Genomic DNA, 922,746 nt, shown 5'->3' with positions numbered 1-922,746 from the left:
ACTCAGTGAATCAGCATTCCGCCGTTCACATCCAGGGTGATACCGGTCAGGTATGAGGATAGGTCGCTGGCCAGGAAGAGCGCGGCGTTGGCGACGTCCTGTGCTTCACCCAGGCGGCCGAGCGGAATGCCGTCGATGATCGCGTGGCGGCGCTCGTCCTGCATCAGCCCACCAGTGATGTCGGTATGAATCAGGCCCGGGGCAATGGAGTTGACACGAACCTTGTCCGGCCCGAGTTCCCGCGCCATGGCCTTGGCCAGCCCCAGAACACCCGCCTTGGCAGCGCTGTAGTGCGGTCCGCCGAAAATGCCGCCACCGCGTTGTGCCGACACCGAAGACATGCACACGATGCTGCCGCCCCCCTGTTGGCGCATTGTGGGAATCACTGCTTGCGACATGAGCAGGGTGCCGCGCAGGCTGACGTCCAGCACCTTGTCGTAATCCGAAGGGCGAATGTCCAGCGTCTTGAGGGGCTGGGTGATCCCGGCGTTGTTGACCAGAATGTCGATGCGCCCGAAATGCTCGATGATTCTGGCGACGGCGTGCTGGACCTGGGTCTCGTCGGCCACGTTGGCCGCCAGGCCGAGATGGCCTTCGCCGAGCGATGCGGCAGCATCTCGCGCAGCCGATTCGTCCAGGTCGAGGATGACGACACGAGCGCCGTGTTGCGCGAAAGTGGTCGCGGTTGCGCGGCCAATCCCTCGTGCGGAGGCTGCACCGGTGATGATTGCGACTTTGCCTTGGACAAGCATGGGAGAGCACCTCTGAGTTGTTTTTATGAGGTCGGTTCATTTGGAGCCGATGACCCAGCTTGGTCTTGCGCGATGCCTGGAGCAATAAGGCAAATATCACTCGGTGCTGAAAAAAATTCAGCACTCGCCAGCCTGGCTTTGCAATGATTGAATGTACCCATCCCCGGTTTCCGCCGCCTGTAAAGAAGTGAGGATGATCATGCCAACCTCCGGCGATACGCCTGCGGTGTTGCCACCGCTGAAAGCCATTCAGGCCTTTGAGCAAACAGCGCGCTTCGGTAACGTTGCCAGAGCGGCAGAAGTGCTTGACCTGACGCCTTCTGCGGTCAGCCATCAACTGGCCAAACTGGAAGCCATGATTGGCCGCCAATTGTTCCTGCGCACCGCCCGGGGAGTCACGCTGACGCCAGTCGGCGAGCAATACCTCAAGGAAATCTCGGGAATCCTGCACAGCCTGGCGGTGGCGACCGAGCGCGCCACCAATGATGTCAGCCTGGATTGCCTGCGGTTGCATTCTTCACCCAGTTTTGGCCTGTTATGGCTGATGCCGCGGCTGGAGCAGTTTCGGCAGAGCAATCCGGACATCCAGCTGAATCTGTCCTGCTCCTACGAGTCGCTGCACTTCAGTCGCGACAAGATCGATGTCGATATTCGCCATGGCATGCCCAACTGGCCGAGCTACGAAGTGCGCACCATCGGCAACGAAACCATTTCTGTCATGGCCTCCCCAAAACTCCTTGAAAAACACCCCGTCGGCAGTGCCGCCGATTTGCTGGACAGCCAGTTGATCCTGTCGGAGGCGACGTTGATCAAATGGCCGCAACTGTTTGCCCAGCATGGGCTGTCACGTCCCGAGAAACCCTACACGCTGAGCTTCGACCGGTCTTACATGACGCTGGAGGCAGCCAGTCATGGGCTCGGTTTCGCGTTGGAAAGTACCTTGCTGGCCCGCGAATATCTGGCAAGGGGTGACCTGGTGGAGGTCGCGCCTTCGCTGAGTGCGCCCATCACTGCGCATCATCTGGTGTTTCCGCGCGCGCACTCCAGCTTCCCCCGCGTGCGCAGATTTCTCGACTGGATGCAGCAGGAGTTGGGGCACGACTTCGATTATTGAGCAGCGCGTCCCTGTCTCACGAGTCCGGCCGCTAGGCGGACCATTCGACCGTGTTGCGCAGCCGCTGTGCATCCTTGCCCGGCGGCAGTCCAAACATGCGCACATAGTCGCGGCTGAACTGCGAGGGGCTGTCGTAGCCCACGCGATAGCCGGCGCCGGCGGCATCGAACGCCTGCGCCACCATCAGGCGCCGGGCTTCCTGCAGGCGTAATTGACTGCGAAATTCCAGTGGGGTCATGGCGGTGACGGCCTTGAAGTGGGCGTGGAACGTCGAGCGGCTCATGCCTGCAACGTCGGCCATTTCTTCGATCCGGCAAGCTTCGTGGTAGTGGTTGCGTATCCACGCGATGGCACGGGCGATCTGGTTCAAGCGGCTATCTCCCCTGGCCATCTGCCGGACGATTCCGTTGGCGTTGCCGGTGAGCAGGCGATACAGCATCTCGCGAATGACCAAAGGCGCCAGCTCTTCGATGTCGGCTGGGGTATCCAGGAGCCTGGCGAGTCGGACGGCGGCGTCCAGCATCGGCGCGGTGGTCGTGTTGAGCTCGATGCCCGATGTCGGCAGGTCGGTCGTGTCATCCGGTGCGCGGTGGCGCAGGGCGAGCTCACTCAATACGCTCATGTCCAGATCCAGCACCAGGCACAGGTAAGGCGCCTGCTCGCTGGCCTCGATGACCGAGCCCATGACGGGAATGTCCACGGACGCCACCAGGTGCGTGGCAGCGTCGTAGACATACGACGCACTGCCCGCCACCACATGTTTGCGACCCTGGGCAATCAGGCACAGCGTCGGTTCGTAGACCACAGGCATCGGGATGGTGGGTTTGCTGGAGCGAACAAGACTGACCCCGGGGATCGGGGTGTCATGAATACCGTCAGTGGGCGCATGGCGACTGATGAGGTCGATCAGGCTTTGCAAAGACTCCATGGGAACTCCGTTAAACGCCGGCTCGGATAATCGTGCAAGAAGGAAGGACGATTCATCTACAAGCGTGCGGGCCTTGGCGGGCAGACTTGTTTCGTACTCGTCAGCATCCACTTCTGTAAGGAGGCCATAATGCCTGCAACCACAGCACTCGACCACTACCGCCTGCTCGGACGATCAGGTATGCGCGTTTCGCCGCTTGCCCTCGGCACCATGACGTTTGGCGCCGACTGGGGCTGGGGGGCGGATGAAGCTGAAGCCCGGCAGATTTTCGATGCCTACGTCGATCATGGCGGCAACCTCATCGACACGGCGGTCAACTACACCAACGGCGCCTCTGAGCGCATTCTTGGCCAGTTCCTCAAGGGCAAACGTGACCGCCTGGTGGTGTCGACCAAGTTCACCATGTCCCGCGACCCCAGTGATCCCAACTCGGGTGGCAACCATCGCATGAACCTGATGCGCTCGGTGGAGACCAGCCTCAAGCAACTCGATACCGACCGCATCGAATTGCTCTACCTGCACGCGTGGGACTTCACCACCGGCGCAGAGGAAGTCATGCGCGCCCTTGATGATCTGGTGCGTAGCGGCAAGGTGCTCTACCTCGGTATCTGCAACACCCCGGCGTGGAAAATCGCCGAACTGCAGACCCTCGCCACATTGCGCGGCTGGTCGCCCCTGGTGGCATTGCAGATCGAGTACAGCCTGGTGGAACGCAGCGTCGAACATGAGTTGATGCCAATGGCGCAATCGATGGGGCTGGGAGTCTTGCCCTGGTCACCCTTGGGCGGCGGAATCCTCACCGGAAAATACGTTCGTGAGGATCTGGGCCAGGCCAGCGAAGCTAACGTCTCGGCGACGCGCAAGGGTGTCATCAGCTCTTCGGGGCATATGAATGAACGCTCCCTGCAAATTGCCAGCGTGGTGGCAGCCGTTGCCGACGAGGTGGGCGCCACGCCATCTCAGGTCGCCCTGGCTTGGACGCTGCTCAATCCGGCCGTGGCGGCCCCCGTGATGGGCGCCAGGACGCTGGCCCAGGCACGGGATAATCTGGGTGCCCTCAGTTTGCAACTGGCTGACGAGCACATCGCCCAGTTGAATCAAGCCAGCGCTCCCGAGCCCATCTTTCCGGGGCGCTTCGTCTCCCGGCCTATGGCCCAGCAACTGATATTCGGTGGCGCTCAATTGGAGCGCCGGGTGTGATAGCCGAAGGAGGCATATTCATGAGTTCCATCACCTTGCAACGCGTGCGCTCGATGACACTGGCATTGCTGGTTGGCCTGGGAACAGGGTCGACCGGGGCCAGCGCCAACTCAATGATGGCTGTCGAAGCACGAAACAAACAGCACGTTACCGAAGCCTTTGACCGCTGGGCCGCCGGTGGCACCACATTCTTCAGCGACATCCTGACACCGGATGTCGTCTGGACCATCAAGGGCTCAGGCCCCAGTGCGGGTGAATATCGAGGGGTGGATGCATTCGTCGAACAAGCGGTACGCCCCTTCGTTTCGCGCCTGTCCAGCCCGGTCCGGCCCGTTCGCAAGCAGATATGGGCCGATGGCGATCACGTGATCATTCAATGGGACGGCGTTGGTACGGCGCGTGACGGGCAGGCGTATCGCAACAGCTACGCCTGGATCTTCCATATGCGCGACGGTAAGGCGTTCGAGGCCACGGCCTTTCTTGACCTGGCCCCTTATGACGATGTGTTGCGACGTATCCCTTAACAGGCGGCGAATTAGTCAGAAGGCCGATCAAACTGAATCTCTCCGTGCCTGGCGGTTCTACAACAGAACAGACAGGCACGGAGAAAGGAAAATGAGCACATCATTGAATGTCGGGGACGCGGTGCGCTGGAATTCCGAGGCTGGGATCATCCACGGCAAGGTCGTCAAAGTGCACGTCAAGGATGTCGAGTTCATGGGGCGCCATCGCCCGGCATCGAAGGATGCCCCGCAATACGAGGTCAGGAGTGACAAGACCGGTCACCTGGCGATGCACCATGGCGAGGCGCTGCATCGCACTGGATCATGAAGCGCAACGATTCACGCGACTGCGCACGGCGTCCAGCATACGCTGGCCGTAAAGACCGACACCCAGCCCCGCAACAATCAGCACCACCGCCACGATTTTGTTGATTGACAGCCTCTCATCGAAAATCATCACCGAACCCAGCAAACCGAACACCGGCACCAGCAAGGACAATGGAGCGACGGTGGAAACCGGGTATTGCTTCAGCAGTGAATTCCACACCCAGTAACCGAACAGCGTGTTGGGGTACACCTGGAACAGAATTGACAGCACGGCACGATAGTCCAGTTGGTGGACCAGGGCGCTGTAACCCGCCGAACCGTTCACGGCGTATTCCAGCGCAAACAGCGGGATCGGCGAAAACGCGCTGGACCACACGAGGAAGGCGAACACCTGGGTGGTTCGGGCCTTTTTGTTGATCACGTTGGCCGCACTCCAGGCCACTGCACCCAGCAATACCAGGATCAGCCCGGCGGCGGTAACGGTGCCGTCGACAATGGAAAGAATGCTCAACAAGCCGCATAACGCGATGGCCATACCCGCCAGTTGATAGCGTGAGACCGTTTCCTTGAACACCCACGCACCCAGCAGGATGGTGAAAAACGCGCTGAACTGCAGCACCAGCGAAGCGATGCCGGCAGACAGTCCGGCCTTGATCCCCAGATTGACCACGCCCCACAGTCCAATGCCGAATACCAGACCGTAGCCAATGATGTAGCGCCATTGCACCTCGGGTTTGGGGATGAAAAAGAGGGCGGGCACGGCGCAGAGGCTGAAGCGCAGGCCGGCGAGAATCAGCGGGTCGACGGTGCTCAGCCCCAGTTTGATCACCGAGAAGTTCAGCCCCCAGATGGCGGTGATGGAAATGGCGAGCAGCAAGTGCCGTGTCTTCATGCGCAGGGTCCTTGATCGATTGCGGGGAGATGTCGGGTGAAAAACCACAGAAACAGTGCCGTTGCGCTGATCAACCCGCCCAGCAGGCTCACCGCGGGCCAGCCCCATAGCGCGTACACCTGGGTCGCGGCGGCGGCGCCAAGCGCGCTGCCCACCGAATAAAAGCACATGTAAGCGCCGACCATGCGGCTTTGCGCGTCGGGGCGCGCGGTGAAAATCAGGCTCTGGTTGGTGACGTGAACGGCCTGCACGGCGTAGTCGAGCAGGATCACGCCAACAACCAGCGCGAGCAGCGAGGTTTGCGCAAACGCGATGGGCAGCCACGACACTGTCAGGAGCGCCAACGACAGGCCGGTCACCCGTTGGCCAAAACCTTGGTCGGCCCAGCGACCGGCTCGCCTGGCGGCCAGGGCGCCGGCAATACCCGCCAGGCCAAACAGGCCTATGGCGGTATGGGAAAGCGACAGCGGCGGGGCGCTCAAGGGCAGGACCATGGCTGTCCAGAGCACGGAGAAGGCGGCGAAGATCAGCAGGGCAAACAGGCCTCTGATGCGCAGGGTCGGTTCGGTCAGGAACAGCGCGAACAGTGAGCGGATGAGTGCTGGGTAGCTGTGCTTGACTCGCGGGGCTGCAGCGTCCGGTGCCATGTTGTAGAGCACCACCGCGAGGGCGAGCATGAGCCCGGATGAAACGAAATACACGGCGCGCCAACCGGCGAGATCGGCAATCAGCCCCGAGGTTAACCGGGCCATCAGGATGCCCAGGACGATACCGCTGGTGACGGTTCCCACCGCCTGCCCACGTTGTGCGGGTGTCGCCAGCACGGCGGCGTAGGCCACCAGCACCTGAACCACCACGGCGAGCAGCCCGACAGCGATCATCGACGCCAACAGCACCCACCACTGCTCGGCCGAGCCGACCGCCGCCAGGGCCACGGAAGTGGCGAGCACTTGCGCCAGAATCAGCCATTTGCGGTTCAGCAAGTCGCCCAGCGGGACGATGAACAACAAGCCCAGCGCATAACCCACCTGCGTCGCCGTCACCACCCTGCCAATCAGAGACGGCGCGACGTTCAGGTCTTGGGCCATGGTGTCGAGCAAGGGCTGTGCGAAGTAGATGTTGGCGACTGCAAGCGCACAGGTCATGGAAAACAGCAGGGTCAGTGATGGCGAAAGCCCCGCAGGCGAGTCGGCTTGGCGAACTGCGGTATCAGCTGTCATGTGCGGCTCCGTCGGTTAAACTGGTTTCAATTTAAAACCTGATGGGCAGGTTGCTGGATCAGGTTTCAAAATGCAACCAGATTTAAGTGCGATTTTGCGAGGAGCAAGCGATGGTGCAAGACACTTCACCGCAAGCCAACGAGTGCCCGGTCGCCAGGACACTGCAAGCCATTGGCGATCGCTGGTCGCTGATGATCATCCGCGACGCGTTTGACGACATTCGCCGTTTCAGTGATTTCCAGAAGAACCTGGGCGTGGCCAAGAACATATTGACTGCGCGGTTGAAAGCACTGGTGGAGGTGGGGGTGTTCGACGTGCGACCAGCCTCGGACGGCAGTGCCTACAAGGAATACGTCCTGACGGAACAGGGACGTGAAGTCTTTCCGATAGTCGTCAGCCTGCGTCAGTGGGGGGAGCGGTTCCTGTTCGAGCCTGGTGAGACACGCTCGATGTTGCTCGACGACGAGGGCGGCGAGCCGGTGATGCCCATAGAAGTGCGCTCGGCCAGTGGCCGCAAGCTGGGGCCGGCGGATTGTCGGCGGGTGAGGATTGTGGTCGAGTGAGGCAGTACCCACCGTTCCCCTGCAGGAGCGCCGGTCGACGCTCGATTGCTCGCGATGGTCGTGAACGATGACGCGGGCTGCCTGGACGCCCGCGGTGCCCGGGCCTCCATCGCGAGCGTGCTCGCTCCTACAGGGGCGCGGTGATCGGGGCGTCGTTGCGCTTGAACTTGATGCGCCGGCTCCAGGCGATGGCGGGGCGTTCGAACAGGCGGTAGGCAATGGCGGCCACGACGATGCAGCAGACGATGATCAGCACCGTCGCCAGGATGTCCGAGGCCAGGCCGTCGGGCATGAAACGCCGGTACACCCGCATTAATGTCCCGGTCACCGGGGAATGGAACAGGTACAGGCTGTAGGAAATCAGCGCCATCTTCTGCACCGGATAACTGGCCAGCAAACCCAGTGTGACGGACCGATTGAGCAGCAGGCAAAACGACAGGCCGGTCAATCCGGCCGCCGTGGCAAATGAGTCGTCACCGAGCACCCCGATCAACAAAACCACGGCGCTGTACCCCATGGCGACAACCCGGCTCTGCAGCGTGCCGGACAGGGTTTGGGCGCACAGCACGCCTGTCATGAAACTGTACCAGAACGCAATAAAGCCACCTTTCCAGCCGATCGAATGGATGAGTTCGGTGGGCCACAGCAGCGCCAGCAGCGCACTGGCCCAAATGAAGTGATTGCGCGATTTGAACGTTTCACTGCCGGCGGCCTGGTCAGCCAGCCACATCAGCAATGCAAAGGCGATGTAGAACTGCACCTCGATGCACAGGGTCCAGAACACTGTGATGATGTTCCTGATGCCCAGGAAATCCTGGAGAAACAGCATGTGCGCGAAAATATCCGTAGCCCCGGGAAGAGCCACATCGGGTTGACCGAACATCCGTTTGGCGGCAATCACCGCCACACCCAGGGCGATGGCCGCATAGTAGGGCGGGGCCAGGCGCACCAGGCGGCGCGCGACAAAGTGGGCCGCGTTGGCATTGTTCATCGTCACCCGCGCCGTGGTGGTCGCCATGACGATACCGCTCAATACGAAAAAGATCGGCACGCCCAGGTGACCGGCATCGAACACCGCATACTTGACCCAGTGCGGGATGGCGGCAAGAAGGGTGGGGATGTGAGTGCCTTCGGACAGGTGGAACAACACCACCCAGAAGGCTGCGAAGCAGCGCAGGGCGTCGACCAGGGCGAGGCGATGCTTATCGTCAGTGGTGATTACACTCATTCCCGCGTCTCCATTGTCCAGCTACGGATTCTTATCGTTCTGTAATGCAACCACTGAGTCGCAGCTTAGCACCTGGCGGGGCTTGTCAACGGGGCAGAACGCCAACGCATGCACGCCGTCGATGACTTCCCCGCGAGACAGACGTATCTTTCCCGTTCGCTGATTCAAACAAGACAAACAACAAGGAGTCATTGATGTTACCGATCCGTCTCGGCCTGGTGGGTTACGGCAAGATCGCCCAGGATCAACACGTGCCAGCGATCAAGGCCAATCCCGCTTTCCAACTGGTGTCCGTTGCCACCCAGGGGCAGCCCTGTGCCGGGGTTGAGAACTTCAAGTCCCTGGACGAAATGCTGGAAAAGGGCCCGCAGGTGGATGCGATTGCGTTCTGCACGCCACCACAAGGACGATTCGCGCTGGTGCAACAAGCACTGGCCGCGGGCAAACACGTGCTGGTAGAAAAGCCGCCGTGCGCCACCTTGGGCGAAGCGATGGCGCTGGCGGATCAGGCCGACAACCAGGGTGTCAGCGCATTGTTTGCCTGGCACTCACGCTACGCGCCGGGCATCGACCCCGCCCGCGACTGGCTGGCCAGCCGCACACTGCAAAGTGTGCAGATCGACTGGAAGGAAGATGTGCGCAAATGGCACCCCGGCCAGGCCTGGATTTGGCAACCGGGCGGCCTGGGCGTATTCGACCCGGGCATTAACGCCCTGTCGATCGCCACTCACCTGTTGCCGCTGCCGTTGTTTGTCGAATCGGCCGAGTTGCGGGTACCGAGCAACTGCCAGTCGCCGATTGCCGCTTCCATCAAAATGGCCGACGCGCGCCAGCTCGATGTGCGGGCCGAGTTCGACTTCGATCACGGCCATGACGAGCTCTGGAGCATCGAAATTCGTTGCAGCGAAGGTACCTTGCGCCTGGATAACGGTGGCGCACGGTTGAGCATCGATGGTGTGCGCCAATCGGTATCAGAGGAGGGTGAGTATGCCGCCGTGTATCGGCACTTCCAGCAACTGATCGGCGACAAGGCCAGCGATCTGGATTTGCAGCCGCTGCGGTTGGTGGCGGACAGCTTTTTCGTCGGCAGTCGTACGCTGGCTGAGCCGTTCTACGATTAATCGGGATCGGCACCGCGGCAGGTATCAGCCTGCCGTGGTCATTCCAGCCAGGTGTTCAGCACCCGACGATCCAGCTCTTCCCATTCGGCCATGCCCAGCACCCGCGTGGTATTCAAGCCGCGCAGATAGCCGCGTAACTGATTGGCGGTCGCCCGCACCCGCTCGGGATCGGGGGTGCTTTCGCGCACCAGGATGGTTTCGTACGGGACCAGGTACTCTGCCACTCGATCACGGTATTCGGGCAGTACGGCGTCGCGAATGAGGTCAAAAGTTCTCAAGCAGGGATCCTCGGCGAATCTTGGTTTTATTGGCTGTGCATCCGTTGGTACGGAGCGCACGTATTGCTAGAAATAATCCGTGGCATGACGAAACGCAAGTGCTGCTTTGGCGTGGGGCGGTGCGCGCTGCCCAGCCCATTGCTGTCGGCGCAACGCTGTATTGCCCGTTCGATGGATTCCGGGACATGCCCGGCGAGCCTACGCTGGCCTCCTTTATCAAAAGGAGTCCGCCTACATGACCACGTCCCTGTTCGATCCCATTCAACTGGGTAACCTGCAACTTCCCCATCGTATCGTGATGGCGCCCCTGACTCGCTCGCGGGCCAGCCGTCCCGGTAATGCCCCGACCGACCTGAACGTTGAATACTATCGCCAGCGCGCCAGTGCTGCGCTAATCATCACCGAAGCCTCGCAAATTTCCCAGCAGGCGCAGGGTTATGCCTGGACGCCAGGGATCTACACCGATGAACAGGTGGCGGGATGGGCACGTGTGGCCGATACCGTTCACGGCGAAGGCGGCAGGATTTTCCTGCAAATGTGGCATGTCGGCCGGGTGTCCCATCCTTCATTTCAACCAGGGGGTGGTTTGCCGGTTGGTCCGAGCGCGCAGCCTGTACCGGGCAAGACTTACGTCGAAGGTGCACAGGGCAACGGGGAATGGGTCGACGTACCGGTGCCCCGTGAACTGACAAAAGACGAGATCGCCTTCGTCATCGACGATTATCGTGTTGCCGCCAGACGTGCCATCGACGCAGGGATGGACGGTGTCGAAATTCACGCAGGTAACGGCTATCTGCTGGACCAGTTCATCAATTCCAACAGCAACCTGCGAACCGACGCCTACGGCGGCTCCATCGAAAACCGGGCCCGTTTCCTCATTGAGGTGGCCGATGCGGTCGTCGCGGAAGTCGGTGCGCACCGCGTTGGCGTTCGCCTTACACCTATGGGGCGCTTCATGGGCATGGGCGATGCCACACCTGAGGAGACTTTCGGATACGTGGTCAAAGCACTCGACGCACGCACGCTCGCCTATCTGCACCTGGTCGAGCCGCAAATCGTCGGCACGGTCAAGGACGAGGAGGTCGATCCCGCGTGGGACCGTATCATTCTGGCGCTGCGTGCGGCCTGGCGCGGCACACTGATCCTGGCGGGCGGATACGACAAGCAAAGCGCGGAAAAGGCCTTGGCCAACGGCCGGGCGGATTTGATTGCGTTCGGGCGTTCATTCATTGCCAACCCGGACCTGCCACTGCGTCTGCGACTAGGCGCGCCTTTGAATCTTGCTGACGGTTCGACATTCTTCGGGGGTACGCAGGCGGGTTATACCGACTATGCGAAACTGGGCTGACCAGGGTGCAGCGTCATAAGTGATGGCAAAAAGCTCAATCACTCCATGTATCATCTCGCACGCCGTGTGCAGGGCTTAACTGGCCTCGCACGATTACCCGAGCGATACATGGAGTCTCTAATGGCTGTACGCCGCTTTACTGCTGCATTCCTGGTCTTGATCCTGGCAGGGTGTGCGACCAACACCCCGGAGAAACCCATCTCCCCAATGCCCGAAGCCGAATACGCGCAACTGATGGTGGCGCAGGCCACCGCAGGCGTTGGCTCCATTTCCGGCAAGCTCTACTTCACCGACCGCCGGGGCCGAGTGGTCCAGGGCAACAACAGCAACATGTTGATGTGGCCGGCCACGCCCTATACGGAAAAGCGCCAGCAGGCCGAACGGGCCGGCATCCGCTTGCCTGACCGCATGGACCCGCGAATCGACAAGCTGACCCGTCGCACGTTCAGCACCAGCACCGGCGAGTTCAAGTTCGATGCCGTGCCCGCTGGCACCTACTTCGTCTGGAGCTATGTCGACATGAATTCCATCGTCAGGCGGGTGGTTGTGCAGGAAGGCCAGGAAACCACGATGTTCCTGACCAACGATTGATCAGGACCGAACGCAATTTCACCACAGGGAAACAACGGATGAACAAGTGGATGCTGGTGCTCGTCGCGCTGCTGTCGTTGGGTGGCTGCGTCAGCCCCTCCAACATGATCGAGCGGGCCCATGAGAACACCCCCATCGACCCCCGGAAAGCCATCATCGTCGGTTACGTGTCGGAGGGGTTCCTGACCCAGCCCCATGGCCTGCACGTGATGCTCAAATACCAGGACCCCAATCCGCAGGCCACGGCCACGCGCATCGAGTTGACCACGCTGGACCAGAACAACGAAGTCCAGGGTAGCCGCAACATCATGGGCAACACCTTCGTCTATGAAGTGCCGGCCGGCACCTATGAGATCACCCATTGGTTCTACCGCTTTTATGACGGCATGAGTGTCGACCTGAAAAAACCGCTTAGGTTTACCGTCAAGCCAGGAGACGCGGTCTACATCGGCAGCTTCCATGGCAATGCACTGACCCTGTGCCTGGCCAATCGCGACGACTTTGCCAAGGCGGTCGTCGATATCAAGAAAGCGCACCCGTTCCTGGCCAACGTGGCAATCACCGATCTGTCGCAGGACCTGCAATTTCCAGGCTGGCCCAGCAGCAAGGCCGAGGATGTTTTTGGAAAAGGGCTGTGCAAGTTTCAATAACGCGGGACAATGCGGGTTAGCCTGCTTGTTTCCAACGTTGAATGCCCGAGTAGAAAGACATGAATCGCCGCAAGAAAATCAATCAGATACTTAAAGCCAATGCCAAAAAGGCCAGTGCCAAACTGGCGCCGAAGAGCAAACCCCAGTACATCAGCAAGGCTGACCGTGCGAAGTTGGCGGCCGAAGCTGGCGATGACGCCGTCACCCCGTCCGAGAGTTGATCGTCCGCCGTCAACGCCAGCTCCACGACACCCCGACATACGCCGCCAAGCCCTCGCCCGGTGTGGAGCGGGCGGCGTCCAGGCCCTTGTCGTCGTAGCCCGGCGTCACCGTGGCGGCGTAGCGCTTGTCGGTCAGGTTGCGGATGTCCAGCCAGGTCTGCCAGTCATCCTTGGGGGCGTTGTAACCCAGGGTGGCGCCGAAGAGGGCGTAGGGATCGGCGTAGTAGCTGTTGGCGTAATCCACCGCGACCTTGGACACCCACTGCGTATTGATTGCGGCAAAGAAGCCTTGTGGCCAGTCGTAGCGCAGTTCGCCCTGGTAGTAATGCATCGGCAACCCCGGCAGGCGGTTGTCGCCGAAGCGATCGTCGTCGCGGTAGTGAAAATCGCTGAAGGTGTAGCTCTGGCGCAGGCTCAGCTCACTGCCATCGTCGCCTGACCACAGCGGGCTTTGCAGGCTGGCTTCCACGCCTTGATGCACCGTGGGGCTGGCGTTGAGCTCGTAAGGCGTGGTGGCGTTGGCGTCCGGCAGCACCGAGAGCAATTCGTGGCGGACTTGCGAGTAGTACCAGGACAGGCTCCATTGGCCGACGGCGCTGTCGCCACGACCGCCCAATTCCAGGGTCGTCGCCGTCTGGTTTTGCAGCTCGATCGGATCGCGTTGGGTTCCGGTCGCCGGGCCGTTGCCGGGGCCGAAGCGCTGGTTGGCGCTGTAGATCAGCGACCACGGGTGCGGCCCTTCGACGGAGCGACTGAGGTTACCGAACACCTGCAAGTCCGGCGTCACCTGATAGCGCAGGCCCAGGCGTGGCGCGTAGTCCCAATCGCCCATGCTGGTCTTGCCGCCACCCTCGGGGTAGGTCACGGCACTTTCACGACGGGTGTAGATGGCGGCCAGGCCGGTGGTCAACCACAAGTCGTCGGCAATCTCCAGGTCATTGCCTGCATGCAGGACAGTGTCCGAACCTTGATAGGTAAAGTTGCGCATGTGGGTGCCCGGTGCGTAGCCCGTGGTGTTGCCACCGGGGATGCGCACCAGCTCGCTGGCCCCGGCATTGGGCAAGTGCTTGGTCACGCGCAGGCCCACGGTGCTGCGGCTTTGCAGGTCCCACAACGTATCGCGCCGCTTGTAGTCGAACGTGCCGCTGACATCGGTGTAAGCCACCTTCAAGCGGTTGGGGCCTTCGCGCAGGTCCATCGGGTAGTCGTGCCAGACAAGGCCTGTCTCGATGCTCGAATCGTCATCGAGATAAAACGTGGTCTTGTTGCCGATGAAGGTGCTGCCTGGCTGTTTGCGTCGATCATCGCGCGACACGTAGGCGGGGTTGGCCGCCCGTGGGGTGTGCTCGATGGAGTGCTTGGTCACCCGGCCGGCGAGGTCGTTGTCAGTCTGGCGGTAGCGCAGGTAGAAGCGCGTTTCCAGGTTCGGGTTGAAGCGATAACCGAAGTTGGCGATCACCCCCTGGCTCTCGCTGGCGGTGTGGTCCTGATAGCCATCGGCATTGGCGTCGGTCAGGGACAGGTAGTAGTCGAAGTTACCCAGTACCTGACCAGAGCTGATTTGCCGCTGTTGATAACCATGGCTGCCCGTGGCATAGCGCACCTGCAAGCGCGGCGCCGTGTAGCCGGTGTGACTGACGTAATCGATGGCACCGCCCAGCGCCAGGGCACCGCGATTAAAACTGTTGGCGCCGCGCAACACTTCCACATGCTCGACCCACAACGGTTCGAGCAATTCGTAAGGTGTGCCACCGGGGCCGGTCAGCGGCAGGCCGTCGAGCATCGTGTACAGCCCTGACGCGTGGGCGCCCGGTGCACGGTTGATTCCCGAGCCACGGATCGAAATCTTCACCCCTTCATTGCCCGCCGATTGTGCGTAGACCCCGGGTTGATAGGCCAGCACATCCTGGTTGCTGGCCACGCGTCCCTGCAAGGTGCGACGCATGTCCACCACGTTGGTGCCGCCGGGCACCTCGGCCAGTCGGGCCTTGGCGTCTTCGATCGATTGCTCTTCGCTGCCTGGCTCCTCTGCGCCGATCAGCACTTCCCCCAGCTCCAGGCCCTGGGCTTCTGCCAGGGGCGGACACACGAGCGCCAGGCCCAGCAGCGCGGCGGGCAAGGATTTAGGCGAGGGCATTGAGAAAACTCCAGACGTGCGGGAAAAGGCAGTGAAAAACTGCGACGTAGGGAGGGACGAAGGAAACACATGGGAATTTTGTTTTTTTGCTGGCATTCGTGCGCAGCTAAAGCTCGCAGCAAGGCGGCACGTTGCTCATCGTTGCGGCTCGGCGACCAGCAGCAACGACTGTGGCATGGCGCTTTGCGGGTGCTGCGGTTCCTGCAAGCCAGTCAGCCTGAACCCCGCCATGTCCAGCGCATTGATCCAGCTGGAGAGGGTGCGCATGTACCACGGCATCGGTTGCCAGTTTCCCTTGAAACTGTCGAAGGTCTCTTCGCGCCAGCCATCCTGATAGTCCCCTGCGGCGGCTACCCAGGGGTGCAGGGTCTGGATCACCAGTGCGCCACCTGGGGCGAGCAGGGCGTTCATCGCCGCGAGTAGCGCGATGATGTCCTGGTGCAGCAAGGCGAAGTTGGCGCAGATCAGGTTGTAGTCGCGGCCGATGTCCACCGTGGCCTCCTCCAATTGCTGGTAGGTCGCCAGGTGCACCAGAGCAGAGCCCGCCGTCCGAGCCGCTTCGACCAATCTCGCGTCGCCATCCACGCCGACTGCCGTGATGCCGCGTTCGGCCAGCACCCGCAACAACCAGCCTTCACCGCAACCCAGGTCAAGCACCCGCTCGGGTTGCCGGCCCAGAATGGCCAGCAGAACGGCCCCGTCAGTGACCTGAACACGACTGTCGATAGCGCCACCCCGAACCGCTTCGATCCAGGCCTGGGCGTTGTGCTGCCAGCTTTGTAAAAGAATGGATTCGTTAGAACTCATGGCGAAATCCGCTGTGAAAGGACTCCCACCAGAATAAGCGTACACCCCTGTGGGAGCGAGCACGCTCGCGAAAAAAAAGCCCGCCATAAAAACAAGTGGCGGGCTTTTGGGAAGTGTTGAATTCAGCCGATGGGGGCGCTTTGCTCGAGTCGCAGTCGGTTGAGCGCCAGCAACCGCATCACGTAACCCAGCTTGATCGCGGTCGGGCCAAGGATCGTCAGGGCGTGGGCACCGATCAGCTGTGGCAGGCTCAGATAGGCATCAAAGTCATAAGCCAGGAAGATACCTGTAATCAGCATCACCAGCCCTCCAATCAGCAGCAAGTGAGACAGTTTCAACACCCGATGGGGACTTTCGAAAAATACATACATGCCGATCATCCCGACGCAGGTGTCTTGAGGCGTATTGCATGTCCGCAGCACGGTGTGATCCGCACTGCGGGCAGTCACAGGCAGGCGGCTCAGGCCACTGGAATCGACGGGTCGGCCGCGGCCAGGGCGGTGGCACGGTCGGCTGCCGGAGGGTAGATCCACACGGTGTTGATCTGGGTCTTGAGGTCCTTGGCTTCTTTGCCGACCAGCTTGACCTGACGGTCCCACCCTTCGGTGTACACGGCGCCCCAGGCACCCAGGTCCAGGCAAGTCACGTACTTGGGCTGGGTGTAAGGCGTTGGTTTGACACCTAGCAAATCCGCCGCGACGTTATTGCCGGCATAACGGCCCAGGGCGATTGCGTGCTGGCAGGACATGGCGGCATAGTTGCCGTCCGCATCGGTGGCGGCGTACGCCGTATCACCGGCCGCATAAACGTCATCGTGGCCGAGAACTTTCAGGTTGGCGTCAACGTGCAGGCGACCTTGGGGGTCTCGGGTGCCGGCCACCTGCTCGGTGAGCGGGCTGGCCCGGAAACCGACGGTCCAGATCACTGTATTGGACTCGATATGCTGACCGTCGGCCAAGGTCACGCCGCCAGCATCCACTGCAGCGACCGAGGCGTTAAGAATCCACTCGACACCCAATTCCCGCGATGCTTCGAGAAGCGATGGTCCGATACCGACGCCTAGCGACGCGCCCGGAGTTGGCGCCCGATCCACCACAATGACGCGGATCGGTGTGTCGTCACCCAGTGCGGCACGCAAACGGGCAGGCATTTCGGTAGCGGTTTCGATGCCGGTGAATCCACCGCCGCAAACGACCACGGTGTTACGCGCAGGTGTATAGGGCCGGTCTTTCAACGCCTTGATGTGTGTCTCAAGCTCGATGGCTGCTCCCATTTCGTCGACATCGAAAGCGTGTTCATTGACACCTTTCAACCCTGCAGGACGAATGAGCTTGCTGCCGGCAGCCACTACGAGGCGATCATAGCTGAGCGTCCCCTGAGTGCCGAACACGTCGCTGTAGCTGACCTGTTTCTTATCGGTATCGATAGTGTCCGCGGTGCCCTTGATGAATTTCACGCCTACGGCATCAAACAATTCGCCGAGTGGTGCGGCCAGGGTGTGTGCATCAGGCTCGTAAAAACGTGGGCGAATGCGCAATTCGGCCTGTGGCGCCAGGAGCGTGATCTGTATGTCGTTGCGGTCATGCTTGTCCAACAGACGGGCGGCGCTCAACGCGCTCCAGACCCCACCGAACCCTGCGCCAATAACAAGAATTTGCTGTTTCATCGGAAGACTCCAGGAGAAAAAATCGATCGTTTACCGGGTTGGCTGTTCGAGCGTGACCGTGTTCCTGATTGAATCGCGGAACGGTTCGATTCGCTGTTGGGAGATGCTATCGATCGGCCGAATGAAGAACACTTCTACATAGGGTCAATCACGCCACGCCTAGGTGTGATAGGGATATACGAAGGTATTAATTCGATCCTGCATTGCAGATCAGGTCAGTTCAGGTGATTGAACACGTCTTCCAGGCACGCAATGAGTTCGGCGCAGGAGAACGGCTTCGGAAAGTAGGCGATGGGTTCCGGGGAGTGGAGGTTGAGGGGGGGAGGGGTTCCTTGAAAGCCGGTGATGAATATCACCGGAATATTCATGCCTCTGGCCGACAACTCGTCGTGTAATTGCGTGCCCGACATGCCGGGCATTTGAATATCGGAGATAAGGCAACGCGTATCATGCGGCCCGCTGGACGCGAGGAAGGTTTCAGCGTCAGCATATGTCCGCACTGTGTAGCCGTTCGACCGCAGCAGACTGTCCAGTGCATTACGCACGGACTCGTCATCATCGACAACGGATACAACAGCGGCCTGGGGCATTGGTCTTCCTGGGGGGCGCAGAACCCAACAGGGGTGTCCGCCGTCCCCGCAAGATACGCCCTCCCGTCGCTTGTCATACTATACGTGCGTATAAAGGCTTCATCGGGCCTGGTCCACCCCGAGTGTCTGGGCCATACGAACCAGATCGGCGAAAGAGCGCGCGAACATTTTACGCATCGCCTGGCCGCGATGAATTTTTACCGTGATTTCGCTCAGGCCAATTTCGCTGGCAATCTGCTTATTCATCAGGCCGGATGCCGCCAGTGTCATCACGGTTTGCTCTCTGGGCGTAAGCGTTGCGTAACGACTGCGTAACTCATCGTTGCCACGTTCGGCCTCACGCCGTTGTTTGTCACGCACATGCGCTGCGGATACAGCGTCAATCAGATCCTGCTCCCGAAATGGTTTTGTCAGGAAGTCCACGGCGCCGGCCTTCATCGCTCTCACCGTCATCGCAATATCTCCATGTCCGGTCATGAAAACGATTGGCAGATTGATATTGGCCATCAGTAATTCATTCTGGAAGTCCAGGCCGCTCGTGCCTTGCAGCCGCACGTCCAGTACGAGGCAACTGGGGAGGTCAGGACGAGTGAAGTTCATGAACTCGGCGACCGAGTCAAATAACTCAACCTGCAAACCGACCGAGCGCAACAAACTGCCGAGCGCGTCACGCAGGGGGGCATCGTCATCGACGATGAAAACCATGGGCTCGAGATTGATGACTTTGTTCATGGGGTGCTGTTCGTTCATGGGGCATCCGTAGAGTGCTGAATCCTTGGATCGGCGACGCTGGGGCGGTCATTCAGCGCCCGGTGGTATTCGCCGATACGGGTATTGAAAACTTGAATGAGGTCCCCCGGCCGACCGTGCTGGTCGCCCATATTCGCCCGTCGTGAAAATTGATGATCGAGCGACAGATCGACAGACCCATGCCCAGTCCGGTCTCTTTGGTGGTGAAGAAGGGGGTGAACAGCGAAGGCATGACCTCTGCGTGTATGCCCATTCCCTGATCGGCCACTTCCACGACGGCCGCGCCGGCCACGACCCAGGTACGCACCCACAATACGCGATCGCAAACCTGCACTTGCTCCATTGCGTGGCAGGCATTAATGATCAGATTGATGATGACTTGCTGCAGCTGTACCCGATCGACGTTCACTTGACCTGAATGCGCCAGCAGCTCGACTTTCAGCGTTACGCCCTTGTGGGTCAGCTCTTGTTGAACCAGCGCGAGTGTCTCATTGACGATCTCGTCCACGAACTCGCTCTGGCGTAGAGGATCGCACTTTCGGGAGAGGGCCCGGATTCGACCGATGACGTCGCTGGCACGTCCCGCGCTGGCGACAATTCGGTCCAGTGATTGCAGCGCTTCAGGGAGGTCTGGCTCAGGCCGATCCAGCCAGCGTCGACAGGCTTCGCCACTGCTGGTGATTGCAGTGAGGGGCTGATTGACCTCGTGAGCAATGGAGGCGGCGAGTTCGCCGAGTGACGTCACGCGGGTAACGTGCGCCAGTTGTGCGTGCGCGCAAAAGAGGGCCGATTCGGCTTCCTTGCTGGCTGTAATGTCCATCAGCGCGCCAATGTATTCGCAGCGGTCATGTTGCTCGAACAACGGGCTGGCAATCATATGCACGTGCTTGATCCGGCCGTCGGGCAACAGCACCCTGTGTTTGACTTCAATCAGGGCGTCGTGGCGGGCAGCCTTGGCAAATACTTCGTGCACTAGGTGCAAATCATCGGGGTGAGTGCGTGCCAGAACCATTTGCGCACTTAGCGGGACGTTCGCCGAATACTCGAAGATCCTCGCTGATTCGTCCGACCATGACATAGCCTTGCCATCACCGCTGAAACCAACACTGCCCGTCTGGCTCAGTCGCTGCGCGCCGATCAGATACAGCTCGTTGTGGTGCAGCCGCTCCGCAGCGTATTTGCTGCGCAGCGCCAAAAAAGTAATCGCCGACAGGGCGGTCAAGCAGCGGAAAAATCCGGTAGTCGAATTCCAGTGTTGATAACCGCCGTTGTAAAGATAGGTTGCGGTCAGCAGCAATATGCACAGCAACGCGACGGAAATCACCACGTTGATCGAGAAGAGATTGGCCGCCATCAATAACAAGGTGATGTAAAGGATCGTTGGCGCGAAGTCGGTTTGCGTTTCAGAGTTGATTATCACGATCCCGCAGGCGACCACGAGTCCGATGAGCCATCCCAGGGCATTGAACCAGGGATTGGGGCTGATGTTTATCATGGTGTTGAGGGTATTCGGGCTGGAAGCGTGCGGTGTCTTGGCGAAGATGTTGGAGATAAAGGGTAACGCTTTGTGCGCACTGGCAGACCGATTCTTTTTCATTATTGCCCTGCACTTCGGATAGCGGGGAGAGGGTGCATGGGGCGATATCGTACAAAGCAATGGTTCTCATCCGATAGGACATAAACCCCTGAAATTCGGCCACTGACTTGCATCTTGCGATGGCGGATTTCCCGCCCTTATTGCCCGTCGCCATACTCAGGTATGAAACGCCACACCCATGGATGAGTGCCCTGTCCTGAGGTACGACATACGTTTGCCGGTCAGCGGCATAACCTGTTCACACATTGCGCATCGTTGCTCCGGACTGTTGATAGGGGGGGCGAGATGGCACGCCGATACTCCAACCTGAAAGGCTTCAATGCCGGGCGGTTTACATGATGAACAGAAATGACCTGCGTCGTGCTGACATCAATCTGCTGGTTGTCTTCGAGTCGATGATGCACGAGCGAAATGTCAGTCGAGTTGGCGAGAAGCTTTTCCTCGGCCAACCGACGATCAGCAGTGCTTTAGGCCGCTTGCGCTTGATGTTCGACGATCCATTGTTCATCCGGTCAGGGCGGGTGATGGAACCGACTTCAAGAGCCGAGGAGATTTTTTCCAATCTGGCCCCTGCGCTTGACGGCATTGCCGCAGCCCTGAGTCGCTGTCAGGTATTCGACCCTGCTACCAGCGAGGCAACGTTCCACGTAGGCCTCTCGGATGATGTCGAATACGCGCTGTTGCCTTCGCTATTGCGTCGTCTACGCATCGAGGCTCCCAACATGACGCTGGTGGTGCGTCGCGCGGACCACTGGCAAATGCCCCAGTTGTTGACCTCTGGGGAAATTTCAATCGGGATCAGTCATACCCTTGAACTGCCCGCCAACGCGCGGCGCAAGGGACTGCGTACAACCCGTCCGATGTTGTTGCGTGCCGATTCTCAGTCTGGTGAGTTGGGCCTCGACGAGTTTTGTCGCCGTCCACATGCGGTGGTGTCTTCGATGGGGAATGTCATCGAGGAGGCCGATCGCACACTCAGCCACATCGGCCGCCAACGCAAGGTGGTGTTGGCGGTGCCACAATTCAGCGCGTTGCCCGTACTGATGGCCGACAGCGACATGATCGCTATCGTGCCCGATTACATTGCCCGTTCCATGGCCATGATCGATGGCCTGCGTGCCGAGTTCGCTCCGCTGGATCTTCCACAGCAGGAGCTTTCGATGGTCTGGCGCGGGGCGACTCACAACGACCCGGCAGAACGCTGGTTACGCTCACGATGCAGCGCGTTTCTGAGCGAACAGGACGAGCCGCTGATGCAACCAGCCTGTACTGCAAATAATCTTATGTCCGTCGCTTGAGCGGATGTCAATGGCCGGGAATACACCATGCTGCTCTTTCTCCAGACTCATCCCCTGATCACCGGAGCGCTTCTGGTTTTGCTGGACTTGTCACTTTGGCGTGGGCTCGGCGTCGGCCAGCCGGTGTGGCGCATGTGTTCTCGCATCACGGTTTTCGTCGGGTTTTCCTGGGTAATGACGGCGGCGGGCATCAGCCCGTTACAGCCTCCGCTATGGCCGGAAGACGCGATTCTAAACCTGATGGCAACCATTATCGGCATCGTTTGGTGGTTGTTTGCAGCCAGGACACTTACGGTGGTGCTTGGCGCCGGCCTGACCTCGCGCGGCGGGCACACCGCACGCTTGCTCCACGACGTGCTTGGAGCGGCCATCTTCCTCATGGCGATTGTCGGCGCCGCTGCTTATGTCTTGCAGTTGCCGGTCAAGGGGTTGCTCGCGACCTCAGGGGTGATGGCAATTGTCATTGGTCTGGCGCTGCAAAGTACGCTGAGCGATGTGTTCTCGGGCATCGTGCTCAATACCACCAAACCCTACGAAGTGGATGACTGGATCGTTATCGACGGCGTTGAGGGCAGGGTGGTGGAGATCGATTGGCGTTCTACCCACCTGCTGACCAAGCTGGGCAGTACGGCCGTGGTCCCCAATTCACTCGCGGCAAAAGCCAAGATACTCAACCTCAGCCGACCCGGTAATGCTTACGGGGTCAGCATCGTGATGGCGATTCCCAGCAGCGTGCGTCCACGTCGAGCCATCGATGCCCTGGAAAAAGCCTTGCAAGGCACTCGCGCCTTGCTCCCCGGATTCAAGCCCAAGGTCTCGGTGAAAAGTTCGCACCTGGAATACAACGAATACGAACTGAAGGGGTTCATCGAGTCGTTATCCCACAAGACCGAGGTGCGCAACCTCATGTTCGATCTCGCTCATCGTCATCTCCAGGCGGCAGGCGTCACCTGGGAGGTCGCGCCGGGTAAGCAGGCGTGGAGTCGACCGCGCCATTTGTTGGAAGATGTGCGGATATTTCGCTCCCTCGGTATTGAGGATCGAGACCGGCTCGCCGACCATATGACCGCTGTTGACTACCAGGCTAACCAGGTGTTGTTGGCGTTCGACGCCGTGGCTGATTGTTTGATGATTATCAGCACGGGTGTGGTCTCGGTGTCGATCCACGACGGTGAGCGTCTCATCGAAGCCGGGCGCATGGGGCCGGGGGAAGTGCTGGGCGAGGAAGGTATCCTCAACGAAGGACGCTCGCGAGGTGAGTTTCGCAGCCTCACCAGCGGCCGGTTATTTCGCATCGAGCGCGACATGCTCGACCCCCAACTGGAGCAAAGCAGCGACCTGCATGTTGCCTTGGACAACCTGATACACCAGCGCGAGGAAATTCGAGAGTCGGTCGTGACGAAAAAAACGGTGCACGCCAAGCGCAGTGGTTTGCTCGGCTGGCTACAGAAGAAACGCCTGCCGTCAGCGTGAAAACCGGCTGCGATACTCGCGCGGCGAAATGGAAAGGTGGCGATGGAAGGTGTAGCGCATCCGCTCTTCATCGCCAAATCCGCACAACTGAGCGATTTGATCGATGTTGCGTTCGGAATCCTCCAGCATCCGCCGCGCGGCTTCCATGCGGAACATTTCCAAGGCCTTGGCCGGTGTGCGCCCGACCTTGCGCTTGTACACCCTGGAAAAGTTGCGCGGGCTCATCTGTGCCTGGCGAGCCAGGGACTCAACGGTCAAATTGGCGTCGCCCAGGTTCGCGCTGATCCATAAATGCAAGTCGTCGAAGCTGCCGCCGTCATCCATCTGCGATTGCAACAGGTGGCTGAATTGCGCCTGGCCGCCAGGACGCTTGAGATAGATTACCAACTCCCGAGCCACCTCGAGCGCCACTTCGCGACCGCAGTCGGCTTCGACCAATGCCAGTGACATGTCGATGCCGGTGCTCACCCCGGCCGAGGTCCAGACCGCGCCTTGCTGGATGAAAATGGCATCAATGTCCACATCGATCGTCGGGAAGCCGCTTTTAAGCATGTCGCACATCGCCCAGTGTGTCGCGGCGCGCAAGCCTTCCAGCAAACCCGCCTGGGCCATCAGGAACGTACCGCTGCACACAGAGGCCGTACGTCTGGCGTTCGCCGCTGCTTCGCGTAGCCAATTCACCAGCGCAACCTCGTCGTCCATGGCCTGGCGGATGTTCGGCGCGCCAGGCACGATCAGTGTGTCTACCGGCAGTCCAGTGAAATCCTTGAGTGACGTGGTGTGCACTGACAGGCCTTCGGCCGTTGGAATAAGGCCGCCTTCAAGGCTCGCCGTGTGCATGGCATAGCCCGGCAGCCCGCGTGCGGCCATGGCCTTGGACGCGGCCCAGAACACAGTCTGGGCTCCTGTCAGGTCGAGCAGTCCCATTTGTGGGTACGCCAGGAAAACAACCGTGCGTGGTTGCGAGAGGGCGGCAGTTGGGCTGGCAATTGAATTCATGTCGGCATTACCACTCGTTTTTCGCCAATCAGGGGCGAGTCAGGACCTGTGTTGAGTATCGGGTTCAGTATCATCTCAGCGAGCTGACAACCCTTGATTATCCGAAGCTCAGGCTTGGCACGAGGTCGTGCGTGCCAGGCGCCTGAAAGGTGCTTGAGGTTGCTTGTGCCGCCGTGATCAGGGGCAGGGCGAACATGAATGTCGCGCCTTGACCTTCGAAGCTCGTCGCCCAGATTCTGCCCTCATGGCACTCGATGATCGAGCGACAGATGGATAATCCCATGCCCAAGCCCTCCGCCTTCGTCGTGTAAAACGCGTTGAACAGCGAGGCGAGCTGACCGGTTTCTATGCCCTTGCCGCTGTCCTTCACCGCGATCATCACTTCGTGGCCTTCCACCCAGGTTCGAATGTTCAGGTAGCGTTTTCGTTCGCCCAGATGACTCATGGCCTGGCAGGCATTCATTACCAGGTTGATGATCACCTGTTGCAGTTGGACACGGTCGCCTTTGATGATCGCACCGCCTGCCTGCAAGAATATATTCTGTTGTATGTGTTTGTGACTCAGCTCGTACTGAATCAGGGTCAGCGTATCTGTCACGATGGTATCGAATGGGTGATCCTGAGGCTGCGACACACACTTCTTCGAGAGTGAGCGCACGCCCGTGATGATTTCATTGGCGCGTCGCGCGCTTTGAATGATTCGATGGACGGACGCCTTCACTTCACCGAGGTCCGGTCGATCACGATCCATCCAGCGCAGGCATGATTCGCCGCTGGAGACAATGGCCGCCAAGGGTTGGTTGACTTCATGGGCGATGGACGCCGCAAGCTCTCCCAGCGAAGTCACGCGGCTGACATGCGCCAACTGCGCCTGCGAATCGAACAGCGCCTGTTCCGCTTTACGCGCCGAGGTGATGTCCATCAGGGCAACCACGTATTCCCGATCATGAGCGTTGCCCAGGTTTATTGCATTGATCAGCACCTGGACGTAGCGCAGGCTACCGTCTGGCATGATCAGGCGACGCTCAAGCTCGACGTTGCTCCCCAACTCGCCCGTGGCCAGCTGGCTTAACAGCTCTTCAGCGCGGGGACGGTCGTCCGGGTGCAGCCGGTCATCCATCAAGCGCCAGGAAGGCTCGACGTCCAGGGGATATCCATAAATACGAAAAGCCTCCTCAGACCAATGAATTTCCTTGCATTGACCCCGAGCGAAGCGCATACCCATGCTGCCGGTCTGGCTGAGTCGTTGCGCGCCGTTGAGAAAGGCTTGATTGCGGCGCAGTTCATTGGTTGACCATTTGCTGCGTAAGGTCAGCAATGTGATGGTGACCAACGACACAACACATCTGACGTAGCCAGCGATACTGCCTTGCGACTCGTAGAAGTATTCGATAACGAAGCCGCCGGTAATCAGGACGAAGCAGAATAACGCGATAATCAGAACAATTCTGATGGAGAAAACATGGGCAGACATGAACAACAGTGTGATGTAAAGCACTGCATGCGCCAGGTCTGAATCAAGCATCAGGTTGATGGTGGATATAGTGATGGCTGCCGAAAAGGAGGCTATGAAAGCCAGTCGGTCTGACGCCAGGAATCGTTTGCACAACCGGGTCAGCATCATCTTTTCGCCTTCTATACACATTTGAGGGTATTAACAGGAAAGAACCGCAGCATGCCGGGTCCTGAAAAAGCGCTCTTATGCAAGAGCGCCATATAACCGGTTCGGTTGACACTAACGAATTAGATGATCGATTCTGCTACTAAGTGAATCGTGGTCAGTCCATCGAAAAGTGCGCATTGATGGACATGGCAGAATCGTATCCCTGTCCGGCATATGCCACGCGGCGTTCGATCAGGCGATCGGAGCCGCCTTCGGCCACGCGACGTTCAATCAGGCGATCGGAGCCGCCTTCGGCCACGCGGCGTTCGATCAGGCGATCGGAGCCGCCTTCGGCCACGCGACGTTCAATCAGGCGATCGGAGCCGCCTTCGGCCACGCGACGTTCGATCAGGCGATCGGAGCCGCCCTCGGCCACGCGACGTTCAATCAGGCGATCAGAGCCGCCTTCGGCCACGCGACGTTCGATCAGGCGATCGGAGCCGCCTTCGGCAATACGAGTGGGAGCCGATTTTGCACGATACTCTGGCTCGGGGGGAGAGGTGTCATCTTGAGCACTATTCTCGCGGCCGGCGACGACATTGGATTCAACGCAGGTCTCCCTGGCAACCGAATTTCCAGCGATCAAACCTGTTGCAGCAAGAAAAGCGATGGCGAGGCCAAAGTCGGAAGTCTTCATCATATTCACCCTACGTGGTCAGTTGGCTACGTCATGAACATTCCGGTCATTCGATGCGCTATTCATGCTGTAGAGCGTTTAACTGGGATAATGTGGTGTGCCGGAATGAGTTCAATAGTAAAGGACTGAGCGGTCGCGTCACTTATGCAAACGGTTTCTTCAGCGGTATCTAGGTATGAATTATTCACACTTAAGTATGAGTGGCTGGAAGTAAGGGTGGGTGAGCGATTTCTTGGGTGGATTGAATATAAAAAGATTATGTGCAGGAACCTATACATATGTATGTTGAAACAAGTTTTGGCGGGTGACAGTCTTCAATCAGGTGGGGGCTTGTCAAATAGCTCCCAATGCATTGAAGGTTGAGTTAATTGTTAATCACACCAATAATTTCGATCGTTGATGACGACGACACCGTCCGTATTTCTTTGGACAGCTTGGTCAGGTCAATGGGCTACAGCGCGCGGACGTATGCCTGTGCGGAAGATTACCTGGCGGACAGCGCGAATGATCTGACGGCTTGTCTTATCTCTGATATCCGCATGCCCGGCATGAGTGGGTTTCAATTGTTTCAAGCGTTGCAGGCCAGGGGGCACTGTTTCCCAGTGATCTTCATCACCGCCTGCCAGCGTGAGTCTTCCGAACAGAAGGCCCAGGAACTGGGAGCTGCAGGGTATTTCCGGAAACCGTTCAGCGGTCATCAATTGATGTCCCGGGTGCAGGCCGTTCTCAGCGCCAGGTCGGACGGTTAGCGCCGCGTCCGGAAGGCGGTTCGGCCGACTATTGTTAGAAGTAATAGTGATCATCACCAAACGCAAGTTCCACTTTGTGAGCATTGATCGGAAAATGGCCCTCATCGAGAGCAGATCATGAAGTTGCACAGATACATCGGCGAATACCGTTATGGCGCAGCTTTCGAACTGATCAACCAAACTTTTTTTCAGGATGAGACCGATGCGTCGTTTATTTTTTTCTGCCATCGCGGTGGCCTCGCTCGCCGGTTGCGCTTCGGCGCCGAATGACCCGACCCTGACCCTGCAAACCAGCAAGACCCCGGCCGAATACGCCGACTGCGTTGTACCCAGGTTGCAGGGCGATGCGATGAACCCGACGGTCTCGCAGACCCAGCGCAGCTACCGGATCGTGGTACCGAGCAAAATCTCGGCCGACAACGTGGTGGAGGCCTACAAGGCTGGCAGTGGCGGCAAGGTCTTCATCTACGAACGACACTTGCTGGCATCGAACTTCTTGCCCTCGAGTTTTGGCCGCGTTGCCCAGGATTGCATCTGACTCCCGCTGTAAACGATTTGCCCTGAGCTCCTTTGGTTGGCCGCAACCAACCAATTCCTTTGCCCCACGCCTGATCGGATGTGGGGTTTTTTTTGCCTGTTGGTAGGAGCCAGTTTGTCGAGGCGTCCAATCGCGAGCAAGCTCGTTCCCACAAGCGAAACGACAACGCCCCCGACCGCAAGGCCGGGGGCGTTGTTGTCAAATCTGCGGATCAGTAGTCCCAGAACGCTGCAATCCAGCGGAACGCGTTGCCATCCACGGCCACTCGGCCCACGGAAGGAAACGGCAGGTGGGTAGCCACGAACAGCTCACCGCTTGCAGCGGCTTCCTGCATCAGGCGCACCCGCACGCGCACCGACTCTTCGGGGTCATGTTCGAAGCCGTTGTGCCAATCCGGGTGCTCGAAGGCAACGGGGAACAGCGCGTCACCGGCAAAGGTCAGCTTCTCGCCGCCGGAGTTCACATAGACCACGCAGTGCCCCGGAGTATGACCGCCTGTGAGTTTGGCCACTACGCCCGGTGCCACCTCATGCTCGTCATCGAATGTGCGCACGTTGCTGCGGTAATCGTTAATGAACTGATTGGCGGTCGCGCGAAGCACATCGGGCACCGGAGACGGCATGTCGGTGTGCTCGAAATCGGGTGATTCCCAGAACGCCACCTCAGTCGCGGTCACGTGGATGCGTACATCCGGACGCAGGCTGTTCTTCACCTCGTCGACCAACAGTCCGCCAATATGGTCCATGTGCATGTGGGTGATGATGATGTCGGTCACGGAAGCGAGGTCGATACCGGCGTTTTCCAGACGTTTGGGGAATTGGCCGGCCCTTGGAAAGCCGGGAAATTGTCCGCCCAGTCCGGCGTCCACCAAAATGGTCTGTTCACCGGTGCGGATCACGAGCACGTTCAATGCCCAGTCGAATGCGTCGGGTCCCACGTAGATGCTCTTGAACCAGGCTGCACGAGTGGCGGGGTCGACATTGGTGGACATGGTCGAAGTCGGCAGCGGCAGCACGCCATCGCTGACTACCAGCACGTCGATCTCGCCGACACGCAGGGCGTAGCGAGACGGCACCAACTCTTCGAATCCGGCGGTGCCGGGGTTGAACGCGCTGGTAGGTTCGATGGCTTGTGGGTGGGTATCCAGATGCAAGGTCATGGTCAGTCTCCGATGGTAGTGGATAATTTCAGATGAAATTTTCCTCTGCCCCACGGCTGTTCAGTAGTGACCAGTAAAAGTTGATTAAACTTTCACAGTGCAACTATTGGACGCCGCAAGTTCAGTCTATTTATTCAAGGCAGCAGCGGTTTGCTGTGAATTCATAGTATTGGCGCAGGGGCCAGGGTGCAGTTCTACCTCGGTTCAGAAAAACCATACGTCAGTGGCATTGGCCTATACGAAGGTTTGGTTTGGTGTTGCGAGGGCGCTCAGCGTGGCTGATGGAGGGCGGTTTCTATGCAGCTCAGAAGTTTAGTGGTTTCACAGGGTTTGGGCAGGTAGGCAATCAGCGTCGGCGAATCGGAGATCGTCGAAGGCAGGGCTTCAGGGTAAGCCGTGATGAAGATCGTGGGGATGTGATAACCCATGGCGAGCAGTTTCTGGTGCAACTCAAGGCCGCTCATGCCGGGCATCTGTATGTCGGAAATCAGGCATTGGGTATGCGCCGGATCGTTTGTTTCGAGAAATGCCAGGGCGCTGCAGTAAGTCTTTATCTTGTAGCCGATGGAGCGCAGCAAGTTTTCAAGTCCAAGCCGAACCGAATCGTCATCATCAACGATTGCAACGATTTGCAGATCTTGGGTCATCAGGTGTGCTCATGAAGTGTTCTATCGTGCGTACAACATACGCGAAGTGCGAGGGGGTAAAAGTATACCTACGTATGATCGGCTAAAACCAAAGCGTCGTTGTTCTGCTGGAAACCACTGTGGAATCATTCTTTTTTTGTTGATGAGTTTTGCCCATTCAACAGCTACTCTGAATGACGGCATTTAAAACGCAGGCGGCAAAAAAATCAAAAGCATAAAAACGATGTGCTCCAGTCAATAACGTTTCTGTTGTTCCTGCCCCGATGGATGACCACATGCAGATACTCTGGAACGATGGTGAGCGTACGTTCTGTCGAGCGTCGGGCTCAGGGGGGCAAAACGGCCGTCCTTTACTGATCGCACGACCGACTGCCGAGCAACCGCCACCGGCGTGCCTTGGCCGTTTCGCTCACGAGTTCGCCCTCAAGGACGAGCTGGATAGCACCTGGGCCCTGCGTCCACTGGAAATGGTCCGGGAAAATGGGCAGGTGTACCTGCTGCTGGAGGATCCGGGCGGCACGCCGTTGCTCCAATTGCTGAATGCGCCCATGGACACCGCGACTTTTCTGCACCTGTCGATCAGCATCGCCCAGGCGCTGGGCAAGCTGCACCAGCGCGGCCTGGTGCACAAAGACATCAAACCCTCGCATATCCTGGTGAACTGCGCCGATGGCCGCGCTCGGCTGACGGGCTTTGGCCTGGCTTCGTGGCTGCCCCGTGAACGCCATGCCGTGGAGACTATCGCAGGCACATTGGCCTACATGGCGCCTGAGCAGACCGGGCGGATGAATCGTTCGATCGACCTGCGCAGCGACCTTTATTCCTTTGGTGTCACTCTCTATGAAATGCTCACGGGTGCGCTGCCATTCATGGCCTCGGATCCGATCGAGTGGGTTCACTGCCACATCGCAAAAAAACCACAGTCACCGGCCGAGCGGGTCAGGTCCATACCCGAAGTGTTGTCCGCGATCGTCATGAAACTCCTGGCCAAGACTGCCGAGGAACGCTACCAGACCGCCGCCAGTATCGAGCAGGACTTGCGGGAATGTTTGGCGCAATGGCAATCCCAAGGCCGAATCGATGCCTTTGCATTGGGTGAGCAGGGCTCGTCCGACCGGTTGATGATTCCCGAGAAACTCTACGGTCGCGAGCTGGAAGTGAGCGCCCTGATCGCCGCGTTTGACCGGACCATCGCCAGCGGTTCCCCGGAGCTGATGCTGGTTACCGGTTATTCCGGGATTGGCAAATCGTCGGTGGTCAATGAGCTGCACAAGGCGCTGGTGCCTCCGCGCGGATTGTTTGCGGCGGGCAAGTTTGATCAATATCGCCGGGATGTTCCTTACGCGACACTGGTTCAGGCATTCCAAAGCCTGGTGCGCACATTGCTGGGCAAGAACGACACCGAGCTGGCGCAATGGCGCGATGCATTGCAGGGCGCGCTGGATGCCGAAGCAGGGTTGATGACTGACCTGATCCCGGAACTGAAGCTCATCATCGGTGACCCGCCGCCCGTGCAGGCCCTGGAACCACAGCAGACGCAACGCCGTTTCCTGCTGGTGTTCCGGCGATTCATCGGCGTGTTCGCCAGGGCTGAGCATCCGCTCGCGCTGTTTCTGGATGATTTGCAGTGGATCGATGCGGCAACGCTCGATCTGCTGGAAGATTTGTTGACCAGTTCCGACGTGCAGCACCTGTTGCTGGTGGGCGCTTACCGCAGCAACGAGGTCAACGACAGCCATCCCCTGACGGGCAAGCTGCACGCCATTCGCAATGGCGGCGGGCGCATCGACGAAATCACCCTGGTACCGCTGGCCAAAAAGCACATTGAGCGATTGATTGCCGATGCGCTGCACGACGAACCGGCGCATATCGAACCCCTGGCACAACTGGTGCTGGAAAAAACCGCCGGTAACCCGTTTTTCGTCATCCAGTTTTTACACGCGCTCGCCGACGAAAAACTACTGACCTTCGACCATCAACAAAAACAGTGGTGCTGGAGCCCGGACCGCATCCATGCCATGGGGTACACCGACAACATCGTCGACCTGATGGTCGGCAAGCTCACACGCCTGCCACCGCAGACCCAGCACGCGCTGCAGCAACTGGCGTGCCTGGGCAACGTGGCCGGGACGGCGGCGCTGTCCACCGTGCTGGGCATGAGCAAGGCCCAGGTTCGCGCGGTGTTCTGGGACGCAATTCGCCAGGAACTGGTGCATCGCCTGGAAGGCGCCTATGGCTTTGCTCATGACCGCATTCACGAAGCGGCTTATTCGTTGATCGCCAAAGACGAGCGCGCCGAGGCGCATCTGCGCATCGGTCGGCTGCTGGCGGCGCAAACGTCCCCCCAGGAACTTGAGGAGGCGATCTTCGAGATCGCCGGCCAGCTCAACAGAGGGGCTGCCTTACTCACCGACCCAGCGGAACGCGAGCAACTGGCCGCTTTCAACCTGATGGCGGGCCAGCGTGCCAAGGCGTCCACGGCTTACGCCTCGGCGCACAACTATTTGACCATGGGCGCGCAACTGTTGGGGGAGGACTGCTGGAGTCGTCTGCATGATTTGAGCTTTGCACTGGAGTTGAACCGTGCCGAATGCGAAGTGCTGACCGGGCAGTTCACGGTTGCGCAAAAGCGTCTGGACGCGCTTTTACCGCGCGCGAGCACAACGGTTGAACGCGCCAGTGTCGTGTGCCTGCAAATGGATGATTACCTGCTCATGGACCGCAGCGATGGTGCAGTTGCGGCCTGTCTGGACTACCTGCGGTACGTGGGTATCGAATGGTCGGCGCATCCCGGCGATGATGAAGTCCGTCAGGAGTACGACCACATCTGGTCGTTGCTTGGGGAGCGCGAGATCGAGTCGCTGATCGACCTGCCACTGATGGAAGATGCGGCGTCGCTGATGACCGTCAATGCATTGGGCAAGTTGTTCCCGCCTGCGCTCCAGACGAATGCGAACCTGGCGTGCCTGTCTATTTGCAAAGCCATCAGCCTGTGCCTGGAAGGCGGCAACTGCGACGCCGCGAGCCTGCACTATGCCAACGCGTTCAGGGTTTTCGGCCGGCGCTTTGGCGATCATAAGGCCGGGTTCCGCTTCGGTCAGTTGGGTTGCGCACTGGTCGAGCAACGCGGCCTGAAGCGTTTTGAGGCCAGTACCTATCTCTGTTTCTCGATTTTCGCGGTGCGCTGGATGAAACCGGTCAGTGAATGCCGGGACTTGGTGCGGCGTGCGTTTGTGGCGGCCAACCGGATCGGTGACCTGCCGTATGGCGCTTACGCTGGCAATAGCCTCATTTCCGACTCGCTGTTTGCCGGCGATCCTTTACCCGAAGTCCGGATCGAAGCCAAACGTGGCCTGAGTTTCGCGCGTAAAGTTCGCTTCGGGCTCGTGATCAATTTCATGAGCACGCAACTGGCGCTGATTCGCATGCTGCAAGGGGCATCGCCTGTTTTTGGCTCCCTCGACAATAGCAAGTTCGACGAGGCGAGCATCGAGGCTCACTTCGCCAGCCACCCCGACCTGGCCCTGGCGGAGAGCAAATACTGGATACGCAAACTCCAGGCTCGCTACATGGCCGACGATTTGCCGATGGCCATGCAGGCCACCGTCAAGGCGAAGCCGTTGCTGTGGACTTCGTACCTGTTTTTCGAAGAGGCCGAGTTTTACTTCTTCGACGCATTGACCCGCGCCCGCTGGTGCGACGACTTGCAGATCGGCGAGCGTTCGCAGCACCTCGACGCCATGGCGACCGCGTTACAGAAGTTGCGGACCTGGGCGCAGCAATGCCCGGAAAACTTCGCCAGCCGCGCCGCGTTGGTCGAGGCCGAAATCGCGAGGGTGGAAGGGCGCATGATGGAAGCCGAATTGCTGTTCGAACAGGCCATCCACTCGGCACAAAGAAGCGGCTTCGTGCACATCGAAGCGCTCGCCAACGAGCTGGCGGCGCGTTTCTATGCGGCCCGAGGGCTGGGCAAAGTCGCCAACGTCTACATGCAGGATGCCCGCTATGGCTACCTGCGCTGGGGCGCTGACGGCAAGGTGCGCCAGTTGGAGGCGCGATACCCCTCGTTACGCACCGAAACCCAGGCCCTCGCGCCAACCGTGACCATGGCGGCGCCCGTCGAACATCTTGACCTGGCCACGGTGATCAAGGTGTCCCAGGCGGTATCGAGTGAAATCGTTCTGGAAAAACTCATCGACGTGATCATGCGCACAGCCATCGAGCAGGCCGGCGCCGAGCGTGGTGTGTTGGTTCTCTCGGACGCGGGCGAGCATCGCATTGCCGCGCAAGTGATCACTGGCGCGGATTCGATGCAGTTGGGCGACGAGCCGATGACCCCGAAGCTGTTGCCCGAATCGTTGCTTTACCATGTCCTGCGCACCGGCGAGAGCGTTTCGATGGACGATGCCATGACCGAGCCGTCGTTCGCCGATGACCCCTACATCCGCCAGCGTCATGCGCGCTCGATCCTCTGCTTGCCGTTGATGAACCAGGCGAAGCTGACCGGTGCGCTCTACCTGGAAAACAACCTGGCCGCTCGGGTGTTCAGCCCGGCGCGGATTGCCGTACTGAAACTGGTGGCCTCCCAGGCCGCCATTTCCCTGGAAAACGCACGCCTGTACCGGGAGGTGGCCGAGCGCGAAGGCAAGATCCGCCGTCTGGTGGATGCCAATATCATCGGCATCCTGGTGTGGAACGCCAACGGCGACATCGTCGAAGCCAACGATGCCTTCCTGCGCATGGTTCGCTTTGAACGCGCAGATCTCACTTCGGGGCTGCTGCGCTGGCGCGACCTGACGACACCGCCGTTTCGCGAGATGAGCGAGCGTCACCTGGCCGAGGCGATGCGCACCGGCTATGCACAGCCTTATGAGAAAGAGTACTTCACCAAGGACGGCGGTCGTCTGCCGGTGATTGTCGGCCTGGCGATGTTCGAGGCCAACAGCAAGGAAGGGGTGGCCTTCGTGCTGGACCTGACCGAGCGCAAGCAGGCGGAAGAAAAGATTCGTGAAAGCGAGCGGCGCTATCGCGAAGTGCAAACTGAACTGGCCCACGCCAACCGCGTGGCGACCATGGGGCATCTGGTGGCCTCGATTGCACACGAGGTCAACCAACCCATTGCCGCCGCCATTCTCAATGCCGATGCGGCTTTGCGCTGGATGAGCCTGCAACCGCCGCAAATCGATGAAGTGCGCAACGTACTGGGCAGCCTGATCCTCGATGCCAATCGTGCTGCCGATGTACTGGGGCGAATTCGCCAGCATATTCGTAAGACACCTCCCGAAAAGGGCCCAGTGGACATCACCGCGGCGATCGGTGAAATGATCGAACTGAGCCGAAGCCAGGTCACCAAGAATGGCGCGTCGCTGCTGACCGAGATCAACGAACAACTGCCCCGGATCGTGGGGGATCGTGTAGAACTGCAACAGGTGCTGCTCAACCTGATCATGAACGCCCTTGAAGCCATGAACGGCGTGGCAGAAGGGGAGCGCCAACTGCACATCAGTGCGCAGCTCGACGAGGCCGGTTGCGTGCAAGTCAGTGTCCGCGATTCGGGACCGGGGTTTTCCGCGGAAAATACCGAGCAGATCTTTGACTCGTTCTACACCACCAAACCCACCGGCATGGGCATGGGGCTTTCCATCTGCCGCTCTATCATCGAAGCCCACGGCGGCCGGTTGTGGGCCAGCGCCAACGCGCCCCATGGGGCTACGGTCCAATTCACGCTGCCAGTGGAACAGGGCCCAGGTAATACTTAGGTTTCAGCGGGGGTACATGAAGGGTCGTTTGAAGTAGCGGCAGGTTCAAATGAAGCCCCGCAACCCCGGCGGGGCGGTGTTGGATGACCCTCGTTACCCGTTTTCACTCATTTGTTCGTCGCAGTACTTCATTGCCTGTCCACCCGCGTATTTGCAGCGGGTTCTCCGAAACTTGTGTGCTGGCCAATGTGAGATAAAGTGGTGTATTAAACTTTTTTCTCCAGTTGGGAGCTGTGCATGAGCGCCAATCCACCCAGCAATCAAGGCAGTAAAAGCCCTACGGTGTTTGTGGTGGATGATGATGCGTCCATGCGCAATGCGCTGAGCAACCTATTGCGTTCTGCGGGCATTCAAGTCGAAACCTTTGCCTCCACGGCGGAGTTCCAGGAACGTCCCAAGGACGACAGTGCCAGTTGCCTGGTTCTCGATGTCCGCCTGCAAGGGGCCAGTGGCCTGGAGTTTCAACGCCAGTTGGCGAGCAGCCATTCCAATATTCCAATCGTATTCATCACCGGGCATGGCGACATCGAAATGTCGGTCAAGGCTATGAAAGCCGGTGCGGTGGATTTCCTCGCCAAGCCGTTCCGTGAGCAGGATCTGCTGGATGCGGTGTCGGCGGCGCTGCAAGCGGATATCAAACGCCGCGAGACACAAGAGCAGTTTTCCGAACTGCACAAACACTATCAGTCGCTGACCGTACGCGAGAAGGAAGTGATGGCCCTGGCCGCCAAGGGGCTGATGAACAAGCAGATCGCCGGACAGATGAACCTCAGCGAAATCACCGTGAAGATCCACCGTGGGCATGCCATGAAAAAAATGAACGCCAAGTCGTTTGCTGATCTGGTACGCATGTCCGAGGCGCTGGGTGAACGGCTGCAGCATTGATTCCGCAAACTGCATCCTTCAAGGACGTCAACGATAACGCTGGGTCTCTGACACCCGTGGCGCTCTCGGATTGATCGCGAGCCTGCTCGCTCCTACAGGGGGCAACGAACGTGCGCAGTTTGCGATATCCTGATTCTTTGATCGTCCACGTTAACGAGTGCTCTGAACCTTGATCGAACGTCGCCAATTCAGTGGAGGCATGAAGGGCAAGAACCTTCGCTACCTGAACGAAAACCCCGACCAGCCTGTGCAACTTTCACGGACAGGCTTCTTGCTACTTGAACATTTTTCGCTGCCGGCCTTCACACAGGCGCTCGATACTATCGTCACTGCCAACCTGCTGCGGCCCAAGCTGTTTTCCTCGCGCACCTTCGGCTTGAGTGACGGCGAGGTGGTCAGCGATCTGGGGCTGGTGATTCGCCCGGAAGCGCGGATTGACGCCGCAGCCATCCACGACCTTGATTTGCTGGTCATCTGCGGTGGTTACCGTACCGAACTGAAGGCCAGTGAGGAGTTGATCAACCTGTTGCGCCAGGCCGCCGATCAAGGCATCAGCCTGGCCGGCCTGTGGAATGGCGGCTGGTTCCTGGGGGTCGCGGGCTTGCTGGACGGTTATCGTTGCGCGATCCACCCGGAACATCGGCCCGCCCTGGCGGAAATCGCCAAGGCCACGCACGTGACCAGCGAACCCTACGTGATCGATCGCGACCGGCTGACGGCGTCCAGTCCGTCGGGTGCTTTCCACATGGCGCTGGACTGGATCAAAGGCTTGTACGACAAAGCATTGGTCGAAGGTATCGAAGATATCCTGGCGTTCGAAGAGTCCCGCTACCGGCGCATCAAACCGTCTGAGAACATCTGCGTCAGCGCGCCACTGCGCGAAGTGGTGAAGTTGATGGACGCCAACCTCGAGGAACCGCTGGAGCTGGAGCAACTGGCGGTCTATGCCGGACGCTCCCGGCGTCAACTGGAGCGACTGTTCAAGGAACAGTTGGGCACCACACCGCAGCGTTATTACATGGAGCTGCGGATCACCGAAGCGCGGCGATTGCTGCAGCACACGGAACTGTCCCAGGTGGATGTGCTGGTGGCGTGCGGTTTTGTATCGCCGAGCCATTTCAGCAAGTGCTACAGCTCGTACTTTGGTTACCGGCCGTCCAAGGAAAAACGTCTGGTCAAATGAAGTCCTTCCGAGTCGGCTCTCACAGCTGACTTACATTTTTACGCGATGTGCGTTGTCGTACGACAATATCCCGGGTTTTCTGATGGCCATGGCGAACCCGCCACAGGCCCGCTTGATCACGATCAATTAAAGCTTGCAGGCATGACGAACGGTTATTTTCCTGATTGACGCCGGGTGGGGGAATCGCTATAAAAGGCGCAGTTGTACGACGACATATGATGTTACAAACCCAATAACAAAAAATCCGGGCCTCATCATGAACTCAATCCGCTTCTGCATTTCCCCAGCTTTTGCTCCCTGTGGTCCGGTCCTGACTGCTCCACCCGTGCCACCGCCCTCTGCGCTGCACCCGGCCCCTGCGCCGATCTCCTGAGTGCCCCTGTTCTTGCCTGACGCGACGCGCCTGGAGGCGTGCTGCGCGTAAGCACTGATCTCGATTGACCCCGAGAGATCATCACCCAACTCCAAAAATAAAAGTGATGCCATGAATCTGAACGAGCCTATCAATGCGCAACGTGTCGGCCAGGCGGTCGGTAAATACCGCTGGACCATCTGTGCGCTGTTGTTTTTCGCCACCACCGTCAACTACCTGGACCGCCAGGTGCTCAGCCTGCTGGCGCCGGACTTGTCCTCGCAATTTGGCTGGAGCAACACCGACTACGCCAACATCGCCTCGGTGTTCCAGTTTGTCTACGCGATTTCCATGCTGTTCGCTGGCCGTTTCGTCGACAAAATCGGCACCAAAAAGGCCTACGTCCTGGCGATCAGCATCTGGTCGACCGGCGCGATGATGCACGCCTTCTCCGTGCCGATGGGCGAGGGGATTGCGGCGGTGTGCAGTGCCTTCGGCCTGGCTGTCATTCCGGTGTCCATCGCCGGCTTCATGCTGTCACGTGCGGTGCTGGCCATTGGCGAAGCGGGTAACTTTCCCATCGCAATCAAGGCCACGGCCGAATACTTCCCGAAAAAGGAACGTTCGTTCGCCACGGGCATTTTCAACTCGGGCGCCAACGTCGGCGCTGTGCTGGCGCCGATCTGCGTGCCGCTGATTGCCAGTCTGTGGGGCTGGGAAGCAGCATTCATTGTGATCGGCATGCTTGGGTTCATCTGGGTGACACTGTGGATCGCCTTGTACGAAAAACCGGAGAACCAGACTCGCCTGTCCGCTGAGGAACTGGCCTACATCCGCAGTGATGCACAGCCTATTACCGCCACGGAGTCGGGCGCGGCGCAGAAGAAGGTGTCGTGGTTCAAGCTGCTGACCTACCGCCAGACCTGGGCCTTTGCCTTCGGCAAGTTCATGACCGATGGCGTGTGGTGGTTCTTCCTGTTCTGGCTGCCCACTTACCTGTCGGCACAATACGGCATGAAGGGCGCTGCCATCGTCTGGCCGCTGGCGGTGCTCTACAGCATGACCATGGTTGGCAGTATCGGCGGTGGCTGGTTTCCGAGCTACTTCATGGCCCGTGGCGATGCGCCGTATGACGGTCGCATGAAAGCGATGCTGGTGATTGCGTTCTTCCCACTTCTGGTTCTGCTGGCGCAGCCCTTTGGCTACATCAGCTTCTGGGTGCCGGTGTTGCTGATCGGTGTGGGGGCCTCGGCGCACCAGGCGTGGTCGTGCAACATCTTTACTACCGTTTCCGACATGTTCCCGCAGAAGACTATCGCTTCGGTCGTTGGTATCGGTGGTCTGGCCGGTGGTTTGGGCGGTGTGGTAATGACCAAGATCGGTGGTTGGGTGTTCGATTATTACAAGTCGATCAACGACATTCACACCGGCTACATGATCATGTTCGCCATCTGTGCGCTGGCCTACCTGGTCGCGTGGAGCGGAATGAAACTGCTGGTTCCGCGCCACAAGGAAATCACGGATCTCTAATGCGTCAACTGTAGGAGCGAACTCATTCGCGATGGATGACGCGGGAGATCTGATGCCGCGCGGTGCCCGGGCGACCATCGCGACGGTTCGACGCCTCGACAAGCTCGCTCCTACAGGGACAGCGCCAGACCTGTAGGAGCGAATTTATTCGCGATGGAGGTCAACGATGACGCGGGAGATCTGATGCCCCGCGGTGCCCGGGCGACCATCGCGAGCATGCTCGCTCCTACAGGGACAGCGCCAGACCTGTAGGAGCGAATTTATTCGCGATGGAGGTCAACGATGACGCGGGAGATCTGGTGCCCCGCGGTGGCCGGGCTACCATCGCGAGCGTGCTCGCTCCTACAGGGACAGCGCTAGACCTGTAGGAGCGAATTTATTCGCGATGGAGGTCAACGATGACGCGGGGGATCTGATGCCCGCGGTGTCCGGGCGACCATCGCGACGGTTCGACGCCTCGACAAGCTCGCTCCTACAGGGACGGTTGGATCCCTGTGGGATTGCTGGTGTTTACCGACCGTGCGCCTGCGCCGCCAACTGCTCGGCGTCCACGCGCACGAATGTCGAATCGCCGACCGCCGTCAGCACATCCCCCGCATACACCTCGCAGATAACACGGGTCTTGCGGCCGACTTCGCCCTCGACTTTCGCCTTGAGAACCAACGGTACGCCCATGGGCGTTGGCTTGATGAACTTGATGCCCAGGTTGCCGGTCACGCAGTTGATGCGCGGCAGGCTGGCGACTTCGCGGTTCTCCTGGCGATAGTGATAAGCCATCGCCGTCCAGTTGGAATGACAGTCCACCAGCATCGCGATCAGACCGCCGTAGACCAGATCCGGCCAGCCGCAGTATTTCGCCTCGGGCAAGTGCTCGGCGATGACATGCACGCCGTCGTCATGCCAGCGACTCTTGATGTGCAAACCGTGCGGGTTGCTGCCACCGCAGCCATAACAAACGCCATCTGGCGCTGCGCTGTCTTGCAGGGAGGTGTCGACGCTGGACATACCGGAAATCCTTGAAGTAAACCGAACCTGGCGGATTCTAACGCTGAACGGATCACCGTGAGCAGCGCAAAATCCGCCTTCGCCGGATCACTTGTCGTTGGCTTCCGGCAGTTTGGCGATCACCTTGATCTCAAAGCGAAAACCCGCGAGCCAGGTGACACCGATGCAGGTCACCGTCGGGAACGGTGCACTGCCCCAGAACGGCGGCACGACGTTTTCCCAGATTTTTTCGAAGGTCGACTCCGGGTCAACGATGAACACGGTCACGTCGACCACGTCATCGAACGAGGCACCGGCAGCCGCCAGGATCGCGTTCAGGTTGGTGAACGCCAGACGAACCTGGTCATCCAGGTCTTCCAGAGGAGAACCGTCTTCGGTGCTGCCCACCTGGCCGGAGACGAACAGGAAACCATTGGATTGGACGGCCGGCGAATAGCGATAGCGCTCATAAAGTGCCTGGCGGCCCGCCGGGAAAACCACATTGCGTTGTGTCATTACTGCCTCCATCAAAGGGTCGGGGGTCGACTCGAATCAACCTTGAGAGAACTCTAGGGGCTTGCGCCGAGGCAATAAACGAGCAACCTTGGCGATCACTGTTTGGAAAATCCAAACAATTGAATCGATGAAAGAGGCCCACATGGACCGTTTTGATGCGATGCAGGCGTTCGTGCGAGTGGTGGAGGCGGGGAGCTTTACCAAGGCGGCCGACACCCTGCACATGAGCAAAACCACGGTGACCCAACTGATCCAGCAGCTTGAGGCGCGCCTGCGGGTCAAACTGCTCAATCGCACCACGCGCAAGGTCAACGTCACCGCCGACGGCGCGGTGTTTTACGAGCGGGCGACCAAGTTGCTGGCTGACATGGACGATGCCGAGACCAGCCTGTCGGCAGCCTCGGCCTTGCCGCGCGGGCGGTTGCGGGTGGATGTGCCGAGCCCGTTGGCCAGTACGATTCTGGTGCCGGCATTGCCTGAATTTTATGCGCGCTACCCGGACATCCAGATCGACCTGGGCGTGAGCGATCGCGTCGTTGACATGATCGATGAAAACGTCGATTGCGTGGTGCGCGGGGGTGAACTGAAGGATCTGTCGCTGATGGCCCGCAAAATTGCGGATCTGCCGCTGGGCATATTTGCCGCGCCGAGCTATCTGGCGCGGGTCGGCACACCTGCGCATCCCCTGGACATGGAAGACTCCGAGCATCGCGTCGTTGGTTTCCTGTGGGCGCGCACTGGCAAACCGGTGCCGTACGCCCTGCAGAAACAGGGGGAGCGGGTGCAGGTCAAAGGTCGCTACGCCTTGGCGGTGGACGATGGCAATGCGTTTGTCGCGGCAGGGTTGGCGGGTCTGGGCATTCTCTGGTTGCCCAGGTATATGTCCGCCAGGTTCGAAGCCAGCGGTGAACTGGTGCCGCTTTTCGAGGATTGGAGCCTGGACACCATGCCACTGTACATCGCGTATCCCGCGAACCGGCATATCAGCCTCAAGTTGCGCCTATTCATAGACTGGGTCGTTGAATTGATGGCACGGCATGCTCCGCTGACCGGCGGGCTGGGCACCTTCGATTGAGCCGCAACCGAGCTGTTTGCGCCTGCTCGGCTTGGGCTACACTGCGCCCAATACACCCAGGTTCTGGGGCGAGACACCGACCTCGTAGGGAACACGCGGAGCAATAATAGAAAATGCACGATCTTCGCCCCAATCCGCAGCTCAGCCTGGAATACTGCGCTGAACGTCCGATATTCGCGGACTTTCTCAAACAGGCGCAATTGACCCCGGATGCCACGGCGGTGGATTCCCCTGGCGCACGATGCAGCTATCGCCAGCTGGAGTCCATCAGCCGCCATCTGGCGGGGGCGCTGGCTGAAAAAGGCGCCTCGGAATCCGACCGGGCGGTGATCGTCTCCAGCCGTTGTGCGGGGCTGGTCTACGCCATGCTTGGCGCATTACGCGGCGGCTTGGCCTTCACGGTGGCCGACGCGGCCTATCCCGCCGCGCGAGTGGGTCAGATCATCCGCACCCTCGATCCTGCTTTCGTGCTGCTTTGCGGCGACGCCTCGATTGATCTCACGCATGAAGCCACGGTCATTCGCATCCCGGAACTCCCCGACAATGCGTTGCAGGCTTTCGTGAGCGATCGGCCAGACTTGCCGGAGGTCGATCCCGATCGACCCGCCTATATCACCTTCACGTCAGGCAGTACCGGCGAACCCAAAGGGGTCGTGACCCACCATGCACCGCTGGTGCATTTCATCCAATGGCACACCCGGCTGCACGGCTTTACCCAGGACGACTGTTTTTCGCTGCTGTCAGGGCTGGGCCATGACCCCGTATACCGAGACGTATTCACGCCGTTGTCCATAGGCGCGAAGGTGGTTTGCCCGGCCCAGTCGACGGTGATCGATCCGTTGGCGCTGGCCACCTGGATACAGGCCAACCGGATCAGCGTCATTCACCTCACGCCGCCGCTGGGCAGGCTGATTGAAACCGGCGCGAAACTGGCCGGGTTGACATTCGACGCCCTGCGCTATTTTTTCTGGGGCGGTGATGCCCTGAGCAAAGCGCTCTACCAGCAAATCCGCCTGATTGCGCCCGGTGCTGTCAGCGTTAATTTTTATGGCACCACGGAAACGCCGCAGGCCATGGCCTTTCATTGCATCGAACCAACGGCCAAGCACGACAAAATCCCCTTGGGGCGGGGCATCGACGGCGCGCAGTTGCTGTTGGTCAACCCATCCAACCAACTGGCCGCAGAAGGCGAGGTCGGGGAAATCCTGATCCGCAGCCCATATCTGTCACTGGGTTACTGGAATGATCCGGTGCTGACCCGCGAAAAATTCGTGGTTAACCCGTTTACCGGCAATACCCAGGACATCTGTTACAAAACCGGCGACCTCGGCAGCTATCAGGTCGATGGCAGTGTCACGTTCCTGGGCCGGGGTGACAGTCAGGTGAAGATTCGCGGCCATCGCATCGAATTGAACGAGATCGAAGGGGTGCTGGCGCGCCATCCGCGTATCAAGCAATCGGTGGTGCTGGCCCACGCCGAGCAATCGACCCCGCGGCTGGTGGCCTATTGCGTGGCCACGGCAGGCGTAACCCCGCTGGAGTTGCGCGAGCACCTGGGCGGGGAGCTGCCGGACTACATGGTGCCGGCGCAGTTCGTGTTCATTGACAGCATCCCGCTGACGCCCAACGGCAAAATCGACAAGCGTGCGTTGCCAGCGATGGCGCAAACGCAGGTGACATCGCCCGCCACCACCCAGGAGTTGTCACCGCTGACGCTGGAACTGTCGCGCGCCTGGTCGGAAATACTCGAGGTCGCGCAGCTTGACGCCAACCTGTCGTTCGTCGAGCTTGGCGGGGATTCACTGTCGTTTGTCCAGGCGTCGATGGTGCTTGAAAAGTTGATCGGCCATCTGCCGGACCGTTGGGAAATGATGCCGGTGCGAGAACTGGGTGCGCTGAAACCGCAAACCCGATCTTCATGGTTTTCCCTGCGGGCCATGGAGTTGCCGGTGCTGCTGCGGGTGATTTCGATCCTGTTCATTGTGATCGGCCATTTGCATGTGTTCGCTGCCTGGCCGATCGTGGGCGAGACCAAATTGTTGTTTGTCGTCTCGGGGGTGGCACTGGCACGTTTTCAACTGCAAGCCATCCTTGAGCGCGGCAGTGTGCGTTCGTTGGGCAAATCCATAGCGGCCATTGCCGCACCGACGATTCTGTACACCATGCTGGTGCAGGTGATGTTCGACAGGGTCCACTGGCAATCTGTGCTGCTGATTTCCAACTGGTTCCAAGAGCGTGAGATCGGGGTGTTCACCTATTGGTACATTGAAGTGCTGGTGCAGATGATCGTACTGATTGGCTTGGCCTTGTCGTTCGAGCGAGTCAGGCAGTGGATCATGGCCAATCCGTTCCAGAATCTGGTCGTTGCCGCCTGTGGCCTGGCGGTGGCAGATATGGTGATCAGTGCGTTCCTGTTTGATGCCTCTGCCCTCTACAACCGGGTGCCGCAGCATCTGCTGGCGGTCGTGGTGTTGGGCATGGCCATTCATTACGCCGATTCCAGCACCCGCAAGTGGGTGGTCAGCGCAGTGGCGTTGATCATCATGGGAGGGGAGGAGCTGCTGTACCTGTACAGGCACGGAACGCTGGTGAGGGAATACATCGACATCGCCGTGCCGGCGGTGCTCGCGCTGATCTGGATCAAGTCGATTGCCGTGCCGGGGTTGCTCTCGCGAGGGCTGGCGTTGATCGCTTCGTCAACGCTGTTCATCTACCTGACGCACTTTCAGTTCTGGTCCGTGGCCAAGCGCATTGCCGAGCAACCGATGCTGGGCGTGGTGTTGGCGGTCGTCGGAGGCGTCTGCGTGGCATATGCCTGGAACAAGGGTGTGCGGATATTGGTGTTGCTCTGGAATCGAGGGAAAAAGGGCCGCCCGGATTCAATCGAGCGAGTCGCCTGAAACACCAACCCTGTAGGAGCGAGCATGCTCGCGATGGACTCCATAACACCGCTGGCTGTCAGCCAGCCAGCGTCATCGTTGACGACCATCGCGACGGTTCGACGCCTCGACGTGCTCGCTCCTACAGGGGTTGGTGTTGGATGGATCAGCGGTTGAACCGCTCCACCAACGAGTATTGCGTCACCGCCGTCTGGGTCAGCTCCTTGCTCAAGTCCGCCGAATGCCGGGCCTGCTCGGACGTCTGGTCAGCCAAGGTGGCGATGGTGGTGATGTTGCGGCTGATTTCCTCGGCGACGGCGGTCTGCTCCTCGGTTGCGGCAGCAATCTGGGTGGTCATCTCAGTGATGTTGGCCACCGCGTCACTGATACCCACCAGGGCCTTGTCCGCTTCAAGCACCCAATTCACACCTTCTTCGGCCTGGCGATGACCGCTTTCCATGATTTTCACCGCGTTGCTGGACGAGACCTGCAACCTGGAAATCAGGTTGTGGATCTGCGCGGTTGACTCGGTGGTGCGCTGTGCCAGTTGCCGCACTTCATCGGCGACCACGGCGAAACCACGCCCCATCTCGCCGGCGCGCGCAGCCTCGATGGCGGCGTTCAGGGCCAACAGGTTGGTCTGGTCGGCGATGCCTTTGATGACGTCCACCACCATGCCGATTTCGTTGCTGTCCCTGGCCAGTTGCGCGACTGTCTCCCCGGTCTCGCCCACAACAGTCGAGAGGCGCTGGATGGCTTCGCGGGTATCGCGGGCCACCTCGCGTCCACGCCCGGTCAACACATTGGCTTGCTGGGTGGCATCCGCCGTGCGTTGGACATGGCTGGCGACTTCCTGGGTGGTCGCGGCCATCTGGTTGACCGCCGTCGACACCTGCTCGGTCTCGACCCGCTGGCGTTCCAGGCCTCGGGAGCTGTCGGTCGCCAGGCCGTCGGACCTGCCGGCCAGGCCGGTGAGTTGTTCGGCCGTGTCCTGCAAACGGGTCAGGCAGGTCTTCAGGCGCGAAGCCTGGCTGACGAAGGCGGTTTCGAGGCGTGCCTGGGGACCACGAGCGTCGCTGTACATTTTTGCGATCAACCCGTCAGACGTGGTGGCTTCGGACATTTGCAACACGTGCAGCGCGCCTTGATTGCGTCGACGCGATACCAGCACGGCGAGGGGTGCTGACACCGCGACCGCCAGGATGGCGGCCGGTACAGGGCCGAGCAGGGCGCCGCCCAGGGTACCTGTCGCGCCCATCGCCAGCAGCGGCAGCCAGTCGAGGAGGGCGGGTAGCCATTTATCGCTGCCCGGCAGCGCCGCCTTGCCTTCACTGATGCGTTTGTAGAGCACTTGCGCACGGCGTATCTGATCGGCGTCAGGTTTCACCCGTACCGATTCGTAACCGACGATTTTGCTGCCGTCGAACACCGGCGTGACATACGCATTGACCCAATAATGGTCGCCGTTGCACGAGCGATTCTTGACGATGCCCATCCAGGGCTTGCCTTGCTTGAGCGCGCTCCACATATGGGCAAAGACAGCGGGGGGCACATCGGGGTGGCGAACGATATTCTGGGGGGCACCGATCAGATCCGAGCGGTTGAAACCGCTGATCTCGACGAAGGCGTCGTTGCAATAAGTGATGTTGCCCTGGGCGTCGGTTGTCGAGATGAGTTTCTGCTGAGGTCCCAGGGCAACTTCATGCTGCGTGACTGGTTGGTTGTTTCTCAATCTGTGTTGCTCCTTTTGCTGTTGCAGATCCATCGGCTGTCCGAAGTGAAAGGTTAGCAAGGAGAAAGAAAAACACCTGCTGTACGTCGGAAAAACGTCAGTGATGTCGTTTTGCGATCATCTGGATGCAATCATTCGTTTAATCGATGACCACCATCAACAAACGCAAGTTCTGTTTTTTCGCCAAGGGAGGAGGATGGGCACATACCGAATTCGCCTTTGTAAGGAACCCGCGCGATGAAAATGCCTACATGGCTGGTCCTTCTTGCTGTACTGACTGGCGGCTTAACCGCCACGGCCCAGGCCGCTGAACCTTCCTGCCATTTCCTGCCGGTTACCGACAGCAGTGCCACGTTGCAGTCCGGGCAGTCGGTGGGTGTGCTCTACAGCGAGAATACCTTCGACACACTGGCCTACCTTGAGCAATACCATACGGTAGCGCTCAAGGGCGCGAGCAATCCGGCACTGGACTCGCGCATCAGCTCGGCTTTTGTCAGCAGTTCCGACCCGAAACGGGCCATCGACTGGTTACTCGGCTCGCTGCACAAGGAGTTTGCGTCGGTAACGGTCTACGACAACCTCGATGCACTGGTGGACGCCCACCCTGACGTGGTGGTGATGCTCGACACTTACAGTCGGTTGGTGTCCAAGGGTAACAACCAGGTAGAAGCGCGCTTCCTGGCCAAGTTCTACGATTCGAACCTGCAATATATCGGCAAGGCTGAAGGTTCACAGGCGCAGCAAATGCCATCGGTCTGGGTGCAGGGTAAGGCAGCGCCGGAGATCGCCGCGCAGATAGACCAGCAAACGGCATTGCAAGTGAACGCACTTCAGCAATTTGATGCTTCGCTCAAGGCATTGGTGACCGCCGGGAATGTCGCCCAGGTTGCGAGCAATTGATCACGTTGCAGCGTTTGCCATTGTGAAAGGGTTTGGCTAATCTCGCACAAACCCGCACGTTCAGGCATTACCATGCACGAGTCGCATTCCGTCACTGATCTGCCGCATCTTCGCCGGCAGAAAATCCTGTTGATTCTCGAGCGTGACGGCAAAGTCATGTCTGGCGAGTTGAGCCAGCATTTCGCCGTCTCCGAAGACACCATTCGCCGCGACTTGTCCGAACTGGCCACGGCAGGCCTGGTCCAGCGCGTCCATGGCGGGGCGCTGCCCAGGCCGAAAGACACGGGCAAGGACTACTTTACCCGGGTCAGTGAAACCGATGAGACCAAGACCCGGTTGGCGCAACTGGCTGCGGGCCGGGTTGAAGATGGTCAGATCGTCATGTTCGACTCCGGCAGCACCACCTTGCAGATCGCTCGTTCGTTGCGCCACGACATCACCATCACCGCCGTCACCCCATCGCCGATGACCGCGATCACCCTGGCCGAATACCCGGGCATCAAAGTGATCCTCGCCGGTGGTCAATTGAACCTGGCTACCCTGTCGGTCAGCGGTCACGAAACCGTGCGCCTGTTGCAGGGGATCAAGGCCGACCTGCTGTTCACCGGAGTCTGCGCGATCCATCCGGAGGTGGGCATCAGCTCGCTGCATTTTGACGAAACGCCAGTGAAGCAGGCGTTGATCGACAGCGCTTCACAGGTGGTCGCCGTCACCACGGCGGACAAGTTGGGGGCGGTAGAGCCCTTTGTAGTCGCCCCGTGCGATCGCATCCACACCTTGATCACCGAGCACCATGTGGCATCGGGTGATATCGACGACTATCGCAAGCTGGGCATCGAGGTGATTCAGCTCAGCACATAGTCAACCGGGACGAGCACGGGCGGCAGGTTCGTGTCGCCCAGGGCCGCCAACACGTCGCGCTCGATGTTGCGCACGATGGCCTGCGTCGGCAGGTCGTTTTCGTCGCGTCCGAATGGATCTTCCAGTTCATCGCCAATCGCGTCCAGGCCAAAGAAGGTGTAGCTGACGATGGCGGTGAACAGCGGGGTCAACCAGCCCAGCGATTCCGCCATCGCAAAGGGCAGGAGGATGCAGAACAGGTAGGTGGTGCGGTGGAGCAACAGGGTGTAGGCGAACGGTAAAGGCGTGTGCTTGATCCGCTCACACACGGCTTGGGCATGGGTCAGGCTGGTCAGGTGATTGGCCATGATCGTATAGCGCCACTCACTGATCGCCCCGGATTCGACCAGCGTCGAACATTGTTGGCCGACGTTATCCAGAATGCGGCCACTGATGTCCGGTGCGTTGCCGTCCGGCTGCGGCTCAAGCCAGCCGTTGGCGGCCTCCAGTTCGTTGCGAGCGTGCAGCCTGGCATTCAACGCATAGGTGAACCCGCAGAGGTTGCGCAGAATGGCCTGGCGTTGGGCCGGGTCCTTGATGACCTGGCTTTCGCGGATCATCGAACGGATCGCCACCGTCATATCGCCCCAGGCCTTGCGCGCTTCATACCAGCGGTCGTAACAGGCGTTGTTGCGAAAGCTCATGAAGATCGACAGCGATAGACCCAGTAGCGTGAAAGGCGTCGCGTTGACCTTGGCGAAGTAGTTCGGTTGCAGCGTTTCCACCAGCACGATGGCCGATGCCAGCAGCGTCACCATCAGGCAACGCAGGACAATCTTCTTGAAAATCGAACCCTTGAGCGACGTGAGAATGTTGATCAGGTTGGGTTTTGGGCGGACGATCATTGCGCCGCACCGAACATCGTTGTCCAGTAAATCCCCGAGTCACTTTTCGGGTCCGCCGCGTACGCTGCGCCCAGTTCCTGATACTGCGGGTTCATCAGGTTGGCGCAGTGACCGGGGCTGGCGACCCAGCCTGCGACTACGCGCGCCACGCTGTCCTGACCAGCGGCGATGTTTTCGCCCACCCATTGGCCGCTGTAGCCGGCCAGTTCTGCGCGGTCACCCGGTGTACGACCGTCGCGGTCCTTGTGATCGAAGTAATTGTTGTTGGCCATCGAGCGCGAGTGTTCTTCGGCAGCCGACGCCAGCACAGGGTTCCAGGTCAGCGGTGGTGCAGCACCAAAGGATTGAGTGCCACATTGGCGTGGCTGACTGCGGGCGGCGTTGAGTTCGGTGAGCAGCTTCTGGCCTTCGGCCTGCGAGGTGCCCAGGCGTGCGCTCAGCAGCGGACGGGCGACCACGATGCGCCAGTTGCGGTCATCGCGGCTCACGCCGATGTCGACAAATTGCGGGTCGAGCACGATCTGGCAAAAGCTTTCCTGGATCGCCTTGAACGCTGACGCCGCATCCCGTGGTCCGGCCAGCGTGATGGCCTGCACATTCTTCATCGGGTACCCCGCGCTCACCATGGCCTGCTGCAAATTGCCAATGCTGGTGGCGGACAGCGCCAGTCGTGGGTCGCCCGCCAGCGGCGGCAACTCAGACGACACCTGGCCGGCACAACGCTGTATCTGGCTGCGGTAGTCGTTGATCGAATCGATCAGTTGTTTCTCATCGGCCGCCAGCGCCTGGGCGGCGAACAGCAGGCTCAATGACAACGTGGCAAGACGCAAAACGGATGGCAGGACACCCATGGAAACCTCCCTTGATCGGACTTCGCACATGATGCGCGATGACACCCCGGTTTGCGCAATGCCTTTTACGCGAAATGCACTGCAGAGGGCGCCATGCTAAATGGCAATTGGCAACTACACTGAGGCCATGTCGCCCGAACGACGCTGTGTGCCGACATTGTGTTGATTGAATCCGCCTCATTTGAAAGGGTTGATCATGCGATTTTTCTCGATGGCAGCTTGCATCGCACTCACACTACTCAGCGGCCAGGTATCGGCCACTGAACAGGAACAGAAAGCTGCAGAAAACAAGGCAGAAGTACTCGAAGAGAAAGCGGCGCAGAAGGAGGGTGATCTGCCGGTGCCCAAGGCCGAAGCCATTACCACTTCCGAGGTGCAGGCGGTCGATCCGGCGGGCGTGGCACCACTGGATGACGCTATCACTTGCCTGGCTCGTTCCATTTATTGGGAGGCCAAGGGCAAATCCACATCCGACATGGAAGCGGTCGCCAGCGTGGTGATGAATCGCCTGGGGCACGAAGGATTTCCGGACACGGTGTGCGCGGTGGTCAAACAAGGCTCGGAAAGCAAGAACTGCCAGTTTTCATGGTGGTGCGACGGGCGTCCCGACACGGTCCAGGAAGCCACGCAGTACGCCATCGCCAAGGAAATCGCGCGCAAGGCGCTGAACAAGCAACTCAACGACCGCACCCATGGCGCGATGTATTTTCACGATCGCAACGTGAAGCCTGACTGGGCAAGGAAATACATCAGGACCGCAGAGACAAAGATGTTTCTCTTCTACAAGCCCAAAGGTGGGGATGCACGATAACCCGGCTAACACCTGGCCCCTGTAGGAGCGAGCTTGCTCGCGCCCACAGGGGGTCAGGGTTCAATCGCCGTTTGGCATTTCCATACCCAGGAAAATCAACGTATTGCCATGGGCTTCCGCCGCTGCACGCTGGTTGTAGCTGTCGCGATGCGAGCAGTTGAAACCGTGTTCCGCGTCCGGATACACGATGATTTCCACGTTGTCGTTGTCGTCCAGACGCTGGGCGATCAATTCCACATCGTCCAGGGAAATGTGGCTGTCCTTCTCGCCGAATTGCAGCAGCAACGGCACCTGGATGTCATCGGCGCGATCCAGTTGATTCTGGATCCCGCCGCCGTAGTAGGCGATGGCCACGTCCACCAGGCCGTTGGCGGCGGTGAGATACGACAGCAGTCCGCCGAAGCAGTAACCGATGGAAGCGACGCCGCCCTCATGGTTCGGCAGGGCCTTGAGGGCATCGATGGTCAGCTCGATGTCCTTTTGCGCCTTGACGATGTCGGTGGCGTTCATCAATTCGACGGCGCGAGTCCAGCCGGCCTGGTCGTAGCTCAGCTCGATACGCTTGCCTTCGCGCCAGAACAGGTCCGGTGCGAGCACCACGTAGCCGTCGGCGGCGTATTGCTCGGCGACAGAGCGAATGTGTTCGTTGACACCGAAAATTTCCTGGATCAGCACGATCCCCGGGCCTTTCAGGGTATGCGGGATCGCCAGGTAGGCGCCGAATTTACCTTCGGCGCTGTCGATCTCGATCCATTGGGTGGTCACGCTCATGGTGGCTCCTGTCTACGCAAGTGAGTGGAACGTACAGGCTGCCACATTAACATTTCACTGATGGTTGCGGCGCCAGAAATATCGGGCGAGCAAGGCGTCCAGGCTGAGTTTGCCGGGACCCGACAGCAAAAGCGGGAGCATGGCGGCGAGGTAGATCAGCGGCAGTTTGAAATTGCCGTGACCCTTGTTAGTGATGGCGTAACCCTGGGCAAGTTCACTCAGTGTCGACCAATCGGACGGCCAGTGGACTGCTGCGGTTGCCACCACCGTGACCACGATCAGGACGATCGCCGAGATGCGTGTCCCCAAACCAACCAGGATGGCGAGGGCGCAGATCAGTTCGGCCCACATTGACAGTTCCCAGTTCAGCGTGGCGGGCAGTTGGTCGAACGGAAACGGAAAGCGCTCCTGAATGTCGGCGAACCAGTTTTCGCCATTCCATTTTTCCAGGCCGGACTCGAAGAACTCCCAGGCGATAAACATCCTCAAGGCGAGGGGAGCGAGCCACACGCCGGCACGGTCAAGATTGAGGTGCAGGCCTTTGACGGCTGATGAGATTGCGGTGTTCATGGACTGGATCTCCATTCAGTCAGTGATGCGGGGCTCGACGGCCCCGCGCAGGGTTCATTCGCCGGCGCCGCACTTGCCTTCGCCGCATTTACCTTCAGCGGGTTTTTCGGTGCCGTCGGCCTGAACCTGGCTGTAGCCGTGGGCCAGCTGTTTCATGCTGAACGCCTCGGATTCGGAAGCCGATGCCACGTTGGCCAGGGCCAGGCCGCCAGCGACGATCAGGCCGAGGGTCAGGGAAGAGGTCGAGAGCTTGAACATGGTGATACTCCATGCATTGAGTGAGTTGAGTGTCTGGGTTGGCTGAGCCAGTCGACAGGCGTATTTCATCAATGGGGTGTATCTGCGATGTGTCGCTGGGGGCGGGTTTTGTTGAGGGGTGTGTCGAGAACGGGGGTTTATACACTGGGATACACTCCACTGCAGGAGCTGGCTTGTCGAACCGTCGCGAAGGCCGTTAAACGATCACGCTGGGTGCCCGATGCCTCGCGGTGTTCTTGATTCCATCGCGAGCGTGCTCGCTCCTACCGGGAGTTTGCTATACATTTCCTGGCCGCCCACTGCATGGTGAAACCGTTTCATGTCTCTCGCGCTCGAACGTCTAGTCGCTGGTACGCCTATCCCTTTCGCTGGTAACCGCGTCACCGTGGTCAGCCCCGAACTGGCCTTGCGCTTTCAGCCCGGGGACCACCTGTTGGTGGAGCAGGTCAGTGGCGAACTGTTGCTGATCCCCGTCGCGGACCAGAAGGCTGCGGCGGTGGCGATCGAGCGCGCGCAAGCGGCGTTCACGGCGATGTCGGCGGTGTCGGATGAGGCCATCAGCGAGTTCTTCGACCTGTTCGCCCAGCGCCTGGACGATCAGGATTGCTGGGACTTGATCGAGGCAGCCAACCTGGCCGATATCGAGTGGGCCAAGTCACGGGGGCGTTCGACCACGCGTCTGCTGGCCGATGAGCGCATGCGCCGGGACATGATCGCCGGCCTCAGGGCCTGGCGCGATGCACCTGCCACGCGCGGCAAGGTGATCAGTTGCGTCGAACACGAAGGCTGGAAAGTCGAGCAGGTGGTTTCACCGCTGGGCATTGTCGCGTTCGTCTTTGAAGGCAGGCCGAACGTTTTCGCCGACGCCGCGGGTGTGCTGCGCACTGGCAACACTGCGGTGCTGCGCATTGGCAGCGATGCCTTGGGCACGGCGCAAGCCATCGTCGCCCACGCCTTGAATCCTGCGTTGAGCGCCGCCGGTTTGCCGGTGGGGGCGGTGTCGCTGGTGGAAAGTGTCAACCACGCCGCCGGCTGGGCGATGTTCGCCGACCGGCGCCTGTCGCTGGCCGTGGCCCGGGGCTCGGGACGTGCAGTCAGCCAATTGGGCAGCATCGCCCAGCAGGCCGGCACCGCCGTGAGCCTCCACGGCACTGGCGGCGCCTGGTTGATCGCCGACCAGGACGCCGATGCCACGCGATTTGCCGCTGTGGTGCGCAACTCCCTGGATCGCAAGGTCTGCAACACCCTCAACGTCTGCCTGATTCACCGCGACCGCGCCGCCGAGCTGGTGCCGTTGTTCTTGCAGGCATTGAAAGCCGCCGGTGCGGCACGGGATGAAGGCTGCAAATTGCACATTGTCGAGGGCAGCGAGTCTTGCCTGCCTTTTGAATGGCGACACGCAACGGTCGAGGTTTGCCGTGCGGAGGGCTACCAGGCCGAGGCCATGGCCGAGCCGCTGTCTGAGGATCAGTTGGGTCGCGAATGGGAATGGGAAGAGACCCCGGAAGTCAGCCTGAAAATCGTTGACGACCTGGACAGCGCCATCGCCTTGTTCAATCACTACAGCCCCCAGTTCACCGTGTCGCTGATCAGTGAAACGCCTGAAGCGCACGAGCGTTTCTATAATGCGGTCAACGCACCGTTTGTGGGCAACGGCATCACCCGTTGGGTCGACGGCCAGTACGCGCTGAACAAACCGGAGCTGGGTCTTTCGAACTGGGAGAGCGGCCGCCTGTTTGCCCGTAGCGCCATTCTCTCGGGCGATGGCGTGTTCACTGTCCGCAGTCGCATGACCCAGACCGATCTGTCGGTCAAGCGCTAGGCGAGGATCAGTCGTCGACTGACTGGCACGTCCCATTGGGTGCCTTGCCGGTCGATGACACCTCCACCGAGTCGTCATCGGCGATCACGATCGACAGGGTAATGCCCGATCCCTTGGCTTCGAAGCTGCGGTCGGTGAGCGCGCGGGTTTCGGCTTCCTTGCTGTTGATCAGCACCGGCCCGTCCTGATCGGCCTGGACGAGGAATTTGCCGGGGCATTCCACGGCGAAGGAGGGCACGCCCTGAACATTGTTGGCCTGGGCCGCACCTGCCCCCACCAGCAACAGCGCAGCGATCAACTTGGTTCTCATTGCACATCTCCAATGGACGACATCGCGTGTGGTTAACGATAGCTGCGTTTGGCGGTTCCACATGCTCACACATAACCCTGTAGGAGCGAGCATGCTCGCGATGGAGGCCAACGATAACGCTGGCTACCTGACGCTCAGCGGTGTCTGGACCTCCATCGCGACGGTTCGACGCCTCGACAAGCTCGCTCCTACAGGTGCTACAAATAAAAAGGCCCCGCTCGAATAATCGAGCGGGGCCTTTTCAGTTAAGCGACTTAATTAATAAAACCGGTCAATCACCTGAACTTCGTTCTTGTTCTGCATCGAGTCCCAGGCCTGTTTGAGTGTTTGGAAAACACTGCCGATGAAATCTTTGTCGGCCGCGGCTTTCTTGCCGACGTAACCCTGGCCGCGACGGTACATCTTCAGGCGCGCCACCAGGTTCTCGTGGTTCTGTTCAAACTCGGCTTCGTGGGCGTGGGGCGCCAGGCAGTCGATCTGAACCTGGCCCGATTTGCTGATCCACAGGATATGGCTGTCATGGCTGTCTTTTTGCGCAGCGAACATACGAGCCAATTCATCGATGGTTGGTTGATTGTTCAGGTTCATCATTAAAGCCCCCTTGACCATTTGGTGATCTTTTTCAAAGTTGATTCGCTAATACAGTTAGCCCATCGGTTAGTTGATCCCTGGCACCGAAACCAGGACGTCAGCAGTCGTCCGCCGAAATTGGCGGGGCCTGCGTCTGTTGCATGTAGTCGTGTTGAATAACTGCTACGCAATAGCGTCACAACGAGGAGAAGCAGCGATAACCTTCAGGCCACTACCGACGTTTCACGGTCGGCCACAAGCTTCATGAGGATTGATCGCCAGCGCTTCTCGTCCTTGTACTGGACGTTCGGGCCAGGTCAGCTTCTTCAATCTGCCTTGTGGGCAGCGTGTATCCGGGAAAAACAGCTCGGCGGTCAGACGAGCTTGCTCAAACATGTTGCCTTACTCCCGATCGGGGAGATGGCTGCATCATGCAAGGGCAAATCGAAGTCGTCAACGGTTTTGTAGTGATTTTTTCAAGTCACTACATATTGTCTGACAAAGCTGTTTGGAATGAGAGGATGGAACTCGCGGCAGGTTTGGCAGGGGCCGCGCATCAAGCCTTGCCCGCTGGTTTTGCCGCCCGTTTGCGGCCTGTCACCGGCTTGCCCTTGGCAGACTTGCGCTTGTTTTTCCACGGTGTGGCGCCGCGTCCGGCCGGGCTTGCCGGCCCGCTGATGGTCAGGTTCAGCCCGGCGCAGCGGGCGACCTGCTTGCTCATCCACGCGGCTTGCTTGGTGACGAACTCTTCGAGGCTCATTTCTCCGCTTTGCACCATGTCCAGCGCCTGTTCCCAGATGGCCGTGGTGCCGGGGTCGGCGATGGCGCGAGGCACCGCATCGATCAGGCTGAACGCGGCCGGTGTCGCGGCCAGGGCCTTGCCATGCTTGATCAGGTAACCCCGGTCGAGGAGGCCCTGGATGATCGAGGCGCGAGTGGCTTCGGTGCCGATGCCGGTGGTGTCCTTGAGCTTCTGTTTGAGCACTGGGTCCTCCACCAGTTTGGCGACGTTCTTCATCGCCTTGATCAAGTCGCCTTCGGTAAAGGGTTTGGGTGGTTGGGTCCAGAGGTCCTTGAGCTTCACCTCGGCCACCGCACATTTGCCCCCCTCGCAGAGTAGGGGCAGGGTTTGTGGCACCGGCGCTTCGCGGCCCCTGGCCGGGGCGAGGGCTTCAGGCAGGGCGCGTTTCCAGCCCGGTTCGACGATCTGCTTGCCGACGGCGCGCAAGGCTTGGCCGGCGCAGTCGAAGTCGGCCTGGGTGCGGTCGAATTCATGATCGGGCAGGAACTGCGCGAGGTAGCGTGCGCGGATCAGGGTATAAACCGCGCGCTGCTTGCCGGCGAGCCGTTCAAGATTTTTTGCCGCTGCGGTGGGAATGATGCCGTGGTGGGCGCTGACTTTTGCGTCGTTCCACGCCCGTGAGCGACACGCAGGTTGCAGGTGCTCGTGCAACGCTTCGAGCGTCGAATCCGCCTGCCTCAACGCCGCCAGGATGCCCGGCGCTTCGCTGTGCTGGCTAAGCGGCAAGTAGCCGCAATCGCTGCGCGGGTAGGTGATGACCTTGTGGGTTTCGTACAGCGCCTGGGCGATGTCCAGGGTTTCCTGTGCGCCCAGGCCGAGCTTCTTCGAACACACTTCCTGCAACGTACCAAGATCGAATGGCAGCGGCGCCACTTCACGCAGGCGCTCGGTGCGCAGCCTGGTTACCCTGGCATTCGCAGCACTGGACAACGCCGTTGACGCCTGTTGCGCGATAGCCTGATTGAGGCAACGGTCCTGGTCGTCACAGGCGTGGGAGGGTGCACGCCACTGCGCGGTGAATGTGCTGCCCTCGTGCCGCAGCTGCACGTCGATGGCCCAGTAGGCAACGGGGACGAAATCAGCAATGCTGCGGTCGCGGTCCACCACCAGCCGCAGCGTCGGCGTTTGCACCCGGCCGACGGGCAACACCCCCTGATAACCGGACTGGCGTCCAAGCAGGGTGAACAAGCGGCTCATGTTCATGCCGATCAGCCAGTCGGCCCGCGAACGGCCCAGCGCCGAGTGATACAGGCTGAACGTCTCGGCGCCTGGCTTTAACGCAGCCATCGCCTTGCGGATCGAAGCATCATCCAGTGCCGACAGCCACAGGCGCTGGATCGGTCCACGATAACGGCAGTGCTCAACGAGTTCCCGGGCGATCATTTCGCCCTCACGGTCGGCGTCGGTGGCGATCACCAACTCATCAGCCTCGCCGAGCAGACGTTTGACGGCCTTGTACTGGCTGGCCGTGCGCGGCTTGACGGTCATTTTCCATTTGTCCGGGATGATCGGCAGGTCGGCCAGCACCCAGCGCTTGTAGCGTGTGTCGTAGGCATCCGGCGCAGCGGTTTCCAGCAGGTGTCCGATGCACCAGGTGACCGTGACTCCCGTTCCCAGCCAGCACCCGTCGCCACGGCGCTTGGCGCCGAGCACGGCGGCAATGTCTTTGGCCTGGGAAGGTTTTTCACAGAGGTACAGCCGCATGACCACCAACGCTCATCAATAATTGCCGGAAGGTGCACAGAATGGCGGCTGATGAGCGACGGAGCAATCTTTATCTGTATGGATGTACAGTTTGTGTGTCAGGCGAGGCCGTATTCTGCGTGCCATCGACGAGAGTGGACGCCAGCCTCCGTTCGGCTGCGAAGCCGTCGTCATGGCTGAATGTGGGTTATACCTGACAGGGTGTCGTCTCGATTTTCAGGTTCACTTCGTGCCGAGGAATGCATTACATGAAGAGCTCAGGTCCCAGTCCTGTCATTACCATCGCCGAGCAGCCGGGCTGCGTGATGGTGAAGTTTCACGGTGTCGAAGTGGCGGCGTCCACCCGGACACTGGTGTTGCTGGAAGCCAACTATCCGCCGGTGTATTACCTGCCACTGGATGACATTGAGGATGAGTATTACGTGCGTACCGACCACACCAGTTACTGCCCGTACAAGGGCGATGCGAGCTATTTCAGCCTGAAGGTCGAGGGGCACGAGGCGCAAAATGCGGTGTGGAGCTACGAAGAGCCCAAGGTGTCGGTGGCGCAGATCAAGAACTACGTGGCGTTCTATCCGGACAAGGTCACCTTCGAGCTGCTTCCGGACGTTGGTTGAGCGAGGCGCCCTGCGCTGGCAGGGCGCGAGTATCAATCCTTGAGTTCGCGCGCCGCTTGCACCAGCGTCGTGGAATCGATCTGGTCAATCGAGGTGACGCCCGTCAGCGTCATCGCCACGCGCATTTCCCTGGCGAAGATGTCGAGCATGTTTTCAACCCCACGCTGGCCATCGGCAGCCAGTGCATAGGCCATGGATCGACCCAGCAGGACGCCTTTGGCACCCAGGGCGAGCATGCGCACCACGTCGAGCCCCGAGCGGATGCCAGAATCGACCAGCACCGTCAGGTCGTCGCCAATTGCTTGCTTGATCGGTGGCAAGGCCTTGGTGGTGGACAGCACGCCATCGAGTTGTCGGCCACCGTGGTTCGACACGACAATCCCGTCCGCACCAAAACTCACGGCGTCCCGGGCATCCTGGGGGTCGAGGATGCCCTTGATGATCATTGGCCCCTGCCAGAAATCCCGAATCCATTCCAGGTCGCTCCAGCTGATTGACGGGTCGAAGTTGTTGGCGAGCCAACCCATGTAGTCTTCCAGGGTGACGGCTTTGCCCAGATACCTCGAAATATTGCCCAGGTCGTGGGGGCGGCCCATGACGCCGACGTTGAAGGCCCAGTCGGGGCGAGTGATGGCCTGAAGGATCCGACGCGAGGAGGCGAACGGCCCGGACATGCCTGAATGGGCATCCCGGTACCGTGCGCCGGGCGTTGGCATGTCCACGGTGAATACCAGGTTTTTTATCCCTGCGGCCTTGGCCCGCTCCAGGGCGTTGCGCATGAAACCGCGGTCCTTCAGCACATACAGCTGGAACCAGATGGTTTGCTCGGTCTGGCTCGTGACTTCTTCGATGGAGCACACCGAGACCGTCGACAGGCACAGCGGGATGCCTTTGTTTTGGGCGGCCTTGACTGCCTGAACTTCACCGCGACGGGCGAACATACCGGTCAACCCGACCGGTGCGAGGACGATGGGCATTGCCAACGGTTGGTCGAACAGAGTGGTTTCCAGGCTCAGGGATTCGACGTTTTTGAGGATGCGCTGGCGCAGGCTGATGCCTGAGAGGTCGGCGCTGTTAGCCCTCAGCGTATGCTCGGCGTAGGCGCCACCATCGATGTAGTCGAACAGGAAACGGGGAAGTTTGCGGCGTGCGGCCTCGCGATAGTCGGATGCGGAGGAAATGATCATGGGGCCTCGTTCGGGCAGGTGGCGGGGCGATGGTGCAAGAGTAGCGAAAGCGAAAGGTTTTGTGGGCACGATCAAGACTATTGTGGGAGCGGGCTTGCTCGCGATAGCGGTGTGCCAGTGACCGTTGATGTATCTGACACACCGCTATCGCGAGCAAGCCCGCTCCCATAGGGGGGAGGGGCTGCGGGCTAAATCAGTTGTTGTTCAAATCCACCTGCTTGGTCTCACGCAGACAGATCATCCCCACCACCAGGCTCACCGCCGTGATCAGCACCGGGTACCAGAGACCATAGAAAATATCGCCGGTGTACACCACCAGCGCAAACGACACCGTCGGCAGGAAACCACCGAACCAGCCATTGCCGATGTGATACGGCAGGGACATCGAGGTATAGCGGATGCGCGTGGGGAACAGCTCTACCATCAGGGCGGCCAGGGGACCGTAGCACATGGCCGAGATGATGATCAGCGCGACGATCAGCGCCACGATCATGGTCTTGTTGATCGACTGGGTGTCGGCCTGTGATGGATAGCCGGCCAGCGTCACGGCGCCACGCAGGGCCGCTTCGTCATAACCCTCGATCTTCACGTCGCCGATGCTGATCTGCACATTGCTGCCGGCGGGTGCGGCTTCGCTGCTGTAGGGCAGGCCCTGTTTGACCAGGAAAGTCTTGACCTTGTCGCAAGGGCTGTCGAATTTGGCCTTGCCCACCGGGTCGAACTGGAAGGTGCAGGTGGCCGGGTCGGCGTGCACCGTGATCGGCGCCTGGCGGCTGGCCAGGTCGATGGCCGGGTTGGCATAGTGGGCCAGGGTCTTGAAGATGGGGAAGTACAGCACCGTGGCCAGCAGCAGGCCGAGCATCAGCACCGGTTTGCGCCCGACCTTGTCCGACAGCCAGCCGAAGAAGATGAAGAACGGCGCGCCGATGGTCACGCTGATGATCAGCAGTGTGTTGGCCACCGCAGGGTCCATTTTCAGGAACTGGGTGAGAAAGAACAGCACATAGAATTGCGCGGCGTAGAAGGTCACGGCCTGCCCGGCGTTAATGCTGAACAAGGCGATCAGCACGACCTTGAGGTTTTCCCATTTGCCGAACGAGTCACGCAGCGGCGACTTGCACAGCTTGCCTTCTTCTTTCATTTTCACGAACGCGGGGGATTCGTGCAGGCTCAGGCGGATCCAGGTGGAGATGCCCAGCAGCACGATGGAAAACAGGAACGGAATGCGCCAGCCCCAGACTTCGAATTGATCACCGGTGAAATAGCGGCAGCCGAGCACCACCAGCAACGACAGCAGCAGCCCCAGCGTGGCCGTGGACTGAATCCAGCTGGTGTGGAAACCGCGCTTGTCGATGGGGGCATGTTCGGCGACGTAAGTCGCTGCGCCGCCGTATTCGCCACCCAGGGCCAAGCCCTGGAGCATGCGCAGCACCACAAGGATGATCGGTGCGGCAATGCCGATGCTGGCGTAGGTCGGCAGCAGGCCGACGCAAAACGTCGCCACGCCCATCAGGACAATGGTGGCGAGAAATGTGTATTTACGCCCGATCATGTCCCCCAACCGGCCGAACACCAATGCACCAAACGGCCGCACGATGAAACCGGCAGCGAAGGCCATCAGGGCGAAAATGAATGCGGTGGTGTCGTTCACCCCTGCGAAAAACTGCTTGCTGATCACTGCCGCGAGGGCGCCGTAGAGGAAGAAGTCATACCACTCGAACACCGTCCCGAGCGATGAGGCAAAGATGACTTTGCGGGTGTCGCGGCCAATGTCGGCGCTGCGCGTGATGTTGAGTGGCTGAACATGTTCTGACATATCGGTTCCCTCACAGTGATTGTTTTTGTTGTTCCACTGTCGGCACCTGCCTTGTGGGCGGGTGCCGCTTCCTGTCGCACACATCTCCTGTAGGAGCGAGCTTGTCGAGGCGTCGAACCGTCGCGATGGTCGTCAACGATGACACGGGGTGTCAGGATGCCAACGTTGTCTGGTCCTCCATCGCGACGGTGAGACGATTCGACTTGCTCGCTCCTACAGAGTTTGGATTATCAATTCGTGTCGCTGCCTCAAGGATCATCTGCGCCGCCTTCTCGGCAATCATCAGCGTCGGCGTGCAGGTATTGCCCGAGGTGATGCGCGGCATGATCGACGCGTCGGCCACCCGCAAACCGGGAATGCCGTGGACCTTGAGTTGCGCATCGACCACTGCGTCCGCACCGTTGCCCATCCGGCACGTGCCGACCGGATGGAAGATGGTCGTGCCGATGCGTCCGGCAGCCTCGTGCAACTGTTCTTCACTCTGCAAACTCTGGCCAGGCAGGTACTCCATTGGCTTGAACGCTTGCAACGCCGGCGCTGAGACGATGCGCCGGGTCAGGCGAATCGCGTCGGCCGCCACGCGCAGGTCCTGGGGGTGACTCAGGTAGTTCGGCTGAATCAACGGCGCCTGCTGTGGGTCGGTCGAGCGGATGTCGACGCGACCACGACTCTGTGGGCGCAAGTCGCAGACTGATGCGGTGAAGGCGGGGAAGGGGTGCAACGGCTCGCCAAAGCGCTCCAGCGACAGCGGTTGCACATGGTATTCAAGGTTGGCCGAGGTCTGTTCCGGCCCCGATCGGGCAAACGCACCGAGCTGGCTTGGGGCCATCGACAGCGGCCCGCTGCGGTCATACAGGTAGCGCAGGCCCATGCCCATCTTGCCCCACACGCTGGCGGCAATCTGGTTGAGGGTACGGGCGTTTTCCAGTTTGTAGATCAGTCGCAGTTGCAGGTGATCCTGCAGGTTGCCGCCGACCCCCGCAAGCTCATGGACGACACCGATGCCGAGTGTTTCCAGAAGGGGACGAGGGCCGATGCCGGAGCGTTGCAGGATACCGGGGGAGCCGACAGCACCCGCACACAGAATGATTTCCCGCCGTGCCTTGAAGCTTTTTGCCTGGCCTTGCCAACGGGCGGTGACGGCCGAGGCGCGTCCGTTTTCCAACAGCACGCGATCCACTTCGACTTCGGTCAGTACGATGAGGTTGGGGCGTTGGCGGATCGGCTTGAGAAACGCCTTGGCCGCGTTCCAGCGAACGCCGCCTTTCTGATTGACCTGGAAGTAACCGCAACCTTCATTGTCGCCCTGGTTGAAGTCATCGACGCTGGCGATGCCGCTTTGCTCGGCAGCGTTGCGAAAGGCATCGAGAATCGGCCATGACAGGCGCTGGCGCTCGACGCGCCACTCACCGCTGGCACCGTGGGCTATCGAATCGCCCGCAAAATGGTTTTCACTTTTCCTGAACAGCGGCAATACGTCGTTCCAGGCCCAGCCAGGGTTGCCATCGGCCGCCCAGCCATCGTAGTCGCCACTCTGGCCACGCATGTAGATCATGCCGTTGATTGACGAGCAGCCACCGAGCACCTTGCCTCGGGGGTAACTGAGTGCCCGTCCTTGCAGGCCCGATTGCGCCTCGGTCTTGAAGCACCAGTCGGTGCGCGGATTGCCGATGCAGAACAGGTAACCGACGGGAATGTGAATCCATGGGTAGTTGTCGCGGCCACCGGCCTCCAGCAACAGCACGCGATGTTGCGGGTTCGCCGACAGGCGATTGGCCAACAAACAACCGGCCGGCCCGGCCCCGACCACGATGTAGTCGAACTCATCAAGGGAAGTCTGCATCCTTGACCTCTATTTTTGTTCTTGTTGTCGGTCATCCTAGTTGTTAGCTTTCGACAAAAGAATGTTAGTTTTTGCGCAGCTGCTGTGCGTTTTTAAACAGTAAGTTCTCGGGGACGGTTCATGTTCGACTGGAATGACCTGCGGTTTTTTCTCGAATTGCAGCGCAGCGGGCGCTTGCTGACGGCGGCGCGTCGCCTGCACACCACCCATGCCACCGTGGCCCGGCACATCGAGGCCATCGAGAAGAGCCTGGGCGCGGCGCTGTTCGTCCAGCACGCCCAGGGTTACGAGCTGACACCGGCCGGCGAGGCGCTGCTGAAGCACGCCGAAGCCATGGAAAACGTCGCGTTATTGGCCCAGGAAGAGATCAGCCAATCCACGGCGCCATTGGGCAAGATACGCGTCGGTGTGACCGAAGGCCTGGGCATCATGTTCCTGACCAGTCGCATGAACGGGCTGTTCGAGCGTTACCCTGGCCTGGAAGTGGAGTTGGTTGCGGTGCCGCGTTTCGTCAGCATCCTCAATCGCGAAGCGGAAATCAGCATTCACCTGGAACGGCCATCGGCGGACATGCTGGTCACGCGCAAGCTCACCGATTACCGCCTGGCGTTATACGCGAGCCAGGCCTACCTCGACCGGGCGCCGCCGCTGCACAGCCATGAAGACCTCAGCCGGCATGCCTGGATCGGTTACGTCGATGATTTGCTGTTCAGCCAGGAACTGATGTTCCTCAACAGTTTCTGCCGCAACCCGCAGGTGGTCTTCCACAGCACCAGCGTCATTGCCCAGCAACAGGCGGCACGCGCGGGTCTGGGCATCGCGGTGCTGCCCTGCTACATGGCCAGCGACGATCCGCAGTTGGTGCCGTTGTTCCCGGAGGAAAGCATCCAGCGCAGCTATTGGATCAGCACTCGTCGCGAACTGCACAAATCCGTGCGGCTGCGGGTGATGTGGGATTACATCGTGCAGATGTGCGAGCGTGAGCAGGGTCTGCTGCTACCCCTGTAGGAGCGAGCACGCTCGCGATGGTCGTTAACGATAACGCTGGAAGCCTGAAACCCCGCGGTGGCCGCACCACCATCGCGAGCATGCTCGCTCCTACAGAGGTCACGGGTTCAGGGCAAAATATCGAAATGGGTGCTCGCCAACCGCTCCCCATTCACCAGCACATGCACCGCGTGCCGGCCAGCATAGTGCCGGCGGGTGGTCAGTTCCTTGATGGATTGACTGCGACTGACAAACTCGTTGGCGCCCACCGGCAGGGTCAGCGCCTTGAGCTTGAACACCTTGGCCGACGTGCTGCCGTTGGCTTTCACGTAGTCGATGGCGTAGTCGATCACCAGGCGCTGCCTGCTCTCTACCTTGGACCTGACCGTGAACGACAGGGTGATTTTCTCCCCGAGTGTTATCACCGCCGGTTCGACCTTGACCCCGATAATCTCGACCTCGGCCTTGCCCGTGGCACCGATGATCGCCAACGCTCGCGGGTTGCCTTGCTTGATCAGGCTGCGCAAGGCATGTTTGGCGATCCAGGCGGTGTGTTTGTTGTCCAGTGACCAGCCTTCGATGATGTCCAGCACCCAGTCGGGATGGTCCTTGGTGATGTCGTTGAGGTGGTTGGCCACGGATTTGCGCACGTACAGACGGTCGTCGGCCTTGAGGTTGTCGAGGATCGCGGCGGCCAGGCGCGGGTCGGCCTGAATCCGCTCCAGGCGAAACGACCAGGGCAGGCGCGGCCGGCTGCCTTCACTGGCCAGGCGGCGAACGTGTTCGTTGTCGTCCAGTGACCAGTCGTGCATCACGGCCAGGGTGCGCTCGAAATCGTTGCGCAGGAAATGGCGTATGGCGAACTCGGCGGAGCCGAAGGTCGTGAAATACTTCAGCGCCTCCATGGATTGCTCGAAGGCATGGCTACCGTAGGTGGCGACGTAATGCGGCAGCGAAACGCTGACGAAGCCGCTGTTGAGGCGTGGGGCGAGGGCGCGCAGTACGTCGAGCGAGTCTTCGTAACTCATTGGCAGCGTGGCGTACAGGCACTCGCTGACCCGGGCCATGCGCTGCATGATGGACAACTCGGCCAAGCCTTCGTTGGCCATTTTCAGGAAAGCCGCAGCGTTGAAATCGGGGTAAACCGCGCTCATCTCGGTGGCGATGTGCTGGAGGCGCTCGGCGTTGAAGATTTCCTTGAGGGCTGGGGCGGGTGGGTCGGTTGCCATTATTGGTTCCTTGTATTCAGGTGGACCGCGTTATCGTTCATCGTCGGAACGCCCCCCGGAGCAAGCCCGCTCCCACATTGGATATGCGAACACCGGGCCATTGTGGGAGCGGGCTTGCCCGCGATGGGGCCCTGAAGCTCACCTCAACTCTTGCCAGCCTGCTCCTCAAGCTGATCCGACTCAAACAACTTGGCCAGTTCAGCCCGGGCTTCCTGCGCCGTCTGCAACACCTTCGCTGCATCGTCATACACCGCGTGCTGCGCTTCCAGCACTTGCTCGTCATGATGCTTGAAGCGCTTGATGCGCGCATCCGCCTGAGCTTGCGTCAGTCCCAGCCCGACCAATGTGCGCCGGCTCATCTCCAGGCTTGAATAGTAGGTCTCGCGGATCGCCTCGGCACCCAGGTCCACCAGGCGGTGCACGTGCTGGCGGTTACGGGCGCGGGCGATGATCTTGATGTGCGGGTACAGGCGATGGACCACCTCGGCGGTCTTGATGTTGGTGTCCGGGTCGTCCGTCGCGATGATGAAGTACTCCGCCTGCTCGACCTTGGCGGCGCTGAGGATTTCCGGGCGCATCGGGTCGCCGTAGAACACCGGTACACCGCCAAAGCTGCGTGACAGCTCGATGGTTTCCACCGAGGTGTCGAGGGCGACGAACTTGATGTTCTGCGCGCGCAGGATACGAGCGATGATCTGACCCATGCGCCCCATGCCGGCGATAACCACGCGTGGCTCGTCGGTGTCGATTTCGCGGAATTTTTCCGGCACCACCACCGGTTGCACTTTCGGGCTGACCAGCCTTGCGCAGACCAGCAGCAACAGCGGGGTCAAGGCCATGGACAGAGTAATGGTCAGCACCAGCAGGTCGTACAGGCGCGGCTCGAACAGGCCTTGATCGCGACCGATCTTGAACACCACGAAGGCGAATTCACCGCCCGCCGCCAGCACGATACCCAGGCGAATCGCGCTGACCTTGCCCAAGCCCCCGGCCAATCGACCGACCACGAACAACAACGGCAGCTTGATCGCAATCAGCAGCAGGGTCAGGCCCAGCACGGTGATCGGCGCGCTGAGCAGCAAACTGAGGTTGGCGCCCATACCGACGCTGATGAAAAACAGACCCAGCAGCAAGCCCTTGAACGGTTCGATCTGCGCTTCCAGTTCGTGGCGATACTCCGAGTCGGCCAGCAACAGGCCGGCCAGGAAGGCGCCCAATGCCATCGACACACCGACCATGTCCATAAGCCATGCGGTGCCAATCACCACCAACAGAGCCGTGGCGGTGGACACCTCCCGCAAACCGGTACGAGCCACAACGCGAAACACCGGACGCAGCAGGTAGCGACCACCGATCACCACCACGGCGATGCTGCCCAGCACTTGCAGGGCGTGGTTCAGGCCCTGTGCGCCGCTGGTGGTGTGATCGGTGCCCGCCAGTAATGGCACCATGGCAATCAATGGGATCGCGGCGATGTCCTGGAACAGCAGGATCGCAAACGCCAGCCGGCCATGGGGGCTGGTCAGTTCCTTGCGCTCGGCCAGGCTTTGCAGGCCGAAAGCGGTGGACGACAGGGCCAGACCCAACCCGAGCACGATGGCACTGTTCAACGGCTGACCGAACAGGAACAGCGCGACCACACCGATGACTGAACCGGTCAGCAACACCTGCGCCAGGCCTACGCCAAATACGGATTTGCGCATCACCCACAAACGCCTTGGCGACAACTCCAGGCCAATGATGAACAGCAACAACACCACCCCGAGTTCGGAAATATGGCTGACGCTCTGCGGGTTGCCGATCAGGCCCAACACCGATGGGCCGATGATCACCCCGGCAAACAGATAGCCCAGCACCGCCCCCAGTTGCAGGCGCTTGGCGAGGGGAACGGTGAGCACCGCCGCGAACAGGAATACGACAGCGGCTTGTAGCAGGTTGCCTTCATGGGGCATTGAGGAAACTCCAGGAATCGGTGGGGCGGGGGCGCAAGGATAAAGGTTGAGGCTGCGTGCGTCAGTAAAAGCCATCGCGGGCAAGCCACAGTCGCCAAAAAAATCAGGCTGACAAGTCAATCAATGACCAACCGCCTGCCCACCCAGCCGGTACTGATTATTCCCGCTTCGCTTGGCCTCATACATCGCGAGGTCAGCAATGTGAATCAGGCGGTCCATGCTCGGCGCATGGTCGGGGAAAACGGCAACACCCAGACTGGTGCCGATATGGCGATGATCATTGCCGATGGCAATGGGCGGAGACAGCTCGATGAAAATCTTCTGGCAGATCACGCGCGCTTCATCTTGCAGGCAACCGCCTTGCGCCAAACCCTGGAGGATCACCACGAATTCGTCGCCTCCGATACGGGCCACCGTGTCCGTGGCGCGCAGGATTCTTTTCAGGCGAGTCGCCATGGTCACAAGCACGCGGTCGCCGGCGCCATGGCCGTAGCGGTCGTTGATCGCCTTGAAACCGTTGAGGTCGATGAACACCAGTGCCACGCGAGTACCGCTGATTCGCGCCTGTTCCAGCGCATCCGACAGTCGCTCTTCGAGCACCAGGCGGTTGGGCAGACCTGTCAGCGGGTCGAAATGGGCCAGGTGCTGCAAGTAACTGGCGGAAGCTTTCTCATCGGTGATGTCACGGACCACGCCCATCATCTTGATCGTTTCATCGTGGGCGTTCTTCACCACGTTACCGGTTTCACGCAACCAGCGAATGGTGCCGTCGGGCCAGACGACCCGGTATTCCTCGTCGTGGTTTTCACCGGTTTCCAGGCATCGCAGCTCGCCGGCTCGCACCCGCTCCCGGTCATCGGGATGTACGCAACTGCAGAACAGGGCGTAGGAGGGCACCACTTCGCCAATCTTGAACCCGAACATGCCGAAGATCGCGTCCGACCAGTACAACCGTTCAGTGTCGACATCCCAATCCCAGGTGCCGATCCGCGCAAAATACTGGCTGCGCTTGTAGCGTTCCGCATCGCCTTTTTCAACGGCGGATTGTCGGTCGGCCAAACTCGCGATCCGCCTCTGATACTCGGCCAATTGCCTGCGCAGCGTGCGCTCGCGCCAGATCATGCCGGCGATCAGGAACGCCACCGTCGCGCCAAGTCCTGCGCTGATCCAGACGAAGTTGGGTGCCATCATAGCTGGCCATCATTGCGTATTTGCGCCTATGGTAGACCACGCGCCTGCTCAATAGCAGCAAAGTCCTAATTCACTTCAGCCATTTTCGAGCACGATAGATCCCGTGCGCAGACGCAAAGCCAGGTTCCTGCGATTGCCTTTGACGGCGAATTCTGCGAAAAACTGCGTCCGCGCCCGTAGCCGGGCGACAGTGGACGAGTGAAACCATGAACGACGAATTGCAAATCATCGACATTGAGCCGGGCGACGGCAAAGCCGCCGTCAAAGGCGCGCTGATCACCACCCAGTACCGTGGCTGGTTGGAAGACGGCACGGAGTTCGATTCCTCCTACAGCCGAGGTAAACCTTTCCAATGCGTGATTGGCACCGGTCGGGTGATCAAGGGGTGGGATCAGGGCCTCATGGGCATGCAGGTCGGCGGGAAACGCAAGCTGCTGGTCCCGGCGCACCTGGCGTATGGCGAACGCACCATGGGCAAGATCACGCCGAATTCTAACCTGGTGTTCGAGATTGAATTGCTGGAAGTGCTGACGCGGGATGACTGAGTCAAGCCTCAAACGTCTCCCGATACGCATACAGCCCCGGCGTGCCTCCCGTCATGATGAACAGCACGTTGTCTCCCGAACGGAAGTGCCCTTGTTCGAAATCGGCCAGCAGGCCCGCGAAGGCTTTGCCGGAGTAAACCGGGTCGAGCAGCAGGCCTTCGCTGCGGGCCATCAGGCGGACGGCGTGCTGCATCGCGTCGGTTGGCAAGCCGTAGCCTTTACCCAGTTGGCTGCCGTCGATGACGATTGCTTCAGGGGGCAAGCTGTCGGGGTGCCCCAGCAGTGCCAGGGTGTCCTCGGTCAGGCTCAGGGTGCGAATGGCCGATAGATGCCGATCGGACAGCACAGAGTAGGACTTGACTAACGAGGTGCCGCGCCCCAGTACATGGAAGCCCGCGGCCAGCCCAGCGTGGGTGCCGGCGCTGCCATTGGGCACGACGACCTGGTTGAAGGCCACGCCGAGTTCAGTTTCCTGCCGAGCGATCTCTGCGGCACAGCGGGCATATCCGAGACTGCCCAGTGGTGTCGAACCCCCCATGGGAATGACCAGCACCTTGCGCCCCATCTCTCGAAGTTGGGTGGCGCGGTCTTCTGCCTTTGCGAGTGCATCTGTGCCTGCGGCCAACACCTGTAGCTGCGCGCCAAACAGTTGGTCGAGCAACACGTTGCCATTGAGCTCGTAGTCCGTGTCCGCCTTGGGAACCGAGCGGGTCAGGATCAGCTCACAGGCGAGGTCCAGGTTTGCGCAAGCGGCGGCGGTCAACCGCGCATGGTTCGACTGGACGCCGCCCACGGTAATGACCGTGTCGACAGCCGCAGCCTGAGCGGCGCCAAGATGGAACTCGAGCTTTCGCAGCTTGTTGCCACCACCGCCCAGCGACATGTGATCGTCACGCTTGAGAAACAGGCCGATCCCCCGAACATCCAGCCCCAGTAATCGTTCCAGCCGCCTGGCTCGCTGAATCGGCGTCGGGCCTTGCATCAGGTCTGTTCGCGTGAAGGCACTCAGGGATAGGTCCAGTGGGCTTTGCATCGTGGTGCCTCGTTGACGATCGATGGGGGGACTGTATGGACAAAGGCCCAGATGATAAACGGCAAGCCAGTCACAACAGCGTTAACGCGATGTAATGAATGGCGCATGAGATGGCCGCGAGCTGACCAAGGGTTGATGCGTGGGCTTGTGTGCTCGGCTCTGGCGATATACTGTATGGCTATACAGTAAAAGGCTGGCCCATGGAACTCATCGACAAGCTCAGCATTCTCGCCGACGCCGCGAAGTACGACGCCTCTTGCGCCAGCAGTGGCGCGCCCAAGCGCACCTCCGAAGGCAAGAGTGGGTTGGGCGCCACCGATGGCATGGGTATTTGCCACAGTTACACCCCGGACGGGCGCTGCGTGTCGCTGCTGAAGGTGTTGCTGACCAACTTCTGTCTTTACGACTGCCAGTATTGCGTCAACCGACGTTCCAGCGACGTGCCCCGGGCGCGCTTCACGCCGGAAGAAGTGGTCAAGCTGACCCTGGATTTCTACCGACGCAATTGTGTCAGCGGGCTGTTTCTCAGTTCCGGGATCATTCGCTCGGCGGACTACACCATGGAGCAATTGGTTCGTGTCGCGAAACTCTTGCGTGAAGAGCACGAGTTCCGTGGTTACATTCACCTCAAGACCATTCCCGAAGCCGATCCGGCGCTGATCGAGCAAGCGGGGCGCTACGCCGATCGCCTGAGCGTCAACATAGAATTGCCTACCAACGCCAGCCTGCAGACCCTGGCACCGGAAAAACAACTCGGCTCGATTCGCCAGGCGATGCGCACGATCTACACCGGCGAGCAAACCGTGCTCAACGAGCCCCGTGCGCCGAAGTTCGCGCCTGCCGGGCAGAGCACCCAGATGATCGTGGGCGCCGACGATACCGACGACAGCACCATTCTCCACAGCGCCCAGGCGTTGTATGGCAATTACAAGTTGCGCCGGGTGTATTACTCGGCATTCAGTCCGATCCCCAACAGCCCCAAGAGCGTGCCCCTGGCCGCGCCGCCGCTGATGCGCGAGCATCGTTTGTATCAGGCGGATTTCCTGTTGCGCAGTTATGGCTACAGCGCCGGCGAACTGTTCAAGGGGCCGGGGCATCTGGCGCTCGACATCGACCCGAAACTGGCCTGGGCATTGGCCAATCGCGAGGTGTTTCCGCTGGACCTCAACCGCGCCGAGGCCACCTTGATCGCGAGGATTCCCGGCATTGGCCTGCGTACCACCGAGCGTCTGGTGGAGTTGCGCCGCCAGCGCCGGATTCGTTACGAAGACCTTGCACGCATGCGTTGCGTTCTGACCAAGGCCAAACCGTTTTTCATCACGAGCGATTACCACCCACAACAGTCGGAGGTCACCAGCGATCTGCTGTACCAGCAAATGCGTGATCGACCGCAACCGCAGCAAATGGGATTGTGGGGGTGATCAATCTCGATTGCGACGACCTGTTCGACACCTGGCGCCAGCAAGCGCGCTGGCTGTTGAGTCATGGGGTGGACCCGAGCGAGGCCAGTTGGGCTACGGAAGGCGCGACAGATCTGTTCGCCACCGACGAGCCTCTGCCGCAAGCCTTGGGGCCGTTTCAGGCACGCATCCCGCGAACGCTGCTGGAAACACTGGAACAGGCCGCCCGATATCGCGGCGACCAGCGCTGGAGCCTGCTGTATGAAGTGCTATGGCGGGTCAGCCACGGTGACCGCACGGCGATGATGGCCGGGGACAAGCTTGGAAGTGAATTACAGAGAAGAATCAAGCAGATACGACGTGAAGCTCATCATCTACATGCATTTGTGCGGTTCGTTGCGTTGCCTGAAAATAGTGGGCCGCACTATGTGGCGTGGCACGAACCGGCGCACGACATCCTGCACAGCGCCAGCGAACATTTCATCGGCCGCATGGGCCGTCACCGTTGGTTGATCGCCACGCCTCGGGATGGGGTTTACTACGATGGCGAACAACTCATCTACCAGCGCGAATGCCCGGCGCCGTGGCAGCAAATGGCACAGAACGTTGACGATCCCCATGGCGACATGTGGTTGACCTATTACAGCCACATCTTCAACCCGGCGCGGCTGAACCCGAAAGTGATGCAGGGCCATCTGCCGGCCAGGTTCTGGAAAAACTTGCCCGAAGGCGCGCTGATTCCCGGACTGATCACCCAGGCCCGCACCGGCAAGCAGCAGGATGGCCAGGCGAGCGGCATCAAGGGCAGGTCGGGTAAGCGGATTGGGCATGAGGGGCGTGAGCGATGAGGCGGGCTGTCTGGTAGCCAGCGTTGCCTGGCCCACCATCGCAACGGTTCAACGCCTCGACAAGCCCGCTCCCACAGAGGTCGGCGGTGTTCACAAAACCTGTAGGAGCGAGCTTGCTCGCGATGGAGGCCAACGATAACGCTGGCTGCCTGGTGCCCCGCGGTGTCTGGTCTACCATCGCGAGCAAGCCCGCTCCTACAGGGGGAGGGGTGAATTCGCCGTTGAGACACAAAAAAGCCCCCCATCGCCAACGCGATGGGGGGCTTTTTCTTGCCGCGTCAGGTCAAACCTTGACGATCCAGCCCGCTGGCGCTTCGACGTCGCCGGTTTGTACGCCGGTCAGCTCTTTGTAGAGCTTCTGGGTAACCGGGCCGACTTCGGTTTCGCTGTGGAACACGTGCAGGTGGTCGTTGTAGCTGATGCCGCCGATCGGCGTGATCACCGCAGCGGTGCCGCAGGCGCCGGCTTCCTTGAAGTCCGACAGCTTGTCGATCAACACGTCGCCTTCCACCACTTCCAGCCCCAGACGAGTCTGGGCCAGTTCGATCAGCGACAGACGGGTGATACCCGGCAGCACCGATGGGGATTTCGGGGTCACGAACTTGTTGTCGTGGGTAATCCCGAAGAAGTTGGCAGAACCGACTTCCTCGATTTTCGAGTGGGTCATCGGGTCCAGGTAAATGGCATCGGCGAAGTTCGCCTTTTTGGCCTGCGAGCCCGGCATCAGGCTGGCAGCGTAGTTGCCACCGACCTTGGCGGCACCGGTGCCTTGTGGCGCGGCGCGGTCGAACGTGGAGATGAGGAAGTTGTGCGGGGTCAGGCCGCCCTTGAAATAAGCGCCGACCGGGATCGCGAACACCGAGAAGATGAATTCCGGCGCGGTACGCACGCCGATGTTGTCACCCACACCGATCACGAACGGGCGCAGGTACAGCGCGCCGCCAGTGCCATAAGGCGGGATGAAGCGCTCGTTGGCGCGAACCACTTCCTTGCACGCTTCGATGAACTGCTCGGTGGACACATGCGGCATCAGCAGGCGGGCGCAGCTACGCTGCATGCGTGCGGCGTTCTGGTCCGGGCGGAACAGGTTGATCGAGCCGTCCTTGCAACGGTAGGCCTTGAGGCCTTCGAAGCATTGCTGGCCGTAGTGAAGGGCAGTGGAGCCCTCGCTGATGTGCAGCACGTTATCTTCGGTCAGGGTGCCCTTGTCCCACTCGCCATTGCGAAAGTACGACAGATAGCGCTTGTCGGTCTTGATGTAGTCAAAACCCAATTTGTCCCAATTGATGCTTTCGTTACCCATGACACCCTCTATCACTGAACAACCGCCGAAACGGTTCAAGGCTTCTGACGTTTTTTGGATGGGCACAACAATACTTCATTCCGGGGTTGTTTCGCAGCCCGGACTATCGGATGACGGGCAGAAAATCTCGTCGTCCTGAAAAGATCGCGACGGTTCGACGCCTCGACAGGCTCGCTCCTACAGGGGAATGCGTTGCAATGTAGGAGCGGGCTTGCCCGCGATCGGTGCGCCGCGATCTAAAGGTGCAACGCATGCCCCAACGCACGCAACGCCGCTTCCTGTACCGCTTCGCCCAGGGTCGGGTGTGCATGGATGGTGCCGGCGATGTCTTCCAGTCGGGCACCCATCTCCAGGCTTTGGGCGAACGCGGTCGACAACTCCGACACGCCCACACCCACCGCCTGCCAACCGACAATCACATGATTGTCCCGCCGCGCGACCACCCGCACGAAACCGGTTTTAGACTCCAGAGTCATGGCCCGGCCATTGGCCGCGAAGGGGAAGTTCGACACGATGCAGTCCAGACCCGCGGCCTTGACATCGTCCGGGGTCTTGCCGACCACGACCAGTTCCGGGTCGGTAAAGCATACGGCGGCGATGGCGGTCGGGTTGAATTCGCGTGATTTGCCGCTGATCAACTCGGCGACCATCTCACCCTGGGCCATGGCCCGGTGCGCAAGCATCGGTTCGCCGCTCAGGTCACCGATGGCGTAGACGTTGCGCATGCTGGTCTGGCAACGTTCGTCGATCTTGATCGACGCGCCGTTCATGTCCAGGTTGAGTGCTTCGAGGTTCCAGCCTTGGGTGTTCGGCTTGCGACCGACCGCCACCAGTACCTGATCGGTTTCCAGGACCAAGGTATCGCCATTCGGGTCAGTGACCTGCAAAGTATTGCTATTAGAATCAAAACTTTGGACGCTATGTTTCAAGTAAAGCTTCAAACCGAGCTTTTTCAGTTCTTCGTGTACGGCCTGAGTCAGTTCGGCGTCATAGGCCGGCAGGATACGCTCCTGTGCCTCGACCACGCTGACATCCGCGCCGAGCTTGCGGTACGCAATGCCCAGTTCCAACCCGATGTAACCACCGCCCACCACGACCAGGCGTTTTGGCAACGACTTCGGTGTCAGGGCCTCCGTGGAGGAGATGATCGGCCCGCCGATCGGCAGCATTGGCAGGTTGACGCTCTTCGAACCGGTGGCCAGCACCAGGTGCTCACAGTGGATACGGGTGTCGCCGACCTCGACGGTTTTGCCGTCGATCACCTTCGCCCAGCCCTGGACCACTTGAACCTTGTTTTTCTTCAGCAGCGCGGCGACGCCTGTCGTCAGGCGATCAACGATGCCGTCCTTCCATTCCACGCTCTTGCCGATGTCCAGGCTTGGCGCGCCAACGCTGATACCCAGCGCCGAGTTCTGGCTGTGCTGTTGCGTCTGATGGAACTGTTCGGCCACATGGATCAGCGCCTTGGAAGGGATGCAGCCGATGTTCAGGCAGGTGCCGCCCAGTGATTGGCCTTCGACCAGGATGGTCGGTATGCCCAGTTGGCCGGCGCGAATCGCCGTCACATAACCGCCAGGACCGCCACCGATGATCAGCAGCGTGGTATTCAGAGTCTGCATGCCTTACTCCACGAACAGGGTAGCGGGTTGTTCGAGCAGGCCACGCACGGCCTGGATGAATTGCGCCGCGTCCATGCCATCGACCACGCGGTGATCGAACGAACTGGAAAGGTTCATCATCTTGCGAATCACGATCTGGCCTTTGACCACCATCGGGCGCTCGACGATCTTGTTGACGCCGACGATCGCCACTTCCGGCAGGTTCAGCACCGGTGTACTGACGATGCCGCCCAGCGCGCCGAGGCTGGTCAGGGTGATGCTGGAACCGGACAACTCATCGCGGCTGGCCTTGCCAGTGCGCGCAGCGTTGGCCAGGCGGGCTATTTCACTGGCGTTGTCCCACAGGCTGCGGGCTTCGGCATGACGCACCACCGGCACCATCAGGCCGATGTCGGCCTGGGTGGCAATGCCGACGTGCACGGCCCCGAGGCGGGTGATGACCTGGGCTTCGTCGTCGTAGCGGGCATTGATCTGCGGGAAATCGCGCAGGGCAACGACCAGTGCGCGGACCAGAAACGGCAGCAAGGTCAGCTTGCCACGCGTGGCTCCATGTTTTTCGTTCAGGTGGGCGCGCAGCTCTTCCACGGCAGTCACGTCGATTTCCTCTACATAACTGAAGTGGGCGGCGCGCTGGGTGGCGTCCTGCATGCGTTGGGCGATCTTGCGGCGCATGCCGATCACCGGGATCTGTTCTTCGTCGTGACGCTGGGCATACGCAGCCGGGGCGCTTGAAGCCTGGGACTGACCCTGCGCCAGGTACGCTTCCAGATCTTCATGCAGCACCCTGCCTGCAGGCCCGGTGCCGCGCACCAGACGCAGCTGGATGCCCAGATCCAGCGCATGTTTGCGCACGGCCGGGGAGGCCAATGGGCGCTCATTCGCATCACGTGCCACCATTGGACCCTGAGCCACGGCGGGTCTTGCCGTCGGCGCGGGTGCCGCGACAGGCTTGCTTTCCTGTTTGGTTTCAACCACGGGCGCCGGCGCTTCCTTGACCTCTTCAGGCTGGGCTGCCTGCTTGACGTTGCCCGCGCCTTCCACCTCGATGCTGATCAGCACGCTGCCGACCGCCATGACTTCGCCCGGCACGCCGCCCAGCGAAATCACCTTGCCATGCACCGGTGAAGGGATGTCGACCATCGCCTTGTCGGTCATCACATCGGCCAGTACTTGATCCTCGACGACCATGTCGCCGACCTTGACGTGCCACACCGACAACTCAACTTCTGCAATGCCTTCGCCAATGTCCGGCATCTTGATAACGTGCGTGCCCATTCAGACCTCCATAACCCGATGCAAAGCCGCGACCACACGGGACGGGCCAGGGAAATACGCCCACTCTTGCGCGTGCGGGTAGGGGGTGTCCCAACCCGTGACGCGTTCGATCGGCGCTTCCAGGTGGTGGAAGCAGTGCTCCTGCACCAGAGCAGCCAGTTCGGCACCAAACCCGCAGGTGCGGGTCGCTTCATGGACAATCACGCAGCGGCCGGTTTTCTTCACCGACCGGGTGATGGTTTCCAGGTCAAGCGGCCACAGGCTGCGCAGGTCGATGACTTCGGCGTCCACGCCGCTTTCTTCAGCGGCGACTTGCGACACATAGACGGTGGTGCCGTAAGTGAGGATGGTCACGTCCTTGCCCGGACGGGCGATGGCCGCAACGTCCAGCGGAACGGTGTAGTAACCGTCCGGAACCTGGGCGGCGGGGTGTTTCGACCACGGGGTGACGGGCCGCTCGTGGTGACCATCGAACGGACCGTTGTACAGGCGTTTTGGCTCCAGGAAGATCACCGGGTCATCGTTTTCGATGGAGGCGATCAACAGACCCTTGGCGTCGTAGGGATTGGACGGCATGACGGTGCGCAGGCCGCACACCTGGGTGAACAGGGCCTCGATGCTCTGGCTGTGGGTCTGACCACCGTAGATGCCGCCACCGCACGGCATGCGCAGGGTCAGGGGCGCAGTGAATTCGCCGGCCGAGCGATAGCGCAGGCGGGCGGCTTCGGAAATGATTTGGTCGTAGGCCGGGTACACGTAGTCGGCGAACTGGATTTCCACCACCGGGCGCAGGCCATAGGCACCCATTCCCACGGCGGTGCCCACGATCCCGCTTTCGGAGATCGGTGCGTCGAACACGCGGGAGGTGCCGTATTTGTTCTGCAGGCCTTCGGTGCAACGGAACACGCCGCCGAAGTAGCCGACGTCCTGGCCGAATACCACCACATTGTCGTCACGCTCAAGCATCACATCCATGGCCGAGCGCAGGGCCTGGATCATGGTCATGGTGGTCGTGGTCATGGCGGTATCCAGCGCAATATTGTTGTTGTGATCGTTCATGTCAGATCCCCAGCTGCTGACGCTGGCGCTTCAAGTGCTCCGGCATCTCTTTATAAACGTCTTCGAACATGCTCGCGGCGCTTGGAATCTGCCCGCCGGCCAGGGTGCCGAACTGTTCGGCAGCTTTCTGTGCGGCGATGACCTCAGCTTCCAGTTCGGCGCTGACAGAGGCGTGCTCCTCTTCGGACCAGTTGCCGGTCTTGATCAGGTGTTGCTTGAGGCGAGCAATCGGGTCGCCCAGCGGGAAGCAGCTCCAGTCATCGGCAGGGCGGTACTTGGACGGGTCATCGGAGGTGGAGTGCGGGCCGGCGCGGTAGGTAACCCATTCGATCATGGTCGGGCCGAGGTTGCGGCGGGCCCGTTCGGCGGCCCAGCGCGAGGCGGCGTACACCGCGACGAAGTCATTGCCATCGACCCGCAGGGAGGCGATGCCACAGCCTACGCCACGCCCGGCGAACGTGGTCGCTTCGCCACCGGCAATCGCCTGGAAGGTGGAGATCGCCCACTGGTTGTTGACCACGTTAAGGATCACTGGCGCGCGGTACACGTGGGCAAAGGTCAGGGCGGTGTGGAAGTCGGACTCGGCGGTGGCGCCGTCGCCGATCCAGGCCGAGGCGATTTTCGTGTCGCCCTTGATCGCCGAGGCCATGCCCCAGCCGACGGCCTGGACGAATTGAGTGGCGAGGTTACCGGAAATGGTGAAAAAACCGGCCTCTTTCACCGAATACATGATGGGTAGCTGGCGACCCTTGAGCGGGTCCTTCTCGTTGGACAGCAACTGGCAGATCAAACCTTCCAGAGGCACGTCACGGGCCATCAGGATGCTTTGCTGGCGGTAGGTGGGGAAGCACATGTCGTCGATGTTCAACGCCAGGGCCTGGGCGCTGCCGATGGCTTCTTCGCCAAGGCTCTGCATGTAGAACGACATTTTCTTCTGGCGCTGGGCGACCACCATGCGGTTGTCGTAGATGCGCGTCTTGAGCATGGCGCGCATGCCTTTGCGCAGAATCTCCACGGGAATGTCCTCGGCCCACGGGCCCAGGGCATTGCCTTGATCGTCGAGCACGCGAATCAGACCACGGGCCAGGTCGGCCGTGTCAGCGGGTTCAACGTCAATGGCGGGTTTGCGCACCGTACCGGCGTCGGTCAGGCGCAGGTAGGAGAAGTCGGTTTTACAGCCTGGACGGCCCGAAGGTTCAGGGACGTGCAAACGCAGCGGTTCATACGCTTGGGTCATGGCTTCTACGCTCGATCTTGTGAATTTCTTGTAGTGAGCTGACGGTCATTCCATGGGTGATGGAAATCTTGTCCTACAAACATCATAGGCCCGGCGCAGGAGAATATTTATCTCTGTTTTGTTGCGTTGGCGATCATTTGGGGATAAATAATCTGCATAACCATAAAAATCAGGTGTTTTTGTCTCATGCGCAAACTGGACCGTACCGACATCGGCATTCTCAACAGCCTTCAGGAGAATGCGCGCATCACCAACGCAGACCTGGCCCGCTCGGTCAACCTTTCGCCAACGCCGTGCTTCAACCGGGTCAAGGCCATGGAAGAACTGGGCGTGATTCGTGAGCAGGTGACCCTGCTTGACGCCGACCTCTTGGGGCTGCACGTGAACGTATTCATCCACGTCAGCCTGGAAAAGCAGGTGGAGAGGGCCTTGCAGCATTTCGAAGAAGCGATTTCCGATCGTCCGGAAGTGATGGAGTGCTACCTGATGGCGGGTGACCCGGACTATTTGATTCGGGTGCTGGTGCCGAGCATTCAGTCGCTGGAGCGCTTCATGATGGACTTCCTCACCAAGGTGCCTGGCGTGGCGAACATCCGCTCCAGCTTCGCCCTCAAACAGGTGCGCTACAAAACCGCGCTGCCGTTGCCGGCCAATGGCTTGACCCTGGGGCTTTAGCTCAGAGCTTGTTCAGGGGGATTTTCAGGTAGGTGACGCCATTGTCCTCGGCGGGCGGCAGATGCCCGGCGCGCACATTGACCTGGATGGCAGGCAACAGCAGGGTTGGCATGCCAAGGCCGGTGTCTCGCTGCGTGCGCATGGCGACAAAGGCTGCTTCATCGACGCCGTCGCGCACATGGATGTTGCGCTTGCGTTGCTCACCCACCGTGGTCTGGCATTGATGCTCGCGCCCATCGGGCGGGTAGTCATGGCATACATAAAGCCGCACGCCGGCGGGGAAGGCCAGCAATTTGCGGATCGAGGCGTACAGATGCCTGGCATCGCCCCCGGGAAAGTCGCAACGGGCCGTTCCGACATCCGGCATGAACAATGTGTCGCCCACCAGAATCATGTCGTTGCCGATCAGGTAGGCCATGTCTGCCGGGGTGTGGCCCGGTACATGCAATGCCATGGCGTGGAGGTTGCCGATCGCGAATGATTCGTTCGGCGCAAACAGATGATCGAACTGCGAGCCGTCCACGGCAAAATCGGCTTCCAGGTTGAACAGCCCCTTGAACACCCCCTGAACAGCGCTGATCGACTGACCAATCGCGATCCGCCCACCCAGCAACTTGCGCAGATAGGGCGCGGCGGACAAGTGATCGGCATGGGCGTGGGTCTCCAGCAACCATTGCACCTGCAAACGGTGCTCCTTCACGAACGCCACGATCTTGTCCGCCTGGGTAGTCCCGGTGCGTCCGGCGGCTGGGTCGTAGTCGAGCACCGGGTCGACGATGGCGCATTGACTGCCATCAGCTTCGTACACCACGTAACTGTAGGTCGATGAGGCGGGGTCGAGGAAGGCTTCGATCAAGGCAGGCATGGCGGCCATTTCTTCTGGGACAGGTCCAGAGGGTAGTTTCATTTTCCATGCGCTGACCAGCCCCCCGTTCATTCAATGGATGAAAAAAACTGCGCGAGCTCTATCCTGTCCTCATCGATACCGGGCGTTCCCGGCTCTTTTCGCTGATTTCGAGTGTTTTATGCTGCTGGCAAGTGTGTTTGGCGTGTTGATGGGCCTGGTTCTTGGATTGACCGGTGCTGGCGGCGGCATCCTGGCAGTGCCGGCTCTGGTGCTGGGGTTGGGCCTGAGCATGACCCAGGCCGCGCCGGTGGCCCTGCTCGCGGTGGGCAGCGCGGCGGCGGTCGGCGCCATCGATGGTTTGCGCCATGGCCTGGTGCGCTACCGCGCGGCGCTGTTGATCGCGTTGCTCGGTGCGGTGTTTTCCCCTGTCGGCATCTTCTTTGCCCACCAGTTGCCGGAAAGGGTGCTGATGGTCCTGTTCAGCGCTCTGATGGTCATGGTGGCCTGGCGCATGCTGCGTCGCGAGCGCCACGATGATGGCCCCAGCGATCATGGCCATGCCAATTGGGGCCAGAAGAACTGCATGCTCGACCAGCACACCGGACGCTTTTCCTGGACCGCCAAATGCACGGCAACCCTGGCGGCACTGGGCGCGGTCACCGGTGTTGTGTCTGGGTTGCTGGGTGTCGGGGGCGGGTTCCTGATCGTCCCGGCATTCAAGCAACTGACGGATGTGCAGATGCGCGGCATCGTCGCGACCTCGCTGATGGTCATCAGTTTGATCTCCGCCATCGGCGTGATCGGCGCATTGCATGCTGGCGTGCGCATCGACGGCCTGGGCTTCGCCTTCATCGCCGCCAGCGTGGTGGGTATGATCATCGGCCGCAAGCTCTGCGCCCGGGTGCCAGCGCGAACCCTGCAAGTCGGTTTCGCTACCGTGTGCGTGGTGGTCGCGACCTATATGTTGCTCCGTTCGCAGGGATAGACGGTCTTACACCCTAAGTGGCGGGCCCTGTCGCGGCCCGGTCCTACACCGAAGTGGCCGGGCTCGATTGACGAGCGCCAACCACCCATCCAAAGCTGCGCAAAACCGCACCGAAGGCAGCGTATGACGCCGCCGGTCAGCTTTCGATAATCGCCTCCGACATCCAGTCCCCCAGCTGCGGAGCGCGTCATGCATAACAATAAGAAATTCAAGCGTCGTTATTTGCCAGCCCTTATCGCCAGCCTTTCGGGCCTCGGCGTGAGCACCCTGGTCGAAGCCGAAATCATGCTGTACGACAAGGACCAGACCACCTTTTCCACCGATGGCTACATCAACGCCTTCTACGTGAACAGCGACGTCGATCGCGCGGGCGACCAGTACGACCGGCGGCAGGCGCGGGTCAAGATGGGTTTCCTGCCCAACTACATTGGTTTCAACATGGGTAAGCAGGTCGACGACCTCAAGCTCGGTGCCCGGGCGTCCTTCTGGGTGACCATCAACGACAGCGAAACCAACGGCACCGACACCGCCATCGATGTGCGCCAGTTCTACGGCACGGTGGCCAACCCGGAGTGGGGCGAAGTGCTGATCGGCAAGGACTTCGGCCTGTTCGCCCGCTCGAACATCCTGCTCGATGAACTGCTGGCAGGTTATGGCCAGGTGAGCGATACCCTGGGCCTTGTCGATGGCGGCGGCGTGTCGTTCGGCAACATCGGCAGCGGTTACCCGTACCCGTTCCCGACTTCGCAGATCACCTACCGCACACCCGTGATGGACGGTTTGCGCGTGGCGGTGGGCATCATGGACCCGGTGGACACCAATGACAGCAGCCCGACCGGCAAGGCCTACCAGGAAAATCCGCGTACCGAGAGCGAGATCACCTACCAGTTCGACGTCGGCGGGGCGAAGATTTACAGCTGGATCAACGGCAGCTACCAGACCTCCGACAACACCGATTCCACCGTGCAGTCGGTCACCTCCAAGGGCGTGGGTTACGGCGTGCAGGCGAAAATGGGCGGCCTGTCCCTGACCGGCTCGGGCTTCCAGGCCAAGGGCATCAACCCGTTCTTCACCAACAACGCCGGAGAGCCGACCTTGCGTAATGTCGACAGCGACGGTTACCTCTTGCAAGGCTCGTACAAACTGGGCAAGAACCGTTTGGCCTTGTCCTATGGCAAGACCAAGGATGACGGCAACGGCGCGGTGGGTACCGGTGCCGACTACGAGACCCGCGGCATTGCGCTGTTCCATGACGTCAACGACAACCTCAAGCTGGTGGCCGAGTACAACCAGTTCGAAATCAACGGCCATCAGACCAATGCGCAGAATGAAGACACCGATACTTTTGCGGTGGGTGCGGTCTTGAACTGGTAATTCTGTCCAGCACTCACACCGCTCCCACATATGTTCTGTGGTGAATAAAAAGTCTGCCATTACTCCCTGTAGGAGCGGGCTTGCCCGCGATGGCGGTGGATCAGTCGATGGAAAGGGTGACTGACCTGACGCTATCGCGGGCAAGCCCGCTCCTACAGGGGGAAAGTTGCAGTGGCTATCAGATCCTGGTCACCTCATCCCATCGAACCGCCAGACCGCTACCCAAGTAGCATACGGCGCAGCCACCTGCCTTCGTACACTCGTCCCACAGACAGGCGCCCGCGGGAGGCGACGATGCAAGGGCTCAACAACGAAGGCATTGTCAGTGCCATGTCCCAGGCGACCGATGCCCAGCAAGCGGCCCAGGAGCTGGCGCGGCTGTTGTTGCACCCGCACCTGGGGTTCGTGCTGTTCTTCTGTTCCGCCGAGTACGACTTGCAGGCGCTGGGCCGGGCCTTGCAGGAGACTTTCGGTGGTATCCGCCTGGTCGGCTGCACCAGCGCCGGGGAAATCACGCCGACGGGGTACGGCCGCAACTGCGTAACGGCGGTGGGTTTCGACCATCGGCACTTTTCCATCGATGCCGAGCTGATCGACGAAATGGAACGCTTCAGCCTGATCGACGCGCAACAGATGGTCGAGCGCCTGGTCACGGGCTGTCGCAGCAATACCCTGGCACCGATCAAGGGCAACAGCTTCGCGCTGACGTTGCTTGATGGCCTGTCGAGTCGGGAGGAAATGGTCCTCGCCGCGCTCAGCGCGGCCCTGGGTGATATCCCGCATTTCGGTGGCTCGGCCGGGGATGACAACTACCTGACCCACACCCACGTCTACTTCGGTGGCGAATTTCACAGCGGCGCGGCGGTGGTGATGCTGGTCAACACCTGGCTGGACTTCGAAGTGTTCACCACCCACCACATCCTGCCGCGTGCGGAAAAACTGGTGGTCACCGGCGCCGACAGCACCTCGCGCCGGGTGTATGAGCTGAATGCCGAGCCGGCCGCCGAGGAATACGCCCGCCATATCGGTGTGCCGGTGGCTGAACTCGATCACCGGGTGTTCGCGGCCCATCCACTGGCGGTGCGCATCAACGACCAGTACTACGTGCGGGCGATCCAGCAGGTCCATGCGGACCTGAGCCTGAGTTTCTACTGCGCCGTGGAAAACGGCATCGTCCTTACCGTCATGACCCCAGGCCCGATGTTGCCGAACCTGCAAAACCTGTTCGACGGGTTGCAGGCCCGTCTCGGCGATCCGTTGCTCACCATCGGCTGCGACTGCTTTCTGCGGCGCATGGAGCTGGAGGCCGACGGCAGCCTGGAACAGATCGGAGGCTTTCTGCGCGATCACAGGGTGCTGGGTTTCAACACCTACGGAGAACAGTTCAATGGCATGCACATCAACCAGACCTTCACCGGGGTTGCCATTGGCAAAAGCCGCTCCCCCGGACGCAGTTGAGGCGCAGCAAGCCCGGATTGCCAGTCTTGAGCACGAAAACCAGAAACTGCGGCGTATCAACGCGGCGCTGATCGAACGCATCGAATCCGGCGTCACCCGTGGCAACGACCCATACCGGGCATTTCAGCATTCGGTGGTGCTGGCCGAACAGGTGCGCGAACGCACCGACGCCCTGAACCAGGCCATGGCCGAGCTCAAGTCGGGTAATCGGCTGCTTAGCGAGGCGCGCCTGCGCGCTGAAACCGCGCACCAGCACCTGATCGATGCCATCGAGAGCATTTCAGATGCTTTCGTGCTCTTCGATGCCGAGCAACGCATCGTCCTGTTCAACAGCCGCTTCAAGGCCTTCTGGAGCAACAGCCGGGTGCGGATCAACGCCGGCATGCGCCTGGGCGAAGTGAAACGCCTGATGTTCTCCACCGGGCTGTTCACCGAAGAGCCACGCGGGCAGGCTGACGAAAACCTGCTGTATCGACTGCACAATGGCCGCTGGTTGCAAGTCAGCGAACGGCCAACCCAGGACGGTGGACGAGTCATCCTGTTCACCGACATCACGGACGTCAAACACAGCGAAACCATGCGCCGCGAACAGGCCGTGGCGCAAAAGTCACACCTGTTGCAGCGCGCCGTGGACAACCTTTCCCAGGGGGTGGCCATGGTCAATGCCGAGGGCGTGCTGGAGTTGTGGAACCGGCGCTTTCTGGAACTCAGCGGCCTGGCTCCGGTCGCGGCCCATCGACCTTTCGCCGAAGTGATCGCCGATAGTGAATTGAGCCTGCTGACCCCAGCCAGCCGCGATCGCAATGGGCGTGCGGTGCAGGAGCTGGAACAACGGCTGTACGATGGCCGGGTCCTGGAGATTCGCACCCATCCACTCCCTACGGGCGGTTTCGTCAACACCTTCACGGACATCACCGAACGCTACCAGCACGCCGAGGCCCTCAGCGAAAGCGAGCGCTGGATTCGCCTGATCACCGACCACGTGCCGGCGCTGATCGCCTACCTCAACGCCGATCTGGTCTATGAGTTCACCAACAAGGTCTATGAGGAATGGTACTGCTGGCCGCGCGGGGTGATGCTTGGGCAGAGCCTGCGCGAAGTGCACAGCGAACAGCACTACCAGCGCCTGGAAGCCTACGTTAACCGAGCGCTGGCCGGTGAAAGCGTGACGTTCGAATTTGCCGAAACCAACGTTAACAACCAGGAGCGCTACATGCTGCGCTCCTACGTGCCCAATCGGCTCGCCAGTGGTGAAGTGGTGGGGATTTTCGTGCTGATTCGCGACATCACCGAGCGCCGGCGCACCGCTGAAGCGCTGCACCAGGCTTATCAAAACCTGGAGCTTCGAGTGCGCGAGCGCACGGCGGAGCTGACCACCCTCAATGATCAGCTATTGAGGGAAATCGACGAGCGCCGCCGCGTCGAGTCACGCTTGCGCGAGGCCAAGCTCGAGGCCGAACGGGCCAACCTGTCGAAAACCAAATTCCTCGCGGCGGTCAGCCATGACTTGTTGCAACCACTCAACGCGGCACGGCTGTTCACCAGTGCCTTGCTCGAGCGCGGCGAGCCCCTGGCCAACGAAATCCTGGTGCGCAACGTCAGCAATTCCCTGGATGACGTGGAAAGCCTGCTGGGCACGCTGGTGGATATTTCCAAGCTCGATGCCGGGGTGATCAAGGCTGATATTGCGCCGTTCGCCTTGAGCGAACTGCTGGAGAACCTTGCCGCCGAATACACTCAGGTGGCGCGCAGCGAGGGGTTGCAACTGCACTTCATCCCCTGTTCGGCGCTGGTACGCAGCGACATACAATTGCTGGCGCGGATTCTGCGCAACTTGCTGAGCAATGCCATCCGCTACACCTATAGCGGCCGGGTGGTGCTCGGTTGCCGGCGTCATCAGCAGAAACTGTCGATCGAGGTCTGGGACAGTGGCATGGGCATTGCGGAAGATCGCCTGGAGGAGATTTTCCAGGAGTTCAAGCGCGGCGATGTGCAGCGCCCCGATCAAGACCGAGGTCTGGGGCTGGGGCTGGCCATCGTCGAAAAGATTGCCGGGATCCTTGGGCACCGCATCCACGTGCGCTCGTGGCCGGGCAAGGGGTCGATGTTCAGTGTCGAGGTGCCGCTGAGCGCGACCGCACCCAAGGCCATGCCATCGCTGCTGATCAACGAGCCGATGCTTGAGCGCCTGCGCGGTGCGCGGGTCTGGGTGCTCGATAACGACGCCGCCATCTGCGCGGGCATGCGCACTTTGCTTGAAGGCTGGGGCTGCCAAGTGGTGACGGCGTTGTCGGAACAGGATCTGGCGCGACAAGTGGATAATTACCATGCCGAGGCGGACCTGCTGATTGCCGACTATCACCTTGATGACGACCAGAATGGCGTGGACGCGGTCGCGCGGATCAATGCGCGGCGCGGCTCAGCGATCCCGGCGATGATGATCACCGCCAACTACAGCAATGAACTGAAACTGCAGATCCGCGAATTGGGCCATACCCTGATGCACAAGCCTGTACGGCCGATGAAGTTGAAGACGGCGATGAGTCATTTGCTCTGCAGAAAGCTCACCGCCGATTCCCTGTAGGAGCGAGCATGCTCGCGATGGTCGTTAACGATGACGCTGGCTGCCTGGCTGCCCGCGGTGTCTGGGCTACCATCGCGAGCATGCTCGCTCCTACAGGGATGGCCGCGGTCTCAACGCCGCAGGTAAGAGCCAAAATCAATATCACCCGCACTCAAGATCGCCTGCACCCGATTGTGCACATTGAGCTTGCGCAAGATCGCCGACACGTGCGCCTTGACTGTGGTCTCGGCGATTTCCAGGGTGTAGGCGATCTGCTTGTTGGATTCACCCTTGGTCATGCGTTCCAGCACCAGCAACTGTTTGCGTGTCAGGGCCTGCAGCAACTCGGGCGGGAAGCTCGGGGTGTCGTTCATCCGCCGGCTGGTGCCGTTCTTTTGCGTGCGGATGATGTCCGGAGGCAGGTACACGTTGCCATTGAGGATCTGCTGGATGGCATCGGTCATTTGCAGGCGTGGCGAGGATTTGGTGATGAAGCCCACCGCGCCATAGGTTATGGCTTGCAGCACGATCTGCTTGTCCTGCTCGGCGGAAACGATCACCACCGGAATGGTCGGTGCTTCGTTGCGCAGGTTGATCAGGCCGTTGAGGCCGTGCATGCCGGGCATGTTCAGGTCGAGCAGGATCAGGTCCAGGTCGTCATGTTCCTCGGTCAGCGCCAGGGCGCTGTCCAGGTCGGCGGTTTCCATGACCTCGCTGCCCGGAAAACCATCGCTGATGACGTTGTGAATGGCTTCGCGAAACAGCGGGTGATCATCGGCAATCAAAATTTTGTACATAGCCTTTCACCTCATTATTTTCGTTATGGTGTGGCAACAACACGCACGCGTAAAGCTCAAGGGAAGGGTTCCGGTTGGGCGGGGGACACGGGCAGGTTCGCCGCTTGCCACGCGTCCAGGCCATCGCGGTACCAATACAGGGTTTTATAGCCCATGGCGGCGGCCCGCTTGACCGCGTTCCAGCTCAACCAGCAATCGGAGCGGCAGTAGAACACCAGCGGTTGGCGCACATCGCCGGCGGTGAATTGTTCCAGGTGCCGGCTGAAATACGCCTGCCAGTCGGGCGTCAGGTCGCCGTCACCGGTGTTGGCCAGCCAGTGACTGCCGGGCAGGTTTTCATGGGGCTGGTCTTCGATGAAACGCCCCTGCAGGTATTGCCGACGGTAGACGTCGATCAGTACGGGACGCGGGTTTTGCCGGAGCAGGTTTTGCAGGGCCGGGGTATCGATGATGGTCGCGCCCTCGGCCTGGGCAGGCGTCGGGCTGCGGTACAGGGCGATGCGATAGCCCTCAGCGGAAAACAGCGCAGTCTCAGCCTGCGCGACGCCCAGCATCAGGCTCAGCGACAACACGGCCAGGAAAGGGCGCAGCAGACAGCGGCGGTCACGCGGCATGGGTTGGGTCCTTATAGTTATGAGCCCATTACATGCCAGTCGCGGTGCGTTGGGAATGCGACGATAGACAGGGCAAACCAGTACTAAAGTCGTAGTTTCCCGCCGATATCGCCGCCCCCCTGTAGGAGCGAGCTTGCTCGCGATGGCTGACTGTCAGCCGAAACATGTGCAAGCTGATGCACCGCCATCGCGAGCAAGCTCGCTCCTACAGGGGAGGAGTGTGTGGTTAACCGGCTTTGCGCAACGCCGCATGCTGCGGATTGAACGTCAGCACCGCCAGCAGGGCGAACACCACGGTGAGCCCGGCACACACCGCCAGCGCCACTGGATTGAACCGCTCATACAAGGCAAACCGCACCAGCTCCACCGCATGGCTGAACGGGTTCAGCGCACACAGCCAGTACAACCCTTCACTCGCCTCGCGCATTTTCCACAGTGGGTACAGCGCCGAAGACAGGAAAAACAGCGGGAAGATCACGAAATTCATGACTCCGGCGAAGTTTTCCAGCTGGCGAATCGCGTTGGACAGCAGCAAGCCCAGGGCGCTCAGCATCAACGCCACCAGGAGCAGCGCCGGCAGCGCGATCAACAGTCCAAGGGCCGGGGGCTGCACGCCATACACCCAGGCAATCGCCAGGAATGCGTACACCTGCAGCAATGAAATCAACGCGGTGGCCAACAGCTTGCTGCACAGCAGAAACGTGCGGGGCAGGGGGCTGGTGAGCAGCACCCGCATGCTGCCCATTTCCCGGTCGTAGACCATCGACAGCGAACCTTGCATGCCGTTGAACAGCAGGATCATGCAGGCCAGCCCGGGAATGATGTACACCTCATAGGGGATGTAAGTGTCGTATGGCTCGATGATCGCGATGCCCAGCGCCGCCCGGAACCCGGCGGCGAACACCAGCAGCCAGAGCAGTGGGCGGACCAAGGCACTGAGAAAGCGCGTGCGCTGCAACACAAAACGCAGCCACTCGCGCAGTACGATGCCGCGCAAACATTGCCAGTAGGCGTTCATTGGCGGGCTCCGGAAGTGGTCAAGCGGTTGAAGACCGAGCCCAAACTGCCGCCGTGCTCCAGGCTCAGGGCCTCGGCCTCACCGCTCGCCACCAACCGGCCCTGATGCAGGATCAGCAGGTCATCGCTGGACTGCACTTCATCGAGCAGGTGGGTGGTCCACAGCACACTGATGCGTTGCTCGTTACATAGGCTGCGCAGGTGTTGGTTGAGCGCCAGGCGGCTGGCCGGGTCGAGGCCGACGCTGGCTTCATCGAGCAGCAGCAGGCGCGGCTCGTGCAGCAGCGCCCGGGCGATTTCCACCCGACGGCGATGGCCGCCATTGAGCTCGCGCACCCGTTCGCGACGGCGCTCGGTCAGCGCCTGGCGCGCCAGTTCGGCATCGACGCGGATCGCGCCCTGGCGCCTCGACAGTCCGTGCAATGCCGCGTGATAACGCAGGTTCTGCTCGACGCTCAAATCCAGGTCGAGTGTGCTCTGCTGGAACACCACGCCCAGTTGCCTCAGCGCCGGGCGCGGCGCATCGCGCAATGAATGACCGCCGACGCGGATGTCGCCGCGTTGCAGGTCGTACAGCCGGGTCAACAGCGCGATCAGCGTCGACTTGCCCGCGCCGTTGGGGCCCAGCAGCGCGGCGAATCGCCCCGGCGCCAAGTCGAAACTCACCTGGTTCAACGCCTGTCGCGCACCGTAGGCAAAGCTCAACTCACTGACCTCAAGTGCGTTCATGGCGTGACCACCACGCCCCACGGATAGCGCCCGACCTTCACCGACTTGATCACTTTAAGGCTATCAACGTCGATCACCGACACATCGCCACTGACCCCATTGGTCGCCAGCAACTGCTTGTGATCCGGGGTGAATGCCATTTGCCATACACGCCGGCCCACCAGCAGGTAATCGAGAATTTCATAGGTCCTGGCATCGACCACCGCGACGTGGTTGGCCGGTCCCAGCGCGACGAACGCGTATTTGCCATCGGCGCTGAGCTTGACGCCCACGGGCTGCACCTTGTCCGGGTGCACGCCCTTGATCTGGAAGTTCAGCGTCTTGAGGACCTTGCGGCTATCGACATCGAGAATGGTCACCGTGCCACCGATTTCCGCCGACGCCCAGAGTTTGGAGCCGTCGGGCGAGAACTCGACGAAGCGCGGGCGTTGATCCACCAGGGTGCTGTCGGCCAGGGTCTGGGTGCTGGTGTCGATCCAGTGCAGCATGTTGGTGGTTTCACTGGTGTTCACCGCCCACTTGCCGTCGGGGCTGACCGCCATGCCTTCGGGCTCGACGCCCACGGTAATCTGGCTGAGGACTTTGGAGGTTTGTGTGTCGATCACCGTCACCAGCGCATCATCCTCGTTGGACACGTAGAGCCAGCGGTTATTGGGGTGCAGGGCGAATTGCTCGGGGTCCTTGCCCGAAGGCAGCTCCTTGATGATCTTTCGCGTGGCCACGTCCATGACCTGGACCCGGTCCGAGTCGCTGGCGCAGATGTACAACAGCTTGTTGTCGTGGGAGAGCAGCAGGCCACGCGGGCGCTGACCGACGGGCAGGGTGTCGATGACTTGCAGGGTCTGCATGTCGATCAGGCTCAGGTTGTTGTCCTTTTCGTTGGAGACCCAGGCGGTGCTGGCCACGGCGTGCCCGGCGGCGAGGAGGAGGGCGCAGGAAAGCAGGGTGCGGCGCATGGCGTGTTCCTTATTGTTGTGGGGAGTGAACGGTCAGGGAAATTGGCAACTGACCTCGGGTTTGTCGTAGCCCAGGCTGTCCATTTCGTTAAAGGGGTGCAGGAAGCCCTCTTGAGGTGAAGTGCTGACCAGTGCACGCGGCTGCGCGATGGGGATCGGCTGGCGCAGTTCGCCGTTCCACGGGCGATAGCTGAGCTTGCGACCCTTGAAGCCGTCGAGGGGCAGTTGGTCGCTGATTTCCAGGTCGCGGATAGCGATCGGATCGGCCTGGCGCAACTTGCTCACCGCACTGGCGACGCTGCGCACCGCCATCCACGCGGCGAAGTCGCGGTCGTTCATCCAGCGCCCGGCCAGGGCTTCGAAGCGTTTCTGCAATTGCGCGGCGCCGAAGGTTTCCACGGTCTTGTGCCAGCCCACCGGGGTCAGGCCCTGGGTGCCAGCCACCGGCCGTGGGTACCAGGTCTGGTAGGGCACGTACTCGCCAAAGTCGCCGCGTTCATCGGCCACCAGCACCACATCGTATTCGGCAGTCTGGGTGAACAAGGGCATGTCGGCCTGGGCGCTGCGGCGTTGGTCGTTATCGAAGCTCCAGGCTTTCTCTGCCACCAGTTTCAGACCGAAACGTTTTGCTGCGCGGCGCAGGGCGGCGGCGTAGGCCTGATCGTCGACCGTAGGACCGACGATCAGCAGCGCCTTCTGCCATTTGCGTACCACCAGAAACTGCGCCAGCGCATCGGCGAGCATCGCCCGGCTGGGCAGGGTGTGCAGCACGTTGGGCAGGCACTCGCGGGTGCGCAGGGCGTCGTCCGGGCTGCCGGCGTTGAACAACAAGCTGTCGGGCAGCGCAGCGCTGAGCTGTCGCAAGCTGTCTGCCGGAGCATTGACCACAAACAGGCGCAAGCCCTGGTCGTGCTGCGCCTTTGCTGCATCGAGCAAGGCTTCGGGGCTGTCGACGCTCGTCGCCACCAGGCTGTAGCTGTGATTGAGAAAACGCCCGGTGCTATTGCTGTCGGTGATCGCCAGTTCTGCGCCGCGCAGGCCAGCGTCCGCCGGTTCGGGAATGATGTTGGACAGCAACGGGCCCGGGTCGGGGCGATAGCCCAGGTAGCCGATCTGCACTTGCAGGGGGGCATCGGCGGCCTGGGCCTGTGTCGCCAGCCCGGCGGCGCAGGCAATCGCCAGCAGGTAGATCAGGGCGTAAGGGGCAAGCTGGCGCATAAGTCACTCCGTTACAGGTAGCGCCAGCATAGGAAGCACAACGGGGCGAGGAAATATGCAGAAAGTACCAGGCAGCCAGTACCAAGGTAGTAACACAACGCGAGCGGCGCGGTTTTAGCATGGTGTTAACGGCCATCACCCCCAAGGAGATTGAACATGCGCATTCTCAAGGCGTTATTGTTGCCGTTGCTGTTGATCCTGAGCCTGATCGGCGTCGACAAATTGCATGGCCCGCGTCCGGCGCCGTTGCAGGTCACGCCGGCGATTCCGGGGCGCTAGGCATGTCGGCGCTGTGGCGGATCAACCTCTGGGTTTGCGGGTTTTTCAGCCTGGTGACGGTGGCGTGCATGTCGCTGCTGATGCATCAGGCGCTGGCGGATGTCGACCGCGAACTGCAGTCGGCGGAGGCGGTGGTGCAATACCTGAGCGAAACCGCTGAGCGCGACCCTGCCAGCCTGCAACCACGCCTGACCCAAAGTCTGCGCCACGTGCGAGTGCGCTGGCTGGAACCGGGCGAAGCCACGATATTCCCGGTGCAGCAGGGACTCGACGCCTGGCTTGGCAGCTTGTTGTTTGACGAGGCTCAGCATGGCGCGCGTGTCCTCGACTTGCAGGATGGCCGACGCGTGCAGATCGCCGTCGACCCACGGGACGAGATCGACGAAGTCTGGGATTCCCTGCAACAACTGCTGGGCCTGTGCACCCTGGCGTTGCTCGTCAGTTTGCTGACGATTCGTTGGGCTGTGCGTCGTGGCATGGGCCTGCTCGATGATTTGCTGCATGCCTTGCAGCAAGTCTCCGGCGGCCAGCTCACGGTGCGCCTGCGTGCGCAAGGCCTGCCGGAAGCGCGGCAACTGGCGACGCATTTCAACCAGATGACCCTGGCCCTGGAGCAGGCAAGGGCCGACAACACGCAACTGACCCAGACCCTGTTGGCGTTGCAGGAACAGGAGCGCACGCATTTGGCGCAGACTCTGCACGATGACCTCGGCCAATACCTGGCGGGCATCCGCGCCCAGGCCTGCCTGTTACCGCTGGTAGCGGATCAACCTGTGGTGGTAGCGCAAACGGTGCGTGAACTGGAACACAACTGCGAACATTTGCAGCAGGGTTTCCGCGCACTGGTCCGCGATTTGTATCCGGTGGTGTTGCAACACCTGCCTCTGGCCGAAGCGCTGGGGTTGCTGGTGGAGCAATGGCAGGTGCGGCAGGGCATCGACTGCCGGTTGCGCGTCGGCGCGCAGTTGCCGGTGCTGTCGACGCCCCACAAGACGCATCTGTATCGCTTGTTGCAGGAAGCCCTGACCAACATCGCCCGGCATGCCGACGCCAATGCCGTCAGTGTGCGTCTGCACCAGCGGGGCCAGCACTGGCGCCTGTTGATCCGCGACAACGGTTGCGGCGCCCAACAACCGCAAAGGCCGGGTGTTGGCCTGTATTCCATGTACGAACGTGCCCGCAGCCTGGGCGGCGAGCTGCGCATCATCAGCCGTCCCGGTGCCGGCTGGGCGCTGGCCTTGAACGTGCCTGTCTTGAACATGCCTGGGGAGGTGTCATGAATATTCTGCTGGTGGATGACCATGCTGTGGTCCGACAGGGCTATGCCAGCCTGTTGCGCGCCTTGCTGCCGGCGATGGAGGTGCGCGAAGCCGCCACGGGTGAGGAGGCGCTGACCAGGGTGCAGGAAGCCGTGCCGAACCTGGTGATCATGGATTTCGGCCTGCCCGGTATCAGCGGCCTGGAAACCACTCGCCGCCTGCGCCAGCGCCTGCCGCAACTGCGCGTGCTGTTTTTCAGCATGCACGATGAACTGCCACTGGTACGCCAGGCACTGGACGCCGGCGCGTCAGGCTACCTGACCAAAACGTCCGCACCGCAGGTGTTGATCGAGGCGGTGCATCGCATCCTCGCCGGTCACGTGTATATCGAACAGCCGCTGGCCACCCAATTGGCCTGCAACCCACAACAGCAAGACCCGCGCTTGCAAAGCATGACCCAGCGCGAATTGGAGATATTCGTGATGCTCGCCAAAGGCACCCCGGCCCGCCAGATCGCCGAGCAACTGAGCATCAGCAGCAAGACCGTGTCCAATCACCTGACCCTGCTCAAGAGCAAGTTGCAGGTCAGCTCCCACGCCGAACTGGTGCATGTGGGGATTGATCTGGGGGTGGTGAGAAAGGCGGGATAGAGGTCTGCTCCGCTCTCCCTGTAGGAGCGAGCATGCTCGCGATGGTGGACCAGGCACCGCTGGCTCGCAGGCAGCCCGCGTCATCGTTGACGTCCATCGCGAGCATGCTCGCTCCTACAGAGGTTGGTGTTCATCTGTCCCAGGTGGTCGGGCACCCACTGCACCCCTCCATATTCGCATCCTGAAAATTCGCATAATGCTGGCGCGAGCCACTGAGGTTCGCCTGTTCGAGGTTGCTTTCCCCCAACTTGGCTTCCTGCAAATTGGCATCCCCCAGGTTGGCGCCCATGAGGTCGGCTTTGCTCAGCCAGGTCATTTCCAGGTCGGCCGCGCGCAGGTTGGCATTGTGCAGTTTGGCGCCCGAAAGCCTGGCGAATTGCAGGTAGGCGGCGCTGAGGTTGGCGTCCTGGAACTGCGCGCCCTGAGCGAACAGCCCCCAGCCCTGAATCGCCATCAGGTTGGCCCCGGTAAAATCCGCCAGCCGCGCATTGCTCTGTTGCAGGCTGGCGCGGGACAGGTTGGCACCTTGCAGTTGGGCCTTTTCAAGGTTGGCCAGGTCCAGGCGTGCATGGCGCAGGTCGGCATCGCGCAGGTCCGCGCCGCTGAGGTTCATGCTGCGCAGGTCCTGGTTGCTCAAATTGGCACCCCGCAGGTTGGCGCCGGGACACTGACTGTGTTCGGCGAGGGTGCATCCGTTGATCGTGGGTGGACTGTCGTCATCGGCGTGGGCGGCGGACAGGGTCAGGAGCAGGATTAGGGGAAGGTAGTTCATCAGGTGTTCTCCAGGCGCGCGTCCTCTGTAGGAGCGAGCTTGCTCGCGATGGGCTCCAGAACGCCGCTGGGTGTCAGGTGTCCAGCGTCATCGTTGACGACCATCGCGAGCATGCTCGCTCCTACAGGGAGGGGTGGTGAGTGAGTTATTTTTTCGCGACCTTGTTATCCCAACTCGGAATCTTGAACACCCAGAACGACCCGCCCTGGGCCACGGGTTTGGTCAGCTCGGCCATGTCGCCGCCCCACAACGGCACCGCGCCACCGTAGCCGACGGTTACGCCGATGTACTGCTCGCCGTCCTGTTCCCAGGTGATGGGCGGAGAGACGATGCCGCTGCCGGTCTGGAACTTCCACAGCTCCTTGCCGGTTTTCGCGTCGAAAGCCTTGAAGAACCCGTCGCCAGTGCCGGTGAACACCAGGTTGCCCTTGGTCGCCAACACGCCTGCCCACAACGGCAAATGCTCCTTGTGCTCCCACACCACCTTGCCGGTGGTCGGGTTCATCGCCCGCAGGGTGCCTACGTGATCGTCGTACATGCGCTTGATGCGAAAACCCATGCCCAGGTACGCCGAGCCCTTCTTGTAGTTGACCTCTTCGGTCCAGTATTCCTCTTTCCACTGGTTGCCCGGGATGTAGAACAGGCCGGTGTCCTGGCTGTACGCCATGGGGTTCCAGTTCTTGCCGCCCAGGAACGGTGGCGAGACTTCCACGGGCTTGCCCTTGGTTTCGCCGGGCAGCGGTTTGGCCGGGCGCTGGCCCTCGTTTTCCACCGGACGGCCGGTCTTGAGATCGATGTGGCTGGCCCAGGTGATGTTATCGACGAAGGGGAAGGCGTTCTGCAGCTTGCCGTTGTTGCGATCCACCACGTAGAAGAAGCCGTTACGGTCGGCGTGACCGGTGGCCTTGACGGTCTTGCCGTCCTTGTCCTTGTAGTCGAACAGCACCAGCTCGTTGTTGCCGGAAAAGTCCCAGGCATCGTTTGGCGTGTGCTGGTAGAACCATTTCACCTCGCCAGTGCTCGGGTCGACACCGACTTGCCCTGAGGTGTACAGGCTGTCGTAGTCGTGCGGGTTGCCGTCCTTGGACGTGCGTGCCCAGGTGTTCCATGGGCCGGGGTTGCCGGCGCCAACGATGATAGTGTTGGTCTCGGCGTCGAAACTGGCGCTCTGCCAGGGCGCGCCACCGCCGTGGCTCCAGGCTTCGACCTTGCCGGTTTCGGTGGTCGGGTCATCAGGCCAGGAGGGTGCCTTGACGTCGCCGGTCGGGGTGCTGTCCTTACCGTTGAGGCGCCCCATGTGGCCCTCGACGAAAGGCCGCATCCACACTTCATCGCCGGTGTCCGGGTCGCGGGCGAACAACTGGCCGACCACGCCGAACTCATCGCCGGAACTGCCGTGAATGAGCAGCACCTTGCCGCTGGCCTTGTCCTTGATCAGCACCGGCGCGCCGGTCATGGTGTAACCGGCGGCGTGGTCACCGAACTTCTTGTTCCACACCACTTTGCCGGTGTTCTTGTCCAGCGCGATCACCCGCGCGTCCAGGGTGCCGAAGTAGATCTTGTCACCGTAGATGGCTGCACCACGGTTGACCACATCGCAGCACGGACGAATGTTGTCCGGCAGGCGGTGGTTGTAGGTCCACAGGCGCTTGCCGGTCTTGGCGTCGAGGGCGAATACCCGCGAATAGGAGCCGGTGACGTACACCACGCCGTCGCTCACGATCGCCTGGGATTCCTGGCCGCGCTGCTTCTCGTCACCGAAAGAATAGGACCAGGCCGGGGTCAGCTTGAACACGTTCTTGTCATTGACCTGAGCCAACGGGCTCCAGCGTTGGGCGTTGGTGCCCATGCCGTATTGCAGCACGTCCCTGGTGGTCAGGTGATCGTTGGCAATGTCTTCCCAGGTCACGTTTCGGGACGGGGCCGCCTTGGCGTCGGCGCCATGGCTGGTGGTGCTCAGGGCGAGACTGCCCGCCAATACCAAGGCGAGGGTCAAGGGGGAAAGGGCGGGTAGCGATCTTATTGTCATGGTTTGCAGTTCCCAGTGGAGGTTTTGGCCTGCACAGGGTGGTCTGCGGGGTGGGGTGGCGACTACGGAAAAAGTCCCGCCGTTGCCGGGAACATTTCCCATGGGGCACCTGATTTGGGCGTGCACCACAAGCCCTACTACCAAGGTACTAAGCCCCGACCACCAAAGCAGCATGGGGATGGCTGCAGGTGCTTTCTAAGATGACTGCCATAGCCTCTGAGAAGAGGTTTTGCGTGCAATCCTGAGGGCATAACAATGACAACTAAACGCAACGCCTTGCTCGTTGCCGGCCTGCTGGCCGGCGTTATCAGTGCAGGTTCGGTTTTTGCTCACGGCAACGTGGTACCGCAGGCCGTGGAGACCAAGGGACTGACCCCGATCAAGGATGCCGGCGTACAGGTCGATGCCGATGGCTGGGCGACGGTCAATCCTTACCGCAAATCCCCCGAGCACGACAAAGCCGTGGAAATCGGCTCTTCGGCCTACAACCAGAACTGCGCGGCGTGCCATGGCCTGGAAGCCAAGTCCGGCGGTATCGCCCCTGACCTGCGCATGCTCGACGCCGACGACGCCGGTGATGAATGGTTCGTCGAGCGCGTGCGCCACGGTGCGGTCCGCGATGGTCGGGTGTACATGCCAAAAATGGCCGACTACCTGAGCCAGGAAGCCCTGTGGGCGGTGCGCACCTATCTCGACAGCGTTCGCGTCGAGAATTGACCCGTGCGCCTGCTCGCGTGGTTGATCAGCGCTGTGTTGTGCTGCCCGGCGGTGCAGGCGCAGGTTCGCACCTATGACGAAATGATCGCCGCCGGGGAGTTGAAAGTGGCGGTGTACAAGGACTTCGCTCCCTACAGTTTCGAAGACGCCGGCAAGGCGCGCGGCGTCGACGTCGAGCTGGCCAGCGCCCTGGCGCAAAAGCTCGGCGTGCGCCTGACGCTGATCTGGGCGCCACCCGGCGAGAAACTCGACGATGACCTGCGCGACTACATCTGGCGCGCCAGCCAGTTGCACAACCAGCAACTGGCGGACTTGATGATGCGCGTGCCCTATGATCAGGACTACGCGCGCAAGCGCAATGACGTGGGCGAACTGGAAAACGGCCATGTGGTGATGTTCGGCCCGTACCAGAACGAGCAATGGCAGGTCGCCTATGATCGCCGTCGCCTCGACTCGGTGGCGAGCGTGGCGGTGTTCCAGGAGCACCCCATTGGCGTGGAGGTCGACAGTGTGCCGTCGTTCTACCTGTCTTCGGTGTTCAACGGCATGCTCGCCGGCAAGACCCGTCACTATCCCGGTGTACCCCAGGCCTTTGCCGCGATGAAGGCCGGCGAGGTGGACGCGGTCATGGCCATGCGCGGCGAGATCGACTGGCAAGTGCACGAAGCGGCTGACCCGCAAATCGCGCTGGCGGAAAACGCCTACCCGAACATGGGCAAGCAGCGCTGGGAGATCGGCATGGCCGTGCATGAAAGCAATCGCCAATTGGCCTATGCCGTGGAAGAGGGGCTGGAAGCGCTGATCCTCGATGGTTCGGTGAAAGCCATTTACGCCCGCTACGGCCTGCGTTACGACGTACCCGAGATGTACCAGCCATGAGCTGGCGCGCCTGTTGGCTGCTGGCCTGCTGGTTGCCCCTGGCCGCGCAAGCTGCGATCGATCCAGGGCCGGACCCGGTGCCATCGGTGATGTGGGCCTTCTACCACAAGCAGATACTCGGCGATGCGCCGTTCGTGTTCGATGATCGAGTCAAGCTGCTGGCGCCGCCGTTTGCCGAAGATGCGCGGCAAGTTCCGCTGGAAATCGATGCGCGGGCGTTCAAGGGCGACGTGGTGAAAATCCTCGCCTGGGCCGAACTCAACCCGCTGCCGAAAATTGTCGACTTCCAACCCCAGGCCGGTGTGCTGCCCTGGCTGTCGATCCGCATCCGCATCGAACAGGCCACACCGTTGCGCGCCGCCGTGCAGACGCGCGATGGCCTGTGGCATGTGGGCTCGGTCCTGATCGATGCGGCCGGTGGCGGCTGCACGGCACCGAGTGTGGTGCGCACCGAGCCGGGCTGGGAAGAGCGCCTGGGCCAGGTGCTTGGCGGGCGTTACCCGCGTGGCGACTTCAATCGCTTGCGCGTGCAGGTCTCGCACCCGATGGACAACGGCCTGGTCAGCGGTATCCCGGAATTTTTCATCAACCACGCCGAACTGCGCGCCGAGGATGGCCGCTTGCTGGCCAATCTGGAACTGTTTCCCGCCGTCAGCGAAAACCCCAACCTGGCCTTCGACGTCGAGGGGCCAGGGCAGACGCGCCTGATGCTGCGCGACAACAGCGGCAATGAATTCGATGCGGCCATACCTTGAGGAGCGCGCGATGCGTTGGATGCTGCTGTTGCTTGCGAGCTTGAGCCTGCCGGCCCTGGCTGATCTCGACTACACCCTGACACCCCGGCAGATCGCCGAAGACACCTGGCTGCTGGAAGGCAGCACCGACAATTTCGCCAAGAGCAACGGCGGCAACATCGTCAACACGGCGTTCATCATCACCGAGCGGGGTGTGGTGGTAATCGACACCGGGCCATCGCGCCGCTACGGCGAGGCGATGCGCAAGGCCATTGCCGCGACCACCGACAAGCCGGTGATCGAAGTGCTGTTGACTCACCATCACCCGGACCATGTGCTGGGCAACCAGGCATTCCAGGACGTGCCGATCGCCGCATTGGCCGGCACCACTGAACTGCTCCGGCAGCAGGGCGATGCCATGGCCGAGAACATGTACCGGCTGGTGGGCGATTGGATGCGCGGCACTGAAGTGGTATTGCCCACCGAAACGCTTGTGCCGGGCGTGCGAACTTTTGGGAATCACGATTTGCGTCTGCTGAGCCTGGGTGGGCATACGGGCGCGGATCTGGCTATTCTCGACCAGAAGACCGGCGTGCTGTTCGCCGGCGATCTGGTGTTTTATCAGCGGGCGCTGACCACGCCCAACAGTCCGGGGCTTTCGGTGTGGCTGGCGGACATGGCCACCCTGCAAGGCTTGCCCTGGACCCGGGTCGTACCCGGCCACGGCCCCGTGGCCACCGACGCCAAACCCTTCGAGCAGATGCGCGATTACCTCGGCTGGCTTGACCAACTGATGCGCGACGGCGCCGCCAATGGCAGCGACATGGCCGAGATGATCCGTAGCCCCATCCCCGAACGCTTCGCCGCCATCAGTCTGACCCGTTACGAGCTGATCCGCAGTGTCAGCCATCTGTATCCGCGTTATGAGCGGGAGGCGATGAAGCGCGTGGACCAGTAACCTCCCCTGTAGGAGCGAGCATGCTCGCGATGGATTCAAGAACGCCGAGGGGGATCAGGCCTCCCGCGTTATCGTTGACGACCATCGCGAGCATGCTCGCTCCTACAGGAGGGCTGCGGTGTTGATCAAGACCCCCTACCAAGGAACTACAAATCTCAACACTGCGTGCAATTGTTGCAGGGCCCCCGGCGACCAAGAATCTGCACCAGACCGGGAAAATTTCCCGGGTATAACAAAAACCCGCAGAGGTAGCCGCCATGACCCAACCCGTACGTCGCCAACCCTTCGTCCTGAGCGTGCTGCTCAGTGCCATGCTGCTGTCCGGCACGGCCTTGGCCGCCGTCAGTGACCAGGACATTCTCCAGGACCCCAAGAACCCGGAGCAGATCGTCACTAATGGTCTGGGCGTCCAGGGTCAGCGCTACAGCCCCCTCGACATCCTCAACATTGACAACGTCAAGGACCTGCGCCCGGCCTGGGCGTTCTCCTTTGGTGGTGAAAAACAACGCGGTCAGCAAGCACAGCCGATGATCAAGGACGGCGTGATGTACATGACCGGTTCCTATTCGCGGGTGTTCGCTGTCGACGCACGCACCGGCAAGAAGCTCTGGCAGTACGACGCTCGCCTGCCCGATGACATCCGTCCGTGCTGCGACGTGATCAACCGTGGCGTGGCGTTGTACGGCGACCTGGTGTTCTTTGGCACCCTGGACGCCAAGCTCGTGGCCCTGAACAAAGACACTGGCAAGGTGGTGTGGAGCAAGAAAGTCGCCGACCACAAGGAAGGCTACTCGATCAGTGCCGCGCCGCTGGTGATCAACGGCAAGCTGATCACCGGTGTGGCCGGTGGCGAGTTCGGCGTGGTCGGCAAGATCGAAGCCTACGACCCGAAAAACGGTGACCTGTTATGGAGCCGTCCGACCGTGGAAGGCCACATGGGCTACGTCTACAAGGACGGCAAGGCCATCGAGAACGGTATCTCCGGCGGCGAAGCCGGCAAGACCTGGCCGGGGGACCTGTGGAAGACCGGCGGCGCGGCCCCTTGGCTGGGCGGCTACTACGATCCGGAAACCAACCTGCTGCTGTTCGGCACCGGCAACCCGGCACCGTGGAACTCGCACCTGCGTCCCGGCGACAACCTCTACTCGTCGTCGCGCCTGGCGCTGAATCCGGATGACGGCACCATCAAGTGGCACTTCCAGAGCACACCGCACGACGGCTGGGACTACGACGGCGTCAACGAGCTGGTGTCGTTCAACTACACCGAGGGTGGCAAGGAAGTGAAAGCGGCGGCCACCGCCGACCGTAACGGGTTCTTCTACGTGCTGGACCGCACCAACGGCAAGTTCATTCGCGGCTTCCCGTTCGTGGACAAGATCACCTGGGCCACCGGCCTGGATAAGAATGGTCGGCCGATCTACAACGAAGCCAGCCGTCCTGGTGCGCCTGGCAGCGAGGCCAAGGGCAGCTCGGTGTTCGTGGCACCGGCGTTCCTGGGGGCGAAGAACTGGATGCCGATGGCCTACAACAAGGATACCGGGCTGTTTTACGTACCGTCCAACGAGTGGGGCATGGACATCTGGAACGAAGGCATCGCCTACAAGAAAGGCGCAGCGTTCCTCGGTGCCGGTTTCACCATCAAGCCGCTGAACGAAGATTACATCGGCGTGTTGCGCGCCATCGACCCTAAAACCGGCAAGGAAGTGTGGCGGCATAAAAACTATGCGCCGCTGTGGGGCGGCGTCCTGACCACCAAGGGCAATCTGGTATTCACCGGCACGCCGGAAGGTTTCCTTCAGGCCTTCAATGCCAAGACCGGGGAGAAGGTCTGGGAATTCCAGACCGGCTCCGGCGTGCTGGGTTCGCCCGTCACCTGGGAAATGGACGGTGAACAGTATGTGTCCGTGCTCTCCGGCTGGGGCGGTGCCGTACCGCTGTGGGGCGGCGAAGTGGCCAAGCGCGTGAAGGACTTCAACCAGGGCGGCATGCTCTGGACCTTCAAGTTGCCGAAGGAGTTGGTGGCCAAGCATTGATCCCGGGCTAACAGGACCTCTGTAGGAGCGAGCTTGCTCGCGATGAGGGCGTGTCAGCCGGCAACGATGTGACTGACATTCCGAGATCGCGAGCAAGCTCGCTCCCACAGAGGCCGAAGCAGCGCGAATCTACTACCAAATAACGAGAGCCCCTCCTGCCAACGGCGCATTCGTCTGGCCGGCGGGGCTCTCTACTATCGGTTCATCGCCTGTCGAACCGACGGGCAGCGACCCAGACAGAGGCTCACCATGATCTACGCACAACCCGGAACACCTGGCGCCGTCGTGTCCTTCAAGGCGCGCTACGGCAACTTCATCGGCGGTGAGTTCGTGGCGCCGGTCGGTGGCGAATACTTCACCAACACCTCGCCGGTCAACGGTGAAGTGATCGCCGAGTTCCCGCGTTCCAGCGCCGCTGATATCGACAAGGCCCTGGATGCTGCGCACGCAGCCGCTGACGCCTGGGGCAAGACCTCGGCGCAGGACCGCTCGCTGGTGTTGCTGAAAATCGCCGATCGCATCGAGCAGAACCTGGAAATCCTCGCCGTTACCGAAACCTGGGACAACGGTAAGGCCGTGCGTGAAACCCTCAACGCCGACGTACCGCTGGCCGCCGACCACTTTCGTTACTTCGCCGGCTGCATCCGTGCCCAGGAGGGCGGCGCCGCCGAGATCAACGAGCTGACCACCGCCTACCACTTCCACGAGCCACTGGGCGTGGTCGGGCAGATCATTCCGTGGAACTTCCCGCTGCTGATGGCCGCCTGGAAACTTGCGCCGGCCTTGGCTGCCGGCAACTGCATCGTCCTCAAGCCCGCCGAACAGACACCGCTGTCGATCATGGTCTTTGCCGAACTGATTGCCGACCTGCTGCCGGCCGGCGTGCTCAACATCGTCCAGGGTTTCGGTCGCGAAGCTGGCGAAGCGCTGGCCACCAGCAAGCGCATTGCCAAGATCGCGTTCACCGGCTCCACCCCCATTGGCGCGCACATCATGCATTGCGCGGCCGAGAACATCATCCCGAGCACTGTCGAGCTGGGCGGCAAGTCGCCGAACATCTTCTTCGAAGACATCATGAAGGCTGAGCCTGCGTTCATCGAGAAAGCGGCCGAAGGCCTGGTGCTGGCGTTCTTCAATCAGGGCGAAGTCTGCACCTGCCCATCCCGCGCCCTGGTGCAGGAGTCGATCTACGAGCCGTTCATGGCCGAGGTAATGAAGAAGATCGTCAAAATCAAGCGCGGCAACCCGTTGGACACCGACACCATGGTCGGTGCCCAGGCGTCTGAGCAGCAATACGACAAGATCCTCTCGTACCTGACCATCGCCCAGGAGGAGGGCGCTGAGCTGCTCACCGGCGGTGCGGCCGAGCGTCTGGAGGGCGACCTGTCCAGCGGCTATTACATTCAGCCGACCCTGCTCAAGGGCACCAACAAGATGCGCGTATTCCAGGAAGAAATCTTCGGCCCGGTGGTGGGCGTCACCACCTTCAAGGACGAAGCCGAAGCCCTGGCCATCGCCAACGACACCGAGTTCGGCCTCGGTGCCGGCCTCTGGACCCGCGACATCAACCGCGCCTACCGCATGGGCCGGGCCATCAAGGCCGGGCGCGTGTGGACCAACTGCTATCACCTGTACCCGGCCCATGCCGCGTTCGGTGGCTACAAAAAGTCCGGGGTAGGGCGTGAAAACCACAAGATGATGCTCGACCACTACCAGCAAACCAAAAACCTGCTGGTGAGCTACGACATCAATCCGTTGGGGTTCTTCTAACCCTCTGAAGCAAACACGACCCACTGTAGGAGCGGGCTTGCCCGCGATGAGGGTGTATCAGTCGCCGATGATGTGGCTGACACACCGCCATCGCGGGCAAGCCCGCTCCTACAGTGGGTATTGTGTTTTTATCAGATTGATCACCTCCTACCAACGCACCCCACACCTTCGTTCGAAAGTAGCATTCGACCCCCGCACGCACCGTGCATTAATGACCTTACCGGAATTGCCCGGCATAAGAAGAGGATTGACCCATGTGGACTAAACCCGCGTTTACCGACCTGCGCATTGGCTTCGAAGTGACGATGTATTTCGCCAACCGCTGATCGATCACCCGGCCAGCCGTGGTGTTGGCCGGGCCTGCCTTCTGGAGCATTGCCCATGCACATCCGTGTTCTCGGCTCCGCCGCTGGCGGTGGTTTTCCGCAGTGGAACTGCAATTGCCGGCAATGCTCCGGCCTGCGCAATGGCAGCCTGCGCGCGCAGCCACGGACGCAGTCCTCGATTGCCCTGAGCGACAACGGTGTGAACTGGCTGCTGTGCAATGCCTCCCCGGATATCCGCACGCAACTGGAGAGTTTCGCGCCGCTGCAACCGGGTCGCCGTCTGCGTGACACGGCGATTGCCGGCGTATTGTTGATGGACAGCCAGATCGACCATTGCACCGGTCTGTTGAGCCTGCGCGAAGGTTGTCCGCATTCGGTGTGGTGCACCGCGCGGGTGCATGAAGACCTGAGCAGCGGTTTCCCGTTGTTCAACATGCTCAAGCACTGGAATGGCGGCTTGTTGTGGCGGCCAATCGAACTGGACCACGAGCCGTTCCACATCCCGGCCTGCGAGCATTTGCGCCTGCGCGCCATTCCGCTGGTCAGCAACGCACCGCCGTACTCGCCCAATCGTGGCAACCCGCAACCCGGCGACACCATCGGCCTGTTCATCGAAGACCTGCGCTCCGGCGCGGCCGTGTTCTATGCCCCGGGCCTGGGGCAGATCGATGACCACGTGGCGAACTGGATGGACCGCGCCGATTGTCTGCTGCTGGACGGTACGTTGTGGCGTGATGACGAGATGCGGGTATGTGGCGTCGGCCAGAGCCTGGGCAGCGAAATGGGCCACCTGCCGCAAAGCGGGCCGGGTGGGATGCTGGAGTTGCTCCAGGATTTCCCCCGCCAGCGCAAGGTGCTGATTCACATCAACAACACCAACCCGATCCTGGATGAGGACTCGGCGGAGCGGGCGTTGCTGGAGCGGCGGGGGATCGAGGTGGCTTATGACGGGATGAGTATTGTGTTGTAGCTGCCGGCTTTATCGCGGCGGTGCGACGAGGCCCGCCCAGACAACAACAAAAATAACCGGAGAAACAACATGCCCCAACCCCCCATGACCCGCACCCAATTCGAGCAAGCCCTGCGCGCCAAGGGCGCCTACTACCATATCCATCATCCCTTCCATCAGGCGATGTACGCAGGCCGTGCCACCCGCGAACAAATCCAGGGCTGGGTCGCCAACCGTTTTTACTACCAGGTCAATATCCCGCTCAAGGACGCCGCCATCCTCGCCAATTGCCCCGACCGCGACGTGCGCCGGGAATGGTTGCAACGGATTCTCGATCATGACGGTGCGCCTGGCAGCGAGGGCGGCATCGAAGCCTGGTTGCGCCTGGGCGAAGCGGTCGGCCTGGACCGCGAACAGATCCTGTCCCAGGAGCTGGTGTTGCCCGGCGTGCGCTTCGCCGTGGACGCCTATGTCAACTTCGCCCGCCGCGCCTGTTGGCAGGAAGCCGCAAGCAGCTCATTGACCGAGCTGTTCGCGCCGCAGATCCATCAGTCGCGGCTCGACGCCTGGCCGACGCATTACCCGTGGATCGACGCCACAGGCTACGACTATTTCCGCACCCGCTTGAGCCAGGCTCGTCGCGACGTGGAGCATGGCTTGCGAATCACCCTGGAACATTACGTGACCTTCGAGGGCCAGCAACGCATGCTGGAAATCCTCCAGTTCAAACTCGACATTTTGTGGAGCATGCTCGACGCCATGAGCATGGCTTACGAGCTGGAGCGTCCGCCGTATCACACCGTCACCCGGGACAGCGTCTGGCACCGGGGGATCGCCTTGTGAGCCCGATCGACCGCACGCAGTCGCCGGTGTTGCGCCGGGGTTTTCGCCTGCAATGGGAGCCACGCCAGGACTGCCACGTATTGCTGTACCCCGAGGGCATGATCAAGCTCAATGGTAGCGCCGGGCAGATTCTCGGTCTGGTGGATGGCCAGCGCAGCGTTGCGGCGATCATTGAGTTGCTGGCCGCAGAGCACCCCGGCGTGCCCGGGATCGACGAGGATGTGCTGGCGTTCCTGGAGGTGGCCCATGCGCAGTTCTGGATCGAATGACACGCTGCCCGGTCCACCGCTGTGGCTGCTCGCCGAGCTGACGTATCGCTGCCCCCTGCAATGCCCGTATTGCTCGAACCCCCTTGATTTCGCCCAGCAGGGCACGGAGTTGACCACCCAGGAGTGGATACGCGTATTCGCCGAGGCCAGGGAAATGGGCGCGGCACAATTGGGCTTCTCCGGTGGCGAACCGCTGGTGCGCCAGGACTTGGCCGAACTGATCAAGGCGGCCCGGGACATGGGCTATTACACCAACCTGATCACGTCGGGTATCGGCTTGACGGAAGACAAGATTGCCCAGTTCAAGGTGGCTGGGCTCGACCACATCCAGATCAGCTTCCAGGCCGCGGACGAGACGGTCAACAACATGCTCGCCGGCTCACGCAAGGCATTCGCGCAGAAACTGGCGATGGCCAGGGCGGTGAAGGCCCAGGGTTACCCGATGGTGCTGAACTTCGTCACCCATCGGCACAATATCGATCACATCGACCGCATCATCGAGCTGTGCCTGGAGCTGGAAGCGGATTTCGTCGAATTGGCCACCTGCCAGTTCTACGGTTGGGCCGAACTCAATCGGATCGGCCTGTTGCCGACCCGCGAGCAATTGCAGCGCGCCGAACAGGTCACCCACGACTACCGCCAGCGTCTGGAAGCCCAGGGTCATCCTTGCAAACTGATCTTCGTCACCCCGGATTACTACGAGGAGCGCCCCAAGACCTGCATGAATGGCTGGGCCAATCTGTTTCTCGACATTACCCCTGATGGCACCGCGCTGCCCTGTCACAGCGCCCGTCAGTTGCCGGTGCAGTTTCCCAACGTACGTGAACACAGTATCGAGCACATCTGGAACGACTCGTTCGGCTTCAACCGCTTTCGCGGCGATACCTGGATGAAAGAGCCTTGCCGCTCGTGCGATGAAAAACACAAGGATCTCGGCGGTTGCCGCTGCCAGGCGTTCATGCTCACCGGCGATGCCGAAAATGCCGACCCTGTTTGTGCGAAGTCGCCGCACCACGGGATCATCCTCAAGGCCCGGGAGGAGGCCGATGCGCCGGGGTTGGGGATGGCGCAGCTGACGTTGCGCAACGAAAAGGCGTCGCGGCTGATCTATCGCGGTTAGGCCCAACACTGGCACTGCCCCTGTGGGAGCGGGCTTGCCCGCGATAGCGGTGTATCAGTCACACCATCAGTGCCTGACACACCCTCATCGCGGGCAAGCCCGCTCCCACAGGTCAATTGGTCTGATTGCATTCGCAGCAATATCGGTTAACGTGACCCTATCTTCCAAAACAATAAGAAACAGGCTTTCAAATGAGCCAGAGTCTCAGCCAGCTGCGTAAATTCGTTTCACCTGAAATCATCTTCGGTGCCGGGTGCCGGCACAATGTGGGTAATTACGCCAAGACCTTCGGCGCGCGCAAGGTGATGGTCGTCAGCGACCCCGGGGTGATCGCCGCCGGGTGGGTGGCCGATGTCGAGGCCAGCCTGCAGGCGATCGGTATCGATTACTGCCTGTACTCCGACGTGTCGCCCAACCCACGGGTCGAGGAAGTCATGCTCGGTTCCGAGATCTACCGGGAAAACCATTGCGATGTCATCGTCGCGGTCGGCGGCGGCAGCCCGATGGATTGTGGCAAGGGCATCGGCATCGTCGTCGCCCATGGTCGCAGCATTCTCGAATTCGAAGGCGTGGACACCATCCGCGTGCCCAGCCCGCCCTTGATCCTGATCCCGACCACGGCCGGCACGTCGGCGGACGTGTCGCAGTTCGTGATCATTTCCAACCAGCAGGAGCGCATGAAGTTCTCCATCGTCAGCAAGGCGGTGGTGCCGGACGTATCGTTGATCGACCCGGAAACCACGCTGAGCATGGACCCGTTCCTGTCCGCCTGCACCGGCATCGACGCGCTGGTGCATGCCATCGAGGCGTTTGTGTCCACCGGAAACGGGCCGTTGACCGATCCCCATGCCCTGGAGGCGATGCGCCTGATCAATGGCAACCTCGTGCAGATGATCGCCAACCCGACGGACATCGCCCTGCGCGAGAAGATCATGCTCGGCAGCATGCAGGCCGGCCTGGCATTCTCCAACGCGATTCTCGGCGCAGTGCACGCCATGTCCCACAGCCTGGGCGGTTTCCTCGACTTGCCCCACGGGCTGTGCAATGCCGTGTTGGTCGAGCACGTGGTGGCGTTCAACTACAGCTCGGCGCCGGAGCGTTTCAAGGTCATTGCCGGGACGTTTGGCATCGATTGTCGGGGCCTCAATCACCGGCAGATCTGCGGACGCCTGGTGGAACACCTGATTGCCCTCAAGCACGCCATCGGCTTCCACGAAACCCTTGGCTTGCATGGCGTTCGCACGGCGGACATCCCCTTCCTGTCGCAACACGCCATGGACGACCCGTGCATCCTGACCAATCCGCGCGAGTCCAGCCAGCGTGATGTCGAGGTCGTCTATGGCGAAGCCCTCTGACGACCAGCAACGCGCACTTGCTGGGCTGCTTGGCCTGGGCAGCCACTCGGCGCGCAAGAGCCACTACCCGGAACTCGCCGCGCGCCTGGATGAACTGGAAGCCGAGCGCAACCGCTACAAATGGCTGTTCGAGAACGCCGTGCACGGGATTTTCCAGGCCAGCCTGGAGCAGGGCATGCGCGCCGCCAACCCGGCGATGGCGCGCATGCTCGGCTACCAGAACCCGCAGCAGGTGCTGTTTTCCCTGGCGGACCTGGCGAGCAACCTGTTTGTCGGCGGCGCGCAAGAGTTGGAAAACATCGGCGAAATCCTTCGTCACCAGGGCAGCCTGCACGGTTACGAAACCCAGTTGCGCCGTCAGGACGGCAGTCACCTCGATGTGTTGATGAACCTCTTGCTCAAGCCAGGCCAGGAAGGTCTGGTCGAAGGCTTCGTCGCCGACATCACCGAGCGCAAGCAGGCCCAGCAACGCCTCCAGCAACTCAACGACGAACTGGAGCAGCGAGTCACCGCGCGTACCGATGAACTGCTCGAGGCCAATCGCAACCTCCAACAGCAGATCACCCAGCGCAAGCAGATTGCCGAAGCGCTGCGCGATGCCCGCGACGCCGCCGAATCGGCCAACCGCAGCAAGGACAAATACCTCGCCGCCGCCAGTCACGATCTGTTGCAACCGCTCAATGCCGCGCGTTTGCTGATTTCCACCTTGCGTGAACGAAAGCTGCCGGAGGTCGAGCAGGTGCTGGTCGAGCGCACTCACCAGGCCCTGGAGGGTGCGGAGGACCTGCTCACCGATTTGCTCGATATTTCCCGTCTCGATCAAGCGGCGGTGAAGCCGGACGTGGCGCTGTATCGCCTCGACGAATTGCTTGGGCCTCTGGTGTCGGAGTTTCAGTCGGTGGCGGCTGCCGCCGGGCTGAATCTGCGTGCACACATTGGCGACTACGCCATTCGCACTGACTTGCGCCTGGTGACGCGCATCCTGCGCAACTTCCTCAGCAACGCCTGCCGCTATACGGAACAGGGCAGCATCCTGCTCGGTGCACGCAAGCGCGGCGAACACTTGCGCCTGGAAGTCTGGGATACCGGGCGTGGTATCCCCGCGGATCGTCTCGATTCGATCTTCCTGGAGTTCAACCAACTGGATGTCGGTCGCGCCGCTGACCGAAAGGGCGTGGGCCTGGGGCTCGCGATCGTCGAGCGCATCGCCAAGATCCTCGACTATCGCATTCAGGTGCAGTCGCGGCCGGGGCGCGGCTCGATGTTCAGCATCGAGGTGCCGATTTCCAAGGAGGTGCCATTGCCCATCAGCCTTGCTGCGCCACAGGCGAGCACCGGCAATCCGCTGCCGGGACGTCGGCTACTGGTGCTGGACAACGAAGTGGCCATTTTGCAAAGCATGAGCGCATTGCTCGGCGAGTGGGGTTGCGAAGTGGTCACCGCCACCGACGAAGAGGCAGCGCTGGCGGCGCTGCAGGGCCGAGCGCCCGAACTGATCCTGGCGGACTACCACCTCGATCATGGCGTGGTGGGCTGTGATGTGGTGCGCCATCTGCGCGAACATTTCCGTCGGGCGATCCCGGCGGTGATCATCACCGCCGATCGCACCGACCAATGCCGGCGTTCACTGCAAAAGCTCGAAGCGCCGTTGCTGAACAAACCGGTGAAGCCCGGCAAGTTGCGGGCGGTGTTGAGTCAGATGTTGGTCTAGTTGTGGGAGCCTTACCTGTAGGAGCGAGCTTGCTCGCGATGAGGGGTGTCAGTCACCGACGATGTGATTGATTGACCGCCATCGCGAGCAAGCTCGCTCCTACAGGTTTTGGGAACACCGTCAGCCCTTGTGAGAGCGGGCTTGCCCGCGATGGTCGTCAACGATGGCGCGGGGTGTCTGGATGCCAGCGGTGTCTGGTCCACCATCGCGAGCAAGCTCGCTCCTACAGGTTTTGGGAACACCGTCAGCCCTTGTGGGAGCGGGCTTGCCCGCGATGGTCGTTAACGATGACGCGGGGTGCCTGGATGCCAGCGGGGTCTAGTCCACCATCGCGAGCTTGCTCGCTCCTACAGGGGGTGGGTTAGAGGGGGTGTATTGCAGGCTGAATGCCATTTCCACGCTTTGATCCTGCTCCAGCAACACCAACCCCGGACGCCCCGGCAAGTGGTGCGCGTTGACTGGGTGGCTGACCGGTTCGATGCAGAAAAATCCCAGGTCTACCGGGCAATACAGCAGGAAATAGTCGCTGCCCTGAGCCTGGCATTCCAGCTGGTAACCCAGGTCAGGTTGCTGGATCAGGCAGTAGCCATCCCAGCCGCAGAAGCCGTTGTCGACGAGGGTGTCGGGCAAGGCTCCCAGCGCCTGAAAATTCCACTCGGCCGGCAACGCCACCTGGCGGGTCGGCAACTTCGCGGCGTCGCTCAACCACACCTGATCCGCCCTGGCCTGCAGCCGCGTGGCTTGGGTACGTGGCAGGTACGGGTGCAAGCCCAGGCCATGCCACGCCGCCCGTTCGGCCAGGTGGGTGACGTGCAGTTCAATGGTCAGCTTGCCGCCACTCAACTGAAAACGCTGCCGGGCGCGGTAGGCGAAAGGCTTCACGCTGTCCAGTTGCAGGACCACTTCAGAGGAGGACTGCGAAACCACCTGCCACGGCTGTTGCCACGCCGTGCCATGGATCGGAAACGGGTCGGTCAGACTGTTCGGTTCCAACGCCAGCCAGCCATCCGGGCGGTCGAAACCACCGTCGGAAATACGGTTGGACCACGGCGCCAGAGGAAAGCAGCCGAGCTTGCCCGGCAGGCCGGTCTCGAGCGCGTGACTGTCGGCGTGACGCAACAGCGGCTGGCCGCTTTCGCGCACGCGCCAGTTGACGATGCTACCGCCAATTTCAGGGGCGAGGGTGAGGAGGGTGAATGGGTCTTCGAGTTCAAGCAGGGTTGGCGTCATGTTGACTCGCAATAGGATCGAGAACAAACAGCAGGAGCTTTAGGGGCTCCTGCTGGTCAGTGCGTGATTACAACACCAGGTGTGGCAGCCACAGCGACAGCGCAGGGATGTAGGTCACGGCCATCAGTACCAGGAACAGCACGGCGTAGAACGGCAGCAGCGCCTTCACGGTTTTCTCGATCGACACTTTGCCCACGGCCGAGCCGACGAATAACACCGCGCCCACGGGCGGTGTTATCAGGCCAATCCCCAGGTTCACCAGCATGATCATGCCGAACTGCACCGGGTCGACGCCAATGCCGAGAATCACCGGCATCAGGATCGGCGTCAGGATCAGGATCAGCGGCGCCATGTCCATCACCGTGCCGAGCAACAGCAGCATGACGTTGATGCACATCAGGATCACGTAGCGGTTGTCCGACAGGGTCAGGAACATCGTGGTGATCTTCGCCGGGATCTGCATCAGCGTCATGATGTAGCCGAAGCTCGCGGCGAAGCCGATCAGGATCATCACGATCGAAATCGTGCGCACGGTGCGGTGCATCAGTTTCGGCAACTCGCTCCACTTGTAGTCGCGGTAGATGAACATGGTCACGAAGAACGACCAAAGCACGGCGATCGCCGCCGATTCGGTGGCCGTAAAAATGCCCGACAGAATCCCGCCGAGGATGATGACCATCGCCATCAGGCCCCACAGCGCTTCGCCGCAGATCTTCAGCGCCTGGCGCATCGGGATGACTTCACCCTTGGGGTAGTCGCGCTTTTTCGCGAAGATCAGGCACAGCACCATCAGGCACGCGCTCATCAACAGGCCCGGGACAACGCCGGCCATGAACAGCGAGGCAATCGACACCGTGCCGCCCGCGGCCAGCGAGTAGAGCACCGAGTTGTGGCTGGGCGGGGTCAACAGCGCCTGTACCGAACCGCTGACGGTCACTGCCGTGGCAAATTCCCGTGGGTAGCCACGGCGTTCCATTTCCGGAATGAGCACCGAGCCCACCGACGCGGTGTCGGCCACCGACGAGCCGGAGATCGCGCCGAAGAAAGTCGAGGCCATGATGTTGACCAGTGACAGGCCGCCACGCACAAAACCTACCAGTACCCCGGCAAACGCCACCAGTCGGCGAGACATGCCGCCCTCGGCCATGATCGCGCCCGCCAGGACGAAAAACGGAATCGCCAGCAGGGAGAATTTGTTCACGCCACCGGCGACCTGAATCATCAGCGCCTGGAACGGAATATCGATCCACCACGCCCCGATCAGGGCGGAAAGACCCAGCGCATAGGCGACCGGCATGCCGATCAGGATCAATGCGATAAAACTGCCGATCAGAATCAGAGCGTCCATTAAGCGGCACCTTCGCTTTCTTCAACGAGGTCGAAACGCACGACCTTACGGTTGCTCTGGTCACCGAGCAGGAGTTTTTCCAGGACAAAAATCAGCGTCAGCACGCCGCCCACCGGAATCGGCATGTAGGTGATGCCTACGCGCAAGGTGGGCAGGGCGCTCATGAACTGATTCCAGGTGGACATGCACAGCTTGGTGCCCCAGATGGCCATGAACAGGCAGATGGTCGCCATCAGCAACTGGGAAACGATGCTCATGGTCCGGCGCAATGGCGGGGCCATGCGGTCGGTGAGCATGGCCACCGCCATGTGTGCGCCAGCGCGATAGCTGGCGGCGGCGCCGATGAAGGTGAACACCATCATCAGCAGGATGGCGGTGGGCTCGGGCCAGCTGGAGCCGGTGCCGAGGACGTAACGGGCGAACACGCCCCAGGGGATGATCAGGGAAATGGCCAGGACAGACAGGCCCGCGACCCAGATACAGGTCATGTACAGCCTGTCGTTGATACGCAGCAGTAGATTCTTCATCGGGTTCCACCGTAACCGGGCGCACACGCACGTTCACCAACGTACGCGGCGCCGGGCCTTTCATGAGTGCAGAGGGTTACTGGACGGCTTCGATGCGCTTGATCAGGTCGGCATAAGGCGCGCCGTACTTCTCACGGATCGAGGCGGTGGCCTCATAGAAGGGTTTTTTGTCGACGGTGATGAACTCGACGCCGGCTGCCTTGAGTTTTTCTTCACTGCTGGCGGACTTCGCGTCCCACAGGGCGCGTTCCTGGGCCTGCGCGGCCTTGGCGGTTTTTTTCACCAGGGCTTGCTGCTCGGGGGTGAGTTTTTCCCAGGTGATCTTCGACATCACGATGGGTTCAGGCAGGATCAGATGCCCGGTCAGGCTGTAGTACTTGGCGTTCTGGTAGTGGTTGTGTTCGAGCAGGGTCGGTGGGTTGTTCTCCGCACCGTCGATCACGCCGGTTTGCAGGGCACTGAAGATCTCGCCGGTGTCCATCGCGATGCCGTTACCGCCCATGGCATTGATGGTTTCGATGAACATCGGGTTGCCTTGCACGCGGATTTTCATGCCCTTGAGGTCTTCGATCTTGCGTACCGGCTTTTTCGTATAAAGGTTACGGGTGCCGCCGTCCATCCAGGCCAGGGCTACCAGGTTGAATTCGGAGTTGGTGATCTTGTCGAGGATCGCGTCGCCGACCTCACCGTCGATGACTTTGCGCATATGAGCCTGGTCGCGGAATACGAACGGCATGTTGAACACATTCACATCCGGCACCACCGGCCCGACGATGCCAAGGCTGACGCGAGCCATCTGGATCGCACCGACCTGAGCCTGCTCGATCACTTCCTTCTCGGAACCGAGTACGCCGCCGGCGAACATCTTGAAGGTCAGCTTGCCATCGCTCTCGGCGACCAGGGTTTTGCCCAGTTGCTCTTCCGCCACGACGGTCGGGTAGCCGGCAGGGTGGATGTCGGCGAATTTGATTTCCAGCGCATGGGCGGCGCTGCTGAGGGTGAAGGCCAGAGGGAGTGCAGCGGCGAGAAGAGTGCGTTTGAAGTCCATTGGGGGTGTCTCCAGTGTTGTTATTTTTTTTGTATTCAAGGCACAGCGGTGCAGCAGCGTTGCTGTTGTTGCTAGGGGGTGAACTGGGGTTCGGCCAGGCCCTTGACGCCGGGGTCGAGGGCGAACACGCCACCGGCCAGCGATTGCGGGTCCTGGTCATCGCCTGGGCGGATCGAGGTCACGAACAGCGTGTCCAGTCGACTGCCACCAAAGGCGCACATGCTGGGTTTCTTCACCGGCACGGTGAGGGAGCGGTCAAGGCGACCGTCCGGGGTAAATCGATGAATCAAGCCGGCATCGTTGGCACAGATCCAGTAGCAGCCCTCGGCATCGACGGCGGCGCCATCGGGGCGTCCCGGGAGCGGTTTCATGTCAACGAACAGCCTCCGATTGGACGGCGTGCCGCTGTCGGTGTCGTAGTCGAAAGCCCAGATCTGCTGGACCTGCGGATGGGAGTCGGACAGGTACATCGTCTTGCCATCCGGGCTGAAACCCAGCCCGTTTGGCACGATGAAACCATCCAGTTGCGCACCGAGTGGCCCACGTTGTCCGGCGCTGTAGCGATACAGTTTGCCCTCGACGGCATTGGCGCCCATGTCCAGTACCATGCTGCCGGCCCAGAAGCGCCCCTGGCGATCGCATCGACCGTCGTTGAGGCGCATGTCGGTGCGGGCATGATCGACGTGGGCCAGCAACTGGCTGTCGATCGTGCCGTCGGCGTGGGGGTGCAAGGCAAAAAATCCGCTTTCCATGCCGGCCACCCAATGGCCATCACGATGACGAGCGATGCAGGCGAGCATTTCCGGCGTGGTCCAGCTTTCGACCTGGCCACTGTCGGCGCTCCAGCGCTGTAGCGCGCCGACCGGGATATTCACCCAGTACAGCGCGTTTTCCTCGGGCACCCAGACGGGGCATTCACCCACGGCGTTGCGGGCATCGACAATCAGTTCGGCTTGCATGGCGCGTCATTCCCTTGGTTGTTGTTATGGGTGAAACGCAATGAATCAGTCGCCGAACGGGCCGGCCGCCACGAAGGCGCCACCCTGATAAACCATTGCTGGATCATCGGCGGCGGGCATGGGTTGCGCTTCGATCTTGTCGCGGAACACTTCGGACGTGTCCTTGGGCGCATAGCCCAGCGCGCTGGCGTAGCGGTTGTCCCACCAGACGTTCTTGTTGTCCGAGGCGCCATAGACCACGGTGTGGCCGACGTTTGGCGCGTACAGGGCGCGTTCGATCAGGTGGGTCAGGTCGCCGAAGCTCAGCCAGGTGCTCATCATTCGGCGGTTCTGTGGTTCCGGGAACGAAGAGCCGATACGGATGCTCACGGTCTCGATGCCGTAGCGGTCGAAATAAAACGTCGCCACGTCTTCGCCGTAGGACTTGGACAAGCCGTAGTAGCTGTCCGGGCGGCGCGGGGAGCGCGCGTCGATGACTTCGTCCTGCTTGTAGAAACCGATGACGTGGTTGGAACTGGCAAAAATGATGCGTTTCACGCCATGGCGTCGTGCTGCTTCGTAAATGTGGAAGACGCCACAAATGTTGGCGCCGAGGATGTCTTCGAACGAATGCTCGGTCGACACCCCACCGAGGTGCACGATTGCGTCCACGCCTTCGACCAGGTGATGGACGGCTTGCTTGTCTGCCAGGTCGCAGGTGACGACTTCTTCGCGCTCGTCGATGGCCGGCGCAATGTTGGCGATGTCCGACAGGCGAATGACTTTGGCGTAAGGCCGCAGGCTTTCGCGCAGCACTTTGCCCAGGCCACCGGCGGCACCGGTCAGCAGAAGACGATTGAAAGGGGCATTGGGCGTGGAGGTCATGGCAGTTCCTGTACGCAAAATCATTGTTGAATTTGTTGTAGGTTGTCGTACGACAAGGCGGAAGTATCGTAAGGGTTTTCAGCTCTTGTCAACGCGACTTTGGTCAAAATTGGACGAAGGGTTTCACCTGGGCCATGGGGGGCTGTAACTGTGGGAGCGGGCTTGCCCGCGATGGACGTCAACGATGACTCGGACATCCTGATGCCCTGCCATCGCGAGCAGGTTCGCTCCCACAATAAAACCATGTGATCAGGTCACGATCCGGCGCTTACAACAACGAAATCGGATAGCTGATGAAAATCCGGTTCTCGTCGAACTCGTTGGTGCTGAAGCTCTTGCGAATGCTCGCGTTACGCCATTTGACGTTGAGATTCTTCAGCGGGCCGCTCTGCACGGTGTAGGCCAGCTCCGACTCGCGACCCCATTCCTTGCCGTCGGTAATCGTCCCGGTGTGCACGTTGTCGCCACTGATATAGCGGTTCATCAGGGTCAGGCCCGGCACGCCCAGCGCCACGAAGTTGTAGTCATGACGCAACTGCCAGGACTTCTCCTTGGCGTTGTCATAACTGGAGTTGTAGCTGTCGTTGGCCAGGGTGCCGCCACTGGTGCCGTTGACGCGCATCCACTGGTCATCGCCGCTGAGTTTTTGCAGGCCGACGTAGAAGGTGTTGCCGCCGTACTTGGCTGAGAGCAGGGCGAACGCGGTCTTGTTGTCCAGATCGCCCGCCAGTGCGCTGCCGTCTTCCTTGCCGATGAAATAGCCAAGGTTGGCGCCCAGGGTCCAGTCGCCCATGGGCTGGCTGTGGCTGAGGTTGAAATACTGCTGTTGGTAGATGTCTTTCAGCTCGGAGTACCAGACGCCGACCTGGGTGCGCTTGTCATTGAACGCATATTCGCCGCCGCCGAAGTTGAAGCGGTCAGAGTTGAACGACGCCGATTTGCCGTTCATGAACATGTCTTCCATGCTCGCATCGTTGCGCGGGCTGTTCTTCTGGAACTGGCCGCCGTACAGCGTCAGGCCGGCGATTTCGTTGGACGTGACCTGGCCGCCTTGAAAGGTCTGCGGCAGCGAACGACCGTCATCGGAACGCAGGATCGGCAGCACAGGCATCCACTCGCCAACCTTCAGTTCGGTCTTCGAAATCTTGCCTTTGAGGGCCACGCCCAGCCGGCCGAAGTTGTCCGCCGGACGACCATCGTCGTGGATTGGCAGCAACTGCGTACCACCGGTGCCCTTGCCACCGTCAAGCTTCTGCGAATACATGCCCAGGATGTCAACGCCAAAGCCGACAGTGCCCTGGGTGAAGCCCGACTTGGCATCGAGGATGAAGTTCTGCGTCCACTCCTCAGCCTTGCCTTGCGGGTAGGCCGGATTGACGTAGTTACGGTTGAAGTAGGCGTTACGCAGGTTCAGCGTAGCCTTGCCATCATCGACAAAACCTTCGGCGCTGGCAGTCATCGGCATGGCCAGCACGGCCAGGCTGCTGCAACCGATCAGGCTGAGGGTGTTGCGGCGGATGAAGGTAGGGCGAGGGGTGCAGATAGAGGAATTGCGGGCGAGTTGACTCACAGTGACGCTCCCTTGTTTTTTGTTGTTTTTATTTTTTGTTATACGTCGTCGTACAACATTGGGGCGAATATTTGCTAGGTTTTCGAGGCTTGTCAATCAAAAGTTATAGGATGACTTAGGGCGTATGGCACGCCCCTGTGGGAGCGGGCTTGCCCGCGAAGAGGCCGGCACATCCAACAACGATGGTGCCTGACCTTGCGCTTTCGCGGGCAAGCCCGCTCCCACAGTGGATGTGTGCAGTCTGAATGATCTGTGTTCAGCGTGCGCAGGTCGCGTATCAAGAGGCGTTATCGTTTTGTTGCACTATCGACAGCCGCTGCGGTCGACATTTTCACCCAATGCCGCCCAGTGGAGAGCCAATGAGCCAGGACGTCCCAACCGCCGACACCAACCGCCGTCAATTGCAGCAAATCATCGCCGGCCTGTCCGATGGGGTGATTCTGCTGGAGCTCGATCAGACCATCCACTGGGCCAATCAGGCCGCGTTGGCCATGCATGGGGTCGGAGAGATCGGCGATCTGGGTGCTAATGCGCAGCAGTACGCCGAGCGCTTTACCCTGCGCTATCGCAACAATCACCGGGTTTCGTTCGAAAACTATCCGATCGCCCGAGTGGCGCGTGGCGAGCTGTTCGATGATGTATTGGTTGAAGTGACCAAGGCCGATGACGAGGAGCGCACCTGGGTGCACAAGGTACGCAGCATGGTCCTGACGGACAGTCGCGGCGAACCGGAGTCGCTGGCGCTGATCATGGGCGACGTGAGCGAGTGGGCCAGCGCCGAGCAGCGTTTTGAAAGAACGTTCAATGCCAACCCGGCCCCGGCGGTAATCTGCCGGCTCAGTGATTTGCGTTACATCAAGGTGAATGCCGGTTTTCTGGAAATGACGGGCTATGCCCGCGATCACGTGATCGGCTCGTCGGCTTATGAGCTGGACGTGCTTGAAGGGGCCGAAAACCGCGACCTTGCGATCCAGCGCCTGCGCGAACATGTCACCATTCCCCAGATGCAGGCCGATCTGAAATTGCCGGGCGGCGGCAGTAAACAGGTGATCGTCGCCGGGCAACCCCTGGAACTCAACGAGGAAGACTGCATGCTGTTTTCCTTCGTCGACATGGAGCCGCGCCGCAAGGCCGAGGTGGCTCTGCGCCAGAGTGAAGAGCGATTTGCGAAGGCCTATCGCATGACCCCGGTGCCGATCCTGGTGTGTGGCGCTGAAGACCAGGTGGTGCTGGATGTCAACGAAGCCTTTCTTGAAACCTTGGCTTATCCCAGTGAAGAGGTGCTGGGCAAGACCCTGGCCGAGATCGATTTCATCCAGGACAAAGGCGCACGCACGCGCATGTTTGCCGCCCTGGAAAAAGCCGGCAGCCTGGATCGAATCGACGCCAGCGTGCGCAAGAAGGACAAGGAACTGATTGATTGTGCGATTTCCGCCGACACCGTGAACATCCAGGACCGTCCCTGCTACCTACTGGTATTGATGGACATCACTGAGCGCAAACGCACCGAGCTTGAACTGGTGGCGGCGATTGAAGAGGTCATGAAAGACGCGTCGTGGTTCAGTCGCACATTGATCGAAAAACTCGCGAACGCCAAGAACGTCAACAAACCCAAGCTGCCCACGGCGTCCTTCACCGACCTGACGGCCCGGGAGCGCGACGTGTTGGGGCTGATCTGTGAAGGCCTCGCCGACAAGGAAATCGCCGCACGCCTGAAGCTGGCACCCAACACCGTGCGCAATCATGTGGCCACGGTGTATTTCAAACTGGACGTGCACAGCCGCAGCGAAGCAATTGTCTGGGCGCGTGAACGTGGGCTGTTTTCAGGGGAGTGGGGTGGCAAGGGGCAGCGCTAGGGTGCAAATGCACTAATACCCCTGGTGCAAATGGAGGTGTCTGGCTGGCGTCGGGATTCTTAGGCTTATGGCATGCGAAGGGTGTCTGCGGATGCCCCGACCGTACCCTACGAAACAGCCAAAGGACCCATTACATGATTTCACTGGCGCAACTGCGTATGTTGATAGAACGCAGTTTTTCGCCCCTGGCGTGCGAATGCGCGATCACGGGCGACCATTCGCTGACCGTCAAGCTCTATCACCCCGGTTCCGGCCAGGTCGACCTTGTTGTCAGCGGCTTGAGCATCGCCAAATTGCAGTCCGCCGAATCGGTGGCTGCATTGATCGAAGAATTGCGCTACGAACTGCAAAGCAATGCGCTGCACTCACCCCGTTCGCAGGTGCAATAGGGCTCTTCAGACGCTGGAACCTGGCGATAGGCGAAACATCGACCATATTTATGACGTAAGCACGGATTTAGCACGCCCGTTCTGTTGTCACAAACAGTGTGTCGATCACTTATCGCGGGTCAACCTATGAAAATTCCTGGGAAACGCGTTTTCACACCTCTCTCGCTGGCCTTTTGCGCGGCGATTCTCGCCGGTTGCGCCAGTCCGCCACCACCGCCGCCTCTTGCTCCGCCACCGCCTCCTCAAACCACTTGCCAGGCCATGGATAAAACCGATGTGCTCGGCGAACCTCGGGCAGAGAGCGGAGAGGTGACCCGAGTGACAACCACCACGCGCTGTGTGACTCAATAGCGATTTACAACGCGGCGCCTTGGTGTGCCATTTGCAGAGGCAGGTCCCGGGAGGTACCGGCCTGCCTCGTTGCAGTTAGACGCGTTTATTTCGATTAGATCTAACCGAACTGTCACATCTGACAGTTACCTCAACCCGTTTTTTTCTCGATAGTCGGACTTCCAGGCTTGCCCTCCGAACCCGATTATCGAGGCCCAATCATGAACAGCAAAATTCGCCAGGTTACGGTCCTCGGTCCAGTGTACATCTGCCATGGGGCTGAGAATGAACTGTGTCATGTCTTGAGCCTTGCGGGCGGAGACGATAGTCCCTGGGTCAACCATCAGGTCACCTGTCTCGAAATCGCCGGCGATCCAGCCCATGCAATTAGTCTGGAACCCGAGCTGGGCGAGTTTCAAACCCTGGCCCCGACCGGCGCTTCCTTCAAGTTGCATTGTCCCGCCACGGGTGAAGATCGCGATCTGGAGATGCGAGTGGCCAGTGAGTTCACGGCTCCTGCACTTGTAATCCCGTTGAAGCTGGGGCATTACCGCTGCGAGTTTGCAGACCTGCGGCCGCCCATCGGGGCGCCTATCGTCGGGCAAACAGTTACCGCAACCGTCCGACTGGTGTCCTTCTATACGCAGCAGCCTGCTAAAAACGTGGAGGTGGTGTGGACGTTCGACGGCAAGGACACCACTGTTGCGACAGATGCTGCGGGCGATAGCGAGTTCACTCAAACCGTCATGAATGAGGGCGAGCAGACAATTACGGTCAGCGTGCACAATCTCTACGACGATCAGCCGATTTCCACTGAGTTTCGCTTCACCGGCTACCTGGAAAGCCCGTGGCAACAGGCCAAATTGATCGTCAACGGTGCGCAGGCAGCGTTTGGCGACCCGGTGGCGCTGATACGCGGGCAGGCTAACGTGGTCAAGGTTCAAGCCACGGCGGACATTGCCAGGCAACTAACCCTCGAACTGGCCGAAGCAGGCGGGTTGACGGTTCAGGCCGTGCCGGCGTTCCAAACGCCGGTCGATCCACAGGGCGGCGAATTTACCTGGCAGGTGACACCGCAAGCCGGTGCCAGTGGCGTGGTGACCCTGGCGTTCGGCAGTGAACAGGTCGAGCGCCCGTGGGAACGGCGGTGTTGGGTAATGTCCGTCAATCTGGCAGATGAGGTGGACAAGGTCCTGGTGAACGGCGTCGAGTCGCCGCCAACCCAGGTCCTGTTCTACCGGAACGAAGCGCAGACGGTCACGCTGACCTACAAGGCCGGTAGCCCCTTGAACACGTTCCCGCTGAAGATGACCGGAACACCCCTGACGGGCGTACAGCCATCGAATCTGAGCGTGACCCCTGCGGGTGAAGCCAATGTTAACAGCTGGACCGTCAAGTCCCATACCAACAGTGGCACGTTTCAGCTGGAGTTGCTGGCGGCTGAAAGTATTACCGGTATCAAGCTCCCGGTTTGCAGTGTGATGGCGCGCTACCTGCGTGAAGAGGTGCAGGAGTTTCGGGTGGATGGTGTGGCTTACCCCGTCGAGGCCGTGTTCTTCAGGGGGACCCCAAGGACCATTACGCTGGTTTACAAGGAGCACAGCCCGCTAAGAGGTCGTGCGCTGGTGCTCAATGCCATTGCTCTTTCAGGGCTGCAACCGGGAGACCTGAAAACCAAGTTGGTATCGGCCGATCCCCATTCGTGGAAGGTGGAGGCATCCAACAGAAGCGGGACGTTCAAGTTGCAGTTGGCGGGAGAAGGGTTCACCCAGAACCTGGAAACGGCAGCGAGCAAAGTCCTGTCCAGTCATCTGGCAGACGAGATGGAGCTTAAATTGAACAAGTTGCCCGTGCCCGCAGATCCTTTCGTGGAGGCACGCAAGCCGTTTGAATTATCGTTGACACCAAAAAACGCCATGGCAGACATTCCGGTCAGTTTGAAATACATCAGTGGCAGTGGAATTGATAAAAGTAAATTTACCGTGACTCCACCTTTTGATGGAAATACGACGAGTTACGCTTGGGCCATCACAGCAAATATTGATACGGCTGCCACGTTCAAACTGGCGTTGCAATCCGCTATTGTCGGGATGGCAGGTCCAATAGAATTTTCCAGCAAAGTCTATGCAAATCCTCCCCAGATTTCATTCGCGGGCAAACTTGTCGCCACGGGTGACAACGTTCAGGGGGCGATGGGGGGGCGTCATGCCCTACTCGTGGATTCAACCGGCAGCGGTTACGAGAGGACCCGAGTGAAAGTGGAGCTGGTGGGGGATGGAGCGCTCGGAGAGATTATTCCTGCGACGTGGTTGACCATGGATCCGACGGCGAAATTTACCTTTGACGCTGTGCACACGAAGACGGGCTCGGCTCAACTGAAGTTTACTTTCGAAGACAGGCCTGAATCCCCTGTCGTCCTCAATATGTCGATTGCCAAGGAACTACCCGTATTTAACCGGATTGTTCCGGATCGAGTGAAGTTCATTGCTTTTGAATTGGGGTATTTTCATGTGTATGTTGAAGCCAAAAATCATCCGTCGGTAATGCTGACTAATATTTCAGTTCAAGCAGTCATTGTAGGGATTCCCATTACTATTGATGTAACGGATAGCGATGGTTTTGCTGAAATTCCCGTACAGCTTGGAGCTGGTGACTACATACTGAAAACTTTCTTGAAATCTTATGATGATGTCGCGCAGGAAACGACCGAGATACCCTTTACCGTGCACCAACAATAAACATACTCGACCAACATGCCGATACTGATTGTTCAAATACACTCGCATTTGATCTGCCTTCGACACGGCCATCGAAGACAGATCGGTGCATCCTAATCATTCATGGCAGCAATCAGGACAAGAATCCCCCATCCACATTCAACGAAACCCCAGTCGTATAACTGGACGCATCACTGGCCAGGTACAAAACGGCCCCCGCCATCTCACTCGGATCCGCCACGCGCTTCAATGGAATCTGCGCCAGCGCGGTATTGAGGATCGCCTCGTTCTTCACCAGTGCCGAAGCGAACTTGGTATCCGTCAGCCCCGGTAGCAGGGCGTTGCAACGGATGCCGAACTGCGCGCACTCTTTGGCGAAGACCTTGGTCATGTTGATCACGGCGGCCTTGGTCACCGAGTAGATGCCCTGGAACACGCCTGGCGACACACCGTTGATCGATGCGACGTTGATGATGCTGCCGCCGCCGTTTTCGCGCATCAACTTGCCGGCTTCCACCGACATGAAGAAGTAGCCGCGGATGTTGACGTCGACGGTTTTCTGGAAGGCGCTGAGGTCGGTGTCCAGGACGTTGCAGAACTGCGGGTTGGTCGCGGCGTTGTTGACCAGGATGTCGAGGCGGCCGAATTGCTCGCGAATGCCGGCGAAGACCTGGTTGATCTGTTCCATTTCACCGATGTGGCAAGCAACGGCGGTGGCCTTGCCACCGGCGGCGATGATGGCGTCGGCGACGTGCTGGCAGCCGTCGAGTTTGCGGCTGGAGACGATGACGTGAGCGCCTTGCTGGGCCAGCAGTTTGGCAATGGCTTCACCGATGCCACGGCTGGCGCCGGAGACGAATGCGATCTTGCCGTCGAGGTCGAACAAAGGGGTCTTGGACATGGGTGTTCCTTATTGTTGGGCCTGAGTGTCGTGTTTGGCTCAGAGGCTGGATTTCTCGATGACTTGCAGGCTCATCTGCTCCAGCAGTTTGTTCACTTGAATGAATGACGCGAAGCGTTTGTCCTGGGTCTGTCCATGGAAAAAGCGGTAGTAGATCTGCTGCACGATGCCGGCGAGGCGGAACAGGCCGTAGGTGTAGTAGAAATCGAAGTTGTCGATCTGGATGCCCGAGCGCTGGGCGTAGTAGTCGACGAATTCGCGACGGGTGAGCATGCCCGGTGCGTGGCTCGGCTGACGGCGCATCATCTGGAACGGTGCCGGGTCGTCGGCCTGGATCCAGTAGGCGAGGGTGTTGCCCAGGTCCATCAGCGGGTCGCCGAGGGTGGTCAGTTCCCAGTCGAGCACACCGATGATCTGCATCGTGTTGTTCGGGTCGAGGATCACGTTGTCGAAGCGGTAGTCGTTGTGCACGATGCTCGATGTCGGGTGGTCGGCCGGCATCTTGTCATTGAGCCAGGCCTTGACCGCTTCCCAATGCGGCGCGTCAGGGGTCAGCGCTTTTTCATAACGATCACTCCAACCCTTGATCTGCCGTGCTACATAGCCTTCGGGTTTGCCGAGGTCGCCCAGGCCGTAGGCGTTGTAGTCAACCTGATGCAACTCGACGAAGCGGTCGATGAAACTCTTGCACAGGGCTTCGGTTTTTGCAGAATCCAGGCCCAGCTCCGGCGGCAGTTCCGCGCGCAGGATGATGCCCTTGACCCGTTCCATCACGTAGAACTCGGCGCCGATCACCGATTCGTCGGTGCAGTGCACGTAAGCCTTGGGGCAATAAGGGAAACCGTCACGCAGTTGATTGAGGATCCGAAATTCTCGACCCATGTCGTGCGCGGACTTGGCCTTGTGGCCAAAGGGAGGGCGGCGCAGGACAAATTCCTGCTCCGGGTATTCGAGCAAGTAGGTGAGGTTCGACGCGCCGCCCGGAAACTGGCTGATCTGTGGCAAGCCGCTGAGCCCCGGAATGTGCGTCTTGAGGTAAGGATCGATCAGGCTGGCATCGAGCTCTTCGCCGGTACGGATGCGAGTGGACTTGTCAGTGAGCGTCATGCGTATCCCTATTGTGCTTGTTCTAGAGGCCTGAGGGCTGTGATCAATCTAATGCCCACACCCGGTCCCCACAACCGCGACGAGCCCTTATAGACAGGCGTGTTGCCGGACAATCATTGCTTTTGATACAACCGTTTGAATTGTCCTACAAAAACGCCTTGGTCTCGGATGTCGGCAGTTGGATCGGGGTGATGACCGGCAGACCGGAGAAGAACGCCGTCAGGTTGCGCCCGACCAGTTCGACCGTGCCTTGCGTGGCCTCGGGGGACAAACCCGCCACGTGGGGGGTGAGCACCACGTTGCTCAATACCTTGAGTGAGTCAGGCACCTGCGGCTCGTGGTCGAACACATCCAGCGCCGCGCCGGCAATGCGCCGCTGCTCCAGCGCACTGACCAGATCCACCGTCGACACCACGCTGGCGCGGGCTATGTTGATCAGGAAACCGTTGGGACCCAGGGCCTCCAGCACCGATTTGTTGATCAGGCCGCGAGTGCCGAGGCCGCCAGGGGTGGCCACCACCAGGAAATCCGAGGCACGGGCCAGTTCGGTGGGCGTTGAGCAGAAGGAGTAGGGCACATCGCTGCGGTGCTGGCGGTTATGGTAGCTGATGCTCATGTCGAAGCCATTGGCCGCCCGTTTGGCGATGGCCATGCCGACGGCGCCAAGGCCCAGGATGCCCATGCGCTTGTGGGCCAGCGATGGGCGCATGATTTTTGGCCACTCACCCCGGCGCACGGCAGCGTCGGCTCGGGGGATGTCGCGCACCAGCGACAACAGCATCGCCATGGCGTGGTCAGCCACCGACGAGGCATTGACCCCCGCACCGTTGGTGACGGTGATGCCCCGGTCGGCGGCGGCTTGCAGGTCGACGTGTTCGTAGCCTGCACCGATCACGCAAATGATCTTCAGCGCCGTCAGTAAAGCGATTTCATCGGCGTAAAGCCCCAGTGGTCCGCGAGTCAGCACCGCATCGATCCGTGCGCCGTGGGTGGCAATGGCTTCGGCGCGTTCGGCGGGGGTGGGGGCCAGAATCAGGTGGAAGCCCTGATGTTCGAGAATGGGCAGGTAATCGTTGATGGTTTCAACCAGGACCAAAACGGTTGCGGGCATGCTGGGCTCCTGTTGCGCGAATATTCCCTGAGATTGCTGGCGTGCAAGCGCGGTGGCAACGCACGCATTGTGCGGCGCTGCCAGATGATCATAGCGGAACGGCAGAGGGTGGTTATGACGTTGTCAAAAAGCTTTGTGCGGCCTGCAGGATTTCATCCGACAGTTCATCGCCACGGGTGGCCCGGGCCAGGGTCAACGCACCGACCATCAGCGCATATTGCACCAGCGCCTGCTGCCGATCGCGCTTGGGGTCACCGCTGTCCATCAGCGGTGCAAAGGTGTCGAGCACCGAGTCGATGCCTTTGACGAAGGTCTGGCGTAGAGCGCTGTCGGTCGCTTCGTGGCACATATCGCCGACAAACGCTGCCACAGGGCAGCTTTCCCCCGGATTGTCGCGACTGGTCGCCGACAGGTAGGGCTCGATCACCGCCTGGCGAGCGGCATTTTTGTCCTGGTGGGCGTTCATCCGCTCCAGCCAGCGTTCGCCGGACTCCTTGAAGGCGCGGCCAAAGGCTTCCCGGGCCAACGCCTCTCTCGATTCGAATTGCCCATAAAAGCCGCCATGGGTCAGCCCCGCTGCACCCATGAGATCGACGACGCTGATGCCGTGCAGGCCTCGTTCGCGGAACAGCCGCGTGGCGGCCTCGACGACGATTTCGCGGTTGAGTTCGGCTTGCTTGCGGGAAACACGGGGCATTGGCGGCTCACAAAGATCAATGTGGGTTCAGAGGGCGTACTGGGCGATTCCGTTACCGAAGGACCAGTTTTCTTTTTTCACTTCCACCAGATTAATGAAAATGTCCTCAAGGCGCACGGCCAGCTCTGCGTGGAGGCTCTCGGCGATGGTTTTGTAGAGCCGTTTCTTCTGATCCACGGTACGACCTTCGCTCAGGGTGATTTGGATCACCACCAACTGATCGGTGCGATGGATCCCCAGATACTGCGGGTCGAAGATGAAATGCTGTTCGTCGTGTTCGTTGAGGATCTGGAAGTTATCATTCTCGGGCACACCAATGGACGTGTGCATGGCCGCATAGACCAATTGCCCGACACGCTTGGCGAAGGAGGGGTCCTGACGTTTTTTGATGTCGATGCGAACGAGTGGCATGAGCAGGCTCCAGAAGGGTGCAGGTACAGGCTAAAATACATGATGAAAGCACTTTATAGAATCGGTGAATGCTGACGTGCTCCCGCAAACGTTGGCGTACACGTGGCATTTCATCTGATCCGTAACGCCGTTGCTCAGCTAAGTCTTTGCTTCTGTTGATTAATCCCGGACAATCGCGCCCCTGTTTCGGCCAGGGCACTGCCTGTCGGGTTTTCCGACTCGTCCTGGCCGGGTAGCAACCGACCGGAATGCGGAGATCCCACCGGATGAATGATCAGGCCAATAGCGTCAGCGAACGCTATGCAGCGGCGAAACCTGTCAGCCTTGAAGGCTGGAATCGTCATGACACCACCTGGATGCTGGGCCTGTTTGGCACGGCCATCGGCGCCGGCACCCTGTTTTTGCCGATCAATGCGGGCCTCGGCGGCTTCTGGCCGCTGCTGGTCCTGGCGCTGCTGGCATTTCCCATGACGTTCTACGCCCATCGCGGACTCACCCGTTTTGTATTGTCCGGCCGCGAAGGCGCGGACATCACCGAAGTGGTGGAAGAACACTTTGGCATCAAGGCCGGTGCGCTGATCACGTTGCTGTACTTTTTTGCGATCTTCCCCATCCTGTTGATTTACAGCGTGGCGCTGACCAACACCGTGGGCAGTTTCCTTGAACACCAACTGCACATCACGCCACCCCCGCGCGCGGTGCTGTCGTTTGTGTTGATTCTCGGCCTGCTGGCGGTGGTGCGTTGCGGCGAACAGGCAATCGTCAAGGCCATGAGCCTGATGGTGTATCCGTTTATCGTGGCGCTGCTGTTTCTCGCGGTGTTCCTGGTTCCGCACTGGAACGGTGGCATCCTCACCACGGTCAGCACGGTGCCTGAGCCGTCGTCGCTGCTGCACACGTTGTGGCTGGCCATTCCGGTGATGGTGTTCTCGTTCAACCATTCGCCGATCATCTCGGCGTTCGCCGTGGACCAGAAACGTCGTTATGGCGAGCACGCCGAAGAGCGCAGTTCGCAGATACTGTCTCGCGCGCACCTGTTGATGGTGGTGATGGTGCTGTTCTTCGTCTTCAGCTGCGTGCTGACCCTGTCGCCCGCGCAGCTGGTCGAAGCCAAGGCGCAAAACCTGTCGATCCTGTCGTACCTGGCGAACCATTTCAGCAATCCGACCATCGCGTTTGCGGCGCCGTTGATTGCGTTCGTGGCGATTTCCAAGTCGTTCCTTGGCCACTACATCGGTGCCAGCGAAGGCCTCAAGGGCCTGATCGTCAAGAGCGGCAAACGCCCAGCGCCCAAAACCCTGGACCGCATGACCGCCGCTTTCATGCTGGTGGTGTGCTGGATCGTCGCGACGCTGAACCCGAGCATCCTGGGCATGATTGAAACCCTGGGTGGGCCGGTGATTGCAGCCATCCTGTTTCTGATGCCGATGTACGCGATCCGCAAGGTTCCGGCCATGGCCCCTTACCGCGGCCAGGCATCGAACGTGTTTGTGGTGGCTGTCGGGCTCGTGGCGATCACGGCATTGATCTACTCCCTCAGCGCCTGATTGCCTTCGATTGATCCTGAAGGGAGCGGCCTCGCTCCCATCAGGATCTGAAGCAGCGATTGAGTCGCGATGGCGGGACCATGACGCGGTCTATCGTCCGGGCACCCGCCACAGATACCACGCTGCCACCGTGCGATAGGGCTGCCACGCCAAGCCTATCGTCATGATCTGCTTGCGCGTTGGCTGCACCTCCCATCCTTTCAACCGCCGATACCCCTCACGCACGCCGAAGTCGTCGGCGGGCAGGATATCCATGCGTTCCAGGCTGTAGATCAGCAGCATCTCGACCGTCCAGCGCCCGACGCCGCGCAGACGGGTCAGCCTTTCGATCAGCGCTTCATCGTCCATGCCCAGGGCGGTCGCATAGTCCGGCACCACTGCGTCAAGCGTTGCCTGGGCGATGCCCTGAATGGTTGCGATCTTGTTGGCGGAAAAGCCACACGCGCGCAGGTCATCGAACTGGGTGGCCAGAATCTGCTCTGGCCGTGGGAAGCTTTGGGCCTCGAACAAACCTCGGAGCCGCCCGATAATCGCATCCCCGGCGCGGGCGTGCAGTTGTTGATAGGCAATCGCCCGCACCAATGATTCGTAGGGATCACGGGCGGGGTGCGGTTGGTGCAGGCAGGGGCCGATGGCCGCGATATGGCGCGCCCAGTCGGGGTCGAGGGTGGCGAGCCATTCGCTCGCCGGCTGATAGGGATCGGGCAGGGTGCTCAGACGTGGTTTCCTTGCATAGGCTTTAAAACGCCAGTTGTTGCGTGACTTGCACGGCTGCATTTTCCAGCCGCAGCAGAAACGCCTTGCGGGGCTGCCCACCACCATAACCGGTCAAGGAGCCATCCGCGCCAATCACCCGGTGGCAAGGCACAACGATGGAAATGCGGTTATGCCCGTTGGCCAGGCCCACGGCACGGCTGGCACCAGGTTTGCCCAGCAGGGCAGCGATGGTGCCGTAGGTACTGGTCTGGCCAAAAGGGATTTTCCCAAGTTCTGCCCAGACTTGCCGGGAAAACTCGCTGCCGGGCATATGCAATGGCACCTTGAATTCGCTCATTTTCCCGTCGAAGTAGCGGGCCAGTTCATCCTCTATTTGCTGCAAATGCGCGTTGTGTCCAGGCGCTACCGCATAGCCATAGCGGTTTTGCAGGGCTTGCACTTCGCCGGTCAATGCCGGCCGGTCCAGGAACTCCAGCAGCACCAGCCCGCGCCGTTCGGCCATGGCGATCATCGGTCCCAGCGGTGTCGTCAGGCGGGTGAACAGCAAGGGTTCACTGTTGGCCGTACGGCCGGGAGTGATGTGGAAGGACTTCTGAAAGGCGTCCCGAAAGCCGCTGAGGGATTCATAACCCGAATCAAAGGCCGCACCGTCGATGGAATCTCCCTGTTTGATCCCGCCCAACGCCACGCCCAGGCGCCGGGTGCGCAGCCATGCATGAAACGTCATGCCCATGTGTTGCTTGAACCAACGTCGCAGCTTCAACGGCTCGATGCCCTCGGCCAACAAGTGTGCATCGGTCCAGCGCAGGTCGGGGGCGACGTCCACGGCCTTGAGCAGTGTTTTCACCCAGTCTGGCGCGATGGCGGCGGCATCCAGCGGTTTGCAGCGCAAACAGGCGCGGTAACCCGCGGACAGGCACTCATCGGCATGGGCGAAGAACTCGACGTTCTCCGGCTTTGGTTTGCGCGCCGTGCAACTGGGGCGGCAGAAAATGCCGGTGGTCTTGACCGCCGTGAAGAACACCCCTTCGTAGGTGGTGTCGCGCTCGAGCATGGCGCGAACCATTTCGGCGTGGGGTGGGAGCATCGCATTTTGTAGGTTCATGGGCTGAGCATACGGCCCACCGGGGCAGGTCACCACCGGAAAATCGACACGGAATTTTCTGGGCTGGACGTCACACGCATCCGCGTATTCCGCAAGGGAATACGCCCATGAAAATCATGCATTTCATTTATGGCAATGGATCTCGTAGCTTAGCGGCTTCATGCATATGGAGATGACCGCGGTGAACCATTCCCCCCTGCGCTTGTACGTTGATGCTCAATTCACCAGCCCTTATGCGATGTCCGCTTTTGTGGTGCTTCGCGAGAAGGGCATCGATTTTGAGCTGAGTACGCTGGACCTTGATGCCTGCGAAAATCAGTCCGCAGACTACGCCAACCTGTCGTTGACCCAGCGCGTGCCTACGCTGGAGCAGGGCGATTTTGCCTTGTCGGAATCCTCCGCCATCACCGAGTACCTGGAAGACGTTTACCCTCAGTTGCCGGTGTACCCGCAGGACGCGAAGCAGCGCGCGAAAGCCCGGCAAGTCCAGGCCTGGCTGCGCAGCGACCTGTTGCCGATTCGTCAGGAACGATCCACCCTGGTGGTGTTTTACGGCGAGCAATATGGCCCGCTTTCACCAGCCGCCGAGTCGGCCGCGCGCAAGTTGATCGGTGCAGCACAGGCGCTGCTGGCCGACGGTCGCCCATTCCTGTTCGGTCAATGGTCGATCGCCGACGTCGACCTGGCGGTGATGCTCAACCGATTGATCCTCAACGGTGATCGCGTGCCGCCGGCACTGGTTGAATATGCGCAACGGCAGTGGCAGCGGCCTGCGGTGCAGGAATGGGTCAACCTGCAGCGTCCGGCGTTGTGATCGACGGCGCGTCATGGACAGCACACTAATGGCGTATCGGGGGCTGCCGGTGTAGCGACAGCCTCTACACCACCCCCTTCATCTTCGAATACACCCAGGCCGCCATCAGCGCAACGGCGATCAAAATCAGCATGCCTTTGCTCTGGATCAGGTGCCAGGGTAGTCGCCCCACCTTCAGCTTGATCGCTCGTATACCACGGGCCCACAGTGAAGGCTTGCCGCCGCTCAGCGCCGCGTTGGTGAAATAAAGCGTGCCCAGGAAAACCACGACCGGGCTGACCCACTGCAACCACGTCACATGCTCGGACCAGAGGAATGCGAGGCCGGCGGGTACGACGCAGGGGATTATGTGGCGCAGCAGCAGAAGACCGGCACCTTGCCGGTACATCCGAGACGGGAGTAACCATCGACTGAGCCGCACATCCACATGGCCTGCAAATACAGCCCCGGTGTGCCACACCTGATAGACCTTGTTGCCAATCCACAACAGCGCCGGGACGAACAACGGCATCAGCAGCAAGGCACCCAGACCGTTTCCTTTCCGGGGGCCGGCGAGCAGCGAAACGATGAGCAAAACCGACAGGCTGAACCAAAGGAAAAGCGAGGCCCCACTGTAACTGGTAGCGGGCAGCCAATCGCGCCAGTTGTCGAGTGGCTTGAGGCCAAGGCGCTCAGGCAACTCGGGGTATTGGTATTCGATGGTTTCCGCCAACTGGGAAAAGCGCTGCCAGTCGAGCGCGGTGAAGGCATCAGCCATGCCCCGGCGCTGCTCGTCGCTCATGGGCCCGAGCAGCAAGGCAGCAGCCTGTCCATGGACCTTGTCGGCCTCGTATTTGCCGAGGTCGGCGCGCACGGTTTGTTCCATGGCCTGGATTTCGCAGCGCCGGATCAGGCGATCCCAACGCCAGTACTCGCACGGCAGGTTACCTTGGTTTTCATCCCAACCCATCGCCTGGCACACGCCTTCGAAGAAACCAGGGGACCAATCGGGTGCGTCTTCCAGCCACTCCAGTACCCACTGTTCGAACTGCTGGCGGCGCTCAAAAGGGAGTAGCCATTCACTGGCCAGCCAGTGGCGCAACGCGTCGACCACCTGGCGCTCCTTGCCGTCGGTCAGCCATTGCTGCATGCGCTCCAGGGAAGGTTCTGGAGGATTGATGGTGATCGTCGACTCGACGTGCCCAAGGGTGGGGGCCGGCGTGGCGTGTTCCGGGATCGGCACGGCCAAAGGAGCAACCATGACGTCCTCGTCATGCTCCTCGTCAGCGTCCGCACGCCAGCGAGCCTCGGCCAACGACGTTTCATAGGCTTCACGCAGGCGCTGGAACGCTTCAGGGTCATCGTCCGGGCGGCAGGTTTTAAGCAGCCGGGCGTACGCACGCTTGATGCTGCGTTCGTCCGCGTCCGGGGTCAAATCGAGCAACTGCCAATGGCTCATGACGGCTCAGATCTCCCGCTCGAAGTGCGCCAGGCGCTGGGTGATGTCGCTGCGTGCTTCGCGGATCTGACGTTCGTCCTGGGTGTCGAGCGTCCGCTGGAAATAGTTCGCCAGCTGCGCAATGTGCTCGCGGCCATCGCCCAGGCTTTCCTGATACAGACGGTCGAGTCGAGCCAGCAACAGGGTATTGACCTGCTGGTCGCGGGGATGCACTTTCAGCGCTTCGAGGGCCGACAGGCGCTGGGCGATTTCATCGGGCGCCAGTACACCGGGGTTGTTCTCTATCACCAGCTTGCGGGTTTCGCCGTTGATGGGCAGGTGGACCTGGGCTTCGAGCAAGCCGTTGTTGTCGTAGGTGAACCGTACGTCCAGGGCGACCTCACCGGCCTTGCGCGGTGGTACCGGGATTTCCAGTTCACCGAGGAAAATGTTGTGGCTGACCATGCGGCTTTCGCCCTGATAGATCCCCAGTGTGACCACTTTCTGGTTGTCGCTGAGGGTGTACACCGTGCGGGAACGGCTCACCGGCACGACGGTGTTGCGCTCGATGATCGGCAGGTAATGGCCGTTCTGGAAACCCGCACCTTGGCGCACTGACGTCTCGATGCCCAGGGTGTACGGGCAGACATCGGTCAGTACGACTTCTTCCAGTGATGCGTGGCGCGCCTGAAGTGCAGCCTGAATGGCCGCACCTTGTGCGACGACTTCATCCGGGTTGAGCTGCATGGCCGGAATGCGCCCGAACAGGGAGGCAACCAGCTTGCGCACCAGTGGCATGCGCGTTGTGCCGCCCACCAGCAGGATTTCGTCGAGGTCCGCGACCTTGATCCGGGCATCACGCAGCGCTCGTTCGATCGGCGCACGCAAACGGTCCAGCAACGGGCGGACAATCTCCGCCAGTTCGCCTTGGGTCAGTTCAATGCTCCACTCGCGGGATTGCTCGCGAAGGGTAAAGGCTGTGACCTGTGCCTGCCCCAGCGCATGGCGGACCTGCTGCGCTTCGCGTCGCAGGCGCTGGGCAATCGCGGGCTGGGTGGTGTCGGGCAGGTCGGCCGCACCGATTTTGTTAATGAAATGCTCCACCAGCAGGTCATCGAAATCTTCACCGCCGAGGAAGTTATCGCCGGCGCTGGCGCGAACTTCCATCACCCCTTCGAACAGTTCCAGGATGGACACGTCAAAGGTGCCGCCACCGAGGTCGAATACCAGGAAGGTGGCTTCGTTGCGCTGTTCCAAACCATAGGCCAGGGCCGCAGCAGTGGGTTCGTTGATCAATTTTTCAATTTTCAGCCCGGCCAATTCGCCGGCGATGCGTGTGGCCTTGCGCTGGGCGTCGCTGAAGTACGCCGGCACACTGATCACCGCTTCGTGAACAGGTTCACCCAAGGCGCGCTCGGCGTCTTCCTTGAGGCTGCGCAGTAGCATCGCCGAGAGTTCTTCCGCCCGATAGGCGCGCCCGCCAAGCCGCGTTTCACGGGCGCTGCCCATGTAGCGCTTGAACAGGGCGGAGGTCAGTTGCGGGTGAGTGTGCAACCGCTCACGAGCGATCTCGCCGGCCACCAGTTGGCCGTGGTCGTCGAGGCCCACGACGCTGGGGGTCAGGAAGTTGCCCAAGGCGTTTGGGAGAATCCGGGCGCGTTCGCCATCCCAGGTCGCCACGAGGCTGTTAGTGGTGCCCAGGTCGATGCCGATGATCACAGTTACTTTTCCTTCCTTGATGCGATCGGGCTGTTGGCTGGTCGGATCGCAGGTCAATCATGTGTGCCGGTGGTGCACAGACCCATGGCCGGGGTTATCGGCCATGGGGGCGGTGGCTTTAATCAGCGCACGACATCCAGCGCGGTGTAGGTGTAAACGCTTTTCGATTTATCCGACGTCGACTCCAGCGTCAGGACAACACCGAGGTCCTCGATAAAGGCGCTGGCGTTCTTGCTGGTGGTTTGGTCGCAATCCAGCGCGATGGCATCGCCGCTCAAGGAGGCAAACACCTGCCGGGCCGGGAAGCGCTTGCCGACGGTGCAGGACGACGACAGCTTCATCGGTTTGTCGGTGGGTTTGGCCGGCACGTTCTCCATGACCGAGCGCGTGCTCAGGGTCTGGCCCGGGGTCCAACTCGTTGGAAGGTTCACTTCAAGCTCGCGGGTGAGCAATACGCGGCCATCGCCGATCCCGTTCATTTTTGATTTCAACTGAATCCACCCGGCCTGTGTCAGGCGCTCAACGTGGAACGTGTCGCTGTAAATCTCGTTTTTCTTCAGCAAATTGCCGTCTGCGGTGTATTCAACCGTGACCGGGCGATCCTTGATCGGGTCGCCGGTCCGGGTGGCGAAGGTGACTTTGAGCGTCTTGAATTTCGGTTGCAGCAACGGCGAGTCGAGATGCTTGAGCACCTCTTGCGGCACGGTGACACTGCCAATGCTGGTCTCTGGGGCCGTTGCCGGGTAATCGGCCGGCGCGATGTCCGGCCGCAACTGGGCGAGCATCGGGCCGTCGACCGCGCCTTGCAGCGAGCAATTGACCCGCGTCTGAGTACCGGTCTTGCCTTGTGCTTCGACGATCAGCACGCGTTCCACGAGTTTGCCCGGTGCCGTGCTCGGCTGCGGCTTGATGAGTCGCCATTGATCACCCACCTTCAGCTCACTGCGCACATAGCTCGAACCCAGATTGATCAATTGCCCGGGCGAGTCCATCAGCGGTGCCAGTTTTTTCGCTACGTCGTCAACGCCGCCTTCGACGATGAAACCCCAGAAGTAGTACTGGCCGAGTTGGCCGAGATCGCTGCTTTCGTCTACATAAGACAATAACTTCAAGCCGGCAACGGTCGGCGCGCCACGCAGCGCGACGGTATTGTCGGGGCTGGCACCACGATTTTTCACGGCCATCCACGCCACGTCTTTTTCCCGCTTGAGCGGGGCAAATGCCTGCCAATCCTGGCTATGGCGGTCGAGGCTGGTGAAAAAACTGGCATCGCAACGCGTGAAAGCCTTGAGCGAATCGCTCAGCGTGGCGTCGTTGGCTTGGGCGGTCGAGGGCAGCAACAGGGCGAAAGCGATGAGCAGGGAAGGGGACGGCAACTTCATCGAGCGGGATGTCCTTATCAGCGGGCAGTGGCAGGTGGAGGCATATAGCCATTATCCAGAAAATCGGAAGTCAGCTCCAGTTGTTCGTGGGCCTGGACTCAACCGATTGTCCGACCACGATGTTGCACTGAAATGTTCGTCTAGAGTTGCCTTATCTCCACCGAATCCGGTTGAGGTCCCCCACGCACGGACGATCGCCATGCTGATATCTCAGACATTGACAGCCGTTGCTTTAACCCTCGTTGCTTCCCTTGTTTTTGCGCAAACCCCTATTACCGCAGCTGAGGCCACTCCGGCGCCGGGCGATGTTCCGATGAACATGTTTCTCAGCGTGCCGGCGTATGTGCCGGTGGATTATCAAGGGGGTGTACCGCCCAATACGGTGTACTCGATCGCCTGGCTCGATCTGACCCGGGAACCGCTGGTGGTGACGGCGCCGAACACCGAGGCAAGTGTCTACCTGCTGCCGATGCTCGATATGTGGAGCGATGTTGTGGCTTCGCCTGGCTGGAGCACGGCGGGAACCGAAGCCGATCACTTTCTGGTGACGCCGCCGGGGTGGACCGGAACCGTACCTGTGGGCCTGGTTCATCTGCCGGCGCCCAGCGCTGTGGTCTGGATCATCGGTCACAGCAAAACCGATGGCCCCTCAGATGAAACCTCCGTGCAGAAGATCCAGGCTGGCTACTCCGTGACGCCTTTGTCGCGGTTGGGAAATGCCCCTGAGGCCGTCCCAGTGAGGGTTGAGCCAGCCCCGGCCATCAAGCCGCTGCCGAAGATATGAGTCATTGGAGGAGGTCGTCATGAATCTCAACAGAACACTGACCGGTGTGTTGATCACAGCCGGACTGCTTGGCTGCACTCACTCATCCAGTCAGTCGGTGAACCTGGCGCTGCAAGCCACCGGCAGGAATGCCGGGCAGGTCGGTCGCGTGACGTTGACCGACATGGGCGATAAAACCAACTTCAACTTCTACATCACTGGTGTACCCACCGGCACCATCTTGCCGCCGCGGCTCTACAGCTTCGTCAACCAGGGCAGTTGCCAGCAACCGGGGCCCGTCGCCTTCGCCATGAACGATCAGGTCAACACGCGAAGCGATGCCGGGACCAAGGGGTGGAGTTTTTATCGCAGTGCGCCGATATCGTTGACCCATCTGCTGGCGGGCGCGCATTCGATTGTGGTGCGCAGTGCGCCGTCGGATGGCGACGGCGATATTTTCTGCGGTGACGTAGCGCAGGCGAACCGATGATAACGGCGAGCTTGCGGTTCCAGATGTTCTCCTCATCAAACCCTGATTTTCCAGGAGCATTGCCCATGAAGCTATCCCGTAACCTGTTTGTCGGCGTGACATTGGCGGTTCTGTTGCTCGGCGGTTGTACCTCGAAAGTGACAGAGCGCGCTCAATACTCGGGCTTTCTTCCCAACTACAACAACCTCAGTGAAGTCACCACCACCAGCGGCGAGAAGGCCATGCGCTGGGTCAGCCCGTCGTGGAATCCGAATGCGTACGACACGGTGGTGTTCAACAGGCTGGAACTTTATCCGGCGCCCAAGCCCAACGAACGGGTGAACCGGCAGACCCTGGACGAATTGCAGAGTTACATGACCGGCAAGGCCAAAAGCACGCTGGGGCAGAAATACCGGGTGGTGAGCAGCACGGCACCTGCCGGCTCCAAGGCGCTGATCCTGCGTGCCGCGATCACCGGCGTGAGTGCGTCCAACGAAGGCATGAAATGGTACGAAGTCGTCCCTATCGCGGCCGTGGTCGGGGCGACTCAGGCGGCTACCGGTTACCGCGATCAAGACACCAACCTGTTCATCGAAGCCGAATTCATCGACGCCAAGACCAACCAGACCGTAGCCAAGGTCGTGCGCAAGGTGTTCGGCACCCAGTTGTCGAACGAGAGCGAGAAAATCAGCACCAAGGACTTCAAGGCTGCGATCGATAAATTGAATGCCGATCTGGCGGCGTTTATTCGCTGATCAACGCATGACATGCAGGAGTTTCACTCGCGATGGTCGTTGGCGTAGACGCTGGCGGCCTGATGCCCGGCGGTGGCTCTGACTCCATCGCGAGCGTGCTCGCTCCTGCATCAACGCTGCATCAGGTAGAGCGCAACCTCAGTATCTGCGCGCCATCGAACGGGTCGGTCAGGTAATGTGCCTGCACGCCAAAGGTGTCGAGCAACCGTTGCGGCGTCAGCACCTCAAGCGGTTTGCCGAGCGCCACTAACCGGCCGTGATCAAGCACCGCCAGGCGATCACACGTCAGCGCCTGATTGAGGTCATGCAGTGCAATCAATGTGGTGACAGGCAATGACTGCACCTCGCGAAGAATCGCCAGTTGATGCTGGATATCCAGATGATTGGTCGGCTCATCCAACAACAAGATCTGCGGCCGTTGGGCGAGGGCTCGGGCGATGTGTACGCGTTGGCGCTCGCCACCCGACAGGCTGCGCCAGGTGCGCTTGCTCAGGTGCGCGGCATCCACGTCATGCAACGCCTGGCGGACAATGGCGTCATCTTCGCTCGACCATGGGCTCAACGCTGACAGCCACGGTGTACGCCCCAACGCCACCGCATCAAATACCCGAATGGCCTCGTCGGTATCCGCCTGTTGCTCGACCACTGCCAACTGCTGCGCGATGCTGCGTCGCGACAGCTCGCCCAAGCGCTGGCCACCCAGGCGCACGTCTCCGGTCGCCGGTGCACGCAACCCGGCCAGCAACTTCAGCAGCGTCGATTTGCCCGATCCATTCGGGCCGACGATGCCCAGGGTTTCGCCCAACCGGACCTCAAGATCAATGTCATTGAGCAGTTCGGCGTCCCGCACGCGAAAGCCCAGGCCAGAGCAGCTCAAGACACTCATCGAGCATTCCTCCGACCAATCAGAATCAGCGCAAACACCGGTGCGCCAACCAGTGCGGTAATCACACCGACCGGAATCACCTGACCCTTGATCAAGGTTCGCGATAACACATCCGCTGCAATCAGGAACAACGCACCGCCCAAGGCGCTGGCCGGTAACAGCCGCGAATGCCCGGTGCCCAGCATCAGCCGAGCCGCATGGGGAATCACCAGCCCGACGAAGCCGATGGAGCCGACAATCGACACCATCACCGCCGTCACCAGCGCTGCGCAACCAATGAGCACCAACTGCACGCGCCGTACCGCAATGCCCAATGACGCCGCCGAGTCGACGCCAAAGGTAAACGCATCCAGCGCACGCCGATGCCATAAACACACGACCAGGCCAGCGACGGCCACCGGTACCGCCAGCCACACCGACGGCCAGCGCACACCACTGAGATTGCCCAGCAACCAGAACAGAATGCCGCGCGCCTGCTCGGAACTGGCGGACTTGGTGATCAGGAATGCGGTCATTGCATTGAATAGTTGCGACCCGGCAATGCCCGCCAGGATAATCTGCCCGGTCCCCCCCGACGTACCGCTGACTCGCGCCAGCAACACCACCAGCGCAAAGGCGGTCATGGCGCCGACAAAGGCCCCCGCCGACAACGTCAGCAAACCCGCGCCGACACCCAGCAACGCTACCAGGACGGCACCCGTCGAAGCACCCGCGCTGATGCCCAGCAGATAAGGTTCCGCCAACGGATTGCGCAACAAGGATTGCAAGATGACTCCGCACGTCGCCAGCCCGGCGCCGCAAGCGGCGGCCACCAGCGCTCGGGTCAGGCGGTAGTTCCAGACGATGCCTTCATCGATGGGGTTCAGCGCATAACCCGCGCCCCACAGTTTATTGGCCAGCACCTGGAGCACCACGAGCGGGTCGATGGGCGTTTCACCAATGGCAACACCTGCCAGCACCGCCAGCGACAGCATCACCAGCGCAAGCAATGTACGTATCAAGGCTGCAGTCATTTCGGCAGATCGTAACCGTCGATGGCCGTGGCCAGTTGCTCGAGGCCGTCGAACATCCGAGCGCTGGCCTGCAAGGCCATGGCGTCGACGATGATGATGCGGTTGTGCTTCACCGCGTCCATGTTGCGGGTGACCGGATCGCTGCGCAGGAAGGCCAGTTTTTTCTCATGGTCATCCGCCGGGAAGCGGCGACGGTCCATGCGTGCGATCACCAGGAAAGTCGGGTTGGCCTTGGCGATGGTTTCCCAGCCCACGGTTGGCCATTCTTCATCGGAGTCCACCACGTTACGCACGCCCAGGGTGCTGAGCATGAAGTCCGGAATGCCCTTGTGCCCGGCCACAAACGGATCGACGTTCATGTCGGTGCTGGAAAACCACACCAGGGCACTGGCCTGTTTGACACCTTTTTGCTGGACCTTGGCCACGGAGGCGGCCAGCTTGGCTTTAAGCTCGGTGACCCACTGCTCGCCACGGTCCTGCACGTCGAAAATCTGTGCCAGTTGCTCGATGCTCTTGTAAATGGTGTCAATGCGAAACGGCTCCAGGCGCGTGCCGTCGGCGCCTACCCGATTGTCCTTGCCCTCGCAGTCGGACGGGAGCAGGTAGGTCGCGATCTTCAGTTCATGAAACTGTTCACGGGTGCCGACCGCGCCTTGTGGCCCGACCATCCATTCGAACTCCACGGTCACCAGTTCCGGACGCTTGCCGATCACGGCTTCAAAACTCGGCTCGTTGTTCGCCAGGCGTTCGACCTTGTCGTTTTGCGTCTTGTAAGCCGGCAGCACATCGTTGAACCACAGCGAAGTGGCGGCCACCTTGTTGCCCAGGCCCAAGGCATACAGCATCTCGGTGCCGGCCTGGCCAATCGTCACGGCGCGGGTTGGCGCGTGAGCAAAGGTGAGGGGAGTGCCGCAGTTGTCGATGGTCAGCGGGTACTGCGTCGGGGCGGCTTGTGCGAAGGCGCACAGGCCAAGGCTGGTGAACAGCGCAGTAAGGCGGGGCAACAGCATGGGGCAATCTCCATTTGAACCGGACTTGAAACGGGCGCGGTACGGGTCTGGAAACACACCATCGAACGCTGCTGTAAAAGCTGGGCAAGGCCGCTCGGCACGGATGTCCTCCCCGGACACCCCGCCGGTTAGTGATTTGCTTGGCCGGCAGGTCTCCTGACTGATGCGTCGTCGCCACGCTCCAGCCTTCCCGGATCAGGTCCAGTGACTATCGAGGAGCAGGCTCAGCATCTACAGTTGCGGGGGCAGTTTCGATTGACGCCCGTTGCGGCGTTTCGAATTCCCTATTAGTCCCGTTCGGGAACCGGCGGCGTATGGTAGTCGATCAGGCCGCCGAGGGGGAACGTGGTTTTTTTCACCTTGTACGCCGTGAACTTTTAACGGGTCAGCACCCGTCCAAGTTCCAAATACACCGACACAGGGACCGATCATGACCATGACCTTCTTCATCTTCCTCCTGGCCTGCGCGGCGGCCGCCAGCACCGGTGTGCTGTTCAAGCCGGGCGAGTGGTACCAGTCGCTGGTCAAGCCAGGCTTCACGCCGCCCAACTGGTTGTTCCCGGTTGCCTGGACGATCATCTACCTGCTGCTCGCCTGGGCCGGCTACCGCTTGAGCCTGATCCCCGGCAGCCAGATCGTGTTGGCACTCTGGGCCGCGCAAATCGCGCTCAACACCTTGTGGACGCCGGTATTCTTCGGCGCGCATCACGTGTTGGCGGGGATGGTGATTCTGGTGGTGTTGTGGCTGGTGGTCGCGGCCATGGTCGTCATGGCCCTGCGCCTGGACCTGATTACCGGTTTGATCCTGTTTCCCTACCTCGCCTGGCTCTGTGTCGCCGCTGCGCTGAACTTCTCCATTCTGCGTAACAACCCTCGATAGTTTGTTACGCGGTGTAAGAACAGAAGTGCCCGGGACGTGATTTATCCGCGTCCCGGGCAAAAATTATCATCGCGTTCCAGTTCGCAGGCGGTGCGCCGCGACAGCTTTGAGGGAACGCACACATGAAAACCATTGGCTTACGCCACGCTCTCCACGCCTTGCTTCTCGCCGCGACGACCACCACCCTCTGCGCTCCCGCGAACGCCGAGGCGCTGGACAACAAGCAATTTTCGTCAATGCGCAGCGAAGATGTGCAATGGCAGGGTTTTCCCGCGTTCCCCGACGGCGCCAAACTGGCGGTGATCGTTGGCAACCCGAGTCAGTCGGGGCCTTATGTGGTCAGGGTCAAAGTACCGAACGGCTTGAAACTGATGCCGCATACCCACTCGGAAGATCGCATCTATACCGTCATTTCCGGCGTGTTCTATATCGGCCAGGGCAGCACCTTCGACGCCGACAAACTTGTGGCCTACGGGCCGGGCAGTGTGGTCGTGCTGCCGGCGAACACGCCGCACTTCCCACTGGGCGAAGTCCGGTGAGTATGTGTCGCAGGTGTATGGGATCGGGCCTCTGGGGCTCAAGTACATCAATGACGCGGATGACCCGCGTCACGACAAGTAGCCCATTGGTGTGTCAGCTGAGCAACGAAAACCGCAGACGCGGCAGTTTAAAGGCCGTCACGCTGGATGGGGTGGACTCGCGACGTTGATCGACGATCATCTGGCCGATTTCCAAACCCAGCTCTGCAGCATCCTCACGGGTCACGAACCTCAGCGCCGGCGTCTCGCGCGCCTCCCGGATTTCCTGGCCGTCGTACCAGACCGAAACGGTCGTGGTGTGATGGCTCTGCAGGCTTTGGGCCTCGCGGGGTTCCACTTTGATGGGGCCAAACGTTTCGACGAGGATTTCGTAGCCCAGGTAAGTCGCTTGTTTGATTACGGCTGAAGGTTGTGCGGTCATTGCTGCTTTCCATAGCTCTACATCGGACAATGGAAGGCAAAATACTCGAAAATTGGCGCAATGCCAAACTGATATCATGACAAAATGATTACAGTCAATAACCGAGGAAATTGCTGGGTTTCAGGGGAGGGTGGGCTGACCGGTATCCGCATGGAGTGAACCGGCCCGTGGTACGCGCGCCACCCTGAGGCTCGCGGAAGGCTTGGCGCTTTGGAAATATCGGGCGCCCGATGGTCAGTACCGGTAACCCACATTAATCATGGCCGCAGCGCCACCCAGGATTACCAGCTCGGCACCGACCGGCCCGTAAAACGTGCCAATCGCCGGAACAAGTACCGGTGCAACGCCGTAGCGATTGAGTGGAATCCGGTCCTTGTATTTGCCTTTGTAGCCATGAACCAGACCGCCACTGAGCTTGGCGTACACCGGATACTCGTCAGCCACCCAACGATGCCCGTAATAACCGTAGTACGAGCGCTGGTCGAAGGAGTTGAGAAACGTCGCGCCTCCCCAAAGCGAGCCGTCTTCACGATTGCGTTCTACGCCGATCAGCTTTTGGCGGTTGTTGTGATCAGGATCGGGTTTCCAGTGTTTGGTGTAGGCGCTTGTCTGGAAGTACCAGGACTCTCCATCCATGGCGAAGGCACATGGGCTGATCAGGAGTGCGCCCAGGGTGAGCAGTAGAGGTTTCATCGATCACCATTTTTCGGCAGCAGGCGGGAATGCCGAACAAGCGTGCCATCGAAAACGGTGACCATCCGGTCGTTTGGTTTGCCGGACGTTTCGTTCGAAATGATTGGTCATACGCTGTTTTATTTCGAGAACCTTTTCGCACCCGCGACACACACAATGACCGCCAACGTCACTGCAATCATGCCAACGCTCACGTATTCATGCAGTAGCCCGGCCGCCAGGGCCAGACCGAAAAAAGGTTGCAGTAATTGCAGCTGGCCCACGGCAGCGATGCCACCTTGGGCCAACCCGCGATACCAGAATACAAATCCGATCAACATGCTGAACAGTGACACATAACCCAGGCTGAACCACGCCGAAAGGCTGACACCGGTGAAGGAAGCGGGTGCACGCCACACGCTTAGTAACACCATGGCCGGCAACGCCAGCACCAGGGCCCAGGAAATCACCTGCCAACCACCCAGCGTGCGTGACAGTTTTGCGCCCTCGGCGTAGCCCAGGCCGCAGGCGAAGACGGCCAGCAGCATGAGGATGTCGCCGGTGGGGTTGGCGCTCAGGCCTTGGGAGAGGGCGTAGCCGGAAACGAGCATGCTGCCCAATATCGAGAACAGCCAGAACGCCGGGCGTGGCCGTTCGCCTGTGCGAATGACGCCGAAAAGAGCGGTGGCCAGCGGCAGCAGGCCAATGAAGACAATGGAGTGCGCCGAGGTAACGTATTGCAGGGCCAGGGCGGTCAGCAGCGGGAAGCCGACCACCACGCCGAGCGCGACAATCAGCAGCGGTAGAAGTTGATGGCGCGTTGGGCGTTGTTGCTTGAGCAAGGTCAGCAGGCCCAGGGCGAGCAAGCCGGCGATAGTGGCGCGCATGACCGTGAGAAAAACCGGGTCAAACTCCAGCACGGCGACCCGGGTAGCGGGCAGGGAGCCGCTGAAGATGAGCACGCCAATAAGGCCGTTCAGCCATCCACTGGCTGATTTCTCGCGGGGCTGGGTGCTGAGGTGAGTGGCTCTTTCCATGGCGTTCGCTCGGAGGTGGTTGGGTGGCAGGTGCCGTGGGTGCATCGTGGGCCGCGCCGGGCCGACAATCAAAAAATTGTCATGGATACACCGGCACGTCGTAGTGATCGTTCCTCGACGCGACCCACCCCTGCGCATACCGATACATCGCCGTGTGCGCCTGGCGGAGGGGCATCTTTGGGACTGCAGCTGAGGTAGAGGCTGGACAGCGCCTGGCCTGAGCGAGTATCAAGACAATCTGCCAATTGTCCTGGATGTCCGCCGATGCCTCGCTTGCGCTACAAGTCACTGGTCGACACCTACGCCGCCGACATCCGTTCGGGACGCCTGTCGCCGGGCACGCGTCTGCCGCCGCATCGCCAGTTGGCCGCCGAACACGGCCTGGCGCTGGTGACCGCCAGCAGGGTGTATGCCGAGCTGGAGGCCATGGGACTGGTCAGTGGCGAGACCGGTCGCGGCACCTTTGTGCGGGAGATGTCACTGCCCATGGGGCAGGGGGTGAGCCAACACGTAGTGGCCGTGGGGATGGCCGATCTCAACTTCAACTATCCGTCGCTGCCGGGACAGGCGGATCTATTGCGCGTGGCGTTGCGCCAGTTGGCATTGTCCGGGGACCTGGAAGCCCATCTGCGTTATCAACCCCATGGCGGTCGCTTGCATGAGCGCGCATCGATCGCCCGGCACCTGGTCTCACGAGGGGTAAGCGTAGAGGCCGAGCAAGTGTTGATCGTCAGCGGCGCCCAGCATGGCCTGGCGGTGACGATGATGGCGCTGCTCAAGCCAGGGGATGTGATTGCGGCGGATGCAGTGACCTACACCGGGTTCAAGGTGCTGGCGCAGTCACTGCATCTGGAGATTGTGCCGATACCGGTGTCGGACAATGGGCCGGATCTTCAGGCACTTGAGGTGTTGTGCCGCAGGCGCTCGGTGCGGGCGGTGTACACGATGCCGACCCTGCACAACCCTTGCGGTTGGGTGATGGATCTGGCGTGGCGCAATCGGTTGGTGGCGATTGCGCGGCAGAATGATCTCTTGATTATCGAAGACGCGGCCTATGCGTTTCTGGTGGAGAATGCGCCTTCACCGGTCTCACAACTGGCGCCGGAGCGGACGGTGTATGTATCGGGGTTTTCCAAGAATGTTGCCACCGGGTTGCGGGTGGGCTTTGTCGCGGCGCCGTTGGAACAGGTGCCGGCGTTAGAGCGAGCGATACGGGCGACGACCTGGAACACGCCCGGGGTGATGACAGCCATTGCCTGCGGATGGATTGACGATGGCACCGTCGCTCAACTGGAAGCGCAAAAACGTGCGGATGCGCAGGCTCGGCAGGCATTGGCCGCCGAACTATTGAGCGGTTTGCGCTGCATGACGCATCCATCCTCGTACTTTCTGTGGCTGCCGCTGGGCGAGGATGCTCGGGCGGATCAAATTGCGGTGGAGCTGATGCATCAGCAGGTCGCTGTGTCCACGGCCGAGCCGTTTGCCACCTCGGTACACGTGCCCCACGCGATTCGGCTGGCTCTGGGGTCGGTGGACCTGGATTCGTTGCGCGATGCGTTGATCAAGGTCAAGCGGTTAGTCGGCGCGTATTGCTGACACAAACAGCCCCTGTAGGAGCGGGCTTGCCCACGATGGCGGTGTATCAGCCAACACAGATGTCGTCTGGTTTATCGCATCGCGGGCAAGCCCGCTCCTACAGGGGGCAATTTTCTTCAATACGCCAACCCTACCGCTCTTTATCTTCAAGCCTCTGGTTCAACTGAAGAGAAGAAGACAACCATGAGTCTGATCATGTCGATGGCCGCATTTGCCCTGGTGGCCTCCATCACGCCCGGCCCGGTGAACATCGTGGCGCTTAGTTCCGGGGCGCAGTTTGGCTTTCGCGCCAGCCAGCGGCATGTGGCCGGGGCGACATTGGGGTTTGTGTTGTTGCTGGTGTTGATGGGTTTGGGTTTGCATGAAGTGCTGGAGCAATGGCCGCAGCTGACGCGGATCGTGCAACTGGCCGGCGTGGGGTTTCTGTTGTTCATGGCCTGGAAACTGGCCGCAGACAGCGGCCAACTCGATGCGAAGGATTCGACGCGGGCGCCGTCGATGGTGTATGGCGCGGTGATGCAATGGCTCAACCCCAAGGCCTGGCTGGCCTGCGTCGCGGGTATGGGCGCGTTTGTCGCCGATGGTGAAGCACGGCTGATCTGGCAATTCGCGGCGGTGTATTTGGTGATCTGCTACCTGTCCGTCGGCTGCTGGGCCTACGCCGGGACTTTCTTGCGTGGCTACCTGAATAATCCCAAAGGCATGCGTCTGTTCAATCGTGCCATGGCAGGGTTGCTGGCCTTGAGCGCGGTATACCTGCTGTTGCCCTAAGCGTCGCGATATTGGCCTGGTGTCGCCGCCAGATGCTGTTTGAACGCCCGCTGAAAATGCGCCTGATCGGCAAACCCGGCTTCCAGCGCCACATCGGCAATCAGCCGGCCGCTGCGCAGGCGCTCGCGGGCGAACTGAATGCGCCGATTGACCAAAAAGGCATGGGGTGTCATGCCGTAATGCTGCTTGAAGGCGCGTATCAGGTAGGACGGCGACAACTGCGCTGCGTCGCAAATGTCCTCGAGCTTGAGCATCCGCGTGCAGTTATCTCGGATGAAGTCCGCCGCACGCTCCAACTTGAAATTTGGCTCGCGCAACGATTGTTCGCCCGGGTTGAGGCGCTGCTGCACCTCGGTGAAAAACTCGACGATCGCGGACTGTTTGCCCAGTACTTCGCACTCGCTGTCGATGAGCGTGGCGTGCAGCGCCTCAAGGCCGTGAAACAGGCCAATGTCCTGCGTGTGGGTGGCCGCAAAGCGTCGAAATTCAAGGTCCTGACCAAACCCAAGCTGATGCTGCAAATCGGTCAGCCACGCCGTTTCGACGTAGAGCATCAAATAGGACCAGGGCTGGTCATCGATCGGGTTGCAGGCATGCACATCGCCTGGATTCATCAACACTACGGTACCGGCGCTGACCTCGAACGACGCTTGCTCATGGAGGTAAGTACTGCGGCCGGCCGTGATTGCGCCGATGGAAAAGTGTTCGTGGGAATGCCGGCTGTAGCAAACCTCGCGGCCGTCGGCGATGGAGCGGGCTTCGATGAAGGGCAGGGCGTCGTCGCGCCAGAAGCGTGGGGCCTTGTCGGTATTTTTGGCGGTGGACTTCATCGTTGCTTCCTCGGCATATCCGAAGAGCAGTGTATGCGCTGCGTCGTCAGAAAACACAGCGTGGTACTCCGACGGTCGTTTATGGATGTCATGCGGGTTGTTGTCATTAAGACTTGAATCCGCGTCATGTTGACCAGTTTCCTGTGCGGTCAATTTGACCATTTGCGGATTAAGCTATTGATTTTATTGACGATGAGATTTGGCACGAATGGTGAAATAACCCACGTACAACTGGTCTGGTTCAGGAGTACGAAAAATGTTCGCCTATTTCAACGATCCACATAAAGTCCTCCACCTGTCGAGTGAAGTCCTGATCGCGGGGCTTGCGATGCTGCTGGTTGGCATCTATGGCGCTTACCTCTATACCGGACACCTGTCGATCGTCGTTCAGGTCGCGATGCACGCCATGACCATCGTAGGCCCGACGCTGATCAAGATCGGCTACGTCATGCGCCTGCTGTCGCAACACCGTTTGGGCAAAGGGGTGATCCGCACAATCACCGCGTAATCCCGGACGCTGCCTACCCCGTAGGAACGAGCGTGCTGGTGGTAAATTTCTTGAGATCTGCCTACATGGATTGAGCTGCTGCCGACGCGATTGGAAGACGTGCCTGATAGAACACGCAGAAATGGTGAAGCCGTAGAGCTGTTACCTTGGTCGTTCATCCAGTCTCGGACACTAGCCATGTCAAATCCAATGACGTTACCTCAGCTTCAGAGTGTTATTTTTAGCACTTCTAAAAGCACTCTTGGGAACACCCTTATGCCACATATCGTGCTTTCGCATGTTGTAGCGAGCATTTCGGAGCTGAAGAAAAACCCGATGGGCACTGTCGCCGCCGGGCGGGGGCAGCCGGTCGCGATCCTCAACCGCAACGAACCTGCCTTTTACTGCGTCCCGGCCAAAGAATATGAAAACTTGATGAATCGGTTAGACGATCTTGAGTTGGTCGCCTTATGCAAGGAACGAGAGAACGATCCCACCCTCCGGATTTCGATTGATGACCTATGACTTGGCGTTCTCTGAGAAGGCCTGGAAAGAATAAGTGTATAAGGAGGCAAGCGATCGTTCAGTTCGAGACGAAAACTAAATGCCGCCTTTGCTGACAATCCACGCTTTCGCCAGTTCGATAAAGGCCCGCAGTTTCGGCTGAGTTTGCGTGCGGCTGGGAAAGTACAGGTACAGTGCAGAACTCAGCGGCACGAACGGTTGCAACACGCGCTCGAGTCGGCCGTCCGCCAATTCTGCCGTGATCTCCAGGTCGCAGGCATAGATCAGTCCGCAACCACTGCGTGCTGCCGATACCAATAGTTGTCGATCATTGACGATAATGCCCCCTTCGACACCCACCGTGAAGTCACGCCCCTCCCGGCGGAATTCCCAGCGGTGTGCATTGCCTGACGTCGAGAAGCGAAAACCGATGCATTCATGGTCAGTGAGGGCTTCGGGGCTTTCCGGCCGCCCGACCTTGGCGAAGTACTCCGGGGAACCGACCACCGACCATTGCAGATCAGGGGTCAGGCGCACGGCGATCATGTCTTTTTCGATGGATTCGCCCAGCCTGATCCCGGCATCAAAGCCGCCCGACATCAAGTCCACCGTGGCGTCATCCAAAGAGATGTCGAGGGTCACTTGCGGGCAAGCCTCTCGAAACAGCGGAATGAGCGGCTCGATCAGTAACGCCCCTGACAACCGTGGCGCAGTGATGCGAAGCGTGCCCATGGGCTGGTCGCGATAACCGCTGAGCATCGCCATTGCTTCGTCAATTTCACTGGCCGCTGGGCGTAGCCGGGCGAACAGGCTGACGCCGGCCTCGGTCAACGCCACCCGCCGGGTGGTGCGTTGGAACAACAGCACGCCGGTGCGCCGCTCCAGCAGCTTGATCGCGTGGCTGACCGCCGTCGGTGTTACCGCCAGGCGGGTGGCCGCGAGGGTGAAGCTCTTGTATTCAGCCACCGCGAGAAACTCGGTCAAGCCATCGAACGGATCATGGTTCATTGCGGGCGCCATTATGAAAGAACGTTTCATAGTGCTTGTAGCATAAGGGCGTTTTTCCGGGCAATCATCCTGCGTACCTTGTGCCTACCCCAACGCAAACAAGGAAACACGATCATGACCGCTTCCAATACGTTTAACCGCATCTGGCTTATCACAGGCGCTTCCCGTGGCATTGGCGCGAAGATCGCGGCCGCGGCCCTGGCCAATGGTGACGCAGTGGTCGCCACCGCCCGCGACGCGTCCAGCATCACTCAGCGTTTTGGCCAACAGCCCGGCTTGCTTGCTGCCAGCCTTGATGTGACCAATGAAGCTCAGGGCATCGCCGTGGCCCAGCAGGCCATTGAGCACTTCGGGCGCATCGATGTGCTGGTCAACAATGCCGGCTTCGGTGTGCTCGGAGCTGTGGAAGAGGCCTCCGCCGATGAAGTGCGTCGCGTGTTCGAGACCAACGTCTTCGGTCTGCTTAATATTACCCGCGCCGTCCTGCCGCACATGCGCGCCGCACGCAGCGGCCACGTCATTAACCTGTCGTCGGTGGGAGGCTACCAATCGGGAGCGGGTTTTGGTGTCTACTGCTCGACCAAGTTTGCGGTCGAAGGCCTGACCGAGGCCCTTTACGCTGAATTGGCACCGCTGGGCATCAAGGTGACCGTGGTCGAACCAGGCTATTTCCGTACTGAATTCCTGGAAGGCAACTCGCTGGTGGAATCGCCGTCGACGATTGCCGATTACGACAGCACCGCTGGCGAAGTGCGTCGGATGGCCAAGAGCGTGAGCCTGAACCAGCCAGGAGACCCGGACAAACTGGCCCAGATCATGATCACCCTGGTGCAGGCGCCGAACGCGCCGCTGCGGCTGCCTCTGGGCAGTGACTGCGTGGCGGCCATCGAAGAGAAAAACAGCTTTGTTGCGGGCGAGTTGCAGGCCTGGCGTGAGGTGTCGGTGTCCACTGATTTCTAAGGCCAGACCCAGCCCCCCTGTAGGAGCGAGCTTGCTCGCGATGCGATATGACAGACACGGACAAGGTGACTGACACACCGCATCGCGAGCAAGCTCGCTTCTACAGGTCATGAGCCCCTCCAAAAGACCTTCGGTCCGTTACCGGGGAGTCATACCGACTACGTGCCACTCTAAAGAACATACCCACTACTGGAGTATGTAATGCTGATTTCCGGCAAACCGCTTAAACACGGTGCCAGCGCATCACTGTCGTTGTCGCCGCAACAGATCCGCACCACCCTGCGGGACCTGGCCCGCACGGCCGAGCAGCAAGTGATGGGCGTAACCATGGCCAGCATGGACGAGCTGACCTTGCTCTCCAACCGTCACGGTTTCACCGCACTCGCGCAACTCGGTCTGGACGCCTGCCAACACCTCGAAATTCCAGCCACGCTGGTGCACTTCGATCTGGACAACTTCAAGCACATCAACTATTTGTACGGCCGCGCCGAGGGTGATGATGCGCTGAAGACCTTTGCCGACGTGTTGCGAATCGCCTTTCGTGAAAGTGACGTGATCGGGCGGTTGGGTGATGATGAGTTCGTGGCCCTGTTGACCGGTGCAAGCGCCGTAGACCTGGGCGCGATCAGGGGACGCCTCGAGGAGATCCTCGATGAGCGCAATGCGACGATGCGACGCGGTTATGCCATCAGGTTCAGCATGGGCCAGGTGGAATATGACCCCGGGCGACATGGCGTGGTGGAGGCGATGTTGCTTGAGGTCGAGAGTTGTTTAATGGCGTAGGGTGAGGCGCTTCCCCGGGTGTCATCTATTTGGCAAACAACTGCCCAATATCCTTGAATGCCTTGAATTCCAGGGCATTGCCGCAAGGGTCGAACAGGAACATGGTCGCCTGTTCTCCAACCAGCCCCTTGAAACGAATCCCCGGTTCGATCACAAACCGAGTTTCACGCGCCTTCAGTCGCTCGGCCAGCGCTTCCCACTCGGCCATTCCCAATACCACGCCAAAATGCGGCACCGGCACGTCGTGCCCATCGACGGCGTTGGTGTGTGCGGCTTCCTGTGAGGCGTTCTTCGGCGCCAGATGGATCACCAATTGATGGCCGAAAAAGTTGAAGTCGACCCAGTGATCACTGGAACGACCTTCTTCAAGGCCAAACACCTCGCCGTAGAAGCTCCGGGCGGCTTGCAGGTCGTAAACCGGGATGGCCAGGTGGAAAGGGGACAATTGCATGGTCGAGTCTCGCAGGCGATGGGGTCAGTGCCGTTGAGTTTAGCGCTGTGCTTTTTGATTGAAAGACGATAGTTTTTGCGTCGAGCTCAAATTATTTCGATCAATCGGGGGCATTATGCTGCGAGAGCTGAAGACGTTCATCGCGGTGGCGCGCTACGGTACGTTCGCGGCGGCAGGCATGCACATTGGACTGACGCAGTCGGCGGTCAGCGCCCAGATGCGTAACCTGGAGCAGGCGCTGGGCATTCGGCTATTCGACCGCACTGGACGGCAGGCCATTCTCAACGCGGCGGGGCAACGGGCATTGCCGATGGCCAGGGAAATGCTGGACACCTTCAGCCGCATGGCGGTCACCGAAGATGTCAGCGAGTACCGAGGCGAGCTGAAAATCGGCGCGGTCGCCACGGCCCAGACCGGTTTGCTGCCCCAGGCGTTGCTGCGCCTGCGCCAACAGGCACCGCTGCTGGAACCGAAACTCGTCCCTGGCGTTTCGCTCAATTTGCTGAGCCAGGTGGACACTGGCGAAGTGGACCTGGCGATCCTGATCAAGCCGCCATTCGACCTTCCCAAGGAATTGTCGGCCCAGGTCATCCGCCGCGAGCCGTTCGTGCTGATCGTCCCGCTCACACTGCAAGGTGATGATGCCGTGCAATTGCTGACTGAGCATCCGCATGTACGCTACGACCGCAATTCCTTCGGCGGGCGTTTGGTGACGCGGTTCCTGCGTGAGCAGCAAATTGACGTGCAGGTGGCGCTGGAGCTGGACGAACTGGAGGCCATCGTGAAAATGGTCGAATGCGGGCTGGGAATTTCACTGCTGCCCGAGGCCGGGTTGTGGCTGGAATATGGGGCGAGGGTCAGGGTCATCCGCTTGGGTGAATTGACCTTCTACCGCGACATCGTCCTGCTGCAGCGCTACAGCCAGAGGCAGCAGCCGATTCAGCAGTTGTTTGCCGACTGCTTGATGGCATTGCCCCTGTAGGAGCGAGCATGCTCGCGATGGATTCAAGAGCACCGAGGGGTATCAGACCACCCCCGTCATCGTTGACGACCATCGCGACGGTTCGACGCCTCGACATGCTCGCTCCTACAGGGGGGGCGCGTGGACATAAAAAACCCGCCATCAGGCGGGTTTTTTATCAGGCAAACCGATGGTTACTCTTCGATGCTGCCCATGGCGGTAGTGTTGAAGCCACCGTCCACGTACATGATTTCACCGCTGATGCCGGACGCCAGGTCCGAGCACAGGAAGGCGCCGGCGTTGCCGACCTCTTCGATGGTGACGTTACGACGCAGCGGGGTTTGCGCTTCGTTGGCCGCCAGCATCTTGCGGAAGTTCTTGATGCCGGAAGCGGCGAGGGTACGGATCGGGCCGGCCGATACGCAGTTGACGCGAGTGCCGTCCGGGCCCAGGGACCCGGCCAGGTAACGTACGCCAGCTTCCAGGGAAGCCTTGGCCATGCCCATGACGTTGTAGTTAGGCATGGTGCGCTCAGCGCCCAGGTACGACAGGGTCAGCAGGCTGCCATTGCGGCCTTTCATCATTTCGCGACCGGCCTTGGCCAGGGCGACGAAGCTGTAGGCGCTGATGTCGTGGGCAATGCGGAAACCTTCACGGGTGGTGGCTTCGGTGAAGTCGCCGTCCAGTTGGTCGCCCGGTGCGAAGCCCACGGAGTGCACGATGCAGTCCAGACCGTCCCACTTCTTGCTCAGTGCTTCGAAGACCTTGGCGATCTCTTCGTCGCTGGCCACGTCGCACGGGAAGCACAGCTCAGGGTTCGAGCCCCAGCCTTGAGCGAATTCTTCAACACGACCCTTGAGTTTGTCGTTCTGATAAGTGAAGGCAAGCTCAGCGCCCTCGCGATGCATGGCGGCGGCGATGCCGGATGCGATGGACAGCTTGCTGGCGACACCGACGATCAGTACGCGCTTACCGGCGAGAAAACCCATGTGTTGCTCCTCTTTCAGGTTATTGCGCAGTGGCTGGAGCCAGGAAAGCGGCTTCCAGCAACTGCTGTGTATACGGATGTTGGGGGGCGGCAAAGATACTTTGCGCGTCTCCCTGTTCGACCACTTGGCCATGCTTGACCACCATCAGTTGGTGGCTCAGCGCCTTGACGACAGCCAGGTCATGGCTGATAAACAGATACGTCAGGTTGTACTTGCTCTGCAGTGAACGCAAAAGCTCCACCACTTGACGCTGCACTGTCCGGTCGAGTGCCGAAGTCGGCTCGTCCAGCAGGATCAGCGCCGGTTTCAACACCAGTGCCCGGGCGATGGCGATACGCTGCCGTTGCCCTCCGGAAAATTCGTGGGGGTAGCGGTTCCGGGTGTCCGGGTCCAGGCCTACCTCCTTCAATGCCGCGATTATCGCTTGTTCCTGTTCCGCTTCGGTGCCGATCTTGTGGATCCGCAGGCCTTCGCCGACGATCTGGCTCACGCACATCCGTGGGCTCAGGCTGCCGAACGGGTCCTGAAACACCACCTGCATCTCGCGCCGCAGTGGCCGAACCTGTTGTTGCGTCAAACAGTCTAGCTGCTTGCCTTCAAAACGGATCGCACCCTGGCTGGCGATCAACCGCAAAATCGCCAGGCCCAGCGTGGATTTGCCGGAACCGCTCTCGCCGACAATGCCCAGCGTCTGCCCCTGGGGCAGGCTGAAATTGATTCCGTCCACTGCCTTGATGTGGTCGACGGTCTTTTTCAGCAGGCCTTTCTTGATCGGGAACCACACTTTCAGGTCCTCGACCTGCAGCAAGGGCGGGCCAATCACGTTGGTCGCAGGCTTGCCGCTGGGCTCCGCTGCCAGCAGCTCCCGAGTGTACGGATGCTGCGGCGAACGGAACAACTCTTCGCACGATGCCTGTTCGACGATGCAACCGCGCTGCATGACACATACGCGATGCGCAATTCTTCGCACAAGGTTCAAATCGTGACTGATCAGTAACAGTGCCATGCCCAGACGAGCCTGCAATTCCTTGAGCAATTCAAGGATTTTCAGTTGCACGGTGACGTCCAGCGCGGTGGTCGGCTCGTCCGCGATCAACAGCTCTGGTTCGTTGGCCAGGGCCATCGCGATCATTACCCGTTGACGCTGGCCGCCGGACAATTCATGGGGCAGGGCCTTGAGGCGCTTTTCAGGCTCTGGAATGCCGACCATCTCCAGCAGTTCAAGGGTACGTTTGGTGGCGACCTTGCCGACCAGTCCTTTATGGATGCCCAGCACTTCGTTGATCTGCTTTTCAATCGAGTGCAGCGGGTTGAGCGAGGTCATCGGCTCCTGGAAGATCATCGCGATCCGGTTGCCCCGAATGTGACGGATGGTCTTGTCTTTCTGGTCGAGCAGGTTCTTTCCGGCGTATTCGATGGTGCCGGACGGGTGCCGGGCCAGCGGGTAGGGCAACAGGCGCAGGATTGAATGGGCGGTGACTGATTTGCCGGAACCGCTTTCACCCACCAGCGCCAGGGTTTCGCCACGCTTGATATCGAAGCTGATGCCTTCCACGACGCGCTGACAGTGTTCGCCGACGACAAATTCGACGGCGAGGTCGCGCACTTCGATCAGATTGTCCTGATTCATTTCACTTCCTCGGGTCGAAGGCATCGCGAGCGGACTCGCCGATGAACACCAGCAGGCTCAACATAAGCGCCAGCACGGCAAACGCACTCATGCCCAGCCAGGGCGCCTGAAGGTTGGATTTGCCCTGTGCCACCAGTTCACCCAACGACGGTGCGCCAGGTGGCAGGCCGAAACCCAGGAAGTCCAGCGCCGTCAGGGTGCCGATTGCGCCGGTGAGGATGAAGGGCATGAAGGTCATGGTCGATACCATGGCATTGGGCAGGATATGGCGGAACATGATCGCACCATTCTGCATGCCCAACGCCCGAGCGGCTCGCACGTATTCCAGGTTACGCCCACGCAGGAACTCGGCGCGGACCACGTCCACCAGGCTCATCCACGAAAACAGCAGCATGATGCCCAGCAGCCACCAAAAGTTCGGCTGTACGAAACTGGCCAGGATGATCAGTAGATAAAGGACCGGCAAGCCTGACCATATTTCCAGGAAACGCTGCCCCGCCAGGTCGACCCAACCGCCATAGAAACCCTGCAACGCGCCGGCAATCACGCCGATGATCGAGCTGAGCACGGTGAGGGTCAGGGCGAACAATACGGAGATGCGGAAGCCGTAGATCACCCGTGCCAGCACGTCGCGGCCCTGGTCGTCGGTGCCCAGCAGGTTGTCCGCCGAGGGCGGTGCGGGCGCCGGGACTTTCAGGTCGTAATTGATGCTCTGGTAGCTGTAGGGAATCGGCGCCCACAGTACCCAGGCGTCCTTGGCCTTGAGCAGTTCGCGGATGTACGGGCTCTTGTAGTTGGCCTCCAGCGGGAATTCGCCACCGAAAGTGGTTTCCGGGTAGCGCTTGAGCGCCGGGAAATACCAGTTGTTGTCGTAGTGCACCGCCAGCGGTTTGTCGTTGGCGATCAGTTCGGCGCCGAGGCTCAGGCCAAACAGCACCAGGAACAGCCACAGCGACCACCAGCCACGCTTGTTGGCCTTGAACAGTTCGAAACGTCGGCGATTGAGAGGGGACAGGTTCATCTCAATGCTCCCGGCTTTCGAAATCGATACGCGGATCGACGAAGGAATAGGTCAGGTCGCCGATCAGTTTCACCAGCAAGCCCAGCAAGGTGAAGATGAACAGCGTACCGAACACCACCGGGTAATCGCGGTTGATCGCCGCTTCAAAACTCATCAGGCCCAGGCCATCGAGGGAGAAAATCACTTCCACCAGCAGGGAGCCGGTGAAGAAGATGCCGATGAAGGCCGACGGGAAGCCAGCGATCACCAGCAGCATGGCGTTGCGGAACACGTGGCCGTAGAGCACGCGGTTTTTTGTAAGGCCCTTGGCCTTGGCGGTGATCACGTACTGCTTGTTGATCTCGTCCAGGAAGCTGTTCTTGGTCAGCAGGGTCATGGTCGCGAAGTTACCGATCACCAGCGCGGTCACGGGCAGCGCCAGGTGCCAGAAGTAGTCGAGGATCTTGCCACCCATGCTCAGCTCGTCGAAGTTGTTCGAGGTCAGGCCGCGTAGTGGGAACCAGTCGAGGTAGCTGCCGCCGGCAAATACCACGATGAGCAGGATGGCGAACAGGAAGGAGGGGATCGCATAGCCGACGATGATCGCCGAGCTGGTCCAGACGTCGAAGTGGCTGCCGTGTCGCGTGGCCTTGGCGATCCCCAGCGGGATCGACACCAGGTACATGATCAGGGTGCTCCACAAGCCGAGGGAGATGGACACCGGCATCTTTTCCTTGATCAGGTCGATGACCTTGGCGTCGCGGAAGAAGCTGTCGCCGAAGTCCAGGCTGGCGTAGTTCTTGATCATGATCCACAGACGTTCCGGCGCCGACTTGTCGAAGCCGTACATGTGTTCGATTTCCTTGACCAGCGCCGGGTCCAGGCCCTGCGCGCCGCGGTACGAGGAACCCGCTACCGAGACTTCGGCACCGCCGCCGGCAATGCGGCTGGTGGCGCCTTCGAAGCCTTCGAGTTTGGCGATCATTTGCTCGACCGGCCCGCCGGGAGCCGCCTGGATGATCACGAAGTTGATCAGCAGGATGCCGAACAGCGTCGGGATGATCAGCAGAAGTCGCCGAAAAATATACGCCAGCATCTATTACTCCGTGCCCGCAGGGTCGGCTTGCAGTTTGGTTTCGACTTCGATGGCCGGTGCAACGTTTGGCTTGATCCACCACGTGGCGATGCCAATGTCGTACTTGGGCGAGGTTTTCGGGTGACCGATGTGGTTCCAGTAGGCCACGCGCCAGGTCTTGATGTGCCAGTTGGGGATCACGTAATAACCCCATTGCAGCACGCGGTCCAGTGCGCGGGCGTGGGCCACCAGGCTTTTACGCGAGTCGGCGTTGATCAACTGCTCCACCAGTTGATCAACCACCGGGTCCTTGAGCCCCATGGAGTTGCGGCTACCAGGCCGGTCGGCGGCCTCGGTCTTCCAGAACTCGCGTTGTTCGTTCCCCGGTGAATTGGATTGCGGGAAGCTGCCGACAATCATGTCGAAGTCTCGCGAGCGCACGCGATTGACGTATTGAGAGACGTCCACGCGGCGGATCACCAGGTCAATGCCCAAGTCGGCCAGGTTGCGCTTGAAGGGCAGCAGCACCCGTTCGAATTCGGTTTGCGCGAGGAGAAACTCGATGGTCACCGGCTTGCCGTTGGCGTCGACCATCTTGTCGTCGACGATGCGCCAGCCGGCTTCCTGCAACAGTTGGTACGCCTTGCGTTGCTGGGTGCGGATCATGCCGCTGCCGTCGGTGACCGGGTTCTCGAAGGCTTCGGTGAACACCTGTTCGGGGATCTTGTCGCGAAACGGTTCCAGGATCGCCAGTTGCTCGGCGTCCGGCAGGCCGGTGGCGGCCATCTCGGAATTTTCGAAGAAGCTGCGGGTGCGTGCGTAAGCTCCGTTGAACAGCTGCTTGTTGGTCCACTCGAAGTCCATCAGCAATGTCAGCGCGTGGCGCACTCGCACGTCCTGGAACACCGGGCGGCGCATGTTGAAGACAAAACCCTGCATGCCGGTCGGGTTGCCGTTCGGGATCTGTTCTTTGATCAGCCGGCCTTCGGTGACCGCCGGGACGTTGTAGCCGTTGGCCCAGTTTTTTGCCGTCATCTCCAGCCAGTAGTCGAACTGCCCGGCCTTGAGCGCTTCCAGGGCCACGGTGTTGTCGCGGTAGTAATCGGTGAGCATCACGTCGAAATTGTAGAAACCACGGTTGGCCGGCAAGTCCTTGCCCCAGTAATCCTTGACCCGCTCATAGCGCACCGAGCGCCCGGCCTTGACCTGGCTGACCTTGTACGGCCCGCTGCCCAGCGGCATTTCCAGGTTGCCCTTGGTGAAGTCCCGGGTTGCCCACCAGTGCTTGGGCAACACGGGCAACTGGCCAAGAATCAACGGCAGTTCGCGATTGTTGGTGTGCTTGAACTTGAACAGCACGGTCAGCGGGTCTTCGGCTACGGCCTCTTCGACATCGCTGTAGTAGCCGCGATAGAGCGGGGCGCCGTCCTTGATCAGGGTCTGGAAGCTGAACACCACGTCTTCGGCACGTACCGGATGCCCGTCGTGGAAGCGCGCTTCAGGACGCAGGTAGAAACGCACCCAGCTGTTGTCCGGTGCTTTTTCGATCTTGCCGGCGATCAGCCCATATTCGGTGAACGGCTCGTCCAGGCCCTGTTTGGCCAGCGTGTCGTAGACCAGGCCGATATCATCCGCTGGCACACCTTTGCTGATGAACGGGTTGAGACTGTCGAAGCCGCCAAACCCGGCCTGGCGGAAGATGCCGCCCTTGGGCGCGTCGGGATTCACGTAATCGAAATGCTTGAAGTCTGCCGGGTATTTCGGCGGTTCGTTGTACAGCGTGACGGCGTGTTGTGGAGCGGCGCAGGCCAGTCCGGACAACAGCACGCCGCCCGCCTGCAGGAGCAGGGCACGTAAGGGTTTCATCGATCTTTCTCCGAAGACTTCAACCACCACGCGCTCAGGCCCAGGGTGTAGGGCGGCGTAGTGACGAAAGCGAACCGGTTGCGGTACGCCAGGCGGTGATAATTGAGATACCAGTTGGGAATCATGTAGTGCTGCCACAACAGCACCCGATCCAGCGCTTTGCCGGCGGCAACCTGTTCGTCACGGGTCTTGGCCGCGAGCAACTGATCGAGCAGGTGATCGACCACAGGGTTGGCGATGCCTGCATAGTTTTTGCTGCCTTTGATCCCCACCTGGCTGGAATGGAAGTACTGCCATTGTTCAAGGCCTGGGCTTAACGTCTGGCCCAGGGTCATGAGGATCATGTCGAAATCGAACTGATCGAGGCGCTGTTTGTACTGCGCGCGATCGACCGTACGAAGGCGGGCCTCGATGCCGATGCTGGCGAGGTTCTCGACATAGGGCTGCAGAATGCGTTCCAGGTTCGGGTTGACCAGCAGGATCTCCAGGCGCAGCGGTTGGCCGGTTGCATTCTGTACGCGCTGGCCGTTGAGTTTCCAACCGGCTTCGCCCAGCAGTCCCAGCGCCTTGCGCATGGTCTCGCGAGGAATGCCGCGACCCTGGGTTTGCGCCAGCGTGAAAGGCTCGGTGAACAACCGGTCGGGCAATTGTTCACGATACGGCTTGAGCATCAGCCACTCGTGACCCACCGGCAAGCCGCTGGCGGTGAACTCGCTGTTGGGGTAGTAACTCATGGCGCGCTTGTAGGCGCCGCTGAACAATGTACGGTTGGTCCACTCGAAATCGAACATCAGCCCCAGTGCTTCGCGCACCCTGGCGTCCGAGAACGTGGCGCGACGGGTATTCATGAACAGGCCCTGGGTCTGGGTCGGGATCTGATGGGCAATCTGCGCCTTGATCACGTCGCCGCGATTGACCGCCGGGAAGCGGTAGCCGGTGTCCCAGTTTTTCGCCTGGTGCTCGATGTAGATGTCGAATTCGCCGGCCTTGAACGCTTCGAACGCCACGTCGCTGTCGCGGTAGAACTCGACTTCCATGCGGTCGACGTTGTATTTGCCGCGGTTGACCGGCAGGTCTTTGCCCCAGTAATCCTTGACCCGTTCGAAAACAATCTGCCGGCCGGGTGTGACTGAGGTAATGCGATAGGGCCCGCTGCCCAGCGGTGGTTCGAATGTGGTCGCCTTGAAGTCACGACCTTTCCAGTAATGCTGTGGCAGCACCGGCAGTTCGCCGAGGCGCAGAATCAGCAGGGGATTACCGGCTCGCTTGAAGACAAAGCGGATCCGGTGTGGGTTGAGCACGTCGACCCGCAACACTTCCTGCAGGTTGGTGCGGTATTGCGGATGGCCTTCCTTGAGCAGTAGTCGGTAGGAAAACGCCACGTCGTAGGCGGTAATTGGCACACCATCGTGAAAGCGTGCTTCGGGACGCAGGTTGAATACCACCCAGCTGCGGTCCTCACTGTACTCGACCGACTGCGCGATCAGGCCATAACTGGACGTGGGTTCGTCGCCGGAGGGCGCATACTGGCCAGTGCCGACCATCAGCGGCTCGTTCAGCTCGTTGATGCCGTATTGCAGGAAATTCGGCGTGGCGACAGGGCTCGTGCCCTTGAAAGTATAGGGATTAAGCGTATCGAAAGTGCCAAACGCCATCACCCGCAACGTACCGCCCTTGGGCGCTTGCGGGTTAACCCAGTCGAAGTGGGTAAATCTGGCCGGGTACTTGAGCGTGCCGAACTGCGCATAACCATGGCTTTCGCTGATTGTCGCGCTTGCGGATGAGCTCAAGGCCAGGCTGATCAGTAACAGGAGGAGGGGACGCGTCAAGGGATCCGATCCAGGCGGCTTGGGCTTTTATGGCCAGTACAGTAACAGCTTGTATGGACAGGAAAAAGACGGGGCGTTAATGCGGGGTTAATTGTGGGTTACTGGCCTATGCGCACCCTGTAGGAGCAGCCGGTCGACAGGGGACCGGGTGAGCAATCCCAGATACAAAAAAGCCCCTGATTCCAGGGGCTCTTGTTTAGCGCGGTGAGGCGACCGTGAGCATTTGGCCAGGCTTGAGGGCCTTGCCCACGCGCGGGTTCCAGCGCTTGAGGTGTTGCATCTCGACGTTGAAGCGCTTGGCGACGATGTAAAGCGAATCACCTTGCTGGACCTTGTACTGGGTCTGTTCTTTCTTGCCCTTGGTCCTGGCGTTGGCTGCGACCACGGTGTCGACGCGCCCGGTGCTGCGTTTGCTGGTGTCCTGCATCACCAGGGTCTGACCGACCTTGAGGTTCTTGCCGGTGAGTTTGTTCCAGCGCTGCAGGTCCTTGACGTCGACCTTGTTGGCTTTGGCGATGGTGCCCAGGTTATCCCCACGCTTGACGCGGTAGCTGCGCTTGGCGCTGGCAATGGCGGGGCTGTCGGCGCCGTCGAAAACCGGCTTGAGCGGACGCTTGCTGATCAACTCGTCCGGGCGCATGGTCGACAGGCTGGTGGTCAGCAGTTGCGCCTTGGACGTTGGCACCAGCAAGTGTTGGGGGCCGTCGATGGTGGTGCGCTGCTTGAAGGCCGGGTTGAGCTGGAACAGTTCGTCTTCGTCGATATTGGCCACCGCGGCAACCTTGGACAGGTCCATGCGCTGGTTGATCTCGACGACCTGGAAGTACGGTTCGTTGGCGATCGGGTTGAGGTTCACGCCGTAGGCTTCGGGAGCCAGTACTACCTGCGACAGGGCCAGCAACTTGGGCACATAGGCCTGGGTTTCGGACGGCAGCGGCAGGTTCCAGTAATCGGTTGGCAGGCCAAGCTTTTCGTTGCGCTCGATGGCGCGGCTGACCGTGCCTTCACCGGCATTGTAGGCCGCCAGGGCCAGCAACCAGTCGCCGTTGAACATGTCGTGCAAGCGGGTGAGATAATCCATTGCCGCCGTGGTCGAGGCGGTAATATCGCGACGGCCATCGTAGAAGCGGGTCTGGCGAAGGTTGAAGTAGCGCCCGGTGGACGGGATGAACTGCCACAAGCCCACGGCGTCGGCCCGGGAATAGGCCATCGGGTTATACGCGCTTTCAATCACTGGCAGCAGCGCCAGTTCCAGCGGCATGTTGCGTTCTTCGAGGCGCTCGACGATGTAATGAATGTAGAGGCTGCCGCGTTCGCCGGCGTTCTCCAGGAAGGACGGGTTACTGGCGAACCACAGGCGTTGTTGCTCGATGCGCGGGTTTACGCCAATGCCTTCCTGCAATTGGAAGCCTTGACGCATACGCTCCCAGACATCCTGGGGAATCTGCGGGCTCGGCTTTTCGCTGAGCCAGATCGGCTTCTGTTTGGCCCGCGCGGCAATGTTCGGCGTGTGAGTCGCTTCAGTCTGCGGCACATGGCTGGAGCAGCCCGCCAGAGTGGCGGACACAGCCACCGCTATGGCTTGAGCCAGGCGGGTCAGTGCGTCTGAATTGATGGACTTACGAATAGATGACGACATTGGCTGGAAGTAAGTTCCGGGCAAAAATGTCGGGCGATTCTAGAAAGCGCACTCTATTCGGTCAACCATTGCGATCTGCCGCAGTGACGCAGGGGCGCTTCAGAACGTGTCTTTCCATGCCCTGAGGGCCGCAAAAACCGCACTTGGAGCCCGGTCTTGAGGGCCGTTCCGTTCGTCCACTTTATCTTTAACGGATGTTTCGGCGGTCCGCAGAAAGGGGTTCGTACGCTTTTCCAGGGCCAGCGTCGAAGGCAAGGTGATGATCCCGGCCGCCCGTTGTGCCGTGACGTTGGCCAAGCGTTCGACGGTATCAGGGTTGCCAGGCTCGACGGCCACCGCAAAGCGCAGATTGCTTAAGGTGTATTCATGGGTACAGTAGACGCGTGTCTGCTCCGGCAGGGCGGCCAGGCGGTTCAGGGATGCATGCATCTGTTCGGGGGTGCCTTCGAACAGGCGGCCGCATCCGGCAGCGAACAGGGTGTCTCCGCAAAACAGCACGCCTTCATGGTAGAACGCAATGTGTCCCAGGGTGTGGCCGGGAACGGCGTACACCTGGAACTCCAGGCCGAGCACGCTGACGCGGTCGTTGTCCTTGAGGGCGACGTCCCGCCCCGGGATTTTTTCGCTGGCCGGGCCGTAGACTTTCGCGTCCGTCGCTTTTTTCAGTGACTCTACGCCGCCGACGTGGTCGTGGTGGTGATGAGTGATCAGAATGTCGGTGAGCACCCAGCCCGGTTTGTCCGCGAGCCAGGCCTGTACCGGCGCGGCGTCGCCCGGATCTACCGCGGCGCAGCGGCGGGTGTCGGGGTCTTGTAACAACCAGATGTAGTTGTCGGTGAAGGCGGGCAGGGCTGTGATCTGTATCATCAAGGGATTCGCCAAGCGGTAAACAATGGCGCATCTTAGAACTTCCTGGCGCGTTGGAGAATGCAATGACTGATAAAGCGTTCGCTCAGGCCGATCCTGACTGGCTGGCGTTGATCAGCGCGGCACGTGAATGGCTGTCCGGCCCGATCGGACAGTTTTTGCTGGACGAAGAGCGGCGCATGCTCGAGGACGAGTTGGGGCGCTTCTTCGGCGGCTACCTGGTGCATTACGGTCCCTCGGCCGAGACACCGCCGTCGGCCACGCAGGTGCAGCGCAATGTACGCCTTGGCGCGCCGTTGCCGGGCGTCGAAATCGTTTGTGAAGAGCAGGCCTGGCCACTGAGCGAGCACGCCGCCGATGTGGTGGTGTTGCAGCACGGCCTGGATTTCTGCCTGTCACCACACGGGCTGCTGCGCGAGGCGGCAAGCGCTGTGCGGCCTGGCGGGCATCTGCTGATCATCGGCATCAACCCCTGGAGCTCGTGGGGATTGCGCCATGTGTTCGCCCACGACGCCTTGCGCAAGGCCCGTTGTATTTCCCCGTCACGCGTTGGCGACTGGTTGAACCTGCTGGGCTTCGCGCTGGAGAAACGCCGCTTCGGGTGCTATCGTCCGCCGCTCGCATCTCCCGCCTGGCAAGCCAGGCTGGCCGGCTGGGAGCGCAGGGCCGGTAGCTGGCAACTTTCGGGGGGCGGTTTCTATCTATTGGTGGCGCGCAAAATCGTGGTCGGCCTGCGTCCGCTGCGTCAGGAGCGTCGCGAACCAATGGGCAAGCTGATTCCGTTGCCGATGGCCAAGGTCAACCGGCGCAATATCGAACCGTAATCCCTGTTTTCATTCCGGTCGGGCGTGCCCCGGCGTCGGCCATCGTCGAGCGCGGCTCGACGAGCCATTGCATTTTTTGGAAAGACTGGCATGAGCGATAGTGTTGAACTCTTCACCGACGGCGCCTGCAAAGGCAACCCCGGCCCTGGCGGCTGGGGAGCATTGTTGGTGTGCAAGGGCGTTGAAAAAGAACTCTGGGGCGGCGAAGCCAACACCACCAATAACCGCATGGAACTGATGGGCGCGATCCGCGGGCTCGAAGAGCTCAAGCGTTCCTGCGATGTACTGCTGGTGACCGACTCGCAGTATGTCATGAAGGGCATCAATGAATGGATGGCCAACTGGAAGAAGCGCGGTTGGAAAACGGCGGCGAAAGAACCGGTGAAGAATGCGGACCTGTGGCGACAGTTGGACGAACAGGTCAACCGCCACAACGTCACTTGGAAATGGGTGCGCGGCCACATCGGCCACCACGGCAACGAGCGGGCGGACCAGTTGGCCAACCGTGGGGTGGATGAGGTTCGGGGGTTCAAGCAGGGTTAGGTTTTTTCTGTTGTACCGAGTCGCACCCAATCGCGGGCAAGCCCGCTCCCACAGTGGATTTGTGAACAGCATGGATCCCATGTGGGAGCGGGCTTGCCCGCGATTGAGACGACACAGTCCCCCTGAAACACCCCAGCAAGCATGCTAATATCCGCGCCTTTCACAAGACTCACCGATTGAGAGCTGAACACTGATGGCCACCAGATCCGTTGTACTCGATACCGAAACCACCGGCATGCCGGTGACCGACGGCCACCGGATTATCGAAATCGGTTGTGTCGAGTTGATCGGTCGGCGCCTGACGGGGCGGCACTTCCACGTTTACCTGCAACCGGACCGCGAGAGCGACGAGGGCGCCATTGGCGTCCACGGCATCACCAACGAATTCCTCGTGGGCAAGCCGCGTTTCCCTGAAGTCGCCGATGAGTTCTTCGAGTTCATCCAGGGCGCACAGCTGATCATCCATAACGCGGCGTTCGACGTTGGCTTCATCAACAACGAATTCGCCCTGATGGGGCAGCACGAGCGCGCGGATATTTCGCAACACTGCTCGATCCTCGACACCTTGTTGATGGCGCGGGAGCGTCACCCTGGCCAACGCAACAGCCTCGATGCCTTGTGCAAACGTTATGGCGTCGACAACTCTGGCCGTGAACTGCACGGCGCTCTGCTCGACTCCGAGATTCTCGCCGACGTCTACCTGACCATGACGGGTGGGCAGACCAGCCTGTCCCTGGCCGGCAATGCTTCCGATGGAGAAGGCGGCGCCAGCCGTGCCACCGAAATCCGCCGCTTGCCGGCTGATCGTCAGCCGGCGCGAATCATCCGCGCCAGCGAAGAGGAGCTCGCCCAGCACATGGCGCGCCTGGAAGTGATCGCCAAATCTGCCGGTGCTCCATCCCTGTGGCAACAACTCACCGAGGCCAAGGCCCAGGCCTGAGTCGTGGCCAAATGACAGTGCGCCGATCGGCTCGAGACCGGATTTCGCCACTCGCCACATCGGCCTCAACCCTCTACCCTGAGGTGATTGGCAAGCCTTGTCTTGTCGCCTCAGGACTCTGAGCCCCATGTACAAAGATTTGAAATTCCCGGTCTTGATCGTCCATCGCGACATCAAGGCCGATACGGTTGCCGGAGATCGTGTGCGAGGCATCGCCCGGGAGCTGGAGCAGGAAGGTTTCAGTATCGTCTCTGCGGTGGATTACACCGAGGGAAGGCTGGTCGCTTCGACCCATCACGGCCTTTCGTGCATGTTGATTGCCGCCGAAGACCCCAGCACGAATTCCCATTTGCTGCACAACATGGATGAATTGATCGCCTTGGCACGGGTGCGTGCACCGGATTTGCCAATCTTCGCCCTCGGCGAACAGGTGACGCTGGAGAACGCCCCAGCCGACGCCATGGACGAACTCAACCAACTGCGCGGCATTCTTTACCTGTTCGAGGACACCGTGCCGTTTCTGGCTCGGCAGGTGGCGCGTGCCGCACGCAAGTACCTGGACGGGCTGCTGCCGCCGTTTTTCAAGGCGCTTGTGCAACACACCGCCGACTCCAACTATTCCTGGCACACGCCGGGGCATGGTGGTGGCGTGGCCTATCACAAGAGTCCGGTGGGGCAGGCCTTTCACCAGTTCTTCGGGGAAAACACCTTGCGCTCGGATTTGTCCGTATCGGTGCCCGAGCTCGGCTCGTTGCTCGATCATACCGGGCCGCTGGCGGAAGCCGAAGCCCGGGCGGCGCGCAACTTCGGCGCCGACTACACGTTTTTCGTGATCAATGGCACGTCAACCGCCAACAAGATCGTCTGGCATTCGATGGTCGCCCGTGATGACCTGGTGCTGGTGGATCGCAACTGCCACAAGTCGGTACTGCATTCGATCATCATGACCGGGGCGATTCCCTTGTACCTGTGCCCGGAGCGCAACGAACTGGGGATTATCGGCCCGATCCCGCTCAGTGAGTTCAGTCGAGAATCGATCCAGGCCAAGATCGACGCCAGCCCGCTGACCCGGGGGCGTGAGCCCAAAGTGAAGCTGGCGGTGGTGACCAATTCGACCTATGACGGCCTGTGCTACAACGCCGAACTGATCAAGCAGAAGCTGGGCAACAGCGTCGAAGTGCTGCATTTCGACGAGGCCTGGTATGCCTATGCGGCGTTTCACGAATTCTTCGCCGGTCGTTATGGCATGGGCACATCACGCACCGAAGACAGTCCACTGGTGTTCACCACCCATTCCACCCACAAACTGCTGGCTGCGTTCAGCCAGGCATCGATGATCCACGTGCAGGACGGCGGCGCGCGGCAACTGGATCAGGATCGCTTCAACGAAGCCTTCATGATGCACATCTCCACCTCGCCGCAGTACAGCATCATCGCTTCGCTGGATGTGGCGTCGGCGATGATGGAAGGTCCGGCGGGTCGTTCCCTGTTACAAGAAATGTTCGACGAAGCCTTGAGCTTTCGCCGGGCGCTGGCCAATCTTCGCCAGCACATTGCCGCCGATGACTGGTGGTTTTCCATCTGGCAGCCGGCGTCGGCGGAGGGCATCGACCATGTGGTGACGCAGGATTGGTTGCTGCAACCCGAGGCGGACTGGCATGGCTTCGGTGATGTCACCGACGACTATGTACTGCTCGACCCTATCAAGGTCACCCTGGTGATGCCGGGCCTCACGGCCGGTGGCGCGTTGAGTGAGCGAGGGATTCCGGCTGCGGTGGTCAGCAAGTTCCTGTGGGAACGCGGGCTGGTGGTCGAGAAAACTGGCTTGTATTCGTTCCTGGTGCTGTTCTCCATGGGCATCACCAAGGGTAAATGGAGCACGTTGCTGACCGAATTGCTGGAGTTCAAACGCAGCTACGACGCCAACGTCAGCCTGGCGACGTGCCTGCCTTGCGTGGCCCAGCAGGACACCACGCGCTACAGGGGCATGGGCTTGCGAGACCTGTGCGATCAGTTGCATGCCTGTTATCGCAGCAATGCCACGGCCAAGCACCTCAAGCGGATGTACACGGTGTTGCCGGAGGTCGTCATGAAACCGGCCGATGCCTATGACCATCTGGTGCGTGGCGAAGTGGAGGCGGTGTCGATTGACGAACTGCAAGGACGCATCGCGGCCGTGATGCTGGTGCCGTATCCGCCGGGCATTCCGTTGATCATGCCGGGTGAACGGTTCACCGAATCGACCCGCTCGATCAACGATTACCTGGCGTTTGCGCGTACGTTCGACAGCAGCTTCCCCGGGTTCGTCGCCGACGTGCACGGCTTGCAACACGAAGATGAAGGCAATGGGCGGCGTTATACCGTCGATTGCGTTAAGGAATGAGGGTGTTCTCCAGCATGCGACCAGTCATGAATCCCAAGTATCCAGGTTTGTCGGTGCGCGTTGCCGATGAGGGTTTCCCATCTTATGTCTGGGGCAGTGATTTCAGCTTCGAAGTCGCGGCTTATGGGGCGGCGGAAATCGGCAAGCCGGTAGAGCAGTGGCGGGTGACCCCCATCACCCCTTATCGCAAATGCTACGGCATCGATCCCGAAGAGTTCAGCGCTTTTCACGATGCCGCTGACAGTGCGATTTTCATGGCTTATCTGGATGATGAACCGGTGGGGCACCTGGTGATCAGTACCAACTGGAACGGTTTTGCCCATATCGACGAACTGGCGGTGCATGCGCCGGCTCGTCGACATGGTGTGGCCAAGGCGCTGTTGGATGTAGCGCAATTCTGGAGTCGCAAGAAAAAACTGCCAGGCATCATGCTGGAAACCCAGAACAATAACCTGGGGGCTTGCCGGTTGTACGAACGCTGCGGCTACACGATTGGTGGGTTCGACCACCTGCGTTATCGTGGCATTGACCCCAATACCGCCGAGGTGGCGTTGTTCTGGTATCGGTTTTTCGACAACCCCCTTGAAAACCCGATCAGTTCGCCAACATCGCCGCGGCTTGTTCCGTGACGATTTCCAGCAAAGCCTGAGCCGCAGGTGAGGGTTCGCCATTTTTCAGCGACAAAGCGTAGACGCTGATGGGGACCGCAGGCGCTAGCGGGCACGTGTCCAAGCCCGCCGATTTGGCGCCGAGCGCGGTGAGCGGGTCGACGATCGCCAGGCCTTCGCCGGCCTCGACCATGCTGCGCATCATCTGATGGGTCTGTACGCGGGTGTGGATCACCGGGGCAGGGCGCAGGGCGTGAAGTTTGTGGTCCAGCGCCGGGTTCAGCGGATCATGACCTTCAAGGCCAACCATCGCTTGCCCGGCCAGATCTTGAAGGGAAATGTACTTTTGCTTGGGTTGTAGCCAGCCATGAGGGGCCAGCAACTGCAATTTGCCCTGAGCGATGACCTGGCAGTCGATGTCAGCGTGTTCGGGGTCGTGAAGGCTCAGGCCCAGGTCGCTTTCGCGCAGTAACAGGTGACGGACGATGTCGCGGGTGGGCTGGCTCAACAGGCTGCAAGGCACATCCGGCAGGCGCCGGCGCAGGGCGGCAATGCTTTGCGGCAACAACGCCTGGGCCAGGGGCGGCGTGCAAATAATGCGAAGCGGTGGGGCGTGATACTGTTTCAGGCTGCTGGCCAGTCGCTGGACCGGTTCGAGCGCCTCGTAGATGTGGGCAATCTCGACCTGTAGTTCACGTGCTTCACGCGTCGCCTGCAAACGCCCCCGAACGCTGGAAAACAGCATGAAGCCCAACTGACTCTCGATGTCGCGCAGCGTGCTTTCGATCTCGGCCACCGGCAGTTGCAGCCATTCGGCGGCGGTGCCCAGGTGACCGGTCTGCAAAAGCGCCTGAATTACTTCGATATGGCGTAAACGCATGCGTGAAGTCCATGTTCAGCGGGTGAAGAGTCAGTGGTTGAATCCTAACTCAAGTCCGCACATGACTTCTGCTCATAACGCACGGTTATGAAGCAACGTTGGTTTCCGCCAGGCTCGTTACGAAGGTTTCGGGTTCGCGCACGAGGGTAATGTCCGACTGCACCAGCAGAAACTGATTGTCATCGAGCTTCTTGACGCGGTCGCCGATGGCCAGTTTGTAGATGGTGACAGGGGTGAGGCCGTCTGCCGAAGGGTTTGATTCCTGGTACTCATGCACTGAATAAACACGGCCTTCCGCGTCTCGTGCATGGAACTGACCGACAAGTACTTCTGCCATCTGCTTAGAACCTCTGGGGATAAATCACTCAATTTGCGGCTCAGTAGACCGTGGTTGGGCGAAGTAAGTTTTCCTACGAGAAAAAAATAGTCAGGGGCGGTTTTTTCAGTCGCTTTCTGTAGGATTCGTCATCTATAACTACTAACTCTTTCAATCGGACAGTCGAGAATCTTCCATGAGCAACGTGTACCAGATTGCTGTTGTGGTCGGCAGCTTGAGAAAGGAATCGATCAATCGCAAGGTCGCATTGGCCTTGGCTGAACTGGCGCCCGCACATCTCAAGCTGAACATCGTCGAAATTGGCGATCTGCCGCTGTACAACGAAGACATCGATGTGTCGCCGCCGGCAGCCTACAGCACTTTCCGCCAGCAAGTGGCGTCATCCGACGCGCTGCTGTTTGTCACCCCGGAATACAACCGTTCAGTTCCAGCGCCGTTGAAGAACGCAATCGACGTGGGTTCCCGCCCGTACGGCCAAAGTGCCTGGAGCGGCAAGCCGGGGGCGATTATCAGTGTTTCGCCGGGGGCGATTGGCGGTTTTGGCGCGAACCACCACCTGCGCCAATCGTTGGTGTTTCTTGACGTGCCGTGCATGCAGCAGCCTGAGGCCTATCTCGGCGGCGCCGGGTCGGCATTCGATGAGGCCGGCAAGCTCTCCGAGTCGGTGAAACCGTTCCTGCAGAACTTCATCAACGCCTATGCCAAGTGGGTCGAACAACACAAGAAGGCCTGACCCCAGCGTTGCTACAAAGGCGCGGGTTGTTACAGAATCTGCGCCTTTGTTCCTCTCAGGCAGTATTCCATGCTCACGGCGTCACTGATTTTCCTGCTGACCATTACCTTGGTGATCTGGCAGCCCAAAGGCCTGGGCGTCGGTTGGAGCGCGATGCTGGGCGCTGTGCTGGCCCTGATTTTCGGCGTGGTGCACCTCAGTGACATCCCATTGGTGTGGCAGATCATCTGGAATGCCACCGGGACGTTCGTTGCCCTGATCATCATCAGCCTGTTGCTGGATGAGGCCGGGTTCTTCGCCTGGGCGGCGCTGCACGTCGCGCGATGGGGGCATGGCAATGGCCGCAAGCTGTTTGCCTGGATGGTGCTGTTGGGGGCGCTGGTCTCGGCGCTGTTCGCCAATGACGGCGCGGCGCTGATTCTTACGCCGATCGTCATCTCCATGCTGTTGGCCTTGCGCTTTTCCCCGGCGGCCACCCTGGCCTTTGTGATGGGCGCAGGGTTCATCGCTGATACCGCGAGCCTGCCGCTGGTGGTGTCGAACCTGGTCAATATCGTGTCCGCCGACTACTTCAACATCGGTTTCAATCGTTATGCGGCGGTCATGATCCCGGTCAATCTGGTCAGTGTCGCCGCAACGCTGGTGGTGCTGATGTGGTTTTTCCGGCGTGACATCCCAAGCAGTTACGACCCCGAGCAACTGGAACATCCAGCCACCGCGATTCACGACAAGGCGACGTTTTTTGCCGGATGGGCCGTGTTGGTAATCTTGCTGGCGGGCTGTTTTGCCCTGGAACCCCTGGGCATTCCCATCAGCGCCATTTCGGCGGTCTGTGCGGCGTTGCTGCTGGCCATCGCGGCCAGGGGACACAAGATCTCCACGCGCAAGGTCATGAAAGAAGCACCGTGGCAGATCGTGATTTTTTCCCTGGGCATGTACCTGGTGGTCTACGGTCTGCGTAACGCGGGGCTCACCGGGTATCTGGCGGGTTGGCTGGACGAGTTTGCCATCTATGGCGTCTGGGGCGCGGCGTTGGGCACCGGCCTGCTGACGGCGTTGTTGTCGTCGATCATGAACAATCTTCCCACGGTGTTGATTGGCCTGCTGTCGATCGATGCCAGCCAGGCGACGGGGGTGGTCAAGGAAGCGATGATCTACGCCAACGTGATTGGTAGCGACCTGGGGCCAAAAATCACCCCGATTGGTAGTCTGGCGACCTTGCTGTGGCTGCATGTGTTGCAGCGCAAGAACATTCGCATCGGCTGGGGTTATTACTTCAAGGTCGGGATCGTGTTGACGCTGCCGGTGTTGCTGGTGACGTTGGTGGCGCTGGCTGTGCGTTTGAGCTTTTGAATCGGGTTGGCCCTATCGCGAGCAGGCTCGCTCCCACAGTAAATCCGGTGAAAACAACTCCTTGTGGGAGCGAGCCTGCTCCCGATGGTCGTCAACGATGACGCGGGACGCCTGAATGCCCGCGGTGGCTGGGCTACCATCGCGAGCAAGCTCGCTCCTACAGGGGGGCGCAGGCTAGCTGATTCCAGGCACATTCGGCCAAAGATCCGCCACCAGGAACAAACGCTCCGCTTCCTCCCAGTCACCGTCTCCATTTTCCACCAGCCGCACCAGCAACTGCGCCGGCGCCAACGGTTCCAGTTCGCTGAGCCACGCTTGAAGTTGTTCGGCATTCCACGTCTGCTCCGCCGGATAATGTGCCGGCGCCAGCCAGGCGTGGCGGGGCAGGGGCTGCCATCGACCGATCGGGCGCCGGGCGGAAAACTCGGGCCAGTCTTTCTGATGCAACCAGCGGCCACGCAAGTGTTGAGAATGGGCGCCAACCGGTGAGTGGGACTGCCCCGGCCACGGATACAGCAGGTAACCCCCGAGCCACAAATGGGAGCTGAACTCACCAATACCCAGCGCCGCCAGCACTTCTCGGCTCTCGGGGCGGTTTGCAATCGGCAGTTGATGCTGGCTCAGGTGCGTCAGCTTGCGGTCCAGTCGGTCATGGCAGCCGGGGCCGAGCCAGCGCGCCGGGTCGTGTCCGTTGCCATCCTGGGGGCCGAGGTAAAGCTTGATTGCCAGTTCCAGGTGATGCACACCGTCGCCGTCACGCAGCAGCATGTCCAGCTCGCCCAGTGTGTGACCTTCGCGGCGGATCGGCAGGTTGGCGGCAATCAGTTCGATGCCGGGCGCGTGGCGCACCGCGTACTGCCACAGGCGTTCGTAGTACAAACCCAGGCGTCGGGTGCGGGCCTGGGCGAGCCAATGCAGCAAGTCATAGCTGTCGCGATCCAGTTGCCGCAGCCAGGCCTCCAGGCGTTCCGGTGCCTGCACCCAGTCACTGCCGGCCAGCGGATGGCGTTGCGGCCATGGCGTGACTTCGAGCATCGGCGGCGTGAGGATGACCCAGGCCAGGTCACGCACCTCGGGGTGGCGCAACTGATGGGGCAACGACAACAGGTCGGGAAATAGGATCATCTTGCGAGCATAGCCTTAAACATGAGTACACCCTTGTCGCTGAAAGGATTTTGTCTATCCCGCGCTTTCGCCCATAATCGTGTTTTTAGTCGTCGCAGGCCCCCGCGTCCCTGCCCCCGTGTCGCTATAGGAGCCCCATGGAGCAATTTCGTAATATCGGCATCATCGGTCGCCTGGGCAGTTCCCAGGTGCTGGATACCGTCCGCCGACTGAAACGGTTTCTGCTCGATCGTCACCTGCATGTGATCCTCGAAGACACCATTGCCGAAGTGCTGCCGGGTCATGGCCTGCAAACCTCGTCACGCAAGATGCTCGGTGAAGTGTGTGACATGGTGATTGTGGTTGGCGGTGATGGCAGCTTGCTCGGAGCCGCGCGCGCACTGGCCAAGCACAATATCCCGGTGCTGGGCATCAACCGCGGCAGCCTCGGTTTTCTCACCGATATCCGCCCCGACGAGCTCGAAGTGAAAGTCGCCGAGGTGCTCGACGGCCATTATCTGGTGGAAAACCGCTTCCTGCTGCAAGCCGAAGTCCGGCGTCACGCCGAGGCCATCGGCCAGGGCGATGCCTTGAACGACGTGGTGCTGCACCCCGGCAAATCGACACGCATGATCGAGTTCGAGCTGTACATCGACGGCCAGTTCGTGTGCAGCCAGAAGGCCGACGGCCTGATCGTCTCGACGCCAACCGGTTCGACCGCTTACGCGCTGTCGGCAGGTGGACCGATCATGCATCCCAAGCTCGACGCTATTGTGATTGTGCCCATGTACCCCCATACCTTGTCGGGTAGGCCGATCGTGGTCGATGGCAACAGTGAGCTGAAAATCGTCGTGTCCAAGGATATGCAAATCTACCCGCAGGTTTCCTGCGATGGGCAGAACCACTTCACCTGCGCACCGGGTGACACCATCACCGTGAGCAAGAAAGCACAGAAGCTGCGGCTGATTCACCCGCTCGACCACAACTACTATGAAGTCTGCCGGACCAAGCTCGGCTGGGGCAGCAAGTTGGGTGGTGGAGGCGACTGATGCTCGATCCCGCGCGAAGTTATGACCTGATCGGTGATGTACATGGTTGCGCGTTGACCCTTGAACATCTGCTCGATCAGTTGGGTTATCACAAACAGGGTGGCGTCTGGCGGCACGCCTCGCGCATGGCGGTGTTCGTCGGCGACATCATCGACCGCGGTCCACGGATTCGCGAGGCGCTGCATATCGTCCACGACATGGTGGAGGCCGGCCAGGCGCTGTGCATCATGGGCAACCATGAGTTCAACGCTCTGGGCTGGAGCACGCCCGCGCCGCCGGGCAGCGGCAAGCAATTCGTACGCGAACATACGCCGCGCCACGCGCGCTTGCTGGGCGAGACCTTGACGCAGTTCGAAAACCACCCGGCGGACTGGCATGACTTCCAGCAATGGTTCTATGAGCTGCCACTGTTCGTCGACGCCGGGCGTTTTCGCGTGGTGCACGCTTGCTGGGACGCGGGCCTGATCGAACCGCTGCGCGCGCTGTTTCCCGATGGTCGTGTCGATGAACATTTTCTCCAGGCATCCGGCATGCCCGGCAGCTTCGCCTGCACCGTATTCGACCGCTTGTTGCGCGGCACCGATATGCGCCTGCCCGGCGGCCAGACCATGACCAGCGGTGACGGCCTGACCCGGTCGTTCTTCCGCACCAAATTCTGGGAAGAGGAAAACGACCCGCAAACCTATGGCGACATCGTCTTCCAGCCTGATGCCTTGCCGGAACCGGTGGCCCGTACGCCGCTGACCTCCAGCGAAAAGAACACGTTGCTGCGTTATGGTGCCGACGAGCCATTGTTGTTCGTGGGCCATTATTGGCGCAGCGGCAAGCCGGCACCGATCCGGCCCAACCTGGCGTGCCTGGACTACAGCGCGGTGCTCTACGGCAAACTGGTGGCCTATCGCTTGGATCAGGAAACCCGCCTGGACCCGCACAAGTTCGTCTGGGTCGATGTCGAAAGACCCGAGGCCTTGCGATGAGCGCCGTGGCCGTATTACGCCTGCCGCTGGCGGTGGACCTGAGCGGGTTCGTCAAATTGCTCGAGCGCATGCAGGTGCCACACCGGGTCAGCGAAGAGCAGGGCGAGCAGGTGCTGTGGGTGCCGGCCAGCCTCAGCGACGACGTGCGTGTGCTGTACGAGCGCTACCCGGGCGGTGATCCCGAACAGAAACTCGATATCCCAGAGGCCAAAACCCAACACCGACCAGGGTTTGTCGAGCAACTGCGCCATGCCAGGGCCACGGCGCTGGTGTTGTTGCTGACGCTGGTCGTCGGCGCGGTGACATTGCTGGGGGAAAACCTCGAGTCGATGCGCTGGCTGACGTTCCTTGATTTCCGCGTTGTCGGCGAGTACATCCATTTCACCCCGTTGGCCGATAGCCTGGAAGCGGGGCAGTGGTGGCGCCTGGTGACGCCGATGCTGATCCACTTTGGCTTCCTGCACCTGGCCATGAACGGCATGTGGTACTGGGAGTTGGGGCGGCGCATTGAGTCGCGCCAGGGCAGCATCAACCTGATCGGCCTGACGCTGCTGTTCGCCGTGGTGTCCAACTATGCCCAGTTCGTTTTCAGCGGCCCGACCCTGTTCGGTGGGTTGTCGGGTGTGCTCTATGGCCTGCTCGGGCATTGCTGGATTTTCCAGTTGCTGTCGCCGAACCGCGCCTACCGCCTGCCTCGCGGCGTATTGGTCATGATGCTGGTGTGGCTGTTGTTGTGCCTTTCGGGGCTGGTCTCGTTGATCGGCTTCGGTGAAATCGCCAATGCCGCCCACGTCGGTGGGCTGCTCGTCGGATGTTTGACCGGTTTGTTGGGCGGTTTGTACAACCGCCGTAAACTGGCTGCCTAGAACCTTTTATGTGAATCATGGAGTGCGCAGAACCAATGTCCTCTTTCAATGAAATGATCAACAACATCACCCCGGACATTTACCAGAGCCTGAAAACGGCAGTTGAAATCGGTAAGTGGTCCGACGGTGGCAAGCTCACCGCCGAACAGCGCGAACTGTCGCTGCAGGCGATGATCGCCTGGGAAATCCAGAACCTGCCCGAAGACCAGCACACGGGTTACATGGGCACCCAGGAATGTGGTTCCAAGTCGATTGAAGTGCCCAACATCCTGTTCAAGTCGGATGCTGTCCATTGATCGAGATTGGCCGCGGTGCAATCAGCAAGATGTCGGCACGCCTCGAAGGTGCCGACGTGCAATACGCGTTTCGCCTGGGTGAGATCGAGGTGCCGGTCAATCCGTTGATCGGCAGCACGGTTCGCCTGGAGTACCTGGGGGCGATCTTCTGCTCCCATTGCGGGCGCAAGACCAAAACCAGTTTCAGCCAGGGTTACTGCTATCCGTGCATGACCAAGCTGGCGCAGTGCGACCTGTGCATCATGAGCCCGGAGCGCTGCCATTACGACGCCGGTACTTGTCGTGAACCGGAGTGGGGCGAGAAGTTCTGCATGACCGATCACATTGTGTATCTGTCCAACTCGTCCGGGGTGAAAGTCGGGATCACCCGCGCCACCCAACTGCCGACCCGCTGGATCGACCAGGGCGCCCGACAGGCGTTGCCGATCATGCGCGTCGCGACCCGTCAGCAATCGGGTTTCGTCGAAGACCTGCTGCGCGGTCAGGTGGCGGACAAGACCAACTGGCGTGCTTTACTCAAGGGCGAGGCGGCGCCAGTAGACCTGGCCGCGATCCGCGACCAACTCTTTGAAAGCTGCGCCGACGGTTTGCAGGCCTTGCAGGAACGATTCGGTCTGCAGGCGATCCAGACCATTGCCGATGTGGAGCCGCTGGAGATCCGTTTTCCGGTCGAGCAGTATCCGGCGAAGATCGTCAGCTTCAACCTGGACAAGCACCCGATTGCCGAAGGCACGCTGCTGGGAATCAAGGGCCAATACCTGATTTTCGACACTGGCGTGATCAATATTCGTAAGTACACGGCTTATCAGCTCGCCGTGCATCAGTAAGGACTCCAGCATGCGCACCGAACAACCGAAGATGATCTACCTGAAGGACTATCAGGCACCCGAGTACCTGATCGACGAGACGCACCTGACCTTCGAGTTGTTCGAGGACCACAGCCTGGTCCACGCGCAACTGGTGATGCGCCGCAACCCCGAGCGTGGCCCGGGCCTGCCGCCGCTGGTGCTCGATGGCCAACAGCTTGAACTGCTGTCGGTGAGCCTGGCCGACAAGGCGTTGAGCGCAGCCGACTACCAGTTGACGGAAAACCACCTGACTCTGCAGCCGACCAGCGCGACGTTCACCGTCGACACCAGCGTCAAGATTCATCCGGAAACCAACACCGCACTGGAAGGCCTGTACAAGTCCGGGACGATGTTCTGCACCCAGTGCGAAGCCGAAGGTTTCCGCAAGATCACCTACTACCTCGACCGTCCGGATGTGATGAGCAAATTCACCACCACCGTGGTCGCCGAGCAGCACAGCTATCCGGTATTGCTGTCCAACGGCAACCCGATTGCCAGCGGTCCGGGGGAAGACGGTCGCCACTGGGCGACCTGGGAAGACCCGTTCATGAAGCCCGCGTACCTGTTTGCGCTGGTGGCCGGTGACTTGTGGTGTGTCGAAGACACTTTCACCACCATGACAGAGCGCACCGTGGCGCTGCGCATCTACGTCGAGCCGGAAAACATCGACAAGTGCCAGCACGCGATGAACAGCCTGAAGAAGTCCATGCGCTGGGACGAAGAGGTGTACGGTCGCGAGTACGATCTGGACATCTTCATGATCGTGGCGGTCAACGACTTCAACATGGGCGCGATGGAGAACAAGGGGCTCAACATCTTCAACTCCAGTGCGGTGCTGGCCCGCGCCGAAACGGCGACCGACGCTGCGCACCAGCGTGTTGAAGCGATCGTCGCCCACGAGTACTTCCACAACTGGTCGGGCAACCGCGTGACCTGCCGCGACTGGTTCCAGTTGTCGCTCAAGGAAGGCTTTACCGTATTCCGCGATTCCGGCTTCTCCGCCGACATGAACTCGGCCACGGTCAAACGAATCCAGGACGTGGCGTACCTGCGTACCCACCAGTTCGCCGAGGACGCCGGTCCCATGGCTCATGCGGTGCGCCCGGACAGCTTCATCGAAATCTCCAACTTCTACACCCTGACCGTGTACGAAAAGGGTTCGGAAGTGGTCGGCATGATCCGCACCCTGTTGGGCGCTGAAGGTTTCCGCAAGGGCAGCGACCTGTACTTCGAACGTCATGACGGCCAGGCCGTGACCTGCGACGACTTCATCAAGGCCATGGAAGATGCCAACGGTGTCGACCTGACCCAATTCAAGCGCTGGTACAGCCAGGCCGGTACGCCACGACTGGCGGTCAGCGAGTCCTATGACGCCGCGGCTAAAACCTACAGCCTGACGTTCCGCCAAAGCTGCCCGGCCACCCCGGACAAGGTTGAAAAACTGCCTTTCGTGATTCCGGTGGAGCTGGGCCTGCTGGATTCCAAAGGCTCGGCGATTGCCTTGCGCCTGGCCGGCGAGGCCAGCGCCCAGGGGACCTCCAGGGTGATTTCGGTGACCGAAGCCGAGCAGACTTTCACCTTTGTGGACATTGCCGAACAACCGCTGCCTTCGTTGCTGCGCGGTTTTTCCGCGCCGGTAAAACTGAGCTTCCCGTACAACCGCGATCAGTTGATGTTCCTGATGCAGCACGACAGCGACGGCTTCAATCGCTGGGATGCCGGCCAGCAACTGGCGGTCCAGGTGCTGCAGGAACTGATTGCGCAGCAGCAGAAGGGCGAGAAGCTGGTGCTCGACCAGCGTCTGGTGTCGGCGCTGCGCACGGTGCTATCGGATGAGACGCTGGACCAGGCGATGGTCGCCGAGATGCTTGCCTTGCCGGGCGAGGCCTACCTGACCGAAATCAGCGAAGTGGCCGATGTCGACGCTATCCATACCGCCCGCGAATTTGCCCGCAAGCAATTGGCCGACGGCCTGTTCGAAGCCTTGTGGCTGCGTTACCAGGCCAATCGTGACCTGTCCAAACAGACGCCGTACATCGCCGAGGCCGAGCACTTTGCCCGTCGTGCGTTGCAAAACATCGCGCTGTCGTACCTGATGCTCAGCGGCAAACCCGAAGTGCTGGCCGCCACGCTTGAGCAATTCGAAAGCAGCGACAACATGACCGAGCGCCTGACGGCCCTGGCCGTGCTGGTCAACTCGCCGTATGAAGAAGACAAGGCCAAGGCACTGGCGGCGTTCGCCGATCACTTCAAGGACAACCCGCTGGTCATGGACCAGTGGTTCAGTGTCCAGGCCGGCAGCACGTTGCCGGGCGGGCTGGCGCGGGTCAAGGCGTTGATGCAGCATCCGGCGTTCAACCTCAAGAACCCAAACAAGGTGCGGGCCCTGATCGGTGCGTTCGCCGGGCAGAACCTGATCAACTTCCATGCGGCCGATGGTTCGGGTTATCGCTTCCTGGCCGATCTGGTGATCGAACTGAACGGCTTCAACCCGCAGATCGCTTCGCGCCAACTGGCGCCGTTGACGCGCTGGCGCAAGTACGACGACGCGCGCCAGGCCTTGATGAAAGGCGAACTGGAACGCATCCGCGCGTCTGGGCAGTTGTCCAGCGATGTATATGAAGTGGTGAGCAAGAGCCTGGCGTAAGCCAGGCGCTCACTGCCCTGCGCCCCCCTGTAGGAGCGAGCTTGCTCGCGATGGTCGTTAACGATGACGCTGGGCAGTCTGGAGGCCTGCGGTGTCTGGGCTACCATCGCGACGGTTCGACGCCTCGACAAGCTCGCTCCTACAGGTTGATCGCCGTCTCCTGTGGGAGATTCTATGTTGCCCGACAAGCTTGAATTCTCAAGCTGACAGGTATTCGCTCTGATTTTTCATCAGGGCGAATGCCACTCGGCAGAGCTTTCGGGCCAAAGCTACCAAGGCCTGGGTTTTCGAGAAGCCTCTGACCAGATATGCCTCGTAAAACGGCTTCCATTTGGCCGAGCGACACGCCGCCATTGCCGCGTTGTAAGCCAAACGACGCACCTCCGGATCCCCTTTTTTGGTCAGGGATCGCAGCCCATTTTTCTTGCCGGAGTCATCGACCGCCAAGTCCATCCCTAGAAACGCGATGAATGCATCGCCGTTCGCAAAATCTCCCCGTATATAGGTCGCCGCCAACCCCGTTGCAGTTAGCTCTCCAACGCCTTCTATGGCTTTGCAGCGCTCGATATTTTCCTCAATTCCTGCCTCCTTACTGACCTTGCGCAGCAGTTTCTGGATAGCCTGATCTGCCTGCTTGAATGCCTTCTGTTGAGCGGTTTGTAGCTTTTTCAACAGAGGTTCACTGGTCCAACTCAACATCAGCCCAGTATGGTTCTTGATCAGCGTTGCCCGCCTGTGAAGAAGGCTCTTCAGTGTGCTGTAGGCTTTGGGCGGCGGGGTCCAGATCCGCAATTTGCTTTGTTCGCTCTCCAGGTAACGCGCCAGCAAGCGTGCATCGCAGGGATCATTCTTGGCTCTTTGACCGACTCCACGGCGGTAATGGCTCACACGATAAGCATCCACTACGTAGACCTGGTGGCCCATTTCGTGAGCCAGCTCGACCGTGTCCAAGTGGTAAATGTTGGTGGCTTCAAGTGCTATGGCACTTTGAGCTGGCAGCGTTTTAAGCCAACGTTTGAGGGCTGCTCGCTCGTTTTTAATGGATTCAAGGGTTTGCTGATCAGCGCGGTAGACAACGATCTCGGCCTTGGCGACATCGATACCGACAACCGTTTGCGAAGTAAGGATTGTCATAACAAATCCTCGGAGCTAGGGTTTAGGTGCTTGTTGGGGTCTACCGTTGCGCTGGCTTGTCTCTATCGTCGGTTAACCGATGAATTCCTTATCGGCGCTTTGGGTAGAAGGGGTGGGAGGAGAAGTCTCCCACGGTCTGTACTGGTCAGAGTCAGAATCGAGTCTGTAGTCCCACCCCACCCCTTCAAGTCTAAACATACAAGCGAGCCTGCTCGCGAAGGTCGTTAACGATGACGCTGGGCTGCCTGGAGGCCCGCGGTGTCTGGGCTACCATCGCGAGCGTGCTCGCTCCTACAGGTTGATCGCCGTCTTCTGTGGGAGCGGGCTTGCCCGCGATGGTCGTTAACGATGACGCGGGCTGTCTGGAGGCCCACGGTGCCTGTGCTGCCATCGCGAGCAAGCTCACTCCTACAGGTTGATCGCCGTCTCCTGTGGGAGCGGGCTTGCCCGCGATGGTCGTTAACGATGACGCTGGGCTGTCTGGAGGCCTGCGGTGTCTGGGCTACCATCGCGAGCAAGCTCGCTCCTACAGGGGGCGGTGTCTCAGCGTAACGGTCCAATCACCCCACCTGATACCCCATCATTCACCCTCCCTCCCAATACCGCCGGGTTAACAAAAGATAACGTGGCGTCGATTGTCAGACCTTTCCAAACCCCGATAGGATAAGCCAGCTTCCGAAGGGGCTCTGGATTGCGGGTTTCAGGACTATGCTCCTGTTTATCCGAGCGCTGTGAGTACCCTTGCGCGACCTAACAATAATAATGGGGGAAGGTCTATGAGTGAGCCTGTCATGGGTGTGGGTACCTGCCGCCCGCTGGCGCTGCGCAAAGTCGCGCAGTTGGCCACAGCGCTCTCGCTGCTGGGTTGTGCCGTGTGGTCGGCACCGTCGCTGGCTGCCGCGACGCCGGCGTCCGAAGCTGTCTATTCCGTTGAGTCGGCCAAGGCCAGCAAAAACCTGATGCTCGATGTCGTGCACGCCGGCAAACGTCTGGTTGCCGTCGGCGATCGCGGGCACATCCTGTATTCCGATGACCAGGGTGCGACCTGGACCCAGGCCAAGGTACCAACCCGCCAACTGCTCACTTCTGTCTATTTCGTCGACGATCAGCACGGCTGGGCCGTCGGCCATGACGCGCAGATCCTCGCCAGTGAGGACGGTGGCGTCACCTGGACCAAACAATTCGAAGACCTCACCCGTGAATCGCCATTGCTCGACGTCTGGTTCCAGGACGCCAACAGCGGCTTTGCCGTAGGCGCCTACGGTAATCTGATGGCCACCACCGACGGCGGCAAGCACTGGGAAGACGCCAGCGACCGCCTGGACAACGAAGACCAGTACCACCTCAACGCCATCGCCGCCGTCAAGGACGCCGGGCTGTTCATCGTTGGCGAGCAGGGCAGCATGTTCCGCTCCGCCGACTGGGGCCAGACCTGGGAAAAGCTTGAAGGCCCGTACGAAGGCTCGCTGTTCGGGGTGATCGGCACCGCCCAATCCAACACGCTGCTGGCCTACGGCCTGCGCGGCAACCTGTTCCGTTCCACCGATTTTGGCAGCACCTGGGAGCCGGTCGAGCTCAAGGCCGCACGCGGCGCACTGGAGTTTGGCCTGTCTGGCGCTACGCTGCTCGATGACGGTTCCATCGTGATCGTGGGCAACGGTGGCAGCGTGGTGCGCAGCAATGACGACGGCGAAACCTTCAGCGTATTCAACCGCCCTGACCGTATTTCGGTGTCGGCGGTGACCGCAGCAGGCAACGGCAATCTGATTCTGGCAGGACAGGGCGGCGTTCGCGCTACTTCGCCAACCGGCGCAGAGCTGGGCAAATAATAAGAAGGGCGGAGCTATGACATCCATGACAAGTCATCACCAGGACAAGGCGACGTTTCTTGAACGCCTGATTTTCAACAACCGCCCGGCAGTGATCACCATCTGCCTGCTGGTCAGTATTTTCCTGTTCTGGCAGGCGACGCTGATCCGACCTTCCACCAGTTTCGAAAAGATGATCCCGCTGGAGCATCCCTTCATCCAGAAGATGATGGAGCACCGCAACGACCTGGCGAACCTGGGCAACACCGTGCGCATTTCGGTGGAAGCCACCGACGGTGACATCTTCTCCAAGGAATACATGGAGACCCTGCGCCAGATCAATGACGAGGTGTTCTACATCTCCGGCGTCGATCGCTCCGGCCTCAAGTCGCTGTGGAGCCCGAGCGTACGCTGGACCGAGGTTACGGAGGAGGGCTTCGCCGGGGGTGAAGTGATCCCGCAGAGCTACAACGGCTCCCAGCAAAGCCTCGACCTGCTGCGCAACAACGTGCTCAAGTCCGGGCAGATCGGGCGTCTGGTGGCCAACGACTTCAAGTCGAGCATCGTCGACATTCCGTTGCTGGAGTCCTATCCGGACCCGCAGGACCAAGGCAAGTTGCTGGCGCTGGACTACCGCAAGTTCTCCCATGACCTTGAGGAAAAGATCCGCGACAAGTTCGAAAAGCAGAACCCCAACGTCAAGATCCACATCGTCGGTTTCGCCAAGAAGGTCGGCGACCTGATTGATGGCCTGGTGATGGTGGTGTTGTTCTTCGGTATCGCCTTTGTCATCACCCTGATCCTGTTGCTGTGGTTCACCAACTGCCTGCGCAGTACGGTGGCGGTACTCAGCACGACGCTGGTGGCGGTGATCTGGCAACTGGGCCTGATGCACTTCTTCGGGTTTGGTCTCGATCCGTATTCGATGCTGGTACCGTTCCTGATCTTTGCCATCGGTATTTCCCACGGCGTACAGAAGATCAACGGTATCGCCCTGCAATCCAGCGAGGCCGATAACGCGCTGACGGCGGCGCGCCGCACGTTCCGCCAGTTGTTCCTGCCGGGGATGATTGCGATCCTGGCGGACGCGGTGGGCTTCATCACGCTGCTGATCATCGATATTGGCGTGATCCGGGAACTGGCCATCGGCGCGTCGATTGGTGTGGCGGTGATCGTGTTCACCAACCTGATCCTGCTGCCGGTGGCGATTTCCTATGTCGGCATCAGCAAGCGTGCGGTCGAGCGCAGCAAGAAAGACGCGCACCGTGAACACCCGTTCTGGCGCCTGCTGTCGAGTTTTGCCAGCCCGAAAGTCGCACCGGTGTCGATCGTCCTGGCGTTGCTGGCCTTCGGTGGCGGCCTCTGGTACAGCCAGAACCTGAAAATCGGTGACCTCGACCAGGGGGCCCCGGAACTGCGTCCGGACTCACGCTACAACAAGGACAACAACTTCATCATCAGCAACTACTCCACCAGTTCCGACGTGCTGGTGGTGATGGTCAAGACCAAGTCCGAAGGCTGCTCGCGTTATGAAGCCATGGCGCCGATCGACGAATTGATGTGGAAGATGCAGAACACCGAGGGCGTGCAGTCGGCGATTTCCCTGGTGACCGTGTCCAAGCAGATGATCAAGGGCATGAACGAGGGCAACCTGAAATGGGAAACCCTGTCGCGCAACCCCGACGTGCTGAACAACTCCATCGCGCGTGCCGACGGCCTGTACAACAACAGTTGCTCCCTGGCGCCAGTGCTGGTATTCCTCAACGACCACAAGGCAGAGACCCTCGACCGTGCAGTCCATGCAGTGCAGGCGTTCGCCAAGGAAAACAATAAGGATGGCCTGGAGTTCATCCTCGCTGCCGGTAATGCCGGGATCGAGGCCGCCACCAACGAGGTGATCAAGAAGTCCGAGCTGACCATCCTGATACTGGTGTACATCTGCGTGGCGGTGATGTGCATGATCACGTTCCGCTCCTGGGCGGCGACCCTGTGCATTGTGCTGCCGCTGGTGCTGACCTCGGTACTGGGTAACGCGCTGATGGCGTTCATGGGGATTGGCGTGAAGGTGGCGACGTTGCCGGTGGTGGCGCTGGGGGTGGGGATTGGCGTGGACTACGGCATCTACATCTACAGTCGTCTGGAAAGTTTCCTGCGTGCAGGTCTGCCGCTGCAAGAGGCCTACTACCAAACGCTGAAGTCCACCGGTAAGGCGGTATTGTTCACCGGTCTGTGCCTGGCCATCGGCGTGTGCACCTGGATTTTCTCGGCCATCAAGTTCCAGGCCGACATGGGGCTGATGCTGACCTTCATGCTGCTGTGGAACATGTTCGGTGCGCTCTGGCTGCTGCCAGCATTGGCGCGGTTCCTGATCAAGCCGGAGAAGCTGGCGGGGCAGAAGGGCAATTCGTTGTTTGCTCACTGAGTCCTGGCCGCAATGAAAAAGCCGCAACCTGAGGTTGCGGTTTTTTTATGCCTGAAACTCGCACCGTTTCCCCTGTAGGAGCGGGCTTGCTCGCGATGGCGGCGTGTCAGCCAATGCATGTGCCGACTGACACACCGCATCGCGAGCAAGCTCGCTCCTACAGGGGAATTCAGGTTGGCTCTGCGCCCAACACAACACTCAACGCACTTCTCGCATCATCGAGCTGCACCAGCGTCGCGTGCCGTGCGCCCAGGGCATCTCGGTTCTCGATGGCCGTGAGGATTGCCTTGTGGCGTGGCAGCGCCAGTTCATGCAGGTTCGGTCGTTGGTTCGAGTGCTTCAAGGCTTCGGCAATTGCCACGGCCAGCATGTTGCACAAGTTGGCCAGCAGGTCGTTGTGGGTGGCGTCGGCGATGCGGCTGTGGAAGTCCAGGTCCGGTTGCAGCAGCGCTTCCGGGGTCGGTGCGGTTTCCATGCGTTGGTACGCTTCGCCAATGGCGGCGATGTCGGCATCCGTCGCGAATTGTGCGGCGAGGGCGGCGGCGGCCGGCTCGATGATGCTGCGCACGCTGGTCAGGAGGTCGAAGAATTCATTTTGCGGACTGCTTTGCATCAGCCAGTGCAGCACGTCCGGATCGAGCATGTGCCATTCCTTGCGCTGCTTGACCACGGTGCCCACCCGTGGGCGCGAATACACCAGGCCCTTGGCAACCAAGACGCGAGTGGCCTCGCGCAGCACCGGTCGGCTGACCGCGTACTCTTCGCACAAAAGCGCTTCGGCGGGCAGTTTGTCGTCCGGCAGGAAACGCCCGGAAACGATCTGCATGCCCAGTTCCTGGACGATGCGCGAATGCATGCTCTTGCGGTCGGAAGGTTTGCGGTAATCCATGGGGAACGGCGCGATCCTGAGTGCGTGGGGGTGTGGAGCATGATAACAGGCAAGACACGAACTTGAGGTAGATGCAGTACCAAATGTGGGAGCGGGCTTGCTCGCGAAAGCGGTGTGCCAGTTGATACATGAGCTGACTGACACTCCGCTTGCTCGAGCAAGTCGAATCGTCGCACCGCCGCTCCCACAGGGAAAAGCATCCCCTCGGGGAGAGGGGATGGTGGGCTTAGTGCGAGTGCCGCGGCACCTCGGCGCCCCGGCAGCCGACCAGGAAGTCGAAGTCGCAGCCCTGGTCCGCTTGCAGCACATGGTCGATGTACAGCTGGCGATAACCGCCCACCAGTAATTGCTGCGGCGGTTGCAGGTCGGCCATGCGTGAGGCCAGTTCGGCGTCCGGGATGTCCAGGTGCAGGCGGCCGGTAGCGCAATCGAGTTCGATCCAATCGCCTTCCTTCACCGCGGCCAGAGGCCCGCCAGCCGCAGCTTCCGGCGCCACGTGCAGGACAACGGTGCCGTAGGCGGTGCCGCTCATGCGGGCGTCGGAAATGCGCACCATGTCGGTCACGCCCTGGGCCAGCAGTTTGGCCGGCAGGCCCATGTTGCCGACTTCGGCCATGCCTGGGTAACCCTTGGGACCGCAGTTTTTCATGACCAGGATCGAGTTCGCATCGACGTCCAGCTCCGGATCGTTGATACGCGCCTTGTACATGTCGAAGTTCTCGAACACCACCGCACGCCCGCGATGCTGCATCAGTTCCGGGGTGGCAGCCGAAGGCTTGAGCACGGCGCCGAGGGGGGCCAGGTTACCGCGCAGCACGCAGATCCCGCCGTCGGCGCGGATCGGGTTGTCGAGGGTGCGGATCACTTCGTCCTCGCCATAGATCGGCGCGTCCTTGGTGTTTTCGCCCAGGGACTTGCCGTTGACGGTCAGGGCGTTCGGGTTAGGAATCAGGTTGGCTTCACCCAGGCGGCGCAACACCGCAGGCAGGCCGCCAGCGTAGTAGAACTCTTCCATCAGGAAGCGCCCGGACGGTTGCAGGTCGACAATGGTCGGCGTGCCGCGACCGATGCGGGTCCAGTCGTCCAGATCCAGCTCGACGCCGATGCGGCCGGCGATGGCCTTGAGGTGAATCACCGCGTTGGTCGAACCGCCAATGGCAGCATTGACACGAATGGCGTTCTCAAAGGCTTCCTTGGTCAGGATCTTCGACAGGCGCAGGTCTTCCTTGACCATCTCCACGGCACGCATGCCGGACATGTGCGCCAGTACATAGCGACGTGCATCCACCGCCGGAATCGCCGCGTTATGGGGCAGGGAAGTGCCAAGCGCTTCGGCCATGCAGGCCATGGTCGAGGCCGTGCCCATGGTATTGCAGGTGCCTGCCGAGCGGGACATGCCGCCCTCGGCCGCGAGGAAATCATCGATGGTGATGGTGCCGGCCTTGACCTGTTCGCTGAGCTGCCAGACCACGGTGCCCGAGCCGATATCCTTGCCCTTGTGCTTGCCGTTAAGCATCGGCCCGCCAGTGACCACGATGGCGGGTACGTCGCAACTGGCGGCGCCCATCAGCAGGGCCGGGGTGGTCTTGTCACAACCGGTGAGCAAGACCACGCCATCGATCGGGTTGCCGCGAATGGCTTCTTCCACGTCCATGCTCGCCAGGTTGCGGGTGAGCATGGCGGTCGGGCGCAGGTTCGATTCACCGTTGGAGAACACCGGAAATTCCACGGGGAAACCACCGGCCTCGATCACGCCGCGTTTGACGTGCTCGGCAATCTGACGGAAATGCGCGTTGCACGGGGTCAGCTCCGACCAGGTGTTGCAGATGCCGATGATTGGCTTGCCCTGGAACTGGTGGTCGGCAATGCCCTGATTCTTCATCCAGCTGCGGTACATGAAGCCGTTTTTGTCGGCCGTGCCGAACCATTGGGCGGAGCGCAGGGTGGGTTTCTTATCAGACATGATCGATTCTCTTATTGTATGACTATATTGTTCGAGCTGAAGCGTACATTAAGCGCAATTTCGTCTTATTGGAAGTGTTGCCCGATTAAATAGTATTACTATATAGTCGCCTCCACTGGAGGGATTGCCCTGGCGTTTTTAGTGCGAGAGGCGTCCCCCAAGGTTCCATAACAACAACAATCGGAGACCGATCTCATGAGCCAGGAATTGCGGCTTATTCGTCGCATCACACTCAAACTGATTCCCTTCCTGATCCTGCTGTACCTGATCGCCTATGTGGATCGCTCCGCCGTAGGCTTTGCCAAGCTGCACATGGGCGCTGACATCGGGATCGGCGATGCCGCCTACGGTCTGGGTGCCGGGCTGTTCTTTATTGGTTACTTCCTCCTGGAAATCCCCAGCAACCTGATGCTCGAACGCTTTGGTGCGCGGCGCTGGTTTGCGCGGATCATGATTACCTGGGGCGCCATCACCATCGGCATGGCCTTTGTACAAGGGCCGCACAGCTTCTATGTGATGCGCTTTTTGCTGGGTGCCGCTGAAGCCGGGTTCTTCCCGGGCGTCCTGTACTACATCACCCAGTGGTTCCCGGTGCGTCATCGCGGCAAGATCCTTGGACTGTTCATCCTCTCTCAACCGATTGCCATGTTGATTACCGGGCCCGTGTCCGGCGGCCTGCTGGGCATGGATGGCATCCTGGGCCTGCACGGCTGGCAGTGGCTGTTCATCGTAATCGGTGCCCCGGCGATCCTGCTGACCTGGCCGGTACTGCGCTGGTTGCCGGACGGTCCGCAACAGGTGAAGTGGATGGACCAGGCCGAGAAGGACTGGCTGGCCGGCGAGCTGAAAAAGGACTTGGCGGAGTACGGCCAGACCCGCCATGGCAACCCGTTGCATACGCTCAAGGACAAACGTGTGTTGCTGCTGGCGTTGTTCTACCTGCCAGTGACCTTGAGCATTTACGGCCTGGGCCTGTGGCTGCCAACACTGATCAAGCAGTTCGGCGGCAGCGACCTGGTGACCGGTTTCGTGTCGTCGGTGCCTTACATCTTCGGGATTATCGGCCTGCTTATCATTCCGCGCAGTTCCGACCGCTTGAACGATCGCTACGGTCACTTGGCGGTGCTCTATGTGCTGGGCGCGCTTGGCCTGTTCCTCAGTGCCTGGCTGACCTTGCCGGTGGCACAACTGGCGGCGTTGTGCCTGGTGGCGTTCGCGCTGTTTTCCTGCACGGCGGTGTTCTGGACGTTGCCCGGTCGATTCTTTGCCGGTGCCAGTGCGGCAGCGGGGATCGCGTTGATCAACTCGGTGGGCAACCTCGGCGGCTACATCGGCCCGTTCGTGATCGGCGCGCTGAAGGAATACACCGGAAACCTGGCGTCGGGCTTGTACTTCCTGTCCTGCGTGATGGTGTTCGGGTTGATCTTGACTGGCGTGGTCTATCGCCAGTTGGAGCGCAAGCATGTGTTGCCGGCTGACCAGTTCGCCGCAAGTGCGCGGGGGGCGAGTCGTATTTAAATGTGCTTCGGCCCCTGTGGGAGCGGGCTTGCCCGCGATGGCGGAGTGTCAGGCGCTGATGAGGCTGGATATGCCGGCCGCATCGCGGGCAAGCCCGCTCCCACAAGGTGTTTTGTGGTTCTGAAGAATTATTGAAGGAGATTTCCATGCGTCTGGTTCAATTCGAATTGTTAAACGGCGAGCGCCGGGTAGGTGTGGTGCAAGAAGGTCAGGTTCGCGAAGTGCAGGATGCGCGCACCGTGCGCGATCTGGCCCTGGCGGCGATCGAGGCGGGCGTCAACCTTGAACAGCAAGTCACGGCGCTGGGCCTGGGCATCAGCCATGATTACGCCGAACTGCTGGCCACGTTGCGCATCCTGCCACCGCTGGACCACCCGGACCCGGCACACATGCTGGTCAGCGGTACCGGCCTGACGCACCTGGGCAGTGCCTCGGCGCGGGACAAAATGCACCAGCAGTCCGCCGACGAAACGGCAATGACCGACACCATGCGCATCTTCAAATGGGGCGTGGAGGGCGGCAAGCCGCCAGCGGGTCAGGCGGGTGTGCAGCCGGAATGGTTCTATAAGGGTGACGGCAGTATCGTCGTGCGCCCGGGTCAGGCGTTCCCGTTGCCACCGTTCGCCGAAGACGCGGGTGAAGAGCCGGAGATCAGCGGCCTGTATGTCATGGGCCACGATGGCAAGCCGTATCGCCTGGGTTACGCCATCGGCAACGAGTTCTCCGATCACGTCATGGAGCGCAAGAATTACCTGTACCTGGCGCACTCCAAATTGCGCAGTTGCAGTTACGGTCCGGAACTTCGAGTGGGTCAATTGCCTCAACATCTGGCAGGCACCAGCCGTATCGTGCGCAACGGCGAAGTGTTGTGGCAGAACGAGTTCCTCAGTGGCGAAGCCAACATGTGCCACAGCCTGGAAAACCTCGAATACCACCATTTCAAGTACAGTCAGTTCCTGCGCCCGGGTGATGTGCACATTCACTTCTTCGGGACGGCGACGTTGTCGTTTGCCGACGGCATTCGTACGCAGCCGGGTGATGTCTTCGAAATCAGTCAGGCCGAGTTCGGCGCACCGCTGATCAACGGTATCGCACCGGTTACAGCGGTGTTCGAACCCGGCACCATCGGTACTCTTTAAGGAATCCCCAATGAGTCAGACACTGGGTCACAACTACATCGGCGGCCAGCGTAGCGCGGCCGGCACCGTCCAACTGCAAAGCGTCGACGCCACCACTGGCGAGGCATTGCCGGGCTATTTCGTCCAGGCCACGCCCGAAGAAGTGGATGCCGCCGCCAAGGCCGCCGCTGCCGCCTACCCGGCGTATCGCCGCCTCAGCGCCGAACGTCGTGCACAGTTTCTCGATGCGATTGCCGATGAGCTGGACGCCCTGGGCGACGATTTCGTGGCGGTGGTCTGCCGCGAAACCGCGTTGCCTGCCGGCCGTATCCAGGGTGAGCGCGGTCGCACCAGCGGACAGATGCGCTTGTTCGCCAAGGTCCTGCGCCGTGGCGATTTTTATGGCGCGCGAATCGACAAGGCACTGCCGGATCGCCAGCCCCTGCCACGCCCGGATTTGCGCCAGTACCGCATTGGTCTAGGTCCGGTGGCCGTGTTTGGCGCGAGCAACTTCCCCCTGGCTTTTTCCACGGCGGGCGGCGATACCGCATCGGCTCTCGCCGCCGGTTGCCCGGTGGTGTTCAAGGCCCACAGCGGTCATATGGCCACGGCCGAGCGGGTCGCTGATGCCATCATCCGCGCTGCGGAGAAAACCGGCATGCCGGCAGGCGTGTTCAACATGATCTACGGCGGTGGCGTAGGTGAGGCGCTGGTCAAGCACGCGGCGATTCAGGCTGTTGGCTTCACCGGTTCGCTGCGCGGCGGGCGCGCCTTGTGTGACATGGCGGCGGCACGTGCGCAGCCGATCCCGGTATTCGCCGAGATGTCGAGCATCAACCCGGTGATCGTCCTGCCCCAGGCGCTGGCGGTGCGCAGCGAAACGGTCGCCCGTGACCTCACCGCTTCCGTGGTCCAGGGTTGCGGTCAGTTCTGCACCAATCCAGGCCTGGTGATCGGTATCCGCTCGCCACAGTTCAGTGCCTTCGTGGAACAGGTGGCGGGGCTGATCAACGACCAGCCGGCGCAAACAATGCTCAATACCGGAACCTTGAGCAGCTATGGCAAGGGCCTGCAAAAATTGCTGGCGCATCCGGGCATCACTCATCTGGCCGGCAGCACACAGCAGGGCAATCAGGCGCAGCCGCAATTGTTCAAGGCCGATGTCGGTTTGCTGATCGATGGCGATGAAGTATTGCAGGAAGAAATCTTTGGTCCGACCACGGTGTTTGTCGAAGTGGCGGATCAGGCGCAACTGACGGCTGCGCTGCACGGTCTGCACGGACAGCTGACGGCCACGATCATTGGTGAACCGGCTGATTTTGAACAGTTCGGCGAGCTGACGCCGTTGCTGGAACAAAAGGTCGGCCGCATCCTGCTCAACGGTTACCCGACCGGTGTAGAAGTGTGCGACTCCATGGTCCACGGCGGGCCGTACCCGGCCACTTCCGACGCCCGTGGGACCTCGGTGGGCACCCTGGCCATCGACCGCTTCCTGCGTCCGGTGTGCTTCCAGAACTACCCCGACAGCTTGCTGCCGGATGCGCTGAAGAATGCCAACCCGTTGCGCATCCAGCGCCTGGTGGATGGACAGCCGTCGCGTGAGGCGATCTGAGGATCAACTGAAGGAACCCTTTTCCTGTGGGAGCGAGCTTGCTCGCGATGGCGGTGTGTCAGCCAAGATTGTATTGACTGGCACACCGCCATCGCGAGCAAGCTCGCTCCCACAGGGGGCGTGTGGTGTTTGTGAAAGGGGCTTGGCTCAATAAGCTATCATTGCGTCTTTGAACTCAAAGACTGACTGCCATGACTGCCGTAACCAACACCTTGCTCGCCGCCCTCGAAACCTGCGACATGCTGGAAATCGATGGGCTGCACGCTTTCGATTTTTCACTCGATGAACAAGACAACCTGCACATTGAATGCATGGACGGCCGCGCGCTCAAACGCTGGATATTCAGCATGGCGCAGATCGAAACCGCGACTTTCGATACCGCCCTGCAAAGCTGGATCATCACCGGCGAGTCTGGCGAACACCTGGTGGTCTGCCTGGACGCCACTGGCGGTGACAACGAGGATGACGAGCATGAGGATGCGTAAGTTCTGGCCGCTGTTGATGGCCGGCAGCGTCGGTGCCATGGGCGTGCAAGCGGCGTTCGCCGAGCAATATCAAGTGCTGGTGGGTACGTACACGGCGGGGCAGAGTGAGGGCATCTATCGCCTGAACTTCGACAGCAACCGTGGCCAGCTCGATGCGAAGCCGCTGCAAGTGATCAAGAGCGAAAACCCGTCGTGGCTGACCCTGTCCAGGGATCAGCGGCAATTGTTCGTGGTCAACGAAAACGGTCCGGGTCAGCAGGATCCAGTCGGTCGTGTCAGCAGCTTTGCCATCGACCCCAAGAGCCATGAGCTGAGCCTGATCAGTCAGGTGCAGAGCCTGGGCAATGAGCCCACCCACTCAAGCCTCAGCGCCGACGCGAGCCACCTGTTCGTCAGCAATTACTCGGTGGCCGAAGACCCGGGCGGCACCCTGGCGGTGTTGCCGGTGGGCGCCGATGGCAAGCTGGGGCCGGTGGTGCAGATGAGCAGTCATCCCTCTAGCCGGGTCAATCCCGAGCGGCAGATGTCGGCGCACGTGCATTCGACCGTGTCTTCCCCGGACGGCCGGTTCGTGTTCTCCAATGATCTGGGTGCAGACAAGATCGTTGTCTATCGCTTCGACCCCAAGGCCAACAAGGACTTGCCATTGGTACCGGCTGATCCTGCGTTCGTGCAGTTGCCAGCGGGCAGTGGCCCTCGGCACCTGCTGTTCAGCGCTGACGGCAAACATGCCTGGCTGACCATGGAAATGAGCGCCCAGGTTGCGGTGTTCGACTACAGCAACGGTACACTCAAACAAACACAAATGGTTGACCTCGCCGCTGGGCAACCGGTCTCGGACAAGGCCGCTGCTGCGCTGCATGCCTCGGCTGACGGCAGGTTTCTCTACGTCAGCAACCGAGGCACCGCCAACCAGATGCTGGTGTTTGCGATCGACCCGGCGACCGGGCATCTCAAGGAACTGCAACGCCGTTCCGTGGAGGGCGATCATCCGCGCGAGTTCACCCTGGACCCCAGTGGCAAATTCCTGCTGATCGCCAATCAAAAGAGCAACCAGATTGTCGTGGTCGAGCGGGATGCCAAGAGCGGGCTACTGGGTAAAACCGTGCAGAAACTGCCGATGGACGCGCCAAGCGACTTGAAATTCCTGGTGCGTCAATAGACCGCAGGCCCCGAATGATGGGGCCTGTAGCTTTCTATCAATCACGATGATATGCGTTAGTGCTACAAAAGATTTCAAACGAATGCACCTCGAAAGTTAAGTTTGCTCCACGGCCTTAACCGGCAAGTAAGCCCACTACTTCGAGGAACATCCCATGAACTTCAATCTCTTCTCCATCATCGCCGCTTCCGCTATCTCCGCTACCGTTGCATTGCCAGCCAGCGCCAACGCGGAAATCAGCGATAAAAAAGCCCACACCCAGAGCTACACCCAGAAATACCTGCAACAAAGTGCCAACTTCTACGCCGCACTGGACCACAAAACCCAGGCCTGAAAGCCCAGCCCCGACTTTATGCAGGAGCGAAGTCACTTGTGTTGATCGAGTCGAACGTCTCGAACCCCACGAGTGATGTCGCTCCTGCATAACGCGTTCACGACAATGTCATAGTGCTACTGGCGCAATGCTTGATATCACATGGCCATACGTTTAGATTTATCGCCGAAGTCTCCTTGTCCAATAAAAAGGATCGACAATATGGCGATGCGTTTGGCTGTAGTACTTCTGTGCCTCTATTCAACTCCCATCCTTTCCGCTCACACGCCCGTTTCCGGGGAGCCCGAGGCTGCGCGAGAACGCCTGATGAGTTTTATTGAAGGCTGAAATAGACTGGCTCAATGATCAATAAAGCTGATGGTCACTATGGATAACCCTGAGTGGTTATCACGGCTTTTTTGATCGATTCTGTGGACATCGAAACATGTCCACGGAGAACATCATGGCCAGCTCACTGCTTACCTCTGCCAAATACGGCGCCTACCTGGCCATCGGTCTGTACGTGGCGCTGGTGTTGGTCGTCAGCCTCTCGGCGCAATCACAACGCGACGTCGACGCACCGATCCAGGTCGCTCATCCCGGTATCCAGTTCGACCATCGCGTGCAGAACGCTGTGGTCGATCATGTTGATGCGGCGGGAGTGGCAGGCATATGAAAGGGGGCAAACTCTGGGTCATCGCCTCGTTGGCGGTCATGACCAACGGCTCGTCCCTGTTGGGCTTCAACCAGGGCTCGGCGGGGGGCGTTGCGCGGTCGATAGAGGCCAATCACAACCTCGCTCACAACATTGAAACGGCGAAAGCCATGGGCCTGTTGGCCGGCAATCCGCCGGTGAAACGCCAAGGCGACTTTTTCGGCCCGTTCCAGATCGATTGCTCGGTTGTGCAGATGTGCGAGGTGTTTGCGTGAACGACGTCTGTCGTACACAAATCCGATGAACACTGAAACCCCGTGGGAGCGGGCTTGCCCGCGAATGCGGTGGATCAGTTAAAGTGATGTCGACTGACCTGACGCTATCGCGGGCGAGCCCGCTCCCACAGTTTTTTCAGTGGTCCAGGGTCATTTCTTCATTATTGATGTGAACAAATCCGAATCGATAAACCCCTGCAACCAACGCTGCAACCTCGGGTAGGGCGCCTGCCCAAACCACTTGCGATCAACATGGGCGAACTGGCGCACGAAAGGCATCAGCGCCACGTCCGCCAGGCTCGGATGGTCCGCCAACAAATACTCCCGCTGTTCCAGCAACCGTTCGAGCTTGCCCAGGAACACCTCACCCTCGCTGCGATAGAACGCCATCGGTTGTTCGGGATAACGTTCCGCGTACTTGTAGCGGTTCAGGTGCACCTTGAACACCTGGTCATTTTCTTCGATCAGTGCCGCGATGGCCGCAGGCCCTGCGGGGGCTTCCAGCAACTGCCAATCCTGCGGATCATGCTGCGCCAAAGCCCAGTGCATGATCGCCAGGCTTTCATCGATCACTCGACCTTCCACGTTCAACACCGGCACCGTCCCTTTGCTCGACAGCGCCAGCATTTCGGCCGGCTTGGCCTTGAGGCTGACTTCGACGATCTCCAGCGCCACGCCGCTGTAGCGCAAGGCCATGCGGGCTCGCATGGCGTAGGGGCAGCGGCGGAAGGAGTACAGCGTGATCATTTCACCTCCAGGGTGCTGAGGCCGTTGCCCTGGCGTTGGACCTGAATCTGTACCGGAATCCGCTCGTGCATTTCCTGAACGTGGGAGATCACCGCGACCTTGCGCCCCTGGGCCTGCAAGCCGTCGAGTGCGTCCATGGCCAGTTGCAGCGATTCCGGGTCGAGGCTGCCGAAGCCTTCATCGATGAACAGCGATTCGATCTTCAGCGTGCTCGAAGCCATGGACGCCAGGCCCAGCGCCAGCGCCAACGACACCAGGAAGGTTTCGCCGCCGGACAGCGAGTGCACCGAACGCAGTTCGTCGCCCATCTCGGTGTCCATTACCAGCAAACCGAGCATGCTGCCGCCGCGCTTGAGGCGGTAGCGCCGCACCAGTTGGCGCAATTGCACGTTGGCGTGATGCACCAGCAGGTCGAGGTTGTAGGCCTGCGCGATCTTGCGGAAGGTGTCGCCGGTGGCGGAGCCGATCAATGCATTGAGGCGTGCCCAGCGCTGATATTCGGCGTACGCCTCGGCGATTTGCCGGGCAAGCGCCTGATTGGCGTTCTGCCGGCGCTGATCTTCGGCCTGTTCGGCGCGCAGTTCGGCACACAGTTGTTCGCTGACAGCACATTGCTGTTGCAGCTCGGCGAGGGCGCTCGCCAATTGCTCGGCATCAAGGTTGCCGTTGTGCTGGGCCTGGTGACTGGCCAGGCGTTTGTCACGCTCGTGCAGCAACACCCTGGCCTGTTCGATAGCCTTTTCGTTTTGCTGCAAGCGCTGGCGCAGTTCGCTGACCTGTTGCTCGTCCACACCGAGCAACTGCTCAAGGCCGCTATCATCCAGTTCCGGATGCAAGGCGCGCCAATCGCCGATCTTCGCCGTGAGCTCGCGATCCTCGGCTTCAAGCGCGGTGAGTCGCTCCTGCTGCGCGTGGAGTTCAGCGGCCAGTTGCACTTGTTGCGTGCGTATCGATTGCAGTTCCTGATTGGCTGAGGTCTCGGCGGCGCGGGCCTGTTCGACCGCCTCATCCAATTGTTGCTGCCACTGCTCGGCGCTTTCGTGGCTGCCAAGCCATTGCGCCAGTTGTTGTTGGCAAGCCTGTTGCTGCTCGGCCAAGGCGCTGAACTGCAGTTGCGCCGCTTCCAACTGCTGGGCGCGGATCTGCTGTCGATCCTGTTCCTTTTCCAGCGTTTGCTGGCGTTGCTGCTGCTCGCCGAGTTCGTCGCGCTGCTGATCGAGTTGTTCCAGGCGTTGCGCGATCTGCCGGTCGAGTTGCATGAAGGTCGCCGCCGGCTCCACGCGCAAGGCTTCCAGCGTGTCGGCGGGCAGCAGGCTGCTGAACGCATGCAGCTCTTCGTCCAGGCGCTGGCGATCGCCGGCCAGCTCACGTTGCTGGTTGAGCAGGTGCTGGGTGGCTTGCTGGCTGGCGGTTTCAGCGTTGCGCAGTTGCTGTTGCAAGCGCGCGGCGTCCTGTTGCAGGGTCAGCAGGGCAGTTTGCCGTTGTTCGTCCTGGCTGATGCTCTGGTTCAACTGGCTGTTTTGCTGGGTCAGCCAGGCATCGCGTTTGTCCGCATCATGATTGAGCAACTGCGCCGACAGCGGGTGTGCATCGAGGCTCGGCGCGAGGATTTGTTGCTGGGCCAGCAGGTGTTCCTGCTGCTGTAGCAGTTCCTTCTGCTGGGCGATCACGCCGCCGACTTCGGTGCGCAGGTCAGTCAGTTTTTCCTTGAGCGCATCCACAGCTTGCTGGGCATTGGCCTGTTCGCTTTCGTCATGACGGCCGAGGCTTTGCAGCAGTGCTTCTGGCTGATGGTAGGGGTGATCCGGGCTGCCACAAACCGGGCAGGGTTGATCGTCTTGCAGTTGCGCGCGCAGCTCTTCCACACTCGCGCTGCGAGCCACGCGCTGGCGCTCGAGCAATTGGCGGGTGACGGTCAGGGTTTGTTCGGCGACTGCCAGTTCGTTCCGGGTCTTCACCCCGGCCTCAGTCAAACGGTCGCGCTGGAGTTGAGCCTCGGCCTGGCGTTGTTGCAATTGGGCCAGACGCTGTTCCAAGTCCCGCTGGCTGCTCCACAGGCGTGCCAGTTCCTCGAAGGCGCGTAGCTGCTTGCGGTTATCTTGCAACAGGTTGCCCAGCAACTGGATCTGTTCGGCCACCGCTTCAGGTTCGGCACCGGCCTCTTTGTAGAGCACTTCCAGGTGCTGTTTTTGCGCGCTCCATTCTGCGCTGGCAACGCTGGCATTGTGTTCCAGCGTCGTCAGCTCGGCTTGCCCCTTGTTGAGGCGGTTACCGATCAACATCAATTGCTGCAAGCGATCGCGGTAGGCATTCCAGGCATCACTGAGCGGCGCCAGAGCAACGCTCTGCTCCAGCTCGGCGGCAATCTGTTGCAGGCGCCCGGCCACGCGTTGTTGCTGATCGAGCAAGCCCTGGATCGTCGTTTGCCCTTCAGTGCAGGCCTGTTCGGCTAGCTGCTTGCGGTCCGCGCTTTGGTCGGCATCCTTGATCAGGCGAGCCAGGGTTCCCTGGGCCTCAAAGGCCTGGCGCAGCAGCGGGGTGCTCGCAGCGTGTTCAGCCTGTGCGGCCGCCAGCGTGGTTTTCGCTATGGCCAAACGCTGTTCGAGTTGGGCCTGGCGTGTTTGCAAATCCTCTTGTTGGCGGGTGTGCTGCTGGATCTGCGCGGCCAGTGGCGTCAGCCGGGACCTGAGTTCGCTCTGGCGGGCAAACTGGTGCCGTTGTGGGGCCAGTTGCTCAAGGCGGGTCAGTGTCAGGCGTTCGCCGGCCAGCCGTTGCCCTTCCTGCTCGGCGCTGGTCAGCTGTTCGCTGGCGCTGAGCTGTTCGTCCTGCAACTGTCCCAGCTCCTTGAGCCAGGTATGTTGAAGCTCCAGTTGCTTGAGCTGCGCCTGCCGGGTCTTGAGTTGCTGCTGCGCCTGATCGAAGCGCTCGTCCAGTGCAGCGCGTGCTTCAGGGGCCAGCGGGGTGACACCCGTGGCCTGATCCTGCAACAACTTGTGCGCCTCACGCGCGTCCTTGGTCTTGTCGAAGGCACGCCGGCCCAAGCGCGTGTAGAGCGCGGTGTCGGTGAGTTTTTCCAGCAGTTCGCTGCGTTCGTTATCGTTGGCCTTGAGGAAGGCGCTGAATTCGCTTTGCGCCAACAGCACGGCGCGGGTGAACTGCTCGAAGTTCAGGCCCAGCACGGCTTCGAGCTGAGTCTTGAACTCGACTTTCTGGCTGGCCAGCAATTGATCCAGATCGATATCGCGAAGGCTCTGGCGGCTGGCTTGCAGCTTGCCGGCAGCCTTTTCCCGAGCGCGGTTGGCTTCCCAGCGTGCGCGGTAGCGCCGGCCATCGATGCCGACGAAATCCACCTCGGCATAACCTTCACCGGTGCCGCGACGCAGCAGGGTGCGCGGGTCCCCGGTACTGATCTCGCCGTCCGCATCCGGCGCCTTGGCCGACACCTGGGCATTGCTCAGTCGTGGCACGGCACCAAAGAGCGCCAGGCACAACGCGTCGAGCAAGGTGCTTTTACCGGCACCGGTCGGGCCGGTGATGGCGAACAGGCCAGCACTGGCCAGCGGCTCGGCGGTGAAGTCGATTTCAAACGGCCCGGCCAGCGAAGCCAGGTTTTTCAGGCGGATGGCGAGGATTTTCATGGCTGTTCGCCCTCCATCTGTACGTCTTGCAGCAACTCGGCAAAGTCTTTGAGGGTTTGCTCATCGACCTCGCTGCCGTAGTTGTCGTGCCAGGCGCGGCTGAACAGTTCCTGCGGCGTCAGTTGGTCGAGCTCGATCAGCGCTGCGCCGTCATCGACGCCTTCGCGGCCGCCGTTGCCGGCGTACTCGGCGGCGATACGCACCAGGCGCACGGCTTTGCCTTGCAGGGCGGTTTCCACCTGATTGCGCAGGTCGGGTTGTGGCTCGTCCAGGCGTACGCGCACTTCCAGCCACGGTTGACGCTGGATATCGGCCAGCAGATCGACGTTGGGCAGCTCGGCCAGTTGCAGCAGGATGTCCGCCAGTGGCGCTGGGCCGAGGCGTTGCAGGTTGACGGCGCGGGGAATCAGCTTGGGTTCGACGCTGACCAGGGTTTCGCCGTCGAGCTGAATGTCGAGGATCTGGTGCTGATAGGCGATTTCGGAAAAGGACAACGGGATCGGGGAGCCGCTGTAACGGATGCGCGTTTCGCCGTTGACCTTCTGCGGCTTGTGCAAATGGCCGAGGGCGACGTAGCTGATGCTGGGGCCGAACAGGCTGGCGGGCAGGGCTTCGGCGTTGCCGATGATCAGGCTGCGCTCGGAGTCTTCGGATACCGAACCGCCCGCCATGTGCGCGTGACTGATGGCGATCAGGGCCTGGCCACGCTTGCGCTTGGCGTTGGCCGCTTCGATCAGCCACTCGTGAACCTGGCCGATGCCACGCAGGTAGTCATCGCCCAAGTGGGCGCCAGTGACTTCGGCCGGGCGCAGGAACGGCAGCGCCAGGCACCAGGCCACCGTCTTGCCCTTGGCGTCCGGCAGCGGCAGCAGCAAGCGTTCGGCGTCGAGCTGGCCGTCGTCCAGCCACAACACGCGTCCTAGCGCATGGGTACGCAAACGGCGCATCAGTGGCGCTGGCAACTCGATGCGGGAGCCGGAATCGTGGTTGCCGGCGATCATCACGATGGTGAGTTTCGGCTGTTGTTCGTGGGCGCTGACGATGAAATCGTACAGGCGCTCCTGGGCTTTGACCGGCGGATTGACCGTGTCGAAGATGTCACCGGCGATCAGCAGAACATCCGGCTGGTCCAGCTTGAGCTGACGCAACAGCCATTCCAGAAAGCAGGCGTGCTCGAAATCGCGATCCTGGCCGTGCAGGTTTTGTCCCAGGTGCCAGTCGGAGGTGTGAAACAGACGCAAGGCGAGCTCCGTAGGAAATAAGGTCGTGGCCGCGGGGAAATCGATGGCGGCGAAAAGGGTGGGAGTTTACGGGGAAAGCGGTGGGCAGGGGTAATTGAGGTGATCTTGGGGCCCTATCGCGACGGTGGTTCAGGCGGCCACTATTTCGGATAAAGCGGCGGCAATCCGCTGTCACCCAACGGATCCTGTTTGCGCTCGGCCATCGGTATGGTCCTGATCGCCCGCCACAGTTCCTCACCTTGCCAATGCTGGCCACTTTCGCTGTACAGCGCGCCGTTCAGGCCGTCCAGGGCATCGGACAGCGGCACGAAGCGCGCGGCCATGTCGGCCAGGGTTTCCGGTTGCTGGCGGGCCCAGGCGTCCAGCGCCTGGCGGGTGGCATGGGTGTCGTTGGCCTGACAGGCGCGCTTGAGGTCGTCGAGCACGGTGCGCGGGCTGGGGCCGGCTTGCGCGGCCCGCAGGATCGCCGGTTGCCAGCGGGCGCGCCACCACAGGCCAAAACCGAGGAGGGTGGTGCACGCCAGCGTCAGGGTGCTGAGCTTCCACCACCAGAGTGCTTCGTTATCGGCGGCAGTGATAACCGGCGTCACGCCGGCGGGGGTATCGACCATCAAGCCGGGGTTGTTCGCCACGCTGAGGGTACGCGCGGGCAGGCTGGTGTGCTCGAGGTGATCTTCGAAGGTGTTCCACCAGACCACGTCCACCGCTGGCAACTCGATGTCGCCACTGCGCACCGGCACCAGGGCTTCGCGGTCCTCGCGGCTGCCGATCAGGCCACGTTCGCTGTTCTGATTGCCCAGCACCGGCTGGTCGGGATAGCGCCGCAAGCCGTTGACGTCAGTGGCCGGTAGCGGTGGCAATTGAGTGCTGGCCAGGCCTTCGGCTTTCAGCGTCAGACTGCGGGTGAGCGAGTCACCGACCTGTGTCTGCTCAGGCTCCGGGTTCCAGCTTTCGCTCAGGCTCAAGCTTCGGGCCGGCAACCAGGGCGCGTCTGCCGGGTAGGTCGCCGGCTTGGCCTTGACCGTCAACGTCAGTTTGCCTGAGCTTACGCGCATCAGCTTGCCGGATTTTGGCACCTGCGCTTCAACTTCCTGGGCGGGCGGAGGGTCCACCAGGGTCGCACTGAAGATCTGTGCCGGCAGGGTCACCTGGCCACTGTGCTGTGGGTAGATCGCATAGCGCAGTTCGATCACGCCGTGACGCACACCCTCGATATCCTTTTCGTAGGTGCGTGATTCCCCCAATTGCTCGATGCGCGCATCGGGGATCTGCAAGGGCGTCAGGCTGCTGTCGTCGTACAGCGAGACGGAATGATAGATGCGCACGGTGAGGATCGCCTGGGCCTGCACGTATACGCTGTCCTGGTCGAGGCTGGCCTCGATGAACACCGGTCCGCGTTTACCGACGCGGTCCTGGGTTTCGCTTTCGACCACTTGCAGGGTGATCGGCTGGCTCTGCGCGTCGCCCAGTTTCAACGGGGCAATGACCACGCTGCCATTCTGACGGGGCAGCAGGGTAATGATCCAGCGGGTGGTCGCACGGCTATCGCCGTCGATGGTGGTCAACTGGTTGACCTGGCGGGTGCCACGCACCTCGAACAGGGGTTCAAGTGCCGTCAGGTCCGGCTTGCCGAACTGCGTCACATCGTTGGATTCCAGGGTCAATTCGACCGTTTCACCGGAACTCAGGCGGGTACGGTCGACACTGGCGGCCAGCTCCGCGCCCTGGGCTTGTAAGGTCCAGAGCAGCATGGCAGCCAGCAGGGCGGTGAAGCGTGTCATCGGGTTTTTTCCTGATCCTGATGTTGTTGCTGTTCGTACCAGAATTTACGCCTGAGCAGTTCACCCGGGTCATCCGGGATCTTGCGCAGCCATTGCTCCAGGGCCTGGCGCTGTTCGCCATCGATGGCATCGCCGGCCGGGCGCAAGGGCGGGGTGGTGCTTTGTTCATCGCCCAGTTCGCTGCCTGGCACTTCGTTGCTGCCCGGTCGTGGCGGCGTGGGTTCGGCGTCTTGTGTGTCTGGTGTGGGTGTCTGTGCCTCGGCATTGGCTTGCCCGGTGTCAGCCGGTTGGGTCGCGGCGCCGGGCGGTTGCTCCTGCGGAGCACCGGGTTTTTCATCCTCGGGTTTTGGCGATTCGACCGGTTTCGGCGCGGTTTTCTGCATTAGCAGGTTCTCCACCAAAGCCTTGTTGGTCAGTGCCGGGCGCAGATCCGGTTGCAGCTCCAGTGCCTGCTCGTAGGCATCCAGCGCAGCTTCCAGCTCACCACTTTTGGCCAAGGCGTTACCACGATTGTAGTGGGCATGGGCGTCGTTGCCTTCGGCGAAACGCTGGGCGGCAGCGCTGTAATCGCCGGCCTCATAGAGTGCCACGCCCTGCCATTGGTGGTTATCGAAATGCTGCGCTGCCTCGGCTGGGCGCTTTTGCTTGAGCAAGTGCAGCCCCTGTTGGTCGGGACGCAGCCACAGGTCTTTGAAGTCGAACGCGTAGCTGGATTGCGGCAATAAAAACAGCAGTGGCAGGCAGAACAACCAGCCGCGCCGACCGGCACAGGCCGCCAGTAGCAGAAGAGGCAACAACAACCAGTAACCCTGATCGGCCCAGGTGTCGAGACGTAAGGTCTGGCCGTCGTTACGCAGGCTGCGTGGCCCGGCGAGCAGACCGAGACCGCGCAGGTCGGCATCCTCGAGGCGGGCATGGCGATAACGACCATCGAGGCTGTTGACGAAGGCTTTCAACCCCGGCTCGTCCAGGTGTGGCACCAGAATTGCGCCTTGTTCATCCTTGAGGAAGCTACCGTCTTCCTGGGTGATCGGCGAGCCCTCGGCGGTGCCGACTCCGAGCATCAGAAATTGCGTGGATTTGCCGTCCAGCGCCTGTTGAATGCCTTCGCGCTCCAGATCGCTTAGAGAGGAGCCGATCAGCAGGATGCGGCCATCGCCCAACGCTCCCTGTTTGAGTAATGTCAGGGCCTTGGTCACCGCTAGGTCCGCGCGATGACCAGGCTGAGGCATTAACGACGGTTTGAGCGAATCCAGCAAATTGCGGCTGGTGGCGAGGTCGTCCGACAACGGCACCAGCGTGTGTGCACTGCCGGCGTACACGATGATGGCGGTCTGCGCGTCGCTGCGATTTTGCAACAGGTCGAACAGTTTGCGTCGGGCCTGTTCGAGTCGGTTGGGTGGCACGTCGGTGGCGAGCATTTGCGGAGTCAGTTCCAGGATCACCACCAGTGGGTCCGCCGGCTTCTGGCTGTTTTGTTCGACACGCTCCCAGCTCGGCCCGAGCAACGCCACAATGGTCAGCAGCCACGCGATACCGAGTGCGACCCACGGCAATTTGCTTTCGCGACCGTTGCCGCCACTGAGCAACGCGGCGTGGAAGGCTGGCGGCAGGATCATTTGCCAGCGCCCGGCGCGTTTCTGCCTGTGCCAGAGTTGCCAGAGCAACCAGCCCAGCAACGGCACCAGCAACAACCAGCCGGGGCGGAACCAGTACGGCCACAGATCGCTCATCGGCGCCTCCGCAGACGCAGACGCCTGAGGCGATCGCGCCAGTCGGGCAGGGCACTCTGGGACAACAGATCCTTGGTAAACAGGCGATGCAACGGGTTATGCGGCCAGCGTTCGCGCACCACCAGCAGCATGCTCAGCAACAACGCCATTGCCAGCGGCCAGTGGTACAAGGCCAAAGCCGGGCGGGCCTGGGTCGGTTGTTGAGCCACCGGCTCCAGTTGATCGAGGGTCTCCTTGATCGCCTGCAACTGTTCGCCATCACGAGCGCGGAAATACTGGCCATGGGTGGCTGCGGCAATGGCTTGCAGCGATGGTTCATCGAGGTCCAGGCTTGGGTTGACGCCGAGAAATCCCGGCGTGCCGGACTGCTCAGGGTCGGCGCCGATGCCGATGGTGTAGATTTTCACGCCTTCCCGAGCCGCCAGCCGCGCGGCGGTCAGTGGGCCAATTTCACCACCGTTGTTGGCACCATCGGTCACCAGGATCAGCACGCGACTTTGTGCCGGACGCATGCGCAGGCGCTTGAGGGCCAGGCCAATGGCGTCGCCGATGGCGGTGTTCTTGCCGGCGATACCAACCCGCGCTTCGTCGAGCCAGGTCCGTACGGTGCGCCGGTCGAAGGTCAGCGGCGCCTGCAAATAGGCACGGCTGCCAAACAGAATCAGGCCGACCCGGTCGCCCTCACGGCTCTCGAGAAAATCTCCGAGCAAATGTTGCACCAGCGCCAGGCGACTGACTTCATCGTCCTGCCATTGCATGTCAGGGAAATCCATGGAACCGGACACGTCCACAGCCACGAGCAAGTCGCGGCCGCTGGCGGCAATCGGCAGCGGTTCGCCCAGCCACTGCGGTCGCGCTGCAGCAATCAGCAGAAACAGCCACAGCAACATGAAGGGCGCCTGTTGGCGCCAGGCTGGAAGATTGGCCCGTGCGCGGCGGCGAGCCAGGCCTTCCAGGTCGCCGAGAAAGCTGACCTTGAGCGCCGGCTCGCCGCTGTCAGCCACCGGCAATACGAGGCGCATCAGCCACGGTAGCGGCATCAGGGCGAAGATCCACGGCCAGGCGAACTCAAACATGTTTGCGAATCCAGGTTTCGACGGCCTGGGTGAGGCCGGCGATGGCCTTGTCGTCAAGTTTGCATTCGGGCTTGTAGGCGCCTTCGACCAGCACCATCCAGCGCGTGAGGCCGGCGGCGGGGCAGCGGTTGTCGAGGAACGCCAGCCATTTGCGACCGTTGAGGGTGTGGCTCTGGCTGTAGGGGTAATGATTGCGGCACAGGCGCTTGAGCAGGCCGTTGAGTTGCTGCAGCCACGCACCGGCGGGGGCGCCATCATAAGGTTTGGGCAGCAGGGCCAGTTCCGCCAGCGCGGCGAGGCGTACCGGGTCCAGGGGTTGTTCGGCACGTACGATCAGGCGCTTGGTGGGCAGCAAGCTGCGTGCTTTCCACAGGCCGAACGCGATCAGTACCAATGCCAGCAATAACAGCCACCAGCCCGGCGCGGGTGGCCAAACGCTGATGGGCGGCGGAGAAATCAGCGGCTGCAACTGTTCCAGACTGCTCATCGACCTTTCCCCGGACTCTGCGGGTTCAGGTACTCGCGCAGTTGTTCGACCATTTCGCTTTGGGTGCTCAACGGCATCAGCAAGACCCGAAGCTTCTGCGCCAGCAGTTCCCAGCGCGCGATCCGTGCTTCGGCCTGGGCGCGGTAGCTCTGGCGCAGGTCGAAATTGAGGGTGTCGATTTCCAGTTGCGCGCCGCGTTCGGCAAAACGCAGCAAGCCGGCAGCGGGCAGGGCGTGGTCCAGCGGGTCGGATACCGGCAACAGCAACAGGTCGCAATGGCGCGACAACAGGCTCAGTTGTTGTTCGGTGCCTTCGGTCAGCGCGCGCTCATCACAGATCACGATCACCAGGCTGCCGGGGCGCAGCACTTCCCGGGCGCGGCGCAGGGCGAGGTTGAGGCTGTCGCGGTTCTGTTCGGTTTCGGTGTGCAGCGATTGATTGACCCGCACCAGCCGGTTAAGCAGTTGCAGCAGGCTTTGTTTGCTCCGCCGGGGTTTGATTTCGTAATGCTCGTTGTCGCCGAACACCAGCCCGCCAACCCGATCGTTATGACCGAGCGCTGCCCAGCCAATCAGACTGGCGGCCTGGGCCGCGAGCACCGATTTGAACATCAGCCCGGAACCGAAGAACAGCCGACGGCTTTGCTCTACGATGATGAAAATCGGGCGCTCGCGTTCTTCGTGGAACAGCTTGGTGTGGGGCTCCTGCGTGCGGGCCGTGACGCGCCAGTCGATGGTGCGCACGTCGTCGCCCGCCTGATAGACCCGCACCTGGTCAAAATCCACGCCGCGACCGCGCAGTTTGGAATGGTGCAGTCCGATCAGCGGGCTGCGCTGGCTCGGCGTGGAGAACAGCTGCACTTCGCGCACGCGATGGCGCATCTCGATCAGTTCGGCGAGACTGATGCGGATGCCCGGCTCGGGCGGCAAAAGGGCGCTCATCGGGGTCAAGCGACGGCTACGACGTCGAGAATCCGCTGGACCACCCGGTCCTGGTCAATGCCGGCGGCTTCCGCTTCGAAGGACAGGATGATGCGGTGGCGCAACACGTCGAACAGCACCGCCTGGATGTCTTCCGGACTGACGAAGTCGCGACCGGCAAGCCAGGCGTGGGCGCGGGCGCAGCGGTCCAAAGCGATGGATCCCCGGGGGCTGGCGCCATAGGCAATCCATTCAGCCATTTCCGGGTCGAACTTGGCCGGGTTGCGGGTGGCCATGACCAACTGCACCAGGTATTCCTCCACGGCGTCCGCCATGTAAAGGCCCAGGATTTCCTTGCGCGCGGCAAAGATCGCCTGCTGGCTGACTCGGCGTTCCGGCTTGGTTTCGCCATTTAGCGCTTCGCCACGGGCCTGCTGCAGGATGCGGCGCTCGACGGCGGCGTCCGGAAAACCCATTTTCACGTGCATCAGGAAGCGGTCGAGCTGGGCTTCAGGCAGTGGGTAGGTGCCTTCCTGTTCAATGGGGTTCTGGGTGGCCATTACCAAAAACAGCGGCGATAGCTCATAAGTGCTGCGCCCGACACTGACCTGGCGCTCTGCCATGGCCTCGAGCAGGGCCGACTGAACCTTGGCCGGCGCACGGTTGATTTCGTCTGCCAGCACGAGGTTGTGGAAGATCGGGCCTTGCTGGAAGACGAAGCTGCCGGTTTCCGGTCGATAGATTTCTGTGCCGGTAATGTCGGCAGGCAGGAGGTCGGGGGTGAACTGGATTCGATGGAACTGGGCCTCGATGCCTTCGGCAAGCTCCTTGATGGCCTTGGTCTTCGCCAGGCCTGGCGCACCCTCGACCAGCATATGGCCATCGGCGAGCAAGGCGATGAGCAACCGCTCGATGAGTTTTTCCTGGCCGAGAATCTGCGTGGAAAGAAAGGTTCGCAGCGCGATGAGCGCCTCACGATGTTCCATCGATGACTGTTCCTGGAAAGGGTGACCTGAGCGTTCGACTATCGCCAAGGCTGGGGGCGTTACTTTAATCCATCGCGGGGGGCGGCGACTAACGGCATTTTGTGCAAAGTGTGGGAAATGGATGGTGGAGTGGGATCCCTGTAGGAGCGAGCATGCTCGCGATGGTCGTCAACGATGACGCGGGATGCCTGACACCCAGCGGTGTTATCGGGGCCATCGCGAGCATGCTCGCTCCTACAGGAGAGGCGCTCCTTAGATCTCGCTGATGTAGGTCCCGGTCCCATCCAGAATGTTCTTGAGGGTCAGCTCGACCTCCGCCAGATCGCTGGCATCGGTGTTGTGCGTGATCTCCAGCACATCATCGCCATTGAGCGCATCGGCATCCGCCGCCGCGATTTCGATCAGCAGGCGGGTCGGGCTGAGGGTGACCTTGACGCCCTCGAGGGTCGAAGGCTCGCCGTCCAGGGTGATTTCCAGCTCGTCCTCGTCCGGGTAACGGCTCATCAGGAACATGTCCCCCTTGTCGCTGTGGCAGGCGAGCATGGCCATGTTGTCTTCTTCGTCGTCGCACGGGTTGACGATCAACAGGGAGGTGGTCATTTGCATGGGAATTCCTGGCTCGAGGAGCAATGTGAAAGCGGTCAAAACGCAATTCTGCCAGCCTTCGACCATTTCTGCTCGTCTCACCGCCAGCGAACGTGTCGTGACTGCACGGTAGGTTACTGGTCATTTTCGATACGAGCCTGCCGCAAATCCGGGGATTAGACGCCCGTTTTTCCCGATGGCTGCTAGTGTTATTCGATGCCTGTCGCAACAGCAGCATTCCGATGACCGAATATGTCGCAGCACCGCAAGCACCGGCCTTGCCGCACTGGTTAAGCTGCGCAACGGATGGATACCTGTAAAGACCTGCCTGTAAAGACAATGTGCAATTGATCGCACAGTCGTTTTTGCACATGGCCGTTCACCGAAGATGAATGTGACCCAAGTGTCCCGTCCAGCTTCACCCACCTGTCACCCTGTTTCCTCTGCCCGAGAATCAGGAACAGGGTGACGGATCGCCCCGAAAGGGGTGTTGCACGCGACGCTTCAATCAATAACAAGCCCAAGCGGAGTACCACAGATGGCGTTCTTCACCGCAGCCAGCAAAGCCGACTTCCAGCACCAACTGCAAGCGGCACTGGCGCAGCACATCAGTGAACAGGCACTGCCACAAGTGGCGCTGTTCGCTGAACAATTCTTCGGCATCATTTCTCTGGACGAGCTGACCCAGCGTCGGCTGTCCGACCTCGCTGGCTGTACCCTTTCTGCGTGGCGCCTGCTTGAGCGCTTCGATCACGCGCAACCGCAAGTGCGCGTCTACAACCCCGATTACGAACGCCATGGCTGGCAGTCGACCCACACGGCGGTCGAAGTGCTGCACCACGACCTGCCATTTTTGGTGGACTCGGTGCGGACCGAGCTGAATCGTCGCGGCTACAGCATTCATACCCTGCAAACCACCGTGCTGAGCGTGCGTCGCGGCAGCAAGGGCGAATTGCTGGAAATCCTGCCGAAAGGCACCCAGGGCGACGACGTGCTGCAAGAGTCGTTGATGTACCTGGAAATTGACCGTTGCTCCAACACCGCCGAACTGAACGTCCTGGCCAAGGAACTCGAACAGGTCCTGGGTGAAGTGCGCGTCGCGGTCAGCGATTTCGAACCCATGAAGGCCAAGGTCCAGGAAATCCTCACCAACCTGGACAACAGCCGTTTTGCGGTAGACGCCGACGAGAAGAACGAAATCAAGAGCTTCCTGGAATGGCTGGTGGGCAACCACTTCACCTTCCTGGGCTACGAAGAGTTCGTGGTCACCGATCAGGCCGATGGCGGCCACATCGAATACGACCAGGGCTCCTTCCTGGGCCTGACCAAACTGCTGCGCACCGGCCTGACCTACGATGACCTGCGCATCGAAGACTACGCCGTGAACTACCTGCGCGAACCGACCCTGCTGTCCTTCGCCAAGGCCGCGCACCCAAGCCGTGTACACCGTCCGGCTTACCCTGACTACGTGTCGATCCGTGAAATCGACGCCGATGGCAAGGTCATCAAGGAATGCCGCTTCATGGGCCTGTACACCTCGTCGGTGTATGGCGAAAGTGTGCGCAACATTCCGTACATTCGCCGCAAGGTCGCGGAAATCGAACGCCGCTCCGGCTTCCAGGCCAAGGCTCACCTGGGCAAGGAACTGGCACAGGTCCTGGAAGTACTGCCACGGGACGATCTGTTCCAGACCCCGGTGGACGAGCTGTTCAGCACCGTGATGTCGATCGTGCAGATCCAGGAACGCAACAAGATCCGCGTATTCCTGCGCAAGGACCCGTACGGTCGTTTCTGCTACTGCCTGGCCTACGTGCCGCGTGACATCTACTCCACCGAAGTGCGCCAGAAGATCCAGCAAGTGCTGATGGATCGCCTCAAGGCTTCGGACTGCGAGTTCTGGACATTCTTCTCCGAGTCCGTGCTGGCCCGCGTGCAACTGATCCTGCGTGTGGACCCGAAAAACCGCATCGACATCGACCCGCAACAACTGGAAAACGAAGTGATCCAGGCCTGCCGCAGCTGGCAGGACGATTACTCGGCGCTGACCGTCGAAAGCTTCGGCGAAGCCCAGGGCACCAACGTGCTGGCGGACTTCCCCAAAGGCTTCCCGGCGGGTTACCGCGAGCGTTTCGCCGCGCACTCGGCCGTGGTCGACATGCAGCACCTGCTGAGCCTGAACGAGAAAAACCCGCTGGTGATGAGTTTCTACCAGCCGCTGGGTCAGGTGTCCGGTCAGCGCGAACTGCATTGCAAGCTGTATCACGCTGATACCCCGCTGGCACTGTCCGACGTGTTGCCGATCCTGGAAAACCTCGGGCTGCGTGTGCTGGGTGAGTTCCCTTACCGCTTGCGTCACACCAATGGTCGCGAGTTCTGGATCCACGATTTCGCGTTCACCGCCGCCGAAGGCCTGGACCTGGACATCCAGCAGCTCAACGACACCTTGCAGGATGCCTTCGTCCACATCGTCAGCGGCGATGCCGAGAACGATGCGTTCAACCGCCTGGTGCTGACCGCCGGCCTGCCATGGCGCGACGTGGCGCTGCTGCGTGCTTATGCCCGCTACATGAAACAGATCCGTCTGGGCTTTGACCTGGGCTACATCGCCAGCACCCTGAACAACCACACCGACATCGCCCGCGAGTTGACCCGGTTGTTCAAGACCCGCTTCTACCTGGCGCGAAAGCTCAGCGGCGACGACCTGGAAGACATGCAGCAACGCCTGGAGCACGCGATCCTCAGCGCCCTGGACGAGGTTCAGGTGCTCAACGAAGACCGCATCCTGCGTCGCTACCTGGACCTGATCAAGGCGACCCTGCGCACCAACTTCTACCAGGCAGACGCCAAGGGTCATAACAAGTCGTACTTCAGCTTCAAGTTCAATCCGCACCTGATTCCTGAACTGCCGAAACCGGTGCCGAAGTTCGAAATCTTCGTTTACTCGCCGCGTGTCGAAGGCGTGCACCTGCGCTTTGGCAACGTGGCTCGCGGTGGTCTGCGCTGGTCCGACCGTGAGGAAGACTACCGCACCGAAGTGCTGGGCCTGGTAAAAGCCCAGCAGGTGAAGAACTCCGTCATCGTGCCGGTGGGCGCCAAGGGTGGCTTCCTGCCACGTCGCCTGCCACTGGGCGGCGGTCGGGACGAGATCGCAGCAGAAGGTATCGCCTGCTATCGCATCTTCATTTCCGGCCTGCTGGACATCACCGACAACCTGAAGGATGGCGCGCTGGTGCCGCCGGCCAACGTCGTGCGGCATGACGACGATGACCCGTACCTGGTGGTGGCAGCGGACAAGGGCACTGCAACCTTCTCCGACATCGCCAACGGCATCGCCATCGACTACGGCTTCTGGCTCGGCGATGCGTTTGCCTCCGGTGGCTCGGCCGGTTACGACCACAAGAAGATGGGCATTACCGCTAAGGGCGCGTGGGTGGGCGTACAACGCCATTTCCGCGAGCGCGGCATCAATGTCCAGGAAGACAGCATCACCGTGGTGGGCGTCGGCGACATGGCCGGTGACGTGTTCGGTAACGGCTTGCTGATGTCCGACAAGCTGCAGCTGGTCGCGGCATTCAACCACCTGCACATCTTCATCGACCCGAACCCGAACCCGGCGACCAGCTTCGCCGAGCGTCAACGCCTGTTCGACCTGCCGCGTTCGGCCTGGTCGGATTACGACACCAGCATCATGTCCGAAGGCGGCGGGATTTTCTCTCGCAGTGCGAAGAGCATCGCGATTTCCGCGCAGATGAAAGAGCGCTTCGACATCCAGGCTGACAAACTGACCCCGACCGAACTGCTGAACGCCTTGCTGAAGGCGCCAGTGGACCTGTTGTGGAACGGTGGCATCGGCACCTACGTCAAGGCCAGCACCGAAAGCCACGCCGACGTGGGCGACAAGGCCAACGATGCACTGCGCGTGAACGGTAACGAGCTGCGCTGCAAGGTCGTGGGTGAGGGCGGTAACCTGGGCATGACCCAACTGGGTCGCGTCGAGTTCGGTCTCAATGGCGGCGGTTCCAACACCGACTTCATCGACAACGCCGGTGGCGTGGACTGCTCCGACCACGAAGTGAACATCAAGATCCTGCTGAACGAAGTGGTTCAGGCCGGCGACATGACCGACAAACAACGCAATGTGTTGCTGTCGAGCATGACCGACGAGGTCGGTGGGCTGGTGCTGGGCAACAACTACAAGCAGACTCAGGCCTTGTCCCTGGCGGCTCGTCGTGCATTGCCACGCATCGCTGAATACAAGCGTCTGATGAACGACCTCGAAGGCCGTGGCAAGCTGGATCGCGCCATCGAGTTCCTGCCGTCGGAAGAGCAGATCAACGAACGCGTCGCGGTGGGCCATGGCCTGACCCGTCCGGAGTTGTCCGTGCTCATCTCCTACAGCAAGATCGACCTCAAGGCCGCGTTGCTCGAATCCCTTGTGCCGGATGACGACTACCTGACCCGCGACATGGAAACCGCGTTCCCGCCGACCCTGGTGAGCAAGTTCTCCGAGGCGATGCGCCGTCACCGTCTGAAGCGCGAGATCGTCAGCACCCAGATCGCCAACGATCTGGTGAACCACATGGGCATCACCTTCGTTCAGCGACTCAAGGAGTCGACCGGCATGAGCCCGGCGAACGTGGCGGGGGCCTATGTGATCGTTCGGGATATCTTCCACCTCCCGCACTGGTTCCGTCAGATCGAAGCCCTGGACTACAAGGTGTCGGCTGATGTGCAACTGGAAATGATGGACGAGCTGATGCGCTTGGGCCGTCGTGCCACCCGCTGGTTCCTGCGTACCCGTCGCAACGAGCAGAATGCGGCTCGTGACGTCGCGCATTTCGGTCCACACCTGAAGGAACTGGGCCTGAAACTCGACGAACTCCTGGAAGGTCCGACCCGCGAAGGCTGGCAGAAGCGTTACCAGGCTTACGTCGAAGCGGGTGTGCCCGAGTTGCTGGCGCGCATGGTCGCAGGTACCTCGCACCTGTATACCTTGCTCCCGGTCATCGAGGCGTCCGACGTCACCGGCCAGGATCCGGCGGAAGTGGCCAAGGCTTACTTCGCGGTGGGTGAAAAGCTGGACATCACCTGGTACCTGCAACAGATCAGTGCCTTGCCGGTTGAAAACAACTGGCAGGCTCTGGCCCGTGAAGCGTTCCGCGACGACGTCGACTGGCAGCAACGGGCGATCACCATTTCTGTCCTGCAGCTGTGCGACAGTTCGGTGGAAGCACGCCTGGACGCCTGGTTGGCGCAACACGCCAGCATGATCGAACGCTGGCGTGCCATGTTGGTGGAAATCCGTGCCGCCAGCGGCACGGACTACGCCATGTACGCAGTGGCCAACCGCGAGCTGCTCGACCTGGCGTTGAGTGGGCAAGTCGTTGTGCCAGCCCAGGCAGCCCCGGCCAGCGCCGAGCCGCAACCGGCCTGATCCGGCGTTGAATGAAAAAGCCCCGCATCGAAAGATGCGGGGTTTTTTTTTGCGTGTTCTTGAGGGAGCTGGCTTGGCCGCGACGGCGGCCGTCCAGCCAACAATGACGTTGTCTTGCAGTCACATCGCAAGCCGGCTCGCTACTACAGGGCACTCAGCGCATCAATCGTCGTCCGATTGCGGGCGTGGTTCAATGAATAGCGGGTAAGGTTCGCCACTGGTTGGGTACGGTACGTTGCGTTCGAGAATCGTCAGGTTGAACGCCAACGAGTCACCGGACTGATCACCGTAGCTATACAGTTTTGGCTGTTGCATGAGTTGCCTTTTTATAACGCCAGCATTGCGTGCTTTCAGATACACCGTGGCCTGGTTGTTTGCCAGGTTGTCCAGTGTAATGATCTGCTTTTCGTTATTTAGCAAGTTGAAGGAAGTTGTCTTGCCCCCAGCAGCGGGAAATGCTCCCAGTAAACCATTGTTGTCCTTGCTGAGGTATTTTCCCAGATACGCTTCACTGCGGATCTGAATGTTGTAGTAGTCGTCATAACAGCGAAAATATACGATCATTTCCTCAGAGCGGGTACGAACCGTTTCGTCTCGCCCGCGGTGCACTTGTACCATGGCCTGCGTGGTCGCAGAGTACCGGTGAGCAGTTGTCAGCAAGTTGCCCTGGTCAGCGGGCACCTTCAGCATTTGATCGAAAAACTTCATCATGACGTTATTGCACCGGATGGATGCAATAAAGGATCTTTCTTGTTCAGTACTCATAAAGTCTCCATTAACTTGAGTTGTTCGCATCGTGCGAGCCGCCAGAATAATGGAGTTGAAGTTCAACAACAGATTTGAACAATTGCCTGATGTTACCCCGAACCTGTAGGGGCGAGCTTGTTCGCGATGCGTTGTTGCAGGCAACTTACAGGGTGAGCATATAACGCATTGCGAGCAAGCTCGCTCCATGTATGTTCAGGTTCAGCGGGAATTAATTCTCCAGCGGAATCAACACTTTCTCATCCGGAGATAACACCATGAACACCAGCAACTTGGCCGGTTTGGTCTTGCTCGCGTTTTTCGAAACCAGATGTTCCGATCCCGCAGGCTCATACCAGTATTCACCGGCCTTGTAGGTTTTCGCCGGTTCGCCCTTGACCTGGGAGGTGATCGCTCCCGACAACACGTAGGCCATCGCCGTGCCCTCGTGTTTGTGCGCGATTGAGGACTGGCCAGGCAGGTAGTCGACTTCGAGCATCAGAGCTTTTTTGTCGGGGACGTTCTTCAGGACTTCGTCCTGCAGGATCGTGACCTTTTCCGAAGGGTCATGGGCGAATGCTGGAACCGGCAGCGTCAGGGCCAGGGCAGCGAGTGGGGCGGCACACAAGCGCAACATTTTCATGGGTTATTACCTGCGGTGGTTGGTCGTCAGGGACCAGATTAGCCCCCGATGTCAGAGGGGCAAACGGCCAATTCTCACGAAGGCAAGGGGACCAATGTCACCGGTGCATAAAAAAGACCGCAGCCTGCGGCGGTGCTTACAGAGGCACTGAGTGCCCTGTAGGCACCGTCGTTGGCTGCGGCCTATTAACCGTTTCAGCGAATCGGAAAGCTGTTGAAATCCACGGCATTGGCCAACTGGTTGTCGATCAGGCCGATGAATCCCTGGACTTCAGGGCAGTTGAAATGTTGGTGCATGGCCGCTTCCGATTGCCAGCGGGCGCTGACGTTCCAGCGGTTGCTGTCCTCGGGGCAGCGGTCGACCATATAGGATTCACAGCCCGGTAATTCGCGCAGGGTTTCGACAATCTTCTGCAGTTGCTTGCCCAGCTCTTCCGAGCGACCGGAGACGGCCTGTACCTTTACGGTGTTGATCACTTCGTTGGACATTACTCACACTCCTGAATCAGGCTGTCCTGCTCATTGAGGGATAACGCCTATGCAGGATAGGCCTGCACCCCTGGACCGCCAATAGCCAATCGCGGGATAAAAACCCAGGCCAATGGCTCAGGCAATCTGCTGAAAAATGTCCCGCAGGCGATCCAGAGCGGGGTCGATGTCCAGCATTTCAATGGCGCCAAAGCCCATGAGCAGGCCGTCCTGGGGCGTTCGCTGGTAGTAGAAGGGAGCGATGGGATACAGCCCGACTTCGACCTTTCTTGCCAGTTCGACCAGCAATGGCATATCGATAGGCACTTTGCATCTAAGGGACATGTGGAAACCGGCGACGCTGGGGATCGCTTCCAGCCAGGGCGAAAGATCGCTCGCCACTCGCGTGAGAATGCGCTCGCGCCGAGCCGCGTAGATCGCGTGGCAGCGCCGGATATGCTTGAGCAGGCAGCCTTCGGCGATGAACTTGGCCAGCGCCCATTGGGGCAGGGTGGAGGTGTGCAGGTCGGTCAGTTGCTTGGCGCGGATCACCGCTTCGAGGATGGCCGGCGGCAGGATCATATAGCCCAGGCGCAACTCCGGCAGCAGCGTTTTCGAAAAGGTGCCCACGTAAGCGACGATTCCGTATTCATCCATGCTTTGCAGGGAATCGGTAGGCCGGCCTTCATAGCGGAACTCACTGTCGTAGTCGTCTTCGATAATGATTGCGCCCAGCTCCCGGGCCCGTTCCAGCAACGCCACCCGACGCGCCTGGCTCATGGCGATGCCGAGTGGAAACTGGTGTGACGGCGTCACGTAGATCAGTCGGGTCCCCTCGGGGATCCTGTCGACCTGAATGCCCTCTGCGTCAACCGGCACGCCGACCACCGTGGCCCCGTGGCTGCCGAACAGCAGGCGCGCTGGCGGGTAACCGGGGTCCTCCATGGCAACGAGGCTGCCGGGACGGGTCAACACCCGGGAAATCAGGTCCAGCGCCTGCTGAGCACCGTTGCACACCACCACATCTTCATCCTGGCAATTCACCCCACGCGAGAACGCGATGTGCCGAGCGATGGCGTTACGCAGCGCCGGCAGGCCTTCAGGAAAGCTGTAGAAGCCCTTGGAGCCCGCTATTTGGCGCAGGGCGTGAGACGTGCAGCGCCGCCAGTCGTCCTGGGGAAACTGGCCCTTGCTGGTGGCGCCACCGATGAAGTCATAGCGCAGCGAGCCTTCCAGGGTCGGGTGGCGCAGGAACACCGGCAAGTTACGCCAGGACTCGATGACCTCGGCACTGGCCAGTTGGGAATGGCCCTGCCTGGGCTGTGCCTTGGCCGGCCGGGTATTGACGTAGGTGCCTTTGCCGATCACGCCGGTCAGGTAGTTCTCGTAGGTCAGTTGCGCGTAGGTGTCGGAAATGGTTTTGCGCGAGATGCCCAGTTGTTCAGCGAGCAGCCGGCTGGGCGGCAGTTGCGTGCCGGCGGCCAGGCGTCCGGACTCGATGGCGCTGCGCAACTGGTTGTACAACTGGCCTGCCAGGTCCTTGCGGCCGTTGATGACAACATGAAGTTCCATACCGACGAGGCTCCTGGGCAATTGACCGACGCGCGTTCGCGTCGCGAAAGATTAACCTCAAGCATTGCCTTGCAGAAGTTGAGTGGTGCAAAAATCGTGGATTGGTCTACTCCGTAATGGTCCGCCGTTATTTCGTCGAATTGGCACTGTCACGCCGGAGCAACAACGCCTAACTTGAAACATCCCAACGATGTCCGAGGTTTTGTCATGACGTTGCGCCTGGATTACTACAGCGCGTCACCCAAAGCGATGAAAGCCATGATGGCCATGGAGGCGCTCACGAGCAACCTGAGCATTGAACCTGCGCTGTTGCACTTGATCAAGATCCGCGCGTCGCAACTCAACGGCTGCGCTTTTTGCACCGATATGCATTCGGTGGACGCGCGCCGTCTGGGCGAGACCGACCGCCGTCTGTACTCACTCGTGGTCTGGCGCGACAGCAACTTTTTCAACCCGCGTGAACGTGCGGCACTGGCCTGGACCGAATCGGTGACCCTGCTCGCGCAAAGCCATGTGCCGGATGACGTGTACGAGCAGGCGCGTGAGCATTTCAGCGAAAACGAGATGGTCGACCTGACCATCGCCGTCACCACGATCAACAGCTGGAACCGCCTGGCCGTTAGTTTCCGGCAAACGCCAAGCGCCTGAGTACCCTTTACACCTCCCAACTGTGGGAGCGAGCTTGCTCGCGATGGTCGTCAACGATGACGCTGGCTGTCTGATGCCCAGCGGTGCTGCTCACACCATCGCGAGCATGCTCGCTCCTAAAGGGGGCAGTGATTTCACATCTCCAGATTGATATACCCGGGCCTGGCTTCCTCCGGCGCCACCGCCTTCACGACTTTGCCGGTCGCAGCTTCAACCCGACGCGCCACCTCGGGGTCATCGGCGAACGGTATCAGGCTCGCGTCCTCCAGGCTTTGTGCCGTCTCCCGCTTCAGGCAGTGCTCGACCGCCAGCCACAGGCCCGCGACGAACAGTAGGTTGAGCAGTATCTCGAACATCAAAAGCTCCTTGCCTCAGGCAATCTGCGCTTCACGTTCGGCCATGCGCACATCCGCGACCCGTACGGTGCGCCAGACGTTGTAGGCCATCAGGATCATGCCTGTCAGGAAGAACACGCCCCCGGCGAAGCGCACCACAAAGCCTGGATGGCTGGCCTGCAAGGCTTCGACGAACGAGTAGGTCAGCGTGCCGTCGTCGTTGATCGCGCGCCACATCAGGCCCTGGGTGATTCCGTTGACCCACATCGAGGCGATGTACAACACCGTGCCGATGGTCGCCAGCCAGAAGTGCGCGTTGATCAGGCCGATGCTGTGCATCTGCTCGCGACCGAAGACTTTTGGCACCATGTGGTAGGTCGCGCCAAAGGTGATCATCGCCACCCAGCCCAAGGCGCCTGCATGTACGTGGCCGATGGTCCAGTCAGTGTAGTGGGAGAGGGCGTTGACCGTCTTGATCGCCATCATGGGACCTTCGAATGTCGACATGCCGTAGAACGCCAGTGACAACACCAGGAAACGCAGGATCGGGTCGGTGCGCAACTTATGCCAGGCGCCCGACAGCGTCATCATGCCGTTGATCATCCCGCCCCAGCTTGGCGCCAGCAGGATCAGCGACATCGCCATGCCCAGCGACTGCGCCCAGTCCGGCAGTGCGGTGTAGTGCAGGTGATGGGGCCCGGCCCAGATGTACAGGGTGATCAGCGCCCAGAAGTGCACGATCGACAAACGATACGAATACACCGGCCGGCCAACCTGTTTTGGCACGAAGTAATACATCATGCCGAGGAACCCGGTGGTGAGGAAAAAGCCCACGGCGTTGTGCCCGTACCACCACTGGACCATGGCATCAGTGGCCCCGGAGTACACGGGATAGGACTTGAACCAGTCCACAGGGATCGACAGGTGATTGACCACGTGCAGCATCGCGATCACCACGATGAAGGCGCCGAAGAACCAGTTGCCCACATAGATGTGCTTGGTCTTGCGTTGCACCACGGTGGTGAAAAACACGATGGCATAGGCGACCCAGACCACGGCCATCCACACCGCGCCGCTGAATTCGATCTCGGCATATTCCTTGGTGGTGGTATAGCCCAGCGGCAGGGTGATGAACATGATCACGATCACCGATTGCCAACCCCAAAAGGTGAAGGCAGCGAGTGTGTCTGAGTAAAGCCGTACCTGGCAGGTACGCTGCACCGCGTAATAACTCGCGGCGAATTGTGCGCTCCCGGCAAAACCGAAGATCACCAGGCTGGTGTGCAGCGGTCGCAGGCGCCCGAAGGTGGTCCACGGCAGGTCGAGATTCATCTCCGGCCACACCAGTTGCGAGGCGATCCACACCCCCATCGCCATCCCCACGACGCCCCAGAATACGGTCGCCACGACGAATTGGCGGACGACCTTGTAGTTATAGGCCTGTCCGATTGTTGCTGTGCTCATGGTCAATGCTTCCACGGTTGCAAAGTCTCGCCAGGCCACCCGGACTGGCATGCCCGTGCACTGTAGAAACCCCGCGGCAAACAAAACAGACTCAGTAAAATCTCATTTATACGGATCAGATAATGCGCCACGGCAGCGGTGATCCGGGGTGGCCTGATCTGGTTTATTAATGTTCAGCTGAAGCTGTAACTCACCGGCTCATCACGCGATCCTCATCCCACCCCAATCCCTGTAGGAGTGGGGACACGGGAACGAAGTCCGAACGCCCTGATGAGGTAGCCACATGTATCAATACGACGACTATGACCGGGCGCTGGTGTTCGAGCGCGTTGCGCAGTTTCGCGACCAGGTCGAACGCTTTCGGGCAGGCGAGTTGAGCGAAGAAGAGTTCCTGCCGCTACGCCTGCAGAACGGCCTGTACATGCAAAAACACGCTTATATGCTGCGCGTGGCCATCCCCTACGGCACCTTGAATGCCCGGCAGATGCGCACGCTGGCAAGCATTGCCAGGGATTACGATCGCGACTACGGCCATTTCACTACCCGACAGAACATGCAGTTCAACTGGATCGAGCTGGACCAGGTGCCCGAAATCCTCGAGCGCCTGGCCGAGGTCGACATGCATGCGATCCAGACCTCTGGCAACTGCGTGCGCAACATCACCACGGAAGCCTTCGCCGGGGTGGCCGCCGACGAACTGATCGACCCACGCCCATTGGCGGAAATCCTGCGTCAATGGTCGACCATCAATCCGGAATTCCTGTTTTTGCCACGCAAGTTCAAGATCGCCATTTGCTCCGCCGAGCAGGACCGTGCGGCCATCATGATGCATGACATCGGTCTCTATCTTTACCGTGGTGCCTATGGGCAGATGCTGCTGCGGGTGATCGTCGGGGGCGGGCTGGGGCGCACGCCGATTCTCGGTTTGCAGATCCGCGAGGGCTTGCCCTGGCATCACCTCCTGTCCTATGTCGAGGCGGTACTGCGGGTGTACAACCGACATGGCCGGCGAGACAACAAGTACAAGGCACGCATCAAGATCCTGGTCAAGGCACTGGGCATCGAAGCTTTCGCCCGGGAAGTGGAGGAGGAGTGGCAGTACCTCAAGGATGGACCCGCACAACTCACGGACCAAGAGTACGAGCGGGTCGCCAGTGCCTTCCTGCCCCCGGACTACCGCGACCTGTCCAGCACCGACCTGGCATTCGGCAGCCGCCTGGCGGAAAACGCCGACTTCGCCCGATGGGTCACGCGCAACGTGCAGCCGCACAAGGTGCCGGGCTACGCCAGTGTAGTGCTGTCGACCAAGCCGGGTGCGGCGGCACCGCCGGGCGATGTCACCAGCGAGCAGATGAATGCCGTGGCCGCGTGGTCCGAGCAGTTCGGCTTCGGTGAAATCCGAATCGCCCATGAACAGAACATTGTCCTGCCGGACGTGCCCAAGGCCGACCTGTTCAGCCTCTGGCAACTCGCGTGCGGGCAAGGCCTGGGCAGCGCCAACATTGGCCTGCTGACCGACATCATCGCCTGTCCTGGCGGTGACTTCTGCGCCTTGGCCAACGCCAAGTCGATCCCGATTGCCCAAGGCATCCAGGCACGCTTTGAGGACCTGGACTACCTGCATGACCTGGGCGATATCAGCCTGAATATTTCCGGTTGCATGAACGCCTGCGGGCATCACCACATTGGCAACATCGGCATCCTCGGCGTCGACAAGAATGGCAGCGAGTGGTACCAGGTGACCCTCGGCGGCGCCCAGGGTAAGGACAGCGCGCTGGGTAAGGTCATTGGCCCGTCGTTCAGCGCCAGCGAAATCCCCGACGTGATCGAGCGCATTATCGAGACCTTTGTGCTCTACCGTGAAAGCGAGGAGCTGTTCGTTGACACCCTGCAACGCATCGGCCTGGAGCCGTTCAAGGAAGTGGTGTATCCCAAAGTGCTGGAGGTGTCGGCATGAACAACCTGCTGCGACTGGAAGCGGGTCAAGCTCGCATTGACGGCGACGACCCCTGGACGCTGTTGCGCGATCCAGCGTCGGCTCAACCTGCCGGCCCGCTGATCCTTCCGCTGGCCATCTGGTTGCAGGACCCTGAGCGGCATGGCGTCTGGCTCGGGCCGGATGACGAGGTGGAGAGCCTGCGACCATGGCTGGGGCAGTTGCGCCTGATCGCCCTGGACTTTCCGAGCTTTCGCGACGGTCGCGCCTACAGCCAGGCATACCTGCTGCGCACGCGCATGGGCTGGGCCGGAGAATTGCGCGCAATCGGCGATGTGCTGCGCGATCAGCTCAGCCATATGCGCCAATGCGGGTTCGATAGTTTTGCGGTGCGCGAGGACAAGTCTGCCGAAGATGCACTCAAGGGACTGGCGGGGATGAGCGTGTTGTACGGACGTTCGGTGATCGAACCGCGACCCTTGTTTCGGCGGCGTTAAACAAGGAGCACTCGTCCTGGTGTGGCAGACGAAATTCTTCCCGACACAGCCCAACGCATTGGCTATACCTATTACCAGCGTGTCCAAACTGTCTCGTCCGCCTTACAGGAGTTACCGCATGAAGCTTGCCTTAATGATGAGCACACTGTGCATCGCCTCGATTGGCATGGTGGGGTGTTCCAGCAACAAGGTTGAACCGGATCAGTATTCCGGCTTTCTCAAGGATTACAGCCGGCTGCAGGAAGCGAAGTCGCCTTCGGGTGCCGTGGTGATGCGTTGGATCGATCCCAAGCTCGACACCGCCAAATATAAGAGTGTGTACATCGAACCCAGCCAGCTTTACCCCAAACCCCAGCCCACGGCGAAAATCCCTCAGACGACCCTGAACGGGATCACCAGCTATTACGACCAGGCCCTCAAGCGTGAAATCGGCAAGTCGCTACCCCTGGCTGCCGGTCCAGGCCCCGGAGTGATCGTGGTACGGCCGGCAATCACGGCGGTGAGCAGCAAGACCGAAGGCCTGAAACCCTATGAAGTGATTCCCATCGCCCTGGTAGCGGCTGCGGTCAGCACTGCCAGCGGCATCCGCGATCAGGAAACCGACCTGGCCACCGAAGCGGTATTCCTTGATGGCGGCGACAATCATGTACTCGCGCAGGTGGTCAGAAAAGGCACCGGCAAGCCACTGGAAAATGACTCGCAGGTGTTGAAGGCCGATGACGTGAAAGGCGTGATCGACGGCTGGGCGGCGGACTTGCATCAGTCTTATCTGAAACTCAAATCCAAATAACAACACTCTCCCCTGTAGGAGCGAGCCTGCTCGCGATGAAAGTCCAGACAACGCAGGCACTCAGGCCGCCAGCGCTATCGCTGCCGACCATCGCCTCGATGCGACGGTCCGACACGTTCGCTCCTGCAGAGATGGGGTAATCCCCAACCCTCGAAGATACCCCCGCCGACGCGCATCACATCGCACACCCTCTGGCCACGCTGTGGTTCGCCCTCCAGGGCGCGCAGGCTTGCGTCATTCAGTTACATCACGGGCTATTCGTGGGCGTTCTTGCCGATTGAGAACCGCAGAAGGACGGGTGCTCAGCTTGTAATGCTCTGAATTAACTGAAAAGCAGACGATATAAATATCTACCGCAGCTGAAGACCGCCCCATCCACATGCTGTGCCCTACAGACTAAGGAGAGACTGTATGGCACAACAAATATTCAACGATGGATCGTCCGGGGATGTGGTTATCAGGTCAGGCCCGCCAGCATCCGGTGGTGGCGGTGGATCATGGGGCGGTGGCTTTGGCGGGAACCGCGTTGGCGCCTCCGGGGCATTCGTTGGCGTAAGCAAAAAACGCAGCAGGGCCAGGGCGCTCGCCAGGCAAGCGGATAGACAAGCCAAGGAGCAACAACGGATACAGGCAGCCGCTGCTGCCGCGCACGCTCAGGAGCAGGCTCGCCTGCTCACCCGACAGCAGACGCTGGCGGCGATGCAGGCCAGTCATGTCATTGCCCGCGCCGCGATTGACCAAAACTACGCGGCGAGAGCTGAACACCTTGGCGCAGTGACTGATCAGGAAATCAGGGCAAAACGCGGGCCTGGCATTGGTGTGCCCAGCTCCGAGCGATGGCAGTTACATTCCATCGAGAGGCAAAGAAGCCTGATTGATGAGCTCGTGGCTCAAAAAGCGGCAGCGCTCGAAGCAAACAATCATGTCGCACAGGCTTTCGATGGGTTCGACCCGCTCACGCGCACCCCCGATGACTACCTCGCACGACTCGGGCAGTTCGGCGATGCATTGGCCCAAGGTCATCAGGTTTGGGAAAACAGTTACACCGCCGCGGCTGAAGCGCGCTTGCTGGCTGCGCAGATCAGCGCGCTGCACGATAAATCCAATGCGCTGCTCAAGGAACATGCCGCCTGGGTAGAACGACTCGCTGCTTGGGAAAAGCTGCGTCAGGTTGCTGAGCAGCGTGATGCGCGCATTCGATTCAAGCAGCAGACCGATGCGCAGGCTCGTCTGGAGCGCGTCCGGCAGGCTAATACCCTCAGCGTGCCTATTGCGCCATCGACGACCGCGTTGTCGATGCTGGTCAACCCCCGTGGATTGTGGGTGGCGGGTGCAGCCGACGGCTTGGCTGCGGGCATGTCAAGAGCTGTTGCCGCCCTTGCACCGCTCGCAGGCGCGCTGGGCACACTCACGGCCGGGCAGGTCGCGATCTTTGCCGGGGGAATGGTCATCCCGTCCGAACTGGGCAATGGCGAATTGACCCCGGAGCAACGCCAACGCTTGTACCACGCCGTGGTCGTCCCGGCGCAGGCGCTGGAGCTTCATGACGTGTCGGAGTTGCAAGCCATCGCCGATACCGGTGGTTCGGTGGAAATGGAGTACCGGGCTAAAACCCTGGAAACCCCGGAAGGCACCGCAGTCATCGTCACCAGGACCGGTGGTGAGGTCGATACCCAGGTTCCGGTATTGAACGCAACACTGGACCCGTTGACGGATCGATACACCGTCGAAGTCCCCGGTTCACCGGCCCGACATCTGGAGTTCATGCCGCAGACCACGGCTGATGCCAACGCGACCGCACCCTCCGGCGCCGCGCTCACTGAGCCTCAGTTGCTGGAGATCCCGCCAGGCGTCGACTGGCGAATCCAGGATTGCGTGGTGTGCGTGCCAGGGCTGGAACCGGTCTACGTATCCTTCAACGCCGCACCGCTGGGAAGCGGTGTGGTGACCGGTACTGGGCAACCAGCCACTTCCGACTGGCGGAAGTCCGCTACCCAGGCGAGCGGTGCAGCCATCCCGACCCAGATCGGCGATGTGTTTCGCGGGCGTGAGTTCACCTCGTTCGCGGGGTTCGATCAGGCGCTCTGGCAAACCCTCGGCGAGGATCGCGTACTCGCCTCTTCGTTCAACGAGCTGAACAGAAAACGCATCGAACAGGGCTTCGCGCCTTACGCACCAAAAAGTACCTGGATCGATGAAAACCGTGAGTTCGAACTGCGTTATGAGGAGCGCGCGCCGTTCTGGGACGATGCCCTCAACCTCGACAAAATCAGCATCAAGACGCCGGCCAGCGCAGGCGGGTGGTTGGGCATTGTCCCCGCCGTTACGCCCTGGCCGATTCCACCGACCAGCAGCTGGAAGCCATTGCAGCCACCAGGGGGCGGAACTGCTGGGTTCGACGGTGTCACCTGCGGCACCTGTAGACCCGTTGGTTTATCCCGGCAGTACGGCCATCCCGGTCCTACCGCAAATCGAGACGTTTCCGGCTGTTGAGCAAGGGCAGGGAGCTGCGAACATACCTGGGTTTCCGGCAGACATGGAGCTGCCGTCGTCGGACGTCCTGTTTCTGGACCGACGGGATGATCCGGGTGTAGCAACCGGCTTTGGCAAGGAGGTTACGGGGGTATGGTTGGGCGAAGAGGCACGAGTGAATGGGGCGCCTGTTCCGGCACGAATCGCAGAACAGTTGCGATCACAGGTATTCAGGAATTTCCATGGGTTCCGGCGTGCGTTTTGGAGGGCGGTTGCGGCGGATGTCGAGTTGAGTGGTCAATTCCTGCCCCTTGATCTGGATTTCATGCGAAAGGGGATGGCACCCATGGTAGCTCCGGTGGATAGGCGCGGAATGCGGATTAAATTTGAAATTCATCACCTCCATGAAGTTGCCCGGGGTGGGGCTGTATACGACATGGATAACCTTATGATCATGACACCAAAACTTCACATTTTTATACACTCTAAAGGAGGGGCGCAGTAATGGTATTCAAAGATAGACTTGAAGACTATTCCGAAGCAGAGTTTAGGGAGTTTCTTCGGTGTTTGTTCGAGGATGAACGTGACCTGTCTCCAGATGCATTTGATGCTTTCCTTGTAAGGGGTATTTTGCACTTTGAGAAAATTACTGAGCATCCGAGTGGACTAAACGCTCTTTTACGTCTTGGGGAGGGGGTGGAGGAATGCATAAATCGAGCGATGAAGGAGGTAGTTAAGTGGCGGCTGACCAATAATAAGCCTGGCTTCAAATCAGAGTGAGTTTGTAATGTACCAAGTGGCGCCCACTCTAGGATGAGCGGGCGCCGGTTGTTCACTAAATAACTTCAAGGAAGGACCAAGGATGGAACTTAAACCCAATCTCACGGATTACACGGCAGCACAATTCCAGGAACTGGTTAACCGGATCTGGGCGGTAGATGTGCCGCAAAAAGACCACAATCGCCTCATCGATCATTTCGACCAGATCGTAGGCCACCCCAACGGGGCGGACCTGTTGTTTAGCGAAGAAGAGTCGGGCATGTCGCAAGGGCCGGAAACGGTCGTCCATCACGTCCGGCAATGGCATCGCTCCCAGGGCCTGAGCGCGTTCAAGGATGAGGGCATCCATGAACCGCCACCGCCTGTCAGGGCTACGATGGTGCAGCGCAGTCTGGCGGATGCGCAAAAGATTGCCGCAGACCTGGCTGCGGCAGATTTATCGGTCGAGCAAGCCTTGGGGGGATTTGAGCGGGGTGTCCAGCACATGCGATCAGTGCAAGGCGTCACGCGCGATGTGTGGCAACAGGAAAACGATATTCGCACGTTGGAGCAGGCGCAGCATGACGCCTACATCTGCATCCAGAAATATGGGTTCCTGAAAATGCGCATCAAGTTTGCCAAAACCAGCGCACTCCAACGGCTGCGATATTCGGGGGCGGAGCAAAATCAGTGGCACGACGTCGCGCAACATCTCAATGCAACCCATGACCGTTACACGGCGCAGTTGGCCACGATCCAGCAGTCCCATCGCGCCCTGCACGACGAAGCCGAGGCGTTGTTGGTCGCGGCTCAGCAAGTATTGATCAGCGCCCGCGCTTTGGCGGGTTCGAGCCCGACTGCTTCCAATCACCAGCTTCACGCCTCGTTGCTCAACGCCGGAAAACGCCCCGAGCTATTAATGGAAGGCGAGGTATCGGCATTGGCGTATTCCCAGCAAGTCGATCTGCAAAAGTCCATTCGTTCTGCTGTCGCCGAATTTGCCTGGCGCAACACGGCGGTCGAATCGACAAGCCCGCGCACCCAGGCTGCGGTATTGCAGTTCGAGTTTGCCAGCCGGGCGGATGTGAAAGTCTACGGTCTGAGTGTTCCGCTGTCCGAGTTCATGCCCGTCGAGGGCCTGGATTGGCAGGCGGTGGCCGCCAACCGCTCAGAACTGGCCTTGCCATTCAGGATGGGGCCGGCATTGACAGCCTCCAAGCCTGGTTCGAAGTTCATGGGGTTGCGCGAAGTGGCATTGCTGGAACAGCTCCACGTTACGGCGGCGAAGGGCACGACTTCAGCGAGCAAAGTGCGCGTGCGCCGCGCCGAGCGAGCCGGGCAGCCAGGCACATACAGATTTACCAGTGACGGGGCCGCAGGGATTACTGTTTTGTGGTCTGTAGCGAACACGCTGGACAAACCTGCTCCATCAGCTCCCGGATTCAGGAGGCAGGTGGGGTTTGTTTACTCGTCACCGGTGCCGACGCTTGAGCCGGCTCCCGATGCCGAGGAAAACTCGCCAGATTACATTGTGGTCTTTCCCGGTGAAGCCGGGCTCGACCCTCTCTATGTTGTCCTGACCGTTCGAAATGAGTAAGCGTGGCGCGCCTTACCCGTCAGGCGGCGCACTCAGCTTTTCTTCCCGGCCGCGAACGCCCGTTCTTCCTGCTCACGCAGCTCGGGGGTGAACTCATCGCCGAAGTCGGCGGCCTCGAACACCTGGCGAATCTCGATCTCGGCGTCGGTCCCCGGCATCGGGTTGGGGCAGCGCTTGACCCATTCGATCGCTTCTTCCCTGGAGTTGACCTGCCACAACCAGAAGCCGGCGATCAGTTCCTTGGTTTCGGCGAACGGTCCGTCGATGACCGTGCGCTTGTCGCCGTTGAAGCGCACGCGCGCGCCCTTGCTGCTGGGGTGCAGGCCCTAGCCGGCGAGCAGGATCCCGGCATTGGCCAGTGCTTCGTTGTAATGACCCATGGCGGTCAGCAGTTCGGTGCTGGGCATGAGGCCGGCTTCGGAGTCGGCGCTGGCCTTGATGATGATCATGAAGCGCATGGTGGTGGTTCCTTCGGTTTGGGGTGGATTCACCTTATGGTCGATTGGCGATGGGGCAAATCGACATCCTTCTGTAGGAGCGAGCTTGCTCCGGGCGGCGTTCCGACGATGGGGGTGTCTGACGCCCAGGATGTCGGATGTGCGGGCCCCATCGCGGGCAAGCCCGCTCCTACAATTGTCGTCTACAGAGTTCACAATTTGTATCCGCCCATAGGTCGCTGACCCATTTCATGGTTAACTTCGGCCCTCTCACCACCAACGTTCAGAAGGACTCCGTTCATGGCTCAAGTCACCCTCAAAGGCAACCCGGTTCAAGTCAACGGCCAGTTGCCACAAGTCGGTTCCAAGGCGCCAGCCTTTTCCCTGGTTGCCGGTAACCTGTCCGATACCACCCTGGCGAGCTTTGCCGGCAAGCGTAAAGTGCTGAACATCTTCCCAAGCGTAGACACGCCGACCTGCGCCACTTCGGTCCGCAAATTCAATGCCCAGGCCAATGACGTCGCCAACACTGTCGTGCTGTGCATCTCTGCCGACCTGCCATTCGCCCAGGCCCGTTTCTGCGGCGCCGAAGGCCTGGAAAACGTGCAGAACCTGTCGACCCTGCGCGGCGCCGAGTTCATCGAGAACTACGGTGTGGCCATCGCCGACGGTCCCCTCAAGGGCCTGACCGCCCGTGCAGTCGTGGTACTGGACGAAAACGACAACGTGCTGCACAGCGAACTGGTCCCTGAAATCGGCCAGGAGCCGAACTACGAGGCCGCTCTCGCTGTCCTGAAATAATTCATCGTCAACAATAGTTGGCGGCACAGGGGCATTCTCGCCGGATTCCTTGCCAATCCACCGGGAATGTTCCCTTGTTCAAAGCGTTTTCATAGGCGCTTCAGTGCCTTAGACAAACCTTCCGATACGTAAGCCGAAGGTAAATTGCCGGTAAAGGCGCTTTGCTATTTGCCCGCCAGTGCTTATCGTTCAGCCTCCCGTAGAAAAAGCCCACGCGCCCAATGGTTGATCACTCCATGCAATCCTCCGCTTTCCGTAATCCTCGTCGCTGGCTGCTCGGCCTGCTTGTCCTGTTGGTCATCGCTGGCCTGTGCTGGAAGTTCTGGCCCACCGGCGCACCCAAAGAAGGGGCAGGGCAGAAAGCTGCGGCCGGTCATGTGGGGCGTTCCGGCGCCATGCGTCCGGGTTTCGGTGGCGCAGGCGGGGCAGTACCGGTGCGCGTGGCGCCAGCGGTCAAGGGCGACTTTGCGCTGTACTACAAGGCACTGGGCACCGTGACGGCGCTCAATACCATCAATGTGCGCAGCCGCGTCGGTGGTGAACTGATCAAAGTGGCCTTCCAGGAAGGGCAGATGGTAAAGGCGGGCGACTTGCTGGCCGAAATCGACCCGCGTCCTTACCAGAACGCCTTGCTGCAGGCCGAAGGCACGTTGTTGCAAAATCAGGCGCAGTTGAAAAACGCCCAGGTCGATGTCGAGCGTTATCGTGGCCTGTATCGCGAAGACAGCATTGCCAAACAGACCCTGGACACCGCCGAAGCCTTGGTGGGCCAGTATCAGGGCACGGTCAAGACCAACCAGGCAGCGGTCAACGACGCCAAACTCAATCTCGAATTCACCAAGATCCGTGCTCCGATCACCGGTCGGGTCGGTCTGCGTCAGCTCGACGTCGGCAATCTGGTTGCCGCCAATGACACCACGGCGCTGGCAATCATCACCCAGACCCAACCGATCAGCGTCGCCTTCACCCTACCGGAGAACAACCTCGATGTGGTGCTGGCCCGCTACCGCAGTGGCGCACAGTTGCCGGCGGAAGCCTGGGACCGTGGCGATGTCAAATTGCAGGCCACCGGTGTACTGAGCAGCTTCGACAACCAGATCGACGTCGCCACCGGCACCCTGAAGTTCAAGGCGCGCTACGACAACCGGGACCAGGCGCTGTTCCCCAACCAGTTCGTCAACGTTCACTTGCTGGCAGATACCCTCAAGGATGTCGTGCTTGCGCCATCGGCCGCCATTCAGTTCGGCACCAACGGTACGTTCGTCTATGCCCTGGACGGCGACAAGAAAGTCACCGTCCGCCCGTTGAAAGTTGGCGCCAGCGATGGCGAGCACACAGTGATCACCGAAGGCCTGGCGGCAGGCGACCGCGTGGTCCTGGAAGGTACCGACCGTCTCAAGGAAGGCAGCGAAGTGGAAGTGGTCAACGACTCCAAGGATGTGCCAACCGCGCCGACTGAACATCTGCAGGGCAAATCGGCGGCAAGTACGACTGAGCCGGGCACCACCGACAAGGCGAAAAAGGGCGGCGCATGAATCTCTCGCGGCTGTTCATCCTTCGCCCGGTTGCCACCACACTGAGCATGCTGGCCATTGTCCTGGCCGGCCTGATCGCCTATCGGCTGCTTCCCGTCTCTGCCTTGCCCCAGGTCGACTACCCGACTATCCGCGTGATGACGCTCTATCCCGGCGCCAGCCCGGACGTCATGACCAGCGCCGTAACGGCGCCGCTGGAGCGTCAGTTCGGACAAATGCCCGGGCTGACCCAGATGGCGTCGACCAGTTCCGGTGGCGCTTCCGTGCTGACGTTGCGCTTCAACCTCGACATCAATATGGATGTCGCCGAGCAGCAGGTGCAAGCGGCCATTAACGCCGCGACCAATCTGCTGCCCACCGATCTGCCAGCCCCCCCGGTCTACAACAAGGTCAACCCGGCAGACACCCCGGTTTTGACCTTGGCGATCACCTCGAAAACCATGTTGCTGCCCAAGCTGCATGATCTGGTGGACACGCGCATGGCGCAGAAAATCGCACAGATCAGCGGTGTCGGCATGGTCAGCATTGCTGGCGGACAACGCCAGGCCGTGCGCATCAAGGTCAATCCCGAGGCGCTGGCCGCCGCCGGCCTCAACCTGTCGAACGTACGCACGCTGATTGGTGCATCGAACGTAAACCAGCCCAAGGGCAACTTCGACGGTCCGACCCGGGTTTCGATGCTCGATGCCAATGACCAGCTCAAGTCCCCCGAGGACTATGCCAATCTGATCCTGGCCTACAGCAACGGCGCGCCTTTGCGCCTCAAGGATGTGGCGGAAATCGCCGACGGTGCTGAAAACGAACGCCTGGCGGCGTGGGCCAACGAGAACCAGGCGGTGCTGCTCAACATCCAGCGCCAACCCGGTGCCAACGTCATCGAGGTGGTGGACCGGATCAAGGCCTTGCTGCCCAGCATCACCGACAACCTGCCGGCCGGGCTTGAGGTCACGGTGCTCACCGACCGAACCCAGACCATTCGTGCATCGGTCACTGATGTGCAGCATGAACTGTTGATCGCCATCGCCCTGGTCGTGATGGTCACTTTCCTGTTCCTGCGCCGTGCCAGTGCGACCATCATCCCGTCGATCGCCGTTCCGTTGTCGCTGATCGGTACCTTCGGCGTGATGTACCTGGCCGGGTTCTCGGTCAATAACCTGACGCTGATGGCCCTGACCATCGCCACCGGCTTCGTGGTGGACGACGCGATCGTCATGCTGGAAAACATTTCCCGGTTCATCGAAGAGGGCGACAGCCCACTCAATGCTGCATTAAAAGGCGCGAAGCAGATCGGCTTTACGCTGATCTCCCTGACGTTGTCCCTGATCGCGGTATTGATTCCGCTGCTGTTCATGGCGGACGTGGTAGGGCGACTGTTCCGCGAGTTTGCGATCACCCTCGCGGTGGCGATCCTGATTTCCCTCGTGGTGTCCCTGACGCTGACGCCGATGATGTGCGCCCGGCTGCTCAAACGTGAACCCAGGGAGGAAGAGCAGGGTTGGTTCTACCGCTCCAGTGGCAATGTAATTGATTGGATGATCGCGGCTTACGGGCGCAAGTTAAAGTGGGTTCTCAAGCATCAACCACTGACGTTGCTGGTGGCGGTCGGTACCCTGGGACTGACCGTGGTCCTGTATCTGGTGGTCCCCAAGGGCTTCTTTCCGGTGCAGGACACCGGGGTGATCCAGGGCATTTCCGAAGCGCCGCAGTCGATTTCCTTCAGGGCAATGAGCGAACGGCAACAGGAACTGGCCAAGGTGATCCTCGCGGACCCAGCGGTCGAAAGCCTGTCTTCCTACATCGGGGTCGACGGTGATAACTCGACGCTCAACAGCGGTCGACTGCTGATCAATCTCAAATCCCATGGTGATCGTGACCTGACGGCCACCGAGGTCATCGCTCGCCTGCAACCTGAATTGGACAAGCTGGTTGGCATTCGCCTGTTCATGCAGCCGGTGCAGGACCTCACCATCGAAGACCGCGTCAGCCGTACGCAGTATCAATTCAGCATGTCGTCGCCGGATGCAGAGTTGCTGAGCCTGTGGAGTGGTCGTTTGGTGGAGGCGCTCGCGCAGCAGCCGGAACTGGCGGACGTCGCCAGCGATTTGCAGGACAAGGGCTTGCAGGTCTACCTGGTCATCGACCGTGATGCGGCCTCGCGGCTCGGTGTATCGGTCTCGGATATCACCAACGCGCTGTATGACGCTTTCGGCCAGCGGCAGATTTCCACCATTTACACTCAGGCCAGTCAGTACCGCGTGGTACTGCAATCGCAGTCCGGCGAGAAGATCGGCCCTGATGCGCTGAACCAGATCCACGTCAAGACCACCGATGGTGCACAGGTGCGGCTGTCGAGCCTGGCACACATCGAGGAGCGCCAGGCTCAATTGGCGATCACCCACATCGGCCAGTTCCCGGCGGTGATGATGTCCTTCAACCTGGCGCCCGGCGTGGCGCTGGGGCATGCGGTGGACATCATCGAACAGGTGCAGAAGGACATCGGCATGCCGATTGGCGTGCAGACCCAGTTCCAGGGCGCAGCGCAAGCGTTCCAGGCTTCGCTGTCGAGCACTTTGCTGCTGATCCTCGCGGCGGTGGTGACCATGTACATCGTGCTGGGCGTGCTCTACGAGAGCTACATTCACCCGATCACCATTCTCTCGACCTTGCCGTCGGCTGCGGTCGGTGCCTTGCTGGCCCTGCTGCTGAGCGGCAATGACCTGGGCATGATCGCGATCATCGGCATCATCCTGCTGATCGGTATCGTGAAAAAGAACGCGATCATGATGATCGACTTCGCGCTCGATGCTGAGCGCAATCAAGGCATGGACCCGGAAACGGCGATCTATCAGGCGGCATTGTTACGTTTCAGGCCGATTCTGATGACCACGCTGGCGGCATTGTTCGGTGCGGTGCCACTGATGCTGGCCAGCGGTTCCGGGGCCGAGTTGCGCCAGCCGCTGGGCCTGGTAATGGTGGGCGGCCTGCTGCTCAGCCAGATCCTGACGCTGTTTACCACGCCGGTGATCTACCTGTATTTTGACCGTCTGGGGCGGCGCTGGGGCCGTCCATCCGAGTCGGTGGACGCGGTCGAACAGCCATGAACCTGTCCGGTCCTTTCATCAAGCGCCCGGTCGCCACCATGCTGTTGAGCCTGGCGATCATGCTGCTCGGCGGCGTCAGTTTCGGCCTGCTGCCGGTGTCGCCGCTGCCGCAGATGGACTTCCCGGTGATCGTGGTCCAGGCCAGCCTGCCGGGGGCCAGCCCTGAGGTGATGGCCTCGACCGTGGCCACGCCGCTTGAACGCTCCTTTGGTGCCATTGCCGGCGTCAACACCATGAGCAGCCGCTCCAGCCAAGGTTCGACCCGGGTGATTCTGCAGTTTGACCTCGACCGCGATATCAACGGCGCGGCGCGGGAAGTTCAGGCGGCGATCAACGCCTCGCGCAACCTTCTGCCGAGCGGCATGCGCAGCATGCCAACCTACAAGAAGGTCAACCCGTCCCAGGCGCCGATCATGGTGCTGTCGCTGACCTCCGATGTTCTGGAAAAAGGCCAGCTCTACGATCTGGCCTCGACCATTTTGTCCCAGAGCCTCTCCCAGGTGCAGGGTGTGGGGGAAGTGCAGATCGGCGGCAGCTCACTGCCGGCGGTGCGCATCGAGCTCGAGCCCCAGGCGCTGAACCAGTACGGCGTGGCGCTGGACGACGTACGAACCACCATCGCCAATGCCAACGTACGCAGGCCCAAGGGCTCGGTGGAGGATGGCCAGCGCCTGTGGCAGGTGCAAGCGAACGATCAACTGGAAAAAGCCAAGGATTACGAGTCGCTGATCATTCACTACGCGGACGGTGCAGCCCTGCGCCTGAAGGATGTGGCCAAAGTCAGCGACGGGGTCGAGGACCGCTACAACAGCGGCTTCTTCAACGATGACGCGGCGGTGCTGCTGGTGATCAACCGCCAGGCAGGCGCCAACATCATCGAGACGGTCAACGAGATCAAGGCACAACTGCCGGCGTTGCAGGCCGTGCTGCCAGCCAGCGTCAAGCTGAACCTGGCCATGGACCGCTCGCCGGTGATCAAGGCCACGCTGCACGAAGCCGAAATGACCCTGTTGATCGCCGTGGCCCTGGTGATACTGGTGGTGTTTCTATTCCTGGGCAACTTTCGGGCTTCGTTGATTCCGACCCTCGCGGTACCGGTGTCGCTGGTGGGCACGTTCGCGGTGATGTACCTGTATGGGTTTTCCCTGAACAACCTGTCGCTGATGGCCCTGATCCTGGCCACCGGGCTGGTGGTGGACGATGCCATCGTGGTGCTGGAGAACATCTCCCGGCACATCGACGAGGGTGTCCCGCCCATGAAGGCGGCTTACCTGGGCGCCCAGGAAGTCGGTTTCACCTTGTTGTCCATGAACGTTTCGCTGGTGGCAGTGTTCCTCTCGATCCTGTTCATGGGCGGCATCATCGAAAGCCTGTTCCGCGAGTTTTCCATCACCCTGGCGGCGGCCATCGTGGTGTCGCTGGTGGTTTCCCTGACGCTGACGCCGATGTTGTGCGCGCGTTGGCTCAAGCCGCACACGCCAGGGCAAGAGAACCGTCTGCAACGCTGGAGCCGACGGACCAACGACTGGATGGTGGCCAAATACGCCACCAGCCTCGACTGGGTGCTTCGTCATCGGCGCTTGACGCTGCTCAGTCTCTTCGTGACAGTTGGCGTTAATATTGCGCTGTATATCGTTGTTCCAAAAACATTTATGCCGCAGCAAGACACGGGTCAACTGATTGGATTCGTGCGCGGGGACGACGGGCTGTCATTCAGCGTGATGCAGCCAAAAATGGAGATTTTCCGCCGCGCGGTGCTCAAGGACCCTGCGGTCGAAAGTGTTGCCGGATTCATCGGTGGCAGCAACGGCACCAACAACGCCTTCATGCTGGTGCGTCTCAAGCCCATCAAGGGGCGGGAGATTTCCGCACAGAAAGTCATCGAACGCATGCGCAAGGAAATGCCCAAGGTTCCAGGCGCCCAGTTGATGCTCATGGCGGACCAGGACCTTCAGTTTGGTGGCGGTCGCGAGCAGACGACCTCGCAGTACTCCTACATCATCCAGAGCGCCGACCTCGGCCAATTGCGCACCTGGTACCCGAAAGTCGTGGCGGTGCTCAGGGCATTGCCGCAACTGACCGCCATCGATGCGCGGGAGGGCGGCGGTGCGCAGCAGGTGACGCTGATCGTCGATCGCGATCAGGCCAAACGCCTGGGCGTCGACATGAACATGGTCACCGCCGTGCTCAATAACGCCTACAGCCAGCGGCAGATTTCGACGATCTACGACAGCCTCAACCAGTATCAGGTGGTGATGGAGGTCAATCCCAAGTACGCCCAGGACCCTATCACCCTCGAGCAGGTCCAGGTGATCACCGCCGACGGCGCACGGATTCCGCTGTCGACCATTGCCCATTACGAAAACAGCCTGGCCGAAGACCGCGTCAGCCACGAGGGCCAGTTCGCGTCCGAGAGCATTTCATTCGACATGGCCGAAGGCGTGACGGTTGAGCAGGGCACGGCTGCCATCGAGCGTTCGCTCGCACAACTCGGCATGCCGGAAGACGTGATCGTGAAAATGGCCGGCACCGCCGATGCTTTCGCCGCGACGCAGAAGAGCCAACCGTTCATGATCCTCGGTGCGTTGCTGGCGGTCTATCTGGTGCTGGGTGTGCTGTATGAAAGCTACATCCATCCATTGACCATTTTGTCGACCTTGCCATCAGCCGGGGTCGGCGCGTTGCTGTCGATCTATGTGCTGGGTTCGGAGTTCAGCCTGATTTCCTTGCTGGGGCTGTTCCTGCTGATCGGCGTGGTGAAGAAAAACGCCATTCTGATGATTGACCTGGCATTGCAACTTGAACGGCATCAAGGCATGGAGCCACTGGAATCGATTCGCAACGCCTGCCTGCAACGGCTGCGGCCCATCCTGATGACCACGCTCGCGGCGATTCTCGGGGCCTTGCCTTTGCTGCTGGGCCGAGCCGAAGGCGCGGAAATGCGCCAGCCGCTGGGCCTGACCATCATTGGCGGGCTGATCTTCAGCCAGATCCTTACGCTTTACACCACCCCGGTGGTTTACCTCTATCTCGACAAACTGCGCCATCGTTTCAACCGTTGGCGCGGCGTGCGTACCGATGCCGCTCTGGAAACTCCGCTATGACTGACCGTTCGCTTACCCACCTCACCGTGCCGCTGCTGATGGCCCGAGGCTCGCGTCTGCTCTCCCTGTCGCTGTGCGTGGCGCTGCTCAGTGCCTGCGCCATCGGCCCGGACTACCAGCGTCCGCAAACCGCCGCACCTGTGCAGTACAAGGAAGCGGCCGGCTGGCGTCAGGCCACGCCGAGCGACTCGCTGGCGCGCGGTGCATGGTGGGAGCTGTACGGCGACCAACAACTCAACGGCTTGATCGACAAACTCAACAGTGGCAACCAGACCGTCGCGCAATCCGAAGCCCAATACCGGCAGGCACAGGCGCTGGTCCGCAGTGCTCGCGGGGCGTTTTTCCCCACGGTGGACCTGACCGTCGGCAAAAACCGCTCCAGCCAGGGCACCGGCAGCAGCAGCTCGAGCCTGAGCAGTTCCTCCAGCGGCATCCGCAACACCTACACCGCCCAGGCCGGGGTCAGTTGGGAGGCCGATATCTGGGGCAAGCTGCGCCGCGGCCTGGAAGCTGACACGGCCAACGCCGAGGCGAGCTTCGCCGATCTGGCGGCGATGCGCCTGAGTCAACAGTCGGAGCTGGTGCAGAACTACCTGCAACTGCGGGTGATCGATGAGCAGAAACGCCTGCTGCAAGCGACAGTCGAGGCCTACCAGCGGTCGTTGAAAATGACCGAAAACCAATACCGCGCTGGCGTTTCCGGCAAAGACGCCGTGGCACAGGCGCAAACCCAGCTCAAGAGCACCGAGGCCGATCTGGTTGACCTGATCTGGCAGCGTGCGCAGTTCGAAAACGCCATCGCCGTGCTGATCGGCCTGCCGCCCGCCGAGTTCACCCTCGCCGAAAGCCCGGACATTCCGCAGTTGCCCGAGGTGCCACTGAGCCTGCCGTCACAACTGCTGGAACGGCGCCCCGACATTGCCTCCGCCGAACGCTCGGTGATCGCCGCCAACGCCAACATCGGCGTGGCGAAGGCTGCGTACTACCCGGACCTGACCCTGAGCATGAACGGTGGCTACAGCAGCAGTACCTCGAATGGCCTGTTCACCGTACCGAACCGCTTCTGGTCGGTTGGCCCGCAACTGGCCATGACCCTGTTCGACGGGGGCCAGCGCTCGGCGGAAGTCGACCGTAGCGAGGCGGCCTATGACGAAACCGTGGCCAAATACCGCCAGACCGTGCTCGATGGCTTCCGCGAAGTGGAAAACTACCTGGTACAACTCAAGGTCCTGGAAAACGAGTCTGAAGTCCGCCAGCAGGCGCTGGACGCTGCGCGCGAATCCCTGCGCCTGATCCAGAACCAATACAAGGCCGGGCTGATCGCCTATCTGGACGTAGTCGTGGTCCAGGCCACCACACTGAACAACGAGCGCAGCATGCTGGACCTGTTGCAGAGCCGGCTGATCGCCAGCGTGCAGCTGATCGCGGCACTGGGCGGCGGCTGGGATGGCCAGGTGGACCTGTAGGAGCGAGCTTGCTCGCGATGGCATTGGGTCAGGCGCATTGGTGTTGGATGTGCCGCCGTCATCGCGAGCAAGCTCGCTCCTACAGGGGCATCGAACGTTTTTTGAATTCAAGCACTACGTTAAAACAAGCGTTTCATCGCCTTGCTGGCATTTTGCTTATTTTCTCAGTGCGTTCCTCTGCGCGATCAGTACAATCGCCTGATTTATTCGCCGCGAATGGAAGCAGTACGGCGGGTATTTTTGAGAATTTTCATGCTCATCGGTAGCTATTCCCCCTCGCTGGTCATCATCTCGCTGTTCGTCGCCATTCTTGCCTCCTACACGGCGCTCGATCTGACCGGGCGCATCGCCACGGCGAAAGGGCGAGCGGTGCATTTCTGGACGGCGGGTGGCGCGTTTGCGATGGGCGTCGGAATCTGGTCGATGCACTTCATCGGCATGCTCGCGTTCGAGTTGCCGATTGAACTGGGCTACGACATTACGCTCACCGGTCTGTCATTGCTCACTGCCATTCTCTCCAGTGGTTTTGCCCTGTGGCTGGTGAGACAGCCACGCCTGCCCCTGTGGCAACTGGCGTTCGGCGCACTGGTGATGGGCAGCGGCATCAGCGCGATGCATTACACTGGCATGGCGGCGATGAGCATGCAGCCTGGCATCGTCTACGACACGGTGCTGTTCGCCGTCTCCTTGTTGATCGCCGTCGGTGCATCGGGCGCGGCGCTGTGGATCGCCTTTCGCCTGCGCAAGCACACTCCGTATGTCAGCCTGATCCGTGGCGGCGCCGCCGTGGTCATGGGCATTGCCATCGTGGGCATGCATTACACGGCCATGGCGGCGGCGCAGTTCCCAGACGGGAGTTTCTGTGGTGCCATCAGCAGCGGCCTGAACGGCAAGGGCCTGGACGGACTGGTACTGGTCACTACGCTGGCGGTGTTGAGCATTGCCTTGCTGACCTCGATTCTCGATACACGCCTGGAGGCTCGCACGGCGGACCTCGCGCAGTCGTTGACCGAAGCCAATCGCGAACTCACTCAACTGGCCTTGCACGACACCCTGACCGGGTTGCCCAATCGCGTGCTGCTGGCTGACCGCATTGATCAGGCGATGTCAGTGGTCAGGGAGCAGGGCGGCTGTTTTGCCTTGATGTTCATTGACCTTGATGGTTTCAAACCGGTGAACGATGCCTTTGGTCACCACATGGGCGACCTGTTGCTACGAGAGGTTGCCGCGCGGCTGCGCGTGGACTTGCGCAGCCATGACACCCTGGCCCGCATCGGCGGTGATGAATTTGTGCTGCTGGTGCAACTGGCGGCCGAAGAGGACGCGCTTAACCTTGCCGCACGACAGGTCGGGCTGATCGCCCGCCCGTTCCGCGTGACCGAGCATGACCTGCAGATTTCCGCGAGCGTTGGCATTGCCCTGTATCCGGGCAACGGCAGCACCGCCGAAGAACTGCTGATGAACGCCGATGCGGCGATGTATCACGCCAAGGGCGCCGGCAAAAACGGCTACAGATTTTTTGATGTGTCCATGAACAATAACGCGCGCAAACAACTGCAATTGTTGCAGGACCTGCGCTGCGCCGTGGAGCAGTGCCAGTTCCGCCTGCATTATCAACCCAAGTTCGCCGCTGGTAGCCGTCGTGCCATTGGCGCGGAGGCGCTGTTGCGCTGGGAGCACCCGACTCAGGGATTGTTGCTGCCGGACAAGTTCATCGACCTGGCAGAGAAGACCGGTCTGATCATCTCCATCGGCGAATGGGTGCTCAACGAAGCGTGCCGGCAGATGCGTGAGTGGTACGTGCTGGGTTATACCCATTGGCGCATTGCGGTGAACCTGTCGGCGTTGCAATTCTGCCACGGCGGCCTGGTGCAGAGCGTGGCCAGGGCGTTGGCCACGCACAAGCTGCCGGCCAACTGCCTGACCCTGGAAATTACCGAAACCACGGCAATGAGCGATGCGGATGCGAGCATGACGGTGCTCAACGAGTTGTCGCAGATGGGCGTGGACCTGTCCATCGACGACTTTGGCACCGGCTATTCCAGCCTGATGTACCTGAAAAGACTGCCGGCCAATGAACTGAAGATCGACCGTGGTTTCGTCCGTGATCTGGAGCGCGACAGCGACGACGCGGCCATTGTCTCGGCCATCGTGGCCCTGGGCCAGGCGCTGGACTTGCGAATCGTCGCCGAGGGGGTGGAAACCGCCGTGCAGCAGGACTTCCTCACCCAGCTCGGTTGCGATTCACTGCAAGGCTTCCTGCTCGGGCATCCGGTGCCGGCGGAGCATTTCATGGCGAGCATCCAGGGTGCGCAAGACCTGCCAGTGAGCTGAAACGGCTGGCCGCTGGCGGGGCCGACCCGTGGTAAACGTGCCACAGCTCATGCAAAACCCGTGAATGGCGGTTATTCTTGGCCCCGACTGCTTACGCTTGAACGGGGAAATGCACGCATGGACAAAGTCATTGTCATCACCGGCGGCAGCCGTGGCATCGGTGCCGCTACCGCTCAGTTGGCGGCCGTGCAGGGCTACCGGATCTGCATCAATTACCAGTCGGATGAAGAAGCGGCCCATCGCGTCCTGGAGCAGGTCCGCGCCCTGGGGGCCCAGGCAATTGCGGTGCGTGCCGACGTCAGCATCGAGGATGAAGTCATTGCCCTGTTCAATCGGGTCGATGCCGAGCTGGGGCGGGTCACCGCGCTGGTCAACAATGCCGGCACCGTGGGGCAGAAGTCGCGCATCGATGAGATGTCCGAATACCGCATCCTGCGCACCCTCAAGACCAATGTCCTGGCGCCCATCCTCTGCGCCAAGCACGCCATCCTGCGCATGTCGCCCAAGCATGGCGGGCAGGGCGGCAGCATCGTCAATGTCTCCTCAGTCGCCGCTCGCCTGGGTTCGCCCAACGAATACGTGGACTACGCCGCCTCCAAAGGTGCGCTCGACACGTTCACCCTGGGGCTGTCCAAGGAAGTGGCCGGTGAGGGCATTCGGGTCAACGCCGTGCGGCCCGGCTACATCTACACGGATTTCCACGCACTCAGTGGCGACCCGGATCGGGTCAGCAAGCTGGAGTCGGCCATCCCCATGGCTCGTGGCGGCCGGCCGGATGAAGTGGCAGAAGCGATTGTGTGGCTGTTGTCGGACAAGGCGTCCTATGCGACGGGGACGTTTGTGGATTTGGGTGGGGGGCGGTAGGTCGGCAGATTTGTGGTGATTGTGAGCGCCCTATCGCGAGCAAGCTCGCTCCTACAGTGGATCGGTAGCATTCACAAATCCACTGTAGGAGCGGGCTTGCCCGCGATGGCGTCGGATCAGCCAACACTCACTCAGAACGACCGCACAATCCGCCCCAACGTCTCCATTGCCCGCTCAGCCGTCTCACTCCACGGGCTGCCATAATTCAGGCGAATACAATTCCTGAACCGCTGGGTCGGTGAAAAGATCGGCCCCGGCGCAATGCTGATGCCCTGTGCCAACGCCATCTGGAACAATTTCAACGAATCCATCTGCGGCGGCAGTTCCAGCCAGAGGAAATAGCCCCCTGCCGGTTGGCTGACGCGGGTCTGCGCCGGGAAATAGCGCGCGATCGCCGCCAGCATGGCGCTCTGCTGTTCTTCCAGTGCGTAGCGCAACTTGCGCAGGTGCCGGTCGTAGCCGCCATGTTGCAGATAATCGGCAATGGCGGCCTGAGCCGGCATCGACGCGCACAGGGAGGTCATGAGCTTCAATCGCTCGATCTTCTGCGCATAACGGCCGGCGGCGACCCAACCCACGCGATAACCCGGCGCCAGGCTTTTCGCGAACGAGCCGCAATGCATCACCAGCCCCTCGGTGTCGAATGCCTTGGCCGGTTTGGGCGCCTGTTGGCCGTAATAGAGTTCGGCGTACACATCATCCTCGATCAGCGGCACCTGATGCCGGCGCAGCAGCGCCACCAACTCCTGCTTTTTCGCCTCGGGCATGGTCGCGCCCATCGGGTTCTGGAAGCTGGTCATGGTCCAGCAGGCCTTGATCGGGTGGCGCTCCAGGGTCTGCGCAAGCACATCCAGGTCCATGCCATCGCGCGGATGCACGGGAATTTCCACGGCCTTGAGTTTCAGGCGCTCCAGGATTTGCAGGCAGGCGTAGAACGCCGGTGCCTCGATGGCCACCAGGTCGCCGGGTTCGGTCACGGCTTGCAGGCACAGGTTCAGTGCTTCCAGTGCACCGTTGGTGATCAGCAGTTCTTCCATCGGCAGCATCAAGCCGCCCACCATGTAACGCAGGGCGATCTGGCGGCGAAGTTGCGGATTGCCTGGCGACATGTCGGTGACCACCATGCGCGGGTCCATGTCCCGAGTGGCGCTCGCCAGTGAGCGCGACAACCGCTGCAAGGGGAATAGCGTCGGGCTGGGGAACGCCGAGCCGAACGGTACTGTGGTCGGGTCCTTGATCGAGTCGAGTACCGAGAAAACCAACTCGCTGACGTCGACTTCGGTGGATTCGTTGACCTGGCTGCTGATCACGGGCTCCGAAAACGGGCTCGGTGCATGGGTGTTGACGAAATACCCGGAACGCGGACGGGCGCGGATCAGGCCACGTCGCTCCAGCAGGTAATAGGCCTGGAACACGGTGGACGGGCTGACCCCGTAGGTCTGGCTGGCGTAGCGCACTGAGGGTACGCGCTGGCCGGGGCCAAGGACACCGGAGCGGATCAGTTCAGCGATGTCATCGGCGAATTTTTCGTAGCGTTTCATTTAAAGCCCGCAAGGTGTCTTTTATTGAAATCCGGGTGACCTTATCGCGAGCAAGCCCGCTCCCACAGGTATTCGATTGCACACAAATCTGTGACCAACGCCGGACCTGTTGTAGGAGCGGGCTTGCCCGCGATAAGCCGCACCGCAGTCTAAAGGATCAACGATTCATCGGCGCAACAAACCGGCTCTTCGCCACGCTTGCTATTTCAGGCTCGTCGCTGTCCGCCACCCTGAAGCTCAGGGCCTGGGAACTGCTGGTCGCCCGCTCCGTGGTCATCACCACCGACACCGGCACATCGACAATCTCGCCAGCGGCCAGGCTCAGCTCGGTCTTGCCCTGCAACTCGAAACCCTCGCTGTCGACGAGGCTCAGTGTGTAGCGCTGGCGCTGCTGGGTCTTGTTGATCACTTTCAGGGTGTAGATGTTCTCGATCTGTCCCTGGCCGTTTTCGCGGAACAATCCACGATCCTTGGTCACGTCCAGCGATACCATCGGCCGTTCGGCCAAGGCGAATACCAATGCGCCGATCATCGCCACCAGCACCAGCGTGTACCCAATCAGGCGTGGCCGCAGCAGGTGCGTCTTGCCACCCTGCAATTCTCGTTCGGAGGTGTAGCGGATCAGTCCGCGCGGGTAGTTCATCTTGTCCATGATCGAATCACAGGCGTCGATGCAGGCCGCGCAGCCGATGCATTCCATTTGCAAGCCGTCGCGGATATCGATGCCGGTAGGGCAGACCTGCACACAGAGCTGGCAATCGATACAGTCGCCCAGGCCCACCTCGGCCGGCTTGACCTCGCGTTTGCGCGGGCCACGGTTTTCACCGCGGCTTACGTCGTAGGAGATGGCCAGGGTGTCCTTGTCGAACATGACGCTCTGGAACCGCGCATAGGGGCACATGTGGATGCACACCGCTTCACGCAGCCAGCCGGCGTTGAGATAAGTGGCGCCGGTAAAAAACAGCACCCAGAACAGACTGACACCCCCGGCCTGGAAGGTCAGCAGCTCTTCTGTCAGCGGGCGGATCGGAGTGAAGTAGCCCACGAACGTCAGGCCGGTCACCAAGCTGATTGCCAGCCAAGCCGTGTGTTTGGCCGAGCGTCGAATCAGTTTGTCCAGGCTCCAGGGCGCCGCCTGTAGTTTGATCCGCTGGTTGCGTTCGCCTTCGATGACCTTTTCGGTCCACATGAAGACCCAGGTCCAGGAACTCTGCGGACAGGTGTAACCGCACCAGACTCGACCGGCGAATACCGTAATGGCAAACAGGCCGAATGCGGCGATGATCAGCAGCCCTGACAGCAGGATGAAATCCTGCGGCCAGAACGTCGCTCCGAAGATGTGGAATTTGCTTTCGGAAAGATCCCAAAGCACAGCTTGGCGATCGCCCCAGTTCAACCAGGCGGTGCCAAAGAACAGCAGATACAAAAAACCGGCCCCCAGCAGGCGCAGATTTCGGAATCTGCCGGTGAAACTGCGGGTGTGGACCAGGGTGTCGGTGGACTTGGCCTTTATCTTCGAAGGTGAAGGCTCAAATGTTTCAATGGTTCGGACGGGGATTCTATCGCTCATGGTCTTTCGCTCATCAGCCTCCATCAGGCCGAGTGACTATGAGCGGGGAACTGTTTGCATAACAGACTCAGGTCTTGCAATAAAAAGCGGATCAGATGAATGCGCTGCGTTGGCCTGCGACAACATGAAGCATTGAGTGCAACGGCACGCGGGCGCCTATACCAGACATCCGCGCGGGACGTTGATGCAGGTCACTTAAATAACCGAATCACTGTCCGTGGCCTTCAAGTGTCGGCGACCGTCCTCCGCGCCTGCAACGGTCAATGCGTCGGCTTCTGCTTCGGTGATGTAAATACGCTGGCCGTTGACATCCACAGCCGACATCGCCTTGGCGCCGTCGGTGATGACCGTCACGTCGGAACACAGGCGAATTTCCTCGCCGTTGTCGGTGGTGAAAAAACAGGTCTGGTTTTCGATGCGAACAGTCATGGGGAGATCCTTTTTCGGCGGGTTCTACAGTGTTAGGGCTCGACGCGCCGTCATCGTTCTGTGCAACTGATTAATGGTCGGTGTGGTCCATCCCCTATCAAATCTTCACAAGGATTACGCCATGGATGCCTGGTGGCATGAAGTCTGGGTCACCCTGCAAGCGGAGTTCGCCGACATCGGCGATGCCGCGCAGCTGACACGCATTACCGTCAGATTGCTGATCGCTGCGCTGTTGGGCGCCATTCTTGGTTTCGAACGCGAACACAAAGGCAAAGCGGCCGGGGTTCGCACCCACATGCTGGTGGCGCTGGGCGCAGCGCTGTTTGTATTGGTTCCACAAACGGCCGGTGCCCAGGCCGACGCCATGAGTCGTGTGGTGCAGGGCGTCATCGCCGGTATCGGCTTTCTCGGCGCCGGTACCATCCTGAAAAACCAGGAAGGTGACGAAAGCCACGTCAAGGGCCTGACTACCGCTGCCGGTTTGTGGATGACCGCCGCCATCGGGGTTTCGGCGGGGTTGGGCAGAGAAGCGACGGCCGTGTTCAGCACGTTATTGGCACTGGCGGTGTTCAGCGTGATGCCGAGAATCGTGGCCAGGTTCGATAAAGACAAGGACGCTCCGTGACCCCATCGCGAGCAGGCTCGCTTGTATGTTTAGACTTGAAGGGGTGGGGTGGGACTACAGACTCGATTCTGACTCTGACCAGTACAGACCGTGGGAGACTTCTCCTCCCACCCCTTCTACCCAAAGCGCCGATAAGGAATTCATCGGTTAACCGACGATAGAGACAAGCCAGCGCAACGGTAGACCCCAACAAGCACCTAAACCCTAGCTCCGAGGATTTGTTATGACAATCCTTACTTCGCAAACGGTTGTCGGTATCGATGTCGCCAAGGCCGAGATCGTTGTCTACCGCGCTGATCAGCAAACCCTTGAATCCATTAAAAACGAGCGAGCAGCCCTCAAACGTTGGCTTAAAACGCTGCCAGCTCAAAGTGCCATAGCACTTGAAGCCACCAACATTTACCACTTGGACACGGTCGAGCTGGCTCACGAAATGGGCCACCAGGTCTACGTAGTGGATGCTTATCGTGTGAGCCATTACCGCCGTGGAGTCGGTCAAAGAGCCAAGAATGATCCCTGCGATGCACGCTTGCTGGCGCGTTACCTGGAGAGCGAACAAAGCAAATTGCGGATCTGGACCCCGCCGCCCAAAGCCTACAGCACACTGAAGAGCCTTCTTCACAGGCGGGCAACGCTGATCAAGAACCATACTGGGCTGATGTTGAGTTGGACCAGTGAACCTCTGTTGAAAAAGCTACAAACCGCTCAACAGAAGGCATTCAAGCAGGCAGATCAGGCTATCCAGAAACTGCTGCGCAAGGTCAGTAAGGAGGCAGGAATTGAGGAAAATATCGAGCGCTGCAAAGCCATAGAAGGCGTTGGAGAGCTAACTGCAACGGGGTTGGCGGCGACCTATATACGGGGAGATTTTGCGAACGGCGATGCATTCATCGCGTTTCTAGGGATGGACTTGGCGGTCGATGACTCCGGCAAGAAAAATGGGCTGCGATCCCTGACCAAAAAAGGGGATCCGGAGGTGCGTCGTTTGGCTTACAACGCGGCAATGGCGGCGTGTCGCTCGGCCAAATGGAAGCCGTTTTACGAGGCATATCTGGTCAGAGGCTTCTCGAAAACCCAGGCCTTGGTAGCTTTGGCCCGAAAGCTCTGCCGAGTGGCATTCGCCCTGATGAAAAATCAGAGCGAATACCTGTCAGCTTGAGAATTCAAGCTTGTCGGGCAACATAGAATCTCCCACACGGCTGACACCACCCCTGTAGGAGCGAGCTTGCTCGCGATGGTCGTGAACGATGACGCTGGCAGTCAGGTACCCCGGGCGCCTATGAGTCCATCGCGAGCAAGCTCGCTCCTACAGGGGGACTATGTGTCTTCGTGGAACGGCGATCATCATCCCGGCGCAACAATGACTGGCGGCATCGTCCTCGGTGGTTCTTCCACCGGTGGCGGCGTCGTGCCGGGTGGGTCTTTCTCGGGAATCGGCTGCGGATCGGTCGGGGGAATGGTCGGCTTATCGATGTTCGGATCGGGTGTTTCAGCCGGGATTGGAATACTCATGGTTCAAGCCTCCGGTGGCACATGGCGTGAGTCGTGCTTAAGTTGATTGACCGCCGGTGACGTGAATTGATTCCGCTGCAATTGGCCTGAACTTTTATCCGGGCGTGTCGCTCGGAACCTAAGTGAGTTCATTTCGGGGCTGACGCCTTCGCGTGAAGGCCGGTCCTGCACGAGAGCGTCCTTGGGGCGTACAGGAGATAGGCTCGATGACTGGTGAGAAACCGACAGAGCTGAGCTACAACGCTCATATGCCGCTGTCGCAGGCGTTGCTGATGCCGCGAATCGCGATTGAAGACACCATGCCGACGCTTGATGGCGGGCAGTTCGCCGTCAAGGCGGTGGTGGGCCGGGAGGTGGTGGTCACCAGCAAAGTGTTCGCCGACGGGCACGACAAGCTGGCGGTGCAAGTGCGCTGGCGGGCCGAGGGGGAGGAGATCTGGCAGCGCGAGTCGATGAAGGATATTGGCAACAACGGCTGGCGTGGCCAGTTCACGGTGCACACCCAGGGCCGTTATGTGTTCTGCATCGAAGCCTGGATCGATCAGTTCGCCAGCTTTTGTTACGAACTGCAAAAGAAGCACATGGCTGCCGTCCCTGTCAGTCTTGAATTGCAGGAAGGCCGCAATATGGTCCAGCACGCGGCCGAACGCGCCGATGGGCCGCTGAGCGAAGCGCTGGCGGCGTTGCACCATGAACTGGCAGGGTTGCTCGAAACCGAGCAGGTCGCCCTGTTCTTGCAGCCACGCAGCGCTGATCTCATGGCCCAGGCCGACCACCGTCCCTACCTGAGTTTCAGTCAAGAATTTCCGCTGGATGTCGAGCGTGAGCTCGCCGAGTTCGCCAGTTGGTACGAACTGTTTCCCCGCTCGATCACCGACGATCCTGCGCGTCACGGCACCTTCAATGATGTGCATTCCAGGCTTCCGATGATTCAGGACATGGGCTTCGATGTTCTGTATTTCCCGCCGATTCACCCCATCGGGCGCAGCTTCCGCAAGGGACCGAACAACTCCCTGACCGCTGGGCCGGACGATCCCGGCAGTCCTTATGCCATCGGCAGCCCGGAAGGTGGGCATGAGGCCATTCATCCGCAACTGGGCACCCGCGATGACTTTCGCCGATTGGTGGCCGCTGCTCGAGCGCATGGCCTGGAAATCGCCCTGGACTTCGCCATTCAGTGCTCCCAGGACCACCCTTGGCTGCAGCAACACCCGGGATGGTTCAACTGGCGGCCGGACGGCACCATCAAATACGCCGAGAACCCGCCCAAGAAATACCAGGACATCGTCAACGTCGACTTCTATGCCGCCGATGCAATCCCGAGCCTGTGGACCGAGTTGCGCGACATTGTGGTGGGCTGGGTCGAGGAGGGCGTCAAGATCTTCCGAGTCGACAACCCACACACCAAGCCCTTACCGTTTTGGCAGTGGCTGATTGCCGATGTCCGGGCGCTGCATCCTGAGGTGATTTTCCTCGCCGAGGCGTTCACCACGCCGGCAATGATGGCCCGTCTGGGCAAGGTCGGTTACTCGCAGAGCTACACCTATTTCACTTGGCGCAATACCAAACAGGAGCTGGTCACCTATTTTGCCGAGCTTAACCAGTCGCCGTGGCGCGAGTGCTACCGGCCGAATTTTTTCGTCAATACGCCGGACATCAACCCGGCGTTCCTGCACGAGTCCGGTCGGGCCGGTTTCCTCATCCGTGCCGCGCTGGCGACCATGGGGTCCGGCCTGTGGGGCATGTATTCGGGCTTTGAACTGTGCGAATCCGCGCCGGTGCCAGGGAAGGAGGAATACCTCGACTCCGAGAAGTACGAGATCCGCCCAAGGGACTTCAACGCGCCGGGCAACATCATCGCCGAGATTGCCCAACTCAACCGCATCCGTCGGCAGAACCCGGCCCTGCACACCCACCTCGGCCTGAGGATCTACAACGCCTGGAACGACAACATCCTGTATTTCGGTAAGCGCAGCGCCGACGGCAGCAACTTTATCCTGGTAGCGGTCAGCCTCGATCCGCATAACGTCCAGGAGGCCAATTTCGAATTGCCGCTCTGGGAAATGGGCCTGGCCGATGACGCCAGCACCCAGGGTGAGGATTTGATGAATGGCCACCGCTGGACCTGGCACGGCAAGTATCAGTTCATGCGCATTGACCCGGCGTATCAACCGTTTGGTATCTGGCGGATCACGGTCTAGATAAGGTCGCGGCGTTTCTCGGATTCAGCAGGAGTTTCACATGGCGAAGAAACCCAAGGCAGCCACGTTCATCAAGGACCCCCTTTGGTACAAGGACGCGGTGATCTATCAGGTTCACGTTAAATCCTTTTTTGACTCCAATAACGACGGCATCGGCGATTTTCCTGGCTTGATCGCCAAGCTTGATTACATCGCCGAGCTCGGCGTCAACACCATCTGGTTGCTGCCGTTCTACCCGTCGCCGCGCCGTGATGATGGCTATGACATCGCCGAATACCGCGGTGTGCATCCGGACTACGGCACGCTGGCCGATGCTCGGCGCTTCATCGCCGAAGCGCACAAACGCGGCCTGCGGGTGATCACCGAACTGGTCATCAACCACACGTCCGACCAGCATCCCTGGTTCCAGCGCGCTCGCAAGGCCAAGCCGGGTTCGGCCGCTCGGGATTTTTACGTGTGGTCCGATGACGATGGCAAATACGACGGTACGCGGATCATCTTTCTCGATACCGAGAAATCCAATTGGACCTGGGACCCGGTCGCCGGCCAATACTTCTGGCACCGTTTCTATTCCCATCAGCCGGACCTGAACTTTGATAACCCGCAGGTGATGAAAGCCGTGCTGTCGGTGATGCGCTACTGGCTCGACATGGGTATCGATGGTCTGCGGCTTGACGCCATTCCCTATCTGATCGAACGGGACGGCACCAACAACGAGAATCTGCCCGAGACCCACGACGTCCTCAAACAGATCCGCGCCGAGATCGATGCCAACTACCCTGACCGCATGCTGTTGGCCGAAGCCAATCAATGGCCGGAAGACACTCAACTCTACTTCGGCGACACCGACAAAAACGGCCTCAATGGCGACGAATGCCACATGGCGTTCCACTTTCCGCTGATGCCGCGCATGTACATGGCGCTGGCCCAGGAAGATCGCTTCCCGATCACCGATATCCTGCGCCAGACCCCGGAAATCCCCGCCAACTGCCAGTGGGCGATCTTCCTGCGCAATCACGATGAGCTGACCCTTGAGATGGTCACCGACAAGGAACGTGACTATCTGTGGAATTACTACGCGGCTGACCGGCGCGCGCGGATCAACCTGGGAATTCGCCGCCGCCTCGCGCCGTTGATGGAGCGAGACCGCCGACGTGTTGAACTGCTAAACAGCCTGCTGCTGTCGATGCCCGGCACGCCGACCCTGTATTACGGCGATGAAATCGGCATGGGTGACAACATCTACCTCGGTGACCGCGATGGCGTGCGTACTCCGATGCAGTGGTCAATTGACCGCAACGGCGGTTTCTCCAGAGCCGATCCGGCCAGCCTGGTGCTACCTCCGATCATGGACCCGCAATACGGTTACCTGTCGGTCAACGTCGAGACCCAGGCCGGCGATCCGCATTCGATGTTGAATTGGACGCGGCGCATGCTCGCGGTGCGCAAGCAGTCGAAAGCGTTCGGGCGCGGCACCCTGAAAATGCTCTCGCCGAGCAACCGGCGGATCCTGGCGTATACCCGTGAGTACACGGCAGACGATGGCAAGCAGGAAATCATCCTGTGCGTGGCCAACGTGTCGCGCAGCGCCCAGGCGGCAGAGTTGGACCTGTCGGCGTACGTGGGCATGGTGCCGGTGGAAATGCTCGGGGGTAATGCTTTTCCGCCCATCGGCCAACTCAATTTTCTCCTGACCCTGGCGCCTTATGGCTTCTATTGGTTCGGACTCGCATTGGAGAATCAAATGCCTTCCTGGCACGTCGAACCGGCGCAAAGCCTGCCGGACTTCACCACTCTGGTGCTGAAAAAACGCATGGAAGAACTGCTCGATACGCCGTCACGCGCGACGCTGGAGCAGGGCATCCTGCCGAGCTGGTTGCAGAACCGACGCTGGTTTGCCGGCAAAGATGCCGCCATCGACAAGGTGAACCTCGCCTATGGCGTGCGTTTCGGGGATGCGCAGCATCCGGTGCTGCTCAGCGAAATTGAAGTCACCAGCGGCGGGCAGACCAACCGCTATCAACTGCCATTCGGCTTCATCGCCGACGATCAGCTAGGCCCGGCGTTGCCTCAGCAGTTGGCGTTGTCGCGAGTGCGGCGAGGGCCGCAGGTGGGGTTGATCACCGACGCGTTCACCCTGGAAAACTTCATCCGCACCGTGCTCGCCAGCATGCAAGACAACAAGGTATTGCCTTGCAATGACGGTGAAATACGCTTCGAGCCGACCTCTGAACTTGCCAGACTGGGACTTACGAATGAGTCCGAGGTGCGTTATCTGTCGGCGGAGCAGTCCAACAGCTCAGTGGTGATTGGCAATAGCCTGGTGCTCAAGCTGATCCGCAAAGTCGCCTCGGGCGTGCACCCGGAACTGGAGATGAGCGCCTATCTGACAGAGGCGGGCTTTGCCAATATTTCGCCGCTGCTGGGCTCCGTGGTGCGTCGCGACGAGAAGGGCGAAGACAATCTGCTGATGATTGCGCAGGGCTACCTCAGTAATCAGGGCGATGCGTGGGAGTGGACCCAAAACAACCTGGAGCGGGCGCTGCGTGACGAGCTGGCCGGCGCCATGTCCGAGCAGGAGCAGCATTACAACGCGCTCGGTGAGCTGCGCGATTTCGCCGGCATGCTGGGTCAACGCCTGGGAGAGATGCATCAGGTGCTGGCGGCGCCCACTGACAATACGGATTTTGCCCCGCAGATCACCACGGCCAAGGACGCCCAGGCCTCTGCCAAGGACGTCGCCGCGCAAGTGGAGCGCGCGTTGGTATTGCTCAAGCAGCATCAAAATGAACTGAACCCTGAGGACCAGTCACTGGTCAGTCATCTGCTGGACAACAGGAAGGCCATCCTTGCGCATGTACAGGCACTGGGAAAACAGGCTGCGGGAGGCTTGCGCATCCGTGTACACGGCGACCTGCACCTGGGGCAAGTGCTGGTGATCAAGGGCGATGCTTATCTGATCGATTTCGAAGGCGAGCCGGCACGGCCATTGGTCGAGCGGCGCGGCAAGCACAGCCCGTACAAGGATGTGAGCGGCGTGCTGCGCTCCTTCGATTACGCGGCGGCGATGGCGATCAACGTGCACAACGTCGACAACACCGAACAGGCCCAGGCTGCACGGCAGCGAGTGGCCGAGCGTTACCTGAATGAAGCCAGGCAGGCATTTATCGACGCTTATCGGCTGGCAGCAGCTAGTCTGGGACATGCGTGGCAAGATCCGGGAGGCGAGGACGCCGCGCTGGCGTTGTTCGGTCTGGAAAAGGCGGCGTACGAGGTGGCCTACGAGGCAGAAAATCGACCTACCTGGTTGCCGGTGCCATTGCACGGTTTGTATGGATTATTGAATGGGCTTAAACCCTTTTCCGATCTTGGTGGAGAGTAGTCATGAGTTTCTCGAACAAGGAACAGGGGCACGCCACTAGGGCGTCATTGCCAGGATCGCGGGAGATCGACGCTTTGGTGCGCGCCGAACACCAGGATCCTTTTTCCATTCTCGGCCCCCACGGCGACGGTGCCGGCGGTCAATTCATCCGGGCTTATCTGCCCGACGCCTTGAGTGTTCAGGTGTTGAGCAAGGAGACCGGCGAAGAGCTGGGCGCACTCCAGGCCACTGACCGGCCCGGGCTTTTTGTCGGGCATTTCGAACGGGCACAACCGTACCTGTTGCGGATACGCTGGGCCGGTGGTGAACAGGTGACAGAAGATCCTTACAGCTTCGGCGAACTGCTGGGCGAGATGGACTTGTACCTGTTCGCCGAAGGCAATCACCGCGACCTCAGTGCCTGCCTTGGCGCGCAACTGAAGAATGTCGAAGGCGTTGATGGCGTGCGTTTCGCCGTATGGGCGCCCAATGCCAAGCGGGTTTCGGTGGTCGGCGACTTCAACAACTGGGACGGACGTCGCCACCCCATGCGTCTGCGTCATCCCACGGGTGTCTGGGAGTTGTTCATTCCACGCCTGGGGGCCGGTGAAGCCTACAAATACGAAATCCTTGGGGCTCATGGCATCCTGCCACTCAAGGCTGACCCGATGGCCCTTGCCACTACCTTGCCACCGGACACGGCGTCGAAAGTGGCGGCGCCCCTGAAGATCGACTGGCAGGATCAGCAATGGATGCAGGCACGGGTGGAGCGCTCGCGCCCCAGCGCCCCCCTGTCGATCTACGAGTTGCACGCCGGTTCCTGGCAATGCGAGCTGGATGAGGCGGGCGAGGTGTCTCGCCAATACAGTTGGCGTGAGCTGGGTGAACGGCTGATCCCGTACGTCAAGGAGCTGGGTTTTACCCATATCGAGCTGATGCCGATCATGGAACACCCATTTGGTGGTTCGTGGGGTTACCAGTTGCTCTCACAATTTGCCCCGAGCGCTCGCTACGGCACCGCGGATGAATTCGCCGAATTCGTCAATGCCTGCCACCTGGCTGACATTGGCGTGATCCTGGATTGGGTGCCGGCGCATTTTCCCACCGATACCCATGGCATGGCCCAGTTCGACGGCACCGCGCTGTACGAATACGGTAATCCGCAGGAAGGCTTCCACCAGGATTGGGACACGCTGATCTACAACCTGGGCCGCACCGAAGTGCACGGCTACATGCTGGCCTCGGCGCTGCACTGGCTCAAGCATTTCCATGTCGACGGCCTGCGCGTCGATGCAGTGGCGTCGATGCTTTACCGCGACTATTCACGCAAGGCGGGTGAGTGGGTGCCTAACCGTCACGGCGGTCGCGAGAACCTGGAGGCGATCGATTTCCTGCGTCACCTCAACGACGTGGTCAACATCGAAGCGCCTGGTGCGCTGGTCATTGCCGAAGAGTCGACAGCGTGGCCCGGCGTCAGTCAGACCACACAGCAGGGTGGCCTGGGCTTTGACTACAAATGGAACATGGGCTGGATGCATGACTCGCTGCATTACATCCAGCAGGACCCGGTCTACCGCGCCCATCATCACAATGAGCTGAGTTTCGGCCTGGTGTACGCTTGGTCAGAACGCTTCATCCTGCCGATTTCCCACGACGAGGTGGTTCACGGCAAGCACTCGCTGATCGACAAGATGCCCGGCGACCGCTGGCAAAAGTTCGCCAACCTGCGCGCCTACCTCAGCTTCATGTGGGCGCATCCGGGCAAGAAGCTGTTGTTCATGGGCTGCGAGTTCGGCCAGTGGCGCGAGTGGAACCATGACCAGCAACTGGATTGGTATCTGCTGCAATATTCGGAACACCAAGGCGTGCAGAAGCTGGTGGGTGACCTCAATCAGCTGTATCGCACGGAACCTGCGCTGCACGATCAGGACGACGTACCGCAGGGTTTCCAGTGGCTGATTGGTGACGACGCGATCAACAGCGTCTACGCCTTCCTGCGCTGGAGCAAGGACGGGCGGCCTGTACTGGTCGTTGCCAACTTCACCCCGGTGCCGCGTGCGGAATACCGCATTGGTGTGCCAATTGCCGGGCGTTGGAATGAGGTGATCAACAGCGATTCCTCGACCTATGCCGGTTCGAATTACGGCAACGGTGGCGGGGCATCGACCGAAGAAGAACCGAGCCATGGGCAAGCCTTGTCCCTGGTGCTGAACTTGCCGCCGCTGGCGGTGTTGATCCTGCGACCGGAGGGTTGAGTCGATCACGTCGCGAGCAAGCTCGCTGTAGGAGCGAGCATGCTCGCGATGGTGGCCCAGGCACCGCAGGGCGTCAGGTGCCCAGCGTCATCGTTGGCGACCATCGCGAGTAAACTCGCTCCTACAGGGGAATGCGGACAACTGTAGGAGCGAGCTTGCTCGCGATGGTGGTGCGGACACTGCGGGGTATCAGGACACCAGCGTTATCGTTGACGTCTATCGCGAGCGTGCTCGCTCCTACAGTTTGTCCGCATAGGCAATGGTCCCTCACCACCGCATCCGCACCCCCAAACTGCCAATCAACCCATTCAAGTCATTGTCATCGACATCACTGCTGTAGTCGGCGCTGACGTACAGGCTCACGACCGGCGTGACCCGCGCCACCAGGCCCAATCCCACTTCGACTGTGGACGATTTGCGGCTGCTGCTGATCTTGTCGACCTGATCCAGGCTGACGGTATTGCCGGTGTACACGGTGTGCCAGACGTTGGTGCGCACGTAGGGTTCGAATCCGAGGCCGTTGATGTCGTAGCTCCCTTTCAATCGGGCACCCACCCGGCCGCTCCAGGACGTCATATCGCTGGACGAGGCGTTACCCGACCCCGCGTAGGGTGTGTCCAGAGTGATGCGCTGGTTGATCAACTGCGCTTGCGGTTCGACTACCCAGTTTTCACTCAGGCCAATCGGAAAACCACCTTCAACCGAGAGAGTCACTGCACTGCCTTCTGTTGCCTGTCGCGCCCCTTGCTGGTTGCGGGTGAAGCCGTTGACGCGGCCACCACTCGCGGTCAAATCAACGTGCCAACCCTGGGGCCCGGTCAGGCTCCAGTAGGCGCCGAGGCTCTGGCCTTGCAGGTTCAGTGTGTCAGCGTTGGGATCGGACAGGGCGCGATTGGTCAGCGGGCCGTTGCCATTGCCCAGAATCTGGTTCAGGCCACCGATCAGGCCGACCTGCTGGACGTGGCCGCTGCCGCTTTGCAAGGTCACAATCGCCGGGCCCTTGTGAGCGTTGCTGCCGGACAGACTGCTCCCCTGGGACTCATAGTCCGTCTGGGCCTGGCGGGATGCCTGCCCGTAGAGTTGATCCCAGGCCGAGGGTGAGGCGTCTTGAGTGGTCAGGCCGGAACTTCGCGTATCGGACGCGGCGCTGAAATGGCCGGGATAGCTCATCGCGACCGAGGGCAAACTGAGTACACGGACCTGCTGGTCGTACCAGGGAGTTGTCTCTTCCTCGGCAGGTGAAGCCTGCACTTCCATGGAGGAACACAGCAGGAGTGAACTCGAAACTGTGCAGAAAGTGACTTTAATCTCTTGTTGGGTGAATGAAGTTTTCATGGAGGTCTACCTTGCAATCGCATGGGGTATCTCGCTGTGGCGTCTCTCCTACCCCGAACGAGGGGCGACCGAATGGAATGGGGCAAGCCGCTGGCCGCCCGTGTTCACGGGTGTCTGGTGGGGTGCCCCTGAGGTTACTTCGGGGGTAGTACGTGAAGCTAAAGAAGACCGCTGTGTGTGCGTCAAGAAAATGGCCGATAAGTGGTATGTGATTTTTAGCGATTGCAACTGGCTGATTTATATCCTTGACCTAAGTTCATGTTTGTCGGGAAAACCGTCGTGACTTCCGCAGGCTAGAGGGGTTCGCCCAGCAACCTGGGCGTTCACCAACTGACCCTCACACCCAGGTTCGCTTGAGTTGCACGCTGCTGATTACTGTCAATATTGCTGCTGTAGTCGGTGCTGGCGTAGACACTCACGGCCGAGGACAGGCTCACTACGACCCCAACGCCGAGATCCAGCGATGATGATCGCTGCTCGCTGGTGATTTCATCGGTGCCGGCGAAGGTCACCGAGTCCTCGCCTTCGAGGGTGTGCCACAGGTTGGCACGCAAGTAGGGCTCCACTGGCCGGCCACTGAGTTCGTAAGCGCCTTTCAAGCGCGCACCGACACGCCCCGTCCAGGCACTGTCGGAGTCAAATGAGACACGTGACACACCGTCGTCCTGGCTGTCGAGGCTGACCTTCTGGTAGATCGCTTGCACCTGGGGTTCGACCACCCATCTGTCGCTGACTGAAATCGGATAGCCAACTTCGGCTGACAGGGTGGTGACATGGCCTTTATTGTCGATCTTCAGACCGCGATCAGACTGGTTGTCACCGTCCAGGCGGGTGTACATGGCCACGGTGTCCAGGTACGCGCCAGCGTTGTCGATCAGTGTCCAATAAAGACCAACGCTGTCGGCCCTGATGTCCACTTCGCCTGCGTGCTTGCCTTCGAAGCCGCCATTGAAACCGTCGACATCGCCGCGCAGGCGGCTGTGGCCGACGAAAAACCCTGCGCGCTGAGTCTGGCCGCTGTCCAGTTGGGAGGCGAACACGTCTGTGCCGGCCTGGAAACCATAGACTGAGCCATCGAGGCGGGGCGTGACGGTCCCGGCCCAGGTCTGGTCGAAATTGTTGCCGTAGACTCGGCCCCAGCCGGCACTGAGGAGGCCGGTCTGGTTGAGCAGGCGCTGGTCACCCTGGCGATCATGGAAGGTACCCAGTGCGTCGATGGCCAACTTTGCGGACGCCGGCGGCATGACCGACCACACCGGGACTTCCGGTCTGTAGGTCGGGATGGGCGCGGCACCTGGCTGCACCGTAGGTAACACGGGAACGACGCCGGCCACTGCGGCGACGACCGGAATCGGTACCACCGGCTCGACGGTGGGTGGCAGCGTCGGGTCGGCATTGGGCACGACGACGACCGGCGGGGCAACCACGGCGGAGCGCAAGTACCAGCTGTTCTCGCTACCGCGAGTAATCCCCCCCTTGAACAGGTTGTAATCGTAGGCGCCAGCCGACACCGGGGCCTTGAGCGAAAACGCGCCGTTGGCGCTGATGGCCGTCCCTTGTGCCTCGACCACCTGGATACCGTTTTGAAGGGTCAGCCCGCCAGCGCCACCCACATTGTTGGCCGTGATCAGGGTGTTACCGGTCAGAGTGCCGTTGTTGACCACCAGTTTGTCGCTGGGGGAGACGTCGTCACCCAACGCACTTTGCAGCCATAACTGACCGCCTTTGCCAGCATAGTCGCCCTGGACCGTCAGGCTGTCACGGGTGCGGGTGTTGCCCAGCGTCAGATCGATTACGCCACTGTTGTTCAGCGTGGCCGCCAACCCCGGCGTGAACGGTGCAATACCGCCGGAAACCGAGGTGAGCACGCTGCTGCCGTCAACATTGAACACGCCGGTGCCGGTGCTACTGTCGCCCAGGGCCACGATGCCATCCAGGTCGAAGCGCGAATTGTTGGTCAGGTTGAGCGTCTCCCAATTGGCGTAACGGCTGGCGCCGGAGGAGGTGGTCTGGTCGAACGTCAGTTGGTCGTTACCGGCGCCTCCATCGACATTCGGGGTGGTGGCCAGAAGGCTCTCGGTCAAATTGCGCAAGGTTGCACGATCATTGCCCACATCCATCAGGATCGCCGAGCGGATGATCCCGCCACCGGCCCACATCAGGGTGTCATCGCCTGCGCTGGCACGGATTTCACCGACGATCTCCCCCCCGGTCACGGTGATGCTGTCGTTGCCGCCGCTGACGCTGACATTGCCCCCGATTTTCCCTCCGGAAACGACGATGGTGTCCCGGCCGAAACCGGTGACCAGGTTGCCCAGGATGGTGCCGCCCAGTAGCTCGAAAATGTTGTCATCGAGTTTCATGTCGACCCGGCCGATGGTGCCGCCAGTCATCCTGGCTTCGTCGCCATCTTCGAAGGCGCCGGTGATCGTGCCGGCGGTCATCAGGAAGCTGTCATGGCTGTCGCCTTGGGACAAAGCGCCGATCGTTCCGCCATTCATGATGAAACTGTCCACGCCACTGCCTTGGGTGACCGCGCCAGTGATGGTGCCGCCCGCGATGGTCACGGTGTTGGTGCCGTCACCGACATTCAGCACACCGTTGATAAGGCCGGAGTTCATGATCACCGTGTCGGCGCCTGCGCCGAAGGTCACGCCATTGATCGAGCCCGTGCCGTTGGCAGGAAACGTCAGGGTGTTGTTGCCCGAAGTATCGGTCAACGGGCCACTGGTGCCGCTGTCGCAGGTGTAGTTGTCGTTACCGGCCGTAGGCGCCAGCGTGCAAGCCGCTGACGTCATCCGGGACTCGCCGGCACACAGCAACACAGTGAGAACGCAGGCTGAATAGCGGCACGCAGGCCGTAGCGTCGATAGGGTCATCATCGTCTCCACGCATCGGTATGCGCCTGATCCCGCCACTCCTCCGGGGAGTCGCGTCGTTTCAGGCGCCCATGGCAGCGCGAATTGACGACAAATGCAGCACCCTGCTGAAAACCCTGGCAATACTTGCGCTACGATCCCGTCCGTTCGAGCCATCGATACGGACGACTGCACCGTAGCAACAGATTCGACCGCCGGCTACTGTCATAAATAACAGGTCGAGGCACTTTTTTTGGAGAGAGCCGCCCGGCGATAACGCGTTACAAATGCACTTCGACCGCCAGCGGCAGGTGGTCGGAGAGGTGTGTCCACGGCTTGTTGCCCAATATCCGCGGCTCGTGACTGCTGGCATTGCGCAGGTAGATTCGGTCCAGGCGCAGCAGGGGGAACCGCGCCGGGTAGGTTTTGGCGGGGCGCCCATGGTGGCGCTCGAAGGCTTCGTGCAGATAGTCCCGGCGGGCCAAGGCAGCATTGCCTTGCAACTGCCAATCATTGAAGTCACCGGCAACGATCACCGGAGCCTGCTCGGGCAGGGACTCCAGCAACTGGCACAGCAGCTCCAACTGCAACTGGCGGTGGCTTTCCAGCAGGCTCAGGTGCACACAGATGGCATGAACCTCGGTGTGGCCCGGTACATCGAGAACGCAATGCAGCAGCCCACGGCGTTCGGGGCCGGTGATCGACACATCGAGGTTGCGGTATTCGCGAATCGGGTACTTCGACAGCAATGCATTGCCGTGGTGGCCGTTGGGGTAGACCGCATTACGGCCGTAGGCGAAATCGCTCCACATACTGTCGGCGAGGAATTCGTACTGAGAGGTTTGCGGCCAATCGTTGAACCGCGAGGAATGGCGCTCGTGTTCGCCCACCACTTCCTGCAGAAACACCAGGTCGGCTGACGTGCTGCGTACCGCCTCACGCAATTCCGGGAGGATGAAACGCCGGTTGAATGCGGTGAACCCCTTGTGGGTGTTGACCGTCAGCACTCTGAGTCGATGAACCACCGGGGGCGTGTTCAAAGACGCCGGTTCGACTGACTGCGGCTTGGAATCACTGGTCACTTTCGCTCCTGAATCAGGGTTGCCTATGCATGCGACTGACGCGCGGGCAGGCAGTTCACTTCACATGCGCGCTCAAACGAAGACGATTTCATACGGCAGGCGCATACGCTCCAACAGCACCGGCGGCAGCATCGGCGGCAGGCCGACCGCGGGCTCGCCGTCGAGCTGGCTGGCGTAGGCGTGGGTCGCGTGGCTTTTGCGCGCCACCGTCCAGGTATCCAGCCGAAGTTTGCGCGCACGATGCCAGGGAAACAGGCCGCTTTCGCGTGTAGGCCAGTGCCAGGCCCAGACCGGCACTTCATTGAATGCAGCGCCCACCTGTGCGGTGGCGCGGGCGCTGGCGCGGCCCACCGCATCATGATCGACATTGCCATCTTCACGCCAGGTGCTGAACACCACGTCGCCCGGGCGCAGGTAACGGGCGATGAACTCGCTCAACTGCTGCTCGCGTTCAGCCAAGGCATTGTCGGTAAACCCGCCGCGAATCCATTTGAGGCTATGCATCGGCAAGCCAAGCCGGCGCAGGGCTTCGACACTTTCCTGCGGGCGGAACACGCTCAGGCGTCTTTCCGACCATTGCTGCGAGCCGGGATGACTGGCGCTGCCGTCGGTGATCGAGATCAGTTGCAGTGGATGACCCAAGGTGCTGAGCAATTGCAGGAGTCCACCACAGGTGACCACTTCATCGCCGGGGTGCGGGGCGATCACTACGGCGCGCGCGCCAGGTGGAACCAGGGTGTGAGTGTTGATGACCGGAACATTTTCCAGCTGGGGCGCGGTGTTCCAGATCTGGGCTGACAGGCTACCGTCGAGGAGGGAGAGAGGATTCATCAGGCTACGTCCTTGTTCTGGTGGATAGCAATTTGCCGCGCTCCATACCTTGGATTGCAGCGTGCAGAGTATTGCTCAAGTCAGACTATTCGTCGCGTGCTTGTTCGTTCCAGTTAATTTACTCAATTTGCGCCAACTGACGCAGGTAGTCGCCGAACCCGCCGCGAGCGCGACTGTCCAGGCGTGCACTGGTCAATACCTGGGGGCGCTGGCTCCAGGCGATGGTCGCACCGCAGCGCTCCAGTTGACGGACAAGTTGCACGTCTTCATCGCACGCCAGGTGTTCAAAGCCGCCGGCACGCCGGTAAGCCTCGGCGCTGATGCCCAGGTTGGCCCCGTGGATGTGCCGGTGACCGTCACGATACTGGTAGTGTTGGTGGTAGCGGATTTGCGCCGATTCATCGAAGCCTGAGTCCCACCGCTCCACGGTGACCGTACCGCACACCGCGTCGGCATCGAGCGCCAACTGCGCTACCAGCCAGTCATCCGCCACCCGGCTGTCGGCGTCGGTGCAGGAGAGCCAGCGCACGCCGCGGTCCAGCAGGAAGTGAGCCCCGATGGCGCGGGCCTGGCCAACGTTTCGTACCGAGATCTCCAGGGCATGCACCGGGTAGCCACGCACGATCGCCGCGGAGCGATCGGTGCAACTGTCGAGCACGACCAGCACCTCGACCGGCTCATCGCCCAGGCATTCGTGTTCAGCGGCGCGCAGGGCAGCGCGCAGGCAATCTTCGAGCAAGTCTTCCTCGTTGTGCGCCGGAATCAGGATGCCGATCATCGCAGGCCCTCGAGCGCGGCCACGGAACGCGGCTCGCGACTCCACAGTTCCAGGATGAAATCGGCTTCCTGATGCAGCACCAGGCGTGGCAGTCCCGAATGTTCGTGCAGCAGGTCATGCACCTGCCGAGCGTTCAATGGGCAACCTTCGATCGGCGGGCGCCAATGGCAGGCCAGCAGTTGCCCGTCGGCGGTCAGGGATTGCGCAGCGAGATCGATTACGCGCTTGAGGTCTTGCGCATCCAGGTAGTAACCGATTTCGCTCAATACGATCAGGTCGAAGTGCTCGTCCGGCCAGTCCCTGGGCAGGCGGCCTTGCTGCACCTGGGCGTGGTCGAACACACTCAGGCGCGTACGGGCCAGCGACACGGCGGCAGTCGCCGTGTCGCAACACAGCAGTCGGTCACAACGACCGGCCAGCTCGGCACTCAACTCGCCATTGGCACAGCCCGGTTCGAAAATGGCACGGTAGTGGGGTCGGGGCAGGGCGGCGAGGGTGATTGCGCGCTTGCGTCGTTCGTACCAACGCTGCCGAAACGCCCAAGGATCATCATTGCCAGCGAAGAGTCCATCGAAGTACCGATCCTCGACACTCATATGAATACCACCTCGAAGGGTTGCAGCAAACGGTCGATTACGTAGGGCGCCAGGACGGGTGGCAGGCCGATCTGTGGATCACCTTCCAATTGACTGGCGAAGGCATGGATCGCGTGACGCTTGCGGGCCACCCGTTCCGGCGTCAGAACAATTTTGCGCGCGCGGTGCCAGGGCACCAGGCGATCCTCGGGCTCGGCCCAGTGCCAGGTCCAGACCGGCAGTTCGTAGACAGTCGCACCCGCCCTCTGAACCGCCTCAGCCGTGGCACGGCCGACTGCCTCATGGTCACAATGACCATCCTCGCGCCAAGTGGTAAACACCACATCACCCGGTTGCAGGTAGCGTTCGATGAAGTCCGTCAATTGGGTTTCCCGGGACGCCACTTGACTGTCGGCAAAGCCGCCTCGCAGCCATTTCAAGTTGTGCAACGGCAACCCGAGTCGACGCAACGCTTCTGCCGACTCCTGCGGACGTATCACGCTCAGGCGCTCCACCGGCCAGCGTCGGGAGCCGGGGTGACTGGCACTGCCGTCGGTGACCGAAATCAGCTGCAACGGTCGACCGGCAGCAGCCAGTAGTTGCAGCAGGCCACCGCAACCGAGCACTTCATCGTCCGGGTGCGGCGCCACGACCACTGCGCGAGAACCGACGGGTACCAGGTCGAGGATATCGATTGTCTGCAATTGCGCCAGTTGGCTGGAGGTTTGCCACACACGCAGGGGCGTGCCCTGGCCGACGATGGGATTAGGTTTCATAACGTCCATGTGCTCCCGGTGACGAGTTGGCCCAAGGCTGCGAGATCACGTTCGGCGTGACTTTGGCGCAGGAACACCGGCAGGTCGGCACTCAGGCGGGCGAACCGACGATCCTTGCAATACGGGCCGGCACCCAGCGCGTGGCCGACATGCTGAATAACCTGCTCGGCGGCATCTTCCACCACGGCACGGGCCCGGCGGGCGAGGCGCTCCGCATTGTCCAGCGGTGCGGCATCAAGGCTCGATGCGCTGCTGCGCAACACCGTCGCGGCCGCCTGCAGCGCACAATCCACGGCGCCCAGGTGGGCGAGCGCATGGGGCTCTTGTCGCTCGGCGCAATGTTGTTGCAGGTGCTGCGCGAGGCTTTGGGCCGCGCCGTACCAGCAAGCGGCGATACCGATTCCGCCTTGCCAGAAACCCGGTCGACTCAGGTAGTCGCCGGGGTCACCGATGGCCTCGCCGACGGCGCCGTCAAACAGCACTTCCACGCTACCCGTGGTCGCCATCCCGACGGCCTGCCATCCCTGATCGGTGATGGTGACGCCAGGTTGGTCCAGCGCAACGGCCACCAGCTGCTGGCGGTCCTTTTCATCCCACGCTGTCACCAATCCATGGCTCACAACCGCCGCCCCGGAACACCAAGCCTTGCGACCGTGCAGCGTGACGCGTTGACCCTGGCGACTGACCCTGAGCCTTGCATTCGGCGGCTCGGCCGCCCACATGCCCCAAGTCCTGCCTGCCGGTACCGTGCCTCCCAGTTGCTCGATGATCGCCAGGGCGTCGGTGTGGCCTTCATACAGCTTGCACACGCCCAAGTCATGGGCGCCGACGGCCGCCAGGCTCTGGAAACGCTCCAGGGTACGTCCGCTGCCTGGCAACGGCAGCTGATCGAGCCCTACTTCCACCAGCGCGCGCAGGCATTGGCCTAATGCCGCTGTGTCCGGGTAGTCCGGCGGCTGGCGTTGCAGGAATGCCTCAAGCTCAGTCATCTTCCTCACGCTGCAATTCGAACATCAACAGAGAACGGCCGGTCACCGAGTATTCGTGTCCGAAATCGAAGCGCTCCTGGCCGCGGATGGACGGCTGATTGGTATCCACCAGACAGCTCCAGTAAATGCCTTCGGGCACCTCCGGCAAGGTGAAGTTGACGATGTCATGATGGGCGTTCACTACCAGCAGCAGCGTGGCATCGCCACCCTTGCGACGAATCCCGGTTTCCTGGGCGCGACCGTCGAGCAACATGCCCAGGCAGCGACCATGAGCGTCCTGCCATTGCTCAATGGACATCTCGTTGCCGTCAGGCGCCAGCCAGGTCACGTCCTTGACGCCGATGTCCTCGTTGTAACTGCCCACCAGGAAACGCCCGCGACGCAGGATCGGGTAGGCCAGGCGCAACTTGATCAGGCGCTTGACGAACTTGAGCAGGGCCTTGCCATCTTCGCTCAGGTCCCAATTGACCCAGCCGATCTCGCTGTCCTGGCAATAGGCATTGTTATTGCCGTCCTGGGTACGGGCGAATTCGTCACCGGCCACCAACATCGGTGTGCCCTGGGACAACAACAGGGTCGCGAAGAAGTTGCGCATCTGGCGATGACGCAGGGCGTTGATCTCGGGATCGTCGGTCGGGCCTTCGACGCCATGGTTCCAGGACAAGTTGTTGTTGCTGCCGTCCTGGTTGTTTTCGTCGTTGGCTTCGTTGTGCTTGTCGTTGTACGACACCAGGTCATTGAGGGTAAAACCGTCGTGGGCGGTGATGAAGTTCACCGAGGAATACGGGCGGCGGCCTCGCTGATTGAACATCTCGCCGGAGGCGGTCATGCGGCTGGCAAAGTCGGCCAGTTGGCCGTCATCGCCTTTCCAGAACGCGCGCACGGTGTCGCGGAACTTGTCGTTCCATTCCACCCAGCCGGGCGGAAACCCACCCACCTGATAACCGCCCGGCCCGCAGTCCCAAGGCTCTGCGATCATTTTCACCTGGCGCAGCACAGGGTCCTGGCGGCAGGCGACGAGGAAACTGTGGCGCTCGTCGAACCCGTCGTGATAACGCCCAAGAATGGTCGCCAGGTCGAAGCGGAAACCATCGACGTGCATTTCCGAGGCCCAGTAGCGCAACGAATCGGTGACCATCTGCAATACGCACGGGTGGCTCAGATCCAGGGTGTTGCCGGTTCCTGAATCGTTGATGTAGAAGCGCTTGTCATCGGGCATCAGCCGGTAGTAAGAGGCATTGTCGATGCCGCGCATCGACAGCGTCGGGCCCTGTTCGTTGCCCTCGGCGGTGTGGTTGTAAACGACGTCGAGGATCACTTCGAGATTGGCTTCGTGCAGGTGCGCGACCATCTCCTTGAACTCGGCGATCTTGCCGCTGGCCAGGTAACGCGGGTCGGGAGCGAAAAACGCAATGCTGTTATAGCCCCAGTAGTTGGTCATGCCCTTGTGCAACAGGTGCTGGTCATTGACGAAGGCGTGAATGGGCAATAACTCGACGGAGGACACGCCCAGCTTGCGGATGTGTTCCAGCACATCATCGACCATCAGGCCGGCGAAGGTGCCGCGCACGTTTTCCGGCACGGAGGGATGGCGCATGCTGATGCCGCGCACGTGGGTTTCGTAGATGATGGTCTTGTCCCACGGCACGCTGACGCGATGGTCGTGGCCCCACGTGTGGGCGGGGTCGATTACCTTGCACTTGGGCACGAACGGAGCGCTGTCGCGTTCATCGAAGCTCAGGTCGGCGTCAGGGTGACCGATGGTGTAGCCGAACAGCGCCTCGGACCATTTCAACTCACCGACCAGTTGTTTGGCGTAGGGGTCGATCAGCAATTTGTTGTGGTTGAATCGGTGACCGTTGGCCGGGTCGTACGGGCCATATACACGGTAGCCATAGATCAGCCCCGGATGGGCGTCCGGAAGGTAGCCGTGGTAGATCTCGTCGGTGTACTCCGGCAACTCGATGCGTTCCAGTTCCACCTCGCCGCTGTCATCGAAGATGCACAGTTCGACCTTGGTGGCGTTGGCCGAGAACAACGCAAAGTTGACCCCAAGGCCATCCCAGGTTGCGCCCAGAGGGAAGGGCAGGCCTTCGCGGATGCGCGAGGGCTCGGCGAGCGGTTCTGGCGCGGATTTTTTTGCACTGCTCATAGGGGGCTCCTGCAAGGGCGATGTTGCCATCCCTGTAGGAGCGAGCTTGCTCGCGATGGTCGCCAACGATGACGCTGGATACCTGACACCCTGCGGTGCCTGTGACTCCACCGCGAGCAAGCTCGCTCCTACAGGTATAGAGTTGTGTTGGTTTTTTCCGGGACGAAATCGTCCACCGTGGCGAGTGACCTCGCCACGCTTGCTTCACGGGTTAAACGTCAGACCGCGGGCGGTTTACGCGGCGCGCGAGGTTTTTTCTCGGTGGATTTTTCCCCGGGCGGAATCACCTTCGCCGCAGCGGCCGGCTTGGCCTTGGCTTGGTTTTTCGGCTCGCCCGCCTTGCCGTTGGCTACCTTGGTGGTGGCCGGCTTGGTGCCTGCTGCCTTGCTGCCGGCAGCCTTGGGCGATTTCTTGGGGGCCAGGGCTTCGGCCTCGGCAAGTTTTCGGGCCATCTCCCAATGCCTTGCTTCATGGCCCTCGGGTTTCCCTTCCGATTCCCAGATCTGATACGCAAATTCGCGAATGCGTTTATCGTCGGTACTCATCGCCATGCTCCTGAACTTAACTCAAACATTGGATTAAGAGATTGACCGGGGATTCCGCCAGCGCAGCACCAATCATCAGCTCCTTGTGGTGTGTGACTGCGACGCTTGCAAAAAGTCCCTTTAGATTTTCTTCGGGTGAGGTAAACGGCAACCTCACCCGAGTATCGCCCCACTGCGACGCGTCGATGTGCGGTTCTGCACTATTGTTCAGCAACGCGGCGCAACGGATCGGTACGATCACAATGGCCCGCTCGTTCCCCGCTGTGCGCACAAATGCCAGCACCCGATGGGCTTCGCTGCCAAGCACTTCCAGCGCCTCATAGGTGCCATGACGAAACAGCTCGGCATGTTCGGCACGCAACTGCAACGTGCGCGCAATCAGGGCTTGCTTGATGCGCCCATCGCGCCAGCTCGCCAACAGTTCGGGCAGCGGTACGGGGCTTGCCAGGCTTTGTTGGCGACGCACGTAGTCCACCGGTCGACGGTTGTCGGGGTCCACCAGCGAGAAGTCCCAGTACTCGTTGCCCTGGTAAAGATCGGGAATGCCCGGCACGGTCATGCGCAGCAAGGTTTGCGCCAGACTGTTGAGGGCGCCGGGGAGGGCGATGGCCATCGCGGCCTTGGCCAGTGCGGCACGCAACAGTTCCCCTTCGGGACTGAGCAACAGACGTTCGAGAAACTGCCGGGTGGCCTGTTCGTATGAATCGTTGGGCGCACTCCAGCTGCTTTGCAGCTTGGCTTCGCGCAAGGCCTTCTGTTGCCACTGCCACACCCTTTGCGAGTAGTCCTTGAGCCCGGCGCTGTCGTCACTGCGCAAGTCCAGCGGCCAACTGCCAAGCAACGCCTGATACAAAATCAGTTCATCGCCAGCGGAGGGCATCGAGTCATCGTCGCGCAACGGCCGCGCGAGCGTTTGCCACAGCGGCACCTGTTCGGCGAACCAGGCGCTGCGCTCGCTCAACACCGCCAACCGGGCACGGGTGTCTTCGCCGCGTTTGTGGTCGTGGGTGGCAGTGGCAAGCAGGTTATCGGGAAATACTTGCTGACGTTCGAGGCAGGCGGCATGGAAATCGGCAGGCGGGGCGCTGAACTGCTCCGTGCTGAAGCCTACGTCATTGCGCGACAACAGCACCGCCGAGCGATAGAACGCAGTGTCTTCCACCGCTTTTGCCGCTGCCGGCGAGGTCAGTTGCTGAAAGCGCACGCAAGCATGCTTGATGATTTTGCGTGAGCGCCCCCTCGGCCGTGTGCGCCAGGGTTCACCACCCAGCCACCTCGCCAGGCAATCGAGCACCGGCCAATCGGCTTCGCCCAGGGTTTGCCGTGCGCCGTCCATCGCTCGCTGGAAAAACACCTCGTCGTGCGTGGGTCGACCAACGGCATTGATGTAGGTCCGGTAGACGGGAAAGTGCACGATCAATGCCTGCAACGAACGGCGAATCGCCCCGAGGGTCAGGTCGCGAGTCATCAAGTCATCACGGGCCACCTGCAGCAGCGCCTGGGCGACACTCTCGAAATCGCCGGCCAGCGAACCATTGAGGATTTGCTGACGCGCCAGTTTCGCCTCCTGGAGGAAATCGGCGGGCCGTTCGCTGACGCGTTGCCACAGATCACCCAGAATTTGGGCTCCGGCGGGATCATGCTGCAACAACGACAATTGATTCATGAACTCATAACCGGTGGTGCCATCCACCGACCAGTCCCGGTGCAGGCTTTCGCCTTCGCCAAGGATCTTCTCGACGTAGATGGGCAAGTGCCGCTGCGGTGACAGGCTGTCGACCCGACGTCGCAATTTTCGGCAATAACCTCTCGGGTCAGCCAGGCCGTCGATGTGATCGATGCGCAGGCCATCGACAAGCCCTTGGGCGATCAATTCGAAGATTTTTGCGTGGGTGGCTTCGAATACCGCAGGCCGCTCGACACGCAGGCCACCGAGCTCATTGATGTCGAAAAAGCGCCGCCAGTTGATGTCATCTGCTGCCGTGCGCCAACTGGCGAGGCGATAGCTTTGCTGCTCGAGTAGTTGATGCAGACGCTGGAAGCCTGGTGCAGTCCGGGAATCGTAGGCCTCGAGGTTTTGCTCGATGATGTGCAGCACGGCAGGTTCCCGGGCGAGCTCGCGCAGCTCCTCCTGCAACGGCTTGGACAGGCCGTGGGCGTCGGACTGATAGCTCAAGGTGCTGAATCGTTCGGCCAGTGACTTGAGTTGTTCATGATCGGCACGCAGCAGTTCACCGTAATGCGTTGGGCAGATCGGAAAATGATGATCATAGTGCTCGACGAAAAATGCGCCCCGCTTGGCATCGAAGCGCAAGGGCAGGGTCCCTTCCTGCAACGCCACTCCGTAGTCACTGCCCAGGAACGGCAGCAGCAATTGGCCTTCCATCAAGGGGTCAGGCGAATGCCATTGGATGTCGAAAAATTCGCTGTAAGGGCTTAGGCGTCCCCACGCCAGCAGGTCCAGCCACCAGGGATTATCGCTGCCGCCGACGGCCATGTGATTGGACACGATATCGAGGACCAGGCCCATGTCGTGGGCGTGCAGGGCATCGACCAGGCGCCGCAGTGCAGCTTCCCCGCCCAGTTCCGGGTTGACGCTGGTCGGGTCCACCACGTCGTAGCCATGCATCGACCCGGCGCGAGCGCTCAGCAGAGGCGAAGCATAAATATGGCTGATGCCGAGGCTGGCGAAGTAGGGCACCAGTGGCACCGCTTGATCCAGGGTGAAACCTTTATGAAATTGCAGGCGTAACGTCGCGCGCAACGGTTGGATATCGGGCTGGCTCATCGGTCACGCTCGGCAGCCTGAAGACGTGCACAGGCGAGCAGTTCGAGGCGGCGGGCGGCGTCATCGCCGTCCAGCAGCGCCTCGCTGATGCCGGGCAGGCGCCGGGACCAGTTCGGATGGGTGTTGACGGTGCCGGGAAGGTTGGCTTGTTGTTCGATGCCCAAAGCATCCTCCAATGGCAAAAGAACCAGGGGGGCGCGGGTATGGCCAAGGAAGCGAATGGCCGCGTCCAGCACCTGGTCGGTTTCGTTGTGTTCTTCGCGAAAGTTCTGCGGGTCCTCGCTCAGCACCCGGCGCAAGCCTTCACGTTCGCGTTCGCGGTGCTGGCGCCATTCGATTTCGCCCTGGCCGTCGATCAGTCCGAGGCGCGAGCTCCAGTCAATGTCACGGCCGTGCCACCAGCCATTGAGCGTCGGCAAGTCATGGGTGCTGGTGGTGGCCAGCGCGCTGTCGGGCCAGTCGAGAATCGGCTTGAAATGGGCGTTATCCTGTTCGAACAGCATCACGCGCATGCCCAAAATGGATCGGTCGGTGAGTTTTTCCCGCAGCCCTTCCGGTACGGTGCCGAGGTCTTCGCCCGTGACGATGGCCTGGTGCCGATGGGATTCGAGCGCCAGCAAGCGCAGCATGTCGTCAAAGGGGTAATAGAGGTAGGCACCGTCGGCAGGCGATGCCCCGTTGGGGATCACCCAGAGCCGTTGCAATCCCATCACATGATCGATGCGCAGGCCCCCCGCATGGGCGAAGTTGGCCCGCAGCATTTCGATGAACGCACGGAAACCGTTGCGCACGAGGCCCTCGGGCGAAAAGGCGGAAATCCCCCAGCCCTGGCCCTGGCGATTGAGAATGTCGGGTGGCGCGCCAACGGTGAGGGACGCCAGCAATTCGTCCTGGCGGCTCCAGGCTTGGCTACCGCCACCGTCGGCACCCACTGCCAGGTCGGCGATCAAGCCAATCCTCATGCCGCTGCTGCGAGCCGCCGCTTGTGCACGCTCCAGGCAACGGGCGATCAACCACTGGCAGAATGCGAAGTAGCCGATGCGCCCGGCATTTTCTTCGGCGAACGCTGCCAGTGCTTCACTTCGTGGGTCACGCCATTGCTGCGGCCAGTCGCGCCAGTCCAGCGACTCGCCCCTGGCCGCGCGGATTTCCTGGATCGCTTCGAAGCGGCAATGGTTCTCCAGGGCCTCACCAGCCGCATGGCGAAAGCTGCTGAAATCGGCATGCAGCGGATGTTCACCGTGGACAAAACTTTCGTACAACGCCTGTAACAATCGCTGCTTGATTTCAGCGGCCACCGGCCAATCGATCAGCGGCAGTTCTTCAAGGTGCTTGAGGTCCGCCGCCAGGCCGGTGCTGTCGATGGCTGCGCGCAGCGCACGTTCGCCCAGGATTGCACCCGGCGCGGCATAGAGGCTGTTGAGGAACAGACGGCTGGAGGGTGAATACGGGCTGTAGCGCTGGGTGTCGCTGCTGAACATCGCGTGCAGCGGGCTGATCGCCACGGCGTCGGCACCTCGCTCGCCAGCCACACGCACGAGATCTTCCAAGGCCTGGGTATCGCCGAAGCCACCATCGCCGGGGCGACGCAGGGAGTACAACTGCACGCTAAGTCCCCAGGCACGGGGGATCGGGTTATCTACGGCATCGCCGACGCTGTAGCAACGGTTGGGGGCTACGGCGAGCGTAAACGACTGGCCATCGATTTCGACGTGCTGATAGCCCACCGGAATCAGGCCAGGCAATACCGCTTCGGCGTTCAGTTTCAGATTGAGTCGGGCGCCGTCCTCCAGGTGGATTTCGCAAGGCGTTTCAGGATCGAAGTAGTGCGACAGGTCGAGCCCGGCGCCACAGTCGACCGTCAGTAAAGGCGGCAACTGCCGCGTCTGTTGCACCTGCTGCAATTCGAGCAGGCTGGCGTCAATCTCCTGGGCGGTGCCGGCCGGGTGGCCCAGGCTCGTCAACACGTTGCGCAAAACCGCCGGGGCGACTTTTTGCGCGCGACCGTTGGCGTCGATCCAGTCCACCGCCAAGCCGGCGTGGGTGGCGAGTATTTCCAGTTGTGCATCGCTCATGGGCGCTCTCCATCCGGGGGTTGGGCTGCAGCCGAGAGGCTGACGAGCGCGCAATAAGGGGCCAGCGTGCCCCGATCCAGCAGGTCGGCGGATTGCGCCGGGTGTTCGAACAGCAGCGCAGCGTCGGCCTGTGGGGTGTGGACTACGGGCCGGTCGCTGAGGTTCAGGTCGATTCGCAGCAGGCTGCCATTACCGAGCCGCCAACGTGCCGAAACGGCTCCGGGAGCGAGCACGTCCGCGCCCAGGGCCTGGGTGCCGGGCAGGTGCTGCATCAGGTGCTCACGGCGCAGCCCAAGCAGGCGCCGATACAAAAGCTGGATGTCCGAGGGGGGGACGTCAGTCATTCGAGGGCGTGATGCCTCGAAGGTCTGTGGCGCATTCGGATCGGGAATCTGCTCACGCTTGTGAGGGTCGGCGAACGCGCTGAACGCCGCGAACTCGTTACGTCTCCCTTCGCGCACCAGCTTGGCCAATTCACCGTGGTGGCTGGTGAAAAACAAAAAGGGTTGCTCGGCGGCGAACTCGTCGCCCATGAACATCAAGGGGATCATCGGTGAAAGCAACAACAGTGCGGTGGCGGCTTTCAAGGCGTCGGGATGCGCCAACTGGTGCAAGCGCTCGCCAAACGCACGGTTGCCGATCTGGTCATGGTTTTGCAGGAACAGCACGAATGCGCTGGGTGGCAGGTGGCCACTTGATTCGCCGCGGGCTTCGCCATGGCGATTGATGTGTCCCTGGAACACAAAACCCTGACTCAGGCAGCGAGCCAGTTGTTCGGTGGGATGGTCGGCATAATCGGCGTAGTACGCATCTGTTTCCCCGGTCAGCAACACATGCAGGGCGTTATGGCCGTCGTCATTCCACTGCGCGTTGTAGCCTCGCTCCAGCAGGCTGGCCTGGTTGTGTTCGTTCTCGACCGTCAGCCACACATGCCGCGCAGGATCGACGTGTTCACGCACCTGTTGCGCCAGTTCCTGGAGAAAGTCCGGACTTTCGATGGCATGCACCGCATCAAAGCGCAGCCCGTCGAAGCGGTACTCGAGCAACCACATCAAGGCATTGTCGATGAAGAAATCGCGCACCTCGCGCCGGCGAAAATCGATCGCCGCGCCCCAGGGCGTGTGTTTGTCTTCATTGAAGAAGCCCTTGGCGTACCGATGCAGATAATTGCCGTCGGGGCCGAAGTGGTTGTAGACCACGTCGAGAATCACCGCCAGGCCATGGCCGTGCGCGGTGTCGATCAGATGCTTGAGTTTTTCAGGTGTCCCATAGGACGCCTGGGGCGCGTAGGGCAGGACCCCGTCGTAGCCCCAGTTGCGATCTCCCGGAAATTGCGCGATGGGCATCAGCTCGATGGCAGTGATGCCCAGGTCCACCAGTCGTGCCAGATGTTCTTCCACACCACTGAAGCCGCCCAGCGCACCGACGTGCAGTTCGTAAATCACCGCTTCGTTCCATGGGCGTCCCAGCCAGTGAGTGTTCTGCCACTCATGGGCCAAGGGGTCGACCACGATGCTGTGCCCGGTGATATCGCCATCCTGCGCCCGGGAGGCCGGGTCCGGGACACTGATCTCTCCATCAATATTGAAGCGGTAGCGGGTGCCAGCCTTGCAGCGGGTCTTGATCACGAACCAGCCATCAGCCTGAGGCAGCAGCGGTAAGGATTGTCCATTTTCCAATTCGACACTGACAAAAAACGCATCAGGCGCCCACAAGGCAAAACGCGTGTGTTCTGCGTCCAGCATGATTGCGCCGTGGGGCCAGGTTTCAAGGGTCCGTAACGGCATTACCAAAAACCTCTTATTGTTTGTGCGATTTCCCCAAGGCCTTCACGACCAGTTGCTCATAGAGATCCGCATAAGGTTCGACGGCTTTGCTCCAGTTGAACGGTGCCGCCATGGCGCGGCAGCGCATGGCATTGAGCAGGTCTGGAAATTCGAACACCTTGAACGCGCGGCTCAGGGCCTCCTGGTAGCTTTCAACCGTGGATTCGTCGAACAGGAAACCGGTCACACCGTTTTCGATGGTGTCGGCCAGGCCGCCGGTATTGCGTGCCACCGGCAACGAACCGAAGCGTTGGGCGTACATCTGGCTCAAGCCGCAAGGTTCGTAACGCGAAGGCATCAGCAGGAAGTCGCTGCCGGCGAACATGCGCCGAGCATCGGTTTCATTGAAACCGATGCGAACGCCAATCCGCCCTGGGAAGCGCAGGGCCAGTTCGCGCATGGCCTGTTCTTCTTCCGGCTCGCCGCGACCGATGATCGCGATCTGCCCTCCGGATTTGACGATGTACTCGGATACCGCTTCGGTCAGGTCCAGGCCTTTCTGGTAGACCAGGCGGGAGACCACCGCAAACAGTGGGCCTTGTGAATCATCCAGGCCGAACAGCTCACGGACATGGGCGGCGTTGACGGCCTTGCCTTCCCAGTCGCCGATGGCGAACGGGCGGAACAGGTGCGAATCGGTGGCAGCGTCCCAGCTTTCGTCGATGCCGTTGGGAATGCCACTGAGCAGGCCCTGCTGAGTCTTGGAGGCGAGGAAACCGTCCAGGCCGCAGCCGAACGCCGGGGTGGTGATTTCCTGGGCGTAGGTGGCGCTGACCGTGGTGATATGGCTTGAATAGGCCATGCCGGCCTTGAGGAACGACATCTTGCCGTAGAACTCCATGCCTTCCTGTTGCAGGGCATGGTCCGGAATACCCAGCTCAGGGCAGGAACCGAGGCTGATGACGCCCTGGTAGGCCAGGTTGTGAATGGTAAACAGGGTCGGTGTGCGTTGCCCGCGCCAGTGCATATAAGCGGGAGCCAGGCCGGCAGGCCAGTCATGTGCGTGGACGAGGTCCGGGCACCAGTGAATCTGCGCCAGATTTGCGGCGATATCGGCGGCGGCCAAACCCAGCCGGGCGAAACGGATATGGTTGTCCGGCCAGTCGCGACCATTGTTGGCGCCATAGGGCGAGCCTTCACGCTCATAGAGTTCAGGGCAGATCAACACGTAGATAACCAGTCCGTCGGGCATGTCCATGCGCCCGATCTTGCAGGGAGGCAATGCGGCGTGCCCGCCCAGTTCGCCGATGATGTGAATCGGGTTTTCGCTGTGCAGCACCTGAGGGTAACCGGGGATCAGCACCCGGACATCGTGCAAGTGGGCCATCGCCCGCGGCAGTGCTGCGGAAACGTCGCCCAGGCCGCCGGTTTTCACCAGATCGGCAATTTCCGAGGTCACAAACAGTACGCGCTTTCGGTTGGGATTCTGACGGGGCACCGGCGTCATTGTCCGGCTGCCAGTAACGCTGATGGGCTGGGCACCTTGGGTGCTTAATGCGCTCGATTCCCCGACCGGCTGATGAGCACGCTCTCCCTGAATATCCAATGCCGCACTTATCATCTGAATCTCCCGTGTCGTTGATCTGTTTCAAATCTGGCAAACGGTGTTTCGAGGCCAAATCCTGTGGCCAGGCGCAAACGCACACCGCATCAACCAAAGGTTCTGGCCGTGCGATCAAGCAGATTGGCTGGAGTGGACGCTGCAAGGAATGCACCAGTCGCAACGCGCCTACCTGTCAGATGACCGATCACGCTCAGCAAAAGTTTCGATTATTTTTGCGCTTTGTGACCGACCGGTTTTGCTACGAGAAAATGAGTCTAGGCCAGAACTTAGAGCGGTGAATCGCGGATAGCAAAATTGTTCGACAATCGGTCCAAAGCGGTACGGACGTCCCGAAAGGTGATCTGAAAGTTCCGACGAAGTGCACGTTTTTCCCGGAAAAGGCCCCAAAAAGTCACCGCGTCGTCACATCAATGTGCAATGTCCGCAACGTGATGTGCACTGAGGTGGTGCGCGCGCAGGTCCCGCTTTTGGCTGAACCGCTGCCTGACGGTCACCCGGACTGCCTTGTTATAGTTCGGACCTCATTTTTGCCCGGTTAAAAAGGATCACCGCCATGTCCCAATACAGCGCGTTCACAGTCGAGCTGGTCGATAACATTGCCCACGTGCAAATCAATCGCCCGGAAAAGATCAATTCGATGAACGCCGCTTTCTGGAGCGAAATCATCGATATTTTCCAGTGGGTCGATGACACCGACGAGGTGCGCGTTGTGGTGCTCAGCGGTGCCGGCAAACATTTTTCCTCCGGCATCGACCTGATGATGCTGGCGGGGGTCGCCAACGAGCTGGGCAAGGATGTGGGCCGCAATGCGCGCCTGCTGCGCCGCAAGATCCTGGCGTTGCAGGCGTCCTTCAATGCCGTGGACAACTGCCGCAAGCCGGTGCTCGCCGCTATCCAGGGTTACTGCCTGGGCGGGGCCATCGACCTGATCGCAGCCTGCGACATGCGCTACGCCGCCGAGGATGCGCAGTTCTCGATCAAGGAGATCGACATCGGCATGGCTGCCGACGTCGGTACGCTCCAACGCTTGCCGCGGATCATCGGTGACGGCATGCTGCGTGAACTGGCTTACACTGGTCGCTCATTCGGCGCCGAGGAAGCGCGCAGCATTGGCCTGGTCAACCGCGTCTACGCTGATGCCGCCAGCCTGCTGGACGGCGTCATGGACATTGCTCGAGAGATCGCCAGCAAGTCGCCGATTGCGATCGGCGGTACCAAGGAAATGATCAGCTACATGCGCGATCACCGCATCGACGACGGCCTCGAATACGTCGCCACGTGGAACGCCTCCATGCTGCAATCCAACGATTTGCGCGTGGCCATGGCCGCCCACATGAGCAAACAGAAACCCGAATTTCTGGATTGATTGACAATGATTTCACGCTGGACCACCGCAGTACTGGACACCGATCAACCGGGCGGCTTGGCGGTTGCGCGCAGCCCTGAAGGCTTTTTGTTCGATGACAATGGCGCACTGTTCCCGCGCGAATGGCTCAAGCGCCAGGACCTGTTGCTGATCGCCGAGCATGGCATCGGCCATCTGGACGGCGAACCCGTCTACCTGCTGGAGCTGCGTAGCAGCGCTGATGTGCCGGGTTGCAACTGGAAAGGCCTGCGGGCGTTCATGCTCGATGGCGACCACGTGATCTACAAGGTGCTCGGCTATGCGGCGCAGATCGGCACCTGGGCCCGTGAACACCGCTTTTGCGGCAATTGCGGACAGGCCACGCGGCAGGTCAGCCTGGAAAGGGCGATGTACTGCGAACCTTGCGATTTGCGGTATTACCCGCGTATTTCCCCGAGCATGATCGTGCTGATCACCCGCGGCGATGAAATCCTGCTGGCTCGCTCACCGCGCTTTGTCACCGGGGTCTACAGTACGCTGGCAGGGTTTGCCGAACCGGGGGAGTCGGCCGAGGACTGCCTGATTCGCGAGGTGCGCGAGGAAGTGCGCATCGAGGTGAAGAACATCCAGTACATGGGTAGCCAGTGCTGGCCGTTCCCGCATTCGATGATGCTGGGCTTCCACGCCGAGTACGCCGGGGGCGAGATTGTCTGTCAGGAAGATGAGATCGAGGACGCCCAGTGGTTCAATGTCCACGAGCTGCCGCCGTTGCCGGCGTCACGCTCGATTGCCCGTTACCTGATCGACGTCTATGTGGCGCGCCGTTTAGGCCACGCTGAACCAGTGCTGCCAGGCTAGGCGCACCGTCAGGCCCAGCACCACGGTGATGAACACCGGGCGAATGAACTTGGCGCCGCCGCTGATGGCGGATCGGGCGCCAAAGAATGCACCGACCATCACCGACAGGCCCATGCTCAGGCCAATGATCCAGTCCACCTGCCCGGAAAAGACAAACACCGACAGCGCCGCGATGTTGCTGACGAAGTTCATGCTGCGCGCCACGCCACTGGCCTTGACCAGATCGATGGGGTACATCAGCAGGCTGCTGACGGTCCAGAATGCTCCCGTGCCAGGACCGGCCACGCCGTCGTAGAACCCGAGACTGAAGCCTTGGGTCGACTGCCATTTCTTCTTGATCGGCGCGTTGGCATCCAGCGGCGCTTTTGGCGTGCCGCCGAACAACAGGTAGATGCCACAGGCAAAGACGATCACCGGCAGCATCTTGTTCAACCATTCGGCAGGCAGGTAATGAGCAACGACGGCGCCCGTCAGCGCACCGATCAGGGTGCCGACGATGGCGTGCGTCCATTGACGGGGATGAAACAGCTTGCGCCGATAGAAGGTGAAACTGGCGGTGGCCGAGCCGAAGGTCGAACTGAGTTTGTTGGTCCCCAGCACCAGATGCGGCGGTAGGCCAGCGGTCAGCAACGCTGGCGTGGTCAACAGCCCGCCACCGCCGGCAATGGCGTCGATGAAACCGGCAATGAAAGCGACGATGGCCAGAATGGCGAGTGTGGTGAGGTCAACGCTGAGTTCGAAAGGCATGGAATCGGCTTAATTCGGCAGGGTGCAGCAATGGGCTGCGGGGAAGGGCCGATATGTTACCTGTATCCAAAGATTGCGGCGACCTGTAGGAGCGAGCATGCTCGCGATGGAGGCCGGGACACCGCTGGGTGTCAGGCTGCCAGCGTTATCGTTGGCGACCATCGCGAGCGTGCTCGCTCCTACAGGGGTTGGTTATATCATTTTGTGGTGGGCCCATTCCCAATCTGCCACACATACGGCGGCTCGGTCCCGTTGATCGCCCAATCCCCGACAATCCGGGCCTTGTAGATCACCGGGTTATGCGAGGACACCGTGCGCGCATTGCGCCAGTGACGATCCAGGGATTTGCCTTCGCGGATGTCCGAAGCCCCCAGCGCATTGAACAGCTCACTGGTGGCCCGCTGAATCAACTCCGAGACCACCACCTGGGCTTTGGCCGATTCGAGTTCCGCATCGACATTGGCCGTGCGTTCCTGCGCTTCATTCCCCGAAAACCGCGCCAGGTAGGCTCGTTGCGCCGGCTGCGCGGCTTTCAAGGCGCTGGCCTCGGCGGCGTACACCAGCGCTGCCACTTCACCCACCACTTGCTGGACCTGCGGGTCATCACTGACACGCGGGGCATTGCCATGGCTGTAAATACGTTTGCGGGTACGGACCTGCTGCGCCACATCGCGCAGTGCCGCACGACCGATGCCGGCCAGGGTGGCGAGCAGCACCAATTGATAGAACGCCGTCTGGTATTTGAAGCGCGTGGCGAAGTCGATGATGTTGTCTGCGTCGACCTCGGCATCCACAAACCGCGAAGTGCCACTGCCGGTCGTGCGCTGGCCGAAACCGTCCCAGTCATCGCTCTGCACGATGCCTGGCTGGCGCGTGCGGACGGCCGCGATCACGTCCCCGCCGGTGTCGCTGCGCTGGGCATAGACGTCGATCCAGTCGGAAAACAGGCTGCCGGTACTGTAGAACTTCTCGCCATTGAGTCGCCAGCCGTCGCCTTGGGGCGAGACCTTGGTTATGACGTCGCCGATGGTCACGTTGCCGATTTCCGTCCAGGCGCAACCGACGATGTCACCTTCGACGAAACGTTTGAACCACAGGTCCCGGGTCGGCCCGGGCGTTGCGTTAAGGCGGTCCTCGGCAAAGGCGAAATGCCCGCGCAGGGCTTGGGGGACATTGGAATCGGCCTCGGCCAGTTCGATCAGCAATTCAAACAACTGCGGTAAGGAGGCACCGCCGCCCCCGTATTCAACCGGCACCCGCACGGCGCCGAACCCGGCTTCCTTGAGCCACTGGATCGGCTCGTGCGGTAGGCTGCGGGCCTGCTCGCGCTCGACCGCACCGGCGGCGATGCGCTGGAAGATCGGCCGGAACCGCGCGGCCAGGTTTTCGTAGTCGGTGCCAACGGACAGCGGGTTGATGATCTGGTGTTCGGTCATGGGGACAGCTCCTTGGATCGGCAGTGGATGCCAAGGGGGATTGCAGGGTCCATGCCGGGTGCAGAGGGCCGGGGTTTACAGGGGGTGGACGTAATAAATCGCCTGTAACTGTTGCTACACCAACAGCTGCAGCACAATTTGCCCTGACACACCACAGCCCCCTGTAGGAGCGAGCTTGCTCGCGATGGTGGACCAGGCACCGCTGGCTCGCAGGTAATCCGCATCATCGTTGACGTCCATCGCGAGCAAGCTCGCTCCTACAGGGGGCGGAATCCTCGGTGGCACACTTGCTGCTCTACCCCTTGGCACATCCCAACGTCTCGAGGACATGCCAATGAGTCAGCAAGCCGTCAAATTTGCCTACTGGGTGCCGAACGTCAGCGGTGGGCTGGTGGTCAGCAAGATCGAACAACGCACCCACTGGGGCATCGACTACAACCGCAAGCTGGCGCAACTGGCCGAGGCGGCGGGGTTTGAATATGCCCTGACGCAGATTCGCTTCACGGCCGGCTACGGTGCGGAGTATCAACATGAATCGGTGGCCTTCAGTCACGCGTTGCTGGGAGCGACGACCACGCTCAAAGTGATTGCCGCGATCCTGCCCGGGCCGTGGCAACCCGCCCTGGCGGCGAAACAACTGGCGACCATCGACCAACTGACCAACGGCCGTATTGCAGTGAACATTGTCAGCGGCTGGTTCAAGGGCGAATTCCAGGCCATTGGTGAACACTGGCTGGAGCACGATGAACGGTATCGCCGCTCCGAAGAGTTCATCCGCTCGCTCAAGGGGATCTGGAGCCAGGACAACTTCACCTTTCGCGGTGATTTCTATCGTTTCGACAACTACAGCCTCAAGCCCAAGCCTTTGGGCCAACCCGAAATCTTCCAGGGCGGCAGCTCCCGTGCTGCACGGGACATGGCCGCGCGGGTGTCGGACTGGTACTTCACCAACGGCAACACCCCGGAGGGCATCAAGGCGCAGGTCGACGACATCCGCCGCAAGGCAGCGGCCAACCATCACTCGGTGAAAATTGGCGTGAACGCTTTCGTCATCGCCCGCGACACCGAGGAAGAAGCCCGCGCGGTACTTGCGCAGATCATCGATCAGGCCGACCCGGAAGCGGTAAACGCTTTTGGCGATGCGGCAAAGCAAGCGGGCAGGGCGTCGCCGGAGGGCGAGGGGAACTGGGCAAAATCGACTTTCGAGGATCTGGTGCAATACAACGATGGCTTCAAAACCAACCTGATTGGCACGCCTGAGCAGATTGCCGAGAGGATCGTGGCATTAAAAGCGGTGGGAGTAGATCTGGTATTGGCGGGGTTCCTGCATTTTCAGGAGGAGGTGGAGTATTTCGGGCGGCGCGTGTTGCCGTTGGTGCGGGAATTGGAGGCGCAATTGAAACAACCTGAAGTGGCCTGATCCTGTGGGAGTGGGCTTGCCCGCGATGAGGGTGTGTCAGTCGATATTTGGTTACCTGACACACCGCCATCGCGGGCAAGCCCGCTCCTACAACGTATTTAAAGGCCCAACTCAGACAACCCGGCATGATCATCTGGGCGACGACCCAGCGGCCAGTGGAATTTGCGCTCGCTTTCCTTGATCGGCATGTCGTTGACGCAGGCGAAGCGGTGGGCCATCAGGCCGTTCTCGTCGAACTCCCAGTTTTCGTTGCCGTAGGAACGGAACCAGTTGCCCGAATCGTCATGCCATTCATAGGCGTAGCGCACGGCGATGCGGTTGTCGGTGAAGGCCCAGAGTTCCTTGATCAGGCGGTAGTCCAGTTCCTTGGCCCATTTGCGGGTCAGGAAAGCCTTGGCTTCTTCGCGGTTGTAGGCGAATTCGGCGCGGTTACGCCATTTGGTGTCGAGCGTGTAGGCCAGCGACACGCGCGCCGGGTCGCGGGAGTTCCAGCCGTCTTCGGCCAGGCGGACTTTCTCGATGGCCGATTCACGGGTGAACGGCGGCAACGGCGGACGAACTTCAGCATTGGACATTTCTGTGCTCCTAATTGAAAGTCAGTTAAAGCAAGTTGTCGGGCTTGGTTAAAGCGTTACAGGTCCAATAACTTTCGCGCCATGCATTGCGCATTATCGGCGGCACTGAGATCACCCATGACCAGCGCGAGGGTAATGGCGCCGTCGATCAAGAGCAGCAGCTGTTTGGCTTGCGTCTCCGGATCGGTTGCACCATGTTCGGTACACAGCTCGCACACGTAGTCGAGCAGTTTCTGTTTGTGTTCTTTTGCCACCAGGCGCACCGGGTCTTGCGGGTCGCCGGTTTCGCCACTGGTGTTAATGAATGCGCAACCCCGAAAGCCATCGGAGGCGAACCAGGTGCCGAGTACGGTAAACAGGTTGAGCAGGCGGTCGGCCGGCGTCGGGGCCTGGTCGACAGCCGTTCTGTACCAGTGCATCCAGCGTTCGTCGCGTCGTTGCAGGGCGGCGACGACCAGATCCTCCTTGTTGGCGAAGTAGCGGTAGATGCTCTTTCTGGAGACGCCGGCGGTTTTCACCAGGAGATCCATACCGGTGGCAGCGATGCCACTTTTGTAGATCAACTTTTCGGTGACATCCAGAATGATGTCGCGTGTGTCGTTGCCAGTGATTTCGTTCATGGGCATACAGTAGAACGATCGTTCTCCTTGGTCAAATATTATTTTGGTTTTATCTGCGCGGGCTTTATCGCGGACAAGCCCGCTCCTACAGGGAACGCATTCCACACCGTAGGAGCGGGCTTGCCCGCGATGAGGCCCGCGCAGACACCCACAAGACCCCAGCCCCTCCTTGGTGTAAGCTCTCCCATTCTGTGAATTCGACCCATTGCGAGTCTTATGCCGTCGCTTTTCAAACGCTCCCTGCTGCCAAAACTGCGCAGTTTCCCGCTGACCGCCGAGTCTGTGTCCTTCCTGTCTGGCGCTGCCGAGTTCCGCCGTTGCCTGCTGGAAAAAATCGCCGCCGCCACCCAGCGCATCTACATCGTCGCGCTGTACTTGCAGCAGGACGAGGCGGGTCAGGAAATTCTCGATGCCCTGCACGCCGCGAAACTGGCCCGTCCAGAACTGGATGTGGTTGTGGTGGTGGATTGGCTGCGCGCCCAGCGTGGCTTGATCGGCGCGGGCAAGCAGCCGGGGAACTCGGCGTGGTACCAGGAAATGACCCGCACCCACAAAAGCGTGGTGCCGGTATACGGCGTGCCGGTGCAGACCCGCGAGCTGTTTGGCGTGCTGCACTTGAAAGGGTTCGTGATCGACGATTGTGTGATCTACAGCGGCGCGAGCCTTAATAACGTGTACCTGCACAAGTTCGACAAGTACCGTTACGACCGCTATCACCTGCTCAATAACCGCGCGCTCGCCGACTCGATGCAGCACTTGATCGAGCATGGCCTGGTGGCATCCAAAGCCGTCCATCGCCTGGACTTGCCCAACCTGCCCACCACCCGCAGCCTGCGCAAGGACATTGGCGATCTGCGCAGTCGACTCAAGTACGCCGCGTACGACACCACGTCTGGCAATACGGACAAAACGGGTTTGACTGTCAGCCCGCTGCTGGGCGTCGGCAAGAACAACCCATTGAGCCGGGTGATCTGTGAACTGATCGCCAGCGCCCAACATCAACTGACCATCTGCACGCCGTACTTCAACCTGCCGCTGGCGGTGACCCGGGAAATCAACCGGGCGCTGGCACGAGGGGTGAAAATCGATATCGTGGTCGGCGACAAGACCGCCAACGACTTTTACATCCCGCCGAGCGAGCCATTCAGGGTGATCGCGGCGCTGCCTTACTTGTACGAGATCAGCCTGCGGCGCTTCGCCAAACGCCATCACCGCAGCATCGACAGCGGCCAGTTGAACCTGCATTTGTGGAAGGACGGCGATAACACCTATCACCTGAAGGGCATGTGGGTCGATCAGCGTTACACCTTGCTGACCGGCAACAACATCAACCCACGAGCGTTCCGCCTCGACCTGGAAAACGCCTTGCTGATCGACGACCCCAAAGGTGAATTGCTGGAGCCGCGACGCAAGGAATTGGGGGAGATTTTCCAGCACACCACCCGGATCGAGCGCTACCAGGCGCTGGAGACCCTGCCGGAGTACCCGGCAGGGGTGGCAAAGTTTCTCAAGCGGGTGAGTCGGGTGCGGATCGAGCGGTTGCTTTACCGCATTCTGTAAAGCCGGGAAACTGATGTTGGGACGGCTGGCCTCATCGCGGGCAAGCCCGCTCCCACGGGGTAGGTGTCGTACACGCATTGTGTGAACACCCTTTAACCTGTGGGAGCGGGCTTGCCCGCGAAGGCGATCTGAGGCTTAGTTCAGCCCCAACTTCCCGCGCAATGTCGACAAGTCTTCGGCCAGGGTATTGACCGGCCCGACCAGCGCCTTGCGATCGTTTTCCTTCACCTTGTCGTAGGTTTCAAAACCACCGTCCTTCGTCCGGTACTTGGCCAGGGTCTTGTTCACCGTGGCGAAGTTCTTGTCGACCTTGGCGATGAAGGCGGCATCCTGTTTCTCGATCTGCGGACGGAACAGGTCAACGATTTTCTTTGCACCGTCGATGTTGCCCTGGAAGTCATACAGGTCGGTGTGGCTGTAGCGGTCTTCCTCGCCGGAGATCTTGGTCGCCGCCACTTCCTCCATCAGCGCCGCTGCGCCACCCACCACTTTCTCGGGCGGGAAGGTCAGGCCGGCGACGCGAGTTTTCAGGTCCTTGACGTCTTTGTTCAAGCCATCGGCCAACTCGCCCAGGCCTTGGGTGCTCTTTTCGGAAAACAGTGAGTACTCGATGCGGTGGAAACCGGTGAAATCTTCGGCTTTCACGCCTTTTTCGTGGTCGTCGACACGGGAGTCGATGGACGCGTCCAGATCACTGAACAGTTCGGCAATCGGCTCGATCGATTCGTAGTAAACCCGGGTGGGTGCGTAGAGTTTCTGCGCGGTGGCCAGGTCACCTTTTTTCACCGCGTCGGTGAATTGCTGGGTGTGGCTGGCCAGTTCGTCCAGTTGCTCGCTGACGTAGATCTTGTAGTCCGAGATCGGCCCCACCAACTCCAGCGGCGCCGTCGCCGCGAAAGCCGAAAAAGGGGTATTGAGCAAACCAAGGGTCAGCAGTAGTGCGAGTGGCGACTTTCTCATGAGCGGGCTCCGTTGGGGCTGTGTGTTCAGGCGGTTTTTGTCGGTTGTGTGGCGTGCAGCAGCGAGCGGCCGATGAAGTCCTGGTCGCCCGTGACACCCGGCAGGGTGAAGAAATACCCGCCGCCGACCGGCTTGAGGTATTCCTCCAGCGGCTCGCCGTTGAGTCGGGTCTGTACGGTGATGAAGCCTTTTTCCAGGTCGGCCTGGTAACAGATGAACAACAGGCCCATGTCCAATTGGCCGTTCTTGTTCACGCCGTTGGAGTAGTTGAAGGGCCGGCGCAGGATCAGGTTGGCCTGGCTGGCTGGGGTACGCGGGTTGGCCAGGCGGATGTGGGCGTCGAGCTTGGTCAGTTTGCCTTCGGGGTCACTGGCGTAGTTCGGCACCTCGGTTTCAAGGGCGCCTCCCATGGGGGCGCCACTGCTTTTGACGCGTCCAAGTATGCTTTCCTGTTCCTGCAACGGCGTGCGATCCCAGCGCTCGACGAAATTGCGGATGATGCGCACCGCCTGATAGCTGCCATGGGCGGCCCAGGCCGGCTCATCGCTGCCCGGTTGCAGCCAGACGACGCGGTCCATGGTGGTGCTGTCGTTGGAGTCCGGGTTGGCCGAGCCATCGCGAAAACCCAGGAAGTTGCGCGCACTCTGGGCCGGCACGCCCGGTTTCGCCGGGGCTTGGGGCGGCACACTGCCTTCCTGCTTCCAACGCACCAGCAGCAGGTCCGGCAGGTTTTTCACGATGTCGCGCAGGGCATGGATGTTGGTATCGGCGGTATTGGCGCAGAACTGCAGGCTGAGGTCGCCGTGGCAGCAATCGGCCTCCAGCGCGTCGTTGGGAAAACCGACCATGCGGCTAAGGCGCCTGGGCTTGGCGGCGGCGAGGCCAAAGCGCTCGTCGAACAGCGAGTCACCAACAGATACGGTGATGGTCAAGTTGTCCGGCGTGACCACCGGGCCAAGAATCCCGGAATCCACTGGCGGCAGTTTCGGATCCACCTGGGGCACCGGACCGCCCTTCATCAGGAAGGCAATGCGTTCGTTGAGGGTACGGAACAGTCGCTCCAGGTCTTCGCGGTCGCTGGCCAGTACATCGAATGAGACGAGCATGCCGGAGGTCGGACGCGGGGTGACGATGCCGCTCTGGTGCAGGCCGTGAAAATCGTGGCGATCTTCGGTGCGGTCGCTGCTCGGCGCCTCGGTGACTTGTGCGGGGCTGGCGGCCATGGCCGGGCAGCTCAAGGCCGAACCGGCCAGCGCCACACCAGCGGCGCCCATGCCCATCAATACTCGGCGACGTTGAAGGTTCAATTCGTTCATCTGCTAACTCTTCTGCTACAGGCCGGAAAGGCCGAGGGCGGGATCAATGGCGTCGAGTGCATGGGCCAGTGCCTTGGCCTTGTCGGCGATCTGTTTGCGCTGGTCGGCGCTGATGCTGTCGTAGCGGGCGTAGCCGTCGTTGACCTTGAAACGGTCCAGTTCGGCATCAAGATCAGCCACCGCGCTATCGAGTGTCGGCAGCAGATCGGCGGCGGATTTGCCCAGCAACGGGCGCAACAGGTCGACAGCCTTGCGCACCGCGTCGAGGTTGCCGGCGAATCCGTCGAGGTCGGTGTGGCTGTAGCGCTCTTCTTCGCCGCTGCTGGCGCGTACGTCACCCAGGTTGTTGAGGTTGCGAACCAGAATGCTGACCAGTTGTTCGGGGGGCAGCGATTGGGCCAGCAGTTGTTGCTTGAGCGTGGTGACATCGGCCAGCAACTGCTGGGCAATCGGCTTCAGGCCGTCGAGGTTGCGTTGTTGGAACAGCGCGTACTCCACGCGGTGGAACCCGCTGAAGCCGAGGTCCTGCTCGCGTTTTTCAAAGTAGTCGGCGCGGGCGTTGATGCGGTTATCCAGCTCGGCCAGGCGTTGCGCGGCCGGGGCCAAACGTTGATAGGCTACGCGGGCCGGGACGTAAAGGGCTTGCGCCTGGGCCAGGTCGCCGGCCTGGATGGCCTGCTCGAGCGCGGTGACCGATTTGATCAACGCCGTGCCCTGGCTGCTCAGGTACACCCGGAACTCCGACAGCGGCCCAACGAACGCCACCATCGACGGCTTGGCCTTGGCGGCGGCGTCGGACGCGGCGGTCGGTGTCACGTGCAGGGTGCCGCGCGGGTTGCTGAGCAGGCCGCAGGTGATCGCGTAATCGCCGGGCAGCAGGTTGGCGTTGATCACCTGGCTCAAACCGGGGGCAATGTTCTCCCGTTCCTCGACCACCAGCACACCGTCGAGTATTTCCCATTCAACGGCCCGGTCCGAGCGGTTGACGATTCGGAAACTGGCGCGACCTGCCGGCACCGTCAGTGCATTCGGTTCACAGCTGTGCGGATGGATAGTCACCAGCACTTCGTCATGATTGGCCTGGCGTTTGGCCGCGGCCATCTTCGAGGCGTAGTAGAACAAGCCACCGGCGGCGATCATCACGATCACCGAACCGGCCACCGCCCAGCGCAGCGCGCGGGGAGGGGAGGCTTGGGGTGGGGATTGATTTGGCATGAGGGCCCTTATCGATTAAACAAATATGGGTGCGACAGACAGGCCCCTGTGGGAGCGGGCTTGCCCGCGATGGACTTTCAGACGCCGCCGTGAATCAGGTATCCCGCGTCATCGTTAACGACCATCGCGACGGTTCGACGCCTCGACGTGCTCGCTCCTACAGTTGGGATTGGCGGAGGCCGGGAGAAAAAACCCCACCAACGCCACCACCAGATAAATCAGATACGCACCCAACGTGCTCACCGTCGGCGCTTCCTGGTAACCGAACATGCCGGCCAGCACCGACCCCAGCGGGCTGTCCATCGGCAGGGCGGCGCTGAAGTCGAAAAGTACGGTTTGCAGGTGGTTCCAGACACCGGCTTCATGCAGGGCCTGTACCGAGTTGGCGAGAATGCCGGCGGCCACCACCAGGATGAACAGGCCGGTCCAGCGAAAGAATGCGCCGAGGTTCAGGCGCATGCTGCCGCTGTAGATCAAAAAGCCGACGACGATCGCCAGGATCAGGCCAAGCAGGGCACCGATCGGCGCGCCCGGGCCTTCGCTCTGTTGAAACACGGCGAGCAGGAAAAACACCGTTTCCAGCCCTTCACGGGCGACGGCGAAGAACACCATGGCGATCAAAGCGGTGACCTGGTGTCTGGAACCGGCGAGTGCGTGATCGAGCGACTCATGCAGCGAATGCTTGATCGAACGCGCCACCTTGCGCATCCAGAAGACCATGGAGCTGAGGATGCCGACCGCCACCAGGCCGACCACGCCTTCGAACAGCTCCTGTTGTTTTTGCGGGAACTCGGCGCTGACCAGTTCCAGGCCGCCACCCACCAACAAGGCCAGCGCGGCGGCGAGGAACACGCCGATCCACACGGCGGGCATCCACTGTCCGCGCCCGGTTTGCTGGAGGTAACTGGCAATGATGCCAACGATCAGCGCGGCTTCAATGCCCTCGCGCAACATGATCAGGAAGGGAACAAGCATTCAGCACCGTGTCAGCAATTGATAGGGTGCTAAGTTGTAACATAATGACACTCATTCCCAAATGGCAATCATTGACATTTACCTGAACCTAAGCTGAACGCATAAGAAAAAGGACGATGCCCTCTCTACTTATGTGGGAGGCAGGGTGAATCAGCTAATATGCCGGCCATCCAGGCTATCCAGGTAACGGTTGTTTAATGTCGGCAAAAGACACCATTTCCATGCAACTCGTGCGTGAAGCGCTTTCGCAAAGTTGCGAACCGGGGGCAGCTACACGGGAGGTGTTGACCAAGGTCGGCATCGATCCAACCTTGCTGGAGGCACCCGAAGCCCGCGTTCCGGCCACGGCTTACGCGCGCCTGTGGCGCCTGCTGGCGCGGCGGCGCGATGATGAGTTTTTCGGCATGGACCCGCGCAAGCTCAAGTCCGGGAGCCTGGCGTTTCTGTGTCGCAGTTCGATGATTCAGCCCAGCTTGGCGGCCGGCCTGACCTCGGCCCTGGAATTTTTGTCGTTGATGCTCGAACACTTGCCAGCGCAACTGGTACGCCAGCAAAGCCTGGCGGAAATCGTCCTGCTCGAAGATGAGCAGGACCCGCGCCGTGCTTTTACCTATTTCACCTACTGGATGATCGTGCACGGCGTGGCCTGCTGGCTGGCCGGGCGGCGGATTCCCATCCTGGCGATCGAGCTGCGTTGTTGCGAGCCGGACTTTTGCGACGATTACCGGGTGATGTTCTCGGAAAACCTGCGTTTCGAGCGCCCACGCACGCGGATGATTATCTCCGCCGACTGCCTGGACCTGCCGATCAAGCGCACGCCCGACGAACTCAAACGATTCCTGGCCGAGGCGCCGGCGAACATCCTGGTCAAGTACCGCGACCCGCAAAGCCTGGCCAGCCGGATCAAGCAGGACCTGCGGCATTTGCCCGCCCAGCAATGGCCGGAAACCGAGCCGCTGGCACAGCAATTGTGCATGTCGGCTTCGACCTTGCGTCGGCGACTGGCGGAGGAGGGCCAGACCTATCAAGGCCTCAAGGACAGCGTACGCAAGGAGTTGGCGATTGGCTGGCTGGCGGAACCGAGCATCAGTTTCGCCGAGATCGCCACCCGACTGGGGTTTGCCGATGCGAGTTCGTTTTACAAGGCGTTTCGCAAGTGGTCGGGGTCCAATCCGGGGCATTACCGGAGTTTGATCCTCAACGAGGTGGATTGAGTCGCCCTTTCGCAAGCCCGCTCCCACAGATGATCGTGGCCTCTGTAGGAGCTGGCTTGCCGGCGATGAGGCCCGAAAAACACCCCACCTCCAAACCCTTGGCCAAACCAGTCAAGCAACTTGATAGGTTTGACCATTGCCCGCCACCGCACACGGAGCGAGTATTTCCCTGGTTTTTACGGTTCCCCCAACCTAATAAAAATACAGAGGGATTCTGCCGATGCGCGATTACTTGTCTGCCACCTCACAGTTCAATTATCAGCACACCGTTGACGCCGCACTGGCGGGTGACCTGACGGCCCTCAATGCCTGCGTCGAGTGTTGCGACCGGCATGCGTTGCCCGGGCGTATCGCGTTGTTCTGGGAAGGGCGCGAGGGTGCCAGCGCGACGTACACCTTCAGCGAATTGCAGGAGCAAGCCGCGCGCTTCGCCAATTTCCTGTTGGCCCAGGGCGTAGGCAAGGGCGACAAGGTCGCCGGCCTGCTGCCGCGCAATATCGAGCTGTTGATCACCGTCTTCGCCACCTGGCGCATCGGCGCGGTGTATCAACCGCTGTTCACCGCATTCGGGCCCAAGGCCATCGAGCACCGTTTGGGCTGCTCCGGCGCCAAGGTGGTGGTCACGGATGCCGTCAACCGTCCGAAACTGGCGGAAGTCGCCGATTGCCCCACCATCGTCAGCGTCGGCGGTCCGAAGGGCGAGGGCATTGTGCGCGGTGATTTCAGTTTCTGGGCAGAGCTTGCCAATTATCCCGCCGAATGCGAGCCGGTCATGCTGACGGGCGAAGACCCGTTCCTGTTGATGTTCACCTCGGGCACCACTGGCCCGTCGAAAGCACTGTCGGTGCCGCTCAAGGCCATTGTCGCGTTCCAGAGCTACACCCGTGACGCCGTCGACCTGCGTCCGGAAGACGCTTTCTGGAACGTTGCCGACCCGGGCTGGGCCTATGGCATTTACTTCGGCGTGACCGGCCCTATGGGCTTGGGTCATCCGATCACCTTCTACGATGGGCCGTTCACGCTGGAAAGCACCTGCCGAGTGATCAACAAATATGGGATCACCAACCTCACCGGGTCGCCGACGGCTTACCGCCTGCTGATCGCCGGGGGCAATGAGTTCGCCAAATCGATCAAGGGCAAGCTGCGCGTCGTCAGCAGCGCCGGCGAGCCGCTGAACCCGGAGGTGATCCGCTGGTTCGCCGACAACCTTGGCGTGGTCATCCACGATCATTACGGCCAGACCGAACTGGGCATGGTCCTGTGCAACCACCACGGCCTCGAACACCCAATCCATCTGGGGGCCGCCGGCTTTGCCTCGCCGGGCCACCGTATCGTGGTGCTGGACGATAACTACCAGGAACTGGGCGTCGGCCAGCCCGGCATCCTTGCCATCGACCGCACCCAGTCGCCGATGTGCTGGTTCGCCGGCTATGAAGGCGTCCCAACCAAGGCCTTCGTCGGCAACTACTACTTGAGCGGCGATACCGTGGAGTGGAACCCGGACGGCAGCATCAGCTTTGTCGGGCGCAGCGACGACGTGATTACCACCTCCGGCTACCGGGTGGGTCCGTTCGACGTGGAAAGCGCGTTGATCGAGCACCCGGCGGTGGTGGAAGCGGCCGTGGTGGGCAAGCCCGACCCGGAGCGCACCGAACTGGTCAAGGCCTTTGTGGTGCTCAGCGCCCAGTATCGTGCCGCGCCCGAGCTGGCAGAAGAGCTGCGCCAACACGTGCGCAAGCGCCTGGCCGCGCACTCGTATCCCCGTGAAATCGAATTTGTCAGCGAGTTGCCGAAAACCCCAAGCGGCAAATTGCAGCGCTTTATCTTGCGCAACCAGGAAATCGCCAAGGCTCAAGAGGCCGCGGCGAAGAACGTTTCAGCTTGAACCCAAGGAAACCATGATGCGGATTCAAAACAAGGTTTTTCTCGTCACCGGCGGCGCTTCCGGCCTCGGTGCGGCCACGGCGCAGATGCTGGTCGCCGCCGGCGCCAAAGTGATGCTGGTGGACATGAACGCCGAAGCCGTCGCGGCCCAGGCCGAGCGCCTGGGCGCACAAAGCGTGGTGGCCGACATCAGTAACGAGGCGGCTGCCGAAGCGGCGGTGCAAGCCACGGTCCAGGCCTTCGGCGGGCTCAACGGCCTGATCAACTGCGCCGGCATCGTGCGTGGCGAGAAGATCCTCGGCAAGAACGGCCCGCATGCGCTGGGCAGTTTCAGCCAGGTGATCAACGTCAACCTGATCGGCAGTTTCAACATGCTGCGCCTGGCGTCCCAGGCGATTGCCGAAACCGAGCCGGATGCAGATGGCGAACGTGGCGTGATCATCAACACCGCTTCGGCGGCGGCTTACGACGGCCAGATCGGCCAGGCGGCCTACGCCGCGTCCAAAGGGGCGATCGTCAGCCTGACCCTGCCCGCCGCCCGTGAACTGGCGCGCTTTGGCATTCGCGTCATGACCATTGCGCCGGGCATTTTCGAAACTCCGATGATGGCTGGCATGACTCCCGAAGTGCGCGATTCACTGGCCGCGGGCGTACCCTTCCCGCCGCGCTTGGGCAAACCGGACGAGTATGCTGCGCTGGTCAGGCATATCATTGAAAACAGCATGCTCAATGGCGAGGTGATCCGTCTCGACGGTGCCTTGCGCATGGCTGCCAAGTAAGAGGATGAGTCATGAACAATGATCCGATTGTCATCGTCAGCGCCGTGCGCACCCCAATGGGTGGCTTCCAGGGCGAACTCAAGAGCCTCACCGCGCCACAACTGGGCGCCGCCGCGATTCGCGCGGCGGTTGAGCGAGCCGGTGTCGCACCCGATACCGTCGATGAAGTGTTGATGGGTTGCGTCCTGCCGGCGGGCCTCGGCCAGGCGCCGGCTCGTCAGGCTGCGCTGGGCGCCGGGCTGGATAAATCGACCCGTTGCACCACCCTGAACAAAATGTGCGGCTCCGGCATGGAGGCGGCGATCCTGGCCCACGACATGCTACTGGCCGGGAGCGCCGAAGTGGTCATTGCCGGTGGCATGGAAAGCATGTCCAATGCGCCATACCTGCTGGACCGCGCCCGTGCGGGTTACCGCATGGGCCATGGCCGTGTGCTCGACTCGATGTTCCTCGACGGCCTGGAAGATGCCTACGACAAGGGCCGCCTGATGGGCACCTTCGCTGAGGATTGCGCCGAAACCAACGGATTCACCCGCCAGGCCCAGGACGAGTTCGCCATTGCTTCCACTACGCGTGCGCAGCAGGCAATCAAAAATGGCAGTTTCAAGGACGAAATCGTTCCGCTGGTCGTGACCGTCGGCAAGGAACAGGTGCAGATCAGCAACGACGAACAGCCGCCCAAAGCCAGGCTGGACAAGATCGCCTCCCTGAAACCGGCGTTCCGCGAAGGCGGCACCGTGACAGCGGCCAACTCGAGTTCAATCTCCGACGGTGCGGCGGCGCTGGTACTCATGCGCCGTTCCGAAGCCGCCAAAAGAGGCCTCAAACCGCTGGCGGTGATACACGGCCATGCCGCCTTTGCCGACACCCCGGGCCTGTTCCCGGTGGCACCGATTGGCGCGATCAAGAAACTGATGAAGAAAACCGGCTGGTCGCTCAATGACGTGGACCTGATTGAAGTCAACGAAGCGTTCGCCGTGGTTGGCATGGCGGCGATGACCCATCTGGAAATCCCCCACGAAAAACTCAACGTCCACGGCGGCGCCTGCGCCCTGGGCCACCCGATTGGCGCCTCCGGCGCACGAATCCTCGTGACGCTGCTCTCGGCACTGCGCCAGAAGGGCCTGAAACGCGGCGTGGCGGCGATCTGCATCGGCGGCGGCGAAGCGACGGCGATGGCGGTGGAATGCCTCTCCTGAGGTAACCCCACCCTCCTGTAGGAGCGAGCATGCTCGCGATGGTCGTCAACGATGACGCGGGCAGTCTGAATGCCAGCGGTGCCTGAGCCACCATCGCGAGCATGCTCGCTCCTACAAGGAGGTTTGCCTTCAGCATAATTTTTTAAGGACCCGTCATGATCCCCAACGACGAACAACACCAAATCAGCGACGCCGCCCGGCAGTTTGCCCAGGAGCGTCTCAAGCCCTTCGCCGCCGAGTGGGACCGCGAGCATCGGTTCCCCAGGGAAGCTATCGGCGAGATGGCCGAACTGGGTTTTTTCGGCATGCTGGTGCCGGAACAGTGGGGCGGTTGCGACACCGGTTACCTGGCCTATGCCATGGCGCTGGAGGAAATCGCAGCCGGCGATGGCGCCTGCTCGACCATCATGAGCGTGCACAACTCGGTAGGTTGCGTGCCGATCCTCAACTACGGCAACGATGATCAGAAAGAACGCTTCCTCAAGCCCCTGGCCAGCGGCGCGATGCTCGGCGCCTTTGCCTTGACCGAACCACAAGCCGGCTCCGATGCCAGCGGCCTGAAAACCCGCGCGCGCCTGGAAGGCGATCACTATGTGCTCAACGGCAGCAAGCAATTCATCACCTCCGGGCAGAACGCCGGGGTGGTGATCGTGTTTGCGGTGACCGACCCAAGCGCGGGCAAACGCGGGATTACCGCGTTGATCGTGCCCACCGACTCACCGGGCTACAGCGTTGCAAGGGTCGAGGAGAAACTCGGCCAGCACGCCTCGGACACCTGCCAGATCCTCTTCGAGGACGTCAAGGTGCCGGTGGCCAACCGCTTGGGCGAGGAGGGTGAGGGCTACAAAATTGCCCTGGCCAACCTTGAAGGCGGCCGCGTCGGCATCGCCTCGCAGTCGGTGGGCATGGCGCGCGCAGCGTTCGAAGCAGCCCGTGATTACGCCCGAGAACGCGAGAGCTTCGGCAAGCCGATCATCGAGCATCAGGCCGTAGCCTTCCGCCTGGCGGACATGGCCACCCAGATCGCCGTCGCGCGGCAGATGGTGCATTACGCGGCGGCGCTGCGTGACAGCGGCAAGCCGGCGTTGGTGGAAGCCTCGATGGCCAAGCTGTTCGCGTCCGAAATGGCCGAGAAAGTCTGCTCCGCCGCGTTGCAAACCCTCGGTGGATACGGTTACCTGAACGACTTCCCGCTGGAGCGCATCTACCGCGACGTGCGGGTCTGTCAAATCTATGAAGGCACCAGCGACATTCAACGCATGGTCATTTCGCGCAATCTTTAAGAAGGAGTTCATTTGTGAGTTACGAAACGATTTTGCTGGAAACCCACGGCCGCGTCGGCCTGATCACGCTGAACCGTCCGCAGGCGCTCAACGCGCTGAATGCTCAGATCGTCAGCGAACTGAACCACGCCCTCGACGGCCTGGAGAAAGACGCGAACATCGGCTGTATCGTGCTGACCGGCTCGAAGAAAGCCTTCGCCGCCGGTGCCGACATCAAGGAAATGGCCGAGCTGACCTACCCGCAGATCTACCTTGACGACCTGTTCAGTGACAGTGATCGGGTGGCCAACCGTCGCAAGCCCATCATTGCTGCCGTCAACGGTTTTGCCCTGGGTGGCGGATGTGAACTGGCGCTGATGTGCGATTTCATCCTGGCCGGCGACAACGCCAAGTTCGGCCAGCCGGAAATCAACCTCGGCGTGCTGCCGGGCATGGGCGGCACCCAGCGCCTGACCCGTGCCGTGGGCAAGGCCAAGGCCATGGAAATGTGCCTGAGCGGCCGCTTGATTGATGCCGTGGAAGCGGAACGCTGCGGGATCGTTGCGCGTATCGTGCCTAGCGACGAACTGCTGGAGGAAGCACTGAAGGTCGCGTCGCTGATCGCCAGCAAGTCGCTGCCGATTGCGATGATGGTCAAGGAAAGCGTCAACCGTGCCTTTGAAGTGAGCCTGTCCGAAGGCGTGCGCTTCGAGCGTCGGGTGTTTCATGCGGCGTTTGCCACCCAGGATCAGAAGGAAGGGATGGCGGCGTTTATTGGCAAGCGCGAGGCGCAGTTCGTCGGGAAGTGATGTAGCGCTCTTTCGGACGCTTTCGCGGGCAAGCCCGCTCCCACAGGGATCTCATCAACATTGAGCACCCTTGTAGGAGCGGGCTTGCCCGCGATGCTTTTGGGGGCTCAGATCAGGTAATTTTTGAGCTCGCGGGCAATTACCATTCGCTGAATCTCGCTCGACCCCTCATAGATCTGGGTAATGCGCGCATCCCGGTAGTACTTCTCGACCGGGTAATCCTCAAGATACCCATACCCGCCATGAATCTGGATGGCCGACGAGCAGACCTTCTCGGCCATCTCGGAGGCGAACAGCTTGGCTTGCGATGCCTCTGACAGGCACGGTTTGCCGGCACTGCGCAGGCGGGCGGCGTGGAGGATCAGCAGGCGTGCAGCGTTGATCTGCACCTGCATGTCCGCGAGCATATTGGCGATGCTCTGGTGCTCGATGATCGGCTTGGCGAACTGCACGCGGTCACGGGAATAGGCCAGTGCCGCTTCGAACGCCGCACGGGCGATGCCCAGGGCTTGCGCGGCGATGCCGATGCGACCGCCCTCGAGGTTGGACAGGGCAATCGCCAGCCCCTTGCCGCGTTCGCCGAGCAGGTTGGCCTCGGCAATGGTGCAATCGTTCAGGGTTACGGCACAGGTGTCGGAAGCGCGAATGCCCATCTTGTGTTCGGTACGGTCAACGATGAAACCCGGGGTATCGGTTGGCACCAGGAACGCCGAGATACCGCGTTTGCCCAGGTCTGGATCGGTCACCGCGAACACGATAGCCAGCTTGGCGCGTTTGCCGTTGCTGACAAACTGCTTGGCACCGTTGATCACCCACTGGCCGTCACGTAGTTCGGCGCGGGTGCGCAGGTTATGCGCTTCGGAACCGGCCTGGGGCTCGGTCAGGCAAAAGCAGCCGATGGTCTGCCCGCTGGCCAGATCCGCCAGCCAGGTCCGTTTCTGTTCCTCGGTGCCGTAGTTGAGCACCGGGCCGCAGCCCACCGAATTGTGGATGCTCATGAATGCGCCGGTGGCGCCATCGCCAGCGGAAATCTCTTCCACCGCAAGGGCGTAGGCGACGTAGTCGACGTAGGTGCCGCCCCATTCTTCGGGCACCACCATACCCAGCAAGCCCAGCTCGCCCATTTTTGCCACCAGCGCGTCGTCGATCCAGCCTGCCTTTTCCCAGGCCTGGGCGTGGGGGGCGATCTCGCCACGGGCAAAGTCCCGGGCCATGTCGCGGATCATGACTTGCTCTTCACTCAATTCTATATCGTGCATGGCTCAATTCCCGATCTGGTCGAAGCCGCTGAAGAAACTGGCCACGTGCTCGGCGTCCAGCGCCTGCAGAGTGGGCGGGTTCCAGCGTGGGTTCTTGTCTTTGTCGATCAGCAAGGCGCGCACGCCTTCGATCAGGTCGCCACGCTCGAACCACTGGCGGTCCAGGTGCAACTCAAGAGCGAAGCAGTCTTCCAGGCTCAGTTGGCGACCTCGTCGCAGCATTTCCAGGGTCACACCCATGGCCAACGGTGAGCGGGTCTCCAGCAGGTCCGCTGTGGTCAATGCCCATTCATGGCTGTCGGCAACAGTGACTTCGCGCAATTGCTCCACAATACTCGGCACGTCGGGCAGGGCGAAGAAGTGGTCGATGGCCGGACGCAACTTGCTCAAGGGGGCGTCGGGCAATTGCTGTACCGCCAGTCGCGCCAGCAGACCTTGCAGGTCCTTGAGTGGCGAGTCCTGCCACTCAAGGTGATCGAGAAGCTCGTCGAGGGTGCCCAGTTTTTCGCTGTCCAGGTACCAATCAGCCAGCCCGCAATACAGCGCATCGGCCGCACGCACCTGAACGCCGCTGACGCCCAGGTAAATGCCCAGCTCACCTGGAATGCGCGGCAGGAAATAGCTGCCGCCGACGTCCGGAAAATAGCCAATCCCGACTTCGGGCATCGCCAGTCGGCTCTTTTCGGTCACGACACGCAAGTCGGCGCCTTGCACCAGGCCCATGCCGCCGCCCAGAACAAAACCGTCCATCAAGGCCAGGACCGGTTTGCGATAGTGGTGGATAGTCAGGTCGAGGGCGTACTCCTCGACGAAGAAGTCCTCGTGCAGGGTGTCGCCGCTTTTGAAACTGTCATGCAGCGATCGAATGTCGCCGCCGGCGCAGAAGGCTTTCTCGCCAGCCCCGCGCAGGGCCACGGCATGGATCTGAGGGTCTTTGGCCCAGGCATCGAGCTGGCGCTGCAGCAGGCGGACCATGTTCAGCGTGATGGCGTTAAGGCCGGCGGGACGGTTGAGGGTCAGGTGACCAATATGGTTGCGAACCTCGGCCAGCACTTCAATTGGCGTGGCATCCATGGACGAAGTCCTCGGAGAAGAAACCTGAGCAGTCATCACTAACTCCCTGCTTTTATTGTTTTTTATTCAGTAGCTCGCGTGCGAGCGATCATGGATCGTACCAGTGCAAATTTATGATGTACAACGGGGATAAATGCAGGTGGATCCTGCATTTTTGCATGAGCCAATGACACCAAGCCCTTGTAGGAGCGAGCTTGCTCGCGATGGTGGCAATGACACCGGGGGGCATCAGGGTGCCAGCGTTATCGTTGACGACCATCGCGAGCATGCTCGCTCCTACAGAGGCGGGGAACTGTTAAACCGTAGTACGGCTCAACACCTCACCAATACTGCGACGTTTGGCGTGTAACTCACTGGTCTGAATCAATTTTTCCAAGTCTTCCGGCGTCACGTCGATGAACGCTTCCATCTGCGCCAAGGCATGTTTCAGATCCTCTGCGGTGATCGACTGGCTGTCCACCGGCATGTCGGCGGGCACTCGTGCTGCGGGTTCACTGGCGTTCTTGGGGTAACGGATGCTAGTCAGGTTGTTGTACGCAACGGCGCTGACCAGCATCGTCCCTGCACACAGCATCAACGGCGCCATGGCTTTCCAATCCATGGCGATGGTCGCCGGGTCGGCCAGGACCATCAATAAGGCCACTGCGCCGGCGGGTGGGTGCAGACAGCGCAGCCAGCACATCAGGATCAGCGCCATGCCGGCGGCCAGGCATGCGCTGCTCAGCGTCCGTCCGAGCACATGAGCTGCCAACAGTGCCACGACACCGGCGGTCAGATAACCGCCGATGATCGACCAGGGTTGGGCCAACGCTCCGGAGGACACCGCAAACAACAACACCGCCGACGCCCCCAGTGGCCCGATCAGGTGTTGCGCGACCTCCATGCCAAAGAACTGGCCACATAGCCAGACGCTGAACAGCGTGCCAAGCGCCATGCCGATGGCAGCGCGGCTCCATTCCGAGGGGCGGGTGTTGATGGCAGCGGGGAACCAGCGAGCGAACATTGGGCAAACGATCCCTAGCAAAAATCGAGGCAAAAAAAAGGCTTAGCTGGGATATCCAGAAAGCCCTTGAAGAAGTTCCAACTATTGGGGGAGGAACGACACACAGTGTGCCGTTCATTGCGGATGCTGACTAATTCATATTAATGCTGCTTGAGTTCACAAATTTTGCTGTAAGGCGACACGTCGACCGCTCATGAAGCACAACGACCCACCCATCGCCGTCAATACGCTCAAGGCGTAGAACATGGTGGGCGCCGGCGTATGCATGAGCAGGAAACCGCAGATCACTGGGCTCAAGGCACCGCCCAGCGCCGCCAGGTTCTGGGCGCCGTAGTAGCTGCCCCGCAGTTCTTCAGGCGCCAGCGTGTCAACGAACAGAAATTCTGCCGGGTAAATGATCATTTCACCGAGGGTGAAAATGAACATCGCCAGGCACCAGGTCACCAGGCTATCGGCAAAACTGAAGCCAATCAGGCCGAGTATGAACAGGCTGGTGCCGCCGGCAATCCAATAACGCAGTTGTTCACGCTTGAGGAAACGGCCGATCTGGTATTGCAGCAGGATCACGGTGATTGCATTGCAGGCCAGCACGGCCGCCATGGTTTGCAGGGCGCGTTTGGAGTCCTCGACCACCAACAGGTATTGCGACAGGTACAGTGTGAACCGCCCGTGTACCACGGTGCTGAGCAGACAGCCACAGGTGAACATGATCAGCGTGCGGTCGTTCTTGAGGGTGATCAGGGTTTTCATGAAACTCTGGGGCTGACCGACTGCGGGAGCAGGGGCCGAGTCGCTGGGAATTCCGCTCATCAGGAAGATGCTGCCGAACGCGATGGCACCCGCAATCAGAAAGGGGGCTATCGGATACACCCCGGCGATCACCACCCCGAGCATCGGGCCCGTGGCGTAGCCAATGTTGGTCAAGGTGTAGCGTAGGGAAAACGCCTTGGCGCGTTGGCCCACAGGCAAGTTTTCGCTGAGAATTGCCTTGGAACCGATCAGGAACAGCGCAGACGCAGTCTCTGTGATCACCAACGTCAGGGTGGTCAGGTAAAGGTTTTCAGCGAAGGTCAGCAGCACAAAACCGATGGCGCTGGACAACATGGCCAGGATCAACAATCGGCGTTTTTCCAGGCGGTCAATGATGTAGCCGCCGTACAGCGCCAGCAGGGTGGCGATGAACACGGCGATGCCCAGCAGCAGACCAACGTCCTGTTGGTTGAGGCCCAGTTTGTTGCTCAGGAACAAGGTGAGCAACGGGCTGGTGATGGCGCGGCTGACGACAATCGTCAGTGAAACGATCATCAGGCGGCGGATGACGAGCGAGTAAGTGGCCACGGCGGGGCGGATGTCCTTATTCAGATGATTGTTGTTCGTCTCGTAACCGAGGTGCTTTTATCACGAGCAGGCTCGCTCCCACACTCAAGTGCCGATCACTGCCCCGGGTGACGTCTGGCTTGGGCCACCAGCGCCGGCGGCAAGTCGTCAAAACGTGTCTCGACGCAAAACTGCGCCAGCCGGTGCATGCGATGGGTCATGGAAGGTAATCCCGATAGTGGCGCTCGTATACCGAAGCTGGATGGTCTTCGGTGGGGGGCGGTGCGGAGTCCGCCCACCATTGCGCGACCTCTTCACCTGTGGCGATCCACACGTCCTCATGTTGCTGGATGCCTTGCAGCAACTCGCGCAAGACGCCGATTCGCCCCGGCGTGCCCATGATCTCGGGGTGCAGGCGCAACACATAACACAGGCCGAAACGGTGGAACCCGGCGAAGTCCATTTGGAGATTGCCCAGGGTGTGGCTATAGGAGGCGATCCGCGATTGTGCGGGCGGCACCGCCGGGCTCAGGTTGAAGGCAAAGTAGGGCTCATCCTCCAGTTCATAGTGCAGAGGCAGCTCGATGACCTCGTGTGCCGTCGGGTGGGCAAATGGCAGATCATCGCCGCGCCACGACGACGACCAGCGGATGCCGGATTCGCCCAGGGCCTGGATAAAACCGGGCGCGCCGTTGCCCGCCGGAATGCGAAACCCGCTGGGGACCCGACCGGTCAGCGCTTGCAGCGCTGCGCAACCGCGGGCGATTTCCTCTCGTTGCTGGGCAAGGTCGAGCGTGTCGTAGTTCTGATGGCGATAGCCGGCGCAGGCAATCTCGTGTCCGGCGGCCTGAATCGCCTGGATATGCTGCGGGTTTTCCTCGGCGACGATGCCGGGGATGAACCAACTGCTGCGCACCTTCAGTTCGTCGAACAGGCTCAGAAGCCGATCGACGCCTCGTTGGGTGCCGTAGCGCCACACCGACAAGGTCTTGTCGCGCCCGGCGACTTCCGGGGCCTGGGTCAAGATACCGTGGATATCGTTGTAATCGACCGTCAGTACGACGGCGCAGCGGTAGCCCTCGGGCCAGTAAACGGGATCAGCCATGGTGATGCTCCTTGAGCCACCACTGGGCGACATCGCGGCACGTGGCGAACCACACGTCGTCGCGCTGGCGCATGTGTTCGAAGAGTTTTTCCAGCAACAGGATGCGTCCCGGCTTGCCAGTGATCTTGGGATGGAACAGGGTGGTCAGGCACAAGCCTTCATCCATGGCGCCATCGTATTCGCGACACCAGTTATCCAACGTCAGCTCGTAACTGGCCGTGCGGTCCAGGCCCGAGGGGAAATCCGGCGCCCGCGTATAGGCCAACGAAGCGTAATCGTCCATTTCCCAGCGTCCGGGGATTTCAACCAACGGCGTGTCGAAACCGGGCACTGGCACCAGGTACGGGCGATCATCACCGCGCATGCTGCTGGAATAGGTCACGCCAGCTTCGACCAGCATTGCCGGCGTCTCGGCGCGCCAATCGCCAGAGGGTGTGCGGAAACCTTCGGCACGGATGTTCAGGTGGTTCCAGAACACCTCGCGGCTGCGCTGCATCACGTCCTTCTGCTGGTCCAGCGTCAGGGCGTAAAAGGATTCGTGTTTGTAGCCGTGATACGCCACCTCATGCCCGCGCTCGACAATCGCCTGACACTGCGTCGGCCAGTTTTCCACGACCCAGGCCGGGACGAAGAACGTGGTGGGGATGCGAAAGTCATCGAGCAAATCGAGCAAGCGCGGCAGGGCCCGATAAGGGCCGTAACCACCAAAACCGAAATACTCGGGCTTGCGCCAGATCGAGCCATTGAGCATCGCATCGCCGGTGGGGCCGTCGAGGTCGAACGCCAGGGCAAGACAGGCTTTGTATGGCGCAGGCCACAGGGGGGAGGAGGACATCGTGGTGCTCCAGCTGTCTGCAGGAGCGGACTTGCCCGCTCCTGCAGTGGTCGGTGGTGATTACTTGCCGGCGTTAATGGTTACCGTCTTGATCGCGCCCAGTTCCAGGTCCCATTTCTTCAGGATTGCCTGGTAGCTGCCGTCGTCAATCATGCTCTGCAACGCGACTTTCACCGCTTCGCTCAGCTCCGGTTTTTTCTTGCTCACGCCCAGACCCGTGAACTGCGACGAGATCGGCAGGCCGACGGTCTTGTACATGTCCTTCTCTTGGGTCTTGAGGTACGGCAGGGTTTCGCTGCCCTGCATGGCTGCATCAATGCGGCTCTGACGCAGTTGCGCGCGGGCATCGGCCGAGCCTTCGGTGCCGACCACGTTGATCGCAGGTTTGCCCGCCGCTTCGCAATTGGCCTTGCTCCACTCGGCGATTTCTGCCGGGAAGGTCGTACGGCGGCTGGTGCCGACTTTCTTGCCGCACAGGTCAACGATCTCGTTGGTGTCCTTGTTTTTCTGCAAGGTGTAGAACTGCGGGCCGCTGGTGAAGTAGTCGACGAAGGTCACGCTGGCCTGACGTTCTGCAGTGTCCGTCATGCCCGACAGGACCATGTCGACACGGTCGGTGGTGAGCGCGTTGATCATCTGCTCGAAGCCGGTTTCCTGCCATTTGATCTTGATGCCCAGGCGTTCGGCCAGTGCATTACCCAGGTCATAGTCCAAGCCGGTTAATTGGTTGGTGGCCGGGTCCTTGAAATCCATCGGCGGATAGTTCGGCATGATGGCGACGACAATTTCGCCCTTTTCCTTGATGCTGGCGGGCAACTCGGCGGCGAAGCTCAAGCTGGAAGCCATGACGCCTGCGATTACTGCTGGGATAACGAAATTCTTCATGGGTCGTTCTCTTATGTGTGTTGTGGACGCCAACCGGCGCTCAGGTTCGAACGGCAGAAATGAAGCTTTGGGTGCGCGGGTTTTGCGGACTTATTAGTATTTCTTCGGGGCTTCCTGCCTCCACGATCTGTCCGCCGTCCATGAACACCATGCGGTTTGAAACCTCACGGGCGAAGCCCAGTTCATGGGTAACGACGATCATGGTCATGCCGGTCTGCGCAAGGTCGCGCATCACCGACAGCACCTCTCCGACCAGTTCCGGGTCGAGTGCCGAAGTGGGTTCATCGAACAGCATCAGCTTGGGGCGCATGGCCAGTGCACGGGCGATGGCCACACGTTGTTGCTGACCCCCGAGAGTTCGATCGGATAGCTGTTGCGTTTGTCGGCCAGGCCGACACGGGCGAGCAATTCCACGGCTTCTTCATGCGCCTCTTTGGGCGAGCGCTTGAGTACCTGGCAAGGCCCCTCGATGATGTTTTGCAGCACAGTCATGTGCGGAAACAGGTTGAAGCGCTGGAACACCATGCCGGTGGACAGGCGTTGCCGGGCAATCTGGGTCTCGGTCAGTTCGTGCAGCTTGTTGCCGACGATGCGGTAGCCCACCAGTTCGCCGTCGACCCAGAGGCCGCCCTTGTCGATTTTTTCCAGCTGGTTGACGCAACGCAGCAAGGTGCTCTTGCCGGAGCCGGACGGGCCGATGATGCACAGCACTTCGCCTTGCTCGACTTCGATGTTGACGTCCTTGAGCGCGTGGAACTGGTCGTAATACTTGTTCAGGCTCACGGCCTTGACGATGTTTCTCATGTTCGACTCCTCAGGAACGCTTGCCGGCGCCGCGAGCGAAACGACGCTCCAGACGGCTTTGACCGAAGGACAGCACGGTGACGGTCGCCAGGTACCAGATGCCCGCGACGATCAGTAGCTCCATCACCCGGGCGTTGGCGTAGTAGATGTTCTGGGCGTTGTAGAGCAGTTCCGAATACTGGATGACGCTCGCCAGGGACGTCATTTTCACCATGCCGATGAACTCGTTGCCGACCGGCGGGATGATGATGCGCATGGCCTGCGGCAGGATGATGCGGCGCAACGCTTGCAAGCGCGGCATGCCGATCGACTTGGCGGCTTCGTATTGCCCGGTGTCTACCGACAGTAAACCCGCACGCACCACTTCGGCGGTGTAGGCGCCCTGGTTGATGCTCAGGCCGAGGAGGGCGGCGACGAAGGGCGTCATCAGGCTCACGGTGTCGATGGCGAACAGACCGGGGATGCCAATGGTAGGAAAGATCAACGCCAGGTTGAACCACAACAGCAGTTGCAGGATCAGCGGTGTACCGCGAAACAGCCAGGTGTAGGTCAACGCCACGTAACGCAGGATCGGGTTGGCCGACATGCGCATGATCGCGGTGATCACACCGAACACAATCCCCAACGCCATGGCGAGTACGGCCATGACGATGGTGTTGAGCAGGCCCCACATGATCGCCTGGGAAGTGAGGAACTGGCCGATGTATGACCATTCGATCTTGCCTTCGGCGAACGCGCGTACCAGGCCGATGATTGTGATGACGATCACCGTGGCAAAGAAGATCCGCCCGTAGTAACGCCGGGGCACGTGCTCGTACTGGGTGATATCGAACTGGTTTTCCGCCAGCTTGCGCTCCGCCTGGAGTCGCTCTGCCTGGGTCTGGCTCATGGTGTTTCTCCGTACATGTTTCGGTCTCCTGTGAGAGCGGGCTCGCCCGCGATGACGGCGGTTGATCCGACATCATCATGGATTGACCCACCGCTTTCGCGAGCAAGCCCGCTCCCACAGGTACGGCGTAGTGATTTAAATGCGAAAGCCCTGGTAGTTCTCGGTCCACGCCTGCTGAGCGGCGAGAGCGGTTTTCAGGCGACCGATCTGCTCGCGTACCTGTTGCGGTGCGGTCCCGCCCCAACCGCTACGGGCAGCAATGGCTGCTTCGAGGGTCAGGCTGTCGCGCACTTGCGGGGTGAGACGTTGATCGACTTCAGCCAGCAGGGCCGGAGAGGCTTCCCACAGTTCGATGTCGTGTTTCTCACAGGCTTTGACCAGCGCGCCGGTGATTTCGTGGGCTTCCTTGAACGGTACGCCGCGCACCGCCAGCCAGTCGGCGACCTCGGTGGCCAGGGTGAACCCCAGTGGCGCCTGACGCCGCAGCTCCTCGACGTTGACGGTCATGGTCGCGACCATTCCCGCCATGGCCGGCAGTACCAGCAGCAGGGTATCGACGCTGTCGAGTACGCCGTGTTTGTCTTCGCTCAGGTCGCGGTTGTACGACAGCGGCAGGGACTTGAGCGTGGAGAGCAGGCCGGTGAGGTTGCCGATCAGGCGGCCGGCTTTGCCCCGAGCCAGTTCGGCGATGTCCGGGTTTTTCTTCTGCGGCATGATCGAGCTGCCGGTGGCGTAGGCATCGTCCAGTACCACCCAGCGGAACTGCCGCGAAGACCACAGGCAAAACTCTTCGGCAAGGCGGGAAATATTGATGCCCAGCATGCTGGCGATGAACAGGAATTCAGCGACGTGATCGCGACTGGCCACGGCATCGATGGAGTTTTCGCAAACGCCGCTGTAACCCATTTCCTTGGCCGACTGTTGGGGCATGCGCGCAATGGCCGAACCTGCCATGGCCGCTGCGCCCAGTGGCGACAGCGAGGTGCGGTCGTCCCAGTCCACCAGCCGTTGCACGTCACGTAACATCGACTGAGCGTGGGCCAACAAGTGGTGGGCGAATACGATGGGCTGGGCCTGTTGCAGGTGAGTGAAACCCGGGCAGATGCTTTCGATGTGTTGTTCGGCCTGCTCGACCAGGGCCTGCTGCAAGGCCAGTACTTCAACGGTCAAGGTGCGCACGTGGTCACGCAGGAACAGGCGCAAGTCATTGGCCGTCTGGTCGTTGCGCGAACGGCCGGCGCGCAGCTTGCCGCCCAGCGGGCCGAGGCGTTCGGTCAATAGGCGCTCGATGAAGGTGTGGACGTCTTCGTCGTCCAGGGTCGGGGCGATGCTGCCTGCGCGGAAGTCGTCACCAATGCGCTCCAGCGCTTCGAGCATGGCTTGGGTTTCCGACTCACTCAGCAGTCCGGCGCGTTGCAGTTCACGGGCGTGGGCCTTGGAACCGGCGAGGTCGTAGGGGGTAAGACGGAAGTAACGTTCAGGGCAACGGGACAAGGCCGCCAGGGCTTCGGACGGGCCGCTTTTGAAGCGTGCACCCCAGAGACGTTCGGTGGTTTGGGACATTGTTGTTTTCCTCGTCGGTAAAGCGAGCTGAAATCGGTATGCCAGGCCTGGAACCGTTGCCGAAATCGATACAAATCGACTGGGCGTGGTCAGACCAAAACGGTGTTCAAGGGCAGGGGGGACGCGCAGTTACGAAAGGGGCGAGGGCTGATCGAAGCGTCAGCTTTTAATAGTTCGAACCCAGTGATCTGGCACTGATGTTCTGAAATTCTTGGCGGTTGCAAAGCCACATTTTCTGTGTTCATTATTATTAGGCCAGCTATGTTTTTGTTGTTGGACACAGGTTGTTGAATATGGCGTCTGAGGTAAATGAGCATTATGGAAACCCCACTTTCCAATTCCGGAAACCCGCCGCCGAAAACGCCTTACCGCGTGCCATTGGCCCTCAGCGGGCTGGATTTCAAACTGCTGAAAGTGTTCAAGGCCGTGGTTGAGGCTGGTGGTTTCAGTGCTGCGCAAAACGAGCTGAATGTGGGGTTGGCCGCCATCAGCAAGCAGATTTCCGACCTGGAAATTCGCATCGGCATGCGATTGTGTACGCGCGGGCGTGAAGGTTTTCATCTCACTGAAGAAGGTCGCCTGGTCTATCAGGCTTCCATAGATTTATTTGCCTCTTTCGACAACTTTAGAGACCGGCTTAGTTCGGCGCAAAACGAACTTATCGGTGACCTTGGCGTAGGCGTTATTGATAACACGATCACAGATGATAATTCGCCCTTAGTTTCCGCCCTGAGGCAACTTAATGAAACCTCGCCGAAGGTCAGGTTTCAGATACAGGCCTCGCAACTGGATGAGGTGGAACGCGGTGTGGTGGAAGGGCGTCTGGTGGCCGGCATCGTGCCGGTCTACCAGAAACGCGAAGAGTTCGATTATTACAAACTGTATGAAGAACGTTCCTACGTTTATTGCGCCGTCGGCCATCCGCTATTCGATTTACCGGACGCCGACATTGCCAGTCACATGCTTAAAGATTACGAATGTGTGAACCACCGTTATGCAATCCATCGCGACAAACTGAACTTCGCGCGTTATGACAGTTTTTCCGCGTCTGCCACTCAAGTAGAGGCGGTGGCATTACTGGTCAAGACTGGGCGTTTTATTGGTTTTCTGCCGCAACACTATGCGGCGGCGATGGTCGCGCAGGGGCAGCTTCGGGCGGTGCGCCCGGACCTGGTCCACATCGCGACACCGTTCGATCTGATCCTGCGCCACAACACCGTGCGCAGTCCTCTGGTGAAAGCGTTTGCTCAGGCCTTGGGTGTTGATTTGAAAGCTACGGCTTAGGCCACTCCCTGCGCCACCGGCCACTGCTGATACGGTATGGGCAAGTTGCGCGACTCGCCACGGCCCATCGGGAAGTAAGTAAATCCATTGCGAGCCAGGCGTTCGGCGTCGTACAGGTTACGGCCGTCGAAGATCACCGGGGCTTTGAGGCGCTGGCGGATCAAGTTGAAATCCGGGGCCTTGAACTGCTGCCATTCGGTGCAGATGATCAACGCATCGGCGCCTGACAACACCGATTCGGGCGTGCCCATCAGCATCAACTTGTTCTCGTCGGGATACAGTTGTTGGGTTTCCTGCATGGCTTCCGGGTCGAACGCTCGTACATTGGCACCGGCCGTCCACAGGGACTCCAGCAGCACCCGGCTCGGCGCGTCGCGCATGTCATCGGTGTTGGGTTTGAACGCCAGGCCCCACACGGCGAAGGTCTTGCCGCGAAGGTCGCCCTTGAAGAAGGCGTTGATGCGATCGAACAACTTGTGTTTCTGCCGCTGGTTGATGGCTTCCACCGCTTGCAGCAGGTCGCTGGAGCAGTGGGCCTCCTCGGCGCTATGGATCAGCGCGCGCATGTCCTTGGGGAAACACGAGCCGCCGTAACCGCAGCCCGGGTAGATGAAGTGGTAGCCAATACGCGAGTCGGCGCCGATGCCCAGGCGTACCGATTCGATGTCCGCACCCAGGTGTTCGGCCAGTTCGGCGATCTGGTTGATGAAGCTGATCTTGGTCGCCAGCATGCAATTGGCCGCGTACTTGGTGAGCTCGGCGCTGCGCAGGTCCATGAACATGATCCGGTCATGGTTGCGGTTGAACGGCGCATACAGGTCGCGCATCACATCACGTACCTCATCGCTTTCGCAGCCGATGACGATACGGTCCGGACGCCGGCAATCGGCGACCGCGGAACCCTCCTTCAAGAATTCCGGGTTGGAGACGATCTCGAACTGAAGCAAGCGTCCGACCTTGAGCAGGCATTTGTCGATATGCTCTCTCAGGGTGTCGCCGGTACCCACGGGTACGGTGGATTTCTCTACCAGAATCACGGGTTGTTCCCGATGTCGTGCCACGGCTTCACCCACCGACAGCACGTATTGCAGGTCCGCCGAACCATCGTCCCGAGAGGGCGTGCCCACCGCGATGAACAACACCTGGCCGTGCTGCACCGCGAGCTTCTCATCGGTGGTGAACTGCAGCCGCCTGGCCTCCAGGCTTTCGCGCACCAGGCTGGCCAGCCCGGGCTCGAAAATACTCACATGGCCCTGTTGCAACATGTCGACTTTTTTTTCGTCGATGTCCATGCACACCACGTCGTGGCCGACTTCTGCCAGCACGGCGGCTTGCACCAGGCCAACGTAACCGCTACCAAATACACTGATTTTCATGGATCACTCCTGAGTTTCTGGCGCGTGAGCGGGTCGAGAATTGATGGTGATGACGCCGAGGATGACCAGCATCACCCCGAGGCTTTTTGTAAGGCTGAACCCTTCGTTGAATACCGGCAGCGTGGCCGCCAGCAGGTACACCAGGGCGTAGCTGATGCTCAACAGCGAATAGGCGCGGCCCAACGGAAGGTCTCGCAAAGCGGCGAGCCAACAGAGCATCGACAGGGCGTAGGCAAAAATGGCGGCCAGCACTACGGCCACCGCATTCGGTGCAATGGCGGCGGTCATCCAGCCTTCGGGAGACGGCAGACGTGTCATGCTCCAGCGCATGCCCAGTTGCGCGACGCTCACCAGCAGTACGCTGGCGAGGGCGAAAAACAGACCATGGCGCGGCTTCATGCGTGCAATCCCAGAAGCGTCACACCGGCTATCACCAGCACCACGCCGAGCCAGTGCCGACGGTCGATGCGTTCATCGAAGACAAAACGGGCGATCAGAGTGATCAGGACAAAATTCAGGCTCAGCATCGGGTAGGCAATACTGACTTCAAGCCGCTGCAACACCAGCAACCACAGAATCAACCCCGCGCCCATTGCGCTGAGTGCCAGCCAGATCCACGGCGTACGCAGCTTGAAAGCCAGCCCCTTTGACGCTCCGCGCCAGCTTTCCACGGCGCATTTCTGGGCCACCTGGCCCAGACAGGTCAGCAGGCAGGCCACCAGCAGCAGACTCATGATGCCTCCCGAGGAAAGACCAGAATCACCAGGTTGCCTCGCTCATAACGTTTGCCATCCTTGGGCAGGCGTTCGATTTCACCCAGTTCATCCTCTCCCTTGACCCGCATCAACACGCCCACGGAACCACGCTGGCGGGCGTCGTGCAGCCACTGTTGCACGCGGTCGGGGTCGACGCGCTGGTGTGCGCCGTCAGGATAGGCGAGGCCATATTTCAGTTCGCCTATCGTGTTGTAGAGTGCGACGTCCGGGCGTTTCAGGCGCCAGGCCAGCGCTGATGCAGCGCCCAGGTCATTACTCAACAGGGAGGTGGACTGGCCAAGCTCATCGACGTGTTCGAGGACGAACTGGTCAGGCGTCTTGTTCGCCACCACCGACTCAGGCAGCGCAGCCGGCAGCAAACCGATCAACAGCAAACTGCCAATGGCCGGTGCCGCCCAGCATTGCAGAGGCCGAAAGGCTTGCAGCAAGTTGGCCATGATCCAGCCGATCAGCCCGATGAACACCAGCACCAGGCTGTGCAGTTCGTGGTCGTACACCGGTTTTTTCAGTTGCACGTAAACCAGGGCGAGCAGGGTGATGACGCCCAGCAGCAGGTTGAACAGCCCATTGATGCCCAGCGCCCGCCCTTGTTCCAGGCGCAAGCGGTCGGCCAGGGAGTGGCCCAGCAACAGTGCCAGCGGCAGCAGGCACGGGAAGATGTACGTTGGCAATTTGCCCTTGCTCAGGCTGAAAAACAGCAGCGGCATCAATAGCCACAGCAGCAGGAACGCGACAGGCGCCTGCTGGCGGGTTTGCCAGGCCTGGCGCAAGGCCGGCGGCAGCATGCCGATCCACGGCAGGCTGAACGCAATCAGCAACGGCAGGTAATACCACCACGGCGCATCATGCTGCGCATCGTCACCGGCGAAACGGCGAATGTGTTCATGCCAGAAGAAGAACCGCCAGTAATCGGGCTCCTGGGCGTGCACCGCCAAGGCCCACGGCAGGCTCACGATGATGGCCACGGCTATCGCCAATGGGCCGTAGATCAGCAGTTCGCGCCAGCGCTTTTGCCAGAGCATCCACGGCAGGATGATCAGCACCGGCAGCAGCCAGGCGAGGAACCCCTTGGTCATGAAGCCCATGCCACACGCCAGTCCCACAACGATCCAACCGATCAGGCGCTGGACACGACCCCTACTGTCCAACGCGAACCATAACGCGACCAGGCTCAGGTTGACCCAGAATGTGAACTGGGGATCGAGATTGGCATAGCCGGCTTGGCCCCCAACCACCGAGAAACTCATGTACAGCAACGCACAGGCGAAACTCTTGCGTGGTTCGCGCCATAGACGATGTGCGATCAGGTAGCACAGCAGCACGCTGAGGGTGCAAGTCAGGGCCGACACGAAACGCACGCCAAACAGGTTATGGCCGAAAATCGCCTGACTCAGGGCGATCATCCAGTAGCCGGCAATCGGCTTTTCGAAGTAGCGCAGGCCCATGAAATGAGGCGACACCCAATCACCGCTCAGCAACATGCCTTGGCTGATCTGGGCGTAACGGGTTTCGTCGGGAATCCAAAGGCCGTGGCTGGCCAGCGGCAGCAAGTAAGCCAGCAAGCAAACAACCAGCAACAACGGGAGTGTCCAGCGTGTGCTCATGCGCCTTGCACTCCCAGCCAGCCTTCTCGCCCTGCCAGTACACCGCGCGACACACGGCCAACCGGTAAGGTGCCCGGATTGGCGGGCAGCAAGTCGCCCAAGGGACAGAATTGGATGTGTCGTTGGCGCGCGGCGGCCAGCAGTTGCCGAAAATCGTCAGCCATCACAATGCCTTCTACTTCGGCGTGAATCGTGTAGACGTTGAGGTTGTCCGCCGTAAAGCGGTCGAGGATGAACGCATTGAAACCCTCGACGGCGACGGTTGACCCCACCACTTCATCGAAGGTTGGCAAGTCGACCGGAATCTGCGGCGTGCCAAGGCTGCCGTTGGGCAGTTTGGGTTGAAACAGCCGATGCCCCCGACAGTCGCTGTTGTAGCGAAAGCCAAAGGCTTGCTTCGCCTCGATCACACGCTCGTCCGCACGCCAACCGGCGGCGGCCGAACAGGTAATACGTTCCCCGAGAATGTCGCTCAGGCTGTCCACGCCCTGGCGAATCTGCTCGATCAGTTGCACGTTGCTCCAACGCCCGGCATTGGCCTGCCAACCGTGGTGATCCCAGGCATGCAGGCCCACTTCATGACCTGCGTCCCGCGCCCGACGCATCAGGTGCCCCAGGTCACGGCCAATCGGCTTGCCCGGCCACGCAGTGCCGGCCAGCAGGATGTCCCATCCATACAGCCCGGCGGCGTTGGAACGCAGCATTTTCCAGAGAAACTGCGGACGTATCAGGCGCCACAAGTGCCGCCCCATGTTGTCCGGACCCACACTGAAAAAGAACGTCGCCTTGACCTGTGCCTCATCGAGCATTTCCAACAGGCGCGGCACGCCCTCGCGGGTGCCACGGTAGGTGTCGACGTCGATGCGAAGACCCGCCTGCATCAACGCTTGTCCGCGATTTCGAGCATGGCTTCACGCAGGAAGAAATCCAGCGTATTGCCGATCGTTTCGCTCATCTGCACCGACGGTGCCCAGTCCAGCAGGCGCTTGGCGTTATCGATGCTGGGCTTGCGGTGGGAGACGTCCTGGTAGCCGTTGCCGTAGAAGGCCTTGCTTTCGACCTCGCGAAAGCCGGCAAACGGTGGGAAGTTATGGCGCAGGGGGTGAGCTTCGAATTGCCGCAGCAACTCCTCGCCCAACTGGCGGATGCTGGCTTCGTTGTCCGGATTGCCGATGTTGATGACCTGGCCATTGCAGATGTCGTTCTGGTTGTCGACGATCCGTGCCAGAGCTTCCACGCCGTCAGCGATGTCGGTGAAGCAGCGCTTCTGCTCGCCGCCGTCGAACAGGCGAATCGGCGTGCCTTCCACCAGGTTGAGGATCAATTGGGTGATTGCCCGCGAGCTGCCGATGCGCGCCGAGTCGAGGCGGTCCAGGCGCGGGCCCATCCAGTTGAACGGGCGGAACAGGGTGAAATTCAGGCCTTTCTGGCCGTAGGCCCAGATCACCCGGTCAAGCAATTGCTTGGACGTGGAGTAGATCCAACGTTGCTTGTTGATGGGCCCGACCACCAGGTTGGAGGTGTCTTCGTCGAATTTGTCGTCCTGGCACATGCCATAGACTTCCGACGTAGATGGGAAGATCACCCGCTTGTTGTACTTGACGCAGTAGCGCACCAGCTTGAGGTTTTCTTCGAAGTCCAGCTCGAATACCCGCAGCGGATTGCGCGTGTATTCGATAGGCGTGGCGATGGCCACCAGCGGCAGGACCACGTCGCACTTCTTGATGTGGTACTCGATCCATTCGGAGTGAATGCTGATGTCGCCTTCCACGAAATGGAAATTGGGGTGGCTGCGCAGCCGTTCGATGGCGTCGCAGCCGATGTCCAGGCCGTAGATCTCATAGCGGTCATCGCGCAACAAACGTTCGGACAAATGATTGCCGATAAAGCCGTTGACGCCGAGGATCAGCACCCGCGTGCGTCGCGGTGCACGGCCGCTTTCGGCACCGCGCAACACCGAGCCCTCCACCAGCCCGAGTTCGCCGGCCAGTTGCGGCCCACTCAGGTACAGGCCGTTGTCGTTGCGCTGGCCGGCATGGATCACCAGGGAGTCCTCGCCACAGGCGATGCGCAGCGGGTCGACGCTGATGACCCGGCCCGGCGCCTGGCCGGCGTTGCCTTTGATGACGTCCGCGCTCCAGACAATCAGCTTGTGTTCGCCCACGGCGCAGAACGCCCCCGGATACGGTTGCGTTACTGCTCGCACCAGGTTGAACAGTTCTTCGGCCGGTTTTTTCCAGAACAACTGGCCGTCAGCCGGGGAACGACGACCGTACACGGTGGCTTGTGTTTCATCCTGAGGGGTTTCGCTAACCCTTCCTGCCAACAACGCTGGCAGGGTGTCGCGCAGCAGGTCTGCCGCCGCCACCCGCAGCTTGGCGTGCAGGCTCAATGCGGTGTCGCTGCGCTCAATGGCCACGCGTTGCTGGGCAATGATCGCGCCGGCATCGGCTCGTTTGACCATGCGATGCAGGGTCACGCCGGTTTCACTTTCGCCGTTGACCAGCACCCAGTTGGCCGGGGCGCGACCGCGATAACGTGGCAGCAGCGAACCGTGCAGGTTGAAGGCGCCTTTGCCCGCCGTGGCCAGGAGGGGTTCGCCCAGCAGGTTGCGGTAGTAGAACGAGAAAAGGTAATCCGGGGCGAGTTGGTTGATGCGCTCGATCCACAGGGGATGGTTGACGTCTTCCGGCGCGTGCACCGAAATACCCTTGCGCGCGCACAGTTGTGCCACCGAGGCATAGAAGGTGTTTTCCCCGGGATCGTCGGCGTGGGTGAACACGGCAGCAATCTCGTAACCGGTATCGAGCAGGGCTTCGATGCCGGCACAGCCGATATCGTGATAGGCGAAGACAACAGCTTTTGCGCTCATGGATGAACCTGATCGGGAGAAAGGGAAGGGAGGCCGTCGACGGTGACCCCCGCCACAGGGGCGGCGGGTTGGCTGCGCAGAACTTTTTCGATGAAGAAACGCGGGCGGGCGCGCACATCGCTGTACATGCGTCCCAGGTATTCGCCCAAAAGGCCCATGCCGATGAACTGGCCACCGGTGAATACGAACAGCACGGCAAACAGCACGAACGTGCCGTCGCCCGCCCAACCGGCGCCGAACACCAGGCGCAGGACAATCAGCGCAGCGGCAAACGCCAGGCCGAGTCCCGCCATGGCGAAGCCCACAATGCTCAGCAGGCGCAGCGGCGTGGTGGTCATGCACGTGATCAGGTCGAACATCAGGTTGACCAGCCGCATCGGGCTGTACTTGGATTCGCCGTGCTCGCGTTCGGCATGGGTCACCAGTATTTCCGTGGTGTGACGGGCGAAGCTGTTGGCGAGGATCGGGATGAAGGTGCTGCGCTCGCGGCAAGCGAGCATGGCCTCGACGATCGAGCGACGGTAGGCCCGCAGCATGCAGCCGTAGTCGGTCATCGCCACGCCGGTAGAGCGTTGCACGGCGAGGTTGATCAGTTTCGACGGCCAGCGCCTCAGGGCCGAGTCCTGGCGGTTGCCGCGAACCGTGGCCACGACGTCATAACCGAGCTCGGCCTGGGCGACGAGGCGCGGGATTTCTTCCGGCGGGTTTTGCAGGTCGGCGTCGAGGGTAATGACGACATCGCCCTTGCATTGCTCGAAACCCGCCATGATTGCCGCGTGCTGGCCGTAGTTGCGGTTGAGGATCACCGCCACCACCGGGCTGCACTCGCGGCTGGCAGCTTCCTCGAGGATTTGGGCCGATTGGTCGCGACTGCCGTCGTCGACCATGACGATTTCATAGTCATGATGCAGTTGCCGGCACGCCGCTTCGGTACGTCTGAGCAGCTCAGGCAGGCTGTCCTGTTCGTTGTAGACCGGGATGACAATCGACACGCATCGGATCGGGTACGGTTTCACAGGTGGGCATCCAGTGTTTGTTCAATGGCACTGACCACGCGATCGATATCGCGGGTGGTCATGTCGGGGAACAACGGGATCGAGCACAGCCGCGCGGAGTTCCACTCGGTGTTGGGCAGGGAGACGTTGGGGAATCGCTGGCGGTAGTAGGTGTGCAGGTGGGTGGCGATAAAGTGGATGCCGGTGCCGATGTTCCGCGCCTGCAGGGCTTTCATGAAGGCTTCGCGGTCCAGCCCACAGCGTTCGGCGTCGATACGCAGGATGAACAGGTGCCAGGCATGCTGCTGCGCATACGCCGGCACGGTCAGCGGCTGCACCGGGGAACCTTCCAGTCGCTGCAGATAGGTTTTTGCCAGCGCTGCGCGCTTGAGGTTGATCTCTTCCAGGCGCTCCAGTTGCACCAGGGCGATGGCGGCGTTGATGTCGGCCAGGTTGTATTTGAACCCAGGCTCAATGACCTGGGCCTGTGGCTTGCGGCCGTGGGTCATGCGGTCGTAGGCGTCGACGCCCAGACCATGAAACTTGAGCATGCGCACGCGGTTGGCCAGGGCTTCGTCGTCGGTGACGAACATCGCGCCTTCGGCGCAGGTCATGTTCTTGATCGCGTGGAACGAGAAAATCGCGGTGCCCTGTGCGCCGACAGGCCGATTCTTGTAACGGGTGCCGGCGGCGTGGGCCGCGTCTTCGATAACGCGAATGCCGTGTTTGTCGGCCAAGGCGTAGAGCGGATCGAGATCGAACGCGGCGCCAGCGTAATGCACCGGAATGATTGCCCGGGTACGTGGCGTGATGGCCGCTTCGATGTGCTCGACGTTGCTCATCAGCGTGTCACGATCAACATCGACAAACACTGGTGTGGCGCCCAACAGGCAGATCATGTTGGCGGTGGAGACCCAGGTCTGGGACGGCGTGATGACTTCATCACCGGGGCCGATGCCCAGGGCCAGTAATGTGACGTGCATGGCACCGGTGGCCGAGGACAACGCTACGGCGTGCCGACACCCGACATAGTGGGCGAAGTGTTCTTCAAGTTGCTGGTTCTTCGGCCCGGTAGTAATCCAGCCGGAACGCAGGACTTGTTCTACGGCGGCTATTTCCTCATCACCGATACCGGGTCGGGAGAAGGGCAGAAAAACTTCATCCATGGAAAACCTCAGGGCGTAAGAATTCCTTCGACTAAAGTGCCGAAATAAATAAAGTGCTACGAACAATCCGCCCGGAGGGCAGGCCATGCGCCTGTCCAAGGGTTATCGGTAAGACTGAGGTTAGGCGTTTTTTTGTGAAAGAAACATCAAAAAGCGGTTGGAGAATCGTCTTTCTGAACGTTATTAAGCGAATGTTCAGACTCTGCTCGTTAAACCAGAAAAGTCTTACGGAAGTTACCCGCCTTATATGAAAAATATTTCAGTTGTTAGTTGGTTTATATCCAATCAAACGAAAAACATACCACTGACACCTGACACCTGACACCTGACACTCTGCGGCGCTCTCCGGCTCATCGCGGGCAAGCCCGCTCCTACAGGGGAGGTGTCATCTGTAGGAGCGAGCTTGCTCGCGATGGAGGCCAACGATAACGCGGGGCACCTGACACTCTGCGGCGCTCTCCGGCTCATCGCGGGCAAGCCCGCTCCTACAGGGGATGTGGTCATCTGTAGGAGCGAGCTTGCTCGCGATGGAGGCCAACGATGACGCGGGGCATCTGACACTCCGTGGCGCTCTCCGGCTCATCGCGGGCAAGCCCGCTCCTACAGGTGATGTGGTCATCTGTAGGAGCGAGCTTGCTCGCGATGGAGGTCAACGATAACGCGGGGCATCTGACACTCCGTGGCGCTCTCCGGCTCATCGCGGGCAAGCCCGCTCCCACAGGGGAGGTGGTCATCTGTAGGAGCGAGCATGCTCGCGATGGAGCTCAACGATGACGCGGGGCACCTGACACACCGCGGCGCTCTCCGGGGCATCGCGGGCAAGCCCGCTACTACAGGGGATGTGGTCATCTGTAGGAGCGAGCTTGCTCGCGATGGAGGTCAGCGATAACGCGGGGCATCTGACACTCCGCGGCGCTCACCGGCTCATCGCGGGCAAGCCCGCTCCCACAGGGGAGGAGTCATCTGTAGGAGCGAGCTTGCTCGCGATGGAGGTCAGCGATAACGCGGGGCATCTGACACTCCGTGGCGCTCTCCGCCTCATCGCGAACACGGGAGGTGGTCATCTGTAGGAGCGAGCTTGCTCGCGATGGAGGCCAACAATGACGCGGGGCACCTGGCACACCGTGGCGTTCTCCGGCTCATCGCGGGCAAGCCCGCTCCTACAAGGGATGTGGGCATGTGTAGGAGCGAGCTTGCTCGCGATGGAGGCCAACGATAACGCGGGCCACCTGACACTCCACGGCGCTCTCCGGCTCATCGCGGGCAAGCCCGCTCCCACAAGGGATGTGATCATCTGTAGGAGCGAGCATGCTCGCGATGGAGGTCAACGATAACGCTGGGCACCTGACACTCTGCGGCGCTCTCCGGCTCATCGCGGGCAAGCCCGCTCCTACAAGGGATGTGGGCATGTGTAGGAGCGAGCTTGCTCGCGATGGAGGTCAACGATGACACGAGGCACCTGACACTCCGTGGCGTTCTCCGGCTCATCGCGGGCAAGCCCGCTCCTACAGGGGATGTGGGCATGTGTAGGAGCGAGCTTGCTCGCGATGGAGGCCAATGATAACGCGGGGCACCTGACACTCCGTGGCGTTCTCCGGGCATCGCGGGCAAGCCCGCTCCTACAGTGGGATTGAGGGGGCTGTCAGCGCAATCGCTGGATCAGGCTGCGCTCCATCCGCGCAATACCTTCTTCGAGCAACGCACGCGGACAGCCGAAATTCAGGCGGACGAACTGCTGATGGTCGTCGCCGAAGTCCAGGCCCGGGCTCAAGCCGACTCTGGCCTGTTCGAGGAAGAATTGTTGTGGGTTCTCAAGACCCAGTGCCGAGCAATCCAGCCAGGCCAGGTACGTGCTCTGCGGCGCGTTCAGGGTAACGCCCGGCAGGCGAGTGCGAACGGCATTGACCAGGTAATCACGGTTGGCTTGCAGGTATTCGCGCAGTTCGGCGAGCCACGGGCCGCCTTCGCTGTAAGCCACGCGTGTGGCTTCCATACCCAGGGGGTTGACGCTGTCGACCATGCCACAACGGGCGTGGTTGACCCGTTCACGCAGGGTGCAGTCCTGGATGATCATGAACGAAGTTTTCAGGCCGGCAATGTTGTAGGCCTTGCTCGCCGACATCAGGGTTATTGTGCGCCGCGCCACTTCCGGGCTCAGCGAGGCGGTCGGAATGTGTTTGCGCCCGTCGAAGCACAGTTCGGCGTGGATTTCGTCAGAGATGATCCAGGCATCCTGCGCCACGCAGATGTCGGCGACCGCTTGCAGTTCTTCCCGTGGGAACGCCTTGCCCAGCGGATTGTGCGGATTGCTCAGCAACAGGGCGCCGCCCCCGGCAAGCGACTGGCGCAAGGTGGCGAGCGGCGTGCTGTAGGTGCCATCCGCCTGGGCATCGAAACTCAGTTCGACCTTGTTCAACCCCCAATGGGTCGGTGCGTGACGCAGCGGTGGGTAGTTGGGTACCTGTACGACGACGTTCTGTTGCGGTTGAACCAGGGCGTGCAAGGCCATGTTGAACCCGGACTCCACGCCCGGCAGGAAGATCAGTTCCTGCGGCGCGACCCGCCAGGCGTATTTGTTCCAGAGATCTTCGACGATGGCGTTGCGCAAGTCATCCTGGGCCACGCTGTAGCCGAGCAAAGGGTGCTCGAGGCGTTTTTGCAGCGCCTGGACGATCACCGGCGGCGCGGCGAAGTCCATGTCGGCGACCCACATCGGCAACACATCGGCTGGGTAACGACTCCACTTCGTGCTGCCGGTGTGGTGACGGTCGAACACCTGATCAAAATCGAAAGTCATGCTCATCTCATAAAGGGCCGGGGTTAATTCGGCAGACATGATAAGCGCCAATGTTTGCGTGGGCGAGGGCGGTGTAACAGGTGGGGGCCGAGCGGCGCAAACCGGTCCTGACGTCTATGCTGGGCAAACCATCCCGTAGCGTTGTATCGCCCCACCAGGAGAGAGCCATGGAGCCCACGATCTTCAATGAGAAAACGATGACACGCACGTTGCTGGATGTGTTGATCCGGGCCGGGCTGATTGTGGTGCTGGTGCTGTTTTGCTTCGATATCTTCAGCCCGTTCCGCGACCTGATGCTGTGGTCGCTGATCCTGGGAATCACCCTGTATCCGCTGCAAAAGCGTCTGCGTGGGCCTCTGGGGCACAATGATGGGCGAATTGCGACGCTGATCATCGTTGTCGCCATCGTGATCCTGATGGTGCCGATCTACCTGCTGGGCATATCGATTGCCGACTCGGTCACCCGGGCCATCGACGTGGTCAAGGCGGACACCTTTCGCATTCCGCCGCCCGCTGAGTCTGTAGCCAGTTGGCCTCTGATCGGCCGGCAGTTATCCGCCTTGTGGCTGGATGCCTCAACCAACCTGCCTGATCTCGCTGCCAAATACCTGCCGCAAATCAAGGTTGCCAGCCTGACCGTGCTGAGCAAACTCGCGGGTGTCGGCATGGGGTTCCTGGTCTTTATCTTCGCCCTGATCATTGCCGGCATCTTCATGGCCCATGGCGAATCGGGCAGCCGCAGCGCGGTTCAGATCGCTTCGCGAGTCAGTAGCCCGGAGCGCGGCCCGAAAATCGCAGCGCTGTGCACCGCAACCATTCGCGCCGTAGCACTCGGTGTCGTGGGCATCGCGTTTATCCAGATGCTGCTGGTGGGCCTCGGATTTGTTTTCCAGGGCGTCCCCGGAGCAGGTTTGCTGGCGCTGGCGGTGCTGTTGCTGGGCATCATGCAATTGCCGGTGACGCTGATAACCCTGCCGGTGATCGCCTATGTGTTCGCCACCGACGGCGCCAGCACCGGGACCATCGTCTTCGCCATCTATGTGTTCGTCGCCGGGCTGGTGGACAACGTACTCAAGCCCCTGTTACTGGGGCGCGGTGTCGATGTGCCGATGCCGGTGGTACTGATCGGGGCGCTCGGGGGCATGGTGACCAGTGGCATCATCGGGCTGTTCATCGGCCCGGTCGTGCTGGCAGTGGGGTATCAATTGTTCTGGCAGTGGGTGCAGGACGAGCCCAAGGTCGCTCCCCCCGTCATTTGAGGGCAGGGGTTCAGTCCTTCATCGGTAGCTGTATGGCGTTCGACCATTGGCCATCGCGTTCTGCAGGTCATCGGTGGCCAGTTTCATGGCATTGGCACTCGAAGCCTTGTGACCCAGGCGCCAAGTATTACGTGCGATCAAGTCGAACAGCGGTTGCACGCGATCAATCGCCCCCTGCGGCCCACCGACCAACACATTGAGCTGGCCGGCGGCCGCCACATCCGGGCAGCCCATGACTGGAGCCGCGATGTAGTCGATGCCTTGTGCGGTGTGCAGAGTAGCCAGTTCATCGGCAAAGGTTACAGCGATGCTGGACAGGTTGACGTGAATACGCGGTCCCCTGACCTGAGCCAGCAGCCCGGAATCGAGTAACACCGTGCGTAGGGCATGATCGTTTGCGAGCATGCTGAAGACCACGTCGGCGTCGAACGCTTGCGCGGCAGTGATGGCGTCCTTTGCGCCCATCGCGACCATATTCAGCACCGCTTGTGGAGAGCGGTTCCAGACCCATAGGTCATGACCGCCTTTAATCAGGTTAGCGGCAATCTCCTGACCCATGCGGCCCAAACCCAGAAAACCGATTTTCATCAGTTGTGTTCCTTTTCTCACGAATTGTCCGGACGGGCGCTGACACTGTGTGCTGTCCGATTGCGTTAAAACAAAGCCCGGAAACCCGGGCTTGAGGCAGTGCAAAGGGGCTCGCTGTTAGTAACGCTGGTATTTCGAACCGAACTCCGGGCGGTTTTCGGCAACGATCACGTTTTTTTGCACGGAGTTCTGTGCGACCCGCTCACGCAGTTCCTGGAGGCGATCGGCGCCACCCTCGGCCACACGACGTTCGATCAGGCGATCCGAGCCGCCCTCGGCCACACGCCGTTCGATCAAACGATCAGAGCCACCTTCGGCGACGCGTTCACGCAGTTCCTGCAAACGGTCTGCCCCCCTTCGACCAACAGCTGGGTCTGGGTGTACGACGCGACGTTCGCAGTGTTGGCCGAGGCCAGATTCGACAGACCCAGGCCACCCACGAGTGCCAGGCCGATTGCGAGAGAGGAAACTTTCGAGAAATTGATCATGATGATGCTCCGTGCGTTTGATTTGAGTGAGCCGGTAGCTGCTGCTATCCGGTGAACACAGTTAAACGCTCGGGTGTATCGTCGATGTGTGCTTGAACGCTGCGAAGTCGAGGTCTGCGTATCTGTCGGGGGTTCATATACAGACAGATACAAATAGATGAGAAACCGCCACCGTGGGGTGGCGGTTTCAGGGGGAGTGGTGCGTGCCAGGCACCGTCTTGCGGTTACTGTTCGTTGAACTGGTCGGAGTAACTACCTTCATTCATGAGCGCGGACGCCACACGGTCCGAGCCAATACCGTTGCGGGAATACGCGAGACGGGCTGCGCCGACGTGGTCAGCGCCATCGGCAGCGAGCCTGTTGGCACCGACTTTGTCAGCGCCGTCGGCAGCGAGTCTGTTGGCACCGACTTTGTCAGCGCCGTCGGCAGCGAGTCTGTTGGCACCGACTTTGTCAGCGCCGTCGGCAGCGAGTCTGTTGGCACCGACTTTGTCAGCGCCGTCGGCAGCGAGTCTGTTGGCACCGACTTTGTCAGCGCCGTCGGCGGCGAGTCTGTTGGCACCGACTTTGTCAGCGCCGTCGGCGGCGAGTCTGTTGGCACCGACTTTGTCAGCGCCGTCGGCCGCAAGCCTGTTCGCGCCCACTTTGTCAGCGCCATCGGCAGCAAGCCTGTTGGCACCGACTTTGTCAGCGCCGTCAGCGGCGAGTCTGTTGGCCCCGACTTTGTCAGCGCCGTCAGCAGCGAGTTTGTTGGCCCCGACCTTGTCAGCGCCGTCAGCGGCGAGTCTGTTGGCCCCGACTTTGTCAGCGCCGTCAGCAGCGAGTTTGTTGGCGCCGACTTTATCAGCGCCATCCGCCGCCACTGCTCCCGCGCCCACATGATCCGCGCCGTCCGAGGCCAGCGCTCGCGTCTCTGCAGCCCAGGCGCCCGGTATCGTCACCGTAGCCGAGACAACCAAAACCACGCCTGAAAGAAATGTATATTTCATGGTGTTCTCCACGATCCATCAGCCACAAAGCGCTTGAGCACGCCGGTCGTTAGCGACACGGGCTGCTGGCTGGTTACGTTGGCGATAGGCACGGGTACGCCTGACGGTGCACGGGTGCCGACGTGCTGCATGTAAACGAGAAAGAAAACCAGATGAGTATAGGCTGTCAGGCAAAAGGCGGGGGGATTGCGGGCAACTTCCAGATCAAGGGCGTTTCCGGTGTCGATTGAAGAGGCGGGCGCTGTTACTCGCTGCCCGCCTCTGGATGAATCAATGCATCTTGCTGTGATCCATTTTGCTGTGATCCATCATGTTCAGCGCACGTGCCGGGGCGTCAACGTTGATCACTTCCTTTTCACCGTTCGCGTGCTGGACGGTCAGCACCAGCGGCACCTTGTCGCCTTCTTTGACCTGGGCGACCAGGTCCATCAGCATGACATGGTAACTGTCAGTGTTGAACGCCACGGCTTTGCCAGCGGGCAGCTCGACGGACTCGACCTGTTGCATGCTCATCACGTCGTTTTTCATGCTCGATTGATGAATCTGCACGGTTTTCGCCACTGGCGATTGTGCGCTGATCAATTTGCCGTCACTGCTCGCGGTGATCGTCATGAAGGCACCAGTGGAAGGTTGTCCGGCCACCGTCGCGCGAACCCAGGCGTCATCGACCTGGGTCTGGGCGCTGGCGTAACCGGCCAGCCCGAGCATCGACAGGCCCAGCGCCAGGCGTCCCAGGCGTGCGCAAAAGCGCGGTTTAAAGGCGTTCGAGTTCATCAGCAGACCTCCATGACGGTCAGTAAGTCTTCCGTACACTCTTGTGCCGAAAGCGAATGAGACAAGCCGACGCGCAGGTTGCCCCGGGTGTCATAAACGAAGCTGGTCGCGGTATGGGAAATGGTGTACGTGGAACCGCTTGGCACCTTTTCGTAGAACACCTCGAATTCCTTGGCTGTCTTCGCCGTTTCCTCCAGCGTTCCGTGGAGCGCGACAAACGACGGGTCGAAGGTCTTGACGTAGGCGTCGAGCATTTCCGGGGTATCGCGCTCGGGGTCCAGGGTAATGAAGACCACCTGGAGCAAATCACCATCCTTGCCCATCAGCTTCTTGATTTGCGCCGCGCGGGCCAGCGTAGTCGGGCAGACGGCGGGGCATTGGGTGAAACCGAAGAAAATCATCGGCATCATGCCGCGAAAACTGGTCAGCGTCGTGGGATTGCCTTGGGAGTCTTTCAGCTTGAAGGTCCGCCCGAGAATCTTGTCGCTCAGATCCTTGCCGTATTTGTACGACAGGCGGACGCTGTTGTCGCAGCCTGTGAGCAGGCCCAGACCGAGTAAACCGATTCCTGCAACCACCTTGCGGCGGGTCAACAAAACACTCATTTCTACAGCCTTTCTGAATAGCCCAGTCCAGGGGCTCGTAGCGGATGATTGGCGCGGGCACGAGGCGCAACGCTGCGTGCGGGTCAAACCGGGTGAATTCTACCGTTTTTCAACGCGGGCAATCGCTTGCGACAAGCCGTCACAGACCGGTTGATCACCCTGAAAACGGGTGTTGCGCGGTGTTTGTGCGGCGTACTGTCGCAGGTCTTTTTCGCCTGTTGCACATCCGTCCCAAAAACCTGCCTGGATGGCCTCGTGGGCCCTTGCCTGAATCGAATCAGCTGATCTAGAGTCAGCACATAATTTCAGAGTGCCACCACCGATGAGTGGCGCCGTAAGAAAACAACAACATTGCTTCGATTCAATAAGGCTGCCGCCGACTAACAACTCTTTGAAGCACAAAGCAAATGATCGAACCAGAACGAATTGTCACGCTGTCGCGGGAAGTCGAGGCGCTGGCAAACCGTGGCATCAGCGATATCCAGATGATCACCCGACAGACCCGCTTGCTTGCCATCAATGCGTTGATCGAAGCCGCACACGCCGGCAAGGCCGGGCAGGGCTTCGCGGTGGTGGCAGAGGAGGTCAAGGTCATCTCCGAACGCATTTCGAAAATCGCCGGCACCATGACCGAAAACCTGCAAGCGTCCGTCAACGAGTTGACCGCGCTGGGCGAAGGCATGTGCTTTGACGTACGTGGGCAGCGGCTGGCGGACTTGTCGCTGAACATGATCGAGATCATGGATCGCAACCTCTATGAGCGAACCTGCGATGTTCGCTGGTGGGCCACTGATGCCTCACTGGTCGATGCCCTCAAGTCGGCTGACGAGCAAAACCGTGCCTACGCTTGTGAGCGACTGGGCATCATCCTCGACAGTTACACGGTTTATCTGGACATCTGGCTCGCGGACACTCGAGGGCGTGTCATCGCTACCGGACGTTCTTCGGTTTATGACAAGGCAATGGGGGCCAACGTCAGCGAAGCACCCTGGTTCAAAATGGCGCTGAAGCACAGTCGCAGTGATCAATATGATGCGGGCAATGTCTGTGTCGAGCCGCTGCTCAACGGCGCCCAGACGTGCGCCTTCAGCGCGGCCGTGCGCCATCAGGGCTCGGTGACCGGCGTGATCGGCATTTTTTTCGATTGGGAAAACCAGGCCAGGTCGATCATCAACGGCGTGCGCCTGACCGACGAAGAACGCTCGCGCAGTTGTGTGATGCTGGTCGATGCCGGCAACAATGTCCTGGCCAGTTCCAACCCGCAGGCTGCGCTGGGCCAACGCATTGCGCTGATGACCAGGGTAGGCCAAACCAGCGGGTACAGTGTCCAGCTCAACAACAGTTTGCAGGGTTATTCGCTCACACCCGGCTTCGAAACCTATCCGGGCATGGGCTGGTATGGCGTCATCGAGCAGCAATTGCCCGAATAGTCCTGTGGGCGCGAGGGTACACATATCCCTGTAGGAGCGGGCTTGCCCGCGATGGTCGTCAACGATGACGCGGGGTTGTCTGATACCCAGTGGTGTCTGGGCCACCATCGTCGGAACGCCGCACGGAGCAAGCTCACTCCTACAGGAAGATCAGCGCACGGTGTAGCCTTTGTCCACCACCCAGTCCTGGCCATACACGCTTCGGGCGCCGTTGCTCAGTTGGAACAGGATGACATCGGCCACGGACCCCGCTTCCAGGAATTCGCCACCCAGCAGGCGCTTGTTGACCTGGGTGGCTACGTTGGCCAGGTCGTGGTGAGCCAGGCCCAGTGTTGACCAGATCGGCGTCGCGGTAGGGCCAGGGGAAACCATATTGATGCGGATCCCCTGGGGCGCCAGCTCTACAGCCAGTGTCCGAGCATGAGCCTGCAGGGCTGCCTTGGAGGCGATGTAGGCGGCCAGTCCCGGGAATGTAATGCCGGTGAGAAACGTGGTGATGAAGACCACCGACGCCGGGCTGGCCAGGTGTCCGCGAAGGTGGCTCAGGGTGTTCAACGCCCCGGCGCCATTGACCGCCCATTGGCGATCGAAGGCTTGCAGGTCCAGGCAGTCCGCCAGTTCGGCGATACCGGCATTTGGTACCAGGTAATGGACCGGACCCTGGCGCGACGCGTGCTGCGCCAATTGCTCGAGGTCTTCTGCCTTGGTCACGTCGCCAGATACCCAGGTCAGTTGCCCGGCAAAGTGGCGAGCCAGTTCTTCCAACCCTCCCATTTTCCGTGACATGGCCAGCACTCGCGCACCTTGGGCCAGAAGACGAGCCGTCACGGCCAGGCCTATGCCGGAACTGGCACCGGTGACGACAGCCAGGCGTCCTTCGAAATCATTACTCATCGCTGTTTATCCTGAATGAACTTGAATGGGTTTGCGTCCATACCCGGTAATTCAAAATGTGGGCCAGTTGTCAGATACCCGTAATACGGGGGTTCCAGTGCGCATGAGGTCTTTATGACTGCAAGAATCGGCGGTGATAAAGACCCTGTGCAGTCATTAAGACGCGCCTTCGCGGGTGAGCATGACAGTTGAAATGCACAGCGATGCCCGACAAAATCGCGCCCCGGTCTGGCCGAGCGGGCCAGCCATTCAAAAGCAAAGAGAGATGCCGTTGAACCAACAGACCTTGTCCAGGCGCCTTGAACGGGTGGCGGCCCATGTGCCCGCCGATGCGCGCCTGGCCGATATCGGTTCGGATCACGCTTACTTGCCGGTGGCGCTGCTGCACCGTGGCGCCATTACGGCCGCGGTGGCTGGCGAGGTGGCCTTGACACCATTTCGCGCGGCCGAACGCACGGTCCGCGAAAACGATCTGGAACAGTCCATCAGCGTGCGCCTGGCCAATGGCCTGGCGGCGATCCAACCCGCTGACGCCATCACTGCCATCAGCCTGTGCGGCATGGGCGGTGAAACCATCCGCGACATCCTCGACAGCGGCAAGGCCTGCCTGAGCGGCCACGAGCGCCTCATCCTGCAACCCAACGGCGGCGAACAACCCTTGCGTCAGTGGCTGATGAGCAACGGTTACCGCATCCTGTTGGAGGAGGTGCTGCGCGAAAATCGCTTCGATTACGAAATCATCGTGGCCGAGCGCGGCGACCCGGTGCATTACAGCGCCGAGCAACTGTACTTCGGCCCGGTGCAGATGCAGGTCCGCAGCCCGGCGTTCCTTGCCAAGTGGCAACGTCTGCTGCTAGAGCGGCAGCGAACCCTGGCCAGTTTCTCCCGGGCGCGCAATGTGCCCGAGCAGAAGGTGCAGGACATCGCCCGACAAGTCCGTTGGATTAGCGAGCTGCTGGCCTGAGTGTCGCCGCCGCTCCACCGACTGCCTGGCACCATTTCATCTGGTGAAATAGTGGATTGCATTCTGTGCGCATTCCGCCGGCAATGCTTGAAGCGGAAGATGAGCGCTCACGACGAGCCCTGCTTTAATAGGTAGCTCAGAGCCCTGATCGAAGCCGCTGACGCCAGCGCGAGGAGACCCCCGATGGATGACGTCTCGAAAGCCCCATCTTCCCCCTGGCATGAGGGTGAGCTGACCTTGCAGCGCGCCGTCGGCGCCATCGACATGATGGTGGGCGTTGGCCAGCGGCAACTGGCGCGTACGTGGATGCCGGATCAACATCGTGATTTCTACGCGCAACTGCCTTTCGTAGTGCTGGGCGCCGTGGACCGACAGGGTGACGTCTGGGCGACCATGCGCACAGGCCAGCCGGGTTTCATGAATTCCCCGACACCTCCCATCCTGACCATCAACTTGCAACCGCAGCCCAACGACCCGGCGCAGGAAGGCATGCAGGTGGGCGATGCCATCGGCATGCTCGGCATCGAGTTGCACACTCGCCGGCGCAACCGCATGAACGGCAACATTTTGCGTGAGCTGGGCGAGGGCATCGAGATCGGCGTCACCCAGGCGTACGGTAATTGCCCGCGTTACATCAACCTGCGCCAGTATGCCTTTGTCGACGAGGTCAAGGACACGGTGGTCGAGGTGTCTGTAGCCGACCCGCAGGTACGCCGCATGATCACTGGCGCGGATTCCTTTTATGTCGCCACCTACGTAGAGCGTGATGGCCAGCATCAGGTCGATGCCTCCCATCGCGGCGGCAAGCCGGGCTTTGTACGAATGGAAGAGGATGGCACGCTGACCATTCCGGATTTCAACGGCAACCTCTTTTTCAACACGTTGGGCAACATTCTGCTCAATCCTCGTGCCGGGCTGCTGTTCGTCGACTTCCAGAGCGGCGACCTGCTTCAAATGAGCGGTACAGCGCAAGTGCTGCTGGATGATCCCGAGATTGCCGCGTTCCAGGGGGCTGAGCGCCTGTGGCGGTTCAAGCCGCAACGCATTGTCTACCGTCAGGCTGCGATCCCGTTGCGCTGGGTGGAGGAAGACGAGGGGGAGTCACCCAACTCCCTGATGACCGGCAGTTGGGAGCAGGTTGCCGAGCGTTTGCAGGCCGACGCGTTGCGCAACCACTGGCGGCCCCTGCGCGTTGCGCACATCGTCGACGAGAGCCCAAGCATTCGCTCGTTCTACCTGGAGCCCAACGATGGCCTGGGTTTGCCCGGGTTTGCGCCGGGGCAACACTTGCCCATCCGCATTGCACTGGAAGGGCAGCAGGCGCCCTCGATTCGCACCTACAGCGTGTCCAGCGCCTCCTCGGATGAATTCCTGCGCATCAGCGTCAAGCGCGACGGCCTGATCTCCTCGCATCTGCATGATCGCGTTCAGGTCGGCGACTGGATCGAGGCGCGTGCGCCCCAAGGGCATTTCACCGTCCAGGCTGCAGAACGCCGGCCATTGGTACTGCTGGCGGCGGGTGTCGGCATCACGCCACTGTTGTCGATGCTGCGCGAAGTGGTTTACCAGGGCAAACGGATGGGCCGCATGCGCCGGACCTGGCTGGTGCAGAGCAGCCGGACCGTGAGTGACCTGGCGTTTCGTGAAGAGATCGACGCACTGGTGGAGCAGGCCGCGGACGGGGTCGAGGTGGTGCGGGTCGTCAGCCAACCGCCCATCGACGGTGATGGCGAGGACTATGACGTGGCGGGCAGGATCGATGTCGAACTGCTCAAGGCCTTGTTGCCCCTCGATGACTATGACTTCTACCTGTGCGGCCCGGGCAGTTTTACCCAGGCGCTGTACGACGGCCTGCGCAAATTGCGTATTCAGGACGATCGCATCCACGCGGAAACCTTTGGACCGTCGACGCTCAAGCGCGATGTGCAAATCAGCGTGCCGGCGCCGCCGCAGGTGCCCATGGCCACCGAGTCGGTGAGAGTGCTGTTTTCCACCTCCGGCAAGGAAGCGCGTTGGGAGCCGGGCACCGGCACGCTGCTGGAACTGGCCGAAGCCCGTGGCCTCAACCCGGATTTCAGTTGCCGCGGAGGCTCGTGCGGCACCTGCAAAACCAAACTGAGCGGCGGCCAGGTGCATTACCTCAACACCCCGGACCTGGGCCTGGCGGCGGATGAAGTGCTGATCTGCTGCTCGGTCCCGGCAGAGGGCAGCGAAACCCTGATCCTGGATATCTAGCCCCCTGTAGGAGCGAGCTTGCTCGCGAGGCGTTGTGTCAGGCGACTGCAGGTGCGTCAGGATCATCGCATCGCGAGCAAGCTCGCTCCTACAGGGCCTGGATCATTCCAGAAAATGAAATGCTGGATTGCGAAAGCTGGGGATTCCGCTGTTTGTGCCAGCAGTAGAGGATGACGCCATCGCCACGATCACCGTGCCGAGCCCTCAGAATGCCAACAAGGAGTACGTCATGTCCCAGAAAGCGATCATGCTTTACCGTCATCCGTTGTCCGGTCACTCTCACCGCGTTGAATTGGCGCTGTCCCTGCTGGGTGTGCCCACCGAACTGGTATTTGTGGACCTGATGAAGGGCGAGCACAAGACTCCGGAGTTTCTCGCGCTCAACCGCTTTGGCCAGGTGCCGGTGATCGACGACAACGGCGTAGTGCTGGCGGACTCGAACGCCATTCTGGTCTACCTTGCCGAAAAATATGACAAGGGCCACTGGTTGCCAAACGACCCGCTGGCCAAAGCCAACATCCAGCGCTGGTTGTCCGTGGCCGCAGGCCAGGTCAATTCGGGCCCGGCCGCTGCGCGGTTGATTACCGTGTTCGGCGCAGGCTACAACGCCGAAGACGTGATCAATCGCTCCCACGGCCTGCTCAAGGTGATGGAAGAGGAACTGGGCGAACGTAAATTCCTGGCCGGTGAAACACCGACCATCGCCGACGTGGCCGTCTACACCTATGTGGCCCACGCGCCCGAGGGCAACGTCTCGCTGGACGATTACCCGAACGTCCGTGCCTGGCTGGCCCGCATTGAGGCGCTGCCGCGCTTTGTCGGCATGCAACGTACCGCTGTGGGCCTGCAACAGGCTTGATACAGATAGTGGGGCCTGCCGGGAGGGTGTCTCGGCAGGCTCCAACCCCGTTCGAGTGCAACCGATTCATCCCCTCATCGTGCGAAAGTCGCCGCAACCGACAATACTGGCGATTGCCCTGCCTGCGCGTGCGACAACGACCTCAACCACAATCGGGTAACCCATGGATCGCTTTCAGGAAATGCAGATTTTTATGGCCGTTGCAGAGGAAGAGGGATTCGCTGCCGCAGCCCGCACGCTGCGCATTTCTCCTCCGAGCGTGACCCGCGCCATTGCGGCAATGGAAGAACGGATCGGCACTCAGTTGCTGTCCCGTACCACGCGCAGCCTGCACCTGACCGAGGCCGGGCAACGTTATCTCGAGGACTGTCGACGTATCCTGGGCGAACTCGACGAAGCCGAGGAGGCTGCCGCCGGTAGCTATTCGGTGCCCTGCGGCCTGCTGACCGTGACGGCTTCGGTCCTGTTTGGCGAGTTGTACATCGCGCCGCTGATGGCGGACTACCTGGATCAGTTTCCCTCCGTCCACCTCAATGCGATGTTCGTCGACCGAGTGGTCAACATGGCAGACGAAGGCATCGACGTGGCGATCCGCATCGGCCACCTGCGCGAGAGCAACCTGCACGCGGTCAAGGTGGGGGAAGTGCGCCAGGTCATCTGCGCCGCTCCCGCCTATTTCAAGCGTTATGGTCGACCGCAGCACCCTGAAGACTTGAGCACTGCCAATATCGTGATGTCATCGGCCAGTCATCTGCTCAGCGACTGGGTGTTCAATCACGGCTCCACCCCCCTGAGCTTTCGTTTCAACCCGCGCCTGGTGGTCACGGCCAATCAGGCGGCGATCAATATCGCCTGTCAGGGCTGGGGGCTTACACGGGTGCTGTCCTATCAGGTCGCCAGCCGTGTCGGCGCCGGTGAGCTGGACATCGTCCTCCAGGACTTCGAGCCTCCCGCATTGCCCATTCACGTGGTGTACCAGAAAACCAACCGGATACCGGCGAAAGTGCGCACCTTTGTCGACTTCCTGGTTGAGCGTCTGAAGCGCGACGAAGCGCTATTGCCGACAGCCAAAGGCATGACGTGATGGACCGCTATCACGAGATGCTGATGTTCACGGCGCTCTCGGAGCGCCCCAGCCTTGCGTCGGCAGCACGCCGACTCAACGTGTCGGGGCCGACCGTCATGCGCGCGGTCGCCCGGTTGGAAGCTCGCCTGGGTGTCACATTGTTGAAGCGAAGTACCCGGGGCATCACGTTGACCGACGCCGGTGCGGCGTTCATGGTCGATGCATCGCGCATCCTCAAGGCGGTTGATGAGGCCGAGGCATCTGCCAAGGGCCTTCACGTTCAGGCGCAAGGCAACCTCAATGTGTTGCTGCCGCTGCTGTTCAGCCGTTATGTGATGACGCCGGTACTGACCGGCTACATGGACCAGTATCCCGAGGTCGGTATTTTCGCGCGGTATCAGGATCACGCTGCCAACTTGTACGAAGACGGCGTGGACGTGGCGGTGCTGGTGGGGCACCTGCCCAACTCATCACTGATCGCGCGCCCCGTTGGCCATGTCCGCTCGATCGTCTGCGCAAGCCCCGACTACCTGGCGCTCCATGGCGAGCCCGATGTTCCCCAGGACCTGCACAAACATCGGCTGATCGCCACCCAACCCCATCAGCACAGCGTCCAGTGGCCCTTTCAGGATCAGGGGGAGTCCATCGTCGTCAAGGCGCGCACGCGACTCAGTTGTGCCACGTTGCAGGCCGCCATCGATGCCGCCGCCAATGGCGCCGGTGTCACTCGATGCCTGAGTTACCCGTTGTACGATTATCTGCGCACGGGGCGATTGCGCAGGGTGCTGCACGCCTACGACCCGCCTTCGACGCCAGTGCATGTGGTCTATCGGGAAAGGCGCAACGCTTCGATGCGCGTGCGCAGTTTCGTCAGTTATGTGGTTGATCGACTGCGTGAGCATCCCGCGATGCGGGCGGACGCATGACTCCAGAACAATCCCGGAGGTTGCTGAGTCCCCTTGCTGCCATCAACATAAGCGCCTTGGGGTAACCCGACTTTCAACGAAACTCCTGATCCGCCTCGCCCGTGTAACACCCCTGCAACAGCTGATAGCGGTCACGGCGGATGTGCTCGACTCGTTCCTGGACCTGTTGTTCGGGGAAACCCAGCAGCACCAGGGCGTGGGAGGCGAGCATCAGGCTGGATTCCATCAATTCGGGCACCACTTCGCTGGCCCCGGCCGCCTTGAGCTCGGGTGCACGCTGGTCATCCTGGGTGCGCACCAGAATCGGCACGCTCGTGTTTAGACTGCGGGCTGCCTGCAGGATCTTAAGCGCGGTGTCGGTATTGTCGACTGCAATCACAAGGAGGCTGGCGCGTTCTACGCCGACCGCAGTCAGCAGTTCGCCTCGTTGCGAGTCACCGTAATGCACGGCGTTGCCTGTGGCCTCAGCGTCTCGCACCGCTTGGGGATCGGTATCGAGGGCGACACAGGATTGGCCGGCGTTGCGCAGGAACCGGCCGATGGCCTGACCCACTCGACCGTATCCGCAAATCACCACATGGCTGTTCTCCTGGGCGTTGCGTGCGCTGATTTCCTCGAGTTGCGCCTCGTGGTTGGGCTTGCGGTGCAGGCGGGCCGCAATGCGCGGGGCCAGGCGCAGCAGCGAAGGAGTGAGCAGCATCGAACAAAACGTCGCGGCGAGCAGCAACCCGCCCAGCTCGGCGGGCAGCAGGTCGTTCTGTTGCATCTGCGTCATCAGGGCAAAACAGAATTCACCGCCCTGGGCCAGTGCCAGGCCGCTACGCCAGGCAGTTTCAGTGTCCTGCCCGCGCACCTTGACCAACAGCGCGACCACGCAACCCTTGATCAGCAGCAGGCCCAGCGTGAGGGCCAGAATCAGCAAGCCATGGCTGGCAAACAGGCGCAGGTCGATCAGCATGCCGATGCTGACGAAAAATACCCCCAACAGGATGTCCTTGAAGGGGCGGATGTCGGCCTCGATCTGATGCCGATAGTGGCTTTCACCAAGCAACATGCCCGCGAGGAAGGCGCCCAGTGCCGGCGACAGCCCGATCAGGTGGGTCAGCCCCGCCGCGAGCAGCACGATCACCAGGGCCAGCAGCACAAACAGTTCGGAAGAGCGCGAGGCCGCCACTTCATGAAACAGATGCGGCAACACCCAGCGACTGGCCAGGGACAGCCCGGCGAACAGCAACAGGGTCTTGCCCAGCGTGATCGGCAGCGCCCAGTACCAGGCCTGGTCACTGGCACCGGACAGCACTGGCACCAGGGTCAACAGGATCACCGCCACGACGTCCTGGAACAGCAGCACGCCGATCGCATTTTGCCCATGGCTGCTGAACACTTCGCCGAGGCTGCCCAATTCCTTGACCACGATCGCCGTGGAGGACAGCGCCAGCCCGGCGCCGAGCATGAGTGCAGCCGCCGTCGGCAACCCGGCCAGCATCAGCAACCCGCCAGCAACGGCCCCGGTGAGCAAGATCTGCAAGCTGCCCAGGCCAAACACCACGCGACGCAACTCGATCATTTTCGACAGGGAAAACTCCAGGCCCAGGGAGAACAGCAGGAACACCACCCCCAACTCCGCGACCAGCGCCAGCACCGCACTGTCGTTGACCCAGTCGAAGGCCGTGGGGCCAACCATCAGGCCAACGCAGAGGTAGCCCAGCACCGGCGGCAGGTGCAGCCGGTGGAAAAGGGCAATGATCACCAGCGAGGCGGAAAAAAGAATCAAAAGGCTGACTAACATGGTCGCTCCGTGACGGCGCTGTGCACTGCTGGAAAATTGTAGCTGGCGGACGGCAATGCGCCGGGTTGTGATGCAAAGATGTCCCGCGTCATGGCGCCTGAACTGTTTGGATCTACACTGGATTTCGAGGATGAAACCGGGGCGTTTTCAACGCTCAGCCGCTACGTCAATTTCATGAGGCTCGGTCATGGCAAAAGCAAAGAAGAAGAGCGCCCCCAAAGCCGATTCAGCCGACAGCCCAAAGCTGAAAAACAAGGACTATCTGGATGAGCTGCGTCACCTGCATGTCGAGCTGGTCAAGTTGCAGGAATGGGTGAAGCAGGAAGGCATCAAGATTTGTGTGATCTTTGAGGGGCGCGACGGCGCAGGCAAAGGCGGGACTATCAAGGCCATCACCGAGCGCGTCAGCCCGCGGGTGTTTCGGGTGCTTGCATTGCCCGCGCCCACCGACCGGGAAAAGAGCCAGATGTATCTACAGCGCTATCTGCCGCATCTTCCAGCGGCCGGTGAAATCGTCATCTTCGACCGCAGTTGGTACAACCGAGCCGGGGTCGAGCGGGTCATGGGTTTTTGCACCGAAGAGCAGGTCGAAAAGTTTCTCAAGTCCGTGCCGCAGGTGGAGCGGGCCATCGTCGATTCCGGCGTGATCCTGCTCAAATACTGGCTGGATGTGAGTCCGCAGGAGCAGACGCGACGGCTTGAAGGGCGCATCGAGGACGGCCGCAAAATCTGGAAGCTGTCACCGATGGACCTCAAGTCCTACAGCCGCTGGTACGACTATTCCCGGGCGCGCGACGAAATGTTCAAGGCCACCGACACCGAGTACGCGCCCTGGCTCGTGGCCAATTCCAATGATAAACGGCGTACGCGCCTGAACATCATTGCCGACCTGCTCAGCCGTATTCCCTACAAGGAAGTGCCGCGCGAGAAGGTCAAGCTGCCGAAGCGGCAAAAGCCCGGTGGCTACAAAGACCCGGATTATCCGTACCGGCATATTCCGCAGAAGTTCTAGGCACATGAGTGATTCCAATACGCCGCCGCCCGTGGCCGAGCCCGGCCGCATAGCCCGTAACAACACGGCGGAACAAAGCGGTTGGCAGCGTTGGTTGCCGGGCTTGCAGACGTTACGTCGTTATCAACTGGCGTGGTTGCCCAACGACATTGTCGCCGGCCTGGTGCTCACCACCATGCTGGTGCCGGTGGGCATTGCCTACGCGGTGGCGTCCGGTGTGCCAGGCATTTACGGCCTGTATGCGACCATCGTGCCGCTGTTGGCGTATGCCTTGTTCGGTCCGAGCCGCATTCTGGTGCTCGGCCCGGACTCGTCATTGGCAGCGGTGATACTCGCGGTGATCCTGCCGTTGTCCGGCGGCGACCCGCAGCGTGCGATTGCGCTGGCGGCGGCAATGGCCATTGTTTCCGGGACGGTGTGCATCCTTGCGGGCCTCGCCAAACTCGGCTTCGTCACCGAGTTGCTGTCCAAACCCATTCGCTACGGTTACATGAACGGCATAGCCTTGACTGTGCTGATCAGCCAGTTGCCCAAGTTGTTTGGCTTCTCCATAGAGAGCGACGGGCCGTTGCGCAACCTGTGGGCCATTGGTTCCGGGGTGCTTGGCGGCAGAGCCAACTGGGCGACATTCCTGATCGGCGCCGCCACCCTGGTGGTGATCCTGATGCTGAAGAACCACAAGCGTGTGCCTGGCATCCTGATCGCCGTGGCGGCCGCGACGATTGTCGTCGGTGTGTGGGACCTGGCGTCCCACGGTGTCGCGGTTCTCGGTTCGCTGCCCCAGGGCTTGCCCGCGTTCGCCATTCCGTGGATTACCCGGGACGATATCGTCCCGGTGCTGATTGGTGGTTGCGCCGTGGCGCTGGTGTCGTTCGCCGACACCAGCGTGCTGTCGCGGGTGTACGCGGCGCGGACCCGGACGTCGGTCGATCCGAATCAGGAGATGGTCGGGCTGGGCGTGGCCAATCTGGCCGGAGGCTTGTTCCAGGGTTTCCCCATTAGCAGCAGCTCGTCCCGTACCCCGGTGGCCGAAGCGGCGGGGGCGAAGACCCAGTTGACCGGGGTGGTCGGCGCGCTGGCCGTGGCGGTGTTGTTGATGGTGGCGCCGAACCTGCTCAAGGACCTGCCCACCAGCGCCCTGGCCGCCGTGGTGATTGCCTCGGCCATCGGCCTGATCGAAGTCAGCGACCTGCGCCGCATTTATCGCATCCAACGCTGGGAATTCTGGCTGTCGATCGTTTGTACGGTCGGTGTGGCCGTGTTCGGGGCCATCGAGGGCATCGGCATCGCCATCGTGATTGCCGTGATCGAATTCCTCTGGGACGGCTGGCGTCCGTATTCGGCGGTCCTGGGACGTGCCGAAGGCGTGCAGGGCTATCACGACATCCAGCGCTACCCACAGGCGCAAAGGGTGCCCGGGCTGGTGTTGTTTCGCTGGGATGCGCCGTTGTTTTTCGCCAATGCCGAATTATTCCATGACCGCGTACTGGATGCCGTGGCGACTTCGCCGACACCGGTGCGCTGGTTGGTGGTGGTGGCTGAACCGGTCACCAGCGTCGACGTGACGTCCGCCGACATGCTCGCCGAACTGGACGAAACCTTGCACGCTGCCGGTATCGAATTGTGCGTGGCGGGGATGAAAGATCCGGTCAAGGACAAGCTCAAGCGCTTCGGTTTGTTTGCTCGAATTGGCGAGTCGGCATTCTTTGCCACCATCGGCGCGGCGGTCAGCAGCTATCTTGCGCGGTATCCAGAGCAGTGGGGCACCGAGGAGCACGATGATTTCGATTAGCCGTCGCTCCTCTCATGGCTGAGTCGTCCGCGTATCCGCCGCGGTCAATTGCTCTGCCTCGGTCACCCAACCGCCACCGGTGGCCTTGTACAGGTTGATCATCGAGGTGAACACTGAACCACGGGTCTGCGTGTAGTTGAGTTCGGCGTCGAACAGGCTGCGCTCGGCATCCAACACTTCGATGTAGCTGGTGTAGCCGTTGTCATAACGCAAGCGTGCGTAATGGGCGTAAGTACGCAACGCCTCGACCTGACTGGCCTGGAAAGCCATTTGTTCGCGGGATTTACTCGACGCCACCAAAGCGTTTTCCACATCGCCAAACGCCGATTGAATGGCTTTCTGGTAGGTCAGCAACGCTTCCTGTTGGAAGGCTTCGGCCTGTTGAACCTGGCCGGCGATGGCGCCCCCGGTGAAGATCGGCATGTTCGCCGCGACGCCGTAGGACCAGGTGGCGGCGGGGCCGGTAAACAGGTTCGACAATTGGTTGCTGACCGAACCGAGTAGGCCCGTCAGGGAAATGGTCGGGAAGTACTGGGCCTTGGCTGCGCCGATCTGGGCGTTGGCCGAGATCAGGTTCAGTTCCGCCTGACGCAGGTCGGGACGACGCTCCAGCAAGTCCGAGGGCAGACCGGCAGGCACCGACGGCAACGTCAGTTGTGACAGGTCGCGCCCGCGCAGGATGGGGCCCGGGTTGCGTCCGAGCAGTATCGCCAGCAGGTTCTCCTGCTGCGCCACCAGGGGTTCGAGTTGTGCCACCGACGCGAGGGTTCGCTGATATTCGGACTGATTTTGCGCCAGCTCCATTTCGGAGATGGTCCCGGCGCCAAAACGCAGCTTGAAGATCTCAAAGGAGTCACCGCGCACCTTGGCGGTGGTGCGGGCGATTGCAAGTTCCTGATCCAGATCGCGCAGGGTGATGTAACTGGTCGCGACCGACGACACCAGACTCAGGATTACGCTGCGACGGCCTTCCTCCGAGGCCAGCAGATCGGCACGCGCGGATTCGTTGAGGCGGCGCAGGCGGCCCCAGATGTCCAGCTCCCAGTCGACACTGAGCAGCGCCTGATAATTGCTGTAGATCGGGTCGAGCCCTGAAGTCAACGATGTCGGGCCGTTATCCCGCGGCGAGCGGTTGCGTGAGCCCTGTGCGCCCAGGCCGACCTGGGGAAAGTACAGCGAACGGGTTTGGCCGTAGCGGCCCTGGAATTGCTCGACGCGGGCGGCGGCGATCTTGATGTCCTTGTTCTCGAGCAAGGCGCTGCGGATCAGCTCATTGAGCACCGGGTCCTGGAACTGCTCCCACCACAAGGTGTTGGACAGGTTTTTCGCTTCCTTGTCCGCGTAGCGCCAGCCCGCCGGTGTTTCGATCTCGGGTGCCTTGTAGTCGGGACCGACCATGCAGCCGGCCAGGCCCAGGCACACCAGCAAGGCAAATGAGGGCTTATGCATGTCAGTCACCCTCGTGGCGGTGTTGGGGCGCGCCGTGGGGAACGGGGCCCGAATCAGTGGTCTTCTGCTCGGCATCCTTGCTGCCGAACATGCGTTCCACCAGGTAATAGAACAACGGGATGAAGAACACCGCAATCACCGTCGCCGCGAGCATGCCGCCGATTACCCCGGTGCCGATGGAGTGGCGGCTGTTTTCCGAAGCGCCGACCGCAATGGCCAGCGGCACGCACCCGAGGATGAATGCCAACGAGGTCATGACGATAGGGCGCAGGCGCTCCCTGGCAGCGGTCATGGCGGCATCGTAGGCGGACATGCCGTTCTCGCGGTTGAGCACGGCAAACTCGAAGATCAGGATGGCGTTTTTCGCCGCCAGCGCCACCAGCATGGTCAGGCCGATCTGGAAGTACACGTCGTTGCTCAGGCCTCGGATCAGCACCGCAAGCAATGCGCCGAAGATGGCAAAGGGCACGGCCAGCAGCACGCCGACCGGCAACGACCACTTCTCGTATTGGGCCGCCAGGATCAGGAAGACCATCACCAGGCCGAAGATGAACACCTGTGACGAGGCGCCTCCGCTCTTTTTCTCCTCGAAAGCTTCGCCACTGAGGGCCAGCGAGTAGTCGTTCGTCATGATTTCGGCGCTGATTTCCTCCAGTGCCGCCAGGGCCTGTCCGGTGCTGTAGCCCGGCGCTGCGTTGGCCGTGAGCTTGACGGCGGGGAAGTTGTTGAAGCGGGTCAACAGGTCGGGCCCGGTGACATAACGTGTCGAAAGCACCGCTTTGAGCGGCACCATGTCCAGGCTCTTGTTGCGCACGTAGATCTGCTGCAAGTCTTCGGCCTTGAGACGGTAGGAAGGCTCAGCCTGCAAAATCACCTGCCACAGACGGCTGAACTTATTGAACTGCGACACGTACAGCGAGCCGAACATGGTCTGCATGGCGCTGTACACGTCCTCGACCGGAACGCCCAGTGACTCGGCCTTTTCCCGGTCGACGTCAACCATCAATTGCCGGGAATGGACGTTGAAGGTCGAGGTGATGGCTCCCAGCTCCGGCCGGTCCTTGGCTTTGGCAATCAGGGTGCCGACTACTTCCGCCAACTGATCAACGCCGCCGTCGCCCTTGCTCTGCACCCAGACTTCCATGCCGCCGGTGGTCCCAAGGCCCGGAATGGACGGCGGGTTGACCGGCAGGATGATGCCTTCCTGCACGGTAGAAAAGGCACGCGCAGCTTTCTGGATCACCGCCGGGGCGCTTTGCTGTTCAATGGTGTCCGAGTCCTTGTAGCGCTCCTCGAAATCCTTGAACCCGACGAAAAACGCCGCGGCGTTGTTCTTGTTCTGGCCATCGAGCAGGCTGTAGCCGTTGACGATGGCCACGCCTTCGACCGACGGATCGTTCTGGAAGAAGTCACTGGCGACCTGGCCGACCGCGCCGGTGCGATCCAGGCTGGCGGCGTCGGGCATGATTACTGCGCCCAGGAGATATCCCTGGTCTTCCGGCGGCAGGAAGGCGCTGGGGATGCGCTGAGCCATCAGCACCATTAGCACGATCATCCCGGCGAACAGCAACAACGCCAGCACAAAACGCTTGATCAGGAATGCCACCGAACGCGAGTAGCCCTCGGTCATGCGCTCGAAACTGCGTTCGAACCAACGGAAGAAGGCGTTTTTCTCGCCGTGCTGCGGCTTGAGCAGCAAGGCGGCGAGGGCGGGCGACAGTGTGAGGGCGACCAGCCCCGAAATCACCACGGAAATGGCGATGGTAATGGCGAACTGTTTATACAGCTGACCGGTGATGCCGCCCATGAACGCCACCGGTATAAACACGGCGCACAACACCAGCACGATGGCGACCACGGGGCCGGCTACTTCATCCATGGCCCGCTTGGCCGCATCCTTGGGCGTCATCTTGTGCACGTGCATGTTGCGTTCGACGTTCTCGATCACCACGATCGCGTCGTCCACCACGATGCCGATGGCCAGCACCATGCCGAACAGTGTCAGCATGTTCACCGAGAACCCCAGCGCGAGCATGCCGACGAAGGTGCCGACAATCGATACCGGCACCGCAATCACCGGAATCAATGTGGCGCGCAGGCTTTGCAGGAACAGGAATACCACGATCACCACCAGCACCAGCGCTTCGAAAAAGGTGTGGATCACCTCGGAGATCGAGGCACGGGTGAAGGCGGTGGTGTCCATCACGATCTTGTATTCAATGCCTTCGGGAAAGGTCGCCTTCATGTCGGCGAGGGTCTTGGTCACTGCCGCAGAGACGTCAAGGGCGTTGGCGCCAGGCTGCTGGTAGACGGCAATCAGCGTTGCCGGTTTGCCCTGGTACGTGCTGCGTAGCGAGTAGTCCTTCTGCCCGAGTTCGGCGCGGCCGACGTCCTTGAGCCGCACGATGGCACCGCCCTGGTTGCTGGCGCGCAGGATGATGTTCTCGAATTCGGACGGTTCGGTCAGGCGGCCCTTGGTGGTGACGGCAAATGACTGCTCGACGGCGGTGCCGGTGGGCGACTGGCCGACCCGACCGACCGCAAACTGCTGGTTCTGGTTGGCGACGGCCTTTTGCACATCGGCGGCGGTAATGCCCAGTTGGGCCATGCGATCTGGCTTGAGCCAGATGCGCATCGCGTAGTCCGGTGTGCCGAAGATGCTGGCCTGGTTTGCGCCGGGGATGCGCTTGAGCGCATCGAGCACATAAAGGTTGGCGTAGTTGGCCACGTAAGTGCTGTCGTAACGGTCACCTGCGGAATAGACCGCCAGCACCATCATGAACGCCGAGGATTTCTTCTGGACCTGGATGCCCTGGCTCTGCACGGCGGAAGGCAGTTGCGGCAGGGCCAGGTTGACCCGGTTCTGTACGTCCACCTGGGCCAGCGCCGGGTCGGTGCCGATTTCGAAGAACACGTTGAGGGTCATGTTGCCCGTCGCCGAGCTCGACGAGTTCATGTAGATCATGTTGTCCGCGCCATTGACCTGCTGCTCGATGGGGGCGGCGACGTTATTGGCCACCACCTGCGCATCCGCGCCGGGGTAGGTCGCCGCGACAGTAATTTGCGGCGGCGTGATGTCCGGGTACTGGGCAACGGGCAGCGCCAACATGGCCACGGCACCGGCCAGGGTGATGACGATGGAGATGACCGAGGCGAAGATCGGTCGGTCGATGCAGTAGTGAGAAATGCTCATGGGCTTTTCCCGCCCGTAGCCGCGCCGGCTTTTATGGTTTGACCGGTTTCAGCGGGGGCGGGCGCAGGTGCATTGGCCTCGGTGATTTTCAGCGGCCCGCCGGGTGTCACCCGCAGCGCGCCATCGACGACGATGCGTTCGCCGCTGCGCAGGCCCTTGTTGATAAACCAGTTGTCACCTTGCCATTCGCCCACCTCGACTACCCGCTGTTCGGGTTTGCCTTCGGCATTGACCACCCAGACAAAATGACTCTTGGCGCCCTCAAGCACGGCTTTTTGAGGCACCAGGATGGCGTCCGGGCGCGACGCTCCACGGGCCAGCGCACGTACGAACTGGCCTGGGCGCAGCAGGCCGTTGGGGTTGGCGAGCACGGCGCGTACCAGGAAGGTCCCGGTTTCCTGGCTGTAGGATGGGGCGAGGAAGTTGACCTTGCCTTTCTCCGGCACCAGGGTGCCATCGGCCAGCATGATTTCGACGACGAAGTCGCTGCGTGGCGGAAATTTCAGGTGTCCGGCGGCGATTTCGTCGCGGTACTTGAGGTTTTCGTTTTCCGAAAGGCTGAAGTTAACGTACATCGGGTCCATTTGCGAAACCGAGGTCAGCAAGCCGGATTCGCCGGGGGTGACGTAGCTGCCTTCCTGTTTTTTCGCGTCGCTGGACAGGCCGTTGAGTGGCGAGGAAATGGTGGTGTAGCTGAGGTTCAACTGTGCAGTGCGCACCTCTCCCTCGGCGGCGAGCACGGCGGCCTTGGTTTCGCGCTCGGCGCCCACGGCATTGTCCAGGTCCATCTTGCTTACCGCGTTTTGCGCCGCCAACGGGCGCACGCGGGCCAGGGTTGCCTTGGCGACTTCCCAGCGCGCCTGTTGCTGGGCCAATTGCCCCTGGGCCGAGACCAGCGCGGCCTCGAAGGGCTTGCGGTCCATCTGGAACAGGACCTGGCCGGTTTTAACCAGGTCCCCCTCGGTGTACTGGCGTTTGTCGAGGAAGCCGGCAACCCGTGCGCGGATCTCGACTTCACGAGAGCTCTGGGTCTGGGCGACGAATTCGAAGGTGACCGGGGTATCGCGAGCCGTGACGGTCATCACGGTGACATCCGGCGGTTGGCGGGCTGGTGCGACCGGCTCTTTGCCGCAGCCTGCAAGCAGGCTCGAGAGCCCCATCAGAACGACAACTGGCGCGCACAAGCGCTGCCAGACAACGAATGAATTCACACCCATGCCCCCGCTCCCTAAAGGTCTCCCGATCAGAAGCGTAGTCACAAAGTATGCGCTGCGCTAACCGCGATGGAATCGGCACAAAACCCTGTAGGAGCGAGATTGCTCGCGATGGACTCCAGGACAACGCGGGGCGTCAGGTATCCAGCGTTATCGTTGACCGCCATCGCGGGCAAGCCCGCTCCTACAGGGGGCTGTCATCAAATGAAAAGCCATTGTCGCCCGATGACAAGCGACTTCCCGGTCACCGCCCTACAGTCCAATCAGCGCAATTCGACAATGCTGACTGGGGAATAACAAAAATGGCCAAAGCCGTACGCTTCTACGAAACCGGTGGTCCCGAAGTGCTTCGTTATGAAGAGGTCGAGGTGGGTGACCCGGGCCCGGGCCAGGTGCGCCTGCGCCACGTGGCCGTCGGCCTGAACTACGCCGACACCTATTTCCGCAACGGTACTTATCCGATTCCGATGCCCAACGGCATGGGCGTCGAAGCGTCCGGGGTTGTCCAGGCCATTGGCGAGGGCGTGAGCAACGTCCAGGTGGGTGATCGCGTCACCTATACGGGCTTTCTCAATACCTTGGGTGCCTACAGCACCGAGCGCCTGATCCCGGCGGCACCGCTGATCAAGCTGCCGGAAACCATCAGTTTCGAAACAGCGGCGGCCATGACCATGCGCGGCCTGACGTCGTCGTACCTGATGCGCCGTATCTACGATTTCAAGGCCGGTGACAGCATCCTGCTGCACGCCGCAGCCGGCGGGGTCGGCCTGATTGTTTCGCAATGGGCCAAACTGCTCGGCCTCAATGTGATCGGCACCGTGTCCACCGAGGCCAAAGGTGAAATTGCCAAGGCCCACGGCTGCAATCATGTCATCAACTACAGCCATGAAGACGTCGCCCAGCGCGTTCGCGAGCTGACCGATGGCGTGGGCGTCAATGTGGTGTTCGACAGCGTCGGCAAGAACACTTTCGCCGGCTCCCTGGACTCGCTCAAACGTCGGGGCCTGATGGTGTGCGTCGGCACTGCGTCCGGTCCGATCCCGGCGTTCGATCCGGTGATGCTGGCCATGAAGGGCTCGCTGTTTCTGACCCGTCCGGCCCTGGCTGACTACATCGCCGACCCTGCGGAAAAAGCTGCCCTGGCTGGCGAGTTGTTCGATCACGTCGGCAGCGGCCGGATCAAGATCGAGATCAACCAGCACTATGCGTTGCAGGACGCCGTCCAGGCCCACCGTGACCTGGAATCGCGCAAGACTACCGGCTCTTCGATTTTCGTCATCTAAGGGAGTGCCCTGCCATGAAAGTCGAACAATTGACCTGCAGCCTCGGCGCTGAACTGCAAGGCGTAAACCTCGCCGATGCAGTGCATGACGACGGGCTGTTCGCCGAAATCCGCGCGCAGTTACTCCAGCACCGGGTGTTGTTCCTGCGTGACCAGGACATCAGCCGCGCCGACCACGTGGCGTTTGCCCGGCGTTTCGGTGAGCTGGAAGACCATCCGGTGGCGGGCAGCGACCCTGACCATCCGGGGCTGGTGCGCATCTACAAGAACCCTGATCAGCCGATGGACCGCTACGAAAACGCCTGGCACACCGATGCCACCTGGCGCGAGGCGCCGCCGATGGGCTGCGTGCTGCGCTGCGTCGAGTGCCCGCCGGTAGGCGGTGACACCATGTGGGCGAACATGGTCCAGGCGTACGCCAATTTGCCGGAAGACGTGAAGGTCAAGATCGCCGACCTGCGCGCCCGCCACAGCATCGAAGCCAGTTTTGGCGCGGCGATGCCCCTGGAAAAACGCCTGGCGCTCAAGGCGACGTACCCGGACGCCGAGCACCCGGTGGTGCGCACCCACCCGGAAACCGGGGAAAAGGTGCTCTTCGTCAACGCCTTCACCACGCATTTGAGCAACTACCACACCCCGGACCGTGTGCGCTTCGGGCAAGACGCCAACCCCGGTGCCGGTGAGTTGCTGCGCTACCTGATCAGCCAGGCCTACATCCCGGAATATCAGGTGCGCTGGCGCTGGAAGCCCAACAGCATTGCCATCTGGGACAACCGCAGCACCCAGCATTACGCCGTCATGGACTACCCGCCGTGCCATCGCAAGATGGAGCGCGCCGGGATCATCGGTGACAAAACCTACTGATTTTTTGCATCCGCACTCGTAAAGCGCCCGCCCGGCAAGACTCCAGGCGGGCGGGACAATCATAAGAACTGGAGTAACCCATGCAATTCTTCGACGATTCCCTGCACCCCGAAACCATGGAAAAGGTGGTGATCACCGTGGCCCCGTACGGCCCGGAATGGATGCCGCAAGACTTTCCCGAAGACATCCCACTGACCATGGACGAGCAAGTGCAGAAGGCGGTGGACTGCTACGAAGCCGGCGCCACGGTGCTGCACCTGCATGTGCGTGAGCTGGATGGCAAGGGGTCCAAGCGTTTGTCCAAGTTCAACGAACTGATTGCCGGTGTGCGTGAAGCGGTGCCGGACATGATCATCCAGGTCGGTGGTTCGATTTCCTTTGCTCCGGAAAGCGAAGGCGAAGCGGCCAAATGGCTGTCCGACGACACCCGCCACATGCTGGCGGAGCTGACGCCGAAACCGGATCAGGTGACAGTCGCCATCAACACCACCCAGATGAACATCATGGAGTTGCTGTATCCGGAGTACCTGAAGGGCACGTCGCTGGACAATCCCATGGTGCATGCCGCCTATAGCGAAATGACCGTACCGGCAGGTCCGGCCTGGGTTGCCGAGCACCTCAAGCGTCTGATGGACAACGGCATCCAGCCGCATTTCCAACTGACCGGCATGCACGCCCTGGAAACCCTGGAGCGCCTGGTGCGTCGTGGCGTGTACATGGGCCCGCTGAACCTGACCTGGATCGGTATTGGCGGTGGTTTCGACGGTCCGAACCCGTTCAACTTCTTCAACTTCATCCACCGCGCGCCGGACGGCTGCACCTTGACCAGCGAGTCGCTGCTCAAAAACGTCATGCCCTTCAACACCATGTCGATGGCGATGGGGCTGCACCCGCGTGTGGGCAATGAGGACACTATCATTGATCACAAGGGTGATCGGTTTGGTTCGGTCGATCAGATCCGGCAGACCGTGCGCATCGCCCACGAATTGGGTCGCGAAATCGCCACCGGCAAAGAAGCCCGTGAGATTTATCGCATCGGTGTGAAGTACAACAGCATCGAACAGACCCTGCTGGCCAACGGCATGGCCCCCAACCGCAAGGCTGGGCAAAAGGGCGTGCCGCAACGCGGCTGACCGGTGGCGGGTGCGGCCCTGTGGTCACGCGCTCGCCGAATCGCTACACGCTTGATAACAACAATAAAACAAAGCTTCGAGGAGGCTGAATGGCCTTTCACCCAATCGCCGCAGACGACGATGTCGTCGCGGTCGCACGCCCATACGCCTGGATCGTCTTTGCGCTGACGTTCGGCCTGTTGATTTCCGACTACATGTCGCGCCAGGTGTTGAACGCCGTGTTCCCGCTGCTCAAGGGAGAATGGGCCCTGAGCGACGGTCAGCTCGGGTTGCTCAGCGGCATCGTTGCACTGATGGTCGGGCTGCTGACGTTCCCGCTGTCGCTGCTGGCCGACCGGTTTGGTCGGGTCAAGAGCCTGGCGCTGATGGCGCTGCTCTGGAGCCTGGCCACCCTGGGCTGCGCCCTGGCCCAGGACTATCAGCAGATGTTCGTCGCCCGGTTCATGGTCGGCGTCGGCGAAGCGGCCTACGGCAGCGTCGGCATTGCCGTGGTGATTTCGGTGTTCCCCAAACACATGCGCGCCACTCTGGCGAGTGCGTTCATGGCCGGTGGCATGTTCGGCTCGGTGCTGGGCATGGCCCTTGGTGGGGCCATCGCCACCAAACTTGGCTGGCGCTGGTCGTTCGCCGGCATGTCGCTGTTTGGCCTGGTGCTGGGTCTGCTGTACCCGATCATCGTCAAGGAGGCGCGCATCGCTCCGCAACGTGCTGCCCAGGCGGCCAAGGCGACAGCGCGGGTCAAACAGCCCTTGCGCACGCTGTGGTCGAGCCGTTCGGTGGTGGCGACATACGTCGCCAGCGGATTGCAGTTGTTCGTCGGCGGCACGGTGATGGTGTGGATCCCCAGCTACCTCAACCGCTATTACGACATGCCCACCGACAAGGCCGGTGGCATGGCGGCGGTCATCGTACTGTGCAGCGGCGCCGGGATGATCCTGTGCGGCATGCTCAGCGACCGGCTTTGCCGAAACGCCCCCGAGCGTAAGGTCAACCTGGCCATCGCGTTCTGCCTGGGCAGTTGCCTGCTGCTGTCGGCGGCGTTTGCCCTTCAGGCCGGGCCGTTGCAACTGCTGCTGATCTGCCTGGGCATGTTGATTGCCACGGGCACTACCGGCCCTTGCGGCGCCATGGTTGCCAACCTGACCCATTACTCGGTGCACGGCACCGCGTTCGCCACGCTGACCCTGGCCAACAACATGCTGGGCCTGGCGCCGGGGCCCTTCCTGACCGGGCGAGTGTCTGACCTGATTGGCCTGCATGCAGCGTTTCAACTGGTGCCGCTGGTCAGCCTCGGAGCTGCGGCGGTGTTTTTTTATGCCAGGTGTCATTACCACAAAGATATTGCCCGGCTGGCGGGTCAGAGCGTGCCTGAGCCTGTCAGTGAAGCCGGGCTAGAGGTGAAGTTGTGAGTCGTCGTTTACGTATTGATGTGTTTTTCGATTTCATCTGCCCCTGGTGCCTGATCGGCAAGCGTCAATTGGAGCATGCCCTGGTGCAGTTTCGCAGTCGGCACCCGGACGTACAGGTCACCGTCATCTGGCATGGGGTGCAGTTGTTGCAGCAATTACCGGTAGAAGGCGAGCCTTTCACCGATTTCTACCGCAAGCGCCTGGGTAACGCCGAGGCCATGACCCTGCGGCAGTCACAGGTACAGCAGGCAGCGGCGGCGGTTGGCCTGGCGATAGATTTGAGCCGCATTGCGACGATGCCCAACACTGGCGACGCCCATCGTCTGTTTGATCGCGTCAGCGTGACCGGCAATGAAACCCAGCGAGAAATGCTGCTCGAAAGGCTTTTCGCCGCCTACTTCTACAGGCGCGAAAACCTCGGGTGCCGTGAGACTTTGCTCGCCATCTGCCGGTCCTGCGGTATTGACCCGCAATCGGTGGCCGATTGTTTGAAGGGCGACGGTACCCCCTTTGGCGGAATGCCCGGCGCTCCCAGTGGGGTGCCGAGTTTCCAGATCGATCGCCGCATCACGGTGATTGGTGCGCAACCGGCCCAGGCGCTTCTGGGAGCAATGAGCGAAGCGTTGAAGGAAGGCATTCGCGAGCGCGAGTCGGCATGACCCGGCGCATTCCCGTGCCGGCCGGCAAATACCCGCAGGCCGGTGGCCGGGCACTGTTTGAATTCGAAGACAAAAGCCTGGCGTTGTTCAACGTCGACGGGCAACTGTTCGTCATCGACGACAGTTGTCCGCATCAAGGGGCGTCGTTATGCGGAGGGCGGCTTGATGGACAGGTCATCCAATGCTGCGCCCATGGGCTGCGTTTCGACCTGCGCAGCGGTTATCTGCTCAATTCCAATCTGGTCAAAGTCAACAATTATCCGGTCGAGATCATCGACGACCAGGCGTTCATCATTCTTTGCGAGGAGGCCGCGCCATGAGCGCCATTGCCCTGACCCGAATCCACAGCCGCACCCGCGAACTGGCCCCGGGTTTCATCGTCAGCCTGATCGTTGCTGCCGCGGCTTCGTTCCTGTCCGAACACTACGGCGCGCCGGTCATGCTGTTTGCGCTGCTGTTGGGCATGGCCCTGAATTTCCTGGCCGGGGAGGGCTCGTGCAAGGCCGGCATCGAGTTTACCGCGCGCAGTGTGTTGCGCATTGGCGTGGCACTGCTGGGCATGCGTATCACCCTGGAGCAGATGGTGGCGCTGGGCTGGAAACCGGTGGCGCTGGTGGTGATTCTGGTGGTGGTGACCATCGGTGTGTCGGTGGTCGCGGCCAAGGCGCTGGGTTTTCAGCGACTGTTCGGCATGCTGACCGGTGGCGCGACGGCGATCTGCGGTGCTTCGGCAGCGTTGGCACTGGCGGCGGCGCTGCCTAACCATCCGCAGAAAGAGAAGGCCACGCTGTTCACCGTGATCGGGGTGTCCGCGCTGTCGACGCTGGCAATGATTGTCTACCCGATGATTGCCAACTGGCTGGCGTTGTCGCCGCAGGTGGCCGGCGTGTTCCTGGGCGCGACCATCCATGACGTGGCCCAGGTGGTGGGCGCCGGTTACAGCATGTCCACGGAAACCGGCGATACGGCGACGGTGGTCAAGTTGATGCGCGTGGCCATGCTGCTGCCGGTGATCGTCACGGCAGCGATGATCACCCGCCTGCAAGGCGCCGACCCCACCGGCAAGCGCCCGCCGCTGTTGCCGTGGTTCGCGGTCGGCTTCCTGATCCTGGCCTGCATCAACAGCACCGGATGGGTGGCGCCAGCGGTGCAGGGGTCGGTCAATGAGCTGTCGCGCTGGTGCCTGGTGGTGTCTATCAGTGCGCTGGGCATGAAGACCCAGCTCAAGGAGCTGGCGTCGGTGGGCATCAAGCCCATCCTGCTGATGGTGGGTGAGACGGTATTCCTGGTTGCGCTGGTGCTGGTGTTGCTGCACTGGGGCGCGTGAATGGCAGGGCCTCATTGCGTCCCACCTCCTCGGCGCAATGAGGTTGTCGACTGGTGTTGCACACACCGGTTGTTTTGCGGCGACTGTACCAGCAGTCGCCGTTTTTTTGTTTTGTGCTTGACCCATTCCCTGTAGGAGCGGGCTTGCCCGCTAAATAATCCTGAGGCCGCCGCGGTGAATCAGGCTTCCCGCGTCATCGTTCACCACCATCGCGAGCAAGCTCGCTCCTACAGTGATTTGAGGTTGCCGCAAGAGCAAAACCTGTAGGAGCGGGCTTGCCCGCGAAATAATCCTGAGGCCGCCGCGGTGCATCAGGCTTCCCGCGTCATCGTTCACCACCATCGCGAGCAAGCTCGCTCCTACAGTGATTGGGGGTTGCCGCAAGAGCAAAACCTGTAGGAGCGGGCTTGCCCGCGAAATAATCCTGAGGCCGCCGCGGTGAATCAGGCTTCCCGCGTCATCGTTCACCACCATCGCGAGCAAGCTCGCTCCTACAGTGATTTGGGGTTGCCGCAAGAGCAAAACCTGTAGGAGCGGGCTTGCCCGCGAAATAATCCTGAGGCCGCCGCGGTAAATCAGGCTTCCCGCGTCATCGTTCACCACCATCGCGAGCAAGCTCGCTCCTACAGTGATTTGCGGTTGCCGCAAGAATGGGGGTGGGCTCAGGAGTCCGCCGGTGCCTTTGGTTGTTTCTGCGCCGCGCGCCACGCGGCCGGCGGCATGCCGAACTGGGTGATGAACCAGCGGGTGAAGGAGCTGGCCATCGAATAGCCGAGCATGTCGGCGATGCGGCCGAGCGAGTAGCCGGGGTTGTCCAGGTAGCGCAGCACCAGGTCGCGGCGCACCTCGTTGATGAGGTCGTTGAAGACGCAGCCATCGTCCTTGAGGCGCCGTTGCAGGGTGCGCACGTTCATGCCCTGGCTCTGGGCAACCTGTTCGATGGTGGCGCGGCCCATGGGCAACAGCAGATAGACGGCCTTGCGCACCTCGAACAGCAGTGACGCACCGTCGTTGTTCTGCAACGAGTCGAGATAGTTTTGCGCATAACGGGCCATGGCCGGGTCGGCGGCAGGGTTGGGCATGTCCAGGCTGGCGTCGGGGCAGACGATACCGTTGAACTCGCTGCCAAACTCCAGGGTACAGCCGAACAGCCGCCGATGCAGTTGCAGGTTGTCCGGCGCCTGGTGCATGAAATTCACGCTGTAGGGGTGCCAGTGTGAACCCAGTACTGCGGCGCACAGGCGGAACATCACACCAATCGCCAGTTCCGTGGCCTGGCGGCTCGGCATCGGCGCTTCGGTCACCACCTCTTCACGGATGATCACCATTTTGCCGGCCTCTTCGATGAAGATCGCCAGCGAGTTGTTCATCAGGTGCCTGTATTGCACCACCACTGCCAGGGCGTCACGCAGTGTGCGTTGATGGCTGAGCAGAAGGCTGACCACGCCGAAGTCCGAGAGCTGGCGTGATTCGGCCATGCTCAGGCCGAAGGTCTGGCAGCCGGTGGCGGCCGCCGAATCTTCCAGCAGGCGCACGGCGGCATCGATGGAAATACGGGTCTCCGGCGCCTGCAATTGCGCCTTGTTCAAGCCGACACCGGCCAGTACGTCGCGTGGGTTGAACGACAGATACTGGGTGACCTCCAGGTAGTTGGTCAGGACGGCGGCGCGAACAAGCTTGGTCATGCGAAGTCTTCCCTGGGCCGGTTGTGAGCGTGGCGACTATAGCCAGCGCATCGGCGGTTGAACAGTTGCGAACGCACCGCCAACCGTCGTCCCGCGCAGCCTGGAATCATCGTTGCCTGGCGCGCCAGATAGCGCGCATCCATTGATTACAGCGGCCTGCAGCGCATTCGTCGAGGTATTTGACCAGCGGTCGACGGTTGTCGAATGGCGCGGGTTTGTCATGAAAAGAAAAGTGCATGACGTCCAATGAAAAGCGCCGGGGGCGGGGGCTCTTTAATGTCAGTCCTACAAGAAAGTACTGACCACCGAGTCAGTCAAATCACCGTGATAGCAAAGGTGTTGACGTGGACAAACTGCATACATCCGCCACCGTTCTGATCGTTCCCGGCTTGCGCGAGCATGTGGCCGAGCACTGGCAGACATTGCTCCAGGATCGCCTGGCCAAGGTTCGAAGTGTGCCGCCGTTGACGACCGACAAGCTCGACTGCATGGCGCGCGTTCGGGCGATCCAGCATGAAATCGAGCAGATCGACGGGCCGGTGATTCTGGTCGCCCACAGCGCTGGTGTGTTGATGGTCGCGCATTGGGCCGCGCATTACCGCCGGCCCATCAAGGGCGCGTTGCTTGCCGCACCACCAGACCTCGATGCTGTCTGGCCCCAGGGCTATCCATCCGCCGAATCCCTCGGCAGCCATGGCTGGCATCCGCTTCCACAAGCGCCACTGCCGTTTCCCAGCATCGTGGCGGCCAGTACCAACGATCACCTCGCCAGTTTTCCTGCCGTGACGCGCATGGCGCAAAACTGGGGCGCCGAATTGCTCGATCTGGGCGATGTCGGCCATCTCAACCCGGCCGCAGGATTTGGCCACTGGCAGCACGCCGAGGCACTCATCCTGCAGCTGGATCGCTAATACAGGAGCCGGACTGGCAACGCACCAGACGGCATTTGCCCTCACTCCTGAAACGCCAACCCCTGGTGGTCGGCGAGAGGGCGGCTGCGCTTAAAACAAAATAAAAATGGCGGAGACAACGCAATGCACAACACCAAGACTCACGGCTTCACCGGTTTACGCTACAGCTTGCTGGCCTCGGCCGTACTCGCCGCGATCATGCCCGCGGCCCACGGCGTCGAGATCGATACGGGAAACCCGGATTGGAACGTGCGCCTGGATAACACCGTCAAGTACAACTACGGCGTGCGCACCGAAAGCGCCGACAAGCGCATGTTGGGAACACCGAACAACAACGACGGTGACTACAACTTCCGCAAGGCCGGCACCAACATCACCAACCGTGTCGACCTGTTGACCGAGATGGATGTGGTCTATCAGAACCACATGGGTTTTCGTGTCAGTGCCGCCAGTTGGTATGACAAGGCCTACGAGAACACCGGCTCCAATTCCAACCCGTTCGTCAACGGCAATGGCTCGACATCCGGCCTGGTCGCCAACGACCCGCGCCTGGCGGGCGTGACCCGTGACAACGTGGGTTTCGGCAGCCCGCACCTGAGCAACTACGCGCAGCGTTATTACACCGGCCCGTCCGGCGAAATCCTCGATGCCTTCGTGTTCTACAGCACCGAGGTCGGCGAGGAGTCGATGCTCAGCGTCAAGGCCGGCCAGCACAACGTGTTCTGGGGTGAAACCTTGCTCAACCCGGTGCACTCGATGAGCTACGGCCAATCGGGCCTGGACCTGGCCAAGCTTGCGGCGTCGCCGGGCACCGAAGCCAAGGAGCTGTTCGTCCCGCGTAACCAGCTGTCGATGTCGTTCACCGTCAACCCCGAGTTGACCGTCGCCGCCCAGTATTTTCTCGATTGGGACGCGGCTCGGCTACCGGAAGCCGGAACCTACTACGGCGGCTCCGACCTCGTGGGTTTCGGCGCGCAGTCGTTCCTGCTCGGCAACACTAACGCTGTTGTGCCTGGCAGCCCTCTGGGTTGTGGCCTGGCGCCGTGTAATGGCCTGACCAACGTTCGCCGCGGGCATGATCTGACGCCAGACAAGCGCGGCGACTGGGGCATCATGGCCAAGTGGTCGCCGGCCTGGCTGGATGGCACCCTGGGCGTGTACTACCGCGAAACCTCCGAAATCCTGCCGCAAGCGTGGCTCGATGCCCGAGGCCTGAGCTCGGCCAACGCCAATGGCACTCGCCCGGCGGGCCAGGTGCCGGCGGTAATCAACACCCTGAACTCGCTGAGCACCGCGACCTATCAACTGGCCTACGCCGATAACATCAAGATTGTCGGCCTGAGCCTGTCCAAGGACGTCGGCGGCATCAGCGTGGGCTCGGACCTCAACGTTCGGCACAACATGCCGCTGGCGAGTATCCCGGCAATCGTCAGCACCAACAGCCCGTTGGGCCTGGGTCAGGGGCTTGGCCTGCTGCCAGCCCGCACGGCGTCTACCGGCGTGGTCTACGACACCCCGGAAAAGGGCGACAGCATGAGCGCCACCGGTGACACCCTGCACTGGACGCTCAACGGCCTGATGACCCTGCCGAAAACGCCAGTGTTCGATTCCGCCACCGTGTTGGCCGAGCTGTATTACAGCAACCTGCTCAAGCTCGATAGCAAGAACGAGGCGCTCTACAAGGGCAAGGACAGCTATCACGGCATTGACGCGCCAACCCGTGACAACTGGGGCATCGCCGTCAACTTCACCCCGACCTGGTACCAGGTGTTCCCGGGCGTCGATCTCAACGCGCCAATGTCGGTCAACGTTGGCCTGGACGGCGTGTCGCCCGTTTCCGGCGGCGGTGCCAAGGACACCGGCAACTACGCCGTGGGCGTTGGAGCGGTTGTGTACAACAAATACTTCATTGACCTGAAGTACGTGGACTCTTTCGGCAAGACCGACAAGTGCGACGTCAGTGGCGTCAGCACCGGCCCGACCGGTGGTGACGGCTCCACGCCAAACGCTTTCAGCGGCAACCAGAACTATGCCTGCTACGCCGGCGGCTATTCGGCCTTTTCCGGTGGCGGTGCCACGACCGAAGACCGCGGTGCGGTGTACCTGACGATGAAAACCACTTTCTGATTCACCACTGGCTTGCGCACTGCAAGCAGGAGAACGTCAAGATGAAATTCGCCAAAACCCTGTTGGCCGCTTCACTGGCCATGGTCCTCGCCGCCCAGGCACAGGCCGCCGTATCCACTCAGGACGCTGCCAAGCTGGGCAGCAACCTGACCCTGGTCGGCGCCGAAAAGGCCGGCAACGCCGACGGTTCCATCCCTGCCTACAGCGGTGGTCTGACCACGCCGCCGGCCGGTTTCAAGTCCGGTGACAGCATGCGCCCGGATCCGTTTGCCAATGAAAAGCCGCTGCTGGTGATCGACGGCAAAAACGTTGACCAGTACAAGAACCTGCTCAGCGCCACTACCGTGGAACTGGCCAAGCGTTTCCCGACCTTTCGTGTTGACGTTTACCCGACCCACCGCACGGTGTCCTTGCCTCAGGCCGTGCTGGACAACGGCGTGAAGAACGCCACTGGCGCCAAGTCCCTGGAAGGCGGGTTGGCCATCGACAACGTGCTGCCCGGCGTACCGTTCCCGATCCCGCAGTCGGGCAACGAAGCGATGTGGAATTTCCTGTTGCGTTATCAGGGCGTCAACATCAGCTCCAAATACGACTCCTGGAACGTCGACGCAGCAGGCGTGCCGAGCCTGGCGATCACCGGACAGGCGTTCATTTCCTACCCGATCTACGAAAACCTGGCGCAGCCGATCAGCAGCGCCGATGTGTACTACCAGATGAAACTCGCCTACACAGGGCCGGCTCGCCGGGCAGGCGAGGCGGTAATGCTCAAGGACGCCGCCAACCCGCTGCAACAGCCGCGCCGCGCCTGGCAATACCTGCCGGGGCAACGCCGCGTGAAGTTGGCACCGAACCTGGCCTATGACACCCCCAACCCGGGTACTGCAGGTGCGGGCACCTACGATGACGTGTTCGTGTTCAACGGAGCGCTGGACCGCTACGACTGGAAGCTGGTCGGCAAGCAGGAAATGATCATTCCGTACAACACATACAAGCTGACCTACGCCCAGGACCCGAAAGCGCTGACCACCGCCAATCACCTGGCCAGCGACTACGTACGGTGGGAAAAACACCGCGTGTGGGTGGTCGAGGGCAACCTCAAGGCCGGTGCCCGCCACATTTACCAGAAACGTCGCTTCTACCTGGATGAAGACAGCTGGACCGCTGTGGCTTCCGACCAGTACGACGCCCGTGGCCAGTTGTACCGGGGCTCATTCGCCTTCCTCAGCCAGAGCTACGACAAGCAGGTCCCGGACTCCACGCCATTCATGATCTATGACCTGGTCGGCGGCTCCTACAACATCAACGGCGTGGTCGGGCCTTACGGTGGGATCAAGTACATCGATCCGCTTTCGAAGGCGCAATGGTCGGCGGAATCGTTGGCGGGCGCCGGGATCCGATAGCGGTCTCTGACGCCTGGATTCCTGTAGGAGCGGGCTTGCCCGCGATGGCGGTGTACCAGACACAGCAGGTTTGAATGTCCCGCCGCCATCGCGAGCAAGCTCGCTCCTACAAGGGAACCTGTATTTCTGTAGGAGCGAGCACGCTCGCGATGGTAGTCCAGGCACCGCGGGGTGTCAGGTAGCCAACGTTATCGTTGACCACCATCGCGAGCATGCTCGCTCCTACAGGGGGATGCGTATTTGTGTGGGAGCGGGCTTGCCCGCGATGGTGGTTCAGGCACCGCGGGGTGTCAGGCAGCCAACGTTATCGTTGACCACCATCGCGAGCATGCTCGCTCCTACAGGGGGATGCGTATTTGTGTGGGACGGTGCCTTGTGGGTGATTTTCCGGAGAGGAAGCGGTATGGGTTCGAACAACAATTACCGGCGTCTGGTACTCGGCAGTTTGCTGGCGCTGGCGCAGGGCGTCAGCCAGGCCGCCGCGTATGTCGATGTGCTGGACCTGCCAGCCAAGACCAGTGCCCTGGCGACCAGCAGCCCGCTGTACGGAACGACGCGGGCGGGCGAGCGCCTGGTTGCCGTGGGCCAGCGTGGCCACATCGTCTACAGCGATGACGGCGGCCGTCAGTGGCAGCAGGCTCAAGTACCGGTCAGTGCTGATCTGAATGCAGTGAGCTTTCCTGACGCCACCCAGGGCTGGGCAGTGGGCGGCGACGGCGTGGTGCTGCACAGCAACGACGGCGGCAAAACCTGGAAAAAACAACTGGACGGACGCCAGATCGGCGCTCTGTTGGTCAAGCATTACCAGCAACTGGCCGCCGCCGAGCCGGACAACCCGCAATGGCCGCTATGGGTGGCCGAAGGCGAACGGATGACGGAGCAGGGCGCCGACAAACCGCTGCTGGATGTGTGGTTTGCCAACGAGCGCATGGGTTACGCGATCGGCGTGTTCAACCTGATTTTGCGAACCGACGACGGTGGTCGAAGCTGGACGCCGTTCCAGGATCGCACTGACAACCCGCAGGGTTTCCACCTCAACGCGATCGCCTCAACCGGCGATGCGTTGTACATCGCCGGCGAGCAGGGTCTGTTGCTCAAATGGGATGACGCCGCGCAGCGCTTCGTCGCGCGACCGACGCCTTATCAAGGCAGCTTGTTCGGCGTGGTCGGCAAACCCGGCGAGGTGCTGGTCCACGGCCTGCGCGGCAACGTGCTGCGCAGTACCGACGGCGGCGCCAGTTGGGCAGCCCTCGACAGTGGCCTGCACGTGAGCATTACCGCCGGCGTTATCGACGCCCAGGGCAATTACCGTTTCTTCACCCAGGGTGCCAGGAGTCTGGTCAGCCAGGGCCGCGGGGCGCAGATGCGCCTCGTGCAGCAGGCCGAACCGGTGCCGGTGACCGGCGTCACTCGCGCCAGCGACGGCTCGCTGTTGCTGGTGGGCGGCCGTGGCGTGCGCACGCTGACAGTTGAATAAGCCTTCGAACCCTAACAACGAGAACCCGGACATGGGCAATATCAAACAAGAAAGCATGCCGGTGATCCGCGACCTGCGCGATTTCGACCGTCAATCCGGCAATGTGCTGGAACGCCTGGTGTTCAACTCGCGCCCGCTGTTCATGCTGCTCATGGCCCTGGCCACGGTGGTGTTGGGCTACATGGCCGTGACACGCCTGGAGCTGCGCCCCAGTTTCGAAAAGATGATTCCGCAGAGCCAGCCGTACATCCAGAATTTCCTGGAGAACCGCCAGTCCTTGCGCGGCCTGGGCAACTCGGTACGGGTGGTGGTGGAAAACACCCAGGGTGACATCTTCGACCCCGGTTATCTGGATGTGCTCAAACAGGTGAACGACAAACTGTTCCTCACCGAAGGCGTCGACCGTGCGTGGATGAAATCCCTGTGGAGCCCCGCGGTGCGCTGGACCGAGGTCACTGAAGAAGGCTTCCAGGGTGGGCCGGTGATGCCTGATACCTATCAGGGCCAACCGGAACAGATCGAACAGTTGCGCCAGAACATCTCCCGCGCCGGCATCGTCGGCAGCCTGGTAGCCAGTGACTTCAAGTCGAGCATGCTGATCGTGCCCTTGCTGGACAAGGCCACGGCCAGTGGTAAACGCCTGGACTACCGGGCGTTTTCCCAACTGATCGAGGAACAGCTGCGCGACCCGATCGAATTTGCCGGTGACAGTTCGGCGCGCAAGGCCGGGGAAGAGGGCAAAGGGCCGTACAAGGTGCGGGTCATCGGTTTCGCCAAGCTGATGGGCGACCTGATCGACGGGTTGATCCAGGTGATGATGTTCTTCGGCCTGGCGGTGGTGACGTCACTGGTGATCATCTACGCCTACACCCGTTGTGTGCGCAGCACCTTGCTGGTGGTCGGCTGCTCGCTGATCGCCGTGGTCTGGCAGCTCGGCATCGTCGCCTGGCTGGGCTATGCCATCGACCCGTATTCGGTACTGGTGCCGTTTTTGATCTTCGCCATCGGCGTCTCCCATGCGGCGCAGAAAATGAACGGGATCCTGCAGGACATCGCCCGTGGCACCCACCGCCTGATTGCCGCGCGCTACACCTTTCGCCGCCTGTTCATCGCCGGCGTCACGGCGCTGCTGGCCGACGCCGTTGGCTTCGCCGTGCTGATGCTGATCGACATCCCGGTGATTCGCGATCTGGCAATTACCGCCAGCATTGGCGTCGCGGTGCTGATTTTCACATCGCTGCTATTAATGCCCGTGGCGTTGTCGTACGTCGGCGTGGGTTCCAAGGCTGCCGAACGTGCGCTGAAAATCGACAGCCGTGCCGATCGCCACAAGGGCTTTGGCCGGCTGTGGGACCTGCTGGATCGCTTTACCACGGCCAAATGGGCGACCGGTGCCGTGCTGGTCGCGGTGCTGATGGGCATCGGTGGCTTCATGGTCAGCCTGCACCTGAAGATCGGCGACCTGGAAAGCGGGGCGCCGGAGCTGCGTGCCGACTCGCGCTACAACCGTGACAACGCCTACATTACCAGCCATTACGCGCTGTCCAGCGACCTGTTTGCGGTCATGATCAAGACTGCCCCGGAAGGTTGCCTGAACTACAAGACGCTGATTCTCGCCGATCGGCTGGCCTGGGAACTGCAGCAGTCGCCCGGTGTGCAAGCCACGGCTTCGCTGGTCAATGCCGTGCGCCAGATCACCGCCGGCACCTATGAAGGCAACCCCAAGCTCAACAGCATCCAGCGCAACCAGGACGTGCTCAACTACGCGGCGCAGCAGGCGTCGGTCAATTCACCGGAGCTGTTCAACACCGACTGCTCGTTGATGCCGGTGATCGCCTTCCTCAAGGACCACAAGGCCGAGACCCTGGATGAGGTGGTGGCGATTGCCGAACGCTTCGCCAGGGACAACAACAGCGACGATCGCCAGTTTTTGCTGGCAGCGGGTTCGGCGGGGATCGAGGCGGCGACTAACATCGTCGTGCGCGAGGCCAATCGCACCATGCTGTTTTACGTGTACGCCGCGGTCACGCTGTTCTGCCTGATCACTTTCCGTAGCTGGCGCGCCACTGTGGTCGCGCTGTTGCCCCTGGTGCTGACCTCGATCCTGTGTGAGGCGTTGATGGTGGCCATGGGCATCGGCGTAAAAGTCGCGACCCTGCCGGTGATCGCCCTGGGCGTGGGGATTGGCGTCGACTACGCCTTGTACCTGCTCAGCGTGCAACTGCACTTCCAGCGCCAGGGCCTGCCACTCACCCAGGCGTACCGCAACGCGGTGTCGTTCACCGGTCGTGTGGTCGGGCTGGTGGGCATCACCCTCGCAGCAGGCGTGGTGTGCTGGGTCTGGTCGCCGATCAAGTTCCAGGCCGACATGGGCATCCTGCTGACCTTCATGTTCCTGTGGAACATGCTCGGCGCGCTGATCCTGATCCCCGCGCTTTCCTACTTCCTGCTGCGTGAGCGCACGCCCATGACGGCGTCTGTCGGCAGCGCTGACCACATCGAAACCACCGAACGTCCCGGCATGGCCCAGGCCGTGAACACTTGCGAGTAAGTCACTAATGTCTGATTACAAAGCTCCCTTGCGCGACATGCATTTCGTCCTCAACGAAGTTTTCCAGGTGTCCAGACTTTGGGCCAAATTGCCCGGCCTGGCCGAGGTGATCGATGAAGAGACCGCCTCGGCGATACTCGAAGAAGCGGGCAAGATCAGCGGGGAGGTGATAGCGCCCTTGAACCGCGCCAGCGATGAACAGGGTTGCACCTGGAACAACGGCGTGGTCAGCGCTGCGGATGGATTCGCCGAGGCCTACCAGGCGTTTGCCGAGGGTGGCTGGGTCGGCGTGGGCGGCGATCCGCAATACGGCGGCATGGGCATGCCCAAGGCCATTTCGGCCCAGGTCGAGGAAATGGTCAATGCCGCCAGCCTGTCGTTCGGGTTGTACCCGATGTTGACAGCGGGCGCCTGCCTGTCGATCAAGGCCCACGCCAGCGAGGCATTGAAGGCCACCTACCTGCCGAACATGTACGCCGGCACCTGGACCGGCTCGATGTGCCTGACCGAAGCCCATGCCGGCACCGACCTGGGCTTGATTCGTACACGGGCCGAACCGCAGGCCGATGGCAGCTTCAGGGTCAGCGGCAGCAAGATTTTCATTACCGGTGGCGACCACGACCTGACGGAGAACATCATTCACCTGGTCCTGGCGCGCCTGCCGGATGCACCGGCAGGGCCCCGTGGCATCTCGTTGTTCCTGGTGCCCAAGGTGCTGGTCAATGCCGACGGTTCGCTGGGCGAAGCCAACGCCTTGTCCTGCGGCAGCATCGAACACAAGATGGGTATCAAGGCGTCCGCCACCTGCGTGATGAACTTCGACGGCGCTACCGGCTGGATCGTCGGTTCACCGGGCAAAGGCCTGGCAGCAATGTTTACCATGATGAACTATGAGCGACTGGGCGTCGGGATCCAGGGCCTGGCCCAGGGTGAACGGTCTTACCAGAACGCCGTGGCTTATGCCCGCGATCGCCTGCAAAGCCGGGCGCCGACCGGGGCGCAAGACAAGGGTAAGGCTGCCGACCCAATCATCGTCCACCCGGACGTTCGGCGCATGCTGCTGACCATGAAGGCCCTGAACGAAGGGGGCCGTGCGTTCTCCAGCTATGTCGCGCTGCAACTGGACACGGCCAAGTACAGCGAGGATGCCAACCAGCGCTGCCGCGCCCAGGACCTGGTGGCACTGGTGACACCGGTGGCGAAGGCCTTCCTCACCGATATGGGCCTGGAAACCACCTTGCACGGGCAAATGGTCTTCGGTGGCCACGGCTATATTCGCGAGTGGGGCCAGGAACAATTGGTGCGTGATGTGCGCATCACCCAGATCTACGAAGGCACCAACGGCATCCAGTCGCTGGACCTGCTGGGACGCAAGATCGTCGGCAGCGATGGCGCGCTGTACCGCCTGTTCGCGGCAGAAATCCGCCACTTCATCGCCCATGCCTGCGCTGACCTCTGTGAGTTCACCCGTCCACTCAATGCCGCGGTCGACACCCTGGACGAACTGACCGAGTGGCTGCTCGACAAGGCCCGCAGCAACCCCAATGAGATCGGCGCAGCCTCGGTCGAATACCTGCACGTATTTGGTTACACCGCCTACGCCTACCTGTGGGCCCGGATGGCCAAGGCCGCCATGAGCACGCATTCAACCGATGATTTCTACGCCAGCAAACTGGCCACCGCGCGTTTCTATTTCGCCCGCTTGCTGCCACGCATTCATTCGCTGAGCACGTCGGCCATGGCCGGCAGCGCCTGCCTCTTCGCCTTGCCAGCCGATCAGTTCTGAAGGGAAGCCCCACCATGATGGCGACAAAAATAATTCCGCCTGCCGACGGCGCCCACGCCTATCCATTGCTCATCAAGCAATTGTTGCTGTCCGGCGTGCGCTACGAGCCGGGGCGGGAGATCGTCTACGCCGACAAGCTGCGCTACAGCTATCAAACCCTGAACCAGCGTATCCGCCGCCTGGCCAATGCGTTGACAGCCGCCGGGGTCAAGGCCGGGGACACCGTGGCCATGCTCGATTGGGACAGTCACCGCTACCTGGAGTGTTTCTTCGCCGTGCCGATGATCGGGGCGGTGCTGCACACGGTGAACATTCGCCTGTCGCCCGAACAGGTGTTGTTCACGATGAACCACGCCGAGGATGACCTGGTGCTGGTACATGACGACTTCCTGCCGTTGGTGGAGCAGGTTCGCGACCGCCTCGAAACCGTAAAAGGTTTCATCCGCTTGAGCGACGACCAGGCTGTCGATACTGCGCTGCCTGTGTTGGGGGAGTACGAGCAGTTGCTGGCCGGCGCATCGGATCAGTATGACTTCGCCGACTTCGACGAGCATTCGGTGGCGACGCTGTTCTACACCACCGGCACCACGGGCGACCCCAAGGGCGTGTATTTCAGTCATCGCCAACTGGTCCTGCACACCCTGAACGCCGCTGGCACTCTTGGCGCCTACCAGGGGCAGCCGCTGTTGCGTTCCGACGACGTGTACATGCCCATCACTCCGATGTTTCATGTGCATGCCTGGGGCGTGCCCTATGTGGCGACGATGATGGGGCTCAAGCAGGTCTATCCCGGCCGTTACGAGCCCAACACCCTGGTCCGGCTGTTCCGTGAGGAGCAGGTCAGCTTCTCCCACTGCGTGCCGACCGTGCTACAGATGATCCTCAACTGCGAGGAGGGCCGGAAGACCCGCTTCGAAGGCTGGAAGATGCTCATCGGTGGCAGCGCGTTGCCGTTGGGGATCGCCAGCGAGGCCAGCGCCAGGGGCATGCGGGTGCATGCCGGCTATGGCATGTCGGAAACCTGTCCATTGCTGTGCCTGACGCACCTGCGCGATGACGACCTGGCGCAACCGATGACCGAGCAACTGTTGACCCGCATCAAGACCGGCACGCCGATACCGCTGGTGGATTTGAAGATCATCGACGCCAACGGCCACGAGGTGGCCCATGACGGCGAGTCCCTGGGTGAGGTCGTGGTGCGTGCACCCTGGCTGACCCAGGGTTACCTGAAGGAGCGAGAGAAGGGCGCCGAACTGTGGCAGGGCGGTTGGCTGCACACCGGTGATATGGCCTCGATCGACCCGCAAGGCTGCGTGGAAATCAAGGATCGGATCAAGGACGTCATCAAGACCGGGGGCGAGTGGATCAGCTCGCTGGAACTGGAAAGCCTGATCAGCGAACACCCGGCGGTGATGTCGGTGGCGGTGGTGGGCATTGCCGATGAGCAGTGGGGCGAGCGTCCGATGGCCATGGTGGTGTGCGAGGCAGGGCAGTACCTGGATCGCAAGCTGCTGGAAACCCATCTGCAAGCCTTTGTCGATGGCGGGCGCATCAATAAATGGGCGATCCCCAAGCAGTTCAAGTTCGTCGCCGACATCCCGAAGACCAGCGTCGGCAAGATCAACAAGAAACTCATCCGCGAAAGCGAACTGAGCGCTCGTTGATCGCCTGAGCCGTCGCCCCGGGAGCGTTCGCTATTGCGGGGCGACGGTGACCTCCTGCCAACTGTCATCGGGGTCGAACAGCTTCATCGCCTGCGCCAGTTTGGCGCCATCGGGGCCCAGGTCTTTCTCGAAGACCTGGCCGTCATGGCTGATCATGAAACTCATCACGCCGGTGTCGTCGTATTTGACGGGCCAGGCAATCATCGCGAAGCCGCGGCTCATCTTGTCGCCGATCAGGTAGCTGTAGGCACCACCCGGTGCCGACGGACCCTGGCCGTCTAGGATGCGGAAGTGATAACCGTGCCAGCCTTCGCCGGCCACACTTTTGCCGAACAACGGCCCCAGCGGGCTGATCTGCCCGCTGTCGTCTTCCGCCCAATAGAGCCCATCGTGCTTGCCGGGTGTGCTGAAGATCTTTTGCGCATATTCCAGCGCGCCGTCGCCATCACGATCCACGGTGGCATAGTCCATTTGCGCATCGTGATAGGTCAGCACCGCCTGCTGGGCGTCCAGTTCGTTGCGGCCGATGCGCCGGGTGCGCAGCTCGGCGTCGCCGGCCTTGATGTCGAAGCGCCAACCGCTTTCGCCTTTCAGCAAGGGAATGGGCAGGGGCCAGTTGTCCTTGCCCACTGTCAGTGTGGCCTGGCGTTCGCCGGTTTTTTCGATGTGATGTTGCTCGTGGTATTGCCTGAGGAAAGCCTCAACATCCTCGCGCTGTGAACCTTTGCGCGGGATGTAGGTTTGCCAGTCCTTGCCCAGCAGTTCGGTCAGCCGGGCCTGATCGGCGCGCTCGGTGCCGAGCGCCTTGACGAAGGCCTCCGCGGCTTTTTCAGGGGTTGGAAAGGATTGCTGCGCTGCTGCAAAACACGACCATGCCAGGCCGAACAACAGCACCGATGTTTTCAAATACCTGTTCATCGACGGCCCCCCCGCGAACGTGCCCCGGCGCCGGAAGGCCGGCTGATCTGGCGACCCTCAGCCCGTGCGCCGCCACCGCCACGCTGGGCGGACGCCTGGCTGGCCCGGCCACGCAGGGCCTGGGCATTGGATTGCGACGGCGAGCGCACACCGGCGAAGGCGTTGTTGCGGGCGGCGCCGCGGTGCTGGGCGCCCTGGCGGTTCTGCTGCAAGTCCTGGCGGCGCTGGTTGTTCTGCGCGGTTTCGCGGCGCGGTGTTTGGTTTTCGCGCGTGTTGCGTTGGGTGTTCTGGCTGCGGTCAGTGGCCCTCGGACGCTCCGTACCGGACTGCATGCGGTTACCGACCGAGCCTTCGGACCGCGCCTGGCGCATCTGGTCCTGCGCCTGGCGATTGCTGGTAGCCGGACGCTGGATCCCGGCCCTGTCCATGGAATTGCGGGCCCGGTCGCGAGCCTGGGCGCGCTGGGCGGTGTCCCCGCGAAAGGCTTCGCGCTGGCGGGCGCCGTCCAGTTGGCGGCCGTACTGTTCACGACTGCGAGCATCTCGATACGGCACACCGTCGCGATTGGCGGGGTTGTGCTGCCACTTGTTGCTGTTGATACGGTTGTTGATGTTGTTGCCATTGATGTTGTTGTAGCGGTTGACGTCGATGTCGACGTCGTTGTTGCCCCAGTCGCAATCGCCCCACAACGAGGCGACGATCGCCACCCCGGTGCCGAACGCCAGTCCAGCCACGAGGGCCTGCCCCGGGTAGTACGCCGGTGGCGGCGGGTAGTAGGCGGGCGGCGACGCCGGGTAAGGCCAGGTGCCGTAGGTGGTCGTCGGGTTATAGGTGGGGACGTACACCACCTGCGGGTCGGCGGGCTGGATGATGATGGTGGAATTGCTGCTGGCCGGTGCCGCTGGCAGGGTCTCGGCTTTTGGCCGGTCGGCGGGAGCGGGAGCGGCGACCTGTACCGTTACGTTCTGGTACTGGTTGCTCTCAAGGTTGCCGGCGGCCTGCGCCTGGCGCCGCAGATTCTGTACGCCACTCATCAGGTCGTCCGGTTGCGCGAGGAAGGCATCGCCCAGGCGCTGCACCCACACCGGGTCCTGGCCCAGGGTGGCGAGCACCTGCGGAAAAGCGACCAACGCCTGCACGCTGGGGTCCCAGGGCTGATTGGCCACCTGCTTGACCGCGTCGTCGCCCTTGGCATTCGGGTTGGCCTTGGACCAGGTCACGGCTTCGGCGACTTCCCCGGGATAAGTGCTGGCCATCAACACCTGTGCCAGCAGCGGGTCGGGATAGAGCGCGATGGGGGCGGCCATTTGCTCCAGTTGTTCCTGGGTGAACACCGGGTCTTTTGCAGGTGGCGCGACGGCCGCTGTCTCGACCGGTGGCGGGGGCGTGTCCGGCGTTTGGGCCAGGGTGGTACCCCCACTTAGAAACACAACGACTGACGCCGCGTAAACCCATGAAATACGCATTGCCTTACCCCTGTGCAACCACGTTGGTTGGAGATGAAGGGATCCATGTCGAGACCGTGTAAACAGGCGATTTTCAAGCCCAACGACAAGCGTAGCTGCTACGGCGGGCGCAGCGTGTGAAAGTTGCTGTCGATCAGGGTTTGTACGATTTCCACCGCACCGTTGATTGCAAACTGTGCGCCCATGCACACCAGCAAAAAGCCCATCAGCCTTGAAATGGCATCGATGCCTGATTTGCCGGTCAGGCGCATGATGAATCCCGAGCCGCGCAGGCATAACCAGAGAATCAGCGCGGTCAACAGGAAGATCAGTGGTGGTGCTACCCAGATTACCCAGGCGGGGAACGCCGTGCTGTGCTTGATCGTGGCGGACGAACTGATGATCATCGCAATCGTCCCGGGGCCTGCGGTACTGGGCATCGCCAGCGGGATGAAGGCGAAATCGATTTGCTCCGTGACGGCATCGGCGGGCTGGGGTGCCGGTACCGGCGGAAACAGCATCTTCAAGCCCATGATGATCAAGATCCCGCCACCGGCCATGCGCAGGCCCGGTATGGAGATGTTGAACACGTCCATGACGAGCTCACCTACGTAATAAGTGAGCGTCATGATCAGGAAGACATACAACGACGTGAGGAAGGCCTGGCGGTTCTTTTCCTGCTGGTTCAGGCCTTTGCTCAGCGCGATGAACAACGCCACCGTGGTCGGTGGGTTGGTCAAGGGCAACAGTGCCAGCAGCCCGAGCGCAATGGCGTTGAGCAGGTCGGTCATGTCGGCGCTTTCTCAGGCCGGGTTAGCGTGAGGTTTCGACCTGCAGGAATTCGGTCAGAACGGCGTCGACCGTCTGCCCGACCTTGAGGTTGCCCATGCGTGCCTGAAGATCAGGGTTTTCAACCTTGACCACACGCACCGGCCCTTCAGGCGGCAGCAGGGTCACTTCGTGATCCTTGAGGTTGATGGCGGTGATCTTCGACGTCACCCGAACCTCACGAATCGCCTCGCCACCGGGGTTGGGGTTATCCTTGGCCACGCGCGCGACCATGGATTCATTGCTGATTCCCGGTTGATCACCGATATTAGTATCGAGCACATAGGCCACCGAACGCGCCACCTTGATGTCGACCTTGTCGCCGACTTGCAGGTTGTGCAGGTTCTTGGCCTGGTCGGAGAGCTGGATCACCACCGGTTTGCCCTCGGGATCTTCGATGGTCACCTGGCGATTCGCCGCGTCGACGGCCAGTACCTTGGAGATGATCTGACCTTCAAGGGTCTTGCTCCCCAACGGGATTTCGGCGGCTTGGGCCAGGGACATGATTGAGGCAAAAGCACCAGCGCAGGCAAGAAAGCGTATCGATTTCATAGGACTGCATTTCCATGTGATGTTGGGTTGGGCTGCGCGATGCAAGGCTCAGACACGGCGCATTCGCCAAAGCATAGACATTGATTGGCGATGTGCTTGACGTAATTGATCCGCCACGGCACCTGTAGTGAGCAATCGAGGCGTCGAACCGTCGCGATGGTCGTCAACGATGACGCGGGAATCCTGACACCCCGAGGCGCCCGAACCACCATCGCGAGCCTTCGAGCGTCGACCGGCTGCTCCTACAGAAAAGCGGCGTTTTCATAGGCTTCCAAAATCTGGAAACTTCCTACAGACCCGGCGCCAGAACATTTGGACGCATCCTACGCGCCCATCAGAACCGTCCTATTTCCACAATTTTCAGCTTCTAGAACACTGACCCGCATCCAACGCGGGTGGATAAAAACCTCCCCGCCACTCCATCCAGGCCAGGGAGGCTTGACCATGAGTTCACTGCCGATTTTCTTCGACCACAGCCGCCACAAACTCTGGGTGCGCGACCTTGAACCCACCCTCGACGTGCTGGCCTTCCACGGCGAAGAGCGCCTCAGCCAACCCTTTTGCTACCACATCGAATTCACCAGCACCGAGCAGGACCTGGCCGCCCAGCAACTGCTCGGCCAGGACGCCGGCTTCAGCCTGCATGCCATACCGATCGCGGTGATGCCCTGGGAAACGCTGACCATCGAACCGTTGCGCACCCTGCAAGGGGTGATCACCGGTTTCCAGCGCCTGTCCGCCTCCAAAGACGAAGCGCGCTACGAAATCACCCTGCAACCGCGCCTGCAACTGCTCGGCCTCGGCCGGCAATACCGCATCTACCAACATAAGTCGGTGCCGGAAATCGTCGAGAGCATCCTGCGCAGCCGACACGACATGCGTGGCCATGAGTTCTTGTTTCGCCTCAAACGCGAATACCCCCGGCGCGAGCAGGTCATGCAATACGGCGAGAGCGACCTGGCATTCATCAACCGCCTGCTGGCGGAGGTCGGCATCTGGTACCGCTTTGTCAGCAACGAGCGTCTGCGCTTCGATGTGGTGGAGTTCTGCGATAACCAGTGCGGTTACCAGTTCGACGTGCAGTTGCCGCACCGCCCGCCAGCGGGGTTGGGCAGCGACGAGGTCGGCGTGTGGGCCCTGCAAAACCGCCACCGGGTGGTGGAACAACACGTCAACGTGCGCACCTATCAGCACCGCGACGCCAAGGCCCGGCTCGATGCCGAGGTCGATCATACCCGTGGCGCGCCGGGCACTTACGGCGAGGCCTACCACTACGCCGAACCCTATCGGGCGCTGGGCGATCCTTACGAGCGCCACGAAAAACAGCTCGGCGAAAGCGGCTACTTCTTCGCCCGCCTGCGCCACGAGCGATACCTCAACGACCAGACGCACCTGAGTGGCACCAGCAACAGCCCGACCCTGGCGCCAGGCCAGGTGCTGGCCATCAGCGACGGCGCCCCACAAGCCTTCAACCCGAGCTGCGCGGTCATCGCCGTCAGCATCCGCGCCAGCCGCGATGGCGCGTTCATCTGCCAGTTCCAGGCCATGCCCTACAGCGAAGAGCTGTGTTTCCGCCCGCCGTTGTTACCCAAACCGCAGATCGCCGGCACCGTGCCCGCCCGCGTCACCAGCGGCCTGGCCCACGACCGCTACGCCGAAATCGACAAGGAAGGCCGCTACAAGGTCAACTTCCTGTTCGACCGCGACACCTGGCCACTCGGCCGCGAAAGCGCCTGGCTACGGCTGGCCCGGCCCTACGCCGGCGACACCCACGGCCTGCACCTGCCGCTGATTTGCGGCACCGAAGTGGCGATCGCCTTCGAACAGGGCGACCCCGACCGCCCCTACATCGCCCACGCCCTGCACGACAGCGAACACCCCGACCACGTCACCCTCAACGCCCGCAATTACAAGCGCAACGTGCTGCGCACCCCGGCCAACAACAAGCTGCGCATGGACGACTCGCGGGGCCAGGAGCACGTCAAGCTCAGCACCGAGTATGGCGGCAAGAGCCAGCTGAATTTGGGGCATCTAGTGGATGCGCAGCAGAAGCGGCGGGGGGAAGGGTTTGAGCTGAGGACCGATGATTGGGGCAGTGTGCGGGCGGGTAAGGGGGTGTTTATCAGTGCGGATGCGCAGGCGAGGGCCCAAGGCCCGGTCCTTGACATGAGCGCCGCCGTCAATCGCCTGCAACAGGCTGGTAAACAACTGCAAAAGCTCTCCACCGACGCCCAGGCCGCCCACGCCGAACCGGCGGATGTGGCGGCGCAATTGCACCTGCTGCGCCAGGACCTGGAACAACTGAAATCCTCGGTGCTGCTGCTCAGCGCCCCACAAGGTATCGCCCTCACCAGCGGCCAGCACCTGCAACTGGCCGCGCAGGACAACCTGATGTTCAACGCCGGCGGCGAAGCGGACATCAGCGTGGTCAAGCGCCTGTTCATCGGCGTGGGCCAGGGCTTGAGTTTGTTCGTGCGCAAGTTGGGCATGAAGCTGATCGCCAACCAGGGCGCGGTGAGCATTCAGGCGCAGAACGACAAGTTGCAACTGCTGGCCCGGCATGGTTTGGACATCACCAGTACCGAAGATGAAGTGCGCATTACGGCCAAAAAGAAAATCATCCTGAATGCCGGTGGCAGTTACCTGACCCTGGAAAAGTGTGGGATCGAGTCCGGCACCGCGGGGGACTACAAGGTCAAGTCGGCCTATTACGGATACACCCAAACCAAGGCCACCCAGCCGATGCGCCAATCCTGGTTGCCGGCAAAGATCGACCCGCCGCTGGAGTTCGACGAGCAGTTCCGGATATTAACCCCCGGTGATCAGCCCTGGGCTAACACGCGGTACAAGATTACAGCCGCCTCCGGCCAGACCTGGAAAGGCACCACCGACAGCCAGGGGTTTACTGAGCGGGTGTACACGGAGACGCCGCAAGCGCTGTCGTTGAGCTATGACCTGGAGGAGGAAGAAGAGGAGGAAGAACTGGAGGGGATTACCCTGCGGATCGGGCTGTTTTTTGATGGGACCGGGAACAACCTGGGTAACTCAGCGCATACCGAAGATTGTCGTCGCGAGGACCTGACGCATTTTGTTCAGAGCGAACTGGATAGCATCATCAAGCAATGCACTGACAGTGGTTTTGGCGGGTTCGATGGCACGGCTTTCAGTAGTGCGCCGGATAACAGCTATGGGAATGCGCCGAGCAATGTGGTGCATCTGCATGATCTTTATCCAGATCACTCCAGTGACGCTTTGCTGGAGGGAAGTGAGATTGGCTATGTGCCGGTCTATTTGGATGGGATAGGCACCACTCGTGAGAAAGGTGACTCGGTCATCGTCGGCCAAGGCTTAGGGCTCGGTGAGACCGGGGTGGTGGCGCGGGTCAAACAGGCGTCAAGCTTGATCGAGAAACATTTGCGGGCCTTTGCCGACAAGAACAGTGAATGCTTAATCCGGCGTGTTGAGTTCGACATCTTTGGTTTCAGTCGTGGTGCCGCAGCCGCTCGGCATTGCGCCAATGAACTGCTAAAGCCAGGCGGTGGTTTGTTTAAGGAACTACTCAAGCCCGGACGCTTAGTCCTGATGGAAAACTTCGATCCAGCGGTGGACATCTGCATTAACTTCATCGGCCTATTCGACACTGTCGCCGCCATCTTCGACCTCCCCGAGCTTCTCGATGGTGATTTCGGTGTACACAACGACAACAACCCCGGTGTGAACCTGTACCTGCCGCCCAACTGTGCGCGCAAGGTTATCCAGCTTCAGGCCCGAGACGAGCATCGTCATAACTTCGCGCTCAACAGCGTGCTGGACGACCATCAGCAAGTCATCCTGCCCGGCGTGCACTCAGACATCGGCGGCGGCTATCTGCCCAAGGCCCGCGAACGGGTGTGGCTGACCAAACCACGGCGCTTCACCGTGCCCGCCAATTCCCCGGTAGACGCACAGCCTGCCTGGGCAGAAGCGCGCTTCAAGAAGGTCCAACTGGAGGGAACCGGTGTTGCTGCTGACGGCAAACTCAACATCAAAGCCTGGCCGATCGCTCAGGCACCTCGTGGACCACAGGCGCGCCATAGCGAAGACTATTTCCTGACCATCGAACTGGACCGGCCGGTGCGCGGCGAGTTGTCGTTGATCCCGCTGCGGGTGATGCGCGAGCTAGCGGCGCGGCATGGTGTGCCGTTTGACGTCATTGCTGATGAAGACGAGCGCTTCCAACTTCCCAAGGAATTGAAACCGATCGCCGAGCGCATTCTCGATCAGACACTCGGTGAACTTGAGGTCAGCCTTGATCGCGACCAGGAATATTTGCTGCGTCGTCAATACATCCACCAGTCCGCGCATTGGGTGCCTAGCGGCCCCTTTTTGGTCAGCAAACCGACGGATAGCGGCCAGCGCAACATCTACGCCAACCGGCCGCAGAAGGGGTACCCGCAATGATGCGTCTTGTCTTGCTCATGGGACTGTTGGTCAGTTTGAGTGCATGTGCCAGTGGGCCGAAGGCGCCCCCTCGGCCCAAATTGCCTTACGACAGTTGGTACATCGCTCTTGCGGCCCCGCGTTTTATGGAGGTCTGGGTCGAGGGCGTGGATGTGCTTGATCAACGTGGGTGGGCATTTTTCCGTGTTTTTGGCGGTGTGGCCAGCTATACCCGTCAACCAAAAGGATGGCACAAGGGCGGGGGCAAAATGATGCCCGTGAACAACGTTGACTTGCCAGAAAAGTTATTTCTGCGTTGGCAATCATTGGTGGAGCCGCAGACCTACAAGATCGGTATCCAGATCCCACAGTGGGTGCGCGATGAGATGGTCAGACCACATGAGGTGTTCTGCAAGTGGGATCAAAAGGTGGTGACCCTCTACCGGGACACCATCACCCTAGGCATGGCTCCCGGCGGCATCGTCAAGGTTTGGTTGGGTTCAGGTTGTCTGCAGCATAAGGAAATTGGTCGCTTTCAGGCCGAGATCGAACTGCTGGGGCCTCATCGTAAAGGGAACGGTAAATATTATCGGGCACCGAAACCCGAGGCCCAGGAATACATCGACAAGCACGGAATTCCTTATGGGACTTGGTAACGAGTGTTCGATGCTTGGCGAGCTGTCGTTGATCCCGTTGCGGGTGATGCGCGAGCTAGCGGTGCGGCATAGCGTGCCGTTTGATGGCATTGATGATAAAGACAAGCTGTTCCGCTTGCCTGGGGAGTTAAAACCGATAGCCGACCGCATTCTGGATCAGGCACTGGGTGAACTTGAGGTCAGCCTTGATCGCGACCAGGAAAGTCTGCTGCGTTGTCGCTACATCCACCAGTCTGCGCATTGGGTGCCCAGTGGGCCTCTTCTTGTCAGCAAACCGACGGAAAGCGGCCAGCGCAACATCTACGCCAACCGGCCACAGAAGGGGTATCCGCAATGACGCGTCTTGCCTTGATCATTGGCCTGGTGTTCAGCCTGAGCGCCTGTGCCAGTGGGCCGAAACCACCCCCTCGACCCAAGTTACCTTATAACCATTGGAACATCGCTCTGGTGGCTCCGCGTTTCATGGAAGTGTGGGTCGAAAGCGTGGACGTGCTCGATCAACGTCGCCTGGCGTTTTACCGCGTGACTGGTGGAGTTGCCAGCTACACCGCTAAAACCGAAGGCTGGCACAAAGGTACGGGGGGGGGAAGCCTATAAATAATGTCGACTTGCCAGAGCAACTTTTCTTGCGCTGGCAATCTCTGGTGGAACCACAAACCTACAAGTTTGGCATTCATATCCCACAGTGGGTGCGCGATGAGATGGTCAGGCCGGAGAGAGTGTTCTGCCGAGGCTCAAAAAATGGAAGTATGATTATCGACGGATAATTACATTGGGTATGGCCCCCGGTGGAATTGTCAAAGTTTGGTTGGGCGGGCCTTGCCTGAGTTTCAAGGAAGTCGGTCGCTTTCAGGCCGAGATCGAGGCGTTGGGACCTTACCGAGGCAAGAGCGAAGCTCAATACGTCACCATCGAACCCGAGAACAAAACTTACGTAGAAAAGCACGGAATTCCTTATGGGACTTGGTAACGCCCCCCGCAATTAACACCAGCAGGCACGGACTCGCAGTAATTCAAATGGATGAGGCATCACTATGCAACAGGTCAACCTCGCAGGCTGTACCAATAGTTCAGGTAGTACTGTAGTGAAAGCACAGTCTTCCGAAGTTTCTTTAAGCTGGGTGTCACCGGCCGAGAACGCAGTGTTCACGATCACGCAAGTGGCGGAACTACCCGAAATTGTTTTCGAGTTTCGAACCCAAGCTGCTGGCGAATACAAGTGGTCCTGGTCAATCAAGTGGGTGGCGAGAGTCAGTGGCTTGAGAGAGCGCGCGCGAAAGACTGCCGATCTACAAGTGTTCGAAGAGAACGGTTCATTCGTCAGTTGTAGCAATCGATGGGTTGCGAACTTCGATGAAAAGGTTTTGGGCGGAACATTGAGCGTGCAGGTCAGCTGCAATGGAAAAACGTTGAGTCGAACCGTCTTTATAAAAGGTCAGAACCCGAGTGCGCAGGACGTTGCGAACTATATCGACAGCCTGGAAGGTATGAGTGGCTTCGATAAGTTGCTGGAGCAGGAAACCCATACCAAGCACTTCATCGAATTGGACGGTGAGCCTATCGTTGCTTTCGATAAGGGCTATGGCATTACGCAGATGACCTGCTCGGCACCGTCCTTTGAACAGGTCTGGAGTTGGAAGGCCAATATTGTTGCCGGGTCTGCCACCTACAAGGACAAAGTTCGCATTGCCCGAAAATATCTAGGCCAGGAAGGCAGGACCTACACCAACGTACAACTGCAACATGAGGTATTCAGCCGCTGGAATGGGGGCTCCTACCATGAGTGGGACAGTGCTGGTTCGGCCTGGGTCAGGAAAAATAACCTCTTGTGTGATTCCAGTGCCGGCAATATCGGTTGGTCGCTGAACAGCGAGAACAATACGGATAAAACAGAAGCGCAATTACATGAACGTGACAAGGATAAGTATTCGAAAGGGACCAACGGACAATCGGATGAACATCCCTGGGTTTATTCGGGGGTTTGTTATGCAGATCACGTGCTGGGTCAGTAATTTTATTAAGGTGTCGACGGTTTTTCTGATGGTGTTCAGCAATGTTAGTTGCGTTTATGCGGCCACCGAAACAGTCTGGGTCGGAAAAAAGGGTGCAATCGTTCAGTTGCAAATGGCGGACGAAAGGACCCATGAGTTTAAGTTACCCGCAACTTCGGCGGGCGTCTTTTATGACGTGAGCAAACACAGGGTTGAGGCGCTCGAGTTTATGTCCGTCTTGCGTGTCTATCCCTCCAACTCAGAAAACCCCGAAGGCTTCTGTGGCTCTGGAAATGAAGTCTGGTTATCCGTCTATCGAGTGGATGGCCCAGCGCTGATCAAAGAACAAAAAGTGTTGGTGAGCAGTTGCCTGCGCTCGATTTCATTGGCCAGTCAAAACTCCGGAGCGAGTGCGCAAGATACCGATTTTTCTTCGGTGCAATGGGGCCCGTATGGGTTTTCCATTGAGTGGTTCAGCAATGTCGATGCTGTTGGGCGGCCGTTACAGTCTTCCAGTTTTGTCTGGCATGGCGACGCTTTTTTACAGCACGAAGTGTTGAACCAGGAAACACCCCAGTCGTGAGTCAAACCGATCAATAAAACAGGGAAGAAAGACATGAAAGGCATCATTCGTATCGGCGACAAGAACACCAGTGGCGGCACCGTGCTCTCGGGGTCCGAGGTCATGCGCTTCAACGATATTGGCGTCGCTCGCAAGGGCGATCCCGTGCGGTGTCCGGTTCCCGGCCATGGCGAGACGGTGATCGAGGAAGGACTCTCATCGTATTGTGACAACGGCGTTCCGGTTGCCTTCGAGGGGCATCGCTGCGCCTGCGGGTGCGTGTTGATTTCCTCCATGCCGAAAGCAGGAGCGAACTAGCCATGCCGGTCGGACTGGACCGTGTCCGTGCACCTGCACGCCGGCCTGAGCGCCCGCGCATGCTGCTCTGGCTGGGTGTGCTGGGGCTGTTTTTGGCTGTGGGAATGGGGGCGACGGTGCTGTTCGCCACGCAGGCCTTGCGCGAGCAGCCGCTGGTGTTCTGGAGAGTGGCTCTGGGTGTGCCGCTGCTCGGCTGGGCGATTCTGGGGTTTGGGCGAGTGGTGCTTTACGCCGGCCAGCACAGTGCTGCCGATGGCTGGGATGAGGCGCGGGAAATCGACCTGATCCGCAAGATTCGCCGGGGGCGACGTTCCTTGCAGGTGCTGGGCGTGAGCCTGTCCACCGCACTGCACGACCCACAGCAGCCAGCTCTGGGTAAGGCCCCTGGCCTGACGGCTCAAGCAGACACACCGGATGAATCGCCTGTGCGTCACACGCGGCTGCCTGCCGGGGCAGATGAAGCTCCTGAAGAGGTGCTGTTGCGGGCGTTGACCCAGGTGCTGACCGACCTTGGCCAACCTTTGGCGCAATTGCCGCAGGAGCAACCCCTGGCCCTGTTGCTGGAAGTCGACAGCGGTTTATCCGAAGGCCTGTTACGCCGGGTGTGGCAGCAGGCGTGGCGGGCTTGCGGCATACGCCAGTCAGTATTGGCCGTCGAGGGCTGTGGCCTGGCAGCAGTGGATCAATGGCTGGATTGGCGCATCGGTGATCAAGCCTTGCTGCTGGTGGTGGCGGTGCAGTTTGCCGTGCAGCCGCGCGAAGGCTCGGCCGAGGCGGTGGTGGGTGTGTTGCTGGGCAATCGCCTGACACAAACCACGTTGCCAGCCATTGCCTCTCTGCATCGACCGGAGCAGGAGCGCACGCTCGCCGACGCCGAGCTACTTCAGGCGGCGCGCCGGTCTCTGGACTGGGTGCCGCTGGACGGAGCGGAAATAGAGCAGGTCTGGCGAGTGGGGGTTGATGCCCAGCGCACTGCGGCCCTGACGGGCGTGATGCTTGAAGCGCCGATACCGGCAGGCTCGCCCCAGGGTGTTAGCGACCTGGATGCGCTGCTGGGGCATTCGGGCAAGGCCTCACCGTGGCTGGCTATCTCGACGGCGGCGCAAACCATAGAACGCGGCGCCGGTGCGCAATTCATTTTCAGTGGCAGCAACGACGCCGCCGGGCTCTGGTGTACGGTGCTGACGCCTGCGTCACCGCCTGCGAAACAGGAAATCTGACATGCAATTTCGACACTCTGTAGTGATAGGTGTGCTGATGGGCGTGCTGTTGCTCGCCACGCTGGCATTGGATGTATGGATCTGGCGTCAACCTGAGTCCCTGGGCATCACAGCCGGCAGTGCCGTGCAAATGCTCTGGCTTGCGCTGCTGTCGGCCAGCTTTCTGGTGGTGCTGTTTCTGGGTGGTTACAGGTTGCTGGGTCGGCAGATGGGGCAGGCCGATTATCGTCGGTTGCAGGCAGACGATGTTCGTGAACCATTGGACCCACAAGTGGCCAATGACGCGCGAGCGGCGCGTATTCGTGAGGAGATCAAGACTTACCTGCAGGAAAATCACGGCTTCTTCTGGCGCTATAAAGCTCGTCTGCTGTTGGTGGTGGGTGAAGATGCGCAGGTCGAAGCCATCGCCCCCGGCCTTAAGGACAAGTGCTGGCTCGCCGGTCACGACACCTTGCTGATTTGGGGTGGAAGCACGCAAAACCCATTCGATGAAAGCCGCTTTGCCCCATGGTCCGGCTTGAGCAGGTGGCGTGACCTGGATGGCGTGGTCTGGGCATTGAATAGTGCGCAAAGCACTGACGGCGAGGCCATGGATACAGGCGTTCGCCACCTGCAAGCCCTGGCCCGCCGCCTGCGCTGGCACCTGCCACTGCACCTCTGGCAGATCTGCACCAGCACCTGGCCGCAGGATAAGCGCGCCACGCAAACTGTCGGCTGCCTGCTGCCACGCTCGGTCACGCCGCAGGATGTGGAGCAACAACTCGAACAGCTCGTCCAGCCCCTGCGGGCCTACGGTCTTGGCCAGATGAATGAGTGCAATGGCCACGACTTCCTGCTGCGCCTGTCCGTCGATTTGCGCAGCGAGGGCATCGCCCGTTGGCGCAAGGCGCTGGCGCCGCTGTTGCGATTGTTCGCCCGGGGTGTGCCGCTGCGTGGCTTGTGGTTCAGCCTGCCGTTGCCGGTGCCGGAAAAATCCGACGGCCACTTCTGGCACGCCACCGCGCCCTGGGGCGGGGTGCTCGATGATCGCCACGCCGAACAACGTCGCCTCGGCTGGGGCGTCATGCGCACTGCGCGGACCCTGGCACTCGGCCTGATGTTGCTGGCAGGCGCGGGTGTGTTGCTGTCGTTCGCGGCCAACCGCGTGCACGTCGGCCAGGTCAACACGGCGCTGACGACGTTGCAGCAGGGCGGCTCGGTGGATGATCAAGTCTTCGCCCTGCACGAACTGACCCGCGAACTCGGCCAACTGCTCGCGCGCGCCGAACACGGCGCGCCCTGGTACCTGGGTTTTGGCCTGACCCAGAACGAGCGTCTGCTCGCCGCTGCCTGGCCGTCGTACGTAGAGGCCAACAACCGGCTGATGCGTGACCCGGTCGCGACTGAGCTGGCGCGTCAGCTGCAAGCGCTGATCAAACTGCCTGCGGACAGCCCTGAGCGCGTCAAGCGCGCCGCAGTCGCCCATGCCCAGCTCAAGGCCTACCTGATGCTGGCGCAGCCTGCGAAAACCGACAGCGCGTTTCTCGCCCGTACGCTGACCGAGGCGTTGCCCCAGCGGGCGGACATTTCGCCTGGCGTGTGGCAAGGCGTCGCGCCCAACCTCTGGCAGTTCTACGCCGAACAATTGGCGGCGCACCCGCAGTGGCGCGTCGAGAAGGATGTGCGGTTGGTGACGCAGGCGCGTCAGGTGCTGCTCGGGCAACTGGGCCAACGCAATGCCCAGGCCAGCCTGTACCAAAAAGTCCTCGACGACAGCGCCAATCAGTACCCGGCCCTGGGCCTGCAACAGATGGTCGCTGGCACGGATGCAAACGCGTTGTTTGCCACGCCCCACACGGTGCCCGGCGTGTTTACCCGCCAGGCCTGGGAGGGGCAGGTGCGCCAGGCCATCGACGCCATCGCCGAAGCGCGCCGCGAGGAAATCGACTGGGTGCTCAGCGACCAGCCCGGGCAAATCGCCGCCGAGCTGAGCCCGGAGCAACTGCGCCAGCAACTTACTGACCGCTACTTTGAAGACTACGCCGACGCCTGGCTGGACTTTCTCAACAGCCTGCACGGGCAACCGGTGGGCAGCCTGGGCGAGGTGATCGATCAACTGACGCTGATGAGTGATGTGCGCCAGTCGCCGTTGATTGCGCTGATGAGCACGCTGAGCTGGCAAGGGCAGGCCGGCCGACGAGGACAGGCGCTGGGCGATACTTTGGTGAAGTCCGCGCAGAAGCTGATGGGTCAGGACGCGGCCATTGATTTGCCTGAATCCACCGGCCCGCTGGAGAACAGTTTCGGACCCTTGCTCGCGCTGCTGGACAAGGACGGCGACAGCGAGCGCCTGAGCCTGCAAGCCTTGCTCAACCGGGTGACCCGGGTGCGCCTGAAGCTGCAACAGATCAGCAACGCCGCCAACCCGCAGGCGATGACCCAGGCGCTGGCGCAGACGGTGTTTCAGGGGCAGCAGATCGACCTCACCGACACTCAGGCCTACGCCAGCCTGGTGGCAGCGAGCCTGGGCGCGGAGTGGGACAACGTCGGCCAGACGCTGTTCGTGCAGCCGCTGGAACAGGCCTGGCAACGGGTCCTGCAACCGGCAGCCGCCGGTCTCAACAGCCAGTGGCAACGGGCGATCGTCAACGACTGGCAGCAGTCATTCGCCGGTCGTTATCCCTTTGCCAACACCGCCAACGACGCGTCGCTGCCGATGCTCGGGCAAATGGTGCGCGCCGATTCCGGGCGCATCGAGCAGTTTTTGCAGCAGCAACTCGGTGGCGTGCTGCGCAAGGAAGGCAGTCGCTGGGTGGACGACTCCCGGCACAGCCAGGGCTTGCGTTTCAACCCGCAGTTTCTCACGGCGATCAACCAGCTCAGCCACCTCGCGGACGTGCTCTATACCGACGGCGGCATGGGCATGAGTTTCGAGCTGCGCGGCAAACCGGTGCGCGATGTGGTGCAGACGATGTTCATCCTCAACGGCGAGAAACATCACTATTTCAACCAGAAGGAGAGCTGGCAGCGTTTCGGCTGGCCGGGCTTCACCAGCCACCCGGGCACGCGCCTGCTGTGGACCAGTGTGCGGGCGAGCGAGCGATTGTTCGCCGACAACGAGGGCACCTGGGGCCTGATCCGTCTGCTGGAAAAGGCCCGGGTCACACCCCTCAACGACAGCGCCAGCCACTACCGCCTGCAAGTGCGCGCACCTGACGGTCTGGACCTGACCTGGGACCTGCGCACGGAGTTGGGGGCAGGGCCGTTGGCGCTGCTCAAACTGCGTGACTTCAAGTTGCCCAGGCAGATTTTTCTGGTGGAAAACGAGACGACCATGGCGCAGAACAAGAGACGTTACTAGGCCTCGGCCATCGCGAGCAGGCTCGCTCGCACAAGAGCACCACCGGACCTGTGGGAGCGGGCTTGCCCGCGATCGACTTCACCGGTGACGCGGGTTTACTGACGCCCTGCGGTGTTCTTGCGACCATCGCGAGTAAACTCGCTCCTACAGGGGCGCGGGGTATTTAACAGGTGCGGCAGACTTTTAAACTGTGGGAGCGCGCCTGTTCGCGATAATCGTCAACGCCGGTATCCTGATACCCCGAGCCGGCTTCACACCTATTGCGAGCGGGCTCGCACACAAGGACAGCACAGGTGACCATTGATGACTGATCTGCAAATCATCCAGCAACTCGACCAATCCTACCGGCACTGGACCGGGCGCGGGCTTCCTGTTCCGGAGGCTGTCGACGGGTCGCGTGAAGCGTGGATTCACCATCACGCCCCCTACAGCCTGGTGGCCCACAATGACGACCCCGACCCGCACTTCATCTACACCAATGAATGCGCAATGACCTGCTTCAAGTACAGCCGGGAAGAGTTTTGCGCCATGCCTTCTCGATTCAGCGCCTCAAGCCTGGATCGCAATGCGCGCCAGGCGCTGCTCGAGGTGGTGACCGCCAAGGGGATCGCCAGCGGGTACAGCGGATACCGGGTCGACCGCCATGGCGAACCCTTCATGATCCACGACGGCATCGTCTGGGAAGTGCTGGACGCAGAAGGTACTCGCACGGGGCAGGCGGCACTGTTCTGGCCGCAACTGGCGCCGCTTGGCAGGTTCAATCACTACCGTTGCGACTCGCCCGTTCCGACGAGTGGTCGCCGATCTGCGCACCAATCGCTCAATCGTTGACCATCATCAATCCTTCACCCGTTCGCCGGGCGCAGCCTTTGGAAACGTGCAGGTAAAGGAGGGATCACCATGGCAACCATGAGAGCGGCTGTTTTCGTAGAAAAGAACCGGATCGTGCTTGAGGACAAACCGATTCCCGAAGTCGGTCCGCTGGACGCACTGATCCGCATTACCACCACGACCATCTGCGGCACCGACGTGCACATTCTGCGCGGTGAGTACCCGGTGGCCAAAGGCCTGACGGTAGGCCACGAGCCGGTCGGCGTGATCGAAAAACTGGGCTCGCAGGTGCGTGGCTTTTTCGAAGGCCAGCGAGTGATTGCCGGCGCCATCACACCCAGCGGGCAAAGCTATGCCTGCCTTTGCGGTTGCGGGTCGCAGGACGGTCCGGATACCCGCCATGGTTTTCGCGCCACTGGCGGCTGGAAGTTCGGCAACATCATCGACGGCTGCCAGGCTGAATACGTGCTGGTCCCGGATGCCCTGGCCAACCTGTGCCCGATCCCTGACGGACTCAGCGACGAGCAGGTCCTGATGTGCCCGGACATCATGTCCACCGGGTTTTCCGGTGCAGAACGGGGCGAAGTGAACATTGGCGACACCGTGGTCGTCTTCGCGCTCGGCCCTATCGGGCTTTGCGCCATTGCGGGCGCACGACTCAAGGGGGCGACGATGATCATCGGCGTGGACGCCGTGCCCGAACGCATGAGCGTGGCTCGCAAGCTGGGTGCGACTCACGTGGTCAACTTCAAGGAGGGCGATGTGGTCGAGCAGATCATGGCTCTGACCGATGGTCGTGGTGTCGATGTGGCCATCGAGGCGCTGGGTACGCAGGGCACGTTCGAATCGGCGCTGCGGGTGCTGCGGCCAGGCGGGCGGCTATCGAGCCTGGGCGTTTACTCCAGCGACCTGCGTATTCCGGTCGATGCCTTTGCCGCCGGGTTGGGCGACTTGAGCATCGTTTCGACGTTATGCCCTGGCGGCAAGGAGCGCATGCGCCGGTTGATGGCCGTGGTGCAGAGTGGCGGGGTAGACCTGTCGCCGCTGGTGACCCACCGCTACAAGCTCGACGACATCGAAGCCGCATACGAGCTGTTCGCGCACCAGCGCGATGGCGTGATGAAGGTGGCGATCACTCCGTGAGGCGAGCAGGCACCTGCACCATGGGTGTGGGTGCCTGAACCGCCAGGCCACCGAACGAGGCGGCAGAGTCCACATACCGCAGCGCGGATTTCACGTCCTTCCAGCCCACGTAACTCATCAAGCCCTTGATGTCCCAGCCGTTCGCCGACGCCCAGGTGGCAAAGCCCCGGCGCAGCGAGTGGCTGCTGTAGAGCTCGGGCGCGACACCCGCTTGCTCAAAGATGCGCCGTAACAGTGGAACCAGGCTGTTGGCGTTGATCCCGTCTTCAGCCAGATGGCCCCAGCGATCGATCTTCCTGAATACCGGGCCATGGGCGGTGCAGGCGGCGGTGATCCAGTTGATGTAGGCCTGAACGGGGCAGAGTTTCTTGAGGGCTGGCGTGTGATAAGTCGCCCCCAGGTGTTGGCGATCGCCCTTGGAATGCGGCAGGTAGAAGGTGATGCCGCTGCCTGCTTCGACCTGGGTGTGCTCAACCTGCAAGCGTGCCAGTTCATCCCCGCGAAACCCGCGCCAGAACCCGATCAGCACCAGCGCAATGTCGCGCCGATGACGCATGACGCCGGCCCAGTCGCCGTGCGCCTGAGCCAGGCTCGCTTGTTGCTCCAGCCAGCCCACGGTTTGCTCCAGGTGAACAAGTAGTAGCGGGGCGGCCTGTTTTGCCGGGGCAGGATGCAGCGTGCGGATGCCCTTGATCATCTGCTTGACCGTGGGCGTCTTGGTGGGATCGGGAAACCCCTGGGTGACGTGCCACTGTGCCAACGCCGCCAGCCGCTGTTTCAGCGTGCTGATCGCCAGCTTGTCCGCGTACTCGGCGAGGTAACGCACGATGCCATCGCCGGTGGCTGGCAGGAAACCACCCCACGTCACTTCAAAGTGCTCCACGGCAGCGCGGTAACTGCGCCGGGTGTTCTCCCGCGTACCGGCCTGCAGATAACGATCAACCTTGTTCATGACGGGGTTCCTGCGCAAAACGGGCTCTCAAGCAGATCACGATGGGCGAAAACTACCCATCACATTCGATAACGCTCAATTATGTTATCAAAGACAGCAGGTTGCTTTGTGTAATTTCTACACATAACGTAGTATGTAAATACGTATTATGTAATACGGTATGAAATAGTAGGAGCGAAAACATGGCGCGTGGCGGTGTAAACAAGGTAATCGTCCTGAAAGCGAGGCAATCGTTGCTGGCGCGTGGCGAGAATCCGAGCATCGACGCGGTCCGTATCGAGCTGGGCAATACCGGCTCGAAAACCACCATTCACCGTTATCTCAAAGAGATCGAGACGTTCGATCCGGCGCCGCCAACCTCGCCGGAGCGCCTGAGCGAGGAGCTGACCGCGCTGGTCGCCGGTTTGCTGGAGCGACTCCAGGAAGAGGGCAGGGAAGCGATTGACCTCGCCCAGGCACAATTCGATACCGAGCGTACCGCGCTACAGCAGCAGCTCGACGCCTCCCAGGTCCAAGTCGGTTCCCTGCAACGTGAGGTCGATATCCAGAAAAGCGCGCTGGCGGCACAGTCCGAAGAACTGCAGCTCTGCCAGGCCAGCCTTCAAACCGAGATCACCCGCAATGCGCGCCTGAGCCAGAGTTGCAGCGACCTGGAGCTACGGGTGCAGGAGAAGGACGAACAGATCCGCTCCCTCGAGGACAAGCACCAGCATGCTCGCGAGGCGCTCGAGCATTACCGTACTGCGGTCAAGGAACAGCGCGATCAGGAACAACGCCGCCACGAAGGCCAATTGCAGCAAGTCCAGCTCGAGCTTCGCCAGTTGCAGCAAACCCTGATGCTAAAGCAGGACGAGTTGACCCGCCTTAACCGTGACAACGAGCGTCTGCTGGCCGAAGCCCGACAACAGGCGAAGGCCATGTCCACGCAGGGGGATTCCTTGCAGCGCTTATCCGATGAAAATGCCCACATGAAAACCTCGCTCGCCAGGGCCGAAGGCGCCAGGGAGTTGCTGCAAGAGCAGATGGGTGTTTCCCGCGATGAAATCAAAAGGCTCGAAGGCGAGCTGGCGCGAGCCGCGTCCGAGGCCGCGCACCAGTTGCAGCAATCTCACGCGCAGGTCGCGGCGTTGCAGCAGACGATCAATCAATATCAAACAGGTGAAGAGCGATGACCCATGAAGAAGCAGGACACAACGCGGTGTCGGTGGAGCGATCGAGCCTCAAGTCTGCCCACGAACGCATCGTCGAGATGTTGATGGCTGGCGAACGGATCAACCTTCTTTTGCCATCGCGGCGAGCGCTACCGAGGTTGCAGCCGTCCGCGTCTCCACGCCGAGCTTGATGTAGATGTGCTCAAGGTGCTTGTTCACCGTCCTTGGGCTCAGTTGCAGGATGTCGGCGATGTCCTTGTTGGTCTTGCCACATGACACCCAGCGCAGTACCTCGACTTCGCGTTCGGTCAAGTGAAAGCGGTGGGACAGGCGGGTGAAGACCAGCGCGTCATCGAATCCCACCTGCTGGGACGAGTCGCGCGCCGATTGCAACGTGCGTGCGGTACGCAGGTGCGAGGCGACCCGTGCGACCATTTCTGCGCACTGTATGGGTTTGGTGACGTAGTCGATGGCGCCGGCCTCGAATCCCTTGACCACATGATCGGTGTCGGTGAGTGCCGTCATGAACAGCACCGGAATGTTCGAAGCCTCGGGCTGTTGTTTGATCTGTCGACAGGTTTCAAAGCCGTCCAGGCCGGGCATCATCGCGTCCAGCAGGATCAGATCCGGTCGCCGGCGCTGGATGCGCGTCAATGCGCTGGTGCCATCGAGCGCGACCAACACCATGTAGCCGGCTTCATCCAGCGCATCGGACAGCAACGCCAGGTTATCCGGCGTATCGTCGACAATCAGGATGACCCCTTTCTCAGTCGGCTGGGTGATGGCGTTCATTGAGCACCTCCTTTAACTGCAAACTCAGTTCGTCCAGGCGAAAGCCCTTGGCCAGCAGCCGCAAGTCGGCGATGAAACTGGCGCTGGCGACGCTTTGACGCTCGATGGCATCCAGCTTGTTCTGGATGCCGCGTACGTGCCCGAGCCCGCACAGTTCATACAAATCTTCCAGGTCCTGGCGGGGCGGTAGCACCCACGGCACCTTTATCTCTGCGGTATTGGGCGGCCGGTGTTGCCACTCCAGTTTCAGGTGATACTTGAGGCGGTCGAGCAAGTGGCGCAGGTGCACGGGCTTGGACAGGTAGTCGTGGCCCAGACTGTCCTCTGTGCTGGTGTTGGCATTGGCCGACAACACAATCACCGGCACATCGGAGCGGGCGTTGTGGCGGATCATGCGGATGGTGCTCCAGCCGTCCATGTCCGGCATCGACAGGTCCATGAGGATCAGGTCCGGGTGCAGCAGCGACACCTGGCGCACGGCCTCCAGGCCGTTCTGTGCCTGGACGATCTCGAAGCCCAGGGGTTCGAGCATCCCGGCGATGACCTTGCGATGCTCGATGTGGTCATCCACCACCAATACCCGACGGCGCCGGCCTTCGTAGCCGATCACATCATGGTTGGCGTCCTCGACCGCCTTGGGCACCCGCACTTCGGAGAGGAACAGGCGCACCTGAAAGTGTGTGCCTTCGCCCTGGGTACTGGAGACGGAGAGGGCGCCGCCCATCAGCGAGGTCAACATGCGGGTGATGGTCAAACCCAATCCCACGCCATTGTCCTGGCGAGTCTGGCCGCCACGCTCGAAGGGCTGGAAGATGCGCTCGATTTGCTCCGGGGCAATGCCGATGCCGCTGTCGATGATGTCAAAGATGGCGGTTTCCCTTCGGTAGCTGACACGTAACACCACTTCGCCACGGTCCGTGAAGTTCACCGCGTTGCCCAACAGATTGATCAGGATCTGCCTGACGCGTTTTTCGTCACCGCGCACCACCATGGGCATGCGCCCCTCAAGTTCCAGGCGAAAGTTGAGGTGCTTCTGGGTGGCGGTACTGGCGAAGATTTTCTCAAGGTCGTGCAGGAACTCCTGAAACAGGATTTCCGACGGCTCCAGCCGCAGTTTCCCCGCCTCGATCTTCGCCACGTCCAGCAGCCCGTCGATCAACGACAACAGGTGCGAACTGCTGCGCATGATGGTTGCCAGCGGGTCCTGATGTCGTGCGGGCGTTGCCGCATCTCTTTGCAGGATCTGGGTAAACCCCAGGATGCTGTTGAGCGGAGTGCGCAGTTCGTGGGAAAGCCCGGTGATGTAACGACTCTTGGCGGCATTCGCCGCTTCCGAGGCTTCCTTGGCTTCTTGCAGCGCCAGGTCGGTTTTCTCGTGGGCTTCGATCTCCTGGATCAGCAAGGACGTCTGGCGCTCGGATTCTTCCTGGGCGACGCGTCGGCTTTCCCGGGTCAGCACGATCCACCAGGCCAGCACACCGGCACCGACGCACACCATCAGGAAGGCCTTGAGGAACGCCAGCGTCAACATCTGTTGAGCCGACGGATCGACCAACCCATGGGCGACCTGTTTGTAGATCAGTGCGAGCCCTCCTGATGATCCAGCCAGCAGAATCGCCAGCAGGCCCAGGTATTGCGCTAGGCGTGTGTGCAGATAGCGGCGCGGCAGGCGCGGCAACATGCGGCTGATCAAGTCTTCCAGTTGCAGGGAGAGCCGCGCCCGGGTCTTGCACTGATCGGCGCAGCGCGCGTCGAGCGAGCAGCACAGTGAGCAAATGGGCGTGCGGTAGGCGGGGCAGTACGCCATGTCTGGTGTTTCAAAATGATTGTTGCACAAGCCGCACCGCAGGTTTTCCTGTGCACCTTCGGGGTAAAGCAGGTTGTTAGCACTGGTACGGGCAATGTAATAACGCCCCTGGGTCAACCACGCCAATAGTGGCGCGGTGATCAACGCAATAGTCAGCGAGATCAGGGGCGGCGCCGCCTGGGCCAGCGAACCAAACAAACCGAAGTGCGCGCAAAACGAAGCGAGCGAAGCAATCAGCATCGCGCCGACCCCCACCGGATTGATGTCGTAGAGGTGCGCGCGCTTGAATTCGATGTACCGGGGCGACCAGCCCATGGGTTTGTTGATCACCAGATCGGCAACCAGGGCGCCAATCCAGGCAATCGCCACGTTCGCGTAAAGCCCCAGCACCTGCTCGATTGCATCGAACACGCCCAGCTCCATCAGCACCAGTGCGATGGCGACGTTGAACACCAGCCAGATCACCCGACCGGGATGGCTATGGGTGACGCGGGCGAAGAAGTTTGACCAGGCCAGGGAGCCGGCATAGGCATTGGTCAGGTTGATCTTCACCTGGGAAATGATCACGAACAGGGTCATGGCCGCCAGTGCCCATTCAGGCGAACTGAACACATAGCGGTAGGCAACCAGGTACATTTGCGTCGGCTCGGCGGCTCGCTCGATGGGCACTTCGTACTGCAAGGCCAGGAACGCGAGGAAGGCTCCGGCCATGATTTTCAGGGCGCCGGGGATGATCCAGCCGGGGCCGGCCATGAGCAGCGCCGCCCACCAGCGCTTGCGATTGCGCCGAGTTTTCTCCGGCAGGAACCGCAAGTAGTCGACTTGCTCGCCAATTTGCGTGACCAGCGACAGCGCCACACTGAACGCGGCACCGAACAGCAACAGATCAAAGGTGCTGCCTTCGCCTTCGCGCCCCGAAAAGGTCATCCAGTCGCTCAAGGCCGTGGGGTTTTTCCAGATCACAAAGACATAGGGCACCAACAGCAGGATCAACCACAGCGGCTGCGACCACATCTGCAAGCGGTTGATCAGGGTGATGCCGTAGGCCACCAGCGGAATCACGATCACCGAGCAGATGACGTAGGCGAGCGCCAGGGGAATCTGGAAATACAGCTCCAGGGCCAGGCTCATGATCGCCGCTTCCAGGGCAAAAAATAGAAAGGTGAAACTCGCGTAGATCAGCGACGTGATGGTCGAGCCGATGTAGCCGAAGCCCGCACCACGGGTGAGCAGGTCCATGTCCACGCCATAACGCGCAGCGTAGTAGCTGATGGGTAGACCCGTGAAAAAGATGACCAATGCGGCGGCCAGGATGGCCCACGCGGTGTTGGTGAAGCCGTAGCTCATCACCAGGGCGCCGCCAATGGCCTCCAGCGCCAGGAACGACACCGCGCCCATGGCCGTGTTGGCGATACGAAACTCGGACCATTTGCGAAAGGCCTTTGGGGTGAACCTCAACGCGTAGTCTTCCATTGTCTCGTCGGCGACCAGGCTGTTGTAGTCGCGGCGGACTTTGATGATGCGCTGGGAGCCAGGTGGAGACACGATACGCTTCCGCAGGAGAGTTGAAGGGCGCTGACAGGGTCGGTCGAAGCAAATTCCGTGCCCCGGCCTGGGGCCCTGTCCTCGGCGAGCGCCCGCGATCATGCCAGCTCGGCGCGGTGCTGGCGGTACGTCAAATGACGTACTTCCCTACGTCAAGCTGCGTATACCGGGTTAATGCCCCGGGCTTCATGCTGCGTCCACCTCGTGACGAAACGCCATTTAGAGCGTTTGCCGCGAATCACCCGCACAGGAGCCGCATCAATGGAAAAATCATTACCGGGCGCCAAGCGCTTTCTCCCGCGACGGTTGACGCTGGGGGCCGCCGCGCTGTCGCTGATCGCCGCCAGCATTGTTGGCCAATCGGCGCTGGCGGATGACGCCAACACCACGGGCCTGGCGGTGACCGCCACCGAAGTCACCGTGGGCCAGCTTCATTCGGCCACCGGCACCATGGCGATCTCAGAAACCGGTTCGATCCAGGCCGAACGCCTGGCCATCGACCAGATCAACGCTTCAGGCGGGATTTTGGGTCGTCAGATCAAGGTCGTGCAGGAAGATGGTGCATCCGACTGGCCAACCTTCGCGGAAAAAGCGCGCAAGCTGCTGGTGGGCGACAAGGTGGCAGCGGTGTTCGGCTGCTGGACCTCGGCCTCGCGCAAGGCAGTGTTGCCGGTGTTCGAGAAAGAAAACGGCTTGCTGTACTACCCCACGTTCTACGAAGGGCTGGAACAGTCCAAGAACGTGATCTACACCGGCCAGGAAGCCACTCAACAAATCATTGCCAGCCTGGACTGGATCGCCAAGGAGAAGGGCGCCAAGACGTTCTACCTGATCGGCTCCGATTACATCTGGCCGCGCACCTCGATGAAAATTGCCCGCAAGCACATCGAGAACGTGCTGCACGGCACAGTGGTTGGCGAGGACTACTACCCGTTGGGCAACACCCAGTTCGGTTCGCTGATCAACAAGGTCAAGCTGAAAAAGCCTGACGTGGTGTTCGCCGCCGTCGTTGGCGGTTCCAACGTCGCTTTCTACAAGCAACTCAAGGCGGCAGGCGTGACCGCTTCCAAGCAGAATCTGCTGACCCTGTCGGTGACCGAGGATGAACTGCTGGGTATCGGCGGCGAAAACATGGCCGGTTTCTATGCGTCGATGAAGTACTTCCAGAGCCTGGACAACCCGAACAACAAAGCCTTCGTCGATGCCTTCAAGGCCAAGTACGGCAAGGACGCGGTGATGGGTGACGTGACTCAGGCGGCCTATCTCGGCCCTTGGCTGTGGAAGGCGGCGGTCGAGAAGGCCGGCAGCTTCGATATCGACAAGGTGGTGGCCGCATCCCCGGGCATCGAGCTGAAAACCGCACCCGAAGGCTACGTGAAGGTCCACGACAATCACCACCTGTGGAGCAAGACCCGCATCGGCGAAGCCCAGGCCGACGGGCAATTCAAGGTGATCTACGAGTCGGATCTGATCGAACCGAACCCGTTCCCCAAAGGGTACCAATAAGCCTCGTTCAAGGTGGGGGCGGGTGCCCTCACCTTGAAAACGCCACGCTCTATTCTTTCGGAGACCACCACCATGCAATGGCTGACTGATTTCGGTGCCATCGTGGTCATGCAGGGGTTCAACGGGCTTTCCGTATTCTGCGTGCTGCTGCTCATGGCCCTGGGGCTGGCGATCATTTTTGGCCAGATGGGCGTCATCAACATGGCCCATGGCGAATTCCTCACCGTGGGTGCCTACACCACCTACGTGTTGTCGACGCTGGTGCAAAACTACCTGCCGTCGATGCAGCCTTACTATTTTTTCTTCGCCATCGCCTTGTCATTCCTGGTTGCAGGCTCGCTTGGCTGGGTGGTCGAGCGGGTGATGATCAGCCGTTTGTACCACCGGCCCCTGGACACTCTGCTGGCCACCTGGGGTTTGTCGCTGGTGATGCAACAGGCGCTGCGCTCGATTTTCGGCGCGCGGGAAGTCAGCGCAAACCCGCCCGAGTGGCTGATGGGTGCGGTCAACCTGACCGACGCCATCGAGATCCCGCGCAACGGCTTGTTCGTCATGGCCCTGACCGTGCTGATGACCGGTGGCGTGTTCCTCATGCTCTATCGCACGCGATGGGGCTTGCAGGTACGAGCAACGGTACAGAACCGGGTGATGAGCCGGGCGGTTGGCATCAATACCCGTGAAGTGGACCGCATGACGTTCGCCCTGGGTTGCGGGGTCGCGGGTGTCGCCGGTGCCGCGTTTACCACCATCGGCTCGACCGGCCCGACTGCCGGCTCGCTGTATATCGTCGACACCTTCCTGGTGGTGGTGTTCGGCGGCGCGCAGAGTCTGCTGGGCACGATTGCCTCGGCGTTCACCATTGCCCAGACGCAGTCGGTCTCGGAATTCTTCATGAGTGGCTCGATGGCCAAGGTGCTGACCTTGTCGGCGGTGATCCTGATTCTGTTGCTGCGCCCGCAAGGGTTGTTCGCAAGCAAAGTTCGCAAGTAGAGGCCGCTGATGAACACGATAGACAAACTCATGGGTGGGCGGCAGGGCGTGATTGGCCTGCTGATTCTCGCCTCGCTGATCCTGGTAGTGTTTCCACTGACCCTCGACGCCTTCCGCTTGAACATGGTCGGCAAATACCTGACCTACGCCTTCGTCGCGGTTGGCCTGGTGTTGTGCTGGGGTTACGGCGGCATTCTCAGCCTGGGGCAGGGCGTGTTCTTCGGGCTTGGGGGCTATTGCATGGCGATGTTTCTCAAGCTTGAAGCCAGTGACCCGGAAAGCACCAGGATCCAGTCGACGCCGGGAATTCCCGATTTCATGGACTGGAACCAGATCACCGAGCTGCCGGCCCTGTGGATGCCGTTCCACAGTTTCAGCTTCACCGTGATCGCGGTGGTTGCCGTGCCCGTGATCCTCGCCCTGGTGATTGGGGCGGCGCTGTTCAAGCGGCGGGTGGGGGATGTGTACTTCTCCATCGTCACCCAGGCGATTGCGCTGATCCTCACCGTACTGATCATCGGCCAGCAGGGCCTCACCGGTGGCGTTAACGGGATCACCGATCTCAAGACCCTGCTGGGTTGGGATATTCGTGGGGATGGCGCCAAGCTGATCCTGTACTTCATCAACGCGGTCCTGCTGCTGGGCTGCATCCTGATTGGCAAGTTCATCCTCTCGTCCAAGCTGGGGCGCCTGCTGATGGCGATGCGCGACAAGGAAGAACGGGTGCGCTTCTCGGGGTATGACGTCGCCGGTTTCAAGATCTTCGTGTATTGCGTGGCGGCTGGGTTTTCCGCGATTGGCGGGGCGATGTTTGCCTTGCAGGTGGGCTTCATGTCGCCCTCGTTCGTGGGCATTGTGCCGTCGATCGAGATGGTGATCTTTGCCGCCGTGGGTGGACGCATGTCGTTGCTGGGGGCGGTCTATGGATCGCTGCTGGTCAACTACGGCAAGACCTATTTCTCCGAGTCGTTCCCGGAACTGTGGCTGTACCTCATGGGCGGGTTGTTCATCGCCGTGGTCATGTACTTCCCCAATGGCCTGGCCGGGGTTTGGGAGACACACGGGCGCAAATGGATCGCGCGGTTCGTGCCGGCCAGGAAGGTCGTGATAGTGGCGCCGATCATCAAGGCCGAGACTGCGATAGAACCCTCTGCAACCAGCCGCCCGATGGAGACCCAGTCATGAGCCAGGCGACCGCTTTTCAAATGCCCAAGCCCGTGCTGGCCATCGAAGGGCTGACGGTCTCGTTCGACGGTTTCAAGGCGGTGGACAACCTCAACCTGTACATCGACCGCAATGAAGTGCGCGTAGTGATCGGTCCCAATGGCGCTGGCAAGACCACGGTGCTCGACCTGATCTGCGGCAAGACCCGCGCCACAGCCGGCAGCATCGACTTCAAGGGCCGCGAACTGACGAAGATGAAGGAATACGACATTGTGCGGGCGGGTGTCGGTCGCAAGTTCCAGACTCCGTCGATCTACGACAACCTGTCGGTGTTCGAGAACCTGGAAATGTCGTTTCCCAAGGGCCGCACGGTGTTCGGCGCGCTGTTTTTCAAGCGCAGCGACGAGGTGGTGCAACGTGTCCACGAAGTGGCGGCGGACATCTTCCTCGGTGAGCTGTTGCAGCAGCAGGCGGGGCTGTTGTCCCACGGCCAGAAACAGTGGCTGGAAATCGGCATGTTGCTGATGCAGGACCCGGAGCTGCTGATGCTCGACGAGCCCGTTGCCGGCATGAGTGTCAGCGAGCGCGCGCAAACCGCCGAGCTGCTCAACCGCATCAGCCAGGGCCGCTCGGTGCTGGTGATCGAGCATGACATGGAGTTCGTGCAGAGCATCGCGCATAAGGTCACGGTGCTGCACCAGGGCAAGGTGCTCGCGGAGGGCAGCATGGAGGCGGTGCAGAAAAACCCGAAAGTCATCGAAGTCTATCTGGGCCACTGAGGAGCACGGCATGTTTGCAATCAATCAGCTGGCCTGCGGCTACGGCCAGAGTCAGATCCTCCACGACCTGGATCTGAACGTCGCGAAGCAGGAAATCGTCGCCGTCATGGGCCGCAACGGCATGGGCAAGACCACGCTGTTCAAGAGCCTGATGGGCATCCTGCCGCAATGGCGTGGCCAGGTGGCTGTCGAGGGCGTGAACATCTCGGCCATGGAAACCCATGCTCGGGTCGAGCACGGCCTGGCCTATGTACCGCAGGGGCGAATGATCTTCCCGTCCATGACCGTGCTGGAAAACATCCAGACCGGTTTGCCGGCTTCGGCCAGGGGCAAGGTGCCGGAAGACCTGTATGCGTTGTTCCCGGTGCTGTTCGATATGCGCAGCCGGCGCGGCGGCAACCTCTCGGGCGGGCAGCAGCAACAACTGGCCATCGCCCGTGCGCTGGCGACCAATCCCAAGGTATTGCTGCTGGACGAACCCACCGAGGGCATCCAGCCCTCCGTGATCAAGGACATCGCGCGCACCCTCAAGGAGATCCGCAATCTGCGTGACCTGACCATCGTCGTGTCCGAGCAGGTGCTGTCGTTCACCCTGGAAATCGCCGACCGGTTCCTGGTGATCGAGAAGGGCCGCTTCGTGATCGAGGAAACCCGGGCCAATGTCGATGAGGCAACGATCAGCCGCTATTTGTCGGTGTAACTCGTTGATACAGCTCGCAGGCTTGGCCCGTTGAAATAGCCACTACACTCAAACCCGATCGCTTGAACCGCAGTCACCGCAGGGCCCGCGCTTATTGAAGTCGCGCAGGCCCAAGGCGTTCGTTCGCCTGCGATCGGGGATATTTCCATCCAAGGAGAAACGCAATGACCGAAGTGTTGATCAAAGTCGACCTGAATCAGCCGGCCACTGAAAACGAGCAGATTCACAACCGCTGGCACCCGGATATCCCGATGGCGTGCTGGGTCAGACCCGGTGACGACTTCATCCTGGAAACCTACGACTGGACGGCGGGCGCGATCAAGAACAACGATGACGCCAGTGACGTGCGTGATGTCGACCTGTCCACCGTGCATTACCTGTCGGGACCGGTGGGTGTGCACGGCGCAGAGCCTGGCGACCTGCTGGTGGTCGACCTGCTCGACATCGGCGCCAGGGCCGATTCGCAGTGGGGCTTCAACGGTTTCTTTTCCCGGCAGAACGGTGGCGGTTTCCTCACCGACCATTTCCCTTCGGCGCAGAAAGCCATCTGGGACTTCAAGGGCATGATGACCAGTTCCCGGCACATTCCAGGCGTCGAGTTCGCCGGCCTGATCCATCCCGGCCTGATCGGCTGCCTGCCGGATCACAAGATGCTCGCCGAGTGGAACCGCCGTGAGCAGGAGTTGATCGACACCAACCCCGAGCGCGTACCGCCGCTGGCCAACCCGCCATTCGCCAAGACCGCCCACCTGGGCAAGATGAAGGGCCCCGAGCGTGACATGGCCGCCGCCACGGGCGCCCGTACCGTACCGCCGCGCGAGCACGGCGGCAACTGCGACATCAAGGACCTTTCCCGAGGTTCCAAGGTGTTCTTCCCGGTGTACGTCGATGGCGCCGGCCTGTCGGTGGGCGACCTGCACTTCAGTCAGGGCGATGGCGAAATCACCTTCTGCGGCGCCATCGAGATGGCCGGCTGGGTGCACATGCGTGTCGAGCTGATCAAGGGCGGCATGGAAAAATACGGAATCAGGAGCCCGATCTTCAAGCCCAGCCCAATCATCCCGACCTACAACAAATACCTGATCTTCGAAGGGATCTCGGTGGATGAAAGCGGCAAGCAGCATTACCTGGACGTCAACATCGCCTACAAGCAGGCCTGCCTGAACGCCATCAACTACATGACCAAGTTCGGTTATTCGCCTGCGCAGGGTTATGCATTGCTGGGGTCGGCGCCGGTGCAGGGGCATATCAGCGGGGTCGTCGACATCCCGAACGCCTGCGCGACGTTGTGGTTGCCCACCGAGATCTTCCAGTTCGATATCAACCCGAGTGCCAACGGTCCGACACGTTTTATCGATGGCAGTATCGATTTGCCGATTGCACCGGATAAATAAGCTCGCGTTCGGAAGTGTTTCCGGTGCAGGACGCGAGTCTTGCGCCGGAATCCATCAGGGATGAACAGTGATTTTTTGGAGTTCTTTCTATGGCTATGTACGAATACGATTGCCCCGAATGCGGATACTTCACGGCGATGCGCCCCATGGCAGACAGCGCATTGCCCTGTGATTGCCCGGCGTGCGGAACATCGAGCCTGCGGGTGATCCTCTCGGCGCCTGGGCTGGCCACCATGGCCGGCAACACACGCAAGGCCATCGCCGCCAACGAGCGCAGCTCACATGCACCCAAGACCGTCGATGAATATCGCGACAGCGCCCGACATCCCAAAGGCTGCGGTTGCTGTGGCCCGAGCCAGAAAGTCGAGCCGAGCAAGACCAACCCCCATGCCCTCAAGGGCAAGGCCTCGGGGCGGCCGTGGATGATCAGCCACTGAGCGAAACAAATAACCTGTAGGAGCGGGCTTGCCCGCGATGGCGGTGTATCAGGCGCCGACGATGCTGGATATCGCGAGCAAGCTCGCTCCTACAGAGATCGGTGTTGCCCCTGTGGGAGCGGGCTTGCCCGCGATGGCGGTGTGTTAGGCGCCGATGATGCTGGATATCGCGAGCAAGCTCGCTCCTACAGGGGGCGGCTTTTTTTACATGCCGTTGGCAAACTCGGGGGCGTCGGGGCGCAGGCGTTCGTTCAGGCCGCGCATGGCGTGAGCATATTCAATCAAAACCCCAAGCGACCAGTCAGCACGGCGCCGGATGCGCAAGTCTTCGGCACTGGCGCTGTCCGGGCCATTCATCACCGACTCCACCTGCCGCACGATCAACTGCTCAGGCAGGTAGCAGATCCGGCAATTCTTGTAGCTCGAGGCCCGCAACTCCGACAACGGATAAGCGCCACCCTGGCCCGAGGACACACCCACCAACAGCGCCGGCTTGTGCCCCAGCTCACGGTAGCCGGCATGGACGAACAGGTTCTTCAACGCCGGGCACGCCATGCCGTGCCATTCCGGGGTCAGCACCACCAGCGCATCGGCCTCACGCAACACGGCGCTGTGATCAGCCCACACGCCACCGACATCTTCGGCCGGCCACAAAGGCAGGGGCGCAGCACCAAGGTCGATCACCCGAGGCTGTTCACACAGTGCCAACGCCTGTAAACGCGCAGCGAGAAACCCCGCTACCTTCGACGATTGGCTCGCTTGCTGGCTGGAACCTGCGACAAGGACGATGTTCAAGCTCATTTGGCCAACTCCTGATTGGATGGACGTTGCGCCTGTACACGTTTGCTGCGCGCCAATGGCCAGAACAACTCCTGCTGCCAGCTCACCGGCTTCATGTCCTCGATACCGTAATGCTCGGGACGCCGGCGGGTGATTTTCGCCGAGCCGAACAACACGTCCCAGAAGAACAGCAGGTTGCCGAAGTTACCCTTGTAATGGGTCACGCCGTCATCGGCATTCAGCCCGTGGTGGGCCGAGTGGGTGGCGGGCGTGGAAATGGTCCGTTCCAGCAACCACATCAGCGGGCGCAACGCCGGTACGCGGTAGAGCTTTTCGTCCCAGGGCACGCTGCTGTGGGCGGAGAAGATCACCAGCATCTTGACGATCAGGTAGCCGTAATACACCGGCGCCAGGCCCATGTAGATCAGCATCCCCGAGAACCATAGGCCAGGCATCAGCAGGTAGTAAAAGCTGTTGTTGCGGTAGACGATGCGGATGCTCATGTAGGGCGCCGAATGGTGCGCCCGGTGCAGCGAATACAGGAACGGCACCTTGTGGCTCAGGCGATGCCACCAGTACTGGGTCATGTCGTCCAGCACCAGGAACAAGCCCAGGCCGAGCAGCCAGTGCACATTGGCCAGGCTGTCTTTCAATTGCGGTGCGAAATGATCCAGTAACAGGCTGCTGAGCAAGGTCACCAGCGGCAGGGTCACGCCCATCAGCAGGCTGGAACCGAGGATTTCGATGATCACGTCGCGCCGCTGGCCACGGGGCTGGGTGAAACAGGCGCAGGCGATTTCCAGGGCGATAAAGCCAATCAGAATGGCAAGGATGATTGGTACCGGACTGTTGGAGATTATTGTTGTATTCATGGCACTCTCTGGTTGGGGCCGATAATGGCGACGCCCGACAATAAGAAACCATGGGTCCAGCTCAAGCTATGCGCAAAACGGACAGAATCACCGCAAATCCGGCCAAGCCTTCGCCCGAACGATTTCATCGTGGTCCGTTGGGGCGGGTGCTGGAGCGCTACCTCGACAGTTGCACGCTCAAGGCCCGCAGCAACTACAGCATGGTTGCCCTGGAACAGCTGTGGCGCAAGGCCGCCAGTCATGATCCGGCCATCGGCCTTAAGCTGTTTTCGCATTTCACCCGCCAGGATTGGCATGTGCTGGCACATGCTTGCCTGTACAGCGCCAATCTGGAGGAGTCGATTCGCTTCTGGGCGCGTTACGCACGCCTGGCTCTGGACATGGACAACATCGTGCTGGTCGAGGAGGGCGACTGCCTGGGTGTCGAGCTGCGCATCGAAGCCCCGGCCAGCCTGGCGCGGTATGTGGTCGAGCACTACTCGGTGATGTCACTCACTGTCCTGCGCATCGGCACCGGCCTGACCCTGCTGCCGATGCGCGCGTCTTTCGCCCATCCGCGCCCCGCGTATCATGCGCAGTACGTCCAGTGGTTCGGCGACAACGTGCAGTTCGGGTGTGAGCACAATCGGTTGTACTTCACCCGTTCCAGCCTGCAGACGCCGCTGCAAACCCACAATGCCGGGATGATGGAAGTGCTGTGCCAGGAACTGGACCGGCGCCTGACGCAACAGCACCAACTCAGCGGCTGGGCCGGCCGGGTGGTGCAGGGGATTCGCCAGAGCCTGGTCGCGGGGCAGGTTTGCAGCCTGGAGACCCAGGCGCAGGTGTTGAACCAGAGCCCACGGACCCTGCGTCGGCGCCTGGACGAGGAAGGCCTGACCTTCCGCTACCTGCTCGACCGGGTGCGGGCGGAGCTTGAGCAGTACCTTGAACTGCAAGGCAACACCCGCACGCAGATCGCTGCGCAACTGGGCTACAGCGACCTGGCCGCCTACGTCCACGCCCGAAAACGCTGGCGCAGTCTTTAGGAGCGAGCATGTCGAAGCGTCGAACCGTGCGATGGCGGGGTGTCAGGCGCTGATGAGGTTGGATGTGCTGGCCCCATCGCGAGCAAGCTCGCTCCTACAGTGTCTGAGGTCGTACACAAAATCTGCGTTCACCGAGAAACCTGTAGGAGCGAGTTTACTCGCGATGGTGGTTAACGATGACGCTGGGTGTCTGGATGCCTGCGGTGTCTGGGACACCATCGCGAGCAAGCTCGCTCCTACAGTGTCTGCGCTCGTACACAAAATCTGCGTTCACCGAGAAACCTGTAGGAGCGAGTTTACTCGCGATGGTGGTTAACGATGACGCTGGGTGTCTGGATGCCTGCGGTGTCTGGGACACCATCGCGAGCAAGCTCGCTCCTACAGTGTCTGCGCTCGTACACAAAATCTGCGTTCACCGAGAAACCTGTAGGAGCGAGTTTACTCGCGATGGTGGTTAACGATGACGCGGGGTGTCTGGATGCCTGCGGTGTCTGGGATACCATCGCGAGCAAGCTCGCTCCTACAGGGGTCAATATGCATGATTAGAGGCTCAATTTACGGCTGAACTTGGTCTCCATCACGATATGCGAAGCGGTATGGGCCACGCCCTTGATCATGTTGATCCGGGTCAGTTCGGCGTTCAGTTCGCTCAAGGTTGGGGTCACCAGGTGGATGATGAAATCCGATTCGCCCGACACCGCATACACCGCCTGCACCGCGTCCATCTTGCGCAGCGAGGTCATGACGTCGGTGTAACTCTTGTTGGTGCACGAGGTCATGGTGAAGCAGTTGATGGTCTGCTGCAGCCGATCCTGATCGATGCGCACACTGTAGCCCGTGATGACGCCGGCCTTTTCCAGGCGGGTGATGCGTTCCTGCACCGCCGAGCGCGATACCCCGAGCTTGCGAGCCAATGATGCGGTGGGTTCGCGGGCATTGGTTTGCAGCAGGCCAAGCAGTTGCCTGTCCTTGTCGGTGAGGTTGAACAGCGGACCGGAACTCTGCACATCCATGGACACGTACTTGACCTCGCGGGGGTTCAGTTGCTCTGTGTCGCTCGGCGTTGCGAGCGGGCTTCCTGGAATATATCCATCATCTTGAGGCCGGCGTAAACCGTTTGTGCTGCCGCCGGTCCCAGCGGACCACCGTTCCATTGCAGGCCATAGGCGTCAAACAGTCGGTAGCGATCGGTTTCACCACAAATGGCTTCGGCAATCACGCGCCCACCAATCGGCGCGGTGTTCATACCATGGCCACCAAACGAAGTACACGCCCACAGGCCCTGGCCCAGCGGGCCTATGTGCGGCATCTTGTGCCGTGCGTAGCCCATCAGCCCGGACCATGCCTTGTCGATCCTGACGCCGCGCAATTGCGGGTAGACGTCGAGAATGTCGTCGGTCAGCAGTTGCCCCAAACGCTTTTCATCCTGCAGGTTGCGGGTGGTGATGCGGCCGCCCCAGAGCAGGCGGTCGCCATCGACGATGCGGTAGTAGTCCGAGGCGCGACGGTTGTCGCCCACGGCATCGGTGGTACGCATCACTTCTGGCAGACGCCCGCCGAGGCGTTCGGTAAGTACCGCGTAGGTGGCGATCGGCAGGAAGGCCCGGCGCAGCTTGCCGAACTCACGACCACCATAGCCGCCGCAGCAATACACCACGTGCGCGCAATCGACGCTGCCTTGATCGGTGATCACTCGATGACGACCGCGCTCGCTCTCGACACGCACCATGGGCGATTGCTCATGGATACGGCCGCCGCTGGCTTCGATCAGCCCGGCCAGGCCCAGGCAGTAATTCAACGGGTGGAAGTGAAAGCCGTGGGTATCGCGCAGCGCCTGGAAGTAGCGATCGGTCCTTAGACGTTCGCGCACGGCCTGGCGATCCAGGTACTCAAGGTGAAAATCAAAATCGGCAGCCATTTTATCGCGGGTGCGTTGCAGGTTATCGCCGTCGTCGTAGCGCACCACGCTGAGCTTGCCCGACGTGGGCGCGCAACCCGCAAACTGATGACGGGCGATCATCCCGCGCACGGTATCGACGCCTTCCAGCGACAGCTTGAACAGCGCAGCCGCGGTCGCCTTGCCGCATCGCCGCTCGATAGCCGACAAGCCTTCGGACCAGCCCTGAAGCACAAACCCGCCGTTACGCCCCGAAGCGCCCCACGCCACGCGGCCGGCGTCGAGCAGCACCACCGACTTGCCCCGCGAGAGCAGCTCCCAGGCCGTGCTGAGCCCGGCCAGCCCCGCGCCGACGATGCACACATCCGCCTGCGTGGCGCCCGCCAGTGGCGCACGTTCGGGCGCGTATTGCATGGTGGCGGTGTAGTAATTGTTGATGTACATGAGGGCTCTTGTCCTTTTCTTCACGGCACAGACGAGCCGGGCGCCGCGTTTAAAACGGGCGCTCGGCAAGGCTTGGGTAGTTTGCTGCGGTTTACTGGACCTGGGTCAGGTCCGCGCCGTACCACTTCTGCGACAGCTGCTTGAGAGTGCCGTCGGCTTTCATCTCCGTGACGATCTTGGTCAACGCGCTGTTGAAGGCGTCATCACCTTTGTCGGTAGCCAGGGCGAGTGGTTCGTAGTAGGCGGGTTTGCCTTCAACCTGCACGATCGGATAGCCATTTTTCACTGCCGCGACGATGGTCGGCAGCGCCGACAAGGTGGCGTTCAGGCGCACACCGTTACCCATGCGCAGGTCATCCAGCGGGCCCATGCTGTCACCGTAGGTCTGCACCTCGCCAGGCTCAACCTCATAGGTGAAGGGCGGCACGTCGGCGGCGTCGATCTTGAGGCGGCGGTTGATGTAGTCTTCGGACGTGGTGCCGGCTTCGACGCCGATGGTCTTGCCATTCAAGTCAGAAGGTTTGGCACCGGCGGCATCCTTGTGCACCGCGAAGACGTAAGGCGTGTAGTAGTAGATCGCCGGGAAATCCAGCACCCGACCGCGCGCGGTGGTGGGGGTCATGGAACCCACCGACAGATCCCAGCGATTGGCCCAGCGCCCGGCGGTGATGATCCCGTACTCGGGCGTGACGAAGGTGACCTTGCTGCCAAGGCGCTTGGCGATTTCGGTGGCCACATCGATGTCGAAGCCTTGCAACTGGTTATCCGGGCCGAGGAACGATTGCGGCGGCCAGTTGGCGGCGGTGGCGACCTTGATCACCTTGGTGTCGTGGATGCGGTCCAGGGTCGCGCCGGCCCAGGCGGCGCCTGCGGTGGCGGTCAACGCTGTAGCGACGGCGGTTGCGGTGAAGAAGCGGGTAAGTGAGCGCATGAGTCAGTCTCCAGTAGTCTTTGTGCTGGTTTTGTTGTTATCGACGGCTGATGTTTCTCAGTGGCTGAGAATCTGTGACAGGAACTCCCGGGCGCGGGCGTGCTGCGGGTTGTCAAAAAACTCGTTGGGTTTGGCTTGCTCGATGATGCAGCCCTGATCCATGAAAATGATGCGGTCGGCCACGCGCCGGGCGAAGCCCATCTCATGGGTGACGCAGACCATGGTGATGCCGTCCTGGGCCAGTTCACCCATGACATCCAGCACTTCCTTGACCATCTCCGGGTCGAGCGCCGAGGTGGGTTCATCGAACAGCATGATGCGCGGGCGCATGCACAGGGCGCGGGCGATGGCCACGCGCTGCTGCTGGCCGCCGGAAAGCTGGCCGGGGAACTTGTCGGCCTGGTTGCGGATACGCACACGGTCGAGGTATTCGTAAGCCAGTTCGCGGGCCTGCGCATCGCTGAGCTTGCTCACCAGACGCGGTCCAAGCATGAGGTTATCCAGCACGGTCATGTGCGGGAACAGGTTGAACTGCTGGAACACCATACCGACCTGGCGGCGGATGTCGGCGACGCGTGTGGCCTCGCGGGTCAATTCGGTGCCGTCGATATGGACGCTGCCTTTCTGGAAATCTTCCAGCAGGTTCAGGCAGCGGATCAGGGTGGACTTGCCGGAACCCGAGGGGCCGCAGACCACCACGATTTCGCCGCTGGCGATGTGCAGGTCGATGCCCTTGAGCACATGAAAGTCGCCGTACCACTTGTGCATGTCGCGAATCGAGACGGCGGGGGACAAGGCGGTTGCAAGCTGATTCATCACAAGGCTCCTGGCTTAGCGGTGGGCACGGTTGAAGTGCTTTTCCAGGCGCGCCTGGACGGTTTCCAGCAGGATCGACAGCAGCCAATAGAGCACGGCGGCGGTGATGAGCATTTCCAGGTGGCGGAACTCGGCCCGGCCCTGGGTGCGTGCCAGGAACATCAACTCCCAGACGCCGATGACCGAGACCAGCGAACTGTCCTTGAGCATCGAGATGAACTGGTTGCCGGTGGGCGGAATGATCAGGCGCATCGACTGCGGCAGGATCACCCGGGTCATGGCCTGCCAAGGGTTGAGGCCGATGGCCCTGGAGGCTTCCCACTGGCCACGAGGAATGCTGCTGATGCCGGCGCGGAAGATCTCGGTCATGTACGCGCCGTAGCACAGCGACAGCGCGAGGATGCCAGCCGGCACCGCGCCAATCACATAACCCAGCTGCGGGATGCCCAGGTAAATCAGGTAGATCTGGATCAGCAGCGGCACGCCCCGGAAGAACGAGGTGTAGAAACTGGCGATGGCAATCGCAAAGCCGTTGGACGACAGGCGCGCAGTGGCGCCCAGCAAGGCAAGCACGAAGGCGATGGCAATCGAGATCGCCGACACGTAAACGGTGGTGAACACACCCTGCGTGATCATGAAGCCGACTTTGGTGGCGATGAAGCTGTAGGACAGGTTGAAGGTGTCGAAAAACAGCAGGAACAACGCCAGCAATTCGCACCAGACCGTAATGATCTGCGTGCGCAGTGGCAGGCGGCCGAGGATGAACAGGTTGAGCACCAGCGTCAGGGTGAGGGTCCCGCCCACCGCGATATCACGCGCCAGTGGCGCCTGCAGGTCCAGGACGATAGGACCCATCAACTGGGACAGCCGACCCTGACCCAATCCAAACACCAGCGTAATGATGAAAATGATCACAGCCACCGCACCCATGAAGGCGGCGCTGTCGGTCTTGCGAGGTTTGACGACAAGGTCTTTGTACATGGCTAACACGCCTCAGGGGGAACCCCTTTATTGTTGTAAGTCCATTATGAGACGGCAAAATGCCGGGCGGCAGCCGGCGATTTGATGGGTTGTTGGGTTTGTTTTGGCATTTGTCAGGCATGAACCCATACAAATGCGGCATGGTGATGCGCAAACTGTGGGAGCGGTCGCGCACAAAATCTGTGTCCACCGAGGGAACCTGTAGGAGCGAGCTTGCTCGCGATAGCGGTGTGTCAGGCACAGGTGATGTTGGGTTTGCCGGCCCCATCGCGAGCAGGCTCGCCCCCACAGTGTTGGCGGTCGAGTACAAAGTCTTTGTTCACCGAAGAAACCTGTGGGAGCGGGCTTGACCGCGAAGGCGGTGTGTCAGGCGCTGATGATGTTGGATGTGTAGGCCCCATCGCGAGCAAGCTCGCTCCTACAGGGATTTACGATGCATTGATCCAGATGGTCTTCAGCTCCGTGTACTGGTCATGCGCCCAGATCGACTTGTCGCGCCCGCCGAAGCCCGATTCTTTGTAGCCGCCGAACGGGGTCGAGGCGTCGCCTTCGCCGAAACAGTTGACCGTCACCACGCCTGCGCGAATTTCTCGGGACAGGCGCAGGGCGTTGCGCAGGCTGCCGGTGTAGGCCGAGGCGGCCAGGCCATAGACGGTATCGTTGGCCAACTCGATGGCTTCGTCGACGGTCGAGAACGGCGTCACACTGAGCACCGGGCCGAAAATTTCCTCGATGAACAGGCGATCATCACGGCTGACACCATCGACGATGGTCGGCTGCACGAACACGCCCGCTTCGGTGGTGCCACCCTGGACCACCTTGAGCTTGCGCTCGGCGGCATGGTCCAGGTACGAGCTGACTTTCTCGAAATGCGCCTTGCTGACCATAGCGCCGAGGCGGTTTTCCGGATCCAGCGGATCACCCAGTTTCCAGTCCTTGAGGTGCTTGGCGATCAGCCCGAGCAGGTCGTCCTTCACATCCTTGTGCACGATCAGGCGCGAGGAGGCTGAGCAGTTTTCGCCCATGTTCCAGAACGCACCCGCGGTGACGAACTGCGCCACTTCATCGAGATTCTCGCAGTCGTTCATCACCACGGCAGGGTTCTTGCCGCCCAGTTCCAGCACCACGCGCTTGAGGTTGGACTCTGAGGAATACTTGAGGAACAACCGGCCGGTGTCGGTGGAGCCGGTGAAGCTGACCATGGAAATGTCCATGTGCCGGCCAATCGCTTCGCCGGCTTCGCGACCACCACCAGGCACAATGTTGAACACGCCCGCCGGGATCCCGGCCTGGTGCGCCAACTCGACCACGCGCAAGGCGCTGAGGGTGGTTTCGCGCGCTGGCTTGACCACGATGGAGCAACCGGCCGCCAGCGACGGGGCAATCTTCCAGGCCAGCATCAGCAGCGGGAAGTTCCAAGGCAGCACCAGGCCGACGACGCCGATGGCTTCGCGCACGACCATGGTCACGGCAGCGGACCCGGTCGGTGCGGTGTTGTCGTAGATCTTGTCGATCAGCTCGGCGTGCCAGCGGATGGTGTGGATGGTTTCCGGCACATCGACGTTCTGGCACTCGCTGACCGGTTTGCCGCTGTCCAGGCTTTCCAGCACGGCCAGTTCATGGGCGTTCTCTTCAAGCAGGCGGGCAAAATCCAGCAAAATGTGCTTGCGTTCGCCCGGCGACAGGTTGGTCCAGCGGCCATCTTCGAAGGCCTGTTTCGCGGCTGCCACGGCCAGGTCAACATCCTGCACGTCGCAGGCGGCCACGTCGGCCAGCTTCTGCCCGGTGGCCGGATTCGTGGTGACGAAGGTCTTGCCCGAGACCGCATCGCGGAATTCACCGTCGATGAACGCCTGGGTACGCGGTTTCAGTTGATAGGCCAGCGCCGCGTATTGTTCCTTGCTCAGCAATTCAGCCATTTCAGGCACCTCCTGTAATTTGGGCGATGTTGCGCTTGAGGGTGGTGATGACATCTTTGAGTCGTGCTTTCTCGCTGTCGTCCAGGCCTTGCAACGGCGCCCGCACGCCACCGGTACGCAGGCCCTGCAGCTCACTGCCGTACTTGATCGACTGGACGAACTTGCCACCTTCGAGGAAGTCCATCAGCGGCATCAGCTCGGCCATGATCCGCCGACCCTTGGCGAAGTCTTTTTCCAGCACGCAGGCCTCGTACAGAGAAACGTGTTCGCGAGGGACGAAGTTGGAACCGGCGCAGGTCCAGCTCGAAGCACCCCAGGCGAAGAATTCCAGTGCCTGGTCGTCCCAGCCACAGGACAGGGCGATGTTCGGGCGCTGGATCGCCAGGCGGTGCAGCTGCGCCATGTCGCCGGAGCTTTCCTTGATGGCGGCGATGTTCTTCACGTCGGCGACTGCGTCAAAGAACTCCTCGCCCATGCTCACGCTCATGCGGCCCGGGTAGTTGTAGAGCATGATCGGCAGGCCGGCGGCGCGGTCCACGGCTTTGACGTGCACGGCGATTTCCTGCTGGGTCGGCAGCGCGTAGGGCGGGGTGCCGACCAGCAGGGCGTCGGCCTTGATTTCCTTGGCGGCAGCGGCATAGGCCACCGAGTCTTCGGTGCGGATCGCGCCCGTGCCGACGATCAGCGGCAGGCGACCGTTGAGCACGTCAATGGCCTGGGCAGCCAGGTCGAAGCGCTCCTGGGCGGTGTGGGCGTAGTACTCGCCAGTGGAACCGCCAATGATCACGCCGTGGACCTTGGACTCGACCAGGTATTCCAGGACATTGGCGAACGCGCCCTTGTCGATGCTGCCATCGGCCGCCAGCGGCGTGATGGCCGGGGTGTAGATACCTTCGAATTTCATGATTGAGCCTCAGTGCAGTGATTGTTGTGGAGTGCGTTCAGGATCAGCCTTCCTTGCCGGCGCGCATCTGCCCCCACGCGAGGTTCAGATTGACGCCGATGGAGAGGAAAGGTTGGGGTGGATTGGCATTCGGGCCGGGTGAATTGAGCAGGAACTCGATCAGCTCGTTGCGCTCACCAGCCAGCCAGTCGGCCAGCAACTGGCCGGTGGCGGTGCCCCGGGTGACGCCAAGACCGTTGCAGCACAGCGCGCCATACACGTTCGGTCCAAGCTCGCCGAAGTAACCTTCGTGGTTGCGAGACAGCGCCAGCGCACCACCCCAGGTGTATTCGAAGGGCAGGTCGGGCAGCATCGGGAAGCGCCGGTCGAACGAGGCACAATGGCGCGCGGCGAACCGTTCCAGGTACTTGTGCTGGCTGCGCCCGTCCGGGTTGAAGCTGAAGCTGTTGCGGATCAGCAGGCGATTGTCCGGGGTGCGTCGTACCGTGGTGCCGAACGGATCGGCCGGGATCAGCCCCCAGTAAGGCTTGCCGCCCAGGCGCGCCTGTTCCTGCTCGGTCATCGGCCGGGTCAGGCTGGCGTAGGTGAACACCGGCAGCATGCGGCCCTTGAGGAAACCGAAGTGCTGGCCGAAGGCGTTGTTGGTCAGCAGCAACTTGTCGGCGGTGATCGTGCCTGCGGCATGGCGCAGGACGGTGCGGTTGCCGTATTCGACATCGGTGATCACGGTGTTCTCGTGCAGCGTCACGTTGGCCGGCAGGCTGTCAGCCAGGCCTTTGACCAGGGCCGCCGGCTGCAGCAGCGACGTGCCCGGTGTGAACAGCGCCTTGCGATAGAACGTGGTACCGATGTGGTCCGGCAGGTCTTCGCCCTCGATCATCTCGTAGGGCTGCTCGAGCTTGTCCAGACCGCTGCGATACGCTTCCAGGACCGCAATGCCGCGGGGTTCGACGGCTGCCTGGTATTTGCCGCAGTGCTTCATCTGGCAATCGATGTCAAAACGCTGGACAAGCTCCTTCAGGGTGTTTTTGCCGCTGAGGTTAAGCTTCATCACCTTGCGCGCAATGGTGATGTCGCCGATGTAGTCCTCGGCGCCGATGTCGTGGGGCAGGTCGATGGCGAAACCGGCGTTGCGCCCCGAAGTGCCGAAGCCAACAGGTTGCGCGTCGAGCAGGATAATCTGCTCGTCAGGAAAGTGGCCGGCCAACTGGCGGGCCGCCGCCAGCCCGGTAAAACCGGCGCCGACAATGACCCAGCGCGCAGCGGTATTGCCTTGATGGGCCGGGGTGGGCGTGCGTTTCCTGCTGGTGTGGAACCATCCACAGCTATCATCATCGGCAGGCAACGAAGTTATTTTTGTCATGGTCGAATCCTGAGGCAATGCAACGTTGCAAGCGGTTGTCGCGCAGGGCAGGTGCGCTGATTTGCAGGCGCAAAAATTCGTCAGAACCGGGAGGTCCACCTAATTCCGTGTGGAAAACCCCGACCCTGCGAAGGGCCGGGAATCAACAGTGGGTGGCGATCAGTTCTTGGCTTGCATCGCTGCGGCCCGCGAAGCCTTCAGCCATTCATCAAACTGGGCGCGATGCGCCTGTACCCATTCCTTGGCGTGGCGGGTGATGTCCTTGGGCTTTTTCTCGCCTTCCTGCATTTTGAGGTTCTGCGTGCTCTCGTCGTCAGTGGTGATTTGCACCAGCGAGAGGAACTTGAGGGCCGCCGGGTTTTCCTGGGCGAATTCCTTGTTCAGCACCGCTTCGACCTTGTCCACGGCAAAGCCCAGGTTTTTGCCCTTGTACATGGTGTTCACGTCGTTCTTGCCGCCCGGCAAATCGGTCTTCGGCACTTCCAGCCAGACCACGTCCTTGTCTTCGACCAACACGCTGGCGATCCATTGCGGTACCCAGGTGAAGTAGAAGACCGGCTTGCCTTCCTTGTAGCGGGTGATGGTGTCGGCCATCAGCGCGAAGTACGAGCCTTGGTTCACGGTGATGGATTTTTCCAGGTCATACGCCTTCATGTGGTGGGCGATCACCAGCTCGCAACCCCAACCCGGGTTACAGCCAGTCATGTCGGCCTTGCCGTCGCCGTCGGTATCAAAGAGCTTGGCGATCTCCGGCTTTTTCATGTCGGTGATGTACTTGATGTTGTATTTGTCCGCGGTCTTCTTGTCGATCAGGTAGCCCTGGAGCACGCCCGGGAGGATGTCGCCGGCCTTGACCATGGTCTTGTCGCCACCCGCCTTCTGGTAGAACTCGTCATGTAGCTGATCCCACAGGTGCACGGTGAAGTCGGCATCGCCGGCAGACAGCGCCATCATCATCACGCCGTACTCGGTTTCTTTCGGTTCCTGCACGTTGTAGCCCAGCTCGCGCAAGCCCTCCATCGCCACCTCGCCACGGAAGCGTTCCTCGGCAATCGAGGGGAAGATCGGCGTGACCTTGACCCCTTCGCCGGGTTTGTCAGGCGAGGCGACAGCGGTCAGCGCGGCCAGGGTGAAGGTGACAGCGCCAGCGCACTGGAGCAGGTTGCGGGTGAATGTGCGGTTCAACATCATCACGTACCTTTTAGTGGTTGTTATCGGTGTACGGCAGATTCAAAAGTGCGGCGTCAGGCGGTCTTGCCAGCGACATCGACTGGCTTGTTACCGGTCAGGCGCATCAGCACGCCAACAGGGCCTGTGTGGTACCAGCGTTTGCTCGGGTCAGCGTTGGTGCGTGCGCCCATGGCCTGGGTCAGGCGATCCAGGAAGATCGCCAGCAGGACCAGACCGATGCCGCCGACGGTGGCCAGGCCCATGTCGAGCCGGCCGATGCCACGCAAGACCATCTGGCCCAGGCCGCCCACGGAGATCATCGAAGCGATCACCACCATCGACAGCGACAGCATCAGGGTCTGGTTGAGGCCGGCCATGATGGTCGAGGTGGCCAGCGGCAATTGCACGCGGGTCAGCATCTGGCGTGGCGTGCAGCCGAAGGCGCGGGCGGCTTCGATCTTGTCTTCGGGCACCTGGCGGATGCCGAGGTTGGTCAGGCGCACCAGCGGCGGCAGCGCAAACACGATGGTCACCAGTACGCCGGGGACGTTGCCGATGCCGAACAGCATCACCACCGGCACCAGGTAGACGAAGGCGGGCAAAGTTTGCATGGCGTCGAGGATCGGCCGGATGACTTTTTCCAGTCGGTCACTGCGGGCGCAGACAATGCCCAGCGGGATGCCAATCAAGGCGCAAAAGAACACCGAAGTCAGCACCAGCGCCAGGGTGGTCATGGACTCGGACCACACGCCGATCAGGCCCAGCAGCGTCAAGGTGACGAAACACAACGCGGACATGCGCTTGCCCGCCAGCTGCCAACCGAGCAGCGACGACAGGATGATGCCGATGCTCGGCGGGATGCTTTGCAGCGTGTATTCGATGCCGTTGAGCACCTGGTCAATCGGCCAGCGGATGGCGCGGAAGACCTCACGGAAATTCTGCACCATGTAGTTGAGTACCGTTTCCACCCAGTCCCCCAAGGGAATGGTCAGGGTCTGGAACGGGTCGAGAAAGCTGAAATCGGACATTGTGGCTACCTCTTCAAAAGGATGCGGGTCAAAGACGCAGGCGCTTAGTGGCGGCTCAGGGTCTGCAACAACTGGTTCTTCGACACGGTGCCCTTGAAAAAGCCATCACGGTCGAGCACCGGGACCGGGTAGGGGAGGTTTGCGGCGATATCCAGCACGTCGTGCAACGGCGTGTCGACGTACACGGGTTGCTGTTCGTGCAGGCTGTAACGATCACCGGCCGACACGCCGCTTTCGTCGGTGTTGACCACACCGAGCAAATGGCCCCGGTCGTCGATCAGGTAGCCAAAGGCCGCGCACGCCTTGAACTGCGGTGCCTTGCCGTTGACCCGGCAGACTGTCTCGGGATCCAGCTGGGCGACGTCGCCGGCCTTGAGCACCCGAGAGCTGTCGAACCCCTTGAAGAAGTTGCGCACGTATTCGTTGGCCGGCTGGTTGATCAGTTCTTGCGGGGTGCCGATCTGCACCACACGACCGCCTTCCATGATCGCGATGCGATGGCCGATGCGGATCGCTTCCTCGATGTCATGGGAGATGAAAATGATGGTGCGTTGCTGCTCGGCTTGCAGGCGGATCAACTCACCCTGCATCTCGCTGCGGATGAGCGGGTCCAGCGCCGAGAACGCTTCGTCCATCAGCAGGATGGTCGGATCGTTGGCCAGCGCACGGGCCAAGCCAACGCGCTGTTGCATACCGCCAGACAGCTGATGCGGATAGCTGTGCTCATGGCCGGCCAGGCCGACCTGGGCGAGGGCTTCTTTCGCCCGGCAATGCCGCTCACTTTCACTGACGCCGGAAATCTCCAGGCCGAAGGCGGTATTTTCCAGCACGCTCATGTGCGGCATCAGCGCGAAGGACTGGAACACCATGCCCATTTCCTTGCGGCGCACGTCGAGCAACGCCTTGTCGCTCAGGCCAGTGATTTCCTTGCCATTGAGATGGATGCTGCCGGAGGTGGGCTCGATCAGGCGGTTGAACAAGCGCACCATGGTCGACTTGCCCGAGCCGGACAGGCCCATGATCACGAAGATCTCGCCACGCTTGACCGAGAAACTGGCGTCGAAGACGCCGACTACATGGCCGGTCTTCTGGAATATCTCGTTCTTGTCGGCACCGTTGTTCAGCATCTTCATGGCCAGGTCCGGGTTCGGACCGAAGACCTTGAAGATGTTCTTGACCGAAAGAATCTCTTCGGGATGGCTCATACGACCCTCTTTTTATGTTTATAACCACTGTTAACCCTTGCTGGCCGAGAGCTGGCGCTCGCAATCAGCATGAATACATTGGCAGTCCGTTCGAAATACGAACGTGAGTCAGTCCTTGATGCAGTTCAATCAGCTCCAGTGCATCAGTACGCTTGTGCATTTTTTACAGGCGCTCTGGAAGCAGAGGCTGTTGTTGCATTTGCTTTGGCTTGCAGACAGTCTAGAGCCGGGCCCGCCGGCCAGAAATCGACATTTTTTGCGGTCTATTGATTACCTGGTGTTATGGTTAAACATACTGAACCCGATCAGACGCTGATCAAGATGCCCTCGCTGCGAGCCGTCAAAGCCTTTGTGGCCGCAGCCCGCTATCAGAATTTCACCCGTGCCGCCGAAGCGCTGTGCGTGACCCAGGCCGCCATCAGCCGGCAGATCCGCGAGCTTGAGGATCACCTGGGTGCCGAGCTGTTCAACCGCGCCGGCCGGGCGGTTGAGCTGACTTCGGCGGGGTCGATCTTCTATGATGCGGTGCAGTTATCCTTCACCAACATCGCCCAGGCGGCGGAGCGCATCAGCAGCAATACCAATTCCAAGCATGTGGTAACCCTGTGCTGCTCGCAGGCGTTCGCCAACCTGCTGTTGTTGCCCCGGCTGCCGAGCTTTTTCGAAGCGCACCCCGAGATCGACCTGAACCTGGTGGTCACGCAGAACTTCCTGACCATGGAAAACGGCGTGCACCCGGATCTGATCATCTGCAAGTTGATCAAGAGCCACGACGGCTACCACAGCCAGCCGCTGATGCATGACCAGATCTACCCGGTGTGCTCGCCGCTGTACCTTGAGCAGCATCCCGAACTGCGCACGGTCCACGACCTGCGTGACGGCGCGTTGCTTAACCTGAGTCCGTTCGGCCGTTCACAGGTCGCCGAACACGTCGACTGGAGCGTATGGCTCGCGTACCACGACATCGACCTCAAGGCGCGGCCAGCAGACAGCCCGCCATTTTTCAATGCCAACGACTATAACTTGCTGATCCAGCTGGCCCTGAACCACCAGGGCGTGGTGCTGGGCTGGAATCATCTGGTGGGGCATCTGGTCAAGACGGGCGTGCTGGTGCGCCCCGTGGAGCAGATGATGGTGTTGCAGGATTCCAAGCACTACCTGAGCTTCAACGAAGACAAGCAGCACGACGCTGGTTGCCGGCGATTGCATGAGTGGTTGCTGGGGGAATTCGGGGATGATTTCGGGCAGGGGCTGGACTGATAACGCTGGATCATTACCGGTGTTCGTTAACGATGACGCGGGCTGTCTGGATGCCCGCGGTGTCTGGTCTTCTATCGCGACGGTTCGACGCCTCGACAGGCTCGCTCCCACAATGGGTCCCGTCAACGCTAGGCGCTACGGATCCTTCTGCTCGTCTGCTGCCGGGCGACGAACTCGCTGATGTTGTCCACCGCGCTGTCCATCAATTGCTGCATGGCGTCTTCGCTGCTCCAGGCGATGTGCGGGTTGAGCAGGAAGTCGTCACGCTCGATCAGGCTGAACAGCGGGTTGCTCGGGTGCAGCGGCTCGTGTTCCACCACATCCAGTGCCACGCCACCGAGTCGGCCATTCTCCAGCGCTGCGATCAATGCCGCTTCGTTGACCACGCCGCCACGCCCGGTGTTGACCACCACCGCGTCGGGCTTCATCAACGCCAGTTGCTCGGCATCGATCAGGTTGTAGGTTTCGGGCGTCAGCGGGCAGTTGATCGACAGCACGTCGCAGGTTCTCAGCAGCTCAGCCAATGGCCGGCAATCCGGTCCTGCGCGTTTGCCGCCGCGGTCCTCGAACAACACCTGCATGCCAAATGCTCGCGCCAGATGTGCTACGCGCAGGGCGATCGGACCGCTGCCGATAATCGCCAGATGCTTGTCGCGCACATCGCGGATGCGGTGGTTGAAGTAAATGTTCTGGTACTCGGCCTCGCCGGCATGCACCTGGCGCATCAGCCGGGTAAATGCCGCCGGACGGCGGAACAGTTCCAGGATCATCGCCAGGCAGTGTTCGGCCACGGTGTTGGCCGCATAGCCCGGCACGCTGGACACCTGGATGCCATGGGCATCGCAGTAGTCAACGTCGACGATGTCGCGCCCAGTCAGGGCCAGCGAAATCATCTTCAGCTTCGGCAATTGGCGCAGGTGTTCTTCGCGCAGCGGCACGCTGCAGGTCAGGGCAATCGTCGCATCCTTGAGATGCTCCACTACCTGCTCCGGCCGGGTGTAGGCGTATTGCTGCCAGCCATGCTTGAAGACTGGACGCTTGAGACGGGTCGAAGGCGCCAGGGCATCGTCGTCGAGAAAAACAATCTGTTCACTCACGATCAAATCCTTATTTCTTTTGCGCCGGCACATAGCCGGCCGGGGCCATGGCAACCAACTGACGGGTGACGAAACCCGCATCCTGATCGTGATCTTCCAAGGATTCCTTGCGCACCAGGGCGTCACGCACCATGTGGGCGCCAAAGAAGCGAAACGGCTCTGGCGGCAGCAACTTCATACGCTGATTGACCAGGCCGCAGTTGGCCCACTCATCATTGGCATGCTCGACCAGGGACTTGATGATGCGGCTGGCGAACACGGTAGTCGCCACGCCGTTGCCGGAGAAACCGATGCCGTAGGCGATGTTCTGGTGATGATCGAGGTAGCCGAAGTTCGGCAAGCCTTTCATAGCACGGTCGATCGGCCCGGTCCAACTGCTGACGATCGGCACGCTGGACAGCTGCGGGTAAAGGCGGCGCAACTCTGCCGCGACTTTGTCTGCCGCCGGCGAAGGTTTCTCGTACAGGTTGCCAATACGCCCGGCGAAGGCGAACTGACCCAGCGGCTTGCCAAACACCACGCGGCCGTCGGGGGTATTGCGCCAGTAGTTGAGCACGGTGCGCGAGTCGGTCATGCATTCGCCGCCGCTGAAACCGATGGCATCCAGGCGGGCTTTCACCGGTGCGGTAGCCACCATGTCACTGGACATGATCGCGATCATCCGCCGAAGCTCGGGGAAACGCGCCCCCCAGGCATTCATCGCCAGTACCACACGGTCGGCACGCACGGCGCCACGCTCGGTGTGTACCACCGGGTTCTTGCCTTGCTCCAGCCGGGTCAGCGGGCTCTTTTCATAGATCTTCACGCCCAGCTTCAGGGCGACCCTACGCAGGCCACGGGCGAGCATGGCCGGTTGCACGGTGGCGGCGTTGGGGTCATAGATGCCACCGACCACCAGCGGCGAGCCAACCCGGCCCTGGATCGTGTGGCGGTCCATTTCCTGGAACGGGTTGACACCCAGGCCCTGCAAGCCTTCGGTGAGCACCCGCCAGGAATTCATCTGCCGCGGGTTGGTGGCGGTCCACAGCCAGCCGTGCTTGCGGTACTGGGCGTCGATGCCGTGCTCTTCGCAGAAGCTGCCGATTTCGTCGATGGCGGATTCCGCTGCCTCACAGATGCGCCGCGCCTCCACGTCCCCGCAGATGGTACGCAGCGACAGGTATTTGCCCCACCAGTTGGTGGCCACGCCGCCGTTACGACCGCTGGCGCCCGCACCGCAGCGGTCGCGCTCGACGATGACGATGTTCTTTTCCGGACTGACCTGTTTCAAGCGAATGGCCGACCACAAGCCAAGATAGCCGCCGCCGACGATACACACGTCCGCTTGAATCGATTCCTGCAGGGCAGGGGCCAGGTCGTTATCCAGGTCAAGCGCCTGGGCATACCAGAATCCACGGTACATAAGGGGTGCCTTCAGCCGATGTTGTTTTGTGCGTACATGATGCGCAGCGGGGGAAGGGGCGCACTATGATGCGGGGGACAATTGATATGAGGATGGTGCGTCGGGGAGAGATAGTTCTGAAAACGATGTCGGGCTGACCGGAACCGAAACTGTAGGAGCGAGCATGCTCGCGATGGAGTATCAGACACCGCTGGGTATCAGGTTTCCCGCGTTATCGTTGACGACCATCGCGAGCATGCTCGCTCCTACAGTGGAACTATGTAGCTTAAATCTGTCCGAACGCCTGGATTTCGATGCGGTACTCGGGCGCCGCCAGCGCTGCGCCGACACACGTCCGCACCGGCGGTTGATCACCGACCCACGCGTCATACACGTCATTCATCGCGGCAAATTCGCCCATGTCCGCCAGCCAGATCTGCATGCGGGTGAGGTTGGCCTTGCCCGCGCCGATCTGTGCCAGCCACTGTTCCAGTTGCGCCAGTACACAGCGGGTCTGTGCGGCGATGTCGCCGGGTTCCAGCGCGACAATACCGGACGTCTCGATGCGCCCATCCACCACCACCATCTGACTGGCCCGTGGGCCTGGGTTGATGCGTTCGATCATCTCGGGCTCCTCAGAACAGCACGTAGGTTTTGCGCAGGCTTTCGCGGATGTCCCACACGCCTTCGCAGTTATCCGGGAACAGCACCGCGTCGCCAGCGCGAAGTTCCACCGGCTCGCCACCGTCCGGGGTGAAGGTGCACCAGCCGCTGACGATGTGGCTGAACTCGCGACTTTTCAGGTGGCGACGGAACATCCCGGGGCTGCTTTCCCAGACGCCGATGCTGGCGCTCACGGCATCGTCCGTCTGGGCCTGACCGGTGGCGGCCACGGCAATGGGTTCGCCAATCGGCAGGCGCGCCGGTGAGTGTTCGCCCAGTGCGGAAGCGGCGGCGTTGCGAACGACGGTAAGGACTTGGCTCATGGTGTTTCCTTGTTGTGGGAGGCGATCGGGCAAGCGGTCGGTACTTTTGCATTGCCCCCAACGGCCTGCATATAACGGGAAGGACCAGTCATTGAACGTCGTGTCGCAGCCGGCCGATTTCGGTGCCGAGATAATACAAATTGACCGGCTCATACAATCCAGCTGAGAGCCACCGGGATAGAGTTCATCACGTTCGATCAATAAAGATAAAAAGAGGGTCGCATGAACCAGACCGAAGAAATTCTCTCGGTAAGGAATATTTTCAAGGTGTTCGGGCCGCGCCCGGACCTGGCCATGAAGATGCTGAAAAACGGTGCCGACAAGAACGAGATCTTCAAGAAGACCGGGCATGTGGTCGGCGTGTTCGACGCCAGTTTCTCGGTCAAGCGCGGCGAGATCTTCGTGATCATGGGCCTGTCCGGTTCCGGCAAATCGACCATGGTGCGCCTGTTCAACCGCCTGATCGAACCCACCAGCGGCAGCATCCACCTCAACGGCAAGGAAATCACCGGTCTGAGTGACAAGGCGCTGCTGGACGTGCGCCGCAAGGAAATGGGCATGGTGTTCCAGTCCTTCGCCCTGATGCCACACATGAGTGTGCTGGAAAACACCGCATTCGGGCTGGAGATTTCCGGTGTCAGCGAAAGCGAGCGGCACTGCCGGGCCAGGGAAGCCCTGGCGCAAGTGGGTCTCGCCGGACAGGAATTCAGTTACCCGCACCAGTTATCCGGCGGCATGCAGCAACGAGTGGGCCTGGCCCGTGCACTGGCCAACGATCCGACCATCCTGCTGATGGACGAGGCGTTCTCGGCGCTGGACCCCTTGATCCGGAGCGAAATGCAGGGCGAGCTGATCCGCCTGCAGGCCGAGCAGCAACGCACCATCATCTTCATTTCCCACGACATCGAAGAAGCCGTACGCATCGGCCATCGCATCGCGATCATGGAAGGCGGCCGAGTGGTGCAGATCGGCACGCCGCTGGAGCTGATCGAGCAGCCGGCCAACGACTATGTGCGTGCGTTCTTCAAGGGCTTTGACGTGTCACGGGTACTCAAGACGGGCGATGCGGCGCCGCTGGACCCGGCGACGGTCTGCCGCGTCTGCCGCAAGGAACTTGAACTCGCCCACACCCACCACTGAGCGCCCCGACAAAAAGAGGTAAGCCACGATGTCCGATTTCAGCTTTCTCGACCCGTTCCAGACCCTGACCATTCCGTTGGGGGACTGGGTGGAAAGTGTCCTGAACTACATGGTGCAGCATTTCCGCGAGGTGTTTCGCGCGATTCGCTGGCCGATTGACCAGGTGCTTAACGGCATCGAATACACATTGCAAAGTATTCCGCCGAGCATCGGCATCATCCTGTCGTCGCTGCTCGGTTGGCAGCTGGCAGGCAAGCGCATGGCCGCGTTATGTCTTGTCACGCTGACGCTGCTGGGCCTGATCGGCGTGTGGTCGGAGTCCATGACCACCCTGGCCCTGGTGCTGACCTCCGTGTTCTTTTGCGCCTTGATTGGCATCCCGCTGGGTATTGTTTGCGCCCGCAGCGACCGGCTCGAACGGGTGATACGTCCAATCCTCGACGCCATGCAAACCTTGCCCGCGTTCGTCTACCTGGTGCCGGTGGTGATGCTGTTCGGTATCGGCAACGTACCGGGTGTACTGGTGACCATCGTCTTTGCGCTGCCACCGCTGGTGCGCCTCACCAACCTCGGCATCCGCCAGGTGCCGGAAGACAAGATCGAAGCCGCCCGCGCCTTTGGCTGCACGCCACGGCAGATGCTGTCCCGCGTGCAATTGCCGCTGGCCACCTCGACCATCATGGCCGGCCTCAACCAGACCCTGATGCTGTCGCTGTCGATGGTGGTGATCGCTTCAATGATCTCCGTGGGCGGCCTGGGCCAGATGGTCTTGCGTGGCATCGGCCGGCTGGACATGGGCCTGGCCACTGTTGGCGGCATTGGCCTGGTGCTGCTCGCCATTTTCCTCGACCGCCTGACTCAAGCCATGGGCGCGCGCACCAGTGCCGACCCGAGCAAACGCTGGTACCAGACCGGGCCCGTGGGCGTGCTGATGCGCCTGGTCGGTGCCGGGCAACCCGCAGGACGGCGCGAAACCGCCTGAGATTCACCGCTCTATCTGCCGCAACCCACACAACAATCACAAAAGGTAAGCGAAGATGTTCGAGTCCACATTCACCCGCCGTGTCCTGCAATGCGCCTCTGCCGTGGCGTTCAGCGTGGTCTGCCTGGGCGCCAGCGCCACGGTGGACAAACCGGGGGAGGGGGTGAAAATCACCCCGGCGTTCCCGACCGTCGATGAAGAGCGCTTCCGTGGCGAAGTGGCCCTGGCCGGTCTGCGCGAGCTGGGCTACAAGGTCCAGAAACCGAAGGAAACCGAATACGCCACCATGGTCCTGGCCGTCGGTTTCGGCGATGCTGATTTCACCGTCAACGCCTGGGACAAACTGCACGCAGCGTTCTACCAGAAGGCCGGTGGTGACGAGAACATGGTCAAGGTGGGCAACGTCTTGCCCGGCGTGCTGCAGGGTTATCTGATCGACAAGAAAACCGCCGACCAATACAACATCAAGTACATCACGGACATGAAAAAACCGGAGATCGCCAAGCTGTTCGACACCGACGGTGACGGCAAGGCCGACATGACCGGTTGCAACCCGGGTTGGGGCTGCGAGCTGGTCATTGCCCACCAGATGAAAGCCTACGACCTGGAAAAATCCATCCACGTGAACCAGGGTTCTTACTTCGCCCTGATGGCCGACACCATCACCCGCTTCAAGGAAGGCAAGCCGGTTTTTTATTACACCTGGATTCCCCAGTGGGTGGCCGGGGTGATGGTGGAAGGACGTGACGTGGTCTGGCTACAAGTGCCCAAGACCGACCTGCCCGGTGGTGATAACACGCTCGACACCACCTACGAGGGCAAGAACCTGGGCTTTGCGCTCGATAAGGTCCAGGCGCTGGTCAACCGCAAGTTCGCCGACAAGAATCCGGCGGCAGTGAAGTTCCTGTCACTGATGCAGATCCCGGCAGCGGACGAGAGTGCCGAGAACCTGAAGATGCAGCAGGGCGAGAAGTCCATGGCGGACATCCAGCGTCATGCCAAGGAGTGGATCGCCGCGCATCAGGAGCAGTTCGACGGTTGGGTGAAAGCGGCGCGGGAAACCGGCTCCCAGGCCACTCAAGCCAGTAATTGATGTGAAGGCCAGGCCCTGATTGTCGCGATTGGGGCCGCACCATAACGATAAGGATGACGCCTTAGCCATGATGAGTTCGCCTTTTTCGATTCCCTCGGAAAACCGCCGCATCGACCCCGCCCGCCAACGCGCCGACGGCTCGCCGGACGACAACGATCGTACCGAGATCGGCCCCACGCCCCTGGCCTTCGCCGAATGGGCGCAACAAGGCCTGCAAGCGCCCAATCTCGCGAGCCTGCGCGAGTTTCGCCTGCAACGGATCAAGGAACAATTGGTTGCCCGGGACCTGGCCGGCATTCTGCTGTTCGACCCGCTGAACATCCGCTACGCCACCGATACCACCAACATGCAGCTGTGGACCACTCACAACCCGGCCCGCGCCTGCTTCGTGGCCGCCAGCGGGCATATGACGCTATGGGACTTCCATGGCTGCGATCACCTGTCCGCGCACTTGCCGCTGATCACCGAGCTGCGCAGCGGTGCGTCGTTTTTCTACTTCGAAACTGGCGACCGCACCGAGCAGCACGCCAGGCGCTTCGCCGCACAGGTCGACGATTTGCTGCGTACCCACGGCGGCGCCAACCGTCGGCTGGCGGTGGATCGCATCGAAGTCGCCGGTTTGCGTGCCCTCGAAGCCCTCGGCGTAGAGGTCAGCAGTGGCCAGGAAGTGACGGAACACGCACGGGTGATCAAGGGCCCGGACGAAATCCGCGCCATGCGCTGCGCGGTGGCGGCCTGCGAAGCCTCGATCGCCGAGATGCGCCAGGCCATGCGCGCCGGGGCCACCGAAAACGACGTGTGGTCGGCGCTGCACGCCGGCAACATCCGCCGCGGCGGCGAGTGGATCGAGACCCGTATCCTCAGCTCCGGCCCTCGTACCAACCCCTGGTACCAGGAGTCCGGCCCACGGGTACTCAGCGACGGCGACCTGCTGTCCTTCGACACCGACCTGATCGGCGTTTACGGCATGTGCGTGGACATGTCGCGCAGCTGGATCTGTGGTGACCGCGAACCCACCCCGGAGCAAAAACGTCTCTACCGCATCGCCCATGAACACATCAGCTTCAACACCGAACTGGTCCGCCCGGGCGTCGGCTTCACTGAACTGACCCGCCTGGCTCACCGCCTGCCACAATCCTGCCGGGCACAGCGCTATGGCGTGATGTTCCATGGCGTCGGCCTGTGCGACGAATACCCATGCATCCGCTACCCCGAAGACGTCGACTCCTACGGCTACGAAGGCGTGCTGGAGCCAGGCATGGCGCTGTGCGTCGAGGCCTACATCGGCGAAGTCGGCGGCCGTGACGGCATCAAGCTGGAGAACCAGTTGCTGGTGACCGAGGACGGCTGCGAGGTGCTGACGCGGTATCCGTTTGAAAGCAGTTTCCTTATGTGATGAATACGCCGATAACGATTGTTTCTGCAGAACAGGACAACGCCGTCCCGCAACCGCTCAACGGCTAGTTGACTAACCGCCTTATCCCCTTGAGAGTGGCACCCACCCCATCCTGCGCGCATCTGCCCACCGACGGCGGGTGCTGGAGCATCTCACGATCATGAGCACCGTAGCAGAACCCTTGAGTGAAGTGGGGCGCGCGAAAAGCAACCGCCTGGGCATCGGCCTGTGCCTGATGTCGATGTTCGTGTTTGCCGCCCAGGACGGGATTACCAAGATCCTGGTCAAGGACTTGCCAGTGTCGCAGTTGATCATGGTGCGCTACTGGTTCTTCCTGTTGTTCGCCCTTTGTTTCGTGCACGTGAAGGGCGGGTTGCGCAGCGCCGTGAAAAGCGGTCATCCGTGGCTGCAACTGAGTCGGTCGTTGATTGCGGTATTCGACATCATGGTCTTTGGCCTGGCGCTGCGCTTTCTGGGGCTTGCCGAGACGCACGCGATCTATGCGATTTTCCCGCTGCTGACCATGGGCCTGGCGGCGTTGCTGCTGGGCGAACGGGTCAGCCCGCGCCAATGCGTAGCAGGGCTGATCGGCTTTGCCGGCACGCTGATCATTCTCCAGCCAGGCATGGGTGTGTTCAGCGTCACCTCGCTGATACCGCTGGTGGGTGCGGTGATGTTCGCCTTCTTCAGCGTACTGACGCGCAAGATCAGCGCGGTCGACAGTTTCAGCACCAACATGCTGTACATGGGATTGTGGGGAGCCGTGGCTTCGACCCTGTTCGCCGCGCCGCAATGGGTAACACCTTCTTCGACCGAGTGGGGACTGCTGCTGGTATTGTCGGTGAGCGGGGTGATCGCGCAGTTGTTGCTGTTGCAGTCATTGAAGTACGCGGCGGCGGTGACCTTGCAGCCGTTCAACTATTCGTTGCTGCTGTTTGCCTCGGTGTTTGGGGTGACATGGTTCGGTGAGACCTTGGCTACGTCGTTGGTGATTGGGGCGTTGCTGGTGGTGTTGGGCGGGATCTATGCGTTCAGATAACGGTAGGAGCGAGCATGCTCGCGATGAACTGGAAAACGCCGCTGGACGCCAGACAGCCCGCGTTATCGTTGACGACCATCGCTAGCATGCTAGCTCCTACAGGGTGGGTGTCGTACCTCAATCTCCCACTGTAGGAGCGAGCATGCTCGCGATGTATTGGAAAACGCCGCTGGGCGCCAGACAGCCCGCGTTATCGTTGACGACCATCGCTAGCAAGCTAGCTCCTACAGGGTGGGCGTCGTACCTCAATCTCCCACTGTAGGAGCGAGCTTGCTCGCGATGTATTGGAAAAACGCCGCTGGGTGTCAGACAACCCGCGTTATCGTTGACGACCATCGCTAGCAAGCTAGCTCCTACAGGGTGGGCGTCGTACCTCAATCTCCCACTGTAGGAGCGAGCTTGCTCGCGATGGATTGGAAAACGCCGCTGGGCACCAGACAGCCCGCGTTATCGTTGACGACCATCGCTAGCAAGCTAGCTCCTACAGGGGACGTGGTGTTCAGGCGATGTATTCAGAGATCGATCACCAAATCCGAAGTGGGCCGGCTGCAGCACAGCAGGCGCAGGCCCTTGTCGATTTCGCGCTGGCGGATGCCGCCGTTGTGGTTCATTTCGACGCTGCCTTCAAGCACCGCAGTCTTGCAGGTGCCGCATACGCCCTGGCTGCATGAGGAGGGCACCACGGCGCCGGCTTTCTTGGCCGCCGACAGCACGGTCTGTTCTGCGGTCATGGTGAACGCCTTGCCCGATCGGGCCAGGCGCACGGTGAAGGTGCCCTGTGCCTGGCCCGGTTCGGCTCTCGGGGCAGGCTCGACCGGTGCCTCGGCACTGATGTCGAAGCTTTCCTGGTGATAACGCGCCAGGTCGAAACCGGCGCCCCCGAGCAGGGCCTTGGCCGCGTCCATGTACCCTTTCGGACCGCAGGTGAACACCGAGCGCTCCATGAAATCGGGGATGCGCCGTTGCAGTTCGTCAATCGACAGGCGACCGATCGGCCCGGTCCAGTCCGGTTCGTCGCCCAGGTCTTCACAGAAAAACAGTGTGCGCAGGCGTGGCATGGAACGCTCCAGGCGTGCCAGTTCGTCACGAAAAATGATGTCCTTGGGCGTGCGGGCACTGTGGACGAAGACAATGTCCAGGTCCGCATGCAGGTCGGCAGCAGCACGGGTCATGGCCATCAGCGGAGTGATGCCGGAACCGGCGGACAAGTACAGCAGCTTGCGTGCAGGCCCCGCTATCGGCGTGAAAATGCCCGCCGGGCCCGAGGCCGTCATGGCATCGCCAGCCTTGAGGTTGTCGTGCAGCCAGTTGGACACCGCACCACCGGGCACACGCTTGACCGTGATGGAAAAGGTGAACGGTCGCGTCGGGGTCGACGACAGGGTGTAGCAGCGCGAAATGACCTGCTGGTCGATCACCGGCGAGAGGGTGAGGAACTGCCCCGGCTCGTAGGCCAGGGCCGGGTAGTCGGGACTGTGGAAGGTGAAGGTCTTGACGTCATGGGTCTCATTCACGACGCTCAGGCATTCGATGCGTTTGCTCTCGCCACTGGCCCACTGGGCGCCGTGGGCGGCCCAATGGTCAGTGTCGGCAAAGCGCTGGTCGGCACGCAGGCTGGCGATATTCTCGAAGACAGTCATCACGTTACACCCCATGGACGGCGAGGCGGTCGCTGTACCAGCGAAGGAACTGGTCTACGTACGGCTCGGTGAATTCGGAGTAGGGGCCCGGAATGTACGCCGGGTCCTGGGTGCCGCTGTGGGTGATGGCCACCAGGTCGGCATCCTGTTTGGTCGTGGCCACCCACACTTCGGTCAGACGCTGCACGTCGTAGTCGACACCTTCGACGGCGTCCTTGTGCACGAGCCATTTGGTCCGCACCAGGGTGCGGTCCGGCGACAGCGGTATGATCCAGCTGATCATCGCGTGGTCACTCATGACATGGGCCCAGGAGTTGTTGCCCCACAAGTGCGTATCACCAAGATCCTTGCGGGTGAGGTTGCCCAGCAATTTGGTGCAGGCGACCTTGGTGTCCAGTGTCTGCGATTCGCCACTGCCGGCGATGATCATGCGCTGGGTGCGGAACTGGGTGGCAGCATCGCCGTCCAGGTATTCGAACGCCTCGTAGAGGTGACCGTCGCGGGCCCAATCCGCTTCGATTCCGGCCTTTCGCACTTGATAAGCGTCATACGAAGCGCGGGCTTCTTCGCTCATTTCTTCAAGACTGACACCCAAGTCTTCGGACTGATAAGAAACAAGTAGTTCCGGATGCGTACCCGTACAGTGATAACACTCGCGATTATTCTCCATCACCAACTTCCAGTTGCCGTTCTCGATATAGTCAAGTTCATGGGCAATGCGGGTATTGGTCAGGTCAAAAGGGGCAAAACGCGCGCCCATGACTTCTTCCTGGACGGCAATATCGGCAGGTGCTTCGTCACTCAGGCAAACGAATACGTGCGTGCCGATAACCTTGCAGTGCACCGGGATCAGGCTGCGGCACTTGGGATCGAAACCCTTGCCCATGTGCGCGGCATGCTTGAGGCTGCCGTCCAGGTCGTAGGTCCACTGGTGATACGGACACACCAGCATGCCCACCGTGGATTTGCCCGGCTGTTTCAGGCGAGCGCCGCGGTGGCGGCAGACATTGCGATAGGCGCGGACCTGTTCGTCGTCATCGCGCAAGACCATGATCGACGACTTGCCGATGTCAGTGGTGAACACATCGCCGGGTTCGGCGACATCCGCCGTCACGGCGACCAATATCCAGTGCTTGGTGAAAAATACATCGAGGTCGGTTTCGAATATGTCCTGGCGACTGAATACTTCGCCGGGCATGCCAAAACCAGGTTGCCGAGAAGTAATAACTTCGCGGTGAGACTTGATAGGCGCAATGCTCATTATTATTCCTCACGCACTTTTCTTGTAATGGGTCGTAACTAATACAAGTGTTGTAAGGATTATCTAAGTGGGTCAAAACACCGTCAATGCGCCTATTTTTACCGTTCGCATTACATTAAGTTATGAGTTCGTTTTTGACCGTGCCGACAGTGCCTGAAGTGGGGCACGGTCCTGCAGCCAGCGGATAATGGCCCAGGCTTCAGGTGTTGCCGTGCGTCCATGGGGGATGATCGCGTAATAGGCATCGGTCGGCCGTACGGTAAACGGTTCGAGGCGGATCAACTCGCCGCTTTCCAGCAAATGCTCGACCACACGCCCCCAGCCCAGCCCGATGCCGTGGCCATGCAACGCGGCGTGCACCATGTCGGCGTGCAGGTTGCCGCGCAGGGTGAAGTGCAGTTTATGGTTGATCAAGCCCAGCCGCTTGAACCAGCCTTGCCAGTTCATCCAGCCCTCTGTGGTCGAATCTGAATCGAGCAGGCCGGCCGCCGCCAGTTCGATCAGGGTGGTGGGCACCGGATGGCGCGCCAGCCAAGCGGGGGAGCAGACCGGGAATATTTCTTCCTCGAACAGCAGGATTGCCTCGCCATCCTGCCACTGGCCGTTGCCGTAGCGAATGTACAGGTCGGCGTCCTGGGTGCGCAGGTCGCCAGTGAACATCTGGGTCGCCAACCCCAGCTGGATATCGGGCAGGACCTCGCGCAACGCGGCCAGTCGCGGCATGATCTGGAACTGCGAAAACGAGGCGGTGACGCCGAGGCTGACTTCCCGCCGGCCACCTTCCTGGTTGATCTGGTCGAAAACCGTGGCGATTTTTTGCAGGGACTCGGAAATGATCGCGAACAGTGCCTGGCCTTCGTTGGTCAGGTCGATGGAGCGGTGCAGGCGATGGAACAATTGGGCGCCGACGTTCTCCTCGAGCATCTTCACCTGTTTGCTCACCGCCGCCTGGGTCACGCCCAGCTCCTTCGCGGCCAGGGTGAAGCTTTTCAGACGCGCCACGGATTCGAATTGGAGCAGGGCGGTCATCGACGGGATGATGCGCCGGTAGCCTTTATGGCGGGTGTCGGGGTCCTGGGTTTTCAATGGTTGTTGTTCTCGAAGGTTTATTCGTCTGCACACGGCCGCCTGTAGGAGCGAGCATGCTCGCGATGGTCGTTAACGATGACGCTAGATTCCAGATGCCCAGCGGTGTCTGGACTACCATCGCGAGCATGCTCGCTCCTACAGGTGTGGGTGAGATTAGATCTAGACCGCCAAACTGCGCTCACGCAACTCGCTATTGAGAATCCGGTCATTCTCGCTGTAGTCCACCGGGCAATCGATCACATGCACGCCCGGCGTCTTGATGCAGTGTTCGAGCAACCCCAGGAAGCCTTCGGCGCTTTCCACTCGATGGCCGTGGGCGCCGTAGGCCTCGGCATATTTGACGAAGTCCGGGTTGCCATAATCCAGGCCGAAATCGGTGAAACCCATGTTCGCCTGTTTCCAGCGGATCATGCCGTAGCCGTCGTCGCGCAGGATCACCACGGTCAGGTGCATGCCCAGTCTTACCGCCGTTTCCAGCTCCTGGCTGTTCATCATGAAACCGCCATCGCCGCACACCGAAACCACCGGGCGATCAGGATGCACCAGATGCGCCGCCATCGCCGACGGCAGGCCGGCGCCCATGGTTGCCAGGGCGTTGTCGAGCAGCACGGTGTTGGGTTTGTGCGCCTTGTAGTTACGGGCGAACCAGATCTTGTAGATACCGTTGTCCAACGCCACGATGCCTTCGGACGGCAATGCACGGCGGATGTCGGCGACCAGCCGCTGCGGGTACACCGGGAAGCGGTCGTCGTCGGCGCCTTCGGCGATCTGCGTTTCGTTGGCCTCGCGGATCGTCATCAGGCGAGTGAAGTCCCAGTGCGACGTGTCGTTCAGTGCTTCACCTATCTGCCACACGGCGTTCGCGATGTCGCCGATCACTTCGATCTGCGGGAAGTACACCGCATCCACCTCGGCGGAACGGAAGTTGATATGGACCACCTCGGTTCCACCGCGCACCATAAAGAACGGAGGTTTCTCGATCACGTCATGGCCGATGTTGACGATCAGGTCCGCCGCTTCCACCGCGCGATGGACAAAATCGCCGGCTGACAGCGCCGCATTGCCGAGAAAACGCGGATGACGCTCATCGACCACGCCCTTGCCCATCTGGGTCGTGATGAATGGGATGCCGGTCTTGTCGATCAGTTGTTTGAGTACCTTGGCGGTCATCTTGCGGTTGGCGCCGGCGCCGATCACCAGGATCGGGCTGCGGGCGGTGCGCAGTTTGTCGACGGCGGCTTCCACCGCCTTGTTTTCCGCCAACGGCCGGCGATGCAGGCTTGGCGGGATCGGGAGGCTCTCGGTCTGCTCGGCGGCGATGTCTTCCGGCAGCTCGAGGTGCACGGCGCCGGGCTTTTCTTCTTCGGCGAGGCGGAAGGCCTCGCGCATGCGCGCCGGGATGTTATCGGCGGAAGCGAATTGGTGGGTGTACTTGGTGATCGGCGCCATCATCCCGCACACATCGATGATCTGGAACCGGCCTTGCTTGGACTTCTTGATCGGCTTCTGCCCGGTGATCATCATCATGGGCATGCCGCCCAGGTACGCATAGGCGCTGGCAGTCACCAGGTTGGTGGCGCCGGGCCCCAGCGTCGAGAGGCTGACACCGGTTTTGCCGGTGAGGCGCCCGTAGGTGGCGGCCATGAAGCCGGCGGACTGTTCATGGCGGGTCAGCACCAGCTTGATCTTCGACTTGCGCAGGGACTCCAGCAGGTCGAGGTTTTCCTCGCCGGGAATGCCGAATACATACTCGACACCTTCGTTTTCCAGGCATTGCACAACGACATCGGCAGCCTTGGCCATTTGCGTGTTACCTCTTGCAGTCTCAAGGGGGGATGGGGCTGCCACGCAGCTTAGCGCGACGCCGTTGCACCCGGGCACTGAAAAACGACACCCGGGTAGAGCGCAACGGCGTCACGATCAGGTCCTCACGCCAACTGGTAGGTGGTTTTTACCCGAGTGAAGAACTGCCGCGCATGGGTGCCTTGCTCCCGCGAGCCCAGGCTGGAGGCGCCATTGCCGCCGAAAGGCACGTGATAATCCACCCCGGCGGTGGGCAGGTTGACCATCACCATGCCCGCGGAACTGTTGCGCTTGAAATGTTCGGCATGGCGCAGCGAGGTCGTGACGATACCGGCGGACAGGCCGAACGCAGTGTCTTCGGACGCCGTGAAGGCTTCATCGTAATCACGGACCTTGAGCACGCTCAGCACCGGGCCGAAGATTTCTTCCCGATAGATGCGCATGTCCGGGGTCACGTCGGTGAACAGCGCGGGTGTGAAAAAGTGCGCACCTTCGGGGTTTTCGATACGCTCGCCACCGCACACCAGCGTCGCGCCTTGCTCGACACCGCTGGCCACGTACGACAGGTTCTGCTCCAGTTGGCGGGCATCGACCACCGGCCCGATATCGGTCGAGGCTTGCAACGCATCGCCAACCTTGAGCGCGCGGGTGCGCTCGGCCAGGCGTGCCACGAACGCGTCATGAATGCCCTGGGTGACTATGACCCGGGAACTGGCGGTGCAGCGTTGGCCGGTGCTGTAGAACGAGCCGTTGAGTGCCACGTCGACGGCTTGTTCCAGATCGGCATCGTCCAACACGATCAGCGGGTTCTTGCCGCCCATTTCCAGCTGTACTTTCTTCATGCCGTCGGCGGCGAGGCGGGCGATCTGTCGCCCCGTCTGCTCGGAGCCAGTGAAGCTGATGCCGTCGACCCACGGCGAGCGAATCAGTGTATCGCCGACGCTGCGACCCGGACCGATCAACAGGTTGAATACGCCAGCCGGCAGCCCGGCTCGGGAAATGATCTCTGCCAGCGCCCAGGCCGAGGACGGCACCAGCTCAGCCGGTTTGAACACCACGCAATTGCCAAAACATAGGGCCGGGGCGATTTTCCAGGCCGGAATGGCGATGGGGAAATTCCACGGCGCGACGATGCCGATCACGCCCAGAGGCTGGGTAAACACGTCAATACCGACGTCCTGGCGCACCGACTGGTATTTCTCTCCCTCGGCGCGCAAGGCTTCCTGGGCGTAGAACTTGAACGAGCGACCGGCGCGGTCGACTTCGCCCAGCGCTTCACGAACAATCTTGCCTTCTTCGCGGGCCAGCAGGATGGCCAGTTCTTCGCGGCGCGCCAGAATCTCGCTGCCGATGAAGTCCAGCGAATCGGCCCGTTGCTGCGGGTTGCTGCGCGCCCAGGCGGGCTGCGCTCGGCGGGCAGCGGCGATGGCCTGTTCGGTGAGTGCCTGGTCGGCGCGCACGAAGCGCTCGATCACTTCGTTTGGGTTGGACGGGCTGCGGTTGTCCAGCAGGTCGCCGCCGTCTGTGGGGACGAAGGCGCCATCGACGTAGCTGCTCTTGGTGACGGGGTTCATGCGCGGCAAATCCTTATTGTTGGGTTTGCCGGGCATGATGCGCAGTGGCTCCCGGTGCTCGCTATTACGGCCATGACAATTGATAGGACGCCGGGGCCTGTCAACAACGGGCTTGTCCTGGATATACGATATAGCTGTCTTTATATGATAGGCCGGACGCCCGGCCAGGCTTATGATGAAGCCGTGCCGGATGCCCCGGCCTGCCTGGAGAACGACCTTGAACGCACTGCCCGCAGAGGTAAAGCCGGACCTTCGAGTCGGATTTGTGCTGATGAACCAGTTCACCCTGGTACCGGTGGCGGGCCTGGTCGACTCCTTGCGGTTTGCCGCCGACAAGTCGTTCCGCAGTCAGCAGGTGTACTGCCAGTGGGACTGGATGACCTGCAACGACCAGTCGATCACCGCCAGTTGCGGCATGCCGATTTCACCCACGCGCCCCTTGAACCTGTGGGCGCAGTACGACTACATCGTGATCGCCGGCGGCCTGCTGGGCGAGACGCGCAACCCGCCGGAGTGGCTGATCGATGCGCTGCGCGATGTGCATGCGGCGAATATCCCGATCATCGCCCTGTGCTCGGCGTCCTTCGTGCTGGGCAAGGCCGGGTTGCTCGACGGCCGGCGTTGCGCGGTGCATTTCACCATCCGCGAAGAATTCGAAGAGCTGTTTCCCAACGCCACCGCCGTGATCGACAAAAGCTACGTCGACGACCGCGGCATCATCACCTGCCCGGGTGGCACGGCCATCGACCTGGCCGCCAGCCTGATCCGCCGACACTGCGGGGAAGTGCGCGCGCAGAAAGGCCTGGAATACCTGTTGGTGGAAGAACGGGCGGATGAAGAGGAGCAGGCGGGCAAGGTCTACCAGAACGATCGGGTGGAGCGGGCGATTGCCTTCATGCGCGATAACCTGGATGTGTCGCTGTCCCTCAAGGCAGTGGCCGACGCAGTGGGCACCCACCCACGGCAGTTGCATCGGGAATTCGTCGCCAATACCCAGGAACCGCCGGCCAACTATTGGCGCAAGTTGCGTCTGGACCACGCCCGGCGACTGCTGGTGAACACAAGCCAGAACATCACGACCATCGCCCTGGCCAGCGGCTTTTCCGATGCGTCGCACTTTATCCTGTGGTTCCGCAAGCAGTATGGCGAGACTCCGTACAGCTTCCGCAAGCGTCGTCATGAAGTGGAACGCTTCAACGGCGAGCGCCTGGTCGAGCGGGTCGGGATGGACCCGGAACTCTAACGGGAGGCGCGGCTAAGCAGGGCGTCGAACACCACTTCACAGGCGGCGGCCCACGTGGCACTGCCCGGCTGGTGATGCAGCACGTCCAGCCCGGCTGCCGTGAAAGTCCCCGGTGTGGCAATGGCTTCGCCCATGGCCTTGAGAGTCTGATCGGGGTTGGCGCGGGCGCTGGCGAGGCAATCCTGCAAATTGCCCAGCACCAGCGTGCGAGCCTGGTCCGCCGGCAAACCCTTGTCCACCAGCCAGTGTTGCAGGTCATGCAGCAGGAAGTAGAACCAGCCATTCATGCACGCGGCCACGGTGGCCAGCTCAAAAGCTGCTTCGTCATCCGTCACCACCAGTGAGCCCAGCGGGTCGAGCAGGACCTGGACCGTGGGGTCCGGTGGATAGACGACCACCGTGGCCTGGTTGAATTGTGCGGCGCAGGACAGCATGACTCGAATGCAATGCGTCTCGCCAAAGGTGGCCTGCAGCGTGGACAAGTGCAGGCCGGCGACCAGCGATAGGACGCGCTGACCAGGCTTGAGGCGGATTTCTGCTGCCAGTTGCGCCACCGCGTCGGGGCGCACGCCGAGCAGCAATATATCGGCGTTATCGACCACCGCCTGGTTGTTCGGCATCACTTCACAGGCAAGCTGCGCCGAAAGTACCTGGGCGCGTTCGGCATTGCGCGGTGACAGCCTGATCGGCCCTTCGAAACCACTGCGGCGCAGGCCGCGAACGATGGTTTCGGTCAACGCGCCAACGCCAAGTATGCCCAGACTGTGCATGTTGCCTCCTCAGGCTTCGCGGCCAGCACGGCGCTGGCCCAGGTTAAGGTTCAGGTTGACCCCGATGCTCAAAAGCGGTTCCGGCGGATTGCGGTTGGGGCCGGGCGAGGAGAGCAGGAAGTCGCTCAGTTCATCACGTTCCCCCGCCAGCCAGTTGGCCAGCAACGTGCCGGTTGCCGTGCCGCGAGTGATCCCCAGGCCGTTGCAGCACAGCGCCGCATGGACGCGTGGCGCGAGGCTGCCGAAGTACGAAAGGTGGTTGCGCGACAGGCACATCGAGCCGCCCCAGGTGTAGTCGAACGCCATGTCCGGGAGCATCGGGAAGCGGCGCTCGAACGAGATGCGGTGGTGGCGTGCGGCGCGATCGAGAAATTTCTGCTGGGCCTGGCCATTGGCGTTGAAGCTGAAACTGTTGCGCACCAGCAGGCGCTGATCCGGCGTGCGCCGCAAGGTGGTGCCGAATGGGTCGGCGGGGATGATGCCCCAGGTCGCTTTGCCACCCAGGCGTTGTTGCTCCGCTTCGGTCAATGGCCGGGTCATGCTGGCGTAGGTAAAGATCGGCAGCAGGCGCCCCGGCAGGAAACCGAAATGCGAGGCGAAGGCGTTGTTGCACAGCAGCAACTCGTCGGCAACGATCTGACCACCGGCATGATGCAGGGTGATTTTTTCGCCCTGTTCCAGACGGGTGATGACGGTGTGCTCATACAGGCTGACGTTGGCCGGCAGGCTGTCGGCCAGGCCACGCGCCAGGGCGGCTGGTTGCAGCAGCAGGGTGCCCGGGGTATAGAGCGCCTGGCGATAGAACGAAGTGCCGAGATGGTCGGGCACGTCACGAGCATCAATCATTTCATAGGGCTGGTCGAGCTTGTCCAGGCCGCTGCGGTAGGCCGCCAGCACCGCCAGGCCCTTGTCCTCGACGGCAGCCTGGTATTTGCCATCCGGGCGGATCTGGCAGTCGATGCTGTGCTCGGCCACCAGCGCGCGAATCTGCGCCTGGGCGAAGTGGTTGAGCTTGAGGTTCATTCGCGCCGTGGTCAGGTCGCCAATGTAATCCGGGGCGCCGATGTCATGGGGCAGGTCGATGGCAAAACCCGAATTGCGCCCCGACGCGCCGAAGCCGACTTGCTGGCCTTCGATCAGGACGATTTCGTCATGGGGAAACGTCAACGCCAACTGACGCGCAGCGGCCAGACCGGTGAACCCCGCGCCCAGCACCGCCCAGCGTGCCTGGGTACGGCCGCTGTGGGCCGGACGCGGTGTGCGCGGTGGGCTCAGGTGGAACCAGCCACAACCATTGTCGTCTGCCGGGGTGGAGGTGTTTCTGTACATGCTGCCGGTTCCTTGTTTTTTAGCACTATCGCACCGGCGAGGAGATGGGCTCTATAACGATCGGGACAACTCATGGGAGGTTTTGACACGCGGATTTTCCAGCGCAGCTTTGACCGCGCTCCGTGAATCCCTGTAGGAGCCAGTTTACTCGCGATGGTCGTTAACGATGATGCGGGACACCTGTTGCTCCGCGGTGTCTGGGCTTGCATCGCGAGCGAGCTCGCTCCTACAGGGGCGGCGGGGTTTTAGAAGGTGTAGGCGACGCCCATTTGTACTGTGCGCGGGGCGCCTGGGTAGGCATAGGTGTTGAACGCGCCTTCGTCATACCCTTTGTTGAAGACATTCTTCACATCCAGGTTCAACCGCACGTGCTCGTTGACCTTGTAGAAACTCAGCAAGTCCACCACGCTGTAGCGGTCCATGCTGTAGGTGGTCGCTTCGGTCTGGCCGTTGCGGTCATCCACGTATTTAACGCCGGCGCCCAAGCCCAATCCCTTGGCGAAGCCATCCTGGAACTCGTAGGTGTTGAGCAGGCTGAAGCTGTTGCGCGGAATGTTGGCCAGGCGCGTGCCGTTGGGCAGGCGATTGTCCTCGATCACTTCGGCATCGACGTACGCGTAGCCACCGATCACTCGCCACTCTGGGGTAATGTTGCCGGCAACGTTGATGTCCAGCCCACGGCTGCGCACTTTGCCCGCCGCCACGCTGTAGTTGGTGTTCACCGGGTCAAGGGTGAGCACGTTTTCCTTGACGATGTGGTACACCGCCGCATCGACGCTCAGTTGGCGATCCAGCGCTTCCCATTTCACACCCAGCTCATAGGACTTGCCTTTCTCCGGATCGAAGCCACCGCCGGCGAACGGAGTGCCGCTGTTCGGTTTGAACGAGCGCGCGGTGTTGGCGTAGACGGCGACGGTATCGGTCAGGTCATACAGCAAGCCAAAGCGCGGTGTGGCCGCATTCTGGCCCTTGGTGAAGTCCCGGGAGTTGACCAGCTTGTCATCGTAGTCATGCTCGAAGCGCTCCAGACGCACACCGGCCAGGGCCTTCAGGCGCTCGGTCAGCGCAACCTGGTCTTGGATGAAGAACGCCCAGGTCTTGAGGTTTTCCTTGTCCCAGGTGGTGGTGCGGGTGAGGGCAGGGCGGGGCTGTCCAAGGACCGGGTTGTAGATATCGATTGGATAGGTGCCGTTGGCCGCCGACGAGCGCCGGATGATCGAGTTGTAGTCGTAGTTCTCGTACTCGATGCCGGTCAGCAGCGTATGGGCGAAACCTGCCGTGTCGAAGTGGCCGGTGAGATTCAGTTGGAAGTCGCGGTCGGTCCACTCCAGCTTCCGGTAGTTGAAGTTGCGCTGCAACGTGCGGCCATCGGTCGGCGCGCCATTGGCTTCGACCGCATTGCCTTCAAGCGAGCCATCGAGAAACTGGAAGCCACCGCCTAGGGTCCAGTCGTCATTGAGCATGTGCTCGAAACGCACTTGGGCCATGTTGTTGTCATTGTGCAGCAGGTTGTCGCTGCCTTTTTCCCAGATGTAGGTATCGCGCGAGGCGCTGCCGGATTGCGTGGGGTAGCGTGTCAATCCACGGTCGAGCGGGTGGTTGTTGCGCATGAAGTCACCCTCGAAGATGATCTTCGTGGTGTCGTTGACCTGCCAGCTCACCACCGGCGCAACGTCATACCGCTCACTTTCGACATCATCACGGAAACTGTCACCCCCTTCGCCCAGCAGGTTCAGGCGATAGGCCAGGCTGCCGTCCTGATTGAGCGGCCCGGTGGCATCGAGCGTGGCACGGTGCATACCCTGGTCATCGAACTGGCTGCCCAACGTCACTTTCGATTCTGGCAACGGCTGCTTGCTGACTACGTTGAACGTGCCACCCGGATCGCCACGGCCATACAGGCTGGTGGCCGGACCACGCAGCACTTCAAGACGCTCGATGGTGTTGGCGTCCGGGGCATTCGGGTAGCCACGGTTGATGGGGAAACCGTTGCGGTAGAACTCACCGGTGGTGAAGCCGCGCACGGTGAACGTGGTCAAACCCTGGCCGCCGAAGTTATTGGCGCGTCCTACGCCACCGGCGTAATCCAGCGCGTCCTGCAGGCGCGTGGCGCTGGTGTCCTCGATGACATCGCGAGGCACCACGCTGACCGATTGCGGCGTTTCATGCAGGGCGGTATCGGTGCGGGTGGCGCTGGCCGAGCGGGTGGCCTTGTAACCTTCGACCGGGCCGTCGGCACGTTCGACATTCAGCGCATCGGCATTGATGCTGAGGGCTTCGAGTTCAATACTGACGGGTTCTTGAGCGGGTTGCTCAGCCCAGGACAACGAGGGGACAGCTTGTAGCAGACAAAGGGAAACGAGGGTGCGGCGCATTGGTAGGGAAATCCTTGCGGGGGCAGGGTAAAGAAAGCGCGCGGATATTATCTGCGAATAGTTCCTATTAGCAATGTAATTTTGGGATGATGGTATGCCGAACCAAAACCGTGATTTTCCCTCCTGTTAATTCAAGGCTGGCCGATAAGTAACAACGTCTACGGCTGATTTACTTGTGGTGTGAAGTTGAAAAAATCCATCCTGATCTGCTGCATCGCTTGGCTGGCGGGCTGCGTCGGTCACTACCAGCAACCGGCGTCGAGCGCTCCCCATGCCACCCTCGAGGCCAAATGGGGCACGAACAATTTGATGAATGGTGGTAGCCAGGCGTACTGGGCGTATCACGATAGGCGCTGCCAGGACACGACCGAGACCGGCGTGCTGGGCGCACTCTCGCCGACGGAGCCTGCGAAGAATCGATTTCTGATCAAGGCGGATCAGCGCATTTACCTGACGGCGGCCAGCATGGGCGTCATCGAGCGCAAGAGCAGCGGCGACGCACTGATTCACCGCAGTTGCATGAACGCCAGCAGCTTTGTGCCCGAGGTGGGGGTGACGTACCAGGCCACACATTCGGCGACGGAGTCGGCATGTTCGTTGGCGGTCGTCGACGCGCGTACCGGTCAAGCACCGACCTCGCTGGTGGTCGAGACCATCTCGAAAGAGTGTGGTTTTTGACGGGAGCCTTCGCCGTCACCTCGCAATAAAGGTGGCCACGACGGCCACCTTTGCGCTGACTAAGCATCCAGTTCCAAAAGCACCGCTTGCAAGCGCCTGATCGTCCCCTCCGTGCACGCTTGCATGGGCTCCCGAAGCTCATTGGCAATCAGGCCCTGAAGGCTCAGCGCAGCTTTCACCACCGCAGGATTGGCTTCGACAAACGCCATCTGAATCCACGGCAGCAGCCGGTAGAGCGTCGCCCGTGCACCGGCCACATCGGCTTGATCCATTTCATTCATCAACTGGACGTAGAGATCGGCCCGCACATGCGCGGAGGCGGATATTGCACCCGCGCCGCCCAGCGCCAGATTCGAAAAGATCTGCACGTCTTCGCCCGTCAGCACCTCGGCCAGGCCATCGTTGATGAGCGCCAGGGTGGTTTCGAGGTCCCCGCCGCAATCCTTCACCGCCGCGATATTGGGGTGACCCACAATTCTTCTTAGGGTTTCCCGCTCTATCCGTACGCCGGTCCGGTAGGGAATGTCATACACCACCACCGGCACCGACGATGCGTCAGCCACTGTCTGGAAAAACGATTCAAGGCCTTGTTGTGAAGGGCGGATGTAGCAGGGTGCCGGAACAAGGACGCCGGCAATGTCACGTGCCTGGATCTTTTGCTGGAACGCCAGGAGTTCGTGCAGGTTGTAACCTGACAGCCCCATGATCACCTGATGTGGCTGCGCGACTTGCAGCACGGCATCCAGCACCGCCAGTTGTTCGTCCTTGCTCATGGCAGCCGCTTCGCCGGTGGTGCCACACACCACCAGGCCGCGCACACCGTCCGCCAACAGCTTCGTCACCAAGCCAGCAAGGGCGTCGAAATCAACGTGCCCAGCACGAAAAGGTGTGACCAGTGCAACCCAGATACCGCGAAAATTAGACATGCATGACTCCTAAGGCAGACCGATTAGTCGACGTCAGAGGAGGAGAGGGGAATCAAGCAGGGGGAGGAAACCTGGCGCTATCTGTCCTGTCAGCTCATCTGACGGGACAGCGCCCCGGTCAAATGAGCGACTGTTTCTTCGATTTCTTGGCAACGGACACACATGCGCAGCCCTGGGCAAAAAGGCCCTGGGTCGTCAGCATGCGGTGAGCGTTGAGAATCATGAATGATCCGTTGCCAAGTTAGGTGAAGCCGGATAATGCGCAGGGTGGCGCGCGCAAGTCAACCACCTATCTTGGCCGTCAACGATAATGCGGACTGCCTGGAACCCTGCGGTGTCTGTGCCGCCATCGCGAGCAAGCTCGCTCCTACAGGTTTTGTGCCGATCGCAAATCTTGCGGCTTGACCGGGCCACTGTGGGAGCGGGCTTGCCCCCGATGGACGAATGCCCCGCACTGCCCGGTTTGCGTCGTCAGAGCGCCGCTTTCACCTGCAACCCCACCACCAAGGCGTTGTCGATGTCCTGTCCGGAAAACGCCCCCGGCTCGATGATGTATTGCAGGTTCGGCCGCAGGGTCAGCCAGGGGGTGGCCTGGTAGCCGTAGCCAAGTTCGATCAGTTGTTCGGCGCTGTCCAGGTTCGACAGCGGTGTGCCGTTGGCCAGCGCAGCGTCCTGTTGCACATCGCGGCTGCGTGGGTTGAGCACGGCGCGGCCGTAACCCAGGGCAACGGTGTCACGCGGGCGGCCTTCGAACGGCTTGTACAGCACCACTCCCGTGCCATACCACTTGCTGAAGGGTGACGCCGCTTCACTCGCTGCCGAGTATTGGCCGAAGGCATGCAGGCTGCGGCCCTGGTCGGTGGACGAGCGCCACACGGCCTGGTCGATCAACAGGTAATGGCCGCCACGACCGGACACTTCCTCGTCGCTGCCGATGCGTTTCACATCGGAGCTGTCGTAGTAGTAGCCGACCTTGTATTCGCCGGGCAGGGGGCCTGCGTGTTTGTAAACCAGCTCGATAGGCACCACGGTGCCCGTGGTGTGTTTCGGGCCCAGGTGCCAGGCGCGGCTGGAGTTGCCGTTGCTCGACGGGTCGACGTTGAAGGCGGCCACGCGCAGTTGCCAGGCCGACGACAGGTCGTATTTCACCCGTGCGCCGAGGTGAGCGTTGGGGTAGTTGGTCCAGCCGCTGCCGCCGGACATGTTCAGCGGGTGGCCACAGAAACCTGCGTTCATGAAGTTGCAGAGGATGCCGCTGTCGAGACCGCCCAGGTCGTTGCCCATGGCCATGTAGCCGAGTTTGACGTTGAGCCTGGGGGTGAACAGCGTGCGCTCGTAGCTCAATTCGGTCAGGCGAGTGTAGAGGCCGCCGTAGTTTTCCTGGATCGGCAGGCGGTTGCCCACCAGGTCTTCGGAGGCGCTGTTGCCGCGACGGTCGTTGATGGTCAGTTGGACTTTGCCGGCATTGTCGACGCCATACAGCTTGCTCAAGTCGAACTGCGCGCCGAGCTTGATGTTCTGCGAATAGCGCGCCGAGCGGTGCAGGCCGCCGTCCACGTTGTAGGCGGTTTCGCCGCTGTAATCGCCGGTGAATTTGACGCCGTCTTCATCCAGTTGGTGGCGCAGATCACCCCAGTCGCCGGTCAGGGTGTTGCGGGTGAACAGGTCGGATTCGGCGAAGGCGGGCAGGGCTGTGCTGCAGGTGAGACCGAACAGCACCCCGGTGACGACGCCGGGGTGGGAAAAACGAACTGGCATGTGAAACTTCCTGCTGAAAGCTAGTACGGAAAATGACGCGGCACCCGAAGGTGCCGCGCACTGTTGCAATGAAGGGAGCCGCGGTCACGGCAGGGCGTAGGCCATCACGTAGTCGCCGCGATCGGTCGACTGACGCGCACCACCGGCAGTGATGACCACGTATTGCTTGCCGGTTTTTGGCGACACGTAGGTCATCGGGCCACCCTGGCTGCCCACCGGCAGGCGGGCTTTCCAGACTTCTTCACCGTTGCCGCTGTTGAACGCACGCAGGTAGAAGTCCTGGGTGCCGGCGATGAAGATCAGGCCGCCCTGGGTCGACAGTGTGCCGCCGAGGGTCGGCAGGCCGATCTTGATTGGCAGGTGCATGCGGATGCCCAAGGGACCGGTGTCTTCAACGGTGCCGACCGGCACTTGCCAGGCGATTTTCCGGGTCTTCATGTCGATCGCGGTCAGCGTTCCGAACGGCGGCGCCTGGCAGGGAATGCCGGCCACCGACAGGAAGCGGTTCTTGTTCACGGCATAAGGCGTGCCTTTGAGCGGAACGGCGCCCATGCCCGTGTTAAGCGCTTCGCCACCAGAGATGGCCTGGCCCTTGTTCTGCGATGCAATCATCTGGATCCACAGGCCCAGGCGCATGTCGTTGACAAAGATGAAACCATGCACCGGGTCGGTGGAGATGCTGCCCCAGTTCATGCCACCCAGGGAACCGGGGAAACTCAGCGATTTGTCGGTGCCCGGTGCGGTGTAGAGGCCGTCATAACGCATCGATTTGAAATCGATCCGGCACAGCAACTGGTCGTACGGCGTCGCGCCCCACATGTCCGACTCGGTCAGGTGCTGGGCACCGATCTGCGGCATGCCCACCGATTTCGGCTGGGTCGGCGAGTACGGCTCATTAGGGATGTTGGACGCCTTGACCGGTACTTCCTTGACCTCTGTCAGCGGCTTGCCGGTGGCACGGTCCAGTACGTAGATCTGTCCGGCCTTGGTGCCGATCACCAGCGCCGGGATGGTTTTGCCGTCCTTGGTGAAATCGATCAGGCTCGGCTGCATCGGCAGGTCGAAGTCCCAGAGGTCGTTGTGGACGGTCTGGTAAACCCACTTTTCTGCGCCGCTGTTGGCGTCCAGCGCCAGGATCGAAGCGCCGTAGGTGTGATCCAGCTTGCTGCGCTCCACGCCGTAAATGTCGGTGGACGAGCTGCCCATTGGCAGGAACACCGTGTTGGTGGTGGCGTCGTAGGACATCGGCGCCCAGCTGTTCGGCGTGCTGCGCACATAGGTGGTGCCCTCGGCGGGCGCGTTGCGATCCTGCGGGTTGCCCGGGTCGAACGCCCAACGCATGGCGCCGGTGATCACGTCAAAACCACGGATCACGCCGCCTGGCATGTCGGTCTGCACGTTGTCGGCCACACGACCGCCAACTACCACCGTGGTGCCCGCCATCAACGGCGCGGAAGACAACTGATAGTAGCTGTCCGGCACATCACCCAGGCCGGCCTTGAGGTCGACCTGGCCGTTGTTGCCAAAGCCCTGGCAGAACTCGCCGGTGTCGGCATCGACGGCGATCAGGCGGGCGTCGATGGTGTTGGTCAATAAACGACGCTGGCAGTTGGCGCCAGATGCAAACGCAACCGGGTCCGCCAGCAACGGCGTTTGCGGCGGGGCGACGGCGGCCGTCGCGTCGAAGTAGGCCATGCCACGGCAGCGCTGCCAGACCTTGGACTGGGCGTTGATCGCGTTCTTCCAGAGTTCCTTGCCCGTGTCGGCATCCAGCGCAATCAGGTTGTTATGCGGGGTGCAGATGAACACCTTGTTGCCGACCTGCAATGGGGTGAGCTGGTCTTCGGCGCCATTGCCGTCACTCTCGGCCACGTCGCCGGTGTGATAGGTCCAGGCGACCTGTAACTTGTCGACGTTGGCGCGATTGATCTGGTCCAGCGCGGCAAAGCGGCTGCCAGCCTCGGTGTTGCCGTAATGCGCCCAGTCTTTTTGCGCCTTTTCAGGCGCTACCGGCGTCAGGCCAGGGCCGGTGCCCGTCGCGGCGACGGTAGGGTGTGCAACGAACATGTTGCCGCCAGCGACGGCGACCGCTACAGCCAGCACGGCGGCAATGCCAAAGGCACCGCGACCTGGCACGCCACCGCTGGCACGCTGCAGCAGCGGATAGACCAACGCCACCACCACGCCCACGACGCTGAACATGAACAGGCGCGAGAACACCGGCCAGAACACCAGGCCGGCATCGATCACCGCCCAGATCGCCGTGCCCACCAGGAACGCTGCGAACAACCAGGCACCAGCGGGTCTGAAGCGAGCGATCAGCAGGCCGGAAACAGCCATTACCAGACCGCCCACCAGGAAGTACCACGACCCTCCCAGGCTGACCAATTTCACGCCGCCAGCAGCCAGCGCCAGGCCGAGGAGGGCGATGACCACGCCCAGCCCGACCAGTATGAATTTTGATAGGCCTGAGAGGCCCTGACTCTGCTTCACGTTGAATGTCCCGTTGGAAAGAGGGACGCAGTATATAGATAGGTAACTACCTAGTTAAATCATAAATTCACGACGAAGGTGGATTAGCGTGAGTTCGCGCAAACAGTGGCATGCGCTCGATGATCCAGCTCAGGCACTCTTCGGCGGCAGGGGATAGCGGGCGCCTGGCTTTAACCAACAGGCGTGCATGGGCGGTCTGGAAAAAATTGTGATTGATGGCGAGAGCAACCAGATCGTCACCGCTAATGCTCAGGGAGTCTGCAAAACCACCCAGCAGAGTCACACCGTTGCCTCGGCTGACGAAGCGGCGCAGGCCTTCCAGCGAATTGGTGACAAGGGTCGGATGCAGTTGCAGGTTTTCCGAGAAGGCGACCCAACGTACTGCCTGGCCCAACCCATATTCTGGAGGCATCAGGGCCAGTGGGTACTCGAGCAACTCCTTGACCTCGACCGCAGTACCCCGCACAGCCAAAGGGTGCCGGGCATGTACTAGCAACTCAACCGGCTGCAATGCACTGCAGCGGTATTCAATTTCAGGGTGTGGCGCAGGGTTGTAGGCGATACCGATGTGGGCACGGTTTTGCGCGACCTCCGTCAGCACTTCGTCGACCGGCAGGATATCCATCAGTATCCTGAGCCCCGGATAAGTCGAACAAAAGTCGGTGAGAACTGATTCCATCAGTCCGTCCACGTAGCCTTGGCTGAGGACGATGCGGATCTCCCCGGTCTGCAAACCCATCAGCGCGTTCAGTTGATCTTCGAGGCGCTCCTGCTCCGACTGGCAGCCTCGCCAAAACTCCAGCAAACACTGAGCAGCCTCCGTTGGCAGTACGCCACGCGCCTGGCGCTCGAACAACTGCGCGCCCACTTCGCTCTCCAGCAACTTGATCTGCCGTGTGATGACCGAGGGAGCGGTATTCAGGTTGTCTGCCGCCCCTCGTATGGAGCCCGTCTTGAGTACTTCGTGGAAGTACCGAATTCGCCGCTGATTGAGCTCGCGCATGTTCAACCTCCGTTGCTCTTAGGGCAACGATAGTACCAACAAGTTGCTCTTGCTGTAGCCAGCGTCCCGTCAGACCATGACCTCACCCAGCAGGCGACGACCGTGCGCCTGGCTTACCCACGAGAGGTCTGGTCATGTTGCTCGATACCAAGAATAAAAATAGTCCGGATGCACTGTCCCGCCTGTATCGCAAGATTAGCTGGCGGCTGCTTCCATTCCTGCTCCTGTGCTACGTCTTTGCGTACCTGGACCGGGTCAATATTGGTTTCGCCAAGCTGCAGATGCAGGCGGACCTGGGGTTCAGCGACAAGGTCTACGGCATCGCCGCCGGCATGTTTTTTGTGGGCTACGTGTTGTTCGAGGTGCCCAGCAACCTGATGCTGCCCAAGGCCGGTGTTCGCCGCACGCTCGGTCGTATCATGGTGCTGTGGGGGCTGACATCCACGAGCATGCTGTTCGTACAAAGCGAAACCACGTTCTACGTCTTGCGCTTCATTCTTGGCGTGTTCGAAGCGGGCTTTGCCCCCGCCATGATCTTTTACATGACCTACTGGTATGCCCAGAAACGCATGGCCAGCGTCATGTCGATCATCTGGTTGGCGGCACCATTGGCCGGTATTTTCGCGGCGCCGGTGTCGACGTGGATCATGGATGCATTTGCCGGCCACAATGGTCTGGCGGGTTGGCAGTGGATGTTCTTGCTTGAAGGGCTGCCCTGCGCTGTGCTCGGCGTCGTGGCCTGGTTCTACCTGACCGATCGTCCCGAACAGGCTCAATGGCTCAGCGCTGAAGAAAAGCGGCTGCTGGCGTCGCAAGTCAATGTCGAGAAGACGCAGCATCATTCGTTCAGGGCCGTCCTGCGTGACCCCAAGATCTACCTGCTCGCCGCAGCCTATTTTTGCCTGCTGAACGGCATTTACACCACCAGCTTCTGGTTGCCGACGCTGCTTCGTGACGCTGGGATCACGGATATCAAGCAAGTGGGCCTCTATTCTTCAGTTCCCTATATCGCGGCAGTAGTCGCCATGCTGATTTTCAGTCGCAGCTCTGATCGGCTTGGTGAGAGACGCCTGCACAGTGCAATCCCCGCACTGATCGCAGCGGTTGCACTGGCTCTGAGTACCCAGATCAGCGGACAGTTGTTCTGGACAATGGTAAGCCTCACCGTGGCGACCTCCATGACCTGGGTGGCCTACACCGTGTTTTGGGCCATGCCCGGTCAATTCCTCAAAGGCGACAGTGCCGCAGGGGGCATCGCCCTGATTAACAGCATTGGGCAAACCGGCGGTTTTTTCAGCCCCATCATCATCGGCTGGGCGAAAACCACCACCGGGAGCACCAACGCCGGCCTGCTGCTTATGTCCTCGTTACTGGTGGTGGGGGCCTTGCTGCTGCTCGCCAGCCGTGCACCCCAGCGCTCGATCGCGAACGCACTGCCCTCACGATAACAACCGATTGAATGGACCCGTCATTTGAACGGGGATCAGATTCAGGAGTTTGCCGACATGAACATTCGAGTACTGATTGCGGGGTTTCAACACGAGACCAATACCTTCGCCCCGTCCAGGGCGACGTACGAGAACTTTGAGAAGGGTGAAGGTTTTCCGATGATGGTGCGGGGTGAGCAGATGCTGGCGCTGCGCGACGTGAACATCCCGGCGGGTGGTTTCATACTGGCTGCGGAGCGCGCCGGATACGAGTTGCTGCCGGTCATCTGGGCAGGCGCGAGTCCCAGTGCACACGTGGAGGAAGAGGCCTATGAACGTATCGTCAAAGAGATAACCGACGCTGCCCGCGAATGGGATTTCGATGCCATCTACCTGGACTTGCACGGTGCAATGGTTGCCGAACACACGGACGATGGGGAGGGCACCTTGCTGGAGCGCCTCAGGGTGATAGTCGGACCGCAGTTACCCATCGTTGTCTCGCTGGATTTGCACACCAACTTCACGCAAAAGATGTTCGAAAATGCCGACGCGTTGGTCGCCTACCGGACGTATCCGCACGTCGATCTGGCGCAGACGGGCGAGCGGGCAGCGCAATTGCTCGAACGTTTGCTCATCCAAGTCACTCCCTATGCTCGCGTGATGAAGCGGGCGCCATTTTTGATCCCCATCAATGGCATGTGCACGTTGCTGGAACCCGCTCGGTCTTTTTACGCGCGCCTCGCGGAACTGGAGACTGGCGCGGTGCAGTCGCTGTCGTTCACCCCGGGGTTTCCGGCAGCTGACTTTCCCGAGTGCGGTCCGGTTATCTGGGGACATGGGAGTGATGCAGAGGCGGTCGCCCAGGCCGTTGATGAGCTTTACGCCACGCTACTTGCCGAGGAAGCGAAGTGGAGGGTGCCACTGCTTGACCCCGATGCCGCTGTCCTGCAAGCCATGCGACTGAGCGCAGGTGCGAGTAGGCCCGTGGTGATTGCCGATACCCAGGACAACCCGGGGGCAGGTGGGGACGCCAACACCACGGGCATGTTGCGCGCACTGATACGCAACGGCGCCCAGCGAGCAGCCATCGGCCTGATATGTGACCCTGAAGCGGCTCGCGCCGCTCATGCCGCAGGTGTGGGTGCATTTATCGAAATCGGATTGGCCGGCTGCGCGCAAATCACCGGGGATGAACCGCTGTTCGGGCGTTACCAGGTCATGTTTCTTTCTGACGGACGATGCAGGTTCGATGGCCCGATGATGCATGGCATGCTCGCCGAACTGGGCCTCGTAGCCTGTCTGAAGATTGACGACGTGCTGGTTGCGGTGAGTTCGAACAAGGCCCAAATGTTTGATCGTAATCTTTATCGCGTGGCAGGCATTGAACCTGAGGCAATGAAGATTCTGGTCAACAAAAGCTCAGTGCATTTTCGTGCTGACTTCGAGCCCATTGCCGAGGCGATCCTGGTCGCCCAATCACCGGGGCCGGCAGTGGCGGACCCTGCTGCATTGAACTGGACGCGACTGGCAGAAGGCATGCGCACCAGCCCGATGGGCCGCCCATTCACCCGTGCCGTCGCCGCGTGCGCTCCGATGCCGTGATACTTTGGGTTCAAGGACCCCAAAAACACCGGCAGCAGGAGTTCACCCCCGATGAATCACGAGCTTGACAGCAAGATCAGGAGTTTTCTGTGTATCTCCATGCATGGTTCCATCTCGAAGGCGTCCGAACACCTGGAAATCTCCCAGCCTAGCCTGAGTCGCCAGTTGGCCTCGCTCGAAGCCTTTGTGGGCCGGCCATTATTCAAGCGTACCGGCCGAGGCTTGATATTGACGGACGCCGGTACGCACCTGGCTGCCAGCGCGGGGCCTGCCTTCATTGCCATCGACTCGGCACTCACCCAGATCAGGGAGCAGTTCGGGGTGACACAAGGCAACCTGCGCCTTGCGACGGTACACACCTTGACCTACTACTTTCTCGGCGCAGTCGTCGCCCGTTTCGTGCACGAAAACGAGGACGTCAACGTCTCGTTCATGGCGCGCAGCTCAACCGAGGTGGTCAAACTCGTGGAGTCGGGCAGGGCGGAACTCGGTTTTGTCTATGACAGCGCGGTTGCATCTGCGGAACTGGTCAGCCAATCACTGTTCATGGAGTCCATGTGCATCGTCATTCGGGCAGAGGAGGTGGCGCCGCAGGGCACTCTCGATCTACACGAAGCCTGCCCCAGGCTGGTGGTATTCCCACAAGGCTATGCGCTGCGAAGAATGCTCGACACCAGCGGTATTACATACACGATTGCCGCTGAAGTCGAAACGGTCGATGCCATGCTGGAGCTTGTTTCGTCGGGTGTCGGCGCGTGCATTCTGCCTTCGTTCATCCCGTCGCGCGTGCTGGAGCAATACCAGCTCAAGCGTGTGCCGGATATCACTCCCGCACTGACGCGCAAGGTGGTGGCGATCTTTAAATCCGATCAGGAACCGAGCGCCGTTACCCGGGAATTTCTGCGACGAGCTGCTCAAACCATCCCCTTCGTGGATTGAATAGCTGATATAGCGCTGGCCCCATCGCGTCGGGCAGCACAGGTTTTTATTCTCGAGTTCAGTGATTGAACGTCTGCATCCGAGGATAAGAAAAATGAGTCAGCCATTGCGTAGCAAAGAATATTTCGACCAGCGAGCCACCGAGGAGATGGCTCTGCACCTCAAAAGCAAAAAGATGACACTCAAGGAGCGGCTTGCCTACGCCGCGCGCATTCTAGCCATGACTGGCCAGGAGGCGGGGCTCGCGGGGCAGCTCAGCGCTCGCTCCGAACGTGAGGATACCTATTGGACATTGCGCTTCGGGCTCGGCTTTGAAGAAGCGACGGCGGACGATTTCATCGAGGTCGACAAGGATCTCAATACCGTATCCGGTGAAGGGATGGCCAACCCCGCCACTCGTTTTCATTTGTGGGTGTATCGCAACCGGCCCGATGTCATGTCGATCATTCACACACACTCACCATGGGCCTCTGCGTTGGCGGCTGCGCGTCAGCCATTGGTCATTTCCCAAATGGACATGACGCCGCTGTTCAATGATTGCGCATTTCTTGGGGAGTGGCCTGGCGTGCCCATTGCCGACCATGAGGGCACACTGATTTCAGAAGCGCTGGGCGCCATGAAATCGATCATTCTGGCTCACCATGGCTATCTCACCGCTGGCGTGACAGTGGAGGAAGCGACGTATCTCTCGGTGTATCTGGAGCGCGCTGCGCGCCTGCAAATACGTGCCCAAGCGTTCGGAAACCTGACGCCCGTAGACCCCGTGCTGGCCCAGGAAGCCCACGATTACTTGCTTAAACCCTCCATCGTGAATGCAACCTTCGAGTACTGGTGCCGCCAGACCCATCGTGCACCCGGCATGCCGCCGATGTAGCCCAGTCAGTCGCTCAGTATCAGGCGTCCTGTCCTCGATGGCAGGACGCCGCACGGGCCTATAAGAAAACCAATTTCCCGAATATTGAAAACTGCCAATAAAGGTGACACCGCATGTCTAAGCAAACAAGAACGGCAGGTTCGAGTCCACAATCGGTTAAACGCCAGACCGTGATCGCGGCGTTGGCAAGCATGATGGGGACGACCATCGAATGGTACGACTACTTTCTGTACGGAACAGCCGCAGCGCTGATTTTCAACAAGATCTTCTTCCCGGATTTTGATCCGGTCACCGGCACGCTGGCAGCCTTCGCCACTTACGCCGTGGGGTTCTTCGCACGCCCTTTCGGTGGCATCGTGTTCGGTCATTTCGGCGATCGTTTCGGGCGCAAATCAATGCTGCTCATCACGTTGTTCATGATGGGCGTGCCGACAATCGTCATCGGCCTGATTCCGTCCTACGATTCAATTGGCTATTGGGCAGCCGTGCTGCTGGTTCTCATGCGTATCCTGCAGGGCATCGCGGTGGGAGGCGAGTGGGGCGGGGCGATCCTGTTGGCGGTGGAGCATGCGCCTGAAGGCAAGAAGGGGTTCTTCGGCAGCCTTCCCCAGACTGGCGTTGCGCCGGGGCTGATCCTGTCTTCGCTGGCCATGGGCGCTGTTTCCCAGCTGCCCGAACAGGACATGCTCAGTTGGGGCTGGCGCATTCCGTTCCTGGCCAGTGCGGTCCTGTTGCTGGTGGGCTGGTACATTCGCGAGCATGTGTCCGAGTCGCCCGATTTTATCGCTGCGAGGCGAGAAGCCCCCAAGGAAATGCCACTGCGCACGGTGTTTCGGGATCACACCCGGGCGTTGCTGGCGGTCGCGGGTGCGCGACTGGCGGAGGTCACCTGGTTCTATACCGTGGCAACGTTTTCGCTGGCCTATGCCACCAAGACGTTGAGCATCCCTCGGGATACGCTGCTCGGCGCAATCGTCTGGGGAGCCGGCGTCGCGATGTTCACCATGCCCATTTGCGGCTGGCTGGGCGACAGGATCGGTAATCGAAGAGTCTTTGCACTCGGCACAGTGGGCGTCATCCTCTTTTCGCCGATCTTTTTCTCCCTGCTGCAAACACAGGATGCATTCTGGGTAGTCTTTGCCATGGTGGTGGCGATCGGTATTGTCTACGCGCTGTTGTATGGACCTGAAGGCGCGTTGTTTTCGGCGCAATTTTCAGCGGACGTCAGGTACACCGGCATTTCGGTGGCGGTGCAGATTTCCGGTGCGGTCGGTGGCGGCTTGGCGCCGATTGTTGCGACCTCCTTGCTCGCCTACGGCAGTGGAAACCCGTTCTATATCAACTGTTACCTCATGGGGCTGGGTGGCATCGCACTGCTGGCGCTGTGTTTCATGAAAGGTGTGGTAGGCGAGGACGTCAGCGCGCAGCGACCAGGCCAACCTGTTCCCGCTCGTTAGACACCGTTGCTCGCTGATACAACACGGGGCGGACTCAAGGAGTGAGTCCGCCCCGTGCGCTTGATGGCAACTCCAGTGCCGTGTGGTGTCATGAGGAGCAGTTTGCCAGTGGTTACACGGTTCTGCTCACCTCCACAAGCGCACAACTGTTGCCTATCGAGCAACAGGTATGGATTTTTGTTGCTCTTGCTCCGATGTCTGGTTGGGCGCACCATTTTCATACAGGCGCAATGAAACGCCGTCCATGGATAGCCTTCCACACAACCTGCGAGGAGAACCGCCGCATGCTTTTGTATATGTCGACATGGTCTGAGATCGGCCAACACCTGGAGCGCAGCCGTACGATAGTGATTCCGATCGGCTCGAACGAGCAGCATGGCCCGACCGGACTGCTGGGTACGGACTGGATGTGCCCGGAAATCATCGCCCGCGAAGCGCAAAACAACGCCGATATATTGATCGCTCCAACCTTCAACATCGGCATGGCGCAGCATCATCTGGGTTTTCCAGGGACAATCTCGTTGCGCCCATCAACGTTTATCGCCGCCATCGGCGATTGGGTGCACTCGCTGGCGGCGCACGGCTTTGAGAAAATCCTGTTTCTCAATGGGCACGGCGGCAATGTGGCCTCCATCGAGGCGGCGTTTTCCGAGCTGTACGCGCAAGCCAGCTTCGCCAAACGGCCAGCCGGTTTCGCTTTGAAGCTGGTGAACTGGTGGGATCTGGCAGGGGTCAATGAGCTGGCTCGTGAGCAATTCCCAACAGGGCATGGCGCCCACGCCACCCCCTCGGAAATCGCGGTTACTCAATGGGCCTATCCGGACTCCATCAAACAGGCTCACTACTCCCCGCAAATTGCCAACTCCGGTCCCATCCGCGAGGCAAGTGATTTCCGTGCGCGCCATCCTGACGGCCGAATGGGCTCGGATCCAGGTCAGGCGAGCCCGGAGAAGGGAAGGGCATTGGTGATGCTGGCTGCTCGCAGTCTCGTGCAGGAAGTCGCGGCCTTCAGTCAGGAACGCTGACGGCCTGCCCGGCTCTCAACGTCGCCCGGTGCGCGTGCTCACGTCCACCCACACGGCCAACACCAGAATGCTGCCCTTGACGATCATCTGCCAATAACTGTCCACGTCGAGCATGGACATGCCGTTGTCCAGGCTGGTGATGACCAGCGCGCCGAGGAGGGCGCCGTAGACGGTTCCGGAGCCGCCGCGCATGGAAGTGCCGCCAATGAAACAGGCAGCAATGGCGTCGAGTTCGCCCATGCTGCCGGCGGAGGGTGAACCGGCGGCCAGGCGCGCGGTGTTGACCACGCCGGCGAGGGCGCACATCACGCCCATGATGCCGAAAATCCACAGCTTCACGGCCTGGACGTTGATACCGGACAGGCGTGTGGCTTCCATATTGCTGCCCACGGCATAGACGCGTCGACCGAACACCGTCTGGCTCGCGACGTAGCTGAACACGCCCAACAGCACCAGCAGGAGCAGCACCGGCACGGGAATGCCGTCGTAGCTGTTGAGCGTCTGGACGAAGCCGGCCAGCACGGCGCCGATCACGGCCACGCGTATGATGTCCCGCGCCAGCGAGTGCGCCGCCAGACCGTGAAGGGCGCGATTGCGCCGTTGTTTCCAGGTCAGGAACACCGTCAACGCGAACAACAGCGCACCCAGGCCGGCTCCAATCGAGTGGGGCAGGTAGCCCTGGCCGATGTACACGAGCTGCGGCGATACCGGCGCGATGGTCGTGCCGCCGGTGATCCCCAGCAAAATGCCTCGGAAAGCCAGCATGCCGCCCAGACCGACGATAAAGGAGGGTATGCGCAGGTAAGCCGCCATGTAGCCATTGGCAAGGCCGATCAACAAGCCGCAAAGGGCGACCAGGCTCAGGTTCGCCAACAGTGGGACGTGGTAAATCACATCGAGAATGGCCGCCAGCCCACCCAGCAGTCCCAGCAATGAGCCGACCGACAAATCGATCTCGCCGCTGATGATCACCAGCACCATGCCGCAAGCGAGGATGCCGGTAATGGACATCTGGCGCAGCAGATTGGAAAGGTTGCGCGGGGTCAGGAATCCGCCGTCGGTCTGCCAGCTGAAAAACAGCCAGATCAACACCACGGCAAACACCAGCGCGAGCATCTTGTAGCGGGTGAACAGTTGTTTAACCTGATTCATTTACGCGGATTTCCGATCATTATTGTTATGGCTGCCAGGCTGGCTGAGTGCGGCGGCGAGCACCTGTTCCTGCGTGAGTTCATGGTTGACGAAGTCGCCCCTTAACTGGCCTTCGCCGATCACCAGCACGCGATCGGATACGCCGAGCACTTCGGCCAGCTCCGACGACACCATGATGATCGACACCCCAGAGGCGGCCAGCGCGCCCATCAACTTGTAGATTTCGTATTTGGCGCCCACATCCACGCCTCGGGTGGGCTCATCGAGAATAAGCACCCGGGGCTGAGTCAGCAGCATCTTCGCCAATACCGCTTTTTGTTGATTGCCTCCCGACAGACTGGTGATCGGCAGGAACGGGCTCGCGGTCTTCAGGTGCAGGCGCGAGATCTCCCGATCGATGCTGCCCAACTCGGCCTCGGCATCGATGCGAGTCAGTTTCGAATAATTGTCCAGCACGGCCAGGGTGATGTTCTGGCCGACACCCAGGTCCGGAATGATGCCCTGGCGCTTGCGGTCCTCAGGTACCAGGCACACACCTGCGCGAATGGAGTTGAGGGGCGTGCGGGTGTCGATGCGTTGACCTTCCAGCCAGACTTCGCCCTCGTGGCGTCCGGGGTAGGCGCCGAACAGCGCGGTCACGAGTTCCGTGCGGCCTGCGCCGACCAGCCCGGCGATGCCCAGGATCTCGCCACGCTTGAGAGCGAAGGAGACATCGTCGACGCGTTTGCGCCTGGGGTTGTCGACGTCGTAGCAGGTGATGTGACGAGCCTCGAAAATCACTTCGCCAACGTCGTGGGGTTCGGTGGGGTAGAGGTTGCTCATTTCCCGCCCGACCATCTGGGTGATGATCTGTGGGATGTCCATGTCGGCCATGGCCGTGGTGGCGATGTGTTTTCCGTCGCGGATCACTGAAATGGTGTCGCAGACGGCGGCCACTTCATCGAGTTTGTGCGAGATATAGACGCAGGCCACCCCCTTGGCCTTGAGGTCGCGGATGATGTCCAGCAGCACCTCGATTTCCGAACGGCTCAAGGCCGACGAGGGTTCGTCGAGGATCAGCAGGCGCGCCTTTTTGTTAAGGGCCTTGGCGATCTCCACCAGTTGCTGATAGCCACCACCGTACTGGGAAACCGGCAGCGATACGTTCATGTCGGGGACTTTCAATTCGCGCATCAGGGCTTCGGCGCGGTGGATCATTGCCGGGTAGTTCATTCGTCCGCCCGGCAGCGTCAGTTCGTGGCCCATGAAGATGTTTTCGGCCACCGACAAATCCGGAACCAGGGTCAGTTCCTGATGAATGATGACGATGCCGGCGGCTTCCGTTTCGCTGATTGACTGCGCGGTGAGCGGTTGCCCGTCCCAGAGGATTTCACCGTCCCAGGTGCCGTGGGGATAGACCGCCGAAAGGATCTTCATCAGCGTGGACTTGCCGGCGCCATTCTCGCCGCACAGTCCCACGCATTCACCCGGCTTGACCTTGAGGTCGATACCGTTGAGCGCTTTGACACCGCCGAAGGTTTTGACGATACCGTTCATTTGCAGCAGATAGTCGGGCATGGAGAGGACTCAAAATCGCAAAGACACTGGACTTTGTGGGAGCAACGGTGCGACGAGTCGACCTGCTCGCTCCCACAAGGTTTTGCGTAGAACCAGAAGTTGGTGCCTTTGTCACTGCCCGGCTATTTGCGCCTTGGTATAAAAGCCATCCTGTTCGAGCAGGTCGATGTTGTCCTTGGTCAACGCCGTAGGCGTGAGCAGGATGGTGTCGACTTTTTTGCTGCCGTTGTCGTACTGCGAGCTGTAGGCGGGTTTCTCGTTGCGCGCCAGTTGTACCGAGAGCTTGGCGGCTTCAGAAGCGATGAGTTTCAGCGGCTTGTACACGGTCATGGTCTGGGTGCCGGCGATGACACGCTTGACCGCTGCGAGGTCCGCGTCCTGGCCCGAAATCGGAACCTTGCCGGCCAGTTGCTGAGCCGCGAGGGCCTGAATGGCGCCGCCTGCCGTCGCGTCGTTAGAGGCGACAATGCCGTCGATTTTGTTGTCGTTGCGGGTCAGGGCGTTTTCAACAATGCTCAGCGCTTCGGTCGGGTTCCATTCTTTCACCCATTGTTGGCCAACGATCTTGATATCGCCCTTGTCGATGGCCGGTTGCAGCACTTTCATCTGCCCTTCGCGCAGGATTTTTGCGTTGTTGTCGGTGGGTGCACCACCCAGCAGGAAGTAATTGCCCTTGGGCGCAGCATGCAACACGCCACTGGCCTGCATCTCGCCGACCTTTTCGTTATCGAAGGAAATATAGGCGTCGACGTCGGCATTGAGAATCAGCCGATCATAGGACACGACCTTGATCCCGGCCTTCTTCGCTTCGGCCACCGCGTTGGTCAGCACGGTGGCGTTGAACGGCACGATGACGATGACATCGACGCCGCGGGAAATGAGATTTTCGATCTGTGAAATCTGTTTTTGCTCGTTGGCATCCGCTGATTGTACGAACACCTTGGCATCCATTTTTTCTGCCGCCGCGACAAAATAATCACGGTCACGGGACCAGCGCTCCAGGCGCAGGTCGTCAATGGAGAAACCGATTTTCGGGTGGGTCGCATCAGCCATCACTGGCAATGACAGCAGCGCCAGGGCAGAGGCCAACAGTGTACGTTTCAGGTTTTTCATAGCGGGGCGTCCTTTTATTGTTGTTTGAAAGAAACGGCCTGACGATGAGTCTCGGGCTGGGTAAAACTGTAGAAAATCCGCAGGCGCCGCAAGCATAGTTTTGTCGTTGAAATGTCACAGCGCGCGCAGACCGCTTGGTGATCAGCGATAGATAAATCGGTTGACGACGTTCTCGAGCATTTCCTGCCGGCCGCTGACGGCCTGCGGGTTCAATGCGTTGGCGAAGGCGTGTTCGGCCAGTGACTCAAGGTTGAATTCACCTGCCAGCACTGCCTTCCCCAATGGCTGTTGCCACCCGGCGTAGCGCTGATCCTTGAAGCGCTGCAGCTCATCGTTCTGCACCATGGCGGCTGCGCGTTCCAGAGACTGGGCAAGAACGTCCATGGCGCCCACGTGGCCATGGAACAGGTCGATCTGGTCGAGGCTTTGGCGACGAACCTTGGAATCGAAGTTGAATCCGCCATTGTTGAACCCTCCCGCCTTGAGGATTTCATAGAGGGCCAAGGTCATTTCTTCGACGCTATTGGGGAACTGATCGGTGTCCCAACCGTTTTGCGGATCACCGCGGTTGGCATCGATGCTGCCGAAGATGCCCAGGGAGGCGGCGGTCGCTATCTCGTGATGAAAACTATGGCCGGCGAGGGTGGCGTGGTTGGCCTCGATGTTGACCTTGATTTCCTTTTCCAGTCCGAATTGCTGGAGAAAGCCGAACACGGTGGCGCTGTCGTAATCGTATTGGTGCTTGGTGGGCTCCTGCGGTTTTGGTTCGATCAGAAGATCGCCGGTGAAACCGATCTTGTGCTTGTGCTCGACCACCATGCGCATGAAACGGCCCAACTGCTCACGTTCATGCTTCAAGTCAGTGTTGAGCAGGGTTTCGTAGCCTTCGCGACCGCCCCACAACACGTAGTTGGAGCCTTTGAGGCGATGGGTCGCGTTCATGGCGCTGAACACCTGGGCGGCGGCGCAGGCGAACACCTCAGGGTCCGGATTGCTCGCCGCGCCGGCTGCAAAACGTGGATTGCTGAAGCAGTTTGCGGTGCCCCACAGCAGCTTGATGCCACTCTCTTCCTGATGGCGCTCCAGGTGGTCAACCATTTGCGCGAAGTGGTTGCGGTACTCCTTCAACGAGTTGCCTTCCGGAGCGACATCGGTGTCGTGGAAACAGTAATAATCGATACCCAGTTTGGAGAAGAACTCGAAGGCGGCAGCCGCCTTGCCGATCGCGACTTCCATCGGGTCACCGGCCTGATGCCATGGGCGCTTGAACGTACCCGCACCGAACACATCGGAACCTGGCCACACAAAGGTGTGCCAGTAACACGCGGCCATGCGCAGATGTTCGCGCATGGGTTTGCCAAGGATGATCTTGTCGGCGTCGTAGTGGCGGAAGGCGAGGGGAGAATCGCTGTTCGGTCCCTCATAGCGGATTGTGTCGACATCGGGGAAGTACTGCATTGGCCATGTCCTGGTTGTTCTTGTTGGTGACTTGATACTAACAACGGCGTTTGGCCTGCTGATTATGAAAAACATCAACACAGGGTGCGATTTTGCGTATTGAGCTTCGCCGCCCACGCGCCTAGTCTGTGCACATCGCCTCAGTGACACCGGGGCCCTGAACCTGCATAAAAACAATGAAAACAGTACCGCCTGTTCACCGCATCGCACTGTTGTTCAACGGCAGCAAGGTTTATGACCGAGGCATCATCAGCGGCATCGGTAACTACCTGAGCAGCACGCGAGCATCCTGGGACCTGTTCCTGGAAGAAGACTTTCTGTGCCGTTTGAAGGGAATAGAGCGCTGGCAGGGAGACGGCATCATTGCCGACTTCGATGACCCGTTGATTGGCGAGGCGCTGGCCGACATCCATCTGCCGGTGGTAGCGGTAGGGGGCTCTTATGAGGAGAAGGGGGCCTATCCGACATCGATTCCCTATGTTGCCACTGACAACAACGCACTGATCACCCTGGCCTATACGCACCTGATCGAGGCGGGGCTGCAGCGTTTTGCCTGCTTCAGCCTGCCTGAAGCACAGGCCAATCGTTGGGCCCAGGAGCGGGAAAAAGCCTTTCGCCGATTGATGCAGCGCGACGGCTTGCACACCGAAATCTATCGTGGCATGGGCACCAGCGCACCGCTCTGGGACAGCGCCGTCGAACAGTTGATCGCCTGGCTGCAAAGCCTGCCCAAGCCCATTGGAATCATCGCGGTCAGTGACGCCCGCGCCCGCCAGTTGCTGCAAGCTTGCCTGACAGCCGGCATTGCGGTGCCGGAGCAGGTGGCGCTGATTGGCATCGACAACGACCCACTGACCCGCAGCCTGACGCGGGTCCCTTTGAGTTCGGTGAGTCAGGGCACTGAAACCATGGGCCGGACCGCCGCTCAGTTACTCCACCAGATGCTCCACGGCATGCCATCCACCGGCACGCAAATCCTGGTGCCTCCGGATGCGGTCAACGTGCAGGTGTCGAGCTTGCACCAACCGTTGGGCAATCCGTATGTGATGCAGGCGCTGCTGTTTATCCGCCAGTATGCCTGCCAGGGCATCAAGACGGCGCAGGTCGCGGCCTATGTTGGCGTATCTCGCTCGTCACTCGAAGCGCATTTTCGCAACGAGCGCGGCTGCAGCGTGCATGACGAGATTCTGCGTTTCAAACTGGCCGCGGCGACCAAAGGGCTCAAGAACACCGATTCGGCCATTGCCGATGTGGCGAGGATGTGCGGCTTTAAATCGGCGCAGTATCTGCACACGGTGTTTCGGCGGGAGTTTGGGTGCACGCCCCGGGAATATCAGCAGGGGGGAGGCACTCGCGGGATCTTGAGTCAAAACCCCTGACTCACGCTGATCGACCTTGACAGTTAAGTCATCTATATGAATACTCCGCCCATATTCATATAGATGACTAGATAACAAGGTGAATAAAGTCGATGAATGCTCTTTCCAGCGATGCTCGTCTGCCGCTTTATCAACGTCTGCGTGACCACCTGGTTGAACAGATCGCTAACAATCGTTGGCGTCCGGGGGAAGCCATTCCCACGGAGGCTGCGCTTTGCGCGGAATATCAGCTGTCCACGGGCACCGTGCGCAAGGCGGTGGATTCGTTGGTCAGCGAAGGCATTCTTGAGCGTCATCAAGGGCGGGGCACCTTCATTCGCCGTCCGCAGTTTCAGTCATCGCTGTTTCGATTCTTTCGTTTTCAAACCGCTGCCGGCGAACGCCAGGTACCCGAGAGCCGCATTCTGTCGATCGAACCGGTCGTCGCGCCCTCGGCCGTCGCTCAGGCGCTGGGGTTGCCCCTCGAGTCGCCGGTTATCCGCATCGTTCGCTTGCGTTTGCTGGAGCTCAAGCCCGTTCTCGCCGAAGAAATCTGGTTGCCGCGCAGCCGTTTCCAAGCGCTGCTGGACATTGACCTGAGCCGCAAAGGGCCGCTGCTTTATCCCATCTACGAAGAAATCTGCGGTCAGGTCGTGGCCAACGCCGAAGAGACACTCACCGCTGAATCGGTGAATGACGTGCATGCTCGATTGCTGCAGGTACCGGTCAACAGCCCGGTGGTTGTGATCGAACGATTGGCTCGCGATTACGCGGGCACACCACTGGAGTGGCGTCGTTCTCGTGGGCATGCGGAGCACTTCCGCTACAGCGTGGATATTCGCTGACGCATGCCTGTGTAACCAATCGTTGAGCGGCGAGCCGATCGCCGCTGGTTTCCTGTTTATTTGCCAAAACTGGCCCTGTAGCGGTGCGGTTCGCTCTCGGCTGCCTTACGTTCCACTTATAAGGATAAAAAATCATGTTCAGTTGGTATCGCCAAGTCACTCCTCGGGAGCGCAAAACGTTCTGGGCCTGCTTCGGCGGATGGTCGCTCGATGCGCTGGAAGTACAAATGTTCGGCTTGGCGATTCCGGCGTTGATCGCCGCGTTCGCCCTGACCAAGGGCGATGCAGGGCTGATCAGCGGCGTGACGTTGGTCACTTCAGCCATCGGCGGTTGGGTAGGGGGGACATTGTCCGACCGCTACGGCCGGGTGCGCACACTGCAATGGATGATTTTGTGGTTCTCGTTCCTCACTTTCCTGTCCGCCTTCGTCACCGGTTTTCACCAGTTGTTGTTCGTGAAAGCAATGCAAGGCTTCGGTATCGGGGGTGAATGGGCCGCGGGCGCGGTGCTGATGGCCGAGACGATCAACCCTAAGTTTCGTGGCAAGGTGATGGGCACCGTCCAAAGCGCCTGGGCCGTTGGCTGGGGACTGGCGGTTGGGGTGTTCACCCTGATTTATACGTTCGTGCCGCAGGACATGGCCTGGCGTGTGATGTTTATCGTCGGTCTGCTGCCATCGTTCCTGATCATCTGGGTACGCCGCAACGTCGAGGAGCCTGACAGCTTCCAGCGCCTGCAAAAAGAAAACGCCATCCCGCAAAGCTTCTTCAAGTCCCTGGCCGGCATCTTCCGACCTGAACTGATCCGCGTAACGCTGTTTGGTGGTCTGTTGGGCCTCGGCGCGCACGGTGGTTACCACGCGGTCATGACCTGGCTGCCGACGTTCCTCAAGACCGAGCGCAACCTTTCGGTGCTGAACTCTGGCGGTTACCTCGCCGTGATCATCTTCGCCTTCTGGTGTGGGTGTGTGGTCAGTGGATTGTTGATCGACCGCATAGGCCGTCGTAAAAACATCGTGTTGTTTGCGTTGTGCTGTGTCGTCACCGTGCAGTGCTATGTGTTCCTGCCACTGACCAATACCCAGATGCTGTTTCTGGGCTTTCCGCTCGGCTTCTTCGCCGCAGGTATTCCGGCCAGCCTCGGGGCGCTGTTCAACGAGCTGTACCCAGCGGACGTGCGCGGCGCCGGGGTCGGTTTCTGCTACAACTTTGGCCGAGTGCTTTCTGCGGTCTTCCCATTCCTGGTCGGTCACATGAGCGACTCCATGTCCCTGGGCTCTGCGATTGGTATCGACGCCGGTATTGCCTACGGCGTGGCCGTGATCGCGGCACTTTGCCTGCCGGAAACCCGTGGCCGTGCCCTGGAAGCCTCGAACATTTCGGCGCAAGCGGCAGTCGACGGCAGTGAAAGCGCGCGAGCCTGATGACTCTTACCTTCAAATGATGAAAGCCATGCCTGATACCTGTTCAGCGCCGATCACCGGCATCGATTCCCATGCTCACGTGTTCAGCCGCGAACTGAACCTGACCGCCGCTCGACGTTATACCCCTGGCTACGACGCCACGCTCGGGGAGTATCTGGAGCAACTGCAAACCCATGGCCTGAGTCATGGCGTGCTGGTGCAGCCCAGTTTTCTCGGCACCGACAACAGCTACCTGTTGGCGGCGTTACGCCAGGCGCCGGAACGGTTGCGCGGGGTCGTGGTGCTGGAGCGCAGCGTCAGTCGCGAGACGCTCAACGATATGGCTAGGCTCGGTGTGGTCGGCGTTCGCCTGAACCTGATGGGCAAAGCCTTGCCGGACTTTCGTGACTCGGCGTGGCAAGACTTCTTCGGCCACATCGCCGAGTTGGACTGGCATGTCGAATTGCACCGCCAGGTGGAAGATTTGCCGGGACTGCTTCTTCAACTCATGCCATTGGGCATCAAACTGGTGATCGATCACTTCGGCCGTCCGGATGCACGCCTGGGTGTTGATCAGCCAGGTTTTCGCGAGATGCTGGAACTGGGCTCGCGCGGGCAGGTGTGGATGAAGGTTTCCGGGATCTATCGATTGGCTGGGACGGATCCCCAGAACCGAAAGTTCGCCCGAAACGCGTTGTCATTGCTGCAGCAGAGTTTCGGGTCCAGTCGTTTGGTGTGGGGCAGCGACTGGCCGCACACTCAACATGAAGACAGTGTTGGTTTTGGGGCGGTTGTGGAACAGCTTCAAGCGTTGGAGTGTTCGCCTGAGTTGATGCGGTCGCTGCTGGTGGAGGCGCCTGGGGAGTTGTTTGGATTTTAATCTTGCTCCTGTCGCGAATGACCGGAGTGTGACCCAAGGGTTAAAAGTGGATTTCAGCGGTCTTGAGGCCCAAGTCTCGTAGCTCGGCGATCAAGTCATCCAAATGCCCGAAAGACTCGACCTCCTCGTTGTCGTCCACCAGGAAATAACTTCTTCCAGCGTCCTTCTTGAAAAACACAATCCACTCCTTGGGGTTGGTTGGATTTGCGATCAAATGGGTGTCGAAGGTCACGCCTTCGGCATGTTTGGTTTTCACAGCTTGACGATTCATGTCTGTCACCACGCTACGCGCGTTATCAAAATTTCTCTATTGGCAGCACGCCCGCCCAGCTCCCTCTGAGCTTCCAGCATGGACATCTCCAGCCGCACAAGGCATTGGAATCAGGAGATTTCAATTATCACTGCATGTTAATATTATGCACATGGACGCACTGAGGAGCTAGCCATGATTGCGATAGGTGAGGCATGGAAGGCGGGGTTGTTGGGGCGAGGACACTGGCTTCGCAACGTGGTGTCCGGCGTGATCGTCGGAGTCGTGGCACTCCCGCTGGCCATGGCGTTTGCCATTGCGTCTGGCGTCAAACCTGAGCAAGGCATCTACACCGCAATCATCGGTGGTCTGCTGGTTTCACTCTTTGGCGGAAGCCGCTTGCAGATTGCCGGGCCGACAGGTGCGTTCATCGTGATTCTGGCGGACGTCACAGCCAAGCATGGCGTTGACGGCCTGCAAATCGCCACGATGATGGCAGGGGCCATGTTGTTACTGCTGGGGATGGCCCGGCTCGGTGCAATCATCAAGTTTATCCCTGACCCGGTGATCGTCGGATTCACTGCGGGCATCGGGGTGATCATCTGGGTCGGGCAGTGGAAAGACTTTTTCGGATTACCGACGGTCGGGGGAGAGCGCTTCCATGAAAAGCTCTGGCATCTCGTCCAGACCCTGCCGGATCTTCATATGGCCACGACGCTGCTGGCGACACTCAGCCTTTTCCTGGTCATCACCGCGCCCAGAATTCCCGGTCTCAAACGAGTGCCTGGCCCATTGATCGCCATGGCGGTCGCGACAGCGATACAGTCCACCTTTCATTTCGAGGGGGTCGCAACGATTGGCAGTGCATTTGGTGGCATACCTCAAGGTTTCCAAGGGGTGAGCCTGCCTGAAATCACGCTGTCGCGTGTCATCGATTTGATTGGTCCGGCGTTCACGATCGCCATGCTTGGGGCAATCGAATCGCTGTTGTCCGCGATGGTGGCCGATGGCATGGCAGGTACCAAGCACGACTCCAATCAGGAGTTGATCGGTCAGGGGGTGGCCAACTTGGTCACGCCATTGTTCGGCGGCTTCGCCGCTACCGGGGCCATTGCGCGCACGGCCACCAATATCCGTAACGGCGGCACAAGCCCGCTGGCCGGCATTACGCACGCCGTCACCCTGGTACTTATCATTCTGTTTCTGGCGCCTTTGGCCTCAAACATCCCGCTGTGTGCATTGGCCGCGATACTTTTTGTGGTCGCGTACAATATGAGCGAGTTAAAGCACTTCAAGCGAATGGTCAGGAGAGCTCCGCGGGCAGACGTATCGATCCTGCTAATCACCTTCGGTCTCACCGTATTCAGTGATTTGGTGATCGCGGTGAATATCGGCGTCATTCTGGCGATGCTGCACTTTATGCGTCGCATGGCCTCATCGGTGGAGGTGCGGCAGGTCGTCGAGCACGAGTTGGAAGTTGAGCTTGGGGCCAACGGGAATGCTCACCTGCCGCCCGGGATATTGATTTATACGATTGAAGGGCCGTTGTTCTTTGGCGCAGCCGAGACCTTCGAGCGTGTCCTGGCTCAGACCCATACCGATCCACGCCTGCTGATTATCCGTTTGAAACGCGTACCGTTCATGGATATCACGGGCTTACAGGTGTTGGAGGAGGTCATTCAGCAACTGCACAAGCGACATGTCATTGTGAAGCTCTGCGAGGCGAATGCGAAGGTGCTTAACAAGCTGAATAAGGTGGGCATCTTGCAAGAAATCGGCGCGGAGCATTACCACGCCGACTTCAACAACGCGCTGGCCAAAGCTGTCAGTCTCGCAGAGGACAACTAGAGCCTAAAACTGCCCGTGTTCGGTTATGACTTGGCGCTGGTGGCGTGCTTGCTTCTCGTTGAATAGCTGGCACCGTGGGTGTCCAGGTAATCACGAATAAGCTGACGTACCACCTGAGAAGACGTCAAATCCTGTGCTGCACAGAGCTCCTCGAACGCTTTTTTCTTGATGGGATCAATGAGCACAGTGAGGCGCGCAGTCTTGCTTTCCATGGGGTATTCAATCACTCAATCGCTGGATGTTAATCAAATTGTAATTGCCTTGTCCGGTGCTGTCACTGCTACGACGTGGGTCGTTCGGCAGGTTAATTGTGATCAGTAATGTGCGACCGGAAACGACTTCAGAGCTATCCTGACTCTATAACTTGAGCACAGTGGTGAACTTGTGTGCAGGGCAGGCAGAGCAGCGTTGTTTGACATCAACATCCCGTACTGGATGTTGCGCTCACCCTCTGGTGAAGAGGGCTCTTTTGGTGCTCCACAAGGCCTTTAGGGAAAAAGCCCGGTGGCATATGGAAAGTAGCAGCAATGAATGCAAAAGTCGGATTGACGAGTGATGCAGAGGCGGAAGACTTTTTCATACAAACACTGGAGCAGGCGATCGATGCTGTTGTGATCATTGATGATCACAACAGGGTGGCGTTTTTCAATGCCGCTGCCGAGTCCTTTTGGGGTTGCTCCAGGAACGAGGTGCTCGGTCGAAATGTCCATGCTTTGGTGCCAAACATCCTGCGCGCCCATCATGATGGCTATATCCAAGCTAACCGCGAGACCGGGATCAACAAAATTGTGGGCGTCTGCCGGGATGTCCGAATTATGCGTGATGATGGGCTGGAGCGCTGGGGCTCGATGTCGATCTCGAAAATTACCCTTCATGATCGAATCCTCTACGCGGCCTTTCTCAAGGATATAACGCAATTACGCTTGAACGACATCGAACGCCGGTTGTTATCGATGTCGGTGAATGTCACCAGTTCGGCCACCTGCATCGTCGACGCGCACTCATGCCTTATCTATGTCAACGATGGGCTGATTCGACTGCTGGGCTATTCCCGCGAGGAGATGATCGGGCAGTCACCGCTTATGTTCTTTGTTTCAGTCGCTCCTGCGCAAACGCCCGCGGAGCCGGGGTTGGAACCCATTCTCTGTGGTCAACCTCATGATGTCAGTGCCTTGATCAGCAAGCGCAACGGCCAACGACTTTGGGTGCACGTCTCATCAACGCCCGTGTTCGACGCGCAAGGGTTGCTCGAAAATGTCGTGATCGTGCTCACCGACATTACCCAGTCAAAACTGCATGAAGTCCTACAGGAAAGGGTCATTGGGGCACTGCTGAAAGAGGAGCCTCTAGAGAGCGTGCTAACCATGATGTGCCACGAGATTGAGCGCATCGTCCCGGACGTCATTGTCTCGATCCTGAGCGTGGACGAGGAGGGGACCTTGCACCCTCTGGCCAGTCCAAGCTTGCCCACCGATTACTCCAGGGCCATTGAGGGATTATCCATCGGTCCGGTGGCAGGTTCCTGCGGTACGGCCGCCTATCGGGGCGAACCGGTTCTGGTAACGGACATCAATAATGACCCGTTGTGGGCTGAGTACAAATGGCTGGCGAAACAGTCAGGCTTACGGGCTTGTTGGTCTATTCCTGTACGCAACGGCTCAGGACGAGTTGCGGCGACCTTTGCGCTCTACTTTAGGGAAAACCGCGGCCCCGACCCCTTGCACGCTCACTTGGTGACGGCGGGAACGCACTTGTGCATGTTGGCACTCGAACGAGAGGAGGCACGTCAATCCATTCGAAGAATGGCCTTCTATGATGCGTTAACCGGCTTGCCCAATCGCAACTTCCTTCTTTCCCAGGCACAGCAGTGCATACTCGAAGTGACTCGAGAGGCTGCAGAGCTTGCCGTCCTGTTTGTCGACCTGGACCGATTCAAGCAAGTCAACGACGCCTTGGGGCATGCGTCGGGAGACGAGTTGCTGCGAGTCATGGCGCAACGGCTACGCAGCGTGCTTCGAGAGTGTGATTTCGTTGGGCGTTTATCCGGTGATGAGTTCGTGTTGGTACTGCCGCGGATGAATGCGACGCAGGTCACGATCTTTCTTGAACGACTGATGATGGTCCTGAGGGCTCCGACGACGATTGCGGGCACTTCCATCGTTGTTTCCGCCAGCATCGGCATCAGTCTGTTTCCAGGAGATGGTCAAGACATGGAAAGTCTATTGCATTGCGCTGACATTGCCATGTACCAAGCCAAACGGGCGGAGCGGGGTACCTTCAGGTTCTTTCTTGAAGAGATGAACACACTCGCTCAAGGGCGATTGATGCTGGAAACGGAACTGCGCAAAGCGCTCACTGACAGCGGTCTGCAACTGCATTATCAACCACAAATCGACCTGAACAGCGGACGCCTGGTCGGTGTTGAGGCATTAGCGCGTTGGACACACCCAACGCTCGGAGCTATCTCGCCCATGCAATTCATTCCTCTTGCCGAGGAATGCGGGTTGATCAACGACCTGAGTCAATGGGTATTGCGGGAGGCCTGTCAGCAGCTAGCCGAATGGCAGCGGCATGGCTTACAGGTTCCATCCATGTCGATCAACCTCTCACCCATCAATTTTCACAACCAGAACCTTGCGACGCTGATTGCTCAACAACTGCAACGCCACGGCTTGCAACCCGCCAACCTGTGCGTGGAAGTCACCGAGGGTGTATTGCTTAGCGAAAGCCCCGGGGCCGAGCAAGCCATCCGGGATTTGCACGCACTAGGAGTGCGACTGGCCATTGATGATTTTGGCACAGGCTATTCCAGCCTCGGGTATTTACGGCGCCTACCCATCAGCGAGCTGAAACTGGATAAGAGTTTTGTCGACGATCTGGAGCACGATACGTCCTGCCGCGCTTTAAGCGAATCCGTCATAGCGATAGGCAGAGGGCTTTCCTTGCACGTAGTGGCTGAGGGTATAGAGCACGCAACTCAGTGTGAGATTCTTAAAGCCCAAGGCTACAAAGTGGGGCAAGGTCACTATTTTTCAGCACCGATGTCTTGCCGGGATTTTGAACAATGGTTCAAGGCCTACAAATTTGTTTGAGGGGGGCTAGCAAGGCCACGTAATATGCTGTTTAACATAATATACATTACACGTAATACGATATTACGAAATCCCCCCGGTTACCCACGCCTTTTCACACCTGCAATGAGATGGGCATGGCGCACCACCCAATCCACCTTGCGATGGCGCGCGCCCACTTCTTCAGCTGGCTTTCAATTCAGCAATGCGCTCGACCACATACTCGGCGTCACGTGCGACCCCCGAGAAACGCCCGGAACCCCACGTGTAGAGCCAGGGTAATCCGAGAAAATACAGACCTGACTGCGCCGTGACCCCGCGTTGGTGCCCAGGATGGCCACGCCCGTTGAATACTGGAGCCTCCACCCAGCTAAAATCGGGACTAAAGCCTATGCACCATATGATGCAAGAGATGGCTTCGGCTTCAAGGTCCAGCTCACTTCGCTCTTGTTCAGGTGCCCACTTTGGAACGTAACGCTCGCCAGGGGGAGCATCGATCTCGTTCTGCTCAATGTAGTTGTCGATCGAAGTATTTATACGGTTGTACACCGCGTCAGCACTGTCCAGGCTTTCGCCCAAGTTATGGGAAAATTGCAAGCGAGTGCCCTGTAATCCTTCGAGTCGCCCGAATAGCTCCATGCCCTCGCTAGCAAAGCTACGCAGGTCAATATCGCGCCCGCCATCGCGCCCCGTGACGTAGTGGTTGGTGTTATCACGCACACCCTCACGCAAGGGATGAGTGTCGACGCCAATGTCGTAGTAACCCATTTCCGCCAGCCAGTCGACCACGTCTTTGCCGCGGTAAAAGCGCGCACAACGTGGGGCATCACCTACTGCCAGGTAGACCTTACGTCCCGCCAGATGCAGGTCCTCCGCGATTTGGGCTCCCGACTGCCCTGAACCAACCACCAACACATTGCCTGCGGGAAGTGACTGCGGGTTGCGGTACTGTTCAGAATGGAGTTGATGAACACTCGCGGGCAGACGCTCGGCCAATCGCGGAATAATCGGCGTGTGGTAACCGCCTGAGGCCACGACTACCTGATCCGCTGTGAACTCACCTTGCGAGCTATGGATCTCGAATCCACCCGACGCTTTTGGAACTACACGCTGCACAGTAGTGCTCTCGCGCACGGGCGCATTTACTGACTTAACAAAACCGGCGAGGTACTCGTTGATTTCGTCCTTTCTCATGAAGCCATGTGGATCCGCGCCGTTGAAGTCATCGAGGTATGAATAGCCCGGTAAGGCGCATTGCCAGTTGGGTGTAACCAGACTGAAGGCATCCCAGCGCTGGTTACGCCACGTGTGAGTCACACTGTGTTTTTCAAGCACCAAATGGTCAATATCCTGTTGTTGCAGGTAATAGCTTGCAGACAACCCAGCCTGCCCGCCGCCGACGACGATGACGCTGTAGTGTGGAGGTTTGATGGTGGTGAGGTGGCTGGTCATGGGCACTCCGTAACTCGGTGAATATAAGATTAAAGAAACAAACGATGGATCAGAACGAGCCCCAGCCTTCGCGAACAACTCGGCCAGCGCCCTCGGTGCACATACTGAGAATGTCGACCTGCGCAGCTGACGAATCCGTCTGCTCGAGATAGCTGGCCTGCCCCTTGAGCGAACTCAAAGTGTCCATCGCTGAACTGCAATAGAATCCCTTGACCTGTTTGACGCGCTCCGAGGCATTGTTCAGTGCAATTTCGATGCGTTGGAGGAACTCTGGCAGCGGGTAACTTGCGCCCTCCTCCAGGTATTGATAGATCACAGTCGACGGCGAATAGCCGGTCGCTTCCTTACCATTTGGCCAGCGGATCTTGAAATTGACGGCAGGCATGTCAGTGCTCCTGTTGCATGCGGTTTAAGGGGGATAGATCGAGATGGGGGTAGCTGAACCCGGTGAAGGCTTGCTCACGCAGGTCCCAAAACTCATCGCACTGCTCACCGAACTGGACGCTTAACGCTCCAGTGGCGTTAACCTCACCGATGCGCTCACAACACACTCCTTCGAAGGCAAATGCAGTCTGCACCTGCGCCCAATTGCGCTCGTCCAACGTCATCAAAAAGCCGTAACTGGGAAAGACCTGGAGCCAACGAGCCAAATCGGCATCCACCGGAGATGGGAGCGCCGACAGGTCGATAGTGGCGCCGCAACCGGTAGTTTCCAGAAGCATCAGCAGGCTACCCAGGACCCCAGCGTTACTGATGTCCTTGGCCGCGTGCAGCAACTGCGCATCGGCCAGGCGTGGAAGTACATCGAGCTTGCTGCGAAGGCGTTCGGCGGGTACTCCTTCGAATGCTTTCCAGTAAGCACTGTCGGCATGCCAGTGTCCTTCAAGGTCCACTGCCATGGCGATGACCTGACCCGGTGCCACGTGCAGGGTCGACAGCAAGGTTTGCGCAGTTCCCGTAATCGCCACCGCGAGCGCCGTTGGATTGCCCGTAACGAGGCTGGTATGTCCGCCTGCTAGCAGCAAGCCGTAGGCCTCGCATGCCGCACGGATACCCGACAGGATCTGCTGCGCAGCAGCGTTGTCATGATGCCAGTAGGCATTGACCACTGCTGTCGCGCGCCCACCCATGGCGGTAATATCGCTGACATTGGCCATGACCGCGGACCAGCCGGCAAACCAGGGGGCTGCTTCAACAAAGGCCGGTAACATTCCTTCGATGGCGAGCAATTGGAAGTCGGTGCCACAGGCAATAGCCGCAGTGTCGTCCCCGGGCAATGCGTACAGCTGTTCGCGGGTCAAAGCCCGTTCCTTGTGACCAATCGCCGCTGCGGGTTGTTGGATGGTCTGTTTTGAGAGCATCGCCGGAGTGTTGCGCAAGGCGCGCAATAACGCCGTCAGATCGGAAGCCTCAGTCATGGCGAATGACCTTTTGCGCACGCAATGACACTTGGCGTGGCATCAGGGGGTAGCTGGATAGCTGCGCTTGCATCAAACAATGCGGTTGGCCGAGCAGCTCGAGCGTGTCGAGGGTCTGCCAGTGCAGACTGTGAAAGTAGGCTTCGTTTTGCGCCTGCACCGTGGCCCGGAATACTTCGCAGCCCAGTTCCTTAGCCCGGGACACCGCTTCGTTCACCAGCGCTTTACCGATCATGCTGTGCCGGCGATAGGCCGACGCAACGCACAGGCGCCCGCCAAACCACAACCCAGGTTCAGACTGATAGATTCGTACCGCCCCCACCACTTGATCAGCCATGCCGCAGTTGCCCGCCAAGGCGACGATGGCGATGGCCTGGAAGTCGTGACTGTCCTTGTCCTGTGCCAGCAGTTGTTGTTCGTCCGAAAACACAGCGCGACGCAAGGCGAAGTAAGCCTGTTTTTCCCAGTTTTCGCCGGCGGGCTTGACCAGCAGTTCACCGGCACGAAAAGGCTCGAAAGTACTGTCGACTAATGCAAATGCAAGGGTGGCCATGTCGCTTCCTCCTATTCGTGACTCTTCAGGGCTGAACACGCACCGCATTTGGCGCAGCCAGCCTTGATCTGTTCGGAATGCAAACCATGGCGACGCAAGCTGGCGCCAATCTGCGGGTAGAGTCGAGCCATCATCGCGCTGTCGGGTTTCGGGTGATGGGCAAGCGGCGTCCCGTCGATGGGCACAAACGGCACTACGAATGGGTACACACCAATCGATGCCAAACGCTCGCTCATTTGGCTGATGGCCGACTCGCTGTCACCTAGGCCCGCGAGAATATAGGTACTGACCTGCCCCCGGCCAAACACGTCGACCGCTGCGCTGAAGGCCTCGAAATAACGGCTCAGTGGCACTTCGGCCTTGCCTGGCATAATCCGCTGACGAACTTCGTCGGTGACCGCTTCCAAGTGCATGCCAAGGGACACCACACCGCTGTCGGCGAGGCGCTGGAACCAGCGATCATCATCTGGCGGTTCGCACTGTGCCTGGATCGGCAAGTTCACCGCTGCGGTCACGGCCGCCGCCGACTCGCAAAGAATTGCCGCGCCACGGTCCGGGGTTTGGGGGGTGCCCGTGGTCATCACCATGTGCTTGACGCCGTCAAGCTCCACCGCGGCTTTGGCCACTTCCGCCAGCTGCTGCGGACGTTTTCGGGCAATGGTCTTACCTGCCGCTAAAGACTGGCCGATCGCGCAGAACTGGCAAGAAGTGGCCCTATCATTAAAGCGGATGCAATGCTGCAACACCGTTGTCGCCAGTACGTCGCGGCTATGCAGCGTGGCGATCTTCCAGTACGGAGTACCGTCAGCGGTGGTCAATCCGTAAAAATTCGGCACGCCAGGCATCTGCACCTGACCGACCTGAATACCTTCGCGAAAGATAAGCGCCTCGCTGCCGTCACTGCTTGGCTGGGCCTGGTACGGTGAACTTTGCGAAGCTTGATTGAGGATCGGCACCATCAGGGTGCGACTGCCGAGGCTCAGCGCCTTGTGATCCGAAGGGCCTGCGCCCCCTTGGCGCGACAAGCCATTCTGCGCAGCCGGCCAACGCAGGCCTTGAATTTGCAGATCAGCGAGCAATTCATTGGTCTGCATGGACGACCTCCTGCATACCGACACTGCTCGGAACGAAACCGGCGCGCTCATGAACATGCGCAGTTGGCGATCGATCGATTAAGAGGCTGAGCAATTCGGGCCGACTGTAATGCCCAACTGAGTCCATCATGCGTTTACGTTTATCGATCAATGCCAGATCGAGATCAGCAATCACTACACCTTCGCCTGAGCGCAGCGGCTCGCCGAGTAATTTCCCCTCCGGCGAGACGATAGCGGTGAAGCAACCGCCGGAGATCGGACCTGGGCCGCAACCGGTGTCCTGCATAATCTGGCCTTGCTGATCAGCATCCAGCCAAGCAGTGGCATTAACCACAAAGCAGCCGGATTCCAGCGCGTGATGGCGGATGGTGACTTCGATCTGCTCGGCGAAAATGTCCCCCACCAAGGAGCCGGGGAACATCGCTGCGTGGATCTGCTCGCCGTCAGCCATCAAGGCATAACGGGCCAGCGGATTGTAGTGCTCCCAACAGGCCAGCGAGCCGATGCGTCCGACGGCGCTATCAACAGCGCGCAGGCCGGAACCGTCGCCCTGCCCCCAGACCATGCGCTCATGGTAGGTCGGGGTGATTTTGCGGCGATGTTGAATCAGCATGCCATCCGCGTCGAACAGCAATTGGGCATTGTAGATTGTGCCGCCATCGCGCTCATTGACTCCGATGGAGACGACCATTCCTGCTTGCTTGCACGCTTCGCCAATCGCCAGGGTCGCGGCCGATGGCACGGTTACAGATTGATCGAGTAATTTGAGGTGTTGCGCACCCATGGCAAACGCCGGCTGCACGAACGAAAAATAGGGGTAGTACGGCACCACCGTCTCCGGGAACACTGCGAACTGAACGCCTTGCTTGCCGAGGGCAATGATCTCCCGGCAGACCTTTTCCACGGTGCCTTCGCGGCTGTAAAGCACCGGGCTGATCTGTACGGCTGCTGCGCGAATGATGGCCATGATGGGTCCTGGTGTTGAGATGATGTTGTACGATCGTTTCGCGGGCTGGACCTGCTCCTACAAGATGCGGGTGCAGTACTCACATCCTGCAGGAGCAGTAAAGTCAGGCAGTCCAGGTGTCGATGATCATCGCGCCCTCACGGCGCATCAGCAGACGGAGGTCCATCACATCCAGGGGATTGATCGGACGAATGCCTTCGATCAAGGCTTTCTCGGTCTGACCATAGAGGGCTTGCAGGGCAAAACGGCAGGCGTACACCTCACCGCCCTCCTCCATGAATTGCATCAATTGCTTGTTCACTGCCAGATGGCCCGGGAACGCCTCGGCGCCCAGGGTTGGGAAACCGCGTTGCACGCCCAGTTGCACCCCCGGTCCGTACAACAGAACTTTGGTTTCAAAGCCTTTGCGCAACAGACGCTTGGCCTGAAGCATATTGACCAAGCCGATGGAGCCCTCGAAGGCGATGGTGTGGAAGGTGATCAGAACTTTTTCGCCGGGCTCGGCTTTGACGTCCTCGAAGACTTTCTCTTCGTAATTGACCAGGAAGTCGCCGTCTTTGTAATGGGGGATGTCCACGGTTGGCATAGTGTCGCTCTCCAGTTTCTTCTTACTTGAACGTCAGCCATGTCGGCTGCCGGGGTTACAGGAGATAGAGCGAACGCCGTGCCAAAAAATAAAATGATTTTTAATAGCCTCCTAGGCTATTGATTAATATGGAAATACGAATTTGATCCGCCTTTTAAATACGTATCTGATGCTATCGGATGATCACGGATTCCCGTAGAAATACGAATATTCGTAGGGTTAAAACACGAGAATTCGTAGTCATGACCGAAACTGACTCTCTTAACGGCTGGGCTGATCTGGCGTATTCAGCACGAAATATGGTGTTCGAGCATTGCGCCGAAGCCATTGCTCTGCTCAATCCATTTTCCGACCGGTTGGGCGATCTCAACATCGCTGCTTGCAAGCTGCTTGGCTATCCGCGTCAGGAGTTGTTGGAGCTGCCGGTAAGCAAACTGTTCGGTCATCAACTGGCGGACTTGATCGTATTCACTCAAGCGGTGATGGACAAAGGCCGTGGCTGGACCGAGGAGCTGAGCTGCAACCGCAAAAGTGGCGAGCGCATTGAACTGGAGATTTCCGCAACAACCCTACACATCAAAGGTGAGCAGCACCTGATTCTTGTGCTCCGCGAAATGAGTCATGAGAAATATCAACGTGATCAGGCTCATACCGAACGTACGATGCGTGGCGGCCTGATTGAGTGGCGCAATATCCTTAACCTGTTCCAGGAATCCGAACGCGACAACCAACTTTTGCTCAGCTCAGTGGGTGATGGCATCTACAGCATCAACAGCGAAGGACTGGCCACTTTCGTCAACCCGGCCGGCGCGCGAATGCTGGGCTGGGAGCCGCAGGACATGATCGGCAAAAACATACACCGCATCCACCATCACACACATGCAGACGGTAGTCATTATCCGGTCGAAGAGTGTCCGATTTACAAAGCCGTGCGCGACGGGGTGGTCCACGAGGGACGCCAAGAAGTCTTCTGGCGTCGAGACGGTAGTTCTCTTCCAGTTGAATTCACCAGCACCCCGGTGATATCCGACGGCCGAATCGTAGGTGCCGTTGTAGTGTTCCGCGACATCACCGAGCGCCGCAGCACCGAAACCCAACTGCAAAGCGCCCTGGAAGAACTCAAGGTGCTCAAGGTTCGCCTCGAAGAGCAAAACGCTTACTTGCAGGAAGAGATTCACATCGAGCATAACTTTCGCGAAATCGTCGGCCAGAGTGAACCGATCAAGAAGATCATTCGCCAGATCGACGTGGTCGCTCCGACCGATGCCAGCGTTTTGATCAATGGTGAATCGGGTACGGGTAAAGAGCTGATCGCTCGTGCCATTCACCAGGCCAGTCGCCGTAACGGGCACCCACTGATTCGGGTCAACTGTGCGGCGATTCCCGCGGAGCTGTTCGAGAGTGAATTCTTCGGCCACATTCGCGGCGCCTTTACCGGTGCTGTACGTGACCGGGTAGGACGCTTCGAGCTGGCGGATGGCGGGACCCTGTTTCTCGATGAAATCGGCGAAATCCCCTTGGAACTGCAAAGCAAACTGTTACGGGTCTTGCAGGAAGGTCAGTTCGAGCGCGTCGGTGAAGAACGGACACGTAAAGTTGATGTGCGGATCATCGCAGCGACCAACCGCGACTTGCGCCAAGAAGTCGCGGCCAAACACTTTCGCGAAGACCTCTATTTTCGTCTCAACGTTTTCCCGATCCAGTCGCCGGCGCTACGTGACCGTCCCTTGGATATTGCTCCCCTGGCTGCGCACTTTCTCAAACAAACCAGCAAGCGCTTGAACATGCCTGGACGACGCCTCCGTCATTCCGATATCGAGGTACTGCAACGCTACTCTTGGCCGGGCAACATACGTGAATTGCAGAACGTCATTGAGCGAGCCTTGATAACCTCCAATGGTCCAGACCTGAACCTGGATTTTCCAGATGAAATGAAAGCGCCTGCCCAAAGCACTCAGCCTCCATCAGCGTCAAATGCGATTTTGACCGACGCTCAAATGAGGGAATTGGAGCGCAATAATGTTCAGTCGGCCCTCAAGGCCACAGCCGGGAAACTGTTCGGGAAAGGTGGTGCAGCGGAGCTATTAGGGCTCAAACCTACGACATTGGCATCGAGGCTGAAGCGTCTGGACATTAAGCTCGATGGATGAGCCCAAAGCGATATGCGGTGGGAACAGGGGGCGGCGCCAAGGCTGACCGCCATCATTCAATTTAACCCGCACGCCCAGTTTGAAGTTGGCAACGCTGCAAGCCGTCTATGCTCCTTTGAACTCAATCCACTGGCGTACACGCATGCATCTGACGCAACTGGGCCGATTGCTTTTGCTGGGTGTGCTGGGCCTGACCGGCTGCGTGCGCCTGGGGCCGGATTTTCAGTCGCCGAAACAACCGTGGATTGAACACTGGAACACTCCTGCCCTTGATCAATCCAGTCAGCACGGCCTTCATCCGGATTTGCAGCGCTGGTGGCAGGTGTTCGGTGACCCGGTGCTGGATCGTTTGATTGCCGACGCCGACGCCAACAATTCCGACCTCAGGATAGCCGGCCTGCGGGTGATGGAAGCCCGGGCGCAGTTGGGTATTGCGCTGAGTGGACGCTATCCACAAGTGCAGCAAGCCAGCGCAGACAGTCTTTACGTCAATCGTCGACAATTCGGGGGCGATAATCCGCAGGACAACCATTTCTGGCAATACAGTGCCGGTTTCGATGTGGGCTGGGAGCTGGATTTCTGGGGGCGGTTCAGTCGGGCCATTGAGTCGGCCGACGCCAGTTACTTCGCCGCACAGGCCAACTATGACGACGTGCTGGTGCTGCTGCGGGCTCAGGTGGCGGACACCTATTTCTCCCTGCGTACCACTGAGGCGCGTTTGCGCGTCGCGAAGGCCAACGCCAAGCAACAAAAGCGCAATTTCGAAATCACCGAAAAGCTGTTCAACAGTGGCCAGCAGGCCGAGCTCGATCTGCAGCAAGCCAGGACTCAGTACCTGGGCACCTTGAGCACCATCCCGAGCTTCGAGGATCAGGTGCTGCGCCTGCGCAACGCCCTGGCCGCGTTGATCGGTCAGCCACCGGGGGCGTTGCCGCAGTTGCTTGAAAATCAGGGGCTGATTCCTTTGGTGGATCGCGCCGTGTTGCAGGATGTGCCGGCCAACCTGCTGCTTCGCCGTCCTGATGTGCGCGCCGCCGAGTTGAATGTGGCGGCGCAGTCGGCCTTGATCGGTGTGGCCGAAACCGACTTTTACCCATCGCTGACGTTGCTGGGCAGCATCGTCTGGTCCGCCGATACGCTGAATGGCACGTCGAGGAACCTGGATTTTATCGGCGGGCCTAGCCTGCGCTGGAATCTGTTCGACCATGGCCAGATCAGCAACAACGTGCGAGTCCAGGACGCGCGCTTGCAACAGCTTATCGAGGCCTATCGCGACAAAGTGCGCCAGGCCGCCCGCGAAGCCGATGATGCAGCCAGCGGTTTGATCAAATCCCTGGAACGCGAACGCATCCTGCGCGAAGCCGAAGTGGCCGCCAAACGCTCGCTGGTGTTGGCGGACGCGCAATACCTGGAAGGCTACTCGGATTTTCAGCGGGTGCTGGATGCCCAGCGCGCATTGCTCGAGCAACAGGACAATTATCTGGTCAGCCGCAGCAATGCCGTGAGCAACGTGATTGCCCTGTACAAGGCCCTGGGCGGTGGCTGGTACAGCCCGCAGCCGAAACTCGATGCGGCGACCCGCCAGCAAATGGAGCAACGCACGGACTGGGGGGATTTGCTGGAAGACCCCAGGCCTGCCCAAGTGAAAAAGGTAGAGTCCCATGAGTGAAGCGCCCCCCTCCTCCAAACCTGCCAAGGCACCGGCCGACCCTGCGAAAAAAGGTATCCGCTGGGTGTTGCTGCTGATCCTGCTGAGCCTGGCGTGGTACCTGGCGGCGGACCGCGTTACGCCTTACACGCAGCAGGCGCGGGTCGGTGCCTTTGTGATTCCGGTGGCGGCTGAAGTCGCTGGCCGGGTGGTGCGCGTCAACGTCCGCAACAACCAGGACGTCAAGGCCGGCGACCTGCTGTTCGAAGTGGACCCGCAGCCCTACCAGATTGCCGTCGACCGTGCCCGCGCCGACCTGGAGTCGACGCGACGGCAGATCGGCGCCAGCACGGCCGGCATCGCTTCAGCGCAAGCCAACTTGCGCGCGGCCCAGGCCAATGAGCTCAAGGCGCGCCAGGACAACCAGCGCCTGGAAGCCCTGCATCGAGACGACCCCGGAACCATTTCCGTACGCCTGCTGGAGGTGTCCCGCGCCAACCGCGAACAGGCGGTCAGCCAGGTGGCCGCTGCCCGCGCCGAAGTGCAACGTGCCCAGGAGCAGGAAGGTGGCAGTGCCGAGGACAACGCACTATTGCGCAGTGCCGCCACAGCACTGTCGAAAGCCGAACTGGACCTGGCCAACACACAGATCCGTGCGCGCTCGGCAGGATTGATCACTGACCTGCGCACCGACGCCGGGCAATTCGCGGCGGTGGGCAGCCCCGTCATGACGCTGATCGCCATCCATGACATGTGGATCAGCGCCGACATGACCGAGAACAACCTGGGGAGGGTCAAACTCGATACGCCGGTATCGATCGTACTCGATGCGTTGCCCGGTGAAGTGTTCGACGGGCGCGTGCGCAGCATCGGCTACGGCGTCAGCGTGGGCCAACCGACCCAGCCTGGTAGCTTGCCCACGGTGCAGAACAGCCGCGACTGGCTGCGCCCGGCCCAACGTTTTCCGGTGATCATCGAGTTCTCGGAGGACGCGGAGGCGCGTTTGCGTGACAGTCGGGCGATCCGTGCGGGCGGCCAGGCGGAAGTCATGGCGTTTCCGTCCGAAGGCCATCTGTTGAACCCGTTGGGTCGCCTGTTCTTCCGCCTGATGAGCTGGCTGTCGTATGCCTACTGAACGATCGCCTCGGGCCCAGCGCGCACTGCGCCTGGCCACCGGCACGGCGTTGTGCCTGGTGGCGAGCTTTGGCCTGGCGTTGCCGATTCCGTTTCTGGCGCCGGTGCTGGCGTTGGTGCTGCTGGCCAGCGTCAATCGCCCCTTGCCGCTCAAGGCCGGCCTGGCTTTGACGCTCGCCGCGCTGTTGACCACCGGTGTTGGCCTGCTGTTGATCCCAGTCCTGCGTTATTACCCGGTCAGCGGCGTATTGCTGGTGGGCGTCAGTCTGTTCCTGGTGTTTCGTTATGGTTTGCGTGGCGGCAACAACCTGATCGTGACGTTCCTGGTGATCGGCCTGACCATGATACCTGCTGCGGGGGTCGCCGATTTCGACCTGGCGGCAACGGTCATCGGCGCACTGGTCAAGGGCTTGCTATTGGTAGTGCTGATCGTCGCCGTGAGCCACTGGCTGTTTCCCGACCCGACCAATGCCCCCTCCCCACCCGCTGCCCCGTCGCTGCCGGCCGACGAAACTGACCGGGTGGCGCTGCGTGCGACGTTGATCGTGATGCCGACCTTTTTGCTGGTCCTGGTGGATCCGGCGAGCTATCTGCCAATCATCCTCAAGGCCGTGAGCCTGGGACAGCAAAGCTCCACCACCGCCCGCAATGCTGGGCGTGAGCTCGTCGGATCGACGTTATTGGGTGGTTTGCTCGCGGTGTTGTTCTGGTGTGCGCTCAGCGTGTTCGTGCATCTCTGGATGTTTTTTCTGTGGATGTTGCTGTTCGGCCTGATCCTGGCGCGCAAGTTGTACGGCTTAAGCCCGGGCCGATTCAGTCCGGGCTTCTGGCTCAATACCTTCATCACCCTGATCATCCTGCTCGGCCAATCGGTTCAGGACAGCGCGGCAGGCAAGGACGTCTATACCGCGTTCGCGATCCGCATGGGGTTGTTCTTGCTGGTGACATTGTATGCGTGCCTGATGGTTCGCCTGTTGGACCGGCGAGCCACACGACACGCTCACGGATTGACCTGATAGCCCTTGCCTTGCAGACAACTGCTGTAGGCCGTCGCGTTGGCGGTCTCATTGCTGTTGCGCTGAGCTCGCCGGTCCTGGCGCTGGCGCGAACCACCGACCACCATGCCCGCCGCAGCCGTTTGTTTGGCGCGGTCCTGGCGATAGTCCTGCTTGCGGTCGTCATCGACACGATCATAAACCTCATCGTGCTGGTTGCCGCGTATCTGCGCCGCCGTCGCCCCGGCGGCAGCACCGGCCGCAGCGCCCTTGATCCGGCCGCCAGAGGGCGTCGATGAAGGGGTTTGGCCGGCCGCGATGTTCTGGCATTCAGCCATGTCGGTCTGGGTCTGTTGCGAGCTCTGGCCTTTCATGGGGACGACCGACTGGGCAAGTGCCTGGCTGACACCGAGCGAGAGCGCGGCACAAAGGCCTAGGGAAGACAACCTGTTCATGATGACCTCCGGGCAATGGGGAGTCATCAAGAGTCTAGATCAGCGTGACGAAGCACTCCGGGCAGGCGACTGACGGCCGCATGTACGCTTCAGAGTTTCACTCGGAAGCTCCCGAAACAACGCGTGATAACTGCTGGAAAACCGCCCCAGATGCCAGAACGACCACTGCATCGCCACCTCGGCCACCGTGGTTTCCAGCGGTGAGCTGCTGAGCAGTTGGCGACGGGCGCTGTTGAGGCGGCGCAGCCGTAGCCAGTGGGTGGGTGTCATGCCGGTGTAGGCCTTGAATGCATGTTGCAACTGACGCAGTGAAACACCGGCAATCTGCGACAGCTCCAGCAGGTTGAGCGTTTCCTCAGGGGAATCGGCTGCCCATTCGCCGATGCGTTTTATCACTGAGCGCTCTTCAGTGCGACGCTGCAAGCCGCCACGATCCAGGCAGATACAGGCGTTATCGAGGATGTAGAGGCAGTCTTCGAGCAACTGCTGCGTCAGCGCGTCCCTGCTCGGCGGATCAATGATTTGCGCCAGACGGGTCAGGGTTGCGCTGAGCCAGCGACTGAACAGCGCGTTCTGTCCCGAGTTCAGCGGCGCCATGAACAAGCCTTCCAGCCGGGACACATTCAGGCCGTGGCGCTGGACAAATTCCGGGCCGAAGACCACGGCGATTTCCTGGTAGTTCTCCGGGGTGATCCAGATGTTGCGGCTCTCTTCATTGAGCACGTACAGCGCGTTGTCGCTGCGATCGAAACAGAACGCCAGGGCCCCTTCGGGAGCGCCGAAATTCTGCTCGACCCGGGTGTTCATGTGTTCTTCGTAGATTTCCACACCCTGCAGGTCGAGATAACGCACCCGCCCAGCAAAATGACCCGGCGACATCTGCTGGTAATGCTGCACCCAGCCCGGTGTGGCGCGGATTTGCTCAGCTACGTCGGTGGTATCGAACGCCTGGACCTGTAACGAATTGCACGCTGTCATGGGTGACCTTTCGCACTCTTTTGGTGCGTCTCGGTGCTGCTGAAAGTGGATAGATGGAACCTCGGGGCTCGCCCAAGATAGTCGTCAACGCGTCTCAGGGGAAGTGTGCGGCGGATGAAACCGGCCTCCCCGGCGTTAATAAAACCAATAACGAGGTCTTTATGAATGTCCCTTTCGATCAGTTGCTGACGTGGCTGAAAGATCACAAGATTACCGAAGTCGAGTGCGTCGTCAGCGACCTGACCGGCATTGCACGCGGCAAGATTGCACCGACCAACAAGTTCCTGCATGAGCGAGGCATGCGCCTGCCGGAAAGTGTGCTTTTGCAAACGGTAACCGGGGACTTCGTCGACGACGACATCTATTACGACCTGCTCGACCCGGCCGACATCGACATGGTCTGCAAGCCGGTGTCCGATGCGGTGTACGTGGTGCCATGGGCCATCGAGCCAACGGCCATCGTCATCCACGACACCTTCGACAAGTTTGGCAACCCCATCGAACTGTCACCGCGCAACGTGCTGAAGAAAGTCTTGCAGCTCTACACCGACAAGGGCTGGAAGCCGATCGTCGCCCCGGAAATGGAGTTCTACCTCACCCAGCGCTGCGAAGACCCGGACTTGCCGCTCAAGGCGCCGCTGGGCCGTTCCGGTCGCGCGGAAAGTGGTCGACAGTCGTTTTCCATCGACGCCGCCAACGAGTTCGACCCGTTGTTCGAAGACGTCTACGACTGGTGCGAACTGCAAAGCCTGGACCTCGACACGCTGATCCATGAAGACGGCCCGGCGCAGATGGAAATCAACTTCCGTCACGGCGACGCCCTGGACCTGGCCGACCAGATCACCGTGTTCAAGCGGACGATGCGCGAGGCAGCGCTCAAGCACAACGTGGCGGCAACCTTCATGGCCAAGCCTATTGGCGACGAGCCTGGCAGCGCCATGCACATTCACCAGAGCGTGGTGGACATCATCAGCGGCAAGCCGATCTTCGCCACTGAGGATGGGCAGATGAGCGAGCTGTTCCTGCACTACATCGGCGGTTTGCAGAAATACATCCCCAAAGTGCTGCCGATGTTCGCGCCCAACGTCAACTCGTTCCGCCGCTTCCTGCCGGACACCTCGGCGCCGGTAAACGTCGAATGGGGCGAAGAAAACCGCACTGTCGGCCTGCGCGTGCCGACCTCCAGCCCTGAAGCGATGCGCGTGGAAAACCGCCTGCCGGGCGCCGACGCCAACCCATATCTGGCGATTGCCGCCAGCCTGCTGTGCGGCTACATCGGCATGGTCGAGAGCATCGCGCCGAGCGCCGCCGTAGAGGGCCGGGCCTACGAACGCCGCAACCTGCGGTTGCCGATCACCATCGAGGAAGCGTTGACCCAGATGGAGGAATGCACGGCCATCGAGCGCTATCTGGGCAGCAAGTTCATTCGTGGTTATGTCGCGGTCAAGCGCGCCGAACACGAGAACTTCAAGCGGGTGATCAGCTCGTGGGAGCGGGAGTTTTTACTGCTTAGTGTCTGACACACCGCCCCTTCTTCAGTGGGAGCGAGCAAGTCGGATCGCCGCACCGCCGCTCCCACATGGGGTAAGCGAACACCAAACAATCTCAACAACTCCAACAAGAGGTGTCGAAATGCGTCTACTCAAATCCTTCCTCCCCACCGCCCTGGTGGTAGCGTTCAGTACCCTGGCCCACGCCGAGCCCACCGTCAGCGTCTACAACTGGACCGATTACATTGGCGAAACCACCCTCACCGACTTCCAGGCGAAAACCGGGATCAAGGTGATCTATGACGTTTTCGATTCCAACGAAACCCTGGAAGGCAAGCTGCTCGCCGGCCGCACCGGCTATGACGTAGTCGTGCCGTCCAACCACTTTCTCGGTCGCCAGGTGAAGGCCGGCGCGTTCCTAAAACTGGATCGTGAACAACTGCCGAACTTCAAGAATCTCGACCCGAAACTGTTGAAGTTGCTGGAGCAGAACGACCCGGGCAACCAGCACTCCGTTCCGTATCTGTGGGGCACCAACGGTATCGGCTACAACGTGGACAAGGTCAAACAGGTGCTGGGCATCGACCACATCGACTCCTGGGCTGTGCTGTTCGAGCCGGAAAACATCAAGAAGCTTAGCCAGTGCGGCGTATCGATGATGGACTCGCCGGATGAAGTGTTCCCGGCCGTCCTCAATTACATGGGCATGGACCCACGCAGTGAAAAGGCCGACGACTATAAAAAGGCCGAAGCCAAGCTGCTGAGCATTCGTCCTTATGTCACCTACTTCCACTCCTCCAAATACGTGTCCGACCTGGCCAACGGTGATATCTGCGTGGCCTTCGGTTATTCCGGCGATGTATTCCAGGCCGCCAACCGCGCCAAGGAAGCCGGTAATGGTGTGAACATCGCCTACGCCATTCCCAAGGAAGGCAGTAACCTGTGGTTCGACCTGCTGGCGATTCCCGCCGATGCCAGTAACCCCAAAGAAGCCCACGCCTTCATCAATTACCTGCTAGACCCGCAAGTAATCGCCAAGGTCAGTGCCTCGGTCGGCTACGCCAACCCGAACCCGGCGGCCAAGCAGTACATGGACGCCGAGCTTGTGAACAACCCCGAGGTTTACCCGCCTCAGGACGTTCTCGACAAGCTGTACATCTCCACCACTCCGCCCCAGTCGATCATGCGCTTGATGACCCGCTCCTGGAGCAAAGTGAAGTCGAACAAATGAATCAGTACACCCAAGAACATGCCCGCTCCTACTATGCCGCCTCGGCCAACGGACTGGCACCCTTCCCTGCCGTGTCTGGAGACCTGACGGCGGACGTCTGTGTGATTGGCGGCGGGTTTACCGGGGTCAACACCGCCATCGAACTGGCGCAGCGCGGGCTCTCGGTGATCCTGCTGGAAGCCCGGCGCATTGGTTGGGGCGCCAGCGGGCGTAATGGAGGGCAGTTGATTCGCGGCATTGGTCATGATGTCAGTGGCTTTGCCAAACATGTCGGCGTTGAAGGCGTGCGTTACATGGAGCGCGCCGGGGTCGAATCGGTGCAGTTGGTGGGTCAACGCATCCGCGAGCACGACATCGAATGCGACCTGCGCTGGGGTTTCTGCGAACTGGCCAACACCCCGGCCCAGTTCGCTGCGTTCAAGACCGAGCAGCAACACCTGATCGAAAGCGGTTACGCCCCTGAAACTCGACTGGTCGGCCCCGAGCAGATCCGCGAACAAGTGGTCAACTCCGGGGTGTACGCAGGAGGCCTGGTTGACATGGGCTCCGGGCATTTGCACCCCTTGAACCTGGTGCTCGGCGAAGCGCGCGTGGCGCAAAACCTCGGGGTGAAGATTTTCGAGCAGAGCCCGGTGCTGGAACTGATCCATGGCAGCACCGTGCAGATACGCTGCGCCTCCGGCACCGTACGCGCCGGTAGCCTCGTACTGGCATGCAACGCACATCTGGACGAACTGGAGCCCAAACTCAGCGGCAAAGTATTGCCCGCCGGCAGCTACATTATTGCCACAGAGCCCCTGGCGCCGGACGTCGCGGCCAACCTGATCCCGCAGAACCTGGCGTTGTGCGACCAGAAAGTCGGCCTGGATTATTACCGGCTCTCGTCCGACCGGCGTTTACTGTTCGGCGGCGCCTGCCATTATTCCGGGCGCGATCCGGTGGACATCGCCGCCTACATGCGTCCGCAGATGCTCAAGGTGTTCCCGCAACTGGCCGACGTGCGTATCGACTATCAATGGGGCGGCAAGATCGGCGTCACCGCTAATCGCTTCCCGCAGGTGGGTCGCTTGCGCCAGCATCCGAACGTGTTCTACGCCCAGGGTTACTCCGGTCATGGCCTGAACGTCACGCACTGGTGCGCAAAACTGCTGGGTGAGGCGATTCACGCAGGGCAGAGCCAGGGGTTCGACGTCTTCAGCGCCGTGCCGCACATGACCTTCCCCGGCGGCCCGATGCTGCGCTCCCCCCTGCTGGCCCTCGGCATGCTCTGGTACCGCCTGCGCGAAGTCCTGGGCTGACCCCACTCCTGTAGGAGCGAGCTTGTCGAGGCGTCGAACCGTCGCGATGGTGGCCCAGACACCGCGTGCACCCAGGCAACCCACTGCGCGGGATGTCAGATTTAATGCGGGATCGGGCACAGCACCAGGAATCGTCCGACATCTTTTTAAGGTTGCCGGTCAGAAACCCGAAGTTTAGCGTGGTGACCTCCTTCAGCGACGGCATCTCATCATGAACGACCTGTGTGAAATACCCACCCGACAGTCAGTGCAACCACGACAAAAAACTCCATCGCGAATAGACTGGCCGGCATCCGATATGGAGGTCTCCATGTGCCCCGAACGACCTACGTTTGATCCTTCGCTCGATAACGAGGAACAGGTGGCCGGCCATGACCGCTGGTTCCGTGCAAAAGTGCAGTCTTCGGTAGACGATCCGCGTCCCAATACTCCGCACGATCAGGTAATGGCCGAAGTCCAAGCATTGATTGAGTCCAAGCGTAACAGGAGCGATGCGGATTGAATGGCGGCCCGGAGCTCGGGCTGAATTATTGGAAATACTCGACTACATCAGCGATCACGATATTCAAGCAGCCAACGAGCTGAGCAGAGCCATCGACGCTGCTATCGCAGCACTTTCGCGACACCCCTTCCTGTATCGAACCGGCCGCGTTTCCGGTACTCGGGAAATCGTGGTACATCCCAATTATGTCGTGGTCTACCGCTTAACGGACCAGATAGAAGTCCTGAGCATCCTGCACGCAAGACAGGAATACCCCTGAGTCGGCACCTCGCATTTCGCCTTTCGATTTGCTCAATCGCAAGGCACTTCTATATTGAGGTGGTGCTCTGACTTTCCTGTCTCCCGGCGAGAGCGGCCTATGGCTTCGACCGATCAACTGATCATCTGCGAGCACTGCGACTGCGTGTACCAGAAAGTCACGCTCGCCAAACATCAGAAAACCCTCTGCGTGCGCTGCGGTGGCGTGCTTGAGCGTTATAACGGGCTGACGGTGCAGCAGCGCCTGGCGCTGACCCTCACCGCACTGATGCTTTGGATCTTCGCCAATTTCTACCCGGTCATGAGCATCAGCCTGCAAGGCCTGAAGAACAGTGCGACGCTGTGGGATTCGGTGCTGGCCCTGAGCCTGGGGCCGATCACCTTCATTGCCCTGGTGGCGGCGATCTCCATGATCATCGCGCCGATATTCCAGTTGCTGCTGCTCATCTGGGTCCTGGGTCATGCCCTGGCGGGCCATCGTTCGCCGGGGTTCAAGTTCTGCATGCGATGGCTGGAAACGTTGCGGCCCTGGAGCATGCTGGAAGTCTGTCTGCTGGGGGCCATGGTGGCCGTGATCAAACTGGCCGGGTTTCTCGACGTGCTGCCCGGTATCGGCCTGATCGCCCTGGCCATTCTGAGCCTGATGATGATCCGCATCGCCGGGCGCGATGTGCGCGATCTGTGGGAGCTGCCATGAGCACACCACCCACCGCCGACGAATTCAACCTGTGCCTGTGCCACACCTGCGGCCTGGCCTGTGACATGACCCATGAGCCCCACGAATGCGAGCGCTGCGGCGCGCCGTTGCATCGGCGCAAGACCAATGCGCTGACGCGGACCTGGGCCTATCTGATCACCTCCCTGGTGTTCTACGTCCCGGCCAATCTGCTGCCGGTGATGAACACCAAGATGGTCGGCAACGGTGCCGACAGCACCATCATGAGTGGTGTCATCGACTTTTGGTCGCACGGTGCCTGGGACATCGCCCTGATAATTTTCATTGCCAGCATTGCGGTGCCAGGCATCAAGTTCATTGCCCTGGGCATGCTGTTGATTACCGTGCAGCGCAACAGTAACTGGGCGCGCAAGGAGCGCTCGCAGTTGTACCGCTTCGTCGAGGTCATCGGCTATTGGTCGATGCTCGATGTGATCGTGGTCGCGCTGGTTGCCTCACTGGTGAAATTCCAGGCCCTGGCCGACATCGAGCCACGCACCGGCATTCTGTTTTTCGGCCTCGTGGTGGTGTTCACCATGCTGGCGGCGATGAGTTTCGACCCCAGGATGATCTGGGACAGTCCAACCAACGAGGAGGTCATGGATGAAGTCGCAAGCCACTGACGGGCCGCAGGCCCCGGGACCGGCGCCCGTCAAAACCAGGCGTTTCAGCGTTTCGCTGGTGTGGATCGTGCCCATCGTTGCCGTCCTGGTGGGCATTTCCCTGGTGGTGCACAGCATCATGCAGGAAGGCCCCACCATTACCGTGACCTTCAAGACCGGCAGTGGTCTGGTCGCCAACAAGACCGAGGTGAAATACCGCAACGTGGTCATCGGCCATGTATCCGACGTCGAGCTGAGTGACGACCAGAAAAGCGTTAACGCCACCATCCAGTTGGCCAAGCAGGCCGAAAGCTTCACTCGCAAGGATTCGCAATTCTGGGTGGTGCGTCCGCGCATCGGTGCCGGCGGCGTATCCGGCATCGACACGCTGCTTTCCGGTGATTACATCGGCGCCGATATCGGCCAGGACAATACACGAGCCAAACGCTTCATCGGCCTGGAAAACCCGCCGCCCATCACCTATGGCGAACCGGGCAAACGCTTCACATTGCACACCGACGACCTGGGTTCATTGGATATCGGCTCGCCGGTCTACTACCGCAAGATCCCGGTCGGCCAGGTGGTTGCCTACGCGCTGGATACCGACGGCAAGGGCGTTGACATCGAGGTGTTCATTCATTCACCCAATGACGCCTACGTCACTGAAAACACCCGCTTCTGGAATGCCAGCGGCATTGACGTCAATGTTGGCGCCAACGGTTTTGCGGTCAAAACCGAATCCCTTTCTTCGCTGCTGGTCGGTGGCATCGCCTTCCGTGCCCCCGAGTACAGCCCCAATGACGTGGCGGCAGCCGAGGAAAAGTCCTTCGAGCTGTTCGAAGACCAACAGACCGCCCTTGCCCCACCCGCCGGCAAGGCGCAATACCTGGTGCTGCGCTTCGAACAGGCACTGCGCGGACTCAAAGTCGGTGCGCCGGTGGAGTTCCTGGGTGTCGAGTTCGGTCGCGTGGTATCGGTCAATCTGGATTTCGATGCCGAAAAACGCAGCTTCCCGGTCAATGTCGGCATCCTCATCTACCCGCAGCGGCTCGGTCAGGCCCATGTAAAAATGCTCAAGGTGTTGAATCACAACCCTGAGGACGAAGCCGCCGGCATCCGCCTGATCGGCACTTTCATCGACAATGGCCTGCGCGCCCAAGCTCGCAGCGGTAATCTGCTGACCGGGCAGCTGTATATTGCGCTCGACTTCTACCCCAAGGCCGAGAAAGTCGTGTTCGATCCGACCGCCCGCCCCCCTTCCATTCCAACCATCCCCGGCAGCCTCGAGCAGTTGCAGGAAAAACTCGAAGGCATGGTCAACAAGATCAATCAGCTGCCAATCGAGCGGATCGCCGGCAACCTCGACAGCAACCTCGTGGAACTGCGCAAGAGCCTGGTGCAGTTCAATGCCAAGACGCTGCCTGGCGTGTCGACTACTCTGGCCGATGTCAGCAAGACCTTGCAATCGGCAACGTCGACCCTGGCCGAGGACTCGCCACAACGCGAGCAGTTGGGCCAGACCCTCAACGAACTCGAACGCATGTCGCGCTCGCTGCGAGAGCTATCGGACTACTTGGGCCGACATCCGGAATCGCTGATTCGCGGCCGTCCCGACAACGCCGCGCCATTGGACCTCAAGGCGCCACCGCGCAACTGACCAAAGGAGCAACAATCATGGCGTGTTTGCTAAAGGTTACGTTGGTCACTGCGTGTGTGCTGCTGGCGGCTTGCCGCAGCGATCCCATTCAATTCCACACGCTCACGCCTGCACCGCTGGGCGCCACGGCCCGGGGCAATGGCAGCGAAATTCAGATTGAAAGCCTCAACGTGCCGCCACAGGTGGATCGCCCGCAGATTGTCATCCGCCAGGGCAACAGCGGGCTGGCGATCCTCGAAACTGACTGGTGGGCGGCAACCCTGGTGGATGAGTTGCGCAGCGCACTGATCGATCAACTGGCCAACAGTGCTCCCCAACGCAAGGTGTCGGTGCGGCTGGAGGTCCAGCGCTTCGATTCGATTCCCGGCCAATATGCGTTGATGGACGTTCGTTGGCGCCTGCGCAGCCCTGGCGACGGTGAGCGCGCGACGCTCAACTGCCGCAGCACCTTGCAGACGCCTTCCGGGCCTTCGATCGACGATCTGGTGCTGGCCCAGCAACAAAACGTCAAGCGCCTTGCGGAAGCGATCAGCAAGGCAACTGGCGGTACAAACCTTACCTGCCCTGCTTCCTGAACACGGTCTGCATGGCGGTGACGACTGGAGCCGCTGTGCAGACATGTGTCTAATCCGAGCCGGGTAATACACGTCAAAGACAAACATTATCAGTCGCTCAATAACGCACTCCCACCGACTTGAGCTGCGCTTTTTTCACATTGGTTTCACCGCTCGACTACCGCGCTGAACTTAGTTTTCCCTAACCACGTTCAGATCGTAAATCTTCATGAAATCCCGACTCCAAACGATACTGTCTTACAGCGCAGCGCTTTGCGTCGCTGTTGCGGTCACCGGTTTTGTCTGGTGGCCGCGCTCCCCCGCCGATCTCGGGCAGGCAGGCTCCAGGAACGCTGGCGAACTGATTCGGCGCTGGCAGGCCGGCGATATTGTCGCGTTGGTTCGTCACACTGAGCGTTGCGACCGTTCAAGCAATCCCTGTTCTGGCCCGGCAGATGGCATAACTGACCTTGGTACCCAAGCGGCAAAGGCGCTGGGGCAAGACTTTGAACAACTTGGCATGGCCCAGGTGGATGTCCTCACCAGCCCGATCACCCGCACCGCGCAAACTTCACATTTCATGTTTGGCAAAGAGGCCATCACCCAGGACTGGCTCGCCTCCTGCGGCAAGGCCTTGCCCAACGAAGTCGTCGCGCACAAACGTACCCACCACAACCTGTTGCTCGTCACCCATAGCGGTTGCATCAGTGACTTCGAAGCACAGACCGGTTACCCGCATGCGAAAACCAGCGAATACGGCAGTGTGTTATTCGTGCGAGTCGACAGCAACGGGCAACTTCAAGTGCTGGGTCTCGTCAATACCGACGGTTGGCCGGTCGTTTTGAAGAAAACACACGCCTTCAAATAACCTCGCAAAACCAATCTTCAGCGGTGGCGACCTTTCAAGCTGCCAATCCATAGCTACGCTAACCCTCGATATCTGGATCGACGCCGCTGACGGTGCTCGATCCTGATCGCGCGAGCATTTGTTTCTCGTGCTGCTAATCTGAATGGAAATCACATTTGTTAACGGTTTTTTTAACGTATTTTTCTCATTGTGCTCACTACATTCCCTGCGACTTAAATATGCAAATCGTTCGCATTAAAGCTTTTTTGCGAAAGGCCTTGCATCACTGGAAAAATAGATCAGGAGTTGCCCACCCAATGAATTGCAAAGTTCCGTCTTTCCTGAAAAAAGCCCTGCTGGCCACCGCCTTGCTCGGCGCCGGCCATGTCTATGCTGCCGACGCTGATGGCATTGTGGTTTACAACGCCCAGCATGAAAGCCTCACCAAGGCCTGGATCGAGGGTTTTACCAAGGAGACCGGGATCAAGGTCACGGTGCGCAATGGCGATGACACCGAGATGGGCAACCAGATCGTCCAGGAAGGTGCAGCTTCGCCGGCGGATGTGTTCCTCACCGAAAACTCGCCGGCGATGGTGCTGGTCGATAATGCCGGGCTGTTCGCACCGGTGGCGCCGGCCACCCTCGAACAGGTGGATGCCGCCTACCGCCCGGCTCACGGCAAGTGGGTGGGCATCGCCGCGCGCTCCACAGTGTTTGTCTATAACCCGAGCAAATTGACCGAAGCCGACCTGCCGAAATCGCTGATGGACCTGGCCGATCCGAAATGGAAAGGTCGTTGGGCGGCCTCGCCCGCCGGTGCGGACTTCCAGGCCATTGTCGCGGCGGTGCTGGAACTCAAGGGCGAAGCGGCCACGCTGGAATGGCTCAAGGGCATGAAAGCCAACTTTACCGCGTATCGGGGTAACAGTTCGGTGCTCAAGGCAGTGAATGCAGGGCAGATCGACAGCGGCGTAATCTACCACTACTACCGTTTTGGCGATCAGGCCAAGACGGGCGAAAACAGCAAGAATACCGCCCTGCACTACTTCAAGCACAAGGATCCGGGCGCGTTCGTGAGTGTCTCCGGTGGCGGCGTCCTGGCGTCGAGTCAACACAAGGAACAGGCTCAGGCGTTCCTCAAGTGGGTGACCGGCAAGGACGGCCAGGCGATCCTCAAGACCGGGAATTCGTACGAATACGCCGTTGGCAAGAACGCTGAATCCAACCCAAAACTGGTGCCTTTGCAACAGCTCGACGCGCCGAAGGTCGACGCGTCCAGGCTCGACAGTAAAAAAGCCGTGGAGCTGATGACTCAGGCCGGACTGCTCTGAATTGATGCCTGAAACCCTACCGGCGAGGGTCGCTACACCGATCCCCGCCCCCATGCGCCGCCATTCCCGGGGTTTGTTTGCCGGCCGTGGCGGTGCGTGGGTGATCGGCTTGTCCGTGCTGGTGTCCTTGCTGTCTCTGCTGCCCATTGCGTTTGTGCTGGGTGTTTCCTGGCAGACCGGATGGGTCAGACTGGTGGAATTGGTATTTCGCCCCCGGGTGGGCGAACTGCTGATCAATACCCTATTGCTGGTGGCGATCACCATTCCTCTGTGCGTCGCGCTGGGCGTTACGTTGGCGTGGTTGACCGAGCGCAGCAATTTGTCCGGGCGTCGGGTCTGGTCGTTGCTGGCCATTGCGCCGCTCGCCGTACCGGCGTTCGTGCACAGCTACGCGTGGGTCAGCCTGGTACCGCCGATCCATGGGCTGTTTGCCGGCGTGCTCGTGTCGGTTATCGCCTATTTCCCCTTTCTTTACTTGCCGGTGGCCGCAACCCTGCGCCGTCTCGACCCGGCTATCGAGGACGTCGCGCAATCGATGGGGCTCAAGCCCTGGACGGTGTTTTTCCGAGTGGTGGTGCCACAGCTGCGGCTGGCCATCTGCGGTGGCTCGCTGCTGGTAGGCCTGCATCTGCTGGCCGAATACGGCCTGTACGCGATGATCCGCTTCGACACCTTCACCACGGCGATTTTCGACCAGTTCAAATCGACCTTCAACGGTCCTGCCGCCAACATGCTCGCCGGCGTGCTGGCCCTGTGTTGTCTGGCGATGCTGACGGTCGAGTCGGCGGCCCGTGGACATGCACGTTATGCGCGGGTCGGCTCAGGCAGTGCCCGCGAACAGCGACTGGTCCGGCTCAAGCCTGGCCAAACAGTGATGGCCCTGACGCTGTGGGTGCTGACCTGCGCCCTCACGCTCGGCGTCCCGCTGGTGACCTTGGGCAAGTGGCTGCTCGCGGGCGGTGTGCAGGTCTGGCAGATGGCCGAGTTGTTGCCGGCGTTGCAGCAGACACTATTGTTGGGAGCAGCAGGCGCCGCGCTCACGACCCTGGCGGCGATTCCGATCGCCTGGCTTTCGATCCGCTCGCCCGGGCGTTTACAGAGGATGCTTGAAAGCTGCAATTACATCACCAGTTCCCTGCCGGGCATTGTCGTTGCACTGGCACTGGTGACGGTGACGGTGCATTTCGCCCGGCCGATCTACCAGACGACCCTGACCGTGCTGCTGGCCTACCTGTTGATGTTTCTGCCCCGGGCATTGGTCAGCCTGCGTGCCGGTATCGCACAGGCCCCCATAGAGCTTGAAAACATGGCTCGCAGCCTGGGACGTTCGCCCGCCCGGGCGCTGTGGCTGATCACTTTGCGCCTGGCTGCCCCCGGCGCTGCGGCAGGTGCTGCACTGGTGTTCCTGGCGATCACCAACGAACTGACCGCCACCTTGCTGTTGGCACCCAATGGCACCCGCACGCTGGCCACCGGTTTCTGGGCCCTGACCAGCGAAATCGACTATGCGGCAGCCGCGCCCTACGCGCTGCTGATGATCGTATTGTCATTGCCGTTGACCGGCCTCCTCTACCACCAATCCAAACGCACGGCGGGCCGATGAACGCGCTTGAACTGCATTCGCTCAGTAAATCCTATGGTTCACAGCGCGCCCTGGACGGCGTTAGCCTCTCGGTGCCGACTGGGAGCCGCACTGTTATCGTCGGGCCTTCGGGGTCAGGCAAAACGACGCTGCTGCGCATGATCGCCGGCTTCGAGTTCCCCGATACCGGGCGCCTGCTCCTTAACGGTCAGACGCTGGTGGACGCCACCCACGAAGTCCCGGCTCACCAACGCCAGATCGGTTACGTTCCGCAGGACGGTGCGCTGTTTCCGCACCTGAGCGTGGGCGCGAACATCGGGTTTGGCCTGGCGACCAAAGGCGAGGAAAAACGCGAGCGCATCGCGCAGTTGCTCGACAGCGTGGCGCTGCCCCAGAGCATGGCGGAGCGTTGGCCCCATGAACTGTCCGGCGGACAGCAGCAACGGGTCGCGTTGGCCCGGGCCCTGGCGCAACAACCCCGGCTGATGTTACTGGATGAGCCTTTCTCCGCGCTTGACACCGGCTTGCGCGCGGCCATGCGCAAAATGGTCGCGCGCTTGCTCGACGATGCGGGCGTAACCACCATTCTGGTCACCCATGACCAGAGCGAAGCCTTGTCGTTTGCCGATCAACTGGCCGTCATGCGCGATGGCCGGCTGGTGCAGTCGGGTCATCCGCTGGACCTGTATCGCTACCCCGACGATGAACAGACCGCGCATTTTCTGGGGGATGCGGTGGTCATGCCCGCCCGGATCGAAGCCGGCTGGGCCCATTGCGACCTGGGGCGGATCCCGGTCAACAACCATCGTAACAACCACAGTGCCCAGATCATGCTGCGCCCTGAGCAATTGCAAGTGATTGGCGTGGTCTCGAACAACCTGGATGTCGCCGGTTGCCCCGCCGTTGTCACTGATCGCGACTTCAGCGGCAACACCTGCACCCTGACCGTCGAACTCGCCCCCCAGCCCGGCCGGTCACTGATGGTGCGCAGCTCCGGGCTGTACGCCCCGCCGACCGGCACCGCGGTACACCTCACCACCATTGGTCATGCGCACGTGTTGAGCGGGGCGAGTCCTCCGTGACTCCATTCCTGTGGGAGCGGGCTTGCTCGCGATGAGCCGGAGAGCGCCGCGGAGTGTCAGGTGCCCCGCGTTATCGTTGACCTCCATCGCGAGCAAGCTCGCTCCTACAGATGACCACATCCCCTGTGGGAGCGGGCTTGCCCGCGATGAGCCGGAGAGCGCCGCGGAGTGTCAGGTGTCACTCGTCATCGTTGACCGCCATCGCGAGCAAGCTCGCTCCTACAGATGACCACATCCCCTGTAGGAGCGGGCTTGCCCGCGATGAGCCGGAGAGCGCCGTGGAGTGTCAGGTGTCACTCGTCATCGTTGGCCTCCATCGCGAGCGTGCTCGCTCCTACAGTGAGGTAGGCGCAGGTCATCAATCCAACCGAACTCACCGTTAAAGAGCCGGGTCCACCCTATGACTCTTCAACCTTGATAACGGAAATTTTCCGATGACCGACTATCCAAAACCACCCTTCAAGAAACAGGCCCAACCCGTCCCCGGCTCGCAGAAACAGATGGATCCGTACCCCGATTGCGGCGAGCAGAGCTACAAAGGCTCCGGCCGACTGGAGGGCAAGATCGCCCTGATCACCGGCGCCGACAGCGGCATCGGCCGAGCGGTCGCCATTGCTTTCGCCCGTGAAGGCGCGGACGTTGCGATTGCCTACCTTAATGAGCACGAAGATGCGCAGGAAACCGCGCGTTGGGTCGAACAGGCCGAACGAAAGAGCCTGCTGCTGCCGGGCGATATCGCGCAAAAAGCCCAGTGCCAGGCGCTGGTGGACAAGACCGTCGAACGGTTCGGCCGCATCGACATCCTGGTTAACAACGCCGCGTTCCAAATGACCCATGAGCGCTTCGAAGACATACCCGACGAGGAATGGGTGATGACCTTCGATGTCAACATCACGGCCATTTTCCGCATTTGCCAAGCCGCGCTGAACCATATGCAGCCGGGCAGTTCGATCATCAACACCAGCTCGGTCAACTCGGACATGCCCAAACCGACGCTGCTGCCTTACGCCACCACCAAGGGCGCAATTGCCAACTTCACCGCCGGGCTGGCGCAGATGCTCGGCGAGAAAAACATCCGGGTCAATTGCGTGGCGCCGGGCCCGATCTGGACGCCTTTGATCGTCTCGACCATGCCGGATGAGGAAGTCGAGAACTTCGGCGGGCAAACCCCACTGGGACGACCGGGCCAACCCGTGGAAGTGGCGCCGATCTATGTGCTGCTGGCGTCGGATGAAGCCAGCTACATCACCGGTCAGCGCTACGGCATTACGGGCGGCAAGCCGATGCTCTAGGTCCGCTGATCCCCTGCTGGAGCAAGCGTGCTCGCGATGAGCGCTTTCAACAGGCTTGCTCCCGCAGGGGCAATCGGTTCACGAGAAAAACGGAACTCCTGCCAAACCCCGCCCCTCAACTGCTTAAGAGCCCATTTGCCGGGCCGTCCGCGCTCAGGAGGTCGTCATGTCCGCACCCCTCGTCAAACTGTTTACCCAGCCAAACTACGCCTGGACCGAAATCCGCCAGGAAGAGGAAGCTCATCCGCGTCATTATCTGGCGCATTTGCTACTGCTCGCCCTGATCCCCGCGGTGTGCCTGTTCATCGGCACCACCTACGTCGGGTGGAGCCTGGCGGAGAATGAAACGGTCAGGCTCAGTAGCAGTAGTGCCCTGCAATTGTGTGCGTTGCTTTACGTCACCATCGTTGCCGGTGTGGCCCTGATGGGCGCGTTTATTCGCTGGATGTCGCGCGCATTCGAGGCGCGCCCGACGTTGAACCAGTGCATTGGATTCGCTGCGTACACCGTGACGCCGTTCTTTATCGCGGGCATCGCCGGTTTGTACCCGAGCCGTTGGCTGGCGATCATCGTGCTCGGCGCCGCGTCGGTGTACTCGACGTTCCTGTTGTTCGTCGGCATGCCCACCTTCATGCATGAACGCAAGGAACAAGGACTGCTCAATGCCGCCTGCGTATGGGGTGTCGGCCTGCTGGTCCTGGTCACCATCCTGGTGGAAATGATCCTGGTATGGTTCAACGTCCTGCAACCAGAGTATCTACGCGCGACGGTGGGTTGATCGTTGAGCCCGGTAGCATGAACTTCATTTCATGGGTGGCGGTGCTCGGTGCGGTGCTGCTGACATTGGCGCTGACGTCCTCGTATTTGCGCTGGATGCCTGTGACCACCTCGGCAGTGTGCCTGGTACTGGGCATCGCCATCGGTCCGTCCTCACTGGGCCTGTTGCAGTTGGACATGAACGACGCCGCCACCTGGATGGAGCATCTGACAGAAGTCGCAGTGCTGTTTTCGTTGTTTGTCTGCGGCCTCAAACTGCGCAAGCCGTTCAGCCACATAAACTGGCGCGTTGCCGTCGGCCTCGCTGGCCCCGTGATGGTATTGACGATCGCTTGCGCGTGCCTGGCGCTGCACTATGCGTTGCAACTGCCATGGGGTGTTTCGGTGTTGATCAGCTCGATCCTGGCGCCGACAGATCCAGTGCTCGCTGCGCTGGTACAGGTCAACGATGCACGAGATGACGACAGCGTTCGTTTCGGCCTGTCCGGAGAGGCCGGCCTCAACGATGGCATCGCCTTCCCCTTCGTGATTCTCGGTCTGTTGTTGGTGCGCAATGACGCCGCGCCCGGCTTTTTCGGTGACTGGGTTCTGGGGAGCGTGGTGTGGGCGGTTCCCGCCGGTTTGCTGATCGGTTACGCGATGGGGCGCGGCATTGGTCGTGTGACGCTGAGCTTGCGCATCAAAAACGACGACAGCACCCTTTCACCCAATGACTATCTGGCCCTGGCCCTGATCGCCCTCGCCTACGTGGCGGCCGAGGCAATCCATGGCTACGGCTTTTTGTCGGTGTTCGCTGCCGGCCTGGGCTTGCGCCATGTGGAGGTCAACTCCGCGGGCAACGATGATCTCCCGGCCGAGCATTTGGTCCAGCCAGTGGTCGGCCATCAGAACGTGGAGCCGCAACAGGCGGTGCATGGTGATACCCAGCGCCTGGAGGACGCCCAGGTCGCCGCTGGCATCATGATGGGCGACATGCTCGCGTTCGGCAGTCTGGTAGAGCGCGCCATGGAGGTGTTCCTGGTGACCCTGCTGGGTGTGGTGCTGATCGCACATTGGGACTGGCGCGCTTTGCTGATCGGCGCGGCGCTGTTTTGCCTGATTCGGCCATTGAGTGTCGTCGCCCTGCCCTGGCGCGGTTCGCTCAACGGGCATCAACGCCTGTTGATCGGCTGGTTTGGCATTCGGGGCATCGGTAGCCTGTATTACCTGTTCTATGCGTTGAACCACGGGCTCGACCCGTCGGTAGCCAAGGTATGCACTGACCTCACCTTGTCGGTTGTTGCCTTGAGCATCCTCATCCATGGTTTCAGTACCCAGCCGGTATTGACCTGGTATGAACGGCGCAAGGACGGGGTTGGTTGATTTGATTTCTGCCCATTTCCGCAGGGACTCATCAAGTTTTCAGATTCATAAACTTGCAATCCTTTTTGTCCGTGCCTGGTCAAAACCTTATATCCCCCTTAAAGCAAGGTGCCGGTCATGATCCAGTATTCAACCCGCGATGATTCAACCCGCGATGAAATCAAGGCTTGCCGGGCGTTTGCCCTGGAACGTAATCAACAGATGTTCGAAGAGGCGCAGGCGTTGAGTCGCGAAGCCTTTGCAATGCTGGAGGGAAGCGATCTGGATGGCGAACTGTTTGACCAATATCTGACACTTCGCAGGAAAGCCGACCTCAAGTTCGCCGAAGCCATCGAACACCTGCGGGTACTGAATGAAAACTTCCCGCCGATTCCAGCAACCCGAAAACGCGAGGTCATCCATCAGCCAGTGACTGCCTGATCATTGGCGCCCCTGGCGACCCCGCACGCTGATGTCGGATAGCGTCGAGGCGATGATCTCCACCAGATTGAGCTGCGTGAACGGCTTGGCGAGCCGTGGCAGCTCCACCGCAGCCCCTTCCAACCGTTCGGCGTAACCGGTGGCGAGGATGACCGGTACATCAGGTCGTATTGATCGAATCGACTGCGCCAACTGCGCACCATTCATCTGCGGCATGGCCATGTCTGTGATCACCAGATCAATCGCTGTTTCGCTTCCGAATACTTTTAACGCCTGCGCCCCGGATGCCGCGCTGATCACCCGATGCCCCAAGTCCTCGAGCAGCAGGCAGGTGCTGGTCAACACCAGGCTGTCATCGTCCACCACCAGCACGCACAACCGGGAGACGTCCGGTGTCGCTTGATTCTGAATGGCCTTGGCCACCGCACCCCGAGTCGCCACGGGGATCCACAGCTCAGCCGTGGTGCCCTTGTCCTTGCGGCTTTTGAGAATAAAGCGGCCACCCAATTGTTCGATGTAACCGTGCACCATCGACAACCCCAGGCCCGTGCCTTTACCGACACCCTTGGTGGTGAAAAACGGGTCCATCGCCAACGCCAGGGTCGCGTCATCCATGCCCTCCCCGGTATCACTGATGCTCAGGCAGACAAACTCACCCGAAAGAGGGGCAAGCCCCGGATGGTCCGCTGCATTGGCCGAAGCCGTGCTGATCACGATCTTTCCTCCGTGGGGCATGGCGTCACGGGCATTGGTCACCAGGTTGAGGATGGCCAGCTCCAGCTGGTTGACGTCGGCCACGACCGGTTCGGCGTGTGCCGCAAAGCGAGTTTCAAGCAACACTGAAGGGCCGAGGGAACTGCGCAGCAGGCTGGTGATGCCATCCACCAGCGCGGGGATCTCCACTGATTCGGTCTTGAGTTCCTGACGCCTGGCGAATGCCAGCATGCGTTGGGTCAACGACACGCCGCGCATGGCCCCCTGGGTGGCGTTATCCAGCAAGCGCGTGAGCTTGGAATCACCGTCGACGCGCTTGCGTACGATCTCCAGGTTGCCAAGGATCACGGTCAACAGGTTGTTGAAGTCATGGGCGATACCGCCGCTGAGTTGTCCAATGGCCTGCATCTTCTGCGCCTGGAAAAGCGCTTCCCGAGTTTGTTCGAGCGTTTGCTGGGCGAGTGTTGCTTCGGTGATGTCCCGGGTGATCTTGGCGAAACCGAGCAATGTGCCGGTGTCGCCCCAGATCGGGTCGACCACCACGTGTGCCATGAACCGCGTGCCGTCCTTGCGCACCCGCCACCCCTTGTTCTCGAACCGTCCTTCGTTGACGGCCATGCTCAGGGTGTTTTGCGGCTCGCCGGCATCGCGATCTTCCGGTGTGTAGAACAGCGAGAAGTGTTCGCCGATCACTTCCTGGGGTAAATACCCCTTGATGCGCTGGGCACCTGCGTTCCAGTTGGTCACACGGCCCTGGGGATCGAGCATGTAGATGGCATAGTCGGTGACACTTTGCACCAGCAACCGGAACTGTTGCTCGCTTTGCTTGAGAATTTCTTCGGCCAGCTTGCGCTCGGTCAGGTCGCGGGTGATCTTGGCGAACCCCAGAAGCCGGCCGGAGGGGTCATGGATCGGGTCAATCACTACGTGACACCAGAAACGCGAGCCATCCTTGCGCACCCGCCAGCCCTCACCTTCAAAGCGCCCTTCACGGGTCGCCGTGTCCAGCGCCCGTTGCGGCAACCCCTTCAAACGGTCTTCTTCGGTGTAAAAACGCGAGAAGTGTTCGCCAAGTATCTCGGGCTCGTCATAGCCTTTGAAGCGCCGGGCACCGGCGTTCCAACTGGTGATGATGCCGTCGGGATCAAGCATGTAGATCGCATAGTCGATTACCGCATCGATCAACAGGCGAAAACGCCCGTCCTCAATGACGCTGGCCTTGGATCTATCTTCGTTCATCAAACGCTCACGACAGAATGGTTTGGTTGAAGTATGGAATAAACAGAAAAATTGAAAAGCAGGAAAACGGGTGCTTGAACAGGCAGTGGCAGAGTCAAGCCTGTACCACCTTGCCGGAGTCAGCACCCACTGCCCACCAGCGCGGCAGCAACTGTTTGACCTTGCTTTCGCCAAAACGGTCATCGATCAACATCACTACGCCCTGATCTTGTTGGGTACGGATCACCCGCCCCGCCGCCTGAACCACTTTTTGCACACCGGGAAACAGGTAGGTGTAATCGTAGCCGGCGCCAAAAATCGCCGCCATACGGTGCTTGAGCTGTTCGTTGACCGGGTTGAACTGGGCCAGCCCGAGAGTGGCGATAAAAGCACCGATCAATCGCGCGCCAGGCAAATCGATGCCCTCACCAAATGCTCCGCCCAGCACCGCAAAACCGACGCCCTGACTGTCAGCGGTAAACTGATCGAGGAAGGCTTGGCGCTGCCCTTCGTCCATGCCTCGCGATTGCGACCATATGTTGATGTAGGGATGCGTTTCGGCCAGCAACTGGGCCACCTGTTGCTGATAGTCGAAGCTGCTGAAAAACGCCAGGTAGTTTCCCGGTCGTTGCACGAACTGCCGGGCGATCAGGTCCACGATCGGCGCCAGGGACGATTGTCGATGCACGTAGCGCGTGGATATCTGGCTGACGATATGGACTTGCAACTGGTCGGCATGAAATGGCGACTCTACGTCGATCCACACCGTATTGGCCGGCATGCCCAGCAGATCCGCGTAGTAATGCCTGGGGCTCAAGGTCGCGGAAAACAACACGGTGCTGCGTGCCGCCGTCAGCCGTGGGCGGATGAATCCGGCAGGCACCACGTTGCGCAGGCACAGTTGTGACAGCGGCCGCTTGCGGTCAAGGTCGCGCTTGCTGATGTCGAACAGGTACTGCTCGTCGAACAGCTCAGCCACCCGGCAGAACTGCAGCAGGTCGAAATAGAAGCTCTGCAAGGCGCTGTCCAGGCCCTGTGGGTGGTCATTGAGATAGTCGCCGATGCTCGCGCCGCAGGAAAACAAGGCCTGGAGCAGTTTTTCCGGTGGTTTATCGTAAGCCTGATACGCCGCCAGTTGAGGGCTATGCAGGGCGTTCCACTCGCGATTGACCCGTTGCAGGGACTTCTTCAACGGTTCGGGTGCAGTCTTGCGCACGCCGTTGAGTGTCGCCTGGTCAAGGCTGGCGCTGTACATCTGCCGCCCACGCTCCACCAGATTGTGCGCTTCGTCCACCAACGCGGCGACTCTCCACTGGTTGGCGTGGGCCAGCCCGAACAGCAGCGCACTGAAATCGAAGTAGTAGTTGTAGTCGGCAATCACCACGTCGGCCCAGCGCGCCATTTCCTGGCTCAGGTAATAGGGACAGACGTTGTGTTCCAACGCCACCTCGCGCAAGGCTCGCTGGTCCAGCAGGCGCAATTCGCTGGCCGCCTGGCGCGCGGCCGGCAAACGATCGTAAAAGCCCTGCGCCAACGGGCAGGATTCGCCGTGGCAAGCCTTGTCCGGGTGCTCGCAGGCCTTGTCTCGAGCGATCATCTCCAGAACACGCAGCGATGGCCGGGTGCAACCGTCCAGAATGACCTGCGCCGCATCGAGCGCCAGTTTGCGCCCCGGGGTTTTCGCCGTCAGGAAGAACACCTTGTCCAACTGCTGTGGCGCCAACGCCTTGAGCATGGGGAACAGGGTGCCGACGGTCTTGCCGATACCGGTCGGCGCCTGGGCCATCAGGCACTGGCCGGTGCTGACAGCCTTGAATACCGATTCCGCCAAATGCCGTTGCCCCGGACGAAACCCGGCGTGCGGAAATGCCATTTGCTGCGCGGCAGCATTGCGCGCCTGACGATGGGCCATTTCCTGCTCGGCCCAATGCAGGAATAAACGGCAGTGATGCTCGAAGAACTGCTTGAGCTCCTCGGCGCTGAATGCCTCGACCAGGCAGGTTTCCTTCTCGCTGACGATGTCGAAGTACACCAGCGCCACATTGATCTGCGCCAACGCCAGCTTCTGGCACATCAGCCAGCCGTACACCTTGGCCTGGGCCCAATGCAGTTGCCGATGGTTGGCGGGTTGCTTGCTCAGGTCGCCGCGATAGGTTTTGACTTCCTCCAGGCAGTGCTGCGCCGGGTCGTAACCGTCCGCCCTGCCCCTGACCTTCAACGTCTGGTACTGGCCTTCCAGTGCAACTTCGTTCTGGTACCCATCACTGCGCCGGGAGGCCACCGTACGATGGCCGATGATACCTTCCAGGGCGGTCGGCGAAGGCGTGAAACGCAGGTCGAGGTCACCGACCTTGGCGGTGAACTCACATAGCGCCCGCACGGCGATGCTGTAGCTCAAGCGCTCTGCTCCGCCCATTGCACATAGCAGACGGCAATGGGCATCTGGTGTTCATGGCAGAATTCCAGCCAGCGCAACTGGTTGTCCTGAAGGCGATCGCCGGGACCTTTGACTTCGATCATGCGGTAGGTCTTGTCCTGGGGCCAGAACTGGATCAGGTCCGGCATGCCGGCGCGGTTGGCCTTGATATCGACCAATAACCGGTTGAACCAGTGCCGCAGGTGCTCGGCCGGCAGGCATTCGAGCGCCTGATCGAGCAGGTCGTCGCTGAGCGCGCCCCAGAACACAAAGGGTGACTGCACGTTCCACTTGGTCGCGTAACGTTCGCGGATCGTCTGTCGATAGCGCCCGTCGTCAAGTTCAGCCAGGCAGGAATGGAACAGGTCCGCCCGCCGCGCATGGAAATCTTCATGGTGCAGATCCACGGGCCCACGCTGGAACGGATGGAAAAACGCCCCCGGCAGTGGCGCGAAAATCGCGGGCCAGCACAGTAAGCCGAACAGCGAGTTGATCAGGCTGTTTTCCACGTAGTGCACCGGCGCCGAATCCTGGGCCAGATGCGCCTGAACGTAAAACTCCACCGACAGCTCGGGATCGGTCCTGGGTAATTGCAGGTCCAGGCGCAGCATTTGCCTGGGTGACGGGCGTTTGTTCGGTGGCCCGCCCAGCTTGCGGCGCAACCTGGGCAAAACGCGCAGCAATTGCTGTTGTTCGGCGGCGCTTTGCGGAGACTGTTGGGCAAGCATCGCCAGGTCCATTGCCAACGCGTACTCGCCGCAACGCTCCAGCACCCGGATCATCCGCCCCCGCGCGCCGGGCCACGCACATTCGCGGTAGATGGCCAACGCGTTGGCGAAGTCCGCCATGCGCTCGCAATGCTGGGCAATCTGGAATAACAGCTTGGCGCGACGCTTGTCCAGCCAGGGGTTGTGCAAGACAAGGCCATTGATCTGCTCGACGACGGTCGTCACCGGCTCGCCGGCCTCGAAATCCTGCTGGCACTGGTGCAGGAACAGGCAGGCATCCACGTCTTCACGACTGCGCAGGCCACGGGATTCAGCGCAAAACTCGACCTTTTCATAGGTGAAGATGCCGAGGTCGGCCAACACGAATTCGGACCAATCCTGATAAAGATTGCCGAAAAACATCAGGCGCAGTCGGTCGCACAGGTCCATGATGGTCAGGCTGAACAAACGGTCATTCAATGGCGCACACCACTGGTCGAACGCCAGGGGTTCAGGAAACTGTTCGCTCAAGATCGCCAACCAATCGCTCTTCCTGCCTTTGGGCGGTTCGAGGGCATTGGCGAAACACTGGACGATTTCCGCCTTCAGCAACACATCGAACAGGGTGGCGAGCGTCACCGGTGCTCGACCGTCTATCCAGCCCAGGGCCAGCAATGGCTCGGCAGCGGCGGCAATGTCGCCAATCTCGAGGTAATGCAGTTTGCTTTCCCGGAAATGTGCCCCCTTGCGCATCACCATCCGTACCAGCAACGCCTGGGAAAGCCGGGGCAGTCGGTTGAAATCACCAATGAACGCCCGCTCCTCGACACTCAGCACGTCGGCATAACGCTGATCAAGCCAATCAAGCACTTGCAGGAAGTTGTTCAGGTAATAGAACGGGTCATCGAGGGGGTGGGTGGTCACGGGAAAACAGGGCCATGGCTGCAAGTACTGGTTATGCGTACAGATACCAGCAACCGCGTGCTCGTTGCAATTGGAAAAGGATCAATGGCGCAGGCTTTATGGATTTTTTAGTGATTTGGCGAACTTTCCGGCTCTGTGCAGTACCAACCGCGATAGAGGTGCAAGTTGCCGTCATTTATTGAAGAGGTGGTTATGAACATCAAGAGTCTGGGTTTGCCCCTGGCGGTCGCAACGTTCCTGGCATTGGCCGGTTGCTCGACGCCGACGGTGGTGACGCTGCAAAACGGTACTCAGTATCTGACGGAGGACATGCCCGACACCGACACCGCCGACGGTTTCTACGAGTTCGAAGACATTTCCGGTACCAAAGTGCGCGTCAGGGCCGATGAGGTAGCGACCGTTCGTAAAGAGGACTGAGCCCGCCCGACAACGTTCAATAGGAGCACGCCATGCGCCTTGAAGGTTCCTGCCACTGCGGCGCGGTTTCATTCAGCCTGAGCTGCGTCCATCCCTATCCGTATCAGCGCTGCTATTGCTCGATCTGTCGCAAGACCCAGGGTGGTGGCGGCTATGCGATCAACCTGGGAGGCGACGCCACCAGCCTCAAAGTGCGCGGGCGCAAGCATATTGCGATCTACCATGCCCGGCTCAAGGATGAGGGCGCCCAGCGCGCCCATAGCAGTTCGGCCGAGCGGCACTTCTGCAGCGTGTGCGGCAGTGGCCTATGGCTGTTCAGCCCCGAATGGCCGGAGCTGATTCACCCCTTCGCCTCGGCCATCGACACGGCGCTGCCTGTTCCGCCAGAACACACGCACTTGATGCTCGGCTCGAAAGCATCCTGGGTCGAAGTCGAGGTTAAACCCAAGGACCAACAATTCGAGGCCTACCCGCAAGAATCCATAGCCCAGTGGCATGAACGCCTGAATTTGAGCCGTTGAAAGGATGGCTCATGCCCCATCGCGAACAGGATGCTCGCAATGGGGCTCGACAACTACAACCGTTTAATTGCAATAACACCCCCGCAAAACATTGACACCATTCCCCCTTATATAAACTTGCAACGAACAACTGAGCTCATTATTGTCCGCACTGCAATGGCATTTAGTTGTGAAACTTAATAACTTACAAGCACCAAGGAATGGTCATGAAAAAAGAATACTTATTTATACTCTTCGCCATATTGGTACTGGCAACGCCCCTTCACGCCAAAGACCTCGGCGAAGGCTTGGCCAATGAGTCGGGCGCCGTACTGCTGAAGAACAACGATAACCGCTACACACACTGGAACGGCGTGGGCAAAATGTTCCTGAATGAAGCGCCCGCCTGCACCGCGAGCTTGCTGGACACCCGTGACGAAGCCAACCTCGCGACGGGACCGGCGTACTTGCTGACCGCTGCGCATTGCATACCGGGCGTCAGTGGCCCGCCACCTTCAGGTAACTATAAAGAGTCGGTAAAATTCAACTACTTCAACGACACTTACAACACCTCTGAAAGTTACGCGATCAAGGCTGCCGTATGGCAGGACTATGGCAATAGCGATATCGCTCTTTATGAACTTGAAGTTCCACTGTCTACTCTGATTGCCGACGGAATAACCCCATTACGCCTTGCTTCACAATGGTCTCGAGCGTCCACGGATGTACTGATCGTGAACGCACCGGAACACCTGCCCGATTCAGGACTGCGTCTGGCGGCCTGCGCCCAGCAGTACACGTCGGCGGACTTGGTGGAAGGCTACCGTGCCTATGTCGGCGCATTGAAAAACCGCTGCAAACAGGTGCTGCCGGGGTCGTCCGGAAGCCCCATCTTCGACCGCCAAAGTGGCCAGATACTTGCCGTCGTATCGACGAGTACCGGTGGCGCGCCCATTGAGAATCAATGCGCCAGTGATGCTCCGTGTGAGGCTCGCGATGGCAAAATCGAGTGGTTCGCCGATACCCACTACGGCCACCCGGCCGAGTATCTGGCCGGCTGCTTCAAAAAGGGTGTGTTCACCGACGTCGACAACGCCTGTACCGCTGCCCCAAGGTTCCCGATGGCGAACCTTGAGTATCTCCCCACCCGACACATCACACTGCCCCGGCGGGCCAACAGTCCCGCCCCGGTGATCAACACGGAGTTCTCAGTGAGCACGCCGTACTATCGCTACAAGACCACCCGAAATGCGGCAGACTGCCGATCGCCTCGCCGTTACAGCGACGTGATCAGTGCAGACAACGTGGTCCTCGACGCACCTATCACGAGGGAACCGGGCATGCACTACTTGTGCGTGATCGGTGTGGAGTCTGCCGATCAACAACCGGATGGCAATTTGATGAAAAGTGTCTGGATCAGCCCGACGCAAGCGTTGGAAAGAAAACCCACCGCAAAGCCCTGACCTGGCCCGGTTTCGTGCCGGTCAGTTAATGGCCGGCACACCGCTGTGGAAACGGAATTCCACATCCGGTGACTCGATGAGCGCCTGTTCGGCAGCCCGCACACGCTCGATCACCTGAGCAATGTCCTTCGCGTCCCCGTATTGGTAGGCCAGTTTCAGGTAACCCTGGAAATGCCGGGCTTCACTTTTCAGCAGGCCAAAGTAGAACTTGCCCAGTTCTTCGTCCAGATGCGGCACCAGCGCCTCGAAACGCTCGCAACTGCGGGCCTCGATGAACGCCCCCACCACCAGGGTATCCACCAGTTTGACCGGCTCATGGCTGCGCACCACTTTGCGCAGCCCGGAGGCGTAACGCCCCGCAGATAGCTGGCGCAATCCGATTTTGCGCTTTTTCATCAGGCGCATGACCTGTTCGTGGTGCACCAACTCTTCCCTGGCCAGCCGCGACATCATGTTGATAAGGTCAACGTGGGAATGGTACTTGGCGATCAGGCTCAATGCCGTGCTGGCAGCCTTGAATTCGCAGTTCTTGTGGTCAATCAGCAGCGTTTCCTGATCGGCCAGCGCGGCCTGGACCCAGCCATCGGGGGTGCGGCAGCCTAGGAACTCGTGAATTTCGGGAAGGATCATGGGGCTCACGGACATAAAGGGTTCAATCGAAGGGCGCCGATTATACCGGCCCATCGCCAGACCACCAGCCGCGACCGTTGATATGCATCAAGTCCCCGATGCGCGACCAACAACTATAGTTGTGCAACGTTGTGCTTTTTACTTTCTGGAGAGGCCGATCATGCAAGCCATTCGCAGCATTCTGGTGATCATCGAACCCGAACACGCGGAAAGCCTGGCGCTTAAACGCGCCAAGTTGATTGCCGGCGTGACCCAGGCTCACCTGCACCTGCTGGTCTGCGACCGCAAGCACGACCATAGCGCCATGCTGAGTGTGCTCAAGACCGCGTTGCTGGCGGACGGCTACAGCGTCACCACCGAACAGGCGTGGAACGAAAGCTTGCAGGACACCATTATTGATGTGCAGCAAGCCGAAGGCTGTGGGCTGGTGATCAAGCAACACTTCCCCGACAGCCCGTTGAAAAAGGCACTGCTGACCCCTGCAGACTGGAAATTGCTGCGCGCTTGCCCGACCCCGGTGCTGTTGGTGAAAACCTCGAAACCCTGGACCGGCGGTGTCATCCTGGCGGCGATCGACGTGGGCAATCTCGATGGTGAGCACCGCACGCTGCACGCCACTATCGTCGATCACGGTTTTGACATCGCCAGCCTCGCCAAGGCCCACCTGCATGTCATCAGCGCCCACCCCTCGCCCATGCTGTCGGCCGCAGACCCGTCGATGCAGCTCAGCCAGACTATTGAGGCGCGCTATCGCGAACAGTGCAAGGCATTCCAGGCCGAGTTCGATATCGATGATGAACATCTGCACATCGAGGAAGGTCCGGCGGATGTGCTGATTCCGTTCATGGCACACAAACTTCAGGCATCGGTAACGGTGATAGGCACGGTGGCGAGGTCGGGGTTATCCGGTGCACTGATCGGCAACACCGCTGAAGTAGTGCTCGATGCGGTGGAAAGTGATGTGCTGGTGCTCAAGCCGGATACGGTGATGGACCATCTGGAGGAAATGGTCGCGCAGCATTGAAATCATACATGTCGCCCTGCCCCTGTAGGAGCGAGCTTGTCGAGGCGTCGAACCGTCGCGATGGCGCCGTGTCAGCCAGCTGAGATGCCAACTGTGCCGGCCTCATCGCGAGCAAGCTCGCTCCTACAGGGATGTGACCTCCATTGTAGGAGCGAGCTTTTCAGCCGCCAAACGCATCCTTCAAGAACCCGGGCGCAATATAACGCTGGTAATGCGCCTCGGAGAGCAGGAAAAACTCCCGATCAATGGCATCACGCAACTCCGGCAGATTCCAGTCGCGGAATTCCGGCAGGAGCACCATCCCATAGGCCTCAAGGTTGGTGATCACCCGCGCGCCACGTGCAATCAACTGGTACGCCCAGCAATATTCCGACTGATGTGGCACGAAGCGAATCTTTCGTTGTTCCAGCTGCTGGCGCAGGCGTTCCTTGTCAAAAACCTCGAGCTTGGCGGCCATCACCAGGGACAGCAGTTGCTCCAGTCGTAACCAGACCGCACGTTTTTCCTCCTCGTTGTAACCATTCCAATTGATCACTTCGTGGTGGAAGCGCTTGCAGCCGCGACACACCAGATCTCCGTAAACAGTGGAGCAAAGGCCGACGCAGGGGGTCTTGATGGTTTGATTGGGCATAGGTCAACAAGCATGGGGCAGCAGGACAGGCGGGCATGTTAGCCCTTTGTCTAACATTCATCACCCCTCAAAGTTCAGGGTCGAACTTACCTTTAATTTTTTTTTGCCGTAGAATCAGCCTGCCTTTTTAGGCGCCAATGTCCGTAAGAAGCTGTTTTCAAAGCGTCACGAGCACAGTCGTTCCTTCAGAACGGTGTTGGCGAAGGGTTTTTCCAGCGGGGAAAAGCCCAACGCCAACCCTCATCAGCTCCCGTTCTGCAGGCGTAAAACTTTGAAAGCAGCTTCTGTAAGGAATTGCCGGTAATTCTGGCCAAGTGGCTCACAACGCCATGCAGCGCATGAGTACGGCAATTTCGGGATGAGCGTCCCGGACACCCATTTGGGACCACTGATGAGGGTAATAACTGTGCTTGAAGCCTACCGCAAACATATCGAAGAGCGCGCAGCACTGGGTATCGTTCCCCAGCCGCTTAACGCCGAACAAACTGCAGGCCTGGTCGAGCTGCTGAAAAATCCCCCGGCTGGCGAAGAAGCTTTCCTCGTTGACCTGATCACCAATCGCGTTCCGCCAGGAGTGGACGAAGCAGCCTATGTAAAGGCCGGCTTCCTGTCTGCCGTTGCCAAGGGCGAAGCGAAATCCCCTCTGATCGACAAAAAGCGCGCTGTTGAACTGCTCGGCACCATGCAAGGCGGCTACAACATCGTGACCCTCGTCGCCCTGCTGGACGACGCTGAGCTGGCACCCGTGGCCGCCCAGGAACTCAAGCACACCCTGCTGATGTTCGATGCCTTCCACGACGTGGCTGAAAAAGCCAAGAACGGCAACGTTCACGCCAAGGCCGTACTGCAATCCTGGGCTGATGGCGAGTGGTTCATCAAGCGCCCGACCCTGGCCGACAAGATCAGCCTGCGTGTGTTCAAGGTTACCGGCGAGACCAACACCGACGACCTGTCCCCTGCTCCTGATGCCTGGTCCCGCCCGGACATCCCGCTGCACGCCCTGGCGATGCTGAAAATGGCTCGCGACGGTATCGTGCCTGACGTCCAGGGCGTCACCGGCCCGATGAAGCAGATCGAAGAAATGCGCAACGGTGAATTCCCTGTTGCCTATGTAGGTGACGTGGTCGGTACCGGTTCCTCGCGTAAATCGGCGACCAACTCGGTCCTGTGGTTCTTCGGCGACGACATCCCGTACGTACCGAACAAGCGTGGCGGCGGTTTCTGCTTCGGCAGCAAGATCGCTCCGATCTTCTACAACACCATGGAAGATGCCGGCGCCCTTCCTATTGAATTCGACGTTTCCAACATGAACATGGGCGACGTGATCGACCTGTACCCGCATGCTGGCAAAGTCTGCAAACACGGCACCGACGAAGTCCTGGCCACCTTCGAAATGAAGACCCCGGTCCTGCTGGACGAAGTTCGTGCTGGCGGTCGTATTCCTCTGATCATCGGCCGCGGCCTGACCGAGAAGGCACGTGCCGAACTGGGTCTGCCACCGTTCGATCTGTTCAAGAAGCCTGAAGCACCCGCTGAAAGCACCAAGGGTTTCACCCTGGCGCAGAAAATGGTCGGCAAGGCTTGCGGCGTAGCCGGTGTGCGTCCTGGCACCTACTGCGAACCGAAGATGACCACCGTGGGCTCCCAGGACACCACCGGTCCAATGACCCGTGATGAACTGAAAGACCTGGCGTGCCTGGGCTTCTCCGCTGACCTGGTGATGCAGTCCTTCTGCCACACCGCGGCTTATCCAAAGCCGATCGACGTGACCACCCACCACACCCTGCCTGACTTCATCATGACCCGCGGCGGCGTTTCCCTGCGTCCGGGCGACGGCATCATCCACTCGTGGTTGAACCGCATGCTGCTGCCAGACACTGTTGGTACCGGTGGCGACTCGCACACCCGTTTCCCAATGGGCATCTCGTTCCCGGCCGGTTCCGGTCTGGTCGCGTTCGCCGCAGCCACTGGCGTCATGCCGCTGGACATGCCGGAATCGATCCTGGTGCGTTTCAAAGGCAAGATGCAACCGGGCGTCACCCTGCGCGACCTCGTGCACGCCATTCCTTACTTCGCCATCCAGTCGGGCCTCCTGACCGTTGAGAAGAAAGGCAAGAAGAACGCCTTCTCCGGCCGCATCCTGGAAATCGAAGGCCTGGACAACCTGAGCATCGAGCAAGCTTTCGAGCTGTCCGACGCCTCGGCCGAACGTTCGGCTGCCGGTTGCACCATCAAGCTGTCCAAAGAGTCGATCACCGAGTACCTGCAATCGAACATCACCCTGCTGCGCTGGATGATCGGCGAAGGCTACGGTGACGTGCGCACCCTGGAACGTCGCGCTCAAGCGATGGAAGCCTGGATTGCCAACCCTGAGTTGATGGTTGCCGATGCTGACGCCGAATACGCCGAAGTCATCGAAATCGACCTGGCCGACATCAAGGAGCCTGTGCTCTGCGCGCCGAACGACCCGGACGACGCTCGTCTGCTCTCCAGCGTTGCTGGCGAGAAGATCGACGAAGTGTTCATCGGTTCGTGCATGACCAACATTGGTCACTTCCGCGCTGCCGGTAAACTGCTGGATCAGGTCAAGGGTCAGCTGCCAACCCGTCTGTGGCTGTCGCCGCCGACCAAGATGGACGCTCACCAACTGACCGAAGAAGGCTACTACGGCATCTACGGCAAGGCTGGCGCGCGCATGGAAATGCCGGGCTGCTCGCTGTGCATGGGTAACCAGGCACGTGTCGAGCCGAACTCGACCGTTGTGTCGACTTCGACCCGTAACTTCCCGAACCGTCTGGGTGACGGCGCGAACGTCTACCTGGCTTCGGCTGAACTGGCGTCCGTGGCTTCCATCCTGGGTCGCCTGCCGACCGTCGAGGAGTACATGGAATACGCTGGCAAGATCGACAGCATGGCGGCCGATGTCTACCGCTACCTGTCCTTCGACCAGATTGCCGAGTTCCGTGAAGCTGCTGCGAACGCCAACATCCCGGTCGTTCAAGCCTAACGCTGCAACGCAATGAAAAGCGCCGCCCATCGTGAGATGAGCGGCGTTTTTTTATGCCTTGCGAAACATCAATGCATGAAACCTTCCATGAAACCGGCGACGCTACTGGCGAGCCTGCGCCGCCAGGGCGCGGTAGCCGGATTGGCGAGGACCTGGTCTTCGTGGACGAAGCTGCGGATGATTGCGTTGTAACCGAGCCAGCGGCAGGGTTCCGGCTCCCAGGCTCTGAGAGACCCCAGCCCGCCTTGAGGGATGACCCAGGGCTGGTGCACCAGCTCGCTGTCGCGCTGCAGGATCAGATCGGCCAGGGTGCGCCCGCCCAGGTTGCTGGCCCCCACACCTTCACCGCCGTAACCACCCGACAAGGCAATGCCGCTGGCGTGATCACACAACATGTGCGGCTGGAATCGCCGGGACATGCCCAGGTTGCCGCCCCAGCCGTGGGTGATGCGCACGTTTTTGAGTTGCGGGAACAACTCGCCGAACAGATAGCGACGCAGCTCGACTTCATGGCGGGTCAAATCGAAGTTCTCCCGCAGCCTGCCGGCAAACTGATAGCCGCCGCGCGCACCGAACACCAGGCGGTTGTCCGCCGTGCGCTGGCCGTAAGTGACCTGACGACTGCTTTCGCCGAACGCCTGGCCGCGGCTCAGGCCTATTTCGTCCCACGTCGCGGCAGGCAAGGGTTCGGTGGCGACGATCAGGCTCTGCACCGGCAACTGATAACGCCCCAGGCCCGGCAAGGTCGCGGCATACCCCTCCACTGCCGGCACGACCCACCGAGTACGCACAGAGGATTTCGCCGTGCGCAGGCTGCCCGATTGCCAATGGGTGACCGGGCTGTTCTCGTAAATCCTGACGCCCATCCGCTCAACGGTACGCGCCAGGCCACGTACCAGTTTCGCCGGGTGAATGGTGGCGACGTGCGGTGCAAAGATGCCGCCATAGGGCTTGGCGATCCGGATCTGTTGTTTAAGTTGCTCTGGGGTAAGCCAGCGATACTCACGTTCGCTCAAGCCTTGCAGGTAAAGCTTGTCCAGATAATCGCGCAGGCTGGCTTCCTGTTCGGGATAGCGTGCGGCGCAGTACAGCGCCCCGCCCTTGCGGTAATCACAGTCAATGCGTTCACGTTCGAGCACGATTTCCACTTCATCGGCGATGCCGTGCAGCAACTCGTAGGAAGCACGGCGCTGCTCCGCAGGCAGATTGGCCAGCAAGCGGTCTTCACCAAGAATATTGCCCATCAGCCAGCCGCCGTTGCGCCCGGACGCGCCAAAACCGGCGGTCTGCGCTTCGACAATGGCGATATTCAGGCCCGGCGCCTGCCGCTTGAGGTAATAGGCCGTCCACAGGCCGGTGTAGCCAGCACCAATGATGGCAACGTCGACATCCAGGTCTCGTTCCAGTGCCGGGCGCGCCAGCAGCGGCTCGTCGAGCTGATCCATCCACAAACTGATAGTGCGCCACGCCGGCATGCCAACCCCACCACTCGAACTTTAGATGGCGTTGATCCTAGTGCGTAGGCTCAGGGACTGTCTTGCGCGCGTGCACGCAAGGAAATTTGTTTGACGTACGCCTTGGGCGACAGGCCGGTGTGCTGGCGAAAACAACTGTAGAACGCCGATAACGAGTTGAATCCGGCGGCGAACGCAAGATCGTCGATGCGTAGCGGTGGCGTGGCGATGTCCAGTGCAGCCAGCAGATGGTGCAGGCGTGCCTGATTGACGTATCGGTAGAAGCTCAGGCCCAGCACCTGGTTCATCAGATAGGAGATCTGATTGCGGCTATAGCCACACTCCTTCGCCACCCGTTGCAGATCGAGTTCAGGGTCGAGATAGGGTTGCTGGCGCTCGAAATAGTGTTGCAGGTCTTCGGCCATGAAGCTCAACTGGCGTGCCGACAAACCCAGTCGACTGGCAGCCGGTCTTGGTGTGGCGTTCGACTGCCCGCAAGCTTGCTCGCGAACCAGCGACGCGTACTCGTTGACCCGCCAGATGAGCCCGTCGCGCACGGTAATTGCCTCGCTGGCCCGAAATGACACCAGCCCATCGCCGCCACGCAGGGTAATTCGATACTGGATAAACGCCGTGTCGCCGTCCAGACGGATCCGGTCCGTATGCTCCAGCGCCTCGTCCGGGTCGCGCGGCATGCTGCTGCGAACGTATTCGCGCAACTCATCAAGACCCATCACGCGGTTCTGGAAGAAGTCGTTGTAGAGCACATCCGGGTGATAAAGCGCCATGACCCCGTCCAGATCCCTGTGTTTCCAGCGCAGGTGATACCGCATGACCGTCTCGCTCGTGGCCTGGGTTTGCAGCGGACCATCATCTTCGGCGGGCATTGCGGGTCTCTACGGGAAAACAGCGAGCTTGCCGAAATTAGCCGGCGGCTTCAACGGGGATTCAGTAATAGCGTTTCGCCCAAGCACCCACACTGCTGTGACCTGGGTCAAAAAAAACTGAACCAATCGCCAAACGGCCTGAAAATTCCATATTCCTTTCACATCCAGATGCTACTTTTAACGAGTCACCGGTTGAGCCAATGAAGGCTCTTCCCTCCTGCACATGAGCTAAAGGAAGCGCTCGAACATGAAGGTGGGCAACATATGAATAAAGGGTTCAGCAAGGTCACTTTTCTAAACGCCTGCCAGTTGATGCGCTGGCATTTTCATCCCATGGGTTTCGAGGCGAGCATGGACGCCCCAGGCAGTATGGTCGCCCGTCTGTTTGACCGTGCCAGTGGCGAGACCATGATTGCCATCGCCGGCATTCCGTGCGCAACGGTCATGAATGCCGCAGATGTGGAACGAATAATCGAAGCGGTGGAGGATGAGCTTGAGTCGTTCATTCCACCGGTCGCGCTCAGGAGCTATGCCTGAGACTGTCCCCCTGTAGGAGCGAGCTTGCTCGCTCCTACAGGGGGGCTTCAACCGGCGCTGCCTTTGCGCTGGTCCGCAAAAAACGGCTTGCCCTTTCCGATCCGGTCCGAAGCCTTGGGCATATTCGCCACCTGTGCATCCTGCCCATCGACATACCAGTAGCAATGACTCGCCGCCCGCGTGATTCCCACATATGCCAAACGCAGGATTTCGTCTTTCTGGGCGTTATCGTAGGCCTCATTGTCGTTTGGCTTGCCCAGGCCGGCCATGCGGTAAACCTGATTTTTGTAAGGGGAGCTGGTCAGGTGCTGACAATCACCCAACAGGAAAACAGCGTCAGCCTGCAGCCCCTTGGCACTGTGGTAGGTCAGTTGCTTCAACCTTCGAGATTCGTACGGCAAGCTAGAATCTGCATTAAGTACCGGTTGAATATACTGTTCTATCAATGACTTATCGCTGCTTTTTCGATAAAGAATCAAGATTGAATCGCCCTGTTTGTAATGCTCCATTAATCTCAAGGCCATGGCTTGGTCATCACGATCCAACACATTGACGGGCCACAGGGATTTAGCTTCCCCGGCTGCCCTGGCCTTCTTGCCCGCGATAGCCGGTGCCGCGCGGACGATGTACTCGGCGGCGTCGATGATGTGTTGGTGGCTGCGATAGTTGTCGCTGAGCATGACCCTGCCGGTGCTCGGCGACGCAAATTCCTTGTTGAACTCCATAAAGTAACTGGGTGAGCTGCCCCGCCACCCATAAATGGACTGCCAGTCATCGCCCACGCAGAGCAGCGAGGAGCGCTGGGCACCACGGCCCACGTGCATCGCCGGCCCACGGCTGCGGATTTCGGCAAGGCTGGCGCGAATCCAGGAAACGATCTGCGGCGATACGTCCTGGAACTCGTCGATCATCAGGTGCGACAACGGTCGCAGCAGCTCATCACTGAGCAGCTTCTGGTTTTCCGGAGAATGCTCGCTGAAGAGCGCAAACATGCGGTTATAGGTCATCACTGGCGGTTTCTGATCCAGCAGATGATCTTCCAGTGCCCGCCAGTACAGGCTCAGGGCCTCAAAGAAAAAACGGTCCGGATCGTCCTTGGCGAAACTCATCTGGGCGACGGCGCTCGGCACGTCCAGGCCCAGGTTTTCGATAAACCCGGCTGCGGTGACAAAACAGTCGAGCAGTGGTGCCGAACCCAGTTCGCCCTTGACCTTGTAATCGAACCCCGGCCCGGCGCTGGCATCGCCAGCCAGGGACGCCAAGACTCGCTTGGACGACTCATAACTATCCAGCCATATCAATGGCTTACGACAGAAAGCTTGAAATAGGGTGCGCTTCACTGCCCACTCTGCACGGACGCTGAGCTTGGCATTCGGGCGGCTGACCTGGGGGTTCTCCCGAGGGTCGAAGCCCAGCACCACCCAGGCATCCAGGCTGGGAATGTAGCCGTGACAGTGAAACGTTGAGCCATTGATATCGAATGTCTGCCGGTTAGGTTCGATGCCCTTGATGGGCCAGGCACCCGCGGCAAACCACAGGTCTTCGACAAAATCGCACAGCTCTTCATCACGCTTGGCCGCGAGTTCGGTCACCGCGACGCGCTTCTGCACGTCCGGGTGATCGCGCTCAAGCTCCTTGAGCTGCAGGGCGTGGCGGGACAACGGCTTGATCAGTTCGCGAAAGCGTTCGTCACGGCCATGCAACTGGTGATAACAGGCGTTGAGCAACTGGCGCTGGGCGTCGTTGATGCGCAGATCGAACGGATTGCTGTCGGCCTCCTCATCCCCACTGTGCGGGCGATGACTGATGTTTTCGAATGCTTGCAGGCGCTCGAAACCCGGCAGGCTACGCACCATTGGCAGAATCCGCGAGTGGAAGGTTCGCACCAGGTCCCGCGCCTCTTTCAGGCTCAGCCTCTGCCCCCAGAGGGCAAACAGCTCGATCAGTTTGTTGATGAAGTCCTTGCGGGACTCCCGGGTAAAGGTCACTACCGTCATCGAATCCAGCTCGAAGCCCAGATAGTGGGTCAGCAACACGATGCGCAGCGCCAGGGTCGTCGACTTGCCGGCGCCGGCACCGGCGATGACCGATGTAGAGGGCGTTTCGCTGAAGATCATCTTCCACTGCGCGGCGCTGGGTTGGGCATAAGCAGGCAGCAACCGCGCCACGTCGGCCTTCATGCGCTTTTTCAACTCGGCATTCAGAGGCAGGCGCCAATCGTCGAACAGGTTGTCATCGACGTTGGGGGCACGGTGTTCGGTCGAGCGAGAATCGCGAATCAGCAAGACCTGGCGACCTTCCTCCAGGCCTTCGAGCTTGCCTTCCTTAAAGCCGTAGTCGACACCCGCACTGTGCCCGCTGCGAAACCCGTCGGCCTGGCCATGCAACCAGGAGGCCCGGTGCTGCGCACGCAAGCGCGTCAGGCCATGCCCAAAGAAACGGGCGGCCAATCGCTTGAGCAAAGGCATTTCAGCAAGGGGGCGAAGTTCAGGCGGAAGATCGGAGGTGTGTTGCGGCACGCGCTGGCTCCAGAGTGTAAGGCTGTTGAGGTCTATGGTGTCTGCATTTGCCTTTCAGTTCTAGTGAAATGCTTACAGGTCATTGGCTTATGCGATGAACTGAAGGTTGGATGAGAATGTTTCGAGGTCCAATCGCATCAGTCGATTCGATGGTAATGCTGCACTTTTTACGCTTTTTCTCGATGAGTGCGTGTTGGATGATGCTCGCCATCAATATCCAATTCAGGAGACGATCATGCTCGAACTCAGACCCTTCAAGTCCCTGGGCGGCGCCCACCACGGCTGGTTGGACGCGCACCACCACTTTTCGTTCGCCGAGTACTATGACCCCAATCGCATGAACTGGGGCAACCTGCGCGTCTGGAATGATGACGTGATTGCGGCCGGTACCGGGTTCCCGACCCATCCGCACCGGGACATGGAAATCATCACGTATGTTCGTGAAGGCGCGATTTCCCACCAGGACAACCTGGGCAACAAGGGCCGCACTGAAGCAGGTGACGTTCAGGTCATGAGCGCCGGGACCGGGATCGCCCACAGCGAGTACAACCTGGAAAGCACCGACACCAAGATCTTCCAGATCTGGATCATTCCCAATGAATCGGGACTGGCACCTTCATGGGGCGCGAAACCCTTCCCCAAAGGAGACCGCGAAGGCTTCGTCACCCTGGCCAGCGGCAAATCCGGCGATGACCAGAGCTTGCGGATTCGTGCAGATGCGCGGTTGGTGGCGGCAAACCTGAAGGCCGGTGAGTCTGCCGAATATCAATTGGACAGCGGCCGACGTGCTTACCTGGTTCCTGCCACAGGTGTCATTGAAGTCAACGGCTTACGCGCTGAAGCTCGAGACGGCGTCGCAGTGGCCGATGAGCAGGTGTTGCGGGTGACGGCGATCGAAGACAGTGAGATCGTGTTGGTTGATTTGGCCTGAACCTGCGGTTGCTACGGAGACTGTAGGAGCGAGCATGCTCGCGATGGTCGTTAACGGTAACGCTGGGTGTCTGAATGCCCGCGGTGCCTGGGCCACCATCGCGAGCGTGCTCGCTCCTACAGGTATGTGGGGATTGGGTTATTTCGTGGAAATCGCCCCATCCACCAGCGTCTGCGCTTCAGCCACCAACTGCTTGAGGTGCTCGTCGCTGACAAAGCTCTCGGCATAGATCTTGTAGATGTCCTCAGTGCCCGACGGACGCGCCGCAAACCAGCCGTTCTCGGTCATCACCTTCAGGCCGCCAATGGCTTGGTCGTTGCCCGGGGCATGGCTGAGGATACTCTGGATCGGTTCGCCCGCCAGTTCGGTCGAGGTGACCTGCTCCGGCGACAGTTTGCTCAACAGCGCTTTCTGCTGCGGGTTGGCCTTGGCATCGACGCGCACGGAGAACGGCTCACCCAGCTCGTCGGTCAATGCACGATAGGCCTGGCTCGGGTCGCGACCGGTACGAGCAGTCATTTCCGCCGCCAACAATGCCGGAATCAGACCGTCCTTGTCGGTACTCCACACGCCGCCGTCCTTGCGCAGGAACGAGGCCCCGGCGCTTTCCTCACCGCCAAAGCCCAGCGAGCCGTCAAACAGCCCGTCGGCAAACCACTTGAAGCCCACCGGCACTTCATACAGGCGACGACCGAGGCGCTTGGCCACCCGATCGATCAAACCGCTGCTGACCACTGTCTTGCCCACGGCTGCATCGGCGCGCCATTGCGGGCGATTCTGGAACAGATAGTCGATGGACACAGCCAGGTAGTTGTTTGGTGCAAGCAGACCGCCTGAGGGCGTCACGATGCCATGGCGGTCGTGGTCCGGATCACAGGCGAACGCCACGTCGAAGCGCTCCTTGAGACCGATCAGGCCCTGCATGGCGTGGCTGGACGAGGGGTCCATGCGGATCTGGCCGTCCCAATCCACGGTCATGAAGCGGAAGGTCGAATCGACTTCCTTGTTCACCACTTCAAGGTCCAGCTTGTAGTGCTCGGCAATCGCCGACCAGTAGCGAACCCCTGCTCCGCCCAGCGGATCGACGCCCAGACGCAGCTTCGCATCGCGAATGGCATCGAAGTCGATCACGTTGATCAAGTCGGCGACGTAGGTATTGAGGTAATCGTGACGATGGGTGGTGCTGGCCTTCAGCGCCTGCTCGTAGCTGATCCGCTTGACGCCGGCGAGCTTGTTTCCCAGCAGTTCGTTGGCCTTGGCTTCGATCCACTTGGTGACATGGGTATCGGCCGGACCACCATTGGTTGGGTTGTATTTGTAGCCACCGCTTTGCGGCGGGTTGTGCGACGGCGTGATGACGATGCCATCCGCCAGCCCTGAAGTGCGGCCACGGTTGTAGCAAAGAATCGCGTGGGACACCGCCGGGGTCGGGGTGTATTCGTCACCCTCGGCGATCATCACCGTGACGCCGTTGGCGGCCAGCACCTCAAGCGCCGTGGCGCCGGCAGGGGTGGACAGCGCATGGGTATCGATACCGACGAACAGCGGACCATCGATGCCCTGGGCTTCGCGATACAGGCAGATCGCCTGGCTGATCGCCAGAACGTGCCATTCGTTGAAACTCAGATCGAACGAGCTGCCCCGGTGTCCGGACGTGCCAAACGCCACGCGCTGGGTCGAGACGCTGGCATCGGGCTGGCCGGTGTAATAGGCCGTGACCAGTCGCGGGATGTCGACCAACAGTTGTGCCGGTGCCGGTTTGCCCGCAAAAGGACTGAGTGTCATGCAAAACCTCTGGAATAGAGTGGTTCAGGGATGGATCGCAGTTTACTGGCAGTTTGACCGCAACGCGATGGGATCGATCCACGGGCCCGCAACGATGTTTTGCATCCTGCTCAGTCGACGGACTCCAGCCGCAGTGCATCCCCCAACAAACTCAGCGCGGCCACCACATCGTGATCACCGTCGTAGGCATGGCTCAGGCGCAAATGCTGCGAATGCAGGCCCTGGAGGCTGAACAACTCTCCGGGCGCAATCACCACGTGATGCTTGAGCAGGCGCTGGAATACCCCGCGCATATCGACCTGGCGCAGGGAACGCGCCCAGATGGTCGCCCCGCCCTGAGGCTCGACCACCTGCAGGGCGTCGCCCAGACGCTCCTGCAACAGCTGCGTCATTTGCACTTTTCGCTCCCTGAGCAACCTTCGCAGCACCTGAAGGTGCTGGTCGATCCGGCCATTGCCGTACAAGCGGGCTATCGCCTTCTGCCGGATCGGCGACAAACGAAAAGCGCGCAACAGGAAATGCCGCTGTAATTGCTCACTCAGGTGCCGCGACAATAGATAACCGTAAGGGGCCTCGGGGCCGATGATTTTTTCGAACGTGGAGAACACGATCAGCCGTTCAGGGTCGAGCAGATCGCGAAACCGGGTGCTGCCCGGCTCGAATTCGAGCTCGCCGCAACAGTCGTTCTCCAAGACCCAGCAACTCTTTTGCGCCAGCAAATGCGCGACAGCCTGTCGGTTATCGTCAGGCGCCAGGCTGCCGCGTGGCACGTTCAAACCTGAGGACAGCATCACCAGTTGCACTCGACGGGTTTCCAGCAACCCTTCGAGCTGCGCCGTATCCAGATTGCCGTTGGCCTGGACCGGCCACTCGATCACCTGGACACCCGCTTCCTGCAGCAGGCGAAGAATGGTCCAGTCGCAGGGCGCTTCAACCACCACGGCGGCATCCTTGAGGTTCAGTACCGCAATCAGGATTTCCAGGACACCGCGCAGGTCCGCGCCGATGTACACGTCATCGGCATGCCAGCAGCGCACGGGCGATGTGGTGTAGCGCGCAGCCAGCGCGGTACGCAGTTCAAGTTCACCGCAAGGCTGCGCCGGTGGTTGCGGCAGGCGCGGGTACTGGCGGAGCAACTCGCGCTCAAGCAACAACAATGGGCTGTCGAGCGGTTGCAGCAGCGCCGGCTCATCGGCGCTGAAGACCATCATGCCCGGACGTCGGGCGCTGACGTACACGGTTTCGAGCAGATCGCCGTCGGCACCCGGCATACTCAGCGATGACACCGGCATCGCGTAATACCCCGACTTGGCCACCGAATAGACCCGCCCTTCCTTCTCCAGCAGCGAATACGCGTACTGGATGGTGGAGATCGAGACACTCAAACGATTGGCCAGTTGGCGCAACGAAGGTAAACGCACGTTGGTATCGTTGCCCGGATCGTTGATCAGGTGGGTCAGGTATCGGTACACCGCCTGATAGGCAAAATCGGTCTCGCGGGGTCCTTTCAACGTCCCGCTGACCATTCACCCGCCACCGCTGCCTCATGATCGGCGGCAAATCCGTCGAAGTCATCGAAAATGCTGTCTCTGAGCCCGCTCTCGACAGCAGGCACCGGCCCCATGCGATACAGCCTGCTGATCAGGTTGACCGGTAGACCGCTGACATCGACCATCCATTGCGCGATCTGCTCCGATACGGGACTGCCCTGCATCGCCCGGTGCAAGTCAGGCATGGCCACCAGCATGCCCGGGTGGCACTGGCGCAGGAACCGCTCAAGCCCGGCGCCGCTGTCGACGAAAGGAGCGAAGAGCAGGCACACCAACTGCGCCTCGCTCAACCCGAGACTCTTCTGCGCCTCCTCGCCAGCCAGGGCGCGCTGATCCGACACCCTCGCGGGATTGCCGAACACTTCAACCGCCTGCTCGCACAGGCGTTCAGGCAGACGCTTGCGGCGCATCATCACCAAGGCGCGCTGCAGGTAACCGGCGACACCCGACTCGTAACTGCCGCCATGCACGAAAGAGGCTTGCAGCCCGCGAATATGGGCGGAAATCATCGGACTGACGTAATCGTTCTCGCGCAGCTGCGCCGTGAGTTCGTCAGGCTGGAATCCGAGGAATTCAGTGAGCAGCGGCCAACGCTCCTCTCGATTGCTGACCAGCATGTCGTGAATATCGATAAAGGTGGAGCGACGACAGGCTTCGAACTGTTCGGCCGGACGCCATGGTGCCTGGTCCTGTGCGCCATGCAGCGCCCGGTAGAGATCGCTGCCCAGCTCATCGAGAACCGTATAAAGCTCCTCGAACCCCGTCCCCGCAAGACGCGGCGCTTTGAGCCCGGCCTTGCCCGCCGCTCGCTTCAGACCGTCGAGGAACCGTTTCTGCTGGCGCGGCGTCTCGCTGCAAACGAACGCATCAACCCCCCGATTCCAACGCGCCACCTGCCCATAGAACTCGCCCGTGGCCAGGTAGCCGTCATCCCAGAGGTCCAGCGGACCTCCCAGGGTCCGGCGATGGCCGACCATCAGCAGATTAAGACGATTGGCTTCACGGCCGGCGTCAGAAACGGGAGCCGGCTGGGTAAAGGGCAAGATCTGGCGGTGGTCGGCCGTCACCACCTCCACCCGCGGGTCATCGTAGAAAAACAAGGCGCTATTGCACCGGTGGAGGTTGTCCTGCGCCAACGCACTCACGCCGCTCCTGCGCAATGAAGCCACGCGCAACTGGAATGTCGCAGGAGCCCGGCCGGCAATGCTCAACTGCGCTGCCCGCAGCAGTGCCAAGGTGTAGCAACTGTCCCGGGACCCGGACTGAACGGCCAGCACCTTGTAATCACCAATGTGTTCCATGCCACCGGCGGTGACGACCAAACGCTGGATCAACAGCTGCAACGCCGTGCGTTCCGCTCGGGAAAAGAAACTCAGCAAACGTTGCAGCATTTGCTGATAGACATAGTTCATTGCCTGATCATGAATAAGGGTCATCTTTATTTACCTGATGCTCGTAAGTTCAGTAATGCACAAACAACGAAAAGCAGTGCGCAAACAGATTGTCTGCCACCGATGAAGTGCTGGATGTCACTCAAATGCTAACACCTTAGCCCTGAGTCATTATTTTGAGGAACGGGACCGAATCCCATTGTCGGCAACGTCTGACAGACCGCGAACGCCCGTGATAGAGCGGCCGTCAGAACATTTGAAAAATCCTAGGAAATGTCTTACAGCGACCCACAGACATTTAGCACAGGAAATAAAGAAAGAAGTCGCACTTGCTGATTTGGCAGTTGCGCGATGTTCGACGTTTTGTCGGAAATGTATTAACGAAGTGCGATGAAAAGTATCAACCCGATACCCAGACATGACTCTTTCCTTGAGATGAAAGTAATCATTCAATTATCAGGGCTTAAAAGACGATTAGAAGATACAGATCAAGGGCAAAAACCAGTTCAGTTGCTGAGCCGGCCGTACCTGCAAATGGCCGAAAGTCAGGTGCAGGCAAAAAAAATCCCGTGCGAGCACGGGATTTTTCAGGGTGGTCAGGCCGTTTCGACCTGAAGGGCGACCCGTTCGCGACATGGGCATTCGTCCATGTAGCGGTGCGCCTCGACAAACTCGGTAAACGGGAAGACCCGGGTCTTGAGCGGCAGCAGCACACGATCGGCGGTCAACTGGTTGATATCGCGCAACGCCCGTTGCAGCGCGGCCTGGTCCTGGACGATGCCCAGTTCCGGCTTGCCGGTGAAGTTGCCGATGCAGTGCACGAAAAACTGAATGTTCTTCTGGAACGCTGCACATGCCGGAAACGGTGTCTGATTACCGCCCTGCAAACCATACAACACCAGGCTGCCACGCGGTGCCAGCACATCGCCGAGCATCGACATCTGCGGACCACCAAGACCATCGAAGACCACGTCCACGCCGCGATTGTCGGTAATCTTGTTGATCTGCATCAGCAGGTCCTGTTCTTCGGTGACGATGACTTTCTCGGCACCCAGGGACAGCAGGTATTCACGCTCTTGCGCCTGTTTGGTGGCTGCAATCACCCGTATGCCGAGCGCCTTGCCCAGTTGTACGAATGACGGACCTGCGCAGTGACTGGCATCTGTCACCAAGGCGAACTGCCCGGGCTTGACCCGTGCCAGGTCGCTATACGCAAAGTAGGCGACCAGCAACGGCGTGTAATGCACCGCCGCCTCGATCGGGCTGAGCACGTCCGGATAACGGGTCAGTGCGGTGCGCGGCAGCACAATCTGCTCGCCATACACGGGGTAGTCGTTAGGGCTTTCGGCCGGGAAGCTGGCGACCTTGTCACCCACCGCCAGGTCATCGACACCCTCGCCGACTGCCGTCACGACACCCGACATTTCATGGCCGAGGCCCGAAGGCAGACGTGCATGGGAGGACGCCAGGTTCTGACGCCAGAGTATGTCGTACCAGCTGATGCCGATCGCTTCGACGCGCACCTGCACTTCGCCCGGCGCAGGGAGAGCCGCCGCATGCTCTTCGCATTTGAGCACCTCGGCTGGACCAAACTTGTGAAAACGGATCGTGCGGGACATCGCAAACCTCGCCAAATGAACCTCTAATGCCATGAACTCTATCCGGGCTTTGGCCCCAAGACCATCAGTGGCTATTAATAGTCGACATGCCTGTCATTAATTCCGCAACGGCGGCGACTTCGTCAATTGTCGTAAGAAATGGACACGTTATTCGCAGGAAAACTCAATTACTCGGTGCAGAGTAGCAGCCTTTCCCCTTAATATTCATGCCGGCCATTGTTCTCATATGGCTGCTCTCGTCAAGCTTGATGACTCTGCCAGGACTCCAGATGAATCGTAATGACCTGCGTCGTGTCGACCTGAACCTGTTAATCGTATTCGAAACACTGATGCACGAACGCAGCGTGACCCGCGCTGCGGAGAAGCTGTTTTTGGGCCAGCCGGCCATCAGTGCGGCACTTTCCCGCCTGCGCGGACTGTTCGATGACCCGCTGTTCGTGCGCACCGGCCGTAGCATGGAGCCGTCGGCCCGGGCGGTGGAAATCTTCGCCCTGCTCTCCCCAGCCTTGGACTCGATTTCCACGGCAGTCAGCCGGGCGTCGGAGTTCGATCCGGCCACCAGCACCACGGTGTTCCGTATCGGCCTGTCGGACGATGTCGAATTCGCCTTGCTGCCGATGCTGCTCAAACGTCTGCGCGCCGAATCCCCTGGCATCGTGCTGGTGATTCGCCGTGTGAACTATATTCTGATGCCAAGCCTGCTCGCCTCCGGTGAAATCTCCATCGGCGTCAGCTACACCACCGACCTGCCGGCCAACGCCAAGCGCAAAGTGCTGCGGCGCAGCATGCCCAAACTGCTGCGCGCCGACAGCGTGCCGGGCCCCTTGAGCCTGGACGACTTCTGCGCCCGCCCCCACGCACTGGTGTCGTTCGCCGGGGACCTCAGCGGCTTCATCGATGAAGAACTGGAAAAACTCGATCGCAAACGCCATGTGGTGCTGGCCGTGCCACAGTTCAACGGATTGGGAACGTTGCTCACCGGCACGGACATCGTCGCGACAGTCCCCGACTACACGGCAGAAGCGTTGACCGCAGCCGGCGGATTGCGGGCTGAAGACCCGCCGCTGCCAACCCGCAGCTTTGAGCTGCACATGGCCTGGCGGGGTTCGCAGGATAATGATCCGGGGGAGAGATGGTTGCGGTCGCGGATTCAGATGTTCTTTGGGGATCCGGATAGCCTCTAAGAGGCGTCGAGCTGGCTATTCATTTGATCCTTTTGGCCATTCCACAAACAACAAGCGTGCGCATGCAGTTCGGGCTAGTCGGCAGCTCGGCGAAGAACGGCTCAGTAGGACACAGTTCGTCAGATTCAAATCCCAAGCCATGTGCTCGTAGGCGAAATGGCAAAATATGCGCAACGGTATCAAGCGCTGATCCTCGCTGCACTGCAAGCGAGCAGCCATCAGGTCGCCCGCATTTTTTGAACTCCCTCGCCGCTGCAAGGCTCGTTAGAAAGTAAACCCGTCAGCAAACCGGACCGGCCATGACGACCCAAGCCTTGCACGAGCCCGCCAGCGCGTCGGCACAGAGCCGGCTCTACAGCACCGACATCCCCGCCCGCCTCGATCGCCTGCCATGGACGCGTTTTCACACCTTGCTGGTCCTCGCGCTCGGCATCACCTGGCTGCTCGATGGTCTGGAAGTGACCCTGGCGGGTTCGGTGTCCGGAGCGCTCAAGGCCAGCCCGGCGTTGGCCATGAGCAATACCGACATTGGCCTGGCAGGCGCCACGTACATTGCGGGCGCGGTGTTCGGCGCCCTGTTCTTCGGCTGGCTGACCGACCGACTGGGTCGGCGCAAGCTGTTCTTTATCACGCTGTTCCTGTACATCGGCGCAACGGCGGCCACGGCGTTTTCCTGGAGCTTCGCCAGTTTCCTGCTGTTTCGCTTCCTCACCGGCGCCGGCATCGGTGGTGAATACACGGCGATCAACTCGACGATCCAGGAATTCACCCCGGCGCGTTATCGTGGCTGGGTCGACCTGACGATCAATGGTACGTTCTGGCTCGGAGCGGCGCTGGGCGCGATGGGTGCGGTGGTCCTGCTCGACCCGCAGGTCGCAGGGGACGAACTGGGCTGGCGCCTGTGCTTTGGCATTGGCGCGGTGCTCGGCCTGGTAATACTGCTGATGCGGTGGTGGATACCGGAAAGCCCGCGCTGGCTGATGATTCACAATCGGCCGGACGAAGCCGAGCGCATCGTAGCCGACATAGAACGCCACTATCACCAGCGCGGCATTGAAATACCGCCCTTGCAAACCCCGCCCCTGCGCTTGCGGGCGCGCGATCACACGCCGCTACGAGAGGTGTTTCACAGCCTGTTCGCGGAGCACCGGCAGCGCGCGCTGGTGGGGCTGACGTTGTTGACTGCCCAGGCGTTCTTCTACAACGCGATCTTCTTTACGTACGCGCTGGTACTGACTGATTTTTACGGTGTGCCCTCAGCCACCGTCGGCTGGTACGTACTGCCGTTTGCCCTTGGCAACTTCTGCGGGCCGCTGTTGTTGGGTCGACTGTTCGACATCGTCGGGCGGCGCATCATGATCAGCTCGACGTACTTGATTTCCGGGGTGTTGCTAAGCATCAGCGGTTATCTGTTCCAGCAAGCGCTGATTGATGTCACCCAGCAGACGATCGCATGGATGGTGATTTTCTTCTTTGCGTCGGCGGCGGCCAGCTCGGCCTATCTGACCGTCGCCGAAACATTTCCACTGGAAATCCGCGCCTTGGCCATCGCCGTGTTTTACGCGTTCGGCACAGGGCTTGGCGGCTTGATCGGCCCCACATTATTTGGCGTGCTGATCGAGACCGGCGAACGGCTCAACGTGTTTTATGGGTATTTGCTGGGAGCGTTGTTGATGGTGATTGCCGGAGTGGTCCAGGCCATTTGGGGCGTGGCCGCGGAACGGCAGCCGCTCGAGCAGGTGGCCCGGCCGTTGTCACAGGTAGAGGATCAACCCTCGAACCTGTAGGAGCGAGCTTGCTCGCGATAGGTTCAAGACCATCGCGAGTCAACTCGCTCCTACAGTAGCTGTTCAACCGCCAGCCGCGCCAGCTCGGCATCCTGCTCGGCCTTCACGCCCGACACGCCAACCGCACCGATACAATGGCCGTCGTGCCAGATCGCGATCCCGCCCTCCAGCATGCCCTGCAAATTCGGTGCACTGAGGAACGCCGCCCGCCCGCCATTGATCATGTCTTCATAGACCTTGCTGTCGCGCCGACCCAGCGCGGCGGTGCGGGCCTTTTCGGTGGCGATGTAGCCGGAGATGGGGGCGGCGCCGTCCAGGCGCAGCAGGCCCAGTGGATGTCCGCCATCGTCGACGACGGCAATCGCCACCGCCCAGTTGCGCTCGTTGGCCAACTGCTTTGCAGTGGTCAACAGGAGTGAAATCTCTGATTCGCTGAGTATGGCCTTGGTTTGCATATTGCCTCCTCGTTAATTAAAAACGACACGACTGAGCAATCAGGCATGTCGCTGGAACTATGGGATTATTCGCCGTAGATGTCGAAATCGAAGTACTTCTGACGAATCCTGTCGTAGGTGCCATCGGCACGAATTGCCGCCAGGGCCTGGTTGAAGCGACCCGCCAGCGGATCGTTCTTGCGCACGGCAATGCCGATGCCGGTGCCGAAGAACTGCTCATCAGTGTAGTTCGGGCCGACGAATTCATAATCCTGCCCTTCCGGTCGTTTCAGCAGACTTTCATCGATCACCACCGAGCTCGCCATGGTTGCGTCGAGTCGCCCGCCCAGCAGGTCGAGGAAGATTTCGTTCTGTGAACCGTAACGCACCACTTCGGCGCCGGCCGGTGCGAATTTTTCGGTGACGTACCGATCGAAGTTGGTCGCTCGCTGAACGCCAATGCGTTTGCCTTTGAGCTGGGCCGGAATATCGGAGATGCCGCTGCCTTTCTTGAACACCAGTCGCGCCGGGATGCGGTAGTAACGGTTGCTGAAATCCACCGACTTCAGGCGCTCCGGGGTCATGGACATTGATGAAATCACCGCGTCGACCTTTTTCACCTTGAGCGCGGGAATCAGACCGTCGAACTCCTGCTCCTTCCATTCGCACTGGACTTTCATTTCAGCGCACAAGGCCTGGCCGATGTCATAGTCGAAACCGATGATCTGGTTATCCGGGGTCTTCGAGGCAAACGGCGGATAGGCCGCCTCGATGCCCAGGCGCAGCGGTTGTTCCGCCGCGTGCAGGTTGGCACTCAAGGCCAGCAAAGAGATCAGGCCAGCTTTCAATACAGCGCTTTTTACGTTCATACATGGCTCCAGATGCGATGTTGTTTCTGTCGGGCGCTCCGCATGGGAAGGCGTCCGTTATGGCAGCGGCAATGTGAACAGGCAGAGATGGTGGCTCTATCGGCCACCTGCTCTTGCGTTGTGCCAGGGTCACCGGCACAACGGCAACACTCAAACAGCGGCGGTAACGATCAACTCCAACAGGATCTGCGGGTCATCGAACGACACCTGCGCAGTGGCTCGGGCCGGCGTTTGCGCGGCGTCGACCCAGGCGCTCCAGGTTTCATTCATGCCGGCGAAGTCGGCGGTCATGTCTTTCATCCAGATCTGCACGCTAAGCAGGCGGCTCTTGTCGCTGCCGGACAGTTCCAGCAATTCGTCGACCCGTTGCAGCACCTGACGGGTCTGGCCACGGATGTCCTGGCTGCAATCGGCGGCGACAATGCCGCTCAACCAGGCCACGCCGTTGTGCACGACACTGCGGCTCAGGCGTGGGTTGCTTTCGATGCGTCGGATAAGGCTCATACAGGCTCCTGGGTCAAAGGTTCTTCGTTGGCGAGTTGGGAAAGGGTGATGGGTTTGAGGGGTGATCTGATGCGGTAGTAGCCGACTTCTGCTGAGGGCACCCGGCGTTGTTCGGCAATGATTTGCGTCACGCTCAAGCCACACTGGCGACCCTGGCAAGGTCCCATGCCACAGCGACCGAACGCCTTGGTCTGATTCGGGCCCAGGCATCCAAGCTCGACAAACTGACGAATCGAACCGGCGGTGACTTCCTCGCACCGACAGACGATGACCTCATCGGCGGGCACACGGTTTTGCAGCAACGGGCGGTACAAGGCGTCGATCAGTGGCCTTGCCGCACGCTGGCGAGCCAGGGCCTTGCGGTAAGGCGCGGCGAGGTCTCGTGCTTGATGCGCGTTGATCGCTCCCACACGGGCGGCCACCGCCAGCGCGGTGAGGCGGCCTTCGAGTCGTGCCACTTGAGCGCCGCCAATCGCCCCACCGTCGCCGGCAATGAAGACCCCCGCCAGGCTGGTTTCACCGTCCTTGTCGCGACGGGCGATCCAGCACAGTTGCTGCTCGCTCCAATCGTGCTCCAGGCGCAGCGACCAACTGATCTGGGTGTTGGGGACCACCCCCTGGTGCAGCAAAACCAGGGACGCCGGCAGGGTCCAACTGCGACTACCACATTCAAAGCTCAATGCCTGGGCGTGTTCCTGGGCCTCGACGCGCAAATTCCGTGCATTGCGAAAATGCCTGACACCGGCACGCTTTAATGTGGCGAGCAGTTGCAGCCCCTTCAACAAATCCCGCCAGCCAGGCAAGGCTGAGGGAACCTCGCGCCAGGCGCGTACCAGGTCGCCGGTGCCGCTGGTGTCGACCAGCGCCTCAATCGCCACGCCGGCACGCAGGTATTGCACCGCCAGCAGGTACAACAACGGTCCGCAACCGGCCAGCACCACAGGGCCTCGGGGCACCAGCGCGGCATTTTTCAGCAGGATCTGCCCGGCGCCGGCGGTCATCACCCCGGGCAAAGTCCAACCGGGAATCGGCATCGGACGCTCGAATGCACCGGTCGCGATCAGCACGTGCCGCCCCTGAAGGATTTGCGCACGGCCTTCGATCAGGAAATGCACCTGCCGCTCGGGGGTCACTTGCCAGATTGCGGCGCCGCTCAGGAAGCGCGCACCGCATTGCAGAAACTCTGCAACCAGTTGCGCACCCGCCTCATAGTCGCTACCCAGCACTCGACGCTGGTGAGCATCCGCCTGCTGGACATTGCGATAGATCTGCCCGCCCGCACTGCCCTGCTCGTCCAGCACCACCACCGAAAGCCCACGCGCCGTGGCTTCAACAGCCGCGCTCATGCCTGCCGGGCCGGCGCCGATCACGATGAGGTCAACCGTTTGCTCATTCATCCGCCATCTCCTGGTCACCCGCCAGCAAGTCACGAGCTCCGCGCTGACGGTGCACACGCATACCGGCGCGCACCGGCAGCAGACACGCCTGGCAATTGGCCTGCCCGTCAACCTCGACCAGGCACTCGAAACACACGCCCATCATGCAAAACGGTGCACCGGGGCGGCCATTGACCGCGCTTTCACGGGTACGAGTCACGCCGCTGGCGAGCAACGCCGCGGCGAGGGACACGCCGGCAGGCACCGCCAATGACGCACCTTCAAACTCGATTCGTACGGTGTTTTCCGCGGGGCTTAACGCGCGGAACAAAGGTTCAACCGGCATGGCGCACCTCGGGACTGAAACGCTCAAGGCTGAAAGCCGAAACCGCCGGATCGTCCCGTTCAACGTCAATCCACGGTGCCAGGCGCAAGGCATGCATTGCCGCCAGGGTCACACCGCTGTGGCAACTGACAACGACCGCCCCCGGGCACGTCCGGGAGGCTTCATAAATGGGATAACCGTCCTGGCTCATCACTCGCAGCGCGCCCCAGGCCCGCACCAATCGCACTTGCCCCAATCGGGGGAAGCAGCGCACCGCGCGCGTGGCGATGGTCGCCATCACCTGGCTGCCCGTGCCGTCATCCAGACCGGCCGACTCATGGGAGTCACCCAACTGCACGGTACCTTCGTCGGTCTGGCGCACATAGGTGGTGGGGTAATGCAGGAAGGGTTTAAGGCGTTCGGTGACCAGGATTTGTCCGCGATTGGGACTCACCGGAATATCCATGCCCAGTTGCGCGCCAAGTTCACGATTGCCAAGGCCCGCAGCCAGCACCACGCGCCCGGCATACCAGCGTTGCCCGGCGGCCGCCAGTTCAAAACCGCCAGCACACTGGGCGATGCCGCTGACCCGATGTCCATTGATGATGTTCACCCCGCGCACCCGGCAGGCGGTATACAGCGACCGCAGCAGCTTCAACGGATTGATGTGGCCGTCCATGGGCGAATAACACGCACCCACCACGGTCGGCCCGACGCCCGGTAAACGGGCGCGCAGTTGCTCGGCGTCCAACAGCTCGAACGGATAATCGCCGTGCATGGCGTCGCGCAACCACAGTAGACGACGGCTCTCCTCGGCCATTTCTTCATCACTCAGGCACAACTGAAAGCCGCCTGGCTGGCGCAGATGAAGGTCGATGCCCGTGTCGGCCTGCAACGCCGTGGCGAAGCGCGGCCACAGCGCCACCGCTTCACGCGTCCACTGCGCATAGGCGCTCATTCCGTAGCCTTTGCCCTGAACCCACAGCAAGCCGAAGTTGCCACGGGCGGCACGCAAGGCGTCGTCGCCTTCGTCGAGGACGCTGACCTGGCGGCCGAGCAAGGCCATTCCATACGCAATGGACAGTCCCACCAAACCACCGCCAACGATCATGACATCAGTTTTTTGCATGAGCTTCACTGCCGCCCTTTCAGCGCCCAAAACTCAGTTCAGGCGCAGGCATTACGCCTGAATGATCTTGATAGGTACGATGCTAAAGAGCTGACGAAAGCTTGAAAAATGCTTTATTTTGGCAAGTCCATGTCTTTTTGTTATGGATTTCATTGAAGGATACACAGCATGAACCTTCGTCAACTGGAGGCCTTTCGCGCGGTCATCCTCGGCCAGACCGTCACCCGCGCCGCCGAGATGCTGCACATTTCGCAACCGGCGGCGACACGCCTGATTGCGAGCCTTGAAGAGGACATCGGCTTCGACCTGTTCATTCGCGCCAAGGGCCGGCTGCAACCTACAGCCGAAGCCATGACGCTGTATCAGGAAGTACAGCGCTCACTGCTGGGTGTCGAACGCATTGCAAGAACAGCCCAGGATATTCGCAGCCTCAAGCGCGGCTCGTTGCAGATCGCGTGCGCTCCAGCCATGGGCCTGTCGTTCCTGCCCAGGGCCATTGCGGCGTTCGTAGCTGAACACGATCAGGTGCAGATTTCGCTGATGGTGTTGTCATCCCGCGAAGTGGTCGACCTGGTGGTAGGCCAGCGCTGTGACCTGGGCATCATCGTCCTGCCCAACACCTACCCCAGCCCCCGCGCAGAGAAACTGTTGGCCACGCGCATGCTGTGCGCCCTGCCCGCCAGCCATCGCCTGCGGGACAAAGCCACTATCCAACCGGAAGACCTCAAGGGCGAAGCCTTCATTTCCTACCCGCAATCGATCGGCTCGCGCCAGCTCATCGACTCGATTTTTGCCGCCTACGGGGTCGAGCGAGAGCTGCGCCTGGAAGCCCAGCTCTCGCTGCCGATGTGCGCCTTTGTCGAACAAGGCCTGGGGGTGGCACTGGTGGATGCCATCAGCGCGGTCGAGTACCGCGGCAATGGCGTGGTGTTCAGGGCTTTCGAACCGGCGATTGAAATGGATTTCAGCATGCTCTTGCCAGTCCACGGGCCGGCGTCGAAATTGCAGGTGGCCTTTTTGGAGCATATGCAGGACTTTATTGGCCGCGAGGTGCCGTCGGAGTATCGGTTCCAGACATGAGTTTCACGTGAGCGCCCGCGCGAGGTGGTGTCTACAAGCCTTTCGCCGAGTGATCTAGACTGAGTTGCATGCAGATCAGTCCCAAGGATATTCATCGATGCTCGGACGCGGTAAACCAGGGCCCAACGCGGCTACTGCCACCGCCCGCACGCGTGGCAAGCGGATGAGGCCCGGGGCCACTTTCCGCCTGATCGTGAGTTTCATGCTGGCGGTCATCCTCGCGTTCCTGACTGTTGAGGGCTGGCGGACGTGGCGTGACTATCGTGCGGCCTTTGCCTCCGCTCGCGACTCGGTGACCAACCTCGCCCGTGCCACCGCGCAGCACGCAGAGGACGCGATTCGCCAAGTGGATGTGCTGACCGCCGCGCTGGCTGAACGAGTCGAGGGCGATGGCTTGCAGGGCATCGACGTGTCGCGCATCCACAATCTGCTGGTTCAACAGGCGCGTATCATGCCGCAGCTGCATGGCCTGTTTATCTATGGGCCGGATGGCCAGTGGATCGTGACCGATAAAGAGGTCACGCCGGAAATGGCGAACAACGCCGACCGCGATTACTTCAGGTTTCACCGCACCCACGAAGATCGCGACGTGCGTATTGGCGATGTGGTGCGAAGTCGTTCCACCAACGATCTGATCATCCCCATTTCGCGGCGATTGAATAACCCTGACGGGTCCTTCGCCGGTGTCCTGCTGGGGACCATCAAGGTCAGCTATTTCGTCGATTACTACGGTGACTTCAAGATCGATGACAAAGGTGCGCTGGTGCTGGCGACGCGCAGCGGAACCATCCTGGTCCGCCGCCCTTTCATTGAGTCCGTCGTGGGCAAAAGCCTGGCGAACAGCGAGATCTACAAAACCTACCTGCCCAAATCCAATCAAGGCATCGCACAGGTCAGGGCGATCGTCGACGACACAGAACGGCTGTATGGTTACCGGGCCTTGTCTACGTATCCGCTAGTGGTGGAAGCCGGGCTGTCACGCGAGTCCATCATCGGACCGTGGCGCCGCGACCTCATCAAGACCAGCCTGGTGCTGTTCTGCCTGTTGGCCGTTTTTACCGCGTTTGGCTTGATCGTCTTGAGTCAGTTGCGTCAGAAGATGGTGATCTCCAGGGAACTGCGCCGCGCCCATCAGGCCATGGAGGAAATGGCGCTGACCGACAGTCTCACCGGGCTGGGTAATCGCCGACGCCTGGACAAGGCACTGCAAGACGAGATTCGCCTGGCCCAGCGCCAGGGCTCTTTGGTGTCACTGATCATGATCGATGTCGATTACTTCAAGCGCTACAACGATCGCTACGGGCATGCCGGCGGCGATGACTGCCTGAGCGCGGTCGGCGCGGCCATCCTGCACGCCATCAAACGACCGGGTGACCTGGCGGTGCGCTACGGCGGCGAAGAATTTACCGTGCTGCTGCCCAACACGGACAGCGCTGGTGCTGCCCAGGTCGCCGAGGACATTTTGCGGGGGATCCGCGCCCTGGACATCGAGCATGCCGATCACCCGCTGGGCAAGGTCACTGCAAGCGCTGGCATTGCGACCCGCCAGCCGGGCATCGAGGATGTGACGCCGGCCAGCCTGCTCAAATCGGCCGACGCCTGCTTGTACTCCGCCAAACAGAGTGGGCGAAATCGATGGTATGCCGTTGATGGCTCGCACTTCTCCCCCTAGAGATACCTCACGCAAGTTAGGCCTGGCTGCACTTCTATTTCAACTTCCGCCCCCATGATCAGCGGATAGTGATCGGGAATATGCCCGGCAGGAAATGCAAATATCTGCGGAATTCTATATTTTGATAAAACTTTACTGATCACCCGATAAGCCGTTTCATCAAAGTTCGATTTCACGCCGCCGATATCTCGCATGGAGCCGATGATGACGCCTTTTATCCTGGCCAACGCTCCGGCCGTCTCCAGTGTTTGCATCTGGCGGTCGATTCGGTAATAAGCGTTCTCCCCGATATCTTCCAGAAACAATATTGCCCCTTCGTAATTCAAATCATAACGGGTGCCGGAAACAGCACCGACAATGGTTTGATTACCGCCGACCAGTCGACCTTTTGCTTTACCCGTTTTGTTCAGCGCATGGGGTGTGAGCGAATACGACGGCGCCCGGCCTTGCAGAATATCGAACACCTTGCTGTAGCTGGAGGCCGGCGGTTCAACCCCCATGCTCAGGGTCCTTACCACGTTGGGCCCGTGGATCGTCGCAATGTCGTATCGATTGAAGAAGCTGTGCAGGTACGTGATGTCGGAATAGCCGATCAGCCATTTGGGCCTTGCACAAATAGCACTCATATTGAGTCCGCTCAATAACTGGACACTTCCATATCCACCACGTGTTACCCATATCGCCTCTATCTGCGGGTCATCGCACGCCCATTGCAGATCTTCCAGGCGTTGTTGGGGCGTGCCGGCATAGGCGTAGTTGTTGTCATATTTTTCAAAACAGTTTTTCGATAATACCGGTTCATACCCCTGCTTTTTGATCATTGGCGTGACGTGATCCAGAAATGCAGGATTAGTCAAATGACCCGCTGGCGATACGATTGCAATTTTACTTCCGCTTTTTAGTGGCTCCGGCAATTTAAAATTCGTCATCTCTTACTTCCCTGACTGGCTGAAAACCAACCATACCAGAGACGTTCAACATGACACTCTTGCATTGTTGACAGATCATTACCGCCAACTTTAAGAGTTGCCCAGTCAACACTTTCCCACCACACGGGCGGCTGACCCACCAGCCCTTCTGGCGCTCATCATTGCAGACGCGGCAACAGACAATTGCTGCGAACCGGGTTGAATTAATCCTGGCGCAAGGCGCACGCTAGAGAGCTGCCTGGGTTCTTATATCATTCCGAATGATAGTTACCTTCGCTTCGTTCGATTCGTGCGACAGCACTGCCGCCAAGCATCATCCGCCCATTCTCAATACATTGGCGGATGCATCCATGGAACAATCACTCAAACATTTGCGCTTTCCCCTGGCCGTGTTGGCCGTTGTGGTGATGAGCGCCTGCGGCAAGGCGCCTCAGACAGCGGCGACCATGCCGGCCGCTTCGGTCAGTGTCGCCAAGGTGCTGGAACAGCCGGTCAACGAGTGGGACGAGTTTACCGGGCGCCTCGAAGCGCCGGAGACTGTAGAAATCCGCCCTCGCGTCTCAGGCCAGATCGATGAAGTGGCCTTCACCGAAGGCGCGCTGGTCAAGAAAGGCGACCTGTTGTTCCAGATCGACCCGCGTCCGTTCCAGGCGGAGGTCCGCCGCCTCGAAGCGCTGGTTGCCCAGGCCCGTGCCAACGCTACCCGCAGCGAAAACGAAGCCCAGCGCGGCGAACGCCTGCGCACCAGCAACGCGATTTCCGCCGAACTGGCTGACTCGCGCACCAGCGCCGCTCAGGAAGCCCGCGCCGCCGTCGGCGCCCTTCAGGCGCAACTGGACTTGGCCAAGCTGAACCTGAGCTTCACCCGCGTGACCGCACCGATCAGCGGTCGCGTCAGCCGTGCGGAAATCACCGCCGGTAACCTGGTCACTGCCGATACCACCGCACTGACCAGCGTCGTGTCCACCGACAAGGTCTACGCCTACTTCGACGCGGACGAACGTGTCTTCCTCAAGTACACCCAGCTCGCTCGCCAGGGTAAACGTGGCGCCACCACCCCGGTGTACCTCGGCCTGTCCAACGAAGACGGCAACCCGCACTTGGGCCAGATGAACTTCGTCGACAACCAGGTCAACCCGAAAACCGGCACCATCCGTGGTCGCGCGGTGTTCGACAACACCGATGGCAACTACACCCCAGGCCTCTATGCACGTCTGAAACTGGTGGGCAGCGGCACCTATAACGCCATGCTGATCAACGACGAAGCCGTCGGCACAGACCTGGGCAAGAAATTCGTACTGGTGATGGACGGCGAGAACAAGACCGCCTACCGCGCCGTTGAACTGGGTCCGAAAATCGAAGGCTTGCGCATCGTGCGCAGCGGCCTGAACAAGGACGACACCATCATCGTCAAGGGCTTGCAACGCGTACGTCCTGGCTCGCCGGTCACCCCTGAAGTGGTGCCGATGGCCAGCGAACAGACCCTGGCGGCCCTCGCCCAACAACGACAAGCGCTGGAAGCCAGCAACCTGCCCCGAGTCGCGCCTGCCAAGGGCGCGCCGGGTGCGGCTGTGAAGCTGGCTGCTACGTCCCCACGCGGTTAAGGGATAACGACTCCGATGAATTTTTCCAAGTTCTTCATTACCCGGCCGATCTTCGCAGCGGTGCTGTCGCTGCTGATCCTGATCGCCGGTGCCATCTCGCTGTTCCAGTTGCCGATCAGCGAATACCCGGAAGTGGTGCCACCCACCGTGGTGGTGCGTGCCAACTTCCCGGGCGCCAACCCGAAAGTCATCGGTGAAACCGTGGCCGCTCCTCTGGAGCAGGCCATCACCGGCGTCGAGAACATGCTGTACATGTCCTCGCAGTCGACCGCCGACGGCAAGATCACCCTGACCATCACCTTCGCCCTGGGCACTGACCTGGACAACGCGCAGGTGCAGGTGCAGAACCGCGTGACCCGGACCGAGCCCAAGCTGCCTGAAGAAGTGACGCGCATCGGTATCACCGTGGACAAGGCTTCGCCCGACCTGACCATGGTCGTGCACTTGACCTCGCCGGACAAACGCTACGACATGCTCTACCTGTCCAACTACGCCATCCTCAACATCAAGGATGAGCTGGCGCGCCTGGGCGGTGTCGGTGACGTGCAACTGTTCGGCATGGGTGACTACTCGCTGCGGGTGTGGCTCGATCCGAACAAGACCGCGTCGCGCAACCTGACCGCTACCGATGTGGTCACCGCCATCCGCGAGCAGAACCGCCAGGTGGCCGCCGGCCAACTGGGTGCACCGCCTTCGCCGAGCGCCCAGAGCTTCCAGTTGTCGATCAACACCCAGGGCCGTCTGGTGTCCGAGGAAGAGTTCGAGAACATCATCATCCGCGCTGGCGACAACGGCGAGATCACTCGCCTCAAAGACATCGCTCGCGTCGAACTCGGCTCCAGCCAATACGCCCTGCGCTCGTTGCTCAACAACCAGCCGGCCGTGGCCATCCCGATCTTCCAGCGTCCTGGTTCCAACGCCATCGAAATCTCCAACGAGGTTCGGGCGAAGATGGAGGAGTTGAAGAAAGGCTTCCCGCAAGGCATGGACTACAGCATTGTCTATGACCCTACGATCTTCGTGCGCGGCTCCATCGAAGCGGTGGTTCACACCCTGTTCGAAGCACTGATCCTGGTCGTGCTGGTGGTGATCCTGTTCCTGCAAACCTGGCGCGCCTCGATCATCCCGTTGGTGGCGGTGCCGGTATCGTTGATCGGTACGTTTGCGGTGATGCACCTGTTTGGCTTCTCGCTCAACGCGCTGTCGCTGTTCGGCCTGGTGCTGGCCATTGGTATCGTGGTGGACGACGCCATCGTGGTGGTGGAGAACGTCGAACGTAACATCGAGTTGGGGCTCGAACCGTTCGAAGCAACCAAAAAGGCCATGAGCGAAGTGACCGGCCCGATCATTGCCACGGCGTTGGTGCTGTGTGCGGTGTTCATCCCTGCAGCGTTCATTTCTGGCCTGACCGGTCAGTTCTATAAGCAGTTCGCCCTGACCATCGCGATTTCCACGGTGATCTCGGCCTTCAACTCGCTGACCCTGTCGCCGGCACTGGCTGCCGTGTTGCTCAAGGGCCACGACGCGCCGAAAGACCGCTTCTCGAAAATCCTCGACAAGATCTTCGGTGGCTGGCTGTTCCGTCCGTTCAACCGCTTCTTTGAAAAAGCCAGCCATGGTTATGTCGGCACCGTACGCCGGGTCATCCGCAGCAGCGGTATCGCCCTGCTGTTGTACGCAGGCCTGATGGTGCTGACCTTCTTCGGTTTCTCCAGCACGCCAACCGGTTTCGTGCCTGGCCAGGACAAGCAATACCTGGTGGCCTTCGCGCAACTGCCGGACGCCGCGAGCCTGGACCGTACCGAAGACGTGATCAAGCGCATGTCTGACCTGGCGCTGAAACAGCCTGGCGTAGAAAGCGCGGTTGCCTTCCCGGGCCTGTCGATCAACGGGTTCACCAACAGCCCGAACGCTGGCATCGTGTTCGTCACCTTGAAGCCGTTCGACGAGCGTAAAGACCCGAGCATGTCTGCGGGCGCCATCGCCGGTGCCTTGAACGGTCAGTTTGCCGGGATCCAGGAAGCCTACATGGCGATCTTCCCACCGCCGCCGGTACAAGGCCTGGGCACCATTGGCGGTTTCCGCCTGCAGATCGAAGATCGGGGCAACCTGGGTTACGAAGAGCTGTACAAACAGACCATGAACGTCATCGCCAAGAGCCATAACGTTCCGGAACTGGCTGGGCTGTTCACCAGCTATACCGTCAACGTTCCGCAGGTCGATGCCGCCATCGACCGGGAAAAAGCCAAGACCCACGGCGTGGCCGTCAGTGACATCTTCGACACCCTGCAGATTTACCTGGGTTCGCTGTATGCCAACGACTTCAACCGCTTCGGTCGCACCTATCAGGTCAACGTTCAGGCCGAGCAACAGTTCCGCCTCGAATCCGACCAGATCGGCCAGCTCAAGGTCCGCAACAACCGTGGCGAGATGATCCCGCTGGCGACCTTCATCAAGGTCAGCGACACCTCGGGTCCGGACCGCGTGATGCACTACAACGGCTTCATCACGGCTGAAATCAACGGCGCGGCAGCCCCTGGCTACAGCTCCGGCCAAGCCGAAGCGGCCATCGAGAAGCTGCTCAAGGAAGAACTGCCCAACGGCATGACCTACGAGTGGACCGACCTGACCTACCAGCAGATCCTGTCCGGCAACACCGCGCTGTTCGTGTTCCCGCTCTGCGTATTGCTGGCGTTCCTGGTGCTTGCCGCCCAATACGAAAGCTGGAGCCTGCCACTGGCGGTGATCCTGATCGTACCGATGACCCTGCTGTCGGCCATCACCGGTGTCATTGCTTCGGGTGGCGACAACAACATCTTCACCCAGATCGGCTTGATCGTACTGGTGGGGCTTGCCTGTAAGAACGCGATTCTGATCGTCGAGTTTGCCAAGGACAAACAAATGGAAGGCCTCAACCCGCTCGCTGCGGTACTGGAAGCTTGCCGCCTGCGTCTGCGTCCGATCCTGATGACCTCCTTCGCGTTCATCATGGGTGTGGTGCCACTGGTGTTCTCCAGCGGAGCGGGTGCTGAAATGCGTCACGCCATGGGTGTGGCGGTGTTCTCCGGGATGCTCGGGGTAACCTTCTTCGGCCTGCTGCTGACGCCGGTGTTCTACGTGTTGATCCGTAATTTCGTGGAGCGCGGCGAAGCCCGCAAAGCGGCCAAGGCGCCAAAACTGAACAACCTGGAGGCGCACTAATGAGCCTGAAAGTCTTCCTGCCAAGCCTGCTGGTACTGGCCCTGAGTGCCTGTGCCGTAGGCCCGGACTATCAGACCCCGGCGACCGAACACGCCAACATCACCACCGCCACCGACGGCGCTGCCGGCCAGAAGAACTTCGACCGTTCGCGTTTCGAAGGCATCTGGTGGCAGCAGTTCGACGACCCGACCCTCAACCAGTTGGTGACCCAATCACTGCAAGGCAACCGTGACCTGCGCGTCGCCTTCGCCCGCTGGAAAGCGGCCCGGGCTATTCGCGATGACGTCAGCAATGACGCCATGCCGACCATCACCAGCCGTGCCAGCAGCGACCTGGGCAAAGGTCAGATCCCTGGCCAGACCACCAACCGGGTCAACAGCGAACGTTATGACCTGGGGCTGGACATGGCCTGGGAGCTGGACCTGTTCGGACGCATCCAGCGCAACCTGGAATCCAGCGAAGCCGAGCAACAAGCGGCCGAAGCCGATCTGTACCAACTGCAAGTCACCATGATTGCCGAACTGGTGGACGCCTACGGTCAACTGCGCGGCGCGCAACTGCGCGAGAAGATCGCCCTGGCCAACCTGAACAACCAGCAGGAGTCACGCAAGATCACCATCGCTCTGCGTGACGCCGGTGTAGGTGATCAGCTCGATGTCGAACGCGCCGATGCGCGCCTGGCATCGGTCGAAGCCAGCGTGCCGCAATTGCAGGCGGAACAGGTGCGGCAGAAAAACCGTATCGCCACCCTGCTCGGCCAACGTCCGGACAAACTGACCGTCGACCTGAGCCCCAAGGACCTTCCGGCGATTGCCAAGGCCTTGCCAATCGGGGATCCGGGTGAACTGCTGCAACGTCGCCCTGACATTCTCAGCGCCGAACGCAAACTGGCTTCGGCCACAGCGCGCATCGGCGTGGCCAAGGCCGACCTGTTCCCTCGGGTGAGCCTCAGCGGCTTCCTCGGCTGGACCGCCGGGCGCGGTTCGCAGATCGGTTCCTCGGCGGCCAACGCCTGGGCACTGGGCCCGAGCATCACCTGGGCGGCGTTCGACCTGGGCAGTGTGCGCGCCCGTTTGCGCGGCGCCGATGCCGACGCCGAAGGCGCCCTGGCGACCTACGAGCAGCAAGTGCTGCTGGCACTGGAAGAGTCGGAAAACGCCTTCAGCGACTACGGCAAACGCCAGCAACGCCTGATATCGCTGATTCGTCAGAGCGAATCCAGCCGCGCGGCCGCCGACCTGGCGCAGATTCGCTACCGCGAAGGTACCGCCGACTTCCTCGTCCTGCTCGATGCCCAGCGCGAGCGCCTGGCGGCAGAAGACAGCCAGGCCCAGGCGGAAATCGATCTGTATCGCGGCATCGTCGCGATCTACAAAGCCCTGGGCGGCGGCTGGCAACCGGAGACGGTCGCCAGCAAGTAACCCATCAACGAGCTCTTTTGGTTGGCAACACCAACCAAATTTTTTGCCCCGCGCCTCATTCGGTCGCGGGGCTTTTTTTTGCCTGATACGCCACCACTCCCACGCTCGACTCGATATCAATATGCCACTAACCCCTGCTAAAATCCGCGCCCGCTCGCCAATGGATGCCGAGCGTTCGATGGAGTTGTTGCGCGTGAAGTCATTTCCCCGTTTGGCAGGTTTTTTATGTGTGGTGACCCTGGCGGGCTGCGCCGGTTCTGGTGGCCTGAGCAACAGTTATCGAGACGGCATCGTCGCCCGCCTCAAGGCCGAACGCAGTGCCATGGCGACGCGAGTCCTGGCCCAGCCGTTGCCTTTGAACACGGTGATTAAAACGGGCCCACACGGCGCCATGGCCCAGTTTGACGTGCCCGCCCAGGGCGCCGAACCTGCCACCCAGGCGCGGCTTTTCGCCCGCTGCGACACGCAGGCCTTGAGCATGGATTATCGCGACGCCCGGGCCTGGACCATTGTCTCTGCCCTGCCCGAGCAGACGCCCGCCACTCGTAGCGTCACCGCGCAACTGTGCCAGGCTGCCAAGGGTGGCGAATGGCGAGCGCTCGCGGCAAACGAAGCTGACTGGCTGCTGCTGGACCCGCAGAGCCAGGCGGTCATCGACGGTCAGTTGTGGGTGTGGACCGGCGTCGACTACGAGCGTGCGCGCCAGAGCGAAGACGACACCTATACCTATGATCGCCAGTACGAACGCGTCGAGATCGATTGCGCAGCGCGGCAGGTCAACAGCCGACTGTCCATGCGATCGGTCGCCGCGACGCTGCTGACACCGCCGACCCAGCCGATTGCCAGCAGCCTGAGTGCCAATCAACGCAGCCAACTGGTGGGCGCACTGTGCCCGGTAACGGCTGACCTGGCGAACCTGCCGGCGGCCATCATGCGCAAGAAGCTGCCGCCAAACCTGGCGACACCGCAAGTACCGGAAACCCTGCTGTCCCAAACCCGCGCATTGCCACGTGGTGAAGCGGCCAGCAGCCTCAGTCACCTGCAAATGGTCTACAGCGCCAGTTCGCCACTGATCCCCGGCGCACAAATCAACGAAAACCCGCTGGACCTGTACCTGCACACCGGCCCGGCACCGGGCCTGTGGCGCGTGCAATCAGTCGGCGCCCTGTCCAGCGAAGGCGTGAGCATCCGCTGGCGCGGCCTGATCGACCTCGCCACCATCAACCGAATCGGCAACAGCGGCAAGATGGAGCAACGCCCAAGCCCCGAGAGCATTCACTTGGCGGGTGATTGGAAGAACGTGCCAGCCGGTGCCACCCTCAGCTACAGCAAGGTGAGTAAAAGCAGCGAGGGCAAGGCCTTCACGCAAAATGTCGAGTGCCAGGTCGGTCCCTCGTTCCCGGCTTCCCAGCAAGTGGCCTCCCTCAAGGGTGAAGCGCGCCTGGTCACCTGCGCCCAGCTCGAAGGCCTGAAATCGAAGAGCACCCATGTGTACCTCAAGGACTACGACCTGTTCGTGCAGACCCTCGACAGCTCGATGCTGATCGTGCAGAACAATACGTTGAAGGCGGCGGAGTAACGCCCCTCGCCTGTCCTGTAGGAGCGAGCATGCTCGCGATGATCGTCAACGATAACGCTGGCTGTCTGATTGCCCACGTTGTCTGGTCTACCATCGCGAGCATGCTCGCTCCTACAGGTCTGCGCTACACCCTGACTCCAAGAACACCCCTGGCCCCTGTGGGAGCGGCGGTGCGACGATTCGACTTGCCCGCGATGAGGTCATCACATCCAACATCTTTGGTGCCTGACACACCGCCATCGCGAACATGGCGAATCGTCGCACCGTCGCTCCTACAGTGGGATCAGCGCCTTTGCTTGACCGTCACCGTCGCCGTGGTGCCCGCCCGCAGCTGGCCCTTGCCGGCGTAATCGGCGTCGATACCGATTCGCACCGGGACCCGCTGGGCAAGCTTGACCCAGGTGTAGCTGGGGTTGATGTTGGCCAGCAGGCGCCCACCGGGCAGGTTTTCACGGTCGGCGATGGCGAAGGCAATGCTTTGCACGGTGCCGCCAAAACGCTCGCCGCTCATCAATTCGATCTCTACCCGGTCACCCTCGGCGATTCGCGGCAGCTTGGTTTCCTCGAAATAACCGCTGATGTAGAAGCTGTCGCTGTCCACCAACGCCACCAACGGCCCGCCGGCCGTGGCGTAGTCGCCCTGGCGGGTCAGCAGGTTGGTGACGTAACCGCTGACCGGCGACTCGACCCGGGTGCGTTCCAGATCATGTTCAGCCTCGGCCAGCGCGGCGATGGCCAGTTGCACATTGGCCTGGGCGAAACTCAGGTTGGCCTGGTTGCGCAGCAGATCAGCCTGGGCCACCGACACATCAGTGCTGGACTTTTCCCACTCTTCGCCGGAAATGGCCGCGCGTTCTTTGAGTGTCCTTCTTCGGCGCTCTTCGCTCTGGCGCTGCCTGAGCAACGCCTGGCTCGCCACGATGGTCGCTTCGGACTGGCCCAGCGACGCCTTCGCCACTTCCACCGAACGTTTGGCATGCTCCACCGCCAACGCGTAGCGCGAGGGATCGATTTCCAGCAGCAACTGCCCTTTCTGCACATGCTGGTTGTCCTGTACCGCGAGGTTGACGATGCGTCCCGCGACATCGGCGGACAAGGTCACCACATCGGCGCGTACCCGTGCGTCGCGGGTCCAGGGCGCCCGGGTGTAGTGCTCCCAGGCGAACCAGCCGAGCACAAAAGCCAGCACCACTATTGCCACTGTCGTGAGTCGGGCAAGGATCTTGTTCAACGCATCACGCTCCCATCAGCAGAATCAGAGTGGCACACACGCAGGCGTACAAGGCACCTTCAAACAAGGCTTCATGCCAGACGAACTGCAATACCCCAAGGCGGCGCAGAACCCAGTCCAGAAGCAGGAAAATCGCAAGCCCGAGCAGCAACGCCTGGGCGATCGGCGGCAGATAGACGCCGCCTATCTCAAGATCAATGGGCAAGTGCGGGTACTCCTTGTGGCATTGGCGCCTCGAAATGGGCCCGGTGACGTTGCAGGAACGACACCACGATCAGCAGCGCCACGCGCATGCGGAACACCGACCACAGTTGTTCATGCACGTTGCAATGCAGGGCATCCAGTTCGTCCCCCAGGGTTTGCAGGCTGTCGAGCACCGTGTCCAGTACAACGTCAGGACGACCGGCGATCAGCCGCCCTGTTTCGCGCACCGTGGCGAACAAGCGGCCCTGTATCTCCAGACTGAGCAAGGCATTGTGCTGCCCTTGCTGGCGAAGCTGGGTCAACGCGATGCCTACAGCCATGCAACCGAGGCTGACGTCGAACAGGGCGCGCGCCGACGTGTCCTGGATCGCCGGCAGCAGTCCGAGCATGGCAGTCAATCGGTCGACCATGCGGCTCTCGAAGGCGAACTGGTTTTCATCCGTGGCGGGTATCGTCATCAGGGCCTGTACCTGCTCGCGATTCTCCTTGTGCAAGCGGCGTATGCGCAGCGCCGGTCGGAAGGGAAAGATCAGGGCATAGACGCTTAACGCCAATGCGGTGGCGCATACGTACGCGCCAGCAAACTCGAACCACTGGATTGCGCTGTTTTGTCCAAGGCCGGTGTTCTGAGGTCCCAACATCAGCAGTGTGATCAGTCCGAGGGCGATCCCGGTGCCGGTCGTTGGCGGGCTCGACAACCCCACGGCGACTGCATACAGCACCGGCGCCAACAGGAGCGCCAGCATTTCGAAATTGCTAACCATCGGCACGAGGGCAAACTGCAAAATCGCCGACACCACCAGCGCCAACCCCAGCCCCCGGGCGAAACCTTGCGCCGCCAGCAAAGGCCTTGGGAACGTCGCCATCAGCGAACAGAGAATCCCGGTGACGATCATACCGCCGCGGGCACCGTCCCAACCGGTCTCGATCCAGATCAACCCCGCCACCATCAGCGCGCAAAAGGCACGGATCGCGTTCATCGCCGCCAAGGTGTAGTCCATGTGCAGCGTGTTTTTCTGTCCGCGATAGAGGCTGCTGGCACCGCGTCCACTCTGGATCGCGTCGCTTAATTCGAGGACCGTTTCGAATTGCTGGACCAGCCGCGCCTGCTCCCAACGCAGCGACCACGACAACGAGCGCAGGGTGGCCGGCAATGGTTCGACCAGTTGTTCGGAGCGATAGGCCAGGTCATCGAAACGCTTTTGCAGCGCCGCAAATTGACGCCGTTGCTCATGGGGCATCGTACGCCCCAGCCGGGCCAGCTCATCGAGGAGCGCGACTTCTTCGTCAAGCAGGCCCTGGATTTCAACCGGCAACTCGCCTTCCCAACGCTCAAGCAGCAGTTGCCGTTGGTGACGCAATGCCGTGAGCCGAGCCGTCAGCAGCATCAGCTGATTGCCGAGCAATTGCACGAGGTCGTCAGCGCTGCGCAGGCGCGGCGCGTCGTAATACAAATGTCGACGAACGCCCTCCAGCGCCCCGATCTGCCCGAGCAATTGCATCTGCCGTTGCTGAAATTGCGCCTCGCTCTCGTGCGTGCGAATCACCGCGATGGCGTGGGTGGCCAGCAACCGGGTGATTTGGTCGATCCTGTTGAAATAATCCCGGGCAACGTTCTCCGGGCGCGCCGTCAACAGGCTCACCACACACACGCAGGCCACCGCCAGCAAGGTTTCGGTAACACGGGTCACCGCGAGCAAAAAAGTACCGTCCTGATCCGGCACCGCAAGCAAGCCGACCACGACGGCCGTGTAGCCGCTGAGCACAAACGCTCCGGAACTGGTGTAACGCAGCAAGGTGCCGCCGGCCGTGCAGACGGCCAGCCACAGGGCCAAGGTGACGAGGAATGGCAGCGGCGCCTGGGGAAACAGCGCCATGAACGCCACGGCCACAGTGGCACCAACGGTGGTGCCGATGACCTGGCCAAAACTGCGCGCCAGGGTCATGCCGGCCGAGGGTTGACTGACAATGACCACGGCCATGATCGACCACTTGGGCTGATCAAGGTCGAACAAGAACGCCAGGTACAGGGTCAGCAACCCGGCGGCGATGGTGCGCAGGCCGAACAGCAGCACGCCGGGGCCGGGATGCAGGATTGCCTTGAAGTACTCCAGCAGCGCTTGCATGGAAACGGCTCGTAGGGTTCGATCAAGCAAGCGTAGTCAGTGTTGTCGGGTGGCACATTCAAAGATGATGTCGGGGCGACTGGCCCCATCGCGAGCAAGCCCGCTCCCGCAAGTCACCACCGTACCTGTGGGAGCGGGCTTGCCCGCGATGAGGCCCGCACAGACAACCACTGCTTTGCTGTTATTCCACCAATCCCCAATCCCCCGAAGTACTCCCCGCCCCCGGATTCGACTCGGCATGCAACTTGAACCGCAACCGCAAATTATTCACCGAATCGGCATACTTCAGCGCCTCTTCTTCACTGATCGCGCCCTCCACCACCAGATTGAACAGCGCGCCGTCGTAGGTCTGCATGCCCGCTTCCGCCGATTTTTCCATGATGCCCTTGAGCTCACCCACTTCATTGCGCCGGATCAGGTCGCCGATGGTCGGCGTGCCGATCATCACTTCCACTGCCGCCCTTCGCTCGCCGTCACGGGTGCGCACCAGTCGTTGGGAAACGCATGCCTTGAGGTTGTTACCCAGGTCATGCAGCAGTTGTGTGCGCCGCTCTTCGGGAAAGAAGTTGACGATTCGATCCAACGCCTGATGGGCATTGTGGGCGTGCAACGTCGAGATCACCAGGTGCCCGGTGTCGGCGAAGGCCAGTGCGTGTTCCATGGTTTCGCGGTCGCGGATCTCGCCGATCAGCACCACGTCCGGCGCCTGGCGCAGAGTGTTTTTCAGCGCTGCATGGAAACTGCGGGTATCGACGCCGACTTCACGTTGATTGATGATCGATTTTCGGTGTCGATGGATGAACTCCACCGGATCTTCAATGGTAATGATGTGGCCACTGCTGTGACGGTTTCGGTAATCGATCAGCGCGGCGAGTGAGGTAGACTTGCCTGAGCCCGTGGCTCCGACGACCAGTATCAGCCCCTGCTTGAGCATGATCATGTCCAGCAAAACCGGGGGCAGCTTGAGGTCTTCGAACTGCGGGATGTCGAGTTTGATGTTGCGCGCGACGATCGACACGTCGTTGCGTTGCTTGAAAATATTGACCCGGAAGCGGCCGACACCCGCCAACGAAATTGCCAGGTTCATCTCCAGATCCCGATCGAACTCAAGCCGTTGCTCGGCGTCCATGATGGACAGGGCAAGCGTTGCGATTTCCCCCGGTTTGAATGGCTGATGGGTCAAGGGCTTGAGCACGCCATCGAACCGTGCGCACGGCGGCGCGCCAGTGGAGAGGTACAGATCGGATCCATCCTGACTGGCCAGGATTTTCAACAGTGCATCGATTTCCATGGCAAAAACACCCGCGAAGCCCTTCAATGAACGACCCTGAAGCGGGTCATCCGGCGTGTACCGCTCTAGGATAGTAGACCGCGACACTTGGCAGACGTGCAGGACACTTTGATGAATCCAACTTCCATCGGTAGCGATGCCCAGACCCTGATTGCCAGGCTGGACTGGACGAACACCCCACTGGGCGCCGCCAGTACCTGGCCGCAGAGCCTGCGTACCGCGGTGGACATCGTCATTCACTCGCCCATGCCGATGTTGTTGCTGTGGGGACCTCAACTCACGCAAATCTACAACGATGGCTTCGCCCTGTTTGCCGGCAACCAGCATCCCAAGGCTTTCGGACAACCGACGCACCAAATGTGGCCGGAACTTCGGGACTTTACCGGCCCGATTTACAGCGCAGTCCTACAGGGCCAAGTGCGGACTTATAGTGAGCAACGCTTCACCCTGCACCGCGACGGCAAGGATACCGACGTTTGGCTGGACTTGACCTACAGCCCCATCCGCGATGAAAACGCCGAGGTGGCCGGGATCCTGGTCACCGCCATCGAAACCAACGAACGCCGACGTATCGCCCTCGAACTGGAGCAACGCTCAATCGCCAGCCAGAAGGCCCAGCGCGAGACCGAGGAGCGTCTGCAACTGGCGCTCGCCGCTACCGACGCGCTCGGCACCTGGGACTGGGACATTAACGAAGACCGATTCATTGTCGACAGTCACTTCGCCCAGTTGCACGGTGTGGACCCGCAGCGCGCCAGCCAATTGCCAATCACAGCCTACCTGGAAGGCGTGCACCCCGAAGACCGGGCGATGATCACCCGCAGCATCAAGCACTGCATTACCCACGGCAGCGAATACGCCGTGGAGTACCGCCTGTTGCAAGCCAACGGCCAATTGCGCTGGGTGTTTGCCCGCGGACGTTGCTACAAGGATCACCATGGCCGGCCAATCCGTTTCCTCGGCGCAGCCCTCGACCTGACCGATCGAAAGCAGACCGAGCAAGCGTTGCGTCAGAGCCAGACCGAGTTGCAACTGATCATCAACGCCATGCCGGTCCTGATCAGTTATGTCGACAGCGAGGAACGGTTTCGCCTGAACAATTCCGCGTACCTGAACTGGTACGGCCTGACGCCGCAGGAGCTTTACGGCCGGACCATTCTTGAAGTGCTGGGCGAAGACGCCTATGCCTTGCGCGCCCCCTATATCGCCGAAGCGCTGTCGGGAAAACCCTGCTGCTTCAGTATCAGTACACCCCACGGCGACGGCAGCACCCGCCAGGCCTTGATGAACTACCTGCCCCGCCACGGTGCGGATGGCGCGGTCAACGGTTTCTACATTTTCGTGATCGACGAAACTGAGCGCAAACAGACTGAAGAAGCCTTGCGCAACCTCAATGAAACCCTGGAAGAGCGTGTGGCGTCGCGCACCCGGCAACTGGCCGAAGCCAACGAACGTCTGCAAAACGAGATGTTCGAGCGCGAACGCGCTGAAGACGCCTTGCGCCACGCACAAAAAATGGAAGCGGTCGGCCAGCTCACTGGCGGCATTGCCCATGACTTCAACAACATGCTCACCGGCATCATCGGCAGTCTCGACCTGATGCAGCGCTACATTGCCCAAGGACGCACTGACGAAATCGCTCGTTTCACCGAGGCGGCGGTGTCCTCGGCCAACCGCGCGGCCTCCCTCACCCATCGCCTGCTGGCGTTCTCCCGCCGCCAATCGCTGGATCGCAAACCGCTGATCGCCAACAACCTGATTCATTCACTGGAGGACCTGTTCAGCCGTACCAAAGGTGACCACATCGAGCTGAAACTCGACCTGGCCGACGACATCTGGTCGGTCAGCACCGATGTCAGCCAGCTCGAAAACGCGCTGCTCAATCTGGTGATCAACGCCCGCGACGCCATGCCCGAAGGCGGTCAATTGCTGATCCATACCGCCAACGTGCACTTGGACAGCCACGATATCGTGCCCCTGGAGTCGGTCGCCGCCGGCGATTACGTGATGATCGCCGTCAGCGACAACGGCTCCGGCATGACCCCGTCGGTGCGAGCCAAGGCATTTGATCCGTTTTTCACCACCAAACCCATCGGCCAGGGCACGGGCCTGGGGCTGTCGATGATTTACGGTTTCGCCCAGCAATCGGGCGGCCACGTCAGCCTCGACAGCCTGCCGGGCCAGGGCACTTGCGTGCGCCTGTATCTGCCGCGACTGCTTGACCCGGAGCCGGAAAAAACCCTGCTGCCGTTCAGCGGTGCAGCGCCGGCCGCGATTGCCGGCGAAACCGTGGTACTGGTGGAGGACGATCCCGCGGTGCGCATGCTGGTGCTCGATCTGTTGAAGGAATTGGGTTATCAAGCCCACGAAGCCGAAGATGCCAGCACGGCCCTGCCGTTGCTGGAATCGGATGGGCGCATTGACCTGTTGGTGACCGATGTCGGGCTGCCGGGCATGAACGGTCGGCAACTGGCGGAAATCGCCCGCCAGCATCGTCCGGACCTGAAGGTGCTGTTCATGACCGGCTACGCGCAGAACGCCGCAGAACGCCAGGTTTTCCTCGAAGAAGGCATGGACATGGTGTCCAAGCCGTTTTCCATTGACCTGTTGGCCAACAAGATTCGCCAGATGATCGGCCAACCCGAGTGAGTTCAGGCATAATCGCGCGCCGCGCCGTCACGTCACGCTACAAGGTAACTGCCCCATGAAAGCTCAAGCCCGCCACATCCTGGTGAAAACCTCGGAAGAAGCCGAGCAGCTCAAGCAACGCATCGCCAAGGGCGAAGCGTTCGATGTGCTGGCCAAGAAGTATTCCACCTGCCCCTCCGGCAAACGCGGCGGTGACCTGGGCGAAGTGCGCCCGGGGCAGATGGTCGGGGCGATCGATGCGGTGATTTTCAAGAAACCGCTGCGGGTGGTGCATGGGCCGATCAAGAGCAAATTCGGGTATCACCTGGTGCAGGTGTTTTTCAGGGATTGAAGCCCTCATCGCGAGCAAGCTCGCTCCTACAGATGATCACATCCCCTGTGGGAGCGGGCTTGCTCGCGATCCGATGGCGCAGCCAGCGGCCATTCACCTCGGAATCAACGCCCCGCGCACCTGAATCACCTGCGCCGCCAAACCATGCCCCGCCTCCGCCGCCTCAACCGGGCTGCCTCCCATCAGCCGCCTGGCCAGATACGCCGCGCTGAATGAGTCCCCTGCCGCCGTCGTATCCACCACCTTCTCGACCTTCCGCGCCGGCACCTCCAATGACTCGCCATTGCAGCGAATCAAGCACGCCTCGGCACCGCGCTTGAGCACCACCTCCGGCGTGCCGATCTGCTCGTAGGCGGCGAACACCGCCTCGCAGTCGGCAAAATGAAACAGCGCCTGTTCGTCATCGACGGTGAGCAAAGCGAGGTCGATGTACGGCAGCACGCTGCGATACGCCGCGCGCGCTTCCTGGACGGATGCCCACAGGCGTGGCCGGTAGTTGTTGTCGAAGACGACCTTGGCATCGCGCAAACGGGCATCGATCAAGGCTTCGACCAGCTTGGCCCGGCCCTGCGCACCGAGCACCGCCAGGGTAATGCCGCTGAAGTACAGCACGTCGTAATCCGGCAGGGCCTTGAGAATCGGCGTGGCGGCCGGGGTGGTGAAGCACTCGCGGACCGCCGCCTCGTTGCGCCAGTACAGAAAGCGTCGCTCACCATTGGCATCGGTCTGGATGCAATACAAACCAGGCAAGCGACCCGGCAAACGCTGCACCATGCCCAGGCCGATGTTCTCCTCGGCCCAACTGCGGCACATGGCATCGCTGAAACTGTCGTCGCCCAGGGCGGTGACATAGTCGACTTTGCCACGCAAGCCCAGCTCGCGAGCCAGGTAGACGGCTGTGTTGAGCGTATCGCCGCCAAAGCTCTGTTGCAGACTGCCGTCGGCGTGGTTCTGCAGCTCGATCATGCATTCGCCGATGAGGGCGATGCGGGGGGTGTTGGGGGTGGTCATGGCGGTTGGGTCCCTGGTTTTTGTGTTGTCTTGTAGGGCCTCATCGCGGGCAAGCCCGCTCCTACAGGTGCGGTGATTCCCTGTAGGAGCGGGCTTGCCCGCGATGGCCGCAACTCGGTCTAAAGCCTTAGAAACAAGTATCCATGGTCTCGATCACCGCCAACTGCTCATCCACCAAAAGCCCAACCCGCCACTTGTCGAATGTCAGGCACGGGTGCGAAGTGCCGAAGGAAATGATATCCCCCACCCGCAACTCAACCCCCGGCGCCACGGTCATGAATGCGTGCTGGTCCATCACCGCCGTCACCTTGCAGGCGCCGACATCGTCACCCACCGCAGGCACCACGCCGGCCTGGTAGCGCAGCAACGGCACGGGCAGCCCGGCGTCGTACGCCACGTCGCGCTTGCCCAGGGCAATCACCGCAAAACCCGGTTCCGGCAACGATTGCACGTGTGCCCAGACCTCCAGTGCCGGGCGCAGACCTTCGTGCAGGTCGCTGCGACGGTCGAGCACGCAGCATTGCGCCTCCTTGTAAATGCCGTGATCGTGTGCCACGTAACTGCCGGGACGCAGCACGCTGAGGAAGCGGCCGCCGGCGTTCTGTGCCTCGAAAGACTCGGCGATCAGGTCATACCAGGCCGAGCCCGACGCGGTGATGATCGGCTTGGCGATGTCGAAGGCGCCGCTGTCCTGCAGTTGCACCGCCAGGCGTACCAGCGATGCAGCGAACTGACGAATGCCGGCGATGGCATGGTCGCCATGGATGACCCCTTCGTAACCTTCGATACCGGTGAGTGCCAGGGCCGGTTGCGCGTCGATGGCCTTGGCCAGGTCGAGCACTTCCTGCTCGCTGCGACAACCGCAACGGCCACCGACCACGCCGTACTCGATCATGACGTTCAGGCGTACCCCTCGCGAGGCGAAATAGGCGCCCAGGTCCGCGACGTTTTCCGGGTGATCGACCATGCAGTAAAAATCGAACGTCGGGTCGGCCAGCAGGTCGGCAATCAGCGCCATGTTCGGCGTACCGACCAATTGGTTGGCCATCAACACCCGCCGCACGCCATGGGCATAGGCTGCGCGGGTTTGCGTGGCGCTGGCCAGGGTGATGCCCCAGGCGCCGGCGTCCAGTTGGCGGCGGAACAGCGCCGGGGTCATGCTGGTCTTGCCGTGAGGCGCCAACTCGGCGCCGCTGTCGCTGACGAACGCCTGCATCCAGCGAATGTTGTGTTCCAGCGCCTGGCGGTGCAGCACCAGCGCCGGCAGGCTGACGTCGCGTACCAGATGGGCGCCAATGCTGGCATCGCCTTTGGCCACGGCGTCGGTATTTTGGGCAGTAGACATGGTCGAACTCCTCACAGTCGCGGCCGCAGGCAGCCGCAGTTATTCGTTGATTCGCCGGGCAAGGCTGTTGGCGCTGTCGATCAGCACCCGGCGGTAGTCGTTATAGTTTTTCTTGGCGTCGGCCCGTGGCGCGACGATGCACAGGGTCGCAATGGCAACACCGTGGTTGTCCTTGACCGGAGCCGCAAAGCAGTGGGTGAAGGTGTCCGCGACGCTGTCGAACGAGAAAAAGCCGTCGATGGCGGCCTGACGGATTTCACCGAGAAATTGCTCCAGTGACAGACGTTCACCGTCCGGCAGGATGAAATCGTCCGGGTCAATCAGGTCAACGATCGCCTGGTCGCTCAGGTGGGCCAACAACAGGCGACCCGAGGCCGTCCATGGAATCGGGGCGTTTTCGCCGATGTCCGAGGAAATACGAAAATGCCGTTCGCCCTCCTTCATCAGCGCCACCGTGTATTTGCGCCCGTTGAGCAAGCACATCTGTGCAGTCTCGCGGGTCTGGCTGACGATTTCCTGCAAGGCATGGTCGGCCTCGCGGGTCAGGTCGAAATGGCGCAGGTGCGCCTGGCCAAGGAAATACAGCTGACGGCCCAGGTAGACGTGACCTTCCTTGCCCACCGGTTCGAGGATGCGTCGTTCCAGCAGCGAAGCCACCAGTTCATAGACCGTGGACTTGGGACTGCCGATGCCACTGGCGATGTCATTGGGACGCAGCGGCTGGCCGATCTCCTTGAGGAAATCGAGAATATCGAACGCCCGGTCCAGACCACGCGCCCGGCGTTTGATGGTGTCTTCGGTCATGTCTGTGGTTCCCCTTGATAATGCCGGGATTTTAACCAGAGTGCAGCGGCGACCGTGAGGCCGCTATCGCGACGGTGCGACGATTCGACAAGCTCGCTCCTGTAGGAGCGGGCTTGCCCGCGTTGGCCGCACCGCAATCCTCAGCCCTTCTTCTTGTAGGCAATACAGTCGATCTCAACCTTGCAATCGACCATCATGCTTGCCTGCACACACGCCCGCGCTGGGGCGTGTTCGGGTTTGAAGTACTCGGAGAAGACCTTGTTGAAACTGGTGAAATCCCGCGGGTCGTCCAGCCACACGCCCGCGCGCACCACGTCTTCGAGGCCATAACCGGCCTCTTCGAGAATGGCGATCAGGTTTTTCATGGTCTGGTGCGTCTGTTCAACGATGCCGCCATTGATGATCTCGCCATCCAGCGCCGGCACCTGCCCGGAAACATGCAGCCAGCCATCGGCTTCAACGGCGCGGGCAAAAGGGCGAGGCGTGCCGCCGGCAGCGCTGCTGCCGGTGCCGTAACGCGTAATGCTCATGAGTGCTTCTCCTGCTTGGAAATAAAAGGGATCAAAACCGCGTGTTCTTGAGAAACTCAGCCAGACGCGGCGATTGTGGGCGTTCGAACAGCTCCTTGGGTGGCCCCTGCTCTTCGATGCGCCCTTGGTTCATGAATACGATCTTGTCCGAGACCTCGAAGGCGAAACGCATTTCGTGGGTCACCAGCAGCATGGTCATGCCTTCGTCCGCCAGGCCCTTGATCACGTTCAACACCTCGCCAACCAGCTCAGGATCGAGGGCCGAGGTGACTTCGTCGAACAGCATCAGGCTGGGGTTCATGGCGATGGCGCGGGCAATCGCCACGCGCTGTTGCTGACCACCGGACAACTGGCCGGGAAAGTGATTGCGTCGCTCCAGCAGGCCGACCCGATCCAGCCACTTCTCCGCCAGCGCCACGGCCTCGTCCTTGTGCAGCTTCTTGACCTTGAGCAACCCCAAGGTCACGTTCTGCAACGCGGTGAGGTGCGGAAACAGGTTGAACTGCTGGAACGCCATGCCGGTCATGGCACGATGCCGGGCGATGACTTTTTCCGCGTGGCGCACGCGCTTGCCATCGACTTCGTCATAGCCGATGGACTCGCCGTCGAGCATGATCTGCCCACCCTGGAATTCTTCGAGCATGTTCACGCAGCGCAGCAAGGTGGTCTTGCCCGAGCCGCTGGAGCCGATCAGCGTGACGACGTTGCCGCGTTGCATGGTCAGGTCGACGCCCTTGAGCACTTCAAGCTTGCCGTACTGTTTGTGCAAGCCGCGAATGTCGAGCAGCGGTTGGCCGTTTTGTGCATTGGTTTGAATCTGAGTCATGGCAAGGCCACCCGCTTTTCAATGTGCCGGCCGAGTAATTCGATGGCGTAGTTGATGACGAAAAACAGAAATCCGGCGAACAGGTAAAATTCCAGGGTCATGAAGGTCCGGGCGATGATCTGCTGGGTACTGAGCAGCAACTCGGCTACACCGATGACCGATAACAGCGTCGAGGCCTTGACGATTTCGGTCGAGGAGTTGACCCAGGTCGGCAGGATCTGCCGCAACGCCTGGGGCAACAACACGTAGCCCAAGGCCTGGTAGAACGTCAGACCGATGGCCTTGCTCGCTTCCATCTGCCCACTGGGCAAGGCTTGCAACGCACCGCGCACAATCTCGGCGACGTGGGAGCCGCAGAACAGCGTCAGCCCCAGGGCACCCGCCTGGAACGCACTGATCTTCCAGCCCAGAGCCGGCGCCATGTAGAAGCAGGCCAGGACCAGCACGAACACCGGTGTACCGCGAATCAGGTCGACGTAGAAACGAAACGGCGCACGCATCCAGAACTTGCCGTAGGTCAGCACCAGGCCGGCGACGATGCCGACCATCGTGCCCAAAAGGATCGCCAGCGCCGACACCTGCACACTGGTGAGAAAACCCTGCCACAGCACCTCGCGGGCAACCCACAACTCATGCAACCAACTGGGTGATTCGTACATGGGGCCTCCTATCGGCGGATCGCCAAGCGCTGCTCGAGGTAACGCAGCAGCATGGCAATGAGGTAACAGGCCGCAACATAGAGCGCTGTGGTCACCAGCCAGGTTTCGATCACCCGGTAGCTCTCGACATTGATCTTGCGCGCGTAATAGGTCAGCTCCGGCACGGCAATCGCCGCCGCCAGCGAGGTGTCCTTGAACAGCGAAATGAAGTTGTTCGACAGCGCAGGCAGCACGTTGCGCAGCATCACCGGCACGGTGACGTAAGCCTTGACCTGCCACTCACCCAGGCCGATGGCCAGGCCGGCTTCGCGCTGCCCTTTGGGGATGCTCAGTAAACCGCCCCGGAACACCTCGGTCAGATAGGCCCCGGCATACAACGACAGGGTGATGATGAACGAGGGAATCTTGTCCAGGCGGATGCCCAGGCTCGGCAAGGCGAAGTAGATCAACAGGATCAGCACCAGGATGGGCGTGTTACGCACCACCGTCACATACACCGACGCCAGTACCCGCGACGCCCGGTGTTTGGACAGCAACGCAAACGCCATCATCAGGCCGATCACGCAGCCGATGGCGATCGACACCAGCGCCAATTGCAGGCCCAGGCCGAGCCCCGCCAGCAAGGTGTCGAAATCGCGCCACACGGCGGCAAAGTTCAACTGATAGTTCATGGTCAGCAATACCTTGAGCGGGGCGATTGTCCGCCCCGCTCCCACGGGGTCATTTGTATTCGACGGGGAAACCGATGGCTGGGGTTGGCAGGTCTACACCGAACCATTTTTTGAACGACTCGGCGTACATCGGAAACTCAACGCCCGTCATGGCCTCATGCAGGGCGGTGTTGACGAAGTTCAGCCAGTCCTGGTCGCCGCGCTTCACCGCGCAGGCATAGGTTTGCGGGCTCCAGGCGTAGGCCGGGCTGCGGTAGCGACCCGCGTTCTGCACCATCAGGTATTTGACCGAGGACTGATCGGTGGCTGCCGCGTCGGCGCGTCCGGAGTTCACGGCCTGATACATCAGGTCAACGCTGTCGTATTGATCGACCTTGGCCTTGGGCAGTGCCTGGTGCACCAGTTCCTCGGCATAGACGTTTTGCAGCACGGCCACGGTGACACTGTCGCCGGCGGCTTTCAGGTCTTCGATTTCCTTGTACTTGCTGTTGGCCGGCAGCAGCAGGCCGACGCCCTCGCGGTAGTACGGCAAAGTGAACGCCACCTGCTGGGCTCGGCTGGCGGTGACGGTGATGAACTGGCAACTGATGTCGACTTTGTCGGTCAGCAGGTTTGGAATCCTGGCATCGGAAGACTGCACTACGTACTCGACCTTGTCCGGATCGTTGAACAAGCCCTTGGCGATGATGTGTCCGATGTCGATATCAAAACCCTGCAACTTGCCATCCGCTCCCTGGAAGTGCCAAGGCGCATTGGTGCTGCCAGTGCCCACGATCAATTTGCCACGGGCCAGCACGCTATCGAGCTTGCTGTCCGCCGCCTGGGCCACGCCCATGGCAGCAGCCGAAGCTGCAAAAAGAAAAACACACGCTTTGAACAAGGAAGGTCGGCGAAGCATGGCAAGCACTCCTGGATGTGAGTTATTCCGCTATACCGGAACGTAGTATGTAACAGCGGAATAGACAGCAGAAAGTGTGCCACAGGTTGTAACGAGGTGGGAGCGAGATTTGAAAAGTGTTTTGAATCAGGGGGATGGGTTGTTCTAAGAAATTGCTGTCACCCGAGGAAGCAATGGCGCAGCGCTACCGTTGGCTACAGCGGGCGGGTATTTGCACCACATTGGACCGGCAAGCCCGCTTCCACAGAGGATCTGTGTCGTTCACAAATCCCCTGTAGGAGCGAGCATGCTCGCGATGGTCGTCAACGATAACGCTGGAGGCCTGACACCCCGCGGTGCCTGGTCCTCCATCGCGAGCGTGCTCGCTCCTACAGTGGGTCAGGCGTCCATACGTGCCAGGAACACCCGCGTCACCCGTCGTTCTTCCACCGACACCACGGTCATCCGCCAACCTTCCCACTCATGGCTGTCGCCAATCATCGGCAAGCGGTCCAGCAGGCTGACCACTAGCCCGGCGAGGGTCTGGTAGTCGTCGGTCGGTTCGGCGGCAAAGCCGGTGCGTTGGCGCACCCGCGCCAGGTTCAGCGCGCCGCTGACCACAAAACCGCCCTTCTCCTCGACCACGTCCGGGCCTTCGATCTCGCTGGCGTCCGGCAGCTCGCCGGCAATGGACTCGAGGATATCGGTCATGGTCAGCACGCCGACGAAGTCACCGAATTCATTGACCACGAAGGCAATGTGGGTCGAGGCCTTGCGCATCTGCTCCAGGGCGTTGAGGATCGAATAGCTGTCCAGCAGGTTGATGGCCTGGCGCGCCAGGTGTGCCAGATCGGGCTCGTTGCCACTCAGGTACTCCTTGAGCAGCTCCTTCTTGTGCACGAAGCCCAGCGGTTCATCCACCGCACCCTCACGGATCAGCGGCAAGCGCGAATAGGACGAGTGCATCAAGCGTGTGCGAATGGTCTCGGCGTCATCGGCCAGGTCGATGTAGTCGACATCGGCGCGCACGGTCATCAGCGTGCGGATCGGTCGTTCGGCCAGTTGGAGCACACCGCTGATCATCACCCGTTCACGACGGTCGAACAGCTCTTCAGTCGGGGGCTCGCCGTTGTCCAGCATGTCGGCAATTTCTTCACCCACCTCTTCCGCCGCCAGTTTACGACCACCCAGCAAGCGCATCACCGCATGCGCAGTGCGTTCACGCATCGGCCGCAAACCCTGCATCGAGCGTTTGCGTTTGGCCCGGGCGATCTGGTTGAACACCTCGATCAGGATGGAGAAACCGATGGCGGCATACAGGTAGCCTTTCGGAATGTGGAAGCCCAGGCCTTCGGCGGTCAGCGCAAAGCCGATCATCATCAAAAAGCCCAGGCACAGCATGATCACTGTCGGGTGGGCGTTGACGAAGCGGGTCAGCGGCTTGCTGGCGACGATCATCAGGCCGATGGAAATGATCACGGCGATCATCATCACCGCCAATTCATCCACCATGCCCACGGCGGTGATCACCGCGTCCAGCGAGAACACTGCATCGAGCACGACGATCTGCGCAACGATGGGCCAGAACATCGCGTAAGCGGTGTTGGCCGTGCGCTCGCCAACATGGCCTTCGAGGCGTTCGTGCAGCTCCATGGTGGCCTTGAACAACAGGAACACACCGCCGAACAGCATGATCAGGTCTCGTCCGGAGAAGCTCTTGTCGAACACCTCGAACAGTGGCTGGGTCAAGGTCACCAACCAGGAAATACTCGCGAGCAGGCCCAGGCGCATGATCAAGGCCAGGGACAAGCCGATGAGGCGTGCACGGTCGCGCTGCTCGGGAGGCAACTTGTCGGCGAGGATGGCGATAAACACCAGGTTATCGATGCCGAGCACCAGCTCCAGCACGATCAATGTCAACAGGCCCAGCCAGGCGGTGGGGTCAGCTAACCATTCCATATAAAAGTCTCGATCTCTTCGTTAATTCAGAATGCCGGGCACGGCAAAGCGCGGCGCAGAGGCCGTGGGGTTGCAATGACAAAGGAATTCAGGCGCCGAAAGACCGGGTGTTTTGCGTACGAGCAACGCGCGCGATGGCGCGAGGAGGAAGGGTAACTGGGAGGCTCCGAGAGGGTGTTCATGCAAATCCTGAAAGACAAATGGCCTTGGAGCGTACAGCGGGAAGCGATATTTCCCACAGTGGGAAATCATTACAAAATCTGTAGGAGCGAGCTTGCTCGCGATGACGGCGGCACATCCAACATCTTCGGCACAGACACGTCGCCATCGCGAGCAATCGAGCGTCGACCGGCTGCTCCTACAGGGGGATTCAACCAATTCGCACCCGCTCGATATACCGCATCACCGCCGCCGACTTCTCGAACCGCCGATGAATCAACGACAGCCACGAATTCGCCTCGTTGCCCTTGATCGACCGATACACCACACCGGGTAATCCCACATGCCCGACCACCGACTCGGGCACCACCGCCACGCCCTGCCCTAATGACACCAGCGCCAGCACCGCCACCAGCCCGCCCGGCTGCGCGCCCAGCTTCGGTGCAAACCCGCCTTGGGCGGCGACTTGCAGAGTGCCGCTGATCTGTTCCGGCAGGATGAACGTCTCGCCTTGCAGATGCTCAGGGCCAATCTCGCCCAAACGGCACAACCAGGACTCGCCGGGCAGCGCCAGCACAAAGCCCTCGGCATCCAGGCGAATCGCTTCCAGCCCCTCGGGCAAGGTCATGGGCGATCGAACATAGCCAATATCGAATCGCCCCTCCAAAACCATTGCCGGCAAGGACGCCATCGGATACTCGCGCACGTTGAGGCTCACATCCGGGCACTCGCGACTGAACGCCTGCACCTGCTTCTGCAACAGGCCGGAATACACGGCCGAAGCCACATAGCCCAATTCAATATGACCAATCTCCCCACGCCCCGCGCGCTGGGCATTTTGCTGGGCGTATTCGAACTGACGCACGGTCGCTTCGGCTTCGATCATCAGGGCGGCGCCGGCTTCGGTGAGGCTGACTTCGCGGGTCTGGCGTACGAACAGGCGGGTGCCGAGTTCGTTCTCCATGTCCTGGATCTGCCGGGTCAGGGTCGGTGGTGCAATCCCGAGCTGTTCAGCAGCGCGGGTGAAGTTGCCCTGCCGTGCAACGGCCAGGAAGTAACGGAAATGGCGGATGTCCATGGGGCATTAGCTCAAAGGTAATGAAATGCCGATCGCAAGCTAACAAAGCCACTGGATCGTCGCGATAAGCTCATCTGGCAATTACAGTAGAGAGCCCTTGCCATGCGCGTCAAACACCAAAACCTCCGCCATGCCAGCGACCTTGCTCAAAAGGCAATCACAGCATGAGCCCGGTCAATCCACGCCTCACGCTGTTGACGGCTTCCGGCGTCTGCTCGCTCATCGTCCTGGACACCAACATCGTAGCCGTCACCTTGCCGACGATCGCCCGCGACCTGGGGGCCAACTTCGCCGACATCGAATGGGTAGTCAGCGCCTACATGCTGGCGTTTGCCGCCCTGCTGTTACCCGCCGGCAGCATCGCCGACCGATTTGGCCGGCAGAAAACCCTGCTCTGCGGCCTGGGCCTGTTCATCCTGGCGTCCATCGGCTGCGGCGCGGCGCCCAATGCGTTGTTTCTCGACATCGCCCGGGCCATCAAGGGCGTCGGCGCGGCGTTGCTGCTGACCTCGGCCCTGGCGTCGATTGGCCACACCTTTCACGATGAAGTGGAACGCGCCAAGGCCTGGGCATTCTGGGGCGCGTGCATGGGCGTGGCGATGACGGCCGCACCAACCATCGGCGGGCTGATCACCGAATACATCGGCTGGCGCTGGATTTTCTACCTCAACCTGCCGGTGGGCCTGTTGCTGATGGTCATGGTCTGGCGCGCCGTGCCGGAATCCCGCGATCCCCAATCCGCTCGACTTGATCCGTGGGGCAGCCTGGCGTTCAGCGGCAGTCTGTTGTGCCTGATCTGGGGATTGATCGAGGCCAACCGGATCGGCTGGAGCAACCCGACCACCTACGCCCGCCTGCTCGGCGGTGCTTTGTTGCTAGGCCTCTTCGTGGTGATTGAAAAACTGCAACGGCGGCCGATGATCGACCTGCAACTGTTCAGGCACCCTCGTTTCATTGGTGCATTGCTGGGCATGTTCGCCTATGCCGGTTGCGCCCAGGTGATGATGACCCTGCTGCCGTTCTACCTGCAAAACGGCCTGGGTTTTTCGGCCATCGCGTCGGGCCTGGGCATGCTGCCCTTTGCCCTGACGATGCTGATCTGCCCGCGCATTGGCGTGCGCCTGTCCACTCGGTTCGCCCCGGCGACGATGATGGCCAGCGGATTGACGCTGGTCGGCTGCGGCAATCTGTTGAGCGCCTGGGCCGTCAGCAGCGGTGGTTACCTGCCCTTCGCCCTGGCGATTGCCGTCACCGGCGCCGGCGCGGGATTGCTCAATGGCGACACCCAGAAAAACATCATGGCCTGCGTGCCCCGCGAGCGCACCGGCATGGCATCGGGCATGAGCACCACCATGCGTTTCAGCGCCATTGTGCTGGCCATCGGCGTGTACGGTGCTTTGTTGTCCAGCCAAACCGGGCAATTACTGCACGCCAGCCTATCGGCACAGGGCGCGCAATGGCTGGGCCAGACCCAGGGCATCGCGTCACGGGTGGTGGCTGGCGACATGGCAGCGGCGATGAGCCTGCTGCCCGATAGCGCCCACGCATTGATCGAGCCCCTGGCGCGCCAGGCCTTCGTCGGCGGCTTCAGCATGCTTTTGTGGGTCGCCGGGCTACTGGCCTTGCTCGGTGCGCTGGTGGTGGGCACGTTGATGCGCAATCCGATACCCGCTCAGCCCGCGTCACAAGCCCTGGTGCTTGAGTGACGCCAGCACCCGCTCGGCATTGGCTTCACAGCCCATGCCTTCGGGGCGAGTCTCGGAGTGCGATGGGTGGGGTGACAGCGAGTCCGCGTCAACGTTGACGCCCCCCTGTAGGAGCGAGCTTGCTCGCGATGCAAGCCCAGACGCCGCTGGGTGTCAGGCAGCCAGCGTTATCGTTGACGACCATCGCGAGTGAACTCGCTCCTACAGAGGTCCGGTGTTCACAGGGGCTCGTCGATGTGCCGGTACTCAGCCTGCAACTGCTGCGCCAATACCTTGCTGCGGCCCAGACGGATCGGGCCGCGCTCGATGTCGATCAGCAAGGCCGGGCAGTCCAGCGGCGCCAGGGCCGGGCAGTCCTTCAAACGTCCATCGGTGACCACCAGCACGCGCTGTTGCTCTGCCGGGAAGCGTTTTTTGCGGGCGCTCATCCAACGCTCGGCTTCTTGCAACGCTGCCAGCAAGGGCGTCCCGCCGCCGGCGCCCAGGCCATCGAGCCAGTGACGCAAGCCGTTGGAAGCTTTCAAACCCTGCACCTGCCATTTCGGCGCGGCACCGCTGGCCGTTAACAACGCCAGGCGTGCGCGTTGGCGGTAAGCGTCGTCGAACAGTTGCGCCAGCAAGCCCTTGGCATCGCTCAGGGCCTGATGGCGTCGCGTCGAAGCCGAGGCATCGACGATCACCAGCCACAACTCATGGGGGGAGCGGGTGCGCCATTGGAACAGCAACTGTGAACGCTGGCGCGGCCGGCCATTGAGCAAGGTGCCCGGCCAGTTCACCGAGCCGTCGCGCGCAGCACGCCGCTTGCCCTGATTGCCATGCTCCAGGCGTCCGGCGCGGGGTCTGGCATTCGCCCCCGCTTGCGATCGAGGGCGAATGCCTAGGGCTTTTTTGGCCAGCTCGGCACTTCGCGACGGTCGCCGACCGGCAGGGCCTGGGCCGGCATTTCACCCCATTGCCCCTGGCCGGTGCCGGGGTGACTGTCTTGTTTAGAAGGTGCCTGCGCGGGTTGTTGCGGTGCCGGCGGCGAGGGTTCGCGTCGACGATGGCGCAAGGCGAAATCGGCCACCGCGTCGATATCTTCCCCGGCAATCGCGCGCGCCCCTCGCCACGCCGCATGGGCACGGGCAGCGCGCAGCCAGACCAGGTCGGCACGCAGGCCATCGACACCAGCGGCAAAGCAACGCTCGGTGATTTGCGCCAACGCTTCGTCATCCAGCGGGATGCTCGCCAAGGCTCGACGCGCCTGCTCGCAACGCTCGCGCAGCGCCTGTTGCTGCGTTTCCCAGTGCGCACAAAAAACCTGCGGGTCGCTGTCGAAATCCAGGCGCCGACGGATGATCTGGCCACGCGCCTGTGGGGCGATGTGACCGCCCAGGGCGACGTTCAAACCAAAGCGGTCGAGCAGCTGCGGACGCAACTCGCCCTCTTCCGGGTTCATCGTGCCAATCAGAACAAACCGGGCCGAGTGTCGGTGGGAAATGCCATCGCGCTCGATCAGGTTGGTGCCACTGGCGGCGACGTCGAGCAGCAGGTCGACCAGATGGTCCGGCAACAGGTTGACCTCATCCACGTACAGCACACCGCCGTCGGCCTTGGCCAATACGCCCGGGGAAAACTGCGCACGCCCTTCGCTCAGGGCTGCGTCGAGGTCGAGGGTGCCGACCAGTCGCTCTTCCGTGGCGCCCAGCGGCAGGGTCACGAACTGGCCGCTGGCCAACAGGTCCGCCAGGCCCCGGGCCAGGGTCGACTTGGCCATGCCTCGAGGCCCTCGATCAGCACACCCCCAATTTTCGGGTCGATGGCAGTCAGGTACAGCGCGAGTTTCAAGTCGTCGGCGCCGACCACGGCGGAAAGCGGGAAATGTGGGGTGTGGGTCATTAAGTCTGTCTCGATCGTGGTCGTCGTTTTATCAGCAACATATTTCCCCTGTGGGAGCGGGCTTGCCCGCGATAGTGGTGCGTCAGTAGATACATGAATCGCTGACCCAACGCTATCGCGGGCAAGCCCGCTCCCACAGGAGGCACAGCGTGTGTGGGGGGAAGCTAGCCATCTTCTTCTATATCCAACAACAGGTTTTCCAGTGCCTCGCGGTACTCCCCAGGCTCCTTCCACAGGCCTCGCTGCTGTGCTTCGAGCATGCGCTCGGTCATATCACGCAAGGCATGCGGGTTGTGTTCGCGCACAAAATCCCGGGTCCCCGGGTCCAGCAGATAGGCATCGGCCAGCAACGCGTACTGGTGATCGTCGATCAACTGCGTCGTCGCGTCGAACGCGAACAGGTTGTCCACCGTCGCCGCCATCTCGAACGCACCTTTATAGCCGTGACGCTTGACGCCCTCCAGCCACTTCGGGTTGGCGGCTCGCGAGCGAATGACCCGGTTCAGTTCTTCCTTCAACGTGCGGATCTTTGGCAGATCCGGTTGGCTGTGGTCGCCGTGGTAACTGGCCGCCGCAGCGCCACTGAGGCTTTCCACGGCGGCGAGCATGCCGCCCTGGAACTGGTAATAGTCGTTGGAATCGAGCAAGTCGTGCTCGCGGTTGTCCTGGTTTTGCAACACCGCCTGGACCTGGCTCAAGCGCCGGGCGAACTGCTCGCGTGCAGCGGTGCCTTCGTCGGACCCGCCGTAGGCATAGCCGCCCCAATTCAGGTACACCTCGGCCAGGTCCTCGCGGCTTTGCCACAGGCGACCGTCGATGGCGCCCTGCACGCCGGCACCGTAGGCCCCTGGCTTGGCGCCGAAAATGCGCCAACCGGCCTGGCGTCGCGCCGCGTCTTCATCGAACCCGGCTTGCAGCAGGCTCTCACGCTCGGCCCGCACTTTGGCGGCCAACGGATTCAGATCATCCGGTTCGTCGAGCGAAGCGACGGCTTGCACCGCGGCATCGAACAGACGAATCAGGTTGGCGAACGCATCGCGGAAGAACCCGGAAACGCGCAAGGTCACGTCTACCCGCGGACGGTCGAGCAGGCTCAACGGCAGGATCTCGAAATCGTCGACACGCTGACTGCCCGTGGCCCAGACCGGTCGCACGCCCATCAACGCCATGGCCTGCGCGATGTCGTCGCCACCGGTGCGCATGGTCGCGGTGCCCCACACCGACAAACCAAGCTGGCGTAGATGATCGCCATGGTCTTGCAGATGTCGTTCAAGAATCAGGTTGGCGGACTGGAAGCCGATGCGCCACGCGGTGGTGGTGGGCAGGTTGCGCACGTCCACCGAATAGAAGTTGCGCCCGGTGGGCAGCACGTCCAGGCGACCGCGACTCGGCGCACCGCTGGGGCCGGCGGGCACGAAGCGGCCACTCAAGGCGTCGAGCAGGCCTCGCATTTCTGCGGGGCCGCAGGCGTCGAGGCGTGGGGCGACGGTGTTGTTCAGATGGTCAAGGATCGTGTTCACTTCAGACCAGTCACCTCCATCCTGTAGGAGCGAGCTTGCTCGCGATGGTGTGTCAGTCACCACCAAAGTGTCTGATACTCCATCGCGAGCAAGCCCGCTCCCACAGGGTGCGGTATTCAGTGTCTGGACGATCAGGTCTGCGGCAAACAACTCCAGCCGCTCACGGGTATCCCCCGCCGTGCGCCACAGTTCATCGCTGACCGCCAGCAACGCCTCCGGTCTCGGTCCGCCCCACAGCTCGGCCAGCGCGCAATCGAGCGGATCAAACCCTAATCCAAATGCCTTGGCCAACGCCCGCAACAAGCTCGACTGCGCCCCGCGCCCATCACCACGTGGGATGCGCAGCAATGCCAGCAGCGTGTCGATGCGCAAACGTCCAGTTGGTGATTCGCCGAAAATGTGCAGGCCATCGCGGATCTGCGATTCCTTCAAGTCGCACAAATACGTATCCAGGCGCGGCAACCAGATCGCCGCGTCGGCGTCACTGTTCAGGCTTTCGTCCAGCTGCAACTCGCGGTCGATGTGGGTCTCGCGCACCAGTTGCAGGATGTCACGCTGTAACTCCCGCGCCCGCCGTGGGTCGAGCAGTTGCGCTTCGTAATACTCGTCGGCCAACAATTCCAGGTTGCGCAGCGGCCCGTAGGTTTCTGCGCGGGTGAGCGGTGGCATCAGGTGATCGATGATCACCGCTTGCGTGCGCCGTTTGGCCTGGGCGCCCTCGCCCGGATCGTTGACGATGAACGGGTAGATATTCGGCAGCGGCCCGAGCAACGCGTCCGGCCAGCAGTTTTCCGACAGGCCCACGCCCTTGCCCGGCAGCCATTCGAGATTGCCGTGCTTGCCCACGTGAATCACACCGTGGGCACCGTAGGCGTGGCGCAACCAGAAGTAGAACGCCAGGTAGCCATGCGGCGGCACCAGGTCCGGGTCGTGATAGACCGCGCTCGGGTCCACCTGATAGCCACGGGCCGGCTGGATGCCGACAAACGTCAGACCAAAGCGCAGCCCGGCGATCATCATTCGCCCGCCCCGGTACATCGGGTCTTGCGCAGGCTTGCCCCATCGTTCCAGCACCGCCCGCCGATTGGCTTCGGGCAAGGCTTCGAACAGTCGCGTGTAGTCATCCAGCGCGAGGCTCTGATGGCACGGACGCAGGTCGAGATTGTCGAGGTCATTGCTGACGCCGCCGAGCAATTGCTGGATCAACGCGGTTCCGCTGTCCGGCAATTCGGCTGGCAGCGGGTAACCTTGCTCGTGCAACGCCCGAAGGATGTTCAGGGCGGCGGCCGGCGTATCGAGGCCGACGCCGTTGCCAATGCGCCCATCCCGGGTCGGATAATTGGCGAGGATCAAGGCAATGCGTTTCTCACCATTGGGCACCCGCGCAAGTTCCACCCAGCGCCACGCCAGCTCAGCGACAAAATCCATGCGCTCGGGCGCTGCCCGGTAGCACACCACATCGGACTGGCTGCGTTCGCTGCGCCAGGCCAGGTCCTTGAAACTGATCGGGCGGCTGATGATGCGTCCATCCAGCTCCGGCAGCGCAATGTGCATCGCCAGGTCACGCGGGCCCAGCCCTTGCTCGCTGTCACGCCAGCCGGGCTCGTTGTCCTGGGCACAGATGGCCTGGATCACCGGGATATTGCGACGAAACGGACGCAGGTGCGGCGCTTCCGGGCTGGATTGAGCAAAGCCGGTGGTGTTGAGGATCACCGCCGCGTCGACCTGGTCCAGCCAGTCCTCGACCACCGTCAGGCAACCGGGCTCTTTCAGGCTGGCCACCGCAATCGGCACGGGATTGAGCCCCGCCGCTTGCAAGCGCTGGCAGAACACATCGATGAAGCCCGTGTTCGCCGCCTGCAAGTGCGAGCGGTAAAACAGCACTGCCGCCACTGGCTTCCCGGCCTCCCAGTCGGCTTGCCAGTCGCTGAGCACAGCCGGGCTTTTGCTCGGGTGATAGATCGCGGTGCGCGGCAGGGCTTGGGGTTCACTCCAGGTGTAATCGCGACCGAGCCAGCGACTCGCCAAACAGCGGAACAGGTCCAGGGCGTTGGCCATGCCGCCCTGGCGCAGGTAGTGCCAGAGCCGGTCACGCTCTTCGACCGCTACCGTGCTCAGGTCGCTGAGTTCGGGGTCCGGGCGGTCGTCACCGGGCACCAGAATCAATTGCACGCCGCGCCGGGACAGCTCGATCAGTTGCTCGACGCCATAGCGCCAATAGGCGATGCCGCCGTGCAGCGAAATCAGGATCACCTTGGCATGGCGCAACACTTCATCGACGTACAAATCCACCGAGGCGTGATTCTGCACCTGCATCGGATTGGCCAGGCGCACGCTCGGGTAATCGTCGGGTAACTGTTGCGCGGCCTCGGCGAGCAAGGCGAGGCTGGAGTCGCCACTGCACAGGATCACCAGCTCGGCGGGGGTTTGTCCAAGGTCGGCGATGTTGTCATCCGACACGAAACCGCCGGGCTGGGTCCTGAGCAGGTGCATGGGTTACACGCTGAGCGCGGCGCGCAGTTGCGCTTCGAGTTGCACGGCGTCCAGCGCCTGGCCGATCAGTACCAGGCGTGTGGTGCGCGCTTCATCGGCGCCCCACTGGCGGTCGAAGTGCTTGTCGAAGCGTGTGCCCACACCTTGGATCAGCAGGCGCATCGGCTTATTGGGGATCGCCGCGAAGCCCTTGACGCGCAGGATGTCGTGCTTGATCACCAACTGGGTCAGCGCATCCAGCAACAGGCTCTCGTCGGCCTGGGGCAATTCGATGGAGATGGAGTCGAACGCGTCGTGATCGTGATCGTCCTCGCCTTCGTGGTGGTGATCGTGGTGACTGTGACGGCTGTCGATGTGTTCTTCGGAACCAGCACCCAGGCCGATCAGCACATCGAGCGGCAAGCGACCGCTGCTGGCTTCGATGATCTTGACCGCCGGCGGCAATTCTTCGGCGACTTCCAGGCGCACGCGGGCCAGGTCTTCAGGGTTGATCAGGTCGGCCTTGTTGAGAATCACCAGGTCGGCGCTGGCCAGTTGGTCGGCGAACAGCTCGTGCAGGGGCGACTCGTGGTCCAGGTTCGGGTCGAGTTTACGCTGGGCGTCGACCTGATCCGGGAACGCGGCGAAAGTGCCAGCAGCGACGGCCGGGCTGTCGACCACGGTGATCACCGCGTCGACTGTGCAGGCGCTGCGGATTTCCGGCCACTGAAAGGCTTGCACCAATGGCTTGGGCAGTGCCAGACCAGAGGTTTCGATGAGGATGTGGTCGAGGTCGCCCCGGCGCGCCACCAGTTCGCGCATCACCGGGAAGAACTCCTCCTGCACGGTGCAGCACAGGCAGCCGTTGGCCAGCTCGAAGACACGACCGACGGCTTCTTCCTCGGTGCAGCCGATGGAGCACTGCTTGAGGATTTCGCCATCGATGCCCAGCTCGCCGAACTCGTTGACGATTACGGCGATACGACGGCCCTGGGCGTTGTCGAGCATGTGGCGCAGCAAGGTGGTCTTGCCCGAGCCGAGAAACCCGGTGACGATAGTGACGGGGAGTTTGGCCAGTGTTTTCATCGGATGCCCTTTGGCAAGGTGGCGGGCATACGGGACGACAAGCGCTGCAACAGCGGTGCGCGCAAGAGTTTCGCCACCGGATCACCCCGCCCGGTTGTAGTGAGAATCTGGATCGAGGCAGGTCTCCTGGCTGACAGTGTGCCGGGCGGTTGGCCCGGCATTCGCTGCGCCTTCCCGCGAACCCATTGTGCAGGGCTTGCAGTGGCGTGGCAGCGAACATCACCGTTCACAGTTGCGGGGGCAGCCGCGGCATTGACCGCGTTCCCTTCTTAGCTTCGACAATGGCGAAGAACCTCGAAGCGACAAGGCTACGCATGGTCTGTGGGCGGGTCAAATTCTTGTGGCGGCAATCGGGACGCCATCGCGGGCAAGCCCGCTCCCACAATGGGCCGGTGTCCGCAGTCCCCTGTGGGAGCGGGCTTGCTCGCGATGGGCGCGACCCGGTCTCGATTGACGGCAAAGCCGCCCCATGCTCTCCTACACGCCTTGTTACGGGTGCCCTTCACAGGGTGAAACGGGAAACCGGTGAATCATGTGCTTTACTCAAGCCCATGTCAGTCCGGTGCTGCCCCCGCAACGGTAAGCGAGCGAAGAATCAGATCCACTGTGCCGATCATCGGCATGGGAAGGCGATTCTTGCAGGTTTCGGCAGATGCCCAAGCCCCTCGCGAGCCCGGAGACCGGCCCGCAACACACAGTGACGATACGATCACGAAAACAACAAACCCGCGGTGGGCGGGCGCTGTTTGAACCTCTGCGTGCACGCTACGCAGGGTGTCTGCATGCGCTCTCGTCACCCTGACAGAACAGAGGGAAGCGCCATGTCGATCATCAGCAGCACCGGCCACGCACCGGCCAGCAGCCACACAACCACCCTGACCCAACGCCTGACCGTCGCCGTCTGCGCATCAATCCTGGGCGCGTGCCTGGTCTACTTCGCCGGTTTCTCGCACATCGAAGCGGTCCACAACGCCGCCCACGATACCCGCCACAGCGCCGCGTTCCCTTGCCATTGAGACCTGACGACATGATCAAGCGTATCGCGCAAACCGCAGGTTTTTCCGGACTGCTGGCCGCCCTGCTGCTCACGCTGCTGCAAAGTTTCTGGGTTTCGCCGCTGATTTTGCAGGCCGAAACCTACGAGAAATCCGAGCCTGCCGCCGTTGAAGTGCATGAACATGCTGCCGGCACGGCCGCGCACAGCCACGACACCGAAGCCTGGGAGCCGGAAGACGGCTGGCAGCGCGTGCTGTCGACCACCGGTGGCAACCTTGTCGTCGCCGTCGGTTTTGCACTGATGCTCGCCGGTCTCTACACCCTGCGCGCACCGACCAAAACTGCACAGGGCCTGCTCTGGGGCCTGGCGGGCTACGCCACTTTCGTGCTGGCGCCAACCCTCGGCCTGCCCCCTGAACTGCCGGGCACCGCCGCGGCGGATCTCGCGCAACGGCAAATGTGGTGGATCGGCACCGCCGCTTCGACCGCTGTCGGCATTGCCCTGATCGTGTTCAGCCGCCATTGGCTGATGAAATTGCTGGGCGTGGCGATCATCGCCGTTCCGCATGTGATCGGCGCACCGCAGCCGGAGGTGCATTCGATGCTCGCGCCAGAAGCGTTGGAATCGCAATTCAAGATGGCTTCGCAACTGACTAACGTCGCGTTTTGGTTGGCCCTTGGCTTGCTCAGCGCGTGGCTGTTCCGTCGTCAGAACCAGGCATGATCATTGAAAGCACAGCGCCGACCCTGGTGGTCGGCCTGGGCTGTCAGCGCGGCTGCCCGGTCGAAACGCTGCGCGCTTTGCTCGACCAGGTCCTCCAGGCTCATCAAATCGAACTGCGTCAAATACAGGCCCTGGCCAGCATCGACCTGAAACGTGACGAGCCCGGCCTGATCGAACTGGCTGCACAACTCGACCTGCCGCTGACGTATTTCAGCAGTGAACAACTGGCGCCCTACGAGCCGTGCTTAAGCCACCGTTCGCAGATCGCCTTCGAACGCACCGGCTGCTACGGCGTGGCCGAGAGCACCGCCCTCGCCCTCGCCGAACAACTCACTCAGGCACCGGCGACCTTGCTGATTTCACGACAAAAATACGCCCAGGCGACACTGGCATTGGCCGGCGCAGCGTAAAATCCCGATAATCCCCGCCCCTGAACATGAGCAATCTTCATCTGAAGCCTTGCCCAACCCTTTTTTGACAGGAAACGACGATGACCGTCTACTTCATTGGCGCAGGTCCTGGCGACCCGGAACTGATCACGGTCAAAGGCCAGCGCCTGATCCGCAGCTGTCCGGTGATCATCTATGCCGGCTCCCTTGTGCCCGCCGCCGTGCTGGAGGGCCATAGCGCCGAACAGGTGGTCAACAGCGCCGAACTGCACCTGGAGCAGATCATCGAACTGATCAAGGGCGCTCATGCCAATGGCCAGGACGTGGCGCGGGTGCATTCCGGGGACCCGTCCCTGTATGGCGCGATTGGCGAGCAGATCCGCTATTTGCGCGAGCTGGGCATACCATTCGAGATCGTCCCCGGCGTCACTGCGACGGCGGCCTGCGCCGCATTGCTGGGCGCAGAACTGACTCTGCCGGACGTATCACAGAGTGTGATCCTGACCCGTTACGCCGATAAGACCGCGATGCCGGTCGGTGAAGAGCTGGGCAGTCTGGCGCAGCACGGGGCGACCATGGCGATTCATCTGGGCGTCAACCATTTGCGCAAAATCCTGGCTGAATTGCTGCCGCATTACGGCGCCGATTGCCCCATTGCCGTGATACACCGGGCGACCTGGCCGGATCAGGACTGGGTAGTGGGGACGATCGAGGATATTGCCGCAAAGGTTGAGGCCAAGGGGTTTCGGCGCACGGCGTTGATTCTGGTTGGGCGGGTGCTGGGCAGTGATCAGTTCAGTGAGTCGTCGTTGTATCGGGCTGGGCATGCGCATCTGTATCGCCCTTGAGGCCCTCGAATTTGACGCATAAAAAAACGGCGCTCACGGGGCGCCGTTTTTCATGTCGCAGCGAACACCTTAGTAGTAGGCGTTTTCTTTCTGCGTGTGGTCGGTCACGTCGCGAACGCCCTTGAGCTCGGGGATGCGCTCGAGCAAGGTCCGCTCGATGCCTTCCTTCAAGGTTACGTCGGCCTGGCCGCAGCCCTGGCAACCGCCGCCGAACTGCAGAACGGCGATGCCGTCCTCCACCACGTCGATCAGGCTGACCTGACCGCCGTGGCTGGCCAGCCCCGGATTGATCTCGGTTTGCAGGTAGTAATTGATACGCTCGTTGATCGGGCTGTCGGCGTTGACCATCGGTACTTTGGCGTTTGGCGCCTTGATGGTCAGTTGGCCACCCATACGATCGGTGGCGTAGTCGACGACCGCGTCATCCAGGAAAGCTTCACTGAACGAGTCGATGTAGGCAGTGAAGCTTTTCAGCCCCAATGCGGTGTCTTCGGGTTTTTCCTCGCCCGGCTTGCAATAGGCAATGCAGGTTTCCGCGTATTGGGTGCCGGGCTGGGTGATGAAGACGCGGATGCCGATGCCTGGAGTGTTCTGCTTGGAGAGCAGATCGGCCAGGTAATCGTGGGCGGCGTCGGTGATAGTAATAGCAGTCATGGAAACTCCTCACAGGCTTGGGCGCAGTTTACGCCAATCATCGCGCCGCACAAAGTCCTAGTATTTTTGTCGGGAAATAACCGACTGACTTTGGCGGGCGGATTCACCGTCAATCCGCTGTTTTAGCCACCGATAGCTGCACTTTTCCACCCATTGATAACTTGCCCAAGCCCCTGCGCCGATGGCAACGACGCATACGATGAACATCACGTACGGGTCTACCCCGTAGCGCTGCGCGATAAAGCCGCCTGCCGACAATACCAACACGTGCATCAAATACACCGAGTAGGAGCAATCCCCTAGCCATTTCAGCAGCCGGCGATTCTCGAAAAAGCGCTCCAACGCCATGCAGGCCATCACCAGCACCGCACTGGGCAAGCCCCAGGCGAGAAAGCGTGGTTGCGGCGGCAGGTGGTAAATGATCAGCAGCGCACCACCGATCCCCATGAGGGGCAGATACAAGCCGGGCTTGATCCACCCACGGCGGTAGATCATGCCGATGGCGATGCCCAACAGGAACTCATACACGATGCTCGACCGGTAAAACTCGCTGATCCAGCCATAGCCGGTCCAGGCCTCACAAACCGCAAACAGCAGCGCCGCGACGATCAGCAGCCGCCATTGCAGGCGGAACAACAGCGCCCAGGCAAACAGCACGTAAAACAGCATTTCGTAATTGAGCGTCCAGCCGACAGTGAGCGTCGGATAAATCCCGTAGCCGCCGGGGTTTTGGGTGGGAATGAACAGCAACGACAAGAGGAAATGCGACCAGTCGACCGTCTGATCCGGCAATAAGGGCCGGGCGAACACAACGAGCAACGCCATCAGCACCGTGTACAGCCAATAGGCCGGCACGATTCGAAACAGCCTGTAGAGCAGAAAACGCCCGGGCGGCAGCGATTTGCCTTCGGTGGAAAGGAAAATCACCAGGCCACTGATGACGAAGAAGATATCGACCCCCACCGCGCCCTTGTCGATGAACAACTGTCCAATCGGCCCACGGGCCTGGAAGTCGAAGAAAATCTGCATGAAATGGTGACAGACCACGGTCCAGGCCGCGAGGGCGCGCAGTGCCTGTACAGAAATCAACATCGATCGCTCTCCGGGAATTGTTTCCCCCGCTCCCACAGGGGGATCAGCACAGGCAGGGGAATCGGCGGTGTATATAAAGTCCGACACCTCCACCCCGGCAAAGGTCGATCAAAGATTCTCGTAGCGATTCATGTCCAGCACGCCCTCTTCCACCGGATCGGTTTCATGGATGTACTGGCTCAGGTCATGGAAATAGAACCAGAACTGCGGATGACTTCGGCGGATCCCCCAACGTTCGACGATTTTCTCGAAACGATTGGCGTCCTTGGCATTTTCCATGGCCTCTACGAACGCTGGCACCTGGGCCGCAGGAATGTTGAAGATGAAATTCGGGTAGCTGCTGAACACGCCCGGGAAGATGGTCAGCGTATCCAGCCCCGGCTGGTAGCGCAGCGACTCGCCGAGCAGGAACGCCACGTTGCTGTGGGCGCGGTTGCGCAGAAGGCTGTAGACCTCGCGCTTGCCGCTGGACGTCTGGATTCGCAGCATCGTCGCTTCCGGCAACTGGTCAATCACTTTCAATCCCGCCGCAGGACGCGAAGTCAGGCGGCTCAGGACCTGTTCGGCACTTTGCAACTCAGCGTCAATGTTGGGACGTGAACAATACGCGCCGTCGCAACGGTTGATCGGGTCTGGTTTGGCGTTCAGCTCGCCATAGCGCACGAGCAATTGCTGGGCGAAATCGTACTTGGGGTCTTTGGGGTCGAGTTTAAGCGCGGTGGGCTTGTCGTCGTCGATATCTTCGTAGTCCATCCACATCTTGATCTTGCCGCTGTTCTGGTACCAGTCATCAAGGTAACCCTCGCGAGAATTGGCCGGCATCAGACGCAGGAAGTTCTGTTCGGCGCCGTTGCGGATCAGGTCGAAATACAACCGCGTCTGCGCCTGATGGGACACGTTACCGAACACGTCGAAGTTCACCGCCAACTGGTAGTACGTGCGCTCCAGCAAGGGGTAGTCGAATAGCCACATCGTCTGCGGCACTTCGCCGATCAGGCCCTTGGTCACGGCGGCGCTGTCAAAATGACGGAAGATGCTTAGCAGCGCATTGTCGTTACCGGCCCAAAGGGTCGACCAACTTGGCGCCGGCAGGTCAGCGTAGCTGTCGCGCCGCAAGGCTTCGTACTCGTTGCGCTTGTTACGGTAGTCGTGCCACAGGCCGATGACGCTGCCAACGTCGTCGTTCTGTCCCGGCATCGCCAGCAACGGCGTAGCCTGTCCCCGGTAATTGGGGTCGGTGATGTAGAGGTCGTGCTCCGGCGCCTGGAACAACGCCCAGAAGTTGTCGCGAATCACATCCGTGGCGATCTGGCCCCGGCACACCGGACCGCGAATGAAGGTGCGCACGAAGTATTCGGCGTTATCGAGCATGAACTGGTAGCGCGCCTGGGCCGGAATGGCCTCGAACGTCGAAAACGGGTTGGCTCGGCGCTCGGGCCCGTAGCCCGGCAAGGCGTTGACCTGCCAGTTGCCGCTGTAGAACAAGCTTTTGACCCGCGCCATCTTTGCTGCGCTCAGCGGGTAGGTGATGTGGGTCTTGTGCACGATCACACCCTGCACCGGCCACAGGCGATAGTAGAACTCAGTCCCGGGATCGTCGTTCGGGCGGCGAGTGTTGATCACGTTGATCGGTTGACCCGTTGGCGTCCGCGAGCGCACCCACTGGAAAAAATGCCCCGGCTCGCCGTCCTTGAAATAGAGGTGCGCAAGGAACCAGTGCTCGTATAACCAGCGCCCTACCAGGCTTTGCCGGGCGCCCGGCGCATTGAGCAGGTTTTCCCATTGCATCACCTGCATCGCTTCGTTTGCGCTTGGCGCCAGGCCCTTCTCGTCAATCGGCGCCCCCGAAGCGAGCCAGCGCTGCAAAGTCTGATATTGCTGATCGGTCAGGCCGGTGACGGCCAGGGGCATGCCCTGTCCAGGATGGGTGCTGGTATAGGTATCGAACTCCGCCGGCATGGCGCAGGTGTTTTCGCGGTTCAGACCCAGGACGATGTCCTGCGGTAATTTGGCATTGGGCTGCAACGGCGTGTTATGGCCGAACTCCAGCATCCGCGCCATCAGCGCGGCCTGGCTGCCCTGGGCGTCGAGTACCGAGTAGAAGCCTTTCTGTTGCCAGGCACGCTTGCCGGTCGCGTCATAAAACAACCGGGTTGGCGTCGCCGCCTGGGTACGCTCCCCGTCGTAGACAGGCGATTTGCTGGCGCCACGCGCCGCGCCTTCGCCACTGCCCAGGTTGAGCTGGCAGGCGGAGTCATAGCAGGCGTGGCAAGCCACGCACTTTTCGGTAAAGATCGGTTGGATATCGCGGGTGTAGGGAAAGCCCCGGCGCAGCCGGCAGACCTTGCGCCACGGCGCCCCAACTTAAAAGCAGCAACACGCTGCCGATGACGACGCGATACGACATGGTCTGTTCCGATCCTTGAAAAACGCCGCGATTGTACAGACCCGGCCGCCCCACCAACATGAGTGATATTCATGCAAAACCTGCACATGCTCTAGAAGCCCGCAGGTTTGTTATGATTCCGCCCCTTCGTAATGGTCTTTCCGAGTAGTTCTAATGTCCGATCGCAGCCTTCGCCTTCAAGCACTCAAGCACGCCCTCAAAGAGCGCATTCTGATTCTCGATGGCGGCATGGGCACGATGATCCAGAGCTACAAGCTCGAAGAACAGGATTACCGTGGCAAGCGTTTCGCCGACTGGCCGAGCGACGTCAAGGGCAACAACGACCTGCTGGTGCTGACGCGCCCTGACGTGATCGGTGGCATCGAGAAAGCCTACCTGGATGCCGGCGCTGACATTCTTGAAACAAACACCTTCAACGCCACGCGGATTTCCATGGCCGATTACGGCATGGAAGGCTTGAGCTACGAGTTGAACGTAGAAGGCGCACGGCTGGCGCGCAAGATCGCCGACGCAAAAACCCTCGAAACGCCCGACAAACCACGCTTTGTCGCCGGCGTGCTGGGCCCGACCAGCCGCACCTGCTCGCTGTCCCCGGACGTGAATAACCCCGGCTACCGCAACGTCACCTTTGACGAACTGGTGGAGAACTACACCGAATCGACCAAAGGCCTGATCGAAGGCGGCGCTGACCTGATCCTGATCGAGACGATCTTTGACACCCTCAACGCCAAGGCGGCGATTTTCGCCGTCCAAGGCGTGTTCGAGGAATTGGGCATCGAGTTGCCGATCATGATCAGCGGCACCATCACCGATGCCTCCGGCCGCACCCTCTCCGGCCAGACTACCGAAGCGTTCTGGAACTCGGTGGCCCACGCCAAGCCGATCTCGGTCGGCCTGAACTGCGCCCTGGGTGCCAGTGAACTGCGGCCTTACCTGGAAGAGCTGTCGAACAAGGCCGGCACCCACGTTTCCGCGCACCCCAACGCCGGCCTCCCTAACGAATTCGGCGAGTACGACGAATTGCCGTCGCAAACCGCCAAGGTCATCGAAGAATTCGCCCAGAGCGGCTTCCTCAACATCGTCGGCGGCTGCTGCGGCACCACGCCAGGTCACATCGAAGCCATCGCCAAGGCCGTGGCCGGTTATGCGCCGCGCCAGATTCCGGACATCCCCAAAGCCTGCCGCCTGTCCGGCCTGGAACCGTTCACGATTGATCGCCAGTCGTTGTTTGTCAACGTCGGCGAGCGGACCAACATCACCGGTTCCGCCAAATTCGCCCGCCTGATCCGTGAAGACAATTACACCGAAGCCCTGGAAGTCGCCCTGCAACAGGTCGAAGCCGGCGCCCAGGTGATCGACATCAACATGGACGAAGGCATGCTCGATTCGAAGAAGGCCATGGTGACCTTCCTCAATCTGATCGCCGGTGAACCGGACATCTCCCGCGTGCCGATCATGATCGACTCCTCGAAATGGGACGTGATCGAAGCCGGCCTCAAGTGCATCCAGGGCAAGGGCATCGTCAACTCGATCAGCATGAAAGAAGGCGTCGAGCAGTTCATTCACCACGCCAAACTGTGCAAGCGCTACGGCGCGGCCGTGGTGGTGATGGCCTTTGACGAAGCCGGCCAGGCCGACACCGAAGCGCGCAAGAAAGAGATCTGCAAACGCTCCTACGACATTCTGGTCAACGAAGTGGGCTTCCCGCCGGAAGACATCATCTTCGACCCGAACATCTTCGCCGTGGCCACCGGCATCGAAGAACACAACAACTATGCCGTGGACTTCATCAACGCCTGTGCCTACATCCGTGACGAGCTGCCCTATGCGCTGACCTCCGGTGGCGTGTCCAACGTATCGTTCTCGTTCCGTGGCAACAACCCGGTGCGTGAGGCGATCCACTCGGTGTTCCTGCTGTACGCGATCCGCAACGGCCTGACCATGGGTATCGTCAACGCCGGCCAGTTGGAAATCTACGACCAGATCCCGACCGAACTGCGCGACGCCGTGGAAGACGTAATCCTCAACCGCACCCCGGAAGGCACCGACGCCCTCCTCGCCATCGCTGACAAATACAAGGGTGACGGCAGCGTCAAGGAAGCCGAGACCGAAGAGTGGCGCAACTGGGACGTCAACAAGCGTCTGGAGCATGCACTGGTCAAGGGCATCACCACCCATATCGTCGAAGACACCGAAGAGTCGCGCCAGTCGTTCGCCCGCCCCATCGAAGTGATCGAGGGCCCGCTGATGTCCGGCATGAACATCGTTGGCGACCTGTTCGGCGCCGGCAAGATGTTCCTGCCGCAGGTGGTGAAATCTGCCCGCGTGATGAAGCAGGCCGTGGCGCACCTGATCCCGTTCATCGAACTGGAAAAAGGTGACAAGCCGGAGGCCAAGGGCAAGATTCTCATGGCCACGGTCAAGGGCGACGTGCACGACATCGGCAAGAACATCGTCGGCGTGGTGCTGGGTTGCAACGGTTATGACATCGTCGACCTGGGCGTGATGGTGCCGGCGGAGAAGATCCTGCAGGTGGCCAAGGAACAGAAGTGCGACATCATCGGTTTGTCGGGCCTGATCACTCCATCGCTGGATGAAATGGTCCACGTGGCGCGCGAGATGCAGCGCCAGGACTTCCACTTGCCGCTGATGATCGGTGGTGCCACCACTTCCAAGGCGCACACCGCGGTAAAAATCGAGCCTAAATACAGCAATGATGCGGTGGTGTACGTCACCGACGCCTCCCGCGCCGTGGGTGTGGCGACGCAATTGCTGTCCAAGGAGCTCAAGGCCGGTTTCGTCGAGAAAACCCGCAGTGAATACATCGAGGTCCGCGAACGTACGGCCAACCGCAGTGCCCGCACCGAGCGCCTGAGTTACGCCGCCTCCATCGCCAAGAAACCGCAGTTCGACTGGGGTTCCTACCAGCCGGTCAAGCCGACCTTCACCGGCACCAAGGTGCTGGATAACATCGACTTGAAGGTGCTCGCCGAGTACATCGACTGGACACCGTTCTTTATTTCCTGGGACCTGGCGGGCAAGTTCCCTCGCATTCTGCAGGACGAAGTGGTGGGCGAAGCGGCCACCGCGCTGTATGCAGACGCCCAGGAAATGCTCGCCAAACTGATTGACGAGAAACTGATCAGCGCCCGTGCGGTGTTCGGTTTCTGGCCGGCCAATCAGGTGCATGACGACGACATCGAACTCTACGGCGATGACGGCAAACCATTGGCCAGGCTGCATCACCTGCGCCAGCAGATTATCAAGACCGACGGCAAGCCGAACTTCTCCCTGGCAGACTTCGTTGCGCCCAAGGACAGCGAACTGACCGACTACGTGGGCGGTTTCATCACCACCGCTGGCATCGGCGCCGAAGAAGTGGCGAAGGCTTATCAGGACGCCGGCGACGACTACAACTCGATCATGGTCAAGGCCCTCGCGGACCGTTTGGCCGAGGCCTGTGCCGAGTGGCTGCACCAGCAGGTCCGTAAGGACTACTGGGGTTACGCCACGGACGAGGCGCTGGACAACGAGGCATTGATCAAAGAGCAATACAGCGGCATCCGCCCGGCGCCAGGCTACCCGGCCTGCCCGGATCACACCGAGAAAGCCACGCTCTTCGCCCTGCTGGACCCCGAGGCCGCAGAAATGCGCGCCGGACGTAGCGGCGTGTTCCTCACCGAACACTACGCCATGTTCCCGGCGGCAGCCGTCAGCGGCTGGTACTTCGCGCACCCTCAGGCGCAGTACTTCGCCGTGGGCAAGGTCGACAAGGACCAGGTGCAGAGCTACACCTCGCGCAAGGGCCAGGAACTGAGCGTGACCGAACGCTGGCTGGCGCCGAACCTGGGTTATGACGATTGATGCAGCGCCTGTAGGAGCAGCCGGTCGACGCTCGAATGCTCGCGATGGAAGATCAGACACCGCGGGGCATCAGGCCGCCCGTGTCAACGTTAACCACCATCGCTAGCAAGCTAGCTCCTACAGGGGATTTGCGAACACCAAACATCTGTAGGAGCAGCCGGTCGACGCTCGAATGCTCGCGATGGAAGATCAGGCACCGCGGGGCATCAGGCCGCTCGTGTCATCGTTAACCACCATCGCTAGCAAGCTTGGTTATCTGCGGCGTCTCCCGGACATTTCTTCGGCGCTGTCGGTGGAAGACGCGTCCATCGCCGCCCAATCGGGATTGGCGAGCCATCGTTCGATGTTATCCCGCGAGATGCCCAGCACCTTGTTCCCACCTACCCGGTCGAGGTGAGCCAGGAGCCGTTCGAGGGTGTCCGTCGTTAAATAGCGCAGGATGCCAAACAGGTGCGTGCCCCTCAGTAATCGATCATGGTTGCCATCGAACGCCTCTTGAGGGATATCCTGAATCGGGTTTCCCGCCAGGCTCAACTCTTCCAGGTTTGGCGCCTGCAAGACACCTTCAGGCCACTCCCGCAGGTCATTGCCATTGAGATGCAGGCTTTGCAGCGACTCGGGAATGGGGCCTACGAAACGGTTCATCTGGTTGTAGTTCATTTCCAGCTTGCGTAGCCCGCGCAACGCTTGCAAGCCTGCACCGTCGAAGGTCTTGATCCGGTTGTAGCTCAACCGCAACGATTCAAGCTGTGCCATCGCCCCCAGATCCTGCCCCAAGGCCAGCAGATCGCTGAGACGGTTGCTGGATAATCCCAATGTTTGCAGACGTGTCATGGCAGCGACCGCCGACGGCACACGCTCCAGGCTGTTAAGGCTCAGATCCAGCGAGCGCAGCCCGCTGAACACCGGGAGAAAGCCATGGACGTCGGCTTCATTCAATCCCACGCCGCGCAGGTTCAACGATTGCACATGTCCGAAACCTGTCGGCATTTCAGGCAGCTCCCCCAGGCCAGCGATGCTCGACAGATCCAGCGTGGGCACGCGCTCCCGGGACATGGCGTTCAGACCTTCTTTCCAGCACGCCATGATCCGCCCTGCCGCTTTGCTGCGGCGCTCGGAAGCTGTCCAACGCCCACCGTACGCGGCGCTGCCTGTGCGCCGATGAAAAATCCAACCGTTCAATTGCCGGGTGATCGCTTCGAACCGGTGCCCCCACTCCTCGACATGCGCGTCGACCCAGGTATCGTCCGCGCCAACGCGCCAACCCTCGATGACTTCCAGGGCCTCGCCCTCGGTCAATGAAGGGTCAACCCTGCGCAAGCGACCGACAAATGACGGCACACTTTCGGCGGCAGGCAGCGCCGGTGGCAGTGGCAGCAATCGGCTGGCAAGTAGCGAGCCGTTTTCGAAAGGCTGTGCGGCGTGATCCGGGACAGGCTCCAGGGCGAACGTGTGCAACGCACCATCGGGCAGGCCTAAGGCTGATTCGCATCGACGCCTGGCCAATTGCAGTTGTTGCCGGGCGGAATTCGATAACGGCGCTCCTGTCAGGTTGGTGTTGATCAACAATTCATCCCGCGCCAACGCTTCGGGCGGCAGCTCGCGAATCAGCGTGCCACGCAGGTCGAGCCAGCTCAGGCGCGGCAACCTGTCTGCGCCCCGAGGCCATTGTTGCAGCGGCGTGCCCTCCATGATCAGCGTCTCCAGATCCGTCATGGCACTCACATCGAATTGATACAACGGGTTGTCCGAAAGATCGAGCTTGCGCAGCCGACCCGCGTTCTGCGGGGCAATCGGGTCGACTATCAGGCGGTTACCCCGCAGATCAAGGTATTGCAGGCCTGAAAAGTTATGGAGCAACTCGCGAATCTGCTGGTCGGTGGAATTGGGCACACGCAGGCGCAACGTCCACACGTGAGAAAAATCGGCTGTCAGCGCCGGCAGGGGTTCATCGCACACCAGGTCGAGTTGCCGGTAGGCCGCGTTTTCAGCGGCGAATGGCCTGCCCCGCCAGGTATTGCGCAAACTCAGGGCGACACCTGCCTTGTGTTCAAGGTCACCCCCGTGGGTCACCCAATCCTCCAGGGTTTGTTCAAGTGTCAGCCATTGCTCGCGCAGTCCTTCGAGCATCTGCAGGATCTGTACATCGTTTTGTCCGGCGCGCAGCAGCGCGAGCACCATTGCATTGGCTTCGGCCATTTCCAGGTCGGGATACAGATGCTGCAGGCGTAACACCAACCCTACATTTAACCCGGAAGAACCGACCAGCCCTTCGCCGCTTGCCGGGTAGCCCACCAGGTTCTGCCGGATCCGCTGTGGGGGCCGGAATGCACGGCCATGCCGACTCTGCGGCTCCAGGATCGCCGCACTGTGCTCGACATGCTCCGTCGCATATCGGCAGATGGCTCGCTGCAACGCGGGACTGTCGGTGACCAGAGGCATACCGAGTGCTTGCCGGCTTGGCGCGGGCAAGGCATGCAGGAGCGCGGCATGGAAATGGTCGATGGAAGCCGAGGGTTGGTTCAGCGCTTCGCCGTCGTCGTTGAACGCCTGGTAGAACGGGCCTTTCTTCACCACGTGGCAACGCTGCGCTGCCGTCCGGGGGCCAATGGCATCGAGCAGCCGTCCCGTAATGCTCCCTTCGCGGATCTCCAGGCGTACCTCATCGGACCAGCCCGGCAATCGCTCAAGCGTGTGTACAGCCAGGCGCCGTGCATCGGCTGACAGCATGTTGCGCATGTGCAGTTTTGCCAGCGCGCGGGTCAAGCGACCACGCCTGGCGTACCAGCGTGCCTCCCGGAGCATTGACCGTGGCACCTTGGTGGTGTTCCTCACAATGGCCATGTCCACGGCGCTGGCATGGGCCAGCACTTCGTTCGCCGCGGCATCACTGAGGCCGGGGTACACCCGTTGCAACGGGTCGGCCAGCGCAGTGGCCTGAGCATTGCGGCGATAAAAGCTTTCAAACAGTAATGACCGCCTGGTTCGGGCGTGAGCGGCGATCTGCTCCCTCAATGCCTGGGCGCGCCAGCCACGGTTCTGCGCGGCCTCTGCCCCCAACAACGCGACGATCTCGGCTTCGTCCAGGGCTTCCAGTACCCGCATCGGCAACTGCGCGGTGAGTACATCGTATCGACTCATGCGAATCGGCGGTTTCACCGGCGCACCAGCCTCCAGCGGGGCCTGGCCGTACTCGGCCCGCAGGCCAGACAGGCCTGGCCTTTCAAATATCTGCAGGATTCGCCCGGCCGGCCAACGCGGTAACTCCGTGATCATCGGCACTGCGTGCAAATAACGCTCGTCGATGAGCTCTCCGCTCACCACCTGTTCAATCACCTGTGTGACGTCGCGGTCGGCGCCCCATAGCCGCAGCGCATCGGCAAGCTCCGGTGGTGGCAAGCGGTTGTCCATGTGCATCCGGCGCAACGCGTTATCACTGACCCCGGCGATGTCAGCGATCGTGAGCAGTTGTTCATCGCTGCACGCATCGGCGATATGGCCCATTCGCCGCAGCAGTCTCAAGCGGCTCCAGCTCAACGGGTTTTCCAGGACGTGGCGCCAGGCGCCGGCTGCGTTGTGCGCCAGTACCGGTTGATAGGCCTGCGCATCGGTTGGATGCCTGATGCGCCAGCGTTTGAGATCCCGGTCAAAAACCTGCTCGTAGACCTTGCCTTCGAGGCGGATAAACGACCTGTCGTCCAACGTGTAACGGCCCATGGCATCCGGCCCGATATCGGGGTCGAAGGCGCCTGGCACTTCATAACCGGCCATGTCCGACCTGCACAGCCGTGCGCTGCCATCAGGCAAGGTGACCGGGTGCAGGTCCTCAATCACCGGCGTTGGCTCGACTGCCGACAACTTCGACAGCCCCTTGCCAGCACTCGCAGTGAGCCCCAACAACAGCAGGTTCTGCGCAACATCCAACAAATGTGCCTTGGCGGCCTGGCGATCGCCCTCGCTCCATTCGACCACGCCCTCGATCGACTCCGCCAGCAACTGGCACGCCATCAACGTCATCATGACTTCACCCAGAACCGGCACGAACATCGAGACCGAGCCCAGGATCAGCATGCCAATGTTCAGCAATTTATCGAACAGGGCGTCGCGTTCCCGAGCATCGACAGTTGCCGACGGCACGGCGTAACTGAGGGCATCGGCGATCTGCTGCTGGCGATGTCGCTCGAACAGCCAATCCCAGAGATCAATGTTGCGATCACCGTCCCTTTCGAGCAGGACGAACAACGGTGCGAGAAACGGCTCGGGGTTGGCCACCTGGCGGATGGCCGGCGCCGGGGCCAACTGTTCGACCTGGGTGCCGGGCAATCGGCTGAGCCCATTGATAACGTCGCTGATCAGAGAATAGTGCGCCCGCAGCTCGCTGATGAACGGGGTGTCGGGAGCGTCCACGGTGAACTGGCTGAAGAAGTACGGTCGATCGGCATAAGCGACAAACCGGCTGAAAAATTGCTGGTAGGCGGTGGGGCTGCCCGCGTCTGTGCCCCGGGCAGTAAAGTGCTGCTTGAGCGTCGCCTCCACTTGCCCAGGCTTATAGCGCTTCAAGGGATGATGCGGATCGTCGGGGATGAAAAGCAGCAGGTCTTCGGGTGTCTCGAGGGTTTTGCCAATCGCGAAGCCGATGCAGCCGGTCAACGGTCGATTCATCAGGGTCATTTCGCACAGCCCGATACGCTTTTCGCCCTGTCGGGGATTTCGTTCGCCCTGGATGATCGCCAGAATCGAGGTGTAATCCTCAGGTTCGATATCTTTTTGCAGCAAGGCCCGCTCAGCCGCCGTGCGCAGGGCGGTTTTCTGCACCGTATTGAACTGCTCGCGCATCGCGTGCTGCGTGGCCGATGCGTCGGGGTATACGAAGGCCTTGAGGTACTGCTGATACTGCCCGCCAATGTCCAGCACTCGGCAGGCATGGATGAACCGGCTCACCGTCATGGGGGTGCCGAGCGCCTCGAAACGCCCCGACTGCGCGGACTTGACGACAAACCCGGACGCCCGGTGATAGGCATCGAGCTCGCACTCGGCTTCTTCAAAGTTGTGCAGTGCCGCTTGCAACAATGTCCTTTGCGACACTTCGAAGGAGCCCACTTCGATGGGGATCACGCGGCCCACTTCAATGGGTTTCAGCAAATGTAAAAAGGTGTGGTTGACGTCGAGATCGACATCGAACTCGGCCTTCAGGTGTTCGCGCAGTCGCGGCTCGGCGAAAGCCTGGATGTCTTGCAAGCCCGCCATCGACCTGGACCACTGGTTCTGCGCAATGAAGTGGGCGACCAGGCTTTCGTCGAACGCCTTGCGTTGTTGTCTTGAGGCTTCTCGATACCAGGCGGGCAGCGGCGCATTGGCGCTTTTCAGCGCATGCAGGTGCTGAGGCGTTGCCTGGTTCACCCAATATGGGATCGACTGCTCAAGCAATGGCGCGTGAATGCTGCGGGTGACGTGCGGGTGAGACATGCTTTTGCTCCTGAGAGTGGGAGCGTCAGCACATCATGGGTGACCCCGTGGTGGGCGGTAGATAGTTCTTGACCCTGCTGGGTGCCGGATTTTGTCTATGCTCAACAGGCAGACTTCAAGACGAGGGGTTTATGGACGATCCAATCGACAACAAACCGCCGACCTTCTGGCAAATGCTGCACAGCGTCATGGCCGCAGCGTTCGGGGTTCAGAGCGGGAAGAACCGGGCCCGGGATTTTACCCATGGCAAACCCAGTCACTTCGTGATCCTGGGTGTGCTCTTTACGGCGGTATTCGCCCTGTCGCTGTACGGCATCGTGCAACTGGTCCTGTTGCTGGCCGGGGTCTAGCGCATCAGGGTTTGCAGGTTGAATGGATAGCGATACCCGCCAGGCCGCCCTTTGGCGGACATTTTGCGGAAGTCCACGTTGTAATCCGGCTCATCGCCCATGGCCAGCAATCGCTTGGCGGTAGCCGTGTCGATGAGTTGCAGCAGAGGGACCTGTCGATCCCGACCGCCGTATTGGCTGATGTCCACGCCACGGTCGATGTCATGTAACTGCACCAGTGCCCAGCCCCCGAGGGTAAAGTGCCCACCTGTCAGCACGCTCAAGCGTCCCTCCACCTTCGCCAACAGCGCCTCCTTCGAGGTGTTCACCGCACTGAACAGCACGTCCTTGCCGGGCACCTGGCCAGCCTCTGTGTAGGCCTGCATTGCGCCAAAGGCCATTTGATCATTGGCCGACCAGACCAGCGAAACATTCGGGTAGCGATGGCGCAGCAACCTCGCCTGCTCGTACGCCCGCTTATGCGTCCAGCCGCCATAGACCAGTTGCCGCAAACGTACTTCGGGGTGCTCGCCAAGGGCACGCATCATGCCTTTTTCGCGCAGTTGTGCAGACGGCGTGATCTTCAGGCCAGAAAACGCGAGCATTTCGATGGTCTGGCCGGGCGCCACGGGCCGATGCTGGCGAATCAGCTCCTTGGCCATCAGGTAACCACCCTCCTCGTCGTTGGGTACCAGGCTGCCCAGGCGATCCGGGCGCTCGCCCAACAGGCTCATCTGACTGGGCGTCAGCGAGGCATTGACCATGTACAGCTTGACGCCGCTACCCTGCGCAAGACGCATGACCTGCGGGGCGATGTATTCCTCGTTGACGAACATCAGGTAGTCGGGACGATTGGGTCCGTGCAGCGCCTCGCGCGCCTGCGCCACCGTCAGTTCAGGCATGCGCCTGGAGTAGACGATACGCAGGTCAATGCCCAGATCGGTGGCGGCGGCCTGCATGAATTGCGAATAGCTGACCCAGAACGCCTCGTCGACCTCTCCGGGATTGAGGAACAACACCGACTCGGCACGCGCGCCTTGGCCATAACCTGCGCCCAGCACCAGCAGGAAGGTGTAGAAAAACTTCAGCATTGATCGTCCGAGCCCCGAAATTCGCGGCGCATTATAGCCAGCGAATCGTTTTAAAAGGCGCTAATTACGCAGATTGTCCGACAATCTGCGCAACCGGGCCCGGACGGGTCATCTATTGATGGCTCACCCAGAACACCGCAGTGCCCACGACCAGGATGATCAGAAACAGAATGGCCCAAGCGTCGACCGTACTGTCAGGCTTTGAAGCTTTGGTAGGGTTGCTCATTGCATCGCCTCTTGTCGGTTTTGTCGGTGATTGCACGAAGACACGAGCAGAGTAAAGACGACGATTGCCCGCACGACAAATGCGGGTATAGCAATAACAATTCTCGTTAGTCGTTTTGGTTCTTTACATATACTCAAACATCACTTTTGCGCATAACTGCAAACTGGTATCTTGCCCCGGCTCCGTTGGGAGTGCGCGGCCGTGCGCGCAGAATTGCCGAGGCGGTTCGGAGACTTCAGTCAGCGACAAACGCCACTGGATCCGACCAGCCCAGCCTGAGAACAGGACTTATATGTACGTATACGACGAGTACGATCAGCGGATCATCGAGGACCGCGTCAAGCAGTTCCGAGATCAGACCCGACGCTATCTGGCAGGCGAGCTGAGCGAAGAAGAATTCCGCCCCCTGCGCTTGCAGAACGGGCTTTACATTCAGCGTTTCGCACCCATGTTGCGAGTGGCGGTGCCTTACGGCCAGTTGACCTCGCGTCAAGTGCGCATGATCGCCAAGATTGCCCGCGACTACGACAAGGGCTATGCCCACATCAGTACCCGGCAGAACATTCAGTTCAACTGGCCGGCGCTGGAAGACATCCCGGACATTCTCGCCGAACTGGCCACCGTGCAGATGCACGCCATCCAGACAAGCGGCAACTGCCTGCGCAACGTCACCACTGACCAGTTCGCCGGTGTCGCTGCCGACGAACTGATCGACCCGCGCCCATGGTGCGAGATCGTTCGTCAGTGGACCACGTTCCACCCTGAATTCGCCTACCTGCCGCGCAAGTTCAAGATCGCCATCAATGGCTCGACCTCTGACCGCGCCGCCATCGAAGTCCACGACATTGGCCTGGAGCCAGTGCGTAACGCGGCTGGCGAAGTCGGCTTCCGCGTGCTGGTGGGCGGCGGCCTGGGCCGTACCCCGGTGGTCGGTGCGTTCATCAATGAATTCCTGCCGTGGCAAGACCTGTTGAGCTACCTCGACGCCATTCTGCGTGTGTACAACCGCTATGGCCGTCGCGACAACAAGTACAAGGCGCGGATCAAGATTCTGGTCAAGGCGCTCACGCCTGAAGTGTTCGCGCAGAAAGTCGAAGCGGAAATGGAACACCTGCGCGGTGGCCAGACCACGCTGACCGAAGCGGAACTGCATCGCGTCGCCAAGCATTTCGTCGACCCGGATTACAAGGCACTCGACAATGTCGGCGCCGAACTCGCCGAGCTCGACCAGCAGCACCCGGGCTTCGCCCGCTGGCGCACCCGCAACACCCTGGCGCACAAGAAGCCGGGTTATGTGGCCGTTACCCTGTCCCTGAAGCCGACCGGCGTCGCGCCGGGCGACATCACCGACAAGCAGCTCGACGCCGTCGCCGACCTCGCCGAACGCTACAGCTTCGGCCAACTGCGCACGTCCCACGAGCAGAACATCATCCTGGCCGACGTCGAACAAAGCCAGTTGTTCACTCTTTGGGGCGAATTGCGCGAGCAAGGTTTTGCCACACCGAACATCGGCCTGCTGACCGACATCATCTGCTGCCCTGGCGGTGATTTCTGCTCCCTGGCCAACGCCAAGTCGATCCCGATCGCGGAATCGATCCAGCGCCGTTTCGACGACCTGGACTACCTGTTCGACATCGGCGAGCTGGACCTGAACATCTCCGGTTGCATGAACGCCTGTGGTCACCACCACGTCGGCCACATCGGCATCCTCGGCGTGGACAAGAAAGGCGAAGAGTTCTATCAGGTGTCCCTGGGTGGCAGCGGCAGCCGCGATGCCAGCCTGGGCAAGATCCTCGGCCCGTCCTTTGCCCAGGACGACATGCCGGATGTGATCTCCAAACTGATCGACGTGTACGTCGAACAACGTACCGATGAAGAGCGTTTCATCGACACCTATCAGCGCATCGGTATCGACCTCTTCAAGGAGCGCGTCTATGCAGCGAATCATTAAGAACAACGAAGTCGTCGACGAAACCTGGCACCTGCTGCCCAAGGATTTCAACATCGACGAAATCAGCAACTGCGACGACTACATCGTGCCGCTGCAGTTGTGGCGTGAGCACGGCCGCATGCTCCTGGCCCGCGATGGCGGGCTGGGTGTGTGGTTGGACGCTGACGAAGAAGCCGAGGAAATCGGTGAAGACGCCAATAAGTTCCAGGTCATCGCCCTGAACTTCCCGGCCTTCACCGACGGTCGCAACTACTCCAACGCCCGACTGCTGCGTGACCGTTATGGTTTCAAGGGCGAGCTGCGGGCGATTGGCGATGTACTGCGCGATCAACTGTTCTACCTGCATCGTTGCGGGTTCGACGCCTTCGCCTTGCGCGCCGACAAAGACCCGTACGAAGCCCTTGAAAGCCTCAAGGACTTCTCGGTGACCTATCAGGCCGCCACTGACGAACCGCTGCCGCTGTTCCGTCGCCGCTAGCGAGCCTGCTCGCGATGGTGGTCAACGATGACGCGGGATGCCTGACACCCCGCGTTGCCCCGGCTTCCATCGCGAGCAAGCTCGCTCCTACAGGGGAATGCGGGCATCTGTGGGAGCGAGCCTGCTCGCAATGGTGGTCAACGATGATGCGGGTTGCCTGGCACACAGCGGCGCTCTCACGTCCATCGCGAGCAAGCTCGCTCCTGCAGTTGTTGCTGGGTCAGGGTTCGCCTGGTTCGACTGGGAACGGTCGTCCCAAAGCCACCCAATCGCGGTGCACCCGGGCTCGGTCTTCCAGTGCGGAAAACACGGAGTACGGATTGTCAAAGATCCCTGTCGGCACGGGTATCCCTTGCGTCAATCGCCGCCATAATTCATGCGAAGCATCGGCTTCAGACAGCAGTTCCCAGACACGCGTCTGTAGCTCCAGATAACTGATCTGGAAATCGGCCGTGAGGGTCAATGCGTTGATTGCCGCCAGAAATCGGTTGCCACGCGGCTTGAGCAGCAACCGTTGCCAGAGCTGCAACCTGGCCTCCCGCTGCCCGCCTTCGATCCCGTCCAACCAGCCTGCCGCCTCTGAGTAATGCAGCGAAGGTGAACTCAACCACAGGTTGAGTCCCGTTTGTCGGCGGTGCAAAACCAGCCGATGCAGCGTGTCTTGATCGGTGATGGGGTTGTTCCACAGCAGCACGCGGTCCCTGGAAATGGCCTGATTGAGAATCGCCTGTGGTACTCGACGGATCCGGTTATTGCGCAGATCCAGCAACGTCATGTGCGGCTGATCCCGAATGCCGATAGGACACCGGTCAATACCGGTATTGTTGAGCCTGAGCACTTGTAACTGGTCCATGCCGATGACCACCGGAGGCACCGCCAGCGGATTGTCACTCAGGTCCAGCGATTGTAGATTCACCAGGCTACTGAACAGCCCGGCATTGTCCTCGCTGAAGGTCAGGTGAGTCAGTCGAAGATTCAGTGAAGTCAGGTGCTGCAACTGAGCAATGGTGGACGGCACTGCCCCCCGAAACACTCCGGTAGCGTCAGCTATTCGCAGATCGGTCTTCTCCAGCGTCAAGGTACGCAGGTTTGGGAAGGCCTCGAGAAAGCCGTCCAGGCTCTCCCGGTCAATCATTTGCAGGTTTTGCATCTTCAACCCGATGACATCGTTGAAACGAATATTCAGCGACGGCAAACAGTGAAAATCCTCGTTGTTCATGTCCATCGTGAAACCGTCCGTGGCATTTCCCGAATAATGGCTGCCGGCTTCGGGCGCGCGCTTCTGCAGGATGGCAATCAACTCATCACCCAGTTCGCCCCGGCTGTCGCGCTCATAATCGATCGTGTCTTGCACCCGCTGGGCGTTCCATTGCGCGAGTTCTGCGTCGGTCATACCCGCCGTACCGGGATCGCCCATGTGCAAGAAGTGAACATCCATGTCGTCGATGTCCACGGCCACCCTCTCCAGCCAAACCTCCAGATCCTCATACAGTTGCAGGAACTGCTGCTTGGTCCTGTCGATGTAAGCCTGGGCTGTCCCGCCCAGTTGCAGCAGAAGCGCATCGATTTCCTCGCGGGTCATCGTCGGGTACAGGTCCTTGATCTGCGATTGCATCATGGCATGGGTCAAGGCCCTGCCCTGAGGCGTGTCGGGATAGCCGCCCCCGCGCAGTCCCTGTGCCTCAAAAGGCAAACCCGAGTCCATTCGACCCAGGCCCAGGGCCAGCGCCGGCCGGGGTAACGGCTGCCGACCGACCCTCAGGCGCAACTCGTTGCCAGCACCCTCGGGCGGCAGACTCAACACCGTTCGTTCTTCCGGGGACAGAACGCCTGCAACGGCGTCGTACAGGTTTGCAGCCCCTGCGCCCGAGGGTGACAGGCTGAAGGGTTGATAGCCCTGCGCGACCTTGATCAGTCGACGGCAATCGAGCGTATCGAGCGGGCCGATGCGATCCAATACCCGACCGGTGCTGAAACCGTCGTGAATTTCGATGCGCACGCCTTTGGGCCACCCGGGCAAACTTTCCAGCGAATGAAGCGCCAGGATGTCCGTCTCGGGGCACACGATCGAACGCAGATAAAGGCCTTCATAAACCCGATTGAGGCGCACATGTTGCTGGTACTGGCGAGCCTTGCCGTCCAGTTGCTTGAACAGGCGCTTGGCCTGCGCGCCGTCCACCGCAGCAGTGAAGTCAAAACCGCAACGGTCGAACATTTGCTCCACCACCGCGCTGGGCAGATCGGGATATTGCCGCTGAAACAGGCGCACCCCTTCATGTTCACTCGTTTGCATTGCCTGGTAGCGGCGATTGAACAACTGGCTACGCGCAGCGGCTGACTCGGTGAGCCCGGCGACTTCCTGATCGAGACGAAAACGCGCCAGGGTGTCTGCCAGCATCGGCGTTGGTGGGCGCCCGGCCTGGATCACTCGCAGCATGTCGTTGCCTACGTCACTCACCTTGGCGATCTGCGAAAGCACCTCCTCGCTGAAGGTCCCCAGCGGTGCGACGATACCGCTCAACAGATCGGTGCGCGTTTGCGCAGTGTTCAGGATCGGGTCAGATACCACCTCTGCGGTGCCTGGCTCACGGAGGCTCTCGCCCGCCGTTGTGCCCTCACGTCCCAGCGAAGCCACCTCCACCGCCAATGGCAGTGCATTGAGCAAACCGAACACCGTGCGAACCACGCCCTGGGAACGCTCGCTGGCGGTTTGACCTTCGAGCGCCTGGTCCAGGCCCACTCCTGCGTCGATCAGCCCCATGAGCGCCAGGACCCCCTCGCCCCCTGGAACAAACAACGCCAGCGGGCCGAACCGGTTGGCCCATTGCACGATCGGCTCGACTACGGCGCTCAGATTGTCGCGATTGACCTGGGCGTCACTGCGAATGGTTTTGACGCTGGCCTGGGCTGCCTGTTTCATGCTCAGCACCAGTTGCGCAAAGGGATCCGTGCCCTTGGGCGGCAACTCAAAACCAATGTAATCGGCCGGATCCCAGTAACCATCGTTGTTGAAGAAGCCGGCCTCCTTGCCCAATCGATGCTGCTGCGGATAAATCGCCAGCCCCTCGAGCGCGGTGACGACTCCGGCGTGAAAAGTGCCATCGCGGCGATCCTCCTCGGCGAAGTGCGCCGCCAGTGCCTGGCGGGCTGCGTCAGCCTTGCCCTGCGCCACAATCCATCGACGCAGGTGCCTGGCATCGATGAACTCATGCAGCGGAGACGAGTTGCCCGGGATGTACATCAGCAGCCGGCCACTGCTGCGTTCGCAGTAGCACCAGATATCCGTGGCGATGTAGCGGTAGATCTTGAGTCGGCTGACCTGGATATCGGCGGTCAGGCGTGTCGACGCTTGCAATTGCGCCATGGTCAGTTGGCCCCAGGTTTGCCCCGGCGCCAGCCCTGCCGCACTCATTGCCAGTGCCATGCCCTTGTCGGACAGGCAGTGCTCACGATGCTGTAACCACGCACTCATGACAAAAGCTGCCTTGGTCGAGGTGCGCAGGTCATAGGCCGTGCTCCCCAGTATCGTCTCGTCCGAGGGCCAGGTTATGTCGACGTACGCTTGATACCGCTCATCGAAGAACAGCTGCCACACCCATTGCTTGAAATCGGCAGGCCTCAGGTCGAGCTGCGTTTGCGGTTCATAGACCTGGGGATCAGCATGCCGGTAGATGCCTTCATACGTGCGGTGGTCATCAGTCGGCGGCGGTGCTTGCATCAGACGCACCACCGGACCCACATCGGGCGGCGTATAAAACCCGAAAGCACTTTCGCCAAAACGACCGTCGCCTACGGTCTGGTAGTTGGACAACAGCACCTGCACCAGCGACTGGGATAGGGCGACGTGTCCCACATGACTGCCGTCCGGCTCGGCGCGTAGCCAGTAATCGTAATGCAGGGTGACCAGTTGCGTCGTTTGCGGATCGAGGGCCGCCCCCCACTTCTCCCGGATCAACTGTTCGGCAAGCTGGGCGGGATTTTTGGGTAACGCGCTGTCGATCAGCCTGCGCAATTCATCGCGCAGGCCAAGAGGCAGTTGGGTATTCGTGTTCACATCCATGTTGAACGACCTTGAAACTGATAAGAGCCCTCAGCTTAAGGTCGAATTTTTGATGGAAAAAGCGCAAATGGCCGATGGTTGAGCGCTAGAAAACAACAGGATTGAGAGACGTTAAAACAGATATGTACCGCACCGGGTCCTGTGCGGGCATGCGCCGACAGGACCCTCGTGACAGTTACCAGAAACGTTGCTGGGTCAGACGGCTCCACCAGCTCGACAGCACGCGATCGACCGAACCGCTGGCTGCCATGCCGATACGTTCCTGCAAGCTTTTGCGCTCGGCGAAATGCAGGTGGTAAACCTCGGATTTCCTCGCACGCTCGGCCAAGTACTCGTCGCTGGTTTTCAGCTCATCGACCAGTTGTTTGTCCAATGCGGCCACACCCAGCCAGATTTCACCGGTGGCGACTTCGTCGATGGCCAGTTGAGGGCGATAGCGCGCCACGAAGTTCTTGAACAATTGATGAGTGATGTCCAGGTCTTCCTGGAACTTTTCGCGGCCCTTCTCGGTGTTTTCGCCAAACACGGTGAGGGTGCGCTTGTACTCGCCGGCCGTCAGCACTTCAAAGTCGATGTCGTGCTTTTTCAACAGGCGGTTGACGTTGGGCAACTGCGCGACCACACCTATTGAACCCAGGATCGCGAACGGCGCGCTGATGATCTTCTCGCCGATGCACGCCATCATGTAGCCGCCGCTGGCCGCGACCTTGTCGATGCACACGGTCAGCGGCACACCGGCGTCGCGGATGCGCGCCAACTGCGACGATGCCAGCCCGTAGCTGTGGACCATGCCGCCACCGCTTTCAAGGCGCAACACCACTTCATCCTTGGGCGTCGCCAGGGTCAGCAACGCGGTGATTTCGTGGCGAAGGCTTTCCGTCGCCGAAGCCTTGATGTCACCGTCGAAATCCAGGACGAACACCCGTGGCTTGCTTTCCGGGTTCTTCTTTTGCTTCTTGTCGGTCTTGGCCTCGGCCTTGCGCAGGGCCTTGAGCTGATCCTTGTCCAGCAAGGTTTGTTCCAGGCGCTCACGCAGCCCTTTGTAGAAATCGTTGAGCTTGCTCACTTGCAACTGGCCGGTCGATTTTCGTCGACCCTTGGTGCGCAATGCCGCAAAACTGGCCAGAACCACCAGGATGGCGATTACCAGTGTCACGGTCTTGGCCAGGAAAACCGCGTATTCGGTCAAAAACTCCACAGGGACTCCTTCAATACGATGCGCAGCACAACGCGCGCGGGATGGCACCAGCATACCCATGCGCCGGCCATGGGGCCAGCCGGGAAACCTTTGGCAACAGGCCTGTAACGAGCATTTCAAACAAGCGTATGTTTTTTCATTGACAGCTCACCCTCATCCTCATAACCTCGCCGAACCTTCAACGTACCGGGACGACGCGGACGTGGGCAGTATTTATCTGATTCGACATGGCCAGGCCTCCTTTGGTGCAGACGATTACGACGTCCTGTCGCCGACCGGTATCCGCCAGGCAGAAGTCCTCGGCCAACACCTGGCTGAACTGGGCCTGAGCCTTGATCGCTGCGTTTCGGGCGACCTGCGCCGCCAGCAACATACCGCCAGCAGCGCACTGGAACAGTTCGCCGCCGTGGGCCTGCGAGTGCCGATCGTCGAAACTGATGCGGCCTTCAATGAATTCGATGCCGACGCCGTTATCCGAGCCCTGCTGCCGGCCATGCTCGACGAGGAACCCCAAGCGCTGGACATCCTGCGTAACGCCGCTCAGAACCGTGCCGAATTCCAGCGCATTTTCGCCCTGATCATCGAGCGCTGGCTGGCCGGCACCTATGACACCCCGGGCCTGGAAAGCTGGCTGGGTTTTGTCGAACGGGTCCACGCCGGCCTGCACCGAATCCTGGACAACGCCGACAACACCCAGAAGATCGCTGTATTTACTTCCGGCGGCACCATCACCGCCCTGCTCCACCTGATTACCCAAATGCCTGCCCGCCAGGCATTTGAACTCAATTGGCAAATCGTCAACACCTCGCTCAACCATCTGAAGTTCCGTGGTCGCGAGGTGGCACTGGCTTCTTTCAACAGTCATGCGCACCTGCAACTGTTGAAAGCCCCGGAACTCATCACTTTCCGCTGAGTCCGGACTACTGTGACCCTGGCTGTAATCAACCCAAAAAGGATCGAACCATGACCTCCGTAGCTGATGCCGTACAAGCAATGAAAGCCAAGTTCAACCCAGCCGCTGCTGCCGGTCTGGACCTGGTCTTCGGTTTTCGCATCGACGAGACCAAGAACTTCTCGCTGATCGTCAAGGACAGCACCTGCGAACTGAAAGAAGGCGAGAACCCTGACGCCCAGGTGACCCTGGTGATGGACGGCGAAACTCTGGAAGGCATCGTCAGCGGCGAAACCGACGGCATGCAAGCCTTCATGGGCGGCAAGCTGCGCGCCGAAGGTGACATGATGCTGGCCATGAAACTGTCCGAGTTGTTCCCGGCGTAAGATTGCCGCGAAAGCCTACGAAACCCGCCCCTGTGGCGGGTTTTGTCGTTTTGCAGTGCCCCATGTCTCGCCATCGCGAGCAAGCTCGCTCCTACAGAGGGATGGTCTTACAATGCCAGCACTTTACCGACTGGCCGCCCCATGGATATCGATCTCGCTCGCACCTTTCTGGAAATCGTTCGTCACGGCAGCCTTGCTGCCGCTGCCGAAAAGCTCCACGTCACCCAGACCGCGATCACCGCGCGGGTTCAGAAGCTCGAAAGTCAACTGGGCAGCACCCTGTTCGTGCGCAATCGCGCCGGCGCACGCCTTACGCCCAACGGCGAAGCCTTTGTGGTGTATGCCAACCAATTGGTAGAAACCTGGGAAGCGGCGCGGCGCGATTTGCCGCTGCCCGAGGGTTATCACGACGTGCTGCACATCGGTGGCGAGGTCAGCCTGTGCAACCCGTTGATGCTCAGTTGGGCCGGTGAACTGCGCGAAAAAATCCCCAGCCATGCCCTGCGCATGGAGATCCGCGACGGCGAAAACCTGCTGCGGCAACTGGAACTGGGCGTGCTGGACGCGGCATTGGTCTATCAGCCGGAGTATTGGCCGCGCCTGCAAGTGGAGCAGGTGCTGGAAGAAAAACTCATCCTGGTGCGCCAGCCCGGTCGCGAGTCGCCTTACGTCTACATCGACTGGGGCCAGGACTTCCGGCGTCAGCACGATGCTGCGCTGCCCGAGAAAGCCAAGGCAGCCCTGAGTTTCAACCTCGGCCCACTGGCCTTGCAGTACATTCTGGAGAACGGTGGCAGCGGCTACTTCCGGACCCGCGTGGTGCAGAGCTACCTGCAAAGTGGCGTCCTGGAACAGGTGCCCAAGTCTCCCGAATTCAGCTACCCGACTTACCTCGTCTATTCCCGCGACCGTGACTCGGTGACCCTGCAACGGGCGTTCGATCTGCTTCGTGAAGTGATCCGTTCCGACGATGACTGGTCGCAACGCTGGAATCCACTGACCTGATACACCGGAACATGGCGTTTGTGTCCCCACAAGTTCGGCCCTGCGAGTGCGCAGAGATCGGCTAATCTGCTGGGATAACAAAAAACGCAGGTGAATGCAGTGAGGCAGACCACCGAAGCATTTCGCAGCCGCTACCGGGCGGCCATCCATCCCCGTTACAACCCTTGGCTGCATGGCACCTTTGTGTTGCTGTTCGGGGTATTGGCCATCACTGCATTCTGGAGCAACGTGCATCAGGTGCAGGTTCTGCAATGGCTGGCGGTGCCCGCGACCTTATTGCTGTTCAATCTGGGCGTGTACTGCGTGCATCGTCACCTGGGGCATCACAAGAAAAGCTTCGCTCGCCTGTTCTATGCGCGCCATGCCGGTGACCACCATAGTTTTTTTGCCCCCGGCAGCATGGCGTACGACAGCGCCCGGGACTGGCGCGTGATCCTCTTTCCAGCCTGGCTGGTCGTGGTGCACACGCTGCTCATCAGCCTGCCGATCTGGTGGCTGCTGCAACTGTTCGATGCCAACGTCGCCGGTCTCGTCGCTGGCTTTCTGGTACTCGGTTACCTGGCCTATGAGGTGTTCCACGCCTGTGAACACCTGCCACACTCCATCCCGCTGACGCGCTGGCCCTGGATTCGCCAGATGCGCCGCCTGCATGAACTGCATCACCGTCGCGAACTGATGCAGGAGCGCAACTTCAACATCGTTTTCCCCCTGATGGACTATCTGTTCGGCACCCTCTACTGGGAGCCCGAACCCACCTGCCCGGACACGACGAGAATGCCCATGACCCGCATGCAGCATCACATCAGCATCGCCGGCAACCCGATTGCCGTACTCGCCTACGCCAGCACCGTGACCCTTTGGCCGCAGTGGCATCCCTCATCCCTGAAGATTGAAGGCCCCGACGGCGCCCTGCACGCCGGTGCCCGGTTCGAGGAAGACATACGCGCCGGCGGTCGCGATGGGCATCTGAGCTGGGTGGTCACCGAGTATCTGCCCGGCCGCCGCTGGTGTGCGCGTGCCCAGGGCGATAACGATTTGTCGCTGCTGCTGACTTACGAATGCGCGGCCGCAGGCGACGGCACGGAGTTTGTCCGCACCTTGGAGTATCAGTTCAGTGGCCTGGCGCTGCGGGTCGCCAATCATCTGCTGCTCAAAGGGCGCATCGATCGGGAGTCCGCTGCGTCTCTGATTGCCTTGCGCAACGCGGTCGAGAAACACCTGGACCCGGCAGGAGTCACCGCGTGAGGCGAACCATCAGGATTCATCATCTGGTGCTGTCGGTGTTCGTTGCCATTGTCGCGTTTTTGCTGCTGATGCCGACCAAGGTGCAACCGGTGGCCTGGACGCCGCCCCCGGCGCCATCGCTCACCAGTGGCCCCTATGCCGACAACCAAAGGCTCAAGGGTCTTGAGCGCGTGGGTGCCGACGGTATCGACGGGCCGGAGGCACTGCTGCTGGAGAACGACGCGCTGATCACCGGCCTGCATGACGGCCGGCTGATCCGCACCACCCTCGACGGCAAGACCACCAAGCTGCTGGCCGACACGGGCGGTCGGCCCCTGGGTCTGGCACGTCACCCCAACGGCTTGCTGGTGATCGCCGACGCGGTCAAGGGTCTGCTGTCGCTGGACGCACAAGGAAGGCTGGTGGCGTTGACCACCACGGCCAATGGCGTGCCCTTCGGCTTTACCGACGATGTGGCTATCGACAAGCACGGGCATTACGCCTATTTCAGCGACGCCTCCAGCCGCTTCGGTTACGGCCACGACGGTGAGGCCATCATCGAACACGGCGGCGACGGGCGCCTGCTGCGTTATGACTTCCAGACCGGTAAAACCGCAGTGCTGCTGGACAAGCTGGAATTCGCCAACGGCGTGACCCTGGGCCCGGACGATGCGTTTGTGCTGGTCAATGAAACCGGCGCCTACCGCATCACCCGCTACTGGCTAAGCGGGCCGAAGGCCGGTACTCACGACCTGCTCATCGACAATCTGCCGGGGTTGCCGGACAACCTGGCGTTCAATGGCCGAGACCGCTTCTGGGTAGCGCTGTATGCACCTCGCAACGCTCTGCTGGATGCCACGGCGCCGCATCCGTTCTTGCGCAAGGTGATCACGCGCGCGCTGCTGGTGCTGCCCAAGCCGGTGGAGAAACGCGGGTTTGCGCTGGGGCTGGATGTGGAAGGCAAGGTGATCGCCAACCTGCAGGACGGCAGCAGCGACAGTTACTCGCCGATTACCACTGTGCGTGAGTATGGGGAGTGGTTGTATTTCGGTTCGTTGAAAGAGCTGCAGATGGCACGGTTGCCGTTGAGCACAGCATTGAAGGATTAACGCAGATCCTATGGTGGGAGCAGGCTTGCCCGCGAAAGCGGTTTTCAGTCTCGACATGCGCAAGCTGACACACCGTCTTCGCGGGCAAGCCCGCTCCCACAGGGGGTTTAGCGGCGATCGCCGTGCCCATCACGATCAACATCAGTCCCGTCATCCTCCCTCAAGGGAATTGCCCCTTCATCGTTGGGCAACTCATCGACGCCCGGTTCGTCTTCGGGATGGGTCGTCGTATGCGACGGGCTCAAAGGCTGGGGATCGGTGGGAATGGGGTCGTAGCCGCCCTGCTCTTCGCTGGGAAATTTAGGGTCGTTCATGGGGCACCTCGCATGGAGCCGAGAAATCGGACTCTGATCATTCGAGGTGCCGGAATTTACTGCCGTTCCAATTTTTCAGTCACCGCCTGTCGGTGGCTGAAGCCCTGTCTCAGGATGTTTTCAGAAGCTGGTCGACAATCTTGTCTTTGACAAGCAGACGCTTTTCCTTGAGCTTTTTCAGTTCGTCATCACTGGGGGCATCCGACTTGGCGCTTTCAGCCTCTACCACTTCGGCGTCCGCCTGCGAATACTTGGTGAGCAGTGAATCCAGTAATGGATCCTGGGTGCGTCTTTGCTGGATATCTTCCTTGGTACGATTCAAGTCCGCATAAAGATTGTGTGGCACCGGCATGGAACACCTCCGTTTGTTGATCGAAAGCAAACGCGATCGATTGCGTTCGCCCAACCATCAGAATGGCCTTGGTCTACGGGTTCTGTCGACCTTCAATCAGACAAGCGGTGTCCGTTCGTCGCCGTTTGGCAAAACCGATCAAACCTTTGCCCGCTCGTCGGCCTCCACATTTTTACGATCAACAGATCGCCAAAAAACCAGTGTGGAGAATGACCAATGGACGGATTTACCCTGCGCAATATCGCTCTGGCAGTCGCCCTGAGCACCAGCATGGGCGCGGCGTTTGCTGCCACTTCCAATGACTTCGTCGACAACGCGGCTGCTGGCGGCATCGCGGAGATCGAAACCAGTCGTCTTGCTCTGGAGAAAAGCCAATCGGCGGACATCAAGACGTTCGCCAACATGATGATCACCGACCATTCCAAGGCGAACGATGAACTGGCCGCCATCGCCAAGAAAAATGACATCGAGGTGCCAGACACCACGACCCTGGTGAAACAGGCCAAGGAAAAAATCCTCGACATGCGCGACGAATCGTTCGACGCCGCCTACGCCAACAATCAGGTGAAGGCCCACGAGGAAACCATCGAGCTGTTCAAGAAAGAAGCCAATACGGTCACCGACGACAAAGCCAAAGGTTCCGCGGAGCTCAAAGGCTTCGCGCAGAAGATGCTGCCAGGGCTGGAGAAGCATCTCGAGATGGCGAAAAAACTGCAGGCGGCTCACCCGAGCAAATAACCCGCCGCCCCTTCAGGGCTGTTCAAGGGCATTAACAAGGGGCCGTGTTCAAGTTGAAGGCGGCCCCTTTTTTACATCCGCCACTATCCCCCATCCGTATCGATATCCGCATCGGTGTCTTCGCTGGGCGCAGGCCGATCGGGATCAGGCTTGAAGCCCGGACTGAATTCGTTGTCGTTATCGCTGTGATGTTGCTTCTGGTCTACCGAGTCATCGGCGCTTTCCGGTTCCGGGGTGTGTCCGTTGTCTTGGTCTTTCATATCTACCTCGTTCGTCACTGGCTTCAGGCTACGGCAGCAATCGGCCCTGTAGGTTGGAAACCCCCGACGGATCAGGGTTCCATCTGATGGCAGATTGAGGTCAAATGGGCGCAGTTTTGCGCGGTGCCCGCTACAGTACTTGTGCGTCGACGGAAATAATCCTGCCGGGACGAACAACTATTTCTACACGCAAATGTCATTGATCAGCGCCGGTCGTTTTTTGGGGAATCGGCGTACATATCCCAGGAGTCAACGCACATGGCAGCACTGCAGACCAGCACACTCGAAGCACTGAAAAAAGACCAGGCGCAATTACTTGCCAACTGGTACAGCAGTCTTGAAGCGAGTGGCGCCACGCGCAACCTCAAGGAACAAGAGGTCAAGCAGCAGACCTCTGATTTTTTGCAACTGATCATCGCCGGCCTCGACGCAGGTAATGGCAGCAACGTCGCCGCCTCCGGCTGGGACGAGATTCGCCAGTTCCTGGAAAAGCTCTCGCGCAGTCGCGCCCTGCTCGGACAAAACTCGCAGCAAACCGCCAACTTCATCTTCGCCTTCAAGGGCCCGCTCTTCGCCGCGTTGCAAAATCACTATCAGGACAATCCCAGCTTGTTGGCCGAACAACTGCTGGAACTGTCCGAGTTGCTCGACAGCCTCGGGATGCACACGATCCGCACCTTCCAGGAGTCGCGCGAGGCGGTGATCAAGCGCCAACAGGAAGAACTGCTGGAGTTGTCTACGCCCGTCGTCAAATTGTGGGACGGTGTATTGGCGTTGCCAATGATCGGCACCCTGGACTCGCAGCGCACCCAGGTGGTGATGGAATCGCTGTTGCAACGCATCGTCGACACGGGTTCGGAAATCGCCATCATCGACATCACCGGTGTGCCCACCGTGGACACCCTGGTCGCCCAGCACCTGCTCAAGACCGTGACCGCCATTCGCCTGATGGGCGCTGACTGCATCATCAGCGGCGTACGTCCGCAGATCGCCCAGACCATCGTGCACCTGGGTCTGGACCTGCAAGGCGTTGTGACGAAAGCCAACCTGGCGGACGCCTTGAAACTCGCCTTGTCGCGCCTGGGGCTGACCCTCACCAAGGCGGGCTGAAGCCATGGAACGCATTCCGATTTTGCAAATGGGCGACTTCCTGCTGGTGACCATTCAGGTCGACATGCATGACCAGCTGGCGTTGACTCTGCAAGAGGACCTTTCAGAGCGCATCAGCAGAACCTCTGCGCGCGGCGTGCTGATCGATATTTCAGCGCTGGACATGGTGGACTCGTTCATCGGCCGCATGATCGGCACCATCTCCGGATTGTCCCGGATCATGGATGCGCAGACGGTACTGGTGGGCATGCAACCGGCGGTCGCCATCACCCTGGTAGAACTGGGCATGACCCTGCCAGGGGTAAGCACCGCATTGAATGTCGAGCGTGGGATGAAGCTGCTTCAGGACTGGGTAAGCAACCAATGACCGTACGCAGCAGCGGCACCCATCCGATCCATATCGAACAAGATGTCGTTCTGGCGCGCCAACTGACACGCAAACTGGCCACCGAATGCGGCATGCGCCTGATCGACCTGACCAAACTGGTCACGGCCGTCAGCGAACTGGCCCGTAACACCATGGTGTACGGCGGCGGCGGTGACATGGACTGGCAAATCATCGAGGAAAACGCGCGCACCGGTGTTCGCCTGGTATTTCGCGATGAAGGACCTGGCATCCCGGACATCAAGCTCGCCATGACCGATGGCTGGACGTCGGGCAATGGTCTGGGCCTGGGCCTGACCGGCGCCAAACGATTGGTCGAAGAGTTCGAGCTGGACACCGCGCCCGGCCAAGGCACACGCATCACGATTACGCGATGGACATGAATATCTCCGGTTCACTGACCCAGGTGCTGTTGATTGAAGACAGCAGCCAGATCGGTCACGCCCGACGCACTGCCCAGCAGTTGGCGGAGAAAAACGGCTTCGACGCGACCGATGCAGGGCGGGTGGCGCTGGTGGCCACCGAGCTTGCCAGCAATATTCTCAAACACGCGACCCATGGCGAGCTGCACCTTCGGGTGCTGCCCCGTGCGTCGGGCGCAGGGATCGAGATACTCGCCGTTGACCGTGCCGCCGGGTTTGACGTGGATGCCTGTCTGGCGGACGGGTTTTCCACCCGAGGGACCCAGGGCATCGGCCTGGGCGCCGTGTTCCGCCAGACCGAAGTGTTCGATGTGTACGCCGATTCACGCGGCACGGTACTGTTGACGCGCCTGTACCCGCGCACCGACAACGCACCCGATCCACGGTTCGGTGTCAGCCACCACTCACTGCATGATGATCCCGCGTGCGGCGATACCTGGCATCTGACCTATGACGGCTCGAACATCAGCGCGCTGGTGATCGATGGCCTGGGCCATGGTGAAGAAGCCGAAGAAGCGGCGCGTGCCGGTGAGAAAGCATTCAACCACTTGCCATTCGCGTCCCCGACACTGCTCTTGCAAGACCTTCACGAAGCCATGACCGGAACGAGGGGCGGCGCGGTGGCCATCGCGCAATTCGATGGCGACAGCCTGCGCTTCGTCGGTATCGGCAACATCGGCGCCACCCTGATCGGCCCGGAAAAATCCCGAGGCCTGGCCTCCCACCCCGGCATCGTCGGCGGGCAATACCGGAAAGCCCAACCCTTTGACTATGCTCAAGTGAATGGACACCTGTTGATCATGTACAGCGACGGCCTGCAATCGCGTTGGAACCTGCAAGATTACCCCGGCCTGGTGCACCGCCACCCTGCCGTGATCGCCGCCATCCTGCACCGCGATTTCTGCCGTGGACGTGATGACGTCACGGTGTTGGTCGTTGCTCTGGAGACAGCCCATGGCTGATACACACCTGAGTCAGATCGACGAACAGGCCGCCCAGGTGGCACGGCTGCAAAGTGAGTGCGACGCCCTGCGGGCTGAACTGGATGAAACCAACCAGGGCGTTTTGGCACTTTACGGCGAGCTGGACATGCAGGCCGAACAACTGCGCCAGGCATCGGACCTCAAAAGCCGCTTCCTGTCTTATATGAGTCACGAGTTTCGCACGCCACTGGGCTCGATCCTCAGCATCGCCAGTCTGTTGACCGACGAGCTCGACGGACCGCTAAGCCCGGAGCAACACAAGCAGGTGAACTTCGTCAGCAATGCGGCGCGGGAATTGAGCGACATGGTCGACGATCTGCTCGACCTGGCAAAGATCGAAGCCGGGCGTATTTCGATCTCGGCGGCCTGGTTCGATATGTTCGACCTGTTTGCCGCGCTGCGCGGCATGTTCCGGCCCATCGTCGATGCGAGCGCCGTTGACCTGATATTCGAGGAACCGGTGGGTCTCCCGAGGTTGTATACCGATGACAAGAAACTCGGGCAGATCCTGCGCAACTTCATTTCCAACTCGCTGAAGTTCACCACCCGTGGCGAAGTCCGCGTCTCGGCGAGCCTGGAGTGCAGTGACCGGATCCGGTTCGCGGTGACCGACACCGGCATCGGTATCGCGCCCGAGCTGCATGGTGCATTGTTCGAGGATTTCTCCCAGGTCGACTCGCCCCTGCAGAAACGTCTGCGTGGCACAGGTCTGGGGCTGTCGCTGTGCAAACGCTTCGCCGAGCTGCTCGGCGGTGAGGTGGGGCTGGAGAGTACGCCAGGGGTCGGTTCGACCTTCTATGTGATCATACCGCTGGCCCTCGCCACGGAGTCCGCCGATGAAACGTGACATGCGTTTGCTGATAGTCGACGACAACGTCGCCACCCGCTACGCCTTGCGCAGGCGCCTGGAGCGGCATGGCTACATCGTCCTCGAAGCCGGAACCGGCGGTGAAGGCCTGGCCCTGATCCACAGCGAAACCTTCGACGCGCTGATCCTCGACGTCAACCTGCCGGACATGAGCGGCTTCGACATCGTGCGCAAATTGCGCTCGGAACCTGCCACCGCCCTGCTCCCGGTCATCCACGTATCAGCGGCCTCGATTCAGTCCGGCGACATCATCACAGGCCTGGACGCCGGTGCCGATGCCTACCTGATTCATCCGGTCGACCCGGATGTGTTGCTGGCCACCCTGCGCACGCTGCTGCGCGTGCGCGACACCGAAAATGCGTTGCGCGAAAGCGAGGCGCGCTTTCGCGAGATCTTCACCAACATCTCCGCGCCGATTGCCGTGCTCGATGCGCAACTCAAGGTGCACGAGTGCAACCATGCGTTTGCCCGGCTGATCCAGGACAATCGCGACCCGCAGGCCTTGCGCGAATGCTTCGCCGACCAGCAGGACGCCATTGTCGATGAGTTGCGCCTGCGACTGAGCGTCGGTGAACGCTGGAAAGGCACGTTGAACATGCGGGTCGAAGGTGAGCTGCGCGAAACCGAGTGGCAGATTTCGCCCTACCGCACACCGGCATTGAGCCTGGTGTTTGTCGAGGACGTCACCGAGCATCGGCACCGCGAGCGCTCGCACCTGGCCAGGCTGGACGACGCCACCTCGCAACTCGAGACCGAAATCGCCTCGCGGGTCCGCACCGAAGCCCAACTGCTGCAAGTGCAGAAGATGGACGCGCTGGGCAAGTTGACCGGCGGCATTGCCCATGACTTCAATAACCTGCTGACCGGCATCATCACGAGCCTGGAGCTGATCCAGAAACGCATGGCCGATTCGCGTCCGGAAAAAGTCGAATTCTATGCCGGCGCAGCCCTTAGCTCGGCGCGCAGCGCTGCTTCCCTGACGCACCGACTGCTGGCCTTCGCCCGGCAGCAACCGCTCAACACCCGGCCGGTGGATATCAACGACCATATTCGCTCCCTCGAAGAGTTGTTGAGGCGCACCATCGGCGAGCACATCACGTTAAGGCTCGAACTGACCTCCAAGACGGCGATTGCCCTCGTGGACCCCATTCAGCTGGAAAGCGCGGTGTTGAACCTGGTCATCAACGCCCGCGATGCCTTGCCCCAGGGCGGCAATATCTGGGTCAGCACCTACGCAGCGTATTCCCACGGTGATCCGAAACTGACCGATGGCGCCTACGTGGCACTGGCCGTGCGTGATGACGGTACGGGTATCGAGCATCACGTGATCGACAAGGTGTTCGACCCGTTTTTCACCACCAAGCCGCTGGGCCAGGGCACCGGCCTGGGATTGTCGAGTATCTACGGCTTCGCCCGGCAATCGGGCGGCGACGCGCACATTCGCAGCGTGGCGCGACGCGGCACCGAAGTGACCATCATGCTGCCCGCCAGCAGCGACCCGACTACGGTGGAGGAAGAATCGCCAGTGGTTGAAGTGCCCGGTTGCGGCGAGCACATCCTGATTGTCGAGGACATGGCATCAGTGCGCATGTTCGTCGCCGAGGTGCTGGTGGACGCCGGTTACCGCTGCACGCAAGCCGGTGATGTCGAAAGCGCCCTGGAACGCTTGCAAAACGACCCGTCGATCGATCTGATGCTGAGCGACGTTGGGCTGCCACGCATGAACGGCCGCGAACTGGCCGATGTCGCCCGCGGCTGGCGCGAAGGCTTGCCGATCCTGTTCATGACCGGTTATGCCGAAAATGCCCTTAATCGCCAGGTGTTCCTGGGCGATGGCATGGACATGCTGGTCAAGCCGTTCCAGATCAGTGAGCTGCTGGACAAGGTTCGCCGCAGCATCGACGGGGCCTGACAGATCGAATCGCGGGCAAGCCCGCTCCCACAATGGTTGACGGGTGCCCTTGTGGGAGCGGGCTTGCTCGCGATGAGGCCGGCTGACCCACCGCCTATTTATGCCTTACCCAATACCCTGGCCAAAAACGGCGCCGTCCGGCTTTTCTTGTGGCCGGCCACCTTCTGCGGCGTGCCAGCAACGACGATCTTGCCGCCCTGATCCCCTGCCCCCGGCCCGATGTCGATGACCCAGTCACTTTGCGCCACCACGCGCATTTCATGCTCGACCACGATGACCGTGTGCCCCGCTGCCACCAGATTGTTCAACTGCTCCAGCAATCGGTCCACATCCCGTGGGTGCAATCCGGTGGTCGGCTCATCGAGCACATACAAGGTGGCGCCCCGTTGATTGCGCTGCAGCTCGGTCGCCAGTTTGATGCGCTGGGCTTCGCCGCCGGACAATTCGGTCGCCGGCTGACCCAGTCGCAGGTAGCCCAGGCCAATGTCGCGCAGCACCTCCAGTGAACGGTGAATCCCCGCCTGCTCGCGGAACACCTCGACCGCCTCATCCACCGTCAGTTGCAACACCTGGGCGATGTTCAGCCCCTGCCAGTTGACCGCCAACGTTTCCGGGTTATAACGGGCGCCATGGCACGTCGGACATGGCGCGTAGACACTGGGCATGAACAACAACTCGACGCTGACGAAGCCTTCGCCCTCGCAGGTTGCGCAACGGCCCTTGGCGACGTTGAAGGAGAATTGCCCGGCGTCGTAACCTGCGGCCTGCGCCTGCTCGGTCGCGGCAAAGAGTTTGCGCACGTTGTCGAACAGCCCGGTGTAGGTCGCCAGGTTCGAGCGTGGCGTACGACCGATGGGCTTCTGGTCCACCTGCACCAGGCGCTTGATCGACGCCAGCCCTGCGCTGACGTGACCACCACTGGTCTGCGGCGCGTCATCCTCCAGGCTTAGCTCGGCGGCATCCGGGTCACGCGCTGAGCGACCGAAATGCGCCCCGACCAATTCGAGCAGCGCCTGGCTGACCAGGCTGGATTTACCCGAACCCGAAACGCCGGTGACCGCCGTGAAGCAACCCAATGGAAATTCGGCGCTGAGATTGTTCAGGTTGTTGCGGGTGATGCCCTCCAGCTTCAACCAGTCCTTGGGTTTGCGTCGACCTGCAGCCGCACTGACCTCTTCGGCGAACAGATAGGCCCGCGTCTGCGATTGCTGCACGTCGGCCAGCCCCTGAGGCGGCCCGCTGTAGAGAATCTGTCCGCCATGCTCACCCGCCGCCGGGCCGACATCGATCAGCCAGTCAGCGCGGCGCATGGTCTCCAGGTCGTGCTCGACCACGAACAACGTATTGCCCGCCGCTTTCAGACCTTGCAGCGCCTCGAACAGCGCTTCGCCGTCTGCCGGGTGCAAGCCGGCCGAGGGTTCGTCCAGCACATAGATCACGCCAAAGAGTTGCGAGCCCAGTTGCGTGGCCAGGCGCAGGCGTTGCAATTCACCGGAAGACAGGGTTGGCGTGCTGCGCTCCAGTGCCAGGTAGCCGAGTCCAAGGTCGGTCAGGATGCTGACCCGCTCCAGCAAATCCTGGGCGATGCGTTGCGCGGCCAGGCGCTTTTCCACCGACAGGTTAGGCGTGTGGCGTACGTCAGGCGCATTGGCGTGGCCGCTGGCGCCGTGGGCCACCCGTTGTTCACGGGCGTGGCGGGTTTGCTCGTGGGTCAGCACTTCGCCCGCCTCATCGGCTGCATCCAGGTAGCTTTGCGCGGCCACCGGCCTCAGGACTTCGGCGACTTGCAGCAACGGCATTTGCGAGAGCTCGCCGATGTCATAGCCGGCGAAAGTTACCGACAAAGCCTCGCGCTTGAGCCGTTTGCCGGCACACAACGGGCACGGACTGCCGATCATGAATTGCGAGACGCGCTTCTTCATCAGCGCGCTTTGGGATTGGCTGAAGGTGTGCAGGATGTAGCGTCGGGCGCCGCTGAAGGTGCCCTGGTAACTCGGCTCCATCTTGCGCTTGAGCGCGACTCGGGTTTCCTCGGGGGTAAGCCCGGCATACACCGGAACGGTCGGGGTTTCCTCGGTGAAGAGAATCCAGTCACGCTGTTTTTTGGGCAGGTCGCGCCAGGGTTTGTCGACGTCAATGCCCATGGTCACCAGGATGTCGCGAAGGTTCTGGCCCTGCCATGCCAAGGGCCAGGATGCGACGGCGCGCTGGCGGATGGTCAGGCTCGGGTCCGGCACCATCAAGGCTTCAGTCACTTCATACACTCGGCCCAGGCCATGGCACTCAGGGCACGCGCCCTGGGGTGTGTTCGGCGAAAAGTCCTCGGCGTAGAGCATCGGCTGGTTCGCCGGGTAACTGCCCGCGCGCGAGTACAACATGCGGATCAGGCTGGACAAGGTGGTGACGCTACCCACCGAAGAGCGCGTGCTCGGCGTGCCACGCTGCTGCTGCAGGGCGACTGCCGGTGGCAGGCCTTCGATGGAATCAACGTCCGGCACCCCGACCTGATCGATCAGGCGCCGCGCATAAGGGGCCACGGACTCGAAATAGCGGCGCTGCGCTTCGGCATACAAGGTCGAAAACGCCAGGGACGACTTGCCCGAACCGGACACTCCGGTGAACACCACCAGGGCATCGCGGGGGATGTCGACGTCGACGTTCTTGAGGTTGTGCTCACGGGCCCCACGAACTCTGACCATGTTGGAGGGGGATTGGGTGGGGCGCTTGGCGGTCATGGGCGGCCTTATGATTGTGAGTGTTGCTACCTGTGGGAGCGAGCCTGCTCGCGATGGTGGCGTTACATCCAATGAAGGTGCTGAATGTTATAGGTCCCCCGCGAGCAGGCTCGCTCCCACAGTGAAGATTGCGCAACCCTCAGGGATGAGTTTCAGCCATTAAGCACCGTACGTACCATTCGTGTCAGCGCTTCAGGGCGATAAGGTTTGCTCAGCAAAAAGGTATCGGGGCTGAGCTGGTGGTTGCGCGAGATCATGTCACGGGTGTGGCCGGAGGTGAACAGCACCGCCACCGGCGGCAGCTGGACCTTGGCCCAGGCAGCCAGGTCCGTGCTTTTGATCAGGCCGGGCATGACCACATCGGTGAAAATCAATTGCACGGGCGCCCCTTCCAGCAACATCTGCATGGCGACATCGGCGTTGGGGGCAGTCAGGACCTGATAACCCTCCTCCCTGAGCAGCTCGACCGTCGAGGTCCGCACGGCCTCATTGTCCTCGACCACCAGGATTGTCTCGTCTCCACCGTACTGGTGCACTTCGTGGGCGCTCGGTTCACAGGGCAGTGCGCGTCGGCTGCGCGGGAAATACAACTGCACCCGCGTGCCTTCACCCTCCACGCTCGACATTTCGATATGGCCGCCGCTTTGCTTGACGAACCCGAACACCATGCTCAAGCCCAGCCCAGTGCCCTTGCCATCGGGCTTGGTCGTGAAGAACGGCTCGAACGCCTGGGCGAGCACCTGCTCGGGCATGCCCATACCGTTATCGCGGAGGGCGACGCGAACGTAGTCCCCTTCCGTAATGCCCTTGCCGGCGCAGAATTCACGGTCGAGCGAGACATTCTGCGCGGTCAGCTCTATCAACCCTTCGCCCTGCATGGCATCGCGGGCGTTGATCGCCAGGTTGAGGATGGCGTTTTCCAACTGGTTGCGATCCACATGGATGTACCAGGCGTCTTCCGGCAAACAGATGTCGATCTGAATGGTCTCACCCATTGTCCATTGCAGCAGCTCGCCCAGCCCTTCGAAAATCTGCAGCGGGTCGCACACTGCAGGCGACAAAGGCTGGCGGCGAGCAAAAGCGAGCAATTGAGTGGACAGTTTGGCGCCGCGCTCAACGGCGGCAATCGAGGCCGAAACCCGGCGCTGCACGTTGGCGTTATCCGGTTCGTGTCGCGCCAGCAAGTGCAGATTGCCAGCGATCACTTGCAGAAGGTTGTTGAAGTCATGGGCCACGCCGCCGGTGAGCCCACCAATGGCTTCGAGTTTCTGCGACTGGCGCAATTGCTCCTCTGCCGCCAGCCTCGCCTGCACTTCATCGCTGACGCGCTGTTCCAGATCGCGAGTGAATTTCAGTAGGGATTCTTCGGCGGTCTTGCGTTCGTGAATGTCGATCAGCACACCGGGAAACCGAAACGGTTTGCCCTGCTCGTCAAACTCACAGCAACCGCTGGCCTGTACCCACCTATAACTGCCGTCAGCAAGCATCACCCGATATTCGGCATTGTAGGGTTCGCCGTTGGCGACTGACTGGTCAACTCGTTCGCTGACCCATGCCCGATCATCGGGATGAATGCGGGTTTCGGCGAAATCGATGGGCAGATTGCCCAGGTCCTGCGTGGACGGATAGCAGAAGGTCCGGGCGAATCGTTCATCCGCCGAAAGACGGTTTGCCTTGAGGTCCCACACAAACGAGCCCAGCAAGGCGCCGGCGTTCAACGCCAGGCGCACCCGCTCATTGTCTGCACGGTAAGCCGCCTCCGCTTCCTGGCGGCGGCGCTCGGAAATCACGTGGTCGGTGGTCTCGACCACAATCGCCATGACCCCGGCGGGTTTGCCGTTGTCATCGGACACCGGGCTGTAATAGAGGTCCATCCAGACATCTTCAGGCACGCCATCGCGCAACAGCACCAGCTCTTTGCTGTGGTACGTCAAAGTGCCGCCGGCCAGGCAGGTATCGACCACGTGGCGGTTGAACTCGGCGACCTCCGGCCAGCCCAGCTCGACCGGAGCACCCAACAGATAAGGATGACGCCCACCGGCAAAGACCGAATAGGCGTCGTTATAGATCATGTACCCCTGATAGCCCCACAGCATGACGATCGGTACAGGCGAGGCCAGCAACATTTGCACGGCGCTACACAGGCTGGCGGGCCAGGTATCAAGTGGTCCCAGTTCGGTGTGGCTCCAGTCGAACGTGCGAATCCGCCCGGCCATTTCCCCCCGCCAACCCTCGCACCCATGGCTATCGTCTAGAAATTGCATCGACTGATTCTGAGTCCCTGTGATTGACGCCCGTTTGTTTCGAGCATTGGGCGCGGGAATGGTTTCATAGAGATATCGCTGAATCTTTCGGACACTGCGCCCCCCTGTAGGAGCGAGCTTGTCGAGGCGTCGAACCGTCGCGATGGTCGTCAACGATAACGATGGGTGTCAGGATACCAGCGTTGTCTGGTCTTCCATCGCGAGCAAGCTCGCTCCTACAGGGGGGATCGTGGTCAGTGAAAATCCCGACTCCGCACATCCATGCCATCGAGCAGCTCACTCAAGTCACTCAGGCGTCCGGCGATCAGGTGGCGTACTTCGCCCTCTTTTTCCCAACGCCCATCGACCTTGAGTAATTGCGAGCCCACCAGCACCTTGCGCTGACGCTCGGCCAGGTCTCGCCAGACCACCACGTTGACGTTGCCGAACTCGTCTTCAAGGGTGACAAAGGTCACGCCACTGGCCGTGCCCGGCCGCTGACGCCCGGTCACCAGCCCGGCGATGCTGACCGGGCGCCCATGCTCGACCTCCAGCAACTCCCTGGAACTGCGGCAACGCCGGGCTTTGAGTTCGCCCCGCAAGAGTGCCAGCGGGTGCGGTCCGAGCGTGGTGCCAAGGCTGTTGTAATCCGCCAGCAGGTTTTCGCCCACCGTGGGTTTGGGCAGCGTCACGACGATTTCTTCCTGGCTCGGCAAACCGGCGAACAAGCCCAACTGCTTCTGCACACCCGCCACTTCCCAGCGGGCGCGATGGCGATCCCCTGCCAGCCCCCGCAAGGCGCCGGCATCGGCCAGTTGTTCCTGCGCACGACTATCAAGCTGCGCCCGCTCGCCCAGATCGGCAATGTCGATAAACGCGCCCATCGACCGCGCGACTTCGATACGCCGGGCATCGTCTTCGCGAAAGCCCTTGATCATGCGCAGGCCCATGCGAATCGCCGGCTGCCCGCCGCTGACCGCTTCGAGGCTGCAATCCCAGTCACTGGCGCGCACATCCACCGGGCGAACCTGCAAATGATGCCGACGCGCATCCTGCAAAATCTGATCGGGGCTGTAGAAACCCATGGGCCAGCTGTTGATCAGCGCACAGGCGAAGGCTGCCGGTTCATGGCATTTCAACCAGCAACTGGCGTAGGTCAGCAAGGCAAAACTGGCGGCGTGGGACTCGGGGAAACCGTAGCTGCCAAAACCCTTGATCTGCTCGAAAATCTGGGTGGCAAATTCGGCGGTGTAACCGTTTTTCTTCATGCCAGCGGCCAGCCGCTCCTTGTGCGGTTCCAGCCCGCCATGACGTTTCCACGCGGCCATGGAGCGGCGTAATTGGTCGGCCTCGCCGGGGCTGTAGTCGGCAGCGACGATGGCGATCTGCATCACCTGTTCCTGGAACAGCGGCACACCAAGCGTACGTTTGAGCACCACTTCCAATTGAGGCGATGGATAAACTTCGGCTTCCTGTTTGTTTCGCCGTCGCAAATACGGGTGCACCATGCCGCCCTGAATCGGCCCCGGACGGACGATGGCCACCTGAATCACCAGGTCGTAGAACTTGCGGGGCCTCAATCGCGGCAGCATCGACATCTGCGCCCGCGACTCGATCTGGAATACCCCGACGGTGTCGGCGCGACTGATCATTTCGTAGGTGGCCGCATCTTCGGAGGGGATCGTGGCCAGGGTCAGATTCTGATTACGATGGCGCCGCAGCAGATCGAAACAACGGCGAATCGCGCTGAGCATGCCCAACGCGAGGATATCGACCTTGAGCAGGCCGACCGCGTCGAGGTCGTCCTTGTCCCATTGAATGATCGTGCGATCGGCCATGGCGGCGTTTTCCACCGGCACCAGGGTGTCCAGTGGCTGCTCGGAAATCACAAAACCGCCGGGGTGCTGTGACAGGTGCCGGGGGAAGCCGATCAGTTGATCGGTCAAAGTCAGCACCCGGCGCAGAACCGGACTTTGCGGGTCGAAACCGGCTTCGAGCAAGCGTTCTATCGGCGGTGTGTTATCGCTCCAATGGCCGCAGCAATCGGCCAGCGCATTGATCTGGTCCGGTGGCAGTCCCAAAGCCTTGGCCACGTCGCGCACCGCCCCGGCGGCGTGATAGCTGCTGACCACTGCGGTCAGCGCGGCACGGCCCCGACCATAACGGCGGAACACGTATTGCAACACTTCCTCGCGGCGCTCGTGCTCGAAGTCCACATCGATGTCCGGGGGCTCGTTGCGCTCCTTCGACATGAAGCGCTCGAACAGCAACGTGGTGCGGTCCGGGTCGATCTCGGTGATGCCCAGGGCGTAGCAAACCGCCGAGTTGGCAGCCGAGCCTCGGCCCTGGCAGAGGATGTGCTGTTCGCGGGCGAAGCGCACCACGTCGTGCACGGTGAGGAAGTAACTTTCATAGCCGAGTTCGGCAATCAGCTTGAGCTCCTTGCTGATCTGGCGCAGCACCTTGGTCGGCGCACCTTTTTCCAGCGCCAGGCGATCCCCTCCTTGGTCAATTGCCGCAGCCAGCCGGTGGCGCAATACCCCTCGGGCACCAGTTCCTTGGGGTATTGATAACGCAACTGGTCCAGATCGAAAGTGCAACGCCGGGCCAGGTCCACCGAGGCCTGCAACAACGCGGGCGGATACAGCTCGCGCAACAGTTCCAGGCTGCGCAGATGCCGTTCGCCATTGGGGTGCAGGCGCAACCCGGCGTCGGCCACCGGCAGATGATGGCGGATCGCGGTCATGGTGTCCTGCAAGGCGCGGCGACCACGGCAATGCATGTGCACATCGCCGCTGGCCACCGGCGGGATGTCCAGTGCCCTCGCCAGCGCCAACAACTGGTTGAGCCGACGGTGATCGTCCTGACCGCGATGCAACTGCACCGCCAACCACAGGCGCTCGGCAAACACCTCTTTGAGCCAGCGGCCCGGCGCCGGGTCATCGAGCGCATCGGGCACCCACAGTGCCAGCAACCCCGGCAAAGGCGCGTCGAAGTCACTGCGCAAAACCTGGTACTGGCCCTTCTGCGTGCGTCGCCGCGCCTGGGTGATCAGCCGGCACAGGTGCTGATAGCCTTCGAGGTTCTCCACCAGCAACACCAGTTTCGGGCCGTTTTCGATCCGTATTTCGCTGCCGATAATCAGCGGCAGCGCCACGGACTTGGCCGCTTGCCACGCACGAACGATGCCCGCAAACGTGCATTCGTCGGTGATCGCCAAGGCCTGGTAGCCGTGCTTTTTCGCGCGCTGGAACAACTCCAGGGCGCTGGACGCACCGCGTTGGAAACTGAAGCTGGACAGGCAATGCAGTTCGGCATAATCGGGGCTCATGCGAACCAGCCCTGCAACCATAACGGGCCGTCTTCACCGACCGCCCGGTAGGCCCAGCCTTGCTGGCCGGCGCGGGTTTCGATCAGGTAATAATCGCGGCGCACGTCGTCGCCGTCCCACCAGCCGGATTCGATGCGTTCGGGCCCCATGAGGATGCGTGTCGAGGCTTCGTGCACTGCTTGCGGTTCGGTCAGCAGCCAGCCCGGACGCTGCACGCCGGGCAGCCCGGGGCAACGTTGAGGGTCGTTTCCGGCCTGCCACGTGCACTCGGGCCGGTGATCGGCCTGGAAGCGCAAGCCGTGCACCGCGTCATCGCCCAGCCGGGCGCGCAGACGCTCGCGCAGTTGTTCCCAGGGCAAGGATTGCTGTGGGCGTTCGTCGAACAGCTCCTGATACTGCGGCACGAAGGCCGGCAAATCTTCGGCGCGCAAACGAAAACCGCGCACCGGGGCCTCGACCTGAACCTGCTCCAGGCGCCCCCGGGCCAACTCGAAGAGCATCGCCGCATCACGCTCGGCACTGAGCAAGCCGACCTTGATCACGCTGTCCGGTAAGCCGGCGTGCTCAAGGTGCAGGTCAAAACGCTGCACGCCACTGTCTCGTCCACAGAGAAATGCCGAGAGGTCGCCAGTCAAGCGGCGCAACGGAAACAGCAGCGCCTGATGCGATTGCACGTCGAAGTTGAGTTCGATGCGCACATCGAAGCGATCCGGCGGCAAGTAGAACGCCAGCGCCAACCGGCGCAGCCCCAGCAAGGCGTCCAGATGCTTGAGCACCTGCGCCTCGAAACGCCGGGCCAGGCTCTGCCGAGGCAAGCCCTGCACCTGGTTCAAGGTGCGCAGCCCCATGCGTGACAACGCAGTGGCGACATTCGCCTCAAGGCCGATGCGGTCGACGGGCAATGGCCCCAGGTGGCGCTGCAAGGCTTGATCGTCGGGCACCACCAGCCCGTCATAGGCATTGGCCAGGATTCGTGCCGCCACCGGGTTGGGGGCCGCAACGATGCGATGGCGAAAGCCCAACTCGTCGAGCTCGGCGCGCAAGCGTGCTTCCAATTGCGCCCAGTCGCCGAACAACCCCAGGCTGGACTCGATTTCGAACACCACCGTGCGCGGGTAATGCACGCTGACCTGGGAACTGAAACGATAGGCCCAGGCCGCCAGGAATTGTTGCCAGTGTTCGATGTTTGCGGCGTCGTATTCAGCGGTGGCGAACCCTTTGCTCAGCGCTTGGGCGGCGGTCATCGACTGGCCGGGGCGCAAGCCCAGGGCGCGCGCTTGAGCGTTGACCGCCTGCAACACCCGGCGCTGCGCCGGGCCGGTCAGCAGCGCCAGCGGCTCATCGGGGTCGGTGCGCTGACGCAGTACCGCGTCCAACGCCAATTGCGGGAATAGAATGCACACCCAACGCATGGCAACCTCAATGCCCTACGGCAAAGGCGATCGGCGCCGAACGGGCCAGCCCGCCCCGGCACTTGAGTACGCGCAACTGCGCAGGCCGGGCATCGATGGCAATGCGCAGGGCCGCGGGTGACGGGTTGATCGCTTCCTGGATCGAGCGGTAGGCAAAGGCCAGGGTCGAGCCGGTTTCCGCCGCCACCTGCAAACGCCGCAACGCGCGGTCATCGGCCTTGTTCGGCCAGCACAGCACAGCGCCACAACTGCCCGAACGCAGGCATTGTTCCGTGGCCCACAAGGCATCGCGCTCGCTGGCCTGAATGATCGATAACTGACGCAGATCGATCCCGGCATTTTCCCAGGCCTGGGGATACGGCACGAACGGCGGCGCCACCAGCACGATCCGCTCGCCCGCGTCCGCCAGCCGGGCCAACGTCGGCCACACCAGTTGCAACTCACCGATGCCCTGCCCGGCCAGAAGGATTTCGCTCAATGCCGCTTCCGGCCATCCGCCCGTGGGCAACGCCGCATCCAGCGCGGCGTGCCCGGTGGGTTGCGGGCTGACGGTGGGCGGCGCAGGCCGGCCCTTCCAGACCTGGCCGCCATTGAACAGCGTGTCCAGCGCGACGACGGCACCCATCAGCCTTGCCTCACCAAACCGCAGAACACCCCTTCGATGGCGAGGTCCTGGCCGGGCTCGACCACGATCGGCTGATAAGCCGGGTTGCGCGGCAACAGGCGCACCGTGTCACCCACGCGCTCGAAGCGCTTGATGGTCACTTCGCCTTCCAGGCGTGCGACCACGATCTGCCCGTTGATGGCCTCGGGGCTACGGTGCACGCCCACCAGGTCGCCATCGAGAATGCCGTCCTCGATCATCGAGTCGCCACTCACCCGCAGCATGTAGTCCGGGGTCCGGGAGAACATCGATGGATCGAGCAGCAGGTGGTTATGGATCTCGGCATCGGCGCCGATGGGCGCACCTGCGGCCACTCGGCCGAGCACCGGAATGTCCAGCAATTCGGGACGTGCAGGCAGGCCGAGCAATCGAATGCCCCGGGCCTGATTCGGGTTGACCTCGATAAAACCGGCCTCGGTCAGCGCCAGCACATGCTTGCGCGCCACGCTGCGCGAGGCAAAACCAAAGGCCTCGCTGATCTCGGCGAGGCTCGGTGACTGACCGTGCTCGGCGATTCGCTCGCGGATAAAGGTCAGGATGGCGGTACGGCGGGGAGTTAAAGTCGTCATGGAGTACATTTGTACTCTTTTGCGATTTTTCTTACAAGAATTTGTCGATGAGCTGTAGGAAGCTGTTTTTTTGGCGAGGCTGCTATCGTCATCGCGGCGGTGCGACGATTCGACAAGCCCGCTCCCACAGTGATCGGTGTGGGAGCGGGCTTGTCGAATCGTCGCACCGCCGCGATGAGGCCAGTTCATTCTTCACAGGCAGTGGATCAAGTCAGGTCAGCCAGGTACGCCCACGGATAAATCCCACGCTCATGCCCATCGCTGAAGACCAACTGCAGCCCATACCCCTGCGGATTCAACTCAACCACCCGCACACGCTCATCCACCATCGGCGGCGTGCCGCGCAACCGGAATGCCCGGCACTGTGAGCATGGGCACTGGCGACGCAGGTCGGCGTGCGCCAGCAGCTGTTCGCGTCCATCCGGCCAGCTCAGGCGCAACTGTTGGCGGCTTGTCGAATTGCCGATCGCCGAGGGGGTCATTGCAATTGACTCAGGGCAATGCGCACGGCCTTGCGCACTTCGGGGTCGCCATCGTCCTGGGCAGCCTGCAAGGCGGCGATGGCGCCTTTATCGTTAAGCTCACCGAGGGCCAGCGCGGCTTCCTTGCGCAGATTGCTGATGCGATGACCGAGGGTTTCGATCAACGCGTCCAGCGCCGCAGCGAATCGCAGACGGCCAAGGCTGCGGGTTGCGCGCAAGCGTACTTGCCAGTAATCGTCGGTCAGCGCCGCGATCAATGCCGGGCCGGCATCGCTGTGGCCGACCTTGCCCAGGGTGGTCGCGGCCTCTTCGCGCACTTGCCAGGCCTGATCCTGCAAGGCCTGGCGCAATGCGGGCAGCACCTGTGCATCAGACGCCAGCCCCAGCGCCCCGGTGGCGGCGCGGCGCACTTCGGTGTCCGGGTCAGCGCTGGCCAGTCGAGCCAGCGCCGGCACTGCATCGAGTTGCTTGAGCCAGCCCAGCACGCCAACCGCCTCGCGTCGGACGCTGGCATCCTCGTCGCTCAATGCCACCGCCGCCGCTGGCGCCGCCTCGGCGAAGCGCAATTCGCGCAGTGCACGGAACGCGGCGACGCGCACACTGACGTCGGCATGCCCGGTCCAGGGCAGAATCACCCGTCCTGCCGCCTCGCTCTTGAGCAGGCTCAAGCTCTGCGCGGCGGCAGCCTGCACCGCCGGCGCCGGATCGGTCAGGGCCTGGCACAACGCCTCGACCACCGGCTCATCCTCCCAGGCTTCGAGCAAGCGTGCGGCTTCGGCGCGGACTTCCTCGGTCGGGTCTTCGGCCAGTCGATTGACCAGCCACAGCAAACCGTCCGGCTCCTCAAGGTCGGCCAGTTCGATCAGGGCAATGCGGCGCACACCGGGGTCGGCATCGGTCAGGCGCGGTTGCAGGGCAAGAATGTCGTCGTTGTCGGTTACATCGAATAGAGAAGTCATAGGGCAAATCGCGGCAGTTTGTGTTCAAGGGGAAGGCCAAGCGGGTTCAGGCGTGGTAACTGCCGCCCCTCCTGGTGGTGCAGCAGTTCGAGGCAATGACGCTTGAGGCGCGAGAACTCGTGGCTGGTCACCAGTTCGGTGGTACGGGGCCTTTCAAAGTCCAGGCGCAAGTCTTCGATGATCCGCCCCGGACGCGAACTCATCACCAGCAGGCGGTCGGCAAGGAACAGCGCTTCGTCGATGTCATGGGTCACGAACACCACGGTGGTACGAATCTGTGTCCAAATCTTCAGCAGCAGTTGCTGCATGTTCAAACGGGTCAGTGCATCGAGGGCGCCAAAGGGTTCATCCATCAGCAACAGGCGCGGACGGTTGACCAGCACCCGGGCAATCTCCACCCGTTGCTGCATGCCGCCGGAGAGCTGGTCCGGCCAGCGCTCGGCAAATCCTTCAAGGCCCACCAGGGCGAGGATGTCATCGGCCGCCCGGCGCCGTTCGGCCTTGCCGATGCCACGCATTTTCAGGCCGAACGCCACGTTGTCGCGCACCGTGCGCCAGGGAAACAGCGTGTGCTGCTGGAACACCATGCCGCGCTGCGGCGAAGGGCTCGACACGTCGGCGCCATCGACCTTGAGGCTGCCGGCGCGTGGTTGCAGATGCCCGGCCAGTGCGCCGAGCAACGTGGACTTGCCACAACCGGACGGCCCGAGAATGCACACGAACTGCCCCGGTTCGATCTGGCAGTCAAGGCCCTGCACCGCTTCGAACGCGGCACGGCCCTCACCCAGGCTGATCGACAAACCGCGAATGTCGATACGCCCTTCAGGTTGTTCAAAGAGGCTCATCAGGCTTTTCCTCGTGGTCGATGCCAAGGCGTGAACAACCCGCCCAGGCGTTTGATCAGCAGACTGCTGCCCATCCCGAGTACGCCAATCAGCAACATGCCGACCACGATGTCGGGGTAGTTCTGGATGGTGTAGGACTCCCAGGTGTAATAACCGATGCCGAACTGGCCGGAGATCATTTCCGCGGTCACGAGGCAAAACCACGACGTGCCCATGCCAATGGCCAGGCCCGTGATGATGCTCGGCGCGGCACCCGGCAGGATCACTTCGCGCAACATCGCCCAGCGCCCTGCCCCCAGGCTTTTCGCCGAGGCGATCAGGCGCGGATCGACGCCTTCGACGCCATGCACGGTGTTGAGCAGGATCGGGAACAAGGCGCCGGTGAAGGTGATGAACACCATCGACAGTTCCGACGACGGGAACATCAGGATCGCCAGCGGAATCCATGCCACGGCCGGGATCGGACGCAGCACCTCCAAAGGTGGCAGCAACAGGTCTTCGGCCCACTTCGAGCGACCGATGGCCAGGCCCAGGCCGATGCCGATAACCAGCGCCGCGAGGTAACCGGCGAATACGCGGCTGAGGCTGCTGCCCAGATGCTGGGCGAGCTTGCCGGAGTCACCCAGGCCCAGCGCCGCTTCGACGACGGACCAGGGCGTGGGCACGTTGGCGAAGGTGACCAGGCCAAGGTTCCAGTGATGGCTGGCGGCGAGCTGCCAGAACAGCAGGCAGAGCAGTAAGGAGGCGGCCCTGGGGAGCCAGCGTTTGAGTGATCTGAACACGGCATGTCCTCTGAACACAGCCCCCTGTAGGAGCGAGCATGCTCGCGATGGACGTCAACGATAACGCTGGCTGCCTGGCGCCCAGCGGTGCCCTTGAGACCATCGCGAGCATGCTCGCTCCTACAGGGAAGGGGGTCGTTGGTTAACGGGTCGCCACGGCCTGCGTGGTCGCGTCGGTGAAGTCGAACACCTTGCCACCCTGGGCCGTGGCGAATTGCTGGGCCTGGCCCTTGAGCAGGAACGCGCTCAGGCGGCCTTTGGCATCACTGGCAAACCACGCCTGATCGGCCAGTAGCTTGATCCCGCTGTCACTCGCCTGGGCATATACCGCGCGGATGTTCTTGCCTTCCTGCTTGAGGCTGGTCAACGCGGTGAACGCCGATTCCGCCGAAGCGTATTGACGGACTTTCGGTTCGCCGCGCACCCAGATCTCGGCCACATGCTTGAAGTCGGTGATGGGTTTGCCGCTGGCGGCATCCAGGGCCTTGAGCGGGGTCTGGGCGTAGTTGGCCAGTTGCGCGTTGTAGTCCAGGTTCGATGCCTTGAATGCGGCGCGGATGTATTGATCGTCGATAAAAGTGTTCAGGTCCAGGCCGCGATCAGCCTTCTTCAACAGCTTGAGGGTATCGATCGCGGTGCCGACGGCCTGACGGTATTCAGGCTTCCAGCTCAGGTCGCGGGTCTGCACACCAAGCGGGCCGTGGAACAGGTAGTTGACCTCGGCATCGACACCCGTGACCTTGGCAATCAGCTCGCTGTACTTCTCTGGCTCGTCGGCCAGCAACTGGTTGGCCTCGATGCTGGCGCGCAGGTAGGCGACGACGATCTCCGGGTACTTTTTGGCGTAGGCCTGATCCACCAGCGCGCCATGGAAAGTTGGCGCGTTGGCCTGGGAGCCGTCGAAGATCTTGCGGGCAAAACCCCGGCTGGTGAACAGTTCGGCAAAGGGCACGAAGTCGGCATGAGCATCGATCTTGCCAGCCTGCAATGCGGAGCCCGCCACTTCCGGCGCCTGGGCGATAATGTTGACGTCTTTGAGTGGGTCCCATCCCTGATCCGCTACGGCCCGCAGCAACATGCCATGGGACGTCGAGGCGAATGGCACGGAAATGGTCTTGCCCTTCAACTCTGCCAGGGACTGTACGCTTGAGGCGCTGGGTACGACGATGCCATTGCCGCTGCCCTTGATGCTGCCCGACAGCACGTTGATGAACAGGCTGTGCTTGCCGGCGGTTTCGAAAGCCACGCCATTGAAGGAGCCGGGGAAATCTGCCATGGCGCCAAAGTCGAGTTTGCCGGCGACCATCTCATTGGTCAGTGGAGCGCCGCTGGTGAAGTTTTTCCAGACCACGTCGTACTTGGCGTCCTTGTACGGGCCGTCGTGGGGCAGGTATTTGTCCAGCAGGCCGAGTTCACGAATCAACAGGCCGCCGGCGGCGCAGTTGATGGTGGTGTCCTGGGTGCCGATGGCAATGCGGATGGTTTCGGCCGAAGCCGACAGGGTGAACGAAGCCAGTACCAGACCGGCGAATGCTGCGCGCAATAACATGGGTGTGTCCCCTCGAATCATTTTAAGTGTTCGTCTCCGCCACGATCAGGGCGTGGTGGGAAACGAGGGGTGTTTTTCAAGCATGCGTCCCGGGGGTGGCCGGGTGGCGGTTTCTCGGGTGTCTGGACGGGCCTCATCGCGGGCAAGCCCGCTCCTACAGTTGATCGCATGCCCCTGTGGGAGCGGGCTTGCCCGCGATGGCGCCCTGTCAATCACCGCAACAGGTAGGGAATATCCACTTTCACCGCCCCCGTCGGGCAGTCCTTCTCGCACGGCATGCAATACCAGCACTCATCGAACGCCATGTAGGCTTTCTGGGTGGCCGGGTTGATCGCCAGCAAGTCCATCGGGCAAACGTCAACGCACACGGTGCAGCCTTTGTGGGCGATGCACAGGTCTTCGTCGACCGTGACCGGTGCATTGGAGCGGAAGAAGATTTCCTGGGGTTGATAGGCCATTTCACGGTTTCTCTTTTTAGGGGCTCAGGCCGCAAAGGCGCCGACGCGAAGGCGGTCATAGGCCTGCATTTCCTCGGCATCCAGCGGGATGATGTAGGGCTCGACGGCTTTCTTGAAACTGCTCATCCGACCGTTTTCATCCTTTTTCAGATGGCAATGGCAGAACCAGTCGCTGTCGTTGCGCTGCGGGTGATCGACCCGATAGTGGTAAAGCCCCCAGCGACTTTCCGCGCGAAACAACGAGGCACGGGCGGCCATTTCGACGCAGTCGCGGATCATGCTGACTTCCATGGCGCGCATCAGTTCGTGGGCGTTGTGCGCCTTGATCTGGTCCAGATCACGCTGGATGTCACTGAAGCGTTGCAGGCCGATCTGCATCTTCTTGGTGACCTTCGGCGGTTGCAGATAATCGTTCACGAAACGGCGCAGCTTGTATTCGACCTGGGCCGGCGGCAGGCCATGCTCTCGATCCAGCGGTGCGTAGACCCTTTGTTTTTCCGCCTCGACCTGCGCGGCGTCGACCGCAGAAAACTCGCGACCGGCCACAAAGTCCGCCGCGTTGTGGCCGGCAAACCAGCCATAGGTGAACGCACCCAGCATGTAATTGTGCGGCACCGCGGCCATGTCCCCGGCCGAGTACAACCCCTTGACCGACGTCTCTGCCTTCTCGTTGACCCACACCCCGGACGCCGAATGGCCGCTGCAAAAACCGATTTCGGAAATGTGCATCTCGACCATCTGCGTACGGTAGTCGGTGCCGCGATTGGCGTGGAACTGACCACGACTGGGTCGCTCATTACTGTGCAGGATCTCCTCTATATTCTGGATGGTTTCCTCGGCCAGGTGGTCGAGTTTGAGGAACACCGGGCCGTTGCCGCTTTCGAGTTCCTGGTGGAACTCCCACATCATCTGGCCGCTCCAGTAATCGCACTCGATGAAGCGCTCGCCCTTGTTGTTGGCGGTGTAGCCGCCCAGGGGACCGGTCACGTAGGCGCAGGCCGGGCCGTTGTAATCCTTGATCAGCGGGTTGATCTGGAAGCATTCCAGGTTCGCCAACTCCGCCCCGGCGTGATAGGCCATGGCGTATCCATCGCCGGCATTGGTCGGGTTTTCGTAGGTGCCCATCAGGTAACCCGAGGACGGCAGCCCCAGGCGCCCGGCTGCACCGCAGGCGAGGATCACGGCCTTGGCCTTGATCACATGGAAATCGGCAGTGCGGCAGTCGAAGCCCATCACGCCGTTGACCGCGCCCTCCTCGTCCTTGAGCAGCCGGGTGCACACCAGGCGATTGGTGATGCTGACCCGCGCCCGCTTCAACTGGCGGTACAGGACTTTCTTGATGTCGTGACCTTCGGGCATTGGCAGCACATAGGCGCCCATGTGGTGGACTTTCTTGACCGCATAGTCGCCGGTCTCGTCCTTCTCGAACTTCACGCCCCAGCGATCCAGTTGCTCGATGGTTTCGAAGCTGTGCGTGGCGTAGGCATACACCGCCGCCTGGTTGACGATGCCGTCGTTGGCGATGGTGATTTCCTTGGTGTACTGCTCAGGCGTGGAGTGCCCTGGAATGATGGCGTTGTTCAGGCCGTCCATGCCCATGCTGATCGCGCCGCTGCGCTTGACGTTGGCCTTGTCGATCAACAAAACACGCAGGTCGCGGTTGCGTTCCTTGGCCTTGATCGCCGCCATGGGCCCGGCCGTGCCGCCACCGATCACGACGATGTCGTATTCCTGTTCCAGGGTCGCTCTTGTCACGGAATGGGTCATGCCTGCTCCCCTTTTTGCCGGTCGATACGCAGACGGTACTGGAAGGCATCGCCGCGATAGTAAAGGTGCTCGAAGTCCACGGGCTGGCCGCTGGCGTCATGGGTCAGGCGTTCGATACGCATGATCGGCGAGCCCGCTTCAACGCCCAGCGCCTGGGTCAGGTCGCTGTCGGCGAGCACGGCGTCGATTGCCAGGTCAGCGTGACCGAGCGCCAGACCGCAGTCGTTCTCCAGGATCAGGAAAATGTCGCGGGTGACCAGATCAGCCTTCTCCAGTCGCTCGCCAATGGCCTTGGGCAAGTAGGTGATTTCCAGCGAAATCGGCTCGCGGTTGATCAGGCGCACTCGCTTGACCTGCGCCACGATCTCGCCCTCGGCCACCCGTAAACGCTCGGCCACCAACTTGTCGGCGGCGATGAATTTGAAACTGCGCAGGCGGTTGATGACTTCGTAGCCCCGACCGGTCATGGATTCGGCTAGGCCTTGCAAGGTGCTGACGTTCTGAAAGGTTTTCGGCTTGGCGACGAAGGTGCCCTTGCCGTGGATCTTGAAAATCAACCCTTCCTTCTGCAGATCACCCAGCGCCTGGCGCACGGTGATGCGGCTGACCTTGAACAAGGCACCCAACTCACTTTCGGAAGGCATCTGGCTGTCCTGCGGGTACTCGCCGTCGAGAATGCGAGCACGCAGCACGTCCCGTAGCTGGGTGTGCAGCGGAACACTGCTGAGGGATAGAACGTTATCGGTCATGGGCTGATCACTTGTTATAACGAGTTATGACGTGATCTTATGGTTCTAATGACCGTGGTGAGAAATACCGTTTGAGAATAAGGTTAGAGCGGTGTTGTTCGTCCTGTAGGAGCGAGCTCGCTCGCGATGGCGGCCCCGGAACCGCGGGGTGTCAGGTTGCCAGCGTCATCATTGACGACCATCGCGAGCATGCTCGCTCCTACAGGGGATCTGAGTGTCAGTGAAGGTTTAATGCACTCAGGTTCAGGCGCCCATCCTTGAGCGGCGGACACCAGTAGTACCCGCCCGTGATCGGGCGGCTGATGCGATACAGGCCGTCGGTGATGCCGTCTTCCAGACCGCTCATGCGCCGCAGTTGCGCTTCGAACGCATCCAGGGAGAAGCCGAACGCCAGGAACATCAGGCCCGCACGATCGCCTTCGATCCATGGCATCGAGCGGCGCACCACGAACGCTTCGGGGGCGAAGCTTTCCTGGGCGGTGCGTTTGACGTGAGCGGAGACCGGTGCGTCGTCGATCTCTTCGTTGTCGGCCAGGCGACGACCCATGATGTTGTCTTTCTCATCCGATGGCAGTGCATGGAAACCTTTCAGATCATGCTGCCATTGCTGGATCGCGGCGAAGCTGCCGCCCACCAGGCCTTCACCGCCCACGCTCGCCAGTCCGGCAGCCACCGCCGCTTCGTCGTGAGGGTTTTCGGTGCCATCTTCGTAGCCCGTCAGGTCGTGGCCGCTGAGGTGGCGGAACGTCTCGTTCATTTGCACCAGTCGCAGCGCCGGTGCCAGCGCTGCTTCGATGGCGGTGCTGCGATTGAGCAACTCGCCGCGGTCGACGCCATGCAACCAGCACCACAGCGCGTGTTGGGTCGAAGGGTTATCGACACCCACACCGGTCAACGCCGGGAATGGTCGCAGACCTTCGATCTGACCGTGCAACGCCTTGACCAGGGATTCACCGAAACCGACCACCGCCGACTTGCCGTCCACCAGTTGCATCAATTTGTCGAGCGCAGCCGGCACTGCATCGACCGATTCCAACGCGAAGAACATATGACGGGCCTGAGGTGGAACGGGGGTGGCGAGAATGCCCGGCTGGTAGTAACTCATATGAACTCCTTAAGAATGAACGGCAAGTTTACTCGCAGCACCCGTGGTTGTGGGCGATCGCGGCAAAAGATCGCGGCAACATGACATCCAGGCTTAAAAAGTCTGACCAATAAGGCGTATAACCTCTGAAGTGAAATTGAACGGCCTCACATGGAGTAAAAACATGACCACAGAACATATCCTTGGCAACCTGTTTCCCGACTCCAGCGACATTCCGGAAAAGTACCGTCTCAGCGGCCCGACCGAGCAGCGCGAATACCTGGTCGATGGCCAGCTCAAGACGTGGTCGGGCGCCCTCGCCCAGGTGCGCAGCCCGGTGTACCTCACTGGCGAGAACGGCGATGAACAAGTGATTCTCGGCAGCACCCCGTTGCTCGATGCCGACACCGCACTGACCGCCCTCGACGCCGCCGTGCGCGCGTATGACAGTGGCCAGGGCCTATGGCCAACCATGCGTGTGGCCGAGCGCATCCAGCATGTCGAAACCTTCCTCGCCCGCATGCGCGAACAGCGCGACGCCGTGGTCAAGTTGCTGATGTGGGAAATCGGCAAGAACCTCAAGGACTCGGAAAAGGAATTCGACCGGACCTGCGACTACATCGTCGACACCATCAACGCGCTGAAAGAACTCGACCGCCGCTCCAGCCGCTTCGAGCTGGAACAGGACACCCTCGGCCAGATCCGCCGCGTGCCGCTGGGCGTGGCCCTGTGCATGGGCCCTTACAACTACCCGCTGAACGAAACCTTCACCACGCTGATTCCAGCATTGATCATGGGCAACACCGTGGTCTTCAAACCGGCCAAGCTCGGCGTGCTGCTCATTCGGCCGCTGCTGGAAGCCTTCCGCGACAGCTTCCCGGCCGGGGTGATCAACGTGATCTACGGCAGCGGTCGCGAAACCGTCAGCGCCCTGATGGCCAGCGGCAAGATCGACATCTTCGCGTTCATCGGCACCAACAAGGCCGCCAGTGACCTGAAAAAACTCCACCCCAAACCGCACCGCCTGCGCGCCGCCCTGGGACTGGATGCGAAGAACCCCGGCATCGTGCTGCCGGAGGTGGACCTGGACAACGCCGTGAGCGAGGCCGTCACCGGTTCGTTGTCGTTCAATGGCCAGCGTTGCACCGCGCTGAAAATCCTCTTCGTCCATGAAGACGTGGTCGAGTCATTCATCGAAAAATTCAACGCCAAACTCGCCACCCTCAAACCCGGCATGCCTTGGGAAAGCGGTGTGGCCCTGACGCCGTTGCCGGAGGCAAGCAAGGTCGATTACCTGCACGGGCTGGTGGCCGATGCCATCGACAAGGGCGCCCGCGTGGTCAATCCAAACGGTGGCGAGTCGCGCGCGTCATTTTTCTACCCGGCGGTTCTGTACCCGGTGACGCCGCAGATGCGCGTCTACCAGGAAGAACAGTTCGGCCCGGTGGTGCCGATCGTGCCGTACAGGCATCTGGACACGGTGATCGACTACGTACTGGAGTCGGACTTCGGCCAGCAATTGAGTATCTTCGGCACCAACCCGGTGGCGGTCGGCCGGCTGGTGGACACCTTCGCCAACCAGGTCGGACGGATCAACCTCAACGCTCAGTGCCAGCGCGGTCCGGACACCTACCCCTTCAACGGGCGCAAGAACTCGGCCGAGGGCACATTGTCGGTACATGATGCGTTGCGCGTGTTCTCGATCCGTACGCTGGTGGCGACCAAGTTCCAGGAGAACAACAAGGAACTGATCAGCGACATCATCAGCGGGCGCAACTCAAGCTTCCTGACCACCGATTATATTTTCTGAGGAGCACAACCTGAGTACGTCCATAACCCAACGACTGCCACCCTTGGTGCGCCGGGTATTGCGTCCGCTGCTGGACCCGTACCGGCGCTACCGCCATGCCAAATTGATCCACGCGGTGCGCGTGTCGCTGGGGTTGTTGGCGACGATCCTGCTGACCACCGGTATCAACCTACCCCACGGCGAGTGGGCGTCGGTGACCATGCTGGTGGTGATTGGCGGCTTGCAACACCACGGCAACATCGGCAAGAAAGCCGCCGAACGTGCGATCGGCACCCTGCTCGGCGCGTCTATCGGCCTGCTGCTGGTGGTGCAACAGGCCTGGCTCGGCCTGCCGTGGCTGACCTATTTCGCCATGGCGGTGATTTGCGGTTTTTTCTCCTACCACGCCATCGGCAAGGGCGGATACACGGCGCTGTTGGCGGCAATCACCGTGTTCATCGTCGCCGGGCATGGCGACAATCCGGTCTCCGATGGCTTGTGGCGCGGGGTGGACATCTTGATCGGGATAGGCCTGGCCCTGGCGTTTTCCTTCGCCCTGCCCCTGTATGCGGTTTATTCCTGGCGCTACAACCTGGCCGATGCCCTGCGCGATTGCGCGACGATCTATGGGCGCATCATCAGTGGCCAACCTGTCACTGATGACGAGCACGTGAGGCTGATGAATCGCTTGAACGTGGTGATGGTGCAATTGCGTTCGCTGATGCCCTCGGTGTCCAAGGAAGTGAAGATTTCCATGAATGAGCTCGACGCCATCCAGCGTCACTTGCGCCTGTGTGTCAGCACGCTGGAGATCCTCGCCAACACCCGACCCGATGCCAACGACCCGAACGCCATGGCCCATCTGCAAACGGCGCTGAAAGCGGAGCATCGACTGATCCGCGTGCAACTGGTCGGCATGGCCCGGGCACTGAAATCCGGGGCCTTCCAGCGTTTGTCTCGTCCGATTGAGCCGCCGGCGGACGCGAGCCTGGATACGCAGGTCGATCATCCGCTGGACGGCTACCGCTTGCTGAGCCGTCAGATGGCCAACAATATCGGCGAGATGCGCCAACGCCTGGCCAAGACTGCGCCGCGCTGGAGCATCTGAGGTCACAGGGTGACGGCGCGCCGAAACTTCAGGCTCCAACCCTGCTGCATGCCGGCGGCGGCCAGCAGAATTGCCGCCACCCCGATCCATTGCAGCATTTGGAGTTGATGACCGAAGGCAAACCAGTCAACGAAGATCGCCGCAATCGGATAGATGAATGACAACGCGCCGGTCAGTGCGGTCGGCAGCTTCTGGATCGCGCCGTATAGCAGCACATACATCACGCCGGTGTGCACAACGCCGAGGGTTACCAGGCTGGCCCATGCGCTTGGTGCTTGCGGCAACGCGGAGAAATGCGCGAACGGCGCCAGCAACAACACGCCAGTGCTGACTTGGACCAGGGCAATCAAGTGCGGCGGCGTGCCGGTCAGGCGCTTGATGATCAAGGCAGCAATCGCGTAAAGGAACGCCGCGCCCAACGCCAGGGCAATGCCCACCAGGTAATCACTGCCGGCCTCGCCCTGCTGGCCGTGGGCACTGACGATCGCCAGCATCCCCAGAAACGAAACGCCCAGCCAGGTCAGCTTCTGCAGGGTAATTTTTTCGTTCAAAAACAGCGCCGCCAATCCCACCAGCATGAACGGCTGGACGTTGTACACCGCCGTGCCGATGGCAATCGAGGCGCGCGAGTAGGAAGCGAACAACAACACCCAGTTCCCCACAATCGCCACACCGCTGAGCACCGCCAGCAGGAACGTGGTGCGGGTCAGAATGCCCGGACGCAGGAAGCCGAATGCCGCGCAGATGAGCAACAAGGTGCCGGCACCGAACAGGCAACGCCAGAACACCACATCCAGCACCGGCTGGCCGGACACCAGCACAAACCAGCCAATAGTCCCGGAGATCAGCATGGCGGCGGTCATTTCGAATGATCCGCGACGTAGGTTGTTGTCCATCATCAGGCTCCTGTGTGTGAGCCTAAAGTATGCCGATTGGGCGCTGGGCTTCTCCAGAGCAAAAAGAAGGCTAAAATCTGGCTCTGCCTTTCTTATGAAGGCTATTTCGATTAATTGCCTTACAGGAATTGAGACATGACCGACGACATCGACCAAGTGCTGATTGCGGCCCTCATGGAAGACTCACGGCGCTCGCTCAAGGCCTTGGCAAGCATCAGCGGTCTATCTTCGCCCAGCGTAGCCGAGCGTTTGCGCCGCCTTGAAGAACGTGGCGTGCTCAAGGGTTATACCGTGGAGATCGACCCTAAATGCTTCGGCTATCAACTCCAGGCCATCGTGCGCATCCGCCCCCTGCCCGGCCAGTTGCACGAAGTGGAGCGGCAGATTCAGGCCATCCCCGAGTTCACCGAGTGCGACAAGGTCACCGGCGACGACTGCTTCATCGCTCGCCTGCACGTGCGCTCGATGGAACAACTGGACACCCTCCTCGACCGCCTCAACAGCCACGCCGAAACCAATACCGCCATCGTCAAGAAAACACCGGTCAAACGGCGCTTGCCACCGATGGCGTGAGTTTCGGTGTAAATCGCAGGCAAGAAAAAACCCGCCGAAGCGGGTTTTTTCACTCATGAACGATGATCAATCGTCGCGGCTCATGATGCCGAAGATCTGCAACAGGCTGATGAACAGGTTGTAGATCGATACATACAGGCTGATGGTCGCCATGATGTAGTTACGCTCGCCGCCGTGAATGATGGCGCTGGTCTGGAACAGAATGCAGACCGACGAGAACAGCACGAAACCTGCGCTGATCGCCAGTTGCAGGCCGCTGATCTGGAAGAAGAAGCTCGCGACCACAGCGCCCAGCAACACGAAGAAACCAGCAGTGATGAAACCACTGAGGAAGCTCATGTCCTTGCGGGAAATCAGCACGTAGGCGGACAGACCGCCAAATACCAGTGCCGTCATCGCAAATGCCGAGCTGACCACTTCCGCGCCGCCCTGCATGCCCAGGTAACGGTTGAGGATCGGGCCGAGCAGGAAACCCATGAAACCGGTCAGGGCAAACGCCGACACCAGGCCCCACGCGGAATCACGGAGTTTGTTGGTGAGGAAGAAAAGGCCGTAGAAGCCGATCAGCACCACGAAAATATTCGGGTAGCCAACACGCATCTGCTGTGCGACATACGCCATCACACCGCTGAAAGCGAGGGTCAGGGCCAGCAAGCCGTAAGTGTTGCGCAGGACGCGGCTAACCTCTAGCTGCTCAGCCTGCACGCTGTTATTAACTGCGTAATCCTGTTCGCGCATGGCGACACTCCTGTTGGTTTGAAACGTTCAGTCGCAAAGATCATAACAGACGCTCTGTAACAAGCTATGGAGAGAGTTTGACAGTGTGTTTCATTCAGGTATTATGGCGCCCGCAACAGATCTGGAGGTGTGGCCGAGTGGTTTAAGGCAACGGTCTTGAAAACCGTCGACTGTAACAGGTCCATGAGTTCGAATCCCATCGCCTCCGCCATATTTGCACTGAAAGGCCCCATTTTATGGGGCCTTTTTGCTTTCTGGGCTTTCTGTTCCCCCATCTGTTCCCCCACTTTGAATTTCTGCCGCAATGATCGGTTGTGGACCCTGAAAAGGTGGACTGCCGCCTCCTAATAGCACAGGGTTTGAAAATCATAATCCGGCCCTCACTTAGCAGAACAGCTGAAATCTGTTTCCAAAGCGTCTTCAGCACTCCCCCATTCGCGACTTTTTGACTACCCGAACGCTCATTAAGGTCAGCTCACAACCAACCTCAGCCTATTGAGACCGGTACTACAGGGCGATTTTTCGATTGCCGAGAATGTCAGATCCTGGCTGAAATCCGCCTGTCGCGAAGGGGCCGCTCTAAGCCAAAAACGCGCAAAATATTCTGATTCAAAGTCCCACGTGTAGTGGTCAACTAATCACGGACACGACGTTAAGTTTTTTCTCGGCCTGAGCTGGGGCCAGTCCGTTGTTGAATTGGTGCGGTCTAATCCAGTTGTACCGATGCATCAGGTAATGACTGATGTCGCGGTGCGCTTCTTGAGCTGTCATGTAGCCCACGGTCGGTATCCATTCAGTTTTCAAGCTGCGAAACACACGCTCCTTCGGCGCATTATCCCAACAGTTTCCGCGACGGCTCATGCTTTGGCGCATGCGGTAACGCCAGAGCCGTTGGCGAAACTGGCGAAACTGGCGACTGCCATATTGGGCGCCCTGATCCGAGTGAAACAGCAGCCCTTGAGGCCTGCCGCGCTGTTCGTAAGCCATGTCCAACGCCTTGATGACCAGATCCGCATCCGGCTTGTTTGACAGCGCCCAACCCACAATTCGGCATGCGTAGAGATCCAGAACGACAGCCAGGTAATGCCATTTCCATTGAACCCAGATGTAAGTGATGCCGCCACACCAGACTTGATTCGGCGCCGGCACATCAAACTCTCGATTCAAGATGTTCGGAATGTCAGGCCGCTCAACCGTCGCCTGTTTGTAGGCATGTGATCCAGGTTGTTTGCTAACCAACTCCAGCTCCCGCATCAGGCCACGCAGCTTGAACCGCCCGATTTGCTCACCGTCTTCCTGCATCATCGACACGATGCTGCGGCTACCGGCAGCGCTTCGCCTTTGCGTAAACAGTTCGTTGACCCGACTGCGCAACCGAAGCCGCTCAACGTCCGGAGTTCGGAGCCTGAGGCGGTGGGAGTAGTAACACGAGCGAGTAATGTCAAAGACTGTGCAAAGCCAATCGACCGGCTCTTGGGCGCTCAGTTGATCAATCAGCGCGGGCGCTCGTGCTCTTCCGACATCAAGAGCGCGGTAGCCTTTTTTAAAATGGATTTCTCCGTTCAAGGCGAGCGATTCGAGCTTCCAATTCCTGGATTTTCTGCTGCTCAGGCGTCAGCGCCTTACTCTGCGGAGTAACGCCGTTGCGCTCCCGCTGGAGTTGATTAACCCAGCGAGGCAACGCGGACTCGACCACCCCAAGCGAGCGGCTGGCTTCGATATGGCTATAGCCTTGATCGAGCACGAGGCCTGCGGCCTCGCGTTTGAATTCAGCGGAAAAGGAACGACGTTGCTTGGTCATCAGACACCTCTATCTGGCGAGCATTCTCGCCTAAATGGGTGTCCGGTTTCATTAGACCACTACAGGCAGGCTACAAGACGGTTGGAGATGGGGTCGTCGCCTTGGCACCTGCTCAACACAACCGCCCTACCTCAACGCCCACCCAAATCTCGACAGTCAGCGCAGGTTCAATCGTTGGCAACCGTAACAGCCATGTTTATCACCTGGCTGAAGGCTGCCCGGGTTATTCGCAGGTGGCGCTGAAAAATCAAATTGCATTCGGTTCCGAGTCCGAAGCGCAAGCAGCGGGATATCGCAAAGCGGGTAACTGCAGATAGAAAGGTGAGGACGACCTCGACTAGGTAGACAGCCATGATCGGCGTTTTACCAAAGAGCGAAATCAATGAGCTGTTGGCGATGGCGCAAGCAGACGGTCTGACGCTGACCGACCTTGCCCGCATTTGCCAAGCGTTCAACATTGCACCCAAACAAGTCCTGAACGAGCTATCTGTTGCGGTTGCAGGAGGCTATTTAGATGGCTCGCTAGCCTACGAATTCTGTGACGATGTCATGAACGGGATCATCAATGCCGTAGTTGAAGTGAGCATGACTGAGGACATCCCTCAGCCCGCCTTTTTGCTTTATCAAGCTTTCGATCAAGGTGAATGGCTGCGCAGTGACGACCCACTTGGTACTGACACCGGTGAGAATTACACGAAGCCCTTGGTCGTGAAAATCATGCAAACCCTCAAAGGCTAGCTCACAGATCGACTGATCACTTTATCCCGTTTGGGCGTCTGCAATTGGCCGAAAGGCGCTGTTCCATGCAAACACTTCAGAGCCGATCCGGTAAGACTTCAAGGCTCACATGGGACGCCACGCGGGGCAGCGGCGGACATCACAAAAAAGCAGATCTACGTCAGATTTGTTGAGCCAAAACGCGAGGATCATCCGGTTTCCAGAGCGAGCATTACGATCGTCTACCATTCGAAAACGTCGTGGCGGTGTCTCTCGTTGACTGGCAAAGCTATCACTATGAAAACGCGCCAGGCGCTTGCGAACTGCTAGAGAGCGACCCCTTCTCTACTGAGACTATCAGCCTCAGCGGCGCAACCGATATCGACGCTCTGGGGCCAGCGACTCTGATTGCTCAGCCTCAGGCTCAGAGATACCCTTTCTTCTGCTTACAGATAGGCGCGGCCAACAAATCATGTCTAATTTCTATTCCATTCAAATCACGCCAGAAAGACCATTACCGGCCTTCTATTGCATTGCTGAACATCTATGGGGAACCGGATGTGATGTAGACTCTGACGGTGACTGCGCAGGTTCAGATGATCGCAAATGGACGGAACTGACATTGTCGCTTCGAGGCACATCAGGAGAACGTATCGACATTGACCCGCTCTCGCTCATGCCTCTTACCCTCATAATCCGTTCATCGCACGTCATCCTCTGCCAAAGAGCGGCCGACTACATCGTATCTGTTTCCGGCGGCACTATCGGCGCAGCTGTTAACGTCAAGAAGGTATGAGTGCGGGGAAACGAGGCTTAAAGATTTCCGGCAGGTGAAGAACCTATAAGTGAGCCCCCTTAGTGTTTTTACACACTCTGGGCCAGAAGCAGTCGTTCACAGAAGGCAGCTTTCGGCTCAGCGCTGCCGGTTGCCACTGACAGGCAATGGCCGACAGCTAGCGGTCATGGACGGTAGGAACCGCCCCTTTGCAACCGCCGGGCAAAGAGCAAGCATTTCCAAATAGTTGCCCTATTGTCTCAAGGGCAACTCACGCGGATATACGCCCCGCTACCAGTCGGTCAGAAATAAAACCTGTCGTCGGCTGGTTCCTGATGGCGATATGGGACATTTCTCTGTAAATTCCACGCGCAGGCAGGTGTCAATTTGCCATCGTCGAAAAAATAGACCGGCAAGGAGCCGTCATGCAGAAAACGTTTCGCCTAACCGCACTCAGCTGCGCATTCCTTACGGTAGCCGGATGCAGCGGTCAGCAAGTGCAGGGTTTTAAAGACTCCGTAAATACCATTGGCAAAGACTACGGCATGCCTGTGCTCTGCGGAGTTGGGATTATTGCTGGCGGCGCAGCCGGATACGCTCTGAAAGGTAAGGATGGGGCACTTGTTGGCGCTGCAGCTGGCGGCGCAATTGGCTGCGCCTTGGGCTATGTCTGGCAGTCCCGTCTTCAAGAGCTGGACCGCATCGCTAAAGAAGAAAACCTTAAAATCACTACCGAGCAGCTGACTGTCGCTTCCAGCGCTGTAGTTACCGCCGTGCCGAAAGAGGCTGGCCTAGTCACCCAGATCGAAGACAGCGGCATGTTTGCCACAGACTCTGACCAGCTCACCGAAAACGGCAAGCGTGCAGTCAGCAAGCTGGCGCAGATGTACTCCAGGCCCAGCACTACCGACCAGAAAGCCGCCGCCAAACAGCTTCAAGAGCGTCGCCTGCTCGTGGTTGGCCACAGCGATGCTACCGGTAACGCTGAGCACAACCAAAAGCTGTCCGAGCGTCGTGCTAGAACTGTGGGCAATGTGCTGATGCAAGCCGGCATCCCCGCCACCGTGATCTACTACCAGGGTGCTGGATCCTCTCGCCCAATCGCCGACAACAGCGATCCGTTTGTGCGTGGCCAGAACCGCCGCGTAGAAATCGTCGAACTGGCCAACGAGCAAGCGCTGGTCATGCGTGCCCAGGCTGAGGCCGGCAACACCAAGTACCTGCAATACGGCACATCCCCGACCGTCAAGCCAAGTACAGCCGTCACCCAGACCGTTAAGTCTTCTGGCTCCGCAAACGCTCCGGTGGCCACTCAGAAGCCTGCATCTGGGACTGCAGTCGCTAGCACCAGCAATGCCCAGAAGCTGGTTACCAAGGCTAAGCCTGCTGTCGATTTCGCCGGCAAGCCGGCGGATGCATATAACTGGTCCATGGCCCATAACATCGAGCCCAAGAGAAGTGGCTTTGCGCTGATCAGCTCCGCACACGCCAAAGAAATGCCAATCGCAAGCTGCGAAGCTGACATGCCTCGTAACGCCGGTGATGTCCTGAGCATGGCTGATGACAAGCCTCTGCAGCGTCATGCGACGAAGGACTACCTCCCGGGGTACAACAACCGCGTGTGGGCCAACACTGTAAACGGTCATCTGGTCACGGTGTCGCCTGTTTCGATCCTGCGCGAAAACGCGCAAGTTGATCGCCAGCCGATTTTGCAGGTCGTCAAAGACTACGACCAAAACAGCAAGAACAAAGCGCAAACGATCAAGGCCGTGGCCAACACCTACGAAGGCGAGAGCCAAGTGCTGTACCGCGTATTCGCCAACGATGCCAAGGCATCGGTTTCCTGCATGGATCTCGTGTTCAGCAAGGGTAACGCCAAGGTTACCGAGGGCGCCCTGTTCTATGCCGCCGGTTCAGATGCCTACGTGGCGCCGTACCTGCCAATTCCTGCCACCAAATAAAGCAAGTCACGGAAGGCCTAAATGGAAGACTTATCTCTAGCTGCACTCAAATCACTGATCCTTGCCAACCAATTGCTGACCACCGGCATCATCTCGCTGCTCGTGAGTGCCGTGGTCATCTGGAAGTACTGGGAACAGGTTTCCTACTTCCTGATCCGCGTATGGCATAGCTTCCCCCTGATCGGTACTGTCGCTCGCCTGTCGCGCAAGCCGTCCTCGGTCGATAGCGATGGCTGGATCAACCACGAAGTTACTCTGGCTGGCGTGTACTACCGCGAGCACAAAAAGTACATGAAGGGCCCGGAGGCCTACAACGCCTCCCTCGACTACCTCGCCAAGGCCGGTGAAGCCGGCCGCTCTCCCCGCCCGGCATGGGTTCTGTTCCTGGTAGTTGGGCTGGTCCTGATCGAGGCGATGGGTTTTGCCTACGTGCTCGCAGGATGGATGAACATGGATGCCTCTACCAATGACCGTCACCTGCTGACAGCTGGTACCGCAATCCTGCTGGCAGTGGCATCGGCGATTTTTGCTGAGGCCGCCGGCCATACCGTGCATCACAACACCTTGATTGCCCGTGCACGCCACTGGTGGCAGGGCGAAGAGCCGAGCAAGCGCTCCCGCTCCCTGAAGGCCAACAAGGCAATCAACCTGGAAGATTCGTTCTCCGATAGCAACAGCCTTGACTATGAGCAACTGCTGGCTCGCGTGAAGGACGTTAACTCCAACGTGTCCCGCAAGTTCCTTTGGCTGATCATCTGCGGTGTCTTCGTCGCCTGCATGGCCATTGGAGCCTTCGTAGTTCGCTCCGCCACTCTGGATAGCATCGAGACCGAGATGGTCAACAGCATGCGTACGGAGGCCTCCGCTCAGAGCGGCAGCAACGTTGGCTCGCCGTTTGACCTGCCGGCAGAGTCCCAGGCCATCAACGATGAAACTCAGGACGCCACTATCGATGACAAGATGACGGCCATCCGCCAGGCCAGCCTGACCACTTACGTCATGCTGTCCCTAATCTACATCGCCATCCAAGGCATCAGTATCTGGCTGGCCAGCAAGTACCACTTCGCCGGTACCCATTCCCACACCGCATGGCGCCTGACTCATGAGTACGCCACTGCCGAGGAAATGATGGACGCCATGGATCAGCATCGTACTGCCATCGCCAGCCATGCAGACGATAAGCTGCGCCGACTCCAGACGGCACTATCCAGTCGCGACCATACTAACTCTGGCGTGCTCGGTGCCCTGGAAGGCGAGAATTCGGCCCACCGAAATTTCTTGGCCTACGTTGAGTACAAGGCTGGCAAGGTATCCCAGAAAGCTGCTGCACAGCCTGCACCTGTAACTCCGGTGGCTCAGGTAGCTCAGGTTGAAGCCACGGCCTCTTCGGCTGTAGCAGCTACCGCCCCAGCACCTACTGCTGAGCCGGGCACCGCTATCAAGGCCTCTGACTTCCATGATGTCACCGGCCTACCCGAGGAAAGCCTTGCTGCTGCCAGCCGTGCTCTGAATGTCAACGAAGCTCAGCTACGTGATATTCGAGAGCAGCAGCAGGCTCTGAAGGCCCTGGGTCTGTTCCCGGCCAACAAAGAGGTAACACTGTCGTGAGAGCTGCCAAGGCTTTGATCCTGGCGCTGGCGCTGCCTTGTGCAGCGTTGGCAGCCGAACGGAATGACCTGCAGAGCTGCTACGACCGGAACGGCCTCACCGAGATCAAGCCGGCTGGTACCGGGCGCGAGCTGGTGGTCATTATCGACCAGACCATCCCTATGCCCGAGGATTTGCAGCGCAGCAGTTGGGGACAGGTTGACCGGTTCGTTCAGGCTGGTGACCGCGTGAAGCTATACACCTTTTCGGCATTCTTGCCAGGCGAGTATCTGCGCCTGACTTATTCCGCTGAGTTGGACATGCCGCTCGAAGGCGAAATCCGTGACGACGTGAACATGCGCAAGCTGCGTGGCCTGGATCAGTGCATGACAACACAGAAGAAGGCGTTCCAAGCTGGCTTCGGCAAGCAGTTCGTCAACGGCCTGCGTCAAGCACGGGAGGATATCCCGAAGAGCGAAATCATGAATTCCCTGCGTAAAGTGGGCGAGGACATGCAGCGCGAACAGGATGTAAATGATCGCGTGGTTTACCTGATCTCGGACATGCTTGAGCACTCAGACTACACAAGCTTCTACGCCTCCAACCAGATCAAGCAGCTCAACGTGAGCAACGAGCTCAAGCTCGCGCAAAGCAAAGGGCTTTTCGCTGATCTGCAGGGCGCTCGTGTCTACGTTTCGGGTGCCGGCCTTGTCACCGATTCGGTGAAGCACGCCTACCGCTCGGGCAAGACCATGGACGCGCTCAATCAATTCTGGTCTCAGTACCTGAGTGCCTCGAACGCGACTCTGGCTGGATTCGGGACACCGAGTTTAAGCACTGATCTTCGCTGAGATTGATGGCTGAAAATGCGCTTTTACCAGCATTTCAATACTGCTAAAAGCGCAAATTCGACAAGAAGTGCAACACAACTGAAAAGGATAACTTATGGGCGTCTGTGACAGGCAAGTCCTGGTCGAAAGACGTCAACGCAAATAACAGTGACGGCTAAACTGATCAACTCGGATTCACTCAATCAGCTTGGAAGCATGACGATCAAATGGATTTCATTCTGGACATACTAGCGCACCGCATCGGTGTTTATGTGCTGAGCTTGTTAAGCGGAGGTCGCTTCAAGGGCGTAAGCGGTTTTGCTTGGGGCTGCGCAGTGGCAGTAGGCGGATTGATTATGTTGGGGTCAATCGCCGCTCTGATCACCGCACTCATTTATAGCAACCAGCATGTTACGGGGGCCTCGTAGAGGACTAGAGATAAGGCCATGACCTTGAGTTGAAAAGTCAGCCTCGTTGTAGGCTTGACCGGACGCAACCAATCGCATCGAGAAAATCCGCTGCTCGAAAAAACGGCCTACCCGACTCCTCGTGTGTGTGCTGCGCACGACGTTCAAAGCTATCCATAGCGTGAACTTCATCGACTGGGTACCTTCCAGCCTTTACGATACTTCGCCAAGAGCCGAGCCAATGCCTCGGTCTCCCCTGGCGCTTGTTTGAAGAAATCTCTGATACGACAAGCATGCCCGTCATTGATCGAGCCTAAATGGCGTCGACCATAAGCGCAAAAAGGACTGAGCGTGAACACCACCAACGACTGGCTGAACAAACTGAAGCACAAATTAGCGCCCTCTTCCTCGTGGGCGGATCAACGACGCTACGAGGCGCTGCAGTTGCTGGCGAACATTGAAGGTGACTGCAATTGGGCAGCAATGACTGCCCACCAAAATGGCTTCATTCGGGAAGTCGCTGTCAGGGAACTGTGCAGCCACCCCTCCCCTGAAGCATTGGTCGCTTTGATTGAAAGGCTTAATGACTGGGTGCCACAGATTCGCGATCTCGCGGGGGCGGGGTTGAAACAGTACCTTTCTGCGACGCATGCTCAGGCATTACTGTCAGCGCTGGTGCCCTTGATGGCGCTGGCCTCACGCAGCAGGGCTGACCACGGCCCAACACTGCTGGCTGTGCGAGCAGTACTGCAATCGCCCGGCATCCGCCAGGCTGTCCATGAAGACTTCCTCACACGTCAAGGCAAAGCCGCCCGCTACCTGTTTGCACTGTTGCTCCAGGGCAACACCGACCCTCAACTGCTAGTACGCAGCGCCCTTGCCCATAGAGAGTTGACCGTAAGACTGTTAGCCGTGTCCGCCTGCAAGGAACTGCCGGCTGAGCAAGCTCGCACGTTGCTCCATGAAGCCTTACCCCGACCAGGGGCCAAAGTCCGAGTGTGCATACTGCGGGCGCTGCTGCCATTACTCGATGACCCCAAGCCCGTATTGCGCGAGTCATTGATCGACATCTCTGCCTCGATACGTGCGTTCGCGCGCTGGGCGGCCCCCAAGAACGGACTCGATGCACATGATGTTCTCGCTGCGCAATTGAACCAGGCGCTGCCCACAGCGAAGCGGGGCTGGCTGGGCACTCTTGGCTTGACTGCGGAGCTGAATGCTGTCCTCCCAAGTTCGTGGCATAAGGCTGCTCTGCGCTCTGTTTACCCCACCGTGCGACTGGCTGCCGTGCACCTTCTTCGGGAAGACCAACTGCGGGAGATGTTCAACGCACTTGATGATCCGTGCGACCAAGTGTTTTTTGCCGCGATCGCTCGATTGAACGAACAGCCTTGCAACTCGATAAAGTCAGAACTGAATACCCAATTGAGTCGTGACTGGCCCAGCCTGCCAGTGGCACGTGGACAAGCGGTCCTGCGGCTGCTCCCGGGATGGCAGCAACTGGCATACCTGCTCAATCGCTTGGACACAGAACAAACATTGCAGGCTTTCTGGCGCCGCCAAGTGAACATGTGGCGTGACCGGCAGTATCTGATGATCGACCCCGTTACGCCAAAAGCCGAACGTGAAGCCTTGGCGAAGAGGCTCCAGAAGCTGGAGCCGCTACTTGGTCAGTGGTCTATGTGAATGAAGCTCGGGACCGACCGCGGTTCCTTTCTTCAATAACCCGACATCGCAGTGCTCTACGCAATCGCGCTGAAGTCTGATGTGATCAATCCTGATCAACTGATTACTTGTCTCGGCCCGCTCCAAAGAATCGAAACCAGCTGCGCGATTGCTTGGCCGGTGCATGTGTACGGTGCGTGGTGGGCCCCTCAGGACGCAATAGATCACCTGGATAATGTGGATGCCCCAAACACTGACTGTCATCCAATGAAAAAGCCTGAACGACGGCCACAGCTTCAATGCACCAACGCCCAAAATAGCTGCCCGCCTCCAGCGGGTGCTTTTCAGGATCACCGTAGTGATACCACCACGGTTGTTGCTTGCCCCGGCGGTTAAGCTCCGGGTACCAAGCGTCGACGAACATCTGCAGCTTGCCACCCGCAAGGTCTTTCGGCGCATCAATAGCTTCGAGCAGCCGGGCGTATGGTTTTGGATGCAATAGAGCACTCCCTATGACACGGGTGGGCTCACGGCTGGCAATAACCCTGTCCAGCAATACGTCGGCACCCTCTTCACCAATCAGGGCCACCAGTCGACGCCATTGCTCGTCAGGAACACGCAAGACCAGCGCCAGTCCCACCAACCAGAAACACCAGATGTAGTGATCGAGATCGGCAAGATCGAACGTCCAGTCGCGGCAGGTTTTCAGATTGCTTTCAGCGCACACGCTTTCCGCCAAACGATTAGATAGCTCCCAGGTATCCACCAACTGCGCAAATGATTGGCCTAGCTCAGCAACCGGATCGCCCTGGGAGTAGCGGCGCAAGGTCAAACGTAAAATGTCTTTTGATAGATCAAAAGAAAATTGCGGGTCATAGACCGGATTCTTTGAGGGCTCAGACAAGAGCCTCTGCGCTTTCTCTATCCAGCTTAGATCTTTCGCGACCCGCTCGCGCCAGTAGACAGGCCCTGCCACTGAGTCTCGAGTCATAGTTGTGCTCCTGCAGATAATGAAGCCTGTGCATTTAGGTCCCCCTTACAATTTGGAGCTTCATTCAAGTAATCAGGAGGCAAATCACGAGGCCTAGTATTGTGCACCCAGGTCATGCACTCGCATACATAGAATGTGTGGCCCACATTGACAGTCAGGTTGTAGGTCACCAGTACCCACTGGGTATCGTATGAACCTTATTCGTCCCAGGTAACGACCCCATATCCCGCTCATAGAGTGGCCCTGTGGCCACATACACCGCATCAACACCCTCAACCTTACTCAGACTCCGCTCCTGATCCTCCAACCGCGCCCAGGCGCCTTCACATTGTTGATATGGCGACTTCAAACTTGAATCAGGCAAAGAGCACTGATCATTCACGCGTACACGCAGGTGTTGGAAAACATTGCCTATCGTACCGAAAATGCTTGCGCCACGGCGTGCACTGGCAGACGTTTCCTAGCTGCTGGTCGTACCGTTGCTCGATGGTTGCACTCTAATGGATGTACTTGGTCGGCGGCTGCGGGGTGAATGAACCAGGCGACCTTTGGGGCACCCGTTTTATGGCGTGAGCAATAGATAAATCCCTTTTACACCGCAGGGACACTCGTCACGAGGCTGATAGTTTTTACATCTCCGACGTCAAAAATGTGACAGACTTATTCTGTCGCCAACTCTCACGCAAAATGACCTACCCACCTACAGCCTAATCTTCAAACTCCACCCACTCATACCGATCACCGTCTTTTATTTCTTCGCTAGCTCCAGGCACGTATTGACCATACTCAATGACAGAAGCGCTAGAGAGGCTTGGCTCGCCTCGTACACGGTTAATAAACCGAAAATACATTTCTCGAATTCCTTCGGGAAGTTCCGGCTCCAGACCACCCATCATAAGCCATACATTGTATGGTTCATCCATGCAGGGGAAGTCCAAAATTTCAACCAACATATTATTAATAAACGGCATTAGTTTTTTTGATACGAGTATCGAATCTCCTCCGCAGGGTCTGCAACCATAATATAATTCATCAATGCTTCACCTTCCCTCCGAAGCGCCTTGCGATCAATTTCAGTCAACCGCCCATCCTTATTTCTTCTAACCAGCTTTCTCACATCACCCTCCTTTTAATAAACACTAATCTCCCAACAAATTCAGCCGATGTAAACAGTGATCGATTTGGAACGATTACTTCCAACACAGCTCCACTGCGTCACGCCTTTTACAGAGTTTTTTCGTAACCGCAATTGTACTTTGAAAACCGTAGCTGTATCCCTCAGTGTGATTTGATAAATATCAAACGAACTGGCACTCACTGTACTAGGAGGCAATCCGAATAGCGCACCCAATTGAGAGGAGTTTTTCATTTAGGCATTTAGGGCTGATACGGTTGTCCAATAACGAGTCGTCGCGGACTGAGATGTTCCGATTGGTACAATTTTAACTAGCTTATCACTCGATATTGATTGTTTGCGCTGGTGGAACGTTAGCCCCTGACTCTAGAAATCCATTGGCGTACCGTTGCGCCTGTTCAAGAGGCATAGCGCTGGCTTGCAATCCTGCCCAGCCGGACACCCAACTGCACAGTGATCAATCACTACAGGCGCCGCTACCAGGGAATCAGGTTGATCTACCGGAATGTCGAACAACTCTTCGACTCGATCAATCATGGTTTTGGTGCTCTCGACCTCGGCCGTTCGATGAGCCGGTGTGGGTTCTACATCCATGATCACGCCATGCTCGACATCAATCAGGTAGTTCGTGGAATAGGCGAAAAACGCTGAGCCACCCGGGGCGGCCGTCCAACGGGCTAAAGGATCAGTCAGCGATAAGCGCTTGGGAAGAGCTTCAGCGAGCGCCTCCTCATCGAGTGCTTCGAGGTATTCACGGACAGCACGAGTGCTCAGAGACGGGTCGCGCAGTTGATCTCTTCATCGTTAGACGCTCCACGTTGCCAACTCGCGTCCGCCTTGATGATGCTGGCGTCCACGGCAAAGCCTTCGCCCTTGACCAGACCCGCGTCCATGCAGCGATGCAGCACTTCATCAAAAAACCAGCGAAACAGATCGCTGTCCCGGAAACGGCCGTGTCGATTCTTGGAAAACGTAGAGTGATTAGGCACTTCATCCTCAAGGCTCAACCGGCAGAACCAGCGATACGCCAAGTTCAAATGAGCCTCTTCACACAAGCGCCGTTCGGAGCGAATGCCATAGCAACAGCCCACGACTAGCATGCGGATCATCAGTTCAAGATCAATCGAAGGACGCCCAATAGGGCTATAGAAATCGGCGAGGTAGTGGCGCAGGTCGCTCAGATCGAGGCACCGATCAATGCTGCGCAGAAGATGGTTTTTTGGGATGTGGTCTTCAAGGTTGAACGAGTAAAACAGCTGATCCTGCCCACTCGATAACTGCCCCATCATGCTGCGTACTCTCCCGCTGGCCGATGGAGTGATTTTGCCGCAGATCAGTCCATGGAGCTACTCAGGGAATCAGTTAACCTTGGGAGCGGTTCCCCGCGCAATCAGCAGCGAGCGCTCAATCATTTCAACGGTGATGTATGGGACGAACCCCAGCCTTTCGCCCTTTTTAAAGCTTTTTTTGTAATCCTCTAACTGATCGACATCTTGCGCAATTGCTAGTGCAGCTAGATGCCTGAGTGGCATTGCTCCTTTGGCGTCTGTAGGTAAAGACCTGTAGAGCGCCAGACTCGCATCTATATCTTGATTCTGAGCCCAAGATAGCGCCCTGTCAGATAGCTCGACTACATCGTCAGCGCCAATGGTCTCTAACTTCTGGGGCGTTTCGTTGCTTACGATGACAGGTGAAAAATATTTTCCCTCCCCAATGATGAACGCGACAGCATCCGAAAACGCTGTCGAGGAGATGGAGGGCGTGAACGAAACTCTAAAATGATCCGAGCGCTTCCCTATAGTCGGTCGGATGATACTGGTTTCTTAGGCTCTCAAGCGGGCGCTTTCTAGCCAACCTGCTTTAGCTGGTCGCGCGCTATAGATCTGCAGGAGACCTACTTTTTCAACAGAATCGGCCAAAAGCAGCCATCTGGGTTAAACGCTATCCGGAATACACTTAGGCTTCGACGTTAAACCTGCTCAAAAACGCGGCACCATCCGTGACACCAAGAATCTGATCGATCGCAGCGATTTTCATGATTGTGTGACCAAGATGGAAATCAGCGTTGCTGTACGCAGCCTCAGCCTCATTGTGGAGTGCATACGCCATGTGAGCCGCGATACGGACGCTCATTGGGGCATCTACTTCGCTGCCCAGGTAATCAGCAAGCAATGTCTTGATCTCAAGTAGCCCAAGCGCGAGTAGCCTAGTCTGGTCAGACTGCATAAACGAGCTCTCAGTATCAAAGCGAGTGTGCAAGGGGCTCGCGGGGTTAAATAAACTGATGCCGGATCTGTTCAGTTGAGGGACATGTTGCGCTGGCTGGCATCATCGACATTGATATGGCTCAAGCGGCCCTGGTGGTCGAACAGCAACCAATCGGCGCCCAGGCAACGCGCTTGCACATCTTGCAGCGGCCATTGCAGTGCAGCGCAGAGGCGGTCACTACTGCGGTGGATGAAATGCCAGCGTGTGTCCTGGTCGGAGACGATATAGCCGATCAACAGCCAGCGTTCGTAGAGAAACAGACGTACGGGATCCTCATAGGCAAACCCTTCAACGCAGCCGGGCAAACGGTAGCCCTTGCGACTGCCGCGCTGCTCCAGCACAAGGATTGGATCGTCCTCTCTCTCGGATTTAATCCGGAATTCAGTGACTTCGCTGGATGCACTGAACAGCTGGTAGCCGTCCTCATGAACCCTGGCGGGCATCGGCTCACGGCTGACCAGCCGACGTTCAGGCAGACGGTAGTGCCAAAGCTGGCTGCCCTCCTGAGGAGAGAATAACCACAGGCATTCGCTCTGCGCATCGTCCTTCAAGCTCACGATCCGGCCAGGCAAATCACTGACATGCCACAGGGTTTCAAACCCGCGGTCAACATCCACCACCCGCAACTGATGCCCGCGGCCGATGGTCCACGCCGTACCATCGAATGACTTGGCGAAAATGTCCAGCATCAGCACGCCCAGATCCGTCGCGGTGCGGTTGACCAGGTCCAGTTTGCTGATTCGCCACACGTCATCGCGTCGGGCCAGAACCAGCGCCATCTGCCGACTATTGGCCAGGACGATCGCCTCAGCAGGTATCGGGAAATGGAAGAGCGGCTTGCCGGCTGCGTCGATCACCACCGCCCCGACCTCACCCAGGGCCACTAAGTAACGTGTATCTTCCAGCGGCACCGCATCGAAAATGGCCCGACTTCCCATCTCCGGCGCCGTCCATTCAAGGGTCGAGTCGACACTCTGCAGCGACAGGCCAGCGGGACGCGGCAGCGCCTGGCCCGGCAGGTCGGCTTGCAGCAGTTTGTCCTTGCTCATTTTGACCAGCGCTTGCAGCTGATTCTGGGTCAACCGCCCGTGGCCGCAGGCCTGATCGGCGACAATAGCGTGTACCGTGGCGCCGGTGAGCCAGGCCAATGCGCCCGCCTGATTCTTGTGCAGCAACAACGTTTCGGCCAGGGCGGCACGCTCGGCGAAGCGCTGGGGATCATCCCGTAGCTGCTCGACCCAAGCCCCGTAGGCCGCCAGGGTATTGGGCAGTAAAATCGCCCGTTTGACCAGCGCTCCGATGGCCAGCCGTCCTCCGGCGACTTCGGCATTGAGCAACCATTGCGCGGCCCGCTCGCGCTCGGCAGGCAGACTCCAGATCACGTCCACGGCTTGCAGCCAGAGGCCCTTGCCGGTCAAGGCTTCGGCCCATTCCAGGCGCAGACGGTCGGCACTCTCGGGCCACCTTTCCTGAAGCATCACCACCGCGTCACCAAAGGCATCGTCACGACGGGCTACCAGCAACGCACGCTGCCAGTTGTCGGCCAGGCACAGCAGACGCACGATCATCGCTGACGGCATATCCCATGCGAGGGCAAGATCGGCCGCTTGCTGGTGACGGCCGTGTTTTTCCAGGTAATCGAGGGATTCCTGGCGCACCTTGAGCAGTTCGGCGAGGACAAACACCGCCTCTTCGACCCGGCCTTCGCGGTCCAGACGTTCAAACGTCTGCCGGTAGATTTGCCGTAGGTGGGACTCCAGATCTTCCTCGAACATCATCGAGCGACTGGGCCCACGGTGCTGATTGATCGCCAGTTCCTGACGCCGCTGTGGAGTACCAAACTCCTGCTCACCGCTGCTTTGCCCATTGCCCAGAGGAATGGCGTGGCGCAGGGCTTCTTCCAGATCGCCGTTTTCGAACATCTCCAGCATGCGCCGCATATAAGCGGCCTGACGCTTTCCATACAACCCGGACAGGCGCGAATGGAGGGTCAGGCGGGTCAACCAGCGACGCCAGGTGGCGGGCTTGTGTTGAACGCGCGTGGCACGCGGTGCAAGCGGCGGCTGCGCCGGTTTCCGTGGCGCCCCCCTTGCACAGGCGCTGCACGACGCAGAAGTTTGCGCGCGCCCATCAACAACAGCGTGAACAACACCGAACCGATCACCGTCCCCACCAGCACACCGCTGAATTCAAACGATACGGGCGCCACTGGACTCGCCGGCAATTTGGGTAAGCCATTATTTTTGCCCTGGGACCCCATCCAAAACAAGGCCACCAGCAACAGCAAGGTCACGCCGAGTTTCAGCCAAGGCATTGATGGGTCTTCGGTATTCTTCCAGGCATTGTTCTTTGGCGTGCTGACTTGAGGAGGGGGCAGGTTATTTTGCGCATGGCGCTGGCGTTCCAGCAGCGCTTGCATCACTCCTTCCCGCTCAGGGCTGACCGGCCCCAGCGCACCACCAAGGATTTCCCGCACATCGGTTGGCACCGCCAGAGGTTCAAGCACCGGTTCCGGCAGCGTGCTGCGACAGTCATAAGTGTCCAGCATGGTGTAACCGCTGACGTCGATCCACTGACCTGGCGCAAGCGGCGCAGCATCGCGCAGTTGCAACGCGCTGACGTGACTACCGCGTACCAGCCAGACATCGGCGGCGGGCAAGCTGCGCATCTCTTGCGGGGCCAGCAGGGCAGAACACAAGGCACGGCCCTGACGGATCAGAGGCCACCCGATCAGCGCTTCGCACTGAACCGATACTGACTGGCGAAAACGCAGCAAGTCGCCGTCGGCGAAGCGATAGACGCTGGCGCCGGTTTGCCACTGATCGAGGATCAAGTGCGCACGCTCGCACTCGTCAAAGCGCTCGAGGGAAAACCACACCCCTTCAATCTGTTGATGACCGGTAAGCACCGGGCGGCGAATTAATGCTGCGTCGTGCTCAAGCATCGGCGCCTTCCTTGTGTTTTTCCGGTATCTGGTTACAGAACACTTGCAGGCGCATGGTGCGCATGGGAACCGAGTACACCAGCAACTCTCGGGCGCTGGTCAAGGCTGCGACCAGGCCGCTCATGGGGCAGAAACTGACCCTGGAAATGGCATGGGAGGTCGTGAACAATACACGCTGCTGCCCTTCGCAATACAGGGCGATAATTTGCTGATTGGGGCTGAGCAATACCAGGGAATAGTGGTCATCACCCTCTTGCAGCAGCAAACCCAAACCCTTCCAGCGGCTGGCCAGATCGATCCGTTCCATCTGCACCGGGCGACCAGTGGCCGAGATCACCCGCCAGCTCTCGCTGCCATTGTCGACAGAGAGCAACGCACAGCCACCGAAAGACCGGCGCCACAGTGGACTGGCGGCAAACAGAACCTGGCTCACACCTTCGGCGACGCCGAGCACGTGGGCGCGTGATCCGATCCCGTCGGCGCCGACCGAATGGGCATACAAACGACCGCCGTCATTCTGCACATAGGCCACCACGTCCTTATCGACCTTGGCCAGACCCAGGACCCTATCCGCCAAACGGTGGGTTTTCCCGGTCGCTGGCAGGGTGGGAGATTTTCCGGTTTCCACCACCCAAAAGGCCAGATGACCCTGGGTATCCAGCAGAAACAGGCGGCCGACCGAGCCGCCGCGCAACCAGGCTGCGGGTAACAGTGTCGCGGTGCCGGGCGGTAGTTGCAGCTCTTCGCGGCTGGGCTTATGGATTGGTGTCAGACCGGGCATATTCCAGAACGACAGCTGCTGCTCGTAGCTCAACACCGCGCCGAGGGTGCGGCTTAAAAAGGTTACGGTCAGTGGCACCCGCCCGGCACTCCAAAGACTGCGGCGGATTTCCAAGGGTTTTTTCTGGTTTTCAGCCGGCAGTTTGATCACCACCATGCCAGCCTCGTCGAGTATTCTCAGCGCGATATGGGTACCCGCACTGGAGATGACCGGCGGCAAGGTCAAGGAGACGCGCGGCACACTGCCTTTAAGCGATGGCGCTACCACCACCTCACCGTCAAACTGACCTTTAAGCAACTGCAAGGCCAAACGCTCGTCGGGGATCGGCAGCGACACAAGCCGGGTGGTCGCTGCCTGCAATTCAAAGGACAGTTTCTGCCCGTCAAGGCTACGATGTACCTGAACCCGGTGGGTGCACGACTGGCTGTCGGTCTTGGGTAAACGCTGACCAACGATCCAGCATTCCCCGGCATTGTGTTGCTGTTCGGCCAGCCAGGCGCGCCAGGCATGCCAGTGTTCATCGCCCACCAACTGATAGGTGCGGGCATTGAGCAGGCGCTTGAGTTGCGACGAGGTGTCGAGTTCATGGAGCCGAGGCGCGTTTTGCAGAATGCCCCACCGCAACTCGGCACCGGCCTCCTGAGCGCGCCGCGCGAGCAACATCAGCAAAGCGAGGTGAACCAGACGCGCTGCGCCCAATTGCAAGGGGCCGGCATCAAACAAGACGACGATCATGCGGTTGGCCTGGCGTCCGCGGTACTGCGGCACGATGAACATATGCTCACCCACCACCGCCCGGCGCAGGAATTCTTCGGGCACCTCATCGGCTAGCAGCCATTCGCTGGACAACAGCCGTTCATAGGGACCACGGCGTCGCAGGTCGCCCAGGCCATCGGGCTCGGGCACGCCACCTTGTTGCAGACCGCGCAATGGACCCAGCATCGGGTTGAGACGGCCCAGCAGGTCGGCGAACAGCGGCCATTGCTCGGGGGCAAACCATTCCAGCCATTGGCGCCAGGGGTGCAAGGATTCAGGTAACTGCATCAGCGTCCCGCCCAATACGCATCGATTCGCTGCAAATGCTGCAGGGTTACCGGAAGTTGTCGATCGAGGGGAACCACCACCGGCGGGTCGCGCCACAGCAACAGCGGTGAACGTAAAAATCCCGTCGACAACGCCTGGCACACCAGATCGGTCGGCACCTCGGGCTCCCAACTGGTGGGCAACCACAGCCCCGGCGCACGTTCATCCGCCGAGGCGTATTCGACACCGTCGACCCAGGGCAGATCGCTGGCAACACCCGACACCACCAGCACGTCGCGATTGGCCGTGGCTTGCAGACGTGCTACCTGCTCTAAGGGCATCAGTAACAACCGTGCATGCAGGCGCCGCGCGGCATCGCCCCAGGCCACGGCGGCCTGCGGTTCGGCAGGCACCTGCCGGGGCCGCCAGGCCCAGCCCATTGCTGAGACACTCATGCAGCGGACGTCAACAGGCGGGTCATTAGCCCACGCACTTCCTGCAACCGCGCCGGCATGGTCTGGCTATTGAAGTTGGCATCGATCTCCCGCAGCAGGCCTTCCAGTAAGGGGCTTGCCGGCGGCTCGGTGCGTGCCAGGTATTCCTCGGCTGTTTCCAGCAGGCGATTGAGTCGCGACATCGGCTGCAAGGTCGCCTCCTCCACGGCACTGAACAAATGGCTGTTGGTGGACTGCGCGAAGATCTCACGCAGAACCTCGCGGCCATGCTGCTGGGTTTCTTTGGTCGGCAACACATACAACAGCGGCCACAGGTCCGCTTCGCTGGCCTCAATACGCCCACCGAGCAAAGCTGCAGCAGCGATCAGCCGTTGGGATTTGACAATGCGTCGGTCCGACAACTGGATACCGGCCTCACGCAAACGGCGGATCGCTTGGGCCAATGAGGGGCGAACCAGAGTGAGATCGACATTTTTCAGGGCCTGACCGAGGGTGTCCAGCTGACTCAAGCCAAGCAACTGCTGAACCGGCCGTTGCTCGGACTGCCAACCACCCGCCAGCATTGCTTCCAGCTGACTATCTGGCACCGATTCGACAAACAGGTGCAGTAGGAATCGGTCGCCAAATGCCGCCAAGGCTTCGTCGTCCGGTAGGCCATTGGCCGCCCCGACACAGACCCGCAGCGGGCATTGGATCTGAGTATGGCCTCGACGAAAGCGTCGCTCGTTGAGCACTCCCAGTAGCGTATTGAGGATCGCCGTAGAACCGAGGAAGACTTCGTCGAGAAACACAATATCGGCTTCTGGAAGCATGCCGCTGACATCAGTTTCCACCGTACCTTCGCGCAGTTTTTTCAGGTCCACCGCGCCAAACAGCTCCGAAGGCTCGGTAAAACGGCCCAGCAGGTATTCGAAATAGCGCCCCCCCATGGATTGCGCAACCCGCCGCACCACTGCGCTTTTGGCTGTGCCCGGCGGGCCGATCACCAGGATGTGCTCCTGGGCAACGGCGGCCAGAACAATCAGCTCGGCCAACTGTTCGCGCCCCACCAAGCCTTCGGTGGCTACACGAACGGCCTGGCGAATTTGCGCAGCAGCGCTCTGCAATGAAGCAATCATGGGCATCTTCCCTGAAACTGGAGCCGTGAATCTTGCCTGACTGAATGGCTCTGTCACAAGTCAACTAGAGACATAAGTGGCTATTTGTCATCATTTTCCATGTGGGAGTCCTTTGTTTGCGTAACCAACGCTGCGATGTCCCGCTGTGAGCGTCGGCTTGGGTCGATTGCGACTCTTGGTGACCGGCAGAAATCGGCCAGAAGCGGACTGTGCACGGGTAGATGCTGGCATCCCAACGCTGGCATTCTAGTAACCACACAACGCAAACAAGGAACATCCATGTTGGTCATTGAAATTGATCGGGATAGCGTGCTGCAGGGGATGATTTGGAAAGTCACAGGACATCAATCAGGCTTGATCCAGCAGTAACAATGGGTGCTTTGTTCGAAGCGATCCAAGCTATGGGTTACCTGCCTGGCCTCAGTGGAGGCAAGGCGACGTGGATTATTTGTTCGTCTGGCAAACATATAGGTGTTATCGCTCAGCAATGGCCAGAAACTAAATTGCTAATCCCCGCCGAGAGCATCCTGAGTCAGTATTTTCGGGATACCGAACCTATGCTTCTGTTCAGATATTGGTGCCAGACAGATCCAGACCATGTCTTTTCAAAGATCAAAGCTGGAAACGAACCGCCGTCTCGATTGTAGGACTGGCGGGGGCCGCCTATTGACCAAGAAGCTGAAATGTCTGCTTTCGATTGTGGTGGCCCGATGTGGTGGAGAACACTAGGCTATTTGCGGCCTGTTGCGGAGGTGGGCTACCGATCTACAGCTGCATCCTTTCGTTATCAGATCAGGTCGAAGGCTCACACCTGTAAGCTAAAGTTTTTCGTACACTACCTCGAATTCTTCACCCAATTCTTGTTGAATGGATTTCAGTAATTTAGCGGCGGCCACGTCAAATCTTGCGTAATCGTCTGCACCCCAAGGGCCGGGGTCAGGTGGAGAGTCCCAGTTCAGCGAGGTGTCATGCCACTGTGAAAGCTCGTTAAGCATTGCCTGGACTTCGTTACTGAGTGGTAGCCTCTCTTCAATAGGCCCTGCAGAAAATTTCTCCCGGGTATTATTGTTTCCACACCAAAGGCAACCGCCGCCCCATTCGAACATTAAGCGAACTCGATAGCGTTTTGCCCTCATCATTGGACCCCATTTTTTGTGGTACATGGTGAGCACAATAGGCTGGCAAACATCTCCACGCTAGACCAGCAACTGTTGCGACTGGCAGCAAATGGGTCGTTTTGAGCCGGTCACGACAGGCAGAAAACGACCCCAAATGGTTTTAATGCAGCGTCCAAATCAGGGTTTGAATGGATCGATCCAGCCAGGCCTAAGTCCTGCCTCGAATTCTTTGCGTACGTAGGTGAGCGACTCTGCGCATCCCATTTCCGCCTCGATGGCGCCTATGCATCCCCAGCAATCTCCGCCGCAATTACCTGATAGCGGATCTGCCGGGTTGTCGAGTAAGCATCTGCAGATTGTGCAGTATTCCGGCTCGTTGCTGTTTGTCATGATCCCGCTCTCCAAACGTCCGGCCTTGGCCGGTTTCTGCCTCTCGTCACAGCAAGAGATCGGCCAGCAGCGGACATTTATTGAAATCCGGCATCAAACGTCCGGTCAACCACATCAGTTCGACGTTGCGTTGGGCTTCTCGCTCCAGGCGTCGGCTCGACTGGATGCGGTTGAGATAGCCGTAAATGTAGATTTTCAGCAGGATCGCGAGGTGGTAAGCAGGCCGGCCAGTGTCGGCTGGAATGGCACCTTCAAAACCCAGATTGACCAGGTCGAGTTCGTCGACAAAGACGTCGACTACGCGCACCGGATTGGTATCGCTGACGTAGTCGTCGAGGCTCTCGGGAAGTAAGGTGCCTTGGCCTCGATGTTCACCTTGGATAAAGCGCTTGATGGGCGATCCCTTCGATGAAATTCTCAGAAATCATCGCAGGGCTAACGGTTGCGTTATGTTCAGACATTAATGCCTTTTTCGACCGACTGTAGTTGCCTTACCGGGTCCCAACCACTCGGTGACGCTTGAGCTTTGCTCCACCAAAGCATTCCATTAGAGATCCATAATCTCCGCAGATCAGCATGAGCAGATGTCGCGTCATCGTAGCCAAACTGTGTACCGCAGGACGGGCAGATGTCAAACGAAGAGCAACCAACGCCGTCGTATGGAGGATCTTCAAGCCCGGCGTATCCACAAACCGGACAAAGATATGAAACGTTGCCTGCAATCATCCAACCCCCAGATTTCTAGCCTCTAGCCCACGCTGTCGGCGTGCCTTCTGATCGTCGAAATTTTATACTGAATCTGAGCAACTGATGTCTGACTAGGGCTGAGTAGAGCGAAACACTCCGGGTGAACGTGGCTAACAAGGGTTTTGACACACTCTGGGCTGTGGATTCAACCGGTCGATGCAACACAACTAAATTCTGTATAAGCAGAAGGAGTGTTGCAGATGAAGCAGAGACCGCGGATCTATTACACCGAAAGCCAGAAAAAGCTGATGTGGGATCACTGGCAGAAAGGCGACTCTCTCCAGCACATAGCCCAACTATTTGATCGAAACCATTCATCGATACAGCGCGTCTTGGCGGAAACAGGCGGTATCAGACCCGCTGTGAATCGCCCCGGATCCTCTAGACACCTTGCAAGCTCATTGCGTAACGCTTTTCAAACTCTACCAGCGACAGCCGATTGTTGAAACCATGGTGACGCGTTGATCGCCGTGAGACCTACCGATTCCTCGCTCTTTAATTTCAGCATTCAGAATCCGCAAGACGCTGTTGCATAAGCGGTTACCCCAGCACGCTCGGCACATCAAGCCCGACTTTCACACGGTCAAGCGCCACGATTGTCTTGAACCAGGTGACGTTGGAATTTTCGGCAAACAATCGCCGCGCCAAAGCCTGGTATTCCTTCATGCTGGCAACGGTTAACACCAGGACGAAATCCACTTCGCCGGTGACGTAGTAGCACTGCTGAACTTCGGGCACCGCGAAGTGTGCCTTCATCGCCTCCAGCGCCTCGATACTGGTGCGCTCTGCCATCACTTCCACAATGATCGTGATCGGCCGTCCTACAGCGGTCGGATCCACGACGGCGACGTTGCCTGTGATGACTCCCCCCTCTTCCATTCGCTTGATGCGGCGCTGAACGGCGGCCGTGGAAAGATTGACCTGCTCGGCCACAAGGCGCAGCGGCATCGTGTTGTCGCGCTGGATGAGATCGAGGATGGCCCGGTCGAAATTGTCCAGCAATTCAGGTGCAGCGTTGTTCTTTGCCATAGTCGACCCGCGAGAAATTTTCTCGAAAACTACCAGAAAACTGCGGCCCTTTATCGAGTCAGGAGAAATATTATCTCGCCAGCAGTCTGCATTCGCAGCCTTGATCGGAAACACACACAGGATTTACTGGCATGCTCGCACTGTTCCATCTTTCCCCCGTCCTGTTGGTGACAGCCATGCTCGTCGTGCTGCGTCGGCCCCCCGTCCACGCCGCCATTGCGGGCACTCTATCGGTCATGGTGCTCTGGCTCGCCGGCGCTGCCGACGCGTGGCGCCCAGGCAGTATGTTGGCCGCGGCTCAGGATACGGCCGTGCTGTTTGCAAGTACGGCGTTCGTGATCGTTCCCGGCCTGGTCTTCGTGATTTTTATTGAGCGCATGGGCGTCAACCAGGCGCTTAGCCAATGGGTGCGGTCGCTGGGGCTTGGACGCGGCGATCAAGTGTTGTTTATCGTCCTTGGACTGGCACCGTTGCTCGAAGCGATGACCGGCTTCGGCGTGTCGTTGATCGCTACGGTGCCCCTGCTGCTCAGTCTGTTCGAACGTCGGGTCGCGCTACGAATAGCATTGACCGGCATGGCAATCATGCCTTGGGGAACGTTGGGCTTGGCATCTGTCATCGGCGCTTCACTGGTTCACCTGGATGCACCCGCGCTGGCATCGACCTCGGCACTGACCAGCGCACCGGTTTTTTTGGCCCTCAGTGCAATCGCGCTTTATCTAGCCAGCGTTCGCGACTCGCGGGAATGGAGGGCGTTGGGCGTTTTCTGGCTGCTGTTTGTGGGCGTGCTTTACAGTGCCAGTCGGTGGCTGGGGCCGGAAGTGGCCGGGGTTGCCGCGGGCCTGGTGACGGCAGCAGCGGTACTCTCCACCGGGCTGTGGCGCCTGCGCCGCAACGATAGCGAGCACGGTGCGGTGCAATGGCCGCGTCAGGCATGGCCTTACCTGGTGCTGATCTTCTGCATTGTCGCGTTGAAGATGGTGTGGACGATCACCTCCTGGCAGGATCACTGGGTTGTACAGGGCGCCCAGGTCACCTGGAAGCCCCTCGCCTCACCCGGCCTGGCCTTGGTTCTGGTGCTGATCGGGCTAGGGTTTCACGCGCGCAACGCACAACGCCAGACAGCACTCGACATCAACATGCCTGCTGCGCTGGTGGCGCGGGCGAAGCGGCCCTTGTTGACCATTTTCTTCTTTCTCGCGATGTCGCAGATGATGGTGAAGGCCGGCTTCCTCACGGGTTTGATGCAACTGCTGGCGGGCCTGTCGTCCACCGCCGCGACGTCGCTGGTTGCCATGTTTGGCGCGCTGTCAGGCTACATGACCGGGTCTAATGTTGGCGGCAACGCGATCTTCATGCCGGCCATCGCGATGTTGCCCGAATCCTCTCGCCTATTGTTGGCGGCAGTCCAGAACAGCTCGGCAGGGCATGCAGCACTGGGCTCGCTGTCGGTCGTCATGCTGATCCTGGGACTTGCTGAAACCCAGGCCAAGGAGGAAGGCGAACTGGTCAGGTTTGGCTTCATGCTGGTCTGTCTCAATACCGCATTGGTCGCGTCGGGTGCAGCGTTGCTGAGTGGATGGTTTGGATAGCAGGTGATTGGCAGGCAGATGGCCCCAATGGTTCCAGCGCCCATGCTCGCTGGTTAACTGAATAAGCATTACTTATGCACCATGACGTTAAATCATTAGATCTAATGGTCCTGAAGGGTTAAAAATCGACGCCGTAATCACCCTTACTGCGGAGGTAGTTAGCCTTGGAGGCCAGAATGTCGTTTGTCGCTCCGGTTCTTGATCCCCAAATTGCTGAAATTGCACCCGGTTTCCGAGCCCTGAGTATCTGCGTCGGCGCTTCGCCGATCGAGCACCCTCAGGTTGCTGCAATCGCACTTGAAAAGGTGTGCGAGTCGCTGGTCGCTGACACCCCGGCTTGGGCCGAGCGTCATTTGGCGGCGTGGGCCGATACATTCAGGCAATTCGGCGCCAAACCACAGCGTACTCCGTGCTCCGGCGAGGCGTTGCGTAAGCGTGTATTGCGAGATGGCAGCCTTCCCAGCATCGATCCCATCGTCGACTTGTACAACGCCATCAGCATCAAGTACGCCCTACCCGTTGGCGGAGAAAATTTTGATGCTTACGTCGGTGCTCCCCGTTTGACCATTGCCGATGGCACTGAGCTGTTTGACACAACCAAGGATGGCCGTGCAGCCAACGAGTCTCCAGAAAAGGGAGAAGTCATTTGGCGAGATGACCACGGCGTGACTTGCCGACGCTGGAACTGGCGTCAGGGCACCCGGACGCGGCTGGACTCAAACGCCAAGCGGATGTGGTTTATTCTTGAGAGCCTTCCTGAAATGCCCCTGGAGGCCCTGAGAGCTGCTGGAAATGAGCTGAGCAACGGACTTCAGCAGATGATGCCAGGGGCCAAAATTGAGTCGCAGCTGATTGAGTTCTACTGACCGCAACAACAATGTCTGGGGGTCTTGGCGCTTTTACACTTAGCCTCGTTACTGACGACTGATGCCTCGACGCGTAATGTGCTTGATCTTGTGCGGCGATTTGAAGTCGAATCAGGTCAACGAACATTGACTTGATCACATGTGAGAAACCTCAAGAATGCCGTTCGACTTCAACCATCTGCTGCTTGTGCTGACCGTCTACGTCATCGGTGCGGCCAGCCCGGGGCCCAGCAACATGCGAATCATGGGGGTGGCAATGCATCAGGGGCGGCGCCCAGCCCTGATGCTTGCATTCGGTGTTATCAGCGGCTCGTTCTTTTGGGGAGGAATGGCGGCAACAGGTATCTCGGCCGTCTTGACGACCTATGCCCAGGCCATCATCGCGCTCAAGATTCTAGGCGGAGCTTACCTTCTTTTTCTCGCCATCAAGGCTGCTCGTTCCGCCATGGTTACGGACGAGCACTTGAGTAAAAAGTCAGCGACTGCGCCCAAAGTTTCGGGACTCAAGCTGTACAAGCAGGGATTGATGATGCACTTGACCAATCCCAAGGCTTTGCTCGGTTGGGTCGCCACAATGACGTTAGGATTGGGGCCGCAAGCATCGACGACGACTGTTGCGATTACCCTGGCTTCTTGTGGTGTATTAAGCGTCACCATTTTTTGTGGATACGCCTTGCTTTTCTCAACGGCACCGTTGGTCAAGGCATATCGACTTGCACGCCGAGGCATCGAGGGAACGCTGGCATTGGTATTCGGCGTCGCAGGCATAAAGCTGCTGCTTAGCCGTTCATGAGCGTGATGGGTGCAGGCAGGTCCTGGCAAGTAATGTCAGGCGTTAACATCAATCAATTCGCGCCCAAGTCGCTAAAGCTTCCCAATGTTCAAGAGGCGTAGCTGATGTATCTACCATCGCACTTCAGCGTGTCGGCACCGGAACAGCTGCATCAGCTAATGGTGCAATATCCGTTTGCCACGATCATCACCCAGGGCAGCGTAGGGCTGGATGCTAACCACCTCCCCTTCGACCTAGACACTAGCGCAGGAAAGCTTGGAACACTACGAGCCCATGTCGCGCGTGACAATCCCCTTTGGCGAGAGGTACAGCCTGATCAAGAGGTGCTGGTCATCTTCCGGGCGGGTGACGCCTATATTTCGCCTCAGTGGTATCCGAGTAAGCACGAGCACCAGAAGCAGGTTCCGACCTGGAATTACCGAGTGGTCCATGCACACGGAAAAATTCGAGTGCTCGACGATACGAGGGCTGTTCGCGGCATCGTAGCCAAGCTGACGCGAACACATGAACAGTTTCAGGAAAAGCCGTGGAAGATCACTGACAGCCCACAAGACTACATGGAGGACATGCTCAGAAGAATCGTCGGGATCGAGGTTGAAATAACTCGGCTGATCGGCAAATTGAAACTCAGCCAGGATGATGAGCGCCGGGACGCTCTGAATGCCGGTCAAATCCTGATTGAGCGAGGCGAACAGGAAATCGGGTCCGCGATGGTCGCCGAGACTCATGGAGATCAACCTTCTTGATTTTGATGCTGAATGGGAGAGAAGAGCCCCCCTTGATGACGCGAGACAAGGGAATCGTCGGCTACAACATGCAAACAGCGGTCGCGAGGCGATTGCCTCAACAACGTTGTCGGTAGTGGCTGACCGAGTTTACTTCAAAAGCGAAATAGCCTGATTCTCAGGATGTCGGCATCACTGATTATGTACCAAAGCGGATGAGTTCAAGCGCTGCGGCAATCGGTTGGGCAATCGCGTCGACCAGGAGTGCCTGGCCGACGCACTAGACCCGCGGCCCAACCATGGGTTGAACGGTCAGTAAAGTCCATGCTGTAGCCGGAACGTTAAACATGCTGGCCACCGTTTACGTGAATTTCCGCGCCGTTGACATAAGAAGCGCCACCGGTGCAAAGAAAGTAAACGAGTGAAGCGACTTCTTCAGGTTTGCCCAGCCGGTTCATCGGCACTAGCCGTTCGACGATTTCCGCAGTGCCTGCGGACAGTATTGATGTTTCGATTTCACCAGGCGCGATGGCATTGACCCTCACGCCATGTCTGCCAAAATCGAAGGCCATCTCTCGAGTCAGGGCGGAGAGCGCGGCTTTAGATGTGGAGTAAGCCACACCGGCAAACGGGTGCACCTTGGAACCCGCAATAGAGGTAACGTTGATGATGCTGCCTTTCGCAGCCTTCAATTCATTAAACAGTCCGCGTGCAAGCAGAGCCGTAGAAAACAGGTTGACATTGAAGACCTTGATCCAGGTTGCATAGTCGGACTCAAGCACGCCAAGGCGTGTACCTTCCGCACCCTTGGGCGAGATTCCGGCGTTGTTCACCAATGCATCCAAGCGCCCTCCCAATTTTTCCCTGATGACCGAGAGGTTGTCAGTCACGCTGTCAATATCTTCCAGATCAAGATGAATGTGATTGAGTAATCCCTCTGCCCATGGGCATTCAGCGACCCAATCTTGGCGAGATGCGGTGAAAATCTTCCACCCAGCAGCGTGAAAGTGTTTGACGGTAGAATGACCTATGCCACGGCTGGCACCGGTCAATAACAATGTTTTCTCGTTCATACATGCAATTACCTGTGAAAAATTTCGCTTGGTTGTAAGCGATTCAGATCGAGAAATTTGCGATCTTCAAAGTGCTGAAATGCTGGGGCGTCATGACTGGCCCTAACTCACAGAGCCGCTTATGTTCGCTGCAAACATCAAGGGAACTATTGGAGTTCAAGACTTCTTGATCATTCCTCGTTTCCTTGCAGTGAATCACTCGAGCGGCGATTGCATCCTTCTCCTGAATAAGGATGAAATGATCTCTACCGTTAGAGCGGTCGACTCTACGTCGCGCCGCAGAAGGCGGAAACGACATTTTTCCCTCATTAACGGCCGCATAGTGGTTCGCCTTGGGCGGCACCAATCCGCGGCTTTCCCTTCGTCAATAATCACTACTTTGAGAGCCAATCCATAGCCCAAAGTATTAAATCCACAGAGGATCCCAGGCAGGTTCCGGATGGCTGTAATGTGGCTTCGGTCGGGGAGTACCTATTGAGCTGAGCGTATAGAAAAGCGGGTCAAGGACCCGCTTTGATAAGCAATTTAAAGCTGCTCATGGTTGCGTGAGGACCGCCTTAGGCCCAGTAGAAGCCATAGGAGTAGCGGCACTATCCCACCCCCCACCCAAGGCTCTGATCAGGTTCACCGTTGCAATTGCGTGCGTGCCGGTTAAACGGCTCAATTGCAGCTCGGTTTGTAAGACCTGACGCTGAGCATCAATAACGTCCAAGTAGCTGGTTTGCCCCTGTTCATATTGTGTTTTGGAAAGCCGCTCCGTTCGTATTGATGCTGCAACAGCTTCGCGTTGATTAGCTCTCTGGTCATCGAGCAACCTCAGATCTCCCAAGTTGTCCTCGACCTCTCTAAACGCCACCAATACTTGCTCCCGATACTTCGCAACCTGCTCGTCGTATCGAGCCCTTGCGGAGGCGAGATCTGCTTTCCTGCGACCGCCATCAAATATCGGTAACGTCAGCGCCGTCCCAGCAAGGGGGCCGAGTAGAAAAGACCGAGTCGACCAGTCGAAAAGATTTCCCAGCGATGACGACTCGAAGCCGGCGGTGGCATTTATGTTAAGCCGCGGGAAAAATGCTGATTTCGCCAATCCGATTTGTGCGTTAGCCGCGGCCATAGCTCTCTCGGCGGCAGCAATATCTGGGCGGCGTTCCAGCAGGGCTGATGGCAATCCGACAGGCACGTGGGTCGCGATGGGCGTTATAGGTGAGTCAGGGAAGTCGAAGTCGGCAGGAGATTTACCCAACAACACTGAAAGACTATGTTCTGACGTCGCGCGAAGTCGCGCGATCCCCACCGAGTCCGCTCTCGCGGTCGATAGTTCATTGCGCGCTCGCGAGAGGTCAAGTTCGCTTATGTCACCTTCCTTGAATCGCCCCTCTACTAATTTCAAGGTGTTTTCACGCAGGGTGACCGTGCGACGAAATAGTCGAAGTTGGTTGTCGTACTCACGCAGCTCGAAATAATTTTTAGCTACATCAGCTTGGAGGGCTAACAGCACAGAACGATAGAGGGCCTCGTTCTGCGCTTGATTAGCGAGCGCGGTGTTCACTTGTGAATCCACCTTCCCGAACAGGTCTACCTCATAAGAAGCTGTCGCCTGCGCCCGCCAAAGAGTCTGCGTGGACCCACTCGCATCGTCAGACAACAATTGTGAGGCAGGAGACAGGCGTTCACGCGTAGGGCCAAATCCTGCATCTAGCGACGGGAACCATCCCGCTCGGGCTGATTGGGTCAGGGCTCTCGATTGCTGGACTCGTGCGGCAGCTGCCTTCAGATTCTGATTAGCCTCGGCAGCTTGCCGCTCCAGGTCGCCCAGCACCGGATCGCCAAAGACTAGCCACCATTCCCCACGATGCTCGGCATCGGCCGGTTCAGCGTTTTTCCAGGCGCTGTCTTTGGGCAATGATGCTTGCTTCTGTTCAGCCGAAGCTTCCTTGAACGCCTGCGGAGTCGGGACGTCGGGGCGGTTGTATGTCGGCTCCACAGAACATGCTGATAGAAGCGATAGCAGCACTGAGGAAGTCAGCAGTCCAAACATAGACTTCTTGGGTAATTGGATCATTCGTTTGGCTCCGATCATGCGTCCAATGCTTCCGTTGTCAGGTGAGGCGCGTCTTTTTGAGCCACGTGTACTTTGCCACCTGCCAGCGTACGCAGGACCACGTAGAAGACAGGTGTCAGTGCGAGACCGAACAGGGTCACGCCCAACATGCCGAAAAACACCGAGATCCCCATGGCTTGGCGCATTTCTGAGCCCGCCCCAGTGGAAAACACGAGTGGAACAACACCCATGATGAAGGCGATCGAAGTCATGAGAATCGGCCGCAGACGCAGGCGGCTCGCTTCAATGGCTGCCTTCAGCGTTGTGTACCCGTCGTGCTCAAGCTCTCTGGCGAACTCGACGATCAAGATGGCGTTTTTGGAAGCCAATGCGACCAATACCATCAACCCGATCTGGGTAAAGATGTTGTTGTCCCCCTGCGTGAGCCACACCCCCGTGAGGGCGCACAAAATGCTCATGGGAACGATCAGGATGACCGCCAAAGGGAGGGTCAAGCTTTCGTACAGTGCGGCCAGTACGAGGAATACGAGCAGGACGCTGACAGGGAAGACCCACATACCGGCATTACCTGCCAAAACCTTTTGGTAAGTCAGCTCAGTCCACTCAAATTTTACGCCTTGAGGCAACACCTCGGCTGCAATGCGCTCTGCTGCTGCCTGGGCCTGGCCAGACGAATATCCCGGCGCTGGGCCGCCGTTAATATCCGCTGCGGTGTAGCCGTTGTACCGAACCACCATGTCCGGACCGTAAGTTGGGGTGATACGAACGAGAGATGATAGGGGCACCATTTCTCCACGATCGTTTTTGGTTTCCAGCTGAAGGATGTCATCTGCTCGCTGACGAAACGGTGCATCAGCCTGCACTCTTACCTGGTATACGCGGCCAAAACTGTTGAAGTCATTCACATACAAGGAGCCGAGGTATACCTGCATGGTCTTGAATACATCGGTGACAGACACACCAAGTTGTTTGGCTTTCACACGGTCCAGCTCGACGTTTAGCTGCGGAAAGTTGATCTGATAATTTGTCAGGGACCCACCAAGCTCCGGGGTCACTGCAGCCTTGGCCATGAACGCTTGAGCGGCCTTGTTAAGCTCCTCATACCCGAGGCTACCTTGGTCTTCCAACTGCATTTTGAAGCCACCCAGTGTGCCAAGCCCGAGTATTGGAGGTGGTGGAAAGGCTGCTACATAAGCTCCTTTGATACTGGCGAATTTTTGGTTAAGGGATGCGACGATGGCCGCGGCGGACTCATCTTTCGATGTACGTTCGCTGAGAGGCTTGAGGGGGACAAAGACAATCCCTGCGCTAGAACTGTTCATGAATCCGTTAACGGACATGCCAGGGAAGCCGACTGCGTGAGCTGCGCCCGGCTGCTTCATGACTATTTCGCTCATCTGGCGAATCACTTCTTCCGTACGGTCAAGAGAAGCGCCATTGGGAAGCTGGGCGATGGTGACCAAGTACTCCTTGTCCTGCATGGGAATGAACCCAGCAGGTACAACGTTCCCCATAACCGCCGTGAGCCCCAGAAGAACCACATAAACAACCAGCATGCTGCCCTTGCGCTTAAGGACGCCTGTTACGCCTTTCGAGTATTGCTCCGAGCCACGATTGAAAACCTTGTTGAACGCTCGAAAAAAACCGCCCAGTAGCTTATTCATCACCCGTGTTAAGGCGTCTTGCTTAGCGTCGTGGCTACGCAAAAGTAGTGCGCTAAGGGCTGGAGAGAGCGTGAGTGAGTTGAAAGCAGAGATCACCGTAGAGATTGCAATGGTCATCGCAAACTGCTTGTAGAACTGGCCCGTGAGACCGCTCATAAATGCCAACGGTACAAACACAGCAACCAACGTGAGTGCGATAGCAATGATGGGGCCGCTGACCTCTTGCATGGCTTTATACGTGGCGTCCCTCGGGGTCAGGCCGCTGGCTATGTTCCTCTCCACGTTTTCAACCACAACGATGGCATCGTCGACGACGATACCTATCGCTAACACCATTCCGAAAAGCGACAGGGCATTGATCGAGAAGCCGAAGGCCAGCAATAGCGCAAAGGTACCGATGATGGATACCGGTACAGCGATCAACGGGATGATTGCCGTACGCCATGATTGAAGGAACACAATGACCACTACGACCACCAGTGCGATGGCTTCGAGCAGTGTTTCTATAACCGCCTGAATGCTCGACTTCACGAAGCGAGTGGGGTCGTAAATAAGCCTGTAATCCAGGCCTGGGGGAAAATCAGCGCTGAGATCTTTGAGTGCCGCTCGGATTTGATCAGAGATCTCCAGCGCGTTAGCGCCTGGCAATTGGTAGATGGCGAGGGAGACAGCGGGCTGGTTGTCCAACAACGCGCGCAACCCATATTCAGCTGCGGAGAGTTCAACTCGGGCAACATCGCGCAGGTGAGTAACCGCACCATTCGCGGTAGTTTTGAGTACGATGTCTCGGAACTCGTCGACGGTCTTCAGACGACCCTGGGCGTTGATTGTCAATTGTACAGCGGTACCCGGAGAAGACGGTGCAGCACCAACGGCGCCGGCAGCAACCTGGATGTTCTGCTCTTGAATGGAAGTGACAATCTCTGAGGCGGTGAGATTTCGCTGTGCTACCTTCTGCGGATCCAGCCATACGCGCATTGCGTAATCACCTGATCCCCACATATCGACTCGGCCAACGCCTGGGATCCGCTCAAAACGCGTTTTCACGTTCCGTACGCCGTAGTTTCTCAAGTACGTGGTGTCGTACCGACCATCCGGTGAAACGAGATGCAGGAAAAGGACCAGTGAAGAAGAGCTTTTGAGCGTAGTAACACCCAATCGTTGGACTTCCTCTGGCAACCTTGGCAAGGCTTGGTTTACTCTGTTCTGTACCAACTGTGTAGCCAAGTCAGGGTCAGTACCCAATGCGAACGTTACAGTGATAGTCAAGTTACCGTCACTGTTCGCTTGAGATTGCATATACAGCATATTCTCAACGCCGTTTATTTTCTCCTCAAGCGGAGCTGCGACCGTCTCGGCGATAACTTTTGGGTTCGCTCCCGGGTACTGTACGCTAACAGTAACAGAGGGCGGAACAACCTCCGGATATTCAGAAATCGGCAATTTTAATATTGCTATCAAACCTGCAAGCAGGATCACTACGGACAACACACCCGCAAAGATCGGGCGATCTATGAAGAACTTTGATATGTTCATTGGGGACTCTTTAAAGGAGGCGAATAATTACTCTCAGCGCTGCATGAACGTAAAAACCAGGGTCTACGGTCAGCTTGGCTATACTGCACGGCCCCATAGATAAAATACGTATAGCAGAAGCCAAATCCCTGGTGATGGGCTTGAGTCGATGCTGTGTTGTTAGTTGGTATTGCTGGCCTGAGCGCTATTATTTGAAACCAACTTACCTACCACTTGCTCTCCTGGGCGGACTCGCTGGATACCACCTATAACCACTCGCTCACCTTCTACAAGACCGGACGTGATAACTCGATCGCTGCCCTGTAAGCTCCCCAGAGTTACAGGACGATAGATAATATGATCATCCTTCCCCACCACCAACACGAATTTCTTATCCTGATCAGTACCGATTGCTGCGTCATTTATAAGTAGCGCAGCGTATGGTTCACTCCCGCCAACTTTTACGCGCGCGTACAACCCAGGAACCATGACACCATCAGCGTTTTCAAACCGTGCTCGCATGCGAATAGTCCCTGAGGTCGTGTCCAATTCATTGTCTACTGATTGGATGACCCCCCGGCGCGAATATCCCGTCTCATCTGCAAGCCCTAGATCTACCGGAACATTACCCCTGCCATTGAGTCTATTGATGTATTTAAGATAGGTCTGTTCATCAGCGTTAAACTCAGCATAAATGGGGCTCACAGATACAAGCGTCGTTAATGGGGCAGCGCCTGCGCCCGCATTTACGATGTTTCCGAGTGTTAACTCTGCTCGCGATACGCGAGCAGAAATTGGAGCCGTGATCTGGGTATGGTTTAGATCAATTTTTGCTGCATCCAGCGCAGCTTGTGCGGTCTTCAGATTGGCACCTGCCTCTAACGCAGCGTTGTTTTTTTCATCGTAGTCACGTTTCGCAATTGCATTTTCGGTAATTAGACGCTGCGCCCGTTCCCAGTCACTTTTAGTGTAGGCGGCCCGAGCCTGCGCTGCCGCAACCTGGCCCTTAGCTCGCTCGACTTGAGCTTGGTAAGGAAGCTGATCGATGACGAACAGAGTGTCTCCTTTTTTAACCAATTGGCCGTCACGGATGTGGACCGCCGTTATGGTGCCTGACACAAGCGGCCGAATCTCAACTTTTTCCACTGCTGCTAATCTGCCAGAATATATTTGCCAGTCGGTGACTGTTTCTCTTCTGACAACCGACACATCCACTTCTTGTATCGGTGAGGCTTCCTGAGCTACCGCCTTTTCTGAGTTATTGAAAATACCATAGGCGATGACGCTAGAAATACCAAGCACACCCGCCAGATAAAGCGCGTGATTAGGGCGGGGTTTTAAATCAACGTTCATAATTACTCCAAGTTAATTCTGCTTTTGCACGGCTGACGTGTGAGTGCATGCCCCCCTTTCACCCCATCGCTCGCTTGAGAAAGTTGCTGGTAAATTTTTAAATGACTGGCTCTACCGGGTTCTCTCAGCGCTGCAGATAAGGGCGGCGTCTGCAGCTCCCCTAGAAATTACTGAAAGAGTCGAAATATTCTGGCTGATTAGCTGGCTTTCGTTGCAAACGATGCTCTTTTTCGCTCAGCGTGCATCCATCTCAATGTCATTAGAGCGGATACAGCTATCAATGGAAACACTAGAATATTCAGTACTCTCCAGCCGAATAATTGCAGCATTGGCCCGGCGGCCAAAGTCGCGAAAGCGGTGAAAGTATATTGAATAAACTCAGCGATCCCTTGCACCCTGGATTTCTCAGAAGGAAGGTATGAGGTGGTCAACAAGGTTGTACCGCCAACAAACATGAAATTCCAACCTACACCGAGAAAAAGAAGCGCTATATAGAATGCAGGCAAACTATCTGAAAAGTTCGCAATCAATCCGCAAGCGGCACTTAGCGCCATACCCAAGAATAATATTGGCGATAATCCGAACAAGGAAATCAGGCGCCCAGCGAACAGTGACGGTGCATACATACCCACGAGATGCCATTGAATAATGTTAGCGCCATCATTTATCGAGTGATGACTGGCGACAGCTGCGAGTGGTGCTGCAGTCATAATGAACATCATGACCACACCGCCGATAACATTATTTGAGAGCGCCGCTATTGATATAGGCTGGCTCAATACCGTACGTAGCTTACGCGGCGGCAGTTCGTGGCCGCGCAACTCCAAGGAGTTTAGGGTGGCGTCTTTGTAGCCCAGCCAAAGCAATGCTGCAGATGTGAGGCCTAGTAGGCATACCATCAGATACGAGCCTGCGAATAAGACTGGTAGCAACTCCGTGCTCCAACTCGCCAACAAAGGTCCAACAAAGGCGGCGATCACTCCGCCCGCAAGTACTAACGAGATGGCACGTGCTTTACGATGGTCAGGTTCTGAATCTGTTGCCGCCAGTCGGTAGTATTGGGCGAACGCTTGGAACACCCCCACGGCCGCAGTCCCGATGCAAAACAACCAAAAGGAATTCAGGAAAACCGCCCATACGGAAATTAATCCGCCTATTGCACCTGTAATGGCGCCGATCACAAATCCACGCCGCCTACCTATTTTTTGCATGAGGGAAGAAGCGAAATATGTGGTAATTGCTCCTGCTACGGTTATCAGTGCAAAGGGCAAAGTAGCAAGCGACTTGTCGGGTGCGAGTTGGTACCCCGTTAGACCGGTCAAGGTGAGATCGATTGCTATGGCTGCTGTGAACAAACCCTGGGCTATAGCCAGTACAACCACGTTCGAGTGGCCCGACTTCTTTTCAATCGCCGAAGCGTTGTCGATTAAGTTCGGTGTAGTCATCGCGACCGTCTCCAGTTAAGACGGCTCGAGTTATCTGCTTTTTCCACCATGGCGGCTCTCCCGTTGAGAAACGAGGGCATTTTCTATGCTGCTTTCTGCGGGAGAAAGGACTTAGTTCCCTCCTTTTAGGCCGTCTAGTTTTATGCAGCGTAGTTATCACGGGTGTGGCGGGTTATCGCGAACCGAGGACGGCTTCGCAAAAGTCAGAATGACGCTTTTCGAGGGTTTTACGCCCTTTAAGTCATCGATTTTTTGTAGGATCATTTGAGGTACGCGCAGGACAATCCGCCAACGGAACCTAGGCAGGATGTGAAAATTCCCAAGCAGGATCGCTGATTTTTGAGAGAGTATTTCAATGCGAGACATTGCTTTCCTGATCTTTCCCGAGTTTCAGATCTTGGATCTTAGCGGTCCCTTGGCTGCCTTTGAGATAGCCAACGAAATTGGAATGCCAAATTCATATTGCTGCTCGGTGGTTTCGTTGTCGGGCGCTCCTGTAACGAGTTCGTCTGGTCTGGAAGTCAAAAGCCAGAAGATCAGATCAACCCCTTATGACACGTTGATAGTCGTAGGCGGTAAGGCGTTTTCTAAGCCCTATGACCTTCCTTTGGTGTCGGACCATCTTGCCAATGCAGTTGCGAAAGGTACGAGGCGGGTCGCGAGCGTGTGTACGGGGGCTTTTCTATTGGCTTCGGCGGGATTATTGGACGGTCGTAAGGCAACTACGCACTGGATGCAGACCGCACGACTGCAAACCAGTTATCCCAAAGTGCGAGTCCAGCCCAATCATATATTTACCAAAGACGGCGGCATCTGGACGTCTGCGGGCATCTCCGCAGGAATCGATCTGGCGCTTGCCATGATTGAGGAGGATCTAGGGAGTCCTGTCTCCCATGAGGTCGCACGAGCAATGGTCGTGTATCACCGTCGGCCAGGAGGGCAATCACAATTTTCAGCCATGGCTGATATGGAGCCAACAACGGAGCGCATGAGAGAGGTTCTTTCCTATATGCGCGAGCATCTGAATGAGCAGCTATCCACTGCGCATTTGGCATCGATTGCTTGCCTCAGTTTACGCCAGTTTGGTCGAGCTTTTCTGCTGGAAACGGGAGAAACACCTGCTAAAGCTGTGGAGCGTATGCGTATCGAGGCTGCAAAGCTGCGTATTGAACGCAGTGCGGAGCCAATTGAATTGATAGCGCACTCAGTCGGCTTTAAAGATCCGGAGCGCATGCGCAGAGCCTTCATTAGAGTCATCGGGCACCCCCCGCAAAGTATTAGACGACTGGCCGCGCACCAAGGCGGCGCCGCTTACCAGGCCAAATCAGAAGCATCCCAGTTATAAGCGCTATGCTGATTGCCTTTGGCCCAGTCCTCGCTATATCAACTAGCCCGATACTTAATAAAAATTTCAATCGTGCGTAACTGATGTACTGACTGATTCTTAGTCTCCAGGACAATCAGGGTCCATGGCCCCATGACCTAAAAGGAGGGGACTAAGTCGTTTGTCAAAATGCAGGTGACGTTTAAGCTTGAGTCTTTCGATCCCCGCGATTTCGAACAGTTGCTGCAAATTCTTAATTTAAAAGAGGTAGGTATGAAAGAGCTCTTGGGTAAACGTGCGTTCATCACTGGCGCCGCACGCGGTATAGGGGCCGCGATCGCGATGAAATTGGCAGAGAATGGCGCTGATATTGCTTTCAGCTATGTTCGATCTGGAGATGCGGCCGAAGAACTTGCCAATGAAATCAGGAAACTGGGTGTCAGGGCATTCCCTTTACAAGCTGACAGCGCGAGTGCACAGGCTGTTACGCTTTCTGTACATGAGGCAGCCAGGTTGATGGGAGGGCTCGACATTCTGGTAAATAATGCGGGCGTCGCTTTTATCTCCCCGCTTGAGGTCATGCCGCTAGAACAGATCGACCAGATCGTCGCTGTCAACATTAGGGCCGTGATTTTAGCTTCTCAGGCTGCCATTCCGTATCTTGGAGATGGCGGAAGGATCATCAACATTGGCTCCTGCCTGGCGGAGCGCGTGGCTTTCGAATCAGTCACTGTTTACTCAATGTCTAAGTCTTCCCTGCTCTCCTTTACACGCGGACTCGCTCGTGAGCTGGGGCCGCGAGGCATCACAGTTAATAACGTGCACCCTGGCCCTACGGATACTGACATGAACCCTTCCGATGGAGAGGGTGCCGATGCCATGAGGGCTCATTCAGCATTAGGCCGATACGGCACCGGGAATGACGTCGCAGCGGCGGTCGCATTCATCGCAAGCCCGGCCGCGAAACACATTACCGGCACCGGTTTAAGCGTGGATGGGGGCGTAAACGCTTAGGCTTGAAAAGCCAACCTAGGCAGGTTCTTAATCCTAACTAGGTACTTTGGTAGCAAAGCGCACGCGAATCTATACCGGCAAAACGCGATAACTTTTGCTGGTTCGCGTCATCTATTTTATTTTGACGAATACCGACTCTTTGCATCTAGATTGTGCGCACGCTTGGTCAGCAGTCCAACATTAAGCTTTAACGCAATATTAGTAATTAATAGAAAATTACAGATTAGGAAGCCAGGTCGCTAGCCGACCTGTGAGTTATCGGAAAATCTGTGCTTAACGTATGAAGTCTATATTAATGCGTGCATTCACCTTGATTTTTGGAATGAAGAGGCTTGGTTCAATGAGCGTTCTATTGACTCGCCGAAAGGTTATTTCGGGTATCGGATTGTTAGGTATTGGAATGCTCGCGGGTTGCGACACCCGGGGTGAATTATCCTACAAATACGGTAAAGACTTGAGCGATAAAATTCTTGGCCGCACATTCAAGCTAAAGGACACTGACGGCGAGGTAAAAACACTTTCGAGCTATCGGAACGTGATGCCCATGATTTTTTTTGGATTTACTCAATGCCCGGCTGTCTGCCCAACCGCCTTGGCTCGTGCAGTAAAAATTAAAAAAATGATGGATAAGGATGGTTACCGTCTTCAGGTCATCTTTATTACCCTTGATCCCGAACGGGACACACCAGCCGTACTCGACGCCTATGTGAAAACCTTTGACCCATCATTTGTCGCACTCTATGGAACACTTGAAGAAACGGCTACTACAGCCAAAGAATTTAGTGTGTTCTATCAAAAAGTACCCATAGGATCAACGTATACACTTACTCATTCATCGACCAGCTTCGTGTATGACTACGAAGGAAAACTACGCCTTGGATTTTCTCAAGCTCTTTCGGCGGAGCAATGTGCAGAAGATCTGACTACCCTCATGGAGATTTGCTAGTGAGTTCAGCCAACTACAGAACCAACATTTTTCAGTGCATTAGACAGATAGCACTCGCGCTTTCTTTATTTGGACTGTCTTGCCAAGTATCAGCCCAGACGCACGTAGAAAATGCATGGGTTCGCGCGACCGTGCCAGGACAACAAGCCACTGGCGCGTTCATGACTATCACTGCAAGCAGCAACAGTAAGCTGCTCAGTGCCCAATCATCGATAGCGAAAATCGTGCAAATTCACCAGTCGACCATTAAGAACGACGTGATGCGTATGCAACCAGTTGAGTTCATCGCCTTACCCGCTGGCAAAACAGTCATCCTTGATCCCCACAACTACCACATTATGCTGATTGACCTTGTAAAACAGGTAGAAAATGGTGACAAGGTGCTTCTCACTCTTACGATAGAAACCGACCAGGGAGATAGGGAATCGATTAAGGTTGAAGCCACTGCGCGGGCTTTAAATTTAGCTGATGATGCCAAATGAACCGAGTGCGCCAACAAAGGGACTCATGTAGAGAAGCCCTTCGGGTTGGCGGAGTCAGTGACCCAGGATCATTCGGTTTACCGAGTAGCTTCGGCATGAAGCCAAGGTAAAGAGTTTTTCACCTTAGCCTCATTTATGCGCGTAACACAAAGAATTGTTTGCCTATCTAAGGTCGGTATCCCGGTGTCGACCTTGCCTGGTTGCATGCGATGCACCGGGGTCAGGCGTTCGCACGCCTGCTAGCATCGGCTTAGAGGAACAAGGATGTTGCATCTGAACGGCCAGCGAGACTCCAAATCTCTATCTGATGTGACGCCGTCGCTTCCTAAGCGTACCGTTGAAAAATCTTGGAGATAATTTTCCACTGTCCATCGATCTTGAGCAGGGAGAGAAAGTCGTGGAAGCTTGCCCCCAAGACATCATTCTCCATGTCCACGCGAACAACTGCAGCTGTAGGTGCGATTGCCAAAATATCCAAACGACTGCGGGTGTTCGGTGAGGCACCCAGTGCTTTGAAGAAGCTCGCAAATACTGGAACAGCTGGTCCCTGGAGCAGCTCATCGCCAGTGTAGCCCCACATTATTGCGTCTTCATGGAAGGCTTTCTCAATTCCAGTGATATCACCAGTCCTTTGCGTTGGAAAAGTTTTCTATCGTCTCGATCAAGCCTTGGGGTGAGGTACTGCAGATTGTTCTCACCCTCAAGGCCGCTCGATTTCCTCCCCCCCGAATACAAATCGTCGCTGCGGCTGCCCTCCTCTCGATTCAACCCGTCGCATAACAATCCACTACACGCCGATACTGGCTGGGTGAAGCTCCGATGTGCTGACGGAAAAACCGGGTGAAGATAGGGCCGGTCCGGCTTTCGGTAGCAGTTTGGAAACTAGTCATTTTTCGCGGCTCTTGTTGTTTTGCAGCGCGATTGCGTTAGAGCCGAGTGTGTGAGAAAAGCGCGGGAAGCGCCTTGCCCGAGGAGATGGAGTTCTGCGCCAGGGTCTGAAAATTTGCCTTAGCGTCTGATTTTCAAAATTGGGACCGCACAGCAGCGCCTCAGTGACCGACCACTAGTGCGCCCGAGCGCCGGTCACCGGCGGGAAACCCATGAGCCCGTGCCTGTAGCGCGATGGTCAGACTGCCCAGCAGCAACGCCGCCAATACCCACGGAAACGCCGCCACTCCCCAATGTCCAAGCAGCACGCCACCGAGCAGCCCACCTCCTGCTATCGCGCTGTTCCAGACCACGACATTCATGGACAGGGCGACATCTGCACCCTCGCCTGCTGAATCAGCCAAAGCGGTTTGCAGCAGCGTGGCGGCGCCGCCAAAGGTCAGCCCCCAGATGAATGTGCCGATGTAAATGGCCGTGGCCGAAGGCGAGAGAACGCCGAACAGCACCGAAACCACGGCAAACGTCGCGAGGCTGGCTAGTACCGTATTGCGAAGATGGCGGTCCACCAACCGCCCGGTTATCCAGATGCCCATCAGCGCGGCGACGCCAAACACCAGCAGCACCACATCCACATTGCCGGTCAGCCCGGCTTGGGACACGAAGGGCGCGATGTAGGTGTAGAGAATGTTGTGCGCCAGCATCCACGTGACCACGACTCCCAGTACGGAGCGCACGCCGGGTGTCACCAGCACGCGCCGCAGCGGCAGACGCTGCTCTGAGGTTTGCCCCGGATAGTCGGGCATCTTGATCAGCACCCAGGCGATCAATACCAACGTCAACGCCGACATAAGCCCGAATGCCATGCGCCAGCCAATCAACCCGCCCAGCCAGGTACCCATCGGCACGCCGAGCGACAAGGCGATTGGCGTACCCACCATGGCCACCGCCAGCGCACGGCCCTGGGACTCGGGCGCCACCATGCGTCGTGCATATCCGGCAATGAGGCTCCAGGCGAGCCCTGCCGACACGCCGGCGAAAAAACGCGCCACAAGGATGAGCCAATAGTTTGAAGACAGCGCAGTGACCGAGTTGAAAACCAGAAACCCGACGATGGTGACCAGCAGCACCGTGCGCCGCCGCCAGCCCTGGGTCGCGATGGTCAGTGGGATTGCCGCGATCAACGAACCCAGCGCATAAATCGTGACCATTTGCCCCGCCATGGCGGGCGAGATAGCCAGCCCGCTGACGATCTGAGGCAGCAGGCCCGCGGGCAATGTTTCAGTCAGGATGCAGATAAATCCAGTCATCGCCAGCGCAAGCAACGCCCCGTAAGGCAATGCCTCTGAGTGCGGTTCATTTCTATTCATTGGTTCTCGCCCTACTTATGTATTGATTGATACAAATATAGGGATCGAGCAAACGATGGTCAACGACTTATGTATCGAGTAGTATTTAATTCATTCGGAGGGTTCGTCTATGGCACAAATGGGACGGCCGCGCACGTTTGATCGTGACGTGGCAATCACTCAAGCACTGCATTTGTTCTGGGAGAATGGCTACGACGCCACCTCGCTCAGCCAACTCAAGGCAGCGATCGGCGGCGGTATTACCGCGCCCAGTTTTTACGCCGCCTTTGGCTCCAAGGAGCAGTTGTTCAACGAGGTCATGGACCTTTACTTGAACAGCTACGGCAAGGTCACCGACAGCCTGTTCGACACCACCCTGGCGCCCCGGGACGCCATCGAACGGACGCTACGCCGCTCCGCTCGGATGCAATGCGAGCCTGGCCATCCCAAAGGCTGCCTGGTGGCATTAGGCGCGATGAGCGCGTGCTCGCAGGAGAGTAAAATCATCTCCGCGCCACTGGTGCAGGCCCGAGCGAAAAATCGTGAGGCGTTGCTGGCGTGCGTGGAACGTGGCATCGCTTTGGCGCAACTTCCGGCAGAGGTTGATGCAGTCGCTCTCGCCACGGCGTTCGATAGTTTTTTATTGGGATTGTCGACGCTGGCGCGAGATGGGGTGTCGGCGGATTCGTTGGACGCTGCGGTGACGCGCGTCATGATGTTGTGGGATGCGGCAGGGGCTACGCCGGCAAGTAAGGGTCAGCCACCAGACGTGAGCACCCACTGAGTCCGGTCCCACGATAGTACGTGCGAGCAATACCCGATTGTTTATTTAAACGGGATTGGCTTTGAGGTGCGTCGCTCTGAATCAGGCCCAGCTCTTCAATGGTTTTAGCAGCAAAATCGATGAATACTGAAACTGCGAGGGGCAACCGCTTGCGGCTGTGCTAAACCAGATGGGCACCATTGGCGAATAACAGCGAAAATTCAGATTGCTTCTGTTAGCCGACGATCAAGATAGTATCGAACGAACACAAATCCACTATCATGATAACCGACAGCGATGGCTCTAATATGGAGGCTATATCTCGCCAAGTAGCGCAATGCGGAGGCATGCTACGAGCCAATCTGGCAATCTTGTCGCGAATAGCATCTCAGTTCCTCGCATCTCGAATGATAGGGGCACTATTATCTGCAATCAGTTGGCAAGCAGCGCGCGCAGGACGGCACGGCCGAAGGGATACACCTATAGACTGCCATTTACCATCCAATGCTGGCTATTTTATTTGGATGAACTGTATTGAGCGTCAAACAAACAACCCCAACTCGCTCCCCTTGGGCCTAATATCAGTCCAGCAACACAGTATCCGGTCTACTCTATCCATACGGAATAACCTGCCATTCTCATAAGCAATAAGACCGTCTTATCAAATTGCTTATCAGACATTCCCCGCACAGATCTGCCACTGTTCCACTTCCATATTACGGGGAGGATCCTGCTATCTAGCCTGTCAAACTCCTCCAAAAAATTATCTGCCAAAGCGTATTTATCTAAATCATGAGCAGCCTCGAGCATCATGTTCAACACGACGCTTGGTGACTTCCCATCTAGTATTTGTGATAACAACCGTCTATTTCCCGTAGGTGTCATGTTAGTGAGCCCCGATTCAAGTCCAACCACCCCGTTCCCTGCGTTCAGCGACTCCTGGTCTGCCTGCGCCAAACCATGCCAAAACGCCCGTCAAGGTGCACATTGTTTCGAGAACCCGGTATCACGGTTCGCATAGACGAAAATTGCTGGATAAAACCGAGCCACTCTCGCACCGTGCATCCCACGCGCGCTCATGCGCCCTACTGGTGGCTCAGAAGCTTGGACTGACGCGAGACGCAGTCATCGATCGAGTGACACCCTCTGGTATCAATGAACGCCTTTAATGCTTCTACGTTATTAGGGGGGGGCTATCAACAGACTACAACCTTATTTGAAATACTAAACAACGATCATCTCACCAGAATTCAAAGAAATCGTGTAGGACTCAAACCCGCCATTATTATCGCCTTCGACAACAATAGCATCCCCCGAACCGAATACTATTTTCAAAGTTGAATTTTCTAATCTTTCGACTAACGCAACATCTTTCAACAGAAAATCCAACAAGGGCGCACTGCTCATTGAGTTAGAAAACTCTCTCCGCCCAGTGACACTCCCAACTGCGTATACCAAGCCACCTTCAATACCAACGGAGACCCCATATGGAGCTACCCCAGGCACGAGCTGTGGCCGCGAGAAATCCAACCGAGTCATACATATGCCAAAACTTACCATTTCCAAGTAACACCCGGAAAGGAGATCAGCATCGAAATCATCCGGGAGCTCATACATGAAAACGCCTCACTACCTTACAGATTCGCGAACCAATTCTCGACACTATGCGAAGCTTGAATGAGACATCGATATTTCTTGACCAACACATGATTTTCCGCTCCGAGATGATCAGTCGCCTACCAGAAATCTGCCAACGCCAATGACCATTCTCATAACATTTCTGGCTGGAGGTGGTGATGCTTCATTGCGTCGTTAACCTCTCGTAATTCATCATTGCCCACCGCGGCCTCCAATATTACGCCCTATGAAATCGGGATAAGAACCCTCATACTCGACGCCTAAACTTACAGTAATAAGCACCGATAAGGAAATCCTTCACCGACCATGACCAACACCCAAGCACAACGCATGCAATCAATAGAGAGAAATACATCTGAAAGCCGGAATATGGACGATGCTCAATGTTGTGGCCTACCAGCCCCAAGATCAAGAAACAAAATAAGAAGTAACCAAAGGGCCTTACGAACAAATACACCACGTCCCTATTATTAACGCCTTGAGCCCAGATCTTTGCCGGCTCAGAAATAAATATGGCGAGCAAAAAATGAAAAATACTCGCATAGGCAAAGCTTAAAAGCTGGCGAGCCGCCAATTCAGGTCCCGAATCCAGCCCCACCAAAGCGTAAATAGCGTTCAGGTCGGCACCCAGGCCACGCAAATGCTCAGCCAACGGATAGATCGCCCAACCACCCGCCAGGTAGATGACAAGCAATACAATTCTAAACATTCAATGCCTCAGCCCCAGTCCAGATCCAAACGCGAGAGAATAGACTCGCCTCAGGAGCTTACCCAAACGAAGCGCTAAATTTGAATATGTTGCTCAAGCAGGCCAGAAAGACCAAAGACGTGAAGGATGAAAGCCCGAAGGGCCGTGACAGGCGGAACGTCTGGCCCGGTTCACGACAGCCTGTCCGCCGCAGGCGGCACTCACTACCAATGCTTCTAATCCCCTATCCCGAAGTATCCACCCTACTCACCCAACACCCCATCCTCTGCGGCAATGCCCCGTTCTTCGCCTTCAGCTCCTCCTGAACCTCCTGCTCCAACCCACTCCAAAACATCAGCCCCGACCTCTCCTCTATCTCAGCCACCGTCACCTGGTAATCACAAAAGCTGGCCGCTCGAGGCGTCCCCTGCTCCATGACAAACGCCCCATACAAACCACCCACTGGCGTACTCCCAGTGAAGATCACCTTCCAGTACCCACTGGGTATCGTATGAACCTTATTCTTCCCGGGTAACGAACCCATATCCCGCTCGTAGAGTGGCCCCGTCGCCACATTCACCGCATCAACACCCTCAGCCTTACTCAGGCCCCGCTCCTGATGCTCCAACCGCGCCCAGGCCCCCTGGTTGAGACCAGCTTTCTGCGATGTTCGTCAGGTAATTGAGCGTCTGCCAATCCGATAAGCCACCCAATTCGCAAACCTCGTCGAACCGTTGTTGTTCAAGGTATAGTCCTGACGATACAGCGTGACTACATCGCCGCCGGCCGGACACCCAACCGCGCAGTGATCAATCACCGCAGGCGCCGCTACCAGGGAATCAGGTTGATCTGCAGGAGGCAGAACTTGAGGGGAAGCACACGCTCTAATCCGACGCATACGGAGACATATAGAAAGCTTGACGCCTAGCAAGCCTTATACGGACTGAGCTCCAAAATGTAAGCCCAGCTAAGATACGAAATTCCGGGCAGACTAGAAAGCATAAGCCTAAAAACGTGACTTCGAGTTGAATTTTACCTCTTGATCTACATCCCCCCGCTCAGCCGACTATACATCCAAATGGTGTGGAAAACAGTTCTTAAACTGAAACTTCACTTACGCCATATATACCTATAAGTCATATTCTCTACGGCAGTAGATAAACCCGTCGAGATAATCGAGGTGCCCTATTGGACCCATTGAAAACTTACAGTCTAGATCTATGTGACTGACTTTCTCCTGGCCAATTGAAGCTGAAAAATTTGTAGCGACAACCTCTAAGCTCTCCCAGTCGAAATCTGTAGGTTGCCGATCAAGATAGTAACAAATGCGCAATGTTCGGTCATTCGCAGATGAAACAGCGACTGCCCTAATCGCAGGATATATCTCACCAAGCAGTGATCGCCAAACACCTAGTACCAACCAATCAGGCAGTGATTTCATCGTTTGCCCCCTACAGTGCTCGGATTCGTCGGAACAATGTGCGCTCCAGCCTTACCTGAATGTATTGTCCCATATCTTGTCGCCAATCCCGATGTGCCATCAAAACCAATATTTGTTCCAAAATCTAAGATTGGTTGTCCTCGTGAACCATAGCCCACGACTGGAAATTTGCCCGCATGCGCACCATTCAAAAGCTTCTGCGGGTCGACCACCTCATTTAAATAGCTGCGCCCTGGCATAAAGTTGTTATGCCCAAGAATGTGCTTTCCTTGCTGACCTGCATGTATATTAGTTGCTATTTCGTCCAATGAGTTGCTAGCGGCTTTTGTTCCTGCTACAACACCACTCGCACTCTTTGCTCCACCAAGTGCCGCGATTATACCACTCAATATACCGCCAGCTATGCCCGACTCCTGCCAGAACGCTTGCTTCCAGGGCTCGTAAGCTACACTGATCATCTTCATGATTGATATCTTGGAAGTGCTCGATGATTTCTCGCTCTTCGCGGGAGATATTTCTGGTACCAAGCAACCAATCCAACGCTGCCGAGCCTGATTGAGCGTCTGCTAGCTGATCTGCGCATGCGCTCTCCCCATTCTTTTTACAGTCATAGAGTCCTGTTCCGGTCTTGGAATCACTGAGCGCCTGGAACTTGGCCCGGACGTTTGCACGGCACGCAGTGGGGTCCGAGTTGTACCGACAGCCGATCAATTCGCCTTCTAGCTTCTGGACTTCAACATGTCCCAAATAATTATTGGCAGTAGCTTGACCAGCAACCCAACCTGCAATCTGCTGGTCCTTATCGCTGCCCCCAAGTGCCGCAGCCACAGTCATGCCAAGAAGCTGTGACGTCATCGCCAAGACTTGCTCATGCACAACACCAGGAAATACCTTTTCACCCACGGTGCTGACGAAAGCCTCATTCGCTCCTGCTGCAAGCGCAGCGGTCCGGAAATCGCCCCCGATGGCCTCTGCGATCAGCCCACCCACAAGTGCATGGACGGCCATTTTTGCTGGTAGTCCCTCAAAAATGAGCTGGTCCCCAACAGCGCTGTAGATGGAGGCTGCTAAAATATTCGCTGCCAACTCAACGCCACCGTCCACCAAATTATCCTTGAAGCTGCCCCCCTTGAGCCCAGCATTCACGATCATTCGCAGTGGAATGTTGTTTCCGGCCAGACCACCGGTGACCGTCGCCTGAAGAATTCCTTTCAGTCCCTCGCCAGAGGTGATGTCCTTGGTCGCCTCCAATAAATTGCCTTTGTTGTTAACAGTACTGATTGCGGCTTGGGTAACAGCTGCCTGAAAGCCTGCCGCCGCCGCATAACCCGCAGCGGTCCCTAGTGCAGAAGCAGTACCCGCCGAAATACCTGCCGCACTTGCAGCCGCAGTTGTAGAACCCGACACCGCGCCAGCCACTCCAGAAGCCGCGCCGCCCGTCAACACTGTCACAATGATGATGATCGCCAACATCGCGCCCTGGCCCAGACTCGAATGGCTGTATTTGAATGACTCGTGGGTTTCCTTAATCAGCCTCCAGTCCACATCACCGCGCTTTTCTGCTTCTTTGAGCCACGCCAACTGCGGATCAGCCTGAACCATCGCATCAATCGTCTGGCTAACGGTTTTCTGGTCGATCTGTTTGATGTCGATATTCAGACCATCGACCGCCTTGATCACCAGTTGCCCATGAGCCACCAATTGGCTTTGTCGCAGAGTCTCGTCCGTGTTGCCCCGTCCTTTGGCACTCGTCCACGCCAGGCTGCTACTGCTCTTCTCGTGACTTTCCTGGTGTAGATCTTTCACACCTTCAAAAGTAATCGCCCCGCCACTGTTAATCGTCAGATTCTTGCCACTCTCAAGCCTTGCAACCTGATACCGCTGATCTCCAGCGCTGACGAGCATCAGATTTCCGCTCGCGGTGATCTGAGTGCCAATGTTCTTCACATCCGTCACTTCATCTCGCCGGGTTTCCTTCGCCCCAAAACCGCCCTTCTTCTTTTTATCGAGCAGCGAGTAGTCCGTGTCCTGTGCGGCGAGGATGTCGAGCCGGTCACCTGCTACCAGATAAGCTTCATCGCCAGCATTAATCCGACTGGAGATCACGGCCATGTTCTGGCCGGCACTCAGCTTCACATCACCCCTCGCCGTGACGTTGCTCATCACCTGGCTGACATGGTCTTCCTGAATCTTCAATTCTTTGCTCTTGAACAGTGAGTGTTGCTCGTTTGCGGCGGAACTGATGGTGAGGTTTTCGTCGGCGTCGAGGCTTAGATCACGCTCGGCATCGACATCACTGGCGATGACCGCGATGTCACGCCCCGCTTCGGCCGTCAGATCACGCCCGGCGCCCAGACTTGAGCCGAGCTGGGTGGTGTCATTGCTGGTGTAGTTGCCACCCTGCGCGACGCTGTTGCTGACCTGAACGGAGGAAACATTGATATCTCGCTCCGCGCTCAAGCTCATGTCCTGACCGCTTTGCAGCGCACCACCAATGATGTTGATGTCCTGCCCCGCCTTCACGCTCAGGTCATTCCCCGCCTCGATCCGCGCGGCGCTGTCCGCAAAGTCCCGGCGCTCCTGCCGGGTATATCCACCGCCGCTACTCTGATGGGTCGTCACGGTCCGTTCGTTGATCACGTCTCCAGTGATCGCGGTAAGACCGACATCACGCCCGGCAATGATGCCCCCAGCACGGTTCACCAGATTGTTGCCCGCCAACAGATCCAGTCGCTTGTCCGCCTCCACCAGGCCGCTGTTGACGATGTCCTCCGCTGCTACCGACGACAGGTTATTGCTAGCCCGCAAGGTGCCGACGTTGTTCAGGGTTTTCCCGGCGATCAGGCTGACGTCGTTACCCGCAATCAGCGCCCCGGTCGGGGCCAGACGATTGTCGGTATGAGCCATGTACAGCACTGGCACCAACACTTCTTCGCCGTTCACTTCGTGGCTTTCCAGCCAGACGATGTCGTGGGTCAACGCGGCGACCTGTTCCGCCGTCAGGCTCACGCCCACCGAGAGATTGAGTTGTTGCTTGCTCTGGACGGCGTTATCCATGAGGTACTTGAACAGTTTCTCGTCGCTGTCCTGTCCGTCGATGAAGCGTTGTCCCGTGCGGGCAGTGACCGCCTGCTGGATCATCCGCTGCTCATAGAACCCGTCACCCAGGCGCTTGGCGCTGGTGTCAGGGTCATAGCCAAGATTGCTCAGCAGGTAATCCGAACTCATGAACTGCTTGAGGTCGGTCAGCGCGGGGTTGGTTTCGATCAGGTATTTGTGCGGTTTGGATTGCGCCGATTTGTCAGGCAGCCCCGCAATCGCCAGAGGGCTGGGTGCGGTGGTCGCAGTCGAACCCTGACTGTTCAAGCGGAACAATCCGTTCTGATGGGTGGGCAAGGTGAAGCCCGGCAGGGCCACCGGGTTGACCTGCTGTTGAGCCACTTCCGGTGGAAGCTGGGCGTTGATGAAGACAGGTGTCGAGTAACCGTTGCCGGCGCTGGTGTCGGCCTGGGTTTGGCCCGCCCCAACGTAGGCATAAAACGATCGCACCACACCGTTGTCGAGCGTCTGACCGGCATTGAGAGTGGCGTTGCCACCCGCCTGAATGACCGCGGCGAAGGACTGATCGCCATTGGTGACGGTGCTGTTTTGCGCAAGCAGCACGCCCATCCATCCCAGGAAGGCGCTCAGGTCAGACGCAAACGAGGCCGATGGGTTGGGGTTGTTTCGAGCGTTGAAAACATCCGCCAGGGCGGCGGCATTGCCAGTCTCGTTGACGAAGCTCCAGTACCGGCGAACGGTGTGGATTTGCTGGTTTTGCAGTCCCTGGTTCTTTATGGTGCCGGCATTGATCTGAAGGTTACCGGCGGACGCCACGGTGCTGCTGGTGTTGGTCAATGTCTGGGTGTTGATCAACAGGTCCGCGCCGCTGCTCAGGCTGGACGAAGCACTGCTTTTAGTGACCTTCAGGCGATCGGTTTCATAGATTTCCCAGAGGCCATTGATACGACCACCGCTGCGAGCATCGCAGCCAGCGCCTGGAATCTGCTCACACGGTAGACGGATGATACGGGTCGCCGTTTTTTCATTCGGGGTGTATTCCAGCACGTCCATCACGTTGTTGACGGTGCTGGCTGCAATCGTCATTGGCCCCAGGCTTTCGATACCTCCCGAGCGGTTATCCAACAGATCGGCCTGGACCTGGGCCGCGTCCTTGGCAATCAGCATCGAGCCCAGGCTGTACACCTGGGCATAGCGGTTGGTGAAACGTGTGGCCAGCAGCTGCGCGTTACCACCGCTGGAGATAAGCCCGTGGTCGTTAAGCAGTGTTGTGGTGTTGACGAGCAGGTCTTTACCGCTGCCCAAGGTACCGCTGTTATTGATGTCGCCAGCCTTCAGGGTCAGGTTGTTACTGGAGGTGATTCGCCCAGCATTGGCCAGCAAATCATCGACATCGATTATGGTTTCGCTACCACCTGCGATGCTGCCAGTGGCCTGCAAATCCATACTGCTGGCATGCAAGTCCAGGTTGCCGAGACTGCTAAGTCGCCCCTTTCCTGCATAGTTTCCCGTCAGGACAAGATTGAGCGTCCCGTCACTGCCGATCAGCCCATCATTGCGCCAATCGGTGCCTGCACCTTCAAGGTGAGTGGCAGCCAGCAACTGTCCCGTGCTGGTCTGGGTCAAGTGCTTGACGTTGACGGTCAGGCGCTCGGCCTGGATCGAGGTACTGTTGGTCCACGTGTCGGTGTCCAGGGTCAGATCGCCCTGCGTCACCAGGCGACCGCCAACATCATTGAGGTTGGCCATGGAAAGACCAAACACCCCGCTCCCTGCATGCAACAAGCTACCGCCTTGGTTCTTGAAGCCTGTGGCCTCGATACTCAGGTCGGTGTTGGCGGTTTCCAGGCGACCGGCGCTGTTGTCGAACGTGCCACCGATACTGAAACGGGTTTTGTCGGTAACGCCCATCGCGCGCAACTGGCCGTTCTGGTTATCGAGGCTGGCGGCGGTGGTCGCCAGAGTGCTCAGGCTTTCGATCAGGCCATTGCGATTGTTCAAGGCGCCTTGCAGGTTCAAGCCAATCTGGCTGGCGCTGATCTGGCCGTCACTGTTGTCCAGATCCCCGGCGTCAACCTCAAGCAGGGTTTTCGCATACGCCGAGCCATTTCGGTTGTCGAACGTGCCGTTGACGGCGGTCTCGACACGAACCCCATCGTTCAACGCGGCGACGCGGCCACGCTGGTTATCAAGGTTGGCGGCCTTGACGGATAGCTTGCCTTCCTTGGCCACGATCTGGCCGTCCTGGTTGCCGACGTCTGCCGCAACCTCCACGTGCAGCGCTTGCTTGGCTTGCACCTGCCCCTTGGCATTGGCGAGGCTGCCGGCACCCAACTCCAGTTCGCCATTACGGCTGGCGATGAGCCCTGCGTTTGTATTGTCGACGTGACCGCTGGCGGTGATCAGCAGCTTGTCGCTGGCCGCCAACGTACCCTTGGCGCTGTTATCCAGCTCGCCAGTGAACAGGCTAAGCCAGCGCTGACTGGACAGCTCACCCCCCTGATTATCAACCCGTTTGCTTCGCTCGATCAGCAGAGGGCCAGCACTGGACAGTCGTCCCTGGGTGTTGATGAGAGCGCCCAAAAGGTCGAGGGTGATCGCCTGCTGGCCGGTGAACGTACCTTGGCTGTTGTTGAGTTCGGTGCCATTGAACGCCAGGTCGCCGGACGCGTTGACCGTGCCGTCGACGTTGTTCAACGCCATGGTATTCAAGGTCATGGCCGCACCGCTGCTCAGCAACCCTTCCGCCGAGTTGTCGAACAGACCACTGACGGTGATGGTCTGGTCAGTGGTGCTGGAAATGTTGCCCTTGGCGCTGTTGTCGACACTGCTCGCGGTGATGGTCAGGGCTTTCTGACTGACCACGGCACCTGCGGCTTTGTTGACCAGCGCGTCGCTCAGTTGGATACCAACATCACCACTTCGGCTGGACAGCGTACCGCCGTTGCTGTTGTCCAGATACGTGCCTGTGATGGTCAGCTCTTGCCAGCCGGAAACGAGCCCGCCCTGGTTGTTAATCGCGGCGCTCGCGCTGAGGTCGAGCCCCATTTGCGCCATCAGTGTGCCGCTGCTGTTGTCCAGAGAGCCCAGGATCAACGTGGCGTTACCCTGGCTGGACACTTCGCCTGCGGTGTTGCTCAGGTGCCCCAGTGTGGCTTCGACCTGGCCCTGTCCTTTGATCAGGCCCCCTTGATTGTTGAGGACCTTATCTGCGGTAAGACTGAGGCGGTCTGCGCTCAGTACCCGCCCCCGATTCTGGTTGTCCAGAGTGGCGGCATTGACGGTGACCTGGCGCTGCCCGCTTAACGTGCCGCCCTGGTTGCTCAGCGCCTGCTGGGCAGTGACTGTGAGGTCGCGACTGGCGACCACACTTTTACCGGTGTTGTTAATCGACTGCGCAGTGAGGCTGACATCCCCCTTGGCATTACGGCTGTTGTCAGCATTGACCCCGGCTTCGATGACACCGTTGTTGGTTAACGTTCTACCGGCATTCAGGGTCACGCTGTCCCGTGCAGCAATGGAATGAGCGATGTTGAGGTCAGTCTCGGTTTGCATGTCGACACGGGTGCCGGCATACACCGCACTCTGCGCGTCAAGGCTCACGGCCTTGACGTTGACTGCACCCGCTGCCGACGTCTGCGCCAGGCTCAGATGGCCGTTGGCATCGATCTGGATATCACCGCCACTGGCAGCCAGGCTGCCAGCGACTTTCACCCCAACCCCGGCCTCGGTGCCCACCAGCCTGATCGCCCCGGCGTACATGCCGCCCAACGCGGACGAGTCGATGGCCAGTTGTGGTTTGAGGCTGCCATCGTCGGCACGGGCAGTGGCGTTCAGGGTCTGGGCGTTGACGTCGTTACGGCCGGCGACGATGGTCAGGTTGTTGGCTTGAATCTCGGCATTGATCTTCGCGCTACGGGTGATGATTTCGAAGTGATCGACGTTGGTTGCGTTGAGCCCGGCGCCTTCGATCGCAACGCTGCCCTGATCAACTTGAAAACGCTCCAGGCGACCGCTGCCATCGAGTACCGGTTTACCCGTGGTCAGCGTCGCACGTGGCGTGTTGATGAAGCCGCAACCGTTGCAGGTAATGCCGTAAGGGTTGGCGACGATAACCCGCGCCGACTGACCCGCCACCTCGGTGTAGCCGCGCAACTGACTCGGGCTGCCACCGACCACTTCGTTGAGGATGGTCTGCGCCGAACCGCTGTTTTTCAGGTGCGGGTTGCCGATGATGATGCCGCCCAGTTGTGTGGCTGAGGTCTGGGTGGAACCGTTGTTGAGGATCACGCCTTGGGCGCCGACGTTGTAGTCGACAAATTGGTTGTGCGACAGGCCGCTGCCATTGGGCGTGGCAATGTTGACGATCGGCACGCCATTGCCAGCATGGTCCAGCGTAGTGCCCGGCGTGGCAACCACAATGCCCTCGGCCTGCGCCCACATCGGTTGCCAGAACATGACGTTGGCCAACAGGAACGCCAAGCCACGCTTGGGCATACCCCAGAAACGTTCGCGGCTATTCACCTGCGAGGAAGGTTGACAAGCGAGGAAGGTAAACGGGCGAACGTCCATGTTGGTAATCTCGTGCAGCAATAGTTAGAGGAGGAAATCCACGCGAAAATAGATCGGCGCTTCACGCTCGGTCAGGACGGCCGGGCGCTCCAGGGAATGGGCGAAGGTGACACTGGCGGCCAGATGCTCACCACGGGCAAACACTTCCAGCGAATTGCTCGACATGCGTCCGTGCTGGTCGGCGTTGTAGCGATCGCCACGGATCACGCCATGGTCGTAACCCAGGCTGGTGCCGTATTCGGTGAAGACCGGACGCAACCAGGAAAGCGTCACCGGGCGACTCCAGCGAAGGTCGTTGCGCCAGTAGCCGCCGCTGTCGCCGGACAAGGTTTGGTCCTTGTAACCACGAATGGACGATTGGCCGCCCAGGCTTGTGCGTTGCGGGCTGAACAGCACGTCTTCGCTGCGTTGACCGGTCATCAGGCTGGTGAAACTGAACGACTCGCCCCACAGCTCGAAGGGCTGCAAATAACTCGCAGTGGCGGTGTACTTGCGGTAACGGGCGTCCGGTGCACCCGGGAAGGACTCCCCTTTTCCCTGCGCATCAAAGGCGCCGATGCCTTGTTGCATGCCAAGATCAAGGTTGACGAATGCGCCGCCAATACGCCGTCCGTGGTTGATACCGAACTGGGCTTCGCTGATGCGGTTGCTGCTGAGTTTGAGTTTGCTGTCTTCGATGAAGTTGTTGCTGCGCAGGTAGGAAAGCCCGGTATTGAGCGAAGTCTTGCGCATGGCATCGCGATGAATGACCCGCTCGATACGCAACTGATGGTTTTCACTGTCGCCGGTCTGCTTGAAGTTAAAACCGTTGGCGGCGATCTGCGAGCGGTACTCGCTCTGGCTGTAGGCGTAACTGAAATTCCACCAGCCCCACGGCAAGTTGTAATAGAGCATCGCGTTGTTGGACGTGTGCTGGTGATCGGTCATCGCATCGTGACCACCGCGCAGCAATAACTGATCCGCCAGGCCCAGCGGGCTGTCCCAATCCAGGGTGGTGTTCCACTGCTGCTCGCCAGTGCTGCGCTGCCCGCCGTTGTTGCGTGACAGGCTGACACGCCAAGGTTTCTGCGGGTTGTTCTTGACCAGTATCTCGCTACCGCCCACGTTCTGGCCGGGGGCCAGTTCCATCTGTGCCTGATTGGAGGGCAAGCGGTTGAGCTGATCGACCATCTGCTCGATTTCACGCAGGTTGACCAGCGCTCCCGACCTGCCAGGGAAAGCCATGGCCAGCTCACGGTCGGACAACTGGCTGCCGTCCGCCCCTTTCAGCCCCTCGAGTTTGCCCTCGACCACCAGCACCAGCAGATGCCCGCCCGACATATCCTGCTGCGGCAAATAGGCGCGGCTGGTAACCAGGCCTTTTTCGATGTAGTGGTCAGTGATGACCTTGAGCAATTCATTGAGCTGGCTGACGCCCAGGCATCGGCCGATGTAGGGCTCAAGCAGACGGTTTTTTTCGCGCAGGGAAAGACTGTCAGCGCCCTTGAGCTCAATGTTCTTGATGGGGAAACAACGCGTGTCACTTGGCGTCGTCGGGCCGTCGGGTTTGACGGATTTGCCCGGTAACTCCTTAAGTTCTTCAAGGCGTCGACGTTGTTCTTCAAGCAGCCGATCCTGGCGTTCGCGTATTAGATCGGTGTCACCGGGCGTGGGAGCGGCATTGACTTGAAGTAGGGGAAAACAGAGCACAGTCAGGCACACCCCCACCGTAAGGACGGGTGATTGCATAATCGATCCCTCGAAAACTCAAACTGATAGCAAAATAGTGGCGCGATGTTAATGAGCCATCATTTTGGCGTCAACGTACCCTCGCGCTTGCGGTGAGCGCTCACGGTGGGGAGCTGGCAGGGTCGAGCGCCGTCAGGAGGGACTGATCTGCAGAACGCAGAAAATAAGGTGAATCACAGGCCCCGATCAGAGGCGTGAACAGACATGTAGCGAGCTTGACGCTTGGCAATCCTTGCATGGGCTGAGCTCCAAAAAATGAACTCGCAGCTTAGAGATGAAACCTCGCGCGGACCAGAACGCGTCAGCCTCAAAATGTGACGAGTACGCCCTGACCAGAGCGGATCACTCTGGACCACAAGCGTCACTTTGATGAGGCGATCCGCCCCTTAAAAAACTGACCACCCTATACGAGCACTCAGCAATTCCAGTGCCGCCATCCCGGCCAACGAGTTACCTGCTGCATTCAACTCAGGCGACCACACGCATACGGTGAATTGACCCGGGACGATCGCCACAATCCCTCCGCCCACTCCACTTTTGCCTGGCAACCCAACGCGGTAGGCGAAATTTCCTGCCTCGTCATACAGCCCACTTGTCGCCATGATCGAATTGACTTGCTGGGTCTGGCGCCGGGTCAGTATCTGCTCGCCACTGTGGATGCAGAATCCATCGTTGGCCAGAAAGCAAAATGCTCGCGCCAGATCGAGGCAGTTCATCTGTAACGCGCAGTAATTGAAATAACTGCGCAGCACCATCTCGACCTCGTTATGAAAGTTGCCAAATGACTTCATGAGATAAGCCATGGCGGCATTGCGTGAGCGGTGCTGATACTCCGAGTCGGCCACGCGGGCATCGATCAATACCTGAGGATTGCCCGATAGCCTTCGTACGAAATCGCGCATCGACAAGGTGGGTGCTGCGAACCGCGACTGGTTGATATCACAGATCACCAACGCCCCCGCATTGATGAATGGATTGCGTGGCCGTCCGCGCTCGAACTCCAGCTGAACCAGCGAGTTGAACGGCTGGCCTGAGGGTTCATGACCCAGGCGTTCCCAAATGGCTTCGCCGGAGTGACCAATCGCCTGAACCAGGCTGAAGACCTTGGAGATGCTTTGCACCGAAAATGGCACCAGCGCATCGCCAGCGCAGTGATAGCTGCCGTCGTTGCCATAGACAGCGATGCCCAGTTGCTGCGGCGGAACGTCGGCCAGTGCAGGAATGTAGTCCGCCACTTTGCCCCTGCCGATCAAGGGGCGCACTTCGTCAAGAATCTCGTCCAACAGCGTTTGCATGAAAGGCCCTGTCATGAGTCCCCCGTCCACACTGCGGGGGTAGCATCCTTGACGAAGGATTGGTAGGAAGGATCACACATGGCGTCAGCAAACGGCTGCCATTGACCACTGGCATCATTGATGGCTTTGAGGTGGATCCCTGCGACTCATTTACCGCCCGTTACATCCAGGAATGTGCCGGTGACGAAGGATGCCTCCGCACTCGCCAACCATAGAATCGCGCGAGCCACTTCCTCAGGCTGTCCGCCCCTCCCCATGGGGATTGAGTCCTTGACGCGATCGACCCGTCCCGGCTCACCGCCACTGGCATGCATTTCGGTATAGATATGTCCGGGGCGAATACAGTTAACGCGTATGCCCTCCCGTGCGACCTCCTTGGCAAAGCCAATGGTGAACGTCTCCAGGGCTCCCTTGGACGCCGCATAGTCGACGTACTCATTGGGACTTCCCAGGCGCGCGGACGCCGATGAAACATTGATCACCACGCCGCCCGGGCCATTGTGACGGTGAGACATGCGCTTTACCGCCTGTTGAGCACAGAGTATTGGCCCAATGGAATTGACCGCAAAGACGCGCTGCATCCGCTCGAATCCGAGGTCTTCCAGACGTGACTGAAGCGCCAGTACCCCGGCGTTATTGACCAGGACGTCGATGCGTCCGAACGTGCGATCGATGGCCGCGAACAACTCGGCCACCTGCTGGGGGTCCGCGCTGTCGGCCCGCACGGCCAACGCCTTGCGCCCAAAGGCCTCGACATCCGCGACCACGGCCAGCGCTGCGGGTTCGTTGGTAACGTAGCTGATAGCAACGTCATAACCCCTTTCGGCAGCCAGTCGGGCAGTTGCAGCCCCTACTCCCCGACTTCCACCCGTGATGAGAATCAGCGGTGCCTGCGAGACATTGACCATTAAACATTGCTCCTGAGCCGTTGGTTGTATCAGCCGATGATGAGAGTGCCGCTGGCGATCACGACGCACGCCAATATCCGTCCTGGAGTGAGCTTTTCACCGAGGAACACATAACCGATCAACGCCGCAAACAGCACGCTGGTTTCGCGCAATGCGGACACCGCCCCCAAGGGCGCTTCGTTCATGGCGTAGATGACCATTGCATAAGCAAGCAGGGAGACCAGCCCACCGACCACAGCGGTCACTGTTCCGGGCCGGGCGGAGAATAAGCTGCGGGCGTCACGCAGACCGATGTAGACCACGGGCATCAACACGCCCCACAGGGCGCACATCCACGCGGTGTAGGCAAGCGGCGCACCGGAGAGTCTGGCGCCGATGCCGTCGACCACGCTGTAGGCCGCGATAAAGCCGCCCGTTCCCAATGCATAGGGCAGGCTGGGAACCGAGAGAGTGCGGCCTCTGAACGCCAACGAAATAATCCCGCCTGACACCAGCGCAATGCCCAGCAACTGGCCAGGCGTGATGATTTCTCCGGCAAAAACGGCTGCACCCAAGGTGATCAGCACCGGCGACGAACCCCGTGCAATCGGGTAGATCTGCCCCAGGTCACCGACTCGGTAACTGCGCACCAGAAACAGGTTGTAGCCCACATGCAACAACCCGGAAAGCACTGCGTAACCCCAGCTTTCAATCGCGGGGGCCACCATGAACGCCGCGGCGACGACACTGGTGATGGCGATGGCAAGGCACATCACCGTCATGGACCAAAGCCGATCCGCGCCGCTGCGCAGCAGTGCGTTCCAGCTGGCGTGCAGGAGCGCGGCGAAAAGGACGAGGACGATGAGATGAATAGGCATACGCCACTCTAGGCAATTCGGCGCGGGGGCTAAAGCGAAGTCTCCTCATCGCAGCATGAACGGATACTCATGGCTCACTGTTCGACTCGTTGGACTTTCAACGCCTCATTGACCAGCCATTGGCGAAAGCTGACGATGTGCGGCTGCGATTCAATGCCCTTGGGGCAGACGAAGTAGTAAGCAAGCGGGGAAGGAAGCAGCACATCAAACAGCCGAACCAGACGGCCATCGCTGATTTCCTTCTCGACATGGCCGCTGCGCACCAATGCAACCCCTTGGCCGAGCAAGGCCGCCTCGACCGTCATGTTGGTATCTCCAAATCTGACGCCTTCCTGGAGCGGCAGATAGGCCAGCCCGACTGCTTGAAACCACTGCTCCCACTTGGGCACCAACTCGGCACCATCCCGAGTCAGCAGCGGGAAGTGCAACAATTGCGCGGGGCTCTGCGGTGTCCCAACACGCCGCAGCAGTTCGGGACTGGCCACAGGAAATACCTGCTCGCCAAAAAGGAACTCCGAGTGCAGGCCCGGGTAATTGCCCTTGCCGAGTCTGATCGCGACATCAGCCTGCCCCTGAGCGAAGTGGATGATTTTGTCGGTGGTGTCCAGCGAGACCAGCAGCTCGGGATGCTGACGAGAAAGACCGGGCAAGCGTGGCAGCAACCATTTGAGCGCGAACGAATAGGTGGTGCTGACGCTGAGTCGGACCCTGCCTTTTTGCTCGCGCAAATCGCCGAGCGTCGCCTCAAGGCTGATGAAAAACTCCCGCACGATGGGCGCCAGCGTAGCCCCCGCTGCCGTGAGGCGTAACGCCTTGCCACGCTCGAACAACTGCACGCCCCAAAGCGCCTCGAGATGCTTGAGCTGGTGACTGACGGCGCTTTGAGTAACATGCAACTCCTGTGCGGCCGCAGTAAATGTCGGGTGGCGGGTCGCAACTTCAAAAGCGCGCAGGGTCGCGGTGGGCGGCAAGTCTCTCATGGGGGGCGTTGTCCGGCGAGTGATCGGAAAAAGAGCGTGCATGAACGTTAGCTCATGCAGCAACCAAACTCACTGTAAACATCGCATCCCTGATGGGGGCTTGCCACCGGTGCGAGATGCCGCACGATTCAGTACGCCCTCTCGCACCAGTACACTTACAGCGGTGCCATGAGTCGCCAACCGTACCTTCAGAAATCAGTGATGACTGTCCCGGCGATACTCTCGGCAAATGCACTACCCAATACCGTGGCAGGGGTTGTAAAACCTGACTGACGCTCGCCATTCAAAACCCGCTGCGCAGCTTCCACTGCCGCCAGCGGTGTGTAGGAATAGCCGTTTACGGTTTCTATCACTGACCGTGCGGTGACACCATCCGCCCCGGTGACTTCGACCACGGCACGTGCTCGATGAGCACTCCTTTCTTCTGCTGAAGGGCCATCAGGTAGTTGTGACAAGTCACCCTCTGGAAACGCGGCATCTGAGATATGCACGAACATCGCAATATTCGGAATGCCGACTGAGTGCCAAGCGGTCACCAGGTCACCGAATGAAAGCGGTGCGCAAAGGACTGAACCCTGACCAAAATCAAAATGACGGGGTGTGGCATCAGGTGTCGCGACGATCTCGCCATCGACCCTGGCGAGCACACCTGCACCGATGATTTCGCTGACACTCATGGCTGAGCCCCTGGACATCGATCCTGGCACCTGGATCGCGATGTTTAACGCTAACGGCTGCTTGACACGCTTGGCAACACGCACCGCGAGTGCATCGGTGGGAACAACGTCCCAGCCGACACCCGGCAACAACATGACCTGATTGGCAGCGGCGGAAGCACCAAGTGTCTCGGCTAACCGGTACACATTGATCTCGGCAGTGATGTCCAGGTAGTCGACACGAGCCTGGATACAGGCGTGCATCAAGTCCTCAGCCGTGTGCGCAAAAGGGCCCGCAAAGTTGAGCAGCAACGAGATGCCAGACAATGAATCCGCAATAATCGCGCGGGTGTCGAACACACGAAACGGGACGCCCAGTTCTGCGGCGAGCGCCGCCACCCGGGAATGGTTTCGCCCGGCGACTTCAAACGTCAGGCCCAGGGCTTTTGCGTGCTCTACGGCCATACGACCGGTATAGCCCGTGGCACCATAGATCATTAGTGTGTTCATTGGATGTGCTGCCATTTTTTGTAGACGAACTCGAGACTGTAGCCATCCGGGTCCAATACATTGGCTGCGTAGTAGTCGGGGTCATAGTGCAGGCGTGCTCCAGGCGCACCATTGTCGACCGCGCCTTGAGCGATGGCCGCCGCGTATGCAGCGTCCACTTCGGCCCGGCCATCGGCGACAAAACCGACATGAACCGCTCGCCCTTCAACCACTCCTGCGCGCAACCAGAAAAACATCCGGCCGTTGGCACCAAAGCCCTTGAGGTCGGGATGACCCGGCGGGCCGTCCTTGCCGTCGTAGTCCCAACGCGCGGTGATTCCAAGCGGCGCCAGGCAGGCTTCGTAGAAGCGAATAGAGCGCTCAATATTGTTAACCGACAGGAAAATGTGATCCAGCATTGCAAACCTCCGCGTCTTCAAATGTTGTAACCGCCCGCCACTTCAATGGTTTGGGCATTGATCCACGCGCCTTCCTCAGACAGCAGTAGCGCAATGACCCGCGCAACATCTTGCGGCTCCCCGACTCGACCCAAGGCGGTCTGCGCCGCCAACAGTGCCTCGAACTCGTCATTGAGGCCTCCACCCAACTCAGTGCGGATGGCACCCGGTGAAACAGCATTGGCTCGTATACGCCGCTCTCCAAACTCCTTGGCCATATAGCGCGTGAGGACGTCGAGCCCGCCTTTAAATGCCGCGTAGGGCGCGACTCCAGCCGTGGCTACGCGGGTGGTGGCACTGGTCACGTTGACGATGCTCGCATCGTCCGCCAGCAACGGCAGCAAGGCCTGAGTGAGGAAGAACGGCCCTTTGAGGTGCACATTGAACAGGCCGTCGAACTGCGCCTCGCTGACGGTTGCCAACGGATTGAACAGGCCGTAGCCCGCATTATTCACCAGGCCACCCAGAGTGGTTGAATTCCAGGTCTCCTGTAAGACGTGTACCACCGACGCGCGAAACGCATCGAAGGTGCCCACGTCCCCCACGTCGAGTTTGAGGGCAACAGCCTTTCCCCCAGCGTGCTCGATACGACTCACGACGCTGGTGGCAGCTTGCAGGTCCGAGTTGTAGGTGAGGATGACGCCTATGCCGCGTTGAGCGACCAGTTCGGCGGCACTGGCACCGATTCCACGACTCCCTCCGGTGATTACGATGACGCCCATGTCCTATTCCTCTGTGGTTAAAAATCTGTCTCCACAGTACTTATCGGCATGACTGACGTCGTACCCATTCCTACTCAAAACCTGCCTGTTTCTGCTTTTCACTTGCGTGATGCCACGCAGTGCCCTCAGCATTGGGACCATGGACAATCAACTGAAAGAACTTCGCATGCTCGCGGGCAAGGCTGAAAACCGCCGAACGGAAACGGGCATCCCCCGCGTGGCCATGGTGCAGGGAAAAATTCCCGAGCACATGTTGGCGGCGATATACGACCCGATGATCAACTTGATTCTGCAAGGCAGTAAGACCATGACTGTCGGGAGTCAGACGTTTCGTTATGACCCGGCAACCTATTTCGTCATGTCCATCGATTTGCCAGCGGTAGGGTCTGTACACCCGAGTACTTCCGGCGAGCCCTACCTGGCGGTCAGTCTGACACTTGACCCCGCCGTCCTATCTACACTCTTTGCCGACCTGCCCAAACCTGTCAGCCGCACGGACAACGGACTTGGGTTTTCAGTCGCGTCGGTTACACCCGAGCTGATGGATGCATGGGTTCGAATGCTGCGATTGATGGGCGACCCGGCCGCCATCGCTGCCTTGGCTCCGGTTTATGAGCGAGAAATAATTTTCCGTGTACTTCAAGGACCGCATGGCTGGATGTTGCGGGAAATCGCAGCGCCGGATACTGCGATGGCGCGCGTCAACCTGGCTATCCAATGGATTCGCCAAGACTTCGCTGAGCCCATCGGGGTGGAGCGGCTGGCAGAGCGGGCCTCAATGAGCGTCTCGGCGTTTCATCGCCACTTCAAGGCAGTGACCAACCTTAGCCCCTTGCAGTACCAGAAACGGGTACGCCTGCTCCAGGCCAGAACCCTGATGGTGGCCGATGCTAAAAGTGTAATGGCGGCTGCCTTCGAGGTCGGCTATGAAAGTGCAACGCAATTCAGCCGTGATTACGTCCGGGTGTTTGGACTCCCCCCTTCCCAGGATGCCAACAGGATTCTCGGTAATACGAAAGCAACCAGCAAGTAGGTGAATACTGGTGGCTCGCTGTATGGGGCGACAGGTAATCAACGATTGGGATCAAGCACAATGACATCTTGCACTTCCCTGCGCGCCAGTAATGCGTGCGCCTCAGAGGCCTCGCTCAACGGCAGTGTTGCGCCGATGACAGGTCGAATTGAGCCACTTGAAACGCCATGGGCCAGGAACTCCAAAGCTTGGCGGATCAGTGCTGGGCGTTGGCAGATCGACGTACTCGAGCACTTCGGGCCCCCCGAAGCTACGGAACTGAATCGCTTTCATATCTGTGATCCTGATGTTTAGTCGCCAGACCTGGAGACAGGCTGATCTGGCGAGCAATGGAGGGTGAGCGATGCGCTGACGAGCACGTCGCCAGCGCAGTTCGATTCACTTCACCCCATTGAGAAACAACGTGGCGTGTTTCAAAAAAAGGTCGGGATATTGATAGATCGCGCCATGGTTCGAATCCGGGTAAATCACCAACTGAGAATCGGGTAGCGCTTGCTGCAAGGTGACGTTATTGACTGTGTAGAACACGATGTCATGACTGCCAGCGACCACCAGCGTGGGTTGCTTGATGCCTTTGAGGTAATCGGTCGAGTTGTCCGTCGGCGCTCCCCAACCTGCGATAGCCGCCGCCTGCGCAGGTGCGGTCTTGCTATCGACCTCCCGATCACGATTGATCTTGCGTGCACGCAGACGGGTAAGAAACTCGCGCCCAGCAGCCTGGCTCTCAGCGGTCTGGGTAAAAAACACATCCAACAGCAGTTCATCTGGTACATCGCGTTTTTTCGCCAGATAGCCTTGGAATTCGGGCGTTAGCGAAGCCATACCCACACCACCACGGGGTGATGAGCCCACCAGAATCAGGCGACGTACCAGCTCTGGATGATCAAGCGTCACCTGCTGTGCAATGAGGCTACCCATGGAAAAACCCAGCAGATCAGCCTTCGCTACGCCCAGCCGGTGGAGTAATCCAGCGGCATATTTGGCCATACCTTCAATGGTTTCAGGGACCTCACCGCTTGAGCTGGCGACACCGGCGTTGTCAAACAGGATGACTTCACGATCACGGGCAAAACCGTCGATGACTTTCGGGTCCCAACTGTCGAGGTTGCCAACAAAATGCTGGAGAAATACCAGCGGTACTCCACCGGCCTTGCCGAAGCGACGGTACGCCAGGCGGGCGCCGTCCACTTCGACAAATAGAGTGGGCGCGGTTTGGTGCGTATAGCCTGAAGCCACTTTGGGCTCTGAGGAGCTGGTGCTTGCTTGAACCGATGTGATCGAGCAGACAATCGCCAGTACGATGAGGCTAAAAGTCGGGCGCAACGACCACCGGGTGTTGAAAACAGTCATAGGGATGTACCTGATAAACGGGAAAGAGGGGCCCGCCCCAAAGCGATCGTCGATGGGGCGAAGCTGGATCAAGCGGGATTCTGTACGCTGGGACGTTGCTGAATTTGGGTCCGCCAAGCACAGAGCGCGGTGCACTCATCGGGAATGGCGATGGACGCGAAACCGGCAAACAGGAGCCCCGCAAAAACGGTGATATCGGCCATGGAAAACGCGTCCCCGGCGATATACGGCTGGTTGCGCAGGACCTGATCGAAATATTTCATGCCGTCGATTGCCTTCTCGCGTTGACGATTACCCCAATCGACACGCCCTTCCCAGTCGGGGCTTTTGTATGGCTGCAGTGCCGCGCCCAATCCTGGCGTAGCGTGGTGGAAGTAGATTCCAACCGGATCTGCCAGCTCGGATTCGGCGCGTTTCTGCATCATGTGGATGACGGCCTTTTCCTTTGGCGTTGAACCCGTGAGAATTGGATTGCCGTCCAGATTATCCAGATACTCGGTGATGGCCGTGCACTCGGAAATATTGGTGCCGTCCTCCAACTGAAGAACGGGAACGGTACCCAGCGGATTGAGCATGAGGAACGCAGGCTGTTTATGTTCTGCTGCCGGCAAGTCCACCTTGATGAACTCCACTTGAGCGCTCATCCGCTTTTCAGCCAGGGCAATTCGCACACGCAGAGGGTTAGGAAAACCAGGGATGTCAAAAATCTTCATGTCTCTCGCTGCCTATCTATCTACCTATCGATAGGTATAAACTACGCCGAGGCGATTTTGACTGTCAACGTCTATCTATCGATAGGGAGGTAAATTTGTGACTACGGATACTCGGGAAACGATCATGCAGGTCGCCCGCACGATGGTTCAGACCCGCGGCTATAACGGTTTGAGCTTTCGCGAACTGGCGAAAGAGGTAGGCATCAAGAGTGCGAGCATTCACTACCATTTCCCAACCAAAGGCGACTTGGGTGCCGCGCTTGCCCAGCGTTACACAGAGGACGGTTTGGCTTATCTGGAGGGCCTGCGCGCGGGTTCCGATGACCTTCGTATGTGGATGCAGGGGTATACCGACATCTTTCGCCAGGCGCTGGTGAACGACAACCGCATGTGCCTGTGCGGAATCATGTCTGCTGAATTTGATGATTTGCCACCGGAGGTCAGAACAGAAGTCGAAGCCTTTAATGCCCTCAACATCCGGTGGTTAACGCAGGTACTAACCGTCTGCCGTCCGCAATTGAGCGATGAGGAACGGCAACAGCAGGCACTGGCGATTTATGCCGCTGTAGAAGGTGCTCAGTTGATCGCACGTGGCCGTGACGATATTCAGGTATTCGATCAAACGATCCAGACCTATCGCTCAGTCGGCCTGTTGCCATAGCTGCAAGCTCACACACGTCGGCTGACAATTTTCGTCAAATCCAGAGCCTCAGCGAGTGATTGATCCTATCGGTCAGGTCCAGCCGTACCAGCCAGGAATGTATCGAGCACGTTTTTAGTGATCGCTACGGTGTAGTGATCCTCGAGCATCAATCCGTGTACCCATTCGCAGGTGGCAGCGGTAAACACCTCGCCGCGGCCTCTGCGGAAGTGCACCACCATGCCCGCCCCACGGCAATGTTGATCAATGGCCGCGTCGCCAAGATCGGGCGCCAGGATGGAGGCTCTGTACCGTGCGTCGCCATCACCGAGCATGAACGAATAGGCATCCTCGGCCCTGCCCTGCTCGGCATTGGTCGCCCAGCCCATCGCCAGAATTTCCAATCCTGGTGGTGCTCCGTCTGTGCCGAGAGGTTCAGGAAGGCCATCGACGAAGGTGTAGTCGAGCCCGTCGACCTCATAGCCAAAGATGCTTGCCTCGTCGCCGAACATATCGGCGTAGCCGAGCCCCGTGCCCTCGAATGCCCAATGTTGCGCACGGAAAACCGTATACCCGCGCGGGCTACGGGGTGCCATGGCGCCGAAACTCCCGTAGATGCCTCGCAATGCATTGACTCCGAAGGTACTCGCCCCAGGATGATTCACTTGAGGATCCTCCCAGGCGCTGGTCAGCGTCCTGTCGCAGTGAGCTGCCACCGGGTCATGGGAGGCGGCATCGTATTTATAGGCGACTTGCCGCTGATCACCGTCCTCCAGACGAATCTGCCACATGAAATTGCCGGCAAAGCGAGCGACCTTACCGCCCTCCTCGACAAAGGCATCGACGTGGTCACGCATCTCACGCGTCCAATATTCATCGTGCCCGACGAAGACCGCGCAAGCGTAACCTCGGAGGGCATCCGGGTCGCGATGCAAATCATCCTGGGTGAGAATGTCGATGACATAATTTTGTTGTTCCGCCCAAACCACAAACGGTCGTTCATAGGAGGCCCATCCCGCCAGCGCATAGTATTTGCTGAAACCGTGGAGAGCGGCCCACTCAATGAATTCGTAGCGCGCCGGACCTGGCCTGCCAGGCCGTTTCGCGTTGACTGATCGCGGCGCGCCCTCAGGTAGCCAGACTTGTCCTCGCGCCCAAGGTCGTTGTGCCGACAACAACGGCGAGCGGCCGCGTGGCGTCTGCGGATGGACACCGAAATAGTGGTTGGCCCCGCCCCAGTCGTTGTAGGCGGCCCACGTCGATGTTGCCGCGACCAGCGCCAAGGCATGAGCGCGCTTACGTGCGGCCTTCACGATGAACAGATGATGCCCGATCACGCGCTCGCCACCATCCAGTATCTCCACCCCATATGCCCCAGGGTCGACATCCTCCGGAATCTGCCACTCCAGGAAGACTGGCCATTGGCAGCCGTGCTCGTAGGAACGTTCGGGCAACGGATGGAAGCAAGCCTCCAGATAGCCCGTTTCATGCACGGTGCGGGCGAGTGCTCCATCACGAAAGATCCTGAGCCTCACTCGCGGACTGTTGGACGAGAGGTGCAGTCTCACAGGTGCACCGGGGCTGTAGGAGCGACGATCCGAATAACACCACGCTGCCGCCGGACCCGTTTCTGACGGGACTTCGACCCAGATCTCTCGGGCCGCCTGGCGGGGCCCCGACGTCTGGCTGACGATCACGCCAGCCCCAGGGCGCTCACCCCGTGCTACACCTTTTTTCGGTTCGATTGAGCTCATCAATGTGCCCTCCTCTTGTTTCGGTGATCGGTGCGAATCGAGACGTCAGGGATGGATTTGCGAGACGCCTTCGAGGGGTGTGGAACGACACCTTCTCGAACGTCAGAGGCACCGATATGCGCAAGATCGACACCCGCCGTTTCCGCGATGAGGAAGCCCGCTATCACGGTCACCAGACCCAGGCCCATCACGTAGCAGATGTACAGGTAATCAAGGTCGGCACCGGTGAGATAACTATGCAAATAAGGCGCAGTGCCACCGAAGATCGCCACCGAGACCGACGAGACAAACCCGACGCCCTGTGCCCTCGCCCGGGTGGGCACTTGCTCCGATAAAATGGCGGGGAAGATCGCCGCGATCAACGACCAGGCGCCCAGCCCCATGACCTGGGCCAGGAACAACGTATAGGGTTCGGTCGTGACCATGACCGAGATGGGATAGGTCAGCACCACCACGCCCACACCCCAGGCGATGACCATCGGCTTACGCCCCAGCCGGTCGGACAACATTCCGCAAACCGGCAACCAGCATACGCAAAGGATCTGCGCGAACAGACTGGCGACATAAGCCCCGGTAGCGTCCATCCCCTGGGCGATCGCCGTCGCAGCGCCGAACGTGACCCAGGCGTAGTAAGTGACATTAGCGGCCGCAGCGAGCATGACGATGTTGCGCGTGATGCGCAGCACCTCGCCCCTGGACAACTTGGGCGCAAGCCGGGTCATCTGCTGTTGCTCTACGAAGACGTGGGACTCCTCAGCTCCGCGTCGCAGGAACAGCGCATAGATGCCCAGTACCCCACCGATCGCGAAGCCTATCCGCCAGCCATAATCGCTCATGGCCTGGGACCCGAGGAACCAGGTCAGCGCCGCGGCGACGGCCGTTGCCGCCATGACCCCCAGCGTCACGCCGATGTAGACTGAACTGGACCACAATCCTCGGTGCTTGCTCGGTGCGATCTCGGCGACATAGGTGTAGGAAACCCCCGTTTCGCCGCCGTGAGCGAGGCCCTGGGTGAGACGAAAAAACAGCAGTGCCGCCGCGGCGTACACGCCAATGGTTTGATAGGCGGGGATAAACGCAATGCCCAGGCTGCTGACTGCCAGCAGCATCATGGTGATGATCAAGATGGTTCGGCGCCCCAAGCGATCGCTTAGACGGCCGAACAGCAATCCACCAACGGGCCGGGCGACGAACCCGACCGCGAATACGCCGAGCGTGGCGAGCATCGCCGACCTGGCATCCGTCTTGTCGAACAGATTACTCGCCAGGTACACCGAGAACGTTGCGTAAAGCGTCCAGTCGAACCATTCCAGCGCATTGCCTATAGCGACCGCGCGCAAGGATTTAAGGCGTCCTTGAGGGAACGTCGAATTATTCATGAACCATCTCCAGATCACGGATGTTGTCAGAACGGCCAGAAAGGCAATTCAAAGGTGCAGCGAAGGTCTTGATTCGCCGCGCTGACGGGGCGCCTCCACTCGAACACGAAGCGCAATCAGCAACGCAGCGACCAGCATCAGCCCTCCCGCCGCGAGAAATACACCCGCGATGCCACTGAAGCTGAACATCGCCCCGCCCGCGGCGGCCCCTATCGCGATCGCCGATTGCACCGACGCCACGACCATCCCTCCGGCACTCTCCGCCTGATCCGGTACAGCACTGGCAACCCAGTTCGACCACGCCACCGGCACGCCGCCAAATGCCAGGCCCCAGATCGCCAGCAGTGCCGCTTGCCCCGTCACTGTAGCGGGCACCAGTACCAGCGTCAGAGCAACCAGCCCCACCAGCACCGGCATCAAAACGAGGGTGGCCCGCGGGCTGTGCTCGAGCAGCCGCCCAGCCAGCAACGTGCCGACGAAGTTCGCCAGACCAAAGCCCAGCAGCATCAACGCCAGCCCCTGCGGGCCAATCCCGGAGGTGCTTTCAAGGAATGGTCGGACATAGGTAAACAACGCGAAGTGGCCACTGTGAACCAGTACACAACCCAACATGCCCATCGCAATGCCCGGACGGCGCAGCACGTCGAATATGGTCCGCAGCCGTGCCGGTCGACGCGGCGCCAACGGTGGCAAGGTGAACGACTGGAATGCCATCGTCAGCACCCCCACCGCCGCCGCAGCGAGGAACGCGCTACGCCAGCCAAATAGCTCACCCAGGTAGCTTCCCAGCGGAACCGCGACCACCGTACCCACAGCAATGCCGCTGAAAATGATCGAGAGCGCGCGGGGCAACAGAGCCACCGGCACCAGACGCATCGCGACAGCCGCCGCCATGCTCCAGAAACCGCCCAGGGCGATCCCCAGAAGGATGCGCATCACCAACAGCACCGTCAGGCTGGAGGAAACGGCTACCAACAGGTTGGACGCGATCATCAGCGCGGAAAAGCCCAGTAGCACCAGGCGTCGGTCGATGCTTCGGGTTAGCCCCGGCACCAGCAGGCCAGCAAACAGTGCCACGACTGCCGTCACTGTCACCGCCTGGCCGGCCAACGCCTCGGACACGCCCAGGTCAACCGCCATCGGTGTCAGCAGGCTGGCTGGAAGATACTCTGCGGTCAGCAATCCAAACACGCCCATTGCCAGCGAGAACACAGCCGTCCAGGCGGGAGTGGTGGGTTCTTCCTGAGTGTTTCCACCACAGTGGCGGTCGGGTACGGCGTCACAAACACAATCAGTCATTGCACGGATCTCCAGATTTTCATCGCGACCCGAAGTCTAGGCAGGTGAAATTGGATGATCTATGATTAGGAATCTTGATTTTTTGATCAAAGCTCCGGAGCAACGATGTCAACCGACCCGCTCGCCCTCTCCTCGGGCTTCATCAACGAGCTGTTGCGCGGTATGCGCCTGAGCGGAGTTGAATACCGCCGGATCCAGACAGGTCCGAGCTTCGGCCTGGGATTCAAGGCAAGGTCCGGGCATGCCTGGTTCCACTTCCTGGCGGTCGGCAACGCGGTGCTACGGATGGAAGACGGGACCACCTATGACCTGTCTGCGGGAAACGCCGTGTTCATTTCCCACGGTGCAGCCCACCAACTGCTCTCAGAGACGGAGCATTGCGTCGACGACATCGACAGCTTCGACGTTTCCTCGCTCGGTGATACCGTCAGCGCGATCGAAGCGGGAACCGACTCCACTCGCCTGCCGACCACGATCATTTTCAGTGGTTGTATGGAGTTCGAGCTGGGCAGCATCCACGGCCTCGGCAAACTGATGCCCGGCCTGATGTTGATCGATGCCGGGGGTCAACGTTACCCGGGGCTGGTTCCCATACTGGCAACCATGGAGCGCGAAGTCAGTGCCGCCCGGGTTGGCTTCGCAGGTATTCTTGCGCGTTTGGCCGACGTGGTGGCCGCGATGGTCGTTCGCGGCTGGGTGGAATGCGCCTGTGGTAACGCCTCTGGCCTGGTGGCGGCATTGCGCGACCCGCGCTTGGGTCGTGCGTTGCTTGCTCTTCATCAACATCCGGGACGCGACTGGACCGTCGCGCAGCTCGCGCAGCAATGCAATACCTCGCGCTCGGTGTTCGCTGACCGGTTCAAGGACACCATTGGCATGACGCCACTCAATTACGTGACGGAGCTGCGGATGAGACTGGCCAGCCAGTGGCTGACCCTCGAGAGGCTTCCGATCGAGGAAGTGGCCGAGCGATTGGGTTATACCTCCCAGGCGGCTTTCAGCCGTGCCTTCAAGCGAGTGACGGGCAAGCCGCCTGGTTTGAGTCGTCGATCACATCAGCTCAACCTTTCCTGAGCGCCGAAGTGGAGTCGAAACGCCCGCCTGCTCGCCTGACCGAGTCTGCCAATAGCGCCCACCGCCAAATGGCTGGGTACGTGTTCGAAAATGTGGAAATAGCGGCCTACACAGTCTTGATTTCTGCCGCCAGAGCCACCCAGGACGCACAAAATGCCACGTTGTCCCTGGAGAAGTTGGGCTCACGGGAGCTGAGAAAACTCCGCGCCCGGTACAGCTCCTTGGGCGAAATTGATCAGATCAATCTCGATCTCGCCAGCACTCGCGAGAGTGCAACGAAGGAATCCGGGCGATGAACCCCGTCACGCCAGACGGTCGCTACTTTGTGATCAAAGGAACGCTCTGGCGATGCACAAACCCTGCTCTACCAGAGGCTGTACGCCAGCGACTGGTGCATGACCTGATGGACGCACGGCGAGAAGTGAAGCTGGCAAAATCGTGTGGCGATGCGGAGCAAATGTCGGACGCCAGAGCAAAGGTACAGGCAGCCAAGGTCGCGCTCGGTGAGCGCGGCCCTCTGTGGTGGGATGATGGGAGTCCTGACTACAACCGGCATCTGGTCTCCAATACACCCTACGAAGACTGGTATCGATCCCTGGAAAAGTAAGCTCGACCCAAGTGGACGCCGCGAGGCTCCTGGGTTAGCTTTCGTATCCGTTCATATTTGGGGTCCACAAACATGACTGACCGCCAGCTCATTGTTCCGGATGGCATGAGATTGCTCAGCGAGCGTGCCGGTTATGCACCCGCTGTAAAGGTAAGAAAAACGCTTTACTGCGCGGGACAGGTAGGCCGCACACCGGATTTATCAGTCATCGAAGACCCTGAGCAGCAGTTTTTGGCCGCATGGGACAATCTCCGGCTCGTCTTGAAAGCCGGTGGCTGCGACTTTGAAGATGTCGTCGAAATGACGACTTATCACGTCGATATGCAACGCCACATGCCCGTTTTCAGACGCGTGAAGGATGAGGTCTTTCCCAGGGGAACCTGTGCCTGGACATGCATAGGTGTCAGTGAACTGGCTCGGCCCGGCCTTCTCGTGGAGATCAAATGCGTCGCCGTAGAGCGATAACTCTCAGGCGTACTTCAAGCACAGCCCTCACCGAAGCCAACAGGCGGGCCTTGTAGATCCACTACGTTGGGTGTCAGTCGTCCTGATCGATCTGATCAAGAAAATCAACCTCGTCCTCATCCTCATCCTCATCCTCATCCATGATGCCCTGAGCGTCCTCTTCGACCCATGATTCGTCATCGTGGAATTCATGATCGAGCAAGTGGTCATGCTCAGGTTCCGGGATATCGCGTTCTTCGCTCATGGCCTACCGAAACAGAGATTGAAAAAACGCACTGTATAGGCACATCTGTCCAGTACGTCAACGGTCATGAACTACTACACCGCCATCGGTTCGCGGGGTGGGTACGGCACTCCGCGTACCGCCACCGCCACCGCCACCGCCACCGCCACTCTGGTCTACGCGTTCTGACGCGAATAGCAATTGAAGGAGACCAATCGCTGCCGGCCGATCGATGCCTCGCAGGACAGGCAGCAATCGGCCTGACACAGACGAAGGACGTGTGTCTTGGTATCCTCGGGAAAGCGCTCGACATGCCCTATCGCTGCAAGGATCTCTACTATGGAAAGTAGCCCCACGTTCAAGACCCGCCGTCTTATCCTCTCCCCCCTGCAATTGGCCGATGCACCGGCCATTCAGCAACTGTTTCCCCACTGGGAAGTGGTGCGTTTTCTCGATAGTCGCGTGCCCTGGCCATACCCGGAGGACGGCGCGCTGACTTACGTTCGCGACGTCGCCCTCCCCGCCATGGCCGCCGGTCGTGAATGGCATTGGATCATTCGCATTGCCGCTGAACCGGCCCACACCATTGGGAGCATTAGCCTGTATGACCAACCTGGCAACAACAGGGGCTTCTGGCTGGCACCCCAATGGCAAGGAAAGGGTTACATACGTGAAGCCTGCGAAGTTATTAATACCTACTGGTTCGAAACGCTGGACCACTGCGTCATGCAAGTACCCAAGGCCGTGGGCAACCATGCTTCGCGCAAAATTTCGGAACGCGAGGGCATGCGATTGATTGACACGCAACCTGGCAGCTTTGTCAGCGGGCCGTTATTCAAGGAGATCTGGGAGTTGACGAGAGAGCAATGGCTTGAGAGAAAATCTACTGTCGAAGCCTCAAGGTGAATGAAATCGCATAGGGCGGTCACGGATCGGTATTGCTGTGTGGAGGGCCACTATCGGCCAGAAGCAGTCATTCAATACTCTACAAAATCAGGGGCGGTTCAGTTCGCAGGCGGTCAATCGCTCAGTTGAGCAAATTCAGCCATCAGAGCCGGATACTCGTGCAGTTCCGGAAAACCTTCAAAGCTGACGGCGGCCCCAGTTTGTACCCATGGCAGCTTTTCCCGGGTCCAGGTTTCCATAAAGGGTTTGGAGCACTCGGGTTGATCCAAGAGACTACTGCGTACCCCGACATGCGTGTGCGTGTCTGCAGGACGCGTGTACAACCAGCTCAGGCAATGCGGGCAGAAATAATGTTGAGTAGTGCCGTGCAGCCCGCCGATGACCGGTGAACCCTGGGTGACAACAAAGCCGCCAGCCGGAAACAGCGCGGTGAGTGAAAAAGCGCTCGACGCCATTTTCTGACAGCCCCGGCAATGACAGGCACTGGTGATAACCGGCTTGCAGTGGCTCTCGAACGTGACCTGCCCGCATCGACAAGCGCCTCGGGCATAGGCTGTTTTGTCAGTCATAGCGCTCTCCTCGCCAGTCATTCGACACCATTTAATGCTGCCGCGAACGCCTCGGGCGTGGGCGATTCTGGCCAGGTCGGAACACCTGCCGGCAGACTAAGCCATGGCTGTTTGTGCTTGACCCAAATATGCGCAATGGGCGTCAGGGTGGCGCGCGTGTCGAGCGTGCCGGCCCTGATTACCCATATCCCCGGCGCCGCTGACGTGGTGTTGTAGAGACGGGTATGACAGACCTCGCATAGGTAGTGCTGGGCGCAAATCCCGCCTTCTTCATAACCGTATCGAACTGTCGGACCATTCAAGATCAACGCATCGCCGGGCACCAATGCATGCAAGGCAAAACTGCTGCTACTCCAGGCCTGGCAATGCAGGCAGTGGCAGGCGTAAACACCCACTCTCAGGTCAATCGTCGAGCTATAGGCCACAGCGCCGCAGCGGCATCCACCAGTTAGTTTCATCAGTTGTTCTCGCTTAAGCGCCACTGCGCACGTGATAGGGAGGCAGGTTGCGCTAAAGCATGTGCGAAGCTCAATCTAATTAAAATAGATCAAACCTGCCTAGCAACTGATAGGAAATGTATGAACCTGCCGCACCTGCAATGGGAAACTCAAAGGGTTTTTCTCGCCGTTCTTCGTACCGGTAGCCTGTCTGCTGCCGCTCGCGCACTGGGTATCGCACAGGCCACAGCACGCCGCCGGATCGATGCGCTGGAGAGCAGCGTAGGAATGAGCCTGTTTGTGCGCTCGCCAGCAGGCTTGCTGCCCACCGATACCGCCAGGCAGTTGATCGAACATGCCGAATCCATGGCACTGGCCGCAGAAGCATTTTCACGGTCCGCCTCCGCGCAAGCCAACGACTTGAGCGGAACGGTACGGATCACCAGTAGCGAATTGCTGGGCGTCGAAGTGCTCCCTTCGATGCTGCGAGAGATACGGGACGCAGAGCCTCAGCTGGCACTGGAACTCAGCGTGTCAAACCGCCTGGAAGACCTGACCCTGCAGGAAGCCGACGTGGCCGTGCGCATACGCCGCCCTACCGAGGCGGCAGTGGTTGCCAGGCACGTGGGGGACCTGCGTATTGGCCTGTATGCCACGCCGGAGCTGCTGGCACGGTACGGTCATCCGCGCACAGCAGACGCGTTGGAACAATGCCCCGTCATCGGCCCGGACCGCAATTTGATTGAAACAGCATTTCTCGAACAAAAAGGTTTTTTCACGACGCAAGAACGCCCCGCCATTCGCACCGACCACCACCTGGCCCAGTTCGCAGCGCTGCGGGCGGGGTTGGGGATTGGCGTTTGTTCCAGTCAGCTGGCACGCCGCTATGGGCTGGTGAGGGTGCTGCACGAACAGGTCGACTTCCGCGTGGATATCTGGATGGCCATGCACCACGACCTGCGGCGGGTTAAGCGCATCGCGCTGGTGTTTGATTCGCTGGCTGAGTCACTTGCGCGTTTTTTGGAGGATGCGGAGTGAACGAACCTGCTGGGCGGAGTTGGCAGCAGACAATTGCGAAGCAACAATCGGAACGTGTGACCAATCACCGAATCGCCTCATGAGCGCACCCCGTCAAGGAGCCACGACTCATACATGCCCCCACGTTACGGTCGAACCTCGCCGGCCGGTTACACCAGTCGCACGGCGAAGTGTTTTTCGCCGGCCCAAAAAAAGCCCGCCGAAGCGGGCTTTCCTCTCTGGGAGTCGTTACTGTTTCTGCAGATACCGATTGCACGCGCTCTGGCCCTTCTTCAGAAGAAAGACATGAGCTTCTTCAAACGTCCGCGACTCTTCCTCCGCGAAGTCGATGATTTCACCAATAGGCTTGGAGTACTCACGGCATGAACTAGATTTCATTAGCGCAATTTCTATCGCCGTCAGCCCAGCGTTTGATATCACTTATCTTCGGCGATCTGGTACCCACACTCAAGATGTTCTTTGTTGTATATAACCTGACCTGTGCTTGGTTCGCATCATGTCTTTCTATTTCAATGAGGGCGTTATTAATCAACAGCCCTTCCGAAAGGAGCTTTTGATTGATCTCACCTTCACTGCGCTCATCGCTAAACTCGCTTAACACGATGACCGGCTTTCCTATATACGTCTCATATTCCAGGCATTGCCTTGCCATTAGCCTTAAGTTTCGATAAGTATCGGAGGGCGACTTCTTGCTAGTGAAGCTGCCGTCATAAGATGAATGACTATTTTTTAATTCGCTGACGGTTATAGCGCACCCACTGATTGAGATAGAAAAGAATAGTATAGGCAAGGCCAAGTATTTCAATTTCAACTCCATTGTCCTGGTATAGGCCTCCGCGGGGCTGGTATCAAATCATGCTTTTTTCAGGCGGAGTGTTTTGGAAAATCAACAATCGCCAGGAGTCCACCTTCTGCAGATGTACTTAGCCATACGTTGCTGTTGTGCTGCAGTGCAACCGCTTTGACTATTGCGAGCCCCAGTCCGCTCCCGCTTTGCATTTGATTGGGCTCGCGAAAAAACCTATCGAAGACTCGCTCCCTTAATTCAAATGGAATGCCAGGCCCTGCATCTGAGACACGTAGCTGAGTAGATTTATCAAGTGATCGTATATCTACCTCAACCCGTCCGCCCTCAGGGCTGTACTTCACGGCATTTTCAATTAAGTTATCGATCAGCGACATAAGGCGTTCCCTGATGCCGTTGATCCAGCTTTCACCCTCAGAGTAGAATTCGAGTTCAATCCTACGCTCAGCCGCCAGGTGTGCCAGCGCAGCCATTTGCTCTTGTATGAGCGTCGTCAGCGGCACAGCCTCCATAACAGTATCGATGCGCACTTCGCTATGCATCAGCAGCAATAACTGATTGACGAGACGCGCAGCACGGCTATTACTGCGAATAATCCCTGCGAGCAGTTCCTGTTGATTAGTGCTGCTTACATAAGACTGCAAAGCCTCGACATTGATTCGCATTGCGGCCAGGGGAGTACGCAGCTCATGAGCGGCATCTGCAATGAAAACCCGTTCCCTCTCAGAACTTTCTCGCACTCTGGCAAGAAATAGATTCGTCGCGTCCACCATTTGGCGAAGCTCTATCTGCTTTGGCCCTTCCTTTAAGGGGGAGAGATCTTCTGAAGTTCGCAAAGAAATACTATTTACCACCTTGCGCCAAGGGCGCATTGCAATACGGACTGAGAGCCATGCGGGGAAAAAAAGAAAAGGAATACACACCAGAAGCGGCAATATGTAGTATCCACGAGAGTTCAGGTATATGAAGAAATTCCAGCCTCCGGCAGGGGTAACGAGTGTTACCTCCGCGTCGGAGTTCCCTGACTTGAGAGTACGACTATTCCAGCTGCGGCCCTCACTCTGAATGCTCTGAACTTCTCCATACCTGCTATTTATTACTCCTGTCGGAGCACCATCAGATGAATAAATTATCTTTCTATTCTTACGAACAATCAGGCTGATTGACAGTTTGGGATCTTCACCCCCGCCATAGCCTTCCTGCAATGCTGCGCTGAATTTTTCCAGCACAGCGGTGAGATCCTGCGGGCGATCATCCATGCGATTAACTAATGCAAGAATGGTTTCGTAAGTATCACTCCCCGTGAGCATAGAGGGGCTACGCAAGTTCTCCCACAAAATGCAGGTCAGAAAAAGACACCAAAGCAATGTAAGTAGTAGCATCTGGGCGAGCATAATTCGTCTTACAAGCGTCGGAGTTCTCCAGTTGAGCCAAAAATTTCGCATCAACCAATCCCTGTCTGAATTGTAGCGGTATCAATGACATACCCCACACCCCGAACCGTTCGCACATAGCCTTCGCCGATTTTGCGACGCAAATTTCCCATATGCACATCCAGCGAATTGCTCATATTTTCTTTCGCGCCGAATAGCCTTTCCTCCAGAAAACGTCGTGTAAGCACGCGATCAGCGCGCATCATTAAAATTTCAAGAAGGGCGTATTCACTTGCCGTTAACTCAACATTACGTCCACTCACTGTCACGCGACGAGTCGGCATATGAAGAAATAACCCTCGAATTTCTATCACCTCATTTTGAAAACCGTAACTGCGTCGGGCCAGTGCCCTCACCCTGGCCAACAACTCGGCGAGAACAAATGGTTTTACCAGATAGTCGTCTGCACCCGCATCGAGCCCACACAGGCGATCTTGCAGAGTGCCTCTTGCAGTCAGGATAATGACGGGGATGCCCCTGAACTGCTGACGTAAGCATGCGACCAGGCTCATGCCATCACCATCGGGCAGCCCGAGGTCTAGTAGCACAAGTTCTGGCACGCAGACATCGAGTTGATGCAACGCATCTACTTTTCGGCGAACCCATATGACATCTAATCCTTGATCTGCAAGTGCGATACGAACGCCATTGCCGAGATCCAGGTCGTCTTCGATTAGGAGAATTTTCACAATAGTTACGTTATCAAAAGTGAATGAAGAACGTCTGAAGAAAAAAATATATGAGGAAATCTATTAGGATTGCGTCGCCGATGCTCAGTCCTAGACTGGCGAGTAGGTCTGGCAGCAAGTCAATGATGACTTCGTCACTTCCATCCGCAGGATCTTGGCATTTCACTGCCCGGCGTTGGGCTTCGTTCATGACGTTTCTCACGCTTTGGTCTTAGCGGGCATGATTCATTATGCTCGCAACGTCTTCGCCGGTTGCAGCGTGATGCTGACTGCTGGTGAATTCTTCTGGTCATCTGCAGCTAATCGTAGCGGGCAGCTGTCGGCCAGTTGCTGCCTATCGCAAAGCTAGAATATTGATCAATAGCTGCGTCCTTTCATTATCAGAATCAGGTCGAGGGCTAACACCGACACGCTAAAGTTTTTCGTACACCACCTCGAATTCCTCACCCAATTCCTGTTGGATGGATTTCAGTAATTTAGCGGCAGCCTTTTCAAATTTTGCATAATCGTCTGCATTCCATGGGCCGGGATCAGGTGGGTAATTCCAGTTCAGCGAGGTGTCATGCCACTGTGAAAGCTCGTTAAGCACAGCTCGGACTTCGTCACTGAGCGGTAGCCTCTCTTCAATAGGCCCTACAGAAAATTTATCCTGGGCAAAATTGTTTCCACACCAAAGGCAACCGCCGCCCCATTCGAACATTAAGCGAACACGATAGCGCTCTTCCCTCATCATCGGGCTCCGCTTTTTTATGGGTACATGGAGTGCACCATAGGTTGGCGAAGATATCCAGGCTAGCACCGTTATGACTGGTAGCTTAGGGCCGGTTAGCGACGGTCCGGCCTAGACCGTCGCAGTGGATGGTCAGACTTCTGTCTGCTCTGCCATTTCCAGAGCATCATCAACCTCAATGCCCAAGTACCTGACAGTGCTTTCAAGCTTCGTATGACCAAGCAAGAGTTGGACAGCTCTCAGGTTCTTCGTCCTGCGATAGATCAGCGATGCTTTGGTTCTCCTTAGCGTATGAGTACCGTACATGCTCGGGTCAAGGCCAATGGCTGTCACCCAGGCTTTGACTATTCGAGCGTATTGCCTGGTGGAGAGATGGTCTGAGTCGTGCAACCGGGTCGGAAACAAGAAGTCCTCGCTGCGGAGGCGGGCCTGATGCATCCAAGCCTCCAGAACCGTTCGGGTTTGCTCAGTGATTTCAAATTGCACTGGATGCTAGGTTTTCTGCTGCATCACGATGGCCCGTGACGACACATGTTCCCCATGGGCTATGTCTCGTACTCGCAGCTTGGTTAAGTCACAGGCACGCAGCTTGCTGTCGATGGCCAAGTTGAAAAGAACCAGATCTCGTGTCTTCCCAGCAAGCTGAAGTCTTACCCGGATAGCCCAGATATCTCTGACTCGGAGCGGGGCTTTCTGCCCAACAAGCTTTCCCTTGTTCCAAGGTTGATGCCAGTATGTAGCAATAGTGTTCATGGCTTGTCCTCCACGTTGAGGGAGGACAAGGGTGAATCAGTCACGGCGCGTGGGTCGCTAACCGACCCAAAGCGGACTCTGACCAGCTTTTGGGGGGCTTTAGCCCGTCCCATTGAGCGAAATGAACGATTTGAACCGGTTGTTATGCATGTTTTACTAACCGTTTCTTTAAATGATACAAGTTAGTCCCGATTGGGCGATCCTCAAGAACACCATAAATCTCATATCCATGCCGCTCATAGAACTTTTTAGCATCAACGGTTTTTAAGAATGCAACTACTGCTCCATTATTGGCACCAATCGCTTCTGCTTTTTCCAAAAGCATAGACCCTACTTTTTTACCGCGATGAGATTCCTTAACCCAAAAGGTGTCAATTTCTAAGCCATCCCAGTAACAATTACAGCTTATTGCACCGATGTACTCGCCTACTTCATCGTGTGCAACGACCATAAATATTTTATCTTCCGATTCTGGTGGCAGATTTGGATATTGAATTCGAAGATATTCTGAAAACCTATTATTCAGAACTCCTTTATCTTTTTCTGTTGGAGATCCCAATACATCAATCTTGATTTCCATTTTAGTGCTCCTTTAATTCAAGTTTTAGATGCCGAACGGCTTTTGGCATAACATCCCATATTCATGCATAACCCCTTGAGCAATCAAAAATTCGACATTGTAAACGCGACATCAAGAAGGGGGAAGACGACATATTACTTTGCACATTACTGACGTGTTAGTTGCGTGCCCATGGTCTGCTTTTGGCCGTCAGCGGGCGCATGCGAACGTCCGCTTCTGGCCGGAAGCGGTCATCGAGCATCTACCGATGTCAGGCTGATTCACACTAGCGCTCCCACCCATCTCGTGGGAGCGCCCAACCTCAATCAAAACTGCTTCGATGCGTTGGCGATGCGCTGGTACTTACGCAACTGCCGGTTAATGCCGCGGATATCCAGAAAGAATATCTCTGCGCTGCGCCAGAGCAGCATCCACGCGGTGACGGTAACGACTCCTACCGGGATGGTGCCTTCAATGCCCAGAGCCGTGCCTGCAAACACCAAGGCCAGTGAAAGGCCCAGGAGTATCAGCGCTCCCAGCCGCTGGGCGCGAATGTCCCCTCTGAGTAGCTCGCATTTTTCCGCAAAGGTATTGCTGATGGCTTGCTGCAGACGCTCGCGTTCATCTTCCGGGCAGCGGATCTGCAGGCTCAGCTCGGGGTGGTAGCCGGCGCTATCTGACAGGTACTCCACCAACTCTGGACTTAGCTTAGGGTTGTCCGGCGAGGCAAACGGGTTGAGGTAATCGTGGCTGATCGTCAGATCGATGCTTTTTGTCATAACGAACCTCTAGCGGCTTGAGTGGTGGACGAAAGCTGTAGTGTTCGAGTAAAGCTAGCTGCAAAGACCGCTTCTGGCCGAGTTCTGTCTTTCGCGACACGCAGAAATCGCTCAGAAGCAGTCATTAATGATATCGACGTGGACGAGACGCCATCTCGCGTTTGCCGTGGATCGGGTCTACCCAGAGGCAGATCAAGCCAGCTGATAGGTCGACTGCACCAGGCCGGACGGAAACCATCGGCTGGTTACCAGTTTCAATTCAATGTCTTGAGAAAGGGAGCCGAACAAGGGTCTTCCCGATCCGATCAGCACCGGAACAGTGGTGATCACCATATCGGCGACTAACCCGTCACGCAGGAATGATTGCACCAACTGCCCGCCATCGACATAGACCCGATGCACGCCTTGACTCGCCAGCTCCTCCATCACGCCCTTGGGGGTGAGGCTGGAAAAACGCACTTTGCCCTCCAGCGCCGTGGGCACCGGAGAGTCTGCCAACTGTTGAGACATCACGACCACGGGTCGATCGTAGAACCAGGCGTCGAAGGTCAGCGCCTTTTCATAGCTCCCCCGCCCCATCACGATGACATCCTTATCGGCGATGAAATCGGGATAACCATGATCCTCGGTCGGATCATCGCGTTGCAGAAGCCAGTCTATGTCGCCATCGGACCGGGCGATGAAACCATCCAGACTGGTGGCGATGAAAACATGTGCACTGGGCATCGGAATCTCCTTTTCAGACGGTGTGTGGCGGACCTAATGGGTACTGCAAAACTAACACAAGGACGGTTTTTCAGGCTGCGCATAAAACGGCATGTGCGGTGGACGCGAATTGAATCGTCACTGAGGTCGCTTTAGCGGCCCAATCAGCGCAAATGCCGCCCGATCCATTGGGCGACGGTGGTCGTTTCAATGTGCCGCACACCGTTGTAGGTGGTGGCCTTGTCCCAGGCGACACCCCTGCCCTCGGCGAACACTGCACGGTATTTGCGGATTGGATCGCCGGGCGCAGCGGCCAGATCGGCCTTGAGCGCAGGCACCGTCCATTCGATGCGTTCAACCGCTCTGTCGAGGACGCGGTCTACCGTATCGGCCAGCTCCCCATAAGTGAGCGTGTCACCTGCGACGTAAACCACCTGGTTAACCAATGCCGGCTCGAACAGGATTGCGGCCGTCAGTCGGCCGATATCTTCCGGGGTCGTGACCGTTACAGCATTCTCCCAACTGCCGAGCGCGCGTACGGTGTTCTCGCTCAGGTCGACGACGCCGAATCCCAGTTCGAACAGGAAACTGGTGAACATCCCCGTGGATATGATCAGCCACTGAACCCGGGTTTGATGACGCAACAAGTCGCGCACGTCCAGCTGCTCATCGAACAGATCCTGCGGGCTGCCCCGGCCGATCACGTCATAGTCCACACCGAACTGCCAGGGCACAAAGCGCTTGATGTCGGACTGCAACGCTGCGCGAGCCAGTTTGAGTTGCGTCCCGGCGCCGGCGACGAAGCCTAGGCAACTGACCACGGTATCGAAACCGCTGAATATTGAGGCAAGCTGCTGCTCTGAGTCATTGACCACATCGCCGGCGATCACCTCGACATCCAAGGTTTTCGGCGCCTCCAGGGTTTGGGTCGAGGACGTCGCGTCGAGTGCCGATTGGCGCAACAGCACGCTGACGTGAGCGGCCGGGCGCTCGGCCAACTCATGTAGCACCGCCAGGCCAAGTTCACCGGCGCAGAGGATTAGAATACGGTCGTTTTTAGCGGGGACATGCGCGTGCATCTGTAACTCCCAAAGAGTGATCTGCAATGATTGTTTTTTTATCCTGCCATCATTGGCTACCGCTCAAGAAGAAGGCACACCCGTGATACCGCATGACGAAATGAGTGAAGAAGAGGTGATCCGCCAGTCCCAGGCCGTGTGCGACGCACTCAGCGCCGAAGACGATGGACTCAAGCGCGAAGTGCTGACTCACGCGGGCAATCGCTGGTCGCTGGGCATCGTCCATACGCTGGGTGTATCGGGAAAACTGCGCCACGCGGAAATTGGCCGACGCTTGCCCGGTGTCACCCAACGCATGCTGACCCGTAGCCTGCGGCAACTGGAGCGTGACGGGCTGATCAGCCGATTCGATCACAACGAGGTCCCGCCAAGGGTGGATTATGAGCTGACGGCACTGGGGAGAAGTTTTCTGGCGCGCATGGTGCCGCTGTGGACCTGGCTCCTTGAGAACGCGGAGGACTTTCGCAGCGCAAGAGTTCGCTACGATGCTGACAACGAGCCAGCGAACATTGATTGAACCCTCGGCCAGGGCTCTCGGTAGCGCGGGTCCAGTAGCAAGCCAGCGGCAACGCCGCCGTTGACTGTTGGGGAAGCCCAGCAGCCAGATAAGCCGGAGGGGTGCAATCAATTGGTACAGCCAGTCCCCATAACGCGGTACTCCATGGTGTGCCGAATGCCCTTGGAGTCGTCATAAGTCATCTGGACAGGCACTACGCCGCAGACGTTTGGAGTTTCGGTACTCGAGATCACGCGAGCAATATCCAGGCTCTGGGAGTATTGATAGAGCTCAACGGTCGCCTGCGTGGTGGGTGCCGTGGGCTCATCGGCTGATGCGACGGAGCAAAGGCCGGCAAGGAATAAAACGTATAAAGCTTTCATGGCAGCTCACCTGAATTGAGGGCGTAAAAAGGCCTGGCTTCACGCTGGGATGGTGCAGCCATGGATAAGAGGTTGGGTGTTGCCCGGCGCTATCAGGCGCCGGGCGGACTTAAACCAAGGTCAGAAAGGCTTGGTCGGCAGGTACTTGCCGTCCAAGGTGATCACGGCGCGGATCCGCCGTCCGGATCCTCGACTTTCTTGATGTCCAGCTTGAAGTTGATAGCGCTGATGATGCCGTCGCCAAACTTCTCATGGACCAGAGCTTTGAGGGTGGTGCCGTAGACCAGCATCATTTCGTAAAAGCGGTAGATGGTCGGGTCGGTCGGTACGGCGTTCTCGAAGCAGCCACGAATCGGGACCGTTTGCAGCAGGGCTATGCCGTCAGCGTCAAGGTCCAGCTTTTCGCCCACGACCTGCGCGGCATTTGCTGGCAGCGGGTGCTGGCCAAGCAGGGCTGCAGTGACAAAGGCTTCGGACAGGCCCGTACCCTCGGTGAGTTGCGCGTAGGACAGGTTTTTACGGGCCTTGGCCATCACGATGATTTCGGTCAGGGCTTGGCGAACGCTTTTGGTGACTTGAGTCTGGATCATGGGGTTATCTCCTCGATAGATACCGGGTTCAGGCAACTTGCCTGGCTTTTTGGGAAACGGCGTGGACTTCAGGGTTGTCGGCGAGGGACACAAAGGTCCCGGTGCTGCCATCGAAGGCGTCGATACGCCCACTCTCGATGTCATAGATCCAGCCGTGAAGGGTTACGCGCCCCTCTTCAAGGGCAAGGCGCACCGACGGGTGAGTCTGGATATTGGCCAATTGCGCGATCACGTTTTCGCGCACCATTGCCGCGACTTTGGTTGGCTGATCCTTGTGCTGGCGGGCTTCATTCACCACCCGGGCGGAGTCGGCGTAGCGCAACCAGCCAGCCACGGCGGGCATGTGATCCAGGCATTTGCAGGTGGCAATGGCAGTCATCGCACCGCAGTCGGAGTGACCGCAGATCACTATGTCGGCGACCTGCAGCGCAGCGACGGCATATTCGACCGAGGCCGACACACCGCCCGGCTCCGGGCCGTAGGAAGGCACGATGTTGCCTGCGTTGCGGATCACGAACAGATCGCCAGGCTCGCGCTGGGTGACCAGTTCAGGTACCAGGCGACTGTCAGAACATGAGATGAACAACGCCCTCGGGCTCTGCTGTGTGGCCAAATCCTTGAACAGCTTGATCCGCTCGGGAAAGGCGCTTTTTTGGAATTTCAGAAAACCGTCAATGATGTCTTTCATGGCTTTTATCTCGATGTCTCGGGGTGTTGAAGCCAAGATTACGGCGCACCTTTCATAAGGTAAAAGCCTCATTTATTATTCAGCTCATCAGATAATCTTATGAGGTCGACCATGCTCGCCCGACACATCCAGTACTTCCTCGCCGTCGCGGAACATCACAGCTTTACGCGGGCCGCTGCCGCCCTGCATGTTTCCCAGCCTGCATTGTCCCAGCAGGTCAAGCTCCTGGAAGAAAATCTCGGCGCCCAGTTGTTCGATCGCTCTGGACGCACGACCTGCTTGACCGATGCTGGCAAGGCCTATCTGGAGTATGCGCGCCGGGCCTCGCAGGAGCTGCGCGAAGCAAAACGAGCGATCCATGATGTGAGCGACCTCAGTCGCGGCTCGTTACGGGTGGCTGTGACACCGACCTTCACAACCTATCTGGTGGGGCCCTTGGTCGAGGCGTTTTACTCGCGTTACCCTCAAATCACCCTGAACGTGCAGGAGATCTCCCAGGAACGCATGGAAGACCTGATTCTCGCTGGTGAATTGGACGTAGGAATTGCGTTCGATGAAATACACAGCCCGGACATCGACGCCCTACCGTTGCTGATCGAAACCCTCGCCCTGGTGGTGAGCCGCGCACACCCCTTGGCGCAGGAGAAGTCCATTGGCCTTCAAGCCCTGAGCGGCGAGTCGCTGGTTCTTCTGAGTACAGAGTTCGCCACCCGCGAACAGATCGACCGCTACTGCCGCAAGCACGGCATTCAGCCCAAGGTGCGCATGGAAGCCAACGCACTGGGCGCGGTGATTGAAATCGTGCGCAGGACCACCCTGTCCACGCTACTGCCCGCGAACACAGCCTTCGCCCACGACGACCTTCTGGCCATCACCCTCGAGCCCGAACGCTTGCAGCGCACTGCCGTTCTTATGCAGCGCAAGAACGCCTATCAAAGCGCCGCGACTCGGGCTTTTATCGAGCTGGCGAAAGAGGTGTCTACTCGACTGGATGAATGAGAGTGTCGGAATCGACGACGTGCGTGGGTCAGAAATGATGAGCGGATCGTGTATGAATTTGGCGGCAAGGGGGTGTTCATGATGGTGTCCTCCACGTTGGTGGAGGACAAGGGTGGAACAGTCGCTCGGTACTGTTGTCGCTATTCGGGCATAAGCAGATAGTCGCAGTAGACTCGCGCAGAGTGAATCGAGTAGTGTTTAAGCTTAATTTCCTCGTGCATCTGCGAGAGTAACTGTGGCTTTCCAGTCATGATGAATAACTCCCTTATGGGGTCATCGGACCGCTACAAAGCCCAGCCTATGCGGGAGACAAGGAATGTCATCCACCAAGTCCACGAAAGCGTTTTTTTGCCATTCAAGGCCTATTTATAGTTAAGCCGGATCTAACGACATGGAATGCAAGCATCTAAAGATAATTTTATTTTCAATTTTAGCAATAACCCACAACACGTCAGCGGATCAAAAAGACTTGAATCTTGAACCTCTTGCAATGGCTAATATAAGTTGCGCTGCATTTTATGGGACCGCACAAGTAGTGACAAAGCCAGAATTCACGAACAAGTATGCATCTAAATTCAGCACACATTACGCCTTATCACACCAGCTCAGCTCTTCATATGGAGCTCTAGCAGAGAATCTAAACAAAGAAGCTCAGCGTCAAGCCGTCGACGCTTTATCTTTTAAAGAGAAATCGCAGATTGTGGACTTCCTGAGCAAAAACATAATTAAGTGCGGTGCAATCGAAGCCCAATCCGCAGATATAATTAAAAATAACCCCACTCTTCAAAATTCAATATTTAATTACACAGACACGACAAATCGATGAGTCGCCCCCATTTTCGTAGACAGGTCGAATCCACAGCCCAAAGCGGACAGTCTTGCACAAGTAAAGAACGCTCAGAAACGGGCACCGAATGCTTCTAAAAAGTGAACTTGTTACGCATCGACCATCATGTGTTCAAACTGGCTGACGAGCTTCTCAAATCGCTGTGCATCACATGCTGGGCAAAGGAAAGGCATTTTTCGTCCCATAAACATTGACTTCGGGCTACTGCACTTCACACAACGCAGATGTGTTTTGACGTATGCAGTTAAAGGCTCGTCGAGCTGCTCGTTCAATCGACTTGCGAGAAAAGCGATCTGAGTTCGATCAAACTGGTTTGTCAGGCTCAAATGGCGAAGGTGTTCACAGCGAGCGAGGCGAGTGATGTCGTCGACTTCGAACTTGACATTTGCCAACGAAAGCTTGGTGAGCTTAGAAATACGTGAGATAGGTTCGATTGATTTAAGGTTTAGAGGTGATGAGCCTCCGCCGAGGTTGCCGGACAGGCGTAGCTCGGTCAGTTCGCTTAGCTCCTCAATCCCGTCGAGTCGTTGCAGCCTTGGGAAGTCTTCAACTGTCAGATGCGTCAGGTCACTCAGTTTGAAAACAGGTTCCAGCGTTTCAATTTTTGTCGCCCATTCCAACTTCAATCGACGGGTATTAATTAGCCTGTCGATCCCCTCAAGAGACGGAAGCTTCAGGTTGTAGAGGCGTAGATCGCTTGCTTTGCACCCAGATAGCAACGCTGGCCATATTTGTGCTGAAATGTTCCGAAGATCAAGCTCGTTCCTTTCAACCAATTCTTGTTCGGAAAACTGGCTATCCAGGCATAAAATCATGGCTCACGTCCTTCGAAGTTATTCCGTGAAGCAGTATGAGAGGGCTTCATGGAGACAGAGGCTATCGACTGACAGCGGAGCTGTCCACCAACCACTCTTGGCCGGATAGCAACGGTCTAAAATCAACCGTCGCGGAGGTGATCAACCTCGGCCTGTTCTGCCATTTCAAAAGCGTCATCGACTTAGATTCCCAGGTATGTGACGGCACTTTCAAGCTTCCTATGACCAAGCAAGAGCTGGATAGCTCTAAGATTCTTAGTCCTGCGATAGATCAGAGTGACCTTGGTTCGCCTCAGTGTGTGCGTACCGTACATAGATGGGTCAAGGCCAATAGTCGTCACCCAAGCTTTGACTATCCGAGCATATTGCCTGGTGGATAGATGCGCTGATCCGTGCATTCGACTGGTACATAGGAAGTCGCTGCGAAGGCACGCCTGATGCATCCAAGCCTTCAGAACCGTTCGAGCTTGTTCAGCCAGTCTGATCGTCTGCGCCACTGCCAGGCTGTCCACGGGCCGCCTTCGGCTGCGTATTCAGTGCCATGATTTTACCGACCCACAAGCCTACGAGCTCTAAAGTGCTCGATGACTTCTCGTTCTTTGGAGGTAAGATTTCTAGTTCCAAGTAGCCAGCGCTGCGGAAGCTGATTTCGCATCCGCTAACTGACTTTGGCAGGCACCCTCTCCTTTCTCCATGCGGCCAAAGAGGCCTGTTCCGGTCTTACTATCACTGAGCGCCTGTAACTTAGCCCGCACGTTTGCACGGCAAGCCGAGGGATCCAGGTTGTAGCGACAGCCAATCAGTTCCACTTCCAAATATCTGCCCCGAACGCGTGAATCGCACGCGCACCTTCACCCGCCACTACCTCATTCATGAGACAGCGCGATTACGTTACACTCGTGGCCCTAAACATCAGCCAGGGAGGCGAGCATGAGCGTTCGCGGCAAAGACCGACAAATCGATAATATCGAGCTGAATGTCAACGACATCGTCCGTAGCAAAGCCTTTTACGGCAGCGCATTCGGTTGGACATTCGTCGACTACGGCCCCACCTACACTGAATTCACCGACGGCCGCCTCACTGGCGGTTTCACGACAGGCGAGCCCGTTCGACCGGGTGGGCCTTTAATCATTTTGTACGCCGACAACCTCGCTGACACACAACGGCGGCTCGAAGCTCTGAGTGCGGTTATCACCCGCGAGATATTTTCGTTCCCTGGTGGCAGCAGGTTCCACTTCACGGATCCAGATGGCTATGAACTGGCCGTATGGACCGAGCAGCAGTAAGTATGCGTTAGCCCCTCGCAGACAAATCACTTATCTTTTTTAATGAATGCGGATGTTGTAATGAACAAGATTGCCCTGCCGTTTTTGGTCCTGTTGCTGTGCCTGCATGGTTGCGCCGAAATGCCTGCTTACTCGAATGTCGAGTCCGATGAGGTAAGCGATGAGTCCCGTTACACTGTCGTCGAAACCGAGACTTATGCGGGAAGAAGCAAACGCAGCCTCCTGGATTTGCAGCCAAACCTGAACATCATCCGGGTCAACGACAAAAAGGTCGGCGACATCCCCTTCTCCACTTACTACTACAGGAATGACTCGCCCCAGCGCGCCGTCCTCATTCCGGGCAAGTACACCCTGCAGCTGGAGTACCGGCTGCCTCAACACTTCATGTTTGCTGATCTGGAATTCGAGGGCAAACCCGGGCAAAAAATTATCGCGCGGTCACAGTACGTCGGGCTCAACCGCTTGCAGATCTGGCTGGAGGATGCAGCCACGGGTGAACCGGTCGGTCAGGCCGTGCGCTATTAGGGAGCCGATTGTCTAGCGGGTATCGGCCGCCCGCTGGCACACATGACTTCACTGATCCGTCATCGGAATCGTATAAACGGGCTTCGTCTCTCAGCTATACCGCGATCGCGCACGGGAGCAACGGAGCTCGCAGGCATACAACTCTACAGCCACATGCCTTGAAAAAATCGCACCACTGGCGATAATGATAAGAATTATCATTCAGTACATTCCAATGACCCACATTGCGCTCGCTTCCTTCAGTGCTCGGCAGACCGTTCTCCACAGTCTTTTCGGCGACCATCATGGTTGGTTGCTCAGTCGCCTGCGGGCGCGGCTGGGTTGTACTCATGATGCCGCTGACATGGCTGCCGAGGTGTTTGCTCAGGTTGTGGCTTTGTCTGAGCCGCAGTCGATACGCGAACCTCGGGCGTTGCTGACCACCATTGCCAAGCGATTGATGTACGACGGTTGGCGGCGGCGCGATCTGGAGCGTGCTTATCTGGAAGCGTTGGCGTTGCAACCACAAGCGTTTGAGCCCTCCCCTGAAGTCCGTGCGTTGGCGATTGAAGCACTGCTTGAAATCGATGCCTTGCTCGCCGGTCTTTCTGCGCGGGCCCGTACTGCATTTTTGTGCAGTCAGGTGGATGGAATGAAGTACGCCGACATTGCCGAGTTGATAGGCGTCTCGACCATTCGAGTACGTCAATACGTGGCCAAGGGGTTGAAATTGTGCTGCCAGAATCTGGTGCGCGAATGAAGCACGCGCGCTCTGCGGTCGATGAGGCTATCGAATGGACGGCCTGTATGCGATCAGGCGAAGTCATGGCCGACGAACAAAAGGCGTTCGACGACTGGTTTACCAACCCTGCCAATGCGCAAGCCTGGGAGAAAGTGCAGGCCCATCTGGGCGCTACTTTCCCCCCGCTCCTGCGTGGCTCCGACTCCCACATGCGTCAAGTGTTACAGGCCCCTGATTTGCGGCGACGTCGCTTGCTTCGTGGGGCGTTGGTGTTCGGGGGGGTTGGCATTGGTGCAACGCTGATTGGCCGTCAGAGTGCACTGTTCCCTACGATCGGAGCCGATTTGCGGACCGCTACGGCGCAGCGGGGTGATTTCAATCTATCCGATGGCAGCACGTTGCGGCTGGATGCACGCAGTGCGGTAGATATCAATTTTACGGATAGCGAACGCAACCTGGTGCTGCGCTCCGGGAAGTTGATCATTGAGGTCAGTGACGACCCTCGGCCATTCATCGTGCAAACGTCCCACGGGTTTGCACGCGGTACTGGCGCTCGGTTCATGGTTGGGCTGCAGCGTGATTCAACCCACGTGTGGGGCCTGCGGTCCAGCGTCTGCGTTGGTCGCGGCAATGATCGTTGTTCGGCGCTCCAAAGCGGCGAAGGTGCTCGGCTCGGCTTGAAAGGCATCACACCACTGGCGGCTCATCGTAAAGGTGAGAGCAGTTGGGAGAGCGGCAAACTCAGCGTGGATGACTGGTCGCTTGGGGAGGTGATCGAGGCCTTGCAACCTTACCGACGCGGGGTGATGCGCATCAGTCCGGCAGCGGCCCGGCTTCGAGTTTCCGGTTTGTTTTCCCTGGATAACAGTGAGCGCGCCCTGACTTCATTGGCGCAGATTCTGCCGGTACGCATTGAGCAATACCTGGGGTTCTGGACCCAGATCGAGCTGCTCAGCTAAGTTTTTTTCACCTGCCCTATATCGCTTTTTCAGTCTCGTTGGACATAGGCATTAACCGCTAATAAAAGCGCAGCCGCCAACACGGAGTACCTATGTCCAATCGTTTCAATGCTACGCGCAGGCTGACGTCTGTGTGCTTATCTGTATTGCTGGCTCACGCGTCGACCAGCTCGGCAGAGTCGGCGTCGACGCAAAGCCAATCGCTGCAACACTTCGACTTGCCCGCCGACTCCCTGGTGGCAACTCTCGACCGCATCGCTCGCCAAAGCGGTCACGAAATCGTGTATGTGCCCATTCTGGCCGCCGGGCTGCGTGCTCCGGCCATCAAGGGAACCATGAATGCCGAGCAAGCGGCCCAAATGGCGATTGAAGGCAGCGGATTGTCGGTACGCACGACCTCGGATGGCACCTTGACGCTGGATGCCCTCGGCAGCATGGAGCTACCGGCACAGTCGATCATCGGCATGCAGACCCAGGCACCCACCGTATCGGTGGGTACCAAAGTGCCGTTGCGTCTTCGAGAAGTACCGCAGACGATCAACGTGATCGGCCAGGAGCGTATTCAGAAGCAAAATCTCTACACCCTCGAAGATGCCCTGGGCAAGGTCGGTGGCGTCACTGTGCAGCGCATCGACGCCAGCCGACTGAGCTTCTTCTCCCGGGGTTTCGAAATGACCTCGTTGCAGCTGGACGGGACGCCGACCACCATGGACAACCGGGTGTTCCTGTCACCCGACCTGACCATGTATGACCGCGTCGAGGTCCTCAAGGGCCCGTCTGGCAGCCTGACCGGTGCAGGCGGCCCCGGCGGCAGTATCAACCTGGTCCGCAAGCGCCCGTTGGCCGAGGCAGCCGTTTCAGCAGAAATCAGCGCCGGCTCCTGGGACGACTATCGAGGCATGGTTGACGTCACCGGCCCATTGACCGAGAGCGGTAATGTGCGCGGGCGCCTGGTGCTCAGTGAGCACGACAAAGGTTATTACTACGACGGTGGCGGCAAGCGGGAGTCGAACCAGGTCTACGGCATTGTCGATATCGACCTGACGCCAGACACCGTCTGGACAATTGGTGCGAGCAATCAGAACACCGACATCCGTGGCGCCCAACGCTCTCTCCCGGCCTATCGCTACACCAATGCCGCCGGCGAAGCCGCGATGTCGCTGCCGGACCCATCGCGCAAGAACTTTTACGGTGAAGACTGGAACCGCGATTACTTCTGGAGTACCGCCGTCTTCACCGAACTCGAGCATCAGTTGGGTGATGGCTGGAAGACCAAGTTGTCGCTGCGGCACGCCGATAACAATTACGATTTGACCCAGGCTTACGCACGTAATGGCGGCGGCATCGACCCGGCGGACAACCTGGTGTCGATGAACTCGATCATGTTCGATTACCGCGAGAAACAGGACGAGGCGGACGTCTATGTCGACGGCCCGTTCAACTTCCTGGGGCGTGAACATAAAGTGCTGGTGGGCGCCAATTATTCGCGCTCCGAGTTTGCTTCCAATGGCGGCTACTTTTCGAACTTCCTGGGGGACGTGGATCTCGACAACCCACAGCCCGACTTCGCCTACCCGGCCTTTCCTGATTCGGACAAGTTGCCCACCAGTGTGGCCAATACCCGTGCAAAAGCGCTCTACAGCAACCTGCGTTTGAGCCTTGCCGACCCTCTGACCCTGGTACTCGGCGGGCGCGTGACCTGGCTTGAGATGCACCGCAGCCAGCACCAACCCGAGGCCGGCTCACCGTTGGAAAAAAGCGCTGACAGCGTGTCGCAGAAGTTCACGCCGTTCTACGGGCTGATCTACGACCTCAATGAGAACTACTCGGTGTATGCCAACTATTCCGGCGTGTTCCAGCCACAGGCTGTCAGCAATCTGGACATCAACAACAACATCATCAAGCCGCTGGAAGGCAAGCAGCATGAACTGGGTATCAAGGGCGAATTCCTCGATGGCGCGTTGAACGCGTCGTTGGCAGCGTTCCAGATCGAAGAAGAGAATCGCGCGATTCCGGACATGAATGATCCGGATTCACGAGCCGTCGTTGCCAGCGGCAAGGCGCGCACACGCGGGTTCGAGGCAGAGTTGAGTGGACAGATGACACCCGACTGGTTCCTCACCGCCAACTTCACCCATACCTACAAACGCTATGAAAGCCCCAACGAACAGTTGCAGACCTACCTGCCAAAAAACATGCTGCGGGTATGGAGCCTGTACAAACTCCCCGGCGAGCTCGAGAAGTGGAGTGTCCAGGGTGGCGTCAGCGTTGTCAGCGAGACCTACAACAAGCTGGATGTTCCGGGCATCGGCATGGACGGCACCAAGCTCCGCCAGGGTGGATACGCCTTGTACGATGCGGGCATTGGCTACCAGATCACGCAAAACCTCTCCGCTGATCTGCTCGCTACCAACCTGACCGACAAGAAGTACTTCCAGCGGATCAACACGTTCCAGGACGGGAATATCTTCGGTGACCCCCGTGCCGTGTCCATGACACTGCGCGCCAAGTTCTGACCACGATTGCCTGACACGCACGCGGCATGCTTCGGTATGCCGTTTTTTATCCGCGCCATGTTAGTTCATACTGACCCGTCGTCAATGATCCTCCACTCCAGCCCCCTACCCATCTATCTGGACGCCTACCGCAGTCGCATGAGGCGCGCCCATTCTTAAGCGATCATCATTGACGTGACCTGCAGGAATGTCTGCATCTGCCCGCTCGAAGGTGAGCTGGGCAATCACCAAACCGCACGCACCCGAGCGCGATTGTCTCGAGCATCAATCCTCCTGGGTTGACCGCCCGCGACCGTTCGGCATGTCAGGGAACTATCGTGAACGCCTCATCGAACCCGCTCACTGTTCGCCAGTCGCGACTGATCAGCAATCAGGATCGCGTCGTCGAGTTGCTCGCTACGAAGGGTTTCAGCGACGTCGGACTTCGAGAGATGGCGGCATCGCTGGATGTAACGGCTGCAGCCTTCTACCACCATTTCACCGGCAAGGATGAATACCTGGTCTATCTGATCGAGTCCCACTACGCCGAGTTTCTGGACGCGATCACTGGATGTAGACGTACGCGCCAACCTGTTCGGGCGATTATTGAAAATCTGATAGATCTTCAGGATCGCCGGCAGTGGTATTTCAAACTGGCGGCACGGGAAGCTGACAAGCTGCACAGCCTGGGAGTCGATAGTGAGGTTGTGTCATTGAGGATGAAAATCAGTGTGCGACTGCTTGAGGCCCTACCCTGCGCCACTGGCAAAGCATTACCCGAAAACATGCTTCTCACTTTACTTGAACATTTATTGGTCTGGACCTGCGATGCGAAGATGCCAAAAATCGACCGCAAAAGAATGATCAACAGACTACTGGTTGCCGGTGCGATACCCGCCGAGGAATAAGCGCCCACCCCCCGCATCTTGAGGCAAACACGTCAGTAGTTTGTCCAACGAGCAATGAAAAAATCGGGCCACCCCGCGCGTGATCTGGGCAGCTCCGAAAAGACAATGTAGGGAATGAGGCTCCATGCGACTTAGTCGCCTGGAGCCTGTCACTCAATTTTCGACTTGCAGAGCCGCGAGTCGAGCTTCTTGGGCAATCTTCTCGGCCGCCTGTTCTTCCCATACCGGCAAGGCATGGCGAGTATCGGTTTCGGCTTCAAACCGGTTGGTCATCTCGGGCTTGATATCAGCGACATCCACGAAGAACTGTTGATACCAGCGACGCAGTTGATAAAGCGGACCATCACTGTCGCACAGAAGCGGATTATCGATGCGCGCTTTGGTTTGCCATATATGCACATCCTGCAATGTGCCCACGCGCAGGAAATGAGACACCTGCTTGGCACGCTCCTGATTTTGCTCCTTGGTCAAGTCTGGGTTATCGCGCACGATGAAGCCCATGTGCAATGCAAATTGCTCAGAGGTGATCGGGTACTGCGCGAGGATTTCGATGGCCTCGCAGGAGTCTTCCGGCGAGAGTTTCATCATCAAACGGGACACCAGATAAGACGGCCCATGATAGGTGGTCTCACCACGATTCCAGCACCCCAACTTTGAGATGTCGTCGGTATAGGTCACGTCTTTTTGGTAGGGGGGATGTTCTTCCTGCGGGCCGATTTCCAAGTATTGTGTGGCGAAATGATCCTCGAACACATTCTTGAAGTACGAGCTTCCTCCTCCTCTGCCCTCACCGTGGATGTAGAAGAAATGCGCAACGTCAACCAGGTTATCGACGAGCTCCCGGCCTGTAGTGTTCAGTTCATGAAACGACCAGTCCCAATCGCTCCAGCTGTCGCTGAAAGCACCTTCCAGGTGCGGGATAATGACGTCGTCTGGCGGCGGATTACCTTGCGGGTCATTCCAGATGAACAGCTGGCGATTTTCCTCACACGTGATAAACCGCTGGGTTCGGGCACGGGGCGGGACGCGCTTGGCGTAAGGGATAGCTGTACATTTACCGTCCCCACCCCAGCGCCAATCGTGGAACGGACAGGCAACGCTGTCGCCCTTGATCGTGCCATCCCCCAGGTTTCCCCCGAGATGAGGGCAGAAGGCGTTTATCACATTAAGCGTCTTGCTGTGCTCACCCTCGAATACGACCAGTTCGGTACCGAACGCCTTGATCTTGTGGGGCTTGCCATCGCGAAATTGTTCACTCAGGCCCAGGCAGTGCCAACCGCGAGCAAAGCGCTCTTCGGTGGTGCTGACAATAATGCGGGGCTTCTCTTCCACGCTGCTCATGAAAACCTCCAATGATTTTTTATTGTTTGCAGGCTAAACACGGGACTTCCCGTTTACGGTGCGGCCTATCAAGTGGGCCCGCCACTCATGGAGGCCAAGCCACAACTGAGTCGCGGCGCCTGTCCAAGATCGAGCTCGCGCAGGAGCTCAGCCAGGTCCTCATCAAGTGGCCGCCTATCCAGTTCTTCAATCCAATTCGCTGCGTACTCGAGCGCAGCGGACACGGCATGACTGCCATCGATGGCCCATCCCACGTCCATGTGGAGGTTGCAGTCGTGCCCGTCGGGTAGCGGCAGGCGAAAGAGGACCGTCCAGTTCTCGTCATCGCACCTGCAATCGACTACACGATCTGCGCGCAGCTCGACCTCCAGCCAGGCACCCACACCAATTCGCATCAGCCGCTGAATTTCGTCGGCCAAAAAGACGCCGTGCTGCGGATTGAGGACATAGCTGACGGGCACTCCGGTTAACCTGTCGGCAAATTCAACCGGGGCCGTAGAACCCAATCCAAAGACGACAGAACACTCCAACCATCCGTCAACCTGGCCGTCCTCGGTCCGTACGGTCTTGAGCCTCTGGGCACCGCGAAGTGAATCAACCCTGGCCATTATTTTCCCCTTATCTGTATCAACGGGCCGATATCCAGTGGAGACCGACCCGCCTTGCTAGAGAAAGTAATCCTGGTTTTGCTGGCCAAGCTGCACCTTGGCCCAGTTGGCGCCGTACATGTGGAACTGGTTGGCGGCATGTTGACGGCCGACATTGATGTCCGCCAGGAAACGGCCGTAAGGGCCTTTTGTGTAGACCGCTGCACCACCTGCCGCCTTGAACAGGCGTGAAGCAATGAGAGAAACACGCTCCGGCGGATAGCTGGCCTGAAAACGGTATTTCACACGCTCTTCGATCGGGGGAATCTCACCGTTTTGCGCATAGCCCTCCAACACTTTGAAATTGCGGTGCAACACCAAAGTCAGTTCGTCAATCGTATTGTTGGCTTCGGCAATGACCAGTTGCGCTGCAGTGTCATCGCTTGTCCGAGCGCCGATGACATTGACACGCGTCCTGGCAGTTTCCATGAACGCATCGACCATGCCTCGCAACGCACCGATCGAGGCAGTAGACACTGCGCGACTGAAAACCTGACCAAATGGCATCCGATACAGGGGGGACGTGTTCACCTGATTGCCAGGGCTGTTACAGCTGAAGGCATCGATCATTTTGTGCGTGCGGTAGTCCGGCACGAATGCGTCCTTGATCACAATGTCTTTGCTGCCCGTGCCCTTGAGCCCGGCTGTGTGCCAAGTGTCGACGATCTCATAGTCCTTGCGCGGGATCAGCCAGGTACGGGCGTCGATCGGCTCACCTTCCGGTGCTTCGACGAAGCCACCGAGGAACACCCAATCACAATGGTCGCAACCGCTGGAATAGCCCCAACGCCCACTGAACAGGAAACCGCCATCAACAGGCTTGGCGCGCCCGGAAGGCATGTAGGAAGAGCTGATACGAACATTAGTGTCTTGGCCCCAGACTTCCTGAGCGGCTCGGTCATCAAATAGCGCCATCTGCCATGCGTGAACGGCGACGACCGAGTACACCCAGCCCGCGGACATGTCACCCTCTGCCAGCGCCATCACAATGTCATAGAACACGCTGGGGCTCATTTCATAGCCACCATAACGCTTGGGTTGCAAAACCCGGAATAGTCCAGCGGCTTGCATCTCTGCGATCGTTTCTTCCGGCAAAGTGCGACGTTGGTCACCCAGTACCGCTCGCTCACGGAGGGCGGGAATCATCGCGCGGGCGCGGCTGATGAGTTCCTGGCTGCTTGGAATATCGGCGGCAGCGGTCTTGATCTCGGCTGTTTGCATTATTGTTGTCTTCCCAGGTTGCGTTCCAAACGGAGGTTTCGACTTCATAATCTGCAATGACGTCGAAGACCGCCCCGTCCATCAGGACTAGATATCTCGAGATTTATTGGGCAGGCGGCGCGGTCCAGTGATGGCCCCAATGACTGCCACGCGTCGTTTCGAACACCGAGTGGTCGTTATCCCAGTCCTTGACCAGGCCTCCACAGCCAAACTCCAGGGCAAAGCCACCGGGCGTCCAGACATAGAAGGAGACCATTTCATCGTTGACGTGGCGCCCGAGCGAGGACGCCAGTGCAACGTTGTTCTGTGCGATACGGTCCAGCGCGCGCCCCACATCGTCCAGCGTCGAAACCTCAAGCATGATGTGTACGCAACCACTTGGCTGTGGCATCTCTGCCAAGGCGAGGCTGTGCTGGCGGGGATTGCAGTGCATAAAGTGAATGCGTGCGCGAAAGTCAGGCGACAACTGAGCGTGCAGGATGTCCGAAAGACCAAACCCCGCGATGTCGCGCCAGAACTCGACTGACTTGTCGAAGTTCATCGAGGGCAACACCACATGCCCCAGGCCCATGTTCCCGGTGACAAAACGCTCGACACCTACGGGCGACACAAAGGGTGCAAAGTCAGAGATCGGCCCCCAGATCACCTCCTGTCGATTGCCGGACGGGTCGACGAAACTGAACAAGCCAGTGACGCAACGCAGCTGACGATCAAGCGGCGTCGACTCAATAATCTCGACTCCGGCTTTCACCAGTGTGTCCTTCATCGAGCGATGGTGCTCCTCGGATACACACTCCCATGCAGAGGCATACAATCCATCACGCTCACCCGGCACGACCAGGATTCGATGGCGACGAGCATCCGCCTTCAGATAAAGCGCGCCATCTGCCGCAGACTCACTCGCAAGGCCGATGATCCGGGTCCCGAAAAAACGCCATTTCTCCACATCGGTGGATTCGACCACCACGTAAGCCAACTGGTTGATACTCATGAGCTTCTCCTTCGCGGATTTATTATTTTCACGGGCGATCAGCCGTCGAAGCTGACCACTACTTTGTCGCTGACAGGGCGCGCCTGACAGGCCAACACCCAGCCTTCGGCCAGATCGTCTGCACCGAGCACTTCATTGCTACGCATGCTCACCTCTCCTTCGGCCACCCGACACATACAAGCGCTGCAACGCCCTTCGCGGCAGGAGAAAGGAGCTCCGATGCCCGCCGCCAACAGGGCATCGAGCAAGTCAACTTCAGGATTCCAGGCCACAACATGATTCTCCCCATCAAGTTGAGCCGACAACTCCACGCGGGGGGCACCATCAACGGGAGCGGCAGGAACATCTGCAAGAACACCAGGATCGCTGTTCAGTGACACGAAGCGCTCGACGTGTACCTTGCGTCGGTCCATTCCCAGGCCAAGCAGGGTGTTTTCCGCGGCATCCATGAAGGGGCCAGGGCCACAAATAAAGCCATGCGCATCCTCATGGCCAAGACAGGCTCCGGCCATCTGATCTGCAGTGGGAAGGCCTTGTACCGACTCAAGCCAATGCATCACGGTGAGTCGACGAGGATGTGCCGCTGATAAACGCTGCAACTCATCACGAAAAATCACCGACTTCTCATCGCGGTTGGCGTAGAAAAGAAAAACCTTTCCACTGCCCAGCAACAGGCAGGATTTGAGAATCGACATGACGGGGGTGATACCGCTGCCTCCAGCAAATAGCAGCAGGTCCACATCCAGCGATGACGGACAGAACACACCCGCCGGAGGCAACACCTCCAACTCATCGCCCGCGCGCAGGTTGTCGCAAATCCAGTTCGAGCCCAGGCCATTTCGAACCCTTTTGATCGTCACCTTCAGAGCAGCATCGATAGCCGGCGCACTGGCCAGCGAATAACAACGCGCAATGCTCTGACCGTCCCCTGGGATCCGCAACGTGAGGAACTGACCCGGCCTGTAGGAAAACGCCTGCGGATGCTCTGGGGGAGAGAACAAGATGGACTTGCTGTCGTGGGTTTCCTCGACAACTTCGGCGACGCGTAGTCGGTGATAAAGAGACTTGGACATAACTCAACTCTTTGCGATTGCAACGGAGCGCTGCTCCATCACGCGCTCGCACTCGGCGAGCACGCCCATGCTCAGCCGAGGAAGTATTTGACTTCCTGGTTGAAATAATCCGGTTCTTCCAGCATGAACCAGTGACCGGAGCGGCTGGAAATCACCACTCGCACGTCCTTGACCAGCTCTGCCACCAACAAGGCGTGGCGCACGGGGAGGAAGTTGTCCTTTGCTCCCCAGAGGCACAAGACAGGCATCTTCAGTTCTGCCAGCCGACCGGCAAAGACCTCGACTTTCATCGTCGAGAACACCTCTATGGGCTGCTCCATCCAGACGGGGAGACGCGAGTCGATCACCTCTTCAGTGATCGTTTGTGGGGAGGCGACAATATGATGGAGTAGCTCGCGGAAGGACTCCCGGTCCGTTTTTCGCCCTTGGATTACCCCAGCCATTGCCACCAGGCCACTCATGCTCCCCGCCCAGAGTGCAGGCTCCTCGACCCCGCCCGGCCCCATGACCACCAGCCTCTCGATTTGGTCGGGGTAGGCAAGCGCGTACTGAAATGCGATCGCGCCACCGAGCGAATTCCCGATCATGACCGCACGGCGCACCTGCTTCTTGCTCAGCAACTCATGCAGGACTTCGACGTGCAGGGTCGAGGTATAAGCGATGTCGCTTGGCTTGTCGGAAAGGCCATACCCGAGATAGTCAGGAACCAGCACATGAAAGCCCTGGTCCGCGAAAAATTTGAAATTTTTATGGAAGTTGCTGTAGCCACTCGCGCCCGGGCCACTGCCGTGCAGGAAAACCAGCGTCGGACGCTCGTCGCAAGCCTGACCAAGTTCGTGATAATGCAGGCGCAAAGTACCCTGGACCTGAATAAACTCGCCAACCGGAATCGGCGTAGCAATATGTTCTGACTGCGAGGACATAACCGTGCTCCACGTGTTGTTATGTCTCGAATATGAAGGGCGCGTGGTCTCTGCGCATGGTCCGCTTGGAGTAGGTCCGAACCACCCCGCGATCCTCAACGGCAGCTGGACCGATGCTGTGCCGGCTTCCCCTGCCTGGGACATGGAAAACATTCGAACAAAAAAAACGGCAGGGAAGACCCCTGCCGCGGTGTGGAGCGCCGGCAGTCATGCGCCGGCAAAATCATGCACGCGTTTGCTTAATCGGCTGGACTCAGCCCAGAAAGACCGACGACACCATTGAGGACCAGCCGGACCAATTCTGCCTGCCGGGTAACGCCCGCTTTTGCAAAAATGGCGCGTAAATGGGTCCGCGCAGTGTTGCGCCGAATACTCAGTACCTCGGCAGCTTCATCAAGAGACAAACCATTGGCCAGCTCCATGGCCAATGTGGCTTCCGAGGGCGTGAAGTCAAAAACCTGGCGAAGAATTTCACGGGGAGCGGTAGTCTGCGCATCGGGGTCGCAGACGAAAATGACCCAGGCAGGTCTGCCCTTCCCCTCGGACTCTTCGCGCAGGGGAATACGACGCACCACCAAGCCTAGTTTTCGCTTACCCGATGGGCGGGTGACCGACATGACCTGCGCGCTTGCCCCTTTCGAGCCAATCAAATCCTTCAGCGTTTGGCGCTCATTGCGGTAGTGGGCTTCAACCAGGCCCGCGCTGCGCTTGAGGCCGTCTCCTTCATCGAGCATCTGCTGGGCAACCTGATTACACCGCAGCACATGCTGAGTCTCATCCAGCACGATCGCACCAATGTGCAGACGATTGAGCGCCCCTTCATAGAGCTCGCTCTGTGTCTCATGCAGTTCCAATCGAGCAGCAAGCCCAAGGGCCTGGCCAAAGTGAGGTATCAGCTCGAACAGCCGTTCTTTATCAGCCTGTTCGAATGCAGATTCGTTCTCCATCCTGTAGAGCCGGATACGGCATACAGTCCCGCTCTCGGACACGATATTGATGCCCATGCCATAACGAATGCCGCCCTTGCCGATAACGCGCTGATAAAAATTGCTATTGAGCCAACCGTCGGCACCGAGGTGTTCATCGATCGTCAGCACACGGCCGATCGGCAGCTCGAGGAAAGGGTCCTCGGTCCAGAAATGAGCTCGGTAGGCATCTTCGATTTCGGGATTGCGTGGTTCAGACACCAAAAACCCAAGATCCGAAGCCGTCGATGGCCGCACAACGATAACGGCACTACCGGAATTCATGTAGACCGACAGGTGCCGAACCGTATCGCGCCAGGGCTCTTCTCCATTCAAGCCTTGATAGATCGACAGGATCATACGGTTGAGGTCGACGCTGCCCATCGCGTCCTGAAGGTTCTTTTTGGTGACGTCTGGAGCAACCGTTCCAGGACGCTCGGCAAACGCTGGAATGATGTCACTCATCGGGGCAATTCCAGATCGAACGGCAGGATCCAAGCTCCGCATTTTCATTGCATGCATCACGGTCACCTCTTTTTATTGTTGTTATACCTTTCAACGTCATTACTCTTTCCATCGACGCGGGTCATTCAGCCGCCAGTTGCCTGCTCAGAGCAGGATCGTTAGGCGCGTTCAAGACGCAGCGCACCCCATTCGGGTCGTAGATCCCCATCACACAGCGGTTGCAACTGGTGCATCCGGACTCTTTGAGGCGTCCATCCGCCAGCTTGTTCACAAAGCCCGGATCGTGGATCAAGGCTCGTGCCAGGGCAATGGCCTCAAAACCTTCCGCCAGCACCCGTTCAGCGCTGGAAAGCGACTTCACTCCTCCTACGAGTGCTAGCGGCAGGGAAACCGCTTTGCGAATCACGCGCGCGGTCTCCAAAAAATAGAGCTCACGAAAGCGTAGATCCTTTGGCTGCTGTTTACCAAGAACCCACGGTCCTAAACGCGCCAGCCCTCTGGCATGCGCCTTCATGTCATCAATCGGCATGGGGCTACCAAACAGCGCCCAGGGGCTGTGCATGTTGTGCCCACCGCTCAAAGTCAGCAGGTCAGCGCCATCGCGTTGGAGGATCTTGGCGGTAACAGCCGCTTGATCCGCATCGATACCGCCCTTTGCAGCATCGGTCTGATTGAGCTTGCAGGTCACGGCGATACGCCCTCCCACTGCGTCCTTGACCCGTCGTAGCACCATCGCAGGGAAGCGGCTGCGACCTTCCGCATCGCCCCCGTATTGATCGCGGCGGTGATTACTCAGCGGGGACAGAAACTGATTCAGAAGGTATCCATGTCCCATGTGGATCTCTACCGCATCAAAACCCGCGTCCCTGGCGAGTGAGGCTGCATGGGCGAACTCGTCGGCGATTCGACTCATGTCAGCTTCCGTCATCGCGGTCTGCCACACAATTCCCTGGAGGAAACCGAAAGCGTTGAATCCCGACGATGCAGTTTTGGGAAAACCACCGGCAGGCTTAAGCATCGTAAAGGAGCCGCCATGAGTGATCTGCAGGCAAGCAGCGGAGCCCTCGGCATGCACAGCCTTGGTTAAAACGCGCAGATGGCGCATCACTTCACGTGACAGATAAAACTGGTGTTTGAAGGTACGCCCTTCGGCCGAGACCGCCCCGTAGGCCACGGTCGTCATGCCGACCCCGCCAGCCGCCATGTCTCGATGGTGCTTGACGAGTGCCTGGGTCGGCATTCCATTCGGTGTCATACCTTCATTTGCACCGGCTCGAATGAAGCGATTGCTCAATACAATCGGCCCGATCTGCAAGGGCGTGAACGGTGTGATTCGCTCGCCTGTCGACATGTTGTCCATGGCCCACCTCTCAACCGTGCGTGCCGCCGTCGATTCGCAGGATCGCGCCGTTGACAAAAGTCCCGTCATCGCTGGCCAGCATCGCGATCACGGCGGCGACCTCCTCGGGAGCACCAAGTTGCCGGTCAGGACGCGACAAATGCATGAGCAAACTGAAATCCGCCCCTGTCGGAAAGCCGTTCGCTTGAGCAGCCACCATGGGTGTCGCAATGCCGCCAGGCGCAACGGCGTTCACGCGAACGCCGCTTTTCATGTACTCACGCGAAAGTGCCTGGGTTAGCGCAGCAACGCCGCCCTTGCTTGCCGAATAGGCCGCCATGTAGGGATGGCCGAAGAACGCCGAGGTGGAAGCAGCATTAACGATATTGCCTTTGCTTTCCACCAGGAACGGTAGCGCCTCCCGACAGCACAGAAACGTGCCGCCCAGGTTGATCTGCACAATACGCATGAAGGTATCGAATGAGGTGTCGGTTGCATGGGCGGAGCTGAGAATGCCGGCCATGTTTACCAGGGCATCCAGGCGTCCTGTGTCGTTCACGAAGGCTCCAATCGCCTCACGTACAGCAGTTTCATCCGTGACCGAAAGGCAGGAAGAGACGGCGCGGCCCCCGTTGCCCCCAACGGCATCGGCACGGGCCAGGGTTTCTTGCAGGCCTTCGGCATTGAGATCGACTGCCAATACCGTAGCCCCCTCCCCCACAAGGCGCAGCACCGCCGCCTGACCGATACCGGATGCAGCACCGGTGACAATGACGTTTTTGTTTTGAAAGCGAGATGCATGAATCATGGTTAGTAGTCCTTGTTGTTGTAATGTCGAGAAATGGATCGAGTGCCAGGTATCAGCGTCCCACCTTGACCAGTGGTCGCTCAACAGGGGAAACAGACGGGTTGCGCAGGCTGGTCGCAGTCTTGATCGGTATTGCATTCTTCTCTTTGCCAGCATCAAGTTCCTCGTCGGCAAGACGGGTTTCACCGCGCAAAAGAAAGTGCGACAGGGCCGGGATAAGGACGAGCGCCCCCAGCATGTTCCAAAGGAACATGAAGGTCAGGAGAATGCCCATATCAGCCTGGAACTTGATCGGCGAAAACACCCAGGTCAGTACGCCAGTGGCCAGGGTCAGGCCAACCAGAGCAACCACCTTGCCGGTGAAACGCAGGGCTCCGGCGTAGGCCTCCTCCAGTGAGGCCCCATTTCGTTGCAAGGTCAGTTGGACGCTGAGCAGATAAAGGGCATAGTCGACACCTGCACCCACCCCGAGCGCGATGACGGGTAGCGTAGCGACCTTCACGCCAATACCCATCAGAACCATCAATGATTCACACAGCAAAGAGGTGATCACCAAAGGAATCAGGGCGACCACCACCGCACGCCAGCTACGGAAGGCAACCAGGCACAGGACCACCACCGAAGCATAAAGCAGCAGTAGCACTGTCAGACTGGCCTCTTCCACCACCTGATTGGTGGCCGCTTCGATGCCCGCCGGGCCGGCTGCCAACAGGAACTTGCGCTCATCCGTATTGTGTTTCGCGGCAAAATCCTCAACGGCCGCCACTACACGGCGCAAGGTGTCAGCACGGTGATCGGCGAGGTAGGCAATCACTGGCGACACCGTACAGCTGAAGTTGGTCAACTCAGGTGACTGGATAGAGGCAATCTGAGAGGCCTGCGCGGCGACCTCGTCCTGGCGGGGAATGCTCATCCACTTGGGGTTCGCCTCACCGTAACTGGAATTGATAAAGCGCACTGAACCAGACAGACTGGCAACAGATTGCACTCCGGGCACACTCTGAAGCATACGAGTCAGCCGGTCGATTTCTGTGAGCGTTTCGTAGGTCGCGCAACCTCCGGGTTGGGTCTTGACGATCACCGCGAACTGGTCGGTGGAGCGGCCGAAGCCGTCGTTGAAGAATGCAAGGTCCTGATTGTAACGAGATTCGGGACGCAGCTCCGGAGCTCCCGCGTCCAGATCACCAATCTGAAGATCGCTGCGCAAATACAAGGCGCCCACACCCACCAGCAACGCCAGAAGAACGAGCGCATGGGCGTAACCGGGCCTGGCACAACGCACCAGGCTGTCACCGATGATGTGAGACATTCCCCGCGGTTTGTCGGCGAGCTGCTGCGTTTCGTTACGCACGCTGCGCTGTGCAGCAGAGCGGCTGACACCGAGGTAGGACAGCATCACCGGAACCATGATCAGCTGCGTGAAGATCAGCACACAGACGCCAATGCTCGTCGTGATCGCCAAGTCACGGATGACCGGGATGTCGATCACCATAAGGATGGCGAAACCAAAGACGTTGGCCAGTAGCGCCGATAAACCCGTGATAAACAGCCGGCGGAACGTGTACCTGGCGGCAACGTATTTATGGGTGCCGCGTCCGATATCCTGCATGATGCCGTTCATCTTCTGGGCGCCATGGGACATGCCGATAGCGAAGATCAGGAAGGGCACGAGAATCGAATAGGGATCGATGTCGTAGTGCAACAACTGCATGATGCCCAGCAGCCACGCCACACTACTGAGCGAAGCGACCAGTAGCAGCAAAGTGCTGCGCAAGCAGCGGGTGTAGACAAAAATGATGAACACGACGATCGCAGCGGCGATTGCGAAAAAGCCCATCACCAGGGTCAGGCCAGAGATCAGATCCCCCACCAACTTTGCGAAGCCTATTATATGAACACGCACCCGAGGCAGGCCATCCGCTGCAGGCTGCTCATAATGGCCACGGATATCGTTTTCAAGAAAAGTGGCGAACTGACGGTAATCGAAAGGCTGGCCCGTCGCTGGATCCTTTTCCATCAGAGGCACCAGAATCACTGACGAACGCATGTCCAATGACACCAGATCGCCCACCAGGTTGCCGCGCAGCACATTGGCTTGCAGAGTCTTTATCTTGTCAGATGAACCGTCATAGTTATTGGGCATGACCGGCCCCCCTTCCATCCCGACTTCGGTCACTTCATTCCAGCGGACGGCGGGCATCCACAAAGACCGCAGCCATGCTCGATCAACACCTGGCGCCAGGTTTATCTGGTCATTGATCTCCTGCAGCGCCTGCAGGTAATCCGGGTCATAAATGGTGCCGCGAGGGTTCTCGACCAAAACCCTTACCGAGTTTCCGAGACCGGCGAGATCAACCTTGTTATCCAGGTAATTGCGCACGAACTCGTGCGAGCTCGGCATCATTCGCTCAAAGCTGGCATTAACCTCCAGCAACGTCGCCCTTTGCCCAAGAAGTACGGTAAGCACTGCGCACAACAATACGAAGAAGATGCGGTTGTTGAATATCGCCCGTTCGATCAAACCGCCTGAGCGAGCATCGAACTGTTCACGCGTGGGTATGACCGGCGTCGCACTGTGATCCGTTGCCTTTACCATCTTTTATTCCTCTGGTGCAGATACACGGGTGTATTGTTCTGATACCCGTTTTTACTGGATTTGCAGGGTGGTCACGCCATTGAGGCCAACCATCGCCAGTTGCCCTCCAGCCATCGACACCACGCCGGTATACAGGGTTGGTTTCGACACATTGAGTAACTCGAAGGAAGAACCCTTGTCCCGACTGATTGCTACCTGGGCAGCCTGGCTCACCAACACCATGCCGAGCCCGTCAATGGCAGTTCCGCCGGTAATGCCAGCATTCAATTCATTACTGACGGGTGCCCAGTTTCGTCCTGCATCCGCACTACGGAAAACATGACCACGCAGCCCGTAAGCCAGCAGGGTGCTCCCACTGCCTGTTACGCCAAACAAGGTGCCGTCGTAACCCACCTCGCCCACGACAAAGCGCTCGCTTTGCCGATCCAGGCGCCAGATGCGTCCCCTCTCCCCAGTGATGTACAGTTCCCCCCTACTTCCCTGACTGAGGTCAGGTGCAGCAGATCATTGTTCTCTATGAGGGTGTTGCCCGGTTGCCACGTAGCGCCACCATCCCGGCTGTCGAGAATCAGCCCGAACGGGCCTACGGCATAACCTCGGGTACCGGACTTGTCGAACCAGACCCCCATGAAAAATTGCCCAGGGCCGGGGCGAGTCATGCTCAGGAGTGCAGAGAGATAACTTTCTGCACGCTCTGCATCCAATCCGGACCGGTTTTTGAAGTAGTCGACGAATAGCTGCTCCAGCCCCCGCCCGTCCAGCTGACGAGTCCAACTCTGGCCGGCATCGGCACTGTGCAAAATCGCCGCGCCATGCCCTACCGCCCAACCGTTCAGAGGGTCGGAAAAAAATACTGCATTGAGGTCAGTGCTGACCGGCACGCTGGCCTGTACCCAGGTTTTGCCATGATCGTCGGAGTGGATGATCAGACCGTTGTCCCCTACCGCCACCAGTCGATCACCCGCCTTGGCGATATCTCGAAGCGGTTTATGTGCAAGGTTGCTCATTTTCTCGGACACTTCATCAAGCGGATCGACAAAACCCGATGCAAAAGTAACCAATGGAGTCCAGAGTAAAACCAGGATCAGAGCGATCCAAGCCGGACTTTTCACACCGGGGGAAGGCACCACCGATCTAAAGGGAACAGTCCTCGATACGCACATGTTGTTCTCCGCAGGATCAAGTCCGCTGTTTTTGTTGTTTACAAAGCCACCTCACGGCGACCTTTCGGAGCTTTCCAGGATCAGGCTCGCTTGCAGTCTCGGCAGGATTCATCCGCCTTACATCACCCATCTGGACTAGCCTGCTCAAATCCCCGTAGAGACCCCACAATGGCGGGCACAACCTCGCCCAAGCACTGGCAAAGAGGCCTGCAGGACATGACTTCGGGGCGGTATGACACCGGCCTGTTGGCCGGTGCCCGGGAGTTTGAGGAAGGGTTAGCGAATACCGCTGCCGGCCATGGATTCAGGAGTCAGCCGGCTGTTTGGCCAACGATCGACCCTCACGTAACCTGAGCCACCGGCCATGTGCATCGTGCTGCAATACTGTCCTTTGACAAGGTCGTACACGATCATTGGCGTATTGGGGACCGACTTGGTGTTCCAGTCATACGTGACGAAGCCTTGAGAGGAGCGCATGAGCTTGCCCGCCTGGTCATACCCCTCGTAGAGCACAATTGACCAGCTGTCCTCGTCTATATAGAAAACCTTCTTGCTCTGGGCATGACGCTGGCCGGGCTTGAGAGTCGCCTCAACCACCCAGACTCTATGTGCTTCCCAGCGCGTGAGGTCAGGGTTGGCGAACTGTTTGCCGTACGCTTGCTCCGCAGTACTGTGCATGATCAGCTTGTAGTTGTTGTAAGGTATGTAGAGCTCTTTCTTGCCAACCAGCTTGAAGTTGAAGCGGTCGAGCTGCCCCTCCCACATTGCCAGCTCATCGAAAAAGTACGTACCTCCGGCGTTGGTCATCGGCGAGTCATAGCCGAAATCAGGTGCCAGGCGTACTCGGCGCTGTCCCTGGGTGTAATTCCAGAGTTTGTTGTTCCCGTCCTTGTTGAAGTTGAGCACCATGTTGGTCAGTGTTTTGTCACCCACATTTCGGGCAGGCCCGAGGTAAGCACTCAGGCGACGCTGGAAGATCCGTTGCGGTTCGTCCGGGTTATCGTAGTAGGGAGAATCTGTGTAGTTCTCCAGATCGTGAGTGAGCATCAGGTTGCCCGACGAGTCGACCATATAGCCGAAAAACCGCGAGCGGTACGGAGGTCCGTAGTAGCGCAAGTTGTGATTCCACAGAGCTTCAGCGCCTGTTTTGGGAATCGGATAGGGATACCCTCCCATAGCTCCATCCAGTTGACCGCCATCTTCGGTGCCTTTCACACGAGTGGCATTCTTCAACGTCGCCTCTTTCAGCCAATCGGGAAAATCAACCACGCGGTGGCTTTGGTAGACCTCGACCTTGTAGTCCGGCCAGCGCTGAAGCAACGCTTTGGTACCCTCACTCAGCTTGCCTGCGTACTCGCCCATGTTCTTTCCAGTGATGGAAAACAGTGGCTTTTCATTGGCGAATGGATCTGGATAAATGCCGCCCTTTTCCGGCATCGGCGGCCCCTTCCAGTCCGGCGTCCATGCAGGAACACTGCCATCAGCGCTCGCCGCCCGCTCAGCGCCAACCGGCGTCAACTTGTCACCACCCAGGTCCGCCGCCTTATCGCCGGCAACTGCAAGAGAGACCGAAAGTGCAAGCGACAGTCCCAGCCCCAACGTCATGGTTCTTCGATTGATTTTCATTGTTCTATTTCCTCATGGATTGCACGAGTCGAGACACGCGCCGTTCTTCCGGCAAAAGAGCCCGAATTCTTCGCAGAGTTACAGAGTGGTTTGGAATGTCAGGGTGACACGACCACGGTCGGTGCTACCCATTGCTCCCAAGCGCGTTTCAACATCTGACGCGTCGGAGTAGAGAAGACCGACCTTGTACCGCATATCGAAATCCGCCGTGACACCGACACTCCACGCGAAAGCTCGCTCAGCGGGTCCGGTAGGTATTGCAGAGTTGCCTTGCAAACCATACCCGGCCAATGTCAGGTTGCCGGTAAGGTCCATGCCGGGAAGCACCTGGAGCCAGGTCGGCATCAGGATAACGGACAGGCTGCTAGCGTCACGGCTACCGCAGCCAGGGCCGTCGCGCGCATCTTTACACTTGTTGAACACTTCTTCGTTATGCGTGACTTCATCCAGGTAGATGTAAGACAGCTCAGCGACTGCAATACCTGTGTCGTAAAGCGGCAATGAAGGCAGTTGGGCCTGGGCGTTGAGCAGCATGTGCCAGGTATTGCCCGTGGCCCCGTTCAAATCACCATTGGGCAGTGGCCCGCCAGTACTATCCAGGGCAGTACCACGACGATACGAAAGCTCGGCGCCCCAACTGATGTCTTGCCAGTTGAGATTGGTGTATGCGCCGAACAAATCAACGCCCCGGTTGTAGACCTGATGGAACCGCAAGCCGGTAATCGATGTGGGGTCGACAGCGAAGTTAACAGGCCACGGCTGCATCTCGTCCATGCGCCGATAGACAAGTCCGATGGTGCCACCGTACCAGTCAGGAGTCAGGCCCACTTGCACACCGTAATTTCCACGGCTTTTGTGCTTCGGATCGATGATCTCGCCCTGTTCAAGGTAGAGGTCTCCCAGTCCCGGCACGGTCCCGGAATAGATACGCCCATCATCATCGTAGAGAAAATCGGGACCGCCCAGAAACGTCCCACCTTCACTCTGGCGGTTCGGTTTCCAGTCAAGGTGGTAGTAACCGGCCAATGAAACCTTGTCGGTCAACTGGCTTTGGAATGACAGTTGCGGCAACGGCATGGCCAACTCTTTAGGCGACGCTCCCGGCGATTCGGCGCCCTTCTGAAAGTTGGCCGGCTGCTGACTCCAGGATATCGAGTCGGAGGCGTTCACTTGGGAGACACCCCAGATCAGCGAGTGCTGCCCCGCTTTGAAGGAAACCGGGATTTCACCAAGATCGACACGACCAAAAACGAAAGCATCTAAAAACTCGCCCGAAGGACCGTTGTAGTACCGCTGGGCCTGGCGAGACAACTTTCCGTCAGCGTGAGAGGAGATACCGCGAAGTCGGGGATTTCCCTTGAGGTCATGATCGTCGTACGCATTGTCATACCACCCGGTCGCACTGACGCGTACGCCATAGTCGTCCTTGTAGATCACGTCCACTTCAGTGAGTACGTCGAGTCGACGCTTCCACATTTCACCGCTGTGCGCGGAGTAGTCCGATTGATGATTGGTCGGATCATCACCCAGCGCGGAAGCGATATTCTCTGCCCGCCAGCCAAAGCCCAGGCGAAAATCTGTGGTCCAGTTGATTCTCAGATCCGGATTGCCAGTGTCTATCGACAAGGCATAGGCCGAAGGCGCCGATAATGCCCCCAACAAAAGAACCGGGGCAAGAAAGGCACTGCCTGAGGCAGCATTACGTTTGATGTGCATTATTGCGCTCCGCAAGTCCAAGTCTGGTTTTGTTTTTGTTCAGCTTGTCTTGGCGACCGGCCGAGGCAATGAGCCCCTCCCGCGACGTCGCAATCAGTTTTGATGCATCCCATTGCTCCCGACATCGCCCATTTGGATTAGCCGCACCAATCAACTTTGCGAGGAGCTGTATCTAGTCCATTCGGGCGATGCTCATGCCCTGCTTCCAAGGCGAACCTATGACGCATGGAAGTCGTCGGCATGTCTCATGCCGCCCATTTCTCTCCAAAACAATAAAACGCGCGTCCCTTGGACGCTGCCCGAACAGAGAGATCGCAAGCCATGAAAACTGATTCCAACGATCAGAATTGCGCCGTGCTGGTGATTGGTTCCGGAGCAGGGGCTCTATTGGCCGCCAACCGCGCTCACGACCTGGGCCTTGCCACCATCGTCATCGAAAAAAGCGACCGCTACGGCGGAACGTCCGCACTCTCAGGTGGCGGAATCTGGATTCCCAACAACAGCGGCATCCGTGACCAGGACTGCTACGACGACGCGCTCACTTATTTCAAAGCCTGCACTGGCGGCCTTGTTGCAGAAGAAAAATTGCGCGCCTACCTCGACTCCGCACCGGAAATGGTCGAATACATGCGTCATCAGATCGGGGTCAAATACAATCCGGTCGCCGGTTACTCCGATTATTGCCAGAACCTGCCTGGCGCATCGGATACGGGCCGAACCATGTTCGTCGAACCCGTCGATGGCGGCATTCTCGGCGAGGACTTCTTTGCGTTACGCGAAGCTGACATGGGCGCCAAATTGTTCGGGCGAGTCGCCCTGGACTATTACGATGCACAAACGCTTGGCGCGCGCGCCAAAGGCTGGAAGCGCAAGCTCTTCTCGTTGATCTGGAATTACGGGTCCGACATCAGTTGGCGGTTGAAAACGCGTCGTGATCGCCGTGTAACCATGGGCAACGCCCTCATCGCAGGCCTACGTATCGGCCTTCAACAGCGCAAGATTGCTCTGCAGCTCAACACCCGACTGGAAAGGTTCATAGTTGAAAACGGTGCCGTCGTCGGCGCCGTCGTCAGTCGAGATGGCAATGAATTCATCATTCGTACCAGCAAAGCCGTCATCGTCGCGTGCGGTGGTTTTGAGCAGAGCCAACCGCTGCGCGACGCTCACCTTCCAGTCAAGACGCTGACGCAATGGAGTGTTACGCCCATGCATAACAACACCGGCGATGCATTGATTGCCGGTGAAAAAATTGGTGCGGACAGCGAGTTTCTTCATGAAGCGTGGTGGGCACCGACTGTACGGATCCCTGCGGCGGACACGCCCAATGTCGACATGCGCAGCGCGCTGTTCGTCGAGCGCAGCTATGCCCATAGCCTCTGTGTCAATCGGTTGGGGAAACGCTTTGCGAACGAGGCGATGTCCTACAACGATTTCGGTCACGAGATGCTCAAGGACAATCGCGAGTCGGGTGCCAACCTGCCGTGCTGGTTCATCTTCGACGCCAACTACCGCAAAAAGAACGTCCTGGGACGCATCATGCCTGGCTCGATCATGCCGGACAGCAGCCTTCCCCCACAATGGTGGGATAACGTGCTCTATCGCGCCGATTCCATTGGCGACCTTGCAGGCAAAATCGGTATCGAGTCGAGCACGCTGACGAACACCGTGAAGACCTTCAACGGGTACGCGAAGACCGGTGTAGATCTGGATTTCAATCGCGGACATTACAGCTTTGATCGCTTCTATTGTGATCCTCGCCATCAGCCCAACTCCAGCCTGGGCGAACTCAGCCGTCCGCCGTACTACGCCATTCGTGTAGACCTTGGGGACCTTGGCACCAAGGGTGGTCTTAAAGTCGACAGGGATGCCCGGGTGCTGGACCAATCGGGCAACGCCATTCCAGGCCTTTATGCCATTGGCAACGCATCCGGCGCGGTGACCGCCAGCGCATACCCCGGCGCAGGCGGCACCCTGGGGCCAGCGCTGACGTTCGGATATCGGGCAGCCAACCACATTGGGCTGGCTACTGAGCCCAAGTCCATCGCGCCTATCGACTCGACGGCCCACGCCTGACGACAAAAGTGTTCATTACTGCCGACGTTTCTCAGGAGCCTTTTACGGAGCTCCAAAACCCGGATGTACTCAACCGAGAAATAAAGGAGCCCACCCGTGCTCGCGTTATTCAATGAAGAACAACACATGTTTGAAAACACGGCCAAGCGCCTGGCGCAGTCGATCGGGATCAAAAACCCACACGACCTTCAGAGCAACGACCCGGATCATGGCTGGCAACAGATCACCGAGGTCGGCCTGCTCAGCCTTCGCATGCGTGACAATGGAGTGCCTTTGGCTTCCGGTGTTGAAGTCATGATTGCCGCGCAAGCCTTGGGCGAAACCTTGGCGCCACAGCCCTTTGTCGGCAGCCTGTTGGCTGGCGAGCTACTGGCCATGAGCGAGGCACCTAGCGACCTCATCGAATCTGCTGCTGCCGGCGAAACACGCTACGCCCTGCTGCTGGATCGTTCACTCCAGGCATTGGCCTCGCCGGAGGACGACGACTGCATCGCCTGGGACAGCCAGAACGCCCATTACGCGCTCGGTTTACGAGGTAGCCAGCTGGTGCGCGTTGACCTTCGGCATGGTTTCGCACCGGTGCTGGAAGTGGCCGATCTGACGCGTGAGCTGCTCCGCAGTCAGGGAGGACTCGATGCCGAACCTGTGGGGACGCCATTGACGAAAGAACAGATTGTGCGCTGGCAAGCATTGGCACTGACCACAGTGGCTTCTGACATCGTCGGAGTACTCCACGGCGCACATTCGGGCGCGGTTGCCTACACCAAGGAGCGCTCGCAGTACGGCGTACTGATCGGCAGCTTCCAGGCGATTCAGCATCTGTGCGCCGAAATGCTTGTCCAGGCTCAGGCGGCCCACAGCATCACCTGCTATGCCGCTTGGGCAGTCGATGAACTCGATCCAGAACAAGCACTGCTGGCCGCTCGAACCGCCAAGGCCTATGCAGCGTCTGCCGCCCTGCCAGTGACCGAGACCGTGATGCAGGTCTACGGCGGCATTGGTCAAACCTGGGAACACATCGCTCACGTCTATACGCGCCGGGCATTGGTCGGTGCGCAGCTGTTCGGTGATGAAGCCTTTCAATTGCAACAGATTGCCGACGCACGTCTGGGAGCCCGCTGATGGATTATCGTGATACCCCCGAAGAGCTTACATTCCGCGCCGCTCTGCGAGAGTGGTTCAAGCACAACATTCCAGCCTGTTGGCGTGAGATCAAAGACCCTGAAGGACTTCGTGCGCTCAACAAAAGCTGGCACAAGGCGCTGTATGCGGGCGGATACATGGGCCTGAACTGGCCCAGGGAATACGGTGGCCAGGGGTTGGCAGCGAGCTTCGATGCCATTTTAAACGACGAGGCTGGCCGCGCCGATTCGCCTCGTCTTCCGGCCATGGTCAACTACCTGGGCCGAGCGATCTTCACCTACGGCACCGAAGAACAGAAACAGCGTTTCCTGCCCACGCTCCTCAGCGGTGAAGTTCAATGGTGCCAAGGTTTCAGTGAGCCGGGGGCTGGATCCGACCTGGCATCGCTTCGCACTCGGGCCGAGCTGGACGGCGATCATTACGTAGTCAATGGCCAGAAGATGTGGACCAGCGGCGCCTTGCAGGCCGACTGGTGTCTTCTGCTCGCCCGCACCGACAGCAGCGTCGCCAAGCACAAGGGCATTTCCTGCCTGCTGACACCGCTTGATGCTCCGGGTATCACAGTCCAGCCAATCGTATTGGCCAGCGGTGATCCGGAGACTGCCGAAGTATTCTTCGATGATGTGCGCATCCCTGCAAGCCAATTGATCGGCAATCCTGGAGATGGCTGGCGTATCGCGATGACCACTGTGTCTTATGAGCGAGGCGCTTCCGATACCGGTTCCATTTCGGCGTTGCGCCGCCAACTTCGTGACCTGGAAAGTATTGCCGCCGAGCGCGGTCTACTCGGCGATCCGGCCGTACGCGCGAAGCTGGCTCGAGCCTATGTAGACATCGAGGCGTTGAGCCTCAACGTGGCCCAGCAACTGTCGATGAGGCTCGCAGGACGAGACCCGGGGCCGGAGGGGTCGGTGGGCAAGCTGCTGTGGTCCAAGGCTGCGCAATACACCATGCATGTGGCGCTTGATGTACTAGGGGCCGATGCCCTGACAGGCAAAGCCCCTCATTGGCTCGCCGAGTATTTCACCTCTCGCCCTGTCAGCGTCTACGGCGGTTCCTCGCAGATCCAGAAGAACATTCTCGCTCGCATGCTCGACATGCCTCGCTGAGCCCAGGAGAACAACCATGCGTCTTAACAATCGCGTCGTCGTCATCACCGGCGCTTCGCAAGGCATCGGCCGCAGCGTAGCCCAACTGTTCGCCCGTGAGGGTGCCAAGGTTGCCGTCGTCGACATCAACGTCACCGGTGGCGAAGAAACCGTCGCGCTGATCAACAACGAAGGCAACTCGGCCATATTCGTGCGCTGCGACATCTCCAGCCGAGAGGATGTGGATGCTGCCGCGCAAGCCATCAAGGTTGCCCTGGGCCCGATCGACATTCTGATCAACAACGCGGGCATTACCCGTCCTGCCATGCTCCACAAGATGACCGACGCGGAATGGAAGCAGGTCATCGATGTACACATGAACGGCTCCTTCTATTGGTTGCAGGCCGTGGTGAACGACATGATCGAGCGCCGCTGGGGACGCATTGTCTTTGTCAGTTCGTCGACCGCACAAAATGGCTCTATCGGGCAGATCAACTACGCCGCCGCCAAGTCCGCGATGCTCGGCATGATGCGCACGGCCGCCCGTGAACTCGGCAAACACAACATCCTGGTCAATGCCATCGCACCCGCGGCCGCGACCGAAATGACCAAGAAGATAATGACCGACCCCAAGTTCGCAGCCAGTCAAGAGGCCGCCCTCAAACAACACCCGCTGCGCCGCTCCGCCGAGCCGGAAGAAATCGCGCCAGCCTTCCTCTATCTCGTCAGCGACGAGTCCTCCTACGTGACCGGCCAGGTGCTCTCCGTGGACGGCGGTTCGATGCTGGTGCGCTGAGCACGGCCTCTAAGGATAAGAACAATGAATCGACCACAGACAGACACGCCCAACCTCGACCGCCTGCTCGCTCCACGTTCGATTGCCATGGTGGGGGCGTCCAACAACCCCCACAGCATCGGCGGATTGGTATTTGCCAACCTCAAGCGCTCGTTCCAAGGCACGCTCCATCCGGTCCACCCGAAAGATGACCAGGTCCAGGGCTGTAAGGCCTATGCAAGCGTGGCGCAGTTGCCGGAAGCAGTGGACCTGGTTCTGATCGCAGTTGCCAGCCACCAGGTTGAAGGCATCGTAGAGCAAGCGATAGCACTGGGCGTAGGCGGTATTGTGCTGCTCTCCTCCGGCTTCGCCGAAGCGGGGCCCGATGGCATTGCCCTGCAACAACGGGTGGCCGAAAAAGCCAAGGCGGGCGGCGTACGTGTCATCGGTCCCAACTGCATCGGCTACCTGAACATCGCCAATGGCGTGATGGCTAATTTCGCACTCACCCCGGATGAGCCTCTGCCGCCAGGCGGCAGTGTCGCGCTGGTTTCACAGAGCGGGGGTTTTGGTTCTTACCTGACGACCAAGGGCTTGCTCACCGGCCTGCAACTGGGCTGGTTCGTCAGCACCGGTAACGAACTGGACGTGAACATCGCCGCCGTCCTGCGGTATCTGGTCGAGCGCCCGGAGGTCAAGGTGCTGCTGGCGTTCAGCGAGACGTTGCGCGATCCAGAGGTATTTATCGAGGCGGCACGTCGCGCCCAGATACTCGACAAACCGCTGGTGATCCTGAAGGCAGGTCGCTCGGAAGCCGCGGCCAAAGCGGCAATGAGTCACACCGCTTCGGTGGTTGGCGCCGTCGACGTGTTCGACGCCGTCTGCCGTCAGTACGGAGTCATCGTTGCCCACAGCATGGAGGAAATGCTCGACCTGGGAATGATCTTCCAGGACGGGCGCCGTGTTGAAGGAAACAGGCTTGCAATCATGACAAGCTCTGGGGGCACTGGCGTTTTGCTCGCCGACGAGGCCAGTCTCAGCGGACTCGAAGTTCCGACCTTCCCCGATGACGAACAGCAACAGATGCTCGGCGTGTTGCACACGCCATTTTTCGGCAGTGTTGCCAATCCTGTCGATACAACCGCAGCAGTCCACCTCGAATCAGTCACTTCCCTGCAGAACCTGATCAGCGCCAGCCCCTCGGTCGACATGATTGCGACCGTCACCTGGGCCCGCGCAACCGAAGCGGCGAAAGAGCTCGCCGCGCTGTACAAGCGCGTCGACAAGCCCTTGGCTGTGCTGTCCACCGACCTCATCGAGGTACTCAAAGAAGCGGGCGTACCGACGTACACCGACCCTCAGCGCCTGGCTCGCTCCATGGCTGCGTTGCATCGGTTTTCCTGCCGCCCGACGCTGGCCAGCAGCACCAACCTGCCCCACGACGAGGAACGCGTGCAACGGGCGCGTGAGCATCTGCAATTGCCAGCGCAGGAACGAGTGCTGATGGAGGCGCAAGGTAAGCGCCTGTTCGCAATGTACGGCATTCCGATTACTGACGAAGTTTGGGTGCATGACGAAGACGCAGCCGTCAAAGCAGCGGAAAAAATCGGAGGCAAGGTCGTACTCAAGGTGATGTCCTACCAGTTGCCCCACAAATCAGACGTCGGTGCCCTGCGTCTTGGCCTGCAAGGCGAATCCGACGTTCGCCTGGCGTATCGGGACATGCTGCAGGAAGTTCAGCGACGTGCACCTCATGCCCGACTGGACGGCGTTCTGGTGCAACAGATGGTACCGGCGCGGCTGGAGCTCACCTGCGGTTTGAAACGCGATCTTGTATTCGGCCCTATCGTCGCAGTAGGAGTCGGCGGCGTGTTGGTTGAGCAACTTGCGGAAACCGCCCTCCTGCGCCCTCCCTTTGATCGGGAAACTGCCTGCCGGGCACTCAAGCAACTGCTGGGCGGTCGCCTGGTACAAGGAAGACGCGGGCTGTCCAGTGACGAACAAAACAAGATTGCAGACATCATGATCGGTGTAGGTAATCTCGCCCTGGAGCTCGAGGAAGTGTCAGAAATCGACATTAACCCCATCAGGGTTGACGCCGGCAACGCTTTCGCGGCCGATGCGCTGGTGGTCCTGGCTGGACCGGCAACATCGACCGGGCACTGAAGGAGAGCACCATGACAGACCAATCCCTGATCGGGTTTGAGTTCCCGGCATTCCGCTTTCTGGTTGAAGAAGGAAAGCTGATGGAGTTTGGGAGGGCAATCCACGCAGAGGACCCCATTTACTTCAACCGCGAAGCAGCGAGCGCGGCAGGATTCAATGCCCTGCCTGCTCCGCCGACATTCAGCTGTGTGACTGCACACTGGCAGCCCACCGATGCCAACAACCCGCTCAAGCTCGATCTGCGCCGCGTGCTGGCCGGGGGTAATGAGTGGGAATACCGCCGGCCGATGGTGGCCGGCGAGGCATACACCGTCCGGTCTCGAATCAGCGACGTCAGCCAGAAAACCAGCTCGAAAGGTGTCATGACACTGATCGTTCGTGAAATGTCGTTCTACGACACAGCGGGGGTTTTGGCGCTGATTGCTCGAAGCACCATTATCCAGCTGCCCCCTCCCGCGCCTCTCAACCCGTCCGAGGTATTGCCCACATGAATGCCAGCGAGAACCTCCGCCCACGCTTCACGGCTGGCGATATGGCCCCGGAACGCCGTGTCGGCCCGATAAACCGCACCGACATCGTCCGCTACGCTGGCGCGGGCGGGGATTTCAACCCCATCCATCACGACGAAACTTTTGCGCAGCGATCCGGCTATCGCAGCGTATTCGGTCATGGCCTTTTCACCGCGGGCGTTCTATCGGCCTACGCCACCTCATGGCTGGGATTAGCGGCGTTGCGTAAATATTCCGTGCGTTACGTTTCGCAAGTCTGGCCGGGAGACACCCTGATACTCAGTGGCCAGGTTGAGAATGTGGATCAACTGGCAACGGGCGGCATTGAAGTGCAGTGCGAACTCTCCGTGCAACGGGAAACCGTCAACGGCGAAAAACAGCTCGTCCTCACGGCGCACGCTGTCGCGTCCTACGACCACGACGGGAGCATTCAGCATGCTTGATATCCGTGAGCGCGCGCCCTACCAATGTTTTGTCGAAGGGCTTGAACGGGGTGTGCTGACCTATCAACGCTGCCTGGGCTGCAACAAAGCGGTGTTTTACCTGCGTACCAGTTGCCCGGGCTGCGGTTCTGCAGAGCTCGAACTCAACGACAGCCAGGGAATCGGAACGCTCTACTCGTCGACGGTGATTTTCGACAAGGAGCAGGATTACAACGTCGTGCTGGTCGACCTCGACGAAGGTTTTCGCATGATGAGCACTGTCATCGATTGCGACTCCCCAAGCATTGGCGATCGAGTACAAGCGAAGGTGCAAGCCCTGGAGAGTGAAAGCCCTCGAGTGGTTTTTGAGCGAGTACGAGGGGCGCACGCATGATGACGCCTCAGGATCTGCGCGCAAAAGCCGCAATCGTTGGCATCGCCGAGTCCGACCTGGGCGATGTCGGCGCGCAGCGTTACGCCATTGAACTGGCAGGACAGGCCGCCTATCGTGCCGTGGCCGACGCTGGTCTTGGCATGAAGGACATCGACGGCCTGTTCGGGTGTGTGATGGGCCGATTCATGTCCAACCTGGACCTGGGCGAATACCTGGGGATACAACCGCGCTACAGCGACAGCGGCAACATTGGCGGTAGCTCTTTCATCTCATACCTGTTTCACGCCTGCGCGGCCATTCAAGCCGGTCTGTGTGACAACGCGTTGGTTGTCTACGGCAGCACCCCCCGCGCCGATGGACTTCGCCAACAGTACCCGACGGCGTCACTCGAACGACCGAACTATGAAGCCCCCTACCGTCCCCGACACCCGGTGACGGGGTATGCCCTGGCCACAGCCCGTCACATGCACCAATACGGAACCACACGCGAACAACTCGCTGAAGTGGCCGTCGCCGCGAGGGCCTGGGCTCAGCTCAATCCCGCTGCGTTTACGTATGGCAAAGGCTCACTGGGCATTGACGATGTCCTGAGCAGCAAGGCGGTTTGCAGCCCGTTGACCGTGCGCGACTGTTGTCTGGTCACCGACGGGGGTGGTGCTGTGGTAGTGACGCGGGCGGACCGGGCTCGTGATCTGGTCAAGTCGCCCATCTACATGCTCGGCGCTGGCGAAGCACATTCGCATCGCAGCATTTCACAGATGCCGGATCTGACGACGACCTGCGCGACCCAATCGTCCCAGCGCGCTTACGCGATGGCCGGCGTTACCCCAGCAGACATCGACGTTTTGCAGCTGTATGACGCCTTTACCATCAATACCATCATGTTTCTCGAGGACTTGGGCTTTTGCGCCAAGGGCGAAGGGGGTGCTTTCGTGTCCGCGGGACGCATCGCGCCGGGCGGAAGCCTGCCGGTTAATACCAATGGGGGCGGACTGTCCCATTGCCACCCCGGTATGTACGGGATCTTTGCGTTGATAGAGGCGGTGCGACAACTGCGTGGGGAGGCTGGCGCGCGACAGTGCAAAGGCGCCGAGATCGCTCTCGCTCACGGCAATGGCGGGCAGTTTTCCAGCCAGGTGACCGCGATTCTGGGTACAGGTGCAGCATTGTGAGTACCGTCATTCGCGAGCGTCACGGCCCAGTGCTACTGGTGACCCTCAATCGTCCGGAGTCGTTGAACGCGTTCACAGCAGAACTTCACCGTGATCTGTCCGATGCCTGGCACGAGGCCACTGATCAGCAGATCCGTGCCGTCGTTCTAACGGGCAACGGACGCGGTTTTTGCGCCGGCGCAGACCTGCATGCCCCTCCTCTGCCGGAAACCATCGGCAACCAAACCCTGCGGCACACTTTCAACGCGCACACGCTTGCCATGGCCGCCCTTGATAAGCCTGTCATCGCTGCAGTCAACGGCGCGGCCGCGGGCGCCGGCCTGTCCCTGGCCTGCGCGGCGGATGTGCGCATTGCTTCCGATGCCGCCAAATTCGTACCCGCGTTTGTTGATATCGGCCTGGTTCCGGATGCAGGGGGAAGCTGGTTCATCACCCGAGCCCTAGGCTACAGCCGAGCCTTTACCTGGCTGGCGACCAACCAGCGCCTTAACGCTTTTGAGGCTTTGTCCTGGGGGCTGGTGACAGAAGTGCTCGAACCCGACCGGCTCATGGGGCGCGCCATGGAGTTGGCAAGTTTGCTGGCAGCCAAACCAGGAAGTGCGGTGGGACTGACCAAGCGTCTCCTGAGTCAGGCCGCACGACATTCACTGGCCGAGCAACTGGAAGCTGAGGTCGCGCACCAGAACCTGGCCGTAAGGGACCCGGATCGCATTCTAGCACGAGCGGAAATGCTCGTACGCCTGAAAAAACATTGAACAACTACCCATAAAAACAATGGAGCTCCCAATGGCCGATTACGGACGTTTCCGCACTATCCTCGCTGAGCGCCACGAGCACGTTCTTGTGCTGACGCTTAACCGCCCTGACCGGCTGAATGCTGTGGGTGACGATATGCATGAAGGCCTTGAAGCCATTCTTGCCGACTTGCGTCATGACACCAGCGTGCGCGCTGTTTTACTGCAAGGCGCCGGTCGTGCGTTTTGTGTCGGAGGCGATGTTAAATCCTTCGCCGAAGAACCTCAGCCCAACCGGACGCCCTACGAGCAGATGGAGCTGGTGACGCGCAGCGCTGGCAACTTGATCGAGCGATTCATTGACGTCCCACAGCCTCTGGTTGCCGCCGTGCAGGGCTACGCCATGGGCCTGGGTGCCACGCTGGCGCTGATGTGTGATGTTTTGCTGATAGCAGAGGACGCACAGATCGCAGATACGCATGTACCTATTGGCCTGGTTGCCGGCGACGGTGGAGCACTGGCGTGGCCGCTTGGCATGCCTATGGGGGCGGCCAAGTACTATTTGATGACAGGCGATCGCATGGACGGGCGAGAAGCGGCTCGACTCGGCCTGGCCTTGCGCGCCGTTCCCGCAACGGACCTGGCAGAACAGGCGCTTGCCCTGGCGCAACGGCTGGCAAGCCTCCCTCCCCTGGCTGTGCAAGGCACCAAACGCGCCCTGAATCGTATTCTTCGGCATCGCAGCGAACTGGTACTGGACACAGGACTACAACTGGAGGCTGCAACATTCCTCAGCAGCGATCATAAGGAAGCGGCCAGCGCATTCGTGGACAAGCGCAGCCCTGCATACCATGGAAGGTGAGTCGCGTATGGCGCTCAAAAAGGGCGGCGGATGGCTGGATGGTATCTCGCGAGAAGTGCGGTGTCTGTGCGTCATCAGCTTTATATCGGCGGTCGGTTTCGGCATCCAGTCACCCGCCATTCCAGTGTTCGGACGTTCACTGGGGGTTGGCAGTGCGATGGTCGGCATGATCATCGCCGCTTTTCCTTTGGCTCGCCTGATATCTGCATGGCCTGCCGGACGCCTGGTGGACTGCCTTGGGGAGTATCGCCTACTCTGTGGCGGCCTGGCATTGATCGCATTGGGAAGCTTTGGCGCGGGGATTGCCACGACTGCAGAGCACGTTCTGATGGGCCGCGCCGTATGTGGGATCGGCTCGATGCTTTACACCATCTCTGCCATGAGCCTGATGCTGCGCACCACAGACGCCGGACGTCGCGGGCAAGCGACGGGTTTGTTCATGGGTGCCTATTACATAGGCACTGTCAGCGGGCCGGCGATAGGCAGTTTGTTCGTCGATTTCTCGGTGCGCCTCCCATTCTTTCTCTATGGGTTCGGTGCCGGGGTCGCTGGGGTAGTCGCGTTTTTCCTGCTGCGGCATTTACGTCACCGCACTGAGGACAGGCATACCGCTGCGACGCCCCCCGTCAGCGTCGGCAAGGCGTTACGTCTACCGGCCTACCGCGCGGCATTAGCCAGTAACTTCGCCGTAGGTTTTGCGGTTTATGGCGTACGCGTTTCAGTGCTGCCTCTGTTTCTGCTGGTCGTGCTGCAACAGCCAGCGAAATGGATAGGCATTGGCCTCACTGTCTGCGCGCTCACACAGACTCTTTTGCTACCCAAAGCAGGCCAACTGGCGGATCGCTGGGGACGTAAACCGACACTGGTATCAGGCATGATCCTGGTGCTCGCCAGCTTCCTGATTATTCAGCTGGGCCACAGTTTGTACGCCTACATTTCCGGCCTTGCTTTCATGGGGTTGGGAGCAGCCTTCTGCACCACCTCAGCTGCCGCCACGGCGGGTGACGCTGCCAATGGACGTGGCGGAACGGTCATTGCCACTTATCAAATGTCTGCTGACTTTGGCATGGTCATTGGGCCTGTGCTTATCGGCCTGCTCGCCGAGCATTATTCCTATGAGCTCGCGTTGAGTTGCACCACCGGCCTGCTCACCGCTGCTTGCCTGGTCGCGCTCGCGATGCCCAATCAAACCAGGGACCAAGCGGAACCTACGTGACACCACTATACCTCCATTCACAATGCCCTGAACGAGGAACCATGATGCCCAGCGAACAGCAGATGAAAGACGCTCTTCAAGCCTACGTCGACGCCTACAACAACAATGACCTGGCGGCTCTCCTGGCACTGTACAGCGACGATGCCACCGTGGAGGATCCCTACGGCACGCCGCCCAAAAATGGCAAAACGCAGATTGAGTCGTTTTACCGCCAGGCGATGGCCTCAGGCGCCACGCTGGAACTGTCGGCACCGATTCGAGGGTCCAGCGCGGATGCAGCAGCCATGGCTTTTGACGCGGTGGTCAAGCTTGCTCAAGGGACGATGCGTGTCAGCGTCATCGATGTGATGACCTTCGACGAGGCGGGTCTGATTCGCTCCATGCGAGCGTACTTCGGACCGAGCGACATCCACACGGTCGCGTAAAGCTACCCGAACCTGTAAACAGAGATCACAATCTGCCTGGCCAGCCTCGCGGCATACACGCGTCGCGCAGGCTGGTTAACGACGGCGCCGCAAACCACCCTCAGCGGCAGCAGATGCTCCTCACGTGGGTGCGCAAACCTGGCCTGGGGCGCCATGGTCCATCGCATAGAGAACACCGACCGGCACCATGCGCAATGCGTAGGCTAGGCATCGTCATACAGACGCAACCGACACGCCAGGGGCACAATGATCGCAGCGGTAACCACCGAGCATGTCATCCCGATAGTCAACGCGCGTTGCGGATCACCGCCTGCCAACGCGATACCGAAGAGTGCACTGCCCAGGGCCCCGCCGTACGTACGAGCAGTGGAAATGAGACCCGTCGCGGCGCCCACGTGTTGAATGGGCGTGACCATCTGGATAAACAACGTCTGGTTCTGATTGATCAGACCGAAGCCCACACCCGCCAATCCAAAGCTAACAAGGATGTAGACGCTGTGAGTGCCCGGCGCCAGGCGAGTCAACATCGCACACCCGCAAAGCAAACTGATAGCTCCCGCCGCCAGCAACCATTGTGGCTTTTTTTGATGAGCAAACAGCAGGCCATTGAAGACGCTCCCCGCCGGCATTCCGATCAGTAGCGGCAACATGAGCGTTCCCGCCTCACGCAAACTTATGCCTGCGACCTGAGTCAGCAGCATCGGGCTGTAGAACATCAGGATGAACAGCACCGAACCACTGAGCAGCGTCGACAGCACAATATTGCGCGCATTTGGGTTGCGCAGGATGACAAGCGAAAGTATGGGGTGTGGAACCCGCAGCTGGACGCGCAAGAACAATGTCAGTAGCCCTGCGGCCAAAACTGGCAGCAATCCATACGATACTGGATGCATGCCGTCAGGTGGTCGAAGGGCCAAAAGCGAACACGCAATAAACAGGCAAAGCAAAGCCCCACCGAGAAGGTCGAACTGCTTTTCTTGATGAGATAACGAACGACATGACGGCAGGTGATGCAAAACCACGAGCACCGGCAAACAAGCTGCTGGGACCGCGAACAAGGCTGCGCGCCAGCCAAAAAGTTCACTGAGTACGCCGCCCAAGACAGGACCCAGGCTGCATGCAACTGCAAACATGACACCACCGATACTCTGCCAGCGGACTCGCTGTGCAGGATCGCGGAACACATCCGCAGGAACCGCGAAGGCAGTTGCCGCCATCACACCCAACGCCACGCCATTGACCAGCCTCCATACAAGCAACTGCTCCATAGACTGAGCCAATGCACTACCGATGCCGGCCAGGCACAGCAAGAGGATGGAAAGGCGTAGTAGATGTTTGCGCCCTTTGATATCCCCAAGCCTTGCAGCAATGGGTGTGGCGCAGGCTGAAGCAAGCATCTGCAACGTGCCAGTCCAATGAAAACGCTCGAAGCCATCAAGCGCGGAGCTTGCCACGGGCAGGATGGCGCCACCGATCGTGGTTTCCAGCCCAAGCAGAAACAATACGCAGTAGACGCCCACCATCGCGGTTGTTCTTTGCTTGGGGCTCAACCCAACGATCAGATCGGTATCAGGTAGGTGACTCGTCACGGGCTAACCTCGCTGCTTTTCTGCCAGCTTGGGTGCAGCATCAACACGACGCCTCGTCCGCAAGGACTATGCCTCTGCTGTCCAGTGCGAAAACCTGCTGGCTAGTCCAAGAGGACGAGGCAAAGAAGCATTGCGTGGCGGCACTATTGACCTCAAGCCTGACAAGAGGACAGTCGAATGCCCCAGAACGAAACCCCGGCCAACGGCATGAACGCCACCGGCCAACTGAGAGAAAAACTTGCCGAGCGTCTCTACCACGCACTCCGCGATGGCAAGGCCATCGAGCCGTTGACCCGTAGCGAGCAGATCACCGTCGAGGATGCATACCACATTTCCCTCGCCCTGCTGGAGCGACGCCTGAAAGATGGCGAGCGGCTCATTGGCAAGAAAATCGGCGTGACCAGCAAACCCGTACAGGAAATGCTCGGCGTTCATCAGCCAGACTTTGGTTTCCTCACCGACCGCATGCATTTTGCCGACGGTTCAAGTGTCAGCCTGCGAGGCGCGAACCTGATCCAGCCCCGTGCCGAGGGCGAAATCGCGTTCATCCTCAAACACGACCTCAAGGGACCGGGTGTGACCCGCGAGATGGTATTGCAAGCCACGAAAGCCGTGCTCCCCTGCTTCGAGATCGTCGATTCGCGTATCCAGGACTGGCAAATCGCGATCCAGGACACCATCGCCGATAACGCTTCGTGTGGCGTATTTGTCCTTGGCCGTACCGAGGTAGAACCCAACTCCCTGGACCTGGCATTGGCTCGCCTGGACATGTATCGCAATGGCGAAGTCCATAGCAGCGGTCTCGGCTCTGCCGTACAAGGCCACCCCGCCGAGGCCGTCGCTTGGCTGGCCAACACCCTGGGCGAGTTCGACATGCCGCTGCGTGCAGGTGACATCATCCTGTCGGGCTCACTGGTGCCGCTGGTGCCAGTCCAGGCGGGTGATTATTTCGAATTGACCATCCAGGGCATCGGTTCAGCTTCGATCAGCTTCACCGAATAATTCCACCAATGTGAGAACACAGGCCATGACACGCAAAATCAGATGCGCCCTGATCGGGCCCGGTAACATCGGTACCGACCTGCTCTACAAATTGCAGCGTAGTGACATCCTGGAGCCCGTCTGGATGGTGGGTATCGACCCGGATTCAGACGGTTTGAAACGTGCCAGGGAGATGGGTATCAAGGTAACCTCGGACGGCGTGGACGGCCTCCTTCCCCACGTCCTTGAAGACGATATCCGCATCGCATTCGACGCGACCTCCGCCTACGTTCATGCCGAAAATTCGCGCAAACTGAACGAACTTGGCGTACTGATGATCGACCTGACGCCTGCCGCTATCGGCCCTTACTGCGTCCCACCGGTCAACCTTGACGAGCAGCTCGACAAGCAGGTGATGAACGTCAATATGGTGACCTGCGGCGGTCAGGCGACCATTCCCATGGTTCGGGCCGTTTCACGGGTACAGCCAGTCGCCTACGGCGAAATCGTCGCCACGGTTTCGTCTCGCTCCGTTGGCCCTGGCACACGCAAAAACATCGACGAATTCACTCGCACCACTGCCGGTGCCGTAGAGAAAGTGGGCGGAGCAAAAGAAGGCAAGGCGATCATCGTCATCAATCCGGCCGAGCCACCGTTGATCATGCGAGACACCATCCACTGCCTGACCGAGAGCGAGCCGGATCGTGATGCGATCACCAGGTCCGTGCACGACATGATCAAGGAAGTTCAGAAGTATGTTCCTGGCTACAGGCTGAAGAATGGCCCGGTTTTCGAAGGCAATCGGGTCTCAATTTTCCTTGAGGTAGAAGGACTCGGCGACTATCTGCCCAAGTACGCCGGCAACCTGGACATCATGACCGCAGCCGCTGCACGCACCGCCGAGATGTTTGGCGAAGCCATGCTGAAGTCGTAACCACTCCTGAAGGTAAACGCCATGATCGATTTACGCGGTAAACACATCAAACTGCATGACATGTCCTTGCGCGACGGCATGCACCCCAAGCGTCACCAGATCAGCCTCAAGGAAATGGTTGATGTGGCCACGGGCCTGGATGCTGCAGGCGTCCCACTGATTGAGATCACTCATGGTGATGGCCTCGGCGGCCGGTCAGTGAACTACGGGTTTGCGGCACACAGCGATGAAGAGTACTTGCGCACTGTGATCCCGAAACTTGTCCAAGCCAAGGTTTCGGCGCTGTTACTACCAGGCATTGGCACTGTTGATCACCTTCAAATGGCCTACGAATGCGGTGTTCATACCATCCGCGTGGCAACCCACTGCACGGAAGCGGACGTTTCGGAACAACATATCCAATATGGCCGAAATCTGGACATGGATACGGTTGGCTTTCTGATGATGGCTCACATGCTCGACCCCAAGAGCCTGGTCAAACAAGCGCTGCTGATGGAGAGCTATGGTGCCAATTGCATCTACATCACCGACTCGGCCGGCTACATGCTCCCCGACGATGTGCGCACCAGGATCGATGCGGTTCGCCAGGCACTCAAGCCGGAGACCGAACTGGGTTTTCATGGGCACCATAATCTCGGCATGGGCATTGCCAACTCTCTAGCCGCGCTCGAGTTCGGCGCCAATCGTATCGATGGTTCTGCCGCCGGCCTGGGCGCCGGCGCAGGCAATACGCCGCTGGAAGTGTTCAACGCGGTCTGCGATCGAATGGGCATTGCGACCGGCGTCGATGTATTCAAGCTCGCGGATGTCGCCGAGGAGCTGGTCTATCCAATGATGGAACACATCGTACGGGTCGACCGTGATTCGCTGACGCTTGGTTATGCGGGCGTCTACTCGTCGTTCTTGCTGTTTGCCAAGCGCGCCGAGAAAAAATACGGCGTACCGTCGCACCAGATTCTCCTTGAGCTGGGTCGCCGTAAAACAGTCGGCGGTCAGGAAGACATGATCGAAGATCTGGCACTCGACATGGCCCGCGAGCGTGGTCTCCTCGCATAAATACACGCCTTACAGTTGCCTTGCGCCCCCCCGATCCATCGTGCGGGGGCTTTTTTTATTCAGCGCACCTGCCTTTCTTACAGCACATCGTCCGTACTGAGCATGTCGGCCTTTCGCGCACGCAACACAATCAAAACTACATGAAGTGCGCGCTGCGCAGAGGAAAAAAACCATGAACAACAACGACATTGCCCCGCGAATCAGCCAGCCCAAACTCTGTGAAACAGCGCTGGACCCCCGTGAGTTTCGCCAGGCCCTGGGCAGCTTCACAACCGGTGTAACCATCGTGACGGCCATGGGGCCCGATGGTCAGCCGGTTGGCGTAACCGCCAACAGTTTCAACTCGGTTTCACTCGATCCACCCCTGGTGCTGTGGAGTCTGGCACGCAAATCACAGAGCCTGGTTGCGTTCGAAACAGCGAGTCACTGGGCAGTCCACATCCTCGCGCACGATCAGGATGAGCTCTCGGGTCGCTTCGCACGCAGCGTCAGCGGGCCGGAGAAATTTGACGGTATTGGCTACGACAGCGGCCTCGACGAAGCCCCACTGCTCCATGGCTGCACCGCCCGCCTTCAATGCCGTACGGCGAATATCTTCGACGGTGGTGACCACATCATTTTGGTGGGAGAAGTGATCCACTTCGATCGCTGCGATACCCCACCACTGGTATTCCAGCGCGGCGGTTACGCCATCGCCACCAGCACGGCGCAAACCATCCAGCCTCCTGTTGGGGAAGATCCGCGCAACGTCAGTGAATCCAGCCCGCTTAGCTACCTGCTCGCCAGCGCCTACCTTCACTTTTCAGCAAAACTCAGGGAGACCGCGAGCATGCGCGCCCTGAACGAACTGGAGCACCTGATCATTAGCGCGCTGAACTCCCGTAACGGTCGTTCATATCAAGAGCTGGTGACCCTTGCCGCGTACTCTGGAAAGCAGATGGGGCCAGAGTCCATCAACGATTTGGCAGCAAGGGGCTTGATCCGCATCGACGACGATCCCGCTGACACGGACGAAAGTACTCACTTGTTTCTGACTGAAGAAGGACACGTCATCAGTGATCAGCTGAATGCGGAAAGCCAGCGCATTGAGGACGACATGATGCAACAACTGGGCGTCCCTGAAACGATCGCCTTGCGCACCCTGCTCAGTCGTTTCGTACGCATTCACAGCCCATTAATCCCCTACCGGTGGTTTTAAACTTCGGAGCAGATCGACATGAAGAGCACCTTGACCCTGATCCTGTTGTCCGTGCTTTCAACGTCCCCAATGGCGAGCCCAGAGGACATTCCCAGTGGTTACGAACAGGAGGCAAAGGAAGCTCGCGCATTGCTGGGCAAAGCAGTCGAGCGTTACAAAGCCGTGGGCGACACAGCGCTCGCCGAGTTTAGTCGCCAGGGAGAGTTCACCCGCGATAACTTCTATATCTACGTGGTGGATATCCAGGGGAAAATGCTTGCAAGCGGCGGCCCTTCTGCCATTTTGATCGGCCGCGATGTTTCCCCACTGCTCGATGATTCGCTTCGGGAAGCATTCACTCAGGTGCTGAATGCGCCCCCAAGTAGCGAAATACAGAGCCGCGAGTACCGCTGGACCAACTGGCACGACAACAAAGTCGAACGCAAGCGAGTCTTTTACCAGCGGATCGACAACAAGATTTTCGCCTCTGGTTACTACATGCCACGCTCTTCCCAAACAGAAGCTCGGCGCCTGCTGGAAGAGGCAATCGTGGAGCTGGAAGGAGATGACGTCCGGACCCTGCAGCGCATCAACCGGCTCGATCCTTATTTCAATCGTGACGATCTTTACGTTTACATAGTGGATTTTCGTTCCGAGAGATTTGTTGCGCACGGCTTCCAGTCGCGACTTCTCAACACCGACTTCCGCGCCCTGACGACCAACACTGGCGAGGCGGTGGGCCAGAAAGTGCTCGATGCAATCGCTGGCAAGAGTGAAGCCGAAGCGAGTTACGGCTGGGTCAACCCTGTCACGGGAAAGCGCGAGCGCAAACAAGTGCTCATTCGACGCTCCGGTGATTATCTGGTCGCCGTAGGCTATTACTTGAAATAGTCAGGCGGCACCAGGAGTACTCATGCCGCCTCTGCAATCAGAAGCGGCATTCATAACTCGTCAGTCGGTCAGTTCCCTCGATAAACGTATGCTGTACTACTGAGCCGGCTCGGCAGGTGTTTTACTGGCATGATTCGCGGCTCTGCGGCCCGAAAACACACAGTCAGCCGCTGATAGTCCACTTACATAAAAATTGGATGGTAAGCCAATGGCGGTCCGGCCCGCAGCATACAATCCGCTGATCGGTGTGCGATCAGTGCGCAAGACCTGCCCCGTGTCCTCGTCGATCTTAAGCCCCCCAACCGTCATCGCCGAACAGGGGAAAAAACTACTGGAAGCAGAAACGTCCACTGCATAGAACGGACCGCTACGCAGCGCCTGGCATTCGGATCGGCTTTTGCCGAACTCGTCAGGCAGCTTGCCATCTGCAGCATAGTTATAGCGAGTGACCGTCTCGCTCAAGGCAGCTGCCGGCATACCGAGTTTTTTCGCCAAAGCTTCAAGGGTGCGCCCCTTGCGGGTCTGGAAAAGCAGTGCCAAAACCAGAGGAAGGCGCATAAAGGGAAACAGATTTTCCAGCACGGCAGCCTTCCAGGCACCCCGGTAAAGCGTCCGATCAAGGATGATGTGACCTTTACCTTGATGATGCTCATTCATTTCATGACCGATGGATGCACCATACAATTCCTCATTTACATAGCGCTTGCCCCCCGTATTGACCAAGACACCTTTAGGCCACTGTGCAGGAGGATTGATGAACCGCCAACTGCTGACCCGCTCCATCAGAGAGGCCTCACCTCCTACGCTCTGCCCAAGACGGATACCGCTCCCGTTATCACCTCCTGGCGAACCCATTGCCATGTTGTTGACATATTTCGGGGCATAGGCCGACACCATCTCCTGGTTCCAGATGAACCCCCCAGCACTCAAGCAAACACCTCGCCTGGCCCTGACTCGCTGCTCCACCCCGAATTGTCGCTGGAGTTCCTCTGCCTTGCGCCAGTGCGCCTCGGCCTTGCGTTTCAACCGGGCAAAGCCTGGCATCGAGGACGGCAGTTTCTGAAGCAGGCTACGCGCTGTTTCCTGCGCTTCGACGTACTGGCGAGTATGCGCTGAGCCTTCAGGCATCCGAATAACCCGAACACCCACCACAGCGCCGTCTTCGCAAGTGATCAGATTCCGTGCTTCTGTCCGGGGCCAGAAACACACTCCGAGCTCTGTCGCTCGTTGACGCAGTGGGTCGGTCAAGTGGACCCCGAACCCCGTCGATTGGTTGGCAGGCGGGTGCCAGTACTTATGCCCCCGTGCGGCAGGAGCGGCGATGGCCGCACAAGTCTCGGCAAGAGAACTGTCCGAGTGATAAAGGAAATATCCGGCTGGAGGGTAAAACGTTTTCTTCGTGTAGTAGGAACTGTCGAATCTCACCCCGTGACTCATCAACCACTCGAAGTCAGCGACACTCCCCTCACAAAACCGACGCAGGGTTGCAGGCGCTACCGCATCTCCCACCTCAAGAGAAAGATAACGGAACATGTTATCCGGGCTATCGACCACTCCAGCCTGATGCTGCACCGAGGTCCCCCCGCCAGCGTAGAAGATGCCGCCATTCATGGCGGTTGCACCGCCCCCGGCAAATGCATCCACCGCCAAAACATCCAGGCCCTTCTCCGCAGCCTGCAGCGCTGCAGCGATCCCAGCCCCGCCGTACCCGACCACAACGAAGTCTGACTCGACATCCCATTGCAGATCGTCAGCATTCTTGACGACCTCGGGCGGTCCGACATTGCTGTGCCAATTAGCTGATCCAGGTTCTAACTTCATCTTTCGTTTCCATGGTCATGAGCGAAATGTCAGAGGGTGGTAGCCCCACCCTGTCACGCGCAGTTGCGTGATCATGGTCGAAATATGCAGGCACGCTAACTGCTGCGCCTGATGCGTATGCAGTAGAGGAGAAGGCCTTAAATTACTGCGCGATAACGCTTAGAAAGCAAGTTCGTAAAGACCACGCTTTGCGTGAGCGTAGAAACATGCCGGCGCACGCACACGACTGCGCACACCTGCTGAACGCTAGCGAAAAGTTTTATGGCGCTAGGGGGCGAGCGTAAAAATCACTTTTCCCCTGCCTGCCTGGATACACATCGGGAACTGACTGAATTCTATCCAACGGGCGTATTCCGATACCCTTTCCTTGATAACTCGGGTCGGCAAACATGCTTGCGACAACGTCATGATCAAGACCCGGAGCTGTGACGATATGACTGTCGATGGTAGCTACGAGTAGCTGACGCACAGTCAACAAATGAAAGATCGTCAAGGGCAAAAAGCTTTGACCACCTGATCGATGATCCTGGACGATAATTTTGGACACTGCGCTCACGGATCCTTGCGGTGGTGGCCAGCATCTCGTCGACTGAGGCGTGTTACCTGTAAGATGAGGCAATGCTTGCACGAGTCTTGCGTAATCCTCCCGGTGCTTTCGACAGCCAGGCTCGCAACAAACCTGATGGCAAACGCCCCGTCTGCTCCAGTCGACCCAAACACCTGATTAGTTGGCGGGCTCTGAAAACAGACATCGTTTGGTCATGCAAACGCAAACGCGACTGCTGACTGCCCCTGCGCTGCATCCGGCGACATTCGAAATAGAGACCCGATACCCATGATTAATGTTGCCGACCTGTCCCCGAGCGAACTCACCCACCTGCGGGCCTTTCAAGTGGTCGCGCAGCGCTTGAATTTCTCACAGGCCGCACAGGCGCTGGGGGTCAAGCCGTCTGCGCTGAGCCACACCATCCGTACATTGGAAGAGCGACTGGGTGTTCAGTTATTCAACCGCACGACTCGCAGTGTCTCCCTCACGCCTGCGGGCCAGGCACTGGCCGCTCGGATTGGCCCTGCCATGCAAGCCATTGGCTGCGCGCTGTTGGATGCGCGTCGTATCGCCTCCCGGCCGAGCGGCACCATCCGGCTCGTCGCGACGCGCACTGCCGCGAGGTTGCAGGTCGCCCCAGCGTTGGCGCGGCTCGCCGCCGTAGCACCGGATGTCGTGCTGGACATGACGGTCTCCGATGCGATCGGCGACTTCGTCGCAGAGGGTTTCGACGCCGCGCTCCGTCCCCACGAGGTGATCGACCAGGACATGGTTTCGGTCAGGATCGGTTCCGATCTACGGCAGATAGCCGTTGCGTCGCCGGCCTATCTGGCCGAGTTCGGCAGGCCTTCCACGCCTGAGGATCTGAGCCGTCATCGCTGTATCCAATGGCGCTGGGAGGGACGTGAGACGCCCTATGCCTGGGAGTTCGTGCGCGACGGTAGTTGGTTCGAGGTGGCGGTCGCCGGGCCGTTGATCGTCAATGATCGTGACGTCGCCATCCATGCGGCACTCGCGCATCTCGGGATTGCGTTCGCCACGGAGCTTGAGGTTGAAGAACATCTGGCGTCAGGCAGACTTGAAGGCTTGCTGATCGATTGGAGCGACGTCTTTCCCGGTCATCACCTGTGCTATCCCAAGCAACGCCAGATGCTTCCCGCATTGCGTGCGCTGATCGACGTTCTGCGCGGCGAGCCCTGATTATCCGATTTCATTCACAACCGTAAGCGAAACGCGGGGCATTAATCACGGCCCTCTCAACACCTATATTGCTTCTCGACATCAGGCCCACACCGGGCCGATGCGAAGGAGCAACATCATGTCTAAAGTCTGGTTGATTACGGGTATCTCACGCGGTCTGGGTCATGCGCTCGCCAAAGCGGTGTTGGCTGCCGGAGACGCGGTCATTGGAACAACACGAAACGGCGATACACCAAAGGGTCTGTCCGGTGATCTGGTGGTCATGCCTTTCGAAGCGACCGACCCGGACAGTGCACACCGGTTGGTAGCCGACGCGTTCGGCGCTCATGGGCGTGTCGACGTTCTGGTCAACAACGCTGGCTACGGTCTATTGGGGGCCATTGAAGAAACCGACGATCAAGCAGTGCGCGAGCTGTTTGAAGTCAACGTGTTTTCGCCCTTCAGGGTCATCCGGGCGGCACTTCCCCACCTGCGGGAGCAGGGACACGGCCACATCATCAATCTTTCGTCCATTGCAGGCGTCGCTCCGAGCGTGGGTGCAGGGATCTATGGCGCCACCAAAGCCGCGTTAGCCGCAATGTCCTACAGCCTGGCGGCCGAGGTTGCTCCCTTCGGTACGTGGGTGTCCGTTGTTTCTCCTGGAGCATTCCGGACAGAGTTTCTCAGCAAGGAATCCATTCATAGAACCACTGGACAAGCGGCCTACCCCAAGGTCAACGACGCCGTCGCGAAATGGGCGTTGAACGACGGCATGCAACAGGGCGATCCCGTACTGGCTGCCGCTGCGATCGTGCAACTGGTCGCCGCCGATAAACCTCCGCTCGACCTCCTGCTGGGACAGGACGCACTGGATCGTGCAGAGGTGCGTGCCCACCGAATGGCGACCGACGTGCGCGATTGGCGATCCATTTCGGCCGGCACCTCGTATGTTGCACCCGACAAGGCCTGAAGGCGCAACCGCGCCACCGTGAAGCAGCAAGACCGTCCATACAGCAGAGGTAAAAATCGTGAACACAACGACCGTACCCAACCAGGATTTCAAAGGTAAAGTTGCCATCGTGACCGGCGCCGCGAGCGGGATAGGACTGGCGACAGTCAAACTGCTCCATGCGCGCGGGGCATCCATCATCGCGCAGGATATCGACCCGGCCGTTGAAGCGCTCGCGCAACCCGGCATCTTCCCAATCATCGCGGACGTGACGGAAGAAAGCGCCGCTCAAAGGGCCGTCGCAGAGGCTGTGGGGCAGTTCGGCCAACTGGACATCCTCGTCAATAACGCGGGCATCATTATCAACAAGCGGGTGGTGGATATGACGCTCGAAGACTGGGACCGTATCTTCGCCGTCAACATCCGCGGTGTGTTCCTGCACTCGCGGGAGGCGATGCGTGCGATGATCCCTAATGGCCAGGGCGCCATCGTCAATGTGGGCTCGTACGCCTGCTTTCAGACCTTCCCCAAAATCAGCGCCTACGCCGCGTCGAAGGGTGCCCTCGCGCAGTTCACTCGGTCCCTGGCGGTTGAAGCGATCGATCATGGCATCCGAGTCAACGCGGTCGGCTCCGGGGACACGATCACCAACATCCTCAATCAACTCCACGAAAACGGTGCCGATGCGCTCGCCGAGTATGGGAGTCGTGCTCCGATCGGACGGGCCGCACGACCGGAAGAGATCGCCAAGGTGATCGCATTCCTCGCCTCTGATGACGCCAGTTTCATGGTCGGGTCTATCGCCATGGCCGATGGTGGCAAAAGCCTCGTGCTACCCAGCTGACAGACTTCGGGCCACGAAACCTAGCCGTTTTCACCGACATCCGTATGTTTAAGTCCCTCGGCTCCAGAATCTGACTGGAGGAAAACATGGCTTGCGGGTGAGCCGGGTTTTCGACGGCGCCAAATCCGAACGTCGGGGGTTCGCAATGGCGCTCGAGCCATCTCGATCGGAACCCAGGTGAGCGTGATTGCGGACAATGCCACTGCAACTGCGAACGCATTCAGTCCGCCTTCGCAGGAACATTCAGAGCAAGGGTCGTGCTCAGCGTCATCAGGCATGCACGCGATCGGGTCATCGACAGGCTGCAGGGAGAGCGGCCTGCCCTCCTCGTCGACCCAGCTAACTTTGATCACGTCACTGTTCACCAAAGCGTCTCGATCGGGGAAGCTGAAATCGGCAATGTCCAGGCCACTGGCTCGAGTACCTGGCACTGATCGACCAGGTCTGCTCGGGGCGCTGGCCGCGTACTTGCGCCACTCCAAGGATTGAAGCAATGCCTCCATTTCCGGTCGATGTGACGCGTTCGTGGTGGATTCAGATAGCACTTGTGCATTTGTTGTATCGGGCTGCTGCACACGAAGCCTGGACTGAGCCTGTAATTGGGCGTGAAACTGCGCCCCCTCGGTTGCCACCCGCTGCTTGTTTTCGGCAGTCGGCCACGCGGATGGGACCGACGATACAGTAGAAATGCTCGTCACAAGGGCGTCTCCTCAGATCCCGCTGAACCAGTTGTAACCCTGGTCTTCCCAATACCCGCCCGGGTTTTGGTTACTCACGACAATCTCGACCACGTGCTTGGGGTTCTTGAAGCCCAACTTGGTGGGAACTCGAATCCGCAGGGGATAACCGTACTCAGGCGGCAGCGCGACTTCGCCGTAATCCAGCGCCAGCAGTGTCTGCGGGTGCAAGGCGGTCGGCATGTCCAGGCTGGAGTAATAACGATCAGCGCATTTGAACCCGACAAATTTCGCCGTGGTGTCAGCGCCGACGTGCTCCAAAAAAGTCTTGAGGGGTACGCCTCCCCACTGCCCGATGGCGCTCCAGCCTTCGACACAGATCAGGCGGGTGATATCGCTGCGTTGCGGCAGTTTTCGCAGGCTCTCGAGTGTCCAGGGCGCCTTGTCCCTGACCAGGCCGGAAACCGCCAGCGAGTAACTCGCCAGGTCCACTTCGGGGATGTCGTCCTGGCCATAGAATGCGTTGAACGGGAAAGGCGTGGTGATCTGTGCCCGGGTGAAGGTCGGCGCCAGTTTCTGACCGCTGAACAGCCACGCCTGAACCCGGTCGTTCCAGCGCGACATGGCCCACAGGACTTTGTCGACCTGGTCACCGTCCTGCAGGTTGCAACCGGTCAGCATCGACATCGCGCCAACGGTCAAGCCTGCGCGCAGGAAATGGCGGCGCTGGATACTCTCCAGCTCACGCTGTTGCGCGGGCTCCAGCCGGATGCGCTGAACAGCTCTTTTGTTGGCTTCAGTCATGGGTTTTGTGTCCGCTTTCAAGGGGCCGCACGCCCCCGGTGATCATTGGCAGCAAGGTCCTGGGCACCAGCAGCACCAACGCAAGGTGGACCACGACGAATGCAGCAATCATCGCCATCGCGGCAAAATGGACGTAGCGAGCGACGTCATAGCCGCCCAGCAGCGCGACCAGCTCTTGAAGCTGAATGGGTTTCCAGATCGCCACGCCCGAGATCACGATGAGTGCGCCTGCCGCCAGCACCATCCAGTACATCAGTCGCTGCACAGCGTTATAAACGCCCTTCTCGTGCACCAGCCGAAACCGAAGAGCATCCGTCAGATCATGTTTCAACGCAGGGAGGCCGATGGGCAGCAGCGCTCGCTTGAAATGCCGACTGAACAACCCGTACGCCACATAAATCAAAGCGTTGATGAACAACAGCCACATGAACGCGAAATGCCAGGCCAACGCCCCGCCCAACCAGCCGCCCACGGTCACCGCCACCGGAAACCTGAACGCGAACAGTGGCGAAGCGTTATAAATGGCCCAACCGCTCATGAACATGCAGACCATACAGACGGCGTTGACCCAGTGGGTGAGCCGAACCGGCCAGGGATGAATGGTTTTGTGTCTCACGTGTTTCCCCTCAGGAATCATCCGTGAACCGCAGCGACGCCACGCGGCACCGCTGCGGCCTTTTCAGGTGATTACATCGGTGGCTGGAAGCCATCCTTGCCCACCGCAATACCACGTGCGGTGCCATCGGCGGCCGGGAACACGACGATCCTGGTGCCTTTGACCAACTCGTCGACCTTGCCTGGCTCGACGTAGGCGATCGGGACATCATCCGGTACGACGATTTGCTTCTCGCCGCCCTTGTAGTTGACGGTCAACGTGCGACCGTCGGCCTTGGACAGTTTGCCTACCGTGCCGTTGGTCATCGTGCCGGTGCTGCCATCCGCGTTCTGCCAGCCGTAATGACCTTCGCCGCTGCCCTTGAGGCTGGCGTCAAATACAGTGACCTCCAGCGCTTTCAACGAACCGTTGGCCTGGGGGATGGCTGCCGATCCAATGAAACTGTCGGACTTGATCGAATCGACAGTGGTTTTCGATACCCGGTTGATACCGGTCTTGTCGGTCAGGCCGATGGTCTGCTGCGCACCGGAGCGTGTGGTGAACGTCAATGTATTGTTGCTGACGCTTTCGACCGTGCCGCGCAGCGGCTTGATCAGCGGCATGTCCGCCGCGGTGGCGATGACGGCGGCACTGAGCATCAGCAGACCGAACGTAGTGGACAGGGCGTTTTTGAGTTGCATGGGGACGATTCCTCACGGATTGATGTGCGGCCATCCTCGACCGCAGACCGGGACCTCACGATGACCGCCGAATGACATTTTTGTCATTCGTCCGCCCTGCCCATGAATGACAGAAATGTAACCGACTCCGCCGGCTCATCTCGGTACACTGCACAGCCGAGATAGCCCTGTCGCGGGCTGAATCCCGTCAAGAAGAAACCCGAGCGCCCCTCACGATGCATATCCTGCTGATCGAAGATGACACCAAAACCGGTGAGTACCTGAAAAAGGGGCTTGGCGAGTCCGGTTACAACGTCGACTGGGCCCAGCACGGTGCCGATGGGCTGCACCTGGCCTTGCAAACAACGTACGACCTGATCGTGCTGGATGTGATGCTCCCCGGTATTGATGGGTTTCAGATCATTGAGCTGTTGCGCGCCAAACAGGACGTGCCCGTGCTGTTTCTCACCGCACGAGACCAGTTGCATGACCGCATTCGCGGCCTGGAGCTGGGCGCGGATGATTACCTGGTCAAACCATTTTCCTTTACCGAACTGCTGTTGCGCATTCGCACCATTCTGCGTCGCGGCGTGGTGCGCGAAGCCGACCATTTCCACCTCGCCGACCTGGAGCTGGACCTGGTGCGTCGCCGCGTCACACGCCAACAGCAAGTGATCGTGCTGACCAACAAGGAGTTCGCCCTGCTGCATCTGTTTCTGCGTCGGGCCGGCGATGTGTTGTCGCGGGCACAGATCGCTTCGGAAGTCTGGGACATGAACTTCGACAGCGATACCAACGTGGTGGACGTCGCAGTCAAGCGCCTGCGCACCAAGGTCGACCATCCCTACCCGATCAAGCTGATCCACACCCTGCGCGGTATCGGCTATGTCTGCGAGGTGAGGTCATGCGGACCCGACGCCAACCATCCCTGACCCTTAGGTCGACCCTGGCGTTTTCGCTGGTTGCCATGCTGGCCGTGGCCGGTGCCGGCCTCTATTTGTACCAGTCGATGAAAGCCTCGGTATTGGTCTACAGCGATCATGCGGTCATGGGTCGTCTGGAGCATTTTCGCAAGCTGTTGCATTACGAACTCGCCATCGAGAAGCTGCGCGACAGCCCGCAGATTTTCAAGAACATGCTCGACAGCGAAGACGACATTTTTGTCATAGAAGAGCCCGGGCAGGCACCGGTGATCCGCGTCAATCCACTGAACGTCACGTTGCCCGAGCTACCGGTGATCGGCCAGGAAACGAAGCTGAGCGTCAGTGACCTGCGCAGCGGCATGACCGACACCGGAACACCCCTGCGTGCCGCGACCGTGGTCACCACGTCGGGAGGACGCGAAGTCCGCCTGACGGCCGCACACCTCATGGGCAAGGAAATGGCCATGCTCGCGGCGTTTCGTGAACGTATTTACCTGGCGGTGGCCCTGGCCTTTCTTGCGACGGCGCTGCTGGGTTACCTGGTGCTGCGTCGAGGACTGCGCCCGTTGCGCAAAATGGCCGCGCATGCGGCCGCCATAACGCCCGAGCGCCTCGACAGCCGTATGGACAGCGCCGATACGCCGGTTGAACTGCAACAACTGAGCGACGCCTACAATGCGATGCTCGATCGCCTCGCCAAGGGGTACCAACGATTGACGCAGTTCTCCGCCGACCTTGCCCACGAGATTCGCACGCCGGTGGGCTCGCTGATGGGGCATTGTCAGGTCGCCCTTCGCCAGCGCCGCAGCGAGGAGGACTATCAGGCATTGATCGCGTCGAACCTTGAAGAGCTCGAACGAATCTCCCGCATCGTTGAAAGCATTCTGTTCCTTGCACGCGCCGACGAAGCGCAATCGGTGGTCGAGCCCCAACGACTGTCGCTCAATGACGAATCACAGCGCATCGCCGAGTATTTCGAAGGCTTGGCTGAAGAGCGGCAGATGACCTTCCGGATCATGGGCGATGGCAACGTGCTCGCTGACCCATTGCTGCTGCGCCGAGCGTTGAGCAACCTGGTGGCGAACGCGATTCGCTACGCCGACGAAGGCACCGAAATCTCGATGCGGGTCATTGCAACAGGCGGTGCTTGCCGAATCGAAGTAGAGAATCAGGGGCCGGTGTTGAGTGACGAGACCCTGCGCAAACTCTTCGACCGCTTTTACCGCGGCGATGCCTCTCGCCACCAGCACTCCGACTCGTACGGCCTTGGCCTCGCCATCGTCGTGGCAATCATGCAACTGCATGGCGGGCGCGTGGATGTCGAGCAGCCCAGACCCGGGATTATTCGTTTTTCGCTGTCATTCCCTGATGCTTGAAACTTCGAGGGACAATCGGTCAAGTCAAAAGCCCCTTGGAGAGCTCGCAGTTAATCACAAAGCAGCCCACTGGGGGCTGCTCCATGGTCACGCAGGTGTTCAGATTTGCGACAGGCCGCCGTCGACCATCAGTTCCACGCCGTTGACGTACCTGGCATCAGCCGAGGCCAGGAACAGCGCCGAGGAGGCGATTTCTTCAGGCTGGGCCATGTAGCCCAAAGGCGTGATCTGCTCGACGTGTTGGCGCAGGGCGGCGATGTCGCCTTCGCTCATTTTCAAGCCGTTGTCCATCAACGGCGTGCGGGTAAAGCCTGGGCTCAACACGTTTGCGCGGATCTTGCGACCCTTGAGTTCATTGGCCCAGGTGCGCGCAAAGGACCGCACCGCGGCCTTGGAGGCGTTGTAAAGGCTCAGGCCTTCCATGCCATTGCTGGAACAAATGGAGGCCGTCAGGACGATGGACGAGCCATCTTTCATCAACGGCATCAACGTCTGGACGGTAAAGAAGACGCCCTTCACATTGATGTCGAACATGTTGAAGTAAGCGGCCTCGCTGGTCTCGCCCACAGGGTTCTTTTCACAGATACCGGCGTTGGCAAACACCGCATCCAACTGATCGCCGCGGTCCTCGATCGTCGCCCTGAGTTCATCAAGATCAGCCTGGCGCGCGACATCGGAAATGACCGCAACCGCTCTATCGCCGAGCTTTTCGAGCGCTGCCTCCAGCGTGCTCGCAGAGCGGCCGGTGATGTAGACACGTTTGGCGCCCTCGGCGATCAAGCCTTGCGCAATCGCAAAACCGATCCCGGTGGATGCGCCTGTGACAACGGCCACCTGTTGAGTGAATTTACCTGACATGCATGACTCCTCGATCTTGGACATGTGGATCGTGTGAAACCACAGAAGGGTCATTGTCAGAGGTCCGGCGGTGCTGCGGGACTGCCATAAATGAACGATGAGCGTTCATTTATGTGAGGCGTCAATGGGGCTTGAATTGATTAGATTGAATCAACTCATCTGCCAACAGGACGCTCGTATGGTTTCCCAAATAGTCGCGCCCCCGGAACGGCGGCGCTGGTTGATTTTCGTGATTCTGCTGGTGGGCGCGTTTCTGCCGCCACTGGATTTTTTCATCGTCAACGTCGCGCTTCCCTCGATTCAAACGTCGCTCGGCACGGCCTCTTCCGCCGAGCAACTGATCATTTCTTCCTACGCAACGCTGTACGCCGTGACGCTGATCACCGGCGGCCGGCTGGGTGATCTCTATGGTCGCATGGCGATGTTTCTCATGGGGCTTACCGGGTTTGCGTGCGCATCGCTGATGTGTGGCCTGGCGACGTCACCCTGGTTGCTGATTGCGGGACGGGCCCTGCAAGGCGTGACAGCGGCGGTCATGGCACCTCAGGCGCTCGCTTCGATCCAGGCTATTTTTCCGGAATCCGAAAAGCCATTGGCGCTCAGCCTCTACGGCGCCGTCTTTGGCCTGGCGGCGGTCGTCGGCCAGGCCTTGGGGGGAATCCTGATTTCACTCAACCTGATGGGCCTGGGATGGCGGGCGATTTTCCTGGTGAATTCGCCGATTGCGTTACTGGTCATCGTGTTCGCCATCCCGGTAGTCCGGGAGACCCGTGCCCGACACACCAGCAAGCTGGATCTGGGTGGCACGGCGCTGTCGATCCTGACGCTCGGGGCCTTGATCGTGCCACTGATCGAAGGGCGCGAAGCGGGCTGGCCGCTGTGGGCGTGGCTTTCGCTGGCGGCGGTGCCGGGGCTGGCGTGGCTGTTCTGGCGCTACGAGGCCCGCTTGCACCTGGCCGGCGGCGCACCTTTGCTCAACCCTGATGCACTGCGGGCTCCCGGCCTGGGGCGGGCGTTGCTGGTGGCCCTGACTTTTTACGCGATCGGCGTGTTTTTCCTGCTGCTGTCGATCTATCTGCAGCAGGCCCTGCAGACCAGTGCGCTGGATGCCGGTCTCGTGTTCCTGCCTTTTGGCGCGGGGTTCCTGCTCGGACCTTTGTCGGTTCAGCCGTTCAAGCGCGTGTTCGGGGATTTCGTGAACCCCGTTGGCATGGGGTTCGAGATCATCGGATTCGTGCTTCTGGCCTGGCTGGTAAGTGGGACGCCGACGGCCAGCCACCCGCCTGCGCTGCCCTTGGCCGCGATCCTGTTCCTGATCGGTTTCGGACAGGGACTTGCGTTACCGACGTTGATGCGCATGATCACAGGCCGGGTTGCGCCCGCCTATTCCGGCATGATCGCGGGCATCACCAGCTCTACCCTGCAAATCAGCACGTCGCTGAGCGTCGCGATCATCGGCGGAATTTTCTACACCCTCGTCGGCACACACACGGACGCAGGCACCATCACCCGCGCCTTTGTCGCCTCCATCCTCTGCATCGCCGCCTGCCTGGCGGTGGGCGCAGGGCTGAGTCTCACCCTGTCGCGCCAACCCAGGACAACACGGCAGGTGTCAGCCGCGCGCCCGACCTGAGCAGGGTTATCACTCGGCGCCGATCATGCTGGACGCGAGATCCGCCAGGGCGCGAAGACTGTCCATCTGCCGCATGTCCTGGTGATACCCCATCCAGATCTCGCGACCTGGCGGCGGGTCCTGCGGATCGAGCAGCCGCAGCCCCGGGACCTGGTCGCCAAGGACACGCGGCAGCACCGCGACGCCCTGGCCCATCGCACACATCCGCGCCTGCACCGTGCGACTGCTGCTGGTGAGCACGGTGCGGGCCAGCGGGTAACGCTGTTGCAACCACTGCACATCAGGATAATGCGCCTGGGCAATGCTCATGGTGATCAAGCCAAGTCCTTCGCCCTGCGGGGCGGGGTCTGGCAATCCAACGCCGGCATACAACCCATAGCTCAGTGTGGTCAGCTTGCGGTGAACGATGTCGGGTTCGGTGAACGGGACGATCCGAAAAGCGATGTCGGCGTCGCGGCGAGCGAGGTCAAACAGGCGATGCCCGGCGATGACCTCAGGCGCGATCAGCGGGTAACGTCGCGCGAGTTCCCCCAGCACGGGTGCCAGCACGTAACAGGCGAACCAATCAGCGGAAGAAATGCGCAACACCCCTTCGGGTTGGGCGCTCTCCCCCGCAAGCCGTCGTTCGATCGCCAGCGCACTTTGCTCCATCTCTTGCGCCAGGCTGAGTATCTTCTCGCCGCTCTCGGTCAATACCAGCCCTTGGGTGGTCCGCAGGAATATGGGCTGGCCACTGGACTGCTCAAGCACCTGCAAGCGCCGCCCCACGGTCGGATGGCTGACACCCAACAGCTTGGCGGCAGCGCCGAGCGAGCCGCTGCGGGCAACCGCCAGAAAAACCCGCATATCACTCCAGTCCATGCCTCACCCCGTACAAAAATGAACAACGAGAGTGCAACAATGGCACTGCCGTAGCAATCCCGTGCCTCACATACTTGGCCGCATGACGTACAGCCAAACAGCAACGGGGTGCTCAAGATGAATATCGGTTTTATCGGCGTGGGAAGCATGGGCAGAGCGATCATTCCCTTGCTCATCCGCGCAGGCCATCAAGTGTCGGCGTGGAATCGCAGCAGCGCTGTGCTGGCTGATCTGGAAGGCGTGCGCACGCTCCCATCCCCCGCTGCGGCGTTTGGGCAAGAGGTGGTCATCAGCATGCTCGCCGACGATACCGCGGTCAGGGAAGTGCTGCTGGCGGGTGCAGTGCTGGAACGTGCCGAGGCCTCATGCGTCCACGTCGTCATGGCGACGCTGTCGCCCGTACTCATGGAGGAGCTGCAAGCGGTGCATCAGGCGCTCGGCATCGTCCTGGTGGCTGCGCCGGTTTTCGGTGTCCCGGCCGTGGCCGCGCAAGGCGCCTTGACTATCCTGGCTGCGGGGTCCGAGGTCGCCCTCGCAAAAGTCCAGCCACTGTTCGACATCCTTGGGAAAATGACCTGGCTCCTGGGCGATGAACCTGTCCAGGCGTGCATCGCGAAAATCGCCGGCAACATGATGATTACCCAAGCCATCCAGTCCCTGGGCGAAGCGAACGCCCTCGTCCAGCGTTATGGCCTGAGTCCCGTGACATTCATCGAACTCATGACCCAAACCCTGTTCGCCTGCCCCAGCTATCAACGCTATGGACAGAACATCATCACCAACCGTTTTGAACCCGGTTTCAAGCTGTCCCTGGGGCTCAAGGACATCAACCTGGCCATCGATGCGGCCCATGACAAGGGCCTGGAACTGCCCGCCGCCGATGTCGTACGAGCAAAGATGAGGGCGGCAGTCGCCCAAGGGGCCGGGAACAGGGACTGGTCGATCTTTGCCGCTGAAGATCAACGGCGTCCCACGTTCTAACGCGCCATGCCCCCAACGGAGGACCCCCATGGAAACGCCCGACCTTGCCCAGCAACTCACAGCCTTGCGCCACAGCATCGACAATATCGACGCCGCCCTGATTCACATGCTTGCCGAACGCTTTCGCTGCACGGATCAGGTCGGTTTGCTCAAGGCCCGCTATCAATTACCCCCCGTCGACAAGGACAGGGAGCAGCATCAATACGCGCGACTGACAGCACTTGCCAACGAAGCGAGTCTCGACCCGGCCTTCGTCGAGAAGCTGATGCACTTCGTCATCAGTGAAGTCGTCCAGCGCCACCAGACAACCGCCGCCCGACAGGATTCCTGGGCATGAGCACGCGGTTGAAGCAGCCTACCAACACTAAAAAAGGGAGCCCCCATGAAATGGCCCACGATTGATCAAGTCCGAGACTTTGTCGCTTTGCCCACGGGCTATGCCTGGGACTACATCAAGCGCGAGGAGATCGATGTCGCGATCGAATTTTTCCGCACCTGGTTTCCCTCTATCTCGGTCGGGTTGGGCAGCGCGTTCATGAGCCGACGATTCTATGAGGAACACGTGGTACTGCAGGACGAGGCCAATCGCAGCATTCTTGCGGCAGTCGTTCGTCATCACCATGAAATTGTCGCCATCGCCACGTGGGAGAAGGTTGACGGCGCCGATGTGATCTCTGGCCGCGTCGGCGCAGTAGCCAAACCCCATCGACAGTCGAACCTGGCGGTAGCCGCTCAAGCACTTGGCGAGAAAATGGGGAGATGGATGGGCGCAGGCTTGATCTACGGCATGGCGACGACCCGCACGCCCTATATGCAACGCGCCCTGGAACAGGCGGGATACAGAGCCGTAGGGATCATGCCCGGCCTAGATCGCGAGGAAACGGAGCCCGGTGTGGTGCGCAGGGTTTACGAAGTCATCTACGCCAAACAACTCGCCCCGGACGCGGATTTTCTGATCCCCGCGCAGCAGCATTTCACCCCTGCGGTTGCACGGCTGTACGCGGAAATTTTTAGAAGCGATGCCCGGATGTCGATGACGGATTGAGAACGACGCCCAGGCAGCTCCTTCCTTCGGCAATCCAGAGGAAATGGTATCCTTGACGATTGCCCAACCACCTCCCGAAACCCGCCATGCTCAAGCCTCTCCATTCCCCTGCGGTAAAGTCATACGAGCTCAATCTCGACGGCCACGACTTTGTAGTGGGCGATATCCACGGCTATTTCAATCTGCTGACGTCACTGCTGGAACAGGCGGAATTTGATGAGACCAGGGATAGGCTGTTTTCGGTAGGCGATCTGATTGACCGCGGGCCTTACTCGGACGAAGTCATCGTGTGGCTGAAACAACCGTGGTTCCACGCGGTTCGGGGTAACCATGAGCAGATGATTGTCGAATGCTCTATCGGAATTGGGGACGTCCCAAGGCACATCCGCAATGGGGGCGCCTGGTTCCATGAAGCACCCTCCGCTTCTCGGCAAGGCATATTCGACGTCTTGAATGACCTTCCCATCATGCTGGAAATCGAACGGCCGGATCGCGGCAAAGTTGGGATCGTGCATGCTGAAGTGCCAACGCTTCTGCCTTCAGACGGCTGGCCACAAGCCAAAGCCTATCTAGCCGGGCACGTCGGCGAGGAACTGCAACAGCAGGCGCTCAAGTGTGCGCTGTACTCAAGGAACAAGATCGAAAACCGCGATCACTCCATCGTGGAAGGAATTGACACTGTTTATGTCGGCCACTCGACGGTCACCGATGTCACGAACCTGGGCAACGTCGTGTTCACCGACACAGGCTGTTCATTCGGCGATGGGGCGCTGAGCCTCATCAACATCAATACCGGGGCTGTGTTCCGAACGGCCATGACTGCGCAATGAGGCTGATTGACGGGTTAGTGCATTGCCATCCTTAGGCAAGGCAGATGGCCTTTCTCGAACCTCACCGACCATTCGCACACACCATTGATCCAAGCCGGTGCTAGGCTTTCCTCGACAACCGAGGATCCTCAATGCCAAATTCCGACCTACTGCCTTCCCTGCTTTTCAAGATCAACGAAAACCAACTCGCTCTGGAAAGCGCCATCATGGAGCTTGCAAACTGGGCCGAACAAACCGGGGCCACCGAGATCGCCGACACCGTGCATGTGGCCCTGGACGTGATCGACAAGAATGAAGAGTTCATCAAGCTGACGCTCGCGGTGCTGATGGCGCCGGAATGAGGGTGGAGGACTCGGGCAGTTTGGCCTTGCCAGCGAAAAGCAATCCCCCTATCGCCGCAGTGAGGGCGAGAACAGGCGCTGGTATCCTCGCCCGCACGTTCGCCAGCCATTAAGGGATGGAGGCGAAAATAGAAACCCCGAAGCCGCGAACCTTCGGGGTTTTGCTTTTCCTACGCCAGAAAAGTCTTACAGAATCGACAAACGATAGCTTTCCGTTCGTTGAACCCAAAAGCTCAGCATGAACTGGGGCTTATAGAGGACGGTTTACTTGCGATAAAAGCGTCTGAAAACGGTTTTGCCGTCATAGAACCGTTTGCAAATTTTTCTGGATGCCAATCCACACAACAGAAACACGATGCCGAAGACAATCCATAACAACGTCGGATTAGTCGTGACAAAAGTGCGAACCACTTTCGCCCCCCACCACCCAGCAATCACGCACAGGATCAGGAAGAAAACCACAACGCCCTGAGGGGTGCCGTAACGCACTTCGGCTTGGCAACCTCGACAGACGTGAGCGCCCCACGGCACTTCATTCATACAATGCGGACAGGTCACGGTGTGATTGCTTGACGTCATTCTCATTCCTTTGATGTATGCCGAAAGGCTGCTCGGCTCATTTTTCTAAAAAATGCGAGTTCACGCGTCCAAATCAGTCCAATTGAACTTGTAGTTGAGCGGTGGCAACTCAAAATGCTCAGCGAGGTAAAGCGCCAGCATTTCTCCTTCCTTTGCATAGGCTGCCGGCTTGTCAATGGTCGGAAACCAACTCACCCAGAGCGTCTCCAGCGGGAAGACCTTTTCGAATGAAGCATAATTGAAGCGCCAACCAGCCATATGACCGGCAACACCGGGACTCTTGGCGCACCTCACAAACGCAGCCAGGCGACGCCTCAAGTTTTCCGACTCCCACTGTGCGCGAGAGCACAATGATATCACCGCCTCAATGTTCAAAATCAAGACCAAGCTGAGGCTTAGCGCAACGGGCACGGATACGTGTTGGGGTGCTTACACGCCGGACGCTTCCGTCAGCTGTTTCTTCAAACCAGATGGCGTTCGTTTAATACCATTCCTGATATTTCACAAAAGCCACAAAACCTTGCTCCACGCCCTACAAACACTCAAGAATTGGCCGGCTTGTCTACGCTGGACGCGAGCCCTACCGTTAACGTACTGCTGGATATCAGTAGTTGGGCCTGGAAACCCGAGGTGGAAATGGCGCAAAAAGCGCCCTTCATAACGTATGCTTGCGCGCTTTCCATTGTGCACTCCGTTATGGCGGCTGTGCGCGGGAGACTCTCGAGTCTGCCGGGTTGCCGTTTCCCCCGGTTTTCCAGCCTGCGTACAGCTGCCACCTTTCGCCTGGAAACGGACGGGAGCAGTCCCAGTCAAAAACGGAGCGTCATCATGACTAAAATCACACCGGATCCGCCGAAGAAAGATCCCCCATCGCAGTCCCAGCCCGATTCAATCAAACTCAACGAAGCATCCCAAAAAGCGCTCGACGACTATTTTCTGTCGACGGCAGACATCAAGGCTGCACCTCGCTCTACGTGCGAGTTGTTCAGCGTCGACACGAACGCCTCGACCGAAACGCTGATGGTTTTTATGGTCGAAACCCTCGCCTCAATCGACGTAATGCTCCACCGACTGGTGGACGACCTCCCTGATCGCCCACGCTACTGCCTCATGGGTATTTCCAACAGCGTCATGCTCGTGGAAATGCTTGCGAATCGAGTATTGGATAAACTCGAGCCTCCCGCTTAGGCCGTTTTCTATGGCAGAGGGTTAGCTCGCCCTGCCACAGGAATTGAGGCGAAAATAGAAACCCCGAAGCCGCGAAGCTTCGGGGTTTTGCTTTTACGCGATACCTGCCGCGCTACAGCCAATGGCCTACTAAACGCCATCATCCGTTCGTCATTTCTTCCGATCACGGTCCTCTCTCCCCCAGTCACAACATACGCAACACGGTTGGAAGGCAATCGTGCCAGGCCAATGATTTTTACCAGCTCGGAGAAGGAACATGGGCGTAAACATCAGTAATCTAACGATCGCGACACCGGTAGCCGTATCCGCAACCAACCCGGTTGCACTTGAGCTCAATGGTGCTCAGGCCATTGCTCAGTTTCCCAGTGTGGTGACGGTCCTGCCGGACGGGTCACTGCAACTTTCGGCGCCCACCCGGGGCGCGTCCAGCAAGAGCACACGCCGCACGCGGTGTGAATGGAAGGAATCGGTGTACTGGTCGCTGTCCAGTGCACCCACCCATATCAACTATCAGGAGATGACGGTCACCAAGGTCAATTCCGCTCAGAAGGTCGTCATATCGCAGATGCATGTGAAGGGCGATGACAGCCCGGCGATCAAGGTGTTCTGGCAGAAGGGGAATATCACGATGGGATTTCGCCAGAGTTTCGACCAGACGACGCCGGTCAATTCGACGCTGCTGAAGGGTGTGCCACTCGGGGGTAAATTTCAGGTCATCATCAAGGTGGCTTCTGCCGGAATCGCGCGGGTCACGGTCGACTACAACAATAACGTCGGGACGTCTGGCGACCTGCAGCTCGACCCTTCCTGGAACTCACGGGTGTTCAGTTTCCACGGTGGGGTCTACAACCAGGTTGATTACACTGACGCTACGCCGCCAGAGGATGGCTCGATCTGCATCATCAGTGACTTGCTGATCACCCACGCCTGACAGGCTGACAGCCGGGAAAGACCGGCACCCGATCTTCCCTTCCAAGAAATAAGCCCGCCCTGACCAGTTGCGGCCACTCAGCATTTCTCTGAAACAGCTGGCGGGGCGGACGTAGGGATCTTATGCGAGTGAGGAAATTTCGTACATCAGCAATTCCCTGATACCCAACTGCAAACCAAAACCTTACAACGGTCCCGCCTTCGGCTCGAGAATCTCCTCGAGAAAATCAATGAACACATTGATCCGGCTAGACCCTCGGTGATTGGGCAAATACAACGCGTTGATGCAACTGCTCGCGCTGCCGGGGTTGACCTCGTACTGCTCCAGCAACCGCACCAGGCGACCGGCCATCACGTCCTCGCGCACCAGCCAATCCGCCAGCAACGTGACCCCGCCACCGGCGATGGCCGCTTCGCGAAGAATGTCGGCATTGTTGCTTTGCAGGCGACCCTGCACATTGAGCTGGATGGCTTCCTCATCACCCTGGAACGTCCAGTGCTGGTGTGAGCCGCCGTAGTCGAAGCGCAGGCATTGATGTTCGAGCAGGTCTCGCGGATGGCAGGGTGTGGTGTGTCCTTTCAGGTAATCCGGGCTGGCCACCACCCATCGCTGGAACGCCCCAACGCGCTTGCTGACAATGTCTTCACTGACCACCGTGGAGCCAAGGCGCACCGAGACATCAATCTGTTCGCTCAGCAGGTCGCCCACCTGATCGCTCAGCGACACGCTGATCTCCAACCCCGGGTGACGGTCGAGCAAGCGCCCGAGGTGCGGTGCGATGATGCGCCGGCCGAACTCGACCGGGACGCTGATACGCAACCTTCCCTGCGCATCGCTGCCCCGGTCGGCGACCACGGCGTCGGCTTCGTCAATGGCATCGAGGATGGCCACCGCCTTCTCGAAATAGGCCTGCCCGGCTACGGTCACGCTGGTGTTGCGCGTGGTGCGGTTGAGCAGGCTGGCGCCCAGTTCGTGCTCCAGCCCCGCCACCTGGCGTGTGACCGAAGAGGTCGAGATACCGAGCTTGCGCGCCGCCGAGGAATAACCACCGCAACGTACGGTTTCAACAAACATCTTCAGTGCCAGCAACTTGTCCATCAGCAGGGTCCGGTCGAAAGGGAGCGACGCTGATTGTGCATCACCGTTCGCCCGCCGTTTTGTACGACCGTGCTTGAGTGCCTCAGGCATTCGCCTTGCGCCCCAGGAACATCACCAGCGCCAACAGCGGCAGCGATGCCACGGCCAGCGCAGACAGATGCCAGCCGAAATGTTCATAAAGCGGGCTGGCCACCAGCGAACCCAGGGCACCACCGACGAAGATGCTGGTCATGTAGACCGCGTTCAAACGGGCCCGGCTGTGCGGGTCGATGGCGTACACCTCGCGCTGACCGAGCACCATGCTCAGTTGCACGGCGAAGTCCAGCAGCACCGCACACACCACCAGCCACAGGTAGCCGCTACCCGGCAACGCACCCATCATCAACGCGGCCGGGGCCAGCAACAGGGCAACCAGCGTGCCGCGACGACCATGGCCTGCATCGGCCAAGCGGCCGGCAATCGGCGCTGCAATCGCACCCACCGCGCCTACCAGTGCAAAGATCGCCACTTGCGACTGGCTGAAGCCGTGGTGGCGGATCAACTCGATGGGCGCCAGGGTCCAGAACAGGCTGAAGCTGGCGAATAACAGGCCCTGATACAGCGAGCGTTGACGCAGGATCGAATGACGACGCACCAGCGCAAACACCGAGCCGATCAAGGCGGGGTAAGTCGCCTGATGGGTCGGCATACGGCGCGGCAGTACCAGCGCAGTGATCAGCGCAATAACCGTCATCAAGCCCGCAGCGCTGAAAAACACCCCACGCCAGCCGAACGCTTCCACCAGCAGGCTCGACAGCGGACGCGACAACAGAATGCCCAGCAACAGGCCGCTCATGATGTTGCCCACCACCCGGCCACGGGTGGCTTCCGGTGCCAGGTGCGCGGCCAGCGGCACGAGGATCTGCACCGCCACGGAGGTGAGGCCGATCAGCAGGGAAAACACCAGGAACATCGACGGCGAATGGGTCAGCCCGGCGCACAGCAGCGTCACGCTCGCCGCGAGCGTAAAACCCACCACCAGGCGGCGGTTTTCCATCAGGTCGGCCAGCGGTACCAGCAACAACAGGCCCAGTGCGTAGCCAAATTGCGTGAGGGAAACGATCAGGCTGGCGTTGGCGCTGGACAAGCCGATTTGGGGCGCAATCAACTCGACAATGGGTTGTGCGTAGTAAAGGTTGGCCACGACCGCGCCACAGCAAAACGCCAGGAACGCGACCATCAGGCCGGAGAGCGAAGCAGGCTGTTCGACCTTGACCGCTGCTGCAGGGTTGCCCGTAAGCATGATGAAACCTCAATGAGTGGGGAAAGTGGTTGCAAGGCTACGGGGCCTGCCCGGCACCGAGAATCCGTCTCCCGGGCAACGCAGTGATGCGCCATCCGCAACGACTCTGGCGTTGCGGATGGCGCAACGGGCTATTGCGCAAGCTGCCAATTCTCCGGCATCGCTGCGTCCTCTACCTTGGGGCACCTGGCGCAGGGCTTTGACCGGCGCCCTTCCCTGGCGGCTCAAGGAACTGATCATGATGGCTTCATCCACCGTTGTTCCCACGCGTTGCAAATGCCCATGAATGCCCGATTCCTCGCATCCAGGCGCTTGTGGGTCGGCATCGCGGCCCTTGCCTGCATCGGAGCGTCTGTCGCTGCCATGTTGATATGGCGCCCCGCTATAGCCCCCATCGAACGCCCTCAAACGTTCGACTCCCTGCAAGTTCAGCGCGGTGCCCAGGTAGTCGAGGCCGGCGATTGCGCGGTGTGCCATACCCGTCCGGGTGGCCAGTATCTGGCAGGCGGATTGCCGCTGGTGACACCCTTCGGCACGCTCTTCAGCACCAACATCACCCCCGATCCGCAGACCGGCATTGGCGCCTGGTCATTACCGGCATTCGAGCGGGCGATGCGTGAGGGTATCGCTCGCGATGGCCATTTCCTGTACCCGGCATTCCCCTATGTTCACTATCGGCGCATGAGCGAGGGCGACATCGCCGACGCCTATGCCTACCTGATGAGCGGCCCGGCCGTGAATTCGCCCGCGGTGGCGAACCACATGATCTTCCCGATGAACATTCGCCCGCTGGTGTCGTTCTGGAACCTGCTGTTTCTTCACGGGGAGCCCTTGAAGGCGGCGACCGAGCAATCCGCGTCGTGGAATCGCGGAGGCTATCTGGTCGACGGCCCCGGCCACTGCGCCGGCTGCCATTCACCGCTGAACCTGATCGGGGCGGAGAAATCCGGTGAATACCTCGCGGGCGGCAGCGTTGATGGCTGGGAAGCGCCTTCGCTGCTGGGCATGGCCCGTCGCGCCAACCCATGGCGCCAGGATCAGTTGGTGCGCTACCTGCGCGCAGAAGTGGTCGAGGGACACGGCACTGCCGCCGGGCCGATGCGTCCCGTCAGCCTGAGCATTGCGCGCTTGCCGGTCAGTGATGCCCAGGCGATTGCCGACTACCTGTTGAGCCTGCCAGGCGAGTCCTCGGTCAGCGAAGTTCATCCAGATCGGGTGAGTACGGGAACCAGCGACTTGCACAGTGGCGCCTTGCTGTTCGCCAGCGCCTGCGCGGGCTGCCATGCCTCGGCGGCGCCCATGCGGATGATTGACGGGCGGCCGGCGCTCGCGCACACCAGCGCATTGCAAAGTTCGAGCGCCCGCAACTTCATGAAAACCGTGCTCGAAGGCATCCCCGCGAACCCAGGCGAACCCGGCCCCGTCATGCCGCCCTTCGCGGCCAGCCTGGACAACGACCAGCTCATCGCCCTGGCGGCGTACCTGCGCCAGCAAGCCCAGCCCGATAAGCCATGGACCGACCTTACTTCCACCCTTGAAGCGATACGTCAGGAGGCGAAATGACTCAAGTCACGCTCAACGTCAACGGTTCCGCCCAGGCATTGGAGCTGGAGCCGGACATGCCGCTGCTCTATGCGCTGCGCAATCACCTGGGGCTCAACGGCGCCAAATACGGCTGCGGCCTGGGCCAGTGTGGCGCCTGCACCGTCATCGTCGATGACCAGCCGGTGTTTTCCTGCGTGACACCTTGCGCCGGCCTTGAAGGCAAACAGGTGCGCACCGTTGAAAGCCTGGGTTCTGCCGAGCAACCGGGCCCGCTGCAACAGGCCTTTATCGACAGGCAGGCGGCGCAATGCGGTTACTGCATCGCCGGCATGCTGATGCGCGCACAGGCATTGCTGGAACACAACCCACAGCCGGACGAGCAGACCATTCGCGAGCACATGTCGGTGAACCTGTGCCGTTGCGGCACCCACCTGCGCATCATCGAGGCGATTGGCCTGGTCGCCGCGCAAAACAGGAGCGCAGCATGACCCAGGCCAACGCACACAACCCCAGTCGCCGAGCCTTCCTGCGGGGCGGCGCCTTGCTGATGGCATTTACCCTGATGCCCGCCGCGCGCCGTGCCTGGGCAGATACCGAAGTCGATACCCTGGGCACGGTGGTGTTGGCGCCGGACTTGCCCGGCAGCCTGCGCACCAACCCCTACCTCGATGCGTGGATTCGCATCGGTCATGACGGCATCACCGTCTACACCGGCAAGGTCGAATTGGGCACGGGCGTTAAAACCGCGTTGCTGCAAATTGCCGCTGAACGCCTGGAAGTGGCGCCGACCGCCATCACCCTGCTGACCGCCGACACCGCGCTGACCCCCAACGAGGGCTACACCGCCGGCAGCCACAGCATTTTCGACAGTGGCACCGCGTTGTTCAACGCGGCGGCGCAAGTCCGTGAGTTGCTGATGGACTCGGCCGGTCGCAGCTGGGGCGTCGCCGCAGCGTTGCTGACCACGGCCGATGGGGTCATACACGGCCCCAGCGGGCTGCGGATGACCTACGCCGACGCCGTCAGGAACGTCGATCTGCACCTCTACGCCAAATCCGAATCGCCCAGCATGCCGCCCGCAACCTTCAAGCTGATCGGTCATTCGCTGCAACGCCTGGACATTCCGGCCAAGGTCAGCGGTGGCCCTGCCTTCGTTCAGGACATCCGTCTGCCCGGCATGCTGCACGCCCGAGTCATTCGCCCGCCGCGCCCAGGCTCCACACTGCAGGCCTTCGATGCCGGCTCGATCAAGGCCTTGCCCGGTGTTGTCGAGGTGATGCGCGACGGCAATTACCTGGCCGTGGTGGCCCGTGACGAATGGCAAGCGATCAAGGCGATGCGCAGCGGTTATGAGTCGGCACGCTGGAGCGGCGGGCAGGTAATCCCCGAGGCCCGCGACATTCACACCTTGCTCGAACACCTGCCGTCGCGCCGTTACCCAATCAGCCATGAGGGCACGCCCCAGGCTGTCACGGACGGCGCATACCAAGCCCGGGTAACCAAGCAGTACCTGATGCACGGCTCCATCGGCCCTTCCTGCGCCGTGGCCTGGTTCAAGGACGGCACGTTGACGGTCTGGACCCACACCCAAGGCGTCTATCCCCTGCGCGCGGGCATCGCGGAAATGGTCCGGCTCCCACCTGAGCGCGTGCGCTGCATCCACGCCGAAGGCTCCGGTTGCTACGGCCACAATGGCGCCGACGATGCCGCGGCCGACGCCGCGCTGATTGCCATGCGAATGCCGGGCACGCCGGTGCGGGTGCAATGGATGCGCGAGCAGGAAAATCTCTGGGAGCCCTACAGCTCGGCGATGATCAGCGAAGTGCGCGCCAATCTGGATGCGCGGGGTCGCTTGCAGGACTGGAACTACGAACTGTGGACCACGCCGCACAACGAACGCATCGTCAATGCGGGCCGCTTGTTGCCGGCGCGATTGCTGGCGCGCCCCTTCACCTCGGCCCCGTCGATCCCCATCGCCCAGCCCGAAGGTGACGGCGATCGCAATGCCGTGCCGCTGTACACATTGGCCTCCACCCGCATCGACATGAACTTCGTCACCGAGATGCCCTTTCGCACCTCGGCGATGCGCTCGCTGGGTGCACATATCAACATTTTCGCCATCGAGGCCTGCATGGATGAATTGGCCAACAAGGCTGGAATCGATCCGGTCGCTTTGCGCCTGAATCATCTGGCGGACCCGCGGGCACGGGCGGTAGTGGAGCGGGTGCGCGATGCCATCGGCTGGCCGCACAAGCGCAATGAACCGGGCGCCGGTATCGGTTTCGCTTTCGCCCGCTACAAAAACATCATGGGCTACTGCGCGCTTGCGGTGCGCTTGCAGGTTCATCCGCAGACCGGCGAAATCCAGATCGATCAGGTGGTGACGGCGGTCGACGTCGGCCAGATCGTCAACCCCGATGGCCTGCGCAACCAGGTAGAAGGCGGGATACTCCAATCCGCCAGTTGGACGCTGTACGAAAAAGTGGCCTATGACGCCGGGGGTATTCGCAGTTATGACTGGAGCGGTTACCCGATCCTGCGATTTTCCCAGGTGCCGAAAAAAGTCGACGTCCATCTGCTCGACCAGCCAGGCCAACCGTTTCTGGGCGCCGCCGAAATCGTCCAGGGGCCGATGGCTGCCGCTATCGGCAATGCCGTGGCGAATGCGACCGGACGGCGCTGGCTGAACTTGCCACTGACCCGCTCCGGCCAACCCGCCTGACCTGCCCCGGCGGACTCGGCCTGCTTCAATCGCCCTGTTAGAAAAATTGAATTAGCGGGTTGTCCGTCCGGTCAAGAATTATGCACGCAGGACATCTGACGAGGTAATAGCCATGACTATCGAAGCAGAGACACTCGTACAACTGACCGAAGCCTTGCAGGAACGCGGCATGACACTGGTCGCCGATGTCGTGTTCATTCGGGCGCCGTATCGGCATGATCATCATTGGATTTGCAGGGTGGCGTGACCCCGCACGACCGCCATCGGCTCCTCATTCAGCTTGCGTGAGCCGCTGGTTTCGATGGCAACCGCCTAAAGCGCCTGGAAGCGCCCCTCGAAATCATTCGCCAGTTGCTCCAGCGTCACATCGCCCAGGCGCTCCAGCAACAGCGTCTGCGCGGCATCGAACGCATCGGTCAGCGCCGCATTCACCGCCTGTTCCACCAGGCATTGCGGGTGGTCGGTCGCCAGGCCGATGGCGAACACCGATGCACCGCCCAACGCCTGGTGGATGTCCAGCAGCGTGATGTCGGCCAGGGGTTTGGCCAGCGTCCACCCTCCCCGATGACCTTTCTCAGAACGTACATACCCCTGTTCCTTAAGCAGCGCCATGGTACGGCGTACCACCACCGGGTTGGTGCCGAGCATCTGCGCCATGGTGTCGGACGTTGCAGGTTTGTCCTGGCGCGCCATGTGGATCAGCACGTGCAGCATGCGGGACAGGCGAGTGTCGTTTCTCATCGATGACGTGTTCTGGGTAGGTGCTCGCAGCCTCCCACGAAACAATAATTGTTACAAGACCATTGACGCGCCGACTTCACGTAACTTACGTTGTATCTTGAATTTCCTGAACGGGCTAACAAGCCTTGGAGACAACATCATGTTCGACGTAATCATCGTGGGCGGCAGCTATGCGGGCATTTCGGCAGGCCTGCAATTGGCGCGGGCGCGCCGTAAGGTGCTGGTGATCGATGCCGGCAAAAGGCGCAACCGCTTCGCCGATCATTCCCACGGGTTTCTCGGCCAGGACGGGCGCCACCCTGGCCTGATCGCCGACGAGGCTCGTGCCCAGTTGCTGGCGTATCCCACCGTGCAATGGCGTACACAATCGGCGGTCGACGCCGCCCAAAACGGCGAGACATTCACGGTGACAACCGCAGACGGCGAACACTTTGCCGCCAAGCGCCTGATCCTCTCTTCGGGCGTGGTCGACGAGTTGCCTGAGGTGCCCGGCCTGTCCCAACGCTGGGGCAAGCGTGTGTTTCATTGCCCGTATTGCCACGGTTATGAACTGGACGGCGCCCCCATTGGCGTGCTCGCCGCGTCACCGATGGCCATCCACCACGCATTGATGCTGCCTGACTGGGGACCCACCACATTTTTGCTCAACGGCGTGTTCGAACCCGACGCCGAACAATGGGCGCAATTGCAGCGACGCGGCGTGCAGGTGGAGGCCGAACCGGTCCTGTCCATCGATGGCGATCAGGCCGACGTGACACTCGCCAGCGGCCGGGTGATCAAGCTGGCCGGTCTGTTCACTCAGCCACGCACCCGAATGGCCAGCCCTCTGCCCGCCTTGTTGGGCTGCGATTTCGAGGACGGACCGATGGGTCCGTTCATCAAGGTCGACGCGATGCGCGAGACCAGTGTGCGCGGGGTATTTGCCTGTGGGGACGCCGCAGTGGCGGCTGGCAATGTGGCAATTGCCGTGGGGGATGGCGCGCGTACAGGGGGCGCGGCTCATCAGTCGTTGATGTTTCGCTAAGGCGGGTGTCGATCATCCAGGCACGGATGCCTGGTGATGCGAGTCCGGCGCCTCAATCGCCTCAAAGCGCCTGACCTCGCCCTGCACAAAATCCGTGAACAGCTTGACCCTGATCGGCGTGTTGGTACCAAACGCGTGCACCGCATGCAGCTCCAGCGATGGCAGCGCCTGCTCCGGCAGCAGTTGCACCAGCCGCCCTTCCTCGAGATCCTGCTGGACGATGCAGCGCATCAAGTACGCCACGCCCATTCCATCGAGCGCTGCCGTGCGCAAGCCAAAGCCCGAATCCAGGCCGATTCGCCCCTTGGGCAGCAGCGTTTCGCCGCTGGCGAAGACGATGGGCAGTGTCCGTCCGTTCAATTGATAACGCACGAAAGGCAGGTTGCGCAGATCATCGATTGTGCGCGGATTGCCTCGCTTGCGCAGGAAGTCGGGAGACGCGACCAACGCCATGTTCAAGTGCGCCAGCGTGCGTGCCCGCAGATTGCTGTCGCCAAGCGATCCCACCCGGAAAATCACGTCGTAGCCTTCACTGATCAGGTCGACGTGGTGGTCCAGCAGGTTGAGGTCGACATCCACCTGCGGATGATCCACCAGAAACGCCTCGCCAATCCTGGGCAGCAACAAGCGCCCCAACTCGCTGGGCATGCTCACGCGCAGATGGCCGCGCACGTTTCCGGTGGGCCGAATCGCATCCTCGGAGTCCTCCAGCGCACGCAGCAATGGCGCCACGCGCTCGAAAAACAGATGGCCGTCGGGGGTCAGGCTGAGGGTTCGGGTCGAGCGCCGGAACAGGGTGACGTTGAGCTTTTTCTCCAGCCGCGCGATGCCTTTGGAGATCGCCGAAGGCGTGGTGCCAGCGATGCGCGCCGCGGCACTGAAAGACCCCGCCTCCACCACCTGGACAAAGGCAATGAGGCTGCTCGACTGGCTCAACAGGCTGGACATCTTGTGACTCCGAAGCACAACTGATGTGCCTTGTTCAGGACTGGTTGCAGAAAACCCGCGCCGGATAATACGCCGAAACAACCATCATCGGAGTCAGCGTATGAAGCGCCTCGAAGGCAAAGTAGCAGTCATCACCGGCGGCAACAGCGGGATCGGCCTGGCATCCGCCTGCCTCTTCGCACAGGAAGGCGCCCAGGTGATCATCACCGGTCGGCGCAAGGCGGTTCTGGAGCAGGCCATTGAAACCATCGGCCACGGCGCCATTGCCATCGAGGGCGATGTGGCCAGCCTGGAACATCATGACAGCGTAGCCGCCGAGGTCAGGCAACGCTTTGGCGGGCTGGACATCTACATGGCCAACGCCGGGGTCATCACCTTGCAGCCGTCCGACCAGGTTTCGCCGGACGTCTATGATGCCCAGTTCAACATCAATACGCGCGGCGTGTTCTTTGGCGTCCAGTCGATCACGCCGGTGCTGCATGACGGGGCCAGCATTATCCTGACCAGTTCACTGGCTGCCACCAAAGTGTTGGAGAATCACGCGGTGTACGCGGGCAGCAAAGCCGCCATCGCTGCCTTCGCCCGCAGTTGGGCGCTGGAACTGCGCGCACGGCGCATCCGCGTCAACGTGCTCAGCCCAGGCCCGGTCGATACGGCGATCATTGGCAAATTGGGTGTGTCAGACGAACAGCGCCCGGACTTCCTGAAAATGCTCGGTGACATGATCCCGGCCGGGCGCCTGGGTAAAGCTGAAGAACTGGCGCGCGCGGCGCTTTACCTCGCATCGCCAGAAAGCGCGTACGTTAACGGCATCGAACTGTTGGTTGATGGCGGGATGTCGCTGACGTGAGCTGAAGACACCCGTCAGCGGGGCTCTGGATGCTCGCTGGACACCGAATTGGTGGCGTCGACGTCCGACATGTCTTCTTCGAGGGGCGCTTCGTCATCCGGTGGCAGCGGCACCTCGGACTCGTCTTTGCGGGGATCATGCCCGGTTTCGTTATCCGTGGTGCGGGTCACATCCTGCTGCGACCGGTTGCCGGGTGCATTCTCGTCAATGTCCATGTTCGCTCTCCGTTCAGGTGCGCGGGACCTCCGCGCTTAAACGTGAGAGACGGCCCTCCATGGCAAGTGCCCGGCAATGGACGAACGGTTAGTGCACTTTGCCTGTCGTCTGTCGCGCCCGGCTCTGACAGAATCGACGACACACTCCGCCGACAAGTCTTGCCCCATGTCCCTACGCGCGCTTCGTACCCTGCTGGCCATCGCTCAACACGGCTCTTTCGTGCAGGCTGCGCAGAGCGTTCACCTCACGCAGTCGGCCGTGAGCCTGCACATCAAGTCACTGGAAGAAACGTTCAACACCTCGCTGTTCGACCGCTCGCGCCGGCTGCCGGTCCTGACCGACGCCGGCCACGTGGCGGTGGAGCGCGCCCGGGAAATCATCGCGCTCTACGACAGCATCGCGTCGGAAATCGGCGGCGATAATGAATTGCGTGGCCGGTTGAAATTGGGCGTCATCCCCACGACATTGACCAGCATCCTGCCTCAGGCGCTGGCCGCCCTGGGTGCCGAGCATCCTCATCTGCGCATTACCGTGGCCTCCGGCATGTCCGCTGAACTCGCGACCCGGCTTGAGGCTGGCGATATCGACGTGGCCATCACCACCGAACCGGTGAAACCTCACCCCTACGGTCTGGTGAGTACCACCCTGTATGAAGAAGGGTTCTGGATCATTGCCCCTTCTGCGTTGGCGGGACTGCACGCCCGGCAGATGCTGGAGCAGCAGCCGTTCATTCGCTTTGACCGCCGCGCCTGGGCGGGGCGCACCATTGAACGAGAACTGCGGCGCATGCGTCTGCGCGTGCAGACCACGATGGAGCTGGACAGCCAGGAAGCGATTATCCAGATGGTGACCCAGGGGCTGGGCGTAGCCGTGGTGCCCCTTTCAAGTCGCAACCTCGAACAACTCGGGCACCTTGAAATCCAGGCCTTTGGCTCACCTCAACGTACGCGTCGTGTGGTGCTGCTCGAACGTGAGGACCGACCCCGCGCCCGGCTGGCTGTGGCGCTGGCAAAAGTGATTCAGAAGCAGATCGCGCACTGACCACCCATGAGAAATACTTGTTGGTCGATGAATTTTTAATCGATTTTATTTCTGGCTCTGGCTTCTTATCGTGTACCTGTCCAAATGCCAACGGCAGGTCCCATGTACGCTCGCAACCGCTCTTCTCGCCTGATCGAACCCTCGCCACTGACTGAGCAGGCGCGCTCATGATCAGCGAATTGTTGTGGGCGCTGGTGCCCATCGCTGTCCTGATAGGCTTCGGCGCCTGGCTCAAGCACAGCCAATTCCTGGCGGACACCTTCTGGGCTCAGGCCGAACGCCTGGGTTATTACGTGCTGCTGCCCGCCCTGTTTGTGCACGGCCTTTCGACCGCCACACTGGACGACGTGCCGGTCCAGGGCATGATCACGGCGCTGGTGTTTTCAACGCTGACCGTGGCCGCGCTGCTGGTTGGCGCACGGCGTTTTCTTGGAGCCAACGATCCGGCGTTCACGTCCGTTTTCCAGGGCGGCGTACGCTTCAACAACTACGTGGGTGTTTCGGCGGTCGCCGGCTTGTTCGGTGCCCAGGGCATTGCACTGGCAGCGGTGGCCAATGCGGCCATCGTGCCAACGGTGAACATTCTGTGCGTATTGGTATTCGCCCGATACGGTGCAGGCGGTCGAATGTCCGCAGCCAAGGTGTTGAGGCAAGTGGCGCTCAACCCGCTGGTGCTGGCCTGCATCGGCGGAATATCGCTTCAGGCACTTGGGCTGGGCCTGCCCGCCGGGATAGAACCGGCCATCAAGGCATTGGGCATGGCCTCATTGCCGCTGGGTTTGCTCTGCGTTGGCGCGGCCCTGGAACCGGGTTCCGTGCGCAGTTGGGTGCGACCGGTGGCCTACTCGTCCGCGTTCAAGTTCCTGCTGATGCCGGTGGTCACCTTGTTTGCCTGCCGCATCGCCGGGCTGAACGGCAACGCCGCCATCGCCGCCCTGGTGTTCCAGGCGCTGCCCACAGCCTCATCGTCCTACATCATGGCGCGACAACTGGGTGGCGACGCACCGCTGATGGCCGGGATCATCGCCAGTCAAACCTTGCTGGCCAGTGTGGCGCTGCCGGTGGCAGTCGTTGTGCTGACCCCTTGGATCTAATGAGAGCAACTGTCTGCCCTCTGCCATTCATCATTGAATGACGCGATATTATTCACTGCGATTGAAAATGAATAAGCGATGAGGAAAGATGGATAGCCTGATTCATGAGTGTCTGTCCAAGGAGTCAAAAATGACCGTCACCGCGAAAACCCGATCCGTCACGGCTCATGTCCCTGTAGAGCTGGCAGAACGCGTTGATCAAATAGCCGAACGTCTGGAGCGGTCAAAAAACTGGATCGTCAAGCAAGCCCTCTCCGATTGGCTTGATCAGGAGGAAGAGCGCAGTCGCCTGACCCGCGAAGCGTTGGCCGACGTGGATGCCGGCCGCGTGATCGACCATCAGGCTGTCCAGGCCTGGGCCGAAAGCCTCAGCACGGATAAGCCGCTGCCGGTGCCACATTGATGGAGCTGAGGTGGACGAGCAAAGCGCTGTCCGATCTTGCCCGCCTTTATGATTTTTTGGCAGCGGTGAACCAACCCGCAGCAGCTCGCACGGTTCAGCAGCTCACGGCTGCGCCGACCGCTCTATTGAACAACCCACGCATTGGTGAACGTTTGGAAGAGTTCGCCCCGCGTGATGTGCGCAGAATCCTGGTCGGGCACTATGAGATTCGCTATGAAATTACGGACGCCACCCTTTACCTTTTGCGCGTTTGGCATACGCGCGAAGATCGTCAACAGTAAACTGGGACGTCGTGGGGTATCAGGCTCCCGGTTTTATCGTTGACGACTGTCGCGAGTGAGCTCACTCAGGTTAATCCGTCTGGCGCGTCCGTCCCGGCTTGTAATCCCGAGGATCAATCCCCCACTTGCGCAGCCTCGACGCCAGGGTCGTTGGCTTGACACCCAGCAACTGCGCCGCGCCGCCCTCACCAGACACCTTGCCACTCGTGCGTTTGAGCATCGCCAGTGTATTGGCTCGCAGTTGCCGTTGGAGCAGCTCATCGGCAACCGGCTCACCCGCCGCGGCCTGCTCTGCGCGAACAGGCGCCGGAACCCGCGCCCCGGAAGCCATCAGGTCGTCAAAATGCAAACGACCATCCTGGGAAACGATCATCTGTCGCTCGATCACATTTTCCAGCTCACGGATGTTGCCAGGCCACGGGTAACGCTTAAGTAATTCAACCTGGGCCAATGGCAGACGTACACCTGGTTTGTTGAACGCCAACGATGCCCGCCGCAAAAAGTGGCTGGCCAACAGGGGAATGTCGTCGATTCGTTCGCGCAGTGGCACCGAGCGAACAGGAAACACGTTCAGGCGAAAATACAGGTCCTCGCGAAAACCACCCGCCGCGATCATCGCACGCAGATCGCGGTTGGTCGCGGCGATGACCCGCACATCCACCGCGCGCGTGACGTTGTCGCCGACACGCTCGAACTGTTGATCCTGGAGCACGCGCAACAACTTGCCCTGCAACTCCAGGGGGATTTCTCCCACCTCATCGAGAAACAGCGTACCGCCGTCGGCCAGCTCGAAACGCCCCATGCGTGCATTCACCGCCCCGGTAAAGGCACCTTTTACATGGCCAAAAAATTCGCTCTCGAACAGGTCCCTGGGGATTGCCGCGCAGTTGACTCGAATCAGCGGGCGGTCAGCGCGCCGGCTGCTCGCGTGAATCGCCCGGGCAATCAGCTCCTTGCCGGTGCCAGACTCGCCATTGATCAGAACGTTGGCATCGGTCGGCGCCACCAGTTCGATCTGGCGGATCAAGTGAAGGACCGCCGGGCTCTCGCCAACGATTTCATGGTGGTTGCGCTCAGCCTTGATCTCTTCCTGCAGGTACTGATTTTCCACCTCCAGGCGTTGCTTGAGCTGTTCGACTTCGTTGAGCGCCTCCCGCAAGCGTTGCTCGGCGCGCTGACGCTCGCGAATGTCCCGAAACAGCACCACCGCCCCCACCAGCCGCCCCATCTCGAAAATCGGCGTGCTGGTGTACTCGACGGCAATGGCCTCGCCGTTCTTGTGCCAGAACACCTCGTGATCGACCCGGTGCACCTGGCCGTCGCTGAACGACGCGTGGATCGGACACTCCTGTACCGCAAAGCAGCTGCCATCGCTATGGCTGTGATGGAACAACTGGTGCGCATCGTGGCCCACCATGTCGGCGGCGCTCCACCCCAGAATGCGTTCGGCCGCCGGGTTGATGAAGGTGGTCTGGCCCTTGGCATCGAGCCCGTAGATGCCCTCGCCTACTGCACCGAGGATCAATCGGTTCTGCTGCTCGATGCGCTCGAAAACCTGGGAAATCCGCTCCCAGCCGACATGGCCCAGGCGGTGCTGACGGCGTGCTTCAGAGCGATTGCGCCGCGTTTCGAGCACATCGCGACGCTGGATCGTGAACAGGATGCGGTGGCCATCGGCCAACGCACTCGCGCTCACCTCCACCGGATGCTGGCGGCGGCTCAAGTCAATCAGCACCAGATCATCGGACCACGCCTGGCCCTGGGTCAGCACCTCATCGCTGAAACTCACCCACAACGAAAGCCCCTCGCCGAGGAAATGGCTGAAACGCCGAGGGGAGTGTTCATCGGGCAAGCACCCCAACAGTTCGAGTGCGACGGTGTTCGCCTGCAGCATCGAATCAGTTCGCGGGTCGACCACCAGCATCGCCTGCGAGGCGCGATCGATTGCATCATCTTGAAAGCCAGCGATCATGGTCTACCCACTGTAAAAACGAAGGAATAATTACGAAATATCGTATTTATTTAACCATATTTCGTTATTGACGAAATATCGTTATCACAAACAGCGCCAAGTTCTGCTTTATTTAACTTATATATCAACAAGTTAGGATCACGAAATAAACTGGCACGACTCTCGCTATAGACCCTGCAGTGGAGGCGGAGCACCCGCCTCTTTCACTTCACTGAAAGAGAGTTGCCCCATGAACAAAATCGAAATGCACCATACCATTATGGCCGCCAAGGCCCGTCTGAATCTGAACTGGGACAGCCTCGCCGACGCAGCGCAAAAAGCCCCGGTCTGGGTCGCTTCGGTGTGTTACGGGATGAACAGCGCACCGGCAGATGTGGCAGCGCGACTCTGTCAGGCGCTGGAATTGGGTGACGACGTTGCGACCGCGATGACCGTTTTCCCGACCAAGGGCTGGGATCAGGCGATCCCCCAAGACCCCCTGATCTATCGCCTGTACGAACTGGTGGGCGTTTACGGGCCGACCCTGAAAGATGTGATCCAGGAAAAATTCGGCGACGGCATCATGAGCGCCATCGACTTCTCCATGCACGTCGACAAGATCGAAGACCCCAAGGGTGACCGCGTGTTGGTGACCCTCAATGGCAAGTTCCTGCCTTACCGATCCTGGTAACGACTTCACCTTCTCGCAACGTTCGCCAAGGGGTCATCCAATGTCTTATCTATTGCCGTTCGAATTCGTCACCAAAATGGTCGATGCCGGCGAATCCAAGATCCACATGTCCACCCGCGATACATTGATCCGCGCCTACATGGCGGGTGCCATCCTCGCGCTGGCCGCGGTGTTCGCAGTCACCATCGCCGTGCAGACCGGTTCAGCACTGCTGGGCGCCGTGCTCTTCCCCGTGGGCTTTTCCATGCTTTATTTGATGGGCTTCGACTTGCTCACCGGCGTGTTCGTCCTGACCCCGCTGGCGCTGCTGGACAAACGACCGGGCGTCACCGCCAGCCGCGTCCTGCAGAATTGGGGGTTGGTGTTCCTCGGCAATTTCGCCGGCGCGTTGACCGTGGCGTTCATGATGGCGTTCATCTTCACCTACGGCTTCAACGCACCACCGGGCGCCGTGGGCGACAAGATCGCCAACATCGGCGAAGCCCGCACCCTGGGTTACGCACATTACGGCGTCGCCGGCTGGTTCTCGATCTTCCTGCGCGGCATGCTGTGCAACTGGATGGTGTCGATGGGCGTGGTGGGCGCGATGATCTCTACTTCGGTCAGCGGCAAGGTCATCGCCATGTGGATGCCGATCATGCTGTTCTTCTTCATGGGCTTCGAGCACTCGGTGGTGAACATGTTCCTGTTCCCGTCCGCGATGATCATGGGCGGCAATTTCTCGATCATGGATTATATGATCTGGAACGAGATCCCCACGGTACTGGGCAACCTGGTCGGTGGCCTGGCCTTTACGGGCCTGACGCTGTACAGCACGCATATCAGGACGGCGGCGAAGCGCGCGATTTGCTGATCCATCGGCCAGGCCGCCGTGGGTATCAGGCGGCCAGCATGATCGTTGACGACCATCGCGACGGTTCGACGTGCTCGCGCCTACAAGTGCATCGGGGCTTCGAACCTTGTGGGGGGGGGCCCGCTCCCCACGACATCAAGGCTTGACCATCGCCTTGACACTGGCGATCACCGCGTCGATCGTAAACGGCTTGGCGAACACATCGGCGAACAGGTCAGCCCGCTCGTTGGCCAGATGGGCCTGCGCGCCGCTCATGAGCATGATGGGTATCTTGCTGAACTGGTCTTTCGCCTTGATGGATTCGGCGAACTCCAGCCCCGTCATGCCCGGCATCATGAAGTCGGTGATGATGAGGTCGGGCCGCTCCCGGTCGAGAATGTCGAGTGCTTTGAGTGCGCTTCCGGCCGTTACGGTCAGGAACCCCTCGTCCTCAAGCGCGAAGCTCAAAATGTCAGCGATCAGGTACTCGTCGTCGATGATGAGAATGGTAGTCATATTTCGCGTACATCCCACATCAGCCCCGAGGAACTCGAGCGACATACACAATCTGGCCGTCCACAAATTGCCATTCGCATGTCTCAGGCCTTTTTCAGTTCGATTCCAGCATGGCCTATCACGACTTCGAGAAGCGAAGGGTCATAGGCGTTGTCTCTGATCTTGAGAATGGAGAGCTGGCGTTGAAGTTCAGAACCTTTGTAGCCGAACTGGATGAGCAACAGGTTATCCATGACACCGGAGAGTTCGGGCGCCGAGATGATCGGATGATCGCTGAAAAGATGCTGGATTTCCCAGGTGGCCAAAACCGTCACATCCCTTGAACGCAACTCGCCCAATACCGCCGTAAAAACCTCCAACACCCGGGTCTGATCGACCGAGACCCTGGCCATGGCCAGCAAGCTGTCGATAAAGACGCGCTTGATCCCCTTTTCCTTGACGGTGTAGAGCAGATCGTAGGCCAGGCGATCGATGAGCCCGGCCGACGCCGAGTTCCAGGACAGGTGCAGCGCACCTGATTGTTCCAGGACAGTAAAGTCGTGACCGAGCGCCTGGGCCTTCATGCGCAGGCGTGAGGGCGATTCGTGGAAACCGAAATACAGGCCCGGCGCCTGCGGCGTGGAGCCTGCGAGGAATTGGGCGCCCAGCGACGTTTTACCTGCACCCGACGGTCCCATGACCAGCGACACCGAAGAAGACATCAACCCGCCGCCAATCCGCGTATCAAGGGTGGGGATGCCACTGCTGACCAGATCGAACTCACCCGTGTCAATCAGCGCCGGACCGGTCAGGATACTTTCGATGCGCGGATAAACGGTGATGCCGTTTTCAGTGATTTCGAACTCGTGCGGACCTGCAATGGCGCCACTGCCACGGGTTTTGCGCAACCTGATCCGGCGGACAGCCTTGGAGGCCACCGACTCCTCGCCCATCTCGATGACGCCGTCCACCATCGTATGCTCCGGGCTGCCGTCATCAAGCTGCGAGCTGGTCAGGAACAGCACGGTGCAACCGGCAAAGGCTGCGTGCCCCTGCAACTCGGAGATGAACTGCTTGGTGTCCAGCGGCGACTCGGCCTTGGAGCGTGCATTGAGCAACCCGTCCAGAATCAACAGGCTGGATTTCTGCCGACTGATCTCTCGGCGCAGCAGCTTGACCACCGCATCCAGACCGTCGTTTTCCAGCGTGTCGAACGCGCTGACGAACTGAATCCTTTGATTGACTTCGGCCTTATCGTAGAAGCTCAGGGTAGAGAGGAATTGGAAGAGCCGGTCATGGGGTTCCGCGAGCAGGGTCGCAAAAAGAACGTGACCATCACGCTTGATGTGGTTGAAACCGATCTGGTTCGCCAGGATGGTCTTGCCCGATCCTGGCCGTCCTTGAATGATGTAGGACGCGCCGGCGATCAGGCCTCCCTTCAACAGGGTATCGAGGCCTTCGATCCCACTTTCAAGACGTTTAAGCTGATTCAACGCTGATCCCTCCACTGATCTTCACCGGGTGCCAAAATAACCTGTTGCGCTGGTGGAACGCGTTTGCGACGAGTGTTTTACCGAGTGTAACCCACACGCCTGAAAAACCTGTACAAAAGCATCGCCCGCGTAAAGCAGACAACCGTTTTCGTCGTTCGTGCAGGGAGAATGGGACTTGACGAGACTGGGACCACCGCAGGTCAAAAAGGGCAGTCGTCAGACGCAAAAATGCCGCTCAATGAGCGGCATTCTGTTTGATCTGCAGGAAGGGGCCGAACAGGTTCAGGCGGTCGAATCGTCCTTTACTCGCTCCCCCGCCGGCCGGTCCGTCGCAATCACCGCGTCAATCCCCCAGTCATTGGGCTCAGCCCAATCCTCGCCGAACATTTCCACCGGGTGCATGGTGCGATCGGCGCCGTTACCGCAGGCCAGGGATTTCGCCGGACAATACCGATCACACCCCCAGCAGATGCGTTCCGGGTGGCTGGGATTGACGGGGAAATTCTTGGCCATGCCGTGCTCCGATCTTCAAGGGGCGTATTCCCACCCTACAACCTTGAACTGCCGCCAGCCTTGACTCACGTCAAGAATGGACACCCAACACCCTTACACGCTTCACATTCCTCGGGCTAAGCTTGTCTCGCCTGATACAGACCGGAGAGTCGCGATGCTTAACAAGAATCCTGCCACCCAGAATCCGCCGCCACTGTCCACATGGGACGATCAAGACGTCGCCGAGCACGAAGCGTTCACGGCCCCACCCGCCTTGACCAACGCGGAGCTGGTGCACCTGCGGGTCAGGGTGATTGCCCTGGAAAACCTGGTCATCGCCCTGCTGGCCGAAGGCTCGGAGCGCCAACGGGCGATAGCCCGGGAAATGGCCGATTTCATTTCCCCACGATCCGGTTTCACGCAACACCCGCTGACTATTCACGCAGCGGACCACATGACCCACAGCGTTGAGCGCGCCGAACGTTTCCGTCGACGGGAGGAAATTGAGGTTTAAATGCTCAAAACTTGATAACAATCATTATTGTTCGCAGTGAAGCTTCCTAGACTCGGGTTCCTCTTTCCAAAGTCCCCAGGAAGTCACCATGCGTACCCCGTTCTCGCTGTCACTCGCCCTGCTCCTGCTCGCACCATTGGCCCATGCGAAGGAATACCCGATCGGATCGCCGCAGATGTGCGCTGGGCTGGAGGTCGGGGCGGTCTACTTGCAGCCGATTGAAATGGAACCCGCCGGCATGATGCGTGCCACCGCGGATTCCGACGTGCACCTGGAAGCCGACATCCGTGCCACTGCGGACAACCGTAACGGCTTCCAGGAAGGCAGTTTCGTGCCGTACCTCAACGTCTCGTTCAAGCTGAAAAAGGTCGGCGGCGAGCAGGAGCTCAAGGGCGATTTCCACGCCATGGTGGCCAACGACGGCCCCCACTACGGCGATAACGTCAAATTGCTCGGCCCTGGCAAATACCAACTGACCTTCACCGTCCTGCCACCGAGCGGCCATGCTGCACTGGGTCGTCACACCGACAAGGAAACCGGCGTCGCCCCATGGTTCGACAAGTGCGAGCTGAACTACGAGTTCGTCTACGCCGGCATCGGTAAAAAAGGCGGTTACTGAGATGAAGCGCCTGCCGCTGGCCCTGCTGCTGGCCGCAACCCTGGCACCGCTGGCCGCCCAGGCCGAGCTGCCGAGCTATGAACTGAGCCTCAACGATGGTCATTTCACCCCCGCCGTGCTCGAGGTGCAGGCGGGACAGCGCTTCAAGATCATCTTGAAAAACATCGGCCAGGGGCCTGCCGAGTTCGAGAGCACACCGCTGCGAGTGGAAAAGGTGCTCTCGCCCGGGGTGACCACATTCGTGGTCATCCATCCGCTTAAACCTGGCCAATACCCGTTCTTCGACGAGTTCAATACGCAATTGCCCGAAGGCAGCATTCTCGCGAAATAACCCGTACGGAGTTCTCATGAATCAATCAATGTTCATCGTCTGGCGGGAAAGTGTCGAGGCGCTGCTGGTCATCGGCATTCTCCAGGCCTGGATCAGCCAACAGAGCCAGGGCAGCCGACTGGTCAAGTTTCTTTGGGCCGGGGTGGTGCTGGGGCTGTTGTTTTCCGGCCTGCTGGCCGGGCTGATCCTGTTGGCGGGCAGCGCCATGAGCGGACCGGCCAGTGAATGGTTCCAGGCTGCGCTCGCCTTGATCGCCAGCCTGTTGATCGTGCAAATGGTCAGCTGGATGCACCGCCATGGACGCACGCTCAAGCAGGACCTGCTGCGCGATGCCGACAGCAAGATGTCCCGGCAAGGTGGCTGGGGCCTGTTGCTGTTGGCGCTGCTCGCGGTGAGCCGCGAAGGCAGTGAAACCGTGGTGTTCCTGTATGGCGCCGGGGCGCAATTGCGTGGCCCGCAGTTGGGTCTGTTCGCCATCGGTGGCGCGCTCGGCCTGGTGCTGTCAGCGCTGACCATCGTCGTGCTGCATGGCAGTCGCCGGTTTATCTCGTGGCAACGATTCTTTGCCATCAGCGAGACGATCCTGCTACTGCTCGGCGCGGCGTTGCTGGTCAGCGGCATCGAGCGGGTGGGCGGCCAACTGCTCGCCATGGACGTGCCGGAGTGGGTCTACAGCCTTGCCGGTGATGCGCTGTGGGACAGCAACGCCTTGCTCAGCGACAGCCATGGCATGGGTGGTTTTCTTGCCAGTTTCACCGGTTACCGGGCCACGCCCAGCGCCCTTGCCGTGCTCGCATGGCTGGGTTATTGGTTGCTGGTCGGTGGCTGGCTACGGCTGCGAACCGCGGACAAAGTCCCATGCCTGAACTGACCTGGCGCAACCGCTGGTTGCAGCGCCTGGGAGACGGGATGCGTCATCACGCCCCCGTCATTCGGGCGGTGCAGTGGTTTGTCGTGCTGTTCTATGCCTTGCTGCTGGTGATCCCGGCGCTGCTGCCACTGCCGGACAGCCAGGCGCGGATGCTGGATAACCTGACCCTGTTCGCGCAGTTTCTGTTCTGGGGTCTCTGGTGGCCGTTCGTGCTGCTGTCGATCGTGCTGTTCGGCCGAGTGTGGTGTGGCGTGTTGTGTCCGGAAGGTTCGCTCAGCGAATGGGCCAGCCAGTACGGCAAAGGCATGGGCGTGCCACGCTGGGTCCGCTGGGGCGGTTGGCCGACCCTGGCGTTCTGCCTGACCACCCTCTATGGCCAACTGATCAGCGTCTATGACTACGCGCAAGCGGCGCTGTTGATCCTGGGCGGCTCGACTGTGGCGGCAGTGGTCGTCGGCTTGCTGTTCGCCCGGGGCAAGCGCATCTGGTGCCGTTACCTGTGCCCGGTCAGCGGCGTGTTCGCCCTGCTCGCCCGCCTTGCGCCGGTGCACTTTCACGTCGATGAACAACGCTGGGTGGAAAACGCCGCCCCCCGCCAGCCACCGCCCAACTGTGCGCCGCTGCTGGACATTCGCCGCCTGCGCGGCGCCAGCGACTGCCATGCCTGCGGGCGTTGCAGCGGCCAGCGTGGCGCAGTGCAATTGATCGCCCGCTCGAGCAATCAGGAAATCCTCGACTCGACGACACAAAGCGTTTCCGCCTGGGACGTGCGCCTGTTGCTGTTCGGCGTGATCGGCCTGGCGATGGGCGCCTTTCAGTGGACGGTCAGCCCGTGGTTCATCGCCCTCAAGCAAAGCCTTGCGCAATGGCTGGTGGAGCATGATCAACTGTGGGCCCTGGACGACAATGCGCCCTGGTGGCTGCTCACCCATTACCCGCAGCTCAATGACAGTTTCAGCTGGCTCGACGGGTTCAGCATCATGGCTTACCTGGGGGTGAGTTCGCTGGTACTCGGCACGGCATTGCTGATCCTCATGCGCCTGGCCGCCCGACTGGCCGGTGATCGCGCACTGTATTGGCCCCTGGCGCTGACCCTCACGCCCCTGGGTGGTGCGGGACTGTTTCTTGGCTTGTCGGCGACCACCGTGAAGCTACTTCGTTATGAAGGGTTGCTGCTGGAGTGGGTGCAACCGGCCAGGGCCTGCTTGCTGATCGCGGCGGTGGGTTGGAGTGTGCTGCTGGGGTACAAGCGCCTGAACCGGCAACGACTGCCCGTGCCAAGACGACTGGCTGCCGGCACCTGCCTGATGCTGGCCAGCGGATTGATCGGGTACGGCTGGTGGTTGCAGTTTTGGGGTTGGGCCTGATGACTTCCCCCATTCCCTGTAGGAGCGAGCATGCTCGCGATGGAGGCAGGGACAACACGGGCATCCAGGCAGCCCGCGTTATCGTTGACCTCCATCGCGAGCATGCTCGCTCCTACAGGGGGATTGGGGTGTCAGAGAAAAACGCGATCTAGACTTTGAACCGCGCCACCGTCTGATGCAGGTCGCCGGCCATTTGTGCCAGCTCCTGGCCAGCGCTGTCAGTGTGTTGGGCACCGAGCAGGACCTGCTCGGATAAGCTGCGGATGCTCACCAGGTTGCGGTCCACTTCCCGGGCCACCAGCGCCTGCTGTTCGGTGGCACTGGCAATCATCATGTTGCGCTCGTTGATTTGTGAGATGGACCGAGTGATCTGATCCAGCGCTTCACCGGAACGGCGCGCGACTTCCAGGGTGGACTGGACCAAATCGTTGCTGCCCTGCATGGCGGTCACCGCAAGGCCGCTGTCCTGGCGAACATTGTCGATCATCTGTTCGATTTCCTGGGTCGATTCCTGGGTGCGCTGCGCCAGCGCCCGCACTTCATCGGCCACCACCGCAAAGCCGCGCCCGGCTTCCCCGGCCCGCGCCGCCTCGATCGCCGCATTGAGAGCCAGCAGATTGGTCTGGCCTGCAATGCCACGAATCACGTCCAGCACTTTGCTGATGTCCTGGACCCGGCCAGCCAGTTGTTCAATCCGTTGGGAGGTCTCGATGACGCCATCCGCCAGCACGCCAATCGAGGCGACCGTTTCCTGGACCTGTTCACGTCCCCGATGCGCGGTTTGCTCGGATTGCCGCGAAGCCTCGGAGGTGCTGACCGCATTGCGCGCCACTTCATCCACGGCGGCGGTCATCTGGTTGACGGCAGCCGCAGCCTGCTCGATCTCCTGCCCCTGCAATTGCAGGTTGCTGGCGGTCTGGCTGCTGACGGCGCTGAGTTCCTCGGAAGAGCTCGCGACCCGATCCACCGAGCCTGCGATGTGCTTGACCATGGTGTTGAGGTTCTGCTGCATCTGGCGCATGTTCATCATCACGCTGCCGGCGCTGCTGGAACTCACCGGCACCTCAGTCGTCAGGTCACCCTCGGCGATCTGGCTCAGAACCCGCGCGGCATCATTCGGTTCACCGCCCAGGGGCCTAGTCACGCTGCGGGTGACAATGATCGCAGCGCCGATGACCAGGGCGACACAAAACACAAACAGGCCGAGCATGTTGCGCCGCGCCTCGCTGTACAACTGCTGCGCCGACTGCTCACGGTCGGAGAATATTCTTCCCTGTAGCGCCATCAACTCATCCAGGCTGCGGTACACCTCAAGCTCGGCCGGGATGACCTTTTGCTTGAGTTGGGCCATGGCGTCATCGGTCGCGCCTTGCCCGATCAATACCTGCACCTGCGTGAACGCGGCAACGTACGCTTCGCGATTCTTTTTCAATGCCGTATAGGCTGCCTTTCCCTCGGGCAGGTCGAACAACGGCGCAAGGGTTTCGAAGGCCTGGGTGATGCGTTTTTTAGTGGAATCGATCGACTGTTGAGCTTGCAGGTTATCTTTGCTGATCAACAGATCCCGCGTGTTTCTGGCGTTGTCGCGAACGCCGGTGGCGATCACCATCATCGGCTCGATTTTCGGCCAGTCCTGTTTGACGATGACCTCCGACTGCTGCTTGAGCGTCGCCAGGTCATTCAACGCGTAAAACGCAATCCCCATCAGTGCCAGCGGTGCAATTGCAAAGCCGATCACGATACGTTGTGCCGTGGATAATTTAGCCATATCAAATGCTCCCCGTTTGATACCTGCCCGAAGGCAGCGCATTTGAACATCATGGTTGGGCTGTGCCGTCCCGGTCACCCCCGCAAAACGAAGACCGGAAACAGCTCGCGCATCGCGTCCCAAAGATCGGGTAGCAAGGCCTGTGCCGAAACGCTCGACAACAAGGGGTCGAACATCCGCTCGGTGCGCACCAGTTGGACAGCGAACCGTTTGACGCCCAGGGCACTCAGGCGCTGGGCAAGCACCAGCAGGCGTTCGGGTTCGAACAGATGCCAGTGCACGGTGGTGCGACATTCATAGTCAACGCCACTGGCCAGCAGGTATTGGAGGCTGCGCCAGTTGGCGGTGCCGCTGCCCTCGACCCGGGTGATCGCCTGGGTGTCCTCGGGCAGCGCCTTGACGTCGAACCCCACCCAATCCGCCCCTTCCAGTGCCTTGGCAAAGGCCGCCGGCTTGATCCCGGCACTGTGCAGGCCGATGCGAAAACCCATGGCCCGCACTTCATCCATGGCCCCGAGCAGACAGTCCTGCAACGTCGGCTCGCCCCCACTGAACACCACGGCATCGAGCAGATCCTGACGGCGTTGCAGAAACGCGATGACCCGCCGCCAATCCACTTCCTCGGTGCCCCGAGGCGGGATCAGTTGCGGGTTATGGCAGTACCGACAACGCCAGGCGCACCCCTGGCAGAACAGCACGCAGGCGAGTTGCCCCGGATAGTCGATGGTGGTCAGGGGCACCATGCCCCCGACCCGGATCACTCGACTCATTGACGCCCGGCCGCAGCCGAGCACTCGGTGAAATGGACGCGCTCGCGGTGCTCGGACTGTTTGCCGGGGTTGAACGCCGACACCGGACGGTGGTAACCCATCACGCGGGTCCAGACTTCGCAGCGTTGACGTTGAGCCTGTGGCAGGGTTTGCGATGCAGTCATGGTGAAGCTCCTTGCGGTTGAGTGGATCAAATCATTGAGCGGTGTCATAGAGCGGTGGCGGCTTTCTGCTCCTTGAGCAGCAAGGCCTCGTCGCATTTCGGGCAGAACTCGTGCTCGCCATCGAGGTAGCCGTGCACCGGGCAGATCGAGAAGGTCGGCGTCACAGTCAGGTACGGCAGGCGGAAGCGCCCCAGGGCCTTGCGCACCAGTTGCTTGCAGGCCTGGGTCGAGGAAATCCGCTCGGCCATGTACAAGTGCAACACGGTGCCACCGGTGTATTTGCATTGCAGTTCGTCTTGCAGCTCCAGGGCTTCGAACGGATCTTCGGTGTAACCCACCGGCAACTGCGAAGAGTTGGTGTAATACGGTGCCTGGGCGCTGCCAGCCTGGAGAATGTCCGGGAAACGCTTGAGGTCTTCCTTGGCGAAGCGGTAAGTGGTGCCTTCCGCGGGCGTTGCTTCGAGGTTGTAGAGGTGGCCGGTTTCCTCCTGGAAACGCAGAAGCGTGGCGCGCACATGGTCGAGCACGTTGAGCGCAAATTGCCGGCCCTTCTCGGTATGCATGCCCTCCTCGTCGCCGGTGAAATTGCGCAGCATTTCGTGCAGCCCATTCACACCGATGGTCGAAAAGTGATTACGCAGGGTGCCCAGATAACGCTTGGTGTAGGGGTACAAACCGGCATCCATATGCCGCTGGATCACTTTGCGCTTGACCTCCAGGCTCTCCATCGCCAGCTCCATCAGCGCGTCCAGACGCTGCAACAAGCCACTGGTATTGCCCTTGAACACATAACCCAGGCGCGCGCAGTTGAGGGTGACCACCCCCAGCGATCCGGTCTGTTCCGCCGAACCGAACAGGCCGCCACCGCGCTTGAGCAGCTCGCGCACATCCAGTTGCAGACGGCAGCACATCGAGCGCACCTGGTTGGGCTGCATGTCGGAGTTGAGGAAGTTCTGGAAGTACGGCAAGCCGTAGCGCGCGGTCATTTCAAACAGGCGGTCGGCGTTTTCGCTGTCCCAGGGAAAGTCATGGGTGATGTTGTAGGTCGGGATCGGGAAGGTGAACACTCGCCCTTTCGAGTCGCCCGCCTGCATCACTTCGATGTAGGCGCGGTTGAGCAGGTCCATTTCCACCTGCAGGTCGCCGTAGGCAAACGGCATTTCCTGGCCGCCGATCACCGGAATCTGCTCTTTCAGATCCTGCGGGCACACCCAGTCGAACGTCAGGTTGGTGAACGGGGTCTGGGTGCCCCAGCGCGACGGCACGTTGAGGTTGTAGATGAACTCCTGGATCGCCTGGCGAACCTCATCGAAGCTCAGTTGGTCCTTGCGCACGTACGGCGCCAGGTAAGTGTCGAAAGAGCTGAACGCCTGGGCGCCGGCCCATTCGTTTTGCAGGGTGCCGAGGAAGTTGACCATCTGGCCCAGGGCGCTGCTCAAGTGCTGCGGAGGGCCGGCTTCCACCCTACCCGGTACGCCGTTGAGGCCTTCGTGCAACAGGGTTCGCAACGACCAGCCGGCACAGTAGCCGGCGAGCATGTCGAGGTCGTGCACATGCAGGTCGGCCTCCCGGTGCGCCTGGCCGATGGCTTCGCTGTAGACCTCATCCAGCCAGTAATTGGCGGTGACCTTGCCCGACACGTTCAGTACCAGCCCGCCCAGGGAGTAACCCTGGTTGGCGTTGGCCTGTACGCGCCAGTCTTCACGGTCGAGATATTCGTTCATCGAGGTCGCGACTTCGACCATGGTTCGGCGGTCGCGTCGCAGACGGCCGTGCTGTTCGCGGTAGACGATGTAGGCACGCATCGCGAAGAAGTAACCGGCGTCCATCAGGACCCGCTCGACCCGGTCCTGGACCTGCTCGACATGCAACCTCGGCATGCCGTCCAGGCGGGCAAGGACTGCCTCGAGCAAGCCTTCGACTTCGACGTCCGTGTACTCCCCGGTCGCCTTGCCGGCGGCGATCAATGCCTGACGAATCTTGTTGGCATCGAAGGCAACCAGGTCGCCATTGCGCTTGTGCAAGCGGTTACTTCCCACTGAGATCAGCGTGCTCTGCATTCGGCCTCCAAACACTACATATTGATTTTTAGAAATTCAAAAACACAAGATGCTGTGAAGACTACGGACTAAATGGGGCTGTGCAATTGATCGATATCAAGTTTGGGCGGGGGAAAAAAAGACCCCTGTAGGAGCGAGCTTGCTCGCGATGGCGGAGTGTCAGGCGATATCTGCGCAGGCTAATACACCGCCATCGCGAGCAAGCTCGCTCCTACAGGGTTAGGGTCGTTCACATGCGTTGTATTCACCGCAAAAAACGGTGGGAGCGAGTGCAATGGGTTATGTCACCCCCCACTCATATTCATGAACCGCACAATCTGCACATCACCTTGCGGGGTGAAGTCATGGCGCAGCGGTTTGCCGCGCAAGGCCTTTTGCACCGCGTTGATCACCGGCTGGTCATCCAGCGGATAACGACGCAGTAACCCGCGCAGATCCAGGGCGTCGTCCTGGCCGAGGCAGAGCAACAGCTTGCCTTCAACGGTCATGCGCACCCGGTTGCAGGTGCCGCAGAAGTTGTGGCTGTTGGGTGAGATGAAACCGATGCGCGTCTCGGGATGTTGCTCCAGGCGCACATAGCGTGCCGGCCCGCCGCTGTTTTCCGTGCTGTCGAGCAACCGATGGTGACGGGCAATTTCTGTCCGCACCTCTTCGCTCGAACAGAACGACTCGCCACGGGACCGCCCGACATCGCCCAAGGGCATTTCCTCGATGAAACTGATGTCGATACGCTGGTCGATGGCGTACTGCACCAACGCCGGTACTTCATCGAAGTTGCGCCCCTTCATCACCACGCAATTGAGCTTGATACGCTCGAACCCGGCATCCCGCGCCGCCTCGATACCGTTGAGCACCTGATCGAGGTCGCCGATGCGGGTGATGGCGCGAAATTTGTGCGGGTCCAGGCTGTCGAGGCTGATGTTCATGCGTTTCACACCGGCCTCCACCAATGGCCGCGCCAGTCGGCCCAGTTGCGAGCCATTGCTGGTCATCACCAGTTCGCGCAAACCGGGCAGCGCGGCAATGTTGCGGCACAGGTCGACGATGCCTGGGCGGATCAACGGCTCGCCGCCGGTGAGGCGGATCTTGCGCACACCCATGCCGACGAACAACGTGGCCAGGCGCTGCAATTCCTCCAGCGTGAGCACCTGCTGACGCGGCAGGAAGGTCATGGTTTTCGCCATGCAATACACGCAGCGAAAATCACACCGGTCCGTCACCGACATCCGCAGATAATCGATCTGCCGTCCAAAGCCGTCTTGCAAGTTCATCACGTCTCCCGGTTTGCCTCGATGCCTACTGCACCAGTGGTGAATCAGCGCCCTGCAAATGAATGCCGCGAACATCCGCCGCACCGATCAGGGTTTGCAGGTACTGCACCAGGGCTTTTTGCCAGACACCTTGTTGCAACTGCGTACGGATCGCCGTCGCCACCGCTTCATAAGGCAACTGCTGGCCTTCAATGCGCTGATCAACGCTGATCACATGCCAGCCGTAGCGGCTTTCCAGCGGTTTGCTGGCCAGCCCGGCTTGCAGCGTGAACAATTGACGCTCAAGCTCCGGCACCGTCTGGCCCTTGCTGATCTGGCCCAGCGAACCGCCCTGCTCCTTCGACGGGCAAGCCGAGTACTTCTGGGCCAGCTCGGCGAAACTGCCGGGCAAGTCGTTGAGCCGTTGCAGCAGCACTTCGGCCTGGTCGAAGGCAATGCCCCGGGCCTCGGCGTCGTCCGGTGCGCATTCGAGCAGAATGTGCCGCACTGCCAGCAACGGCGCGCTGTGAAACCGCGCACGGTTGCTTTCGTAGTAGCGAAGGCTGGTTTCTTCATCCAGCTCAGGCACTTTCACCTCACGCTCGAGCAACAAGCGTGTGGCCGCCTCCTCTTCGTTCTCGCCGGCACCGACTTCGAGCGACAGCCCGAGTTCGGCAATGCGCTGCTGCAACAACTCACGGATCACCAGCGCCTTGGCGGCGAGGTACACCGCCTCCTCGCGACTTTCCGCCGGGTGATATTGCAGCTCCTGCGCCATCGCCTCCGGGGTAATCACCACCTCGTTGACGCTGATGATCGGCCATTCCTGTTCACTGCTGGCGATCAACTGGGCAGGCGTTTCTTCGACTGCCGCCGGTTCCACTGCCAGCTCTTCGAACAGTGCCGCCGGCGCCGCATCGAGCACCTCCTCAACGGGTCTTGAAGAACCGCAGCCACCGCCGCCCGCACCACCGCCGCCACATCCACAACCTGACATGATGACCTCCTCAGAATTTCTGCCGAACGATTTGATAACGACGTCCCAGGTACCAGACCGGCGCGCTGACGATGTGCACCAGACGGGTGAACGGGAACAGCACGAACAGGGTCAGGCCCAGGAACACGTGCAGTTTGTAGGTCAGGCCAACCGGAGCGATGGACGCTGCCGCCTCGATCGGGCGCAGCATCACGGTGTTCTGCGCCCAGTCGGCGAGCATCACCATCACCGAACCGTCCATATGCGCAGTAGAGGCAACGATGGTCAGCAGGCCCAGCAGCAATTGCGCCAGGAGCACGAACAGGATCAGGATGTCCGACGTGCTGGAAGTGGCGCGCACCCGTGGGTCGGTCAGGCGACGTTTGATCAGCATCAGCAAGCCGATCAGGCACAACAGGCCAAAGAAGCCGCCGGACACCATCGCCAGCAATTGCTTGTGCTCGGTGCTGATCACATGGTGATAGATCGACGCCGGGGTCAGCAGGCCGACGAAGTGGCCCGCCAGCACGAACAGCACGCCAACGTGGAAGAAGTTGCTCGCCACGCGCATGCCGCGTCCGTTGAGCATCTGGCTGGAGCCCGCCTTCCAGGTGTATTGCGACAGGTCGAAACGTGCCCAACTGCCAATCAGGCAAATCGCCAACGCCACGTAGGGATAGATCCCGAACACCAACAGATTCCATTTAGACATTGCGTGCCTCCTTGGCAGGCACGGCGGCCTGCCCTTCATGCTGAAAATCCACCCAGTGCAACGGCACTGCGCTTTCTTCCCGGGCCTTGCCCGGTGCGCTTGGCATCGAGCCGCAGCGTTCCTGCTGCTCGGCCTTGAGGAAGTCCACGGCCTCCTCTTCCCAGACTTTGTCCAGGGCTTCGAGGGAGTCGTCGCGTTTCTCGGCGGCGACCTGCTCACGCAGGTCGGCCACGGCCTGGTGCGGCTCGGTGCCGGCAATCTGCAGCAGCGCACGGAAGCAACTGGCGTAGGCGCTTTCACGCTCCTCCAGGCGCGCCGCGAGCAAGGCCAGCAAGTGCGCGACATCCGCCAGGCCCTCGCGGGCCTCGCCATCTTCACGGGTGGACAGATACTCCAGGTACAGCGGGATGTAGTCCGGCAGCTCCTTGACGCCGATGGCAAACCCGGCTTCTTCGTACTGCGCCATCATGTCGACCATGGCCTGGCCACGGTCGCGGGACTCGCCGTGCACGTGTTCGAACAGCAGCAGCGACAGCGAGCGGCCCCGGCCGAACAGGGCACCGTAGTGCTCCTGTCCGTCCATCAGGTCATTGCCGCAGATCAGCTCCAACAACTCGAACAAGGCACCACGCTGTTTCGGGCTGATTTCCCGGGACTGGTGAATCGCCTGCTCGAGCTCATCACGGCCGCTGACCAGGGTTTCGGTCGGGTAATCAAGCAACAACGAAATCACTTTGAGGATTTGCATGCTCAGTCCTCCCACAACTGGACGGTTTTGAGGATGTCGCGACGGTTGGCTTTCTTCGCCCCGAACATGTTGGTGTCGGAACTGCCGCTGCAACCGCTGCCGAAGCTGAAGCCGCAACCGGAACGCTCGGCGAACGCGTCGCTCATGGCGTCTTCACGGTGGGCGCTCGGCACCACGAAACGATCTTCGTAGTTGGCGATGGCCAGGTAGCGATACATCTCCTCGACCTGGTTCACGCTCAGGCCGACATCCGCCAGCACTTGCATGTCCTTGACGCCATCGACCTGCTCGCTACGTTTGTAGGCGCGCATGGCCAGCAGGCGCTTGAGCGCACGCTTGACCGGTTTTTCGTCGCCGGCGGTCAGCAGGTTAGCCAGGTAGCGCAGCGGAATACGCAGGCTGTCGACGTCCGGGATCACCCCGTTCATGCCAACGGTGCCAGCCTCGGCAGCGTTTTGAATCGGCGAGAGCGGTGGTACGTACCAAACCATTGGCAAGGTGCGGTATTCCGGGTGCAGCGGCAGTGCGAGTTTCCAGTCCACGGCCATTTTGTAGACCGGCGAGCGCTGGGCGGAGTCGATCACCGATTGCGGAACGCCGTCGGCCAGGGCCTGGCGAATGACCGCCGGGTCGTTTGGATCGAGGAAAATCTCCAGTTGTTTCTCGTACAGGTCCTGCTCGTTGGCGGTGCTCGCCACTTCGCTGATACGGTCGGCGTCATACAGCAACACGCCCAGGTAACGGATACGCCCTACGCAAGTTTCGGCGCAGACGGTCGGCATGCCAGCTTCGATCCGTGGGTAGCAGAAGATGCACTTCTCGGATTTACCGCTTTTCCAGTTGAAGTAAATCTTCTTGTACGGGCAACCGCTGATGCACATCCGCCAGCCACGGCACTTTTCCTGGTCGATCAGGACGATGCCGTCTTCTTCACGCTTGTAGATCGCACCGCTCGGGCACGATGCCGCGCACGCCGGGTTCAGGCAGTGCTCGCACAGGCGCGGCAGGTACATCATGAAGGTGTTTTCGTACTCGCCATAGATGTCCGCCTGGATCTTGTCGAAGTTCTTGTCCTTGCGACGCTTGGCGAACTCAGTGCCGAGGATCTCTTCCCAGTTCGGGCCCCACTCGATTTTCTCCATGCGCTTGCCGGAGACCAGCGAGCGTGGACGTGCTACCGGCTGGTGCTCGCCCAAGGGCGCGGTGTGCAGGTGCTGATAGTCGAAGTCGAACGGCTCGTAGTAGTCGTCCAGGCTCGGCAGGTCCGGGTTGGCGAAGATGTTCGCCAGCACGCGGAACTTGCCGCCGATGCGCGGGTTGATCGAGCCATTGGCGTTGCGGATCCAGCCGCCCTTCCACTTGTCCTGGTTTTCCCATTCTTTGGGGTAGCCGATGCCGGGTTTGGTTTCAACGTTGTTGAACCAGGCGTACTCCATGCCTTCGCGGCTGGTCCAGACGTTTTTGCAAGTGATCGAGCAGGTGTGGCAGCCGATGCATTTGTCCAGGTTCAGGACCATGCCGATTTGTGAGCGAATCTTCATCTCAGTTCTCCTCGATGTCGGTCGGCAGTGGACGCGGCAAGGCATCGCCGTCGGTGCCATCGAGCCAGTCAATTTTGGACATTTTGCGCACCACCACGAATTCGTCGCGGTTACAGCCGACGGTGCCGTAGTAGTTGAAACCGTAGGCCTGCTGCGCGTAGCCGCCGATCATGTGGGTCGGCTTGAGCACCACGCGGGTCACCGAGTTGTGGTGGCCGCCACGGGTCTTGGTGGTCTGCGCACCCGGCACGTTCACGATCCGTTCCTGGGCGTGGTACATGATCACCATGCCGTCTTTCACGCGCTGGCTGACCACCGCACGGGCGGTCAGTGCACCGTTGGCGTTGAAGCACTCGACCCAGTCGTTGTCCTCGATGTTGGCGCGCTTGGCGTCGTTCTCCGAGAGCCAGACAATCGGGCCGCCACGGCTCAGGGTGAGCATCAGCAGGTTGTCGGTGTAGGTACTGTGGATGCCCCACTTCTGGTGCGGAGTGATCCAGTTCAGGACGATTTCGGTCTCGCCGTTGCCACGCTTGCCTTTGACACCGGCAATGGTGCGGGTGTTGACCGGTGGGCGATAGTTCATGAACTGCTCGCCGAACGCCTGCATCCACGGGTGATCCTGGTAGAACTGCTGGCGACCGGTGATGGTGCGCCACGGGATGTTTTCGTGCACGTTGGTGTAGCCGGCGTTGTAGCTGACGTGTTCATCCTCGAGCCCCGACCAGGTCGGGCTGGAGATGATCTTGCGCGGCTGCGCCTGGATGTCGCGGAAACGAATCGCTTCGTGGGCCTTGGACAACGCCAGGTGGCTGTGGTCGATGCCGGTGAATTCCGACAGCGCCGCCCAGGCCTTGACCGCTACGTGGCCGTTGGTTTCCGGAGCCAGGGACAGGATCACTTCGGCAGCGTCGATGGCCGTGTCGATTTTTGGCCGACCCTGGCTGATACCGTCAGCGGTTTCGTGGTGGTTCAGCTCGCCGAGGAATTCCACTTCCTCTTCGGTGTTCCAGTTGATGCCCTTGCCGCCGTTGCCGTGTTTCTCAAGCAAAGGGCCCAGCGAGGTGAACTGCTTGTAGATGTTGGTGTAGTCACGCTCGACCACTTGCAGGTTCGGCGCGTTCTTGCCCGGTTGCGGGGCCACACCGGCGGTTTTCCAGTCGGTGCCGCCGAACGGCTGGGCCAGTTCGCCCACGCTGTCGTGCATCAGGGGAACGGTCACCAGGTCTTTCTCGACACCCAGGTGCCCTTCGGACATGGCGGAAAACGCCTTGGCGATGCCTTTGTAGATTTCCCAGTCGGAACGCGATTCCCATGCCGGGTCGATGGCGGCCGACAGCGGGTGAATGAACGGGTGCATGTCCGAGGTGTTCATGTCGTCTTTTTCGTACCAGGTTGCGGTCGGCAACACGATGTCGGAATAGACGCAGGTCGAGGACATGCGGAAGTCCAGGGTGGTCACCAGGTCAAGCTTGCCGATGGCGCCCTGATCGACCCATTCGGCTTCTTCAGGTTTGCAGTCGCCCACCTGGCCGATGTCTTCGTTCATCACCCCGTTCTTGGTACCCAGCAGGTACTTGAGCATGTACTCGTGGCCCTTGCCCGAGGAGCCCAGCAGGTTGGAACGCCAGATGAACATGTTGCGCGGGAAGTTGACCGGGCTGTCCGGCTGTTCGCAGGCAAAGCGCAGCGAACCGTCCTGCCACGACTTGACCACGTAGTCTTTGGGGTCCATGCCGGCGGCAGCAGCGTCGCGGCAGATGTTCAGCGGGTTGGTGTTGAGTTGCGGCGCACTCGGCAACCAGCCGGCGCGTTCAGCACGGATGTTGTAGTCCAGGGCGTGTTCGGGGAACTGCGACTTGTCGGCCAATGGCGACAATATGTCGTGCATGCTCATCTTCTCGTGGCGCCATTGCGAGCTGTGCGCGTAGAAGAAGCTGGTGCCGTTCATCTGGCGTGGCGGACGGTTCCAGTCCAGGCCGAAGGCCAGTGGCAGCCAGCCGCACTGCGGACGCAGTTTTTCCTGGCCCACGTAGTGTGCCCAACCGCCACCGGTCTGGCCGACACAACCGCAGAGCATGAGCATGTTGATCAGCCCGCGGTAGTTCATGTCCATGTGGTACCAGTGGTTCATCGCCGCGCCGACGATGATCATGGAACGACCTTTGGTTTTGTCGGCGTTGTCGGCGAACTCACGGGCGATCTGAATGGCTTTTTCACGGCTGACGCCGGTGATCTGCTCCTGCCAGGCCGGGGTGCCAGGCACCGAGGCGTCGTTGTAGTCCTTGGCGACGTTGGCGCCACCCAGGCCACGGTCGATCGCCAGGTTGGCGGCCGAGAGGTCGAACACGGTGGCGACTTTCGCCACGCTGCCGTCGGCCAGGGTCACGCTGTGTACCGGCACACGGCGGTACTGGATGGCCTCGCCAGCGACGTGTTCGAAGTGCTCTTGCGACTCACCGGCAAAGTACGGGAACGCCACTTCGGCCACGTCTTCGCCGATCAGGCTGAGCTTCAGGTCGATCTCGCGACCTTCGCCGCCTTCACGCGGCAGAATGTTCCACTTGCCCTTCTCGCCCCAGCGATAACCGATGGAGCCTTGCGGCGATACCAGTTCGCCATTCGCGTCCAGGGCGATGGTTTTCCATTCCGGGTTGTTGTCCTGGCCGAGGTTGTCGGTCAGGTCACTGGCGCGCAGGAAGCGGTCCGGTTGGTAACCGGCTGCCTGGGTCGCATCCGCCGTTGGCTTGAGCAGCACCAGCACCGGCAAGTCGGTGAAGCGCTTGGCGTACTCGGTGAAGTAGGCGCTCGGCTTGTCCAGGTGGAATTCTTTGAAGATGACATGGTTGAACGCTTGCGCCAGCGCCGCGTCGGTCCCCTGTTTCGGGTTCAGCCACAGGTCGGTGAGCTTGGCGACTTCCGAGTAGTCCGGGGTGATCGCCACAGTCTTGGTGCCCTTGTAGCGAACTTCGGTGAAGAAGTGCGCATCGGGGGTACGGGTCTGCGGAACGTTGGAGCCCCAGGCGATGATGTAGTTGGAGTTGTACCAGTCGGCCGATTCCGGCACGTCGGTCTGCTCGCCCCATACCATTGGCGAGGCTGGCGGCAAGTCGCAGTACCAGTCGTAGAAGCTCAGGCAGGCGCCGCCGATCAGCGACAGGTAACGGGCACCCGCGGCGTAGCTGACCATCGACATCGCCGGGATCGGCGAGAAGCCGACCACCCGGTCCGGGCCGTAGGTTTTGATGGTGTAGACGTTGGACGCGGCGATGATTTCGTTGACTTCATCCCAGCTCGAACGAATGAAACCACCCATGCCGCGCTTGCTCTTGTACGAGTCGGCCTTGGCCTTGTTCTCGACGATGCTCGCCCAGGCTTCCACGGGCGCCATGGTCAGGCGCGCTTCACGCCACAGCTTGAGCAGCGGCTTGCGGATTTTCGGGTACTTGAGGCGGTTGGCGCTGTAGATGTACCAGCTGTAGCTCGCACCACGCGGGCAACCACGGGGTTCATGGTTGGGCAGGTCGTTGCGGGTACGCGGGTAGTCGGTCTGCTGGGTTTCCCAGGTGATCAGGCCGTTCTTCACGTAGATTTTCCACGAGCAGGACCCGGTGCAGTTCACCCCGTGGGTGGAACGCACGATCTTGTCGTACTGCCAGCGGGAACGGTAGACGTTCTCCCAGTCGCGAGACTCCTTGCGGGTCTCGCCATGACCGTCGGAAAACTCGCTTTGCTTGCGATTGAAAAACCGCAGTTGATCCAGTAAATGACTCAAGGTTATGTCCTCTCAGGCTTGCTGCGGGGTTCTGCGCCCCGCCCACGCAATGGTTGGATTGGGGTCGTATCAGCAGGGGTTCGCGGCGCCTTTGCGCGCGTAGCACCACCAGGTCACGACGATGCAGCTCAGGTAAAAACCGACAAACATGTAGAAAGCCATCTCCGGCCCGCCGGTCTGGGCCATCGACGTGCCGAACGATTTAGGGATGAAGAACGCACCGAAGGCGCCCATGGCGGAGCTGAAGCCGAGCACGGCGGCGGATTCCTTGCCGGCATCCTTGAGTGCTTGATCACGCACGGCTTGCGGTTTGCCGGCCGAGGCTTTCTCGTGCTGGGTGCGGAAGATCACCGGGATCATGCGGAAGGTGGAGCCGTTGCCGATGCCGGTGGTGATGAACAGCAGCATGAACATGCCCAGGAAGCCGTAGAAGCTGCCGCCCTGGGCGGCGCCGCCGTTGTGGCTGACTGGCAGGAAGTGCAAGACACCAAAGACCATCACGATCATCAGCACGAAGTTCCACAGGGTCACCCGCGCACCGCCGAGCTTGTCTGCCAGCCAGCCACCCAATGGACGCACCAGGGCGCCAACCAGCGGGCCGAGGAAGGCGAATTTCAGGGCAATGACGTCCGGGAACGACGTCTTGATCAGCAGCGGGAAGGCTGCGGAAAAGCCAATGAACGAACCGAAAGTGGCCAGGTACAGCCAGCACATCAACCAGTTGTGCTTGCGTTTGAAGATCACCGCCTGCTCGCTGAACGAAGCGCGGGCGCTGGACAGGTCATTCATGCCGAACCAGGCAAACAGGGTGACCAGGACAATGAACGGCACCCAGATGAAACCGGCGTTCTGCAACCACAACTCACCACCGTCCGGCAGGGTTTGCGATTTGCCACCGAGGAAGCCAAACACGCCGAAGGTGATCACCAGCGGCACGCAGAACTGCATCACTGACACGCCCAGGTTACCCAGGCCGGCATTCAGGCCAAGCGCGGTGCCTTGTTGCGATTTCGGGTAGAAGAAGCTGATGTTGGACATGCTGGAGGCGAAGTTGCCGCCGCCAAAACCGCAGAGCAAGGCGATCCACACGAACACGCTGTAAGGGGTGCTCGGGTCCTGTACGGCAAAGCCCATCCACAGCGAAGGGATCAGCAGTGACGCGGTGCTCAGGGCGGTCCAGCGACGGCCACCGAAGATCGGCACCATGAACGAATAGAAGACGCGGAACGTAGCACCGGACAACCCTGGCAACGCCGCCAGCCAGAACAACTGGTCGGTACTGAAGTTGAAGCCGATGGCGTTCAGACGCACGATCACCGTGCTCCACACCATCCACACCGCAAAGGCCAACAGCAGCGCGGGGATGGAGATCCACAGGTTGCGCGTGGCGGTTTTCTTACCGCTGCGACCCCAGAAAGTCGGGTCTTCGGGGCGCCAGTCGTGGATGACCGGGCCTTTATCAGGCTTTTGTAGAACGGACATGGTGTTCTCCTTGCAAGGCTGGAATTCAGGAGCGAGGCAGCGACGGTTCTTTACCGAGCACCTGGCTTTTGCGTACTTCGCTGATGTACATCCAGGTCAGGGACACCCAGACCACCCCGTACAGCAGCATGAAACAGGAGGAGCGCACGCCGGTGAGGTCCACCAGGGCGCCAAACATGATCGGCAGGACGAAACCACCCAGGCCACCGGCCAGGCCGACGATGCCGGACACCGCCCCCATGTTTTTCGGATAGTCGTTAGCGATGTACTTGAAGACCGAGGCCTTGCCGAATGCGAAGGCGATGCCCATGACGAACAGCAGCACGGTGAACAGCGCAGGGCTCAGGCCGATGTGGAAGTCCACCGGACCATTGATGGTCTGCACCTGCAGTTGGGTTTGCGGGTACGACAGCAGGAACAGACAGATCCAGCTCACCCACAGCACCCACCAGGTCACGCTCTGCGCGCCCCACCGATCCGACATCCAGCCACCGACGGCACGCAGCACGCCACCAGGCAGGGAGAAGCAGGCGGCCAGCAGCGCCGCGCTTTGCAGGCTGAAACCGTATTCCTGCACGTAGTATTTGGTCATCCACAACGCCAGGGCGACGTAGCCACCGAAGACGATCGAGTAGTACTGGCAGTAGCGCCACACCGCCGGGTCTTTCAGCGATGCCAGTTGTTCGCGGAGGCTGGCGCCCGACGCACTTCGGTGTGCCTTGTTGTCAGCACTCAGGAACCAGAACAGCAACGCCGTAATAAACAGGATGGCGCTGAACACTTTTGGCACCAGTTGCCAACTGCCAGCGGCAATCAAGGCCGGGGCGAGGAACTTGGTCACCGCGGAACCGGCGTTACCGGCACCGAACACGCCCATGGCGAAACCCTGGCTGTCCTTGTCGAACCACTTGGCGACGTAGGCAATGCCCACCGAGAAGGAACCACCGGCCAGGCCGACGAAGAGCCCCAGCACCAGGAACTGCCAGTAGGCGGTGGCGTAACTGATCAGGTAGAGCGGGCCGACGCAGGACAGCATCAGCAGAAAGAACACGATGCGCCCGCCGAACCGGTCGGTCAGCAGGCCCAGTGGCAGACGTACGAGGGAACCGGTCAGCACCGGCGTGGCGGCCAACAGGCCAAACTGAGTTTCGTTGAGCTGGAGCAGATCCTTGATCGGCACTCCAAGCACGGCAAACATCATCCAGACCATGAAACAGACGGTGAAGGCCAGGGTACTCATACCCAACACCAAGCCTTGTTGTACACGGGGTTGGCTCACGATGTTCTCCCAGTCAGTTAGCCATGGCCGCAGACTAAAGAGCCCTACCCCGCAAAAACTTGATCTGTATCAACGTCGCCCCCTCGGCCTCAGGCCTATGCTGGCGCCATCTACCTCTTTGGAGGTAGCCAGGAAAAAGCCTAAAACCCTTTGTTTATCAGCGTTTTAACTTTTTCTACCCAGTGTTCTGTCGACAAGGATCCGTCGACAACTCTTTAGAGGTAGCGCGTCCGGGATCGGGTGCCCACCTACCCGGGAATGCTCCATGCCTTGTTTTTTAGTGCTCTGCCAAGGTCAGCGACCATGATTCGCTGGTTACGCAGCTCCCTGCCCGCTCGCGCCGGTCTCGCGGTGATTCTGATCGCCGTTCTCGCCCTCGCCAGCTCCCTGAGCGCCGGCCTGATCGCCTGGTTCAGCCAGGGCGATGCCGCTGCCATCAATACCGCCGGCTCAGTGCGCATGGAGACTTACCACCTGAGTTGGAAACTCGCCGCCGGTGCCCCCGCCAGCGAAATCGCCGACATCACCACCAGCCTGCAACGGCGCCTCAACAGTCAGTCGCTCAAGGCCGTGCTGGAAGACGGCCCGACCACCGCGCTGCAAATCAGTTACGGACAGATCCAGCAGCAATGGAGCGAGGTGTTGCACCCTGCGCTGGCGCGTGGCGATGCCGTGGCGTTCCAGGCCGAGGCGCAACCCTTCGTCGAACGGCTGAACCAGTTCGTCAGCCTTCTGCAACGCCAGAGCGAACAGAAACAAAGTTGGCAACAGTTCATCCAGGGTATGGCGTTGTTCAGCACCATGTTCATCCTGCTGATTGGCCTGTATGAATTGCAGTACGGCGTGGTCTCTCCGCTCAGGGAGTTGGTGGATGCCACCCAGCGTTTTCGTCGCGGCGATTTCCAGGTGCGCGTCAACCACCAGTCCGATGACGAACTGGGCCAACTGGCTACCAGTTTCAACGCCATGGCCGAGACCATCGAAGAATCCCATCGCACCCTTGAGAGCCAGGTTCAGCAAAAAACCCTGAACCTGCAACAGGCCAACGCGGCGCTGGAGCTGCTGTACCAGAGCAGCCGTAACCTGGCCACGCGCCTGGCCAACGCCGAAGGCCTGGATGACCTGATCCGGCGCTTCCAGCAACGTCTGCCCGGCCTGCGCCTGTCCCTGTGCCTGCAAGGCCAGCCGCAGGCCCCTGCCCAACAGTTGATCGCACTGCACGGTGCCAACAGCCGCGAGGTCTGCGCCAGCAGCGATTGCGCGACGTGCCACCGGCATCACAACACCAGCCAGCAGACCTTCAGCATCAGTAACCAGGGCAGCCAATTAGGCGAACTCAAGGCGCACTTCATCGACGGTCACCCGACCCAGGCCTGGGAAACTCAATTGATCCAGGCCCTGGCCAACCTGATCGGCACCTCGCTGTCTCTCAAGCGCCAACGGGAGCAGGACCATCGCCTGCTGCTGCTCGAAGAGCGCACGATCATCGCTCGCGAGCTGCACGACTCCCTCGCCCAGGCGCTGTCGTACATGAAGCTGCAAGTCAGCCGCATGCAGACCCTGATGCGCCGGGGCGAACCGGTGCACACCCTGGAAAGCGTCACCTCGGAATTGCGCGAAGGCTTGAATAACGCCTATCGCCAACTGCGCGAGCTGCTCACCACATTCCGCTTGCAGATCCACGATGCCGGCCTGGTCCAGGAGCTCAAGGACGCCGCCGAGGAGTTCACCCGTCGAGGCGAGTTCAAGGTGCACCTGCACGTTGACACCCTGGCCTTCGAGCTGTCGGCCAGCGAACAGATCCACATCCTGCAAATCACCCGCGAAGCGCTCTCCAACTGCCTGCGCCACGCCCATGCACAGAACGCCTGGCTGGAGCTGCGCCAGGACGGCGAAACCGTGCGGCTCTCGGTGGAAGACGACGGACGCGGTTTCAGCGGCGACGTCGACCAGCGCGAACACCACGGCCTGAACATCATGGATGAACGCGCTCGCAGCCTGCGCGGGCAATTGCACATTTTTTCCAGGGAGCCCCAGGGCACCCTCGTCCAACTGGAGTTCCGCCCGGAATTTCTCGGACAGCACACTGAAGGTAGCGTCGCATGAACACCCAACACCGAATCCTGCTGGTCGACGATCATCCGATGATGCGTCGCGGCATCCGCCAGATGCTCGAGCTCGAAGACGACTTCATGATCGTCGGCGAAGCCAACCATGGCGAAGAAGCGCTGACCCTGATCGAGCCCTTGCAACCGGACCTGGTGCTGCTCGACAACAACATGCCGCAAATGAACGGCATCCAGACCCTGCGGCATCTGCGGGCCATGAACTACACCGGCAAGGTGCTGATGTTCACCGTCTCGGATGCCGAAGACGACATCCGCGACGCCTTGCGCCTGGATGCCGACGGCTACCTGCTCAAGGACATGGAGCCCGAACTGCTGATCCAGTACATCCGCGATGCCATGAACGGCACGCTGGTGGTCAGCCCCGGGCTGACCCGGGTCATGGCCCAGGCCCTGCGCTCGCCGCCACGCCAGGCCGTGGTGGAACTGACCGAGCGCGAGCGCCAGGTGCTCAAGACCATCGCCGCGGGCCTGAGCAACAAGGTGATCGGGCACAAACTGGGGATCACCGAAGGCACAGTCAAGGTGCATGTGAAAAACCTGCTGCACAAGCTCGGTTTGCGCTCAAGGGTCGAAGCGGCCGTGTGGGCCATGGAGCACCTGCACAGTGCAGGTTGAAACGCATGCCTCCTTGGAGGTAGGCCGGCAGAGGCATAGGTCAAGCGGCCTGCGCTCTCTACTATGAGCGATAGCGGAGGTACGCCATGCTGACCCACCCATCCATTGTTTTAACGTTGCGCCGTCATCACCTGTTCAGCCAGTTGCCGGAGAAAGTCTTCGAGGAAGTCTGTGGGCTGGCCATGCTCAAGCGTTTGAGCTGCCACAGCACGCTCATGCATCAGGGCGACCCGGCCAAGCGTTTTTTCCTGCTGATCAGCGGGCAAATCAAGCTGTATCGACTGACCGGTGAAGGCCAGGAAAACCTGGTGGAAATCATCCAGCCCGGCCAGACGTTCGCCGAAGCCCTGCTCTTCAGCCAGGCACGCCAATACCCGGTCAGCGCCACGGCGCTCAAGGACAGCGTACTGGTGACCATCGACGGCCAGCACTATCGCAACGCCCTGGAAGATGCGCCAAAGGTTTGCCTGGCGATCCTGGCGAGCATGAGCATCCACCTGCACCTGCGTCTGCGCGACATCGACACCCTGACCATGGCCAGTGCCAGTCGGCGGGTGATCAACTTCCTGCTGCAGGAACGTCACCCCACCACCGGCCAGATCACCTTGCAGGTGTCCAAGCGACTGGTGGCGTCCAAGCTCGGGATTCAACCGGAGACGTTCTCGCGAATCCTGCACCGACTGGTGGAGTGCGAGTTGATTACGATGGAGCGGCGCAACATTCGTTTGCTGGCCGATGAAGAGGCATTGGCGGCGTTCCAGTAGGCGAAATTGATTGCAATCAATTGTGTAACGCCTCGCACCTTGCACACTGGGACGGTCCACCACAGGAGAATGCCCATGCCCCCTTCAACGCTGCCCTTGGTTTACGCCTGCTCGGGCTGTTCCAACGTCGCGCAACTGGCCAACAACCTGGCTGTGCGCCTGGACCGCAGCGGTGTGGCAGAAATGTCCTGCATTGCGGGCATTGGCGGGCACGTGGGGTCGCTGGTCAACAAGGCACGCTCCGGACGCAGGATCTATGCCCTGGATGGTTGCCCGTTGCAATGCGTGGAGAACTGCCTGAAACAGCATGACTTGCACGCTGATGTCCATCTGATCCTGAGCCATTACGGGCTGCGCAAGCGATATGGCGAGGATTGCACCCAGGAGCAGAATGATCAGTTGTTCGAAGGGATCAGGCAGTTGATTGTCAGTGACCTGGCGCCCTGTAACCTGTAGGAGCGAGCATGCTCGCGATGGAGTCACGGCCGCCGCGGGGTGTCAGGTACCCAGCGGTATCGTTCACGACTATCGCGAGCATGCTCGCTCCTACAGGGCGGCAGGTCAGACAGTGAATTTCCCGACCAGCCCTTCCAGCTCATGCCCAAGGCGCGCCAGCTCGATGCTGGAAGCGGCGGTTTCCTCGCTGGCACCGGCCGTTTGATCGGAAATATCGCGCACGTTGATCACGCTGCGGTTGATCTCCTCGGCCACTGCGCTCTGCTGTTCCGCCGCCGTGGCGATCTGCTGGTTCATCGCCTGGATGGTCGACACCGTGCGCGTGATGCCTTCGAGCGACTCACCGGCGCGCCGAGTGAATTGCACGCTGCTTTGGCTCATGTCCAGGCTGGTGTCCATGCTCGCGGAAACGGCTTCGGTGCTGGTTTGAATGCCGACAATCAGGCTTTCGATTTCTTCGGTGGAGCGCTGGGTACGTTGGGCCAGGTTGCGCACTTCATCGGCCACTACCGCAAAGCCGCGCCCCGCCTCGCCGGCCCGTGCCGCTTCAATGGCCGCGTTCAGCGCCAGCAGGTTGGTCTGTTGTGCCACGGCCTTGATCACGTCCAGCACACCACCGATCTTGTCGCTCTGCCCTTTCAGATGAGCCACGGCCTTCGCTGAGCTGCCCACCTCTTGTGCCAGGCGCTCAATGCGCTCGATGGCATCGCCCACCACCTGCTCACCTTCATTGGCCTGCTGATCGGCAACGGTCGCAGCCCGATTCGCTTCTTCGGCGTTGCGAGCAACGTCTTGCACGGTCGCGGTCATTTCGTTCATGGCGGTGGCGACGTGGTCGGTTTCCATTTTCTGGCTGTTGACCCCGGCGCTGGTCTCTTCGGTCACCGCGGACAACTGCTCGGCGGCGCTGGCGACCTGTACCACACTGTGGCGGATGCCGCCGATCAAGTCTCGTAGCGCGAGGGTCATTTGCTGCAGGCTCGATTGCAGTTGGCCCAGTTCGTCGCGTCGGTCGACTTGCACGTCGTGGCTAAGATCGCCCTTGGACACGCGCGACATGGCTTCCAGCGTGTGACGCAGGGGGCCGACGATTTGTCGGGTGATGACCCAGGCGGTCAGGCTGCCGATCAATAACGCGACTATTCCGAGCCCGACCAACAGCGACTTGGCGGCGGTAGCATCGGCATCGCGCTTGTTGTTCTGCGCCTCGATCAATTCCTGGGAAGTGGTCAGCAGACGATCGCCCAACTGCACCAGACGGCTGTACAACGCTTTGGCGTCGGTCGCGGGCTGACTCAGTTGAGGCAAAAGTTTTGCGTACTCTTTGACCGCGTCAATTTGCTGGGCAAGTAACGCCTGATCAGCGGCCGTGCTGTAATGCCCTTTGATACTTTCCAGGTGAGTGGCCAACCGATCAAGAATCTTGTAGACGGGCTGCAAAGCTTCAACCTGAGTATTGCTGCCCGCCCGTAACCGCTCGATACGTAACTCTCGGGTGTATTCGCCGACTTTGACAATGTTCTCGATCTTTACGCCCCGCTCGGTCAGCGAGGTCAACGCATGCCAACCGGCAACGATCAACAGTAATGCCAGACCCAGTACGAGGCCAAAACCAAGTGCCAATTTGGCACCCACACGGATATTCCTGATCCATACAAACATACCCACTCCTATTAGCCATGCTTACTGATTGGAGTCGGTATCGGTTGTGCGATAGTTATCTTGAGTAGACTTTAGTCGCTGAATATTTCCGGCTGGTGTAACGCACTGTAGGAGCGAGCTTGCTCGCGATGGCGGCTCAAACACCGCAGGGCATCAGACAGCCCGCGTTATCGTTGACGACCATCGCGAGCAAGCTCGCTCCCACCGGAGAGCGCGTACCTCTGTTGGAGCGAGCACGCTCGCGATGGCGGCTCGAACACCGCAGGGTGTCAGGCTGCCAGCGTTATCGTTGACGACCATCGCGAGCAAGCTCGCTCCCACCGCAGAGCGCGTACCTCTGTTGGAGCGAGCACGCTCGCGATAGCGGCTCAAACACCGCGGGGTGTCAGGCTGCCAGCGTTATCGTTGACGACCATCGCGAGCAGGCTCGCTCCCACCGGAGAGCGCGTACCTCTGTTGGAGCGAGCACGCTCGCGATGGCGGCTCGAACACCGCAGGGTTTCAGGCTGCCAGCGGTATCGTTGACGACCATCGCGAGCAAGCCCGCTCCCACCGGAGAGCGCGTACCTCTGTAGGAGCGAGCACGCTCGCGATGGCGGCTCGAACACCGCAGGGTGTCAGGCTGCCAGCGTTATCGTTGACGACCATCGCGAGCAAGCTCGCTCCTACAGTTGGGTGCGTAGTGCGATTACTGGGTAGCCAACCCCTTCCCCGCCCGCTCAAGGTTGCGCCACAGCCACACCGGCAAGACATCCGGGTCGAGGCTGTCGATCAGGTTCTTCAACGCCAATCCCAGCTCGGTATCGCCCTCGATCACCAGGCGTCGGCGGAAGAACAGCGTGTCCGGATCTTCCTGGCGGCTGGCCAGCAACAGGAACTCGCGCCAGTTGCCGCTGATGGTTACGTGGGCTTGGGCCTGTTCGGCGATGCGCAGGCCCTCGCGATTGAGCGTCATGAACCAGGACAAGCCCAGGTCCGGAATACGCAGGCACAGCCAGCGCCCGCGAAGCATTTCGAACTGTCCGTCACGCAACGGCTCGGCCAGGCAGCGGTTCAGCGCCTGTTGCAATGCCAGGCGCTGCACCACGAACGGCACACGACGCACCAGGGGCAGAAGCCGGTCAGCGCCTTTGAGCAACCACTTCTTGCGGTTCAGCACAGGCCCACCTCCTCAACGCGCAACATGCCGGCCTGGCCGTGCCAGTAACCGTTGCAACCCTCCACGAACAACGGCGGTTCCTCACCCCCGAGCACCTTGTGATAAGCCGCGATGACCTCTGTCATGCCCTGGGCACGCGGGCTCAGGCGCAGCAGATCGGCGCCGCAGGCGACCAGCCCCGAGTAATCGGCCAGCAGGTTGGTGACCTCCGCGGACATGGTCTGGATGCCGTTGAGGGTAAACAACGGCTGCCCTTCCTGGCTGGTCAACGCCATGCCGTCGGGATAGTTGAGGCAGCAGAACTGGCAGTCGTCCTTTGGCCGGTTTTCCGCCCGTGCAGTGAAGCAGCGTGCCGAATAGGCCAATGGCAGGTGCCCGTAGGCGAAGATTTCCACTTCCGGCACCGCATGCCCGAGTTCACGCACCTGCTCGATCACGTCGCGGATCAGCACGGCGGAACACTCCACCGGCGGCACCCAGCGGATCATGCCGCTGTCGAGCATTTGTCCCAGCGAATGCCCGTTGTACAAGTTGAGTGCCGGGCCGCCCACGAACGGCAATTTGCGCTCAGAGAGGAACTGCACCGCGCTCATGTCATTGGCTTCTACCAGCAACTGGCCGTTGTCGCACAGACGACGCACGCTGGACAGTTCCGATGCCGCTTCGATCAGCGTCAGGCTGGACATCACCAATTGCGCCTGGCTGCATTCCTGCAACTCGCGGCCCAGGCCCAACCACTGATCGAGGGAAAATGCCCGACGTTTCGAGCACACGGTTTCCCCCAGGTAAATCACGTCCAGCGGCTGGCTAGACATCTCGGCGTAGAAGTTGCCGAGTTGCGCTTTGTCCCAATAAAACAGGACCGGTCCAAGGCTGAGTTTCATGTTCTCTCCCTCATTGCCATGATCGATGGTAAGCACCCAGGGTGGTCTGGCTGCCTTCGGACAGGCCGGCCAGCACCTTGCGCCATTCTTCCTTGACCCGGAAACTGCTCGGTGCGGTGCGGTGAGCATCCAGCGCCGCCCGCCAGACCCGGGTGACCTGCTCGACATAGGCCGGGCTGCGCTGCCGTCCCTCGATCTTCACCGCTTCGACGCCGATGGCGTTGAGCTCCGGGAGCAAGTCCAGGGTGTCGAGGCTGGTGGGTTCTTCAAGGGCATGGAAGCGCTTGCCGTCGACCAGAAAACGGCCCTTGCACAGGGTCGGATAGCCGGCAGGTTCGTCGGGGGTGTAGCGGTCGATCAACACTTCACTCAGGCGGGCACTCAAGCCATCGGTGTCTTCGCTCCAGCGCACGGCCTTGGCCGGCGAGCAGACGCCGCACAGGTTCGGCGACTCGCCGGTGATGTAGGACGACAAATGACAGCGCCCCTCAGCCATGATGCACAGGCTGCCGAAACCGAAGACTTCGATCGGCACCGTACTGCTCGCGGCCACCTGGCGTACCTGGGCCAGCGACAATACCCGTGGCAGCACGGCGCGGCGGATGTCATAACGCTGCGCATAAAACGCCAGGGCGGTGGCATTGGTCGCCGAGCCCTGCACCGACAAGTGCAGGTTCAGGTTCGGGTGACGTTTGCTGGCGTAGCTGAGCACGCCCGGGTCGGCGGCGATCAACGCGTCCACACCGAAATCGGCGGCACGGTCCACCGCCCGCTGCCAACGTTCCCAGCCCTTGGGCTGCGGGTAGGTGTTGACCGCGACGTAGATTTTGCGCTGGTGCTGGTGGATGTGGGCGACAGCGGCGTCGAACTGTTTGTCGTCCATGTTCAGCCCCGCAAAATGCCGGGCGTTGGTGTCATCGCGAAAGCCGACGTACACGGCATCGGCGCCTTGGCGCACCGCCGCTTTCAGCGCAGGCAGGTTCCCTGCCGGGCAGACCAGTTGCATGGGTAATCCTCGTGAAAAAACGCCTGCGGACCGTCGACATAGCTTGTGGCACGAGGTCCGCACCTGCGTAAAAAAGGCGCTGCCAGTCTAGCCAGACCGGCAGGAACGACCTTGACGGCAATCAATTGCCCCTACTGCGTCAGGCTGGCGAACGGCAGGAACATCACCTCGTCGTGCTTGTGCACTTGGGCCTCGCGTTCGATCACCGCCAGCCCTTCGGCCCAGCACGCGGCGGTCAACATGGCCGAGCTTTGCTGCGGATGCAGCTCCATGCTCAAGCGGCCTTGGGCGTCCGGGGTCAGGCGCGCTCGCAGGTACTGGCGACGTTTGTTGCGCTTGGGCCAGTCGAAGCCGGCCGGCACTGCCAATGGCAAAGGCAGCACCTCGCTGACGCCCTGCGCCCGCAGCAGAAATGGACGCACCACGACCATGGCAGTAATCAACGCCGCCGACGGATTGCCCGGCATACCGATCCACGGTTTGCCCAACACCTCGCCATAGGCCAGCGGCTTGCCGGGCTGAATGGCCAGGCGCCAGAAATTGACCTTGCCCAGTTCCTGGATCGCCTTTTTCAGGTGGTCCTCTTCACCGACGGAAACGCCGCCGGAACTCAACAACAGGTCGCAGCGCGCCGCGACCATGCTCAGGGTTTGTCGACTGGTCTGCAGGTCGTCAGCCATGACCCCGTAGTCGTGCACTTCCACGCCCCAGCCGCGCAACAACGCCGCGAGCAGGTAGCGATTGCTGTTGTAGATCTGCCCAGGTGCCAGCAACTCACCAGGCTCACGCAACTCGTTGCCGCTGCTGAGCAAGCCCACCTGCAGCGGCCGGTACACTTCGACCCGCGCCACGCCGGCACCGGCCAGCAAACCCAGCTCCTGAGCGCGCAGGCGTTTGCCGGTCTTGAGCAACAACGCCCCACGGCGGATTTCTTCGCCCTGCTTGCGCACGTGATCACCCAGGCTCACCGGCGGGAACCACACACCATCGCCCTCGACACGACACAGTTCCTGAGGCACCACGGTGTCGGCGCCTTCGGGCAAGGGCGCGCCGGTGAAAATCTGCACCGCATGCTGGGCGCGCAACGTCGGCCCCGGCGGATCACCCGCTGCGATGCGTCCGCCCATCAGCAGGTAGCCACCCTCCTCCGGCAAGTCCGAAGCCCGTAGCGCATAACCGTCCATGGCGCTGTTGTCCCAGGCCGGCAGGTTGACTGGCGAAACAATGTCTGCCGCCAGCACGCGGCCCATGGCCTGTTCCAGCGGGATCATTTGCGCCAGTGGCGGTGGCGGCACCTGCTCGAGCAAATGCGCGATGGCGTCGTCCACCGGCATCAAGTGGCCAAGGTCGCACCCGCAGCCGTTCACGAGCGCGACTCGCAGGCGTCGATGACTCGTTGCGATTGCGCTTTCAAATGCGGTGCGAAATTGCACGGGCCAGTGCGGCTGTCCAGCTGCTCCACCAGGATCTTGTTCCAGGCGGTCCGGCAGGCACCCGGAGAACCCGGTACGCAGCACACCAGTACGCCGTTGCTCATGCCGGCGAGCGCACGCGATTGCAGGCTGGACATGCCGATCTCTTCCAGCGACACCTGACGGAACAGTTCTCCGAAGCCTTCCACGTGTTTGTCCAGCAACGGCAAGACCGCTTGCGGGGTGTTGTCGCGGGCGGTAAAGCCAGTGCCGCCGGTCATCAGGATGACTTGCACCTTGGGGTCGGCAATCCAGCGCGAAACGATGGCGCGGATCTGATAGATGTCGTCCTTGACCAGGCCACGGTCGATCAACAGGTGCCCGGCGCCTTGCAGCAGATCGGCCAGGGTCTGGCCAGAGGTGTCAGTGTCGAAGGTGCGCGTGTCGCTGATGGTCAGCACCGCGATGTTCAAAGGTTCGAAAGTGCGTTGCGCCAGATGGGCCATGTTCAAGCCTCCCATGGAAAATGATAGTGGCAAGCCTGAACCGCAATGGCGGTCCGGCCTATTCCTCCAAAGAGATACCTCGACTGGAAAACAGGCTCAGGGCGCCAGGCGATTGCGCCGCCAATGGCCGTTGTGCAGGCGATAATCGATGCGGTCATGCAGGCGATCGGCACGGCCCTGCCAGAACTCCAGGCGCTCGGGACGCAGGCAGTAACCGCCCCAATGCTCGGGGCGCACAACGGGCTCGTCGACGAAGCGTTTGGTGATGTCCGCCAGCAGCGAATCCAGCGCGGCGCGGCTGACCAGCGGACGGCTTTGCGGTGAGGCCCAGGCCCCAAGCCGACTGGAGACGGAGCGGCTGTTGAAGTAGGCGTCCGAGAGCGCCGGGTCGAGTTTCGACACCAGGCCTTCGACGCGCACCTGACGTTCCAGCCCCGGCCAGAAAAACGTCATGGCCGCAAAGGGGTTGGCTGCCAGTTGCTGACCCTTGTCGCTTTGGTAGTTGCCGAAAAAGGTAAAGCCTTCCTCGCTCAGCCCCTTGAGCAACAACACCCGGCAATGCGGCCGCCCTTCACTGTCGACGGTGGCCAGCATCATGCTGTTGGCTTCGACCGGCGCCTGCTCGGTGTCCCGGGCCTGTTGCAACCATTGGCTGAACATCGCCAGCGGGTCGTCAAGCGCCTGCTCGTCCTGCAGGCCAAACAAGGTGTAGTTGCGGCGCATCTGCGCCAGGGAAAGCGTCATGGCAGTGATCTCCGGTGGTGTTCACCCCAGTGTGCGAGCCACCGGGGCAGACCACCTTGATCGCCATCAACACCCGCCGTTTATTTCAGCCCCAGACGCTTGGCCAGCTTGTGCAGGTTGCTGGCATCGACTTCCAGCATGCGTGCGGCACGGGCCCAGTTGTCATCGGCAAGGCGCAGGGAATGCAGGATTTTTTGTCGCTGGCAGTCATCCACCGCATCGCTCAAGGCCTGGAACGGTGCATCGTTTGCCAACTCCTGGGCTGGCTCGCTGGTCGCTCCCGGCATAACCATCTCGCTGTCGAGATCCAGCACGTGCGGCTCCAGGGTGATGATCAACGAACGACTGGTTCCACGACTCAGCTCCTTCAATGCCGCACGACTGATCACGTGCTCCAGCTCGCGCACGTTGCCCGGCCAGGTGTACGCCAACAAGGCGCGTTCGGCCGCCGGCGACAGGCGCAGGCCACGCAGGCCCAGGCGCGCGCGGTTGAGTTCGAGGAAATGCCCCGCCAGCATCAGCACGTCATTGCCGCGTTCGCGCAGGGCCGGGATCGGCACCGGGTACACCGAGAGACGGTGGTACAGGTCAGCGCGAAACAGGCCATCGCGAATGCTGTCGGGCAGGTGGCGGTTGGTCGCCGCGATGATGCGCACGTCGACGTGCAACGGCTTGTCCGCACCCAGGCGCTGGATCTCGCCGTTCTGCAACGTGCGCAACAACTTGGCCTGCACGCTCAAGGGCAATTCGCCGACCTCATCCAGGAACAGCGTGCCGCCATTGGCCGCATCGAAGCGGCCTGCGCGGTCACTGGTGGCACCGGAAAATGCGCCTTTGACGTGACCGAACAATTCACTTTCAGCCAGGGATTCCGGGAGCGCCGCGCAGTTAACCTGGATCAGGGGCTTGTGGCTGCGCCGCGACAAACGATGCAGGCGACGGGCGAACAGCTCCTTGCCGACACCGGTCTCACCCAACAGCAACACAGGCAGATCGGAGTCGGCCAGCACATCCAGTTCGTTGAGCAAATGATCAATCACCTCGCTTTGTCCGAGGATCTCGCCGTCATCGACCGGCCTGTGCAAGTCCTGCGGATCGCTGCGGGACAGGCGCAAGCTGCGGTTTTCCTGCTCCAGGCGGGTGACCCGCACTGCGGCCTCTATCTGCAGGGTGCAGCGCTTGAGTTCGTCCCGCGCGCGGCTGTCGAAAGTGCCAGGCTGTAACGCATCGAGGGTGATCGCGCCCCAGACCTTGCCATCCACGTACAGGCTCACGCCCATGCAGTCATGCACCGACAACGACTCGCCGACCTGGTGGTCGACCAGCCCGTCGTAAGGGTCGGGCAGACGACTGTCGGGCTCGAACCAAGTGGGCTCGCGTGAGGCCATGATCGCCGCCAGGCGTGGATGCTGGGCGATGACAAAGCGCCGACCCAACGCTTCATGGACAAGGCCCACCGTGGCCACCGGACGCAGGCTGTCTTCGTCCAGGCGCAGCAAACCGACGGCACCGCTGTGGAAATATTCACGCAGGGTCTGCACCAGACGTTGTAACCGTACGGCATTGGGCAACTCGACGATCAGGTCGGCCGCCAGGCTCTCACGCAGCATGGTAGTAATCACCCTCTACGGTGGGATTGACCCTGTGTTTTCAGGGTGCGCATCACCACATCAAAAAATAAACCAATAGTTTTCAACTAATTAACTATGGCACGTCGAATGCAATATCCCCGGGGAACCGTTTGAACCAGAAACAAGGAACCCCTGATGAGCCTTAACCTGCTGGAACAAAGCCTTGGCCAACTGGCCTGCGACATTCCCGGTGCCACCCGGATTTTTCACACCTTCAACCTGGACTTCTGCTGCGGCGGCCACAAAAGCCTGCGCGAAGCAGCCCTGAGCAAAGAGCTCGACCCGGTAGTGATCGCCGAGGCGCTGCACATCCTGCAAGACGCTGGCGAAACCCAGGACGACTGGCGCCACGAACCGCCCGAGGAACTGATCGCCCACCTGCTGACTCGCTACCACGCCCGCCACCGAGAGCAACTGCCGGAACTGATCCGTCTGGCGCGACGCGTCGAACACGTCCACGGTGCACGCCCCTCCTGCCCCAACGGCCTGGCCGACCTGCTGAACGACCTGCAGCAGGAACTGGAAAGCCACATGCTCAAGGAAGAACAAGTGCTCTTCCCGATGCTGCAACAGGGTTACGGCCCGCAGGCTGCACCGCCGATCCAGGTGATGCGTTTCGAACACGATCAACATGGCGAGTCGCTGGAAAAACTGCTGGCCCTGACCAACAACATCACCCCGCCGGCCGATGCCTGTAACACCTGGCGCGCCCTGTACCGCGGGCTGCTGGAGTTCCGCGATGACCTGATGCAGCACATCCACCTGGAAAACAACGTGTTGTTCATCAACGCCCTCAACCCACGCTGATCCCCACCTGTATCGAGCCCGCATCAGCCATCGGTTGATGCGGGTTTCTTTTTGCCGGGAGGCCTCAACCGTGCCAATAGAACATCGCCTTGGCGAGAATCACGATCAGCACCATGTGCCCGAGGATGCTGCGACGAATCCAGGTGGCACGGGTGTCGCTCAAGCGTCCCTTGGTCAGCCAGAACGCCAGCAGCAGGTAATGGCCGATGATGCTCAGTGCGAGCAGGATCTTCAGGCTCAGTAAGGCACCAAAGCTGCTGTCCAGCGGATGAATCAACGCACTGCGGTATCGCCACGCCATACCGATGCCGGCGCCGTACAACAACAGCACCACGCCATGCAGCACCTTGCGCGAGCGCAAGGCAATGGCCCGGTCCGCGCTCGCCATGCTCGCTGGCCCCACCACCTGCCGACGCGCCTGGTGCCAGATCAGCACCTCGAAGAACAGCGTGCCGATAAAGGCGATGGCAGCCAGCAGGTGTGTCACCAATAGAAAGGGGTACATCAAGGTGTTCCTCCGTGGGTTTAACCCGGATGCCCATCGACCCGGGCGCGCAGCAGCATCGGCGCGTAGCGCCAGGTGTACAGCGCGAAGGCCAGTGCCCAGCACGCGCCCGCGATCCACAGCGCCGCCAAGGGGAACAAGAGCACCAGGCCGACACGGCTCAGGCAACCGAGGTTGAGCAGAATGAACGCCAGGGTCATGCCCTGTGGTGGCTCCAGCGGGCGACCGGTGTGGCCGAGACTGACCCGCGCGATCATTGCCAGTACCAGGCCGCCCATGGCGCCGATGGTCAGGCAATGCACCGCCAGGCTTGGATTGATGGGCGCGCCGAAGTGCCACGCCGCCATGCCCAGACAGGCGAGTGCCAACCAGCCGTAGGCCAGGTGCAGCGACCACAGCAACGGAACCTGCCACAAGCCACGATCATGCCAGCGCACCAGGCGAATCAAGTGGCCGACGCCGAGGACGGCGAACAGCACACCCACCCAGACATTGGCGTACAACGCAGGTCCGGCGGCGTACAACACCGCCACCAGCGGCGAGCCGATCAGCAGCAACCAATCCAGCCACGCCCATGGCACCACGGCGTCCTTGCGCCCCAGGCCGCGCTGGGTGAAGAACGGAATGACCCGCCCACCAATCAGGCCCATCATCGCGGCCACCAGCCAGATGCCGCCCAGCACGCCTTGGCGCTGCCAGCCTTCATGACCGGCGAGCAGTCCATACAAGGACACGGCGTCAGCGGCGGCCAGCAACAACAGGACCGCGACAATCGGGTAGTTGCGCTTCTGCCGCACCTTCCACAGGGTGAAGCCCATCAGCGCTGCCACGGCGAGCGGGAACGCCAGTTCGAGGACTGCCAGCAACGCCCAGGGCACATTGACCAGCCAGGCCACGCGGGCCAACAACCATACGACTGCGAGAGCCGCCAGCGGCTGACCGCTCAGGCCGGGGCGACTGGTCCAGGTCTGTACCGCCGTCAGCAGGAAACCGGCGATGATCGCCAACCCGAAGCCGAACAACAATTCGTGCCGATGCCAGCCCAACCAGCCACCGGCCGGTTGCCAGTTGACGATCGAACCGCTGAAGGCCGCCAGCCACAACGGAATCGCCAACAATGCCAACAGGCAGCCACCGAGGAAAAAGGGTCGAAACGCCAACCGCAACAGCGGTGGAATCGCCAGCGCCTTACTGCGCTCAAGAACTTGCATGAAGCCACTCCTCTGCTTTACCCGGCGCTCACACGCAACGCCTGGGACAATCCGGGTCCAATCATCAGGGATTAATAATCAAACGCCTTTGTCGCAAATCAAGAGTGCAAGGGCTGTGCCCACTGCCATCGCCCGCCAACACGGGCACTCACGCCACGATAGAGTCATTACGACACGGTTAAAATGACCAGTTGTGGTTATTTTAACCGGCTCAACAGCGGTGTTTTTGACCCCAATCAATAATAAGTCCAGCAAAAACAGGGACATTGCGCATGGCCCGGGTCTTGCTGAATACGGGCAACCTCTACCTTTGATTGCCTGCGGAGTCGTCATGAAAAAGATCATTCAACCACTGGGTTGGTTTGTGGTGCTGACCTCGGTGCTGGCGGTGGCCAGCAGCCTTTCGTTGGGCCTCGTCTGAGCGAATCACCCACTCACTTTCCCTTTTCAGGATGAACCTCCATGGTCCTTCACCGCGTCCACCACCAGATTCTGCGCAGCCATCACTTGTTCGAACCGTTGAACGACGATCAGATGAACGAACTGATGAGCACCAGCCAATTGCTGAGTATCGACAAGGGCGAACCGCTGTTCCGCCAGGGCGAGCCGGCGGACTCGTTCTACTTCGTGATTGCCGGCGCGGTGAAGATCTACCGACTGACACCCGATGGGCAGGAGAAGGTGTTCGAAGTGCTGGGCGATCGGCAGACCTTTGCCGAAGCGATGATGCTGATGGACACCCCCAACTACGTGGCCTCGGCGGAAGCCGTCTGCCCTACCCAGCTGTATCGACTCTCCAACAGCACCTACATGCGCCTGCTGCAAAGCAACAGCCGCCTGACCTTTGCCCTGCTGGGCAAGCTCTGCGTGCGGTTGCACCAGCGGGTCAACGAGATCGAAACCCTGTCACTCAAAAACGCCACCCACCGCGTAGTGCGTTACCTGTTGACGCAGTTGGTGCGCAAACAGACCGTGGATGACCGCTTTGAATTGCCGATGGCCAAGCAACTCATTGCCGGGCACCTGTCGATCCAGCCGGAGACCTTTTCGCGCATCATCCGCCGCTTGATCGATGAAAACATCATCACCCAGGACGGCCGCCAGATCGCGATACTCGACCGCATCCGCCTGGAACAATTCGAATGAGCGACCAGCCTGTGTGCCTGTATTGCCAACAGGCCAACGCACCCCATGAGGTCGAATGCGGCCATTGCGGCATGCCACTGCCCGTCCACGCCGCCGGGGCTGGGGAGCGGCGGCAGCGACGATTCATGTGGTTTTGTGTGGGGTTGACGGTGTTTTGTTTTGTGATGTTTTTCTGGTTGCCTCGGAGCATTGTCTGAGGCCGGCCTAATTTACAGCGCGATGCGTCCCAACTTTTCTGAACAGTTAGTCACCACACCGAGTTTGTAATGAGGAGCCAACTGTCAGTTCAGCGACTGCTGAGATTTCCACCAAAGCCCCGTAGTGGAGCGGACTACAAGGGATCATCACCCTTGCGGGACGGTGCGCGCCCATCAACGTTGAATAAACCAGGTTGACGGTCGGCCAATAGGCAACATCCACGATGTAAATTTGCACGCTGACCAAATGATTCAGCGACGCACCAGCGGCCTGAAGCACGGTTTCCATATTGGCCATTGCCTGGCGAGTTTGGGCTTCTATCCCTTCAGGGAACTCCTGAGCATCCGGTGGAAACGGCAACTGGCCGGAAATGAAAAGAAGGTTTCCTGCCATTGCACCGTGTGAGTAATGCCCGCCCGGCACAGGCAGTTTCTCCGCTGTGATCAACTTCATATGTCGACCTTGACCGATCTGTTTTTGAATTCTGGTGAATGAGTTACCAGCCCGTGATACGGGGCCAATAACCGAGACTGCCTTCCTCATCGAGCACGTGATAACCACCGTGCTGCGCCGATGTGGCGCAGGCATGATTGGGCAAGATCCGCAGAAGCGTACCCAACGGCAGCAAGCTCGCGGGCTCAAGCTTTCCGGCCCGCGATGAAATGATTCCGTGTTCCTGATTCGTGGAGATGACGATCAGATCGCCAATGGGTTGGCCGGCGGCGTCACACACGACGCCATATCCCTGATCAACCGCTTGCCGGGCGGTACCACGATCGCGGGAAAGTGCCATCCATCCCGCATCCGTAATGATCCAGCCTTTCTCAGCCTGATGACCAATGACGGTTGTCAGAACCGACACCGCAATATCCTGCACATCGCAGACACCCAAGCCCGCCATGACCAGATCGAAGAAGGCGAACACCCCCGCACGAACTTCAGTTATTCCGGTTAAATCCTTGGTAAAAAGTGCCGTGGGTGTCGAACCGATGCTGATGATCGCCATGTTGAAGCCCGCAGCGGCGAGCATTTGGCTGGCCTCGATAATCGCCGCGCGTTCCTGCCGGGCGCGGGCCTCGATTTCAGCGATCGACTGGCTGTCGTAGGACTTGCCAGCGTGTGTCATCAAGCCGCTGAGCTTGACGCCTTTGGAGTTCAACAATTGCGCGATTTCCACCAACAGCACCGATTGTGGGCCGAGACCGGAGCGGTGGCCGTCGCAATCGATTTCCAACAGAACCTCAAAAACATGACCCGACGTTTGGGCAAAATCGGCCAACAATCTGGCAGTGTCCAGATTATCGAGTACCAGTTTGAGCTGCGCGCCTTTGCTGATCAAAGTGGCGGCGTGAGCGAATTTGTTTGGCGCAATGCCAACGCCATACAAGATGTCGGTAAACCCGGCCTCGAAAAAGAAGTCGGCCTCACGCAGGGTCGAAACAGTAATGGGCCCACGCCCACCTGCAAACAGGCGCTCGGTGACTTCCAGCGATTTGTGGGTCTTTACGTGAGGACGCAATACCACATTGAATGCTGCCAGCTTATTGCGCATCCGTTGGATATTGGCGTCGAGTCGATCACGATCGAGCAGTAAAGCGGGAGTTTCGAAATCAGTTTCGATATGAGTGAGTGCGGACATGTCTGGTCTCCTGGAATAGGGCTAGTCTAAACTTCCGACTCCAGATTAAAATTTAATATGATTAATTCTAATATTCAGTGACTCTTAATGAATGAGGCATTTGATATCCGCTTTCTCCTGGTCGTCCGGGAAAGTGACAGTTTGTTGGCCGCATCACGCAAGCTGGGGCTGACGCCCTCGGCCGTGACCCAGCGACTTCAGCAAATGGAGAAAAAACTGTCGATTCGATTGCTGGATCGGTCAGCCCGGCAACTGCGCTTTACCGATGAGGGCGAGTTCCTGTGTCTGCAGGGTGCAGGGCTGGTCGAGCAGTTCGATACGCTGCTGGCGGAGCTGCGTGAGCGACGCAGTGGCTTCGTTGGCAAACTGAAAGTCAACGCACCGTTCGGGTTTGGGCGCGTGCACGTGGCACCCGCGGTGGCAACTTTCCAGCGTCTGCATCCGGATGTTGAAATAGCATTGAGTTTGTCCGAACAGCCGATGGTTGAGGCGACTGATCGATTTGACGTCGTTATCCATATTGGCGAACTGCGCGCCTCCAACCTGGTCGGCCATTCCATTGCCCCCAACCGTCGCTACGTATGCGCCTCACCCGCGTTTGTTGAGCGCCATGGCCTGCCGGAACATCCCGACCAGTTGGCTACCTTGCCCTGCCTTGCATTGCGGGAAAACAACGAAGACGTCACCCTCTGGCATTTCACGCGCGCGCACAAAACACTCAGTGTGCGCATCCGCCCAGCGATGAGCTGCAACGATGGAAGTGTCATTCGGCAATGGGCGTGCGAAGGGCACGGCATCATCATGCGTTCCGAATGGGATGTTGCCGATGCTTTGGCAGAGGGGACGTTGATACGGCTACTGCCTGGTTGGAAACTGCCGGATGTCAATGTTGTTGCGCTGACGCATCAACGCGAGGGGTTGCCCGCGCGAACGGTCAATTTTCTGCGTCACCTACAGGATCAGTTCCGGCCGCAACCACCTTGGCGACAATAGATTTTGTTGAAATAAAATGAGGTACTTACTGGATCAGCGAGGGTACAAGTCAGCAGTCAGAGCGTAGAGCGGATTGACATGGGGCCTGTCCTCGGGCAGGTATCGGCCGGAAGCCCTCATTTGAATAATTATGCCTTTGCTGCGATGAAAGCGAGTTGGAGCGCGTCTGATCAGGCGCGCTCGCGGGATCACGCACTTGGATGGGTGTGGTAAATCTTGCTGACGATCGTCCACTTCCCCTCAACCTTCAGCAGGTTGAAGAAGTCGGTGAAGCGAAATCCGGATACGTTGTCGGTGTCGACCCGGGCACTGGCTGCGGTGCCGACGATATCAATACGCACGATTGCCGCGCTGGCCTCGGGGGATGGGCGGAAGGCGTTGTCGATGACGTCGTACAGATTCTGAATCGCGCCGCCAGCGAGCTTGTCACCGTCAACGCCAAACATCGTCGCCTGCGCGTTGAAAGCGGGCTTCATCAGAGCACTGTCGGCCTTTGCGCCACCTTCGTTGTACTGGTTCAATACGTCGACGATTGCCTTGTATTCCTGAACGTAAGTTGGATCGGACATGATGTATTCCTCAGTGAATAGATTAGCGAAGCTGTTTACGGGGTGTTATGACTGACAGTCACGACTCCTGAAAGGAACGGGCTATCCTGCGCCACACTTGACGCAGGAATTTGCCATTCAAAGGTCTGCGGTTGGCCAATCGATGTAACCTTTGGCGCCGCCGCCGTAGTAACTGTCGCGGGGCGCGATGGTTAGCTCGATACCGCGACGCAGACGCTCCACGAGGTCGGGGTTGGAGATAAACAAACGACCAAACGCCACCGCATCAATCCGGCGCTGAGCGCGGCGCTCTAGTGCCATCTCCAGGTCGTAGTTGTTGTTGCCAATGAATACGCCTTCGAACTGCGCGCTCAGCGCGTCCAGGTCCACGCCTTCGGGAACACTGCGGGATGTCGCCGTGGCACCTTCAACGAAATGCAGGTAGGCCAGATCGAATTTGTTGAGTTGCTGAATCAGGTAACCGTAAGTCGCCATGACATTGCTGTCGGGCGGCGTGTTACCGGCATCAGGTGTCACGGGGGAAAGCCGGATCCCAACACGCTCGCCACCCCAGATCGCAATCACGGCTCGGGTGACTTCCAATGTCAGTCGAGCCCGGTTCTCAATGGAACCGCCGTATTGGTCAGTACGCTGATTGGTGGAGTCGCGCAGGAACTGATCGAGCAGATAGCTGTTGGCGGAATGGACTTCCACGCCATCAAAACCTGCCTGCTTGGCATTCTCTGCGGCGATCTTGTACTGCTCGATGATGCCTGGAATTTCCGAGGTCTGCAGCGCGCGAGGCATCGACACCTCGACAAAGCCTTTTCCAGTGTACGTGCAGCCTTCAGCCTTGATTGCCGAGGGCGCCACTGGCGCGTCGCCGTTGGGCTGTAACTCGACACTGGAAAAGCGCCCTACATGCCACAACTGGCTAACGATTTTGCCGCCCGCCGCATGCACCGCATCGGTGACTTTTTTCCATCCAGCAACCTGCTCTTGCGACCAGATGCCCGGAGTCATTGCATAACCTCGTCCCTGTGCAGAGATGTTCGTTGCTTCGGCAATGATCAAACCTGCACTGGCGCGCTGGGCGTAATAAGTCGCGTGCATTTCATTCGGTACACCGTCTTCGGCCATCCGGCTACGTGTCACGGGAGCCATGACAATTCGGTTGGCCAATTGAAGCGCCCCCATGCGCATGGGCGAAAAAAGATCGGTGTCAAAAGCGCTATCAGACATAAAATCTCCAAATCAATAGACCGGTCGTCTGGTCACTGTCTTCAGGACCTGACCGACGACCAGCCCCTCCAGGTTTGATGGCGCTTGCCGCCCTGGCGAACGACTAGGCCCTTGCCGCTGAATGTGCCCGTGAGGGTTCCAGTTTGACCTTCTCCCACTTGGCGATAACCAGCGGTGCGATGGCGTTACCCAATACGTTCAGCGTGGTGGTGCCGCTGTCAATAATTCTGAAAATGCCGGCGATCAACGCCACGCCCTCTAATGGAAGACCGGCAGACGCCAAGGTGGCTGACAAGATGATGATGGCAAAACCCGGCACCCCTGCTGCCCCTTTCGAGGTCAGCACCATCGTCACTACCAACAGGATTTGCTGAGACAACGACAAGTCGATTCCATAAAGTTGCGCCACAAAGATCGTCGCGACGCCGAGAAAAATCGACGCGCCATCGAGATTGAAGGCATAACCCACCGGCACCACGAAACTGACTATCCGACGGGGTACACCGTAGCTCTCCAGCTTGGTCATCAATTGCGGCATGACGGCTGCCGACGCGGCACTCGAAAACGCCAAAATCAACTCATTGCGGAAGTACCGGATCAATCTGAAAATGTTTTCGCCAATCAAGTAGCAAATACCACCTAGCACCACGAGTGCGAAAACAATCAACGCCAGGTACACCACGCCAATCAACTTGAGCAAGGGAAGCAGCGAGGTAAAACCAAAGGTTGCCACCGTGGCACCGATCATGCCGAACACACCGATCGGCGCATAAGCCATGACAATGGAGACAACCCTGAACATCGCGTCCGAAAGACTCTGGACCAATGCGATTGCGGGGGCGCTTTTCTCTTGCGGCAAAGCGTTCAGTGCCAGGCCGAACAGCACGGCGAAAAACAGAACCGACAGCAACTTCGCCTCCGACATTGCGACGATGAGATTGTCTGGAACAATGTTCTGCAAAATGACCAAGGCCCCTTTCGAAGGCTCGATGGTGATAGAGGCAGAACTATGCGAAACGCCTGAAATATCGGTACCCGTGCCTGGCTCGAAGAGATTCGCGAAACACAACCCCATCACGATGGCCAACGCAGTAATCGCAAAGAAATAACCGAGCGACTTCATACCCATTCGACCAAACGATTTGCTGTCACCACCGCCTGCTATGCCCAAAATCATGCAACAGAACACGATCGGCACAACCACCATCTTCATCATCTTGATGAAGATATCGCCGAGCGGCTTGAGGATCTCCGCGCTCACCCATGTTTGATATTGCGGATGTGTATTGAAGTACCAACCGACAAGCACGCCAAGCAACAGCCCGGCAATGATTTGCCACACCAAGGGAATACGTTTCATGTCTAGCCTTCTTGTTGGAATGAGAGGTCTGCTCTGTTGGCAGTTGCTAGAGTCATGAGCTTCCAGCTCACTTGAGATCAAATGACACAACGGTGTTGTGCCATGAGTGTTTTACTTCGCGAAGAGCTGGCTCATATCCTTGAAAGCCTTGAATTCAAGGGCGTTGCCACATGGATCAAACAGGAACATCGTGGCTTGCTCGCCAACCTGACCTTTGAAACGAATGTGCGGTTCGATCACAAACTCGGTGCCAAACGACTTCAAACGCTCAGCCAGTGCCTCCCATTGCTCCCACGCCAGGATGATGCCGAAGTGTGGAACAGGAACATCGTGACCATCGACCGGATTGCTGTGGACGCTCTCTTGAGAAGCAGTTTTGGGGTGCTCGTGAATCACGAGTTGGTGGCCATAAAAATCGAAATCGACCCACTGAGTGCTGGAACGCCCTTCCTCAAGACCGAAGACTTCTGCGTAGAACGTCCGCGCTGAGGCCAGGTTGTAAACAGGGATTGCGAGGTGGAATGGCGAGAGGCTCATCAGAACTCCAGTAATATTTTTTGTTGGTTGGTGACCGTCCCCACCGTCATTGGCTCTTTGGATTCAGCCGTTGCAGGGGATGGGGAACATCGTAGGACGGAAAACCAAACAGAAAAATCAATATATATTTCTTAGAAACACAACTAATATTTGTGAATGATCAAAGAACTCAAGACACTCATCGCTGTAGCCCGCGAAGGCACATTTGCCGCTGCCGGCAACAAGATCGGCCTCACGCAGGCTGCCGTGAGCGCGCAGATTCAGCGCCTGGAGGCTGAGCTAGGCTTCGAGGTTTTCGACAGAAAAGGACGCACGGCACATCTCAATAAAATGGGCCACCAGATACTCCTGCAAGCACAGGAGTTGCTCAGGCTCTATGACAATCTGGGCTCTACGACGGTGGGGCAACCTGCAAGCGTGCTGGTGAACATCGGCGCTATCGCGTCCGTGCAGCGCTCCTATTTGCCAGACGCACTTGCCAGGTTCCACCAACGATGCCCCCAATGCCGCACGCGTGTCGTCCCGGGCTTATCAATGGAGTTAGTGAACCTGGTAGATGCAGGCGAGATCGACATGGCCGCCATCATTCGCCCACCCTTCTCACTCCAGAGTGATCTTCGCTGGACGAATCTGGCGCTTGAACCCTACCGTCTGATCGTGCCGCGCGAAATGCCGGGAAACGACTGGTCGGAACTGCTTTGCAGCCAGCCGTTCATTCGATATGACCGATCATCATTTGGCGGCAGGCAAGTCGACCGGTTTCTGCGTCAGATGCACCTCACCCTGCATGAGGTCTGCGAACTGGATGAGCTTGAGGCAATCATCAAACTGGTCGAAAACAACGTGGGCGTTGCGCTGGTACCACAAACTACGCCCCATCCGGAATGGCCAGCAGGTGTCCGCGCACTCGACCTGGGGATGCACACTTTTCACCGTGATATCGGGTTGATACATCGCTCTCGCCGAAGCCTCACCGAACATGTGCGAACACTGGCGGACTTGATCAGTGAACAGGTCAAAAGCGGCTTTATCCAATGGCAGCCAGCCTAAAACACTGATTGCAATGCGTTTTTCGGGACCTTACGAAAGGCATAATCAGTAACCCGGCCACTGCTGGATCGCAAAGAAGCGGGCCAGGTCGGTAGCGGTCCAACTCGCCAATAAAGTCATCCAGATGGTGGCCAGAAAGGCACGCGGTGTCTGGTAGCGATGCGGCTGATACAAGTGGAGCGATGCCCCCCTGAAGAGGCAACGCCGCCCCGGCCTGGCGCTGTGCTAGCTCCCATCCCGAAAATCCACGATCGGTTGCACACTCCAACCGATGTCCGTAAACCGCGCCACACACCCTTCGCCGGTCGGCGCCTGGGCGCCGAAGCCGATTCGCAAGGGCCTGAGCGCGATCCCGGGGAGCGTAAACCAGCGCAGGAACCGCCAATAGACGCCGTCCACGGAAAAGTGGAATGCCAGCGTCTGACCGTCGCAGTGCACCCGCAGCCACACCGTGTCGCTGTCGATCGACGGCCCATCTGCGTCATCCGAAACCCCTCGGGTAATCACGCTGACCACGGTCGGCAGACCGGCTCCGGATTGCTCGAACGCCAGCTTTGCCCAGTTGTCTTCATCGACCTGGACAAACAGGGCACCGGCATCGAACGCGGATGAAAAGCCCACGCGGACCTTGGCAGACAGGGTGAAAACGGCGTCTTCAATCGTCATGGATGCGGCAATGACATTGTCTCGCCGCGACGCCCCCGCCGGATGAAAAAACCAATCGGTCTGCGGCCCGGCGTTGAGCACGACGGCGTGTGTCTCCAACTGTGCCGAACCGTTACCCTCACCTTTAACTGTCAGTTGCTCTATGCGCATAGCCACCACCTTGTATGGGTCATCACACTTTGAATTGGGTTACCAACGCCAGTTGCTCCTGCGTCAGTTCGTTGAGTTGCGCCGCTGCACGCGCCGAGTCATCTGCCTGATCGGTCAAGGCCTCGGTGACGGTGCGGATTGCCACGACATTCCGATTGAGCTCCTCTGCAACGGCGCTCTGCTCTTCAGCCGCGCTGGCAATGTGCAGGTTCATTTCCGTGATCGTGGAAATCGATTGCCCGATGCTGTCCAGCACCTGCACCGCCGATTCGAAGGCATCGACGCTTTCCTGAGCCCTGCCCCGGCTGCTGTGCATGCCGGCGACAACGGCCTGGGTCCCGCCCTGAAGCTGCTCGATCACTTGACGGATTTCTTCCACCGATCGTTGTGTCCGTTGAGCCAACCCCCGGACTTCATCGGCGACCACCGCAAACCCTCGACCGCTTTCCCCCGCACGGGCCGCTTCAATGGCCGCGTTCAACGCGAGCAGATTGGTCTGCTCGGCAATGGAGCGGATCACCTCCAGCACGCTGCCAATCTGATCGCTGCCCTGGGCGAGTCGGTCCACCTGCTGTTCGGCTCGTTCGAGCTCCTGCGAAAGCGCCGAAATCGAGTCCGTGCTTCTCTGGATGATCAGCCTGCCGGCCTGCGCCGAGCGGTCTGCCTCTTGCGCGGCCCCCGCAGCGCCGGTGGCGTTTCGGGACACTTCATGGGCGGTCAGGCTCATCTCGTTGGAGGCCGTGGCGACCAGGTCGATCTCGCGAAACTGGACTTGCATGCCGTTGCTGGTCTGACGGGCGATGTCAGCGGTTTGCGAGGCATTGCTGCGCGCAGTGACCACGCTCTCCTTGAGAGAGGCCACCGTCGGCTGAAGCTTGTCCAGGAACCGATTGAACCAGGCAGTGAGGTTGCCCAGTTCGTCACGCCGGGCGTAACCCAATCGGCTGCGCAAGTCGCCGTCCCCCGTGGCGATTTCGCGCAGCCGTGCCGCGACCTCATCGATTGGTCGAGTGACGCTCCCTGCACTGAACCCAATGAGCAGCAACCCCAGCAGCGCCGCGACCACGGCAACGCCGACACTGACCAACACGGCGTCTCGCTGGCTGGACTGCAGTTGACGGCCAAGCGCCACGGCGTCGGCCAGCAGCACCTCGCGTGGCAAATCGACGATGACGCCCCAGTTCGCCACACCTTCCACAGGCTGCACGGGGTAAATGGCATGGACCTCACCGGAAAACTCGATGACCGCCGGTTGGCCGGAACGAATGGCCTGCATCACTTTTTCGCTGTCGTCCCCCAGGAATGCCCTGATGGGCTTACCCAACGCTTCGGGGAATTTTCCGCTGGCGGCGTACGTGCCGCTGGGGGAAATGATGGAGGTCCGCCCGGCGCCGCCAAACAGACCGGCCTGGGCCTTCTCGATTTCATCCTGCAACGTGGCCAGCGGGATGTCCATGCCGGCCACTCCGAGCAGCTTTTCACCGTCCATGACGGGCACCGACAGGGCCGTCAACAGCGGTTGATTCCTGGCATTGAGGTCCGTGTAGGGATCTTTCAGACAGGGTTTGGCGCTGTCCCGGGTGCACAGATACCAACTGTTGAGGGGCTCGCCGGTCGGGCCGGGGGCATCCTGGGTGAAGTCCGAGTCGGCGATGGGATAGGCCAGCTCCGATTGGCCTTGCAGGTTCCAGTTGACGCCATAGCGCCCCTTCTCGTTACTGCCATGCCTGGCATCATTGATGAACCGTTGATCCTGGCCGTCCAGAAGGTTCGGCTCGAACGCAATCCACAGCTGTTGTGCATCGGGGTGCTGGGTATAGGCCGCCTGGACGAAACGCCCGATATCGTCTCGCAGGTCTTGCGCCTGGCCTGCGCGGCGTATGGAAATCGCGCGCAGCGTCGAGACCTGCTCAGCCAGGGAGACCACCGTGGCCATTTTGGCGCTGAACTGCAGCGCAAAGGAGCGCCCCTGCTCGCCCGCTCTGGCGAGCAGCAAGGCCGCCACCGAGTCACCCAGCATGCGCTGGCTGGCTTCGGAAACCAGGGCGTTGTTCTGATACGCTTGACGGATATTGAAGAATTCGACAGACACGATGACCGCCAGCAAACAGACACCGGCAAGCAGGACGATCCTGGCTCGGATGGACAATGCCACGGCAGCAACCTCGATATTATTGATGTTTGGAGTCAGCAGGGTGATGAGGGCGATGCACTCGCCCCCTGCGCGTGACTGGCTACGGATTGCGCCGGATCATGTCCGCGAGTTTTTCGCCGATCATGATGCACACCGAATTCGGGTTGCCCGAGACCAGGGTCGGCATGATGGACGCGTCAGCAACGCGCAGGCGCTCGATGCCGTGCACGCGCAGCTCTGGCGAAACCACCGCGTGCGCATCGGTGCCCATTCGGCACGTGCCCGAAGGATGAAGCGCGGCGTGGGCTATCTCCTCACAGAACCGCGCGATTTCCTCACGGTTTTTCACCTGTGGCGCCGGTACGTGACGGCGCGCGATGTAAGGTTTGAATACCGACTGCTCCATGATCTGGTCGGCGATCCGGAAGCCCTCCACCAGCGCATCCAGGTCGTACGGATCGGCGAAGTAGTTGGGGACGATTCTCGGCGGCTGGTCCATGGAGCGACCGTTGAGCTCGACAAATCCTCGGGACCTGGGCCGGATCTGACCGAAGTTGATCGTACAGCCATTGCCGCCAGGCACTGAATCGACGCCCTCTTCGATTCCCGCGCCGACCACCATGAAGTACTGGATATCCGGTGTCGTTTCTTCCTTCTGCCCCCACCAGAATGCGCCCGCCTCGATCAGGTTGGACGCCGCCGGGCCGTTGCGAAACAGACCGTACTGCAAGCCCGCCGCGGCCTTCCACAACGGTTTTTTGTACTTGTCGTAGCTGTGCGGACCGGTCAGCTCGTAGACCATCGATATCTCGATGTGGTCCTGCAGGTTCTGGCCCACGCCAGGCAGGTCCTTGACGACACTGACGCCCTGCTGCTCGAGATGCCTGGCGGGTCCGATGCCCGATACCATCAGCAGTTGCGGCGTGGCAATGGCGCCCGCCGAAAGGATGATTTCCTTGTTGGCGTACAGTTCCTTGCGCACGCCCTTTTCGGTGTAGACGACGCCCTTGGCCACATGGCCTTCGAACAGGATCTTCTCGACCTTGCATCCGGTCCTGACCGACAGATTCTTGCGACCACGGGCGGGACGGATATAAGCGGCTGCCGCGCTGCTGCGCACGCCGTTGCGCGACGTGATCTGGTAGAAGCCGCACCCTTCGGGTTTGCCACTGTTGAAGTCCGGATTGTAAGGCAGGCCGTATTCCTGGCAGGCCTGCAGCCAGACCCTCGACAACGGGTGGATATAGGGCGGGTAAGACACCCCCAGCGGGCCGCCTGTACCATGCACCTCATTATTGAAGGTGTCGTTGTTCTCTGCCTTCCTGAAGAACGGCAGCACCTCCTGATAAGACCAGCCAACCGCGCCCTGCTCCGCCCAGCCGTCGTAATCCTCGGGTACCCCGCGAATGTAGATCATGGCATTGACCGAGCTGCCACCACCGAGCACCCTGGCCTGGACCATGGTTGGCGGCTCACTGCGCGATTGCGAACCGGTGGGCTCCCATTGATAACGCTTGAGCAGGTCGCCCTGCGCGGTTTTGTAGTAGGCGCCGGGGATATGGATATAAGGGCTGAGATCACGTGGTCCCTCTTCGAACAACACCACCTGCGTCGCGCTGTCTTCGCTCAACCGACCGGCGAGCGTACAGCCTGTGGAACCGCCACCCACGACTATGTAATCAACCATGTTCAATTCCAGTACCGATTAACCGTTGACGAGCTCATTGAGCAACTTGAAGTGGCTGCGGGCGACCTCGAAGCTGTCCGCCTGATGCTGTTTCTGACAGAACAGCTCGCAGCTCCACCACCCCTGGTAACCCGTGGCCTTGACGGCCTGAACCCACGCCTTGAGGTCCAGAACCCCCTCACCGGTGGGCACGTCGCGAAGAATGTCTTCATCGGGAATGCCGCCGTTGAATGCCAGCGAGTCGCACACATGCACGCCATAGAGGTAGTGCTTGTCCATCCGGGCAACGGCGTCGGGCGTGTCACCCGAGGTGTAGCAATGCCAGAAGTCGATCACCATCTTGACGTTGGGCCGGTCGGCTCGGTCGATCAACTCGATCTGGTGGGTGATCCCGGTGAGGGGCGTCCAGGCCAGGGCCTCCAGGTAAAGGGTGAGGTTGAACTGGGCAGCAAGATCGGCCAACGCTCGCAGATTGCTGGCGGTAATGCGCTTCTGTTCTTCAAGCTCCAGCCCCAGCAAACCGGCATACGCACTGGACCGGCGGCGATCGCGATGATCGATGACGGCCTGGACATCGATCGGTCCGGTCAGCACCTGAACCCCTTTTGCACCCGCGGCAACGGCCATGGAAAACAACTGCTGGGCGTCTTCCATCAATTGCGCGTGCAGTGCGCCGGTCCGCTCGATATCGCGCAGATAACCCAGGCCCGGCACCGACAGGCCGCCCAGCAACCCCTTGAGGTCGTCGCGCGAATAACCGGCGTCGAAGTACTTGTGCAGCTTGGTTGCTGACAGTTCCAGCGCCGTAAACCCGACGGATTTCGCCAGGTTCACATCCAGCGCCACCGTACCGTGGCGCGCCACGGTGCAGTGCAGGGCAAATTCATTCACGGCCATTTACAACTCTCCCGAGTAACTCGCGTTTGTTTTTATTGAGCTCGACTCAGCGAGCAAACCTGACCCACTTTCTGTGGGTGCTCGATTCGAAGCACAGGTGAGCCAGTTCGACCCCTCGGCAGCCCTGCTCCAGGTCCGGTACCGGCACCCGTAACGCCCCCGGCCCGCGATCGCCTGCGGCGATGGCCACGGCAAAATCCTGGTAGAGGATGGCCAGAGCCTCCAGATACCCTTCGCTGCAGCCGGCTGGCAGGCTCGAAAAGGCCTGGGCTTCAAGGTTGTCCGCTTGCCCGCGACGCAGGATCAGCTCCGCGCTGTCCACGGGCTTGAGGTGCAGCAGTTCGGGCGACTCCTGGGACCACTCAAGGCTGGCTCGACTGCCAATCACCTTGAACGTCAGGCCATTGCGATGCCCGGGCGCCGCGAAGCTCACCCACATCAGGCCTTCGATGTCCTGACTGAATTCGAACTGGGCCACGCAGTTGTCGTCCATCGGCCAGCCCGGCACCTTGTTGCTCAAGGTTGCACTCAGCGCCGTTGCGCGTTGGCCGGTGAGAAATTCCATCAGGTTGAACGCATGAGTGCCGATGTCGCCGACCACGCTGCTGATGCCTGCCTTGTCGCGCTCACCACGCCAGGCCAGGCTGGCGTTGAGCGATTCCACGCCCGGCGCCAGCCACTCCAGCAAGTACTGGACCTGGATGAACCTGACTTCACCAATGGCACCGTCCTGGATTCTGCGACGGGCTTCGCGCACCATCGGATAACCCTGATAGGTGTAGGTCAGCGCAAAGAACGTATTGCGCTCGGCGGCCAGGCGTTTGAGTTCATTCGCCTGGTAGATTTCGTTCACCAGAGGCTTGTCGCAGATGACCGCTATCCCGGCGCGCAGGAACGCCTGGCAGGCTTCAAAATGCAGGTGGTTGGGGGTGACGATAATGACGGCATCGATGGGGTCGGCCCGACCGGCTTCAGCACTGACCATCTGCTGAGCGCTGGGGTAGATCCGCGAGTGGCTGACGCCCAGCGCATGGCCGGCCACGAGGGACTTTTCGGGGTGTGAAGAGAACACCCCCGCGACGAGTTCATAACGATTGCACAGGCGCATCGCCGCCCGATGCAGCGACGCAAAATAAGCGCCCTCGCCGCCGCCGATCATGCCGACCTTGAGCCTTGCGGGGCTTGGAATATCGCTCGTTATATTGGGCATTTCACGGTCTCGGACTGACACTCTTGTGCCCCGAGTATCAGCCCGCACTGCCCAGCGCTCAATTTCGCAAGCCGTCGGCACATGACGCGAACTGACGCAAATCATGACTGATGGCTCGTACGACCCGCGATCGTTCACACCTGATTGTGCGTCAGACTGCGTCAGATATCCCTTTCATGCGAAATTGATCGCGTCTGTTTGCAGTTCGATACTCGGCTCATGAAAACAATAAGCCGAGCCTGTCAAGCGCTGGGCGCACAGTGTGTTTTTCCTGCGGATCCCGCGGCGCGAAACCCTGTGCAACCCGGCCACCCTGCGACGCCAAGCCACGTGCATGGGTGGGTGGACTATTCAGTCCGTCTTTCCCAGCGCCCGGCTCGCAACATCGCCCCGCTGCGCCTTTCTCCTTCTGCCCAATTCGTACCTGTAACTGCGGCCTTCGCCCCCGTGGCGGTGGCGTGTTTCCGATCGATTTCATCCCCAACACGAGTAGGACATCTGTATGAAGCACGAATCAGATAAGGCCGGACCTTCCAAAACGACGACAACACTTTTTGGTGATGTCACCCTTAATCGCCGCTCGTTCATGCTTGGCTCGGCGGCGGCCGCTGCCGGGCTGTACATCAGTTCGTGGGCACCGAACAGCTTCGCCGCGACGGGCCATCTGGAGATCCTCGGCTGGGAGGGCGAGACCGGCGACGCCGAACTCGCAGCCTGGCGCAAGCAGCGCGACATCACCGTGCGCTCCAGCTACGCCGCCACCCAGGATGACATCACCGCACGACTGGCCGGCAGCAATCCGGTACAGCTCGACCTGACCATGTACGCCCTGGGCTATGAGGCCATCTACCGGGACATGGGCATCCTCTCCCCCATCGACGCCTCGCGGATTTCCAACTACAACGCCAATGACACCCTGCCGCTGTTCTACAAGGGCGCTCAATGGTTCTGGGACGGCAAACAGTGGGGTATTCCGCTGCTCTGGGGTATGAACACCATTGTCTACAACGTCGCCAAAATCGACAAACCCACCCGATACAGCGACCTGCTCAACCCTAAACTCAAGGGCAAGCTGACCTTTGTCGACGACTCGCTTTCCACCTGGAGCCTGATCGCGATCATCGCCGGTTACGGCGACAAATACCCGAACCTGACCCGCGCCGAATTCACCGATGCGTTCGAAAAGCTGCAGCCCTACCGAGACCAGTGCCGAGTGTTTGCCGCCTCGGTGGGCGACGCCGTTTCGCTGCTGGCTTCCGGTGAAGTCGACGCGGTGTTTTCCCTCTCGGCGCAGGGTGTCCTGGAAACGCAGAAGCGTGGGGTGAAAACCGCCCTGTCGGTGCCCGAGGAAGGCGCTGCCATCTGGTGCGATGCGCTGTTCGTGCCACAAACAGCCAAGGATGTGCCGCTGGCGCTGGAATACGTCAACAAGATGCTGGAACCGCAGATACAGGCAGAAATGGCCTGGTCGATGTTTTCAGGCGTCACCAACCAGAAGGCCATCCCGCTGCTCAGGCCCGAGCTCAAAGAGCTGTTCGACTACGACCATCTCGACGCAGTCTTCAAGAAGTCGAAGCTCTATGGCGTACCGCCGTTGAACTCTGAGCAATACGTGACTTACGCAGAGTGGGTGGATCAATGGGCCACCTTCAAAGGCTCCTTTTGAGCCACACCCTTGGCCAGGGCGCACACGCCCTGGCGCAACCCCGACACGGGACGCCGGGAAAAACGATCAATCGAGTAAGCGAAGTCCGCATGCCTGGCAAGCATCCCACTACCTGCTGCAATGGGTCTGTATCATGAACGTCATCAATCAAAGCAAGTTGGCAAGCACGGACGCTTGTGACTCGACACCCTCAGGGAACGCCGACAGAAAACGCTTCACCCCCTTTTACCTGGCCGGGGCGCCGTTCGCCTTCCTGCTGGTCTTTTTCATCATCCCTGCGGTCCTGCTGTTCGTTTCGAGTTTCTGGCTGTCGCGGTCATTCACCATGATCCCCTCTGCCACGCTGGCCAACTACGCCCGTGTGCTGGGGGCCAGCGGCTTCTATGACTCGCTGTGGATCTCCATGCAGAACGGCTTCTGGACCGCCACGCTGTCCACCCTGCTCAGCGCGCCCGTGGCCTGGTACATCGTCTACCGAACACGCTCCAACGCGATCCTCTACCTGGCATTGGTTTCCTGGTTCTCCAGCTACCTGGTGCGGGTCTACGCCTGGCGCACCATCCTTGGCTCGACCGGTGTGATCAACAGTTCGCTCATGCAGTGGGGCGTGATCGACACGCCCATCGACTGGATCGTGTTCAACAAATTCGCGGTGGTCATCACCCTGGTGCACATCATGTTGCCCTTCACCCTGTTGCTGTTGGTGTCGGGCTTGCGTGATGTGAAAAAGGACTATCTGGAAGCCTGCGCCGACCTGGGCGGCAGCGGCTCGGTGGCCATCCGCAAGGTCATCATTCCCATGGCGCACAAAAGCATCGTCAGCTCCTTCATGTTCACTTTCGTGCTCGCCGCTGCGGATTACGTCACGCCACAGTTGCTCGGCGGCCGCGATGCCATGACCACCGGGCTGTTGATCGCCAACCAGTTCCGCACCGTGGGCAACTGGCCGCTGGGTGCGGCCATGGCTTACCTCCTGCTGATGGTCTTCATGCTGGTCTACGCCGCCCTGCTGGTGTTCATGCGTTCGATGAACCTGGCGCCCGGCAAGCGTTATCACGACTGACAAACAGGGCGCTGCCCCCCGGAGAATGAAAATGGCCCGGTTATTTACCTGGTTCTACATGCTGTTCCTGTATGCCCCCATCGGCCTGATCGTGCTGTTCAGCTTTCACTCGACACCGTCGTTGTCACTGCCTTTCGAAGGCGTTTCGCTGCGCTGGTACGAAACCATCTTCAACAGCTATGACTTCAGGACCGCGCTGGGCAACAGCCTGATTGTGGCGGGCGCCTCGGCGCTCTTCACCACCTTGCTCGGGACGTTGTCCGCGCTGGCCCTGATACGCATGAAAGGCAAGGCGAAATCCACGTTCGCCTTCCTCAATTTCGCGCCCATCGCCATGCCGGGGCTGTTCCTGGGTATCGCGCTGGTCATCCTGTTTTCGCTGATCGGGCTGCCGCGTTCTCTGCTCACCATCATCATCGGTCACACCTTGTTTACCCTGCCCTTCTTCGTCGAATCAGTGCGCTCGCGCCTGGAGTATTTCGACCTGTCCTTCGAAGAAGCCGCACGGGATCTCGGCGCTACGCCACTGAAGGCTTTCTGGCTGGTCACCTTGCCCATCATCGGCCCGACCATCGCCGGCGCCGCCATCCTGACCGTGGCGTTGTCGCTGGACGAGTTTCTGATCACGGTCTTCGTCACCGGGACCGATACCACCCTGCCGCTGCTCATCCTCTCGATGATCCGCCGCGCCGTTGACCCAAGCATCAACGCCGCGTCCGTGATCATGCTGGTGATGACCATTGCAATCATCGGGGTCGCTGGATTGGTAATGACGATGCGCCGCCGGCGCATCGAACTCGAACGCACAGGGGAATGAACCATGTCCATCAACAGCATTGAACTGACCGGAATTTCCAAGGCCTACGGCAATCTCACCGCGCTTGGAAAGCTCGACCTCAACGTGCGCAAAAATGAAATCCTGACCTTGCTCGGCCCAAGCGGCTGCGGCAAGACCACGCTGATGCGCATCATCGCCGGCTTTGAAACGCCGACCACCGGCAAGGTGCTGATCGACGGCAAGGACGCCACCCGGCTGCCCCCGGAACAACGGCCGGTGAACATGGTGTTCCAGAAATACGCGCTGTTCCCGCACCTGGACGTGTTCGACAACGTCGCCTTCGGCCTGCGCCTCAAGCGCACGCCCAAAGATGAGATCAAGCGTGAAGTGTCCCGGGTACTGGAGCTGGTGCAATTGAGCACCTTCAAGAACCGTTGGATCTCCGAACTCAGCGGCGGCCAGGCGCAGCGGGTCGCGCTGGCGCGGGCGCTGGTCAATCGCCCTGCCGTATTGCTGCTGGACGAACCGCTGGCCGCGCTCGACCTGAAGATCCGTCACCACATGCTCAACGAGATCAAGCGCATCCACGAAGAGTCCTCCACCACTTTTGTCTACGTCACCCACGACCAGGACGAGGCCATGATCCTTTCCGATCGTGTGGTGCTGCTGAACAAGGGTGGCATCGAGCAGATCGGCGATCCGGAGGAAATGTACTGGGCACCCAAGACGCTGTTCGCCGCACGGTTTTTCGGCGATACCAATATCGTCGACGGTGTTTACGAACACGAAGGCTCAGGCCCCGGCAAGGTGAAACTGCCGTTCGGCCAATACGCCCACCTGCCCAAGGTCGCGTTGAACAGTGGCCCGGTGAATGTCTCGATCCGGCCGGAAACCATCGTCCTGTCGCCTTCGTCGGGCGCAACGCTGGACGGCGCTTTCGCCGGCACGGTCAAGGACACGTCCTTCATCGGCAATCGGGTGATCTACCGCGTCGCCGTGGGCGGCAGCGACCTGGAACTCAAATGCCAGCAACTGCCGACACCCGGCAGCCACACCATGGCCCCAGGTACACCGGTGACGCTGACGTGCCGGCCTGACAGTTTTGTGGTGGTGGCCGCCTGAAGGTTCTTCGAGGCGCATCCTGCGCCTCAAAGACCGCCTGTGTGCCGTGAGGAGGATCATGCGTTGGTGAACTACATAGTGGTGGGTGGCGGCTCGGCGGGTTGCGTGGTTGCGGCCCGGCTGAGCGAGAACCCTGATGCTTCGGTGGTGTTGCTGGAGGAAGGTCCCAGTGACTGGAATCCCTACATCCATTTGCCGGTGGGGTTTTACAAGACGAGCCAGGGCGCGCTGGTGGAACACTATCCCTGGCAACCGCCGCCGGACTACATCGGCCCCGCCAATCCGGGCATGGTTCAGGCGCGGGTGCTGGGCGGCGGCGCGACGGTGAACGCGATGGTGTACCTGCGCGGGCAGCCTGCCGATTATGATCAGTGGAGCCGGTCGGGCGCTGCCGGCTGGTCGTACCAGGACGTGTTGCCGTTCTTTCTGAAACATGAGGCCAACGATCGCTTCAACAACGCTTGTCACAACGTGGCAGGGCCAGTGGGGGTGAGTGACCAACGCTACACCCATCCACTGGCGCGCTTCTGGGTGCAAGCCTGTCAGGAGGCGGGCATGGCCTTCAATCCGGACTTCAATGGCGGCATTCAGGACGGGTGCGGCTTCTATCAGATCAACGCCCGTAACGGTCGTCGCTCCAGCACCTCCGTTGCCTATCTCAAGCCCGCCAGGGTGCGGGCGAACCTTGAGGTGATTACCCAGGCCCGGGTGTTGCAGATCATCATCAGCCAAGGTCGCGCGGTGGGTGTGAAATACCAGCGTCGCGGCCAGGTGCAGCACCTGATGGCCGACAGCGAAGTGATCGTATGCGCGGGTGCCATCAACTCCCCCAGGTTGTTGATGCTGTCCGGTATTGGCGCAGCGGATGCGCTCGCCGGGCACGGCCTCAAGGTGCATTGCGACCTCCCAGGTGTGGGCCAGAACCTGCAGGATCACGTTGAGGTGTCGCTGATCAGCGAACTGAATACCGCCCTGAGCTACGACAAATACAAAAAGCTGCACCACAAGCTCTACGCAGGCTTGCAATACCTGCTGTTCAGGAACGGGCCGGCCAGCTCCAACATCGTCGAAGGCGGTGCGTTCTGGCGCACGTCCCTTGCCGAAGGACGGGCGGATGCGCAGTACTGCTTCATGGCCGGAGCAGGCGTCGAAGCGGGGGTCGATTCGGTGCCGGGTGGAAACGGCTGCACCCTGAACGTCTGCCAGACCAGACCGCGTTCCGTCGGCAGCGTATCACTGCGCAGCGCAGATCCCGGGGCAAAACCGCTCATCCGCCCCAACTACCTGCAAGACCCGTACGACGTGGACTGCATGGCCGAGGCCGTGGAATATGGCCGCCACATCATGGCGCAGGGCGCAATCGCCCGGCATATACGCCGCGAGTTCGTCCCTGCGAAGGCGTTGCGCTCGCGAGACGACTACCGCATCTTCGTCCGCCAAACCGCCCACGGCGCGCTTCACCCGGTGGGCACGTGCCGGATGGGCGAGGATGACAATGCCGTGGTCGACAAGCACCTGCGCGTGCGGGGTATCGACGGCTTGCGAGTGATCGATAACTCGATTGCCCCCAACCTCTGCTCCAGCAATACCAACGCGATGGCTATCATGATCGGTGAAAAAGGCGCCTATCATGTCCTTCATGCCAGCGCTTGATGCCCGCAGGACCGCGCCTTGCCGGGTTGGGGTGAATGCCCCTAGACTGCCCCACTGCTCGCAAACGACTGAATAGATGCCATGCAAAACCAAGAGAATTTCCAAGAAAACCTGAAAATGTTATGCGAGCAGGTTGGCACGGTTTCGGAGATGTGCCGCCGTGTCGGCATCAATCGCCAACAGTTCAACAAGTACCTGGCCGGCACTCACCAGCCCTCGAAATCGAACCTGCGGGCCATTGCAGGCTTCTTCGGGCTGAGCATCGATATTCTCTACACCCACCCCAACGACTTCCGCTCGATGATCGAGGGTGGCCACTTCCACCTGTTCCGCAACCTGGTCCAGTCACCCAAGATGTTGCTGTTCATCAACGAATTGTTGATGGAGAACGACGCCGATATCGGCGACCTGACGGGCGTCTATGAGCGTTATCACTACTCCTCCATCTACAAGGGCAAGATCGTCAGGTCAGTGTTCTGCATCTACGAGAAGAACGGAATACTGATGCACTATTACCTGGAGCGCTTTCCCAACCAGGACGGCAGCGGCAAGATCGACTACCACTTCAAGTACCACGGTTTGAGCTTCCTGATCTCCAATCGCATTTTTTGCGTCGACTTCGAAACGATCCAGCGCAATGAGATCACCTTCACCAACCTGGCGGCGGTCAGCCGTAACGCCAAGAAATACGTGTTTGGCGTGTCCAGCGGGATCGCCGCGACCATGGTTCGCCAGCCAGTGGCGGCAAAAGTCGCGATGAACTTCGTGGGCAAGGGGTTCATCAAGAAAGCGCATATCAAGCGGGCCACCGTGTTGTCTCCGGACGATCCGACCATCCCCAAGGAAGTGGTGGACTACCTGGGTTCCGGGACGGCCTCGATCGACCCGGTCTGATCAACTTAGATGTCCAACACGTCAGTAGCGGCCCGCAAGGCCGCTTTTTGCGTCAGCGATAAATTCACTCTGCGTCACTTTGCGTCAACTGTCGCTCGGGTGAGAAATTGTTCACCCACCCTCCCCGCTGTATTTTTTTCGAAGCAGCGGAAATCGTAGCGCTCACAACTTATTGCTCACCACGCACATTTGCATGATTGCGTGCGCCGGCTCGTGCTGCCCAAAAACCGAATAAATTGTTTGCGCCCGATCGAGGTGATGTCATGGCTCAATGGATAAAAAAAGCGAAACCTGCCGCACAGCAGGTAGAACGCAACGAACAGGTCAAAAGCGATGTTTCCCGCATCCTGCTGGATATCGAAAAGCGCGGCGACGCCGCAGTACGTGAACTCTCCGTAAAGTTCGACGGCTGGGATCGCGCGGACTATCGCCTCAGCGACGCGGAAATCAAAGAGTGCGTGGCCAGGCTGACCGAGCGTGAATACAACGACATTCTCTTCGCCCAGGCGCAGGTGCGTCGCTTTGCAGACGCCCAACGCCAATCCCTGCTGGATGTTGAAATCGAAAGCATTCCGGGCGTGATTCTCGGTCACCGGCACATTCCGGTGAATGCCGCCGGATGCTATGTACCAGGCGGCAAATACCCGCTGCTGGCCTCCGCGCACATGTCGATCGTCACCGCCAAATCGGCCGGTGTGAAGAACATCACCACCGCTGCGCCGCCTTTCCAGGGCAAACCTGCGCCCTACATAGTCGCGGCCCAGGCCCTGGGCGGTGCGGATGCGATCTACAGCCTGGGCGGCATCCAGGCCGTGGCCGCGATGGCAATCGGTACCGAGTCGATCAACCCCGTGGACATCATCGTCGGGCCGGGCAACGCTTATGTGGCCGAAGCCAAACGCCAGCTGTTTGGCCGCGTCGGCATTGACCTCTTCGCCGGCCCGACCGAGACCCTGCTGATCACCGACGACTCGGTGGATGGCGAATTGTGTGCCACTGACCTGTTGGGCCAGGCCGAACATGGCGTGGACTCTCCGGCCGTCATGCTGACCACGTCGCGCGAACTGGCACTGGAAACCCTCAAGGAAATCGAGCGGCTCCTGGTCAAGCTGCCCACCCAGAAAATCGCCCGCGAAGCCTGGGAAAACTTCGGTGAGATCATCCTCTGTGAAGACTACGAAGAGATGGTCAGGTATTCGGACGAGTACGCCTCCGAGCACGTGCAGATCATGACCCATGACGACGATTACTTCATGAAGCGCCTGACCAATTTTGGCGCCCTGTTCGTGGGGGCACGCACCAACGTTTCCTATGGCGACAAGGTCATCGGCACCAACCACACCCTGCCGACCAACAAGGCGGCGCGTTATACCGGCGGCCTGTGGGTCGGCAAGTACATCAAGACCTGCACCTACCAGCGCATCCTCACCGATGAAGCGTCCTCCCAGATCGGCGAATACTGTTCGCGACTGTGCCTGATGGAAGGGTTCGTGGGCCACGCGGAACAAGCCAACATCCGTGTTCGCCGCTATGGCAAAAAGGAAGTCGGTTTTGGTGAGCCGGCGCTCTGACGGCGGATCAGCACAAAAAAACCAGCACCGTAAAGGTGCTGGTTTTTTTATGGCTGGCAAACGCCCGACCTGCTAACCCCGGCGCACGACGGTCGCCGAGGTGAGCGCCACGAAAACCAGCAGGCCAGCGGTTATCAGCAACGCGAAGCTCAATGACGAAAGATGAGCGATGAACCCGATGGCCGCCGGACCCATGAGGATGCCCAGGTAGCCGATCGCGTTGACCGTCGACAGGGCCTGCGACACCGGCATCACCTGCTGCCGCCCGACCGCCGAGCAGTAGACGGGCACCATATTGGCGATGCCCGATCCCACCAGCACGAATCCGGCCAGGGTCAACCACTGGCTGTCGACCAGCACCGAAATGAGCATGCCGAACATCGCCACGGCACTGCCACCGACCAGCACCGTGCGCTCGCCCAGTCGTGGTACCAGCCAGTCACCGCCGAGCCTGCCGACGGCCATGGTCACGGAGAACAGCGCATAGCCGATGCCAGCCTGGCTGATGTCCATGCCTCGCACGGTGGTCAGAAAGACCGCGCTCCAGTCGAGCATCGAGCCTTCGACCAGGAACGCGATCAGGCACAGGATACCCACCAGGCAGACGTACCGGGTTGGCCGCGTGAACATCGGTGCCCCGGCACCCTCGCCATAAGCAAGCATGTGTCGACCGAATGCGACCAGCAGCGCCGCGACCACGCTTCCCAGCACGGCAACCGCCGACAACGGCGATAGACCAATGCCGAGCAAGACCGAAACCAGCAACGCACTGAAGATGTTACCGACGCTGAACAGTCCATGAAACCCGGACATCATCGTACGCCCCAGACCACGCTCCACCATCGAGCCCTGCAGGTTCATGGTGACGTCGGCCGTGCCCATGCAGGCGCCGAAGCACAGCAGGAACACCACCAGCCAATGGAACTGCGAGGCAACCGACAGCGCCAGCAGGCACAGGATCGCCGCACCCACCGCCGTCGTCATGGTTGCCCGGCATCCGACCTTGCTCACCAGCCTGGCCACGAACGGCATCATGCACATCGAGCCACTGCCCAGGCAGAGCAGCAACAGCCCCAGCTCGCCATCGCCGATCCCGGCGCGCTCGCGGGCAAAAGGCACCAGCGGCGCCCATGCCCCCATGGCGACGCCTGACAGGAAGAAGGCAATCCGACAGGCCAGCAGATTGTTACGTGAGATCACGAAAAGGGAGTGGGTCAAATCGTTCATTGCTGATCAGCCATAAAAAAAGCCCATCCGGGGATGGGCAAGGGTTGGTGAGCCGGGCTCGACGGGAACGTGAGACTCAGGCCTTGTCGCGCTTTTGCAGCACCACACCGATGACAATGAGCGTCAGGGTGAGCACCGAGGACACGAGCAACTCGGTCTGGTGGCCGGGTACCACCGCCATCAACACCAGGAAGGCCACGATCGCCGCGATGGTCAGATACGACAGCGCCGGGAACAGCGGGAACGTCACCAGCAGCGAGCGTCCCTGTGCGATGGCGCGCTTGCGCAGAATGACCTGGCTGATCGCAATCACCAGGTACATCACCAGGGCGATGGTGCCGATAGTGGCGATCAGCGGAACGAGCACCGTCTGCGGCAAGGTGTAGTTGGCCACCAGCAGCACCAGAGCCCCGGCGCTGGCATAAAAGATCGACACTTTAGGCACACCGTTGGACGTGGTCTGGGCCCACGCACGCGGCGCGTCACGCCGAACGGCGAGTGAATAGCCCATGCGCGAGGCGGTGAAGATCGCCGAATTCAAGGTGCTGGCGACGCCGACCAGGATGACCGCCTGAATGATGGTCGCGGCCCCGGGTATGCCCATGGTTTCCAGTGCCGACTGGAACGAACCGGCCTGCAGCGCCGGAGCGTTCCACGCCACCAGGCTGACGATCACCAGGATCGAGCCGAAATAGAAAATCAGCATGCGCCAGACGACCGAGCGGATGGCACGACGGATATTGGCGCGTGGGTCCTCGGATTCGGCGGCGGCAATGGTGACGATTTCCATGCCGGTAAAACTGAACAGCGCGAGCACCAACGCCGAGGCAATGCCCGCGAGGCCGGTGGGTGCGAAGCCCCCGTCCTGCCAGAGATGGCCGAACCCTGTGGCCGAACTGCTCGGCAACAGGCCTGCAATCGCGCAGGCACCGAGCGCAATGAAGGCCAGGATGGTCACGACCTTGATCAGCGAAAACCAGTATTCCAGCGTGCCGAAGTTCTTCACGCTCATGATGTTGGTGAGGGTCAGCCCAACGATCAGGATCACCCCGATCGCCATGGAAGGCACCCCGACCCAGGCGCCGAGGATATCGGCGGCGACGATGGCCTCCAGTGGAATCACCAACACGTAGAACCACCAGTACAACCAGCCGATGGCAAATCCCGCCCAACGTCCCATTGCCTGTTGCGCGTAGGTCGAAAACGAGCCGGTGTCCGGGTTGGCCGTGGCCAGTTCGGCCAACATGCCCATGACGAGCACCACGAGTATCGCGGCGATGCCGAAGGACACCAGCACGGCAGGACCGGCGGCGCTGATCGCGCTCGCCGAGCCCACGAAGAAGCCCGCGCCGATCACGCCACCAATCGAAATCATGGTGATCTGGCGACTGCTCAGTCCTTTGGAAAGCGAGCCATGGGAAGCCACCGTCCGCTCGGACGGCAAATCCAGTTGATAGTCCACAGTGATGCCCCAATCAGGCACTGACCGCCGCATGGCGTGGCACGGACGGCAGTGAATTACACGAGAATTGTTGTTTTGACCGCTGTGTAGCCAGGGTCAGATTAGGGCGTGCCATGGACGGGGCTCAATTTCTCACCGCCTGAATAAGTGACGCAGCTTGACGCATCCGCCGCTCTGACGTTGCGCGATCAAGACGCAGGAGGCGCCGTCGACCCCCGCACCACCAGGCTGGTGTCGAAGATTTTCACCCGCGGCGCGAGCGGCTCACCGGCTTCAAGCTCTTCGAGCAGGATGCGCGCCGCCCACTCCCCCTTGCCGATCAGCGACTGGCGAATGGTGGTGAGATCGCGAAGACCGGCTTCAGGGATGTCGTCAAAGCCGATCACCGACAATTGCTCGGGCACCTGGACGCCCTGGGCAGCGGCGCGCGTCAGGGTGGCCAGCGCCATCACGTCCGAGCTGGCCACGATGGCCGTGATGCCGGTATCGCGTAGCAGAGTCGCCGCCGCTTCCTGACCAAGCGTGTTGGTGAACCCGCCCGCCTCGACGATCACCAGGTCGTCGTAGCCAATGCCATGGCGCTGCGCAGCATCCACATACGCGGCGAGCCGTTCCCTCACGATCATTTCCGTGGAAGCCTTGAAGCGTGCCTTGCTGACCAGGCCTTTCTTGCCATCGGGAAGCAGACGCTCGACGAGCACGCCAATCCTGCGATGCCCCAGCCCGATGATGTGCTCCATCTGGTCGATGGAAGCCTGGCGGTCGTCGATCCCCACGTAGTGCACCCCTTCCAGGCGCGGGGAGTCGATCACCACCGCCGGAATGGCGCGCCTGGCGATGTACTGCACGATGGGGTGATCGTCCGGCAGGGTCGAAATGATCAGGCCATCCACCAGGCCGCGCACGGCCAGGTTGTCGTCCCCTGCGCCCTCGCCTTCGAGTTTCTTGCTGCGCAAGGGAAACAGGGTCAGCGCCACGTTGGAGAGCTCATTGACCTGGGCAATGCCCTTGAGCAGGGAAAGGGCCCAGGGGTCATCGAACGCGTAGGACAACTGATCCATGACCGCCAGGCCGATGGCACCGACGCGCCCGGAGCGCAGGCTGCGGCCGCGAACGTTCGGGCCCGGATAACCCAACGATGCCGCCACCGCCAGAATGTGTTCGCGCTGGGTGGCAGACACCTTGCTGGAGCCACTGTAGGCATAGGAAACCGCCGGCTGGGAAACGCCGGCGGCCTTGGCCACGTCCTTCATCGAAACCATTTGAACCTTGTCCTTTTCTCTGTCACGGCAATGCGCGAGCGAGGTCGGCAAACCGAAAGTGGCGCCCAGCATACCGGCTCGATCCGGGCAAAGATAACCCTTGTCAGGGCTCTTTGGACGGCTGTCGGGGTGAGCGGGCAAAGGCCCCTTCCTCGCGGCCCATCACAGCCTTCTCGAGCGGGTTGCAACCTCGGGAAATTTCGACCGATGGCAATGCCCTTTGTCGCAACAGGGTATTGACAAGCCAAAATCGCGTGTTAATTTGTGCTCAAGGTTATACGTATAACCGAGCAAAATCACCTAACAAAAAAATGAGGCCCGCTTATGTCAGGCGCCCAAATACCGAATCCGGTCCAACGGCCGATTCATCCACTGCAACGCCGCGAATCCGTGATTGAACGGCACGCGTTTTTGCACACCTTTGCTTTCACTGTCCTACACAAATTCACATTGCAAACGTATTGAGCGTTCTTCGTTAAGAGCACTCTGCTGCGTGCAATGAGATGAATAACAGGCGCGGTTCCGACACTTCGGAACAGCTTGTATCGATAACGTTTTATCAATAACGCATTTCATGCGGCGGCCTCTTGCAGCCGCGAAAAAGTTCTCGCGGGAACTGTGTGATGCCGTTGAAAGATGGACAAGCCAAACGTCGAAGTTGCTTCGACCGATGCTTGTCGCCTGAAAAAAACAGAGTGGAGAGATAACCGTGACCCGTGTTCTTTATTTGTACGGCGGCTGGCCAGGCCACTACCCCTACGAAATCGCCGGTTGGGCGCGCGAACTGTTCAAGGAGCTGGATTTCGACGTCGAAGAGTCGACCGATATCTTCACCCTGGACCGCGACCTGAAGTCCTACGACTTAATCGTCATCGGCTGGAACAACGCCGTTACGACCGAAACGCTGACGGCGACCCAGGAAAAACACTTGTCCGAAGCCATCGAAAGCGGCGTCGGACTGGTCGGCTGGCATGGCGCCGGGGCGGCCTTCCGCGCCAGCCTCAAATACCACTTCATTCTCGGCGGCTCGTTCCTGGAGCACCCCGCAGGCGAAGGGTATCCGCACCCCTACAGGGTCAACTTCCTCGACCGCCAACATGAAGTGACTCAGGGTGTGGAAGATTTCGAAGTGCGCTCCGAGCAGTACTACATGCAGGTCGACCCGAACATTCATGTGCTGGCCGAGACCACATTCGACGGCAATCCGATGCCGTGGCTCAAGGGTCATCGCAGCCCAGTGGCCTGGGTGCGCAACTGGGGCGAAGGACGGGTGTTCTATCACTCCATCGGCCACGACACCAGCAACCTCGCCGACCCCAACATCCGTCGCCTGACCAAGCAAGGCCTGCGTTGGGCTGCGCGCAAGTGAATACCTGACCGGTAGCTCCAGGCGCCCCGGCCCCTGAAGTCATTCCAGAAAAACCCCCTCCAAGCAGGAGCGAAACAAAATGGCAAAACTTACAGGCAGCCAGGTGGTTGCCCAAACCCTGAAAAACTACGGCGTGGAGTACGTCGCCGGGATTCCCGGCCACGGCATCTGGACCTTGATGGACGCCTTCATGGAAGAGGAGTCCAAGCTCAAGTTCATTCAGGTCTTCCATGAACAGAGCGCCGTGCACCTGGCTGACGGTTATTACCGTGTCGCCGGCAAACCCATGGTTGCCGTGACGTCCATTGGCGCTGGCGCCAGCAACACGGTGATCGGCATGGCCACCGCCTACACCGACTCCACCAGTTGCATGCTGATTACCGGCGGCCCGCCCACCCACATGCGTGGCCATGGCCTGCTGCAGGAGCTGGAGCGCTACACCGACAACGACTTCCCGAAGATCGCCGAAGCCGTGTCCAAGCGTCACTGGGTCGCCACTCGTACCGAGGAAATGCCGTTCATTATGCACCGCGCCTTCAGCTCGATGCTGACCGGTCGCCCGGGCCCCGTGCACATTGAAATCCCGATGGACGTCCAGGCCGAAGCGGGTGAAGTCACGCTGCACGACCTTCAAGAGCGCATTCCGGTGGGCAAGGTCTACCCAGACCCCGAGGCCATCAAGCGCGCCGCCCAAGTGTTGCGCGAAGCCAGGCGTCCGATGATTGTCATCGGCGGTGGCGTGATCACAGCCGAGGCTTCGGCAGAAGTCGTCGCCCTGGCCGAGCATTGGAAAATCCCGGTGGTCACCACCTGGAACGGCAAGAGCGGCTTCCCGGAAGATCACGCCCTGTTCGCCGGCAGCGTCGGCCAGACCGGCACCCTGTGCGGTAACCAGATGGCCTCCAGTGCCGACGTTATCCTGGCTGTCGGTTGCCGGTTCACTGACTGGTCGTCATCGAGCTATGCCCAAGGCGTGACCTTTTCCATTCCACCGGGACGACTGATCCATATCGATATCGATCCGCACGAGATCGGCAAGAACTACCCGGTGGCCGTGGGCATCGTGTCGGATGCGAAATACGCCCTCGCCCATCTCGTCGAGGCTTTGAAGAGCGACTCCGTCGATCGCAGCGATTATCTGGCGGACTTGAAGCGCAATCAGGATCTGTGGGAAGCCAAATTGGCCACCCGTCGTGATTCCGACCGTTTTCCATTCACCTCACAACGGCCGCTGGGTGCGCTGCGCAAGATCTTCCCGCGCGACACCATTGTGGTGGTCGGCTCGGGCAACGCCCAGGGTGCGGTCAAGCAGACGTTCCCGGTGTACACCCCACGCACGCACCTGACCTCCGGCGGCTTCTCGTCCATGGGCTGGGCCGTGCCTGCAGCCATCGGCGCCAAGCTGGCGGCTCCGAACCAGCCGGTGGTGTGCATCCTGGGCGATGGCGACTTCCTCATGAACCCACAGGAAATCGCGGTCTGCGTGACCAACAATATCCCAGTGGTCTTCCTGATCCAGAACAACGCCGGCTATATGTCGATCCGTGGCGGCCAGCGCAAGCAGACCAGTCGTCATCTGGGCAGCGAGTTCAACCTGCCGAACGGCGAACCCTATTCGCCGGACTACGCGGCGCTCGGCAAGGCGTTCGGCATGCTGTCGTTCTGCGTGAAGAGCAACGAGGAGCTGGAGCCGATCCTGCAACAGGCTCTGGACGCCAATGCCCCTGTGCTGATCGAAGTGCCGACCGACCGCGACGCGGCCGGCCCGTGGGTGCCGGGCTGGTGGGACTTCCCGGTACCGGAGTACATCACTGACGAACGTCAGGACGAGTACTGGGAACTGCGCAAAAAAGAACAGCATCTGTAAACCACGATGAAGGCATGCACGAAGTGAGTACTTCAAACATCACTCTTTCAGCGCAAGCCACGTCCGAGGGAGCGCCGGTTCGCCGGCGCTCCACCGAGACCGCCACGCCTGATGAAAACGGGAACCTGACCTGCGACGTGCTGATCATCGGATCAGGCATGGGCGGTTCAACCTTCGCCCACGCGCTCGTCGACAAGGGACTGGATGTACTGATCGTCGAGCGCGGTGATTTCCTGCCGCGCGAGACCGAGAACTGGAGCGCCGAGGCCGTTTTTGGCCAGGGGCGCTATCGCAATGCCGAACAATGGCTGGACCACCACAACAAGCCGTTCTCCCCCGGCGTGTTTTATTACGTCGGTGGCAACACCAAATTCTACGGCGCCATGTTGCCCCGTTTCCGGGAGGTCGACTTTGCTGCGGTTCATCATGCCGAGGGCATCGCGCCAGCCTGGCCAATCACCTATGCCGACCTGGAGCCGTTCTATTGCCAGGCCGAGGCGTTGTACAAGGTGCATGGCAACGCGGGGCAAGATCCCACCGACCCATGGCGCTCCAAGCCATATCCGTGGCCGGGATTGAAACATGACCCCGCCCTGTTGCCCCTCGAAGCCGCGATGCGACACGCCGGGCTGTCACCTTTCGTAATGCCTGCGGCGGTGGATTACGGCACTGATCGGGCCTGCGTGCTGTGCTCCACGTGCGACGGCTACCCCTGCCTGCTCGAAGCCAAAGCCGACGCAGAAATATCGGCGCTGCGCCCGGCCCTGCAAAAAGGCGCGCGGCTGTTGGTTGGCACGAAGATTGATGCGTTATCGACCTCTGACGACGGAAAACGCGTCACCGAGGCCTGCGGTACAAAGGACGGCAAACCGGTGCGGATTGTCGCCAGGCGCGTTGCGCTGGCCTGCGGCGCCGTCAACAGTGCCGCCCTGCTCCTGCGCTCACGCAACGCGCAGCACCCCAACGGGCTGGGCAACCGCTCCGATCAATTGGGAAGAAACTATATGGTGCATAACAGTACCTTCATGATTGCCGTCGACCCTCGACGCAGCAACGACGTGAAGTTTCAGAAAACCCTGGCGATCAACGACTGGTACACCGCCGGTCGCAGCAATACCTTCCCGCTGGGAAATGTGCAGATGCTGGGCAAGATCCGCGAACCCATGATCAGCCCGATGCGCCCATGGATTCCAAAAATGCTTTCGCGCTATATCACCGCGCACAGCGTCGACCTGTACCTGACGTCCGAAGACATTCCCACCCCTGACAATCGCATCGAATACGACGCCGAACGCGATGCCATCAAGGTTCACTGGACCCCCAACAACCTCAGCGCCCACGCACAACTGGTCGAGCGTACGAGCGAGATGATGAAGAAAGCCGGGTACCCGTTTGTCCTCACCGAGCGCATGGGCATTGGCACCAACTCGCACCAATGCGGCACCGCCGTGATGGGCAATGACCCGGCCAACAGCGTGGTGGATGCGAACTGCAAGATGCATGACCTGGACAATGTCTGGATCGTCGACAGCGCTTCGTTCCCCTCCTCGGCGGCCGTCAACCCGGCGCTGACCATTGCCGCGAATGCGCTGCGCGTCGCCGCCAACTTCCACTGATACGGCATCCCTGCGGGGATACTTCGCTGACAGGATTTGTTAAAACATGAACAAAATCGACAACAGCCTCGTCACACCACGAATTCGCAGGGCCAGGATTGCAACCTTCGCAGGCTTCATGATGATCGGAGCCATGCTGTATATCTGGTCCACGGGTGTTTCCGCTTTTCGTCATCACATGGGCCTGAACGGCGACCTGGGCGATGCCAGTTTCGGCATGATCGCCTTCGGCATCGGCGTGGGCAGCGCCGCCGGGTCTTTCCTGGTGGGCCTTTTCCTCGACCGATTCGGCGCCAAGCGAGTGATCCTGGCAACCGCGATTGCCTATCCCCTTTCGATCATTCCACTGGGCTTCACCACCGACTTCAATTTCGCGCTGTTCTTCGGCGTGCTTCTGGGGTTGTTGCGCGGGGCCACCGATACCGCGTTCAACACTCATGGGGTGCAGGTAGAGCGCTTCTATCAGCGCTCGATCATGACGTCGTTCCACGCGGCCTACGCACTGGGCGGCTTCCTGCTGGGCATGGTCGGCAGCCTGTTTGCGGCCCGATTCACCGAGAGCGCTGCCGTACCCTTTGCGATCCTGGGTGGACTCACGATTCTCGGGGGTGCCGCTGTGGGTTATTTCATGCTGGACAAACATGAAGTGGTCCCGCATGTCGAGACCCTGACGGCTGCAAGCGCCGGCGTGACCAAGCGTTCGTCGAACGCCGTTATTTTGCTGATGATCGGGTTTGGCGTGCTGTTGCTGGGCAGCATGGTCGGCGAAGGGACGGTGGCTGATTGGGGCCAGGAATATGGGCGGCGCGTGCTCGGCGCGACAGCGTCAAGTGCTGGTATCGCCGTCTCGGTGTTCACCGGCGCTGAGTTTCTCGCGCGTCTGTTCGGTGATCGGTTCGCGGCCTGGGTCGGCCCTGCTCGAATGGTATTGATCAGCTCGGTGGTGGCGATTTGCGGACTGCTGGTAACCGTCGTGTTCCATACCCATCTGGCGGGTTTGGTCGGTTTCGCCCTGTTCGGTCTTGGTCTTGCCTGCATCGCGCCGCTCATGCTGTCGAGCGCCGGTCGCAAGGACCCGGCCAACGCCGGCCGAAATATCGGTATCGTCAACTGCATTGGCTACTCCGGCATGCTCCTGGGCCCGGCGGCCATCGCCTATGTCGTGAGTACATTCGGTATCGACAAGCTGCTTTATTTCCCGTTGCTGCTGATGATCCCACTGGCCCTGTTCGGCCCTGCACTGATGCGCCAGACACGCACGCCACAATCGGCTGCGGTCACGTCAACCCATTTGCAGAAATGCCTGTAGGCCGGGCGCCGGCCTTGTCGTTTCCCTGACCACACCAAAAGAGCTCGACATGGATCTTCAAGAAGACCTGGCAATATTGATTCGACAGGAGGAGGAACTTCAGTTCGAAGCCTTCGACGAAAGCACGGCCTGGCAACTCGGCTCGTTGCTGTACAACCGGGCCACTGCCCAGCGCTGGCCGCTACTGATCGATGTGAGGCGTTTTGACCGTGCGTTGTTTCTGGCCGCCACGCCCGGCATCACCGCCGATAACCACGACTGGGTGAGACGCAAAACCAACACGGTCCGCAGGTTTCTGTGCAGTTCCTACCGGATCGCTCACCAGTTGAAGCTGGAGGGCAAGAACATCACGGAGCGTTATCAGCTATCGCCCAGCGACTACGCCAACTTCGGCGGAGGGTTTCCGATCACGGTACGGGGCGCGGGGGTGATCGGCAGTGTGACGGTATCGGGTCTACCAGATCGCCAGGATCATCAGCTTGTCATTGACGCCTTGTGCACGTTGCTTGGCAAGCCCCCCGTTCCATTGACGCTCTCGCCACACCTGCCCGCCTGACCACCACGGCGCCAACCCCGTCCACGAAACGGGGTTGGCGCAGTGGACGGCCAATCAGCCCTTGCTGTCCTTGGCCAACATCGACTTGGGAATCAGCATGATCAGCACGCAGCTCACCAGCAGGCATCCACCCAGCACATAGGTGCCATTGTTGATGTCGCCCGTGAGTGTCTCGGCCATGGCGGTGATCATGGAGCCGGTGAACCCGGAGAGGTTACCGATGGCGTTGATCATGCCAATGCCCGCCGCCGCGGCTACGCCCGAGAGAACAGTACCCGGCAGGGTCCAGAAAATCGGCATCAGGCTCAGCAACCCAGAGGCAGCGACGCTCAGGAAGAAGATCGACACCGGCAGGTTATGGGCGAAGATGGCGCTGCAAATCAGGCCGATGCCGCCGATGAATGCCGGGATGGCCGCGTGGTATCGACGTTCACCGGTTTTGTTGGAGTGCCAGGCATTGAGGGTCATGGCCACGATGGCGGTGGCGTAAGGAATCGCCGTCAACAGACCGATGTGCAGGGTGTTGGAGATACCGGTCGACTTGATGATCGTCGGCATCCAGAACGCCAAGCCATAGAAGCCCGTGTTGAACGTCAGCAGGATCGCCACCAGCAACCATACGCGGCCGTTGAAGATCACATCACGAAGACTGGAAGCCTTGGTGGTGTTGTCGCGCTCGAGGTTGTTCTTGAGGACGTTTTTCTCCGCCGTCGTCAGCCACTTGGCGTTGTCGATCTTGTCCACCAGCAACGTCACGACGACCACGGCCATGATCAACGAAGGAATGCCTTCGATGATCAGCATCCACTGCCAGCCCGCCATGCCGTGCACGCCTTGCATGGACTGCATCAACCAACCGGACAGAATCCCGCCCAGGGTCAGGCTGATGGGCATCGCCATCAGGAAGCCTGCCATGACGCGGCTTTGACGGTGGGTGGGGAACCAGTAGTTGAGGTAGAGAATCACGCCCGGGAAGAAACCGGCTTCACAGATGCCGAGCAAAAAGCGCAGCACGTAGAACATGGTTTCCGATTCGATATGGAAGAACTTGGCCAGCGGCACCGTGAAGGCGACCGCCATGGAGACAATGCTCCAACTGATCATGATCCGGGCGATCCAGAGGCGCGCGCCGAAACGATGGAGAAACAGGTTGCTCGGCACTTCGAAGAGGAAATAACCCCAGAAGAAGATGCTCGCGCCCAAGGCGTAGACGGTGTTGCTGAATTGCAGGTCGTTGAGCATGTCCAGCTTGGCAAAGCCGATGTTGACCCGATCCAGGTATGCCGCCATGTAGCAAAACAGCAGGATCGGCAGGATACGCAGGATGACTTTTCGGTAGGTGCGGTCCTCGGAGGTAAGCGCCGCCGAGCCCTCTCCGTCGAGAGAGCGCTGAGATACTGATTCCATGTGTAAACCTCAAGGCATGTCGTCATGCCGATTGTTTTTGTTTTGGCTTGCGACCTTGAGTTCCTCGGACCGTCTGAGGCAATCCGGAGGGAGAAAAGGACTCTGCAAGATAGGCTGTTACCGGTAACATTTTTAATTTAACAACGAGTTTCCGAGCAAAGCAAGCAGGCCCGACTAAAAATTTCAGGTGCTTTCGCGGGCGAGGATCTTGAATTCGACCACTTCGGATTGTCTTGGTCGCGGCTGTCCGAGCCGCTGGGCGTTGGCACTGTTCGCCAGCAGTTCCCCGGCGCGGCGACCAATCCGGTAAGGGTCCACGGAGACCGTGGTGATGGTCGGCGTGCAATAACGCGACACCTCGAAATCACCGAAACCGGCGATGGCGACGTCGTCCGGCACACGCAGCCCCTGACGATGGCACTGCATGATGGCGCCGAACGCGGACAGGTCACTCACGCACATGACCGCGTCAGTGTCCGGCCACTTCTCCAGCAACCGTTTCACCGACTCACCACCGTGGCTCATGGTGATCGGCGACTCGCCATACTCCATCACCCTCGGCTCCCCTGCCCCCAGCGCCTGCACTGCCTGGAGGTAGCCCTGCTGTCGTTGCTGACCACGGTGGTCGAGCACGGACGCGCCGCCGATGTAGCCGATGCGCCGATAACCCTGCTGATACAGGTGCTCGTACAGCGCGGCGGCGGCGGCAACGTTGGAAAAGCCCACCGATTGCTCGATGGGGTCATCGGGAATGTCCCAGGTCTCAACGACAGGCACTTGCGCCTGGCGCAACAGCTTGCGGGTTTCATCCAGGTGCGCGCTGCCGGTCAACATCACACCGACGGGGCGATGGCGCAGCAGCGTGCGCACCAGCAACGCCTCTTGTTCCAGGTGGTAATCGGTGTCGCCCAGGAGCAGGCACAGGCCATGCCCGCTGACGGCGTCGTTGAGGCCGCGCACGGTATCGGCAAAGTTCGAACTCGCCAGTGACGGCACCAGGGCGACGATGAATTCCGAGCGCCCGGTGGACAAGGTCCCGGCGGAGGCATCAGGCAGGTAACCGAGGCTTTCGATGGCGTCCAGAACGAGCTTCTGCGTGCGCTCTGACACGTCTCGACCCGCCAGAACACGGGAGACCGTCATCTTCGATACACCGGCCAGTTTGGCAACGTCGGCCATGCGCGGCGGCGTGGTGGTTTTGCCTGAATCCTCGAAACTCATGAACGTCCTGTTTTCCTGAAAAAGACCGGGCAGCGCCTGAAAATCAACGCCGCCAACACGGATGCCGGCCGATTATACATGGGCGGTACTCACCCGACCTCTGCTGCTTGATACCGCATCGGCCACCCGGTCGAATATCGATATTGGGCCTTTACAAAATAAAAATGTTACCGGTAACATCAAGTCATTCGAACGCCGGCAGACGCTGTGCAACCCGTCAGTCTTGTCGCTTCTCGCGGTGGTTCGCTTTTCGTCGATCGACGCCTAACAAGAGATAAAAAAATGTCTGAAAACACTCCTCTGCCCCTTCGCAGCCAACAATGGTTTGACGATCCGAGCCACGCCGACATGACCGCGCTCTACGTGGAACGGTTCATGAACTACGGCATGACGCGCGAGGAGTTGCAATCAGGCCGCCCCATCATTGGCATCGCCCAGACCGGCAGCGACCTGGCGCCGTGCAACCGCCATCACCTGGAACTCTCGCAGCGAACCAAGGCAGGCATTCGTGATGCCGGTGGCATTCCGATGGAGTTCCCCGTGCATCCGATGGCCGAGCAGACACGACGCCCCACCGCGGCCCTGGATCGCAACCTGGCGTATCTGGGTCTGGTGGAAATCCTGCACGGCTTCCCGCTCGATGGCGTTGTGCTGACCACCGGCTGTGACAAGACCACCCCGGCCTGTCTCATGGCGGCGGCGACGGTCGATATTCCGGCAATCGTGTTGTCCGGCGGGCCGATGCTGGACGGCCACCACAAGGGCCAGTTGATCGGTTCGGGCACCGTGTTGTGGCATGCGCGCAATCTGCTGGCCAGTGGCGAGATCGATTACGAAGGCTTCATGGAGATGACCACGGCGGCCTCCCCTTCGATTGGTCACTGCAACACCATGGGCACGGCCCTGTCGATGAACGCGCTGGCCGAAGCCCTGGGCATGTCACTGCCCGGCTGCGCGAGCATTCCGGCGGCCTATCGTGAGCGCGGCCAGATGGCCTACGCCACGGGCCGCCGCATCGTCGACATGGTGCGCCAGGATATTCGTCCTTCGAGCATCATGACCCGCGAAGCGTTCGAGAACGCGATTGCCGTCGCTTCGGCGCTGGGCGCCTCGACCAACTGCCCGCCGCACCTGATCGCCATCGCGCGGCACACCGGCATCGATCTCAGCTTGCAGGATTGGCAACGCATCGGCGAAGACGTGCCGCTGCTGGTCAACTGCATGCCCGCCGGCAAATACCTCGGCGAGGGGTTCCACCGCGCTGGCGGCGTTCCGGCGGTGATGCACGAACTGAAAAACGCCGGTCGCCTGCACGAAGACTGCGCCACGGTCTCGGGTAAAACCATCGGCGAGATCGTCAGCCACAGCGCCGCGAGCGATAAAGACGTCATCCATTCGTTTGAAGACCCCTTGATCCAGCGGGCCGGGTTTATCGTATTGAGCGGTAACTTCTTCGACAGCGCCATCATGAAGATGTCGGTGGTCGGCGAAGCCTTCCGCAAGACGTATCTGTCCGAGCCTGGCGCGGAGAACAGTTTCGAAGCCCGCGCCATCGTGTTCGAAGGTCCGGAGGACTACCACGCGCGCATCAACGACCCGGCACTGGACATTGACGAGCGCTGCATCCTGGTCATTCGTGGCTGTGGCACCGTGGGTTACCCGGGCAGCGCCGAGGTGGTCAACATGGCCCCACCGGCCGAGCTGATCAAACGCGGTATCGACTCGCTGCCGTGCCTGGGTGACGGTCGCCAGAGCGGTACCTCCGCCAGTCCGTCGATCCTCAACATGTCGCCTGAAGCGGCGGTTGGCGGCGGGATCGGTTTGCTGGAAACCAACGACCGCCTGCGCATCGACCTCAATGCGCGTCGAGTGGACCTGTTGGTCGATGAAAGCGAAATGGCCCGTCGCCAGGCGGCCTTCAAACCCACCATCCCGGCCTCGCAGACACCCTGGCAGGAAATCTATCGCCAGCAGGTGGGCCAACTGTCAACGGGCGGTTGCCTGGAACCCGCGACCTTGCACTTGCGCGTCATCGCGCGCAGCGGCAATCCACGTCACTCCCATTGATCCGCCCTTTGCGCCGAGGTGTTTTCCATGTCTCAAACAATTGTTGCAACCGCATTATCGGACTTGAATGTGCACGCGCAGGATCTGGCCCAAGGCACCTGGATCAGCCGTGTGTGGATCCCCGGCGCCACGGCCGGCCCTGCGGTCGTGCTGCTCAAGGATCATCAGGTCTATGACATCAGTGCCCGGGTCGCGACCGTGTCGGCGTTGCTTGAACTCGATGAGCCCGTTGCCTACCTGCGCAGCCTGCCACTGGAGCAGGCGCTGATCAGCTTTGATGAGTTGCTGCGCAACAGCGACGCCGCCACCCGTGACGAAGCCCGACCGTGGCTACTGGCGCCCATCGACCTGCAAGCCGTCAAGGCCGCCGGGGTGACCTTTGCCACCAGCATGCTCGAGCGCGTGGTCGAAGAGCAGGCCAAGGGTGACCCGGCCAAGGCCGACAGCATTCGGGCAATATTGGTGGAAAGCATCGGCGCCGACCTGGGTGACATCGTGCCGGGCTCCGCCCAGGCCGCTGCCCTCAAGGAAGTGTTGATCAGCCAGGGCATGTGGTCGCAATACCTGGAAGTGGGCATCGGACCTGACGCCGAGATCTTCACCAAGGCGCAACCTCTGTCGGCAGTAGGCTACGGGTCGGACATCGGCATCCATCCCAAATCCAGCTGGAACAACCCTGAACCGGAAGTGGTATTGGCCGTCTCCAGCAAAGGCAGGATCCAGGGCGCTACGCTGGGCAATGACGTCAACCTGCGAGACTTCGAGGGCCGCAGCGCCCTGCTGTTGTCCAAGGCCAAGGACAACAACGCATCGACCTCCCTGGGCCCGTTTATCCGCCTGTTCGACGAAACCTTCGGCATCGACGACGTGCGCTCGGCGGAAGTCGCCCTGCGCGTCGTCGGCGAGGATGGTTTTGTCCTCGATGGCAGCAGCTCCATGAATCAGATCAGCCGCGATCCGACGGATCTGGTGGCTCAAACGCTCAATGAAAACCATCAATACCCCGATGGCTTCGTGCTGTTCCTCGGCACGCTGTTCGCCCCCAAGCAAGACCGGGATCTGCCCGGAGGTGGCTTCACCCACAAGCCGGGTGACGTGGTGGCCATCAGCAGTTCCAAGCTCGGCACACTGGTGAACCGGGTGACGACCAGCGATCGCGCGCCTGCATGGCAGATGGGTTATCGTGCCCTGCTCGACAATCTGCACAGTCGCGGGTTGATCGACGCCGCCATCCAGCCACGTTGACCCTTGGGAGCCTATCCATGAACGAACACAACGGACACAACTTCATCAACGGCCAGCGCAGCGCGGCGGGGCAAAATCGCCTGCAAAGCTTTGACGCCAGCACGGGTGAAGAACTGCCTGGCTTCTACATCGAAGCCACACAGGAAGAAGTCAACGCCGCCGCTCAGGCCGCCGCGGCGGCTTACCCGGCCTACCGCACGCAGCCTGCTGCCCGACGCGCCTTGTTTCTTGAAGCCATCGCCGATGAGCTCGATGCTCTGGGCGACGAGTTCATCACCACGGTGTGCCGCGAAACGGCGTTGCCGGCCGCGCGCATCCAGGGTGAGCGGGCTCGCACCAGCGGCCAGATGAGGCTGTTTGCCCAGGTGCTCAAGCGCGGGGATTTCTACGGGGCACGCATCGACCGCGCCCTGCCCGATCGCCAGCCCCTGCCACGCCCTGACTTGCGCCAATACCACATCGGGCTCGGCCCGGTGGCCGTATTCGGCGCCAGCAACTTTCCGCTCGCCTTCTCTACCGCCGGCGGCGATACCGCCGCAGCGCTCGCGGCCGGTTGCCCGGTGGTTTTCAAGGCGCACCCGGGTCACATGGCCACTGCTGAATGGGTCGCCCTGGCGATCATTCGCGCCGCCGAACGTACAGCCATGCCGGCGGGCGTTTTCAACATGATCTACGGTGGCACCGTCGGTGCCTGGCTGGTACAGCACCCGGCGATCAAGGCGGTCGGTTTCACCGGTTCGCTCAGGGGCGGTCGAGCGCTGTGCGACATGGCAGCGGCGCGGCCGGAACCGATTCCGGTTTTCGCCGAGATGTCGAGCGTCAACCCCGTGCTGGTATTGCCCGAGGCTTTGAAGGTCCGGGGCGCCGAAGTGGCTGCGCAGTTGAGCGCTTCGGTGGTTCAGGGTGCGGGGCAGTTCTGCACCAAACCCGGCATGGTCATCGGCATACGCTCACCCGAATTCGAGGCATTGCTGGACGACCTGGTCCAACAGGTCAATGCTCACCCTGCGCAAACCATGCTCAATGCCGGTGGGCTGTGCAATTACTCGGACGGCTTGACGCGCCTGCATGATCATCCGCAGATCCAGAACCTTGCGGGACGCCCACAGGAAGGCGGCCAGGCACATCCACAACTCTACGAAGCGGACGCCGCGCTGTTGATCGAGGGCAACGAACTGCTCCAGCACGAAGTGTTCGGCCCGGTCATCGTCGTCGTTGCGGTGAAGGATCGACAGCAACTGCAGCAGGCACTGCAAGGTTTGCAGGGCCAACTGACGGCCACCCTGATCGCCGAACCGGCGGATCTGGAGGTCTTCGGCGATCTGGTTCCGTTGCTGGAACTCAAGGCCGGTCGCCTCCTGCTGAATGGATACCCGACCGGTGTCGAAGTCTGCGACGCGATGGTCCATGGCGGCCCCTACCCGGCCACCTCGGATGCTCGCGGTACGTCCGTGGGCACGTTGTCGATCAATCGCTTCCTGCGCCCGATCTGCTTCCAGAACTACCCGGATAGCCTGCTCCCCGACCCGCTGAAGAATGCCAATCCACTGGGCATCCTGCGTCTGGTGGATGGCGTGAGCACCCGGGATCGCCTGGCCGACCATTAAGTGAATGGCGCCCCTGGTCAGGCGATGGCGCGTGGCTCAGGGGCGTGTTTTGTAAGATCGCTCATCAAGGCGCGGCCTTGTCTTCATTCAGGCGGGGCTCCACCCGCCCATGCCTACCGTTGTGTCAACTGCCGATACAACTGCGGCAACCGCAGCGGCAGTTGCTCGGGCTGGCGGATCAGAGTGTAGCCATTGGCGCCGAACATGTAGGGCAGGTATTCCTCGGCCTCGCGATCGATGGTGATGCAGAACGGGATCAGGCCCTGGCGCCGTGCTTCCATGACCGCCTCGCGGGTGTCTTCCACGCCGTAGCGTCCTTCGTACAGGTCCAGGTCGTTGGGTTTTCCATCGGTGACCAGCAACAACAACTTGCTGCGTCGCTTGCTCTGCCCCAACAGGTGGGTGGCGTGACGAATGGCGGCGCCCATGCGCGTGTAATAACCGGGTTTAAGGCCCTGGATCCGCCCACGGGTGTTGTCATCGTAACGTTGGCCGAACGACTTCAACTCCTGCATGCGTACCTGCTGTCGGCGTAATGACGAAAACCCATACAAGGCAAAATCATCACCCAACCCCGACAGGGTTTCGCCGAACAACAGCAAACTGTCGCGCACCACATCAATCACCCGATGCTCATTGTTCAAATGCGCATCGGTGGACATCGACAGATCCGCCAGCAACAGGCAAGCCAGATCCCGCCGTGTTCGCCGTTGCTCCATGAACAGTCCTCGCTCGGCGCTCTGCCCATGCGCGCGCTCGACGTGAAAATCCAGCCATGCTTGCATGTCGAGCTCCGAACCTTGCGCCTGCTGGCGCAACCACTGCCGATCATTGCGCAGGTGCTCGAACTGGCGCCGCAGACGATGGGCCGAAGCCTTGAGCCGTTGCGGCAGCGGCAGTGCCTCACAGTCACGAGGCACCATCATTTGCAGGTTGACGAAGCTGTCCTGCATTTGCTGCTTGCGGTAGTCCCATTCCGGCAACTTGATGCCCTCGCCCAGCGGCATATCGTCAACGTCGGCGGGTGGCAAATCCAGGTGCAGCTTGAGACCGCCGCCCTTGCGCAGACGTGTGCGCGACAGGGTCAATTCATCCAGATCGTCAGCCACCTTGGAGGCGTCCTCGTCTTCGCTGTCGTCCTCCCAGCGATCCAGGTCGACGTGTTCACTCCAGCTGAACAGGTTCTCAAGGCGCACCACCAGGAAACCGCCATCGCGGGTGCTGTCGTCGATGCGTTGGGCGCGCTTGCGCCCGCTCTTCTGTTCGCCGGGTGCGGTGGTCAATGATTCTTCGGATTCCTCACCCAGGTCGGCCTTCTGCGGCGTCGACAGGTTTTGCGGCGGATACAGCCACAGCGGCAGCGGCCAGGCCGCCCGTTCGCTGCGCGGGAAATGCTCGACACTGCCAGGCTCACGCAGCGCCTGACACAACGCCCGCTCCAGCGCCGCCTCACTGCGACTCAATGAGCCAGGATCGGGGCGCAGTTGCAGGTGCGCGTCCACCAGGCGCTTGTAGCGGGCGCGCAACGCCGGGAAGCGTTGCAACAACTGCTGGGTCCAGCGCTGATTATCCCGCCCCCAGTGCCGCATCGGCCCGGCCTGCGCGGCCAGCAACGCGAGCCAGCGGTACAGTTCCTGGTTCAGGGAGACTTCGGGAAACACCGCCAGGCTCGGCGGCAGACGCAGCGTGGTGTCGTCACACCAGGCCAATGGCACTTGCTTGCAGGTGCCGGCGATCTGCTGCAACACATTACGCCGCAGCAGCAGGTCACGTTCGCTGGCCGCTTCCACACCGATGCCGCTGGCGCCGCCCATGGCACGGAACAACAACGCCAACGGACGTTGCTGGCTGATCAGCTCAACCCGCGCATCGGGAAAATCAGGGCTGGCGCGACGGGTGATGAAACGGTGCCAGACACTGCCGACCCACTCTTCCAGTTCGACGGTAAAGGCCATTGAATTCGCCCTTTCTGAAACCAAAAAACGGCCCGCTGTACCAGCCGGGCCGACCTTTTCTAGCCGTTACTTGCACTCATGAAGGGACTACCGGTGCGGGAGCCCGCAACGCGGCGCGACCACGCTGGCGGAAGCTGCACAGGTAGCAGACCAAGCCGCCGAGAAACGCCACACCCGAAGCCAGGCGAGCCCAGAACAGCACTTGAAGGTGATCGACCGTGGCCATGAACGGCATGGCCAGGCCATCAGCCTGCCAGCGTTGCAGGTAGACCTGCACGGCACCCGCGGCGGTGAGGAACAGCGTAATCGCCACCATCGACAGGGTCATCAGCCAGAAGCCCCAGACTTCGAGGGTCTGCGAACGCTCATCTGCCGCTTCACCCAAGCCGCGCAAGCGTGGCATGGCGTAGCTGATCAGGGTCATGACGATCATGGCGTAGGCGCCGTAGAAGGCCAGGTGACCGTGGGCCGCCGTCAATTGCGTACCGTGAGTGTAGTAGTTGACCGGTGCCAGGGTGTGCAGGAACCCCCAGACGCCCGCCCCGAAGAACGCGGTGACGGTGGTGCCCTTGGCCCACAGGGTAGCCGCACGGTTAGGGTGCTGCCGACGACGTTTTTTCACCATGCTGAAGGCGAACATCACCATGGCCAGGAACGGCAGCGGTTCCATGGCGGAGAAGATCGAGCCCACCCACAGCCAGACCTCGGGGGCACCAATCCAGAAGAAGTGGTGACCGGTACCGATGATCCCGGTAATCAGCGCCATGGCGATGATCACGTAAAGCCATTTCTCCACGACTTCGCGGTCGACACCGGTGATCTTGATCAGGACGAAGGCCAGCATCGAACCCATGATCAGTTCCCAGACGCCTTCCACCCACAGATGCACCACCCACCACCAGTAGAACTTGTCACGGGCCAGGTTATCGGGGTTGTAGAAGGAGAACAGGAAGAACACCGCAAGGCCAATCAACCCGGTCATCATCACCATGCTGACGGTGGTCTTGCGACCTTTGAGCAGGGTCATGCCGATGTTGTAGAGAAAGCCCAGGCAGACGACCACAATGCCCATCTTGGTGATGGTCGGCTGCTCCAGGAACTCACGCCCCATGGTCGGCAGCAACTCGTTGTGCGTCAGTTTGGCGAGGCCAGCGTACGGCACCAGCAGGTAACCGAGGATGGTCAGCACACCCGCTGCGGCGAACACCCAGAACAGCAGGATCGCCAGTTTCGGACTGTGCAGCTCGCGGTCCGCCTCCTCGGGAATCAGGTAGTAGGCCGCGCCCATGAAGCCAAACAGCAGCCACACGATCAGCAGGTTGGTGTGAACCATCCGCGCCACGTTGAACGGAATGACCGGGAACAGGAAGTCGCCGATCACGTATTGCAAGCCCATGATCAAACCGAACAGCACCTGGCCGAGGAACAGCATCAGGGCGAACACAAAGTACGGCTTGGCCACGGCTTGCGAGGCGAATTTCAGATGCGGATTAGAAATACTCATCTCTCAACCCTCCTTGTTTGGCGGCCAGTTGTTGGTATTGATCTTCGAGCTCCACTTGAGGAACTCGGAGAGGTCGTTGACCTCCTGCTCCTTGAGGTGGAACTGAGGCATCGCCCGCCGACCGGGTACGCCCAACGGCTGCATTTTCATCCACGCCTGCAGGAACGGCTTGAAGCCTTCCTCGCCGCCGCGACGCTGGAACACGTTGCCCAGCTCAGGCGCGAAGTAAGCGCCCTCGCCCAGCAGCGTATGGCAGCCGATGCAGTTGTTTTGCTCCCAGACTGTCTTGCCGCGTATCACCGACTCGGTTAACTGCTCGACGTTACTGCGCTCCGGAAAGGTCTGTTCTGTGTGGTAGGTCAAGGCCAGGAATATCAGGAAGAAGAACACGCTTCCCCCGAAGTAGATATTCCTGGCCATGCCCTTGGTGAAGGTCTCTGACATGGTCGCTTCCTCATTGCTTGGCGAGTCCATGATAGGAACCGAGGGGCTTAAAACCGCTTGATGGCAATCAAGAAAAGCAGATGGATTAAGGCAGCTGCAAGTTTCAAGCTGGAAGCCTCAAGCTAAAAGCGTCAGCGCGATGAGTGCGGCCAGAATTAGGGCCCAGGCGAGCATCAGGCGGCGCCACAGGCGTGGGGCGCGGCGCAGCTCCATGAAGCCTTCGGTGATCAGCCAGGCCTTGGCCACCGCAACCAGCAGGATGGTGATCGACAACCACGCGGTGGCGCCGGAATGTGCGAGCACGACCGTGCACACGCTTAATGTCGCCAGCGCAGCCCAGCACATCCACAGCAATCGGGAAGCCGACATAAGCCCTCGCCTCAGTTCAGTACGTAGACCAGCGGAAACAACACCACCCAGATCAGGTCGACCATGTGCCAATACAGCACGCCGGATTCGAAACCACCGCGATTGTCGGCGCTGTACAGGCCACGGCGGCAGCGCAGGGCCAACCAGGCAAGGATGAACATGCCCAGCAGCACGTGGACGAAATGAAATCCCGTGAGGATCCAGTACAGGGTGAAAAACGTGTTGTGCTCCATGCCCAGCCCGTTGGCCAGAAGGTGCCGGTACTCGGTGAGTTTCAACACCACATACACACTGGCAGCGAGCAGCGCCGCCAGCAGCAGGAGCGCACCTCGACGCGGCTGCGAGTGACGTACCTGCTCCTGGGCCAGCGCGGCGAACAACCCTGCCGTGAGCAGGCTGAGAGTCATCGCCAGGCCGGTGGAGGTGTCGAGCAAGGCGCGGCTGTCGGCGAACAATTGCGGCTTGATCGCCTGGGTCACGGCGAACGCCAGGATAAGCAGCGCGAACACCGACAGCTCGGCGAGGATGAAAAACCACATCGCCAGATCGCCCGGCAAGTGGCCGGGCGATACGCGAGAAGCGTCAGCCGAAATGGACATCGACCACGCCCATCAGCGCCGCGACGGTCAGCGGATCATCGCTCAAGGGCTCGGCCAGGCAGGCCATGCACGCCTCGCGCGGGCTCATGCCGGAGCGGATCATGCGTGCAGTGAAAATCAGCAGCCGGGTCGAGGCCACTTCTTCCAGGTCATGCTGATCGAGCCGGCGCAGCGCCTGTCCCAACTTCACCACCTGCGCCGCCAACGCGCTGTCCACCTGCGCCTCGCGAGCGACGATGCGCTCTTCCTCGGCCACCGGCGGGTAATCGAAACGCATCGCCACAAAGCGCTGGCGGGTACTGGGTTTCATGCCCTTGAGCAGGTTCTGGTAACCCGGGTTGTAGGACACCACCAGCATGAACGACGGCGGTGCCTTCAGCACTTCGCCGGTGCGGTCCAGGAACAGTTCGCGACGGTCATCGGCCAGCGGGTGCAACACCACCGCCGTGTCCTGCCGCGCCTCGACCACTTCGTCCAGGTAGCAGATGCCGCCTTCGCGCACCGCGCGGGTCAGCGGGCCGTCCTGCCACCAGGTCCCCTGGGCGCCAATCAGGTGCCGACCGATCAGGTCAGCGGCACTCAAATCGTCATGACAGGCCACCGTGTACAGCGGCAGGTTCAAGCGGTGCGCCATGTGCTGGACGAAGCGCGTCTTGCCGCAACCGGTCGGGCCTTTGATCAGCACCGGCATGCCGTGATGCCAGGCCTGTTCGAACAGCACCTGCTCGTTATTGAGGGGCTGGTAGAAGGGTTCGAGGTTGATGTCGCGTGAGTGGCTGAGGTCCATGAAGCACCTGAATTAACAGCGGATTTGGGTCACACGCTACGAGCCCCTGCGACAACTTGGCAAGCGCCATGGCCGGCAAACTTGATCACCGTCAAGCAGCCTTTACCGCGCTCCGGCATAGCCTTGCAGCGCACTAAGAACCTGCGTCCTGTGCTGTCGTCTGGGCACATAGAAGAGGTCCAGCCTGAGGAGAAATGGAATGCTGATCAGTAATAGAAAAACGTTAGCTGTGACTGCCGCCACACTGTTTTCAACACTTGCCATGAGTCACGCCGTCGGGGCCGGCGAGGCAGCCCCCGCACCCGTCAAGGCGGCCATGGTGACCAGCGCCGGGGCGCCGGACATGAGCCAGGCCGAGTTCGACTCGTCCAAGGAAATCTACTTCCAGCGCTGCGCCGGTTGCCACGGCGTACTGCGCAAGGGTGCTACCGGTAAACCGCTGACACCGGACATCACCACATCCCGTGGCCAGGCCTACCTGGAAGCCCTGATCACTTACGGCTCGCCCGCAGGCATGCCGAACTGGGGCACCTCCAATGCACTGACCAAGGAGCAGATCACCTCCATGGCCAAGTTCGTCCAGCACACGCCGCCTACCCCGCCGGAATGGGGCATGGCCGAGACGCTGAAAACCTGGAAAGTCCTGGTCAAGCCTGAGGATCGTCCGAAGAAACAGCTGAGTAAACTCAACCTGCCGAACCTGTTCTCGGTGACCCTGCGCGATGACGGCAAGATCGCCCTGATCGACGGCGACACCAAGAAAATCGTCAAGCTGATCGAGACCGGTTACGCGGTGCACATCTCGCGGATTTCCGCTTCCGGTCGCTACCTGCTGGTGATCGGCCGCGATGCCCGCATCGACATGATCGACCTGTGGCCGGCCGAGCCCACCAAGGTGGCCGAAGTCAAGGTCGGTATCGAAGCACGCTCGGTGGAGACCTCCAAGTTCAAGGGCTACGAGGACAAATACACCATTGCCGGTTCCTACTGGCCGCCACAGTTCACCATCATGGACGGCGAAACCCTGGAGCCGAAACAGATCGTTTCGACTCGCGGCATGACCGTCGACAAGCAGGAATACCACCCCGAACCTCGGGTCGCAGCGATCATCGCCTCCCACGAATGGCCTGAGTTCATCGTTAACGTCAAGGAAACCGGCAAGGTCATGCTGGTCAATTACGAAGACATCAAGAACCTCAACATCACCTACATCGACGCCGCGCCGTTCCTGCATGACGGCGGTTGGGACAGCTCGCACCGCTACTTCATGACCGCTGCGAACAACTCCAACAAGGTGGCCGTGATCGACTCCAAGGATCGCAAGCTGACCTCCCTGGTGGACGTGGGCAAGATCCCGCACCCGGGTCGTGGCGCCAACTTCAATCACCCCACCTACGGACCGGTCTGGGCCACCAGCCACCTGGGTGACGAAGGCATTTCGCTGATCGGCACCGACCCGGCCAAACACCCGCAATACGCCTGGAAACAAGTGGCCTCGCTCAAGGGCCAGGGCGGTGGTTCGCTGTTTATCAAGACCCACCCCAACTCCCGTCACCTGTATGTCGACACCACCCTCAACCCGGACGCCAAGATCAGCCAGTCCGTGGCGGTGTTCAACATCGACAAGCTCGACGCCGGCTACACCGTGCTGCCCATCGCCGAATACGCAGGCATCAAGGAAGGCGCCATGCGCGTCGTGCAACCGGAATACAACAAGGCTGGCGACGAGGTCTGGTTCTCCGTGTGGAGTGGTCAGTCGGATGAATCCGCACTGGTCGTGATCGACGACAAAACGCTGAAGCTCAAAACAGTGATCAAGGACAAGCGCCTCATCACGCCAACTGGCAAATTCAACGTTTACAACACCCAACACGACATCTATTGAGCTTCATCAATACAAGGAAACACCATGAAAAATACATTGTTTTCACTGCTCGCCCTGACTGCCGCACTCAGCGTGCAACCGGTCATGGCCGAAGACGGACCGACACTGTTCAAGGCCAAACCGTGCGCAGCCTGCCACTCGATCGATGCCAAGCTGGTCGGTCCGGCACTCAAGGATGTGGCGAAGAAAAACGCTGGAGTCGCCGGCGCCGCCGACACCCTGGCCAGCCACATCAAGAACGGCACCCAGGGTAACTGGGGGGCCATGCCGATGCCGGCCAACCCGGTGACGGATGAAGAAGCCAAGATCCTGGCGAACTGGGTACTGAGCCTCAAATAACCAACAAGGAGGGCGTCATGAGCATCTACCGACACATCGTCGTCCTGGCGGCCCTCCTCCTCTTTTGCGCAACCTCGGTTGCGTCGCCTGACGCCCAGCGTCAGGCGAAACTCGAACACCTGCTGGTCCAGGATTGCGGCGCCTGCCATGGCCTGCACATGACCGGCGGGCTTGGGCCCGAGCTGACTCGCACAGCCCTGGCCGGCAAATCCAGGGACAGCCTGATTGCCACCGTCACCCACGGCCGGCCTGGCACCGCCATGCCTGGCTGGGCCCCGTTGCTCGGCCCCGATGACATCGGCTGGCTGGTCGACCTTCTTCTGCAGGGATACCCCGCACCATGATCCGCTCCACTGTGCTTGCAGCCGCCATCGGCGTGTTGCTGTCCGGCTGCACCCAAACACCGTTGCGTGGCACCGGCGATCTCGGTGTGGTGGTCGAGCGCGCCACCGGCAGCGTGCAGATTATCGAAAGCGACACTCGCACCGCGCTCTCCCGAATCGAGGGCCTGGGCGACCTGTCCCATGCATCGGTGGTGTACTCGCGTGACCAGCGCTATGCCTACGTGTTCGGTCGCGATGGCGGGTTGAGCAAGATCGACCTCTTGACCCAACGCATCGACCATCGCGTGATCCAGGGCGGCAACGCCATCGGCGGTGCCATCAGCCAGGACGGCAAATTGATCGCCGTGTCCAACTACGTGCCCGGCGGGGTCAAGGTGTTCGATGCACGCACCCTGGAGCAAGTGGCCGACATCCCCGCCACACCGTTGGCCGACGGCAGCAAGCGCTCGCGCACAGTCGGCCTGGTGGACGCCCCCGGTCAGCGTTTCGTGTTCAGCCTGTTCGATACCGGCGAGATCTGGGTCGCCGACTTCAGCCAGGGCAACACACCTGAAATCACCCGTTACCCCGGCATCGGCCAACAACCCTATGACGCGCTGATCACGCCGGACGGTCGCTACTACATGGCCGGCCTGTTCGGAGAAGACGGCATGGCCCAGCTCGACCTCTGGCACCCCGAACGCGGCGTGAAACGCGTGCTTGGCGACTACGGACGCGGACAGGAAAAACTGCCGGTGTACAAGATGCCCCACCTGGAAGGCTGGGCCGTTGCCGACAACCAGGCATTCGTGCCGGCAGTCGGTCGGCATCAAGTGCTGGTGATGGACGCCCGCACCTGGAAACAGACCGCCGCGATTCCCGTGGCCGGCCAACCGGTGTTCGTCACCTCGCGCCCGGACGGACGTCAACTGTGGGTCAACTTCGCCTACCCCGACAACGACAAGGTCCAGGTGATCGACACCGAAACCCACCAGGTGGTCGCCGACCTGCGTCCTGGACCGGGGGTACTGCACATGGAATTCACCTCGCGCGGCGACCAGTTGTGGTTGTCCGTGCGTGACGGCGACGAGGTACAGGTCTGGGACCCTTACAGCCTCAAGCCACTGAGCACCCTCCCCGCCACTGCGCCGAGCGGCATTTTCTTCAGCAGCCGCGCACAAAAAATGGGTTATTGAAATGGACCTCGACCTGCTCAGCCGCCAACTGATCGATCGCTATCAGCACGGGATGCCGTTGTGCGCCGAACCCTACCGGGAGATGGCCCAGGTGCTCGGTTGCACCGAAGCGCAGGTGATGGCTTGCCTGCAACGCCTGGAACTGGCCGGCGCCCTGTCGCGCATCGGCCCGGTGTTCGAACACAGTCGCGCCGGTGCCAGCACCCTCGCGGCCCTCGCCGTGCCCACCGAACGCCTGCACCAGGTGGCCGAGCGCGTCAGTCAGTATCCGGAGGTCAATCACAATTACGCGCGCGAGCATCACTACAACCTGTGGTTCGTGTTGACCGGCCCCGACCGCCAGCACATCGAGCGCGTACTCGAAGAACTGGAGCACGACACCGGCCTTGCCCCGCTGGACCTGCCCATGCTCACGGCCTACCGCATCGACCTCGGATTCGCCCTGGGAGACAGCCCATGCAAAGCAGTTTGAACCCCAGACAGGCCACGGCCCTGCGACGGCATCTGGAAGGCGGCCTGCCCCGCGTCTCGCGGCCTTATCAGGAGCTCGCCGAACGGATCGACGCCGACGAACACCAGGTGCTCGGGCAAATGCGCGAGTGGCATGAGCAGGGGTTGTTCCGCCGGATCGGCCTGGTGCTCAACCATCGCGCCCTGGGGTTCACCGCCAACGCCATGCTGGTGCTCGATGTGCCCGACGCCTTGATCGACGAAGTCGGCAAGCGCTTGGGGCAAGCGCCTGACGTCAGCCTCTGCTATCAACGTCCGCGACGCCTGCCGCAATGGCGCTACAACCTGTTCTGCATGGTCCACGGCCGCCAACGTGATCGGGTCGAGGCGCACATCAAGGCGTTGCTGGCCGAGCATCTGCTGAGTGACCTGCCCCATCAACTGTTGTTCAGCACTCACGCCTTCAAGCAATGCGGCGGGCGTTTTGCCCCGTCGACACCGCGAGCCTGCGCCCATGGATGACCTCGACCGTCGATTGATCAATCGCCTGCAACTGGGCCTGCCCCTGGTACGCCATCCCTGGAAAGTGCTGGCCGCCGAACTGGACAGTAGCGACATCGAACTGCTGGACCGCCTGCACCTGCTGCTCGAAGACGGCGTGCTCACCCGCTTCGGCCCGATGTTCGACATCGAGCGACTGGGCGGTGCCTTCACCCTGGCCGCGCTGGCGGTGCCCGAAGAGTGTTTCGACGACGTGGCGGCGCAACTCCATGCCCTGCCGGAAGTGGCGCACAACTATCGCCGCGAACACGAGTGGAACATGTGGTTCGTCCTCGGCTGCGCCACCGAACAACGCCTGAACGACACCCTGCAGCACATCGAGACACTGACCGGCCTGCCCTTGCTCAACCTGCCCAAAGAGGAGACTTACCATGTCGGTCTGTATTTCCCGGTCTGAGAACACCCTCGCACAGCGCCTGATCGAATTGACCCAGGCCGGCCTGCCGCTGGTCGAGGACCCCTGGGCCTGGCTTGCCGAGCAAATGGACCTGAGCGTCGAATCGACCCTGGACCTGCTCAAGCGCTTGCAGGCCGAGGGCGCCATTCGACGCATCGCCGCCGTGCCCAACCACTACCGACTGGGCTATCGCTTCAACGGCATGACCGTCTGGGACGTGCGCGACGCCGACATGCCGCGCCTCGGTGCGCTGATCGGCGCGCAGCCCTTCGTCAGCCACTGCTATCGCCGACCACGGCGCACCGACTGGCCCTACAACCTGTTTGCCATGGTGCATGGGCGCAGCAGCGAGGAAATCGACAGCTACCGCGAACACCTGCGCTACCTGCTGGGCGATGCCTGCGCCGCCGATGAGATGCTGGTCAGCAGCCGCATCCTGAAAAAAACCGGGCTGCGCCTGCCTTCAAACTGAACGCACGCCGACTCAAGGAGAGCCGTATGTTGAGGATCAGCCAATACCTTCGAGCGCTGGCCGACGCCGCGCCCGCCCCCAGGACCCGCCCTCCGGGCAGCCATCGCGCACCGGTGGTGATCTGGAATTTGCTCAGGCGTTGCAACCTGACCTGCAAACACTGTTACGCCACCTCGGCCGACAGTGTGTTTCGCGACGAACTGGACACCACCACGGCGATGTCCGTGATCGATGACCTGCACGAGGCCGGGGTCAAGGTGCTGATCCTGTCCGGCGGCGAACCGCTGTTGCGCCATGACCTCTTCGTGCTGAGCGCCTACGCCCGGTCCAAGGGGTTCTTTGTCGCGCTGTCCACCAACGGCACGTTGATCAACGAAGACAACATCGCGCACATCCGCGCGGCGCAATTCGATTATGTCGGGATCAGTATCGATGGCCTGGAGGCCACCCACGACGAGTTCCGCCAACTCAAGGGCAGCTTTGCCAGTTCCATGCGCGGCATCCAGTTGTGCCGCGAGCAAGGCATTCGCGTGGGCCTGCGCACCACCCTCACCCAGGAAAACCACGCGCAACTGCCGCAACTGCTGGAGCTGATGCGCGAATACGACGTGCAGAAATTCTACCTCTCGCACCTCAACTACAGCGGTCGTGGCAAACGCAGCCGCAAGCTCGATGCACGGCAACAAATGAGCCGCGAAGCCATGACGCTGATTTTCGAGCGAGCCTGGGCCGACATCCAGCAAGGCCTGGACAGCGATTTTGTCAGCGGCAACAACGACGCCGATGCCGTCCTGATGCTGCAATGGGTGCAGCAGCATCTGCCTCGGCACGCTCCACGCCTGGAACGCATGCTGCTCGACTGGGGCGGCAATGCCTCAGGCAGCGGCATCGCCAACATCGACAACACCGGCGAAGTGCACCCGGACACCTACTGGTGGCAGCACTCGGTGGGCAATGTGCGGCGCACGCCATTTCGAACCTTGTGGCTGGATCAACCCGACGCCTTGTTGCAGCAATTGCGCGTGCACCCACGCAAGGTCGGCGGCCGCTGCGCCCATTGCCGCTGGCTGGCCATCTGCAACGGCAACACCCGCACCCGCGCCTGGGCCGAGGGTGACCTCTGGGGCCAGGACCCCGGTTGCCACCTCAGCGATGAAGAAATCGGCCTGCCGCCGATCAACACGATTGCCTGCATCACCCATTGATTGCCCGTTCGGCCAACCACCTAAAAAGGCTGGGGCCGATCAACCTGATGAAGCACCAAGGACGTTCCATGCCTTTATCGATCGCTCTACCGGCAACACTCGAGTCCCTGTTCAGACCGGGCGAAGTCGCCCTGGTCGGTGCCGGCCCCGGCGATCCGCGCCTGCTGACCCTGCGCGCCTGGAGCCTGTTGATGCAGGCCGACGCCGTGGTCTACGACCGCCTGATCAGCCCGGAACTGCTGACGCTGATCCCGCTGACCTGCGCCCGGCATTACGTTGGCAAGGCCAGTGGTTGCCACAGTTTGCCCCAGGAGCAGATCAACCAGTTGCTGGTGGATCTGGCCGACCAGGGCCAGCGTGTGGTGCGGCTCAAGGGCGGCGATCCGTTCATTTTCGGGCGGGGTGCCGAAGAGCTGGAATACCTGCTGGCGCGCAACGTCGATTGCCAGGTCGTGCCCGGCATTACCGCCGCTTCCGGTTGCAGCGCTTATGCCGGCATCCCCCTGACCCATCGTGACCTGGTCAACTCCTGCCGTTTCATCACCGGTCACCTGCACAACGATGGCGACTTGAATCTGCCGTGGCACGACCTGGCCGACGACAGCCAGACCCTGGTGTTTTACATGGGGCTGTCGAACCTGGGCATCATCGCACGCAAGCTGATCGAAGCCGGGCTCGCGGCCGACACGCCGGCGGCGTTGATCAGCAATGGCTCGCGCCCCGATCAGCATGTCGTCCGTGGCACGCTGCACCAACTGCCGACCCTGGCGCTGGAGTGCCCGCCCGGGGTTCCGACGCTGACCGTGATCGGCAAGGTCGTCGACCTGTTCGCGACGCAACCCATGGAGCACCCGGCGCGTTTTTATCCGATACAGGCCGTGCAGCGCCGTAAGGTGGCGCTATGAAAGGTGCGCTGCTCGTTCCCCTGCTGCTTGTCGGCGCCGCGCAGGCACACGCAGCCTCGACGCCCGCCGCACTGGCCGAGGCCGCCAGCAACTACCAGCAACATTGCCAGAGCTGCCACGGCGCCACCCGGTTTGGCGGCACCGGGCCTGCGTTGCTGCCGGAGAGCCTGAGCCGGATCAAGCCGGATGAGATCCGCAAGGTGATCAGCAACGGACGCCCAGCCAGCCAGATGGCCGCCTTCAACACGGTGTTCAACCCGGCGCAGATCGACGCCTTGGCGGACTTTCTGCAACAGCCACCCGCCACCCCGCCGGTGTGGACCGATGACGACATTCGCAACAGCCACATCATCGTCACCGATATCAAGCAACTGCCCAGCACACCGCAGCACGGCGCCGACCCACTGAACCTGTTCGTGGTGGTGGAAGCCGGCGATCACCACATCAACATCCTCGATGGCGATCGTTTCAACGTGCTGGCCCGGTTCACCTCGCACTTTGCCGTGCATGGCGGACCAAAGTTTTCCCCTGATGGTCGTTTTGTCTACGTGGCATCACGCGATGGCTGGGTCAGCCTGTATGACCTGAACAACCTGAAGCTGATTGCCGAGATCCGCGCCGGGCTCAATACGCGCAACCTGGCGGTGAGCAAGGACGGCCGCTGGGTGCTGGTGGGCAACTATCTGCCAGGCAGCCTGGTCGTGCTCGATGCCCGGGACCTGTCGCCGGTCAAGACCCTTCCCACGATAGGCCAGGATGGCACGGCTTCGCGGGTCAGCGCGGTCTATACCGCGCCGCCACGGGACAGCTTCATCGTTGCGCTCAAGGACGTGAAAGAAGCCTGGGAAATCTCCACCGCCGGCACACCCGATTTCGAACCCCGGCGGATTCCGGCCGAGGACATGCTCGACGACTTCTCCTTCTCACCCGACTACAAGCAACTGCTGGCCACCTCGCGCAAGGCCAAGGGTGGCCAGGTGATCGACCTGGACAGCGGCAAGGTCGTCACCGACATCCCGCTGCCGGGCATGCCACACCTGGGTTCCGGAACGTACTGGAAGCGTAAGGGTGAGTGGGTGTTCGCCACGCCGAACATCAGCAAGGGGCTGATCTCGGTGATCGACTTCAAGACCTGGAAACTGATCAAGGAAATCCCGACGCTGGGGCCGGGTTTCTTCATGCGCAGTCACGTCAATTCACGGTATGCCTGGACCGATGTGTTCTTCGGGCCGGACAACGATGCGATCCACCTGATCGACAAACAGACGCTGGAAATCGCCCACACCCTGCGCCCGATGCCCGGCAAGACCGCCGCCCACGTCGAATTCACCCGCGACGGCCGCCACCTGCTGCTGAGCATCTGGGCCACCGACGGCGCACTGATCGTCTACGACAGCAACACCCTCAAGGAAATCAAACGCATCCCGATGAACAAACCGTCGGGCAAATACAACGTGGGCAACAAGATCGAGTTTGCCGAAGGGACTTCGCATTAGTAACCCCTTCACCACACCCCTCCCCCTGTAGGAGCGAGCATGTCGAGGCGTCGAACCGTCGCGAGGGTCGTCAACGATGACGCTGGACACCTGACGCACCGCGGTGTTCTGGCGTCCATCGCGAGCATGCTCGCTCCTACAGGAGACGCGGCGTTTTTTCAGGCCAGGGTATAACCGTGATCCACCCGCCAATCCTGGCCGTACACGCCGCGTGCGCCTTGGGAGAGCTGGAAGACGATCACGTTGGCCACCGCAGCGGCATCGAGGAAATGCCCGGGCAGCAAGCGCTTGCCCAGGTGATCGGCGACATTGTCGAGCTCGCCGTCGCTCAGGCCAAGGTTGTCCCACATCGGGGTGGCGGTCGGGCCTGGTGAAACCAGGTTGATGCGCACATCACAAGGGGCAAACTCCACCGCCAAAGTACGCGCCTGCGCTGCCAGTGCGGCCTTGCTGGCGATGCAGGCGGCCAAGCCGGGGAAGCTCGATCCGGTGAGAAAACTGCCAACGAACACCACCGACGCCGGACTCGCCAGTTCACCGCGCAACGCCGCCAACGTATTCAGCGCACCCGCCCCGTTCACTGCCCACTGACGCTCAAAGGCAGACAAATCGAGACTGTCGGCCATTTCGGCAATGCCCGCATTCGGCACCAGGTAATCCACCGGTCCCAGCGCCGCTGCACGTCGCGCCAGCGCCTGCAAATCCAGTTCAGAGGTCACATCGCCGGCCAGCCATTGCAAACGCTCGCCATAGATCTGCTGCAAGGTTGGCAACTCCCCCACCGTCCGCGACATGGCCAATACCTTCACCCCACGCGGCAACAGCGCCGCACACAAGGCCAGGCCAATGCCGGAACTGGCGCCGGTGATCACCGCCAAACGATCCTGAAACTCGGTTTTCATCATGTTCTCCTGGGCATCGACGATGCCGGGCACTCGCGACCTTACGGGAGCTCATCTTTGAACATGCGGGGGAATATCGACTTGACGGCGATCAGATTTTCAAAATGGCGATTTGTGAACGGCAGAAGCTTTTGTGGGAGCACATTTACTCAGAATTGATGTCGCCTGACATGGCCTCTTCGCGGGCAAGCCCGCTCCCACAGGGATCTTCAGTGGTCCCGGTGGTTGTGAACACCAGGGATACAGTGTAGGAGCGAGCTTGCTCGCGATAGCAGTGTGTCAGTCACCCTCAATGCATCGAATGACCAGCCATCCCCGGCTGCTGCAGTACAGACTGGTCGATCTCGCTGAAGCGCAACACCCGCCCACCCTGCTCTTCGGCCAGTTTGTCAGCCATGTGCTTGCTGGAGAACGACGCCAGCACCACCCCCATCGCGCCCTTGAGTTGGGTGCCCACCACGTAGAACGCATCCCTGGCATCAATCAATTGCGCATCATCGGGCTTGTCCCACGCCACGCGGCCCATGTCGTGCACATACAGTTTCGCACCGCGGTGTTGGTTCTCCGGCTGTAGCCACCAGCCAATCATTTCTGCCGTGCTGCAGAATTTCTTCACGCCGCTGCGCTCGACCACTTCGCCTTTGGGCCCCGGAAACTCGCCGATGATCATGCCGCAGACATGGCATTCGTCACTGGAATGAAACGCGACGGGCTGCAGGCTGTTGCTGGCTTCGACCGGTTTGTCACAGCCGGTCAGCAACAGGCAAGCCATCAAGCCCGCCACCGCGCCCACGGTTCTCAGATAAAGCGTACTCATCGTCAACTCCAAACATTTCAAGACAGGAATTCAGGTCGCCCGGCGACGGAACAGCAGCCAGGCCGCACCCAGCGGCGCCGCCACCCACAACAACAGGCACAGCCAGAGCATGGCGCCCGGCAGCGGCAGATCGCTGCCCAGGGTCAGCACCCCGGCGGTCGTGGCGCCGCCATCGAAACCGGACAGATTGATCAAGCGATAGACGTCAGCCGGGTTGAGCAACAGCAACCAAGGCAGCACCTTGGGGTTGAACTGCCCTTCGCTGAGCACCAGCAATGCCAGCAGCGCCAGGTCGAACACCAGCACAAAAAAGAACCACACCCCCAGCGCCAGCCCGGCTGCGGTGGATTTCTCGGCCGAGACGCTGCTCAGCACATAGGCGAGCCCCAGAAAGCCCCAACCGAGCAAGGTCGACGACAGCATGAAGCGACCAAATGCCCAGACCAGCAGGCTCAGTTCGACGTCGTCGACCAGCACCGCGATCGCCAGCATCGCGCAGCCAAAACCCAGCAGCGTCGCCAGCGCGAGGATGCCGCCGTGGCCGATGAACTTGCCGAGCAGGATGTGCCCGCGCCCCAGCGGATACGTGAGCAGCAACAGCAAGGTGCCGCTTTCGTCCTCGCCGACGATGGCGTCATAAGCCAGCAGCAAGGCAATCAGCGGCATCAGGAACGTCGCCAGGCTGGCGAGGCTGGCGATGGTCGCCGGCACCGAGGTGAACCCCAGTTGCCCGGACGCCGCTGCACCCAGCCAGGCAATGCCAGTGGCCAGCACCGCGAACAACAGGCTGATCGCCAGCAACCAGCGGTTGCGCAGGCCATCGCTGAACTCCTTGCGGGCCATGTTCCAGATTGGGTTCATGCGGTCTCTCCCTTGGCGTGTACACCGGCCTGCCCCATGTAATAGCGATAGAGGTCTTCCAGGGACGGAGGGGCAATTTCCACGTCGCTTGGGTCGTCCTCGTTGAGTAGCTGACGCAACAGGCGCAGCTTGCTGCCATTGAGCGCCGCCACTTCCAGCCCTTCCACGCCCCAGCGCTGGGTGACGTGCCCGTCGATGTTCCAGGAAGTCTGCAAGGACCCTGCGCGCTTTAGGCCGTTGGCACGGATCAGCGTCGGCAGGCCCGCGTCTTCGCGCAACTTGCGCAGGCTGCCGAGCGCCAGCAGCCGGCCCTGGGTCAGGATCGCGGCGCGGTTGATGTGCGCCTCGACCCCCGGCAGCACGTGGGAGCAGATGATGATGCTGGTGCCCTGGCCCCGCAGGCGGTCGAGCAGGCGGTACAGGTCCTGGGTGGCAATCGGATCGAGGCCGACGGTCGGCTCGTCCAGCAGCAACAGGCGAGGCTCGCCCAGCAGCGCCTGGGCCAGGCCGAGCCGTTGACGCATGCCCTTGGAGTAGGTCTTCACACGCCTGCGCGCCGCAGCCGCCAGGCCGACCTCCTCCAGCAACTGGTCCACCTGAGCGTTCGAAGCGCCCTTGAGGCGGGCAAAATGGCGCAAGGTTTCCAGGCCGCTCATCTGCGGATAAAACGTCACGTTCTCCGGCAGGTAACCGAGCAGACGCCGCACGTGCGGATCGCTGGGCTGGCGGCCAAATACCCGCACCTGGCCGTCGCTGGCTTCCAGCAAACCGAGCACCAGTTTCATGCTGGTGGTCTTGCCCGCACCGTTATGGCCGAACAGGCCCAACACTTCGCCCTCGCCCAGGCTCAGGTTCAAATCATGCAAAACGGTGGTCTGCCCATAGCGCTGGCTGACGCCTTCGATGTCGATGACATTCATCCGATGGGCTCCTTGATCAGTGTTTCAGTGGTCGATTTCATCAGCGGATGGCTGTCCATCACGCCCGGCGACTTCATCACCGGAAACGCCCGTTGCACCCAGCGCAACAACTCGATGCCCGGGCTGTTCATCAGCAGGCGTACCTGAGGGTACATCCACAGCAGGCGGTCGACGTTGTCGTTGGGTTCGTAGGCGATATCGCCCAGGCCGTCGTTATTGCGGTCCCAGCCCAGGTAGTCGCTCCAGTAGTTGCCCCGGCCGTCGATCGACCATTCCTGCAAACGGGTGGCGACGTACTTGACCTGGCGCTGGTTGCCGACAAAGGCGTTGTCGGCGATGCGGTTGTCCTCCGAGCCGGCCGTGAGGTGGATGCCTACGGCGCTGCGCTCGAAGTGGTTGTGTTCGATGCTGTTGAACAGCGAGTTGTAGATGAACAACGCCTTGCCTTCGGCGCCGGTGATCATGGTGTCGCCGGTGGAGCCGTCGCGCACGTCACTGACGAAGTTGTCCCGCAAGGTCGAATAGGTGATGTAGTTCATCAGGATCCCGTAGTTCTGATCCTGTTCGGAGCGGTTGCCGGTCACCGTCAGCTTGCGGCTTTGCATAAGGGCATAGCCGGTGCGGGTGCGGCGGGTGATGTTGTCGATGACCTGGTTGTCGTTGGCGAACATGTAGTGCACGCCATAACGAAGGTCTTCGAGCGTGTTGCCTTGCAGCAGGTTGCCGTTGGAGGTGTCGATGTAGATGCCATCGCGGGCTTCGCGTACATGGTTGCCAATGACTTTGGCCCCCCGCACGGCATACAGGTGAATGCCATTGCCGCGATCCTGCGAGCGCAGCGTCGGATCACCCTGAATGTCGTTGTCGATCAGGCTGGCATCGTGGGTACTGTCGACCCAGATACCAAAGCCCTGCCCTTGCATGCGGTTGCCCTTGATCACGGCACCCCGGGCCTTGGGTTGCAGGAACACCGCCGAGTTCATGGCGGTGAGATCATGCCCCCAATCGAGAAAGGTACAGCCCTCGATCGTCACGTCGGGTGCGCTGACCGTCACCCCATTCCCCTGCCCCTGCGCCTGAAACACAGCGCCGGGCTCACAGACGATCTGCATCGGCGAATCGACGCTGAACGAGCCTCGATACTCGCCCGCCGGCAGGTGCCAGCGTTGCTGCGCGTCCTGTTGCAGCGGCAGATCGGTAATGGGTTGCACGGCCAACGCACTGCCGGACATCGACAGGAGCGCGAACGCGATCACCTTGATCGGGTTGCCCAAGATTGCGGTCATCGCTGCACTCCTGTCCTCAACCACCCGTCAGGCCGGTTCGACCAGCATGCGGCCGACCATTTCCATGTGCAACGCATGGCAGAACCAGCTGCAGTAGTACCAATGCACGCCAGGCTGGTCAGCCTTGAAGGTGATGGACGACGTTTGCTGCGGGCTGATCTCCATGCTCGCGCCGTGGTTGGTCATGACAAAACCGTGGGACACGTCCTCGATCTGGTCAATGTTGGTGATGGTCACGGTGACTTCGTCGCCCTGCTTGACGGTGAACTCGGTCAGCCCGTACGCCGGTGCCATGGAGGTCATGTAGACCCGCACTTTCTTGCCGTCGCGAATGACCTTGTTGTCGGTCTCCAGGTTGATCCCGTCTTTCTTGGCCCGCGCCACGGTCGGAGCGAAGAACGGGTCGTTGCGGTCCCAGATCTTCTTGGTCTTGATCTGGTCGCGGCGCGCCAGGATGCAGTCGTGGGGCTCGGCGAATGCCGGACCGTCGTGCACCAGTTTCATTTCTTCGCCGGAAATGTCGATCAACTGGTCGTTTTCCGGGTGCAGCGGGCCGGTTGGCAGGAAGCGGTCCTTGGAGAATTTGCACAACACCACCAGCCACTTGCCGTCAGCTTCACTGGTTTCGGTCAGGGACGCATGGTTGTGGCCTGGCTGGTAGTGCACATCGAGCTTTTGCTTGATGTAGTTGACCTTCTCGCCCTTGTAGGCACGCACGGCATCGGCCATGTTCCACTTCACCACCTGGCTGTCGATGAACAGCGTGGTGTAGGCATTGCCGCGACCGTCGAAGGTGGTGTGCAGCGGGCCAAGGCCCAACTCCGGCTCGGCGGCGATGACCTCGCGGGGGTCCTTGATCTTGTCGTTGAACAGATCATCCAGACGGGCAATCTCGATCATCGATACGGTGGGCGAGAGTTTGCCGGCAGCAATGAAATACTTGCCATCGGAGGACGTGTTGCAACCATGCGGGTTCTTTGGCACGGGGATGTAGCGGGTAAATTCGGAATCCTTGCCATCGGTCTTGCGACCGTCGACCACCGGCACTTTGGAGCCGGGTAGCGTCGTGAATTTACCGGCCTTGATCGCTGCCTCGATGCGCGGGATGTTGAACACCACCACCCAGTCGCGCTCGTTGCGCATCATGCCGCCAAGGTCGAAAGCCTTTTCCGAGTTGTAGCAGGTCGACGCCGCGTACTTGCCCGAGTAATCGGCATCGGAGTTATCGAGGTTGCCGTCGACGATCACCTGGAACGCCATCTCCATTTTCTCGGCGTCGATGGCGTTGAACATGGTGTAGCTGTTTTTGTCCTGCAGGTCGAACGTGTGACCATCATTGGGATGCGGAATGATGAACTCGGCGTTGGCGAACACGTATTTGGTGTACGGCACTTTTTGCAGGCGCAGACCGTGGATTGCTTGCACGTTCGGCACGGTGAGAATCTTGTCGCACTTCATGATGTCCAGGCGGATACGCGCGACGCGCGAGTTGGCCTTGTCATTGATGAACAGGTATTTGCCGTCGTACTTGCCGTCGGTCATGGAGATGTGCGGGTGGTGGCAGTCGCCATTCTGGTACTTGGCACTGTCGCCCAGGATCGCCTTGCTTTCGTTGGTCAGGCCCCAACCGGTGGCGGAGTCGACGTTGAACACCGGAATACGCATCAACTCACGCATGGACGGCACGCCCAGGACGCGCACTTCACCCTGGTGACCGCCGCTCCAGAAGCCGTAGTACTCGTCGAGCTCGCCGGGACCCACATGGATTTTCGACTGCGCGTCCTTGACCGCCGCCGCCCAGGATTCACGGGTGAACACGGTTCCACCCAGGGCCGTGGCGCCCGCCAGCACCGCACCGGTCATGGCGCTACCACCCAGGAAGCCGCGCCGGCTCAGGCCCGCCTGCTCTTCTTCCTGTCCGGCTTTTTTGGATTCTTTATCGCTCATCTTGCGTTACTCCTTGAAGGGAAACGGACACTGCGCAGGTGCGCTCATGGAAATCATTCAGAAGCGACGACTTCCACGACGGGGATCAGTTGTGCTGTGACCGGTGCTGACTTGTTGCGCTTCTTGCGCTTGTTGATCAGCGGCGGGCATTTGTTGTCGTTGTGATAAGTCATCTGGCAATCGAGGCAGTAGTGGCACTCGTTGGCATTGATCCGGCCATCGGGATGGATGGCCTGGATCTCGCATTCCTTGGCGCACAACTGACAAGGGTTGCCGCACTCCTTGCGCCGCTTGAGCCAGTCGAACAGGCGCAGCTTGGTCGGGATCGCCAGTGCCGCGCCCAGCGGGCAGATGTAGCGGCAGTAAACCTTGCGCGTAAAAATGTTGATGACCAGCAACGCCACCGCGTAGAGCACGAACCACCACTGGCGGTCGAAGCGCAGGGTGATGGCGGTCTTGAAGGGTTCGACTTCAGCGAATTGTTCGGCGGTGGACATCGATTCCAGCGAGAGACCGAACAGCAGCAGCAAAATGATGTACTTGATCGCCCACAGCCGCTCATGCACGGCGAACGGCAATTCGTATTGCGGGATTTTCAGCTTGCGCGCGGCCTCGTTGATGAGCTCCTGCAACGCGCCGAACGGACACAGCCAGCCGCAGAACACACCACGGCCCCACAGCAGGATGCTCGCGGCCGTGAACACCCAGAGCATGAAAATCAAGGGATCGGTGAGGAACAGCTCCCAACGGAAGTTCTGGAACAGCGCGTGGACGAACGTCAGCACGTTGACCACCGACAGTTGCCCCAGGGCATACCACCCCATGAACACCACGGTGAACATCAGGTAGCCACGGCGCAGCCAATGCAGGAAGCGCGGCTGGCGGGTGAACTTGTCCTGCAGGAACAGGATGGCGGTCAGCAACAACAGCGCGCTGGCCAGCACGGCGATCTGGAATTGCTTCTGATACCAGATGTTCAACCACATCGGCCGGTTGGCTTCCTCGACGGCCGCCAGTTCTTCTGCGGTCGGCGCCGGGCGCTCGATGTACTGTTCGGGCAGTTGGTAACCCACTTCGAAGCTGCTGAAGATACCGTTGACCGGCCCGGTCTGCCGGCGCACCAGCAGTTCCAGCGACCACGGCGAACCTGGATCGAACGCGGCAGCCTTGCGAACGATGAACACCGACAGCTCATCGAATTCCGGCATGCCTTGGGCGAACACGTCGGACAGCCGTTGATGGTCCATGTCGCGGAAGCTGATGACGTTGCCGAACTGGCGCAATTGCACCCGATCGAAGATCCCGCCGCGCACGTAGCCCGAGCCCTTGAACGAATACTGCCCACGGCCGAGTACGGCGATGGCCTGCTCGCCCGGCTTGAGCTCTTGCATCAGGAAGCGATATTGGTTGTCGCCCAGCAATGCACGGCCAATGGTCGGCGGGTTGAGGTCGGCGGTGTACAGATCGATGAAGGTGTCGTTGACCTGATCGGGGCTGGCATTTTCCACGCCTTCGGCTTCGGTGCCCTTGAAGGCGGCGTCGACCTGGCCACGGGTCAGGTTGAGGCGGCGGATCGAGCCGTCACCGGTGAGCTGCTCCCAGGTGGCGGGCTGGTAAACGTCCTGGCGCACGATGGCCGGTTTTTTCCGCATTCCACCGGTATCGGCCACCAGCTTGAGCGACACGGCCACATCATGGGCAGCGCGCATGATCACTTCGTTGACCACCATGGCGGTCACCGTGGCGCCGGCGATGGCATCCACTGTCACGGCGCTCGTGTCGCTGGAGCGGCCGACCACCACCCGCTGCGTGACCTTGATGCCTTTGTAGCGCGCGCTGAAACCGTGGAGTTTTTCTTCGGGAATGCCAATCAGCAGGATGGGCTCGTGGTGTTCCAGCACATAGGCGTCCTGGATCACGCCGGCCGTATCGAGGATTACCTGGGTATTGATCGGCTTGCCGGAGTAGGCCGGAATGTCCACCACGTCGAGGCTCTGGAAGACGTAACCGACCACCTTCCCTGCTGCGGAGATGGTGCGCACCTTGAACTTGCCTTCCGGCTCCGAGACCTTGTCCGTCTGCGGGAACACCTTGTCGATGCGCTGGCGCTCGATGTCGCCATAGGACTTGGCTTGCACCGTCGCAAATGCGGCGACCATCAACAGCACCATCACCACCAACCCAACGCTCCAGTAGCGTGGGAAGACCTGTCTTAAAAGCGGCTGGGCTGTCATGGGCTGGCTGATTTCAATGGGCTTGCGGCCATCTTAGGTAGCAATGAGCCACATGCCCTTGACCGAAATCAACTCAACCCAAAACCCCGGCGCAGAAAGCTCCAGGGGTTCAAACGGTACGGGAAAAACGCCCCTTCTGTTCGCCGCCCAAGTAGGCATCAAAGGCCATGGCGGCGCTGCGCATCATCAAATGACCCTGGGACAACAGCACCAGTTCGTCGGAGTGAATTTGCAGCAGACCGTCGCGCACATGCTCTTCGAGTTGCGCCAGCGCATCGGCGAAATACTCGTTGAAGCAGATGCCATGGCGAGCCTCGAACTTGGCGAAATCGATGCGCCCGTGGCACATCAAATCGCTGATCACTTCGCGACGCAACACGTCATCGTCGGTCAGGCGATAGCCACGATGCACCGGCAGCAACCCCTGATCGATGCGAGCGTAGTACTGCGAAAGCTCCTTGACGCTCTGGCTGTAGCTGTCACCAACCTTGCCGATCGACGACACGCCCAGGCCGATCAGATCGCAATCGGCATGGGTCGAGTAACCCTGGAAGTTGCGTTGCAAGGTGCCGCGGCTACGGGCCAGGGTCAGTTCATCATCCGGCAAGGCGAAGTGGTCCATGCCGATGTAGACGTAACCGGCGTCAGTCAGGCGGCGAATGGTCAGCTCCAGCAGCTCGAGCTTGCGTTCCGGTGGTGGCATGTCCTCGGGTCGGATCAGCCGTTGCGCGCGTACCATCTCCGGCAGGTGCGCGTAGCTGTAGGCGGCAATGCGATCCGGGCGCAAGGCGATGATCTTGCCCAGGGTGACATCAAAACTGCTCACTGTTTGCAACGGCAGGCCGTAGATCAGGTCGACGCTGATCGATTTGAAGTGCGCCTCTCGTGCCGCCGCGACCAAGGCATAAATCTGCTCTTCGCTTTGCTGGCGATTGACGGCGGCTTGCACGTGCGGATCGAAGTCCTGCACGCCAAAGCTCAGGCGATTGAAACCGAGCTGGCGCAGGGTCTGAATGCGTTCGGTGCTGATGGTGCGCGGATCGACCTCGATGGAAAACTCGTGGTTGTCGCTGTCGTCCATGTCGAAGGACTGGTGCAGGCACGCCATCAGGTCGGCCAGTTGCTCGCTGGTCAAATAGGTTGGGGTTCCGCCGCCCAGGTGCAACTGCGTGAGCTTGCGGGTGCTGTCGAACAAGGCCGCCTGCATGGCGATTTCACGCTTGAGGTAGGTCAGGTATTCGACGGCGCGATGGGTTTTCTGGGTAATGATCTTGTTGCACGCGCAGTAATAACAAAGGCTCTTGCAGAACGGAATGTGGATATACACCGACAACGGTTTGGGCGTTGGTGCCTGGTTGCTGGCACGCGCCGCTTGCTGGTAGTCGTCGACGGCAAACGCCTGGTGAAACTGTGGCGCCGTCGGGTAGGAGGTGTAGCGCGGCCCTGGGCGATCGTATTTTTCTACCAGGGCGCGATTGAACACAGATTTCATGACATCCACTCACAAAAAGATTAATGCCGTGCACTGCCCAGTTCTTTTTCGAACAGATTGCAGATGACATCCACTTCCTGCCGACCGGCGGGAAGAATACTGAGAAAACGATCCGACAATTCAATCAGGCCGTCGCGATTCAATTGCTCGAGCAGTGGCCAGACCGAGGCGAAATAGCGGGGAAACACCAGCCCATAGCGGCGTTCGATAGCACGGATATCCAATTCCAGATCACACGCCAGCCGTTCCGTGACCGTGTGACGGATCTGCTCCCCCGTCTCGAAGCGCCACCCCCGGGACGTCGGCAGTTGGTTATTGCCCAGGTGGCGCTGGTAATGTGCGATCTCGTCGGCGTTCTGCGTGTACAGGTCGTCGATCTGGCTGATCGCGCCCAGACCAAAACCGATGTGATCGCAGAAACCGTGACGGGTGAAACCGTCACAGGTACGGCGCAGGCGACCGCGTTCCTGTGCAATGGCCAAATCATCGTCTGGCCGCACGAACTGGCCCATGCCGATGTAGTGGTATCCGGCGGCGATCAATTGCTCGAAGCAGATCTGGCGCATCGCGCCCTTGTCGTCCTGGCTGCACAACGCCCGGACCTTGTCGCCGATCATTGGCCGGTAGCGGCGCGGAGGTCGGGCATAGTCGAACACCATCAACCGGTCTGGCTCCAGTTCGACGATGGTCTTGAGCTTCAGGGCAAAACTGTCCGGTGTTTGCCAGGCATGGCCAAAGCCCAGGTCGACATTGACCGAGCGAAACCCGAAAGTGCGCGCGGCGTCGATCAGGGAGTTGATCGGGGCCGGATTCTGGTAGCAGGCCACCGAGCGCTCGCACTCGCCGTCGATGTCCGGCACGCCGATGCTGACGTGGTTGAAGCCCTGTTCGCGCAAAGCGCCCATGATCGCCCAGTCGGTGTGCTGCAAGTCCACTTCGGCACTGTAGTCGCCGGACTCATGCTCGAGGAAATGGAAACGCCGACGCAAATGATTCATCAACTGCTGCAGATGGGCGATGCCGGGCGTACCGCCGCCCAGGTGGAACTGCTCGACCCGTTGATCGGGGCTGAGGTGGCAACCGACCAGGTCAATTTCGCGTTTCAGATGATCAAAGTACTGCTCGATGGCCCCTTGCTCGCCGACAGCATCGGACTGCGTGCAAAAGGACGGTTTGAGGTTGGACGGCAATTGCACGTTGAGCGACAGCGGCCGGCGCTTCTGGCGGCTGACACGCACGGCGCGCAGCAGGTCCAGGGAGCCGATCCCAGTGTGAAATTTCTGGGTATCGGAATGACAGTTGGGGTCGAGTACGCCCTGATCGCAGCGAGCGACCGGCTCGCCGGGTGTTGGAAAGAAATCGAGCATGACAGGTCTCCGAGACGGGTCGCAGGCCTTCAGTGTCCGGGATTGTCGAACAACGCTCCTTGACTTGTATCAAGCTGCAGGCCACGTCTTTAAAGGAGCGGACGACCGGTCACCACGTCAGGTAGAACATGCCTTTGGCCAGCAAAACGATGAGCACCATGTGGCAGAACACGCTGGTGTGGATGAAATGCACGTAACGGGCCTTCATGCGCCCGGTCTTGAACAGCAGCATGGCCGTTGCGAAGTGCCCGAGCACACTGATCGCGGCGAGTATTTTCAGCATCAGCAAGGTGCCAAACGACGAAGCCAGCGGCGCCGCCAGCACCGGCAGGTAACGCAACCCCACCATGCCGACGCCCGCACCGAACAACACCAGCAACACCCAAGGCATCAACTGCCGAGCCCGGCGCGCCACGCCCTCCTCGACCAGCAGCATCACCTTGGCCGGCAATCGCTTGCGGATGTTTTCCAGAAACAGCACCTCGAAGAATACCGTGCCGATGAAGATCAGCGCGGCGAATAGGTGCAGGGTGAGAAACAGCGGATAGAGCATGGTGGTCTGGCGCTCAAGTCGGGCCTTGCTGCAGCTTAACCAAGCCGTCGATTGGTCCGGTTGATGCCAATCAAGAAAGCGCCAAGGGAGGGGCACAAGCAAATAATACGGAACTGGCACGAGGCCACCACTGTCGGACACACATCCCCCGAAGAGAACGGTTGATGCGCCCACGGCATTTTGAAATCACCTACCGCTTGAACGATTCTCGGCGAGTGTTCGTCCAGCCGGACACGCACATGACTGACGACGACGCGTGGTATTACGCGTGTTTGCATGCGGACATCGGTGTGTTCTATGGCGACGGAAGCGAGCAGCCACGGGTGTATGCCGAGGAAGCCGGGTTGACCGAGGTCAGGTGGGAAGAGTTGCCGTAGCCATTGCCGGAATTTCGAACCATTGTGGAAACCAATGTGGGAGCGGCGGTGCGACGATTCGGCTTGCCCGCGATGGTGGTGTGTCAGCCAACATAGTAGCCACTGACAGATTGCCATCGCGGGCAAGCCCGCTCCCACAGGGGTACTGCATCAACCCAGGTATTGCATCAACCAGGCTGCTTGTTCAACAACACTTCGGTCCCGCCTTGCTGCCGTAACGGGCTTCCTGGCGCTCCCGGAAGAACACCTCGTAGCCCATCACCGGCTGGTCCGGGTGCTTGTACTGCATGTGCTCGACGTAGGTGTCGTAGTCGGGCATGCCGACCATCAGGCGTGCAGCTTGCCCAAGGTACTTACCCAGGCGACTCAGGTCATTGAACATGCTGCACTCCTCGCTCACGCATCCGGTACGGCCTGGAACGGTGCTTCTTTATCCGTACGTTCCTTGGTGCCCCAGGCGGCGACGCCAACCTTGAGGGCGAAGAACAGGATGCTGAACACCACCAGCAGGAACAGCGCGGTCAACGTCGCATTGGTGTAGGCGTTGTAGATCACGTGCTGCATCTGGTCGATGCTCTTGGCCGGGGCCAGGACCTGACCGTTGGCCAAGGCGTCGCTGTATTTCCGGGCCAGCGCCAGGAAGCCGATTGCCGGGTTGGCGTCGAACAGCTTGATGAAACCGGCGGAGGTGGTGCAGATCAGCAGCCACACCGCAGGCAACATGGTGACCCAGACGTAGCGCTGGCGCTTCATCTTGATCAGCACGACGGTCGCCAGCATCAGCGCGATACCGGCCAGCATCTGGTTGGAGATACCAAACAGCGGCCACAGGGTGTTGATGCCACCCAGCGGGTCGATCACGCCCTGGTAAAGCAGGTAACCCCACATGGCGACACAACCGGCGGTGGCGATCAGGTTGGCGGTCCAGGATTCGGTGCGTTTCAGTGCCGGCACGAAGGAGCCCAGCAGGTCCTGCAGCATGAAGCGCCCGGCACGGGTGCCGGCATCGACCGCAGTCAGGATGAACAGCGCTTCGAACAGGATCGCGAAGTGGTACCAGAACGCCATGGTGTTTTCACCCGGCAGGACGTGGTGCAGGATCTGCGCGATACCGACCGCCAGGGTCGGCGCACCGCCGGCACGGGCCAGGATGGTGGTTTCACCGATGTCCTTGGCCACCGCTTGCAGCGCTTCGGGGGTAATCACGAAACCCCAGCTGCTGACGGTCTGCGCCACGGAAACGGCGTCGGCACCGACGACGGCTGCCGGGCTGTTCATGGCGAAGTACACGCCCGGTTCGATCACCGAGGCGGCAACCATGGCCATGATGGCGACGAAGGACTCCATCAGCATGCCGCCGTAACCGATGTAACGGGCATGGCTTTCATTGGCCAGCAACTTGGGCGTGGTGCCCGAAGCGATCAGCGCATGGAAACCCGATACCGCGCCACAGGCGATGGTGATGAACAGGAATGGGAACAGACCGCCCTTCCAGACCGGGCCAGTGCCGTCGACGAACTGAGTCAACGCCGGCATTTTCAACTCGGGCATGGTGATCAGGATGCCGATTGCCAGGGCAACGATGGTACCGATTTTCAGGAAGGTGGAGAGGTAGTCACGCGGCGCCAGGATCAGCCACACCGGCAGAACGGCAGCGACAAAACCATAGCCAATCAGCATCCAGGTGATCTGAATCCCGGTGAAGGTGAAGGCCTTGGCCCAGACCGGATCGGCAGCAATCTGCCCGCCCAGCCAAATGGAACCGAGCAGCAACAGCACGCCGATCACCGAGATTTCGCCAATGCGACCCGGGCGGATGTAGCGCATGTAAACCCCCATGAACATCGCGATCGGGATGGTCGCCATGACGGTGAAGATGCCCCACGGGCTCTCGGCCAGGGCCTTGACCACGATCAGCGCCAGCACCGCGAGGATGATGATCATGATCAGGAAGCAGCCAAACAGGGCGATGGTGCCGGGGATGCGGCCCATTTCCTCACGGACCATGTCGCCCAGGGAGCGACCGTTGCGGCGAGTGGAGAGGAACAGGACCATGAAGTCCTGCACCGCACCGGCCAGCACCACGCCGGCGATCAGCCACAAGACGCCGGGCAGGTAGCCCATCTGCGCGGCCAGGACCGGACCGACGAGTGGCCCCGCGCCCGCGATGGCGGCGAAGTGGTGACCGAAGAGTACGTGTTTGTTGGTTGGAACAAAGTCCAGACCGTCGTTGTTGAGCACGGCGGGCGTGGCTCGATTGGGGTCCAGTTGCATCACCTTGTTGGCGATGAACAGGCTGTAGTAGCGGTAGGCAACGAGGTAAATGGCGACGGCCGCGACTACGATCCAGAGGGCGTTGATCGCTTCGCCGCGGCGCAGGGCCACGACACTCAGCGCGAACGCTCCCAGAACAGCCACGGCAAACCAGGCGAGGTGTTTAGCCAGACGGGGCATAGCGTGTCTCCTGCCGACAGCTTGTGACTGCGGCGGTAATTTTTATAATTGTGTCCGCAATACGGAGCTGGCCCAATATCTGCGCATGGCGTCTACAAATAAATCCGCGTAACTACGTACGCGGTCTCTACGTAGTACTACGTAGAGGCGCGGAATCCTTGTGGGAGCGGGCTTGCTCCGGGCGGCGTTCCGACGATAGCGGTGGGTCAGCCGGCATCCATGTTGAATGACACACCGCCATCGCGGGCAAGCCCGCTCCCACAGGATTCGCGTATCGACCGGCTGCCCGGTAGCGCTACTCCACGGGCATCTCTTTGGCCTATGATGCCGGCCCGAAGCAGGTCCCCTGTAGGAGCGAGCATGCTCGCGATGGTCGTCAACGATAACGCTGGGAGCCCGACACCCCGCGGTGTCGTTGCGTTCATCGCGAGCATGCTCGCTCCTACAGAAGAAGAAAAAAATCGCGCAGGAGTCTCCATGCAACTCAAACACAAAATCGTCGCGCTCGGGATCCTGCCGTTGGTGTTGGCGATTGCGGTCATCTGCGCGTTGGTGATTTCGCTCAACCGTCAGTTGGGCGACCAGCAGGCGCAGTTGATCGAAGACAGCATCCTGGCCAGCAAACGTGCAGAACTTAAGAACTACGTGGAAATGGCCAAGAGCCTGATCGCGCCGCTGTACGACGAAGGCCGTGGCGACGCCCGCGCCCAGCAACAGGTGCTGGAGGATCTGCGCAAGCTCAGTTTCGGCATCAACGGCTACTTCTTCGTCTACGACCACGAGGGCCGCAGCCTGATGCATGCGCGCCAATCGGAACTGGTCGGCCAGTATCTGTGGGACATGAAAGACCCCCACGGCTTGCCGGTGATCCAGGCCCTGTTGCAAAGCGCGCAATCGGGCGAAGGTTTCCAGCGCTACGCCTGGAACAAGCCCTCCTCCGGCCAGGTCACCGACAAACTGGCCTACGTGGTGATGCTCGATCGCTGGGGCTGGATGCTCGGCACCGGTATTTACCTGGAAGACGTCGAACGCGCCACCCAGCAGGCCCGCGACGAGGTGGCACAAGGTATCCGCACGACCATGCTGGCCATTGCCGCCGTCGCCCTGGTGGCGGTGTTGTTCGTGTTCGCCAGCGGCATGACACTCAACGTCAGCGAGCACCGGCTGGCGGATAAAAAACTGCAACGCCTCACCCAGCGTATCGTCAGCTTGCAGGAAGAGGAGCGCTCGCGGGTGTCCCGCGAGTTGCACGACGGCATCAGCCAGGTGCTGGTCTCCATCAAGTTCCAGTTCGAGCTGGCCGGCCTGGTCCTGGAAAAGGGCGAGGACCGTGGCCTGGGCATCCTGAAGGACGCCACCGAACGTCTCGGCGAAGCGATAGGCGAAGTGCGCAGCCTGTCCCATGACCTGCGTTCTTCCCTGCTCGACACCCTGGGGCTGGCCGCCGCCATCGGTCAGCTTGCCGAAGAATTCGAGCAGCGCAGTGGCCTGAGCGTCACCTACAACGACAATGAATTCGATTGCGACCTGGTTGAGGGCGCGGCGGTGGCGCTGTTTCGCATCGTCCAGGAGGCCCTGACCAACATTGAACGACACGCCCAGGCGAAAAACGTCTCCATCGACCTGCACGGCACGGCACAATCCATACGCTTGACGGTCATCGATGACGGCGTCGGCTTCAATGTCGCCCAGGTCGAGCGGCGCCAGGCCGGGATTGGCCTGCGCAACATGCGTGAGCGTGTCGAGCATTTCGGCGGACGATTCGACCTGATCTCGGTGCCCGGAAGAAGTGAACTGGACGTGCTGCTGCCCATGCAAGTCCCCGGCGCCAAGCGCTGACCCGACAACAAGAGAGAGATGCCCGTGATGAACCTGCCCTCCCCGATCCGCGTCGCACTGGTCGACGATCACTCGCTGGTCCGCGACGGCATCAAGGCGCTGTTGTCGGTCATGGCCCCGCTGGAAGTGGTCGGTGAAGCCGAGAACGGCGCCGACGCCATCGAGATGGTCGGGCGCTGCCAGCCGGACCTGCTGCTGGTGGACATCGGCCTCCAGGACATCAACGGCCTGGAACTGACCCGCCTGCTGCGCAGCCAATATCCGGCGCTGAAAGTGCTGGTGCTGAGCATGTACGACAATTACGAATATGTGAGCGAATCCGTGCGCTCCGGCGCCAGCGGCTACGTGCTGAAAAACGCCCCGTCACGGGAAATCATCGCCGCGATCGAGGCGATTGCCAGCGGCGGCACTTTCTACAGCGCCGAGATCGCCCAACGCTTGATCGCCGACAAGAACACCGACAATGAACTGACGCCGCGTGAAAGTCAGGTGCTGTACAAAATGGTCCAGGGCATGAACAACAAGGAAATGGCCCGCGACCTCGACATCAGCGTACGCACCGTGGAAACCCACCGCCTGAGCATCCGCCGCAAGCTCAACATCGACAAGCCGGCGGCGCTGGTCAAGTACGCCATCGATCACGGGATCATTTCCCGGTAAGCCCTGCCCTGGGTTTCAACATCAGTACACACCGACCTCGACCGCGTCACCGTTCAACCGCACCGGCCAGACGCGCAGGCGTTGTTGCGGGTACTCCAGGCAACTGCCGTCTTCCAGGCGAAAATGCTGCTTGTAGATCGGTGACGCCACTACCAGGTCACCCTTGATGCTGCCCACCAGGCCACGACCGATCACGTTGGCCCCGGATTGCGGGTCATGGTTGTCGATGGCGTACAAGGTCTTGCCCTCGGCGCCGGGCAGGTAGAACAGCGCCACCTGGGCACCGTCCAGCCAGACCACCACGCCGGAGTTGCTGACCAGATCCTGTTGACCGCACACGGTTTGCCAGGTGTCGAGCGCTTGCACGCGTTGGGTATTGAATTGGCTCATCAGACTGTCTCCTCGGTGACCGGGATAAGGTTGAGTTCGGCGGCCATGATCGGGCGCCGCTGACCCCGTTCCTGGACAAAGTGAATGTCCGGGTCCGGGCGTTTGTCGTTGACGAAGGTGCGGAAACGCTTGAGTTTTTCCGGGTCTTGCAGGGCGTTGGCCCACTCGCATTCGTAGCGGTCCACCACCAGTTGCATCTGCGATTCGAGCTCGGCGCCCAGTCCCAGGCTGTCGTGGATGATCACGTCCTTGAGGTAGTCCAGGCCGCCTTCCAGGCTTTCGCGCCATACCGAAGTGCGTTGCAGCTTGTCGGCGGTGCGGATGTAGAACATCAGGAAGCGGTCGATGTAGCGGATCAGGGTGTCGTCGTCCAGGTCTGTGGCGAACAGCTCGGCGTGACGGGGGCGCATGCCGCCGTTGCCAGCGATGTAGAGGTTCCAGCCCTTCTCAGTGGCGATCACGCCAACGTCCTTGCTCTGCGCTTCAGCGCATTCGCGAGTGCAACCGGACACCGCGAACTTGAGCTTGTGCGGTGAGCGCAGGCCTTTGTAACGGTCTTCGAGGGTCAGGGCCATTTGCACGCTGTCCTGCACGCCGTAGCGGCACCAGGTGCTGCCGACGCAGGATTTGACCGTGCGGGTCGACTTGCCGTAGGCATGCCCGGTTTCGAAACCGGCTTCAATCAACTCGGCCCAGATGTCCGGCAACTCATGCAACTGCGCGCCGAACAGGTCGATGCGCTGGCCGCCGGTGATCTTGGTGTAGAGGTCGTATTTCTTCGCCACCACGCCAATCGCAATCAGCTTGTCGGCGGTGATTTCGCCACCGGGAATGCGCGGTACCACCGAATACGTGCCGTTCTTCTGCATGTTGGCCATGAAGGTGTCGTTGGTGTCCTGCAACGGCACGAGCGAAGCGTCCATGATCGGCTGATTCCAGCAGGACGCGAGGATCGAACCGACGGCAGGCTTGCAGATGTCGCAGCCAATGTGGCCACGGCCATGCTTGGCCAGCAGTTCGTCGAAGCTGATCACCCCTTCCACCCGCACCAGTGCGTACAACTCCTGACGGGTGTAGGCAAAATGTTCGCACAGGCTCTTGTCGACGCTGACGCCGCGCGCGATCAGCTCATGTTCGAAGACCTGCTTGAGCAGCCCGGCGCAGCCGCCGCAACCGGTGCAGGCCTTGGTTTGCGATTTGAGCAGACCGAGGTCGGTGCAGCCGCCGTCAATGGCTGAGCAGATCGAGCCCTTGGTGACGTTGTGGCACGAACAGATGGTGGCTGACTCCGGCAAAGCGCCTGGGCCCAGGGTCGGCGCGCCTTCAGAGGTCGGCAGGATCAGGCCGGCCGGTTCCGCGGGCAAGGCGATGGCGTTCTGCGCGTATTGCAGCAGCGTGTCGTAATAGCTGTTGTCGCCGACCAGCACCGCGCCGATCACATACTTGCCGCAGGCACTCACCACCAACCGGCGATAGCTGGCGCTGGCTTCATCGACGAACTGGAAGCTGCGCGAGCCCGGGGTGCTGCCCTGGGCGTCGCCGATCGAACCAACGTCGACACCCAGCAGCTTGAGTCTGGTCGACATGTCGGCGCCCATGAACGGTTCTGCCACTTCGTTGCACAACTGTGCAGCGACGCTGCGCGCCATCTGGTAGCCCGGCGCGACCAGGCCGAACAGGCTGCCGTTCCACGAGGCGCATTCACCGATGGCGTAGATGTGCGGATCACTGCTCAGGCAATGGTTGTCGATCACGGCGCCGCCGCGCGGGCCGATCTCCAGCGCGCATTGGCGAGCCAGCGCGTCTTGCGCACGGATGCCGGCGGAGAACACGATCAGGTCGGTTTCGAGGAACTCGTCATTGGCGAAATTCATCCGATAGCGATACTCGTCACCGGCGCTGATCGACTGCGTGGCACGGGACAGGTGCACACCGACGCCCAGGCGTTCGATCTGTGCCTTGAGTGCAAGACCACCCATGTCGTCCAGTTGCACCGGCATCAGGCGCGGGGCGAATTCCACCACATGGGCTTCCAGGCCCAGGCTTTTCAGGGCATTGGCCGCTTCCAGGCCCAACAGGCCACCGCCGACCACCACACCACGACGGGCATTGGCGGCTGCGGCGCGGATGGCATCGAGGTCTTCGAGGGTGCGATACACCAGGCGCGAATTGCCCTCGGCACCTTCCACCGGTGGCACGAACGGATAGGAGCCGGTGGCCAGGATCAATTTGTCGTAGGCGATGCCGCCTTGTGCGGTGACCACATGGCGGGTGGCACGCTCGATTTCCAGCACTGGCACGCCCAGGTGCAGGGTCACGCCGGGTGTCTGGTACAACGCGGCATCACCCAGGGCCAGGGATTCGGCGTCGCGACCGGTGAAATACTCCGACAGATGCACACGATCGTAGGCACGCATCGGCTCTTCGCTGAACACATGAATGTGGTAGTGCTCAAGCGCGCCCTTCTCGATCAACTGTTCGACGCAGTGATGGCCAACCATGCCATTGCCGATCACGATCAGCGTTTGCAATTTGTTCAACGCGGCAACATTGGAGTTCATAAGGAGCACCTGGCTAAAACGGTTCAAAAAGCAAAAAAAAACGCCTGAAACCTTGCGGTTCCAGGCGTCTTTGCCTGTTCTTTTGCGGTGTTGAGCCCAGACAGCTATGCCTGATCCACCGATGTTGCCCTTGTTTCGATCGTCGTTGACCAAGCGGGCTGCCCACTCGACTGCGTTTGTGGTGGGCCTGCCAGGTGTATTGCAGTGTTTGTGCCAGATTCCTTCGAGCGTGGCCAAACGCCCCGATTTACGGGCACTTGGGCGTCAGCTCTCCAATCCCTCTCGCCCTAGAGTTTTGCCTTCGCATAGTGCAACGCACAGCAATGGGGCTTTATAAAAGTGCACGGTCAAAGGTATTTGAGCCAGGCAAGGTCACGACGGCGCGCCTTCAATGCGGCAAAGGCCTTGACCGGTGGATACAGGGCGACGGCCAGCAACAACGCGGTCAACCACACCGCACCTATCGAGCTGAAGCCAAACCAGTTGCCCTGGTTCAGGCCGAACAGCGCGACCGCAATGAGGTACAGCACTTTCAGCGCATACAGGTGCAACAGGTAGAAGAACATCGGCGCCGAACCGAACACCGCCAGCGGGCGCAACCAGGGGCGTTGTCGTTCAAACCACAGGAGCAGCAAGCAACCGACGCTGAGGGTCAAGGTCAGGAACAACAATGACGGCGGGTATTTGGTGATGTTCAAAAAACTCATCAGCGTTTGCACGGACGACTCGCCCACGCTCCAGGATTTTTCGCCATAGCCGTTGAGCAAACGCAGGGCAACGAACCCGGCCAGACCGACGACACCACTGATCAGCAATGCGCGTTGCCGTGCGCCGACATCGGCCATTTTCCCGAACCACGGCCCCATGGCGTAGCCGAGGCCGATCACGCCGATCCACGGCAACAGCGGATAGGAGGTGCGCAGGCGCAGGCCATCGGTCAATTCGATCCAACCGCGATCATGCAAGATTGCCCAGGGTATGTGCATGGCCGATTCAACCGGGAAATGCAGCGTGTCCAACAGGTTGTGCCCGGCGATGATCACAACGCTCAGGAGCAACAAGACCGGGCGCGGCAGCCAGACCAGTGCCGACAACGCGATCATGCTCAGGCCGATGGCCCAGATCACTTGCAGGTAAATGACGCTTGGCGGCAGCTGGAAGGTCCAGGCGAAATTGACCAGGGTGAATTCGAGCACCACCAGAAACAGCCCGCGGTTGAACAGGAAACGACAGACGTCGCCCTTGCCCGCGTACTTCTCGCCGGACAGCCATGCCGACAGGCCAGTGAGCAGCACGAACACCGGGGCACACAGGTGCGCCAGGGTGCGACTCAAGAACAACGCGGGTTCAGTCGTGGCAACGCTCATGGGATCACCCACCTGATGGTGCAGGAAGAAGGTTTCGCGCACGTGATCGAGCAGCATGAACAGAATCACCAGGCCTCTGAGTGCATCGATGCTCAGGAGCCGGACGACGGTTGAACGCGGTGGTGCCGGAGTCATGGGGTATTCGCATTACAGGAACGGGGGCGAGCACCTTATATTGTTACCCTATAACATCTCAAGCATTTCCGAAGCCTTCTGTAGGAGCGAGCTGGCTCGCGATGGCATCAATCCCGCCGACATCAACGCTGACTGCCCCACCGCTATCGCGAGCAAGCTCGCTCCTACAGGGGGCCGGGCCGCTCACAGAATGTGTGTTTAGCCCAAATCCCTGTGGGAGCGTTGGTAGGGTTCGATGAAGTGACAGCCCAGGACATCGTTCAAGCGTTTGGCATCGCTCATCCGGCGAAATAATCCGGGGGTCTGCCAGGGCGCATCTCCGTCGATGTTCGGCGCGCCGAGCCCGGCGAGGACGTCGGCGATCAACACCGAACGGGTTTCGAACGAGATACGCGTCAGCCCCGTACTGTTGCCGACACCGGCGTGGGCGTGCGCGCCGGAAAAGGCGATCAGGCTGCCCGGCTCGATTTGCACCGCAATGCCCTCTTGCCCATCGATCGGCTCCAGCAAATGCGGGATGGCCTCATCGGCATCCACCGTGTTGCGCCCGTCCTGGTGGGAGCGCTGGAGAATGGCGCGCATATCGAAATCGGCGCTGGAATTGCGCAACGCTCGTTGCCAGAGGTCGGGATAAATCGCAAATGTGCGCCCGGCCGTGATCGGATAGATCGGAGCCCACCAGTTAGTTTGCGCGTACAGGTTCGAGCCCCAGGTGTCTCGGTGGAATGCGATGGTTGCCGTCACTCGTGCCCGTGAGGCACGCGCATCAGTTTCGCGGTGCGGCTGGAAGCGCAGGTGCAATCGGTCGCAGGCCAGTGCCTGCGCCTCAAGGCCCAGGCTTTCGATGACCGCTCGCCACAGCCCCTGAATCTCGCGAGAACCGGCAAAGGTGGCCTGGCATTTGGCGAACAGCACGGTCTGTTGTTCGTGGTTCAGATGGCGATGGATGTGGGTCGGCGGCCAGGGATGCAGCGCTTCTTCAAGCATTGCCCGGGTGTGCTCGACCAAGGTGGCCATGGCAGGCGCATCGTTGATACGCAGGATCTCACCGGCATAGAGACGATCATGAAATCGGCGAGCGGAGCCTGGAACAGCGAACGGGCTGTACATGCGCGGGTTTCCCTGGAGAGACACCCCTCGACTTTAGAAGCGAGCCGGCCGTGGCGACAGTAGCAGGCTGGATAAAAAAATGCGGATCAGTGGATCCGGACCCGGCACACCCACCTGTAGGAGCGAGCATGCTCGCGATGGTCGTCAACGATAACGCTGGGTGCCTGATACCCCACGGTGTTCTTGATTCCATCGCGAGCATGCTCGCTCCTACAGAGGAGTGGTGTGCTCAGGTTCGGTTAGCCCCGCCCGCAATACTCCAGCAACGCTTCCAGCGGATGGCGCAATTGCTTGTCTGCCTGGCGCTTGACCTGGCTGCGGCAGGAGTAGCCGGTTGCCAGGGCCTCGCCGGGTTTGTCCAGCTTGCCGGCCCAGGACTGCTCGAAGATGGTTCGCGAGGTTTCCTGGTTGCGGGCTTCATGGCCGTAGGTGCCGGACATGCCGCAGCAGCCCGTCGCCTCGCTGACCAGTTTCAACCCGAGCTTGGCGAACACCGCCTGCCACTGCCCGGTACTGGCCGGGGCGTTGGTTTTCTCGGTGCAGTGGGCCAGCAAGCGGAACGTCTGGCCGTCAGGACGCGGGTTGTCCGGCAGCGCATCCAGCAACCACTCCTGGGGCAGCAGCACTGTCGGGCAGTCTTCCAGACCCGGCACTTTCTGATATTCCTGGCGATAGACCAGGGTCATCGCCGGGTCCAGGCCCACCAGCGGCACGCCGCAGTCAGCCAACGCCTTGAGTTGATTGGCATTGCGGATCGCCGCCTTGGCGAAGGCGCCGAGGAAGCCCTGAACATGCAATGGCTTGCCATTGGCGCTGTAGGGCGCCAGGAACACCCGATAGCCCAGTTGATGGGCCAACTGGATGAAGTTCGCCAGCAGGGGCGTTTCGAAGTAACGGGTGAAGGCATCCTGCACCAGCACCACGCTGCGTTCGCGTTGCTCGGCCGTCAGTTCGCGCAGGGCCGGCACGCTGGCCACCGCCACCTTGCATCGGGTCAGCGTTTTTTGCAGGTCGAAGCGATGCAACAACGGACTGTCGAGCATGCCGACGTGGCGCTCGAGCAAGCGCGTGATCCATTTCGACCCCATCACCGCGTTGTACAGGCCCGGTGCATAGGCCATGTAAGGGATGGTGAATTCCAGCGAGCCAATCAGGTAATCGCGCAGCGGGCGTTGATAACGGCCGTGGTACAACTCCAGGAAACGCGAACGAAATTCCGGCACGTTGACCTTGATCGGACACTGTCCGGCACAGGACTTACAGGCCAGGCAGCCCGCCATCGCGTCGTAGACTTCATGGGAGAAGTCCGCCTCGTCACGGGAGCGCGCCAGGTTGTTGCGCAACCGCGTTGGCAAGCCACTGAGCCACGACACCTTGCTGCGTGCAGCCGCCAGCACGTCGATATTGGCCGCGCCTTGCAGACGCAGCCACTCACGGATCAACGACGCCCTGCCCTTCGGCGAATGCTGGCGTTCACGGGTGGCTTTCCACGATGGACACATCGCGTCGTTGGGGTCGTAGTTGTAGCAGGCGCCGTTGCCGTTGCAGTGCACGGCGCTGCCAAAACTCTGCCAGACCCGCTCGTCGATCTGCCGGTCCATATCACCGCGCAAGGTCACTTCGTTGACCTTGAGCAAGCTGTGTTTGGCATCCGGCGGCGTGCAGATCTTGCCGGGGTTGAGCTGGTTGTGCGGGTCGAACGCGCCCTTGAGCCTTTGCAACGCCGGGTACAGCTCGCCGAAAAATGCCGGGACGTATTCGGAGCGTAACCCCTTGCCGTGCTCGCCCCACAGCAAGCCGCCGTAACGCTGGGTCAACTCGGCCACGGCATCGGAGATCGGCTTGACCAGCGCGGCCTGGGCCGGGTCTTTCATGTCCAGCGCCGGGCGCACGTGCAACACCCCGGCGTCGACGTGGCCGAACATGCCGTAGGCCAGGCCATGGCTGTCGAGCAAGGCACGGAACTCGGCGATGTAGTCGGCCAGTTTCTCCGGCGGCACGGCGGTGTCTTCCACGAACGGCTGCGGGCGTACCTCGCCCTCGACGTTGCCCAACAGCCCCACCGAACGCTTGCGCATGGTGTAAACGCGGGTGACCGCTTCGGCGCCTTCGGCCAGGGTGTGGCCAAGACGCTCGATGGTCTTGTCCGCTTGCAGGTGCTCAACGAATGCCGCCACGTCCGCGTTGACCTGCGCCACGTCTTCGCCGCTGAATTCCACCAGGTTGATGCCCAGGGTGGCGCGCTCGGCGTCGCTGGGAAAATACTCGGCGACGCTGTGCCAGACGATGTCCTTCATCGCCAGCAGCAGCACCTTGGAGTCCACGGTTTCAATCGACAGCGGCTTGTGCGCCAGCAGCGCGTTGGCGTCGCGCAGCGCGTCCATGAAGCTGCTGTAGCGCACGTTCACCAACACTGAATACTTGGGAATCGGCAGCACGTTGAGCTTGGCTTCGACGATGTAGCCCAACGAGCCTTCGGCGCCACACAGCACGCTGTTGAGGTTGAACCGGCCCTGCTCGTCCCGCAGGTGCGCCAGGTCGTAACCGGTCAGGCAACGGTTGAGTTTGGGAAACACCGACTCGATCAGGTCCGCCTGGGTTTCCTGGATCTGCCGCGCCGTGCGATACACCTCACCGATGCGTCCTTGCTGGGCGCACACGGCCTCCAGTTCCGCTTCGCTGAGCGGCTGGCTGTGCAGACGCTCGCCCCCGAGGAGCACGCTGTCGAGCTCCAGCACGTGATCGCGGGTCTTGCCATAGGTGCAGCTGCCCTGCCCGCTGGCGTCGGTGTTGATCATGCCGCCCACGGTGGCGCGGTTGGAGGTCGACAGCTCCGGGGCAAAAAACAGGCCGTGTGGCTTGAGTGCAGCATTGAGCTGGTCTTTGACCACGCCCGCCTGCACGCGCACCCAACGCTCTTCAACGTTGATTTCGAGCACGGCGTTCATGTGACGCGACAGGTCGACGACGATGCCATCGGTGAGCGACTGACCGTTGGTCCCGGTGCCGCCGCCCCGTGGCGTAAGCTTGATCTGCTGGAAACGCGGTTCGGCCATCAGCGTGGCGATGCGCACGATGTCGTCGGCGTCCAGCGGAAACACCGCCGCTTGCGGCAGGCGCTGGTAGATCGAGTTGTCGGTGGCCAGCACGGTACGGGTGGCGTAGTCGGCGCTGAGCTGGCCGCGAAAGCCGCTGGCTTGCAGGGCCTGGAGGAATTCCGGGTAGTGCTGCGCGGGGGACGCGGTCGTCAGCTGGGCGATCATGGCGGTGGTCTCTTCACGGAAATTTCATGATACTTGTCGCCTGAGCATTAATAGATAAGCCTCAGGTCGTTATAGACACCAATGATCCCGCAGGCTCGGTCACGGAACAAACGGATATTTCTGCCGCTATCGATGAGTTTTATGAATGAATTACCGCCACCTCACGCCATCGATGTCGCTGCTGCTGGCTTTTGAAGCCGCCGCGCGCCATGAAAGCTACACCCGCGCCGCCATGGAACTGTCGCTGACCCAAAGCGCGGTCAGCCGCCAGGTACAGGCGCTGGAGCAGCAACTGGGCCTGACCCTGTTCCGCCGCGAAGGCCGCCAGGTGCAATTGACCGATGTCGGCCGGCTGTATCAACGGGAAATGAGCGAAGCGCTCGGGCGCATTCGCAGCGCGACGTTGCAGGCCATGGCGTATCAGTCCGGCAGCGGCACCCTGCGACTGGCCACCCTGCCGACCTTCGGCTCGAAATGGCTGCTGCCGCGCCTGCATGATTTCTACAAGAACCATCCCGGCATGCTGGTGCACATCCATTCGCGGATCGACACCATCGACTTCGAATCCAGCGGCATCGATGCGGCCATCGTCGTCGGTTCCAGCGACTTGCCCGGCCTGATCAGCCATCGACTGCACACCGAAGAACTGCTGGTGGTCATCTCCCCGCAGGCCGCCGCTGCCCAGCAGGACTGGTCGGCTGCGCGCATCGGCGAGCAGACCCTGCTCAATGTCGCCACCAACGCCAACGTCTGGGGCGAGTGGTTCAGCCATCACCACCTGCCCCACCGCCTGATGCGCCTGGGACCGAGCTTCGAACTGACCTCGCACCTGATCCAGGCGGTCAGGGCCGGCATCGGCATCGGCCTGGTGCCGCGCATCCTGGTCAGCGACGAACTGGCCAACGGCGAGCTGATCAGCCTGGACCAGCCCTTCGCCAGCCAGCGCAGCTATTACCTGGCCTACCCGCCACGCAACGAAATGCTGCCGTCGCTGGTGGCGTTCCGTTCGTGGTTGCTGGCGCAGATTTGAACGAACAAGCCTGAAGCCACCGCCTGACCTTGCTCAGAAATCCACCGTCGCCGACAACTGCAACGTACGCGGATACCCCTGGGAGAACGCCCCATACGAGGCCACGCCCGACCAGTATTCGCGGTCGAAGACGTTTTGCACGGTGGCGCGGAACGTCGTTGGCCGGCCTTCGATCTTGGTGGCGTAGCGCGCGCCGGCGTCGATGCGGGTCCAGGCATCCAGTTCCTGGGTGTTGGCCTGGTTGACGTATTGGCTGTCGGTGTAGATGGCGCCGCCGGTCAGGGTGAAGCCTTCCAGCCATGGGGTGTCCCATTCGGCCCAGAGGTTGGCCTGGATGTCGGGCACGCCCACCGGTTTGTTGCCGCGGTTGGCCGCAGTGGCCGAGTCCGTCAGTTCGCCGTCAAGGAAGGTCACGCCCCCCATCAGGCGGGTGCCGGGTGCCACTTCGCCGAATACGCTGAGTTCGACGCCACGGTTGCGCTGTTCGGCCTGCACCGAAAACACATTGTTCGCACCCACTTCGCCGCTCGGTTTTTCGATCTGGAACAGGGCCAGGGTGGTCATGAACGTACCGTGCTCATACTTCACACCCACTTCGTGTTGCTTGGACTCATAAGGGGCAAAGGTTTCACCGGCGTTGGCCGCCGTGCCGGGGGCGATGTCGCCTTTGCTCAGGCCTTCGACGTAGTTGTAGTACAGCGACACGTCTTCCCACGGTTTGACCACCACGCCCACCAACGGCGTTGTGGCGCTGTCGTCATACCGCGAACTGACTGAGCCGGCGGCGTTGTAGTTACGCGACTCGATGTCCTGGCGGCGCACACCGAGCGTCAACTGGATGCGGTCGTCCAACATGCCCAGGGTGTCGGTGAACGCCACGCCGGACAGTTCCGATTCGGAAACGCGCAGCACCTTCGGCGCCGCGAGGTACTGTTTGGGCGCGTCCACCGGGTGGTAGAAGTTGGAACGGATGTCGGTACCGTTGGTGATGCCCCGGGACAGTTCATCCTGATAACGGGTGGCCATCAGCGTCGTGGTATGGGTTACCGGGCCGGTGGCGAAGAGCCCGCGAAGGCCAACGTCGGCGGTCGAACGATCGACGTTGAATTTGTAGTAACCGGGGATATTACTGGTGTCGGCTGCATCGTTGAGAATGCGAGGCACCTGGTCGGACAAGCGTTTGACATCCGACTTGCCGCCACCGGCGTGGGCGAAGACGGTCAGGTTGTCGTTCAGATCATATTCGCCGCCGAGCAAGGCCGACTGCTCTTTGGTGTCGGACCAGCCCCACTTCTGCGAGACGTTGGTGCGACCGTTGGCGGCGGAAGGCACCTCGACCCCCGGCGCGATGGTGAAGGGCCGTGATGCGCCATCGAATTTTTCGCTCTGGCTGATGAAATCCAGGTTCAGGCGCAAGCGCTCGCCCTGATAATCCAGGGCGATGGCGCCGATGTTCACCGCTCGCTCCTGGTCATCCACAGCGGTATCGCCGCCCTGCAAACTGCCGTTGAAGCGCACGCCAAACTGGTTCTCGTCGCCGAAGCGGCGGCTGACATCCAGATGGCCGCCGACGTTGGAGTCCGACTCATAGCTGGCGGTAAAGCGGGTCAGGTCTTCGGCCAGCGGGCGCTTGGGCACGATATTGATCACACCGCCCACCCCGCTGTTGGGCGAGATGCCGTACATCAAGGCACCCGGCCCCTTGAGCACTTCGACACGTTCGGTGTACTGCGTAAAGGCGCGGTAGTTGGGCGCGACGCCATACACGCCGTCGTAGGCGAGTTCGCCCAGGTTGCCTTCGCCGATGGCAAAGCCACGAATGAAGAAGGAGTCAACGATACCGCCGGTTTGCCCGGTGGAACGTACCGAAGGATCGCGTTGCAGGGCGTCGGCCACGGTCACCGTTTGCAGGTCGGCCAGGGTCTTGGCGGTGTAGCTGGTCACGCTGAACGGCGTGTCCATCACATCTTTGTTGCCCATCATGCCCAGGCGCGCACCCCGTGCCACCTGGCCGCCGGTGAACTCTGCGGGCAGCGCGGTCGGCCCAGCGTAGCGGGCGTTGATGTTGGTGGTGTCCAGGGTCAGGTTCGGCGTGTCGCTCGACGTACCGACCGAAGGATTTTCCGGCTTGCCCGAGGGCTCGGCCGTGGCGGCCCAGGCGCTGGTGCTTGCGGCTATCAGGGCTACATTGAGCAAGGCGGCGCGGATGGCGAGCGTGAGGGCGCGCTCGGCGAAAGGTCGACTGGCAACAGGCATGGCGTGAGGTTCCTTGGAGCTAGGAAATGGGAATCACTCCTAATGCCAGCCAGCTCGAAAAAAGTATCACCCTGCTTCGATTTTTCCTCGCGGGCTTCACAGGATGGGTTTATCCGGTTGCGGCAATCGCCGGAGCCGGGTCAAATGCACGCCGTTTGGCCGGGTGATGCGAGGTTGTTCTGCCGCTCCCCCGCTCCCGTTCGACTAGCGAGGTTGTCCCATGCCCAACGCCGGTGTCATTCAGGGCTCGAGCGTCAGAGTCCTGATTTATCTGCTGTTCGCGATCCAGTTGGTTTCCATGGGCGCGATGGAAATGAGCGGACCGTTCTGGCCGGTGCACCTGCGCGGCTTGACGGACTCGGCCTCGTTTTTCAGCTTCGCCAGCATCGCCGTGTACGTCGGCCCCATGCTGGGCATCATGCTGACCAGCGCATTCTGGGGCCGCATCGGCGATCGCTACGGTCACAAGCTGATGATGATCCGCGCCCTCGCCGGCTTGTCCCTGACGCAACTGGGCCTGGCCTTTGCCAGCGACATCTGGGTGATCCTGGTGCTGCGATTCCTGCAAGGCGCGTTCGCCGGTTATATCGCCCCGGCCCAGGCCTACGGCGTGAGTATCGAGGCACCGACTCGCCGCGCCAGGCTGTTCGCGATCCTGCAAATTTCGACCAACGTCGGGTCGTTGCTGGGGGCCGTCGTCGGCGGGCTGATCCTCGACTACGCGACGTTCTTCTGGATCAACCTGATCGCCTCGATCCTGTGCGCCCTCTGCACGGTGATCGCTGCCGTGACGCTACCGGACGTGCCACCGGTGAAGAAAACCGCTGCCACCACCCGGCAATCACACGACCTTGCCTGGCGCCGCTCTCCGATGCTGTCGTTGCTGGGGGTCATGGGCATTCTGCTGTTGGCGCGGATGCTGCCGCAGACGTCGTTTTCGCTGTACGTCAGCTCGACGTTCGAGGTCAGAAACTCGGTCGTCGGCCTGTGTTATGGCCTGTTCGCGCTGGGTTTCATCCTTTGCGCAACGGCGTGGTCGCGCTATTTCGAGCACCGCACCGCACAAGACTCACTGCTGCGCATCCGCTACGTGGTGATCGGGTGCATCGCCCTGACCGCGCTGATCGGCGTGACCCGCAACGCCTCCGTATTTGTCATGGCGTACTTCGCCTGGGGCGTATTGCTGGGCGCGACCACACCGGTACTGATGGCACTGATCTCGAAAACCACAGACAGCTCGCAACAGGGTTACGTGCTGGGAATTGCCCAGAGCATCTCGCAGTTCGCCTCGATTGCCGGCATCTGCGCCGGTGGCTTGCTCAGCCAGATCTACGGTTTGCAATACACCTACCTGTTCGTC

At 60.2% G+C, this 922,746-nt stretch carries 788 protein-coding genes, 1 tRNA gene, 23 pseudogenes and 3 riboswitches (1 of these 815 only partly in view); of the genes and pseudogenes, 375 read left to right on the top strand and 437 right to left on the bottom strand.

The annotated features are described in order from the left end of the window. Positions 1 to 2 precede the first annotated feature (2 nt). Complete coding sequence (locus tag AB4N64_RS12200; RefSeq protein ID WP_460125804.1) at positions 3 to 752, bottom strand: SDR family NAD(P)-dependent oxidoreductase; 750 nt, start codon at positions 750 to 752, stop codon at positions 3 to 5. Positions 753 to 951: 199 nt separating this feature from the next. Between AB4N64_RS12200 and AB4N64_RS12195 the strand changes: the two genes are divergently transcribed. Further along, positions 952 to 1,866: a LysR substrate-binding domain-containing protein gene (locus AB4N64_RS12195; protein ID WP_460126729.1), complete on the top strand. Its 915-nt coding sequence runs from the start codon at positions 952 to 954 to the stop codon at positions 1,864 to 1,866. Between the two features lie 31 nt (positions 1,867 to 1,897). Here the strand turns inward: AB4N64_RS12195 and AB4N64_RS12190 are convergent, their stop codons facing one another. Then, positions 1,898 to 2,794, bottom strand: a complete 897-nt coding sequence (locus tag AB4N64_RS12190; RefSeq protein ID WP_460125802.1) for an AraC family transcriptional regulator — start codon at positions 2,792 to 2,794, stop codon at positions 1,898 to 1,900. A gap of 129 nt (positions 2,795 to 2,923) precedes the next feature. Here AB4N64_RS12190 and AB4N64_RS12185 point away from each other — a divergent pair, with 129 nt between their 5' ends. From AB4N64_RS12185 to AB4N64_RS12175, 3 genes are all read left to right on the top strand, one after another. Next, the gene (locus AB4N64_RS12185; RefSeq protein ID WP_460125800.1) at positions 2,924 to 3,994 is read left to right on the top strand and encodes an aldo/keto reductase; all 1,071 of its coding nucleotides are present in this window, start codon (positions 2,924 to 2,926) and stop codon (positions 3,992 to 3,994) included. A 20-nt stretch (positions 3,995 to 4,014) separates the two neighbouring features. Beyond that, a complete protein-coding gene (locus tag AB4N64_RS12180; RefSeq protein WP_460125798.1) occupies positions 4,015 to 4,518 on the top strand; it encodes a nuclear transport factor 2 family protein in 504 nt (167 codons plus the stop codon). A 91-nt stretch (positions 4,519 to 4,609) separates the two neighbouring features. Further along, positions 4,610 to 4,825, top strand: a complete 216-nt coding sequence (locus AB4N64_RS12175) for a hypervirulence associated TUDOR domain-containing protein (RefSeq protein WP_460125796.1) — start codon at positions 4,610 to 4,612, stop codon at positions 4,823 to 4,825. Here the strand turns inward: AB4N64_RS12175 and AB4N64_RS12170 are convergent. Further along, entirely contained in the window at positions 4,820 to 5,716 is an 897-nt protein-coding gene (locus AB4N64_RS12170; RefSeq protein ID WP_460125794.1) for an EamA family transporter, read from the bottom strand. The two genes, AB4N64_RS12175 and AB4N64_RS12170, sit on opposite strands and share 6 nt — an antisense overlap. Continuing rightward, complete coding sequence (locus AB4N64_RS12165; protein ID WP_460125792.1) at positions 5,713 to 6,936, bottom strand: MFS transporter; 1,224 nt, start codon at positions 6,934 to 6,936, stop codon at positions 5,713 to 5,715. Before AB4N64_RS12165 ends, AB4N64_RS12170 begins: the two co-directional genes overlap by 4 nt. Before the next feature lie 110 nt (positions 6,937 to 7,046). Between AB4N64_RS12165 and AB4N64_RS12160 the strand changes: the two genes are divergently transcribed. Then, the gene (locus tag AB4N64_RS12160) at positions 7,047 to 7,499 is read left to right on the top strand and encodes a winged helix-turn-helix transcriptional regulator (RefSeq protein WP_460125790.1); all 453 of its coding nucleotides are present in this window, start codon (positions 7,047 to 7,049) and stop codon (positions 7,497 to 7,499) included. A 127-nt stretch (positions 7,500 to 7,626) separates the two neighbouring features. Here the strand turns inward: AB4N64_RS12160 and AB4N64_RS12155 are convergent, their stop codons facing one another. Continuing rightward, positions 7,627 to 8,727, bottom strand: coding sequence for an acyltransferase family protein (locus AB4N64_RS12155; RefSeq protein WP_460125788.1), 1,101 nt, complete (start codon positions 8,725 to 8,727; stop codon positions 7,627 to 7,629). A gap of 194 nt (positions 8,728 to 8,921) precedes the next feature. On the opposite strand from AB4N64_RS12155, the gene AB4N64_RS12150 reads away from it, so the two are divergent. Next, entirely contained in the window at positions 8,922 to 9,848 is a 927-nt protein-coding gene (locus AB4N64_RS12150) for a Gfo/Idh/MocA family protein (protein WP_460125786.1), read from the top strand. A 38-nt stretch (positions 9,849 to 9,886) separates the two neighbouring features. Here the strand turns inward: AB4N64_RS12150 and AB4N64_RS12145 are convergent, their stop codons facing one another. Beyond that, positions 9,887 to 10,126, bottom strand: a complete 240-nt coding sequence (locus AB4N64_RS12145) for a hypothetical protein (RefSeq protein ID WP_460125784.1) — start codon at positions 10,124 to 10,126, stop codon at positions 9,887 to 9,889. Between the two features lie 235 nt (positions 10,127 to 10,361). Between AB4N64_RS12145 and AB4N64_RS12140 the strand changes: the two genes are divergently transcribed. The 4 genes from AB4N64_RS12140 (at position 10,362) to AB4N64_RS12125 (ending at position 12,936) form a co-directional block, all read left to right on the top strand. Beyond that, complete coding sequence (locus tag AB4N64_RS12140; RefSeq protein WP_460125782.1) at positions 10,362 to 11,474, top strand: alkene reductase; 1,113 nt, start codon at positions 10,362 to 10,364, stop codon at positions 11,472 to 11,474. Positions 11,475 to 11,594: 120 nt separating this feature from the next. Further along, complete coding sequence (locus AB4N64_RS12135) at positions 11,595 to 12,065, top strand: hypothetical protein (protein ID WP_460125780.1); 471 nt, start codon at positions 11,595 to 11,597, stop codon at positions 12,063 to 12,065. Between the two features lie 38 nt (positions 12,066 to 12,103). Beyond that, entirely contained in the window at positions 12,104 to 12,715 is a 612-nt protein-coding gene (locus AB4N64_RS12130) for a hypothetical protein (RefSeq protein WP_460125778.1), read from the top strand. Between the two features lie 59 nt (positions 12,716 to 12,774). Further along, a complete protein-coding gene (locus tag AB4N64_RS12125) occupies positions 12,775 to 12,936 on the top strand; it encodes a DUF2986 domain-containing protein (protein WP_460125776.1) in 162 nt (53 codons plus the stop codon). 10 nt (positions 12,937 to 12,946) lie between these two features. Here AB4N64_RS12125 and AB4N64_RS12120 read toward each other — a convergent pair whose 3' ends face one another. The 7 genes from AB4N64_RS12120 to AB4N64_RS12090 form a co-directional block, all read right to left on the bottom strand. Then, on the bottom strand, positions 12,947 to 15,073 hold the full coding sequence (locus AB4N64_RS12120; protein ID WP_460125774.1) for a TonB-dependent receptor family protein: 2,127 nt from the start codon (positions 15,071 to 15,073) through the stop codon (positions 12,947 to 12,949). A 135-nt stretch (positions 15,074 to 15,208) separates the two neighbouring features. After that, entirely contained in the window at positions 15,209 to 15,880 is a 672-nt protein-coding gene (locus tag AB4N64_RS12115; protein ID WP_460125772.1) for a class I SAM-dependent methyltransferase, read from the bottom strand. 122 nt (positions 15,881 to 16,002) lie between these two features. After that, entirely contained in the window at positions 16,003 to 16,251 is a 249-nt protein-coding gene (locus AB4N64_RS12110; protein WP_460125770.1) for a transmembrane sensor/regulator PpyR, read from the bottom strand. 89 nt (positions 16,252 to 16,340) lie between these two features. After that, a complete protein-coding gene (locus AB4N64_RS12105) occupies positions 16,341 to 17,546 on the bottom strand; it encodes an NAD(P)/FAD-dependent oxidoreductase (RefSeq protein ID WP_460125768.1) in 1,206 nt (401 codons plus the stop codon). 215 nt (positions 17,547 to 17,761) lie between these two features. Then, positions 17,762 to 18,136: a response regulator transcription factor gene (locus AB4N64_RS12100; protein ID WP_460125766.1), complete on the bottom strand. Its 375-nt coding sequence runs from the start codon at positions 18,134 to 18,136 to the stop codon at positions 17,762 to 17,764. Between the two features lie 99 nt (positions 18,137 to 18,235). Beyond that, positions 18,236 to 18,886, bottom strand: coding sequence for a response regulator transcription factor (locus AB4N64_RS12095; RefSeq protein ID WP_460125764.1), 651 nt, complete (start codon positions 18,884 to 18,886; stop codon positions 18,236 to 18,238). A 52-nt stretch (positions 18,887 to 18,938) separates the two neighbouring features. Further along, complete coding sequence (locus tag AB4N64_RS12090) at positions 18,939 to 20,381, bottom strand: sensor histidine kinase (protein WP_460126727.1); 1,443 nt, start codon at positions 20,379 to 20,381, stop codon at positions 18,939 to 18,941. 437 nt (positions 20,382 to 20,818) lie between these two features. Here AB4N64_RS12090 and AB4N64_RS12085 point away from each other — a divergent pair, with 437 nt between their 5' ends. Together AB4N64_RS12085 and AB4N64_RS12080 are read left to right on the top strand one after the other, a co-directional pair. Continuing rightward, the gene (locus AB4N64_RS12085) at positions 20,819 to 21,781 is read left to right on the top strand and encodes a LysR family transcriptional regulator (RefSeq protein ID WP_460125762.1); all 963 of its coding nucleotides are present in this window, start codon (positions 20,819 to 20,821) and stop codon (positions 21,779 to 21,781) included. Positions 21,782 to 21,808: 27 nt separating this feature from the next. After that, a complete protein-coding gene (locus tag AB4N64_RS12080) occupies positions 21,809 to 23,254 on the top strand; it encodes a mechanosensitive ion channel domain-containing protein (RefSeq protein ID WP_460125760.1) in 1,446 nt (481 codons plus the stop codon). Here AB4N64_RS12080 and AB4N64_RS12075 read toward each other — a convergent pair. The 3 genes from AB4N64_RS12075 to AB4N64_RS12065 form a co-directional block, all read right to left on the bottom strand. Then, a complete protein-coding gene (locus AB4N64_RS12075) occupies positions 23,246 to 24,253 on the bottom strand; it encodes a GlxA family transcriptional regulator (protein ID WP_460125758.1) in 1,008 nt (335 codons plus the stop codon). The genes AB4N64_RS12080 and AB4N64_RS12075 overlap by 9 nt on opposite strands. A gap of 97 nt (positions 24,254 to 24,350) precedes the next feature. Next, positions 24,351 to 25,877 (bottom strand): sensor histidine kinase, encoded by a 1,527-nt coding sequence (locus tag AB4N64_RS12070; RefSeq protein WP_460125756.1) that lies wholly within the window; start codon positions 25,875 to 25,877, stop codon positions 24,351 to 24,353. Between the two features lie 154 nt (positions 25,878 to 26,031). Then, the gene (locus AB4N64_RS12065) at positions 26,032 to 26,553 is read right to left on the bottom strand and encodes a hypothetical protein (RefSeq protein ID WP_460125754.1); all 522 of its coding nucleotides are present in this window, start codon (positions 26,551 to 26,553) and stop codon (positions 26,032 to 26,034) included. Positions 26,554 to 26,999: 446 nt separating this feature from the next. Here AB4N64_RS12065 and AB4N64_RS12060 point away from each other — a divergent pair, with 446 nt between their 5' ends. Beyond that, positions 27,000 to 27,302 (top strand): response regulator transcription factor, encoded by a 303-nt coding sequence (locus AB4N64_RS12060; RefSeq protein ID WP_460126725.1) that lies wholly within the window; start codon positions 27,000 to 27,002, stop codon positions 27,300 to 27,302. A gap of 202 nt (positions 27,303 to 27,504) precedes the next feature. Further along, a complete protein-coding gene (locus tag AB4N64_RS12055) occupies positions 27,505 to 27,840 on the top strand; it encodes a hypothetical protein (protein ID WP_460125752.1) in 336 nt (111 codons plus the stop codon). A 211-nt stretch (positions 27,841 to 28,051) separates the two neighbouring features. Here the strand turns inward: AB4N64_RS12055 and AB4N64_RS12050 are convergent, their stop codons facing one another. Together AB4N64_RS12050 and AB4N64_RS12045 are read right to left on the bottom strand one after the other, a co-directional pair. Next, the gene (locus AB4N64_RS12050) at positions 28,052 to 28,999 is read right to left on the bottom strand and encodes an MBL fold metallo-hydrolase (protein WP_460125750.1); all 948 of its coding nucleotides are present in this window, start codon (positions 28,997 to 28,999) and stop codon (positions 28,052 to 28,054) included. 269 nt (positions 29,000 to 29,268) lie between these two features. Beyond that, positions 29,269 to 29,646 (bottom strand): response regulator transcription factor, encoded by a 378-nt coding sequence (locus tag AB4N64_RS12045; RefSeq protein WP_460125748.1) that lies wholly within the window; start codon positions 29,644 to 29,646, stop codon positions 29,269 to 29,271. Positions 29,647 to 29,921: 275 nt separating this feature from the next. On the opposite strand from AB4N64_RS12045, the gene AB4N64_RS12040 reads away from it, so the two are divergent. From AB4N64_RS12040 to AB4N64_RS12025, 4 genes are all read left to right on the top strand, one after another. Beyond that, entirely contained in the window at positions 29,922 to 35,405 is a 5,484-nt protein-coding gene (locus AB4N64_RS12040; RefSeq protein WP_460125746.1) for a trifunctional serine/threonine-protein kinase/ATP-binding protein/sensor histidine kinase, read from the top strand. A 237-nt stretch (positions 35,406 to 35,642) separates the two neighbouring features. Further along, the gene (locus tag AB4N64_RS12035; protein WP_460125744.1) at positions 35,643 to 36,290 is read left to right on the top strand and encodes a response regulator transcription factor; all 648 of its coding nucleotides are present in this window, start codon (positions 35,643 to 35,645) and stop codon (positions 36,288 to 36,290) included. A gap of 169 nt (positions 36,291 to 36,459) precedes the next feature. Then, positions 36,460 to 37,473, top strand: a complete 1,014-nt coding sequence (locus tag AB4N64_RS12030) for a GlxA family transcriptional regulator (protein WP_460125742.1) — start codon at positions 36,460 to 36,462, stop codon at positions 37,471 to 37,473. A gap of 484 nt (positions 37,474 to 37,957) precedes the next feature. Further along, positions 37,958 to 39,355 (top strand): MFS transporter, encoded by a 1,398-nt coding sequence (locus AB4N64_RS12025; RefSeq protein WP_460125740.1) that lies wholly within the window; start codon positions 37,958 to 37,960, stop codon positions 39,353 to 39,355. 510 nt (positions 39,356 to 39,865) lie between these two features. Here AB4N64_RS12025 and AB4N64_RS12020 read toward each other — a convergent pair. Then, positions 39,866 to 40,360: a PaaI family thioesterase gene (locus AB4N64_RS12020; protein ID WP_460125739.1), complete on the bottom strand. Its 495-nt coding sequence runs from the start codon at positions 40,358 to 40,360 to the stop codon at positions 39,866 to 39,868. Positions 40,361 to 40,447: 87 nt separating this feature from the next. Continuing rightward, a complete protein-coding gene (locus AB4N64_RS12015; RefSeq protein WP_460125737.1) occupies positions 40,448 to 40,855 on the bottom strand; it encodes a RidA family protein in 408 nt (135 codons plus the stop codon). A 142-nt stretch (positions 40,856 to 40,997) separates the two neighbouring features. On the opposite strand from AB4N64_RS12015, the gene AB4N64_RS12010 reads away from it, so the two are divergent. Together AB4N64_RS12010 and AB4N64_RS12005 are read left to right on the top strand one after the other, a co-directional pair. Next, positions 40,998 to 41,930: a LysR family transcriptional regulator gene (locus AB4N64_RS12010; protein WP_460125735.1), complete on the top strand. Its 933-nt coding sequence runs from the start codon at positions 40,998 to 41,000 to the stop codon at positions 41,928 to 41,930. 113 nt (positions 41,931 to 42,043) lie between these two features. Beyond that, a complete protein-coding gene (locus AB4N64_RS12005; RefSeq protein WP_460125733.1) occupies positions 42,044 to 44,830 on the top strand; it encodes an amino acid adenylation domain-containing protein in 2,787 nt (928 codons plus the stop codon). A gap of 145 nt (positions 44,831 to 44,975) precedes the next feature. On the opposite strand, the pseudogene AB4N64_RS12000 reads toward AB4N64_RS12005, so the two are convergent. Continuing rightward, positions 44,976 to 45,926, bottom strand: a pseudogene (locus AB4N64_RS12000) (methyl-accepting chemotaxis protein); the annotation flags it as partial. Positions 45,927 to 46,274: 348 nt separating this feature from the next. Then, positions 46,275 to 46,574: pseudogene (locus AB4N64_RS11995) on the bottom strand (PAS domain-containing protein); the annotation flags it as partial. Positions 46,575 to 46,778: 204 nt separating this feature from the next. On the opposite strand from AB4N64_RS11995, the gene AB4N64_RS11990 reads away from it, so the two are divergent. Further along, positions 46,779 to 47,441 (top strand): ATPase, encoded by a 663-nt coding sequence (locus AB4N64_RS11990; protein ID WP_460125731.1) that lies wholly within the window; start codon positions 46,779 to 46,781, stop codon positions 47,439 to 47,441. Positions 47,442 to 47,513: 72 nt separating this feature from the next. Then, positions 47,514 to 48,302: a DeoR/GlpR family DNA-binding transcription regulator gene (locus tag AB4N64_RS11985; RefSeq protein ID WP_460125730.1), complete on the top strand. Its 789-nt coding sequence runs from the start codon at positions 47,514 to 47,516 to the stop codon at positions 48,300 to 48,302. Here the strand turns inward: AB4N64_RS11985 and AB4N64_RS11980 are convergent. Continuing rightward, complete coding sequence (locus tag AB4N64_RS11980) at positions 48,287 to 49,186, bottom strand: bestrophin family protein (protein ID WP_460125728.1); 900 nt, start codon at positions 49,184 to 49,186, stop codon at positions 48,287 to 48,289. The genes AB4N64_RS11985 and AB4N64_RS11980 overlap by 16 nt on opposite strands. Then, positions 49,183 to 50,037 carry a CAP domain-containing protein gene (locus tag AB4N64_RS11975; protein WP_460125726.1) on the bottom strand — a complete coding sequence of 285 codons (855 nt, stop codon included), beginning with the start codon at positions 50,035 to 50,037 and terminating at the stop codon, positions 49,183 to 49,185. The genes AB4N64_RS11980 and AB4N64_RS11975 overlap by 4 nt, the downstream gene beginning before the upstream one ends. Positions 50,038 to 50,233: 196 nt before the next feature. Between AB4N64_RS11975 and AB4N64_RS11970 the strand changes: the two genes are divergently transcribed. Further along, entirely contained in the window at positions 50,234 to 50,848 is a 615-nt protein-coding gene (locus AB4N64_RS11970; RefSeq protein ID WP_460126723.1) for a cell wall hydrolase, read from the top strand. A 60-nt stretch (positions 50,849 to 50,908) separates the two neighbouring features. Here the strand turns inward: AB4N64_RS11970 and AB4N64_RS11965 are convergent, their stop codons facing one another. The 3 genes from AB4N64_RS11965 to AB4N64_RS11955 are packed head-to-tail and all read right to left on the bottom strand — an operon-like array spanning position 50,909 to position 52,447. Continuing rightward, the gene (locus AB4N64_RS11965; protein WP_460125724.1) at positions 50,909 to 51,619 is read right to left on the bottom strand and encodes a dienelactone hydrolase family protein; all 711 of its coding nucleotides are present in this window, start codon (positions 51,617 to 51,619) and stop codon (positions 50,909 to 50,911) included. A 54-nt stretch (positions 51,620 to 51,673) separates the two neighbouring features. After that, positions 51,674 to 52,189: an HvfX family Cu-binding RiPP maturation protein gene (locus AB4N64_RS11960; RefSeq protein WP_460125722.1), complete on the bottom strand. Its 516-nt coding sequence runs from the start codon at positions 52,187 to 52,189 to the stop codon at positions 51,674 to 51,676. A gap of 54 nt (positions 52,190 to 52,243) precedes the next feature. Then, positions 52,244 to 52,447, bottom strand: coding sequence for an HvfA family oxazolone/thioamide-modified RiPP metallophore (locus AB4N64_RS11955; protein WP_460125720.1), 204 nt, complete (start codon positions 52,445 to 52,447; stop codon positions 52,244 to 52,246). A 319-nt stretch (positions 52,448 to 52,766) separates the two neighbouring features. Here AB4N64_RS11955 and AB4N64_RS11950 point away from each other — a divergent pair, with 319 nt between their 5' ends. Beyond that, positions 52,767 to 54,269 carry an aldehyde dehydrogenase family protein gene (locus AB4N64_RS11950; protein ID WP_460125718.1) on the top strand — a complete coding sequence of 501 codons (1,503 nt, stop codon included), beginning with the start codon at positions 52,767 to 52,769 and terminating at the stop codon, positions 54,267 to 54,269. A 7-nt stretch (positions 54,270 to 54,276) separates the two neighbouring features. Here AB4N64_RS11950 and AB4N64_RS11945 read toward each other — a convergent pair whose 3' ends face one another. Beyond that, positions 54,277 to 54,579 (bottom strand): hypothetical protein, encoded by a 303-nt coding sequence (locus AB4N64_RS11945; protein WP_460125717.1) that lies wholly within the window; start codon positions 54,577 to 54,579, stop codon positions 54,277 to 54,279. Positions 54,580 to 54,670: 91 nt separating this feature from the next. On the opposite strand from AB4N64_RS11945, the gene AB4N64_RS11940 reads away from it, so the two are divergent. Continuing rightward, on the top strand, positions 54,671 to 54,805 hold the full coding sequence (locus AB4N64_RS11940) for a hypothetical protein (RefSeq protein WP_460125715.1): 135 nt from the start codon (positions 54,671 to 54,673) through the stop codon (positions 54,803 to 54,805). Between the two features lie 32 nt (positions 54,806 to 54,837). Here AB4N64_RS11940 and AB4N64_RS11935 read toward each other — a convergent pair whose 3' ends face one another. Further along, positions 54,838 to 55,167, bottom strand: a complete 330-nt coding sequence (locus tag AB4N64_RS11935; RefSeq protein WP_460126722.1) for a hypothetical protein — start codon at positions 55,165 to 55,167, stop codon at positions 54,838 to 54,840. Positions 55,168 to 55,705: 538 nt separating this feature from the next. Continuing rightward, complete coding sequence (locus AB4N64_RS11930) at positions 55,706 to 57,655, bottom strand: DNA topoisomerase III (protein WP_460125713.1); 1,950 nt, start codon at positions 57,653 to 57,655, stop codon at positions 55,706 to 55,708. Positions 57,656 to 57,903: 248 nt separating this feature from the next. Between AB4N64_RS11930 and AB4N64_RS11925 the strand changes: the two genes are divergently transcribed. Next, entirely contained in the window at positions 57,904 to 58,272 is a 369-nt protein-coding gene (locus AB4N64_RS11925) for a DUF427 domain-containing protein (RefSeq protein ID WP_460125711.1), read from the top strand. 32 nt (positions 58,273 to 58,304) lie between these two features. Here the strand turns inward: AB4N64_RS11925 and lldD are convergent, their stop codons facing one another. The 3 genes from lldD to AB4N64_RS11910 all read right to left on the bottom strand — a co-directional run bounded on the left by lldD (position 58,305) and on the right by AB4N64_RS11910 (position 63,118). Further along, the gene (lldD, locus tag AB4N64_RS11920) at positions 58,305 to 59,459 is read right to left on the bottom strand and encodes an FMN-dependent L-lactate dehydrogenase LldD (protein ID WP_460125709.1); all 1,155 of its coding nucleotides are present in this window, start codon (positions 59,457 to 59,459) and stop codon (positions 58,305 to 58,307) included. Positions 59,460 to 59,652: 193 nt separating this feature from the next. Then, on the bottom strand, positions 59,653 to 61,275 hold the full coding sequence (locus AB4N64_RS11915) for an MFS transporter (RefSeq protein ID WP_460125707.1): 1,623 nt from the start codon (positions 61,273 to 61,275) through the stop codon (positions 59,653 to 59,655). A gap of 151 nt (positions 61,276 to 61,426) precedes the next feature. After that, positions 61,427 to 63,118 carry a GMC family oxidoreductase gene (locus AB4N64_RS11910; protein WP_460125705.1) on the bottom strand — a complete coding sequence of 564 codons (1,692 nt, stop codon included), beginning with the start codon at positions 63,116 to 63,118 and terminating at the stop codon, positions 61,427 to 61,429. A 120-nt stretch (positions 63,119 to 63,238) separates the two neighbouring features. Here AB4N64_RS11910 and AB4N64_RS11905 point away from each other — a divergent pair, with 120 nt between their 5' ends. After that, on the top strand, positions 63,239 to 64,126 hold the full coding sequence (locus AB4N64_RS11905; RefSeq protein ID WP_460125703.1) for a LysR family transcriptional regulator: 888 nt from the start codon (positions 63,239 to 63,241) through the stop codon (positions 64,124 to 64,126). A 107-nt stretch (positions 64,127 to 64,233) separates the two neighbouring features. On the opposite strand, the gene AB4N64_RS11900 is transcribed toward AB4N64_RS11905, so the two are convergent. From AB4N64_RS11900 to AB4N64_RS11890, 3 genes are all read right to left on the bottom strand, one after another. Next, on the bottom strand, positions 64,234 to 65,334 hold the full coding sequence (locus AB4N64_RS11900) for a DNA alkylation repair protein (RefSeq protein WP_460125701.1): 1,101 nt from the start codon (positions 65,332 to 65,334) through the stop codon (positions 64,234 to 64,236). A gap of 143 nt (positions 65,335 to 65,477) precedes the next feature. Continuing rightward, on the bottom strand, positions 65,478 to 67,286 hold the full coding sequence (locus AB4N64_RS11895) for a monovalent cation:proton antiporter-2 (CPA2) family protein (RefSeq protein WP_460125700.1): 1,809 nt from the start codon (positions 67,284 to 67,286) through the stop codon (positions 65,478 to 65,480). A gap of 120 nt (positions 67,287 to 67,406) precedes the next feature. Then, on the bottom strand, positions 67,407 to 68,477 hold the full coding sequence (locus tag AB4N64_RS11890; RefSeq protein ID WP_460125699.1) for a diguanylate cyclase domain-containing protein: 1,071 nt from the start codon (positions 68,475 to 68,477) through the stop codon (positions 67,407 to 67,409). A 206-nt stretch (positions 68,478 to 68,683) separates the two neighbouring features. Between AB4N64_RS11890 and AB4N64_RS11885 the strand changes: the two genes are divergently transcribed. Further along, the gene (locus tag AB4N64_RS11885; RefSeq protein ID WP_460125698.1) at positions 68,684 to 69,022 is read left to right on the top strand and encodes an FKBP-type peptidyl-prolyl cis-trans isomerase; all 339 of its coding nucleotides are present in this window, start codon (positions 68,684 to 68,686) and stop codon (positions 69,020 to 69,022) included. Position 69,023: 1 nt separating this feature from the next. Here the strand turns inward: AB4N64_RS11885 and AB4N64_RS11880 are convergent, their stop codons facing one another. After that, a complete protein-coding gene (locus AB4N64_RS11880; protein WP_460125695.1) occupies positions 69,024 to 70,055 on the bottom strand; it encodes a D-cysteine desulfhydrase family protein in 1,032 nt (343 codons plus the stop codon). 200 nt (positions 70,056 to 70,255) lie between these two features. On the opposite strand from AB4N64_RS11880, the gene AB4N64_RS11875 reads away from it, so the two are divergent. After that, positions 70,256 to 71,476: a putative DNA modification/repair radical SAM protein gene (locus tag AB4N64_RS11875; RefSeq protein ID WP_460125693.1), complete on the top strand. Its 1,221-nt coding sequence runs from the start codon at positions 70,256 to 70,258 to the stop codon at positions 71,474 to 71,476. After that, entirely contained in the window at positions 71,473 to 72,303 is an 831-nt protein-coding gene (locus tag AB4N64_RS11870; protein WP_460125691.1) for a TIGR03915 family putative DNA repair protein, read from the top strand. The genes AB4N64_RS11875 and AB4N64_RS11870 overlap by 4 nt, the downstream gene beginning before the upstream one ends. Before the next feature lie 283 nt (positions 72,304 to 72,586). Here the strand turns inward: AB4N64_RS11870 and AB4N64_RS11865 are convergent, their stop codons facing one another. From AB4N64_RS11865 to AB4N64_RS11845, 5 genes are all read right to left on the bottom strand, one after another. Continuing rightward, on the bottom strand, positions 72,587 to 73,606 hold the full coding sequence (locus AB4N64_RS11865; RefSeq protein ID WP_460125689.1) for a branched-chain amino acid aminotransferase: 1,020 nt from the start codon (positions 73,604 to 73,606) through the stop codon (positions 72,587 to 72,589). A gap of 236 nt (positions 73,607 to 73,842) precedes the next feature. Further along, entirely contained in the window at positions 73,843 to 75,225 is a 1,383-nt protein-coding gene (gene lpdA / locus AB4N64_RS11860; protein WP_460125687.1) for a dihydrolipoyl dehydrogenase, read from the bottom strand. A gap of 3 nt (positions 75,226 to 75,228) precedes the next feature. Next, on the bottom strand, positions 75,229 to 76,500 hold the full coding sequence (locus tag AB4N64_RS11855; RefSeq protein WP_460125685.1) for a dihydrolipoamide acetyltransferase family protein: 1,272 nt from the start codon (positions 76,498 to 76,500) through the stop codon (positions 75,229 to 75,231). Beyond that, positions 76,501 to 77,559: an alpha-ketoacid dehydrogenase subunit beta gene (locus AB4N64_RS11850; protein WP_460125683.1), complete on the bottom strand. Its 1,059-nt coding sequence runs from the start codon at positions 77,557 to 77,559 to the stop codon at positions 76,501 to 76,503. It lies immediately after the preceding gene. A 1-nt stretch (position 77,560) separates the two neighbouring features. Next, positions 77,561 to 78,796: a thiamine pyrophosphate-dependent enzyme gene (locus AB4N64_RS11845; RefSeq protein ID WP_460125681.1), complete on the bottom strand. Its 1,236-nt coding sequence runs from the start codon at positions 78,794 to 78,796 to the stop codon at positions 77,561 to 77,563. 186 nt (positions 78,797 to 78,982) lie between these two features. Here AB4N64_RS11845 and bkdR point away from each other — a divergent pair, with 186 nt between their 5' ends. Continuing rightward, positions 78,983 to 79,471 carry a Bkd operon transcriptional regulator BkdR gene (gene bkdR / locus AB4N64_RS11840; protein ID WP_460125679.1) on the top strand — a complete coding sequence of 163 codons (489 nt, stop codon included), beginning with the start codon at positions 78,983 to 78,985 and terminating at the stop codon, positions 79,469 to 79,471. A 1-nt stretch (position 79,472) separates the two neighbouring features. Here the strand turns inward: bkdR and AB4N64_RS11835 are convergent, their stop codons facing one another. Beyond that, positions 79,473 to 80,336: an MBL fold metallo-hydrolase gene (locus AB4N64_RS11835; protein WP_460125677.1), complete on the bottom strand. Its 864-nt coding sequence runs from the start codon at positions 80,334 to 80,336 to the stop codon at positions 79,473 to 79,475. Positions 80,337 to 80,496: 160 nt separating this feature from the next. Between AB4N64_RS11835 and AB4N64_RS11830 the strand changes: the two genes are divergently transcribed. The 4 genes from AB4N64_RS11830 (at position 80,497) to nahK (ending at position 86,719) form a co-directional block, all read left to right on the top strand. After that, a complete protein-coding gene (locus AB4N64_RS11830) occupies positions 80,497 to 81,303 on the top strand; it encodes a sulfite exporter TauE/SafE family protein (protein WP_460125675.1) in 807 nt (268 codons plus the stop codon). Positions 81,304 to 81,492: 189 nt separating this feature from the next. Next, entirely contained in the window at positions 81,493 to 82,677 is a 1,185-nt protein-coding gene (locus AB4N64_RS11825; protein WP_460125673.1) for a porin, read from the top strand. Positions 82,678 to 82,971: 294 nt separating this feature from the next. Continuing rightward, entirely contained in the window at positions 82,972 to 84,135 is a 1,164-nt protein-coding gene (gene nosP, locus AB4N64_RS11820) for a nitric oxide-sensing protein NosP (protein ID WP_460125671.1), read from the top strand. After that, positions 84,065 to 86,719, top strand: coding sequence for a hybrid sensor histidine kinase/response regulator NahK/ErcS' (gene nahK, locus AB4N64_RS11815; RefSeq protein ID WP_460125669.1), 2,655 nt, complete (start codon positions 84,065 to 84,067; stop codon positions 86,717 to 86,719). Before nosP ends, nahK begins: the two co-directional genes overlap by 71 nt. Before the next feature lie 110 nt (positions 86,720 to 86,829). Here nahK and AB4N64_RS11810 read toward each other — a convergent pair whose 3' ends face one another. From AB4N64_RS11810 to AB4N64_RS11785, 6 genes are all read right to left on the bottom strand, one after another. After that, a complete protein-coding gene (locus AB4N64_RS11810; protein ID WP_460125667.1) occupies positions 86,830 to 87,495 on the bottom strand; it encodes a response regulator in 666 nt (221 codons plus the stop codon). Positions 87,496 to 87,551: 56 nt separating this feature from the next. Next, on the bottom strand, positions 87,552 to 88,109 hold the full coding sequence (locus AB4N64_RS11805) for a PQQ-dependent catabolism-associated CXXCW motif protein (protein WP_460125665.1): 558 nt from the start codon (positions 88,107 to 88,109) through the stop codon (positions 87,552 to 87,554). A gap of 226 nt (positions 88,110 to 88,335) precedes the next feature. After that, positions 88,336 to 89,127, bottom strand: a complete 792-nt coding sequence (locus tag AB4N64_RS11800) for an ABC transporter permease (RefSeq protein WP_460125663.1) — start codon at positions 89,125 to 89,127, stop codon at positions 88,336 to 88,338. Next, positions 89,124 to 89,855, bottom strand: coding sequence for an ATP-binding cassette domain-containing protein (locus AB4N64_RS11795; RefSeq protein ID WP_460125661.1), 732 nt, complete (start codon positions 89,853 to 89,855; stop codon positions 89,124 to 89,126). The genes AB4N64_RS11800 and AB4N64_RS11795 overlap by 4 nt, the downstream gene beginning before the upstream one ends. Then, entirely contained in the window at positions 89,852 to 90,811 is a 960-nt protein-coding gene (locus AB4N64_RS11790) for a YVTN family beta-propeller repeat protein (RefSeq protein WP_460125659.1), read from the bottom strand. The genes AB4N64_RS11795 and AB4N64_RS11790 overlap by 4 nt, the downstream gene beginning before the upstream one ends. 33 nt (positions 90,812 to 90,844) lie before the next feature. Continuing rightward, positions 90,845 to 92,029: an ABC transporter substrate-binding protein gene (locus AB4N64_RS11785; protein WP_460125657.1), complete on the bottom strand. Its 1,185-nt coding sequence runs from the start codon at positions 92,027 to 92,029 to the stop codon at positions 90,845 to 90,847. Positions 92,030 to 92,185: 156 nt separating this feature from the next. Here AB4N64_RS11785 and AB4N64_RS11780 point away from each other — a divergent pair, with 156 nt between their 5' ends. From AB4N64_RS11780 to AB4N64_RS11770, 3 genes are read left to right on the top strand one after another with little or no spacing between them, the layout of a single operon-like run. Then, positions 92,186 to 92,308 carry a hypothetical protein gene (locus AB4N64_RS11780; RefSeq protein ID WP_460125655.1) on the top strand — a complete coding sequence of 41 codons (123 nt, stop codon included), beginning with the start codon at positions 92,186 to 92,188 and terminating at the stop codon, positions 92,306 to 92,308. A 2-nt stretch (positions 92,309 to 92,310) separates the two neighbouring features. Beyond that, on the top strand, positions 92,311 to 93,588 hold the full coding sequence (locus AB4N64_RS11775) for a sensor histidine kinase (protein ID WP_460125653.1): 1,278 nt from the start codon (positions 92,311 to 92,313) through the stop codon (positions 93,586 to 93,588). Next, complete coding sequence (locus tag AB4N64_RS11770; RefSeq protein WP_460125651.1) at positions 93,585 to 94,217, top strand: response regulator; 633 nt, start codon at positions 93,585 to 93,587, stop codon at positions 94,215 to 94,217. The genes AB4N64_RS11775 and AB4N64_RS11770 overlap by 4 nt, the downstream gene beginning before the upstream one ends. Positions 94,218 to 94,347: 130 nt before the next feature. Here AB4N64_RS11770 and AB4N64_RS11765 read toward each other — a convergent pair whose 3' ends face one another. Both AB4N64_RS11765 and exaA read right to left on the bottom strand, forming a co-directional pair. Beyond that, a complete protein-coding gene (locus tag AB4N64_RS11765; protein WP_460125649.1) occupies positions 94,348 to 94,989 on the bottom strand; it encodes a pentapeptide repeat-containing protein in 642 nt (213 codons plus the stop codon). A gap of 145 nt (positions 94,990 to 95,134) precedes the next feature. Next, positions 95,135 to 97,018 (bottom strand): quinoprotein ethanol dehydrogenase, encoded by a 1,884-nt coding sequence (gene exaA / locus AB4N64_RS11760; protein ID WP_460125647.1) that lies wholly within the window; start codon positions 97,016 to 97,018, stop codon positions 95,135 to 95,137. A 255-nt stretch (positions 97,019 to 97,273) separates the two neighbouring features. Between exaA and pedF the strand changes: the two genes are divergently transcribed. The 13 genes from pedF to AB4N64_RS11695 all read left to right on the top strand — a co-directional run bounded on the left by pedF (position 97,274) and on the right by AB4N64_RS11695 (position 110,682). Continuing rightward, a complete protein-coding gene (gene pedF, locus AB4N64_RS11755) occupies positions 97,274 to 97,735 on the top strand; it encodes a cytochrome c-550 PedF (RefSeq protein WP_460125645.1) in 462 nt (153 codons plus the stop codon). A gap of 3 nt (positions 97,736 to 97,738) precedes the next feature. Continuing rightward, a complete protein-coding gene (locus tag AB4N64_RS11750) occupies positions 97,739 to 98,614 on the top strand; it encodes a substrate-binding periplasmic protein (RefSeq protein ID WP_460125643.1) in 876 nt (291 codons plus the stop codon). Next, positions 98,611 to 99,369: a quinoprotein dehydrogenase-associated SoxYZ-like carrier gene (locus AB4N64_RS11745; RefSeq protein WP_460125641.1), complete on the top strand. Its 759-nt coding sequence runs from the start codon at positions 98,611 to 98,613 to the stop codon at positions 99,367 to 99,369. Before AB4N64_RS11750 ends, AB4N64_RS11745 begins: the two co-directional genes overlap by 4 nt. 10 nt (positions 99,370 to 99,379) lie before the next feature. After that, the gene (locus AB4N64_RS11740; RefSeq protein WP_460125639.1) at positions 99,380 to 100,306 is read left to right on the top strand and encodes a quinoprotein relay system zinc metallohydrolase 1; all 927 of its coding nucleotides are present in this window, start codon (positions 99,380 to 99,382) and stop codon (positions 100,304 to 100,306) included. Positions 100,307 to 100,563: 257 nt separating this feature from the next. Next, on the top strand, positions 100,564 to 102,339 hold the full coding sequence (locus AB4N64_RS11735) for a PQQ-dependent methanol/ethanol family dehydrogenase (RefSeq protein ID WP_460125637.1): 1,776 nt from the start codon (positions 100,564 to 100,566) through the stop codon (positions 102,337 to 102,339). A 249-nt stretch (positions 102,340 to 102,588) separates the two neighbouring features. Beyond that, complete coding sequence (gene exaC / locus AB4N64_RS11730) at positions 102,589 to 104,109, top strand: acetaldehyde dehydrogenase ExaC (RefSeq protein ID WP_460125635.1); 1,521 nt, start codon at positions 102,589 to 102,591, stop codon at positions 104,107 to 104,109. 254 nt (positions 104,110 to 104,363) lie between these two features. Then, positions 104,364 to 104,435 carry a pyrroloquinoline quinone precursor peptide PqqA gene (gene pqqA / locus AB4N64_RS11725; protein WP_003253598.1) on the top strand — a complete coding sequence of 24 codons (72 nt, stop codon included), beginning with the start codon at positions 104,364 to 104,366 and terminating at the stop codon, positions 104,433 to 104,435. Positions 104,436 to 104,490: 55 nt separating this feature from the next. Beyond that, the gene (pqqB, locus tag AB4N64_RS11720; protein ID WP_460125633.1) at positions 104,491 to 105,405 is read left to right on the top strand and encodes a pyrroloquinoline quinone biosynthesis protein PqqB; all 915 of its coding nucleotides are present in this window, start codon (positions 104,491 to 104,493) and stop codon (positions 105,403 to 105,405) included. Positions 105,406 to 105,474: 69 nt separating this feature from the next. Then, entirely contained in the window at positions 105,475 to 106,227 is a 753-nt protein-coding gene (pqqC, locus tag AB4N64_RS11715; protein WP_460125631.1) for a pyrroloquinoline-quinone synthase PqqC, read from the top strand. Beyond that, positions 106,224 to 106,496, top strand: coding sequence for a pyrroloquinoline quinone biosynthesis peptide chaperone PqqD (gene pqqD, locus AB4N64_RS11710; protein ID WP_460125629.1), 273 nt, complete (start codon positions 106,224 to 106,226; stop codon positions 106,494 to 106,496). Before pqqC ends, pqqD begins: the two co-directional genes overlap by 4 nt. Beyond that, positions 106,474 to 107,616, top strand: a complete 1,143-nt coding sequence (gene pqqE / locus AB4N64_RS11705) for a pyrroloquinoline quinone biosynthesis protein PqqE (RefSeq protein ID WP_460125627.1) — start codon at positions 106,474 to 106,476, stop codon at positions 107,614 to 107,616. The genes pqqD and pqqE overlap by 23 nt, the downstream gene beginning before the upstream one ends. 191 nt (positions 107,617 to 107,807) lie before the next feature. Beyond that, positions 107,808 to 108,971 (top strand): alcohol dehydrogenase-like regulatory protein ErcA, encoded by a 1,164-nt coding sequence (gene ercA, locus AB4N64_RS11700; protein WP_460125625.1) that lies wholly within the window; start codon positions 107,808 to 107,810, stop codon positions 108,969 to 108,971. Beyond that, the gene (locus AB4N64_RS11695; RefSeq protein WP_460125623.1) at positions 108,955 to 110,682 is read left to right on the top strand and encodes a PAS domain-containing hybrid sensor histidine kinase/response regulator; all 1,728 of its coding nucleotides are present in this window, start codon (positions 108,955 to 108,957) and stop codon (positions 110,680 to 110,682) included. The genes ercA and AB4N64_RS11695 overlap by 17 nt, the downstream gene beginning before the upstream one ends. A 318-nt stretch (positions 110,683 to 111,000) precedes the next feature. On the opposite strand, the gene AB4N64_RS11690 is transcribed toward AB4N64_RS11695, so the two are convergent. From AB4N64_RS11690 to AB4N64_RS11660, 7 genes are all read right to left on the bottom strand, one after another. After that, entirely contained in the window at positions 111,001 to 111,912 is a 912-nt protein-coding gene (locus tag AB4N64_RS11690) for an aldose 1-epimerase (protein WP_460125621.1), read from the bottom strand. A 67-nt stretch (positions 111,913 to 111,979) separates the two neighbouring features. Beyond that, a complete protein-coding gene (locus AB4N64_RS11685) occupies positions 111,980 to 113,260 on the bottom strand; it encodes a TRAP transporter large permease (RefSeq protein ID WP_460125619.1) in 1,281 nt (426 codons plus the stop codon). Further along, positions 113,260 to 113,787 carry a TRAP transporter small permease gene (locus AB4N64_RS11680; RefSeq protein ID WP_460125617.1) on the bottom strand — a complete coding sequence of 176 codons (528 nt, stop codon included), beginning with the start codon at positions 113,785 to 113,787 and terminating at the stop codon, positions 113,260 to 113,262. The genes AB4N64_RS11685 and AB4N64_RS11680 overlap by 1 nt, the downstream gene beginning before the upstream one ends. Positions 113,788 to 113,863: 76 nt before the next feature. Then, a complete protein-coding gene (locus tag AB4N64_RS11675; protein ID WP_460125615.1) occupies positions 113,864 to 114,835 on the bottom strand; it encodes a TRAP transporter substrate-binding protein in 972 nt (323 codons plus the stop codon). A gap of 71 nt (positions 114,836 to 114,906) precedes the next feature. After that, a complete protein-coding gene (locus tag AB4N64_RS11670) occupies positions 114,907 to 115,794 on the bottom strand; it encodes an SMP-30/gluconolactonase/LRE family protein (RefSeq protein ID WP_460125613.1) in 888 nt (295 codons plus the stop codon). A 45-nt stretch (positions 115,795 to 115,839) separates the two neighbouring features. Further along, complete coding sequence (locus AB4N64_RS11665) at positions 115,840 to 116,658, bottom strand: NAD-dependent epimerase/dehydratase family protein (protein ID WP_460125611.1); 819 nt, start codon at positions 116,656 to 116,658, stop codon at positions 115,840 to 115,842. Positions 116,659 to 116,926: 268 nt separating this feature from the next. Next, positions 116,927 to 118,228 carry an OprD family porin gene (locus AB4N64_RS11660; RefSeq protein WP_460125609.1) on the bottom strand — a complete coding sequence of 434 codons (1,302 nt, stop codon included), beginning with the start codon at positions 118,226 to 118,228 and terminating at the stop codon, positions 116,927 to 116,929. 359 nt (positions 118,229 to 118,587) lie between these two features. Between AB4N64_RS11660 and AB4N64_RS11655 the strand changes: the two genes are divergently transcribed. From AB4N64_RS11655 to AB4N64_RS11645, 3 genes are all read left to right on the top strand, one after another. Then, a complete protein-coding gene (locus tag AB4N64_RS11655; RefSeq protein ID WP_460125607.1) occupies positions 118,588 to 120,084 on the top strand; it encodes a helix-turn-helix transcriptional regulator in 1,497 nt (498 codons plus the stop codon). A gap of 134 nt (positions 120,085 to 120,218) precedes the next feature. After that, entirely contained in the window at positions 120,219 to 120,473 is a 255-nt protein-coding gene (locus tag AB4N64_RS11650; protein ID WP_460125605.1) for a DUF1652 domain-containing protein, read from the top strand. Positions 120,474 to 121,024: 551 nt separating this feature from the next. After that, the gene (locus AB4N64_RS11645) at positions 121,025 to 123,541 is read left to right on the top strand and encodes a hypothetical protein (protein ID WP_460125603.1); all 2,517 of its coding nucleotides are present in this window, start codon (positions 121,025 to 121,027) and stop codon (positions 123,539 to 123,541) included. A 112-nt stretch (positions 123,542 to 123,653) separates the two neighbouring features. Here the strand turns inward: AB4N64_RS11645 and AB4N64_RS11640 are convergent, their stop codons facing one another. From AB4N64_RS11640 to AB4N64_RS11620, 5 genes are all read right to left on the bottom strand, one after another. Further along, positions 123,654 to 124,421 (bottom strand): SDR family oxidoreductase, encoded by a 768-nt coding sequence (locus AB4N64_RS11640; RefSeq protein ID WP_460125601.1) that lies wholly within the window; start codon positions 124,419 to 124,421, stop codon positions 123,654 to 123,656. A gap of 39 nt (positions 124,422 to 124,460) precedes the next feature. Continuing rightward, positions 124,461 to 125,528: a phosphotransferase family protein gene (locus tag AB4N64_RS11635; protein ID WP_460125599.1), complete on the bottom strand. Its 1,068-nt coding sequence runs from the start codon at positions 125,526 to 125,528 to the stop codon at positions 124,461 to 124,463. 145 nt (positions 125,529 to 125,673) lie between these two features. Then, entirely contained in the window at positions 125,674 to 126,639 is a 966-nt protein-coding gene (locus tag AB4N64_RS11630; protein ID WP_460125597.1) for a 2-hydroxyacid dehydrogenase, read from the bottom strand. Between the two features lie 112 nt (positions 126,640 to 126,751). Further along, positions 126,752 to 127,336: a TetR/AcrR family transcriptional regulator gene (locus AB4N64_RS11625; protein ID WP_460125595.1), complete on the bottom strand. Its 585-nt coding sequence runs from the start codon at positions 127,334 to 127,336 to the stop codon at positions 126,752 to 126,754. A 27-nt stretch (positions 127,337 to 127,363) separates the two neighbouring features. Then, a complete protein-coding gene (locus AB4N64_RS11620; RefSeq protein ID WP_460125593.1) occupies positions 127,364 to 127,747 on the bottom strand; it encodes a tautomerase family protein in 384 nt (127 codons plus the stop codon). A gap of 266 nt (positions 127,748 to 128,013) precedes the next feature. Here AB4N64_RS11620 and AB4N64_RS11615 point away from each other — a divergent pair, with 266 nt between their 5' ends. Then, positions 128,014 to 129,294, top strand: a complete 1,281-nt coding sequence (locus tag AB4N64_RS11615; protein WP_460125591.1) for an HAAAP family serine/threonine permease — start codon at positions 128,014 to 128,016, stop codon at positions 129,292 to 129,294. A gap of 90 nt (positions 129,295 to 129,384) precedes the next feature. On the opposite strand, the gene AB4N64_RS11610 is transcribed toward AB4N64_RS11615, so the two are convergent. After that, positions 129,385 to 130,002, bottom strand: a complete 618-nt coding sequence (locus AB4N64_RS11610; protein ID WP_460126720.1) for a DNA-3-methyladenine glycosylase family protein — start codon at positions 130,000 to 130,002, stop codon at positions 129,385 to 129,387. 31 nt (positions 130,003 to 130,033) lie between these two features. Further along, complete coding sequence (locus AB4N64_RS11605) at positions 130,034 to 131,116, bottom strand: bifunctional transcriptional activator/DNA repair enzyme AdaA (protein WP_460125589.1); 1,083 nt, start codon at positions 131,114 to 131,116, stop codon at positions 130,034 to 130,036. Positions 131,117 to 131,297: 181 nt separating this feature from the next. Here AB4N64_RS11605 and yfcF point away from each other — a divergent pair, with 181 nt between their 5' ends. Beyond that, complete coding sequence (yfcF, locus tag AB4N64_RS11600) at positions 131,298 to 131,930, top strand: glutathione transferase (RefSeq protein ID WP_460125587.1); 633 nt, start codon at positions 131,298 to 131,300, stop codon at positions 131,928 to 131,930. A gap of 64 nt (positions 131,931 to 131,994) precedes the next feature. Here yfcF and AB4N64_RS11595 read toward each other — a convergent pair whose 3' ends face one another. From AB4N64_RS11595 to AB4N64_RS11585, 3 genes are all read right to left on the bottom strand, one after another. Further along, entirely contained in the window at positions 131,995 to 133,368 is a 1,374-nt protein-coding gene (locus AB4N64_RS11595; RefSeq protein WP_460125585.1) for a J domain-containing protein, read from the bottom strand. Between the two features lie 6 nt (positions 133,369 to 133,374). Continuing rightward, positions 133,375 to 135,066 (bottom strand): Hsp70 family protein, encoded by a 1,692-nt coding sequence (locus AB4N64_RS11590; protein WP_460125583.1) that lies wholly within the window; start codon positions 135,064 to 135,066, stop codon positions 133,375 to 133,377. Positions 135,067 to 135,188: 122 nt separating this feature from the next. Continuing rightward, positions 135,189 to 136,448 (bottom strand): hypothetical protein, encoded by a 1,260-nt coding sequence (locus AB4N64_RS11585; RefSeq protein ID WP_460125581.1) that lies wholly within the window; start codon positions 136,446 to 136,448, stop codon positions 135,189 to 135,191. 313 nt (positions 136,449 to 136,761) lie between these two features. On the opposite strand from AB4N64_RS11585, the gene AB4N64_RS11580 reads away from it, so the two are divergent. From AB4N64_RS11580 to AB4N64_RS11570, 3 genes are all read left to right on the top strand, one after another. Then, positions 136,762 to 137,232, top strand: a complete 471-nt coding sequence (locus AB4N64_RS11580) for a DUF1254 domain-containing protein (protein WP_460125579.1) — start codon at positions 136,762 to 136,764, stop codon at positions 137,230 to 137,232. A gap of 19 nt (positions 137,233 to 137,251) precedes the next feature. Next, a complete protein-coding gene (locus tag AB4N64_RS11575) occupies positions 137,252 to 137,701 on the top strand; it encodes a hypothetical protein (protein WP_460125577.1) in 450 nt (149 codons plus the stop codon). Between the two features lie 65 nt (positions 137,702 to 137,766). Then, positions 137,767 to 138,435 (top strand): DUF3313 domain-containing protein, encoded by a 669-nt coding sequence (locus tag AB4N64_RS11570; protein ID WP_460125575.1) that lies wholly within the window; start codon positions 137,767 to 137,769, stop codon positions 138,433 to 138,435. Positions 138,436 to 138,556: 121 nt separating this feature from the next. Here the strand turns inward: AB4N64_RS11570 and AB4N64_RS11565 are convergent, their stop codons facing one another. The 3 genes from AB4N64_RS11565 to AB4N64_RS11555 are packed head-to-tail and all read right to left on the bottom strand — an operon-like array spanning position 138,557 to position 141,344. Continuing rightward, positions 138,557 to 139,321 carry an ABC transporter ATP-binding protein gene (locus tag AB4N64_RS11565; protein ID WP_460125573.1) on the bottom strand — a complete coding sequence of 255 codons (765 nt, stop codon included), beginning with the start codon at positions 139,319 to 139,321 and terminating at the stop codon, positions 138,557 to 138,559. Next, the gene (locus AB4N64_RS11560; protein WP_460126718.1) at positions 139,318 to 140,322 is read right to left on the bottom strand and encodes a FecCD family ABC transporter permease; all 1,005 of its coding nucleotides are present in this window, start codon (positions 140,320 to 140,322) and stop codon (positions 139,318 to 139,320) included. The genes AB4N64_RS11565 and AB4N64_RS11560 overlap by 4 nt, the downstream gene beginning before the upstream one ends. An 8-nt stretch (positions 140,323 to 140,330) precedes the next feature. Continuing rightward, positions 140,331 to 141,344, bottom strand: a complete 1,014-nt coding sequence (locus AB4N64_RS11555; RefSeq protein WP_460125571.1) for an ABC transporter substrate-binding protein — start codon at positions 141,342 to 141,344, stop codon at positions 140,331 to 140,333. Positions 141,345 to 141,473: 129 nt separating this feature from the next. Further along, positions 141,474 to 141,668, bottom strand: a riboswitch (cobalamin riboswitch). Between the two features lie 112 nt (positions 141,669 to 141,780). Between AB4N64_RS11555 and tspO the strand changes: the two genes are divergently transcribed. Both tspO and AB4N64_RS11545 read left to right on the top strand, forming a co-directional pair. Further along, positions 141,781 to 142,224 carry a tryptophan-rich sensory protein TspO gene (gene tspO, locus AB4N64_RS11550; protein ID WP_460126716.1) on the top strand — a complete coding sequence of 148 codons (444 nt, stop codon included), beginning with the start codon at positions 141,781 to 141,783 and terminating at the stop codon, positions 142,222 to 142,224. Between the two features lie 122 nt (positions 142,225 to 142,346). Further along, complete coding sequence (locus tag AB4N64_RS11545) at positions 142,347 to 142,763, top strand: cupin domain-containing protein (RefSeq protein ID WP_460125569.1); 417 nt, start codon at positions 142,347 to 142,349, stop codon at positions 142,761 to 142,763. A gap of 94 nt (positions 142,764 to 142,857) precedes the next feature. Here AB4N64_RS11545 and AB4N64_RS11540 read toward each other — a convergent pair whose 3' ends face one another. From AB4N64_RS11540 to AB4N64_RS11530, 3 genes are all read right to left on the bottom strand, one after another. Beyond that, positions 142,858 to 143,184, bottom strand: coding sequence for a hypothetical protein (locus AB4N64_RS11540; protein ID WP_460125567.1), 327 nt, complete (start codon positions 143,182 to 143,184; stop codon positions 142,858 to 142,860). Between the two features lie 234 nt (positions 143,185 to 143,418). Beyond that, positions 143,419 to 143,877: a sn-glycerol-3-phosphate transporter gene (locus AB4N64_RS11535; protein ID WP_460125565.1), complete on the bottom strand. Its 459-nt coding sequence runs from the start codon at positions 143,875 to 143,877 to the stop codon at positions 143,419 to 143,421. Between the two features lie 119 nt (positions 143,878 to 143,996). Next, positions 143,997 to 144,893, bottom strand: coding sequence for a DMT family transporter (locus AB4N64_RS11530; RefSeq protein ID WP_460125563.1), 897 nt, complete (start codon positions 144,891 to 144,893; stop codon positions 143,997 to 143,999). A 264-nt stretch (positions 144,894 to 145,157) separates the two neighbouring features. Here AB4N64_RS11530 and AB4N64_RS11525 point away from each other — a divergent pair, with 264 nt between their 5' ends. Both AB4N64_RS11525 and AB4N64_RS11520 read left to right on the top strand, forming a co-directional pair. Beyond that, the gene (locus AB4N64_RS11525) at positions 145,158 to 146,489 is read left to right on the top strand and encodes an aminotransferase-like domain-containing protein (RefSeq protein ID WP_460125561.1); all 1,332 of its coding nucleotides are present in this window, start codon (positions 145,158 to 145,160) and stop codon (positions 146,487 to 146,489) included. Positions 146,490 to 146,672: 183 nt separating this feature from the next. Further along, entirely contained in the window at positions 146,673 to 147,260 is a 588-nt protein-coding gene (locus tag AB4N64_RS11520; RefSeq protein WP_460125559.1) for a LysE family translocator, read from the top strand. On the opposite strand, the gene AB4N64_RS11515 is transcribed toward AB4N64_RS11520, so the two are convergent. Further along, complete coding sequence (locus tag AB4N64_RS11515; RefSeq protein WP_460125557.1) at positions 147,257 to 148,090, bottom strand: helix-turn-helix transcriptional regulator; 834 nt, start codon at positions 148,088 to 148,090, stop codon at positions 147,257 to 147,259. The genes AB4N64_RS11520 and AB4N64_RS11515 overlap by 4 nt on opposite strands. 256 nt (positions 148,091 to 148,346) lie before the next feature. Between AB4N64_RS11515 and AB4N64_RS11510 the strand changes: the two genes are divergently transcribed. Further along, complete coding sequence (locus AB4N64_RS11510; protein ID WP_460125555.1) at positions 148,347 to 148,598, top strand: transmembrane sensor/regulator PpyR; 252 nt, start codon at positions 148,347 to 148,349, stop codon at positions 148,596 to 148,598. A gap of 255 nt (positions 148,599 to 148,853) precedes the next feature. After that, entirely contained in the window at positions 148,854 to 149,102 is a 249-nt protein-coding gene (locus AB4N64_RS11505; protein WP_460125553.1) for a type II toxin-antitoxin system Phd/YefM family antitoxin, read from the top strand. 75 nt (positions 149,103 to 149,177) lie between these two features. Here the strand turns inward: AB4N64_RS11505 and AB4N64_RS11500 are convergent, their stop codons facing one another. Beyond that, entirely contained in the window at positions 149,178 to 150,089 is a 912-nt protein-coding gene (locus AB4N64_RS11500) for a LysR family transcriptional regulator (protein WP_460125551.1), read from the bottom strand. 114 nt (positions 150,090 to 150,203) lie between these two features. Between AB4N64_RS11500 and AB4N64_RS11495 the strand changes: the two genes are divergently transcribed. Together AB4N64_RS11495 and AB4N64_RS11490 are read left to right on the top strand one after the other, a co-directional pair. Further along, positions 150,204 to 151,049: an oxidoreductase gene (locus AB4N64_RS11495; RefSeq protein WP_460125549.1), complete on the top strand. Its 846-nt coding sequence runs from the start codon at positions 150,204 to 150,206 to the stop codon at positions 151,047 to 151,049. 201 nt (positions 151,050 to 151,250) lie between these two features. Then, positions 151,251 to 151,832, top strand: coding sequence for a GGDEF domain-containing protein (locus AB4N64_RS11490; protein ID WP_460125547.1), 582 nt, complete (start codon positions 151,251 to 151,253; stop codon positions 151,830 to 151,832). A 25-nt stretch (positions 151,833 to 151,857) separates the two neighbouring features. Here AB4N64_RS11490 and AB4N64_RS11485 read toward each other — a convergent pair whose 3' ends face one another. Then, the gene (locus AB4N64_RS11485; protein WP_460125545.1) at positions 151,858 to 152,283 is read right to left on the bottom strand and encodes a VOC family protein; all 426 of its coding nucleotides are present in this window, start codon (positions 152,281 to 152,283) and stop codon (positions 151,858 to 151,860) included. A 115-nt stretch (positions 152,284 to 152,398) separates the two neighbouring features. Between AB4N64_RS11485 and AB4N64_RS11480 the strand changes: the two genes are divergently transcribed. Next, positions 152,399 to 153,265, top strand: a complete 867-nt coding sequence (locus AB4N64_RS11480) for a LysR family transcriptional regulator (RefSeq protein WP_460125543.1) — start codon at positions 152,399 to 152,401, stop codon at positions 153,263 to 153,265. 173 nt (positions 153,266 to 153,438) lie between these two features. Here AB4N64_RS11480 and fabI read toward each other — a convergent pair whose 3' ends face one another. The 8 genes from fabI to gloB form a co-directional block, all read right to left on the bottom strand. Next, positions 153,439 to 154,233 (bottom strand): enoyl-ACP reductase FabI, encoded by a 795-nt coding sequence (gene fabI, locus AB4N64_RS11475; protein ID WP_056727657.1) that lies wholly within the window; start codon positions 154,231 to 154,233, stop codon positions 153,439 to 153,441. Between the two features lie 19 nt (positions 154,234 to 154,252). Further along, a complete protein-coding gene (locus AB4N64_RS11470) occupies positions 154,253 to 155,863 on the bottom strand; it encodes an ABC transporter ATP-binding protein (protein WP_460125541.1) in 1,611 nt (536 codons plus the stop codon). 1 nt (position 155,864) lies between these two features. After that, positions 155,865 to 156,884, bottom strand: coding sequence for an ABC transporter permease (locus tag AB4N64_RS11465; RefSeq protein WP_460125539.1), 1,020 nt, complete (start codon positions 156,882 to 156,884; stop codon positions 155,865 to 155,867). Position 156,885: 1 nt separating this feature from the next. Next, positions 156,886 to 157,959 (bottom strand): microcin C ABC transporter permease YejB, encoded by a 1,074-nt coding sequence (locus tag AB4N64_RS11460; protein WP_460125537.1) that lies wholly within the window; start codon positions 157,957 to 157,959, stop codon positions 156,886 to 156,888. A gap of 3 nt (positions 157,960 to 157,962) precedes the next feature. Then, positions 157,963 to 159,804 carry an extracellular solute-binding protein gene (locus AB4N64_RS11455; protein WP_460125535.1) on the bottom strand — a complete coding sequence of 614 codons (1,842 nt, stop codon included), beginning with the start codon at positions 159,802 to 159,804 and terminating at the stop codon, positions 157,963 to 157,965. Further along, positions 159,801 to 161,615, bottom strand: a complete 1,815-nt coding sequence (locus AB4N64_RS11450; RefSeq protein WP_460126714.1) for an extracellular solute-binding protein — start codon at positions 161,613 to 161,615, stop codon at positions 159,801 to 159,803. The genes AB4N64_RS11455 and AB4N64_RS11450 overlap by 4 nt, the downstream gene beginning before the upstream one ends. Before the next feature lie 214 nt (positions 161,616 to 161,829). Then, positions 161,830 to 163,272: a transglycosylase SLT domain-containing protein gene (locus AB4N64_RS11445; protein ID WP_460125533.1), complete on the bottom strand. Its 1,443-nt coding sequence runs from the start codon at positions 163,270 to 163,272 to the stop codon at positions 161,830 to 161,832. 99 nt (positions 163,273 to 163,371) lie between these two features. After that, on the bottom strand, positions 163,372 to 164,139 hold the full coding sequence (gloB, locus tag AB4N64_RS11440) for a hydroxyacylglutathione hydrolase (protein WP_460126712.1): 768 nt from the start codon (positions 164,137 to 164,139) through the stop codon (positions 163,372 to 163,374). Between the two features lie 65 nt (positions 164,140 to 164,204). On the opposite strand from gloB, the gene AB4N64_RS11435 reads away from it, so the two are divergent. The 5 genes from AB4N64_RS11435 (at position 164,205) to AB4N64_RS11415 (ending at position 169,458) form a co-directional block, all read left to right on the top strand. Beyond that, a complete protein-coding gene (locus tag AB4N64_RS11435) occupies positions 164,205 to 164,963 on the top strand; it encodes a class I SAM-dependent methyltransferase (RefSeq protein WP_460125531.1) in 759 nt (252 codons plus the stop codon). Positions 164,964 to 165,053: 90 nt separating this feature from the next. Continuing rightward, positions 165,054 to 165,506, top strand: coding sequence for a ribonuclease HI (gene rnhA, locus AB4N64_RS11430; protein ID WP_460125529.1), 453 nt, complete (start codon positions 165,054 to 165,056; stop codon positions 165,504 to 165,506). 193 nt (positions 165,507 to 165,699) lie between these two features. After that, entirely contained in the window at positions 165,700 to 166,446 is a 747-nt protein-coding gene (dnaQ, locus tag AB4N64_RS11425; RefSeq protein WP_460125527.1) for a DNA polymerase III subunit epsilon, read from the top strand. A gap of 127 nt (positions 166,447 to 166,573) precedes the next feature. Next, positions 166,574 to 168,829, top strand: a complete 2,256-nt coding sequence (locus AB4N64_RS11420) for an Orn/Lys/Arg family decarboxylase (RefSeq protein WP_460125525.1) — start codon at positions 166,574 to 166,576, stop codon at positions 168,827 to 168,829. A gap of 14 nt (positions 168,830 to 168,843) precedes the next feature. Next, positions 168,844 to 169,458: a GNAT family N-acetyltransferase gene (locus tag AB4N64_RS11415; RefSeq protein ID WP_460125523.1), complete on the top strand. Its 615-nt coding sequence runs from the start codon at positions 168,844 to 168,846 to the stop codon at positions 169,456 to 169,458. On the opposite strand, the gene AB4N64_RS11410 is transcribed toward AB4N64_RS11415, so the two are convergent. Together AB4N64_RS11410 and AB4N64_RS11405 are read right to left on the bottom strand one after the other, a co-directional pair. Continuing rightward, positions 169,424 to 170,317 (bottom strand): LysR substrate-binding domain-containing protein, encoded by an 894-nt coding sequence (locus tag AB4N64_RS11410; protein ID WP_460125521.1) that lies wholly within the window; start codon positions 170,315 to 170,317, stop codon positions 169,424 to 169,426. The genes AB4N64_RS11415 and AB4N64_RS11410 overlap by 35 nt on opposite strands. An 85-nt stretch (positions 170,318 to 170,402) precedes the next feature. After that, positions 170,403 to 170,654, bottom strand: a complete 252-nt coding sequence (locus AB4N64_RS11405; protein WP_460125519.1) for a hypothetical protein — start codon at positions 170,652 to 170,654, stop codon at positions 170,403 to 170,405. 175 nt (positions 170,655 to 170,829) lie between these two features. Here AB4N64_RS11405 and AB4N64_RS11400 point away from each other — a divergent pair, with 175 nt between their 5' ends. Both AB4N64_RS11400 and AB4N64_RS11395 read left to right on the top strand, forming a co-directional pair. Further along, the gene (locus tag AB4N64_RS11400) at positions 170,830 to 171,387 is read left to right on the top strand and encodes an NADPH-dependent FMN reductase (RefSeq protein WP_460125517.1); all 558 of its coding nucleotides are present in this window, start codon (positions 170,830 to 170,832) and stop codon (positions 171,385 to 171,387) included. Positions 171,388 to 171,456: 69 nt separating this feature from the next. After that, positions 171,457 to 172,740, top strand: coding sequence for an arsenic transporter (locus tag AB4N64_RS11395; RefSeq protein WP_460125515.1), 1,284 nt, complete (start codon positions 171,457 to 171,459; stop codon positions 172,738 to 172,740). Between the two features lie 174 nt (positions 172,741 to 172,914). Here the strand turns inward: AB4N64_RS11395 and AB4N64_RS11390 are convergent, their stop codons facing one another. After that, a complete protein-coding gene (locus AB4N64_RS11390; protein ID WP_460125513.1) occupies positions 172,915 to 173,865 on the bottom strand; it encodes a DUF1853 family protein in 951 nt (316 codons plus the stop codon). A 137-nt stretch (positions 173,866 to 174,002) separates the two neighbouring features. Between AB4N64_RS11390 and AB4N64_RS11385 the strand changes: the two genes are divergently transcribed. The 6 genes from AB4N64_RS11385 to pepN are packed head-to-tail and all read left to right on the top strand — an operon-like array spanning position 174,003 to position 180,527. Then, positions 174,003 to 174,893, top strand: coding sequence for an NAD(+) kinase (locus AB4N64_RS11385; RefSeq protein WP_460125511.1), 891 nt, complete (start codon positions 174,003 to 174,005; stop codon positions 174,891 to 174,893). Continuing rightward, positions 174,890 to 175,870 (top strand): metallophosphoesterase, encoded by a 981-nt coding sequence (locus AB4N64_RS11380; protein ID WP_460126709.1) that lies wholly within the window; start codon positions 174,890 to 174,892, stop codon positions 175,868 to 175,870. Before AB4N64_RS11385 ends, AB4N64_RS11380 begins: the two co-directional genes overlap by 4 nt. Beyond that, positions 175,867 to 176,736: a rhomboid family intramembrane serine protease gene (locus AB4N64_RS11375; RefSeq protein ID WP_460125509.1), complete on the top strand. Its 870-nt coding sequence runs from the start codon at positions 175,867 to 175,869 to the stop codon at positions 176,734 to 176,736. Before AB4N64_RS11380 ends, AB4N64_RS11375 begins: the two co-directional genes overlap by 4 nt. A 35-nt stretch (positions 176,737 to 176,771) precedes the next feature. Next, the gene (locus AB4N64_RS11370; RefSeq protein WP_460125507.1) at positions 176,772 to 177,032 is read left to right on the top strand and encodes a YeaC family protein; all 261 of its coding nucleotides are present in this window, start codon (positions 176,772 to 176,774) and stop codon (positions 177,030 to 177,032) included. Then, a complete protein-coding gene (locus AB4N64_RS11365; protein WP_460125505.1) occupies positions 177,029 to 177,859 on the top strand; it encodes a DUF2797 domain-containing protein in 831 nt (276 codons plus the stop codon). Before AB4N64_RS11370 ends, AB4N64_RS11365 begins: the two co-directional genes overlap by 4 nt. 10 nt (positions 177,860 to 177,869) lie before the next feature. Next, positions 177,870 to 180,527 (top strand): aminopeptidase N, encoded by a 2,658-nt coding sequence (pepN, locus tag AB4N64_RS11360; RefSeq protein ID WP_460125503.1) that lies wholly within the window; start codon positions 177,870 to 177,872, stop codon positions 180,525 to 180,527. A gap of 198 nt (positions 180,528 to 180,725) precedes the next feature. Here the strand turns inward: pepN and AB4N64_RS11355 are convergent, their stop codons facing one another. Next, a complete protein-coding gene (locus tag AB4N64_RS11355; protein ID WP_460121494.1) occupies positions 180,726 to 181,661 on the bottom strand; it encodes an IS110 family transposase in 936 nt (311 codons plus the stop codon). Positions 181,662 to 182,437: 776 nt separating this feature from the next. Here AB4N64_RS11355 and AB4N64_RS11350 point away from each other — a divergent pair. Beyond that, complete coding sequence (locus AB4N64_RS11350; protein ID WP_460125501.1) at positions 182,438 to 183,490, top strand: WD40/YVTN/BNR-like repeat-containing protein; 1,053 nt, start codon at positions 182,438 to 182,440, stop codon at positions 183,488 to 183,490. A 25-nt stretch (positions 183,491 to 183,515) separates the two neighbouring features. Continuing rightward, positions 183,516 to 185,891 (top strand): efflux RND transporter permease subunit, encoded by a 2,376-nt coding sequence (locus AB4N64_RS11345; protein ID WP_460125499.1) that lies wholly within the window; start codon positions 183,516 to 183,518, stop codon positions 185,889 to 185,891. 169 nt (positions 185,892 to 186,060) lie between these two features. On the opposite strand, the gene AB4N64_RS11340 is transcribed toward AB4N64_RS11345, so the two are convergent. Both AB4N64_RS11340 and AB4N64_RS11335 read right to left on the bottom strand, forming a co-directional pair. Next, positions 186,061 to 186,780, bottom strand: coding sequence for a FadR/GntR family transcriptional regulator (locus AB4N64_RS11340; protein ID WP_460125497.1), 720 nt, complete (start codon positions 186,778 to 186,780; stop codon positions 186,061 to 186,063). A gap of 226 nt (positions 186,781 to 187,006) precedes the next feature. Further along, complete coding sequence (locus AB4N64_RS11335; protein WP_460125495.1) at positions 187,007 to 188,743, bottom strand: IlvD/Edd family dehydratase; 1,737 nt, start codon at positions 188,741 to 188,743, stop codon at positions 187,007 to 187,009. Between the two features lie 195 nt (positions 188,744 to 188,938). On the opposite strand from AB4N64_RS11335, the gene AB4N64_RS11330 reads away from it, so the two are divergent. The 8 genes from AB4N64_RS11330 (at position 188,939) to AB4N64_RS11295 (ending at position 195,881) form a co-directional block, all read left to right on the top strand. Further along, on the top strand, positions 188,939 to 190,261 hold the full coding sequence (locus AB4N64_RS11330) for an MFS transporter (RefSeq protein WP_460125493.1): 1,323 nt from the start codon (positions 188,939 to 188,941) through the stop codon (positions 190,259 to 190,261). 146 nt (positions 190,262 to 190,407) lie between these two features. Continuing rightward, the gene (gene araD1 / locus AB4N64_RS11325; protein ID WP_460125491.1) at positions 190,408 to 191,400 is read left to right on the top strand and encodes an AraD1 family protein; all 993 of its coding nucleotides are present in this window, start codon (positions 190,408 to 190,410) and stop codon (positions 191,398 to 191,400) included. Between the two features lie 10 nt (positions 191,401 to 191,410). Continuing rightward, positions 191,411 to 192,991 carry an aldehyde dehydrogenase (NADP(+)) gene (locus AB4N64_RS11320; protein ID WP_460125489.1) on the top strand — a complete coding sequence of 527 codons (1,581 nt, stop codon included), beginning with the start codon at positions 191,411 to 191,413 and terminating at the stop codon, positions 192,989 to 192,991. Between the two features lie 191 nt (positions 192,992 to 193,182). Further along, positions 193,183 to 193,476, top strand: coding sequence for a DUF5629 family protein (locus AB4N64_RS11315; RefSeq protein ID WP_460125487.1), 294 nt, complete (start codon positions 193,183 to 193,185; stop codon positions 193,474 to 193,476). Next, on the top strand, positions 193,469 to 194,638 hold the full coding sequence (locus tag AB4N64_RS11310) for a lactonase family protein (protein WP_460125485.1): 1,170 nt from the start codon (positions 193,469 to 193,471) through the stop codon (positions 194,636 to 194,638). The genes AB4N64_RS11315 and AB4N64_RS11310 overlap by 8 nt, the downstream gene beginning before the upstream one ends. A gap of 154 nt (positions 194,639 to 194,792) precedes the next feature. Beyond that, positions 194,793 to 194,972, top strand: coding sequence for a hypothetical protein (locus tag AB4N64_RS11305; protein WP_460125483.1), 180 nt, complete (start codon positions 194,793 to 194,795; stop codon positions 194,970 to 194,972). 442 nt (positions 194,973 to 195,414) lie between these two features. Next, positions 195,415 to 195,627, top strand: coding sequence for a hypothetical protein (locus tag AB4N64_RS11300; RefSeq protein ID WP_460125481.1), 213 nt, complete (start codon positions 195,415 to 195,417; stop codon positions 195,625 to 195,627). After that, positions 195,624 to 195,881 (top strand): hypothetical protein, encoded by a 258-nt coding sequence (locus tag AB4N64_RS11295; protein ID WP_460125479.1) that lies wholly within the window; start codon positions 195,624 to 195,626, stop codon positions 195,879 to 195,881. Before AB4N64_RS11300 ends, AB4N64_RS11295 begins: the two co-directional genes overlap by 4 nt. A 150-nt stretch (positions 195,882 to 196,031) precedes the next feature. Here AB4N64_RS11295 and AB4N64_RS11290 read toward each other — a convergent pair whose 3' ends face one another. From AB4N64_RS11290 to AB4N64_RS11245, 10 genes are all read right to left on the bottom strand, one after another. Next, on the bottom strand, positions 196,032 to 196,628 hold the full coding sequence (locus AB4N64_RS11290) for a glutathione S-transferase N-terminal domain-containing protein (protein WP_460125477.1): 597 nt from the start codon (positions 196,626 to 196,628) through the stop codon (positions 196,032 to 196,034). Next, the gene (locus AB4N64_RS11285) at positions 196,625 to 200,266 is read right to left on the bottom strand and encodes an AAA family ATPase (RefSeq protein WP_460125475.1); all 3,642 of its coding nucleotides are present in this window, start codon (positions 200,264 to 200,266) and stop codon (positions 196,625 to 196,627) included. The genes AB4N64_RS11290 and AB4N64_RS11285 overlap by 4 nt, the downstream gene beginning before the upstream one ends. Further along, a complete protein-coding gene (locus tag AB4N64_RS11280; RefSeq protein WP_460125473.1) occupies positions 200,263 to 201,507 on the bottom strand; it encodes an exonuclease SbcCD subunit D C-terminal domain-containing protein in 1,245 nt (414 codons plus the stop codon). Before AB4N64_RS11280 ends, AB4N64_RS11285 begins: the two co-directional genes overlap by 4 nt. 140 nt (positions 201,508 to 201,647) lie before the next feature. Further along, positions 201,648 to 203,288, bottom strand: coding sequence for a BatD family protein (locus AB4N64_RS11275; RefSeq protein WP_460125471.1), 1,641 nt, complete (start codon positions 203,286 to 203,288; stop codon positions 201,648 to 201,650). Next, on the bottom strand, positions 203,285 to 205,021 hold the full coding sequence (locus AB4N64_RS11270; RefSeq protein ID WP_460125469.1) for a tetratricopeptide repeat protein: 1,737 nt from the start codon (positions 205,019 to 205,021) through the stop codon (positions 203,285 to 203,287). Before AB4N64_RS11270 ends, AB4N64_RS11275 begins: the two co-directional genes overlap by 4 nt. Continuing rightward, on the bottom strand, positions 205,018 to 206,097 hold the full coding sequence (locus AB4N64_RS11265; RefSeq protein ID WP_460125466.1) for a vWA domain-containing protein: 1,080 nt from the start codon (positions 206,095 to 206,097) through the stop codon (positions 205,018 to 205,020). The genes AB4N64_RS11270 and AB4N64_RS11265 overlap by 4 nt, the downstream gene beginning before the upstream one ends. After that, entirely contained in the window at positions 206,090 to 206,584 is a 495-nt protein-coding gene (locus AB4N64_RS11260) for a DUF4381 domain-containing protein (RefSeq protein ID WP_460125463.1), read from the bottom strand. The genes AB4N64_RS11265 and AB4N64_RS11260 overlap by 8 nt, the downstream gene beginning before the upstream one ends. Continuing rightward, positions 206,581 to 207,525: a DUF58 domain-containing protein gene (locus AB4N64_RS11255; protein ID WP_460125460.1), complete on the bottom strand. Its 945-nt coding sequence runs from the start codon at positions 207,523 to 207,525 to the stop codon at positions 206,581 to 206,583. Before AB4N64_RS11255 ends, AB4N64_RS11260 begins: the two co-directional genes overlap by 4 nt. Before the next feature lie 5 nt (positions 207,526 to 207,530). Further along, on the bottom strand, positions 207,531 to 208,490 hold the full coding sequence (locus AB4N64_RS11250) for an AAA family ATPase (protein WP_460125458.1): 960 nt from the start codon (positions 208,488 to 208,490) through the stop codon (positions 207,531 to 207,533). A 252-nt stretch (positions 208,491 to 208,742) separates the two neighbouring features. After that, entirely contained in the window at positions 208,743 to 209,096 is a 354-nt protein-coding gene (locus AB4N64_RS11245; protein WP_460125455.1) for a hypothetical protein, read from the bottom strand. A gap of 517 nt (positions 209,097 to 209,613) precedes the next feature. Between AB4N64_RS11245 and AB4N64_RS11240 the strand changes: the two genes are divergently transcribed. Then, positions 209,614 to 214,509, top strand: a complete 4,896-nt coding sequence (locus AB4N64_RS11240) for an NAD-glutamate dehydrogenase (RefSeq protein WP_460125452.1) — start codon at positions 209,614 to 209,616, stop codon at positions 214,507 to 214,509. Between the two features lie 162 nt (positions 214,510 to 214,671). Here the strand turns inward: AB4N64_RS11240 and AB4N64_RS11235 are convergent, their stop codons facing one another. The 4 genes from AB4N64_RS11235 to pdxR form a co-directional block, all read right to left on the bottom strand. Then, positions 214,672 to 215,274, bottom strand: a complete 603-nt coding sequence (locus AB4N64_RS11235; RefSeq protein ID WP_460125450.1) for a hypothetical protein — start codon at positions 215,272 to 215,274, stop codon at positions 214,672 to 214,674. Between the two features lie 211 nt (positions 215,275 to 215,485). After that, positions 215,486 to 215,896: a cupin domain-containing protein gene (locus AB4N64_RS11230; RefSeq protein WP_460125447.1), complete on the bottom strand. Its 411-nt coding sequence runs from the start codon at positions 215,894 to 215,896 to the stop codon at positions 215,486 to 215,488. 194 nt (positions 215,897 to 216,090) lie between these two features. Continuing rightward, complete coding sequence (locus tag AB4N64_RS11225) at positions 216,091 to 216,384, bottom strand: putative quinol monooxygenase (protein ID WP_460125444.1); 294 nt, start codon at positions 216,382 to 216,384, stop codon at positions 216,091 to 216,093. Between the two features lie 117 nt (positions 216,385 to 216,501). After that, entirely contained in the window at positions 216,502 to 217,935 is a 1,434-nt protein-coding gene (pdxR, locus tag AB4N64_RS11220; RefSeq protein ID WP_460125441.1) for a MocR-like pyridoxine biosynthesis transcription factor PdxR, read from the bottom strand. Between the two features lie 207 nt (positions 217,936 to 218,142). On the opposite strand from pdxR, the gene AB4N64_RS11215 reads away from it, so the two are divergent. After that, entirely contained in the window at positions 218,143 to 218,583 is a 441-nt protein-coding gene (locus AB4N64_RS11215; protein WP_460125438.1) for a carboxymuconolactone decarboxylase family protein, read from the top strand. A gap of 134 nt (positions 218,584 to 218,717) precedes the next feature. Here the strand turns inward: AB4N64_RS11215 and AB4N64_RS11210 are convergent, their stop codons facing one another. Then, complete coding sequence (locus AB4N64_RS11210; protein ID WP_460125436.1) at positions 218,718 to 218,939, bottom strand: cbb3-type cytochrome c oxidase subunit 3; 222 nt, start codon at positions 218,937 to 218,939, stop codon at positions 218,718 to 218,720. 15 nt (positions 218,940 to 218,954) lie between these two features. Continuing rightward, positions 218,955 to 220,382 (bottom strand): cytochrome-c oxidase, cbb3-type subunit I, encoded by a 1,428-nt coding sequence (gene ccoN / locus AB4N64_RS11205; RefSeq protein ID WP_460125433.1) that lies wholly within the window; start codon positions 220,380 to 220,382, stop codon positions 218,955 to 218,957. 283 nt (positions 220,383 to 220,665) lie between these two features. On the opposite strand from ccoN, the gene AB4N64_RS11200 reads away from it, so the two are divergent. The 3 genes from AB4N64_RS11200 to AB4N64_RS11190 all read left to right on the top strand — a co-directional run bounded on the left by AB4N64_RS11200 (position 220,666) and on the right by AB4N64_RS11190 (position 223,605). Next, a complete protein-coding gene (locus tag AB4N64_RS11200) occupies positions 220,666 to 222,339 on the top strand; it encodes a nitrite/sulfite reductase (RefSeq protein WP_460125431.1) in 1,674 nt (557 codons plus the stop codon). Next, positions 222,336 to 222,815, top strand: coding sequence for a DUF934 domain-containing protein (locus AB4N64_RS11195; protein WP_460125428.1), 480 nt, complete (start codon positions 222,336 to 222,338; stop codon positions 222,813 to 222,815). Before AB4N64_RS11200 ends, AB4N64_RS11195 begins: the two co-directional genes overlap by 4 nt. Positions 222,816 to 222,933: 118 nt before the next feature. Continuing rightward, positions 222,934 to 223,605, top strand: coding sequence for a DUF3313 domain-containing protein (locus AB4N64_RS11190; protein ID WP_460125425.1), 672 nt, complete (start codon positions 222,934 to 222,936; stop codon positions 223,603 to 223,605). A gap of 495 nt (positions 223,606 to 224,100) precedes the next feature. Here AB4N64_RS11190 and AB4N64_RS11185 read toward each other — a convergent pair whose 3' ends face one another. Beyond that, the gene (locus AB4N64_RS11185; protein ID WP_460125422.1) at positions 224,101 to 224,319 is read right to left on the bottom strand and encodes a hypothetical protein; all 219 of its coding nucleotides are present in this window, start codon (positions 224,317 to 224,319) and stop codon (positions 224,101 to 224,103) included. Positions 224,320 to 224,490: 171 nt separating this feature from the next. Between AB4N64_RS11185 and AB4N64_RS11180 the strand changes: the two genes are divergently transcribed. The 4 genes from AB4N64_RS11180 to AB4N64_RS11165 all read left to right on the top strand — a co-directional run bounded on the left by AB4N64_RS11180 (position 224,491) and on the right by AB4N64_RS11165 (position 228,433). Continuing rightward, positions 224,491 to 226,098 (top strand): S-type pyocin domain-containing protein, encoded by a 1,608-nt coding sequence (locus AB4N64_RS11180; protein ID WP_460125419.1) that lies wholly within the window; start codon positions 224,491 to 224,493, stop codon positions 226,096 to 226,098. Positions 226,099 to 226,141: 43 nt separating this feature from the next. Continuing rightward, a complete protein-coding gene (locus AB4N64_RS11175; protein ID WP_460125416.1) occupies positions 226,142 to 226,582 on the top strand; it encodes a hypothetical protein in 441 nt (146 codons plus the stop codon). After that, positions 226,582 to 226,857 carry a bacteriocin immunity protein gene (locus AB4N64_RS11170; RefSeq protein WP_460125413.1) on the top strand — a complete coding sequence of 92 codons (276 nt, stop codon included), beginning with the start codon at positions 226,582 to 226,584 and terminating at the stop codon, positions 226,855 to 226,857. Before AB4N64_RS11175 ends, AB4N64_RS11170 begins: the two co-directional genes overlap by 1 nt. Positions 226,858 to 226,939: 82 nt before the next feature. Further along, a complete protein-coding gene (locus AB4N64_RS11165; protein ID WP_460125411.1) occupies positions 226,940 to 228,433 on the top strand; it encodes a bacteriocin immunity protein in 1,494 nt (497 codons plus the stop codon). Between the two features lie 32 nt (positions 228,434 to 228,465). Here AB4N64_RS11165 and AB4N64_RS11160 read toward each other — a convergent pair. Further along, positions 228,466 to 228,891, bottom strand: a pseudogene (locus tag AB4N64_RS11160) (YciI family protein). A gap of 279 nt (positions 228,892 to 229,170) precedes the next feature. Between AB4N64_RS11160 and tpx the strand changes: the two are divergent. The 7 genes from tpx (at position 229,171) to AB4N64_RS11125 (ending at position 242,075) form a co-directional block, all read left to right on the top strand. Continuing rightward, entirely contained in the window at positions 229,171 to 229,671 is a 501-nt protein-coding gene (tpx, locus tag AB4N64_RS11155; protein ID WP_460125408.1) for a thiol peroxidase, read from the top strand. A gap of 221 nt (positions 229,672 to 229,892) precedes the next feature. Continuing rightward, positions 229,893 to 231,206, top strand: a complete 1,314-nt coding sequence (locus AB4N64_RS11150; protein WP_460125405.1) for an MdtA/MuxA family multidrug efflux RND transporter periplasmic adaptor subunit — start codon at positions 229,893 to 229,895, stop codon at positions 231,204 to 231,206. After that, a complete protein-coding gene (locus AB4N64_RS11145) occupies positions 231,203 to 234,307 on the top strand; it encodes an MdtB/MuxB family multidrug efflux RND transporter permease subunit (protein WP_460125402.1) in 3,105 nt (1,034 codons plus the stop codon). The genes AB4N64_RS11150 and AB4N64_RS11145 overlap by 4 nt, the downstream gene beginning before the upstream one ends. Then, positions 234,304 to 237,411, top strand: coding sequence for an efflux RND transporter permease subunit (locus AB4N64_RS11140; RefSeq protein ID WP_460125399.1), 3,108 nt, complete (start codon positions 234,304 to 234,306; stop codon positions 237,409 to 237,411). Before AB4N64_RS11145 ends, AB4N64_RS11140 begins: the two co-directional genes overlap by 4 nt. Continuing rightward, entirely contained in the window at positions 237,408 to 238,877 is a 1,470-nt protein-coding gene (locus AB4N64_RS11135; RefSeq protein WP_460125396.1) for an efflux transporter outer membrane subunit, read from the top strand. Before AB4N64_RS11140 ends, AB4N64_RS11135 begins: the two co-directional genes overlap by 4 nt. 252 nt (positions 238,878 to 239,129) lie before the next feature. After that, the gene (locus tag AB4N64_RS11130; protein WP_460125393.1) at positions 239,130 to 241,211 is read left to right on the top strand and encodes a putative bifunctional diguanylate cyclase/phosphodiesterase; all 2,082 of its coding nucleotides are present in this window, start codon (positions 239,130 to 239,132) and stop codon (positions 241,209 to 241,211) included. Positions 241,212 to 241,328: 117 nt separating this feature from the next. Then, positions 241,329 to 242,075 (top strand): SDR family oxidoreductase, encoded by a 747-nt coding sequence (locus AB4N64_RS11125; RefSeq protein WP_460125390.1) that lies wholly within the window; start codon positions 241,329 to 241,331, stop codon positions 242,073 to 242,075. A 131-nt stretch (positions 242,076 to 242,206) separates the two neighbouring features. On the opposite strand, the gene mapR is transcribed toward AB4N64_RS11125, so the two are convergent. From mapR to AB4N64_RS11110, 3 genes are all read right to left on the bottom strand, one after another. After that, the gene (mapR, locus tag AB4N64_RS11120; RefSeq protein WP_460125387.1) at positions 242,207 to 243,616 is read right to left on the bottom strand and encodes a GntR family transcriptional regulator MpaR; all 1,410 of its coding nucleotides are present in this window, start codon (positions 243,614 to 243,616) and stop codon (positions 242,207 to 242,209) included. Positions 243,617 to 243,773: 157 nt separating this feature from the next. Then, positions 243,774 to 245,186, bottom strand: coding sequence for a cytochrome c oxidase accessory protein CcoG (gene ccoG, locus AB4N64_RS11115; RefSeq protein ID WP_460125385.1), 1,413 nt, complete (start codon positions 245,184 to 245,186; stop codon positions 243,774 to 243,776). 195 nt (positions 245,187 to 245,381) lie between these two features. Next, positions 245,382 to 245,615: a DUF3203 family protein gene (locus AB4N64_RS11110; protein ID WP_460125382.1), complete on the bottom strand. Its 234-nt coding sequence runs from the start codon at positions 245,613 to 245,615 to the stop codon at positions 245,382 to 245,384. Between the two features lie 121 nt (positions 245,616 to 245,736). Here AB4N64_RS11110 and AB4N64_RS11105 point away from each other — a divergent pair, with 121 nt between their 5' ends. Both AB4N64_RS11105 and AB4N64_RS11100 read left to right on the top strand, forming a co-directional pair. Continuing rightward, positions 245,737 to 246,240: an MgtC/SapB family protein gene (locus AB4N64_RS11105; RefSeq protein WP_460125379.1), complete on the top strand. Its 504-nt coding sequence runs from the start codon at positions 245,737 to 245,739 to the stop codon at positions 246,238 to 246,240. Positions 246,241 to 246,463: 223 nt separating this feature from the next. Further along, positions 246,464 to 247,399, top strand: a complete 936-nt coding sequence (locus AB4N64_RS11100) for an IS110 family transposase (protein ID WP_460121494.1) — start codon at positions 246,464 to 246,466, stop codon at positions 247,397 to 247,399. A 185-nt stretch (positions 247,400 to 247,584) separates the two neighbouring features. Here the strand turns inward: AB4N64_RS11100 and AB4N64_RS11095 are convergent, their stop codons facing one another. Continuing rightward, the gene (locus AB4N64_RS11095; RefSeq protein WP_460125376.1) at positions 247,585 to 247,752 is read right to left on the bottom strand and encodes a hypothetical protein; all 168 of its coding nucleotides are present in this window, start codon (positions 247,750 to 247,752) and stop codon (positions 247,585 to 247,587) included. A gap of 206 nt (positions 247,753 to 247,958) precedes the next feature. Between AB4N64_RS11095 and AB4N64_RS11090 the strand changes: the two genes are divergently transcribed. From AB4N64_RS11090 to glgB, 3 genes are read left to right on the top strand one after another with little or no spacing between them, the layout of a single operon-like run. Next, positions 247,959 to 249,953 carry an alpha-1,4-glucan--maltose-1-phosphate maltosyltransferase gene (locus AB4N64_RS11090; RefSeq protein ID WP_460125373.1) on the top strand — a complete coding sequence of 665 codons (1,995 nt, stop codon included), beginning with the start codon at positions 247,959 to 247,961 and terminating at the stop codon, positions 249,951 to 249,953. A 40-nt stretch (positions 249,954 to 249,993) separates the two neighbouring features. Continuing rightward, positions 249,994 to 253,335, top strand: a complete 3,342-nt coding sequence (gene treS, locus AB4N64_RS11085) for a maltose alpha-D-glucosyltransferase (RefSeq protein WP_460125370.1) — start codon at positions 249,994 to 249,996, stop codon at positions 253,333 to 253,335. 2 nt (positions 253,336 to 253,337) lie between these two features. Continuing rightward, complete coding sequence (gene glgB, locus AB4N64_RS11080; protein ID WP_460125367.1) at positions 253,338 to 255,569, top strand: 1,4-alpha-glucan branching protein GlgB; 2,232 nt, start codon at positions 253,338 to 253,340, stop codon at positions 255,567 to 255,569. Positions 255,570 to 255,836: 267 nt separating this feature from the next. Here the strand turns inward: glgB and AB4N64_RS11075 are convergent, their stop codons facing one another. The 14 genes from AB4N64_RS11075 to glgA all read right to left on the bottom strand — a co-directional run bounded on the left by AB4N64_RS11075 (position 255,837) and on the right by glgA (position 275,740). Further along, a complete protein-coding gene (locus AB4N64_RS11075) occupies positions 255,837 to 256,904 on the bottom strand; it encodes an autotransporter domain-containing protein (RefSeq protein WP_460125364.1) in 1,068 nt (355 codons plus the stop codon). Between the two features lie 323 nt (positions 256,905 to 257,227). Beyond that, positions 257,228 to 259,783 (bottom strand): autotransporter family protein, encoded by a 2,556-nt coding sequence (locus AB4N64_RS11070; protein WP_460125362.1) that lies wholly within the window; start codon positions 259,781 to 259,783, stop codon positions 257,228 to 257,230. 260 nt (positions 259,784 to 260,043) lie between these two features. Then, positions 260,044 to 260,844, bottom strand: a complete 801-nt coding sequence (locus tag AB4N64_RS11065) for an endonuclease/exonuclease/phosphatase family protein (RefSeq protein ID WP_460125359.1) — start codon at positions 260,842 to 260,844, stop codon at positions 260,044 to 260,046. A 72-nt stretch (positions 260,845 to 260,916) separates the two neighbouring features. After that, a complete protein-coding gene (locus AB4N64_RS11060; RefSeq protein ID WP_460125356.1) occupies positions 260,917 to 261,675 on the bottom strand; it encodes a PIG-L deacetylase family protein in 759 nt (252 codons plus the stop codon). A 118-nt stretch (positions 261,676 to 261,793) separates the two neighbouring features. After that, positions 261,794 to 262,453 (bottom strand): glycosyltransferase family 2 protein, encoded by a 660-nt coding sequence (locus tag AB4N64_RS11055; RefSeq protein WP_460125353.1) that lies wholly within the window; start codon positions 262,451 to 262,453, stop codon positions 261,794 to 261,796. Continuing rightward, positions 262,450 to 263,049, bottom strand: a complete 600-nt coding sequence (locus AB4N64_RS11050; RefSeq protein ID WP_460125351.1) for an SAM-dependent methyltransferase — start codon at positions 263,047 to 263,049, stop codon at positions 262,450 to 262,452. The genes AB4N64_RS11055 and AB4N64_RS11050 overlap by 4 nt, the downstream gene beginning before the upstream one ends. Then, complete coding sequence (locus AB4N64_RS11045) at positions 263,046 to 263,804, bottom strand: PIG-L deacetylase family protein (RefSeq protein ID WP_460125348.1); 759 nt, start codon at positions 263,802 to 263,804, stop codon at positions 263,046 to 263,048. Before AB4N64_RS11045 ends, AB4N64_RS11050 begins: the two co-directional genes overlap by 4 nt. After that, a complete protein-coding gene (locus AB4N64_RS11040; RefSeq protein ID WP_460125345.1) occupies positions 263,801 to 264,793 on the bottom strand; it encodes an acyl-CoA dehydrogenase in 993 nt (330 codons plus the stop codon). The genes AB4N64_RS11045 and AB4N64_RS11040 overlap by 4 nt, the downstream gene beginning before the upstream one ends. Further along, on the bottom strand, positions 264,786 to 266,945 hold the full coding sequence (glgX, locus tag AB4N64_RS11035; protein ID WP_460125342.1) for a glycogen debranching protein GlgX: 2,160 nt from the start codon (positions 266,943 to 266,945) through the stop codon (positions 264,786 to 264,788). The genes AB4N64_RS11040 and glgX overlap by 8 nt, the downstream gene beginning before the upstream one ends. Positions 266,946 to 267,163: 218 nt before the next feature. After that, the gene (locus AB4N64_RS11030; RefSeq protein ID WP_460125339.1) at positions 267,164 to 267,490 is read right to left on the bottom strand and encodes a DUF2934 domain-containing protein; all 327 of its coding nucleotides are present in this window, start codon (positions 267,488 to 267,490) and stop codon (positions 267,164 to 267,166) included. Between the two features lie 16 nt (positions 267,491 to 267,506). Then, positions 267,507 to 270,278, bottom strand: a complete 2,772-nt coding sequence (locus AB4N64_RS11025) for a malto-oligosyltrehalose synthase (protein ID WP_460125336.1) — start codon at positions 270,276 to 270,278, stop codon at positions 267,507 to 267,509. Then, positions 270,275 to 272,353, bottom strand: a complete 2,079-nt coding sequence (gene malQ / locus AB4N64_RS11020; RefSeq protein ID WP_460125334.1) for a 4-alpha-glucanotransferase — start codon at positions 272,351 to 272,353, stop codon at positions 270,275 to 270,277. Before malQ ends, AB4N64_RS11025 begins: the two co-directional genes overlap by 4 nt. Then, the gene (gene treZ, locus AB4N64_RS11015; protein ID WP_460125331.1) at positions 272,350 to 274,140 is read right to left on the bottom strand and encodes a malto-oligosyltrehalose trehalohydrolase; all 1,791 of its coding nucleotides are present in this window, start codon (positions 274,138 to 274,140) and stop codon (positions 272,350 to 272,352) included. The genes malQ and treZ overlap by 4 nt, the downstream gene beginning before the upstream one ends. 13 nt (positions 274,141 to 274,153) lie before the next feature. Beyond that, positions 274,154 to 275,740: a glycogen synthase GlgA gene (gene glgA, locus AB4N64_RS11010; RefSeq protein WP_460125328.1), complete on the bottom strand. Its 1,587-nt coding sequence runs from the start codon at positions 275,738 to 275,740 to the stop codon at positions 274,154 to 274,156. Between the two features lie 556 nt (positions 275,741 to 276,296). On the opposite strand from glgA, the gene AB4N64_RS11005 reads away from it, so the two are divergent. Then, positions 276,297 to 277,109: a crotonase/enoyl-CoA hydratase family protein gene (locus tag AB4N64_RS11005; protein ID WP_460125325.1), complete on the top strand. Its 813-nt coding sequence runs from the start codon at positions 276,297 to 276,299 to the stop codon at positions 277,107 to 277,109. Positions 277,110 to 277,115: 6 nt separating this feature from the next. Continuing rightward, positions 277,116 to 277,946, top strand: coding sequence for an NAD(+) diphosphatase (nudC, locus tag AB4N64_RS11000; protein ID WP_460125322.1), 831 nt, complete (start codon positions 277,116 to 277,118; stop codon positions 277,944 to 277,946). Here nudC and AB4N64_RS10995 read toward each other — a convergent pair. Together AB4N64_RS10995 and AB4N64_RS10990 are read right to left on the bottom strand one after the other, a co-directional pair. Then, positions 277,914 to 278,693, bottom strand: a complete 780-nt coding sequence (locus AB4N64_RS10995) for a TSUP family transporter (protein ID WP_460125319.1) — start codon at positions 278,691 to 278,693, stop codon at positions 277,914 to 277,916. The genes nudC and AB4N64_RS10995 overlap by 33 nt on opposite strands. A gap of 197 nt (positions 278,694 to 278,890) precedes the next feature. Beyond that, positions 278,891 to 280,129: an acyl-CoA dehydrogenase family protein gene (locus AB4N64_RS10990; protein WP_460125315.1), complete on the bottom strand. Its 1,239-nt coding sequence runs from the start codon at positions 280,127 to 280,129 to the stop codon at positions 278,891 to 278,893. A gap of 334 nt (positions 280,130 to 280,463) precedes the next feature. On the opposite strand from AB4N64_RS10990, the gene sfnG reads away from it, so the two are divergent. Beyond that, positions 280,464 to 281,549, top strand: a complete 1,086-nt coding sequence (gene sfnG, locus AB4N64_RS10985; protein WP_460125312.1) for a dimethylsulfone monooxygenase SfnG — start codon at positions 280,464 to 280,466, stop codon at positions 281,547 to 281,549. A 98-nt stretch (positions 281,550 to 281,647) separates the two neighbouring features. Here sfnG and AB4N64_RS10980 read toward each other — a convergent pair whose 3' ends face one another. Then, on the bottom strand, positions 281,648 to 282,124 hold the full coding sequence (locus AB4N64_RS10980) for a nuclear transport factor 2 family protein (protein WP_460125309.1): 477 nt from the start codon (positions 282,122 to 282,124) through the stop codon (positions 281,648 to 281,650). Positions 282,125 to 282,180: 56 nt separating this feature from the next. Then, the gene (locus tag AB4N64_RS10975; protein ID WP_460125306.1) at positions 282,181 to 282,744 is read right to left on the bottom strand and encodes a TetR/AcrR family transcriptional regulator; all 564 of its coding nucleotides are present in this window, start codon (positions 282,742 to 282,744) and stop codon (positions 282,181 to 282,183) included. A gap of 216 nt (positions 282,745 to 282,960) precedes the next feature. Between AB4N64_RS10975 and pssA the strand changes: the two genes are divergently transcribed. Beyond that, positions 282,961 to 284,304 carry a CDP-diacylglycerol--serine O-phosphatidyltransferase gene (pssA, locus tag AB4N64_RS10970; RefSeq protein WP_460125303.1) on the top strand — a complete coding sequence of 448 codons (1,344 nt, stop codon included), beginning with the start codon at positions 282,961 to 282,963 and terminating at the stop codon, positions 284,302 to 284,304. 135 nt (positions 284,305 to 284,439) lie between these two features. On the opposite strand, the gene efeO (AB4N64_RS10965) is transcribed toward pssA, so the two are convergent. The 4 genes from efeO (AB4N64_RS10965) to efeU all read right to left on the bottom strand — a co-directional run bounded on the left by efeO (AB4N64_RS10965) (position 284,440) and on the right by efeU (position 288,770). After that, on the bottom strand, positions 284,440 to 285,264 hold the full coding sequence (efeO, locus tag AB4N64_RS10965; RefSeq protein WP_460125300.1) for an iron uptake system protein EfeO: 825 nt from the start codon (positions 285,262 to 285,264) through the stop codon (positions 284,440 to 284,442). A 26-nt stretch (positions 285,265 to 285,290) separates the two neighbouring features. Further along, complete coding sequence (gene efeB / locus AB4N64_RS10960; RefSeq protein ID WP_460125297.1) at positions 285,291 to 286,580, bottom strand: iron uptake transporter deferrochelatase/peroxidase subunit; 1,290 nt, start codon at positions 286,578 to 286,580, stop codon at positions 285,291 to 285,293. Between the two features lie 15 nt (positions 286,581 to 286,595). Next, a complete protein-coding gene (gene efeO / locus AB4N64_RS10955; protein ID WP_460125294.1) occupies positions 286,596 to 287,795 on the bottom strand; it encodes an iron uptake system protein EfeO in 1,200 nt (399 codons plus the stop codon). Positions 287,796 to 287,909: 114 nt separating this feature from the next. Then, complete coding sequence (efeU, locus tag AB4N64_RS10950; RefSeq protein ID WP_460125291.1) at positions 287,910 to 288,770, bottom strand: iron uptake transporter permease EfeU; 861 nt, start codon at positions 288,768 to 288,770, stop codon at positions 287,910 to 287,912. 197 nt (positions 288,771 to 288,967) lie between these two features. Between efeU and AB4N64_RS10945 the strand changes: the two genes are divergently transcribed. The 6 genes from AB4N64_RS10945 (at position 288,968) to AB4N64_RS10920 (ending at position 295,917) form a co-directional block, all read left to right on the top strand. Continuing rightward, positions 288,968 to 289,984, top strand: coding sequence for an AraC family transcriptional regulator (locus AB4N64_RS10945; RefSeq protein WP_460125289.1), 1,017 nt, complete (start codon positions 288,968 to 288,970; stop codon positions 289,982 to 289,984). 220 nt (positions 289,985 to 290,204) lie between these two features. Further along, positions 290,205 to 291,869 carry an AMP-binding protein gene (locus tag AB4N64_RS10940; RefSeq protein ID WP_460125287.1) on the top strand — a complete coding sequence of 555 codons (1,665 nt, stop codon included), beginning with the start codon at positions 290,205 to 290,207 and terminating at the stop codon, positions 291,867 to 291,869. Positions 291,870 to 291,885: 16 nt separating this feature from the next. Next, the gene (locus AB4N64_RS10935) at positions 291,886 to 292,647 is read left to right on the top strand and encodes an SDR family NAD(P)-dependent oxidoreductase (RefSeq protein WP_460125284.1); all 762 of its coding nucleotides are present in this window, start codon (positions 291,886 to 291,888) and stop codon (positions 292,645 to 292,647) included. Positions 292,648 to 292,658: 11 nt separating this feature from the next. Next, the gene (locus AB4N64_RS10930) at positions 292,659 to 293,846 is read left to right on the top strand and encodes an acetyl-CoA C-acyltransferase (RefSeq protein WP_460125281.1); all 1,188 of its coding nucleotides are present in this window, start codon (positions 292,659 to 292,661) and stop codon (positions 293,844 to 293,846) included. A 155-nt stretch (positions 293,847 to 294,001) separates the two neighbouring features. Beyond that, entirely contained in the window at positions 294,002 to 295,129 is a 1,128-nt protein-coding gene (locus tag AB4N64_RS10925) for an acyl-CoA dehydrogenase (RefSeq protein ID WP_460125278.1), read from the top strand. 14 nt (positions 295,130 to 295,143) lie between these two features. Then, positions 295,144 to 295,917: an enoyl-CoA hydratase gene (locus AB4N64_RS10920; protein ID WP_460125276.1), complete on the top strand. Its 774-nt coding sequence runs from the start codon at positions 295,144 to 295,146 to the stop codon at positions 295,915 to 295,917. A gap of 107 nt (positions 295,918 to 296,024) precedes the next feature. Here the strand turns inward: AB4N64_RS10920 and AB4N64_RS10915 are convergent, their stop codons facing one another. The 10 genes and pseudogenes from AB4N64_RS10915 to argH form a co-directional block, all read right to left on the bottom strand. Beyond that, the gene (locus AB4N64_RS10915) at positions 296,025 to 297,176 is read right to left on the bottom strand and encodes an acyl-CoA dehydrogenase family protein (protein WP_460125274.1); all 1,152 of its coding nucleotides are present in this window, start codon (positions 297,174 to 297,176) and stop codon (positions 296,025 to 296,027) included. A 3-nt stretch (positions 297,177 to 297,179) separates the two neighbouring features. Further along, positions 297,180 to 298,286, bottom strand: a complete 1,107-nt coding sequence (locus AB4N64_RS10910) for an enoyl-CoA hydratase/isomerase family protein (protein ID WP_460125271.1) — start codon at positions 298,284 to 298,286, stop codon at positions 297,180 to 297,182. Positions 298,287 to 298,545: 259 nt separating this feature from the next. After that, positions 298,546 to 299,253, bottom strand: coding sequence for an HPP family protein (locus tag AB4N64_RS10905; protein WP_460125268.1), 708 nt, complete (start codon positions 299,251 to 299,253; stop codon positions 298,546 to 298,548). 156 nt (positions 299,254 to 299,409) lie between these two features. Next, positions 299,410 to 300,591 carry an MFS transporter gene (locus AB4N64_RS10900; RefSeq protein WP_460125265.1) on the bottom strand — a complete coding sequence of 394 codons (1,182 nt, stop codon included), beginning with the start codon at positions 300,589 to 300,591 and terminating at the stop codon, positions 299,410 to 299,412. Positions 300,592 to 300,787: 196 nt separating this feature from the next. Beyond that, positions 300,788 to 301,675, bottom strand: a complete 888-nt coding sequence (locus tag AB4N64_RS10895) for a polysaccharide deacetylase family protein (RefSeq protein WP_460125263.1) — start codon at positions 301,673 to 301,675, stop codon at positions 300,788 to 300,790. Then, positions 301,668 to 302,510, bottom strand: a complete 843-nt coding sequence (locus AB4N64_RS10890; protein ID WP_460125260.1) for a polysaccharide deacetylase family protein — start codon at positions 302,508 to 302,510, stop codon at positions 301,668 to 301,670. Before AB4N64_RS10890 ends, AB4N64_RS10895 begins: the two co-directional genes overlap by 8 nt. Positions 302,511 to 302,570: 60 nt before the next feature. Then, positions 302,571 to 303,395 carry an ABC transporter substrate-binding protein gene (locus AB4N64_RS10885; RefSeq protein WP_460125258.1) on the bottom strand — a complete coding sequence of 275 codons (825 nt, stop codon included), beginning with the start codon at positions 303,393 to 303,395 and terminating at the stop codon, positions 302,571 to 302,573. A gap of 40 nt (positions 303,396 to 303,435) precedes the next feature. Beyond that, positions 303,436 to 304,199: pseudogene (locus AB4N64_RS10880) on the bottom strand (amino acid ABC transporter ATP-binding protein). Between the two features lie 10 nt (positions 304,200 to 304,209). Next, entirely contained in the window at positions 304,210 to 305,088 is an 879-nt protein-coding gene (locus AB4N64_RS10875) for an amino acid ABC transporter permease (RefSeq protein WP_460125255.1), read from the bottom strand. A gap of 135 nt (positions 305,089 to 305,223) precedes the next feature. Continuing rightward, complete coding sequence (gene argH, locus AB4N64_RS10870; RefSeq protein ID WP_460125252.1) at positions 305,224 to 306,651, bottom strand: argininosuccinate lyase; 1,428 nt, start codon at positions 306,649 to 306,651, stop codon at positions 305,224 to 305,226. Positions 306,652 to 306,969: 318 nt separating this feature from the next. Between argH and AB4N64_RS10865 the strand changes: the two genes are divergently transcribed. After that, positions 306,970 to 307,935 (top strand): LysR family transcriptional regulator, encoded by a 966-nt coding sequence (locus AB4N64_RS10865; protein WP_460126707.1) that lies wholly within the window; start codon positions 306,970 to 306,972, stop codon positions 307,933 to 307,935. On the opposite strand, the gene AB4N64_RS10860 is transcribed toward AB4N64_RS10865, so the two are convergent. The 9 genes from AB4N64_RS10860 to AB4N64_RS10820 form a co-directional block, all read right to left on the bottom strand. Continuing rightward, a complete protein-coding gene (locus AB4N64_RS10860; RefSeq protein WP_460125249.1) occupies positions 307,932 to 309,311 on the bottom strand; it encodes a UDP-glucose dehydrogenase family protein in 1,380 nt (459 codons plus the stop codon). The two genes, AB4N64_RS10865 and AB4N64_RS10860, sit on opposite strands and share 4 nt — an antisense overlap. A gap of 3 nt (positions 309,312 to 309,314) precedes the next feature. Continuing rightward, positions 309,315 to 309,710 (bottom strand): 4-amino-4-deoxy-L-arabinose-phosphoundecaprenol flippase subunit ArnF, encoded by a 396-nt coding sequence (arnF, locus tag AB4N64_RS10855; RefSeq protein ID WP_460125246.1) that lies wholly within the window; start codon positions 309,708 to 309,710, stop codon positions 309,315 to 309,317. Then, positions 309,707 to 310,045, bottom strand: coding sequence for a 4-amino-4-deoxy-L-arabinose-phosphoundecaprenol flippase subunit ArnE (gene arnE / locus AB4N64_RS10850; RefSeq protein ID WP_460125243.1), 339 nt, complete (start codon positions 310,043 to 310,045; stop codon positions 309,707 to 309,709). Before arnE ends, arnF begins: the two co-directional genes overlap by 4 nt. Then, entirely contained in the window at positions 310,042 to 311,691 is a 1,650-nt protein-coding gene (gene arnT / locus AB4N64_RS10845; RefSeq protein WP_460125240.1) for a lipid IV(A) 4-amino-4-deoxy-L-arabinosyltransferase, read from the bottom strand. Before arnT ends, arnE begins: the two co-directional genes overlap by 4 nt. Further along, a complete protein-coding gene (gene arnD / locus AB4N64_RS10840; protein ID WP_460125238.1) occupies positions 311,688 to 312,572 on the bottom strand; it encodes a 4-deoxy-4-formamido-L-arabinose-phosphoundecaprenol deformylase in 885 nt (294 codons plus the stop codon). The genes arnT and arnD overlap by 4 nt, the downstream gene beginning before the upstream one ends. After that, entirely contained in the window at positions 312,572 to 314,563 is a 1,992-nt protein-coding gene (gene arnA / locus AB4N64_RS10835) for a bifunctional UDP-4-amino-4-deoxy-L-arabinose formyltransferase/UDP-glucuronic acid oxidase ArnA (RefSeq protein ID WP_460125235.1), read from the bottom strand. Before arnA ends, arnD begins: the two co-directional genes overlap by 1 nt. Then, complete coding sequence (gene arnC / locus AB4N64_RS10830) at positions 314,560 to 315,579, bottom strand: undecaprenyl-phosphate 4-deoxy-4-formamido-L-arabinose transferase (RefSeq protein ID WP_460125232.1); 1,020 nt, start codon at positions 315,577 to 315,579, stop codon at positions 314,560 to 314,562. The genes arnA and arnC overlap by 4 nt, the downstream gene beginning before the upstream one ends. Beyond that, the gene (gene arnB / locus AB4N64_RS10825) at positions 315,576 to 316,724 is read right to left on the bottom strand and encodes a UDP-4-amino-4-deoxy-L-arabinose aminotransferase (protein WP_460125229.1); all 1,149 of its coding nucleotides are present in this window, start codon (positions 316,722 to 316,724) and stop codon (positions 315,576 to 315,578) included. Before arnB ends, arnC begins: the two co-directional genes overlap by 4 nt. Positions 316,725 to 318,366: 1,642 nt before the next feature. Further along, the gene (locus AB4N64_RS10820) at positions 318,367 to 319,521 is read right to left on the bottom strand and encodes a MalY/PatB family protein (RefSeq protein ID WP_460125226.1); all 1,155 of its coding nucleotides are present in this window, start codon (positions 319,519 to 319,521) and stop codon (positions 318,367 to 318,369) included. 167 nt (positions 319,522 to 319,688) lie between these two features. Here AB4N64_RS10820 and AB4N64_RS10815 point away from each other — a divergent pair, with 167 nt between their 5' ends. Next, positions 319,689 to 320,780 carry an AI-2E family transporter gene (locus AB4N64_RS10815; RefSeq protein ID WP_460125223.1) on the top strand — a complete coding sequence of 364 codons (1,092 nt, stop codon included), beginning with the start codon at positions 319,689 to 319,691 and terminating at the stop codon, positions 320,778 to 320,780. A gap of 18 nt (positions 320,781 to 320,798) precedes the next feature. On the opposite strand, the gene AB4N64_RS10810 is transcribed toward AB4N64_RS10815, so the two are convergent. From AB4N64_RS10810 to AB4N64_RS10785, 6 genes and pseudogenes are all read right to left on the bottom strand, one after another. Continuing rightward, on the bottom strand, positions 320,799 to 321,368 hold the full coding sequence (locus AB4N64_RS10810) for an NAD(P)-dependent oxidoreductase (RefSeq protein WP_460125220.1): 570 nt from the start codon (positions 321,366 to 321,368) through the stop codon (positions 320,799 to 320,801). A gap of 117 nt (positions 321,369 to 321,485) precedes the next feature. After that, positions 321,486 to 321,725 (bottom strand): annotated as a pseudogene (locus tag AB4N64_RS10805) (hypothetical protein); the annotation flags it as partial. Then, positions 321,662 to 321,856: a hypothetical protein gene (locus AB4N64_RS10800; protein WP_460125217.1), complete on the bottom strand. Its 195-nt coding sequence runs from the start codon at positions 321,854 to 321,856 to the stop codon at positions 321,662 to 321,664. The pseudogene AB4N64_RS10805 and the gene AB4N64_RS10800, both read right to left, overlap by 64 nt. 224 nt (positions 321,857 to 322,080) lie before the next feature. Continuing rightward, positions 322,081 to 322,500, bottom strand: coding sequence for a phage infection protein (locus AB4N64_RS10795; protein ID WP_460126706.1), 420 nt, complete (start codon positions 322,498 to 322,500; stop codon positions 322,081 to 322,083). Positions 322,501 to 323,115: 615 nt separating this feature from the next. Then, a complete protein-coding gene (locus AB4N64_RS10790; protein WP_460125215.1) occupies positions 323,116 to 323,619 on the bottom strand; it encodes a copper chaperone PCu(A)C in 504 nt (167 codons plus the stop codon). Beyond that, complete coding sequence (locus tag AB4N64_RS10785; RefSeq protein ID WP_368558313.1) at positions 323,619 to 324,224, bottom strand: SCO family protein; 606 nt, start codon at positions 324,222 to 324,224, stop codon at positions 323,619 to 323,621. The genes AB4N64_RS10790 and AB4N64_RS10785 overlap by 1 nt, the downstream gene beginning before the upstream one ends. Positions 324,225 to 324,631: 407 nt before the next feature. Between AB4N64_RS10785 and AB4N64_RS10780 the strand changes: the two genes are divergently transcribed. Next, a complete protein-coding gene (locus tag AB4N64_RS10780) occupies positions 324,632 to 325,654 on the top strand; it encodes a methyl-accepting chemotaxis protein (protein WP_460125212.1) in 1,023 nt (340 codons plus the stop codon). Positions 325,655 to 325,804: 150 nt separating this feature from the next. Here AB4N64_RS10780 and AB4N64_RS10775 read toward each other — a convergent pair whose 3' ends face one another. After that, positions 325,805 to 326,548: an SDR family NAD(P)-dependent oxidoreductase gene (locus AB4N64_RS10775; protein ID WP_460125209.1), complete on the bottom strand. Its 744-nt coding sequence runs from the start codon at positions 326,546 to 326,548 to the stop codon at positions 325,805 to 325,807. Between the two features lie 271 nt (positions 326,549 to 326,819). On the opposite strand from AB4N64_RS10775, the gene AB4N64_RS10770 reads away from it, so the two are divergent. The 5 genes from AB4N64_RS10770 to AB4N64_RS10750 all read left to right on the top strand — a co-directional run bounded on the left by AB4N64_RS10770 (position 326,820) and on the right by AB4N64_RS10750 (position 332,598). Continuing rightward, entirely contained in the window at positions 326,820 to 327,512 is a 693-nt protein-coding gene (locus AB4N64_RS10770) for a tRNA (adenine(22)-N(1))-methyltransferase (RefSeq protein WP_460126705.1), read from the top strand. Between the two features lie 183 nt (positions 327,513 to 327,695). Continuing rightward, positions 327,696 to 329,747, top strand: a complete 2,052-nt coding sequence (locus AB4N64_RS10765; RefSeq protein WP_460125206.1) for a 2Fe-2S iron-sulfur cluster-binding protein — start codon at positions 327,696 to 327,698, stop codon at positions 329,745 to 329,747. Positions 329,748 to 329,976: 229 nt separating this feature from the next. Then, a complete protein-coding gene (locus AB4N64_RS10760) occupies positions 329,977 to 330,606 on the top strand; it encodes a glutathione S-transferase family protein (protein WP_460125203.1) in 630 nt (209 codons plus the stop codon). Between the two features lie 163 nt (positions 330,607 to 330,769). Further along, positions 330,770 to 331,690, top strand: a complete 921-nt coding sequence (locus AB4N64_RS10755; RefSeq protein WP_460125200.1) for a LysR family transcriptional regulator — start codon at positions 330,770 to 330,772, stop codon at positions 331,688 to 331,690. Next, positions 331,690 to 332,598 carry a LysR family transcriptional regulator gene (locus AB4N64_RS10750; RefSeq protein WP_460125198.1) on the top strand — a complete coding sequence of 303 codons (909 nt, stop codon included), beginning with the start codon at positions 331,690 to 331,692 and terminating at the stop codon, positions 332,596 to 332,598. Before AB4N64_RS10755 ends, AB4N64_RS10750 begins: the two co-directional genes overlap by 1 nt. A 73-nt stretch (positions 332,599 to 332,671) precedes the next feature. On the opposite strand, the gene AB4N64_RS10745 is transcribed toward AB4N64_RS10750, so the two are convergent. Continuing rightward, complete coding sequence (locus tag AB4N64_RS10745) at positions 332,672 to 334,387, bottom strand: cation:proton antiporter (RefSeq protein ID WP_460125195.1); 1,716 nt, start codon at positions 334,385 to 334,387, stop codon at positions 332,672 to 332,674. Positions 334,388 to 334,574: 187 nt separating this feature from the next. On the opposite strand from AB4N64_RS10745, the gene ppk2 reads away from it, so the two are divergent. Next, positions 334,575 to 335,399 carry a polyphosphate kinase 2 gene (ppk2, locus tag AB4N64_RS10740; protein ID WP_460125192.1) on the top strand — a complete coding sequence of 275 codons (825 nt, stop codon included), beginning with the start codon at positions 334,575 to 334,577 and terminating at the stop codon, positions 335,397 to 335,399. 4 nt (positions 335,400 to 335,403) lie between these two features. Beyond that, complete coding sequence (locus tag AB4N64_RS10735; RefSeq protein WP_460125189.1) at positions 335,404 to 337,191, top strand: SulP family inorganic anion transporter; 1,788 nt, start codon at positions 335,404 to 335,406, stop codon at positions 337,189 to 337,191. Between the two features lie 12 nt (positions 337,192 to 337,203). On the opposite strand, the gene AB4N64_RS10730 is transcribed toward AB4N64_RS10735, so the two are convergent. Genes AB4N64_RS10730 through AB4N64_RS10720 form a run of 3 tightly spaced genes read right to left on the bottom strand, consistent with a single transcriptional unit; the run spans position 337,204 to position 342,915 of the window. Next, positions 337,204 to 338,640, bottom strand: a complete 1,437-nt coding sequence (locus tag AB4N64_RS10730; protein WP_460125186.1) for an efflux transporter outer membrane subunit — start codon at positions 338,638 to 338,640, stop codon at positions 337,204 to 337,206. Position 338,641: 1 nt separating this feature from the next. Next, a complete protein-coding gene (locus AB4N64_RS10725; RefSeq protein ID WP_460125184.1) occupies positions 338,642 to 341,833 on the bottom strand; it encodes an efflux RND transporter permease subunit in 3,192 nt (1,063 codons plus the stop codon). After that, positions 341,830 to 342,915: an efflux RND transporter periplasmic adaptor subunit gene (locus AB4N64_RS10720; protein ID WP_460126703.1), complete on the bottom strand. Its 1,086-nt coding sequence runs from the start codon at positions 342,913 to 342,915 to the stop codon at positions 341,830 to 341,832. Before AB4N64_RS10720 ends, AB4N64_RS10725 begins: the two co-directional genes overlap by 4 nt. 434 nt (positions 342,916 to 343,349) lie before the next feature. Between AB4N64_RS10720 and AB4N64_RS10715 the strand changes: the two genes are divergently transcribed. The 7 genes from AB4N64_RS10715 (at position 343,350) to AB4N64_RS10685 (ending at position 349,721) form a co-directional block, all read left to right on the top strand. Then, positions 343,350 to 344,330, top strand: coding sequence for a quinone oxidoreductase family protein (locus AB4N64_RS10715; protein WP_460125181.1), 981 nt, complete (start codon positions 343,350 to 343,352; stop codon positions 344,328 to 344,330). A 14-nt stretch (positions 344,331 to 344,344) separates the two neighbouring features. Next, entirely contained in the window at positions 344,345 to 345,193 is an 849-nt protein-coding gene (locus AB4N64_RS10710; RefSeq protein WP_460125178.1) for a TauD/TfdA dioxygenase family protein, read from the top strand. An 80-nt stretch (positions 345,194 to 345,273) separates the two neighbouring features. Further along, complete coding sequence (locus tag AB4N64_RS10705; RefSeq protein WP_460125175.1) at positions 345,274 to 346,326, top strand: beta-keto acid cleavage family enzyme; 1,053 nt, start codon at positions 345,274 to 345,276, stop codon at positions 346,324 to 346,326. A gap of 89 nt (positions 346,327 to 346,415) precedes the next feature. Beyond that, entirely contained in the window at positions 346,416 to 347,735 is a 1,320-nt protein-coding gene (locus AB4N64_RS10700; RefSeq protein WP_460125172.1) for an MFS transporter, read from the top strand. Beyond that, the gene (locus AB4N64_RS10695) at positions 347,732 to 348,394 is read left to right on the top strand and encodes a DsbA family protein (RefSeq protein WP_460125169.1); all 663 of its coding nucleotides are present in this window, start codon (positions 347,732 to 347,734) and stop codon (positions 348,392 to 348,394) included. The genes AB4N64_RS10700 and AB4N64_RS10695 overlap by 4 nt, the downstream gene beginning before the upstream one ends. After that, complete coding sequence (locus AB4N64_RS10690) at positions 348,391 to 348,714, top strand: Rieske (2Fe-2S) protein (RefSeq protein WP_460125167.1); 324 nt, start codon at positions 348,391 to 348,393, stop codon at positions 348,712 to 348,714. Before AB4N64_RS10695 ends, AB4N64_RS10690 begins: the two co-directional genes overlap by 4 nt. Further along, on the top strand, positions 348,711 to 349,721 hold the full coding sequence (locus tag AB4N64_RS10685; protein WP_460125164.1) for a YeiH family protein: 1,011 nt from the start codon (positions 348,711 to 348,713) through the stop codon (positions 349,719 to 349,721). Before AB4N64_RS10690 ends, AB4N64_RS10685 begins: the two co-directional genes overlap by 4 nt. A 150-nt stretch (positions 349,722 to 349,871) precedes the next feature. Here AB4N64_RS10685 and AB4N64_RS10680 read toward each other — a convergent pair whose 3' ends face one another. Together AB4N64_RS10680 and AB4N64_RS10675 are read right to left on the bottom strand one after the other, a co-directional pair. Continuing rightward, positions 349,872 to 350,336 (bottom strand): hypothetical protein, encoded by a 465-nt coding sequence (locus AB4N64_RS10680; RefSeq protein ID WP_460125162.1) that lies wholly within the window; start codon positions 350,334 to 350,336, stop codon positions 349,872 to 349,874. A gap of 47 nt (positions 350,337 to 350,383) precedes the next feature. Then, on the bottom strand, positions 350,384 to 351,406 hold the full coding sequence (locus AB4N64_RS10675; RefSeq protein ID WP_460125159.1) for an AraC family transcriptional regulator: 1,023 nt from the start codon (positions 351,404 to 351,406) through the stop codon (positions 350,384 to 350,386). 344 nt (positions 351,407 to 351,750) lie between these two features. Here AB4N64_RS10675 and AB4N64_RS10670 point away from each other — a divergent pair, with 344 nt between their 5' ends. The 7 genes from AB4N64_RS10670 (at position 351,751) to AB4N64_RS10640 (ending at position 363,322) form a co-directional block, all read left to right on the top strand. After that, positions 351,751 to 352,317 (top strand): RBBP9/YdeN family alpha/beta hydrolase, encoded by a 567-nt coding sequence (locus AB4N64_RS10670; protein ID WP_460125157.1) that lies wholly within the window; start codon positions 351,751 to 351,753, stop codon positions 352,315 to 352,317. Positions 352,318 to 352,440: 123 nt separating this feature from the next. Further along, positions 352,441 to 354,444, top strand: coding sequence for a DUF1302 domain-containing protein (locus AB4N64_RS10665; protein ID WP_460125154.1), 2,004 nt, complete (start codon positions 352,441 to 352,443; stop codon positions 354,442 to 354,444). A gap of 41 nt (positions 354,445 to 354,485) precedes the next feature. Continuing rightward, complete coding sequence (locus AB4N64_RS10660) at positions 354,486 to 355,844, top strand: DUF1329 domain-containing protein (RefSeq protein ID WP_460125152.1); 1,359 nt, start codon at positions 354,486 to 354,488, stop codon at positions 355,842 to 355,844. Positions 355,845 to 356,247: 403 nt separating this feature from the next. Next, on the top strand, positions 356,248 to 357,321 hold the full coding sequence (locus AB4N64_RS10655) for a WD40/YVTN/BNR-like repeat-containing protein (RefSeq protein ID WP_460125150.1): 1,074 nt from the start codon (positions 356,248 to 356,250) through the stop codon (positions 357,319 to 357,321). 31 nt (positions 357,322 to 357,352) lie between these two features. Next, positions 357,353 to 359,872, top strand: coding sequence for an efflux RND transporter permease subunit (locus AB4N64_RS10650; protein ID WP_460125147.1), 2,520 nt, complete (start codon positions 357,353 to 357,355; stop codon positions 359,870 to 359,872). Between the two features lie 7 nt (positions 359,873 to 359,879). Then, positions 359,880 to 361,658 carry an acyl-CoA dehydrogenase C-terminal domain-containing protein gene (locus tag AB4N64_RS10645; protein WP_460125145.1) on the top strand — a complete coding sequence of 593 codons (1,779 nt, stop codon included), beginning with the start codon at positions 359,880 to 359,882 and terminating at the stop codon, positions 361,656 to 361,658. Between the two features lie 14 nt (positions 361,659 to 361,672). Further along, positions 361,673 to 363,322, top strand: a complete 1,650-nt coding sequence (locus AB4N64_RS10640; protein ID WP_460125143.1) for a fatty acid--CoA ligase — start codon at positions 361,673 to 361,675, stop codon at positions 363,320 to 363,322. Positions 363,323 to 363,352: 30 nt separating this feature from the next. Here AB4N64_RS10640 and AB4N64_RS10635 read toward each other — a convergent pair whose 3' ends face one another. From AB4N64_RS10635 to AB4N64_RS10620, 4 genes are all read right to left on the bottom strand, one after another. Next, positions 363,353 to 364,240 carry a DUF2950 domain-containing protein gene (locus AB4N64_RS10635; protein ID WP_460125141.1) on the bottom strand — a complete coding sequence of 296 codons (888 nt, stop codon included), beginning with the start codon at positions 364,238 to 364,240 and terminating at the stop codon, positions 363,353 to 363,355. Further along, a complete protein-coding gene (locus AB4N64_RS10630) occupies positions 364,237 to 365,706 on the bottom strand; it encodes a DUF3300 domain-containing protein (protein WP_460125138.1) in 1,470 nt (489 codons plus the stop codon). The genes AB4N64_RS10635 and AB4N64_RS10630 overlap by 4 nt, the downstream gene beginning before the upstream one ends. A gap of 98 nt (positions 365,707 to 365,804) precedes the next feature. After that, positions 365,805 to 366,476 (bottom strand): MarC family NAAT transporter, encoded by a 672-nt coding sequence (locus tag AB4N64_RS10625; protein ID WP_460125136.1) that lies wholly within the window; start codon positions 366,474 to 366,476, stop codon positions 365,805 to 365,807. Between the two features lie 22 nt (positions 366,477 to 366,498). Then, positions 366,499 to 367,065: a hypothetical protein gene (locus tag AB4N64_RS10620; protein ID WP_460125133.1), complete on the bottom strand. Its 567-nt coding sequence runs from the start codon at positions 367,063 to 367,065 to the stop codon at positions 366,499 to 366,501. Positions 367,066 to 367,509: 444 nt separating this feature from the next. On the opposite strand from AB4N64_RS10620, the pseudogene AB4N64_RS10615 reads away from it, so the two are divergent. From AB4N64_RS10615 to AB4N64_RS10555, 13 genes and pseudogenes are all read left to right on the top strand, one after another. After that, a pseudogene (locus tag AB4N64_RS10615) lies at positions 367,510 to 369,966 on the top strand (type VI secretion system Vgr family protein); the annotation flags it as partial. A 681-nt stretch (positions 369,967 to 370,647) separates the two neighbouring features. Beyond that, a complete protein-coding gene (locus tag AB4N64_RS10610; RefSeq protein ID WP_460126701.1) occupies positions 370,648 to 371,505 on the top strand; it encodes a phospholipase effector Tle1 domain-containing protein in 858 nt (285 codons plus the stop codon). After that, complete coding sequence (locus tag AB4N64_RS10605; protein ID WP_460125131.1) at positions 371,502 to 372,140, top strand: DUF2931 family protein; 639 nt, start codon at positions 371,502 to 371,504, stop codon at positions 372,138 to 372,140. The genes AB4N64_RS10610 and AB4N64_RS10605 overlap by 4 nt, the downstream gene beginning before the upstream one ends. Beyond that, on the top strand, positions 372,127 to 372,477 hold the full coding sequence (locus AB4N64_RS10600) for a hypothetical protein (protein ID WP_460125128.1): 351 nt from the start codon (positions 372,127 to 372,129) through the stop codon (positions 372,475 to 372,477). The genes AB4N64_RS10605 and AB4N64_RS10600 overlap by 14 nt, the downstream gene beginning before the upstream one ends. After that, positions 372,474 to 372,907 (top strand): annotated as a pseudogene (locus tag AB4N64_RS10595) (DUF2931 family protein). The gene AB4N64_RS10600 and the pseudogene AB4N64_RS10595 overlap by 4 nt, the downstream one beginning before the upstream one ends. An 11-nt stretch (positions 372,908 to 372,918) precedes the next feature. Beyond that, positions 372,919 to 373,110, top strand: a complete 192-nt coding sequence (locus AB4N64_RS10590; RefSeq protein ID WP_460126699.1) for a DUF2931 family protein — start codon at positions 372,919 to 372,921, stop codon at positions 373,108 to 373,110. Positions 373,111 to 373,174: 64 nt separating this feature from the next. Beyond that, on the top strand, positions 373,175 to 374,152 hold the full coding sequence (locus tag AB4N64_RS10585) for a hypothetical protein (protein WP_460125125.1): 978 nt from the start codon (positions 373,175 to 373,177) through the stop codon (positions 374,150 to 374,152). Continuing rightward, a complete protein-coding gene (locus AB4N64_RS10580) occupies positions 374,127 to 374,714 on the top strand; it encodes a hypothetical protein (protein ID WP_460125122.1) in 588 nt (195 codons plus the stop codon). The genes AB4N64_RS10585 and AB4N64_RS10580 overlap by 26 nt, the downstream gene beginning before the upstream one ends. A gap of 33 nt (positions 374,715 to 374,747) precedes the next feature. Further along, complete coding sequence (locus AB4N64_RS10575) at positions 374,748 to 375,011, top strand: PAAR domain-containing protein (RefSeq protein ID WP_460125119.1); 264 nt, start codon at positions 374,748 to 374,750, stop codon at positions 375,009 to 375,011. 2 nt (positions 375,012 to 375,013) lie between these two features. Further along, positions 375,014 to 376,231 (top strand): hypothetical protein, encoded by a 1,218-nt coding sequence (locus AB4N64_RS10570; RefSeq protein WP_460125117.1) that lies wholly within the window; start codon positions 375,014 to 375,016, stop codon positions 376,229 to 376,231. A 1-nt stretch (position 376,232) separates the two neighbouring features. Further along, positions 376,233 to 379,571, top strand: coding sequence for an ImcF-related family protein (locus AB4N64_RS10565; protein ID WP_460125114.1), 3,339 nt, complete (start codon positions 376,233 to 376,235; stop codon positions 379,569 to 379,571). Positions 379,572 to 379,874: 303 nt separating this feature from the next. Then, entirely contained in the window at positions 379,875 to 380,402 is a 528-nt protein-coding gene (locus AB4N64_RS10560) for an MEKHLA domain-containing protein (RefSeq protein WP_460125111.1), read from the top strand. A gap of 69 nt (positions 380,403 to 380,471) precedes the next feature. Next, on the top strand, positions 380,472 to 381,545 hold the full coding sequence (locus AB4N64_RS10555) for an NAD(P)-dependent alcohol dehydrogenase (protein WP_460125108.1): 1,074 nt from the start codon (positions 380,472 to 380,474) through the stop codon (positions 381,543 to 381,545). Here the strand turns inward: AB4N64_RS10555 and AB4N64_RS10550 are convergent. Next, positions 381,535 to 382,497 carry a site-specific integrase gene (locus AB4N64_RS10550; RefSeq protein ID WP_460125105.1) on the bottom strand — a complete coding sequence of 321 codons (963 nt, stop codon included), beginning with the start codon at positions 382,495 to 382,497 and terminating at the stop codon, positions 381,535 to 381,537. The two genes, AB4N64_RS10555 and AB4N64_RS10550, sit on opposite strands and share 11 nt — an antisense overlap. 182 nt (positions 382,498 to 382,679) lie before the next feature. Between AB4N64_RS10550 and AB4N64_RS10545 the strand changes: the two genes are divergently transcribed. Next, the gene (locus AB4N64_RS10545; RefSeq protein WP_169866584.1) at positions 382,680 to 383,669 is read left to right on the top strand and encodes a DNA-binding protein; all 990 of its coding nucleotides are present in this window, start codon (positions 382,680 to 382,682) and stop codon (positions 383,667 to 383,669) included. Between the two features lie 99 nt (positions 383,670 to 383,768). Here AB4N64_RS10545 and AB4N64_RS10540 read toward each other — a convergent pair whose 3' ends face one another. Continuing rightward, positions 383,769 to 384,440: a response regulator gene (locus AB4N64_RS10540; protein WP_169866583.1), complete on the bottom strand. Its 672-nt coding sequence runs from the start codon at positions 384,438 to 384,440 to the stop codon at positions 383,769 to 383,771. Next, positions 384,415 to 387,792 (bottom strand): ATP-binding protein, encoded by a 3,378-nt coding sequence (locus AB4N64_RS10535; RefSeq protein WP_169866582.1) that lies wholly within the window; start codon positions 387,790 to 387,792, stop codon positions 384,415 to 384,417. The genes AB4N64_RS10540 and AB4N64_RS10535 overlap by 26 nt, the downstream gene beginning before the upstream one ends. Positions 387,793 to 388,053: 261 nt before the next feature. On the opposite strand from AB4N64_RS10535, the gene urtA reads away from it, so the two are divergent. From urtA to AB4N64_RS10500, 7 genes are all read left to right on the top strand, one after another. After that, positions 388,054 to 389,298 (top strand): urea ABC transporter substrate-binding protein, encoded by a 1,245-nt coding sequence (urtA, locus tag AB4N64_RS10530; RefSeq protein ID WP_169866581.1) that lies wholly within the window; start codon positions 388,054 to 388,056, stop codon positions 389,296 to 389,298. A 72-nt stretch (positions 389,299 to 389,370) separates the two neighbouring features. After that, positions 389,371 to 390,288, top strand: a complete 918-nt coding sequence (urtB, locus tag AB4N64_RS10525) for an urea ABC transporter permease subunit UrtB (protein WP_169866580.1) — start codon at positions 389,371 to 389,373, stop codon at positions 390,286 to 390,288. Between the two features lie 9 nt (positions 390,289 to 390,297). Continuing rightward, the gene (gene urtC, locus AB4N64_RS10520) at positions 390,298 to 391,473 is read left to right on the top strand and encodes an urea ABC transporter permease subunit UrtC (protein WP_169866579.1); all 1,176 of its coding nucleotides are present in this window, start codon (positions 390,298 to 390,300) and stop codon (positions 391,471 to 391,473) included. Then, on the top strand, positions 391,470 to 392,231 hold the full coding sequence (urtD, locus tag AB4N64_RS10515) for an urea ABC transporter ATP-binding protein UrtD (RefSeq protein ID WP_169866578.1): 762 nt from the start codon (positions 391,470 to 391,472) through the stop codon (positions 392,229 to 392,231). Before urtC ends, urtD begins: the two co-directional genes overlap by 4 nt. A 10-nt stretch (positions 392,232 to 392,241) precedes the next feature. Beyond that, a complete protein-coding gene (gene urtE, locus AB4N64_RS10510; RefSeq protein ID WP_169866577.1) occupies positions 392,242 to 392,931 on the top strand; it encodes an urea ABC transporter ATP-binding subunit UrtE in 690 nt (229 codons plus the stop codon). A gap of 164 nt (positions 392,932 to 393,095) precedes the next feature. Continuing rightward, on the top strand, positions 393,096 to 394,325 hold the full coding sequence (gene fmdA, locus AB4N64_RS10505; protein WP_169866576.1) for a formamidase: 1,230 nt from the start codon (positions 393,096 to 393,098) through the stop codon (positions 394,323 to 394,325). Positions 394,326 to 394,414: 89 nt separating this feature from the next. After that, entirely contained in the window at positions 394,415 to 394,762 is a 348-nt protein-coding gene (locus AB4N64_RS10500; protein ID WP_169866575.1) for an FmdB family zinc ribbon protein, read from the top strand. Positions 394,763 to 394,966: 204 nt separating this feature from the next. Here AB4N64_RS10500 and AB4N64_RS10495 read toward each other — a convergent pair whose 3' ends face one another. Both AB4N64_RS10495 and AB4N64_RS10490 read right to left on the bottom strand, forming a co-directional pair. Beyond that, positions 394,967 to 395,563, bottom strand: coding sequence for an NADPH-dependent FMN reductase (locus AB4N64_RS10495; RefSeq protein WP_169866574.1), 597 nt, complete (start codon positions 395,561 to 395,563; stop codon positions 394,967 to 394,969). Next, a complete protein-coding gene (locus AB4N64_RS10490; protein ID WP_169866573.1) occupies positions 395,560 to 396,414 on the bottom strand; it encodes a sterol desaturase family protein in 855 nt (284 codons plus the stop codon). Before AB4N64_RS10490 ends, AB4N64_RS10495 begins: the two co-directional genes overlap by 4 nt. A 68-nt stretch (positions 396,415 to 396,482) precedes the next feature. Here AB4N64_RS10490 and AB4N64_RS10485 point away from each other — a divergent pair, with 68 nt between their 5' ends. Then, a complete protein-coding gene (locus tag AB4N64_RS10485) occupies positions 396,483 to 397,442 on the top strand; it encodes an AraC family transcriptional regulator (RefSeq protein WP_460125096.1) in 960 nt (319 codons plus the stop codon). Between the two features lie 542 nt (positions 397,443 to 397,984). Here the strand turns inward: AB4N64_RS10485 and AB4N64_RS10480 are convergent. The 11 genes from AB4N64_RS10480 to AB4N64_RS10430 all read right to left on the bottom strand — a co-directional run bounded on the left by AB4N64_RS10480 (position 397,985) and on the right by AB4N64_RS10430 (position 410,100). After that, positions 397,985 to 398,455 carry an Lrp/AsnC family transcriptional regulator gene (locus AB4N64_RS10480; protein ID WP_169866571.1) on the bottom strand — a complete coding sequence of 157 codons (471 nt, stop codon included), beginning with the start codon at positions 398,453 to 398,455 and terminating at the stop codon, positions 397,985 to 397,987. Positions 398,456 to 398,481: 26 nt separating this feature from the next. Further along, positions 398,482 to 399,783: an NAD(P)/FAD-dependent oxidoreductase gene (locus AB4N64_RS10475; protein ID WP_169866570.1), complete on the bottom strand. Its 1,302-nt coding sequence runs from the start codon at positions 399,781 to 399,783 to the stop codon at positions 398,482 to 398,484. Between the two features lie 91 nt (positions 399,784 to 399,874). Continuing rightward, the gene (locus tag AB4N64_RS10470; RefSeq protein WP_169866569.1) at positions 399,875 to 400,714 is read right to left on the bottom strand and encodes a transporter substrate-binding domain-containing protein; all 840 of its coding nucleotides are present in this window, start codon (positions 400,712 to 400,714) and stop codon (positions 399,875 to 399,877) included. Positions 400,715 to 400,771: 57 nt separating this feature from the next. Next, entirely contained in the window at positions 400,772 to 401,530 is a 759-nt protein-coding gene (locus tag AB4N64_RS10465) for an amino acid ABC transporter ATP-binding protein (protein WP_169866568.1), read from the bottom strand. 15 nt (positions 401,531 to 401,545) lie between these two features. Further along, positions 401,546 to 402,511: an amino acid ABC transporter permease gene (locus AB4N64_RS10460; RefSeq protein ID WP_169866567.1), complete on the bottom strand. Its 966-nt coding sequence runs from the start codon at positions 402,509 to 402,511 to the stop codon at positions 401,546 to 401,548. Positions 402,512 to 402,939: 428 nt separating this feature from the next. Continuing rightward, positions 402,940 to 404,430, bottom strand: a complete 1,491-nt coding sequence (locus tag AB4N64_RS10455) for an aldehyde dehydrogenase (RefSeq protein ID WP_169866566.1) — start codon at positions 404,428 to 404,430, stop codon at positions 402,940 to 402,942. A gap of 1 nt (position 404,431) precedes the next feature. Beyond that, positions 404,432 to 405,334, bottom strand: a complete 903-nt coding sequence (locus AB4N64_RS10450) for a dihydrodipicolinate synthase family protein (protein ID WP_169866565.1) — start codon at positions 405,332 to 405,334, stop codon at positions 404,432 to 404,434. Between the two features lie 43 nt (positions 405,335 to 405,377). Continuing rightward, the gene (locus AB4N64_RS10445; RefSeq protein WP_169866564.1) at positions 405,378 to 406,697 is read right to left on the bottom strand and encodes an NAD(P)/FAD-dependent oxidoreductase; all 1,320 of its coding nucleotides are present in this window, start codon (positions 406,695 to 406,697) and stop codon (positions 405,378 to 405,380) included. Positions 406,698 to 406,856: 159 nt separating this feature from the next. Then, on the bottom strand, positions 406,857 to 407,885 hold the full coding sequence (proX, locus tag AB4N64_RS10440; protein WP_169866563.1) for a glycine betaine/L-proline ABC transporter substrate-binding protein ProX: 1,029 nt from the start codon (positions 407,883 to 407,885) through the stop codon (positions 406,857 to 406,859). A 56-nt stretch (positions 407,886 to 407,941) separates the two neighbouring features. Continuing rightward, complete coding sequence (proW, locus tag AB4N64_RS10435; RefSeq protein WP_169866562.1) at positions 407,942 to 408,895, bottom strand: glycine betaine/L-proline ABC transporter permease ProW; 954 nt, start codon at positions 408,893 to 408,895, stop codon at positions 407,942 to 407,944. A 44-nt stretch (positions 408,896 to 408,939) separates the two neighbouring features. Next, the gene (locus AB4N64_RS10430; protein WP_169866561.1) at positions 408,940 to 410,100 is read right to left on the bottom strand and encodes a quaternary amine ABC transporter ATP-binding protein; all 1,161 of its coding nucleotides are present in this window, start codon (positions 410,098 to 410,100) and stop codon (positions 408,940 to 408,942) included. A 282-nt stretch (positions 410,101 to 410,382) separates the two neighbouring features. Here AB4N64_RS10430 and AB4N64_RS10425 point away from each other — a divergent pair, with 282 nt between their 5' ends. Further along, positions 410,383 to 411,360, top strand: a complete 978-nt coding sequence (locus AB4N64_RS10425) for a LysR substrate-binding domain-containing protein (protein WP_169866560.1) — start codon at positions 410,383 to 410,385, stop codon at positions 411,358 to 411,360. A 128-nt stretch (positions 411,361 to 411,488) separates the two neighbouring features. Here AB4N64_RS10425 and AB4N64_RS10420 read toward each other — a convergent pair whose 3' ends face one another. From AB4N64_RS10420 to AB4N64_RS10405, 4 genes are all read right to left on the bottom strand, one after another. Next, positions 411,489 to 412,457, bottom strand: coding sequence for an NAD(P)-dependent oxidoreductase (locus AB4N64_RS10420; protein ID WP_169866559.1), 969 nt, complete (start codon positions 412,455 to 412,457; stop codon positions 411,489 to 411,491). 10 nt (positions 412,458 to 412,467) lie between these two features. Beyond that, positions 412,468 to 413,859, bottom strand: coding sequence for an NAD(P)/FAD-dependent oxidoreductase (locus AB4N64_RS10415; RefSeq protein WP_169866558.1), 1,392 nt, complete (start codon positions 413,857 to 413,859; stop codon positions 412,468 to 412,470). A gap of 265 nt (positions 413,860 to 414,124) precedes the next feature. Continuing rightward, positions 414,125 to 414,463 (bottom strand): RidA family protein, encoded by a 339-nt coding sequence (locus AB4N64_RS10410; RefSeq protein ID WP_169866557.1) that lies wholly within the window; start codon positions 414,461 to 414,463, stop codon positions 414,125 to 414,127. A 10-nt stretch (positions 414,464 to 414,473) separates the two neighbouring features. Then, positions 414,474 to 414,824 carry a cupin domain-containing protein gene (locus tag AB4N64_RS10405; protein WP_169866556.1) on the bottom strand — a complete coding sequence of 117 codons (351 nt, stop codon included), beginning with the start codon at positions 414,822 to 414,824 and terminating at the stop codon, positions 414,474 to 414,476. Between the two features lie 222 nt (positions 414,825 to 415,046). Between AB4N64_RS10405 and AB4N64_RS10400 the strand changes: the two genes are divergently transcribed. The 5 genes from AB4N64_RS10400 to AB4N64_RS10380 all read left to right on the top strand — a co-directional run bounded on the left by AB4N64_RS10400 (position 415,047) and on the right by AB4N64_RS10380 (position 420,474). Beyond that, a complete protein-coding gene (locus AB4N64_RS10400) occupies positions 415,047 to 415,964 on the top strand; it encodes a quaternary amine ABC transporter ATP-binding protein (protein ID WP_262387712.1) in 918 nt (305 codons plus the stop codon). A 28-nt stretch (positions 415,965 to 415,992) separates the two neighbouring features. Further along, entirely contained in the window at positions 415,993 to 416,946 is a 954-nt protein-coding gene (gene proW, locus AB4N64_RS10395) for a glycine betaine/L-proline ABC transporter permease ProW (RefSeq protein ID WP_169866555.1), read from the top strand. Positions 416,947 to 417,001: 55 nt separating this feature from the next. Next, entirely contained in the window at positions 417,002 to 418,039 is a 1,038-nt protein-coding gene (proX, locus tag AB4N64_RS10390; RefSeq protein ID WP_169866554.1) for a glycine betaine/L-proline ABC transporter substrate-binding protein ProX, read from the top strand. Between the two features lie 67 nt (positions 418,040 to 418,106). After that, positions 418,107 to 419,435 (top strand): dimethylsulfonioproprionate lyase DddP, encoded by a 1,329-nt coding sequence (gene dddP / locus AB4N64_RS10385; protein ID WP_460125082.1) that lies wholly within the window; start codon positions 418,107 to 418,109, stop codon positions 419,433 to 419,435. Positions 419,436 to 419,595: 160 nt separating this feature from the next. Next, the gene (locus AB4N64_RS10380) at positions 419,596 to 420,474 is read left to right on the top strand and encodes a DMT family transporter (protein WP_169866552.1); all 879 of its coding nucleotides are present in this window, start codon (positions 419,596 to 419,598) and stop codon (positions 420,472 to 420,474) included. A 512-nt stretch (positions 420,475 to 420,986) separates the two neighbouring features. Here the strand turns inward: AB4N64_RS10380 and AB4N64_RS10375 are convergent. The 5 genes from AB4N64_RS10375 to AB4N64_RS10355 form a co-directional block, all read right to left on the bottom strand. Continuing rightward, a complete protein-coding gene (locus AB4N64_RS10375; RefSeq protein WP_169866551.1) occupies positions 420,987 to 422,114 on the bottom strand; it encodes an FAD-binding oxidoreductase in 1,128 nt (375 codons plus the stop codon). Between the two features lie 4 nt (positions 422,115 to 422,118). Further along, positions 422,119 to 423,375, bottom strand: coding sequence for an aromatic ring-hydroxylating oxygenase subunit alpha (locus AB4N64_RS10370; RefSeq protein WP_169866550.1), 1,257 nt, complete (start codon positions 423,373 to 423,375; stop codon positions 422,119 to 422,121). Between the two features lie 120 nt (positions 423,376 to 423,495). Next, positions 423,496 to 424,461, bottom strand: coding sequence for a LysR substrate-binding domain-containing protein (locus AB4N64_RS10365; protein WP_460125077.1), 966 nt, complete (start codon positions 424,459 to 424,461; stop codon positions 423,496 to 423,498). A 162-nt stretch (positions 424,462 to 424,623) separates the two neighbouring features. Beyond that, positions 424,624 to 426,267, bottom strand: a complete 1,644-nt coding sequence (locus AB4N64_RS10360) for an acetolactate synthase large subunit (RefSeq protein WP_460125074.1) — start codon at positions 426,265 to 426,267, stop codon at positions 424,624 to 424,626. A 125-nt stretch (positions 426,268 to 426,392) separates the two neighbouring features. Beyond that, positions 426,393 to 427,841 carry an aldehyde dehydrogenase family protein gene (locus AB4N64_RS10355; protein WP_460125071.1) on the bottom strand — a complete coding sequence of 483 codons (1,449 nt, stop codon included), beginning with the start codon at positions 427,839 to 427,841 and terminating at the stop codon, positions 426,393 to 426,395. A gap of 172 nt (positions 427,842 to 428,013) precedes the next feature. Here AB4N64_RS10355 and AB4N64_RS10350 point away from each other — a divergent pair, with 172 nt between their 5' ends. Next, the gene (locus AB4N64_RS10350; protein ID WP_460125069.1) at positions 428,014 to 429,084 is read left to right on the top strand and encodes a GlxA family transcriptional regulator; all 1,071 of its coding nucleotides are present in this window, start codon (positions 428,014 to 428,016) and stop codon (positions 429,082 to 429,084) included. On the opposite strand, the gene AB4N64_RS10345 is transcribed toward AB4N64_RS10350, so the two are convergent. The 3 genes from AB4N64_RS10345 to AB4N64_RS10335 form a co-directional block, all read right to left on the bottom strand. Then, positions 429,081 to 429,854: an NAD(P)-binding domain-containing protein gene (locus tag AB4N64_RS10345; protein WP_460125066.1), complete on the bottom strand. Its 774-nt coding sequence runs from the start codon at positions 429,852 to 429,854 to the stop codon at positions 429,081 to 429,083. The genes AB4N64_RS10350 and AB4N64_RS10345 overlap by 4 nt on opposite strands. Positions 429,855 to 429,863: 9 nt before the next feature. Next, positions 429,864 to 431,183, bottom strand: a complete 1,320-nt coding sequence (locus AB4N64_RS10340; RefSeq protein WP_460125064.1) for an NAD(P)/FAD-dependent oxidoreductase — start codon at positions 431,181 to 431,183, stop codon at positions 429,864 to 429,866. A gap of 245 nt (positions 431,184 to 431,428) precedes the next feature. Then, entirely contained in the window at positions 431,429 to 433,558 is a 2,130-nt protein-coding gene (locus AB4N64_RS10335) for a TonB-dependent siderophore receptor (RefSeq protein WP_460125062.1), read from the bottom strand. Between the two features lie 180 nt (positions 433,559 to 433,738). On the opposite strand from AB4N64_RS10335, the gene AB4N64_RS10330 reads away from it, so the two are divergent. Next, positions 433,739 to 434,236 (top strand): hypothetical protein, encoded by a 498-nt coding sequence (locus tag AB4N64_RS10330; protein WP_460125060.1) that lies wholly within the window; start codon positions 433,739 to 433,741, stop codon positions 434,234 to 434,236. A gap of 59 nt (positions 434,237 to 434,295) precedes the next feature. On the opposite strand, the gene dapA is transcribed toward AB4N64_RS10330, so the two are convergent. From dapA to AB4N64_RS10310, 4 genes are all read right to left on the bottom strand, one after another. Then, entirely contained in the window at positions 434,296 to 435,162 is an 867-nt protein-coding gene (dapA, locus tag AB4N64_RS10325) for a 4-hydroxy-tetrahydrodipicolinate synthase (protein ID WP_460125057.1), read from the bottom strand. A 471-nt stretch (positions 435,163 to 435,633) separates the two neighbouring features. Beyond that, positions 435,634 to 436,920, bottom strand: a complete 1,287-nt coding sequence (locus AB4N64_RS10320; RefSeq protein ID WP_460125055.1) for a carbohydrate porin — start codon at positions 436,918 to 436,920, stop codon at positions 435,634 to 435,636. A gap of 84 nt (positions 436,921 to 437,004) precedes the next feature. After that, the gene (locus tag AB4N64_RS10315) at positions 437,005 to 439,413 is read right to left on the bottom strand and encodes a glucose/quinate/shikimate family membrane-bound PQQ-dependent dehydrogenase (protein ID WP_460125052.1); all 2,409 of its coding nucleotides are present in this window, start codon (positions 439,411 to 439,413) and stop codon (positions 437,005 to 437,007) included. 67 nt (positions 439,414 to 439,480) lie between these two features. Beyond that, a complete protein-coding gene (locus tag AB4N64_RS10310; RefSeq protein ID WP_460125049.1) occupies positions 439,481 to 440,416 on the bottom strand; it encodes a LysR family transcriptional regulator in 936 nt (311 codons plus the stop codon). A 134-nt stretch (positions 440,417 to 440,550) separates the two neighbouring features. On the opposite strand from AB4N64_RS10310, the gene AB4N64_RS10305 reads away from it, so the two are divergent. The 6 genes from AB4N64_RS10305 to AB4N64_RS10280 all read left to right on the top strand — a co-directional run bounded on the left by AB4N64_RS10305 (position 440,551) and on the right by AB4N64_RS10280 (position 447,740). Next, positions 440,551 to 441,864, top strand: coding sequence for an MFS transporter (locus AB4N64_RS10305; protein ID WP_460125046.1), 1,314 nt, complete (start codon positions 440,551 to 440,553; stop codon positions 441,862 to 441,864). Between the two features lie 57 nt (positions 441,865 to 441,921). Continuing rightward, entirely contained in the window at positions 441,922 to 443,445 is a 1,524-nt protein-coding gene (locus tag AB4N64_RS10300; protein WP_460125044.1) for a M81 family metallopeptidase, read from the top strand. A 51-nt stretch (positions 443,446 to 443,496) separates the two neighbouring features. After that, the gene (locus tag AB4N64_RS10295) at positions 443,497 to 444,384 is read left to right on the top strand and encodes a LysR family transcriptional regulator (protein ID WP_460125041.1); all 888 of its coding nucleotides are present in this window, start codon (positions 443,497 to 443,499) and stop codon (positions 444,382 to 444,384) included. A 94-nt stretch (positions 444,385 to 444,478) separates the two neighbouring features. Further along, complete coding sequence (locus tag AB4N64_RS10290) at positions 444,479 to 445,258, top strand: aldolase (protein ID WP_460125038.1); 780 nt, start codon at positions 444,479 to 444,481, stop codon at positions 445,256 to 445,258. 113 nt (positions 445,259 to 445,371) lie between these two features. Next, positions 445,372 to 446,715, top strand: coding sequence for an MFS transporter (locus tag AB4N64_RS10285; RefSeq protein ID WP_460125036.1), 1,344 nt, complete (start codon positions 445,372 to 445,374; stop codon positions 446,713 to 446,715). Between the two features lie 284 nt (positions 446,716 to 446,999). Further along, the gene (locus tag AB4N64_RS10280) at positions 447,000 to 447,740 is read left to right on the top strand and encodes a creatininase family protein (RefSeq protein WP_460126697.1); all 741 of its coding nucleotides are present in this window, start codon (positions 447,000 to 447,002) and stop codon (positions 447,738 to 447,740) included. 15 nt (positions 447,741 to 447,755) lie between these two features. Here AB4N64_RS10280 and AB4N64_RS10275 read toward each other — a convergent pair whose 3' ends face one another. From AB4N64_RS10275 to xylA, 4 genes are all read right to left on the bottom strand, one after another. Beyond that, the gene (locus AB4N64_RS10275; protein ID WP_460125033.1) at positions 447,756 to 448,892 is read right to left on the bottom strand and encodes a sugar ABC transporter permease; all 1,137 of its coding nucleotides are present in this window, start codon (positions 448,890 to 448,892) and stop codon (positions 447,756 to 447,758) included. Beyond that, entirely contained in the window at positions 448,893 to 450,449 is a 1,557-nt protein-coding gene (gene xylG, locus AB4N64_RS10270) for a D-xylose ABC transporter ATP-binding protein (protein ID WP_460125030.1), read from the bottom strand. A 111-nt stretch (positions 450,450 to 450,560) separates the two neighbouring features. Then, on the bottom strand, positions 450,561 to 451,562 hold the full coding sequence (gene xylF, locus AB4N64_RS10265) for a D-xylose ABC transporter substrate-binding protein (protein ID WP_460125027.1): 1,002 nt from the start codon (positions 451,560 to 451,562) through the stop codon (positions 450,561 to 450,563). A 141-nt stretch (positions 451,563 to 451,703) separates the two neighbouring features. Beyond that, complete coding sequence (gene xylA, locus AB4N64_RS10260; RefSeq protein ID WP_460125024.1) at positions 451,704 to 453,020, bottom strand: xylose isomerase; 1,317 nt, start codon at positions 453,018 to 453,020, stop codon at positions 451,704 to 451,706. Positions 453,021 to 453,196: 176 nt separating this feature from the next. Here xylA and AB4N64_RS10255 point away from each other — a divergent pair, with 176 nt between their 5' ends. The 4 genes from AB4N64_RS10255 to AB4N64_RS10240 all read left to right on the top strand — a co-directional run bounded on the left by AB4N64_RS10255 (position 453,197) and on the right by AB4N64_RS10240 (position 457,506). After that, positions 453,197 to 454,399 carry a XylR family transcriptional regulator gene (locus tag AB4N64_RS10255; protein WP_460125021.1) on the top strand — a complete coding sequence of 401 codons (1,203 nt, stop codon included), beginning with the start codon at positions 453,197 to 453,199 and terminating at the stop codon, positions 454,397 to 454,399. Positions 454,400 to 454,491: 92 nt separating this feature from the next. After that, positions 454,492 to 455,223 (top strand): GntR family transcriptional regulator, encoded by a 732-nt coding sequence (locus AB4N64_RS10250; protein WP_460125018.1) that lies wholly within the window; start codon positions 454,492 to 454,494, stop codon positions 455,221 to 455,223. 134 nt (positions 455,224 to 455,357) lie between these two features. Further along, entirely contained in the window at positions 455,358 to 456,647 is a 1,290-nt protein-coding gene (locus AB4N64_RS10245; RefSeq protein ID WP_460125015.1) for an MFS transporter, read from the top strand. A gap of 28 nt (positions 456,648 to 456,675) precedes the next feature. Further along, positions 456,676 to 457,506 carry an amidohydrolase family protein gene (locus AB4N64_RS10240; RefSeq protein WP_460125012.1) on the top strand — a complete coding sequence of 277 codons (831 nt, stop codon included), beginning with the start codon at positions 456,676 to 456,678 and terminating at the stop codon, positions 457,504 to 457,506. A 40-nt stretch (positions 457,507 to 457,546) separates the two neighbouring features. Here AB4N64_RS10240 and AB4N64_RS10235 read toward each other — a convergent pair whose 3' ends face one another. After that, on the bottom strand, positions 457,547 to 457,777 hold the full coding sequence (locus AB4N64_RS10235) for a hypothetical protein (protein ID WP_460125009.1): 231 nt from the start codon (positions 457,775 to 457,777) through the stop codon (positions 457,547 to 457,549). Between the two features lie 174 nt (positions 457,778 to 457,951). On the opposite strand from AB4N64_RS10235, the gene AB4N64_RS10230 reads away from it, so the two are divergent. Further along, positions 457,952 to 459,604, top strand: coding sequence for a SulP family inorganic anion transporter (locus AB4N64_RS10230; RefSeq protein WP_460125006.1), 1,653 nt, complete (start codon positions 457,952 to 457,954; stop codon positions 459,602 to 459,604). A 23-nt stretch (positions 459,605 to 459,627) separates the two neighbouring features. On the opposite strand, the gene AB4N64_RS10225 is transcribed toward AB4N64_RS10230, so the two are convergent. After that, positions 459,628 to 459,816 (bottom strand): ribbon-helix-helix protein, CopG family, encoded by a 189-nt coding sequence (locus AB4N64_RS10225; protein ID WP_460125003.1) that lies wholly within the window; start codon positions 459,814 to 459,816, stop codon positions 459,628 to 459,630. 315 nt (positions 459,817 to 460,131) lie between these two features. On the opposite strand from AB4N64_RS10225, the gene AB4N64_RS10220 reads away from it, so the two are divergent. Further along, entirely contained in the window at positions 460,132 to 462,696 is a 2,565-nt protein-coding gene (locus AB4N64_RS10220; RefSeq protein WP_460125000.1) for an EAL domain-containing protein, read from the top strand. Between the two features lie 162 nt (positions 462,697 to 462,858). Here AB4N64_RS10220 and AB4N64_RS10215 read toward each other — a convergent pair whose 3' ends face one another. The 7 genes from AB4N64_RS10215 to AB4N64_RS10185 form a co-directional block, all read right to left on the bottom strand. Continuing rightward, complete coding sequence (locus tag AB4N64_RS10215) at positions 462,859 to 464,127, bottom strand: MSMEG_0569 family flavin-dependent oxidoreductase (protein WP_460124997.1); 1,269 nt, start codon at positions 464,125 to 464,127, stop codon at positions 462,859 to 462,861. A 49-nt stretch (positions 464,128 to 464,176) separates the two neighbouring features. Beyond that, positions 464,177 to 464,512 (bottom strand): MSMEG_0570 family nitrogen starvation response protein, encoded by a 336-nt coding sequence (locus tag AB4N64_RS10210; protein ID WP_460124995.1) that lies wholly within the window; start codon positions 464,510 to 464,512, stop codon positions 464,177 to 464,179. 1 nt (position 464,513) lies between these two features. Next, positions 464,514 to 465,545: a sll0787 family AIR synthase-like protein gene (locus AB4N64_RS10205; protein ID WP_460124992.1), complete on the bottom strand. Its 1,032-nt coding sequence runs from the start codon at positions 465,543 to 465,545 to the stop codon at positions 464,514 to 464,516. Beyond that, a complete protein-coding gene (locus AB4N64_RS10200; protein WP_460124990.1) occupies positions 465,538 to 466,098 on the bottom strand; it encodes an MSMEG_0567/Sll0786 family nitrogen starvation N-acetyltransferase in 561 nt (186 codons plus the stop codon). Before AB4N64_RS10200 ends, AB4N64_RS10205 begins: the two co-directional genes overlap by 8 nt. 11 nt (positions 466,099 to 466,109) lie before the next feature. Beyond that, complete coding sequence (locus AB4N64_RS10195; protein ID WP_460124987.1) at positions 466,110 to 467,192, bottom strand: MSMEG_0568 family radical SAM protein; 1,083 nt, start codon at positions 467,190 to 467,192, stop codon at positions 466,110 to 466,112. Continuing rightward, entirely contained in the window at positions 467,179 to 468,159 is a 981-nt protein-coding gene (locus AB4N64_RS10190) for a Nit6803 family nitrilase (protein WP_460124984.1), read from the bottom strand. Before AB4N64_RS10190 ends, AB4N64_RS10195 begins: the two co-directional genes overlap by 14 nt. A gap of 103 nt (positions 468,160 to 468,262) precedes the next feature. Continuing rightward, entirely contained in the window at positions 468,263 to 468,745 is a 483-nt protein-coding gene (locus tag AB4N64_RS10185) for an MSMEG_0572/Sll0783 family nitrogen starvation response protein (protein ID WP_460124982.1), read from the bottom strand. 242 nt (positions 468,746 to 468,987) lie between these two features. Between AB4N64_RS10185 and AB4N64_RS10180 the strand changes: the two genes are divergently transcribed. The 4 genes from AB4N64_RS10180 (at position 468,988) to AB4N64_RS10165 (ending at position 474,693) form a co-directional block, all read left to right on the top strand. Then, entirely contained in the window at positions 468,988 to 470,895 is a 1,908-nt protein-coding gene (locus AB4N64_RS10180; RefSeq protein ID WP_460124980.1) for a sigma 54-interacting transcriptional regulator, read from the top strand. A 142-nt stretch (positions 470,896 to 471,037) separates the two neighbouring features. After that, on the top strand, positions 471,038 to 472,564 hold the full coding sequence (locus AB4N64_RS10175) for an efflux transporter outer membrane subunit (protein ID WP_460124977.1): 1,527 nt from the start codon (positions 471,038 to 471,040) through the stop codon (positions 472,562 to 472,564). Next, positions 472,557 to 473,678, top strand: a complete 1,122-nt coding sequence (locus AB4N64_RS10170; protein ID WP_460124974.1) for an HlyD family secretion protein — start codon at positions 472,557 to 472,559, stop codon at positions 473,676 to 473,678. Before AB4N64_RS10175 ends, AB4N64_RS10170 begins: the two co-directional genes overlap by 8 nt. Continuing rightward, the gene (locus AB4N64_RS10165; RefSeq protein ID WP_460124971.1) at positions 473,668 to 474,693 is read left to right on the top strand and encodes a DUF2955 domain-containing protein; all 1,026 of its coding nucleotides are present in this window, start codon (positions 473,668 to 473,670) and stop codon (positions 474,691 to 474,693) included. Before AB4N64_RS10170 ends, AB4N64_RS10165 begins: the two co-directional genes overlap by 11 nt. Here AB4N64_RS10165 and AB4N64_RS10160 read toward each other — a convergent pair. Both AB4N64_RS10160 and AB4N64_RS10155 read right to left on the bottom strand, forming a co-directional pair. Further along, positions 474,678 to 475,127: a hypothetical protein gene (locus AB4N64_RS10160; RefSeq protein WP_460124968.1), complete on the bottom strand. Its 450-nt coding sequence runs from the start codon at positions 475,125 to 475,127 to the stop codon at positions 474,678 to 474,680. The genes AB4N64_RS10165 and AB4N64_RS10160 overlap by 16 nt on opposite strands. 39 nt (positions 475,128 to 475,166) lie before the next feature. Continuing rightward, positions 475,167 to 476,105, bottom strand: coding sequence for a helix-turn-helix domain-containing protein (locus AB4N64_RS10155; RefSeq protein WP_460124965.1), 939 nt, complete (start codon positions 476,103 to 476,105; stop codon positions 475,167 to 475,169). Positions 476,106 to 476,266: 161 nt separating this feature from the next. Between AB4N64_RS10155 and AB4N64_RS10150 the strand changes: the two genes are divergently transcribed. The 17 genes from AB4N64_RS10150 to AB4N64_RS10070 all read left to right on the top strand — a co-directional run bounded on the left by AB4N64_RS10150 (position 476,267) and on the right by AB4N64_RS10070 (position 493,105). Beyond that, positions 476,267 to 477,625: a glutamine synthetase family protein gene (locus AB4N64_RS10150; protein ID WP_460124962.1), complete on the top strand. Its 1,359-nt coding sequence runs from the start codon at positions 476,267 to 476,269 to the stop codon at positions 477,623 to 477,625. A 112-nt stretch (positions 477,626 to 477,737) separates the two neighbouring features. After that, entirely contained in the window at positions 477,738 to 478,826 is a 1,089-nt protein-coding gene (locus AB4N64_RS10145) for a polyamine ABC transporter substrate-binding protein (protein WP_460124960.1), read from the top strand. After that, entirely contained in the window at positions 478,823 to 480,124 is a 1,302-nt protein-coding gene (locus AB4N64_RS10140; RefSeq protein ID WP_460124957.1) for an NAD(P)/FAD-dependent oxidoreductase, read from the top strand. Before AB4N64_RS10145 ends, AB4N64_RS10140 begins: the two co-directional genes overlap by 4 nt. A gap of 310 nt (positions 480,125 to 480,434) precedes the next feature. After that, positions 480,435 to 480,626 carry a type II toxin-antitoxin system RelB family antitoxin gene (gene relB, locus AB4N64_RS10135; RefSeq protein ID WP_460124954.1) on the top strand — a complete coding sequence of 64 codons (192 nt, stop codon included), beginning with the start codon at positions 480,435 to 480,437 and terminating at the stop codon, positions 480,624 to 480,626. Then, positions 480,616 to 480,885 carry a type II toxin-antitoxin system RelE/ParE family toxin gene (locus AB4N64_RS10130; protein WP_460124951.1) on the top strand — a complete coding sequence of 90 codons (270 nt, stop codon included), beginning with the start codon at positions 480,616 to 480,618 and terminating at the stop codon, positions 480,883 to 480,885. The genes relB and AB4N64_RS10130 overlap by 11 nt, the downstream gene beginning before the upstream one ends. A 99-nt stretch (positions 480,886 to 480,984) precedes the next feature. Further along, positions 480,985 to 481,581: a paraquat-inducible protein A gene (locus AB4N64_RS10125; RefSeq protein WP_460124948.1), complete on the top strand. Its 597-nt coding sequence runs from the start codon at positions 480,985 to 480,987 to the stop codon at positions 481,579 to 481,581. Further along, the gene (locus tag AB4N64_RS10120; protein ID WP_460124945.1) at positions 481,578 to 482,222 is read left to right on the top strand and encodes a paraquat-inducible protein A; all 645 of its coding nucleotides are present in this window, start codon (positions 481,578 to 481,580) and stop codon (positions 482,220 to 482,222) included. The genes AB4N64_RS10125 and AB4N64_RS10120 overlap by 4 nt, the downstream gene beginning before the upstream one ends. After that, positions 482,203 to 483,858, top strand: a complete 1,656-nt coding sequence (locus tag AB4N64_RS10115; protein ID WP_460124942.1) for a PqiB family protein — start codon at positions 482,203 to 482,205, stop codon at positions 483,856 to 483,858. Before AB4N64_RS10120 ends, AB4N64_RS10115 begins: the two co-directional genes overlap by 20 nt. Positions 483,859 to 483,875: 17 nt before the next feature. Next, positions 483,876 to 484,433 (top strand): PqiC family protein, encoded by a 558-nt coding sequence (locus AB4N64_RS10110; RefSeq protein ID WP_460124939.1) that lies wholly within the window; start codon positions 483,876 to 483,878, stop codon positions 484,431 to 484,433. A gap of 208 nt (positions 484,434 to 484,641) precedes the next feature. Beyond that, positions 484,642 to 485,280 (top strand): lipopolysaccharide core heptose(II)-phosphate phosphatase PmrG, encoded by a 639-nt coding sequence (pmrG, locus tag AB4N64_RS10105; RefSeq protein ID WP_460124936.1) that lies wholly within the window; start codon positions 484,642 to 484,644, stop codon positions 485,278 to 485,280. Positions 485,281 to 485,576: 296 nt separating this feature from the next. Beyond that, positions 485,577 to 486,590: an iron ABC transporter substrate-binding protein gene (locus tag AB4N64_RS10100; RefSeq protein WP_460124933.1), complete on the top strand. Its 1,014-nt coding sequence runs from the start codon at positions 485,577 to 485,579 to the stop codon at positions 486,588 to 486,590. Between the two features lie 4 nt (positions 486,591 to 486,594). Next, positions 486,595 to 488,193 carry an ABC transporter permease gene (locus AB4N64_RS10095; protein ID WP_460124930.1) on the top strand — a complete coding sequence of 533 codons (1,599 nt, stop codon included), beginning with the start codon at positions 486,595 to 486,597 and terminating at the stop codon, positions 488,191 to 488,193. Then, on the top strand, positions 488,190 to 489,254 hold the full coding sequence (locus tag AB4N64_RS10090) for an ABC transporter ATP-binding protein (protein WP_460124927.1): 1,065 nt from the start codon (positions 488,190 to 488,192) through the stop codon (positions 489,252 to 489,254). Before AB4N64_RS10095 ends, AB4N64_RS10090 begins: the two co-directional genes overlap by 4 nt. Positions 489,255 to 489,688: 434 nt before the next feature. Next, complete coding sequence (locus AB4N64_RS10085; protein ID WP_460124925.1) at positions 489,689 to 490,546, top strand: SDR family oxidoreductase; 858 nt, start codon at positions 489,689 to 489,691, stop codon at positions 490,544 to 490,546. A 166-nt stretch (positions 490,547 to 490,712) separates the two neighbouring features. After that, positions 490,713 to 491,324, top strand: coding sequence for a Yip1 family protein (locus AB4N64_RS10080; RefSeq protein ID WP_460124923.1), 612 nt, complete (start codon positions 490,713 to 490,715; stop codon positions 491,322 to 491,324). Between the two features lie 17 nt (positions 491,325 to 491,341). After that, positions 491,342 to 492,685, top strand: a complete 1,344-nt coding sequence (locus AB4N64_RS10075) for a cation:proton antiporter (RefSeq protein ID WP_460124920.1) — start codon at positions 491,342 to 491,344, stop codon at positions 492,683 to 492,685. A 117-nt stretch (positions 492,686 to 492,802) separates the two neighbouring features. Further along, entirely contained in the window at positions 492,803 to 493,105 is a 303-nt protein-coding gene (locus tag AB4N64_RS10070) for a hypothetical protein (RefSeq protein ID WP_460124917.1), read from the top strand. Here the strand turns inward: AB4N64_RS10070 and AB4N64_RS10065 are convergent, their stop codons facing one another. The 3 genes from AB4N64_RS10065 to AB4N64_RS10055 all read right to left on the bottom strand — a co-directional run bounded on the left by AB4N64_RS10065 (position 493,106) and on the right by AB4N64_RS10055 (position 499,084). After that, entirely contained in the window at positions 493,106 to 495,058 is a 1,953-nt protein-coding gene (locus AB4N64_RS10065; protein ID WP_460124914.1) for a hybrid sensor histidine kinase/response regulator, read from the bottom strand. 94 nt (positions 495,059 to 495,152) lie between these two features. Continuing rightward, positions 495,153 to 497,435, bottom strand: coding sequence for an ATP-dependent DNA helicase (locus AB4N64_RS10060; protein WP_460124911.1), 2,283 nt, complete (start codon positions 497,433 to 497,435; stop codon positions 495,153 to 495,155). Further along, the gene (locus AB4N64_RS10055; protein ID WP_460124908.1) at positions 497,432 to 499,084 is read right to left on the bottom strand and encodes a VRR-NUC domain-containing protein; all 1,653 of its coding nucleotides are present in this window, start codon (positions 499,082 to 499,084) and stop codon (positions 497,432 to 497,434) included. Before AB4N64_RS10055 ends, AB4N64_RS10060 begins: the two co-directional genes overlap by 4 nt. A gap of 192 nt (positions 499,085 to 499,276) precedes the next feature. Between AB4N64_RS10055 and AB4N64_RS10050 the strand changes: the two genes are divergently transcribed. From AB4N64_RS10050 to AB4N64_RS10040, 3 genes are all read left to right on the top strand, one after another. Further along, positions 499,277 to 499,501 carry a YgdI/YgdR family lipoprotein gene (locus AB4N64_RS10050; RefSeq protein ID WP_460124905.1) on the top strand — a complete coding sequence of 75 codons (225 nt, stop codon included), beginning with the start codon at positions 499,277 to 499,279 and terminating at the stop codon, positions 499,499 to 499,501. Between the two features lie 32 nt (positions 499,502 to 499,533). Beyond that, positions 499,534 to 500,022, top strand: coding sequence for a GFA family protein (locus AB4N64_RS10045; protein ID WP_460124902.1), 489 nt, complete (start codon positions 499,534 to 499,536; stop codon positions 500,020 to 500,022). Positions 500,023 to 500,228: 206 nt separating this feature from the next. Continuing rightward, a complete protein-coding gene (locus AB4N64_RS10040; protein WP_460124899.1) occupies positions 500,229 to 501,464 on the top strand; it encodes a trypsin-like serine peptidase in 1,236 nt (411 codons plus the stop codon). Positions 501,465 to 501,485: 21 nt separating this feature from the next. On the opposite strand, the gene AB4N64_RS10035 is transcribed toward AB4N64_RS10040, so the two are convergent. Then, complete coding sequence (locus AB4N64_RS10035; protein ID WP_460124897.1) at positions 501,486 to 502,094, bottom strand: MiaE family protein; 609 nt, start codon at positions 502,092 to 502,094, stop codon at positions 501,486 to 501,488. A 160-nt stretch (positions 502,095 to 502,254) separates the two neighbouring features. On the opposite strand from AB4N64_RS10035, the gene AB4N64_RS10030 reads away from it, so the two are divergent. Then, the gene (locus tag AB4N64_RS10030) at positions 502,255 to 503,118 is read left to right on the top strand and encodes a universal stress protein (protein ID WP_460124894.1); all 864 of its coding nucleotides are present in this window, start codon (positions 502,255 to 502,257) and stop codon (positions 503,116 to 503,118) included. Between the two features lie 160 nt (positions 503,119 to 503,278). Here the strand turns inward: AB4N64_RS10030 and AB4N64_RS10025 are convergent, their stop codons facing one another. Next, on the bottom strand, positions 503,279 to 503,749 hold the full coding sequence (locus tag AB4N64_RS10025) for a DUF1289 domain-containing protein (RefSeq protein ID WP_460124891.1): 471 nt from the start codon (positions 503,747 to 503,749) through the stop codon (positions 503,279 to 503,281). Between the two features lie 406 nt (positions 503,750 to 504,155). On the opposite strand from AB4N64_RS10025, the gene acnB reads away from it, so the two are divergent. Beyond that, positions 504,156 to 506,756, top strand: coding sequence for a bifunctional aconitate hydratase 2/2-methylisocitrate dehydratase (gene acnB / locus AB4N64_RS10020; RefSeq protein WP_460126695.1), 2,601 nt, complete (start codon positions 504,156 to 504,158; stop codon positions 506,754 to 506,756). Between the two features lie 68 nt (positions 506,757 to 506,824). Here the strand turns inward: acnB and AB4N64_RS10015 are convergent, their stop codons facing one another. Both AB4N64_RS10015 and AB4N64_RS10010 read right to left on the bottom strand, forming a co-directional pair. After that, positions 506,825 to 508,231 carry an NAD(P)/FAD-dependent oxidoreductase gene (locus AB4N64_RS10015; protein WP_460124888.1) on the bottom strand — a complete coding sequence of 469 codons (1,407 nt, stop codon included), beginning with the start codon at positions 508,229 to 508,231 and terminating at the stop codon, positions 506,825 to 506,827. A gap of 50 nt (positions 508,232 to 508,281) precedes the next feature. Continuing rightward, positions 508,282 to 509,097: a helix-turn-helix transcriptional regulator gene (locus AB4N64_RS10010; protein WP_460124885.1), complete on the bottom strand. Its 816-nt coding sequence runs from the start codon at positions 509,095 to 509,097 to the stop codon at positions 508,282 to 508,284. Positions 509,098 to 509,361: 264 nt separating this feature from the next. Between AB4N64_RS10010 and AB4N64_RS10005 the strand changes: the two genes are divergently transcribed. Further along, complete coding sequence (locus tag AB4N64_RS10005) at positions 509,362 to 509,634, top strand: DUF1652 domain-containing protein (RefSeq protein ID WP_460124882.1); 273 nt, start codon at positions 509,362 to 509,364, stop codon at positions 509,632 to 509,634. A gap of 47 nt (positions 509,635 to 509,681) precedes the next feature. Here the strand turns inward: AB4N64_RS10005 and AB4N64_RS10000 are convergent, their stop codons facing one another. Next, positions 509,682 to 512,153 carry a UvrD-helicase domain-containing protein gene (locus AB4N64_RS10000; protein WP_460124879.1) on the bottom strand — a complete coding sequence of 824 codons (2,472 nt, stop codon included), beginning with the start codon at positions 512,151 to 512,153 and terminating at the stop codon, positions 509,682 to 509,684. A 235-nt stretch (positions 512,154 to 512,388) separates the two neighbouring features. Between AB4N64_RS10000 and AB4N64_RS09995 the strand changes: the two genes are divergently transcribed. Next, positions 512,389 to 513,084, top strand: coding sequence for a pirin family protein (locus tag AB4N64_RS09995; RefSeq protein ID WP_460124876.1), 696 nt, complete (start codon positions 512,389 to 512,391; stop codon positions 513,082 to 513,084). Positions 513,085 to 513,222: 138 nt separating this feature from the next. On the opposite strand, the gene pgm is transcribed toward AB4N64_RS09995, so the two are convergent. From pgm to AB4N64_RS09980, 3 genes are all read right to left on the bottom strand, one after another. Next, positions 513,223 to 514,869 carry a phosphoglucomutase (alpha-D-glucose-1,6-bisphosphate-dependent) gene (gene pgm, locus AB4N64_RS09990; RefSeq protein WP_460124873.1) on the bottom strand — a complete coding sequence of 549 codons (1,647 nt, stop codon included), beginning with the start codon at positions 514,867 to 514,869 and terminating at the stop codon, positions 513,223 to 513,225. Positions 514,870 to 514,979: 110 nt separating this feature from the next. Then, the gene (locus AB4N64_RS09985; protein ID WP_460124870.1) at positions 514,980 to 516,380 is read right to left on the bottom strand and encodes an aminotransferase-like domain-containing protein; all 1,401 of its coding nucleotides are present in this window, start codon (positions 516,378 to 516,380) and stop codon (positions 514,980 to 514,982) included. Beyond that, the gene (locus AB4N64_RS09980) at positions 516,377 to 517,855 is read right to left on the bottom strand and encodes a hypothetical protein (RefSeq protein ID WP_460124867.1); all 1,479 of its coding nucleotides are present in this window, start codon (positions 517,853 to 517,855) and stop codon (positions 516,377 to 516,379) included. The genes AB4N64_RS09985 and AB4N64_RS09980 overlap by 4 nt, the downstream gene beginning before the upstream one ends. Before the next feature lie 345 nt (positions 517,856 to 518,200). Here AB4N64_RS09980 and AB4N64_RS09975 point away from each other — a divergent pair, with 345 nt between their 5' ends. Next, positions 518,201 to 518,425: a hypothetical protein gene (locus tag AB4N64_RS09975; RefSeq protein WP_460124864.1), complete on the top strand. Its 225-nt coding sequence runs from the start codon at positions 518,201 to 518,203 to the stop codon at positions 518,423 to 518,425. On the opposite strand, the gene AB4N64_RS09970 is transcribed toward AB4N64_RS09975, so the two are convergent. Continuing rightward, positions 518,407 to 519,429: a zinc-dependent alcohol dehydrogenase family protein gene (locus AB4N64_RS09970; protein ID WP_460124861.1), complete on the bottom strand. Its 1,023-nt coding sequence runs from the start codon at positions 519,427 to 519,429 to the stop codon at positions 518,407 to 518,409. The genes AB4N64_RS09975 and AB4N64_RS09970 overlap by 19 nt on opposite strands. Before the next feature lie 269 nt (positions 519,430 to 519,698). On the opposite strand from AB4N64_RS09970, the gene AB4N64_RS09965 reads away from it, so the two are divergent. Then, positions 519,699 to 520,613 carry a LysR family transcriptional regulator gene (locus AB4N64_RS09965; RefSeq protein WP_460124858.1) on the top strand — a complete coding sequence of 305 codons (915 nt, stop codon included), beginning with the start codon at positions 519,699 to 519,701 and terminating at the stop codon, positions 520,611 to 520,613. Positions 520,614 to 520,912: 299 nt separating this feature from the next. Beyond that, complete coding sequence (locus AB4N64_RS09960) at positions 520,913 to 522,400, top strand: MFS transporter (RefSeq protein WP_460124855.1); 1,488 nt, start codon at positions 520,913 to 520,915, stop codon at positions 522,398 to 522,400. Positions 522,401 to 522,450: 50 nt separating this feature from the next. Here the strand turns inward: AB4N64_RS09960 and AB4N64_RS09955 are convergent, their stop codons facing one another. From AB4N64_RS09955 to AB4N64_RS09930, 6 genes are all read right to left on the bottom strand, one after another. Further along, positions 522,451 to 522,855 (bottom strand): heme-binding protein, encoded by a 405-nt coding sequence (locus AB4N64_RS09955; protein ID WP_460124852.1) that lies wholly within the window; start codon positions 522,853 to 522,855, stop codon positions 522,451 to 522,453. Positions 522,856 to 522,920: 65 nt separating this feature from the next. Beyond that, positions 522,921 to 523,703, bottom strand: coding sequence for an ABC transporter substrate-binding protein (locus tag AB4N64_RS09950; RefSeq protein WP_460124849.1), 783 nt, complete (start codon positions 523,701 to 523,703; stop codon positions 522,921 to 522,923). 150 nt (positions 523,704 to 523,853) lie between these two features. Further along, positions 523,854 to 524,207: a RidA family protein gene (locus AB4N64_RS09945; protein ID WP_460124846.1), complete on the bottom strand. Its 354-nt coding sequence runs from the start codon at positions 524,205 to 524,207 to the stop codon at positions 523,854 to 523,856. Next, complete coding sequence (locus AB4N64_RS09940) at positions 524,204 to 525,604, bottom strand: FAD-dependent oxidoreductase (RefSeq protein WP_460124843.1); 1,401 nt, start codon at positions 525,602 to 525,604, stop codon at positions 524,204 to 524,206. Before AB4N64_RS09940 ends, AB4N64_RS09945 begins: the two co-directional genes overlap by 4 nt. Then, entirely contained in the window at positions 525,597 to 525,929 is a 333-nt protein-coding gene (locus tag AB4N64_RS09935; RefSeq protein WP_460124841.1) for a (2Fe-2S)-binding protein, read from the bottom strand. The genes AB4N64_RS09940 and AB4N64_RS09935 overlap by 8 nt, the downstream gene beginning before the upstream one ends. Continuing rightward, positions 525,919 to 527,037, bottom strand: coding sequence for an NAD(P)/FAD-dependent oxidoreductase (locus AB4N64_RS09930; RefSeq protein WP_460124838.1), 1,119 nt, complete (start codon positions 527,035 to 527,037; stop codon positions 525,919 to 525,921). The genes AB4N64_RS09935 and AB4N64_RS09930 overlap by 11 nt, the downstream gene beginning before the upstream one ends. Before the next feature lie 168 nt (positions 527,038 to 527,205). Between AB4N64_RS09930 and AB4N64_RS09925 the strand changes: the two genes are divergently transcribed. After that, positions 527,206 to 528,117, top strand: coding sequence for a LysR substrate-binding domain-containing protein (locus tag AB4N64_RS09925; RefSeq protein ID WP_460124835.1), 912 nt, complete (start codon positions 527,206 to 527,208; stop codon positions 528,115 to 528,117). Positions 528,118 to 528,214: 97 nt separating this feature from the next. After that, entirely contained in the window at positions 528,215 to 529,789 is a 1,575-nt protein-coding gene (locus tag AB4N64_RS09920; RefSeq protein ID WP_460124832.1) for a sensor domain-containing diguanylate cyclase, read from the top strand. Here AB4N64_RS09920 and AB4N64_RS09915 read toward each other — a convergent pair. After that, positions 529,786 to 530,718, bottom strand: a complete 933-nt coding sequence (locus AB4N64_RS09915) for a S66 peptidase family protein (protein WP_460124830.1) — start codon at positions 530,716 to 530,718, stop codon at positions 529,786 to 529,788. The two genes, AB4N64_RS09920 and AB4N64_RS09915, sit on opposite strands and share 4 nt — an antisense overlap. 350 nt (positions 530,719 to 531,068) lie before the next feature. Here AB4N64_RS09915 and mexE point away from each other — a divergent pair, with 350 nt between their 5' ends. From mexE to AB4N64_RS09895, 4 genes are all read left to right on the top strand, one after another. Then, entirely contained in the window at positions 531,069 to 532,322 is a 1,254-nt protein-coding gene (mexE, locus tag AB4N64_RS09910) for a multidrug efflux RND transporter periplasmic adaptor subunit MexE (RefSeq protein ID WP_460124827.1), read from the top strand. 15 nt (positions 532,323 to 532,337) lie between these two features. Continuing rightward, entirely contained in the window at positions 532,338 to 535,523 is a 3,186-nt protein-coding gene (locus AB4N64_RS09905) for an efflux RND transporter permease subunit (RefSeq protein WP_460124824.1), read from the top strand. Continuing rightward, a complete protein-coding gene (locus AB4N64_RS09900; protein ID WP_460124821.1) occupies positions 535,523 to 536,944 on the top strand; it encodes an efflux transporter outer membrane subunit in 1,422 nt (473 codons plus the stop codon). The genes AB4N64_RS09905 and AB4N64_RS09900 overlap by 1 nt, the downstream gene beginning before the upstream one ends. 121 nt (positions 536,945 to 537,065) lie before the next feature. After that, positions 537,066 to 538,523: a hypothetical protein gene (locus AB4N64_RS09895; RefSeq protein WP_460124818.1), complete on the top strand. Its 1,458-nt coding sequence runs from the start codon at positions 537,066 to 537,068 to the stop codon at positions 538,521 to 538,523. A gap of 283 nt (positions 538,524 to 538,806) precedes the next feature. On the opposite strand, the gene AB4N64_RS09890 is transcribed toward AB4N64_RS09895, so the two are convergent. The 4 genes from AB4N64_RS09890 to AB4N64_RS09875 all read right to left on the bottom strand — a co-directional run bounded on the left by AB4N64_RS09890 (position 538,807) and on the right by AB4N64_RS09875 (position 543,375). Next, a complete protein-coding gene (locus AB4N64_RS09890; protein WP_460124816.1) occupies positions 538,807 to 539,754 on the bottom strand; it encodes a biotin/lipoyl-binding protein in 948 nt (315 codons plus the stop codon). 4 nt (positions 539,755 to 539,758) lie between these two features. Further along, complete coding sequence (locus AB4N64_RS09885) at positions 539,759 to 539,959, bottom strand: DUF1656 domain-containing protein (RefSeq protein ID WP_460124813.1); 201 nt, start codon at positions 539,957 to 539,959, stop codon at positions 539,759 to 539,761. Then, complete coding sequence (locus tag AB4N64_RS09880; protein ID WP_460124810.1) at positions 539,949 to 542,084, bottom strand: FUSC family protein; 2,136 nt, start codon at positions 542,082 to 542,084, stop codon at positions 539,949 to 539,951. The genes AB4N64_RS09885 and AB4N64_RS09880 overlap by 11 nt, the downstream gene beginning before the upstream one ends. 181 nt (positions 542,085 to 542,265) lie before the next feature. Beyond that, positions 542,266 to 543,375 (bottom strand): PilT/PilU family type 4a pilus ATPase, encoded by a 1,110-nt coding sequence (locus AB4N64_RS09875; protein ID WP_460124807.1) that lies wholly within the window; start codon positions 543,373 to 543,375, stop codon positions 542,266 to 542,268. A 111-nt stretch (positions 543,376 to 543,486) separates the two neighbouring features. On the opposite strand from AB4N64_RS09875, the gene AB4N64_RS09870 reads away from it, so the two are divergent. Together AB4N64_RS09870 and AB4N64_RS09865 are read left to right on the top strand one after the other, a co-directional pair. Further along, positions 543,487 to 546,024: a PAS domain-containing protein gene (locus tag AB4N64_RS09870; RefSeq protein WP_460124804.1), complete on the top strand. Its 2,538-nt coding sequence runs from the start codon at positions 543,487 to 543,489 to the stop codon at positions 546,022 to 546,024. Positions 546,025 to 546,079: 55 nt separating this feature from the next. Then, positions 546,080 to 546,355: a peptidylprolyl isomerase gene (locus tag AB4N64_RS09865; protein WP_368558263.1), complete on the top strand. Its 276-nt coding sequence runs from the start codon at positions 546,080 to 546,082 to the stop codon at positions 546,353 to 546,355. Between the two features lie 93 nt (positions 546,356 to 546,448). On the opposite strand, the gene AB4N64_RS09860 is transcribed toward AB4N64_RS09865, so the two are convergent. The 10 genes from AB4N64_RS09860 to AB4N64_RS09815 all read right to left on the bottom strand — a co-directional run bounded on the left by AB4N64_RS09860 (position 546,449) and on the right by AB4N64_RS09815 (position 556,274). Beyond that, positions 546,449 to 547,366 (bottom strand): sugar kinase, encoded by a 918-nt coding sequence (locus AB4N64_RS09860; RefSeq protein WP_460124800.1) that lies wholly within the window; start codon positions 547,364 to 547,366, stop codon positions 546,449 to 546,451. Positions 547,367 to 547,493: 127 nt separating this feature from the next. Further along, positions 547,494 to 548,711 carry an amino acid deaminase gene (locus AB4N64_RS09855; protein WP_460124797.1) on the bottom strand — a complete coding sequence of 406 codons (1,218 nt, stop codon included), beginning with the start codon at positions 548,709 to 548,711 and terminating at the stop codon, positions 547,494 to 547,496. Positions 548,712 to 548,750: 39 nt separating this feature from the next. Continuing rightward, complete coding sequence (locus AB4N64_RS09850) at positions 548,751 to 549,515, bottom strand: IclR family transcriptional regulator (RefSeq protein WP_460124794.1); 765 nt, start codon at positions 549,513 to 549,515, stop codon at positions 548,751 to 548,753. A 140-nt stretch (positions 549,516 to 549,655) separates the two neighbouring features. Next, positions 549,656 to 550,045 carry a RidA family protein gene (locus AB4N64_RS09845; protein WP_460124792.1) on the bottom strand — a complete coding sequence of 130 codons (390 nt, stop codon included), beginning with the start codon at positions 550,043 to 550,045 and terminating at the stop codon, positions 549,656 to 549,658. 31 nt (positions 550,046 to 550,076) lie between these two features. After that, a complete protein-coding gene (locus AB4N64_RS09840; protein WP_460124790.1) occupies positions 550,077 to 550,871 on the bottom strand; it encodes an amino acid ABC transporter ATP-binding protein in 795 nt (264 codons plus the stop codon). Further along, positions 550,868 to 551,530: an amino acid ABC transporter permease gene (locus AB4N64_RS09835; RefSeq protein ID WP_460124787.1), complete on the bottom strand. Its 663-nt coding sequence runs from the start codon at positions 551,528 to 551,530 to the stop codon at positions 550,868 to 550,870. The genes AB4N64_RS09840 and AB4N64_RS09835 overlap by 4 nt, the downstream gene beginning before the upstream one ends. Before the next feature lie 8 nt (positions 551,531 to 551,538). Next, a complete protein-coding gene (locus tag AB4N64_RS09830) occupies positions 551,539 to 552,201 on the bottom strand; it encodes an amino acid ABC transporter permease (RefSeq protein ID WP_460124784.1) in 663 nt (220 codons plus the stop codon). Between the two features lie 49 nt (positions 552,202 to 552,250). After that, positions 552,251 to 553,099, bottom strand: coding sequence for a transporter substrate-binding domain-containing protein (locus AB4N64_RS09825; RefSeq protein ID WP_460124781.1), 849 nt, complete (start codon positions 553,097 to 553,099; stop codon positions 552,251 to 552,253). Between the two features lie 378 nt (positions 553,100 to 553,477). Continuing rightward, complete coding sequence (locus AB4N64_RS09820) at positions 553,478 to 555,037, bottom strand: TerC family protein (protein ID WP_460124778.1); 1,560 nt, start codon at positions 555,035 to 555,037, stop codon at positions 553,478 to 553,480. A gap of 370 nt (positions 555,038 to 555,407) precedes the next feature. After that, on the bottom strand, positions 555,408 to 556,274 hold the full coding sequence (locus tag AB4N64_RS09815; protein WP_460124775.1) for a LysR family transcriptional regulator: 867 nt from the start codon (positions 556,272 to 556,274) through the stop codon (positions 555,408 to 555,410). Between the two features lie 164 nt (positions 556,275 to 556,438). On the opposite strand from AB4N64_RS09815, the gene AB4N64_RS09810 reads away from it, so the two are divergent. Next, entirely contained in the window at positions 556,439 to 557,980 is a 1,542-nt protein-coding gene (locus AB4N64_RS09810; protein WP_460124772.1) for an MFS transporter, read from the top strand. 218 nt (positions 557,981 to 558,198) lie between these two features. Here AB4N64_RS09810 and AB4N64_RS09805 read toward each other — a convergent pair whose 3' ends face one another. The 4 genes and pseudogenes from AB4N64_RS09805 to cobW all read right to left on the bottom strand — a co-directional run bounded on the left by AB4N64_RS09805 (position 558,199) and on the right by cobW (position 564,936). Beyond that, complete coding sequence (locus AB4N64_RS09805; protein WP_460126693.1) at positions 558,199 to 558,804, bottom strand: vWA domain-containing protein; 606 nt, start codon at positions 558,802 to 558,804, stop codon at positions 558,199 to 558,201. Positions 558,805 to 558,857: 53 nt separating this feature from the next. After that, a pseudogene (locus AB4N64_RS09800) lies at positions 558,858 to 559,858 on the bottom strand (ATP-binding protein). Between the two features lie 164 nt (positions 559,859 to 560,022). Beyond that, positions 560,023 to 563,871: a cobaltochelatase subunit CobN gene (gene cobN / locus AB4N64_RS09795; protein WP_460124769.1), complete on the bottom strand. Its 3,849-nt coding sequence runs from the start codon at positions 563,869 to 563,871 to the stop codon at positions 560,023 to 560,025. A 3-nt stretch (positions 563,872 to 563,874) separates the two neighbouring features. Continuing rightward, complete coding sequence (cobW, locus tag AB4N64_RS09790) at positions 563,875 to 564,936, bottom strand: cobalamin biosynthesis protein CobW (RefSeq protein WP_460124766.1); 1,062 nt, start codon at positions 564,934 to 564,936, stop codon at positions 563,875 to 563,877. A 99-nt stretch (positions 564,937 to 565,035) separates the two neighbouring features. Further along, positions 565,036 to 565,248: riboswitch (cobalamin riboswitch) on the bottom strand. Positions 565,249 to 565,412: 164 nt separating this feature from the next. After that, positions 565,413 to 565,639, top strand: a riboswitch (cobalamin riboswitch). 118 nt (positions 565,640 to 565,757) lie between these two features. Between cobW and AB4N64_RS09785 the strand changes: the two genes are divergently transcribed. The 4 genes from AB4N64_RS09785 (at position 565,758) to cobM (ending at position 567,893) form a co-directional block, all read left to right on the top strand. Then, complete coding sequence (locus AB4N64_RS09785; RefSeq protein WP_460124763.1) at positions 565,758 to 565,952, top strand: CbtB domain-containing protein; 195 nt, start codon at positions 565,758 to 565,760, stop codon at positions 565,950 to 565,952. A gap of 11 nt (positions 565,953 to 565,963) precedes the next feature. Further along, the gene (locus AB4N64_RS09780) at positions 565,964 to 566,656 is read left to right on the top strand and encodes a CbtA family protein (protein ID WP_460124760.1); all 693 of its coding nucleotides are present in this window, start codon (positions 565,964 to 565,966) and stop codon (positions 566,654 to 566,656) included. Continuing rightward, the gene (locus AB4N64_RS09775) at positions 566,653 to 567,066 is read left to right on the top strand and encodes a cobalamin biosynthesis protein (RefSeq protein ID WP_460124757.1); all 414 of its coding nucleotides are present in this window, start codon (positions 566,653 to 566,655) and stop codon (positions 567,064 to 567,066) included. Before AB4N64_RS09780 ends, AB4N64_RS09775 begins: the two co-directional genes overlap by 4 nt. Before the next feature lie 80 nt (positions 567,067 to 567,146). Continuing rightward, positions 567,147 to 567,893, top strand: coding sequence for a precorrin-4 C(11)-methyltransferase (gene cobM, locus AB4N64_RS09770; protein ID WP_460124754.1), 747 nt, complete (start codon positions 567,147 to 567,149; stop codon positions 567,891 to 567,893). A 69-nt stretch (positions 567,894 to 567,962) separates the two neighbouring features. Here cobM and nfuA read toward each other — a convergent pair whose 3' ends face one another. The 3 genes and pseudogenes from nfuA to AB4N64_RS09755 all read right to left on the bottom strand — a co-directional run bounded on the left by nfuA (position 567,963) and on the right by AB4N64_RS09755 (position 572,046). Then, a complete protein-coding gene (nfuA, locus tag AB4N64_RS09765; RefSeq protein WP_007959519.1) occupies positions 567,963 to 568,547 on the bottom strand; it encodes a Fe-S biogenesis protein NfuA in 585 nt (194 codons plus the stop codon). 57 nt (positions 568,548 to 568,604) lie between these two features. Next, positions 568,605 to 569,639, bottom strand: a complete 1,035-nt coding sequence (locus AB4N64_RS09760; RefSeq protein WP_460124751.1) for an acyltransferase family protein — start codon at positions 569,637 to 569,639, stop codon at positions 568,605 to 568,607. Positions 569,640 to 569,747: 108 nt separating this feature from the next. Next, positions 569,748 to 572,046: pseudogene (locus tag AB4N64_RS09755) on the bottom strand (fatty acid cis/trans isomerase). Between the two features lie 153 nt (positions 572,047 to 572,199). On the opposite strand from AB4N64_RS09755, the gene metH reads away from it, so the two are divergent. Next, entirely contained in the window at positions 572,200 to 575,910 is a 3,711-nt protein-coding gene (gene metH, locus AB4N64_RS09750) for a methionine synthase (RefSeq protein ID WP_460124749.1), read from the top strand. Positions 575,911 to 576,162: 252 nt separating this feature from the next. Here metH and AB4N64_RS09745 read toward each other — a convergent pair whose 3' ends face one another. Continuing rightward, positions 576,163 to 581,376 carry a dermonecrotic toxin domain-containing protein gene (locus tag AB4N64_RS09745; protein ID WP_460124746.1) on the bottom strand — a complete coding sequence of 1,738 codons (5,214 nt, stop codon included), beginning with the start codon at positions 581,374 to 581,376 and terminating at the stop codon, positions 576,163 to 576,165. Positions 581,377 to 581,507: 131 nt separating this feature from the next. Here AB4N64_RS09745 and AB4N64_RS09740 point away from each other — a divergent pair, with 131 nt between their 5' ends. Continuing rightward, the gene (locus tag AB4N64_RS09740; protein ID WP_460124743.1) at positions 581,508 to 581,726 is read left to right on the top strand and encodes a DUF2970 domain-containing protein; all 219 of its coding nucleotides are present in this window, start codon (positions 581,508 to 581,510) and stop codon (positions 581,724 to 581,726) included. Here the strand turns inward: AB4N64_RS09740 and AB4N64_RS09735 are convergent. After that, positions 581,723 to 582,796 carry an ABC transporter substrate-binding protein gene (locus AB4N64_RS09735; protein ID WP_460124741.1) on the bottom strand — a complete coding sequence of 358 codons (1,074 nt, stop codon included), beginning with the start codon at positions 582,794 to 582,796 and terminating at the stop codon, positions 581,723 to 581,725. The two genes, AB4N64_RS09740 and AB4N64_RS09735, sit on opposite strands and share 4 nt — an antisense overlap. Positions 582,797 to 583,314: 518 nt before the next feature. On the opposite strand from AB4N64_RS09735, the gene AB4N64_RS09730 reads away from it, so the two are divergent. Continuing rightward, complete coding sequence (locus AB4N64_RS09730; RefSeq protein WP_460124738.1) at positions 583,315 to 584,973, top strand: nitrite/sulfite reductase; 1,659 nt, start codon at positions 583,315 to 583,317, stop codon at positions 584,971 to 584,973. Continuing rightward, complete coding sequence (locus AB4N64_RS09725; protein WP_460124735.1) at positions 584,957 to 585,451, top strand: DUF934 domain-containing protein; 495 nt, start codon at positions 584,957 to 584,959, stop codon at positions 585,449 to 585,451. The genes AB4N64_RS09730 and AB4N64_RS09725 overlap by 17 nt, the downstream gene beginning before the upstream one ends. A gap of 220 nt (positions 585,452 to 585,671) precedes the next feature. Here AB4N64_RS09725 and AB4N64_RS09720 read toward each other — a convergent pair whose 3' ends face one another. Then, positions 585,672 to 589,511, bottom strand: coding sequence for a leucine-rich repeat domain-containing protein (locus tag AB4N64_RS09720; RefSeq protein ID WP_460124732.1), 3,840 nt, complete (start codon positions 589,509 to 589,511; stop codon positions 585,672 to 585,674). Between the two features lie 175 nt (positions 589,512 to 589,686). Then, on the bottom strand, positions 589,687 to 590,709 hold the full coding sequence (gene sohB / locus AB4N64_RS09715) for a protease SohB (RefSeq protein WP_460124729.1): 1,023 nt from the start codon (positions 590,707 to 590,709) through the stop codon (positions 589,687 to 589,689). Positions 590,710 to 590,911: 202 nt separating this feature from the next. Between sohB and AB4N64_RS09710 the strand changes: the two genes are divergently transcribed. The 5 genes from AB4N64_RS09710 to AB4N64_RS09690 all read left to right on the top strand — a co-directional run bounded on the left by AB4N64_RS09710 (position 590,912) and on the right by AB4N64_RS09690 (position 595,325). Continuing rightward, on the top strand, positions 590,912 to 591,622 hold the full coding sequence (locus AB4N64_RS09710) for a histidine phosphatase family protein (RefSeq protein ID WP_460124726.1): 711 nt from the start codon (positions 590,912 to 590,914) through the stop codon (positions 591,620 to 591,622). 50 nt (positions 591,623 to 591,672) lie between these two features. Next, on the top strand, positions 591,673 to 591,987 hold the full coding sequence (locus AB4N64_RS09705) for an SCP2 sterol-binding domain-containing protein (RefSeq protein WP_460124723.1): 315 nt from the start codon (positions 591,673 to 591,675) through the stop codon (positions 591,985 to 591,987). 141 nt (positions 591,988 to 592,128) lie between these two features. Continuing rightward, positions 592,129 to 592,992 carry a LysR family transcriptional regulator gene (locus AB4N64_RS09700; protein ID WP_460124720.1) on the top strand — a complete coding sequence of 288 codons (864 nt, stop codon included), beginning with the start codon at positions 592,129 to 592,131 and terminating at the stop codon, positions 592,990 to 592,992. 99 nt (positions 592,993 to 593,091) lie between these two features. Next, positions 593,092 to 594,237, top strand: coding sequence for a sterol desaturase/SRPBCC family protein (locus tag AB4N64_RS09695; protein ID WP_460124717.1), 1,146 nt, complete (start codon positions 593,092 to 593,094; stop codon positions 594,235 to 594,237). Continuing rightward, positions 594,234 to 595,325: an SMP-30/gluconolactonase/LRE family protein gene (locus AB4N64_RS09690; RefSeq protein ID WP_460124714.1), complete on the top strand. Its 1,092-nt coding sequence runs from the start codon at positions 594,234 to 594,236 to the stop codon at positions 595,323 to 595,325. The genes AB4N64_RS09695 and AB4N64_RS09690 overlap by 4 nt, the downstream gene beginning before the upstream one ends. Positions 595,326 to 595,432: 107 nt before the next feature. On the opposite strand, the gene AB4N64_RS09685 is transcribed toward AB4N64_RS09690, so the two are convergent. After that, complete coding sequence (locus AB4N64_RS09685) at positions 595,433 to 595,639, bottom strand: hypothetical protein (protein WP_460124711.1); 207 nt, start codon at positions 595,637 to 595,639, stop codon at positions 595,433 to 595,435. Positions 595,640 to 595,748: 109 nt separating this feature from the next. Further along, on the bottom strand, positions 595,749 to 595,991 hold the full coding sequence (locus tag AB4N64_RS09680) for a DUF465 domain-containing protein (protein ID WP_460124708.1): 243 nt from the start codon (positions 595,989 to 595,991) through the stop codon (positions 595,749 to 595,751). Between the two features lie 216 nt (positions 595,992 to 596,207). Between AB4N64_RS09680 and AB4N64_RS09675 the strand changes: the two genes are divergently transcribed. Further along, positions 596,208 to 596,729 (top strand): DUF4142 domain-containing protein, encoded by a 522-nt coding sequence (locus AB4N64_RS09675; RefSeq protein ID WP_460124705.1) that lies wholly within the window; start codon positions 596,208 to 596,210, stop codon positions 596,727 to 596,729. Between the two features lie 83 nt (positions 596,730 to 596,812). On the opposite strand, the gene AB4N64_RS09670 is transcribed toward AB4N64_RS09675, so the two are convergent. Then, positions 596,813 to 596,989 carry a hypothetical protein gene (locus AB4N64_RS09670; RefSeq protein WP_460126906.1) on the bottom strand — a complete coding sequence of 59 codons (177 nt, stop codon included), beginning with the start codon at positions 596,987 to 596,989 and terminating at the stop codon, positions 596,813 to 596,815. Positions 596,990 to 597,247: 258 nt separating this feature from the next. Between AB4N64_RS09670 and AB4N64_RS09665 the strand changes: the two genes are divergently transcribed. Genes AB4N64_RS09665 through AB4N64_RS09640 form a run of 6 tightly spaced genes read left to right on the top strand, consistent with a single transcriptional unit; the run spans position 597,248 to position 602,669 of the window. Then, positions 597,248 to 598,099 carry an STAS domain-containing protein gene (locus AB4N64_RS09665; protein WP_460124703.1) on the top strand — a complete coding sequence of 284 codons (852 nt, stop codon included), beginning with the start codon at positions 597,248 to 597,250 and terminating at the stop codon, positions 598,097 to 598,099. Positions 598,100 to 598,103: 4 nt separating this feature from the next. Then, positions 598,104 to 598,466: an STAS domain-containing protein gene (locus AB4N64_RS09660; RefSeq protein ID WP_460124700.1), complete on the top strand. Its 363-nt coding sequence runs from the start codon at positions 598,104 to 598,106 to the stop codon at positions 598,464 to 598,466. Then, complete coding sequence (locus AB4N64_RS09655) at positions 598,463 to 598,867, top strand: anti-sigma regulatory factor (protein ID WP_460124697.1); 405 nt, start codon at positions 598,463 to 598,465, stop codon at positions 598,865 to 598,867. Before AB4N64_RS09660 ends, AB4N64_RS09655 begins: the two co-directional genes overlap by 4 nt. Then, positions 598,864 to 599,868, top strand: coding sequence for an ATP-binding protein (locus AB4N64_RS09650; RefSeq protein WP_460126691.1), 1,005 nt, complete (start codon positions 598,864 to 598,866; stop codon positions 599,866 to 599,868). The genes AB4N64_RS09655 and AB4N64_RS09650 overlap by 4 nt, the downstream gene beginning before the upstream one ends. Continuing rightward, positions 599,861 to 600,736: a sensor histidine kinase gene (locus AB4N64_RS09645; protein ID WP_460124694.1), complete on the top strand. Its 876-nt coding sequence runs from the start codon at positions 599,861 to 599,863 to the stop codon at positions 600,734 to 600,736. The genes AB4N64_RS09650 and AB4N64_RS09645 overlap by 8 nt, the downstream gene beginning before the upstream one ends. Continuing rightward, positions 600,726 to 602,669 carry a response regulator gene (locus AB4N64_RS09640; protein ID WP_460124691.1) on the top strand — a complete coding sequence of 648 codons (1,944 nt, stop codon included), beginning with the start codon at positions 600,726 to 600,728 and terminating at the stop codon, positions 602,667 to 602,669. The genes AB4N64_RS09645 and AB4N64_RS09640 overlap by 11 nt, the downstream gene beginning before the upstream one ends. Before the next feature lie 98 nt (positions 602,670 to 602,767). Here the strand turns inward: AB4N64_RS09640 and AB4N64_RS09635 are convergent, their stop codons facing one another. From AB4N64_RS09635 to AB4N64_RS09560, 16 genes are all read right to left on the bottom strand, one after another. Beyond that, complete coding sequence (locus tag AB4N64_RS09635; RefSeq protein ID WP_460124688.1) at positions 602,768 to 605,404, bottom strand: excinuclease ABC subunit UvrA; 2,637 nt, start codon at positions 605,402 to 605,404, stop codon at positions 602,768 to 602,770. Between the two features lie 152 nt (positions 605,405 to 605,556). Further along, a complete protein-coding gene (locus AB4N64_RS09630) occupies positions 605,557 to 607,668 on the bottom strand; it encodes a hybrid sensor histidine kinase/response regulator (protein WP_460124685.1) in 2,112 nt (703 codons plus the stop codon). Positions 607,669 to 607,901: 233 nt separating this feature from the next. Then, complete coding sequence (locus tag AB4N64_RS09625) at positions 607,902 to 610,184, bottom strand: error-prone DNA polymerase (RefSeq protein WP_460124682.1); 2,283 nt, start codon at positions 610,182 to 610,184, stop codon at positions 607,902 to 607,904. Beyond that, positions 610,076 to 610,978 (bottom strand): PHP domain-containing protein, encoded by a 903-nt coding sequence (locus tag AB4N64_RS09620; RefSeq protein ID WP_460124679.1) that lies wholly within the window; start codon positions 610,976 to 610,978, stop codon positions 610,076 to 610,078. Before AB4N64_RS09620 ends, AB4N64_RS09625 begins: the two co-directional genes overlap by 109 nt. Next, the gene (locus AB4N64_RS09615; RefSeq protein WP_460124676.1) at positions 610,975 to 612,390 is read right to left on the bottom strand and encodes a Y-family DNA polymerase; all 1,416 of its coding nucleotides are present in this window, start codon (positions 612,388 to 612,390) and stop codon (positions 610,975 to 610,977) included. Before AB4N64_RS09615 ends, AB4N64_RS09620 begins: the two co-directional genes overlap by 4 nt. 7 nt (positions 612,391 to 612,397) lie before the next feature. Continuing rightward, on the bottom strand, positions 612,398 to 613,015 hold the full coding sequence (imuA, locus tag AB4N64_RS09610; RefSeq protein WP_460124674.1) for a translesion DNA synthesis-associated protein ImuA: 618 nt from the start codon (positions 613,013 to 613,015) through the stop codon (positions 612,398 to 612,400). Further along, entirely contained in the window at positions 613,015 to 613,632 is a 618-nt protein-coding gene (gene lexA, locus AB4N64_RS09605; RefSeq protein WP_460124672.1) for a transcriptional repressor LexA, read from the bottom strand. Before lexA ends, imuA begins: the two co-directional genes overlap by 1 nt. Positions 613,633 to 613,829: 197 nt before the next feature. Further along, on the bottom strand, positions 613,830 to 614,105 hold the full coding sequence (locus AB4N64_RS09600; RefSeq protein WP_460124670.1) for a DUF971 domain-containing protein: 276 nt from the start codon (positions 614,103 to 614,105) through the stop codon (positions 613,830 to 613,832). After that, positions 614,102 to 615,064 carry a HEAT repeat domain-containing protein gene (locus AB4N64_RS09595; RefSeq protein ID WP_460124668.1) on the bottom strand — a complete coding sequence of 321 codons (963 nt, stop codon included), beginning with the start codon at positions 615,062 to 615,064 and terminating at the stop codon, positions 614,102 to 614,104. Before AB4N64_RS09595 ends, AB4N64_RS09600 begins: the two co-directional genes overlap by 4 nt. Next, positions 615,061 to 615,909, bottom strand: coding sequence for an ABC transporter ATP-binding protein (locus tag AB4N64_RS09590; RefSeq protein ID WP_460124667.1), 849 nt, complete (start codon positions 615,907 to 615,909; stop codon positions 615,061 to 615,063). The genes AB4N64_RS09595 and AB4N64_RS09590 overlap by 4 nt, the downstream gene beginning before the upstream one ends. Continuing rightward, positions 615,909 to 616,691, bottom strand: coding sequence for an ABC transporter permease (locus AB4N64_RS09585; protein WP_460124665.1), 783 nt, complete (start codon positions 616,689 to 616,691; stop codon positions 615,909 to 615,911). The genes AB4N64_RS09590 and AB4N64_RS09585 overlap by 1 nt, the downstream gene beginning before the upstream one ends. A 142-nt stretch (positions 616,692 to 616,833) precedes the next feature. Beyond that, positions 616,834 to 618,240 carry an ABC transporter substrate-binding protein gene (locus tag AB4N64_RS09580; RefSeq protein ID WP_460124663.1) on the bottom strand — a complete coding sequence of 469 codons (1,407 nt, stop codon included), beginning with the start codon at positions 618,238 to 618,240 and terminating at the stop codon, positions 616,834 to 616,836. Between the two features lie 212 nt (positions 618,241 to 618,452). Further along, positions 618,453 to 618,698, bottom strand: a complete 246-nt coding sequence (locus tag AB4N64_RS09575) for a 4Fe-4S dicluster domain-containing protein (protein WP_008060065.1) — start codon at positions 618,696 to 618,698, stop codon at positions 618,453 to 618,455. Between the two features lie 24 nt (positions 618,699 to 618,722). Continuing rightward, a complete protein-coding gene (locus AB4N64_RS09570) occupies positions 618,723 to 620,465 on the bottom strand; it encodes a fumarate reductase/succinate dehydrogenase flavoprotein subunit (protein WP_460124660.1) in 1,743 nt (580 codons plus the stop codon). Further along, positions 620,462 to 621,214, bottom strand: a complete 753-nt coding sequence (locus tag AB4N64_RS09565; RefSeq protein ID WP_460124657.1) for a GntR family transcriptional regulator — start codon at positions 621,212 to 621,214, stop codon at positions 620,462 to 620,464. Before AB4N64_RS09565 ends, AB4N64_RS09570 begins: the two co-directional genes overlap by 4 nt. A 217-nt stretch (positions 621,215 to 621,431) precedes the next feature. Then, positions 621,432 to 622,319 (bottom strand): Dyp-type peroxidase, encoded by an 888-nt coding sequence (locus tag AB4N64_RS09560; RefSeq protein ID WP_460124653.1) that lies wholly within the window; start codon positions 622,317 to 622,319, stop codon positions 621,432 to 621,434. Between the two features lie 163 nt (positions 622,320 to 622,482). On the opposite strand from AB4N64_RS09560, the gene AB4N64_RS09555 reads away from it, so the two are divergent. Both AB4N64_RS09555 and AB4N64_RS09550 read left to right on the top strand, forming a co-directional pair. Continuing rightward, positions 622,483 to 624,108 carry an NADP-dependent glyceraldehyde-3-phosphate dehydrogenase gene (locus AB4N64_RS09555; RefSeq protein WP_460124650.1) on the top strand — a complete coding sequence of 542 codons (1,626 nt, stop codon included), beginning with the start codon at positions 622,483 to 622,485 and terminating at the stop codon, positions 624,106 to 624,108. A 67-nt stretch (positions 624,109 to 624,175) separates the two neighbouring features. Continuing rightward, positions 624,176 to 625,195 (top strand): FUSC family protein, encoded by a 1,020-nt coding sequence (locus AB4N64_RS09550; RefSeq protein WP_460126690.1) that lies wholly within the window; start codon positions 624,176 to 624,178, stop codon positions 625,193 to 625,195. Positions 625,196 to 625,197: 2 nt separating this feature from the next. Here AB4N64_RS09550 and AB4N64_RS09545 read toward each other — a convergent pair whose 3' ends face one another. Then, positions 625,198 to 626,091, bottom strand: a complete 894-nt coding sequence (locus AB4N64_RS09545; RefSeq protein ID WP_460124648.1) for a DMT family transporter — start codon at positions 626,089 to 626,091, stop codon at positions 625,198 to 625,200. Positions 626,092 to 626,226: 135 nt separating this feature from the next. Here AB4N64_RS09545 and AB4N64_RS09540 point away from each other — a divergent pair, with 135 nt between their 5' ends. After that, on the top strand, positions 626,227 to 626,664 hold the full coding sequence (locus AB4N64_RS09540) for an Lrp/AsnC family transcriptional regulator (protein ID WP_460124645.1): 438 nt from the start codon (positions 626,227 to 626,229) through the stop codon (positions 626,662 to 626,664). Positions 626,665 to 626,730: 66 nt separating this feature from the next. On the opposite strand, the gene AB4N64_RS09535 is transcribed toward AB4N64_RS09540, so the two are convergent. Beyond that, positions 626,731 to 627,402: a Bax inhibitor-1/YccA family protein gene (locus tag AB4N64_RS09535; protein WP_064677351.1), complete on the bottom strand. Its 672-nt coding sequence runs from the start codon at positions 627,400 to 627,402 to the stop codon at positions 626,731 to 626,733. 123 nt (positions 627,403 to 627,525) lie between these two features. Between AB4N64_RS09535 and AB4N64_RS09530 the strand changes: the two genes are divergently transcribed. After that, positions 627,526 to 627,613: transfer RNA gene (locus AB4N64_RS09530), tRNA-Ser, on the top strand. A 419-nt stretch (positions 627,614 to 628,032) separates the two neighbouring features. Here the strand turns inward: AB4N64_RS09530 and AB4N64_RS09525 are convergent. After that, a protein-coding gene (locus AB4N64_RS09525; protein ID WP_460124642.1) for an IS3 family transposase occupies positions 628,033 to 629,203 on the bottom strand; the annotation gives its coding sequence in 2 pieces (ribosomal slippage) (positions 628,033 to 628,951 and positions 628,950 to 629,203; 1,173 coding nt in all). Between the two features lie 53 nt (positions 629,204 to 629,256). On the opposite strand from AB4N64_RS09525, the pseudogene AB4N64_RS09520 reads away from it, so the two are divergent. From AB4N64_RS09520 to AB4N64_RS09490, 7 genes and pseudogenes are all read left to right on the top strand, one after another. Next, positions 629,257 to 629,520: pseudogene (locus tag AB4N64_RS09520) on the top strand (sunset domain-containing protein); the annotation flags it as partial. Between the two features lie 34 nt (positions 629,521 to 629,554). Next, complete coding sequence (locus tag AB4N64_RS09515) at positions 629,555 to 629,941, top strand: hypothetical protein (RefSeq protein WP_460124639.1); 387 nt, start codon at positions 629,555 to 629,557, stop codon at positions 629,939 to 629,941. A gap of 451 nt (positions 629,942 to 630,392) precedes the next feature. Continuing rightward, on the top strand, positions 630,393 to 630,716 hold the full coding sequence (locus tag AB4N64_RS09510; protein WP_460124636.1) for a hypothetical protein: 324 nt from the start codon (positions 630,393 to 630,395) through the stop codon (positions 630,714 to 630,716). Between the two features lie 404 nt (positions 630,717 to 631,120). Continuing rightward, a complete protein-coding gene (locus AB4N64_RS09505; RefSeq protein WP_460124633.1) occupies positions 631,121 to 632,656 on the top strand; it encodes an OmpA family protein in 1,536 nt (511 codons plus the stop codon). A gap of 21 nt (positions 632,657 to 632,677) precedes the next feature. Then, the gene (locus tag AB4N64_RS09500; protein WP_460124630.1) at positions 632,678 to 634,264 is read left to right on the top strand and encodes a hypothetical protein; all 1,587 of its coding nucleotides are present in this window, start codon (positions 632,678 to 632,680) and stop codon (positions 634,262 to 634,264) included. After that, positions 634,261 to 635,094 (top strand): hypothetical protein, encoded by an 834-nt coding sequence (locus tag AB4N64_RS09495; protein WP_460124629.1) that lies wholly within the window; start codon positions 634,261 to 634,263, stop codon positions 635,092 to 635,094. Before AB4N64_RS09500 ends, AB4N64_RS09495 begins: the two co-directional genes overlap by 4 nt. Before the next feature lie 737 nt (positions 635,095 to 635,831). Then, positions 635,832 to 637,166, top strand: a complete 1,335-nt coding sequence (locus AB4N64_RS09490; protein ID WP_460124626.1) for a PBS lyase — start codon at positions 635,832 to 635,834, stop codon at positions 637,164 to 637,166. Between the two features lie 103 nt (positions 637,167 to 637,269). Here AB4N64_RS09490 and AB4N64_RS09485 read toward each other — a convergent pair whose 3' ends face one another. From AB4N64_RS09485 to AB4N64_RS09425, 13 genes and pseudogenes are all read right to left on the bottom strand, one after another. Next, positions 637,270 to 638,136: a PoNe immunity protein domain-containing protein gene (locus tag AB4N64_RS09485; protein WP_460124623.1), complete on the bottom strand. Its 867-nt coding sequence runs from the start codon at positions 638,134 to 638,136 to the stop codon at positions 637,270 to 637,272. A gap of 169 nt (positions 638,137 to 638,305) precedes the next feature. Continuing rightward, a pseudogene (locus AB4N64_RS09480) lies at positions 638,306 to 638,461 on the bottom strand (DNA/RNA non-specific endonuclease); the annotation flags it as partial. Positions 638,462 to 638,843: 382 nt separating this feature from the next. Then, entirely contained in the window at positions 638,844 to 639,059 is a 216-nt protein-coding gene (locus AB4N64_RS09475) for a hypothetical protein (RefSeq protein ID WP_460124620.1), read from the bottom strand. 716 nt (positions 639,060 to 639,775) lie between these two features. Next, positions 639,776 to 640,560, bottom strand: a pseudogene (locus tag AB4N64_RS09470) (transposase); the annotation flags it as partial. 69 nt (positions 640,561 to 640,629) lie between these two features. Beyond that, entirely contained in the window at positions 640,630 to 641,070 is a 441-nt protein-coding gene (locus AB4N64_RS09465) for a DUF6990 domain-containing protein (RefSeq protein ID WP_460126688.1), read from the bottom strand. 157 nt (positions 641,071 to 641,227) lie between these two features. Next, on the bottom strand, positions 641,228 to 641,497 hold the full coding sequence (locus AB4N64_RS09460; protein WP_460124617.1) for a hypothetical protein: 270 nt from the start codon (positions 641,495 to 641,497) through the stop codon (positions 641,228 to 641,230). 71 nt (positions 641,498 to 641,568) lie between these two features. Continuing rightward, on the bottom strand, positions 641,569 to 643,542 hold the full coding sequence (locus AB4N64_RS09455) for a hypothetical protein (protein ID WP_460124614.1): 1,974 nt from the start codon (positions 643,540 to 643,542) through the stop codon (positions 641,569 to 641,571). Beyond that, on the bottom strand, positions 643,539 to 644,483 hold the full coding sequence (locus tag AB4N64_RS09450; protein ID WP_460124612.1) for a bpX6 domain-containing protein: 945 nt from the start codon (positions 644,481 to 644,483) through the stop codon (positions 643,539 to 643,541). The genes AB4N64_RS09455 and AB4N64_RS09450 overlap by 4 nt, the downstream gene beginning before the upstream one ends. Then, positions 644,476 to 646,308 (bottom strand): hypothetical protein, encoded by a 1,833-nt coding sequence (locus AB4N64_RS09445; RefSeq protein ID WP_460124609.1) that lies wholly within the window; start codon positions 646,306 to 646,308, stop codon positions 644,476 to 644,478. Before AB4N64_RS09445 ends, AB4N64_RS09450 begins: the two co-directional genes overlap by 8 nt. Next, positions 646,308 to 646,742 (bottom strand): bpX5 domain-containing protein, encoded by a 435-nt coding sequence (locus AB4N64_RS09440; RefSeq protein ID WP_460124606.1) that lies wholly within the window; start codon positions 646,740 to 646,742, stop codon positions 646,308 to 646,310. The genes AB4N64_RS09445 and AB4N64_RS09440 overlap by 1 nt, the downstream gene beginning before the upstream one ends. Next, the gene (locus AB4N64_RS09435; RefSeq protein WP_460124604.1) at positions 646,739 to 647,860 is read right to left on the bottom strand and encodes an AAA family ATPase; all 1,122 of its coding nucleotides are present in this window, start codon (positions 647,858 to 647,860) and stop codon (positions 646,739 to 646,741) included. The genes AB4N64_RS09440 and AB4N64_RS09435 overlap by 4 nt, the downstream gene beginning before the upstream one ends. An 818-nt stretch (positions 647,861 to 648,678) precedes the next feature. Then, positions 648,679 to 649,023 (bottom strand): hypothetical protein, encoded by a 345-nt coding sequence (locus AB4N64_RS09430; protein ID WP_460124601.1) that lies wholly within the window; start codon positions 649,021 to 649,023, stop codon positions 648,679 to 648,681. Positions 649,024 to 649,450: 427 nt separating this feature from the next. Continuing rightward, a pseudogene (locus AB4N64_RS09425) lies at positions 649,451 to 649,762 on the bottom strand (transposase); the annotation flags it as partial. A 553-nt stretch (positions 649,763 to 650,315) separates the two neighbouring features. Here AB4N64_RS09425 and AB4N64_RS09420 point away from each other — a divergent pair. Further along, positions 650,316 to 650,474: pseudogene (locus AB4N64_RS09420) on the top strand (IS30 family transposase); the annotation flags it as partial. A gap of 181 nt (positions 650,475 to 650,655) precedes the next feature. Here AB4N64_RS09420 and AB4N64_RS09415 read toward each other — a convergent pair. Further along, complete coding sequence (locus AB4N64_RS09415) at positions 650,656 to 651,144, bottom strand: Lrp/AsnC family transcriptional regulator (protein WP_460124598.1); 489 nt, start codon at positions 651,142 to 651,144, stop codon at positions 650,656 to 650,658. Between the two features lie 131 nt (positions 651,145 to 651,275). Between AB4N64_RS09415 and AB4N64_RS09410 the strand changes: the two genes are divergently transcribed. From AB4N64_RS09410 to AB4N64_RS09390, 5 genes and pseudogenes are all read left to right on the top strand, one after another. After that, positions 651,276 to 652,736: an L-lactate permease gene (locus AB4N64_RS09410; protein ID WP_460124595.1), complete on the top strand. Its 1,461-nt coding sequence runs from the start codon at positions 651,276 to 651,278 to the stop codon at positions 652,734 to 652,736. 176 nt (positions 652,737 to 652,912) lie between these two features. Further along, positions 652,913 to 653,602, top strand: a complete 690-nt coding sequence (locus AB4N64_RS09405) for a B3/B4 domain-containing protein (RefSeq protein ID WP_460124592.1) — start codon at positions 652,913 to 652,915, stop codon at positions 653,600 to 653,602. A 157-nt stretch (positions 653,603 to 653,759) separates the two neighbouring features. Then, the gene (locus tag AB4N64_RS09400; protein ID WP_460124589.1) at positions 653,760 to 654,395 is read left to right on the top strand and encodes a LysE family translocator; all 636 of its coding nucleotides are present in this window, start codon (positions 653,760 to 653,762) and stop codon (positions 654,393 to 654,395) included. A gap of 104 nt (positions 654,396 to 654,499) precedes the next feature. Continuing rightward, entirely contained in the window at positions 654,500 to 655,141 is a 642-nt protein-coding gene (locus AB4N64_RS09395) for an FMN-binding negative transcriptional regulator (RefSeq protein WP_460124586.1), read from the top strand. A 70-nt stretch (positions 655,142 to 655,211) separates the two neighbouring features. Further along, positions 655,212 to 655,362, top strand: a pseudogene (locus AB4N64_RS09390) (IS5/IS1182 family transposase); the annotation flags it as partial. 99 nt (positions 655,363 to 655,461) lie between these two features. Here AB4N64_RS09390 and AB4N64_RS09385 read toward each other — a convergent pair. The 5 genes from AB4N64_RS09385 to AB4N64_RS09365 form a co-directional block, all read right to left on the bottom strand. Further along, positions 655,462 to 656,193, bottom strand: a complete 732-nt coding sequence (locus tag AB4N64_RS09385) for an SDR family NAD(P)-dependent oxidoreductase (protein ID WP_460124583.1) — start codon at positions 656,191 to 656,193, stop codon at positions 655,462 to 655,464. Between the two features lie 535 nt (positions 656,194 to 656,728). After that, positions 656,729 to 658,273, bottom strand: a complete 1,545-nt coding sequence (locus tag AB4N64_RS09380) for an efflux transporter outer membrane subunit (RefSeq protein ID WP_460124581.1) — start codon at positions 658,271 to 658,273, stop codon at positions 656,729 to 656,731. Then, entirely contained in the window at positions 658,270 to 661,455 is a 3,186-nt protein-coding gene (locus AB4N64_RS09375; RefSeq protein WP_460124578.1) for an efflux RND transporter permease subunit, read from the bottom strand. The genes AB4N64_RS09380 and AB4N64_RS09375 overlap by 4 nt, the downstream gene beginning before the upstream one ends. Positions 661,456 to 661,614: 159 nt before the next feature. Further along, positions 661,615 to 662,787 carry an efflux RND transporter periplasmic adaptor subunit gene (locus AB4N64_RS09370; protein ID WP_460124575.1) on the bottom strand — a complete coding sequence of 391 codons (1,173 nt, stop codon included), beginning with the start codon at positions 662,785 to 662,787 and terminating at the stop codon, positions 661,615 to 661,617. A gap of 197 nt (positions 662,788 to 662,984) precedes the next feature. Continuing rightward, complete coding sequence (locus AB4N64_RS09365) at positions 662,985 to 664,232, bottom strand: MFS transporter (protein ID WP_460124572.1); 1,248 nt, start codon at positions 664,230 to 664,232, stop codon at positions 662,985 to 662,987. A 355-nt stretch (positions 664,233 to 664,587) separates the two neighbouring features. On the opposite strand from AB4N64_RS09365, the gene AB4N64_RS09360 reads away from it, so the two are divergent. The 4 genes from AB4N64_RS09360 to AB4N64_RS09345 all read left to right on the top strand — a co-directional run bounded on the left by AB4N64_RS09360 (position 664,588) and on the right by AB4N64_RS09345 (position 667,998). After that, positions 664,588 to 665,577, top strand: a complete 990-nt coding sequence (locus AB4N64_RS09360) for a GlxA family transcriptional regulator (RefSeq protein WP_460124569.1) — start codon at positions 664,588 to 664,590, stop codon at positions 665,575 to 665,577. 168 nt (positions 665,578 to 665,745) lie between these two features. Next, positions 665,746 to 666,570, top strand: a complete 825-nt coding sequence (locus AB4N64_RS09355; RefSeq protein ID WP_460124566.1) for an SDR family NAD(P)-dependent oxidoreductase — start codon at positions 665,746 to 665,748, stop codon at positions 666,568 to 666,570. Between the two features lie 340 nt (positions 666,571 to 666,910). Next, the gene (locus AB4N64_RS09350; protein WP_460126686.1) at positions 666,911 to 667,516 is read left to right on the top strand and encodes an SCO family protein; all 606 of its coding nucleotides are present in this window, start codon (positions 666,911 to 666,913) and stop codon (positions 667,514 to 667,516) included. Then, complete coding sequence (locus AB4N64_RS09345) at positions 667,516 to 667,998, top strand: copper chaperone PCu(A)C (protein ID WP_460124563.1); 483 nt, start codon at positions 667,516 to 667,518, stop codon at positions 667,996 to 667,998. The genes AB4N64_RS09350 and AB4N64_RS09345 overlap by 1 nt, the downstream gene beginning before the upstream one ends. Before the next feature lie 325 nt (positions 667,999 to 668,323). Here the strand turns inward: AB4N64_RS09345 and AB4N64_RS09340 are convergent. Together AB4N64_RS09340 and AB4N64_RS09335 are read right to left on the bottom strand one after the other, a co-directional pair. Next, a pseudogene (locus AB4N64_RS09340) lies at positions 668,324 to 668,620 on the bottom strand (nuclear transport factor 2 family protein); the annotation flags it as partial. Positions 668,621 to 669,047: 427 nt separating this feature from the next. Beyond that, positions 669,048 to 670,253, bottom strand: a complete 1,206-nt coding sequence (locus AB4N64_RS09335; RefSeq protein ID WP_460124560.1) for an MFS transporter — start codon at positions 670,251 to 670,253, stop codon at positions 669,048 to 669,050. Between the two features lie 109 nt (positions 670,254 to 670,362). On the opposite strand from AB4N64_RS09335, the gene AB4N64_RS09330 reads away from it, so the two are divergent. After that, positions 670,363 to 671,016, top strand: a complete 654-nt coding sequence (locus tag AB4N64_RS09330) for a TetR/AcrR family transcriptional regulator (protein ID WP_460124557.1) — start codon at positions 670,363 to 670,365, stop codon at positions 671,014 to 671,016. Between the two features lie 1,864 nt (positions 671,017 to 672,880). On the opposite strand, the gene AB4N64_RS09325 is transcribed toward AB4N64_RS09330, so the two are convergent. From AB4N64_RS09325 to AB4N64_RS09270, 12 genes and pseudogenes are all read right to left on the bottom strand, one after another. Next, complete coding sequence (locus AB4N64_RS09325) at positions 672,881 to 673,342, bottom strand: hypothetical protein (protein WP_460124554.1); 462 nt, start codon at positions 673,340 to 673,342, stop codon at positions 672,881 to 672,883. Between the two features lie 223 nt (positions 673,343 to 673,565). Next, positions 673,566 to 674,219, bottom strand: a pseudogene (locus tag AB4N64_RS09320) (DNA/RNA non-specific endonuclease). 539 nt (positions 674,220 to 674,758) lie between these two features. Further along, positions 674,759 to 675,070: a polymorphic toxin type 50 domain-containing protein gene (locus AB4N64_RS09315; RefSeq protein WP_460124551.1), complete on the bottom strand. Its 312-nt coding sequence runs from the start codon at positions 675,068 to 675,070 to the stop codon at positions 674,759 to 674,761. 7 nt (positions 675,071 to 675,077) lie between these two features. Further along, on the bottom strand, positions 675,078 to 682,394 hold the full coding sequence (locus AB4N64_RS09310; RefSeq protein ID WP_460124548.1) for a two-partner secretion domain-containing protein: 7,317 nt from the start codon (positions 682,392 to 682,394) through the stop codon (positions 675,078 to 675,080). A 24-nt stretch (positions 682,395 to 682,418) separates the two neighbouring features. Next, positions 682,419 to 684,122: a ShlB/FhaC/HecB family hemolysin secretion/activation protein gene (locus AB4N64_RS09305; RefSeq protein ID WP_460124545.1), complete on the bottom strand. Its 1,704-nt coding sequence runs from the start codon at positions 684,120 to 684,122 to the stop codon at positions 682,419 to 682,421. A gap of 386 nt (positions 684,123 to 684,508) precedes the next feature. Further along, complete coding sequence (gene glsB, locus AB4N64_RS09300; RefSeq protein ID WP_460124542.1) at positions 684,509 to 685,417, bottom strand: glutaminase B; 909 nt, start codon at positions 685,415 to 685,417, stop codon at positions 684,509 to 684,511. A gap of 146 nt (positions 685,418 to 685,563) precedes the next feature. After that, complete coding sequence (locus tag AB4N64_RS09295; protein WP_460124539.1) at positions 685,564 to 686,325, bottom strand: SDR family oxidoreductase; 762 nt, start codon at positions 686,323 to 686,325, stop codon at positions 685,564 to 685,566. A 29-nt stretch (positions 686,326 to 686,354) separates the two neighbouring features. Beyond that, entirely contained in the window at positions 686,355 to 687,182 is an 828-nt protein-coding gene (locus AB4N64_RS09290; RefSeq protein ID WP_460124536.1) for an EamA family transporter, read from the bottom strand. Positions 687,183 to 687,256: 74 nt separating this feature from the next. Then, the gene (gene gcvA, locus AB4N64_RS09285) at positions 687,257 to 688,162 is read right to left on the bottom strand and encodes a transcriptional regulator GcvA (RefSeq protein ID WP_460126684.1); all 906 of its coding nucleotides are present in this window, start codon (positions 688,160 to 688,162) and stop codon (positions 687,257 to 687,259) included. Positions 688,163 to 688,350: 188 nt separating this feature from the next. Next, a complete protein-coding gene (locus AB4N64_RS09280; RefSeq protein WP_460124533.1) occupies positions 688,351 to 689,328 on the bottom strand; it encodes a saccharopine dehydrogenase family protein in 978 nt (325 codons plus the stop codon). Then, entirely contained in the window at positions 689,325 to 689,726 is a 402-nt protein-coding gene (locus tag AB4N64_RS09275; protein ID WP_460124530.1) for a VOC family protein, read from the bottom strand. Before AB4N64_RS09275 ends, AB4N64_RS09280 begins: the two co-directional genes overlap by 4 nt. Before the next feature lie 17 nt (positions 689,727 to 689,743). Further along, complete coding sequence (locus AB4N64_RS09270; protein WP_460124527.1) at positions 689,744 to 690,487, bottom strand: SDR family NAD(P)-dependent oxidoreductase; 744 nt, start codon at positions 690,485 to 690,487, stop codon at positions 689,744 to 689,746. 139 nt (positions 690,488 to 690,626) lie between these two features. Here AB4N64_RS09270 and AB4N64_RS09265 point away from each other — a divergent pair, with 139 nt between their 5' ends. Further along, positions 690,627 to 691,520, top strand: a complete 894-nt coding sequence (locus AB4N64_RS09265; protein WP_460124525.1) for an AraC family transcriptional regulator — start codon at positions 690,627 to 690,629, stop codon at positions 691,518 to 691,520. Positions 691,521 to 691,558: 38 nt separating this feature from the next. Here AB4N64_RS09265 and AB4N64_RS09260 read toward each other — a convergent pair whose 3' ends face one another. The 3 genes from AB4N64_RS09260 to AB4N64_RS09250 form a co-directional block, all read right to left on the bottom strand. Then, complete coding sequence (locus AB4N64_RS09260) at positions 691,559 to 691,738, bottom strand: zinc-binding dehydrogenase (RefSeq protein ID WP_460126682.1); 180 nt, start codon at positions 691,736 to 691,738, stop codon at positions 691,559 to 691,561. 160 nt (positions 691,739 to 691,898) lie between these two features. Then, on the bottom strand, positions 691,899 to 692,942 hold the full coding sequence (locus tag AB4N64_RS09255) for an alpha/beta fold hydrolase (protein WP_460124522.1): 1,044 nt from the start codon (positions 692,940 to 692,942) through the stop codon (positions 691,899 to 691,901). Next, positions 692,939 to 693,583 carry a glutathione S-transferase gene (locus AB4N64_RS09250; RefSeq protein ID WP_460124519.1) on the bottom strand — a complete coding sequence of 215 codons (645 nt, stop codon included), beginning with the start codon at positions 693,581 to 693,583 and terminating at the stop codon, positions 692,939 to 692,941. Before AB4N64_RS09250 ends, AB4N64_RS09255 begins: the two co-directional genes overlap by 4 nt. A 124-nt stretch (positions 693,584 to 693,707) precedes the next feature. On the opposite strand from AB4N64_RS09250, the gene AB4N64_RS09245 reads away from it, so the two are divergent. Then, positions 693,708 to 694,244, top strand: coding sequence for a TetR/AcrR family transcriptional regulator (locus AB4N64_RS09245; RefSeq protein WP_460124516.1), 537 nt, complete (start codon positions 693,708 to 693,710; stop codon positions 694,242 to 694,244). A 65-nt stretch (positions 694,245 to 694,309) separates the two neighbouring features. Here the strand turns inward: AB4N64_RS09245 and AB4N64_RS09240 are convergent, their stop codons facing one another. Genes AB4N64_RS09240 through AB4N64_RS09230 form a run of 3 tightly spaced genes read right to left on the bottom strand, consistent with a single transcriptional unit; the run spans position 694,310 to position 698,655 of the window. Beyond that, positions 694,310 to 695,977, bottom strand: coding sequence for a N,N-dimethylformamidase beta subunit family domain-containing protein (locus AB4N64_RS09240; RefSeq protein WP_460124514.1), 1,668 nt, complete (start codon positions 695,975 to 695,977; stop codon positions 694,310 to 694,312). Then, positions 695,977 to 697,356, bottom strand: coding sequence for an MFS transporter (locus tag AB4N64_RS09235; protein ID WP_460124511.1), 1,380 nt, complete (start codon positions 697,354 to 697,356; stop codon positions 695,977 to 695,979). The genes AB4N64_RS09240 and AB4N64_RS09235 overlap by 1 nt, the downstream gene beginning before the upstream one ends. 48 nt (positions 697,357 to 697,404) lie before the next feature. Further along, complete coding sequence (locus AB4N64_RS09230) at positions 697,405 to 698,655, bottom strand: MFS transporter (RefSeq protein ID WP_460124508.1); 1,251 nt, start codon at positions 698,653 to 698,655, stop codon at positions 697,405 to 697,407. A gap of 105 nt (positions 698,656 to 698,760) precedes the next feature. Between AB4N64_RS09230 and AB4N64_RS09225 the strand changes: the two genes are divergently transcribed. From AB4N64_RS09225 to AB4N64_RS09210, 4 genes and pseudogenes are all read left to right on the top strand, one after another. Continuing rightward, positions 698,761 to 699,729, top strand: a complete 969-nt coding sequence (locus AB4N64_RS09225; protein WP_460124505.1) for a cupin domain-containing protein — start codon at positions 698,761 to 698,763, stop codon at positions 699,727 to 699,729. A gap of 68 nt (positions 699,730 to 699,797) precedes the next feature. Beyond that, positions 699,798 to 699,879: pseudogene (locus AB4N64_RS09220) on the top strand (hypothetical protein); the annotation flags it as partial. 142 nt (positions 699,880 to 700,021) lie between these two features. Continuing rightward, positions 700,022 to 700,336 (top strand): hypothetical protein, encoded by a 315-nt coding sequence (locus AB4N64_RS09215; RefSeq protein ID WP_460124503.1) that lies wholly within the window; start codon positions 700,022 to 700,024, stop codon positions 700,334 to 700,336. Between the two features lie 72 nt (positions 700,337 to 700,408). Further along, positions 700,409 to 700,801 (top strand): RidA family protein, encoded by a 393-nt coding sequence (locus tag AB4N64_RS09210; protein WP_460124500.1) that lies wholly within the window; start codon positions 700,409 to 700,411, stop codon positions 700,799 to 700,801. 73 nt (positions 700,802 to 700,874) lie between these two features. Here AB4N64_RS09210 and AB4N64_RS09205 read toward each other — a convergent pair whose 3' ends face one another. Then, positions 700,875 to 701,045, bottom strand: coding sequence for a hypothetical protein (locus AB4N64_RS09205; RefSeq protein ID WP_460124497.1), 171 nt, complete (start codon positions 701,043 to 701,045; stop codon positions 700,875 to 700,877). Positions 701,046 to 701,363: 318 nt separating this feature from the next. Between AB4N64_RS09205 and AB4N64_RS09200 the strand changes: the two genes are divergently transcribed. Next, positions 701,364 to 701,930: a GNAT family N-acetyltransferase gene (locus tag AB4N64_RS09200; RefSeq protein ID WP_460124494.1), complete on the top strand. Its 567-nt coding sequence runs from the start codon at positions 701,364 to 701,366 to the stop codon at positions 701,928 to 701,930. A 113-nt stretch (positions 701,931 to 702,043) separates the two neighbouring features. Here the strand turns inward: AB4N64_RS09200 and AB4N64_RS09195 are convergent, their stop codons facing one another. Further along, positions 702,044 to 702,499 carry a GFA family protein gene (locus tag AB4N64_RS09195; RefSeq protein ID WP_460124492.1) on the bottom strand — a complete coding sequence of 152 codons (456 nt, stop codon included), beginning with the start codon at positions 702,497 to 702,499 and terminating at the stop codon, positions 702,044 to 702,046. Between the two features lie 17 nt (positions 702,500 to 702,516). Then, a complete protein-coding gene (locus tag AB4N64_RS09190) occupies positions 702,517 to 702,957 on the bottom strand; it encodes a GFA family protein (RefSeq protein ID WP_460124489.1) in 441 nt (146 codons plus the stop codon). 120 nt (positions 702,958 to 703,077) lie between these two features. Between AB4N64_RS09190 and AB4N64_RS09185 the strand changes: the two genes are divergently transcribed. After that, on the top strand, positions 703,078 to 703,974 hold the full coding sequence (locus tag AB4N64_RS09185; protein ID WP_460124487.1) for a LysR family transcriptional regulator: 897 nt from the start codon (positions 703,078 to 703,080) through the stop codon (positions 703,972 to 703,974). A 367-nt stretch (positions 703,975 to 704,341) separates the two neighbouring features. Here AB4N64_RS09185 and AB4N64_RS09180 read toward each other — a convergent pair whose 3' ends face one another. The 10 genes and pseudogenes from AB4N64_RS09180 to AB4N64_RS09135 all read right to left on the bottom strand — a co-directional run bounded on the left by AB4N64_RS09180 (position 704,342) and on the right by AB4N64_RS09135 (position 711,506). Continuing rightward, complete coding sequence (locus tag AB4N64_RS09180) at positions 704,342 to 704,779, bottom strand: hypothetical protein (protein WP_460124484.1); 438 nt, start codon at positions 704,777 to 704,779, stop codon at positions 704,342 to 704,344. A 59-nt stretch (positions 704,780 to 704,838) separates the two neighbouring features. Next, positions 704,839 to 706,224 (bottom strand): sensor histidine kinase, encoded by a 1,386-nt coding sequence (locus tag AB4N64_RS09175; protein WP_460124481.1) that lies wholly within the window; start codon positions 706,222 to 706,224, stop codon positions 704,839 to 704,841. Beyond that, entirely contained in the window at positions 706,224 to 706,901 is a 678-nt protein-coding gene (locus tag AB4N64_RS09170; protein WP_460124478.1) for a response regulator, read from the bottom strand. Before AB4N64_RS09170 ends, AB4N64_RS09175 begins: the two co-directional genes overlap by 1 nt. A gap of 13 nt (positions 706,902 to 706,914) precedes the next feature. Next, positions 706,915 to 707,091: an AbrB/MazE/SpoVT family DNA-binding domain-containing protein gene (locus AB4N64_RS09165; RefSeq protein WP_460124475.1), complete on the bottom strand. Its 177-nt coding sequence runs from the start codon at positions 707,089 to 707,091 to the stop codon at positions 706,915 to 706,917. A gap of 222 nt (positions 707,092 to 707,313) precedes the next feature. Further along, on the bottom strand, positions 707,314 to 707,631 hold the full coding sequence (locus tag AB4N64_RS09160) for a hypothetical protein (protein WP_460124472.1): 318 nt from the start codon (positions 707,629 to 707,631) through the stop codon (positions 707,314 to 707,316). Between the two features lie 132 nt (positions 707,632 to 707,763). Beyond that, positions 707,764 to 708,384, bottom strand: a pseudogene (locus AB4N64_RS09155) (tyrosine-type recombinase/integrase). A gap of 142 nt (positions 708,385 to 708,526) precedes the next feature. Further along, a complete protein-coding gene (locus AB4N64_RS09150) occupies positions 708,527 to 708,964 on the bottom strand; it encodes a GNAT family N-acetyltransferase (protein ID WP_460124469.1) in 438 nt (145 codons plus the stop codon). 305 nt (positions 708,965 to 709,269) lie between these two features. After that, positions 709,270 to 709,722: a hypothetical protein gene (locus tag AB4N64_RS09145; protein WP_460124466.1), complete on the bottom strand. Its 453-nt coding sequence runs from the start codon at positions 709,720 to 709,722 to the stop codon at positions 709,270 to 709,272. Positions 709,723 to 709,914: 192 nt separating this feature from the next. After that, entirely contained in the window at positions 709,915 to 710,448 is a 534-nt protein-coding gene (locus AB4N64_RS09140) for a dihydrofolate reductase family protein (RefSeq protein ID WP_460124463.1), read from the bottom strand. Between the two features lie 143 nt (positions 710,449 to 710,591). Beyond that, positions 710,592 to 711,506 (bottom strand): aromatic alcohol reductase, encoded by a 915-nt coding sequence (locus tag AB4N64_RS09135; RefSeq protein ID WP_460124460.1) that lies wholly within the window; start codon positions 711,504 to 711,506, stop codon positions 710,592 to 710,594. Positions 711,507 to 711,606: 100 nt separating this feature from the next. On the opposite strand from AB4N64_RS09135, the gene AB4N64_RS09130 reads away from it, so the two are divergent. Next, positions 711,607 to 712,023 carry a winged helix-turn-helix transcriptional regulator gene (locus tag AB4N64_RS09130; protein ID WP_460124457.1) on the top strand — a complete coding sequence of 139 codons (417 nt, stop codon included), beginning with the start codon at positions 711,607 to 711,609 and terminating at the stop codon, positions 712,021 to 712,023. A gap of 107 nt (positions 712,024 to 712,130) precedes the next feature. Here the strand turns inward: AB4N64_RS09130 and AB4N64_RS09125 are convergent, their stop codons facing one another. The 3 genes and pseudogenes from AB4N64_RS09125 to AB4N64_RS09115 all read right to left on the bottom strand — a co-directional run bounded on the left by AB4N64_RS09125 (position 712,131) and on the right by AB4N64_RS09115 (position 713,663). Then, positions 712,131 to 712,385 (bottom strand): DUF2790 domain-containing protein, encoded by a 255-nt coding sequence (locus AB4N64_RS09125; RefSeq protein WP_460124454.1) that lies wholly within the window; start codon positions 712,383 to 712,385, stop codon positions 712,131 to 712,133. 120 nt (positions 712,386 to 712,505) lie between these two features. Next, a pseudogene (gene cynS / locus AB4N64_RS09120) lies at positions 712,506 to 712,975 on the bottom strand (cyanase). A 28-nt stretch (positions 712,976 to 713,003) separates the two neighbouring features. Continuing rightward, positions 713,004 to 713,663, bottom strand: coding sequence for a carbonic anhydrase (locus AB4N64_RS09115; RefSeq protein ID WP_460124451.1), 660 nt, complete (start codon positions 713,661 to 713,663; stop codon positions 713,004 to 713,006). 111 nt (positions 713,664 to 713,774) lie between these two features. Between AB4N64_RS09115 and cynR the strand changes: the two genes are divergently transcribed. Beyond that, positions 713,775 to 714,662: a transcriptional regulator CynR gene (cynR, locus tag AB4N64_RS09110; protein WP_460124448.1), complete on the top strand. Its 888-nt coding sequence runs from the start codon at positions 713,775 to 713,777 to the stop codon at positions 714,660 to 714,662. A gap of 391 nt (positions 714,663 to 715,053) precedes the next feature. Then, positions 715,054 to 715,488, top strand: coding sequence for a hypothetical protein (locus tag AB4N64_RS09105; protein ID WP_460124445.1), 435 nt, complete (start codon positions 715,054 to 715,056; stop codon positions 715,486 to 715,488). Between the two features lie 110 nt (positions 715,489 to 715,598). On the opposite strand, the gene AB4N64_RS09100 is transcribed toward AB4N64_RS09105, so the two are convergent. Continuing rightward, on the bottom strand, positions 715,599 to 716,324 hold the full coding sequence (locus AB4N64_RS09100) for a leucine-rich repeat domain-containing protein (RefSeq protein WP_460124442.1): 726 nt from the start codon (positions 716,322 to 716,324) through the stop codon (positions 715,599 to 715,601). A 182-nt stretch (positions 716,325 to 716,506) separates the two neighbouring features. Beyond that, positions 716,507 to 716,803, bottom strand: a pseudogene (locus AB4N64_RS09095) (tyrosine-type recombinase/integrase); the annotation flags it as partial. Positions 716,804 to 717,254: 451 nt separating this feature from the next. Between AB4N64_RS09095 and AB4N64_RS09090 the strand changes: the two are divergent. The 6 genes from AB4N64_RS09090 to AB4N64_RS09065 all read left to right on the top strand — a co-directional run bounded on the left by AB4N64_RS09090 (position 717,255) and on the right by AB4N64_RS09065 (position 723,219). Then, positions 717,255 to 717,611 (top strand): VOC family protein, encoded by a 357-nt coding sequence (locus tag AB4N64_RS09090; RefSeq protein WP_460124439.1) that lies wholly within the window; start codon positions 717,255 to 717,257, stop codon positions 717,609 to 717,611. Between the two features lie 60 nt (positions 717,612 to 717,671). After that, entirely contained in the window at positions 717,672 to 718,136 is a 465-nt protein-coding gene (locus tag AB4N64_RS09085) for a hypothetical protein (protein ID WP_460124436.1), read from the top strand. Positions 718,137 to 718,350: 214 nt separating this feature from the next. Continuing rightward, the gene (locus AB4N64_RS09080) at positions 718,351 to 718,875 is read left to right on the top strand and encodes a sigma-70 family RNA polymerase sigma factor (protein ID WP_460124433.1); all 525 of its coding nucleotides are present in this window, start codon (positions 718,351 to 718,353) and stop codon (positions 718,873 to 718,875) included. Next, complete coding sequence (locus AB4N64_RS09075; RefSeq protein WP_460124431.1) at positions 718,872 to 719,816, top strand: FecR domain-containing protein; 945 nt, start codon at positions 718,872 to 718,874, stop codon at positions 719,814 to 719,816. Before AB4N64_RS09080 ends, AB4N64_RS09075 begins: the two co-directional genes overlap by 4 nt. A gap of 92 nt (positions 719,817 to 719,908) precedes the next feature. Beyond that, positions 719,909 to 722,332: a TonB-dependent siderophore receptor gene (locus tag AB4N64_RS09070; RefSeq protein WP_460124428.1), complete on the top strand. Its 2,424-nt coding sequence runs from the start codon at positions 719,909 to 719,911 to the stop codon at positions 722,330 to 722,332. Positions 722,333 to 722,649: 317 nt separating this feature from the next. After that, positions 722,650 to 723,219 carry a TetR/AcrR family transcriptional regulator gene (locus AB4N64_RS09065; protein ID WP_460124426.1) on the top strand — a complete coding sequence of 190 codons (570 nt, stop codon included), beginning with the start codon at positions 722,650 to 722,652 and terminating at the stop codon, positions 723,217 to 723,219. A gap of 153 nt (positions 723,220 to 723,372) precedes the next feature. Here the strand turns inward: AB4N64_RS09065 and AB4N64_RS09060 are convergent, their stop codons facing one another. From AB4N64_RS09060 to AB4N64_RS08995, 14 genes are all read right to left on the bottom strand, one after another. Continuing rightward, a complete protein-coding gene (locus AB4N64_RS09060) occupies positions 723,373 to 724,560 on the bottom strand; it encodes a Rieske 2Fe-2S domain-containing protein (protein ID WP_460124423.1) in 1,188 nt (395 codons plus the stop codon). A gap of 68 nt (positions 724,561 to 724,628) precedes the next feature. Next, on the bottom strand, positions 724,629 to 725,021 hold the full coding sequence (locus tag AB4N64_RS09055; RefSeq protein ID WP_460124420.1) for a hypothetical protein: 393 nt from the start codon (positions 725,019 to 725,021) through the stop codon (positions 724,629 to 724,631). Between the two features lie 204 nt (positions 725,022 to 725,225). Further along, entirely contained in the window at positions 725,226 to 726,428 is a 1,203-nt protein-coding gene (locus AB4N64_RS09050) for an acyl-CoA dehydrogenase family protein (protein ID WP_460124417.1), read from the bottom strand. 103 nt (positions 726,429 to 726,531) lie between these two features. Next, the gene (locus AB4N64_RS09045) at positions 726,532 to 727,419 is read right to left on the bottom strand and encodes a VOC family protein (RefSeq protein WP_460124414.1); all 888 of its coding nucleotides are present in this window, start codon (positions 727,417 to 727,419) and stop codon (positions 726,532 to 726,534) included. 38 nt (positions 727,420 to 727,457) lie between these two features. Further along, complete coding sequence (locus AB4N64_RS09040) at positions 727,458 to 728,492, bottom strand: 2Fe-2S iron-sulfur cluster-binding protein (protein ID WP_460124411.1); 1,035 nt, start codon at positions 728,490 to 728,492, stop codon at positions 727,458 to 727,460. 71 nt (positions 728,493 to 728,563) lie between these two features. Beyond that, on the bottom strand, positions 728,564 to 729,415 hold the full coding sequence (locus AB4N64_RS09035) for an alpha/beta fold hydrolase (RefSeq protein ID WP_460124408.1): 852 nt from the start codon (positions 729,413 to 729,415) through the stop codon (positions 728,564 to 728,566). Between the two features lie 239 nt (positions 729,416 to 729,654). Then, positions 729,655 to 730,845: a helix-turn-helix transcriptional regulator gene (locus AB4N64_RS09030; RefSeq protein ID WP_460124406.1), complete on the bottom strand. Its 1,191-nt coding sequence runs from the start codon at positions 730,843 to 730,845 to the stop codon at positions 729,655 to 729,657. 121 nt (positions 730,846 to 730,966) lie between these two features. Further along, positions 730,967 to 732,205: an NADH:flavin oxidoreductase gene (locus tag AB4N64_RS09025; protein ID WP_460124403.1), complete on the bottom strand. Its 1,239-nt coding sequence runs from the start codon at positions 732,203 to 732,205 to the stop codon at positions 730,967 to 730,969. A 10-nt stretch (positions 732,206 to 732,215) separates the two neighbouring features. After that, complete coding sequence (locus tag AB4N64_RS09020) at positions 732,216 to 732,992, bottom strand: SDR family NAD(P)-dependent oxidoreductase (protein WP_460124400.1); 777 nt, start codon at positions 732,990 to 732,992, stop codon at positions 732,216 to 732,218. A gap of 52 nt (positions 732,993 to 733,044) precedes the next feature. Next, positions 733,045 to 735,588 (bottom strand): efflux RND transporter permease subunit, encoded by a 2,544-nt coding sequence (locus AB4N64_RS09015; RefSeq protein WP_460124397.1) that lies wholly within the window; start codon positions 735,586 to 735,588, stop codon positions 733,045 to 733,047. A gap of 51 nt (positions 735,589 to 735,639) precedes the next feature. Further along, positions 735,640 to 735,963 carry a beta propeller repeat protein gene (locus tag AB4N64_RS09010; RefSeq protein ID WP_460124395.1) on the bottom strand — a complete coding sequence of 108 codons (324 nt, stop codon included), beginning with the start codon at positions 735,961 to 735,963 and terminating at the stop codon, positions 735,640 to 735,642. Next, a complete protein-coding gene (locus AB4N64_RS09005; RefSeq protein WP_460124392.1) occupies positions 735,951 to 736,700 on the bottom strand; it encodes a WD40/YVTN/BNR-like repeat-containing protein in 750 nt (249 codons plus the stop codon). Before AB4N64_RS09005 ends, AB4N64_RS09010 begins: the two co-directional genes overlap by 13 nt. 327 nt (positions 736,701 to 737,027) lie before the next feature. Then, positions 737,028 to 738,377 carry a DUF1329 domain-containing protein gene (locus tag AB4N64_RS09000; RefSeq protein WP_460124389.1) on the bottom strand — a complete coding sequence of 450 codons (1,350 nt, stop codon included), beginning with the start codon at positions 738,375 to 738,377 and terminating at the stop codon, positions 737,028 to 737,030. A 78-nt stretch (positions 738,378 to 738,455) separates the two neighbouring features. Next, the gene (locus tag AB4N64_RS08995; RefSeq protein ID WP_460124386.1) at positions 738,456 to 740,093 is read right to left on the bottom strand and encodes a DUF1302 domain-containing protein; all 1,638 of its coding nucleotides are present in this window, start codon (positions 740,091 to 740,093) and stop codon (positions 738,456 to 738,458) included. A 288-nt stretch (positions 740,094 to 740,381) separates the two neighbouring features. Here AB4N64_RS08995 and AB4N64_RS08990 point away from each other — a divergent pair, with 288 nt between their 5' ends. The 13 genes from AB4N64_RS08990 to AB4N64_RS08930 all read left to right on the top strand — a co-directional run bounded on the left by AB4N64_RS08990 (position 740,382) and on the right by AB4N64_RS08930 (position 753,072). Beyond that, positions 740,382 to 742,166 carry an FAD-binding protein gene (locus AB4N64_RS08990; RefSeq protein ID WP_460124383.1) on the top strand — a complete coding sequence of 595 codons (1,785 nt, stop codon included), beginning with the start codon at positions 740,382 to 740,384 and terminating at the stop codon, positions 742,164 to 742,166. 96 nt (positions 742,167 to 742,262) lie between these two features. After that, positions 742,263 to 743,288, top strand: a complete 1,026-nt coding sequence (locus tag AB4N64_RS08985; protein WP_460124381.1) for an acyl-CoA dehydrogenase family protein — start codon at positions 742,263 to 742,265, stop codon at positions 743,286 to 743,288. Then, positions 743,288 to 744,418, top strand: coding sequence for an acyl-CoA dehydrogenase family protein (locus tag AB4N64_RS08980; protein ID WP_460124378.1), 1,131 nt, complete (start codon positions 743,288 to 743,290; stop codon positions 744,416 to 744,418). The genes AB4N64_RS08985 and AB4N64_RS08980 overlap by 1 nt, the downstream gene beginning before the upstream one ends. 16 nt (positions 744,419 to 744,434) lie before the next feature. Next, entirely contained in the window at positions 744,435 to 745,193 is a 759-nt protein-coding gene (locus tag AB4N64_RS08975; RefSeq protein WP_460124375.1) for an SDR family NAD(P)-dependent oxidoreductase, read from the top strand. 24 nt (positions 745,194 to 745,217) lie between these two features. Further along, positions 745,218 to 747,338, top strand: a complete 2,121-nt coding sequence (locus AB4N64_RS08970) for an acetate--CoA ligase family protein (RefSeq protein WP_460124372.1) — start codon at positions 745,218 to 745,220, stop codon at positions 747,336 to 747,338. Between the two features lie 11 nt (positions 747,339 to 747,349). Beyond that, entirely contained in the window at positions 747,350 to 747,829 is a 480-nt protein-coding gene (locus AB4N64_RS08965) for an FAS1-like dehydratase domain-containing protein (protein ID WP_460124369.1), read from the top strand. Continuing rightward, entirely contained in the window at positions 747,826 to 748,290 is a 465-nt protein-coding gene (locus tag AB4N64_RS08960) for a MaoC/PaaZ C-terminal domain-containing protein (RefSeq protein ID WP_460124366.1), read from the top strand. Before AB4N64_RS08965 ends, AB4N64_RS08960 begins: the two co-directional genes overlap by 4 nt. Further along, positions 748,283 to 748,663 carry a Zn-ribbon domain-containing OB-fold protein gene (locus tag AB4N64_RS08955; protein ID WP_460124364.1) on the top strand — a complete coding sequence of 127 codons (381 nt, stop codon included), beginning with the start codon at positions 748,283 to 748,285 and terminating at the stop codon, positions 748,661 to 748,663. The genes AB4N64_RS08960 and AB4N64_RS08955 overlap by 8 nt, the downstream gene beginning before the upstream one ends. After that, the gene (locus AB4N64_RS08950; RefSeq protein ID WP_460124361.1) at positions 748,660 to 749,835 is read left to right on the top strand and encodes an acetyl-CoA acetyltransferase; all 1,176 of its coding nucleotides are present in this window, start codon (positions 748,660 to 748,662) and stop codon (positions 749,833 to 749,835) included. Before AB4N64_RS08955 ends, AB4N64_RS08950 begins: the two co-directional genes overlap by 4 nt. After that, positions 749,832 to 750,590 carry an enoyl-CoA hydratase/isomerase family protein gene (locus tag AB4N64_RS08945; protein WP_460124358.1) on the top strand — a complete coding sequence of 253 codons (759 nt, stop codon included), beginning with the start codon at positions 749,832 to 749,834 and terminating at the stop codon, positions 750,588 to 750,590. The genes AB4N64_RS08950 and AB4N64_RS08945 overlap by 4 nt, the downstream gene beginning before the upstream one ends. A 31-nt stretch (positions 750,591 to 750,621) precedes the next feature. Next, complete coding sequence (locus AB4N64_RS08940; protein WP_460124355.1) at positions 750,622 to 751,431, top strand: enoyl-CoA hydratase/isomerase family protein; 810 nt, start codon at positions 750,622 to 750,624, stop codon at positions 751,429 to 751,431. A 7-nt stretch (positions 751,432 to 751,438) separates the two neighbouring features. After that, positions 751,439 to 752,647 (top strand): MFS transporter, encoded by a 1,209-nt coding sequence (locus AB4N64_RS08935; protein WP_460124352.1) that lies wholly within the window; start codon positions 751,439 to 751,441, stop codon positions 752,645 to 752,647. A 41-nt stretch (positions 752,648 to 752,688) separates the two neighbouring features. Further along, positions 752,689 to 753,072, top strand: a complete 384-nt coding sequence (locus tag AB4N64_RS08930) for a nuclear transport factor 2 family protein (RefSeq protein ID WP_460124350.1) — start codon at positions 752,689 to 752,691, stop codon at positions 753,070 to 753,072. Between the two features lie 203 nt (positions 753,073 to 753,275). Here AB4N64_RS08930 and AB4N64_RS08925 read toward each other — a convergent pair whose 3' ends face one another. Then, positions 753,276 to 754,661, bottom strand: a complete 1,386-nt coding sequence (locus AB4N64_RS08925; RefSeq protein ID WP_460124348.1) for an MFS transporter — start codon at positions 754,659 to 754,661, stop codon at positions 753,276 to 753,278. Between the two features lie 177 nt (positions 754,662 to 754,838). Here AB4N64_RS08925 and AB4N64_RS08920 point away from each other — a divergent pair, with 177 nt between their 5' ends. The 5 genes from AB4N64_RS08920 to AB4N64_RS08900 all read left to right on the top strand — a co-directional run bounded on the left by AB4N64_RS08920 (position 754,839) and on the right by AB4N64_RS08900 (position 759,700). After that, positions 754,839 to 755,663 (top strand): fumarylacetoacetate hydrolase family protein, encoded by an 825-nt coding sequence (locus tag AB4N64_RS08920; RefSeq protein WP_460124345.1) that lies wholly within the window; start codon positions 754,839 to 754,841, stop codon positions 755,661 to 755,663. A gap of 25 nt (positions 755,664 to 755,688) precedes the next feature. Beyond that, entirely contained in the window at positions 755,689 to 756,576 is an 888-nt protein-coding gene (locus AB4N64_RS08915; RefSeq protein WP_460124342.1) for an acetaldehyde dehydrogenase (acetylating), read from the top strand. Positions 756,577 to 756,600: 24 nt separating this feature from the next. Then, entirely contained in the window at positions 756,601 to 757,632 is a 1,032-nt protein-coding gene (gene dmpG / locus AB4N64_RS08910; RefSeq protein WP_460126679.1) for a 4-hydroxy-2-oxovalerate aldolase, read from the top strand. 172 nt (positions 757,633 to 757,804) lie between these two features. Then, positions 757,805 to 758,830, top strand: a complete 1,026-nt coding sequence (locus tag AB4N64_RS08905) for a flavin reductase (RefSeq protein ID WP_460124340.1) — start codon at positions 757,805 to 757,807, stop codon at positions 758,828 to 758,830. An 18-nt stretch (positions 758,831 to 758,848) separates the two neighbouring features. Continuing rightward, positions 758,849 to 759,700, top strand: a complete 852-nt coding sequence (locus AB4N64_RS08900; protein ID WP_460124337.1) for a cache domain-containing protein — start codon at positions 758,849 to 758,851, stop codon at positions 759,698 to 759,700. Between the two features lie 96 nt (positions 759,701 to 759,796). Here the strand turns inward: AB4N64_RS08900 and AB4N64_RS08895 are convergent, their stop codons facing one another. Then, entirely contained in the window at positions 759,797 to 761,521 is a 1,725-nt protein-coding gene (locus AB4N64_RS08895) for an FAD-binding protein (protein ID WP_460124334.1), read from the bottom strand. 835 nt (positions 761,522 to 762,356) lie between these two features. On the opposite strand from AB4N64_RS08895, the gene AB4N64_RS08890 reads away from it, so the two are divergent. From AB4N64_RS08890 to AB4N64_RS08880, 3 genes are all read left to right on the top strand, one after another. Next, positions 762,357 to 763,268, top strand: coding sequence for a LysR family transcriptional regulator (locus AB4N64_RS08890; RefSeq protein WP_460124331.1), 912 nt, complete (start codon positions 762,357 to 762,359; stop codon positions 763,266 to 763,268). Positions 763,269 to 763,386: 118 nt separating this feature from the next. Next, positions 763,387 to 764,217, top strand: coding sequence for an SDR family oxidoreductase (locus tag AB4N64_RS08885; RefSeq protein WP_460124329.1), 831 nt, complete (start codon positions 763,387 to 763,389; stop codon positions 764,215 to 764,217). Between the two features lie 58 nt (positions 764,218 to 764,275). Then, positions 764,276 to 765,040 (top strand): SDR family NAD(P)-dependent oxidoreductase, encoded by a 765-nt coding sequence (locus AB4N64_RS08880; RefSeq protein WP_460124326.1) that lies wholly within the window; start codon positions 764,276 to 764,278, stop codon positions 765,038 to 765,040. 710 nt (positions 765,041 to 765,750) lie between these two features. On the opposite strand, the gene AB4N64_RS08875 is transcribed toward AB4N64_RS08880, so the two are convergent. The 3 genes from AB4N64_RS08875 to AB4N64_RS08865 form a co-directional block, all read right to left on the bottom strand. Beyond that, the gene (locus AB4N64_RS08875; protein WP_460124323.1) at positions 765,751 to 766,521 is read right to left on the bottom strand and encodes a molybdopterin-dependent oxidoreductase; all 771 of its coding nucleotides are present in this window, start codon (positions 766,519 to 766,521) and stop codon (positions 765,751 to 765,753) included. Continuing rightward, positions 766,514 to 767,137, bottom strand: coding sequence for a cytochrome b/b6 domain-containing protein (locus AB4N64_RS08870; RefSeq protein ID WP_460124320.1), 624 nt, complete (start codon positions 767,135 to 767,137; stop codon positions 766,514 to 766,516). The genes AB4N64_RS08875 and AB4N64_RS08870 overlap by 8 nt, the downstream gene beginning before the upstream one ends. Positions 767,138 to 767,208: 71 nt before the next feature. Further along, entirely contained in the window at positions 767,209 to 767,817 is a 609-nt protein-coding gene (locus AB4N64_RS08865; RefSeq protein WP_460124317.1) for a hypothetical protein, read from the bottom strand. A 215-nt stretch (positions 767,818 to 768,032) separates the two neighbouring features. Here AB4N64_RS08865 and AB4N64_RS08860 point away from each other — a divergent pair, with 215 nt between their 5' ends. Next, on the top strand, positions 768,033 to 768,728 hold the full coding sequence (locus tag AB4N64_RS08860; RefSeq protein ID WP_460124314.1) for a heavy metal response regulator transcription factor: 696 nt from the start codon (positions 768,033 to 768,035) through the stop codon (positions 768,726 to 768,728). Continuing rightward, on the top strand, positions 768,701 to 770,095 hold the full coding sequence (locus AB4N64_RS08855; protein ID WP_460124311.1) for a heavy metal sensor histidine kinase: 1,395 nt from the start codon (positions 768,701 to 768,703) through the stop codon (positions 770,093 to 770,095). Before AB4N64_RS08860 ends, AB4N64_RS08855 begins: the two co-directional genes overlap by 28 nt. A gap of 99 nt (positions 770,096 to 770,194) precedes the next feature. Here the strand turns inward: AB4N64_RS08855 and AB4N64_RS08850 are convergent, their stop codons facing one another. After that, positions 770,195 to 770,953: an SDR family NAD(P)-dependent oxidoreductase gene (locus AB4N64_RS08850; RefSeq protein ID WP_460124308.1), complete on the bottom strand. Its 759-nt coding sequence runs from the start codon at positions 770,951 to 770,953 to the stop codon at positions 770,195 to 770,197. Between the two features lie 178 nt (positions 770,954 to 771,131). On the opposite strand from AB4N64_RS08850, the gene AB4N64_RS08845 reads away from it, so the two are divergent. Continuing rightward, entirely contained in the window at positions 771,132 to 772,586 is a 1,455-nt protein-coding gene (locus tag AB4N64_RS08845) for an MFS transporter (protein ID WP_460124305.1), read from the top strand. 9 nt (positions 772,587 to 772,595) lie between these two features. Here AB4N64_RS08845 and AB4N64_RS08840 read toward each other — a convergent pair whose 3' ends face one another. Next, positions 772,596 to 773,447, bottom strand: a complete 852-nt coding sequence (locus AB4N64_RS08840; RefSeq protein ID WP_460124303.1) for a LysR family transcriptional regulator — start codon at positions 773,445 to 773,447, stop codon at positions 772,596 to 772,598. Positions 773,448 to 773,564: 117 nt separating this feature from the next. Between AB4N64_RS08840 and AB4N64_RS08835 the strand changes: the two genes are divergently transcribed. From AB4N64_RS08835 to AB4N64_RS08815, 5 genes are all read left to right on the top strand, one after another. Beyond that, positions 773,565 to 774,428: an NAD(P)-dependent oxidoreductase gene (locus AB4N64_RS08835; protein ID WP_460124300.1), complete on the top strand. Its 864-nt coding sequence runs from the start codon at positions 773,565 to 773,567 to the stop codon at positions 774,426 to 774,428. A 28-nt stretch (positions 774,429 to 774,456) separates the two neighbouring features. Then, positions 774,457 to 774,765 carry a chorismate mutase gene (locus AB4N64_RS08830; protein ID WP_460124299.1) on the top strand — a complete coding sequence of 103 codons (309 nt, stop codon included), beginning with the start codon at positions 774,457 to 774,459 and terminating at the stop codon, positions 774,763 to 774,765. Positions 774,766 to 774,810: 45 nt separating this feature from the next. Continuing rightward, positions 774,811 to 775,473, top strand: coding sequence for a hypothetical protein (locus AB4N64_RS08825; protein ID WP_460124298.1), 663 nt, complete (start codon positions 774,811 to 774,813; stop codon positions 775,471 to 775,473). An 86-nt stretch (positions 775,474 to 775,559) separates the two neighbouring features. Then, positions 775,560 to 776,303: a metallophosphoesterase gene (locus AB4N64_RS08820; protein ID WP_460124297.1), complete on the top strand. Its 744-nt coding sequence runs from the start codon at positions 775,560 to 775,562 to the stop codon at positions 776,301 to 776,303. 131 nt (positions 776,304 to 776,434) lie between these two features. Next, the gene (locus AB4N64_RS08815) at positions 776,435 to 776,644 is read left to right on the top strand and encodes a hypothetical protein (protein WP_460124294.1); all 210 of its coding nucleotides are present in this window, start codon (positions 776,435 to 776,437) and stop codon (positions 776,642 to 776,644) included. Between the two features lie 264 nt (positions 776,645 to 776,908). On the opposite strand, the gene AB4N64_RS08810 is transcribed toward AB4N64_RS08815, so the two are convergent. Beyond that, positions 776,909 to 777,223: a hypothetical protein gene (locus AB4N64_RS08810; protein ID WP_460124291.1), complete on the bottom strand. Its 315-nt coding sequence runs from the start codon at positions 777,221 to 777,223 to the stop codon at positions 776,909 to 776,911. 60 nt (positions 777,224 to 777,283) lie between these two features. Further along, the gene (locus AB4N64_RS08805; protein ID WP_460124288.1) at positions 777,284 to 777,541 is read right to left on the bottom strand and encodes a hypothetical protein; all 258 of its coding nucleotides are present in this window, start codon (positions 777,539 to 777,541) and stop codon (positions 777,284 to 777,286) included. Positions 777,542 to 778,051: 510 nt separating this feature from the next. Here AB4N64_RS08805 and AB4N64_RS08800 point away from each other — a divergent pair. Both AB4N64_RS08800 and AB4N64_RS08795 read left to right on the top strand, forming a co-directional pair. Then, positions 778,052 to 778,411 carry a DUF6124 family protein gene (locus AB4N64_RS08800; RefSeq protein ID WP_460124286.1) on the top strand — a complete coding sequence of 120 codons (360 nt, stop codon included), beginning with the start codon at positions 778,052 to 778,054 and terminating at the stop codon, positions 778,409 to 778,411. Positions 778,412 to 778,667: 256 nt separating this feature from the next. Next, positions 778,668 to 779,342, top strand: coding sequence for a polysaccharide lyase family 7 protein (locus tag AB4N64_RS08795; RefSeq protein ID WP_460124283.1), 675 nt, complete (start codon positions 778,668 to 778,670; stop codon positions 779,340 to 779,342). Between the two features lie 183 nt (positions 779,343 to 779,525). On the opposite strand, the gene AB4N64_RS08790 is transcribed toward AB4N64_RS08795, so the two are convergent. Then, positions 779,526 to 780,440, bottom strand: coding sequence for a LysR family transcriptional regulator (locus tag AB4N64_RS08790; protein ID WP_460124280.1), 915 nt, complete (start codon positions 780,438 to 780,440; stop codon positions 779,526 to 779,528). Between the two features lie 82 nt (positions 780,441 to 780,522). After that, positions 780,523 to 781,722 (bottom strand): MFS transporter, encoded by a 1,200-nt coding sequence (locus tag AB4N64_RS08785; protein WP_460124277.1) that lies wholly within the window; start codon positions 781,720 to 781,722, stop codon positions 780,523 to 780,525. Positions 781,723 to 782,004: 282 nt separating this feature from the next. Between AB4N64_RS08785 and AB4N64_RS08780 the strand changes: the two genes are divergently transcribed. From AB4N64_RS08780 to AB4N64_RS08765, 4 genes are all read left to right on the top strand, one after another. Further along, positions 782,005 to 783,285: a c-type cytochrome gene (locus tag AB4N64_RS08780; RefSeq protein ID WP_460124275.1), complete on the top strand. Its 1,281-nt coding sequence runs from the start codon at positions 782,005 to 782,007 to the stop codon at positions 783,283 to 783,285. Continuing rightward, positions 783,282 to 783,755: a (2Fe-2S)-binding protein gene (locus AB4N64_RS08775; protein ID WP_460124272.1), complete on the top strand. Its 474-nt coding sequence runs from the start codon at positions 783,282 to 783,284 to the stop codon at positions 783,753 to 783,755. The genes AB4N64_RS08780 and AB4N64_RS08775 overlap by 4 nt, the downstream gene beginning before the upstream one ends. Further along, positions 783,752 to 785,989: a xanthine dehydrogenase family protein molybdopterin-binding subunit gene (locus tag AB4N64_RS08770; protein WP_460124269.1), complete on the top strand. Its 2,238-nt coding sequence runs from the start codon at positions 783,752 to 783,754 to the stop codon at positions 785,987 to 785,989. Before AB4N64_RS08775 ends, AB4N64_RS08770 begins: the two co-directional genes overlap by 4 nt. A 112-nt stretch (positions 785,990 to 786,101) precedes the next feature. After that, complete coding sequence (locus AB4N64_RS08765; protein WP_460124267.1) at positions 786,102 to 786,236, top strand: hypothetical protein; 135 nt, start codon at positions 786,102 to 786,104, stop codon at positions 786,234 to 786,236. 65 nt (positions 786,237 to 786,301) lie between these two features. Here the strand turns inward: AB4N64_RS08765 and AB4N64_RS08760 are convergent, their stop codons facing one another. Next, positions 786,302 to 786,730: an Rrf2 family transcriptional regulator gene (locus tag AB4N64_RS08760; RefSeq protein WP_460124264.1), complete on the bottom strand. Its 429-nt coding sequence runs from the start codon at positions 786,728 to 786,730 to the stop codon at positions 786,302 to 786,304. 139 nt (positions 786,731 to 786,869) lie between these two features. On the opposite strand from AB4N64_RS08760, the gene AB4N64_RS08755 reads away from it, so the two are divergent. Further along, positions 786,870 to 787,754: an NAD(P)/FAD-dependent oxidoreductase gene (locus AB4N64_RS08755; RefSeq protein ID WP_460124261.1), complete on the top strand. Its 885-nt coding sequence runs from the start codon at positions 786,870 to 786,872 to the stop codon at positions 787,752 to 787,754. A gap of 12 nt (positions 787,755 to 787,766) precedes the next feature. On the opposite strand, the gene AB4N64_RS08750 is transcribed toward AB4N64_RS08755, so the two are convergent. After that, positions 787,767 to 788,702, bottom strand: a complete 936-nt coding sequence (locus AB4N64_RS08750; protein WP_460124258.1) for a LysR family transcriptional regulator — start codon at positions 788,700 to 788,702, stop codon at positions 787,767 to 787,769. A gap of 100 nt (positions 788,703 to 788,802) precedes the next feature. On the opposite strand from AB4N64_RS08750, the gene AB4N64_RS08745 reads away from it, so the two are divergent. Beyond that, positions 788,803 to 789,552, top strand: coding sequence for an SDR family oxidoreductase (locus AB4N64_RS08745; protein ID WP_460124255.1), 750 nt, complete (start codon positions 788,803 to 788,805; stop codon positions 789,550 to 789,552). 14 nt (positions 789,553 to 789,566) lie between these two features. On the opposite strand, the gene AB4N64_RS08740 is transcribed toward AB4N64_RS08745, so the two are convergent. Beyond that, positions 789,567 to 789,767, bottom strand: coding sequence for a hypothetical protein (locus tag AB4N64_RS08740; protein ID WP_460124252.1), 201 nt, complete (start codon positions 789,765 to 789,767; stop codon positions 789,567 to 789,569). 166 nt (positions 789,768 to 789,933) lie between these two features. Between AB4N64_RS08740 and AB4N64_RS08735 the strand changes: the two genes are divergently transcribed. The 4 genes from AB4N64_RS08735 (at position 789,934) to AB4N64_RS08720 (ending at position 792,587) form a co-directional block, all read left to right on the top strand. Beyond that, a complete protein-coding gene (locus tag AB4N64_RS08735; protein ID WP_460124249.1) occupies positions 789,934 to 790,809 on the top strand; it encodes a LysR substrate-binding domain-containing protein in 876 nt (291 codons plus the stop codon). 167 nt (positions 790,810 to 790,976) lie between these two features. Next, positions 790,977 to 791,903 carry an AEC family transporter gene (locus tag AB4N64_RS08730; protein ID WP_460124246.1) on the top strand — a complete coding sequence of 309 codons (927 nt, stop codon included), beginning with the start codon at positions 790,977 to 790,979 and terminating at the stop codon, positions 791,901 to 791,903. Positions 791,904 to 792,033: 130 nt separating this feature from the next. After that, the gene (locus tag AB4N64_RS08725; protein WP_460124243.1) at positions 792,034 to 792,306 is read left to right on the top strand and encodes a CopG family ribbon-helix-helix protein; all 273 of its coding nucleotides are present in this window, start codon (positions 792,034 to 792,036) and stop codon (positions 792,304 to 792,306) included. Further along, positions 792,306 to 792,587, top strand: a complete 282-nt coding sequence (locus AB4N64_RS08720; protein WP_460124240.1) for a type II toxin-antitoxin system RelE/ParE family toxin — start codon at positions 792,306 to 792,308, stop codon at positions 792,585 to 792,587. Before AB4N64_RS08725 ends, AB4N64_RS08720 begins: the two co-directional genes overlap by 1 nt. A 70-nt stretch (positions 792,588 to 792,657) precedes the next feature. On the opposite strand, the gene AB4N64_RS08715 is transcribed toward AB4N64_RS08720, so the two are convergent. Beyond that, positions 792,658 to 794,559: a sigma-54 interaction domain-containing protein gene (locus AB4N64_RS08715; protein WP_460124237.1), complete on the bottom strand. Its 1,902-nt coding sequence runs from the start codon at positions 794,557 to 794,559 to the stop codon at positions 792,658 to 792,660. Positions 794,560 to 794,788: 229 nt separating this feature from the next. On the opposite strand from AB4N64_RS08715, the gene cynS (AB4N64_RS08710) reads away from it, so the two are divergent. Continuing rightward, complete coding sequence (gene cynS / locus AB4N64_RS08710; protein ID WP_460124234.1) at positions 794,789 to 795,229, top strand: cyanase; 441 nt, start codon at positions 794,789 to 794,791, stop codon at positions 795,227 to 795,229. A 40-nt stretch (positions 795,230 to 795,269) separates the two neighbouring features. After that, positions 795,270 to 796,082, top strand: coding sequence for a formate/nitrite transporter family protein (locus tag AB4N64_RS08705; protein ID WP_460124232.1), 813 nt, complete (start codon positions 795,270 to 795,272; stop codon positions 796,080 to 796,082). A 135-nt stretch (positions 796,083 to 796,217) separates the two neighbouring features. Here the strand turns inward: AB4N64_RS08705 and AB4N64_RS08700 are convergent, their stop codons facing one another. The 3 genes from AB4N64_RS08700 to AB4N64_RS08690 form a co-directional block, all read right to left on the bottom strand. Beyond that, on the bottom strand, positions 796,218 to 796,577 hold the full coding sequence (locus AB4N64_RS08700; RefSeq protein ID WP_460126676.1) for a response regulator: 360 nt from the start codon (positions 796,575 to 796,577) through the stop codon (positions 796,218 to 796,220). Between the two features lie 83 nt (positions 796,578 to 796,660). Continuing rightward, entirely contained in the window at positions 796,661 to 798,049 is a 1,389-nt protein-coding gene (locus AB4N64_RS08695) for an ATPase domain-containing protein (RefSeq protein ID WP_460124229.1), read from the bottom strand. Positions 798,050 to 798,331: 282 nt separating this feature from the next. Further along, positions 798,332 to 798,562: a DUF3079 domain-containing protein gene (locus tag AB4N64_RS08690; RefSeq protein ID WP_460124226.1), complete on the bottom strand. Its 231-nt coding sequence runs from the start codon at positions 798,560 to 798,562 to the stop codon at positions 798,332 to 798,334. 154 nt (positions 798,563 to 798,716) lie between these two features. Between AB4N64_RS08690 and AB4N64_RS08685 the strand changes: the two genes are divergently transcribed. From AB4N64_RS08685 to AB4N64_RS08665, 5 genes are all read left to right on the top strand, one after another. After that, positions 798,717 to 799,055: a hypothetical protein gene (locus tag AB4N64_RS08685; protein ID WP_460124223.1), complete on the top strand. Its 339-nt coding sequence runs from the start codon at positions 798,717 to 798,719 to the stop codon at positions 799,053 to 799,055. A gap of 88 nt (positions 799,056 to 799,143) precedes the next feature. Continuing rightward, the gene (locus AB4N64_RS08680) at positions 799,144 to 799,674 is read left to right on the top strand and encodes an iron transporter (RefSeq protein WP_460124220.1); all 531 of its coding nucleotides are present in this window, start codon (positions 799,144 to 799,146) and stop codon (positions 799,672 to 799,674) included. Position 799,675: 1 nt separating this feature from the next. Continuing rightward, entirely contained in the window at positions 799,676 to 800,005 is a 330-nt protein-coding gene (locus tag AB4N64_RS08675) for a cupredoxin domain-containing protein (protein ID WP_460124217.1), read from the top strand. A 16-nt stretch (positions 800,006 to 800,021) separates the two neighbouring features. Next, a complete protein-coding gene (locus AB4N64_RS08670) occupies positions 800,022 to 800,876 on the top strand; it encodes an FTR1 family iron permease (protein ID WP_460124214.1) in 855 nt (284 codons plus the stop codon). Continuing rightward, complete coding sequence (locus tag AB4N64_RS08665) at positions 800,864 to 802,243, top strand: 4Fe-4S binding protein (RefSeq protein WP_460124211.1); 1,380 nt, start codon at positions 800,864 to 800,866, stop codon at positions 802,241 to 802,243. Before AB4N64_RS08670 ends, AB4N64_RS08665 begins: the two co-directional genes overlap by 13 nt. A 148-nt stretch (positions 802,244 to 802,391) precedes the next feature. On the opposite strand, the gene AB4N64_RS08660 is transcribed toward AB4N64_RS08665, so the two are convergent. From AB4N64_RS08660 to AB4N64_RS08600, 13 genes and pseudogenes are all read right to left on the bottom strand, one after another. Then, positions 802,392 to 803,096 carry a methyl-accepting chemotaxis protein gene (locus tag AB4N64_RS08660; protein WP_460126674.1) on the bottom strand — a complete coding sequence of 235 codons (705 nt, stop codon included), beginning with the start codon at positions 803,094 to 803,096 and terminating at the stop codon, positions 802,392 to 802,394. Between the two features lie 393 nt (positions 803,097 to 803,489). Then, positions 803,490 to 804,011 (bottom strand): annotated as a pseudogene (locus tag AB4N64_RS08655) (MCP four helix bundle domain-containing protein); the annotation flags it as partial. Between the two features lie 74 nt (positions 804,012 to 804,085). Then, positions 804,086 to 804,781, bottom strand: coding sequence for an anaerobic ribonucleoside-triphosphate reductase activating protein (locus AB4N64_RS08650; RefSeq protein WP_460124208.1), 696 nt, complete (start codon positions 804,779 to 804,781; stop codon positions 804,086 to 804,088). Beyond that, a complete protein-coding gene (gene nrdD / locus AB4N64_RS08645; protein ID WP_460124205.1) occupies positions 804,778 to 804,945 on the bottom strand; it encodes an anaerobic ribonucleoside-triphosphate reductase in 168 nt (55 codons plus the stop codon). The genes AB4N64_RS08650 and nrdD overlap by 4 nt, the downstream gene beginning before the upstream one ends. 44 nt (positions 804,946 to 804,989) lie before the next feature. Beyond that, on the bottom strand, positions 804,990 to 807,005 hold the full coding sequence (locus tag AB4N64_RS08640; protein WP_460124202.1) for a ribonucleoside triphosphate reductase: 2,016 nt from the start codon (positions 807,003 to 807,005) through the stop codon (positions 804,990 to 804,992). A gap of 284 nt (positions 807,006 to 807,289) precedes the next feature. Beyond that, positions 807,290 to 808,276, bottom strand: coding sequence for a GTP 3',8-cyclase MoaA (moaA, locus tag AB4N64_RS08635; RefSeq protein WP_460124199.1), 987 nt, complete (start codon positions 808,274 to 808,276; stop codon positions 807,290 to 807,292). Between the two features lie 25 nt (positions 808,277 to 808,301). Beyond that, positions 808,302 to 809,255, bottom strand: a complete 954-nt coding sequence (locus AB4N64_RS08630; RefSeq protein ID WP_460126671.1) for a peptidylprolyl isomerase — start codon at positions 809,253 to 809,255, stop codon at positions 808,302 to 808,304. A 7-nt stretch (positions 809,256 to 809,262) separates the two neighbouring features. Next, the gene (gene narI / locus AB4N64_RS08625) at positions 809,263 to 809,943 is read right to left on the bottom strand and encodes a respiratory nitrate reductase subunit gamma (protein ID WP_460124197.1); all 681 of its coding nucleotides are present in this window, start codon (positions 809,941 to 809,943) and stop codon (positions 809,263 to 809,265) included. Next, positions 809,936 to 810,691 carry a nitrate reductase molybdenum cofactor assembly chaperone gene (narJ, locus tag AB4N64_RS08620; RefSeq protein WP_460124195.1) on the bottom strand — a complete coding sequence of 252 codons (756 nt, stop codon included), beginning with the start codon at positions 810,689 to 810,691 and terminating at the stop codon, positions 809,936 to 809,938. The genes narI and narJ overlap by 8 nt, the downstream gene beginning before the upstream one ends. Before the next feature lie 2 nt (positions 810,692 to 810,693). After that, positions 810,694 to 812,232: a nitrate reductase subunit beta gene (gene narH / locus AB4N64_RS08615; protein ID WP_460124193.1), complete on the bottom strand. Its 1,539-nt coding sequence runs from the start codon at positions 812,230 to 812,232 to the stop codon at positions 810,694 to 810,696. A 1-nt stretch (position 812,233) separates the two neighbouring features. Next, a complete protein-coding gene (locus AB4N64_RS08610; RefSeq protein ID WP_460124190.1) occupies positions 812,234 to 816,007 on the bottom strand; it encodes a nitrate reductase subunit alpha in 3,774 nt (1,257 codons plus the stop codon). Between the two features lie 69 nt (positions 816,008 to 816,076). Beyond that, on the bottom strand, positions 816,077 to 817,489 hold the full coding sequence (locus tag AB4N64_RS08605; RefSeq protein WP_460124187.1) for a NarK family nitrate/nitrite MFS transporter: 1,413 nt from the start codon (positions 817,487 to 817,489) through the stop codon (positions 816,077 to 816,079). 25 nt (positions 817,490 to 817,514) lie between these two features. Beyond that, positions 817,515 to 818,768 carry an MFS transporter gene (locus AB4N64_RS08600; protein ID WP_460124185.1) on the bottom strand — a complete coding sequence of 418 codons (1,254 nt, stop codon included), beginning with the start codon at positions 818,766 to 818,768 and terminating at the stop codon, positions 817,515 to 817,517. A 303-nt stretch (positions 818,769 to 819,071) separates the two neighbouring features. Between AB4N64_RS08600 and AB4N64_RS08595 the strand changes: the two genes are divergently transcribed. The 4 genes from AB4N64_RS08595 to AB4N64_RS08580 all read left to right on the top strand — a co-directional run bounded on the left by AB4N64_RS08595 (position 819,072) and on the right by AB4N64_RS08580 (position 822,732). After that, positions 819,072 to 820,874, top strand: coding sequence for a HAMP domain-containing protein (locus AB4N64_RS08595; RefSeq protein ID WP_460124182.1), 1,803 nt, complete (start codon positions 819,072 to 819,074; stop codon positions 820,872 to 820,874). Further along, positions 820,871 to 821,512: a two-component system response regulator NarL gene (gene narL, locus AB4N64_RS08590; protein ID WP_460124179.1), complete on the top strand. Its 642-nt coding sequence runs from the start codon at positions 820,871 to 820,873 to the stop codon at positions 821,510 to 821,512. Before AB4N64_RS08595 ends, narL begins: the two co-directional genes overlap by 4 nt. A gap of 86 nt (positions 821,513 to 821,598) precedes the next feature. Further along, entirely contained in the window at positions 821,599 to 822,276 is a 678-nt protein-coding gene (locus tag AB4N64_RS08585) for a Crp/Fnr family transcriptional regulator (RefSeq protein ID WP_460124176.1), read from the top strand. A gap of 75 nt (positions 822,277 to 822,351) precedes the next feature. Continuing rightward, a complete protein-coding gene (locus AB4N64_RS08580; RefSeq protein WP_460124174.1) occupies positions 822,352 to 822,732 on the top strand; it encodes a putative zinc-binding protein in 381 nt (126 codons plus the stop codon). 105 nt (positions 822,733 to 822,837) lie between these two features. Here the strand turns inward: AB4N64_RS08580 and AB4N64_RS08575 are convergent, their stop codons facing one another. The 8 genes from AB4N64_RS08575 to norR form a co-directional block, all read right to left on the bottom strand. Beyond that, the gene (locus AB4N64_RS08575; protein ID WP_460124171.1) at positions 822,838 to 824,394 is read right to left on the bottom strand and encodes a methyl-accepting chemotaxis protein; all 1,557 of its coding nucleotides are present in this window, start codon (positions 824,392 to 824,394) and stop codon (positions 822,838 to 822,840) included. Between the two features lie 688 nt (positions 824,395 to 825,082). After that, positions 825,083 to 825,553, bottom strand: a complete 471-nt coding sequence (gene ubiT, locus AB4N64_RS08570) for a ubiquinone anaerobic biosynthesis accessory factor UbiT (RefSeq protein ID WP_460124168.1) — start codon at positions 825,551 to 825,553, stop codon at positions 825,083 to 825,085. Further along, positions 825,547 to 826,437 carry a U32 family peptidase gene (locus AB4N64_RS08565; RefSeq protein ID WP_460124165.1) on the bottom strand — a complete coding sequence of 297 codons (891 nt, stop codon included), beginning with the start codon at positions 826,435 to 826,437 and terminating at the stop codon, positions 825,547 to 825,549. The genes ubiT and AB4N64_RS08565 overlap by 7 nt, the downstream gene beginning before the upstream one ends. 10 nt (positions 826,438 to 826,447) lie before the next feature. Next, a complete protein-coding gene (ubiU, locus tag AB4N64_RS08560; protein ID WP_460124162.1) occupies positions 826,448 to 827,443 on the bottom strand; it encodes a ubiquinone anaerobic biosynthesis protein UbiU in 996 nt (331 codons plus the stop codon). A 131-nt stretch (positions 827,444 to 827,574) separates the two neighbouring features. Beyond that, positions 827,575 to 828,810: a molybdopterin molybdotransferase MoeA gene (locus AB4N64_RS08555; RefSeq protein ID WP_460124159.1), complete on the bottom strand. Its 1,236-nt coding sequence runs from the start codon at positions 828,808 to 828,810 to the stop codon at positions 827,575 to 827,577. Beyond that, entirely contained in the window at positions 828,807 to 829,361 is a 555-nt protein-coding gene (gene moaB, locus AB4N64_RS08550) for a molybdenum cofactor biosynthesis protein B (protein WP_460124156.1), read from the bottom strand. The genes AB4N64_RS08555 and moaB overlap by 4 nt, the downstream gene beginning before the upstream one ends. A 96-nt stretch (positions 829,362 to 829,457) precedes the next feature. After that, on the bottom strand, positions 829,458 to 830,105 hold the full coding sequence (gene pdxH, locus AB4N64_RS08545) for a pyridoxamine 5'-phosphate oxidase (RefSeq protein WP_460124153.1): 648 nt from the start codon (positions 830,103 to 830,105) through the stop codon (positions 829,458 to 829,460). Positions 830,106 to 830,185: 80 nt separating this feature from the next. Then, positions 830,186 to 831,715 carry a nitric oxide reductase transcriptional regulator NorR gene (gene norR, locus AB4N64_RS08540; protein WP_460124150.1) on the bottom strand — a complete coding sequence of 510 codons (1,530 nt, stop codon included), beginning with the start codon at positions 831,713 to 831,715 and terminating at the stop codon, positions 830,186 to 830,188. Between the two features lie 156 nt (positions 831,716 to 831,871). Here norR and ytfE point away from each other — a divergent pair, with 156 nt between their 5' ends. Further along, on the top strand, positions 831,872 to 832,543 hold the full coding sequence (gene ytfE / locus AB4N64_RS08535; RefSeq protein WP_460124147.1) for an iron-sulfur cluster repair protein YtfE: 672 nt from the start codon (positions 831,872 to 831,874) through the stop codon (positions 832,541 to 832,543). Between the two features lie 64 nt (positions 832,544 to 832,607). Here the strand turns inward: ytfE and AB4N64_RS08530 are convergent, their stop codons facing one another. Beyond that, a complete protein-coding gene (locus AB4N64_RS08530) occupies positions 832,608 to 833,048 on the bottom strand; it encodes a hypothetical protein (RefSeq protein ID WP_460124144.1) in 441 nt (146 codons plus the stop codon). 20 nt (positions 833,049 to 833,068) lie between these two features. After that, entirely contained in the window at positions 833,069 to 834,259 is a 1,191-nt protein-coding gene (locus AB4N64_RS08525; protein ID WP_460124141.1) for an NnrS family protein, read from the bottom strand. A 462-nt stretch (positions 834,260 to 834,721) separates the two neighbouring features. Here AB4N64_RS08525 and AB4N64_RS08520 point away from each other — a divergent pair, with 462 nt between their 5' ends. Beyond that, entirely contained in the window at positions 834,722 to 835,405 is a 684-nt protein-coding gene (locus AB4N64_RS08520; protein ID WP_460124138.1) for a Crp/Fnr family transcriptional regulator, read from the top strand. Next, on the top strand, positions 835,402 to 835,602 hold the full coding sequence (locus AB4N64_RS08515) for a protein DnrP (protein ID WP_460124136.1): 201 nt from the start codon (positions 835,402 to 835,404) through the stop codon (positions 835,600 to 835,602). The genes AB4N64_RS08520 and AB4N64_RS08515 overlap by 4 nt, the downstream gene beginning before the upstream one ends. Positions 835,603 to 835,648: 46 nt before the next feature. Here AB4N64_RS08515 and AB4N64_RS08510 read toward each other — a convergent pair whose 3' ends face one another. After that, positions 835,649 to 836,056 (bottom strand): RidA family protein, encoded by a 408-nt coding sequence (locus AB4N64_RS08510; RefSeq protein ID WP_460124133.1) that lies wholly within the window; start codon positions 836,054 to 836,056, stop codon positions 835,649 to 835,651. Positions 836,057 to 836,099: 43 nt separating this feature from the next. After that, a complete protein-coding gene (locus tag AB4N64_RS08505; protein ID WP_460124130.1) occupies positions 836,100 to 837,242 on the bottom strand; it encodes an alanine racemase in 1,143 nt (380 codons plus the stop codon). Between the two features lie 87 nt (positions 837,243 to 837,329). Between AB4N64_RS08505 and AB4N64_RS08500 the strand changes: the two genes are divergently transcribed. Continuing rightward, the gene (locus AB4N64_RS08500) at positions 837,330 to 838,235 is read left to right on the top strand and encodes a LysR family transcriptional regulator (protein WP_460124127.1); all 906 of its coding nucleotides are present in this window, start codon (positions 837,330 to 837,332) and stop codon (positions 838,233 to 838,235) included. A 188-nt stretch (positions 838,236 to 838,423) separates the two neighbouring features. On the opposite strand, the gene AB4N64_RS08495 is transcribed toward AB4N64_RS08500, so the two are convergent. The 4 genes from AB4N64_RS08495 to AB4N64_RS08480 form a co-directional block, all read right to left on the bottom strand. Continuing rightward, complete coding sequence (locus AB4N64_RS08495) at positions 838,424 to 838,804, bottom strand: nuclear transport factor 2 family protein (RefSeq protein WP_460124124.1); 381 nt, start codon at positions 838,802 to 838,804, stop codon at positions 838,424 to 838,426. Between the two features lie 117 nt (positions 838,805 to 838,921). Beyond that, the gene (locus AB4N64_RS08490) at positions 838,922 to 840,025 is read right to left on the bottom strand and encodes an alkene reductase (protein ID WP_460124121.1); all 1,104 of its coding nucleotides are present in this window, start codon (positions 840,023 to 840,025) and stop codon (positions 838,922 to 838,924) included. Positions 840,026 to 840,128: 103 nt separating this feature from the next. After that, the gene (locus AB4N64_RS08485) at positions 840,129 to 841,385 is read right to left on the bottom strand and encodes a cation:dicarboxylate symporter family transporter (RefSeq protein WP_460124118.1); all 1,257 of its coding nucleotides are present in this window, start codon (positions 841,383 to 841,385) and stop codon (positions 840,129 to 840,131) included. Positions 841,386 to 841,496: 111 nt separating this feature from the next. After that, positions 841,497 to 841,922, bottom strand: a complete 426-nt coding sequence (locus AB4N64_RS08480) for a VOC family protein (RefSeq protein ID WP_460124115.1) — start codon at positions 841,920 to 841,922, stop codon at positions 841,497 to 841,499. A 156-nt stretch (positions 841,923 to 842,078) separates the two neighbouring features. Between AB4N64_RS08480 and AB4N64_RS08475 the strand changes: the two genes are divergently transcribed. After that, a complete protein-coding gene (locus AB4N64_RS08475; protein WP_460124112.1) occupies positions 842,079 to 842,972 on the top strand; it encodes a LysR family transcriptional regulator in 894 nt (297 codons plus the stop codon). 225 nt (positions 842,973 to 843,197) lie between these two features. Here the strand turns inward: AB4N64_RS08475 and AB4N64_RS08470 are convergent, their stop codons facing one another. From AB4N64_RS08470 to AB4N64_RS08445, 6 genes and pseudogenes are all read right to left on the bottom strand, one after another. Beyond that, the gene (locus tag AB4N64_RS08470) at positions 843,198 to 843,788 is read right to left on the bottom strand and encodes a DUF1349 domain-containing protein (RefSeq protein WP_460124109.1); all 591 of its coding nucleotides are present in this window, start codon (positions 843,786 to 843,788) and stop codon (positions 843,198 to 843,200) included. A 22-nt stretch (positions 843,789 to 843,810) separates the two neighbouring features. Then, the gene (locus AB4N64_RS08465; RefSeq protein WP_460126668.1) at positions 843,811 to 844,566 is read right to left on the bottom strand and encodes a methyl-accepting chemotaxis protein; all 756 of its coding nucleotides are present in this window, start codon (positions 844,564 to 844,566) and stop codon (positions 843,811 to 843,813) included. A 102-nt stretch (positions 844,567 to 844,668) separates the two neighbouring features. Next, positions 844,669 to 845,064: pseudogene (locus AB4N64_RS08460) on the bottom strand (HAMP domain-containing protein); the annotation flags it as partial. A 958-nt stretch (positions 845,065 to 846,022) separates the two neighbouring features. Next, positions 846,023 to 847,609 (bottom strand): GMC family oxidoreductase, encoded by a 1,587-nt coding sequence (locus tag AB4N64_RS08455; protein ID WP_460124106.1) that lies wholly within the window; start codon positions 847,607 to 847,609, stop codon positions 846,023 to 846,025. Between the two features lie 18 nt (positions 847,610 to 847,627). Continuing rightward, a complete protein-coding gene (locus AB4N64_RS08450) occupies positions 847,628 to 848,506 on the bottom strand; it encodes a sugar phosphate isomerase/epimerase family protein (RefSeq protein WP_460124103.1) in 879 nt (292 codons plus the stop codon). 46 nt (positions 848,507 to 848,552) lie between these two features. Continuing rightward, positions 848,553 to 849,716, bottom strand: coding sequence for a Gfo/Idh/MocA family protein (locus AB4N64_RS08445; RefSeq protein ID WP_460124100.1), 1,164 nt, complete (start codon positions 849,714 to 849,716; stop codon positions 848,553 to 848,555). Positions 849,717 to 850,218: 502 nt separating this feature from the next. Between AB4N64_RS08445 and AB4N64_RS08440 the strand changes: the two genes are divergently transcribed. The 7 genes from AB4N64_RS08440 (at position 850,219) to hisD (ending at position 858,463) form a co-directional block, all read left to right on the top strand. Further along, complete coding sequence (locus AB4N64_RS08440) at positions 850,219 to 851,382, top strand: ABC transporter substrate-binding protein (RefSeq protein WP_460124097.1); 1,164 nt, start codon at positions 850,219 to 850,221, stop codon at positions 851,380 to 851,382. A 133-nt stretch (positions 851,383 to 851,515) separates the two neighbouring features. Beyond that, a complete protein-coding gene (locus tag AB4N64_RS08435) occupies positions 851,516 to 852,445 on the top strand; it encodes an ABC transporter permease (RefSeq protein ID WP_460124094.1) in 930 nt (309 codons plus the stop codon). A gap of 31 nt (positions 852,446 to 852,476) precedes the next feature. Further along, positions 852,477 to 853,262, top strand: coding sequence for an ABC transporter permease (locus tag AB4N64_RS08430; RefSeq protein WP_460124091.1), 786 nt, complete (start codon positions 852,477 to 852,479; stop codon positions 853,260 to 853,262). A 3-nt stretch (positions 853,263 to 853,265) separates the two neighbouring features. Next, positions 853,266 to 854,345 (top strand): ABC transporter ATP-binding protein, encoded by a 1,080-nt coding sequence (locus tag AB4N64_RS08425; RefSeq protein WP_460124088.1) that lies wholly within the window; start codon positions 853,266 to 853,268, stop codon positions 854,343 to 854,345. Positions 854,346 to 854,408: 63 nt separating this feature from the next. After that, positions 854,409 to 855,998 carry a GMC family oxidoreductase gene (locus tag AB4N64_RS08420; protein WP_460124085.1) on the top strand — a complete coding sequence of 530 codons (1,590 nt, stop codon included), beginning with the start codon at positions 854,409 to 854,411 and terminating at the stop codon, positions 855,996 to 855,998. 81 nt (positions 855,999 to 856,079) lie between these two features. Beyond that, positions 856,080 to 856,892 (top strand): helix-turn-helix domain-containing protein, encoded by an 813-nt coding sequence (locus tag AB4N64_RS08415; RefSeq protein ID WP_460124082.1) that lies wholly within the window; start codon positions 856,080 to 856,082, stop codon positions 856,890 to 856,892. Positions 856,893 to 857,155: 263 nt separating this feature from the next. Beyond that, positions 857,156 to 858,463: a histidinol dehydrogenase gene (gene hisD, locus AB4N64_RS08410; RefSeq protein ID WP_460124079.1), complete on the top strand. Its 1,308-nt coding sequence runs from the start codon at positions 857,156 to 857,158 to the stop codon at positions 858,461 to 858,463. A gap of 72 nt (positions 858,464 to 858,535) precedes the next feature. On the opposite strand, the gene AB4N64_RS08405 is transcribed toward hisD, so the two are convergent. The 3 genes from AB4N64_RS08405 to AB4N64_RS08395 all read right to left on the bottom strand — a co-directional run bounded on the left by AB4N64_RS08405 (position 858,536) and on the right by AB4N64_RS08395 (position 862,414). Then, positions 858,536 to 859,690, bottom strand: coding sequence for an MFS transporter (locus AB4N64_RS08405; protein WP_460124076.1), 1,155 nt, complete (start codon positions 859,688 to 859,690; stop codon positions 858,536 to 858,538). 76 nt (positions 859,691 to 859,766) lie between these two features. After that, positions 859,767 to 861,152, bottom strand: coding sequence for an amino acid permease (locus tag AB4N64_RS08400; RefSeq protein WP_460124073.1), 1,386 nt, complete (start codon positions 861,150 to 861,152; stop codon positions 859,767 to 859,769). Between the two features lie 188 nt (positions 861,153 to 861,340). Next, entirely contained in the window at positions 861,341 to 862,414 is a 1,074-nt protein-coding gene (locus tag AB4N64_RS08395) for a LacI family DNA-binding transcriptional regulator (RefSeq protein ID WP_460124070.1), read from the bottom strand. A 709-nt stretch (positions 862,415 to 863,123) separates the two neighbouring features. Between AB4N64_RS08395 and AB4N64_RS08390 the strand changes: the two genes are divergently transcribed. The 5 genes from AB4N64_RS08390 to AB4N64_RS08370 all read left to right on the top strand — a co-directional run bounded on the left by AB4N64_RS08390 (position 863,124) and on the right by AB4N64_RS08370 (position 869,131). Further along, positions 863,124 to 863,783: a ThuA domain-containing protein gene (locus AB4N64_RS08390; RefSeq protein WP_460124067.1), complete on the top strand. Its 660-nt coding sequence runs from the start codon at positions 863,124 to 863,126 to the stop codon at positions 863,781 to 863,783. 79 nt (positions 863,784 to 863,862) lie between these two features. Next, the gene (locus tag AB4N64_RS08385; protein ID WP_460124064.1) at positions 863,863 to 865,650 is read left to right on the top strand and encodes a thiamine pyrophosphate-binding protein; all 1,788 of its coding nucleotides are present in this window, start codon (positions 863,863 to 863,865) and stop codon (positions 865,648 to 865,650) included. 14 nt (positions 865,651 to 865,664) lie between these two features. Continuing rightward, positions 865,665 to 867,266, top strand: coding sequence for a GMC oxidoreductase (locus AB4N64_RS08380; RefSeq protein ID WP_460124061.1), 1,602 nt, complete (start codon positions 865,665 to 865,667; stop codon positions 867,264 to 867,266). A gap of 46 nt (positions 867,267 to 867,312) precedes the next feature. Further along, positions 867,313 to 868,575 (top strand): MFS transporter, encoded by a 1,263-nt coding sequence (locus AB4N64_RS08375; protein ID WP_460124058.1) that lies wholly within the window; start codon positions 867,313 to 867,315, stop codon positions 868,573 to 868,575. 49 nt (positions 868,576 to 868,624) lie between these two features. Continuing rightward, the gene (locus AB4N64_RS08370; protein WP_460124055.1) at positions 868,625 to 869,131 is read left to right on the top strand and encodes a heme-degrading domain-containing protein; all 507 of its coding nucleotides are present in this window, start codon (positions 868,625 to 868,627) and stop codon (positions 869,129 to 869,131) included. 54 nt (positions 869,132 to 869,185) lie between these two features. On the opposite strand, the gene AB4N64_RS08365 is transcribed toward AB4N64_RS08370, so the two are convergent. Then, a complete protein-coding gene (locus tag AB4N64_RS08365) occupies positions 869,186 to 870,538 on the bottom strand; it encodes an MFS transporter (protein WP_460124052.1) in 1,353 nt (450 codons plus the stop codon). 183 nt (positions 870,539 to 870,721) lie between these two features. Next, entirely contained in the window at positions 870,722 to 871,759 is a 1,038-nt protein-coding gene (locus AB4N64_RS08360; RefSeq protein ID WP_460124049.1) for a LacI family DNA-binding transcriptional regulator, read from the bottom strand. Positions 871,760 to 872,041: 282 nt separating this feature from the next. Between AB4N64_RS08360 and AB4N64_RS08355 the strand changes: the two genes are divergently transcribed. From AB4N64_RS08355 to AB4N64_RS08345, 3 genes are read left to right on the top strand one after another with little or no spacing between them, the layout of a single operon-like run. After that, entirely contained in the window at positions 872,042 to 873,826 is a 1,785-nt protein-coding gene (locus AB4N64_RS08355; protein WP_460124047.1) for an IlvD/Edd family dehydratase, read from the top strand. A 27-nt stretch (positions 873,827 to 873,853) separates the two neighbouring features. Next, the gene (locus tag AB4N64_RS08350) at positions 873,854 to 875,071 is read left to right on the top strand and encodes a fumarylacetoacetate hydrolase family protein (protein WP_460124044.1); all 1,218 of its coding nucleotides are present in this window, start codon (positions 873,854 to 873,856) and stop codon (positions 875,069 to 875,071) included. Between the two features lie 17 nt (positions 875,072 to 875,088). Further along, the gene (locus tag AB4N64_RS08345; RefSeq protein ID WP_460124041.1) at positions 875,089 to 876,678 is read left to right on the top strand and encodes an aldehyde dehydrogenase (NADP(+)); all 1,590 of its coding nucleotides are present in this window, start codon (positions 875,089 to 875,091) and stop codon (positions 876,676 to 876,678) included. A gap of 113 nt (positions 876,679 to 876,791) precedes the next feature. On the opposite strand, the gene AB4N64_RS08340 is transcribed toward AB4N64_RS08345, so the two are convergent. The 6 genes from AB4N64_RS08340 to AB4N64_RS08315 form a co-directional block, all read right to left on the bottom strand. Then, a complete protein-coding gene (locus AB4N64_RS08340; protein ID WP_460124039.1) occupies positions 876,792 to 878,633 on the bottom strand; it encodes a VWA domain-containing protein in 1,842 nt (613 codons plus the stop codon). Between the two features lie 76 nt (positions 878,634 to 878,709). Beyond that, on the bottom strand, positions 878,710 to 880,137 hold the full coding sequence (locus AB4N64_RS08335; RefSeq protein WP_460124036.1) for a cbb3-type cytochrome c oxidase subunit I: 1,428 nt from the start codon (positions 880,135 to 880,137) through the stop codon (positions 878,710 to 878,712). A gap of 3 nt (positions 880,138 to 880,140) precedes the next feature. Then, positions 880,141 to 880,581 (bottom strand): c-type cytochrome, encoded by a 441-nt coding sequence (locus AB4N64_RS08330; protein ID WP_460124034.1) that lies wholly within the window; start codon positions 880,579 to 880,581, stop codon positions 880,141 to 880,143. 117 nt (positions 880,582 to 880,698) lie between these two features. Next, positions 880,699 to 880,950, bottom strand: a complete 252-nt coding sequence (locus tag AB4N64_RS08325; RefSeq protein WP_460124031.1) for a cytochrome C oxidase subunit IV family protein — start codon at positions 880,948 to 880,950, stop codon at positions 880,699 to 880,701. Positions 880,951 to 880,961: 11 nt separating this feature from the next. Then, positions 880,962 to 881,549 carry a cytochrome c oxidase subunit 3 gene (locus tag AB4N64_RS08320; RefSeq protein ID WP_460124028.1) on the bottom strand — a complete coding sequence of 196 codons (588 nt, stop codon included), beginning with the start codon at positions 881,547 to 881,549 and terminating at the stop codon, positions 880,962 to 880,964. Beyond that, positions 881,533 to 882,336, bottom strand: a complete 804-nt coding sequence (locus tag AB4N64_RS08315; RefSeq protein WP_460124025.1) for an AAA family ATPase — start codon at positions 882,334 to 882,336, stop codon at positions 881,533 to 881,535. Before AB4N64_RS08315 ends, AB4N64_RS08320 begins: the two co-directional genes overlap by 17 nt. A gap of 199 nt (positions 882,337 to 882,535) precedes the next feature. Between AB4N64_RS08315 and nirS the strand changes: the two genes are divergently transcribed. From nirS to AB4N64_RS08260, 11 genes are all read left to right on the top strand, one after another. Beyond that, positions 882,536 to 884,221: a nitrite reductase gene (gene nirS, locus AB4N64_RS08310; RefSeq protein ID WP_460124023.1), complete on the top strand. Its 1,686-nt coding sequence runs from the start codon at positions 882,536 to 882,538 to the stop codon at positions 884,219 to 884,221. A gap of 24 nt (positions 884,222 to 884,245) precedes the next feature. Then, a complete protein-coding gene (locus AB4N64_RS08305; protein ID WP_010466069.1) occupies positions 884,246 to 884,560 on the top strand; it encodes a c-type cytochrome in 315 nt (104 codons plus the stop codon). A 17-nt stretch (positions 884,561 to 884,577) separates the two neighbouring features. Further along, complete coding sequence (locus AB4N64_RS08300) at positions 884,578 to 884,904, top strand: c-type cytochrome (protein WP_460124020.1); 327 nt, start codon at positions 884,578 to 884,580, stop codon at positions 884,902 to 884,904. Next, complete coding sequence (locus AB4N64_RS08295) at positions 884,901 to 886,079, top strand: cytochrome D1 domain-containing protein (protein WP_460124017.1); 1,179 nt, start codon at positions 884,901 to 884,903, stop codon at positions 886,077 to 886,079. Before AB4N64_RS08300 ends, AB4N64_RS08295 begins: the two co-directional genes overlap by 4 nt. A gap of 1 nt (position 886,080) precedes the next feature. Then, the gene (locus AB4N64_RS08290; protein WP_010466075.1) at positions 886,081 to 886,551 is read left to right on the top strand and encodes an Lrp/AsnC family transcriptional regulator; all 471 of its coding nucleotides are present in this window, start codon (positions 886,081 to 886,083) and stop codon (positions 886,549 to 886,551) included. Beyond that, positions 886,536 to 887,051: a siroheme decarboxylase subunit beta gene (ahbB, locus tag AB4N64_RS08285; RefSeq protein ID WP_010466077.1), complete on the top strand. Its 516-nt coding sequence runs from the start codon at positions 886,536 to 886,538 to the stop codon at positions 887,049 to 887,051. Before AB4N64_RS08290 ends, ahbB (AB4N64_RS08285) begins: the two co-directional genes overlap by 16 nt. Continuing rightward, on the top strand, positions 887,044 to 887,487 hold the full coding sequence (locus AB4N64_RS08280; RefSeq protein ID WP_010466079.1) for an Lrp/AsnC family transcriptional regulator: 444 nt from the start codon (positions 887,044 to 887,046) through the stop codon (positions 887,485 to 887,487). The genes ahbB (AB4N64_RS08285) and AB4N64_RS08280 overlap by 8 nt, the downstream gene beginning before the upstream one ends. Beyond that, positions 887,462 to 887,959 carry a siroheme decarboxylase subunit beta gene (gene ahbB / locus AB4N64_RS08275; RefSeq protein ID WP_010466081.1) on the top strand — a complete coding sequence of 166 codons (498 nt, stop codon included), beginning with the start codon at positions 887,462 to 887,464 and terminating at the stop codon, positions 887,957 to 887,959. Before AB4N64_RS08280 ends, ahbB (AB4N64_RS08275) begins: the two co-directional genes overlap by 26 nt. A 26-nt stretch (positions 887,960 to 887,985) precedes the next feature. Next, on the top strand, positions 887,986 to 889,164 hold the full coding sequence (gene nirJ / locus AB4N64_RS08270; RefSeq protein WP_460124013.1) for a heme d1 biosynthesis radical SAM protein NirJ: 1,179 nt from the start codon (positions 887,986 to 887,988) through the stop codon (positions 889,162 to 889,164). A gap of 68 nt (positions 889,165 to 889,232) precedes the next feature. Continuing rightward, the gene (gene cobA / locus AB4N64_RS08265; protein WP_460124010.1) at positions 889,233 to 890,069 is read left to right on the top strand and encodes a uroporphyrinogen-III C-methyltransferase; all 837 of its coding nucleotides are present in this window, start codon (positions 889,233 to 889,235) and stop codon (positions 890,067 to 890,069) included. Next, on the top strand, positions 890,066 to 891,565 hold the full coding sequence (locus AB4N64_RS08260) for a cytochrome D1 domain-containing protein (RefSeq protein WP_460124007.1): 1,500 nt from the start codon (positions 890,066 to 890,068) through the stop codon (positions 891,563 to 891,565). Before cobA ends, AB4N64_RS08260 begins: the two co-directional genes overlap by 4 nt. Before the next feature lie 158 nt (positions 891,566 to 891,723). Here AB4N64_RS08260 and AB4N64_RS08255 read toward each other — a convergent pair whose 3' ends face one another. The 10 genes from AB4N64_RS08255 to AB4N64_RS08210 form a co-directional block, all read right to left on the bottom strand. Continuing rightward, positions 891,724 to 892,467, bottom strand: a complete 744-nt coding sequence (locus AB4N64_RS08255; RefSeq protein ID WP_010466089.1) for an SDR family oxidoreductase — start codon at positions 892,465 to 892,467, stop codon at positions 891,724 to 891,726. Between the two features lie 289 nt (positions 892,468 to 892,756). Further along, positions 892,757 to 893,284 carry a nitrous oxide reductase accessory protein NosL gene (locus tag AB4N64_RS08250; RefSeq protein ID WP_010466091.1) on the bottom strand — a complete coding sequence of 176 codons (528 nt, stop codon included), beginning with the start codon at positions 893,282 to 893,284 and terminating at the stop codon, positions 892,757 to 892,759. A 30-nt stretch (positions 893,285 to 893,314) separates the two neighbouring features. Beyond that, positions 893,315 to 894,145, bottom strand: a complete 831-nt coding sequence (locus AB4N64_RS08245; protein ID WP_010466093.1) for an ABC transporter permease — start codon at positions 894,143 to 894,145, stop codon at positions 893,315 to 893,317. Then, positions 894,142 to 895,065: an ABC transporter ATP-binding protein gene (locus AB4N64_RS08240; protein ID WP_460124002.1), complete on the bottom strand. Its 924-nt coding sequence runs from the start codon at positions 895,063 to 895,065 to the stop codon at positions 894,142 to 894,144. The genes AB4N64_RS08245 and AB4N64_RS08240 overlap by 4 nt, the downstream gene beginning before the upstream one ends. After that, positions 895,062 to 896,351 carry a nitrous oxide reductase family maturation protein NosD gene (locus AB4N64_RS08235; RefSeq protein WP_460123999.1) on the bottom strand — a complete coding sequence of 430 codons (1,290 nt, stop codon included), beginning with the start codon at positions 896,349 to 896,351 and terminating at the stop codon, positions 895,062 to 895,064. The genes AB4N64_RS08240 and AB4N64_RS08235 overlap by 4 nt, the downstream gene beginning before the upstream one ends. 27 nt (positions 896,352 to 896,378) lie before the next feature. Then, a complete protein-coding gene (gene nosZ, locus AB4N64_RS08230) occupies positions 896,379 to 898,298 on the bottom strand; it encodes a TAT-dependent nitrous-oxide reductase (protein WP_010466100.1) in 1,920 nt (639 codons plus the stop codon). Between the two features lie 53 nt (positions 898,299 to 898,351). Then, a complete protein-coding gene (nosR, locus tag AB4N64_RS08225; RefSeq protein WP_460123996.1) occupies positions 898,352 to 900,532 on the bottom strand; it encodes a transcriptional regulator NosR in 2,181 nt (726 codons plus the stop codon). 109 nt (positions 900,533 to 900,641) lie between these two features. Continuing rightward, positions 900,642 to 902,024 carry an oxygen-independent coproporphyrinogen III oxidase gene (gene hemN, locus AB4N64_RS08220; RefSeq protein ID WP_460123993.1) on the bottom strand — a complete coding sequence of 461 codons (1,383 nt, stop codon included), beginning with the start codon at positions 902,022 to 902,024 and terminating at the stop codon, positions 900,642 to 900,644. 20 nt (positions 902,025 to 902,044) lie between these two features. Beyond that, a complete protein-coding gene (locus AB4N64_RS08215) occupies positions 902,045 to 903,391 on the bottom strand; it encodes an oxygen-independent coproporphyrinogen III oxidase (protein WP_460123990.1) in 1,347 nt (448 codons plus the stop codon). A 109-nt stretch (positions 903,392 to 903,500) separates the two neighbouring features. After that, the gene (locus AB4N64_RS08210; RefSeq protein ID WP_460123987.1) at positions 903,501 to 903,944 is read right to left on the bottom strand and encodes a CopD family copper resistance protein; all 444 of its coding nucleotides are present in this window, start codon (positions 903,942 to 903,944) and stop codon (positions 903,501 to 903,503) included. Positions 903,945 to 904,108: 164 nt separating this feature from the next. Here AB4N64_RS08210 and AB4N64_RS08205 point away from each other — a divergent pair, with 164 nt between their 5' ends. After that, positions 904,109 to 904,321: a DUF6555 family protein gene (locus AB4N64_RS08205; protein WP_010466110.1), complete on the top strand. Its 213-nt coding sequence runs from the start codon at positions 904,109 to 904,111 to the stop codon at positions 904,319 to 904,321. 184 nt (positions 904,322 to 904,505) lie between these two features. On the opposite strand, the gene AB4N64_RS08200 is transcribed toward AB4N64_RS08205, so the two are convergent. Together AB4N64_RS08200 and AB4N64_RS08195 are read right to left on the bottom strand one after the other, a co-directional pair. After that, positions 904,506 to 904,703 carry a YbdD/YjiX family protein gene (locus AB4N64_RS08200; RefSeq protein ID WP_460123984.1) on the bottom strand — a complete coding sequence of 66 codons (198 nt, stop codon included), beginning with the start codon at positions 904,701 to 904,703 and terminating at the stop codon, positions 904,506 to 904,508. Between the two features lie 14 nt (positions 904,704 to 904,717). Beyond that, positions 904,718 to 906,775, bottom strand: coding sequence for a carbon starvation CstA family protein (locus tag AB4N64_RS08195; RefSeq protein ID WP_010466113.1), 2,058 nt, complete (start codon positions 906,773 to 906,775; stop codon positions 904,718 to 904,720). A gap of 477 nt (positions 906,776 to 907,252) precedes the next feature. Here AB4N64_RS08195 and AB4N64_RS08190 point away from each other — a divergent pair, with 477 nt between their 5' ends. Together AB4N64_RS08190 and AB4N64_RS08185 are read left to right on the top strand one after the other, a co-directional pair. Next, positions 907,253 to 908,614, top strand: a complete 1,362-nt coding sequence (locus AB4N64_RS08190; protein WP_010466118.1) for a cache domain-containing protein — start codon at positions 907,253 to 907,255, stop codon at positions 908,612 to 908,614. A 27-nt stretch (positions 908,615 to 908,641) separates the two neighbouring features. Further along, positions 908,642 to 909,274 carry a response regulator gene (locus AB4N64_RS08185; protein WP_010466120.1) on the top strand — a complete coding sequence of 211 codons (633 nt, stop codon included), beginning with the start codon at positions 908,642 to 908,644 and terminating at the stop codon, positions 909,272 to 909,274. A gap of 21 nt (positions 909,275 to 909,295) precedes the next feature. Here the strand turns inward: AB4N64_RS08185 and nirD are convergent, their stop codons facing one another. The 5 genes from nirD to ydiJ all read right to left on the bottom strand — a co-directional run bounded on the left by nirD (position 909,296) and on the right by ydiJ (position 918,100). Next, positions 909,296 to 909,664, bottom strand: a complete 369-nt coding sequence (gene nirD, locus AB4N64_RS08180) for a nitrite reductase small subunit NirD (RefSeq protein ID WP_010466122.1) — start codon at positions 909,662 to 909,664, stop codon at positions 909,296 to 909,298. Continuing rightward, entirely contained in the window at positions 909,664 to 912,225 is a 2,562-nt protein-coding gene (gene nirB, locus AB4N64_RS08175) for a nitrite reductase large subunit NirB (protein WP_460123979.1), read from the bottom strand. The genes nirD and nirB overlap by 1 nt, the downstream gene beginning before the upstream one ends. Before the next feature lie 347 nt (positions 912,226 to 912,572). Continuing rightward, positions 912,573 to 913,727, bottom strand: a complete 1,155-nt coding sequence (locus AB4N64_RS08170) for a DUF1624 domain-containing protein (RefSeq protein WP_460123976.1) — start codon at positions 913,725 to 913,727, stop codon at positions 912,573 to 912,575. Positions 913,728 to 913,925: 198 nt separating this feature from the next. Further along, a complete protein-coding gene (locus AB4N64_RS08165) occupies positions 913,926 to 914,837 on the bottom strand; it encodes a hypothetical protein (RefSeq protein ID WP_460123973.1) in 912 nt (303 codons plus the stop codon). A gap of 239 nt (positions 914,838 to 915,076) precedes the next feature. Beyond that, positions 915,077 to 918,100, bottom strand: a complete 3,024-nt coding sequence (ydiJ, locus tag AB4N64_RS08160; protein ID WP_460123970.1) for a D-2-hydroxyglutarate dehydrogenase YdiJ — start codon at positions 918,098 to 918,100, stop codon at positions 915,077 to 915,079. A gap of 145 nt (positions 918,101 to 918,245) precedes the next feature. Between ydiJ and AB4N64_RS08155 the strand changes: the two genes are divergently transcribed. Continuing rightward, positions 918,246 to 919,130 (top strand): LysR substrate-binding domain-containing protein, encoded by an 885-nt coding sequence (locus AB4N64_RS08155; protein WP_460123967.1) that lies wholly within the window; start codon positions 918,246 to 918,248, stop codon positions 919,128 to 919,130. A gap of 33 nt (positions 919,131 to 919,163) precedes the next feature. Here AB4N64_RS08155 and AB4N64_RS08150 read toward each other — a convergent pair whose 3' ends face one another. Next, the gene (locus AB4N64_RS08150) at positions 919,164 to 921,386 is read right to left on the bottom strand and encodes a TonB-dependent receptor (protein ID WP_460123965.1); all 2,223 of its coding nucleotides are present in this window, start codon (positions 921,384 to 921,386) and stop codon (positions 919,164 to 919,166) included. Positions 921,387 to 921,606: 220 nt separating this feature from the next. Between AB4N64_RS08150 and AB4N64_RS08145 the strand changes: the two genes are divergently transcribed. Continuing rightward, positions 921,607 to 922,746, top strand: the 5' portion of a protein-coding gene (locus AB4N64_RS08145; protein WP_460123962.1) for an MFS transporter. Its footprint extends 75 nt past the window's final position; only the first 1,140 of its 1,215 coding nucleotides appear in the window; it begins with the start codon at positions 921,607 to 921,609; its stop codon lies off the right edge, out of view.

Source organism: Pseudomonas sp. S2_C03 (assembly GCF_054668405.1).
The sequence above is the reverse complement of the archived record's forward strand: the minus strand, read 5'-3'. Positions and strand labels throughout refer to the sequence as shown.

Coding starts and splice junctions, on each gene's coding strand:
- AB4N64_RS10150 (WP_460124962.1), top strand. CDS start 476,267: ATGAATGTCCCTTTCGATCAGTTGCTGACGTGGCTGAAAGATCACAAG.
- AB4N64_RS10145 (WP_460124960.1), top strand. CDS start 477,738: ATGCGTCTACTCAAATCCTTCCTCCCCACCGCCCTGGTGGTAGCGTTC.
- AB4N64_RS09865 (WP_368558263.1), top strand. CDS start 546,080: ATGAAAGCTCAAGCCCGCCACATCCTGGTGAAAACCTCGGAAGAAGCC.
- AB4N64_RS09735 (WP_460124741.1), bottom strand. CDS start 582,796: ATGCTGAAGTTTTTCTACACCTTCCTGCTGGTGCTGGGCGCAGGTTAT.
- AB4N64_RS11780 (WP_460125655.1), top strand. CDS start 92,186: ATGCGCATTCTCAAGGCGTTATTGTTGCCGTTGCTGTTGATCCTGAGC.
- AB4N64_RS09130 (WP_460124457.1), top strand. CDS start 711,607: ATGAGTGAAGAAGAGGTGATCCGCCAGTCCCAGGCCGTGTGCGACGCA.
- AB4N64_RS11885 (WP_460125698.1), top strand. CDS start 68,684: ATGAACGACGAATTGCAAATCATCGACATTGAGCCGGGCGACGGCAAA.
- AB4N64_RS11810 (WP_460125667.1), bottom strand. CDS start 87,495: ATGTACAAAATTTTGATTGCCGATGATCACCCGCTGTTTCGCGAAGCC.
- AB4N64_RS09950 (WP_460124849.1), bottom strand. CDS start 523,703: ATGAACGTAAAAAGCGCTGTATTGAAAGCTGGCCTGATCTCTTTGCTG.
- AB4N64_RS10980 (WP_460125309.1), bottom strand. CDS start 282,124: ATGTCCAATGCTGAAGTTCGTCCGCCGTTGCCGCCGTTCACCCGTGAA.
- AB4N64_RS08565 (WP_460124165.1), bottom strand. CDS start 826,437: ATGAAACTCAGCCTTGGACCGGTCCTGTTTTATTGGGACAAAGCGCAA.
- AB4N64_RS08905 (WP_460124340.1), top strand. CDS start 757,805: ATGAACAACAACGACATTGCCCCGCGAATCAGCCAGCCCAAACTCTGT.
- AB4N64_RS08890 (WP_460124331.1), top strand. CDS start 762,357: ATGATTAATGTTGCCGACCTGTCCCCGAGCGAACTCACCCACCTGCGG.
- AB4N64_RS11110 (WP_460125382.1), bottom strand. CDS start 245,615: ATGACTGTTCGCATCGAAAACCAGACCTGTTTTTTCACCACCGACAAC.
- AB4N64_RS11630 (WP_460125597.1), bottom strand. CDS start 126,639: ATGCCCGCAACCGTTTTGGTCCTGGTTGAAACCATCAACGATTACCTG.
- AB4N64_RS08915 (WP_460124342.1), top strand. CDS start 755,689: ATGACACGCAAAATCAGATGCGCCCTGATCGGGCCCGGTAACATCGGT.
- AB4N64_RS08320 (WP_460124028.1), bottom strand. CDS start 881,549: ATGTCCATTTCGGCTGACGCTTCTCGCGTATCGCCCGGCCACTTGCCG.
- AB4N64_RS09580 (WP_460124663.1), bottom strand. CDS start 618,240: ATGTTATTGCGCGCAGCATTCGCCGGTCTGGTACTGGCTTCGTTCACC.
- AB4N64_RS11965 (WP_460125724.1), bottom strand. CDS start 51,619: ATGAGCGTGACCACCCAATGGATCGAGATCGACAGCGCCGAAGGTAAA.
- AB4N64_RS11045 (WP_460125348.1), bottom strand. CDS start 263,804: ATGAAACCTAATCCCATCGTCGGCCAGGGCACGCCCCTGCGTGTGTGG.
- AB4N64_RS11390 (WP_460125513.1), bottom strand. CDS start 173,865: ATGATCCTATTTCCCGACCTGTTGTCGTTGCCCCATCAGTTGCGCCAC.
- AB4N64_RS11770 (WP_460125651.1), top strand. CDS start 93,585: ATGAATATTCTGCTGGTGGATGACCATGCTGTGGTCCGACAGGGCTAT.
- AB4N64_RS10485 (WP_460125096.1), top strand. CDS start 396,483: ATGCGCAAAACGGACAGAATCACCGCAAATCCGGCCAAGCCTTCGCCC.
- AB4N64_RS08170 (WP_460123976.1), bottom strand. CDS start 913,727: ATGACTCCGGCACCACCGCGTTCAACCGTCGTCCGGCTCCTGAGCATC.
- AB4N64_RS08500 (WP_460124127.1), top strand. CDS start 837,330: ATGAATGAGGCATTTGATATCCGCTTTCTCCTGGTCGTCCGGGAAAGT.
- AB4N64_RS08325 (WP_460124031.1), bottom strand. CDS start 880,950: ATGTCGGCTTCCCGATTGCTGTGGATGTGCTGGGCTGCGCTGGCGACA.
- AB4N64_RS09150 (WP_460124469.1), bottom strand. CDS start 708,964: ATGGAAATCAAGATTGATGTATTGGGATCTCCAACAGAAAAAGATAAA.
- narH (WP_460124193.1), bottom strand. CDS start 812,232: ATGAAGATTCGCTCACAAATCGGCATGGTCCTGAACCTGGACAAATGC.
- AB4N64_RS11300 (WP_460125481.1), top strand. CDS start 195,415: ATGGCCAGCTCACTGCTTACCTCTGCCAAATACGGCGCCTACCTGGCC.
- AB4N64_RS10640 (WP_460125143.1), top strand. CDS start 361,673: ATGATGGCGACAAAAATAATTCCGCCTGCCGACGGCGCCCACGCCTAT.
- AB4N64_RS09215 (WP_460124503.1), top strand. CDS start 700,022: ATGAACCCCGTCACGCCAGACGGTCGCTACTTTGTGATCAAAGGAACG.
- AB4N64_RS10100 (WP_460124933.1), top strand. CDS start 485,577: ATGAATTGCAAAGTTCCGTCTTTCCTGAAAAAAGCCCTGCTGGCCACC.
- nirD (WP_010466122.1), bottom strand. CDS start 909,664: ATGAGCCAATTCAATACCCAACGCGTGCAAGCGCTCGACACCTGGCAA.
- AB4N64_RS11130 (WP_460125393.1), top strand. CDS start 239,130: ATGCTCATCGGTAGCTATTCCCCCTCGCTGGTCATCATCTCGCTGTTC.
- AB4N64_RS12135 (WP_460125780.1), top strand. CDS start 11,595: ATGGCTGTACGCCGCTTTACTGCTGCATTCCTGGTCTTGATCCTGGCA.
- AB4N64_RS08245 (WP_010466093.1), bottom strand. CDS start 894,145: ATGAACCCAATCTGGAACATGGCCCGCAAGGAGTTCAGCGATGGCCTG.
- AB4N64_RS10610 (WP_460126701.1), top strand. CDS start 370,648: ATGGAAAACTTCGATCCAGCGGTGGACATCTGCATTAACTTCATCGGC.
- hemN (WP_460123993.1), bottom strand. CDS start 902,024: ATGAAATCTGTGTTCAATCGCGCCCTGGTAGAAAAATACGATCGCCCA.
- AB4N64_RS10780 (WP_460125212.1), top strand. CDS start 324,632: ATGATCGAACCAGAACGAATTGTCACGCTGTCGCGGGAAGTCGAGGCG.
- AB4N64_RS11670 (WP_460125613.1), bottom strand. CDS start 115,794: ATGCAAGCCGAACTGATTGTCGATGCCCGCAACGCCGTGGGTGAATGC.
- AB4N64_RS11185 (WP_460125422.1), bottom strand. CDS start 224,319: ATGACTGGCCTGCATCGCCGCCAGCGTCTGCTGTCGGGTGAGCAGGCG.
- AB4N64_RS11460 (WP_460125537.1), bottom strand. CDS start 157,959: ATGCTGGCGTATATTTTTCGGCGACTTCTGCTGATCATCCCGACGCTG.
- AB4N64_RS08815 (WP_460124294.1), top strand. CDS start 776,435: ATGCCAAATTCCGACCTACTGCCTTCCCTGCTTTTCAAGATCAACGAA.
- AB4N64_RS10095 (WP_460124930.1), top strand. CDS start 486,595: ATGCCTGAAACCCTACCGGCGAGGGTCGCTACACCGATCCCCGCCCCC.
- AB4N64_RS10445 (WP_169866564.1), bottom strand. CDS start 406,697: ATGACAAAAATAACTTCGTTGCCTGCCGATGATGATAGCTGTGGATGG.
- AB4N64_RS12200 (WP_460125804.1), bottom strand. CDS start 752: ATGCTTGTCCAAGGCAAAGTCGCAATCATCACCGGTGCAGCCTCCGCA.
- pmrG (WP_460124936.1), top strand. CDS start 484,642: ATGAAATCCCGACTCCAAACGATACTGTCTTACAGCGCAGCGCTTTGC.
- AB4N64_RS09380 (WP_460124581.1), bottom strand. CDS start 658,273: ATGATCGGAGCCAAACGAATGATCCAATTACCCAAGAAGTCTATGTTT.
- AB4N64_RS11640 (WP_460125601.1), bottom strand. CDS start 124,421: ATGTCCAAGACCCCTTTGTTCGACCTCGACGGCAAGATCGCATTCGTC.
- AB4N64_RS09925 (WP_460124835.1), top strand. CDS start 527,206: ATGAACCTTCGTCAACTGGAGGCCTTTCGCGCGGTCATCCTCGGCCAG.
- AB4N64_RS11605 (WP_460125589.1), bottom strand. CDS start 131,116: ATGAACCTACAAAATGCGATGCTCCCACCCCACGCCGAAATGGTTCGC.
- AB4N64_RS09025 (WP_460124403.1), bottom strand. CDS start 732,205: ATGGACAACATGTCGACAGGCGAGCGAATCACACCGTTCACGCCCTTG.
- AB4N64_RS09355 (WP_460124566.1), top strand. CDS start 665,746: ATGCAGGTGACGTTTAAGCTTGAGTCTTTCGATCCCCGCGATTTCGAA.
- AB4N64_RS09115 (WP_460124451.1), bottom strand. CDS start 713,663: ATGAAAGACATCATTGACGGTTTTCTGAAATTCCAAAAAAGCGCCTTT.
- AB4N64_RS09360 (WP_460124569.1), top strand. CDS start 664,588: ATGCGAGACATTGCTTTCCTGATCTTTCCCGAGTTTCAGATCTTGGAT.
- AB4N64_RS11835 (WP_460125677.1), bottom strand. CDS start 80,336: ATGCCTGCCTTGATCGAAGCCTTCCTCGACCCCGCCTCATCGACCTAC.
- AB4N64_RS10940 (WP_460125287.1), top strand. CDS start 290,205: ATGCGCGATTACTTGTCTGCCACCTCACAGTTCAATTATCAGCACACC.
- AB4N64_RS08705 (WP_460124232.1), top strand. CDS start 795,270: ATGTCTTATCTATTGCCGTTCGAATTCGTCACCAAAATGGTCGATGCC.
- AB4N64_RS09475 (WP_460124620.1), bottom strand. CDS start 639,059: ATGGATGAACCATACAATGTATGGCTTATGATGGGTGGTCTGGAGCCG.
- AB4N64_RS10730 (WP_460125186.1), bottom strand. CDS start 338,640: ATGCATAAGCCCTCATTTGCCTTGCTGGTGTGCCTGGGCCTGGCCGGC.
- AB4N64_RS11175 (WP_460125416.1), top strand. CDS start 226,142: ATGGAGCTGCCGTCGTCGGACGTCCTGTTTCTGGACCGACGGGATGAT.
- AB4N64_RS11050 (WP_460125351.1), bottom strand. CDS start 263,049: ATGAGTGTCGAGGATCGGTACTTCGATGGACTCTTCGCTGGCAATGAT.
- efeO (WP_460125300.1), bottom strand. CDS start 285,264: ATGAGAAAGTCGCCACTCGCACTACTGCTGACCCTTGGTTTGCTCAAT.
- AB4N64_RS09160 (WP_460124472.1), bottom strand. CDS start 707,631: ATGAGGGAAGAGCGCTATCGTGTTCGCTTAATGTTCGAATGGGGCGGC.
- AB4N64_RS11355 (WP_460121494.1), bottom strand. CDS start 181,661: ATGACAATCCTTACTTCGCAAACGGTTGTCGGTATCGATGTCGCCAAG.
- AB4N64_RS08840 (WP_460124303.1), bottom strand. CDS start 773,447: ATGGACTGGAGTGATATGCGGGTTTTTCTGGCGGTTGCCCGCAGCGGC.
- metH (WP_460124749.1), top strand. CDS start 572,200: ATGTCCGATCGCAGCCTTCGCCTTCAAGCACTCAAGCACGCCCTCAAA.
- AB4N64_RS10570 (WP_460125117.1), top strand. CDS start 375,014: ATGCCGGTCGGACTGGACCGTGTCCGTGCACCTGCACGCCGGCCTGAG.
- narL (WP_460124179.1), top strand. CDS start 820,871: ATGAACACCCAACACCGAATCCTGCTGGTCGACGATCATCCGATGATG.
- AB4N64_RS08885 (WP_460124329.1), top strand. CDS start 763,387: ATGTCTAAAGTCTGGTTGATTACGGGTATCTCACGCGGTCTGGGTCAT.
- AB4N64_RS11405 (WP_460125519.1), bottom strand. CDS start 170,654: ATGGCAGAAGTACTTGTCGGTCAGTTCCATGCACGAGACGCGGAAGGC.
- pdxR (WP_460125441.1), bottom strand. CDS start 217,935: ATGGAACTTCATGTTGTCATCAACGGCCGCAAGGACCTGGCAGGCCAG.
- AB4N64_RS09590 (WP_460124667.1), bottom strand. CDS start 615,909: ATGAGCCTCTTTGAACAACCTGAAGGGCGTATCGACATTCGCGGTTTG.
- xylF (WP_460125027.1), bottom strand. CDS start 451,562: ATGAAAAACCTGAAACGTACACTGTTGGCCTCTGCCCTGGCGCTGCTG.
- AB4N64_RS09515 (WP_460124639.1), top strand. CDS start 629,555: ATGATCGGCGTTTTACCAAAGAGCGAAATCAATGAGCTGTTGGCGATG.
- ccoG (WP_460125385.1), bottom strand. CDS start 245,186: ATGAGCGATAGAATCCCCGTCCGAACCATTGAAACATTTGAGCCTTCA.
- AB4N64_RS11895 (WP_460125700.1), bottom strand. CDS start 67,286: ATGCCCCATGAAGGCAACCTGCTACAAGCCGCTGTCGTATTCCTGTTC.
- AB4N64_RS10065 (WP_460124914.1), bottom strand. CDS start 495,058: ATGAACGAAGATAGATCCAAGGCCAGCGTCATTGAGGACGGGCGTTTT.
- AB4N64_RS09200 (WP_460124494.1), top strand. CDS start 701,364: ATGGAAAGTAGCCCCACGTTCAAGACCCGCCGTCTTATCCTCTCCCCC.
- AB4N64_RS10170 (WP_460124974.1), top strand. CDS start 472,557: ATGAGTGAAGCGCCCCCCTCCTCCAAACCTGCCAAGGCACCGGCCGAC.
- AB4N64_RS08820 (WP_460124297.1), top strand. CDS start 775,560: ATGCTCAAGCCTCTCCATTCCCCTGCGGTAAAGTCATACGAGCTCAAT.
- efeU (WP_460125291.1), bottom strand. CDS start 288,770: ATGCTTGTTCCCTTCCTGATCATGTTGCGCGAGGGCATTGAAGCCGCG.
- AB4N64_RS10045 (WP_460124902.1), top strand. CDS start 499,534: ATGCGCCTTGAAGGTTCCTGCCACTGCGGCGCGGTTTCATTCAGCCTG.
- AB4N64_RS12120 (WP_460125774.1), bottom strand. CDS start 15,073: ATGCCCTCGCCTAAATCCTTGCCCGCCGCGCTGCTGGGCCTGGCGCTC.
- AB4N64_RS10775 (WP_460125209.1), bottom strand. CDS start 326,548: ATGAGTAATGATTTCGAAGGACGCCTGGCTGTCGTCACCGGTGCCAGT.
- AB4N64_RS08445 (WP_460124100.1), bottom strand. CDS start 849,716: ATGCCCAATATAACGAGCGATATTCCAAGCCCCGCAAGGCTCAAGGTC.
- AB4N64_RS11295 (WP_460125479.1), top strand. CDS start 195,624: ATGAAAGGGGGCAAACTCTGGGTCATCGCCTCGTTGGCGGTCATGACC.
- AB4N64_RS10210 (WP_460124995.1), bottom strand. CDS start 464,512: ATGCCTGCCGTCAATTTCAAGATCCGCTGGCCAAATGGTAAGGAAGCG.
- AB4N64_RS09510 (WP_460124636.1), top strand. CDS start 630,393: ATGTCTAATTTCTATTCCATTCAAATCACGCCAGAAAGACCATTACCG.
- AB4N64_RS09900 (WP_460124821.1), top strand. CDS start 535,523: ATGAGCCTGAAAGTCTTCCTGCCAAGCCTGCTGGTACTGGCCCTGAGT.
- AB4N64_RS09450 (WP_460124612.1), bottom strand. CDS start 644,483: ATGCTTGAGCACGACGCAGCATTAATTCGCCGCCCGGTGCTTACCGGT.
- AB4N64_RS10550 (WP_460125105.1), bottom strand. CDS start 382,497: ATGAACAAGGTTGATCGTTATCTGCAGGCCGGTACGCGGGAGAACACC.
- dddP (WP_460125082.1), top strand. CDS start 418,107: ATGATGAGTTCGCCTTTTTCGATTCCCTCGGAAAACCGCCGCATCGAC.
- ccoN (WP_460125433.1), bottom strand. CDS start 220,382: ATGAGCACAGCAACAATCGGACAGGCCTATAACTACAAGGTCGTCCGC.
- AB4N64_RS11225 (WP_460125444.1), bottom strand. CDS start 216,384: ATGTCCAACGAAGTGATCAACACCGTAAAGGTACAGGCCGTCTCCGGT.
- AB4N64_RS09745 (WP_460124746.1), bottom strand. CDS start 581,376: ATGTCTCACCCGCACGTCACCCGCAGCATTCACGCGCCATTGCTTGAG.
- lexA (WP_460124672.1), bottom strand. CDS start 613,632: ATGTACTCCATGACGACTTTAACTCCCCGCCGTACCGCCATCCTGACC.
- AB4N64_RS10935 (WP_460125284.1), top strand. CDS start 291,886: ATGCGGATTCAAAACAAGGTTTTTCTCGTCACCGGCGGCGCTTCCGGC.
- AB4N64_RS12190 (WP_460125802.1), bottom strand. CDS start 2,794: ATGGAGTCTTTGCAAAGCCTGATCGACCTCATCAGTCGCCATGCGCCC.
- AB4N64_RS11735 (WP_460125637.1), top strand. CDS start 100,564: ATGACCCAACCCGTACGTCGCCAACCCTTCGTCCTGAGCGTGCTGCTC.
- proX (WP_169866554.1), top strand. CDS start 417,002: ATGTTCGAGTCCACATTCACCCGCCGTGTCCTGCAATGCGCCTCTGCC.
- AB4N64_RS10280 (WP_460126697.1), top strand. CDS start 447,000: ATGCTTTTGTATATGTCGACATGGTCTGAGATCGGCCAACACCTGGAG.
- AB4N64_RS11955 (WP_460125720.1), bottom strand. CDS start 52,447: ATGTTCAAGCTCTCGACCTCTTCCCTGACCCTCGGCCTGATCGTCGCT.
- AB4N64_RS09270 (WP_460124527.1), bottom strand. CDS start 690,487: ATGGGCGTCATCGTAATCACCGGAGGGAGTCGTGGAATCGGTGCCAGT.
- AB4N64_RS10930 (WP_460125281.1), top strand. CDS start 292,659: ATGAACAATGATCCGATTGTCATCGTCAGCGCCGTGCGCACCCCAATG.
- AB4N64_RS08185 (WP_010466120.1), top strand. CDS start 908,642: ATGAACCTGCCCTCCCCGATCCGCGTCGCACTGGTCGACGATCACTCG.
- AB4N64_RS11685 (WP_460125619.1), bottom strand. CDS start 113,260: ATGGACGCTCTGATTCTGATCGGCAGTTTTATCGCATTGATCCTGATC.
- AB4N64_RS08435 (WP_460124094.1), top strand. CDS start 851,516: ATGAACGTCATCAATCAAAGCAAGTTGGCAAGCACGGACGCTTGTGAC.
- AB4N64_RS08875 (WP_460124323.1), bottom strand. CDS start 766,521: ATGACTGAAGCCAACAAAAGAGCTGTTCAGCGCATCCGGCTGGAGCCC.
- nirJ (WP_460124013.1), top strand. CDS start 887,986: ATGTTGAGGATCAGCCAATACCTTCGAGCGCTGGCCGACGCCGCGCCC.
- AB4N64_RS10820 (WP_460125226.1), bottom strand. CDS start 319,521: ATGACTTTCGATTTTGATCAGGTGTTCGACCGTCACCACACCGGCAGC.
- AB4N64_RS10155 (WP_460124965.1), bottom strand. CDS start 476,105: ATGACAGCGTGCAATTCGTTACAGGTCCAGGCGTTCGATACCACCGAC.
- AB4N64_RS10220 (WP_460125000.1), top strand. CDS start 460,132: ATGAATGCAAAAGTCGGATTGACGAGTGATGCAGAGGCGGAAGACTTT.
- AB4N64_RS09165 (WP_460124475.1), bottom strand. CDS start 707,091: ATGAACGAAGCCCAACGCCGGGCAGTGAAATGCCAAGATCCTGCGGAT.
- AB4N64_RS08605 (WP_460124187.1), bottom strand. CDS start 817,489: ATGTCCGTTCTACAAAAGCCTGATAAAGGCCCGGTCATCCACGACTGG.
- AB4N64_RS08240 (WP_460124002.1), bottom strand. CDS start 895,065: ATGAATGTCATCGACATCGAAGGCGTCAGCCAGCGCTATGGGCAGACC.
- AB4N64_RS09020 (WP_460124400.1), bottom strand. CDS start 732,992: ATGATTCATGCATCTCGCTTTCAAAACAAAAACGTCATTGTCACCGGT.
- AB4N64_RS11285 (WP_460125475.1), bottom strand. CDS start 200,266: ATGAAAATCCTCGCCATCCGCCTGAAAAACCTGGCTTCGCTGGCCGGG.
- cobW (WP_460124766.1), bottom strand. CDS start 564,936: ATGAAAACACTGGCCAAACTCCCCGTCACTATCGTCACCGGGTTTCTC.
- AB4N64_RS11145 (WP_460125402.1), top strand. CDS start 231,203: ATGAATCTCTCGCGGCTGTTCATCCTTCGCCCGGTTGCCACCACACTG.
- AB4N64_RS10410 (WP_169866557.1), bottom strand. CDS start 414,463: ATGATCGAACGCATCAACCCAGGCCCACGGGCCAGTCAGATGGTGGTG.
- tspO (WP_460126716.1), top strand. CDS start 141,781: ATGACCTTCTTCATCTTCCTCCTGGCCTGCGCGGCGGCCGCCAGCACC.
- AB4N64_RS09330 (WP_460124557.1), top strand. CDS start 670,363: ATGGCACAAATGGGACGGCCGCGCACGTTTGATCGTGACGTGGCAATC.
- AB4N64_RS08950 (WP_460124361.1), top strand. CDS start 748,660: ATGATGACGCCTCAGGATCTGCGCGCAAAAGCCGCAATCGTTGGCATC.
- AB4N64_RS08205 (WP_010466110.1), top strand. CDS start 904,109: ATGCGCCCACGGCATTTTGAAATCACCTACCGCTTGAACGATTCTCGG.
- AB4N64_RS09070 (WP_460124428.1), top strand. CDS start 719,909: ATGTCCAATCGTTTCAATGCTACGCGCAGGCTGACGTCTGTGTGCTTA.
- argH (WP_460125252.1), bottom strand. CDS start 306,651: ATGTCCCAAACCACCGAACGTCTCTGGGGTGCACGCTTCAAAAGCGGC.
- AB4N64_RS09970 (WP_460124861.1), bottom strand. CDS start 519,429: ATGTCCCGCACGATCCGTTTTCACAAGTTTGGTCCAGCCGAGGTGCTC.
- AB4N64_RS10785 (WP_368558313.1), bottom strand. CDS start 324,224: ATGAGTGTTTTGTTGACCCGCCGCAAGGTGGTTGCAGGAATCGGTTTA.
- AB4N64_RS10415 (WP_169866558.1), bottom strand. CDS start 413,859: ATGTACCGTGGATTCTGGTATGCCCAGGCGCTTGACCTGGATAACGAC.
- AB4N64_RS10685 (WP_460125164.1), top strand. CDS start 348,711: ATGAGCGCCATTGCCCTGACCCGAATCCACAGCCGCACCCGCGAACTG.
- AB4N64_RS10160 (WP_460124968.1), bottom strand. CDS start 475,127: ATGAACAGGTTGTCTTCCCTAGGCCTTTGTGCCGCGCTCTCGCTCGGT.
- AB4N64_RS10565 (WP_460125114.1), top strand. CDS start 376,233: ATGCAATTTCGACACTCTGTAGTGATAGGTGTGCTGATGGGCGTGCTG.
- AB4N64_RS09225 (WP_460124505.1), top strand. CDS start 698,761: ATGTCAACCGACCCGCTCGCCCTCTCCTCGGGCTTCATCAACGAGCTG.
- AB4N64_RS11970 (WP_460126723.1), top strand. CDS start 50,234: ATGCGATTTTTCTCGATGGCAGCTTGCATCGCACTCACACTACTCAGC.
- AB4N64_RS09405 (WP_460124592.1), top strand. CDS start 652,913: ATGTCGTTTGTCGCTCCGGTTCTTGATCCCCAAATTGCTGAAATTGCA.
- AB4N64_RS10240 (WP_460125012.1), top strand. CDS start 456,676: ATGCCTGATACCTGTTCAGCGCCGATCACCGGCATCGATTCCCATGCT.
- AB4N64_RS11395 (WP_460125515.1), top strand. CDS start 171,457: ATGCTCACGGCGTCACTGATTTTCCTGCTGACCATTACCTTGGTGATC.
- AB4N64_RS09085 (WP_460124436.1), top strand. CDS start 717,672: ATGAACAAGATTGCCCTGCCGTTTTTGGTCCTGTTGCTGTGCCTGCAT.
- AB4N64_RS11290 (WP_460125477.1), bottom strand. CDS start 196,628: ATGATCACGCTGTACTCCTTCCGCCGCTGCCCCTACGCCATGCGAGCC.
- AB4N64_RS10195 (WP_460124987.1), bottom strand. CDS start 467,192: ATGCAGACCAATGAATTGCTCGCTGATCTGCAAATTCAAGGCCTGCGT.
- AB4N64_RS11315 (WP_460125487.1), top strand. CDS start 193,183: ATGACTGCCGTAACCAACACCTTGCTCGCCGCCCTCGAAACCTGCGAC.
- nosZ (WP_010466100.1), bottom strand. CDS start 898,298: ATGAGCGATAAAGAATCCAAAAAAGCCGGACAGGAAGAAGAGCAGGCG.
- AB4N64_RS11530 (WP_460125563.1), bottom strand. CDS start 144,893: ATGGAAAGAGCCACTCACCTCAGCACCCAGCCCCGCGAGAAATCAGCC.
- AB4N64_RS08355 (WP_460124047.1), top strand. CDS start 872,042: ATGTCTGAAAACACTCCTCTGCCCCTTCGCAGCCAACAATGGTTTGAC.
- AB4N64_RS11595 (WP_460125585.1), bottom strand. CDS start 133,368: ATGAGCCATTGGCAGTTGCTCGATTTGACCCCGGACGCGGACGAACGC.
- AB4N64_RS11865 (WP_460125689.1), bottom strand. CDS start 73,606: ATGGGTAACGAAAGCATCAATTGGGACAAATTGGGTTTTGACTACATC.
- AB4N64_RS10650 (WP_460125147.1), top strand. CDS start 357,353: ATGGGCAATATCAAACAAGAAAGCATGCCGGTGATCCGCGACCTGCGC.
- AB4N64_RS08395 (WP_460124070.1), bottom strand. CDS start 862,414: ATGGTTTCGATGAAGGACGTGGCCAAGGCCGCCGGCGTTTCCCAGCCG.
- AB4N64_RS11140 (WP_460125399.1), top strand. CDS start 234,304: ATGAACCTGTCCGGTCCTTTCATCAAGCGCCCGGTCGCCACCATGCTG.
- AB4N64_RS11250 (WP_460125458.1), bottom strand. CDS start 208,490: ATGGAACATCGTGAGGCGCTCATCGCGCTGCGAACCTTTCTTTCCACG.
- AB4N64_RS09440 (WP_460124606.1), bottom strand. CDS start 646,742: ATGAGTGTCTCAGCAATGGGCTGGGCCTGGCGGCCCCGGCAGGTGCCT.
- AB4N64_RS11875 (WP_460125693.1), top strand. CDS start 70,256: ATGGAACTCATCGACAAGCTCAGCATTCTCGCCGACGCCGCGAAGTAC.
- AB4N64_RS11680 (WP_460125617.1), bottom strand. CDS start 113,787: ATGAAGAATCTACTGCTGCGTATCAACGACAGGCTGTACATGACCTGT.
- AB4N64_RS09145 (WP_460124466.1), bottom strand. CDS start 709,722: ATGACAAAAAGCATCGATCTGACGATCAGCCACGATTACCTCAACCCG.
- AB4N64_RS08680 (WP_460124220.1), top strand. CDS start 799,144: ATGCGTACCCCGTTCTCGCTGTCACTCGCCCTGCTCCTGCTCGCACCA.
- AB4N64_RS08375 (WP_460124058.1), top strand. CDS start 867,313: ATGAACAAAATCGACAACAGCCTCGTCACACCACGAATTCGCAGGGCC.
- AB4N64_RS09960 (WP_460124855.1), top strand. CDS start 520,913: ATGACGACCCAAGCCTTGCACGAGCCCGCCAGCGCGTCGGCACAGAGC.
- AB4N64_RS10370 (WP_169866550.1), bottom strand. CDS start 423,375: ATGAGCATTGCGCCTATCAAGTCTCACCGCGAAGTTATTACTTCTCGG.
- AB4N64_RS09940 (WP_460124843.1), bottom strand. CDS start 525,604: ATGAATGAGCAAACGGTTGACCTCATCGTGATCGGCGCCGGCCCGGCA.
- AB4N64_RS09505 (WP_460124633.1), top strand. CDS start 631,121: ATGCAGAAAACGTTTCGCCTAACCGCACTCAGCTGCGCATTCCTTACG.
- cobA (WP_460124010.1), top strand. CDS start 889,233: ATGCCTTTATCGATCGCTCTACCGGCAACACTCGAGTCCCTGTTCAGA.
- nirB (WP_460123979.1), bottom strand. CDS start 912,225: ATGAACTCCAATGTTGCCGCGTTGAACAAATTGCAAACGCTGATCGTG.
- proX (WP_169866563.1), bottom strand. CDS start 407,885: ATGTTGAACCGCACATTCACCCGCAACCTGCTCCAGTGCGCTGGCGCT.
- AB4N64_RS10175 (WP_460124977.1), top strand. CDS start 471,038: ATGCATCTGACGCAACTGGGCCGATTGCTTTTGCTGGGTGTGCTGGGC.
- AB4N64_RS10945 (WP_460125289.1), top strand. CDS start 288,968: ATGTCGGCAAAAGACACCATTTCCATGCAACTCGTGCGTGAAGCGCTT.
- AB4N64_RS11575 (WP_460125577.1), top strand. CDS start 137,252: ATGAATCTCAACAGAACACTGACCGGTGTGTTGATCACAGCCGGACTG.
- AB4N64_RS11665 (WP_460125611.1), bottom strand. CDS start 116,658: ATGACCTCCACGCCCAATGCCCCTTTCAATCGTCTTCTGCTGACCGGT.
- AB4N64_RS08675 (WP_460124217.1), top strand. CDS start 799,676: ATGAAGCGCCTGCCGCTGGCCCTGCTGCTGGCCGCAACCCTGGCACCG.
- AB4N64_RS12075 (WP_460125758.1), bottom strand. CDS start 24,253: ATGAATTCAATTGCCAGCCCAACTGCCGCCCTCTCGCAACCACGCACG.
- AB4N64_RS08190 (WP_010466118.1), top strand. CDS start 907,253: ATGCAACTCAAACACAAAATCGTCGCGCTCGGGATCCTGCCGTTGGTG.
- AB4N64_RS08850 (WP_460124308.1), bottom strand. CDS start 770,953: ATGTCAGGTAAATTCACTCAACAGGTGGCCGTTGTCACAGGCGCATCC.
- AB4N64_RS08360 (WP_460124049.1), bottom strand. CDS start 871,759: ATGAGTTTCGAGGATTCAGGCAAAACCACCACGCCGCCGCGCATGGCC.
- exaC (WP_460125635.1), top strand. CDS start 102,589: ATGATCTACGCACAACCCGGAACACCTGGCGCCGTCGTGTCCTTCAAG.
- AB4N64_RS10125 (WP_460124948.1), top strand. CDS start 480,985: ATGGCTTCGACCGATCAACTGATCATCTGCGAGCACTGCGACTGCGTG.
- AB4N64_RS12070 (WP_460125756.1), bottom strand. CDS start 25,877: ATGATGCTGACCCGGTTGTGCAAACGATTCCTGGCGTCAGACCGACTG.
- AB4N64_RS09975 (WP_460124864.1), top strand. CDS start 518,201: ATGAAAAGTATCAACCCGATACCCAGACATGACTCTTTCCTTGAGATG.
- AB4N64_RS11930 (WP_460125713.1), bottom strand. CDS start 57,655: ATGCGGCTGTACCTCTGTGAAAAACCTTCCCAGGCCAAAGACATTGCC.
- arnA (WP_460125235.1), bottom strand. CDS start 314,563: ATGAGCGCAAAAGCTGTTGTCTTCGCCTATCACGATATCGGCTGTGCC.
- AB4N64_RS08995 (WP_460124386.1), bottom strand. CDS start 740,093: ATGCACATCAAACGTAATGCTGCCTCAGGCAGTGCCTTTCTTGCCCCG.
- AB4N64_RS10295 (WP_460125041.1), top strand. CDS start 443,497: ATGAATCACGAGCTTGACAGCAAGATCAGGAGTTTTCTGTGTATCTCC.
- AB4N64_RS08455 (WP_460124106.1), bottom strand. CDS start 847,609: ATGGTTGATTACATAGTCGTGGGTGGCGGTTCCACAGGCTGTACGCTC.
- AB4N64_RS11090 (WP_460125373.1), top strand. CDS start 247,959: ATGACTGGTGAGAAACCGACAGAGCTGAGCTACAACGCTCATATGCCG.
- AB4N64_RS08495 (WP_460124124.1), bottom strand. CDS start 838,804: ATGTCCGATCCAACTTACGTTCAGGAATACAAGGCAATCGTCGACGTA.
- moaA (WP_460124199.1), bottom strand. CDS start 808,276: ATGAACTTGCAAGACGGCTTTGGACGGCAGATCGATTATCTGCGGATG.
- AB4N64_RS09645 (WP_460124694.1), top strand. CDS start 599,861: ATGGCTGATACACACCTGAGTCAGATCGACGAACAGGCCGCCCAGGTG.
- AB4N64_RS08790 (WP_460124280.1), bottom strand. CDS start 780,440: ATGGACAAGTTGCTGGCACTGAAGATGTTTGTTGAAACCGTACGTTGC.
- AB4N64_RS09195 (WP_460124492.1), bottom strand. CDS start 702,499: ATGACTGACAAAACAGCCTATGCCCGAGGCGCTTGTCGATGCGGGCAG.
- AB4N64_RS10185 (WP_460124982.1), bottom strand. CDS start 468,745: ATGCCAACCGTGGACATCCCCCATTACAAAGACGGCGACTTCCTGGTC.
- AB4N64_RS10200 (WP_460124990.1), bottom strand. CDS start 466,098: ATGGCCACCCTTGCATTTGCATTAGTCGACAGTACTTTCGAGCCTTTT.
- relB (WP_460124954.1), top strand. CDS start 480,435: ATGTGCCCCGAACGACCTACGTTTGATCCTTCGCTCGATAACGAGGAA.
- AB4N64_RS09905 (WP_460124824.1), top strand. CDS start 532,338: ATGAATTTTTCCAAGTTCTTCATTACCCGGCCGATCTTCGCAGCGGTG.
- AB4N64_RS11415 (WP_460125523.1), top strand. CDS start 168,844: ATGCGACCAGTCATGAATCCCAAGTATCCAGGTTTGTCGGTGCGCGTT.
- AB4N64_RS10715 (WP_460125181.1), top strand. CDS start 343,350: ATGGCCAAAGCCGTACGCTTCTACGAAACCGGTGGTCCCGAAGTGCTT.
- AB4N64_RS09810 (WP_460124772.1), top strand. CDS start 556,439: ATGAGCCCGGTCAATCCACGCCTCACGCTGTTGACGGCTTCCGGCGTC.
- AB4N64_RS11675 (WP_460125615.1), bottom strand. CDS start 114,835: ATGGACTTCAAACGCACTCTTCTCGCCGCTGCACTCCCTCTGGCCTTC.
- AB4N64_RS10475 (WP_169866570.1), bottom strand. CDS start 399,783: ATGTACATCAACAATTACTACACCGCCACCATGCAATACGCGCCCGAA.
- AB4N64_RS08335 (WP_460124036.1), bottom strand. CDS start 880,137: ATGAGTATTTCTAATCCGCATCTGAAATTCGCCTCGCAAGCCGTGGCC.
- AB4N64_RS12160 (WP_460125790.1), top strand. CDS start 7,047: ATGGTGCAAGACACTTCACCGCAAGCCAACGAGTGCCCGGTCGCCAGG.
- glgB (WP_460125367.1), top strand. CDS start 253,338: ATGAGTTTCTCGAACAAGGAACAGGGGCACGCCACTAGGGCGTCATTG.
- AB4N64_RS10665 (WP_460125154.1), top strand. CDS start 352,441: ATGCACAACACCAAGACTCACGGCTTCACCGGTTTACGCTACAGCTTG.
- AB4N64_RS10230 (WP_460125006.1), top strand. CDS start 457,952: ATGATTGCGATAGGTGAGGCATGGAAGGCGGGGTTGTTGGGGCGAGGA.
- AB4N64_RS12150 (WP_460125786.1), top strand. CDS start 8,922: ATGTTACCGATCCGTCTCGGCCTGGTGGGTTACGGCAAGATCGCCCAG.
- AB4N64_RS09930 (WP_460124838.1), bottom strand. CDS start 527,037: ATGCAAAAAACTGATGTCATGATCGTTGGCGGTGGTTTGGTGGGACTG.
- AB4N64_RS11880 (WP_460125695.1), bottom strand. CDS start 70,055: ATGCAAAGCCCACTGGACCTATCCCTGAGTGCCTTCACGCGAACAGAC.
- AB4N64_RS09595 (WP_460124668.1), bottom strand. CDS start 615,064: ATGACTTCTCTATTCGATGTAACCGACAACGACGACATTCTTGCCCTG.
- AB4N64_RS10250 (WP_460125018.1), top strand. CDS start 454,492: ATGAATGCTCTTTCCAGCGATGCTCGTCTGCCGCTTTATCAACGTCTG.
- AB4N64_RS10110 (WP_460124939.1), top strand. CDS start 483,876: ATGGCGTGTTTGCTAAAGGTTACGTTGGTCACTGCGTGTGTGCTGCTG.
- AB4N64_RS11240 (WP_460125452.1), top strand. CDS start 209,614: ATGGCGTTCTTCACCGCAGCCAGCAAAGCCGACTTCCAGCACCAACTG.
- AB4N64_RS10735 (WP_460125189.1), top strand. CDS start 335,404: ATGAGTGATTCCAATACGCCGCCGCCCGTGGCCGAGCCCGGCCGCATA.
- AB4N64_RS11510 (WP_460125555.1), top strand. CDS start 148,347: ATGTTCGCCTATTTCAACGATCCACATAAAGTCCTCCACCTGTCGAGT.
- AB4N64_RS08385 (WP_460124064.1), top strand. CDS start 863,863: ATGGCAAAACTTACAGGCAGCCAGGTGGTTGCCCAAACCCTGAAAAAC.
- AB4N64_RS11350 (WP_460125501.1), top strand. CDS start 182,438: ATGAGTGAGCCTGTCATGGGTGTGGGTACCTGCCGCCCGCTGGCGCTG.
- AB4N64_RS09265 (WP_460124525.1), top strand. CDS start 690,627: ATGGACAATCAACTGAAAGAACTTCGCATGCTCGCGGGCAAGGCTGAA.
- AB4N64_RS09935 (WP_460124841.1), bottom strand. CDS start 525,929: ATGCCGGTTGAACCTTTGTTCCGCGCGTTAAGCCCCGCGGAAAACACC.
- AB4N64_RS10590 (WP_460126699.1), top strand. CDS start 372,919: ATGGCCCCCGGTGGAATTGTCAAAGTTTGGTTGGGCGGGCCTTGCCTG.
- AB4N64_RS08260 (WP_460124007.1), top strand. CDS start 890,066: ATGAAAGGTGCGCTGCTCGTTCCCCTGCTGCTTGTCGGCGCCGCGCAG.
- AB4N64_RS09825 (WP_460124781.1), bottom strand. CDS start 553,099: ATGCTTCGCCGACCTTCCTTGTTCAAAGCGTGTGTTTTTCTTTTTGCA.
- AB4N64_RS08450 (WP_460124103.1), bottom strand. CDS start 848,506: ATGGCCGTGAATGAATTTGCCCTGCACTGCACCGTGGCGCGCCACGGT.
- AB4N64_RS11635 (WP_460125599.1), bottom strand. CDS start 125,528: ATGACGCTCACTGACAAGTCCACTCGCATCCGTACCGGCGAAGAGCTC.
- AB4N64_RS09545 (WP_460124648.1), bottom strand. CDS start 626,091: ATGGACAACAACCTACGTCGCGGATCATTCGAAATGACCGCCGCCATG.
- AB4N64_RS10275 (WP_460125033.1), bottom strand. CDS start 448,892: ATGAATCAGGTTAAACAACTGTTCACCCGCTACAAGATGCTCGCGCTG.
- AB4N64_RS09880 (WP_460124810.1), bottom strand. CDS start 542,084: ATGCAAGCGCTGCTGGAGTACTTCAAGGCAATCCTGCATCCCGGCCCC.
- AB4N64_RS09015 (WP_460124397.1), bottom strand. CDS start 735,588: ATGGTAAAGGCAACGGATCACAGTGCGACGCCGGTCATACCCACGCGT.
- AB4N64_RS08425 (WP_460124088.1), top strand. CDS start 853,266: ATGTCCATCAACAGCATTGAACTGACCGGAATTTCCAAGGCCTACGGC.
- AB4N64_RS11310 (WP_460125485.1), top strand. CDS start 193,469: ATGCGTAAGTTCTGGCCGCTGTTGATGGCCGGCAGCGTCGGTGCCATG.
- dnaQ (WP_460125527.1), top strand. CDS start 165,700: ATGGCCACCAGATCCGTTGTACTCGATACCGAAACCACCGGCATGCCG.
- AB4N64_RS08810 (WP_460124291.1), bottom strand. CDS start 777,223: ATGACGTCAAGCAATCACACCGTGACCTGTCCGCATTGTATGAATGAA.
- glgA (WP_460125328.1), bottom strand. CDS start 275,740: ATGATAAGTGCGGCATTGGATATTCAGGGAGAGCGTGCTCATCAGCCG.
- AB4N64_RS09400 (WP_460124589.1), top strand. CDS start 653,760: ATGCCGTTCGACTTCAACCATCTGCTGCTTGTGCTGACCGTCTACGTC.
- AB4N64_RS09430 (WP_460124601.1), bottom strand. CDS start 649,023: ATGTACCACAAAAAATGGGGTCCAATGATGAGGGCAAAACGCTATCGA.
- AB4N64_RS10700 (WP_460125172.1), top strand. CDS start 346,416: ATGGCCTTTCACCCAATCGCCGCAGACGACGATGTCGTCGCGGTCGCA.
- AB4N64_RS11985 (WP_460125730.1), top strand. CDS start 47,514: ATGCACGAGTCGCATTCCGTCACTGATCTGCCGCATCTTCGCCGGCAG.
- AB4N64_RS11960 (WP_460125722.1), bottom strand. CDS start 52,189: ATGAACACCGCAATCTCATCAGCCGTCAAAGGCCTGCACCTCAATCTT.
- AB4N64_RS10400 (WP_262387712.1), top strand. CDS start 415,047: ATGAACCAGACCGAAGAAATTCTCTCGGTAAGGAATATTTTCAAGGTG.
- AB4N64_RS10790 (WP_460125215.1), bottom strand. CDS start 323,619: ATGAACTCGAACGCCTTTAAACCGCGCTTTTGCGCACGCCTGGGACGC.
- AB4N64_RS08740 (WP_460124252.1), bottom strand. CDS start 789,767: ATGGACATTGACGAGAATGCACCCGGCAACCGGTCGCAGCAGGATGTG.
- AB4N64_RS09705 (WP_460124723.1), top strand. CDS start 591,673: ATGACCTCCGTAGCTGATGCCGTACAAGCAATGAAAGCCAAGTTCAAC.
- AB4N64_RS11825 (WP_460125673.1), top strand. CDS start 81,493: ATGCATAACAATAAGAAATTCAAGCGTCGTTATTTGCCAGCCCTTATC.
- AB4N64_RS10890 (WP_460125260.1), bottom strand. CDS start 302,510: ATGTCCTCCTCCCCCCTGTGGCCTGCGCCATACAAAGCCTGTCTTGCC.
- AB4N64_RS11480 (WP_460125543.1), top strand. CDS start 152,399: ATGCTGCGAGAGCTGAAGACGTTCATCGCGGTGGCGCGCTACGGTACG.
- AB4N64_RS12175 (WP_460125796.1), top strand. CDS start 4,610: ATGAGCACATCATTGAATGTCGGGGACGCGGTGCGCTGGAATTCCGAG.
- AB4N64_RS10080 (WP_460124923.1), top strand. CDS start 490,713: ATGTCCGCACCCCTCGTCAAACTGTTTACCCAGCCAAACTACGCCTGG.
- AB4N64_RS08405 (WP_460124076.1), bottom strand. CDS start 859,690: ATGAACGATTTGACCCACTCCCTTTTCGTGATCTCACGTAACAATCTG.
- AB4N64_RS10655 (WP_460125150.1), top strand. CDS start 356,248: ATGGGTTCGAACAACAATTACCGGCGTCTGGTACTCGGCAGTTTGCTG.
- AB4N64_RS08465 (WP_460126668.1), bottom strand. CDS start 844,566: ATGCAAGTCCAGTTTCGCGAGATCGACCTGGTCGCCACGGCCTCCAAC.
- AB4N64_RS08765 (WP_460124267.1), top strand. CDS start 786,102: ATGACTATCGAAGCAGAGACACTCGTACAACTGACCGAAGCCTTGCAG.
- pepN (WP_460125503.1), top strand. CDS start 177,870: ATGCGCACCGAACAACCGAAGATGATCTACCTGAAGGACTATCAGGCA.
- AB4N64_RS10465 (WP_169866568.1), bottom strand. CDS start 401,530: ATGAATCAGCTTGCAACCGCCTTGTCCCCCGCCGTCTCGATTCGCGAC.
- AB4N64_RS09370 (WP_460124575.1), bottom strand. CDS start 662,787: ATGAACGTTGATTTAAAACCCCGCCCTAATCACGCGCTTTATCTGGCG.
- AB4N64_RS09280 (WP_460124533.1), bottom strand. CDS start 689,328: ATGAACACACTAATGATCTATGGTGCCACGGGCTATACCGGTCGTATG.
- AB4N64_RS09965 (WP_460124858.1), top strand. CDS start 519,699: ATGAATCGTAATGACCTGCGTCGTGTCGACCTGAACCTGTTAATCGTA.
- AB4N64_RS09435 (WP_460124604.1), bottom strand. CDS start 647,860: ATGATTGCTTCATTGCAGAGCGCTGCTGCGCAAATTCGCCAGGCCGTT.
- AB4N64_RS10645 (WP_460125145.1), top strand. CDS start 359,880: ATGTCTGATTACAAAGCTCCCTTGCGCGACATGCATTTCGTCCTCAAC.
- AB4N64_RS08470 (WP_460124109.1), bottom strand. CDS start 843,788: ATGCGCATAGAGCAACTGACAGTTAAAGGTGAGGGTAACGGTTCGGCA.
- AB4N64_RS10915 (WP_460125274.1), bottom strand. CDS start 297,176: ATGCACGATATAGAATTGAGTGAAGAGCAAGTCATGATCCGCGACATG.
- AB4N64_RS09555 (WP_460124650.1), top strand. CDS start 622,483: ATGACCACAGAACATATCCTTGGCAACCTGTTTCCCGACTCCAGCGAC.
- urtA (WP_169866581.1), top strand. CDS start 388,054: ATGGAAAAATCATTACCGGGCGCCAAGCGCTTTCTCCCGCGACGGTTG.
- AB4N64_RS11620 (WP_460125593.1), bottom strand. CDS start 127,747: ATGCCACTCGTTCGCATCGACATCAAAAAACGTCAGGACCCCTCCTTC.
- AB4N64_RS10405 (WP_169866556.1), bottom strand. CDS start 414,824: ATGAGCCAAGTCCTTACCGTCGTTCGCAACGCCGCCGCTTCCGCACTG.
- AB4N64_RS11075 (WP_460125364.1), bottom strand. CDS start 256,904: ATGAAAACTTCATTCACCCAACAAGAGATTAAAGTCACTTTCTGCACA.
- AB4N64_RS11420 (WP_460125525.1), top strand. CDS start 166,574: ATGTACAAAGATTTGAAATTCCCGGTCTTGATCGTCCATCGCGACATC.
- AB4N64_RS09030 (WP_460124406.1), bottom strand. CDS start 730,845: ATGAGTGACATCATTCCAGCGTTTGCCGAGCGTCCTGGAACGGTTGCT.
- AB4N64_RS10705 (WP_460125175.1), top strand. CDS start 345,274: ATGCAATTCTTCGACGATTCCCTGCACCCCGAAACCATGGAAAAGGTG.
- AB4N64_RS10010 (WP_460124885.1), bottom strand. CDS start 509,097: ATGCCCGCCGAAGATGATGGTCCGCTGCAAACCCAGGCCACGAGCGAG.
- AB4N64_RS11470 (WP_460125541.1), bottom strand. CDS start 155,863: ATGAATCAGGACAATCTGATCGAAGTGCGCGACCTCGCCGTCGAATTT.
- proW (WP_169866555.1), top strand. CDS start 415,993: ATGTCCGATTTCAGCTTTCTCGACCCGTTCCAGACCCTGACCATTCCG.
- AB4N64_RS11495 (WP_460125549.1), top strand. CDS start 150,204: ATGACCGCTTCCAATACGTTTAACCGCATCTGGCTTATCACAGGCGCT.
- AB4N64_RS12025 (WP_460125740.1), top strand. CDS start 37,958: ATGAATCTGAACGAGCCTATCAATGCGCAACGTGTCGGCCAGGCGGTC.
- AB4N64_RS11945 (WP_460125717.1), bottom strand. CDS start 54,579: ATGAGAACCAAGTTGATCGCTGCGCTGTTGCTGGTGGGGGCAGGTGCG.
- AB4N64_RS09135 (WP_460124460.1), bottom strand. CDS start 711,506: ATGCACGCGCATGTCCCCGCTAAAAACGACCGTATTCTAATCCTCTGC.
- AB4N64_RS08280 (WP_010466079.1), top strand. CDS start 887,044: ATGGATGACCTCGACCGTCGATTGATCAATCGCCTGCAACTGGGCCTG.
- AB4N64_RS09785 (WP_460124763.1), top strand. CDS start 565,758: ATGTCGATCATCAGCAGCACCGGCCACGCACCGGCCAGCAGCCACACA.
- AB4N64_RS11330 (WP_460125493.1), top strand. CDS start 188,939: ATGAGCCAGGAATTGCGGCTTATTCGTCGCATCACACTCAAACTGATT.
- AB4N64_RS09250 (WP_460124519.1), bottom strand. CDS start 693,583: ATGAAGATTTTTGACATCCCTGGTTTTCCTAACCCTCTGCGTGTGCGA.
- moaB (WP_460124156.1), bottom strand. CDS start 829,361: ATGGCCCATCTGGCGCAACGCACTTTCGAACCTTTGAACATCGCGGTG.
- AB4N64_RS08150 (WP_460123965.1), bottom strand. CDS start 921,386: ATGCCTGTTGCCAGTCGACCTTTCGCCGAGCGCGCCCTCACGCTCGCC.
- AB4N64_RS10455 (WP_169866566.1), bottom strand. CDS start 404,430: ATGGCTGAATTGCTGAGCAAGGAACAATACGCGGCGCTGGCCTATCAA.
- AB4N64_RS09720 (WP_460124732.1), bottom strand. CDS start 589,511: ATGGATGTGAACACGAATACCCAACTGCCTCTTGGCCTGCGCGATGAA.
- AB4N64_RS08250 (WP_010466091.1), bottom strand. CDS start 893,284: ATGAGTACGCTTTATCTGAGAACCGTGGGCGCGGTGGCGGGCTTGATG.
- AB4N64_RS08520 (WP_460124138.1), top strand. CDS start 834,722: ATGGTCCTTCACCGCGTCCACCACCAGATTCTGCGCAGCCATCACTTG.
- AB4N64_RS08845 (WP_460124305.1), top strand. CDS start 771,132: ATGGTTTCCCAAATAGTCGCGCCCCCGGAACGGCGGCGCTGGTTGATT.
- AB4N64_RS10660 (WP_460125152.1), top strand. CDS start 354,486: ATGAAATTCGCCAAAACCCTGTTGGCCGCTTCACTGGCCATGGTCCTC.
- AB4N64_RS10120 (WP_460124945.1), top strand. CDS start 481,578: ATGAGCACACCACCCACCGCCGACGAATTCAACCTGTGCCTGTGCCAC.
- AB4N64_RS09855 (WP_460124797.1), bottom strand. CDS start 548,711: ATGTCTACTGCCCAAAATACCGACGCCGTGGCCAAAGGCGATGCCAGC.
- glgX (WP_460125342.1), bottom strand. CDS start 266,945: ATGAGCAGTGCAAAAAAATCCGCGCCAGAACCGCTCGCCGAGCCCTCG.
- AB4N64_RS10675 (WP_460125159.1), bottom strand. CDS start 351,406: ATGACCAAGCTTGTTCGCGCCGCCGTCCTGACCAACTACCTGGAGGTC.
- AB4N64_RS11385 (WP_460125511.1), top strand. CDS start 174,003: ATGGAGCAATTTCGTAATATCGGCATCATCGGTCGCCTGGGCAGTTCC.
- ppk2 (WP_460125192.1), top strand. CDS start 334,575: ATGGCAAAAGCAAAGAAGAAGAGCGCCCCCAAAGCCGATTCAGCCGAC.
- xylA (WP_460125024.1), bottom strand. CDS start 453,020: ATGCAGTACTTCCCCGATGTCGACACAATCCGCTATGAGGGACCGAAC.
- AB4N64_RS11400 (WP_460125517.1), top strand. CDS start 170,830: ATGAGCAACGTGTACCAGATTGCTGTTGTGGTCGGCAGCTTGAGAAAG.
- AB4N64_RS08485 (WP_460124118.1), bottom strand. CDS start 841,385: ATGAAACGTATTCCCTTGGTGTGGCAAATCATTGCCGGGCTGTTGCTT.
- arnF (WP_460125246.1), bottom strand. CDS start 309,710: ATGAAGCCGCGCCATGGTCTGTTTTTCGCCCTCGCCAGCGTACTGCTG.
- AB4N64_RS11165 (WP_460125411.1), top strand. CDS start 226,940: ATGGAACTTAAACCCAATCTCACGGATTACACGGCAGCACAATTCCAG.
- AB4N64_RS09840 (WP_460124790.1), bottom strand. CDS start 550,871: ATGACTCAGATTCAAACCAATGCACAAAACGGCCAACCGCTGCTCGAC.
- AB4N64_RS08865 (WP_460124317.1), bottom strand. CDS start 767,817: ATGCAACTCAAAAACGCCCTGTCCACTACGTTCGGTCTGCTGATGCTC.
- AB4N64_RS10035 (WP_460124897.1), bottom strand. CDS start 502,094: ATGATCCTTCCCGAAATTCACGAGTTCCTAGGCTGCCGCACCCCCGAT.
- AB4N64_RS11850 (WP_460125683.1), bottom strand. CDS start 77,559: ATGAACGATCACAACAACAATATTGCGCTGGATACCGCCATGACCACG.
- AB4N64_RS11565 (WP_460125573.1), bottom strand. CDS start 139,321: ATGAGTGTCTTGAGCTGCTCTGGCCTGGGCTTTCGCGTGCGGGACGCC.
- AB4N64_RS11335 (WP_460125495.1), bottom strand. CDS start 188,743: ATGTCTGATAAGAAACCCACCCTGCGCTCCGCCCAATGGTTCGGCACG.
- AB4N64_RS11195 (WP_460125428.1), top strand. CDS start 222,336: ATGAACAACCTGCTGCGACTGGAAGCGGGTCAAGCTCGCATTGACGGC.
- AB4N64_RS08480 (WP_460124115.1), bottom strand. CDS start 841,922: ATGAGCCTCTCGCCATTCCACCTCGCAATCCCTGTTTACAACCTGGCC.
- AB4N64_RS12095 (WP_460125764.1), bottom strand. CDS start 18,886: ATGAACGAACAGCACCCCATGAACAAAGTCATCAATCTCGAGCCCATG.
- AB4N64_RS08165 (WP_460123973.1), bottom strand. CDS start 914,837: ATGTACAGCCCGTTCGCTGTTCCAGGCTCCGCTCGCCGATTTCATGAT.
- AB4N64_RS08930 (WP_460124350.1), top strand. CDS start 752,689: ATGATGCCCAGCGAACAGCAGATGAAAGACGCTCTTCAAGCCTACGTC.
- AB4N64_RS09560 (WP_460124653.1), bottom strand. CDS start 622,319: ATGAGTTACTACCAGCCGGGCATTCTCGCCACCCCCGTTCCACCTCAG.
- urtD (WP_169866578.1), top strand. CDS start 391,470: ATGAGCCAGGCGACCGCTTTTCAAATGCCCAAGCCCGTGCTGGCCATC.
- AB4N64_RS11465 (WP_460125539.1), bottom strand. CDS start 156,884: ATGAACCTGTCCCCTCTCAATCGCCGACGTTTCGAACTGTTCAAGGCC.
- AB4N64_RS09670 (WP_460126906.1), bottom strand. CDS start 596,989: ATGAAAGACCAAGACAACGGACACACCCCGGAACCGGAAAGCGCCGAT.
- AB4N64_RS10430 (WP_169866561.1), bottom strand. CDS start 410,100: ATGAGCCATCCCGAAGAGATTCTTTCGGTCAAGAACATCTTCAAGGTC.
- AB4N64_RS11990 (WP_460125731.1), top strand. CDS start 46,779: ATGAAAATGCCTACATGGCTGGTCCTTCTTGCTGTACTGACTGGCGGC.
- AB4N64_RS09045 (WP_460124414.1), bottom strand. CDS start 727,419: ATGAGTATCAACCAGTTGGCTTACGTGGTGGTCGAATCCACCGATGTG.
- AB4N64_RS08940 (WP_460124355.1), top strand. CDS start 750,622: ATGGCCGATTACGGACGTTTCCGCACTATCCTCGCTGAGCGCCACGAG.
- AB4N64_RS10345 (WP_460125066.1), bottom strand. CDS start 429,854: ATGCACAGTCTGGGCATACTTGGCGTTGGCGCGTTGACCGAAACCATC.
- nfuA (WP_007959519.1), bottom strand. CDS start 568,547: ATGACTGCTATTACTATCACCGACGCCGCCCACGATTACCTGGCCGAT.
- AB4N64_RS12180 (WP_460125798.1), top strand. CDS start 4,015: ATGAGTTCCATCACCTTGCAACGCGTGCGCTCGATGACACTGGCATTG.
- AB4N64_RS12015 (WP_460125737.1), bottom strand. CDS start 40,855: ATGACACAACGCAATGTGGTTTTCCCGGCGGGCCGCCAGGCACTTTAT.
- AB4N64_RS10710 (WP_460125178.1), top strand. CDS start 344,345: ATGAAAGTCGAACAATTGACCTGCAGCCTCGGCGCTGAACTGCAAGGC.
- AB4N64_RS11135 (WP_460125396.1), top strand. CDS start 237,408: ATGACTGACCGTTCGCTTACCCACCTCACCGTGCCGCTGCTGATGGCC.
- mexE (WP_460124827.1), top strand. CDS start 531,069: ATGGAACAATCACTCAAACATTTGCGCTTTCCCCTGGCCGTGTTGGCC.
- AB4N64_RS11520 (WP_460125559.1), top strand. CDS start 146,673: ATGAGTCTGATCATGTCGATGGCCGCATTTGCCCTGGTGGCCTCCATC.
- AB4N64_RS08510 (WP_460124133.1), bottom strand. CDS start 836,056: ATGAAGTTGATCACAGCGGAGAAACTGCCTGTGCCGGGCGGGCATTAC.
- AB4N64_RS12020 (WP_460125739.1), bottom strand. CDS start 40,360: ATGTCCAGCGTCGACACCTCCCTGCAAGACAGCGCAGCGCCAGATGGC.
- AB4N64_RS12060 (WP_460126725.1), top strand. CDS start 27,000: ATGGGCTACAGCGCGCGGACGTATGCCTGTGCGGAAGATTACCTGGCG.
- AB4N64_RS12105 (WP_460125768.1), bottom strand. CDS start 17,546: ATGAAACAGCAAATTCTTGTTATTGGCGCAGGGTTCGGTGGGGTCTGG.
- gloB (WP_460126712.1), bottom strand. CDS start 164,139: ATGATACAGATCACAGCCCTGCCCGCCTTCACCGACAACTACATCTGG.
- AB4N64_RS10320 (WP_460125055.1), bottom strand. CDS start 436,920: ATGCCAGTTCGTTTTTCCCACCCCGGCGTCGTCACCGGGGTGCTGTTC.
- AB4N64_RS10720 (WP_460126703.1), bottom strand. CDS start 342,915: ATGACCGTCACGGCTCGCGATACCCCGGTCACCTTCGAATTCGTCGCC.
- AB4N64_RS11795 (WP_460125661.1), bottom strand. CDS start 89,855: ATGAACGCACTTGAGGTCAGTGAGTTGAGCTTTGCCTACGGTGCGCGA.
- AB4N64_RS08685 (WP_460124223.1), top strand. CDS start 798,717: ATGCTTAACAAGAATCCTGCCACCCAGAATCCGCCGCCACTGTCCACA.
- AB4N64_RS11785 (WP_460125657.1), bottom strand. CDS start 92,029: ATGCGCCAGCTTGCCCCTTACGCCCTGATCTACCTGCTGGCGATTGCC.
- AB4N64_RS11900 (WP_460125701.1), bottom strand. CDS start 65,334: ATGGCAACCGACCCACCCGCCCCAGCCCTCAAGGAAATCTTCAACGCC.
- AB4N64_RS11570 (WP_460125575.1), top strand. CDS start 137,767: ATGAAGCTATCCCGTAACCTGTTTGTCGGCGTGACATTGGCGGTTCTG.
- AB4N64_RS09000 (WP_460124389.1), bottom strand. CDS start 738,377: ATGAAAATCAATCGAAGAACCATGACGTTGGGGCTGGGACTGTCGCTT.
- AB4N64_RS09240 (WP_460124514.1), bottom strand. CDS start 695,977: ATGAGCTCAATCGAACCGAAAAAAGGTGTAGCACGGGGTGAGCGCCCT.
- AB4N64_RS11340 (WP_460125497.1), bottom strand. CDS start 186,780: ATGGATTACCGCAAACCTTCCGACCGCAAGAGCATGCATTCGCGCATC.
- cynS (WP_460124234.1), top strand. CDS start 794,789: ATGAACAAAATCGAAATGCACCATACCATTATGGCCGCCAAGGCCCGT.
- AB4N64_RS11230 (WP_460125447.1), bottom strand. CDS start 215,896: ATGAAAATGTTGCGCTTGTGTGCCGCCCCACTCGCTGCCCTGGCCCTG.
- AB4N64_RS10600 (WP_460125128.1), top strand. CDS start 372,127: ATGGGACTTGGTAACGAGTGTTCGATGCTTGGCGAGCTGTCGTTGATC.
- AB4N64_RS10085 (WP_460124925.1), top strand. CDS start 489,689: ATGACCGACTATCCAAAACCACCCTTCAAGAAACAGGCCCAACCCGTC.
- AB4N64_RS10075 (WP_460124920.1), top strand. CDS start 491,342: ATGAACTTCATTTCATGGGTGGCGGTGCTCGGTGCGGTGCTGCTGACA.
- AB4N64_RS10070 (WP_460124917.1), top strand. CDS start 492,803: ATGATCCAGTATTCAACCCGCGATGATTCAACCCGCGATGAAATCAAG.
- AB4N64_RS09815 (WP_460124775.1), bottom strand. CDS start 556,274: ATGGACATCCGCCATTTCCGTTACTTCCTGGCCGTTGCACGGCAGGGC.
- AB4N64_RS08155 (WP_460123967.1), top strand. CDS start 918,246: ATGAATTACCGCCACCTCACGCCATCGATGTCGCTGCTGCTGGCTTTT.
- nirS (WP_460124023.1), top strand. CDS start 882,536: ATGCTGATCAGTAATAGAAAAACGTTAGCTGTGACTGCCGCCACACTG.
- AB4N64_RS09395 (WP_460124586.1), top strand. CDS start 654,500: ATGTATCTACCATCGCACTTCAGCGTGTCGGCACCGGAACAGCTGCAT.
- proW (WP_169866562.1), bottom strand. CDS start 408,895: ATGTCCGATTTCAGCTTTCTCGACCCGTTCCAGACCCTGACCATTCCC.
- AB4N64_RS09060 (WP_460124423.1), bottom strand. CDS start 724,560: ATGAGCAGCGTGGAAGAGAAGCCCCGCATTATTGTCAGCACCACCGAA.
- AB4N64_RS08530 (WP_460124144.1), bottom strand. CDS start 833,048: ATGTACCCCTTTCTATTGGTGACACACCTGCTGGCTGCCATCGCCTTT.
- AB4N64_RS09100 (WP_460124442.1), bottom strand. CDS start 716,324: ATGATTTTATGCCTGGATAGCCAGTTTTCCGAACAAGAATTGGTTGAA.
- fmdA (WP_169866576.1), top strand. CDS start 393,096: ATGACCGAAGTGTTGATCAAAGTCGACCTGAATCAGCCGGCCACTGAA.
- AB4N64_RS11800 (WP_460125663.1), bottom strand. CDS start 89,127: ATGAACGCCTACTGGCAATGTTTGCGCGGCATCGTACTGCGCGAGTGG.
- AB4N64_RS10895 (WP_460125263.1), bottom strand. CDS start 301,675: ATGGCTGATCCCGTTTACTGGCCCGAGGGCTACCGCTGCGCCGTCGTA.
- cobM (WP_460124754.1), top strand. CDS start 567,147: ATGACCGTCTACTTCATTGGCGCAGGTCCTGGCGACCCGGAACTGATC.
- AB4N64_RS11645 (WP_460125603.1), top strand. CDS start 121,025: ATGAACAGCAAAATTCGCCAGGTTACGGTCCTCGGTCCAGTGTACATC.
- AB4N64_RS10030 (WP_460124894.1), top strand. CDS start 502,255: ATGCAAGCCATTCGCAGCATTCTGGTGATCATCGAACCCGAACACGCG.
- AB4N64_RS08380 (WP_460124061.1), top strand. CDS start 865,665: ATGCACGAAGTGAGTACTTCAAACATCACTCTTTCAGCGCAAGCCACG.
- AB4N64_RS08195 (WP_010466113.1), bottom strand. CDS start 906,775: ATGCCCCGTCTGGCTAAACACCTCGCCTGGTTTGCCGTGGCTGTTCTG.
- AB4N64_RS10050 (WP_460124905.1), top strand. CDS start 499,277: ATGAACATCAAGAGTCTGGGTTTGCCCCTGGCGGTCGCAACGTTCCTG.
- AB4N64_RS10760 (WP_460125203.1), top strand. CDS start 329,977: ATGTCCCAGAAAGCGATCATGCTTTACCGTCATCCGTTGTCCGGTCAC.
- AB4N64_RS10810 (WP_460125220.1), bottom strand. CDS start 321,368: ATGAAAATCGGTTTTCTGGGTTTGGGCCGCATGGGTCAGGAGATTGCC.
- AB4N64_RS08825 (WP_460124298.1), top strand. CDS start 774,811: ATGAAATGGCCCACGATTGATCAAGTCCGAGACTTTGTCGCTTTGCCC.
- nrdD (WP_460124205.1), bottom strand. CDS start 804,945: ATGACTGCATCGCAAACCCTGCCACAGGCTCAACGTCAACGCTGCGAA.
- AB4N64_RS08650 (WP_460124208.1), bottom strand. CDS start 804,781: ATGAGTCGAGTGATCCGGGTCGGGGGCATGGTGCCCCTGACCACCATC.
- gcvA (WP_460126684.1), bottom strand. CDS start 688,162: ATGAGAGACTTGCCGCCCACCGCGACCCTGCGCGCTTTTGAAGTTGCG.
- nudC (WP_460125322.1), top strand. CDS start 277,116: ATGATTTCACGCTGGACCACCGCAGTACTGGACACCGATCAACCGGGC.
- AB4N64_RS08920 (WP_460124345.1), top strand. CDS start 754,839: ATGCCCCAGAACGAAACCCCGGCCAACGGCATGAACGCCACCGGCCAA.
- AB4N64_RS09945 (WP_460124846.1), bottom strand. CDS start 524,207: ATGAGCCTTATCCGACGCATCGAAAGCAACCCACGCCTGAGCCGCAGT.
- AB4N64_RS09630 (WP_460124685.1), bottom strand. CDS start 607,668: ATGCAATTTCTAGACGATAGCCATGGGTGCGAGGGTTGGCGGGGGGAA.
- AB4N64_RS09565 (WP_460124657.1), bottom strand. CDS start 621,214: ATGACCGATAACGTTCTATCCCTCAGCAGTGTTCCGCTGCACACCCAG.
- AB4N64_RS10540 (WP_169866583.1), bottom strand. CDS start 384,440: ATGAACGCCATCACCCAGCCGACTGAGAAAGGGGTCATCCTGATTGTC.
- AB4N64_RS09375 (WP_460124578.1), bottom strand. CDS start 661,455: ATGAACATATCAAAGTTCTTCATAGATCGCCCGATCTTTGCGGGTGTG.
- AB4N64_RS12125 (WP_460125776.1), top strand. CDS start 12,775: ATGAATCGCCGCAAGAAAATCAATCAGATACTTAAAGCCAATGCCAAA.
- AB4N64_RS08365 (WP_460124052.1), bottom strand. CDS start 870,538: ATGGAATCAGTATCTCAGCGCTCTCTCGACGGAGAGGGCTCGGCGGCG.
- AB4N64_RS09310 (WP_460124548.1), bottom strand. CDS start 682,394: ATGGACGTTCGCCCGTTTACCTTCCTCGCTTGTCAACCTTCCTCGCAG.
- AB4N64_RS09730 (WP_460124738.1), top strand. CDS start 583,315: ATGTACGTATACGACGAGTACGATCAGCGGATCATCGAGGACCGCGTC.
- AB4N64_RS10245 (WP_460125015.1), top strand. CDS start 455,358: ATGTTCAGTTGGTATCGCCAAGTCACTCCTCGGGAGCGCAAAACGTTC.
- AB4N64_RS09540 (WP_460124645.1), top strand. CDS start 626,227: ATGACCGACGACATCGACCAAGTGCTGATTGCGGCCCTCATGGAAGAC.
- xylG (WP_460125030.1), bottom strand. CDS start 450,449: ATGCCCGACTATCTGCTGCAAATGAACGGTATCGTCAAAACCTTCGGC.
- AB4N64_RS10130 (WP_460124951.1), top strand. CDS start 480,616: ATGCGGATTGAATGGCGGCCCGGAGCTCGGGCTGAATTATTGGAAATA.
- AB4N64_RS09895 (WP_460124818.1), top strand. CDS start 537,066: ATGCCACTAACCCCTGCTAAAATCCGCGCCCGCTCGCCAATGGATGCC.
- sfnG (WP_460125312.1), top strand. CDS start 280,464: ATGAGTCAGCAAGCCGTCAAATTTGCCTACTGGGTGCCGAACGTCAGC.
- AB4N64_RS10090 (WP_460124927.1), top strand. CDS start 488,190: ATGAACGCGCTTGAACTGCATTCGCTCAGTAAATCCTATGGTTCACAG.
- tpx (WP_460125408.1), top strand. CDS start 229,171: ATGGCTCAAGTCACCCTCAAAGGCAACCCGGTTCAAGTCAACGGCCAG.
- AB4N64_RS11855 (WP_460125685.1), bottom strand. CDS start 76,500: ATGGGCACGCACGTTATCAAGATGCCGGACATTGGCGAAGGCATTGCA.
- AB4N64_RS11125 (WP_460125390.1), top strand. CDS start 241,329: ATGGACAAAGTCATTGTCATCACCGGCGGCAGCCGTGGCATCGGTGCC.
- AB4N64_RS12115 (WP_460125772.1), bottom strand. CDS start 15,880: ATGAGTTCTAACGAATCCATTCTTTTACAAAGCTGGCAGCACAACGCC.
- AB4N64_RS11100 (WP_460121494.1), top strand. CDS start 246,464: ATGACAATCCTTACTTCGCAAACGGTTGTCGGTATCGATGTCGCCAAG.
- AB4N64_RS09290 (WP_460124536.1), bottom strand. CDS start 687,182: ATGCCTATTCATCTCATCGTCCTCGTCCTTTTCGCCGCGCTCCTGCAC.
- AB4N64_RS09870 (WP_460124804.1), top strand. CDS start 543,487: ATGAATCCAACTTCCATCGGTAGCGATGCCCAGACCCTGATTGCCAGG.
- AB4N64_RS10875 (WP_460125255.1), bottom strand. CDS start 305,088: ATGAGCCAGACCCAGGCAGAGCGACTCCAGGCGGAGCGCAAGCTGGCG.
- lpdA (WP_460125687.1), bottom strand. CDS start 75,225: ATGCAGACTCTGAATACCACGCTGCTGATCATCGGTGGCGGTCCTGGC.
- AB4N64_RS09385 (WP_460124583.1), bottom strand. CDS start 656,193: ATGAACGAGAAAACATTGTTATTGACCGGTGCCAGCCGTGGCATAGGT.
- AB4N64_RS11370 (WP_460125507.1), top strand. CDS start 176,772: ATGTCCTCTTTCAATGAAATGATCAACAACATCACCCCGGACATTTAC.
- AB4N64_RS11455 (WP_460125535.1), bottom strand. CDS start 159,804: ATGAAACCCTTACGTGCCCTGCTCCTGCAGGCGGGCGGCGTGCTGTTG.
- AB4N64_RS10025 (WP_460124891.1), bottom strand. CDS start 503,749: ATGCCCAATCAAACCATCAAGACCCCCTGCGTCGGCCTTTGCTCCACT.
- exaA (WP_460125647.1), bottom strand. CDS start 97,018: ATGACAATAAGATCGCTACCCGCCCTTTCCCCCTTGACCCTCGCCTTG.
- AB4N64_RS08670 (WP_460124214.1), top strand. CDS start 800,022: ATGAATCAATCAATGTTCATCGTCTGGCGGGAAAGTGTCGAGGCGCTG.
- pqqC (WP_460125631.1), top strand. CDS start 105,475: ATGCCCCAACCCCCCATGACCCGCACCCAATTCGAGCAAGCCCTGCGC.
- pqqB (WP_460125633.1), top strand. CDS start 104,491: ATGCACATCCGTGTTCTCGGCTCCGCCGCTGGCGGTGGTTTTCCGCAG.
- AB4N64_RS11535 (WP_460125565.1), bottom strand. CDS start 143,877: ATGAAACCTCTACTGCTCACCCTGGGCGCACTCCTGATCAGCCCATGT.
- AB4N64_RS12035 (WP_460125744.1), top strand. CDS start 35,643: ATGAGCGCCAATCCACCCAGCAATCAAGGCAGTAAAAGCCCTACGGTG.
- AB4N64_RS10305 (WP_460125046.1), top strand. CDS start 440,551: ATGTTGCTCGATACCAAGAATAAAAATAGTCCGGATGCACTGTCCCGC.
- malQ (WP_460125334.1), bottom strand. CDS start 272,353: ATGAGCGATGCACAACTGGAAATACTCGCCACCCACGCCGGCTTGGCG.
- AB4N64_RS10290 (WP_460125038.1), top strand. CDS start 444,479: ATGAGTCAGCCATTGCGTAGCAAAGAATATTTCGACCAGCGAGCCACC.
- arnE (WP_460125243.1), bottom strand. CDS start 310,045: ATGAGTCTGCTGCTGGTGGCCTGCCTGCTGACCTGTCTGGGCCAGGTG.
- AB4N64_RS12045 (WP_460125748.1), bottom strand. CDS start 29,646: ATGACCCAAGATCTGCAAATCGTTGCAATCGTTGATGATGACGATTCG.
- AB4N64_RS11580 (WP_460125579.1), top strand. CDS start 136,762: ATGAACATGTTTCTCAGCGTGCCGGCGTATGTGCCGGTGGATTATCAA.
- AB4N64_RS09680 (WP_460124708.1), bottom strand. CDS start 595,991: ATGCCGGTGCCACACAATCTTTATGCGGACTTGAATCGTACCAAGGAA.
- AB4N64_RS08860 (WP_460124314.1), top strand. CDS start 768,033: ATGCATATCCTGCTGATCGAAGATGACACCAAAACCGGTGAGTACCTG.
- AB4N64_RS10015 (WP_460124888.1), bottom strand. CDS start 508,231: ATGCCGGCGTGGCGCACTATCAGTTTGTGGATGGATCAGCTCGACGAG.
- ahbB (WP_010466077.1), top strand. CDS start 886,536: ATGCAAAGCAGTTTGAACCCCAGACAGGCCACGGCCCTGCGACGGCAT.
- AB4N64_RS08305 (WP_010466069.1), top strand. CDS start 884,246: ATGAAAAATACATTGTTTTCACTGCTCGCCCTGACTGCCGCACTCAGC.
- AB4N64_RS08505 (WP_460124130.1), bottom strand. CDS start 837,242: ATGTCCGCACTCACTCATATCGAAACTGATTTCGAAACTCCCGCTTTA.
- AB4N64_RS09995 (WP_460124876.1), top strand. CDS start 512,389: ATGCTCGAACTCAGACCCTTCAAGTCCCTGGGCGGCGCCCACCACGGC.
- AB4N64_RS11890 (WP_460125699.1), bottom strand. CDS start 68,477: ATGATGGCACCCAACTTCGTCTGGATCAGCGCAGGACTTGGCGCGACG.
- AB4N64_RS10300 (WP_460125044.1), top strand. CDS start 441,922: ATGAACATTCGAGTACTGATTGCGGGGTTTCAACACGAGACCAATACC.
- AB4N64_RS10605 (WP_460125131.1), top strand. CDS start 371,502: ATGATGCGTCTTGTCTTGCTCATGGGACTGTTGGTCAGTTTGAGTGCA.
- AB4N64_RS09075 (WP_460124431.1), top strand. CDS start 718,872: ATGAAGCACGCGCGCTCTGCGGTCGATGAGGCTATCGAATGGACGGCC.
- AB4N64_RS11245 (WP_460125455.1), bottom strand. CDS start 209,096: ATGCAAATGACCACCTCCCTGTTGATCGTCAACCCGTGCGACGACGAA.
- AB4N64_RS10165 (WP_460124971.1), top strand. CDS start 473,668: ATGCCTACTGAACGATCGCCTCGGGCCCAGCGCGCACTGCGCCTGGCC.
- AB4N64_RS10625 (WP_460125136.1), bottom strand. CDS start 366,476: ATGACCGACCTGCTCAACGCCATTGCGCTCGGGCTGCTGGCACTGTTG.
- AB4N64_RS09210 (WP_460124500.1), top strand. CDS start 700,409: ATGACTGACCGCCAGCTCATTGTTCCGGATGGCATGAGATTGCTCAGC.
- AB4N64_RS11625 (WP_460125595.1), bottom strand. CDS start 127,336: ATGCCCCGTGTTTCCCGCAAGCAAGCCGAACTCAACCGCGAAATCGTC.
- AB4N64_RS11940 (WP_460125715.1), top strand. CDS start 54,671: ATGCTCGCGATGGAGGCCAACGATAACGCTGGCTACCTGACGCTCAGC.
- AB4N64_RS09640 (WP_460124691.1), top strand. CDS start 600,726: ATGAAACGTGACATGCGTTTGCTGATAGTCGACGACAACGTCGCCACC.
- AB4N64_RS09050 (WP_460124417.1), bottom strand. CDS start 726,428: ATGCAAACAGCCGAGATCAAGACCGCTGCCGCCGATATTCCAAGCAGC.
- AB4N64_RS08370 (WP_460124055.1), top strand. CDS start 868,625: ATGGATCTTCAAGAAGACCTGGCAATATTGATTCGACAGGAGGAGGAA.
- AB4N64_RS11215 (WP_460125438.1), top strand. CDS start 218,143: ATGACGTTGCGCCTGGATTACTACAGCGCGTCACCCAAAGCGATGAAA.
- AB4N64_RS11265 (WP_460125466.1), bottom strand. CDS start 206,097: ATGTTTGAGTTCGCCTGGCCGTGGATCTTCGCCCTGATGCCGCTACCG.
- AB4N64_RS11105 (WP_460125379.1), top strand. CDS start 245,737: ATGGATGCCTGGTGGCATGAAGTCTGGGTCACCCTGCAAGCGGAGTTC.
- AB4N64_RS09460 (WP_460124617.1), bottom strand. CDS start 641,497: ATGCAGTCTGACCAGACTAGGCTACTCGCGCTTGGGCTACTTGAGATC.
- AB4N64_RS11445 (WP_460125533.1), bottom strand. CDS start 163,272: ATGTCGTCATCTATTCGTAAGTCCATCAATTCAGACGCACTGACCCGC.
- AB4N64_RS10865 (WP_460126707.1), top strand. CDS start 306,970: ATGGAAACCCCACTTTCCAATTCCGGAAACCCGCCGCCGAAAACGCCT.
- AB4N64_RS09365 (WP_460124572.1), bottom strand. CDS start 664,232: ATGACTACACCGAACTTAATCGACAACGCTTCGGCGATTGAAAAGAAG.
- AB4N64_RS10975 (WP_460125306.1), bottom strand. CDS start 282,744: ATGAACGAAATCACTGGCAACGACACACGCGACATCATTCTGGATGTC.
- AB4N64_RS08595 (WP_460124182.1), top strand. CDS start 819,072: ATGATTCGCTGGTTACGCAGCTCCCTGCCCGCTCGCGCCGGTCTCGCG.
- AB4N64_RS12050 (WP_460125750.1), bottom strand. CDS start 28,999: ATGACCTTGCATCTGGATACCCACCCACAAGCCATCGAACCTACCAGC.
- pdxH (WP_460124153.1), bottom strand. CDS start 830,105: ATGACGCTTTCCCTGGCGCAGATGCGCCGCAACTACACCTTGTTTGGC.
- AB4N64_RS10340 (WP_460125064.1), bottom strand. CDS start 431,183: ATGTACAGAAACACCTCCACCCCGGCAGACGACAATGGTTGTGGCTGG.
- AB4N64_RS09620 (WP_460124679.1), bottom strand. CDS start 610,978: ATGAGCCCCGATTATGCCGAACTGCATTGCCTGTCCAGCTTCAGTTTC.
- urtE (WP_169866577.1), top strand. CDS start 392,242: ATGTTTGCAATCAATCAGCTGGCCTGCGGCTACGGCCAGAGTCAGATC.
- AB4N64_RS09915 (WP_460124830.1), bottom strand. CDS start 530,718: ATGACGAATTTTAAATTGCCGGAGCCACTAAAAAGCGGAAGTAAAATT.
- AB4N64_RS10745 (WP_460125195.1), bottom strand. CDS start 334,387: ATGTTAGTCAGCCTTTTGATTCTTTTTTCCGCCTCGCTGGTGATCATT.
- AB4N64_RS09445 (WP_460124609.1), bottom strand. CDS start 646,308: ATGCAGTTACCTGAATCCTTGCACCCCTGGCGCCAATGGCTGGAATGG.
- glsB (WP_460124542.1), bottom strand. CDS start 685,417: ATGCAAACGCTGTTGGACGAGATTCTTGACGAAGTGCGCCCCTTGATC.
- AB4N64_RS08525 (WP_460124141.1), bottom strand. CDS start 834,259: ATGCAAGTTCTTGAGCGCAGTAAGGCGCTGGCGATTCCACCGCTGTTG.
- AB4N64_RS08690 (WP_460124226.1), bottom strand. CDS start 798,562: ATGGCCAAGAATTTCCCCGTCAATCCCAGCCACCCGGAACGCATCTGC.
- AB4N64_RS09955 (WP_460124852.1), bottom strand. CDS start 522,855: ATGCAAACCAAGGCCATACTCAGCGAATCAGAGATTTCACTCCTGTTG.
- AB4N64_RS11845 (WP_460125681.1), bottom strand. CDS start 78,796: ATGACCCAAGCGTATGAACCGCTGCGTTTGCACGTCCCTGAACCTTCG.
- AB4N64_RS09650 (WP_460126691.1), top strand. CDS start 598,864: ATGAATATCTCCGGTTCACTGACCCAGGTGCTGTTGATTGAAGACAGC.
- AB4N64_RS11805 (WP_460125665.1), bottom strand. CDS start 88,109: ATGCCGCGTGACCGCCGCTGTCTGCTGCGCCCTTTCCTGGCCGTGTTG.
- AB4N64_RS10560 (WP_460125111.1), top strand. CDS start 379,875: ATGACTGATCTGCAAATCATCCAGCAACTCGACCAATCCTACCGGCAC.
- AB4N64_RS08955 (WP_460124364.1), top strand. CDS start 748,283: ATGCTTGATATCCGTGAGCGCGCGCCCTACCAATGTTTTGTCGAAGGG.
- AB4N64_RS11615 (WP_460125591.1), top strand. CDS start 128,014: ATGAATGATCAGGCCAATAGCGTCAGCGAACGCTATGCAGCGGCGAAA.
- AB4N64_RS08515 (WP_460124136.1), top strand. CDS start 835,402: ATGAGCGACCAGCCTGTGTGCCTGTATTGCCAACAGGCCAACGCACCC.
- AB4N64_RS11545 (WP_460125569.1), top strand. CDS start 142,347: ATGAAAACCATTGGCTTACGCCACGCTCTCCACGCCTTGCTTCTCGCC.
- AB4N64_RS08730 (WP_460124246.1), top strand. CDS start 790,977: ATGATCAGCGAATTGTTGTGGGCGCTGGTGCCCATCGCTGTCCTGATA.
- AB4N64_RS11190 (WP_460125425.1), top strand. CDS start 222,934: ATGAAGCTTGCCTTAATGATGAGCACACTGTGCATCGCCTCGATTGGC.
- AB4N64_RS08720 (WP_460124240.1), top strand. CDS start 792,306: ATGGAGCTGAGGTGGACGAGCAAAGCGCTGTCCGATCTTGCCCGCCTT.
- AB4N64_RS10575 (WP_460125119.1), top strand. CDS start 374,748: ATGAAAGGCATCATTCGTATCGGCGACAAGAACACCAGTGGCGGCACC.
- AB4N64_RS10190 (WP_460124984.1), bottom strand. CDS start 468,159: ATGGCCATCATTCGCGCAGCAGCCGTACAGATCAGCCCGGTGCTTTAC.
- AB4N64_RS09845 (WP_460124792.1), bottom strand. CDS start 550,045: ATGAGCATTACGCGTTACGGCACCGGCAGCAGCGCTGCCGGCGGCACG.
- AB4N64_RS08980 (WP_460124378.1), top strand. CDS start 743,288: ATGGATTATCGTGATACCCCCGAAGAGCTTACATTCCGCGCCGCTCTG.
- AB4N64_RS11005 (WP_460125325.1), top strand. CDS start 276,297: ATGTCCCAATACAGCGCGTTCACAGTCGAGCTGGTCGATAACATTGCC.
- AB4N64_RS09570 (WP_460124660.1), bottom strand. CDS start 620,465: ATGACCCATTCCGTGACAAGAGCGACCCTGGAACAGGAATACGACATC.
- AB4N64_RS11925 (WP_460125711.1), top strand. CDS start 57,904: ATGAAGAGCTCAGGTCCCAGTCCTGTCATTACCATCGCCGAGCAGCCG.
- AB4N64_RS09920 (WP_460124832.1), top strand. CDS start 528,215: ATGCTCGGACGCGGTAAACCAGGGCCCAACGCGGCTACTGCCACCGCC.
- AB4N64_RS08750 (WP_460124258.1), bottom strand. CDS start 788,702: ATGTCCAGCCTGTTGAGCCAGTCGAGCAGCCTCATTGCCTTTGTCCAG.
- AB4N64_RS11345 (WP_460125499.1), top strand. CDS start 183,516: ATGACAAGTCATCACCAGGACAAGGCGACGTTTCTTGAACGCCTGATT.
- AB4N64_RS11540 (WP_460125567.1), bottom strand. CDS start 143,184: ATGACCGCACAACCTTCAGCCGTAATCAAACAAGCGACTTACCTGGGC.
- AB4N64_RS09325 (WP_460124554.1), bottom strand. CDS start 673,342: ATGTTTAGAATTGTATTGCTTGTCATCTACCTGGCGGGTGGTTGGGCG.
- AB4N64_RS08935 (WP_460124352.1), top strand. CDS start 751,439: ATGGCGCTCAAAAAGGGCGGCGGATGGCTGGATGGTATCTCGCGAGAA.
- AB4N64_RS08415 (WP_460124082.1), top strand. CDS start 856,080: ATGCAAAACCAAGAGAATTTCCAAGAAAACCTGAAAATGTTATGCGAG.
- AB4N64_RS09725 (WP_460124735.1), top strand. CDS start 584,957: ATGCAGCGAATCATTAAGAACAACGAAGTCGTCGACGAAACCTGGCAC.
- hisD (WP_460124079.1), top strand. CDS start 857,156: ATGGCTCAATGGATAAAAAAAGCGAAACCTGCCGCACAGCAGGTAGAA.
- AB4N64_RS10450 (WP_169866565.1), bottom strand. CDS start 405,334: ATGAAATTCGAAGGTATCTACACCCCGGCCATCACGCCGCTGGCGGCC.
- AB4N64_RS09685 (WP_460124711.1), bottom strand. CDS start 595,639: ATGAACGACCCTAAATTTCCCAGCGAAGAGCAGGGCGGCTACGACCCC.
- AB4N64_RS09140 (WP_460124463.1), bottom strand. CDS start 710,448: ATGCCCAGTGCACATGTTTTCATCGCCACCAGTCTGGATGGTTTCATC.
- AB4N64_RS08440 (WP_460124097.1), top strand. CDS start 850,219: ATGAAGCACGAATCAGATAAGGCCGGACCTTCCAAAACGACGACAACA.
- AB4N64_RS10380 (WP_169866552.1), top strand. CDS start 419,596: ATGAGCACCGTAGCAGAACCCTTGAGTGAAGTGGGGCGCGCGAAAAGC.
- ytfE (WP_460124147.1), top strand. CDS start 831,872: ATGAGCCTTAACCTGCTGGAACAAAGCCTTGGCCAACTGGCCTGCGAC.
- AB4N64_RS11260 (WP_460125463.1), bottom strand. CDS start 206,584: ATGAGCAGTCTGGAACAGTTGCAGCCGCTGATTTCTCCGCCGCCCATC.
- AB4N64_RS11375 (WP_460125509.1), top strand. CDS start 175,867: ATGAGCGCCGTGGCCGTATTACGCCTGCCGCTGGCGGTGGACCTGAGC.
- AB4N64_RS11070 (WP_460125362.1), bottom strand. CDS start 259,783: ATGACCCTATCGACGCTACGGCCTGCGTGCCGCTATTCAGCCTGCGTT.
- AB4N64_RS09675 (WP_460124705.1), top strand. CDS start 596,208: ATGGACGGATTTACCCTGCGCAATATCGCTCTGGCAGTCGCCCTGAGC.
- AB4N64_RS09615 (WP_460124676.1), bottom strand. CDS start 612,390: ATGCGTTGGGTGTGCATTCTATTCCCGCAATTGGCGTTGGACGCGGTA.
- AB4N64_RS09780 (WP_460124760.1), top strand. CDS start 565,964: ATGATCAAGCGTATCGCGCAAACCGCAGGTTTTTCCGGACTGCTGGCC.
- AB4N64_RS08775 (WP_460124272.1), top strand. CDS start 783,282: ATGACTCAAGTCACGCTCAACGTCAACGGTTCCGCCCAGGCATTGGAG.
- AB4N64_RS11500 (WP_460125551.1), bottom strand. CDS start 150,089: ATGAACCATGATCCGTTCGATGGCTTGACCGAGTTTCTCGCGGTGGCT.
- AB4N64_RS10630 (WP_460125138.1), bottom strand. CDS start 365,706: ATGCGTATTTCATGGGTTTACGCGGCGTCAGTCGTTGTGTTTCTAAGT.
- AB4N64_RS10425 (WP_169866560.1), top strand. CDS start 410,383: ATGGTTAAACATACTGAACCCGATCAGACGCTGATCAAGATGCCCTCG.
- AB4N64_RS10815 (WP_460125223.1), top strand. CDS start 319,689: ATGGAGCCCACGATCTTCAATGAGAAAACGATGACACGCACGTTGCTG.
- AB4N64_RS11765 (WP_460125649.1), bottom strand. CDS start 94,989: ATGAACTACCTTCCCCTAATCCTGCTCCTGACCCTGTCCGCCGCCCAC.
- AB4N64_RS10585 (WP_460125125.1), top strand. CDS start 373,175: ATGCAACAGGTCAACCTCGCAGGCTGTACCAATAGTTCAGGTAGTACT.
- AB4N64_RS10470 (WP_169866569.1), bottom strand. CDS start 400,714: ATGCGCTCACTTACCCGCTTCTTCACCGCAACCGCCGTCGCTACAGCG.
- AB4N64_RS09335 (WP_460124560.1), bottom strand. CDS start 670,253: ATGAATAGAAATGAACCGCACTCAGAGGCATTGCCTTACGGGGCGTTG.
- imuA (WP_460124674.1), bottom strand. CDS start 613,015: ATGGGTGCCGTCGTCGCGCTGGACACGCTGTTCAATGGCGGCCAGGTC.
- AB4N64_RS08585 (WP_460124176.1), top strand. CDS start 821,599: ATGCTGACCCACCCATCCATTGTTTTAACGTTGCGCCGTCATCACCTG.
- AB4N64_RS12170 (WP_460125794.1), bottom strand. CDS start 5,716: ATGAAGACACGGCACTTGCTGCTCGCCATTTCCATCACCGCCATCTGG.
- AB4N64_RS10335 (WP_460125062.1), bottom strand. CDS start 433,558: ATGCGCCGCACCCTCGTTTCCCTTTGTCTGCTACAAGCTGTCCCCTCG.
- AB4N64_RS08295 (WP_460124017.1), top strand. CDS start 884,901: ATGATCCGCTCCACTGTGCTTGCAGCCGCCATCGGCGTGTTGCTGTCC.
- AB4N64_RS08770 (WP_460124269.1), top strand. CDS start 783,752: ATGACCCAGGCCAACGCACACAACCCCAGTCGCCGAGCCTTCCTGCGG.
- AB4N64_RS08900 (WP_460124337.1), top strand. CDS start 758,849: ATGAAGAGCACCTTGACCCTGATCCTGTTGTCCGTGCTTTCAACGTCC.
- AB4N64_RS12130 (WP_460125778.1), top strand. CDS start 12,104: ATGAACAAGTGGATGCTGGTGCTCGTCGCGCTGCTGTCGTTGGGTGGC.
- pqqE (WP_460125627.1), top strand. CDS start 106,474: ATGCGCAGTTCTGGATCGAATGACACGCTGCCCGGTCCACCGCTGTGG.
- AB4N64_RS11060 (WP_460125356.1), bottom strand. CDS start 261,675: ATGAATCCTCTCTCCCTCCTCGACGGTAGCCTGTCAGCCCAGATCTGG.
- AB4N64_RS10225 (WP_460125003.1), bottom strand. CDS start 459,816: ATGGAAAGCAAGACTGCGCGCCTCACTGTGCTCATTGATCCCATCAAG.
- AB4N64_RS09860 (WP_460124800.1), bottom strand. CDS start 547,366: ATGACCACCCCCAACACCCCCCGCATCGCCCTCATCGGCGAATGCATG.
- AB4N64_RS08965 (WP_460124369.1), top strand. CDS start 747,350: ATGACAGACCAATCCCTGATCGGGTTTGAGTTCCCGGCATTCCGCTTT.
- AB4N64_RS11210 (WP_460125436.1), bottom strand. CDS start 218,939: ATGTTCGAGATACTGCTCAACCTACTGTTCGTCGCGGGCCTGTGGCTG.
- arnD (WP_460125238.1), bottom strand. CDS start 312,572: ATGCAGGCGGGTCTTCGCATCGACGTCGACACCTACCGTGGCACCCGC.
- AB4N64_RS10005 (WP_460124882.1), top strand. CDS start 509,362: ATGAATAAAGGGTTCAGCAAGGTCACTTTTCTAAACGCCTGCCAGTTG.
- AB4N64_RS09190 (WP_460124489.1), bottom strand. CDS start 702,957: ATGAAACTAACTGGTGGATGCCGCTGCGGCGCTGTGGCCTATAGCTCG.
- pgm (WP_460124873.1), bottom strand. CDS start 514,869: ATGACACTCAGTCCTTTTGCGGGCAAACCGGCACCGGCACAACTGTTG.
- pedF (WP_460125645.1), top strand. CDS start 97,274: ATGACAACTAAACGCAACGCCTTGCTCGTTGCCGGCCTGCTGGCCGGC.
- AB4N64_RS11200 (WP_460125431.1), top strand. CDS start 220,666: ATGTATCAATACGACGACTATGACCGGGCGCTGGTGTTCGAGCGCGTT.
- fabI (WP_056727657.1), bottom strand. CDS start 154,233: ATGGGTTTTCTCGCCGGTAAGCGCGTACTGATCGTCGGTGTCGCCAGC.
- AB4N64_RS10215 (WP_460124997.1), bottom strand. CDS start 464,127: ATGACCAGCCACCTCACCACCATCAAACCTCCACACTACAGCGTCATC.
- AB4N64_RS12080 (WP_460125760.1), top strand. CDS start 21,809: ATGCTGCTCTTTCTCCAGACTCATCCCCTGATCACCGGAGCGCTTCTG.
- treS (WP_460125370.1), top strand. CDS start 249,994: ATGGCGAAGAAACCCAAGGCAGCCACGTTCATCAAGGACCCCCTTTGG.
- AB4N64_RS10205 (WP_460124992.1), bottom strand. CDS start 465,545: ATGACTGAGGCTTCCGATCTGACGGCGTTATTGCGCGCCTTGCGCAAC.
- AB4N64_RS10620 (WP_460125133.1), bottom strand. CDS start 367,065: ATGAAATCGATACGCTTTCTTGCCTGCGCTGGTGCTTTTGCCTCAATC.
- AB4N64_RS11505 (WP_460125553.1), top strand. CDS start 148,854: ATGCCACATATCGTGCTTTCGCATGTTGTAGCGAGCATTTCGGAGCTG.
- AB4N64_RS08255 (WP_010466089.1), bottom strand. CDS start 892,467: ATGAAAACCGAGTTTCAGGATCGTTTGGCGGTGATCACCGGCGCCAGT.
- AB4N64_RS10140 (WP_460124957.1), top strand. CDS start 478,823: ATGAATCAGTACACCCAAGAACATGCCCGCTCCTACTATGCCGCCTCG.
- AB4N64_RS09740 (WP_460124743.1), top strand. CDS start 581,508: ATGGACGATCCAATCGACAACAAACCGCCGACCTTCTGGCAAATGCTG.
- AB4N64_RS08660 (WP_460126674.1), bottom strand. CDS start 803,096: ATGACCGCCGCCGTGGATGAAGTGGCGCGCAATGCGGTCAGCACCTCC.
- AB4N64_RS09105 (WP_460124445.1), top strand. CDS start 715,054: ATGGAATGCAAGCATCTAAAGATAATTTTATTTTCAATTTTAGCAATA.
- AB4N64_RS12195 (WP_460126729.1), top strand. CDS start 952: ATGCCAACCTCCGGCGATACGCCTGCGGTGTTGCCACCGCTGAAAGCC.
- AB4N64_RS11690 (WP_460125621.1), bottom strand. CDS start 111,912: ATGACGCCAACCCTGCTTGAACTCGAAGACCCATTCACCCTCCTCACC.
- AB4N64_RS12155 (WP_460125788.1), bottom strand. CDS start 8,727: ATGAGTGTAATCACCACTGACGATAAGCATCGCCTCGCCCTGGTCGAC.
- AB4N64_RS09175 (WP_460124481.1), bottom strand. CDS start 706,224: ATGCGAAATTTTTGGCTCAACTGGAGAACTCCGACGCTTGTAAGACGA.
- AB4N64_RS08700 (WP_460126676.1), bottom strand. CDS start 796,577: ATGACTACCATTCTCATCATCGACGACGAGTACCTGATCGCTGACATT.
- AB4N64_RS11490 (WP_460125547.1), top strand. CDS start 151,251: ATGCTGATTTCCGGCAAACCGCTTAAACACGGTGCCAGCGCATCACTG.
- AB4N64_RS10635 (WP_460125141.1), bottom strand. CDS start 364,240: ATGAACAGGTATTTGAAAACATCGGTGCTGTTGTTCGGCCTGGCATGG.
- AB4N64_RS10905 (WP_460125268.1), bottom strand. CDS start 299,253: ATGTTCGCTCGCTGGTTCCCCGCTGCCATCAACACCCGCCCCTCGGAA.
- AB4N64_RS11055 (WP_460125353.1), bottom strand. CDS start 262,453: ATGATCGGCATCCTGATTCCGGCGCACAACGAGGAAGACTTGCTCGAA.
- AB4N64_RS12185 (WP_460125800.1), top strand. CDS start 2,924: ATGCCTGCAACCACAGCACTCGACCACTACCGCCTGCTCGGACGATCA.
- nosP (WP_460125671.1), top strand. CDS start 82,972: ATGCAAGGGCTCAACAACGAAGGCATTGTCAGTGCCATGTCCCAGGCG.
- AB4N64_RS11910 (WP_460125705.1), bottom strand. CDS start 63,118: ATGCAGACTTCCCTTGATGAGTTCGACTACATCGTGGTCGGGGCCGGG.
- AB4N64_RS09035 (WP_460124408.1), bottom strand. CDS start 729,415: ATGTCCTCGCAGTCAGAACATATTGCTACGCCGATTCCGGTTGGCGAG.
- AB4N64_RS11935 (WP_460126722.1), bottom strand. CDS start 55,167: ATGAACCTGAACAATCAACCAACCATCGATGAATTGGCTCGTATGTTC.
- AB4N64_RS11095 (WP_460125376.1), bottom strand. CDS start 247,752: ATGAGTATTCCAATCCCGGCTGAAACACCCGATCCGAACATCGATAAG.
- AB4N64_RS11775 (WP_460125653.1), top strand. CDS start 92,311: ATGTCGGCGCTGTGGCGGATCAACCTCTGGGTTTGCGGGTTTTTCAGC.
- AB4N64_RS09415 (WP_460124598.1), bottom strand. CDS start 651,144: ATGGCAAAGAACAACGCTGCACCTGAATTGCTGGACAATTTCGACCGG.
- AB4N64_RS11830 (WP_460125675.1), top strand. CDS start 80,497: ATGCTGCTGGCAAGTGTGTTTGGCGTGTTGATGGGCCTGGTTCTTGGA.
- AB4N64_RS08855 (WP_460124311.1), top strand. CDS start 768,701: ATGCGGACCCGACGCCAACCATCCCTGACCCTTAGGTCGACCCTGGCG.
- AB4N64_RS08580 (WP_460124174.1), top strand. CDS start 822,352: ATGCCCCCTTCAACGCTGCCCTTGGTTTACGCCTGCTCGGGCTGTTCC.
- efeO (WP_460125294.1), bottom strand. CDS start 287,795: ATGCCAAATCAATCCCCACCCCAAGCCTCCCCTCCCCGCGCGCTGCGC.
- AB4N64_RS11585 (WP_460125581.1), bottom strand. CDS start 136,448: ATGAAGTTGCCGTCCCCTTCCCTGCTCATCGCTTTCGCCCTGTTGCTG.
- AB4N64_RS08785 (WP_460124277.1), bottom strand. CDS start 781,722: ATGCTTACGGGCAACCCTGCAGCAGCGGTCAAGGTCGAACAGCCTGCT.
- AB4N64_RS12110 (WP_460125770.1), bottom strand. CDS start 16,251: ATGTATGTATTTTTCGAAAGTCCCCATCGGGTGTTGAAACTGTCTCAC.
- AB4N64_RS11950 (WP_460125718.1), top strand. CDS start 52,767: ATGTCTCTCGCGCTCGAACGTCTAGTCGCTGGTACGCCTATCCCTTTC.
- AB4N64_RS12090 (WP_460126727.1), bottom strand. CDS start 20,381: ATGATAAACATCAGCCCCAATCCCTGGTTCAATGCCCTGGGATGGCTC.
- AB4N64_RS11040 (WP_460125345.1), bottom strand. CDS start 264,793: ATGACTGAGCTTGAGGCATTCCTGCAACGCCAGCCGCCGGACTACCCG.
- AB4N64_RS10285 (WP_460125036.1), top strand. CDS start 445,372: ATGTCTAAGCAAACAAGAACGGCAGGTTCGAGTCCACAATCGGTTAAA.
- AB4N64_RS10255 (WP_460125021.1), top strand. CDS start 453,197: ATGAAAACAGTACCGCCTGTTCACCGCATCGCACTGTTGTTCAACGGC.
- AB4N64_RS12165 (WP_460125792.1), bottom strand. CDS start 6,936: ATGACAGCTGATACCGCAGTTCGCCAAGCCGACTCGCCTGCGGGGCTT.
- AB4N64_RS09305 (WP_460124545.1), bottom strand. CDS start 684,122: ATGCAATCACCCGTCCTTACGGTGGGGGTGTGCCTGACTGTGCTCTGT.
- AB4N64_RS08725 (WP_460124243.1), top strand. CDS start 792,034: ATGACCGTCACCGCGAAAACCCGATCCGTCACGGCTCATGTCCCTGTA.
- ahbB (WP_010466081.1), top strand. CDS start 887,462: ATGTCGGTCTGTATTTCCCGGTCTGAGAACACCCTCGCACAGCGCCTG.
- AB4N64_RS10690 (WP_460125167.1), top strand. CDS start 348,391: ATGACCCGGCGCATTCCCGTGCCGGCCGGCAAATACCCGCAGGCCGGT.
- AB4N64_RS08430 (WP_460124091.1), top strand. CDS start 852,477: ATGGCCCGGTTATTTACCTGGTTCTACATGCTGTTCCTGTATGCCCCC.
- AB4N64_RS08235 (WP_460123999.1), bottom strand. CDS start 896,351: ATGACCGCAATCTTGGGCAACCCGATCAAGGTGATCGCGTTCGCGCTC.
- AB4N64_RS09600 (WP_460124670.1), bottom strand. CDS start 614,105: ATGACCCCCTCGGCGATCGGCAATTCGACAAGCCGCCAACAGTTGCGC.
- AB4N64_RS11695 (WP_460125623.1), top strand. CDS start 108,955: ATGGCGAAGCCCTCTGACGACCAGCAACGCGCACTTGCTGGGCTGCTT.
- AB4N64_RS11275 (WP_460125471.1), bottom strand. CDS start 203,288: ATGACACGCTTCACCGCCCTGCTGGCTGCCATGCTGCTCTGGACCTTA.
- AB4N64_RS11270 (WP_460125469.1), bottom strand. CDS start 205,021: ATGAGCGATCTGTGGCCGTACTGGTTCCGCCCCGGCTGGTTGTTGCTG.
- AB4N64_RS08665 (WP_460124211.1), top strand. CDS start 800,864: ATGCCTGAACTGACCTGGCGCAACCGCTGGTTGCAGCGCCTGGGAGAC.
- AB4N64_RS08960 (WP_460124366.1), top strand. CDS start 747,826: ATGAATGCCAGCGAGAACCTCCGCCCACGCTTCACGGCTGGCGATATG.
- mapR (WP_460125387.1), bottom strand. CDS start 243,616: ATGAAACGCTACGAAAAATTCGCCGATGACATCGCTGAACTGATCCGC.
- AB4N64_RS08780 (WP_460124275.1), top strand. CDS start 782,005: ATGAATGCCCGATTCCTCGCATCCAGGCGCTTGTGGGTCGGCATCGCG.
- AB4N64_RS08830 (WP_460124299.1), top strand. CDS start 774,457: ATGGAAACGCCCGACCTTGCCCAGCAACTCACAGCCTTGCGCCACAGC.
- AB4N64_RS11030 (WP_460125339.1), bottom strand. CDS start 267,490: ATGAGTACCGACGATAAACGCATTCGCGAATTTGCGTATCAGATCTGG.
- AB4N64_RS12005 (WP_460125733.1), top strand. CDS start 42,044: ATGCACGATCTTCGCCCCAATCCGCAGCTCAGCCTGGAATACTGCGCT.
- AB4N64_RS09760 (WP_460124751.1), bottom strand. CDS start 569,639: ATGTTGATTTCTGTACAGGCACTGCGCGCCCTCGCGGCCTGGACCGTG.
- arnB (WP_460125229.1), bottom strand. CDS start 316,724: ATGGATGAAGTTTTTCTGCCCTTCTCCCGACCCGGTATCGGTGATGAG.
- AB4N64_RS11555 (WP_460125571.1), bottom strand. CDS start 141,344: ATGCTGTTGCCCCGCCTTACTGCGCTGTTCACCAGCCTTGGCCTGTGC.
- AB4N64_RS09835 (WP_460124787.1), bottom strand. CDS start 551,530: ATGTACGAATCACCCAGTTGGTTGCATGAGTTGTGGGTTGCCCGCGAG.
- AB4N64_RS10500 (WP_169866575.1), top strand. CDS start 394,415: ATGGCTATGTACGAATACGATTGCCCCGAATGCGGATACTTCACGGCG.
- AB4N64_RS10495 (WP_169866574.1), bottom strand. CDS start 395,563: ATGAGCTTGAACATCGTCCTTGTCGCAGGTTCCAGCCAGCAAGCGAGC.
- AB4N64_RS10460 (WP_169866567.1), bottom strand. CDS start 402,511: ATGTACAAAGACCTTGTCGTCAAACCTCGCAAGACCGACAGCGCCGCC.
- AB4N64_RS10990 (WP_460125315.1), bottom strand. CDS start 280,129: ATGACCGAACACCAGATCATCAACCCGCTGTCCGTTGGCACCGACTAC.
- lldD (WP_460125709.1), bottom strand. CDS start 59,459: ATGATCATTTCCTCCGCATCCGACTATCGCGAGGCCGCACGCCGCAAA.
- AB4N64_RS08735 (WP_460124249.1), top strand. CDS start 789,934: ATGTCCCTACGCGCGCTTCGTACCCTGCTGGCCATCGCTCAACACGGC.
- AB4N64_RS10040 (WP_460124899.1), top strand. CDS start 500,229: ATGAAAAAAGAATACTTATTTATACTCTTCGCCATATTGGTACTGGCA.
- AB4N64_RS08490 (WP_460124121.1), bottom strand. CDS start 840,025: ATGTCTGATAGCGCTTTTGACACCGATCTTTTTTCGCCCATGCGCATG.
- AB4N64_RS09185 (WP_460124487.1), top strand. CDS start 703,078: ATGAACCTGCCGCACCTGCAATGGGAAACTCAAAGGGTTTTTCTCGCC.
- cobN (WP_460124769.1), bottom strand. CDS start 563,871: ATGCACCTGCTCAGGACCCAGCCCGGCGGTTTCGTGTCGGATGACAAC.
- AB4N64_RS08315 (WP_460124025.1), bottom strand. CDS start 882,336: ATGGACCTCAGCCACTCACGCGACATCAACCTCGAACCCTTCTACCAG.
- AB4N64_RS10360 (WP_460125074.1), bottom strand. CDS start 426,267: ATGGCCAAGGCTGCCGATGTCGTTGTGCAATGCCTGGAAAACGAAGGT.
- AB4N64_RS09850 (WP_460124794.1), bottom strand. CDS start 549,515: ATGACCGAAGACACCATCAAACGCCGGGCGCGTGGTCTGGACCGGGCG.
- AB4N64_RS11150 (WP_460125405.1), top strand. CDS start 229,893: ATGGTTGATCACTCCATGCAATCCTCCGCTTTCCGTAATCCTCGTCGC.
- AB4N64_RS12065 (WP_460125754.1), bottom strand. CDS start 26,553: ATGAAGACTTCCGACTTTGGCCTCGCCATCGCTTTTCTTGCTGCAACA.
- AB4N64_RS08760 (WP_460124264.1), bottom strand. CDS start 786,730: ATGAGAAACGACACTCGCCTGTCCCGCATGCTGCACGTGCTGATCCAC.
- AB4N64_RS12010 (WP_460125735.1), top strand. CDS start 40,998: ATGGACCGTTTTGATGCGATGCAGGCGTTCGTGCGAGTGGTGGAGGCG.
- AB4N64_RS09235 (WP_460124511.1), bottom strand. CDS start 697,356: ATGAATAATTCGACGTTCCCTCAAGGACGCCTTAAATCCTTGCGCGCG.
- AB4N64_RS10350 (WP_460125069.1), top strand. CDS start 428,014: ATGATGAAGCCGTGCCGGATGCCCCGGCCTGCCTGGAGAACGACCTTG.
- AB4N64_RS08575 (WP_460124171.1), bottom strand. CDS start 824,394: ATGTTTGTATGGATCAGGAATATCCGTGTGGGTGCCAAATTGGCACTT.
- AB4N64_RS10755 (WP_460125200.1), top strand. CDS start 330,770: ATGGATCGCTTTCAGGAAATGCAGATTTTTATGGCCGTTGCAGAGGAA.
- AB4N64_RS09295 (WP_460124539.1), bottom strand. CDS start 686,325: ATGGTCAATGTCTCGCAGGCACCGCTGATTCTCATCACGGGTGGAAGT.
- AB4N64_RS08345 (WP_460124041.1), top strand. CDS start 875,089: ATGAACGAACACAACGGACACAACTTCATCAACGGCCAGCGCAGCGCG.
- narI (WP_460124197.1), bottom strand. CDS start 809,943: ATGTCTAAATGGAATCTGTTGGTGTTCGGGATCTATCCCTACGTGGCG.
- AB4N64_RS12040 (WP_460125746.1), top strand. CDS start 29,922: ATGCAGATACTCTGGAACGATGGTGAGCGTACGTTCTGTCGAGCGTCG.
- AB4N64_RS11525 (WP_460125561.1), top strand. CDS start 145,158: ATGCCTCGCTTGCGCTACAAGTCACTGGTCGACACCTACGCCGCCGAC.
- AB4N64_RS08640 (WP_460124202.1), bottom strand. CDS start 807,005: ATGCAGAGCACGCTGATCTCAGTGGGAAGTAACCGCTTGCACAAGCGC.
- AB4N64_RS08745 (WP_460124255.1), top strand. CDS start 788,803: ATGAAGCGCCTCGAAGGCAAAGTAGCAGTCATCACCGGCGGCAACAGC.
- AB4N64_RS11515 (WP_460125557.1), bottom strand. CDS start 148,090: ATGAAGTCCACCGCCAAAAATACCGACAAGGCCCCACGCTTCTGGCGC.
- AB4N64_RS08210 (WP_460123987.1), bottom strand. CDS start 903,944: ATGCTCTATCCGCTGTTTCTCACCCTGCACCTATTCGCCGCGCTGATC.
- AB4N64_RS10545 (WP_169866584.1), top strand. CDS start 382,680: ATGGCGCGTGGCGGTGTAAACAAGGTAATCGTCCTGAAAGCGAGGCAA.
- AB4N64_RS08755 (WP_460124261.1), top strand. CDS start 786,870: ATGTTCGACGTAATCATCGTGGGCGGCAGCTATGCGGGCATTTCGGCA.
- AB4N64_RS10375 (WP_169866551.1), bottom strand. CDS start 422,114: ATGACTGTCTTCGAGAATATCGCCAGCCTGCGTGCCGACCAGCGCTTT.
- AB4N64_RS08350 (WP_460124044.1), top strand. CDS start 873,854: ATGTCTCAAACAATTGTTGCAACCGCATTATCGGACTTGAATGTGCAC.
- AB4N64_RS09125 (WP_460124454.1), bottom strand. CDS start 712,385: ATGAAAGCTTTATACGTTTTATTCCTTGCCGGCCTTTGCTCCGTCGCA.
- AB4N64_RS08795 (WP_460124283.1), top strand. CDS start 778,668: ATGGGCGTAAACATCAGTAATCTAACGATCGCGACACCGGTAGCCGTA.
- AB4N64_RS09275 (WP_460124530.1), bottom strand. CDS start 689,726: ATGCTGGATCACATTTTCCTGTCGGTTAACAATATTGAGCGCTCTATT.
- AB4N64_RS12100 (WP_460125766.1), bottom strand. CDS start 18,136: ATGCCCCAGGCCGCTGTTGTATCCGTTGTCGATGATGACGAGTCCGTG.
- narJ (WP_460124195.1), bottom strand. CDS start 810,691: ATGCAAATCCTCAAAGTGATTTCGTTGTTGCTTGATTACCCGACCGAA.
- AB4N64_RS09830 (WP_460124784.1), bottom strand. CDS start 552,201: ATGAACTATCAGTTGAACTTTGCCGCCGTGTGGCGCGATTTCGACACC.
- AB4N64_RS09820 (WP_460124778.1), bottom strand. CDS start 555,037: ATGGAATGGTTAGCTGACCCCACCGCCTGGCTGGGCCTGTTGACATTG.
- AB4N64_RS11235 (WP_460125450.1), bottom strand. CDS start 215,274: ATGAGTACTGAACAAGAAAGATCCTTTATTGCATCCATCCGGTGCAAT.
- AB4N64_RS11435 (WP_460125531.1), top strand. CDS start 164,205: ATGACTGATAAAGCGTTCGCTCAGGCCGATCCTGACTGGCTGGCGTTG.
- ubiU (WP_460124162.1), bottom strand. CDS start 827,443: ATGCAACTGGTCTGCCCGGCAGGGAACCTGCCTGCGCTGAAAGCGGCG.
- AB4N64_RS09350 (WP_460126686.1), top strand. CDS start 666,911: ATGAGCGTTCTATTGACTCGCCGAAAGGTTATTTCGGGTATCGGATTG.
- AB4N64_RS09485 (WP_460124623.1), bottom strand. CDS start 638,136: ATGACTCGAGACTCAGTGGCAGGGCCTGTCTACTGGCGCGAGCGGGTC.
- AB4N64_RS10310 (WP_460125049.1), bottom strand. CDS start 440,416: ATGCGCGAGCTCAATCAGCGGCGAATTCGGTACTTCCACGAAGTACTC.
- AB4N64_RS08835 (WP_460124300.1), top strand. CDS start 773,565: ATGAATATCGGTTTTATCGGCGTGGGAAGCATGGGCAGAGCGATCATT.
- AB4N64_RS11915 (WP_460125707.1), bottom strand. CDS start 61,275: ATGTCAGAACATGTTCAGCCACTCAACATCACGCGCAGCGCCGACATT.
- AB4N64_RS10995 (WP_460125319.1), bottom strand. CDS start 278,693: ATGCCTTTCGAACTCAGCGTTGACCTCACCACACTCGCCATTCTGGCC.
- AB4N64_RS11975 (WP_460125726.1), bottom strand. CDS start 50,037: ATGGGTGTCCTGCCATCCGTTTTGCGTCTTGCCACGTTGTCATTGAGC.
- AB4N64_RS11980 (WP_460125728.1), bottom strand. CDS start 49,186: ATGATCGTCCGCCCAAAACCCAACCTGATCAACATTCTCACGTCGCTC.
- AB4N64_RS10910 (WP_460125271.1), bottom strand. CDS start 298,286: ATGACTGCTCAGGTTTCTTCTCCGAGGACTTCGTCCATGGATGCCACG.
- nosR (WP_460123996.1), bottom strand. CDS start 900,532: ATGACAGCCCAGCCGCTTTTAAGACAGGTCTTCCCACGCTACTGGAGC.
- ercA (WP_460125625.1), top strand. CDS start 107,808: ATGAGCCAGAGTCTCAGCCAGCTGCGTAAATTCGTTTCACCTGAAATC.
- araD1 (WP_460125491.1), top strand. CDS start 190,408: ATGCGTCTGGTTCAATTCGAATTGTTAAACGGCGAGCGCCGGGTAGGT.
- AB4N64_RS09080 (WP_460124433.1), top strand. CDS start 718,351: ATGACCCACATTGCGCTCGCTTCCTTCAGTGCTCGGCAGACCGTTCTC.
- AB4N64_RS08975 (WP_460124375.1), top strand. CDS start 744,435: ATGCGTCTTAACAATCGCGTCGTCGTCATCACCGGCGCTTCGCAAGGC.
- AB4N64_RS10355 (WP_460125071.1), bottom strand. CDS start 427,841: ATGAACCCCGTCACCAAGAGCAGCTACGTCGATGGCGCCTTCGTCCCC.
- AB4N64_RS11650 (WP_460125605.1), top strand. CDS start 120,219: ATGATTTCACTGGCGCAACTGCGTATGTTGATAGAACGCAGTTTTTCG.
- AB4N64_RS11170 (WP_460125413.1), top strand. CDS start 226,582: ATGGTATTCAAAGATAGACTTGAAGACTATTCCGAAGCAGAGTTTAGG.
- AB4N64_RS09245 (WP_460124516.1), top strand. CDS start 693,708: ATGCAGGTCGCCCGCACGATGGTTCAGACCCGCGGCTATAACGGTTTG.
- AB4N64_RS10580 (WP_460125122.1), top strand. CDS start 374,127: ATGCAGATCACGTGCTGGGTCAGTAATTTTATTAAGGTGTCGACGGTT.
- AB4N64_RS11305 (WP_460125483.1), top strand. CDS start 194,793: ATGAACTTCAATCTCTTCTCCATCATCGCCGCTTCCGCTATCTCCGCT.
- AB4N64_RS11740 (WP_460125639.1), top strand. CDS start 99,380: ATGCGTTGGATGCTGCTGTTGCTTGCGAGCTTGAGCCTGCCGGCCCTG.
- urtB (WP_169866580.1), top strand. CDS start 389,371: ATGCAATGGCTGACTGATTTCGGTGCCATCGTGGTCATGCAGGGGTTC.
- AB4N64_RS11025 (WP_460125336.1), bottom strand. CDS start 270,278: ATGAGCCAGCCCGATATCCAACCGTTGCGCGCGACGTTACGCCTGCAA.
- norR (WP_460124150.1), bottom strand. CDS start 831,715: ATGCTGCGTGAGAGCCTGGCGGCCGACCTGATCGTCGAGTTGCCCAAT.
- AB4N64_RS09410 (WP_460124595.1), top strand. CDS start 651,276: ATGCTCGCACTGTTCCATCTTTCCCCCGTCCTGTTGGTGACAGCCATG.
- AB4N64_RS09655 (WP_460124697.1), top strand. CDS start 598,463: ATGACCGTACGCAGCAGCGGCACCCATCCGATCCATATCGAACAAGAT.
- AB4N64_RS08715 (WP_460124237.1), bottom strand. CDS start 794,559: ATGATCGCTGGCTTTCAAGATGATGCAATCGATCGCGCCTCGCAGGCG.
- AB4N64_RS08200 (WP_460123984.1), bottom strand. CDS start 904,703: ATGTTCAATGACCTGAGTCGCCTGGGTAAGTACCTTGGGCAAGCTGCA.
- AB4N64_RS11485 (WP_460125545.1), bottom strand. CDS start 152,283: ATGCAATTGTCCCCTTTCCACCTGGCCATCCCGGTTTACGACCTGCAA.
- AB4N64_RS10860 (WP_460125249.1), bottom strand. CDS start 309,311: ATGAAAATCAGTGTATTTGGTAGCGGTTACGTTGGCCTGGTGCAAGCC.
- AB4N64_RS09205 (WP_460124497.1), bottom strand. CDS start 701,045: ATGAGCGAAGAACGCGATATCCCGGAACCTGAGCATGACCACTTGCTC.
- AB4N64_RS11745 (WP_460125641.1), top strand. CDS start 98,611: ATGAGCTGGCGCGCCTGTTGGCTGCTGGCCTGCTGGTTGCCCCTGGCC.
- AB4N64_RS09775 (WP_460124757.1), top strand. CDS start 566,653: ATGATCATTGAAAGCACAGCGCCGACCCTGGTGGTCGGCCTGGGCTGT.
- AB4N64_RS09980 (WP_460124867.1), bottom strand. CDS start 517,855: ATGACCCTTATTCATGATCAGGCAATGAACTATGTCTATCAGCAAATG.
- AB4N64_RS11410 (WP_460125521.1), bottom strand. CDS start 170,317: ATGCGTTTACGCCATATCGAAGTAATTCAGGCGCTTTTGCAGACCGGT.
- AB4N64_RS10800 (WP_460125217.1), bottom strand. CDS start 321,856: ATGATCAATTTCTCGAAAGTTTCCTCTCTCGCAATCGGCCTGGCACTC.
- AB4N64_RS11320 (WP_460125489.1), top strand. CDS start 191,411: ATGAGTCAGACACTGGGTCACAACTACATCGGCGGCCAGCGTAGCGCG.
- AB4N64_RS10885 (WP_460125258.1), bottom strand. CDS start 303,395: ATGAAGAATTTCGTTATCCCAGCAGTAATCGCAGGCGTCATGGCTTCC.
- AB4N64_RS09665 (WP_460124703.1), top strand. CDS start 597,248: ATGGCAGCACTGCAGACCAGCACACTCGAAGCACTGAAAAAAGACCAG.
- AB4N64_RS08290 (WP_010466075.1), top strand. CDS start 886,081: ATGGACCTCGACCTGCTCAGCCGCCAACTGATCGATCGCTATCAGCAC.
- cynR (WP_460124448.1), top strand. CDS start 713,775: ATGCTCGCCCGACACATCCAGTACTTCCTCGCCGTCGCGGAACATCAC.
- bkdR (WP_460125679.1), top strand. CDS start 78,983: ATGCGCAAACTGGACCGTACCGACATCGGCATTCTCAACAGCCTTCAG.
- AB4N64_RS09230 (WP_460124508.1), bottom strand. CDS start 698,655: ATGACTGATTGTGTTTGTGACGCCGTACCCGACCGCCACTGTGGTGGA.
- AB4N64_RS09575 (WP_008060065.1), bottom strand. CDS start 618,698: ATGGCCTATCAACCCCAGGAAATCTTCTTCCGCTCCAATGCACCGGTC.
- AB4N64_RS11655 (WP_460125607.1), top strand. CDS start 118,588: ATGAGCCAGGACGTCCCAACCGCCGACACCAACCGCCGTCAATTGCAG.
- dapA (WP_460125057.1), bottom strand. CDS start 435,162: ATGTCTAATTTTCGCGGTATCTGGGTTGCACTGGTCACACCTTTTCGT.
- AB4N64_RS11255 (WP_460125460.1), bottom strand. CDS start 207,525: ATGAGCGCCCTTTTGCCGCCCGAGCCGGGCATCCGCATCAGTCTCGCC.
- treZ (WP_460125331.1), bottom strand. CDS start 274,140: ATGCCGTTACGGACCCTTGAAACCTGGCCCCACGGCGCAATCATGCTG.
- AB4N64_RS12085 (WP_460125762.1), top strand. CDS start 20,819: ATGATGAACAGAAATGACCTGCGTCGTGCTGACATCAATCTGCTGGTT.
- AB4N64_RS12055 (WP_460125752.1), top strand. CDS start 27,505: ATGCGTCGTTTATTTTTTTCTGCCATCGCGGTGGCCTCGCTCGCCGGT.
- AB4N64_RS10725 (WP_460125184.1), bottom strand. CDS start 341,833: ATGAGCATTTCTCACTACTGCATCGACCGACCGATCTTCGCCTCGGTC.
- arnT (WP_460125240.1), bottom strand. CDS start 311,691: ATGAGCACACGCTGGACACTCCCGTTGTTGCTGGTTGTTTGCTTGCTG.
- AB4N64_RS09500 (WP_460124630.1), top strand. CDS start 632,678: ATGGAAGACTTATCTCTAGCTGCACTCAAATCACTGATCCTTGCCAAC.
- AB4N64_RS08970 (WP_460124372.1), top strand. CDS start 745,218: ATGAATCGACCACAGACAGACACGCCCAACCTCGACCGCCTGCTCGCT.
- AB4N64_RS12140 (WP_460125782.1), top strand. CDS start 10,362: ATGACCACGTCCCTGTTCGATCCCATTCAACTGGGTAACCTGCAACTT.
- AB4N64_RS08215 (WP_460123990.1), bottom strand. CDS start 903,391: ATGCTCGATTTCTTTCCAACACCCGGCGAGCCGGTCGCTCGCTGCGAT.
- AB4N64_RS09535 (WP_064677351.1), bottom strand. CDS start 627,402: ATGCGCGAACAGGATTACGCAGTTAATAACAGCGTGCAGGCTGAGCAG.
- AB4N64_RS09635 (WP_460124688.1), bottom strand. CDS start 605,404: ATGACCGCCAAGCGCCCCACCCAATCCCCCTCCAACATGGTCAGAGTT.
- AB4N64_RS09875 (WP_460124807.1), bottom strand. CDS start 543,375: ATGGAAATCGATGCACTGTTGAAAATCCTGGCCAGTCAGGATGGATCC.
- ydiJ (WP_460123970.1), bottom strand. CDS start 918,100: ATGATCGCCCAGCTGACGACCGCGTCCCCCGCGCAGCACTACCCGGAA.
- AB4N64_RS08330 (WP_460124034.1), bottom strand. CDS start 880,581: ATGTCAGAGACCTTCACCAAGGGCATGGCCAGGAATATCTACTTCGGG.
- AB4N64_RS08300 (WP_460124020.1), top strand. CDS start 884,578: ATGAGCATCTACCGACACATCGTCGTCCTGGCGGCCCTCCTCCTCTTT.
- AB4N64_RS10235 (WP_460125009.1), bottom strand. CDS start 457,777: ATGAATCGTCAAGCTGTGAAAACCAAACATGCCGAAGGCGTGACCTTC.
- AB4N64_RS08895 (WP_460124334.1), bottom strand. CDS start 761,521: ATGAAGTTAGAACCTGGATCAGCTAATTGGCACAGCAATGTCGGACCG.
- AB4N64_RS10765 (WP_460125206.1), top strand. CDS start 327,696: ATGGATGACGTCTCGAAAGCCCCATCTTCCCCCTGGCATGAGGGTGAG.
- AB4N64_RS08475 (WP_460124112.1), top strand. CDS start 842,079: ATGATCAAAGAACTCAAGACACTCATCGCTGTAGCCCGCGAAGGCACA.
- AB4N64_RS10925 (WP_460125278.1), top strand. CDS start 294,002: ATGATCCCCAACGACGAACAACACCAAATCAGCGACGCCGCCCGGCAG.
- AB4N64_RS09090 (WP_460124439.1), top strand. CDS start 717,255: ATGAGCGTTCGCGGCAAAGACCGACAAATCGATAATATCGAGCTGAAT.
- AB4N64_RS10750 (WP_460125198.1), top strand. CDS start 331,690: ATGGACCGCTATCACGAGATGCTGATGTTCACGGCGCTCTCGGAGCGC.
- AB4N64_RS10480 (WP_169866571.1), bottom strand. CDS start 398,455: ATGGATGTGCAGAGTTCCGGTCCGCTGTTCAACCTCACCGACAAGGAC.
- AB4N64_RS09040 (WP_460124411.1), bottom strand. CDS start 728,492: ATGTCCAAGTCTCTTTATCACCGACTACGCGTCGCCGAAGTTGTCGAG.
- efeB (WP_460125297.1), bottom strand. CDS start 286,580: ATGAACGAATTGAACCTTCAACGTCGCCGAGTATTGATGGGCATGGGC.
- AB4N64_RS10115 (WP_460124942.1), top strand. CDS start 482,203: ATGAAGTCGCAAGCCACTGACGGGCCGCAGGCCCCGGGACCGGCGCCC.
- AB4N64_RS11905 (WP_460125703.1), top strand. CDS start 63,239: ATGTTCGACTGGAATGACCTGCGGTTTTTTCTCGAATTGCAGCGCAGC.
- AB4N64_RS10180 (WP_460124980.1), top strand. CDS start 468,988: ATGACCGAAACTGACTCTCTTAACGGCTGGGCTGATCTGGCGTATTCA.
- nahK (WP_460125669.1), top strand. CDS start 84,065: ATGGCATGCACATCAACCAGACCTTCACCGGGGTTGCCATTGGCAAAA.
- AB4N64_RS11790 (WP_460125659.1), bottom strand. CDS start 90,811: ATGCGCCGCACCCTGCTTTCCTGCGCCCTCCTCCTCGCCGCCGGGCAC.
- AB4N64_RS10555 (WP_460125108.1), top strand. CDS start 380,472: ATGGCAACCATGAGAGCGGCTGTTTTCGTAGAAAAGAACCGGATCGTG.
- pssA (WP_460125303.1), top strand. CDS start 282,961: ATGCCGTCGCTTTTCAAACGCTCCCTGCTGCCAAAACTGCGCAGTTTC.
- AB4N64_RS09700 (WP_460124720.1), top strand. CDS start 592,129: ATGGATATCGATCTCGCTCGCACCTTTCTGGAAATCGTTCGTCACGGC.
- AB4N64_RS09660 (WP_460124700.1), top strand. CDS start 598,104: ATGGAACGCATTCCGATTTTGCAAATGGGCGACTTCCTGCTGGTGACC.
- AB4N64_RS08340 (WP_460124039.1), bottom strand. CDS start 878,633: ATGGCCTTTACCGTCGAACTGGAAGAGTGGGTCGGCAGTGTCTGGCAC.
- rnhA (WP_460125529.1), top strand. CDS start 165,054: ATGAGCGATAGTGTTGAACTCTTCACCGACGGCGCCTGCAAAGGCAAC.
- urtC (WP_169866579.1), top strand. CDS start 390,298: ATGAACACGATAGACAAACTCATGGGTGGGCGGCAGGGCGTGATTGGC.
- AB4N64_RS08800 (WP_460124286.1), top strand. CDS start 778,052: ATGACTAAAATCACACCGGATCCGCCGAAGAAAGATCCCCCATCGCAG.
- AB4N64_RS10490 (WP_169866573.1), bottom strand. CDS start 396,414: ATGAATACAACAATAATCTCCAACAGTCCGGTACCAATCATCCTTGCC.